Source organism: Clostridiaceae bacterium HFYG-1003, assembly GCA_024579835.1.
In the GTDB taxonomy this organism is placed as follows: Bacteria; Bacillota; Clostridia; order Clostridiales; family Clostridiaceae; genus JG1575.
In genome coordinates this window covers 461,371-1,384,116 of record CP102060.1, presented here as the reverse complement: position 1 = coordinate 1,384,116, position 922,746 = coordinate 461,371, and the positions used below count along the sequence as shown (strand labels likewise).

The following is a 922,746-nucleotide window of genomic DNA, read 5'->3' as shown; positions in this document are numbered from 1 at the left end:
TGCATGACAAAGCGCGGCAGCCTTGAACAACATGACAACGGCTAAATCACAAAGGGATATCACAAAGGCAAATCACAAAGGCAAATCACAAAGGGTATATCACATCGTAATTAAACCCACAAAAAGGAACTTCGGCTGAAGGTCCTTTTTGTGGGTTTTTCCAATGAAAGCTGATTTAGAAGATCAGATCCTGGTGTGACGCTTACTGGATTGCGGACGATCCAAAAAGCATTAGATCCATGAAGGGTTAGGTCCACGAAACAAGATCCATCAGATCCCAATAAACAGTACACCATAGAAAAGGATCCTTGAACCAGAAGAGTTTCCTGCAGGAATTGAAATCCGGGAGGAGAGCCGATCGATCGCATCAGAACGATCAGGAGAGATTAAAAGTTGGAGCGATTGATGACTCCCTGCCGTTTTCGTTCCTCTGCCAGTTTCTTTCGCTTTTCATCTCGGATCAGCTGTTCTTCTTCCAGCAGTTTGCGGGCAGTACGAAGTTGAGCCTGCTTTTTTCTGGAGCGTCTCATCAAGTTGAATGTTCGAATGGTAAGAACCAGTATGATTAGGAAGAATAAGACTACTCCTATTTGAAGAATCCAGCGAAGAATTTGATCGAGAAGGCTCTCCTGGGGAAGTGAATCCGTCGTCTCATCGGGGTTCACGGACCGGTTCGAGAGCAGATTGACAGATCCGATGACTTTGTTATAAACAACAACTTCGGCGCTGCCCATAAGTTGATTTTCTTTGATGTTTTCATCCTGGTACTCCGCTGGGATGAAGTTCAGGGAGAATTCCGGTGTAATTGTGCCATTCGGAATCAAATGGTAGACATCTGCTTCCGCTTTTAAATCCAGGATGTTTCCGTCTGACAACGGAAGATTGGAAATGATCGAATCTTTCTTGATCAGCTGGACTGCCTGAAAGTTCTGGAAACACCAGTCAAACAAGGTCTTCGAATTGACATAGCCTGCTTCGCTGGTTTGTGAATGCCCGAGAGCGACAATAAATTGACCTTGCTCGGTCTGTACAGTACCGACGTAGCTGTTGTCCAGCGGCTGGTCAAACGTGCCTTCCTTGGCAAAGCCTGCGACAAGCTGAGGAAGATGAAATTCGGAGTCGGGGTTGAACTGCTGATTCGTATTCTGAATGGTTCTCGGTTCGGGTACCATATTGCTGGGCACAAAGGAATAAGTGGTCTGCCGATTCAACTGTGTCAGCAGCGGATAGGCCAGCGAAGCACGCATAACTTTTCCCAGGTCTCGCGTCGTCGTATAGTCCGTTGTGACGGAAGCTGTCAAATAGGTAGTCACAGTTGTATCACTAAGGCTTAAATCAGTGATTTTCTGACGGATGGCTTCAATGAACTGACCGTCATTTTCAAAGATGGATGAAAGAGCCACTGCTGCATCCTGGGAATTCGCCAGGAGGATGGAGCTGAGCAGTTGTCTTACGGAAAGGCGCTCACCGGACTTCAAGCCGGCTGCACCGGAAGGTCCTGTAATTTTCGTGCTCATTTGTTGGGCCTCCTGTGAGACGAGCACAAAATCATCGGGATTCTTCTCGTCCAGGACAACCATGGCAATGAGCATCGGCAGCATCGCGTCCGTCGAGATCCGTTCCTCAGGCTGTTTGGCATAAAGTTCAGTTCCGGTCCGCGCATCCATGACAAATACAGAATTGGAAGTCACAGACGGTACAGCCGGGATTTGATCCAATCCATAGGCTGTTCTTGCAGAAAACGGCTGAAGCAAAAACAGAAATGCCAGAAGCATCAGAATGAATTTATGATAATAGTGATTCTTAATAGTAATGATAAGGCAGCACCTCCAAGATCCTCAGCGCTTTACTACCGCCGGTTGCGGCTGAGTGCGTCGCCTGCGAGGCATCTCTTAAAATTATAGCAAATCCCACCCCAAATAACTATTGAAACATCAGAAGGATTCATTCTTCCATTTCAAACTGGAATTCCTGAACGAACAGCTTGTGATCCTGTCTGGCGGGTTTGGGTAAGAAAGATGGTTTTTTAGTAGATTTGACCAGCCTGATCGGCGAAGCGATGTTTAGATCAAGAATGAATCCGGAAATATCATCAGAGAGATTTCGAATCCGTTGAGAAGGGCGGAATAAATGTTCAGGAAGAGCTGAACGGGAACGAAAGATCCGGTTTCCCATTCTCAGGGGTGGGCCTATTCTTGAGAACATTACGGAACCGATCAATAGGAAGGGGAGATTACTTAATAATTTTTCCGACAGGAGCGGAGGAAATAGATGATATGCATGCAATGAGAGGTTGGAATAGGATCCCGGGAATGAGTCGGTGGGAGGGCAGTGCCATGTCGGAGATGTCAGTAGTGACGTCCGCTGACTTCCACAGGAACGGGGCAGAAATGACAGATCGACCTCAGCGGGTCCACGGCAAGTTTAGAGACGCTGTAAGATGGGCAGTAATGTTATTCACCCTCCAGTGTTCGCGCAGAGCACAGAGGCGCAGGACTATTGTGGCATGGATGATGATACTGATGCTGGTATGTCTCTCAGGGTGCCGAATTGCCGGCGGGACTCAAGGAATTCGGGTTTCCACCAAAGTTGAGGATTTAGAATCGATCGCTGATTCATCCAAAATCAGCACTTCGACTTCAAAAACAGCCGAATCAGGGGAAACTCAAGGGGAAAGCTCTCGGAGTGCCCTGATTGTGTGTGAGGCAAAAGGTCAGGTTCAACAGCCGGGGGTTTATGATTTACCCGAAGGAAGCCGGGTTTCGGACCTGATTCGAATGGGTGGCGGAATTTCACATTCCGGGTCTCTGGATTGGGTCAATCAGGCCAGAAAGCTCAGTGACGGAGAGGTGGTATTCATCCCGCCGTCCGGTATCAAGAAAGAAGAGTATGAAGCGATGACCATTGGAGGAGCGAGCGCTTCCCCGGAAAGTACTTCCGCCGCTGGAGAAGAGAAGACGAGTCAGATCGACATTAATACAGCGACTGAAGATCAGTTGCAGACAGTTCCGGGAATTGGCCCGGTGACGGCGAAAAACATCGTGGATTACAGAACTCAGAACGGACCCTTCAAAACCCTGGAAGAATTAAAAAATGTAAATCGAATTGGGGATAAAACATACGATAAACTCAAGGATTATTTTATGGTTTCTCCATGAAGCCTGATCGGTAAATGCAGTTTATGCTGGAATGTATGAGATAAATGAAAGATCGATGGCACAAGGTGACAACTTATAAAGAAATGACGAATCAAAGGTCATAAAAATTTCATCATCGAATTTTTAATTAATTTAAAAAATATCGCCTTACTATCTAAACTGTTAATTAATAAGGGATATTAATGCCTCGTTTTATAAATCAGCTAATTCTTCCCATTCCAAATGGACGGAATCAGTGATAACATAATAACATCATGAGAAAGTGAGCTGATACAATGCGATTTGGTTTATATCTCAAAGGCGGCGGCGCAAAAGGCGCATTTCAGGCTGGAATCCTTTGTGCTTTCTGGCAAAGGGGTGTTCGGTATTCCGTCGTTGCAGGAACTTCCATCGGTGCCATCAATGGCTGGTATGTCATGCACAATGCCTATCCGGAGCTGGAACGGCTGTATAAGAATATGGCTCCCCAGTATCAGGATTTGACTTTTTCCGGAAAAGTGATCGATAACTCCTACCTGATGGAGGATCTCAGGAAAGTCCCTGGTACCCAAAATCATCAAATTGAGGCCTTTTACGTCAACTACAGTCAGGTGAAGGACGGCAAGCTAAAGGAAATAACGGAGGATATCAAGGGAGCTGACTCTTCCTATGCTCTCGAACGAATTCGCTGGAGTTCCTTATTGCCCTACAATTACCCGGAGATGTCTGTGGATGAGTTCCGACGCCATGCCGGCGAAACGGACCTGAGTCTCAAATTCAAAGAGGATTTGGGAAACCACATTTATGATGGTTTTCAACTCGATGGGGGAATGACAAATAATGCCCTCATTCGCAATGTGTTCCATCATTCCGGAGAACGCGTCATCATCATTGGGTATAACGGCAGCCGCGATGAGTATCTGGAATGCCTCAAGGCACTTCCGGTGTCCGAGCGGGAACGGATCATCTATATTTCAGCTGATGAACCGTTTGGTGTATCCGATACTTATAACTTTGATCCGAAATTCCTATCCCAGCGCTTTCAGGAAGGATACGAAAAAGGCATCAATTATCCCCTGGTCAAATTAATCAGCGCGTAGCAATTATTAATAGTAAGACAACGAGAATCCCCTGCCGCGGCAGGGGATTCTCGTTGTCTTACGGGGGAGAGTGCCTCCGAGTATTTATGTTTTACAAGGTTTTGGAACTCATGAACTAATATTGAAATCAAAACTGAAAATCAAACTGAAATTCACGAGACATTTCGCAAAAAACTAATCTGGGAATTAGGCAGGGACGCAATCCTGGAAATTGATCGGGACACCTGTCAGAAAATGAGCTTTGTAAAAAGCCAGGAAATTTCATCGATTTATTCGGAGAAGAAATCTGGAAAAAGCTCACGAAGCGTCTTCCCAATTTCACCATTGATCTCGGTAACACCAGGGCTCAGTGCGTAAGGGGTAGGATCCCGATTGATGATGACGACCGGGAGCTTTTTCTCCAGGAAGAGGGTCGGAAGGGAGGCTGCCGGGTAGACCCGCAGGGAAGTTCCAAGCACCAGGAGGAGATCACATTGATCAGCGGTCATCCAGGCATCACCAATTCGGGGGACACTTTCATCAAACAGAACCACATCGGGACGAATAAGCCCTCCGCATTCACAATGGGGCGACTGCCCCGGGGTCATCATTTGTATCGGATCATAAGGCGTTTCACATTTGTCACAGTAATACCGCTTCAGTGTTCCATGCAGTTCTATTACCCGTTCCGATCCGGCCTCTAAATGAAGTGAATCGATGTTCTGAGTAATGATTGCATGGACTTTGCCGGTGGCTTCCAGATGAGCCAGCAGACGATAGGACTCATCCGGAAGGATTCCGGTATAGTTTAGTCTGGTTCTGAGGTAATCGTAAAAAAGTTCCGTCTGATTGAGATAAAAATCATGGGACAGAATGGTTTCCGGGTTGTAGCCAAAGAAATTCTGGCTGTATAAGCCGTTTTTTGACCGGAAATCGGGAATTCCTGCTTCGGTGGACAGGCCAGCACCTGACATGACCAGGATGCGCTGGGCAGAGTCCAGCTTCATGCGAGCTGTTCGGATCATCTTATCTTCCATTTGATCACCGCCTTTCGAGGTAGTCATTTTATTATATTCCGACAGGAAGGAAACAAAAAGGTCATCAAGTGATGACCTTTTTGATGGATTATACGGAGAGAATGGCCTCCTCCAGAAGCTTGATGCCGATGTTCAAGCGCCGGAGAGATTCCTCACGGCCCAAAATATCCGCGATTTCGAACGCTCCGCCGGGCGTATACTGCATTCCGGAGAGAGCGGTTCGAACCGGCCAGAGCATCTGTCCGTTCTTAATGCCCATCTCCTGAGCCAGCCCCATCAGTGCGTCATGAATTCTCTGGTAGTCCCACTCTGGAAGTGATTCCAGAACGGGCAGAGCTTTCTGCAGGGAGGTCAGTGCAATTTCGGGAGTGGTTTTCATTTTTTTATGGACGTGCATGGCGGTATCGTAAACGGGGAGTTCTTTCAGGAACTCAATTTGTCCGGGAATTTCCGACAGAACTTCTGTCCGTTCGTGCAGCACGGTTGCGATTTTTCGAGTGTCCAGCTCAGTTCCCGCTGTAACTTGTTCGATCCAGGGGAGAACGACAGCATGGAATGTTTCTGCATCCATCGCCTTGAGATACTGCTGATTCATCCAGCGCAGCTTGGCGTTGTCGAAGATGGCGGGGGATTTGTTGATTTTATGATAGTCAAATACACGGATCAGATCCTCCAGCGAGAAAATCTCATCGTTTGTACCGGGATTCCATCCCAGCAGCGCAATATAGTTGAGAACCGCTTCCGGCAGATAGCCTTTGTCTAAAAGATCCTGGAAGGAGGCGTCGCCGCTGCGCTTTGACAGCTTGTTCTGAGCATCTTTCATAATGGGCGGGCAGTGGACATAGATCGGAATGTCCCAGCCAAAGGCCTCATAAAGGCGATTGTACTTGGGGGCGGAGGAAAGGTACTCGGATCCGCGCACGACATGACTGATCTCCATCAGGTGATCATCGACGACGTTGGCAAAGTTATAGGTCGGCAGACCGTCACTTTTCAGAAGAACCATGTCTTCCAGTTCCTGATTGTCGACCGTGATTTTGCCATAAATGGCATCCTCAAACACCGTTTCGCCCTCGGTCGGGTTGTTCTGGCGGATGACATACGGCATGCCGGAAGCCAGCTTTTCGGCGATTTCCTCCTTAGTCAGGTGGAGACAGTGCTTATCATACTTGAAGGGCCGCTTTAAGGCTTCGGAGTGGGCCCGAAGCGTATCCAGACGTTCCTTGTCGCAGAAGCAGTAATAGGCCTCTCCCTTTTCCACGAGCTCTTCGGCATATTTCTTATAGATTGGGCGACGTTCAGACTGGATGTACGGGCCATAGCCCTTGTCTTTATCCGGACCTTCATCATAATGCAGACCCGACTTTTCCAGCGAATTCAAGACGACATCGACAGAGCCTTCCACGAAGCGCTCCTGATCCGTGTCTTCGATTCTGAGAATAAAGTCGCCGCCTTCGTGCTTGGCGATCAGGTACTCATATAAGGCGGTTCTCAGGTTTCCGATATGCATGTATCCAGTGGGACTGGGGGCAAACCGTGTTCTGATTTTCATATTTCCAACTCCTAACATTAAAAAAATCCGACATTACTCGGAATAAATCTCTGACTTTATTATACATGAAAAGGCGGACTCAGTGAACCCAGCGCAGGAAGATCCCATCGGATGACAAAACTTTCGTTCCCTGGAGATCGGTGCGGAAAGAGGGGAGATTCTGTTCCTGGATCATTGCCAGTACTTCCGGAGAGGGATGACCGAAAGGGTTATTAACACCACAGCTGATGCCGATCAGCAGGGGATTCAATTTTTGTAAAAAAAACGGGGTACAGGATGTGGCTGAGCCATGGTGGCCCGCTCTCAGAAAATCAATTCGAATATCGGGGATTTGGGAAAATTCATCTTTTTCCAGATCAGCCAGAAACAGGCAGCGGATGTTCTGATACTGCATCAGCCAGACACTGGAATAGTTATTTGGGTTTTCGTAGGATTTGAGCAGCGGGTGGAGGCAGGTCATGGACCAGTCAGCCTGTTCCAGTTTCATGCCCCGATGGGGATGAATTACCGGGATTCTGCAGTCTTCCAAATGCTGCCTGATGTCGGCCAACAGGTCGTTGCCGGCAAGGTCGTGCGGCAGCATCACCTGTTTCACTTCGAAGTTGTCAAGCACCATCCTTGCTCCCCCCAGATGATCATCATGAGGATGCGTCAGAATCAGGAGATCCAATGAATGGATCCCCAGGTCCTGGAGATAGCGTTTGAGAGTGAGGGAACACTCCGGTGGGCCGCAGTCAATTAAAATACGCTGATCCTGAAACTCAATCAGAGTGGAATCGCCTTGCCCCACATCAATGACATGAATTTTGACCGGATCCCGGTTCATCAGAATCGGCAGGTTGGCGTATATGGCTTGATTGCCTGAAATTAGACAGGAGCAGCGCTGCGAGCCAAAGACCGACAGCAGCGTCAAGGTCAGCAGCACCGGAAGGACGAAAGCCAGGATCCAGCGCAGGCAGCGAGGTTTTGCTCTCAAGCGATGCCGTAATCGGGCAAGTTGAATTTTCCATTGCAGCCAGTGTTTCAACTGTTGTCACCTCCTCAACAGACTATGATATAATAGTTCCGTTTCAGCAGAATATGATACAATCGAAGCAGAATAAGTTGTAATGGAGAAAAACAATGGGAACTGTAACCACCCTCATACGATATGCTCCCTCATTTGTCGGGTTTGCACTGCGCAAACTGACCTTTAATCAGGAGAAGAAAAAACTGGATGTCAAGGAACTTAGGTTAAGAGCTTACCACATTATCCGCAATCATACGGATTCGATCCTTGGAGCGGCCAAAGCCAATGTTATTACGGAAGGCAAGGAAAACATCCCGAAGCAAGGTCCCGTCCTTTTTGTCGGTAACCATCAGAGTCTGTTTGACGTGGTGGCTCATTTGAACCAGATGGATCAACCCACCATTTTTGTGGCCAAGAAAGAACTGGAAAGCTGGCCAGTCTTCGGCAAGTGGATGACTGACATGGGCTGTCTGTTTCTGGATCGGGAAGATCCAAGGGCTGCTGTCCAGATCATCAACGAAGCGGCCAGAAGAATGCGGGAAGAGGGCGTCAACGGAGTCATTTATCCGGAAGGAACCAGATCCCGCTCCAGCCAGGTCCATGAATTCCAGAAGGGAAGCTTTAAGCTGGCGGAAAAAGCGAAGGCACCGGTTGTACCGGTGATGATCGACGGAGCCTATCGCGTTTTTGAAGGTGAAGGCAAGCTTCAGGAAAATCAGACAATCTATATGAAATTCCTCCCGCCGATCTATCTGGATCAGCTGACCAAGGAAGAGGAAAAGGTGATCCATAAAACGGTCAGACACATGATTGAAGAGGAGATTCGACTTCTCCATGAAGCCAAGGGGATTTCCTGAAGAAATCCCTGGTACTATTGAACAGCTTGAACGTCGCGAAAATGCCGGGTGACCCCGGCATCTTCTTTTTTGTTCTCCAAAATATATTTGGGACATAATAACTTTCTATCTGTCTATTTACGAACAGAAAAGGCCGGCTACTTTTGGACGATTGGTTCCGGCAATAAAACACTTCAGGTCACTTGATCCCTCAGGAATTTCATCCGGAAAGACAATGAAAGCTGAATCGAGACAAGGATCACTTCAGGTGCTGACTTCACGGTAAAGTAAAAAGCCCTTTCAGCCTCGGACCCTGATGAATCAGGGGGTGGCCAAAAGGGCGATTGTTTGAATCCTAAGTGCCAAAATCCATTTCAATGGACTTCAGCAGCCTGCTGCAGACTAGAGCCGAACGTTGCGGTCGACTGGCTGAGACAGGGAAATGAATGTATCTGTTCTCTGAACTCCGGGAATCAGGTTGATGCTGCTCAGCAGCAGTTCCTGCAGGTGAGAAATGTTTTTGCAGATAACTTTCGCGAAAAGCGTGTAAGCTCCCGTGGTGTAGTGAAGTTCAACAATCTCTTTGATTTTGCCCATTTCACTGACTGCATCCTGGAATGACGAAGTCTTGTCCAGATATACGCCGATGAAACAGCATACATCATATCCAAGCTTGGACATATCAAGAAGAATCTTGGTTCCCTTAATAATCCCCAGATCTTCCATTTTCTTCATGCGAACATGGATTGTACCTCCAGAGACATGACAAATTCTGGCGATTTCCAGGTAAGGTGTTCTTGCATCCTTGATCAAAATATCAAGAATCTGCAGATCCAGATCGTCCAATTGTACACTTGCTGCCATAAAGTTCCCTCAACTCCCTTATTGATTAAAAAATTACCCAGGTTTTCTTTATAAATAAATGAATCCGAAGTAGAAGCTCGAAATATTGCCAATTTTCTGCCTCGATACGTTTTAATTATAACCATTTGAATTTAATTGTAAAGGGGTTTTTTCACTTTTGTTATGAAACTATTAAAAAAAGTTCGATAAGTAGCCTTAATCCTTTTTGGAAACCCTTTTAATCTGTTTATATTATAAATATCAAATTCGTATAACTATACATCGATATGATTCTCATAAAAATATTGGCCTGTATCATGAATTTTTTAAGAAGGTGAGTTCTTCGCTTGGATAATCGCTCGTGATTCAAGGAAAAGACTTGAAACAGATCCGGCTTTTCATTAAAATAGATTTGTGTCTGTGAGGGAGGAATTCATATGAGACTTACTAACAATCTGATCCTGGACGTGATTCTCACGGTGCTTTATGCATTTTTAGTCATGATTGCGTTCAATCTCGCCAATATCTATTACCTGAGGAAAGTCAGTATGAACAAATGGTATATGCTGGCAGCATCCATCGTCCTGTTCGGAGCCGCGCTGGCACTGCTCGCGTATTATCCGAATTCACTCTGGCATCTGATTCCTTTGACGTTCTCGCTGTTTGCTTTTTTATGGTTCTTTGATCTGCGCCGCAAGCTGAAGATTAAAAAGACGACAAAGCAAATCGTCATGAAGCCAAAGGCCAAGCCAAACCGCGCAAAGCTGGCTTCAAAACCAGATGTGACAGAGAACAACAAGAAGAAGTAACCACGCGGGTGATTCAATCATTTCAAAATAACACGGACGGCTCAATGAGCCGTCCGTGTTATTTTTGATACTGGCCGCCGGATGCCGCCGGGCAGTATCGGCCTTATGCCGATCACCCAGGGGCAGGATCCGGGAGTCCGGGACTGTTATGAACAACCGGTAGTGGTGCCGCAGTCCAGACATACCTTGCAGGTTCCATTCATAACCATGCGGGTCGAAGAGCAGTTGGAGCAAACCGATCCATACAGCTTTTCACCGTTTTCCTCAGCATCCTTGATCAGTGCCTGGGTGGATACCGGAGAGTAGGAAGGTTCCCCAACGGAATCCTCATCTTTTTGAACGCCTCTTAACGGGAATGGCTTATAGGCGGGATGGAAATTGTCCAGTTCATTTTCTTCAGGCTTGACCTGGCATCTGGAGAAATCGCCCATTTCAATATCAATAATCTTGGAAATAAGATCTGAGATGGAAGTCACATGCTTGATGTAGGGATGCTTGGAAACAAAACCATAGGGTTCGTATTTCTGACCTCTGAGCATCTTGGCGATATCCTGAGCCGGGATATGATACTGAAGCATAACGGAGATTGTCTTGGACAGGGAATTGAGCAATCCGGTGATCAGAGTGCCTTCGCGATCCGTGGTCATGAATATCTCGGAAATAGTGCCTTCCGCATCACGATTTACCGTAACGTAGATTTTAACATCTTCTACCTGAGCCGGATGGGTGCGACCGGTACGGACTCCCAGGGGCTTGTTTCGCTTGGAGACCGTCTTCTCAAGGGCATCCTTTGCTTCTTTGGCATAACGCAGCAGTTCTGGGTAGATCAGGTTTTCCAGTTCAGCTTCCGTCATATTGTCTTCCAGGCGGGTGTTCAGCGGCTGAGCAAATTTGGAGCCGTCGCGATAGAGCGAAATACCCTTGACCCCTTTGCGCCAGGCATTGATTGCCACTTCCTTGAAGTCTTCCACAGTGGCATTTTTGGGCAGATTGACGGTTTTGCTGATCGCTCCGGAGACAAGGGGCGTCAGGGCCGCCACCATGAGGACATGTCCGTTGTGGTGGATAAACCGGGTGCCTGTTCCGCAGGTATTTGCCGTGTCAAAGATTGCCAGATGCTCTTCCTTCAGATAAGGCGCTCCTTCGATCTTTCCGTCCAGAATCATGCCGTCCTTTTCCTTGGAGATATAATCAAGAATTGCCTGGGTCTCTTCCGCCGGGTAGCCCAAATTGCCCAAAGCTTCTTCGATGACCGGATTGGCAATCGTCATATAGCCGCCGCCGGACAGCTTCTTGTATACCACATGGGAGAAGAACGGTTCGATGGAGGTAGCTGCGCAATCCATCGCGAAGGAAATCGTTCCGGTCGGGGCGATGACAGAGACCTGGGCATTGCGGTAGCCGTTTTCTGTTCCCAGATTCAGCGCGCTGACCCATTCTTCCTTCAGCGCCTTGGATAATGCCGGCTGCTTGATGCTTGCCAGCAGTTCATGATTTACCTTGAGCGGTTCGTAATTGAGGCCGCTTAAGGGCTCGTTGACCGCACCGGCGACAATGGCGTGATTTTTGATAACCCGGAGCATGTAATCGCGGTTCAGCTGGTAAGCCTCGAAGGGTCCTACCTCCTTAGCCATGAGCGCAGATACAGCATAGCTTCTGCCGGTCAGCAGACCCATGATTCCCGCAGCATAGGAACGGGCTTCATCGGAGTCATAAGGGATGCCGGAAGCCATCAGCAGAGATGCCAGATTGGCAATTCCGAGTCCGGTTGTCCGGAAGACATGTGTCTTGCGGGCGATATCTTCTGTCGGGAACTGACCCCATTGAATGGAAGCTTCCAGGAGCAGCTGAGCCAGGGAAACCATGTGGAGGAATCCTTCGACATCAAATGTGTTGCTGTTGCGGTCAAAGAACCGATACAGGTTAATGGAGGCCAGGTTGCAGCTGGTGTCGTCAAGGAAGGCATACTCGCCGCAGGGGTTGGTGGAATTGAGACGGTTATGCGGTGCCATGTACTGGCCGTCTTCGCCCGCCGGGCAGGTGTGCCAGGCATTGAAGGTATCGGTGTACTGGGGAGCCGGATCGGCGCACTTCCAGGCAGCTTCATTAAATTCATTCCAAAGCTTATCCACTGAAATTTCCCGGTTGACCCGATCATCGATCCGGCCCTTGAGGGTAATGGTTGCATCCGGATTTTTATCCAGATTTACGACCTTTTCCATGAATGCATCAGAAATTCGCAGAGAGTTGTTGGAGTTCTGACCGGAGACCGTTTCATAGGCTTCGCCTTCAAAAGAACCATCGTAGCCCATCTTGGCCAGTGCCCGGACTTTATCCTCTTCTTTCGCTTTCCACTGGATGAACGTTTCAATTTCGGGATGATCGATATCCAGACATACCATTTTAGCAGCCCGGCGAGTCGTGCCGCCGGATTTGATCGCGCCGGCGTTGCGGTCCAGCCCCTTCAAAAAGCTCATCAGTCCGGAGGATACACCGCCGCCGGAAAGTTTCTCACCGGAGGCCCGCAGGGCGGAGAAGTTGGTGCCGGTTCCGGAGCCGCCCTTGAACAGCTTGGTTTCAGATACATACTGTTCAGAGATTGAGTGCGGCCCCAGCAGTTTATCCTCGATGGACAGGATAAAGCAGGCAGAAGCCTGAGTGCGGGAGTAGGCATCTGCTGATGGCACTACCTTCTGCACAATGGGATCATAGTAATAGGTATTGTTTGGATTGCCCGTAATTCCATAGCTCTGCTTCAACCCGGTGTTGAACCACTGCGGGGAGTTGGGAGCGTACATTTGGTTGAGCAGGCCGTATACCAGTTCATCATAAAAAATAGATTTTTGCTCATCTGTGGTCAGGATGCCTTCTTCGACCAGGGCGTCGCGCCAGAAGGCGACCATCCGGTCAGCCACCATTTTCATGGAATTTTCATAGCCCAGGCTGTTATTGACGCCGGCTTTGCGGAAATATTTGGAAGCTATGATGTCGACGGAGTTTTGCGAGTAGAAATCCGGGAATTCCAGGTTTTTCATATCCGTCAGGATACGGCCGGTTTTATAGTCCTTCAGCAGGACATCCCGCTTCGCCCATTTAAACAGATCATAGACTGTTTTTTTCTTGTTTTTTTCCAGTTCCTTGGTAAAATGCCTCTTCAGAATATCGTTTAATCGTTTCATGAGTTTCCTCCGTTATTCGTTCAAGTGTTATTATAATACTATATATTGTGTTTGAGAAGATCTTGAACCACAATAACTAGACTCGCAATCTAATTGCGAAAGACAGGCATGTAGTTGCGAAAGTCATACTAATTCTTGTGTCATATGTAAAACGAATCCAAATTCGGCCCTTGGAGTACGGTTTATTATGTGAACAATAAGAAAGTGCTCGAACACTGGAGACCTTCTATCGAAGGACTCTTAAAGTATGATAATATCATGATAGGACAATCATTCAAAGGAGCTTTCACATGAATTCAAGAGATCAGATCACAGCGCCTTCCTCCTGTTTTGTGGCGGAAGGAGTTCGGCTTTCCGGGCAGGTCAGCCTGGAAGACCACAGCAGCATATGGTATAACGCAGTCCTTCGCGGAGACGGTCCTGTTTCGATCGGAATGTATACCAATATACAGGACCTCTCGATGGTTCACTGTGATCCCAACAAAGAGTTACATATTGGAAATTATGTAACCATAGGCCACCAGGCAATGATTCATAATTTACAAATTGGACACAATTCATTGATTGGTATGGGAGCCATTTTGCTGGATGACGTAATCGTCGGCGAGAACTGCATCGTTGGAGCAGGCAGTCTGGTAACCCAGGGAACCATCATTTCCGACGGCCAGGTGTGGTTCGGTTCACCCGCCAAATATCGCAGAGACATCACATCGGAGGAAGTAGAGGCCAATCGCATCTCAGCCCTCCATTATTCTGAATTAGCAAAGGAGCATCAGCATGAATTATAAACTGGGCGAAGTCAATGAAATGAGCGTCAAGCGGGAAGCCCCGTTCGGCGTGTATCTGGACGCCGGAACCGGCAATACCAGCGATGATGTTCTTCTGCCGGCTGGCAGCATGACACAGAAAGTTGAGCTGGGAGAAATCATCCCGGTCTTCATCTATCGGGATTCCGAAGATCGGATCATTGCCACCATGAAGGAGCCGCTCATCCGAGTGGGAGAAGTAAGAAAACTGAAAGTCGTGGGATCCAATCAAAGTGGTTCCTTTATCAACATCGGCCTGGAACGAGATGTATTTGTTCCAAAGAAAGAACAGAAATATCTCATCGAAACCGGCAAAGAATACTTATTTAAGTTATATGTTGATAAAACGGACCGGCTGTGTGCCACCACCGATGTCAGTGGAGCTCTGGAACTCCCTCCGGAAGGGACATTTGAGCGCAACGATACCGTGACTGCAAGGATTGTCGGCCGTCAGCAGAACGGCGCGCTTCAGGCCGCCATCAATGATACCTACAAAGCGATCCTGTTCAAGGATGAATTTTTCACGGATGTCCAGCCGGGCGATGTGATTGAGGCGAGAATCCTGAAGTTCCTGGATGACGGCAAGCCATCCCTGACTCTGCGCAGTGAACTGAAGAAGGAACGTCAGGATCTGAAGCAGGAAATTCTCAGTGCGCTGCGGGCCGAAGGCGGTTCAATCCCATACAATGACCGCAGCACGCCCGAAGAAATCAAGCAGCGGTTCAATACTTCAAAGAATTATTTCAAAATCGCGCTGGGCAACTTGATGAAGACGGGGAAAGTCTACCAGGACGAAACCGGCACGCACCTGAAGAAGGGAAACGAAGATGATAAGCGTTAAGAATACGGGATTGACACTCGATCAAAAAATGGACAGCATGGTACGTGTTATCAAAGCGCAGGCTGAAGGGGAATCGGATCCGCTGGCACTCGTGTGCAACGCGACCGCAATCATGGAAGCTTATCTGGAGGATATCAACTGGATCGGTTACTATCTGATCCGAAACCAGGAGCTGGTTCTTGGTCCGTTCCAGGGGAAACCGGCCTGCAGCCGGATCAAGATCGGAGAGGGGGTCTGCGGTACTGCTGTCGAACAGAAGAAGAGCATGCGTGTGGCCGATGTGGATGAATTTCCGGGTCATATTGCCTGTGACAGTGCCTCCCGATCTGAAATTGTCGTTCCCGTCTTCTATCAGGGCGAGGTGATCGCTGTCATAGACTGTGACAGTCCCTCCCTGAATCGTTTTTCCGAGAGGGAAGTTCAGGCTCTCGAGCAAATCGCGGAATTCCTGTCCGACCGGATTTACCGGATTCTCCAGTGATCACTGCAAATATCAATTGAAAGCCAAGTCTCGCAAGAGCCATGAATGAACATCATGGATTTTTCGAATCATATCCAGGCCTATTGTGAAGAACAGGTGCCGTCTCCCAAAGCGGGGGAAGGGCACCTGTTCTTCTGTTGGTGGGGAAAAGTAATAATAGGAATGAATCGACCAGCTTTTTAGTATGAGACCAAAAATAAAAAAAGAATGCTGACCTGAGCAAGGCAGCATTCTTGATGGATTTGATGTTAGAATTCGTTATCGGAGTGGTCTTTGTCAAAGATCCGCTCAATGGCTTTGATCAGTTCATTGACTGCCAGCGGGATGAGCGCAAACCCGATGACGATCAGCCAGTCCTTGGGTGGCAGAGCATGAACCCCGAAGGCGTTGGCCAGGAAGGGCACCTCAATCACGACAAGCTGAAGCAGCATTCCCAGGACGATGGAGCCAGCCAGATAGATATTGCTAAACAGACCGACCTGGAATATGCTCTTGATCGGGTTGCGCATGGACAGCGAGTAGAACAGCTGGGACGCAGCCAGGACGACAAAGGCCATGGTTCTGGCATAAACCAGCGCATCATTGTGTTCGAGGTCGGAGGTCATCTGGGAGAAAGGAACTCCGCGTTCCATCAGACCCCAGACAAAAGCACCAAGCGTCAGCAGACCGATGAGGGTACCGCCGATGATTGCACGAACGCCCGCTCCGTTGGAGAAGAAGCTGTCCTTGGGATTTCTCGGCTTTTTCAGCATGGCATCCGGATCGCCTGGATCTACGCCCAGAGAAATCGCCGGGAAGGTATCCGTCACCAGATTGACCCAGAGAATCTGAGTTGCCAGCAGGGGAATGGGCCAGCCCAGAAGGACGGCGAAGAAGATCGAGATGATCTCACCAAGGTTGCAGGACAGGAGGAAGATGACAGCTTTCTTAATGTTGGCATAAATATTTCTGCCTTCTTCGACTGCGCGAACAATCGTGGTGAAGTTGTCATCAGTCAGAATCATATCGGCAGCGCCTTTGCTGACGTCCGTTCCGGTGATGCCCATAGCGACACCGATGTCAGCGAATTTCAGGGACGGTGCGTCATTGACTCCGTCACCGGTCATGGAGACGATGTTGCCATGGCTCTTGAACGCCCGGACAATTTTGACCTTATGTTCCGGTGAGACACGGGCAAAGACACGCCAGTTGTTGATGTTTTCAATGAATTCCGCTTCATCCATTTCTTCAATTTCGGAACCGGTAAGCGCCTGTTCCTTTTTATCCGCGATGCCAAGTTCTTTCGCAATCGCGACAGCGGTGTTTTTATGATCTCCGGTGATCATGATGGTCTTAACGCCGGCCCGCTTGGCGATGGCGACGGAATCCTTGACTTCCAGTCTGGGCGGGTCGATCATGCCGACCATGCCAAGGAATATCAGGTCATGTTCCATTTCTTCAGGTCCAGCCACATGGTCGATGAACTTGTAGGCGGCACCCAGGACACGCAGGGCTTCATTACTCAGGTTCTCCGCTTCGGCCAGATAGGTATCCCGAATCTGGCTGGTCATGGGTACTACTCTGCCATCGACATAGGCTTTGGTGGAGATCTTGAGCAGATTATCCACAGCACCTTTTGTATGGACAACATACCGGTCGTATTCCCGGTTGCAGGTGCTCATGAGTTTTCGATCGGAATCAAACGGCTTTTCGGAAACTCGCGGGAATTCCTTGTTCAAGGCTTCCTTGGTTAATCCGATCCGGTTGCCGTAAACAATAAAGGCAATTTCCGTCGGGTCACCGGTAGTCTGTTCGGGGTTGGCAGTAGCATCGGAGCACAGAACGAAAGATTTAACGAGCATGCGTTCATCTTCATCGGATTCAACTTGATTGATGTCCGCGTCGATCTGGTGCATGTTCTCGTAGGTGTAAGACTTCACGACTGTCATTTTGTTCTGGGTCAGCGTTCCGGTTTTATCAGAACAGATGACATTAACAGAACCTAATGTTTCAACGGAAGGCAGTTTTTTGACAATGGCATTGTTTTTGCTCATTCGGGTAACGCCCAGCGCCAGAACAATCGCGACAATGGCAGGGAGTCCTTCGGGAATGGCTGCGACAGCCAGAGAGATGGCAGTCAGAAGCATGTCTTTGGCTCCGCGATTCTGCAGGATTCCCACAACGAGCATGACACCGGCAACGCCCAGACAGATAAATCCGAGGATTTTTCCGAAATGATCCAGACGCTTCTGCAGTGGGGTCATTTCTTCATTATCTTCTTCCAGAATCTTCGCGATTTTTCCGATTTCAGATTCAACGGCATTGGCAACAACGACACCGACACCGCGGCCGTAGGTGGCAAGAGTGGTCATGAACGCCATGTTCTTACGGTCGCCCAGGGGCAGATTATCCGTATCAGCGACAAAGCTGGCGTATTTTTCCGAAGGTACGGATTCACCGGTCAGGGCGGATTCCTCAATCTGCAGATTGGAGGATTCGATCAGTCGCAGATCCGCCGGAATAAACCGGCCGGCATCGATTTCGACGATATCGCCGGGTACAATTTCCTGTGAGTCGACTTCAACGACCTGCCCGTTGCGGCGAACATAAGCCCGCGGCGTGGTGAGCTTCTTGAGGGCTTCCATGGCCTGCTCGGCCTTGTTTTCCTGGAAAACGCCGATGACAGCATTCAGGAGTACGACGACGATAATAATGACGGCTTCGGCATAGTCGCCCATGAAGGCGGATAAAACCGTGGCGGCAAGCAGGATATAGATCATCGTATCCTGAAGCTGCGCGAGGAACATCGACAGGATCGATTTCCGCTTCTGCTCGGGCAGACGGTTGTAACCGTACTGTTCAAGCCGTTTGGCCACTTCTTCGCTGGAGAGACCTTGTTCAAGGTCGACATTCAGCTCCGACAGGACCTGTTCTGTGGATTTGTTAAACCACATGCTGTTCTTCACCTCTTTCAACTGATTTGTGACTCATCTGAAAACACAATAACTGTATTTTAACACGATGTAGTAATTAATACCATATTAAAGTGTAATTTTTATCATCAACATTCGGGGCGGCGAAGGGCTCTCAATCCTTCATCCAGGCCCTCCAGGTGACATCGGAGGGCATTTTCCAGTCTCCTCGGGGGGACAGCGCGACGGAACCGACCTTGGGACCATCGGGCAATGCGGAGCGCTTGAACTGATTGGTGAAAAACCGTCGGATGAACACGTTCAGCCAGTGATGGATGATGTCGCTGGAATAGCGGTCCCGGAATGCGTGGCCAGCCAGAAAGGCGATTTTTTCCGGGGTTGCCCCGTAGCGCATCATATGGTACAGGAAGAAATCATGCAGCTCATATGGTCCGATCAGATCTTCGGTTTTCTGAGCGATTTCACCATTCTGAGCTTTCGGCAGCAGTTCCGGTGATATCGGAGTATCCAGGATGTCTTCCAGAATCCGGCGAACCGATTCAGGGGATTCATGGACGGCCGCGTAGCGTACCAGATAGCGAACCAGAGTCTTGGGAACGGAGGCATTGACACCATACATGCTCATGTGGTCGCCATTGTAGGTTGCCCAGCCCAGGGCCAGTTCGGATAAATCACCGGTTCCCACCACAATCCCGCCTTCCTTGTTTGCCAGATCCATCAGAATCTGAGTCCGCTCGCGTGCCTGGGTATTTTCATAGGTGGCGTCGTGCTGGGCCGGATCATGTCCGATATCCCGGAAGTGCTGCAGAGAGGCCTCCACAATGTTGATCTCCCTCAGATCGGTTCCCATTTCCCGGCACAGGCTGATGGCATTCTGATACGTCCGGTCCGTGGTCCCGAAGCCCGGCATGGTAACGGTAAGGATGGCAGATGGGTCCGCTCCGTTGATTCGCAGGGCTTTCTGGATGACCAGAAGAGCGAGGGTCGAATCCAGACCGCCGGAAATGCCGATGACGCAGTGGTTGGTTCCGATGGCCCGAAGCCGCTTGGCCAGCCCATGGGCCTGAATGGCAAAGATCTCCCGGCACCGCCGGACCATATCGGAATCATCTCGCGGAATAAACGGCGTGGGATCCACCGGGCGGTCAAACCCGGTCAGGTCCGGTTGGACCAGATCAAAGGAAACCGTCTGATAAGTGGTTCGGGCCACGCTGTCCGCCATGCTGGTGGAGCGCCGACGTTCATTGTTCAGCCGGTCGGCATCAATCCAGCCATGAATCCATTCGCTGTCCAGCTGAAACCGCTCGTTTTCCGCCAGAATCACGCCGTTTTCAGCAATAAGCAGGTGTCCTGAGAACACCACATCCGTCGAGGATTCATGAACCCCGGTGGAAGCATAAAGGTAGGCTCCCAGTAGCCGGGCACTCTGATTCTGGATTAAGCTGCGGCGATAGTCTGACTTTGCAATGAGTTCATTGGACGCTGACAGGTTCAAAATCACCTGGGCACCGGCCAGCGCGAGATCCGTCGATGGGGGAGACGGTGCCCAAAGATCCTCGCACAGCTCGATGCCCAAGGTGACTCCCTGGCTCTGGAACAACAGGCGGCCAAACGGAATCTCATCCGCACCCCAGGAAATGGACTGGATTGGTTCAGCCAGTTCAGCCGGTGAAAACCAGCGCTTTTCGTAAAATTCATTGGAATTGGGCAGATAACTTTTGGGGACGATTCCCAGGATCCGGCCATTCTGCATGGCAACGGCACAGTTGTAGAGACGACTGCCAATCCGGATCGGAGCGCCGACAGCAAAAAACAGATTGCTCCCTGATGAGGCTTTCCGAATTTTGTTCAAGGCCAGATCCGATTCCTCCAGGAGCTGATCCTGTAAGAACAAATCTCCGCAGGTGTATCCCGTGACGCAGAGCTCAGGAAATACTGCGACCGATATTTTCTTCTCATTCAGTTGTTCCAGCAGGGTTATAATTTCCGCTGCATTGGCAGCCGGGTTGGCCACAGATACTTTAGAACAGACAGCAGCTGCTTTTAAAAAATTCATTGTTCACCTCGATTACGGCGGAACCTTCCGCCCGTGTATCCTACTCCATTTCATTATATAGCATCCTGCTCTGACTAGGTCACTCACCAGACGAAAAGAACCAGCCTTCGGACGAAAAGAACCAGCCTTCGGACGAAAAGAACCAGCCTTCGGACGAAAACAACCGTCTTTGGGCGAAAAAGTAGCAGGCGCTGGATGGAAGCAAGCAGGGTTCTGAACATAACGAAACCGTCGCCGAACGGTATGAAGCGGCCAGGGGGAGCGAAGCGCCTGTCGGAAAGCTGATGGGAAGGAGTGATTTACTGAATCACGGTTGGATTCAGCGCGGCATTTCACAGCTTGACCCGCAGATCACGGCGGATGACTGGCTGTTCCTGCAGCCTCATTCGCTCGCTCCTTGTGCTTTTCCGACGGCACAACCTGACGAACCTTGATGGTATCACGGGAAAGGCTTGGGCCATCCGGGGATTTGGTCTGAATCCGGATTCAAATGGAGTCGTTGGGGAAGTTGCTTTCTATGATCTGAATCTATTGGATAAAATCAGTCATTCAGGCAAAATGTGAAAAGAATAAGGTATGTACCGAACGATTAACGAAGATTAGTGGTTTAATGTTGATCTACAGACGATTATTTAATATGATTAATGTGTTAATAGTTCGCTATGTTAAGGAGGAAATCATGCAGGAGCATTTCGAGGTGTATGTCGAAAAAAAACCGGGTCTGGAGATCCAAAGCGACGCCCTGACCAGGGAGTTAAATGATTCCGGATTATGCCGCGGGCGGGTTCGAGTCATTAATCGATATTTAATGGCCAACCTTTCAAAAGATGAGTATCGTGATTCCATATATAAAGTTTTTGCCGACAAGAATGCCGATCAGATCTATTTCTCTTTGGAGGAAGCGGCACAAAACAATCCATATCTCATCACCGAGCTGCTGCCGGGTCAGTTCGACATGAGAGCCAATGCGGCAGAAGAATGTCTGCAGCTGATTTATGGAAATTTCAACGCGAAAGTGAAATTTCAAACTCTGATTGTTTTTGGCGAAGAGCTGACGGCCGAGCAGCGCGCAGCCATCCGAAAAACGCTGATTAATCCAGTGGAAATGCGGGAAGGCAGTCTGGCTGCTGCATTCCAGGATTCTCTGCCGGATCGCAATCTTCCCTCTGTCTATGCCGGCTTCAGCAAACTGGATGAGTCCGGACTGAAGGAATTTTATGACAGCCGCCAGCTGGCCATGAGTCTGGCTGATCTGGCCTGCATTCAGGAATACTTCCTGGCTGAAGGACGCGATCCCAACGAAACGGAACTTAAGGTGCTGGATACCTACTGGTCGGATCACTGCCGGCATACGACGTTCCAGACTGAACTGACCGGCGTCGAGTTCCTTCCGGGAACCGAGCAGGAAGAGGCAGCCTATCAAATGTACTGTGCTCTGCGTGAGAAACTGGGCAGGGCCAGCCGGCCGCAGACGCTGATGGAACTGGCCACCATCGGGACAAAGGCGCTGAAAGCATCCGGCCAGGTGACGGATCTGGATGAGTCAGAAGAAATCAACGCCTGCAGCATCATTCGCTCCCTCCGCACAGAGGAAGGTACAGAACCTACCATTATTCAGTTCAAGAACGAAACCCATAATCATCCGACTGAAATCGAACCCTTCGGCGGGGCGGCAACCTGCCTGGGTGGAGCAATCCGGGATCCTCTGGCCGGTCGGGCTTATGTCTATCAGGCCATGCGCGTCACCGGGGCAATGGATCCGACGCAGGATCCGGCTCAGACATTGGCCGGCAAGCTGCCGCAGAAGACCATTTCCCTTCAGGCGGCTCGCGGCTACTCCAGCTATGGCAATCAGATCGGTCTGGCAGCAGGGGTAGTTCATGAAATTTACCATCCCGGGTATGTAGCGAAACGCATGGAAGTGGGTGCTGTCATTGGATCCGCACCCGTTCACAGTGTGGTTCGCAAACAGCCCCAGGCCGGCGATGTCGTTCTTCTGGTCGGCGGTCGGACCGGACGCGACGGAGTTGGTGGTGCCACCGGTTCTTCCAAGAGCCATGACGTGACCTCCATGGAAACCTCCGGAGCTGAAGTCCAAAAGGGAAATGCTCCCACCGAGCGCAAGCTCCAGCGTCTGCTGCGCAACGATGCAGCGCGCCGTCTCATCAAGCGCTGCAATGACTTTGGTGCCGGCGGCGTCAGCGTTGCCGTGGGCGAACTGGCTGAAGGCCTGGCCATCGATCTGGATCAGGTGCCATTGAAGTATCAGGGACTGACCGCCACCGAAACAGCGGTCTCAGAATCTCAGGAACGAATGGCCATGGTCATCACACCGGCTGATCTTGCTGAATTCACCGGCTATCTGGACCAGGAAAACCTCGAATCTGCCGTCATTGCAACGGTGACGGACGACGCCCGGCTGGTGATGAACTGGCGTGGTCAGACCGTCGTCGATCTCAAGCGCAGTTTTCTTGACTCGGCCGGTGCCAGTCAGTATCAGGCGGTTGTCATTGAACCGGCAGGTCTGCTCCCCGGCGAAGCCTCGGGTGAATTGACCCGGGAACGAATTCTGACCGAACTGGATCAGCTGAATAACCAAAGTCAGAAAAGCCTCCACGAACTGTTCGACTCCACCAATGGATGTGCCACAGTCACTCTGCCTTATGGCGGACGTGATCAGGAGACCGAAGCGTCTCACATGGCAGCGCTTATTCCGGTCGGCGATGCCGTATCCAGGGATGCCAGCGTCATGACCTACGGCTTTGATCCTTTCGTTTCTCAGGCAGATCAGTTCAAAGGAGCCTATCTGGCCGTCGTTGAATCATTGGGCAAGATGGCGGCTTCCGGAGCCGGAATTGACAACGCCAGACTGTCTTTTCAGGAATATTTCCAAAAGCTGGGCAACTCGGCGGTCACTTGGGGCAAGCCCATGAAATCGCTGCTGGGGGCATTGAAGGCTCAGCTGGATTTCGGAACGCCGGCGATTGGCGGAAAAGATTCCATGAGCGGCACCTTTGGTGAGATCCATGTTCCGCCCACGCTGATTTCCTTTGCGGTAAACACGATGCCGGGAGAACGGGTTCTGTCCAACGCACTGAAGGGCAGCGGCATCCTGTACCAGGTGGTGACTACCAGGGCCGATGGATACCCCGAGGCGCCACAGTTGCTGGCAGCTTCCCGGCTGATTCAGGCAGCCAATGAACAGAATATGATTCTGGCCTGTGACACCACCGCCCGCGGCAGCGTGATGACGCTGCTCAACATGGCCTGGGGCAACCAGGCCGGGATGGACGTCACCTTGATTAAACCGTACTTTGAACGCCGGCCAGCCGACTTCCTGCTGGAAATCGACCCGGCTCTGGAAGCTCAATGGCTTGTCCTGGCGTCTTCTTATGACATTCAGCCCCAGCGCCTGGGCACTGCGAATCCTTCAGGCAGACTGTGCCTCAACGGAATCGAACTCACCGCGGCTGAAACCCGCGAAGCGGCTCACCGGAGGCTGAGTCCTGTTTTCCGCCGCAGCCGCAAAGATGGCGACGCGGTCGAAAACCTCGCCGGCCCGAAGGTCGCTCCTTCGGATCCAGCACCTGCAGCCATGGAGTGCCCCAGGGTTCTGATTACCGTGTTCCCCGGGTCCAACTGCGAGTACGACCTGGCCAGAGCATTCCGCAAGGCAGGAGCCGATCCGTCAGTGTTTGTCTTCCGCAACCGCGATCAGGCAGACATCCGGCAATCGGTCGGGGACCTGGCCCGCGAGATTCGCCGGAGCCAGATTCTCATGATTCCCGGCGGCTTCTCCGCAGGCGATGAACCGGACGGATCGGGCAAATTCATTGCCAACGTCCTGCGCAATCCGGAAATCGCCTCAGCCATTGAAGATCTGCTGGAGGTTCGCCAGGGACTGATTCTGGGTATCTGCAACGGATTCCAGGCTTTGGTCCGGCTGGGCCTGCTCCCGTACGGCCGCATCGTCGAGCCGCGAGAAGACATGCCGATGCTCGCTTCCAACGAGATCGGACGACATATGGACACCATTTCCAGAGTTCGCGTTGCCTCCAACGCTTCCCCCTGGCTTGCCTATGTCCGGCCGGGTGAAGTGTTCTCGGTGCCGATCTCTCACGGAGAAGGACGGTTCATGGCTCCCTCAGACGTACTGGAGCAATTAAAACAGAACGGTCAGATCATCACTCAGTACTGCGATCCATCAGGAAATGCGACCATGGCCCAGCCCCACAATCCCAACGGATCACTGCTGGCCATCGAAGGCATTATTTCCCCCAATGGCCGTGTCCTGGGTAAGATGGGGCACAATGAACGCTGGCAGGAAGGCCTGTTCCGGAACTATCCCGGAGAGTTTGACATGAAACTGTTCCAGGCCGGTGTGGATTATTTCAGACGAAAGTAAGAGTTATCCCGGAAGACGAAAACCGGGGGAATATAGCTGCTGTGATCCGAATCGGATTGACGAAAAAGAACATACAGGAGAGGTAATTGATGAAAGTTGGAATCATTTTTGGAAGCCGGTCCGATCAGGACATCATGAAAAAAGCCTATGACATCCTCACAGACCTGGGGATCGAAAGTGAAAGCTACGTGCTGTCAGCCCATCGCGTGCCTGAACAGCTCCATGCCACCATCCGGCGGCTGGAAGAAGAGGGGACGGAAGTATTTATCGCCGGAGCCGGTCTGGCGGCCCATCTGCCGGGAGTGATCGCATCGCTCACGGTCAAGCCGGTCATCGGAGTCCCGCTCAAGGGAGCCCTGGAAGGACTGGATGCTCTCCTGTCCATCGTCCAGATGCCGAAGCAGATTCCGGTAGCGACCGTTGGCATTAACAATGCCGCCAACGCCGGCATGCTGGCGGCTCAGATCCTGGGAGTCAAGTACCCCGAGGTCGCTCAGCGGCTGAATGACTATCGCAGTTCAATGAAAGAGAACTTTTTAAAAGAAAATAACGGAAAGGTGGAATATTAATCATGGCAAAGAAACTGGAGCAGCTCTACGAGGGAAAAGCCAAGAAGGTTTACGCAAGCGACAAGGAAGATCTCGTTGTCATTCATTATAAAGATGACGCGACGGCATTCAACGGCGAGAAGAAAGGTCAGATTGAAGACAAGGGAGTGTTGAACAATTCCATTACTTCAGCCATTTTCACCATGCTGAACGAAAGTGGGATTCCGACGCATTTTGTGGAACAGCTCAATGAACGGGAACAGCTTTGTAAAAAAGTCCGGATTATCCCGCTGGAAGTTATCGTCCGCAATCTGGCGGCGGGCTCCATGGCCAAGCGCCTCGGTCTGGTCGAGGGCAGAGAACTTCTGACCACGGTCTTTGAGCTCAGCTACAAGGATGACTCCCTGGGCGATCCGCTGATCAACGATTATCATGCCATTGCCATTGGAGCGGCTACCCGCGAGGAGCTGGATGCCATCTACGCCCTCACCGCGAAAATCAATGAAATTCTGAAAGCTTTCTTCCTGGAACAGAATGTGATTCTGGTCGATTTCAAGCTTGAATTCGGCAAGGACAGCCAGGGCAACATCATACTCGCCGACGAGATTTCTCCGGATACCTGCCGGTTCTGGGATGCCGTTACCCGCGAAAAGCTCGATAAAGACCGGTTCCGGCGCGACCTGGGCAACGTCAGGGAAGCGTATGTGGAAATGCTCGGACGCATTACAAAGAAGGTATCCAGATGATTTTTCTCAACAAAGAAGATGATGATAAACTGCACGAGGAGTGCGGCGTCTTTGGAATCAATTCCTTTTCCGGCCGGGATGTCGCGGAGAAAGTTTACTACGGACTGTATGCCCTCCAGCACCGCGGTCAGGAGTCGGCGGGAATCGCCAGCAATCTCAACGGCGAAATTCTTTTAAAGAAAAGCATGGGCCTGGTTCAGGATGTTTTCAACAACCATGACATCCAGGAACTGCGCGGAGATATCGCCATCGGTCATGTGCGCTACTCCACCAGCGGCGAATCCAGCGTCATCAACGCGCAGCCCCTGGTGGGAAAATCCCGCCTGGGCCAGATGTGCATCGCCCATAACGGAACTCTGGTAAATGCCGGAATTCTGCGTGAACTGCTCGAAGATTCCGGAACCATGTTCCAGACCACCATCGATTCCGAAGTGATTCTGAACCTGATTGTCCGCAGCGGCAACAAGGATCTGATCCGAAGCCTGAAGGAAACGCTGAATGTCATCAAAGGAGCGTTTGCCCTGACTATGACGATGGGCGAATATCTGATCGGAATCCGGGATCCCTACGGCATCCGCCCGCTGATTCTGGGAAAGACGGAAGACAATTACGTTCTGGCATCTGAATCCTGCGCCCTTGACGTCATTGGTGCCCGGATCGTTCGCGACATTGAGCCGGGCGAAATGGTCATTATTGAGAAGGATCAGGTCACATCCATCAAATACTCCGAAAAGACCCAGCACCGCGTGTGTTCCTTTGAATACATCTATTTCGCCCGGCCCGATTCGACTATGGACGGCGTCAGCGTTTACGATGCCCGACTGCGCATGGGTGCCACCCTGTATGATGAGCATCCCGTGGAAGCGGATCTGGTCATCGGCGTGCCCGACTCAGGCATAGCTGCCGCCCTCGGCTTTTCCAGACATTCCGGCATTCCGTTCGACACCGGATTTGTCAAAAATAAATACATCGGCCGTACCTTCATCGCCCCCTCTCAGGAATTGAGAGAGAAAGCAGTCAACATTAAGCTCAATGCCATGCGTAGTGTCGTGGAAGGCAAACGAGTGGTGCTGATCGATGATTCCATCGTGCGCGGAACCACCAGCCGCAAACTCATTGAAACCCTGCGCTTTGCCGGAGCCAGGGAGATCCATTTCCGGGTATCCTCGCCCATGGTGCAGCATCCCTGCTACTTTGGCATCGATACGCCCTACCGCGAACACCTGATTGCCGCCGTGAAGTCCAAGGAAGAGATTCGTCAGGAAATCGGAGCTGACTCCCTGGAATTTATCTCCGAACCGGGGCTGCTTAAAGCGCTGGATCATGATAATGGCTACTGCACCGGCTGTTTCTCCGGTATTTATCCCATGTCGATCCCGCAGGAAGAAGAGTAGCCGGCAGTCTGTCGTCAAGGCAGGCAGAGAATTAGGCAGGGAACAGGCAGACAGGCTGTCATTCAGGGATGAAAACAGGAAGTCATTAAGGTATGGAAAACACTCAGATCAACCGAATGTATGAATCATAAAGGGCCATCTGGGCAACCATTTGAAAAATGAGAGGGGAAGACTATGACAGATTATAAATCAGCAGGCGTGGATATTCACGAGGGATACCGGACGGTCGAGAAAATCAAGGCGTATGCCAAGCGGACACTTAACCCGGACGTGCTGTCCGTGTTAGGTTCTTTCGGAGCGTTTATGCGGATTCCGGCAGGATATAAAAAACCCGTGCTGGTATCAGGGACAGATGGGGTAGGAACCAAGCTCAAGATCGCCTTTGCCATGGATCGGTATGATACCATCGGCATCGACGCGGTGGCGATGTGCGTCAATGACATTTTATGCCACGGCGCCCGGCCGATGTTTTTCCTGGATTACCTGGCATGCGGCAAGCTGGATTCCAATGTAGCGGCGGATATTGTCAAAGGCGTGTCGGATGGCTGCCTCATGGGCAATCTCGCTCTGGTGGGCGGTGAAACCGCCGAAATGCCGGGCTTTTACGAGCCGGGAGAATATGATATTGCCGGGTTCTGTGTTGGCGTGGTGGAAGAAGATGAGATCATTGACGGCCGGGATATTCAGGCCGGGGACGTTCTGATCGGACTGCCCTCATCCGGATTCCACTCCAATGGCTATTCCCTGGTACGCAAGCTCTTTACGGATCTGTCCGAGCCATTCCAGGGCAAAACCATGGGCGAGGTTCTGCTGACGCCAACCCGGATTTATGTCAAGTCCGTCCAAGCTCTCCTGGAAAAGGTGAAAGTCCATGGCATGGCCCATATTACCGGCGGCGGTTTCATTGAGAATATCCCCCGGATGTTCCATGACGATCGCTTCCAGGCAGTGGTTGACACCAAAAGCTATGAGGTGCCAGAACTCTTTATGGAGGCGATCCGCCGCGGGGCGGATGAAAAATCCATTTACAACACGTTCAACATGGGCATCGGCTTTACACTGTGCGTCGCCCCGGAAGCCGTGGAGGAAGCACTGGCCATCCTGTCCGCCCAGGGCGAAGCACCGGTCGTTCTGGGCCGGGTGGAGCTTCGCGGTGAGGCGGAGGAAGCCATATGCCTGCAGTAAAGCCCCGCGCCCGGGTTATGGTCCTGACTTCGGGTTCCGGAACGAACATGGAAGCCGTAGTGAAATTCAGTCTGGAGCCTGACGCACCCTATGAAGTGGTCAAAGTCCTGTCGGACCGGCCCTGCGCGGCGCTGGAGAAAGCCAGTCGCTATGGGATTCCCACAGCCGAGCTGAACCGGCATGAACCGGAGTTCCATGATCGCTTAGCCCGGGAAACGGCGGATGCCGATGTCATCGTACTGGCCGGCTATCTCTCGATTATGCGAAGAGATCTGGTCCGTCAGTTTGAGGGCCGGCTGATCAATATCCATCCCTCCCTGCTGCCCAAGTTTGGCGGGAGGGGCATGTATGGCATCCATGTGCATGAAGCGGTCCTGGAAGCCAAAGAGACAGAATCCGGCTGCACCTGTCATCAGGTCAGTGAAGCCGTGGATCAGGGACCGATCCTGGTCCAGAAGAAAGTCGCGGTTTTGCCGACGGACAATCCCAGAGACCTGCAGGTTCGAATATTGCCATTGGAACATCAGTGCCTGGTGGAAGGACTGCTCCAGGTTGTCAGAAATCTTGGAACCTCCTCGGGCGGTTCAACGGAAGAAGAGAATCAGGGAATCGTGAATCAGAACACAGAAGGGGAAAAATAAGCTGATGAATGCATTGATATCTGTTTTTTATAAAGAAGGAGTTCTTGAACTGGCCCGGTTTCTGATGGATCAGGGCTATGACATTCTTTCGTCGGGCGGCACAGCCCGATATCTTAAGGAAGCGGGGATTCCGGTACGGGGCGTGGAAAGCGTCACCGGGTTTCCGGAAATTCTGGATGGCCGGGTGAAAACGCTCCATCCCAACATCCACGGGGGCATCCTGGCCCGCCGGGATGATGCTTCCCACATGGAGACCCTGGCCCGGGAGCAGATTGAGCCGATTGATGTCGTCTGCGTCAATCTCTATCCATTTGAGGAGAAACTGAAAGAGGGTCTGTCCTTCGAGGAAATGATCGAGTTCATCGATATCGGCGGTCCCTCCATGCTCCGTTCGGCTGCCAAAAATTTCAGCGGCGTCTATGTACTGTCGGATCCGGCACAATATCCGGAGTTCATGAAGCGTCTGCAGTCTGGCAAGGAACTGGAATCTTACCGGAGACAGCTGGCTCTGGAAGTCTTCCGCCGGACCAGCGCCTATGATCACAGCATCAGCCAATGGCTGGAAGCTCAGTCAAAAACCGATCAGGCAATGGATGCGGGCTCCGAAGAGCTGTTCCCGGAAACGCTCACGCTCAAATTGCATAAACTCCAGGATCTGCGCTACGGGGAGAACCCGCACCAGAAGGGAGCTTTCTACGGAATAGAGGACCAGTCGGGCTTCATGACAACCCTGACTCAGCTGAACGGAAAGAGCATGGGTTATATCAACTTCAAGGATCTGGAATCCGCCTGGCGCATTGTCTGTGATTTTGACGAACCGTGCTGCGCGGCGGTCAAGCACAACACTCCATGCGGCGTCGCGCTGGGCAGCGATGCCCTGGGCGCCTATACCCGGGCTCATGACTGTGATCCGGTCTCCATTTTCGGCGGCATTGTCGCGGTCAATCGCGAAGTGGACGGACCAACCGCAGAAAAAATGCTGGAAACCATGCTCCACATCGTCTGCGCGCCCGGTTTTACCGAGGAAGCACTGGAACGCCTGCGCACCCGCAAGAACCTGATCGTGATTCAGATGAATGACCAGCCCAGCCGGTCCCTGTCGGTCATTTCAACGGACGGCGGCCTCCTGCTGCAGGAGGAAGATCAGATGCTGGTGGACGATCTGAAGGTAGTAACGGAGAAAGCACCGTCGCCGGAAGAAATGGAAGAACTCTTATTCGCCATGAAGGTGGTGAAGTTTGTCAAATCCAACGCCATTGTTGTCACCCGCGACCGTGCGGCCATCGGTATTGGCGGAGGGTTCGTCAATCGGATTGACGCTGCCCGCTATGCGCTGGAGCATGCCGGGGAAGGGGTTACGCTGGCTTCTGATGCCTTCTTCCCATTCCCGGACGTTGTCGAGGCGGCTCATGCCCATGGCATCCGCGCCATCATTCAACCGGGCGGATCCGTGAAGGATGAAGCATCCATTCAGCGCTGCAACGAACTCGGACTGGCCATGGTCTTCACGGGCCTGCGCCACTTCAGACATTAGGAGAACTGCGATGAAAATCATGTTGATCGGTTCAGGCGGGCGGGAACATGCTCTGGCCTGGAAACTGGCTCAATCGGATCTGGTGGAGGAAGTAGTGGCAATCCCGGGAAATCCAGGAATTGCGCGGGAACCCAAATGTCGCTGCCTGGAGCTGTCGGAGCACGCGGCGATGGCGGAGTTTGCCACCGCCCATGGGATAGATCTGACGGTTGTCGGGCCTGAAGGTCCCCTGGTCGAAGGGATTGCGGATCTGTTCCGGTCCCGGGGACTGGCCATTTTCGGACCCGGTCAGGCAGAAGCTCAGCTGGAAGGATCCAAGGATTTTGCCAAGCGCTTCATGATGAAGCACGGGGCAGCGACGGCCCGCTATCAGAGTTTTACGGATCCGGTCCAGGCAAAAGATTATGTCAGGACTCAGTCCTTTCCCCTGGTGGTCAAAGCCTCCGGGCTGTGTGCCGGCAAAGGAGTCATCATTTGCCAGAACGAGGCGCAGGCCCTGGAAGCACTGGCTGAACTGATGGAGAATCATTGTTTCCAGGAGGCGGGATCTACCGTCGTGATTGAGGAGTTCCTCACCGGTCCGGAAGTATCAATCCTGTCTCTTTATGACGGCGAGAATATCCATATCCTGGGATCCGCCATGGACCACAAACGCGCCTTCGACGGCGATCTGGGTCCAAATACCGGCGGCATGGGCACCATTGCTCCGGCCCCGTTCTTCAGTCCGGCGGCCCAGGCTGATTTTCTGGAGAATATCCTGAAGCCGACGGAGCGGGGACTCAAGGCTTCCGGGATGAAGGATCCGGCCTGCATCTTCTTCGGACTGATGCTGACCCCCGATGGGGTGAAGCTCCTGGAATACAATATGCGCTTTGGTGATCCGGAAACGCAGTCGGTTCTGATGGTGCTGGAGTCCGATCTGGCACAGATCCTGGACAAGGCTGTCCATGGCCAGCTAACTCCGGCGGATATTCAGATCGCGGATGAAACGGCGCTGTGCGTGATTGGCGCGGCCCAGGGGTATCCTGGCGTCTATGCCAAAGGCATTCCTCTCAAGTTCAATCCCAGTCCGGACATTAAGGTCTTTCTCGCCGGAGCGACAGAACAGGATGGGGAATTAAGATCCAGCGGCGGCCGCATCTTTGGTGCCTGTGCCAGAGGCGGCCGGGAAGAAGCCAGATCCCGGATCATGGATTTCCTGGAGCAGTTCCGGGATCAGCCGATTTTCTGGCGCAGGGATATCGGAGGCCATAAATAGCCCCACATTCCGAAAACCGCCACTTTACATGCAGTCTCATATAGCCTGAAAATAGATTTAACATTCACCACTCGTCGCCAGGCCACGGTCTGGGGACATTTTTTTTGTAACCGTTAATCAGCTTTTAATAAACATCGGTTAGGATGAAGGAAATAGCAGACAGGTGCTGACCTGGACTGGAGGGAAAAACAAATGATGTGGCTATGGGCAGCGCTCATCGTAATCGTCGTAGTCCTGGATATGACCACGAGCAATATACTTTATTCCTGGATGGGGCTTGGTTTTCTGGCAGCCATTGCTGCGGAAAGCTTCGGAGTCTCCCTGCCGGGACAGATCGTAATTGCCTGTCTGGTCGGTTCGGTTTCTTTTGTCTTTGGATCGTACATCAGCCGGAAGTATGTCCGGCGCAATATCGACCAGACACCGATCCTGACCGATAAAATCGTGGGGACCGTACATACGGCAGACCGTGAAATCACAGAGGAAACGCAGTACAAGATTAATGGAATCTACTGGCTGCTGCGCAATGAAGGACTGACCATTCATCCAGGGGAACAATTCCGCATCGTCGGAATTAAAAACAATAGATTATATATCGTAAAGGAGAATTAAAGTTATGTGGGGATGGATCATTGGAGTAATTATCGCACTGCTTGTTCTTGTCATCATTCTCTCGTCGGTCAAGGTTGTCAACACCGGATATGTCTATGTCGTTGAACGGCTGGGGCAGTTCTATCGTGTCCTGCAGCCCGGACTGCACATCATTATCCCGTTCATGGATTTTGTCCGCAAGAAAATTTCCATGAAGCAGCAGATCCTGGACATCGAGCCGCAGAATGTAATTACCAAGGACAACGTCAAAATTTCCGTGGACAATGTTATCTTCTATCAGGTGCTCAATGCCAAGGACGCTGTCTACAACATTGAAAACTATGTCTACGGTATCATGTACTCGACAATCACCAATATGAGAAACATCATTGGTGACATGTCACTGGATGAAGTCCTGGCTGGCCGTGACAAGATCAACTCGAAGCTGCTTGATATTGTCGACGCCATTACCGATGCTTATGGCATCAAAATTTTATCCGTCGAAATCAAGAACATCGTGCCGCCGGAAGAAATCCAGAACGCCATGGAAAAACAGATGAAGGCAGAACGTGAGAAACGGGCCGCCATCCTGATTGCTGAAGGTGACCGGAATTCCTCGATTGCCAGAGCTGAAGGTGAAAAGCAGTCTAACATCCTGCGGGCCGAAGCTGAAAAAGAAGCCAACATCCGCCGGGCAGAAGGTCTGAAAGAATCCCAGCTTCTGGAAGCCCAGGGGCGCGCGCGTGCCATCGAGCTCCTGGCAGAGGCAGACGCAACAGCCATTATGCGGGTAAACCGCTCCATCATTGATTCAGGCACAGATGCCAGAGTCATTGCGCTCAAACAGGTGGAAGCGCTGAAGGAACTTTCCAAGAACCCGGCCAACAAGCTGATCCTGCCTGCAGAAGGCATGGCTTCCCTTGGATCCATCGCCGCGTTGACGGATATCATCAAGAACTCACCGCAGAATGCCCCGGTTCAGCCTCCGGCACAGCCGCTGGCATAAGTCGGTACCAGACAATAAAATAAGACATCTCCCCCAAGACCGCTCTGGCGGCCGGACCTGGAGAACACAAAGTAAGCCTTCCCCATGGGAAGGCTTATCTTTTGCCTGCAACTGCGCTATAATGGTTCTGTTAAGCGAATCAGTTTCCCGGAGATCAACGATCCGGCGGACTGCACTATTTTCGAAACAAGGATATATCATGAATAAAGTAGCAATCATCACCGGTTCCTCGCGGGGGATCGGGAAAAGCATCGCAAGGGAACTCGCCTTGCAGGGTATATTTGTCATCATCAATTATCGAACCGATGAGGATCGGGCCTTGCAGGTTCTGGAGGAAATCCGCCGAATGGGCGGAAATGGTTCAATCTGCCAGGCAGACGTTTCAAAGTACGAGGAGGCAGCCCGTCTGGTAAAGTACACCGTTGATCTGTGCGGACAGCTCGATATCCTCGTGAACAATGCCGGCGTCAGTCATCACGGACTGCTGATGGATACCACGGAAGGGCAGTATGACCGTCTCATGGACACGAACCTGAAAGGAACCTTCAATGTGACTCGCCACGCCCTGCCGCATCTTCTGGCACGCAGGGGGTCGATTTTGAACATTTCCAGTATATGGTCCCAGCACGGAGCAGCCAATGAAGTCGTATATTCCATGACCAAGGCCGGCATCAACGCCTTCACCAAGTCCCTGGCCAAGGAAATGGCCCCCATGGGAATCCGGGTGAACTGTATTGCGCCCGGAATCATTGATACCGAGATGAATCACAACCTGACTCAGGAAGAAAAGGACAATATGGTATGCTATCTGGCATCGAACCGGCTGGGAACTGTACTGGATGTGGCAAAAACCGCGCAGTTTCTCCTGTCGGAGGAAGCCGCCTACATCAATGGCCAGATTATTACCATTGACGGCGGGTTGCTGTAACGGGAAGCAAGAAGCAGGAATTTAGAGCCGGAAGGCAGATTCACACTGCCGGGTAAAAGAAAATTGCCGATTCGGGCACCAAATTAACAGAGAAAGAGTAAAATAGGGATAGATAGAAAATTTGGAGGGAATAACTATGCTGAAAGAAATTAAGATCAACACCAAAGCCCTGGAGACCATGCTGTTCATCTGGGCATCCATCAAGGACCGCGAGAAGATCCACGAGAGATTCCTGGATGAGCTGGCTCACTCCCCGGAAATGGGCTCCGCCTACGACAGTGAATTCAATGCAAGCAGCGTTCGCACGGTTCTCTCGGCGATTTCCAACCGCGAGCGGCTGAACGGACCGACCAAAAAAGAATCCCGGTTCTGGAATTACAATATGTGGATGCTGGAAGATCCGGCCATGACACAGCAGATGCTCACACCCATCAAGACATTGAACATTGATGAGGTTAAGGAGTCCGCCGGAGCGGCGTTCCCCTATGAGACGGTCGAAGTGGTGTTCTACCCCGGACAGTTTGAAACCTCCCAGCAGAAGGAAAATAAGCTCTTTATCAACTTCTTCTCCGTGAAAACGGATATTGTGGATCCCGATACCGTCCTGATCTCGGGCAAGCCGCTGAAGGATTTCGTCATGGATGAAATCCGGACGATGAAGTAGCACCTCAATCAATCCAGGTATTTCAGACGCACCGGCTGATCGAAAGACAAGCAGGGCAGACACTCCAGCTGGGCAGCTCAAGCAGAGCAGACACTCAAACAAAGTAGCTCAGACAGAGTGGATATTCAACACGATGAAGTGGATAAGATCAACCCGAACCAATCATCGCAACGGAAAAGGCAGCGAACCCTCTGAGGGGAATCGCTGCCTTAGTTTTTTTGAGGATTCGAATTGCTATAAATAGATATCCTTGGTTACGGGTTTGGCCGTACTGATTGCTTTCATTTCCATGAGAAGCTCCTGAATGCCTTTTTCAATGGCTTTCTTCTCGACCCGGGAAAGGGAGATTCGCAGACCCCGGACTTCACGGGTCACCGAGAATTCTACATCAGAACGGAAGCGGAAGCCCCTGGCATCCAGATTGTCCAGCAATTCCATGGTGCGGAAATCCTGCGGCAGCTCGATGTAGGCATACATGCCGCATTGCGGTACCTGGAAGGGGTAAGGGCAGTCCTTGAGGCATTCGCTGAGCAGCGTGCACTTTTCTTCGATCCGCTCTTTCAGGGTGCGGATGTGTTTGTGATAAGCGTCACTGGTCAGATAGCGATGAAGCACATCCTGACTGATCAGGGAAGCCCCGGTGTTCATGTAATTATTGGTGTGGGAGATGTCCTCGACCAGCGTGTCCGGCACGATAATGGCACACAGACGAAGGGACGGGCTGATGGTCTTGGAGAAGCTACGAATGTAGATCACGCGGTCAGGAGCCTGATGAAACAAGCTGTTTTCATCGGAAAGCTCCATGAGATAATCATCTTCCACGATATAGAAGTCATATTCACGGGCCAGGCTGAGCAGCCGGCTACGCTGTTCTTTGGACAGGGTGGTGCCTAGTGGATTGTGGTTCCGGGTCATCGTAAAAAAATACCGGAACTCGTGATTTTTTGCCTTCTCTTCCAGGGTGTCCAAATCCAGCCCTTGCAAGGTCCGTTCCACGGACAGGATATTTTGGCCAAAGACATCCATGGCCCCAACCAGAAGGTTGTAGGTCGGATTTTCCACGAGGATTTTCTGGCCGTTGCGGATGGTCATGGCAATAATCAGACTCAGAAAATTCTGAGTTCCTGACAGAATAAAGATGTTCTCGCTGGATACCGGCGGATTCTGCGTCAGACCCAGGTGCTCTCTCAGTTTGCCATAGCCTCGGGAGTAACTGTAGTTGATGATGGACATGTTGTTCTCCCGGAAAGACGACGCATAGGCTTTTTCCATGGAGTCGAAGGGCAGGTAGGATGAGAGGGGGATTCCGGAGTAAAAGTCAAAATCCCAGCCGCCGTCCTTGCGCCGGTGGTTGATGAAATACCCGGATTTCGGGGCGGAGTATATGACTCCCTGATCCTCCAGTTCAGAATAGGCTTTAATCACCGTGGAGTTGGAGCAGGAAAATCGGATCGCCATTCCCCGAATTGACGGCAGTTTGGATTGGTACGTTCCCTTCGAAATTTCATTTTTGACATAATCCATGATTTCTGTGTACTTGAAATTCATCATTTGACCCTCCGTTTGCTATGGTTAAAGTATAGCACAAAGGGAGTACAGTTTTTATTGATTGGTTACAGAACACAACAGATTGATTTGAAGCGGTACAGATCATTGACATTCTCCCCATTGCTCAACCGGCAATTTCTGTTAATTATTAGGAATTGCCGGGTAATTTCTGATTACCCGGCAATCCGCACAAATGATTATATCTGCTGTTCGGTTTTAACCTGTTCCAAAACCAGTCGCTGCAGTTTTAGCGCTGTACCGGTTTCGTCAAAGAGTTTGCTGCCCAGGCGACGGACCGGCATGATTCCCATCAGGGAATTGGTGACGAAGCATTCCTGCATTTCGTCAACGGACGCCCTGGTCAGAACGATCTCGGTGACCTCCGCATGCTGCAGCACAAACCGTCTCATGATGCCGGGCAGGAGTCCGCAGAAGACAGGAGGTGTGTAGATTCTGCCCTTTGAGACAAAGAAGATATTGGAAACCGAGCCTTCGCAGATTTCCTCCCGACTGTTCAAAAAAATCAGATCATCGAGTCCGCAGGAGGCCGCTGCCCGCTTCTCCAGAATATTGTCTCCGTAATTCAGGGTTTTATGACGGGTCAGAGGGGAGGTTTCATTGCGACGGACCTTACTGTATCCCAATTGGAAGCCCTTTCTTCGGGATTCCTCCGTGTAGGGATTCGGACGAATGGTAAGTACTGTATTGTGCTCGGAAACCATGAGTTTTACCGCATGATGAGGGAGCAGATCCGTACTGATGCCGTTTGATTCCAGGTGCTGCGTGAGGCAAAGAGTAAAGTCATCAGGGGAGATGCTCCGCGGAATCCCCAGTTCTTTCATAGAATGATTCAGCCGCTCCAGATGCCAGTTCAGCAACACGGGCCGGCCATCTTCCACAGCAATGGTTTCAAAGACGCCCAGACCGAACTGAAAGCCTTCATCCAAGAGGAGTTTCATTTGGTACCCCCAGTTCCTTCAAAAGCGCCCTGGCTTTCAGCATAGTTTCCTCATACTCAAATTCCAGTTCCGATTCGCAGGTAATGCCGCCGCCGACACCGATGTGATACCGGCCTTGCTGATGCACAGCCGTGCGGATCACAATGTTGAAGTCACAGTCACCGCTCAGGGAAATCCAGCCCATGGAACCGGTATACACATTCCGCCTGGAGTGCTCCAGTTCATCAATGATTTCCATGGCCCGGTATTTGGGCGCACCAGTGATGGATCCTCCGGGAAACGCGGACTCCAAAAGATCCACAACCGTCAGATGATCTCTCAGACGGCCGTTGATATTGGAAACAAGATGGAAGACTGTGGCGTGGGTTTCTACTGCAAACAGTTCATCAACGATGACGCTGCCGGGAACGCATACGCGGTTCAGATCATTCCGTTCCAGATCGACAATCATGAGCAGCTCGCTGCGGTCTTTCTCCGATTGCTCCAGCTCTTTTATCAATGCTTCGTCTTCCTTTGCGGTCTGGCCGCGCTTTCTCGTGCCCTTGATCGGACGGGTTGACACCTGACGCTGCTTCATCTGCAGAAACCGCTCCGGAGAAGCGCTGATGATCTGAAAATCTCCATACTGAAAATACCCACCAAAAGGAGAGGGATTGCTTCGACGAAGCCGGCGGAATAATTCATAGGGATCCATCGAGGATTCAACCAGCAGCTGCTGGGTCATATTGGCAATATAGATATCCCCCTCCACAATGTAGTCGATCATCCGGCCCAGGGCGGTCAAATAGTCCCTGTGGGTGAAATTGGCTGTGAGACTGCCCGGTCCAAGCCGGACGGCTGCTTCGGATTCGAAAGCGCTTCTGCGGGCTGCCTCGGCGGCCAGGAGTTCCAGTTCCCGCATCTGTTCCAACAGCCATTCCTGGGATTTCTGTTGGGCTGAGGGTTCCGCTGTGCTCATGGCGGGCCAAGAGAGTTCAGGCGCTTTCGCATGCGCCGCTGGGGAGTCAGTGACTGGGGTATCCGCTGCAGCTTGTGGAATCGTTGCAGTTTGAGGGTCAGTAACAATCAGATGCAGTTTATGCTCTTCATGATCGGCGATGATGAACTGATGGTAAAAAACCAGCAGAGCATCGGGAATCGCAAGCTCCTGATCCATGGAAGAGGCGATGCCCTGTTTTTTTCTGCCGTAATCATAGGAGAAATAGCCGATCGCTCCCGATGCCAGGGGAAGTCCGGCAGGGGTTGCTTCATAGTGGTCCTTCAGATAGCGGCACAGAAAATCTTCAAAGGATTCCTCCTGAAGAACTCCGTTCACACGGAATCCATCCGCCTGCTCCAGTTTCAAGTAAGGCTTTCGACCGATCAACGAATAGCGGCCAGCTTGCCGGTCTTGGACGAATCCAGAAAAACGGCATCTGTTTCTTCGTGAATCAGATCAAAAATTGAAGCAATCTCCACATCGTGGTCTAGTGTGTTAATGAGCTGCATGGTCTGGCTTCTCCTGGAGGCAGATTTGACAGAAATTGGCAAGAAGTTGAGTTCCGTACTCTGTCAGGACGGCTTCGGGATGAAACTGAACGCCGTAAATCGGCAGCGTTGCATGCTTGAGTGCCATGATCACGTCGTCTTCACTGCGGGCTGTGACCTGAAGCTGAGGAGGGAGATTTTTCTCTGTAACCACCAGAGAATGGTACCGGGTTACTTGAAAGCGGGGCGGCAGTCCCTGAAACAGACCGGTTCCGTCATGGGTAAGGAAAGACAGTTTGCCATGCATCGGCCGCTGGCCTTTTTCCACACATCCCCCGAAGGCCTGCCCAATCACCTGGTGACCCAGACAAACCCCCAGGATGGGAATTAATCCCTGAAATTCGGCTAACACCTTGTGACAGACTGCTGCATCCTGTGGCCGCTTCGGACCCGGCGAAAGAATGAGACCGTTTGGATTCAACGCTCGAATTTGCTCGGTCGTCACGTCGTCTGAGCGCACAACCAAGACTTCATGCCCCATATGTTCCAGATCGGCCGCCAGATTGTAAACAAAGGAATCGTAATTATCAATCAAATAAAACACAAAAAAACCTCCCCCAATTTAACGATTTACAGTCGTTATCCTTAAACTGGTTGAGGTCCGTAACCTGTATATGTTGATTATATGAAAGGCCTGACCGGGATGCAAGTCAAACCGTACGAATTACCGGATTCTCCGAATTATTGGATCCTATCCGTTTTTTTCAAGTGCGTGACGAATCGGACAGTTCATGCAATTGTTGGGTCAGTTTTTATTCCGCTCCTGCCCTGACAGCGACGATGCTGGCCTTCGATCTCTCTGCTCCGAGGCAGAACCCCTGAAGCCGGGTCACGCCTTCAGGGGTTCTGAAATTCAAAGGTTCATTCGTTCAAAGGTTCATTCGTTCAAAGGTTCATAAGTTCAAAGGTTCATAAGTTCAGGTTTCGAATTACCTGCCGAATTCGGGGATCAGTTTTGCTCAAACTGGTCTTTTCCTACTCCGCAGAGGGGACAGGTCCAGTCGGACGGGACTTCTTCCCACGGGGTGCCTGGGTCCACGCCGTTGTCGGGATCACCGGCCACCGGGTCATAGACATACCCGCACACGGTGCAGACATACGTTGGCATCTCTGTGTTCATCGGAGTTGCCGATTCTGAGGGAATGGGCGACGGCGCTTCCGGCACGACTTCGTAACCTGCCGGATCCATCGGATGGGCAGCTTTGGCGGATTCATCCTGCTCGGGCCGGAATTCTTCCGGCAGCTGCTCGGTTGACCTTGTCACCGGTACTGCGGCCGAGGCGCCCATGAACTGGCGGCCGTAGGCGAAGGCTGCCAGATTGGCCTGTATGGTTTTGGGCGGAACTTTCATCTCGATTGCCTTGATGAAGTTCTCTTCCTTGATGTCAACCACTGTGCTGAGGGCGCCGATGAGGATTGTATTCGCCACTTTGATGTTCCCGAGCTTCTTCGCCTCTGCTTCTGAATCTATGGGAATGAGGCGGACGTTGCGGGTGCGGATCTGATTCTCAATGTCGCCGGGATATACTTCTTTTTCCATCAGGACGGGATTGGGATAGATTTCCTTCTGGTTCATGAGAACCAGACCGCCCGGGATAACTTCATCGACAAACCGCAGCGTTTCCAGTTTCTCAAGGCCCAGCAGGACGCTGGCTGAATTTTTTGGTACATTTGGCGTCGGAACTTTTTTGCCGAATCGAACCGAGCCGTTGATTTTCCCGCCGCGCTGGGACAGTCCGATCACGTCATTGGTTGCAACTTCATAGCCTTCGAGGAAGGCTGCCTGCGCAATAAGATCCGTTGTCAGAACCAGACCTTGTCCGCCGACACCGGCGATCAGGATGTTTACGATCTCCATTATGCCTTTACCTCCTCTTTTTTCTGAGCCAGGGGTTTGATCGCGCCGACCGGGCAGACCTGGGAACAGACGGAGCATCCCACGCACATGTCAGCGTGGATGTGGGATTTCAGAGCTTCAATGCCTTCGTACTTCTGCATATTGATCGGCGGGCAGTTGGTATTGACGCAGCTGCGGCAGCCGATGCAGATTTTTTCATCCACATAGAAGGGCGGATTGACTATCTTAAAGTTGAGGGCACAGGGCCGGGTTGTGATAATGACTGAGATTCCGGGCCGCTTCATCGCGTCTTTGAGTTTCTTGTGGAATTCCTTGACCTGGAACTGATCCACCACCTCGACATCTTCGAGTCCCATGGCTTTGACAATGTTGTAGATCGAGACATAATGCTCCGGAGCTTCCTTGGAATCATCCGAGAACAATTCGTTGGTCGTCATGGTCTTCTGTCCGCCGGTCATCGCGGTGGTTCGATTGTCCATGCAGATAACGGTGATATTTTCCTTGATGTCGGAGAGCTGGACCATGCCGGAGAGCCCGGAATGGAAGAACGTGCCGTCGCCGATGGTTGCAACCAAGGGTTTATCGATGCCTGCCAGCCGGTTGGCCTTCGCCATGCCCAGAACCATGCCCAGGGAAGCGCCCATGGAAATGTTGGTTTTGTGAACCTGAAAGGGCGGGAGAATACCCAGCGAGTAGCAGCCAATATCACCGACCACCGTGGCTTTGAGTTTCTTTAAGCTGTCAAATACGGGACGGTGCGGGCAGCCGGCACAGAGCATCGGTGTCCGGTCAACGGTTTTCAGCGGCTCCATGACATCGGGTTCCGTGGCGGTGATGACGCCGGCTTCTGCCAGGGCGTGGCGGACCGCTTCAAAATCCAGCTCCCCGGTGAAGGAAAAGAATTTTTTCCCCTCACAGTCAATTCCGCCGGCTTTGAGTTCCTTTTCCATCACTGGCATCATTTCTTCGGCCACCAGGACCTTCCGGTAATGGCTGGCAGCTTCCCGGAGCTTCTCCACCGGCAATGGCCAGACCATGGCCAGTTTGTAGATGTCTGCCGCGGGAGCAATTTCCTTGATAACGCCGGATACGAGCCCCGAGGTAATGATCAGCGTATCATGTCCCTGGCGTTCCCAGGTATTCAGATGATACGTTTCATTGAACTTTGCCAGGTTCTCCATGCGGTCTTTCATGAAGTACTGCTGGGCATTGGAATAGGGCGGAAGCATGCAGAAGTTGGAGGGATCTTCCTCAAAACCTGCAATATGGGAATCCTTGCGCTCATTCAGCTCCACTACGCCGCGGGCATGGCACAGCCGGGACATAATGCGCAGCATCACAGGGGTCTCAAACTGCTCAGAGAGCCTGATAGCTTCCCTGGTATAATCCAGTGCCTCCTGCGGGGTTGCCGGATCAAGCACGGGAATATTGGCAAACTGAGCCAGCATGCGCGAGTCCTGCTCGTTCTGGGAACTGGTCAGGCCTGGATCGTCTCCAATGGCGAGAACAAAGGCTCCTTTGGTTCTGGTCTGGGTAAATGTCATAAAGGGATCCAGGGCGATGTTGAGTCCCACGTGTTTCATGACGCAGAGGCTGCGGGCGCCGGTAATGGATGAGCCGATGGCCATTTCCAGGGCTACTTTTTCGTTGGTTGCCCAGTTGGCATCCACTTCTTTCATCTTCATCAGCGTATCGGTGATCGATACCGTGGGTGAGCCGGGATAGGCTGCGGAAACCTTGCCGCCGGCCTCCCAGAAGCCCCGGGCGACCGCCTCGTTTCCGGTGATAACCACTTTTTCAGTCATTCGAAAGAACACCTCCATGTATTCGTAGCATTGTGCAGTCTACTCCAATTATAAACATTTTAAGTAAACAATTTCAATGAATCGAAAACTTTGATCCGTTCATCCATAACGTACTTGTCCCGTCAGGATGGAAAAAATCAGAACGTTTCGTTGCGGTTTTGTCGGCTTCCCTTATTTGATTGTGCAAAATCAAATAGAAAGACTCGGAAAGAATCAAAATCAAGAAACGATAGAATCCGGGAAAAGGAATCATGATGAAAAGGATATCGCAATGATCTTAAAAGAAAAGGAGAAAGCCGGGAAAGTCCAATGAAGTCCGGGAATTGCCGGAAGCACGCGGAAGGATTCGGATTGATTCGGAAGGGTTCGAAAGGATCCGAAAGGGTAAGAGGCTAAGGATTGGTATGAGTGGGTTTGGAAATGGAGCAGTATGAGAATCACCCCGAAAGAACCGGAATGATTCTCAAACTTTTGTTTGTGAACGGTTAGTGTAAAGTTACTGTAGGTCGAAAATGAAAGAGAATAAGCCCAAGTGCTAGAATGTTAGTAACAACAACAAACAAACTACACGAAAGGACTTATTCTCATGCCTATCTTAACAGATTTCAACTCAATGTTCACCTCTCTCAGACAAGGTTTTGATTCAAGAATGGCAAGCGGTACCCTCACCATGGATCAAGTGGTCCAGGAGACTCACGAGCTGACGGATCGGATTGCCCGTGAGCAGATCCAGGATTATGTTCAGGTACTCGATGAGCGCCTGAGGAACTCACAGTTACGGAAAAAGGATTACTCCATCGAACGGCGTAATCAAACAAAAACCATCGCTACTACAGCCGGACCTGTGGTCTTTGACCGGACGTACTTTCGGGATAAAAAGACTAATCACCATGTGTGTCTGGTGGATCGTCTTCTGGGCCTTGAGCCCCATCAGAGAATCAGCCGGGAACTAGCCTCGTGTCTTCTCTCCAGTGCTAAAGATATTTCTTACCAGGGGACGGTGGAGCGCTATGCAAGCAGCGGAATTACCAGCCGCACTACGGTAATGAATCTGGTCCATCGACTGGGGAACATTGAGTCTTCTGAGGGACCCCTGCCTCAGAAAAAAGTGGTATCTCGGATCTATATTGAGGCCGATGAGGATCATGTAGCTATGCAGGACGGTTCCAATCAGCAGATGCGGCTGATCTACGTCCATGAGGGGCAGCAGAGTGTCGGGAAGAGACGCAAGGCCTTAATGGGTGTACGTCGATTTGCAGGCTTCTACAAGGGCAACTCGGATGAACTGTGGTACGAAGTGTTCGATTACCTGAACTCGGCTTATGAGGTAGATAAGATCGAGGAAATCTCCTTATCAGGGGATGGGGCGACCTGGATCAAGATGGGTGCCCAGATTCTGCCTCGATGCAAGCTCTATCTGGATAAGTTCCACCTGGAAAAGGCCCTGCGCCAGGCGGCAACGCCGATTGATTCCTACAAAGGGACAAAGGATGAATATTACTGGTACCTCAAAGACGCCATCAGCATGGACTCCCTTGAGGACATCAACACATTCTTCGAATCAGCGGCGGGATTGCCGCTTAAAAAGACCCAGGAAAAGAAGTTAGGCGAGATGCAAACCTATCTTGTGTCCAACTGGGAATCGATCCAGAACGCGGCCAAGTCGGGCTATCAGGGCTGCAGTGCGGAAGGGCATGTCAGTCATGTGCTTTCCTCACGGTTATCTTCACGCCCGATGGGGTGGAGCACAGTAGGTGCTGAGAATATAGCGCGCATGCGAGTTTTCGTCCTCAATGGCGGGGATCTCATGGGCTACTTCGCTGCCAAAGAGAAAGAAAAGAAGAAGGAAGCCCGACTTTTGAGGCTGGAAAAACGGATCGTGAAGAAGAGCCGGGTCTACCCGGTAAAACAAGGTTCAATCAGCTATGCAACGCCTCATTTTGGGTGGTATAAATCGTAAAACCCGGGCTACTTGGAATCCGCACGGCAGGCTTATTCAGTTTTTGAACCGAAAGTAAGTTGACACTATCTTGTGAACGGGAAAGATAGTAATAATTCTTTGGCTGACTTATAATGGAGGCTAGATTGTGAAAAAGGATGGAACATATGCCTGATATTAAAGAACTTTACCTAACAAACGGTCTGCGTTTGATAACTATAAAAAAAGACAGCCAGATCATGGCGCTGAACCTGGGGTTCCGGGTTGGCTCCATGATGGATCCCCCCAAGCAGAAAGGAATGACCCACGTTCTGGAACATATGCTGTTCACCGGAACGACCCGGCGCAGCCATGATGCCATTAACGAAGAGTTTGAGTTTCTGGGCGGCGACGTCAACGCTTTTACGGATCTGACGCAATTGATCCTTTCGGTATCCGCCTTGTCCGGTGAAATGGAAGCGGCTCTGGACCTGGTGTCCGATCTGGTTCAAAACACCGACCTGACTCAGTCGGAGCTGGACCGGGAACGGTCCGTCATACTCAGTGAATATAAAGAAGGGCTGGAGGATCTGGAGACCATTTCCTATGATCTGCTTTATGCCAGGGCCTGGCCGGAGGAGCCGCTCCGGTACGATGTGATCGGTGATGAAGCATCCATCGCGGCGGTGACGCTGGCAGATCTGAAACGCCACCGGCTTCAGTACCTGACACCGGATCAGGCGACCCTGGTGCTGGCTTCCCATGAGCCCCATGAAGTAATGCAGGAAAGGGTCCGTCGCTATTTCGAGAGCTGGCCTGCCAGAGGCGTTCAGTCATTTTATTTCCATGATTCGCCAAACCATACCGGAGAATGGGAAACCCCCACAGACTCTTCGGAAATGGCGACGGTGACGCTGCTTTATCATTTTCCGGATCTGGATCCGGCTCAGGAAACTGCCCTGAAAGTGTTGAACCGCCGGCTGGGCGACTCCGACAACTCTCTGCTGTTCCGGGAAATCCGGTTAAAGCGGGGCCTGTCCTATGATATTTATTCGGGGCTGGATCTGACCCCCCACGTACGGACACTGGAAGTTTATTGTGCCACGGAACCGGAAAATGTTCAGACGGTCCTTCAGATCATTATGAACATCATCGCGGATCTCAAAGCGGGGCGAATTCCCCTGACGGAGAAAGATCTCCAGCTGTCCCAGAAAATGCATCGAACTCATATCGCAGCACTGCTGGACGATACCCCGGCACTGTGCAGCTATGTGGCGGCCAACGCGCTGGATGACAGGGCGCTGCTTCATTATGAGGAAGAGCTCCGGGAGATGGAAAACCTGTCGGTGGATGAACTGCGTCAGGTAGCCCAGCTGGTGTTTTCTACTCCGACGATCTCTCTGCTTATACCACAGCATGACGAAGAAGAGGCTGATTCTTTCGCTTAGAGTGGCAGTCACTCAGGTAGCCAGTCAGCTCACCGGACCCGCCCGCGGCTGTCAGCGGCACAGGGGATACAGCAAGCTGGCTGGCCCAGGGGTTGGGGCCGGCTGCAATCCACGACCAGGAGGTGGCATTGATGCATATTAAACGAATTGAACCGGCGACCGGAAAAAAAGGGTATGTCAAGGTCTCAGCAGCCTGGGAAGATCATGAAGCGAATCTGACGCCCCAGGACTGGAGCGATCTGATGGAGGACCCCGAATCTCCCGAATTCCTTTTATCTCAGGAAGTCGCATTCCGAAGAAGTCTGCGTCCGGAATCCCGCATCGAGTTGCCGGAGCTGCGCGAACTGATTGTGGAAGATGAACTGGTGAAAGCCCGGGAAGCGGGACTTCACCTGCTTGATATACGTATGCGAACTCGTAAAGAGGTCCGCGACAAGCTGAAGGAGAAAGATTTTTCCGACCGAGCCATTGAGGCGACCCTGGAGAGCCTTGCTTCGTATGGTTTTCTGGATGACGAAAAATTCGCGCAGGCTTATCTGAAAGAACGGATCCGTCAGCGCGGCTCCAGAGCTATCGAACAGGAACTGGCCCAGAAGGGCGTAGATCGCGAGATCGCCCAAGACCTGCTCGAGGACATGAGCGATGCGGAAGAATCCCACGCACTGGCGGCCTGCCGGAAAAAGGTTCTGAGTCTGAAAAACCGAGGATTGGAAGAGAACAAAATTCGGGAAAAAGTTTATCGGTTTCTCCTCTCACGGGGCTATGATTACAATTTGATCAAAAAGGTTTATAATATGACTTTAGAACAGGCTGAGGAAGAATGATTTAACCTCAATTTAACCATCCGGCTCCACTTGCCTGCTATGATGAGATAATAATATCCGCCATCCGGCCGCTGTGCCGCGGGAGCGCCCGCGCCGCCAACTAGCCGAATGAAACAAACGATAAAAAATTTATAACAAATCTCTGTTTTCTGCACCGGACCCGGGTCTGGCTGGCAGACCATCAAAGAGGGGATGTACATGTCATTAAAATACAGTATTGGCCTGGATGTCGGTTCCACCACAGTTAAAATCATTGTTCTCAATGATGAACACGACATGATTTATTCCACCTACCGCCGCCATTTCTCCGATGTGAGAAGTACAGTCCGGGGCATCGTGGAAGAGGTTTATGAATTATTGGGTGATGTTCCGGTGACCATCAATGCAGCCGGCTCCGGCGGATTTGGCGTCGCTGCACTGTTGAACATCCCGTTTTCTCAGGAAGTGATCGCCTGTACCCGGGCGGTGGAGACCTATATTCCGCAGACGGATGTTGCCATTGAGCTGGGCGGTGAAGATGCCAAGATCACATTCTTTGGCAAAGCCATGGATCAGCGCATGAACGGCACTTGTGCCGGGGGCACGGGAGCGTTCATCGATCAAATGGCCAGTCTCCTGAAGACGGATGCTCAGGGTCTCAATGACCTGGCAAAAAATCATACGACCATTTATCCCATCGCAGCCCGCTGCGGTGTATTTGCCAAGACCGACGTGCAGCCCCTGATCAATGAGGGCGCTCGGCCGGAGGACATTGCAGCCTCCGTGTTCCAGGCGGTAGTGAATCAGACCATTTCCGGTCTGGCCTGCGGCCGTCCGATTCGGGGCAACATCGCCTTCTTAGGCGGTCCGCTGTTCTTCTTGTCGGAACTGAGACAGCGTTTCATTGAGACGCTGAACCTTTCCGATGAGGCTGTCATCAGTCCGGAACACTCCAATCTGTTCGTCGCCATCGGTGCGGCGCTGATCTCGGAAGAATCCGATGCGGTGAACTTCTACACCGTGGTCGAGCGACTGCGCAGGAAGCGGGAAATCACACTGAATGAAGTCGAGCGCCTGCGGCCACTGTTTGAAACGGAGGCGGAGCTGACAGAGTTCCGGGCGCGCCACGATCGCGAACGGGTGAACCGGGTAGCCATCGATGAGGTGGAAGGACCGCTCTTCCTTGGGATTGATGCCGGTTCCACCACCTCCAAGGTTGCCCTGGTGGACCGGGATCGGAATCTGGTCTATTCCTTCTACGGTTCCAATGAAGGCAAACCGCTGGATAAAGTCGTCGAAGAGGTCAAGAAAGTATATGAAGCACTCCATGACAAGGTCTGGATTGCCAACTCCTGCGTAACCGGTTATGGCGAATCGCTGATCCGCGAGGCCCTTGGCGTCGACATCGGCGAGATTGAGACCATTGCCCATTACAAGGCTTCCGATCACTTCCTCCATGGCGTGGACTTTATCCTGGATATTGGCGGGCAGGACATGAAATGCCTGCGCATTAAAAACGGCGTCATTGATTCCATTTTGCTCAATGAAGCCTGTTCCTCCGGCTGCGGCTCGTTCATCGAGACCTTTGCCCGGGGACTCAATACCACGCCGCAGGGCTTCGCAGGGGAAGCTTTGACCAGCCGCGCCCCGGTGGATCTGGGAACGCGCTGCACGGTGTTCATGAACTCCCGGGTCAAACAGGCCCAGAAAGAGGGAGCCAGCGTGGGCGACATCTCCGCAGGACTGTCCTACTCGGTTATTAAGAATGCCCTGTATAAAGTTATTAAGATTCGCAACCCCAAAGAAATGGGGGAGAAGATCATCGTTCAGGGCGGTACATTCCATAATGATGCCGTACTGCGGGCCTTTGAACTGGTTTCGGGTGTGCAGGCCGTGCGCCCGGACATTGCCGGCCTCATGGGCGCCTATGGAGCTGCTTTGATTGCCCGGGAACGGTTTGAGGAAGGCCACCAATCGACCCTGCGGAGCCGGTCCGATATCGAACAGTTCAGCTATGAAACGGATCTTCGCCGCTGCGGCCTGTGTGCCAACAACTGTCAGCTTACGATCAATAAATTTACCGGCGGGAAGCAGTTCATTTCGGGCAACCGGTGTGAGCGTCCGTTGGGAAACCTGGAGAAATCCACCATTCCCAACGCCTTTGCCTATAAATTTGAACGAACCTTCAAATACTATAAGCCATTGAAGAAAGAGGAGGCCCGACGCGGCGTCATCGGCATTCCACGGGTGCTGAACCTGTACGAGAATTATCCCTTCTGGCATACGGTTCTGACGGATCTGGGCTTTTCGGTGCTGCTCTCGCCCCAGTCGTCCAAACAGCTCTATGAGATGGGCATTGAGACCATTCCTTCGGAATCGGTCTGCTATCCCGGGAAACTGGTGCATGGTCACATTGAGTGGCTGATTCGAAAAAAGCCGGATCTCATCTTCTATCCCTGCATTCCCTTTGAGGAAAAGGAATTCAAGGGAGCTGACAATTTCTACAACTGCCCCATTGTGACCTCCTATCCGGAAGTCATTAAGAACAACGTGGACAATCTCAAGGAAAGCTCCATTCCCTTCCTGAACCCGTTCCTGAACATTGGTGACCGCGACAAACTGGCTCGCCGGCTGTATCAGATCTTCAAGAACCGGTGCGATATCTCCCTGTCAGAATGGGAAGCGGCCTGCCGCAAAGGCTTTGCCGAACGCGATGCGTATAAGGCCGACATTCGCCGGTTTGGCGAAGAAACCCTGGAATATCTCCGCAAACACCAGATCAAAGGCATTGTTCTGGGCGGACGGCCTTACCATGTTGATCCGGAAGTGCACCACGGCATCCCGGAGGTGATTACCTCCTTTGGCATGGCGGTGCTGAGCGAAGATTCCATCTGCCATCTGGACCAGACCGAGGAGCGGCAGCTTCGGGTCGTGGATCAGTGGACCTACCATTCCCGGCTCTACCACGCCGCCTCTGTGGTCAGCGCCCGGGAGGACCTGGAACTGGTTCAGCTCAACTCCTTCGGCTGCGGGCTGGATGCAGTGACGACCGACCAGGTTCAGGAGATCCTCTCCGGCGTCGGCAAGATCTACACCTGCCTGAAAATCGATGAAGGCAACAATCTGGGCGCGGCCCGCATTCGGATCCGGTCGCTCAAGGCAGCCATGGAAGAGCGTCAGCGCAATCAGTACGTACCGGTACCCGAAGCGATTGACTGTACCCCCATCACGTTCACCAAAGAAATGAAAAGGCAGCATACCATTATTTCACCTCAGCTTTCACCCATACACCTCCAGTTTGTCGAGGCTGCTCTCCAGTATTCCGGATTCCGGGTCGTTCTGCTGCCTGAAGTCGACAAAGGTGCGGTCGAAGCGGGTCTGAAGTATGTCAATAATGACGCCTGTTATCCCAGCATCCTGGTCACGGGCCAGCTGATCAATGCGCTGCAGTCCGGTGAATATGACCTGGACAACACGACAGTGGTCATCACCCAGACCGGCGGCGGCTGCCGTGCCACCAACTATGTGGCCTTCATCCGCAAAGCGCTGCGCGATGCCGGGTTTGCCAATGTACCCTGCGTTCCACTCTCGGTTCAGGGATTTGAAAGCCATCCGGGCATGGCGTTTGATCTGCCCACGCTGTCCCGAGCCGCTCAGGGACTGATCTACGGCGATCTGCTGATGCGGGTGCTGTATAAGGTCCGGCCTTATGAGAAGGTCGCCGGTTCAGCCAACGCCCTCTATGACCACTGGGTCAACCGCTGCATCCGGAGCCTGAAAAAGGGCAGTTTCCTGGAATACGAACGCAACTGCAAGGCCATCGTAAAAGACTTCGATGAATTCCCGATCCATGAAAATCTGGTGAAGCCAAAGGTTGGACTGGTAGGGGAAATCCTTGTCAAGTTCCACCCGACGGCGAATAATTCAGTGGTAGACATTATCGAAAGCGAAGGGGCGGAAGCCGTAATGCCGGATCTGATGGATTTCTTCCTCTATTCCGCACTGGATTCCGACTACAAGCATAAGTACCTGGGAGGCTCCATGACTTCGGCCCTGGGCGGACATGCCGGCATTGCCGGTATTGAGTTCTTCCGCAAGGCGATGAAGAAGGCCCTGAAAACGTCCAATCGGTTTTACCCGCCGGCCTCAATCTATGATCTGGCGAAAAAGACCGAACCAATCCTGCAGCTGGGCAACATGACCGGAGAAGGCTGGTTCCTGACCGGTGAAATGCTGGAACTGCTGCATGAAGGCGTCCACAATATTATCTGCATGCAGCCCTTTGCCTGCCTCCCGAATCATGTTACAGGAAAGGGCATGATCAAGAAGCTGCGGGAAATTCACCCCGAAGCCAATATCGCGGCCATCGACTATGATCCAGGCGCGTCGGAGGTCAACCAGCTCAATCGGATTAAGCTGATGCTGTCGGTAGCGTTTAAGAACCTGGCGGGGAAGGAAATCATTGAACTCAATCCGAGCCTGACCCAAAAAGTCGGCAGCCGCCTGGTTGAAGTTTTAGCCAAAGAAGGCTATAATAGCCTCATTGAAGATAACTAATCCATCACCGATGATGACGGATCCTTTGCGATTCTGATTCATTGCGGCTCTGAATCATTGAGATTCTGATTCGTGAAACCCAGTGATGCAGGGATCTTTATTCCATGAAGCAGACGGCTCCATGAACTGAATAGCAAAAGCGCATATAGAAAAGAGGAGTATGTTCGGGGACCCTTTGCAGAGAATCGATCCAAGGCTGAAAGATCGACAGGGGAAAGGAACGGAAGGTAGCTTTTCGAGCTGTCCCGGAGAAAACTTAGTAACCGGGAACGGTCCGGATGACCGTTATCTGATGAGAGCCCATCTCAGGTGGGAATTAAGGTGGTACCGCGGGTCTTCGTCCTTATGTGACGAAGGCCCTTTTTTATTTTAATTTTTTTGGGGAGGAGCAACCGATGAAAGAAGAAAAAGTCGAACGGCGGATTATCCAATCAGAATACCAGGATTTGAAGATCAACTGCACCTTGCTGGAAAATCCAGACTCAAGAGGCCTGTGTGTCCTTTTCCCGGGGAAGGGTTATACAGTTGACAAACCGCTGCTGTATTATGCCACCCGTCTGGCGATGCAAAAAGGATACAATCTGCTGATTCTGTCCTACGGCGAATTCAGTCTGAATGAGCGCACCAGGCATGCTATGGGAAATCTGGTGTCAGGTGTCGTGGACGAGGTTCTGACCGGAGAAGATCGAAGCGGCGACCTGGTCTTTCTGGGGAAAAGCGTGGGAGCACTGTTTGCCTCGGACGCCGCGCAGCGCCAGAATCAGCCGGTCCGCTGCGTCTATCTGACGCCCATTGACCAGATGGTGGACACCATGGCCCTTCAGATCGGGATCATCAACTTCATGGCCTTCACCGGCAGCGAAGACCACCTGCTCGATCATGAGAAGGCCCTGGAAACCCTCGGCGAGGCGGCTTCCAGGCTCAAGGTTTATCCGGGAGCTGACCACAGCCTCAACGCCGGCACCATTTCGGAATCAGTTCGGATTCTTTCAGATGTACTGGAAGAGATTGGCCGGTTTATCGAATAAGCGGCCTGGCTGATGAGGCATCAGCGAACCATGAACCCAAGACACTGCAACTGGTTTTAAAGTACAAATTTTTGAAACAGGAGTCGCGAAGCCGTCAATTCAGCAGGATTCTGCTGAATCGGGGCGGTTCGAACAGATTGCCTGAAGGAAGGATGATAAAAGATGGAAGACAAACGCATGAAAACGGATCTGGCAACAACCTATGATCCCAGGCAATTTGAAGAACGACTGACCAAAACCTGGCTGGAGGCGGGCTATTTTACCCCGACCGTTGACCCGGAGAAGAAACCATATACCATTGTCATGCCGCCGCCTAATATTACCGGCAAGCTTCATATGGGCCATGCCCTGGACAATGCACTGCAGGATATACTGATCCGGTTCCGCCGGATGCAGGGATACTCCACGCTGTGGCTGCCAGGCCAGGATCATGCGTCCATCGCTACCGAAGTGAAAGTCGAGAATGAACTTCTGGCCAAAGGGATTGTGAAATCAGAAATCGGCCGGGAGAAGTTCCTGGAGTACACCTGGGACTGGGCGAAAGAATACCGCGAAAAGATTAAGGGTCAGCTGGACCGGCTGGGCTGCTCGGTGGATTATTCCAGAGAAGCCTTTACCATGGATGAAAATCTGTCCCGGGCCGTGCGGCACACCTTTGTCAAGCTGTACAACGAGGGACTGATCTACCGCGGCCAGCGGATAACCAACTGGTGCCCCAAGTGCCTGACCGCGATTTCCGATGCAGAAATGCAGTATGAGGAAAGAAACGGCCATTTCTGGCACATCAAGTACCCATTCACCGATGGCTCCGGCTATCTGGAAATTGCCACCACGCGTCCTGAGACGATGCTGGGGGATACGGCCGTGGCGGTTCATCCGGAAGATGAACGGTTCCGTCACCTGGTCGGAAAGACGATCCGGCTGCCGCTGACGGACCGGGAGATTCCGGTCATCGCGGATTCCTATGTGGACATGGACTTTGGTACGGGCTGCGTCAAGATCACGCCGGCCCACGATCCCAATGACTACCAGGTCGGGCTGCGCCATGGTCTTCAGGAGATCGTCATGATGGATGAGGAAGGCCGGATCAACGAAAAGGGCTACGCTTATCAGGGACTGGACCGCTATGCGGCCAGAGAAGCCATTTTGAACGATTTGCAGGCGCGGGGACTGCTGCTCAAAACCCGGGACATCGTGCACAATGTATCAACCCACGACCGTTGCGGCACGACCATTGAACCCATGATTTCCAACCAGTGGTACGTCAAAATGGAACCGCTGGCCCAGCCGGCCATCGACGCGGTTCGCACCAAGGAGATTCAGTTCATTCCCGAACGAATGGAGAAGACCTATTACAACTGGATGGAAAACATTCAGGACTGGTGCATCTCGCGTCAGCTGTGGTGGGGACATCAGATTCCCGTCTGGTACTGCGAGACCTGCGGTGAGGTCATTGCCGCGGAGGAAACTCCGGACTACTGTCCTTCCTGCCGGAGCGAGCGCCTGCGTCAGGATGAGGATGTCCTGGATACCTGGTTCTCATCCGCTCTGTGGCCGTTCTCAACCTTAGGCTGGCCGGAACAGACTCCGGATCTGGATTACTTCTATCCCACCAGCACCCTGGTGACTGGCTATGACATCATCTTCTTCTGGGTGGCCCGCATGATCTTCTCCGGACTGCACAACATGGGCAAAAAGCCCTTTGATACCGTTCTGTTCCATGGCATCGTCCGTGACGAGCAGGGCCGCAAGATGAGCAAGTCGTTGGGCAACGGCATTGATCCGCTGGATGTCATTGACCAGTACGGCGCGGATGCGCTGCGCTACATGCTCGTTACCGGCAATGCTCCGGGCAATGACATTCGCTACAACGACGACAAGGTGGAATCAGCCCGTAACTTTGCCAATAAGATCTGGAACGCATCACGGTTCGCCATGATGAACCTGGATGCCGACCTGATGAAGCGGTATGAGGACTGTGAGGAATATTCTCTGGCGGATCAGTGGATTCTGCATCGCAACAATGAAGTGATCCGCGAAGTCAGCGAAAACCTGGAACGCTTTGAAATCGGAATCGCACTCCAGAAAGTTTATGACTTCCTGTGGACTGAATTCTGTGACTGGTACATCGAACTGAGCAAGACTGCGTTCACCGGAGCCGATGAAAAGGCCAAAGGCGTCACCATGAACGTTCTGGTCAAGGTGCTGTCGGATGGATTAAAGCTGCTCCATCCGGTCATGCCCTTTATCACCGAGGAAATCTATACCCATCTGACCGGAGAGGAAACCATCACGCTGGCAGCCTGGCCCATTTATGAAGATCGCTTCTCCTTCGGGGAGGAAGCCCGTCATATGGACCATATCATTGCTGCCATCAAGTCAATCCGGACGATTCGGCAGGAAATGAACGTTCATCCCGGCCGCAAAGCCAAGACCTACATTCTACCGGCAGCAGACGCCAGAGAAGCCTTTGGGCAGAGCGGTGCCTACCTGGAACGGCTGGGTTTTGCCAGTGAAGTGATTTTAGTGGAGTCCAAGGAAGGACTGGCCGATACGGTCACTCTGGTCACCCCGGGCGGAGAAATCTTCCTGCCCCTGCTTGATCTGATCGACAAGGAAAAGGAACTGGAGCGTCTGGGCAAGGAAATTAAAAAATATCAGGGAGAAGTCAGCCGGATTGAAGGCAAGCTCTCCAATGAGAAATTTGTGGCCAAAGCGCCGGAGAAAGTAATTACCGAGGAACGGGTCAAATTGGAGCAGTATCGCGATCTGCTGGCGAAAACCCAGAAGAGTTACGACGAAACGCTGGTGCTGTAACATGGAGCTGATGACGGAACGTCTGCTGCTCCGCCCCGTATGCGAGGGCGACATCGAGGAAATCACCAGAATTTGCCAGGACCCGCAGATCTATCAGAACACCTTGCTGATCCCCCGGCCCTATACCAGAGATCATGCCCTGGCGTGGCTGGGAACGATTGAAACCAGCCGCCGCGAAGGGCGGGCCGGACATGATTTCGCGATCTGTCTGAAGGAATCGGGGAAGTTTATCGGAGTGATCGGCCTGTCGCCGTTCAACCGGCATGATGAAACAGAAGCCGGCTACTGGCTGGATCGAACTTACTGGGGGCAGGGCTATATGACGGAAAGCCTGAAGCGGGTGATCGAGTTTGCTCTGACCCAGGGTGTTCACCGCGTCATTGCCAGGCATTTCTCTTGGAACAAGGCTTCCGGCCGGGTGATGGAGAAGGCGGGGATGAAGCAGGAGGGCGTGCTCCGGCAGGCTGTGAAAAAGGACGGGGCATATCTGGATCTCGTCTGCTATGGCATCCTGAAGAATGAAGTCAGAGTCTCCCCGGGACGCGATCGTCAGGGTGATTACAGCGCCCGGTAGGACCTGCCGGCAATCAGAACCGGAAGGGGAACCCACGGACCCCTTCCGGCTCTTTCTATGCTAAAATAGACTATATCAAACGAACCGAATCAGAAAATCGGATCGTGCATTCGGAGTATGAGTACTATGGATATTAAAGAAGCAATGGCCTTCATCACCGGGACCCAGAAATTTGGCCAGAACCTGGGACTGTCCCGCATGGAATGTATGCTCAGCAAGTTGGGAAATCCGCATCTGGATCTGCGAGTGATCCATATCGCCGGAACCAACGGAAAGGGGTCGGTGGCTGCCATCACCTCGGAAGTGCTGATGAAGCACGGGTATACCGTTGGATTGTATATCTCGCCCTATATCGAAGAATTTAATGAACGAATCCAGATTAACCGGAAGAATATTGACGATGCCGATCTGGCCTTCTATACGGAAAAAGTCGCGGGAGCCGTGGCCGAGTGCGTTGCGGAAGGCTTGGAGCATCCGACGGAATTTGAGATCATCACCACGGTCATGTTTCTGTATTTTCAGGCAAAGCAGCCGGATTTCTGCGTGATCGAAGTCGGTTTGGGCGGCGATCTGGATTCCACCAACGTGGTTTCACCGCTGCTGTCGATAATAACTTCCATCAGCTTTGACCACATGAATGTGCTGGGAAACACCATTGGCGAAATCGCTCAGGCCAAGGCCGGCATCATCAAACGCGGGGTGCCGGTGGTGGCCTATCCGCAGCTGCCTGAAGCGGAGCGGGTGATTATGGAACGGGCCCGGCTCATGGAGAGCCCGATTGAATTTGTCGATCCAAATCACGTCTCATTCCTTGGCTTTGCCGAGGAAACAGGGGTTCAGCGAGTGCGTTATGAAGCCGGAACCTGGGACTTTGAAGCGAACCTGCGCCTCCTGGGCGTGCATCAGCAGGTCAATTCCCTGCTGGCGGTGTCGGCTCTGTATCGGCTTTCTCAGGTCGCGGGCCTGAATTTGTTGCCGGATCTGGTCGCCGAAGCAGTGGAGACGGTCCATTGGATGGGGCGCTTTGAGATCATGAACCATGATCCGCTGGTGATCATTGACGGAGCTCATAATGTCGATGGCATCCGGCAGCTCAAGAATTCGCTGAATTTTTACTATCCGGACCGCCCTTATATTCTGATCCTTGGAATTCTGGCCGATAAGGATACCCATCAGATGGCGGATCTGATTGCCCGCGACGCGAACGCTGTGATCTGCGTGACCCCCAATTCTACCCGGGCTTCTCTGGCACAGGATCTCTATCAATACATTCATACATTCAATGACCACGTAACCTGGGAAGAGGAATACGACACGGCGCTGTCCAGCGCGCTGCGGCAATGTCCGGATGACGGTTATGTCATCGCGTCCGGTTCCCTCTATATGGTGGGTGACATGCGGCGCACCATGCGGCAGAGATTCGGTCTGCCCTATGAGCACTAATCGGTTTTAACAAACGGGACGCACAATAAACGGGAGGAAATTATGATAGATATCAAATTGCTCAGAAATCAGCCGGATCTGGTCCGGGAGAATTTAAAAAAGAAATTCCAGGAGGCCAAGCTGCCGCTGGTGGATGAGGTACTGGAACTCGACATCAATTACCGGGCCGCACTGACGGAAGCAGAAACCCTGAAGAGTCAGCGCAATGCGCTGTCCAAAGAAATCGGCAAGCTGATGGGGCAGGGCAAACGCGACGAGGCGGAAGCGATTAAGGTGAAAGTACAGCAGGAAGCCGATCGTCTGGCGGAGCTGGATGTCGAAGCGAAACGCCTGGCGGAAGAAATCCGGGTTCGTATGATGGTGATTCCGAATATCATTGATGATTCAGTGCCCATCGGCCGCGATGATTCCGAGAATGTCGAAGTGGAACGATTTGGCGAAGCCCTCGTCCCGGACTTTGAAATTCCTTATCACATGGATATCGTCGAAGCCCTCGACGGAGCCAGCATGGATACGGCCCGCAGAACCTCAGGCAATGGCTTCTGGTTCCTGAAAGGCGACATGGCGCGGCTTCATTCCGCCATCATGAGCTATGCTCGGGATTTCATGATTGACAAGGGATTTACCTACTGCATTCCGCCTTACATGATTCGCGCCAACGTAGTAGAAGGCGTCATGAGCTTCACCGAACGCGACAACATGATGTACAAAGTCGATGGGGAAGATCTCTACCTGATCGGTACGTCCGAACATTCCATGATCGGCCAGTATATCGACAGCATCATCCGGCCGGAGGAACTGCCCCTGACCCTGACATCCTCTTCCCCCTGCTTCCGCAAGGAAGTCGGCGCCCACGGCATTGAGGAACGCGGATTATACCGGGTACATCAATTTGAAAAACAGGAAATGATCGTGATCTGCGAACCCGCCGAATCCATGGACTGGTTCCATAAAATGGCAGACATTACGGTGGAGTTCTTCAGGACGCTGGATATTCCGGTTCGCAAGCTCGAATGCTGTTCCGGCGACCTGGCTGATCTGAAGGTCAAATCCGTAGACGTGGAAGCCTGGTCTCCCCGTCAGCAGAAATTCTTCGAGGTCGGTTCCTGCTCGAATCTGGGGGACGCTCAATCGCGCCGGCTTTCCATTCGAGCCAAGGGATCGGACGGAACATACTTCCCCCATACCCTGAACAATACCGTGGTGGCCCCGCCCCGCATGCTCATAGCTTTCCTCGAAAACAACTACCAGGAAGACGGCACAGTCCTGATTCCCGCAGTTCTTCAGCCTTACATGGGCAATAAGACAAGAATCGTAAAGCCGTAAGCCAGTCGGGCACCCGCCCATAGGGAAAGAACAGGAGCTATTCTGCCATTTGACAGGATAGCTCTTGCTGATGACGGGAAAATAAGGAAAGTCCAACCTGAATCCAACTCTTTGGTCATGCCGAATTTCAGGGAGACGCCTTCAATTCTCACCGAGGGTTGCCGGGAACAGATCATGGGAACGACTCTGCAGAATCGAGGTGGTGCGGGATGAGTAAGAAATTGAGTGAAATGACATTGGAAGAACTCTGGCAGTTATTTCCGATTTACCTGACGAAACACCAATCCTGCTGGTCGGACTGGTATGAAGAGGAACTGAATCTCTTGAGGTCTGTCCTGCCATTGGGTTCTATTTCTCGGATCAGTCACATTGGCAGTACAGCAGTTGATTCAATCTGGGCAAAGCCGATTATTGATATTCTGGTTGAAGCCCGGGATCATCAGGAAGAGATCAGGCATTGCCTGGCAGCGGCAGGCTATGCCTGCATGTCAGAGAGTGAAACCCGAGTGTCATTCAATAAGGGATACTCGGAGAACGGATTTGCCCAGCGCGTATTTCACTTGCATCTGCGTCGGGAGGGAGACCATGATGAGCTGTATTTCCGCGACTATCTACTGACGTACCCGGAAATTGCCGCGGAGTATGAACAACTGAAACTGGCACTCTGGAAACAGTATGAGCATGATCGGGACGGCTACACCAATGCTAAGCACGAATTCATCGCAAGGCATACCCAGGATGCCAGACAGGCATTTCAAGGCAGGTATGAAAGAGCCGCCCTCCCGGATGGCTTCAAACTTCCCACATAAAGAACCGTGATATTTGCTTCGCCAAAGGCGGCGCAGGTGCGATCCACAGGAACTCTCATTTGTGTCTCAGGATTAAAAAAGAACAGGTTTGCATTCAAACCTGTTCTACAATATTTTCTCTATGCCAGCCAGTCTTTGATTATCAGGGACCGACTGGTATTTATTCTTCCCGGGAAGGGGAAGTTTCGGTATCGCGATTGGCGGTCAGAAGGTTAAGGAATTGATAGTAAATTACTTCCGGATTGCGTTTCCAGTTATCGCAGATATATTCGGCATCTGCCTGACTGGGCACTTCAATACCCAGATTGAAAATCATCCGCCGGCCTTCCTTGGCATGAATCTCAACCAGACAGCGGCCGTCCTCAACCGGGGAGTATGAAGCATGGATCGTGTTCTTCTCAATGAGCTCATTCTTCATTTCTTCCATATAGACATCGATCATGGAACGCTTATGGACATCCAGATTCGAGGAGAAGAGTTCCAGCATGGAACGGCCAGAATCTGTAATCTCAACGTACTCATCCAGACCATCCTTGTCCAGGAGAATGAAGCGTCCGTCTTTCAATCCGTAAATGGAATCCTGGAAGTTATAATAGCTCATCAGGAGATTATCCAGCATAATCATGGACAAGTCATGCTTGGTCATGGCATACCGGGCGTTAACCAGGGCGTACAAGATCAATATTTTATTTTCAGCAATGTTTCTATTGTCCTGCATAATGTCCTCCAAAAAACAATCATATATCCTATAATATCACATCAAACACGAATCCCAGGGCAGGGAACTCTGAAATGAGAGAATAATTTCAGCAAATTCCTTGGGCAGAGCATGCAGCCTGACCCGGAAGAAATGATCAAGTGCATTTCTGTGATAGTCAGGCAGAATGCGCCCGGACAAGAAGTGCATAACCGAAGGAATCGAACACTGATTTAAAAAAACCAGTACAGTCAAAACTGAAAGAATATTGAAATCGAATACACATTTTGTTATTATTAGGAAGTATAACTGGGTCCATGCGATAGTAAAAAAAGAGATAAACATTTTGGGGGAGACCATGGAACATAAGGAAAATTGCAATTTGATCAAACTGGAAGGGACCGTCTGCAGTGAACTGGCGTTTTCGCACGAGCTGTATGACGAAAAATTCAATGTGTTCACCCTATCGGTGCAGCGCCTCAGCGATAAAACAGATGACATTCAAGTCACAATCGCTGAAAAAAGCCTGAATGGGCAAATTCTGACTCTTGGCCAGAAAATAATGGTTCAGGGCCAGCTGCGAAGCTACAACAAAATGGAAGGCGGCAGGAACAAGCTCATTCTGACAGTGTTTGCGCGGTCACTTGGAGAAGTCGCTGAAGGAACACCGGATCCAAACCACATCGAGCTGGAGGGGTATGTCTGCAAGAAGCCTGTTTTTCGGACCACTCCCTTTGGCAGGGAGATCGCAGATCTGCTGGTTGCTGTTAATCGGGCATACAAAAAATCCGATTATATTCCGGCAATCGCCTGGGGCAGAAATGCCCGGTTTGCGGAACATCTCAATGTCGGGGACAAAATTCGACTGGAAGGAAGATTCCAAAGCCGCCAATACCAGAAATGTTTCGGCACAAACGAGCGTGAAATCTGCACGGCCTATGAAGTTTCGATCGGCCGTCTGGAACATTTGGAGAAAAGTGACGAAGACACTGCCATGGACTGCGAAGAAACGATGTCTTCAATGGCCTAGCAGCAGCGGCGACCAGGCATGGACACAAAAAATTAACCAGAAATGACCGAAGGATAACGAGTCTTGCGGCAGTCTTTTCGGGCTATAATGATTGTAAATCAGTCAATGCTCAGGAGGCTGGCGAAGCGGGTTATGCTGAAGAACAAAATTGAAATATATAATAATCAGGATGAAGTGACAAAACGCATCCATGAATTGAAGCAAACAGGATACCATGACACGGACATGTATGTCATTGCCAAGGGGGAGCATCGGATCGACAATATCAAAGGCCGCCTGGAAACACTGGCGGATGAGTCGAAATCCACTGATGTGAGCTTGTGGGATAAGTTCAGGAATCTGGTTGGCGCACAGGAAGAATTTGAAAATGCGTTTACCCGCCTCGGAGTAGAGGACGACGAGATTGAAATCTTTACGAATGCGATTGAGTCTGGCAAACTGCTTCTGATCATTGCCAATGATGAACTGTAAAACAGACGCCTGATCCGATCACCCCCTGATTAAGCAGTGATCGGAACGGGAAAGATATCAAAATCATTCAGACCGTTCAGAACCTGAAGAGGGGCTGGGCCAAAAAGCAATTGAGCAAGCACTCCGGAGCAATCCCAAGGAGTGCTTGCTCAAATATTTGCAGGCCAGTGGCTGATCCGTCATGATCAAAAAACTGGAAAAATCATTCGGTCGGAATGACATCCAAGCAGTCACATTTAAGTGAATCACAACGATCCCGAAGAATGATCCGGAGGAAGCAGTCCGATGAATTTTCTCGAAGACCGATCCAAAGGATTAATTCAGATGAATCCTCTCGAGGATTCAACCGAAGGAAGCAGTCGATGAATCTTCCCGATCCATTATCCTCCAACTTATAAGTTTGGGGTGACATATTTTTGAACTTCGACGTGGTTAACTAATTACGGCACAAATACAAGGTGACATTATCACACACCATCAACAAACATCTCCGTTAAGTCATTTCCCTGAGTGAATGAATGAGTTATAATAGGAATAGCGCTTATTTTCAATCACAATCAGCGCTGTCGAACATGGAAAGGAACTCATTATGTATCAGGATTTTTCAGCTATCTACGAAGAGAAGATCAAAGAGGATTTTGATTATCAGGCTATGGCTGATTTCATTCTGGGTCAGATGCGTCAATTTCACGTGAAGGGGAAGTACGCCCTGGATATGGGATGCGGGACTGGCAATGCTGGTTTGATGATCCTGCCCAGTCTGGAACGGATGATTCTGTGCGATCCATCTGAAGAGATGCTGACCCTGGCCAGAAATAAATACTCCGGTTCCGGGCAGGCCACTTTTTTAAAAGGGGAGGCTCCCACATTTCTGTATCCGGATCGGTTTGACCTTATTATTTCAGTTCTTGATATTCCGAATTACTTGGACTCACTGGAACTGGAGGCATTTCTGCACAACAGCTACCGGAACCTTGAACATACAGGGATTTTGATCTTTGATATCTCCAGCGTCCATAAGCTGACCAAAGCAGCAATGACCGGAGTGTTCGTCTATGATGACGAGGATTATTTTCATGTTTGGGAGAATCAGCTGGTAGGGAAAACCCTCGAGCTGACTATTAATGCGTTTATCCGGACCAGGGGAAAGAGTGCTGGACGATACAATCCACCGCTTTATCACCGGGTTACGGAAGAGCAGGTCATGCATCTGCATACAGAAGAAGAAATTGATGAAACAGCACAAACTGCCGGATTTATGATTGCCGGGAAATACGACGGTTATACAGAAAAACCCGCTTCTCCGGGTTCTGAGAGAATCGTCTATGTGCTTACAAAAGGAGTTACGATAAATGGATAAACTGATTCGAGCAACCGCCATGAATGGCATGGTACGGATAATTGCCGCGGATACGAGAGAGATAGTTGATGAAGCCAGGCGCCTTCATGAGCTCCCGGCGACCGGTACGGTCCTCCTGGGGCGCATGCTCACCGGCGGACTGATGATGGGCGCGGTCCTGAAGAATGAATCGGATCGCCTGACGGTTCAGATCAAGGGAGATGGACCATCCATGGGCTGCCTTGTCACATCAGGCATGAACCTTGAGGTTAAAGGCTATCTAGGCAATCCGGAGATGGAGCTTCCGCTGAATGAGCACGGCCGCTTTGATGTAGCCGGAGCCGTCGGCAGGGAAGGAAAATTTACGGTGATTATGGATATGGGATTAAAGGAGCCTTATGTCTCCAGTGTTCCAATCTATACCGGCGAGATTGCGGAAGATATCGCCTATTATTACACGGTATCAGAACAACTGCCTACGGCAGTGCTGCTTGGCGAAAGCCTGAATCCGGATCTGACGGTTCAGGCAGCGGGCGGACTGATGGTTCAGATGATGCCCGGACATGATCCCATGCTGGCAGATCTGATTACTTTCCGGCTGGAAGAAATTCCACCGCTGTCCAGTCTGCTGTGCGATGGAAATTCAATTCACGAAATCCTGAACATGCTCTTTGACGACATGGATTTGATCATTAATGCGGAAGCTCAGCCTCGTTATTTCTGCGATTGCTCCAGAGAGCGGGTGGAGCGGGCATTTATTTCCATCGGCTTAAGAGAACTGAAGCAGCTTCATGAAGAAGGACGAACGGAGGAACTGGTATGTCAGTTCTGTAATAAGCGTTACTTATTCTCGAAGGAGGATATTGGCAAAATTATCACTGAGATTTCAAAAAATTAGCTGATAATGTCACCATTTCGTAATCACTAAATATAAAACCAAATTTATAATTTTAATTGAGATATATATATAAAACATTTTTCGAGGGGGATTTGGTTTTGAACAGGACAGATGTAATAGCACTCATCGCTGAAGAAGAATCGATGACAAAAAAGAAAGCAGAGGAGATCGTTCGGCTGATCATCGACACGATGAAAGTCGCACTGATCGATGGAGAAAAGGTCCAAATCACAGGATTTGGCACGTTTGAGGTGAAGGACCGTGCACCACGCATTGGAAGGAACCCGAAAACGAATGAAGAAGTCAAAATTGACGCCTTCAGGAAACCTGTGTTCAGACCAAGTCAAACACTAAAAGAACGGATCAATAAGTAGAATGGCTTTGCCATTCTTCTTTCTTTTTTGTAACGTTGTAATAAACTACAAATTATAACGGTGACAAATTATAATTCGGTGATTGCAGTGATACTCAGATCCTGTCTTACTCCGGTAAGATTCACCTTTCGATTTGGATAGGACACAGACAGTATCGCGCAGTACCGCACAGGAATGCGCAGCACCGTTCAGCACTGCTCGCTTGGTCTTAGTGTAAAGTTACTGTAGGTCGAAAATGAAAGAGAATAAGCCCAAGTGCTAGAATGTTAGTAACAACAACAAACAAACTACACGAAAGGACTTATTCTCATGCCTATCTTAACAGATTTCAACTCAATGTTCACCTCTCTCAGACAAGGTTTTGATTCAAGAATGGCAAGCGGTACCCTCACCATGGATCAGGTGGTCCAGGAGACTCACGAGCTGACGGATCGGATTGCCCGTGAGCAGATCCAGGATTATGTTCAGGTACTCGATGAGCGCCTGAGGAACTCACAGTTACGCAAAAAGGATTACTCCATCGAACGGCGTAATCAAACAAAAACCATCGCTACTACAGCCGGACCTGTGGTCTTTGACCGGACGTACTTTCGGGATAAAAAGACTAATCACCATGTGTGTCTGGTGGATCGTCTTCTGGGCCTTGAGCCCCATCAGAGAATCAGCCGGGAACTAGCCTCGTGTCTTCTCTCCAGTGCTAAAGATATTTCTTACCAGGGGACGGTGGAGCGCTATGCAAGCAGCGGAATTACCAGCCGCACTACGGTAATGAATCTGGTCCATCGACTGGGGAACATTGAGTCTTCTGAGGGACCCCTGCCTCAGAAAAAAGTGGTATCTCGGATCTATATTGAGGCCGATGAGGATCATGTAGCTATGCAGGACGGTTCCAATCAGCAGATGCGGCTGATCTACGTCCATGAGGGGCAGCAGAGTGTCGGGAAGAGACGCAAGGCCTTAATGGGTGTACGTCGATTTGCAGGCTTCTACAAGGGCAACTCGGATGAACTGTGGTACGAAGTGTTCGATTACCTGAACTCGGCTTATGAAGTGGATAAGATCGAGGAAATCTCCTTATCAGGGGATGGGGCGTCCTGGATCAAGATGGGTGCCCAGATTCTGCCTCGATGCAAGCTCTATCTGGATAAGTTCCACCTGGAAAAGGCCCTGCGCCAGGCGGCAACGCCGATTGATTCCTACAAAGGGACAAAGGATGAATATTACTGGTACCTCAAAGACGCCATCAGCATGGACTCCCTTGAGGACATCAACACATTCTTCGAATCAGCGGCGGGATTGCCGCTTAAAAAGACCCAGGAAAAGAAGTTAGGCGAGATGAAAACCTATCTTTTGTCCAACTGGGAATCGATCCAGAACGCGGCCAAGTCGGGCTATCAGGGCTGCAGTGCGGAAGGGCATGTCAGTCATGTGCTTTCCTCACGGTTATCATCACGCCCGATGGGGTGGAGCACAGTAGGTGCTGAGAATATAGCGCGCATGCGAGTTTTCGTCCTCAATGGCGGGGATCTCATGGGCTACTTCGCTGCCAAAGAGAAAGAAAAGAAGAAGGAAGCCCGACTTTTGAGGCTGGAAAAACGGATCGTGAAGAATAGCCGGGTCTACCCGGTAAAACAAGGTTCAATCAGCTATGCAACGCCTCATTTTGGGTGGTATAAATCGTAAAACCCGGGCTACTTGGAATCCGCACGGCAGGCCTATTCAATTTTTGAACCGAAAGTAAGTTGACACTATCTCGCTTGGTAACAGATGTTCGAATAAGTTTCGGTTTGTGGTATAATAAAGAAAAGGAAGGAGGTTTTGCTTATTGTCACATTGTATCGTATGCGGCCAGCCAGGGGATAAGCACCATGTAATTCATAAATCAGAGGGCGGATTGGAAACACCGCTTAATTACATTTATCTATGTCCGGAACATCACCGGGGTGGGCTAGGCCCGCATCAAAATTCGGAGACAGACCTGGCATTCAAACTGGAAATGCAGAAGAACCTGGAGAGCATTTTCTCCAATCGGTATTATTCTGCCATGGAAATCCGTTCGATCAGTCAATTGAGCAATTCCAACATGAAAAAATTCATGAAGACCAACCGTCTGCACAAAGAAGGCTATGAGCGCAATGATATCATCTTCTTCCTGATGGGTGGAAACATTTACCGTCATGATTATGCCAATCCTATGTTCCTTGAACGCATTCGTCTGTAAGAGGTTAATACCCCCAGCTCTGATCTTTCATATAACTGGGAATTCACGTAATCAGCTGTTCAAAATATTTGAGTAAAAATTTCAGATATATTTTCTCGATGGGGGAGGAATGCGTTCCTCTCTTTTTTTCGCCAGATGATTCGGCCGACGGCTGATCATCCTCTGCCATCCTATCGTTTGGATGGTTGATTCTCGCGTCACCGCTAAAAATCAAGCGATTGTTGGACTCATATCCTGCAGCGGCGAAAGAATTTTGCGAAGTTCCAATATTTTCTTGACAACAGAGCTGCATTCCTTTATCATAGAAAAGTACGAAGCAGAAACTGCCGTTTCTCACCTGCCGGATATTGTTTTGTCAGGTCATGCTAAACTGGAAATCAAGCATGCGATCGTCGGTCAACCGATGAACGCATAACTGTTAGAGTTTACGAAGGACGGCGTGATGCCGTCCTTATTTATTATCCCCGGAGGTGAAAAATATAAGCAAGAATTACCCGACCAACAACGAGATCAGAGAGAAAGAAGTCAGAGTTGTGACCTACGACGGAGAACAGCTTGGAATTATGTCTTCGAAGGAAGCTCAGCGGATCGCTGATGAAAAAGAAATGGATTTAGTCATGATCGCTCCTACCGCCACTCCTCCTGTCTGTCGCATCATGGATTACGGCAAGTTTATCTATGAACAAACCAAGAAAGAAAAAGAGGCAAAAAAGAAGCAGCGCACGGTAGAGATCAAGGAAATCAGATTCTCACCAAACATTGAAGAACATGATATGACCACCAAGGCCAACAACGCACTCAAGTTCCTGAAAGACGGTGACAAGGTCAAGGTAACAATCCGATTCCGTGGGCGGGAAGCAGATCACAGCCATAAAGGCTACGATCTCATGAAAGAGTTTTTTGCCAAAGTCGAAGAATTCGGAACCATTGAAAAGCCAGCCACCATGGAAGGCAGAAATATGACAATGGTGATCACATCCAACGTAAAATAATCAATTCACAGGAGGAACCTTATCATGCCAAAAATGAAAACTCACAGAGGGGCTGCCAAGCGCTTTGGCAAAACCGGAACTGGAAAATTCAAAAGATCCAAGGCCTTCAAGAGCCATATTCTGACCAAGAAGTCAGCTAAGAGAAAGAGAAACTTAAGAAAGACAGGATATGTCTCCACTGCCCAGGAAAAAGTAATCAGAAGATTACTTCCTTACATTTAGAAGGAGGATCAAGATAAATGGCAAGAGTAAAAAGAGCGGTCAACGCAAAGAAGAATCATAGAAAAGTCCTGAAGCTTGCAAAGGGCTACTACGCCGGAAAATCCAAGCTGTTCCGTACAGCGAATGAAACCGTCATCCGGGCCCTGAGAAACGCCTATGTCGGCAGAAGACTGAAAAAGAGAGATTTCAGAAAGCTCTGGATCGCTCGTATCAACGCAGCGGCCAGATTGAACGGAATGACCTATTCCACGTTCATGAACGGACTGAAGAGAGCGGGAATCGAAATCAACCGCAAGATGCTGTCTGAGATTGCAATCCACGATCCTCAAGGATTTGCAAACCTCATTGCTCAGGCAAAGAGCGTAAGAGAAGCATAATACTTTTTTCAGAAGAGCCCATCCGGGCTTTTTCTGTTTTTTGGGAGGATTTTTTAAGTTAGACAGTTGTCGAACAAGAAGAAGTGATCGGAATATGATAAAATGTAAGCAGATTGTTTCAAAGGAGCATATTATGACCAATAATGACATTTTGCACGGTTTCCGTCGGGTGGGAGAGCAACCCTCCAAGGAAACAGGTTCGACCATTGTGTATTACGAACATGAAACCTCCGGTGCCCACCTGGTGCATCTTCAGAACGAAGATCCCCACATGGCTTTTGGCATTGGTTTCCGGACGCCGCCGGAGGATTCTACCGGTGTAGCCCATATTCTGGAGCACTCAGTGCTGTCCGGATCCCGAAAGTTCAAGACCAGGGAACCATTCATGGAACTGCTGAAAGGATCCATGAATACATTCCTGAATGCGATGACGTTTCCGGATATGACGATTTATCCCATTTCCTCCCAGAATCGCAAGGATCTGCGCAATCTGATCGATGTCTACATGGATGCTGTCCTGTTCCCCAGAATTCATGAAATGAAAGAGATCTTCCTGCAGGAAGGCTGGCATCATCATATTCTCTCACCGGATGAACCCATTACTTACAATGGCGTAGTCTACAATGAAATGAAGGGGGCGTATTCTTCCCCGGAGGCCAATGTAGCCATCCAGGTAGCACGCGCATTGAACCAGGGGACAACGTATGACCACGAATCCGGCGGGTACCCCTATGAAATCCCCGGGTTAAGCTATGAGGGCCTGAAGGAATTCCATACGAAATATTATCACCCATCCAACAGCATGATTTATCTGTATGGCGACATTGACCGGGAGGATCTGCTGCGGCTTCTGGATGAAGAATACCTCTGCCATTTCCAGCGGAAGAATCCGGACTCTGACCTGGTTTTAAAAGAACAGGAGCCTGGGATCAAACGCTTTGACTTTGAGTATCCCGCCGATGAGAATCAAACGGCGAAGGAGCACTCTTACCTGTCCTATGCTGTATCCCTGGGGCACGCTGATTCGGTGGATGACTATTTTATCAATACCATTCTCAACGAAGTGCTGATCCAGTCTGAGTCCTCACCGCTCAAACAAGCTCTGTTGGAGAAGGGCCTCGGCGAAGATTTCATGAGCCTGTCCGGGGATACCTATTACCTTGACTTTGGACTGGCAGCGAAGCACACGGCAGATGGCCGGCTCGATGAGTTTGTCGGTGTGATCGAATCAACCCTGAAGCACATGACGGAGCAGGGGATTGATGAGAAATTGCTGCTGGCCGCTTTGAACCGGACGGAATTCAAGCTGCGGGAAGCCCGCGGAACCCTGAAAGGCATCATCTACTTCATCAATGTCATGAGTGCATGGCGCTATGGCAATGATGCAGCCAGCTACCTCAACTTCGATGATGTGTTTGCCCGGATGCGTCTTGGCATGAAAGAAGGATTGTTTGAACGCATCATCCAGGTGCGGATTCTCAACAATCCGGTGAAGATCCTGGCGATCCATCGTCCCAAAGCGAACCTGTTCGGCGAACTGGACCGCAAGGTGGAAGAAGACCTGGCTGAGCTCAAGGCGGGCCTGTCCCAGGAAGCATTGGCAGATCTGATTGCAGAAAATGAGAAGCTGCTGAAATTCCAGACAACGGAGGATTCCAAGGAAGACAAGGCAACGATCCCTCATCTTGACCTGTCAGACATCGACCGACACATCCCCCATATCGAGGAGGAGAGTGTCCGTCTGGGCAATGCCGATCTGCTGTTCCATCCCTGGAACTCATCGGATATCAGTTATCTGACCGCTGCGTTCTCCATGGCACCCCTGGAACGGGAAGACATTGTCTGGGCCGGCTATCTGGCTGCTGTGCTGGGAATCATCGGAACTGACAAATATACGTACTCTGAACTCAATAATGAAATCAACATCTATACCTCAGGACTGCATTTCTCTCCCAGCGTATTTAAAAAACTGAGCGGTCCGGATGAATACGAAGCACGATTCAATGTCTACAGCTCCGCAATGGGTGACTACTACCCCAAGATGTTTGAATTCCTGGATGAAGTCCTTTTCCGGACGGGCTTTTCCGATAATAAGCGCCTGAAGGAAATTTTCCTGATGCTGCGGTCCAATTTGGAGTCCAGCTTCGACTTCCAGGGTCATACCATCGTCATGCAGCGCGTTGCCTCATTCTTCAATCAGGCATCCCGCTATCTGGAAGAACTCTCGGGCATTGATTTTTACGATCACCTGAATCTTCTGCTGAAGGACTTTGACGGCAACTCGGATCTGATCCAGACGAATCTTCGCCGCGTCGCCAAGCGCCTGTTCGGTTCTCAGGACCTGGTGCTGAGTCTGACGGGAGAACCGGAACGCAAGTCAGAACTGATGGATGCAGCTGCCGACTTTATCCGGAGACTGCCCCAGGGAAGTGCCCGGCCAGCGGTGCCGCTTGTCTTTGAACTGGGACATCGCAAGGAAGGACTGACCTCCGCCTCCGGAGTGCAGTATGCGGCGAAGGGGTACAATCTGAAAAAGCTTGGTTTTGAGTATACGGGAGAAATGGTTGTTCTGGCGTCGATTCTATCAATGGATTATCTCCACAACGCGATCCGTGCCCGCGGCGGGGCTTACGGAGCCGGAATTTCCATCGATCCGTTCGGCAATGCCGTTACGTATTCCTATCGGGATCCCAATCTGAGAAATACGGTCAATGTTTATGACGGAATGAGTGACTTCCTGCGCAATTTCGCACTGGATGAGGATGATGTCAAAAACTATATCATCGGTACCATGCCGCGGTTTAATCCACCTCTAACCGCCTCGGACATCAACACTCTGGTGCTGGCCCGGCGATTCTCTGGATCATCAGAAGCGGAAATCGAGAAGCGGATGAGCCAGGCCATTGATACGACAAAAGACAGCATCATGGCCAAAGCCCAGCTGATGGATGAGCTGATGAAACAGGATTATCTGTGCGTACTGGGCAGCCAGGACAAGATTAACCAGGAAAAAGATCTGTTCAGTGTGATTCGCCCCATCAAAATAAACCAGTAACAGAAAGACTGAAAGGACGAGTCCGATCGGGGCAGGGGAAGATCCTGATCCGAAGAATGACACGCAACGTATATTTAACAATCAATCTTCAAGAGAACAGTTGAACTTCTGATAAAGTCGGAGTATCCTTTGTTAAGAGACGAATCAGAACAATAACTTATAGAACCAGGTTGGCCCGTTGGACCGCTGCCTTGCGGCAGCGGTCTATTGAACGGCACAGATTAGACTTGAATTGAGGAATCACTATGACTTTACCAAAGAAAGTTTCATTGCCTAAAATGCTGAAGATAGAAATGAATCCAGTCCGGGTTCTGGCTATGGGCTTTGCCCTGGTCATACTGCTGGGAGGACTTCTGCTCATGCTGCCCATTTCCAGCCAGACTGGAACAGTGACCCCATTCATTGACTCCTTGTTTGTTTCCACCAGTGCGGTTTGTGTAACCGGCTTGGTTACAGTGGATACAGGAACCCACTGGACCTATTTTGGAAAAACCGTGATCATCAGCCTGATACAGATCGGCGGGCTGGGTTTTATGACCTTTGCCACATTAACTGCTGTCTTCATGGGCAAAAAACTGGGACTCAAGGAGCGCCTGCTGATGCAGGAAGCGTACAACGCCATGAACCTGCAGGGAATCATTAAGATGGTCCGGTATGTGGTTGGATTCACGTTTGGTGTCGAGCTGGCGGGAGCACTGATTCTGATGACGCAGTTCATTCCCATGGTCGGATGGGCAGAGGGGATCTATTACGGCATTTTCCATTCAATTTCAGCCTTCTGCAACGCCGGTTTCGATCTGATGGGGAACTTTGCCTCGCTGACTGGCGTCAATACCAACAAGATCATCCTGACAACGATCATGACCCTCATCGCGGTGTCCGGTCTTGGATTCTCAGTCTGGATGGAAATCTGGAACTTCAAGTCCATTACTCGGTTGTCACTCCACGCCAAGCTTGTCCTATCGACAACGCTGTTCCTGATTTTCGGCGGGGCATTGCTGTTCTTTGTCTTCGAATATTCCAATCCCGCCACCATAGGTTCCATGAGCTTCCTCGACAAGGTGACCAATTCCATGTTTGCGTCGATTACCCCGAGAACAGCAGGTTTCAATGCAATCTCCATCCCGGATATGTCCATGGCATCCCGCCTGCTGACCATCATCCTGATGTTTATCGGCGGATCACCCGGATCCACAGCCGGTGGTATCAAAACAACCGCCATCAGTATTCTGTTCCTGACCGTGCTTTGCGTCCTCAAGGGCCGCCATGACCCGGAAGCCTTTGGCCGCCGGATTGATAAGGACAGTGTGTTCAAAGCCTTTGCCGTGGTAGTCATTGGCTTGGGCATAGTATTCGGCGTGACGCTGGTCATGAGCTTCTTTGAGTCCGCTCAGGGAACGTCGATGGAAGCGCTGATCTTCGAAGCCACCTCCGCGTTTGCTACGGTCGGGCTGAGCGAGGGGATTACTCCAGATGTTCAATTTACCTCCAAAGCAGCTCTGATTGCCGGAATGTACTTTGGACGGGTCGGCCCCATCACAGTCCTCCTGGCACTATCCCGGCAGAAGACGCCGGCTCAGATCGCTTACCCGGAAGGGAAGATTCTGATCGGGTAAGAGTACTCAGGCAGAGCATCGTGTGTCCCGGTCAGACATGAAACGGGAGATATGAAACGGGAGATATTGAAGGAAAGTATAACAGATCAAAAAAACCCGATCGGGGATCGAGAAAAGCAACCCGCCATCATGCGGGATGAGAAAGGTGTTAAAGAATTATGGCAAAGCAATTTATCGTCGTCGGATTGGGCCGTTTTGGCATTTCCGTAGCAGAAACGCTCTCAGAACTGGGACATGATGTTCTGGCCATCGACAAGGATGAAAATGTCATTCAGGATATTGCCGATAAAGTGACCCATGCGGTCCAGCTGGATGCAACGGATGAATATGCCCTGCGCACGTTGGGAGTCCGTAATTTTGACGTTGCCGTCGTCACGATTGGTTCCAATATCCAGGCATCCATTATGATTACCTTGCTGCTTAAGGAAGCGGGTGTAAAATACGTCATATGCAAAGGCCAGTCAGAACTCCATAAGAAGGTTCTTTTGAAAATCGGGGCAGACCGGGTCGTGCTTCCGGAGAAGGATATGGGTTACCGGGTTGCCCACAATCTGGTTTCATCCAACCTGGTGGACCTGATTGAACTGTCCGATGATTACCAGATCATTGAGATGAATGCACCAGACAGCTGGATTGGCAGAACCATTAAGGATCTGGATGTTCGGGCAAACTATGGCATTACGATTTTGGCTCTGCGCAGCAAAACGGATGATATTAATATTTCTCCGACAGCGGATGTGGTCATCCCGCCGGAATCTGTCATTATTGCGGTCGGAACCAATGAAGACCTGCTTCATCTGGAGCACACGGTTCTTGCCGATGAAGACTAACATTACAAGTCTTCAGAATCCCAGACTGAGAGAGCTGCGAAAGCTCAAGGAGCGAAAATACCGGGAGCGGACGGGTACATTTCTGATTGAAGGACAGCGGTTTCTTAAGGAAGCGCTGCGCCAGCAGGTTGAAATTGACTGCGTTATCGTTCAGGATGAAATACTGCTGGAGGGACTGAATCTCAAGTCGGAATGTGAGATCCTGATCGTTCCGCCGGACCTGATGAAGGACCTGGCAGGCACGGTGACGCCCCAGGGGATCCTCGCTCAGACCCGAATTCCCGCTCCATCCTCAGACGCATTTGAGAAAACCAGCGGCCTGTGGCTGTATCTGGACGAGATTCGAGATCCGGGGAATCTTGGCACGATTATCCGAACTGCTCATGCGTTCGGCCTGGATGGTCTGATTCTGTCCAAGGGCTGTGCGGACCCTTATCAGGAAAAAGTATTGCGCAGCACCATGGGCAGCATCTTTCAGGTGCCCCTCATGCTGAATCAGGATACAGCATGGCTGAATCAGCGCCTGACCCAGGGAGCGACGCTCTATCTGGCTGACTTTCAGGATGCGGTTGAACTTCCGGCGGTAGATCCATCCGGCGCCAGCATTGTGGTTATTGGAAATGAGGCTCATGGCGTCAGCGACACCATTCGCGCGCTGCCTCACGTTACCGTCCGAATTCCCATGCCTGGCGGCGCTGAGAGCCTGAACGCGGCGGTGGCTGCTGCTCTGATGATGTACGATCTGAAAATCCGCTGAGCCAGTGGGTGGGATGAAGTGATTTCTAGTGGATACATTGCATTCAAACGGCCTTGGTATGGTGGAAATCATAGATCTGTGGACAACATCAGCCAAGCTCGGCTTGACATGCTATATTGGAGATCCGAATCGAATCAAATGGATCAAATGGATCAAATGGATCAAATGGATTATTGTCATCAAAACAGCCTGGATCGTCATTTTGACGATCCAGGCTGTTTTGATGCATCGTTGTCCGATTCATCATGTCCTTTGGCTTCCCGTCTGCCGGAATCCCTATGGTGTATCTGTCTCCCATCAAACCTTGATCCTTTGAGCAACCTACTTGACAAGGTCTCCGGTAAACGAATTGACTCCACCCAGGTCGAAAACCACCACATACTGTAGTTTCTTGAGCTGCTGGGCAGCAGCCGCCGAACGATTGCCGCTCCGGCAGTAGAGGAGAATGGTCTTGTTCTTGTCCGGGACCTGGGAATTAATGACTTTCTGGATGTCATTGAGTGGGATATTTAATGCTCCAGCCAGATGGCCTTCTGCATATTCCTGGGGTGTCCGCACATCGATGAGCACAGCCGCGTCGCCCAGATGCATCTGAAGATTAGGACCCAGGTTAATGGGGGCTAAAATGGTTGATGAGGTTTCTTTGATCAAGCGGCTGGAGATTGCAGTTGCCTGGGGCGGATAGGATTCCCGGATGGCATCCTGAATGGTGAACTCCACCAGTGCGCCGGGTTTGTAAGACAAAGACCCGGCAGTCAGTTGGATGCTCAGCATGTCATTGGTCAGGCGGTACAGTGCAGGAGCCTCTGTTACAAATACAGTGCCATTTGTCAGGATGACGCCCTGGATTGTAATGGTATTCTGTCCGCTGGCCGGCGCTGTCGTGCCGGCGGGCTGCGTGCTGCCGGTCGTTGACGGAGAGGGTTGAGCACAGGCAGTCAAGCCAAGGGACGTGAGCAGCAGGATCGACAGGAATCGGATTGCGGGATGGTTCAGGCTATTGATTTTCTTTAACATAATGGTTGTCTCCTTGTTGCATCGCAGGTAGAATTATGCTGACAAAATTGAGATCTTTTTACGGATTGACTGGCAGATTCTTGACTGGCAGATTCTTGACTGGCAGATTCTTGACTGGCAGGAGTCCTTCTGGATCCTTCATCGAGCCATTGACTTAATTTTATACCAGCATGAAAGATCTTCAAGCTTATTTTGGTAACAAAGACAGCGATGCCGATTGCGGCATCGCTGTTTGACTTTCGAAATATTCTTGACACCCGGAGGAATTACAGACAGGACATTGCTGTTGGAAAGACCTCGAGTAAGCGAAGGTCTGGTTCAGTACAGATAACGGAATTACTTATCCCGGATCTCGGCACCCGCAGCAGTCCGCAGCGTGCTGATGATCTGGTTCATCATGGCTTCAATGTCGGAAGCAGACAGCGTTTTCTCGTCCGATCCGATCCACAGGCGCAGGGTCAGAGACTTTTTCGCTTCAGGAATCTGGGTTCCGCGGTATTCTTCAATAAACTTCAGATCCCGAACCTGATCCTTGATCGCCTGCTCAATCTGATGCCAGGTGACCTGCTCATCGAGGAGCATGGAGAGGTCCTGTTCAACGAGCGGGTAGGTCGGAAGATGCCGGAACGTATTGTCACGGGAAGGATAAGGGATCATCATGTCAAAGTTCAGTTCAGCCAGAGCGGCATAAACCCGTTTGATTCCGGCGGCTTGGGCGGACTTCATGGAAAGAAGTCCCATGGAGCCCATGGTCTGGCCGTCACAGGTCAGATTCAGCCAGGCTTTGCGGTCGGCCCAGGCGGGCTGAGCTTCCCGGCTGAAGGACAACGGGAATGCCATGGCAACCCGGGGCAGATTCTCAAGGATGCCTTTCAGCTTGCGGAAGAGCCGTTCCGGATCATCTCCCACCAGGGCAATGCCCAGATGCTTTTCATGCACCGGGAGAACCTCTGAGGGGTCCGACGGACTGAATGTCTTGTCCTTGCGAAAGACCTGTGTCATTTCAAAAATCTGGAAGGACTCAACGTAGCGGCTGTTTTTTTCGATGGCTTCCAGAAGCCCGGGAATCAGGGAGTTGCGGATTCCGGCGGTTTCCGGCGAGGGTGGAGCTGACAGACGGAGCAAGTCCGACGGTTCTTCTCCGGCTGCCCGGACGTAGCTTTCATCAATCCAGGGGTAGGTAAAGACTTCCTGGAGACCGCAGCGGAAAGCCAGGTATTCCCGGGTCTGACGCTCCAGGTCCGGTTTCTTCTGGTTGACCGGCCCATCCAGAGAAATAGTGGGTGGAGTAAACTCAAAATTCTCATATCCGATCATCCGGGCCACTTCTTCCAGAACATCATCCCGCAGGCTGACATCGCCGGTTGCTCTCCAGTGTGGGACCAGAACCCGGAAGGATTCTCCGGCATCTTCAACGCTGAAGCCGAGAGGAGCCAGGGTGGCGCTCATCTGCGCTGTAGAAATTTCCTGACCCAGGCGGGTATTCAGGAAGGATTTTTGAACATCAATGACCGGAGCTTGGGTTGGATTGGGGTATTCATCATGGTATGCCACGATTCTGGCTTCAGGCAGAGTCTGGCTGAGAATGGACTGGAACACGCCCAGAGCTTCATCCACCCGCTGAGTGTTGATGGCTTTTTCAAAGCGCATGGAAGCTTCCGTCCGCAGTCCGTGAACCTGGGTGGTTTTGCGAATGCCGGTGGATTCGAAGGAGGCGACTTCGAGAATCATTTCGGTAGTCTGGGGCAGGATGGAATCGTTCAGTCCGCCCATGATTCCGGCCAGCCCCAGAGGATCTTTGGAATCGCAGATCAAAAGATCGTGTTCCTTCAGATCCAGGATCCGCCCGTCCAGCAGTTCTAAGGTTTCGCCGGGGCGAGCCGCGCGCACCTGAATTCCTTCCTTGACATGGGAATAGTCAAAGCCGTGGGTGGGCTGTCCGGTGGCCAGCATGACGTAGTTGGTCATGTCAACGATGTTGTTGATGGGACGCATTCCCACCTTCCAGAGCTTGAGCTGGAGCTCCCAGGGAGAGGGGGCGACTTCCAGATTCGTGATGTGGGTCGCGCTGTAGCGCATGCAGCGGCTGGGATCTTCGATCACAACAGGGAAGGAAGGAATTCCTTCGGACGGGGCAAACCGGGGGAGAGTCTTGAGGGGCATCTGGTAAATGGAAGCCAGCTCACGGGCCAGTCCATAATGCCCCCACAGATCAGGGCGGTTGGTCATGGATTTGTTATCAATTTCCAGGATGATGTCATCCAATCCCAGGATGTCAGCAATGGGCTGTCCCGGAACCGCGTCAAAGGCGGTAATGTCCATGATTTCGGTCTCAGCTTTTGGGGGGAGCAGTTCTTCCAGCCGGCCCACTTCTGAAGCACCGCAGATCATGCCGAAGGATTCCTCTCCGCGCAGCTTGCTTTTCTGAATGGCAACCGGTTCGCCTTCCCCGTGCCAGCGCACAAAGGAACCGGGCAGGGCTGCGACGATCATCTGGCCGGGGGCAAGGTTTGAACCGCCGCAGACAATTTGAACGGGTTCCCCGCGTCCGATGTCGGTCAGGACCAGACGCAGCCGGTCAGCCTGTGGGTGAGGTTTAACTTCCAGAATTTTTCCGGCCACGATGTGGTCCAGGCCGTCGGCCGGATTATAGGTGCCCTCCACTTCCACGGTCCGCATGGTGAGGTCGTAGGAGAGTTTCTCCATGGTCAGGTCAGCCGGCAGATCGACATATTCCCGGATCCAGTTTAATGATACTAACATATTGATTCCTCCTACTTGAATTGAGTCAGAAAGCGAAGATCAGCCGAATGGAACAGGCGGACGTCGTCCACGCCGTAACGCATCATGACGAGCCGGTCCAGACCGATATTAATATAGAATCCGGTCCACTCCGTGGGATCCAGTCCGGCACTGCGCAGTACATTGGGGTGGGGCACGCCGCCCGGCATGACTTCGATCCAGCCTACGTTCTTGCAGACCCGGCAGCCACTTCCGCCGCAAACCAGGCATTTCATGTCAATTTCAAAGCCGGGCTCTACGAAGGGGAAGAATCCAGCCCGCATGCGGACATCAACTTCCTGGCCGAAGACTTTCTCCAAAATGGTTTTTACCAGCAGTTTTCCAGAGGCGAAGGAGAAGTCGCGATCCACGATCAGGGCTTCGTACTGGAAGAAGGCCCGTTCATGCCGCGCATCCGTATTTTCGTTGCGATAAACCCGGCCGGGATAGACAAACCGGGCCGGCGCGCCGTGTTCCCGGAGATGGCGTACCGAACCTCCGGTCAGATGTGGCCGCAGACACAGGCGCTGTTCCGCTTCTTTATCCTCTGTCCCTTCCAGCCAGAAGGTATCCATGGATTCACGGGCAGGGTGGGAGGGCGGGAAGTTCATGTGGTCAAAGGCAAATTTCTCACTGGTAATTTCCACTTCCTCATATACATGGAATCCCAGGGAAAGGAACGCATCATTGAGGTCATAGCACATCTGAGTGATCGGGTGCAGTCCGCCCAGAACCGGCGCAATGCCCGGAAGCGTCAGGTCAAGTTCGTGCTCCATTACGGATCCCTGCGCGATGATTTCTTCTTCCCGGTTGGCAATCGCATCGCTCAATGCCGTTTTTACGACGTTTGCCGCCTGACCGACCGTTTTCTTTTCTTCCGGGGATAATTTCCCCAGTTCTTTCAGAATCCCCGTCAGGGAGCCTTTCTTGCCTAATACCGACTGACGCACCAGATTCAGCTCATCCACATTGGCGGCCTGAGTGATCTTTTGCAGTGCTTCCACTTTTAACTGTTCTAATTTTTCCAGCATCATTTTTCCTCCGTTTCAAAATTAAAAATCCCATGGAATAATCCATGGGACGAAGTTTCGCGGTACCACCCTGGTTGCAGAACTTTTCTGCCACTCATTCCCTTTTCACGGCGGGTTCCCGTCACAGACTACATATCACCTGTGCCACTGTTGGGATGAACTTCAATCAGCTCGATGCCTGGCAGGCTTTCAGCCCCTGACCTGCCTTCTCTGTCCGGCTCTTCTGCGGATCTACTCTTCCCATTCAAACGTGTTTACCTATCTATCATAAAGAAAAGGGTGAATTAAGTCAACGGAAAACAATAAGGTGGATGAATCGGTCGGATGAAGTGAAAAAGTTCAGTTCTTCCAACAGAGATATCAATGAATGGAACGGTGGAGGAAGATAGGGACAGCTGTTGAAAATCAGGAATACCATCTGATCAGGTGCGAATGAGTATATAATCGAATGAACTCTCGAATTGAGGCGAGACAACTCAGCAATACTTAATTTATCTGGTTTTATCCTCCGGATCACAAATCCAGCCAGGGTTTTCCTGTTCTGTGCAGATTACTTGGCGGACTTCTTACCGGTGAAATGAGGCTGTTGACTGATTATTCGGCGGTGAAATTATCGCGACCCGCCAAGTTAGCGAAATCGGTACAATCATTCTTCTCACAGCAGAATTGCGATTTAAAGGATCCATTCCTACTGACAATTAGTTCGATAATCTGGGAAATGTAAATTGTGGATTCCGGTATGGCAGAAGCCGGAGAGGAGCGATGACGATAGCAGAGCCGTGGATTCGGGAGATTGTAATAGTCTTTAAAATCCGTGTATAATTCATACAAAGACTATATCGCGCCTGGATTTATAATTTCGCAAAGATGATTTTTCATCATGCTGAGAAGCTTGTGAATCATATAATGAATTATCCGTCTGTGTTGCCGGAACAGCGATGTTTTTTCAATCGGTCAATCATGCCAAGGTTGTGATTGTGCTGCTTGTATCAACAAATTTGAGGAGGACAAGATAAATGCCTGAAAGTCTAATCCCATTTTCCAGACTATTAAACGACGGGGAAAAGGATGATTTTATTTCCATTAAATTCGCCGAATATAGCCCCATAATTACAGTTCAAGAGGAATACTGCGTGAATCCTGGCTGCAGTTGTACGGATGTGGTTCTCCGATTTTTTGAAATGTCTGACGAAGGAAAGCCCATTAATGAGTTGTTTTTATTAAGGTTGGACATGAGTACCTGGAAAGTTACTGGGAAGACAATTCTCAACAAAACGATAAAAGCTGAACAAATGATTCAGGAATTTGAAGCTGACATTGACCAACTGAAGTCCAAGTTGCTGTCACATTATGTGCGAGCTAAAGAATATGGAAAAAAGAATTATTTAGATTACATTTCTGGCAATACGATAAAGATGATCCTGGATGGAGATATGGTAACATACGCTGAGATTTTTGGCGGTTTAGACTATGATAATTTTAAATTTGCATGGAATGAAACGGAGAAGTGGACTTTTGATGACCAGTATTGTTCAAATCCAAAATGTCTATGCAATGAGGTCGTGCTGTCATTCTATAAAATTAATTTATCTAAGCAAACACAGGAGCCAGAGTTTGCTGTCAGAATGAATTTAAAAAATTTCAAATATAATGTTGAGTATAATAATAATGAACAAAATCAGATTTCTGAGATCATTTCATTCCTAAAGGGGAATAAGCCAGAGGTCATTAAGGCTTTACGGAGTAGATACAATGAGGTTAAGCGTGCTTCAAAAGAAATAATTAAGAAATCAGCCTCGAAAGAAAAAGAAGAAGCGCTGCCTAATGTAAAAATTGGGCGAAATGATCCCTGCCCATGCGGAAGCGGTAAGAAATATAAAAAATGCTGCGGAAAATGAAAATAAGGGAAAAACTGACTTATTCAGTTTCTTCGTGATGAAACCACATGCCTGGGGCACTTTCAATATAAATTTTTGCTGGGTTTGGCTAGGGAACTGCAGTCGTCAGAGAGTGTGAAACGGCATGTCACCGCCAGTACACCGAGAGAGGAGAGTTCCCAACTCGAGACTAGCATCCCTTGGGAAGACCGGGTCGAGCTAATACGCTGCCAGGATTTTCAGGCACATGCGACGGATCGACGTGCGAGACTTTTTTTCTTTGAAACATAACAAGCATCAAACGACTTGACTGGATATTAATCAAACGATTGATGCTTAATCTTTGTTTCATTCAACTAACAATCTTTGTCTTGGGAATGCGAATTCTTGCGGTTTTATAAAGAATGTGCTCCCAATAAGTCGTTATCGCTCAGAGCGAGGTGATAATGAATCGTAACAGCATTTATGTGGGTTTACGAGCCGAAAGCGAGGAAATGACAAACCGGGAAACATAAACCTCAAAAACCAGGGGCTGCTTATGGTTGATGTCTTAGGATTCAGGTGGCGAAGGAGCCTGTTCAGTCAATGGGTGATCATCATCCTCGGGATGGAGCACTTCATCGACAATAAGGGTTTCAAAGGTTCCTCCGGCCGGAGTGACCAGTTCGAGAAATTTCAGGGCTTCGATGTCTAGCCAGGCCTTGCTGATTCGGAAGGTCTTCTGTACTTCGATGGCATGGCTGAATTTTTCGGCTAACCCATGATCCCTGACGTGGGCTGTATTGTCCACATAGATTGCCTGATCAAAGGACTGCTCCGAGGCAATGGATCGAAGGTGACGTAAGAAGGCCAGCGCCGGTTCCTGTTCGGCAAAAGCTGCGCTGAAAATAACGGGCTTGGGATCAGTCAGATCCTCTCCGGCTTCCTTCAGGTCGAACAGTACCATTTCATTGATCAGTCGTACCTTCGTGCGATCGGATGGCATCAGTTCATGGAACGCGGTCCAATCCGTGTCATCGAGGGTCTGGAACTGTACGCTGCCCGACAAAGTTCGCTTCAGCCAACGTTGCAGTTGATGGACCTGCGCCTCTGTTTTGCAGTAGAGCAGGATAGTAAGTGTTTTTTGGGCCGGATCCTGCCGGCTGCCGGCCAGAAGAATGGCATGGTTATTAGAGAACAGAGCCAGGCGGTGATGCAGCGGTTCAGGATCAGCCGCTGACTCCAGATCTGACAAAGTCACCCGGCAGAGGCGTTGGTAGTGTTTGATCGGGAAGGTATCCTGGAGAAACGGATCCACCCGATGAATGGTGCCATTCTGCTCAAAGCGCATGAGTGATCCATGGCGCCGGACACTGTACTGACGCAAAAGCAGAACTACGGAGCTGAAAAAAATGCCAGCCAGCAGAACAATAATCACAAACAGAGGCAATGAACTCTGCCAGGTACGAATCAGAAGCTCAACGATCCCGTACAGGATACCCAGCAGAAGAATACATAAACTCAGGATCAGCAGGCTTTTCAGATAACCCTGATCGAGCAGGAAGATACTGCTGAAAAGCAAGCAAAATCCGATGCCAACGATCCAGACTGCCTGATAGGCATGGCCCGGGAACGGTGAATCGGTTCGAATTCCGCCGAAGATGATCAGACCGACAGAAAGAAGCATTGTCAGACTGGCGATGAAAATCCGCAGGATGCGAGCCGGGCCGGTCAGCTCAAGCAGATTACCCGGCTGGTTCACGGTGTAAGTCATGGATTTATATTTTTGATGGGTCTCATAATCAACGCCGCAAATTGGGCGGGTTTTCATGCCCTCCTGGTTCCTTCGGATTTCTTCCAACGCGATGGGCGTCTCCCCGGTTAACTGGTGGGTAATCCATCGATCTGCAGCCGGGGGAAGAAACAGCATCAGTGGAATAAATACGATATTGGTGATGGTCGTTGAACTGCTGTCACCCAGAAAGGTGGGAAGAAGGTGATTTAAGTCAAGCACTAGCGAAAACCCGATGCCAAGCAGCAGCAGAACCCAGTAGAGGAGCCAGCGGATCCCCTTGGCCAGACCGAATATTCGATAGATCAGCGCAACCATCACGGTGCCTGTTCCCAAAAACAGAAGAGCTCCACGGATCAGGGTGTCATCGGTAAAGAGCCAGCCGGATCCCGCCAGTGCGAGGGAACTAAGGATCAGGAGCAGTGCCCAGGGCGTTCTTTTCTGTTCAAGTTTTTGTAGCATATATCAATTACCTTTCAAGCGTGTTGCGGTCGAAATTCAGATACCTGCACCCAGCAGGCGGAAGACCTGGGGGAGAGATCCGTCACTTTGGAAATCCAAATAAGATCAGACGGTGTTATTTAGGCCGGGAGTGGAAGTTCAAAGAAACCGGAAGTCCATGTGGTACTCCTTTTAGAATAATTGAAGCCTTTGTGGTTTACAAGGCGAATCACCGAAGAAAGCTTAGGAATCACCAAATCAGCTCGCGGGGAGAGCTTTGGGATCACCAAATCAGCTCGTGGAGAAAGCTTAGGGATCATTAAGGTGAAGTGATGAAGGGGGTCTTTAAATTTCGCTAATTCCTGATCCTTGGGTGCGGACAGGCAAAAAGACCGGTCAGTTTCCTGAATTTCAGCTGTGGAATGCAGCTGATTAATTAAGGAAGTTCATTGAAATCAAAAGGTACTGTATAGTATGATAAGGATACATGAAAATCGGATCCCGTCGAGCGGGACGCAAAGCGACCCCGGCCAAATTGCGGGGATCGCGGATTCGAAGCGATCAGGAGGAGGAAGACGAGATGAACAAGGTGACGGTGAATATCCAGGGATTGGATTACAATCTGGTCGGAGAAGAATCAGAAGAACATCTTCAGCGTATCGGAACCATTGTCGATGAACTTCTGGGCACCATGCTGAAGTCCAACCGTAAACTGAATACATCCACTGCAGCCATCCTGACCTCCTGCAATCTGGTTGATGAAAAACTCAAGCTGATGGAACGGATCGAGGCATGGGATGAGGTTCAGGCGAAGGTCGAGGCTGAGAAGGAAGATCTGCGCCGACAGACGGACCTTTTGACCACCCAGCTGGCAGAAAAAGATCAGGCCCTGGCTGCGGCTTCTGACCATGAAGCGGAACGGCTGAAGGAAAAGGACGAGGAATTCCGCAAACTTCAGACAGAAATGACGCTGATGCAGGAATCCGTGAAGGAATACCGAGATGACAATGAACAGTTGTCCAAGTTGAACAAGGAACTGAAATTTGAACTTCAGTCCTACAAATACAAGGTGCTGGATCTGCAGAACAAGCTGTTTGAAAATCAGATCACACCGTCGAAAGACAAAAAAGACGGCACGCCCCGTCCGACCAAATAACGGTCAGGGGAGAGCTGGTTTTATCGACGGGGAATGAGCCAAAACTACAGGGGACGTAATGACGGCCCCTGTTTCGTTCTTTTTGTGCGTCAATTCGTGATATACTTATTCCATATGAAGAAATGAGGCAATAGCGATGAATCCTGAATTATTGAGTCCGGCGGGAGACCGCGATGCGCTGGACGCGGCGCTGAAAGCCGGAGCTGATGCCGTCTATCTGGGCGGCCCGCGCTTTTCAGCCCGTGCCTACGCCACAAATTTCACCGACGAGGACCTGGCTGAGTCGATCCGCCAGTGTCACCGGCTGGGTGTCAAATTATATATCACCATCAATACGCTGTTGAAAGACAGCGAACTTTTTGATGCCTATGAATATGCCGTTAAGGTATGGAATATGGGCGTCGACGCGATTATCATCCAGGATCCCGGACTGATCGCACTGCTGCGTCAGTTTCATCCAGCCATTGAACTGCATGCTTCGACTCAGATGACGGTCCACAATAAAAAAGGGGCGGATCTGATGGCCGGCAAGGGATTGACCCGTCTGGTTCTGGCCCGGGAGCTGACACTTGATGAAATCCGGGAAATTTCGGCAGATCATGAGACGGAAGTGTTCATTCATGGCGCTCTGTGCATCAGCTACTCCGGAAAATGTCTGATGTCCAGCATGCTGGGCGGTCGGTCCGGCAATCGCGGACGCTGTGCCCAGAATTGCCGGATGGAATACGAACTGACCGATGCGGAGGGGAAAACCCGAGCTCAGGGCTATTTAATGAGCCCTAAGGATCTCAGTACGTTGGATGTGATCGAGGACCTGGTTCGTACCGGGACGTCCTCTTTGAAAATCGAAGGTCGGATGAAGCGGCCGGAATATGTCTATGAAACAGTCACCCAGTATCGCCGGGCATTGACCGGTCAGACCTGGAACCATGACGGCATTACCCAGCTGTTCAACCGGGAAGGGTTTAACCATGCCTTTCTCCTGGGAAACGACGGCCGGGATATGATGGCGTTCCATTCCCCGCGCAATTCTGGGGTCGTTCTGGGGCGGGTCCGGCAGGGTCAGATCCGGCTTCAGACCGGGCTCAGTCTGGGTGATGGTCTGGCCAGCGGCGACTCGGGCTTTATCGTAACAAAAATGAAGCGGGGGGAAAAGGAAGTCCGGGATGCTGCCCCGGGCGATACCGTAGAGATCTATCCCAAACACTACCGTGACGGGGATCTTCTCATGAAGACCAATGACGCGGCGCTGATGAAGGACATCCAGGCCAAACTGCGCCAGAAGACCGCAGTCAGCTTTCCCATCCGTCTGCGGGCAGTGTTCCGCCCCGGCGAGAAGCTACTGCTGCGCGCAGACTATGGATCCCATTTCATCGAGGTGACCGGTGAGGTCGTGGAAGCTTCCGAAAATCAATCATTATCCAGGGAACGCCTGACTGAAAACCTCGCCAAAACCGGTGGAACGCCTTTTATTCTGGAAACGTTAGATCTTGAGTATGAGCCAGGCTTCCTTCGGATTTCCTCAGTCAATGAGCTGCGTCGTCAGCTGCTGGCTGACCTTGAGGAAATTTCGCTCCAGATCCGACGAAACCTGACATGCGTCAGCCGCGCAGACCTGGAGGACTTTTTTGCACAGCGGGCAAACGCCCGGTCAAACGGGTTCTTCAGCCTGCCGCCTCATTTGGTCGTAATTACCAGCAAGGAGCAGCTGCTGGCTTGCCGGGAAGTCCAGGGTCAGGGGACAGAACTAACACCAGTTCTGTATTTATGGCATCGGCAGGAAGGCAGTCTTGATTTTTCGGATGCCAGAGCGCTGGATGAAGCAGGCATCCCTTACTGGATCAAGCTTCCTGAGATCCTGAAATCAGAGTTTGAGGCAGTCATGGCGTCCCTGACCCGACTGGAACTTATAAGCGGCATCCTGACGGATAATTACGGTGTTATGGAGCATTTGAAAAACCTGCCGCTTACTCTGGTGGGTGACTATAAGCTCAACCTTCTCAACTCTTACGGCCGCCTCCTGTTCGAGGAACTTCAGGGTGTAACAGCCAGTGAAGAACTCAATTACAGCGAGCTGATCGGCTTGAAGGATAAATCGGACCATTATGTCGTTCTGTATGGACGAACTGAATTAATGCATTCAGAATATTGTCCCATCGGCGCGACGGTCGGCGGACGGACCAGAACAACAGCCTGTTCAGTGCCATGTCAGACGATAAATTTTTCCCTGACTGACCGAAAAGGGGAACGTTTCCCGATCCTGACGGATCGCTTCTGCCGCAGCTATATCCTCAACTGTAAGACCAAGAACAACCTGGATCAGCAGAAGATCCTGAAAAGTCAGGGTTTTTCTCATTTCCGCTGCGATCTGACTACTGAAAGCTACGAGGAGGCCAAGGCAGTGATGCTTGCCCTGACGAAAGGGGAGAGTTATTTTCTGTCGGCCCATACCCGAGGCCACTACAAGCGTGGCGTGGAGTAATATTTTATGAATCAAAAAAGTCTGGAAAAACTGGAATTAAACAAAATCAAAGAAGAAATCAAAAAAAGCGCGGTGTCATCCGCAGGTCAGGACCTGATCGAAGCACTGGCTCCATTTGACAACATTGAACTGGCACAGCGCGCTTTGAATGAAGTCGAGGAAGCGCTGCGGCTGATTTCCATCAAGGGCAGTGCGCCTTTTGAGGGCGTGTTCGATGTGCGCGATGCCATCAGCCGGGCGGGAAAAGGCGGCGTCCTTAATCCTGGCGGACTGCTCCGGATCAGCAATATTCTCCGCAGCAGCCGACTGTTTTTACGCTATATCAAAACGGAAGAATATGATGCGGCCAGCCTGAGGGATCTGACCAGCGGAATCACGCCGCTGCAGTCCCTGGAGGAGGAAATTGCCGATGCCATAATCGGCGAGGACGAAGTGGCGGACCGCGCTTCACAGAAACTGTATTCAATCCGCCGTTCGATCAAAGAAAAATCAGCATCGGTCAAGGATAAAATCCAAAGTCTGGTGCGCGCCAATTCAAAGTACCTGCAGGAAGCACTCTTTACCGTACGGGGTGACCGGTACGTCATTCCGGTCAAAGCCGAACATAAGGGCAGCGTGCCCGGACTGGTTCATGACCAGAGCGCTTCGGGTCAGACCCTCTATATCGAACCAATGAGCCTGGTCAATCTGAATAATGAAATCAAGGAACTCATGCTGCAGGAAAAGGCCGAAGTCGACCGGATTCTGCGCGAACTGTCCGGAAAAGTAACGAATCATCATGGCGCGGTTGCCCGCAATGCAGCCATCATTTTTGAGCTGGACAGCATTTTTGCCCGGGCCAAGTACGCGTCACGCATTGACGCGATGAAGCCGGAAATTCGGCAAGATGGTACATTTCATCTGATCAGTGCCCGACATCCCCTGATTGCGCCAAAAGAGGTCGTGCCTTCCACGATCTACCTGGGAGCTGATTTTACCAGTCTGGTCATCACCGGACCCAATACGGGCGGTAAAACAGTGACGCTCAAAACCGTCGGCCTGTTACACGCCATGGCCTTATCCGGGATCCTGATCCCGGTGAATGATCATTCCCACGTCTCCTTTTTTCGGGAAATCTATGCGGACATCGGCGATGAGCAGAGCATTGAGCAGAGCCTGTCGACGTTCTCCAGTCATATGACGAATATCGTCCGCATCATGAATAAGGCAGACGAAGACAGCCTGTGTCTGTTCGACGAACTGGGAGCCGGAACAGACCCGACCGAAGGAGCAGCCCTGGCTATGGCGATTCTGGAAGAGCTGCGGGAGCGCAGCTGCCGGGTTATCGCCACGACACACTATTCAGAACTCAAAGCCTATGCGCTGAGAACATCAGGGGTTGAAAATGCCTCGGTGGAATTTGACGTCAATTCATTGAAGCCGACCTACCGGCTCTTAATCGGAGTCCCGGGAAAATCCAATGCATTTCTCATCAGCAAACGGCTGGGCCTGTCCGATGAGGTCATCGACAAAGCGAAGGAACTGATTTCAGAGGATACCCTGAAATTTGAGGATCTGATTGAAAATCTGCAGCGATCCAACCTGAGTGCCCGGCGCGATGCGCAAAAGAGCGAAGCTCTGCGGCGGGAACTGGAGGAGAAGGAACAAAAGCTGGACGAAAAACTCAAGGGCATTCAGACCCAGCGGCAGCAGCAGCTGGACGAAGCACGCCGTGAAGCCAGAAATATCCTGCGTCAGGTGAAAGACGAAGCTGATGAAATATTAAAGAGCATTCGCAAACTGGAAACCCAGGGCATGTCCGGAAATATCCGGCAGGAACTGGAAAAGAACCGGCAGCGGCTCCGGGATACCCTGGAATTGATTGAATCCGATCAGACCGGGGAAGAGACGTCGGGAGAAGTCAGCTCCAACGTAAAAAAACAGCTGAAGCCAGGCGCGGAATTTATGCACCGGGGATTTGGTCAGGTCGTATCGATCCTGAGTCTGCCCGATGAGAAAGGCGATCTGATGGTTCAGGCCGGCATCATGAAAATGAAAGCCAATGTCCGGGACCTGGAGATCACGAAAGAAATGAAGAAAGAAGCCAAGGCGGCCCGCCGCCAGGTTAATCTGAACCTTAGACAGGTGGCATCCTCGATTGATTTGCGCGGCCTGGACGCAGAAGAGGCGGCCTACCGGACGGATCAGTACCTGGATGAAGCCGCGCTGGGCGGCTTGAATGAAGTGACCATCATTCACGGCGTGGGAACCGGAGCGGTCAAGAATCGAATCACAGGTCTTCTGCGCAAGCATCCTCATGTCAAGAAGAGCCGCCCCGGTGAATACGGGGAAGGCGGCATGGGCGTGACCATCGTCGAGGTGAAATGATGAAAATATTGGTCAGTGCCTGCCTTCTGGGAGAAGCGGTTCGCTACGACGGACGGTCTAGCCCGGTCGATTGGATTCAGACGCTGGCAGCCCAGCATGAACTCATTTCCTTCTGTCCTGAGGTGGAAGGCGGTCTGCCCGTTCCGCGGGAAGCCGCTGAACTGACCCGTGATGCCAGACTGGTGCTTGAAACAGGTGGCGGCGGCGTCTTAACAAAAACGGGTTCGGATGTGACCGAAGCTTTTGTAACCGGTGCCCGGGCAGCACTGGTCTGTTGTCGGAAATATGGGGTCACCGTCGCTCTGCTCAAAGAGAGAAGTCCTTCCTGCGGCAGTCATGCTGTCTATGATGGAAGTCATACCGGAAGGCTTATCCCAGGTGCCGGACTGACAGCAACACTGCTCGAAGAGAACGGCATCAAAGTCTTTTCAGAAAACGACCGAGATCAGCTGCAACAGTTCGCAAGTTCTTCGAAGGAGTAATACCTGGATCGAAGTAGGAACTCAATAGGGTTTCAGGAAAGGTTTCAGGAAGATTAAATAAGTGATCACAGTCAAGATTACAAAAGAGAATTTAGTGAGGATCACTGCATGCTGGGATAAAGCAAGAAAATTAAAAAGTGAATCGAAATCAATAAATCATAAGAATTCCATCAAAAAAATATATTGGAAAGATGCCAGACTCTTTGTCTGGTCAGGGAGGAACTATGAATCATCAGGAAATCAGAACCAAAGCCAGAGAACTGCTGAAACCTTTCTGCCGGGTCTGTCCCGAATGCAACGGGGTTGCCTGCCGCGGTGAAGTGCCTGGCATGGGTGGTAAAGGAACCGGACGGGCTTTTATGAATAATTATGACGCGATCAAGAAAATCAGCTTAAACATGAAAGTGGTCCATGGAGTGAAAGATCCCGATCTGAGCTGTCAGATCTTCGGAGAAACGATGTCTCTTCCTGTGATAGCGGCACCCATGACAGGAACTCAATATAATATGGGGGGCAAGATGACCGAGCCGGAATTTATCCGGGAGCTCATTGAAGGCTGTCATCTGGCGAATATTCTGCCATCGCTGGGGGATGGCGAAACCAAGAATCTCTTGATGGAAGGTATCCACACGTTAAATGAATTGAATCATAAGGGACTGGTGTTCATTAAACCCTGGCTCAACGAAGAGCTGAAAAGCCGCATGAGCATGCTCAATCCGGAACTGACTCCAGCCTTTGGCACGGATCTGGATGGATGCGGGCTGGTATTCATGAATAAAAATGGAATGGGAGTGTATCCTAAATCAGAGGCGGAGATCCGGGAAATCAAAAAAGCTTCCCGCATGCCGTTCATCATTAAGGGCATTATGACGGTGGAGGATGCCATTGCCTGCTACAAGGCCGGAGCGGATGCCATCGTCGTGTCCAACCACGGGGGACGGGTACTCGACTGCGCCCGGGGAACAGCCGAGGTGCTTCCGGAAATCGCCAGCAAGCTGAAAGGCAAGCTGACCATCCTTGTCGATGGCGGAATTCGGGACGGAGTGGATGTCTTTAAGATGCTCGCTCTGGGCGCGGATGCGGTCCTGATTGGCCGTCCCTTTGTTACCTACGCGTTTGGCGGCGGTCGGGACGGTGTTGCCCTGTATGTGGAAAAGCTGAAAGCGGAGTTAAAGAGCACCATGCTTCTGACGGGGGCAGCCAACCTTCAGGAGATCACATCCGAAAAGATACATTTACATAATAATTAATATTGGAAATTACAGGCAGAAATACATAACAAAGAGGGAAGGAGATCCTGTTTGATTACAAGATTTGAACAGATGAAAGAGGTCAAGCTGAGCCGCCCGGCGGTTTTAGCCGTAGCTGCCGCCGAGGACGAACCGGTGATCGAGGCGGTTGTAGCAGCGAAAAAGCTGGGATTGGTCAGACCAATCCTGTTTGGAGACGAACAGAAGATTCGGGAGCTGCTGGGTTCAGAGACAGAGATTGAAGTTGTGGCAGCCGCGACTCCGGAGGAGTCGGCTCACCTGGCCTGTCAGGCTGCTGATGAGGGTAGGGCGGACATGATTCTGAAAGGGCTTTTAGAAACCAAAACATTGCTGAAAGAAGTTCTGAATAAAGAATTTGATCTGCGTCGTTCACCCGTTCTGTCTCATGTAATGATCTATGATATTCCAACCTACCACAAACTACTGCTGACAACTGACGGCGGAATGGTCGCCTATCCGACACTGGAACAGAAGGTGGAAATTCTCCGGAATGCGGTTCAGGTTGCTCATAAGCTTGAGATTGAATGTCCTAAGGCAGCCTGTGTCTGCGCAGTGGAGAAGGTCAATGAGAAAATGCCCTGCACAGTGGATGCCAGAGCATTGGAAGATATGAATAAAGCCGGTGAATTGACCGGCTGTGTTGTTCAGGGTCCCTTGGCATTGGACAATGCAATATCCAAGGAAGCGGCCGCGCATAAGGGGATTACCGGTGAAGTTGCCGGCGATGCCGACATCATCTTGGTACCGACCATCGAGGCCGGCAATATCATGGGCAAAACCCTGAGCTACTTTGCCAATGCGGTAAATGCCGGAATCATCATGGGTGCCAAGGTTCCTGTTCTGCTCGTTTCCCGGGCCGACAGCGCCGAAGCAAAACTGTATTCCATCCTGCTGGGCGCTCTGGTCAGCCAGGATACCAAGTAGGCGTTCCCCAAGCCCACCGTCCAGACAAACCGACACGCAGCAACATCAAACACATTGTAAAAATGAACAGAAGATCTGCCGGATTTTAAGGAAATCCGGCAGATCTTCTGTTATTGATCATTGTTTTAGACCAGTGCAGGCTTATGGAATATGGAATCACCTGCTGGCCACCTTCGTCTGGTTAAACTACGACAAGGATATTTTCCACCTTGGGATCTTCCGTGCCTTGGACGTAGAGTCCGGTTTTCTTCAGATCTTCGACGTAGTTGACAATTTCTTCTGTGATGACTTCTCCGGGGCAAAGGATTGGGATTCCCGGCGGATAGGCCATCAGGAATTCTCCGGATACTTCACCCACGGATTCCTTGAGCGGAACCGAGGTCTTGTTGCCATTGAACGCTTCTCTGGGAATCAGGACCTGTTTGGGGATGGGCGGGATATCCAGGAAGTCTGCCTTGCGGGTATTTTCGTTTATGTATTCTTTGGAGATCTCGCGCAGCGCGTCGAGCAGTTTATCCATATTCTCCCGGGTATCGCCGAAGGAGCCGACGGCCAGAACGTTATACAGGTCAGACAGTTCCATCTGGATGTGATACTTGTTGGAGAGGATCATATCCAGGTCAAAGCCGGTGATGCCAAGATCACGGCAGGTGATGCAGATTTTGGTGGGATCGATGGCATAGACACCGGGCTGACCGAGAAGTTCTTCACCGTAACAGTAAAAGCCGGGAATCTTGTTGATTTCCTGTCGGACATAACCGGCCAGTTGGATTGCCTGATCCAGCAGTTCCTTGCCCTCCAGAGCAATTTGACGGCGGGAGGTATCCAACGATGCCATCAGGATATAGGAAGGGGAAGTGGTCTGCAGCAAGTTCATGATCTGCTGTACGCGGGCAATGTCAACATACTTGGTTCGGACATGAAGGAGTGATCCCTGAGTCATGGCGCCAATGATCTTATGAGTGGACTGGGAGCAAAGATCTGCTCCCGCTTCCATTGCACTCATGGGCAGCTTCTCATTGAACTTAAGGTGCGGTCCGTGGGCTTCATCCACAATCAGCGGAATGTCATAGCTGTGTACAATCTCAGCGATCCGTTTCAGGTCCGTGGATACGCCGTAATAGGTGGGATTGATGATCAGGACAGCTTTGGCATGAGGATTTTCCTTCAGGGTCTCTTCTACCGTTTCGGGCAGAACGCCATTGGCAATGCCGAGGTTTTTATCCAGTTCCGGCTGCATGTAGACGGGCACGGCACCGGAAAGAATGATGCCGGCAGTGACTGACTTATGTACATTGCGGGGGACGATGATGGTATCGCCGGCTCCCACGACGGACATAATCATGGCCTGGATGGCACCGGATGTTCCGTGGATCGAAAAGAATGTCGCATCCGAACCATAGGCGTCAGCAGCCAGGGCCTGAGCTTCTTTAATGGGACCGGTGGGATGATGCAGCGAATCCACCAGCTTGAATACCGTAACGTCTATTTTGAACGGGTTTTCCCCTATGAACTTTTTGAATTCAGCATCGATTCCCTGGCCCTTTTTATGCCCCGGGACGTGAAAGGGAATCGTATCCCTGGCAACATACTCCATCAGAGCATCAAATAGCGGTGTCTCATCTTGGTTGAGCTTATACACCTGGTCGCCACCTTCCTTTAATCTATAAATAGTTGGCCATACCACCGCTTCAGACCGCCCAGGCGGAGAAAGCGATGTTTGCCAGAGCCGCACAGGTTCTGCGGGTGAACGTATTTATTCTACTTGATAAATCCATTGAATTCAATGGATTTAATTTTAAGCGATTTTTCAGCGGCAGGTGTAAAAAGTTCTTTAAAAGGAAGCTGGTTTCGGAGCGGTTCGATAAAAAACAGGTATAATGAATGAAAGATAATTGAAAAGCAACCAATCGATGATTTGACAGGGGGAATATCCATGGAATATCGGAAAAAATATGAATCCTGGCTCAGCGATGAGGCCATCGGAGCGGAATATCGGGAAGAACTCAGTACTCTTACCGATGAAAAAGAGATCGAGGACCGGTTCTACCGGGAACTGGAATTTGGCACTGCCGGACTGCGTGGCGTACGCGGAGCCGGAACCAACCGGATCAATGAACATACTGTGGGCAAAGCAACGCTCGGACTCGCCCGGTATTTAACCAGACAGAATGGTCAGGCCAGGATTGTCATTGGGTATGATTCCCGGATCAAATCCACCGAGTTTGCCCGGATCTCGGCGCAGATTCTGGCTCATCAGGGGCATAAGGTTTATTTGTTTGATTCGCTGCGGCCTGTGCCGCTGCTGTCCTTTGCCATCCGATACCTGGGCTGTGATTCAGGAATTGTCATCACGGCTTCGCATAATCCGGCCGAATATAACGGATATAAGGTCTACAGCTCCTATGGCGGACAGGTCACGGATGAAGAAGCTGCCGCAATCCTGGCAGAGATTGAAGGAGTATCTTCCTACGGGGAGATTCAGGTCAAAGACTTCGACACGGCTCTGGCGGATCAAAGCATCGAAATCGTGGGTGAAAAAGTAGACCGGGCGTATTATGAATCCATCAAAACGCTGTGCATCAAGAAAGATTTAATTCAGGATCGGGCGGGCGAGCTGAAAGTTATTTATACCCCGCTGCATGGTTCGGGCAATGTCCCGGTGCGGACAATTCTGTCTGAGCTGGGCTACTCCCAGGTCCATGTCGTGCCGGAACAGGAGCTGCCCGACGGCCGCTTTCCCACGGCGCCGTATCCGAATCCGGAAAACCCGGCGGTCTTTGAGCTGGCCTTGAAGATGAATGAAACCATTAATGCGGATCTCATATTCGGTACGGATCCGGATGCGGACCGGCTTGGCGTAGTGGTTATCGAAAAGGATGGCAACACACGGGTCCTGTCCGGCAATCAGACCGGCATGCTGATCACCAGCTACATGCTGAAAGCATTGAGCGAAGAAGGCCGGCTGCCCGACCACGGAGTGGTGATCAAGACCATCGTCACCACGGAAAGCGTCCGGCGCATCGCTGCCAAGTATGGGGTTGAAGTGATGGATGTCCTGACCGGATTTAAGTATATCGGAGAAAAAATCGAAGAATTCCTTGAAACGAAATCCCATCAGTTCATTTTTGGATTTGAGGAGTCCTTTGGTTATTCGCTGGGAACCTATACCCGCGACAAGGATGCCGTTGTAACCGCTATGATGGTATGCGAAATGGCCTTGTATTACAAATCGAAGGGCATGACGCTCTACGATGCTCTCATGGATGTCTATGAGGAATTCGGTTATTTCCGAGAAGGACTGATGTCCTATACCAGAAAAGGCAAGGAAGGCTCGGAAGAAATTCGGGCATCTCTTGATTATTTCCGCACGCTTGATTTGAAAGAGCTGGGCGGCATCCAGGTCGTGAGCAAACAGGATTTTCTCACGTCAAAAGAAATGCTGGCAGACGGTACAGTCAGAGAACTGACGCTGCCGCCCTCCAATGTCATCAAGTTCATGCTGGCGGATGACTCCTGGTTTGTCATTCGGCCCTCCGGTACCGAGCCGAAAATGAAGGCCTATGTCGCCGTACGAGGCACATCGCTTGAAGATGCCCAGCAACGGCTGACTGATTTCACCGCTCGAGTAGAGGAACTGGTTCAGGCATCCTTTGGGTCCTGATTACTGATGTGCCGGCCCGCCGAATCGGACGGTCCGACAAAAGAGGCAGTGCGACAGACCAGACTGACAGTTAAAGCTGACTGATCTTTGAGTGAGCTGAACTCCGGTTCGGTTCCTGATTTGGTCTTTTTCCTCTCTTCGTTTTATGTGTTGCAGTGGGCGACTATGAGAAGCAGCTGACGCAATCTGCCCGGAGAACGAAGTGCTTGTCAGCGGTCATTGCCCCAGGGGCAGAGCGAGAGATAAAATGTGATATGATAAAACTGGACCGCTTGCGGCCCAGTTTTATCAATGATTGAGATTTTCCGATCCAACAGGGATCGAGGCTAATAAAGAGGTGGAGAATGGAACAGCAGAAAGAACGGCTGAATTCGCTTTTATTCCTGGAATTTAACCGGGACAAGGCCGCAGAAATTTTTTCAGTGAAACAGCTGATCAACGAAACGGATGAATTGTATGTTCCGGTCAATCCGGAGTTCTTAGTGCAGAAAATTACGAATAATGAGGTCCCCAAGGATTTGCCGGTCGCCGAGTTTATCATCGGCATGGCGTTTGCGCTGGCGATCGATCCGGATTTTAAGTACGCCGCGGATTATCGGGCAATGCTGAAAGGCTTTCAAGGAACCGAGCAGATTCTGAAAAAGAAAATCGCTCAGCTTTTCGAGCAGGAGAAACGCATGGACAGTTATCTTCTCCTGAAAGGATTGTATGAAGTCAGCGGAGATGAAGAAACGGAGAATATTCTGCTTTCCACCGGCGAGGAACTGGCACTGGCGGATCCGGCGTGGATGACTGAAGTTCTGCAATGCTGCGAAGAGGCCATTGTCAATGGAAATGCCAATGGTTATCTGATCAGAGGCTCGCTGGAAAATGCCCGGGGAAATGAAGTACAGGCTCTGACCGCCCTGAAAAGCTATCTGGAAAAAGGGGGAGAAGCCACAAGCGCGGTTTTGCTTCGAATTGAAGAGCTGGAGCGAAACACCCGGGCGGAAGATGCCTACCGGAATATCCAGGAGGATCCCCGGGGCAGTTTGGAAACACTGCTGGAGCTTTATCCCCGGGAACAGACCAATCCTCGGCTTATCTTTGCCATTGCCGTCTGCTATCGATTGCTGGGCAATCATGAAAAGGCCATTTTCTATCTGGAAGAAGCACAGAGCCTTGATCCCGGCTATTTTGACGTCCTGAATGAATTGGGCCTGAATTACGCACTGATGGAAGACTTTGGCACAGCCCGGGATTATTTTAAAGCGGTATTCGATGCCACCAGGGAATTGGAGCCGATGACCAACCTGATGATCAGTCTGTTCCATCTGGGGGAGACCGAGGAGGCGCTGGAACTGTTTCGACGGGCGGAAGAGATCGCCCCGGAAGATGAAATCCTTCAAAGGATTCGTCAGGCTTACGTGGAAGGCGTCTGATTCTGTCCCATCAAAGTGTATAATCAAATCGTGACATCGCCATAATTACTTTGGCAATTGATTGATTTTGTCCGATCAATCCCATATAATGAAATAGAACAAACGTTCTTATGAGAGGAGTTACTATGCCAGTAAACGCAGATAAGCTGAAAGCAATTGAAGCGGCCATGGGCCAAATAGAAAAACAATTCGGAAAGGGTTCCATCATGAAGCTGGGGGATGACGCGAAGATGAACGTCGAATCCATCCCCACCGGATGCCTTGACCTCGACATTGCGCTGGGAATCGGCGGCATTCCCAGAGGCCGGATCATTGAAGTCTACGGTCCGGAATCCTCCGGAAAAACCACGGTTGCTCTGCACATGGTGGCAGAAGCCCAGAAACTCGGAGGCATTGCTGCCTTCATTGATGCGGAACATGCATTGGATCCGCAATACGCTAGAGTAATCGGCGTTGATATCGACAACCTCATCGTGTCCCAGCCGGATACCGGTGAACAGGCCCTGGAGATCACAGAAGCCCTGGTTCGTTCTAACGCTGTGGATATTGTCGTAGTAGACTCCGTCGCTGCCCTGGTACCGCGGGCGGAAATTGAAGGAGAAATGGGTGATTCCCACGTCGGCCTGCAGGCCAGACTCATGTCCCAGGCCCTGCGCAAACTGACGGCATCCATCAGCAAGAGCCGGTGCTGCGTGGTGTTTATCAACCAGCTGCGAGAGAAGGTCGGCATTATGTTTGGAAATCCGGAAGTAACGCCGGGTGGTCGGGCACTTAAATTCTACGCATCCGTTCGTCTGGACGTGCGTCGTACTGATACGATTAAAACCGGAGATGAGTTTATGGGCAGCCGGACCCGGATCAAAGTGACCAAAAACAAGGTTGCCCCTCCATTCCGGCAGGCAGAGTTCGACATCATGTACTATGGCGGGATCTCCAGAGAAGGCAATATCATCGATGTCGGTGTCAAAGAAGATATTGTTGGTAAATCCGGCGCCTGGTTCTATTATGGAGAAACCAGACTGGGGCAGGGTCGTGAGAATGCGAAAAATTACCTCAGAGAGAGTCCTGAGCTGGCGCTGGTTTTGGAAAACAAGATCCGGGAAAAGCATAATCTGCCCTTGTTGAAGGGAAGTGATTTGCCTGGAGAAACTTCCGGCTCGGAGATGAGTCCTGAAGAAAAGCCGGCAAAAGCTGACAAAGCGAAGACTGTGAAATAAATTAACCGATTGAAAGCAACAGGACGGAAGAAAAACCAGTGATTATGCGGGTTCTGACGTCCTGTTGCTTTTCCTGTGTTTATTGACTTCAAACATTCATTCTAGTAAAATGGAATAGAACTAATTTAGCACTGCCAGTCTGATATTGCGGGTTTTCCCACATCGTAATCAAAATACAATGTTGGAGGATACACAATGGAAGGCATATTCGTGACACCAATTATGGCCATCGGAGGAGACGTCATCCTTACTGCCGTATTATTGGCTGTCGCCCTTGGAGCGGTCGTCTATTCGGGGATCGTTTCTAAAAATAAACTGAAAGAAACCGAAAGCAAGCTGAAAGAAACAGACTTGAAGATCGAGTCTGAACTCTCAGCCGCGAAAGAAAAAGCAGAAAGTCTCAAGAAAGAAGCCTTGCTTGAGGCTAAGGACGAAAATCACAGGCTTCGAATCGAATTAGACCGGGAAATCAAAGAACGCCGTTCTGAGATCGCACGGTTGGAAAAACGTACCATTCAGAAGGAAGAGACGCTCGACCGCAAAATCGATAACATCGAGAAGAAGGAAGAGACGTTAAATCGCAAGCTCAACGACATACAGGAAAAGGAAAAGCAGGCGGATGATCTGCACCAGTTAAGGAAGACTGAACTGGAGCGCGTATCCGGCTACACCTCAGATGAAGCAAAACGCGTGCTGCTGGATGAAATCAGCCAGAGCGCGAAGCATGAAGCCGCCATCCTCGTAAAGGAAATTGAGACCAGAGCCAGAGAAGAAGGCGATCGGCGTGCTCGAGAAATCATCACGCAGTCGATTCAGCGCTGTGCTTCCGATCATGTATCGGAAACTACTGTTCATGTGGTATCGCTTCCCAATGATGAAATGAAAGGCCGGATCATCGGCCGCGAAGGACGCAACATTCGTACCCTGGAAACCCTTACCGGTGTCGATCTGATTATTGATGACACTCCGGAAGCAGTCATTCTGTCCAGCTTTGATCCGATTCGGAGAGAAGTGGCCAAGAACGCTCTGGAAAAACTGATTGTGGACGGACGAATCCATCCCGCCCGCATCGAAGAAATGGTAGAAAAGTCCAAGAAGGATGTTGAAAATGGAATCAAGGAAGAAGGCGAACAGGCTGCTTTTGAAACAGGCATCCATAACCTTCATCCGGAACTGCAGAAATTGGTCGGACGCCTCAAGTTCCGCACCAGCTATGGCCAGAACGTGCTGAAACACTCCATCGAAGTGTCCAAGCTGTGCGGTCTCATGGCAACTGAGCTTGGATTGGATCCCACCGTTGCAAAACGGGCCGGACTGCTCCATGACATTGGAAAAGCCGTAGATCATGAAGTCGAAGGATCGCATGCCATGATTGGAGCGGAGTTAGCCAAGAAGTACCATGAACCACCTGCGGTGGTGAATGCCATCGGTGCACATCACGGGGATCTGGAAATGGAAAACCTGGAAGCCGTTTTAGTCCAGGCAGCAGACGCGATTTCTGCCGCTAGACCAGGCGCCAGACGTGAGACTCTGGAGACCTACATCAGAAGACTTGAAAAATTAGAAGAAATTGCAAATTCATACGAAGGCGTGGAGAAATCTTATGCAATCCAGGCTGGAAGAGAAATCAGAATCGTAGTCAAACCGGAAATCGTTGATGATCTGGGCGCAACACAGATGGCGAAAGATATCGTCAAGCGGGTAGAACAGGAACTGGATTACCCGGGCCAGATAAAGATCAACGTCATTCGTGAGACGAGAGCGATCGATTACGCTAAATAGTTTAAGGGAAGGACACGAAAGTGTCCTTTTTTTAGTATGCAGAACACACTGACAGTCAAGTGTGTTCATTAAGTATGAAACTGAATGGCCATTGATGATGTAATTTCATATATGGGGTCGATGAAAGACGATTTAAAATTTTCCCCACATGTTTTTACGATCAATCGGACCCCACATCCTGCTCTTATGAACGAAGGGAACTTGCCATGAAAAAAGCAGCAATTGTACTATTGGTTATTCTCATGATAATCACTCGTTTTTCGTCCTGCACCGATACCAGGACAGTGTTTGATGATATAAAACTGTTTTCGACAGACTCAGTAAAAAAACCGTAAAAGTCTAAATATCCCATCATTTAGATTCCAGTTCTTTGTGCAGACAGTGGGGAGAAACTTGAGCCAGTGATTCTTCTGTTCAGTTATAATGAAATTGAATATTATCGGTTCACGGAAATTAATAGTTTCCCGACCGTTGGAAAAGTTTTGCTCGGCAGGTGGAAAAAGAATATTACTCTAGTTTGTGTCATAATACTGCCAGGCACAGGGGATAAAGGATAATTTGACTCTGCCCGGGCAGTTCACCTGTCATTTAGATAATATTAGGTCTGTCACAAATAATCCGGGAATTTCCGACCGATGGTCTACCCGGAGGGAACGAATGCCGGCTGCTTCTGAATGGAAGCGATGAGGAGGAATGTGATGCGTATTTTGCATATTATTACACAAAAACCATTTGCTACCGGTTCCGGGGTATATCTGACTGGAATTATGACTGCACTGGGGCAAAGACATGACCAGTACCTGATTTGCGGACTGAATCAGGGGGATACGGTCCAACTGCCGCAGATGGATCATCCAGCCCTAGTGGATCCGGTCCTCTTTGAGTCACAGTCATTGCCGTTCCCAGTACCAGGAATGAGTGATGTCATGCCTTATCGCAGTACGCTCTATTCCAAGCTGAGTGAGGAAGATGCAGATTCTCTGGTGCGGGAATTTTTTCGGAAGATCGACAAAGCCTTGGCAGAGTTTGCTCCGGATGCGGTGATCCTGGAACATCTGTATTTGCTAACGGCCCGCACAGCGGCCTGGATCCGGCGGCAGCCCACAGGTGCCGATCTTCCTCTGATCGGGATCTGTCACGGGTCTGAGCTGCGTCAATTTGAAAACACGGCTTCCTGGCATCCGGAGATCCAGGCGGGGGTCCAATTGCTGGATCGGGTGATATCCACTCACGCGGAGCAAGCTGAGGTGATCACGGATTTACTGGGCGTTTTACCTGAGCGAATCCGAATTCTGGGATCGGGCTACAATGATTCAATCTTCAACCGGATCGGCCGCTTGCCTGATCTGCCTGAGTCCCCGCTTCGGATTGTTTATACCGGAAAACTGTCCCGGGCCAAGGGGGTTCCGGAGCTTTTGGCAGCCTGTGCCATCGTTCATTCGAACCATCCGCTGACACTCACCCTGATCGGTTCGGGGGCAGATCCGTTAGAGACTGCGCAGATTGAAGCGAGTGCCGCGTCTCAGACTTATCCGGTGACTCTGACAGGGCAGCTCCGGCAGGAGGAAATAGCCCGAATTTACCGGACCAGTCACCTCTTTGTGCTTCCCTCCTATTATGAGGGGATGCCACTGGTCGTTCCCGAAGCGCTGGCCTGCGGACTGGCGGTGGCCGTGACCCATTTGCCGGGCTACGCCCAATGGCTCGAGCCATTTTCAGATCGGGTGAGCCTGATCGACCGGCCAGCGATGAAGCGTCTGGATGAACCCACCGAGTCAGGCAGAGAACAGTTCGTTCAGTCCATTGCCCACTCGATTGTGGATTTGGCAGAAGGACTCTCGTCCGCTGGCGAATCTGACCTGGCAAGTTTGTCCTGGAGGGGGCTGGCTCAGCGAATGGAAGGGGTTCTGGAGGAATTGATAAATGGTCAATAAAATTGCGTGGATCTTAAAAATGTTATGTCGGTACAAGGGAATTATTGGAGTAAATTGATTGTTTCATGGGGATTCGGCCCAGCGGTCAGGAACTGTGTTATATTTAAATCAACAGATCGACAAATCGAAGGAGAGTTCAAAAAGACATGAAATATGCAGAACGGGTATCCCAGATTACCCCATCCGTCACATTGCAGATCACGGCGAAAGCCGGCCAGTTGAAACAGGAAGGCAAGGACGTTATCGGTTTTGGCGCGGGAGAACCGGATTTCAATACACCGGACCACATCATCCAGGCTGCCATTAAGGCCATGTATGAAGGCAAGACGAAATACACTCCGACTCCGGGCATCAATGAGCTTAAGCAAGCCATCGTCAAGAAATTCCGTGATGACAACGGGCTGGTCTATGAGCCCGCTCAGATCCTGGTATCAACCGGAGCTAAGCAGAGTCTGGCCAATGCCATGCTGGCGCTGGTGGATGATGGCGATGAAGTTCTTATGGCCGTGCCATACTGGGTCAGCTACCCGGAACTGGTCAAGCTGGCAGGCGGTGTTCCGGTCTACTTGAACGGATCTCCGGACAATCAGTATAAAATGACACCGGAGCTGATCGAACAGCACATCACGCCGCGGTCAAAGATTCTGATCATCAACAGTCCGAACAATCCGTCCGGTACCATCTACAGCCGGGAAGAACTTGCGGCCATCGCACAAGTATGCAAAGCACATAACCTGATCATCATCAGCGATGAAATCTATGAGAAGCTCATCTATGGCGGAATCAGGCATGAATCCATCGCTGCCGTGTCACAGGACGCTTTTGACCGCACCATCGTCGTCAACGGGGTCAGCAAGGCGTATGCCATGACTGGCTGGCGCATTGGCTATCTGGCCGGACCGACCGGCCTGGTCAAGCAGATGTCCTCCATTCAGAGCCACATGACCTCCAATCCCTGCTCCATTGCACAGTACGCTTCACTGGAAGCCATTGCCGGAGATCAGAGCTTTGTTGCTGAGATGAAGGAAGAGTTCGAAGCCCGGCGGGATCTCCTGGTCAGCCTCATCGAAGAAATTCCGGAAGTAACCTGCATTAAGCCGGAGGGCGCGTTCTATGTCATGATGGATGTCCATCAACTGTTCGGACGCACGTATAAGGGAACACTCATCAGCAATGCCATGGATTTCTCGGATCAGCTGCTGTCAGATCAACTGGTTGCCGTTGTCCCCGGCGAAGGCTTCGGGATCGAAGGGTTTATTCGCTTATCCTATGCAACGTCCAAAGAAAATATCAGGAAGGGAATGACCAGAGTCCGGGATTTCATTGCAGCAATGCACAAGGAGTAATTTATGGCGAGAAAAGTGGATCTCTATATGCCTGTACGGGGCGAGTTAATCCCACTGAATGAAGTCAACAATTACCTGGCGGACGAAACCGTCGACGGACTGGGTGTCGCCATCCTGCCGGAAGAGGATATTTTTTACTCTCCTGTTTCAGGAGAGGTCGTCCTGGTCGGGGAGAACTTCAACACCGTAGGGATCTCGATCACACCGGAACTTACCATCCTGATTCACTGTGCCATCAACGCCGACAAACTCGGGGGGCGCGGTTTCTCCTCCTATGTTCGGGTTGGCGATCATGTGACCCTGGGCGATAAGCTGATCTATATGGATCGCGACTACGTTTCCAACCATGCTGATATCACGACACCCATCATCATTTCCAATCGGACCGGAGTCAGTCATGTGAATATCGATTTTTCAGTGACGGATTCATTCCAGAAATTTATGGAAATACACTTGAAGTAAGCTTTTGATTAAACATTTCTTAAAGCAGAATAATGCATTGCAATGCTTTTTTCAATTAGTGTATACTGAGGTTATATTAACCAGTGAGAATGAGGTGAAAGTGTGATTACAAAAGAAGTAACAGTCAAAAACCCCACTGGATTACATGCTAGACCAGCGACATTGCTGGTGAAAAGGGCATCTACCTATAAATCAGATGTAAGCATTGAATTCAATGGCAAAAAAGCAAACGTGAAAAGCCTGATTGGCGTTTTATCACTTGGTGTGGTAAAAGGATCCATCATCAAGGTTGTAACCAGCGGTGAAGATGAGGAAAAAGCAGCTGAAGAGCTGGCCTCGCTCATCGAAAATCTGGAAGAATAGACCGCTTGCTGCGATCAGAATAACTAAATCAATCAATTTTTAAACCCTGTATAACTGGTACAGGGTTTTTTAGCGGGAGAGGATATCATGGAAAAACGAACTCAGTACAACAGTCCCCTGACGAAGAGATATTCCGGAGATGCGATGAGCTATCTGTTCAGCGAGGAATATAAATTTAAAACATGGCGCAGACTCTGGCTGGCACTGGCTGAAGCAGAATCCGAGCTGGGGCTGCCGATCACTGGGGAACAGCTGGAAAATTTGCGCGCCCATCTGGACGATATTAATTACGAAGCGGCCGAAGCACGTGAAAAGGAAGTGCGCCATGATGTCATGAGCCATGTTCACGCATTCGGGCTGCAGGCAGAGAAAGCACGGGGCATCATCCATCTGGGGGCAACCAGCTGCTACGTTGGAGACAACACGGATCTGATCGTCATGCGTGAAGCCATGCTGCTGATCCGGCGCAAGCTCGTGGCTGTCATTCGCAACCTGAAGCGCTTTGCTTTGGAAACGAAGGATCTGCCGACTCTGGGCTTTACCCATTACCAGCCGGCCCAACTGACAACCGTGGGAAAACGGGCTTCTCTCTGGCTTCAGGATCTGGTCATGGATTTTGAAGAGGTTGAGCATGCCCTGTCCATCATGAAATTCCGCGGCGTGAAAGGCACAACGGGAACTCAGGCCAGTTTCATGGCGCTGTTTGACGGAGACGAGGAAAAAGTCCGCCTGCTGGATCAGAAGGTTTCCGAAAAATTCGGTTTCAAGCCCTTTGCCGTGACCGGACAGACCTACCCCCGGAAACTGGATTCCATCCTGCTCAATACACTCTCAGTCGTCGCGCAGAGCGCCTATAAGTTCAGCAATGACCTGAGGCTGCTGCAGAATCTGAAAGAAATGGAAGAACCCTTTGAAAAGAATCAGATCGGATCATCCGCTATGGCCTACAAACGCAATCCAATGCGGTCAGAACGCATGGGGTCGCTTGCCCGCTATATCATCATTAATTCCCTGAATCCAGCGATCACGGCCTCCACCCAGTGGTTTGAGCGGACCCTGGATGATTCGGCCAATAAGCGGGTATCCGTTCCGGAAGCTTTCCTGGCGCTGGATGGCGTATTAAGCCTGTATCAGAACATCACAGAGGGTATGGTGGTCTACGAGAAGCAGATTCAGCGGCGCATCATGTCTGAGCTTCCCTTCATGGCCACAGAGAATATCCTGATGGCAGCCGTCAAGCAGGGCGGAGACCGGCAGGAACTTCATGAACGGATTCGGGAGCATTCTATGGCAGCCGCCCGCGTCGTCAAGGAAGAAGGCAAGGACAACGATCTGCTGACTCGCCTGCTGAACGATCCCGCTTTCGGGCTCGATCAGGCCGGTCTGGATCAGATCATGGATCCCAGCCAGTTCATCGGCCGCGCTCCGTCTCAGGTGGTCGAAATGATCCGGCAGGAAGTCCATCCGATTCTGGCACAATTTGAAGAAACCGACGAAGCGACCGACATCAGAGTATAGGAATCAATACGAAATTGAATCAGGATCCATTGACGGAGCATCCACTCTGAGAATCGGCTTCCATGGGCCGGAGCTCATGGTCGAAGCCGATCAGCGAGTCAGCCTCAAATCTGCGGTTTGAGGCTGACTCGTTTTCCTTGTGGAAAACAGTCAGATATCGAATCGGGTCGGATCAAGAGCTCAAAGCCGGCTTGAGTTCACATTTTATTAAAAACTAGGACTTACAATGAAATCAGGCGAAGGTACAGATATGGCCCAACGCCGCATGAAAAATAAGATATTCAGGGAGATGGATGAAATGATCGTCAGTACGACTCCTTCCATTGAAGGCAAGAAAATCGTCGAGTACAAGCAGATTGTATTTGGTGAAGTGATCGTCGGGGTAAATTTTGTTAAAGACTTTGCCGCGGGTCTGACTAATATTTTCGGAGGACGCTCCAGTTCCTATGAACAGGAACTGATTGATGCCCGCGTGAATGCGCTTCGCGAAATGGAAGAGCGGGCCAGGGATCTGGGAGCTAATGCGGTCGTCGGAGTAGACATTGATTATGAGGTTCTGGGAGCAAACAACGGCATGCTTATGGTTACGGCTTCGGGCACTGCAGTGCTCATCGAATAGTTCAATCCATGGCCTTAACCGGAATCACCGGTTACAAGGAGAAAAAGAAAAGAAGAACAGACCTGAATCGGTGATTCAGGTCTGTTCTTCTTTCAGATTCCTAATTTGATTGTATAATTCGCGTGATCGCCCTGGAAGGGGTCTGATTCAGGAGATCCATCAGACAGAAGGATTCAGTGATTTATTTTTCTGACGTCTGCGCCGGGCGCCTGTGCCAGGATCGATGGCCTGATCATACAGGAAGAGCAGTCCCCACCAGGCAACAACGGAAGCGAAGGCGGTGGTTCCGAGTTTTCCGCCCAAACCGACAAAGTTGATCTGGGTATAGAGGAAGATTACACCACCAAACAGAGAGGCCACATATAGATAAAACTCATTGGAGAGACGATCCAGGATCGTCATGCCGACAAAGGATCCGCAAAAGGCAGCGACTGCATAGCTGGCGCCCACGGGACCGTATAGTCTGGGCAATACCAGACCGGCAATCAGTCCAACGCCGGAGGAAGCCAGAATGGTTCCGGTCCGGTTTATCTTATTGACGTGATAGGTGAAAACAGCGCCCAGAATGAAGTAGAATACCAGATTGTAATCGCGATTGAGGTCGCCCAGCTGATTGTTGTAGATAAACCGGTCCGATAGGAGGGCGGTTGTGATGGTTCCAAAGAATCCGGCTGCACCTAGTTTTCCGCCAAATCCATCATAGATCTCACGCGAAGCGGCCAGCAGCAATCCGGACAGGAATCCAGCCAGGCCAACCCACCAGATGTTGGTGAAAATCATGGATGTGGCCATTCCGGCAAAGGAGCCGCAGAAAATGGCGCGCTGCAGTTTGGGTGCCAGCAGGGGACCGAGCAGTCCGACCATGGCCGAAGCCACGACGCCGCCGAGCTGAAGATGGTTGTTCAGGAAAAAGGTGAGCAGTGTACCTCCCAGTGTGGACAGAATGACAAAGAGGTCAAACAGCTGAAAGGAAGCTTTTTTCAGGCGCTCCTTGTCTTCTTCGAGGATCAGCTGGTATTCCCGGTGATGCCCGGAGATCAGTCCGATTAAAACCACCAGAAGGACCGCGGCGAAGAGGTAGGATCCTACCGCTAAGGCGTTGAATAAAGAGGACAGTACCAGAAAAATGCTGATTACAACAAAAATCAAAAAGCTGATAAGAGAAGGAATATACATCATTAGTTCTCCTTGCTGACATTGATAAATCTTTAGTAAAGGTGGGCATTTCATTGGCAGATTTGTCAATATTTCCCCACTCTAAATTGATTATAAGAAACATTGTCCGCCACTGCAACATTTTGTTTTTTCTCTAGGAAGGACGCAATCTGTCGCGATTGTCAGGGTGATAATGAGGGGCAGTTAATTTATGAATTCCGATTGTTAAATCATTATCTATTAACGCTCAGGTAAATATGACTGGATTTTTTTATTTCTTTCCTGAGAACGCACAGAAATCCACTGCAGCTGCAGTGGATTTCAAAAACTTCCGCGAAACATCAAGTTACACCAGCTGCCGGGTCCAGCGATTGCTCCGGTAGACCCAGAAGCCATAGACAATGACTGCGATGTTCGACAGATTCATAGCGATCCAGATGCCGCGCTGGCCAAGCCCTGTAAAATGATCCAGCAGCAGGATGGCAGGTATGCGAATGAGCCAGAGCCGGCCAATGGCCATGAACATGGAATGGTTGGTATGCCCAGAGCCCTGGAACAGTCCCTGGAAAATCGAGAACAGTCCCATCAGCGGGATGGTGGGAAGAATGTACAGCAAGTATTCCATGCTTTGGCCTACCATCAGCGCCTCAGCAGTGGGCGTGAAAAAGTAGACGAGCTGATAGCGGAACAGGAAGATGAGGATCGATCCGACGACACTGATGGCCATGGACAGACGAATGGCTTTGAAGAAGCCTTCGCGAATGCGTTCTTCATTGCCGGCGCCCATATTCTGACCGACGATGGATGTCAGTCCGGAGCCGATGCCCATGGCCGGCATCATGATCATGTCATTCATCCGGTTGATCAGGCTGAAAGCGGCCATCAGGGAGGTACCGTACTTGGCGATGAAGGTGTTCATCAGAATAAAGCCGAAGGCAGATCCGGAATGTCCGGCCGCACTGGGCAGACCGACCGTTACTATTTTTTTAAGCTTTTTGGGATCAAAGGAAACATGGCGAAAGGCAATCGGAAGGGTTACGGAAGTTCGGCGCATGACGTAAAAGCCAAGGATCATGAGGAAGACATGAGCCAGAGAAGTAGCCAGGGCGGCTCCTGCCACACCCAGGCCCAGTCCGGGCAGACCAAGTACCGGAATCCGGCTGAAAATGAAGAACGGATCCATTACGACATTGGCCAGGGCTGCTGCCGAGTTGACCAGAGTGGTGGATTTGGTATTGCCCTGCGCATTCATGATGGCCATAAAGCCCATGAAGATGATCTGAGGCGGTACACCCAGAAAAATATACCGAAGATATGCCAGTGACAGTTCACCAAAGCGGCCGGTTCCGCCCATGAAGGAAATAATCCAGGGGGAGGTCAGATAGCCGGTCAGCCCAAGAATCAGACCCATGCCCACGGTAAACAGAATTACATGCCAGGCATACTCTTTCGCTTCCTGAATGCGGTCCCTTCCAATCAGCTGTGACAGAATTGAAGTGCCGGCGATCTGAATACCCAGGCCGATGGATCGAAACAGAAACATGACCGGATTGACAAAGGAGACCGCAGCAAACTCTGTGGTGCCGAGCTGCCCGACAAATACCGCGTCAGCCATGTTATAGAATGTCATAATTAAATTATTGAGAATCAGCGGCAGGGAGATCATCCAGATTACCTGATACATTGGACCCTGCAGGATCATTTGGGATTTGGTCAGCCCGGAGGCTGAACCTGGTTTATCGATGGACATATATATTACCCTTTCCTGTTTGAGGTTGTCGTTCTGCTCAGCTTTCTTCAAAAGCCCGTAGAGCCGAAGAATTCTGGCAGACCTAAAGTAATTCAGTCATTTCACCGGAATGCCAATTAACACTATAGCATGGACGTTTCACCTCTGACGCCCGGACAGAATACAGATTTGGCGAGAGAGGATACAAAAATCGGTGGAATATCCGGATGGTTCGGATCTACCACGAGGACAGGCTGCCCATTGACAGGGGTTTCTCTGGATCTCGTTCATCCAGCGCTTCCTCCTCTGATCGGAAATTGTCAGGGTTTCCTTCTTAGATCGGAAATAGCCGGGGGTTCAACGATTATTCGGAAGGATACAACCGAATAGGGATTTCGTGTACAATAAAATCATTGGACTCATATCGTTTCCATCATCGATCGCAGAATCGTACCCGGCAGAAGCCCGGCGAGGCAGCATTCGGGAACAGATCGCAGTCCGGCAGATTCTATTAAATAATGATCAGCCAGCATTGGAGGAAGTAACCATGTATCGAGCAGGCATATTAACCATGAGCGACAAAGGATCCCGCGGGGAACGGGAAGATCTTTCCGTGAAGGTCATACGGGAAATTCTGGAGAAGAACAATTACGAAGTAGCGGCCTACCGACTGATCCCGGATGAGTATGACCAGATTCGGTCCGAGCTGATACAGATGGCGGATGAACAGGGTCTGGATCTGATCCTCACAACAGGCGGAACCGGTTTCTCGCTGAGGGATGTCACTCCGGAAGCGACCCGATCAGTGATGACCCGGGACGTTCCGGGAATCAGCGAAGCCATGCGCTATGACAGCATGAAAGTCACCCGACGGGCCATGCTCTCCCGGGCGGTGTCTGTTTTACGCAACAGTACCCTGATTATCAATCTGCCGGGTTCGCCCAAAGCCTGCCGGGAAAATTTAGAAAGCGTCATTGATCAGCTCCGCCACGGGCTGGATATTTTAACCGGGCGGGATGGAGAATGCGCAGTCCCTGAAACGCATGACCATCATGAGGACGACGAACACCATGACCATCATGACCATCATGAACACCTTGAGCACCATGAGCACCATGAACACCATGAGCACAACTAATACTGCCATTATTCTGGCCGGGGGCAGAAGTTTGCGAATGGGCTTCGACAAGCAGCTGCTGAAACTGAACGATCAGTTCCTGCTGGAAAAGAATCTGTCGATTTTACTGGAGCTGTTCCCTCAGGTCATTGTTGTCTCCAATGAACCGGCTGAACTGGAGGCCGTCCCGCTGATTGAGCGGACGACCATCGTATCGGATCGGTACCGGGATGCCGGTCCGCTGGCAGGCATACATGCCGGCCTGGAAGCGTCGGAATCAGCGTATGCCCTGGTACTGGCCTGTGACATGCCGGTCATTGATCCGGACTATATCCGGCGCATGAAAGCTATTATGGCACAGGCCAGCGGTGCCGACGGGCTGATCAACCGCAACCGGGTGACGGGTGAACCGGAGCCTTTCTGCGCCTTTTACGGACGCCACCTGCTGCCGGAACTGGAACAGTCCATCCAAAGCTCCCGGCGCTCACTGCGCCGTTTCATCGACAGTCATCAATTCCTTGATCTGGAGTATCCTTCCAGACCGGGGGAGAAGGACATCTTTTTTAACATCAACGACAAACGGGAGCTGCGGCAATATCATGAACAGAGCGAGCCGCTGGCATTGCAGCTGAGTCAGCTCTCCGAAGCCATCGCTCCGCCGATTCAGTCGGTCCCGATCATACGCTGCAAAGGGTCGGCCCGGGCCGAACTGGAGGATGAAGTCATCACGGAGGCGGAACTGACGGTCTCCCTGAATGGAGAGTACCTTCAGACCATGTATGCGACGCCTTGCTGCCTGGAGGAGCTGGTCACGGGTAATCTGTATGCCCAGGGTCTGATTCAGTCAGCTTCGCAAATTGCTCAGATCACCATCCGGCGGGCGGATAACCTTGGGATTCATCTTCATCTTGACGTTGATCTCCGGGACACAGTTCCGCGGGACAGGGCAAACCACCTGATCATTACCACATCCGGCTCTGCCCGGCCTGATCTGCCATTTGCCGGAAGTCTGACCCGCCCTGATGTCGAGTTGGTACTGAATCTGGAACACATTACCCGGATCTCCGCGGCGTTTCAGGATACTTCGGCCTTGTTTGCTCGAACCGGCGGCAGCCATGCCTGCGCCTTGATCCAGAACGATGCGATGGTAGCTTTTCAGGAGGACATCGGCCGACACAATGCATTGGACAAGCTGATCGGTCAGGCTCTGCGGGACGGTCGCGACCTGTCGTCCTGCCTGATTCTTCTGTCTGGCCGGATGGCTTCCGAAATGACCATGAAAGTCCTGAAAACCCCAGTGAGTGCACTGCTTTCCCGGGCGGCTCCCACCGATCGCTCCATTCGTCTGGCAAAGGAGCATAATCTGACCATGATGGGATTTATCCGCGGGGATCGGCTCAATGTCTATCACCTGAACGGAGGACACCGGCTGGAATCGGGATCGGGAACGATCTCACCAGGAAACCCTTCGACATAGATCGAAAATCATCTGATATCCCTTGTTATTTTATTAACCTGTCAAGATTATGCAGAATGAGGTATAATTAATGCAATTGGTTGGGCGCTCTGCCGCCCACTCAGCCATTATTAACCCATCGGAGGATATTATGAAACACATCAAGATCACGGCTCTGCTGCTCACCGGAATGCTTCTGGTTTCCTGCCAGGCTACTGCCCCGTCGACTACCGCTGGCTCATCCGCTGCCGGAACCACAACACCAGCCAAAGCGGAAGGGGAAATCATTCTGGCAACAACGACTTCCACCCGCGATTCCGGTCTTCTGGATTATTTGCTGCCCGAATTCAAAAAGGCCAAGGGCATCGAAGTCAAAGTCGTGGCTCTGGGTACCGGAGCGGCCATTGATGCTGCCAAGGCAGGCAATGCCGATGTCCTGATGGTTCATGATAAAACCAAGGAAGAACAGTTTGTCAAAGACGGCTACGGCATTAAGCGCTACGATCTGATGTACAATGACTTCCTACTGGTAGGAGCGGCTGAGGTCAAGGCGTCCGTTGGAACGGAAAAGAATATCGTCAATCTGCTGAAAGTCATTTCTGAGAAAAAACTTCCGTTTATCTCCCGCGGCGATGAATCCGGCACTCACAGCTTTGAAAAGAAAACCTGGAAGGCCGCCGGTGTGACTCTGCCGGAAGGAAGCTCCGACTGGTACTTCTCGATTGGCCAGGGCATGGCTGAAACTTTGAACATGGCAGCCGAAAAGAAGGGGCTGACCATTACCGACCGCTCCACCTTCCTGGCGACCAAGGACACCACCAAGCTGGAGGAGGTTTCTGAGCCATCCAAGGAGCTGGTTAATCAGTACGGCATCATTGAGCTTAATAAGGACAAAGTCACCGTGAAAAATCCGGAAGGCGCCAAAGTCTTCATCGAGTGGATCCTGTCGGACGAGGCCACGGCGCTGATCAAGGAATACGGCAAGACCCAGTATGGACAGCAGTTATTCTTCCCGGGAACCTTCAAATAAGATTTTCACCTTGCATGGCAATCCTCTCTGGAACGGGCGAAAGAGATACTCAGCCGCAACATCAACCCGGAACCGCTGACAGAAGAAAATGCTGAGCAGCAGCCAATACACGAAGCAAACGACCGCATGCTCCCTGAGTCACTCAGTGAGTGGATCTCAATATCATCCGGGACAGGATCATTCATGGCAGCTCTTCGAAGAGGGCCAAGGGAAGAGAAACCCAGGAACACCGCAAGGAGAGTAGGAAAACAATGACATCAATCTGGGACGGAATTCAAGAGGCATTTGAACTGATTCTCCACTGGAATCCTGAAATAGCCGGCATTGCCGGTCTCTCTTTGGCGGTTTCCGGAGCGGCGACCCTTCTGGCTGCCGCTTTGATGATCCCCCTTACATTGTTAATTTATTTACGGGGCGGGTGGCTGCGGGAATGGACCACCCGCCTGTCCTATATCCTGATGGGAGTGCCCTCGGTCATTGTCGGACTGCTGGTGGTGCTGGTCATATCCGGCAACGGACCGCTGGGAGCTCTGGGGCTGATGTATACGCCCCAGGCCATGGTGATTGCCCAGTTCTTTCTGATTCTGCCGGTGGTCTGCGCACTGACCATGACCATTATCCGGCGGGAGGGACGCTCGATCCTGCGGCTGGCGAAAACCAGCGGAGCGAACAATGGGCAGATCATCCGTCTGCTGATCCGGGAACTGACCCCGGAAATGACCGCTACGGTCATGACCGCTTTTTCCCGGGCCATTGCCGAAGTGGGAACCGTCATGATCGTCGGAGGCAACATCCGGCACAGTACCCGGGTGATGACCACTGCCATTTCCATGTATACGTCCATGGGCCATCAGAGCCTGTCCATCGCGCTGGGCATCATTCTGTTCGTCATGACGCTGGCCATCAATCTGGTGGTTCTGCTGATTCAGGGAGAAAGCCAATGGAAATAACGATCGATGATCTGCAAAAAAGCTACGGCCAGCGCCGGATTCTGGACGTTCCGCATCATGTTTTTGAAGGAGGAGCGATTCATCAGATCTGCGGCGCCAACGGCGCCGGAAAGAGCACGCTGTTTGAGATTCTCTGTCTCCTGGATGAGGAGTACTCCGGCCGGGTCACAGTGGGCCGCACCGATCTTCGCGCCATCCCGGCCGATGGCCGCACGGTGACATGCGTCTTTCAGCAGCCCGTCATGCTGCATCGCTCAGTCTGGGACAATCTGGCCTATCCGCTGCGCCTGAAGGGGACGACTGAAGCAGCCATCCGGCAGGACCTGGCATTTTATCTGGATTACCTGCCCCTGGATCCTCTGCTCCAGCAAAAAGCTACCAACTGCAGTCTGGGCGAAGCACAGAAAATATCCCTGATCCGGGGTCTGGCCATGAAAACACCGGTTCTCCTGCTGGACGAACCGTTCTCAGCCATGGATGCCGCCTCGCGCGAGCGATCCCTGGCCCTTATTCTGGAACATCAGAAACAATACGGCACAACGATTCTGATGATTTCGCACCGTGAACTGGAGCATCCGATGATGAAACTGCACTACCTGGAAGGAGGCAAGCTGCGAACATGAAATTCTTAAAAACCGTCAGTCTGGATCAGGCAGTGAATCTCCTGAATCAGCACTGCACGCTCCCCCGCGAGAACGAAATGGTCAAACTGGAAGATTCCCTGGGGCGGTGCCTGTTTGCCGATTTGCTGGCTTCAGAGGATATCCCGTACTATAACCGGTCAACGGTGGATGGCTATGCCGTCGTCTCGCTGACCACCCAGGGCGCTTCGGAGTCCATTCCGGTGGTGCTGAAATCACTGGGCAGCATCCCCATCGGCACAATGACCACGACCCAGGTCACCCCGGAGGCAACTCTGTATGTGCCCACTGGCGGCATGGTCCCCCAGGGGGCCGACGCCATGGTCATGATCGAGGATACCAGGGTGCTGGATGACCTGGTTCTGATTCAGAAAAGTGTTCCGCCTGGCAGCAATCTGGTTCTCCAAGGAGAAGATGTGGCCCAGGGTCAGCTGGTTCTGCCAAAGGGCCATTGCCTCAAGAGCCAGGACATCGCGGCCCTGGCCAGTTTGAACCAGCTGCAGGTGCCAGTCCTGAAGCGGCCGAATGTGTTCATTATTTCCACCGGTGATGAGTTTGCCTCCCCCCAGGAGGAACTGACCGATGGCAAGATCCGGGATATTAACTCCCACAGTCTGGCGGCCCTGTGCCGGGAAACCGGACTGAATCCCGTGGGAACAACCCTGGTGCGGGATGATCTGGAAGAAATCCGCAGCGCTATTCGCCAGGGCCTGGATCAGGCAGATCTGGTGCTTCTGTCCGGCGGCAGCTCCGCCGGAGAACGCGACTACACCAAACAGGCCATCCTCGATCTGGGGGGAGACATCCTGTTCCACGGCATCCGGATCAAGCCGGGCAAGCCCACCATCGGCGCTTCGATCCAGGGCAAAGCAGTCATCGGACTGCCGGGGCATCCGGTTTCTGCCATGATGCTGTTTAAAACCCTGGTAACCGACTTTTTCAGGGAACAGACCCGCAGCCAGGTTCCCCGAGTCATGGTGAAAGCCCGGACCCGGGTGAATTTTCCCTCACAGCCGGGACGCCTCACTTGTCAGTTCCTGACCTTATCCGAACAGGATGGGGAATTATTCTGTCAGCCGTATTATTCCAATTCCGCACTGGTCAGCCAGCTGACTCAGGCTCAGGGGTTCACCCTGATCCCAGAGGAAGCGGAAGGCCTGGACGCGGGCACTGTAGTGGATGTGATTTTATTATGATGAATGAAAAGCGATATATCGGAAATACCCGGGAGGAAGAGGCCAGATCGGCTTATCTGGGTGCTCTGGAGCTGCAGCCGGCGACGGAACAGGTGCCGGTTACCGAGAGTCTGGGCCGAGTGACAGCCAAAGCGGTGCAGGCCGTTCTGTCCTCGCCGGCCTTTAACTGTGCCGCCATGGACGGGGCCGCGGTGGTCTCCAAAGTGACCCGCAGCGCCCGCCCGCAGGCACCGGTGCGGTTGGTGGAAGGGGACAACTTTGTGTTCGTCAATACCGGCAATCCGGTGGAAGAACCCTTTGATGCCGTGATCATGAAGGAAGATCTGATCCAGGACGGTCAGGATCTTCTGATTTATCAGCCGGCCATTACCTGGCAGCACGTCCGGCCCATCGGCGAGGACATTGTCGCGACGGAAATGATCCTGCCCCGGGCGCATGTCATCCGGCCCTTTGATCTGGGATCCCTTATTGCGGGGGGCATTTCCGAGCTGGAGGTCATCCGGCGTCCCGTGGTTTCTATCCTGCCCACCGGTACGGAGCTGGTGGAAACTCCGGAAGAAGTCACCAAAGGACATATCCCCGATTCCAATTCCTGGATGCTGAAAGGGCTGGTGGAAGAAGCCGGCGGTGTGGTCCGGCGCTGGGATCCGATCCCGGATGAATATGACCGGATTAAATCAGCCATTGCCCAGGCGGCTGTCGGGTCGGACCTGGTTCTGGTCGGAGCCGGCTCATCCGCCGGAACAAAGGACTTTACAGCCCGGGCGGTGGCGGAACTGGGAGAAGTCATCGTCCATGGCATTGCTATAAAACCGGGTAAACCGTCGATTCTAGGAAAGGTTGGAACAACGCCGGTCATCGGAATTCCGGGGTATCCGGTATCAAGCTACATCAGCTTCCAGGAATTCGCTGCCCCGGTACTGGCCCGTCTGACGGCCCGGCCGGTGAAAGATACCTTCGTCGAAGCCATTCTGACAGCGGATGTGCATTCGTCCCTGAAAAACAAGGAATATATACGGGTCAGTCTCCACTACGAAGACGGCATTTACCGGGCCACACCCTCGCGAAGTGGCGCAGGTGTCTCCATGAGCCTGGTGCGCAGCGACGGCATCGGCATCATCGAACAGCAGGACGAAGGTCTGTCCCGCGGCGAAACCATCCGGGTCCGGCTCCTGCGGACGTTGGACGAGGTACATGAGCGGCTGACCATCACCGGTTCCCATGATATCTGCATTGACCTGCTGGGGGACCGCATGCCCATTAACTCCACGCATGTGGGATCCATGGGCGGCGTCCTGGCCATGCGCAATCAGGAAGCTCTGCTGGCTCCGGTTCATGTACTGGATGAGACAGATGGTTCCTACAATCTGCATTTACTCAAAAAATACTTCCCGGGTAATACCCATGTCCTGCTGCGCGGTCCCGGCCGAATTCAGGGTCTTATGGTGAAAAAAGGCAATCCGGACGGCATTCATTCGATCCATGACCTGACGCGTCCCGACGTTCTCTTCATGAACCGCCAGCGCGGTTCGGGAACCCGGATTTTCGTGGATCACCTGCTGCGGCAGGAGGCAATCAATCCGGAGCAGATCCAGGGGTACGAGCGGGAGGCGACGACGCATACCACGGTTGCGGCCGCCGTTGCCCAGGGCAATGCCACAGCCGGTGCCGGGGTTCTTTCGGCAGCGCTGGCGCTGAACCTGGACTTCATTCCGCTGGGGCAGGAACATTATGATTTCCTGGTTGCCCGGGACAATCTTGAGGATGAACGGATTCAAGCCTTCCTGGGCTATCTGCGCTCTGTCAGCTTCCGGCAGGAACTGGAGGAGCGGGGTGGTTACCTGACGGATGATCTGGGCATGATTTTGGAGGCAGACGATGTTGAAAGATCGATATGACCGAAAACTGAACTACCTTCGCCTGTCCGTCACGGACCGGTGCAATCTCCGCTGCACCTACTGCATGCCGGAAAAGGGCATTCCCATGATCCGGCCGGATGAGATCATGACGAAGCAGGAGATTCTGACACTGGCCCGGGCCTTTCTTGAGCTGGGCGTGACCAAGGTCCGACTCACCGGCGGGGAACCGACGCTGCGGGGAGACCTTTCGGAAATAATCCGGGAACTGAAGGTCATGGGTGCCGAGCAGGTGGTGCTGACTACCAACGGCATTCTGCTCCGGGACAAAGCGAAAGAATACAAAGAAGCAGGGCTTGACCGGGTCAACATCAGCCTGGACACGCTGGACGCGGCCAAGTATCGGGAAATCACCCGGGGCGGAGAACTCAGCGATGCCCTGGCCGGCATCGAAGCGGCTCTGGCAGAGGGGCTCACCCCGGTGAAGCTGAATGTGGTCCTGATGCGGGGCTTCAACGATGTAGAAGCGGATGATTTCATTGAGCTCACCCGAAATCCCGCCATCCATGTGCGGTTCATCGAACTGATGCCCATCGGCCAGGCCGAGGGCAAACAGGCCCAGTTCATGCCCGTGAGTGAAATCATCGAGCGCTATCCGGATTTCATCGAATTGCAGTCCTATGACCACTCGGTGGCCCGCCGCTTCCAAAAGCCGGGCTACCCCGGCATAGTCGGCTTCATCAATCCGGTCAGCTGCAATTTCTGCTCGGACTGCAACCGGATCCGGGTATCGGCTTCCGGCCGGCTCAGACTGTGTCTGCATGCCGGGGAAGTAGGCAATCTGAAGAGCTTCCTGCATGACCCCGACCAGCTGAAACAGGAAATCCTGCGTCTGGTTGATCAAAAGCCCCAGTCCCATCACCTTGATCTAAAAAGCGATGCCGGAACCAACATGAACGAAATCGGAGGATAATCATGGAATTCACTCATCTGAACGAAGACGGCCGCGGCCGAATGGTGAATCTGGCGGACAAGGCCGATACGCACCGGGAAGCGATCGCCAGCGGCCGCATCACTCTCCAGCCTGAAACCATTGCCCGGATCCGCGAAGGTTCCCTGGCCAAAGGCGATGTCCTGGGCATCGCCCAGATCGCCGGAATTATGGCAGCCAAGAAGACACCCGATCTGATTCCCCTGTGCCACAACATTCTCCTGCGCGGCGTGGATCTGTCCTTTGACATCACCTCAACCGGCGTTGCCGTCCAGGCCACTATCCATACCCAGGGCCCCACCGGAGCGGAAATGGAAGCTCTGACCGCCGTATCCGCGGCACTGCTCACGATCTATGACATGTGCAAGGCCATCGACAAGACCATGGAAATCCAGGACATCTGCCTGCTGCGCAAAACCGGAGGCAAATCCGGCACCTTTGAGCGGGGCGGGAAAACACCCGACCGTGCCGACACCGAAACATAATGATCGAGGGCACGGAATCGACGGGTTGCTGAACTCCCGGAACGAGGAGAAATAAGCCCAGACAAACGGTTCTGAGCTGCAGATCAATACATCGTGACACCAAAGAGAATTTGAAACCATAACATCCGATTTTAATAGTTTGAATGCTGCATGCGATTCTGAATCGCGTGATAATGTAAAATTCCTCCAAGAAGAAGCTGAAAAAACATGATAACTAAGCAGCAGCTTCTGAACGATAACTCAGCAGAATAGCAGCTTCAACCGACGGGACGCTTGAGAATTATCAAAGGAAATGAGAAACAATGGGAGAAAATAGAATGGATAAGCATGAAAAGAATTCTTTGACTGAGGGACAGGAACCAGACCGCTTCATTGCGCTGGGCAAGAAGCGTGATGTTTCGGAACTGATTGCTCCGGACGCAAAAGTAATCAGTGTCAATATCAGCGAAACCAAGGGAGTTGTCAAAATCCCGGTAGAGCAGGGTGAGTTCGTGGTGGATCTTGGGCTCAAGGGTGATGCCCATGCGGGAGCCTGGCACCGGATGGTCTCGCTGCTGGCCATCGAGTCTTATGGAGCAATGAGCCGGAAGGGGGCCGGCGAACTGGCCATCGGGTCTTTTGCGGAAAACCTGACGACTCAGGGCATCATTCTGCATGAGCTGCCGGTGGGCACGCGGTTGGCCATCGGTGAAACGATTCAGGAAGTAACCCAGATCGGCAAGGAATGCCACACTGGCTGTGCCATCCGTCAGCTGGTGGGGGACTGCGTCATGCCGCGGGAAGGCATATTCACCCGGCTGATCCGGGGCGGCACGATCTGCCCGGGAGATTCGATTCGTCTGGCATCTGATGAAGATAACTAGAATTGCTTCAGGATTTGCCGCATCGGATGAATCGGAACTTAAGGAATTATTCCTGTCGGCGGATGGACTGCGGGACGGTCAGGTGAGTCTGACGGATGAGGCCGTCGTTCGATTCTGTAAATCGACTGATCCGCCCGGATTGTGCACGAGCAAATTCCGGGCAGATCTGATTGTAGATGAGCTGGTCCTGCTGCCATCTGAAAGCCTGGCTGCCTGCGGCGAAGTTCAGTTTCGGGTGGAGGCCAGAAGAAAGCACTGTTATCCTGGCTGCTCGTTGCATCCGGCGAAGTGCCGGCTGAATGGCCGGGTGCTTTATTTAAAAGTGCTTAAGGAAGGCCTGATCCATATTGGAGATGAAATCGTTTTGATGGTTCAGGTGCTGAAATGACACATCCGGCCAATTAATTGTTACCAAATTACCAATTAATTGGTTTTGTGCAATCAGTTTTTCAAGGGTATAATAGATTGTATGGGGTTAACTCCAATTATTTATTAATTTCTTAACAAACAAGGAAAATTCATTAAGACATTGCAAGGGGGAACAAGATGTCAAAATACTTTGATCCGCAGGAACGGGCTCAGGAGCTCCGTGACTTTAAAGACTTTCTGGCACCGCTCAAGGGGAAGGCCGGTCAGCTGATGCAGGCTCTGCATCATGCCCAGGATACGTATGGATTTATTCCGCCGGAAATCCAGGAGCTGATTTCCACGGAACTGAAGATCCCGATGGCTGAAGTTTACGGGGTTATTACGTTCTATTCCCGCTTTACCGAAATCCCGAAAGGCAAGACCCAGATCTCGGTCTGCATGGGAACTGCCTGCTATGTCAAAGGCGCAGTAAAAGTGCTGGAAGAAATTCAGATGGTGACTGGTGTCAAGGCCGGGCATACCAGCGAGGACGGACGGGTGTCAGTATTCACAACACGCTGTCTGGGTGCCTGCAGCATGGCCCCGGTGATGACGGTGGGACATGAAGTGCACGGCCGTCTGCTGCCCAAAGATGTGATTGAACTGCTCAAGCATCTGAAATACGATGAGCAAGCCAAACTGGAAGCGGAAGCGTTTCTGGCCGGGGAGGGGAAATAGCCATGATGACAATTGAACAGTTGAATCAGATTCAGGCCAGAACGCTGGAAGCGATGTCTGCCCGCCTGGGCAAGCGGACTCCCGGCGGCTATAAGTATGAAGTTATGGTCTGCCGTGACACCGGCTGCTCTTCCAACAAAGGAGACAAGGTCATGGAGCGGCTCCAGGATCTGGTCAGAGAGCGCGGACTCGAACACGAGATCAGCATCAAACGGACCGGCTGCTTCGGATTCTGTGCTGCCGGACCTATTCTGGTGGTTTATCCGGAAGGGACATTCTATTCCCGAATCAAGCCGGAGGACGCTCAGCGGATTTTTGAGGAACACCTGATCGGCGACGCACCGGTGAAGGACCTGATCTACCCGGCCAATATCCTGGAAGACAAGTTCCTGCCGCTGCACGAAGCACCGTTTTACAAGTATCAGAAAAAGATCGTCCTGCGCAATACCGGACTCATCAATCCGGAGTCATTGGACGAATACATCGCCATGGACGGCTATCAGGCGCTGCACAAAGTGCTGACAGCCATGACGCCCGAGGAAGTTATTGAAGAAGTCAAGAAGTCCGGGCTGCGGGGACGCGGCGGAGCCGGTTTCCCCACGGGACTCAAATGGCAGTACACCCGGGAAGCGGTCGGGGATCAGAAATACGTCGTCTGCAACGCGGATGAGGGAGACCCAGGCGCATTCATGGACCGGTCCGTGCTGGAAGGGGATCCTCATTCCGTCATTGAGGCCATGATCATCAACGGCTATGCCGTTGGCGCGGATCAGGGATACATCTATGTCCGGGCTGAATATCCGGGCGCGGTGCACCGGCTCAATGAAGCCATTGCCAATGCCAAAGCCTACGGTCTTCTGGGGCAGAACATTTTCGGGACCGGATTTAATTTTGAACTGGAACTGCGTCTGGGCGCCGGCGCTTTTGTCTGCGGCGAAGGCACTGCTCTGGTTCAGTCCATTGAGGGACACCGCGGCATGCCCCGGGTCAAGCCGCCCCGGATGGCTCAGGCCGGACTGTGGCTGAAGCCCACGGTACTGAACAATGTCGAAACTTATGCCAATATTGCGCCGATTATCCTGAAGGGAGCGGACTGGTTCCGAACCATCGGCACCGAAAAGAGCCCCGGCACGAAAGTCTTCGCCCTGGGCGGCAACATCAACAACGTCGGACTGGTGGAAGTGCCTATGGGTACGACGCTGCGTCAGATTATCTATGAAATCGGCGGCGGCATTCCCAATGGCCGTCAGTTCAAGGCAGTTCAGACCGGCGGACCGTCCGGCGGCTGCATCACCGCGGCCCACCTGGATACGCCCATTGACTTTGACAACCTGACCTCCATCGGTTCCATGATGGGATCCGGCGGCATGATCGTTATGGATGACCACACCTGCATGGTGGACGTTTCGCGCTTCTACATGGACTTCATCGTGGAAGAATCCTGCGGCAAGTGCACCCCCTGCCGGGAAGGCACCAAGCGCATGCTGGAAATTCTGGAGAAGATCACAGAAGGCAAGGCAGTGGAGGAAGATCTCACAACCCTGCACGAACTGGCCGAAACGGTAGCTCATGCTTCCCTGTGCGGTCTGGGCGAATCTGCCCCGAACCCGGTCTTCTCGACCATGGCCAACTTTGCCGACGAATATCACGCGCACGTCGTTGATAAGAAATGTCCGGCCGGCGTCTGTACCGAACTGACAACGTATTTCATCACCGATCAGTGCATCGGCTGCACCAAATGCGCCAGAAACTGTCCGGTGTCGTGCATTTCCGGCACCGTCAAGCAGCTCCATGTCATCGATCAGGAGGCCTGCATCAAGTGCGGCACCTGTGCGGAAGTCTGCCCGGTCGGCGCAGTCATTCGCAGGTAAGGAGGGTATAATGGTTCAATTAACAATCAACGGCCGGGCTGTGGAAGCCAAGGAGGGCACCCTCCTCATAGAAGTCTGCCGCGACAACGGCATCGAGATTCCCGCGTTATGCTATGACAAAAATCTGGCCATCGACGGTTCCTGCCGGATGTGCCTGGTTGAAATTGAAGGCCGCCACGGTCTGGAAACCAGCTGTTCCACCGTGGTGCGCAGCGGCATGGTGGTTCACACTGAATCCGAGCGCGTGGTAAAAACGCGCCGGAGTATCCTGCGCCTGTATCTGGACAATCATCCCAATGACTGCCTCACCTGTGAGAAAGCCGGGGACTGCCTGCTCCAGGAGTACGCCTACCGTTATGACGTCAGATTCCGGGAGCATGAAGGCGACCGCCGGGGCACCGGTCTGGCCGGCTGGACGGATACCAGCAGCCCGTATATTTTGCGGGATGAATCCAAGTGCATTCTCTGCGGAAAATGCGTGCGCACCTGCGCCGCCATTCCCGACCGCAATGTCCTGGGCTATGCCGGACGGGGCTTTCATACGAAAATCTCCGCCGATGCCAATCAGTCCCTGGAGGAATCAACCTGTGTATCGTGCAATCGCTGCGTCGTCATCTGTCCGGTGGGCGCGCTGATCGACCGGCGCAGTTACGAGGCCCGCATCCGCAGCTGGGAGGGGCAGCATTCGATTATCAAGTGCAAATCCTGTGATTACGGCTGCAACTTTGACTTACTGGATAAGAACGGGAAAAAGGTCATTCGCCCGCGCAAGCCGACCAACGGCCGGCCGCTCTGCCTGAGGGGACGCCTGTTTACTGAAGCCAGACATAATACGGAGCTGCCCAAAGCCTACCGTAAGGTGGAGACCCCGGACGGACGACGCTTCCAGGAAGTTTCCTGGCCGCAGGCCCTGGAGCTGGACGGACTGCTGGAGCGTTTTTGCACCGAACCCGAACAGGGGGAATAGAACATGCAGATCATCATTGATGGAGTCCATTACGAGGCACAGCGCGGAGAAACGGTTCTCCAGGTGTGTCAGCGCAATGGCATCCATATTCCTACGCTCTGCCATGACAAACGGCTCAACCCCACGGGGTCCTGCCGCCTTTGTCTGGTGGAGATCAAGGGCAAGCTGGATACGTCCTGTACCGTGCAGGTACGCGACGGAATGGAAGTCAGCACTCGGAACGAGCACGTCGTCAAAGGCCGCCGTCAGGTGCTGGACCTGCTGTTTTCAAATCATCCCAATGACTGCCTGACCTGCAAGAAATCCGGCAGTTGCGACCTTCAGGATTACTGCTATGAGTATGACGTGAAGGAAGGGAGTTACCGCAGCGGGGCGCAAAAACACTTTGAAATGGACACCTCCAATAAATTCTATGACTATGACGCGGACAAATGTATTCTGTGCGGCAAATGCGTCCGGGTTTGCCAGGAACTGCAGTGCACCAACGCCATCGGCCTGAAGGACCGCGGATTTGTCACGAAGGTGGCTGCTGCCGGCGGCGGGCTTCTGGCAGACTCACCCTGCGTCTCCTGCGGCAATTGCGTCGCGGTCTGTCCCACCGGAGCCCTGATGGAGAAATCCGGAGGCTACCGGCGCTGGGATCTGAAACGAACTCGAACCACCTGCAGCTTCTGCGGCGTGGGCTGCCAGATCGACCTGTTAACCAAAGGCGACCAGGTGGTCGGCGTGGAACCGGCCTTCGATACGGTGCCCAATGACGGACTCCTGTGCGTCAAGGGACGGTTTGCTTACCATTTCATCAACCATCGCGACCGTCTGACCACGCCGCTGGTCCGGCGCGAGGGAAAACTGGAACCGGCCTCCTGGGATGAAGCGCTGAATCTGATTGCTCAGAAGATCCGACAGGTTCGGACCGTATCCGGTCCGGATGCCATCGCCGGCTTTTCATCGGCCCGGGCGACCAATGAGGACAACTACCTGTTCCAGAAACTCCTTCGCGCCGTGATCGGGACGAACAATGTCGATCACTGTGCCCGTCTCTGACATGCCTCTACCGTTGCAGGTCTTGCAACAACATTAGGCTCAGGCGCCATGACCAACTCCATCGCGGAGACCATGGACAACGATGCGCTGTTCCTCATTGGAACCAATACTTCGGAAAATCATCCGGTCATTGCGACGCTGATGAAGCGGGCGAAGAACAAGGGTGCAAAAATTGTCGTAGCGGATCCCCGCCGCATTGAAATGGCTGACTGGGCGGATGTGTTCCTCCAGCTCAAGCCGGGCACCAACATCGCGCTGATCAACGGAATGGCTCATGTCATCATCCGGGACGGTCTGCTCGATGAGGAGTTCATTCAGACGCAGACAGAAGATTTTGAAGAACTCAAGGAATTCCTTCAGAGTTATACGCCCGAATGGGTATCTGGGATCACCGGCGTTCCGGCTGCGGACATTGTCCGGGCAGCCCACATCTACGGGGAGGCTGAATCCGCCGGGATCTACTATGCCATGGGCATCACCCAGCATGCCACGGGTACCAACGGCGTCATGGCGCTGTCGAACCTGGCCATGCTGACGGGCAACCTGGGCAAGCCAAACGGCGGAATCAATCCGCTTCGCGGTCAGAACAACGTGCAGGGAGCCTGTGACATGGGCTGTCTGCCGGCTGATCTGCCCGGATATCAGAAAGTGTTCAAGCCGGAAGTTCAGTCCGCGTTTGAAGCCTACTGGGGACGACCGCTGTCCGGAAAAGTCGGTTTGACACTCCCTGAAGTCATTTCCTCCGTGCTCAAGGATGAAGTCCGACTGCTTTGGGTATTTGGTGAGAACCCGGTGGTCTCAGACCCTGATACGAACCATGTGCGCCATGCTATGGAACATGTGGATTTCCTGATCGTCAACGATCTGTTCCTGACAGAAACCGCGGAGTATGCCGATGTGGTACTGCCTGCGGCATCCTTTGCGGAAAAGAACGGAACCTTTACCAATACTGAACGGCGGGTCCAGCGCGTCCGTCAGGCCGTTTCACCGCGTGGTCAGTCCCGGCCCGACTGGTGGATCTTCATGGAAGTCATGAACCGCCTGGGTTATGACAAGACTTATGTGGACGAGTCCCGGATCTTTGAGGAGATCGCCCAGGTGACACCGTCCTACCGCGGCATAGACTATTCCCGCATTGACCAGGTCGGGCTGCAATGGCCCTGTCCCAGTGCGGAGCATCCTGGAACCAAATTCCTGCATCAGGGCAAAATCGCCCGCGGCCGGGGACTGTTTGTCCCGGTGGACTACAAGGAACCCATGGAGCCGGTGGATGTCGAATATCCCTATATCCTGACCACAGGTCGGATTCTCTACCAGTACCACACCATGAGCATGACGGGCAAAACCGAGGGGCTCAATGAACTGACGGGATCCTCCTATGTCGAGATTGCCCCGGAAACGGCTTCGCGCCATGGCCTGGCAACCGGCGACCGGATTAAGCTCTACTCCCGTCGGGGAGAGATTTCCACCACCGTTCGGGTTACGGACATCATCGAGGATGAAGTCATCTTCATGCCATTCCATTTTGCCGAGGGAGCTAATGTACTGACCAACACCGCGCTGGATCCCATTGCCAAGATTCCGGAACTGAAAGTGTGCGCGGTGCGCCTGGAAAAGGAGAAGAACTGATGGATCACAAAGTCATCAATATTCTGAAGTATGCATTGGACATGGAACTGGCCGGCCATAACTTTTTCAAGGAAAAGGCCAGTCAGTTCACCAATCCCACCACCCAGGCCATATTTCTGAACCTGGCTGAAGTGGAGCAGGAACACTATAACCTGATTAAAAAAGAACTGGACCAGTATACCGCCAACCCCGAAGGCTTCCAGGTCAACGAAGAGGTCCTGAAACGGGATGAGTCCACGATTTTCCAGCAGCGTCAGGGATCAGAAGCCCTGGACACCACGCTGGTGGAATCGGATGTACCGGATCTGACGATTCTGCGCATGGCCTATCTCATCGAGCGGGATTTCAAGGAGTTCTATGGGGAAGCCCAGGACATGGTTGAAGACGAGAATGTCAAGACTCTGCTGAAGCGCCTGGCCGACTGGGAGCAGGGGCATGAGACGCTGTTCCGGCGCGAATACGACCGGCTCAAGAAAGAATACCTCAATCTTCCCTGGGGTGGATAGGCAGTCAGCCTGTTCCCAAGGCCAGAAGAATGCGAGGTCCTTACGGGCAACTGAAGCTGTAGCAAGGTCTATGGCAAGATCGAACGTTAAGTGGTAAAACCCCATACTGAGAAGCTGCTGCCTGGTTGTACAACCAGGCAGCAGCTTCTCAGTATTATTTTCTGTGCACTTTTTCTTTTCTTGCACAAATGTATGCCTTCGCTTGCCTCATGGTTCTTTCTCTTGAATTGAGTCAATAGACGTGAAGTACAATTCCTATAATAGAAATCTTGACCAAATTGATCGATATACGAAGTTAAGTTTTTCAACGAATCCGTATTTGGTGGTTGGAGGTCATTCGCCCCTGGACCTTAACGAAGAGAGTGGATCAAAATTGGATCGAAATACAAGTTAGCTGATTAAGAAAAGGCTGAAGTGCATTGCGAAATCAAATATGAAAAATGAGCGTTAGAATCTTAACTAATTATTAATATTAAGAATCCCCTTTGAAATAACAAAGAAACAATTTGCGTGTTTGACAACTACTGCGTGTATCTTATGAAAAACTATTCACAAAATTATTTGATAGTGCTATAGTTTGATCAATTTAAGAGTTGTTTTTCAGGCATGGACTATACTCACATTTAATTGATCGTATTGAGTCTACCCCGATCACGATTACTGAAGATGTGAATGTATTGTTTTAAGATGAATTAAAAGCCTGAAAATTTGATTCTGTTTATCCCGGTTGCGTTCCTTCGGAAAGACTTCGTCTTCGAATAAAATCCGGATCTGCCGCTGTTCTCTTAGCTGTCTCCAATTCCTTGGCCAGGAATCTTGTTTTTTCAATTAGGAAGGGGGTAGAACACTACCTGTAACGATGGATTCCATAACAATTAATGACTTTGGTTTCATTCTAGAGCACTGGTCTTCACGGTGGTTAACTTCGACCAAAAATGTCATAGAATACGTGATGGTTAAAAGTCCGATTCGTTTCGAACGGAAATATGAGTAAAAAGGAACTTATTAGCGATGAAAATCAATTTTTTCAGAATTATATTGATCGGCATTTGCATAGGCTGTACATCATTAACAGCTGGATGTCAGAATCAACCGGAAATCGATCTTGAAACAGCTGGTTACGCGGATGAACTCATTCTCCCTGATGGCTATGAAAAGTTGACCAACGAAGAAGGTGCCGAAAGGCTATTTCGAACAACGCTGGAAATGAAAGATGGTCAGAAGTCCGGAGTAGTTCCGTTTAAAACCTTTCAAACCGGAGATAAATTATCACCCGGCATTATTTATATACCTGCCCAGGCTCATCAGCATGCCATCGAGCAACTTGCAGCTTCCAGAATGGGACCTTTGGAGCAGGGGCTTTACCTGATTCAACAGAACAACGAGTGGAAAGCTTTGAAAATCAACATCGAGTATTTCTATGAAAATCCGAACTCACCGAATGATGACTCCAAAGTCATCATAAATGTTGATGGAACGATTGCTTCGATGCCTTTTAACTATACTGCGATAGCCTGCTATATTCCAATTAAGAAATGATACCTCTCAATCACATTCTGTTCGATTTCCTGCTCGGTCCTTCCTGCTGGATTTTATTGTCAAGAAATTGTGGTGAATTATGAAAACGGGTCGAATTGCCCCAAGATGAAGTGGGAGACGCAATTAACTCCCTTCCCTAAACATGGCATAAGTCTCCTAAAGCAGAATTGCTCTTTTCGCATGCCTGCTTTAGGAGACTTTTTACTATAAAATCTCATTTGAAGTGTTACTGCTATTGTTCCTTGTCCAGAAGTTGATGGTATTTCTTGTCCGGGAATTGCTGGAAAGAATGGCAAGTTGAGAGAAATTTCAACTTGCCATTTTGTTTAGCTCAGTTCGCCATTGATGACCAGTTTGACCATGTGGTCGTCAATGATTCGCTTTCCACTTTGGTAACCAAAAATCAGGGTGCTGGTACACACTTGGTTGACTAGCCTGGCGGATCCACCGGAATATCGATAGATTGCCTCAGTAGCCTCATCTGAGAAGAGCTCATGGTCGATCCCGGCATATTCCAGGTGGCGTTTCATGTATCCCTTCACCTGTGAGTGGTCCATCAATTGCATTTTGCACTGGATGTCGATCCGTTGCCGGATCGCCGTATAGGACTGCATCTGGAGTTTCTCCCATAGCTCGACCTGGCCCACCAGAACCAGTGCCATGGGACTGACGGCATCCATCCGGAAGTTGAGGAGAAAACGTACCTCTTCAAGCATTTCTCGATCCAGCAGATGCGCCTCATCGACAACGACCACCGGACGCTTATTGTGGAGTCCTTTCATCAACTCGATCTCTTTATGCAGCTGGCGTTTGGCATCCCCTCGATAGAATCTTGATTCGGCCCCTAACTGATCCAGCATCCCTTTGTAGAAATTTCTCGGCGTCATTTTCGAGTCTGCCAGATAGATCAGGGTGTATCTGGTGTCATCCAGTTGATCGCGGAATCGGCGAATGGTGGTCGTCTTACCAGTGCCGCACTCTCCGGTGAGTACACAGAAGAGTTGCCGTTCGGCGACATAGGATAATCTGCTTAGGGACTCCTCCAGCGTATTGGAAGGGAATAGTTCCGTAGTCGGCAGATCCCGACAGAATGGAGTTTTCTTGAAGCCATAAAACGCTTCAAACATCACTGCCACCCCCTTTTCTTATGTCTTTGAAAGAGATGGCCGTAGACTGCTGTTTGTCTTTTCGCTTCTGATTCTGCTTTTGGGCACCATCGAGTAACCTGGAAGAGGTTGGCTTGACTGGAGTCAGGAACTCCGGCAGCTGAGGCTTGGGCTCCACACGCTCCCCAATGACCAGCTTTCTCACCACAAAGGGTTTGTCATCCTGATACTCAATGCTCAGTTCCTCGGTGTTACTGGGGTCATAGACCACTTCCACGCTGCGAGCCACATAGGGTAGCCCAACTTCATACTTCGCGCCGCCAAAGCTGATGCAGCCACTCTTATCGACTTTTCTGGTCTCAGCGTGCAAAAAGGCGTTGGCGACCTTCTCCGCTGGCAGATATTTCAAGGGCCTGGGATCCAGATTATACGCCTGATGCGGGGTCGTTCCATTGAGTGCGGTATGCGGTTTGTTCTGGTAGCATTCTTCCAACCAGATCCAGAACCGCTCATTCATAACCTCGAGGGATCGTTCCGAGTTATCGAATTTATACTCATCGAGAAACCGATCGATATTCTGATTGAATTTTTCTATTTTTCCGGTGCCTTCCGGAGAGTAGGGCTTTGCGAAGATCAGCCGGATGCCAAGCTTTGCGCAGGCTCTGGACATCCACTTATTTTTAAACTGGCGGCCGTTATCGAAGTATGCCTGCTCTGGAATTCCCCACTTGAGGATGGCTTTGCGGAAGCAATCCTCAACGATGCTCTGCTCCAGGTTCGAGTAGAACTGGGCATGGAGGATCATCCGGGTAGCGTCGTCCAAAAACGCCACCAGATAGACCTGCTGCGGCTTGTTTCCAGGACCGATCGGCAGGTAACAGCCATACTTGATATCCGAATGCCACAGTTTGTTGCGGGTGCGTTTTTGAAATCGGCGGGTAGCTACCCCGCCAGCGGCATAGATGGCCATATGCTTCCCGCTGTAGCCCTTCTCCTGCAATTTCTCCTGCAGGCTGCTTCGCTTGATCGAGCCAGCTTCGGTGAGGCCTTCCCATTCCATGATTCGAATGATCTCAGCCACACTTCTGGACGGGATCTCTTTGCGCAGCCGCACGGCTTCGTCCAACACCAGCGCCGGGATGGCTCTTGAATCCTGCGATACCCTCGCCTGCGGTATCAGTCCGGAAAATCCCTTCTGCTGATAACTATTCAGATATCGCCGTAAGGTCCGCTCGGAAATCCCAGCCTCGCGGCAGATCTGCTCCTTAAGCACCCGGATCTGCCCCTTGTCCAAGTCATGGGAAAGAAGGGGCGCCAGTAGAATCGCCCGTTGCGTCGCTATTTCCTGTGCTTTTTCCTTGTCCTTCATGTCATGCCTCCATTCAATTTCGAGTGATGACATGATTTTAGAGGACTCCTCGGTGGACACCTATGCCAACTGGGTATGTGGCCATCGGTGATTGTTGACTAAAATCCGGACAACCTTTTTCAGCCAGCCCGCAGGCTCGCCTACAAAGAAGAAAATCCTCTCGAGTATGGACTGAGGCAGATCGGAAAAGTCGACCCCATAGTCCTGAGTGACTGTAGCATATGTACTGAGCAGAGCACCGACTAAAGCGTGGGCTCTGGAGTTGAACCAGGCTCGGACCCGCCGAATGGTCGAATTCTCAACGGGCACCGCTTCATGTTGACCGGTGATGATCTGCTCCAGGATCGTTGTGGTCTGCCGCTTATAGGGAGTTAAGAGATCCGGAAGTTCGTGATGGATCTTCCCGCAACCGGGGTTGGTACAGCGCAGGCGACGAAGCACCAGGATCATGACATCCCCATTCTCGTTGATCACTAATCTCCTGCGGGAGCCAATGACCTTAAGCGACTGATGACAGATGGGACATATGCTTTTCTCCATACTCCGAACAAAAAACACGCTGATCGGGATTCCATTCTAAAACGTATTTTGATATACTGATCATGCTAATAACTTAGTAAGGATCCTCCCTGATGACTCGGCGCTAACCATAGAGTCAGGGAGGATCTCTTTTTGTCCTCCAAAATATATTTATGGACATTATATCCGTCTATTTACGGACAGGCAAGGCTGGCTACTATAGGACGATTGGTTCCGGCATAAACATTGAAGAATTACATGAGAGTGGATGAAGTATGCGGATGGTATTTTCCGTCTGTCATATTTGTATAAGTTATTTTGGGTCAATCCAAAAACCTGTGAGATTGACCGATGAGCTCCAGTTCTTTCCTATGGTTCATGATGAATCAATAATAATAATTTTAAATTTATTCGATCCTATTGTCTCTTGAGGGAAATTAATGATGGAAAATAAAATTAATTTATGGAGAATAAAGATACCAAGGCTAATTATTTATTTTTTTAGAGCATTTATAATGTTGTAGGTTTTATCGGAGTCTATTTTTTATGGAATTTGCTGATATTACGTATCCTTCTAATTATCTTTTCGTATGGGGATTGATTTCGATATCTATCCGTAAGTTCTTCATATATTGTGTATGATTTCAGTGATTATAGAACAGCTGCCTATGGCCGGGTTGTACAGGGGATTGCATTTACCAGTTATATGGTATAAAAAGAAGGTAGGGGATATACAAAAAATACTTGGCATCCCATTAGAATTGTCTTTCTTCGAAAATTACTTCATTGAGCATAATAGATCTCAATAGAACACAATAGAACTCAATAGAATAAGGTTTCAATACTCGGATTCTTCTGATCCTCTTCCAGCTTGAAAGAGCATGTGATCAATGATTTAGAATCTTTTTACGGATTCACAAGGGGGTTCCATTATGAAACAAGCGAATCGAGTTTTAGCCATTGTCTGTTTCCTGATGATTGGTACGGCCTGTACTGGTCCTGCTCCAAATCAAGCAGCAAGTTCAGGAGAACCGTCTGACCGCTCAGTTGCTGTCCAGCCTGCTGTCCCTTCAGCTCCCTTGCCAGTCTCAGCACCTATTCAAAATCGCGTTGCTGTCGTGCCAAAGCCCGAAATGGTTGCCGCCTATTACCCGGCCGAAGATGACATCCAGATGGATCTTGATTTCGATGGAGAACTTGAAACGATCCGATTAAGCGCAACTGACTTTAAGATTAATAACGTAAGCTGCCGATCGGTAGTTGAGGAAGACTTCTTTGAGGATGATGATCCGATATTGGATGAGTTCCTGATTACTGACATCAATTATCTGGATGATCAGCGGGAAATCGGCCTGATGGTCAGAGGTCCCAGCGATGATCCGGTCACTTACTTCTATACCTGGAAGGAAGGGGCCCTTGAAAAAATAGGTGAAATTCCGACGAACATTCCTGATGCGGATGATCAATTTGACGGAGAAGGCCACATTTTTGGAATCATGCGATTCAGTCTTCTCCAAACCTGGTTTGGCCAGGCAACCTGGAGCCTGACGCCGGACAACACCATTGAACCAGTACCGGATCAGGTGTACCCGGTAAAGATGTATACCTATATGGAGCAGATCTACCTGAAAGTCATGCTGCCCATCTACATGAATCGGGGCGATGCAGCACCTTTCATGAAACTGGCACCTCAAAAGGTCGAGTTCCTGGCCAGTGATAACAAAGAGTGGGTTCAGATCCGAGGCAGTGACGGCAAGAAAGACGGAGAGGGTCCCATCGGCTGGTTCCGGGTCGATGGGTTTGACAGCATCATTGATCTGGGACTAAGACCTGATCAGGTGTTTGATAACCTGTCCAATGCGGATTGATGAAGGACTGGGCTTAACAGTATTAAAATCAGAGTTATAAATTCGGAAAAATCACCCGCCTAGAAAGGCACCGCTCTCGCGGTGCTTTTCAGCGTTCAAGCATAGTTCTATGAAAATTTCAGCTTGATGGATCATGATATAATTTATCATAAGAGACTCATCAGCTCCATTTTAAAAAGAACGAAACAGGACACTAACCCACGAACAGCCTGCAGGGGTGAACAATATCATCCGATGTGGATCCGATGAAGTGACTTCAGGAATTATCAATCGGGGGATAGACCGTCTGATTACTACGAGAGTGAGAGAATATGGAAAAACAACTGATATACGGAATAACAAGGCTGGAACTGGCTGATTGGCTTAAGACACAGCAGCAGAAAGCAGGCTGGGTAGATTCGATCTGGCAGCATTTGTACCAGCATAAAGTGACATCCTTCCGGGAGATGGCGGATCTTCCGCCGCGCCTGACTGATTTTCTGGAAGAGCATTTTACCTTTCAACCGTTGGAAGAAGTAACGATCCAGGAAGCAGAAGATGGGACAACCAAATTCTTGTTCCGTCTGACGGATGCCTGCCTGATCGAAACGGTTATGATGCCGAAAGGGTATGGCAAAGCGGTTTGTGTCACCACTCAGATCGGCTGCAACATGGGCTGTCAGTTCTGTGCCAGCGGCTTACTAACTAAGCAGCGAGATCTCACGGCGGGGGAGATTGTTCTTCAAATCCTCCAGGTGGAACGGTGGCTGACCAGCCGCGGATCAAAAGCCGGTGTCTCGCATATTACGGTAATGGGGATCGGCGAACCCTTTGACAATTATGACGAAGTGATGCGAGCACTGGGCATTGTGACAGATCAGAGAGGGCTGTGCATCACGCCATCGCACATCACGGTATCGACTAGCGGTCTGGCACCGAAAATCCGGCAGTTTGCCCGGGAAGGTCTGCCGGTTCACCTGGCGGTTTCGCTCCATGCACCCAACGATGAAATTCGATCCCGATTGATGAAAATCAACCGGGCGTATCCGATCAAAGAATTGATGGATGCGCTGAAAGAATACATCCAGCTGACAAACCGCCGGGTCTTCTTCGAATATATTTTGATTCGGGGCATCAATGATAAGCCGGAACATGCCCTGGAGCTGGCGAAACTGATTCGTCCACTGGGTAAAAAAGGCTATGTCAATCTGATTCCCTACAATCCGGTTCAGGAAAAAGAGTTTGAGCGCAGTGATTCAGAAGACATATCCAGGTTCTTTGATCTTCTGATGCAAAGTGGTGTCAATTGTATCCGGCGCAAGGAAATGGGCGGAGACATTGAGGGTGCCTGCGGTCAGCTACGCAGCCAGCAGCTGAAACATGATCAGGTGCTTGGCAAATAGTGGCGGGGAACTCCGGGATTGTTCCAGGGATGGATGATCCATCCGAAAAATGAGGACACGGCGGAGTATGCTGCATCACCAGGATGACTTAGGCGGGAGGAATACAATATGAAAATGATATTCGATCCCCGCATCAGGCTGGTGCGGTATTTTTTAAAAGTGGCAGACGCGCCGCGACTGGCGTTTCAGCAGTTTCATTATCCTGAAGTAACCATAATGAAAAATGTCGGAGGCTCCGAAAAGTCAGATAAAGCTTATCTCTTCGATCTGTACCTACCAGTAAAAAAAGAGAAAGCCTGTCCACTGGTCATTGATCTGCATGGCGGCGGGCTGGTCTATGGCAGCATGGAACTCAATCAGTGGACTGCCGCGGAAATGGCATTGCGCGGATATGCCGTGGCGGTGCTGGATTACCCGTTGATCCCTCAGGCCACGGTGACAGAGCAGATTCAAGTCATTCTGTCATCCTTGGCGAGGCTTGAGCAATTGCCAGTCGACATCGATTGGGAGAGAGTCTACCTGAAAGGAGATTCCGCCGGTGGACTGCTGTGTCTGCTTCTGTTGGGGGTTTTGACTACAGGCAAAGGGGAATCAGCTCCGTTATTTAATATCAGGCATTCGTTCCGAATTCGGGCGGTCAGCCTGATTCACCCCATGGTAAGAACCAGACGAACAGACATCCTGAATTTCATTCCGCATTATCTCGGATGCAGCCGCCAATCTGAATCAAATCCATTGGGACAAAATCCATTTTCTCAACAGTCTCTACAGACTCAAGCCATTCGGGAGAAGAGCGGGCAGCTGACAGACTTTATGACCGACCCCCTGCAGTTAATCCCGCAATTACCGCCTGTATGGCTGGCAACCAGTGGAAATGATGTCATGTTTCACCGTGAAGGGATCGACTTTGCACAAAAAATCAAGCAGGCAAACATCAAACTCCGGTTACATGATTACCCTTTTCGAATCAGAAAACCTTTGAATCACATTTTCATGGTGACACAGCCTCAGCGCAAAGAGAGCCAGGATTTATATGACTCGATGGATCAGTTCTTTCGGACAAGTGAAGGCTAACAGCCCTGAAGCAAACTCATTTCTTCGCATCATTGACCTTTGGTTGGATGGACATTCCTATGAATCCGAAAGAAGAACAAGGACGACAATAGAGAAAAGTTGAAATACAGAGACATCGACAAGTGAGAAATTGACTAAAGTGAATGACCGATAGAAGAGAAGGGAAAAGAAGAGTAGAGAAGGGCAGGAAAGGAGGGGATCAGTGCATGGAGCTGACTCAAGTTAACGTTGGATATTCCTGGATGAATCTTGATGCAGGGAATCAATATAAATCGTTCCGGCAAAGCGAATTAAACCGGGAGAATTGGGCAGAACGGATCCGATGGAATCTTTCGGTGCTTGAATCGACAATACGTTACAACCGAGCTCTTCGGATTCCGCTTTATGGAATTTCTCCTGATCTCCTTCCTTTTTCCATCACGGAGAATTTGCCTTTTGATTGGGAAAAGAAACTTGAGAAAGAGTTTGAGTCGATCAAGCAGCTTCTCTGGGGGAAAATCCGTATCGTTATGGAAATGGGATCGCCCAGTGAACTGAGTTCACCGGATGAAAAAGTTTGGCGGGAGATGGCGCGTCTTTTGGAACATCAGGTCCGGATTATGGAGCTGATGGGAACCGATCCGGATAACAAGCTGATCCTTCGAATCTCTGCAGTGAATGATGATAAAGCCGTCGTAATGGAACGGTTTATTGAGCGAGCCGCCTCACTGGATGCAACCATTCGTGCACGCCTCGTCCTTGAAAATGACGAAAAAAACTTCAACATCGCTGATGTACTGAAAATCAGCCAGCGAACTGGTTTTCCAGTTGTTTTCAGTCATCTTGCTCATCAATATAATCCATCGCCGGAGGGCAGGTCGATGGCAGAATGGATCCAACTGGCCGGTCAGACCTGGGGCCCAGGCGATGGCCGGCAGATCATCCGGTACAGTCAACAGGCAGTGGGGAAGCTTCCAGGAACTCAGTCCGATACCATTGCCGCAGACTCATTCATGGAGTTGATCCAGACCCTTGCAGAATCATTGGATGTTCTTCTGGAAGCGCAGGATTCTAATCGATCAGCTGAGAAAATCCAGATGATTCTTCAGCGTGATGTCAAGCTGGCTGAACGATTATGGGCTCGTTCCAAGTATTCAGTTCTGGCTCGATCTCAGCCCATCTATCGGGAGATCCGCATGCTGCTGAAAGATAAATCACAGCCGGACTTTCTTCGGCTGGCCAGACTGCTGGAACAGGCACTCAACCTTCCTGAATCAACCGGAGATGCCGTCAATGCGGCAGAACATGTCTGGGGCTATTTCAAAAATCGGGCAACTGACGATGAACGCCAGGCCTTTCGAACACTCATCGAAGGTCTGGCATCTCGAGAAATACCGGAGCTCACAGTGAGAGAGTACCTGTACAATATGCTCCGAAAATACCCGCATCCTTATCTTCAGGCAAGCTACTATTTCAAGGAAGCAGACAAACAAGCAGACAAGCAGACATGCAATCATACAAGGATGGATCTTAGCAAAATCTATATCGGCCAAAATGAAATCTGATGCATTCCTTCCTGTCAGCCACTTGCACAGGGAAACATGCGAGAGTAGGCTAAAATAGGAAAAACAATGCAGCCAGCAACATAACTGACTGCATCTTGAAGGAGAACATATTCATGAAAATTGGATTCATCGGGCTGGGTATTATGGGCAAGCCCATGAGCACGAACCTGATTAAAGCAGGACATGACCTCATGGTTCATACCCCGAAAGAACATGTAATGGATGAAGTAGTCGCGCTTGGCGCGAAGAAAGGGACATTGGCAGAAACAGCGGCATTTGGGGATGTCTTGATTACCATGGTGCCGGATTCTCCTCAGGTCCGTCAGGTAGCCTTAGGTCAAGGCGGTATTCTCGAGAACGCTCGTCCAGGCACAACACTCATTGATATGAGTTCTATTGATCCCAACGAAACCAGAGCCATCGGTGCGGCTTTACTGGAAAAAGGTATTCACATGCTGGACTGTCCCGTTAGCGGAGGAGAACCGAAAGCCATTGAAGGAACGTTAGCCGTCATGGGTGGGGGAGATCCGGAAGTGTTTGAGCGGTATCGGGACCTATTGATGGCCATGGCCGGATCGGTCACATACGTCGGGCCGCTTGGATCAGGCAACGTGGCGAAACTGGCCAATAACATCATCGTGGCAGTCAACATTGCCGTCGCTTCGGAAGCCCTGATGTTTGCCCAAAAGTCCGGAGCTGATCCGGAACGGGTCTATCAGGCCATTCGCGGCGGTTTAGCCGGTTCCACTGTCCTGGATGCGAAAGCGCCCATGATGCTGTCAGGCAATTTTAAACCCGGATTCCGCATTGGTCTCCACATCAAAGATCTGAATAACGCGATTAAAGCCGGACATGCCGTTCAGTCTCCGCTGCCACTTACGGCTCAGGTCATGGAAATGATGCAGGTTCTGCGTGGTGCCGGTTATGACCATGAAGACCACAGCGCGCTGCTTCGCTACTATGAGAAACTGGTGGATACGACCCTGACCCCTCGAGAAGAATAAAACTGATTGCGGAAATTACCAAATTTAACAAATCGCCTGCAAGATTCCTGTGAGGTTGTCTTGCAGGCGATTCCAATTGAACCTGACATAGTTGATGCAGATCGGTCCAATGAACAGGAATTGAAAGAAAAAAACATAGAATTACGGTGCGCCGAAGAACTGTAATGTGGACTCTTTCTCATAAGTGAAATATTTAACATTCAAGGCGAAGAAAAGGGGATAGATCGATTTTATCGAGGTACTAACACAAGGGAAGTCTGAATTTTGTTACCCGCAAAATTTTGACATTAGCTTAGAATTTGATATTTAAATACCGTATATAACAACAACGCCTGTTGAGAATTCCTGAGTTCTTGGTTAGGATGTCGCATGATAATTCAGCTCAACAACCGCATAATGGCAAACAATCCGACTCAACCGAGATTCCGGTGACATGTCAACCTGAGAATTGATTTATGAAAATAATCCGGATGCCAGGCCATTTCCATCGGATACAGACCAATAATATGCGAAAAAACTTTTCGTATGATGAAAGATTCTGTGTCAGAAGGTAAAGTAGACGCGATGATTTCGCTCAGAATCGATGAGTAAATTTAATGATAGAAAAGACGGAAGATGTGGATGAAATTGCTTCATGATAATCTGCGTAGTTTGCGAGTTTTGATTCAAGATCCTAGGATCCTGGTTCAGGCGATCCAAGAATTGATGAATTTAGATTAGATGATTTATAGCAAGAGGATAAACTGGATATCATAGTGATTAGTGATGGCATGTGCCCAACATAACCCAGGGTTCAACGGCAGCCCGTGTTGCTAAATAAGGAGGATGGGGGATAAAAAAAATAATGTCGCGAAATATACATTTCGCGACAAATACAGGGAGATTAGTGGAATTCGGAAGGCTGAATCTCATATCTGGGTCCTGAAAGCAAAATTCAGTCGGTTTATTTCAGATTCTCACCCAACCAAACTTGTCATGAGTTCGCATGCAAGTCATCATCATTGACACATTCAGTGTATGGTTCTAATGGTTGTTCCTTATACCAGACTCCGGAGCCATCCGGTACGTATCCACGTTTCATATACATTCTCTGAGCAGTCCCATAACCGCTGTGTAGACCCACTGCAAGTGATACCGAGTCACTCATCTCTTTAGCCAGGCTCTCGGCAACATCCATCAGCTTGCTGCCAATTCCTTTGTTCTGATATTTGATCAACACATTAAAATCAACGATTTCAGGGATGTTTCTTTCGGCATATGGCCCAGCGATGGCATTCGCAAGCAAGGTCACGTAACCGGAAACCTCATCGCACTGTTCAGCAATAAGCACGGACCGTACTTTCAGTTCCTGTTGCTTATAATACTTTTCGAACAACTCATATGACTTATGCCAACCTTGTTCCGCGAAACCGCTGACAAGTTTCTCAATGTCACGTTCCGCCATGGAACGTACCGTTAAATCAGCATTTCTATAATAAATCAATTGTAACGCCCTCAATTCCAATTGTACGAATCATCCCGGTTTAATCCTGGCTGGTTGCCTTAAACCCGGTTATTTTTAGGAACTTGATCCCCAGGATCGATTCCAAGTCGATAGTGACTTCGTTATCTGATGGCATTTTGACTGCGATGGATACATACACATCAATGCCATCCAGTGTGATTTTATTGAACTTCTGGAGTTCTTTTGGCGCTTTGTTGCTGATAATGGGGATTTCTACAAAGACGCTTTCGCCGGAAGTCCGGTAATCCGGATGTTCAATGGTGGCAAAGGGTTTATTTTTCTTTTTTAAATATTGAACGGCTTTGTCTGTTATGTTCAATTTTTGATATAATTCTTCAATCATAATTAACTTCCTTTATTCCAATAATCGTGTCAGCTCATGCTGCAGCAGGATTCCCACGGTTTGTGCAAAGCGCTCAGGGGATTCAATATGGGCCAGCGAACGACCATAAATGGTTTTAGCAGCAGGGAGGTCAGCTTCTTTCCCGGTAAACACACACAGAATGCCAATTCCTTCTCCTCTCCCCTTGCGTACTTCAAGGGCGGTATCTGTCACGGCGATCTGATCGGAGTAATCGGTTGATACCGGGCTGTTTCCTTTGGCCCGTGCCATGTCATTGGGCTTGCCATCAGACAGAACGAGGAGAATTTTGTGATCGTAGCGAGTCTGGCTCATGAGCTGCCAGGCTGTTCGAATGGCCAGACCATCCCGATTGAAGCCAGTTGCGCGATAGCGAAAAATCTCCTGATTGTCTTTTGGTGAATTGTAATCGCGGAACAGTCGCAGGATGGTAAAGCCGCGCCGGTTGCAGAAGGAATAGACTTTTACCGGGATCTGACATTTAGTCAGACTCTCTGCAATAATGAAACCCTGAGCGGCAATGATGGACTGACGGCTCAGTTGAGAAGCCGAGGCATCAAGCAGCAGGTCAATGCTTAAATTTCCGAGAGACTCATGGGATTCTCTTGAGAATATTTTGGAATCATCAAATTTCTGGCTCCGCCAGATTCTTGAGGGAATGAGTCTGCCAAAGTCAGATCTTATGCTCTCTGAGGGATCATGGATCAGGAGTGTATTGCTGAGCCGATGGGTCAACTGAGCGATGCTTTGATGGATTCGTTCCCGATGCTGTTTGTGGTAAGATCGATTTTTCTCGAATTGAGCAGCAGCCTGGCGCTCATCCTCTGTCCCCTCTCCCCCTGAAACCGGTTCCCCATTGGTCAGATGAAGATGGCAAAGTTGATGGTTTTCCTGACAGACAACCTTTTCCAAGGCCAGTGTTTCATCCGGAGTCAGGGAGGATTTGCCAAAGCACGATTCCATTTCCTGCCGCTCCCTGAACTCCTGTTGTTCCTTGAACGAAAACCACTGCAGTGCAAGTTTTTTTCGAAGTCCGGATTCTTCTTCTTCCAGCAATCCTCCACCCTGTTCGACTGATCCGATGCTGATTCGTTTAATATAGGGCAAGCCTTTGGACTGCAGCCGTTTTTCACCAAAATGGAAGATTTTAAAGCGGTGAGTACCAAAAGCGAGTTTTCTGGAAGCAGGCTGAGTCAGATCGATCTGAAACACCCGATGAAACAGTTTGGTCAGTTCATTGACGATGGTCTCGGCAGTCGTTGCCCTCTCAATTTTCAGTCCGCAAAGCAAAGCTTGCCAGGGTTCCTTCAAGTCTGCCGGGTGACCCAATATTTGTCTGAGATAACTCGTCAGGATCAGGGCGTAAATATCACTGGGATCAGGTACTGATATTTCCCGCAGGATCTGACGGGCATAATCCTGACGGATCAGTTCAAGGACCGGGCGTTCTTCCTGACTGGATGAATACAGAGCATGCTCGATGGCGATCCATGAGAGATTGGTATAGAGCTCTCCTCCCGGTTCGTCATTCAGCCGTTCAAAGAAATTCTCCAAAGATGGAAAATCAGGCAGGCGGTGGGCCGCCCCGATGACGTAGTTCCAGTACAGGTCGGCATTGCCGTCTGCATCATAGGCTTCCTGCTGCGGACGAATTCCGTAGTCCTGGGCCGCGGTCCAGATGATGTTTCTGGCCCGCTGTCTCTGGGCGGCCCGGGGCTTCATGATTCTTTGAAGAGCCGCTCACGCTCCATGTTTGGGGGAATTCGCAGGCGAATTACATCCTGAATCAGCGTTCGTTCAAAGGGATCAAACGCCTTGTTGGACAGCCCCAGCTGGAGGGCTGTATTGGCTTCCAGCCCGCGTTCCATCAGATGGATCGATCCCAGAAGTCCCCGCAGATCCACAGCTTTGGTTGAGATTTCAGCGTTTTCGCTTTTTCTTTGAAGATCTTGAAACAAGCCACAGAATTGCTGGATATATTCCGGCCGCATGGTCGGAAATTCACGGCGCAGAAGCTTTTGCAGACTTTCCTGAGACATGCCTGGCATTTCGATCACCATGAAGCGCGAAGCCAGCGCTTCGTTCAGCTCTCGAGTTCCGGCGTAGCCGTAGTTCATCGTCGCAATGAAGCGGGTGGCACCATTCAGTGTAATTTTGTCATACCCGGGAATATCGATGATGCGGCGAAAATCGAGGGTGGCATGGAGAACAGCCAGTGCCTCATTTTTCGCCATGTTAATTTCATCCAGAATGCCGAATCCGCCATGCATGGCACACTCAGTCACGGGGCCGCGTCGGAAACGGACTTCCCCCTGAACAAACGTATCCGAACCAATCAGAGTTTGCGCGTCGATATTAATGTAGAGGGGAATGTCCCAGCTGGGTCGGCCAAAGGCGCAAGCCAGATTCTGCGACAGAACATTCTTGCCGGTAGCCTTTGGGCCCACCATCAGGAGGTGCTCCCCGCACAGCAGTGTGGTAAGGGCCTGTTCCCAGACATCGTTGCCATAGTACAGGTACTTTGGTTTTGGAATTCGATAGGTTAATTCGGCGTCCAGCTTGAAATGATCGCGGAACCGAAGTAAGTCCTGAATCAAAGCATCCTTGATTCCTTCATTTTTAAGAAATTCTATCATGCCATCTCGCCACCCTATGTTGGAATGAGGTCGGATCTGCTCTTCCCCGTTAATTTAGTTATATCATGAAACATCAAATGAGTAAAAAATCAGTGGCCTGTTTGCTTTGGAACATTGGGAAATAAGTGATCTGAATTCATCGGGTCACAGGGATAGAAAAAGCCATCGCTGCAGGCCTTACCCTGAAACGATGGCTTTTAACGAACAGATTGACCGGGCTGACTGTTCTTTTCACTGATCAATCCCATGGAACCAGTGATCGAAAAGCAAGAGAGCTTCGTAAGGAAAAGAACAAGTATTATTGGCTTTTTTTGTAGTTTATTCGCCGAACGCATTGCCCATTTCTGAAACAACAGAAACAAATCCGGAAGAGATTACGTCAATCATATCTTCAGCAACCTGCTCGATATACCACTTCCCGTCTTTTTTAACCACGGGGATTTGAATGGTTTTTGTTTTGAAGGTTTCTTCGAATTTTGCGGTCTGTTCGTTCATGACTGTTGTGAACATGGTCTTGGCTTCTTCCTCAGAAGGTTCGCCGCCGCTCAGGGCGCTGCCCATCATCTTCATGATCAGGTCGCCAAAGACGGCTTTCAGCAGCGGACCGGCATCGACATATTTCGTATCTACCGTAATCGTAGCCTTGTCCCCGTCGACTTTCGTCTCTTTGATGGTATAAGTCATCTTCTTCGCTTTGTCTTTCATGAAATCTACGAATAATTTCGAAAATGGATCATCTTCGGCCTGGAGCAGTTCCTTGTTCTTTTCGATCCCGTCCGTGTTGGTCGGCAGAATTTGCTTTTCCATTGCAACGGTATCCAGGGTTTTGGCTGCCTTAAAGTATTCGTCCACCGGAACGGCGGCCTCATTCACTCCACTGCAGGCGGACAGTGACAGCGACATGACCAGGAGCAGCATAGCAGATAACAGTTTCTTCATTTTCATTCCCCCTAAACGATTTCAGACTATTTTCATTATAGCACAGGAATGAAATGATGTTAGTAAAATAATGATCAGCATAGAATTTTCATTCTATGCTGATGCTAACAGAGATTGGGATTGTGGATTACACAACGATGCAGCCGTTCATTAGCCTCCTGTCATTGCCTGAAGCAGCAAGAGGCGGTCATTGTCTGCCAGCACGGTGTCAGGCACCGCCTCCCGCCCGTTGACCAGAATCGTAATAACCTGGCCCTCGATCTGCAGGTGCTCTGTCAGACCCAGGTGGTTCAGCGCATTCTGGACGGTGGAATATTCTGCCAGCTCCAGGGACTGTCGAAGAGACGGCGCAGAATTCAGGATGGCCCGGACTGAAATGATCATTTTGTATTACCATAGAGGAAATCATAAGCGAATTCGAAGCCGCCGAGCTCTTCCAGCCATTCCCTGGGAGGAATCAGGGTATCAGGATCCCAGCCGAGCTCCCGGAAGAAATCATCACCCATCTGGTCACTGGGGATCACCACACCGGCCAGAGGACCCTTGTCCAACGGGCCATTGAGCCGAGGCGATATGGTCAGATCCTTCTTTGTGATCCCCTCCCGCAGATTAAACAGATGGCGCATGAAGAAAATGCGTTTTCCGGTTCGCAGCTGTTCCTCCAGATCAAATCGGCGGCCGGTGGTATAGCTGATGAACTGATTGATTGTGTCCTTCTTGAACCCACGGCTCGAGAAAGCGCAGAAACCTGCAGAATTCAGGACTTCCACCGCCGTCATCATTTCGACATCCCGACTGGGTCTGTTCGGAGTATCAAGCGGTGACCAGGGATCTCCGCCCTTCATATGGCGGCCCGGAGTCGGATCAAACTGATAGATGCGGTTATACCCTTTGGATCGGCGGCTGTCATGCATGCCGGGTTCGACTCCGCCGGCCGTGGTTTCAAATTCTGCACCCCGGCCAAACGCCTGAATGGCGGCTCGCTGTCCGTTCATCAGTTTCTCTCCCGCGCCCTTGCCTTGGATCATCCGGTCGAGAAGTTCTATCATGGCGTCTCCATTGCCCCAGGTCAGGTTGATGCCATCCAGGTCTTCCGGTGTCAGTACGCCGTGTTCCATACACTCCATGGCCCAGGCCAGCGTAGAACCGGCCGAAATGGTATCCATACCGCCTTCATTGCACATTTCATTGAGTTTGATAATGGCGTCAATATCATTCAGGAGACAGTTCTCCCCAAATGCTGCCAGTGTTTCGTACTCCGGGCGATCCGTCGAGCCACTGAAGTATTTTCCGTCTTGCACCTGATATTGGGCGCCGCAGCGAATCGCGCAGTTGGCACAGCCATAGGGTCGAATATTGTAGTTCCCGTCAAAATAAGGTCCGCCCACCTTTTCGGCATTCTCTTCACCAAAATCATCAATTCCGGAGCCTCCCCAGTTCTTGACCGGTGCTTCCCCTGACAGAATATTCGGGGTGTTGCCGCCCGTTGTTCCGTACTGTTTAAATTTGCGCAGAACCTGGCCGTCTTTTGTTTCCGGCGGGTTTGCCAGGTGCTGAGCCATTTTCTTGTTCAAAGCTTTGAATTCTTCCGGCTGAGCCGGTTCATAATAGGCCGATCCGCGGACAACGACCGCCTTCAGCTGCTTGGAGCCCATGACACTGCCGGCTCCGGCACGCCCGGCGGCCCGGTGCCGGTCATTCATGATCGTTGCCATGAAGGACAGATGTTCTCCTGCCGGACCGATGGCAGCGGACTGCATGCGAGGCTCATTCAGCTCAACGCGCAGAGCGATTTCGGTTTCTTTAATGGATTTCCCCCACAGATGGCCGGCGTCCCGGATTTCGGCCTGTCCATCATGAATCCACAGATAGACCGGACGGGACGACAGGCCTCGGATGAAGACCGCATCGTAGCCGGCTTTTTTCAGTTCTGGTCCGAAGAACCCGCCGCAATTGGAATCATTCCAGCCCATAGTCACCGGGGACTTATGCACGGCCGTCCAGCGGCCGGACATGACAGCGCCTGTCCCTGTACAAGGACCGACCGTAAAGCCGATCACACTCTCCTCGCTGAACGGATGAGTGCCCTGGGGCATCATATCATACAAAATTCGAGCACCGATGCCATAGCCTCCCAGAAAGGTCTCAGCCATCTCCCGAGTCAGTTGTCTTTCTTCCATAGCGCCGGATCCCAGATCGACAAACAGCATTTTTCCGGCATAGCCGTATAATTTATCCATATTTCCTTCCCTCTCCCAGTTATTTATTGCTTCACAACTGCCATTGAACAACTAAAACCACTCGCTCAGATCGGATTCTTTTTTGTCCTTTGACTCCACTTCTCTTGGCTTTTCCCGATCCAGCACCATGATGAGACCAATCAGTGAGGCCAGCGTCAGAGCTGCCATTCCAAGGAGCACCAGATCCTGATGGATCGATGACAGACCAAGCAGTGCTCTGGCCGCCAAATCGCTCCATTGGGACAGGAAAGGATGGATCGTCATATCCCTTCGTTCCGGATCGGAGAGATAAAGCCGCAGGGCGGATGATGGCAACCAGTAGATGGTACCGAGCAGCAAGGGAACCCATTGGGTCTTCCACACGGCCAGTAAGCTCAGAATAAACCATGCCGCCGCAAAGATAACTGCCCATGCAAGGGATTCATCCTGGGGCAGAAGCGTGCCGGCCAGAGTCAGCAGGAGCATGGTGCCAACCAGTCCCCTGCTCCAGGCTGGATGGATTCGAGGCAGTTTTTTTCCATAGGTTTGATATTCCATAATAACTCCTTGTGTCACAACATATTTTGCATAGTTAAATTATAGCAAAGTTTGAATATTCGTGGAAATGAGGATGAAATGAAGCATGGACAAGAGCTGATGAAAACCTCGTAACTTGATGAAAAGTAAGGACTGATCGGATGAAGAATGATAGCTCATGGAAATCCTTCGGAATATGCAAGGAATCATGGGGATCGGATCTGGTTAAAATCGATTGTCACCCGTTTGCTGATATTTAGGTTGACAATCAGTCTGTCCGCCCCGTACAATAACAAAGGTGATCACAATGAAAAAAGAAAAAATACTGGAATTATTAAAACAATCGAATGATTATGTTTCCGGACAGAGTCTGGCTCACCAGCTGGGTGTAAGCCGCAATACCGTCTGGAAAGCCATCAAGGCCCTGGAGGAAGACGGTTATGAGATCGAATCTCAGACGAACCGGGGTTATCGCCTGAAGGAACTGACCAGTCAGCTCAGTGCGCTGGAACTGACTCAACTTGCCCCCTGGCTGAAGGATCGACTGATTCTTCATCCTACCATTGGTTCTACGAATACCTGGCTGAAAGAAAATCAGGACAATCTGCCTGACAGAACCATTGTTCTGACCAGCGATCAGACCGGCGGCCGCGGCCGCCAGGGCCGCAGCTTTTATTCCAGCGGCGGCAGCGGCATCTATCTGAGCGTACTCTATCGCGGAGCCAACCTGCCTGATCCGGGTTTTATCACTCTGGCAGCGGGTCTGGCAGTTGTCGAACTTCTTGAAAAATCTGGGTTTGACCCTTCCATTAAATGGGTCAACGATGTATTTCTGGGTCAGCATAAAGTCTGCGGCATCCTGACCGAAGGTGAACTGGAACTGGAGAGTGGTCAGATGAAATACCTGATCCTGGGGATCGGTCTTAACGTCAATCACTCTTCGTTTCCACCGGAACTGGAATCCATTGCCACTTCCCTGGCGCTCCAGTCCGGTCATCGGTTTAATCTGAACCATTTGACCGTTTCTCTGATATCGATCCTGGATCGGATGATGCCCCAAATCAGTCTTTCCCTGGATCCAGCGATTTTCCGTCAGAATACGGACAGCCTGGTGGAACAGTTCAATCGCCATCTGTATGCCAAAGGGGAGGAAGTCACCCTGTCCGGAGGCAGTCAGACCCTCATTACCGGACGCTTGATCGGAATTGATTCCCAAGGCCGCCTGATACTTGAAACCGTGTCCGGTCAAAAAGCATTTCCCTATGGCGAATATCGCCTGACCGGAACTGCTCCAGACCCGCAACAAAATTAATAATTGTGAGGATATCATGCAACAGACCTTTTCGAAAAAACTGACCACCCGAGAACTTGTTCTGATCCCATTATTCAGCGCTCTGATCTGTATCGGCGCCTTCATCAAAATACCCATCGGACTCGTGCCGGTGAGCCTGCAGACCATTTTTGTTCTGCTGGCCGGCATCCTCCTGGGCGCGAAACGCGGTGCTCTGGCCGTTCTGCTTTATGTCCTGCTGGGCCTGTCCGGCCTCCCTGTGTTTACTTCCGGAGGCGGACCTCAGTATATCCTGCACCCCACGTTCGGCTACCTGCTCGGAATGATTCTGGCCGCCTTTGCAGCCGGCTGGATCGCCCAGATGACACGACGTAAAAACGGGTTCATTCTGTTTGGAGCAGCCCTGCTTGGACTGCTGCTTATTTACAGTTTCGGTGTTGCCTGGCTCTACCTGATCAAAAATATATACATGGGCGGCAATGTTGCCTGGGTTCCATTGATGAAGGCTGGTGCACTGGTGTTTCTTCCAGCGGACACAGTCTGGTGCGCACTCGCCGCCCTGGTCGGCAAGCGTCTGGCAGTCCTGTCAAATCAGCTGGCAGCAAGATAATTCCATTCCCTGTTGAGATTTTTACTGCTCCAGCAATGGTTGTGCCTGATCGCTGAGTCGGTATGAACTCAATGCGGGGATATGGTGTCAAAGCGGGGATATGGTGTCAAAGCGGGCCTCTAAAAAAGTAAATCAAAAAACTAGACATTACCAGATATCGCAGCGGCGGGTGTACATCTTTGTACACCCGCCGCACTTCGCATTGGATTAAATGTTAGCTAATTGCAGAGTTTAGTTTGAGCAATTGATGCCATGGTCCAGTCCGAGCCGTTTGGCTGCTATCTGGGACTGCGGCTTGAAGGCAGTCTGTTGCTGAACAGGCAGCAGACAATCTTTCATCTGACGTATTTGCATGATAACCTTAAGACTTTCGGACCGGTGTGATGAGAATTTCGGTGATTCGTTTGCCCCGCAGACCCTTGATCTGAAACAGGTAACCTCCGTGAACGATCTGTTCTCCCACCGAAGGAATATGACCCAGCTGTTCCAGCAGAAATCCCGCGATGGTATCAAAATCAACATCCAGAATCGACAATCCCAGTAAGGGATTGATTTCATCGATCCGGGTGCTGCCGCCCACCAGATAGCCATCCCCTGCCTGCCGGATGAATTCCAGTCCACTGCCGGCAGTTGAATCATCCAGTTCTCCGAAAATTTCTTCGATCAGATCTTCCATCGTAACCATGCCGACGGTACCACCGTATTCATCAAGTACAATGGCCAGACTTGTAGGGCTGGCCTGGAATTCAGCGAACAAGTCCCGCACCTGCATAAACTCATAGGTAAATATGGGGTCGCTCATGTAGCGGGTTACACTGAAATCCTGTGCCAGATCATCCTGGAAGAGCAGCCGCTTGATGCTGACGATGCCGATGATGTGATCCAGGTTCCCGGAATAGATCGGAATTTTGGAAAACTGGCGAACCCGGAACGTTTCTTTCAGCTCATCCAGACTGGCGGTATCCTCCAGAGCAATCAAATCGGTTCGAGGTGTCATAACATTCCGGATCGGTAGATCGCCAAACTCCAACACATTGTGGATCATGGTCCTCTCTTTGCTCTCGAGAATCCCTTCCTCATGGCTAAAGTCGATCATGCTGCGCAGCTCTTCGGTTGTGATCACACTTTTTTGCGGATGGCCGCTTCCCATCAGGCGGATCAGAAAATTCGTGATGAACAGCAAGAAGATCAGGATGGGATGAGTCAGACGGATGAGGAGACTGACAACCGGAGCAATTCGAAGTGAGAATTTCTCCGCATGCTGGACAGCCCACGACTTGGGTGTAATCTCTCCGAAAATCAGAACCAGCAGCGTCATCAGGCCGGTGGCGATTCCTACCCCCGCACTGCCAAAGGTTTCCAAGGCAAGCGAAGTAGCCAGAGCGGAAGCTCCAATATTTACGATGTTGTTTCCCACTAAAATCGCGCCGAGCAGACGATTGGGATCCTCCAGCAGTTTCAGGACTTTGGCTGCGTTGGGAACCTGATCCTTTGCCAGATGTCGAAACCGGATCCGGTTTACGGAAGTCAGAGCGGTTTCACAGGCTGAGAAGAAAGCAGAAAAGGAAATGAGAACGACCAGCAGAATCAGTTGCCATGCAGTATTTGGATTCATCGATATCACCTCGCTTGATTCCATAAAGCGTTATGTAGTTCGGAATATATCCGATGAAGTGCTTGTTCAATTTCATTATAGGCCATTTCAGGAGAAGAAAAAGACCGGAAAGCCTTGCAGAAGTTATTCGCGGCAAGGGCTTTCGGTCTTATCTGGCTTAATTTTCTTTTCGTCAGTCTCTGTGAGCCTGATCTGGCTTCATCATGCTAGGTTGTCTCGGTGAAAATGCCGGTTTTGCGGAACCGCTGATAGCGGCCTTCCAGGAGCTCGTCCTTGGACAGGCTTTCCAGTTCCGCCAGCTTAATTTTCAATTCCCGGCGGATTTCCTGGGCAATCTCACGGAAGGGTCGGCCTTCCGCGATGACTTTATCGCACAGATTCAGTTCCGAGAGATGCTGCGGTGTGATTTTTAAACTCTCCGAAGCTTCCTCGATGCGGCTGGGATCCTTCCACAGGATACTGGCGCATCCTTCGGGGCTGATGACAGAATAAAACGAGTTTTCCATCATCCAGAGGGCATCGGATACCCCCAGAGCGAGTGCTCCGCCGGAGCCGCCCTCTCCTACCAGAATCGATATCACCGGAACTTTCAGCCCGCTCATCTGAAAAAGATTGTCCGCAATCGCCTGGCCCTGTCCCCGTTCTTCGGCTCCAATGCCGCAGTAGGCACCGGAGGTATCAATGAAGCAGATCACCGGCCGGTTGAATTTCTCCGCCAGTTTCATCTGACGCAACGCTTTTCGGTAACCTTCCGGGTGAGCGGAACCAAAGTTGCGTTGGATCCGGGTTTTGGTATTGCGGCCCTTTTCCAGGGCAACGATGGTGACGGGTTTTCCATCCAGCCGGGCCAGGCCGGTGACCATGGCCGGATCATCGCCGAACTTGCGATCTCCGTGCATTTCCATGAAATCTTCGAAGATGCCCGAAACAAAGTACATGGAGGTCGGACGATTGGTGTCCCTGGCTTTTTTTACGGTATCAATGGATGACATTTAAGCACCTCCATGCAGGCTCAGGATTCGTCTGAGATAAGCTTTGATGTTGCGGCGGCTGACAATCTGGTCCAGGAAGCCCTGCTTTAGGACCATCTCGGCCCGCTGGAACCCTTCCGGCAGCTTCTTGCGGATGGTGCCTTCAATGACGCGGGGACCCGCGAAGGCAACCAGAGCTTTCGGTTCGGCCACAATGACATCGCCTTCCATGGCAAAGGAAGCGGTAACTCCGCCGGACGTCGGATCCGTCAGAACCGCAATGTAGAAGAGTCCGGCATCGCTGTGCCGGCGCACGGCAGCGCTGGTTTTGGCCATTTGCATGAGGGAGGTCAGACCTTCCTGCATGCGGGCTCCGCCGGAGGCACAGAAGCCCACCACTGGCAATCCTTGCTGTGTTGCGGTCTCAAAGATCCGGGTGATTTTTTCCCCTACCACCGAGCCCATGGAGGCCATGATGAAATTCGGCTCCATGAAAAAAAGCGCGCAGCGAAGGCCGGAGATTTCACCAATTCCAGTGATTACCGCTTCTTCTTCCCCGGTCTTTTGCCGAGCCTGTTCCAGTTTTTCGGTATAGCTGGGAAACTCCAGAAAGTTGATCGAGCGCAGGTTTGTGTCATGCTCGACAAAGGTTGCGTCATCCACGACAATGTCCAGGCGCTGTCGGGCCGTGATCCGTAGATGATGACCGCACTCGGGGCATACCATGTACCTGGCCAGAAATTCATCTTCAGGCAGATGGAACAGACATTCCGGACAGGTAACCTCTTTTTTCTTGGCGGGGCTCAGTTCTTCCTTCGGTGCAGTTTTTTCCTGCTCCGAGGTAAACAGTGTGCCGGTTTTTTCCAGCGAGTTGATGGATTTTCGGAATAATTTTTTCAGGTTCATCGATTATGTCTCCAGATCCCGGGTTGTAAAGTCACCGGCCAGAAATTTATCATTGTCCAGCAATTCCAGATAGAAGTCCATGGTGGTGTCGATGCCCTCGATGAGGAGCTCCCCCAATGCGGAACGCATTTTGCGGATGGCTTCTTCCCGGGTCGGACTCCAGACAATGAGCTTGCCTACCATGGAATCATAGTAAGGCGAAATGGAACAGCCGGAATAGATGAAGGTATCAAAGCGGACATTGGGTCCGCCCGGACTGTGCAGAAATTCGATTCGGCCAAAACTGGGGGCAAAGCCACGCTCCGGCGCTTCCGCCAGGATGCGGCATTCAATGGCATGGCCGCGCGACTGGATGGTCATATCTTCAATGGAGAGTCCTGCCGCGACGCGGAACTGCCACTGCACCAGATCCAGATCCGTCACCATTTCCGTGACGGGATGCTCGACCTGCAGGCGGGTGTTCATTTCCATGAAATAGAAATTACGATCCTTGTCCATCAGATACTCGATGGTGCCGGCTCCCCGGTAGTTGATATTTTTGACAGCGGTCTCACTGAATCCGAACAGGCGGGCCCGCTCTTCGTCATTGATCTTCAGGCAGGGGCTCTCCTCGATCAGTTTCTGATTGCGCCGCTGTACGGAGCAGTCGCGCTCGCCCAGCACCTTGCAGTTTCCGAATGTATCGCACAGGACCTGAACTTCGACGTGCTTGACGTTCTCCAGGAACTTTTCAACGTAGAGCGTATCGTCCATAAAGCTTACTTTCGCTTCCTGCCGGGCCATGTCCCAGAGCGAATCCAGCTCTTCCTCGGCGCGGACCAGGCGAATGCCCTTGCCACCGCCGCCGGCTGCTGCCTTGATCAGGATGGGATATCCCACTTCCCGGGCAAATGCCTTGGCTTCAGCCGCGTTTTTGATGTCTTCCCGGCCAGGCACGACCGGTACGCCGGCTGCTTTCATGATGCGCCGGGCTTCTTCCTTGTCACCCATCTGGAGAATGGTTTTCCAGTAAGGTCCGACAAAGATCAGGCCTTCTTCTTCGCACAGTCTGGCAAATTCCGGATTTTCCGCCAGCAGTCCGTAACCCGGATGGATGGCGTTGCAGCCCGTGGCCTTGGCAATGGCCAGGATGGCACCGCGGTTGAGGTAACTTTCGGAGACTCTGCCCGGACCGATGCAGTAGGCTTCATCCGCCATCAGGACGTGCAGGGACTCCCAGTCAGGTTCGGAATAAACACAAACCGTTTCGATGCCCATTTCACGGCAGGCCCGGATGATCCGGACCGCCACTTCCCCTCGGTTGGCAATGAGGATTTTTGAAAACATGTCTAGTCCTCCACAACGGCAAAGGAAAGTTCGGCTTCAGAATGGACCGCGCCGTTCACCAGCACTTTGGCTTTGGCGAAATAGAACGGTTTGCGGGCCCGGGTGATTTCGGTCTGAATGGTCAGCACATCCCCGGGGCGAACCGGTTTTCGGAACTTGGCTTCCTTGATGCCGGTATAATACGGGGTTCCCTTGAGGTCCTGTCCCAGGAGCACCGCGCAGGCCTGAGCCATCATTTCACACTGAATGACGCCCGGCACCACCGGATTGCCCGGGAAATGGCCCTGCAGGAAGAATTCATCGCCGCGGACGGTATAGTGCGCGAGGCCTGTATTGTCCGCAGTCACTTCCGCCTCATCCAGGAGCAGCATCGGCTCCCGGTGGGGCATAATTTGCTTCAGCTCTTCCCGGTTCATTTCGTCACCAGGAACAGGGGCTCATTGTATTCCGCTACCTGCTCGTCCCGCTTGAGAATCTTCAGGATGGTCAGATCACTCGGGGCCTTGATCTCGTTCATGATCTTCATGGACTCGATGATGCACAGCGTTTCGCCGGCCTTGACCTTCTGCCCTTCGCGGACAAAGGATCGGGCCTCCGGTGAGGGCTTGCCGTAGTAGATGCCGGCCAGGGGGGCTTTAATGGACTCAGCTTCTTCCGCCGGAGCGGAAGCTTCCGCAACCGTCGGGGCTGGCGCAGCCACTGCCGCAGGTGCCGGCGCAGCGCCGGTCATGACGATGGGGAGTTCTTTTTCCAGACAGATCTTCAGGTCTTTTTCTTCCAGGCTGATCCGGGTCAGGCCATGTTCGGTCAGGAGCCGGGCCAGCAGTGTTAGTTTATCTTCCATCATTCCACTTCCTTAATGCGATTGCTGCGTTGTGTCCGCCAAAGCCCAGCGAAGCTGAGATGGCAAAGTCGATCTCCTTGGCTTTGGCCTGATTCGGCGTGTAGTCCAGATCGCAGTCCGGATCCGGAACCTGATAGCCAACGGTGGGAGGAATTTTATTCTCATTAAGAGCCAGAACCGAGGCAATCACCTCAGCTGCGCCGGCCGCTCCGAGCATATGCCCGGTCATGGACTTGGTCGAGCTGATGGACAGCTGAGCCGCCGCTTCGCCGAATGCCTTCTTCAGCGCCAATGTTTCGGTTTTATCATTGAGACTGGTGCTGGTGCCGTGGGCATTGTAATACGTTCTGGCAGCATCTACCCCGCCGCTCTCGTCCACGCTCTGGATGATGGCCCGGGCCGATCCTGCCGCGTCGGGATCCGGCGCCGTCATGTGATAGGCGTCGCAGGTGTTGCCATAGCCCGTCACTTCGGCCAGAATGGTTGCACCGCGGCGTCTGGCGTGCTCGAGTTCTTCCAGAACCACAACGCCGGCGCCTTCGCCGATGACAAAGCCGGAACGCTCCGCGTCAAAGGGAATGGAGGCGCGATCGGGATTCGTGGAGGTCGTCAACGCCATGCATGCAATAAATCCGGCTACGGCAATGTCCGTAATGGAAGCTTCGCTGCCCCCGGTCAGAATGATGTCGCTGTAGCCATGCTTGATGTTGCGGTAGGCTTCCCCGATTGCATTGGTCGAGGTCGCGCAGGCTGTGACGACCGGCAGGCTCGCCCCGCGCAGGTTATAGTGAATAGCGACCTGACCCGTGGCCATATTGGAAATCATGGCTGGAATCAGAAACGGGGAAACGCGGCGCGGTCCCTTGGTATCCAGATCGCGCAGACCGGCCTCGAAGGCCAGCATGCCGCCGATGCCGGAACCGATGTAGACCCCGGCCCGGTCATGATCAAATTCCGCCGTGTCCAGTCCGGCCTGGTGGAACGCCTGATCGGCGGCAGCCAGGGCGTACTGGGAGAACAGGTCAAACCGGCGCTGCTCCTTCTTGGCGATGAGATGCTCAATCTGGAAATCCTTGACTTCCGCACCCAAAGTGGCTTTATAGTCAGTGGTGTCAAACCGGGTAATGGGGCCGATGCCATGGCGGCCGGCCATCAGGCTGTCCCGGTATGCTTCGATGGTGTTGCCGATGGGCGAAATAATGCCCATGCCGGTGATTACGACTCGCTTCATAAGGATAATCCTCCGTCGATGACCAGGACCTGCCCGGTGATATAAGATGCGGCATCTGATGCCAGGAACAGACAGGCCTTGGCGACATCTGCCGGCGTTCCTTTGCGTTTCATGGGGATGGCCCCTACCATTTCTTCCTTGGCTTTTTCCGAGATATTCTGCGTCATGTCCGTTTCAATGAAACCTGGCGCAATGGCGTTGACATTGATGTTGCGGCTGGCCAGTTCCATGGCGACGGATTTCGTCAGTCCCAGAACGCCGGCCTTGGAGGCGGCATAATTGGCCTGACCCTTGTTCCCTTTCAGACCCACAATGGAAGACAGGTTGATGATCTTGCCGCTGCGCTTCTTCATGAGGATGGGATACAGGTGCTTCATGAAATTGAACGTGCCCTTCAGATTGACATCGATGACCTGATCAAAATCAGCTTCCTTCATGGAAAGCATCAGGCCATCCCGGGTAATTCCCGCGCAGTTGATGAGAACGTCGATGGTGCCAAAGACTTTGACAACCTCTGCCACGGTTTCCCCGGCAGCTGCAAAGTCGCTGACATCACAGGCGAACTCCCGGAACGAATCTGACAAGAGATCTCTAACTTCCTGGGGCAGTTCGCGGCCCGAATGGATGATCGCCACCCGCGCCCCTTCCCGGTGAAACGCCTTAGCGGTTTCTAACCCGATGCCGCGGCTGCCGCCGGTCACCAGGACAACTTGATCCTTAAACATGAAATTCCTCCATTTTTTGCTTGAATCGTGCCAGGCTCTCCCGATCGGAGATACCGGCCACCAGAATGTCTTCGCCGGGCAGAATCCGGCTGATGAGTCCCTGCAGGGTTTTTCCGTAGCCGGTTTCGATGAAGATCCGGACCCCCTGCCGGTAAAGTTCCTGTACCATGAGCGTAAAGCGGACCGGCTGGATCACCTGACAGGCAATCCGGCTGCGGATCTCGGATTCATCCGAGGGATAAACCATGGCATCCAGATTGGACAGGACAGGATAACGCAAGGGATGCAGCACCAGGGAGTCCAGTTCTCTGGCCAGCGCGTCATGGGCACTCTGCATGAACTCACTGTGGAAGGCTCCCCGCACATTCAGCGGGATGACCTTACCGCCCAGACTCTTGAGTTCTGCGATGGCAGTCTGCAGCTGGCTGCGTTCACCTGAAATGACGGTTTGTTTCGGGGAGTTGTAATTGACGCACCAGACCTGGCTGAAGTTGGCCAGAGCGGCTTCGATGGCGGCAGGATCCAGTCCGTTGACTGCTGCCATGCCTCCGTCCTGATCGTCACAGGCCGCATACATGGCCTGGGTTCTCACGGCAAGAAGATGGTGCGCATCCGCCGGTTCAAAGGCTTCGGCAAAACTGAGCGCCGCCACCTCGCCCAGGGAGAACCCGGCCAGAACATCCGGCTCGATTCCCTGATCTTTCGCCAGTCGGGCGCTGAGCAGACCGCTCAGATAAACCAGCTGAGCCGCCATCCGGTCGGTATCCGCCGCAGTTTCGCTCAGAACCGCTTCGCGAAGGCCTGGAAACTCTGTCTCCAGAAGATCCTGCTCGGTCTGATCCAGTTCGAGATACAGTTCACGAACCATGCCGGGCTTCTGGCTGCCCTGCCCGGGAAATAAAAAAGCTGTTTTCATATCGATTAACCTCGGAATGACCGGCACCCTCAGGTGCGGATCATGAATTGTGCATAATTGATTGTTGGGCAATTCATAGAGTGCTGCATGCTATCCGGAACAGAAAAATGCAAATTAAAATTCGCTATGGAGATTTTTTACTTGAGATTCTGAACAGAAGTGATGCTTAACTTAACGGAACATCAGGATGATATTTTAACCTGAAATGGATCGATACGCCAAACCATGGCCAGTCCGATGGACTGGCCGGGTTTTGGCGCATTGCCGGGCGTTAAGCTTTCGCTTCGATCGCTCCGACAACATCGCCTACAGTTTTCAGGCTTTCGTCCATTTCCAGCTGGATGTCCAGGGATTCTTCCAGTTTCATGATGAGTTCCACCATGTCGAGGGAATCCAGTCCCAGTTCCTCGAAGCTGGACTCCATGGTGATTTCGCTGGCGTCCATTTCCTTGTACTCCGCAATTTCCTGTGCTACTTTTTCAAATACCATTGTATCTGACCTCCAAATTTTGATTTATTTTCGTTTGATGATGGCTGTGTTAGAGATTTTTATAAGGTTTTTATATTAAGTCGTCGTGTCAGTGATTCTTCCGAACGCACCGACCATCCATTCATTCTTTCGTCCACTCCAGGATAGCGCCGGCTGATGTGAGTCCGCCGCCAAAGGCGACCAGACCGAGCATCATGCCTTTTTTAAACTTTCCGGACCGGTTGAGTTCATCCAGGAGCAGCGGAATGCTGCCCGCGGAGGTGTTGCCCCGGTCGGCGACCTGGTTGATGAACGTCTCCTCAGAGACCCCCAGCCGCTCCCGGGCACTTTCGATGATGCGCGAGTTTGCCTGATGCGGGATCACAAGGTCTAGATCCTGGGCGGTCATTCCCGCTCGGTTCAGACACAGGTTAAGTTCATCCAGGAATGCTCCGACTGCGAATTTATAGACCTCACGACCGTTCATTTCGATGGTATTGCGGGTTTCGGTTTCCTTATGCCAGGGGGTATCCGGAAAGACATTCGGGATATTGAGTACGTCGATGTTGCCTTTGCCGCTGGCATGGATGGCTTTGAGTCCGTTCCCCTTTTTCAGAAGCACGGCTCCGCCTCCGTCGCCGAACAGAATGCAAGTGCGGCGGTCGGTATAATCGAGATAGCGGCTCATGATTTCCATGCCTACGACCAGGATATATTCCGCTTTGTTTGCCTGGAACAGCGCGTCAGCCATGTCCAGACCATATAAAAAGCCAGTGCAGGCAGCATTGAGGTCCAAGGCGGCACAGTCGACACCAAGATCCATGGCCAGGATGGAGGCCTGAGACGGCGTCCGGTATTCCCCGCTGATGGTGGCAAAGAGAATATAGCCGAGCTGATCCGGCGTGATTCCGCCGTCTTCCAGGGCTTCCCGGGCGGATTTTAATGCCAGGTCGCGCATGGTCTCGTCAACCATGACGCGGCGCTCTGAGATGCCGGTTCGCTGGGTAATCCACTCATCCGAGGTATCAACCATTTTTTCAAGAATGGCGTTGGTCAGTCTGAAGTCGGGTTCGCCCCGGCCTGTTCCTATGATTTCAAAACTCATTGTTGCTTCCTTTCTTCTGTTCGGTCGATGGGTCCGGTGCTGCCGGTACGCAGCAGTTCTATGATTAAAGTTTTTTTGAATCTAAAAATTCATCCAGATGTCCGTTCAGCTTGAGCAGACTCTCCCGCAGAGTACGAACTTCTTCTTCCGACAGCCCTGAGGTCATGCTGCGCACCATTCGGATATGAAAGATGTGATGCAGGCGCACTACTTTAACCCCAGCTTCGGTCAGGCTCAGAGTGACTCCCCTGAGATCGCTGCGGCTTTTTTCTTTCAGGACGTAGCCTTTTTTCTGCAGCTTCTGGATCGCAACCGTCACCGTGGCAGTGGTTACGCTGAGTAGCATGGCCAGGTCGCGAATGTTGATCCCGCTGTTTTCTCCGATTTTTTCCAGAATGTGAATCTCATTGATGCTAAGATCCATTTCATTCCGCTCATTCATCAGGGTCTCAACCCGTTCGATCTTTTCATAGACGCTGATGATGACATGATTCAACTGACTGAAAAATCCTTCCATGGCTCTCCCTGTAATTAGTTTGATAACCTAATTATATGCCTATTACTTTGACTGTCAAGATATTTGAAGTGCGAAACAAAAAACCGAAAAAAAACCGGCTGCGCAAGCCGGGTTCAGAAAACACCGTCAATCTCATGACGGGCAACGGTGAGAGGGCCCTGTTCCGTCATGAGAACCAGCCGGGTTGGACGGATGAGCTGTACGATCCCCTGCCGGGTCATTTCCGGTTCATTCGGCCGGGAAATGATCAGGGTCAGGGGCAATCCCTCGGTTTTGGAACGGGCAATGAGCACGTCCCAGTCCTCCCGTTCGGCTTCCGTATGGTATCGGGCCGGTTTCTCGCAGGCTTCCTGGAGCTGGTCCAGCCGGATTCGTTCGTTATGATCGGACAAAAGCATCCCCTGCCATTTAAGCATGCAGCGATCCGGGTAAATTCGATCCTGCGGGCGGCAGGTCCGCGGTTTCTTCCACATCTTATTTCACCTCGCTTAACCCTTTATGGCCGCCGATGTTCTGGCTGCGTTCAAAAAAGGTGGATCCGCGGGTCAGGCTGTGTCCCTTGAATATGGCGGTCTTGCCGAAACGGTCCCGGATCTCGTCAATGACCAGATCCACCGCCCGGCCGTCATCGCCGGTGTAATCCCAGAGGGACAGCTGCCGGCCGAAGTCCTCTGTCAGATCATTCAGAGCGATATTGAACTGCCGGACCGGTTCACCCTGCCAGTGCTTTACAAACAGCGATCGGAAGATTTCCCGAAGGGTCGCTGTGTCGCTGGTTGGAACTTTAAGCCGCTTCGAGACGCCGATTCCGGGGTGGTTGACGCTGGAGGAATAGCCGCAGTAAAAGCCGATGCTGCAGCATAACGATCGGTGGCGGCGCAGCCGCATGGTGACATCATCAATCATTTCATCCAGGATCGTCAGGATCTCCTCTTTCTCATAATAATCCCGCATCAGAATCTGGCCTTTGGAAAAACCTTTGCTTTTCTGAATCACCGGTTCTGAAATGACGCTGTAGTCCACGCCGTTGGCGTGATAGTACTGCTGCAAGCCCATGATGCCGAACTTCGACTCCAGAATGTGCGGGTCAAAGTGTGCCAGAGAATAGATGGAATGGATCCCCAGCTTGTTCAGCCGCCGTTCCCAGCCCCGCGAGATGCCCCAGAAATCGGTGAGCTTCGGGATTTTCCAGACTGTTTCCGGGATTCGTTCGTAGGACCAGTACGCGATCTGGCTCTTTTTCTTTTTGGCCTCATTGTCCAGTGCCAGCTTTGCCAGAAGTGGATTGTCGCCAATCCCAATCGTCACATTCAGTCCGATTTCCTGCTTGATCTGGTCGCGCAGCCGAACCGCCACCTTGCCGGGATCACCGAACAGATGGGCTGTGCCGGTCACATCCAGAAAGGATTCGTCGATGGAATAGACCAGAATGTCTTCATCGGCAGCGTACTGGCGAAAGATGTCATTGATCTGGCGGTTTATTTCCAGATACAGACTCATGGACGGGTCCACGACCATCAGTTTGGGGTCATTGGGCACTTCGAATTTTCGATTGCCGGTTTTGATATTGAATTCGGATTTAACCTTGGGGGAAGACGCCAGCACAATGGCGCCCGGACGTCGGACATCCGACACCACCACAATGTATGCCTCCAGGGGGTCAATCCCGCGTCGCACCGCCTCCACCGAGGCGAAGAAGGATTTGACATCGATGCACATCAGATAGCGCAGGGGCATTTTACTGTAATCTATGGTACTCATAACACATCACCTTAGAACGTTTGTTCGATATCTATATGATACCACAGGAATATAAAATAAGTGCCGGATTCTTAAAATATTGAGAATCCGGCACTTATTTTTTTAGTTGTTCTGAGTGGATTATTCCTGTCCGACGTACTTTTTCAATCCATAGACAAAGTGGGCATCCTGTACATAGATGACACCGGTCGTACGATCCAGTCCCGTATTGTTGCGAATGGCATCCATGATGTCGCCGGCTTTTTCCTTCCGGGCGATGATCAGGACAATTTCGTCATTTCCGTTGGTACCCTTGGAGAAGAGGCTCATTTCCGGATCCACCGTGGACTGGTCTTCCAGAATCGTTCCGCCGGTTGCTCCGGCTGCCCGGGCCGCATCCATTACCCGATCGGCATTGCCGTTGCGGAAGATGGCGGTGATCACCTGAACATCCGATTCATTGCGGTCTTCGGTTTTAACATTGCTCAGCCGTTCCGCATAGACCTCATTGACATTCACCGCATAGGCAATGCCGTGAGCGGGTTTGCCGATTCCGAACTCTTCGGCGACTTTCTTCAGGAAAATCTCCGCCAGATCCGTTGCGGCGACCAGGGATACGAAATCCCGGACTCGGCCATGTTTTTCAAATTCCTTCATCAGAAGCTGATTGGCTGTACCCAGTCCCTTACTGACGGTTCCATTCATGATGCCCTTCTGCTTTGCCATTTTAAGGACTTCTTCACCTTGTCCCTGAGGAACGATGATGGTGATGTGATCCAATTCAACATTTTTCGGCATAGTACACCTCGCTTGTTTGTCGTTATTTTAAGCTGTTTCGCTAAGTTTTTTTCATTATAACATATCAACTTTGCCTATTCGTTACGATCCGGCAAATGTTTACGGCTTATTCTTGTTTATCGAGATCGCCTGAATCAGCCGACTGCTTCGGCTGCAGCCGACCAGCCGATCTTGCAGGGGACTAATCCGGTAAATGCAGAATCCCCTGATATTCCAGCAGGATTTCCAGGAAGTAGACCAATTGATACCTCCACCAGGGCCAATCATGGGCGACCTCATATCCCCAGATATCAACCCAGGCAGGAATATTCTTTTCCCGGAGCAGATCAGCTACTTTTCGGGTATCCCGCAGCGACTCGGCTTCAAAGTCCCCCTGACCACAGCACAGGATGAGATCCCCCTTGCGGTAGTACTCCAAATACCAGGAATCCGACAGGTCTTTGAGGTAATCAATGGGTGAATTGATGTAGACGTTGTAGCCGAAATGCTCTCCGACGAAGAAGCGGGCATCATACAGTCCACTCAGAGCAATAGCGCCATTAAATACATCCGGGTGACGCAGGTAGAAGTTCAGGGCGTGAAACGCTCCCATGGAGCTGCCATGGGCAAGCAGCGGCCCCTGCCAGGACGTCCATTGGCGGATCAGCGGCACCAGTTCTTCCACAATGTACAGATCATACTGATTGTGGCGCAGGGCTCGTTCTTCCGGTTCCAGGGACTGGTTATCCCAGCTTTCGGCATCCACCGAATCCGGTGTAAATACCTGGATCAGCCCCGCGTCAATCAGATGGGCCATGGCATCGATCATTCCAAAGTCTTCAAATTCATAAAACCGTCCCCCTGAAGTCGGGAATACGATCATTGGTTTTCCGCTGTGGCCGTAGCGCTTAAATTCCATATCCCGCCCCAGGTGGCGGCTGAATGTTTTATCATACGTGATTTGCATTTGATGTCCTCCCGATTCATTGATCTTGCCAGTTACAGTTCCAAATTCTTTTTTTCCAGAATAAAGCGAACCATTTTTTTCATTTCCTCAAAGTCGTCGACCCGGAAAATGAATGCGTAGTCCCCCATGGCTTTGGCCAGAATTCGCGGCATTTCCCCATGGTATAGAATACTGGAGCTGTAGTTATAGATGATCTCATCAATGGAATTGGCATACTGACTCGTATATTTGCGGCCGGTATAGGCGCAGTAATGCCGGGCTTTAACATGGGCATCGAACGCGTTGGAGGCGACTACTTTCGCATACTGCTCATACAGATCGATGTCGCCGGCAAAGTTCCACATGTCGATGGAATAGCCTCCGGGCGGACGGACATTGACTTCCAGGGCAACCAGGCTGCCCAGTTTCGTCCGAAAGAATTCCATGTGGAAGAACCGTTCCTTGAGTCCGAAGGCCTCCACAGCTTTGGTACCCGCTTCCAAAAGGTCCTCCGGCACGGCAGGAAGCGAGTAGTAGAAGATATCCAGATCAGAATTGACCACATCCATGATGCCGCTGCTGAAGCGGAAGGTTGAAGTAAATACCACCTGACCGTCCTGATCAGTCAGCCCGTCGAAGCTTTCAATATCGCCTTCGATAAATTCCTCCAGAATGTACCGGTTCCCGGATCTGGTACTGAAAAAATCTTCCAGATCATGATCGCTGACCAGCAGCTGTGTATCCTGCGCCCCCACGCCCATATCCGGTTTGATCACGCAGGGATAGCCAAAGACATCGATCCAGTAACGGGCTTCCGTTGGATTTCTGACAACGCCGCCCAAGGCAACGGGGATGTTGCAGGATCGGAACACTTCCTTCATTTTCGACTTGTACTTCAGCGGTTCCATTTCATGCGCTTTCAGTCCCGGGATGTTAAAGTCGGTACGCAGCTGGGCGTCCTGAATCAGCCAATGCTCATTGTGAGATTCGAGCCGGTCGATTTTCCCGTACTTGTGTGTGAAATAGCCCAAAGCACGCAGTACCTCATCATACTGATCCATATGTTCTACCCGATAGTATTCAGTCAGATGTTCCTTCAGATCCTGATTCAGTTCCTGATAGCTGTCCTGGCCGATTCCCAGAACATTGACACCCTGTTCTCTCAGTCGCACGGCAAAATTGGAGTACCCCCTGGGAAAATTGGGAGAGATAAATACGTAGTTCATTGGTTCCCCCTTCCAATCAGTGCATAATTATGCATTAATTGTAATTTTCTTCCAATTATATCACGAAATCATTGGCCTACAAGGAGTTATTACTGACAAAATTTCAATTTCCTGCCGAAGAACCGAAGGCTCCGCATTGCTTTCCTTTTCCGGCTTTCGATTCCTTTCGTTCAGTAACTCAAGACCGTCGACTTTGAACAAACCAAAGCCGATAAAGCTCCGAATCCTTCGAACAGGATTCGGGGCAAGCAGGATATGAACTAGGAACGTACTGTTCCTTCAGGGCAGTCTGTCGCTCGATTCCAGCTCAGCTTCCGGCGATTCCCCTGATCTCGGGATCATCCGGATATAGGGGGACAGGATGCGATCCCACGAAAAAAGTCATGGGATCCTATCATTCCGGCGCGATGACCTCCGTGTGAATGCCCAGGGTCTGAGCTGAGCAAATCAAATCACTGTAAGGTGTTCCCTGTTCCAGCAGATATTCCCGGTAAAATGAAGAGACGACCTGTACAATGGAACGATGGGCCTCTTCGATGGGCAGATTCCGTTTGTCCTGCTTGTCACTGACCAGCCAGAACCAGTCGCAGAAGGTCATATGGACGGTCCGATCCATATAAATATACTGTCGGCAGTCTCCGCCGGCGTAGTGGTAGAGTGCTCGAACGGCCGCCTCATCCGCCAGAGCCGATGCATGCTCCTTGAGAAGGATTTCCCGGAACTTTTCCGGTGATTTGTCCTTTGCCTGCTCGACCCGGCGGCGCAGACGATCCCCGTAGCTGACGTCACCTCTTCGGAAATTCAGGATCGGTTTGTTCAAGCTTGCCCCACTTCCCGGAGTCGGTTCCGCATCCAGATACGTCAGGGCAGCATCCAGTAAAACGCCCGCTTTTGCCAGGGGATGGACCATGCTTTTCAGTACCGTCATGCCGCCCAGGGAATGCCCGGCCAGTGCGATCCGGTTCAGATCCAGCAAGTTGTTCCATTCGTCGGTCTCATTCAGGGCCGCCAGCTGATCCAGGACAAACATCATATCCTTGCTTCGGGCCTCGATCTGCGAAGTCCGTTCGTCAAAGGATGATTCTGCCAGAAGTCCTGGTTTCATGGGGACTGTTTCACCGGTTGGCAGCAGGGTAACATCGGTGTCATACAAATGACCCGTGGTTGCAACGACATACCCTTCGCGTACCAGCGGCTCGATGAGAAATAAATAGAAGTCGCGGTCTGCTTCCAGACCGTGGGAAAAGACGATCACCGGTCGAGGCTGACTCAGATCCGGTGCCGCATCATTCAAAAAAGAAGTTTCCAGCTGCTTCAGATGCTGAATGCGATCTTTCTTGCCTTCTCCGTAAATTTTAACCAGCAGCTCGGTTTGGGGGGCATACAGATCTTCATAATGTGAGGTCCCCTCCGCCATAGTCGGGTAAAAAATGCTGACGGGGATCCGGCGGAATGATTCTCCCGAATAAAAGTCCTGGCGGGAGAAATCGGTGAATAATTTTACCTTGCGGCCAATGCCCATAATGTGCCTCCTGATAACAATAGTTGTAGTATGTGAATAGCCTTCAGCCCTCAGGCGAAGGAAGTTAAAGAGCAATATGAAGGATTTTAAATAGCAATATAATGCTAAAGTTGTCTCGCCATGAACCATGAATTACAGCCTGTCACTCTGGTCTTGCTGTCCTCCTTTTGAAATGGCTTGTCGCGAAATATCATTTTGAATGGGGTTGTGATATTATTTTGGTACGAGGTGTTAACATGGCAAAATACAGCATCCAACGCGAGAAAGAAATAAAATTGCCGGCCAGAGTCAATGAATTCACGGCCTACCTGCTGACGATCAAAGGGAAAAGTCCGGGAACGGTCACTGCCTACAGCTATGATCTGACTGTTTTTTTGCGTTTTCTGATGATTTACAAAGGGATCGTACCGGAAGAAGTCGAGTTTGAGGAAATTGACCTCTCGGTCATCGACGACCGATTCCTTCAAAGTATTACTCTGCCCAATTTGTATGCCTATATGTCATTTCTGGAGAAGCAGCGGGAAAACTCGGCCACAGCCCGGGCTCGAAAGGTTGCTTCCATTAAGACATTTTTCAAGTTTTTGCACGGCAAAGCCCGAATCATTGATCAGGATCCGGCGTCTGATTTGGAATCACCGCGCATCCGCAAACGCAATCCAATCTACCTGAGCCTGGATGAGTCGGTCCTGCTGCTTCAATCCATGGATCACGCGCACCGGGATTATTACCGGGATTACTGCATCCTGACGCTCTTTTTAAACTGCGGCCTCCGGATCTCGGAACTGACCTCCATACAGCGCTCCATGTTGCGCGAGGATACGCTGCGCATCGTCGGCAAGGGCAATAAGGAACGAACGGTCTATTTGAACAAAGCCTGCCTGGCAGCGCTGGATAATCACCTGAAGACCATCGAGCTGGATGGCGTACTGCCGGAGTACAAGAATTACCTGTTCCTCTCGAATCACAAGCGCCCCATCAGCAAACGGACGGTGGAGCGGCTGGTCAAGAAGCACATCACCAACGCCGGGATCAACGCGGACCAATACACCCCCCATAAACTCAGACACACTGCCGCCACTTTGATGTATAAGCATGGCAATGTGGATCTGCGTTCGCTTCAATTGATCCTGGGGCATGAAAATCTCTCCACCACTCAGATCTATACCCATGTCGACGATGAACGGCTTCGGGACTCGGCGGATGCCAATCCCCTGCGCGACATCGACCGCTGGTCTGATCTGACCAGGGGAAAGAAGTAGCCTTACTGCAGGATCTGATCACGGGTGTCCGGCTGACATCCTTATCAATCATCTATTGTCATGAATATGAGGCAATTAGCTGGATTAACAAAGGTCAAGCAAATGGAATAATAGTCAGGTAAGCAATTGGAATAACCGTCGGGTCAATCAAATGGAATATCGCTCAGGTCAATCGAATAGGATGTTTTCGAAAGAATGACTTCGAAAGAATGACTTCGAAAGAATGACTTCGAAAGAATGAAAAAAGATCGGAAGTGATAAAACTCCCGATCTTTTTCATGGGAAGCCTAGTCCAGATCGTTGACCTTGACGGCGGTTTCCAGCGCGATCTTCATCATGTCGGTGAAGGTCTTCTGGCGTTCTTCGGAAGTCGTGGCTTCTCCTGTCACAAGTGAATCGGAGATCGTCAGGATGGCCAGTGCCCGAACTCTGGCCATGGCAGCCGCGGTATACAAACCGGCAGCTTCCATCTCAACGCAGAGGGTTCCGGCATTGGCAAACAGACCCTGGGCATTGGTTTCATCATAGAAGATATCTGAGGACAGGACATTTCCGACTTTGGCGTCCAGACCCAGTTCTTTAGCTGATTCATATGCCTTGGACAGAAGAGTGAAATCTGCAGTCGGCGCGTAATCCAGTCCGCGGAACCGGTTTTTGTTAAAACCATTGGTGGTGGAAGCGGATGAGGCAAGAACCACATCACGAATCACCACTTCCGGGATCAGGGCTCCGGCAGATCCGACGCGCATCAGATTCTTAACGCCATAATCATGGATCAGTTCATGAACATAAATGGAGATGGACGGGATGCCCATTCCGGTACCCATGACAGAAACCGGCACTCCCTTGTAGGTTCCGGTAAAGCCGAGCATGCCCCGGACTTCATTAAACTGAACGGGATTCTCCAGGAATGTTTCTGCGATGAATTTCGCTCTGAGCGGATCCCCCGGTAATAAGATCGTCTTGGCGATGTCGCCTGGTTTAGCTCCAATATGAATGGACATAGTTACCTCCTGAGTTCATTTGTATTTTGATCAAAAGCCTTTGATATCATTATAGAGAATCAGCCTGGGAAAAGGAATGTCTTCAAAGAAAGTTAAGAATGATCCCGCCAGGGCGCGCCAATTGCAATTTCCGGCTGCCCTGCTCAAGGGGGAAACCCGTAACACATGGAAACGGCGACACAAATAGACGGCATCCTGGCCCCTTCTGCCCCTGAAGCAATCGGGCTGATTTGATTCAGGGCAACTGAATCCGCCTGGCAGGCGGTCAAAGAGTCCGGTCTTTTCCCGAATGTGCTGAAACTGCGGCAAAACTAGAACATATTTACGGAACAAGTGTTTGTTTTCGGGGTCTGTTATGCTACAATGATATTAAATTATTAAAGAGAGGTGTCGTATGTCCGGAAAAGGAGAAAAACAAAGAGAAGTATACCGGTTTCTGCTGACCTACACAGAAGCCAAAGGATACCCTCCATCGGTTCGCGAGATTTGCGATGCGGTGGACCTGAGATCAACTTCGTCCGTCCAGAACCACCTGCAGAATTTAGAGAAGCAAGGCCTGATCCGGCGTGACCCCACGAAGCCCCGGGCTTTGGAAATTCCTGAACTTAATGACCGTCCTGAAATGGTTCGAATTCCTGTGGTAGGCCGCGTAACGGCCGGCGTCCCGATACTGGCTCAGGAAAACATAGAAGACCACTTCCTTATGCCCCTGCACTTTGTAAAACATGATAAAAACCTGTTCATTCTGAAAGTTCTTGGAGAATCCATGATCAACGCCGGCATCAACAACGGCGACCTCGCCATCATCGAGCAGGTGGAAGCCTGCAGCAACGGTGAAATTGTTGTTGCATTGATCGATGAGGAAGCGACCATCAAGACCTTCTACAAGGAACGCAATTACATCAGGCTCCAGCCGGAAAATGACACCATGGAACCAATCATTGTACCGGACTGCCGGATTCTCGGCCGCCTGGTCGGCATCTACCGGAAATACCGCTAACAAATCCTTCCCGAGAGATTGAAGCGATGGGATTTCAGCCAATGAAACGTTCCCTCTTCAACGGAAAAACAGAGGTCAGGAATAACTGAATCGTCTTTATAACAAGAACAGCGAGCTTTCGTAAGCTCGCTGTTCTTGTTATAGGGATGGGTTGTTCTAAAATTGGGTGTTGTGAACCGATGTTTCGGTCAGAAGATCTTACTGACTGAGGTTCGTCTTATTCCGGTCTGGAATTCTTCCTGCCGGTTTTCGACTCGGGATCTTCAAATTGCTTCATGCCTTTTTTATACTCTGAGTAGGTCTCCCGGTGCAGGACGCTGGCACTCCCCTTGCCCCGCTCCCGCGTCGCGTAGAGCAGAATCGTACAGGTGATCAGTACCAGGAACTGAAAAACCAGGATCCAGGGCGAATAGCGTTCCTCGATTCCGCTGTAGAACACCGAAGGAGTGTAGAAAAGCAGTACCAGGAATGAGATGACATAGGAAAAAAACAGCCAGGAGGTGCTCTTTTTTACGAACAGCAGGATCGCCGTCAGGATCAGGCCGATGGCCAGAAGAATCGGGATATAGCGGGCGAAGCCCCCCAGGTAGTCATCGAATATCAGCAGGCTCTGGTGAGCTGCCAGACGGTTGAATGCGTCATACAGGAGATATCCTCCCATGACCAGGTTGACCAACGCCACTCCGTTCATACGTTTCCCTCTCTAAAATTCGTCGTCCACGGCTTCCGGAACATCAATATCTTTTATAATGATCTTGAGATCCTTGATCCGACGTCCGCGGATGCGCAGTACTTCCATCCGGATCGCCAGATCATCCACTACATCGCCCTTTTCCGGAACGCGGCCCAGTTTCTCGATGAAGTAGCCGCCGATCGTATCCGCGTTCTCATTGTCCAGGTCCAGGTTCAGATCATCATTGAGCTGAGCGATTGTAACCATGCCGTCGACAATATAGGTGTCCGTATCAATCCGGTTAATTTCAGTGTAGGTAATATCATGCTCATCGAAGATATTGCCTACAATTTCTTCCAACAAGTCTTCGATCGTAACGATCCCTGAGAAACCGCCGTACTCGTCGATCAGGACGCACAGATGATGATTCTTCGCCTGCATTTCCTTGAACAGATCATCAATGTGCTTGGTTTCCGGCGCAAACAGGATTTCGCGCATGACTTTGCGAATATCCTTGACGGAGCCCTTATTGATGTATTCGCGGTAAATATCCTTTAGCACGAGCATACCGATAATATTGTCCGACTCGTTCTCATAGACCGGGATCCGTGAATAGCGGCCATTGGTCAGCATCCGAATAATGGTTTCCGGTTTTTCAGCAATATCCACCAGAAAAACATCGGTTCTCGGTGTCATGACTTCCCGGGCCAGTTTATTGTCAAATTCAAAAATCCCATCAAGCATATCACGTTCCGTCTGGTTGATGACGCCCCGTTCCTTGCCTTCCTCGATTTTCGCCCGAATCTCACTGATGGAGATTTCTTCCTCAATGTTATCCGAGTGGATGCCCAAAAGCTTGCCGAAGAACGTCGTGGAGCCGGAAAGCAGCCGGACAAACGGAATGGTAACCTTCGATATGGTGCTGACCGGTCCGGCCACGGCCAGGGCTATGGCTTCCGGCTTCTGGAGGGCGATGCGCTTGGGCAGAAGCTCCCCGAATACCAGCGTGAAATAGGACATAATCAGTGTGATGAGGATAAACGCGACGACTTCAGAGTATGGCGCCAGAAACGGCAGCTGGTCAAACAGCGGTGCCAGGCGCGACTCAAAGGACTTGGTCGCCTGACCGGCGGTAAAGAAGCCGGCAAAGGTAATACCGACCTGGATCGTCGCCAGAAAATTGGAGGGCGATGCCATCAGGTGTTCCAGCTTGGACGCTCGCTTGTCCCCTTCGGAAACCAGGTTGTGGATCTTGAAGCGGCTGGCAGAAACGATGGCCATTTCCGACATGGAAAAGAAACCGTTGATGAGGATCAGTACAATGATGATCAATATTTGGGGTAATATACCCGGTTGGTCCATTTTCTACTCCTGTTTCAATGTATTGGAAACGGCAATCAAAATGCCGGTCCTGGCATGATCAAATGTAATCCCGCCTTGCAGGTACGCAATATAGGGTTCCCGGATTGGGGCATCACAGGATAACTCGATGGAAGAGCCCTGAATGAAGGATCCGGAAGCCATGATGACCTGGTCATCATAGCCGGGCATGTCCCAGGGTTCGCATTCAACGAAGGAATCAACCGGTGCGCCGTATTGAATCCCTTTGACGAATCGAATCAGTTTACCCGGTTCGCCAAAGCGAATGGCCTGGATGATGTCCGTGCGGCGTTCTGTTGCCCTGGGTTTGACTTCATAACCCAGATGTTCCATGAGACGGGCACAGAAAATCGCGCCTTTGACGGCTTCCATCGAAATATGCGGCGCCAGGAAGAATCCCTGGAACATCAGCCGCGTAACGCCGAAAGTGGAACCGCATTCTCCGCCGATGCCCGGAACTGTCAGGCGGTATGCTGCCTGTTCTACCAGATCGGCCCGGCCCGCAATGTATCCGCCGGTGGGCGCAATGGAACCGCCTGGATTTTTGATCAGAGATCCGGCGATCAGATCCGCGCCAAGTTCAGTGGGCTCAACGGTCTCGATGAACTCCCCATAGCAGTTGTCTACAAAGATTATGATATCATCTTTTTGTTCTTTCACAAAACGAATGATACCTGCCATGACTGTCAAATTCATGGACGGACGCCAGCTGTAGCCGGTGGAACGCTGAATATGTACCATTTTCACGTCATGTTCGGCCAGCATCTGGCGGATCGTTTCCTTATCCGGCAGTCCATCCTTGAAATCCACTTCCAGATAATTAACGCCATAGTCCATTAAGGAACCGACATTTTTCTTTGAACCGATGCCGATGACATTATGAAGCGTGTCATAGGGGCGGCCGGTAATGGTCATGAGCGTGTCCCCTGGGCGCAGATTGCCGAACAGCGCAGCCGTGATGGCATGGGTGCCATTGACAAAATGCGGCCGCACCAAGGCACTTTCAGCACCGAAAACTCTGGCATAGACCGCGTCCAGCTTATCGCGGCCCAGATCCCCGTAACCATAGCCTGAGGACATGCTGAACATGGAATCACTGATGCGCTCCTCATGGAAGGCTCGGGTGACTTTCAGCTGATTGTACTCCCGAATCTCATCATAATAGGACAGTTCAGGGGCGAGCTCTTCCAAAACCCGGTCATGCAGGTCAAGCAGTTCATCGGAAATGCGGTAACGTGTTTTCAACAATTGTCTGGTCTTTTCTATCATAAAAATACTCCGTATCGAAAGATTCTGTTACACAAACCTGTGTCTCACAAAGAAGTATTTTATCATGAAATGACACAGTTTTCAAAAAACAACGGTTCCCTGCTGATATAGACAAAACTCTTTCGGATCATTCCATTATCTTTGGTTGAACCTGGGCTGATCTCTGGCTGAAGATCGACTGATCACTTGAGTTGCTGGCATCGGCTGAAGTTTCTCAGCGGACTTCTCTTCGCGAAAGACAAAGTTCGAATATCTCAGTTGATGTTCTTCCCTTTTCGGCGCAGAACGATTTCTCCCGCCAGTCCCATTCCTGAGACAAGCAGGAAACTGATGAGCCAGATCAGCCAGGCATTATTGGTTCTGCCTCCTCCCGGGTCGATTCCATCTCTTTGGAAAAGCATGGCCAGGACATATCCCCCGATATGTCCCGCCAGGACGAATCCAGTCAGAATCCGGCGCTTAAAGCCGATGGCCAGACTAAGAAGAATCAGTGCGATCAGCGCCATCAGATCCGGCCAGGACTTCATTCCATGCAGTCCGAAGGTCAGATGGCGAGTCAATAAATAGAAGATCCCCAGCAATGAGTAAGAGATCAGCACCATCCAAAGGTGGTTTCGTGTTCCGGGGGTACATGGTTCCTTCCTTTGAATTGAATTTTTTGATGTATTTTTATTCATAGGGTGATTCGTTTGCTGATTCGTTTGCTGATTCATGCTTGCCAGCTCCTTTGTTTGGCCGTTGTCAGTTCGAAAAAGGTTTTTTCATTGTCTGAACAGATGGGAAAAGGAAAGGCAGGCCAGGATAATGCCTGTGCCTGCCGGAATGATCTGAGTTATTGAACTGATGTGTTAGGCTTCGGCTCCGGTCATCTCGGTTTCATCTTCCTTGTTGTTGAAGAGGATGGGTTTGGACGGCGTAATGGTGGTGATGGCATGTTTATAGACCAGCATTTGCTTTCCGTCAGAGTCGAGGATGACAGTAAAATTATCAAAACCCTTGACGATGCCTTTCAGCTGAAAGCCATTGACCAGGTGGATGATTACTCCAAGTCTGGATTTTCTTGCCCCATTCAGAAAAATATCCTGAAGATTGTTCGTTGTCTTATTCATAGTTCCTCCCGTCGGGTAGTCCCCGCTTTCTATTTCTTGGGTGTCTGATGCGTTGAAACATCACTTTCTATTTTAGCGACCATTTGTTCATCTGTCATCAATTCTTTTGACAGTTCCGCACAGTTTGGATCATTTCGAAACCAGGTCATCTGGCGTTTGGCATAATTTCTGGATCCCTGCCTGATCTGATCCACTGCTTCCTCCAGGGACACCTTCCCCTCCAGACAGTGAAGCAGTTCCTTGTAGCCGATCCCCTGCATGCTCTGATGCATCGGTCCTAGTCCCTGCGCCTGAAGCGACCGGACCTCTTCCAGAAGACCTTCCGCCATCATGACATCAACCCGGCGGTTGATCCGGTCGTAGAGGCGGGTTCGGTCCATGCTGATCCAGTAATAGTAGATCTCCAGATCCTGGCGCAGCACCTTTTCCTCCCCATATTCCGAGAACGCCCGCCCGGTCATTTCCTGAACCTCCAGTGCCCGGATGACCCGCTTGACGTTGTTGGCATGGATGCGTCCGGCAGAGACGGGATCCTGCTGCTGGAGAAGCTGATGCAGCGCTTCCCGCCCCTGGTCCCGGAGAACATCTTCATACTTGCGGCGAATTTCGTCTGACCGGTCAGCCGCCGTGAATCCCAGCGGATAGATGACGGAGTTGATGTAGAGACCCGTTCCCCCGGTGAGGATCGCAATATGACCGCGCTCATGAATCTGCTCGATGGTCTTCAATGCCAGTGTCTGATATTCAGCGGCGGAGAAGGCAGTGGCCGGGTCAAGAAAATCCAGGAGATGATGCGGAACCCCCCGCATGTCCTCCGGCTTGATTTTGGCTGAACCGATGTCCATGCCCCGGTAGATCTGCATGGAATCACAGGAAATGATTTCACCGTTGAGGCGCTGTGCCAGTTCCACCGCCAGGTCAGACTTGCCGACGCCCGTGGGGCCGGCCAGAACAATAACCCGCCGCTCCATCATTGGATCCTCCGAAACATCTTTTCGATCTCAGTCCGGGTGAAGCGGATCATGGTGGGACGGCCGTGCGGACAGGTGAACGGCTCCTTGAGGTAACGCAGGTCTTCTAAAAGGTGCTGCATTTCGGGCAGGGTCAGTTCGTCATTGGCTTTGACGGAAGCCTTGCAGGCCGCCGTCGCGATCCTCAGATAGCGAATTTCCTGACTGGTCCCCTTCCCCAGGTTTTTCAGATTGTCCAGTATGCTCTTGAAATAGGACTCGGCGTTGCTGCCGCTCAGGAACAGCGGAACTTCCCGTACATTCAACGTCCGCTCCCCGAAGGCTTCAATGGCAAAGCCCGCGGCCTGAAATACCGCCTCATTCTCCAGCCAGACGGCGTAGTCATCCACCGCCAGATCCAGGACCTGAGGCAGCAGGAGCGGCTGGATGGGAAGATCACCCTGGAGCAGATCCTCCATATAGCGTTCAAAGTTGATTTTCTCATGGGCCGCATGCTGATCAATCAGGTAGAGGGCATCGCCCAGTTCCGCCAGAATGTAGGTCTTGCTGAACTGCCCCATTATGCGGGGCATGGGGAACTTCGGAAGGACTTCCTCGGCTGCTTTCGGCAGTTGTATCTCGGGGGCAGAGCCCGTGGGTTGGGGACTCTGGCTGATGGGGTTATCCAGCCGGTGATGGGCCGTGTCGGATTTGAGGTCAACGGGCAGTCGGACTTCGGTGGGTTCGTCCTCCGGTCGGGGCCAGGTTTCCTGAACGTGAGCCGGTTCCTGGAAATAGCTTGATGAATCCGGCCGAGGGGAAGCTTCTTCCCGGATCAGACTGTCACGGGAGGTTTTGTCAAAGGGCATAAAATCGGCGGATTGAATGGGCTGGCCCGCGGTTTCGGGGGTTGTCTCCCGGACCGGATCAGAGGCCAGGCCCTGTTCAAAGCCCAGGTTGCCCTGATACATGGTGCGCAGCGTGCCGTGGATTGTTTCAAAAACGGTGTGGAACATAAGCCGTTCATCGCTGAACTTGACTTCCGCCTTCTGGGGATGAACATTGACATCCACCGTATGGGGCGCCAGTTCCAGGAAGAGGACAAAAAACGGGAATTTATTGATGGTGATAAAGCTCTTGAACGCCTGCTCGACGGCGGCGGTCAAAGAGCGGGAGGTAATGTAGCGGCCATTGATAAAGATCGTCTGCTGATTGCGCGAGCCGCGGGCGATCTCCTCATTGCCGATGTAGCCGTGGATTTTAATGCCGTCGGCTTCCCGTTCAAACCAGGTCACCTGCTCGGCGGTCTTGCGATTGTAGACACTGCGGATGACATCGAGCAACTTCCCGGTGCCGTAGGTCCGGAATACAAGCTTCTCGTTGTTGTAGAAGGTGAAGGCGATCTGGGGCTGAGACAGAGCCAGCCGGGTCAGGATATCCGTGACGTTGGCCGTTTCCTTCTGCGCGGTCCGCAGGAACTTCAGCCGGGCCGGGACATTGTAGAACAGATCCCGGACATCGATGATCGTGCCCTGATCCAGGGCCGAGTATTTCCGGAATTTTTCCTCGCCGCCTTCGTAGAACACCTCCATGCCGTCCTGTTCCTCTTTGGCATGGCTTTTCAGCAAAGTGCGCGAGACAGCGGCGACACTGGCCAGCGCTTCGCCGCGAAAGCCCAGGGTCATGATATCGAAGATATCATTAATTTCTTTGATTTTGCTGGTGGCATGGGGCAGGAAAGCCCGTTCCATGTCCGCATTGCGGATGCCGTGTCCGTCATCGAGAATGCGGATCAGGTCCAGACCGCCGTTGACTACTTCAACGGTAATATTTCGGGCGCCGGCATCGATGGAATTCTCCACCAGTTCCTTCACCACCGAGGCGGGCTTCTCCACGACTTCCCCGGCCGCGATCTTGGAGGCCGTTTCCTGACTGAGCAGGTTGATTCTGAATTCGGGCACGTTAATCTCCTTTCAGCTGATTTTGCAGTTCATACAGCTTCATCATGGCTTCCATGGGACTCATGGCGTTGAGGTTCAGTCCGCGCAGTGCGTCCAGCACTTCCTGGGCACAGCCGCCGCCTTCATCCAGCAGCACATCCATGAAGTTCAGCTGCTGAATCCGCTCGGTTCGCTCCTTGATCTTCTTCTTTTTCCCGGAGTCTTCCAGACCCAGCAGAATCTCGCGGGCCCGCTGGATGACTTCCTGGGGCAGGCCGGCCAGCCGGGCTACTTCGACGCCGTAGGATTCATCCGCGCCGCCGGGAATGATCTTGCGCAGGAAAATGATGGACTGACCCACTTCCTTCACGGCAACGGAGTAATTGCGCACGCCGGGCAGCTGTTTCTCCAGGGCGATCAGTTCGTGGTAATGGGTGGCAAAGAGGGTTCTGGCCTTGATGCCGTCTTCCTTCATCAGGTGTTCGGTCACTGACCAGGCAATGGCCATGCCGTCGTAAGTGCTCGTTCCCCGCCCCACTTCATCCAGCAGGATCAGGCTGTCATGGCTGGCGTTCTTAAGGATATTGGAGACTTCGGTCATTTCCACCATGAAGGTGGACTTGCCGCCGGACAGATCATCCGACGCGCCGATGCGGGTGAAGATCCGATCGGTGACGGACAGATCGGCGGACACCGCCGGAACGAAGGATCCGATCTGAGCCATTAAGGTGATTAAGGCCACCTGGCGCATGTAGGTGCTTTTTCCGGCCATGTTGGGACCGGTGATGATCAGGAAGTTGTTCTTCTTAAAGTCCAGCAGCGTGTCATTGGCAATGAATTCGCCGCGCGGGATCATGGCCTCCACGACCGGGTGGCGTCCGTCGGCAATCTTGATGACGCCCTGATTGTTGAACGACGGGCGGACATAGCTGCGATCCAGGGCAACCTTGGCAAAAGCGGCGTAGCAGTCCAGCTGGGCCAGAACTGCAGCGGTCCGTTTGAGCCGTTCCGTATTGGCTTCAACCTGGTCCCGCACCTGGACGAACAGGCTGTATTCCAAATCCTGGAGCTTTTCCTCGGCGCCCAGGATTTTTTCTTCCATTTCCTTGAGTTCCTCGGTGATATAGCGCTCCGCATTGGCCAGGGTCTGCTTGCGCACATAGCGCCCTTCCGGGATTTTTCCGAAATTGGCCTTCGTGATTTCAATGTAGTAGCCGAACACTTTGTTGAACCCGACTTTCAGGGAAGAGATGCCCGTGACGCTGCGTTCCTGGGCTTCCAGCTGAGCGATCCACTGGCGGCCATGGCGCTTGATGTCGCGCAGCTCGTCGACGCCCTTGTCATAGCCGGCTTTGATGATTTCGCCTTCCTTCGACGAGACGCCGGCGTCCTCTGAAATGGCCCGCCCGATCAGATCTGCGATATCGGCCAGTTCATCGAGTTCTTCGCGCAGTTCTTCCAGCACGCCGTACTGCACCTGTCCCAGCAGCTGCTTGACTGTGGGGATCCGTTCCAGCGACTGCTTCAGGCTGAGCAGCTCCCTGGGATTGATGTTCTTCTGGGCCACTTTGCCTGACATCCGCTCGATGTCATAGACGCCTTTGAGCGTCTCGCGGATTTCCTCGTTGAACCCGATGTCCCGGTAGAGCGCTTCCACGGCGTCCAGCCGGTTCTGGATCTCCTGCTGCACAATGAGCGGCTTTTCAATCCAGCGCCGCAGATTGCGTGCCCCCATGGCCGTCATGGTCTGGTCCAGGATCCAGATCAGGCTGCCGCGCTTGGACTTGTCCACGATGTTTTCCGTCAGTTCCAGATTACGCCGGGTGTTCAGATCCAGCGCCATGGTATCGGAGACGGCATAGGCTTCCAGGGTCGTCAGATGAGACAGCGACATTTTCTGAGTGCTTTTCAGATAGTTCACCAGCCCCAGGACGCACTGCTTGCCGTTATAAGGGACGCTGCCCTGGATGTGGGTAAACTCATGATGGAGGACGGCGTCCTCTTCCAGGGGCAGCAGATGCCCCTGCAGGGTGACTGCCGTGCGGACTTCCCGGCGGACCAGTTCGGCCACCTCGTCTTCTTCAAACAGCAGGATTTCCCGGGGATCGTACTTGGCGATTTCCGAACGGAGAATTTCCAGATCATAAGGAAAGCTGGCGGTCAGAAAATCACCGGTGGTGATATCGGTGACAGCCAGAGAGATTTCCGGATAGGAGCCATTGCCTGCGCCTTTTTTGATCGCCATCAGATAGCTGTTGGCATCCTCGGTCAGGAAGGTTTCATCATTGATGGTACCGGGCGTAATGATCTTGATCACATCGCGCCGGACAATGCCCTTGGCCAGGGCAGGATCTTCCATCTGCTCACAGATCGCGATGCGGTAGCCTTTGTCGACCATCCGGCCGATGTAGTTTTTGGCCGCATGGTAGGGAATGCCGCACATGGGGGCTCTCTCCTCCAACCCGCAGTCCCGCCCGGTCAGAACCAGTTCCAGTTCCTTGGACGCCACCTGGGCATCCTCAAAGAACATCTCATAGAAGTCACCCAGCCGGAAAAACAGGATACAGTCCGGGTATTCTTCCTTTAACTTGAAATATTGCTGCATCATGGGTGTCAGTGCCATGTGAATACCTCTTTTCTGCAATTTGCGCGGAATCCCGCAGGATCCCGCCGTGGGAGCATGGATTGCCCCAGGTTGCGCCGACACCCTTTTCAGGACTGTCCGGCGCGGCTTTCCCGGTTTGTGCGGGAAGCCATAGTATAACTGTAGCACAGGTTCCAGCCCTTGCCAAAGTAAGGGAAACCTGCAGCGAAAAAAAACTATGCGGCCGGTCCGCTGGGGCGAGAAGACCGGGAGACATAGTTTTTTAAGTCATGGGATGAACCGCTGTTTAACTGCTGTGTTCGACGGCTTCTCCATACAGATTGAAGGAATTTGCACGGGTGATGCGGACCGGAATGAACTGCCCCACCAGGGTTGCATCCCCTGGGAAGTTGACGAGCTTGCCGGTCCGGGTTCTTCCGGAAAATACAGTTTCGTTGGTCTTGCTGGGACCTTCCACCAGCACTTCATGGATCTGTCCCACCAGGGCCTCATTGCGCTCCATGGCTTTGCGGTTGACCACTTCCACCAGACGGTTAAACCGTTCATGCTTGACTTCATCGGAAATCTGGTCCGGCATGCGGTCAGCCGGGGTGTTGTTGCGATTGGAGTAGATGAAGGTGAAGGCCAGATCATAGCCAACTTCCTCACACAGGCTCAGTGTTTCCGAAAAGTCTTCCTCGGTTTCTCCGGGGAAGCCGACAATGATGTCGGTGGAGAGGGCGACTCCGGGAAGTTCCCGGCGTACCGTTCGTATCAAATCAAGATAGGTTTCCCGGTCATATTTGCGGTTCATGATGTTCAGAATGCGGCTGGAACCGCTCTGCACCGGCAGATGAATCTGCTCTGTGATGTGTTCTGATTCCTTCATGGCACGGATCACTTCAAGATCGATGTCCTTGGGATGGCTGGTCATGAAGCGAATCCGGCGTACGCCAGGGAGGTCATTGACCATGCGCAACAGCTGAGCGAAGCTCACCGGTTCCTCAAGGCCCTTGCCATAGGAATTGACGTTCTGACCCAACAGAGTGAATTCGACATAGCCCTGAGCAATCAGCTCGCGGATTTCCTGCAGAATGGCCTGGGGGGTTCTGGACTTTTCCCGGCCGCGGACATAGGGTACGATGCAGTAGGAGCAGAAATTGTCGCAGCCGTACATGATCGTCACATAGGCCGACAGTCCGGATTCGCGTTCTACCGGGACCCCTTCCACAATCCGCTGCTCATCGGACAGAATTTCCCGGACCTGAACTTTGTCCCGCTTGGCCTGGAACAGATATTCCGGGAACTTCCAGGCATTGTGGGTGCCAAATACAATATCAACATAGGGATAGCGCTTCAGGATGTGCTCCGCCACGCCCTGCTGCTGCATCATGCAGCCGCAGACTGCAATGATCATCTCCGGATTCTTCTCCTTGAGTTTTTTGAGCATGCCCAGATTACCGTAAACTTTCAGCTCAGCATTTTCCCGGACACAGCAGGTGTTGAAAATGATACAGTCTGCCTGATGCTTGAACGGAGTGGGTTCATATCCCATCCCCTTCAGCATGCCGGCCAGCTTTTCCGAGTCTTCCTCGTTCATCTGGCAGCCCCAGGTTTCAATGAAGTACTTCAGTCCCTGTCCCATGGGCTTTGCCTTGTCCGATTCCAGTGGTTTATACATAAGGATTCCATGCTCTGCCGAGCCGGAATCAGTGTGATTCAATGCGCTTTGTTCTTCAGATTTGCTTTGTTCCATTTCAGTTGTCACGGGAAATCACCTCTTCTATCTCGATATTATAACAGAAATCGACCACCTGTTCCAATTCTATGGGAAGTCGCCTGAGGGTGGTCTTTCGGGCGGCTATTTGAGCAGCGGCAGCCTTTTGAGCAGCAGACTTCAAAGCAATGATCCTCATAGCAACGAAGATAGTCCCTGTCCGATGAGTCTCTCGCTGATTTTACTCACCAACGCCCAAAAATCCTAGAGCTAATTGAAATGCGGCACGGAGAGAATTCGATCCATTCGGTTTCACCAGATCCCAGGTTTCTTCCGGGATTGGCTTCCATCATCCACTAGCCAGCCATGAATAAAGATCCTGCCCGTTGGACAGGATCTTTATATCAGTTCAGTTCCTCCGTACCGTCTCCTGCAGGCTTATCCGTCGATTCAGGTTAATCCCACATGACAGGTTAACTTCTCGAGACAGGTTAACTTCTCGAGACAGGTCAATTTCCCAGCAAGGATTTTCAAATGGGTGTCCGAGGAGCTTCGCATCACTGTTTTTTCTGGTAGATCCACTGACTTTTATTGTACATGGTCTTGAAGCCGTGTTCCTCATACAGGGAAATGGCCCGGGTATTGTCCTCATAGACTTCCAGCATGATCTGTCGTATGCCCTGCTCTTTGGCAGCGTTCAGCAAGGCGTCCAGCAGGATGTGTGCCAGTCCTCTGCCCTGATAGGGTGGCAGCACCCCGAAGTTGACCAGATAGAACGCAGAACTGTTGGTGATGATCTGGCCATAGGCACAGGGGGTGCCATCCCATCTGAGGAGCAGGGACAGCCGATCAATGTAGCTTTTGTTCTTCATTTCCGTCTGGACGTCGAGCCAGACCAGCGGCGTACGGCTTTTATCATGGAATACGCCGTTTTGAATGTTTACCCGGTCGGTCATGTCCTGAGAGGATTCGACCGGGGCGATTCGGATGTGCTCCAGGATCTCTTCCGACAGAGGATGACTCCGGTGAAACTCCAGAGGCAAATTCATGACCCGATGGTTTTTTTTTCGCAAAAATCCGATATGTTCCAGCACGCTTTCATTCAGCGGCCGGTCACAGGTATGATATTCAAATTTATCATGCATCAGCTTCAGACTGACTTTATCGAAGCATTCAGTCCGGATGAAATGGTAAAGCTCGTCCTGAGGCACCTCGACCCGGTCATCGAGAATCATCGTTTCGATGGGATGGACGACAGCTGCTTTCTTATAGTTCAGATAGAATACCGGCACCTGGCGATAAAACACCAGCTTGTCCACGGAACGGGCTGTCATCCGCGAGATAAAATTCTGATCAAATGTCTGGGGCTGCGCCGGTTGATTCAGCGTATTAAACAGTGCTGCCCGGGCAAAGAAATCAGGGTACTTCTGGAGATCCTCTGCTTGGGCGTTATGTAATTGAAAATCTGTCATAGCTGTCTCCTCTCCCCTTTTACTGGCCTGGTTCAGGCAGGACACTCAATACTCTTATTCTAAACCAAAATCAGGTTCTGATATATAATTTTGCTCAAAAAGATGACAATGGTGCCGCCTGGTGCTCCAAAGGATTCAGAATTTTGAATTTCATGATGCACAAGCCGGTTGACTGCCTGAATGAGCGGCTGGGGGCTACGCGAAAAAACGCACTCCGGAATCGGAGTGCGTCTGCAATGTTCGGTTTAACCGGGATTATTCGACAGCCTTCACGCTGAGGGATACTTTCTTGTCCTTTTCATTGGAATCCAGGACCATGACCTTGATGGTGTCCCCAATGGTCAGTACATCGCTGGGCTTTTCCACTCTGGCATGGGACAGCTGGGAGATATGAGCCAGTCCGTCGACGCCGGGTTCCAGTTCGATGAACGCGCCGAAGTCCGTGAAGCGGACCACTTTGCCAAGTACGATGGATTCATTCGGGTACTTCTCGGAAATGTTCTTCCAGGGATCTTCCTGAAGAGCCTTCATGGAGAGCGACAGCTTTTTGTTCTCCTTGTCAATGCCGATGATCTTGACCTGAACCATGTCACCGACCTTCAGAACGGAGGATGGCTTTGGAATCTTGCCGTGGGTGATTTCTGAAATGTGGAGCAGTCCATCCACGCCGTTAATGCTGATGAATGCGCCAAAGTCTGTGAGGCGCTCCACGCGGCCTTCATGAACCTGATCGACTTCCAGTTCTTCCCAGGTCTTGCCTTCCAGCGCCTGTTTCTCTTTGAGCATATGCTTCTTGCGGGATCCGACAATGCGGGTTGAGCCTCTTCTTTCTTCTGCCTCGATAACGTTGATGTCAATTTCCTGACCAACAAACTGCTTGAGGTCGCGGACTGAGTTAACATCGACATGGGAAGCCGGGATGAAGATGCGATGACCCTTGTAGAAGGCAACCAGACCGCCCTTGACTGCTTCCTTGACTCTGGCCGGGATGGTTTCATCCTTGCCCAGAACGGCCAGAAGCTCATCCTTGGATGCTTCGCGCTGTACTTCTTTTACAGACAGGATGTAGAAGGAATCATTCTCGATGGGACGGCGGATGATCTTAGCTTCTACTTCGTCTCCGATGGACATCAGATCGGTCAGTTTGGCTGAATCATCGAAGGAAACTTCGTCAAGGGCAAGTTTGCCGTCATTGCCGGCTCCGATGAGCGCGATGATGGCTTCTTTGTCATCCAGCTGAATGACTTTGCCTTTGATGATCTGTCCCATCCGAACCGGATGGTCATATTTCTGCATGAGTTCTTCCATGGTCATTTCTTCTTCGGGCTTTTCTGCAACGGCTTCTGCAACCGGCTCAGAAACTTCCACTGTCGCTTCTTCTGCAACCGGTTCAACAACTTCTTCTGCGACCAGTTCAGCAACTTCCTCTGTCACGGCTTCTGCTTCTTCAGCAACCGGAGCGGCAGTCTCTTCGACAGGCGCAGTCTGTGTCACTGCGGCTTCGTTGGTTGTTTCTTCCAGCACCGGAGTGTTCTCGTCAATTCTCATTTCGTCGTTCATAATAGTTCAATTGCCTCCTTGATGATCCAGTCCGGGGTTGACGCACCGGCTGTGACTCCAATTTTCTCGTAACCTTTGAGCTCTTCGATATATTGTTTTAATTCTTCAGCATTTTCCACAAAGAAAGTGTGATTGCAGTTTGTCTTGCAAATCTCATAGAGCTTCGTCGTATTGGAGGAATGCTTTCCTCCAATAACAACCATCGCATCCACTTCCCTGGAAAGTTTCGTGGTGGAGGTCTGACGCTGCTCCGTGGCGGCACAGATGGTGTTGATCGCAACCATTTCTTTGGTGCGGGTGGCCAGTGTTCCAATGAGTTTTTCCCAGTTGGACTGCCGTTCGGTGGTTTGAGCCACAACGCAACATTTCGCCGGGATGGTGAAGTCAACATCCCCTCCCTTGGAAATCAATGCGCTGTTGCCGCACCAGCCGTTGATGCCGATGACTTCCGGATGCGAAGCATCCCCGAGGATGATGATCCGATAGCCTTTGGCATGATACTCACTGACTTTGCGTTGAATGTTTGTAACGTATGGGCAGGTCAGATTCAGGACTTTATCCGTTATCGTACCCAGTTCTTCCAGTTTTGCCTTTGTCACACCGTGACTCCGGATCAATATGGTGTCATCCTTTGTTACACTGCCGAAGTTTTCTTCAGAAATTGCATGGATTCCGCTTTGTTCCAGCTTCTTCACCACATCGCTGTTATGGATCAGTTCTCCGAAGGTCAGAACCCGTCCTTTGGGATTTTTCATATCCAAAGCGTTGGTTACAGCCCTCTGAACGCCAAAACAGAACCCCGCGTGATCGGCCAGAATAATTTCTCTCATGGCTCTGCTCCTGTCCTCGACTTCGATTGGTTCATCGTGTCAGGATACACTCCAACACTCATACATTATACATGAAAACGGGCTGAATTTCCACCTTACCCATGATAAAACACGGGTTCGTCGGGCGTTGGCATCCCATCCCGCCGGCCCGCTTTCAGGCCCGGGTCAGTCAATCGGTGTCAGATCCGGACGCAGCGAGGCGGCTTCATGCAGATATACCGGAATGGTCCGGCGGTCTTTGGGCAGATCAAGCTGGATCTGAATGCGGATGCACATAGGCAGGGTCCCGACTACATTCATTTCATTGAAATGCAGAAGGGAGGCTCGCGTCAGACCTCGTTCCAGTCGAACATACTTCCCCGGATAGTCGCAGTCGATGTCCCGGGTGCAGGTGAAAATCACCGATACGATATCTTCCGGTTCAAAGGAGTTTGCCTGACGAATTCGATCCCAAAGTTCCAGTGTCCGCTCGCGTAGGTTTTCGGCTTCATTGGCAGTTACTGTGGTAGCTCCCCGCAGCGCGATCATAGGCTTACCCCCGCCAGATGGCCCGTCGAGATGGCAATCTGCAAATTGTAGCCTCCGGTAAAGGCATCGACATCGATGAGTTCACCGCAGACGGATCCGTTGGAATAGCGGATCAGTTTCATCGTGGAAGGATCGACTTCCGACACATCGACTCCTCCGCGGGAAATGATAGCTTCCGCCAGGGGCCGCGTGCCCTTTACGGTAAAGGTCAGATGCTTGATCGACTCAAGCAGCGCGCGGCGCTGCTGCTTTGTCACTGAATGAACCTTGGTATCGGGCGGAATCTTTGCCCGCTCCAGAATCAGGGGAATCAGCCGGCCGATCAGAAGATCGGACAGGCCATTCGCCAAATCTTTGTTCTGATATTTGGCAAAATCGCGCAGGATTCTGGCATCCAGCATTTCTTCCGTCAGTCCCGGTTTCAGGTCAATTTCACAATGCATAGAACCCTGCGTCCGCAGACAGCTGGCTGACAGTACCAGCGGACCGGATACTCCGTCATGGGTAAACAGCATCTCGCCCAACTCCTGATAAAGGACCCGTTTGCCTTCCAGCAGCGTAAATGTCACGTTCTTCAGGGAAACCCCGGCCAGCTGAACAACCTCGGGTTCTTTGACCGTCAGCGGGATCAGACTGGGCGTAAACGGCTGAGTTTTGATGCCCAGACCTTTTAGCATTCCCAGAATGCCGCCGTCGGATCCGGTCAGAGGGTAACTGCCGCCTCCCGCTGCCAGAATGTAATGATCCGCCGTCTTGAGTCCCCGGCTGGTCACCAGTCCGGTAATCTGTCCGCCGGTATGGCGAATGCCCTGGACCTGGGTTTCATATTCAATGGTTACGCCCAGCCGCTCCAGCTCCCGTCGAAAGACGCCGATTACATCGGAGCTTTTGTCCGACAGTGGAAATACCCGCTGACCCCGCTCTGTTTTCAGCTTCAGTCCTCTTTCTCTGAGCCAGTCCATCAGCTGAACATTGGAGTATGTATAAAGCGCGGAATACAGAAATTCCGGATTGCGTGGAATGGATGGGAAAAAATCACTGATATCAGAAGCATTGGTCACATTGCAGCGCCCTTTGCCCGTGATATACAGTTTCCTGCCGATTATTTTATTACGTTCCAGCACGGTCACTTCATGACCGCAGCCCGCCGCCGCGATGGCGGCCATCATTCCGGACGCTCCTGCGCCAACGATCAGTACTTTCAATGAGATTACCTTATCCTTCTTTGAGTTTGAGTCTGCTTAACAGACCTTTCTTTTTCAATATACAACACCTGCTCCTAATTTGCATCCACCGCCTGTCCCAGACGGCTGCTCCATCCGAACAATGTGGTTGAAATCCTTCGCTGCCGACTCAATGGTCGCAGTAGCGGCAGCTCGATGATTCTGCGATTCTGAGCATTGTCAGCAGATTCCGGGGCTTCTCATACAAAAATGGCGTGCAGGTTCATGGATCCATCCTGCAAAAAAAGAAAAACCAGACTTGCGAGAGCCACACCATATGATCTCACGTGTCTGGTTTTTTTGATGTTCTTTAATCTTTAATGGGAAAAATGATTCTTAGTAATCGCCCTGAGCCATCATTGCCTTGGCAACTTTGTCAAATCCAGCGAGGTTAGCGCCAGCCACGAGGTTGTAGCCGAAGCCGTATTTTTCAGCGGCGTCCATGGCGTTCTTGTGGATGTTGAACATGATCTGCTTCAGCTTGGCATCTACTTCTTCTTCGGTCCAGGAGAATCTCATGGAGTTCTGAGCCATTTCCAGAGCGGAAACGGAAACTCCACCGGCATTGGCTGCCTTGGAAGGTCCGACGATGAGGCCCTTTTCCTGGAAGTAGTTTACTGCTTCATTGGTGCAAGGCATGTTGGCGCCTTCACAGATGTACTTGATGCCGTTGGCAACAATCTGCTCAGCGTGTTCAATGCGGATGTCATTCTGCATTGCGCAGGGCATGATGATGTCAACTTTTCTGCCCCATGGTTTTTCTCCGGGGAAGAATTCCACGCCGAATTTGTCAGCGTAGTCCTTGACCTTGTTGCGGCCTGAGTTTCTCATCTCGACCATGTAGTTCCATTTTTCCGGGGTGTTGACGCCGTTCGGATCATAGATGTATCCGTCCGGTCCGGACAATGTAACGACTTTACCACCGAGGTGGCTGACCTTCATGCAGGCGCCCCATGAAACGTTGCCGAATCCGGAAACGGCCACAGTTTTGCCTTCCATAGTGTCATTCTCGTGCTTGAGGATCTCATTGCAGAAGTAAGCGATACCGAAACCGGTTGCTTCCGGACGAATCAGGGATCCGCCGTAAGGGATGCCTTTTCCGGTCAGAACGCCGTTCTCGAATACGCCCTTAATTCTCTTATAGGTTCCATACAGGTATCCGATTTCTCTTCCTGCAACACCCATGTCACCAGCCGGTACGTCAACGTCCGGTCCGATGTGGCGATACAGTTCCATCATGAAGCTTTCGCAGAAACGACGGATTTCAGCATCGGATTTGCCAGTCGGGTCGAAGTCAGCTCCACCTTTTCCGCCGCCGATCGGGAGACCGGTCAGGGAGTTTTTCAGGATCTGTTCGAATCCGAGGAATTTAATAATTCCAAGATAAACATTGGGCTGGAATCTCAGACCGCCCTTGTAGGGTCCGATGGCGCCGTTGAACTGAACACGGTAGCCTCTGTTGACATGCAGGTTGCCTGCATCATCTCTCCACGGAACCTTAAACATGATCTGCCGCTCGGGTTCTACAAACCGCGAGAGCAGGTTGTTTTCGATGTACTCAGGGTGCTGTTCCAGAATTGGTTTCAGTGAATGGAAGACTTCTTCCACCGCCTGGATGAATTCTGGTTCGTTGGCGTTTCTTTTTTTGACATCCTCAAGGACACTTTCAATATATTCTTTTGGTGCCATGATGTTGTTTGCCATGAATGATAACCTCCTAAACATGAATGTTACTGCTTACATAAACATTTTACTATCAAATGTCCGTTTTGTAAGGTCAAAATCAAACTTTACCACCTTTGCATAAAAACATTTACATAAACTACCTTTCTGTAATTTTCGTTCACAAAATTTTAAAAAAGGCCAAGAACTCAAATGTTAGTTTGATAAAATCGGCGAAAGTTATCGCTCTGATAAGTAAATTTCAGAAAATTTAACCCATTACAAATGGACTTTTAATAATAAGCATAAGTTGTCACTTATCGATATAAGCAAAAAACAACGGTGTCCAAAAACCGGGTGGTTTTTGGACACCGTGGAACGACATCAGTTGATGTCCGCTGAACATCAGGTCAGGAATACTTTGTTCTCTTCCCAGATTTCTTCCAGCTTGGAGAACGTTTCGCTGACTGCCTGGCGGCGCTTCAAACCGACTGAGATGATGATGGCGTTGATAATCGACATGGGTGCTACCAGCGAATCGACGAAGGAAGCCATGTTGCTCTGAGCGATGACCGTCAGATCAGAAATGGCTGCCAGTGGCGACAACAGCGAATCCGTCAGGCACAGCACCTTAGCGCCGCGGCCGCGGGCAAATTTCAGGATCTGGACTGTTTTGATCGAATAGCGCGGGAAACCGATGCCGATAATGACATCATTGGGTCCCAGATGGAGCATTTGCTCATAAATGTCGCTCATCCCATGCTGCAGCACAAGAACGTTGTTCAAAATCAGATTCAGGTAGAAACCGAGGAATTCCGACAGCGCGGAGGAGCTGCGCAGGCCGATGATATATACTTTGTTGGCATTGACGATATGGTCGACAAAGGCATCAAAGGTTCTCTGGTTTACCTTTTCCATGGTGGTTCGGATGTTTTCCATATCAGCCTTGAGCACACTTTTCAGCGCATTTTCCTCATCCACCAGATCATTGGTCAGTTCCAGGCGCTGAACCGCGGTCAGTTTGGTCTTAACCAGTTCCTGCAGTGATTTTTGCAGTTCCGGATAGCCCTCATAGCCCAGTTCAATCGCAAAGCGAACCACCGTGGATTCAGAGACGCCGACATTCTGCCCCAATTTGGCAGCTGTCATGAAGGCGGCCTTGTCATAATGCTTCAAAATAAAGTCGGCGATCATTTTCTGACCTTTGGACAGTCGCGTAAACTTGGACTGGATGATCCTCATCAGATCCAGGTTGGTAGTTTCCATGCAGATTATTCCTTCCTTTTTTCCACAGTCAATAAGCTGGGAGGCTGATTGCTTCGATTGATAAAGTTGTAGTGGATCACACCGTAGTCACGTTCCGGGAGGGCCTGCACAAAATCAAGCACCGCCCTGGCCTCTTCCCCGCCATCGTGGCCTGTATAAAGAGCGATGGAAATAAAGCCGCCGGGACGGAGAATATGCAGTGCGGCCTGAAGTGACGGGATGGTCCGGTCGGCCGTGGTGGTCGTCTGTTTGTCCCCACCGGGTAGATACCCTAAATTATACACGATCAGGTCTGGATTTGCATGAAAACTTTCAATTGCAGCATGGTCCATGCAATATTTCATGACATTCGATTTTGCCGGGTAGTTTTCCACCGCATGCGGCAGAATATCCATTGCAATGACTTCCTCGAACCAGTCGGCCAGAAAATCCGCATCGTGACCATTGCCCAGCGTGCAGTCCATGGCCAGCTTCCCGCCATCGGGAAACAGGCTGCGAATGATCCGGTGAGACAGGTCGCTGACTCCGGTCACCAGGGAAAAGCGGCTCATTCGGACTTCTCCTGGCCCCAAAGCGTCAACTGGGTCTCTTCCCCCTCGTCATCATCCGGAAGTATCTCCAGATCACCTTCCTCAGAGCCTGTTCCTACCCGCCGGAGCAGGGATTGATAGGTTTCATCCTCTGAGAAGGCCTTGAGGTTGGAAAAGCCGAACTGACGCAGGAATTCATCGGTTGTCGCATAGAGTTTTGGTTTGCCTGGCACGTTCTTTCGGCCAATGACCGTAATAAAGCTTCGTTCCAGCAGCTTGCTGAGGACATAGTCAGAACTGACGCCGCGGATTTCATCCACCTCCACCCGGGTTACCGGCTGCTTGTAGGCGATGATGGCCAGGCATTCCAGCGCGCCCTTGGACAGAGTCTGTCGTTCGTTGACCTGGGCGAGCTTGAGCACCGAACTGGAATAGTCCAGTTTCGTGGTCAGCTGGATCCGATCCTCCAGCCGAATAATCTGAAGACCGCGCTCTGCCCTCGCGTAATCCAGCGCCATCTCCTCCAGCAGCATCTCCACAGCATCCGGCACCACGTCCAGCAGTGTGGCCATTTCCCGAACCGTCATGGGATCCCCGGCTGCAAACAGCACCGCTTCCAGCCGGCCTTTCAGCTCTTCCTTTCGAATGAGCGTCCCCTTATTCCAGTGTTCCAGTCGGTCCATGGTTGCTTCCTCCTTGTGGTGCTTCCCAATCATCCGGCAGTTCCTGCTCGGCTCGTTCCTGTATAATCAGCTCGCCGCCCGCCTCGGACTGATAGACCACAACGTCCAGATTTCGAACCATCTCCAGCAAAGCCAGGAAAAAGACGATGATTTCCGATCGGCCGCTGGCTTGCTCCATGATCTGGGAGAAGCGGAACGATTTATATTTTTGCAATGTATCTTTCAGTTCTTCGATCTTATCTTCCACCTTGAATGCGTCCGTGCTGATGCGGCGTTCAATCACGGTGGAGGTATTCATTTTGTCCTTCTGGCGGTCCAGCAGTTCCATGTAGAGCAGGAAAAATTTGTCCGGTCCGAAATTCGGCGGAATGATGATTTCAATGGTTCGATCCTCCGGCAGCGTCATGGGCAGGCGTGTCACCAGCACATCCTCCTGATGGAACCGGCTCATCAGGTCATAGGCTTTCTCCCGGAAGAATTCATATTCCTGCAGCTTATGCAGGAGCAGTTCGCGGGAAGGAATTTCGGCCTCATCCGCTGATTTTTTGGGCAGAAGTTCCCGGCTTTTGATTTCAATCAGTGTCGCTGCCAGCACAAAAAATTCAGTAGCGACTTCCAGATCGAGCTCTTCCATCGCGCGAAGAACGGCCATGTACTGTTCCGTGATTTCATATATTTTGATGTCGGTAATTTCCATTTTGTTGACCTTGATCAGTTTCAGCAAAAGATCGAAGGGTCCTTCAAAATTATCTAAATGAAGATTAATCTGTTCCATGGCAATGTCTCCTACCTTGGAATTATATCACAGAGGCAAGGGCCTTCCCATGCTATACTGAGATCATGGATACCAAAGCTTATATTGAATTTTTATCAAAGACAACAGAATACGCCCTGGAGGCGGAAGTTTGGTGCGGCCCCAAGCCGGGCCTGGTTGACCGGTATAATTCCGGCAGTCACGAGGATATGGACCTGAACAGCTTCCTGATCTCGGCCCGGACGCTGCGGCCATGGTTTGCTCAGTTTATGACCCTGGCGGCGGCCAGTCCGACGGATCTGGTATTGCCCAGGCTGCGCGCTGCCGGCATGGCAGCCGAGAAAAGCATGCTCAAAGCCACCGGGGGGGCCAATACCCACAAAGGGCTGATCTTCAGTCTGGGGCTGGTTTGCGCCTGCATGGTCCGCCTGTCCCTGCGCTGCGAGCGTCCGCTGACTGCCACGGACATCCCTGATTTAAGAGACCTGATCCGGCTGAATGCCTCCGGGTTGACCGGAGAACTCACAGCCGGGGCACATCCCACTCATGGCCAGGCTGTCTACAATCAGTACGGTCTCAAAGGAATCCGGGCGGAGGCAGAAGCCGGCTTTCCGGCTGTGTTTGAAGTGGGACTGCCTCGACTGGCGGACTATCAGACTCAGTATTCTGATCCGGACCTGCCCTGCCTGATGACGCTGCTGGAACTCATTCTGGTTACCGGAGACACCAATCTGGTGCGCCGGGGCGGCTTGACCGGGCTACATTTCATGCGGGAGCAATCCCGAAACCTTCTCAAATCCAGTCCTTCCCTGACTCCGCCGGAACTGATCCAGTCGTTTCAGCGCTTTGACGAAGCGGCAACCCGGCAAAACCTGTCCCCCGGGGGCGCGGCAGACCACCTGGCTCTGACCCTGTTCCTGGAGCGGGCACTGTCCCCTGACAGCAACTCAAAGATTGGTGCCATCTAAGGATGATCATCTTATTACCAAACATGTCAAAGCCAGCCATCCGGCCAGAATCATACTGGACGGATGGCTGGCTTTGTTTGACTTGAATGACTTGAATGACTTGAATGACTTGGTTGTCTTAGTTGTCTTAGTTGTTTTAGTTGTCTTAGGTGTCTTTCGTGGCGGATCTGATGGATTGGGCAGTCACCCTCATTCAGACGTCCAGTGAACTATTCCATCACGACATCCAGAATATAATCGGTTCGTACCGGCGGCACCGCACCGATCTGAAATGCCTTGCGAGCCAGCAGTGCCGATTCCTCCGGATTCCGGTCATTGTACTTCAGGACACAGAGCACATCGCCTGGTTGTACCGGGTCTCCCACCAACTTTGTTAAATGGATGCCGGCAGCATAATCCAGGTGATCTTCCTTTGTCTGGCGGCCAGCTCCCAGATGCATCGCCGCGTAACCGATATCGGTTGCCGTGATTCCGGTGACATAGCCGGCGACATCGGAGCGGATTTCCCGTTCGTTCTGTGTCTGCGGCAGCAAAGAGTAATCATCCACTATGGCCGGATTTCCGCCTTGATTGGCAATGAACTCCCTGAATTTGAACAGCGCCTGACCGGAGGCAATCACTTCTTCAACCAGGGGTTTTGCCTGTTCCATGCTGGCGGCTTTTCCGCCCAGCCAGATCATGTAGCTGGCAATGGTCAGAGCCACATCGTACAATCCGCGGATTTTCTGTCCCTTGAGGATTTCAATGGCTTCGATGACTTCGTTGGCGTTGCCGATTTCATGTCCCAGCGGTTCATTCATGTCCGTAAGCACCGCAACGGTTTGACGACCCAGGTGATTGCCGATCTCCACCATGGTCTTGGCCAGAATTCGCGAGTCTGCCAGATCTTTCATGAAAGCGCCTTCGCCGGTTTTAACATCCAGGACAATGGCATCCGATCCGGACGCCAGCTTCTTGCTCATAATGGAAGCGGCAATCAGTGGGATAGAGTCGACAGTTTCCGTAACGTCGCGCAGAGCGTAGAACTTTTTATCCGCCGGCGTCAGATCACCGGTCTGACCGGCCAATGCAACGCCATGACGCTGAACGTTCTCAATGAACTGATCCAGTTCGATCTGCGTGGAAAAACCGGGAACGGATTCCAGTTTGTCGATGGTACCGCCTGTATGTCCCAGGCCCTTGCCGGACAGCTTGGCGACCGGAATGCCCAGAGCGGCTACCACCGGCAGAACGATCAGACTGATTTTGTCTCCGACGCCGCCGGTAGAATGCTTGTCCACCTTGATCCCGGGGATCGCCGACAGATCCATGGTGTCACCGGATTCCACAAACGCCATGGTCAGGTCGGACGTTTCTTCCTTTGTCATGCCTTTGAACCAGATGGCCATGAGCAGCGACGAGATCTGGTAATCCGGAATGGTTCCTTTGGTGTATCCGTCGACAAAGTAGCGGATTTCCTCGGGTGTTAGTTCCAATCCGTGTTTTTTCCTGCGAATGATATCCGTGATTTGCATGCAGTGCATCCTTTCCCTGAATCTATGAAGTCAGGACGTCCTAAATGAAGCTGATGCCATGAAGGCTGTTTTCGATGCCAAGGTAAGCCAGGATGGATTTGCCAATGTCGGTGAAAGAGGTCCGGACACCCAGATCCTTTGGTTCCATATTCTTACCGTAAACCAGCAGCGGAATATACTCCCGCGAATGGTCCGTGGATTCATTGGTCGGATCGCAGCCGTGGTCGGCGGTGATGATGAGAAGGTCCTCGTCTTTCAGCTCGCTGAGCAGCTGGGGGATCCAGACATCCACTGCTTCCAGGGCAGCTTTGTAGCCCTCCGGGTTGTTGCGGTGGCCAAAGAGCATGTCAAAATCCACCAGGTTGATGAAAATCAGGCCATCCGAATCCTCCCCGACTGCTTCCAGGGTTTTTTGCATGCCGTCTTCGTTGCCGCTGGTCCGGACGGTTTTGGTAATGCCTTTGCCATTGAAGATATCGTTGATCTTGCCGACACCGTAGACCTGCTGTCCGGCTTCCTTGATATAGTCCATCATCGTTTTGCAGACGGGATCCAGGGAGTAATCGTGACGATTGGAGGTCCGCTGGAAGGTTTCGGCGGATTCGCCGATAAACGGACGGGCAATGACACGACCGACGGTCCAGTCGCCCATGAGCATTTCTCTGGCGATCTCACACATTTTGTATAGTTCCGGCAAAGGGATCACTTCTTCGTGAGCGGCGATCTGGAAGACCGAATCCGCTGAAGTGTAGATAATCGGCTTCCCGGTTGCAACGTGTTCCTCGCCCAGTTCCTTGATGATCTCCGTCCCGGAAGCGACGACATTGCCCAAGGTGCCCCGGCCAATGCGCCGTTCGAATTCAGCCATGATATCCGGAGGAAATCCATCCGGATAGGTGTTCAAAGGCGTGTCCAGAATGCAGCCGGAAATTTCCCAGTGGCCCGTCACCGTATCCTTGCCCACTGAAGCTTCGGCAGCTTTGCCGTAGGCCGCGGTCGGGCTGTTCTGGGCAGGCACTCCCTTCAGTTCATGTATGTTGCCAAGTCCCATCTGACCAAGATTAGGCAATTTTAATCCTCCGGTCATCGCTGCGGTATTTGCCAGGGTATTGGATCCGGCGTCACCATACTGGTCGGCATCCGGCATTGCGCCGATACCGACAGAATCTAAAATCAATAAAATCGCTCGTTTCATTTGCTGTCTCCTCATTCGATTATTTTCTATGTTCCATGTCTCAATTGTTCATAAGTAAGCCTGCGCAGAATCCACGAAGATAGAATTTTAAACTTCGGATGCTGTTCAGACAAGACGCTGTTCAAACAGGACGCTGTTCAATCCAGATGAAGCAGTACCTCACAGAATCGGAGCTGACTGCGTCTTCCGGGTACACAATTCTCATTCTATTATTGCATGCAGAAGTGTCGGTTTCATCACGCATTTGTTAACAAAAAGAAAGATTAGCAATTGACACAACAGGCAGTGCACTGTCCTGTTTATACGATACAGCGCTGGAATCATCGTTTTGCACGGTCCATGACAACGATCCTGCCTAATCGTTGCGCCCAGATTCTCGATTATTCAGCTGTACTCTGCTGCGCGGTATCTTTCGTCTCCTGAGCTGTCAAAAAACTCTCCCTGATGACAGAAATCAATCCGCCGTCAGGGAGAGCTGCAGGTTTTGTGTTAGGTTCAGATTATGGAAGATACTGCTTATAGAAGTTACTGCCTGGCCGGAAACCGATTAAGCCCTGGGATGCGTGTGGTTGTAGATCTCCATGAGCTTATTTTTCTTCTTCAGTTCTTCATAGCGCAGCGTCGCGTTGATATCGGTATGTCCAAGCATTTCCTGAACAGCCTTCATATCAGCACCGTTGTCCAGAAGATGCACGGCAAAGGAATGCCGCAGCGTATTCAAGTTGACTTCTTTGGTAATGCCAACCTGATCCTTATAGGTTTTCAGCAGTTTCCAGATGCCCTGACGGGTAATGGTGTCCCCCTGATTGGAAGTAAACAGGAAGGTGGAGCTTTCATTGGCCATCCGATCGCGGATCGTCAGGTAATGATTCAGTGATTCCACGGCCTTGCTGCCGATGGGAATCAGACGTTCCTTGCCTTTGCTGCCCGTTCCGACGATGTACCGCTTTTCCAGGTTGACGTCTGAGAGTTTGAGGTGAATCAATTCCGATACTTTCAGCCCGGAAGCATACAGCAGTTCCAGAATGGCGCGATCTCGTTTCCCTTTGTTGGATTCCTGATCCGGGGCTTCCAGAATCTGGCGGATCTCATCGACTGTCAGAATTTCCGGGAGGTCACGATCCAGATGCGGCAATTCATAGTATAGAATGGGCGCTTCCAGAACATAGCCCTGCCGACGCAGGAATTTATAGAAATTACGCAGCGTAACCAGGTTTCGGATAATGGAAGACTTGGAGATTCCTGAATCCATGAGGTATTCCGTATAGGACACGATCTGGAGTTCTTCAAACTGCTGCAGGCTCAAGGACTCTTCTTTCATGAAGACTTCGAACTTCCTGAGATCCCGCCGATAAGCATCGATGGTATTTTGTGACTTGCCCTGACTTGCCAGGCTGGTCAAATAGACATTGATTTGTTCATCCATCATCGCATCAGCCCATCCAGGTAGAGCGCGCAAAGACTTTTGGCGTCTTTCAGCTCACCGCTCCGGATACAGGCCGTCACCTCCTCTGGTGTCATTTCAAAATATTCAAAAGACTCATCCGCATCGCCATCCAGGGGATCTTCCCGAAGGTCTTTCGCTCGGTAAATGTAGAGGACTTCATCGGAGTAACCGGGGCTGGTCAGAGCTTCACCCAAAAATTCCATGGATCCGGGGTAATAGCCGGTTTCTTCCTGAAATTCCCTGCGGGCGGTATCCAGCGGATCCTCTCCCGCCTCCAGTTTACCGGCGGGCAGTTCCAGTACTGCTTCTTCGAAGGGTTTACGGAACTGACGAAGCAGGATCATTCGATTCTGGTCGGTATAACCGAGAATCACAACGCCGGCGGCGTGTCGGATGATTTCACGACGGGAATGATTTCCAAGATCAGTTTTCACTTCATGCAATTCCAGGGTCACAATTTTCCCTGAATAGAGTATTTCTTTCTTTATTGTCGTTTCTTTGTTGATCATGGAGTCCCCCTTCATCATTTGAATACTGCAAACTAGAAATTAAATATTGGATATTATTTATTATGTAAATACATATTTCTATCAATTATCTCATAGAATTTGGGAAAAAGGAATGGATCGACTGTATACAATCAAGTTTCATTTTGATCATTATTATGTTAATACCATGATAATCAATTCGATCGCAATGTACAAGCCACTTTTGTTAAAACAAAAGAAAAAATCCCACCATCGGCGGGACAAATGCTAGTATTACACGCGGATCAGCCCTATTTCCTAAAGAGCCCTTATTTATTCGGTACCGGATTTTTGCCGGCTGCCGGCTTCTTTCTTTTTTCTGTCGTCTCTACCAGTTCTTTCGCGTTGGCGAGGATCGTGGAAGTTAATTCTGAACCGGCCAGCATTTTAGCAATCTCCAGAACCTTGTCCTCGGCAGTGGCAACGGACACCTGGGAATAGGTACGCCCTCCCCGTTCCGCTTTCTGTGCCACCAGATGATGATCGGACCAGGCGGCAATCTGAGGCAGATGAGTGACACACAGAACTTGCGTGTTCTCGGAAATCTGATGCATCTTCTCGCCCACTGCCTGGGCGATGCTTCCGGAGATTCCGGTGTCGATCTCATCAAAAATGACGGTTGGAGTTCCTTCCCGGTCAATGAAGGAGGCTTTCAGTGCCAGCATGATTCGGGAGAGCTCTCCGCCGGAGACAATTTTTTCCAATGGTTTCTTCGGCTCCCCGGTATTGGTGGAAATCAGGAAGCGGACTTCATCCGTTCCGTTCTCGGTAAATGCCTCCCCTTCCAGGATCTGGGGCATGAAATCAGCCTTGCCCAGACCGACGAACTTCAGCTCTCGGTTGATTCGGTCGGACAGTTCCACTGCGGCAGATTTGCGCAGTACAGACAAAATAGCTCCGGCTTCCAGCGCTTCTCCCTTGAGTCGATGGATCTCCTGCTTGAGTGCGGCGATCAGTTCCTCGGCATGGGTCAGTTCATAGAGTTCGTCTTCCATCCGGCTGAGTTCTTCCAGAACCGCCTGGGTCGTGGGTCCGTACTTCTTGCGCATGGCGTCGTAGATGTACAGTCGACCGTTGATCTCATCCAGCTCATTGCCGTCAAAATATACTTCATCTGCGATACTGGTCAAATCCCGACGGGCTTCCACCAGATTGTAAAACGCATCTTCGATCACCTGCGCCAGTTTGCCGGCTTCCTCAAAGACTTCTCCTACGGAGCGCAGTGAGCGGATGGAATGATCCAGCGCATCCAGCGGTTCATCGGACAGTGCCTGTCCGGCATCCTTGAGCGCTTCTCCGATTTTCTGAGCATGAGACAGCATTTTTTCCTTGCTGCGCAGTTCTTCTTCTTCTGTCTCTGATAAGCCGTGTTTTTTAATTTCTTCGACCTGATACGATAAAAAGTCCATCAGCTTGTCCCGTTCGTTATTGCGCGTCAGGACCGCCAGTTTTTGTTCTTTTTCTTTCAATGTGACATACAGATCACGATAAGCCCCGAATTCCTCCGAATGACGGATTCTGCCGTATTCATCCAGGTATTCGAGATGGTTTTCAGGGTCCAGCAAATTTTGATTGTTGTGCTGGCCGTGAATGTCCAGAAGAAACGGACTGATCTGTTTCACGGTGGCGACCAGCACCGGGTGGCCGTTGATGGCCGCGGCGGAGCGGCCCGTTTCGGAATTTTCCCGAAACAGAGTCAGGGTCTCCCGGACCGGGATCTGCTCCCGGCTGAGCATCTCTTCCAGACCGGGAGTCATGTCGAATTCGGCTTCCACTGAGGTTTTGCTTTTGCCTGAGCGGATGAATTCACGGTTGAATTTCGTGCCCATCACATAGCTGATGGCATCGATGAGGATGGACTTGCCCGCGCCGGTCTCTCCGGTCAATACGGTGAAGCCGTCCTGAAACGAGCATTCCAGATGATCCATTAAGGCAAAGTCTCGAACCGTCAGATGGCGAAGCATAGATTCTCCTTATTCGTGGTTGCGGACCATGGAATCGATCCGGCGGACGAAAGCCTCCGCTTTCTTGATGTTGCGGAACATAACAAAAATCGTGTTGTCACTGGCTAGGGTGCCGGCTACTTCTTCCAGTCCCAGCTGGTCAATGGCTTCCGCTACTGCCCCGGCGGATGCGGTTAAGGTTTTGATCACTACCATGTGTTCGATGTACTCCACATGGGTGATGGAGTTTTGCAGAATGGACATGATCTGATTGTCAATGACCTTGGGTTCATTGACGGACAGGATGTACTTGTATTTTCCGTTCTTTCCCAGAACTTTGGTCAGGTGGAGGTTCTTAATATCCCGGGAGATGGTCGCCTGTGTGATCTTGAACCCTTCTTTTCTCAGTTCTTCCGCCAGTTCTTCCTGTGTTTCAATGTTTTTGGTGGTGATGATGTCAAGGATCTTGTTCAGTCGTTTTGCTTTCATCCGTTTCCTCCTAATAGGTATCCTGCGCTTTATATACTACTTTTTTTCGTAATACATCAAAATAATCATAACCGTCCAGGCGAACAATGTGGGCTCTGTGCCCGGAATCCGTGATTTCAATGGTTCGGTTGGTGTCGATGTTGAAATTCTGCTGACCGTCCACCGACAGATTATAGCTGGAAACATCTCCCTTAACCTGGACGGTGATCTGGGACTCTCCGGCAATGACCATATTTCGTACCCCCAGGGTATGGGGGCTGATCGCCGTCATGGAGATGGCATTGACTGTGGGATATACAATTGGACCGCCGGCGGACAGGTTGTACGCCGTGGATCCGGTCGGTGTGGCAAAAATGACGCCGTCGCCCCGGAAGGACGTGGCATGATGCCCATCAATGAAGATCCGATAATTCATGATGCGTCCCAGTGAACCTTTGGTCACGACGACATCGTTCATGGCGACGAATTCTTCCACGACATCATCCGCCATGAACCGGGTTTTCAGCATATGGCGATGTTCGATGGTATATCGGCCGTCCCGGATCAGCTGAAAGGCTTTTTCCGCATCCAGATATTCTACGGCAGTCAGGAATCCCAGCGTGCCGATATTGATTCCCAGCATGGGGATTTCCAGGCCATGGATGAGCCGGGCAGCGGACAGGAACGTTCCATCCCCGCCCAGCACCACGAACAGATCCAGATCCAGCAGATCCACCGTAGGGTGCTCATAACTGTCAAAGGCAACAATCTCGCATTGCGGGAAATACTGTGAAAGTAAATCCTGTATTTTATTCTGTATCAGTTCATCCGGATCCTTGTCCCGGTTTATGCCGAGCCCGATGACCCGGATCTCGTTTAAGGCTTCCTGTTTACTCATGGGTTCCCCTTAGCCGGTCTTCCGGTTGATCCAGGGCGCGGAACGCTTCTGCCACAATGCTTCCAAGCGGAAACCGGTCTGTTTGGGACGGCCGTGCCGGATCGTTATGTTTTTCAATGTATAAAAGGTATTCGATGTTGCCTTCGGGCCCTTTCAGAGGGGAATGGGTCAGTCCCAGCAGCTCAAACCCGCAGGCTTCGCAGCAGTCCAGGACTTTTTGCAGAACCTCCTCGTGCTTTTGAGGATCTTTGACGACACCGGCTTTGTTATGAGCTCCCCGGCCGGCTTCAAACTGGGGCTTGATCAGGAGGATCGCCTGACCGGAGCCGCGCAGGGCCTGGTGGAGCGGTTCTGCCAGAAGGCAGGCCGAGATGAAAGACACATCCATGGTGGCAAAGTCAAAATCCCTGAGTTCTTCCGTCAGTTCAGGCGGTATGGACCGAAAGTTCAACCCGGAGTATTCCTTCACCCGGGGATCCTGCTGCAGGATCGGATCCAGCTGACCGTGTCCGACATCAATCGCAGCGACATAGGCGGCGCCTTGTTCCAGCATTACCTGAGTGAATCCACCGGTGGAGGCACCGACATCCAGACAGCGGCAGCCTTCCAGAATGGGATGGAACGCCTCCAGCGCCCCAAGCATCTTCTGAGCTCCCCGGGAAACATAGCGGCGGCCTTCGCCCAGATAACGGACCTGATCTGTGTCCTTCACCTGGTAGCCTGGCTTGATGCATAGCTTGTTGTTCACCATAACTTTTCCAGCCTTGATTTCCTCGCTGGCCGCCTCCCGGGCAGGCAGGAAGCCTGCCCGGATCAGGTACTGATCAAGCCTGGCCATGAGAAGTTTCCTCAAAGGCATTTTTTACCTGGGCTATGATGCGATCGACGCTCAGGCCGTATTTTTCATAGATGATCTCCACATCCCCCTGTTCGATGAACGCGTCATCGTAACCCAGGGGCAGGAAGAATCCCTTGAAGCTTCGTCCGGCCAAATCGGCCAGTACGGATTCGCCGAACCCGCCATGCAGGATGCCGTCTTCCAGGGTTACAATCAGCCGGGTGTTCCGGACCTGATCCAGGAAGTCTGAATCCAGCGGTTTGATGAACGGGGCATGGACAGCCTGAGCCCTTAAGCCCTGTTCGCGAAGACGGCTGGCGGTTTCCCAGGCTCGCGCCGTCATCTTGCCCACTCCGATCAGCACGATGTCAGGGGCCGTGTCGGACTCCGGATCCAGCCGTTCCCAGACTCCCGGAGTAAACTGCGTTAGCGGAGGAAGCTGGATTCCCTTCTCATCGCCGCCTCGGGGGTAACGAATGGCCAGAGGACCGGTAAACTGCGTCGACCAGCGCACCATCTGAGCCAGTTCGGCCATGGATTTGGGCGCCATAACCGTCATATTGGGAATCATGGACAGGTAAGCGAGATCAAAAATACCCTGATGGGTTTCTCCGTCGTCTCCGACAATGCCTCCCCGGTCCAGACAGAATGTAACATTGAGATTTTGGATGCAGACATCATGAATCAGCTGATCCAGACTGCGCTGCAGGAACGTGGAATAGATTGCGACATAGGGTCTCAATCCGGAAATTGCCATGCCGGCGGCTAACGTCACAGCATGTTCTTCGGTGATCCCGACATCGAAAAAGCGGTCGGGGTAGGCCGTTGAAAAGCCCTGAAGTCCCGTCCCTTGCGGCATGGCCGCGGTGATGGCGACCAGATCGGGATGATCCGCGGCCAGCTCGGTCAGCGTACTGCCGAATACTTTGGAGTAATTGGTGCTGGAACTGAAGCAGATTTCACCATTTTCACAGTCAAACGGCGCAATCCCGTGAAACTTGTCCGGATGCTGGACCGCAAAGTTATAGCCCCGCCCTTTCTGAGTAATGGCGTGGACGATGACCGGTCCGTTGACTTCCCGGGCTTTCTTGAGAATCTTGCTCATTTCCTTGATGTTGTGGCCATCCACCGGTCCCAGGTATTTGATCCCCATGTTTTCGAAGATCATGCCTTCCTGTTCCACGACCATGGCCTTGACGGAATCCTTGACCCATTTGGCGGTCTGCGAAAGGGAATCGCCCATGGGCAGTTTCTCTACATTTTTCTGGAAGCTTTGCTTGAACTTTTCATAATGCACATCGCTGCGCAGCTTGGACAGATAAAGGCTCATGGAGCCGACATTGCGTGAGATGCTCATTTCATTGTCATTGAGGACGATAATGAGCGGTGTCTGCCGGAACCCGACATCGTTCAGCGCTTCCCAGATCATGCCGCCGTTGAAAGCCCCGTCGCCGATGACACAGACCACGGAGTGGTCCTGCTTTTTGATATCCCTGGCGCGGGCCATCCCAAGCGCTGCCGAGATCGAGGTGGAGGCATGGCCGGTGTTGAAATGATCATAGGGCGATTCGGTCGTTTTGGGGAATCCGGACAATCCGCCATATTTGCGCAATGCCTTGAACCCGCCGGCCCGTCCGGTAAGAATTTTATGGACATAGCTTTGGTGGCCGACGTCAAAGACAAGCCGGTCCTGTAAAAAGTCGAAGACATTATGCAGCGCAATGGTCAGTTCCACCACACCCAGATTGGGAGCCAGGTGGCCGCCGGTTTTTGACACGGACTGGATCAGAAACTGACGGATTTCGGCTGCCAGCTGATTCAGTTCGTCCAGGCTCATATCAGGCAGGGTCTTGGGACCCCGGTACTTCTTCAATATTTCATACATAGCATTCCTCTAGTGGTCGCGCCGGGCAAAATAACGGATCACGGCTTCGAGCAGGCCGTCTCCGGGATGTTCGGTCAGACGGAAGAGGTCGCGGCGCAATTCTTCCAGTCTAATTTTCGCCTGTTCCAGACCCAGAAGCGACACATACGTTGATTTCTCATCTCTGGCATCTTTTCCCACCGATTTTCCCAGGGTCTCCTGATTCGATTCTACATCGAGAATGTCATCCTGAATCTGGAACATCAGGCCAAGCTTATGCCCTAAAGAGCGCATGGCTTCGACTTCGGTTTCGGAGCAGCCTGCCAGTAGACAGGGCGCTGTCACGGAGCTGGTTATAATGGCCCCGGTTTTGTTGCGGTGCATTTCTTCCAGGGCCGGCAGGTCAATGACCTGTCCTTCCGACTGGATGTCCAGCACCTGACCGGCAATCATGCCGTCCTTGCCCGCAGACTGGGCGAGCTCAACCATGGCCCGGGCTCCGTTTGGAGTTCCGCCATAGGCTGACATTAAAAGCAGAAGTGCTTCATTGAGCAGAGCGTCTCCGGCCAGAATGGCCAAAGCTTCGCCAAACACCTTATGGCTGGTGGGTTTCCCCCGGCGCAGATCATCGTTATCCATCGCCGGGAGATCATCGTGAATCAGGGAATAGGTATGGATCATTTCCATGGCCAGGGCCATGGGCATTACTTCGTCCTGAGACAGTCCGCAGCGCTCGGCAGCGCCCAGTACCAGGAGCGGCCGGAACCGCTTACCTCCCGCCAGCAGGGAGTAAGCCATGGCTTCCTGTAATGCGGCTGGGCAGGTGAACGCTTCCGTCTGGAAGCGCAGAGCTGCTTCAATTTGCCGCTGCAGCTCAGGAATCTGATTTTCTGGCGTCAACGGGCTATTCAAAGGCAACTTCCTCGCCCTGCTGGTTGATCAGAAGGATCTTTTCCTCTGCCTCCTTGAGCCGGCTCTCTAACTGGCGGCACAATTTCATGCCTTTTTCATAGTGGATCAGCTGGCTGTCGAGGCTGGTGGCGGGATCTTCCATTAATTTGAGAACTGCCGTGAGCTCTTCCATCAGCTGTTCATAGGAAGCGCTGGTATCAGTTGGTTTCCCGTTCAATTCCATTGAGTTTTTCTCCTTTCTGATAAGTGGCTTCGCCGTCGCGGACTCGGATCCGGAACATATGGGCCGCATCCAGGCTGCTGACGGTTTTCAGTACTTCATTCGATTCATTTTGAATGATCGCATAGCCCTTATCGAGCACGTTGTATGGATTATAGGCGGACAGCAGTGACGTGGCACGCTCCAGCCGGCGTTCTTCCCGATCGAGGCGCAGTCGGATTGCCTGAGCCATCCGTTCTTTGTGATCGGATACGTTTTTCATTTCGTTGACCAGAATGGTCCGAGGATCATTCTGGCGAATAAAGCGAAGGTTCATTACCAGATGGGATTTCTCCTGGCGCATCCTGGCTTCCATCAGCTGTCGCAGCCGACGCTTCTTATCCAGTATCTGGCCTAAATTGTCCATCCGGTTGGGGATGGTCAGTTCGGCTGCCTGACTGGGCGTGGCAGCCCGAAGATCCGCGGCAAAATCGGCGATTGTAAAGTCGATATCATGGCCAATTCCGGTGACTACCGGTATTCGGGAAGCCCGAATCGCATAAGCCATTGCTTCGGAGTTGAAGGACCACAGGTCCTCGATGGAGCCTCCGCCCCGGGCGATGATGATGGTATCAATATCCCGGCGCTGATTGATTCTGGTCAGAGCCGCAATGACCTCTTTTTCAGAAGTTTCGCCCTGAACCTGGACGGGATAAATCACCAGGCACTGCCCCGGATGACGGGTCCGCAGCACCTTGATGATATCCCGGATGGCTGCGCCAGTCGGTGAAGTTATCACCGCGATTTTCTGAGGATTGGGCGGAATGGGCCGCCGTCTGGTCTCATCAAAAAGGCCTTCCCGGGCCAGGCGCTCCTTAATCTGTAAGAACTTGGCGTATAAGTCCCCCGTCCCCTCGCTTTGCAGGTCATCCACGTAAATCTGATACGTTCCCCCCTGAACATAGGCTGCCACCCGACCCCGGATGGTGACTTTGTCACCGTCCCGGGGAAGCACCCGCAGCTTTTGCCGCTCCTGGCGGAACATCACACAGTTGATGCGGGATCCTTCGTCCTTCAGCGTAAAATATAAATGACCGGAGGTGTGGGCCTTGAAGTTGGAGATTTCGCCCTGGACATTGACATTGCGCAGGATGAAATCCGCATCAATGATTTTCTTGATGTAGTTGTTCAGAGAGGAAACGGACAGAACCTTACTGTTCAAGTTCTGAGGCCTCACAGACGTTCTTCATGAGAATCGTCGTGGTAATGGCCCCTACGCCGCCGGGAACGGAAGTGACATATTCAGCAACTTCCACGGCCTCATCGGTTTTGACATCGCCGGTGATTTTGCCATCCAGTTCGGAGGTTCCGACGTCAATGACGGTCTGTCCGGGGCTGAAGTATTCGCTGGTGAACATATTGGCACGGCCGACTGCGGCAACAACGATATCCGCAGCACGGATAATCGCTGCCAGATTCTTCGTTCTCGAGTGAGCCATGGTGACAGTGGCGTTGTCAGCGAGCAGCAGCATAGCCAGCGGCTTGCCGACGATATTGGACCGGCCGACGATCACGACGTTCTTGCCCGTGATATCGCCCAATGTCTCTTTAATGATGGTATGGGCACTCTTGGCCGTACAGGGAACAAAAGCCCGATCTCCCATGAACAGCAGACCGGCATTGACCGGATTGACTCCGTCAATATCTTTTTCTCTGGCGATGGCAGCCGAGATTTTCTTGCCGTCAATGTGCTTGGGGAGCGGAAACAGCACCATGATGCCGTGGACATTTCGGTCGCTGTTCAGATCATGGATGGTCGCCAGCAGCTCTTCTTCCGTCGTTTCAGCCGGAAGCTGCAGATTGACCTTACCCAGATTCAGAGACTGAGCAACCTTGGTCTGGCTTTGCAGATAGTATTTGGATCCTTCATCATCGCCCACCAGGACGGTCGCAAGAGTTGGAACGGATTTGCCTTCCTTTTCCCGCTGCAGGGCGAATGCTTTGATCTCTTCCTTATACTTGGCTGCCAGTTCTTTCACGTTGATGATATTTCCCATTTACTTATCCTCCGTTATTTCTCAGGATCACTCCTGTGTATTATGGCCGATTGCCACGTTCTCATTCAAAATGCCCACAGCCTTTTCAGGCAGGGCATTCATTCTCATCATCCAATTGTACAGACAGGAGTTGGGCACTTCCCTTTTATAAAGAGAACTCCCATGGACTCCTTCATTCCGCTGTTACCATCCGATGGATGGCTACATTCCGACAAAGAGTTTTCTGAGTACAGTTTTTGAGTACGGTTATGCTTCCAAAGACGTCTCAGAATCAGCTTCAGCAACTGCCTCAGAAACCATTTCCGAACCTTCCTCAGAAATCGTCTCAGAAAATGCCTCAGGATTCATTTCTACTGTCTCTTCAGGACTCATTTCAACGGGTTCCTCAGAACTCATTTCAACGGATTCCTCAGAACTCATTTCAAGGGTTCCTCAGAACTCATTTCAACAGCCTCTTCAGGACTCTCAGACCGTTCCTCAACAACAACCTGGGTTGCAGAAGAGACTTCTTCGACCAGCTGATTTTCTCCAGGGATCGGTTCTGCATCAGTCGTCTCCGGCTGCGACTCAACAGATGCTTCTTGTTCGTTCATCTTCTGCTGGATCTCAGGCTTGGCCTTCAGGATTCGATCTAAAATTCCATTTATGAAGGCTGTCGACTCTTCATCGGAGTAGGTTTTGGATAATTCCAAGGCCTCATTGAGCGATACGCGTTCTGGAATTCCGTCCATGAAGAAGAGCTCCAGTACAGCGATCTTCAGAATGGCCAGATTGACGCGGGATAACCGCTCAATGGTCCATTCCTTCAGGTAGGGACGAATCAGATCCTTGATCCAGCTATCTTTTTCCTTGGCCAGCCGGGTAATGGTTCGGATATAGTCCCGATCCAGGACTTCGGTGGTTTCACTGATATCGGAGAACTCTTCAATAAAGTCATCCGTAATTTCTTCATTGCGCGTATTGACCGTTTCGGAATACAAAAGTTCCATTGCAATGGCACGGGACTTGCGGCGGCTTGGTTTATTTTGCATCTTTCACTGCCGCTTCCGGTTTCTTCACGGAAATGTTATTAACCATGATATTGACCTCACTGACTCGAAGACCGGTGATGTTCTCAACGGTTTCCAGAACGTTTTCCTGGACTTTCTTTACTACATCGGGAATGTTGTAGCCATATTCAACGGACATGATCATGTCGATGGTTGATTTCTCGTCGCCGATGGTTACTTTGACCCCCTTGGTTACGTTGCGCTTACCGGTAAAGACCTGTGTAATGCCTCGAGTCGTTGTCGGATTTAACCCGGAGACTCCTTCAATTTCGGTGGCTGCGATCCCGGCGATGACCCCTACGACTTCCTCAGAAATCTTCACCGTACCGACACCGGCGACGTCATACTTGCCAGGTTCTCTGGCGGGATTGGTTTGAATATCTTTTTCCATTTTTTACCTCCGGTAAAATGCATAATAACAAAAACCCTGTCATATTATTATAGCAAAGACACATTGTTATTTACAATTGAATAACCAGCCTTCTCGGCAGGTTTTGCATAAAATTCACAGGAATTATGCATACACGCTGTAATCGATTAATCGCTGAATTTTATGCAGGATGAACGGAATCACCGCTATACTCAATTAAATCAATGTTCTGCTATCTAAAAAAATAAACCGGTACTGCGGCTGCAGTACCGGTAAGAATCGTATTAAACGCGTTCCATGTATTCTCCGGTCCGGGTATCGATTCGGATCATGTCGCCTTCGTTGATAAAGAAAGGAACCATGACCTGGGCACCGGTTTCCACGATGGCAGGTTTCAGCGCGTTGGTAGCTGTGTTGCCCTTAACACCTGGTTCGGACTGTGTAACTTCCAGTTCAACAAAGTTGGGAGCTTCTACTGAGAAAGCGCTGCCTTTGTAGAATTTGATGGAAGCAAACATGTTTTCCTTGAGATACTTGATGGCATCTTCAACTTTTTCAAAGTTGAGCGGAATCTGCTCAAAGGTATCCTGATCCATGAAGTAATATAATTCACCGTCATTATACAGGTACTGCATGTCTTTCCGCTCGATGACTGCTTCCTGCAATTTATCAGACGGGTTGAAGGTCGTGTCAGTGACGCCGCCCTGGATAACATTTCTCAGTTTCGTTCTGACAAACGCTGCACCCTTTCCAGGTTTGACATGTAAAAAATCGATAACGGTATAGACGTTACCATCCATTTCAAAGGTTGTTCCCTTTCTTAAATCTCCAGCAGATATCATATAAGCTCTACCCCTCCATTATTTACGGCTTTTATCCGTAGAATACACTGTGTCATGCACAAATTACCATTCTTAATTATAGCAGGTCATGCAATCTTTGAAAAGCGCAATCGAAAAAGTGTGCTGATGGTTGATGGTTGATGGTTGACGGTAACGCTGGGGAGTATATCCTTCTGTAAAAATCGGCGAGAACTCTTCCATCCGCGTGGTGATTCCGAAAAAATGTACTATCCTGAATTTTCTGCCTATGACCTGGGCCGGCTGCAGCTCGTACATTCACACGGATCCGGCACTGTAGTTCTTGGGGACGCGGCTCAATTCCGGAGTATGATCCATGGTCAATATCACTTCAGACTGTTCAGGATCTCCTGATAGCGTCTGGTACCCGCTTCACTGGGACAACCTTTTCGACAGAAATTAAAATCTTTCAATTTTGGATTGACACGCTCTACGATGATCTGTCCATCGCGGAGTTTTTTTGACAGGCACTGCAGAGCATCCAGGAATCTTGCATCCTGCCGGGCTTTCGGGTAATGCGACAGAACATATACGTAATTGAACAAATTATAGGTCAGGAAGGGATATTCAACCTGCAGAAACAACGAGCCGATTCCGTAATGGCAAGGGCCCAGAGGCAAACGAGTATCCCAGTGATCCAGCAGGAACCCGACGGCTTTGTCCAACCGCGGATCGCTGTCATATTTGGGATTCAGGCGAAAGGCGTCCAAGGCAGCCAGCGTCGGGCCGGGATTCGAAAATTCCGTTTCTGGACCCCGCCCATAACTGAACTTAAGGCAGCGCCAGCCTCCGTCCGTATGCCTGGTATCCAGCAAATAGGTCCAGGTCGAATACAGCCGATGGTCTTCTCCCTGTCCGAGATGGCACAACACATTCAATGCATTGATGGTCTGGCAAGGCAGCATTGCTCCTTTGGGAGCAACCTGAAATCGCCCGTCAGGCCGCAGGGTTTCAAAAACCAAGTCTGTTCCCGTGATAATCGCCGGATCCGAAGGATCCATTCCCAGCTCGGCCAGCAGCAACAGACTGCCCAGCAGTGAAAACGGCGAGCCCTTGCTGATCCGATGGTCCGATGTCGTCCATAGATCCCAGCCCTGATCTTTTCGATGACTCAAAATCCGCTCAGCATCCTGTCGATATTCTTCTTTCATCTGAATCACTCCCATTCTCGGGTATATCAAACCGTGATCCCATTCTTTGTTTTGATCGAGGTTTCTGATCACTATATCAGGTCCCAGAGTTCATAAACATCAGTTCTTAACGGTGCAAATCTGTTTCAGCTGATTTGTTCTATCAGTAATCTGCAAGGCTCTACGTCAAATTTAATGTATCTTTGAGGTAAATAGTAACACTTTATTATAGTGATTATAATATTTTATTTACCTCAAAAGTTAATTTATTATGGGGGGATAATCGCTTCATTGACCCGCTCCCTTCCGCTGTCTTTTAACCCGCTTCACCAATTCAGGAACCGTTAGTTCCCTTATTGCTAATCAGTCTGGATTCAATGTCAAGTGAAAGGACACCTGTCCCTGGGGATTTCTGCAGGCAGTCAGCCAGCGGATCAGAGTCGGTTTTTTCGAGTCGCACATCTGGAATCGATATACCGACTCACCGGAAGAATTGATCAGGCAATGAAGACTGGTCAGGCTGAGACTGTCAACACGGGGCCGGGTTTGAGGGTATTTTTTCATATACGCGAGAAAGGCATCATAGGTTGGGAATCTCGGATCGGTGTTGATCAGGTGTTCGAGCCGCCCGGTCTGTCCCCTGGCTTCCAGATATTGCCGGTCTGCATAGGCGATGCTGGTTCCTGTTCGGAGATCGGCTTCGATCAGACTGAGCACGCCCCAGGCGATGGACAACGACAGGAGCAGAATCAGGATCCCAGCCGTCAGAAATCCTCTGTGTTTTGATGTGATCAAGGCGATAAGTCCTCCGAAATTGATGATCGCCGTAATCGAAGATCACCGTGAGCAGGTTCGCTTCAGCCTCCAGGGAAATGGACTGGACCAGGCTGGACAGGTAATTGGCAGTGATGGTGGTTCCGTTGTAGATGTTGTAGACCAGGCGTCCATTGTGCAGGCAGAAGGTGTATTCTCTGAGGCCAGGCGCCGCCTGAACCGCAGTATCATCGAGAAAACTGAACGTGAATGACGTCCGTCCGATCTCAATCTTCTGAACGTCCTTATAAAGATCGTACTTCAGGCGTTCGCTGACAAAGAGAAAATCCAGAGTGACCTCCTGCTGGCGTTGAATCGAACGAAAGGAAAACCAGACTGTCTGAAACAGTTTCAGGGAGATCCCCAGGAGCAGGCTGCCAAACACCAGATATAGCATCAGTTCCCGAAGGATGAAGCCGCGTTTTCGAGCCATTGTTCCTCCTTCAGGCAGCCATCTTCCAGCCAGCATAAATGGACGGTCTTAATTCCGTCTCTAAGTTCCAGTTGGGCAGTCAGCCGATGGGAGCTCGATTGAAACGGGCGGAATGACTTGCCCTGATCCAGCCGGATCAGATTCTCCTCAAAGGCCAGCTGGGCATTGACTCTTTCCCGATTACGCCTGGCACTGGCCACTGCCAGCTGCAGTCCCCCGGCCAGACTCAGCGAGACGGAAAGGGCAATCACCAGCAGCAGCATACTGGAAGCCGACAGAAACCCGCGATGCCGATTAGTCACCATAGTATTCCTCCCGGAAGGTCGAGGTTCCCACCTGAAACACCAGGTTTGCCAGATGATGCCCGTTTTTCCAGATCCCGAGAGTAAAGCCATCCTGACCTCCCCAGGTTCTGTTCCTGAAGTTTATCGTTGACATAATATCAGTCCGTACCCCCTTTTGAACAAAAACCTGATACGCTGGTCCGCTTAGTTTCCGATAAATGGCAGCACCGCACTTAAAATCCACGCAGCCAGTGCCGTCCACCGTAATAGAATAGCTTCGTCCCGGATCAGTCAGCGCTCGGATTCTCTGATCCAGGATGGCAGATTTCAATCGATGGATAAAGGCTCGATCTGCCACCCGGTCTCCGTAATGAATGCCGGAAAGATGGAGAAGCGTGAAAGATAAAATGACCGTGAGGACTGCCATGGCGATTACCAGTTCAGCCGTCAGAAAGCCTCTGCGGGCAGTTCGATGCAGCTTTTCTGCTTCAAGTTCAGGATCCCTCACTCTTTTGACCGCAGGGCAGACCCTCGCAGATCGTCTTGGTTCAGGCCTCATTTCCACTGATTTTATTTTCACTGGTCTCATTGAATCCTCCCAAATGCGTCCATCAAAGGTCCCATGATGGAAATAACGGTCAGTCCCACAACAAAGCCAATGACGACCATGGACAGTGGTTCCAGCAGTTTGATACGGCTCTCCATGGTCGAATGGATGATTTTTCGGGAACTGGCCAGATACAATGTAAAACCGGCCACCAGATCCCCTCCTTCTTCATGGATTCGGGTGAGGCCGGTCAGTTCCCTGGAAAAACCGCCTCGTGCCAGACTATTTGCCAGAGAGTCCCCCGACAGCAGCGCGCTTCGAATGGGTTCCGTCCGGATCCCGGTCATATCTCCGGCGATCTCCAGCACCTCAAGAATTCCCCGTCCGCCCCGGAGCAGTTTCGTCATGCGATCCACCGCCATGACCTCGTAATAGAGTCCGTAGCGGCGCCCCAGAACCAGTCGGAGCGCTCCGTGCTGTTTTCGGAACAGAAACGCCGCGCCGATGAACAGAATCACGCCGGAGAAAGAAAACAGAAACCGATGGGTCGAGAGAATCACTCTCAGTTTTTCCAGCGTGAAAAGGAATCCTTCCTGAACACCGAGTGAGGACAGTAGCTGAGTCATCATCGGAACCATAAAGAACAATGAAAACATCAGGTAAGCCAGGATCAGAATCAGCATGATCAGAGGATACACCGCAAAGGAGATCAGCTTCTGGCGCAATTCCCGGTTGTTTCGGCGCATTTCGTGAAGTTCCAGAAATGCCTGCGCCATATGTCCGGTTTCTTCGGCCATGCGCATAATCTCAGTATCTCCGGGATCGATGCCGGGAAGAGACATCATGGAATCGGACAAAAGCTGACCTTGCACCAGTTTCTCTTTCAGTCGGGCGGCATCTGCCGCGAAAGGCCGTTCCATAAAATCGAGTGCCGTCAGCAACGGAAAACCGGTGGCGAGCAGTGTTCCGATTTCATAATAAAAACGTTCTGCCTGGTTCTTCTTCATCGCTCGATCACCTCCTGGCCCCGGTGATCATAAACCCTGGCTTCCAGACGTCGTTCTCCGGAGGGAGAGGCAATCAGTTTCTGATGAATGACCAGGGAGAGAACACAATCGACAAACTCCGGCATGGACGTCAGGGAAGCCAGCCTCATTCGAGTCAGGTCATAATCGCCTGAATGCAGGGTGGTGATGACCGGATGCCCGGACAGTGCTGCCCGCAGACAGTGTTCACAAGTGGACTGCCCCCGAATTTCACCAATGGCAATGTAATCGGGATCCTGCCTCAGGGAGGCGAAGATCGCTCGTTCGTAGTCCAGGCCGATGCTTTCGTTCAAGGAAACTTCCAGCGTGCCTGGGATGCTGATTTCCACCGGGTCCTCCACTGAAACTACTTTGTGTCCGGAATCAATCATCTCCGCAATCAGCGCTTTCAGCGTCGTGCTTTTGCCTGATCCGGTCTCTCCGGTGATTACCAGGAGTGAAAATCCACTGCTCAGACGGTGCCGGATCAGTGCCAGCTGTTCCTGATTCAGTCCCAGCTCTTCCAGGGTCAGGCGATGATCGCAGAACAATCTGATGGTTAGGGCTTCTCCATAAATTCCTTTGAGGGTTGAGATTCGCAGCTGCCGGCCATCCTCCTGTTCAATCATGCCATCCTGTGGCAGCCGCTTCTCGCTGATATTCAACCCGGCCCGCAGCTTAAGCCGCTGGAGCAGGATCTGGTACTCCTCCCTGCCCAGGGCTTCGCCGTCGACCAGTCCCTGGGGCAGCCGGTATCGGATGAGAATCCGATCTTTCTGCGGAATAAAGTGGATGTCTGAAACCGGTCGGGTTTCCATCTGGTTCAAAAAAAAGTCAATATCCATGCCATCGCCTCCGCAGACATTATGGATATTGACTCTAATTTTTATACCTACTCAAATAAAGGATGCTGACTGTCTTCCTGGAGATCCTGCCGAAAATTTTCATCGCACATGCAGGCCCGCAGGTCGTTCTCGTGTTCCGCCAGCAGCCTCAATGCCTGGCTCAGACTCAGATTGGACAGCCCCATCAGAATGGCAGCCCGGGGATTTCCACCCGACAGCGTCAGAAGTTCTTCCGCCCGCTGATCGTCCACTTCCAGAGCCAAAGCCACGACCTGATTACGCCGACGCAGCAGCTTCGAATTCGCCGGACGCAGGTCGATCATGAGATTTTCATAGACTTTTCCCAGCTTGATCATGACTCCGGTGGAGATCATGTTCAGAATCATTTTGTTCGCCGTGGCCGATTTGAGCCGGGTCGAACCGGCAATGGCCTCGGGACCGACGGCCGGTGAGATAATCAAATCCGCGATCTGGGCACATTCCGAACTGTGCATGCAGGTCAGCGCAATGGTGGATGCGCCCTGACGCTTGGCATACTCCAGCGAACCTGTGACATACGGCGTTGATCCGGAAGACGTGATACCAACCACCACATCCTGATCATTCACGTTGATATTCTTCAGTTCCTCCACGCCCATGGCCTTGTCATCCTGGGCTCCGCTGACGGACTTTGTCAGCGCTTCCGTTCCACCGGCAATAAACGCATAGATTTTTCCCTCTTCCAGGCCGAAGGCGCTGCTGACTTCAGAGGCATCCAGAACACCAATCCGGCCGGAGGTTCCTGCTCCCAGATAGATCAGCCGACCGCCCAGTTTCATCGCATCGGCGATGAGTTCGACCGCCCGGGCAATCTGTGGAATTTCCGCTTCCACCGCACCGGCGACCAGCTTGTCTTCCTCATTCAGCATGTGGAGCATGTCAACCGTCGAAACCTGATCGATGTGAATGGTTTTTGGATTGCGCTGTTCCGTTACAATATGTTCGTCCATCATGGAGCACACCTCCTTCGCTTACCTGAATTATACTGTTTTCTTATTGGATTTGAAACCTGAAAAGAAAACCGTGACAATATGTTAATATAGTAGAGAGGGCCTGCCGCATACCGCGTCATTGCCGCTCTCCGGGTGTTCAGCCGGACTCAGAAACACTATTTCCGAATCTTTGCTTCAAAAATTGTAATTCAGAATTCATGCTCAGAATTCATGCTACAGAAATAATACTTCAGAAGCTCTCCTTTCCTGGTGCCGCAGCATCAAAATCTGCCGAATGCAGCAGGACGCAGCTTTGATCCACCCACAGCATCTCCCTTGAAAAGAATCAAATCCAGTGACCTTCCCCGGACCGGTGGGTCATCCCGCAAATAATCTGGAAGGAGCGTCGGGCTTGTCCCCCCGACTACTGCCATGGCCTTTGATGGTCTTTACTTACAAGCGATTACGAAAGAACTGAAAGAAAATATATTGAATACCCGAGCCGATAAAGTACACCAGCCCGAAAAGGATGAGATCGTTCTGACCTTCCGGGGGCGAACCGGTACACATCGTCTCCTTCTCACCTCCAGTGCCGATCATGCCCGGGTGCATCTGACCGAGGAAGCCAAACCCAATCCGAAGGAAGCACCTTTATTCACCATGGTTTTGCGAAAATACGTACAGGGGGGGAAACTCGTCCGGATCGAACAGCCTCAGGGCGACCGGATCCTGAATCTGACCTTCGAAGCCACGGATGAGATGGGCTTTTACTCCAACTACATCCTGATCTGCGAAATGATGGGAAGACATTCCAACATCGTTCTTGTCAGGGAACGCGATCAGAAGATTATGGAATGCATCAAGCACGTGGGGGCTGATGTCAACAGCTACCGCCTGCTTCTGCCCGGCGCTTCCTATCAGCTGCCGCCGCCCCAGGATAAGCTGGATCCCACGGATTACCTTGATGCGGCTCTCTCCGAACGGCTCACGGAAGACCTGACGGAAAATGATTTTGCCCGTTTGTTCTCCGGCATCAGCAAAATGACCTCAAAAGTTCTGTATCAGGCCTGTGCCGACCGCATTCAAGCGGGTCAGACGCTGACGGAAGCCATTCGCTCGACGCTGGAATCGGCTCTGAAGGCCGATACATTCTTTGTTTTTCTTCAGAAGGATGTGCCAAGAGATATCAGTCTGCTCCTGCCGGAGGAATCGGCCCTGTCGCAATATGATGAAATTGAGGAATTCTCCTCTCCTTCCCTGGCTTTGGAATTTTTCCTGTCCGAAAAGGATAAATCCAATCGGGTGCGGGACCGCTCTCAGGATATCCTGCGAATCGTCTCCGCCAATTTGGAGCGAGTTCAGCGCAAAATTCAGATCCTGGAAGATGTTCTCACCGAATCTTCAACCAAAGAAGAATTCCGGATCAGGGGCGAACTGATTAAGGCCAATCTGTATCAGCTGAAGGACGGCCAGAATCAGGCCGTAGTGATTGATTATTACAGTGAAGATCAGCCAACGGTTGTGATTGAACTGGATCCCCATAAATCCATTACGGATAACATGCAGCGCTATTTTAATCAGTACAATAAATACAAGCGGAGTGAGGAAAACGCAAGAGAACAGCTGCTCCTGGCTCAGGATGAGCTGAATTACCTGAACTCCGTGGCGGACTCTGTCATGCGCTCCGAGGACCCTTCCGACATTGCGGAGATCCGGCAGGAACTTGTTGTAGCCGGTTATATCCGATTCAAGTCATCGAAGAAAAAGAAGGAATCCCCCAGCAAGCCCATGCGCTTCAAGTCGACGGAAGGCGTCACGATCTATGTCGGCAAGAACAACAATCAAAATGATTATCTGACGACCAAACTGGCAGATCCCAATGATACGTGGCTGCACACCAAGAACTATCCTGGATCCCACGTCATCATCAAAGGAACCGGATTCTCCGATGAAACCCTGCTGGAAGCGGCCAATCTGGCAGCCTGGTATTCCAAGGCACAGACCGGCAGCAAAGTGCCGGTGGACTATACCTTAGTTCGACATGTCAAGAAACCCAGCGGATCAAAACCGGGGATGGTAATTTACTCAACGAATAAAACGGTGTTCATAGATCCGGGAATGCCCCGCCTGGAGCGGTTCTAGCGAACGGTTCAGAAGTTACACGACAAGTTTTCGCATTCTGCAGAAGTTTCAGTGAATTCAATCCCTGTTCAGCCGATCGGCAGTACCATCCATTTTCAGCTATGGGACAGCCCAATACTATATTAAAACAACCAGGAAAGGCAGGTAATAACATGATCGAACGCAGTATGATCCGTGAGATGTGCGACGCTTTCGGACCCCCGGGATTTGAAGGACCCGTCACCGATGTAGTTCGAAGCTACCTCAAGGACTTCAACATCCGTACGGATCACATGCACAACCTCTACATCGCGCATCCGGGAAATCAGGGCAATCGCCCAGTCATTCAGCTGGATGCACATCTGGACGAAGTTGGTTTCATGGTTCAGTCGATCCGGGCAAACGGAACCATCGCCATCGTGCCGATGGGCGGATGGGTCACCAGCAGTGTCCCCTCCCAGCTGTTCCTGATCCAGACCCGGACCGGTGAACGGATTAGAGCAATTATCGCCAGCAAGCCGCCGCATTTCAAGACCGCTTTGGAAAAGCAGAATGATCAGGTCCAGCTGGAAGATCTGGTTCTCGATGTCGGTGCCTGCTCCCGCGAAGACGTGGTTAATCTGATGGGCATCGCCCCGGGAGATCCGGTTGCGCCGCAAGTCGTCTCATCCATCGACCCGTCCACCGGAGTGATCTTCGGCAAAGCCTTTGACAACCGTCTGGGCTGCGTTGCCATCATGGAAATCATGCGGCGCCTGAAGAGTGAACAGTTGCCGGTGGATGTTGTTGCCGCTCTGGCCGCTCAGGAAGAAATCGGCATGCGGGGTGCAACCGTCACCTCCCAGGTGGTAAAACCTGATTTTGCCCTGATCTTTGAAGGCTCCCCGGCGGATGATCTGTATTTTGACGAACATACCCGCCAGTGTGCCCTGAAACAGGGAGTTCAGATCCGGCACTTTGATGCAAGCTATGTCAGTCACCGCGGATTCATCGATTTTGCCCAATCCCTGGCGGACGGCTCCAATATCAGAACGCAGCACGCAGTTCGGCGCGGCGGTTCGACCAATGCCGGCAAAATATCCCTCACTGGGAAAGCGGTCCCCTGCCTGGTGCTTGGCATCCCCTCCCGCTTCATCCATACCCATCACAACTTTGCCGCCCTCGAAGACCTCGAAGCCTGTGTCAGCCTGGCGGTGGAGGTACTCAAAAAATTCGATCCGGAGGTAATATGCAATGGATAATAAAAAAATGAATCCCCTACTGGTGATTTTTCTGGTGATCCTGGGTTTGAACATTTTGGGCTTTCTCTTCAAGGTACTCGTTCAAACTGCCATCGTGGCAATCGTAATTTTGGGAGCCTATCTGCTGTACGAGAAGTTCTTCAAAAAGCCGGGCACTAACTCCGGCGCCGAATAAACCGTTCGTTCGAGATTCGTCCCAGTAAACGAAGAGGCATTAGAGATCCTGTCACACGTTGTACAATCAAATCAGAAATAGTGAGCAGCTGAGCATCCATCAAAGGACCGCTCAGCTGCTCTGTGTTGTTCTACATGTTCCGGACCTGTTCCCCTTGAACGCTGATATTGGATAAAGCTGCCGGTTGTTCTGTCGATCGAAACAGAATACAGCTGGGAACATCAGCAGCCTGGCAACCAAATCACATCATTCATCTCACAATGATTTTCACCGTAAAGCGGTCAATAACCGAACTTTCTCCTTCCCATTCCCGCCAGTTTTTCAGTTGCAGGGTGAATGTACCGGGCTGAGTCGGAATGAACTGCAACTCCCGGAGTCCGGCGACTCCAACGGCTTCTTCAGAACCTTCCGATCGTACGGCCTTGTAGTCATCGCCGATTGGCTGAATTCCCGGCAATGGTTCATAGCTCCAGCGATACCCAGTAGTGGGGTTTTCTTTCAGGCTGATTGTCATGACCTCCCCGCGATCAACTTCAATGGTCGCGGCTGAGTCCCTTTCAAATATGCGAATCATTGGCGTCCCTCCCGCTTTGGGGTTGAAACGGCAGCACGGCGTGCAGCCGTTAAGCCCGACTACCAGACATACATCTCATATATCATACCATCGCTTTCTTCGCGATAGTTTACAGGAGAGCCTTTCACCAAGGCATGACTGGCCAGAATGTTTAGCGCCACAATCGAACTGTCCGAAGTGTTGATCAGTTTTTTCCAGCCAACTCCTTCCACTCCGGCAAAGCAGTTGCGATTTTGATTAATGGACCACAGTCCGTTGATTTTTTTGTTATTCACCCAGACGCTGGCCCCGGCACTTTCTGCGCTGATGAGAGGCGCCGGAACTGCATCGGTTGATATTGCCATCGACGGCAGATTTTCAATACTCATGAATTCGCTCTTAGCCATTGGGGGCGAAAGAAGCGGACTGTCGGCATTCCTGTCGATTTTGTTTTCAGAGCAGCAGCAGCCGGGATCCACGGCAGGCGATTTAAATTCAGTCATGTTAACACCCCTTTCGTTAATATACGTAGATCTGTTTGATTAGGCTGTTTTCTTCATAGAAATTGACGGCGCGGCCGCTGGCTTTCGCTGCTGCCAGCTGGGTCAGCATGTTGACGAAGATGTTGTCATTTTCCGAAGAAACTTTCCGCCAGCCCAGACCGTCAAAGTAAGCAAAGGCGTTGCGATCCTGATTATTGGCCCAAAGACCGATCACCCGCTTATTGCTTTGCCAGCCGGTATTGGCAATACTGTTTACTCCGTAGTTTGACCAGGTGTCAATACCGCATTCACCATAAGCAATATTGAAGAATCCCTTATCTCCCCAAGCGTCACCCCAGCTGTTTTTACAGATCCAGTAACCGGGATTGTCATTGTAGCCAACAATGGTGACGCAGTGTCCGCCCGACTGACTGCCGCTGACGTGCTTGTAGACTCCGCTCTTGTAGCTGAAGAAATCACCGTACACAACAAAACAGGCAATGACCGGTCCGATGGTCGATACCCAGGTTTTGATGTCTGCCGGCTTCCCTTTCAGATCAGTATATCCGGTGATCTTAATGGCTCGGTCTGCCCAGTTGGAGCAAAGGCCGCTGCAGTCCTTATTGCTCATGGTATACGGATAGCAGGCTTCATCGGCGAGACCCTTGGTTTTAATATCCTCCAGCGCTTCATTTGGCATCCAGCCATTCTCACAGTTACGGCCCCGAGCCTTGCCGTGACAGAAGAATAAATGAGCTTCACTCAAGTCGATGGCCAGTCCCGGATCGTTACGCTGCTTGCGCAGGGTGCTTTCCACCGTGGCGACCGTACCAAACGCTACGCATGAACCGCAGCTCAGCTGATTCTTGATCGGTGTAACAAAGTTCTGTCCACCGACATTGCGCAGATCAAAGGCTGCCGGAGCGCCTGCCCAGGTCAGAGCTTCCTCTTTGATCTGAGCCTTCATCTGTGCGGCATACTCAATAATTTCTGAAATAGTCATATCCCCGGGTCCCGGTGAAAAACCAAGGTGCATTTTCTGCTCTTCAGGTGAAAGCAGGGACATGCTTGTCACTCCGGCTTCCCATGGGTTGTCGAGTTTATTGAGCGATTCCTGGATTTGACTCAAATTAATTTTTTCCGGTATCATAACTTTCTCTCCTCCCTTTCCGTATTTGTCCTGGTACTGATAAAGAAAGACTGATTATGCAATTCAACGCACCGCCTCCCTAGTTTCATCATTTCCCAAATTCAGCCACAGCTAGTCTGAAAGTTAAAAAGATCCAGCCACCAAGTTCTCACTGGCGCACAGGATCTTCAGCCTGAACAAATTATTCTCTCAAGCCGGTTACGTCATGTTGCGCTGCAGTTAAATGATCAGCATCTCATCCGTACAGTATCCTGCTCAACAATTAAAAGTATTTAATATACTTAATTCTTTAAATTAAAAATAGTACTGTATTTTTGTCTTGTCAATTATTGAGATGATACAATTAATCGGCAAATTACAAGGCATTTTTACTTATTATAATAATTAAAACCTCGTAAGTCTGCATACAGTCTCAATTTTAAAAGTTATGCTAATAGGAACAGTTTAATTATATAAATTTAAAATTTTATCATTTATTATTATTTGGAGTGGAATTAAATGTGAAGATTTATGAGATTACGCCGAAGAATATATATATAAATTAAACTCATAACAATGTCCAAAGGAAGAAAAACCCGCAATAAGCAAGCCCGTTCAATTACGTCACTCCAAGGATCTGTCGATTGATCAACCTATAATTTTGAAGCAAGGTTATATGGATATTTATCTTATTACATAGATTCATCTTGCTGGTTGAAGTCAATGGGTGAATGACTCAATCGATGATTGTCCCAATGGATAAAGAGCTCAATGGATTAAGAGCACAATGGATAAGCCCTTTAACAACTACTGTTCACAGAATTGCGCAAAATACCAGAAGCCGGTTCTGCAACCGGCTTCTGGATGGTTTTTAATTGTTTTATTCTGTTGGGGGCTAATCGTCGATTCGATTCTTGATCTTGTCAACGATCTTAGCGGCTTCATGTTTGGCGTCAGACACTCGGTCGCCTACCCAATTCTGAGCATCTTCCAGGGGTTCACCGACATTTTCGGCTCTGCGTTGGAGCTTCTCTGCCTGTTTTTCCACCTCATGTTTTGAATCCGTGTAAGAATCCTGCATCTTGTTTTCGAATTCATCTACTGGTTTTGCCGAATCATTGAACCCCAGATCGTTATCCATTCGATCATCAATTTTCTCAGCTGCTTTTCCAACTTCATGTTTGACATCAGAGACCCGATCGCCAACCCAGTTCTGGGCATCTTCCAGTGGTTCACCGGCGTTGTCCAGGCGGCGTTCAACTTTCTCCTTCATTTTGAGTGCTTCATGCTTTGCATCGGTTAAGTGATCTTTCATTGGTTCCTCCTTCAGATTGTCAAATTCACGGCCACTAAATCCGGTCGAAACGGTTGGATCCACTGGATTTACCGCGCCGGCTCCAGCCATCAGGTTTTCATAGGAACGTTCGTCCTCGATTCCCGGGGCATTCATATTCTCATTAAAATTTTTGTGTTCAACCAGATTATCTCTTACCTGAACCGGTTCGTCTTCCGTAACCGGAACCTGCGGTGAAGTTCCCGAATAACTGGCAGGATCTGCCATGATCGGATCGACTTCATCCATCGGGTTCAGATCATAGGAGGTCGGCTGATCTCTCCAGGATCCATGGCCCAGTCTGGTGGAAACGTCCCGGTAGCGATCGTCATCGCTGTCCACCGTAACGATGATATCTCCAGCCTGGAAACGCTCATCGAGGTATCTGGCATCTTCTTCGCTGACACCTGCGTCAATCAGAGCACCTCCGATGACACCAATGGTTCCGCCAACTGTTCCGCCGGCTACAGCGCCTGCCAGAGTAGCCGCGATGGGTCCGGCTGCAAGGATTGGGCCGATTCCCGGTATGGCGAGAAGTCCAAGGCTGGCCAGCAGGCCACCCAGTCCGCCAATGGCTGCGCCTGTTGCGGCACCGCCCTTTAATCCAGTCTCAGTAGCAGTTTCAACGCCTTCAATGCCTTCGATCCGATCTTGATTTCTTGAGATAACGGAGATTTCCTCCGAGGTATAACCCATGTTCAGAAGATCCTCAACTGCCCTCTGAGCATCCTGAGTGGTCTGATAGACTCCGAAAACTTTCTTGTTCATGTTTGTCTCCATATTTGTCCTCCTGATATGTTTTAATCATTTATTTTAGGGATCGTTGGTTTCTGACTCAAGAATAGCATGAGGTTCTTTCAAACTGTCATTAACAATCTTTGATTCGGGTAAGCACTTTCTGAACTGAGTGAACTGAAATTGAGTTATGTATCCATGTTGAAAACAATTGATCCTTATATTCATTAATCATACGTTTAATTAATATAATCTCATGTCAAATGGCTATATTGTAAAATAATTAGTGGAATATGAATAAGATACTCCTTAATAACAGGAGCCTTTATAAGCCTTTATAGATGTAAATCCGCCTGCTGACTGACTTGAGAGGCTACATTTGATATCGGGTTTCTCAGGTTATCTTAGCTTCATTTTTGACTTTTCAGCTCAAGGATCCAGGAAAGAGATCCTGTACGCTTCGTGAACGAAAAGGTTCTGGCTGGGAACCGAAATAAAAAAAACAATAAAAAAAGAACCGATCTTTCAATCAGTTCTCTTGAATCCTTATCTATGGAATGAGTATCGCTTCACTCCAGTGGCGTCTCAGGAGTTCTATTTCTCGGGCATATCCATCCAGATCATTGGGGGTTTCCAGATAAAACGGAAGATGCTTCAGCCGGGGATGATTGATGATTCGAATCATCGCAGGCAAGCCGATCGTCCCTTCGCCGATTTTTTCATGGCGATCCTTGCGGCTTCCCGGGAGATTTTTCGAATCATTCAAGTGGATCGCTTTCAATCGCTCCAGTCCGAGGATCTGATCAAATTCCTGCAGAACGCCCTCCAGGTCATTCACGATATCATAGCCGGCATCATGGACATGACAGGTATCAAGGCACACGCCCAGCACCTGGCGATGGGGCACACGAGCTATGATTTCAGCCAGTTCCTCAAATCGGCTGCCAATTTCAGTTCCTTTCCCTGCCATGGTTTCCAGGAGAATGGTCGTCTTCAGGTCGCGCTGAGTCAGCCGGTCCAGGGCTTCCACGATCAGGCGGGTTCCTTCTTCTTTTCCCTGACCGACATGGCAGCCGGGATGAAAATTGTACAGATTTCCCGGAATCGACTCCATTTCCAGAAGATCTTCTTCCAGTACCAATGCTGCAAAATCCCTCACTGAGTCCGTTCCGGAAGCCGGATTCAGGGTATAGGGAGCATGAGCCAGAATGACCCTGGGCGAATCCTTCAGAAAGAGGGCAAGATCCTTCGGATCCTGCTTCTTTTTCTGACTCCCCCGGGGATTCCGGGAGAAGTATTGATAGGTCGATGCGCCGATCTGGGCCATCGTCTGATTCATGGCAGCAAAACCGCCGCTGGAAGACAAGTGAGAGCCAATCAGCAGCTTCTGCCTGTCCGGCTTATATTCAGCTTCATCGGAAGCGGATGGATCAGAGAAAGTGTTTCTTGGGTTTTTATTCTGTTTCAGGATGGGTGGTCCTCCTTTATCATTTTTTTGAATTTAGGGCTAATTCTTAATTGGCTTATCTGAACTGCTGATCAAGTCCAATGAGCGGCTGCTCCCGTTGATTCCTTCGAATCAGCCGGGAGCAGCCGTCTCTGGATTCTTCCTAGAGCTTAACCACTTTGATGACCGAGCCTTCTTCGCGCCGGTTCTCTACGACAATTTGAATCGGAATGCGCTCTTTCAGTTCTTCCACGTGTGAAATAATTCCCACCAGACGCCCCAGTCCCTGCAGTTCAAGGATAGTTTCCATGGCCGAGTCCAGGGACTCATGGTCCAGGGTGCCAAATCCTTCATCAATGAAAATGGTATCCAGCCGAATCCCGGCATTTTTTTCCTGAATAAAGTCCGACAGGCCCAGGGCCAGAGCCAATGAAGCCTTGAAGCCTTCTCCGCCCGAAAGCGTTTTAACGTCCCGTTGGGAATTCGAGTAGGCGTCGAATACATTCAGATCCAGTCCCTCAATCCTGGATTTTCCGCCGGAGTCCTGACTCTGGCGCAGCAGCGTGAAGCGACCCGAAGTCATCTTCTTCAGTCGTTCGTTGGCATTGATCAGGACGCCGTCAAGATAGTAGCCCAGCACATAATTTTCAAACGTCGTACCCTTGCCGGTGGTTGTGTCCAGCCGGACGGCCACGTCGAGTTTCTCGCGGTAATGCTTGTAGTCGGAAAGTGCGCTTTCCAGTTTGATCAGCGCATTGTCAAGGGCGGATTCCCGCCGGATGGCAGCATTGTTCTCATGACCCAGGGCTGTTTCCCTGGCCTTCAGATCATTGATCTGATTCTGCAGATCCGTCAGATCCGATCGAACTTTCCCTTCCAGCTGACGCCGCATCAGTTCCAGATTGCTTTGGTCATTAGCCAACTTCCGGAAGAAACCTTCCGCGCCTTGCCGCAGAATATCCTCCTGATCCAATTTTGCTTCAAGCGCCAGGAATTCCTCCCGGCTCAGGTCCAGCTTCTCCAGCCCCTCGTTGAGCTGTGTCTCAAGCTGTCCTGCCTCTCCGTCCAGGCGAAGAATCTCTTCCTTCATGGACTCAGCGGAGGCTTTCAGCCGGGCCACCGCTTCCGCTGATGTGTGACGCGTTTGCTCCGCGTGCTGTATGGCCTGACTCAATGAAGCGTCTTCCCGCTTCAGTCCGGCTGCCCTGCTTTGGAGCAGGGCTTCATCCAGCCCCGCCGTCTGATGGTACAGATCATCCAGGCGGGCTTTTAGACTCGTTGCCTGTTCCTTTTGGGCGTCGAACCGGGTCTGGACATCTCCCAGTGCCTGGATCTCCTGATCCGCCCTCTCCCGGTCCCGCTGATTCTGACGAAGTCTGTCCTGGGTCTGTTCCAGTTTCGACTGACTCGTCCGGATCTGACTCACCAGGAGTTCGAGCTGGGCTTTCCCTTCCGCCACACTGGCTTCCCGTGAGGATGGATCCATGGTTTCTTCAAGCTCGGCCAACTCTGCGGATTTTTCCTGTGTTTGCTTTAACAGAAGAGCAAGGCGGCTCTCTGTCTGATCCAGATCGCGCTCCAGCTGGCGGACCAGCTGTTCCTGAGCTCTGATCTGACTTTGGGTAACAGCGGAATGAACCCGGAACGGAGTGGGATGATCCTTGCTGCCGCAGAGCGGGCAGGGCTGGTCGTCTTTCAGATGATGGACGAACTGCCCAAGACCCTGACGTTCGAATTCTTCGCGCAGCTGTTCCAGCCGGCGCCGATTCTCCTGCCCTTCCCTGGTGGAGGGAACAATTTTTTCTTGGCAGATTTGTGTTTCCGCAGAAAAATCTGCCAGGGACTGCTTCAGCTTCTGCCAGGTGATTCGATGTTCCAGTTGGCGCCGCAGGGTCTGATAGTCCTCTTTCCCCCGGGAGACCTCCGTCAGATAGCGGACTTCTTCTCCTGCCAGCTTCTCGCGTTCTTCCGTCAAAGTCTGTCGGGCGCCAGCCCACTGCTGCAGGGATTGCAGCTGCGCGGTCAAAGCCATCAGCTGGCTGGCTGCCTGGTTGTAAACAGTTTTGGCCTGCTGGCATTGAATCAGCCGAGTCAGCTGTTCCTGGATCCGTTCCAGTTCCAGAGTCAGTTCTTTCAGCCGACTCTGCCGCTGCGGGTTCTGAGCGTAGTCAGACTGTGCCGTGATCAGAGCAGCCTCTGCGGTTTCCAAATTGCGGGCAAGATCCTCCTCATCCTGGTGGCGCCGGGTTAAGGTCAGACGATTACTGACGAGACTTTTCTGCAGTACGGTCAGCGGTCGGATTCGGTTGATCTGCCGTGCCATTTCCAGGTCCGCCTGATAGCTTTGTTCCTGGTTCCTGGCAATCTCAATTTTCTGCTGAAGTTCACCTGCCTGAATCAGCTGCTTGTTGATGCGGGTTCCTTCCTCCAGCCGCAGGCTCAGTACATCCAGCTGACTGCGATAGAGATCCAAACTGCTTCGGAACGTTTCACAGGCTGCTTTGGCTTCCTTCCAGTCCTCCTGCAGGATCTGCCGGATTTCATCGGGGTCGGCGGCCTGGCTGGCTCGCGGCGAAATCCGCTTCTCGGTTTCAATGAGATGATGCGCCCGGTCAACCTCTCGGCGGATTGCCGCCAGTTTCTGGCGGATCTTTTCCCGAATCAGGGCATAGTGATCCGTATCAAACAATTTGCGCAGGATATCGGATTTATCCTTGGAGGATGCCGCCAGAAAGTTTCGAAACTCGCCCTGAGGCAGCATGACGATCTTGCAGAACTGGTCCGCAGTCAGTCCCAGAACATCAAACAGCTTCTGTCGGATGTCAGTAATCTTGGTCAGAGCTTCGTCCTCCCGATCATCGACGACCAGGATCTGTTTTGCTCCTCGCTGACCCTTTTGCCAGCGTCGGACACAATATTCATGAGTTCCGGCGCGGAAGCGGAACTCGACATTGAAATCATCGTCCGGACCGATCAGGTGTGAACGCAGATCGTTCGGCGAACGCTGGCTGGTAGTGGCAACGCCGTACAGGGCAAAGCTGATCGCGTCAAAGATGCTGGTTTTGCCGGAACCGGTGGGGCCGGACACCAGAAACAGCCCATCATCTATAAATTCGTCAAAATGAATCTCAGTTGGTTTTTTGAAGGTCAGAAAGCCTTCCATTTTCAAATAGATCGGGATCATGCTTCCACCTCCATTTCCCGGAAAATATCATCCATGAAGGTCTGTTCGTCCTCCGTCATGTCGCGCTGATTCTTGTCATGAAAGAAATCAGCAAACAGCTTGCGGGTATCCGCTTTTCGAATGGCTTCCTGATCTACTCTCAGCTCATAGTCTGATTCCAGCCGGGAATAGGCCAGACTGATGATATTGGGGTAAAGCTGTGACAGCCGGGCAAAGGCCTGATCCACCCGTTCGGCATCGGTCAGCGTTACGGCAAGAAAGTCATCCTTTTTTTCCAGAAATCCGGTCTGCATCAGTTCAGCAAAGGTTCCCTGGATTTTTTTCAAGTCCCGCAGCAGACGAACCGGTACCAGTTCAATCCGGCACTGACCATCTTGATCCATTTCCACCCAGGTGATGGATTTTTTGTGATCGGCTTCCGAGGCGGAGTATTTAAGAAGTGATCCGGCATAGCGGACACAATCCCGGCCGACTTTCTGCGGCTTGTGCAGATGTCCCAGCGCAACATACTGGAATGGATCAAGCACTGAATGGTCAATGACATCCTCTCCGCCGATGGAGATCCGGCGTTCCGATTCCGACTCTTCCGGACTTTGCCCGTTTACCCCGAAGTAATGATGGGCCGCCAGGATTTTTCGATGATCATCCGCTGGAACGCAGGTCAGCATCTGTCGTACCGTCTCGGTATGATCCCTGGTATCGGTGATTTCGAAAATGGCTCGGGCACCATGCATGTCCTTATACGGCATGAGATATAAGTCCACCGGACCATGTTCATCATGCAGCGTGATCCGCTTCAGCGGGTTTTTCAGACTGCCGCAGATATGATACCCTGACCGTTTCAGCAGACTGCCCATTTCCTCCAGCCGGCGGGAGGAATCATGATTGCCCGAAATGGCGTATACGGGAATGTTGTGATCCAGCACCAGCCGGGTAATAAAATCGTCATACACGGCAATCGCTTCTTCGCGAGGGACCGAACGATCGTAGATGTCTCCGGCAATCAGTACAAAATCAGGGTTTCGGTCCTGGGCCAACTTGAGCACCTGTTCCAGGACGAACGCCTGATCCTCCAGCATCGAACGCATTTCAAACGTACGGCCAATATGGAGATCTCCTAAATGGATAAATTTCAACGCCAACTTCCTCCTGTGAATTCAATACTTCCATTTTAACATGCAGAGCAGTCATTTCCGGTTGCATTCATGGGTTTGTAAACCTATACTGAAAGAAAAGGAACGAAGGAGGCTGACCATGGCACAGCGGATCAAAATGGTGAAATATCTTGATTCCAATCCGCCCAGCGGGCTCGATATCCGGCCCGTGGACAAAGATCGGATCCGAGAGATTGCAAAAATCATGCTGGATTCCTACATTGACACACCGGACTACGAAGGTGAATCCCTGAATGATACCATCAAGGAGATCTCGATGGTATTCCGTGGTTATTATGGTCAATTCCTCGAAGATGCTTCCTTTTTAATCTGCAACGAAGAAGATGAGATTGTGTCCTGTCTCTTTGTCTGTGACTTTAAAAATGAGGCGACAATCACCTATCTCTTCACCCGCAAGGATCATTTAGGGCGGGGATTCGCGACGGCTCTGATCCACAGTGCCGAACACGCCTTGCTCGACAAGGGCTATGACCGCATTTTCCTGTTTGTTTCCCGAAACAACAACCCAGCCGTTCAGTTGTACCTGAACCTGGGCTTCATGGAAATTCCGCTCAACACCTCCCCCATCGACCGCGAGTTCCTCAAGGAAGTTCGCGAGTGGGAACTGAACTTCAGTCCCATCGGAGATGAACGGACAATCGCCCAGATCATTGACCATGAATTCGAGATCGACTCCACCCGTCCCGTCGAATCCCGCTGACAGGAAATAAAAAAGCCTTGAAACAGGCCTCAAGAACAGGCAGGTACCGTAAGCAACGATACCTGCCTGTTTTATCATTTATGTGTGACGAGGAGACGGAATACCTGGATTCTGCTCAATCAGGGATTTGTCAGCGGATTGCCTTCCAGTGTAAATTCCGCGGCAACCTGCGCCGAATTGTTGTAGGTCTGGACAACCCGGTACTGGCCAGGCTCCAGGATGCCGAAGGCATTCTTGAGCTGGACGGCGAATTCCGCATTGGCTGACGGACCCAGCGTCCGGAGCTTGGTATCCCAAGCATAAGAGGGGTTTTCCGTCAGTTTCTCCCACTTTCCATCTTGCTTTATTTCCAGGCTGACCCGCCGATTGTAGGAAAGTTCCATCTTGCTGTTGTTGCGCAGGGTCACTTTCAGCAGCTGCTCGGCATAGGGATCAAAATTAGTGCTCAGGGTTACCGTATCCGGCTTGATGGCGGGAGCCGTCTCGTCGATCCGGTCAATCTCCAGGCCATCGCCCAGGTTAAGAATGGAATGATCATCATTGAAGGTATTGATGTTATAGAGGATCAGTACGTCAGTAATCAGATACTGATCGACCAGAGCATTGACGTCCCCGGTGTAGTAACGCAGATCCACCATGGTAATTTCGTTGAAATCCTTCGTGACGAAGGGAACAAAGGCATTGGCATAGGAATCCTTGATGATGAGCAGGCGCCGGTCATTGGTACTGGAGGTCGTGATGCGCACCACCGGGTAATTGCCGCCAAGGAACGTCAGGTATTTGTCCTGCCCGTCCACCAGATCCATCTGATAGAGCGAAGTCAGCTTTTTCTGCTCCTCGGTCAGATTGACAACGAGGTCTTCCGGGACTTTCGGCACATAGAGATTCAGATCATCCGGAGCATCCGGTGCTATGCCGGATTTTGCCGTCAGGGTTCCCAGAAAGTCCTGGGATACCTTGCGGATGTCATATTCCCCTTCCGTCCGCGGAGCCAGTCGAATGGACTTCAGATACTCTTCCTGAGCCAGGAAGGCTCCTTCCTGGGTCCAGTGATGGTCGCTCTTGAAGTAGAGATACCTGGCTTTTTGTTCCGAGAAGCGGGGAATCAGATCGATCTTGTTGATTTTGACGGAGAGCTGCTCATAAAACTCCTTGAGATAGTCGGTCTGGCTTGCGGTCGGCGCGAAGGGCGGCAGCTTGTCTTTCAGAATCTCGACTTTGGTCGGCACCAGCATGACGCTGACCTTCTGGGTGGGATGAGCTTTGACAAAAGCGTTGATCACCTGAGCCTTCTCCGAGGTCAATGCGGCCGGATTGGGGCTGAACTTATCGATCAGAACATCTCCGGCATGAATATATACTTCATTGTTTTCCTGCCGCTGCAGAAGTCGTTCCATTCCCGCCTTGATGCAAATCATTCGATCGCGCAGCGGAAACTGGTCTTCCAGGTAGCCGCCCAGCTGTTTCTGAAACGAGCCGTCCATAAATCCGGTCAGTGTGAAGGCAGGCCGCTGTTTCAGCGACCGGTTCTCCACGGCGGAAAAGGCCTGATCCGGCAGAGCCAGATGGAATCCCAAAATCAACAGTAATCCGGAGATGAAAAAGATCAGCAGCGTTCGACGGTATTGACGCAAATGGAGGTTCATTTTCTTTCTGGTCATTCTGTCCCCTCCTAGAATCCAATGTACATGGACGGCGAAAAGCTCTGGTTCAGCAAATAGGCAATGGACACAAGGAACAGGATCAACAGACTGATCAGGAAAAAGCCCAGGCGTGACCGGTTCATCTTAAGTTTCATCAGGCTCAGGCGCCGGAACAGAGCCGGCCGGGTCAGGACGATGCCCAGAATCAGAATGGGCAGGTAGGTGTAGAGATAATAGATCCCTGATGCATCCCATAGACCCGATCCCCGGCCAAGCAGTGCCAGGAGGTATCCGCCCGCATGGGTCAAGCTGGTGGTATCAAACAGCACCCAGCCAATCATGACAGCCGCGAGTGTATAGGCGTTGGCCAGGAATCCGGGAATCCGGGAGAGTATTTTTTTCAGGGCAAAGCGCTCGATCAGGATCAGAACACCAAAGTACAATCCCCAGACAATGAAGTTCCAGGACGCGCCATGCCACAGCCCGGTGGTAAACCAGACGGTAAAGACCGCCAGCAGCAGCTTACCCAGTCCTTCGCGGGAACCGCCCATCGGGATGTAGAGGTAATCCCGGAACCAGCGTCCCAGAGTCATGTGCCAGCGCCGCCAGAATTCAGAGACACTTTTTGAGATGTAGGGAAAATCAAAGTTTTCCTGAAGCTGAAAGCCGAACAGATTCGCCACTCCGATGGCCATATCCATATAGCCGGAGAAATCGAAGTAAATATAGAGGGTGAAAGCGGTCACTCCGACCCAGGCAAAGAGCAGGGACAGATTTCCAGGGTCCGTGGTCTTAGCTACATTCCAGAGAGCACCCAGGGTATTGGCCAGGAATACTTTCTTGAAGAGGCCCACGATAAAGCGCTCGGCTCCTTCCGCCATAAGATTGGGGCGAATCAGCCGCTCGCCCAGCTGAGGCTGGATCTCGTCATAGCGCATGATCGGACCTGAGGCAAGCTGCGGGAACATCAGGCAGAAAAGTCCAAGGCGAAGTGGATTACGCTCCGCCGTGAATCGTTTCTGGTAGACATCAATGTTGTAGGAGAGGACCTGAAACGTGTAGAAAGATATTCCAAGGGGCTGAGCCAGCCGTTCCGCATACAATCGGGTACCGAACAGCACATTGAAGTTCATGAAAAAGAACCCGAGGTACTTAAAGACAAACAGCAGCAACAGATTCAAGGTAACAATTCCGATCAGCATCGTCTTGCGAGCATCGGGTATCAGAATTCGATCCATGACCAGGGTCAGTCCGTAGTTCAAGAGGACTGATCCGGCGATGAGCGCCAGATATTGAGGATTGCCCCAGCTGAAAAACAGGATGCTCAAAAAAAGCATGGTGATGTCCCGTGCTTTAACTGGTGTTGCATAATAGATCAAAAGGGACAGGGGCAGGAACAGGAAAATAAACGAGATGCTGTTAAATATCACGGCAATATCTCTCCATTAACGAAAACTCAGATCCAGGGCTGCTTTGACTTCCTGGACGTTGCGGCTGGAAATAAAAATCAGAAATCTGCCCTGAACCTTCAGGACGGAATCTTCCAACAGCCGGGCTTCTTCCGGCCGGTAATTGCGATACATGTCTGACCGGGCAGTCCGCCGATTTTCAATCACCTGACGGAATCCGGCCAGGCTGGATTCTTCCTTCGCTTCCAAAACAAGGATCTCCGAGGCATCCATGGCGCTCTTGGGCGCGAAATAGACAAATTGCTCCAGATCCCGGTCTGAAATGCCATAATTTTTGCGCAGTGTCTGTTCATCTCCGGTCATCATGACCGTCAGATCGGCTTTCTGTTCCACCGCGGCGCGAATCTGGGCGAAGTCCGGTGAGCCAAAATGGATGATTCCGGCAAGAGACAGAGCGAAAAACATGCTCAGGACGAGTCCGGTGATTACGGATGCGTTGCGCACCCCTTCCCGGTGACGGTGTAAAAAAGATTGTATTTTCATCGTTTTTCAATAAACTCCCGTTTGATGAAGTTGAAGAAATCCGTATAAAACTGCGGTTTGACATGAATTCCATCCGGTTCATAGAGCTCTTCCGTAACGACGCTGGAAATATCCATGTAAATCGCATTGGATTCATCGGCCAGTGTCTGGATGCCTTTATTGAAGGCTTCCCGACGTGTCTTTGCCAGCGCCGGCTGCTTCTGAATTGCTTTGGCATTAGAAGGCAGAATGGAGAGCAGCACGATTTCAGTCTGGGGCAGCTTTCCCCGGATCTGCTCCAGCAAGGTGCGATAACTGGCCGTAAATGCATCGGCCGAGGAGAAGTTTTCCAAATCATTCATGCCATACCAGAGAAAAATCCGGGCCGGCGACAGATTGGACAACAGCGCCACATCCTCTGTGGCTGTCTTGGTATTGCGCCCTACTTTGGCAACCACATTGGAGGGCGGCAGCAAATCGTAGAGGGATATGGACTGAGTGATGGAATCGCCCATGAAAATTGCGTCTTCGAAATATTTCCGGTTGGGAATCTCGGCCACGGCGATCTTGCCTATGCCATACTGCTCTTTGATTGAGCGCAGTCTGGCTTCGATCTCGGTAACGGACTTGGCCTCCATCGCCCGTACGACCTGGCGATTAATTTCAATCTGACGCGCTGCTTCGTTCTTCTGATGCTGACGAACTGCAAAATAGCCCACGATGATCAAAAAAATCAGGGCAGCCAGCCCGATCCGTCCCCACCGGTATTTCGTTTTTCTTTTTTTTCGATTATTATATGGTTTATTCAATGGTTTTGCCATGTATGATCGTCCTTTTCTGCCCGGGGATATGAACTATCTTGTTTTTTCCAAAACAAAACGGAAACCCAGTCTGCGTTCCTTTTCCTATTATACATGAAGTTGAATGAAAACTGGGAAATGAGCTAAAAAAAGCCAACACAGTCTTATTGACTATCCGATCGAACATCCTCAAACAGCACCATCAGAATAACCAGTCAACGCCAACTGATCTCAATCCCTATGATCCCTTCACTTCATATAAATCTTCTGTTTACCCTGTTACCCTGTTACCCTGTTTCCTCTGATTCCTTGGTTTATAAGTATCTCTTGGCTCCCTTAATTCCATTGGTTCTCTGGTTGTCTGCTTTCCAGGTTCTCTGATTTTCCCTTATTCTCTTGGTTCTCAGGTTCTATTACTTTTCTTGAATCACCCAGAAGACAGACAGAAAAAAATCGCCGAATCCCTGGCTATTTTGGGCTGGGATTCGGCGTTTAGGGTATGAGGTGTGATTAATATGTGATGTTGTCAAATATCCTTGGATGTCTTATTGATATCCAAGGATGACAGCCCTTGATTTATTCCCGCTTCAGTTCCCGGTTCATCAGATTGATGACCGCGTCGCGAGGCGTAACATCTTCAAACAGGATCTGGTGAACGGCGTCGGTAATGGGCATTTCGACATTGTACTTTTTCGCCAGCTCAAAAAATGCCTGTGTGGCTTTAATGCCTTCCACTACCATGCCTACTTCTTTCGTCGCTTCATCCATGGATTTTCCTTGGCCGATCAGAATTCCGCAGCGCCGATTGCGGCTGTGCATGGAGGTGCAGGTTACAATGAGGTCTCCGATTCCGGTCAGGCCATAGAAGGTCTCGGTCTCGGCGCCCATCTTTTCTCCGATGCGGATGATCTCAGTCATGCCTCGGGTCATCAGGGCTGCCTTGGCATTGTCGCCATAACCGATTCCGTCGGAGATCCCCGCCGCCAGCGCGATGATGTTCTTAACCGCGCCGCCAATTTCCACGCCCATCAGGTCATGGTTGCGGTAGACGCGCAGGCTGTTGCTGGAAAAAGCTTCCTGTACTCGCACCATGGCGAGTTCGTTGCGGGAAGATGCCACCAGCGTAGTCGGGAGTCCCTGCGCCACTTCTTCGGCATGGGATGGACCGGACAGAATCACCGGGTCCTTGTCCAGCACTTCAAAGATCGTTTGGGACAGGGGCTTCAGGCTCTTTGGATCAACACCTTTGGCGATGCTGACGATAATTTCATCTCCGGATAAATATGGTTTGATCTTTCCGGAGACTTCACGAATGGAAGAGGATGGGACGGCCAGGACCACCATATCACGGTGATTCAGTGCCTCCCCTAAATCTACAGTGGCCCGTAAGCTTTCCGGCAGACGGATCCCCTGAAGATATTTCCCATTGGTGTGCTGTTCGTTGACTTCCCGGACGCGTTCCTCGTTCCGTTCCCACAACATAACTTCATGACCGTTCTGAGTCATGGCTTTCGCCAATGCGGTCCCAAAGGACCCTCCCCCTAAAAATGTGATCTTCAACTCTCTTTCCTCTCTCTGAATTCCATTTTTATTCCGGTGCCTTCGAAATCAAAGCTGGCTCGCAGCTGATTTTCCAAGTATCTCATATAGGAGAAATGGAGCAGAGCCGGATCATTTACAAAGAAAATAAATGTCGGTGGGCGAACTCCGGTTTGGGTGACATAATACACCTTGAGCCGGCGGTTGGAGACCACCGGGGGTTCCTTCATCAGAAGCGCCTTGGAAATGACATCATTGAGGATACCGGTGGAAATCCGGCGATTGTAGTTTTCAAATACTCTGGCCACTTCTTTTAAAACCTTGTGCGAGCGCAGTCCGGTTTTGGCGGAAATGAACAGGAACGGAACATAATTCAGGAAGTGGAAGCGCACTCTCAGTTCTTTGGTGAAGCGGTCCATGGTCTTGTCATCCTTCTCCACCAGATCCCACTTGTTTACAATGATCAGCAGCCCCTTCTTCATTTCATGGGCATAGCCGATGATCTTTTCATCCTGTTCGGTAGCTCCTTCACTGGCATCAATGAGCAGAGCGATGACATCAGCCCGTTCAATGGAGGTCATGGTGCGCAGGCCTGAATAACGCTCGATTTCCTCGCGCACTTTCGCCTTGCGCCGCAGACCGGCGGTATCAACCACAACAAATTTGCCTTCTTCGGTTTCCAGGTAGGAATCGATGGCATCCCGGGTGGTGCCAGGAATGTCCGTTACGATGCTGCGTTCCTCACCCAGAAGCCGGTTCACGAGGGACGATTTGCCGACGTTTGGTTTTCCGACAAAGGCGACCCGGATGGTCTCGTCTTCTTCCTCGGCTGCCTCGGCTGCCGGGAAATGAGCCACGACTTCATCCAGCATATCGCCCAGATTCAGTCCCTGGCTGCTGGAAATCGCAAAGGGTTCGCCCATGCCCAGATTATAGAATTCATAGGCATTGGCGGATTCATGCAGATTATCGATCTTGTTGACAGCCAGCACGACGGGTTTGCCGGAGCGGCGCAGCATGGAGGCGACTTCCCGGTCAGCATCGGCCAGACCGGTCTTGCCGTCCACCATGAAGATGATGACATCGGCGGTTTCCATCGCAATTTCAGCCTGACGGCGCATCTGCGAGAGGATCTCATCCTCTGAGGTCGGTTCGATTCCACCGGTATCGATGAGGCGGAAATCATGACTGAGCCAGTCGGCGTCAGCATAAATCCGATCCCGGGTTACGCCTGGCGTATCCTCGACAATGGCGATCCGATGACCGGCCAGACGGTTAAACAGTGTCGATTTTCCTACATTGGGGCGCCCGACAATGGCGACGATTGGTTTTCCCATATGATTTACCTGTACAGAGCGGTTTGCTCTGCCTTTCATTCTTAATAGTAAGGATCTCTTGATCGGATCCAGGAATATCCTGCCTGGCGTTATGGCGCCATTGCCTGATTCATTTGTTCGATAAGGTCTTCCCCCGTGTAATCCACGATGAGGACTTTGGTATCCAGTTCGCGCTCCAGGTCCTGTATCGTCACGCCGTCGAGCATCAGCTCTTCCCCTGAGCGGAACATATTCCGTGGCATAATGAGGTGGTCATGCACAGTTCCCTGCTTCAGAGTATTGAGCACATCCCGTCCGGTCAGCAATCCGGCCACGGTAATGGAGTGGCCGAAAAAGTCGTTCAGAACGCGGTGGGTATTGATCGCCAGCCGGGGATTGCGCTGAGAAATCTGATCGGCGGCCTGCCGAATCTCTTCATGAGCGGAAGTGCCGGTGACGAAGCTGAAACTTCCGCTGCCCGGTGCCAGATCTTCCAGCGTCGCGGCGATGGATTCACGGAACAGCCGAATCATTCCGATTCCGTCTTCCAGCTGACTGTAGCCATCGTAGAAATCTTCATCCGGAACATCAATTCCCGCCATGCAGTAAAACTCATCTGCGCAGCGGGCAAACTCAGAACCGGTGGTCAGACGGAATTCCTGCTGGAGTTCATCCAGCTGATGAATGACTTCTCTGGAGGATTCAGCAGTAAAAGGAATCAGATTTGGCAGTCCCTGTCGATATTTCGTCATACCCAGCGGAACGATGGCCACTCCTGTAACATACGGATGAAGTGCCGCCAGATCTCGGAGCGTTCTTTCCAGTTCCGCCCCATCATTGTAGCCAGGCACCAGAACGATCTGAGCGCCCATCTGAATGCGGGCTGCAGCCAGCTGCTGCATCCGAGGATACAGATTTCCGGCCACTCGATTGTTCAGCATCGTAACCCGCAGTTCCGGGTTCGTGGTATGGACCGAGATATTGATGGGACTGATGCGGTAGTTAATGATGCGCCGAATATCGCTTTCGGTCATATTGGTCAGGGTAACAAAATTACCCTGAAGAAATGACAGGCGGGAGTCATCATCCTTGAAATAGAGGGTTTCTCTCATGCCGGGCGGCAACTGATCGATAAAACAGAAAATACAGTTGTTTGAGCAGCTGCTGGCTTTGTCCATAATGCCGCTGGCAAAATTCAGCCCCAGTTCCTCATACATTTCCTTCTCAATCGATACCGTATATTCCCTGGTTTCCTCTCCCTGAGACCGCTGAATCGTCAGCGTGAAGCGTTCGGCTGCCGTCAGGAAGCGATAGTCCAATATGTCCTTGACCGGAACCTCATTGATTTTAACCAGACGGTCTCCAACAGTAATTCCGGCCCGGTCCGCCGGACTCTTTTTATCTACTTCGGTGATGACGTTGCGCCGGATCGGATCGACCAGCTTACCGTCAATTTGGATGAGTTTGTTATAACTCATGGAAACACCTCATTTCTCTCTACTTATTATACCAAAACAGTTCCCTGACGACAGTGAATTCACGCTCTGTATAGCTGAAATCATCAAAAGCTTCGATTAAATTTCGAGAAGCCGTCAGGTTTACCATAATTTATATTGCCATAATTTATATTATGTAATTAATTCTTGGAAAAATATTATTGAAGAGTCATCGTCGATTCTCTATAATGATCGTTTCAGTCTCTCCAAGCCTGGTTCTTGCGTTCCAGCCGGACTTTCCTTCGATATGTTCTGATCCATTTCAGAGAATCTGAACAATTTGAAATAATATCTGACCAGCCTCTGATTATAGCACTATCCGGATGCATTCGACAAGGAAAACCGTTAACTCTCAACGGCGACTCATCTCTTCCCAGTACTACGGCATGGCACATTATGTAAGAAACCTCTGCCGTTTGCTGTGGCAGAGGTTTTTGGCTTCCGATTCAGATAAACGTCCGGATGGCTCCTGGTACGATGGTCCGCATCCGATCAGACATTCAGTTCTACATACTCACCGGTTACAATATAGATGGTCCACTCGCAGATATTGGTGGCGTGATCTCCGATCCGTTCCAGGTATTTGGCCACAAAGTTCAGCTGCGAAGCCTTAAATCGGCTTTCTTCCACCTGAGCCGCATCGTAATAAAGATGCTTGACCAGATTCATCAGGCCACGGTCTACTTCGTCATCGAGTTTCGTGATTTCATAGGCCCGGTCATCGTCCTTGGCCGTATAGGCATCAATGGATTCTCTCAGCATGGTGCAGGCGATTTCAGCCATCCGCTCGATTTCCGGCATGGCGTCGGAAATGTCCTCATCTTTCAGCAGAATGGCGATGCGGGCAATATCAACGGCATAATCCGCCATGCGCTCGACATCGGTCACGATTTTAATCGTCGTGAACAGTGTCCGCAAGTCCGCGGCTACTGGCTGCTGAGTCGCGATCAGTTTAATGCTCTGGTCTTCCACCACCCGCTGGAGATCATCGATGATCCCATCCTGGCTTTTGACCTGCTCGGCCAGTGTCACATTCTTTTCCCGAAGCGCGATAATGGCTTCCTTGATCTGTTCTTCTGCCAACAGAGCCATTCGGACCAGGTGATTGTTAATGCTTAAAAGTCCTGACTGGATATTTTTAACTGACATATGCTGCCCCTTCCCTTAGCCGAATCGGCCCGTGATATATTCTTCTGTCCGTTTGTCCAATGGATTGGTAAAGATCTTGTCGGTGCGGCCGGATTCAACGATTTCACCATTCAGGAAAAATACAGTTTCGTCCGCGGTCCGGCCCGCCTGCTGCATGTTATGAGTAACGATGACCACCGTGTATTCTTTCTTGAGTTCTTCCATCAGCTCTTCGATCTTCTGAGTGGAGATCGGATCCAGGGCCGAGGTCGGTTCATCCATCAGAATAATGGATGGGTTTGTGGACAGAGTACGCGCAATGCATAGACGCTGCTGCTGGCCGCCGGATATGGACAGACCGTTATCGTGAAGCCGATCCTTGATTTCATCCCAGATGGCGGCTTTGCGCAGGGACCGTTCCACCAGCTCGTCCAGCTCCTGTTTCTTCTTCATGCCATGGATCCGCGGTCCGAAGGCGATGTTGTCATAGACGGACATGTCAAAGGGATTGGGTTTCTGGAACACCATGCCGATCTGCTTGCGCAGCACCATGATGTCCATGTCGCGGTTGATGTCGCGCCCTTTGAATTCCAATGCGCCTTCCACCCTGGTCTTGGGAATCAGATCATTCATGCGATTCAGACAGCGCAGGAAGGTGGATTTCCCGCAGCCGGACGGTCCGATCAGGGCGGTGATTTCATTTTCCCGGATATCCAGATTGAGATTCTTCAGCGCCTGAAACTGGTCGTACCAGAAATTCATCTCGCGCACGCGAATGATGGTTTCTCCCGGAATTTCCTCTGGGCTGCGTTCCCGCAGCGCCACCTGGGCTTTCACTTCCCGCTGGGCTTTGGGCAGAACACTTTGGTCAACGCTCTTTGCCTGATTAAACTTTTCCTGTAATTCCTGTTCCATTAGCCAAACCTTCCGGAAATATAGTCTTCCGTCTTCTTGTCCTTCGGATTGTAAAAGATGTTGTTCGTGGTGTCATGCTCAATCAGGCGGCCATTCAGGAAGAAACCGGTGGAATCGGAGATCCGGGCAGCCTGCTGCATGTTGTGGGTAACGATGACGATGGTATAGTTTTCTTTCAGCTCCTGGACCAGTTCTTCCACTTTCTGGGTCGACAGCGGATCCAGGGCCGAGGTGGGTTCATCCATCAGAATGACGTCCGGCCGGGCGGCAATGACGCGAGCGATGGACAGCCGCTGCTGCTGTCCCCCGGACAATTCAAAGGCACTCTTGTGCAGGGTGTCCTTGACTTCGTTCCACAGCGCGGCACCGCGCAGGGCCGATTCAACCAGTTCATCCTGCTCGGCTTTTTTCATCGGGCGATGACGCTTTGGCCCAAACAGGACATTTTCATAGATGCTTTTGGGAAACGGATTGGCCTTCTGGAAGATCATGCCGACTTTCCGGCGCAGATGGACCAGATTGACCTGGGAGCCGTTGATATCTTCGCCCATGTATTGGATCAGGCCTTCGGTCCGGGTGTCATCAATCAGGTCATTCATCCGGTTCAGACATCTCAGGAACGTGGACTTGCCGCAGCCGGAGGGCCCGATCAGGGCTGTCACATGGTTCTGCCGGATTTTCATATTGATGTCTTCCAGCGCTCGTTTGTTTCCGTAGTAGAAATTCAGATGTTCTACTTCAATGATATTGCTCATCGGTCTAGTCTCCTATTCATACCGTTTGCCGAATTTTTTCCGGATGATGACTGCCATGACGTTGAAGAACAACAGAATGGCCAAAAGGACGATAATTCCGGCCGATGCTTTTTCGTGGAATTCCTTCAAGGTGCGTCCTGTCCAGTCATAGATCTGGATGGGCAGCACCGTGTACTGGTCAAAGATCGAGGTCGGTACGGCCAGGATCATGCCGACCGCTCCGGCAACCAGCAGCGGCGCGGCCTCGCCAATGCCGCGGGAAATAGCCAGAATGCAGGCAGTTGCTATGCCCGGGGCGGCAAAGGGCAGCACCACGCCGGTGATCATCTGCCACTTGGTTACTCCCAGGGCCAGGGCATTCTGACGCATGGAATCCGGAACGGTTTTGAGTGCCTCCACAGACGAGGTAATAATCACCGGCAGGATCAGAAGCGACAGAGTCAGGGCACCGGTGATCAGGGTTCGGCCAAAGCCCAGGATGTTGGCGAAAATGGAGAGGCCGATCATACCGTAGACAATGGAAGGTACGCCCGCCAGATTGCCGATGTTGAGTTCCAGGAATCGGGTGAGCCGATTCTTCGGGGCATATTCATACAGATAAATGGCAGCCCCTACGCCCAGCGGAAAGGAGATAAGGGCCGTAAGGCCCATGATCCAGAGGGAACCGGCCAATGCCGCCTTCACTCCGGCAGCTCCGGGGCGCCGTGACGGAAAGCTCGTCAGAAAATCCCAGTTGATGTGGGGCAGACCGACGGACAGAATCTGATAAAGCAGCATCGCCAGGAAAATAATGGCAATGACGGTGCAGCCAAAGAAAATACCGTGCCAGATCGAATTGATCCGCTTCCGCCGGTTGATATTGGCCTGTTCCTCCATTTCCTCCCGGGACAGTGAAGGGGCTGCTGCTTGGTTTAGTTCATTCATCTTATCCCCTCCGTTTATTGGATACGAACTGCCGGGCAATCAGATTGAGCAGCAGCGTCATTAAGAACAACACAATGCCCACCGCGTAGATGGACTGGTACTGGATCGTGCCTACTCCAAGCTCTCCGGTACTGGTGGCTACCATGTACCCCGTCATCGTCTGGATGGACTTGAATGGGTTGAAGGTCATCATCGGTTTGGATCCGGCAGCAATGGCAACGATCATGGTCTCCCCCACCGCTCTGGACACCGCCAGAATAAAGGAGGAGATAATGCCGGAGCGGGCAGCCGGAATCACAATCTTCATGGCAACCTCCAGCTTGGTTGCGCCCAGCGCGTAGGCTCCGTTGCGCATGGCATTGGGAACCGCGTTCATGGCATCCTCTGACAGTGAAGCCACCAGGGGCAGAATCATCATGCCCACGGCGATGGCTGCCGACATGATGTTGAAGATTTCAGTGGATGGCACCAGCGTCTGCAGCAGCGGTGTTATATAGTTCAGGGCGAAAAAGCCGTAAACAATGGATGGAATCCCCGCCAACACCTCAAGGATCGGCTTAATGACCGCCCGGACATTGGGGTGAGCGTATTCCGACAGGAATACCGCGCTGCCCAGTCCCAGTGGAATGGCTACCAGCATGGAATAAAACGCCACGCTGAAGGTTCCGACGACCAGGGGCCAGATTCCGAACCGCCCCGGGCTGAACAGCGGCAGCCAGGTATTATCCAGCAGAAATTGATTGAGAGATACATGTGAGAAGAAAGTCGCCGCTTCCGAGACCAATGTATAGATGATCATCGCCGTGATCAGGATCGTGGCAATGGTAAACACCCGGATGATGTTCTCGATGATGGCTTCATTGAGCCGAAACCTGGATTTTCCGGTCAGAGTGGATCGTTGTTCCATGGAAATTCCTCCATATTCAGTAAGCATACTCATACAGTCTACTGGTCAGACGTAAAGAAAAGATTCTTCTCTTGTTAAGCTTAGGTTAAGTTTAATACACTTCCGGTTCATTTGGAATACCGCTGATCCTGCGGTTTCCCCTGCTTTTCTCAAAAATGTCTCCCTCTCAGCAGTTCCTTTGGACCGGATCTGATATTTTCTCCGAGCGGGTTTCAAATCCAGAAAAAAAGGACCCCGCAGGGTCCCGAGAGTATGTAGACTGATGGGAGTCAGGGAACATGAATACTACTTGGTAAGAGCAGCTTTGGAAGCATCAATGGTGGCCTGGGTAGCCGGTACCATCTGCACTTCTTCGGCCAGCTGGATCGCATTGTCAAGGTAGAAGGTCAGGAAATCCTTAACTTCCGGCTTTTCGGCGACCGCTTTCTTGCTGACATAAAGGAAGATTGGGCGAGCCAGCGGGTAGGTTCCGTCCAGGATCGTTTCCTTAGTCGCTTCCACCCCATTGATTTTCATTGCCTTGAGCTTATCCATGTTTTCTTCGTAGTAGGTGAATCCGAAGTAACCAAGACCGCCTTCGGATCCGGCAACACCGGTAACCAGTACATTGTCATCTTCTGATACCTGAACATCAGAGGCTCTCTGCTCATTTTTCGTTTCCAGGGCTTTCTCCGTGAAATACTCATAGGTGCCGGAAGAAGTACCAGGAGCGAACAAGGACAGCGCAACATCAGGGAATGCCGCATTGGCTTCCTTCCAGGTCTTTAAGACCGAATCCTTGCCAAAGATCGCTTTCAGGTCTTCGAAGGTCATTTCATTCACCGGGTTGTTCTTATTGGCAACTACTGCGATTCCGTCGATGCCGACCTGAAGTTCTACGATCTCAATGCCTTTGGCTTTGGCTGTTTCAATTTCCTGGTCCTTGATTTTTCTGGAAGAAGCGGCGATGTCGATTTCTCCATTGATCAGGCGTTCAATCCCCGCTGAAGATCCGGAGGGGGACGCCGTTACAGTCAGCTTTGGCTGAACTTTGACGTACTCTTCGATGACAGCTTCGGACAGCGGGAAGACCGTGGACGATCCATCCGTTTCAATTTTTCCGGTCAGCTGAGCCGAAGTTGTAGTTCCCTCGGTGGTTCCTGGAGTGGTTCCGCCGGCAGTGGTATTATTGGCAGCTGGAGTACATCCTGCTACTGTGGCTGCAACGACGCATGACGCGAGGATTGCTGCAATTCGATTCTTCTTCATTAATTCATTCCTCCTGATATTTCAGCTCATTTCGTTTCTACTGTGTTTTTCTCACAAATCCAATGATAAGCCATCCTTGTTTTGGAATTGTTTTGCTCCTGTTAGGAATGTGTTAAGTTCAAAGCTTTCTGTCCTGGATCCCTCTTATGGGACCCGTACAGGGCGAAAGACAGGTAATGGCTTTCAAGTGAGTGTACCATTGCCAATGAACCGTTGGATTGAACAGCAAGATAGCTCAACCGGTTCACTGCGTCATTGAAAAACAGACTGACAAGCTCGCCAGTCTGTTGGGTTTAACCATTGAATTTAATGGCCTGAATTTTAGTTCCTGGCGACCGGTTTGGTTTACGGTAGGACGGAAGCTGAACCAGAAAGGTCGTGCCTTCTCCGACGGTGGACTGGACCTGGATTGAGCCGCCGAATGAGATGGCTATATGCTTGACAATGGCCAGCCCCAGGCCGGTTCCGCCTTTGGCCCGGTCTCGAGCCTGATCCACGCGGTAGAACCGTTCAAACAGCCGCGGCAGGTGCTCTTCCGGAATGCCCGGACCGGTATCCTGCACAGACAGCACAATGATGTCCTGCTCTTCCTCCAGACGCACCTTCACTTTGGCATGCGCTTCAGAGTATTTGATGGCATTCTCCACCAGATTAATGAGCATCTGCCGATAGAGATCGTCATCTCCTAAAAATGCGGGCTCGCCTTTTACAGTCAGCGACAGGTCGATGTTCTTGTTCTTCGCCTGAACTTCCAGCAAGTGCAGACCGGAAACGGTGGCTTCCACAGCATCGATGATTTCGGTGCCCCGGCGTTCCTGATTCTCAATGGCGGACAGGGATAAGATATCTTCGATCAGCCGGCTCAGCCGCTCGGTTTCCTGATCGATGATATCCAGGAACTTATTGCGTGTCGCTGGATTTTCCACATCGCGCAAGGTTTCGGCAAATCCTTTGATGGAGGTCAGCGGTGTTTTGAGTTCATGGGAAACATTGGCCACAAACTGGCTGCGCATTTGCTCCAGTTTCTTCAGATCGCTGATATCCGACAGTACGGTCACTTTGCCGCGGTGAAAATTCCGATCCGTGATCAGTTCCGTTGTCTTGAAGCGGACGACCGTTCCGGTGCGCTTCAAAGTCAGTTCCTGATACTGGTCGGACAGGGTCAGCATCTGATCAAGATCTGTATTGCGGATCACGCTGTGGATGTCCTTGCCGATGGCTTCATTGTAGATCCCGAAGATTTTGCGGGCAAAGGCATTGAAGATGATGATCCGGTTGTTCTGATCCACGGCAATGACGCCTGAGTTCATGGAACCAAGAATCGCGTCCAGCTGGTTCTGATGATTCATGGAATCCAGGATTGTTCCTTCCAGACGGTCGGCGATGGTATTGAAATGATTTGCCAGTGGCTCCAGATCCGTCAGTTCATTGACCTGAACCCGGTAAGACAGTTCCCCCTCGGCGATGCGCTGAGTGGCCAGCGTCAGCTGATCAATGGGCTTTGCCAGATTCCGGGAAAGGTACAACGTCAGACCCGCTCCCAGCAACACCAGAATTATTCCTAACATCAGAGTTTCATTGCGCAAAGCAGCCAGACTCGACTGAATTCGATTTGCCTGTTCTGCCAGAATGATTCGTTCCCCTTGAGAAGTCGTGGCAAATGCTGCCAGATAGGAAGTCTCGCCACTGACCAGAATGGAGCTTCCCTGGGGCTGTTCCAACAGGCGCAATAAGGTCTCGCTGGTCAGAATCGGAATCGGTGCGCCTTCCGTGGAAGCCACCATCTGGCTGTCCCTGAGCACAAATTCATGAATTCCCTGTTCGGACAGAGTCCTGGTCAACTCCGGAAAATTAGAACCATCGTAGCTTGCGGCGGCCTGTCGGGCCGAGGTTAACAGCCGGTTTTGCTCTGCCTGATGGATTTGGTTTCGACCGAAAAAATAGAAAAAACCCGATGCACCTATGGCAAGACACGCGCTCAGTGCGATCAGCGCGATCTGAAACCTGGTTTTCACGGCGTTTCGTCGTTGTTGAAGCGATAGCCGATTCCCCGCACCGTCTCAATATGGCGGGGATTCTTGTCATCCTCTTCCAGCTTCTGGCGCAGATGGCGGATGTGGACATCGACCGTCCGGGTTTCCCCAACGTATTCATAGCCCCAGATTTTATCCAGCAGGACGTCGCGGGTCAGTACTTTTCCATTGTTCTTTATCAGGATATCAAGCAGTTCGAATTCCTTGAGGGTCAGTTCGACCTTGATTCCGTTCTTCTTGACTTCATGCTTAAGGAAATCCACTTCTACATCACTGAACCGCAGAATGTCAGCCTGCGGTTCCTGTGGGTTCGCCCGGCGCAGCATTGCTTTGACGCGGGCCGTCAGTTCCCGAACAGAAAAAGGCTTCGTGATATAGTCGTCAGCGCCCAGTTCCAGACCCAGAATTTTGTCAATTTCCTCGGACTTGGCGGTGAGCATGATAATGGGGACGGACTTAAGCTGGTCGTCTGAGCGCATCCGCTTGCAGACTTCCAGTCCGTCCAGTCCGGGCAGCATGAGATCCAGAAGAATTAAATCCGGTTTCTCCTGTTTTGCCAGCATGAGGCCGTCAATGCCGTTGCCGGCTGAACTCGTCGTATAACCGGATGCTTCCAGATTATAACGGATCAGTTCAATAATATGTTCTTCATCGTCAATGATGAGTATTTTTTCTGCCATGGTGGGATCCTCCTGTTATTCTAGCTTTAAGTTATCATACCGACTGGCATTTTACCAACGCTTCCTGCGCACTTAACCTTTTTTTAACAAGATTTCTCGGGCAGATGCCCCGTTCAAAACCCTTTGAAACGGAAAATCACCGGCTGATGCGTCAGCCGGTGATTTTCAGGGGGATTCTTATTCCATTGGATCCATTTCTTTCCCCATCAGGGATTTGATCTCCTCGAAGAAAGTACTGATGTCCTTGAACTGCCGATACACGGAAGCAAAGCGAACATATGCCACCTCGTCCACGGTTTTCAGCCGCTCCATCACCATGTTGCCGATTTCATCCGTGGTGACTTCCGAGATCATTTTATTGGAGATGCTGCGCTCAATGTCGTCGGCAAGATTCTCCATCTGCTGCATGGACACCGGACGCTTCTGAGTCGCCCGCACCAGGCCGCTGATGATCTTGTTCTTATCAAACGGTTCTCTGGATTCATCTTTCTTGATGACCAGGATCGGTAATGTTTCAACTTTCTCGTAGGTCGTGTACCGTCGGGTGCAGTCCAGGCATTCGCGCCGGCGGCGGATGGAAGATCCATCTTCAGTCGGTCTGGTATCAATGACTTTGCTCTCGAGGTAACCGCAATAAGGGCATTTCATATTCCTTACTCCCTCTTATCGATGGTCAGGATCCAAAGTGATGCTTGTTATCTGCGATTTCTGAGGAATGCAGGGATTTCGATCTGTTCTTCCTCTTCTTCTTCCGGACGATAGGTTGGTTCCGGCCGTCTGGATTCATCCCGGTAGGATGATTCACTGCGGTAGGACGGAGCTTCTGCCCGTTCTGCCGGCTTGGCGGCAAAGGGCTTGGCCTCTTCCTTCTTCTCGGAGACCTGCGCCTTCTGGGACTTAAAATCCTTTTCGAATCCGGTTGCGAGAACCGTGATTTTGACTTCGTCATTCAGTTCTGGATCGATGACCGCACCAAAGATGATGTTGGCATCCGGGTCAGCGGCTTCCTTGACGACTTCGGCCGCTTCATTGATTTCCAGCAGGGACAGGTCTTCTCCGCCCGTAACATTGAGCAGAATGCCTGTTGCTCCGTTGATGGAGGTTTCCAGCAGCGGGGAGGAAATGGCAGCCTTGACGGCATCCGTTGCCTTGTTGTCGCCCTTGCCGTAGCCGACGCCCATGTGGGCAACGCCGCGGTTGAGCATAATGGCGCGAACGTCATTGAAGTCCAGGTTGATCAGTCCGTTGTCTGTGATCAGGTCAGTGATTCCCTGAACGCCCTGGTGCAGGACTTCATCCGCCTTGCGGAAAGCTTCCTTGAAGGAAGTTTTCTTATCGACAATCAGAAGCAGGCGCTCATTGGGGATGGTAACCAGTGAGTCCACTTTGCTCTTGAGGTTTTCAATGCCGATTTCGGCATTCTTCATTCTGGCTTTTCCTTCGAAATGGAAGGGTTTGGTAACTACGCCCACGGTCAGGATGCCCATGGATTTTGCGATCTCCGCAACAATGGGTGCAGCACCGGTTCCGGTTCCGCCGCCCATACCGGCCGTTATAAAGACCATGTCGGCCCCTTTGAGTGCGGATTCAATTTCTTCCTTGGACTCTTCCGCCGCTTTCTGTCCGATTTCCGGATTGGCTCCTGCGCCAAGACCCTTGGTGAGCTTTTCACCGATCTGGATTTTATGTGACGCGTTGGACTGGGACAGCGCCTGCTTGTCCGTGTTGACTGAAATAAAGTCAACGTTGGCAAGTCCTTCCATGATCATGCGGTTAACCGCATTGTTTCCGCCGCCGCCGCATCCAACTACTTTTATATTTGCCGGGCCTGTTACTTCAAGATCAAAATCTAACATCCTTAATCCCCCTATTCTATTCCGAATAATTTTTTTAATTTTGTGCCGAAACTGTTTTCGCTGGCTTTTTTCCTGAAATCATCATGAGTTTTGGGACGGCGCGTCGGTTCGACCGCTTCGTCTTCCTCATCCAGCCGGATGATATCTTTCACGGACTTTGTCGCCTTCTGGCGGACCTTGTCAAATACGGAGAAGTAGGCGCCGGCGGATTCATCCGCTTCTTCCAGCTCCTCCTCTTTTTCCCACATCTGTGCAATAAGCACCGATTGCAGCTCATGGATCATATTATAAGCTACGCCAGTGGCATTCAGGGAAAAAATGTCGTCGCTCTTGATTATATCAGATGTAATGTAATTTGTGGATATTGGAATCCCATCTTCTACCAGTTCCTCGATCTGAGCAAACCCGCAAAGTCCGCCGCCGTAGACCAGAGCCATATCAATTTCATTCCACTGCGGATAATTCTGGAAAGCTTTGCGGCACAATCCGACGATTTCCGTGGCCCGGGCGGATACGACTTCCCGGATCAGGTCGAACTTGGGATGGTTCTTGCTGAGCTGGCCGGTGCCGAACTGCTTTTTCAATTCTTCGGCTTCATTCATGCTGATTTTCAGAACAATGGATAAGTCCTTGGTAATATTGCGCCCCCCCAGAGGGATGGTTTCCGAGTAAACAATCCGGTTGTTTCTCAGCACAACCAGGTCCGTTTTGCGGTGGCCGGAATCGATCAGGAGCGCTCCGTGGTACCGCTGGCTTCTGGTCATCATAAGATTGGCCATGCCGTGCACGGACAGCCCGGTGCCGATGACGCGGATTCCGTCATTGTCCAGGACTCTGGCCTGGCCTTCCAGCGTTGACTCATCACACAGAATCGTCTGGGATGTAACGTCAATGAGACCGCCCTTGGCTCCGACGGGATTGGCATACCCGACGCCGTCCACCTTGTAGTCACCGATCAGCACGTCACAGATCCGTTCCTCCGAGGTTTTGGCCACCCGCATGGAACTCTTTACTGCATTGAGCATGTCTTTTTCAGAGACCGTACCCTGTTTGAGTCCGGCAGATCCTCTGCTTGACTCCTGTCTGGTGTAAGCCGTATCAACGTTCAGAAAAACGTCGGTCACCGGCGCTCCGGTCTTGATTTCAAGCTGGCGCAGTACACTGCGAATGGATGACAGGAGGCGTACTGAATCGGTCACCTGTCCATCCTCTATCCCGTGCGATTCACCGTAAGCTGAAAATATAATGTCCCCGTTCCGTCCGGTGATGGCGGATGCTTTGATATAATACGATCCCAGATCGAGACCGGTTAAAAATTGATCCATTGCCATAAAACTCCCCCTTTGTCCTCCAATCAGTCGATTTAGTTGATGTATAAATAAATATGTTAACCAAAATGGCTGTAAACGTGCTAATAATCCCATTATACATGGTTCAGTCACGGAATGAAAATACTTTCATAAATTTAGACCATAAGTTTTTAAAAAAGCAGGCGGCAAATTCCTGAATCGGGAATCGGACACCTGCTTACACTCTTTCTTACCCTTTGGAGCACGCCTTAGGTTTGATCAGGTACTTATTAAGTAATACCATTAAGTCACATTCGTCTGGCTTTTTCTGCCCGAACCCGCTGATCAGACCTTATCGATCTGGTCGATGTGGATTGCCCGGACATGTTCCGTATGATCCCACTCTTTTCGGTTCTTGTGGAGAATTCCCAGGATGGCAATGGGCATCCAGGTGGGAATATACAACGGCAGGAGTGCATAGTACATCAGATTGCGCAGGCTCAGTTTCTTATCAAGCCACAGAATGAACGGGATCAGCAGCAGCTGCAGAATCTGTCCGGCGGCATAGAGCATTTCCTTCAGGGACAAGATTCGACCCAGATTCAGTAAAGCCATTTGCCGAATGGTATCCTGCAGATAGTAGAGATTGTACAGGATGCCGTAACCGGCACTGATCCCGAATATAATCAGAAGGATCGGCTGAATGGAGTAAAAGGCACAGTCAATCATGATCATGCTTCCGGTCCGGATCCCTTTGTTCATTAACGGGAAGAAATATTGGGTAAAGACGTCGGCAAATCCCTGCATCCAGCGCTTGCGCTGGCGCCAGCTGGCTGCCATGGTCAATGGTTTCTCATCATAGATAATGGCTTCATGCGCCCAGCCGACCTTGTAACCGTTGAGGCAAAGCTTGCAGGTAAACTCGAGATCTTCCGTCAGACAGGTCGCATCCCAGCCGTAATGCTCCAGAATATCCGTATCGACGGCAAAGCCTGTTCCACCCAGCTGAGCGGACAGCCCCAGATTGTCCCGGGAAAGCTTGAGCATCCGGTTGGAGATCCAGAATTCCATGGAAATACAGCCTGTCAGGTACGTATCATCCGGGTTTTTCGAATCCAGGTACCCTTGAACAACTTTGTAACCCTGGTTCATCTTCTTGTTCATTTCCTTCAGGAATGAGGGGTGAACCAGATTATCGGCATCCAGGATCACACAGGTCCGATAACCCTTATTCATTTTCAGCAGCTGGTCGAAAAACCACTGCAGGGCATATCCCTTCCCGACTTCTGTCTTATTGAACCGCTCAAAGACGGCCGCGCCGGCCTGAGAAGCGATTTCTTTGGTATTATCATTGCAGTTGTCTGCAATCACATAGACATCGAACAGCTCTTTGGGATAGTCCATCCTCAGGCAGGATTCGACGCTCTGCCGGATCACCTGAGACTCATTATGGGCGGCGATGACAACGGCAAATCTCCGATTACCGTCTTCCAGCTGTTTACGCTTTTTCTGATACAGTGAAAACAGTGTCAGAAATATATAATATGATGAAACGGCTACCGCCAGATAGTTGATAATATGCATCAGGCTTATAAAAGCTCTTCCCAGAAATTCCATTGGATCCCCTCTTTTAAAGAAATAAAAAGTCACCGATTCAAGAATCCGGTAAACCAAGGTTTATTATACCACAGTTCCCAGCTGGTGATGACTTTAACAATGAAATCACTGACAAATTCAGGATATTAGCGGTTCAATTTCGCTCCCTGGTTTCGATCGTTCGGGGTTTGAAATCCCCTCATGCCCTGGCGCTGACCCAGGAAAATCAAATTTTCCAGCTGATTGAAGTGTCCCTCAGATATTGTGTTGCGAACAGCCTGAGTTCCCAGCAGCAGTTCATAATCCAGTTCCATGCCGTTTTCGTTTTTTCGCAGAATCTGACTCTGAATGAAATTGATGGTCTCGCCCAGCTGGAACCGGACAAAATCCCGCTCGGATCCGGGAAACATCTGCAGGATTCTTGCCAGAGTCGTCCCCGCGCCCAGGGAGTGCAGCGTGGCAATGACTCCGATGCCTGCCTCCGCGGCTTCCAGGACCGCCCGCATGCTGGCCGTGTCCCGGATTTCACCAATCATCATGAAATCCGGACTTTGCCTCAGCGCACTGCGAATACCTTCCTGAAACGTCAGGAAATCTCGTCCTGATTCCCGCTGAGTGACCAGTCCCTTCCCCGGATCGAGCCGATATTCCACCGGGTCCTCCAGGGTAATCAGGTGCCAGGGGCGGACCCGCAGCAGCTCGGACAGCACGGCTGCCATGGTAGTACTCTTGCCCGAACCCGTTTTCCCTACCACCAGACTTAGCCCCCGACGCGATGCCAGATGGTCCGGCAGCCCTGGATTTACGCCCAGCTCGGTCAAGGTCGGAATCTGATCCTTAATGATCCGGATCGTGGCACAAAGCTTTCCCTCTGAGGTATATCGGTTGATCCGATATCGTCCTTTATACTCATAGGCCAGATCCGAGTCCAGACTGCCATTCCCCTCCCGCACCCGTTCCCCGGGACTGATCGATGCAAACAGCCACTGCATAAGCTCCCGGCCGACACAGCCCGTCCCAGGCAATATTTCATCCCGCAGCCGGTAATGCAGTACGTCATCCTCCCGCAGCAGGATATCTGATACTCCCCGCCCCCTGCACGCCGTCAGCAGTTCATGAAATCTGTTCTCCACAATGACTTCCTCCTTCAGAATCTACTCTCGAAATTATGGTTTGAAGTCAACTTCTCATACAGTCTGAACATCAGCTCCTTCGATCAGTGTCCAGTGAAGCCATCTTCTTCGATCAGTGTCCTGTGGATCCATCCCCTTCGATCGGTGTTGGGTTGAGTCCCATCCCGCTTGATGGGAGTTTCGCTGCCTGCTTCGTTGCTTTATTGGCGGAAATGAATCCCACCGGTGAAAGACATCATTTTCCAGGCAAGCAGGATGTGCCCGACTCCTGAATCGTCGCAATAGTCAGTCTGGCGTCTGCCCCTTCGAAAAGATCAGCGGATGATTGCCCTTTCAGTCCGACTTGCCTATAATCAGGGGTAGAACGATACGAACCGATGCCCGATCGGAGCGATTCCATGACAATCGTCCGGTGCAGACATCGCGTGAGGAAAGATGAGGAAATGACATGTCCGTTGAACGAGTAAAGGAATATTTTTTAAGAGAATACGGTCTGGATCAGATCGTTCAGGAAACGGAGGAATCCTCCGGTACGGTACCGGAAGCCGCCCGGGCGATTGGTACGGAAGAATGCCGCATTGCCAAGACCCTGTCGTTTTTTGTCGGGGAAAGCGTTGTGCTGGTCGTCGTAGCAGGCGATGCGAGAGTGGATAACCGAAAGTACAAGGATACGTTTGGAACCAAGGCGAAAATGCTGCCCTTCGAGCGGACCGAAGAACTGACGGGACACGCCGCCGGCGGAGTCTGCCCCTTCGCCGTGCCCGAAGGCGTACAGGTATACCTGGATGAATCCCTGCGGCGCTTCCCTTCGGTATATCCGGCTGCCGGCTCCGCCAACAGCCATGTCGAGATGACCATGTCCCAGCTCGATCAGTTCATTCCCCACAGTCGCTGGGTTGATGTGACCAAAATTCCGGAGACCGATTTGTCAGAATAACCGCATCCGGGATATCCCCTTCGGATTCAGCAGAGAAAGCCCGTAAACCATTCAGCACGAAGGTTTACGGGCTTTCTCTTAGGTCAGTGGAATTTGTGAGTGGCAGGTCTAATCTTCAATGAGGGCTTTGACTGAGCGCACCATGACATCGATGGCAACTTTATTGTGGCCGCCTTCCGGGATGATCAGGTCCGCATAGCGCTTGGACGGTTCGGTGAACTGCATGTGCATGGGGCGAACCACCGACAGGTACTGGTCTACGACAGAGGACACGGAACGGCCGCGTTCCTCGATGTCCCGCACCAGACGACGCAGAATCCGGATATCGGCATCGGTGTCGACATAGATCTTGATATCCAGCAGATCGCGCAGGCGCTTGTCATCCAGAACCAGGATGCCTTCCACAATGATGATGTCCCTGGGTTCAACGATTTTGACCTCTTTGGTCCGGTTATGGATGGTGAAGTCATAGGTGGGCATTTCGATGGGCTGGCCGGCCAGCAGACGCTGCAGATGATCGATGAGCAGATCCGTATCGAAGGCCATCGGGTGGTCATAGTTGGTTTTCACCCGATCCTCGAAGGACAGGTGGCTCTGATCTTTATAGTAGGAATCCTGTGAGATCATGCAGATTGATTTTTCACCGAAGCTGTTATAGATGGCGTTGGCTACCGTGCTTTTCCCTGATCCGGTGCCGCCGGTTATTCCGATTAAGACTGGTTTCTTCATTGTTACATCCCCTCATCAGGCTGATTTGGAACGGAATTTCGGCCAATTCAGGTTGGCCTCAGCCCATTCCGGCGGCTTCTGGAAGCCTTGCTTTCCTTTTCAGTTTACAGGAAAAGGGCGGTCCTGTGACCCCCCTTTTGCTTAAAACACGTATTTCACTTCGCCGGTGGTCTGAATGATCAGATCCCCTGCTTCCAGCTGATCCGGGCAGTCGCAGCTGAAATACATGGCCGCCTTGTTGGCTACTTCAATGGGGCTGCCCTCTACATCCCGGAAATTGGTGAGCGTCGTCCGGAAGACATCGCCTTTGGCGCGCAGCACCTCCACTTCCGTATTGGGGAAGATGCGGTTCTTCTCATGCATGAAATAGCGTCCGTCCGCTTCCCGGCGGACAACGGCAGCGACGATGTCATAATCCCGGACATAGGTCGAGGATTCATAGATCTGCGAGTTGCCGCGGCCAAAGTAGAAGCCGGTATGGTACTTGCGGTGGCTGACCTTTTCCAGCAGTTCCATCCATTTGGGGTCATAGCGGTAATTGGCCGGGTCGGCCAGATAGGCATCCATGGCGGCGCGATAGGCCTTGACGATGGCTGCGACATAATACTCAGACTTCATCCGGCCCTCGATCTTGAAGGATACAATGCCGGATTCCATCAGCTCGGGAATGTGCTGGATCATGCACAGGTCCTTGGAGTTCATGATGTAGGTGCCCCGTTCGTCTTCGAGAATTTCCATCGGCTGATCCAGCCGCTTTTCTTCGACCAGGTAGTACTTGTAGCGGCAGGGCTGGGCGCATTCGCCGCGATTGGCGTCACGGCCCACCATGTAGCTGGACAACAGGCAGCGGCCGGAGTAGGCCATGCACATGGAGCCATGCACAAAGGCTTCAATTTCCAGCGTATCCGGCGTTCTGGCAATGAGATCGCGGATTTCCTCCAGGGTCAGCTCCCGGGCCAGAACGATCCGTTTCACTCCGTTTTGGTGCCAGAACATGGCAGAACGGTAGTTGACGTTGTTAGCCTGGGTGGACAGATGGAGCTCCATCTCGGGAATGACTTCCCGGCAGGTCATGATGATGCCCGGGTCCGACACAATCAGGGCATCGATGCCCAGGTCCCGGACGCTGCGCAGGTAGTCCTCCAGCCCCTCGAGATCTTCGTTGTGCGGGAACACGTTCAGCGTCATGTAGACCTTGCGCCCCCGGCTGTGAGCGTACTCGATGCCTTCCTGCATCTCCGCATCGGAGAAATTGTCGGCAAAAGCCCGCAGATTCAGGCGGTTTCCGCCCAGGTAGACCGCGTCGGCGCCGTAGTCGATCGCAACTTTTAATTTGGACAGGCTTCCGGCTGGAGCCAGAAGTTCAGGTTTCGTATTTCGATTCATCGCTTATTCCTTACATTTGATAATGAGAAGTCCGTCTCCCACCGGCAGCACCATGGAATGGAACCGCTCGTCCTGAGAAACCTCCTCGATAAACTGCCGCATGTTCATGATAATGGTGGAGTGCTTGCGCTCCACGCCTTCGTGCGCAATCAGACCTCGAACCAGAATGTTGTCGCAGATGATCATCGCCCCGGGTGAGATCAGCTGCAAAATTTTTTCCAGGTACTCGCGATAATGGCTCTTGCCGGCATCGATGAAGACAAAGTCATAGGGACCGGTCAGATCGTCCAGCACCTGGAGGATGTCCCCCTCGTGCAGAGTGATGCGATCATCCAGACCGAAGGCCTTGATATTCTGCCGGGCCAGGGCAATCATGCCGGGGTCCCGCTCAATGGTATCGATCGTTATTTCAGGGGATGCTCCGGCCATGACAATGGCGGAGTACCCCATGGCTGCACCCAGTTCCAGAACGCGTCCGGCTTTCTGCGTACGCAAAAAATAGAGCAGACAATCGGCCGCTTCCTTGTGGATGATGGGAATGAAGCGGCGCGAGGCATACTCTTCGAGGGCGGTGAGCCTGGGGTCGCCTTTGAGCGCGGCGATTTCCCGGAGATATTGTTTTGTTTGTGGATCCGTGATGCTCATGGGTCCTCCTAGGGTACTGATGGAGTGGTGGTGGCCGGCGCTGCCGTCTGGGACGGCTTCGTAGCGGGCAGCACTTCAAAGGGCAGCCCAACCGGTCCCGGATAAGGATTCTGGGGCTCGGTCTCGACCGGCTGGGTACCGGGCGTGGTCACCGGGGTGGTCGACCCGCCGCCGTTAAATTCTTTCTTTTTTGCCAGGAACTCATCATAGGAAGCGGTGAAGAAATGTTTGCCTGTCTGAGGATTCAGAACATAGTAGATGTAGTCCGTGGTAGCCGGCGCCAGGACGGCCCGGATGGAGTCCGTGGATGGATTGCAGATCGGACCGGCCGGCAGGCCTTTGACATGATAGGTGCTGAACGGGCTCTCCAGGCGCATGTCCTGGTTGGTGACCGCCTTGGAATCCACGCCCAGGGCATACAGGATGGTCGCGTCCAGCTGCAGCTTCATGTCGATGGCCAGCCGGTTTTCAATGACCGACGCGACCAGGGCGCGTTCATCAGCATTGTTGGTCTCCCGTTCGATCATGGCTGCCTTGTTGATGATGGCATCGTAATCCGCGCTCGTGATGTTCGTCCGACCGCTCTGGTCCAGGATGGCCTTCAGATTCCGGTCGAACTCCGCGCTGAGCTTGGCAACGATGGCATCCGCCGTTGTCCCTCTGGCGAAGGTATAGGTGTCAGGTTTCAAATATCCTTCCATTCGGTAGCGCCGTTCGCCCTTGACCGGCACATAGTTCGGCGGGGTGAACGCTTCCACTGCGTTCAGAAATTCATCTTTCGTAACGAGGCCCGACTTGTCGAATCGGGCTGCCATATTGGCAATGGTAAACCCTTCGGGCAGCGTAACCCGGACATTGTCCAGATTTTCCTGCTTCAGGGCATCCAGAAGATCCTTCAGCGATCCGGTCAGAGCCACTTCATGCCGGCCCGGCTCGATGTCCAGATTCAGCCCGGACAGCCGGTAGTAGAGCTTGCTCAGCCAGGCATTTTTCAGCACACCGTCTGCCGCCAGCTGATCCACGACCTGATAGAGCGACTCCTGATCCCGCACCAGAATGGACAGTGGATCTGAAGCCCCCTGCAGGGGAGCACCGGCATTGGAATGATAGACGTAGAGGGAACCAAAAATAGTTCCCCCCAGAAGGAGTATGACGATCAACAAGGTTACGAGTACTTTTTTCACAAAGAATCACCTGATCCGCTCTAATGATTTCACGGCCAAGCCGCGATGGGTTTACTCTATTTCCGGGCAGCCCGCTTGCGCATGGTCGTATCAAGGATCCGTTTTCTCATGCGAATGGTTTTCGGGGTAATTTCAACCAGTTCATCGTTATTGACGAACTCCAGACAATTTTCCAGGCTCATGACTCGGGGAGTGGTGAGTTTCAGCGCCTCGTCCGAACCCGAAGACCGGGTGTTGGACAGGTGCTTTTTCTTGCAGACATTGACTTCAATGTCCTCGGCCCGGGAGCATTCGCCGCAGATCATGCCGGCATAGACTTCCATACCCGCGTTGATGAAGAGCGTACCGCGTTCCTGAGCGTTGAACAGTCCGTAGGTAATGGCTTCGCCGGTTTCAAACACGACCAGTGAACCGCGCGAGCGTTCCTGAATGTCACCCTTGTAAGGACCGTAGCCCTTGAACACATGGTTCATGATGCCGTTGCCCCGGGTGTCCGTCATGAATTCATTCCGGAAGCCGATGAGGCCGCGGGCCGGAATATCGAATTCCAGGCGGGTATAGCCATTGACCGAGGAAGTCATGTTGGTCATCTCAGCCTTGCGCGGTCCGAGCTTTTCCATGACCGGCCCGACGTATTCTTCCGGTACGTCGATGGTCAGATATTCCATGGGCTCCATTTTTCTGCCGTCTACTTCCTTGAAGATAACGGACGGCTTGGAAACCTGCAGTTCATAGCCTTCGCGGCGCATGGTTTCCAGAAGAATGGACAGATGCAGTTCTCCGCGGCCTGACACTTCAAAAGTATCCGGCGAGAGTTCCTTCACGCGCATGGATACATTGGTCTCGATCTCACGCATCAGGCGGTCGCGCAGATGGCGGGACGTAACAAAATCGCCTTCCCGTCCGGCAAAGGGCGAGTCGTTGACCATGAAGTTCATGGACAGCGTCGGCTCGTCGATGTGCATGAAGGGCAGTGCTTCCGGATTCTGAGCGTCGGCAATGGTATCTCCGATGCTGACGCTGCCAAGGCCGGCAATGGCAACAATGTCGCCAAGGCTGGCTTCCTGGGCTTCCACGCGCTTGAGTCCCTCATTGACAAACAGAGCGGACACGGTATTTTTGACGATCCGACCATCCCGGTTCATGATCGCCACATTCATGTTCTTGCGGATGCGACCCCGTTCAATCTTGCCGATGGCCAGCTTGCCCATGTACTCGGAGGAGTCCAGGGTGGAAACAAGAAGCTGAAGCGGGCCTTCCAGGTCGCCCTGGGGCGCTTTGACCTTGCTCAGGATCGTATCGAATACGGGCGTCATGTCACTTCCCGGCTCATTGGCTTCAAAGCTGGCATAGCCTTCCCGGGCCGAGGCATAAAGGACCGTGAAGTCGCACTGCTCGTCCGATGCGCCCAGTTCCAGGAACAGGTCAAAGACTTCGTTGATGACTTCGTTGGGGCGGGCATCCTTGCGGTCAATCTTATTGATCAGAACGATGGGATCGTGTCCCAGTTCCAGAGCCTTCTTCAAGACGAACTTCGTCTGCGGCATCGGTCCTTCATAGGAATCCACGACCAGGAGTACGGAGTCGACCATCTTCAGGACGCGCTCGACCTCTCCGCCGAAATCGGCATGGCCGGGGGTATCCACGATATTGATGGTATGATTCTGGTATTTTACGGATGTGTTCTTGCTCAGGATCGTAATGCCGCGTTCGCGTTCAAGGTCATTGGAATCCATGACCCGTTCGGCCACTTTTTCATTTTCACGGAAGGTGTGACTCTGCCGCAGCAGCGCATCCACCAGCGTGGTCTTGCCGTGGTCAACGTGGGCAATGATCGCTATATTTCTGATATCTTCTCTTGTGTACATAGTTCCTCCTGGTGTGTGGAAAGATCAACACAAAAATTGGATACTCCAGATACAGGGTATCCAATTTTGCATGTTGTATGGATTAACCGATGATGTCAACACCAATGGCTTCGTTGATGATTTTCATGATGTCATTGAACAGAATCGAAAACCGCTGTTCAATTTCCAGGTAGCTGGAAATTTCCGGATTCAGGGTGATGACCGAAACCAGGTTCTCCATCTGCTCTTTGGTCTTGGCAGATACTTCTCCAGTGGTCATTTTATCCTGATAAGCGGCAAACTGGACGGAGCGGAAATCTTCCACCATCCGTTTCTTGGCTTCATCCTGCTCAATTTTCTGAACGGCTTCGCGGTAGGCGATCACCGTCTCGTCCTGCTTCATGGCGCTGGCCAGTTCATGGGCCTTATCATGTACGTTGGTCATTTGGTATGATCCTCCCCGATCTTTGATATTTTTCATATCTTTGATATTTTTCATCTCTCTGAGATTAACATATCCTGGAGATTCTGCATCTCCTGTCAACTATTGCTGGAGCCGGTCCCAGGGAACGGGACCGGGCGATCCAAGGTTCTTGTTTTTCAGAAAACTCTGCCGGATGATCGATCCGGACTAAATTTCCATGATGATCGGCATGATCATCGGACTGCGCTTGGTGCGGCGGAACAGGAAGTTCCGCAGCTGTTCGCGGATCTGGTTCTTCACGAACTCCGTATTCTTCAGGCGGGTGCCTTCGGCTTCCGTCAGAAGGTTGCGGACGATAATCCGGGAATCCTCCATCAGCTGCTCGGCCTCCTTGATGAAGACAAAGCCGCGGGAGATCAGGTCCGGGCCCGCAATCACGGTGCCGGAAGTCATATCGACCGTCACAACCACCGTAACCATGCCGTCTTCGGACAGATGCTTGCGGTCACGCAGCACAATGCTGCCGACATCGCCGACGCCGAGGCCGTCCACCAGAATCTGGCCGGACTGAACCTTGCCGTTCTTGCGCAGGCTGGTCTGGGACAGTTCAAGGATGTCACCGGTTTCCGGAATCAGAATGTTTTTGGATTCCATCCCCATTTTCCTGGCCAGATCCGAATGGATCTTCAGCATGCGGTACTCCCCGTGAACCGGAATGAAGTACTTGGGCTTGACCAGCGCCTGGATGAGTTTGAGCTCCTCCTGGCAGGCATGTCCCGAAACATGAACGTCTTCCTTGGAATCGTAGATGACCTCGGCTCCCAGTTTGTACAGGAGGTTGATCGTCTTGAAGATCCCCTTCTCATTTCCCGGAATGGGATGAGACGACAGGATGACGGTGTCATTGGGCTGAATCTGAATCTTGCGGTGTTCGCCCAGTGCCATCCGGGACAAAGCGGCCATGGGTTCGCCCTGGCTGCCCGTGGTCATGATGACCAGCTGATCGTCACGGAAGCGCTTGATTTCGTCCACCGGCACGATGCTTCGATCATCGATGTCCAGATAGCCCAGTTCACGGGCCACGTTGACATTGTTCTCCATGGATCGGCCGTTGAAGACCATCTTGCGGTTCGTCTTGAGGGCCGCGCCGATGACCTGCTGAATCCGGTCGATGTTGGAGGAGAAGGTTGCTACGATGATGCGGCCCTTCGCTTCCATGAACAGTTTTTCAAAGCTGTTGCCGATGGTGCTTTCCGACTGCGTGTATCCGGGCCGCTCCGCGTTGGTGGAGTCTGCCATCAGGGCCAGAACGCCCTGAGTTCCCAGCTCGGCAAAGCGGGCCAGGTCGATGACATCACCGGCTACCGGGGTCAGATCAACCTTGAAGTCGCCGGTATGAATCAGAACGCCGGCGGCGGTATGAATCGCCAGAGCCGACGCGTCGGCGATGGAGTGGTTGGTTTTGATGAACTCCACGCTGATGTGGTTGAAGCGCACGATATCCCGCGGCTTAACCGTCTGCAGCTTCACCTTATTGAAGATGTTGTGCTCGCGCAGTTTAACCTCAATGAGTCCCAGGGTAAGCCGGGTGCTGTAGACCGGTACATTCACTTCCTTGAGGATATGGGGCAGCGCTCCAATATGATCCTCATGGCCGTGGGTGATGAAGAAGCCTTTGACCTTATGAAGATTGTTCTTCAGGAAGGTGACGTCCGGAATGACGCTATCGATGCCCAGCATCTCGTCTTCCGGGAACTTCAGGCCGCAGTCGATGACGACGATCTCATCCCGGTACTCAATGGCGGTCATGTTCTTGCCGATTTCATCCAGTCCTCCCAGGGGAATGATCCGGACAATGTCCTTGTCGCTGGGATTGGATACCGTGAAGTTTACCGCTTCCGGTCTTGGCTTGTTCCACATGCCCCCTCTGGGGTTGCGGCCCCGCGGGGCTTCGCTCCGGCGGCGATTTTCCGCCTTTGCCGGACCCGGGATGGCTGCCGATGGTTCCGTCTTTACGACAGGTTCGGTTTTCACCACTGTTTCATTTACCGGCTTTGGCTGCTGTTCGCGGCGCGGTCTTGGCTGCCGGCGGCCTTTGGGTGCTTCGACTGCGCCAGTCTGAGCTTCCGGCGCGGGTGCCTGGCCCTTGCGGCGGTTTTTAACCGGGGCTTCCGGCTGCGGCTTCTGGGTCTGCGCGTTGGGCGCTGCTCCAGCTTCCGGCTTGGGCCGGGGGGTCCGGCGTCTGGATGGCTTGGGCGCTTCGGCCGAAGTCTGAGCCGGTGCCTGAGCCGGTGCCTGATCGATATCCGCGATCAGCGGCTTCTGCCGTTTGGGGCGGATCGCCTTTACTACGCTCTGCAGGCGGCTTTCCTTCGGCTCTTTGACTTCCGGCGCGATGGAAGAATCCTGTTTCTGGATCTTCTCCCCATACTGGTTGCGCCCTCTGTCTTTGGACTGATTGTTTTTATTTTTCTTTGGTTCGTTATTTTGATTTTCGTTCATTCGTTTCCTCGCTTTCATTCAGATAGCAGTCACTGCATAAGCCATAGAATTTCAGCGAATGGTCCTTGATCCGGAATCGGTAATCCTTCTCGATGATCTGTTCGACAGAGTCGAGCAGATCGTCCCGGACTTCTTCCACTTTGCCGCAGGCTGAACACACCAGATGGTGATGCCCATGGAGCTCTTCCTCGTGGTTCAGTTCGTATCGGTAGATTCCGTCATTTAAATCTAAGGAAACGCTGATTAATTCTGTTTTCTGTAACTCTGAGGAACGCTCTCACGATATAATTTAAGTATTACGTTACCAGCGAGGTTTTTCTTATGAAGCAGCAGACTTTCAGTGATTTTGAATACGCACATCGCCGCAAGACTACAAAGAGAGAAGAGTTTCTTGATTCTATGGAAACTATCATTCCCTGGAAAGATTGGGTCGAGATGATTCGCCCCTACTATCCTCAGGGAAAACGCGGCAGAAAGCCCATCGAAATTGAAACAATGCTTCGGATGTACCTGATGCAAAATTGGTTTAACCTCTCCGATGTTGCAATGGAAGACGCCATCTATGACAGTTATGCCATGCGCAAATTCATGCGGCTGGACTTCATCTCGCAGCAAGTGCCTGACGCAACCACGCTTCTTCACTTTCGCCATTTAATGGAAAGCCATCTCTTGGGGGAGAAGATCTTTCATGATGTCACCAGACGCTTGGAATCTGCCGGACTAATGATGCATGGCGGCACCATCGTGGATGCCACCATTATTGCAGCCCCCAGTTCTACCAAGAACCAGACGGGAGAACGAGACCCTGAGATGCACCAGACAAAGAAAGGCAATCAGTGGTACTTTGGGATGAAGGTTCATACCGGAGTTTGCGCCGGCAGTGGGTATGTCCATACAGTCACAGGGACTGCGGCCAATGTCCATGACATAAACGAGACACACAAACTGATTCGTCCCGATGATGAAGTAGCTTACGGAGATTCCGGCTATAATGGAGTCGAGTCAAGAAAAGAATTCACCGAGGATCCGCACTTATCTACTATTGAATTTCGCAGCAATGTTCGCCCTTCCAAGATCAAGACCAATAAGAACTATCCCGGGATCCAGTGGGACCGGGCAATTGAACAACGCAAATCATCCGTTCGAAGCAAAGTGGAGCACCCATTTTTGATCGTCAAACGGTTCTTTGGTTATGCCAAAGTAGTTTATCGGGGGATCAGCAAAAATTTGAATAGATTCAACATCTTGTTTGCCAGCGCCAATTTGTTGAATTGTATTCGTGCAAAACGAACGAAAGAATTCTGCATGGGATAAGTGCGCCCAAAATTGGGGGTTAGCCCACAAAACGGGCTGAAATCGCACTAAAATCCAGCATTTTTGTGCTCCCATGAGCAAAAAAACAACATAATGACCGAACTGGGAAACGTTAACCTCAAATAATCAGTGTTTCCCTAATTTCTTGACGATGCCCAGTTCCTCGAAGAGCAGGATCGTGCGGTAGACCGTGGCTACGCCCGTCTCCGCCTTAACTTCCTTGACCTTGTTGTAGATCTCTTCGATGGTCAGATGCTTCCCTTCCTGCTGGATGATGACATCCAGGATGGTCAGGCGCTGCGGGGTCAGCTTGGCCCCGGCTTCGCGCAGCATAGTCTTGAGGTTATCCACATAACCGCTTTCGTTAATTTTCATTAAATCTCTTCCTCGTCAATTAAAGCCAGGCTGTAAGCCTCTTCCACTGCGTTCAGTTCCTCGTCGTCCTCGACGACCGTAAAGACCTCATTGCCGTCATCATCAAGGTCTACCCGCAGCGCGGTATAAACATCCTCTTCTTCCACGGGTCTGACAATAAAGTATTCCTGTCCTTCCACTTCCACGCGGTCAATGACTTCCACTTCAAAGGTTTCGCCGTCTTCTCCGGACAATACGATTAAATCGGTGGTGTTTTCCATTCATTTCACCTTCTTTCCTTGCTGTTCTCAGTCCGCTTAGCGCGACTGGTCCTGTTCTTTCCGCTTTTTGAATTCTATGGAGTCTAGAAAGCCCTGCAGGATAAAGCAGGCAGCGATCTTGTCGACATCATTCTTGCGCTGGTTGATTTTGGTTTTTTTCTGAGCCATGACCATATGAGCGCTGACCGTAGTCAGCCGTTCATCCCAGGTCAGGACCTCGCCGTCCCAGACTTTTTTCAGTTCTTCAATAAAATCCAGAACTTTCCTGGCCTGGAAGCCGACGGTGCCGTCCATGTTCTTCGGCAGTCCGGCTACCACGAGCCTGACATCGTACGCCTTGATCTGCTCCAGCACCTGCTGGACAGCGGCAATATTGCCCTGGGGGGACCCATCCCGTTTAATGACGCCAAGACCCGTGGCCAGAAAACCGGTGGGATCCGAAACGGCGACACCGATGCGGCGATCGCCCACATCAAGACTCAATACTCTCATCCAAAAACCTCTTTTTTCTAAAAAATCATGCAGTGACTGCTGACTAAATCAGTAGCAGCAAACAGCGTGCTTCCACCCGGGGGTGGCTTTGCCGGTCTATTTGTTCCTATTGATCTGGTTCCAGTCACGGGGGTGTTCGGCACTGCCGGCTGGCCAGTCCGGAAAGATCTGGCGCAAATTAACGATTAACTTAAATATAAGGGTGCCAGATTTTATGGCACCCTTAAAAAATCACTCAATATCCAGGTAAGTCCTTAAAACTTCTTCCAATATTTCGTCGCGTTCCAGTTTTCGGATCAGTGCCCTGGCTCCATTATAATTGGTAATGTAAGTAGGGTCTCCGGAGATCAAATAGCCCACCATCTGGTTTACAGGGTTGTATCCTTTCTCAGACAAGGACTGATACACTTCAGACAGGATCTCTTTTGTTAAAGTAACTTTATCCTTTTTGAAGTCCTCAAACTGCATGGTGTTCTGTAGATTATCTTTCTTTTCCATAGCGGTGCTTAAAAAAGTCCCACCTCCTTCGACTAACCTTACATCTCATTATAAAGCTTTTGCGAGCATTTGTATACAGTGAGATTGATTATCATTGAAAATCACGAATTCACCGGAAAGCCCCTTTCAACCGGCCGGTCAAAGGAGGGTCCAAGGGGCTCGGGCGGCGATTTCGAGTCATAAGTTCCAGCGGCCGATCCCCGGTTTGAATTAGACCAGGGCGTCAGCCTTAACCAGAGTATTCAGCAGCACATTGGCGCCGTTGGCGCAGTCTTCCAGCGGAGTGTATTCATCCGCCCGGTGGCTGTAGCCGTTGACGGAGGGCACAAAAATCATGCCGATGGGACAGAGTGGTCCAAAGTGCATGGCATCGTGGCAGGCGCCCGACGGCATCCGCAGGCTGGGCAGCGAGAACTCGCCGGCGGTCTCTTCGATGACATTCATCAGAGCGTCGTTGCACAGGACCGACGGGGTGCGCACACGGTCACTGAACTCGATGGTCACGCCCATTTTTTCCTCCAGAAGTCGTGCCGCCGCCTTGATCTCGGCTTCCGCCTGATCACGGTCTGCCATACTGACGTCCCGCAGATCGATGGTAAAGTCCACCTGAGCCGGAATGACGTTGGTCGTTCCCGGGTCTGCCTTAATGTACCCGGTGGTGGCGACGGTGTCCTGGAACTGGCGTGCGATGCGGTCGCATTGATCAATCAGGCGGGCGGCCGCAACCATCGGATCGTGGCGGATCCGCATGGGGGTTGATCCGGCGTGGCCGGCCTGTCCTTTAATGTTGACAGCAAACCAGAGCGGTCCGGCGATACCGGTGACAATACCGATGGGAATCTGCATGGTTTCCAGAACACGGGCCTGTTCGATATGAAGTTCGAGATAGGCGGCGTAGCTGCCTGGCTCTACTTTCGAGTTGAAAATGCCCTGGGGATCATAGCCGGCGTCGGTCATGGCCTGGCGCAGCGTGATGCCGTCCCGGTCGGTGCGGTCAAGGAATTCTGCCGGGAGGGCTCCGAGCATAGCTTCGGTTCCGAACATGGTGGAACCAAACCGGGTGCCCTCTTCATCCTTGGAAATAAAGATCACAATGGGGTGATTCAGTCGAATCCCCTGCTCATGGAGACACTGGACTGCCTCCAGCGCGCCGAGGACGCCCAGGTTGCCGTCGTAGCGGCCGCCGTTGCGCACGGAGTCGATGTGCGATCCCGTGACGATGGGCTTCAGCTCCGGATTGAGTCCTTCATAGCGGGCAAACAGATTCCCGAGCGGATCTTCCGTCACCGTCATGCCCAGAGCGGCAAATACTTCTTTGAGGTAATTCTGCGCATCTTTCTCTTCCTTGGTGTAGGAAAAGCGGTTCATCCCCTGCTCGCTTCCTCCGAACTGTGCCAGTTCCTCCAGGCGTCGTCCCAACCGTTCCTGATTGATTTTCAACATAATCGTTCCTCCTGTTGTCTTTCATCGTTGGATTCATCATATCCCCTGCTGTATCAAGATTTTGCCCTGACGCAGCCCTGGGGCTGGAAACGGCTTCTCTCCCGCCGCACCACTACCTCCAATTATGACACAAAGACCTTGCCCTGGACTGAAATTCCTATGGCCTGTCTCAAAAATAACGATTTATCAATCCAATCCGATCTGCCTTTTCACATGCACGAAAACCGCCTGATAATCAGGCGGTTTTCTATCAGTCTATCATGATTTTCGCTTACGTCTTGTTAAGCCCGTGACATTTTTCCGACCAGGCATTTACTTTCCGCCCGCTGCGGCAGTCACTGGATCCTGACCCCGGTCCCATTCCTGCATGGCCTGATTGATCAGTCCCGTCAGTTTGCGGGCTCCGGCGGCATTGACATGGTCGGCATCGTAGAAGTCGGAATCGGCAAAGCGCGGATCCTCCAGAAAATTGAGGTAGATCACCACCTGGCTGGACCGGTCCAGGGTTTCGGCTAGCTCCTTCATCTGTCGGACCGCGGCCGGATCGAGCCGCCCGACATATTCGTCGTGTCCCGGCGGCGTGTATAGAATCACCCGGGCGCCGATGGAACGCGCATCCTGCAAGAGCGCATCCAGAATGTGCCGGTTTTCGGTCTGATGCACCGGATTCATAGCGTTATGCCGTTTGGCCGCTCGGATTCCGGTTGCTTCCAGATCCTGCGGATCCTCGGGCGGGCGGGCAAGAAATCCCCTCTCGTCGCAGTTCACGCCCTGCCCGGTCCTGAGGTAGTCGGCCACCCGCTTGAAATTGGTAAAGCCGTCGTTGCCGGTCACTTCATACAGCGGCGTGATCCCCTGGGGTACCGCCAAATCATAGTACAGGTGATAGCTGCGCACCCGCCAGGCTTCGGTCCCGTCTTCAATCCGATGGGACAGCGTAAAGGACGAGATGGGCAGCAGAATGTATTTGAGCTGAGTCATGTCGTCCTTGAATTTATCCAGAATACCCAAGTCATAGAACAGCGACTGGGAGACATGGCTGGCGTTGAAGGAGGGCCGGTCAAAATAAGCCGGATCAATGCCGTAGTAGCTGTGGGAGGACCCCAGGCTCAGCACTTCCAGGGAGGAGGCATGCTCTTCCAGGTAATGGTTTTTATAAGCGTAGTCATTGGGAATGCTTCGCAGGCCCAGCTCCAGCGCGCCAAACAGGGCGGCCAGGAGCAGAATAAAGCAGCCGGATCGCAGTAAAAATCGCTTCATGAATTGTTCCTCCCCCTAAAACTGAAAATAGATGAACTGCTGCGACCGGCCGCTGAAAAAGTAAATCACCAGCACCAGCGAGTAGTACAGCGACCAGCGGGCCGGCCAGGGCCAGTGGAATCCCGCTCCCTCCAGGGGATGGGCCTTCGTCCGGCCCCGCCACTCGATCACGACGAGCAGCAGGATCAGTCCCAGGGTATAGATCGTGCGTTCCGGCAGCAGCGGCATGGTAAACAGGCTGGGCGAGAAAATCCGGCCGATATAGGCGAAGGCATCGGACAGGTGATCAGACCGGAACAGGATCCACCCCAACACCGTCAGCAGAAAGGTGCGCAGGATGGCCGGCAGATCGCGCAGCGTCGCGACAACCGCCTCGTTCCGCTTAACAGGAACCCGGCGGCCCATGAGGGATGGAACCATATAAAACGCATTGAGAGCTCCCCAGGCGATGAAGGTCCAGTTAGCGCCATGCCAGAAACCGCTGACCAGAAACAGGATCAAGGTGTTGACAGCCGTGCGGGCCAGGCCGCGCCGGCTGCCGCCCAGCGGAATGTAGACATAGTCCCGGAACCAGGTGGACAGGGAGATATGCCAGCGGCGCCAGAACTCCGGAATACTTCGCGAAAAATACGGATTGGCGAAGTTGCGCATCAGGCCAAAGCCGAACAGGCGGGAGGTTCCGATGGCGATGTCCGAGTAGCCGGAAAAATCCCCGTAAATCTGGAAGGCAAAGAGAATGGCGGCAATGGCCAGGGCACTGCCCGGCTGATTGGTGTAATTGCCGTAGACGCTGTTGACGTACTCGGCGCAGTTGTCAGCGATGACGATCTTCTTGAACAGTCCCCACAGGATCTGACGCAGACCGTCCACTGCCCTCTCCCGGTCAAAGGTACGGTCCTTCTGGAACTGAGGCAACAGGTTGCTGGCTCGTTCAATGGGGCCCGCCACCAGCTGCGGAAAAAACGAAACAAAAGCGGCAAATTCGACAAAGCTCTCCGTCGGCTCGAGCTCCCTTTTGTAGACATCAATGGAATAGCTCAGGGTCTGGAAGGTATAGAAACTGATGCCCACCGGCAGCACAATGTTGAGCACAGCCGGTGAGAACGCCAGCCCCAGGAAGGAAAAAGCCCGGGCAAAATTCTCGCTGAAAAAATTATAATACTTAAAAAAGCCCAGTGATCCCAGATTAAAGAGCAGGCTTACGCCCAGCAGAAGCTTTCGCCGAACGTTATCTTCAGTCCGTGACAGAGCGACCCCCACCCCGTAATCCAGCACCGTACTCAAAAAAATCAGGATCAGGAATTTCCAGTCCCACCAGCCATAAAAGACATAGCTGGCCACCAGAAGCAGCGCATTCTGCCAGGTTCGCCGGGGCAGTACAAACCAGTACAGCAGGAACACAATGGGCAAAAACACCGCAAAATCGATGGAGTTGAACAGCATCCTGCCACCCCCTTTCAAAAAATTACCATTCTGATTCTACCACTTTTCACCCCAACTGCAAGGCGGGAGAAAAAATGATACCTCACCAAAAATGATTCATCCTCAGATTTGACTTAAATCCTTTCCTATTCGGATTAAATCAGCCTCAGATTCGCTCTCAGATTCGCTCTCAGATTCGCTCTCAGATTCGCTCTCAGATTCACTCTCAGATTCGAAAGTTGGGTTCAATCTCAGATTCGCCTCATATTCGAAAGTTGGGTTCAATCTCAGATTCACTCCCAGATTCGAAAGTTGGGTTCAATCTCACTTTCGAATGTTTTGTGTGCTCACCACTAGTTTCAAAGACCTGTTCGAGCAGTCAGGTACTGGGCCGATCCAGCTTTCGGAGTGAAAAAGAACAAAGCAAGACCGCTGCGGTCTGAATCCGTTCAGTCCACAGCGGTCGAAGGTTTATGGGATTGTCAAACCAAGGGATATTACCCTTAGCTGACTAGAGCAGTTCGAAGATTTTGTTGACTGCTTCCTGCGCTTTCTCGGGGGACTTGCCGCCGGCCTGAGCCATATCGGGGCGTCCGCCGCCTTTGCCGTCGGCAACCTGAGCAATTTGTCCGATGAGTTTGCCGGCATGGGCGGTTTTTCCGGCCAGGTCCTTGGAGACCATGACGCAGAAGGAAACCTTGTCTTCCTGGCGGGAAGCCATGACGGAGACACCGGATACGATCTTGTCCAGGGCTTTTTCAGCCAGGTTGCGCAGGTCTTCTCCGCTCATGTTGTCCACGACACCGGTGACGACCTTGATGCCGTTGACTTCGCTGATGTTGTTGAGGATGTCCTGCAGGCTGCCGGAAGCCATGGTTTTCTTGATGTCGGCGATCTCCCGGTCCTTGTCCTTGAGTTCAGCGGTGAGCTGACGGGCCCGCCGCACCAGTTCATGGGGATTGGTCTTCATGATCTGGGCAGCTTCTTCCAGGACGTCCTCCTGGTTGCGGACAAAGTGCAGGGCATTGAGTCCGGTGACAGCTTCGATCCGGCGAATGCCGGAGGCTATGCCGGTTTCGGAAATAATCTTGAACAGACCGATTTCCCCGGTATTGGCGACATGGGTGCCGCCGCACAGTTCCTTGGAATCCTGACCGGCTGACACGACGCGGACGGCTTCGCCGTACTTGGCGTCAAACAGGGCCATGGCACCGGCTTCCCGGGCTTCATCCAGGGTCATGACGTCCGTCCGGACCCTGGAGGCCTTCAGAATCATTTCCATGACCAAATCTTCCACGTTACGGATCTCTTCTCTGGTCATCGGGGTGAAATGATTAAAGTCAAAGCGGAGCCGGTGGCTGTCCACCAGGGATCCGGACTGGTTGACGTGGTCGCCCAGAACCTGTTTCAGCGCTTTGTGCAGCAGATGGGTGGCGGTGTGGTTCTTGCGGATAGCATCCCGGTAAGGTTTGGCGATGGTACTGACCACCGGTCCGGTGACGGCGGTGCCGTCGGTGACTTCTACCAAGTTGACGGTTTCGCCGAACAGGTTTTTCTTGGTGTCCAGCACGTTGAGCGTGAAGTTCTCGCCCCGGATTTCTCCCAGGTCGCCGACCTGGCCGCCCATTTCAGCATAGAACGGAGACCGGTCAAGAATGACATAGCCGCTTTCACCCTGCTCCAGGGTTTCCACTTCGCCGTCTTCGCCAGCCAGCAGGAGCAGGCTGCCCTGGGAGGATTCTTCTTCATATCCGGTGAATTCGAAGGTGGTGCCAGTCTTCAGGGTATTGATGATGTTGGCATCCTGACCCATGAAGTTGCTCTGACCGCGGGCGGCCCGGGCGGTTTCCTTCTGATTTTTCATATTGGCGTGGAACTTGTCGTAGTCGAGCTTGAGGCCTCGTTCGGCCACGATCTCCTCGGTCAGTTCCAGGGGGAAGCCAAAGGTATCATACAGCTTGAAGGCATAGTCGCCGCTGAATACATCCCCTTCGGTCTGCTGAATGTAGTCGTTGAGCACAAGCGTTCCCTGATCGATGGTCTGGTTGAATTTCTCCTCTTCCAGGGACACGATCTTCTTGATGTATTCCAGTTTTTCGACGATGGCCGGATAAGGCTGACCGTAGTTTTCAGCCACGGCATCCAACATCTGAGCCAGGAAGGCTTCCTGCCGGCCCAGAACACGTCCGTGCCGGGCAGCCCGTCTCAGCAGGCGCCGCAGGATGTAGCCGCGCCCTTCATTGGAGGGCAGCACACCATCGGAAATCAGCATGGCGGCTGATTTAATATGGTCGGTGATGATGCGCAGGGACACATCGGACTTGGCATCGGTTCCGTAGGATACGCCGGTCAGTTCTTCTGCCCGGGTCATGATGGCCCGGATGGCGTCCGTTTCAAAAATGCTGCGCACGCCCTGCATGATGGTGGCCAGTCGTTCCAGGCCCATGCCGGTATCAATGTTGGGGTTGGCCAGCGGTGTGTAGTTGCCCTCTTCATCCCGGTCAAACTGCGTGAAGACCAGATTCCAGACTTCCACGGTCTTGTCGGCTTCCGAAGCCGCTTCAAATTCTTCCCGGGTGGTCAGAACGCCGGCATTGCCGTAATCATAGTGGATCTCGGAGCACGGTCCGCAGGGTCCAACGCCGATTTCCCAGAAGTTGTCCTTCTTGCCCAGGCGGAAGATGCGGTCTTCGCCGATGTCGGTCATGGTGGCCCAGATTTCAAAGGCTTCGTCATCGTCTTCGTAGATGGTGGCATAGAGCCGGTCCTTGGGCAGTCCCAGCACCTGAGTCATGTATTCCCAGGCCCATGGAATGATCTCTTTCTTGAAGTAGTCGCCGAAGGAGAAGTTGCCCAGCATTTCAAAGAAGGTGGCATGACGCGAGGTCTTGCCGACATTGTCGATGTCCAGGGTTCGGATGCATTTCTGGCAGGTGGTGACCCGCTTGCGAGGCGGGATCCTGGCTCCCGTAAAATAAGGCTTTAAGGGGGCCATACCGGAGTTGATCAGCAGCAGGGATTTGTCATCCTTGGGGACCAGCGAAAAGCTGTCCAGAGCCAGATGGCCCTTTTCCTCAAAAAACTTGAGGAAGCTTTCGCGCAGTTCATTCATCGTCGGTTTTTTCTGTTCCATTGATTATTCCTCCAAATCAAAAAGTCCTTTTGTCCCTGATCATAAGGGACGAAAGGACAAAACTTCCGCGGTACCACCCTGCTTACGGTACAATCATACCGTCACTCACAAAGCCAGGACTCCAAAGCTGCTTCCCCTTCAGACTCAACGGAACATTCACACCGGCGGTTCCTCTCTTTAGTCTACCTCTCAAGGCTACTTCTCTTCTTCAACGTCCATATGTAATTACAAGTATTATAGGGAGCGAAGGCTTTCTTTGTCAATGAGATTTCGATGAACAACCTCTAAATAATCCGGTATTTTTTCGCAGGCCCGTCCGGTGCTGAACCGATACCGTCGGGTTTCTCCTCCCCGGGCGGGACCGGATGACTCGCTCCATCCCGCCTGAAAAGCCCTGAGTGGACGAACGCTAAGCCATGACCCGAATCAGAATCATATAGGCCGCGGTTCCCAGCGCGATGGATAAGAGCGTATTGCGCTTCCAGGCATGAACTGCCGCCGTCAGGCCAATGCCGATGAATTCAGGCAGGCCATGAGTGCCCGCCAGAAGATCCACATGGCGCAGGGTCATCAGGATGAGGATCCCCATGATAGCCGGAGGCAGCACACCGCCCAGGAAACGAACCGATTCGGGAATGCGGCGTCCGCGGTGAAACAGCGCAAAGGGCGCAAAGCGGATGGCCAGGGTCACCAGACCGGCCACCAGAATGATCCAGAATGCCTTATTCATTAATCCACCCCCGTTTCCGGCCGATCAGGAGCAGCCCCACCGTTGCCACAAGGGCCGGCGGCAGAAACTGCTCCGGACCAAGCACCACCAGCAGCAGCGTGGCTGCCCCAATGCCCATCAGAGCGGGTAGGTGATTTTTCGCTTTGATCCACTGCTCTACAAAAACCACGGTAAACAGCGCCGTCATGGAAAATTCGATGCCGGCCAGATCCCAGGGAATGGCCTGCCCCAGCAGCGTGCCGGCTAACGAACCGGCCACCCAGTAGAACTGATCCAGGGCACTGACCAGCAGCATGACGCCGTGCCGGTCGGTCTCCGGATCCGTTTCCAGTCCGGTAAGCAAGGAATAGGTTTCATCGGTCAGGGTATGGATCACATAGGGCTTCCAGGCTCCCATGGCTGAAAATTCATCCAGAAAGGAAAAGCCGTAGAATAAGTGTCGGATATTGACCATAAACGCCAGCACCGCCGTTTCCCAGAGCGTAATCCCGCTGCCCAGCAGCGGAATCAGAAGAAACTGCAGCGCTCCTGTATAAAGATACGCACTCATGAATATTGCCCAGATCCAGGAGAATCCGGCCTGGTTCAGCACCAGCCCGAAGGCTACCCCTAAAAACAGGTATCCTGTCATCACCGGCAGGGTCCAGCGCAGGGCTGACTTACATTCTTTTTTACTAATAACCATACTTTCTGACCTTTCTCGTAAATCATTGTATATTTATACATTTAAAAGAACGAAAGCGAAACCCTCCTTAATGTTTATTATTTTAGAATTAATTCGTTGTCCTGTCCTATGATCGTTCCGATCCTGGAACAATTAGTAAAACTCCCCCACAAGAGCCTACAGCTGAGTCCTGTCCAGTCGCATCAAATGCCTGGCATTCCTTTGGTCCTAATACTGAAACTGAGAAAACGAGAATATTTTAAGAATGATCCTTTGGATTGCAGGCGATAGTAAAACTGAAAGCCGACCTTTCATCCTACGGGAAAAAAGGTTGGCTTTCAGTCAAAGCTATGGTTCGTCCAATGAACCAGACTCGCTGCATCTGGTCTTAATAGATCTCCCGAATGATTCCGCCGCCAAAGACCTTCAGCCCGTCATAGAAGACGGCACTCTGTCCCTTGGTGATGGCGCGCTGCTTGACGTCGAATACGGCTTTGAGGCGTCCGTCAGGCAATGGGTAGAGGGTACAGGCCGCCGGTTTGGCAGCATAGCGAATCTTGCCCATCAGGCGGACAGGCTCGGTCAGAACATCGGTCAGAATCAGGTTGACCTCATCCATAATGAGGGTATCATGCATCAGGTCTTCATCCGAGCCGATGATGACTTCATTTCGGTCCTTGTTGATGCCCATGACGAACACTGGTACGCCCAGGGCCAGTCCCAGGCCTTTGCGCTGACCGATGGTGTAATAAGCAATGCCTTTGTGAGTGCCCAGCACCTTGCCGTTCTTGTCCACGAAATTCCCGGGATTCTTCTTTTCGGGAACCATGGAATAGACGAAATTTCCGTGATTGCCGTCTTCCACAAAGCAGATATCCTGAGAATCCTTTTTGTCAGCGACAATCAGCCCGATCTCATGGGCAATGACGCGGATTTCCTCTTTGGTGTAGTCGCCGCAGGGCATCAGGGTCTTTTTCAGCTGCTCCTGGGTCAGGTTGTACAGCGCATAGGTCTGATCCTTATGGTCATCTGCCGCTTTTTCCAGAATATAGCGGTTGTTCTCTTCATAGATTCTCGCGTAGTGGCCGGTGGCGACATAGTCGGCACCCAGCCCTTCGGCTCTCCGAAGCAGCTCGTCGAACTTGATGTACCGGTTGCAGGCGACGCAGGGGTTCGGAGTTTTGCCTTCGAGGTAGTCCTCGACAAAGTAATCAATGACTTTCTCCTTGAAGATCTCCTTGAAGTTCATGACGTAGAACGGGATCCCGATGCGGTCGGCGACCATGCGTGCGTCGTTAACGGAAGAAAGGGAACAGCAGCCGCCTTCCCTCTCCGAAAATTCTTCATTTTCCTGCCATACCTGCATGGTGATGCCGATGACATCATAGCCCTGCTGTTTCAGAAGATAAGCCGCAACGGAGGAATCGACTCCCCCGGACATGCCGAGGACTACTCTGTTTCCCATTGTGCTCTCCTTCTTTCATATGGTTTGATTATGGTTTGTATTTGGTTTGATGGTTTGCATTCGGTTTGATGGTTTGAATTTGGCTTGATGGTTTGAATTTGGCTTGACTTTGTTGTTTCACTTTATCCGGGCTTTCGATTAAACCTCGTCATCCACTGTGGTCGGTTCTTCGGCCTCGTGGTGATCATGATCATGTTCGGTATAATCCCATGGTTCACGCCCCTGCGACTTGAGGTAATTGTTGATGGCGATATGGATCGCGTCCTCCGCCAGAACGGAGCAGTGCATTTTTACAGCCGGCAGGCCGTCCAGCGCATCAGCTACCGCTTTGTTGGTCAGTTCCCAGGCTTCTCTCAAGGGCTTGCCCTTGATCAGTTCTGTTGCCATGGAAGACGAGGCGATGGCCGAGCCGCAGCCATAGGTCATGAATTTCACATCAACGATAACATCATTCTCCACCTTCAGGTAGATTCTCATGATATCGCCGCATTTGGCATTTCCGACTTCACCGATGGAGGATGGGTCTTCCATCTCTCCGACATTTCTTGGATTTTTAAAATGGTCCATTACCTTTGGGCTGTAGATCATCATATATAGTTCCTCCCCGAATCGATTCAATTTCTGATATCTTAAAGTTTAGTTAAAATAAACATGGTGCGTTTGCCCGGACCCAGTGCATGGTCCGGCGCAGTTTCTGAGGCTGCCGGCAGCTGTCCCAATGGTGGTTACTGGCCCTGCTGCTTCAGTTGCTTCAGGTGGTTGTTCCAGAGCGGGGAGTAGCTGCGCAGGGTCTCTATGATGCCCGGCAGGACAGAAATGACTTTTTCTACTTCCTCATCGGTGTTGAAATCTCCCAGAGACAGGCGCAGGGAACCGTGTGCCAGTTCGTGGGGCAGTCCGATGGCCAGAAGGACATGGGACGGATCCAGAGAACCGGAGGTGCAGGCAGACCCCGAGGACGCGCAGATTCCTTCGAAATCGAGATTCAGCAGGATCCCTTCCCCTTCGATGAATTCAAAGATGATGTTCACGTTGTTGGACAGACGGCGGTCGCCGCTCGGTCCGTTCAGACGGGAATATGGAATCTGGAGGATGCCCTCGATCAGGCGGTCCCGCATGGCGCTCATGCGGCGGGTATGGTCTTCCAGCTGCTCCGTGGCCATTTCAATGGCTTTTCCCAGGGCAACGATTCCGGCGACATTCTCGGTGCCGGCCCGGCGGCCGCGCTCCTGAGCTCCGCCATGAACCAGATTGTCGATGCGCAGTCCCTTGCGGACATAGAGAACACCGATGCCCTTGGGGGCGTGGATTTTATGCCCGGACAGAGATAACAGATCAATGTTCATCGCCTTGACATCAATGGCAATCTGGCCGATGGCCTGCACCGCGTCGGTGTGGAAGGCAATCTTCTTTTCCCGGCAGAGGGCGCCGATTTCCGCGATGGGCTCAATGGTGCCGATTTCGTTGTTGGCTGCCATGATGGAAACCAGAATGGTGTTGTCCCGGATGGCTTCGCCAACCTGCGCAGCCGTGACAAAGCCGTCTTTATCCACTGGCAGATACGTTACTTCAAAGCCCTGCTTTTCCAGCCACTGGCAGGTATGCAGGACGGCATGATGCTCGATGGTGGTGGTGATGATATGGTTGCCCTTCTCCCGATTCTTGAACGCGATGCCCTTTATGGCAAAGTTGTCCGCTTCGGATCCGCCCCCCGTGAAATACACTTCATCCGGTGAACAGTTCAGAGCTTTGGCGACCCGCTGCCGAGCCACGTCCATGAGCGCTTTGGCCCGGCGTGACTGGGAATAGATCGATGAGGGATTGTAGTATATTTCGTTATAACAAGGCAAAAGCTCCGCGATGACCTCATCTTTGACTTTGGTCGTCGCCGCATTGTCCATATATATAATCGGCTGCTGTTCCATTGGTTAGTTATCCCCTTTCCCCGTTGTCATAAAATTGATGGAATCATTGTTTTTATGATAGTCATTCACAATATCCTGCAGCGTAATGGCGCCCATGACGCTGTCGATGGAATCCTTCAGCTTCTTCCAGACGGTCCGCGTGGCACAGCAGTCTATGTTGCTGCAGGCATCGCTGTCCAGACAGTCGGACACCTCAATGGGACCCTCCAGGATGTTCATGATGTCCAGCACCGTGATATCCCTGGCCGGTTTATTCAGTTCATAACCGCCCTGGGCTCCCCGGATGCTCTTGATGATTTCTGCCCGACGAAGCGGTGCGAACAGCTGTTCCAGATAATATTCCGAGATATTCTGGCGCTGACTGATACTTTTAATGGATACCGGTTCGGTTCCCTGATGAATCGCCAGATCCACCATGGCTTTGACCCCATATCTTCCTTTGGTAGACAGTTTCAATCCGACCCACCTCCTCAACAATACAATTATAGGTATTCCGACTATTCATGTCAACATTCGATTCTTCATCGAATCCAACATTTGCTGAGCTTTTTTTACTCCGGATTTCTTCACGCACAAAAAAGCAGCGACGACCCAGGCAGCGAGTCCCTGAGTCGTCGGAAATTGAATGGGTTAAGCCATTTTATTTTTTATTTTTTATTTTTTTAGCGTAGTCCATGACCATCTTGTTCAGAACAACCGATCCTTCATAGTCAATGTCATACATCACCAGATTCCCCCGATCCAATTCGGCCTGAGGGGCATTGGCAAAAGGCACGGACTTCAGAACCGTTAACCAGGCATTCTTCATGATCTCATCCTGTCCAAACAAATTAATGACCGATACCCCGGACTGGGTGGTTACTTCCAGAAAGCGATAGGCTGCTGTAGGATCCAGCAGCCTATCGCCCCTTCTCGTAAGTTTTGCTGGCGCCGGCCAGGCCGTTCAACTGTTCTGGAACCAGCTGATTCATCTCTTCCACAACGCGATTGGACTCCTCCAGTGAAAGTTCCACCAGCTGATTCTCCTTATTATTATAATTCAGGCTTTCGCACACGCGAATCTTCACGATTCCATCGATTTTAAGATCCCCGATTCGAATGGCACTGATCCTCTCTGCCGTAGCCGCAGACGATTGTCCCGCAGCCAGGGTTTGCGCGTTTGAGTTCACCTGTCCTCCTGAGCTGCTGGCATTTGGCATCTGGTTATTGGCGGAGCCAAACTTCGTGCAGCCCGTCATCGTTAAAAAACATAACACAACAATCAAGAATTTCATCAGAAGTTCCCCTTTCTGGAATTCAGCTCTGATCACAGTTTCTACCGGATCGTCCCTTCCCTCGACATCTGAAGCAGTGAACCGATCGAATGGGATTGCAATTGGTCTAACCGGAATCCCTGATCAAAATCCTATTGCACAATCCAATTGCGATCAATTTCTTATACCGCATCCTCCTTTTATGTAAATTGTATTACTATTATCATTTATTTCTACAGGTACTTAAAAATCGATCCGCTTCGCCCATTGTTATCGACAAGCAAAAATCGAGCCCCAGTGAATGGGGCTCGACGCAAATTCTTGCTTTAGTTTTTGAAGGTTGGGTTACATGATGGTTCCCATCTGGACTTTGGCATCGACTTCGTTGGCGATGATGGCTTCGATGGAAAGCTCCAGCGCTTTGGCAATTTCTGCCAGAGACATGAATGGGGTGCCCACCGGCTTGTCAACCGCCTGCTCGGTGGCAAACGGAACGTGGATGAAACCGGCGCGGATGTTGGGGTATTTCGTTTTGGTCAGATGCAGCACATTGTACATAATGCTGTTGCAGACATAGGTTCCGGCGGTATAGGAAATGCTGGCCGGAATCTTATTGTCCTTCAGATGAGCCACGATGGCTTTTACCGGAATGGTCGCAAAATAGGCGGTTTCGCCCTCTTCCACCAGCTTGGCATCCAGCGGCTGTTCGCCGTCATTGTCCGGAATTCTGGCTTCGGCTAAATTGATGGCGACTTTTTCCACGGTAATGTGGGAACGGCCGCCGGCCTGGCCGATGTTCAGCACAACATCCGGCTGATGGAGCAAAATCGCATCTTCGACAACCTTGGTGCTGCGAGTAAAGACGGTGGGGATTTCCAGCTTAATGACCTGTGCTCCCTTCACTTCCTCCGGTACCAGCTTGACCGCCTCAAATGCCGGGTTCACGCTTTCTCCGCCAAACGGATCAAATCCTGTAATCAGTATTTTCATCGTGTTCTCCTTTGTTCAACGTATTTCAGTTTCATTGTTTCATTGTTAGGGATCCTTTCTCCGAAAGTACTCTTCCGGGAAGGGATTGCAGGTTCAGTTACAGTTTCAGTCTCTGTTCACTCTACTTGAACAGAATCATGTAGCCGATCTGGAAGGTAACCATGATCAGAGCCGGGATGACCTGGTTCTTGATGACGCCCATCCGGTCCTTCATATCCAGCATGGCCACCGGAACAATGTTGAAGTTCGCAGCCATGGGGGTCATCAGAGTGCCGCAGTAGCCGCAGGTCAGAGCCAGCATTCCGATGAGTACCGGGTTGGCGCCGTAGGCGAGTACGAAGGGAGCTCCGATTCCAACGGTCATGACGGTGATGGCGGCAAAGGCATTGCCCATGATCATGGTGAAAAGCATCATGCCAAGAGCATAGACGATGATACCGACGTTCACATTGCCCTGGGGAATGACGTTTCCAACCAGCTTGGCAATGACATCGCCAACACCGGCTGCCGTGAAAATAGCACCCAGGGAAGCCAGCAGCATGGGCAGCATGGAGAGGGGTCCAACCGTTGACAGCAGACGCTCGGAATCGTTGAGGAAGGTCAGCGGCTTGTTGTTGGAGGAGTACACCATCAGAAGCAGAATGGCAGCAAAGATGCCGGCCCCGACTCCTACCAGTGCGCCGAGCTTGGTGAAGATGGCGAACAGAATGGCGAAGAAGCCGATAGCCAGCGCCGGCAGGAAGATTTTCATGCCGATGCGCTCAAAGGACGCGCCGGTCTGCTCCGCGGTGGGAACATTCTGCTGGCCTTTGCTGACTTTGCGCAGAATGGCGGGCAGGGTCATGATGATGATCAGAATTCCGTTCACCAGGTTCGGAATCCAGCGGCCAAAGGCCAGAACGACGCCCATGGTGATCCAGAAGACGCCCGTGCCCAGCGGCGAAGGATTGGTTTTGTCGGTCAGATTCTTGACTCCGGTATAGACGGCGATCAGACCCATGACGATAAAGAGGACTTCCAGCAGTTTTGCTCCGATCAGTACGTTCGGATCCGTAAAAAATGTCATCGCTTCGATCCCCCTTATACAGTCGTTCCGTAATACTTCTTACGGAGCTTACGGTCTTTCAGATAGTAGTACACGATAGCCACGGTGACCGCGGTGATAGCCACCGGGATTTCCACCTTGACCAGATCCAGCAGGCTTACTTCATAACCCAATGATTTGAGGGTCGACTGAACCAGCAGACCGCCTGAACCACCGACAAACAGAACCTGACAGAAGAACCAGGCGATGTTTTCCATGCCGGAAGCCATCCCCTTGATGTCTTCCAGGTGTTCCGGGTGAACTTTCGTTCCCTTGGACTCAATGGCACCGGTTGCCATGGGCATGATGATCGGACGAACAAATCCGGCGACGCCGCCAAAGCTGACATTGAAGGCTCCGAAGATTCCGCGCATGATGCCGTAAAGGCCAATGACAAATCCAGGGGAAGCCCCTTTGAATCGGCCGATGAGTTTGGCGGCAGCTTCCTTGAGCCCATTGCGCTCGAGGGTGCCGGTTACCAGCATAATCAGAATGAAGATGGCCATGGCGCGGTTTGCGACAAAGGACTTGCCCAGTGTCTCGAGCAGCCCGTTCACGCCAATTCCCCCGACCAGTGCCGTCACAACGGCGGCCGCCAGAACGATGAGGATAGAATCCAACTTCAACGCGAAACCGACGATCACGATCAGGATCCCAAGTAATTTGATCAGTTCCATAAAATAACTCCTTTATATAAATATAAATTTCACATTCATTATACCCCAATAAACCGTTGAAAATTGCCCATTTTCGATAAAAAACGGGCTGCCTCCAAGATTTCAGACATCCGCAACCCCCCTTACCTCCTAATCGGTTTCAGTTAACATTCTCATAAACGGTCTCATGATTGACAACTTAACATCAAGCCTCCGGTCGGGTACTGCCACTGCCCCTCCGGTTGGGTATGGCCACTGGCCAGCCGGTTGGGTACGGCCATTGCGAGCCCCAGATAGTCCGACCGCTGAGAGCCCGAGAGATCCTTTTGCCGAAATGAACCGTCCGTCCCCATCACCAAAAAGAACCGTCCGTCCCCATCACCGGTGGGAACGGACGGCAGAAGCAGTTTTTAAGAATGGATTGAACATGGTTGATCCGGGGGCGTCAAATTGCGCCAAGCCGATCTTCTCCCCGTTTACTCGACCGGGCGGGAGTCGGGGTCCGTCCGAAACCGGAGGGGCCGGTGCCGGATGTCCTTCAGCCGGAGGACGCCGTCCCGGAGGGAACATTCTGTTTCATAATGGCTGACGGCATGGCTGAGTTCCTCAATGACGGCCAGGTCATGGGTGAGATGCGCTCTGGCGCAAAGTCTCAGGTACTCTCCCTGGGCGGTTTCATCGGCTACTTCGCTGGTATAGGCCACGCTGGTGATCCAGGGGAAGCGGACGGAGGGATAGCGGTGAGCCGGATCATGGTCAAAGGCGATCCAGTAATTGATCATGTTCTTGTAGTAGTCGGCCGGGAACAGGCGCGGCATCCAGCGGTGGGCATAGGTTTCAAAGATCTCCTTCCAGGCTTCGTTGTGAGCGGTCAGTTCCGGCTCAGCCTGGATGGCCTGGGCGATGACGTCTTCCACCGAGCGGTTGAGCCGGACGTTCTCCTGCCAGGTCTCATCCCGCACAGTCCAGAAATAGCCGTAGAGCAGGGAGCGAGGAATCCAGAATCCCTTGTAGGCGGGTGAGGTATAGCCTGAGAAGGGCTGTTCCCATTCATGACTGGGAACGCCATGATTGTCGATCATCAGGTCCGGCAGCATCCGGTGCCACAGGCGGGTCAGGCCCATGGCTTCGGTATGGATGGTATCCGGATTGAAGTGATCGCGGTAGAATTCCTTGCCAATGGCATTGAAGCGGGCAACATGGAGCTTCCAGGTCGGATGTTCCTTCTGCAGCTCATAGTGGATGGCTGTGCCGTCGGGATTTTCCAGGGGGACCACCACCAGATTCAGGCGCTGAGCCAGACTCTGCCACCGGTCGTCCGTCAGGAGTTCCCGCAGCAGCATCAGGGCTGCGTTGGTGGAGGAAACCTCATTGGCATGATGCCGGGCATTGATATAGAGCGAAGGATAGCGGGTCAGCCGCCGGGTCCTTGAGGTATAGCCCGGTTCCTCCGTGGTCAGTTCAAAGGCATAGATCGGGCGTCCTTCATAGGAGGTGGCGATGGGGTAAACACTCAGGCCGCCAACCTGGCGAAGGGATTCCGTCAACGCTTCAAAGTCTTCGACTCCGATGACCCGATCTTCCATGAGGTCCAGCTCCGTGATCTTTACGGTTTTCTCCCGAACCGGTCGGGCGGGCAGGACGGTGCTCCACTCCCCCGCCGGCGCAGTCAGGCTCAGGGCATTCACGCCGTCCAGGATTCGGTTGACTGACAGGCTGCCCTGTGCCAGCAGCTCCAGATAGGCCTGGAGAAAATCCCCATCCGTATAATCCGTCTGAAGATGGGCCGTCAGCCGGCCATCGGTCTGGCTGAGTCCCTGCAGCCAGAGGCCGATGTCTCTTCGTTCCAGGGGCTCCGCAAGGATCTGTCCGCCCTGTCGGATGCAGGGAGCGGCATCCGCTGCCTGAAGCAGCCGAACCGTCAGCTGCGGCTTCCCCTGCCCCTGATGAATCAGCGGCAGGATCAGTCCCGGCGCATCGATGCCCGCATCGCCATGCTCCAGTCCCAGCTGTCTGAAGTAATCGCTGCCAACAAAGTAGAGGTCCTCATGCAGGGCGTTGAGCGAGGAGATCATATCCTGCCGCCAGGGCAGAGCAAAATCGGGCTCACTCAGGGTCACATCCAGCTCGAGCCGGGTAAAAAACGGCTGATCCTGGGCCCTTACCGTGCCATAACGAGTCAGTATCGTTTCCCGGACCCGCGGCAGGATCTCATTCTGGTAACTGTCCCAGACCTTCTCCAGATCGGTCGTGATTCGCTGATCCACGGTCCTGGTGCCATTGATCCAAACCCGCAGATGACCGGTGGGCGGATGAACCAGGCCCAGTCCCGGATACCCGGTCAGGTACGGGCGCTCACTCCAGCTGGCGGTATAGGCCGCTTCATACAGCATGTCACCGGCTTCATTCCGGCCGACAAACTGATAGGTCGCTCCGTCTGAGTCGGTCGAATCTTCCATCGCCTCAAACCGGACCGAACCCGGGGCCAGGCCCAGAGCATCGGTCACCAGATCATGGGCCGGATATAGTTCCTGCAGATGGCGGATGGGCAAATCCAGCCAGCGCTCCGGATTCCCGCCGCCTAGCTGGTAGCTTGGAACGGCCCCGTCGACATCGCCCCAGTCACTGATTCCGGGGGCCAGTAATGGCCGAAACCGAATCAGCACCTCATGGATCGGCAGGTTTCGGACTTGGGGCAGCACTGCTTCTTCCAGCCAGGAGTAGCCCTGCTTGTAGGCGCACAGCAGCTGGATCCGACACCCGGCTCCCAGCGAATGGATGTGATCTTGAATCAGCTGGCTGGTTGTGGCGCGGACGGCATAGTCCTCACTGAGACAGGCTTCCAGCACCACCTCATCTCCCGGTGTTACCCTGGGATACACGTCCCGTTCCAGAAGATCCAGCAGATCCTGAACTTCCCAGGTCAGGTCAACGGATTGTTCCCACAGCGAACGAGGCGCCTTATGATCGACAAACGTTACCCCGGGAAAATCCCGTTCTGTTTCCTGAACTCGGCTTCGCAGCTCAGAGGAAGCCGACACCTGAAGATCATCCAGACCCTGTTTCTGCAGTGCCCGCACTTTCGCCAGCTGACCATCCAGATCCCGCAGCGCCAGGCTGTCAGTCATCTGATGCAGCAGCTGGATCCATGGAGTCCCTGGCCTTGCCTCGGGGAAGCGGGTACACATTTGGGCCATCAGTTCCACCAGGTCTTCCCCGTCCCCTTCGATGAGGACCCGACAGCCGGTTCCCTCCTCCCAGGTCAGGCGGCAGACTTCCCCGGGGATGAATTCAATCACATTCCCCTCCCAGTCCGGCTCCGCCAGGATGGGACCCTCATAGGCAGTGGTATCCATGCCGAAGCGATAAGCCAGGTTGGCCGCAGCGGCGGCCTGATGCCAACTGAACTCCAGGGGCAGGCGGATTTTAAAGTTCAGCTGGTCCGCCAGCTGATCATGATTCTGATCGATCAGAAATTCCCCGATCGAGAAAAGTGTCTCAAGCCCCTTGCGCCTGCGCCAGTCCAGCTCCGGAATCGGTCGAGCCTGACGGGTGGCGGACTGAAAACCAGTCGGCACATCCGCTGTCCGGTGACTCCGCTCAGCTACCAGCTCCGCCAGCGACACAGCCTTCCCGTCCCCCTTAGTCGCAGTCACCGGAAACACTGCCTGTTCCGCCTCAAATCCCAACAGGAGACAACATTCCAGCAGCTCCCCGACCTGTGCCCGGGTCAAATTCGGTTCAATCCTGATTCGATCTGTTTCCTTCATGCCCTTTCCCTTTCCTTCCACTGACTTGCTCATTGACCATGCGCTTGTCCACTAAATCTGCAAATTGATCAATGATTGTGTAACTCACTGATCATTATACAGAACTTATGTCCTTGGCGCTCATGAAGTTGCATGAGATTCCCCTGCGGACTTCCTGACTGTTTGGACTTGTGGATGTTCTAGATGGCGACATAAGCCAAGGAATACCCAGGATTCCTGCTTCAGTTCATCCCGCATTTTGGATCAGCAGGCCATTCTCTATATCTGAAAGAGCTTGGCTGACGAACGAGGCAATAGAGTATGGGATAAGAATAAGGCAAAACACCGGCTGCCTGTCTTATGGACTGGCTGCCGGTGCTCCTGCTCTGTTTAGTTCTCTTTCGGATAAAACTCCTCGTACTCAATTCCAACTGCGGTCAGAAACGCAGCGTGGTTGACACTGTGCCAGAGCTCGGCGGTCAGGGGATAATCCCGGACCTCTGCGGGCTTATACTGGATTGTTCTCAGGCTGTGCTCAAAGCAGAGCAGGATGAGATCGTAGGGATTCGCTTCATCGGACTGGACCTGCTGGATAAACGCCTGGACTTCTGAATCCTCCGCTCCGATCATGGAGTAGATGAACAGACCATTTTTCTCAAAGCTGCCATAGCCTTCTTTTTGCATGCTCTCCACTTTTTTCTGATAGGCTGCGGCATAATCCACCGTAGGCCCCCAGAGCGCAAAACCAGGGAGTGTCATTCCCTGCCAGTCTGAATCATTCACATGATCCTGTCCCAGATAGGCGGTTTCATGGCGGTTCAGTTGATCCCGCGTCTTTCCCGTGATGCGGCTGACCATGGCCAGATTCTGCCTGACCGGCCGAAGGGTGGCATCCGTCACTTCGATGCCGATTCGCCCATCCTTGGTCTGAATGTCAGGCCGATCCGACAAGACGGTATCCGTCAGCTCCTCCGGAAAGATCTGAGCCAGGATGAGCCTGGCCCGTTCCTCATCGAACTTTTTTCTGACCCCATTATCCAACTCTGCTTTTTTCCGCTTTTCTTTTTCGATCTGTTTGATCAGTTCCTCTTGATCCATGCATAACCTCCGTGATCGTGTTCCTTTGAGATGTTTCTGTTTCTTTCAGGTGATTATGCCTTCCCTGCCTTTTTCTATACAGCAGGTTTTAACGATTGTTTTCCCTCATCGCTGCCCGATTCACTGCTGCTGCAAATCTCGACGTTCCTTTTGCCTGAAACTAATTTCCGGCTCGACTCGTCTATTCTTCATCCGTCTCGATGGAATCCTTCCAGTCTTTGGTAATAAGGTTTCCCTGGCGGTAGTTGCTGACAACATCACTCACCACCGCGTAATTCAGGTTGACACCTCTGGAGCTGTTGGTGAATTTCACGGCCCGATCCCGCTCAATGCCGAACTTGGCAGCCTCTGCCACCGCATCAATATTAGCGCCCAGAAACAGGAACTCCCACCCGTCCTTCTGCTTTTTCTCCAGAATGAGATTTCGGATCTTATCGTAGGAATACTCCCGGCTGGCATTCTCGTACCCATCCGTGGTAATGACGAACAGGATCCGGCTGGCTCGAGCCTTGGATGGTGCCAGTTTCTGGCTCAGACTGACCTTCTGGATGGAATAACCGATGGCGTCCAGCAAAGCGGTGGAACCTCGGACATAGTATTCTTTATCCGTTATCGGCAGCATTTCAGCCAGGGGGATCCGATCATGGAGCAGTTCCACCCTGTCATCGAACAAAACCGTCGTGATCCAGGCCGTGCCCGGTTCTTCCGTCTGTTTTTTCAGCATGCTGTTGTATCCGCCGATGGTATCACTTTCCAGTCCGCTCATGGATCCGCTCCGATCCAGAATGAAAACTACTTCTGTCTGTTCACTACCCATAGCCGCTGCCTCAGTCCTTTTCTTTTTCCCTTCATTTTGCTGTTTCATTGATTCTTTCCTCCTGGATCTTTCAAAAATTCGTCGTTCGTTGTATTCACTGTAGCAAAGAACCGGAGGGATCAGGTCGCCTGCCAGGCGACATTTGAGAACCAAGCACGGAGGGATCAATGAAAAGGCAGTGAATCCTGCGGATCCGCCTCGTATCGGCCAGATCCGCAGAATCCACTGCAAATAGTATATGATTCATTTTCAACAGGGCTGTTTTTCTGGCTTTCCTGTGCAGACTGTCTGGGTCCCAGCTCTCTTAATGCCTGGATTCCAGCTGATACACTTTCGGGATTCTATTTAAAACACTCCCTTGATTCTATCTGGAGCTCTCCCTTGATTCTATCTGGAGCTCTCCCTGAATTCCAGAACAAGGACCTGAGCCAATGCCGGTCCAAAAGGAAAGGTCCGTCATGAAGAGTCCGTCATGAAGAGTCCGTCATAAGGAATCCGTAAGGAACAGTCCATTCCGGAACGTCAGTCCTTGAGAAAATGGATCAGGATGGCTGGGGCATCCTGCCTTGCCATGGCTTGATAGAGTTCCTGTTCCGATTGGGGAAGATCCTCAAGATCAACGGCCGTGAGGCGTTGGCTGAGTTCGTCATCCATCAGGATCTGCTTGATCCGATCCATCTTTTCTTCCGGGGTCTGTTCCGGGAAGGTCGCTTCGCGCTCCAAAGCTGTCTTGGTAAACAGCAGATACCGGATATTGAGCCGGGTGGCCAGCTGGTCGTTCCAATAGGATTTCAGCACTTTTTCCAGCCGGTGCTGGACTGCCTTGCGCACTTCATACAGATGGCTTTCATGGCGGTGAACCAGTGATTGAGGATGGATCAGGTAATGGTAAAGCGGCTGATGAACCAATGCCAGCTTCGGTAGTGGAAGGAATAAGGTCATGGTAAACAGCAGATCTTCCATGATGTGCAGATCCTCCGGAAACCGCAGGCTGCGTCGGGTGATCTCCTCGGTTTGGATCATCAGCCGCCAGACGCTGCCCATAAAGACGGTGGGTGTTCCCATCAGATGATCCGGACCCAGGAGAGCCGGAATCACCTCATTCTGGATCTGGACCTGATTCAGCTCCGCTTCGGGCCAGGGGATCTCCATGGTTTTGACATGATCCGGATACTCCTTTTGGTAGCCGCACAGCGCGGCATTGCTCCCGGTTCGCTGAAGTGCGTTCCACATTACTTCCAGCATGTCGGGTTCGATCCAGTCATCCGAATCCACAAAGCACACGGTGTCCCCGCGCATGGCCTCAAGGCCTGCGTTGCGGGCAGCACCTGGCCCCCGGCCATCCAGCGTCAGCACCCGGATCCGCGGGTCAAATTCGGCATATTTGAAGCAGATCTCCAGGCTTCGGTCCGATGAGGCATCATCAATCAACAGGAGTTCCCAGTCAGTCCAGGTCTGTCGCAGAACGCTGTTGAGGCATCGGTTCAGAAACGATTCGCTGTTTCGGATGGGAACGATCACACTGCAGGTCATGGAGCACCTCCCGGTCTGAATTGGAGTTGACAAGAGTTCAAAATGGCCAGCTGGATCGGACTCCAATGAATGCCAGCCACATCGCATCAATTAAAAGCTTCTGCAATGTTAACCCTGGAATCAGGCGCCCAGCAGGGCCTGCCCAAAGTAGAACAGGGCCTGGTTGATTTCATGAATGTCATAGATACCGCTGCGAATAAAGTACTCCACGATCAGATCCGACCGGCTGGCTGGTGACAGGGCATATCCGGCGGTCCGAAGCAGTTCCCGGGTTTCCTCCAGCGACAGCTTCAGGGAAATGGCAAAGGCCAGCACGGTGGCTTTGCTGGGCTGATAGTTTGGATTGCTGCGAATCTTGGAGAACAGCTTGCGATCCAGGTTGGCTCGTTTGTATGCCAGTACGTCGCTGATTCCCCGGTCATCGATCAGGCGCAGCAGTCGTTCGGAAAAGCTTTCCCAGGGACGGTTCAGGTAGTCCTCCAGGGTTTCCGCCTTGCGGCGTGGAACCTCATAGTGTTCCCTTTGGCCGTTCGGTCCTTCCAGCGGCCGGCTCTGCTCCACCCGATCCAGGGTAAGAAATGAAACCGGGTCCTCCAGATTTCTCTCCTGCAGGGAGCGTCGGCGCAGCTTGCGGGCTGCATCCTCCGGATGTTCCACGATTTGGGCAGCTTCTGCCAGCTGGTCCTCAAACTGATCTTCCAGATAGGAGCTGATGTCCTCCACCAGATCCGGAGACAGTTGAAAGCTCTCCCGATCATAGATGATCAGATCTACGGCCAGGTCCGTCTCTTCCAGGAAGTTTGTGATTTCCGATATCGCCACTTTCAGGACTTCGGCTTTGGGATACCCGTAAATACCTGAGGAAATCAGGGGAAAGGCAACGGACTCCAGTCCGTTGTCCCGGGCCAGTTCCAGTGACCGTCGGTAAGCCGAGCGCAGGAGCAGTTCCTCCCCTTTCCAGCCCCCCTGCCAGACGGGCCCCACGGTATGGATGACATGACGTGCTTTGAGCCGGTATCCGCCGGTGATTTTCGCTTCGCCAGTCGGACAGCCTCCCAGGGTGCGGCATTCCTCGAGAAGTTCCGGGCCGGCTGCCCGATGAATCGCTCCATCCACTCCGCCGCCGCCCAGCAGGGAGTTGTTCGCCGCGTTGACGATGGCATCGACATCCTGTTTTGTTATGTCTCCAAATTTGATTTGTAACGGCATGATTTCCCTTCCCTTTCCTTATTGATCTGGATTGATCTGGATTTATCTGGATTGATCTGGATTGATCTGGACTTCTGCTTTCATAATACCAAACGAGCCGGACAGCTTCGCCTATAGTCTCTACCTGATTAGCGCTTGATTCGCCCCTGCGCTGCCAGCCACTGCCAGGTGTCATAAAGCGTCTGCCGCATGTCTCTGGTCTGGAAGCCGAGTTCCATGGCGGCTTTGTCATGGGAATAGTGATTGTCCGCCGTGAGTGTCTCTATTGAATAGCTGGTGAACAGTGGGGACTCATGGCGCAGCCGGTAATACAGTTCCGCCAGCGGGGCGGTTCGCCGGATAAACCAGGTGGGGAGATAGGACCGGATCTTCTGTTTGCCTGTGATTTCACTGAGCAGATTCAGGATCTCCCTGATTTCGAAATAACGATTGGACAGAATGTAGCATTCTCCGGGCCGGCCCCGGTCGGCACAGGCGATGATGCCTCGGGCAACATCGCGGACATCCACGAAATCATAGCCGCCGCTCATGCCGGCAATCAGGCGGTGGGCACAGTAATCCAGAACCATCTGGGTCATGTGGCCATGGCCATAATCATAGGGACCGATGATTCCCGAAGGATGCACGACCTTGACAGCCAGTCCGCGGGAGGCTGCTGCCAGCACATAGGCGGAGGCTTCTGCCTTGGTTTTGGCATACTGGCCCACCACCTGATCGGGCGAAAAGGATGTGATTTCCCGGATGATGGCTCCCCCCACAGAGTCCGGGATGGCATGAACCGAGCTGACATAAATAAGCTGCGAAACCCCGAATTCCACGCACAGATCCACGATGTTTCTGGTACCGCCCACATTGACTTCCTTCAGTTTGTCGGAGTGCTCTGATCGGATCGACACAATGCCGGCGCAGTGAATCACTACTGCCTGCTCCCGGGCCAGGGCTTCGAACAGCGGAATCAGGCTGGAGCAGATTGTGACATCTCCGGAAAAGATCCGCTCGGTACCCTCGACCACGCTCTGCTCGTCTTCCAGAAGAAACTGCCAGACCCGCCGCTTCTTCGCCAGAAGTTCTCTGACCACGACATTGCCCAAATGACCGGCCGCTCCGGTGACCACATATACGGGTTCCATGTCCGGCCTCCTTGTTCTTTGATGCTTCTATTCTACCGCTAATTTTTGAACAAACCGTGATTGAACCCGGGAGGGGCGAAACACAGAAATTGGAAACCCGGATGCTGGAAACACGGAGGATGGAAACTCGGAGGATGGAAACTCGATTCGTCTAAGCTGGGATGTCCGACGGTGCAGATATTTCCTGACCGAACGAATCGGGGACTGATTTCAATGAATTGAAATCAGTCCCCGGTGGCATTGGTTTTATGCTGCAAGCAGATTAATCAAGCTTTTTTCCAGTAATATAAGCGTCGATGTGCATGCTGTCCACGGCCTTATGCTGAAAGTTGAGCTTGAAACCATCAAACTTGATGTCAAGCTTTTCGCCCTGATCGGTTGCTGTCCAGTGATCCGGATCTTCCAGATAGGCGTACAGTTCCTGGTTGTCAAACTTTTCGGTAAACAAGCCAACCAGGAAGGTCATCCGATTCAATGCCTCATAGTCTCTTAAGTGATTGGAGAAGATTTTGGAGATTTTGATCTGGAACTCACTCATATCCGGAGAACAGGTCAGTTCCAGCGGTGTGGTGGCGCTGCTGTAGAAATATTGTTCGATGTAGAGATGAATTTTGCCCTCCTTGAGTTCAGCCTCAAAGGGAGTCAGTGTATTGCTCCCGCCTGTTTCGATATCGAAGGATCCGATGCGGAATCGCTCCAGGCTGGCCATCGCCTGTATGATCGTGTTGGTATTCTTATAGCCCTCGCATTGATCAAACCATGTCATTGCTGCCTTACCGAATTCTTCCGCTTCGTAATAATCGCCATTCAGGGCTTCGAGATAGTCGTCAAATTCTGCCAGCCCCCTGGTGTAGTAATGGTTCAAAATGATCTCATTGGCATCTTTATAGTCTTTGCATTGCAGAAGGGTCTCTATTCCCTCTTCTACTCTGCCCTGTTCCATTTGCTGTTTGCCGATTTCATACTGACACTGCTGCACTTTCTGGAGAGCGTCCAAATAGTCACCTGCCTCCGAAAATTGTTCCAGGGCTGACTCATATTCTTTCTGTTCGAGGGATTTCGATGCCAGGTCATAATGCCATGCCAGGATGATCGTGTCTGCGTCCTTGTATCCCGCGGCCTGATCAAAATATGGTCTTGCCTGATCGGCCTGGCCTTGCCCCAGCAGTTCAACCCCCAGAAGATAATTGCACTGAATCAGGTGATCCTTCGCATCCTGATAATCTCCCGCTGTTTCAAAATGGAGAATGGCCCCCTGGTAATCCTTAATTTCCGCCTTCTGCTTGCCTTGAAGGTAATGATATTCCGGAATTTTTCCGGCAGCATCCTGATAACCCGCTGCGGCTTTGAAATAAACGGCTGCCTCATCAGCCAGGCCGGAAGTCAGCAACTGCTCGCCATAAAGATAATTTGACTCCAGGAACTGATCGGCTGCGTCCGAATAATTTCCGGCATTTTGGAAATGCGGAATTGCCTTCTCATAGTCCTTAAGCTCTTTGTACTGCACGGCAAGCAAATAGTTGGATTCTTTCAATTTCTCCGCACTGTCCTGATAGGACATGGCTTTTCCAAAGAAATCGATGGCAGACGCGTAGTCCTTTTCTTCGAGCTTCCCTAAGGCTGCTTTATAGTAAACTTCCAGTTTCCGCTGAGGGGCATCACGGTAGGAACCAACCTTATCAAAGTATTCGGCCGCTTCGGACAGCTGGTTTGATGCCAGCAGCTGTTCCGCTTTCCCATAGAAAGCCTGAGATTTGCGGTCATCATCCAGCAGCAGACGGTCCATCAGCAGTATGGTGCCCTCATAGTCTTTTTCCTGGAGATAGCGGTCAATCAGCCGAGTCTGGAACGTTCCTGTGGTATTCGGCGTCCAATAGAAGCCCGCTTTATAATCTGATTTGCTGATGGCTGTGATGGTCAGCTCCAGGCCGTTTTGTGTTTTATTCATCTCGTACAGCAGCTGATCCTGGAAGAAGGCTGGATTGTTAGAAGGAATCAGGTCTTTGCTCTCCAGAATTCTGGCCAGGATCTTTCCAGCTTCCTTGTCAGTCATGCCAGTCAGGGTCCTGATCGCTGAACGGAACACTCCATTGCTGGTCTCCCGGTACTCCTCGCCGGTTGGATTGTAGTTCGAAACACCGGTGGTAACCGCGGAAACATTTCCCAGGGCTGAGTCAGAATAAATCCCGATGATAACATCCTCATTCACAAAGCTCGACATCAGTAAGTCCTGCGTTTTTGTCAGATGAATGGTTTCATCCGCGATCATCGTCCCATCCGGTATCATCACGCCCTCAATTTTGGATTCCATCGGATGGAGTCCGAATTGATTCATGATTTTCAGCACAGGAATACTCGAATATTCCTTCACTTGACTGAACGTCGAGGAGTATTCGAAATTTCCTTTCTTGTCCATTTTGGTAATGCAAACGTAAAAATCATTCCTGGCGTAACCGCCAAAGGCATTCTGCCCGGATACATCCAGGTGAATGATTGCTCGCCCGTATGGATCCTTCTCGAGGACTCTGGATTCATTGTAGACTGCTGTCGACGGGTTTAGCAGAGTCCCTTCCAGTACTTTTTTGGCCGAACCGATATAGTAGTCGTCCCCCACCTGATCCACTTTCTGTTCTGTGAGAAATTGTGCTCGGATTAACTCATTGTACTTGGAGGTATATTCATGGACTTTCATGGACAGATTGGGCACCCCCTGGTACCCGTCCGGATTGCTGCCTACATTTACCGAGTTAACTGTGGAGGAATCAAGGGAAGAGCTGCAGCCAGTCACCAGGAACAGACCGACCAGAAGGACCAGAAAAGTTTTTCTCATAGAACACCCCTGTCATATGTATTTACATTTAAATATATGTTATCATTTCATCGATTATTTTTGTAATCCTTTTAATAAAATCAATATGTTTATAAATTACATTACAAACACCCACTTTCTTTAATAATTCAAATGATTCATCCCGATTAATAGCATCTCCGTTTATCAAATTGAATTTTTCTGTCGTCTAATGATTTCTTAAAGCAAAAACTGATGGAAGTCCCCGGGAAACCTGGTTCAGATTTCCCGGGGACTTCCATTGAATTCTGCGATGACCGCAGTCTGTCTTTTGTTAATGTTGGTTGTTTTTATCTTTTGATATTCCAGAGCACTTTTTCTTTGAATTATCAGCAAACAGCAGCTGCATCACTTTCCAGTGATTACAACAAATGCCAATGAATCAACCCTTGCTTTGGACTATTTCAGCAGATCCAGAGCCGCTTTGACAAACAGGCCGACACCGGAGGGGAGCAGATCCTCATCAATCGCGAACTTCGCGTTGTGGTGGGGATAGCAGACACCGTCAATGGCCATCGGGTTTTCAAAGAAGATAAAGGTTCCGGGTACTTCCTGCAGGTATTCAGCAAAGTCTTCTCCGCCCATGACCGGTTTGGTCATGTAGAGTACGCGGTCTTCGCCGAAGAGTTCCTTGGCGGACTCATAGGCCTTGGCAGTAATTTCGCTGTCATTGATCAGCGGAGGAGCGCCGCGGAAGTATTTGAATTCCACGCTGCCGCGGAATGCTTTGGCAATGCTTTCTGCAATTTCACCGATGCGGGTTTCCAGCATAGCACGGGTTTCTGCGGTCACTGCGCGGGCGGTTCCTTCGATTTCAACTTCACCGGGGATGACGTTGTAGGTGGTTCCGGCATGGAATTTGCCGATGGTAACAACGCCTGGCTCAGCCGGCTCGATTTCACGGGAGATGATCTCCTGCAGAGCGGTTACGATGTAGCTGGCGATGACAATGGTGTCCTTGGACTGGTGCGGATAAGCGCCGTGTGAACCTTTGCCCTTGACTTTCAGGGTAAAGCGGTCCAGAGATGCCATCATGGGGCCCTGCCGGAAGGAGAACGTGCCTGGTTTGCTGTCATCGCTGAGATGACCGATATGCAGACCCAGGATGCAGTCAACGTCGGGGTTCTTGAGCACGCCGCCTTCAACCATCGGACGGGCTCCGGCTGAGACTTCTTCACCCGGCTGGAACAGGAACTTGATGGTTCCGCCGAACTGATCCTTCATGGAATTCAGGACTTTGATCGTTGCCAGCAGGATTGAGGTGTGACCGTCATGGCCGCAGGCATGCATGCTGCCGTTAGTGGAAGCAAAGGGCAGACCTGTGTCTTCCACAACCGGAAGAGCGTCCATGTCAGCGCGCAGGGCGATGACTTTGCCGTTGCCGGCTCCGGTTCCGGTGATGGTGGCCACGATTGAGGAATTCACGCCGACATTGGTCTTGTACTCAATGCCCAGTGAATCCAGGACTCCAGTAACATATGCCACCGTCTGGGGCAGTTCGTTTCCCTGTTCCGGAATCTGATGCAGATCCCGTCTCCAACGAATCAGTTCGTCTTTGACTTCATCCATTAATCTTGTGATGTCCATTGAAACCTCCTTATGGTCAAAAAAAATATCAGGATGTGCCTTCTCCCGGGGGTAACCCGGGAGAAGATCCTGTAATGGTTACGCTTTTTTCGCCTGCTGGCTGTTGAGGAAGAATCCAAAACCAACCGTACTGAAGACAACGATCGGAATCATGAAGTAGACCGGAATAACTTTGACCACGACGACCAGGAATAATCCAAGAGCCAGAGCAAAAACGGCCAGAATCGGTTTCTTGACAGCATACATGCCAAAGGCAGCGGCGAAGATGGCAGTGGATACATACTTGAAGCCTTCGATCACGATGGGAGGCATGACGCTCATGATGGCGGCTCCGCCCACAGCTGCGATGGTCACAACGATCAGGTTGGTGATGATGGATCCGGCGATACCCAGGGTGGAAACGAGCTCTGCCCGCTTGCTGCCTGGCTCAACGCCGACAGCTTCCTGAGCCACGGCAGAACATGGTACACGCATGTTTCCGATGTTTCCGGCGAGGAAGGACATGTAGGTTCCGGGCAGACCCAGTACCGGGAAGTAGGAAATGGGTTCAACGATGGCGTAGATGCCATAGATGGATGCGATCAGGACCCAGCCCTTTAAGATGTCAGCGACGGGAGGCATTGCTCCGAACACCAGAGCCATGACGCCGGCAGGAATGAAGCACAGTGGGATGGCGATCAGGTTCGTCAGACGACCCCACTTGATGATCTGTTTTGTAAAATGCTGCTCGTATAAAGCTTCTTTGTTTTCCATGTTCTTCCCCTCCTACATGTGGTTGTAAGCAACTGCCGCGATCATACCGATGACCATGGCGATGCCCAGATTGAATTCGACCAGTTTCGGGATTTTCTTAGCGATCCGCTCAAGGACGAGCATGGACACGAAAGCGGCAACTGCGGCCACAATGATTCCGCCGGCACCGGGTTTGAGTCCCTTGTTGATTTCATTGGAGACGAGGAATCCCATGGCTCCGAGCATCGCTCCGGTTCCGAGGATACCGATCTTCTTGGCATCGCCGCCGGATACTTTATGAGTGATCTTTTCCAGCTTGTCTGAGAACAGAGCGGTGGTCAAAAGCCAGGCGCTGCCGTTCAGGGCCATAACCCAGGTTGCATTGGCAAAGTTGAGGAGTTTGTAGCCTTCTCCACCCAGTGATACGCCCTGAGCCTGAGCTGCCATGTTGGCGGCTGCCAGTTCTGTCGGAGCGGCACCGATGATGGCCAGACGCTGCCAGGCCAGCGGTCCGCCGATGGCTGCCATGAGGCCGAGCATTACGACGAATACGCCGAGAGCCGGTCCGATGGCTGACGTTGCGCCAACCCGGAACGCCTTCATGGCTTCATCGTGGGAGAGGTCCGCGTACTTGGCGCTTTCCAGAGCCTTGCGCACGAAAATGATGGCCTGCAGGGCTACGATCAAAACGACCGGGCTTACAGCGAGCCAAAGGTACATGCTGTTCGCTTTGCTTAAATAATCCATAACAATACCCCCATATGATTAGGTTATCCGCAAACTTAATCGTTTACGTATTTACAAGTATTATTATAGAATGACCACAATCCGAATACAATCGTTTTCCCAAAAATTGATAAGTTATGAATTTAGTTGTATTTTTTTTCATCATAAGGTCACTCCTTCCCAAAAATGTCGCCTCCAATTAAATAATTCACAATAATTGAGAAGTTGTAAATAACACTTGATTTTTCAGTTTTCATCACAAGTTGATCCACATCAAGTTATTTTGTTATCCCAATGGTTTTTCTATCTTCATGTTAAAGTGCCCTATTCGTCTTTTTTCTGTATCCATGCTAAACATCATCTGTTTATCATCTGCATCCTAAGTTAAGGCACTGGCCAAAACCCTGTTTTTCCTGATCAAAAATACCCAGGCAATCCGTCCGAACGGATCCCTGGGTATTTTTGATTCAATTGATTTTTTTATGTTCTTTAGGGCAATCGGTCCACCCCTGCTGCCCAATCGATGGGTTCTATTTCTTCCTGCTGTCTTTTTCCTGACGCAGAACTTCCGCCTTGAGCGCCTCCCAGTATTTTCGGGTGGTGTCCTCCATCTTGTTGTCCCCGTACTCGTAGAAGGTCTGGCCGGTCAGTCCCGTCGGCATGTACTGCTGGGCGACCCAGTGACCGGGAAAGCTGTGAGGATACTTATAGTGCTGAGCCCGTCCCAGGGCCTGAGCGCCGCTGTAATGGCCATCCCGGATATCCGCAGGGATTTCTCCGATGTTCTGCTGCTCAATGGCCTTGGCGGCGGTCCAGTAAGCCATGGGAGCACTGTTGGATTTCGGTGCGGTGCAAAGCAGTACGGTGGCATTGGACAATGGCAGCAGCGCCTCGGGCATGCCCAGCTGGAGCGCGGTGTCCACCGCGGCCTTGACGATGGGGATTGCCATGGGATAGGCCAGGCCAATGTCTTCGTTGGCAATGCACAGCAGCCGGCGGGACACGGACAGCAGGTCCCCGCCCTTGAGCATCATGGCCAGGTAGACAATGGCTGCGTCCGGATCGGATCCGCGCACGGATTTATGGAAAGCAGACAGCAGATCATAATGGCTGTCCCCGTCGGAGTCATAGTTGAGCATCTTGCGCCCCAGCAGCGCCTCGGCATCCGCTTCGGTCACTTCCACCACCTCGGAGCCCGCGCCGTAGCGGCTGATAAAGAGCATCTCCAGGGCATTGAGGCCTTTTCTCATATCGCCATCGCTCTGCGCTGCGATGTTGCCCAGGACTTTTTTCGGCACCCGGAACTCCTTCAGGCTGTTTTCCCGGCGCAGCACCTCCATGCCGCGATCAAGTCCTTTCAGGATGTCCGCCGGATCCAGGGGCTTGAACTCAATGACCAGACAGCGGGACACCAGCGCCTTGAACACCGCAAAATGCGGATTTTCCGTCGTGGATCCGATCAGTATGACGCGGCCGTCCTCAATGTAGTCCAGCAGTACCTGCTGGTTCCGTTTGTTGAACATATGGATTTCATCGATGTACAGGATGATCCCCTGATACCCCATCATGGTATTGAGCTGATCCAGGACTTCCCGCACATCCTTGAGCGAATCCGTGGAGGCGTTGAGCATGAAGAACTGGCGGTCCGTCAGATCCGCCAGAAGCCTGGCAATCGTGGTCTTGCCGGTCCCCGGCGGTCCGTAGAACAGCATGTTGAGCAATTTTTTATTCCCGATCATGGAGGACAGGATCTTCCCCTCCCCCACAATATGTTTCTGCCCGATGACCTCATCGATGTTCGACGGACGCAGGCGTGACGCTAAAGGTTCCATGGTATTCCTCTTTTCTTGGCTTCAAACTGTTGTTCTAATTATACCACACCCATCCCGCTCCGTTGGCAGCACTCGGAATGTACTTCCTGCATCCCCGGAAATCCTCTTCCTGCATTACCCGGAATCAACTTCACTGCAACACCCGGAATCTACGTCACTCCATCCGTCTGAGTACACTTCACTGCATCCTCCGGAATGCACTTCACTTCATCCCCCGGAGTACACTTCACTTCATCAATGGAATGCACTTCGCTCATCGGCCGGATGGCAGGAGCAAGCCACCCTGGTGCGGCTGCAGGGTGGCTTGCTGTCGAATTCTCAGGGTGGCTTGCTTTTTTAAAATTCAGAGTGGCTTGCTGTCATCACCCCAGGGTAACTTGCTGCCATAATGTCTGATTGGCTTCATCGGATTTGCCTGAAGCCGGAGATCTGGCTGCACACCGCCTGTTCAGAGTTCTCGCTTTCAACCTCCGATTGTCATCCGTCCGCTCTGCCGGCAGTCTGTTCTTTGACCCGTGGACTCCGTCATAAGACCATTCCGGCAGCCGAATCCCGCTAACGGGACTGTTCCACCAGTTCAACGAACAGGCTGTGATAGATGGTGTTGCCGTCGCTGTACATGCGTTCCGGATGGGCGGCGATGCCCAGGAAGAAGGTTTTATCGGTGGCTTCGATGCCTTCGATGCCGCCGTCGGTGCTTCGGGCGCTGATTTTCAAGTCCTGGCCCAGGGTCTTGATGATGAAGCGGTGGTAGGAGTTGACGTTGTCGCGGCCGGCGCCTACCAGACTGGCAAGGCGGGTACCGGACACAATGTCGATGTCATGGTAGTAGAAAGCATTCTTGCTGGGATCGCGGTGGATCAGGGATCGTTCATAATCGGTGGTGACCAGATTGGTCAGGGATCCGCCGGAGAGCGCGTTCATGAGCTGGAATCCGCGGCATACGCCCAGGGTGGGAAGATCCCGGTTCATGGCTTCGCGCATCAGGTGGTAATCGGACACGTTGTTCTCGCTGCCCGGTACCTGTCCGTCGCCATAATACGCCCCGTAATAGTAGCGGGAATCCACCGCTGCGCCGCCGGGGAAAATGATGCCGGATACCGAATCCAGAGCTGCTCTGGCCTGGGCCCGGGTCGTCACTTTCGGCAGGAGGACGGCTTCGCCCCCGGCCCGGGTCACGGCATCCACATAGTACTTCAGGGGATAGGTTGACCAGGCAATGCCGATGCGGGGTTTGGCCGAAGCGCTGAGAGCCTGGGGCGAGACAAACGCTGTATTCATGTACCCGGTCTGCCGGCCGGCTGTCGTATCATAGACGATCTTTGCCCAGGAATCCACCAGGGAGACCACGCCTACTGCCGTGCCGGGATTAAGGCGGGCTGTTCGGCTGAAGCCGGTCCCGGGACCGCTGCGGACATCGCCCTGAGCGTTCAGAACATAAGGCTTGGCGCCTTCAAACACGGCGCGGCGGGCAACGGGCTGCTGCAGCATCACCGGCGTGATGTAGGACAGGGTCAGATAGCCGGTACGGCCGGCGGTTCGGACCTGAGCCCAGCCTTCCTTGACCAGACCGATATAGGACAGAGTGGTTCCCGCCGGCAGATTCCGAATCAGCGGGTAGGTCGAGGCCGGGCCGGTCCGCAGATTGACCGAGGTTCGGGTCACATAGGGCACGATGGAAACTTCCCGGGTTGGATCCCCCGGATCTTCGGGACTGCCCGCCTCGGCCAGATATCTGGCAAAGGCATAGCCGGTACGTCCGCCATAAGAAATCTTGAGCCAGTCTGCTCCGGCGTAGCCCAGGAGCTGAACCCGGGTGCCTGCCGACAGGTAGCTGATCAGCGGATAGCCCGATCCCGGTCCGGTCCGGAAATTGACGCTGGCAATGGTGATATAGTCCTGGGAAGGCACTTCCACCTCAATGGCCTTGAGGTATTTGGCAGAGAGATATCCGATCTTGCCCTGAGACCGGACTTTGTACCAGGTGGAGGTGGTTTTGGCAATCAGCTCCACTTCCACGCCCTGTTCCAGCTTCTGGATCACGGCATAGGCGGTCCCCGGACCGGTCCGGAAATTCACCGAAGCGGTGGTGACATAGGATCCATAAGTCCGGATATTCTCCGACGGGTTGATCCAGCCGCCGGGCTGACCTTCCTCCCGGGAAACATTGACCATTCCGTTGAAGGTCTTGTAGAGATAATAAGTGCCGGCTTCATAGGTTCCGGCCGGGTCAGCCGTCTGGGCTGCCTGATAGGAATCCAGATAGACGGGGATCCGGGAGTGAACGGTGTAGACGGTGGCGGCAAATGCCGGCGGCGCGGCTGCGAAAATCATCAGGAAAAACAGGGCAAGGGCCAGCGTTCGTTTCTTCATGGAAATCTCCTTTGATACATCAGTTCGTTCAGTCCGAAGCCAATGTCCAGGCGTACCGTGGGATCCGATCGGGATCCAGGCCGCCTGGACAGGGGTTCTTCCTTATTTTATGGGATTTCATGAGGCGCCGCAATGCTTCAGGAGCATTTTTCCTATGATACAGCACAGTTTTTCACATTTCCAACCGGATTATACCCGGGCCCGCGCATCCAGCTCCCGGGCAAACCGGGCAATGCGCCGGGTCTCCTGCCGGACCTGTTCCAGGATCTGTTCCTGATCCAGCGTTTTCATCTTCCGGTCCTGCATCAGGATGCGGCCGCTGACCATGGTCAGCGTAATGTTGTGAGGGTGAGCCGCATAGACGATAGCGGAATATGGATCATAGATCGGCTGGATGTTGGGCGCTTTGGTGTCCAGGAAGATCAGGTCAGCCTGTTTGCCCGCTTCGAGGGAGCCGATGAGGTGATCCAGCTTCAGGGCTCTGGCTCCGCCGATGGTGGCCAGTTCAAGAGCTTCGGCGGCCGGACAGAGGCGGTTGTCCAGCGCCTTCTGCTTGTGGGTCCGGGTATAGGTGCTCAAAAGACTTTGGATATCCTGGTGGTTTCCGCTCATGGGGCCGTCGGTGCCCAGTCCCAGGGCGAGCCCGGCCTGATGCATGGCCGGCGCCGGTGAAATGATGCGCCCGCTTTTGGCATTGGCGGCCACGTTATGGGCTCCGCCCACGCCATGGCGGACCAGGGCGCGGATATCGGCCTCGTCCACATAGACCAGGTGGGCGGCGATGAGCCGATCGGTCAGAAGGCCAACGGCTTCCATCTGCTGCACCGGGCTTTTGCCATAGCGCCGGGCAAACTCCTCCACCTCAAAGGTCATTTCGGCCAGGTGCATGACTACGGGAACGCCATAGGATTCGGACAGCTGATTGATGATCTGCAGGTGCTCCTCATCGCAGGTATAGGGCGCATGGGGAGCAAAGGCCGGCGTGATCAGGGAGTGCCCGCGCCAGGCTTCGATAAACTGACAGGCCCGGTCGATGCCGCCATAGGGCTGCGGGGCGTCCGGCGCCGGCTTGCCCAGAATGGTCTGCCCCAGGACGGCGCGGACTCCGGCCGCCTGGACGGCTTTGGCGACCTCTTCTTCAAAGTAGTACATGTCACAGAAGGTGGTGACGCCGCCCTGGATCAGCTCCAGCAGGCTGAGCCGCGCACCGGCTGCGACCATTTCCGGATCCAGCAGTTCGTCTTCCAGGGGGAACATGTAGCGGCGCAGCCGGTCGGGCATGTCCTCGCCCAGGCTGCGGAACAGGGACATGGAGATGTGGGTGTGGCAGTTGACAAACCCCGGCAGCACCAGGCTGCCCCCGGCATCGATCCAGTCGATGGTCTCGTCCCTCACCCATTCCGACGGTTCCCCTGCCCCCAGGGCGGCAATGCGGCCCTCCTCGATGAGGAGCCAGCCGTTCTCATAAACAGTCCGTTGGGGATCCATGGTGATGATCCAGCCGTTTTTGATTCCGGTCTTCATGCGTCTGCCTCCTCGCATGCCTGTGTTGCTTCCGCTGAAGCGGGATCGGCTTCCGCTGAAGCGGTCTCTGCGTCCGCTGCAATGCCCAGCCAGTCGGCCAGATACTGCGCCCGGGTCAGGCGGGGCGGGTTGTTCTCCCGAATGGTCCGGGCCAGAGCCCCCTGATTCATCACCAGATCAACAATGGTGCCGGTGACGGCTTTGGCGGGAATGAGGTAGGCCATTTCTTCATCGGCGATCTCAAAATTAGGTCCATGGACGTTGCCGGAAAAGCCGCCGAACCCGAACTGGATGACGGGCATCAGTGCGCCCAGGTCGCCGATGTCGCCGGAGGCAAAGGAGCGCTGGCCGTCGATGATGGCATCTTCCCCGATGAAGCGAGTCAGATTGCCGCGCAGCACGGCGGAGAGATCACGGCACTGAGCCAGGGGCAGGTATCCCGGGGTGTCTGTGATGAGGACCTGAGCGCCCATGGCATGGGCTCCGGCCTCAAAGGAGCGGTTGACCTTGCGGCTGGCATCGGCCATGGCTTCCAGGGTGCGGCCCCGGACGTAGTAATCCAGGCGAACCCGTTCGGGGACGGAATTGACGGTCTGGCCGCCTTCGGTGATGATGCCGTGCACCCGGATCATGTCGTCTTCCCGGAAGGTCTCGCGCTGGGCATTGACGGCCATCAGTCCGATGTTGGCCGCCTGAAGGGCATTTACCCCCAGATGCGGGGTGGCGCCGGCGTGGGCGGCCTGGCCGGTATAAGTGATCTGCTTGGACAGGAAGCCATTGAGGGAGGAATTGATGTCTCCGGCCCGGTCCGGCACCCCGCCCATGGTATGGCAGGAAATGGCCAGATCGATGTCGTCGAACACGCCGCAGCGGATCATATCCTGCTTGCCGGACATGTGGCGGATGAGGCCCTGTTCCATGAGGCTGCGGCGGAAGGCAAAGTCGGTGAACTCCTCCGCCGGAGTACCGATGAGGCTGACGCGGCAGCCCGTTCCCGCCAGGACGCCGGAGTCATGAATGGCTTTCATCACCCCCAGCATGATCGTCAGCTGATTGGAGTGAGCACAGGCATGAGCGGCCCCCTGATCCGTACTGGCGCAGCGATGCCCCGGAGTGGGAATGGCATCCAGTTCCGCGATTAACGCGATGTGCGGCCCCTCCCCCTGCCCCAGCGTACAGCGAAAGCCGGTCATGGACAGTCCGGTTTCCACGGACATGCCGTGACGCTCCAGGAACGATGCCGCCTGATCTCTCGTTCGGAATTCTTTGAACCCCAGTTCCGGGTGTTCAAACAGATCCCGCCCCAGCGCCAGAAGCTCCTCCCGGATCGAATCGATGATCTTTTCCATCTCCTCTTTCCGGTTCTTTTTATTTTCTCCGCTTTTGAGTTCTTCCCTGCTTTGGATGTCTTTCCTGTCTTTCATGTCATTCAAATTTTGTCTGTCTTTCATTTCATTCACGTCTTCCCTATCTTGTCTGTCTTTCAATGCTCTTCCTCCTCCCCTTCCGGTTATTCCTGATGTACTGCTCTGATTCCTCTATTGCGGCATTCGCTTCCTTGTGGATCAGATGTTCTGATGCCTCTTGGCTCGTTGGAACATATGGCTTGTTCTTGTTCTGTTATGCATCGCTCTTCCCAGTTTATGAGGCCGGGGGCTTATGTCACTGGGGTCATCACTCCTGGTCGTTCGTGGTTCTTATACGGGAACAGGCCGCTGTCCTTGCGGCAGCGGCCTGTTCCCTTTGTCCCGTTGGGAGGCGGGTCATGGGGTTCATGCCCGCTGCCCGTTCAAGCAGTCTGTTTCCAGGGCCTGCTGTCAGTATCTTTCATGTCGGTTCCGTTGATGTCGGTTGTTGCGGGATCTGTTCCTGTGATGGACCGTTTGTCGTTGTGGATTGACCGTTTAGTCCATGGAGGCTGCCATGACTTCATCCAGGTATGGGATGGAGACGGCGGCGCCTTTGCGGGTCACGGAGATGGCGGCAGCTTTCTGGGCGACGGCGATGGATTCGGGCATGCCTTTGTATTTGGCGGTCATGCCGATGAAGTAGCCAGTGAAGGCATCGCCGGCGCCGGTGGTATCCACGGCTTTGACCCGGAAGGCACGCTGGTGGCCGGAACCTTCCACAGGGGACGTGTAGTGCACGCCGTCCGCGCCCAGGGTCAGGATGATGTTGGAATTGGGATACTGGCTGCTCATGGCGGTGAGGATCGCATCGGGTGCGGTCTCGCCGGAGAGAAGCTGTCCTTCCACTTCATTGACGATGAGATAATCGCACAGGTTCAGGGGCAGGTTCTTAAGGGTCTCATCGATGGGTGACGGGTTGAGGAAGATTTTGATGCCTTTCTCGTGGGCCTGGGTGATCAGGTAGCCGAGGTTGTTGACTTCGTTCTGGAGGACCAGGAAGTCGCCGCGGTGGAGCTGATCGAGTACCGTATCGATGAAGGGGGTGTCGTTTTGCTTGTTGGCACCATCGTAGAGGATGATGCAGTTTTCGCCGGTGTCGTTGACCTGAATGACGGCGGTGCCGGTTCCGATGTCCAGGGTGCGGACAAGGCTTCGGTCCAGGCCGTTCTCATCGCAGACTTCCAGGAGCATGGCACCGTCTGGTCCGACGGATCCGGCCATGAGTACGGTGGCCCCGGATTTCTTGATGGCCATAGCCTGATTCAGGCCTTTGCCGCCGGGGTACAGGGCAAGGCCCTTTGACTGGATGGTTTCCTTGGGTTGCACGAATTCGTGAACCGAGAAAACCATATCGATATTCAAAGAACCGAAGCAGCAGATTTTCATTCTTTCACTCCTCGCGTATCGGGTTTTCGTTCAAATGCAGTTGATGGGCCATGGGTTCGGTGAACTTTTCCATAAACCAGGCGATCAGCGGTCCGCCGGTGAGTACCGAGATGACGGAGCCGAACCCGAACACGCCGCCCAGCAGGATGCCGGCGATGGTATAGATCAGGTCGGACAGCATCTTGATCACCTTGTACTTGAGCCGGAATTTTTCGCACAGCCGAACCAGCAGGGAATCCACGGTGCCAAAGCCAAACTTCACCGACAGGTTCAGGGCAATGGCATAGCACAGGACCACCTGCCCCAGGAGCATCATGCCGATGCGGGTGCCCAGGCGGGGGTCGGCACCGAAGATCTTAAGGATGACGGGATCGAACAGATTCATCAGGGGTCCGGTCACAACGGCGCCGATGACGGTGCCGATGTGGATGTACTTGCGGGCAAACAGGATGGCCAGGGCCAACATGACCAGGTTATTGTACAGCGAAGCGGTACCCATGGGGAGCGCCAGCGACAGGCGCAGGCCGTCAATCCAGACGGTGATGGGGTCTGAGCCCAGGCGGCTTTGCAGAAACAAGGTAATGCCCAGGGCAATCAGCACCGTGGAGAAGCTGATCAGGATCGATTTCTTCAGGATTACGTCGGATGGTTCTTTTCGGATCATCTTCCCTCCTCCTTTCGGATCGGCGGTTCACCGGATCGCGGGATTATGCTTCCACTTTCTTTTTCTTTTTGACATTCCGTTCCCGGATGATGGAGAAGATCACCAGTCCCACGATGGTGGAGACGTAGGGGATCATTTGAACAAACTCGGCGGGAATCTTCAAGGCCTGGAGGGAGTTGGCCGCCACGTCGGCGCTTCCGAAAATGACGGAGGCCAGGAGGCTGCCCAGGGGGGAGCCGTTGCCCAGGTTCATGGCTGACAGACCGATGAAGCCGCGGCCGGCCACCATGTCGCGGGCAAACCAGGAAACATAGCCCATGGACATGTAGATGCCGCCCAGGGCGCCGATGAAGCCGCTGATGACGAAGGAGCTGATCTGGATGCGTTCCACGTCGATGCCGACGGATTCGGAGGCATTGGGATTTTCTCCGACGGACCGGATGCGCAGTCCCTGGGGCGTCTTGAAAATGAAGAAATTGACGAGGAAGACGGTCAGGAACGCGAGGTAAGTCATGGCATTGTGGTTGGAGAAGACCGCTCCGAGGAACGGGATCGAGGACAGCAGCGGGATTTGCAGTTCGGGCACCACCAGGCTCTTCAGGTTCGAAGAAGTTCCCTTGTCGCCGGAGGCGAGGAACATGACCACGATGGTGAGTCCCGATGCCAGGAGGTTGGCCGCGATGCAGGTCAGGACCATGTCGGCCTTGAGCCGCAGCGACAGATACGCGATGAAGAACGCGAACAGGACACCGGCTAACAGGGCAATCAGAATGCCCAGCACGAGGCTGCCGGTGGCAGCGGATACGACAACGCCGGTAAGGGCGGAGATAAGCATGATACCTTCCACGGCCATGTTGGTCAGGCCGGCTTTGCGCGAGACCAGGGCGGCCATGGCGGCAAAGATGATGGGCGTGGAGACGCGGATGATGGAATACAGGATGCTGGCGATGGTAGTCAGATTCAGATCCATGCTATTTGCCCTCCTTCAGTTCCAGTTCTTTGCGGGATGCCTTGGTGATGGCGCGGTGCTTCATGCCGGAGAGGAACATCTCGGCGGCGATGAACATGATGACGATGGCCTGGATGACCTGGACGAATTCCACGGGAATGTCCGAGGTCCGGGAGATGACGTCGGCGCCGATGCGCAGGTACGCCAGGAAGAACGCGGCAAAGGGTACCAGGGCCGGGTTCTTTTTGGCCAGGATGGCGACCAGCATGCCGTCCCAGCCGTAGCCGGGCTGCTTTTCCCACTGAAAGCGGGTGTACATGCCGAGGATCTCGGTGGCGCCGCCCATGCCGGCCAGGATTCCGCCCAACAGACTCGCCAGGAGAATGACGCGGTTGACCTTGATGCCGGAGTATTTGGCGAAGTTCTGGTTTTCACCGGTCATGCGCAGTTCATAGCCCCATTTGCTCTTGTAGAGGAACAGGTAGACCAGAACGATCATAACGACGACCAGGAGGAGACCGGCATGGATCCGGGTCTTGGAGATCAGAACCGGTAGCTTGGCCGTCTTGGGGATGAGATACGAGGCGTTGAAGCCGGAAGCCATGTCTTTCATATGATACATCAGGACGTACATGCCGGCAAAATACAGGACATAGTTCATCATGATGGAGGAGACGACTTCACTGGCCTTCCACTTGACCTTGAGCACGGCCGGGATCAGGGCGATGACACCGCCGACCAGAGCGGACAGGATGATGACCACAGCGGCATGCAGGCCGGTGGGCATGGAAATGTTCAGGGACAGCCAGGCGGCAAAGGCGCCGGAGAAGTAGAAGACCCCTTCCCCGATCAGGTTGAACTGGGCGGCCTGGAACAGGATGCAGATGCCCAGCGCCGTAAAGGTGATGGGGATCATGAGTTCGATGACGTTGGCAAAGCGCCGGAAGGATGAGAGCGGACCGATCAGAAAGTTCTTCATCGCCTCAAAGGGGGCATCACTGATGGAAGCGATGACCAGAAGGGCCAGCACCAGGGCGATGCCGATGGCGATGAGGGTCCGCAGCAGATCATATCTGCGCTCAATTTGTTTGGTGTTCATAGACTGCCCTCCTCAATTCTTCCGGAGTCTGTTTGTTGATGCCCAGCATGTATTCACCCAGGGTGAATTCGGTAATCTGCGAGGCATCCTCAAAGTAGGCGACGATTTCGCCGTTGTGCATGACGATGATGCTGTCGCTGGTTTCCAGGGCCTCGTTGAGGTCCGCGGACACCAGGAGCACGCCGACGTTCTGTTCCCGGGCGATCTCAATGAGCTTGCGCCGGATGAACTCGGTGGCGCCGACGTCGATGCCGCGGGTCGGCTGGTTGGCGACGATGACTTTCATGTTGGCGGTGAATTCCCGGGCCACGATGACCTTCTGGATGTTGCCGCCGGAGAGCATGCGCACCGGCTGATCCTGGTTGTCGCACTTGATCTTGTAGTCCTTGATCAGGCCGGCGGAGAGCTCTTCGATTTTCTTGTGGTTGAGCAGTCCCCGGTTGAATTCTTTCTTGTAGTAGCGGTCCGAGATCAGGTTGTCCTTGACGCTGGCGTTGGCGGCCGCGCCGAAGGTCATGCGGTCTTCGGAGATGTGGGAGATGCCCGCTTCGCGGATCTGGCGGATGGACAGTCCCCGGATGTTTTTGCCGTCGATGATAACTTCTCCGCCGTAGCCGGTCATAAGGCCGGTCATGACCTGGGTCACTTCATTCTGGCCGTTGCCCTCGACGCCGACGATGCCGACGATCTCGCCCTGACGGATGGTAAAGCTGACGTCCTTGATGACGTCCTTGCCGTCAGAGCTCTTCAGGTAGAGGTGCTCAATGCTGGCCACGACTTTCTTGGGCTGAGCCTTGTCCTTCTCGATGTTTAAGATGACGTCGCGGCCCACCATCATGCGGGAAATGTCCTGCTCGGAGACTTCATCGATGTGCTTCATGCCGATCATGCGGCCGTTGCGCAGCACGGTGACACGGTCGCAGATCTCCTTGACTTCGTTGAGCTTATGGGAGATGAAGACGATGGTGTAGCCGTCGTCGCGCAGCTTCTTGAGCTCGACGAAGAGCTCTTCGGTCTCCTGGGGGGTCAGTACGGCGGTGGGCTCATCCAGAATGAGCACTTCAGCGCCCCGGATCAGGGCCTTTAAGATCTCCACCTTCTGTTTCTGGCCGACAGAGATGTCCTCGACCAGATCCATCGGATCCACGCCCAGGTTATATTTCGTGGAGACCTCGCGGGTCATGTCCACGGATTTTTTCATGTCAAATCGAATGCCTTTTTTGGGCTCCATGCCCAGTACGATGTTTTCGGCCACGGTCAGTGACGGAACCAGCATGAAGTGCTGGTGGACCATGCCGACGCCCAGGGCGATGGCATGCAGCGGGTCCTTGATCTTGACTTCCTGGCCTTTGATGAAGATCTGGCCCTCTTCCTGATTTTCAATTCCAAACAGGATCTTCATGAGGGTGGTTTTCCCTGCACCGTTCTCACCAACCAGCCCATGGATCTCGCCCTTTTCAACGGACAGCGTGATGTCCTTGTTGGCGACAAAGCCATTGGGATAGACTTTGGTAATGTTTTTCATGAGGATCATTTCCTGTGGCAAAATAGCACCTCCTGCTAAGTGTATGGCGAAGTTTTTTCAAAGATTCAGGGAGCCATCAGCGGCTCCCTGAGTTCCAAGCAGCCAGATTATGGCTTGATGCTGTTCTTCAGTTCGACAAATTGTTCGTTGGTCATGGTGAAGGCGCTCGGTACGGTGTACTCGCCGTTCTTAACCTTGTTTTCCAGTTCATCGACCCAGGTCTGAACCTCAGCCGGAACATTCTTCTTGTAGTTGTCATTTCTGGCCAGGCCGACAGCGCCTTCCTTGATTCCGAAGGATTCCAGCTTGCCCCAGTTCAGGGAGCCTTCCTGGTGCTTCTTGATCACGAGGTAGAGGGTGTCGCCGACGTTCTTCAGCGCGGAAGTCACGATGGCATTGGCCTTGGCGGAATCGCCTTCAAACATCAGGGTCTGGTCGGAGTCAACGCCGATGGCCCACAGTTTCTTTTCTGCAGCGGCTTCGATGACGCCCAGTCCGGCTCCGCCGGCTACGCCGTGGAGGACATCCGCACCCAGGAGAACCTGCGCGAAGGACATTTCCTTGCCCTTGGCGGAGTCGGTCCAGTTTCCTACGAAGGAAACGGCCACTTTGATGGCGGGGTTCGCCTGCTTGGCTCCGTCGATGTAGCCTACGAGGAAGTCGTTGATGATGGGGTTTTCCTGTCCGCCGACAAATCCGATGACGCCGGATTTGGACATTTTGCCGGCAATGGCGCCAGCCAGGAAGTCGGCTTCATTCTGCTTGAAGATGATGCCGTACAGGTTGTCGTTTTCTACAGCGTAAGACGGGCTGACGTCGAAGGAAACGAATTTGACATCGGGATATTCCGGAGCAACCAGCTGAACGGCTTCGATGAGTCCGCCGGAAGCAACCATGATGATGTCGGTACCGTCATCGGCGACGTCGCGAACGGTGGGTTCCTGCTTGGACGGGTCGCCGCCCAGCTCGATGACCTTCACTTCGGTGCCCAGCTCGGCTTCGGCTTTCTTCAGTCCGGCCCAGGCAGAGTCATTGAAGGACTTGTCGCCCAGGTTACCGCCGACAATCAGGGTTACCTTAAGCTTTTCGCCGGATGCCGTGGTGGTGGCAGGCGTTGTTTCAGCTGAAGTTCCGGCTGTGGTGGTTCCGGCAGCAGTGGTTCCGGGGGTGGTTCCGCCGGCTGTGGTGGTCGGTGTGGTCGGGGTGCATCCGGCAACAAGGCCGATTGCCAGGACGGAGGTGGTCAGGATGGACATGAGTTTCTTCTTCATTTTGTTCTCTCCCTGTTTTCTACAGATTTTTTTGATTGAATCTTTTGTCTTTGGCTTTGAAGAATTTTGTCTTTGGGTTGTCCTGAAGGGTCATCTTGGGTTCTTGGAGTTGTCTCAGGTTCATCTTGGGTTCTTGGAGTTGCCTGCGGTTCATCTTTGGTTGTTTGAGTTGTCCTGAGGTTCATCTTTGCTTGGTTTTGGTTCAACTTTGGTTTCGTCTTTGGTTCAACTTTGGTTTGGTCTTTGGTTCAACTTTGGTTTCGTCTTTGGTTCAACTTTGGTTTCGTCTTTGGTTCAACTTTGGTTTCGTCTTTGGCTGATCCGGAGCTCATCTTTCAATGGATCCGGAGTTCATCTTATGTTCGGGTGCTGGAGTTCCCTCCTGCTGCCGCTTACGGATGACAGATCAGGTATTTTCAGATCAGGTATTTTCAGATCAGGTATTTTCAGATCAGTTCTTGTAGAACTCGAGCATGGACGCCAGCATCTGCTTGAACAGATCCCGGTTGGTGACCATGGCAACCTCCACGTTGGGGGCTTTGCCGCACAAGCCTTTGAAATCACAGACGGTCTGGCCGTAGGTGTTTTTGCCGGTGTACTCGCAGGTCACGTAGGCCGGTTTGGTCTGGGCGAAGGATTCGTCCATGAGGTAGGCGACGGTGATGGCATCATGCAGGGTGATGGTGCCGCCCCAGTCCTTGCCGTCGCGCAGGCCGAACACGTAGTGGTTGATGCCGGCGATGAGACCGCGCACGGAGGTGTCGGGCTGTTCCATCTCATACATTTCCTCGGAGGTCAGAGCGGACTGGCGGGTTGCGTTGAGTCCGAACATGGTCACGGGGATGCCGGAATGGAAGACGATTTCGGCGGCGTGGGGATCAACCCAGATGTTGAATTCGCCGTACTGGGAGTGGTTGCCGACGGTGGCGGAGCCGCCCATGATGACGATGCGCTTGACGTAGTCTTTGAGATCGGAGTATTTCATGATGGCGATGGCGACGTTGGTCAGGGGTCCGACGGCGATGATTTCGAGTTCGCCGGGGAATTTCTTAGCTTCTTCGTACATGACGTCCCAGGCTTTCATGGGATCGTAGTCCCGTTTGGCCATGGGCAGCGTGTAGCCGGCCATGCCGTTGCCGCCATGGATCTCCCCTGCGGTCTGCAGTTCGATGATCAGCGGGCGGTCTGCCCCTTTGGCGACGCGGGTTTCAATGCCCAGCATGTCGGCCAGGTCCAGGGCGTTGCGGGTGGTGTGCTGGTATTCGACGTTGCCGGCTACCGGGGTGATGGCCCGGATGTCGAAGCCGGGGAAGCTGTGAGCCAGCATGATCGCGTAGGCGTCGTCCACACCGGGGTCGCAGTCAATGATGATTGGAATCTTAGGCATGGGGCTTCACCTCCTCGGTCAGCGCGGTCAAGGCTTCGACCATATAGTCAACGAAGGCGGACCGGTCCACATCGAGGACCACTTCCACGTTCTTATGGGCTTTGGTGACGTCATCCAGATCGGTGACGGTGCAGCCTCTGGTGTATCGTCCGTCCAGGTCGATGACGACGTTGTAGAGAGCGGAGGTAAACAGCTCGGGGCGCAGAATCTTGGCGACGGCCACGGCGTCGTGGACGGCGATTCCCTGATTGCCGCGCAGGGCAATGGCATGTCCGTAGAAGTCAAGGATCTCGCCGGTCAGGGCGGAGGCTTTGTTGCCGATGGCCTTGATCCGGGCGACGTCCGCTTCGGTCAGGCTGGACTTGTAGGTGACGTCCAGACCGCACATGGTGAGCGGTATGCCGGAGGAGAAGACGATGTGGGCGGCTTCGGGATCCTGCCAGATGTTGAACTCGGAGGTCGGGGTTTTGTTTCCGCCCAGGGCCGCTCCGCCCATGATGACGATCTCGTCGATGCGGTCGCGCACTTCCGGGGCCGCGGCCAGGAGGGTCGCGATATTGGTCAGCGGGCCGATGGCAATGATCTTGATGCGCTCGGTGGTTGCCTTGAGTTCATTTTCCATGAACTGGACGGCGTTGATGGCTTCCGGTTTGCCCTGGCACAGGTCTGGCAGACTGGTGCCGTCCATACCGGATTTGCCGTGGATGTCCTCGGGCAGTTCCTGGATCTGAACCAGCGGCCGGCCGGCTCCCCGGTAGACTTTGATGTCACGTCCGAAGTGTTCGAGCAATCGCAGTGCGTTATTGGTGTTATTCTCAATGGTGTTGTTTCCGGCAACGATGGTGATTCCCCTGATATCCAGCTCCTTGCTGGCCAGGGCCATCATCAGAGCGATGGCATCATCGTGTCCCGGATCCGTATCAATGATTACGGGTATCCTGTTCATCCCTATCTCCTTCAAGTTGTAATATCGAATCAGCCGAGGGCTGCTTTCTTCTTTGGCTTGGCGGTGCTTTCCCTGGGGATCAGTTCGAGTTTGATCACCATGGTGGAGTCACTGTGGTCCACGCCTTCGATGACATCGATGAGGCGGCGGACGGTGGCATAACCCAGTTCATAGCTGGGCTGGCGGATGGTCGTCAGGCCGGGGGTATTGATGCTGGCCAGGTAGATGTCGTCAAAGCCCATGACGCTGATGTCCTGCGGGACTTTGATCCGGCGCTCCTTCAGCGCCTTGATGGCGCCCAGGGCAATGAGATCATTGCCGCAGAAGATGGCGGTGACTTCGGGATCCATCTCCCAGGTGCGCATGGCTTCATAGCCGTATTCAAAGCTGAAGGGGCCGCCCAGGAGCAGGTTCTCATCGTATTCAATGCCGGCTTCGGTCAGCGCCCGGCGATAGCCTTCCAGACGTTCTTTGGAGACGCGGATGGTGAGGTCGCCCGACAGGAACAGGATGCGGCGGTGGCCCAGGCTGATCAGGTACTTCACCGCGTCGTAGGCACCGGATTCGTTGTCCGAGTGAATGTGGCCCCGCACGCCGGGGAAATAAACATCACGGTCCAGCGTGACAATGGGCACGGAGATTCGGAAGCCTTCTTCCAGCTTCCGGTTGCGCTTGACGGAGGCCGCCAAGGCGATGCCGTCCACCTGTTTCTGGGTCAGGGTGTCAATGTATTCCATCTCTTTTTTGAGATCGTCGTCCGAGTTGCAAAACAGCAGACTGTAGCCCCGTTCATGGGCACTGTCCTCTGCCCCCCGGGCCAGATCCGTAAAGAAGGGGTTTCGTACATCCGGAATGATGAGGCCAATGGTCCGCGTGACCTTGGTCTTCATGCTCCGGGCCAGTGAATTGGGCCGATAGTCCAGTTCCCGGGCAATCTTGCGAATTTTTTCGATGGTCTTTTCCCCGATGTCCTGATGCTTTCCGCTGATCACTTTGGAAACCGTTGCCGTCGATACGCCGGCGATCTGTGCGATGTCTTTCAATGTGACTGACATGCTGTCCGCTCCACCTCCTTCCTTAATCGATTAAGTAAACCGTTACCATCATATTAATTTACCGTCTTTCCCGTTGTCAATAAGAAAGCGGTAACATTTTCAAACTAATAAAATACCGTCATTTTCTGTTTCTCTTTTACCATTATTGCTGATATGCCGATGAAAAACCATCCTTTCGTCTACTGTCCACAAGCATAACTCCCTTTCACAAGATAAAGTTATGTATTGTTATAATTTATCACGCGTTCACATACCGCACACAGAGTATGCTTAAAAATATTTTGATAACTATATGCCGTACTGAAAGAAACGGTGCCGTATTCGAGCACCGCTGTATAGGCCGGATCAAAATGTCGGAAAGCTACCGGGTTGTCACAACCGCATTTGCCGGATAGAATTGTCATAGATAAAATCAAAAAAAGGCGAGAACCCCGGGTGCTAGTTTGACGACCACTCCCGGGATTCTCATTGGGTGCTTTTCAGCATGGTTAGTATAACTCAATTTTTAAGACAGTTCAAGACCATAGATGGTATCAGATACTGTGTGATATTGGGAATCGAAACGATCCCCTGTCCGATCTGCGCCGGCCGGCTCTATCACTACGATAGCAGAAAACGCTCTGTGCGAATCGATGAAGAATCGTTCTATTACTTCTTGCTTCGTCGGCTTCGATGCATCGATTGCGTCAAGATCCATCTGGAGTTGCCAGACTTCCTTCTCCCCAGACAACGGTGTTTTAGATCAGTTATTGAGCGAGCTGTTGGCGGGAAGCCCGTTGCGATCGTCAAGGATCCGCGGACTCCCGATCGATGGAAAAGGTGGTGGAGGATCTGGCAGACATATCTGAAAAATGCTCTTTCCGCATTGGTCCATCGCGAACAGATCGACAGCAGGCTCCTTGATCTACCGCTCTTCGATTTGGTCAGCACACTCGTCAACCACAGGCTTTGGCCGTTCCACCTGATATGGAATAGGCCAAGTAGCCAGATTCGATTACACTCTCCTTGACATTGAATTTTCAAGGAGAAGTGATCTGACTATGAAGAAAACCAGAGAAGAAACGGCCTATGAACGGGCGCAAATCCTAAACCCATTGATGGGTCCAGCGATGGACCCCGCTTTGCGCACCCTGAAAATCGAAGCCATCGCCCAGGATGAGGGGTTGTCCCCACGAACGATCCGCCGATGGCTTAAAGCCTATGAAGAGCAAGGCTTTAATGGATTAGTCCCAGCCACGAAACCCTCCAACAAGACGGGATCAGTGACCGAGTCGATCCTGGATGAAGCGGTGATGCTTCGCCGGGAAGCGCCTAATCGGAGCGTTCAGGATATCATCCGCATCCTGGAACTGGAGGGCAAGGTTGCCAAAGGTGCACTCAAGCGCTCGACCCTGCAGGACCACCTGTCTCGCCGAGGTTATGCCACCCATCAGCTCAAGGCGTTCAATACGGGCGCACAGGGCTCTGCAGGCGCTATGCGAAGGTTTCAGCGAAAGCATCGCAATGATTTATGGCAAACTGATCTGAAGTACCTATTGGTTCTGCCCAAGACGGCCACGCGCAAAGCCACGCAACTGTATGTGGTGGTGTTCATCGATGATGCGACAAGGTACGTCACAGGGATCGGAGTGTATGAGGATCAAACCGCGGATCGTGTGATGAGCTGTTATCGCCGGGCGGTTGAACGGTTTGGGGTTCCAGCTGGAATCTATACAGATAACGGATCACAATTTGTAGGCAGACAGATCAACCAGGCCAGCGTAAAGCTTGGCGTCAAGCTGGTTCGAGCAAAGGCCTACAGTCCATCCAGCAAAGGCAAGGTGGAGGCTTTTAATAAGCTTTTGGATAAATTTGTCCTCGAGATGAAACTGGAACACCCCCAGACCGTGGAAGAAGTCCAGCATATGTTAGATCTGTGGCTGGAGAGCTACTACCACGAGAAAATCCATTCCAGCATCGGGATGAGTCCCAAGCAAGCCTATCAGGGTGACCTGAAGCGGCAAAGGTTTGTGAGTCAGGAAGAGCTTAATCTGGCATTCACGCTGACCGAGACTCGACTGGTCGACAAGACCGGCTGCATCTCTTACCACTCGAGAAAATGGGAAGCTGGAGTTGATGTCATCGGCTTTAAGGTCCAAGTGGCCTATCGTGTGGGGAATCCGGATGAACTGGTGATGTACCATGACAGCATTGAGCCTCGTGTCATCCGTCCATTGGTAGTCAGTGAATTTGTCAAGGTACGGGTCAAGCCAGATCCTCTGGTGGAAGCACCTCGTTCCAGAATGCTGAAGGCGATGGAAAATAACCAGGTTGAGCTGCCCCGTGAAGGAGCGACAAGTTATCGTGATCTGATGAAAAAGAATGAGGGTGTGTGATGTTTGAGCAGTTCTACGAGTTCGAACAGACTCCCTTCTCGAGGGATATCCCCGTTGAACACTTGTACTGCGTTGCGGGCCAGGAAGAGGTGCTCTCCCGGCTGGTCTACGCTGCGAAGATGCGCTGGTTTGCGGTGTTGACCGGGGAGTGTGGCAGCGGAAAATCCACCATCATCCGCTCGTTGAAGGAAACCCTTGATGGACGGGGCTACCGGTGCATGTACATTGCGGATTCCTCGCTCTCGCCAAGGCGCTTCTACAATGGGATCCTAAGCCAGCTTGGGGTAGAAGGGAAATTCTACCGTGGGGACAGCAAACGAATCTTGCAGCGCGAACTGGAGGTCCTGGCAGCCCTGCAGCATGTCACACCAGTGATCATCGTAGATGAGGCCCATCTATTGGGGGGAGAAATGCTGCAGGAGCTAAGATTCATGCTGAATGCGAATGTAGACTCGCACAGTCCGATGAGCCTGATCCTGGCCGGTCAGCCCGAGCTGAAAACTACTTTAAAAAAAGCAAAGCTCTCTGGCCATCAGCCAAAGGGTGAATATCCAGTGTGAGACCAGATATATGGATGCGTCTCAGACCAAAGAATATATCCTCCACCAGCTGCGCTATGCAAAATCAAAGTCAGATATCTTCTCGGATGAGGCGATCAGCCAGATTCATAAATACACCCACGGAAGTCCCCGAGAAATCAACAAGCTGTGCACTCACGCCTTGATCTACGGAAGCCAGCAAAACAAGAAAATTCTGGATGAGCGCTGCATTGAGCTCATTGGCAAGGAGGAGATGTGATCTCATCGGGCTACTCATTATAGATAGGGACCCCGCCGAGCCGTCAAGAGAGATACCATGAAGAGGTATCTTGACGTCTCGAAGCGGGGTCCCTATATAATCGGTGGGCCTGATGGAGAGAACACCAGGACAGCCTAACCGGCAATTCTGGAACAATATGGTAAGTCAAATGGATCACAAAATGGGCCGGCAGAAGCAACCGCTTCTTAATTAATTTTAAATTCGACCATTCTTAGTAAAACTTTTATATGACACACAGAATCAAACCTGATGATACAAAAGTTTCGATAATGTTACTGTTGTTGCTTTGGATTTTCCGTATAATTTTGAATTATATCTTGTCCCCTTAATTTATACATTTTAAGAAGTATAGATATTTTCTCGGTGTTTTTCCAATTATCAGCTTGAATTAAAGCATTTACAAACATGCTTACTTGATTTTTTAACTTTTCAAGTTGCTCAATTGTTATAATTCTCATGGTATTAACCATAGTTGCTTTCTTTTCAATTACTGCTGATTTATGAACCATAATTGGAGTATTGAACATATCTTTTCCGTATACCTTTTTAAACCATCTTACGGAACCACCCAATTGATTGCAATATTCTTTACTAATGGTAGTAGAGACCGCTCCACTTTTGCATTCTATCAATAAGTAATTACTCTCACCCAAAGCCCAGAGGTTATCAGGCCCTGCACCGTTTGTTTCTTTATCCGGTCTTGTCGATGAAAATCCTAATAAATCGCCTAGACTTTGCAGAGAGCTTTCAAAACATTCTGTATTAGCATTAAACACCAAATTCATCAGAATGAAATCCGTTTTAATTATATAATCATTTTGATTTAAATCATTCTTTAATATATAACAATTCACACTTACAGCTTGGTTTTGATGATTTATAGATTTATTATACTGAATACCTGCAATTGGATTGAGGATTGAATTATTATATTGATGACCAGCCAGCAAGATCTCTTGTGCTTTACTTCGGTCAATGAAATTCATGTAAGAAGCTTTGACTTGAAATAGATAGCCTTTCGTACTATTTTCAATGTCAGAGTTTATTATTTCATCGATCACATTTAATGCTTTTAACCATTGTTTTGATGTTGCAAATTCAAAAGCTTTTCTCTGACCAGATATTACTTTGTCAAAATTTGGTTTAGAAGAGTATTTAATATCAGAAAGGCGATCCCTACTTTTCTTAATCCATTCCACATCTCGATTAAGTGAATAATCCGCCAATTCAAAAATAGTACTTACTGATGGATTCGAATATTCATTTTTTAACAAATCCCATAATTCTTTCGAAAGACAATATTGTTCAAGAGTTGCTTTGCTAAATAATTTATAGCCTTTGCTTCTTATCAAAGCATCAGTCAAATCATCTCCCATTAATACTACACAACATGAATCACTATTTGATCTAACCCCACGTCCCATTCCTTGTTCAATTTTTTGGATTCTTTCTCTTAAGAGATTTTTGCTAGAGTTATCAATACTATAAACGTATTTCTCGTAATCACTCCGAAACGGCGGAAGTGAATCTATGACGATAATTCTACAAGCATCGTCTGGTAAATCTATACCATCATATCTATTAACAAAAACTATTAACCCTGTATGTTCTTGAGTTTTAAGTTTTAAAGTTAATTCAGCTATATTATCAGATTTTGCAACACGGTCTCCCGAGATGTCCCAATACTTAGCTCTTTCTTTGGATGGAACAATTACAGCAACATTATATTTTTTTGAAAGTTCTATTATTTTTTCTTTGATATCATCATTACTTATTCGACTATTTAAATGCTTTGGAAATAAAATTAAACGATCACCAATATCATTTGCATTTTCAGGAGTAATTATTTGATCAAACTCATTTTCATTAAATCCAAATGTAGAAATAAAAACACTATCATCTGAAAGAGTTGCGCTCATGAAGATTCTTCTTTCCGCCTTTTCAAACTCTTTAATTTTCGATATATTAATCCCGCTTGGTACTATTTCTATGTAGTTAGCCGTAATTATACAGTTGCACGTCTCTAAACTATCCTCCACAAGAGGTAAATTGAAATATATCTGTTTATTCAATTCGTCTGATGTCTTATATTCCGATAGTACTTCATAGACTTTATCAAAATTTTGTTGCCAAAACCAAAATGGTACCAATGTATTTTTAATAGGGTCACGCATTTTTACAATATCATGATATGCCTTGTTATCATAGGCTTTTAGATTCTCTTCAAAAATACGAAGTATTCTATTGTATACTTCGTGCCCACAAGGTAATTTTAATGAAAATTGAGAATTTATAGTATCTATACAAGCGTGAACATCATCTATCAAAACGCTTCCAAGTGGATAATTACTATTGGGATTCATTCCGAACACACTCTTTCCATTAACCAAGGCATGTACGTTCATGATTAAAATAGCTTGGTTATCTTGATATAAATAATCGTCTCTATTCAAAGTAACTGAGATCCCTATTTTCCTAGCTTCTTCACACACTTGATTTACTAAAAAAGTATCAGGAACTACATATACCGCAGGACCTTTGCCTTCATTTAGACAACTTTGTAAAATTAGTAATCCAACTAATGTTTTACCACTACCTGTATTCATCTTAATTATGTTGTTCTTTTGATTTCTTCTCTCAAACCAATTTTTCCATACTTCTGTTTGAACATCTCTTGGATATTCATAAGCCTTATTTTTTTGTGGTAATGACATGAAAATTTCACGTGGCTCAATAATACTTTTTTTTGTAGTATTACTTAATTTGTTAAGTAAGTTCATTTCATATTTCCCTCCTATATTTTTTTGCCTAGTACTTTGTTATTGCTCCCCTGATTAAACCTTGCGCATATTAAGAGGCATATTTTGTAGTTTTTGAATGGAAGAACCCCCTGGTTTTATTAGGACGCAATTGCACAGTTTTTAAATGAGATCGAACATTATGTTCAAGCTCATCATCGCTCCTGGGACTTGGTTTTTTACTTATGCCACGTTTGAGATCACTGTTGAGCAATTCATCGGGATTGTATTCTGGGGCATACGGTGGCAGGTAGAATAGCTCAATTTCTTCCTTATGCTTTTCTACCCACGCCATGACTTTTTTAGCATGATGAACCCGCAGATTATCGAGCACCAGGAACACTTTCTTTTTGCTGTCATGCACCAACCGCCGCATAAAATCAATCAGTTTGTCGGCATTCATGTTGTCTTTATAGAGGACAAAGCGCAATTTTCCTCGATTGGAAATTGCTGAAAGCATGTTGATCTTGATATGTTTTGCTTCGGTTCGAACCACGGGCGTTTGACCGATTGGCGCATACCCACGCAAGCAAGTTGACTGATTTTGCAATCCGGTTTCATCTCCAAAGAAAATCTCTGCATTCTCAGCCTCTGCTCGTTCAGTAATGCCAGGAAACTCAGTTTCGACCCAATGCTGCACCTTCTCTGTGTCTTGCTTGTAGGCGCGTTTCATCGGCCGCTGGACTGAGAATCCCCACCGCGCCAAGTAGACCCCTAAAGTAGATACGGGCAGGCTGATTTTATACTTTTCATAAATGAGCTCTGCAATGGTTTTTCTGCTCCACATGCAGTCTTTGAACTTCAATTGATCCGGTGTCTTATCAACCAGGATTTGCTGTATTTCCTTTTCCTGGGCAGGAGTAAGGGTTCGTTTCGCACCCTCTCGGCGACCACGCTTTTGGGGCTTGATCCCTGCGATCCCGCCTTCCTTGTATTGTTTCTTAGTGTTCTGGACGTGCCGCAAGCTTACATCTAAGATTTCTGCTATTTCCTCATTCGTTTTACCTTTTTCTGATAGTCGGATGATGTTCTTGCGAATCTGATATTGTTCTTCCGGACTAAGCCGTACTGCTTGGGTTTTTAAATCATTATTCATACGATTATTATATCAAAAATCATCAAGAATCGCAAGGTTTAATTAGCAAGTCAATAAGATCACCTATCTCCCACAATCGCCTAATCATATACGAAAGGACATTTATTTCCAGGCAAATCTATTCAGACTCATACTATCCGCACCCCCTAGTAGCCAGCCTTGTCTGTCCGTAAATAGACGGATATAATGTCCCTAATAATATTGTGGAGGACAAAAAGAGATCCTCCCTGACTCTATGGTTAGCGCCGAGTCATCAGGGAGGATCCTTACTAAGTTATTAGCATGATCAGTATATCAAAATACGTTTTAGAATGGAATCCCGATCAGCGTGTTTTTTGTTCGGAGTATGGAGAAAAGCATATGTCCCATCTGTCATCAGTCGCTTAAGGTCATTGGCTCCCGCAGGAGATTAGTGATCAACGAGAATGGGGATGTCATGATCCTGGTGCTTCGTCGCCTGCGCTGTACCAACCCCGGTTGCGGGAAGATCCATCACGAACTTCCGGATCTCTTAACTCCCTATAAGCGGCAGACCACAACGATCCTGGAGCAGATCATCACCGGTCAACATGAAGCGGTGCCCGTTGAGAATTCGACCATTCGGCGGGTCCGAGCCTGGTTCAACTCCAGAGCCCACGCTTTAGTCGGTGCTCTGCTCAGTACATATGCTACAGTCACTCAGGACTATGGGGTCGACTTTTCCGATCTGCCTCAGTCCATACTCGAGAGGATTTTCTTCTTTGTAGGCGAGCCTGCGGGCTGGCTGAAAAAGGTTGTCCGGATTTTAGTCAACAATCACCGATGGCCACATACCCAGTTGGCATAGGTGTCCACCGAGGAGTCCTCTAAAATCATGTCATCACTCGAAATTGAATGGAGGCATGACATGAAGGACAAGGAAAAAGCACAGGAAATAGCGACGCAACGGGCGATTCTACTGGCGCCCCTTCTTTCCCATGACTTGGACAAGGGGCAGATCCGGGTGCTTAAGGAGCAGATCTGCCGCGAGGCTGGGATTTCCGAGCGGACCTTACGGCGATATCTGAATAGTTATCAGCAGAAGGGATTTTCCGGACTGATACCGCAGGCGAGGGTATCGCAGGATTCAAGAGCCATCCCGGCGCTGGTGTTGGACGAAGCCGTGCGGCTGCGCAAAGAGATCCCGTCCAGAAGTGTGGCTGAGATCATTCGAATCATGGAATGGGAAGGCCTCACCGAAGCTGGCTCGATCAAGCGAAGCAGCCTGCAGGAGAAATTGCAGGAGAAGGGCTACAGCGGGAAGCATATGGCCATCTATGCCGCTGGCGGGGTAGCTACCCGCCGATTTCAAAAACGCACCCGCAACAAACTGTGGCATTCGGATATCAAGTATGGCTGTTACCTGCCGATCGGTCCTGGAAACAAGCCGCAGCAGGTCTATCTGGTGGCGTTTTTGGACGACGCTACCCGGATGATCCTCCATGCCCAGTTCTACTCGAACCTGGAGCAGAGCATCGTTGAGGATTGCTTCCGCAAAGCCATCCTCAAGTGGGGAATTCCAGAGCAGGCATACTTCGATAACGGCCGCCAGTTTAAAAATAAGTGGATGTCCAGAGCCTGCGCAAAGCTTGGCATCCGGCTGATCTTCGCAAAGCCCTACTCTCCGGAAGGCACCGGAAAAATAGAAAAATTCAATCAGAATATCGATCGGTTTCTCGATGAGTATAAATTCGATAACTCGGAACGATCCCTCGAGGTTATGAATGAGCGGTTCTGGATCTGGTTGGAAGAATGCTACCAGAACAAACCGCATACCGCACTCAATGGAACGACCCCGCATCAGGCGTATAATCTGGATCCCAGGCCCTTGAAATATCTGCCAGCGGAGAAGGTCGCCAACGCCTTTTTGCACGCTGAGACCAGAAAAGTCGATAAGAGTGGCTGCATCAGCTTTGGCGGCGCGAAGTATGAAGTTGGGCTACCCTATGTGGCTCGCAGCGTGGAAGTGGTCTATGACCCCAGTAACACCGAGGAATTGAGCATTGAGTATCAGGATGACAAACCCTTTGTGGTGAGAAAGCTGGTCATTGGGGAGCGGGTGGCGCCCAAGCCTCAGCTGCCGGAGTTCCTGACTCCAGTCAAGCCAACCTCTTCCCGGTTACTCGATGGTGCCCAAAAGCAGAATCAGAAGCGAAAAGACAAACAGCAGTCTACGGCCATCTCTTTCAAAGACATAAGAAAAGGGGGTGGCAGTGATGTTTGAAGAGTTTTATGGCTTCAAGAAAACTCCATTCTGTCGGGATCTGCCGACGACGGAACTATTCCCCTCCAATACGCTGGAGGAGTCTCTGAGCAGATTATCCTATGTCGCCGAACGGCAACTCTTCTGTGTACTCACCGGAGAGTGCGGCACTGGTAAGACGACCACCATTCGCCGATTCCGCGATCAACTGGATGACAGCAGATATACCCTGATCTATCTGGCAGACTCGAAAATGACGCCGAGAAATTTCTACAAAGGGATGCTGGATCAGCTGGGGGCCGAATCAAGATTCTATCGAGGGGATGCCAAACGCCAGCTGCATAAAGAGATCGAGCTGATGAAAGGACTCCACAATAAGCGTCCGGTGGTCGTTGTCGATGAGGCGCATCTGCTGGATCGAGAAATGCTTGAAGAGGTACGTTTTCTCCTCAACTTCCGGATGGATGCCGTCAGTCCCATGGCACTGGTACTGGTGGGCCAGGTCGAGCTATGGGAGAAGCTCCAGATGCAGTCCTATACGGCGATCCGGCAACGGATCGACATCCAGTGCAAAATGCAATTGATGGACCACTCACAGGTGAAGGGATACATGAAACGCCACCTGGAATATGCCGGGATCGACCATGAGCTCTTCTCAGATGAGGCTACTGAGGCAATCTATCGATATTCCGGTGGATCCGCCAGGCTAGTCAACCAAGTGTGTACTAGCACCCTGATTTTTGGTTACCAAAGTGGAAAGCGAATCATTGACGACCACATGGTCAAACTGGTCATCAATGGGGAACTGAGCTAAACAAAATGGCAAGTTGCAATTTCTCTCAACTTGCCATTCTTTCCAGCAATTCCCGGACAAGAAATACCATCAACTTCTGGACAAGGAACAATAGCAGTAACAAAACAGCTTCTACTTTTAACCAATCCTGTGGTTCATCAGAATATAAAAGATTTTTATGGAGACTTTCATAATTCAATCGCACATCCCGATCCAATTTATGTTTCCATGACTCAAAATCATACGATCCACATGGATCATATCCATCGGGACACGTTCTCTTTAATAAATAAAACGAATCATTTTCTTTCGTAATCATTACAATTTCTTTTAGTGAGACCGGATCATTCAAGAAAGTTTGAATCTCCTTCATCGAGTACAACCTTACTACATCATATAAATGCCTGGCTTTCAAGCTTAAGGAATCCGATTAAGCATGACGTTTTACAGCCATCACTTTGTCTAAAAAGGTTCTTTCTATGTTCAACACATTAATTGTCACGCTTTTCAGACCAAACTCCATAACATCATTGGAGTGATTATTAGACTCCAAATAGTCTTGAATGTAGGAGTTGAAGATTTTTTTCTGGAAAGGGTGGGGTTTGGTTTCTGAACCAATTTCCAACTTAACTCTCTCTATAGCTTTATGTTCCAGCGTAAACCAGATATAACAACTTTTATTCCGTTTGTTTCGTTCTGTAAAATTCTTTTCAGAAAATGCAGATCCGATTAGACATTGTTCAATTTTTTTTAGATTCTTTTCAATTGCATTAATGTTAATCTCTCCCGAAGGAATATAAGTCAAGTCGATATCTTCAGAAAATCTTTCAATGGAACCTGGATAACATTTACTCAGAGATGTTCCACCTTTAAAAACCAAGGAATCCCTGTATTCGCAAGTAGCAATATTGCTTAGTATTTCAGTAATAAAATAATCTTTTCTAATTGCTGTAGAAGGTATTTTTCGCCATTTACTCGTCAGACCAATCAGATCTTCAAATTCTTTACTTTCGTGGAATAACATTCAGGTCCTCCAATATCTTCAGATTATACTTGGAATTTTTACTCAAATACTGATCAAGATTATGATTGACCTTCTCATTGTCTAAGATGGCTTTCAGCGCAGCCAATGTGCTTTTTTTGAATGAAATATCCTTCAGTATTTTTTCGAGGTATTTATCTTCGTATTTTACGATCGTGCTTTTTATGTACTCCTGCAGCTGATTCGTCTGAATATCCTGTATTTCCTTTAGATGTTCAAGAACATCCAGCAGCTGGATCAGTGATTTGACCGGTTCGCTAAATGTTAGATTGGACTTTCTGATTAAAATATGCTGAACTTTACTTTGCGTATAATCTGTCTTATTCGAATAAATCAATATGGACTTGGCTAATTGTGTAGTTAATCCAAGTTGATTGTAAAGTCGATATCCTAACAGAACACCTTTGGTCTGTTTCTTCCCAAGAAAATACTCGATGATCTGATTTTCATCAGAATTGAGAGAACCAAAACGTGTCTGTTTTGGTTTACAATAGAGACCTTTTGATACCTTATATACTACCCCGGCTTCAGCCATCCTGGATAAATTTTTATGAAACGCTGCCGGAGTAACTCCGCATTTGTGAACTTCATCGAAAACTCTTCTTGAGTTAAAGACTTCTAGATCTTTATATTTTCCAATATTACTTCCCAATATATTTTTTGTTGACATGATTCAAGTGAGAAACTCACTCTTCACCTCGCTTTCTATTAACATGAAATGATGCATGATTTGACGGATGCGATGCATTATGTTAACCCTTTCATTCCATCCCTTTCAGATCTACTCAGCTTTTCTGACCCGAATACAGCAAGTAGTAAATCGAATTGCATTGTATTACTTTCACCATACATAGAATCGAAGGACACGTCAAGCTTTTTTATATTTTACTTGACATATATACCGCTGGAATCAGCTTAAATTGCTGACTCACAGCTTTAACCTTCCATTAGTTCAAGGGTATAGCCACATCCCTCTGAATTCTTTGACTGATCCTTTTCGTTATTTTTTACCAATGTCTGACCTTGTGATGACTGAGTTCCGTGAGGTCTGATGGCCCTAATGAAAGATATTTAATACTTCAATTCGTAGTACCATGGCTCTCCTCTCAGGATTTCCTCTAATGCCTGCTCCACCCTTTCATCAGTATTTTCTCTTAAAGACGCATACAAAGACAACAAGTCCACCTGGGGCTTATATGTAAATATTCCGAAGTTATAGTCCCAAAGTTCCAGCTCCACCAGTTCCTCATCTTTCATAAGATCCTGATTCGTGATTGGTTCCAATTGGCCTATTTTCAGTGCTTTTCGATCGATTGCCAAAACTGGATGACTCGGTGGATTGATCATGGATAAATCTGCCAACGCTTCCAGTACGGCACTAAATGCAGTTGAAGGCTTGGCGCAGGTTTTCCCGAACATCGAATTCTTGCTCTTTTATTGCAGCATCACTTCATTCTATTTGATCCGTACCCCTACCCTTTGGGTGGGCAGGGATCATTGCCATAGGAGTCCTTTGCACGGATTCTGCCTGTCTGCCCATGAATCACGACCTCTGATTTTTGGTTGGCTGCAATTTTCCGAGCTGATTTGACAGCCTCAGCCTGAGTTCGAGTTCTTACTGTCGCTTTCGAGTTACCGCTTCCTTTCACCTGCCAGCCGCCTTTCGGATGCGGCGTAACATGCTGGTTTTTTCCCATTTTTTGTTTCATCTCCTTTCGACTATTCTGTCATCCTTCGTATTCAACAAGGGCCTTACTCCTGAAATTCAATATCCTGTTCCGCAATATTATAAATCTCAACTCGATTTTGAACCTCGATGAAATTCACCAGCCACATCCGAGCATAGCAGTTCTTTATGAATTCATTGATGCGATTGACTCCATCGATTGATTTAAGAGAGACCACCACCCCGAACTTGATCCCTTCGCCGAATTTATCTTCCAAACGCTCCTTTGTCTTCAGACTGATCCCCCAGAGACCGCTGTCATAGCGTTTTTTGTCACGATTGTTGGATGTTTGGACTTCCCGGATATGCTTCACATTGTCCCATTTACGATATAGTTTTCTCGCATCCTCTTCCCAGGTATAAGTACTCGTATCCATCCCCTGGTAATTGTTATTAATGGGCTTTAATATTGTTTTTGAATTTTTCTGGGTGATTCGACCCAATTGCAGATCCAATTCCGTATTCGTATAATCTACGCCCTGATTTCGTGAGCAGCAGGGAAAATAACACAAGGTTGCCTTTGCAATGAACGGGTGTTTTTCATTTTTCACGGGAACTGGAATATTGAAATTGTAGGTATCATATTTTTCTGAGGTACCATCCAAAATGAACTGAATCTCGTCATCCTGACTTTGAGTAACTTCCTCGATTCTGATCGGCACAATTCCGTGTCCGATCAGATTCGGATCATATTCCTGGCTGGACCAACCGGTTGCAGAATGGATCAGCAGCGCTTTCGCTACCTCTCGGTTAAATCCCAAAATATCGATAAGATAGGACATTTTTCGAGAAATCCATGGTGCTGCATAAGAAGTACCGCATACCTGTGCTTCGCCCACAGGAGTACAAACCCTGATTCCCTGCCTGCGATCCCCGCCATAATAGCTTATATCCGGTTTCGTGAAAAATGACAGGACTGGTCCGCTTCGGGAGTAACTGGCCGGTTGTTGATCAAAGGATACCGCATTAACTACCAGAGAATTTATGGAATCCGCCGGTGCGCCAATGGCCATTCCTTGACCTGCCGAGTTGGGAGGTTGATTGGTTCCGGCAATTACAAAGATGATATTGTGGTCAAATTGGAGCTTATCAAGGAATGCTGCTTCAGGCGAGATGAAATTCGGATTGATTTCGAGCATGGAACCTAGTGACAGATTCCATACTTTAATATCTGTATTTGAACGGACAATATCCCTGATATTTCTCAGAATTGAAAAGGAACTGAATTGTCCGCCGGTGGCAACTCCAAAATGGCGAACTCGAAATCTGCCGCAGCCATCATCCAACTCACGGTTAAAGGACGGACCATCCACAATGATCGAAGTTACGGCGGTTCCATGAGTAAAGTCATTGTTGGCGATTTGAATGGCTGGATCCACACAACTCTCAAAGGATACCCACTCAGAGAAATAAACCGATTCATCGAACATCGTGTCAATTACTCCGATGGTTGGTTCGTTATTCGGCGGTGGTATGCTTAATTTTCTATCCCTCAAGAATTCGAAGTCATCCTTCACCATCCTGGATATATCACTCACAGCCATAGATATCAGGTAAGGGGCTCTTTCCCGTAAAAGAGCCAGTTCATCCGGCCTGAGCTGGATCGTTGTTTCGTCCATCACCTTTTCAAAGGATAGATCAAGACCAATCTTCTCCAACACCGTTTTTACGTTATGATCCGTCTGAAAAATTGTGATGATTGAATTGTTCTGAACTGGATTGTCATTAACGAATACATCAAATTTTTCAATATAATGCACATCTGTAATGACGTACGTGAAATTTGTTTTCCTGATTCCTTCAGCCGGCAGTTTGATTTCTCCGGACTTAATTTTTTCCAGATCTTCATGGCTTATTGATCCCTGAAAAATCTGATTGACGATCTGAATACATTCATCCAGCCGTTTTATGGATTCTTCAATGACATCCAGTGACACATAATGAGTAATAATATGTTTTGGTGACTGATCCAAGGTAAACCGCGCGCCAACGATCGTTCTATTTGCAGTATTCTGACCTTTTGACAAAAGCCCTTTTATCCGGTTGCTTTTAGCTGCGACTTTATTGTAATAAACGCTGACCAATGCTCCGTCGATATATCGCTCCTGACTCCAAAATTTGATCTGATGCTGCAGTTCATTTCTTAATTTTTCCATCTCAGAAACTTGAACCGATTGACTTTTTGGAAGGCTGGGCAAACCAGGCCGGGATGAATTAGGCGCCTGTTCAAAACGTCCTTTAAGCTGCAAGAGATTATTCATTCCTTAGACTCCTTTATCTCCCGTGATACCTGGCTTTTTGATACTCCGGTCAGTAATTCGATCTCACGAACAGTGAAACCCTTACTCTGCATTTCTTTGTAATCAGCACTACGGTTCTTTCCTAATGTCGATGCATACAATCGCTTCAAATAATCGTATTCGTTATTTGGATCACTGAATGCCAAACTAGTTTTTATCAAATTTTTCAATTCTCCTGGATAAGGGATCGGATCCATGCAATTTAAAATCTTGCGGTATAACCTCATATTCCTGCCGGCTTTTTTGAACTTAACCAATAGATCATTGAGAATAATTTCTCCTATCTCCACCAAATCTTCCCTGGTATATCGACTGAAATCGATCACGGAATCAAATCGTCTGATTAACGCTTTGTCAAAGGAACGAAACAAGTTCGTTGTTGCAATTAACATGACCTGATCACTGAGCCCGTCCAGGCCTTTTAAAACAGCCGAAGTTGCCCGCCCCATCTCCCTTAAATCATTGGAATTGATACGATCAATGGCAATGGCATCCAGTTCATCAAGTAATATCAGAATGCGCTCGGGGTGCGGAAAACGATTGATCTCATCAAACAATGCCGCTATATTCTTGGAAGTCTGACCCAATTTGCTGTCAATTACGGTATCGAAATTGACAGCAAACAATTCCCGGTCCAAGATTCGAGCCAATTGCTTGGCTGTTTCCGTCTTGCCTGTACCTGGCGGTCCTTCGAACAGAAACTTATTAACGCCAACATTATGGCCTGCCGCATTGATTATACCTACTACATTGTCTTTAATGGAATCTGGCAAGGGAAGCGGATCGGTGGTTACATTCACTTTTTTGAAATATCCGGATGTCGTTTCATCCATTTGCGGAACGAATGTATTCACATCCGATAATAATGCAATAATATACTCGGAGAGCTGATAATCATTTACGGTATCAAAGTGTTTTGCTATTTCATAAGCTTCATTGCGAAATGCAGCATCATTTTTTTCTGCGTGGTATTTAATCAAATTTAAAACGTTCTTCTTTTTCATTTCTCTTCACCCCTCACCTAATGATACCACTTCGGGACAACTTTGCAATATTAGGGACAAAATGCTATTTTTAACACTTAGATCCATCAAAAATTCGACCACGTTGAGAAAACATGCGGTGTCAAAGGAACAGCCCGACTTCATCAAGCTGATGCTGAATGAAGTCGGGCTGTAAAGAAATGAATAATTTTTCGTATGAGTCAATCCATGACCAGAACCTGCCGGTCCGATTACTCGTTTGCGCCAGGGTTAAGGCATGAAGTGCAGATTTTTGGCGTAAACATAGCCAATCTTTCCGTCCACATAGACCTGCCACCAAGTGGAAGAGGTCTTTTTAATAATAATGAAAACGGAACTGCGGGGGAGCTTCGTGATGACGGAGTAACTGGTGGACGGACCGGTTCTGAGGTTGATGGGTTCCAACGTGATGTAGCGTTGAACCGGGGTAACAATACCCACCAGGTATTTCGCAGAAACATAACCAATCCATTGATCATACTTCACCTGCCACCAGGTATCATTGACTTTCTGCAGCTGTTGCAGCAACGTTCCCACTGGCATCTTATGGATGATGGTGTTGGCCGTGGACGGACCACTGCGCAGATTCACTGCCGTTTTGACCAGATAGATCGTTGTATCGGCGGGCTCAGGCGGAGGCGTTGGAGCCGGCTGATCGACGACTGGCTTCAGGTAACTGACGGAGACAAAGCCTTTGGTTGTGCCTGCCAGTATCTGATACCATGTGGTGCTGGGCTTACTGACCAGTTCGACCAGTGTGCCGATGGGCAGCTTCCTGATGATGCTGTAGGCAGTGGATGGGCCGGTACGCATATTTACCGCGGGGTTTACCTGATAAACCAGAGCAGAGTCAATTTTTTGCAGATAGTTGACTGATACATATCCTTTCTTTCCAAGATGTTCGATGAAATACCAGTTATTATCGCGATAGTTGACTTTCACAATGGTTCCCTTCGGTATGCTGCTCTGGGTAGAATACCAGGTGGACGGACCGCTTCGGAAATTCAAGGAAGTCGCGGTCACTTTGGCATAATAAGGAAATTCCGGCACTTCTACCGGCTCTCCTGCCGGAATCCATTTGGCGTAGAGGCTCTGGGTGTATTCATTGGCTTTGTCTTTGGCAAAGTCCCAGCGTCGTTCGTAGGTATTGGTGTGGTACCAGCCCGCGAAGGAATAGTTTTCTCTGGTAGGAGGTGCTGGTTCAGCCAGATACCCATTGGAGGTAAATTGATTCGGAACAACGGTCCCACCCATTGAATCAAACACAATGTCGTATCCACGTCTGATGTCATATTGTGTCAGGTCGGTTCCATTGGGGTTCAGCTTGACGTTTTCCAGCCTGGTTTCATTACCGGCCATATCCGAAATGGAGACGTAGTCCAAGATATACGTGCCAATGGCTGAGCCAAGCGCCGGGTGCCCTTCATACACTCCCGGGGATTTTTCTCTCAGACTGAAAGAAAATGTCTTATGAAGAGTATTCATTGCCCAATCCGGTGCAGCATAACTTCCGGTAACGTCGCCTTTTAGACCCTGATCATCAGAAACTCGCACTGTCATGATGATCCCGTTCGTATAGCTGACCTTATTGTGAGAAATTGTCAGAGACTCTATGACCGGCGGTGTCGTATCCGGCGGTGTGATATAGTTCACCGTAATGTCACAGTGATCCAGCTTCATGGTCTGCAGCTCTCGCGGACCTCTGGTCGCGTTATGCAGCACTACTCGGTTGCAGCCTTTATCCTTCAGTGAAATTTGACTGATAAACCACGTTCCGGCCGGAGCCTCCTTGGGCAGGATCAGCTGTCCGGTGTATGTTCCATTGCCCTGACTGGTCAGTGCCACGTCCTGGTGTCCTAAATCAGGCCCTTCATAGTCGACCATGATGCTGCCGTCAATGCCCAGTCCGACATCACTGGCTTGAACCGTCACATTCACGGTCTCGCCCTGGAGCACGCTGGTTTTATCTACGGACACGGCTGTGACCACCGGTGGCGCGATGTCCTGGTTGGGATTGCTTACGATAAAATCCGCTCCGCTTAAATCCTCCGAATCCGACAATTCCGGATCCAGCACCAGGTTGTAGATTTCACCGAAGGATCCATCCGCAAATGGGATCAGTATATTTGTCAGAATATAGGTTCCGCTTTTTGCGGTCTCATCGATGGTTACACTGCCATGGTAGAAACCATCTGACCCGACTGCGAGTGTGAAGCGATAACTCGACTCATACTCCAAACTGGAAAAACCTGCCTCCAGTTCACCTGACACGCCGGTGACCCGATCGTCCAGATCCAGCGTCACGCTTACTTTGTCCCCTACTTTTGCTTCTTTCGGACTGGAGGTCACCGATACCACTCGCTTGAGCGGGACAGGCTCCGCCTGAGCGACCGACGCTCCACTCAATCCTTGGAACAACCCCAGAAACAGCACCAGTGCCAGCAGCGTGCTGATGCTTTTCTTTCCACATTTTTGGTTCATAGTACAAACCCCTTCGTTTTTTTCGCTGATGGGCCAAACCACAATTTTCGCAATGATTCAGCCTGCAGAACGATACTGTAATTATCTCTGAATTAAGGACCATTATCAAAGCAGTTCCGAATAATTACTATAAATAATTCTCAACACGTTAGGATTAAATCAAGCTACGTTCAAATCTTTGATTTCTTTGTAGGATGTTCATGAAAATACATTGTTTTTTAAATGGTAAAAAACCTGCCAATCCTGTTTCCAACACCCCGATCATGTCTTATGCGCCTTGGCGACCTGGTCTGATGGTTGTTCGGGAATCCCGGATCTTTGTGATTGCCGCTTCACGGGCTACTTCAGTGACTACTTCAATGACTGCTTCAATGCCAATCTGACAGAAAATACAAATGACTGCGGTCCGCCCCATTCCTGGCTTTGCCAGGATATGAGGCGTACCGCTGAATACGCTGTTGGTCAGATTGCGACCGTAAGACAACGCGATCGTTAATCCTAATTGCTTGGTGTCACATTTTCGTTCCGTTCCGTCCTTATGGCATGAAGTTCAGATACTTGGCTGAAACATAGCCGATCTTACCGTCTACGCAGACCTGCCACCAGGTGGAGGAGGTCTTCTTCATGAGGATGAAGACGGAGCTGCGGGGCAGTTTGGTAATGACGGAGTAACTGGTGGAGGGGCCGGTTCTGAGGTTGACGGGATCCAGGTTGATGTAGCGCTGAACCGGGGTGACGATGTCAACCAGGTACTTGGCGGATACATAACCGGTATGATCCCCATCCTTCACCTGCCACCAGGTATCGTTGACCTTCTGCAGCTGTTCCAGCAGTGTGCCGACCGGCAGCTTGCGGATGACGGGATTGGCGGTGGACGGACCGCTGCGCAGGTTCACCGTTGTTTTGACCATATAGATCGTGGGATCGTTGGGGGCTGGCGGTGGAGTCGGTGCCGGTTGAGCGCTGACGGGCTTCAGATAGCTGGCGGAGGCATAGCCTTTGGTTGTTCCTGCCAGAATCTGATACCAGGTGGTGCTGGGTTTGCTGACCAGTTCGACCAGTGTGCCCACCGGCAGTTTTTTGATGATGCTGTAGGCTGTGGACGGGCCGGTGCGCAGATTGACTGCGGGACTGACCTGATAAACCAGAGAAGCGTCAGTCTTTTGCAGGTAGGTGGCCGATACAAAACCTTTCTTTCCGAGGTATTCGATGGAATACCAGTTGTTGTCGCGATAGTTGACTTTGACAATGGTTCCTTTGGGGATGCTCCCCTGCGTGGGATACCAGGTAGATGGCCCGCTGCGGAAATTCAGGGATGTGGCGGTAACTTTGGCATAATGCGGGAACTCCGGTACTTCCACCGGCTCTCCGGCCGGAACCCATTTGGCATAGAGCTTCTGGGTGTAGACATCGGCTTTGTCTTTGGCAAAGTCCCAGCGCCGTTCGTAGGTGTTGGTGTGGTACCAGCCAGCGAACGAATAGCCTTCCCGGGTGGGAGCGACTGGCTCTGTCAGATAGCCGGTGGAGGTAAACTGCTTCGCAACCCCGGTTCCCCCCATGGAATCAAACAGGATGGTATATCCCCGCTTGACGTTGTATTGGCTCAGGTCAGTTCCATTGGGGTTCAGCTTGATGTTTTCCAGCCGGGCTTCGTTGCCGGCCGCATCCGAAATGGAAACGTAGTCCAGGATATACGTGCCGATGTCTGATCCAATCCCCGGGTTCCCTTCATAGACACCCGGAGTTTTCTCAAACAGCATGAAGGAATAGGTTTTGTGGAGTGTATTCAACGCCCAGTCCGGTGCCGCACAGCTGCCGTACACGATGCGTTCCAGATCCTGATCATCGGAGACACGCATGGTCATGGTGAATCCGGTGCCCGAGGTGACCTCATGGTTGGAGATTGTCAGGGACTCAATGACCGGAGCGGTTGTATCTTCTGGCGTAATGGAACCTACGGTCAGATCACAGTGATCCAGATTCATGGTCTCAAGCGCTTCCGGATCCCTGGTGGCGTTTCCAAGGAACACCAGATTGCCGGCCCGATCCGCCAGGATGATCTGACTGATATACCAGGTTCCGGCTAGGGCATCCTCCGGCAGGGTCAGCTGACCGGAATAAGTTCCGTTGCCTTGACTGGTCAGCTCCAGATCCAGGTAGCTGTCCTCGGGTCCTTCATAGCTGACCAGGATGCTGTCCTCAATGCCCAGGCCGATGTCACTGGCCTGCGCCGTAACGGTCACGGTCTCCCCCTGCAGCAGGCTGGTCTTATCCACGGAGACAGCCGTGACGACGGGCGGTGTGATATCCTGATTGGGATTGTTCACGGTAAAATCAGCCCCGCTTAAATCTTCGGCTTCCGGCAGTTCCGGATCCAGCACCTGATTGTAGACTTCCCCGAAGGAGTCGTCTTCAAACGGAATCAGGATATTGGTCAGGATATAGGTCCCGGTTTTCGCTGTCTCATCGATCAGTGCGCTGCCTCGATAAAGACCATCGGTCCCAGGTGCCAGAGTGAAGAAATAGACGGATTCCTGTTCCAGATTCGCCACCGCCGCGAACAGTTCACCCGCTATGCCGGTGACCGTATCGGCCAGATCCAGCGTTATCGTTACTTCATCCCCGACCTCAGCCGTCTTCGGGCTGGAAGTCACGGAACCGACCAGCTTCGGCGCAACGGGTTCCGCCTGAGCGACCGACGGCACGCTCAATCCCTGAAACAGCCCCAGAAACAGCACCAGTGCCAACAGCCAGCCGATCCGTTTCTTCCCACATTTTTGGTTCATAGTACAAACCCCTTTGTCATATTCGCCCATGAGCCAAACCCTGATTCACTCAATGATTCAGCATTCATAACGTTATCATTATTATCTCCGAATTTATGAACTTTATCAAAGCTTTTCCGTATAATCAAACGGTTTTTCTTTAAAACTAGAGTGTTAAATTTTATATTTAATCATAAAGATGATTTTTCCGCCTGAATGTTACCCTAAAAAGTAGAAAACTTCAAAAAAGCACCTGCACCCGTCAGATCCTTGGGACAAGGATCTGACGGGTGCCTTAATAGTTCGACTATTCAATTCTTGGAGTATGTTCCTCTTTGAATATGTTCCTCTTCGAGTATATTTCTCTACGGTATGTTCGGCTTCGAGTGTTCCTCTTGGAGTGTTCCCCTTCGGCGTTCATCATTGACTATATCAATTTCGACTATTTCGTTTTTGGGAACAGGTACTCCAGGCTGCGATCTTCGGTGTAGGTCTTGAGGAACTCCAGGTCGTAGATCGTGGAGAGGACCTCGGGATTGATGCACTCGCCGGGCTTGCCGACTTTGACGACTTTGCCCTCATGGAGCAGAATGATCCAGTCGGAGAAGTCGCGGGCCAGGTTCAGGTCGTGCATAACGGCGACCACAGTTCGCTGCGGGGTCATTTCCTTGAGGCTTTTCAGGATGCCTACCTGATGGCTGACATCCAGGTGGTTGACGGGCTCATCCAGGAGAATCCAGGGGGTGGCCTGGGCGATGGCCCGGGCCACGGACACCCGCTGGAGTTCGCCGCCGGAGATCCGGCTGACGGGCTGATCCTTGAGGTGGGTGGTTTCCGTAATGCGCATGGCGTCTTCGCAGATGCGCCGGTCCTCCGGCGTGGGATTGCCCAGCTGCTTGATGAAGGGATATCGTCCCATTTCCACTACTTCCCGGGCGGTGAACTCATAGTCGTTCTGGAACACCTGGGGGACGTAGGACAGCTGTCTGGCTTTTTCCAGGGGCCGGTAGCCTTTCAGAGGCCTTCCCTCGAGCAGGATCTCTCCTTGCGTGGGCTGGAGCAGTCCGAGGAGCAGTTTCAGGAGGGTACTCTTGCCGGACCCGTTGGGTCCCAGGATGGAGATGAACCGTCCTTTGGGAAAGGTCACGCTGATGTCCTTGAGTACGGGTTTGACATCGTAGCCGAATCCAAGATGCTTAACTTCCATCAGCTTTTCTCCCCTCCCCGGCTTCTGGCCAGGAGCCAGATAAAATACGGTGCTCCGAACAGCGCGGTGACGGCTCCCACCGGGAGCTCCGCCCCGTCGATGAGGGATCGGGCAATGGTATCGGCCACCAGCAGGAAGATGGAGCCTGAGATCATGGCAAAGGGAATCAGGCGCTTGTGGGAGGGACCCACGATCATGCGCAAGATATGGGGCATCATGAGCCCGACGAAGCCGATGACGCCGGTAAAGGCGACGCAGACGGCCACAATCAGGGAGGAGTAGATCAGGATGCGGATCTTCACTCGTTCCGTCTCTACGCCCAGGGAACGGGCGACTTCCTCGCCGGAGGTAAGGATGTCCAGTTCCCGCCAGTTGGAATAGAGCAGGAAGGAACCGAGAATTACCACCGGTGCCAAAATGGCGATCTGGAGGTAGCTGACGCTGGCCAGGGATCCCATGGTCCAGTAGACGATCTTAGAGACGTTCTGTTCGTCGAAGACCAGGATCAGGGACACGATGGATGACAGAAAGTAGCTGACGGCTACTCCGGACAGGAGGAGCGAAGTCATGGAGGTACGGCTGCGGCGCATGGCGAGGCTGTAGACCAGGAAGGTCGAGGCCAGAGCGCCGGCAAAGGCTGCCAGGGTGACTGCGCCGAATCCGGCAACGGACTCATTAATGCCCAGACTGATGGCCAGGGCGGCGCCCAGGGTCGCTCCGGAGGAGATGCCCAGGATGTAGGGATCAGCCATGGAGTTGCGGAAGACGCCCTGATAGGCGCAGCCGACGCCGGCCAGGCCGGCACCGGCGAAGATCGCCGTCAGAATCCGGGGGATCCGGATATTGAACAGAATGATTTCCTTGGATCCGCCCTGTTCCTGGGCCAGTCCCAGAAGTGCCAGGAGCTTGTGCCAGAGAATGGCGATGGTTTCATCGACGCGAATGGCCGCATCGCCCATGGTGACGGATCCCATGCTTAACAGCAAAAGGAGGACCGCCAGCATCAGAAAGAGCGGCAGATAGCTTTTCTTTTTCTGTTTCATGGCATCCTCCTTGCAGCCCTGGTTCTTCCAGGTTGATATGTCTAGTATCATGATACATCCATCGGCTGGTTCAGTCGATGAATGACACAGTTTTGATTTTCTTCGGGTTCTCTACTTGAACAGCTCCGGGTGCAGGATCCGGGCGATGGCTTCAACGCCTTGGGCCAGACGGGGTCCTTCGCGGTTCACCAGGTTGTCATCCACTTCCATGACGCGGTTTTCCTTGACAGCCGTCAGGTTCTTGTAGGGTTCAGTAGTCTTGAACTCCTCGGTGAGCTTGGCCATGGAGCCGATGACAATGTACTGGGGATCCTTCTCGGCCAGTTTCTCGGTGGTGAAGTTCCAGCCCTGTACGTCTTTGGCAATATTGTCGCCGCCGGCCAGAGTAATCAGTTCATGCAGGAAGGTGTCGCCGCCGGCGGTGTAGTCGCCGTTCTTGCCGAAGCCTGCCACGTAGTAGATGGAGACCGGAGCCGCATCCTTGACTTTAGCTGCCACAGCGGCGATGTCTGTCTGAATGGTTTCGGTCAGGGTCTTGGCCTGAGCGTTGGCGTTGAGCAGGCGGCCGATTTCTTCCATGTTCTTGTAGGATCCGTCAATGGTGTTGCCGGTGAGGATCTGTACGACTTTGGCGCCGCTTTTTTCGATCTGGTCGACGACTTCCTGTTCCATGAAGGAAACCAGGATCAGGTCGGGATTCAGCTCAACGATCTTTTCCACGGAGGGCTTGGTCATGGAACCGACGGATACAACATCCTTGGTTTGTGCCGGGTAGTCGCAGTAGTCGGTGCGTCCGACCAGCTGAGCGCCTTTGCCCAGAGCATAGACGACTTCGGTATAGGTGGGTGACAGGGATACGATCCGCTGGGGTTCTTTGTCAATGATGACGTCCTTGCCGTCAGCGGTCTTAAAGGTATAGGGATAAACCGTTTCTGCAGCAGCCTGAGCGGCTGTCGTGGACGGAGTGGTGGCTGGCTGGGTCACGGCCTGGGTGGAACCGGATGTGGTATTGGCTCCAGTGGCTGGTGACTGAGTCTGGCAGCCGGCGACGCTGAGCATAAGGAACGTAAACAGTGCGATGATTCTTGAGAATTTCTTCATGGTTATTTTTCCTCCCGGATATCTACATAATCCTGTTTGTTGACTGAAACATCATGAAAGGATGCCATGGTGCCGAGGGTGAACATCGAGCACTCCATGAGGTTCATGGCCAGGGGGCAGCCGGAGCCTTCGCCCAGGCGCATTTCCAGGTCGAGCATGGGGCGCAGGCCGAAGGCCTGCTCCACCGCCCGGGCACCGGACTCTTTCGTCTTATGGGACGAAAAGGCGTACTCCAGGATGCCGGAGTGGAAGCCGCGGGCCAGGGCCAGGGCAGCCATGGAGATGACTCCATCGAGTACGAAGGGAATCGAGTTGGCGGCGCAGGCCAGGTAGGTTCCGGCCATGGCGCAGATGTCCGCGCCGGCCAGCTTGGCCGCTGCGTCCAGGATGTCCCCATAGGGTCCGTTGATGGCCAGGGCATCGCGTACGACATTCACCTTATGTCGTACGCCGTCCCGGGTCAGGCCGGAGCCAAAGCCCGTGGTTTCCTCAGGGGGAACTCCGGTTAAAAGACTGATCACCGCCGAGGAGGTCGTGGTGTTGCCCACGCCCATTTCCCCTGCTCCGATCAGGTTGTAGCCGGAGTCGATCAGTTCCTGAGTTCTCCGGATGCCGGCCAGCACGTACTGGGCGGCATCATCCCGGCTCATGGCCGGACCAAGCCGCATGTTGTCCGTGGAGCGCCGCACCTTATAAGTAGTGTGGCCCTCAACATCTTCCAGTACGGCCAGATCCTCCAGGAACACCTCCACGTGATAGAACGCGGCGATGCGGCCCAAGCCGGAACGGCCGCTGAGGATATTCAGGCATACCTTGTAGGTTATGTCCTGCGGATTGGTCGAGACGCCTTCCTGACAGACCCCATTGTCCCCGGCATATACCACAACCGCTTTTTGAAACGGCTGAGGGTTGCCCCGGGTGATGGCCCAGATCCTCTCCCGGATCTCCTCCATCTTTCCCAATGAACCCAGCGGCTTGCACAGGGAGTCATTGTATTCTCGGGCTTGAGCCAGATAATCCGCTTCAATCGGAGCAATCCGGCTTACGACCGCAGCGATTTCTTGTTCGAAGGCGCTGCCGTTGGGTTGGAAATTAAAAGAATTCATCGTATCACATTCCTTGTCGAATCAAAGCAAAAAGAGCAGTCGGTCGCCCTACTGCTCATGAAGTTAATCATTTCAACCAATAGTATTTTCCACCCGAAAATGTTAAGGATCCACGGAAGGCAGGTCTCCTGGCTCGTGTCTTCAGGCCTTGCCTCAACCCTTCCCCACCGGACTTCCCGATGAGTGGTTTTCTTGAGGTTCGTAGACACATACAGTAGCGGGGGCTGCTGTGGTTTTTCACCACATTCCCTTTTCACCCAAATTCTTGGGCACCTTCGATGATGGTTATTCAGTTACATTCCCATATTAGACTCCCACCCGAGTTCTGTCAATGCAATTTTCCCGGTTTATGATAAAAATCAGGCAAGCAGAAAGCACATCAAAAAAAAGACAGCTATCCGCTCATCCTATTACCATTTCAAAAGGACTAAGAACGGAAGTTGGATCCCTAACCCATTCAGAGGAAACCAGGATCCGCGCTGACTATTGTTCAGACCTAAGTGCTTCTTGATAGATATTCACAAGGCCGTAGTAATTCAACAGTCTTGGGTACCGATTCGCTGGATGATAGTAATCGATCACCAACCTCTTTTTCCCGCCGATTTCTTCCGTAAAGCAAAACCAGTTCTTCTGTTGCTTAATCAGCTTCCCATCATAGACCTCATTCAGAGAAGCGAAGGTATAGCCGCAGACGATAATATCAGGATCAACTATTTCAAGCTGTCGTCTTATTTCCTGTTTATCAGCCTTAGCATAGGCCGATATTTCCGCATAGCTAGATTTTGACTTACCGCTGCTTTTTTTGAGATTAATCACCGCTATTTGATTCGTCCAGATGTTATTTGCCTCCTTGGAAACCAGAGCAGGATCATACACGGCGATGTGCTCTTTGGTCGTGTTGTGTATCCCATAGGTCCATTCCGCTACTGATGGCCATATCGTCCCCCATAAGGTGTTATGCTTAAGTTTCCACTTCAAATCCCAGTCGAATGTTTCCCTATAAGCTTCTTTCAGGATAAAAGCGACTCGCTTGGGGGCTTTCTCCCATTCTTCTGGGTTTACAACACCGTCAGCGATGAATACTTTCTGATGATTAATTTCCAAATCGATGGCTTGCTTTTTGTCGATGTAGGATGTCCGATGAATGGGCTTACTCTTCCATAAAATAAATAACTCATCTTCCGTTTTGCATTCTGCCAACTGTTGTAAATAGTTTTTCTCCATTATCTGCACTCCTCTTTAATACATGGTTTTATTCATTCTAAGAAACATTCCACTGTCAATCGCCATCCATTGGCGCAATCCGCCCTAAACCATTCTGATAGCTTTTATCTTTATTAATACTAAAATCGAACAAAGACAATTTCGTGCCTTAACTGACGCACATCCTAGACATATCAGGCTTTTCTTGATTAATAACTATTTCTTACTAATTCTAGCATGATTAGGTGACACAATTGACTGGGAACAAAGCACAGAACCATTAGCTCAGCGTTTTCCATTGACGAGCCAATAGTCTTTTATTATTAAAAATATATCTTACTTGATGGGCTCCATTCTCATAAGATTATTAATAACGATGAACTAGTTATTATGAGGTAGGAATCACTATCCAACTATCTTTCGAAAATCTGATTTGAACGAGAATCAGCGCTTTCTTAATTCTCTGTCAATGAGCTCCACTAATTGGCTGGAGTTGTCTTTATATTTTATAAAGCCTTTCAGTTCGTTGTTCATAGCCTGGTTAGCTAATTCTGATCGAATCCTCTGCTCCATTGAACCAGGTTCTTGCATTAAGTAATGCCACCCACCGGTTTCTGGGTCGTAATCAATAACTTCCGAAGCGGATTGAAGCAGTAATATGTACCAGTGGATGAGATTTTCCGGTAAAGAAAATTCTTCTGAAAGTCTTTCGGTCGTTACTCCAGGTCGATTTCTAATTTCTCTTGCCAGCTGAAAAGCGCGAATAAGTCCTTGACGAAAGTTTTCATTATTTCGGGTTTTGGAATAGGCCGCCTGGAGGATATTTCTGAGGTCAGGCACTATTGTTCTCAGGTCCTGAGCGTAAATAACTTGGCCTGTTACGTTCCACTTTGACTTCATTTCCCCGAAAAAAATAAGCGTCTCGGAAAACCAGATCATTTCATCGTAATATCCCTGGATGAAATCAAGTTCTTCCGACGTAGCCCCATCCAAATTCAAGATCAGAGCAAACACCCTATGTTTCATCACTGAATCCATAGGGCTGTTTTCCTGAAAGATTTCGATCGATTCATCCCAAAGAGCTTCACTTACAAATTGAAATTCCGTTTCAGTCAGACCGCAAGTTACTATCTTATCTTTATCCATTATTCTCCTCAATCTTTAGGGGGTTGATTTTCCCAATCAGGCTGCATTTTTACTTCGGTCTTTACATCACTACCAGCAATTTTACGCATCTTTGTTACTATCCCATTTTGTAAGTGAATTATATATCCTTTAAACTCGATGAATCGTTTGTTTTTCTCTGGCAAGAAGACATTAAAATCAATGTCCATTAGACCCCACTGATGATTAACCTTAACAACAAAATATACATCACTCCTGGGTTCTTTTCCCTGACTTGGTAAATGCAGCCAATTGGCTTTGGAAATAGAGCCCGTTTCGCATAAACGGCCATAATAGTAACAAAAATCATCAAATTTGTTATATATTACATAATCACCCGAAGTATTGATCAAGCTCCACTTGTCGTTCAGCTTTACTGCCGAAAAACCTATATTACTATATTCAAATGCTTTATCAAAGATACATTCTGTAATACGATTCCCCTCTTCATCTATGAATCCAAATTTTCCATCTTTCTTGACTAGAGCGATATAACAACTTTTCGCCTGCTCCATTTCTACGCACCGGAAAGGATACACTTTCTCGTACTCCGGGCTAATTGCAAGTTCTCCTTTCTTGTTGATATATCCATATTTATCTCCGATTTTTACTTCCGCCCGATCTTCCTCAAACGTTTCAGCGTGGTCAAATTCCAGTGGGATTACTACCTCACCTTTTTGATTGATATACCCCCATTTATCACCATTTCGAACAGCCCAAGGATCACATTCCTCTACCCATTCTACACCAATGTATTCCCATTTATTGTGTCCTATTTTCACTTCGTCCCAGATTATGCTGATAACCTCAGTGCCTTCAGGATCAATAAATCCTATTTTCTCCGCTTTAATAACCCGAGCTAATTCTCCATAAAAACATCCCGCATAATCATATTGAGGTGCTATTACAATATTCCCTGTATCATAATCAAAATAACCCCACTTTCTAGGATGCGAGTAGACTTCCGCTTCATCTTCCAAGATTCCCATGAAAAATTGCACCATACCATAATCAATATGTTCGCAAATCAAATTTTTCGGCGGTACTAAACTCCCGTTATCTTGAACAGCAAAGATTTTATTCGAACAGACGACTCCTTCTTGATATCTGTCAAACTCACAATCATAAATTGTACATCCACAATGATCACCGGATAGTTCTTGATTTGAGGATTCGATTTTCTTTTGATCGATTTCTGAGGTTGATTTTCTTTTCATCTTTATTCATCTCCTTATTTTGTTGATATGTTTATTATTCCCCCAAAGGATGAGAAATACTCGCTTGGCTTAGAACAAGTTAATTTATCATGAGATTAATGGATGGATTAAAAATAATAATCAAATAAACTTATAAAGCTCAATAAAATCAGTATTTGTAATTATATTTGCCTAATTATACCAGCACATCGATAAGAGGTAAAGTTAAATTTAATCTTAAATATAACTAGCAAGCTCAGATACACTTATTCTTTCGTTCATATGCTGAAGAAACTTCCTGGAATTCATCAAGGAACCAATGGTCTCTCGAAAAATAAAAAAAGCGCTCGAACATGGACTCAAAAGATCAATCGCTTAAGTCCCGGAGGATCTATTCGGTTTCCGTTTCTGCTGATCATGACTCGTTTGGAAATGGAAAAAGTTGCTTAAAGCCCATTCGAACACCCTGAAAGGATGAATGAATGGGCTTTAAACAACTTTGATTGACCTGAGGAATTTCACTTCTTCACTTCAGAAACTAAAGGTGGATACCATCTGCCTTGGGTATTTCCTTTTTCAAATGATCTGATCTACTATTTGACCGATTGATTGTCAAGGGATCATCTCATCGAATGGTCGCTAGCGGGGTTGAACCTCATCCGGTATATAGCACTTGTAGCGCTGGTCGCCCAGGCGGTCGTCAAACTCTGCTTTGGCTTCGAGGAGAGCCTGGGGATCGTTCAGAAGATCCAGTGCGGTCATGGCCATGGCTTTAGCGGCGTAGAGCATGCCTTTATGGACCATGGTGGACTTGCCGCAGGCAACCCACTGCCAGGAATGGGGTGCGGTTCCCAGCGGATAACAGGCAGAGGTAAGCTGCACCGTGGGGGCGTTGAAGCTGGCATCTCCGACATCGGTGGAGCCTGGAATCGCCTCATCGGTCACTTTGTAGGGTGCCAGCTTTCGGGCTATGGGGCTGGCCATGATTTGTTCGAGTTCGGCTTTGTCGGAGTTGAAGTAGATGTTGCGGACAGAGCCTTTGGCATTGTTTTGGGAGGCTTCGTCCAGGCTGTTCCAGTAGGCTTTGGCGTAATCCAGCTCTTCCTGAGTATAGTCGATTTCTCCCAGTGCTTCCATGTTGGCATACATAACCCGGCCCAGGCGGTCATTGACGATGTATTCGGAGCAGGCGCTGTCCCAGACGATTTCAAGCTGGGTTTCGGTCATCAGGGCTGCGCCCTGAGCAATCTTGACTACCCGATCATAGATTTCTTTGACTTCCAGGGATCTGGGTGCCCGGATGAAGTAGAGCAGGCTGGCGGTTGGCTGGACCACATTGGGAGCTGGTCCGCCGGCATCGACGTAGGCATAGTGGACTCGGGCGGTGGGGAGGATGTGTTCTCTAAGGTAGTTGACTCCGATGTTCATCAGCTCGGCGGCATCCAGGGCACTGCGTCCTTGATGGGGGGCTGCTGCGGCATGAGCGCTGGTTCCCTTGAAGTTGAAGTATACCTGGAAATTGGCCAAGCTGCTGGTTCCCCAGATCCGGTTCTCGGTCATGGGGTGCCAGGTAATGATGGCATCGAGGCCGTCGAAGACGCCGGCCCGGGCCATGAAGGCCTTTCCGGATCCGCCTTCTTCGGCTGGGCAGCCGAAGAAGCGGATGGTCGCCTTTGCTTCATCCCCTGCCAGAGCTTCCTTGACGGCCAGGGCGGCGGCCAAAGCACCCGTACCGAGCACATGATGACCGCAGCCATGGCCGCTTTCTCCCGGGATCTGGGGCTGCTTCTGGACGAGGTCTGCGACCTGGCTGAGATTCGGCAATGCATCGTATTCACCCAGGAAGCCGATCACCGGCTTGCCGGTGCCCCAGGTGGCGATAAACGCGTCAGGCATCCCGGCGATCTCCCGCTGGATCTCAAATCCAGCCTCCGATAACGCATCAATCAGTGCCTGCGCCGAGATGGGCAGATGGAACCGGTTTTCCGGGTTGTCCCAGATCAGATCGCTGAGCTGGGTGAACCGGTCTAAATTGTTATCTAAGTACTGTACTGCAGTTTCTTTCATTGTCATGGCTGCCTCCTAGGGATGATTGCATGAGATGGGATCTCTTTGATTTATTGAGCTTTCTGACCTTCTGACCTTCTGACGTTTGGCCATTTGAACTTATGACCTTTTGACCTTTTGACGTTTGACCTTTGTTATATCAGGCCTGAGCTTTCCTCCTGTAGTTGAACCAGGCCAAGCCGACGGACAGGAGCATGACGCCGATGAGGACGTAGCTCTGTACTTTGCCGAACTGAGCCGGCCCGATGACCAGGTAGGCAAGGAGTGCCAGCGCCAGAGGGAAGAGAGAAAGCTTGGGCTTGCGCACAAGATTTGGGATGGCAATGGCTCCCAGGATGGCTGGGGTGATGTTGTCAAAGCCGGGCTTGAGCACCGGGGCCTGGAGGATGGGGAGTATGAAGCTGCCCAGGACGAACATGCCCAGAAACAGAATGACGGTGTTTACAACAGAGGAGACGCCTACAGCCAGGAGTGCGATGGCCTCCCCTTCCCGGCTGCCTTGTTCGACTTCGGCGATCTTCATGCCGGAGATGGCGCAGGGCAGTTTCATGTTGAGAATGTTGCCGGTGATGCTGCCTAAGTAGATGCCGCCGGCTCCCAGGACGGGATAGTAGGAAATATTCTCCACAACGGCCATGGGCAGGAACATGGCAATGAGGCTGGAGCTGGCAAACAGGATCTCGGAGACTTTGATGTCCAGTTTGAAGTAGATCTGAATTCCCAGGGGAACGGCAATCATGAAGGCCAGGGCGATGATGCTGGTGATCCGGCCTAGCCGGTTGATGGAACGATCATAATCCATGGATGACTGATTGAAGTCTTTCGATGTCATGAGTAACCTCCTTTAGGCCAGATTGCTGAACAGGATCGCTGCTCCCATGCCTACTATGAGGGCAATGGGCAGGGAGAAATCCTTGATCAGGCTGATTTTTGTTGTTTTGCTGAGCTGTTCAGCTGCCAGGACCGCCAGTCCGGAGACAAGGAAGGTCACCATGGCAGTCGGCTTGGCGGTGTTGGCAATGTAGGGAATGGACAGTACGGCCAGCATGCCGGCAAAGAGTGCCGCTGAAAAAATCGGCATGAAATTGCTTTGCCTGGATTTGGCTTTCTTGGTCATGGCATCGAGCTTGCCCATAAAGAAGATATTGAAGACAATGCCCCAGATGATCCCAAGGGTCATGACCCATAGGACGATTCCAAAGATGGTCGGAGTCAGGCCTGGATCGGAAATGTCTTTCAGTCCCATATTGACGACCGCTACATTGGCAGCCATGCTTTCATAGACTGCAGAGCCAACCACTGACAGTCTCAGCCAGGGGAAGTACTTGCCCAAGGGTATGGCCAGGGCAAACATCATGACCAGGATCGGGAGTGAAGGAACGATGGAAAAAATAGCGCTGTTGGTAATGACTTTTTTCACGACGGGTTTCTCGATTCCCAGTTCATCGGCTCGCTTAAGCGCTTTCCGGATAAACAGCAGGGATTGCAGCACGACCACAAGGATGGTGAGCGCAACCAGGACAAACATGATGTTTGAATTGGCCAGTTCTAAATACTTCATCTTTTGTTGCTCCTCTTTTGATTGAATAACGGATGCGCCTGGGCATCCCCAAAAGTACCTATATAATCATAACGGAAAAGCAAAAGAAAGAAAATCAGTTTTTTGTATTATTTTCACCAAATAGCACGAATATTTCTCATTATAGTTATCAACCTCATAACGAAACGATTGTTCCATTGCAAATCAAATCGATTTCATGGATAAGCATTTCTTTCACTATTGCCCCTATTTCAATCATCAGCTTAAAGAACAAGCCCGCCGGGGATCGTCCTTAATTCGGACGTTCCCCGGCGGGCTCACTGTTGCATGACGTTACAGTCACGCGGTTTACTTTGCTATGTTTGATTGGTTTGAATGGGTATGAATGGTTATCTGGCTTTTGGCTGGCTGCCAGGCCGCAGCCGGAGAATGGTGTCTACTTGGCTTTGTTGGCCAGAGCTTCTACGTTTTCTTTCAGGGCTTCATCTCTCAGGCGGGCATCGGGATCAAAGCCGTTTTCGAGGAGGAAGGACCGGATGCCGGAGGTCGCGTCAAGCAGCTTGGATACGCTCTTTTCCTGAGCCAGGGTGTCAATGAACATGGCCATGTAGGTGGAGAGGTCTGCCTGGGAGAACCATTCAGCAGCTTTGATTTCTTCCGGTACGAAGTTGAGGTTGGTGGAGAAGACTTTATCGATGATGCCCTGTTCGTATTTTTCATCGAACTTGCCGCGGCCTTCGGTAAAGAAGGCGAAGGTGGAGGCAACGAAGATTTTCTTCGCTCCGCGGACGCGCAGTTCAGCGGCTACGTCGAAGACGGATCCGCCGGAGGCGATCATGTCATCCACAATCAGGACGTTCATGCCCTTGATGTCGCGGCCGATGTACTCGTGCTGTACAATGGGGTTCTTGCCGTTGACAATGCGGGAATGATCGCGCCGCTTGTAGAAGAGACCGATATCGAGTCCCAGTACGTTGGCGTAGTAGATGGCACGGTCCATGGCACCGGTGTCGGGTGAGATGACCACGAGTTTTTCCTTGGGGTCAAACAGCCAGTTTTCGGTGGTAAGGAAGTGCTTTAAGATATCCAGGGTCGGATAGATGTTGAGGAAGGATACCAGGGGGATCGCGTTCTGGATCGTGGGATCATGTGCGTCGAAGGTGACGATTTCGTCAACTCCCAGCTTTTCCAGATCCTGAAGCGCCATGGCGCAGTCCAGGGATTCTCTGGCTTTTTTCTTGTGCTGGCGTGAAGCGTACAGCAGCGGCATAACAACAGTTACTTTGTTGGCCCGGCCGTTCATGGCGGACAGCACGCGCTTGATGTCCTGCAGGTGCTCATCGGGTCCCATGTTAACTTCTTTGCCGTACATCTTGTAGGTTACGCCATAATTTGAGACGTCTGCCAATATGTAGATGTTCTTTCCGCGAACGGTCTGCGACAGGCGGATCTTCCCTTCTCCATTCTGAAAACGGGTCTGTTCCACGGGAATCAGGTAGCTTGTGACTTCCTCTCCATTACGGTCGAAGTTTTCTCCTCTGGCCCTGCGGCTTTCAACGATGGTCTTGTCCACCAGCTTTGCAATATCGGTGCAGCTGTTGAGTGCGATGATCCCGAGATCTGAGTTGGGATTTCTAAATTGATCAGACATTCATTTACTCCTTTGCGTTTTACTCCTCATCTATTCTAAATCGAAACGATGAAAATTCCAACAATGATTTCGGCCAATTCTGCAATAAACCCAAGGTTATCTCCGACCAGGCCGTTTATTTTCTGCCGGCAGATTCCATTGAACAGCAAGGTAACCAGAATAACGGTCAGGATTCCGAGTCCGGCGCGAACCGGGAGGTGGAAGGCAAACCCGATGGCCAGGGGCACCAGGACGTTGGTCAGGAGTGCCAGCGGCATAATGTTGGCAATCAGGAGATTGGCGGAGGAGTTTTCCTTGGCTCGTATCCCCACATAGGCTAACAGGACCAGGGCAAACTTTCCGGTGGCGGCCAGCAGCGGCAGGAAATAGATCTGATTGGCATCAATCAGCTGATACAGAATGTAGCTCTTCATGGCGAGGTTCAGGAAGATCCCGGCGGTACCGTAGGATCCCATGGTGGGATCCTTCATGATTTCCAGGATGCGTTCCCGGCTCCGGCCGGAGAAGAGTCCGTCCAGGGTGTCGGCAAAGCCATCCAAATGAAAGGCTCCGGTCAGGATCAGATAGAGCGTCAGGGTGAGCAGTGCATTGAGCAGCGATGGAACCCGGAGGTAGCGCAGTCCCTGGGACCAGGCCAGGGGGATCAGGGCGACAAAGGCAGCGTGCAGGGATGACAGGCACATGGCCTGTCGGACATTCGTTGGGGAGTAATCCAGATTCCGTTTCACCGGAATGCGGGTAAAATACTGGGTTAACAGCAGGATCCAGTGCATTACTCCACCCTGCCCTTCAGTGCCAGCGGCAGTCCCGACACCATGAAGCAGACGGTGTCGGCTTCTCTGGCGATGTACTGATTGACAAAACCGGCAAAGTCCACGAAGATCCGGCCGAGCTTATACTCTGAGATTAGCCCCATGCCAACTTCATTGCTGACGAGGATCAGGGACTTGTTGTACTGTCGGGCAGCAGTCAGGAGTTTTTCAAACTCCGCCTGCACCCCGGCGTACAGCTGATCCACTTCCCCCGGGGTCAACTCCTCCGGGTTGTTGGATCCGTAGAACAGGAGGTTGGAGATCATGTTCGTGACGCAGTCCAGCAGGACATACGAGTGCGGGGTCTGGCTCAGCACCGCATCCAGGTCCCGGTAGCCCTCATGGGTCGTCCAGAGCGCGTTTCGGGACTCCATGTGATGTTTGATCCGTTCTTCCATCTCAGCGTCCGTACGGACGGCAGTGGCGATATAGAGCACCTCGTCGGATCCGGTCAATAATTTTTCAGCATAGGATGATTTCCCGGAGCGTGCTCCTCCGGTGATCAGGATAATTTGTGACATGTCAGCTCCTATCATGTAGTGGCAAGAAACCACTTATTCTAAAAAGGTATAATTTCAGTTCTTGCAGCATCTGTCAAAACAAGTCATACCGCGCAGGCAGAATCCGTCAGGGACAAATAAAAGTTGTTCCCTGTCTATCAATAAATATAACATGGATAAAATGGGAAGCGGCAGAAGAATTGAAAACAATTCTTCTGCCGCCCAACAATCTGTCGAAATTTCATCGCCCTTAGGAGCCAAATACTTTCATCAGCTCGATCGGATTATAGATGGCATCCATGACCAGTCGGTCTGTGATGTACCGTGCCCGGATCATGGCGCAGTTGTTGAAGTAGACGCTGTGGAACACATCCAGATTATCCATGTTGATGTAGGAATATATGCTGCGCATCACGCCGCCATGGGTTACGATCATGATCTTCTTCTGGGTGTCTTTTTCTTTGGCAATGAGTTCTTCAATGAAGTGCTTCACCCGGTTGTACATCTCCAGGTGGCTCTCCCCACGATTCGGTTTATAGTTATTGAAATCAGCGTTCCACTCATCAAACGCCTGAGGGTACTTGGCTGAGATGTCCTGGAAGGTCAGGCACTCAAAATCTCCCATGTTCTGCTCGTTGATGCGGCCGTCGATTTTGGCCGAAGCAGGATGAAACCCCATGAGTTCCAATGTTTCGTGGGTTCGGGTACGCTCTGAGATAAAGATCTCATCTGGCTGATAGTTCAATTTATTGATGAAAATCCCGGCGGCTTTGGCCTGTTCCCTGCCTTTTTCGGTGATGGGCGAGTCCGTAAACCCATAATAGAAATTCTTCGAGTTGGCGACGGTCTGGCCATGCCGGATAATAAACAGTTCCATAAAAATAACCTCCTGCGCTGTACCAATATTATATCAGCTGCAGGAGGTCCATATTTAAGCACTTTGTTAATTCAGGACAAGCAATTCGTTAATCTTCCGCGTGGTAATGCACCCGGAAGAACTCCGAGATCTTAATCAGGGTACCGGTCAATATACGAGCTTCCTCTTCATTCAGCTCACTCAGAATCTGGGAAATCATCTCTTCATGATAGGCCTCATGAAGATCATAAGCTTCCTTCCCCTTTTCCGTCAGGTGAACCCGAACCACCCGGCGGTCTTCTTCGCCTCGGTTTCGTTCCACATACCCCTTGGATAACAGCCGGTTGATGGAAGTCGTCAGCGTACCCACCGTGATGTTCAGCTTATCCGCCACATCGGTCATCTTCATGGACTCTCCAACCCCAATGGCATCGATGGTATGCATCTCACTCACGGTCAGATCCAGATCAGACTGTTCCCGAATCACCCGCTCTTCGATCCTCAGGATCTTATTAAACACATTCACGAATAAATGGTTAAGTACTTTCCGCTCTTCCATCAGTGCATTCTCCGTCCTTTGCTATGATACGTAATATCATAACATAAGAATAGTTATTTCAGTAATTAACATAATTTTAGTGTTAGCATATCCGGAGTGTTACAATCAAAATGAAATTGTGTCAGACTCTGTGACCAAATATATCTTTTTCGTAGCTCTTGTCATAGCCACATAATAATCTGTTGCACTTAATTGCTCATATTTTTTTTGAGATTCACTTAAATCAATAACAACACACTCAAACTCCAAACCCTTTGCCAAGACAGTTCTAGATGAAATTAACTTAAATTCCGTATACGCTTTCTGTAACCCAGGCACCGTCCGAATTTTCTGTGCTGAGTCGTAAATTTGCATATTATTTGTTTGAGCATATTTTAATGCCCGAAGCATTTCTCCAAATAATTCTTTCCGATAAATTTTAAATGCTGATGTTAGTTTAAACCAATTAAGTACATCTATCACTGATTGTATTGAGGGTTCTTCACACACTTTGGTAATCAGTTCACCAAACGTTATATGCTTTGTTATTCTATTAAAATTAGTGTCTCCACTTAAGAGATGTTTTCTGTAAGTTTCCAACTCGTTTACGTGGAAAGCGCATTTTTTAAGAAAATCAAATATAGTACAACTTACTTCAAATCTATTTCCCGAATCAAGTAAATTTGCTGTTGAAAACAATTCTTTCATTTCTTGAGATTCGTCATACTGAAACAGTCCGCCAGTTAGTTTGCATATTGTTTGCTGTTGTTTAGGCCATTTCGTAATATATAGAACTGAGTTATATTCTTTTAATTCCTTTCGTAAATAGGACAAAGTCCTATTAATGGGATGTATTCGAGATACGCTTTTACCATATGATTGAGTAGAAATCTTAACTTTGTCACCTTGCAAGGTCGGACTTAATGATTCACGCAGTCTAACCAAATACTGACCTAATTCAGGATTGCACTTTTCCCACCGCCAAGGATAGGTTTCAGGTTCGATAATATTAAACTCCATACTTTGCCATGATACAAGCGGTCCGACCCAATCAAATATAGCTTGAAGCGGATCACCAAGGACATATACCGGAAGGAAGTTATTCAGCCGTAACAAAATTGCATGCTGTTCCTGGATACAGTCTTGGTACTCATCTACAATCACTGAATGATATGAAGCCTTGAGGACACGTTGGATCCAACTATGATTTAAAATATTACATACACCCTTATATTGGAATGAGTAAAAATTGGGATCTGTAATATCGACAGTTGTGATGTCTGCATTCACAGGATATGCCGAGCATAGTTTCATGCAATAACTCGCTATAGTATAAATCGTGTACTTATCTTTTGATATACCACGTTTGAATAAGCGTTTTTTCAAAGCATGTATGCCCGCGTTTGTATGCGTTAACAACAATTGTTTTCCTGGAGATGCTTCTACCAAATCCACAATCATTTCTGTTTTGCCATGACCTGCCGGAGCAATGATCGCTGCATTATGCTTTGATAGTATTTGATTTAGATCCCTTTCATTCATTGGGCACTTACCCAATCTTGGATCCCTTCAATAATTTGGACTAATCGAGAATCCTTGCTAACATCATTGTAATGACTGAAAATTATATCACCGACTTGCTCTCCCAACCCAATTCTTTTAAACCATTCAGATTTTTTATGCTTGGCAACTTTACCCAATGTTTTCCTTTCTTCATGGCTAATGTGCTCTGTAATAACTACTGATTCAGCATCACCATCAAAAAATATAGATATTGGTGCTAAGCAATCCTTCAACTTACTCTTTACGTGGTCAAAACTCTTCGTATCAATAACTAGTTCAATTAATTCGTTAATGCATGAAATGCTGACATCAGAGAAAATTTGTTCCTCAATAGCATTTCCTGCCTCCCATTCAAATATCGGGATCCTGTTACCTTTAGCTTTAGAATACTGTTCTTTATTATCTGCGCAGTCGGAATCCTTCAAAATACATACATCATAACCACATTTTTTTAGGAGGTTTGCAAGATTAAAAAATTTGTCACCACCGCCTCCATAGGCTGCAGTTGCTCCATGATATGAAAACCGTGTTCCCATTGACAATGCATATTGCTTGTCAATAGCCCGAATAAAGCCTACCTCTGTTTTCCCTTCACATACAATTAACCGTTTACAAAAAGGCGGAAGGGTCAGTCCGAATTAAACTGCTTATAGAGTCATTTGTACCAGAGTCTTCGGTTTTTAATGAATGTAATTTAACTTCACCATTATGTGATTCAATGACCATCAATTCTCCAACATTGCATTCAGTTACAACGTTTTGAGAATGAGTTGTCATAATGATTTGACCATTACTTTGATGAACTTTTCTAAACTCATTAATTAATCCACAAATTCTATAAGGTTCAAGCCCTGTTTCTATTTCGTCAATGAGCAGCATTGAATTCCCATCGTACAAATTAATGTTCATGCCCATGGATAAAAGTCTTCGACTTCCCAATCCCCTTAATACAAAGGGAACTTCACCGTCAAATACACCTGCCATTGTAGAAGAACTACCATTTTGCATTAATATCTTGTTAGAGACATCTCCCGAAAAGGAAACCCCATACTGTTTTCCTATAGAAATCAATGTTTCAGATGTAGAGTCCAATTCTTTTAGATTAGCTTTGCTAATGGCTTCCCGCATTGCTTTTGTATACGCACTATGAAGAGTATCTTTGGAATCAGTATATTTTTTTAAAATGGAATTCCTTCCCCAAACAAAATCTTTCTCATAGTCATAGCCAACAATTCCACAACTTAAAGTCTGCCGCTCTTTGGGTGATATATATTTGGGTTCTAATCTGTTTGAAATCACCTCCCACTTTGGTTCCAACGAAGCGTCAATGGTTAATCTAATTGTTATAACAAAGGTTTTATCATCAACAGGCTCATCATTATCCTCGCCTTTATATACTGCTTCAGCATCCCGAAGATACAACCCAAATTTATCATCTGAAAGAAGGTTGTCAGGAATTTCTGCTATCGAAGCCTCTATTACAATAGGTTCGCTCGTGTTTGATTTATAAAAATCTGTATCAGTAGCAGTTAAATTCCATGTTGGCCACATAGCCCATTCAATTGCTTTTAAAACCGTTGATTTGCAACTATCTCCGGAACCAATGATACAAATAAGTCGCTGATCTAGGGGAAACCATAACTTCCCACTATTGATACCACGGAAATGAGAGATGCTTAATGATGTAATCCGCATTAAATAAAACCTCCACGCTATTTTCACTGCTTATTAGTAATGAAATCCATTATTGACTTCCCCATCATTTGCAGTTTATGTTTCAACTCCTCAAAGGACTTCATTACTTGGCTCAAGATTCTTTTTCTACAGAATCAAGACGAAATCTTCATCACGATTGTACTCTAATCACTATGGGTTTTGATAATTAGAATATTAACCATACATATCTGATTCACTAAGCTTATAAATCCCGTGAGATAGTCGTCATTTCAACTTCTAAGGACCAGCGCGTAACATGTTGAAACTCATATCACTTATGGGTTAATTGTTCTTTTCAAATCTCCAGGCATCTCGAACCATGTCTTCGATGCCGAGTTCCGCCTTCCAGCCAAGTTCTGTTTCCGCTTTGGCTGCATCAGCAAAGCAGGTTGCGATGTCGCCAGGGCGTCGACCGACAATCTCGTAAGGAACATCGACTCCGTTGACTTTCATGAAGGCATTGACCAGTTCCAGGACGGAGGTGCCGTTGCCGGTTCCGATGTTGTATACTCTGGTACCCTTCGTCAGGTTCTCGATAGCTTTCACATGGGCTTTTGCCAGATCCACGACATGGATGTAGTCCCTGACGCCGGTTCCGTCTACTGTATCGTAGTCATTTCCGAATACGCTGAGTTTCTTCAGCTGCCCCTTGGCAACCTTTGTTACAAAGGGCATCAGGTTATTGGGGATTCCATTGGGATCTTCTCCAATCAGACCGCTTTCATGAGCTCCCACCGGATTGAAGTATCTCAGCAGTACCACTGCAAATCCATCATTTGCTTTCACGGTATCTGTCAGGATCCGTTCGCTCATGGCTTTCGTTTCGCCATAGGGATTGGTTGTTTTCTTGAGTTCCATTTCTTCTTTCAATGGGGATGGCTGATCTCCGTACACGGTCGCGGAGGAACTGAAGACGAATTTCTGAACTCCGTACTTGACGCACAGCTTGCTTAAAACCATGGTTGAAACCAGGTTGTTGTAGTAATACTCGATGGGTTTGGAAACAGACTCTCCGACCGCTTTGAGTCCGGCGAAGTGGATGACGCCGTCGATCGGATGATTTTGAAAGATCGGTTCGAGCTTTGCTTCGTCCGTTACATCGATCTGATAAAAATCGGGTCTCACGCCAGTGATGGCAGCCAACTTGTCCAATACTTCAATTTTGGAATTAACCAGGTTATCGACAATGATGACTTCATGATGGTTCTTCAGCAGTTCGATGACGGTATGACTGCCAATAAAACCTAATCCGCCGGTCACTAAGATTTTCATATGTAGGGGGCACCTCGCTATCATTTATTTTATTGAAGGAGTTTGATATTGCCTATTGCGGGCTGAGGAAGAACCGGTTCAGCTCTTCGGTGATTCTTCGTTCAATCTCTACCGCCTCATCACTGGTCTTTGCCGATACACTGATGTAGGTCTTCAGCTTTGGCTCAGTACCGGAAGGACGGACTACCACCGAACAGTTGCCCTCCATGAGATATTTCAGGACATCGGACTTGGGTAAGCCATCCAGGCCTTTGCTGTAATCCAGAACGGTGTGGATTTTCTTCCCGCCGAATCCAGAGATCTGTTGAACTGCTCCTACTTCATTGTGGAACGTCCTCATAATGTCCTGCATTCTGGCAAAACCGGCAGAACCCTCAAAATCGTAGGAATGGAGTGTATTCAGGCAATAGCCATACTGGTCAAACAGCTCGTTCAGTTTATCCAGCAGGGAAATTCCCTGGGTAGCATAATAGCTGAACATTTCACAGATCATATACGCACCGTTTACTGCATCCTTGTCGCGGACATAGCTTCCGGAAAGGTAGCCGTAGCTTTCTTCAAAGCCGAAGATATAGCTGTCTTCTTTGCCATCCCGTTCCAGATAGCCAATCTGCTCGCCAATAAACTTAAAGCCCGTGAGCACATTGATGATGCGGACACCATAGGACTCGGCGATGCGATCTGCCAGATCCATGGTAACGATGGTTTTAACCATGACCGGATCCACCGGCATTTTGCCGTGCTTGGAGCGCTGGGCGCAAATATAGTCCAGCAGCAGGATGCCGACCTCATTCCCGGAAATGAGCTCATACTCACCGGATGGATTCTTGACAGCAATTCCGACCCGATCGCAGTCCGGATCCGTGGCCAGGAGCAGATCTGCATTGTACTGTTTGGCATACTCCATGCCCAGCGCCATGGCTTCCTTGATTTCCGGATTCGGAAATGGACAGGTCGGGAATGTTCCATCCGGCAGGCGCTGTTCTTCTACCAGAGTAATATTGTCATACCCCATTTCTTTCAGGGTTCTGGTTACGGGAAGATAGCCAGTGCCATTCAGTGGTGAATAGACGATGGCGACATTCTTATTGACCTTCTCGCCAAAGAGCACGGACTGATTCTTGACTTCTTGGATATATGCCGTCAGTACCTCATCCGAGATATACGTGATCCTGCCTGAAGCCACAGCTTCATCAAAATCTACTTTCTGGACGTCTTGGAAGAGATCCACTCCTTCAATTTCCGCCAGGATCTCAGCGGCTGCTTCTGTGGTGATCTGACAGCCATCCGCTCCGTAGACCTTGTATCCATTATAGATGGATGGATTATGAGAGGCCGTAATCATGACTCCCGCAGATGTCTTCAGATACCGGGTTGCAAAGGAAATGGTGGGTACTGGACTCAGGCGTGGCCAAAGATGAACCTGGACTCCGTTGGCTGCCAACACCGCTGCAGCAGTCTGGGCAAATTCATCGGATTTTATCCGGGAATCAAAACCAATGGCAACGGACGCGGATTCACCGTAACTGCGAACCAGATAGTTCGCTAACCCTTGCGTCGCTTTGGCCACGGTGTACACATTCATGCGGTTGATTCCCGCGCCAATCTTGCCGCGCAGTCCTCCGGTTCCAAAAGCCAGATTGCGATAGAACGCATCCTCAATTTGTGCCTCGTTCATTTTCTTTAGTTCATTGAGCAGGTCCGGTTCCTGAATGGTCTGAACCCATCGCTTATATTCTTCCATGTATGGCATGCTAATTTCCTCAAATATTCTAGAGTCTAATGGTTCTGCATTTACCTTGTACGAATTAATCGCAATAGTGATGTCTATACGGTTCCCTGTTCTGCTCCCTTTACTGTTCTCTTTGCTGTACCTTTGGCCCCTCGTTCAAGCTATACGCCCAGCATTCGAGCTGCTCTCAAAATGCCGTGAGCAGAACTGTTGCACCAGATTTCATTCTTCATGACCATGTCAACTGCCTGTTCCAGCGGAACCAGCAGTACATCCATTTCTTCCGTGGCATCCAGGGTCTGTTCACTGACTTTCCGGCAATTCGTTGCAAGATAGAGGTGCAGGTAATTGGTAAGCTTCGCTGAGCTTTCGATGGTGGCTCCAAGGTACTGCCACTCATCGGAAGCGTAGCCGGTTTCTTCCAGTAATTCTCGCCTGGCTGCGGAGAGTCCATCCGTTTCATTTTCTTCCACAATGCCGGCCGGAATTTCGATCAGATCCCGGTCGGAGCAATACCGATACTCTGTCTTCAGGATGAGGTTGCCTTCAGGGTCGATGGCAACGACAGCCGCGGCATCATGAATGGTGATGGCATAGAAGTCGTCTATGGCTGACCCGTTTGCCAGGCGAACAGAGTCTTTTTGGACTTTGACCCATGGGGTGTTGATCAGCAGTTCTGATTTTTCTGTTTTCCAGGCTTTCAAGGCATTATCCTCTGACATCCAGGAACTGAGCCTGTCCATGTATGTGTAAGACAACGGAATCCGCGGGTACAAAGATGCAATCTCCTTTGTAGAACGGGATGGACTGGCCGTCATAGTGGATCGTGCCGCAGCCGTTCACGCAGAGGAGCACCCGGTAGGATACTTCATCGGCGCTGTAATGGACGACCTGGCGTCGTTCCGTATTGACGATCATGCGGTGTACTTCAAAATACTTGCAGCGACAGAGGAGTTCTGATGCGCTGCCCTGCTTGTATTTTAAGACTCGCAGCGGCTGCTTCGGTTCGGCACTGCTTTTCAGGTTGGCAACCTGCATGGCTTTGTCGATGTGCAGCTCGCGCAGGTTGCCATGTCGGTCTTCCCGGTTGTAATCATACAGTCGATAGGTCAGATTGGAGTTTTCCTGAATTTCTGCCACCAGGGCTCCGGCACCGATCCCATGGATCGTGCCGGACTCCACAAAGAAAACATCATGTTTCTTTATGGGGACCTGCTGCAGATACCGGGTCAGGGTCCCCTCGGTGATTGCGGTCCGCACCATTTGTTCGGAGCAGTCTCTGGAGAGGCCGTAGGTCAGCCTGGCATCGCGGGTGGCATCTAATACGTACCACATTTCGGTTTTACCGAGCTGACCATTCTCGTGCTCTCTGGCATACTCATCGGTTGGATGAACCTGAATCGAGAGGTCTTTCTTTGCATCTATGAATTTGATGAGAATGGGCAGCTCGGTCTTCCCGGCATTGCGGGTCCCGAGGTATTCCGGATTCTCACGGATCACGTCTTTCAGTTCTCTGCCATCGTGCTGGCCGCCCACTACATAGCTGGGGCCGTCAGGATGGGTGGAGCATTCCCAGGTTTCGGCCAGAGGGTTCATGTCGATATTCTTTTCAAACTCTGTATTCAGTCGCTGACCGCCCCAGAGGGTTTCTCGCCCCGAGGGTCTCAATAACAAAGGTTTCTTCAAATTCCCCTCACTTTCTGCACTGGTTTGTCTTACTTAGCACTCCAGTTCAAACTTCTGCTTATCCTGTACGGAGATGCCTTCCCCTAACTGCACTTCGATGAGCTTCAGCTCGGTGTCGGCAAAAATGGTATGACGGCAGCCGGCGGCCATGGTGACCACATCGCCGGCACTGACGGTCTGCTCAAATCCATCAACTATGGTTCTACCGGTTCCGGCACTGACGACCCAGACTTCGTCACGGTTCTTGTGGCTGTGGTAGTTCATGGAGTTTCCGGCGTTCAGTGTGACTTTGATCGTTAACGCATTGTCCTCGACATCCATGACCCGGAAGCTTCCCCAGGACTTTTCGGCAAACATCAGCTGCTGCTCGAATTTGTCCACAAAGGGTTTGATATAGGAGCTCTGTTCTTTGTCCGATACCAAGATGCCTTCCGGAGAGACTGAAATCACCACATTCTGAAGGCCCATGGCCAGAACCGGTACATCCATCTCATTGACGATATGTACACCTGAGCAGGTCTCATTGATGACTCCATGGCCGATCACGGATTCCTCCATGGCTTCGGTCAGGGTATTCCAGGTTCCCAGGTCTTTCCACTGTCCCGCAAACCGCTGCACCTGGATTTTGTCTTCTTTTTCCACGACGGCATAATCGAAGGAGATTTTGTTCAGGGTATCATAGTGACCATACAGATCATGGTAGTCGGTAAAATCGATGAGTTCATGCGCCTTGTTCAGGACATATTTCAGCTTATAGGCAAAGACGCCGCCGTTCCACAGTGCTCCCTGGGCAATGTACTCTTCTGCGACATCAGCCGTCGGTTTTTCTTTAAAGGTTCTGACGGTGGCAGTATGATCTCCGCTTTCGGGGATGATGTAACCGTACTTTTCGGAGGGATAGGTCGGCTCAATGCCCATTAATACGAGATTGGCCTCACCTTTATCGGCCTGATCGGCCAGGCCTCTGAGGGCTTCAAAATAATCATCCTCAACATAGGGATCCACCGGGCAGACTACCACGGATTCTTCCGGATCCACTTGTAAGACATCGACCAGATAAGCCGTTGCCAGGGCGATGGCCGGGAAGGTATCCCGTCGGCAGGGTTCCACTGATATGCCAACTTCATCGCTGAGCTGATTGGCAATGGAGGACACCTGGGTTTTGGAAGTGGCAATGGTCACGGTTGCCGTGGGATCTACCTGTTTAATCTGGCGGTAGACCCGCTGGACCATGGACTCATAGGTGCCGTCTTCCCGCTTGAAAATTTTGATGAACTGCTTGCTTCTGATGTCATTGGACAGCGGCCACAGGCGTTTGCCGGAGCCGCCGGATAACAATACGATATTCATGTTGTGTTCTACCTCTCCGCGCGCATGGGGTTATTGAGGAAATCCGCATAGCTGTGTCGGATTCCTTCTTCCAGTTCCGTCCGATAGGTCCAGCCAAGATTGGTGGCTTTGGTGACATCCAGGAGTTTCCGGGGTGTCCCGTTGGGTTTAGTAGTGTCCCATTTAATCTCACCGGTATAGCCGACAACTTTGGCAACCAGTTCAGTCAGGTCCCGTATGCTCAGTTCCTTGCCGGTGCCGGCATTCACCGTCTCATCCCCGCTGTAGTTGTTCATGAGGAACACACAGAGATTCGCCAGGTCATCCACGTACAGGAACTCGCGCAGGGGCGAGCCATCGCCCCAGCAGGTTACTTCTGCCCTGCCTTCTTCTTTCGCCTCATGGAACCGGCGAATCAGAGCCGGCAGCACGTGGGAATGGGTGGGGTGATAATTGTCATTGGGTCCATACAGATTGGTGGGCATGAGCGAAATGAAGTCTGTGCCGTACTGCCGGTTCAGGAACTCGCAGTATTTCAGTCCGGAGATTTTGGCCAGGGCATACGCCTCATTGCTCTTCTCCAGCTCACTGGTCAGCAGACAGTCTTCCTTCATCGGCTGGGGAGCCAGCCGCGGATAGATACAGGAAGAACCGAGGAATTCCAGTTTCTTGCAGCCGTTCTTCCAGGCTGCATGGATGACGTTCATTTCCATCATCATATTGACCCACATGAAATCGGCCAGGGCATTCTGGTTTGCCATGATGCCGCCGACTTTGGCGGCTGCCAAGAAAACGTACTCCGGCTTTTCTTCTTCAAAGAACTGTTCCACATCTGCCTGTCTGGTCAGATCCAGTTCCTGGTGGGTCCGGGTAATTATATTGTGGTAGCCTTGCCGGTTCAGTTCGCGAACGATCGCGGAACCTACCATTCCGCGATGTCCGGCTACATAGATCTTTGCGTCTTTATCCATCATGATGTATTACCTTCAATCTCAAATTACTCCGTGCATATTACACGGGCAGTTACTGTGCCCTCTTCATTGCTTTTTCCTGCTTTGCCAGCTCACGATCGTGCTTGGCCATAATCTCTACGAGTTCCGCATAGGAGGTCTTCTGTGGATTCCAGCCAAGAACGGTCTTCGCCTTGGTGGGATCGCCCCAGAGATTGTCGACATCGGTGGGTCGGAACCACTGCGGGTTTACGCATACCAGCATCTTGCCGGTTTCGGCATCATACCCCTTCTCTTCCAGTCCGGCCCCTTCCCAGCGAACGGTGATGCCGTTGGCGGCAAATGCCTTCTCGGTAAAGTCCCGAACGGTATGCTGCTCACCGGTAGCCACAACGAAGTCTTCCGGTGTGTCGTGCTGGAGCATGAGCCACATGCACTCGACATAGTCTTTGGCATATCCCCAGTCGCGCAGGGAATCCATGTTGCCCAGTTCCAGATGCTCCTGCAGGCCCTCGGCGATGCGCCCAGCCGCCAGTGTAATTTTCCGGGTCACGAAGTTCTCTCCGCGACGCTCTGATTCATGATTAAAGAGGATCCCATTTACCGCGAACATGCCATAGGCTTCCCGGTACTCTTTCACAATCCAGAAGCCATACTGCTTGGCTACGGCATACGGACTGTAGGGATGGAACGGTGTGGTTTCTCTCTGCGGGATTTCTTCTACCTTGCCATACAGCTCTGAGGTGGAGGCCTGGTACACTTTGGTCTTCTTCGTCAGATCCAGGATCCGGCAGGCTTCGAGAATCCGGAGAACGCCCAGGGCGTCGACATCACCGGAGTATTCCGGAGCGTCAAAGGAAACCTGTACATGAGACTGAGCCGCCAGATTGTAAATCTCATCCGGCTGTACCACGCTGATGATCCGGATCAGGGAACTGCTGTCGCACAGATCCCCGTCATGCAGTTTGATCCTGCCCATTAAATGATCAATTCGGGCTGTGTTGGAGATGGACGCTCTTCGAATAATCCCATGAACCTCATATCCTTTTTCCAGCAGGAACTCTGCAAGATAGGAGCCGTCCTGGCCTGTAATACCTGTAATTAGTGCTTTCTTCATGATCTTCCTCAACTTTCTCTTGTATTATCGTTTTTTTAAAATTAATCCCATAGTTATTATTCTACCTGATCCAGTTTTTTATCAAAGGGTTTATCTTGCCTCGGATTAGCATTATATTGACTTTTTCAGTATAATTATAAAAAGCGTAAAAATAATCGGAGATAAAAATCCTATGGATACTTCCACCTTTCACGGCAACCTGATCACAACAAACCGAATCCTCTATACCCCTTCCGTCTTTGCCAAGGCGAACCTGATCCATCTTCAGGAAATTGGCGAATTACAGGCACAAATGCCTCATACCAGCAAAAGAGAAAACCTCTCCTCCTACCTGTTTTTCATCGTCATGAATGGCTCAGGAATTCTGGAGTATAATAACGAAGCTTATCCATTATCTAACGGCGACTGCGTATTTATCGATTGTCAAAAGCCCTATTCCCACCGTTCTTCCGAAAATCTTTGGACGTTAAAATGGGCCCATTTCTATGGGCCCAACATGAACGGTATTTATGAAAAGTATGCCGTACGGGGCGGTCGCCCCTGCTTTCACCCCAGCAGTATCGAACCCTACACACACATCCTGCAGCAGCTGCACGAGCTGGCAGCTTCCTCCGACTATATCAAAGACATGCGAATCTTCGAAAAGCTCACAGCACTTCTGACGCTGCTCATGGAGCAAAGCTGGAATCCAGAGATAGCAATCCATAAGGATTCCAAAAAGCTGAACCTGCAGAAAATTAAAGAATATCTGGATCAGCACTATCCCGAACGCATCACCCTGGATACCCTCGCCGAAGAATTCTATATCAACAAATTTTACCTCACCCGAATATTTAAGAATCAGTTCGGAATCTCCATCAACAATTACCTTCTCCAGGTACGGATCACCCATGCGAAGCAATTGCTCCGATTCACAGACCTGCCCATCGAAGCAATCGCACATGACTGTGGAATGTCTGATGCGAATTATTTCTCCAGGATATTCAAAAAGATTGAAGGACTTTCCCCTGGGGATTTTCGTAAGATTTGGTAGTGCTAGTCATTTAAAATTATATCCTTAACTTCCTGATATTTTCCCACTAAAGATCGAATTGATCGATTTATTCTGCATCCGGATCCCGATTGATGTAGTCCAGAATCTCTTCAAAGGAGCGCTTGCTCTTTGCGATCGCCTCCATTAATTCCCGGTCTCTCATTGCCTGTCTCTTTTGGAGCAGTTCCTTCAGTAGAGCCGCTTCCGCGTCATATTTGGCCTTGGCTTTGGCCAGGGCAGCCTCGGATTGCCTTATTTTCTCATCAATCAGGATCTTGGGTCCTCTTGGCATTATAGTTCTCCTCTCAACCGTTCATTGATTTGATTTGCCTTGGTCTTTATGTTTGCCACATCCAGTCTGACGGCCTTCAGGATTGCTTTCTGCGTGGCTGTCACCGCGTGGCTTAGGCGATAGTTGCCATCTCCCATCCTCGTCATCTCAATCTTTTCCAGTTCCCGCAGCGCGGCTGGAACCGTCATGTAATTGGCTTTACGGTCGTTGTTTACCATCTCCGCTTTCAGTAGAGTGTACAGACGGCTTCGAATGATTGTGGCAACGAACTCAATAAAGATTTTAGCCGATACTGATTCGTTGGAGTGGACCCGAAGACTCTTGTTGCCCAGATAGGACTTGCTTCCACGGAATAACTTTTCCGATACATCACGCACCTTATACAAGGTGATCGCTTCCTCGGCGGTCATCTTTTTTGAGGTCACAATGACGAAATATCCGCAAAGCTTCAGCTCGCGTTCAATCACGGCTTCCTTCTCTTTATGGGCGAGGAAGGTCCCATCCTGATCATAGAAGACCTCAAAATATTGATTGTAGCTCTCCGGCACACTCATCACTTTCCCCTGATAAGGAGCCATGAGAGCAGCCATGCGCTCGACCTTTGCTTTCAATGCAGAGCGTTCCCAGGTTTGCTTTTCATCGCTGTGAAACAGATGGAAATAGCGGTCGTTTCGATCGGACTCATAGAGCTTATGCCGGACGGTAATGCCCGATACATCATAGGCTTTCACCCTACGATTCCAACTCTCTTCGAAGCTCCCCCGATGAGTCATGATCAGTTCATTAACCAGCTTGGCTCTCCCCTTGAGCATCGTGACGAAGTCATAGCCATATTGATCCATGTACTCAATATTCTGGCGACTGAAGTAGCCACGGTCAAGAATAAATCCGATTTTGCGATAACCGTAGGCATAGGTGAGTATTCCAATCAAGTAGTGCACCCTTTCCGATGAATTAGTGCAAGGCTTCCGGTCAAGCAGTGCAGTGTTTCCGACGTCAGAGCACTCGCTCTATAATTGATTCGTGCACCTATCGTGCAACTATCAATTAGGAGGTCGATAATTATGGTGAATTATCGAGAAATCATCCGACTGAAATGTCTAGAGTACAGCAACATGAGTGTTGCCAGCAGCTGCGGAAGCTCCCGAAACACGGTGGCAGAGGTATGGATGCTAGCCCAGGAGAAGGATCTTAGTTGGCCGATCCCTGATGCTCTGACAAACAAAGATCTACAGCAGATCCTCTACCCAGATCGAAGGGCAATTGAAAGTCGGAGGTTGCCCGATTATGAATACATCTACAAGGAGCTGGCTAAGCCGGGCGTGACCCTGTCCCTGCTCTGGGCTGAGTACTGTGCCCATTGCAATGCAGAAAAGGCGATCCCTTATCAGCACTCTCATTTCAATGAAAAGTATCGTAAGCGCATTGTAGAAGACATCTTTTAACTTCCACCCACGCGCGAGAAGATGATTACCATAAGTGTGAGTATACAGCACAAAGCACCTGAACTTTTAATTGTTCAGGTGCTTTGAATTCTCTTGACGATATACTACTTTGACATGATCCGGGATCTTATCAGACCAAGGGAGGACTTCAGCCAGCTTTTCGGGGGTCTGTTTGTTCTGACTCAGTTCATCGATCAGGTATTTCAGATACTCATAGGGATGCAAGTCATTGGCCAGTGCAGTTTCGACAATGCTGTAGATGACTTCACTGGCTTCAGCGCCAGCCACGCTGTCACTGAACAGCCAGACTTTACGCCCCATCACAAACTTCTTGATCCCGCGTTCGGCTCGATTGTTCGTCATTTCCAGTCTGCCGTCTTCCAGGTAGGCCATCAGGTACTTCCACTGATTAAGGCTATAGGCGATTGCCCTGCCAAGGGCAGACCTAGGCGTTACTTCACCCTGAGTCTTAACAAGCCATGCCTTCAGCGCCTCAAGCTTCGGTTTACTCTGCTTCAGGCGTGCTTCATATCGTTCTTCAGGGGTCATATTCTTGAACTTTCGCTCCAGTTCGGAAAGCTCCTCAAAGAACATGAATCCTTCCAAGGTCTTGCTATGCAGGTTCTTCGCGGAAGGCCCCAGGCTTTTTATGGTATCCACAAACATCCGTCGTGCGTGGGCATGACAGCCGACATTGGTCACCCCAGGGATCCGGTGGTATGCCTGGTATCCATCACTGTGGAGATAACCACTGAACCCTTCAAGGAAGGTCAGGGGATATTCCGCTGCTCGGCCCGACTGATATTCATAGAGCCGAATCTGTTTGGATTCCAGATGTCCACTGGGATAATGCCACATATAGGACGTCTGCTGAGGGCGGCGGCCTTTCTCCTTCAACACCTGGACTTTGGTTTCGTCTTATGTAGAGTCTTATGTTATGTAGAGCCGTGCATTCAAATCTAGTAATTTCAGTTGTTTGTTATACTCTGGCTCTACATAATATTTAGATATTATTTTTGAGCCAATCGAGCAGCTCATCCTTTTCATTGTCAGAATAGGGCTGAATGGAATCATCCAACTGAGACGCCGCTTCAATAATGTACTTCCGCTTTAGTTCTGGGTTGCATTTAGCATATATTTCAGTAGTTGTAACTGATGAGTGGCCAAGAAAATCTCTTATATAAATTAGATTCACTCCGCTTTCCAACAAGTGCATAGCTTTCGAATGTCGAATAACATGCGGATGTATCGACTTAATTAATATAGTCGGATCAACCTGTCTAGCTGATGTTAGATGCTTCTTAAGTATATATGCTACTCCAGAGCGAGAAAGAGGCTTGTTGGAACGGTTTCTAAAGAGCGTTTGGTCTGGCTTGGTGATTTTGTGACGTTCTACATACTGCAGTATGATATCGGTGGCGTTAGAGCTTATTGGGATTACCCTGGTCTTCCTCCCTTTCCCTGTAAGTGTTACAGTGTTAGGCTTCCTGAAAGAGATGTCTCCAAGACACACGTCAATCAGTTCCTGCACACGGCATCCCGTCTCATACAGGAAAGATAGGATAGCCAAGTCCCTGATCCCTTCAGACGTACCAAAATTCGGCTGCTTCAAGATAGACGCGATGGTATCTGTTGGCAGATAATCAACTATAGCAGACGGTGCGCGTTTGATACGTAACTGCAAGATAGATTGACAACCTTTGCTGTTTTCCGGTGCTCTTCGGATTACATAGTTGCAGAAGGCTTTTAAGGCAGCAAGACGCTGGTTGCGGGTGCTAACGCTACAGTGTCTCTCGCTTTCCAACCAGTCGAGGAATTTGCTGACATTCTCAGCGTTGAAGGCAACTATGTCCAAGTTCCTGGGCTTGCATTCTCGGCAGTCTTCAAGATACTTAATATAAAGGACCAATGTATCTCGATATGACTTTAACGTGTTTTCAGAGAGCCCAGCCTCACTCACTAAGTATTGGCAGAAAAAATCCGTTATTATACCTCCCATTAGTTTTTTCATAGCTTGCCGACCTTCGGGAAAATGAGATCGGCATCTTCCTCCCCGTATTGCAGGACATCAAGAAAGTACTGCTTTGTCAGTCGTAAGTAGATTTCTGTCGATTCGATGCCCTTGTGTCCGACATAAGTACTTAGTGCCGGCAGAGAGCAATAGGGATCCATCCCCTTCGTCACCATCTGCTCCAATGCATGGACACAAAATGTGTGGCGAAGGTCATGGATTCTAGGGGCCGAGCCACTCATGAGCGGCCCAATCCCAGCCTTATTCAGTAGCTTTCTAAAGGTCTTCCGTATAGTAACGTCAGAATAACGCTCGCCACGAAGAGCAGGAAAAAAATAAGGGTTGGTCTCGCGTTGAACTCTACTATCATAGTAAAAAAGGTATTTATTTAGAGAATCAGACATGGGAACCAAGCGAGAAACGTTATTCTTTCCATTACGGATGGTAATCACACCATTGTGTAGATCCACGTCATTGCATAACAGGGTTAAGGCTTCCCCAACGCGCAACCCACAGCCGTACAACAAGCGGATTACAGCAGGATAGATAAAAGGTGTGTTTATAAACTTGTTTCTATTGGGACCGATTCTGTCAGCAAAATAAAGGATTGATTCAATCTCGTCCTTGGTGAATATATATGGGGTGAAATCTTTCGGAGTTTTTACCAATTCTCTGGGTAAAACATAGGCATCCGAGCCTTGGAGTTTCATGTAGAGCCCGAACTGCCTTATCAATGACTGCTTAGAATGGATAGTTCTTGGGCGCTCCATGCCAGATCCTAACACGTAAGAATGGACAACTTCTGGTGTCAGCACAAAATTCGGAGTAACTGTTGAATTAGTATGAATATATTCAAGCATTGAATTTAAAAAAGCCTGGTAATTATAAGAACACTTGAATCCCAAGGAACGCTTATATGTGACATACGCCACAGCAATGTCTCGTACACGTTCCGAGAAGAGAAAGTCACCATATTGTTTCATAAGGCACCTCCAAAGCAATCTGTTTCAACGTATCCAAGTCGATATTCAGATAAATCCGGGTCGTGTTGAGGTTGGAGTGGCCTAGAACATCCCTAATAACATACATTGGTGTGTTATTATTCATCAGATTGCTTGCTAGGGAATGACGAAGGGCGTGGGGACCATGTTTCCGTTCCGATAAATCAATATTTCCTTTTTTAAAATATTTGGATACGAAAATATGGATGCAAGTATTGCTAAATGGTGCAAATCCATTCTTGGTTCCGACGAAGACATTTGTGCAAGTGCATGAGGGGCGCGCATTCTTGAGGTAATCTATAAGTGCAAAGCGCACACTTTCAGGCAAGGGAAGCTGCAGGAAGGCTTTTGTTTTATATTGTATAAATTCGATAGTGCCACGTTCCCAATACAAATCTGTCAGTTTCAGGTGACAGATATCGCTAGATCGCAATCCCAATTCCGAGGCGAGGAGGATTATTGCCAAATCCCTCTTGCCCGACTTCGTTTTCCGGTTGACTGCCGAGATAACTTGTTTGACTTCTTCTACTGAATAGAAAGACAGTATCCTTTCGCGTTTATTCGAAAAGATAACAGGAAATAGCTCATTTCCAGAATATAAGGTGATACCTTTTTGATAAAGGTAGTTGAAGAAATGTCTAAATATGAAAAGACGGCCGCTGATGGTGAGATTGGACAGATAGCTAATCTGGTCGATGTGGTTTGAGACGTGCTTTTGAAGACAATCGGAAAACCTGTATACCCTATTGTCACCCAGATAGTTAATGAGCTGAGTTAAGGCTAATCGTTTCCCATTGACTGTTAGTTCGGAAAGGTTTGAGAATTCCTCTAAATGTAAGTATTCGTTTAAGATAGTTGCATAGCATTGGTACTGAAGTACTGTTTTGGGCATGATGCACCTCCTTTGTACAAGAGAATGCAATAAAAATTATGTAGAGTCAAACTCAATTAAACTGATACTTACCAGTCATAATAAGCTCAACTCTACATAACATAAGACTCTACATAAGACGAATTATGCGAAGCTTCGCATAACTCGTCCGCGTGAAGTATGTCGCTTTGGACCAACTCCTGGTGCAGCAGATCATAGACGCCCCGCAGGTAGAGTTCTGCTCCGGTTATGATCCATCGAGACAAGTTCGCTCTGGAAATTTGGATCCCCGTGTTGAGCAGCATGGTCTCCAGCTGATAGATCGTTGTTCGCTCCCAGTATTTCTTGGCCATGACATAGGCCATAAGGGATGCTGAAACATAGCTCCCGGGAATGACCGGCAGCCGCTTGGGCGCTTGAACGATGGGATTGAGAACTCCCTCCTGACTGCACGGGGGACAGACATAGGAATAGGTGATATATTTCTTTTTGATGATCTGGGCCGGAATAACTTCGATTTCTGTTCGCTCAGAGCTGGTCATCTGCTTCAGCTGACCATGGCAGGAGGGGCAGAACTTGTCTTTTTCTGGCAGCTCTTCGATGACTTCCACTACGGGCAGGTGGTCGAAACAGCGCTTGGATCCACCAACTTCTCCCTTGATCCGACGGGCATGGCCCTTCTTGGGTTCCTCAAGCTCCTGAGCTTCTTCCTCGATGATTGCTTCGGCTTCGTTGAAGATACCAAATGGTTCATCATTAAGTAAGCTCATCTGGCCTGCTTGTTCTTGCTTGAGCCGTTCGCTGGAAGCGCCAAACTTCTGACTGGATCCCAAGCGAAGGAGTGCTCGCATCTGTTCGATGGTCTCTTTGAGCTCTTCATTCTCCAGTTGCAGGATTTCCCACTGATTGATGATTTCTGCCTTGCTGAACCCTTCAAGTTTAGCCTTATTAAGTTGGTTTTTTTGAGTGTTCATGCGCTTTTCCATAAGTATATTATACTTGAATCGAGCCAACAAAAAAAGCCCTGAGAACGCTGAAAAACAGCATTTCTAGGGTCGATTCTATATGACTTTTCGTGCTAAAACCTCGGAAAATCCATCTCTTTGATTGATATTCAGGCCATTCATTAACCAATCGTATTGCTCTCTTGAGATGCTCATAACCGGCAGGGTGGACTGTGGCCATTTGAACTTGCCCGATTCCAAACGCTTATACGCTAACCAAAATCCGTTAAAATCCCACTCAATGATTTTGATTTTATTATGCTGCTTGTTACAGAACATAACCTTAACTTCCTGAAATTTTCCCACTAAAGATCGAATTGACCGAATTAATCTGCATCCGGATCCCGATTGATGTAGTCCAGAATCTCTTCAAAGGAGCGCTTGCTCTTTGCGATCGCCTCCATTAATTCCCGGTCTCTCATTGCCTGTCTCTTCTGGAGAAGTTCCTTCAGAACAGCGGCTTCCGCGTCGTATCTAGCCTTGGCCTTGGCCAGGGCGGCTTCGGATTGCTTTATTTTCTCATCGATCAGGATCTTGGGTCCTCTTGCCATTAGAGCTCTCCTTTTAATCGTTCATTGATTTGGTTTGCCTTGTTCTTTATGTTTACCGCATCCAGTCTGAAGGCTTTCAGGATTGCTTTCTGCGTGGCTGTCACCGCGTGACTTAAGCGATAGTTGCCATCTCCCATCCTCGTCATCTCGATCTTTTCCAGTTCCCGTAGTGCGGCTGGAACAGTCATGTAATTGGCTTTCCGGTCGTTGTTTACCATCTCCGCTTTCAGCAGGGTGTACATGCGGCTTCGAATGATCGTGGCAACAAACTCAATGAAGATTTTAGCCGTTGCGGATTCGTTGGAGTGCACTCGAAGACTCTTGTTGCCCAGATAGGACTTGCTTCCACGGAACAACTTTTCCGATACATCACGCCCCTTATACAAGGTGATCGCTTCTTCGGCGGTCATCTTTTTTGAGGTCACAATGACGAAATATCCGCATAGTTTCAATTCGCGCTCAATGACGTCTTCCTTCTCCTTCAGGGCAAGAAAGGTCCCATCCTTGTCATAGAAGACCTCAAAATATTGGTTGTAGCTATCCGGCACATTCATCACTTTCCCCTGATACGGAGCCATGAGGGCAGCCATTCGCTCCACCTTCATCTTCAACGCAGATCGTTCCCAGGTTTGCTTTTCATCACTGTGAAAGAGATGGAAATAGCGGTCGTTTTGATCCGACTCATAGAGCTTATGCCGAACGGTAATGCCTGATACATCATAGGCTTTTACCCGACGATTCCAGCTCTCTTCGAAGCTCCCCCGGTGGGTCATAATCAGTTCATTGACCAGCTTGGCTCTCCCCTTGAGCATCATGACAAAGTCATAGCCATATTGATCCATGTACTCAATATTCTGGCGACTGAAGTAACCCCGGTCAAGAATAAATCCGATTTTGCGATAACCATAGGCATAGGCTCGATCAAGCATATACTGCAGTTGGGAGACATCTACAATGCTGCCGGGATATTCCTCATAAAATAGCGGCACCAGGTTGCTGGTGTCATAGGCAATCGCATAATTGAAGATGGGACAGCCCAGATCCACTTTCGGGTGTCCGAACTCCACTAGCTCAAGATCTCCGGCCTGGCAATTCTTATTTGTGGAGTCATACGAAATATAGATTTTCTCTCGATGGTCTCTGGCTGCATTCCAGTCGTTCAAGAACCCCATACTTTGCTCATCAGTCATCTGGCTTAGGAAGTCGGAGATTTTGGAATCACTGTACATATGCATTTTTTCTGAGAACAGGGGATGGTTATAGGCATAGTCAGGATAATATTGCGAGGCGTTGTTTTCACAGATGATCGAGTAGATCGCCAGGTCCAAAAACAAGCCCAGATCAGGAGAGTTAAAGTACCGGGCCAGCAGCTCAGGCAGTTTGTAGGCTTCAACAATCTGCTGCAGGACAATGAAAGCCCCAACTTTAAGGGTATAGCTTCGACGAACTGTACCCTTTTCGACCGGAAGTTCAACTTCGGGAAAATACTTCAAAAAATTCTCGTTGGGCACCATTCGCTCTGGATTGACCGGATCCTGTTTGCCGATGGTGACTCGTTTGGGAATGGTATACTTGCGCTCCGGATAATAGATCCGCTCGTATTCGAAGTCGATATAGACCGCATTTTTCTTTTTCTGATGAGTTATTTTCCCTGGAATATCAGGTACATCAACGACACAATCAAGATACATTTCGGGTACTTCCTTTAGTGCTATTTAATACTAAATATTGTATAACAAAAGTCCCATGAATGCAACCCTTAAAGACTGTATTCATGGGCTTTGAGCGCATTTTATTGACGATGAAATCTTTTTAGTGGTATTAATTCAGGAAGTTAAGGTTGCCAGCGCCAATTTGTTGAATTGTATTCGTGCAAAACGAACGAAAGAATTCTGCATGGGATAAGTGCGCCCAAAATTGGGGGTTAGCCCACAAAACGGGCAGAAATCGCACTAAAATCCAGCATTTTTTTGCACCCATGAGCAAAAAAACAACATAATGACCGAACTGGGAAACGTTAACCTCAAATAATCAGTGTTTCCCTAGAAAAAAGTGTCTCATCGTATCTCGTAGTAATCCTTGTACCATTCTGCAAACCTTCTAAGCCCTTCACGAATACCGATACTGGGTTTAAATCCAAAGTCACGTTCCAATGGTTCACTATCCGCATAAGTCACAGATACGTCACCTGCTTGCATTCCCACAAGTTTTTTTAGTGATTCGAAGTCGAAGCCATTAGGCAACACTTCTGCTCGGATCAATTCTTCCTTTAGTATAGTTATATAATTCAGTAGGTTCTCTGGAGTTCCTCCGCCAATATTGTATACAGCATATGGAGGTATTTGAAGTCCATCTTCTCCCATCTTACTCTCCGGTGCTCCTTGCATAACTCGAATTACACCTTCAACAATATCATCGATATACGTAAAATCACGTTTACAATTACCGTAATTAAAAATCTGAATAGTTTCACCTTTCAGTAGTTTTTGTGTAGTTTCAAAATAGAACATATCTGGTCTTCCTGCAGGGCCATATACGGTAAAAAAACGGAGTCCTGTGGAAGGAATATTGAAGAGAGTTGAGTATGCATGAGCTAACAGTTCATTGCTTTTCTTTGTCGCAGCATAAAGGGATACAGGAGTATCTACTTTATCATCTGTGCTGAATGGAACCTTCTTGTTATGACCATAAACACTGGAGCTTGATGCATACACAAGATGTTCAATCGGATAATGACGGCAAGCTTCCAAGATATTATAGAAACCGATTAAGTTGCTCTCAATGTAAACATCCGGATGTTCGATAGAATAACGAACTCCTGCCTGAGCAGCAAGATTAACTACCACATCAATATTAAATTTTGAAAACAAATTATTAATTAGAGCTTTATTAGAAAGATTTCCTCTAACAAAGGTAAAATTTCCGGCCGTGAAACCATTTTCCACATCGTCTATCCTTTCTCCTGCTGCCGATAAAGAGATATCTCTAAGTCTATGAACTTTCAAGGCTACCGCATAATAGTCATTTAAACTATCCAATCCGATAATCCTGACAGAAGGAAATCGGGTCAGTAGCTCCCTTGACAGATATGCTCCGATAAATCCCGCAGCACCAGTGACTAGCACTGTTTTATTTGCTAAATCGATTTTCTGCATAGTGTGCTCCTTCTATTAATCTCTTCTAAAAATGTCTCTTGTATAAACCTTATTACTTACGTCATTCAAGCAACTATCATATCTATTTGCAATGATAGCCTGAGAAATAGTTTTGAAATCCTTTAGATCACCGATAACGCGGCTACCGAAGAATGTTGATCCTGCAGGTAAAGTCGGTTCATAAATAACTACCGTTGCACCTTTTGCCTTAATGCGCTTCATGACACCCTGTATGGAACTCTGACGAAAGTTATCACTGTTACTCTTCATAGTTAAGCGATATACGCCAATGACTACCTCCCTCTCTCTACTCATTTCCCAACGACTATTTGCCTCATAAGCACCGGCAATTTCAAGCACACGATCGGCTATGAAATCCTTTCTTGTTCTATTACTATCGACAATCGCAGTCATCATATTCTGAGGAACGTTACCGAAGTTCGCCAATAATTGTTTGGTATCTTTCGGAAGACAATATCCACCATAACCGAAAGATGGATTGTTGTAATGAGTACCGATGCGAGGATCCAAACACACGCCATTAATAATCTGACTTGTGTTTAGTCCTTTACTTTCTGCGTAGGTATCCAATTCATTGAAGTAAGATACACGGAGAGCAAGATATGTATTTGCAAATAGCTTGACAGCCTCAGCCTCAGTAAAACCCATATATAAGGTATCAATGTCTTCTTTAATCGCTCCTTGTTGAAGGAGAGTTGCAAAGGTGTGTGCACTGGTTTCATTTGACTTATCACAAGCCACGATGATACGGCTCGGATAGAGATTGTCGTAAAGAGCTTTAGATTCTCGTAGAAACTCTGGACTGAAAATAATGTTGCATGTATTGTACTTCTCGCGTACATGTGCAGTATATCCAACAGGGATAGTAGATTTGATCACCATGATTGCTTTCTGATTGTTCTTTAAAACCATCTCTATTACATTTTCAACAGCGGAGCAATCAAAGAAGTTATTTTTGCTGTCATAGTTAGTAGGTGTTGCAATAACCACATAGTCTGCATTTCTATAAGCAGTTGCGGCATCTAAAGTAGCGGTCAAATCAAGTTTTTTTTCTGCCAGATAATTCTCAATATACTCGTCCTGTATAGGGCTCTTTCTTTTGTTTATCATCTCGACTCTCTCAGGAATGATGTCCACAGCTGTTACATTGTTGTGTTGAGCTAATAGAATCGCTATCGAAAGACCAACGTAACCAGTACCCGCTACAGCTATATTATATCTTCTCTCAGGCGTAGTCCTTACTTTTTCTCCTACTACCTCTTCAATCAGATCAATGTATTCAAACTCAAGTACTTCTCCAATAACTTCGATCTGATCGATGGATGGGACGTACTCCCCGTTTTCAATTCGACCGATTAATGAACGACTAATACCCGTCTTTTCAGCAAGTTCCTCCTGTGTTATTTTTTTTTCTTCCCTTCTGTTTTTCACGATGTTATTCAATTTGTTTAAAGATATTTTTTTCATTAGGCTTTTCTCCATTATTTAACGTTTCGTTGTAATACTAACTATGCAATCACTCAAATTAATATTCTCCCATTATCATTTTACCCACTTGTAATCTTTTTAGTAACAACGATATTCTTAGGCTCAAAAGTAGTGATATAAAGAAACTAATTGATACATATACAAAGTCAGGCAAAAATTCCAGATCGAAAATTTGCATAGTCAAGTAGATAATCTGCTGGTGAAACAGAAATACACCCATGCTATTAATTGATAAAACCTTTATCAATCTATATTTTTCATTTTTCTCCATATTAAACATTCGTAATAATCCAATAATGCCAATATGCCCAAAAGACTAATAAATGGTAAAATAAAAACCGTTTTTTATATTTAATCCTCAATAAATATATCCGTTTGCTGCGCCCATATATCTGATCAAAAAACAATTGGATTTATATGTTTTATGAACCACTCGACTTTTCTTCTATATTCAAACCCAAAGAAAAAGTAAATAATAAACTGCAGAGCTGCTTCAAGCTTAAAAACTCCAAGCGGAATCCTTTATTTAATGACAACTGAACTCCAATAAAATAGTAATAATTAAATCCATCTAACAATTTCCGGAAAATTTCAACAAGAAGTCACTTCCCCAAAAGAAGAAGCAAAATACGATGAACAACAAAGGTAAGTACCACAATTGTCCAGGCTGAATTGCGAGTCCAAAATCTCTCAGAACCATGATTGTAGAGAGATCATATACGAAACACTTGGCGGGTATTACCCACAAAACAGATACTAATACATAATGGACTAAGAGTCTAAATATTCTCTTTTTAATATCTTCTTTAACGTACGATAATCTCCCTTCACATATCGAATAATATACAAAAGATACCCACTTGCGAACATAAATACCTGTATATGTAATGTGTTGAGAAAAAAAGCTATTAAGAAATACATTGTATTAGTTCTAGTACCTTCATACCCGCCCCAGAAATTTCCGGAAACGGTTAGACATGAATGATATAAAACAACAGCCATCATCATTATTGTTTTGTCATGCAAATTTGATCAAGTTCTCTATTCAAGGTTGATAAATTTTTCGTCAAGACAATATACCTTCTGTACCTTGTTCACTAATTTTCTTTGCTGGAATTCCACCAATTGAGATTCCTACTTGTTCAAAACTACGGTTTACGACTGCGTTAGCTCCAATAGCAATGTTATCCGAAATTTTTATTGCACCAAACAATTTAGCTCCTGGGGCAAAGTAAACATTGTTACCTATTTGTGGAGCAGCATTAAATGCTCTTGCATCTGCACCTATATTAACACCCACATGAATTCTGCAATTTTCACCCAAATGGGCGTGTGGACTAATTATAATTGGTCCTATATGGGCAATACACAAACCTTTATCCACCGTATTGATAGGGATAGAGAATCCGCAAACTGCGCCAAGTTTAGATCTACGCCATCGATACCAGCCTCCAACCAATTTTCTGATCAACCCATACTGGCAATTAGAATAATACTCGCATTTTCGCAAAAGTATCTCATATCTCCAAATGTAATCATTAATTGAAGGGAAGTTAGATTTCCTGCCTAACGCAATTTTATCTGCAGCCATATACTCTAATAAATCTGATTTTGTCTTAATCATATGTACACCTTAGATTACTACTCTTTAGTCGTTTTAAACAAGTTTTTATTAGTTTAAACATCATTTCCTTTTTGAAAATAATATTGATAATAAGTGACCCAATAAACCAAACACTAATCACTTTCAATGCAAGTACTGTCCAATTGAGCGCATTAATTATAGGCATTTCGAATCGAGATGAAAAGTAAAAGCAGGGTATTATAATCAGTCCATCCAAACATATTTGGATGGCAAAATTCTTAAATGGCCATTTAATCATATTTTTACTATTGAATACAGCCATCCAAATCGTTTGGTATATCATCGCAACCAATGTGCCAATAGTTACACCTATCAAGCCGTAATTTTCTACCATAATGATAGATATCCCAACATTTAATATTGTCGCAACAATAAAGCAAACTTGTGTTTCTTTATACATGCCTGTTGCCTTTATCATAATATTATACGGTAAACGATAACAATGGAAAGCATGTGCGAGTACAAGCAACCCACCAAACAAGGGTTGAACATAATTTACATCTGAAATATGTAATGTGAATACTTGAACAAATGGCACTATAAGTGATGCCGTGCAACCAAATCCAAATGTAACAATTGTATGTAGCATCCATTCTATCCATTTAAATGTTTCCATCAGCTCACTCAACTCTCTTTTTGCCCACAATTCACCTAATAAGGACTCAATACCAAACGTCATAGAAAGGAATATTTTTTTAACTCCACTCAAGACAAGAAAATAAATGGAATATATAGACACTTGGGATAATGTTGTCATTACCGTCAATACTATTATGTCAGTTTGATCGAGAACTACCGAACATATATGCTGCGCAATTCCGTTCCACTTTTGCTCAATTGGCTCCTCATTATAAACTGCTTTTCGATTAATTTTATAATGCTTATTTACATACCACCTTAGTGCAAGCGGTCGTGCAAGATAAATAAGTGATGTTGAAAGTTTTACTATATGTATGGGTATTTCGTACTTAATAAGAATTATACTGGCCAAAGTATTGATTATTAATGTAATTATCAGCGCATTATTCTGAACATAGCCCCGTTGATCAGCAAGCAATAACAGACGATCAACAACCCCAAAATAATACTGAGCAAATGAGCTTATGCTTATAGATAAAATTAATAAACCATTATAAAAATAAGAATAATTTTGTTTTGCAATTAATGGATATACTAAAATCAATACAATAACATATACAAATAACATTAGGCCAATTCTTTTAAAAAATTTTCCCGCGGAAGTTATTATTTTGCTAATTGTATCATTATCTTGTTCAGCGAGTGGTTTGTAAAGTGCTGACATTACCACCGCTCCAACGCCCAACTCAAGTACAGAAATAAACGCTAAAAACTCTGTTATAGAGTTTATTAATCCGTTAAGCTCAGATCCATATTGCTGTAATATTAGTCGTGGTAAAACAAAACCGCAAATAATCGCGCATACTTGAAATACAAGTGATGAAATTGTGTTCCATGCGAATTTTTTTGTTTTCATATATTATCCTGTTATGAGTCTATACAAAGAATATCTGCTATTCTCTTACATGCATGACCATCCCCATAAGGATTATCCCCATGGGCCATTTTTGCATATTCCTCTTCATTATCCAATAGCTTTGTAAACCATTCATAGATCATTTCTTCACTGGTTCCTACAAGTTTTAATGTTCCAGCATCTATTCCTTCCGGTCTTTCTGTAGTATCTCTCATAACCAAAACCGGTTTTCCAAAAGAAGGACATTCTTCCTGAATTCCACCAGAGTCCGTAAGGCACAGATAGCATCTCGCTTCAAAGTTATGACAATCAACCACTTCAATTGGTTCAATAATATGAATCTGTTGGCAATCACCAAGTTCTTCCTCTGCAGCTTTTCTTACCACCGGGTTCATATGAATGGGATAAATCGCCTTAACATCAGGGTGTTCATCTAGAACTCGTCTGATAGCACGGAACATATTATGCATCGGCTGACCAAGGTTTTCCCGTCTATGAGCAGTAATAAAAATCATTCTATTGTCGCCTACCCAATCCAATTCTGGATGTTGATAATTCTCAACAACAGTATGTTGCATTGCATCAATTACCGTGTTACCCGTTACATAGATGGAATTCGGATTTTTTCCTTCTTCTAAAAGATTCTTCCTTCCAAGCTCCGTTGGGGCGAAGTTGTACTTACTTATAATTCCAACAGCCTGACGGTTAAACTCTTCCGGATATGGGGAATAAATATTATATGTCCGAAGCCCTGCTTCTACATGTCCCACAGGTATCTTTAAGTAAAAACACGCAAGTGCAGTAGCAAAAGCTGAGGATGTATCACCATGAACAAGACAAACATCCGGTCTTACATCTTCAAGTACTTCCTTGATTCTCTCTAATATATTAACTGTAACATCAAATAAAGTCTGTTTGTCTTTCATAATAGAAAGATCATAATCAGGAATAACATGGAATGTATCAAGAACTTGATCAAGCATTTGACGATGTTGGCCAGTAACACATACGATAGTTTCTATTGAAGATCTTTTCTTTAACTCTTTTACGATCGGGCACATTTTAATTGCTTCGGGTCTTGTTCCAAAAACCAGCATAACTTTTTTCATGTTATTACCTCTTATTCACAAAAATTCTCAAGTCTATTTTTTACTACTTTCGCGGGATTTCCGACTGCAACAGAGTAAGGAGAAATATCTTTTGTAACTACTGCACCAGCTCCAACAACTGAATGCTTACCAACCCTAACACCTGGTAAAATTGTCACACGACTCCCAATCCAAACACCATCCTCTATGATTACTGGTTGTTCTTTGGAATTTCCTTGATACTTGATTGGGATATCCACTCTGTCAGTTTTATGATTAACAGTCCAAATTTGACACTCCGGTCCCATTATGACGTTATTTCCTATAATACATTTACCTTTTATCTCAGCTTTGTAGCCAATGTCTGAGTTATTTCCCAACTCACATCGCATTGAAAAGGTAGATTTATTATATATATTAACATTATATCCGCATTTTTCTAACATTAGTCTCCCGCATAGCTCGCGTAGTTTTTTTGCGAATATTCCAAACATTTGAAACTTGCAATGAGCCGCCGGCAAATGACGAGCGATACCATAAAAGAGAATATAGCCTACTAGTTTTTTTCCTTTTTTCATTTCATACATCCTATTACTCACCTACTCTTAGAAGTCATCATCGAAATATTTCCTTTTGAATAATTTCTTTCTCTTTCCTCTTTCAAAATTCTTTGCATCGAAAATACTAGACCAAGAATTATGTAAAAATACATATCGTATATATATACAACTGCATATCCACTGATTAAAACTGAGATTACAAGAAGTAGGAAACCCCTTGACGTAATAATCAGGTCTTCAGGTAAATAACTTAATGCTGATGCATTACAATAAAAACACTTTGCGCATCTTAAAAGCATAGTGATAAAAATGCCAAAACCAATAATGCCTGTACATCCAAGTAATTCAAAATACATTGAATGGCTATAAACACCAATTCTACCTTCTATAGCACCAAACCCCGCACCAACAATAGGTGAATCTAAAAAATAATCAAATGCCAGACCCATTAAAATTTTTCTACCAGTATCACCTCCTTCTTCACCACCACTCAAAAACCTCTGAAATAATGTTGTAGTGAGGAAAACGTCAGCTAATAGATATATTGCAACTGTGACTGTGAGTACCATAGAGATGAAAAAAAGACCCCTGACTAAAGGTTTTTTTTTGTATTTAATATGAATGTAGGAAATAATGCCAGCCATCAGCAGAAAGGCTAGTATGAGAAATCCTCTTCTTGAGGCAGAATCTATTTGAGCTTTTGCACACAACAAGGTAGAAGTAATGATTATTGATTTTTTCCATAATGTAGCTTTTCCAGATCCAAATAGTACAACATTTGATACCACTGCTACCGCGAAATAGCTTGATTCAACGTTAACATTTAAATCTCCAAGTGCAATCGCTCCAGTACTTGTTATTTTCCCGTCAATAAGACTCCACAATGCAACTAGTGTAATAGCAACAGAGAGAATCCATAGAATCTTACGTAATTTATCAATTTTCCCATCCACATAAACATAAATACCAAACATAGGTATCAAATATTCAATAATATTAAAAACATATTTAGTTGTAAGGGAAGGAAATTTCCCAAACAATAAACTGTTCATTGATGATATAATTATAAAAAAAATAATTAACCATAAGGGATTATAGTAGTTAAATGATTTATGAAGATTCATGCATGAAAGTATTAAAATTAGTACTCCCAGCACTGGAAAAGCTAGTCTAATTTCTGAATATGCGTTTTGATACCAAAAAGCATAGATAAAAAAAAATGATAATAAAATATACAAAGTGGCTGATCCAATCTTGTGTTGCTTATTTGTACTACTCATTGTCGCCTCCTACGTCCCCACATTATCCAAACTTTTTTTCATCTGCCCAGTGCTAAACAATTACTTTCATTCATTTGGATAGTTATCTGTTGAGTAAGGGTGATTCACTTGGTGATCCCTTTCAACTGTCATGGTCAAGATTTAATAAATATAATACCTAGCAAAGTGACATCAATAAATATTTTCGATGTAATTTCGGAACATTAAATGATTTATACTTAATTAGATAGCGTAAGGTAGATTCTTATCCATCATAAGATCAGATTGAATGATTAAATTTTTTTCTAAAAAAAACAAACATATAAAATAAATTTTATTTTTTACTTTATATTTCGTTTTCCATAATATTTCATCTAAGATAATCATATTTAAATGGGAAATATATATTTTTTTATAGCATTTGCCCTGCGTTCTATTGTAAGTTCTTTAGCTTTATTTAAAGCTGCTTCTGACATGCGTAATCTAAGTTCCTTATTATTTTTCAAAAGCATTATTGCTTGATAAAGTTCATTTTTATTCTGTTCATTAATCCTTATTGAACATGAGTCATTTAATATTTCATCATTAAATGATTTGTTGGATGATATGACCGGTAACCCACAGGCCAAAGCTTCAATTATCGCATTACAACATCCTTCAGCTCTTGTAGGTAGAACAAATATATCAGCTGCATTCAAAAATGTAACTATTTTATTATGTTCAACCAGTCCTGAGTACAATAGATTTTTACACTTAGGCGGCTCTTCTCCATGGCCAACAAAAATAGAATAAACGTCTTTTGCACTGTCCAAAACACTAGTTAACTGCCTGATTCCTTTTCTTTCAATGAACCCACCCACAAAACTTACTATAAATGCATCTTCAGGCATACCCAATGTTTTTCTTGCATCTTTTTTATCCATAGGATAAAACGCTTCTGATCGATACCCATTTACAATGGTAATCATTTTTTCAGTTGGAGCAAGTTGCGCCTCTATTGTTTCAATTCTATTCTTTCCTGATGCACATACAACACCTGTTATTCTATTTAAATTTTCAGCAGTAATCATATAGTCATGAATTGTTAAATCGCACTCGCTTGCTTGTACGTAAATTGGCGTGGTTTTATCTTTTAATGCCATAGCAGTCATTAAACCTACATGCCAAAAATAGCAATAAATGGCATCTACAGGTCCTGCCATCTCAACACCCTTACGAATTCCTGTCATCATTATTGAATCTGCTAATTTCTGCAATAACTGACTTTTGGTATTGGAAAAGGTCATTATTTTAGGTCTAATAACTTTTATAATTTTGCCTTCCAGCGATTTATCAACTATTTTAATTGGCTTGTTACGCCTTCTTCGAACAATATTCTTTGTTACACTCTGGGGAGCAACCACTGCACATTCGATATCCTCTTTCGATAATGAATGAGCCAGTTGCTGCACAAATGTGAATAATGGTTCTCCTTCATATGGGTAGAACTCTGACACTATGCAAACTCTTTTCATTTCATACCCTCTTCAATCTAGAAAAAACTTGAATGCAATCTTCAAATGTCTTCATATCTGCCAATACTTTGTGAAGAAATTTCCTTCTACCTTTACTATATAGCTCAAAATCGAATAGTTTTATTTTCTCCTCTAGAACAAGATTTATTGTATAAAAATCTTCTTCAGAAATGGTCATACCTATATAGAACTCGTCAGCCCATTCTGCAATTGCTTCATTATGTTTCAGAACTATAAAAGGAATCCCTGCGATAACAGAATCATAAAGTTTATTCGGTAAGGCGTTTTTATTTATCTCCATTCTTCGACGAATTATATTCACAATGTCAGCACTTGTTCTATATATTTCTACAATATCACTTTTGTTATACGCTCCTTTGAAAGTAATATTATTACATTTATTTTCAAAAACATAATTTTTTAGATATCGCTTTTCTTCATTCTCCTTACCTATATAACTCAAATGGAATTTTTCTCTATTTAAAGCTTCCAATAGCTTTATATTAATGTTTGGTTCGGCAAGCATTCCCGCACTAACAATGCGACATGGCGACTGAAACCTACCTGAAGGAAGATCATCAATATATTTCATAATTTGATGAACATCTGCATTATGACATAGAATGTTAGTTCTTCCCGTCCATGCATTAAATTTCGGTGATGATACAATAACATTTTCAGCTGCCGAGCAAATTTTCTTGAAATAATTGGGAAAAAGTCTAATAAAAGGTGAGTCATCTCGAATATCCAGCAAAAATCTATATTTTTTTAAAAAAACTATCCCTAAAAAGAAACTTGGAGCAGCAGTTAGTACAATCAATTTTTCTAATTTGTTTTTACGAATGTACTTTTTGCACATTTTTGCAAATATCAAATATCCCCATAATTTCCGAACTTTTTCTGTGTCCTCAACTGTAAAATTTAGCGCCTCATCAACCTCCTCCTGCAATCCACCTTTATTCCAAGATATTGTAACGTATGGTACATTTAGTCTATTAAGCGTATTAATATAATTCATGTAATATGGCGCATATTTAATGTTTGTAGGAACCATTATTAATATCGGTTTGGTTTCATTCAACTTTTTCTCCCTCCTTTAATAAGGTTATAGTAGTTAATTGGTTTTCGTAACTGTAATTAACTGCCATAATATAAGCATCCAGTGTGAGTGTAGCCGCGGCTTCCTTTAAGGTTCTTACTCGTAAATGAGAGTAGCGCCTCAACTCTTGGGGCAGTTCACGAATGAGCTGGATGTTGAGACTTTAGGGTCTTCTCCGTCTGTCCAAGGAGGTTGTGAGCCGCCAGAGCGTGATGGTTCACCCTGTATATCTTGGTCAGAGATGTATTATATGTGCTATCTTGGCATTGACACCGGCAAGAACAACATAAGGCAGGCTTCATCAGGGAGGATGGCAACCATGTGGGCAAGTCTCTGCGCTTCACAAACACCCAGGAGGGCTTCGAAAAGCCCATTCAGCTGAATCAGGATCGTCTCCCGCAGGATGAAATCTTCTGCATTGGGATGGAAGCCACCGGCCAATACTGGCTGGCTAACGTGATCAATCCGATCCAATCCGACAGTCTTCGAAACTTCCACATCCGTCAACAGAAGACTGACGCGGTGAACTGCTACCTGGTGGCCGAAGTCATACGCTTTGGGACGGTCTATTAATTATTTTTAGAAATTAAGCCCAAAAGAACCCTACGTTTACCTTCATTTCCCTTCTCTTACCTCGTACTCATATATCTTTGCATCAATAATGTAACGATACATATATGCTTGGATATAACAGTAAATCTTTCCAGGTTTCCCATCCAAAAAACCCATCTGTCCATAATAGCGGTACCAATAATAGAGCCTTGCTCTAAAAAACTTAGGAAGTCTGTAGTAAACGCCATCTCTCAGTTTCTTGGTTTTCTCTGCTAATTCGTATAAGTAAGCCTGTTCATTAAGTTTTCTTCGACGTTCATAATAATCAAAAACTTCTCTTGTCGCGTAAGAATTATGTTTATCTATGTATGCGTTCAAGCTTTTGCAGTCATAGTGTAAACAATAGTTTTTTAAAATGATGGTTGTTCCTTGTTTCAGAACAATATGTTCACCCATGGCTCGATCTTCAAAATCGCCCATTCCATGTTTAAACACGGTAATCTTTTGCAAGTTTGAACCACCGTGCTTTAAAAAACGCCCAAGGAAATACAATGTATGATTCATTAAAAACCCATTAATATCATCATTATCGTGATTCCTCATTTCACTGATGATTTCCTCTGCAAGTTCTTTTGGTACTCTTTCATCAGCATCAATTCTATAAACCCACTTGGTTTCAATGCTAACATTATCCAATGCCCAATTAAACTGATCCGCATAATGCTTCCACTCATGATAGAAAATATCAGCACCAGCTGCTTTTGCGAGCTCTACAGTATTATCAGTACTTCCACTGTCAACTACAACAATACGATCAACCCATGCCTTGATTGTATCTATGCATGCAACAATATTTAATTCTTCATTTTTTGTTAATATAATTGCTGTAATATCATTCATTTTTTATATTACCCCACTACATATTTCACGAGTTCAAACGCCCATCTATAACACCAGTAAAATTTACTCATCCCATATTTCTGATAAATTCCATAAGTAATATCAACCCTCTTCTTAACTTCTTTCAGACTCTTCTTGGTGCTCATGCCACCATCGCCAAAGGCGAAATTACTGACAATCTTATCGATAGTGACGATTTTTCGCCCAGCCTGATGCACGGCGGTAATATAATCAAAGTCGTCATACATGCTTTCCAGTGCATAAGGGAACTCTAACAACGTTTCCTTCCGGCTGAACATTCCCGGATGGCACCAGCCAGCTGTGGTCCACAGCTTCCCGATCTTGGCGTGTTTGATCCAAGTCTTTTTTCCACACATCCTAATGCTTCCCCAGGCTACATTATACTTCTCTTTCACGTATAACTTCACCATGTTCTCGACAGCATCAGACTCGTACCAGTCGTCAGTGTTGATCTGTCCAATCAGTTCACCATGTGCCATTCTGGCACCCTTGTTGAGTGCATCATACATTCCCTTATCAGGTTCAGATATAATTTTAAGGCTACGACCTTTCTTCGCATCGAATAGATGTTGAAACTCTGAAACCACCTTTACAGTGTTATCTTTACTCACCCCATCAACGATGATGTACTCAATATTCTCATATGTCTGGTTCAATACCGACTCTATTGTCTTGGCGATAGTCTTCTCGCTATTGAACGCCACACTGATGATCGTAACAAGCATCATCTTTTTGTCTCCCTCGTCTATTCTCATGACTTGCCAATCTATTTTTTCTTTTCTAGCCAATCCTTTGACATATTTCCAAACACTTCTGCTTGGTTTATAGCGGACAATAATTTACTAAAGCATTTATATTCGCACATTTAATCAAACAAACATATTACTCTGAAGCGAAATTCTTTTTGGATACGTACTTACCACGATATTTAATATCAGAATTTGAACTAATTCCTTCAGTACTATCCTTATTCGTGAGAATCTTTATTGTAGCTAGAATAATTGTTAAATCTTCAAGAATACTCGGATTTGATATATACATTAAGTCCATCAGTAATTTATCGTAAAAAGTTGTATTGTACTTACCATAGACTTGAGCATAACCAGTGAGTCCTGCTTTTGTTTGCAACCTTAGTCCAAATTCAGGTACTGTTTTTTCTATGTTTGCCTGTATCTCAGGTCGTTCTGGTCGAGGACCAACTATGCTCATATCCCCTTTCAGAATATTAATTAGTTGGGGAAGCTCATCCAAACGACAGGCCCTGATTATTCTTCCAACTTTTGTAATACGAGGATCATTTTCTCCGGATGAAAGGACTGCGCCACAGTATTTTTCCGCGTCTACGTTCATGCTTCTAAACTTTAAGATTTCAAAAATTTTACCGTTCTTTGTTAGGCGCTTCTGCTTATAAAATGCCGGACCACCATCTGCTTTAACCGCAATTGCAGTTAAAGCAAATACTGGAGAGAGAACAACTAATGCTATTCCTGACAAAAACACATCCGAAATTCGCTTAAAGACTAAGTATTCCGTAGACGGTGCGTATCTCTCATGTTTCAGAATAGGCATATGGAGCATATGGATTTGTTCCGAGCCGCGCAATATGACATCCGATATTCTTGGAATCATAAGTAATTTTATTCCCTTATAGGTACAATATTTTAATATAATATTCCTTTGAGAGGATCGTATCCCACATAAGAATACTGCTTCCATCCCATTAATTTTCATCAAATCATTAATGATATCTTCTACAGCATAAACTTTCCTAATGTCGAATCTTTTTTCAAGACCGTAAGTATGTATCAGGTTTTCCATGCCTGTTCGCTCGTCATAGATTACGATAGTTTTTAGAGGTTTGTGTGTTGCAAAATATGCTTTGTGCATAAAAACCGACCAAATCGCTGCAATAATGCATTGGACCACCCAAGTGATAGATCCAGGAATTATATTTGGCAAGTGAATGGAAAGCATCCAGATCAAGATGTACATTATACCGTCGGATATTGAAACAGCTATAATCTGGCCGAAGATAATGTCCCTAATTTGAAGAATTGAAACCCGAAAGCAATCCAATTTCTGGTAAAAATAATAACTGATGAAGAAAAAAGATAAAATGATTAAAGCGCTAACTTGCTTCGAATGAGATGCTATCGTTCGTGATTCATAATAAAAAAACCAACATATTATAAACGGAATTAATACTAATAGCATGTTAACTATTTTATAAGCTGTAAAAGGAATTTTTTTCATTACATCAGTCCACTCCTTATTTTTTTACAATATCTTCCCAGAAACTAACAAATTATGAACTCTAAGCAACCACTATCAGCCCAGTCGTTATTCATCATATTTTCAAATGCTTGCTTCTTGAGCATGCTTCGTGGAATCCAGAAAAGTATAGAAATCACCATCGAAATTCTTTATTATTGATATGATTTTTCAATTCATAGTGAATACCATTCGATAGATACACTTTTGGCTAATATCCGAATGTAATCAGATTTAAGTTCATTTCTCTCTTGATCAATCCGATTATTTGGCTCGATACTTAGTTTATACAGCAAAATAAATAAGCCGTACAAAACCCTAAGTTTAACGAGTTCATGAGCAGCTTTTTTCTATTGTGTTTAGTTGTGAGATTTAAATAAGGATAGATAATTGAATGAATGTCAATTGATGCCTTTGAATCCCTTACCTCTGTTTTTATATCTATGGATTCTACCGGCACTTTGATCAACTGAATAAATGATGTTGGATCGTGTTCTTCATAAGATGTTCCAAAAATGAATGCCCCGTTGAATTAGCGTAGAGACAAATATGAAGTCTAAAAAAATTCCATACAAATATTGATCGATCAAACTCAAACAATTAAGTCGCCTCCAATAGTTATATATTACGTAAATAAACGATAAAATTTCGTTAACCATTTAGTAACTTTATCATTATAACATATTAATGGTTTATGAATTACCTAGAGAACCATTTTGGAAAATAAAATATTAATCTTTTTCAGTTCCTGTTTTTCTTTTTACATCCAATCAAATTTAAATTTTGTTCAGTATTATCTAAATCACGATTGGAATTATCATTCCGTCAATATTGAGTGATAATTTTCTTCTATCTGAATTATACTAACATCTTGACAAGACATTTTTTGACCAATTACTCAATTTCAGCTTTTTTTTACTACTTGTTTTTTGATGTAGTGTTAAATTGATTAGTTCCTTTACACATCCCCAGATCCTTGAAGTCATTACTGCTGCACATTCTCATCAATGCACTTTTTTACTTACCGACTAAAGCCATTTTCTCTGCATTGGGCTGTATCTCATTACCTTGACCATAAAATCTGCCTCATCTCAGATGTCCTTTGGGAATAACAACTCGTCTACTTTGATTATCAGTAATCAACGAGCCACCATTCAGAATTGTAGTTAGAGGGTTATGAATAATCGCTACTTTTCAGGAAGCAATTGCATAAACCTCGAAAGATATGTAGAAATTGAAGACTTGGTTTTTGTCAAAAAAAGAAGCACGCTGCTTCCTCAGGTTGCGGAAGGAATTCATCACAACAAAACTAACACAGATCATCACCTCAGTGGCTTGCTGTGTTCTCTCCATAATTCTGTCTAGACCATACTTCCGTTTGCTTTCTCCGATTTTGGCTTCCACCATATTGCGATCGCCAGCCTCCTGGACCTCTGCTGCTCGCTGCTGCTGGCGCACCTGAGGATCCTTTGGGGGTCTGCCAAGTGCCGGACCGTTCATTCGGATATTCTTGCTTTTGCAGAATGCCAGGTTAGCTTTGTTTCGATATATCTTATCTGCCAGGATCCTTTCAGGATATGATCCTGTTCTTTCTTTGTAACGCTCAGCACTCTCTTGCAAGGTCAGGGCTTCATTGAAGTTTTCAAACGAAAAATACTCCATTCGCACATACCCATCCACCGTTGAGAGGGCAATTTTCGAACCAAACTCGGTGTTGACGGATGACTTGCCCCGCTTGATAGGCCTTACCCAGTGCTGGGACACACTGACAATTCGACGTTCGATCCGGTTAATTTTTAACTTACACATCTCAAACTGCTGATCATGAATCAAAGACAGTGTCTTGAGTGCATCCATCGTCTTTGGGCTGATGGGTTTGTTCATGGCTGGTGAGTCAAAGTATCCCAGGCAGCGTTTCAGCAATCTCAAGAGAATACCCTGTTTTTCTCGGAACTGGGCTGGAGTATTTTTTTTCGATTTGGAGATGCTCAAATAAGCCTGTCTGGCATGATTCAACAATGACTTCTGAGTTTTGGTAATGGGTTTTCCTCGTGTTATTTCTAGATGACGCATGGCTGAACAGACCGCCTCATACAGGAGGCGGATATCCGTCGGGAAGTGGATGTCTTGTGGAACACAGGTAGCATCCAGGATCAACGTACCGCTGTTTGTCTGTACCAAGTCATTGACCGAAGAAGTGCTTGACTCAGAGTCTTGGGGATCGCTTTCCCCCGAATGGCCGCCGCTCGAATCATCATCACTATCATCATTGGACGATGGTTTCTTTAAGGGATTCTGAGCAATAATGGCTTCATTGATTTGGCAAATTTCTGCAGCTGTAAAGCGTTGCCTGAAGTAAGACATCAAGCTGGTATCAAAGGGCAATTCACTTGAGAATTCTTCGAATCCAAGGAAAAACTGAAGATATGGATTTTCACGAACCAGCTCAATCAAATCCGCATCAGAGACATTCAAGGCTTGTTTGAGAAAAAGAGCGCCAAAGGCCAGTCTGGATGAGTATGCCCGGTTGCCACGAGGCCCATTGAACTTAGTGGCATAGATTTCTTCGATGAGATCCCAGGGCATTTGATGGGATAATTTCACCCATCGATTGGAGGGATCAATGCTGACCCCATGGAAACCACTTGGGTATTCAAACACCGAAATTTGACGATTTCTCTTCTTAAAACCCATAAAAATCTCCTGAATACGAGCAAAAATGGGCTCAATCACTTTTTTTGTGGGATTATGATTTTCCCTGTTTACACGGAGAGGTCGACGTGGTAGCCTGACTGGCCGACTAGCCCAGCATTTATGCAGCCTAGCGGCAAGGCTGGCGGAACCACGCCGACAGAGGCTCCATGTCAACTTGGGAAAATCCCACAGTTTTTGTGATTGACCCCAAAAATGCTGAAATTTAATGAAAACTTATAACTTTATTATACCAGAAACCAGTTAAAAGTGGCTTGAACACTATGTTCCGGACCCATTCAGCAGTCTCTAGTTAGTTCAAATATTATTCATGGATTGCATTCAATCTTGACATTTTGATGAAATCTTTATTGCGTATAATTAGTTAGGGAAACGCTGATTAATTCTGTTTTCTGTAACTCTGAGGAACGCTCTCACGATATAATTTAAGTATTACGTTACCAGCGAGGTTTTTCTTATGAAGCAGCAGACTTTCAGTGATTTTGAATACGCACATCGCCGCAAGACTACAAAGAGAGAAGAGTTTCTTGATTCTATGGAAACTATCATTCCCTGGAAAGATTGGGTCGAGATGATTCGCCCCTACTATCCTCAGGGAAAACGCGGCAGAAAGCCCATCGAAATTGAAACAATGCTTCGGATGTACCTGATGCAAAATTGGTTTAACCTCTCCGATGTTGCAATGGAAGACGCCATCTATGACAGTTATGCCATGCGCAAATTCATGCGGCTGGACTTCATCTCGCAGCAAGTGCCTGACGCAACCACGCTTCTTCACTTTCGCCATTTAATGGAAAGCCATCTCTTGGGGGAGAAGATCTTTCATGATGTCACCAGACGCTTGGAATCTGCCGGACTAATGATGCATGGCGGCACCATCGTGGATGCCACCATTATTGCAGCCCCCAGTTCTACCAAGAACCAGACGGGAGAACGAGACCCTGAGATGCACCAGACAAAGAAAGGCAATCAGTGGTACTTTGGGATGAAGGTTCATACCGGAGTTTGCGCCGGCAGTGGGTATGTCCATACAGTCACAGGGACTGCGGCCAATGTCCATGACATAAACGAGACACACAAACTGATTCGTCCCGATGATGAAGTAGCTTACGGAGATTCCGGCTATAATGGAGTCGAGTCAAGAAAAGAATTCACCGAGGATCCGCACTTATCTACTATTGAATTTCGCAGCAATGTTCGCCCTTCCAAGATCAAGACCAATAAGAACTATCCCGGGATCCAGTGGGACCGGGCAATTGAACAACGCAAATCATCCGTTCGAAGCAAAGTGGAGCACCCATTTTTGATCGTCAAACGGTTCTTTGGTTATGCCAAAGTAGTTTATCGGGGGATCAGCAAAAATTTGAATAGATTCAACATCTTGTTTGCCAGCGCCAATTTGTTGAATTGTATTCGTGCAAAACGAACGAAAGAATTCTGCATGGGATAAGTGCGCCCAAAATTGGGGGTTAGCCCACAAAACGGGCTGAAATCGCACTAAAATCCAGCATTTTTGTGCTCCCATGAGCAAAAAAACAACATAATGACCGAACTGGGAAACGTTAACCTCAAATAATCAGTGTTTCCTTAGAAAAGAATTGATTCGGGGAAAATAAAAAGCCATCAAATGCAGTGAAGCATTGATGACCCGAAGCAATTTTTCCTATTGGACACAATCGCGTGAACTGGATCCTGCTATGGGGATTCAATCAAACCCACCGCCTCGTGGATCAGGCAAAAGAGCTGTCTCCACTCTCTAAAACTTTGGAATTGGAACATCGTTGGAAAAAAAGGGGATGCTTCGCAGCCCCACCTGGGTGGAGCTTTTTTTGCATCGGGGCCCTTGGTCATTTGATCCTTTTAACATTGGCGAGACTTTGTCGCCGGATGTTTGAACTTCCCCAATGCCTGCAACAATTGACGTCGATCCCGTATAAGCAGTTGAGAAGTTCAACTCCCGTCAGATCCGTAATGCCGGATTTTGACGAATCCCTTTGGAAGAACATGCATGAGGAATCTTCGGATAAATTCCTCATGCCCAAGAGTGAGCGTTTTTTTCGTACCGGTTTTGTAGTCCTTCACCCCAAAAGTAACCGATTTGTCGCCGACCTCAAGGATCCTGGAGTTGCTGATGGCGATACGATGCGTATATCGGCCCAAATACTCAATCACCTGGTCCGCGGATTTGAACGGTTCTTTGAGGTAGGGAATCCATTCTTTGGCATAAAGCTTCGTCAGGAATTGGTTGAATTCGCGAGGAAATTGGAGCAGGCTCAGTTCACCAGGGAAAGCCAGAGTCTTTTTAAGTGAGAGTTTTTTAAGACCGTCCAGGAATTTGCCTCGAAAGAGCTTTGAAACAACCTTAATGGGAAAGAGAAATTTCTTGCCTGAAGTCACGAATCGACCGGCATCGGTGAGACCACCGCCCAGAACGATCGCGTGAATATGTGGATGAAACGACAGGTTGCTGCCCCAGGTATGAAGGACACTGATGAAGCCGATGTCCGCACCTAAAAACTTTTTGTCGCGGGCCAGATCCATCAGAGTTTCCGAGCTGGCGCTGTACAGGAGGTTGTAGAGTGCCCGTTTGTTGGCATAGATCAGTGGGTTCAACTCTTCGGGCACGGTGAAGACCGCGTGGAAATAAGGAGCATCAATGACATCTGCCTTTTGGGCATCGATCCATTTTTCCTTTTTCAGGGATTGGCAGCAGGGGCAATGGCGATTTCTGCAGGAATTGTAGTGGAAATGGGTTTTGCCGCAGTCCTGGCAAATGGTCTGGTTACCGCCCATAGCCGGTGTCTTGCAGCTCATGATCGCCTCTGCCACTTTGTTCGACTCATAGTTCATTCCGTATTGTTCCAGATAACCAAGGTAACCCTGATCAAAGACCTGCTGGATTTTGTGCATTACAAACCACCATCAAAGGGATTTGTGAAGTTGACAGGCCCGGTTCTTGCCAGATGGATGTATATGGTGGTGCTGTTTATGGATTTGTGTCCCAGCAGTTTCTGGATGGTAAGAAGATCTGTCCCACTCTCATAGAGATGAGTGGCAAATGCGTGGCGAAATGAGTGAGCGGTCACATGCTTGCTCCAGTTAAGGCTTTTCAGATGGAGAGAAATGAGACGTCCGAAAAAAGCGCTCTTCACTGATCCATCCCCTTTTTTGTTGGGGAAAAGCCATCCCCTGGGTCGCCCATATTGATAATAATACTTTGTTAGGATGAGTACCGCTTTTTTAGATAGCGTGGCATACCGCTCGGACCGGTTTTTCGAAGCCCGTATAAAGATTCGGCCATCCTGGCAATGGATATCTTCAAAGCGCAAATGACAAAGCTCAGACAACCGGAGTCCAGAGGAATACAGTAATGCAACGCAGGCTTTCAGTCGCAGGTCAGTGATAGAGTTGATAAACGCCATGGTCTCATCCACCGAAAGAACCTCTGGAAGGTAAGACTTGATCGTCATGGCGGGAACTTCGTACCGATCCCACGGTTGCTTCAGGAGATAGAGCCTGAAAAATCGTATTTGAGAGGTATGGGCATTGATGCTGTGGTTGGAAAGCTTCTTTGTCTTCTTCAAGTAGAGGATGTAGGTCCTGATATTTTCGTAGGATGCGTCCTTGGGCTGGATGCCCATGGAGTCAAGCCACTCGAGATAAGATTTGAGGAAGGATCGATAACTTTTTTTGGTATTTGATGAGAGATCTCTGAGTTCGAGATAATGTTCCATTTGAGAGAAATAAGATTCTAAAATAAATTGATCCATCGAGGTACTCCTTTCAAAAAGCGCAGTAATGCATTGGGCATCAGCGCCTTGGGTGGAGACCTGGATGGGCAGATTAAAAAAGTTGTGTTGTTGTGGTGGCTAAAATATGGTAACATAGGCGTGCAAATAGTAGTTGCTCTCCTTTGGTTATTTGTTGTTTGTAGTGAATCCACAATAAACCATAAATGGAGGTGTAGCTACTATTTGTTTTTTTTGCACGAACAAACCTCTGTCAAACCAAGAGGCATAAGTATAAATTTGTAACAAAGAACTATCGCGTAGCGATTTTGTTCAATGAAGTAACTAAAAAGTTTTACTGTCATTACGCGATGGCTCATCCCCACACTATTGGTTCGCACTTGACGGATCCAAGCTATATCAGGTTTATTGCCGACAATGGAAATACTTCAACCTGCCAGCTGCACAATCAATCAGGCTTTACTCTGAAGGGAAAGGAAATCGTGAAGACACATTGAACAACAAGATCAAAAACCGAACTTTCTGATCCCATATTATGTTTACTGATTTCACATCACTGAGTGCTTCAGCCTGGAGGCACTAATCTCATCGATCATATCGATACAAGGAGGTAACAAGATGAAACATACATCGAGACGACTGCTCATTGTTGTTCTGGTACTTCTGCTTCAATTTGGGTTGGGATCCCTTGCTGAGAATTTGAATATGAAGTTTCTTCGCCCTGTAGGTGGCCAGACAGCATATGCCGCGGAAAACAAAGTAACTACGGTGAATCTGAATCTTCGGACAGGTCCCGGTACCAGCTATTCCATCATTCTGACGATCCCGAAGGGATCTACGGTCAGTGTTCTCTCCACCTCCAATGGGTGGTCCAAAGTAACGTACAAGGATACCACCGGATATGTTTACTCCGCTTATCTGGCTTCACCCACCGGAACCCGTTATTACACCACGGCTGCGCTGAACCTTCGTACTGGTCCAAGTACCAATTACTCCATTATCCTGACCATGCCAAAGGGAGCAGCTGTCACAGTCTACAGCATCTCCAACGGCTGGGCGAAATTAAGCTACAGCGGAACAAATGGGTATGCCAGTACCACCTATCTAAGCAAAACAGCTCCCAGCACAGAACCCACCACCTTAAGAAAGATCTTCAAGGGCGTAACCAGCTACTCCGGGCGACGGATCGCCATTACTTTTGATGACGGAGCTACCGCCAGCCAGGTGGATCGAGTCCTGACGATTCTGGATAACTACAATGCCAAAAGCACCTTCTTCTTTACCGGCAACTGGATCCTGTCCCACCCCGTGACGGCTCGAAAAATCGTCAGCCGAGGCCATAAGATGGAATCCCATACTGTCAGTCACCCAGACCTCACCGATCTCAGTGATTCCTCGGTTCGTTACCAGCTGACCCGCTCCCGTGAGATTATCAAAGAAACGGTAGGCACGACCTCCTACCTGATCCGGCCACCGTATGGTGCTACCAGCTCGCGAGTAGAACGCATCGCTGGAGAAGTCGGCTTCAAGTACATGGTCATGTGGTCCATCGACACCGATGACTACATGAGCACCACCTCCACCTCAGAGATTATCTCCCGGGCTGTCGCAGGAGCTTCCAACAATGGCATTCTCCTTCTCCACCCCTCCCACACCAAAGTCATTGACGCCCTGCCAAGCATTCTCCGCCAGCTCAGAGACAGAGGATACATCTTCGTCACCGTCAACTCCATGCTGCCGTAACTTAACATTTCATACAGGACTAGTCCCCCAGGCAGCGCCTGAGGGACTAGTCCTGTTTTATTGAATTGTGAGCATTCGCTCGAGTATGCCTTGCCCCGATCTACCATTACTCCCCACATCATCCTGCGGCTCAAAGTCCTTCTCATTCTTCTTTGATTTGCAATCCTTCGCTCGATTGTCTTAACGGCTTAGCCTCTTTACGTCTTAGCCTTTTAAAGTCTATGGGTCTTTAGGCCTTAATCTCTTCAGTTCGTATACCTTAACGCCTTGATGCTAGGAAGGTGACACCACTGTCGACAGCAAATGCCTTTTTCAGTTATTTCTGTATTTCAGATTCGTATTAATTCAGGGATTTTATTCGTTGAATGTGTAAAATAAATGGACTCCCTCGAGTATAATAAAAATGTAAAGGAATACATTTTGAAGTGTCTGGAGTGGATATTGGAATGAAGAAACGAAGTTTGAAAGAACGTCTGAGTTATCAACTGGATCTGATCATGTCCCGCGGAACCACTTCCCTGATTCTGTTCTTATCCATCATTACACTCTTCCTGGTGGTACTGGCAGGAATCATTGTCATTATTGTGGAGAGAGCCTGGGCCAATGGCTCTGTGCTGTATGCCGTCTGGAAATCATTCACCCTGACTCTGGATCCGGGCAACCTGGCCAGTGTCGAGGGAAGTCTTGGTCTCATCATCATTGCTGCCATCAGTACCGTGGGCGGCATCTTTATCACCAGTACCCTGATCTCCATCCTGAATACCGGTTTATCCTCGCGCATTGAAAAGCTACAGCGCGGCAATGCCACGATCATCGAGCAGAACCACACGGTAATCCTGGGATTCAATCAGTCCGTCTTCCCCATGATCCGGGAACTTCAGATTGCCCAATCCAATCAGAAATCCGGCTGCATCGTCATCCTGGGCAATGCAGACAAGCTGGACATGGAGGATCAGATCCAGCGTCGGATCCCCGCCGCCAAAACGACGCGTATCATCTGCCGCAGCGGGGATCCGACCTCCCGGACCGACCTGGAACGATGCTCCATCGAGACCTGCAAGTCCATCATTGTGAATCTGGATGAGGATCATGAAGTCATTCGGACTCTGCTTGCTGTGTCGAGCTACCTGAACCAGGAGACCATACTCAAGGAATACCCCAATGTCCGTAAGATCCACATAGCCGCCTCCATCAAGGAATCGGTCAACCTGAGTGTGGCCCGCATTGCCGGTCAGGGCTATGCGGATATCCTCCACTTCAAGCTCATCATCTCTCAGATCATGGCTCATACCTGCTATCAGCCTGGACTGTCCTCCGTCTATATGGAACTGTTCAATTTCTCCGGGGATGAGATCTACATTGAATCCTTCCCCCAGCTGGAAGGACTGTCCTTTCTGAAAGCTCAGCTGGCCTTCTCGGATTCCACCGTCATCGGCATTTCAAGAAACGGCTCCACTCTGATCAACCCGGATCCCCGCACGAAGATCGAAAAACAGGACCAACTGATCCTCATCGCGGAAGATGATCACTTCGCTCAGCTCAGTGATGACCTTCCCCAGATTGCCCAGATCAGTGATCCCGAATCCGTGACCAGATACCGCATGGCTTCGGCCGGCAAGCTCCTGATTCTTGGTCACAGCGAGATCCTCCTGGATATCATGAAAGAACTGGATGAATTCCTCCCCGAGAATTCCCAGGTCACCATCGCCGGCAAACGCCGAAACGGTGTCAGTCCGGCGTTCCTGAAAGACCACCCTTTTCACCACCTGGTCATTGAATGCATCGAAATGGACATCACCGACCGTTCCAACCTGGAACAGCTCCTGTCCCAGGATATCGAACACATCCTGCTCCTGAGTGACTCCGACCTGACACCCGATCAGGCCGATGCCAAGACCCTGACCATACTTCTTCAGATCCGCGACCTCGAGAAAAGCTTCAATCACCGCTTCAGCATTACCAGCGAAATGCTCGATGTCCGCAATCAGGAACTGGCTCAAGTCACCGATGTCAACGACTTCGTCATCAGCAGCAACATCACCGGACTTATCATGGCTCAGGTCTCGGAGAACCGTGACCTGAATCCGATCTTCACGGAACTCCTCGACTCCGACGGATCCGAGATCTACCTCAAACCAGCCTCCAGCTATCTGGAACCCGGCAAGCCCATCAACCTCTATACCGTGACCCAGCTGGTCAGCCTGCGCCATGAAGTCTTCATCGGCTTTAAACGCAGCCTCACCGGATCCAACGGCCAGCACACGTATGATCTTCAGGTCAACCCACCCAAGAATCAGTCCATCACCTTCTCTCCCGAGGACTGGCTGGTTGTCCTGGCTCAGGACTAACACCCAGGCACATTAGATAAATTAAGAAGGACCCAAAAGGTAACACCACCTGATCAGTCCACTTCCCACGAAAAACAACGATTCCACCCGTTCGACCAGCTCCAAATCTTTAGTTCACGAACTCCCCCTATCAATCAAACTTATATTCCCCTTTTCAATATTTCCCTACCCATATTCCGATCGGCTATATGTTAAATCGCCTCTATAATGCGTTCAAAGAGACCTCAGGCCATATGGCCTGAGGTCTCTTTGCTGCCGGAGCATCATTTTTGGCGAGTTGTAGAATAAAGTGAAATAAAGTGGCCCATAGCTATGCGGTATAATGTAGGTGACTAAACAAACATTAAGGAGCAAAGCTATGAGCCACCTCTATTCTAACACCTCGGTCTCCAGAAAGAAATACTCTCATTTATCCTACAAGGATCGTCAACAACTCGAGGGGATGGTTCGATCAAACCATCTTCTTGCGAAGCATAAACAAATGACCCAAAAACACATGGCGACGGTCTTACAATGCAGTGAGGCTACTGTAAGCCGGGAGTTGAAAAAAGGGCGAGTTGAACTCATGAACTCCGATTTGACCCTCTATGTGTCCTACTCCGCGGATATCGCACAGGAGGCATATGATTATGCCGCCACCAACAAGGGACCTGCCCTCAAAATTGGCGATGACCATGAGTTTGTTGCTTATGTAGCTCATAAGATCCTTGAAGAGCGCTGGTCTCCGGATGCTATTATCATGGACTTGAAGAAAAAGGAAATCATGCCATCCAAGACCCTTGTTTCAACCCGTACTCTGTATAACTACATCAGCAAGGGGTATATCACGGATGTTTCCAATCAAAATCTGCCCCGGGAAGGGAACCAGACCAGGCGTACGTATCGTCGGGTTAAACGTGCCAATAAGGTGTTGGATGCCCCTGGCATCACAGAGCGCCCAGTGGAAAGCACTGAACGAAGTGAACCCGGGCATTGGGAGATGGATTGCATCGTATCAGGCAAAGGCAAAGGGCTCGCAGCCCTTCTGACGCTGAATGATCGGATGACAAGGGAGAGCCTGGTCTTTAAGATTGCACGGCAAACCCAGGACGAAGTTTTGAAGGTACTTAACCGGCTGGAGCGTAGGATGGGGCGAGTCAAATTCAGTGAGATGTTTAAATCGATCACCGTGGATAACGGCTCTGAGTTTCTCGACTGGAAGGCACTGATTCGATCGGTGACAGGCAGTAAGAAGCCACGGACAAGAGTTTACTTTTGTCATCCGTACAGTTCTTGGGAGAGAGGAACCAATGAGCAGAACAATGGACTGATCAGGTACCACATCCCAAAGGGGGCTGCCATTAAAGATTATAGCCATGCTCAGATACAGAAACTTCAGGAGTGGCTGAATAATTACCCAAGACGGGTATTGGGCGGATTGACAGCATACGAGGCAAAGGCCCTGTATCATTCTGGCAGGATGTAGCATCCCTCGACGGAGCCCACCGGTCAAGGTCAGGCCCAATCGGGTTAACAACCCTGACCGAAGGACCCCGTCGAGGGGAAGGACACCGTCCAGAATGAAACTACATTTATGTTTGCTTAGCTAAAAAAGTCTTTCACTTTAAGTTGCAATTCGGACGGAGCATCATTTTTGATGATTTATATTGACGCAAGCGTCAACTCACTGCGAGTATTCAATATACCCCGCATCGCTTAGAACAAATAGTTGAAGAGCCCGAAGACTTGACCAAAGGAATCTGATAGCAATGTGTTGCCTAATATGCTGAATAAGACCGCCGTCACCAGGTAGGAACCTAAAACGGCATGAATCATGTCTATCGCAGGTTCTTCTTTCATCTGACTCCTGATGCTGAAAAGAACTCCTGCATTCACTACACTGGAAGACAAAACGATCAGCATAACCATCAAACCGAACAGATAGTAATTCTTAATCAGAACCGCAAAGAATGAAACCACGAGCAGAGCCACCGGCAAAACATACAACGTGCCGTACGCTCCGAATACTTCCTTGTAGGAAACCCCGGCTTTCATCCAACGGCCAACCAGCATCAGGACACCGACCACAGCTGCAGCAATCGCAGCAAATGTCAGGAACGGAATGAGCACCATGTCAGTAAAGGATGGTTTGAAAAAACTCAGCATAAAAAAGAGCAGCAACGGAAACAGGAACGAAAAAATACCAACCGTCACCATGCCGAACATCTGTACATTCGGTTCCGCCATATCCTGGCTCACTTTAAATGGCTGCTTCATCGCCCGTAAGAAATATTGGAAGTAGTCCTTTGCATAAGCCATACTTTTTGCCACAAACTCATTGTTCTCCACTACTGACAGGTCTCGACTCAACATCTCCGCGCCCGAGGACTGCAAACGGTCTGACCCGTCTATGGCTTCATCGATTTTGTTATGGGCCTCACACCTTGAACAGACAACCTCGTTGTCTGCCATTTTGTTCCCGCAAGTCTTACAATACATACACCTTCTCCTTCTGAATGTTACTTTTTAAGTAATGGCAGGCAATTAACCCTACATGCGAAGCCTACCCCATTTTAGTAACTTCGCCATTCATCATCTGTTAAGTTTGTGGTTACAGGAAACTCTTATAACTCTATCATATCGTTTATAGATGATTGATTACAATTCTTTTTTTCAAAATTATCGTATGTAATATCAGAATATAAAGCTGTAACCTTGACGCAGCGCCAGCTGAGTGATAAACCAAGATTAGATCAGCGTTCGAAAGGCCCTGATTCGCTGGCGAATCAGGGCCTTTCAACGACTGAAATTTCATCCCAACCAGGGATCCAACGGGGTATATCATGTATATTGACTTAGGTGATATTGTCATTCGAGATTTTGAGAGAAAAGACGCTCCCTCCCTGCACCGCATCGTCCGGGAAAAAGGCATCCTACGCTTCATGAGAGACTGGTGCGAAGGCGGAGTCCAGCCGGAAGGCTATTATGGATTCATTGACTGGATGCAAAAGCACAAAGATAATATCAACGTCTGGCAGAACCGGCGGTTCGCAGTAGTTCAAAAGGATAACGATGAACTGATCGGTATGGTCGGCATGGGAGAAGAAGACCTGCTCCACGAAGTAGAAGTAGCTTACTTTATGAGCGAAGCCTGGCAACGAAAAGGCCTGACTGTCCGAGCGGTCAATGCCTTAGTAGACTGGTGCTTTACCGTTTCCGACATCCCCTACCTCATCCTGACAATCGACCCGGTCAACGTTTCATCCTGTCGCCTGGGCGAAGCCTGCGGCTTCGAGCTCTTCGAAAAAAGAACCCCCATCGGACATAAGCAATCCGTCATGGAAAGCGACAGCTACAATTACTACCGCAGATACCGGGAGCCGGCAGCCACTAACTAAATCATTTGACCCAGGCGCAACGGACTGACAGGCATAAAACCACTCCAGCAACCAAGTACAGGTGATCTGCGTGCCTGACCAGTAACCTGAGCACCTTACCTGTAAGTTACGTACCGAATCTTGAAATACTTGCCCATTAAAGATTCGCCTGCCAGCATCAACAATCCACTCAGGACAAAGGAGCGAAACAGCCAAAAGCTGCTCCGCTCCTTTGTTACGATCCCAAACAGATAACGCTGAGAATCCTGATAGGCCTAATAAGCCTATTATCCCTGATAATCCTGATAATCCTGATAATCCTGATGATCCTGAGGATCCTGATGATCCTGAGGATCCTGATGATCCTGATGATCCTGATGACCCTGAGGATCTTGAGGGTCCGCAGGATCATGTGCAGCCTAGGCCAGGTAATCCCGTACGGTCTGAACCAGCAGGGCGGCGCCATCCTTGAAGAAGCTCTCATCCAGGTCAAACCGGGAATTGTGATGTGGGTAGACTTCTCCGTCGATGGCTCCGGGATTGTTCAGGAAGAAGAAGGTTCCAGGGACTTTTTCCAGGAAGTAGGCCATATCTTCTCCGCCCATGACAGGTTCTTTCATCTCCAGGAGACGGTCTTCTCCGACTACTTTCGTTGCGGTTTCCTTGAAGAAGTTGGTAAAGGCTTCATCATTGATCAGCGGCGGGTACTTGAAGTCATATACCACTTCGGCATCTCCCTGCATGGCCCGGGCAATCCCCTGGGTAAGTTCTTCAATCCGGCGGGCCGTGCGGCGGCGGGTCTCGTGGTTCAGCGTACGGACCGTTCCTTCGATCTCCACTTTGTCCGGGATGATATTCTGATTGAATCCCCCTTGGATCCTGCACAGTGACAATACAATCGGATCCACCGGCTTGGTTTCGCGGCTTACCAATGTCTGGAGAGCGGAACCCACCTGCATGGCAATAGAGATGGGATCAACGGAGTTATGGGGATACGCCCCATGGGATCCCTTTCCCTTGATCGTCAGCAGGATCCGGTCCATGGAAGCCATCATCGGTCCCACCTTGTATCCGATCATGCCCTTGGGGATCTCCGGAAAAATATGACCGTTATGCAGGCCGATCACTGCGTCAAGCTTCGGGTTCTCCAGCGCGCCTTCCTCGATCATAGGCAGAGCGCCGCCTGGATATTCCTCGCCCGGCTGGAACAGCAGCTTCACTGTACCCTTGAACTTGTCCCGGTTCAGCTGCAGTGCCTTGGCGGCGCCCAGCAGCATGGCTGTATGCCCGTCATGACCACAGGCATGCATGTTGTCATTCTCTGAGGCAAACGCCAATCCCGTTTCCTCCGGAATCGGCAGACCGTCCATATCAGCCCGCAGACCAATCACCTTGCCCTCACCCGTGCCATGGATCAGCCCCACAATGGCATTTCCGTTGACCAGCGTTTTAAATTCGATTCCCAGTGAAGTCAGCACATTTTGCACATAAGCACTGGTTCTGGGCAGCTCCAGTCCCAATTCCGGCATCCGGTGCAGATCCCGTCTCCAGCGAATCATATCCGCTTCCACTTCAGCTGTAATCCATGATTGTTCCATAAGTACCTCCAGTATCATTCTATCTTTTGTTCGTTATGTCTTTTCTCGTTCTGTTCGATCAAGTATCTGTTGTCATATAGCTTCCTGTCAAAATCATACTCTGTCTGACACACTGACTTGATACGACTCTTTGACATGATCAACCTCATTGACATTGTCCATCTAATTGATTCTGTCCATCTAATTGATTCTGTCCATCTCATTGTTTCTGTCAGATTCATTGAATCTGTCAGATTCATTGACTCTGTCAGATTCATGGTCACTGTTTGAGTATTTGAACTGATTTGTTATATATGCAATTAGTTATTATTTATGAATATTTATATATAAGGTATTATACCTGAATCGCATTGCAATATCTATACCTTATCCCTATTTTCTTTATCTGTATTTTCATTATAACACGTATAATTATGCACTTCTTTTCAATATTCGACCTGAATAGTTCAATACTGTTAATCCATGCTAATTTTCATTTTTTTACAAAGACGCCTCAATCAAATCGTTTTACATGCGAGACTCTTATATTTCTCCAATCATGTCATAACCCTGACCAGTGCAAGGTGATTTTAAAATAAATTGAACACAATGCCCGCTTAAAACCGAAACGACCACCAGTCAGCTACGTGCGCTGAATGGTGGTCGTTTCAGTGCTAATAATTTTCCTGATCAGCATTCCTTATCGCATAGTAATGCGCTTCAAAGCGCTTCATTGCCGGGAACCTGCTATGCCTGCAGATAGTCCAGTACCGTCTGAACCAGCAGAGCTGAACCCGTTGCGAAGGTGCTTTCATTGAGATCAAACCTGGAATTATGATGCGGATAAATGTGACCGTCAATGACTCCGGGATTGGTTAAGAAGAAGAAGGTACCGGGAACCCGCTCCAGGAAGTAGGCCATATCCTCACCGCCCATGACGGCTTCTTTCATCCAGTAGACCTTCTCAGCCCCCACGATCTTTTCAGCCGAGCGGCTGAACTGTTTCGTGAACTCCTCATCATTGATCAGCGGCGGATACAGGTTCTCATAGATAATCTCGGCATCACCCTGCATTGCCTGAGCAATGCCCTTGCAGAGTTCCTTGATCCGTTGAGCTACCCGGATTCTGGTTTGTCCGCTTAAGGTCCGAACGGTACCTTCCATGACCACTTCATCCGGAATGATGTTGAAATTGGAACCCCCATTGACTTTACAGATGGAGAGAACCACCGAGTCCGTCGGCTTGGTTTCTCTGGAGACCAGCGTCTGAAGCGCTGAGCCAATCTGCTGGGAAATGGTCACCGGATCCACGGATTCCTGCGGGTAGGCTCCATGAGCCCCCTTGCCTTTCACCCGGATCTGAACTTTGTCCGTGGAAGCCATCAGCGGACCGGCCTTAATGCCGACCATGCCATGAGGAACCTCGGTCGAGATATGCCCGTTGTGCATGCCGATCACCGCATCCACCGGTGGATTCTGCAGTACCCCTGCCTCAATCATGGGCAGAGCTCCACCCGGATATTCTTCCCCCGGCTGGAACAGCAGCTTCACGCAGCCCTTCAGCAGATGCCGCTGCGACTGCAGGATCATCGCCGCGCCCAGGAGCATGGCCGTGTGGCCATCATGGCCGCAGGCATGCATCCTCCCATTTTCAGAAGCAAACGCCAAACCGGTTTCTTCGACAATCGGCAATGCGTCCATATCTGCCCGCAGCGCGATCACCGGCTTGTCCATAGTACCCCGAATCAAGGCCACAATGGCATTGCCGTCCATGACCGTGTAATATTCGATCCCAAGCTCATTCAATACCTTCTGAACATAGCCCGAAGTCTGCGGCAGCTCGATGCCAAGCTCCGGAATGCGATGCAAATCACGCCTCCAGCGAATGATATCCTCTTCGATTTGTTGTGCTAACATTCTAACATCCATGTAAAATCCTCAAGTGTTAATATTATTCATTGCTCCGATCAAGCAGCCAGGTGAATGACCCCTGTACCGATATTCCCCAGACTGAACGCCCAGGCTTTCCAGCCCAAACGTTCAGTCAAACCTCTGCTGGCATGATCTGCTGTAAAACCAAATGTCATAGCTTGCTGTCTTGCTCTGATGTCACATTCTGCTGTTATGCTCCGTTGTCATACCTTGCTGTCATGCCATGCGGTCTTGCTCTGATGTCATACTCTGCTGTCTTGCTGTCATGCCTTGCTGTCATACTCTGCTGTTGTGCTCTGCTGTCATACCCTGCTGTCCTGTCTGATGCATGCTCTGTTGTCATACTTTGCTGTTCTGGTTTACGGAATATCTTTCGGACAAGTTTTTCTTCTTACGTTCTTTATTATGTGACCAACTCAATGAGAGCATAAGAAGAGATCACTCACATCTTCTGGCTGTATCTTAACATAAGTTGTGTTTTTCAGCTGATTGGTTTATCCTGGGTGCTTAGCTTCTGGCGTACTCGATGACCAGCCGGGTGTTGTTCTCGATGGCATCCCAGTGGGTGCGTTCGTAGTGGTGGGTGCCGTCGACCCCCATGCCGATGCAGGCGAAGTTGACATCCGCGCCCTGGAGAACGGAGATGCTGGCATCGGAGCCGTAGCGGAAATGGACGTCGACTCGGTAGTCGATGTTGTTCTGCTGGGCTAATTCCACTAGACGCTTGCGGAAGCCGAAGTCATAGGGGGTGCGGCTGTCTTTGGCGCAGATGGTGACGGCATGCTCATGGGAGGTATGTCCTTCTCCCACCGTTCCGATATCCAGGGCCAGCATTTCATAGACAGCATCGGAGATGCCGGATACACCATGTCCCAGCTCCTCGTAATTGCTGATGAACAGATCCAGGGTATGGGACGGAGTGATCTGATTGTCCACCATGTACTTGACGGCGCCGAACAGGACGGCGACGCAGGCTTTGTCATCCAGGTATCTGGATTTGACATAGCCGCTCTCGGTGATGATGGTTCTGGGATCAAAGGTGACAAAATCCCCGACCCGGATGCCCAGATCCAGGGTTTCCTGTTTGCTTTCCGTCGGCTCGTCAATCCGGATCTCCATGCTCTTGGGCGTTCTCAGGGTTTCTCCGGCGGATTCGGAATGGATATGGATCGATGCTTTCTCCGGCAGGAACGAACCGTTGTAGGTGGTTCCGTCCATGGTTTTGATGATCAGGTTTTCCCCTTCGTAGGCATTCCAGGGGAAGTTGCCGATGTTCGCGATGCGGCAGCGGCCATTGGACTTGATCTCCGACACCATACCGCCCAGAGTATCGATGTGGGCCGCGATCAGGCGGTGGTTCTCATGATCAGTTCCCACCATCTGTCCGATCAGAGCGCCCTTCCTGGTGGTTCTGGTCGGGATGCCGAGGGACTCGAATTCCTGCTGGATTCGCTCCATGGCGGCACCGGTGTCACCGGCCGGGCTCGGAATGCTCAGCAGTTCCTGCATCAGATCCAACACGTACTTTTTGTCAATATTCATGCTTATGCCTCCGCCTTTGCTGTATGTAAATGACAGGCGACGTAGCTGCCGCTGTCCGTCTTGATTAATTCCGGGTTCTGGTTTTTGCAGACATCCATCCGGTAGCGGCAGCGGCCGTAGAAGCGGCAGCCGTCGGGCGGATTGATCGGACTGGGCACATCGCCCTCCAGGATGATCCGGTTCTTGACCGAATCCAGCTTCGCCACCGGAATCGCCGACAGCAGCGCCTGGGTGTAGGGATGCAGCGGGTTCTTGAAGATCGACTGATAGTCCGCCATCTCCACGATCTTGCCCAGATACATGACCGCAATCCGGTCACTGACGTGCTTGACCACGCTCAGGTTGTGCGAGATAAACAGATAAGTCAGACCGAACTGCTTCTGCAGGCTGTTCATCAGGTTCAGGATCTGCGCCTGAATGCACACATCCAGCGCCGAAACCGGCTCGTCCAGCACAATGAACTCCGGCTGCAGCGCCAGCGCCCGGGCAATGCCGATGCGCTGCCGCCGACCACCGTCCAGTTCGTGCGGGAACGCGTTGATTAACCGCTCCTCCAGACCGACGACCTCCATGACCTCACGCACCCGGGCCTGAGTCTCCGCGCTGGTTTTGTACACGCGGTTGACATAAAGCGGCTCGGCAATGATCTCCGCCGCGCTCAGCCGCGGATTCAGCGAGGAATACGGATCCTGGAACACAATCTGCATCTTCTTGGGCATGTTCCGTTCCACCTTTTCGAGCTGCAACGTGTTGTCTTGCCTTACTTTGTCACTGCCGATGGTATCGATGTTGTAGAGTGTGACTCCCTCAAGTTCACCGACTGCCGGCTCGATATCACGGGGCAGGGCCAGATCGATCATTACCCGAGGCACGCGGGCCATGCCCATCAGCCGGGCGCGCTCGATCGTGCAGTGCTGACTCAGTGTCGCGCTGACCACTGCGTCAAAATCCGGCAGGTGTTCGTACCGTTGCGCGTAATCCATGCCGGTGACGCCCGCAATTCCTTCGATGCTGCCGTGCCGGTACTGGCGCAGCGTCATGCTCACCTGAAAGCCGTGCTGATTCAGCGCAGCTGCCACCAGCCGCCCGACCTGACCATTGCCGATTACCAGAATCCGCTTCGGCTTCGCAGGATGGGCTTGCAGGATCTGCAGGGTGCGATGCGCAACCGACTGGTCCGCTTTGGAAAATCGGACTGTTGTTTTGATTTTCTTGGCTGCCGTCACCGCAGTGCGAAACATCACCTCCAGCAGACTGTCCGCGGCCCTAGCCTGACGCGCCATCACCAGGGACTCTTTGACCTGAGTAATGATCTGGTCTTCCCCCAGGATCTGAGACTGAAGGCCGCAGGCCAGGCGGCAAAGGTGAGCGAAGGCCTCCCGGCCCCGTCTCATCCGATGCAGTCCCACATATTGCTGTACGTCAATCCCGGCTGCTGCGCAGAGCAGTTCAAAGGGATCATGGCTGCAGTCCGTTCCCACCGACAGATACAGCTCGGTCCGGTTGCAGGTTGAAACCAATACGGCCCCGCGAATCCCGGCGGTTCCCATGTTCTCTTGATAAAGCCCCTTCTGGCGCTCTCTGGTAAATGAAAACTTCTCTCGAATCTCAATGCCTGCCATCGAATAATCGATGCCTGCCATCATGATGTTCAAATAGCACCCCCGTTCCGACACCCCCACCATTGGGCATGCCGCCACCTCATTGTCTTTGCCTGAATTCCGTCATCCATGCTGCAGTCTTTCTTTTCCCGGAATCAGCGCGCGCTTCGCGAAAAATCAGTCCAGGATCTGGATCTATCGTTCAGGGATCTGGAACAATCAGTCCAGGATCTGGGCCGATCAGTCCGGCCTCTGATCCCTACCTGGTGCAGGACCGATAAACAGTTCAAAGAAACATGCCCCCAAACCCAACGGTCCAGAGGCATGATAAAGTTCATTATTCAAAAAACCAAAAAACTAAAACAACACCCTCTATCGCTCGTAGAGTTGACAGTGTATCAAAACAGGCAGGTCTTCTGGCTCAAGCATCATCATTTCTGTTCCCTTCCCGGTTTCCCAGTGGTTCATTACAGAAACTCCTCTATTACAGCGGCGGGACCGCGTGGGATTTTCACCCACTTCCCTTATCATCGACCGGCTGAATCCCGGTCGAACCTGTTTCGGTATTATTCAATTCAGACAATTCTTTATATCATAATTACTTTTCAATCGAAAGGCGAGCAAACATAGAAGTTCATGGATCCTTTGCAATGTGCAAATGCTGCACTGCGAATAAACCATTAACCGGTTTTTCAGCAATATGATAATTTTTTGAGTTAGATCAATGGGATAACCCCAGTAGTCCTGATCTGTCATGCTATTTGATTCCCTTTATCTAAGATCTTTGTAAACTACTCTACTGGTTCCGACTTCTCGAAAACCATGTTTTTTATATTGATAAAACACCGATGTCGTACTTTTTTCTGTACTGGTATCACTATCAACAAGTCCATTGTTAGGATCTTCAAGTAAACCTGGTAAAGGATAAATGTAGGATAGTACTTCAGGACGGACATGCAGCAATGTATACACAAAATCCGGTAGTTTGCTGATAACAAACTTCTCCAATTCGAGATCTTTTTTGAATTCATCCTCAAGAAAAAATTCATGGATATAGTAGATCCGCTCACCAGAGAGACCATCAGAAACATTAATCGTTCCTTCCTCTTCCAGTTCATGCAGCATATATTCGAGATCCCCATCAAGATCATCGCATACTAAATGTGGATCCTCCCCTTGCAAGGTAATCTCCTCACATAGGATCAGGCAGCCATGGATCGTACCGATTTTTTTCATATCTTTCTTTTCGCCATGAAAGGCTTCTTCCATTTCAGTATCTGAAAGTGAATCTGGAATTCCAAAGATTTGAAACGCATTGTAAATTACACTTGTTTCATGAACATCCGGAGCATCAAGTTCATCCGTTCTAAATAGAAAATAATCAGGGGTCGTTTCATTGAAAACGCAAATGTTATCGAACTTCCGTTTTGCACTCTTCATTTTAAATCCTCCCATAATAACGTATTGAATTTAAGCATGGAAACCCGTCGATCCACATCTATAGAATCATGTTACCTCCTTGATTGGACAATTTATCTGAAGGAAGACATAAGGTAATCCAATGTGCGGAAATTGAGTTTCAGTCAGTTATTCGTTTGGTTTTTCAAGCAGAATCGCCGGTTCACCGGTGAGACTGCGCCGGCGAAAGCGCAGGAACAGGAAAATGGCCCGCATGGTGATATCGATCAGGATGGCCAGCCAGACGCCGGCAATATCCCAGCCCAGGCGGATGCCCAGGATGTAGACGCCCACGACTCGCAGACCCCACATGCCGATGATGGTGCTGTTGAGCGGGGATTTGGTGTCCCCCTGCCCATGCAGGGCACCGGCATAAATCAGATTGGCAGCCAGAGGCACCTGGGCAAAGGTATCAATCCGCAGAGCTGTGACGATCTTGCGAATGGCCTCGGCATCCCTGGTAAACCAGGTGGCAAACCAGGGGGAACCGATGAACATGATGATGCCCAGCGCAGCCATAACGCAAGCTCCCAGCCGGAAGGACAGAACGCCATATTCATAGGCCGCTTTCCGGTCGCCCTTGCCCGTCTGATTTCCCACCAGGACGGAAGCAGCGGCAGCCAGGCCAAAAGCCGGCATATAGTTGAACGCCTCCAGATTGCCGGCAATGGAGTGAGCGGCATAGGTCTTGACGCCCATCGAGATAATCATTCCGAAATACAGTACCTGCCCCAGCCGCATCACCAGGCGCTCCAGAGCTGCCGGCACCGACAGCCGGACCAGCTCCGTGTAATTGGATCGGGCAAATACATCAGATACTGAAAATCCCACCTTCGACTGCCGGATTTTTCGGTACATCAGGATCACTCCGACCAGACGAGCCAGAACCGTACCAATGGCCGTTCCCAGAATCCCCAGGGCCGGAATCGGCCCCAGCCCAAAAATCAAGATCAGATCCAGCCCGACATTCAGCACATTGACCAGACTGTTGACCATCAGCGGTGTTCTGGCATCGCCCGTTGCCCGCAGCATGGTGCCAAATACCGTCAAGAGCGAGATCAACACCGAAGCAGCTCCCACCACCTGAAAGAACGGCAGCGCCTGAGTCACTACATCGGCCTGAGCTCCCAGGAGCCCCAGCAGCTGTCGGGAAAAGACCAATGAAGCCCCTCCAAACAGAGCCCCGCTGACCAGCGCCAGACCGGTGGACTGAACCGCAATGCGACGGGCTTCCTCCGGCTTGCCCGCTCCCAGATAGCGGGAGATTAAAGAGGACGTACCAACCCCCAGAGCAATAAACACCGCCAGATAGATGGCAAAGATATTGCCCGAGATTCCCACCGCCGTTACTGCCAGCAGCCCCAGCCGGGAAATCATCAGCGTATCAATGAACCCCACCAGCGTCTGCAGGATGCTCTCCACCGTAGCGGGCACCGCCAGCTCCAGTATTTCCCTCACCTTGTTATTCCGCATTATCTAATTCTCTCTTTCCCCAAAATTAAGTATCGTTGTCGGTTCATTCAGACCCGTCCCATCAGCACAGATCTTCTACCTGGGAGTGCATCCCCTGATTAAAGAAACTTATCGACGGCCCGGCTCAGATCCTCCAGCACCTGATCATCACCTGACTGTACGGCATCCACGACGCAATGCTTGATATGGTCTGCCAGTACCAGCTTGCCGACATTGTTGATTGCCGAGCGGACCGCCGACAGCTGAATCAGCACTTCACTGCAGTCCCGTCCTTCTTCGATCATCCGCTTGATGGATTCCATGTGTCCGATGGCCCGGGACATCCGGTTTACGATCCGCTTGGTATCCTGGTGAGAATGAACCTGTTCGCTCATATAGTCCTCCTGCTTTCTGTTTTCTTTGACTGATGTTTAAACCGAAGTTTCAGCTGATGTTTCAACTGAAGTTTCATCTGGATTTTCAAATTAATTTTCAGTTTCAGTTACATTTGTATAGTCGGCTATATCTTCAACTTGTTTTCGACTATTCAAACTGTTGAAAATCCGAATCCCAGCAACAACCTGCCTGAATCACTGTTTCTGATGATCCTATCCCCCCAGGGGGGATAAGTTCAGTATAAGCGAAAGTGTGTGCCAGGGGCAATCCCCGGGAAAAATAAAGGATCGGCAGCTGGGTTGCCCTGATGTTCCGGCTGGGCATTTTCACTCTGCTTTGTCTACCCCGACCTTCAGATTGTGCTAAACTAAAGTGAAAGTTTATGAGTGAATCCGAGGACTATGCATCGAAAAGAACGTTCAGGGTCGGGATAACACCCCGGAGAGCGCATCATCATGTGCTGTGAGCTGTCCCCTTTTCTGGTTCTGTTTGCCTTCCTGCTTTTGCTGATTCACTCAATCGAGCCGGGCCGCATCGGCCGCACCGATATTTGCTTCTGACAACGCGCCCTGCGCTGAGGAGTTTGCCATGGATCTTTTGGAAATCAACTATTTTCGACTCTCCCCCATCAAACTGAATCAGGAACCGCTGAATCTGCCCTACAGCAAGGCGGAATGGATTCTCTATCTGCTCGGAATGGAGGAGACCATGACGCGCACTCAGCTGTGCGAAATTCTCTGGGGCGATATGGATGAAGAATCGGCGCGCCGGAATCTGCGCAATGCCATCTACGTCATCAAAAAAGCCACCGGCCAGCCCCTGGTGCAGTCCATGGGCAAGCACCTCCTCGGCCTGGAGCCTAACCTCCATGTCCTGACGGATCTTAACGCCCTGCGCCGGACCGGCGAAGGCCTGCCGGCCTTCCCGGACTTCTATCATGAGGACTTCCTCCAGTCGCGCCTGCCCAAGGAAGAATCCGGGCTGCGCGACTGGATCCTGCAGCATCAGGAAACCTGCCGCGACCACTATATCAACGGCCTGATGGAGCGCATCCGTTCCCTGACCGAAGACGACAGCAAAGGCATGGTCTGCCGCCGCATCCTCGAACTGGATCCCTTCCACGAAGGCGCTCTCCTGGAACTGTTCCGCCTCACCCTGAAGAAAGGCAAGACCAATCAGGCCATAGAACTCTACAACGCCTACAAGCTGCGCCTGGGCCTGGAGTACGGCATTGCCCCCTCTGATGAATTCCAGGACATCTTTCACAGCCTGACTGACCAGTGCTGCGATCCTGCGCAGATGGGCTTCCGGTTTGACTATGTCGACCGCAATCAGGAGCTGGCGACTCTGCGCCAGTCATTGACCGACTTCTGTCAGGGCCAAAAAGTTCCTTCACTGTATCTGTGCGGCGAACCGGGTTCGGGCAAAACCCGCCTGCTCTCCGAGCTGGCTCTGCCTGAACCCGGGAACGCCTCTCCCTGCGTGGCTCTGAAGCTCGAATGCTATCCCCATGAATCCGGGTACCCTCTGTTCCATCTGTCCGCTCTGCGCGACAGCCTCCTCGACGGACCGTACCGACAGAAAGTCCTCTCCGCCCTGACCCGCGCCGGCGGCTTCGCCTCGGAATTCTGGCATTATGCCACCCTTCAGGGACAGGATCCCCTGACCCTGGGTGCCAGGCTGGTCCAGGCCCTGCGGGCCATGGATCCCCCCCTGCGCCTGGTTCTCCTGGTGGACAACTTCGCCGATCTGGACGAGTCCACCCAGAAGGTGGTGGATTATCTGCTCAGTGCTCAGAGTGACCGCTTCTTCTGTGTCTTGACCGGCCGCAGCCCGGACATTCTCGACTCCCCCCTCCTGGTTCACCTCCAGGAACGGGGCAATCTCCAGAAAATTCTGCTACCCCGCTTTTCCCGGACTGAAAGCGAAGCGCTTATCACCCGCTACGCCACCCCCGAGGCGGATCCCGAAGCCCTGATCCGACTGAGCCAGGGCTCCCCCTTCTTCCTGCGCGAAGCCATTTATCGGACCAACCAGAAACTCAGCCTGTCGGAACTGTCAGACTGTGCCCGGAACCTGACCACCAGCCTCTACCGGGCCGCAGCCCCGGCCGAACGCCGGCTCCTGGAAGTCTGCGCCCTGTCTCGCCGCCCCCTGACCCTGGAGGACCTGTCTCAGGTTCTCCAGCTGGATCTGGCCCAGTGCACCCGCCTGGCCGAATCCCTGTATGGCAAACAGCAAATTGAGTGGAGCGCCGATCCCCAGGGCAGTCTGACCGTCCGAATCTGGCACCCCGCCTATGTCATGGACCTGCGCGGCCGCCTCAGTGAATCCCAGACCCGGGCTCTGCACGGGGCTCTGTTCAGCCACTGGTCCGCCCGCTTCCTGGCCGAACCGGACAACCGCGATCTCCTGGATGAAATGATCTATCACGCCACCGCCTGCCAGAACCGGAAACAGCTCCTGTTCTGCAAGACCACCCGTATGGAACTGGATTTCGATATCTACCATGAAGTCTTCCCCGTACTCCGGGCCGGCCGCGTTCACGACCTGGTCTGGCCCACCGCCACCGTCGATGACTTCAGTCAACGCTTTGATGAGGTCGTGGCCCTGTATAAGTCCATGCCCCAGCTGCGCCAGCCTGACATGATCCACCTGTACCTGCGCCTGCTCTACATTCATGGCCGCTTCTACAAGGATCGAGACATCTACGACTCCGGCCTTGGCTCCATCCGCAAAATGATCCAGATCGCTCAGCTCCATCAGTTCCACGCCATGGCTTTCAAAGGCTACATCCAGCTGATCCACCACTGCATCAACCAGGCCGACTACACCGGCATGAGCGAAATCATCAATCTGGTCCGAGACAGCCTGTGGGAAGAGCTGACCCCCTTCGACCAGATGATGCTCAATAAATTCCACGGCTTCTCCCTGCTACTGTCCGGCCACCAGTCTCAGGGCGAAGTCCTCCTGTCGGAAGTCCTGGATTTCTACACCCGGCAGGACATCCTGGAAGAGTATGCCCTGTGCCAGGCCTCCGTCCACTTCTTCCTCGGAGAAGGGGCCCGGGTCAACGGCGATCTGCCCACCGCCCTGGACCACTACGAAGACGCCATGAGTCTGTGCAACGAAGAAAGCGACCTCGCCACTATGGCTATCCTCCTCTCCCGCATCGGCACCCTGCAGTACCAGCTCGGAGAAACCGACGCAGCCCTGTTCTACCTGCGCCGCAGCGTCGCGTGCTATGACTCCGTCATCTTCTCCTGGGGCCGACAGGAAGCCCAGGACCTGCTCAGCCGCCTGACCAACTCCGCTCCCGCCCCCCGCTGAGACAGTCAAGGCATCCCGTCAGAAGCGATCAGCACTGCAGCCCTGCCGCTCCTTCGGCAGAGGATTCAGTCCGGACTGCCGCTCCTTCGGCGGAGAATCCAAACCCATCGGCAAACCCGTCAATTCATTCCGTCGAATGTTTGACGGGTTTTTGACGCTGGCTGGCTATAATGTGAATAAGAAAACGATTAGACCTGGAAAATGAAGAATGAACGTCCGGCGAAAGGCAGTCATGTCTCTGCCGGTTGGCTGGACTGCCTGACAGCGTCCCTGGACTCTACCAGCCATCAACCTTCTTCATCGGGTGGAATCCTTCGACATGATTATCCTGGATAAGAATATCCTTCGATATATAGTTCCTTTAAAAATAATCAACAAAAGACAAATGCTTTTCGAACGAACCAAACAAGGAGACTGACCATGAAAATCCAAGCCACCGTTAATGGAAAACCAATTACTGAACTCGCCGATCCCGGCATGCGCCTCATCGACTATCTGCGCGATGTCCTGGGCCTCACCGGCACCAAGGAAGGCTGCTCGGAAGGAGAGTGCGGCGCCTGCACCATTCTGGTGGATGGCGTGGCCGTCACCTCCTGCACTATGCTGGCCGGCCAGATTGACGGCCATGACATCACCACCATCGAGGGCCTGGCTCAGGGCGGTGAACTCGACCGCATCCAGGACGCCTTCATCCGTCACGGCGCGATCCAGTGCGGCTTCTGCACCCCCGGCATGATCCTGAGTGTCAAAAGTCTGCTGCTGCGCCAGCCCAATCCCTCCGGCGAAGAAGTCAAACGGGCCATCGAAGGCAACCTGTGCCGCTGCACCGGCTATACCAAAATCATCAACGCCGTCGATGATCTGACCCAGGGAGGCCGCTAGCATGCATACTTTTCATCGTCCAAAAACCCGGCAGGCGCTGTATGAGCTTCTGGCCGTTCCGGCTCCGAACCGGTTTCTTCTGGCCGGCGGCACGGACCTGATCATCCACCTGCGGGAGAAGAAAATCCACCACGCCGATCTGATTGACCTCACCGGTATCCCCGACTTTAGCACCATCCAGGAACGTCCCGATGCGATCTTCATCGGCTCCGGCGTCACCATGACCGAGCTTGAGCAGAGCCCGGTGGTTCAGACCTGGCTGTGGGGACTGTCCCAGGCCGGAGCCCGCATGGGCTCCACCCAGATCCGCAACCGTGCCACCGTCGGCGGCAACGTCGTCAACGCGGCCAACTGCGCCGACACCATTCCCTGCCTCTTCGCCCTGCAGGCTCAGGTCCTCATCGGAGCTGCCGCCGGGGTGCGTCAGGTCTCCCTGACCGACTTCTATCGCAACGGCAAATCCGCCCTGGCTCCGGAAGAAGCCGCCGAAGGCTTCCTCTTCCCCAAACGCCCGGTGCGGTCCGCCTTCGTCAAGCTCGGCTCCCGCAAGGCCGTCTCCATCTCCAAGATCAGCTGCTGCATTGCCCTGGAGCAGACCCCGGACTCCACGGTGACCGCCGCCCGCGTCTGGCTCGGCTCCCTGGGACCCCTGCCGGTGCGCGGCGAACTCATCGAAGACCTGCTGAGGGGCCGGATTCCGGCGCATCTCACCCGGGACGAAATCCTTTCCGCTGCCGCCGCCCAGGTCCAGACCCTGATCCCCACCCGCGGCTCACTGCCCTACAAGCAGGAAGCAATGAAAGGAGTCCTGGCCGACCTGATGGAGGAATTGAGCCATGAATAAAGAACAAAACCTGCAGTACGTCGGCCAGCGCCTGATCCGGGAAGACTCCTACGACCGGGCCACCGGCGACACCCGCTACGTCGGGGACATGAAACGAGCCGGCATGCTCTATGCCCGCCTCTTCCTGTCCGACCACGCCCACGCCGACTACACCCTGGATCTGACCGAAGCCCGGGCCGTGCCCGGCATCGTCGCCATCTACACCCATGCCGATGTCCCGAACAAGCCCTACAACGCCATGGAATGGTTCTCCGGCATCAAGGGACACCATGACGAGTACCTGCTCAATCCCCGGGCGCTCTATGACGGCGACCGCCTCGCCCTGGTCGTGGGTGAATCCAAGGCGGCCGTGGAAGAAGCCCTCAGCCTGATCCGAGTCACCTATTCCGATCGGCCTCTGGTCCTGGGCGTGGAGAATGCGATGAAGGATGAAGTCATCCTGAAAAACGACTCCAACCTCTGCTACGAGACCACCAAGGGCTACGGCAGCTTCGAAGAGCAGGCCCGGGATGCTCTGGTCATCCAGACCCGGGGCCGCACCCCCAAGATCCATCACGGAGCCATCGAGCCCCATGTCTGCCTCACCGAATTCGACGAGCAGGGCAGCCTCCTGGTCTGGACCCCCTGCCAGGTCGCCTTCCAGGTGCGGATGCACGTGGCCGAAGTCAATGACCTGCCCTATGCCCGGGTCCGGGTGATCAAAGCCCCCATGGGCGGATCCTTTGGCGGCAAGAGCCAGCCCCTGCTCGAACCCATCTGCGCCTTTGCCACTTTACAGACAAAGCGGCCGGTGCTGCTCTACATGGACCGGGCGGACGTGGTCAAGGGCACCTGGCAGGGCAATGCCATGGAGATCGATGTCAAACTGGCGGTATCCCCTGAGGGCTTCATCCTGGGCCGTCACTTTGAAGTGGACATCGACGGCGGGGCTTACAATACCAACTCCGCCGCCGTGGCCAATGCCTTTGCCAAGAAGATCTTCCGGCTCTACCGCATGCCCAGCCAGACCTTCCACGGCCGGGCCTACTACACCAACACCACTCCCTCCGGCGCCTGCCGCGCCTACGGTTCGCCCCAGGCCCACGCTGTGGCCGAAGTCAACATCGATCAGGCGGCCAACGCCCTGAACCTGGACCCGGTGGACTTCCGGTTGAAGAACCTGGTGCACCCCGGGGACCTGGATCCCTCCGGCGGCACCCCTCTGGGCAACGTCCAGATCATCCGCTGCGTCGAAGACGGCCGCCGCGCCTTTGACTGGGACCAGCGCCGCCGCACCGTGAAGCAGCGCAATGACGACCGCTTCCGCTGGGGCGTGGGCATGGCCTGTGCCTCCCACGTCAACGGCTACACCGGCGCCTTCCCCGATTTTACCAATGTCCAGTGCGACCTGGAAGCCGACGGCAACATCACCATTAAAATATCCATTCATGAGCAGGGCTGCGGCACCGTCACCACCATGAAACAGATTGCCGCCGAGACCCTGTCGGTCCCGCCCGAACAGATCCACCTGGGCGAAGCCGACACCGCCCGCTCCCCCTATGACGCCGCCGGCACCCAGGCCAGCCGCGTCACCTACTCCGTGGGCGCTTCCCTGAAATACGCCTGCGACCTGATGAAGCAGCGCATCGTCGAAGCCGCCGCCGCGGTCTGGGGCGGCACATCCGCCGACTACATCCTGTGCCAGGGCGAACTCACCGTCAGTCAGACCGGAGAAATGAAAACCCTGCGCGAACTGGCTGTGCTCTACGAGCGGGATCACCACAACACCGTCTCGATCCTGGCCCACCATGAGTCCAAAACCAACCCCGCCTCCACCGCCGCCTTCTTCTGCGAAGTCTGCGTCGATACCTATACCGGACTGTTTGAAATCACCGACGCTCTGGCCGTGCACGACATCGGCCGCTCCATCAACCCCACGCTGGTGGAAGGCCAGATCCAGGGCGGTGCCCACTTCAGCATCGGCGGTGTGGTCGCCGAGGGCGTCGTCCATGACGCCAAAGGCCGGGTTCAGAACCTGAACTTCTCCAAGTACCGCCTGATGAACGCCATGGACATGCCCGAAGTCAAAGTCCTCACCGTCGAAGCCGGCGGCGACGACGGCCCCTACGGCGCCAAGAGCGTCGGCGAGATCTCCGCCATCGCCCCGGCCCCCGCCATCATGAACGCGCTCAACTTCGCGCTCGATACCAAGATGGCCCACTTCCCCGCCCTGCCCGAAACCATCATCCAAGTCCTGAACACACAGCGCGATGAAGCATCGCAAGGAGGAACCCATGGATCCCATCCAGTTACAAGGAAATGAGCTGACCCTGGATCAGCTGTACGAAATCGTCTATGACCGCCGCCCGGTCACGGTGAGCGAGTCGGCCTGGGACAAGGTCCGCTCGTCACGCCAGGTCATCTTTGACATGGCCGCCGAAGGCAAGCCGGTCTACGGCCTCAACCGCGGCGTCGGCTGGAACAAGGACAAAGAGTTTGACGCCGACTTCTTCGAGACCTACAACCGCAACCTGCTCAACTCCCATTCCTTGGGCGTGGAGCCCTACAATACCACGGAAGAAGTCCGGGCCATCCTCCTGATCCGCCTGAACAAGGCCCTCACCGGCAGCACCGGCATCTCCCCCGAGATCCTGGATCTGTACCGCCTCTACCTCAACCACGGCATCCACCCGCAGATCCCCCGCCGCTCCTCCATCGGCGAAGCCGACATCACCACCCTGTCCCACATCGGCCTGGCCTTTATCGGTGAAACCGACGTGGAATACCAGGGAGAGATCATGAACTCCGCCGAGGCCATGAACCGGGCCGGCATCGCGCCGATCCGCCTGGGTCCGAAGGACGGCCTGTCCATCGTATCCTCCAATGCCCAGGGGGAAGGCACCACCGCCATCCTGCTCAAGGAAACCCTGGAAATCACCCGGCTGTGCAACCTCATTGCCTGCCTCTCCCTGGAAGGACTCAACGGCGTCGTCGAATCCTACGGCGAAAAAGTCAACGCCCTGCGCGGTCTGCCGGGCCAGATCCGCGCAGCCGAAGAATTCCGCGCCAACCTGAAAGGCTCCTACCTGGAAGAACCCCATGCCGACCGGGCCCTGCAGGATCCCCTAAGCTTCCGCTGCGCCCACGCCATCACCGGCAGCGTCTATGACGCCATGAGCTATGTCCGTCAGTTCCTGGACATCCAGCTCAACACCACCGACGACAATCCCTGCATTGTCATCGAAGATCAGCGCAGCTACGTCAGCGCCAACTTTGAAACCACCACCCTGGCACTGGGCGTCGAAATGATGGTGTCCGCCCTCTACCATATGTCCAAGACCTCCTGCTACCGCATGATCAAGCTGGCTGACCCCCAGTTTACCAAGCTCACCCGGTTCCTCACGCCCAAGGAAGTCACCACCATTGCCTTCGGCACCATCCAGAAGACCTATACTCTGCTGGATTCACAGAACCGCAGCCTGGCCAACCCCTCCTCCATGGACTTCTACTCCCTGGCCGGCGGCATTGAAGACCACGCCTCCAACCTCCCCCTGACCACCGACAAGGCCTTCCAGATCATCGACAACATCCGCTACATCCTCGGCATCGAAGCCATGCACGCCTGCCAGGCCATCGACCTGCGCGGCAAGCCCCGGCTGGGCGAAAAAACCAGTCAGGCCTACGACATCATCCGCAGCGTGCTCCCCTTCTACAGCGAGGACCGCAACCTCTCCAAAGACATCAAGACGATGTATGAGCTCATCCGCTCCGGCCGGCTCCATGACATTCTCTGATCCGTAAATTCTCCACCCCCGACGCAGCGGCCGTCTTTTTGACCCTTTCCGCCAAAAATTCCGCTGCACCGGACCGCTCCCGGACCGACCGGGAACGGCCAGTTCCAGCCCGAACCATGATCCAGTCATCATCCCAAATAAACAAACAGGAGTTGTAACAATGGAATCAAACAAACCGAACGCTAAGCAAACGTGGCATCTGAAAAAATCGGTCTTTATCCCATCTATTGTCTTCGCCGGCGGCGCTGCCCTGCTGGGCATCCTCAACAACAAAGCGCTGACCACCGCGGCGGACGCCTTCTTCCAGTGGTCTCTGCAGAGCTTCGGCTGGCTCTACCAGATCGCCAGCATGGTTGCCCTCATCGTTGTATTCGCCCTTCTTTTCTCCAAATTCGGCAAAGTCCGCATCGGCGGCAAAGACGCCAAACCCAAGTATTCCTTCATGACCTGGTTTGCCATGGCCCTCACCGGCGGCGTGGCATCGGGCATCGTCACCTGGGGCGTCAATGAACCCCTGATCTACTTCGGCAATATCTGGGGCGAGCTCGACGCCCTGGGAATTCAGCCCTACACAGCAGAAGCCGCCCGTTTCGCCATTGGCCGGTCCTTCTACAACTGGACCTTTATCCCGTATGCCATGTACACCCTGTGCGGTCTGGCCGTGGCCTACATGTACTTCAACCGCAAGAAGGAACTGGGCATTGCCGCCACCCTCGAGCCGCTCTTCGGTGACCGGGTCAAGGGCAAAAAAGTTTCCGCCATCATTGACACCATGTCCCTTCTGGCCATCGCTCTGGGACTGACTTCCGGACTCACCGCCTGCATTACCCTCTTAACCTCCGGACTAAACTACAAGTACAAGCTGCCCCTGAACCTGCCGCTGTTCGTTGGTCTGGGCGTACTGATCATCGTCCTGTTTACTTCCTCCGCCTACATCGGCCTGGACAAAGGTCTGGCCAAGGTCGGCAGCCTCAATGCCTGGTTCTACTACGGCATCCTGATTCTCCTGTTCGTCGCCGGACCGACCCTGTTCATCCTGCGCAACGGTACCGCCGGCATGGCCGAATGGCTGCAGAACTTCTGGGGCTGGGGACTGGATCCCATCGACATCGGCGGCGCACCGCTGGTTCAGTCCTGGACACTGTTTGACTGGGCTGTCTGGATCGCCTATGCTCCCGTCATGGGAATCTTCCTGGCGCAGATCTCCCGCGGCCGCACCATCCGCGAGTTCATTCTCGTCAACATGGTTCTGCCCTCCATCTTCGGCATCGTCTGGTTCACCGTCTGGGGCAACTCCGCCCTGCAGATGCAGATGGACGGCGTCATCAACCTGGTGGAAGTCATCAAGAACAACAGCGCTGTCACCGCGCTCTGGGCCTTCCTGGATCAGCTTCCCTTCGGCCTTGGCACCATCATTATCCCCATCAACTTCCTGATCATACTGATCTCCTTCGTCACCGCGGCGGACGCTACCTCCACCACCGTCGCATCCATGTGCGTGAAGGACCTCCCCATCGGCGCGGAAGCACCTCCGATGCTGAAAGTACTCTGGGGCGTAGTCATCGGATCCATCGCCATCGTCATGGCGATCTTCGGCGGCGGAGCTCAGGGCGTACAGGGCGTCAAATCCCTGGCTACGGCCGGCGGCTTCTTTGTCCTGTTCATCTTCCTGCTCCAGATCGTATCAGTCATCAAGATGTTCTTCATCGATAAAGTCGAGGGTCTCGAGTAACCGGCTGTTCTCATGGAACGCTTCCCCACCGGGAGCGTTCCAATCTTCTAGCCCGTTCCCACTGCCTGTCCCGAACCTGAATGAATGCACCGGGGGGATCCGCCTGCGATCCTCCGCCTGAAGGAGAAAACAATGAATCATACTTCAATGAATCAAACTGCGATGAATCAGACCGCTCAGAATCAGCCCGTGGTGACCCTGGATCAGCGCCTGACCCTGGACCAGTTCATGACCATCGTCCGAGGCGAAGCCCGGATCAGCTTCAGCCCGGCCTATGAAAAACGAGTCCGCCACTCCACCGCCATCGTCCAGGCGCTGGTCGAGGAAGGCCGAATTGTCTACGGCGTGACCACGGGCTTTGGCTCCAACAGCACCCAGGTCATCTCCACCGAAGATGCCGCCACTCTGCAGGAGAACATCCTGCTGTCCCATGCCACTTCCCTGGGCGCGCCCATGACCGAGCCCGTGGTCCGGGCGACCCTGCTCATGATGCTTTGCAACGGGGGTCAGGGGCACTCCGGGGTGCGCTTGGAAACCCTGGAGCGCATCGCCTGGTTCCTGAATGAAGGGCTGTATCCCTTCGCCCCGGCGGAAGGCTCCGTCGGCTACCTGAGTCCTGAAGCCCATATTTCCCTGGCTCTGACCGGCAAGGGCTCGTTCCTGGTGGGCGGCGCCGTGGTTCCGGCGGCTGAAGTCTTTGCCCGGGTCGGACTCAAGCCCTACCCCTTGAGTTATAAGGAAGGCCTGTTCCTGATCTCCGGTACCACCTCCGTCACCGGCTTTGCCGCCGTGGCTTTAGACCGCATGCTCCAGGCCGTGGTCAGTGCCGACCTGATTGCCGCCATGACCCTGGAGGTCTCCAAGGCCACCCTCAAGGCCTTCGATCCCCGCGTGATGGGTGTCCGGCGCCAGACCTGGCAGGGAGAAACCGCGGCTCAGCTGCTCAGGATCCTGGGCGATTCCGAAATCTGCCGCCATTTCCTGGACTACCGCCTGCAGGATGCCCTGTCTCTGCGCTGCGTGCCCCAGCTCCACGGCACCGCCAAGAAACGTCTCTATGGCATCCGGGAAACCCTGGAAGACGAGTTCGCCAGCTGCTGCGACAACCCCATTACCTGGGGCACACCGGAAGAACCCCTGGCCATCTCCTCCGGCAATCCCGACTCCTCCTACGTCGGCATGGAAATGGACACCGCCGCCATCGCCGCCGCCATGGTGGCCAAAATGTCGGAACGCCGCACCAACCGCCTCATTGACGGCTCCATCTCCGGCAACCCCTACTTCCTGGTCTCCCAGCCCGGCCTCAACAGCGGACTCATGATCACCCAGTACACCCAGGCCGGCCTGCTCAACGACATGAAACGCCTCTCCCTGCCCGCCGTGGTGGACAACATTCCCACCTGCGCCAATCAGGAAGACTACGTCGCCATGGGTTACAACGCCGCCAAGAAAGCTCTGGAATGCGCCGAAAAGCTCGAACAGGTCCTGGCCATCGAACTCCTCGCTGCCTACCAGTCCTATCCCTACCTGCCCCAGGATCTGGCCCGCTCCCAGACCACCGAAGCTCTCTGCCAGCTGATCGCCACCAAAGTCCCCCTCCTGCGGGAAGATGTGTTCCTTTACCCCCACATCCAGTCCCTCATCTCCTTAATCAACTCCGGAGCCCTGCGCCACACGGCGGAGAACATCCTCGGACCACTGGTCTGATCCGGCAAAAAAACCTCTGGCATGTTCCTTTCTCAAGGAATGCCGGAGGTTTTTTCGATTTCTGTCTTCAGCATTGATCTGATTCCCATTCAGCCTCTGACTCATTTGTTCTGATCCATCTGCAATCACTAAAATCTTAGCTTTCGGGCTGCTGAATTTCTTTCAATGCGACAAGTTGCTGAACAATGCTTTCGAGTAGTCTTTCATATCGGTCAGATTAAGCATTTGATATTTATCCTTCACACTGCAGAAGGAGCCATAAATCGAAGTTCACGTTGGAATAGGCATGCCAGATAACTGGATCAGTTTTCTTTTTCTTCCCTTTCGATGGCTCCTTGTCACAAAGAGCTATGCTTTTATGAAATTCCCCTTCATTAAAATCAAAATCAAAGACTGCTGCGGTGTCATACTCAACACGATTTTTTGTCACAAGGTATGGTTTCCCCTTAACAGTATTGAACGTAATGGATCTGTCAGGGAAATCTGACAGGAGATGTGAAAGGTGTTTAAAATAGAGCATCTCCTGTTGTCCTTCACAGATGCAAAAATAAGTTTTCCTGCATTTTGACATGCTACTCCTCCGTTTCATTCGCGGAATCAAACAGAGATGAGAAATCAATGTAGGGAAGAGCTCCGTAATTTCCCTTAAAATAGTTGATCAGATAATTCTGATCATTCCTTACTTCTTCGGATCCAAAGTCGGCCAAGGAGTAAATAACACTTCGGAAAGATTGCGGATCTTTCTCTACAAACCGGATCTGGTCTCTTCGAAAAATTTTATTGCTCAAATAAATGGGATTATGAGTAGTGAATACGAGCTGCGAGCCAGCCCTATTCATCTCTGGATCATTGAACATGGCAAGAATGCCCTTAATGATCTCGGGATGAATCGCTGAATCAAACTCATCCAGAATGAGCACACCACCTGCCTGAAATAAATGGTGAAATGGAATGGCAAAGTCTATTAATTTCAATGTTCCCCGTGATTCCATCAATTCTGCCGGTACCGTGGTTTCCTTTCCATTTATCTTATAAACAGAAACCAGCTTAACATTGGCTGACTCTTCGTTATTTGGTTTTTTTGAAAGATACGCGATTTTTTGCGGTCCAAAATCCGCCCGATGTACGAACCGTTCCAATGTTTTATTCCAAATGAAAATATCTTTGTCTGGTGATTCCTCAAATTCAAACGTCAGATTCGTTTTCATCATGGTAAAGTCATTTACGACAAAAAACTTTTTCTGAAAAAAATCGATCACCGCATCGGCCAATTCCCCGTTAATGGAACTTTTAAATCCCCTGGCTAAATAAAGTTCGGACTGATCGAGATTGGCATTGATTCGGGTCTCAAATTGATCGAGCAGCTGTTCTGTGAATTGGAGCTTGGAGAGGGATCGCTTTTCTTTTCCATGAACGACTTGATCCTTATCCCTGTGGAACAGATTAATTCTGTGTTCCTTGGAATCTATGTGGTTTAAAAATTCGGATACGATCCTCCGATTTCCCTTGTTTTCCGTATTAACTTCAAAAGCAAAACCATACTCTATTCTTGTATTCTCATGAATAAATTCAATCTCAAACGCTACAGGTCTGTTCTCCGTTTGATATATGAAGGGATAAAGCTCAAGGTTCTTAACCGGACCAATATTCTGCTCCAGGGACCCTGATAAAACAATTTCTCGCATGACCGCCATGGCTTTGATTATGTTTGATTTTCCACTGGCGTTTGCTCCGTATATGACGCAGGATGGGAGTATTCTGAGCTTATTGCTGCGGATCAGGTTCTCGTTCAAGGTTGTTTGGCTCGATGCAATCATCGATAAACTCGACTTATCAGAGAATGATCGAAAATTTGAGAAACGAAAATCTATAAGCATATCTTTTTACCTCCTGCTTTTTAGTCGTTCTTAATTATATTATACTTGAAATAACGGATAATTTTACTTTTTTGAGATTTTTTCTCATTATCATACCCAACCAAAAATATGATGCCGTCAGGACAGTAGCAGCGGAATATATGATTCAGGGCATTCCAGTGAGATACCAGAAAAAAATGGCTATCGGAGCATTAGGTCCGGATGAGATTTTTGTGTCAGAACTCGTCCCCCGGAGTTCTGCATAAATCCAGGATGTCTCATCTCGGATCATGGACCTGGGATTGATCTGGCAAGGATGAAAAAAAGGATCCCGGGATGATGAAGAGCATCCGGGGATCCAAGGTTTGAGTTGAGGATTTCGTTTTGGGGAATTTATTTGGAAATTACGAGGGAGTCGATGGGGATGAGCTTGGGTTCCGCGTTGGGATCCACTGTAATCTTGTTCTTGACGGCGTTGACCATTTCCTCGAGGGACTTGGCGCCGATCATGGCAGGATCCTGAGCGATGGTTGCGGCCAGCTGTCCGTCTTCTACCGACTTGACGGCTTCCGTGTCTCCGTCTGTTCCGACTACGAGGATGGAACCGAGCTTGTTGGCGTTGATAACGGCCTGGAGTGCTCCCAGAGCCATGGTGTCGTTGGCACAGTAGATAGCCTTGAGGTCAGCGTTCTGCTGAATGTAGCTGGCAGCTACGTCCAGAGCTTTCTGGCGGTCCCAGTCTCCGGGGAGTGATCCGACGATGGTCATGCCGGCTGCGGTGAAGGCTTCGGTAGCGCCCTGCTTTCTGGCTTCACCGGAAGTGTTTCCGGCTTTTCCTTCGATGATGGCAACTTTGGAGCCCTTTTCGATCTTGCCGTTGATGAACTCCGCGCCCTTCTTGCCGACGGCTACGTTGTCCGTGGTGGCGAAGCCGATGACTGCGCCGCCCTGAGCTTTCAGCTGAGCCATGTCGAGTTTTTCATCGATGTTCATGACATAGATGCCCTTCTGGTTGGCCGAAACGACCGCGGGAATCAGGTTGACCGGTGACAGCGGAGCCACACCGATAGCGGCGTATCCGCCGTTAACGAGGCTTTCCAGAATCTTGAGCTGTCCTTCAGTATCTTCCTCGGACTGAGCGGCCAGGATGTCAACCTTGACATTGAGTTCCTTGGCTTTGGCTTCTACGCCTTGCTTCATCTTGACCCAGAAGTCAGAGGACTGGTTCTTCAAAAGAACGGCGTAGGTGACTTCACCGGCAGCAGCCGTTGTGGTGGAAGGTGTAGTTCCGGGGGTGGTTCCGCCGGCAGTCGTTGCCGGAGCTGCAGGCGTGCAGGCAGCCAGGAGTGAAATCGAGAGCACAGATGCGGAAAGGATGGATAATGCTTTTTTCATAGTAAGCCTCCTAAATTTTTATTTATAACCCTTGGGTATAAATCAGAATCATGGACATGGACTGTTACATGGACTGTTACATGGACTGTTACATCGACTGTTCCATGGACTGTTCCATGGACTGCTGTTTCGGGGATCTTTGCGCCTGTGGCGCGGATCCGCTGGTTCCTGGATAGTCAGGCCCGAGCTAACGGGAGCGCTGCTTGATGAGATAGGCACCGCCCAGCACGCCGCTTTGCTGATTGTGGGCAGCAAACACGAATTTCACCGTACGGTACGGGAATGGCTTTCTCAGCCGCTTTCTGATTTCCTCCAGGAGAGTTTCCTTGGGGAAATCGGTCATGAAGAGCACCCCGCCGCCCAGGACAATGGTGTCCGGGTCCAGGATATTGGCCTCCGTCGCAATGGGCATGGCCAGGTTCTGAACGTATTCCAGCAGCAGCGGGTGCGTCTGATGCTGGGAGAAGATGCTTTCAATGCGGGCTCCGGGGATCATGGCCACCAGTTCGGTGAGCCGCTTGCCCGAGCACAGCAGCTCGGCGCAGCCGGAATTGCCGCAGCCGCAGGCAGCCGTTACGCCCGGGAACGGGATATGTCCCAGTTCGCCGGCGGCTCCGTGGGAGCCCTGGTAGCTCCGCCCCTGAATATAGATGGCGTTGCCCAGTCCGGTGCCGTAGTAGAAGCCGAGAATCGTCTGGTCCCGGTCCGGGTCCAGCTCCATCTTGTGGATGTCGTGGTAGAGCAGGAAGTTGACATCCCGGTCAATGTAGACCGGAAGGTTCAGCTCCTGGGACAGCAGGTTGCCCAGATCCAGCTCGTTGAGCACGGGCAGGTTGGGCGTAGAGTACACATAGGATTTATCCTTGCTGACAATGGACGGCAGTCCGATGGTGATGTGCTCCACCTGACCGTCCAGGCCGTGGGTCCGGATGTAGCCGCCGATCACTTTCATCAGCTGTTCCACCGGGCCTTTGGAGATGAACCCGATGGGGCGCTGTTCAAAATGATGCAGCTGATCCTGGTCGTCGATGGTGCCGATCCGGAAGTTCGTGCCGCCGATGTCGATGCCGATGATATTTGTCAAGGTGCTTCACCTCTCCCTTATATCTCGACGCCGGTCTTTTCTTTGAAAGTGGCCGCCATCTTGTCCCAGGCCCGGTCGACGTCATGATCCAGGTTGAACAGCCCGGAGCTGCCCACGATGAAGACTTCGACACCGGCTTCGTACATATCCTTGAAGGTCCGTTCGTTGCAGGAGCCGTCGATCTCGATCAGGTAGCCGTAGCCGTTCTCATCCTTGAGCCGCTTCGCCTCCCGGACTTTATGGAGCATTTCGGGGATGAAGGGCTGGCCTGCGAAGCCGGGGTCCACGGACATGATGGTGATTTTATCGACTTTATGAATGTACTCTTTGATGTAGTCCAGGGGAGTGGCTGGATTGAGTACCACGCCGAACTTGCAGCCCAGGGACTTGATCTGGTTGATGATGCGGAAAGCCTGAGAGTTGATGGTCTCCGCCTGGGGACAGATGTAGGTGGCGCCAGCCTTGGCCAGGGCTTCGACATAATCCGCCGGATCCGTGACCATCAGATGACAGTCGATTTCCAGATCCGTGGCCGGGCGGATGCCCTTGACGAAATCCGGGGACAGGGTGATGTTCTTGACGAAATGGCCGTCCATGATATCTACGTGGAGCAGATTGGCCCGACGATTGAGCACATCCAGGGTTTCCTTGACCCGGAGAATGTCCATGCACATGAGGGAAGGTGAAAATTTAACCATAAGCGATTCCTTTCCAGCCGCGAGCTGGCAGTATGTAGTGGCGCGGGCTATTTCTTGCGGGCCAGCAGCATGTCGATGGTAACGGAGATGATGATCAGGCCGCCCATGACGATCTGCTGATAGGAGCTGGGAACGGTGAGTACCGTCATGCCGTAGTTGATTAATCCAATGATGAGACCGCCGATGACGACGCCGAAGATCTTGCCCTTGCCGCCGAAGAAGCTGGTACCGCCGATGATGGCAGCCGCGATGGCGTAGGTTTCAAACCCGGTGCCGGCGGCCGGTTCGGCTGCGCCGACCCGACCCAGCAGGACGATTCCGGCGATGGCGGAAGCAGTTCCAGAAATGATGAAGACCAGCAGCGTGTGCAGCTTGATGTTGATGCCGGAGTACCAGGCGGCTTCCTTGTTGCCGCCCAGCGCGTAGATGTTGCGGCCGACCTTGGTCTTGGTGGTGAAATAGATCAGCACCGCAGCCACTGACAGCGCGATCAGAACGGGTACGGGAATGCCGAAGACCCGGTTGGATATGAACTTGGTGAAGGACACCGGGAAGCCGAAGACGGACCGGGCGTTGGAGATGATCAGCGTGATGCCGCGGAAGATCGCCTGGGAGCCCAGGGTGATAATGAAGGGATGGACACCGGTCTTGTTGATGACCGTTCCGTTGAGGAAGCCCAGGAAGGCGCCCAGGAAAATGCCCAGGGCCACGGCCAGCACCGGATTAACCCCGCCGACCATCAGTTTGGCGGTAACCATGCCGACCAGGGCGGCGACGGATCCGACGGACAGATCGATGCCGGCGATGAGGATGGCGAAGAATTCACCCAGGGCCAGCAGGATGTTGACCGAACTCTGGGTCAGGATCTGCGGCACGCTGGTGGCGGAAAAGATGGCAGTAGGCTTGATGATGGCCAGCAGCGCGATCAGGATGATCAGGATCGACAGCGTGCCATACTTGCCCCACAATTCATTGAAGGATACTTTGCGATTGGTTTCCATAGGTTACTCCTTTACTTTTGGTTCTCGCCAGTGGTGGCCAGTACGATTTTCTCTTCGGTGGCGTCCTGATTGCGGAAGGTGGCGACGATATGTCCTTCCCGATACGCATGGATCGTGTCACTGACCGACAACAGCTCAGGCAGTTCGGAGGAGACCACCAGGATGACCTTGCCTTCGTTGGCCAGGATCCGCATCAGTTCGTAGATCTCGCTCTTGCTTCCCACATCGATGCCCTTGGTAGGCTCATCGAAGATGACGACCTGGGAGTTGGCGGCCATCCATTTGCCCAGGATGACCTTCTGCTGATTGCCGCCGGACAGCTCTACAATGTTCTGGTCGATGTCCCGGCATTTGATGCGAAGCGCTTTCTTCTGAATCTCCGCCTCGGACCGCTCGTACTTGTTGTCCACATGACCCGTCATCCCGAACAGACTGGAATTTTTCAGAAAGGAGATGATGGAGATGTTCTGCTTGATGTCGAAGTTGTGCATGAAGCCTGTTTCGCGCCGGTTCTCCGTGACCATGGCAAAGCCATTCCGGATGGCGTGATATGGGGACTTGTTCTCCACCGCTTTCCCTGCCACTTTGATGGTGCCGGCCTTCAAGGGAGAAACCCCGAACAGGGCATTCATCAGTTCGGTGCGGCCGGCGCCGATCAGTCCGGCAAAGCCGACGATCTCGCCGCGGCGGACCGTAAAGGATACATCCTGGACCGAACCGTCTTTTGTGGTCAGATGATCCGCCTCAAAAATGACCGGTTCGGCGGAAAAGTCCTGAATGGCTTCATTGAGGTAGGTGCCGGAGATCTCCCGCCCCACCATCATGGTAACCATCTGGTCGATGCTGGTGTCCCTGACCTCCCGGGTGCCGACGTAGGTGCCGTCCTTGAGCACCGTGACCCGGTCGCCGATGGCCTTGATCTCATTCAGCTTGTGGGAGATGAAGACAATCCCCTTGCCCATCTGCTTCAGGTCGCGGATGATCCGGAACAGGTTCTCCGTCTCCACATTGGTCAGCGACGTCGTGGGTTCATCCATGACGATGATGTCGGCGTTGCTGACCAGCGCTTTGGCGATTTCCACCTGCTGCTTTTCCGAGGTGCTGATGTATTCCACCAGCGCCATGGGATCCCGCTTCATGCCGATCTGTTCCATGACCGCTTTGGCTTTCTGCTTCATGGTGTCGTAGTCCACGATGTCAATGCCGAAGCGCCGCTTCACCGGCAGCCGGCCGACAAACAGGTTCTCGGCGATAGACAGTTCCTTAATGACGCTGAGCTCCTGGTAGATGACGCTGATGCCGTTTTCGTAGGAATCGGCCGGCGTCAGCCGTTCAAACTCCTTGCCCTTGATGGTGATGGTGCCCTCGGTGGGCTGATACACGCCGCTGAGGATCTTCATCAGGGTAGATTTGCCGGCGCCGTTCTCGCCCAGAAGGACGTGAACCTCACCCGGCCGAATGTCAAATGATATGTTATTCAGCGCGGTGACTCCGGGAAATTTCTTGGTTACATGATTCATGCGGACTAGTTCTTCCATCATTACCTCCATACGTTCAGTTCGTGGGATGCTCCGGCGCTCTGCCGAAGTTTCTTCAAGGGGCGACCCGTCGGGTCGTGCTACCCTCGACCAGCTTCACCGGGATCACCACGGTCTGAAGAAAGTCGTGTTCATTTGAAATCAGGTCCAGCATCTGCCGGCAGGCTGCCTTGCCCATCTGTTCATAGTCCTGGGCAATGGTCGTAATCTGCGGCCTGGAGTATTTGGTCAGCGTATTGCCGTCAAAGCCGATGAGCTGAATCTGTTCCGGCACCTGAATGCCCGCGTCCTGCAGTCCGTGGAGAGCTCCCAGGGCCATGACGTCATTGGAACAGAAGATGCCGTCCACCTGCGGAAACATCTTCAGGACCTTCGGAATGGCGTCATAGGCGCTTTCATAGCTGACCGCCGTCTCCACAAAAATCTTCTCCGCCGGTTCCAGTCCGGCGTCGCTCAACGCCTTGATGAAGCCGTAGTAGCGCTGATCCACCGTGCTGATCCGCCGGGCATCCCGAATCATGATCGGATACCGGCAGCCCGCGGCCAGCAGGTGCTGGCCGGCCATATAGCCGCCCTGATGATTGTCTGAGTGCACCAGATTCGAGGCATTGCGCGGGCTACGGTCCATGTACAGAACCGGAATGTCATACTCGGTCTCGAGCTTGGAGACATCCGACTGACCGGAGATGTAGATGATGCCGTCCACCTTGCGCGAGATGAAATTCTGAACCAGCAGATCTTCCCGCTGCTCATCTTCATTGGTGTCGCAGACAAACACGGAATAGTTCTTTTGAAAGAAGGAATTGACCAGCTCCCGGACCACTCGGGAGAAGAAGTCATTGGTGAGATCCGGCACGATGACCCCCACCGTCTGAGACAGGTTGGTCCGCAGACTCTTGGCATTGCTGTTCGCCACAAAGCCGGTTTCCTGGATGATGCGCCGCACCTTTTCTTCTGTTTTGGCTGAATATCCCCCGCTGCCGTTAATGACACGGGAAATGGTCGCGATGGATACCCCGGAAAGCTTGGCCACTTCCGTCATGGAAAGCTTCTTTGCCATGGTCTTTCCCCCTTTCGAACGTAAACCTTTACGTTAATTTACTTAAATTTTACGTTAAAAGTAAACGAACGTCAACCCTCCCAAGGGAAATTTAATCCATAAAAATAATTATCCAAAAGTATCAATCCGACAGGAATGATTCTAATCTCAAACCCGAAAAAAAGAAGAACCCCACCATCAGGGCTCTTCTCAAGGATTATGAAACTGATATCAGTACCCGCCACATCTCCTTTTACCAGCCAACTCTTCCCCGGCTTTGGCATCACGGTTTCAGAACACTCGGTTCCAGAAAAGTTCCGGATTCTGATCCTTGACAGAGCTTCCTCCGATCTCCGGAGTGCCTGGCGCTCCCTGAGCATCGAAAACGGCCTCAGGGAAACCAGTGGTTTCTCTGAGGCCGTAATCCTCGGGCTTCAGCAGGCTCCGTTAATTGCAGATCTGCTGGATCGATGTCTGGGTGGCTGTGCTGATGGCGGAGAGACCGCCCAGGATGAAGACCTGATCCGGGTTTTCATCAATGAGGTAGGCTTTGGTGTCGGCATGCAGGTAGGCGGCCGGGGTCAGAACGACCGGCCCATGATTGACATGGCACAGCAGGGTGCCGGTCAGGGCATCGTAGGGCTTTTCCCCGTTGGCGATGACGATGGTATTGGTCGAATTGAAGAATTGATCGGCAATGACGGCAGCCGTAGCGTAGCGGTTGGCTCCGGCCAGCCGGACCACGGTTCGTCCGGGTGCCTGGAGAGCCGCTTCCACTTCTGCGGTCTGCACCAGCTGTCCGCCCGTCAGATAGACGGTATTGGCCTCTTTCAGGGAATCCTTGATCATATCAATGGACTTGCCATCATTGAAGAGAATGCCGCAGCCGTTCTTGGCGGCGCCAGGACCGGCGGTCAGGGCGTCAAACATGGTGTAGCCGTTGGCTACCACGGCCCGGTCCGTCCGGCCGGTGATGCTTCGAATCTTCTGGTCGACCAGGATGGAGGTTTTGAAGCGGGTGGTGCCGCCGATCCGCTCCACGGTCAGTCCCATGCCTTTCAGCGCTGTGACAATGCCGGCCGGAACCGCCTGTTCTCCGCCCAGGATGATGGCGTGCTTCGCCTTCAGCCGGGTGATTTCAGTCTTGGTCACACTGCGCAGGGCGGCGGGTTCGGTCAGCAGGATCGGAGCGCCCATGACGGCGGACAGTGGTCCGCCCAGCAGGGCGTCAATGCCGCTGACGCCGTTGACCAGGATGATGGTGTCAGCCGTGACGAAGGTCTTTTTGCTGATTTCCACCGCGGTGGAGTACCTGGTATCCCCCGCGATGCGCTGAACCACCGGCGGAGCCGGTTTGCGGCTGCTCTGAAGAATGGACGTGATGCTCTCATTGTAAAGATTGTCGTAGGCGTAGATATAGATACTGGTCGATTTGCCCAGCATCCGCCAGATGTCAATGCGGTAGCGGTTGTTCACCGTTTTCTCCACCATCATGTCGTAGGTGGAATCCGTCTTGCTGGTGGAAACCACAAACGCATTCACGCCAACCCCCAGATCCGAGGCTCCATCTGTGGCGTCGAAATAGAGATAGTTGCCTTCGATCCGGACATTGGAGACCACCGGCGCTTTATGGTCGATGAGCACCGGAATCTGCCGGGCCTGGGCAGTGCCCTGATCGTAGTTGATTTTGGTTTTGATCTCATAGAAGTACTTGCCGTCGGGAAGCGGTCCGGTGGGCAGATCATCTTCCCAGAAGCCCTCCTCCATGAGGTAGCTGGTGGGTGCTCCGGCATAGATCCGGCTCATCTTGGGAACGCCCTGATAGCTGCCGATGGTCTCCAGACGGGTTTTGGACGAATTGAGCAGCGAGAAGGTCACCTCATCGGCGCTGCGCAGGAAGGACAGGCTGGGCAGGATATTGGACCGACCGGTGAGGTAGGACACATCATTGCGCGGGTTCAGCTCCACGCGTCTGTTTTTCAGCCAGTAGGCTTCGTCATAGTAGGGCGAATAGCAGATCAGTCCGGAAGTGTCAAAGAAGGAGGTACCAACCGGATCCTGGCCGCGCCCCAGGGTGGCGCCGAAGGCATCCAGCACCAGCGGCTTGTTCCAGTCGCCGTAGAAGCCCATGAAGGGTACGCTGGTCGTGCGGCCGTCTGAATCCGTCAGGACAACGAAGCCCTCAATAAACTGCTCCTTGCTGACACCGCCCTGAGCGAAGTCGACGGTCAGGCTGACGGCACGGGACGAGCCCGCCTCCACCCGGAAGGCTTCATCGCCGCTGAGGCTGTGGGGCACTTTGCGGGAGCGCTCGGTGTAGAGACCGTTGTCCATGGCATCGGTCAGAAGGTGTACTTCGGCGGTATAGTCCAGTCCCTCGCCGCCGATGTTCTGCACCGTCAGATTCAGTTTCAGCAGCGGGCTGGTCACTTCCTTGAGTTCCAGCTTGGCTTCCCGGGTTATGGGCTGATAAGCCAGGGTCCGGGCCTCCAGGGCTTTGCCCAGATTCATCAGACCGGCTCCCTGCACTCGCGGACTGCGGGCCGTGCCCTGTTCAAACAGGACATCGGCTGAGTTCATCAGCAGCTGCTTGGAGACGATCATCTGGTCAGCTCGCGAGAGAGCCTGGAAGGCCGGGCTGTGCTCGAAGTAGTCCCGGATGACCACGGCTCCACCCGCCAGATGCGGCGTGGCCATGGAAGTGCCGGACATCACGCCGTAAGCCTGGCCGTTCTGGGTCGAAACGATGTTCAGACCCGGCGCCGTGATCTCCGGCTTCAATCTCAGGTCATTGGTGGCCCCCCAGGTGGAGAAGTCCGCCAGTTTGATCGTGGGATCGGAGTTGGGGATGCCGCGGAAGGCGACGGTGCCGCCGTTGAAGCGCAGATCCGACAGCTTGCCGGCGGTTTCAAAGTCCACTGCCATAAACGGGATCGTGGCGTTTTCGCCGCCGGCCATGATCATCAGCTCCCCGTCACTGTAGTGATCGCCGACAATCAGCGCAATGGCTCCGCCGGACTGCGCCCGCTCCAGCTGCTCGGCTAAGGGATAGGAGCCGGGCCAGATCATGACGATTTTGCCCGCATAATCAACTCCGGCGAAATCCTCCGGTGAGCCCAGTCCGGCATAGACGACGGGATAGCCTCCCTCACTCAGCGCCGTGACAGGATCCGGGCTGTTCGGTGCCGGCAGTACCACCGCCGAACGGAACCCGTCCGGGGTCGTCACATCGATCAGGATTTTCTCCCACTGCGGGATCACCTTGTCCGAAGCGGCGACCACCATGCTGTCCCTGGCCACGGCCGGATCACTGATCAAACCCTGATCCGGCATCCAGGACGCGGCGTTGGTCGGTGCCCCTTCTGCCAGATTCTTGTCGTTGCCGGCTGCCATGGCAACCAGAACGCCGCTGGCCTTGGCATTGGACACCGCGGTTTCCAGCGCGCTGGGTCCGAAGCTGGTAAAACCGGCCGGTGCTCCCAAAGACAGGTTCAGCACATCCGCTCCGAGCAGAACGCCGTCTTCCAGCGCCTCCAGATAGATGTCCTCGTAGGTGGTATCGACGGTGGGATCGGAGGAAAAGACCTTCAGCGCCAGCAGCTGGGCTTCCGGCGCCACTCCCTTGAGCTCGCCGTTGGCCGCGATGGTTCCCGCCACATGCTGGCCGTGGCTCTCCCCGCTTTCCAGAACGGAGTTGCTCCGGTCAAAATAGTTGTACGCGTAAGGGAACTTGGCGCTGACATACTGGCCGGGCATTCCCTGGGCCGCCACTTCCGAAGCATCCAGTTCGGCATGGGCGGGATTCGTCAGCACGAAGTCCGGATGCGTCGGATCAAAGCCGGAATCAATGACGCCGACCACGAGCCCTTCCCCTTTGTAGTTGAGATTCCAAGCCTGCGGTGCCCCCACCAGATCAGCGGATTGAGCCATCAAGGGCTGCGGCCGCGCATAAGTCCGGGCGATGGAAACCGACTTGACCCCCGGCAGCTGTTTCAACGCTTCCAGGTCCTTGCGCTTGACTTTGCCGCTGGTGCCGTTGAACACCTGGCGGAAGGTCTTCAGCTTCGAAAAGGCAATGCCGGCCCGGCGGGCCTCACTGAAAAACGCCGACTGTTCCCGGTCGATCTTTGCCAGGGTCCCCTGCCCCGTCTTCCATTTGGCCAGCTGATGGGGCTGAACCGACAGTTCGATAATGACCCGGACTTCTTCCTCCGGATCCTGCGCCTCTGGCCGGGTGACCTTCGCCGCCTTTTCCTTGTTTTTCTCCAGCAGGTTCTGCAGCTTGCCCGACACCTGCGGCACGTTCTTCGCTGAATTCGCTTTGGGCGCTCCACTGACCCGGATCCCCGTCCCCGACAGCACCAGACCAAGTGCCAGAACAGCCGATACAACTCTTTTCAACATAAATCCCCTCAAACTCATATTTTTTCTCTTCGCAATGACGACAGCAGCGACCACTCCCTCGCAAAGGGTGATCAAACCAGCAGCAAGAACCAACAAGACCGCTTGCGCAAACCCAGGACGCCATATTCTCAGTCCGTACTGCTCCATCCTCCGGTATTCCGCCGAACACCCCGGAAAACAGGACGGCACAGACTGAATGCACTGGCGCTGCAATGGATTTGCTGTTTATGAATATATAGTAAATGTATCATTTTTTATTCACATTTAGAATGGCAAGACCCCCAGATTCCGAAATATATTTTACAAAACCTTTATCATGGAAAAAGCGGCATGCCCAGGCACACCGCTTCGGATTCAATCCGTTCTTTTTCTTTCGGGTATTCATGGCAGCTGATCCACCAGGAGGAACAAACTGGACCCATCGACTTCCTCCATGTGATAAGAACAGCCGGTGGCTTCGGCCAGCTGACGCAGGTCATTCTCGGTATAGGCGATGCCGACAAAACCGTCCCGACAGACGATCCTGCCGTCTCCGGTCTGCACTGGGTCAATTTCACCCAGCAACCCTATGTCCGCCTGTTCCTGAAACCAGGCCAGCCGGTGGTCCCAGAACCTTGGGCTGTAGGTGCTGAAATAGGCCCGCCCACCTTTCTTTAAAACCTTCAGGCACTGCCGGATCAGCGCCAAGGGCTGGCCTTTGATCGCCGACAACCCATTCTGCAGGCAGATCACCGCGTCAAAGGGTTCCTCAAAATCCAGGTGAAAAGCATCCATGACCTGAAAACTGCAGTTGGGCTGGTCCTTGCAGTACGCCTGGGCCAGCCGGATCGAATCGGCCGAGAGATCCACCCCGACGGCAGTTGCCACGGACGGCGCCAGCTCCCGCAGGATCCGGCCATAGCCGGCACCAACCTCCAGGATCCTGAAATCCGGTTTCAGCTCCTTTTGGACAAAACGGATTTCTTCGTCGAGATACTGCCTGATTCTGGGCAAATCGGTCTGATACACCTGGAACAGACTGGTCGAATGCAGATGCTCCTCATAGTAATTGGACAATGGGATCCCTCCTGTGAAAAAGTGGGGCTTACGCAGAGTGATTCTCCGGCTAATGGCTCCCCCGGTTAAACGACTGCCGGACGAATCAGCGTTTTCCCGCCAAGCTGCGAAGGACGGGTCGTGATTCTCTGTTATGGTGCTGCGTCATGGTTCTAAGTCATGGTTTAAGTCATGGTTCTAAGTCATGGTTCTAAGTCATGGTTTTCCGTCCCGGCTCTTCGTCGGACTGCTTAATGGACTGGCAGGGCAGCCTGGATCAGGCGCAGGATGTTGTCAGCGGTGGCGGCCAGGTTTTCCCGGCTTTTATAACGGCTGACTTCCAGGGGTTCGGGGAGGCGGTTAATGGTAAAGATGGCGGTGACGCCGCCTGCATAAGCTGGCTCCAGGTCTCCGTCCGCGCCGCCGGCTAGGACCAGAACGGGTTTGTTCTGCGCTTTGGCCCGGCCGGCCACGCCCATGACGACTTTGCCGCGCAGACTCTGGCTGTCGATTCTGCCTTCTCCGGTCAGGATGTAGTCGCAGTCTGAAATTAGCCGATCAAACTCCACGGTATCCAGTACAATCTGTATGCCCTGGCGCAAGGGCGAACCGAAGAAGGCGGCCATGCCGGCGCCCATGGCTCCGGCGGCTCCGGCTCCGGGCAGCTCTGACAGATCCCTGCCCAGATCCCGCCGGATTACTTCCGCCAGATGGATCAGACCTTGATCCAGATCTCTGACCATGGCCGGATCCGCTCCTTTTTGCGGACCGAAGATATAGGCGGCACCCTGCGGGCCATGCATCGGATTGTCGATATCGCACATGGTAAGGATCTCCACTCCGGTCAGTTCGGGAGACCGGGCTGAATCATCGATCCGGGCGATGTCCTTCAGGGTGGCGCCGGTGGGGTGAAAGACCTCGCCGCTGCTGTCCAGAAAGCGGATGCCGGCGGCCGCGGCGGCTCCGCAGCCGCCATCGTTGGTGGCGCTGCCGCCCAGACCGACAATGATTCGCCGCACGCCGCGACGGGCGGCATCCAGCAGCAGTTCTCCCACGCCATAGGTAGTGGTCAGTCCGGGATTCCTGCGTCCCTCCACCAGGGGCAGACCGGCGCAGGCAGCCATCTCAATCACCGCCGTTTCTCCCCCGTCCAGCAGACCATAGGCTGCTGTCATGGGTTCTCCATAGGGACCGGTCACCGCCGCCTCAATCGTTTCGCCGCCCAGAGCGCAGAGAAAGGCGTCCACGGTGCCCTCCCCGCCGTCGGCCACCGGGATGGATCGGACCTGCGCCTCACTGAAGCGGCGATGGATTGATTCTTCGAGTATTTGACAGATCTCTATTGATGTCATGGTTCCTTTGAATGAATCCGGGATCAGGACAAATTTCATGTTGATTCTTCTCCTTCCGGTTCTGGCCAGCCAGACCGATCAGCTTGCTCACCGGCGGCTCTTGGAATCCGCCCGGAACTCATTGCTGTCACTGTCTCAATTATTGATGTCCGTCCGGTCCTTGTCAACTCAGGAGCAGACACCGAACCCGCGTCTTATCATAACTTCATTCCAGTCTTCCCCTAACTTCATTCCCATTCTTTTCACGACCCCATCACGAGTCTTTTCATGACTCCATCTCCAGTCTTTGGTACAATACGAGTAAGAACCATACGCTGGGCAAAGGTCCGATGAATTCGCCGCAACGTCTGGAATCAAGGGAGGATCGCCGATGAAAATACTGTTATTGAACCAGGAAGAAATGAAACGGGTCATCACCATGGCGGAAGCCATCCGCGCCGATCAGGATGCTCTGGCGATGTACTCCAGGGGTGAGAGCGACATTCCGCTGCGCGTCAATCTCAACATCGAGGAGTTCGAGGGCCAGAGCCTGTATATGCCGGGCTACGCCAGGGCAGGCCACGCGCTGGGCGTCAAGATCGTATCGGTCTACCCCCGCAATATTGAGAAAGGCATTACCAGCGTTCCCTCCACCATGGTGCTGCAGGATGATGCCACCGGCCAGGTCATCGCTCTGATGGACGGAACTTACCTGACCCAGCTTCGCACCGGCGCAGTGGCTGGTGCCGCCACGGATCTGCTGGCCCGGCTGGATGCCCGCAACTTTGTTCTGATCGGCACCGGCGGACAGGCAGCCACTCAGCTCGAAGCCGTCCTGGATGTCCGACCGATCCGGGATGTCCGGGTCTATGATGTCAGTCCGGAACGGGCCAAAGCCTTTGCCGATGCCATGGCCAGGCGCTATGATGTCGCCATCCGGGCCTCGGAGGATCTGTCCCAGGACATCCGGGAAGCCGACATCATTACCACGGTCACGACGGCCAAAGTCCCGGTCTTTGACGGCACGCTGCTCAAAAAAGGCGTCCATATCAACGGTGTGGGCTCCTATACGCCGGAAATGAGCGAGATTCCGCCGGAAGTGCTGCTCCGGGCCGGCAAGATCTTTGTGGATACCAAAGACGCCATTACCGAATCCGGTGATTTCCAGAAACTCATCCGATCCGGTCAGTTCGACCCTTCCCGAATTACGGGAGAGCTGGGGGAACTGGTCAGCGGCCGAAAGCCCGGTCGGGAATCCCTGGATGAAATTACCTTCTTCGAAACCACCGGCAATGCCATCCTGGACATCGTCGTGGCCCGCAAGATCTACGAGAACGCCCGGGAAATGGGCATTGGCACCCTGATCGATCTTTAGCAGCTCCATCACCTCTTTTCAGAATCAGACAAGAGCGGGAGCGCCCGGCATGCACCGGGCGCTCCCGCTCTTTTTGATGGACTCCGGCATCATTCCGAAACCACGGGCTCCGAGGGGGAAGGCCATGATTCCGGGATGCGCGAGAGTGTGAGTTGATGAAGTTAGTTGCCGAACAGGGTGATCCAGTAGGGGAACTGGTTGACCTGCACACGAGCGATGGCTGATTTGCTGAAGACGGTGCGCAGCATGTTGGCGTTATGTCCTTCCGACTGGCTGTAGGCATAAATCACAGCCTCCGGGGTCGGATGCCCGGCCGCCGCATTTTCTCCGGTCAGATTCAGATCCGGCCCAATGGTCAGACAGTTGCGTCCGTCCGGCCGGGTGTGGCTGAAGAGAATGGAAAGTTCCACTGCGCGGACTTTCGCCGCGTCGTAATATCTTTCATCCCAGGCCAGCGGCACGCGGCCGTTTTTGACCCGATGCTGGTTCTGCAGATCAAAGGCCTGTTTGGCGTATTCCTTGTTGACCCGGGCGCTGATGTACTGGTTGGAATAGGTTCCGTCGGTGTTTTTCACCCGGATGGTGAAGGTTTCAACCGCGATCAGATCCGCCAGGCGTTCCCGGACGGGGCTGCTGACAACCAGGTCACCGCCGGCGACAAACAGGTCGGTGCATTCGTAATAGGAAACATATTCAATGACTTTGTCGCTGAGGTCGTCCTGTTTTACCAAAAGGATCGGCGCATCATTCTTTGCGGCAAAGGGAGTAGCTGCCAGTGCATCCACAAAGCTCCAGCCGTTGGCAATGACTGCTTTTCTGGTGCGGAAGAACTGATCGGCAATCATGGTGGAGGTTTCGATCCGATCCGCTCCGTTGATGCGGACAGCGGCAATGCCGGCGTCGGTCAGAATCTTTTCCATTCCCTGATCGATGGCCAGATAGCCTCCGATGATGTAGACCGTTTTAATGCGGTTGCTGACGAGGTGATCAATCACCGACTTGGACAAGGTTTTGCCGTCCGTCAGCAGAACCGGATAGCCTTTCTTGGCTGCCATGCTGCCGGCCGACAGGGCATCGGCAAACTGGTCGCCGGCGGTCAGAACGGCCGCGCTGGTGATGACATTGCTGGCTCGCAGGCGAATGGCAACCTTCAGCGCCGTTTCATAGCGGTCGCTGCCGCTGATGCGCTCGACATTGTATCCCAGGGAATTGAGCTCGGATTCAACCGAGGAACTGATGGCCGACAAGCCGCCCAGGATAATTACCTTGGTTGCTCCCAGGCGAACCATTTCCTGGCGGGTATCCGCCGAAAGTTCCGTGGTGGAGGTTAAAAGAATCGGCGCGTTCAGCGCATAGGCCAGGGGCCCGGCTGACAGAGCGTCGGGAAAGTTCGTTCCCTGAACCAGAATGACGGTATCCGCCATGGTATAAGTCGCTTTGCTGATATAGGTCGCGGTGGCGTACCGGTTGGGTCCGTTGAACACTTTCAGGTTTCCCGGATTCACCGTGGAGGCCAGCGTCTGGATTGACTTTTGCGGCAGGCTGGTTTCAACCACCGGCGGGTTAAATACCGAGCTGGTGGTTTGCGCCATGGCAGAGTGACTGAAGAGCGACACCGGCATGACTTGAAGTGCAAGGGCCATAACCAGAGATGATGTGAGTCCACGAAGTACATGTTTCCTTTTTTCCATAATGTCCCCCAATTGTCTAGTTTTTAAAGAATCGTTTTCATAATAACATATTAATTCTAGAAAATAAATATTTATGTAGGTTATTTTTACTTTAACAGTTCAAAAAACTTCTTCGATACCACCCTTTTATATTCATTCTAAATTTAAATGCCGTTCAATACCCCTTAAAAATAGCCAAAAAATCAATTAACCCACATTCAAATGTGGATTTAGCCCATTGATTTTCGACTATAATAGTTAATCAATAAAATGCAATAATATAGTATAATTATGAATTAACGGTTTACCTCTTGCCCTGACCGGCTTTTCGTCCGGCTTCCCTCGTGCCGGATCCGCCACCAGAGCCGACTTGGATGCCAACCGGGGATCTGCAGCAAGTTGCCCCAGTCCCCTCTGCCGATGAAACCTGCAAACGGACCGTCGTACAAAAAATCTGTTTTTTTTCATGAATCCCAGACAGGAAATGCGCCGGAATCAGCGGTTGATTCCGGCGCATTTCCTTAGTCACTCGAAGATCAGAGCTCTCGGCCTTCTGCTGGTTTGCAGGTACAGGTCCCGAAGGTCCCCGGTGAAATTTCTGTTTTAGATACTTGATTCGAATCTGTTGAAGTCCAGTGCTGCAGATCCCTTTGTGTGGGCTGCTGCGATCAGCATCTTCGTCGGATTGCTCCCAGGTTGGGAGCAATCCTTCACCTTACTGAGCCATGGCTTCCATCAGCTGGGTCTGCACCGCGGAAGAAATCACCAGTTCGCCTCCGACCACTTTGATGTCATGGACCGGTGAATTGGCCAGATAGCCTTTCACGCTGGTGTCGATGGCGGTTTTGCTCACCAGCAGGATCGGTACATTGAGCTTGGCGGCATAGGGTACGGCTGCCAGCGCGTCGGCAAAGGTCCAGCCATTGGCGACAATGGCGCCGGTGGCTTCCGGATAGTAGGTCTTTGCAACCAGGGTTGCGGTCTCTGTCCGGGTCGCTCCGGCCAGACGGGTAACGGTAAGTCCTTTGGTAACCAGGGACTGCTGCAGTGTGCTGCTCAGCACCAGGGTGCCGCCCACCATGGTGACTTTGGTGATGCCCTTGCTCTTGAGATAAGCATCATTTCCCAGACCCAGGCTCTTGCCATCGGTCAGCAGGATCGGAATTCCGTTCTTGGCTGCGTAGCTGCCGATGGCCAGCGCATCCGGGAAGGAGCTGCCTGAAGCCAGGATGACCGAGGTCGGTTTCCCCTTGATCAGTTCCAGACGCTCTGCCGCTTTGATTGCGGTGTCGTAGCGGGTGGTTCCGGCAATCCGCTCTACCGTCATACCGCTCATTGCCTTGAGGCTGGTTTCAACGGCGGCATCGATGGCGGTTGTGCCGCCCATGATGATCACCTTCTTGACGCCCAGGCGGACCAGTTCCTGTTTGGTCACGGCGGTCAGCTCCGTCTTCGAGGTCAGAAGGATCGGTGCATTCAGTGCCGTGGCCAGCGGACCGGCAGCCAGAGCATCCGGGAAGTTGGCCCCTGATACCAGGATCGCCGTGCCGGCAGAAGAGAAGGCAGCTGCGCTGATAATATTCGCGGTCTCATAGCGGCTGGCTCCGGCCAGTACCTCAACCTTGTCAATGGGGTTGTCCACGGCATAAGTCATGAGGGTTTCCTTGCCATAGCTGTCGACAAACCGGAAGTTCAGGCTCTGGGCTTTGCCCACCTGGACATTATCTACCGTAAAGGTTCCGTTGTAGTTCAGCGGAACGGACTGGCCATTCAGGGTCAGCGTTCCGACTTTCACCGTTGCGCCCTCAATCAGCGGCAGGATCCCGTCTGGATTGACCTGATTCTCACTCATGATCTGAATCGGGATCGACGGTACCGGCTGAGCCGAGAGGTTTGATTTGAGGAAGCTGGTGGTGCCCCCGGCCACATACAGCGCGCCCTTGGTGCGGCTGGTCATGGCGCCCTGTCGCACGGAAACGGCATACAGGTTGGTCGCCTTCAGGGACTGGCTGGTTTCCACCGTCCCGTAGATGTACAGATTGCCCCGGATGTTGACATCGCCGGTTTTGAGCACAGCGTCCGGTGCGACATAGACATCCTGATCCACAACCTTGTAATTCCAGGTGGTATCCTTGTCGATGACGATGGCATTGATCGGGTTTTCCGGCAGGAGCGATTCCTGGACAGTGAAGGATCCCTTGGACAGATCCGTGTCGTAGAACCAGTTTCCGGTGTAATTGTCATTGTTGTCCACAGCGCCGATGCCGTTGACATACCATTTGCCGGTGTGGGTGACATCCGTGATGTCCAGATCCATGGAGTAATAGCCATAGGAGTCCGGCGTCGTATCCTTGAACGTGGCCATGCCGCCGTATTCGTTGTGCAGATCAAATTCCACGGAGCGAACCCCTGTCTGGGAGTCCGAAGCCTTGACCTTGACCCGGACGCTTTGGCCCGGATAGGCAGTGGTGCGGTTCACTGACAATGTTGAAATGTCAATGGTCGGAGGTGTCATGTCCGCCCCGGGATTATCCACCGTGAAGTTGCCCTTGCTCAGATCCTCGTCATAGCTGGAATACGCCCGGTAGTTGCCGTTGTCATCTACAACGCTGATGTCCTGGAGCGTCCACTTGCCATGGTGGGTATTGGCATCAATCACGAAGCTCGCCATATAGTAGCCGTTGATGTCCGCCTTAGTAGATGACAGAACTTTGGATCCCCGGTTCTCGTTAATCAGCGTATACTGAACCTCTTTCACCGAGGTCTTTTCATCCGCTGCCAGAGCCCCCATCCGGATGGTATCCCCAGGCTTGGCTGTGGTCTGATTAATCTTCAGAGTTCCCACCTGAACCACCGGCGCCGTCATATCCGCTTTGGGATTGACCACCGTGAAGTTCCCGCGGCTCAGATCCACTTCCCGGCCGTTATAGAACCGGCAGTTGCCGTTATTGTCGACGGCTTCCAGGAAGGACAGCGACCAGCCTCCGTCATGGGTGTTGGAATCAATCGGGATCTGCACCGAATAATAACCCGAAGCATCCGGCCGAATCGTCGTCAGGTAGCGATAGCCCCCGTTGACATTGTCGAAGGTGAACTTAACTTCCCGAACTCCGGTATTCTCATCCGTCACCTTGACTCGGATCGTGACCAGTCCACCCGGCGTCGTTGCCGTCTGAACCACCGACAGCGTCGACCGGTCAATGACCGGTGCCGTCATATCCGCCATCTGCGAAACGATGGTCCGATTGGTCTCAATCCCGATCGCCGGGTGATACAAGGCGGGACGAACATAGTCCGAGCCTTGCCGGAACGGATTCGCCAAAGCAACTCCCCCAGACAAACCAATTTGCAATGAAAACGCCAGAGCAGCCGACGCGAAACGAATCAGATTTTTGTTTCGATGCATAATTTCCTCCAATAAAATATAGTAAAATACGTAAAACCATTACAAAACTCATTTTAACAACAAATCGAATAAAAAAATAGCATTGATACCAATAAAAATTTCTTTCTCCCCTCAATTTTTCTTTCTAAAACAAAATAATAGAAGCATTCGAACTTGATAACCATTATAAAATTAAATCGCACCCCACTAGTTTTCACGACCATTCACTCGCCCTCCTCTTGGTTTCCCCTCCCTGAAACTTGTCCCTTTAGACATAAAATCCTTCGAATACCCGCCTGATCAGCCTGATCAGCCCGCTCCGGCCGATCACCTTCACCACCCTGATCAGGCAGCTGCCCCACAACAGCCTGTCCCCCCTGTCAGATCAATCTTCAAAAACCATTTGAGCAGAGCTCTGTCAAAGTGCTCTGTTCCTAGAGCTCTGTCCATGGAGCTCTGTTCATAGAGCCCTGAATGATCTTAACGATCCCAGCAAATCGAAAGAGGCAGCAAATCACCTGGGTGATTTGCTGCCGTTTCAATGATTCATGTCCTTAAGGTCTGGCTGACTTAATAACTGACCATTTGCCATATATTTTGGTTGTGCCGACCATGCGGTAGGCTCTGACTTTGTAATAGTAGGTGCGGTCCCTGGTCAGGCCGGTGTTGGTATAGGACAGCAATGAAGTGGTCCGCTTCAGGCTGTAGGTACCGGTGCTCGAAGTCGCCCGATATACTTCATAGCCGCTGGCTCCGCTGACTTTTGACCAGGAAGTCTTGATGCTGCTGGATGTGACTCGCAGCGCGCTGAAGTTCGAAGGAACGGATGGCAGCGGTTTCGTGCTTTTGACCGTTGAGTAGCTGCTGTAGACTCGGGTGGATCCCACCAGACGATAGGCCCGGACTTTATAATAATAGGTTTTGCCGGTCGTCAGACTGCTGTTTTTGAACGACAGTGCCGTTGTTGTTTCGCCAGCCAGTGTATAACCGGAGCTGCTGGAAGTGGATCGATACACCTGGTAGCCGGTGGCTCCGGCAATGGCGTTCCATTTCACCGTAATACTGTTGTACCCCGAGGACGAAGGCGTAATCACCGGAGTCGCCGGCAGCGGTTTGCCCGAAACCGGGGCTGAGAATCCGCCGTATAGTTTCCCATTCGCTCCGCTCTGGTATGCTCTGACCTTGTAGTAATAAAGAGATCCCGTAGACATCCCCGTGTTGAGGTATGAGGCGGCAGTCGTTGTTCCGACCAAAGAATACGTTCCGCCACTGGTGCGTGAACGCCAGACTTCGTAACCGCCAGCACCTGCCACACCGGACCAGCTCACTGTCACGCTGTTGTAGCCGGAGGATGCAGTTTTCAGAGAAGTGGGTGCAGTCAGAACGGGGATGGCGCTGGCAACCTCCGAATATTCCCCGTAAGTCTTCGCAGACTCCAGATTGCTGTAAGCCCTGACTTTGTAGAAATACTCAGTTCCTGTCGTCAGTACGGTATGAACATAGTTCGTATCTGTCCGAGTGCTCAACAGCTTGAACTCTCCATCCGGTGAAGAGGCTCCCCAGATCTGATACCCTGATGCTCCGATGATCGGCGACCATTCGATGCGGCTACTGCTGCCGGAAGCCGATTCAGCCTTTACGTTAACTACTCTTGGCACAATGGATTGGGCTGCTGAGTATGTTCCCGGCACCTCCACTCCATCAATCAGGCTGTATGCCTGGACTTTATAGTAGAATGCGCTGTCCTGGGCAACATTGGTCAGCTTGAGCGTTGGGTCGGATGTATGTTCACAGCGATCCAGATCGGTCAATGCATTGCCGTAGGAAACGATATACCCCGCCGCGCTGGGAACTTCATTCCAGGTCAGCTGATGGGTGGTGGGTTCCGGAGCAGTCGCCCTGAAGTTTTCCGGCGCATTGAGTACCGGCTTGACTGCCAGCACACTGGAATAATTGCTGTAGACTTTCGTGGTGCCCGCCTTGACATAGGCCCGGATGTTATAATAATAGGACTTGCCGGTCACCAGATTCTGATCCTCATAGGAATTTCCGGTCAGATCAATCGTTGTAAAAGGACCAGTCTGGGATTCACTCCGGGCCAGTTCATACCCGCTCATGCCAGAATCCAAATTCCAGCTGAGATGAATGCTGTTCGGAGAGCTCGAGGATCCCGTGAAGTTCTGGGGCGCTTTGGGCTTCACCGTGAAGGTCTTGGTTTTCTGCGCAAAGCCATCCCCGGCGTCAATGACTCCGGCATAGAGCTCATAGGTCCCATATTGAGAAGGTGTCCAGATCGCGGTGTTGCTTTTCCCGAATTCGCGGATCACCTGAGTATTCCCCTGAGAATCAAGACAGATGAAACCATACTGATAGGAACCTGATCTTGTATTTCCTCCGGTGGCCGTTGCTGACAGAGATACTGTTTCTCCCACTGAGCATTCCGTCTTTCCTCCCGTCGAGAAGGATGAAACGGTGAGATCCGCCAATCCCGGATCCGCCTTGAAGACAACATTGAAGTCCGGGTCGTAGAACGGATTGAAGACGATATAAGGACTGTCGCCCGCCGGAGCAAAGATATACGCCTTCCCTTCCAGGACTCCCCCATTGTAGACATTTCCGCCAAAATCATTGTCAAGTACTATGGCGTCTGTGTTGCTGTACTCCGCTTTGGTACTGGTGTACCCGGTAAAATCCCAATCAGAGACATACATCGGCTGTTCATCGCTGTAGTTTAACTGGAAAGCCACGTCGAAGATAAATAACTCCGCTCCGGAGGGAACGGTGTTGTACGGATTATTTACCTTGGCATAGTCTGCCGCCTCCTTCCCTCGGATGACATTGCCGATAGTAATCACATATTCAAAGTCACCGGAGTAATTGCTGCCCGTAAACCGAACTCCTTCTCCCGGGTACGCCGGGTTAGACATCGACCCGAAGTTGTCCGGACTGAAAGCGAATGTGTTGATCGGATTCAGTCGAAGAGACTGAGTTCTGTCCGGGAAATGCTTTGAAAGGACCGATGCCTGCGCGGGAATGGCCCCAAATAGCAGTGCCAGCATCAGGACAAGAAACAGACTGATTTTTCTCGATTTCATCGAAACAGCTTGTAATGAGTTTTTCATTTCATTCTCCTAAAAATTTTTTATATGATCCAGGTGTATTCTTCACCTTCATTTATCATTTGATTCTCCTGTAATCGACTGGATGAAACTTGATTTTTTGGTCGGATCCACTGTCTGCATCCGGTAGCACCAACCTTTCATCCGACAGCTCCAACCTTGCATTCTTCCACACGAATCTTGCATCTGCCGCTTCGAATCATTTGCACCGTAGCTGCCGCTTGATTATTGCTGTATGGATCGTGCTACGCGAATGTATCCTATTGATCTTTTCGAATGCATTTTGTCATCTGTTAAGCGCTGTGGTTTCTCGTCATATCACTCTATAGCAGGTTCTTTGCGAGCTAGTTTAGAGAAACGGTCTCATTCCTAACACACCCCGTTCGTTATTTCGTGCCCTGAACTACCTCCTTGATGCATTTTCAGGCTGGTCATAATTATCAGACAGCAATTAGTAATTATTGGCGGAATTTTTCCAATTGATCTATAATAATTATCCAACCATTTACTTCTTTCCTAGAGTAACATATCGACTGGACAGTCTGTACAACAGGTGTTACCCAATTAAAAAAATAATCCTGCCCTTCTTTTTCATGACGAATCGCCCATGACAGGCTCATCTTCAGGAGATCGGTAAAAGCCAGTCATAATGTTTGAAGAAAAAAACATGACCGTTTATCGCATCCCTGAGGAACGATAAACGGTCATGTCTGTCGATCGGATTTAGATCGAATCGCTATGGAGCATTGGCGAACCAGCCTCTGGCACATGGAGCAGTTCGGATTCCCTCTGCATGGGAACTTCAGCCGGTCCGGCAAAATCCCAGAGGAGTCCGGGAAGAATGAAGAACAGGACGATCACCGAGGAAACATCGACCACCGGATTCACGAAAAACACCAGATGAAAGGAACTCAGGGCCAGCAGGAAGGTCCAGCGGCCTTTTACCGGCAGATTCCTGGTCGTCAGGATCACCAGGAACAGCCAGGTCGAAAGGAACAGTATAAATCCGACCAGGCCGTATTCAGCCAGAAGATCGAAGTAATCCGAGTGATTGCCCAGGTCAAAGAGGGTCCGATCCGGCAGCGGCGAAATTCCCAGCAAGGGGTGCTCCTGAAAGATCACAACCGACTTAAGATATACCCGGAGCCGGTTCACCAGTTTGGTCAGTGCAGCCAGCTGGCGCAGATCCATCAAGTAGATCAGACGGTCAATGGGCGCTTTGAGAAGCAGCAGCAGAACCGCCGGACTCGAATAGACCAGAAATGCGGTCAGCCAGCCATTCGTTCGGATCCAGGCCGGCCAGCCGGCGCTCCGGTTCGGATCCGGAAGCTCCTGATCCTGATTCTTGCGATCATCCGGAGCCTCGGTTCGGATTCGCTGCCTGGAGCTGCCTTGCGTTTTGATCTTCACCAATCGCCAGATCACAACCAGCAGCAGTCCCCCCAGATACAGCACCAGCGTGAGCATGGCAATGTCATACTGGGACAGCAGGACGAAGGCAGATAAGGCCAGTGCCAGAACCATAGCTGCCATTCGCTGCCTTTTCTCCTGAATCAGGAGCAGGCCGCCGGCTAGTAAAACAGTCAGAGGAATCGCCTCATAGACCGTATGGAAATTGCCCAGCAGCGGACTGGCGCGGAAATACCCTTTTTCAATCCCTGCCAGATCCCGGGCAATATTGGGCGTGAAAAAGAACTGTGTCAGTGAAACCACCGCGATCAGACCGATGTACCCGACTGCCAGTTTGGCGATCAGAGTCATCTCCCGGGTACGGCGGAACAGAAAAAACCAGCACGGAATCAGCATCGTGAACGCAATGGAAATCTGGCGGTTGTAGAACGCGCCGACCCCCAAAGTGCTCATGACCAGATTGTAGAGGGGCCACAGCATCAGGATCCAGATCCTTCTGCTGAAAAACTGCCGGATCACGTCCCCACCGGTGGCCCATACCGCCAGGCCAAGCCAGAGCAGCATCAGACCGCCCCATACCTTCCAGCTGTAGTAGAGGCTTTGGGGATTGACTGACCAAAGTACCAGCACCAGGGTTAACTGGTAGAAAAGACTCAGGACCGGCTGACTCTCATTCAGAAATATTTCTTTCAGATCTTTCCATTGAATCATTGTCCGACCCTCTCAGAATTTCGCGTCACCCGGTACCAGACATAGAAGACGGCAGCCTGAAGCAGCATCAGCCCCAGTGAAGTAGCCGACTTGATGTAATCGACCCATTCCACCTGATTCAGGGATGTCTGGAATCTAGCCTGGGCGTCCAGTCCGCGTTGGCTGTAATCTGCCATCAGACGCTGTTTCTGGATAGAAGCCTCAGGTGATGGCAGCACTTCCAGCTGATCCTCCCGATAACTGATCCGGTGAATTTGAGAATCATACAGAGAACCCTGTTCGATCAGATTCACTCGTTCTGCTCCATACAGAGACAGCGTATCCGTTGTGACAGCTGCCAGGTAAGGTCCGGCCAGCCAGATCCTCTGCACGGCGTCATCCGCCAGGATCTGCTGAAAGAGACTCCGGGCCTCAGCCTGTTGCAGATCGTCCCAGGGGCCGCCGGCTCTGGGCGCCAGCGCCTGATTCAGATAGTAGTATTCGATGGCCCCGCCCCGTCGAATTTCGAGCACTGGCCGGTTGACCAGCTTGGGAGACGCCAGATTAAATCCAATCTCGTCCTTTGAAAAATCAATGGTACCGGGCAGTTTATGTACGGTCATTTCCTTCCCGTCGTAAGCGGCGGTAAACAGATTGCCGGAGGGTTCAAAAAACCAAAAATAGATCCAGCCGTCTTTCACGATCAAATTTCCGTAAAAGTCCCCCTGAACGAGCCTGGGATCGCCAAATTGCGTGACTTTCCGGCTCTGGGGCTCATAGTGGAACAGCTGAATCGACTGATAGCGCAGACCATTTTCCTGGGTGGCAATGACATAGCCATCTGCCACCGGAAGAATCTGCTTCAGGTCTTCTCCCACGGAATCCGAGTGGATCAGCCGGGCGGGAGAATCCGAAGGAAACCGGTAGGCATACCGGGACGTCATGGCAAAGCCCAGAACATCGCCCTGATCCAGGAAGGGAACCATCTGGCTCGTAATGTCGGTATAAAACTGAGCGGATAGAATCTCCCGGTTGATGTTGGCGAGATCCGGCCGGTGAATCGAGAGATTCAGTAACCACAGAAAAGCCGGCAGCAGCAGGAGCAGCCGAAAAGTTGCCTTCATGACTGATTTCAAGATTTTGTTCATCCTATGACCTCTGCTTTTCGGTAACCAGGCTTTTCACCAGCTGATCCAGCTTTTCGGCAACATTTTTTGTTCCGTAGCGCTCGACACTGCGGGCAGCGCTGAATTTGTACAGCGCCTGTTCCTGTGCCGGCAGGATCAGATACCGATCCAAAGCCTGGGCCAGAGCCTGAGGATTCAGGCTGGGAATCAGGAAGCCGTTTACTCCCTCGACCAGATATTCACGGATTCCCCCCAGTGCCGAAGCAATTACCGGGGTGCCGCAGGCCAGGCTTTCAATGCCAACCAGCCCCAGAGACTCATCGTAGCTGGTCGGGAAAACAAACACATCCAGACTTCGATAGAATTTCGCCAGCTCCTCGGAATTCAAAGCCCCCAGCACCTGGACCCGATTTCTGACCGCCGCATCCGGAATCCCCTGTATTTTTGACAGCAGCCGATCGTCATCTGCGCCGGTACCGGCAAACACCAGGTTCAGATCCCGGAACCGCTCCTCCCGGGCAATTGTTAAAAAGGCTTCCAGTAGCACCTGCCAGCCCTTCCCCTCAACAATCCGCCCGCAATAGCCGATTCTTCGGATATCAGGATTCTTCAGTTCCTCCGGCCGAAGCGCCGGGTGAAAGACTTCCAGGTCGATTCCTCCCGGGTGGCACACGCTCACTCGATCCGGATCGATGGAAAACCGGCGCAGAAGCTCGGCTTTGAAATATTCCGACGGCGTGATCACCATCTGGCTTTTTTTGATCAGATGACGGGTAAAATAACCCGTGGCGCGTTTAAAGGCGGTATTGTACTTGACATCATGACCATGGACGGAGGTAATAATCGGCGCCCGGGATCTGATGAAACGAAACGGAATCGCTGCCAGGAAAGGATACTGCACATTGACAATGTCGTAATCCCCTCGCCGCAGCCGACGGCTGATCTCCGTCAGAAAGCGGAACTGGGCCTTCAGCTTCTGTACCTTGGAAGAACCACTTTCATAGATCAGCAAATCCACCTCATAACCCAGCTGGCGGTAAAGCTGATAGATCCGGTGCACGTAAATCCCCTGGGTCGCAGCCCCTGGCTTGGGGTATATCGGTGATATCATTAGTATTTTCATTTTTTACCCCATTTTTCAGAAACAGTTCGACAGCAGCAGGCAAGAATAATGGTAAACAGGATCGGAAGAAAGAATTTGGGCGCAATCAGGTTGAGCAGAAATCGAATGGCCGCGGCCCTGGGAATATAAAATATATCCAGTAGGATCCTGATCTTGACCACATCAATCAGACTGTTCTTCCAGGTGATATTGGACAGCGAGCCCAGCAGAAGCCCCAAAAAGCCGCTGAAGGCAAAAACGCCGGGAAAGCCGAACTCACTGAAGATTTCGATGATGTAGGAGGAGCCCATGCCCATCCCCTTAAAGTACTGGCTGCCCAGCAGATAGTACCCCAGATCCGCCGCCATGCTGTCACCCCGTTCAATGTATTCCGGCGTGTAGGGATTTTCCGGCAGGTCATTCACATACTGATCCAGAAACGGACCCAGCGCGTAATTTTTCTGATCAAAGGGCGGCAGTTCAATTAATTCCTGTCCCTTGGCCAGGGTCTGATACGACACCCCCTGACCGTAGATGAAATCAATCACCACCGGGAACCCGGTATCCAGACGATCCACATTCCAGCGGTTGATGCCAATGCCATAAAATACGGGGATCAGGAGCAATCCCATCAGCACAAATCCACCGATCAGACGCTTTTTCACCTGCCTGGTCAGCTGGCTTTGCGACGCCAGCAGCTGCAGGACTAAAAAAACGCTGAACAGCAGGCTGCGGCTGAAGGTGGAGCGAACCCCGGCAAAAAGAAGAATGGCGGTAGAGCCCAAATAGGAAGCCAGTGTAATCAGGCTGTACTTCAGCTGCGGCCGGGTGGCAAGATACAAGGCCAAAAAAGCAGCGCCCACTTCGGCAAAGCCGATGACCACAAAGGGCAGTCCCGTTTTAAATTCAGCATAGAGTGCCGCATAGCCGTAGCTTCTGCGAAAGATTACTTTTTCCAGATTGACGGCTGTCATGGCAGCCAGGCTGATCAGGTATCCAGCCAGAGCAATCCGCCGAATCAATCCTTCCTGAGACTTCAGCAGTGCCGCCACTCGATTGCTCCTTGAGCCGCCCATCTTTTCAGACCTGTGCTCATACAGCCACTGGCCCAGAAACAGTCCCAGCAGCGCAACCAGCAGCATTCGATTAGCCCCCAGTCCCGTTTCGAAGGTATAGCGGTTGGGCACGTGGTTCACAAATCCGGTCATCAGATCGATGACGGGACGAGCCAGCAGAAATAGAAAAATGGCCAGGTTGAAGAACAGCAGACCCATTCTCTCTTTCAAGGAAAAGAGACAGTATGCTGAAATCCCCAAATTAATGAGGAACGGAAGGATCGTGGAAACCGAAAAATTATCACTCAGAAAAATCGTGAGCACAGATACCGCACTGATCAATGCAATCGCTGCCACTTCAATCGAAACTTTCCCTTTCGGGAACGAACGGATCTTCTCAGAGAATTTCCCCATGTCACGATCTATCCCAAAGCTGCTTGATGACAGCAACAATACGCTCCATTTGCTTCAGGGTCATTTTTGTGTCTGAAGGCAGACAGACCCCCGTTTGAAAGAGCCGTTCACTGACATCGCTTCCCCAGAAATCATACTTCTGGAAAATCGGCTGCAGATGCATCGGCTTCCATAATTTACGGGCGTCAATGTTGTGATCCGCCAAATGCTGAATCAGCTGGGAAGCAGACACCGGACCGTCAAGCAGAATGGATGTCAGCCAGTAATTGGGCGAATGCCCCTCAACTTCCGGCATGAAGCTGACCCCTTCCAGACCCTCCAGATGTTCCCGGTAATAATGGTAAATTTCCTGCTTTTTACTGACCCGGTCCGAAAGAACCTTGAGCTGGCCCCGGCCAATTCCGGCCAGGACATTGCTCAGCCGGTAATTATAGCCCAGTTCGCTGTGTTCATAATGTTTTGCCAGATCCCTGGACTGCGTTGCCCAGAACTTGATCTTATCGATGGCCTTCTGGTTATTGCTCAGCACCATGCCGCCGCCCGATGTGGTGATGATCTTGTTTCCGTTGAAGGACAGGATACCGAAATCACCGAAGCTGCCGGCGGGACGGTTCTGATAAACCGAACCCAGCGCTTCCGCGGCATCTTCAATCAGAGGCACATTGTACTTTTGGCAAATGGCTTCAATGCGCTCATAATCCGAGCCCAGACCGTAAAGATCCACCACGATGACCGCCCCGACATGATCATAAGATTTGAGCGCTTCCTCCAGCAGGTCCGGATCAATATTCCAGGTATCCGGTGAACTGTCAATAAAAACCGGCACTGCCTGCTCATACAGGATTGGGTTCGCAGACGCCGAAAATGTCAGCGACTGACAAAGGACACGGTCTCCCGGTCTGACCTTGGCGGCTTTCAACGCCAGATGGATTGCGCTGGTACCCGATACCAGCGCTGCCGCTGCTTTTCGGTCAATCAGCGCGGCCAGCTCTATTTCAAATTCATTGACATTTTTCCCAAGCGGAGCGATCCAGTTGGTTGCAAATGCCTCTTCAATATATTCTTTTTCAAAACCCTCGTCGCTCATGTGCGGCGACGCGAGCCATATGTGCTCATTTTCCACGTTTTCGTTATTACTCATTATGTATCTCCAAAACAAAGTCCCATCAGTCTGTCAAAGCAGCCCTTGGGCTAAAAACTGGCTGCTTTTCTCTTTTCGTATAAATATCACCTGTAATTTTACCACAGAGTGTCCGGGGAGAAGGTGAATTTTTGCTTACATGCCAAATAAGATCAGTCCAAAACCACTACCCGCTGTTCCGGTCAGTCCCGAATTCATTGAGTGACTCCATGATCCGGTTCATGTCATCCATTCCATAGCGCTGGTCAATGGGGATGCACAGACAATTTTCCTGGATCCGCCGTAAGTCGTCCGAAGCAGGGATGTTCACCTGTTCAGGCACCGGCCAGATCACCGGACAATAAATTCTTTTTTGAGCCAGGAAGGACTGCAGTCGCTTTCTGATACCATTCTTCAATTCAATCGGGAAATAGAGCGGAACACTTCCGCCGGTCAGTCCAAAGTAAGGCCGGCCCAAATCGCTCCAACCCGAATAAGCGGCCAATCGGCTGAAATTCTGTCTGCGCGATTCCATCCAGCTATCCTTTGCTGGCGCAGCCGTCATTTCATCCCATACCGCCTGTGAAAAAGCGGACATTTGGTAAGATTCATCCATAGCGGCAATCCGGTTGCCCCCGTTGGCAAACTGACTCAGAAAATCCGCTTTATTTCCTTCCAGCCGTGACAAAAATCGATCCTTGCCGCGGTAGGCATCCAGCGTCAGTTCAAGGAGAATGCCGTCCTCCCTTTGGGGAGGATCCTGCCAAAACAGACCCGAACATTTTTCTGCAAAGGCTCCATCCGGCAACGGCCCCCACTTTCTTAAGCTGGCAACCACAAAGTCAGCATAGGGATAGCTCAGGCCGGAGGCCCAGCTTTGGGTCATGTCATATATGATTTTTGTATCCTGCTTAACCAGCGGTTCATCGGCGATGATCGTATCAAACCCGAAAAACGGATGGAACAGCATGGCATCCGGCTGGTATTGCTCAATCAGCCGATTCCAGACCGAAACACGAACGGTCAGGTCCGGTTCCAGCGGATAGAAGTTCAGCTGCCAGCCTTCCCGTAAAAAAGGCTCGAGCACACTGGCACAGGTGTATTCCGGCACCAGGGCAGATTTACGAAGGACTGACCTGGCCCGAGTTACAGTCTCTGCCACCTCCTTCAGACAGAACCGAATCGCTGAACGACCGCTGCTGAAATAGATTCGGGAGTTTCCGAAATTCTGCGGGTTCACCGCATCGATCCGACCATCCGGTTGGACGGATCTGTTCCCTTTCAATTTGTCCTGAATTCTCTGAATCGCAGATTCCTTCAGATGAAAATGACTGCCAATTTCCTTCATGTGTTCCTCCCTTCTTCGAAAGTATCTCGTGGTCGCAATGTTTCTTGTTCTTCAGTCACCGTGTTTCCAGAAGCATCGGAAACACCCGGACGCGGGGAAACAGGGTGAGATGCTCCCCTTCATGGTCCATCGGTTGTGCCTTAGGAAACTTCTCCGGTGTTCAGTTCTTCTTTGCCCATGATGTCCTCGTTCGGCTTGAGTTCCGGACCGGTTTTAACCGTATGCTCCGGCTGAACCGGGCTGGTTTTCAATCCGGCTGGTTTTTTGCTGCCGCGAAGCAGCAGCACATAAAACTGAAGCCATAAAGTGACTTTTGATATGGCTACCCCGTAGGTGAATCCGGCAAGTCCGAACCATTTTGCGCCAACGAGCGAAAGGACCAGAAACACAACGATCTGAGTCAGATTGATGTATTTTAACAGCTTCAGGTCAAAGTAACGCAGGAATACCACCCGCAGCAGGCTGGCGGAGATCGAGAACGCCGCAATCATCGACAGGGGAACCAGAATGCCCATGACCTGACTTAAGAACTGGGGATAGAGAAACCGGATCATGAGATACGTTATGGGAAAACTGATCAGGAAAATGATCCCGACCAGAATCATGTTTACTCTGACCTGGGTTTTGATGACCAGGGACTCATCCGTATCCCGATCGGATGACAGCCAGGACAGCAGGACGGCGTTGATGGGATTCACGACCAGGAACAGCATCTTGGAAAGAACCGTTCCGGCGTAATAAACGGCCATGGTGATATCACCCAGCAGCGGCAGAATCAGGAGCTTGTCAAAATAGTTGGGAATATTGGATAAGATTGTGGCTCCCACCAGTTCAAGGTACTCCTTGCGGTTTTCCTCATAGTAAGCGCTCTTGCCCGCTGGAATCGCCCGCATGGGCTTCGTCTGCGCATACAGATAGACAAAAGAGAAAATTTCGGACAGCAGCAGCGGCAGCCAGTAGATCACCGGAGAGAACCGGAAGATCAGAATCGCGCTGATTACGCCGGCCAGATACATCAGATTGCCAACACCGATGACCTGGAACATTTTTTTCTGACGCAGGTACCCCTGAATGTAGAACCGAATGTTGGTCAGGATCGTTGTAATCGTCAGGGCTGCGACTTCTGACGGACTGAATCCCAGCACCCACAGAATCCCGACCATTATCAGGCCTAGTATTGCGTTGGTCCAATTCATCAGGTAGCGCAGATCCGAAATATTGTCCGGTCCGGGCCGGCGGCCTGTCAGCACCTGATAAAGTACCCCCAGTTCATTGCCCAGCGACAGCGTCAGGATATTGCTGATCATGATATAGACCAGAAGGCTGGCATTGACACTGGTTTCCAGGGTCCGGGCAAGGTATGGCATCATCAGGAGATGGAACGACACAATGTAGATGCCAAATGCCATCGTATTGAGAATGATATCGTAATAGAATTTTTTCTTTTTAAACATAGCTTACCTTAACGTCCTGTAGATATCCGAATTGACAATCAGACTCTTCAGGGTCTTCTCCTCTTCTGACATTCTGGCCCGATCCAGCAGTTCCGTGATCGTAATGAATTCAAATCCATTGGCCTGAAGCAAATCCAGTGTGTCTTTGTAATAGTCAAACTTGGCATAGGTGTCATTATTTTTCAGGTTCACCGGCTGCACGGAGAGATTCCTCCAATACAGGATGAGCAATGCCTCCTTCTCCTTGGCCAGTTGAATCTGGCTGGCGATATACGGCTGGCGGCGGCTCAGATTCAGATCATTGATGCTGGCGTTGAGTGAATCCAGCTTGTACAGATCATTCTGAGTCACGCTCTCATAGGTAAAGGAATCCCGTCGTCTTGATTTTAAAATCATCGCATCCGATTGTTGGCGCAGATACTGCAGCATGTCCGGGTGAATGTTTTCCACAGTGGTAGACAGAGCCAGAGCGCCGCTGCGGCCGCTGTCACTGAACTTATTCCGGCTCAGTTCCAGATACTGCTCAATGGGCGGGAAGCTGTCGAGTCGCAGCGGCCGATAGTTGAGCCCCAGATGCAAATCGGCTTCCGCCAGGCGGTCGAGTCCCTTAATTTCCTGAACCGGCATGACTTTTGGATCCACGAAGACGCTGGCGGAAAGACCGCGGCGAGCCAGTTCGGTGACCCCCAGGTGCAGGGCTTTGCCATTCATATCCTGCAGGGCAATGATGACAGTCGGCCGATCAAAGACAACCGGTTTGTACTTCTGGTTGGCAACAGCCTGATTGACCACCACTACCAGCAAACCCAGGTTGAGCACAAGTCCCAATCCGGTCAGCAGCCAGAATCCACGCCGCCCTTTCAGGAATGCCCCTCCGCGGTATTTTTCAGGTCCAACCGTTGCTGCTTCCCCTGATAATTCCGGAGGCTGATCGGTCTGCTCAGACAGCACCAGCACAAGCCCGAGCAGAGCCCAGAAAAAGCTGGAATGCCAGAAACTGTCTGAGATCAACAGCTTCGCGTTCATGGCGATCATGATCATGAGCAGGAGTCGACCACTTTGGGACTGACAGCGGATAAACTGCCGGCCAATCAGCCAGATCAGTCCTCCCAGGAAAACAAGTCCGAAAATCCCAAAACTGACCAGCAGTTCCAGGGCAATATTATGACTGTACCCCCAGCGGAAGAAGGAACCGACGAAGGGCCGGTCACCATATACCCCATACCCCAGGGGAAACTTTTGCTGAATCGCCCGGATGGCAAGATCCCAGATCTTGGTCCGGCCGTTGTCATCCGTAAAGGCGCTGCTCAGCAGCATGTCGAGATTTCTGATGCCCGTGGTAATGGTTCCACCGGTAAATCCTCGCAGCAGATTCCATCCCAGAATCAGCACAGCCATCAGGATTCCTGCCGCTGCGATCCGGACTTTCCAGGTACGATTAAGCCGGAAGAAAAAAACGAAAACCAGGAAGGTACCCACCGGCAGAATCACGCCGCGGGATCCAAACAGAAACGCGATCATCACGCCGGCGATGCCTGCCGCCCATTCGTTTCGCTTCCCGGGTTCCAGCGCACTGCCCAGAAACACCAGGGCGGCGAACATCATCTCATAGCCAAAGGACAGGTTGTACATCAATGTACTGGACTGCTGATCCTCCATAATGTAATAGTTGGCCCAGCTCCCGGTCACAACAAAGAGTCCCAGCTGAAAGAGCAGGTAAACGAAGGATATGCCGGCAGCGATCCGAAGATTCCTGAGCAGATTGTCCGGCCGGCGCACCATCAGTATGACAAAAGCACCGAACAAGCCTTTGCGCACATCGAAAGTCTTGGTAAAAATCCCATAGTTGAAATCCATCATCCATTCCATCGCCTGCTGATTAAACGTCATGGTACCCAATATCAGAACCATCACCAGCAGAACCAGCAGGATAAAGGTGCGGATTCCCTTCAGCGACCGAAGTCGCCAGGCCTCGAGCAGGGTCATGGCGTAAAGCAGCGCCAGGACACCCATTGACAGCAGGATCCCCTTAGTTTCAAGAACAGCGCTGAACAGTGAAGTGAACATCCTCTGACCAAAGAAGTAGATCATCGCCCAGTCTGCCCACTGCAGCTCTTTCAACAGCTGGAGCGCTTTGCCTGCTTGATTGCTAAAATTTAACTGTCCCAAATAATTATTTCTCATAAGATGCTAACAACCTGGCGGGGTCCATCCGCTCAACAATCATGTCCTGGCCTGTGGTATCAGTAATCACAAGGAGGTCATACACTTGCTGCAGCGTCACTGCAGCCGCCTCCAGGGTGGGTGCGGTAAAGAACACCCGGGCGATAATCTGCCCCAGAGTCCCCACCATTTTGTCCGTAATTGAATCTCCCACTGCAGATTTCAAAGTCAAGTCCAGCATCCCGGGCAATGTGCGGATTGCTTCTTCACCGGCAATGGATCCGATGGTTCCGACCCTGCCCAGAATAGTCGCGTTAAAGCCATACCCTTCTGCCGGCTGATCCAGAGCCAGAACCCGGCCTGACGGATTCATCGTTCCGCTCAGAGCGTGATGAATCATCATTTCCAGGGGATTGATCCCCATCATCTGCTCCATGAGCTTGTATTCCTGAGTTCCGGTCAGACGATACCCCAGGTCATAGACCTTCGGAACCCCCTCATGCAGGAAGCACTGGGCAAACAGCATGCCGTTCTTCAGTTCCAGATCGCGGAACAGTCGCATCAGTGCCGGAGCCGTGTGCTGGCGGAATAACTGGTCATCGCTGGCGGGCATGCTGTAAAGCAGTGGCAGCCCGATTTTCGTATCTTTGGTTCCCGACAGAAACCGGTTGGCAGTCCCCGTCAGATAGACCTCCCCATCCACAAACAGGAAAAAGGCGGTCATCTCCCGACGCTGCGTCAGATAAGGCTCGATGATTATTTTCGCCGGGTCCACCAGAAGCTGGAGTTCAGACTGGGCAGCGAGGAACTCCTCATAGTCGGCGATCACCCGAAGGCCATTGCCGCCCGATCCTTCCGCCGGTTTCAGCAGAATTGGAAAATGGGCGAATCGTTCATCGATTTGCCCCGGATCATAGGTTTCCAGCGTGGGAACCTGATATTGATTGAATAATTCCTTGTACTTCGCTTTATTGGTCAGGATCTCGAACTGTTCCCGCGTGCCGTAACAGAACAACCGGTTTCTGCTGCAGATCTCAGCATACGGAATCAGATAGGAATCGGTGAATCCTGTCAAAACCCCGTCGTAATGATGCTCCCGGATCATTCGGTCCAGCTTTTCCTCGTCCAGAATGCTGATATCGAAAGACTCCTCCGCCAGCAGTTTCACCGGGGAACGCTTCACGTCATACCAGTCCGTCACGCCAACCGCAAGATCCAACTTATGGGCTGCATCCAGTATTTCCTTCATGTTTCTGGTTCCGCCAAGCAGCAGTAATTTCTTCTTGTCCATTCATCAGACCTCATTTTCGAGTAATATACATTCGTGTCTTATGCATTCGTGTCATTTAGATCAAGTTACTTACTTCGAGTCTCTTTCTTTGAGTCTCTTACTTCGAGTCTCTTTCTTTGAGTTTCTTACTTCGAGTCTCTTTCTTTGAGTTTCTTACTTCGAGTCTCTTTCTTTGAGTCTCTTACTTCGAACCTATTATTCGAATCATTTTTTTCTAAGTAATTCAGGCCGGCGTACCGTCCGAATTTCATCCAGATCCCCGACCTTTCCCGTTCCCGAAACCACCACATCCTCCTTGCGCACCACTTTTAAAAAGGTCTGCACCAGAATTCGAAGATCATTTCGGAATGTGATGTCACGGACATACGCCAGATCATAGGCCAGTCGATCATCCCAGTTTAAGGTGTTGCGTCCGTTAATCTGGGCCAGCCCCGTGAGACCTGGACGGACCGAGTGACGCAAGGCTTCTTCCTCGCTGTAGTAGGGCAGGTACATCACAGACAGCGGTCTGGGACCGACGAAAGACATGTCGCCCTTTAAAATGCACCACAGCTCCGGCAGTTCATCCAGTGAAGACGCCCGCAGCAGCTTGCCAAAACGGGTCAGCCGCACTTTGTCCGGCAACAGCTGGCCATTGGCATCCCTGGCATCGGACATGCTGCGGAACTTGATGATTTCAAAGATCCGTTCGCCTTTACCCGGCCGGCGCTGACGGAACAGAGCCGGCGACCCAAGCTTGAAACGAACCAGAATCCAGACCACCAGAAGCACCGGGGACAGCAGGAACAGCAGCAAGGCTGAAAGAACGATATCAAACAGTCGTTTAAAGAATAAACTATACATTCAAGCCATTTCCTTTCGTACGGGACAACGAGTCGTTGTTCTGGCGCAGCTGAAACTTCACTTCATCCCGGATGATGTCTTTCAGGCTGAACTTGGCCTGCCAGCCGGTTCGCTCCATGAAATCCAGGCTGTCCAGGGAACTGTTCTCCCCATTTTCCGGAGCCGGAGCCTCGTGAATGGTGACCGTAATTCCCTCTTCGGCGCAGACTTCACCGATGGCTTTTGCGACATGGGTCAGCGGATAACTTTCCATCGAACCCACGTTGTAAGTCTGGTTCCAGAAGGCAGGATCTTCCATGCACTGTGCAATCAGAATCGCATCTGCCACATCCCGGACATGGGTATAGGAAAACAACTTACCATTCAGATTGATTGATATCTCCCCCTTGGTCAGGGCGTTTTGAACTAGCCGGGTGGTAATTCGCTGTGGGAAATTGTTTCCCACCAGGCTGGCTATGCGCAGGTGGACAAAGTCCCACCGGTTTTTCACCGCAAACTCCGAGATCCAGTGTTCCAGATAGTATTTGCCAATGTCATACAAGTTCGTTGGCCATACCAGATCTGAAACTTTGGCCGGTGCGGCGCGATGAACATCATAAAGACTCTGGCTGGATATGTGGATGATCCGGCGGACTCCCAAGGCCTGTGCCGCCTGCAGCAGCCGGACACTAAACTGAATGCTGTCTGTAATCGGCTCCGCTTCATGACTGCGGGCATAGGCCAGATGAAGCAGCGTGAAGCCGTTGAGATCGAGATTTGATTCAAGAAATGCCGTATTCGACAGAATCCTGACCGGTGCCGCGCAGCTTATTTCTTCGAGTTTCCTGACATCCGAGGTCAGCGCGATGACATCATCATCTTCCCCAAACAAGGCCAATAAATTTCTGCCCAGGAACCCGGAAGCTCCTGATATAATTACTTTTCTCATTTTTTTCCCCTGTACTTCGGAAAATAGCTCGATTCCGCCATGCCGCTTAATTCCACCATGTTCTGATATACATTCTCGTCGTGAATCTTTCTTCCGATAAAGAATCCCAGTGGTTCGCTTTTCGTGAACCGCAGCTTGAACTGCAGCAGTGGATCCTCCGGTGAGTTTGACACCCCGCCGCCGTGGTGAACCTTTGTGATTCCGTGTCGGTTGGCCCAGTCAATGGCACCATACCGCAACAGATACGCCGGACTCAGATGCAGAAATTCCCGGTAAGTCCCGGACAGATGAACCTGCATGATCTGGTCGTTAATAAAGTAAATCCCGGAAGCGATGACTTTCCCCTCATACCGGATGCTGACATTGATGATATGATCTCTCAGGTGATCGCAGATGTATTGAAAATATTCCGGAGAGAAATAATAAAAGTCTTCCGCCTCATTGCGATCCATCGTGTCATAGTAGATTTTCGAAAATTCGGTCAGGTCCGTCGGTCCTTCCAGGATCTCGATCTGTGCCCCTGATTTAAGGCCATGCCGTATGATCTTGCGGGCACTCTTGGAAAACTGATCCGTCAGCGGATCCCCCGTCCCATCCAGTTCAGTCACTACGCAGCGGCGAATCTGCTCCGGCTGGTAGTAGTCGCTGAAGGTTTTATGATTCTTCAGAATCGGGTGAAAGCGAATGAATTCAGAGACAATGTTATGCTCCTGGCAATAAGCTTCAAATTCTGAGGCATACTGATCCAGCAACCTGGTCTGATCTCCCCGCAGCTCCGTAATAATCGGCCCCCCGTATCCGTAGGGCGTCGTGATGTCAAAATAATTCTGCTCCGGATCCAATTCTGGCGGGAGATGTCGTTTTAGAAACTGATGTCGGATTACTCCGTCCGGCGTATCAAGTTCGAATACTTTGCAGGTTCCGCCCTCAATCAGCTGACACAGCTTCCCATATTGCTCTTCAAAGTATATATCCTGGAATGACATTAAAATTCCTCCGTCCTTCAACAAAAAAAAGGGACAACGTCGTGGTTAATCCCTTTGATCGATTTCAACAGGCAGCCTCACTCATTCAAAGTCTCAAGGGTGGTTTTCAATCGGCAATCATTCGTATTGATTGCAGGAACTGAGTGGTGGTCAAGATGAACCGACGGTTCATCGTTCGAAACATTAAGGCGTGCCCGGTTTGGTATTCTGTTCTGGGTTTAAAGCTTTCCCGGTGGCCGGATCCACATCCTTAAAGATAAAGGCATGAAGCTCTTCTACGGTTTTTGCCTTGTCATAAAGCAGATGCCAGCTCTTGGCGTTGACTTCAGTGGCCGTTCGTTCGGAAGGGAATCGGGTGCCATGAACCGTCATTTTGGGATCATTTGCTTTCATCGCCAGATCAAAGATCTGGAATTCATTCAGATTAGTTTCCACATGCTGACTCATGTCGGCAATAAACTTCGGCAGTTCGGTTGGATTGACCTGCTTCATTTTGCTGTAAACTGCCATGAGCACCTTACGCTGTCTGGCCGCACGGGCATAGTCCGAATCCAGATAGCGAATCCGGGAAAAAGCCAGCGCCTGGGTTCCATCCAGATTGATGGTCTGATCCTTGAGTTCCAGCAGCGGAACGGAGGTCCGATTGGACTTGTTGATCTGTTCGATGACGATATTGGTATAGCGTGCTTCAGCCTTGGTTACGGCCATCTCCACACCACCCAGGTCGTTTACAATGGTAATCAGATCTCCGAAATCAACCTGAACGTAATCCGTGACATTCATGTCAAAGTTCTGGTTGATCGTCTTCATCAGCAGGCGAATTCCGCCATAGGCATAGGAATGGTTTAATTTGTCCTTGCCGTGCCCGTCAATATTAACATAGGTGTCCCGCATCAGAGACGACATCTTAATGGTTTTATGAATATCATCCACTGACAGGATGATCATGGAATCGGATCGCTGCGGTCTTGTATTATTCACCGAAGAGTCAATCCCCACCAGCAGAATGTTGGCTACCTGATTATTATAGGAATTGATCTTTTCCACGACCTGCGAGTTAACCGCAACTTCTTCCGGGGTAATTTCTTCGCCCTGAATATTCAGCATAATCAGATTCTTGTACTGGAAGCCCATCAGGACTACGACCCCAATAATCAAAAAGAACACGATGGAAATCGCAGCCAGCAGACCCCGTCTGGTTTTCCTGTGAACAGTTATTCGGTCTTCAAATAAATCATCGTTCATACTTTCTCCGCTCATTCCCCATGCCTGGATGTGATTCTAATCATCGGCAGCTGCTGCCTGACCGTCTTCCTCCAGTCCATATGAACCGTATGGTTCACATCTCGTTCCCCGGGGTAATATTCAACTGCGGAAGATCCCCGCATAACGTTTATTTTAACAAGAATCTGCATAATTAACAAACCATCCGGTTCAGAAATAATCAGCTGATGGCTCAAAAACAGAGATAGACAGCTCCCTGAGCCATCTACCTCCATGAAATATCATTTTTTCAAGTCTTAAATCCACTTTCCCAGGTCAGTCCGCTTGATCAGTTTAAATTACGATATCAGACCATACCGCGTCGTCAGATCAAGCTCCTCAGATCAAGCTCCTCAGATCAAACTTCTCAGATCAAACTTCTCAGATCAAACTTCTCAGATCAAACTTCTCAGATCAAACTTCTCAGATCAAACCGCTTCGTCAGAGTAAGCCCTTCCTTCAGAGTATCCTGAGTATCCGGTGGATCCTGCCTTTCTGGTGGATCCTGACGGAACTCTAATCGCGCTTGTAGGCTTCGACAATTTCCCCATAATAGATGTTGTGGTAGTCTCCATCGCGATAAGATGTGCGCAGGACTTCGTCTGCCAGAATATCCGGATCGATCTTGTGCTTGTAGATAATGCGGCATTCATAGACGATGTCAGACTCCAGGACCGTGCTGGTATCGACACTTTTTGCCTTGGCCCGGGTAATAATGCCCTGCTCAAACTTGTCAATCTCGCGGCCTGAACGAGTGCCGGCAAATGCCAGTTTGTCCTTCGTGCTGGACTGGGTGGGAATGGATACCGTAAACTCCTTTGCGTTTTCAATGAGTTCAAAGGTATAGCGCGATTTGCGCACGAGAACCGTAAAAATGGGTCGACCCCATTCAAAGCCGATGTTGCCCCACGAGATGGTCATGACGTTTTCCCGTCCGTCTTTATCTTTCACAGTCAGGAATGCGCCCTGCCGGTGCAGGTATTTTAAACTGCGATCCAGGTATTTCATAAATTCGATAGCCATAAGTGACCTCCGCTGTCATCAGTAAGTTATTGGTACACAATACAAACTATTGTATCATATTCCTTCTTATCCTAACATTTCCGAATCACGGATAGGGCATCTTGTCCAAATATAAACAAAAGGTTTCAAAAAGCTTCATAATTGAAAAACGGGCTGCCAGGCAGCCCGTTTTTTTGTTGGTCCTTGATTGTCGATCATCGGGTCGTTTGAAGACCGATGACTGTGGTTCTTACAGGCTCTTCAGCAGTTCCTTCATGAACTCCCAGGTCCGCTCCACGGATTTGATGGAGAGGTGCTCGTTGGGCGTATGGACATCGGCCATATCCGGTCCGAAGCTGATCATTTCGGTATTCGGCAGCTTCTGCTTGAGCAGACCGCACTCGAGTCCGGCATGGATCGCCATGATTTCGCCGGCCTTGCCCGTGACTTTTTCATACACGGAGAGGCAGGTGTCCTTCAACTGCGAATTGGGCTCGTATTCCCACTCCGGATAATCGGAGAACGCTTCGGCTTTGGCACCCATGGCTTTCGCCAGGGTTTCCACCTTCTGTGTAACCTGCTTCTTGCGGGTGGGTGAGGAACTGCGGATGGCATGGGTGATGATCACCTGGTCATCCTTCATTTCCAGAACCCCGGAGTTCAGGGATGATTCCACCATGTTTTCCATGGTCTTCATCATGCTCTGCACGCCATCGGGCATGATCACCAGGTAGTCAACGATGGCCTGAGAGGTGGTCTCGTCCATCAGGCGGCTGACCTCGACTTCCCGGATTTCGCACTGAATCGGATCCTCCTGGAACTCACGGCCGAAAACATCCAGGCAGAAGGACTTGACCGCTGCCATGTCCAGATTCTGAGCCGTGAAGACGGCTCTGGCATCCCGCGGAATCGCGTTGTGCTTGGCTCCGCCGGAAATTTCCGACAGCGTCAGGCTGCCGATTTCCTTCAGTGCCCGGCCCAGCAGCTGAACGGCATTGCCCCGCTGCTTAATGATCTCCATGCCGGAGTGACCGCCCAGCAGACCGAAAATGCGCAGCTCATAGCCTGTTTCCTTCACTTCCCGGAAGGTCGGGCTGAACGTAACCTTGGTCACATTGCCGCCGGCGCAGCTGACAAAGAAAATGCCCTCTTCCTCGGAGTCAATGTTCAAAAGACGAGTGCCGGCCAGGTGCGCCGGATCCACTGCGGCCGCTCCGTCCATTCCGACTTCCTCATTGGTGGTGACCAGAAGCTCAATGGGCGGGTGTTCCAGATCATCCGAATCAAGCACCGCCATGCCCATGGCAACGGCAATGCCGTTGTCACCGCCCAGCGTCGTGTCCGTGGCATAGAGATGCTCGTCGATGACCCGCAGCTGAATCGGATCGGTTTCAAAATTATGAGCAGACTCCGCCGTCTTTTCACCCACCATATCCATGTGACCCTGGATGATGACCGGTGCCTTATCCTCGTACCCCTTGGTGCCGGGCTTCTTGATGATGACATTGAGCGCTTCATCCTGGATGGTTTCCAGTCCCCGCTCCTTGCCGAAGGCAACCAGCCAGTCGCTGATGGCTTTCTCATTGCCGGACGTCCGCGGAATCTTGGACATTTCCTCAAAGAAATGGAATACTTTTTCAGGTTTCAAATTTAAACTCATAAAGTTCCTCCTTGGTTTTCGTTTTCACATTCAATTATACTCTTTTCTTTTCACCAGCCCGTGAATAGACCGTGAAAGGATTGCAACATCCAGTCCACTTTTTTACAAAAGCTGTACAGGGATCCCGCCCCGTCTGACCATTCGCAAATCAGGGACGCGATTCCTTGCAGATGTGCCAATTTTCTATGATACAGCCCATTTTTTTCATTCCTCTTCCCTGCATCCCGTCAATTGACGGGCCAGATCCTGCCCGCAGGGAACCGGATCCGGCGTCTTGATAATCTTCAGGGTCCGGAGTGATCCGGTATCAGTGCATGGCAGACGACTGGTGAGCTTGGTTATAATCATCCTGCCTGCAGTATTATGCCTGCAGTATTATGCCTGCTCTTTCTCGCCCTGGCTTGCCAGGTCCTGCTTCAGCAGCTGTGCCAGGGCATGCCAGGCCAGCACGGCACATTTGACCCGGGCGGGGATGTTCTGGATGTTCTTCAGGATATAGGCATCCCCCAGTTCTTCCAGCTCCGCCTCGGGAATCGGCTCCCGCTTGATCATGCCGATGAAGCGCTGGGCGGCTTCCAGTCCCTCCTGGACGGTCCGCCCCTTCACCAGATCCGCCATCATGGAGGCGGACGCCTGGCTGATGGCGCAGCCGGCTCCGGTGTAAGCCAGATCCTCGATCCGGCCGGCCCGCAGGATCGCCTCCACCGTAATCTCATCGCCGCAACTGGGATTATGGCCATGCTCGGCATGGGTGGCACCTTCAATATGCCGCTTGTTCTCGCGATTCTGGTTATGCTCCAGAATCAGCTCCGTATACAGTTCATTCAGTTCCAAGACCCATCAGCCTCCTGATTCGTTTCAGTTCCCGCACCAGCCGGTCGCAGTCCTCTCTGGTGTTGTAGAACCAGAACGACACGCGGGTGGTGGCGGTGGTGTTGCAGTACCGCGCCAGCGGTTGGGCACAGTGGTGACCCGCCCGCACACAGATCCCCTTGCTGTCCAGGATGTGCGCCACATCATGAGCATGGACGCCATCCAGGGTAAAGGTCACGATGCCGGCCCGGTTCTTCGGGCTGCTGCCGCCGATAACGCGCACCTGCGGAATCTGAGCCAGCTGCGCCAGCAGGTATTGGGTCAGGTCGGCATCAATGGCTCCGATCCGGTCATAACCCACTTCCTTGAGATAATCAATGGCCGCCCCCAGGCTGATGACAGCCTCCGACAGCGGGGTGCCGGCTTCAAATTTATATGGCAGCGTATTGTAGGTCGTCCGCTGTTCCTCGACATACTCGATCATGTCGCCGCCCAGCAGGAAGGGCTCCATGCCCTCCAGGACCGACTCCCGGCCGTACAGCACGCCGGCTCCGGTCAGAGACATGATCTTATGGCCGGTAAACGTATAGAAGTCCACATCCAGCTCCCGGACATCCACGGCCAGGTGCGGCACCGCCTGCGAACCATCCACCAGGATGACCGCCCCGACGGCATGGGCCGCCCGGGCCAGGGCTGCCACGTCGTTGATGTGTCCGGTGACATTGGACACATGGGTCACCGCGACCATTTTCGTCCGCTGGGAAATCTTCGCCAGTTCAGCCTCGGGCAGCGACCCGTCCTCATCAATATACAGGTAGACCAGTCTGGCCCCCGTGCGCTGAGCGGCCCGCTGCCAGGGCACCAGATTGGCGTGATGCTCGGCAATGGAGATGACAATCTCATCCCCGGGCTGCAGCGTCGCCTCGGCATAGCTGCGAGCCACCAGGTTCAGCGCCTCCGTGGAGTTTTTGACAAAGATGATCTCCGAGGTAGACCGGGCACCGAGAAAGGCGCGGACCTTCTCCCGCACCCCCTCAAAGCGGGCAGTGGCTTCCTGGGAGAGCCGGTAGGCCCCCCGGTGCGGATTGGCATAGGTGGTCTCCAGATAGTCCGTGACGGCGGCAATGACCTGGCGCGGCTTCTGAGCCGTTGCGCCCGAATCCAGATAAGTCAGGGTCTGGCCGTAGTATGGGGTTTGGAAAATGGGAAAGTCATCCTTCCAGTTCAAGAATTCACCTTCTTCATCATCATCGCAATGCGGTCCAGGATCCGCTCCCGGAGCGCTTCATCCGGCATTTGGTCGATGATCGGACGGAACGCCGACTCCACGATGATGCGCTTGCTTTCCTCATGGGAGAAGCCGCGGCTCATCAGATAGAACAGCTTGTCCTCGTCGATCTGCCCGGCCGAGGCGGCATGGTTGCCGATGACATCATCCTCGCCGCACAGCAGCAGCGGGATGGCAAAGGACTTGACGTCCTTGTTGAGCAGCATCACCGTCTCCACCTCGCCGCCCTCCGACTGGGCCGAACCCCGCTTGAAGTCCAGCGTGCCCCGGAAATACTTGCGTGCCCGGTCCGTCAGCGCGCCCCGGATCTCCATGTCGCAGCGGGACTTTCGGCCCCAGTGCGACATCTGGTGCGACAGGTCGATGATGCGGCTTTCATGGCCGACATAGATGCTCTTCAGATGCCCCTGGGACTCATCGCCTGCCAGATCCGTCAGGTAATGGACAATGGTTTCCCGGGCGCCCAGCTCAATGCTGTAGTAGTTGACCGTGCCCCCCTCGGCCACTTTGGCATAGCGCTGCTCAATGTGGCGCGCCCCCGTGGGCAGATGATTGATCTTATAGAGATTCAGCACCCCGCCCGGGGCCACCCGGATCAGGTTCAGGACGCTGGCCAGGGTGGCCGCCTCATCGCCGACGTACTCCATCAGCACATTCAGCGACTCATTGGCCCGTACCTCGATGACGTTAAGCTCCAGCAGGGAATGCTCCGCGCCGGACAGGTCATAGTGGAACCGGACCATCTCCCCCGCCGCCGAGGACTGGATATAGTGGGTTACGCTCGCCTCGTTCACAATCCGGGCCAGCTCCGCTTCATTGGTCCCCGGATAGGAACCCAGCCAGTCCTCTATATGGATCTCTTCAAAGGGCCGGAGCAGCTCCTGACCGCTCACCACATGGGCACGGCTGTAGACCGCCCCATCCGGCTCCACCTCCGCCAGGCGCAGGTCATTGGCCCGGACCCAGCGGAAGGTGATCACCGGCAGTTCATTGTATTTCAGTTTTTTTGCTTCCATAAAGTCCTCCTAACCAATGGTTCCTTCCAGCTCCAGCGCAATGAGATTGTTCATCTCCACCGCGTACTCCAGAGGCAGCTCCTTGCTGATGGGCTCCACAAAGCCTCGGACAATCATGGCCTTGGCCTCCTCCTCCGAGATGCCGCGGCTCATCAGATAGAAGATGGCCTCATCCGAGATCCGGCCGATCTTGGCTTCGTGCCCCAGATCCACGTCATCGTTCTGAATGTCAATGACCGGAATCGTATCCGAGCGCGACTGGTTGTCCAGCATCAGCGACTCGCAGGTGACGGTGGACTTGCTGCCGTGGGCATTGGCGTTGATCTTGAGCAGTCCCCGGTACAAAGCGTGTCCGCCCGACTTGGAAATGGACTTGGATACCACATTGGAGGTGGTGTTGGGCGCGGCGTGGACCACCTTGGAGCCCGTATCCAGCACCTGGCCATGACTGGCGAAGGTGATGCCGGTGAACTCACATCGGGCGCCCTCGCCCTTGAGGATCGACATGGGATAGAGCATGGAAATCTTCGAGCCGAAGGATCCGGAGACCCACTCAATGGTCCCGTTCTTTTCCACCGAGGACCGCTTGGTGTTCAGATTGAACATGTTCTTGGACCAGTTTTCGATGGTGGAGTAGCGCAGCGTCGCGTCTTCCTTAACGAAGAGCTCGACGCAGCCGGCATGCAGATTGTTGACGTTGTACTTGGGCGCGCTGCAACCTTCGATGAAGTGCAGCTTCGCGCCTTTTTCCACGATGATCAGCGTGTGTTCAAACTGGCCTGCCCCCGGTGCGTTCAGCCGGAAATAGGACTGCAGCGGAATGTCAACCTGCACCCCTTCGGGCACATAGACAAAAGAGCCGCCGGACCAGACCGCCCCGTGCAGCGCCGCAAACTTATGGTCATTGGGGGGCACCAGGGTCATGAAATACTGCTTCACAATCGCTTCATGCTCCTTCAGGGCTGTTTCGATGTCCATGTAGAGCACGCCCTGACGCACCAGTTCCTCCTTCATCGAGTGATAGACCACTTCCGAGTCGTACTGCGCGCCCACTCCGGCCAGAGACTTGCGCTCCGCCTCCGGAATGCCCAGCCGTTCAAAGGTCGTCTTAATGTCCTCCGGGACATCATCCCAGCTGTGCTGCTGGCCGATCTCGGGCTTGACATAGTGCACGATATCCTCGATGTCCAGCTCCGACAGATCCGGTCCCCAGGTCGGTGCATCGATCTTGTAGAAGTGCTCCAGGGACTTGAGCCGGAACTGCAGCATCCACTCCGGTTCGTTCTTGCGGGCGGAGATATCCCGGATGATCTCCGGCGTCAGTCCCGCCTCCGATTTATATTTGTACTTGAATTCGTTCTTAATGTCATAGATGCCGCGGTCGAGGTCATCTACATAAGTTTTATTTCTTTTTTCCATTCCGTCTCCTCCTCTTCCGGCTTGTAGCGGCTGAAACCGTCCCGTTCGATCACTTCCACCAGTTCCGGTCCGCCGGTCTCGACGATGCGGCCGTCCACCAGGATGTGGACAAAATCGGGCTTCAGGTTGTTCAGAATCTTATTGTGATGGGTGATGACCAGAATGGCGTTGTCCTCCCGGAAGAACTTGCCGACGCCTTCTGACACGATCTTGACCGCGTCTACGTCCAGTCCGGAGTCCGTCTCATCCAGAATAGCCAGCTTCGGCTCCAGGATGGACATCTGCAAAATTTCATTCTTCTTCTTCTCACCGCCCGAGAAGCCGTCATTAAGATAGCGGCCGGCATAGGACGCATCCATGCCCAGTTCGTCCATCTTCTCCTTCAAGAGCTTGCGGAAAGCCAGGGCTTTCTGCGGCTCACCGCTGACGGTGCCCTTGGCGGTCCGCAGGAAGTTCTCCACGGTGATACCCTGGATTTCCAGCGGCGACTGGAAGCTCATGAAGATCCCGCGCCGAGCCCGTTCATCCACGGCTTCCTCGGTGATCTCCTCCCCGTCAAACCAGATCGATCCCTCCGTCACCTCATACCTGGGGTTCCCCATGATCGAGTTGGCCAGCGTCGACTTGCCGGCTCCGTTGGGCCCCATGACCACATGGATCTCTCCCCGGTTGATGGTAAGATTCAGACCTTTTAATATCGCTTTATCCTCGACTTGCGTTTTGAGGTTTTCAATTTTCAATAATTCTGACATAGTCTCTCCTTCTGATATTGATTATCATTTATCCATCTCTTATTGTAATTTCTTCTTCCCTCATAGTCAACCAAAGTACTCGGGATTCAGCAGAGTTCATAGTGTATTCATCATTGTCCCCCATCCCTTTCGCCAAATCAGCCCCCGACACTGTATTTTCCTGCTTCATCCGCGACCAGGAAGCCCCCCATCTTAGTGTAAAGTTACTGTAGGTCGAAAATGAAAGAGAATAAGCCCAAGTGCTAGAATGTTAGTAACAACCAAAAACAAACTACACGAAAGGACTTATTCTCATGCCTATCTTAACAGATTTCAACTCAATGTTCACCACTCTCAGACAAGGTTTTGATTCAAGAATGGCAAGCGGTACTCTCACCATGGATCAAGTGGTACAGGAGACTCACGAGCTGACGGATCGGATTGCCCGTGAGCAGATCCAGGATTATGTTCAGGTACTCGATGAGCGCCTGAGGAACTCACAGTTACGGAAAAAAGACTACACCATCGAACGGCGCTATCAAACAAAAACCATCGCTACTACAGCCGGACCTGTGGTCTTTGGCCGGACGTACTTTCGGGATAAAAAGACCAATCACCATGTGTGTCTGGTGGATCGTCTTCTGGGCCTTGAGCCCCATCAGAGAATCAGCCGGGAACTAGCCTCGTGTCTTCTCTCCAGTGCTAAAGATATTTCTTACCAGGGGACGGTGGAGCGCTATGCAAGCAGCGGAATTACCAGCCGCACTACGGTAATGAATCTGGTCCATCGACTGGGGAACATTGAGTCTTCTGAGGGACCCCTGCCTCAGAAAAAAGTGGCATCTCGGATCTATATTGAGGCCGATGAGGATCATGTAGCTATGCAGGACGGTTCCAATCAGCAGATGCGGCTGATCTACGTCCATGAGGGGCAGCAGAGTGTCGGGAAGAGACGCAAGGCCTTAATGGGTGTACGTCGATTTGCAGGCTTCTACAAGGGCAACTCGGATGAACTGTGGTACGAAGTGTTCGATTACCTGAACTCGGCTTATGAAGTGGATAAGATCGAGGAAATCTCCTTATCAGGGGATGGGGCGTCCTGGATCAAGATGGGTGCCCAGATTCTGCCTCGATGCAAGCTCTATCTGGATAAGTTCCACCTGGAAAAGGCCCTGCGCCAGGCGGCAACGCCGATTGATTCCTACAAAGGGACAAAGGATGAATATTACTGGTACCTCAAAGACGCCATCAGCATGGACTCCCTTGAGGACATCAACACATTCTTCGAATCAGCGGCGGGATTGCCGCTTAAAAAGACCCAGGAAAAGAAGTTAGGCGAGATGAAAACCTATCTTGTGTCCAACTGGGAATCGATCCAGAACGCGGCCAAGTCGGGCTATCAGGGCTGCAGTGCGGAAGGGCATGTCAGTCATGTGCTTTCCTCACGGTTATCTTCACGCCCGATGGGGTGGAGCACAGTAGGTGCTGAGAATATAGCGCGCATGCGAGTTTTCGTGCTCAATGGCGGGGATCTCATGGGCTACTTCGCTGCCAAAGAGAAAGAAAAGAAGAAGGAAGCCCGACTTGTGAGGCTGGAAAAACGGATCGTGAAGAAGAGCCGGGTCTACCCAGTAAAACAAGGTTCAATCAGCTATGCAACGCCTCATTTTGGGTGGTATAAATCGTAAAACCCGGGCTACTTGGAATCCGCACGGCAGGCCTATTCAATTTTTGAACCGAAAGTAAGTTGACACTATCGCCCCCCATGGAGAAGCTTCCCGTTCAGACTGTGATATCATGAAATCAAGACGCTGAGAAAACGAAACAGTCGAATCCCTTTCCCGATCCAAACCAATGCGAGGCAGTCGAGGTAGTTATGAAACAACAGCCCACAGAATCAAACAGAAATCATCCAGTCCCACATCCGGAACCGGTCCAGATGCTCAACGCAACTCAGCTGAAAACCCTGGCCCTGATCGCGATGCTGATTGACCATATTGCCTGGGCCTTTGTGCCCACCCAGTCCGTCCAGGGGCAGATCATGCACGCCATCGGGCGGCTCACCTTCCCCATCATGGCGTTCTTTCTCGTTGAGGGCTATTTCCACACCCGGCATTTCTGGTGCTATCTGGGACGAATGGCGGGATTTGCGCTGGCCTCCCACTTCGCCTTCCAGTATTTTCAGTTCGGCCGGATTCCTCTCCTTTCTCCCCAGCCTCAGGACACTTTCCTGACCTTCACCCAGACCGGCATTCTGTATCCCTTTACCCTGGGTCTGCTCGCCCTCTACCTGATGCTCAACTGGAAGGGGTCCGACCTGGTGAAATACAGTCTGATCCTGATCCTGATCCTGCTGGCCACCCCCGGTGACTATATGTTCTTCGGACCGGTGCTCATCCTCCTGTTCGGCCATTACTACCCGGATCGGACCGCCCAGCTCCGCAACGGATTTCTCATCATCGGCTTTCTCGTCATCATGACCCTGCAGGTGGACTGGCAGGAGAGCTTCTTCATGATCGCCACCTTCCTTCCCCTTCTTCTGCTCCGCTACTACAACGGCAGTCAGGGCGCAGCCCGCCACCCTCTGATCAAGTACGGCTTCTACCTGTTCTATCCGCTGCACCTCTTCATCCTGGGGTATCTGCGTTATGCCGTCTTCCAGCTCCCACCCCTGGCCCAGTTCTGATCCCATGGAGACGCCGGCATCCGCCTGAGCCATCCGCCTGAGCCATCCGAAGCTCCGCCCGCAACCGTCCATTGAATGACGGTTGCGGGCGGAGCTTTCCTCTTGCAAACCAGAAACCAAGTGGAACCTGCCGGCAGGGTCCTGTCTCCAGATCCGCAACTGCGCAGGCATTCAACACAAAAATCCATTGGCTTTCAAAGGAAAACAGCTTTCATTTCAGGGGTGTCCGGCTGAATTTTCAATGATGAAAAAACCTTCGAGAAGCGTTGCTGAATCGGTACTAAAATTGCGTTATTTTTGAATCAGTTACTAAAATATTGTTGTAGTCCAGTCTGTTTTTATCAGTTTTATCATTGTGATTTTGTTCGATTGTACTCATTCGATTAACCGTTTACACTGGTTTTGAACACCATTTTCTATTGACAGGAGGTATTATTTTGAAACGAAGAATCAGCCTTGCTCTGGCACTTATCTTCTCTCTTGGTCTGACTGGGTTCACGCCGGTCCGGGCCGGCGCGGAGCGTCTGGATTCAGCGATTCCACTGGAAGCCCTGAAAGCTGCGCTGGAGGATCGGACCTCATCCAGGGAATCCATTGAGCGGAATCAGCAGCCCCAGGAGGACCTGGACAAAATGGTCCGCGTCGTGGTTGAGCTGACGGGCGACTCCGTCATCGAAACGGCCACCAAGTCCAACAAAAAGGTCAAGGATCTTGGCGCGGCCAAAGTCAGATCCCTGGAAAAAACCATTAGGGGACAGCAGGCCAACGTGAAAAACCTGCTGAACGCTTCTGTCAAAACAACGGACAAGGTTCCCGGCGAAAAAGCCGCCGGCACCTCCCTGACCATCGCCATGAACGGCTTCTCCACCTACATGCGCCTGGGTGATCTGGAAAAAGCCAGCCAGGTACCCGGTGTCTCCCGCGTTCTTATTGCCAATGAATACGAACGTCCCGACATGGATACGTCCGTCCATCAGATTGCCGCCCCCACCGTCTGGACCGAATATGACCGGCGCGGCGAAGGCACTGTCGTTGCCATCATCGACTCCGGCATCGACCCGTCGCATCAGGACTTTGTGCTGAGCGCTGCCACTGATCCGGCTCTGACCGAATCCCTGGTCAATGCCAAAAGACTCGACGGCCGCTACTACACGGAGAAAGTACCCTATGCCTACAACTACTACGATCTGAATCAGCAGGTCATCGACCGCTCCACCGACGGACAGCACGGCATGCACGTGGCCGGCACGGTGGCGGCCAACGGGCTGATTAAGGGTGTAGCCCCGGAAGCCCAGCTTCTGGGCATGAAAGTCTTCTCCGATGACATCAAGTACGCCACAACCTTCTCCGACATCTACCTGAAGGCGATTGATGACTCCATCGCCCTGGGCGCCGATGCCATCAACATGTCCCTGGGCTCCCCGGCCGGATTCTATGTCTCCGAATCCATGGAAGACATCGCCATCAACCACGCCAGAGACAACGGCGTCACCGTGGCCATCTCCGCCGGCAACGAACGCAACACCATGAACGGTGCGGCCAATTTTGCCGATTACCTGGGCATCGGATATGCCAGAAACCAGGCCAAGAACCCGGATAACGGCGTCGTCGGAAGCCCCTCGGTGAACTCCGGTTCCCTGTCTGTTGCTTCCTTTGAAAACATTGGCTACAAAGCCAACACTATTACCTGGACCATCGACAGCGTGGAAAAGACGGCCGAAATGCTGCCAGCCACTGGTTCTCCCCTGCCCTGGGAAGTTTTCACCAGCCCCGTGGAACTGGTCTATGCCGGTCTCGGCTCTCCGGCAGACTTTGAGGGCAAGGACCTTACCGGCAAGGTGGCTCTAATCATGCGCGGAAACTTGAACTTCAAAGTGAAGCTGGAGAATGCCGTCGCAGCCGGCGCAGCCGGCGTCATCATTTACAACAACGCCGCGGGCGGCGACGCTATGGTCAGCATGGCCGACGGCGATAAAGCCACCGTGCCCTATGTCTTCATCGGTTACACAGCGGGCAACGCCATGGCTTCCGCTCTGCAGGGCGGTCAGACGGTCAGCGTCGTCTTCAACGAGGACGTCAAGTCCTTCGTCAATCCCAGCGGCGGACTCCTGTCCAGCTTCTCCTCCTGGGGCTCCACCCCCAACCTGAAGCTGAAGCCGGAAGTTTCAGCCCCTGGCGGCATGATCTACTCGACTCAGAACAGCAATGGCTACACCTCCATGTCCGGCACCTCCATGGCAGCCCCCCACGTATCAGGCGGAGCCGCTCTGGTTGCCCAGCGCATCGAGGAGGATGCCCTGTTTGACGGCGTGACCTCCCTGAAGGATCAGTCCGCGCTGGCTAAAACGCTGCTCATGAACACAGCGATTCCCCAGAAGGACCGGGCGGGTCTCTACTATGACACCAGACAGCAGGGTGCCGGCATGATGAACCTGGCTAACGCCATGGAAACCACCGTCACGGCAACCAACCGCCTGACCGGTGAGCCCAAAGTCGAACTGGGCGCATTCCGCACCCGTAATTTCAAGGTGGAAGTCACCCTGAGAAACTACAGCGACCAGGCCAAAGTCTTCCAGCCGGAAACCATCCTGCTGACCGACGATTACGGCTCCGACGGTGCAGGTCACTTCCTGTCCATGGAACGGACCCAGAATGTCCCACACAGCGTTTCCTCCCTGGCCCCCGTCACGGTTCCGGCCAACGGCTCCAAAACCGTCAAGCTGACCATCAACTTTGACGAAGGCGTGGGCAAGGATCCCACCAGCACCCTGACCTGGAACCAGTATCTGGGCGGCTATGTTCGCTTTGTATCCCAGGACGGCAAAAACACCGACCTGACGGTTCCGGTGCTCGGCTTCTACGGCGACTGGGAAGAACCCGGCGTCCTGGATGAGTGGGTATGGAACCTGGATGATTCTGATCCGACCAATGATCCTGAGTTCCAGCTGACCTCTCTGGTCAATGCCACTGAGACGGACCTCTACTTCCTCAACCACAACGCGCCGATCTGGATCAATCCGGAAAGCGACTCCCCGTTCCGCGAAGTCTACGGCACCGACACCGTCGGCCTGTTAGGCACGATGCTGCGCAACGCTGAAGAAATCAACTTCCGGGTCACCGACGCCAAGGGCACCCTCCTGCGCAATGTGGGACAGTCCCAGTACCTGCGCAAGATCTACCGGATGTCCCAGGGCGCAGCCCCCTACCGGTACTTCACCGACAGTGAATGGGACGGAACCGTTGCCGGACGTGATTTCAACGAAGGCGAAACCGTCTATTATGAAATCGCCATCCGCCGGACGCTGACCTCCCCCGTTGACCGCTACCGCTTCCCGGTACGGTTCGACAATCTGGGACCCGTCGTCCAGAGCCTGTCCTACGATCCGGTGAACGGAACCATTGAACTGGACGCTGCCGATGCCGGTTCCGGCGTCGCCGGAGTCCTGGTCTACTCCAGCGACTTCTCCCAGTCCCTGGATGTACCCTCCGACGGATCCGGCCACTTCTCCATCGACGTGTCCAGCCTGAAAAAGGAAAACCCATCCATGGTCTATGTCATTCCCTATGACTGGCTGATGAACCTGACCTATACCGGTCTGATGATCGGCGGCAGCGGCATCGCCGACCTGTCCATCGAAGCAGCTCCGGCCAGCCAGACAGTTCTGGAAGGCACAGCCATCGCACCCATCACCGCAAGCTATGAGGAAACGCTGGCAGATCTGACCACCTCGGAACTGCCCCTGGATCTGATCCTCACCGATGCCACCGTCAGCGGCACCATCGCTGATGCTGACTGGGCGGACGGAGTCTACGAAAAGAACCTGACCATCACGTTCACCGCCACCGACAAGCTCGTTCCGGAGAACAAGGTCTCAGCCCAAGCCGCCATCAAAGTCCGACGCGATGATGACAAAAACGGTGTCTGGGATAAACAAGAGCTGCCGGAGCCCCCGGTACGGCCCGATGATGCCTACGGCAAACCCGAGATCGTCCTGGATACCCCGGATCTGCTCATGGTCTATGGCAGTCCCGTTCCCTTCAGCGGCAAAGTTTACGGCTGGGATGACATCACCCGCGTCACCTATACGCTCAATGGCAAGGAATTGGACCTGAACCTCATCAAGCATGAGAAATCCAGCGTACTCCTTGACGGATCCGAAGTCTTCTTCGGAACCTGGTGGGAAATCAGTGATTCGGTTAAACTGACCGATGACTACTACGAGCTGCCCATTACCATGTACAACGAAGCCGGCGAATCCTTCAGCGTCGTACGCCGCTTCTGGGTGGATACCACCGCTCCGGCCATCGAAGTCAGCGCCACGGTCACATCCGCCAACAAAGCTCAGATTACCCTGACCGCCACCGATAACCTGTTCTACCTGGAACTCTATCAGGCAGACTCCCTCCTGGAAAGGAAGACCCTGGAAGATCTGGGCTTCGGTTCCAAGAATGTCACCATTGAGAAGACCCTCCAGGTCAGTCTGAACAAAGGCGAGAATGTCTTCACCTTCATCGCTCTGGATTCAGCCGGCAACCGCACCGTCAAGACGATTACCGTCATCGGCGGCAAGAAGTAATCTACGGTCAGACAACTGCATAAACTGAACCGTCAAAAAGGCTGCCAGTCTCTCCCGGGGCTGGCAGCCTCACTCTGTTCAAAAACACTCTTACATCCCTACTCTTACATCCCTACTCTCACTTCACCACACTCTGCTCCCCTCACTTAAATATAGTTCACTCTTTTATTCCGGCGGATCCACAAGGTCGATATGGTTGACTGACCCCATAACAAGAAATTCAAGTTATTGAACATCAAACCAATGACAATTAAATGATTGATAATCAATGAAATTCAAATTAATACGAACGACAGCATCCAAATGAAATTTAATGGAGGGTGGATACAAATAATATTATATTTTTCGAAACGTGTTCACATAATTTGATATAATAATTATGATCAAGAAAACATGTCATACCAAGAATAAAATTGGGGGATACGGATATGAACTTTTTACGGCAAATTGAAGAAATTGATCAACTGGTAGATGCAAAAAAGGAAGAGGAATACCGAAAAACATTGTTCGATTCTTCAGCCTCAAGTGCCGGTCTGGGATTTGCGGCGTCGTATATGATCAATGGCCAGCCGTTCAGCATCATCGGAAGCGACGGAAATTATCTGGTGAACGGGCAGCCCCTCACCATTACGGGTGGAGTATTGTAAGTGGAAAAATCAAATTCGAATCATTACCCGACGGACGTGGCTGCCTACAGCATCCTGGCTGTGCGCGCTCTGGTCGGAACCGAGGATTTTCTTCAGATTGCCTTTACCGATGATTCTTCAACCCATCCTGTTCCTGATTTCACAGAAGAGTCACTGCAATTACTCCATCAGGGAAAAATACTGTCCGAAAATCAAAGCATCGCTCTGTTTTCCTATCTTTATCTTTACGTCCGCTTAACCGGGAAGGAGCAGTATCAGGCGAATCTGACCAGTTTAAAGCAAACGCTGCATATTTCAGAAGGGGTTGAAAGGAATCTTGAGTTTCTTATCACCGACGAGCGCGTTGAATACATTTTAAACGACTATAAAAAGCGCAGGAAGTCCCTGGCTGAACTGTTTATCTCAACAGAAGACTATATTTCAGACATGATTACAGACGTTGTAACCGCCCCGATTCAACAGGAGAAAAGCATCCTGACCGGTCTGCAATCCAGTGAATATGAGCATCCGACCGATCGAATCGCACTTGAAAAGCTTCGCCTAAACAAGACACTCGAGCTGCTGATCAAGTGGTATTCGGAATACAACATGGAGCGTTTGCTAACCGTTCAGTATACCGGTTCAAATGTTCTGGTAACCGAGAAAAACCTTCCTTACCTCCATGCTGCGCTGACGAAGGTGTGCCAGATCCTCGATGTAGATCCCATCCCGCCGCTGTACTTGGAGCAGGGTTTTATCAGTGCCCAAACCATTGGCTCCAGCCATCCCATCGTATGCATTTCCTCCGCTTGCCTTAGCCTGCTCAGTTATGACGAGCTCCTATTTATCCTCGGCCACGAGGTCGGCCACATCAAAAGCCAGCACGTGCTCTACCACTCGCTGGGAAACCTGATGCCGTATGTCGGCGAGGTCATTGGCTCACTGACCTTCGGAGTCGGAGAGCTTGTATCCAGTGGACTGGTCCTTGCTCTGTACAACTGGTACCGCAAGTCAGAATTCACCGCTGACCGGGCCGGGCTGCTTGCCTGTCAGAACCCCGATGCCGCCATTTCTGTCATGACCAAGTTGGCTGGCTTCCCCCCGAAGTATTACGGAGCGATTAATACGGAAGACTTTCTAAATCAGGCCGTCGATTTTGAGAATCTCGACAACAGTAAATTCAACAAGGTGATGAAAATCTTAAGCGCGATGTATCAGAACCACCCGTGGACGGTCATCCGGGCACAGGAATTGAATCAATGGGTATTACAGGGCAATTATAATAAAACCCTTGCCCGACTGACTGCTCAGCTTATACCGGCTGGAGTTTCCAGCGCGCAAGGCAGCAAAAATACCTGCTATTGCACCCAGTGCGGCAATGAACTGGATCGCGACGCAAAGTTCTGCTCTCATTGCGGATCACCCAATAAAAAACAATGATGAAGGAGTAACTCATATGCCATACTGTACAAACTGCGGGACCTCACTCAACCAGACGGACAAATTCTGCGCTGCCTGCGGATCAGAAAACACCATCAGAATCACTCAATCGGAGGGCTATGCCACCCAAGGGTCAGGTTATGACAAGATTTCGCCCGAGTCCAATTCATTCCAGGCGAATTCATATCAAAGTCCCTTGCCAGCCTATTATATGGAGGAATTTGAAAAAATCCGGCAATCCAGTGAAACCTATAAGGGAAAATTCAACTTCGCCGCTTTTTTATGGGGACCCTTCTGGGCTTTTTACCGGGGCCTTATTCTGCCAGCCATTATTGCCCTTGTCATCAGTTTATTAACCGCCGGATTAGGAGCGGTAGTCTATTGGTTTATCTTCGGGGTGCGCGGGAATTGGATGGTGTATAATTTGCACACTAAGAACAAACAGCTGCCGTTTTAAGTAAATAACGACTGCACAGCTCAGCAATAATAACCGGCACATGTTCGAATTCTGAACGAAACACCCTCCCTGACGCAGCGGCGAAACTGGCGAGTCAGGGAGGGTCAATTTTTGCGCTGTAAATATCATTTTGGATAACTGATTTTTCTATTTTATAAGCAATCCGGTCCGGTGGTGATCCTGGGGCTTCGTCCAGCCCGCCATTCCGGTGAGTCCACTGCTTTGGGCTAGCCCGTCACCTGAGGCTGCGGACATGCGGCGGCTTTGCCCGGATGTGGATCCATCTGATAATCCAGCAGGGTCATTTCCTCCCGAACCATGGCCCGGGCTCCTTCGGTGATCTCCAGGGGATAGCCTAACAGATCCAGGATGCGGATGGCATTGGAGGTGCCGCTGGTGCCGACGCGCAGCTTATGGTCGAAGGTCAGGCCCTGGCTTTCCACGGTCTCGGTGAAGTAGCACTTGCGGAAATTCCCCGTCGCGTAGCGGATAATGTCCCGGTCGTGGGTTGCCAGGATCAGCAGGCAGTTGCGGGCCTGCAGGTAATCGATGATGCGGACGGAAGCACTGATTCGTTCGGTGGGATTGGTTCCCCGGAACATCTCATCGAGGATATACAGGCCGGGGAACTCGCTGTCTGCGGAGCCGATGATCCGAAGTACGGCCTCGGCCTCCGCCATGAAATAGCTTTTCCCGGTGATGACGTCATCGCCCGGATCGATGGAGGACATAATTCGGAACGGACTGGCTTCATAAGATGAAGCCAGCGCCATATGAAGTGTCTGAGCCAGGATGGCATTGAGCCCCAGTACCCGCATAAAGGTCGACTTTCCGCTCATGTTGCTGCCTGTCAGGATCATGCCCTGGCTGGTCAGCTCGATGGAATTGGGCACGCAGTCCTCAACCAGCGGGTGTACGCCGTCCACTAGTTTCAGGCGGGCACTCTGACCGGCCAGGACCGGCCGAGTCCAGCATTCACCATACTGATCCAGGTGATCACGGTAAGCCGCAACGGACACCAGGGCGTCGACATAACCCACCGCCCAGACAAAGCGCCTGAGGCGGTCATTGTCCTGCCTCAGCCGGCTCTGAGTCCGGTAATACAGGACGTGCTTAACCAAAAAGAGCTGAGCGATGTAATCCAGCAGATCCACCCGAGCCAGCCAGGAGAAGATCCGAAAGCTGTCAAAGAGCGGCTTCACCGCCGGCAGATGCTCCCGAATCCCCGGCGACAGTTCGGCCAGCTCCGGTTCCTGAGCCAGCCGCACCCCCGCCCGGAACACGTTCATCAAATTCATCATCGAAGCCATGTGGAAGGCGATGCCGCCCTTGAACTGCAGGCCTTTAATTCGGCGCACCTTGGACTGATCTTCTTTTCGTTCGAACACTCCACCCAGCACCGCGTTGATCATAATCACCGGCAGCACCAGAATCATTGCATTTTCCATGCTCCGAGTGATCAGGCTGAACACGATGGTGCCCAGCAGCAGCAGCCCGCCCGCCGACATCAGCCGAAGCATTCCCGGGGCCACGGAAGTTTCGGTCAGAAGAGGCAGCATGTAATCCGAAGCCACCTCGTAGCCGCAATCCGTGAGGATTCGCTGAGCCTTGCCCAGCAGCCTGTGATCTTGCCTGAGCCGCTCGATGAAAGCATCCCGTCTGGCCAGTTCCAATGGATCGGCCAGCGGATCCGTCATCAGGTTCCACAGCACATTGGCTCCGGGCGAGGTATAGGTCCGATCCACATCGGCATAGACGTCCTCCAGTCCCAGATCCCTCACCGTGATCCCATCCAGGGCCAGCTCGCCCTTCACCCCAAATTCTTCCATAAACAGCTCATTGCGTTCATAGTGCTGAAAATCATGGGGCCTGCCCGGCCATAACGCCTGTGCCCGTTTCAAAAATGTCTGAGTCATGCCACCCTCCGTCGGTTCAATTCTCCACTACCCTATCACGCCCGGATTAACCGGATATGAAAATATAGCCATCAGCGCCCCTGAAAATTTTATGTTCAATTGTCAATCCTGCGTATATCATGCCGTTCCTCGCAGAATGATAAGCTGAGTGAACTATCCCGATAATAAAAGAACAGCCTGCGGCTAAGCAGGCTGTTCGGAGGATTATTGACTTATTTGTACAGGGGGAACCGATCGCACAGTTCAACGACCTGGCGTCTGACATCGGAGAGATCCTCTTCCATATGGGTCAGAACGTAGTCGATGAGTTCAGCGGTCTTCTTGAATTCTTCTTCCTTGAAGCCTCTGGTGGTCATGGCAGCGGTACCGATCCGGACACCGGAGGTGACAAACGGAGACTGAGTTTCCTTTGGCACGGTGTTCTTGTTAACGGTGATGCCGACTTCATCCAGCTTGTTTTCAGCGGCTTTGCCGGTGAGTCCCTTGTTGGTCAGATCCAGCAGGATCAGATGGTTGTCGGTTCCGTCGGATACCAGCTTGTAGCCTCTGGCCATCAGCTCATCGCCCAGAACTTTACAGTTCTTGACAACCTGCTGCATGTAATCCTTGAATTCAGGCTTCATGGCTTCCAGGAAGCAGACTGCCTTGCCGGCGATGACATGTTCCAGCGGACCGCCCTGCATTCCGGGGAATACCGTCTTGTCCAGAGCCTTGGCGAACTGTTCCTTGCACAGAACCGCTCCGCCTCTGGGTCCTCTCAGGGTTTTATGAGTGGTGGTGGAAACGAAGTCCGCATAAGGGATCGGGCTTTCGTGAACTCCGGCTGCGACCAGACCGGCAATGTGGGCCATGTCGACAAACAGGTAAGCTCCGACTTCATCGGCAATTTCACGGAATTTCTTGAAATCAATTTTTCTGGGATAAGCGGAAGCGCCGGCAACGATCATCTTCGGCTTTTCTTTGAGTGCGATTTCGCGAACCTGATCATAGTCGATCATTTCATCCTTCTCAGATACCCCGTAGGAGATGAAGTTATAGAGCTTTCCGGAGAAATTGACCGGTGAACCGTGGGTCAGGTGACCACCGTGGGACAGGTTCATGCCGAGGATCTTGTCACCCGGCTCCAGAACGGACATGTAGACTGCCATATTGGCCTGGGATCCGGAATGAGGCTGAACATTGGCATGCTCCGCTCCAAACAGTTCCTTCATGCGCTCTCTGGCGAGGTCTTCAATCTTGTCTACCACTTCACAGCCGCCGTAATATCTTTTATTGGGATACCCTTCGGCATATTTGTTGGTCAGAGCTGTTCCCACCGCTTCCATCACTGCCCGGGATGTAAAGTTCTCCGAAGCGATGAGTTCGATGTTGTGCTCTTGCCGTCTTTCTTCCTCTTCCACCAGATTAAAAATCTCGGGATCTGAATTTTTCAGGTATTTGCTGTCCATTTCGATCAATTCCTCCTGTGTATTGAGTTCTATAGTGAATGCTAATAGATAATCTAATTATAATACACTTTCACACTGAATGACATAGACAGACTCTTAACAATGAAAATTTCAGGATTCAGAATGGAAAATTCAAAGTTACTCTGGTTTTGACAACGTTCTTCCATGTTATAATTTCTTCAGAAATTAAAGGAAATAAGAATTATGAATAATGAGCAAATTATAGAATACGCCGCCGATGCGGGCCAGATTATTCTGGAAGCCGGCAGTGAGACCTACCGGGTGGAAGACACCATCAATCGAATCCTGACCGCCTTTGGGATCGAACAGCCCCAGAGCTTTGTCACCCCCACAGGCATCGTGATCTCCGGCAAGCGCTCGGATGGTTCCTCCATCAGCGTAGTGCGCCGCATCACCGCCATAAATGTTGATCTGGAGAAAATCTCCATGGTCAATGACCTGTCCCGCCTGATCCAGGAACAGCAGATGACCCCCGCCTCCTTCAAGGACGGTTTGAATGCCATCATGCTGCGTCCCCAGTACCCTCTGTGGCTCACGCTGTTGATGGTAGGATCGGCCACGTTCTCTTTTACCATGATATTCCGCGGTACCGTGCCAGAGGCTGCCTGCGCCTTTGCAGCCGGCATTGTGGTCTTTATCCTGCGCCGGCTGGCCCGGGGCCTGAAACTCAACCCCTTCCTGCAAAACGCCGCCGGCGGTCTCACCGCTGTGCTCTTAGGCAGCCTGTTCGTAGCATTGGGACTGACACAGACTTTGTCTCTGATCGTCATCGGCACCATCATGCTTCTCGTACCCGGCATCACCATTACCAATGCCATTCGTGACACCTTCCAGGGAGATTACCTCTCCGGCGTGACCAGGGCTGTGGAAGCCTTTGTCACCGCCTCCGGCATTGCCTTTGGCACTGCCCTGGGCTTTCTGATCGTGGGGGTGATGTAGATGGCGCCGCGTGCTTTAGTCTCCGTCCTGTTCGCCTTTGGCGCTGCCCTGAGCTTTGCCGTCCTGCTCAACATTGAGCGCAGAAAAGCCCTCTATGCCGCATTGGGAGGTGCCCTTTCCTGGTTTGTCTATGAAGCGGGACTCCACACCCTGGACAATGTGTCCGTTGCTCTGTTCCTCGGCTCTATGGCCATGGGACTGTATTCAGAGATTCTGGCCCGGAAAATGAAAAGCCCGGCTACGATATTCTACATCCCCGGCTTTGTCCCCCTGGTACCCGGTTCCGATGCCTACTATGCGGTTCTGGCCGCCGTTCGCAATGAACTGACCGAGTCCACCACCCAACTGTTCAATACCCTGATTTATTCCGCGGCCATCGCCCTGGGCCTGATCTTTGCCTCTGCCCTGGTCGCCATCTATATCAATGCCCGAAAAATCACCCTGAAAAAACTGTTCAAGGAGATCAAGTAACATGAAACGCACCAAGCTCGTCTCCGTCTCCCGCGGAGAAAAATCCATCCAGGAACGCATCCAGGATGCCCTCAAGCAGTATTCCATCAAAGAAGAAAGCCTCATTGACATCCGCATCAGCGAAGAAGAAGAAGGCCGCACCACCGCCCTGATCATCTACGATCCGGACAAGCGGGCCATCTGACCGACCCGATGATACAGCCCCGGGTCGCTCGCAGTGAGTGACTTCTTCGCTGTGTCCCTCTGAGCGAACGGGATCATTAACTACAGACCCTCCGCCCAGAACAACTTTCAAAGTAAATAATCGCAAAAACCGACCCATGCTTCTCGGATCAGCAGCATGTGTGAACTTCCCATGATTTCTCCTACTCAACACTAATTGATGCCATAATGAACCTATTTAAAGCAACGAATAGAGCCTGTTCCCCGCGTTTTCGGCTACGGAAATGCGGGGTTTTGCTATACTTAATTGAGTAGGATATCATTCTTAAAAAGGAGCAAAAATGTACTACGATTTTCTCGTAAAGATTCCGGAAAATACAGGCAAAATTACGGTTAACCGGCGCGGTGAAACCACTTATTTTGAATACACCTATGCCCGTCATTACAACCTGAAGTCCCGGAAAATTATACCTATGTAGGGCACTCTACCGCCATGGCGACGTAGAGTGCTTTCTGCTTTTCGGTGATCTCTCCTATTTGCGGCTTTCTGGAGGGGTGATAGAAACGCTCAACGACATCCAAATCATCAAGCAGTTCCTGCATCGTCCGATTTTTAAACAGGCCGCCTTGATCCATGGCTCTTTTGATGTAAGACATGAAAATCAGCGCGATGAATTGCACAAAGAGCTTGCCCTCAAGGTTCTCCTCTGATGCCACGGATTCCCGGCGCATGCTGAGGCGTTCTTTCAGATCGCCGAACGCCTTCTCAATGAGGTCCTTGGCTTGATAGACGTGCAACGCCTCCATAGGATCCTTAATGCCATTGCTCATCAATACGAAGCAGCCACAGTCCTTCAGGGCCGCATCGATGGCTTCCTGGTTCGCATCGGTCTTGGTGCCACGCACTGGAGTCGTGACGGTGTGAAAGTAATTGTCATAGAGTTTTTGATGCTCGGGGACCCGCTTGCCTGATGCAAGTTCTTCTTCCAGCTGGTCCAATAACTTGTTCATCCGAATCTTGTCATCCGTGGCGTGCTGGTCATTAAAGTAATAGTGAACGTAGATCCGTCGGATCCCTTTGACCACTTCGCCACTGCGGGGCTTGGTCTCGGAGTAAGCCCAATCCATGGTGAATGACTGCATGTAGAGATTTGATCCGGAATGATAGTTTCCCCGACAGACGAAGCCGTCCCGCACGGTATTGAGTTTATCCTGGATGAATTTCAAGGATGTCTTGCCCGCGATGAGAAATTTATGATGCTGCTGATAGAGCGCATTAATATTTTTCTCGCTGCAAAAACTCCGGTCAAGAACCAGCTTCACCTTATCGATCTGCAGAAAATCCAGTTCATTGAGCAGTTGTCGGATGGTTTTGACATCCGGGATATTGCCGGGGAGCTTGCGATAGTAGACCGGCAGCCCTGAGGTCTCTCCCACCAGCAGGGCCAGATTGATCTGGGGCAGCGGATCATGTTCTTTGTCATTCCCATACTTGGCCTGTTTAATCATTTGGGAATAGGATGAGATCGAGGTGGTGTCATAAGCCAGGTATTCGGTCTCGGATCGACGGTGGGCCTGCTTACTGAAAAAAGCCATTTTGCCGGCCTCGTCAATGGACGCAAACAACTCGCTGATGCGCTGGGAGGGCAGGTCCGCCCCATAGGGGTGCTGATGAGACTTGGCCCAGCGGCTGAACCGATACACCGGGTTATGGCCTTCGAGCACCAGAAAGTAAGCAAGGGAGAGGATTTTCTCGTAGTCATCGGGGAAACAGCTTTTCAAGTCCTCGAAGACTCCGGTTTTCTCAGCGATTTGGTCAAGAAGGTGAGTTGCGCCATAAAACTTGCTTGCAGACTTCGGTGGGGATAGGACCTGGCTTGACCTCAGCCTTGAGCTCATTGAGTTCCTGCTGCAGGAGATATTTTTTATTGGGCACAAATTCACCATCGATTTGTCTGCCGATGTAGACTCGCCTGTGCGAGCTCTGCTTCTTCTTTTTGTCCCAATACGGCTGATCTTCATAGACATATTCGGTGCCATTGATGATTTGAGTACTTATTTTCGCCATGATCGCGCCATCCATAGTTATTTTTTATACCTATTTAAGAGTAATTACAAGCAAAATAAATCCTGAAAGCCGGTATTTTCAATGGTTTCCAAGATTTAAAGGTATTATGCTCCGGGACTTCAGGATATTACGCTGCGTTGAGATTGGTGTTGTATCAAATCCTCTAGACATAATGCACTTCCCAGTACAACCCCCGTCGTACATTCCATAAACATGTGACACTCAAGGCTGCTCAGGTTTCTGTTTGATGCGCATAGTAGCTGATTGAAACAAACGATTCCTAGATGTTTCCGGGTTATCTCCTTCTTGTCTTGAATTAACATAGGGTAATATGCCGCTTTTTTATATTATCCAGTAGATAGTTGGATCAAAGTGAAACTACTTATTGACTCGCTAAATAAACCTTGCGTTTCTTGATGATTTTTGATATAATAATCGTATGAATAATGATTTAAAAACCCAAGCAGTACGGCTTAGTCCGGAAGAACAATATCAGATTCGCAAGAACATCATCCGACTATCAGAAAAAGGTAAAACGAATGAGGAAATAGCAGAAATCTTAGATGTAAGCTTGCGGCACGTCCAGAACACTAAGAAACAATACAAGGAAGGCGGGATCGCAGGGATCAAGCCCCAAAAGCGTGGTCGCCGAGAGGGTGCGAAACGAACCCTTACTCCTGCCCAGGAAAAGGAAATACAGCAAATCCTGGTTGATAAGACACCGGATCAATTGAAGTTCAAAGACTGCATGTGGAGCAGAAAAACCATTGCAGAGCTCATTTATGAAAAGTATAAAATCAGCCTGCCCGTATCTACTTTAGGGGTCTACTTGGCGCGGTGGGGATTCTCAGTCCAGCGGCCGATGAAACGCGCCTACAAGCAAGACACAGAGAAGGTGCAGCACTGGGTCGAAACTGAGTTTCCTGGCATTACTGAACGAGCAGAGGCTGAGAATGCAGAGATTTTCTTTGGAGATGAAACCGGATTGCAAAACCAGTCAACTTGCTTGCGTGGGTATGCGCCAATCGGACAAACGCCGGTGGTTCGAACCGAAGCAAAGCATATCAAGATCAACATGCTTTCAGCAATTTCCAATCGAGGAAAATTGCGCTTTGTCCTCTATAAAGACAACATGAATGCCGACAAACTGATTGATTTTATGCGGCGGTTAGTGCATGACAGCAACAAGAAAGTATTCCTGGTGCTCGATAATCTGCGGGTTCATCACGCTAAAAAAGTCATGGCGTGGGTAGAAAAGCATAAGGAAGAAATTGAGCTGTTCTACCTGCCACCGTATGCCCCAGAGTACAATCCTGATGAATTGCTCAACAGCGATCTCAAACGTGGCATAAGTAAAAAACCAAGTCCCAGGAGCGATGATGAGCTTGAACATAATGTTCGATCTCATTTAAAAACTGTGCAATTGCGTCCTAATAAAATCAGGGGGTTCTTCCATTCAAAAACCACAAAATATGCCTCTTAATATGCGCAAGGTTTAATTAGGGGAGCAATAGAGACTGCTGAATGGGCCCGGAACACAGTGTTCAAGCCACTTTCAGCTGGTTTCTGGTATAATAAAGTTATAAGTTTTCATTAAATTTCAGCATTTTTGCTCGTATTCAAGAGATTTTTATGGGTTTTAAGAAGAGAAATCGTCAAATTTCGGTGTTTGAATACCCAAGTGGTTTCCATGGGGTCAGCATTGATCCCTCCAATCGATGGGTGAAATTATCCCATCAAATGCCCTGGGATCTCATCGAAGAAATCTATGCCACTAAGTTCAATGGGCCTCGTGGCAACCGGGCATACTCATCCAGACTGGCCTTTGGCGCTCTTTTTCTCAAACAAGCCTTGAATGTCTCTGATGCGGATTTGATTGAGCTGGTTCGTGAAAATCCATATCTTCAGTTTTTCCTCGGATTCGAAGAATTCTCAAGTGAATTGCCCTTTGATACCAGCTTGATGTCTTACTTCAGGCAACGCTTTACAGCCGCAGAAATTTGCCAAATCAATGAAGCCATTATTGCTCAGAATCCCTTAAAGAAACCATCGTCCAATGATGATAGTGATGATGATTCGAGCGGCGGCCATTCGGGGGAAAGCGATCTCCAAGGCTCTGAGTCAAGCACTTCTTCGGTCAATGACTTGTTACAGACAAGCAGCGGTACGTTGATCCTGGATGCTACCTGTGTTCCACAAGACATCCACTTCCCGACGGATATCCGCCTCCTGTATGAGGCGGTCTGTTCAGCCATGCGTCATCTAGAAATAACACGAGGAAAACCCATTACCAAAACTCAGAAGTCATTGTTGAATCGTGCCAGACAGGCTTATTTGAGCATCTCCAAATCGAAAAAAATACTCCAGCCCAGTTCCGAGAAAAACAGGGTATTCTCTTGAAATTGCTGAAACGCTGCCTGGGATACTTTGACTCACCAGCCATGAACAAACCCATCAGCCCAAAGACGATCGATGCACTCAAGACACTGTCTTTGATTCATGATCAGCAGTTTGAGATGTGGAAGTTAAAAATTAACCGGATCGAACGTCGAATTGTCAGTGTGTCCCAGCCCTGGGTAAGGCCTATCAAGCAGGGCAAGGCATCCGTCAACACCGAGTTTGGTTCGAAAATTGCCCTCTCAACGGTGGAGGGGTATGTTCGAATGGAGTACTTTTCGTTTGAAAACTTCAATGAAGCCCTGACCTTGCAAGAGAGTGCTGAGCGTTACAAAGAAAGAACAGGATCATATCCTGAAAGGATCCTGGCAGATAAGATATATCGAAACAAAGCCAACCTGGCATTCTGCAAAAGCAAGAATATTCGAATGAACGGTCCGGCACTTGGCAGACCCCCAAAGGATCCTCAGGTGCGCCAGCAGCAGCGAGCAGCAGAGGTCCAGGAGGCTGGCGATCGCAATATGGTGGAAGCCAAAATCGGAGAAAGCAAACGGAAGTATGGTCTAGACAGAATTATGGAGAGAACACAGCAAGCCACTGAGGTGATGATCTGTGTTAGTTTTGTTGTGATGAATTCCTTCCGCAACCTGAGGAAGCAGCTTGCTTCTTTTTTTGACAAAAACCAAGTCTTCAATTTCTACATATCTTTCGAGGTTTATGCAATTGCTTCCTGAAAAGTAGCAATTATTCATAACCCTCTACTTAACTGGAATAAAAATTATTATTCCCTGGAATGTAAAGGGCATCATAGCAATAGTGCCATCCACGTTTATGATGGCTTTGTCTTTAGGTGAAGAAGAGCTTTCATTATAGTGTATAATCGGTAATTTCAGCACTTTCCATTCGTCGTTTTGCTTTATCAGATAGATTCCCTGACCATCATAATTTATATTGGAGGCTAGAGGAACCTTGGCTTTATTGTAGTCTTCTATCGAAATATAGATGATCCCAGGTGAAATTTTGTCCCCTTTATTATAAACCTTAAATTGAACCAGGCCGGACTTTTGTCCATCTTTCATTTCTAGATCGGTTCTAAAGAGTTTTTTTGCGCCTTCTTCGAGGCTTAAATTATCAAAGCCATCCGGAAGGGCTAGTTCATCTGCATAGCTTAACGATTCTGGATCAAATTCAGGCTCTTTACTACAAGCACCGGCTATTGATAGAGTAAACAATAGTATTATCGTTAAAAAATTAATTCGTGCATTTCGAGTCATATTAATAGGTACCTTCAACCACTAGTACTCGTTTATTATCATAGTTGGAGTCTTCCACCTTAAGATTAAAGTTATATTGAGTTGGTGATGTGCGTCCTATTACCAAAGTTCCATATCGATAGGGGGAAGCCGGATTATAAACATAAAAACCCATTATAATTGTACTGTGCCCCCAGGCACTAGTATTACCAAATTGGACTATATCTCCCAATGAAAAAGGATATTCATACCTTTCATCAAAGATTTTATATTTTACTGAGGAAGCAACTGGACCTTTGGAATGGGTTGTAGTTAGAAATGAAAATAAATAGTTGACCGACGGCCAAGAATAGCTTCTGCTATTCAGCGAAGCATACCACCATCCTGTTGATGGATTTCCATTATTAAAAAGATTAGCCCCACCTGCTAATAATGCATGTGATACAAAGTTTGTGCAATCATAACTTCCTGAAATTTTACTAAAATCATAATATGGTACAATAGATGATCTACTTAGGGGGGAATACTTGTTATAATTAGCTTTCGCCCAAGTTAGACTTTTGGAGGAACTTATGGGATCCAACGAAGTGCTGCCTTCAATCCCATATACATCTTTTTCAACCACTTGAGCCGCTTCAATGGATTTGAGAAGTCTTTCTTTATACTCCTTTGCTCGAAAATTGATCGAATCCACGTCTAATGAATCGAGTCTTTGACTTTTTGATAAGTTTATCTTTTCCGAAGTACCCCTTAACTCTTTTTCTATAGGATCATTTGGAAATAGTACATCGACGATCATATTTTTACTGCCAATCACCACAACTTCATCGGAAACTACGGTAGGACTATCAATACCTTCATAAGTGAAATCACGTCTAACTCCATAAGTAAGATAATCAAGAGAATCGCGATTCTCCTTATTAATCAAAGTAGCGGTAATTTTATAATCAAATTTGATGATATGAGCTGCTTTTTTAACAGAGCTTTCAATGTCAATACGATTGTTTATATAATTTTCGATGTTAACGTTCTCATACTTGGGAGAAATATAATTGGCATCGACATTATCTCTGGTTAAGAAATAAGTTTTAAGAAAATTAACGGATGTATTTTCAAAGTCATTCTGAACTTCAGCAGAAACCTGGGTTGGATTTATAAAAGTTGAAATAAAAATTAGGACCATTAGAAATACACTTATGTGGTTTAGTTTTTTCATAGCAAACTCCTTTTATTTATATTCTTCAATAAATTTTTTTGGGTCAATCACAAAAACTGTGGGATTTTCCCAAGTTGACATGGAGCCTCTGTCGGCGTGGTTCCGCCAGCCTTGCCGCTAGGCTGCATAAATGCTGGGCTAGTACATTGTAACATTTAAAACTATACTATAATAGCATATTCTGATATCCTATAAGTAGGAGGTGAGAGTATGCCTAAAGTATCCTATGTTGTTGACCTAAGTGAGAAAGAGCGGGTGAAACTCCTAAATATTGTCAATAAAGGAAAAGCAACCGCGAAACGAATTCTTCACGCTAATATTCTCTTGGCTGCAGACATGAATAATCCAAACCAAGCCAGTTCTCCGGTGATTGCCGAGCGCTTTCATGTGCACCGGCAAACGGTCCAAACAGTTCGAAAAACCTATGCTACACAGGGGTTAGAAGCTGCGCTCGATCGAAAGAAACGGACAAAGCCACCTATTGATCCTAAACTTACTGGAGACGTCGAAGCCAGAATTATTGCCATCTGCTGCAGCAATCCACCTCCAGGGTTTGAACGTTGGACTTTACGTCTGGTTGCAGAGGAAGCAGTCAAGTTGGAGATTGTGCCATCCATTTCTCATACGTCGGTGGGCAGGATCCTAAAAAAAACGAATTTCAACCTCATCTGAAGAAGTGTTGGTGCATTCCACCGGATCAAAACGCAGCATTTGTCGCTTGCATGGAAGACGTTCTGGCGGTATATACTCGCCCTTTCAATCCATCTATTCCTGTCATTTGTATGGATGAAAAGCCATGTCAGCTGCTGGATGAGGCCAGAAAGCCTATTCCGGCATCACCTGGGTATGTCCGCAAGGAAGATAACGAGTATATTCGCAAAGGGACTTGCAGCCTGTTCCTTTTTACTGAACCTTTAGGTGGCTGGCGGCGATGTGATGCATCGGAACGTCGTACCAAGCAGGATTGGGCGGAACAGGTTCGGATTCTTTTGGAAGAAGATTATCCGGACTGTGAGAAGGTCATACTTGTGATGGATAATCTCAACACCCACAACATTTCAGCGTTGTATGAACGGTTTCCGCCAGCTCATGCGTTCCGCCTGAGTCAACGACTGGAGATCCATCATACTCCAAAACATGGAAGCTGGCTCAATATAGCCGAAATAGAACTTAGTGCTTTATCAACTCAATGTCTCAATCGAAGAATCTCGTCAATTGAGATGATGGATCGAGAGGTCAAGTCTTGGGCTACAAAGCGGAACTACAATCAAAAGTCAGTAGACTGGCAATTCGATGTTACAGATGCACGTTGTAAATTGAAACATTTATACCCAGTGATCATTACAAATTAAGATGTTACAGGATACTAGTCGGCCAGTCAGGCTACCACGTCGACCTCTCCGTGTAAACAGGGAAAATCATAATCCCACATAAAAAGTGATTGAGCCAAATTTTTTTTAAGGTATTTAACTTCCAGATGTACAATGATATCTCCATCTGGTCGTAAAGCATCTTAAATTAACCCCTTATTACCCCTTCATTTTATTTATTATCTGTACAATATCAATATTAATTTTTATTTTCTACCGTTTGTTAAATGCTGTTATTTGGGATGTACTAAAAGCAATCTAAAAAATAAATTGAAGGTGTAGAATCAGCCAAAACCGGCACCAGCTTAAGTTTCAAGTACAACTCCGGCGACCTGAGTACCAAGAAAAGTGTCAATGGGGTTTCGACCAAATACATCTACCTGAGCGGAAAATTAGCCTTTAAGACCACCGGAATCACTTATGCAATCATTAAATTGTATCAATCTCTGAAAGATTATTTCGGTCTCATTTACTTTACTATCTCAGAAATTCCCTCTTAGACGATTTCCTGGCGATAGTCCTGGTACTTTTGAAAATCCTTTGTGGTCTCCAGCTCTTTCAGCCGCTCCTGTTCATTCTTGATCATCGTTTCAACCCGTACCGGCACTTGAGCCATTTCTTCCTTGGTAAGGCCCTTGGTCTCCACGACCGGAAGAAAAGACATCCAGACTCGGGGCCGTTTCGGCCGCGATAAGTCGAACAGCTGATGCGATCCTTCGATCACTACCGGAACAATGATCGCCTCCGGCTTTGTCGCCAGCTTGAACGCGCCCGGCTTGAACGGCAGCATATCCCCGCCGGAACTGGTCGTGCCTTCCGGATAGATCACCATGGTGTAACCCTGACGGACATTTTCAATGCCTTCCAGAATGGCTTCCATGGCCCGCCTGGGTGTGGACCGGTCAATGAAGGTGCAGTTGGCCATCTTCATCCAGTCCCGCAAAAAAGGATAGCGCAGCAGCTCTTTCTTGGCAACAAACCCCAGCGGCTTATCAATCAGACCTAGCATCATGGCAAAGTCAAACTCGCTTTGATGGTTTCCAATGAATACGCAAGGCGTCGGCTCCGGTGGAATGTTCTCCTTCCCCAGGACATAGAAGTCAGCGCCGATGAGCTTCAGCTTGGGCTGAACCCAGCGGTGGGCTACTTTTGAAGCATAAAGAAACGAAGCCCGGGGATTGGTTTTCCGAAGATCCCTGGCGGTTTTCAGCTTCGGAGTCAAACCAATCAGAGAAAACGCCAGTTCAGCAAAGAACAGGATCGTACGCAGCAAAGGATCCACCTCCATGCGGCACCTGTGGCCGGTGCCCGTTTGACTAAATTATACCACGACACACAAAGCGCTAAGCTTGAAACCCAAGGTTTCAAGCTTAGCGCTGTTGGATTGAGTACCTATGATTGCGGGCGGCTTCAGCGTCGCTTAGTTCCGCGATTGACCAGCCATAGCACAATAATCGCACCTATAACACCAAGAACAATACTTCCCAGATTGAAGCCGTCTACCGTGCCCACTCCGAGAAAATCACCGATAAAGCCTCCGACAGCGGAACCTACAATACCGATGATGACACTCTGGAACGTTGACATGCTGCGGCTGGTCTTCGTGATCTTTCCTGCGATCCACCCAACCAAGGCTCCAAAGATGATCCAATAAATCCAGGTCATTTCTTCTTCCTCCCAATGAAAAATTTTCTGTCTATCAAAAGTCTATCAGCTTTCATTTTCATTGGCCCGAAATCCAAGACATTTAAATATTATTTTATAAAATATTCATCAAAGACATGAAACTTCTTTATCACGGACCATTATACCGGGACCACCCCTTTTCAAATGCTCCCGGCATGATGCATCATTTTCTCATTTGATCACCTGTCTGGATGGTGGCGGACGCCTTGGTACAAAAATGACCCAACACTCAGGTGATGACTGGATCATCTGCATGCTAAGTCATTCCCGTAACGGGTCATTCGCATAGGGTCATTCGGGTAACGAGTCATTCGCTTGCTGGATATTGGAATACTTGGTTCATTGGTTTGATGGGCTCTTTTTTGGCGGTGGATTATTTGCACCATGGATTATCTCATTCTTGGATCATCCGTCTCTTGGATCTTCCGTCTCATGAGTCACCAGGTGCAGCTGTATTACTTGCTGGGATCGATGTTGGACCAGCCCTTCATAAAGTAGTCAACCCCGGAGTAGATGGTCATGAAAGCGGCGGCATACATCACCACATCAGGCAGTAGCCACAGGATCTGAGCATTGGTTTCCAGCCAGTTTTTGACTGGTAAAAACCAGGCGTCGGTGTGGATGATGAGCTTGAGGAGCATCATGATCACCGCAACCATCTGCAGGGTCGTCTTGAGCTTGCCCAGGTTGGAGGCTGAGATGACGTTGCCCTCATTGGCGGCGATGGTGCGCAGGCCGGAGACGGCGAACTCGCGGGCGATGATGACAATGGCGATCCAGGCCGGAACCAGTTCCCGGGCTACCAGCATAATGATGGCAGATGTAACCAGGAGCTTGTCGGCAAAGGGATCCATGAAAATGCCGAAGTTGGTGATGAGATTGTGCTTGCGGGCAATGCGGCCGTCCAGGTGATCGGTAATAGACGCCACTGCGAAGACGATGAGGGACAGCATGGCCCAGTGCGGGATGAATTCAAAGGACATGAACAGGATGAACACGGGGATCAGCACGATCCGGAACAGTGTCAGCTTATTTGCCAGATTCATGATCAATCTCTCCTATCAAATCATATTCCAGGGCATCGGTAATGCGGACATTCACAAAGGTTCCGGCGATCAGTTCCTTGTCGGAGCGGATCAGCACTTCTCCGTCAATTTCAGGGGCCATTTCAAAGCAGCGCCCGGTAAAGCCGTCTTCGTTCCGGCCTTCAACCAGAACCTCATAGGTCCGGCCGATCTTCGCCTGATTCTTGGCCAGGGATACTTGCTGCTGAACCAGCATCAGCTCGCCCCGCCGCTTTTTCTTGACAGAATCCTTCAGCTGGCCCTTCATGTGCCAGGCCGGGGTGCCCTCTTCCTTGGAATAGGGGAACACACCGACTTTTTCCAGCTGCATCTGAGCCAGCCACGCTTTCATCTCCTCGAACTCCTCTTCGGATTCCCCGGGGAATCCGGTAATCAGGGAAGTCCGGATCACCGCATCGCTCATCAGCTCACGGATGCGCCGGATGATGCCTTCAATGGCCGCCCGGCTGGTCCGCCGGCCCATGCGCCGCAGGACGGTATCAGAAATCTGCTGAATCGGCATATCGAAATAGTTCAGGATCCGGGGGGATCCGGCGATGGTCTGGAGCAGCTCCTCATAGATGCCTTCCGGATACATGTACATCAGGCGAATCCAGTGAATTCCCTCCACCCGGTCCATGGCCTGAAGCAGTTCATGGAGTGTCTGGCGGCCTTCGGTATCCCGTCCGTACATCGTGATGTCCTGAGCGATGACGATAATCTCCCGGACCCCCGCCTTCGCCAGTGTCTCCACTTCCCGGAGGATGTCCTCCCGGCTGCGCGAGCGGTAAGAGCCGCGGATCTTGGGAATGATGCAGTAGGTGCAGTTGTTGTCGCAGCCTTCGCCGATCCGGACATACGCCGTCGAGCCGAAATTGGTGGTCAGCAGACGCCGGCCGTCATTGACGCCCACGTCCGACCAGGCTGTGTCAATAATGCGCTGCCGGTCCACAATGAATCGTTCCACGTATTCATCGAGTTTGCCGTAGCTGTTGACACCCAGGATGACGTCCAGTTCCGGCATTTCGCCCAGAAGCTCCTCGCCGTAGCGCTGCGTCAGACAGCCTGTGGCCATCAGCAGCTTGCAGCTGCCTTCGGTTTTGAACCGGGCCATTTCCAGAATGGTATTGATGGATTCTTCCTTGGCCGCGTCGATGAAGCCGCAGGTATTGACAATGATGATGTCGGCTTCCATGGGTTCCTCGGTCATCTGATATTTCTGCCCCAGCGAACCCAGCATAATTTCAGAGTCCACCCGGTTCTTGTCGCAGCCCAGGCTGACCAGTGCCAGCTTGTAGCCCTGGCCGGGCGTAAATTCTTTCTCGTTTTTCTGACTGATTGAAAAGTCTGTTCGGATCATAGGATGGCTGATGCCCCGCTTTCTTTGAATAATTTTCACTTAGGTTGTCTTATGTTACACACCGCTGCCTGGCAGCAGTTCATTTACAGCATGTCGTCCGAAGTCCAAAGCACCCGGCGGGGCTTGGCTCCGTCCGGGCCGGAGATAACGCCGCGCTGCTCCAGATCATCCATGATCCGGGCGGCCCGGTTGTAGCCGATCCGCATGCGCCGCTGCAGGAACGATGTCGATGCCTGATTGTATTCCATGACGATACGCACGGCTTCCTCGAACAGATCATCCGATTCCTCGTCCGCTCCGTTTGTGCCGGAACCGCCCTTTTCAATGTGCTCGATAATCGATTCATCATAGCGGACTTCCGACTCCACAACCTTGATATGGGCCACGATGGCCTCCACTTCTTCTTCACTGATAAAGGCTCCCTGCACCCGCTTGGGTTTATGGGCGCCCATGGGCGAGTAGAGCATGTCGCCCTTGCCCAGAAGCTTTTCCGCGCCGCCCTGATCCAGGATCGTCTTGGAGTCCACATAGGAGGATACCGCAAAGGAAATGCGCGACGGAATGTTGGCCTTGATCACGCCGGTGATGACATCCACCGACGGCCGCTGCGTCGCGATGACCAGGTGCATGCCCGCTGCCCGGGCCATCTGCGCAAGTCGGGCGATGTAGCTTTCCACTTCGCCGGCGGCAACCATCATCAGGTCCGCCAGCTCATCGACAATAATGACGATGTAGGGCAGCTTCTCCTCGATTTTGCCCTTGGCCTTCAGATCATTATACCCTTCAATGTTGCGGACGGAATGAGTATTGAACAGGTCATAGCGCCGGGTCATTTCATTGACCGCCCAGTTCAGGGCGCCGGCCGCTTTTTTGGGATCCGTCACCACCGGGATCAAAAGATGCGGGATGCCGTTGTACACGGACAGCTCCACCATCTTGGGATCCACCATAATCAGGCGGACCTCCTCCGGGGTGTATTTATACAGCAGCGAAACAATCAGCGCATTGATGCAGACCGATTTGCCCGAGCCGGTGGCTCCGGCGATGAGCACATGGGGGAATTTGGCAATGTCTCCGATGATGATGTCCCCGGAAATATCCTTGCCCAGCCCCATGGCCAGTTTCTGCGTACTGCGGGTGAACTTTTCAGAATCGATGACCTCCCGCAGGAACACCGGCACAGTTTCCTTGTTCGGAATCTCAATGCCTACTGCCGCCTTGCCCGGGATCGGTGCTTCGATGCGCACGCCCGTAGCAGCCAGCCCCAGCGCGATGTCGTCCGACAGATTGGTCACCTTGCTGACCTTGATGCCGGCCTTAAGCTGCATTTCATAGCGCGTGACCGACGGCCCCTTGCTGACATCAATCACCCGGGCGTCCACGCCGAACGTCGCCAGAGTATCCTGCAGCTTGCGGGCATTTTCCAGGATTTCATGATGATCTTCTTCGTCCATCATGCCCCGCATGTTCTCCTTCAGCAGCGCGACGCCCGGATACTTGTAGACCGGTCGGGCCGCGCTCTTAGGTTCTTCCATGGCAATCTGCCGGCCCTTGTCGGACTTTGGCTTGTCCGTCGCCGACAGCTTTTTTCTGCGGTAATCGGAGAATTCCTGTTCGGTCAGAGAATCCGGCTGCGGATCAGCCCCTTCTGCTGCTGGGTCAGCATCAGCGTTGGCTGATGTTCCCGGTTTGGCACTCGCCTCAAATCCATCGCCAGCCGAATCCGAAGAGGCTGTCGGGCCGTTGCCGAACACCCGCTCGAAGGCTTCCTCCGATTCACCACCAATCGGCGTTCCCTTGGGATCGGTTGAGTCCGGCCGCGGATTCTTCTCATCGCGGACCTTATTCCAGCTCTCCAGGTACGGCACCGTAATCGGGTTCTGGACAGCGGCTTCGCCGGCAGGGGGTGTCCCCGAAGCAACGGTGGTTTTTTTGCCGGGCGAAGCCGCTCTAGGCTGCACTTCGATGTTGAACCGGCTTCTGGACACTTTGGTGCCCTCCAGCCGATGGGCTGACCGGGGCTGTCCATTCAGGAACGCCGGCAGGGACAGCTTGCCCTGAGCTTCTTCCGCTGCCGGCCGTTCGACCGGCCCAGACTTCGGTTTTGCCTGAATCTGATTTTTAAAGCGCCGGGCGGAGGGAATGGATTCCTCCGGACGTACCGACCGGATCCCTTCCGCCGGTTTGACTTCCAGCGCTTTCAGTTCGTTGTTCTTCTCCCGGAAGCTTGAAATCTTCGTGGAAACCTGAGAGGAAACTTCATGTCCTTTCCGAAGCGAGTCGTACAGGGTGGTGTTGAAGATCAGGACGCCGCCCAGAATGATTCCCAGTACGGAAAAAATGTAAGCTCCTACTTCCCCGAACAGCTTGACCAGAGGATAGCCCAGCAAATAGCCGAATACTCCGCCGTGGGTCTTGCCGCGCAGCCCTGAGATTTCCTGCAGAGCGTCGCTCAGGCTGTGGGAATCCAGCAGATACATATGCCCCACTGACAGAGCAATCAGAAGCGACAGCACAGCCAGGATGATCCCCAGGGTGCGCCGGTTCATCAAAAATTCTCGTTTTCGTAAAATAAAGGCAAATCCGAGGGCCAGAAACAGCACCGGAAATAAATACCCTAAACTGCCAAATGTGGCAATGGCCAGATCCTTCAGGAACTCCCCCACCCGTCCGGTCTGATCCGTAAAGATCCCCGCGGTGAGCAACAGGCCAAAACCGATCAGGATCACGCCTGTAATTTCATTGCCATACCCTTCAAAAAACCGGCTGGTTGTCTGACTGGCCTTTGTGGCGCGCCTGGTCACGGACCGCTTCTTAGCCGGCCGCTTTACCGCCGGACGCTTTCGTTCCTTTTCCGCCATGGGCTGCCACCTCCTTCTTTCTTTTGATATCCATATATTACCAATATACATTTTAACACAACCAGTCGTTGAATAGTTGCACCCCGTTGCGCCATGTGCGCTCGCCCGCAATTTTTCTTTGACTAATCAATGGCTCAAGGGCTGAAAGCTCCCCTAAAAATGATTGTATGCGATTTCCCGGAGCGTTATAATTTAATTATAAGTATGCGACTATAGTTAATTTATACACAATCTGTCCCCGTGGCCTGAACACTTTTTTCAGACGAGCCAGGCAGATCCGTTCTCACTCTGAAAACTTGTCTGCATGTTTATTCACCTTTGTCCGGGTCGCTCATTGGCCATCCTGTATCGTTTCTTCTGCCGTACTGACTGCCTTGGACCCATTGCCGGCACTGACCGTTCATAACCCTCACTCCGGCCCATCTGGAACTCCCTTCGACCCAACAGCTGTACTTGATGACTTCAATCTGCAAACTAGTGAAAGGGGAGAAATATCAATGAGACCACCAAGAAGAATCTCTTCACTGCTTGTCAGTCTGCTGCTGATCAGCGGCCTGCTGGCCGGATGCACACCGACCACACCGACCACTACTGCCGGATCAACCCAGGCATCCACCACCACTCCCGCTACTCAGCTTCTGGCCACCACAGCGCCTGCCACGCAGCCGCCCGCTACTTCTGCACAAATCAAGACCTTTGACGTCGTAGTAGTTGGAGCCGGAGCAGCCGGACTGGCTGCCGCCATTGAAGCCAAAGCCGCCGGTGCCTCCGTAGCTCTGCTGGAGAAGCAAAGTATGGCAGGCGGCAGCACGATCCTGTCCGGCGGCATCGTCTACGGCACAGGCTCCAAGATTCATCAGAAAGCCGGCGTCAAAGACTCCGTCGATGATCTGGTGGACTATTGGAGTGAACGCGGCCAGGGTAAGAACGACAAGGAATTCCTGCAGTTTGTCGCCGAAAATTCCGGCGGCACCATCGACTGGCTGGTGGAACAGGGCGTCCAGCTGGGAGAGCCCTATCCCACCGGAACCAGCCCCATTGCCCGCGGCGTATCCACCCCCAACCGCGGAGCCGGCATCATCCAGCCACTGGAAGCCAAAGCAAAATCCAGCGGCGTGGAACTCTTCCTGGATACTCCGGCGACGGATCTGATTCAGACGGATGGAAAAATTACCGGAGTCAAGGCAAAAACCAAAACTGGCCAGGAATTGCAGTTTAACGCCAAGGCCGTGGTGCTCACCACCGGCGGATTCGATCACAATCCGGCCCTGATCAAGGAATATGCCAGCCGGGCCGAAGGGGACTTCAGCTTTGCCAGTGCCGGCAACACCGGCGATGGCCTGACCATGGCTAAGAAAGCAGGAGCCGACGTCATCGGCAACGGCAGCGTCATCGGATTCCGTCGAGTGATTGGCGAACCGGCCTACGTGACGGAAATCTGCCTGCTGATGTGGATGCCCTATCTGTATGTGAATAAAGACGGCAAACGCTTCGTCAACGAAACCATTGACTACCCGATTTTCTATGAAGCCCTGATCCAGCAGCCCGATCAGATCAGTTATCTGATCTTTGACGGCAATACCTATGTCGAAACGCTGGACAAGGCCGTTGAAAAAGGCTCCGCCTTCAAGGCTGACACCCTCGAAGATCTGGCGAAAGCTGCCGGCATCGATCCCGCCGGCCTGAAAACCACGGTGGATGCCTATAACAAGATGCTGGCCTCCGGCGAAGACAAAGAATTCGGCAAGGTCGTCAAGGACATGAAACCCATCGACAAACCCGCTTATTATGCCCTGAAAGTCGAACCGACAATTCTCGGCACCATGTCCGGCATTCGGACCAATCTGGACTGCCAGGTTCTGACAGCCGACGGCAAACCCATCCCGGGACTCTATGCCGCCGGTGAAGTCGCCAACGGCAGCTTCTATAACCTGGAATATCCCGCCAGCGGCACCTCCATCCAGATGTCCCTGACCTTCGGCCGCGTAGCCGGCATGATCGCCGCCAAGAATAAGTGATGTCCCTGATGGGATCCCTGGATGAGATCACACCAGGATCTGCACCGGACTGAAGAATACAGAGGCTCAAGTGCCCCCTTAATCTGAGCATTCTGATCGTCCCAGCCATCACAGATAAAGAAGATGACATCGAGCTATCAAGTTCGATGTCATCTTCTTTTCATATGAATAAACCGCTCTGCTTTGTTTCAGTTACTTTCGCACTCGACAGCTTCAGGACACTAGAATTCCGTCCTTTGAAACAACTCCGTGATGACTGCTTTGGCATTTGTATAAGGATTTTGATTCGGATCAGTCATTTTCTCATTCACTGGATTTGACATGGCATATCCTATCCGGTTCTTGAGAATTTTTCCTAATTTGTCTGCATCCGCTTTGTACCTGTCGTAATGGTCCACCAGAAAATGTTTTGATAATCGCTGATTCAAGCGCTTCCGGCTTAGTGGATGATTCGTTTCTTCAAAATGAAGCAGGATCCAATATTCAAAGCATTCATTGGAGAACATCACCTTGTATCCATACCCTTCCGCCAGACGAAATGCCTTGGTTATTTCAGAATCAGTCACATCGTCTTTATCAAAGACCACATACACCGAGGGAACTCCAATTCCTTTGTACCTTCCGTCTCGTTCTAATGTACTTTTTGCATGCTCCACCAGTTTTACAGCCTGTCCTTCCCCCACTTGAATATCGATACCCGCTCCTTCCACCGAAATGTGAGCAGAACGATATTTGCTTCTCAACATGGTAAAATAGTTTTTTTCAGTCTCCCCTTCACAGAAGATTACGATCTTCTTCTTTAACTTTCGGGGGTTCAGCTGTTTCCTACTCATCCACACCCCCGAAAAGCACCTTTGAGATTTCATCCGACTCGATCGTCGGCATCGCACCGAACTGTCCATTGATATATCTTTTGGCAAATTTAATATCGGATCTTGCCACAGACGGGAGATCCTCAAAGTCAAATAGTGAATACACACTGGAGGAACCCTTGAAATCTTTCTCCATCAGATAAATCTGGTCCACCCGAAGATCACAATCCATTAACTCCAGAGTATGACTGCTCATGATCATTTGGTTCTTATTTTCCGGTGAGTTGATGACTTTGACCAATGCTTTGGAAAGTTCCAGGTGAAGCGCAATGTCAAACTCATCCATCAGCATGACCCTGGGATGCTCTTGGCTGATCAGCATGAATCCTATCATAATCAACTTTCGGGTGCCGGAAGACTCGTTTTCGAAAGGGATTTCCGCTGTTCCTGCAACCTCACCACTTTGATGATAACGGTTGTAAAGAATGAACAATTCTTCCATCTCGATACTTTCCCTAAGAAGACTCGATTCGTTCGGAATGAGAAGCTGCATGGCTTTCCTGAAAGTTTCATCCGTGTTGATTTCTCTTGTCCTTACAACCAGATCAACAACATCAATTCCGCAATAATTGAGGAATTTCAACATTTTTTCTTTCATCATCGGGTCGCTGAGCAAGCCAAAACGCTGCTGTTTCGGCAGAACATTATAAAATAATAGCACATCATTGAACCAGCTCATGACATTTGATGAATGAAAATCATTCAGGTCCTGAGCCACGGACAAGAACAACCGATTGGCCCGAGTTCTTTTGGTCATGTCTTTCAGGCTCTCCGGAACATCAAACTGGTTTTGGTCAGAATTTCGTTCAAAATGAACTACTTCCGTTTGATTCTTCCAATACGTTAGTTTCTCAAACAGAATTTGATTCCGGTCATGCTCCAGTTCATAGCAATAGATTACTCCCTTCATTTCAAAGGTGATTCGATAGGATGTCGGATCTTCCGGACAACCAGCGCAAAGGGCATTCGGAACGTAGGGCAGCTCCTCGCTTAAATCCGATGTAGGCGACTTAATCAACCGGAACAATGAATAGATGGCCTGCATGAAATTCGTTTTCCCCGAACCATTCGGTCCAAACAGGATGACATTTTTCAACAGCTTACCCGTTCTGGAAGTCAATGTGTTGGAGGCCGCAAATTTTCTTAACCTTTCTCCTGTTTCCATCGATAGGGTATTCCAGTCTTTGAAGCACTTATAATTTTTAACTGAGAAATCAATCAGCATATTTCCCTCCCTAACCACGTGTTATCGTTTTTATTTCCATTAATAACTTCATAATACTAGACTTTAAGATTTTTAACAACGTGTTTCCGATTTATAATTGATGAACCTATTGTCGTTTGATTTCTGAATCCGGGTGTCGCTTCGCTTTTATGAGGGATGATCCCGATCCACTGCCATGAATGGATCTTCCTGGGATTTCTGCCTCTGACTCAATAAAAACTATGAAGTATAGCAAAACGTTCCGCCTGTGGGATGATTCCCCAGACGGAACGTTTTATTCCATATTCTGTTCATTGTCTTTCTGTGATTCCTCTTATCTCAGGATATCGATCAGATCCTTCTGAGCGGCCGAGTTGGCTGGCATAACCGAGAAGAAGAGGCCGATGGAACTGGAGATGATTACTGTGAGCAGGACCGAGAAGGTATCGACCACAGCAGTAAAGGGCAGGAACTGGGAGGCAATGCGCGAGATCAGAATTCCGACCAGCAGGCCCATGGCTCCCCCGATCAGGGTGATGGTCAGGCCTTCCAGGAGGAACTGGTTGCGGACGGAGGATTTGGTCGCACCCAGCGCGCGCCGGATACCAATTTCCTTGGTTCGTTCGGATACGGAAATATACATCATGTTCATGACGCCGACTCCCGCGATGAGCAGGGAGATTCCGGCGATGGCGGAGATGAAGTAAGTAATCATGGTGAGGATGTTGCCGATGCCTTCCATCATGAGCGCCATATCGAATACCATGTAGGTGCCTTCTGATTTCATGGAGCCGCGCACTTCCAGCGCTTCCATAACCTGATCCGCCACATCCTTGGGCACAAAGCCTTCCCGGATGGTCAGCATCAGATTGTTGCCGGAGTTCTTCGGGGCATAATACTGCTCATAAGTGGTTTTTGGCATGTAGATGTCAAACCGGTTGGCATTCATATTCACCGCAGTTCTGGGCTGTCCTTCATAGACCCCGACGATGCGGTGCAGGATCCCCTGAATCTCCACGCTGCGGCCCAGATAGGATTCCACATCCCCGAACAGATCCTGACCCGTCGCTTTGGAAATCAGCACCACCCGGGATGTGGCGTCCACATCAGCCTGGTTCAGGGTCCGGCCGGTCAGGATCGTCTCTTTTGGGGCATCTGTATTCAGCATCAGCGCGATGCTCTTGTCTTTGAGTTCATTCTTATTGGTCGTGGCATTGATCGAGGTGAAGCCTCGCTCCAGTTCTCCGATCTCGGCCTTCTCCACGCCTTCAATGGCACGGGCCATTTCCAGGTCCGCCATGTCGTAAAACGAGCGGGAGGAATTGGACAGATCCCGGGTTCTGGGCTGGAAGAGAATGTTGATGACCACATCGCTGGATTCGGACTGGGTCAGGTTCTGAACAACAGAATTCTGGAAGCCCTTGCCCAAGGCGATGATGGTGATGACCGAAGCGATGCCGATGATGATGCCCAGCATGGTCAGGATGGTCCGCCGCTTGTTCTTCACCAGTGCCTTCACGGAGGATAGCAGAATCTCAATGAATCTCATGTTGGTGTTCCTCCTCGGAGACAATGCGTCCGTCAAAAATGCGAATGATGCGATTGGCGTAATGAGCCATATTGTCATCATGAGTGACCAGGATAATCGTGACCTGTTCCTTCTGATTGACATCGCGGAACAGATTCATGATTTCAGTGGAGGTATGGAAATCCAGGGCGCCGGTGGGCTCATCCGCAATGATGAACTTGGGCTGGTTGATCAGCGCCCGGGCAATGGCCACGCGCTGCTGCTGGCCGCCGGAGAGCTGTTTGGGCAGCTTGTCCCATTTCTCGGCAATGCCGACTTTTTCCAGGTACTCCATGACGATGGGCCGAGCCTGACGCTTGGACAGTCCCTTGTAGAGCAGCGGCAGTTCAACGTTTTCCAGGACTGTATCCGTCTCAATCAGCGAAAAGTTCTGAAACACGAAGCCTACCATCTCGTTGCGAACCTGGGAGAGCCGGTTGTCGTTGCGGATATCCAGGACCTCTCCCTCATACAGATACTCCCCGGAATATTTGGAATCGATGAAGCCCAGCAGGTTGATCAGCGTTGATTTTCCCGATCCGGAGGGTCCCATGATGGCGACGAACTCTCCGGAGCCGATCTCCAGAGAGAAATCCTTCAGTACATGAAGGGTTTCCTCGCCCATGGTGTAGTATTTATTGATATTATTCAGCTTGATCATTTTGCTTCGACCTGTATCTGCAAGCCTTCCGTCAGGTCTGCGTTGGGATCCACTACGATCACGCTGTTTTTTGCAAGGCCTTCGCTCAGAACCCAGTAGTTGCCCCGCTGCTCCAGCTTGACGGGCTTTCGGGCGACTTTGCCCTCGGTTACCACCCAGAGGAATGACTGATCCTTGTCCTTCACAATGGCACTGGTGGGGACGACGATCTCATTGAGGGCAACTTCCACTTCCACGGAGTATCCGGGCTGGATTCTGCGCTCCGGAATCACGCCAAAGGCGTAGTTGACGCTGCTGTCCACCGCCCCGCTCAGCTTCAGGTTTTCCGGGATCGGGTTGAGTTCCACAATCTTGCCCGGGATCCGCTCATCCGTAGCAATTACGTGAACAAAGACGTCCTGGTTCAGCGCCAGCCGGAAGTAGTCATATTCGGTCACCATGGCATTGATTTTCGTCTGTTCCGACAAAATGTCCACTAAGGATCCCTGAGGATTGGTCTTGTTCTCTTCATGGACCAGAACCACTCCGTCAAAGGATGCGGCTTCGCTGTTGGTCTGGTTGGACTCGGCCCGATCCAGCATGATTTTTGCATCATCCAGTGCAGTCTCTGTCTGCTTGACCGATTTCTCCAGGGCGGTGATCTGGCCGGGCCACGAATCCTTCTTGGCGGTCAGCCGAGAAACATCCTGGGAGTATTCCTGAACTTTTTCGTTCTGCTCGTAGATCGTATCATTGAGATCTTCGATCCGATCCTTGTCCCGATCGGCCTGAGCTTCTTCCAGATCCTTCTGGGCGTTTCTCAGCCGGCTCTTGGCTTTGTCCAGATTGGCCTCCGCTTTGATCAGGCTGGATTTATCAGCAGCCTGATCATCTTTGGCCTCGGCCAGATCAGCTTTGGCTGTCTTCAGTGCGTCCTCGGCCTTGTCCACTGCCCGCTGGGCGTCTTCCAGGCTGTTCTGAGCCATTTCGTTATCATAGGAGAACAATGGATCACCGGCTTTCACCCGCTGTCCGGAGGTCACGAGGAGGTCCTTCACTTCCCCTTTGGATGGGTCGATGAACACGGAGGTGGATTCGGTTACTTCCGCTGTCCCTTTGAGCATCAGGGGTTCCCGCTCGCTCAAGGTATAAGTCCGGTAGGTAATCTTATCCCGGGCGATCGCCGCCTGCTGATTCCAGTAGAAGAATCCGGCTCCTGCCAGAACCACTGCCAGAAGGCCCAGCAGCCATTTGTGTTTCAGTTTGCCTTGTTTCATGTTCGTTGCTCCTTCAATGTCACCCGCTTCATCGGGGTTGTATTTTTTGCTCTGCATTCGAATGAGGATTGTTCCTGTGTCTAATTTACAGGATGTACCCTTAAAGGAAAATTAAAAAAAACGCCAAAACAGGCCGTTTCCCGTGGCTGCCACAGTTTTGCCTGACATTTATGTCACAAAACGGGCACCACAGGGGTGCCCGTCTGTATTGTCAGTTCTGATTCTTTTATCGTAGCCGGAACATTTTATTTCATATTGTGATCAGAATGTCCGCCCAAGTTCGAATTAGGAATGGGCAGGTGCTGCCGCATCCGTTGCTTCGCCCTGTTCTTTCTTGTCGGCATCAAGGATGGCATCCTTGCGCGAGAGGTTGATCCGGCCCTGGGAATCGATCTCAAGCACCTTGACCAGAATCTCGTCGCCTACGCTGACCACGTCTTCCACTTTTTCCACGCGTTTTTTATCCAGCTTGGAGATGTGGACCAGACCTTCCTTGTTCGGGAGGATCTCGACGAAAGCACCAAAGTTCATCAGGCGGGTAACCTTGCCCAGATAGACTTCGCCCGGCTCAACATCGCGGGTAATGCCGTCGATGATGCTGTAGGCCTTGCGTGCCATATCAATATCGGCACCGGCGATGAAGACGGAGCCGTCATCGTTGATATCGATCTTAACCCCGGTGTCGGCGATGATCTTATTGATGACCTTTCCGCCGGATCCGATGACATCGCGGATCTTGTCCGGATTGATCTTCATGGTGAGGATCTTCGGAGCGTACAGAGAAACATCCTTTCTGGATTCGGCGATGGCGCCCTTCATCACATCGAGGATCTTCATCCGGGCAGCCCGGGCATCCGTGATGGCCGTCTTGATGACATATTCGGACAGACCGGCAATCTTAGTGTCAACCTGGATGGAGGTAATTCCCTTTTCGGTTCCGGCTACCTTGAAGTCCATGTCGCCGAAGAAATCTTCAACGCCCTGGATGTCGGTAACTACTTCTTCCCGGGCCAGATCATCCGTGGTGAACAGACCCATGGCAATTCCCGCGCAGGGACGCTTTAGGGGAACACCGGCATCCATCAGAGCCAGAGTGGAAGCACAAACCGCTCCCTGGGAAGTGGAACCATTGCTGGAGAGAACTTCGGAAACCAGCCGGATGGTGTACGGGAATTCTTCCTCGGACGGAATCAGCGGCTCTAAGGCGCGCTCCGCCAGGGCTCCGTGACCAATCTCGCGGCGGCCCGGTCCACGCATGGGACGGGTTTCACCGACAGAATAGCTGGGGAAATTGTAGTGGTGGATGTAGCGCTTGAATTCCTCTTCGGAAATTCCGTCAAGCTTCTGGATTTCACCGATGGATCCTAACGTTGCCACAGTCATGACCTGAGTCTGACCTCTGGAGAACAGACCTGATCCATGGGTACGGGGCAGAATGGCAACATCGGACTTCAGCTCGCGGATCTCATCAAAGGCGCGGCCGTCAACCCGGCGATGCTCATTGATGGCCAGATCCCGGACGAGTTCTTTCTGCATCTGGTAGACTACTTCGGCAATATCGCTCTTCTTGGAGGCGAAGTCATCGCCGAATACTTCCTTGAAGTGCTCCGCGATTTTTTCCTTGGCCAGATCCATTTCAGCGTTGCGCTCGGTCTTGATGGCCTTGGAATAGACCTGACGGATCAGATCACCGGCAAACTCACGCACCTGGCGCTCGGTCTCGGCATCGATCTTGTGCATTTCAACCACTTTCTTTTCCTTGCCATACAGACGGCGGGCCTCTTCCTGCATTTCCAGGATGGGCTGACACTTGTCAAAGCCATAGGCAATCCCGCGGATCATGGTGTCTTCGTCAATTTCCTGGGCTCCGGCCTCGATCATCATGACGCGCTTGTTCGTTGCGACAACGGTCAGATCCAGCGTGGAAACCTCGCGTTCCTTGGACGTCGGGTTGCAGACAAAGTTGCCTTCAATCAGGCCGACTGAAACTGCGGCCACCGGCGTAGTGAACGGAATCGAGGAAATATAAAGGGCAGTGGAAGCGGCGTTGATCGCCAGAATTTCCGGCAGGTTGTCCGGTTCAACGGATACTACCGTGTTGACGACCTGAACGTCATTGCGCAGTCCCTTGGGGAACAAGGGGCGTAGCGGACGGTCCGTCGCACGGCCGGCCAGGATGGCATTTTCCGTGGGACGACCTTCCCGCTTGATAAATCCTCCGGGAATCTTGCCGACAGCATACAGACGTTCTTCATAGTCTACCGACAGCGGGAAGAAATCAATCCCGTCGCGCGGTGATTCACTCATGTTGACATTCGTCAGAATCACCGTTTCGCCATAGCTCATGAACAGCGCGCAATCCGATAAGAATCCGATATTGCCCAGTTCAATGCCCATGGAACGGCCGGCGACTTCAGTCTTTAAAATAGGTTTCATATATTCTCCTTTTCATTCCTGCCTCGCTAAAAGCCCGCTGCATACTTAATTATAGTTCAGGCGCCACCTCTGCCCGATCGGCGGGATGCCGTCTGAATTATAATTAGATACACAACCAGCTCCTCTCGGGCATAGTTTTGATTCTTACATTATATCAAATTCACCCCCGCTTTGTCCCGAATTTTTCACCCTGCAGGCCTGAATCAGAAGATAATTTCAATCCCCAACAGACCACACTCTCTTGTTAGATTCCCATACCGCAATTCATTCAGTATATTACAGTGAACCAATTTCCCCCACATTCTCCGCTTGAGAATCCTATGGTTCCTATCCCTATGGTTCCTATCCCTATGGTTCCTATCCCTATGGTCAAAGATTCTATCAAAGCCGGTGCACTCATCGAAATAATTAAAATAATTGGAGATAAAAAAAATATTGCAAAATCAGTAAATAATCGAAATTTACTCTGAAGCGTCTAAACATTATAGTATAATAATTACAAATTACAGCTTGGGGAGGTATCTATGAAAGAAGTCAGGAAAACGTTCGACTTCAACGCCCACATTGGCAATCTGGAGGGCCCCGTTCAGGTCGTGAACGGCCAGCCTCAGGTGAGTGTCTCATTTACTAATTTGAATTATGGTACCATCACCGGACTCAAACTCAGAGCCAGGGCTTTCAACTCATTCGATGAGCCGATTCAGTTCGGCGGCGGCCGGGAATCCTTCCAGATTCTGCTCCAGGACCTGAACGTTCCGCCGCAGACTCCCTACGTCGGCCGCCCCATCAATCTGCCCCATCCTGATATCCGAAAACTTGTTCTGGGCGAAGAAGCCGTCAGCCTCTCTGACGGCCAGATTCTCCCTTACCAGGGACCCTTTCTTCAGGAGGCCGCCGTTCCGGTTCTCGATCCCGTCAATCCAGCAGATTTGGAACTGTTGAATTACCTCCGGATCCAGCATCCGAAAGCTCATAACCTGCCTCTTGATCTGGGCGACGACTGGCTCTGCAGCTGCTCCCAGCTCAATCCCAAAGCTATGGATCAGTGCATGGCCTGCGGGTCCACCAGGGATCGACAGATGTTTCATTACTCGGAACCTCAGCTAACGCAGGGATTGGAAAAAATGCGGCAGGATCAGGTCCGCAAAGCCAATGAACAGGCAGAAGCAGAGCGACTCGCCTCAGCAAAAGCAAAAAAACGAAACCTTCTGATCGCTGCAACAGTGGTGGCATTTCTCATGGGAGCCTACTTCTTCAATCACTTCCAGGAAATGAAGGGCAGGCAAACTTTTACCACCGTGGAAGAAATGAAAACCTACCTCGAGGGTTTCTGGAGCTATAAGACGGAGTACGGATCTGTAGTCTCCATTGAGTTTACATCCGATGACAAAGCGAAATGGAGCCTCGGAGTTGGTGTGCCCATCGACTACAACGTCACCTATAAACCGAAACAAGGGGAAGTGAAAAGGGGGGCTACCGAACTTGTACTGAAAGACAATCGTCTGATCGAAGGCAAAAATGAATATACCCGAGGCAAGCTCGCCTCCTATGAGCTGACCTCCCCGACTTCCAAGGACAGTGCTTATGAAAGTGCCTATACCGCTTTGAGCATTTACGGCTTCGTGACCCACAACACTGTGTTCACGCAATACCAAGGCACGATTAAAAACAATGGCTCCAAGACGTATTCATTTGTGGAGGTCAAAGCGTCCTTCCAGTCACTCGCCGGGGATGTCCTGGATACCGACTGGACTTACGCTGTGGGCAGCGAGGGACTTGCTCCGGGAGAAACCAAGACCTTCACAATGTCGGTTCCCCTCAATAAACGTATCGACAAGGCTTCCGTTTCTATTCTGGATTATAATTAACCCTCAGAACATAACCAGACGCACTTTCAGCCTAAAAAATCAAACTGAAGGAGAAATATTATGAATTGTACCAAATGCGGCAGCACCATTCCTGAACAAAGCAATTTCTGTCCCACCTGCGGTCATAAAACCACCCCAGGTCAGGCTGAACCTCACGGCACGGTCATACAGGCATCGGATTCCCCCTTGGCCGGCGACGGACCTCTGGTGGTATCAAGCTCTGAGGCTCCCGGACCGATCCAGCCGGTTCAATCATGGTCCGCTGTCCCCTTTAAAAAATATCTTCCGGTGATTGGCGTCGTACTGGCACTGGTCGTTGGCTTTCTCCTCTGGCAGAACCAGGGAAAAGCCGAACTGAAAAAACTCCTGCTCAAAGACTGGAGCCGCATCGAGACAAGCGATACGACTACCTTCCAGCTGGAACTGGACTTCTCCGAGGACGAGATCGAATATAACTTCAATTCCTCTTACGCATTTCTAAATTCCAAGATCGCAACCTACGACTATGATGTAATCGGGAAAGATACCATAAAGGTTACCAGCAGTTCGGTCGAGCGACTCATCAAAATTGAATTCAATGACGACAAAGACATGATGACCATGACACCGGCACTGACCAGCACCGATGACAGTGAAAACTGGTTCTTCCACGATTAGCCCGTATTCTGATCAAATTGATCCGGAGGGATACCGCCCAGGCGCGATCCCTCCGGATCTTATTTTTTGGCTATGTTCTGAAACCCAAACCGAAAGACTGAATCCTGCCGGAAGAATGAATTCTGCCGGAAGACTGAATCCTGCCGGAGTGAATCAGTCACTCCGTTAAAAAAACTTGTCCGGGTTCTTCGCTTTATAAAAGCCGGTGGTGGCAACATCCCTCTCCATTTCAATCCCTCTCCCGATCGAATGATTGCTCAAAAAGCCGCAGCCAGACACTGGTCATCTATTTACTCCAAACTGCATCGATGCTTAAATAGAAACAGGACAGTACGTTCACAGGAGGGAAAAAATGCGCAGATTACGATCCATATTTTTACTATTTCTCATATTCTGTCTGATTTCCTCCTGCGTCGTATCCGACGCCAGTTCGAAAATCCCGGCAAGCTTTCATTCCTCAGACATCGTAAAGAATGTCCCCTATCGCTACAATCTGCGGCTGAATCCGGACAATACGGCCCGATTGCTTCGGGAAACCCGGGAAGCTAAAGGTCAGCGAATTGGCGTCGGAGACAAGGCAGTCATCGCGCTGCGCTTTGATGACTGGCAGAACACGTTCCGAGCCCAGGTCTTCCCTGAATTGAAAAAACGTGAACTTCCCGCTTCCATGGCTCTGATTTCCGAATTTCAGAATATTCACTGGGGAGCACAATGCACCTGGTCTGACATCATACACTGGAATCGAGGCGGTCTGGAAATCTGGTCCCATGGTACAGATCACCGTGACTACAAAGACTTTAACCGACTCGTCGAAAATATAGTGGGATCAAAAAAAGAAATTGAAAGCCATGACATCAAAGTCCAGGGATTTATTCTGCCCGGCGTCACCAAGTATTACAACCAGCGGCCGTACGGACTGCTGGTCCGGCCAGAGGACTACAGTGAAATTCCCGGGCGGCTGATTCAGCAGACCTATGCCCTCAGCGAAGCCTATGCCTGGGGTTCGATCCGCCAGCTGCCCAGCACTCGCTATCACGGAGCCAACCATCTGACCATCAGCGACGGTCGGGTTCAATATGATGAAATCATCCGCTCCATTGACGAAGTGATTCAGGACAAAACCGGACTGGAACTGATGATTCACTGCGGCAATCTCGGGCTTCCCGGGAATCTGAGCCTGGAAGACTTTTTGAAGGTGCTGGATTATCTTCAGGCGAAACGCTCCGACGGTACCCTGGAAATTTTAACCCCCTCCGGTCTGATGTTCGCCGATCACTCCGAGCACCGCCTGCGGCTTCTTGATTTGGATCTGACCCTGCCCTATTCGGCCAAATCGTCCTTTACCCCGGACCGGTTCCAAAATGACGGCAGTCAGCTGGCCGCTTCGCTCCGACTGTCCGGAGACGGCACCTCCCAGCTCAAGCTGGAGATGGATCGCCTGATCCGAAAAAAAGCGGATGGCGAGAGCTATGAAGCCCTGGTTCAGACCGCCGGCTCCACTGGAAAACTCACCTTGAGGATCCATGACGGCCGCGGCAACCTGCTCAGCAAAACAACCACCTCCGACCTGGAGGACAATGGCCAGAAGCGGCTGGTGTTCATCATCCCGCCCGGCTGTGACAAGATCACGCTGACCATCACCGCAGAGAGCGCACAGCCGATGGATCTGCTCTGGACCAAGGTACAGAAAATATAATTGAAAGAGAGACTTCCAATGATAGATTTCAGGCGGATTTCTCCCCTTACTTCATCATTTAGTTTTCGCCAAGAACAAAAAAGCCCTTTCCGGTATCGCAGACGATGCCCGGAAAGGGCTTTTCTGAAGCATATGAACGCGGTCAAAGACACCGCTCAGTCCTCTGTATGCGGTGACTGAATCTTTTGCCAGGCAGTCAACGAGCATTTTTAACTGTAGCAGCATAATAAAACGATCCGGATCTTAATGCCGGGCTTGAAGCCCCAGCTGACGGAGCACTCCGCTTCGGTTCAGGGAGAAAATCAAAGTGCCGGCCAGGAGGGACCCGGCGACCGTGGAAATAAGAAAGGGCAGGATGTAGACCGTTATAGCCAGGTTGGCGGATGATTTGCCCATCAGCAGAACTGCTGTGGGATATGCCAGAAGTCCGCCTAGAATTCCGGTTCCCAGGATCTCCCCCAGAAGCGTCAGCGGCAGACTTTTTGTTTTCTGATAAATCAGGCCACAGACCAGGGCTCCGCACATGCTCCCAGGAAATGCCAGAAGACTGCCCAGGCCCAGCAGATTGCGCAGAAAGCTGGAGGTGAAGGCCACGGCGAAAGCCCCCCAGGGACCCAGCAACAGCGCGCTGAGGATATTGACCATATGCTGGATGGGCGCACACTTGCTGCCAAGAACCGGGAAGGAAATGAGGCTGCCTGAAACGGCTAAGGCACTGAACAGACCAGCCAGCGCTAATTTTTGAACGGATGCGTGTTGTTTCACATTCTGACTCCTTTATGATGAACTTTTCAGAAGGCGGACCTGCGATACCGCCGCCCTTTTTTCGGGCACAGCAAACTCACTGCTGTTCGGTCGAGACTCCCTGGTCTCCTCTCACGCCGGAACACGGCTTCCCATCGCTGTCATTGCACCGCCCTGGGGCGCTCCCCCCCAGCGGCTCCGGACTCTGCCAGAGTTCCTGCCTTCTGAACTCATAAGCCGGCTGCCCGTCCCGGAGTTCATGCACACAATTGTTCCAGATCTGTCTTTTAATCAGCCAGTATGCATCTCCTGTCCTGCATATTAATCCCGGCAAGAGACGACTTGCCCTCTGACTTCCCGGATCATTTCACTATCTGCTCCACCAGGGCCTTCAGCCGCTGTGTGGCCAGGCGGATATCGGGCTGAGCAAAGAGGGCGCTGATGACCGCAACGCCATCAACGCCGCAGCCAGTCAGTTCCATGATGTTGTGTTCCTGAATCCCGCCGATGGCCACGACCGGAATCTCAACCGCCCGGGTGATTCCCGTCAGCGCATCGCGGGTGATCGAATCGGCATCCCGCTTGGACTGCGTCGGAAAGACGGCGCCCACACCCAGATAAGCTGCTCCGGCTGCCTGAGCTTTCAACGCCTGCTCCACAGTTTTGACCGATACTCCAATGATCTTATCCGGTCCCAGGATTCTTCGGGCCGTTTCTGCCTCCAGATCCGACTGACCCACATGGACCCCGTCGGCATCGAGTTCAGCCGCCAGCTCCACATTGTCGTTGATGACAAAGGGCACTTTCCAGGACCGGCACAGATCCCGGATTCGTCCGGCTTCCTCGCGATAGGATGATTCCGCCAGTTCCTTCTCCCGCAGCTGGACAAAGGTCGTTCCGCCCTTGAGCGCTGCTTCCACCTGATCATAGAGTGTCGCACCATTCAGCCAGCTGCGGTCAGTTACCGCGTACAGCAGCAAGTTCGTCTTATCGAAGTTCATAATTTGCTCCTTGTTCCAGGTCTTCCCCGGTCATTTGATCCACCGCATCGATGAGCCGGCTGCGGTAAGTGGCGTTGCCTTCACCGGCCAGCAGTCGCTTGTGCCCGATTTCCCCGGCCAGGCCCATGGTGCATACCGCCGCCGCGCAGGCTTCCAGCAGATGAGCCGGATTCGCCGCCGCAAAAGCAGTCATCAGTCCGGAGAGCATGCAGCCGCTTCCGGTAATCCGGCTCATCCGCGGATGTCCGTTGCGAATGACATAACAGCGCTCTCCGTCGCTGACCAGATCAATGGCTCCGGTGATGACGGCGATGCAGCCCCGCTGTTTCGCGAAATCCCCGGCAAAGTGGATCATCTCCGGCAAATTGTCTTCGGTGATGACATCCCCGGGATCCGCGTCCACTCCGCGGGTTGTCCCTGATCCCTTCGCCAGTGTCTTGATTTCCGAAATGTTCCCCCGAATGATGTCAAAACCAATGGCATCCATCAGATTGATCGCGGTCTGAGTCCGCAGGTCACTGGCCCCAGCCCCCACTGGATCCAGCAGCGTGACATGGGCCAGTTCTTTGGACCGCACACCGGCCGCCAGCATGCCCTCAATGGTCCGGGCATTCAGTGTTCCCAGGTTGATGTTCAGCCCGCTGCAGAGCGCCGTGATCTGCGCTGCCTCCTGCGGCTCATCCGCCATGATCGGACTCGCGCCGGCGGCCAACAGCATATTCGCCACATCATTGACCGTGACATAGTTGGTTATATTATGAATCAGCGGACGAACCGCCCTTACCCGTTCCAGATAGCTTCCGAACATACAATCCCCCAAGACTTCTTAAATTCTTCTCGACAATGCAAAAACGAACAATGCGGACAGGCACGCCCTCGGCCCATTCACATTGTTCGCAAATTGTTCCTACGTTGGCATTACCCACTTCAGGTATAAGGGTCGAAGATCCCATCTTCCTCTCAGCCTGTCTACAAGCTCCCCGTTGAACATTATTCATTTTCAGCTGGAACCCTCAGCACAGCTGCGTTCCAGAACCTATTATACAGGAAGTTCTGCACTCCTGGCAAAACGACAGCTACTCTGAAATGCCCCCGCTTTCCTTCGGATTCCTGATAATACAGAATGATTTTCCTGAGATTATTTCCATAGTCGAATCAACTCCCCTGGTGAATCGACAGTTTCATATTCCTGACTTCGATTTATTCCATGGCTGGATCATTCGAACAGCTTCATAATCCAAACAGCTTCATGATCCAATTACCTTCATGAGCCAAACAGCTACATGATCCAATTACCTTCATGATCCAAACAACTTCATGATCCAGTTACCTTCATGATCCAAACAACTTCATGATCCAGTTACCTTCATGATCCAGTTACCTTCATGAGTCAACTATCTTTTTGATTATAAAATGATACAGGAACATAAGCAAAGGAAGGCTCTCTCTCCATGCATGATACCCTTCATGTTTGATTCATCCTGGAATCGGATGGATCGGTAATGATACGTTTTGCTACACCAGGCTTCACTTCAGACATCAAAGGATCAAGTTGAAGTGGTTCTCCGTGATGAAGGAGATTCCTTCATCAACAGAAGCCGAATCCGGCCTTATCGGGTCTTTGTTCAACATTAAAAAAACTGCCGGTTAAGGCAGTTTCTTTTTTAAAATTACTTTCTGATGTTCAGTTTAGCGATGATGTCGCGGTATCTCTGGATATCTTCCTTCATCAGGTAGTTGAGCAGTCCTCTTCTCTGACCGATCATCATGAACATACCTCTTCTGGAGTGGTGGTCTTTCTTGTGTTCTCTGAGGTGTTCGGTGAGGTCGTTGATCCGTTTGGTCAGGATCGCGATCTGCACTTCCGGTGATCCGGTGTCTCCCTCATGGCGGGCATGAGTTTCAATGATTTCCTGTTTGATTGCCTTGTCTAACATAGTAATTCCTCCTGGGATGTTTAATCGCCCAAATCCGAGAGCCGGGACGGCTTTCCCTTGTCACAGAACTGGGTTCCGTTCTTTATATTAACTGATTTGCTCCATCATTGCAAGAAAAGAGCGCTTCATTTGGTAAGTTTTTTTTGTGATTTCCGATGTTTTTTCGGTTGTTTTGCCGGCTGATTTTCTGATGCCGGCAAAGCAGTCCAGCTTGAGCCTGTCGCCGGTTTATGCTCTGTGACAGGTCGTTTCCCGGATGCCGGCGCTGCCGGTGTCTGGGAAGCCTTTGGATGACTATTTTTCCTGTCTCAGGTTCGCCATATTCCGGGTGGCTGCGTAGTTGTTGTCGCGGCGCAGCTGCTCTTTCAGCTCTTCGATGGATTCGTACTTGACCATCTCGCGCATCCATTCCAGGAAATACAGCTTGACCGGTTCTCCGTAGATGTCGCGGTCGAAATCCAGGATATAGGTCTCAACGGTAACCGGGTTGTCTGCGGAAATCGTCGGGTTGTCGCCCACGGAGGTAATGCCGCGGTAGAGCTTGCCGTCTACTTCAATGTTGGTGTAGTAGACGCCTTCCCGGGGCAGAACGGACTTGGAATCAATGGTCATGTTGGCCGTGGGGAAACCCAGGGCTTTGCCCTTTTTCTTGCCGCCGACAATTACGCCGCGCATCATGAAGGGTTCAACCAGGAGGCGAGCTGCCTCACCGACCTTGCCTTCCAGAATCAGGTTGCGAATCCGAGTGGAGGAAATCAGTCCCTCTTCGTCGGTTTCCGGCTCGATGACAATGAGCTCAAAGTCATACTTCTGCGCCAGTTCCCGCAGGAATTTGACATCGCCCTTGTTCATGTGGCCGTACTTGTAGTTAAAGCCGACAATCAGCCCCTGGGCATTGTACTGATCCAGGAGAAGCTTGATGAAATCTTCCGCGCTGGTCTGCATGTACTCATAGGTAAAGTCAATGAGCGCGACCATATCGATGCCGGCTGTCCGGAAAATGTGCAGCTTCTGCTCATTGTCCATGATCAGACGGGGCATCCTCTCCGGTGCCGCCACCGACAGCGGATGATTGGCAAAGGTATACACCAGGCTCTTGCATCCGTTGAGCAGCGCTTCGTCCACGACCCGGTTGATCAGGGTCATGTGGCCTTTGTGCAGCCCGTCAAAGCTGCCCAGTGCAATATAGGTTTTTTCGGTCAGCTTTTTCGTGTTGTTGTTATCTAAAATAATCATTCTACCACCCTATGCCCGCCAGCTCAGAACCAGTTCTCGGTCCTTGTATTCTGCCAGTCCGATGAGTTCGCCTTCCGTTGATTTGATCCGATACGGCCCTTCTGTCAGGCCGGCGGTTGCGCCGGGATCCTTCAGGCGGACGCCGTTGGTGAGAAGTCGCAGGTATTCCTGCGCCAGCTGGTGTTCCGGATAATGCAATAATGGTTGTTCAACCTGTATTATTCTACCAATTATTCCTTCTCTGTCAAGGGCTTCCAGTTCATCGAGGCGGTGAGCCGCTTCGATGGGGAATCCCCCGGTCAGTGTCCGGCGCAGCGCCGTCATGGTCCCGGGGACGCCCAGTGCCCTGGCCAGATCCCGAACCAGGCTCCGGACATAGGTGCCCTTGGAGGTCACCGCCCGAAAACTGATGCTGGGAAAGGAATAGTCGGTAAGTTCCAGTTCATAGATTGTAACGGGCCGCTTCTCCAGCTCCAGGGTGACCCCTTGCCGGGCCAGATCATACAGCCGGACACCGTCTTTTTTCAATGCGGAATACATGGGCGGTTCCTGCAGAATGTCTCCGGTGAGATCCGCCAGGGCGGCTACCACCTGTTCCCGGCTGATCCGGTGACCGGACAGATCCGCTTCCTCCGTGACCTGCCCGGTGCGGTCGAGAGTATCGGTGCTCTGACCCAGGACCATGGTGGCCAGATATTCCTTTTTGGTGTCCATCAGGTAAGGCGACAGCTTGGTCGCGCTGCCCAGCAGCACCGGCAGAACGCCGGTGGCCATGGGATCCAGCGTTCCGGTGTGGCCGCACTTTTTCTCGCGCAGCAGCCGGCGTACTTTGGCCACCACATCAAAGGAAGTCAGCCCTTCGGCCTTGTCAATGACTAAGATCCCGTCCATCAGTACAGATACGCCTCCAGTTCCCGGAACAGCATTTCCCGCGCCTCCGCCATGGAGGGCGTCATCAGGGTGCAGCCAGCCGCACGGGCATGGCCGCCGCCCTGAAACACCTCGGCGAAGAGACCGGCATCGACTTTCCGCTTGGTCCGGATCGAAACCCGGATCTTGCCTTCATGCTCCTTCAGGATCATGGAGACCTCCGCTTCCTTGGGCGCCAGGCCGTAATTCACAATATCGCCGGTATCCTTGTCCGGCAGGTTCAGCTCCGTGAAGTCCTTGTCCCGCAGGCACATCAGGACCACCCGGCCGTCGAAATGCGATTCCATGGTCGCCAGGGCGCGCTCAATGAGCCGGATCCGGTTCATCGGCCGCTCATCAAACACCTTGCGGGCAATTTCCTGATGGGGGATTCCCACCGCCAGGAGCTTTGCCCCCACTTCCATGGTTCGCGGCGTCGTGCATTCAAACCGGAACGAGCCGGTGTCCGTAGTGATGGCCGTGTACAAGGCGATGGCGATGTCCCGGGTGATGGTTACGTTCATCTGACCGAGCAGATCAAAAATAATCTCTCCCGTGGCCGCCGCCTTCGGATCCACATGATTGTAGTCCCCGAACTGGTCGTTGGACTTGTGGTGATCGATGATCATCATCGGCGTCCGGCCCAGAGTCTTCTGATCGAAGCTTACCCGGTCGAAATTGCCGCAGTCCAGTACCATGACCAGGTCCGTACCGGGGCGGACCAGCGCGTCGGACGCGTTGGTCTCCTCGGTCAGGGGCAGAAAGTCCAGGGAATCGAGCACGACATCCTTGGTCAGGATGTAGGCCTCCCGCCCGATCTGGCGCAGGGCCAGAACCATGGCATGGACCGATCCCAGGGCGTCTCCGTCCGGGAAGGTGTGGCAGGCCACACCGATTTTATTGCTTTGCCGGATGATTTCCGGAAATCGATTCATCATGCTAGAGATCTTCTTCCGGATCCAGATCCTCGTCCGAGTCAGCCCCGGCGGAGTTATCCTCCTCCAGGTCCTCATCGTCCGCCTCAAAGTCCTCATTGTCCGCAGCATCCGTTGCCATCGGCGCCATCGCCGGAGCGGGCGCTGCCTTTTCCGGCAGAACCTCACGCAGGATGCTGTCGATGTGCATGCCGTAGTCAATGCTGGTATCTTCAATCAGCGTCAGCTCCGGCGTATTTCTTAAGTTCATGGTAGCGGACAGCTGACGGCGCATGAAGCCCTTGGCCCGGTTTAAGGCAGCCAGGGTTTCTTTCTCCTCTTCCTTCGTCTTGCCGAAAATCGAAAGGTAGATCTTGGCGTACTTCAGGTCCGAGGTCACATGGACGCCGGTCACCGACACCATGGCGCTGATCCGGGGATCCTTGATCTCGTTCCGGATGATGTCCGCCAGTTCCTTCTTCATTTCTTCATTGATTCGATCCATACGATGTTTTGCCATGTTAGAGTTCCTTCCGCTTGACTTCCTTCATTTCAAAGGCTTCGACAATGTCCCCTTCCTTGAGGTCATTGAACCGCTCTATGGAGAGTCCGCATTCGTAGCCCTGGGCTACTTCCTTGACGTCGTCCTTGAACCGTTTCAGGGAAGCCAGCTGACCTTCGAAAATGATGACGCCGTCCCGGATCAGACGGATCTGGGCATTGCGCACCATTTTGCCTGAAGTGACATAAGCGCCGGCAATGGTTCCGATGGCTGAGATCTTGTAGATCTGACGGCATTCGGCGGTACCAAGGATTACTTCCTTGATGTCCGGCTGGAGCATGCCGATCATCGCCGCCCGCACATCGTCGATGGCGTTGTAGATGACGCGGTAGCTCTTGATTTCGACCTTTTCTTTTTCGGCCAGTGCCTGGGCATTGTTGTCCGGACGGACATTGAAGCCCATAACGATGGCATTGGAAGCAGCCGCCAGGATGATGTCGGTTTCGTTGATGGCACCGGCTCCGCCGTGAATCACGCGAACCTTGACCTCATCGGTGGACAGCTTTTCCAGGGAGCCCCGGAGCGCTTCCACGGAACCCTGCACATCCGCCTTGACGATGATGGGCAGTTCCTTGACTACGCCTTCGGAAATCTGGGAATACAGTTCCTCCAGGCTCATGCGGCCGCTGCTCTGGCTGTGGGCCCGATCCTTCTGGACTCTGGCCTGAGCCATGCCCCGCGCCGTCTTTTCATCCTTGACTTCGCTGAACCGGTCACCGGCCTGCGGAACATCGGACAGACCGAGTACTTCCACCGGAATGGACGGACCGGCGGACTTGATCTTCTTGCCCTTGTCGTCAAACATGGCACGAACCCGGCCGTAGGTATTGCCGACGAGGATGGAATCCCCGACCGACAGCGTTCCGTTCTGAACCAGCAGCGTGGCCACCGGGCCTCTGCCCTTGTCCAGCTCCGCTTCCACCACTGTTCCCTTGGCGCGACGCTTGGGGTCGGCCTTGAGTTCCATGACTTCCGCCGTCAGAACGACCATTTCCAGCAACTTGTCGATGTTCATCCGCTTCTTGGCTGAGACTTCCACCATGATGGTGTCGCCGCCCCAGTCTTCGGAAATCATGCCGAATTCCGTCAGCTCCTGCTTGACCCGGTCCGCGTTGGACTGCGGCTTGTCCATCTTGTTGATGGCAACCACCATGGGGACACCGGCTGCCTTGCAGTGGGAAATGGATTCCCGGGTCTGCGGCATGATGCCGTCATCGCCGGCTACTACCAGGATGACGATATCGGTGATCTGTGAACCGCGGGCCCGCATCTGAGTAAAGGCTTCATGGCCCGGGGTGTCGAGGAAGGTAATCTTCTCACCCTGGACGTTGACCGTATAGGCGCCGATATGCTGCGTAATGCCGCCGGCTTCCTGATCCGTCACATGGGCAGAGCGGATGGCGTCCAGCAGTGAGGTCTTGCCGTGGTCAACATGACCCATGACCGTCACGATGGGCGGACGCTTGACCAGGTTGGCATCGTCAGACACTTCCTCATCGAGGAGTTCATTGCCCAGAACCGGCTTTTCTTCCCGGTCGATCATGACATTGTACTTCTCAGCGACCTTGGAGGCGGTTTCATAATCAACTTCCTGATTGATGGCCGCCATGACGCCGTTCATGATCATGGTCTTGATGACCTCGTTGTAGGGCTTGCCCAGCTTGTCCGCCAGTTCCTTCACCATGATGGTTTCACCCATGGTGATGATGCCGACGGCCTTGTCTTCCATCTGCTGGTCATTCTTGCGGCCGCGCTTCTTCTTCTTGGCCTGGTTGTTGACCTGCTCCGCAATTTCTTCTTCGTAGACTTCGACAATGCTCTTGGCCTTATCCGCCTCGACTTTTGCCTGTGCTTCGGCATTGGCATCGGCCTGGGCCTGTTCCTCTTTGCTCAGGGGCTTTTCGGGAACAGCCTGGGGAACAGCTGCTTCAGCTGACTCAGCCGCTGCCTCGCCTTTCTTGGCCTCGCCGCCCATCAGTTCCTTGATCAGGGCTGCGTCTTCATCTTCTACCACGCTCATGTGGTTTTTTACTACAATGTCAAATTCCTCAGCCAGGATGGCAATCAGTTCTTTGCTGGTAATATTCAGTTCCTTGGCTAATTCATATACTCTGAGTTTGGACATTCTTTCCTCCTTGACCTACATAGCGATCCACAGCTCCTTCAGTTTTTCGGACATCTTCAGATCGGTTACCCCGATCACGGAGATTTCTCCTTTTCCTATGGCGCTGCCCAGTTCGTCCATGGTCGAAGCTTCGATCAGTTCCACGCCGAAATGCGCGGTCATGTCCTGAAACTTCTTCCTGGTTCCGTCACTGGCATCCAGGGCCAGGATCACCAGACGCACACGGCCGTGTTTCACGGCCGCTTCGGTCAGGTTGCCCCCGGCGGTCAGATTCCCTGATTTTCTGGTTAATCCCAGGAAATTCAAAAATCTATTCATGCTCGATGATCTCTCGCATGGACTGGTATATTTCTTCGCTGATATTGGTTTCCAAATTTTTATTTAATCGTTTGGTCTTGAACGCCTTCTCCAGACAAGCGATGTTCTTGTCGATGTAAGCGCCGCGGCCCGGCTTCTTTCCCACCAGGTCCAGGGAGACCTCCCCGTCTTTGTTCTTGACAACCCGAATCAGTTCTTTCTTGGGCTTCATTTCCATGCAGCCCAGACACTGTCTCATTGGTATTTTTTTCGGTTTCATGGAACCTCCTGCTTGAGCACCCATGGCCGGATCTAACTCTCTTCCGAAGGAACTGGTGCCGCTGCGCGCGGTGCGTCCCCCGGATGATACGTCGTCTCGGCATGCTGCTCAAATCCGGCCATGGCCAGCGGATCGCGGCTGGACTTGATGTCAATCTTCCAGCCCGTGAGCTTGGCTGCCAGGCGCACGTTCTGCCCTTCCTTGCCGATGGCCAGGGAGAGCTGGGAGTCATCGACAATGACCCGCGCGGTATTGTCGTTGGAGTTCACCGTCACGGATTCCACCTTGGCCGGAGACAGGGCATTGGCGATATAGCGCGCCGGATCCTTGTCCCATTCCACGATGTCGATCTTCTCGTTGCCCAGCTCGGATACAACCGTCTGGACCCGGGCGCCGCGGTTGCCGACACAGGCTCCGGTGGCGTCCACGTTGGAATCATTAGAGAATACCGCGATCTTTGTCCGGGATCCCGGTTCGCGCGATGTGCTCTTGATCTCCACGATGCCGCTGTAGATCTCGGGTACTTCCCGCTCAAACAGACGCCGCACCAGTCCCGGATGGGTCCGGGAAACGGTGATCAGAGGGCCCTTGGTATTCTGGCGCACTTCCACGATGTACAGGTCAATGCGCTGGTTGAAGTCATAGGACTCCCCGGGAATCTGCTCGCTGGGTCCCAGCACGGCCTCGATCTTGCCCAGGTCCACATAAACGTTGCCCTTATCCTTACGCTGAATGACGCCGGAAATCAGGTCGAATTCCTTCTCCGAGAATTCATTGTAGATAATGGAGCGTTCCGCTTCCTTGATGCGCTGGGTTACGATCTGCTTGGCATTCTGAGCCGCTACCCGCATGAAGTTCTCCGGTGTCACGTCTTCCTCGATGACATCGCCCACTTCGCAGGACGGCTTGATTTTACGGGCATCCGCCACCAGGATCTGAGCGGTCTCATCGGTGATCTCATCGACCACCTGTCGCAGGTTCACAATCCGGATTTCACCGGATTCGCGATTGACGCTGCTCTTGATCTCCTGACTGGAGGTGTCGTTGTAGTTTTTGCGGTAAGCCGCCGTCAGGGCGTCTTCCAGAGCGGTGAAGAGAAGATCCTCATCTATCCCCTTCAGTCTGGATATGTCTTTCATCGCCTGGATGATTTCATCCTTGTTTTTCTTACTCTGCTTCAATTTGTTTTTTTCTATCCTCCTTATACCTCGGGTTCCAGATGGATCAGCCGGACCCCGTTCCAATCAATGCGTTCCTGCTTTCCCTCGACTTCCAGCACCAGCTGGTCCCCTTCCAGGGCAGTCAGGATTCCCAGAAAATTCTTCTTGCCTTTCTCACTGTCCGCCAGGCGGACTCGAACCCGTTCTCCTACCGCTTTCGCCGCATGCTCCAGTGTATAGAGCTGCCGGAACAGACCCGGGGAAGAGACCTCCAGAAAATAAGCGCTTTCAATGGGATCCTTCTCATCAATCAGAACGGAGACGCGCCGTGATACCTTTTCACAGTCATCCAGCGTAATCGGCTCCCCGGACGGATTCTCAATGAAGAAGCGCAGATAGTTCTCGCCCTCTTCCGTTGCGAATTCCAGATGATACAGCCAGTAGCCCAGCTCCCTGATGCTTTGTTCGGTCATTTCCTGAATCACGTTGAGCTTTTCTTCCATGACGACCTCCTTTGATCAATAAAAATTTCCTGTTTCAACAAATAGGAGCGGGTCCCTTGACCCACTCCTAAGTACCTTATTCTCAGTACGAATACTATACCACAAATCAGATGTAATATCAATGAATCCGACTGCTTCCCCCAAAGTTCACACCCGAGGGCGGATGGTCCCTCTCCGCCAGAATTGCCGCCGCCTGGGCCGGAGTCTGTCCGGTCCGGGTTTTAGCCGAAAAATGAAATCTGGTTGGTATCTCCCAGTTCGTTCAGACAGCCCAGGCGTTCCAGGGCTTCCATGACGGTGCGGGTGGAACGGGTCCGGTTCTTGAAGTCCTCCTTGGAGAAGAACTCCCCCTTCTGAGCTTCCTCATAGATGGCCAGACCGGCGTTTTCGCCGATGCCGTTGACCGCCGAGAACGGCGGGATCAGGCGGTTGTCCGCCACGATGAATTTCGAGCCGTGGCTCTTGTAAATGTCCACCGGCGCAAAATCATAGCCGCGCAGGAACATTTCGTAGACCAGCTCCAGGGTGGCCGCCAGATTCTGATCCTTGGGCGTCGCCTCGTTGCCCATGGCGGCGATCTCATCGAGCTTCGCCTTGACGGAGGCCTGGCCCTTGAGCACGACTTCCGCGTCAAAGTCCTTGGCCCGCACCGAGAAGAACGTGGCGTAGTAATGGAGCGGATAGTAGACCTTGTACCAGGCGATTCGCACCGCCATGGTGACATAGGCCACGGCATGCCCCTTGGGGAACATGTACTTGATCTTCTTGCAGGACTCAATGTACCACTCCGGCACCTTGTACTGCCGCATCTGAGCTTCCTCTTCGGGTTTGAGGCCCTTGCCCTTGCGCACGCGTTCGGTGATGAAGAAGGCATCCTTTGAGGGCAGGCCGCACTGGATCAGGTAGAGCATAATGTTGTCGCGCAGCGAAATGCAGCCTTCCAGGTCGGTATCGCCGTTTTTGATGTAGTACTGGGCGTTGTTCAGCCAGACATCGGTACCGTGGGACAGACCCGAGACCCGGACCAGGTCGGCAAAGGACTTGGGCTTGGTGTCCATCAGCATCTGCCGGACAAAGCGGGTGCCAAACTCCGGCACGCCGATGGTGCCCACCGGAGAACCCAGCGCTTCCGGATCCACGCCCAGCGTTTCCGTGGAGCGAAACAGGCCCAGCACTTTGGGATCCGTCAGCGGCAGGCTCTTGGGGTCAATCCCCGTGATGTCCTGCAGCATGCGCAGCACCGTCGGGTCGTCATGGCCCAGGATGTCGAGCTTGAGCAGCCGGCCCGAGATCGAGTGATAATCAAAGTGGGTGGTAATGATGTCGGTGCTGGTGTCATCGGCCGGACGCTGCACCGGACAGAAATTATGAATGTCGTTGTCGGCCGGGACGACCATGATGCCGCCGGGATGCTGGCCGGTGGAGCGCTTGATGCCCGTGCAGCCCGCGGCCAGGCGTTCCATTTCCGCCCGGGTCATGGACAGGTTCTTCTCTTCCAGGAATTTGCGGACATAACCCATGGCGGTCTTTTCCGCCACCGTCGTAATGGTGCCGGCCCGGAAGGTAAAGCCCTCGCCGAACAGCACTTCGCAGTATTTATGAATGGAGGCCTGGTTGTCGCCGGAGAAGTTCAGATCGATGTCCGGCTCCTTGTCTCCCTCAAAGCCGAGGAAGGTCTCAAAGGGAATGTCATGACCTTCCCGGATGTATTCGGTATGGCAGGCCGGACAGCGCTTGGCCGGCAGATCGACGCCGGAAGACACCGAACCGTCGGTAAAGAACTCCGAATGTTTGCAGTGCGGGCAGACATAGTGCGGTGGCAGACCGTTCACCTCGGTGATGTCCATCAGGGTCGCTACCAGAGACGAGCCGACCGAACCGCGCGAGCCGACCAGATAGCCGTCGCTGAGGCTCTTTTTGACCAGCTTGTGTGCGACCAGATAGAGCACGGCATAGCCGTTGCCGATGATGGATTTCAGCTCGCGGTCCACCCGCGCCTGAACGATGTCCGGCAGCGGATTGCCGTAAATGGCATACGCCTTATCCAGCGTCATGCTGCGCACATCTTCCTCGGCCCCTTCCATCTTGGGCGGGAAGGTTTCCTTGGGAATGGGCAGGATCGGCTCCACCATGGCCGCGATCCGCCGGGTATTGTCGATGACCACTTCCCGGGCCAGCGCGCCGCCCAGGTAATCAAACTCACGCAGCATCTCGTCCGTGGTCCGGAACGGCATGGGCGTCGAATTCTCCCCGGCACCGGCAAAGCCCTGGCAGTACGTCAGAACGTGGCGGAACACCGCATCCTCCGGCCGCATCATATGGACGTCGCCGGTGGCCACCACCGGCTTGCCCAGGGCTTTGCCCAGCTTGACGATCCGCCGGTTGATGTCCTTGAGCTGCTCGACATGGCAGCGGTCCTCGACCAGCAGATGGGCGTGATTGCTCACCGGCTGAATCTCCAGATAATCGTAGAAATCAGCCAGCGAGGTGATGATATCCGGCCGCCGGCCGTCCAGGATGGCCCGGTACAGCTCGGAGTTGGTACAGGCTGAGCCAAGGATCAGATTTTCACGGCTGGCAGCCAGCAGGCTCTTGGGCAGTCTGGGATTGCGCTGAAAGTGCTCCAGATGCGACTTTGAGACCAGTTCATACAGGGTCTTGAGGCCCTTCTGATTTTTGGCCAGAATGATGACATGATCCGGCATCTGCTTGGTAATATCCACCCGCGACAGATAGTCGGCGTTGAGACCGGCTGTATCCGTGATGCCGTTCTTTGTCAGGTTCTCGAAGGAACGAAGCAGAATGTTGGCGGTGGTTTCGGCATCATCGACGGCCCGGTGGTGGCTGCCCATGAAGATGTTGAGGTATTTGGCAATGGTATCGAGCCGATGGCGCTTCAGTTCCGGATAGAGATAGCGCGCCAGGGTGACGGTATCGAGCTGGGCATTGTCAAAGGGCAGTCCCAGATCCTTCGCGTTCTTGCGGATAAAGCCCATGTCAAAGTTCGCATTGTGAGCGACCAGGACGGAGCTGCCGCAGAACGCCAGAAATTCCGGCAGTACCTGATCAATGGTTTTCTGTCCCCGCACCATGGAATCCGTGATGCCGGTCAGCTCAATGATCTTGGCCGGCAGCGGTCGCTGCGGATCGACAAAGGCGGAGAAACGCTCGACCACGCGGCCCTCGCGGACCTTGGCCGCGCCGATTTCGATGATCCGGTCGTTGACATGGGAAAAACCGGTGGTTTCAATGTCAAAGACGACGTACTCCCCATCAAAGGGCACATTGACCTGTGAGGTGCAGATCCCCGTCAGGTCATCCACCACATAGGCTTCCATACCGTACAGCACTTTGATTTTGCTGCCGGCCGCTTCCATGGCTTCGGGGAAGGCCTGCACCACGCCATGGTCTGTTATGGCGATGGCCTCATGGCCCCACTGGATGGCCTGGCGCACCAGATCACCGGCGGACACCATGCCGTCCATGGTGCTCATGGTGGTATGGGCATGCAGTTCCACCCGGCGCACCGGGGCGTCATCGATAATAACGGGCGCTTCCAGGCGCAGGCAATGCGCCACCCGCACCGTCATTTCCTTCATGTACAGATCCACTTCGGTCTTGCCTTTGATCATGACATGCATCCCGGCCTTGATCGGCGGGACTTCATCCTTGTCCTTGGCGAACAGCTTGCAGATGATACTGGAGGTCGAGTCCGTCAGATAAATCGTCAGGAGAATCTTGCCGGTACGCAGCTCCTTCTCCTCCAGCTTGAATATCTGTCCGGCCACAGTCACGCTGTACATGCCCTCCGCCACGTCGGCGATGGGAATCGGTTCATCCCGAAACAGCTTGCCGTAAAGAACGGGATCATCCCCGGCCGGTTTCGGCGGCGGAGTGGGCTTGGCCGGCGCAGGTTTTGGCACAGAGGATGCCGGCGCAAACACCGCCGGCGCGGGTCCCGGCTGCGGGATCTCTTCCAGCGCAATCTGAGCCGGAATCGCCTGGGCATCGTAGACCAGCCGAATCTGGCAGGTCATATCGTAGATTTCCCGCAAAAATTCCTCAATCAGTTCCACGGTGCCCTTGCGCTGGAGATGATTGACCAGAACCGGGTTGGAGTGGGCAAAGCTGAGCTCATTCTCACTGCGCTCGAGGCGGGCATCCCGGAAAAAATTCATGGCAATGGGATCTTTGCGGAAAATTTCCGCCAGAAATCCCCGGATCGCTTCCTCGGTATCGAGCACATCTCCGTTGCGGCGCATGACGGCAATGTCCTTAATGACCTGACCGCCCAGAATCTCATCGGTGACATGGCCGATGCATTCCTCATCTTCGATGCACAGCGGTCCGTCGGCCACGCAGAAAATGCGGAGCCGACAGTGTTTTTTCAGATATTCCACTTTCAGCACCCTCAGGTGTTCTTCCCTGAGCCGACCCTGGAGCTTATGCTCCAGTACTTTTCGAAATTCCATAACCTGCTCCCGCTTACATGTTCTCGATTTCGGCCATCAGGGCCTCCACCAGCTCTTCTTCCTTCACCCGGCGGACAATCAGTCCCTTCTTGAAGATCATGCCGACCCCTTTGCCGCCGGCAATGCCGATGTCGGCATCCCGGGCCTCGCCCGGTCCGTTGACAACACAGCCCATGACGGCCACCTTAATTTCCTTGTCCAAGCCTTCCAGGCGCTTTTCCACTTCATTGGCAATGCCGATGAGGTCAATTTCGGTGCGGCCGCAGGTCGGACAGGACACAAACTCGATACCTTCCTTCAGATGACCCAGGGACTTCAGGATCTCCCGCCCCACCTTGATTTCTTCCACCGGATCTCCGGTCAGTGACACCCGCAGCGTGTCGCCGATGCCCTCGGCCAGCAGCGTGCCAATGCCGACGGCGCTTTTAATGGTGCCTCGCCACAGGGTGCCGGCCTCGGTCACGCCGATGTGCAGCGGCAGGTCGGTCTTCTGCGCCAGCAGCCGGTAGGCTTCAATCGTGCGCAGGACATTGGAAGACTTGATGGAAATGATGACATCATGGAAGTTAACTTCATCCAGAATGGCCGCGTGGCGCAGGGCGGATGCGACCAGAGCCTCCGGTACGGGACCGCCGTACGTCTCCAGCAGATCCTTCTCCAAAGAGCCCGAGTTGACGCCGATCCGGATGGGAATGCCCCGGTCCTGGCAGGCGCGCGCCACCAGCTCCACTTTGTCGCGGGAGCCGATGTTACCGGGATTGATGCGCAGCTTGGCAATGCCGTTTTCAATGGCGCGCAGAGCCAGGCGGTAATCGAAGTGGATGTCCGCCACCATGGGCATGTCCACGCCGGCTGTGATTTCTTTCAGCGCGTCAGCCGCCGCCAGATCCGGCACGGCCAGCCGGACGATGTCGCAGCCGGCGGTGCGCAGGGCGCGAATCTGGGCCAGCGACGCCTCCACGTTCCGGGTATCGGTGTTGCACATGGATTGAACAGCAATGGGGGCATTGCCCCCAATTGAAATATTGCCGATTTTCACTTGTCTGGTTTTATTTCGTGTAATCATAGATTTCCTCGTTTGACTTTCGTGATCCCCTCTTAATAGGCGATGGGGAAGAATATATCCTTGAATGTAATAAACAGCATGAACAGCATGAGAATGGTGAAACCCGCCATATTCCAGCCGGTCATGAATTTTTCCGGAATTTTGCGCCGGGTGATCAGTTCAACGAACAGAATCACCAGCCAGCCGCCATCCAGTGCCGGGAACGGCAGCAGGTTGAAGATGGCCAGGTTGATGGACAAAAAGCCCAGAAAGCGCAGGAAGCTCAGGAAATTGACCTTGGCCACCTCGGATGCCATTCCCAGGATCGCCACCGGTCCGCCCATCTGATCCACGCCGACCTGGCCGGTGAAGAGCAGCTTCAGGGAAAAGTAGGTCTGACGGATCATGGCCGAAGCCTCCACCAGTCCCTGGCGGAAGGACTGACCCAGATTCGGCTGCGTTTCGACCTGCGACTGGAAGCCAATGAGATACTGGCCGGTTTCCGTCTGTTTCGGGACAATATCATATTCAGACACCACATTGTCGCGGCTGACCTTGATTTTGGTCGGAGCCCCTTCCGCGACGGCCATATAGGTAATGACATCATTGAACGTCGTCACCTTGTTGCCGTTGACTTCGACAATGGCATCGCCGGGCTGAAGGCCGATGGCGGCAGCGGGTGAATCCGGGAGAACTTTTTCTACCACGTTAGTCTGGAAGCCCAGGCTCTGGGCCAGAATGGTAAAGAACAGGAAGCCGGTGATCAGGTTCATGAGCGGTCCGGCAAAAATAATGCTCATGCGCCGCAGCGGGTGCTTGGACTGGAAGGAATCGGAGGAGCCGTCTTCTTCTCCGGTGTCTTCCCCTTTCATCTGGCACATGCCGCCAATGGGCAGCGCTTTGATGGACCAGACGGTGCCGTTTTTTCCCTTGCGGGAAATCAGGGACGGCCCCATGCCGATGGCGAACTCCTCCACGGTGACCCCGTTCAGGCGGGCGACGATAAAATGGCCGAATTCATGGACCAGGACTAAAAAACCGAAGCCCAGGATCGCGAGGATAATACTCATATAATTTGTTTCTCCTAATGTTGTAGATTCGGACGGTTCGTCAGGCGAACCGGATCCGGATGGTCTTATTCACCCTATATTATGACACATCAGGTTAAAATGAAGTGAAAAACGGACCGAATTATCGATTTCGATACATTTGGGCCAGATCACGGCGCAACATCGCATCCAGCTCCACCACGCCGTCCAGAGTCAGTTCCCCGGACCGGCCGAAGCGCTCCATGGCGAACTCAATGAGTTCGGCGATTTCCAGGAATCCGATGTCTCCGGTCAGGAAGAGTTCCACCGCCACTTCATCGGCGGTATTGACAATCAGCGGATAGTATCCGTCCAGTTCCAGCGCGCGATAGGCCAGCTCCAGGCAGCGGAAGGTCTGGCGGTCCGGCTTTTCAAAGGTCAGTCGTCCCACGGCGAACAGATCCAGCGGCGGGGTTACTGCCTCCCGCCGTTCCGGATAATTCAGGGCATACTGGATCGGCAGCCGCATATCCGGGTTGCCCAGCTGGGCTATGACGGAGTGGTCTTTGAACTCCACCCCGGAATGCAGGATACTTTCGGGGTGAACATGGACGATGATCTGCTCCGGAGCCACATCGAACAGCCAGCGGGCTTCGATGACCTCCAGCCCCTTGTTCATCAGCGTGGCGGAATCCACGGTAATTTTACGGCCCATGCTCCAGTTGGGATGCTTCAGGGCGTCTTCCACAGTCACAGCCTCCAGGTCCTGGCGGCTTTTTCCACGGAACGGCCCGCCGGAGGCGGTCAGAATGATGCGGTTGATGTCGCTGGTCTGATAGCCCTGCAGACTCTGGAAAATGGCGGAGTGCTCCGAATCCACCGGATAGATCCGGACGCCATGGCGGCGCGCCAGATCCATAACGAGAGATCCTGCCCCCACCAGCGTCTCCTTATTGGCCAGGGCAATATCATGTCCTGTCTCAATGGCCGCCACCGTGGCCTTCAGCCCCGCCAGCCCTACCACCGACGTCAGAACGATGTCGCAGTCCTGCCGGGCCAGTTCCTCCATGCCCGGGGCGCCGACCAGCACCCTGACCCCTTCCCGGGAAAAGCCCCGGGCGGCCGTCTCATCCGTAATGCAAACCAAAGTCAGGTCAAATTCTTCAATCAGCTGGGCCAGGCTGGCCACATTCGAATGAACCGAAGCACCCACCAGTTGCAGGTGAGGACTCTGCCGGATAACATCCAGGGTCTGGCGGCCGATGGATCCCGTCGCTCCCAGCAGGATGATCCGCTTTCTGTTCAATGGAGCCTCCGTATTTTGCTGTTTCTTTTCTCTATGTTCCATATTTGATCCTTTATCAGGCAAACTCTTGCCTGTGCGTTCTGTGCTATTATCGCTTGATGATTTTCCTGCATATTGCGCGCATTCCGCGCGTTCTGGGCTTACTTCTCATACTGTGCTTTCTGTACTTACTTCACATTCTGTGCTTTCTTCACATTCTGTGCTTCTCATGCAGAGAATATAGAGATTTTCGGGAATATTAATCCCGGTGCTTCGCATACTCCATTATATCAAAAAAGGCGGCTGACCGACCTGAAGCTTCGGCATAAAAAAGAGCTCCTCCGGAAGGGAAGAGCTCTTGCTTTACGCCTTAGTCAGGTTTCGGGTTCTAATGGCCAAAGATGATGGTCAGATACAGGAAGACCGAAACAGCTGCCAGCAGGACGGAATCAAACCGGTCGAGTATGCCGCCGTGTCCCGGGATCAGCTTGGGATAATCCTTGACGCCGCAGTCCCGCTTGATGGAAGACGCGATCAGGTCGCCGATCTGGGAGAAGAAGGATCCGATGAAGCCCATCACCAGAAAATGGAGCGGATTCATCACAGGCTGGCCGGTCAGAAGAACGATCCAGCCATAGATCATGGTACCCAGTGCACCGCCTGCCAGTCCGCCCAGCGCACCCTCCACCGTCTTTTTCGGGGAGACTTCCGGAATCAGCTTCCGCTTGCCGAAGAAGCGGCCGGTGAAGTAGGCTGCCGTATCGCAAACCCAGGCGATGGTAAAGATGGCGAAGACATAGTGCCTGCCTCCGGGCATCTCGTAGATCAGCAGGATCAGCGAGAAAAAGGCAATGGTATAAATAAAGCCCATGACGGTGACGGCTGCATCCATGAAGTTGCAGTCCTTGCGGAACACCGAGATGATCAGGGCGGCCACCGTCAGAAACAGGATAATGACGGAAAGCACCTTCAGCTCGGTGCGGCCGAAAAAGAACAGGGCAAACTGGATCAGGGCAAAGCTGTAGCCGGCAACCTGAATCGGCCGGAGGCCTTTCTGCTTGACTACTTCATAGAATTCATACAGGGCGCGCAGTCCCATCAGGACAACAACAACCTTGAGCCAGATCCCTCCCACAATGAAGGCGATCAGGATCGGCAGGAGCAGCAGAGCGCCAAAATACCGGTTATCCTGCAATGGCTGGCGAACATCATCAAATTTATCCTTCACTGTTCACCCCTCCAAAGCGCCGATCGCGCTTCTGACAATCCGCGATGGCCTGACGCAGGTCAGCCGGTGTAAAATCAGGCCAGTTAATCTGTGAAAACCAGAATTCGGAATAAGCTGACTGGTAGAGCATGAAATTGGACAGCCGCAGCTCGCCGGAGGGGCGGATGATCAGATCCGGTTCCGGGATTGCCCCGGCATACAGATACCGGGAGAAAGTCGATTCGGTCAGGTCTTCCGGCTTCAGTATTCCGGCCTGGACATCAGCCATGGCTTTCTGGGCGGCTTTGACGATTTCACGCTGTCCGCCGTAATTCAAAGCCAGGTACATGTGGACTCCGGTGTTAGAGCGAGTCCGCTCATAGGCGGATTCGAGCTCCTGCCGGCATTTGGCCGGCAGGGCCTCGATGTCGCCGATGGAGTCAATGATGACGTTGTTTTCATGCAGTTCCTGGAACTCACTGCGCAGATAGCGCACCAACAGATCCATGAGAAAACCGACCTCGGCCTCAGGCCGCTTCCAGTTTTCGGTGGAAAAGGCATACAGGGTCAGATATTTCACGCCCAGGCGATTGCACTCTCTGACGATGCTGCGGATCGTTTCAACGCCGGCCTTATGACCCATGGAGCGAGGCAGATTCCGGGCTTTGGCCCAACGGCCGTTCCCATCCATAATGATCCCGATGTGCGCGGGAATTCGGGATAAATCCAGTTCCTGCCCGGCATTGGCTGCTTCTGACACCATGTTTTCCTCCTAGATGGTCATTACTTCTTTTTCTTTCGTTTCAAGGGCCTTATCGACTTTGACGATAAACTGGTCTGTCAGCTTCTGCATGTCTTCTTCGCCCTTTTTGATCTCATCTTCCGGAACGTCCTCTTTCTTGAGGTTCTTGATCTTGTCATTGGCGTCACGGCGGATGGAGCGGATCGCTACCTTGCTTTCCTCGCCGTACTTCTTGACCTGCTTGACCAGATTCTTTCTGGTTTCTTCCGTCAGTTCCGGCACGACCAGCCGGATCATGGTTCCGTCATTTACCGGATTGATGCCGAGCTCGGATTTCTGGATTGCCTTTTCGATGACTTTCAGCATCGGTTTCTCCCAGGGAGTAATGCACAGCATTCTCGGCTCCGGGACCGTGATGTTTCCGACCTGATTGATCGGCATCATGGAGCCATAGTAATCCACTTCGACCCGATCCAGCATGTGAGGATTGGCACGGCCCGCTTTCAGCGTGTCCAGCTCCGCCTCCAGGTTATGCAGGGTCTTGTTCATTTTCTCTTCCGCTTTTTTGTAAATGTCCTTGATCATGAGTAGAAAATACCTCCTATGAAATAATGGTTCCGATGTTTTCGCCGGCTATGGCGCGTTTGATATTGCCTGGTTCATCCAGTGAAAATACGATGATGGGAATATTGTTGTCCTTGCACAGAGCCATGGCCGGTGAATCCATTGCCTTCAAGCCCTGTTCCAGCACTTGCTGATAGGTCAGGGTGTTGTATTTGACTGCGTCGGCATACAGATTGGGATCCTTGTCATAGACTCCATCCACTTTCTTGGCAAACAGAATGGCTTCCGCTTCGATCTCCGCCGCGCGCAGAGCCGCCGCTGTATCGGTGGAGAAATACGGATTGCCTGAACCGGCCGCGAAGATCACGACCCGGCCCTTTTCCAGATGCCGCATCGCCCGCCGGCGGATATAGGGTTCGCAGATCTCCCGCATTTCAATGGCAGACTGAACCCGGGTCTCGACTCCGATGTCCTCCAGGGAATTCTGCAGCGCCAGGGCATTGATGCAGGTGGCCAGCATGCCCATGTAGTCCGCTGTGGTCCGATCCATGCCGCCGCCCTGACGTCCCCGCCAGATGTTGCCGGCTCCGATGACGGCGCCGACTTCCACGCCCATGTCCACCAGTTCCTTAATTTCCCGGGAAATCCGTAAAGCGACCTCAAAGTCGATGCCGTACCCATTCGTTCCGGCCAGAGCTTCTCCGGACAGTTTCAGCATGACGCGCTTATATTTGCGATTCGTATTTTTTTCCAATTGTTTGCTTCCTCCGCAATGTCATAGACTGTATTCATTTTACCACACTCTCCGTTTAGACTCGAAGCTTTTAACTGTTTTTCTCGCCGCTGAACCGGAGAGCGCCGCTGTCGCTGGTGCCGTTCCATAAAAATGGTGCAAAGACCGCTCCGGTCGTTGCACCATTTTGCTTATATCGATCAGCCCTTATGAGCTTTCTCATCATTGGTTTTCGGTTTCCTAGACTAAACCTTGTCCCTTAAGCCAGGCTAAGGGGTCGGCGCATCATTTGCCCTGGTTCATCTGGGCTGCAACTTCTGCAGCGAAGTCTTCTTCCTTCTTTTCAATGCCTTCGCCCTTTTCAAAGCGGACATAGCGAACGACTTCCATGGAACCGAGGTTCTTGGCTTCGCCTTCAACGAACTTGGAAACAGACAGATCGGGATTCTTAACAAAGGGCTGCTCCAGAAGAACGGCTTCCTTGTAGTATTTGGAAATACGGCCCATGACCATCTTTTCTACGATATTTTCCGGTTTGCCTTCGTTTCTGGCCTGAACCCGGTAGATTTCCTTTTCTTTTTCCAGGGATTCCTGGTCAACCAGGTCCTTGGACAGGAACGCCGGATTGGTGGCAGCTACGTGCATGGCAACGTCCTTGGCCACTCTCTGAACCTCTTCGTTGGCATTTTCGGATTTCAGCTGAACGAGAACACCGATTTTGCCGCCCATGTGGATGTAGCTGGCAATCGCGCCGTCCTGAGCGTCGAATTTCACGAATCTTCTCAGGTCCATGTTTTCGCCGATCTTGGCAATCAGAGCTGTGATGGCTTCGCCAACGGTGGATCCATTGTAAGCTTCCGCCTTGAATTCTTCCACAGTCTTCGCGTTGGTCGTGGAAGCGATCTTGGCGAAATCATTGGCTAATGTCTTAAATTCTTCATTCAGGGAAACGAAGTCTGTTTCGCAGTTGAACTCAATCATGCCGCCCTGTTTCATGTCTTCAGAAACATAGGTTGCAACGACTCCGTCAGCAGCGATCCGGCCGGCTTTCTTGGCAGCAGAAGCCAGTCCCTTTTCTCTCAATATTTCAATGGCTCGCTCCATGTTTCCTTCGGCCTGTGTCAGAGCCTTCTTGGAATCCATCATGCCGGCACCGGTCTTGTCTCTTAATTCTTTTACCATCTGAGCAGTAATCATTATTTTTCCTCCTGATATAGTTGGATTTGCCTTTAAGACTGTTCACCTTTCGGATCAGCGGATCCGAAACGAATGATCATTTCATATTTAAGCCCGAACAGGGCTTCCCCTGCCGGATTATGTTAAATCTTCCAGATTTAAGTCATCTCCAAACATGAACTGTTCTCCCTTGTTGACAACAACAAAAGGAATTCCAATGCCTCCGGCATCACGCACCCGGTCGAACATATCCAGACTTTCCCGATACTTCAGGAATGCTTTCAGGTTCCCCAGATTATTCGTGATGGACGCATAGGTGAAGCGGATTCCCGCTTCTTCCAGCTTATGCTTTAAGACTTCGCAGCCGGGTCAAAGATCCGATCCGAATATTGTAATCTGTTTGTGTGCAGTCATCTTCCACTCCTTGTCAATGATGGGAATGTGAAAGTTTCAAAAGAAAAGGGCAATGGGAAACCCATCGACCCTTTCTACGTTTCCTACGCTTCGGTCTCTTCGACAGCAACTTCTTCCGCTGCAACAGCCTTTTCGACTGCAGCTGCTTCCAGCTGCTCTCCCTGTCTGCCTTCGATGACAGCGTCACTGAGCTTGGCAGCAATCAGCTTAACAGCACGGATGGCGTCATCATTTCCAGGAATGACATAGTCGATTTCATCCGGATCACAGTTGGTGTCCACGATGGCTACGACCGGAATTCCCAGTGTGTGGGCTTCGGCAATGGCGATGCGTTCCTTTCTGGGGTCAACAACAAACATTGCGCCAACATTGTTGATGTCCAGGTTGCGGATTCCGCCGAGATTCTTTTCCAGTTTGTCCATTTCATTCAAGAGGGCTGCTACTTCCTTCTTGGGCAGAACATCCATGGTTCCGTCTTCTTCCATGACATGAAGTTCTTCCAGTCTCTTGATTCTGGATTTGATCGTCTGGAAGTTGGTGAGCATTCCACCCAACCAGCGGTTGTTGACAAAGTGCATGCCAACGCGTTCTGCTTCTTCCTGGATCGCTTCCTGAGCCTGCTTCTTGGTTCCGACAAAGAGAATGTCCTTGCCTTCAGCCGCGGTGTCACGAACGAAGTTATAAGCTTCCTCGACTTTCTTTACGGTCTTCTGGAGATCAATGATGTAGATTCCGTTCCGCTCGGTAAAGATGTAAGGAGCCATTTTGGGGTTCCATCTTCTGGTCTGATGTCCGAAGTGGACACCTGCTTCTAAGAGCTGTTTCATTGAAATAACTGACATGTTGTTTCCTCCTGGTTTTTTCCTCCATCCACCGAATCTATCAATCGAACATTTCTGCACCAGAATTCAAAATAGGCGGATGTGTGTATTTTGTACCATACGATTATATCACGGACCATCAAACTTGCCAACAGCATTTTTTTTGCGGAACATGTGATATTTCGCAGCGATATTTTGACTTTCCGGATTCTCCGGCGGCGATTTGCCCGACATGCTACATGGCGCGCTTAATTTCTCCCAGACGCCGGCGCAAAGCCCGGACATCGGCTTCCAGATCCGTCAGCTCTGCCCGGACTTCATGAATCCGGCTCTGTGTGATCAGATCTGAGAATATGTTGTCAAAAGCTATGTCAAACAGCATGTTCATGCCGTTGGGATTGACGGACAGCTCGATCGCTCCCGACACATCCCGCAGCTCTTTCTGGAGCGTGCGCAGATTATACTGCACTTCCATCAGACTCTGCTGGGCGCGGCTCAACCGTCCGTGCTTGACCAGACTCACGATGAAGCCTCCGCCCAGCAAATCAAAAATACCCCAGTTCTGAGCGCCTTTCAGATCATGCATCGCCGCCTCAATTCCGTCCAGTACCTGATCGCAGGCTGCGATTGCCTCAGTGATTTCCCCTTCGCGCATGTTCATCTCTCCTCTTAATCCGGATCAATCGACGAGAATATTTCTGCTTCATTCCCTCCAATGGATTGATTTCCCAGACTACATTTGGTTCATCATGGATGTTTCTTAAACAATACGGTTCTACCAATAAAGCAGACTTAAAATCATGTTAACAGTTTGTTAATTTAACGGCAATCTCATGGCTTAATCTTGGCAGCGATCTTTGTCTTCCGCCTGGCGGAATATACTTGCTTCCGCCTGGCGGGAATCTGGCTGCTTCCGATTGGCCGGAATCTGGCTGCTTTCTCCTGGCAGTCAGCTCTTTCATCGAGATCATCTGCGATGGTCCATTCGAAGCGAAAAGACTGTCCCGATGACAGTCTTTTCAAATCTGCGTTGGTCTGATGAAACGACGGCGTACAGAATGCCGGTCTCCTAGTAGACGATTCCTTCGACAATCAGACTTTCCTTGAACAGGAACTTGGAATGTTTGATTCGGATTCCATCGTCTCCGGCCTGTACGTCGACCCGAACATAGACATTGATGCCGCTGGTCGGGTATACGTCGTAGTCTTCAATATCTTCTCCGGGTTTTCCCATTAAAACTAATGGTTGCGGTTCCCCGGTGCCTCAGGCTGAGCAGCCTTTGACATAAACGGTCAGGTCCTCAAATCCGGCTTTCTGGATATAGCGGACCGCTTTTTCATCTAATGTGATCTTCATGATGATCCTCCTGGTTAATTATTTATATCCCGGCTCATGCCGGTGGAATGCTTATTCTTCGACCGTCGGCTGATTGTACTGCTCCAGATTCAGTTCGTTCATGGATTTGGCGGAAATGACGCCGGCCAGCAGGGAGTCGGATACGTTCAGCGCAGTCCGTGCCATATCGATGAGGGGCTCAATCGCGATGAGCAGCCCGGCCAGCCCAACCGGAAAGCCGAGGGCCGACAGAACCACCAGCGCGGCAAAGGTCGCCCCGCCGCCGACACCGGCAATGCCGAAGGAAGCAAACGTAGTGATGACGATGAGGCGGATCAGGAACACCGGATCCAGGGGGTTGATTCCCAGGGTCGGCGCGATCATGACCGCCAGCATAGCGGGATAAATCCCGGCGCAGCCGTTCTGGCCAATGGAAGTTCCCAGGCTGCCGGCCAAATTAGCGGTGCCTTCCGGTACGCCCATGCGCTCTTTCTGAGCACTGATGGTCATGGGCAGTGTTCCGGCGGAAGAACGGGAGGTAAAGGCAAAAATCAGGGCATCCATGGATTTCTTGACAAAAGTCATTGGATTCAGCCCAAACATTGCCAGAATCAGCAGGTGAATACCGAACATGATGGCAATGGCCAGATAGGATGCCAGGATGAACTGAAGCAGGCGCAGGATGTCCGATACGTTGGAGGTGGCAGCCACCCGTGTCATCAGAGCCAGAATTCCGTAGGGGGTAAAGCGCATAACCAGATTGACCAGACGCATGGTGACATCATGGAGCGATACGACCATCGTTTCAAAGAACTGCGCGGATTCAGGCTTGAATTTTCGAATCTGAATGGCAGCGATGGCCAGGATGGTCGCAAAGAAGACGACGGACAGCGTGGCGTTGGATCCCTGACCGGTCAGGGCCGCGAAGGGATTGGTGGGAATGATTTCCATGATCTGCTGCTGGATCGGGGTCTTGGCAAAATTAGCCAGAGTCTCTTCCAGACCCGTCCCCCGGGCCGCCTCAGCCTGACCCACCTGGAGACCCTGAGCCGACAGCCCGAACGCCGCGGTGGTCAACGCTCCGACCAGGGCCGAAATAGCGACGGTGATCAGCAGAACGCCTAGAACGCGAACGGTCATCTTGCCCAGGTTTTTCGAGCGCTGGGTAACAAAGGCATACAGGATGGAAATAAAGATCAGCGGCATGACAATCATGCGCAGCAGCCGGACATAGCCGGAACCGACTACCGAGATCCAGTCCATGGCGGATTTGAGTATCGCGCTGTTGTAACCCAGCACGATCTGGAGCAGCGCTCCGAAGACCAGACCCAGAATCAGGGCAGCCACCACCCGGAAGGTGAAGGATTTGTTCTGTTTCTTGAGCATGGTAAGACCGCCGATGAGGGCGGCAAAGACAACAAGGATCACCAGCGTGATTAAAAGTTCTGTCATAATAGATACCTCCGTACGTAATAATAATTCCAGCCACTTTTTGTTATTAAAAGTAACTACTATTTATTTTATCACATTCGGAGAAGAAAAAAAACGAGTGTTGCCACTCGTTTTTTTAACATTTCATGTCGCCGTTCACGGCTGATTCATATTAGAAGCGCCGCTTCATTTCTTCCAGCAGCTTGTCATTGAGCACCGTGATGTGCGTGCCCTTCATGCCCAGGGACCGGGATTTGATGACTCCGGCGGACTCAAATTTGCGCAGTGCGTTAACGATGACCGAGCGGGTAATGCCTGCCTGATCCGCGATCTTTGAGGCGACCAGCCGGCCTTCATTGCCGTCCAGCTCGTTGAAGATGTGCTTGACGGCTTCGGCTTCGGAATAGGACAGCGTATTGAGCGCCAGTTCCACCACCTGCCGTTCCCGGGTATCGACTTCAAGTTCCGCCTGTTTCTGCCGGTTGATCTCAATGCCCATGATGGTGGCAGAGTATTCCAGAAGAACGAGGTCCTCGTCGGTGGCCTGGCGGTCAAACAGGTTGATCACCAGGGTGCCCAGACGCTCGCGGTTGCCGATGACCGGAATGATGGTGGTCATCTTGTTGCGCAGATCCAGACCCTTTTCCATATTCAGAACCAGCTCATGGGTCGAATCCAGATTAGTCAGGGTTTCATTGACCGACAGCAGCTTTTCATTATAATCATCCGGTACCTGGAGCTCCCGCAGCAGGTTCTTGTAGGATTCAACCGGAGTAAAAGCCAAAGCATGGTCGTGCCCCAGAATCTTGCCCTTACGGGAAATCACATACACGTTGCAGTCCAGTTCCTCGGACAGGATCTTGCAGACCTCGTCAAACTGGATCTGTTCGTAGCCGCTGCGCTGCTGAATTTTATTCAATCTTCTCGTTTTCTGTAGTAATGACATCTTGTTTACACCTCGAATTACGAATTGGCTGTTTGAATTTTCATACATTTACCTTCCCAATATTAGCATAATTCGCGGCGCTTTTCCATTCCAATTCCACAAAGTTTAAATTTCACAGCGTGAAATATTGTGAATTTTTGTTAATATTTAGAATGTTTATTCAGCGTCGTCTTCGGTTTTCTCAATGACCCGCGTCGCTTTGCAGGCATCATTGGAGCAGGCCAGGTAAGTCCCCTTCGCCTTGGAATAGCGCTTATGCATCATGGAGCCGCATTTCTGACAGATTTCCGTGGTCGGTTCATACCAGGACACGTAATCACACTCCGGATATCGGGAACAGCCGAAGAATTTATTGCCCTTGCGGCTCTTCTTGGCAACCACGTCGCCTTCGGAACATTTCGGGCACTTGACGTCCAGCTTTTCGACGATGGGCTGAGTATGCTTGCATTCCGGGTAGTCCGGGCAGGCCAGGAACTTGCCATAACGTCCCCGCTTCACGACCAGGTTCTTGCCGCAGTTGGGACAAAGCTCTTCCGAGATTTCGTCCTCGATGGTCACTTTTTCCACATCCTGCTCCGCGAACTCAATGTCTTTCTTCAGCGGCTCATAGTAATCCCGTACGACCTTACGCCAGGGTTCGCTGCCTTCTTCGATGGAGTCCAGCCGTTCTTCCATGTTGGCCGTGAATTCCACGTTGACGATGTTCTTGAAGTACTCCTTCATGATCTGATTCACGATTTTGCCCAGATCCGTCGGCAGAAGATTCTTCTTTTCCCGCTCGATGTAATCCCGGGCCAGAAGCGTCGAGATGGTCGGAGCATAGGTTGACGGACGGCCGATTCCCAGTTCTTCCAGAGTCTTGACGAAGGAAGCTTCGGTGAACCGGGCGGGAGGCTGGGTGAAGTGCTGATCGGCCCGGACTCCGCCGTTTTTCAGTGTCTCCCCTTCATTCAGTTCCGGAATGGAGGTATTTTCTTCCTTGTCGTCCTTGTATTCATACAGCTTCATGAAGCCGTCGAACTTCATCTTGGAGCCGGTGGCCCGCAGGGTATACTTGCCGTTTTCGAAAATTGCCGTAATGGTGTCGAAAACTGCGGATTCCATCTGGCTGGCCAGGAAGCGCTGCCAGATCAGCTTATAGAGCTTGTACTGTTCCGGCTTCAGGGAATCCTTGATGGATTCGGGATCCAGGTGGACGTTGGATGGGCGGATGGCTTCATGGGCATCCTGGATGTTCTTCTTGCCTTTATAGATTCTAGGCTGCGCCGGGCAATACCGATCGCCGAACTCTTCCTTGATATATTTCAGGGCTTCTGCCTGGGCTTCGGGAGAAACCCGGACCGAGTCCGTTCTCATATAGGTAATCAAACCGATGGAGCCCATCTTCTTGATATCGACGCCTTCATAAAGCTGCTGCGCGACGCTCATGGTCCGTCTGGTCTGGAAATTCAGCTTTTTCGAAGCATCCTGCTGCAGCGTGGAAGTGGTAAAGGGCGGCAGCGGGTTCCGCTTCTTCTCGCTCTTGACGACTTTGCTTACATGGAACTTGCCCGCGTCCAGATCAGCCTTGATGGCCAGCGCGGTGGTCTCATCCTCGATCCTGGCCTTCTTGCCGCCGATCAGGGTCAGCCGGGCGGTCACCTTGGTTTTGTCCTTGAGCAGGTCCGCGTCAATGGTCCAGTATTCTTCCGGCTTAAAGTTTTTGATTTCCTCTTCCCGATCACAGATCAGTTTTAAAGCAGCGGACTGCACGCGGCCGGCCGACAGGCCCCACTTGACGTTGCGCCACAGGATCGGGCTGATTTCATAACCCACCAGCCGGTCCAGGATACGTCTGGCCTGCTGGGCATCGATGAGGTCCAGCTTGAGCGGGCGGGCTGCTTTCAATGAATTTTTCACCGCGTCTTTGGTGATTTCATTGAACTCAATCCGGATCTTGTCATTCCCGTCCAGCTTCAGAATATTCGCCAGATGCCAGGATATGGCCTCCCCTTCGCGGTCAGGGTCAGTTGCCAGAAAAACTTTGTCGGCTTTTTTTGCTTCCCGACGCAGCTTGTTGAGCAGTTCGCCCTTCCCCCGAATCGAAATATATTTCGGTTCAAAGTCCTTTTCCACATCGACGCCGAGCTGACTCTTGGGCAGATCCCGGACATGTCCCATGGAGGCTTCCACGGTGTAATGACTTCCCAGGTATTTGCCGATGGTCTTTGCTTTTGCCGGGGACTCCACAATGACCAGATATTTTGCCATGAACAGTTCTCCTCGCTTTAATAATTGCTTTGTTGCTATGAGTCCATGACTGCCGCTTCCTCCGGGACTGGGTTTTCTTCCTCCGCTTCATCAGAAAACGGAATAAAACGACCCATCCGCCGAGTCCGTCTGGTCAGACCATGTGACAATTACAAATCTTATATGGAAAGTTTCACCTTGTCAATGAATCTTCGTTCGAACTGCTCCATCGGAGAAAAGAATCCGGCAGGTCATCGCGGACACAGGTCTCCAAATCCGCCGGATCCGTCAGGAGGCGGGCTCCGCCTCCGGCCAGGAACAGACAGCCCTGACCCATCGGATCATCCAGTTCATAGGGAACCGTAGCAATGATATGATCATAATCCATGGCGCATTCCGCTGTGATTAAAGCGCCGGAACGGCGGGCGGCACTGGTGACAGCCACCGTCCGGGAAAGCTGGGCAATGATCCGGTTGCGCTCCGGAAAAAAATATTTTTGCGGACCGGTCTGGGGCGGATACTCCGACAGCAGCAGATGATCCCGACCGATCCGATGAAACAGTTCCCGATTTTCCGCCGGATAGGCCCGGGCAATGCCGCACCCCAGTACACAGACCGTGGGCAGGCCGCAGGCTATGGCGGTGGTGTGGGCCACTGTATCGACCCCTCTGGCCCCTCCGGACACAATTGTGACCGGCAGGGTCCGGAGCGATTCCACCAGGCGAGCCGTCACCCGCCGGCCATAGGCAGTCAGGCGCCTGGAACCGACAATAGCCACGCCATAAGCTTCCAGCAGCGTCGGATCCCCCTTCATATATAATATGAAAGGCGTTGGCGCGCCAATTCCAGCCAATTCAGAAAATACCCGATGATACCGCTCATCCGTGGGCAGAAGCACCTGAATGCCCTGATTTCGACATTGCTCCATCAGCTCCTTTACCTGCCCCAGGGATGTTCCACCCGGCTCCGCCGCATACTGCCGCTCAATCCTGACCACATCCCCCTGCAGCTGCCTCCGAAGCTGCGGCTTCAACTTCGCCAGACTCAGCCACACCTGAAGCAATCGCTCTTCCATTTAAACCCCTCCTGCCCGGTCACCTGTGTGACCTACCGTGATGGTGGCGAGAAAGCAGTCAAATTATACAAAAAGTCCCGGTTTCCCGGGACTTGCTGATGGATTCGATTTTTCTGATGGCTGCACTTTTTCTGATGGCTGCACTTTTTCTGATGGCTTCGACTTTTCTGATGGAATCATATTTAATAATGAATTATCCTAGCTGATCAGATCATGTGAAGCCGATGAGCTCAACTGATCCGGATGTGTACAACCGATCCAGCCAGCCCATTATTCCAGGGACAGAGTCAGCTGCTCCGGTTCCTCTTCCAGGATTCGGGTGAGGAAGGAACGGCGATGAATCGCACAGGGTCCCTGAGCGCGAAGGGATTCGATGTGTTCCCTGGAGGCATAGCCCACATTGCCGCAGAAGCCGTAGCCGGGATACTTCTTATCCAGACTGATCATCAGCTCATCCCGGTAGACTTTCGCCAGAATCGAGGCACAGGCGATGGCCGCGGATTTGGAATCCCCCTTGATGACCTTCTCATTCCGGAGGTTGATATGGCGAATCGGATAGCCGTCGGACAGGACGATCTGGGGCTGGACACATAGCTTGCGCACCGCCTGAACAAAGATGTTGTTGTTGCAAAAGGACAGCCCCAGCTCATCGATCTCCTGGCTGGAGTGTTCAAATAAGGCCCAGGCCACTGCCTGTTCCTTGATCAGCGGTACCAGCTCCTGTCGCTGTTTCGCACTGAGTTTTTTCGAATCGTTGATGCCAAGGATCAGCTCATCCGACAGGCAGTCGCCCGGCAGGATCACTGCTGCGCCGACAATCGGCCCGGCCAGGGGGCCCCGGCCCACTTCATCGACTCCTGCCACCAGCGTGCCGTAGTGGCGGTCAAAATCATACATGGCGCGAACTCTAGCCACTTCAGCCTGGTGGCGTTCTTCGAGGCGCTGGAAGTGCTCACACAGCTCCTGCACGGATTTGCGCCGGTCACTCCGACACAGGCTCAGAACTTCTTCCCGTCGGGCTAATAACCCCTTCAGCTCGCGCTTCAGATAGGACTTCACATCCTGAGGCTTCATGGCCGTGAAATCCGGCAGCTCGAGCATGGGACTATTCTGCTGACTCATGATCCACCGGTTCTTCCACCGCGCGGCCCGGCCATTCCAGGGAGATGCGGCCCAGCTTCCCGCCCCGGAACTCGTCCAGCAGCATGACGGCAGTTCTGGTCCAGTCCACTTCCCGGCCCTTCTGAAGGTAGCCTCGTTTGCGGGCAATGGCCTCCATGGTAGCCAGACCATCTTCAGCCACTTCCACCTGGTAGCGGTCCGCCAGGCGATTGGCGTAATGGCGGCTCAGCCGCTCGATCAGCCGCAGGGCCAGTGTTTCGATATCCATAATGGTATCCTTGATGGCGCCGGTGAAGGCCAGGTTCAACGCGACCTGGTCATCCTCAAATTTCGGCCACAGGATTCCAGGGGTATCCAGGAGTTCAATGCCCTGACCCGTCTTAATCCATTGCTTGTTCTTGGTGACGCCGGGGCGGTCTCCGACCTTGGCAATGGAGTTTTTCGCCATGCGGTTAATAAAGGAAGACTTTCCGACGTTGGGAATGCCTACTACCATTACCCGCATATAATATTGCTTCAATCCCTTATTGGCCATGCGTTCCAGTTTTTCCGCCAACAGGCCCTCCAGGGCAGGCTTGATCTTATTCAGCCCTTCTCCCGTCAGGCTGTTGACCTCGAGAATAACCGTGGTCGCATTGGACAGTTCCTGCTTCCAGAGCCGGGTTACCCGATCCTCTGCCAGATCTGCCTTGTTTAACAGGATGATCCGGGGCTTGGTCCCGACAATGCGGTCCACTTCGGGATTGGCGGATGATTTGACGATCCGGGCATCCCGGATCTCTATGACGGCATCGCACAGTTTCAGATTTTCTGTGATTTCCCGCCGGGTCCTAACCATATGCCCAGGAAACCAGTTGATCTTATCTGCCATGACAGCCACCTCCTTGTGGTTCGATTTTATGATGAGTACTTCTCTAATTATATCCGGATTGAACGGCCGCGGTGAACCCTCGCCGGAACAGCGAATCGTTCCTCCGTTTTGTCAGACCGTCCCGGAAAGAAAAAAAGTAAAAAGGGATCATGCAGCATGATCCCTCGATACACTAAATTCTTTCTTTGACCTTGGCAGCCTTACCCACACGGTCTCTGAGGTAGTAGAGCTTCGCTCTTCTGACCTTACCCTTGCGGATAACTTCCACTTTATCAACCGTCGGTGAATTGAAGGGGAAAGTTCTTTCCACTCCGGTTCCCATGGCGACTCTGCGAACTGTGAAGGTTTTTCTGGCTCCACCATTCTGAATCTTGATCACGGTTCCTTCGAAGATCTGAATTCTTTCTCTCTTTTCTTCCTTGATTCTAACGTGGACCTTAATGGTATCTCCCACATTGAAATCAGCCAGCGGCTCTTTCCGAAGTGTTTCGGTTTCGATCAGTCTGATCAGTTCATTCATTGTGCATTCCCTCCCTAATTTTTATTTGACGTTCATAGCCATCTTCTGCCAGCGGAGCGCCAGGTGTACTAGCACAAAATTTAGTATAGAGGATTCCCAGGGTCATTGCAAGAAATTTTTTTCCGCCTGTCAACCGGGTTTATCGCAAGATCCGCCCGATGATCAACCGCCGGATGGAGCACTCACGCTCAAGGCGTATCCAATGGTATTCAGCCGCATCCAGTAAGGCAACGGCCACTTCATCCGGCACAGCCTCTGCCTTGTCAGCAAGGAGTCCGGTCGAAGTCTCTTCTTATATTATACGCTGAAATTAACCTGCCGGCTCACCGGCTTTTTTATCCGCTTCCAACCACCGTTCTTGAGACGGTTCCTGCCAGTCTGCCCCCATTCAGCCGCTAGTGCGACTTCCTTCGGTGTTCGCTCCGGTTTTTTAGTAATCTTAATAAACCTGGCGGATCTGATAGCCGGCAGCATTCAGGTCCTGGACAATGCCGCGGATGTGTTCGTGACCGTTGGTTTCAACGGTGACCTGAAGCTGAACATGGCTGAACCGGTCAAAGTTCATGAACTGGTCGTGATCCAGCTTGATCACGTTGGCCATCTGCCGGGCCAGGATGCTGGAGATGTTCACCAGCTGTCCGGGAGTATCCGGCAGATCAACGGAGAAGCAGAAGATCCGGCCGCGCCGGGTGAGCCCCTTGTTGATCATGGCGGACACCGTTACCACATCGATGTTTCCGCCGGAGAGAACGCTGACCACCTTCAGGTTTTTCCCCTGAATCTTCTTCAGGGCAGCCAATCCCAGTGCTCCGGCGTTCTCGGCCACAATCTTGTGCTTTTCCAGAAGCATCAGAAAGGTATCCATGATGTCGTAGTCACTGACCGGGATGATCTCATCCACGACCTGGCGGCAAAATTCAAAGGTCTGGTCTCCGACTCGCTTGACTGCTACCCCGTCAGCCACCGTATGAACCGCGGGCAGGCTGACCACGCGGCCTTCCCGGAGGGCCGTATGCATTGACAGCGCTCCTTCCGGCTCGACTCCGATCACGCGGCACTTCGGCGCCGCGGTTTTGACATAAGCGCCAATTCCGCTGATCAGGCCGCCGCCGCCCACCGGCACCAGAATGACGTCGGCATCCGGCAGTTCACTCAGAATTTCCAGCCCGATGGTGCCCTGTCCGGCCATGACCTGCACATCATCGAAGGGATGGATCATGACCTGGCCGCCGCTTTTTTGCAGTTCCAGCGCATGGTGCCAGGCATCATCATAGGTATCTCCGTGCAGCACGACGTTGGCGCCGTACTGCCGGGTGGCATTGACTTTGATCAGTGGTGTCTGGGAGGGCATCACAATGGTTGCCTCAATCCCCAGCAGGCTGGCGCCGTAGGCGACTCCCTGGGCATGATTTCCGGCGGAGGCCGCGATGACCCCGGTCTTTCGCTCTGTCTCATTGAGCTGAGCTACTTTGTTGTAGGCGCCGCGCAGCTTGAACGCTCCCGTCTTCTGAAGATTCTCCGGCTTGATGTAGACATCGTGGCCTGATTCCTGACTGAAGAAATCGCTGTGGATCAGCTTAGTCCGGCTCAAGACCGGTTCCAGCCGCTGTCTGGCTGCCAGAACCGACTGATAGAGATGATTTACGTTCATGCCAGTTCCCCCTTCCCAGTCTCCTGTCCGGTGATCATGTCCGTGATGGCTTTTCCCGGAGGCACGATGGGATACACATTTTCATCCCGTGACATCAGGCAGTCCACCACCACGGGTTCTTCCAAAGCCCTGATTTCATTCAGCACGGCCTCCAGTTCGGCAAAGGTCGCGACCCGGTATCCCCGGATGCCGTAGGCCTGGGCCAGTTTCACGAAGTCAACGGAATCATCGCCGTCGGTTTCGCTGAAGCGGCCGTCGCAGAACAGTCGCTGCCACTGCCTGACCATTCCCAGCGCCTGATTGTTGAAAACAAAAGTCTTGAGCGGTACCCGGTATTTGCTGACGGTGCCCAGCTCGTTGCAGTTCATTTTGAAGCTGCCGTCGCCGGCAATGTGCAGCACCTGCCGGTCCGGATTGCCAATCTGAGCCCCGATGGCCGCCCCCAGACCGAAGCCCATGGTGCCCAGTCCGCCGGAGGTTATAAACCGCCGGGGCCGGTCAAAGCCAAAGTGCTGCGCCGTCCACATTTGGTGCTGGCCCACTTCGGTGGCGACAATGGTTTCATCGCCAAAGGCACGGTGGATTGCCTCCAGGAGCGGTTGAGCCGTGAGTTCCCCTTCCCCCGATGCCGACATTGGCCGCGGAGCGGGTTCTGCCATTGGCTGGCGACCGTTCCCCAGCTCCTCCCGAAGCACCTGGAGCACCGCCTTGAGATCTCCCTGAACCGGGAAATGGGTGTCCGTATTCTTCCCCAGTTCATTGACATCGATGTCGACCTGAATGATCCGGGCCTGCCGGCAGAACTGATCCGGAGCCCCGATGACCCGGTCGCTGAACCGGGCGCCCAGCGCCAGAACGAGATCTGCTTCCGACAAAGCCCGATTGGCCTCTTGCGAGCCATGCATGCCCACCAGGCCAAGGGCAAGCGGGTGACTCTGCGGAAACGTTCCGGTTCCCATCAGTGTGTTGGCCACCGGGATGCCATAGGCCATGGCAAATTCGGTCAGTTCTTCACTGGCATTGGCCAATACCACTCCGCCGCCGGCGAGGATCACCGGACGCCGGGCCTCGCGCAGGGCCGGCAGCGCCTGCTCCAGCTGGCTCCGGTCAAAGACCGGCGCTTCCGGAACGGTCAGATCAAGACCAAGATATTCGGTCTCCTGCAGCATCAGATCCTTGGGCAGATCAACCAGAACCGGCCCCGGCCGGCCGGAGGCCGCAATGGCAAACGCCCGCAGGATCGTCTTCTCAATGTCCTCCACCCGCCGGATCATCTCGCAATGCTTCGTGATGGTCAGCGTCATGGCCGTGATATCCACTTCCTGGAAGGAATCCCGGCCAATCAGCGGCCGCCCGACCTGTCCGGTGATGACCACCAGAGGAACCGAATCCAGAAACGCCGTGGCAATCCCCGTGATCGTATTGGTGGCTCCCGGGCCGGAAGTAACCAGACATACCCCCGGTTTGCCGGTGGTCCGGGCATATCCGTCGGCCGCGTGGACGGCTCCCTGCTCATGGCAGGTGCGATAGTGCCGGATGGGATGTCCGGTGTCATACAGCGCGTCATACAGCGGAATGACAGCTCCGCCGGGGAAGCCGAAAATCGAATCGACCCCCACTTTATTTAAACAATCCAATACGATTTGAGCTCCGCTTCGTTTCATAGATCTTCCCCCCATTTTTTAATTCAGCGAAATACAGCTCCCTGTGAAGCTGATGTGGTCAGTCTGGCATAGCGTGCCAGATATCCTTTTACGTTCAGTTCCCTGGCACGGAATTCCCCCCGGCGCCGCGCCAGTTCGGTCTCGTCCAGGTCATGGTCAATGGTGCCGGCATGAATGTCAAGCCGGATCCGGTCGCCGTCGCGCAGCAGACCGATGGGTCCGCCTTCCTGGGCCTCCGGTGAAATGTGTCCCACCGCGGCCCCCCGAGTTGCTCCGGAAAAGCGTCCGTCTGTGAGCAGCGCTACGGATTCGTCCAGCCCCATCCCCGACAGGGCGGAGGTCGGAGTCAGCATTTCCGGCATGCCAGGACCGCCCTTGGGTCCTTCAAACCGGATTACGACGACATCGCCCGGCTGGATGGCACCACCCAGAATGGCCTGAACAGCCGCTTCTTCCCCGTCAAATACCCGGGCCGGGCCTTCATGCACCATCATGGCAGGAGCCACCGCTGATCGCTTGACGACGGCACCATCCGGCGTGATCGAGCCCCGCAGCACCTGGATTCCGCCCGTCGGGCTGAAGGGATCACTGGCCGGGCGCACAACGGTGCCGTCTGCCTGAGGCCGGCGATGCCGCAGCAGCCCTTGCGCCTGAGTCAGTCCCTGCACCGTAGCTGCCTCCCCCCGGAAACAGCCTGCCTGCTGCAGTTCACACAGGACCGTCTGAATTCCTCCGACCCGGTACAGATCCTCAATGTGATGCGGTCCGGCGGGACTTAGCCGACACAGGTTCGGCGTCGCCTGGCTGATCCGGTTGACCAGTTCCAGGTCCAGATCCACGCCCGCCTCATGGGCAATGGCCTTCAGGTGGAGCACCGTGTTGGTGGAGCAGCCCAGTGCCATATCCAGATGGAGCGCGTTGACAAAGGCGTCTTCTGTCAGGATCCGGGAACTCTTGAAATCTTCCCGCACCAGCTCCACGATGCGCAGGCCGGTTTCCTTGGCCAGGCGGATTCGTTGGGAGTAGACGGCCGGAACGGTGCCGTTACCGGGCAGAGCGATGCCCAGGGCTTCAGTAATGCAGTTCATGGAGTTGGCGGTATACATCCCCGAGCATGAGCCGCAGGTCGGACAGGCCGACTCTTCGTAGTCCTGCAGCGTTTCCAGCGTCATCAGTCCGGCTTTCACCGCTCCGACCGCCTCAAACACTGCGCTCAGGTCAACGGTTTTGCCGTTGGTTTCCCCCGCCAGCATCGGTCCGCCGCTGACCAGGATCACCGGCAGATCCAGCCGGGCAGCCGCCATCAGCATGCCGGGCACGATCTTGTCGCAGTTGGGCACCAGCACCAGCCCGTCCAGACTGTGCGCTCGGGCCATGACTTCCACCGAATCGGCGATCAGTTCGCGGCTGGCCAGCGAGTAGCGCATCCCTTCATGGTTCATAGCCAAACCGTCACAGACGCCGATGGCCGGAAATTCCAGTGGCGTACCGCCGCCCAGACGGATTCCAGTCTTGACAGCGTCCGTCACGTTTTTCAGGTGCGCATGACCAGGCACCACTTCACTGAAGGCGCTGACCACTCCGATCAGCGGCTGCTTCATTTCCCGGTCGGTGAGACCCAGCGCCCGCAGCAGAGAGCGATGCGGCGCCCGCTCGACTCCCTGTGTCAGCTGATGGCTACGCATGATCTTTCACCTTGGGCAGCCAGGACATCATGGACCGCAGCTTCTTGCCCACTGCCACAATCGGGTGTTCCTTCTCCTGGCGGCGGCGGGCCGTGAACATCGGCCGATTGGCCTGATTCTCGAGAATCCAGGACCGGGCAAAGTCACCGCTCTGGATCTGGCTGAGGACCCGCTTCATTTCCTCCCGGGTTGCTTCATTGACGATCCGGCGGCCTACCATGTAGTCTCCGTATTCCGCCGTATCGCTGACGGAGAAGCGCATCCGCTCCATGCCGCCTTCGTAGAGCAGATCCACGATGAGCTTCATTTCATGGAGGCACTCAAAATAAGCGACTTCCTCCTGATAACCGGCCTGCGTCAGTGTGTCGAAACCCGCTTTGATCAGCTCGCTGACACCGCCGCACAGGACGGCCTGTTCACCGAACAGATCCGTTTCGGTTTCTTCACGGAAGGTCGTTTCAATGACACCGGCCCTGGCACAGCCGATCCCAGCCGCGTAAGCCATCGCCAGGTCCCGGGCATGGCCGGTTGCATCCTGGAATACCGCAAACAGTGCCGGAACGCCGTTTCCTTCCTGATACACCCTCCGCACCAGATGACCCGGGCTTTTCGGAGCGACCATGAACACGTCCACCTGAGCGGAGGGCACAATCTGATTGAAGTGGACGTTGAAGCCATGGGCAAAGGCCAGGGCCGTGCCGGGGCGCAGGTTGGGCCGAACCGCTGTCTCATAGACTTTGGCCTGTTTTTCGTCCGGCAGCAGCATCATCACCACGTCCGCCCGCCGGACGGCTTCCTCGCACACCAGCACTTCCAGGCCGGCTGCCTCGGCTGCCGCCCAGCTGCGCGATCCCTCGTACAATCCGACCACGACCTGAACGCCGCTTTCCTTCAGGTTCAGCGCATGGGCATGTCCCTGACTGCCATAGCCCAGTACCGCCACGGTTTTCCCAGTCAGTACGCCCACTTTGCATGAATCCTCGTAATACATCTTCGCCATTTTCATATCCCCCTGTTTATTACACTAAGTATTTTCCTGTTTTCCCGATCTGCCGCACACTTGCTGCTGACGGGATCTGATATTTTGTTTCATTTCCCGGAGGCAGCGCAGCTTGTTCAGCACCGATCCGATGCCAGCTGATTCTTTTCTGCCGCTCCTTCTCATCCAACTCCTGACCAGCCCTTGGCTCTGCTCAGGCTCTCTCCGCTATTCCAGCGAGTGGCCGAAAATCCATTGCCTGTTTTTGCCTGAATCAGGGCTTCAGTACTTCCTCCACGGTCCGGACATCCACCACTTTCCCCACCGTATTGAGTGCACCGCTGAAACGCGGTCCATCCGGATTGAAGGTGATTTGGAGCCACGCTCCCATTCCCAGTTCTGCCTCCTCCATGAGGATCTTGCGCATCTGATAGCCTTTCCGCTTCAGTAGTGCCGTCACCCGCATCATGACTTCCGGTTCGTTTGGGATCAGTGCTCGTAATGTTCGTTCCATTGTCTTCTCCTCCTTGACTGTTCAGATTATCAAACGCGCAAAAAGCCCCTCAACAGGAAACATCCTGTCGAGGGGCGTGTAAACATACCGCGGTACCACCCTGCATTTTCGCCTTTCGGCTCTCCAGATCGAACGACGCCTTGGCTGTCGTTGAATCCTGACTTGGTAACGTAAGTCAATCCGGCGCAGTTTACTGGGAAATCCGTTCAACCTTGCTGCTCTTGAGTGATTATTGAATATCCGGTTCAGTCTGCTTCTCACCATCCAGCAGCTCTCTGTTCTGTTCCTTGGACATGTTTGTCTCAGTCGGCGCATTTGCTTGAAATCTGTTAGTCATGATATTACGCCAGTCCCGATTCAATGTCAATCCCGTTCTTTAAAAAAACTGTTATTCATATCCACTCATCACTGCAATACCGCTAATTTATCCCAGTCCTTTTATCGATATCTTTACAGAATTTCAGATTTCATTATTAGTTTAATGTTCATCGAATGTTTATTTGATGATTATCTAAAGTTTAAAATTCTGATGCGTTTGTCCTTACTCGATGCTTTCCAGGTCCCGGATCGACCCCTCAAAATCCTTGTTTGGATACTCAAAGATCCGGCCTTCCCAGGTACGCAGGGTCAGCTTGTCTCGTCCCCGGGATACCGTATATTCCGGCAGCATCGGCGTCTTGCCGTACCCGTCGGGCGCATTCACGATGAACGTGGGACGGGCCATGCCGGAGGTGTAGCCCACCAGATACTCCATGATCTCGATACCCCGGTCCACACTGGTGCGGAAATGCTCCGTCCCGATGACTTCCTTGGCATGGAAAATATAGTAAGGCTTGACCCGGCAGCGCAGCAGATCCTGATTCAGCTTCTTCATGATATGCGGATCGTCATTGATGCCTTTCAGCAGAACCGCCTGATTGCCCAGCGGGATCCCCGCATCGGACAGCCTGCCCAGAGCTTCTTTCACATCCTGAGTCAGCTCCAGTGGATGATTGCACTGAATGTTGATGAACAGCGGATGGTGCCGGCGCAGCATGCTGGTAAGTTCCGGGGTGACCCGCTGCGGAATGGTGATGGGCATCCTGGTGCCGATTCGCTTGATTTCAACATGGTCAATGGCATCCAGCTCAGACAGGAGCCAGTCCAGCCGCTCATCGCTCAAGGTCAGAGGATCTCCGCCGGTAATCAGAACATCGCGGATTTCAGGGTTGTTCCGGATATATTCCAGAGCCTGCTCCAGCGCCTCCTGCGAGGAGGGCCGGTCAAATTCGCCGATATTGCGCCTTCTCTGACAGTGACGGCAATACATGCCGCACTGATTGGTGGCGTAGATGATCAGCCGATCCGCATAGCGCCGCGTGATGCACTCCGCCGGATTGGTATACTCTTCTCCCATGGGATCCGCCTTGCCATGGCTGTCGGTCAGCTCCAGTCCGATGGGGATGGATTGGAGGAACACCGGATTCTCATAGTGAGCCAGCGGATCCTCATCTCCGATCAGTGACAGGAAATGCGGCGAGATGGCCCAGCGGAATTTCTTCCCCACCCGGTCAATCTCTTCCTTCTGTTTTGGCGTCAGCGGGATAATTTTCTCCAGTGTTTGAGAATCACGCACCCGGGCACTGACCTGCCAGTGCCAGTCATTCCAGTTTGCTTCCTCCGCGCCCAGCGCATCCATAATCCGACGTTTTCGCTCCGCAATCAGCGGTTCTCTGGTAAGTCCCGATGGAATCGTATCTTTAATATCCAGATAATCCTGAATCTTCGACTTCAAAACATCCGCTCGTTCCAATGAAATATCTCTTGCATTTTTGTCCAAAATGAGGTGCCCCCTTGCAGATTATTTGCCGGAATCAGTCCCTGGCCATTGCCAGCAACTTCGTCTCGACCGGTTGACCAACCTTTACAATCTGATTTTACATTAAAGCAACCTATTAATCAATGATTAAGTTGTCACTTCTTAAAAGACGCACAGGTCAATGACAAAACGGTAACAAAACCAAAACTCCGCATCGCAAATTATCCCCGCTCTCTCCAAACCCCTCTGCAATTTCGGCAGCCCCAGCCTCAAAAACCAGCCTGCATTCAAATTGTAAGCAAATCCCCTTATGAATTATTTCCTGCAATTTTCTCCGGCTCAGCCTCTCGTTTCAACATTCAGCTGCCAGTCCCATCCCCAATTTTCTTCTGTATAAACTCAACATTTTCTTCCCTCATCAGATTTCTAATACATCCTCTGCTCTCTCTCCATCCGCTGCCTTCTTCCATACTCTGTCTTCTTCTAAAATCTGCCCTTTTCCACACTCTGCCCTCTTCCACACTCTGACCTCTTCCACACTCTGACCTCTTCCACACTGTACCTTTTCCATACACTCTGCTCTTTAAAGAAAAAACTCCGGAAAGTATAAAACTCCGGAAAGTATATGCTCCGGAAAGTATATGCTCCGGAAGAAAAACAGTGAACGATCCACGGAACTACTCATTTAAAGAGGAGCCATATATAGAAAAACAGATCCCCGGTTCTGCCTATGCCGGGAATCTGTCCATCGATGAAACCTATTCAGTTCAGCCGCTTTGGCCGGATCATCTTTTATTGGGACTCACTCGGAGAAGAATCACTCGGAGAAGAATCACTCGGAGAAGAATCACTTGATGGTTTCTTTCCCTGATTCAGGCCCGGACGGACGGACGAAGCGGCATCATGCTCTTGCGCGGCTGCCTGTTTTTCCCGCAGGATGGCTTTGAAAATTTTCTGATCATCCCTGGTCAGGGTCAGCCGGGCATAGAGATCGGGGCGCTGCTCCCGGGTGAGCTCCAGAGACATGTAGCGCCGCCATTGCCGGATTTTTTCATGATGACCGGACAGCAGCACCTCCGGTACTTTCATGCCCTGATATTCCGCGGGCTTGGTATATTGCGGATATTCCAGCGTGTCCTCGGTAAAGGACTCTTCCAGCGTGGACTCATGGGATCCCAGAACTCCGGGAATGAGCCGGACCACTGCGTCAATGAGGGGCAGGGCTGCCATTTCACCACCAGTCAGGATGAAATCCCCCAGCGAAATTTCTTCATCGATGACCGAGTAGATGCGCTCATCAATTCCTTCGTAGTGACCGCACAGGAGCGTAAAACCCTCCAGCTGGGCCAATTGCCTGGCTTTTTCCTGAGTAAACGGCTTGCCGCGGGGTCCCAGAAAGATCACCGGCCCTGGATTTTCTTCCTTCACTGCCTTGATGCCATCCATGATCGGCTGGCAGGCCAGCACCATGCCAAAGCCACCGCCGTAGGGAGAGTCATCCACTCGGCGATGCCGGTCGGTGCTGTAGTCCCGGATGTTGTGCGGGTGCAGGGAGTAAAGGCCGGCTGCTCCGGCCCGGCCCAGAATGCTGTGCTCCAGCACCTGAAACATTTCCGGGAACAGGGTCAGGACATCAATCCTCATAGTTCCATTCCCTGGCCGGACGAATCACCATCTCACCGGCTTCCGGATCCACGCTGGTGACAATGGTCTTCATGGCCGGAATGAGCAGCTGCTTCGGTTCCTTGATCCAGTAGACATCATTGGCACCGGTCTGAATGACGTCATAAATGCGGCCCAGATCATTGCCTTCGGTGTCCTTGACGGCCATGCCGCGCAGCTCATCGATAAAGTACTCGTCTTTTTTCTTCTTGACCGCGTCTTCCTGTCGAACCTGAACATACTCATCCTTGAGCTGTTCCAGAGGCTCGGGCGTATCGATGCCCTCCAGCTTCAAAATGGCCCGGTCAGCCTGGAGCTTGACGAATTCGACTTTATACTCCACTCCGTTAATGACGACATAGGTCAGTCGCCGGAACCGGCGGATATCATCCGTCAGCGGGATGACCTTGACTTCGCCTTTAAAGCCATGCGGCTTACCCACCTGGCCGATGGCAATATGTCCTTCCTGTACTTGTTTCAATGTGCTTTCTCCTTTCCCTCGAGGTTCGAAACCGGATCAAAAACATCAGTCATTGACCCGAATAAAGAAAAACCGGTACAACGTACCGGCTTGCTTTGCCTTGTTCTGATTAAACGATCTCCACGTTGACCCGTCTGGAGTCCTTGGTGGAGGCTGCCCGTACCAGCGTCCGGATTGCTTTGGCAATCTTACCCTGCTTGCCGATTACTTTGCCCATATCATCGGGAGCCACCTTCAGTTCGAAGATGGTGGTATCTCCTTCTGTACGCTCTGTAACCATCACGGCTTCCGGATGATTGACCAGGGATTTAGCCAGAAATTCTATGAGCTCTTTCATAATTACGCCTGAGTTTCTTCAGCAGCTTCTTCAGCGACCGCTTCTTCAGCCGGTGCTTCAGCAGCGCGTCTTGCAGCAGCCTTTGCCTTTCTCTCTTCGATCATGGCGTTCTTGGCTGCATCAGCCTTTGCCTTCTTTTCCCAGTTCTTTTCGGTCTTTTCAATGATGCCCTGTGCCTCAAGCAGTCTTACGACGCCTTCGGTCGGCTGTGCACCCTTGGCGATCCAGGCCTTGGCCTTTTCTCCGTCAATCTTGACAACTTTGGGCTCAGAGACCGGATTGTAGTAGCCGATTTCTTCGATGAACCGTCCATCTCTGGGGGCTCTGGAATCTGCCACGATCAGTCTATAAAAAGGTGCCTTCTTTGAACCCATTCTTCTTAATCTGATTTTTACTGCCATTGTTTTATACCTCCAATTTATATCGAATCCTGCCTAGAATGGCAGGTTTCCGCCGAATAATCCGCCGCCCTTGCCGGAAGGCAACTTCCCGCCCAGGCGTTTCATCAGTTTCTTTGATTCTTCCATTCCTTTAATCAGCCGGTTGACGTCCGCAATGGTGACGCCGGCTCCTTTTGCGATCCGCTTTTTGCGGGAGGAATCGATGAGTTTCGGATTCCGCCGCTCTTTGGGGGTCATGGAGAAAATGATCGCCTCATTCATCTTCATGCTTCGTTCCCCTTCTTCCATATCGACGCCCTTGAGCTGCGCCTTGTTCATCCCCGGGATCATATCCATGATCTTGGTCAGGGGTCCCAGCCGCTTCATCTGACGCATCAGCGACAGATAATCCTCAAAGTTGAAATCCTTGGTGAGCATCTTTTCGCCGAGTTTCTGAGCTTCTTCTTCGTCCAGCTCGGTCTGAGCCTTTTCGATCAGCGACATGACATCGCCCATGCCCAGAATCCGCGAAGCCATCCGGTCCGGATGGAACGTCTCCAGATCATTCATTTTTTCACCGACACCGGCCAGCTTGATCGGCTTTCCGGTAATCTCCCGGATCGACAATGCGGCTCCGCCTCGGGTGTCGCCGTCCAGCTTGGTCAGAACGACACCGGAAATGTCCAGCGTCTGATCGAATGTTTCCGCCACGTTGACCGCATCCTGACCCGTCATCGCATCCACCACCAGCAGCGTTTCCTGCGGATTCACCTCAGCCTTGATCAGCTTGAGCTCCTCCATCAGGGCTTCGTCAATGTGCAGACGCCCGGCGGTATCAATAATGACCAGATTCGAACCGGCTTCTTTGGCTGCCAGGATTCCCTGACGGGCAATTTCGACCGGAGAGACCTGATCGCCCATGGAGAACACAGGAACATCAATCTGCTTGCCGACGATTTCCAGCTGCTTGATGGCGGCCGGACGGTATACGTCACAGGCAATCAGCATCGGTTTGCGATTCTTGGTTTTGCGCATATGAAGCGCCAGCTTGCCGGCCATGGTCGTCTTACCGGCGCCCTGCAGGCCGCAGAGCATGTAGACGGTCATGCCTGAATCCCTCAGCTTAAGCGGGGATTCTTCATCTCCCATGAGGTGGGTCAGTTCGTCATGAACAATCTTGACCACCATCTGTCCCGGGGTCAGTGATCTCATGACATCCTCGCCAATTGCCTTGGCGCTGACGACACGGACAAAGTTTTTTACGACTTTGAAATTGACGTCCGCTTCCAATAAGGCCAGCTTGACCTCTCTCATGGCTTCCCGGATGTCCGCTTCGTTAATGGAGCCTTTGCCCCGAAGCTTCTTTAAACTTTCCTGGAGGCGATCTCCAAGACTTTCAAAAGCCATGCACCCTCCTGTTCCTGGATGTTAGAGACTCTCGATCAGACGGATTACCGCCTCATCGGACCAGCCCCCGGCTTCCAGTTCCTGAATGATTCGTTTCTTCTTTTCTTCGGTTTGTTCACTCAGCCGTTTCATGCCGAGTTTTTCCTCGTACTTCAGGAGCTGTCCATGCGTCCGCTTGATCAGATCATGGATCGCCTGCCTTGAAGTTTCGTTGAGCTCGGCAATCTCAGATAAGGAGAAATCTTCATCGAAATACAGATCCATGATCTTCTGCTGCTTATCCGTCAGCAGTGAACCGTAGTAATCCATCAAGAGCGAGATTTCCACTCGGTTTTCCATCTGCCTCACCTACCCACTGGATTATGATACCAGTCACAAAAAGACCTGTCAAGTATTTTTACTTAACAGGACTGCTCTCGGTGAAAAAACTGCGGCGATTATTCCGGATTGAACCAATATTCCCTCCTCACAATCGATTCCATCATCCCCTGCATCATCGCGATCTTTTCACGATAGTCTGTTTCGTTATATTCAACATATCCGACGGTCATCGAATTTCCCGGACGAAATGTCTTTTTCTGAAAGCCTGGCACCTTACCCTTGATGTAGTCAAATAAGCTCCATCGAACCTGTGTGGAGCGTTCCCTCTTGCCGCTCAGTTTGACGGCAATCACCTGGTCTTCAATCTGCAGGTATAGATCTTCGACATATTCCTTCAGTAAGTTGCATCCATTCAATTCGTCATTGCTTAAAAAGTACCACCATAAAGCCCGGAATCCGCCGGATGGATTTGCAACATAACTCCAATCATACGTCCGCCGGATATCAATTACTCCGTCTTGAATCAGGTGCGAAAAGAATCCTTTGTATGCATGATCGTTGCCATCCGTCCACTTTTCAATGGGATCCGTCGCATATCGCTTCACCTGGCAGTCGATGGCACGGAGATACTCATAGTAATCCTGAAAAATGTGGTTTTTCGTTTTCTCTTTATATTTTCCGAATAGTTCCAGCAGATCCTGCCGGGTAATGTTGACGACATCCTTCTCAGGAAACGCCTGTTCCATAATTTTGTAATAAACACATATTATTTTATAATTGTCACTTTCCGCTTCCAGCTCCTCTTTATATTTTTTGATCTGTCCCCCATGCTGACTGGTAAAAGTTTTATCTTCCACAATGATCCGGTACTTGTGACTCACATCAAGCAGGACATCAATATTCTTATACTGTCTTGAGATTTTAGTAATGACAAACGCTTCCTCGCTGCCGATCATTATTGCAAGCAGTTCCCTGGCACAGTCTGTCAGATGAGGATCTACGCTCAGATACTCCTCGTGAGCGAAACTCATCAGCCAGCAGATGAACGCATCCTGGGACAGTTCACTGGTTGCGTACGTGAACAGATTGTTCTTCATTAAGTTTTTCTTCAACCTCCCATTTCCTCAATTCCTTCCTCGTTCCGGTCTTCTCATCGGATAGGATAATTTCGCACTGCAGTTCAAATTCCTTTGAATAAGGAATACTCATTTCTGCCTTTCAGGAATGGTCCAACGCCTGATCAGCTCCGTTCATGCTGAAACCCTTTATCTTACCGTCCAATGGAAGCTCCCGCTGCCGCTTTGTCTGATGCTTCGCAGCATCCCTGGGAGGATCAACCCAGGCAATGGTTTATATTATGGCTTCATCAGGCTGTTATCAAGGGCCAGCTTTCTGTCCCTGACAAGAGGACCCGAATGGTTAAAAGATCCGGCTCAGTTCATTGAATGAGCCGGATCGTGTCCGGAATTACTGACTATGACTGGATCTGCTGCAGATTACTGGCTGGGACGATATTTACTCAGACGGACAAAAGAAGGGGCGACGGAAGCGCTAATCCCGGTACAAGGTATAGGTTTTATCCGCTTTGTAGGAATAGACCTTGAGCGTGTTCTCTTCGACCAGAGTCATGCGATAGACATTTTTCCAGCCGGCGCTGTCACTGCCAAATTTCATCACATCACCCAGAATCTTGAAATATTTGCCGGTATAAAAGGGCAGGTTGTAGGTAATTCTCGGATCGCCGTCTTTTTCAAAGTACAGTTTAAAATAATTGGATCCGGAACTCCACCGCCCCACAATCCGACTCCAGGTGAAAAAGTCATCCTCCAGAAACTTTGCCATGTCCTTAAAGTCAGCATGCTCTTCTACATGCTGCAGCAGGTAATACATGGACTCATCATAGAACGTGAAATAATCGGTCTGCTCTGGCGGCAGTTTATATTCCTCGGACTTCATTTCCGCGGCACAGTAGACAAAGTACGAAATCGCATCCCGGAAAGGAAGCAAATCCTTATAGCTGTAAGTTTTATCATAACCCACCACTTCGTATAACAAATCATAGCAGTCCTCTTTGTTCCCGGCCTGGAAGGCTTTGATCGCGTCACCGTATTTTCTGATCTTGCGAGCCAGATCAGCTTCGCCTCCCAGGGAATAGTATTGGGACGCCTTCTCGTAATCCTCTTTCTCATCGAAGTCCCTGGCAATCTTCAAATATAAGGTATTCGCTTTCTCCTTGGCCTCTGGATTGCCGGTACCGGCGTTCCAGTAGTACTCGGCGGCTTTCACGAGATCTCCAGTGGCTTCATATTGCTTTGCCAGCGTAAACGACAGATTCTGATACTTAGCAGCACTGTCCTTATAGGCGGAGCGGAACCGATACTCTGCCAGGGCACCCTCCAAATCGCCGCTCTGTTCCAATGACTGAGCCAGGGCATAGGTCAGTTCGTTGACTTTTGCCGGGCTGTCCTGGAATGTCCCGGCCAGCAGGTATTCGTCCCGGGCTTCCTTGATTTTTCCGGCAGTTTCCAGCTCCCCGCCCAGCCGGTAGGCCGTCTCCGTTTGCAGTGCTTGAACAGCCGGCGAGATCGTTTTTAGTTTATTCAGACTTTCCCTGGCAACGGCAAGTTTCCCCTCTTTCAACAGCCCCTGGACATACGGTACCAGTGCCTCTTCCAATTTTTGCTGGGATCTCGGGTATCCCGTAATGGAGCCCAGCACAGCAACCGCTTCCGGATACTTTTTCTCCCCCAGCAGGATCACTCCGGCCTCATAGCGAGCAATCCGGGATTTATTCGACGAATCCTTGTGGCCGCCCAGTTTGTCGTACAACGGATAGGCATTCAGATAATCGCCGGACGTAAACAATTCCTCGGCTCGCAGATATCTGGCTTCCACCGTTTTTGCCGGACTGTCTTTGTAATTGCCCAGCTGTTCAAACTGATCGGCGGCTGCCTGATATTTCCGCTCATTCAGCAGGGCCGCTGCCTGCAGGTAGTTGGTTTCCTGGACATTCACCGCACTGTCCTTATAGGTTTCAAGCTCCTTGAACAGTTTGGCTGCCTCTTCATAGGCCCCTTCCCCGCGCAACTGCAATGCGTGACGATAGCTGGCTTCCTGTGCCAAATTCCTGCTGTCAAGAAAATCATTCAGCACCCGGAACCGCACGGCTGCCTCTCCGTTGTTTCCGGCATCGAGTTGACGGACCGCTTCATTATACCGGTATACCGGAATCCAGCGCGTCAGTGCCAGGAATCCGACGACCGCAATGGTGATCGCCAAGGCACTCAGAATCCCGTATTTTTTCACCGCCTGAAGCCTTCGAGTCCGAAGAGCCAGCCGCTCCGCCTGTTCCCTGGCTTCACGTTCCCTGAGTTCCGCTTCTTCCTGAAGCCGCTTCTGCTGCTCGGCAGCTTCCCGCTGTTTCCGTTCCTCCGTCAGTCGGGTCTGCTCTGTCTGATGGGCCTGCTGCTTTTCCGTCAGCCGAGCCGGATCAGCTGTCTGAAACAGCCAGTCGCGCTGCAGGCCGCACCGTCCGCAGCTGTCCCATGAACCGGGATTGGGGAAGGCGCAGGCACAAACCCAGTAAGCAGCCTCCATCACCGGCAGGTACTTGTGGCTGGCAGCATTCTGAAAGTGAGGTTTATCCGTGATTTCCCGGTCAAACTGCTCCAGCGCTTCCTTGGGCCAAAGCTCAGCCAGCAGCGGCGTTCCGGGACTTACCTCGGACGAATCCTCCGATTCCCATCTCGAGCCATCCCCGAATACCGCCTTCTGGACTCGTACTTTGACCTGCCTGGTTGGTGCTGTTCCCAAAAGAATCGGCTTGCCATCTCCAAACAGCGAACCCGGTTCCGAGTTCAAATCCTGATACATCATCGCCTGATCCGCCTGATCTGCTATCGAGTTGCCTTGTGCGTCAAGCCGCGCGATCGCGATTTGAGCGGCCCGGATGGTTCGACGGGAGACATTGCGCAGCCGCAGCTGCAGAATCATCTGGCGGCTCAGCGTGTCATACAGCAACGCCCCCTTATCGATCTCCAGCGGAGCCCCCAGAATCCACTCGTCCTGCTTCAGTTCCCCTATTCTCTGGTAACGTTCATTCCCCATCGGTTTGTCCTCCTGCCCGGTCTCATCTTCTGTTGCACTCAAGTTGTTTTCCTGCCTGTACACTAAAGACCAGGCAGATCATCAAATACAATCTGGTCAGGCTTTGCCGCCGTATGAACCGAACCGGAACTCAGATTTTTCTCCATCATATTTTTAAGCTGAACGGAATTCAGGAAATTTCGTTCCAGCAGTTCAATGACTTCCGCGGCTCCCATCAGCAGCAGACAGGTAATAAATCCCGCCAGCCAGAAATAAAGCATGACCGGGAACGCCGAACCGCTCCCCCCCAGTGCATCCATCATATCAGCCACATCCAGTCCAATGAGCGCTCCCCCGATTAAAAACACGACGCCCGCTCCAAAAGCGGTATACTGGAAAATTTTCGCGATCTGGTTCTTGTACTCTCTCATTCCTTCTCCTCCAAATGAAAAATTGCCGTTTACGGCTGTCAGTCTGTCCCAGGGAACTTTTCTTCAGCTTCTCCCAGAATCCTCACTGACCCACCGAGTCATAGTTCCGGATGACTTAAAGAATATCCTGAGAATACTCAGAAACTTAGTTCTATTTTAATCGGTTTCGCCGTCATAGTAAACGTTTTTTAATTGTATCATCGCGATATATGCGCAATAATTCTACTAATTCGACATTGGCCGGTTCAATCATTCGAAAACTTTTAATTGCTGATCTTTTATATAACTTGAGTTAATTCTAATCACGGCCTGTTGCTAAACAATTGGATGAGGGTTGAGCAGGTTTCTGAAAACAATATCGCTGGCAGTAAGAGGATATGAAATTAGGGTGCGCGTCAAAGAACGACAAAAAGAGAGACAGGCACAATTATACCCATCTCTCTGGTTCAACCAGTTAAGAGCAACGAACCGAATTAATTGATCTATGAGCTTTCGGCGACTAATCCTATCGATACAGTTCCGGACGCCGGGAACGAAGCAGCGGCAGTCCCTGCCGAATGGCTTCACAGTCATCCAGATCAATGGCCGCGGACAGCATGCCCTCCGTTTCGTCCAGCTGGGCGCGGATATCGCCCCAGGGGCCGGTGATCAGGGAATGGCCGTAGGCATGGTAGGATGCGGTCAGATCGCGGGCCGGTGAACAGCCTGCCAGGAACAGCTGATTGTCCAGCGCCCTGGCCCGGAAGGACAGATCCCAGTGGGCCGGACCCGTCGTCAGGTTGAAGGCGGCCGGAACCAGGACCAGCCGGGCTCCCCGCTCCGCCATGATCCGGGTCTGTTCCGGAAAGCGAATGTCAAAGCAGATCATCAGGCCGATCTTGCCAAATTCCGAATCAAAAACGGTGATTTCATCCCCCGGGGTCAGGGTGTCCGATTCCCGGAAGCAGATCCCCCCCGGGACATTGACGTCAAACAGGTGAACCTTTCGGTGGCGGGCTACTTCCCGGCCGCTCCGGTCAAACACATAGGAGGTGTTGTACACTTTTCCCCCGTCCAGTTCCGGGACAGAGCCGGCACACAGCCAGATCCCATGCTGCCTGGCCAGGTCGGACAGCCTCTGCCAGACGGCTTCCCCCCGCGTTTGGGCATATCGGGGAAAATTCGGTGTTTCATAAGGACAGACAAACATCTCCGGCAACACCACCAGATCCGTACCCTGGGGCAGCTGGCCCAGACGTTCTGCCAGTTTTGTCAGATTCGCTTCCACATCAGATTCCACTTTCATTTGCAATAAAGCCAGGTTTACTCGATTCATCGGTTTCCCCTTTCCCTCTTCAGCGTGATCAATAATACTGTTGTTATCTGCTCGTCTCTTGATCCGTTGCTGTTCATCCACGGTTGCTGTTCATTCATTCGGTTCAGCATTTGATGCTGTTCCGAAGTTGCTGCTGTTCAGCCTTTGCTGCTGTTCAGTCTTTGCTGCTGATCAGTCTTGCTGCTGATCAGCACACGGTAGCGTTCAGCCACGGTTCAGTCTGTTCCGATTCCTACTTCGTTCCTGCCGGATTACTCGGGTTTGACTTCATGCTCGAACTGTTCCAGATCCAGATCGCTGTCTAACAGCAGAGTGGCAAACTGAGCGGCGTCAAATTCCTGGACGTCGTCAATGCCTTCACCGACGCCGATGTAGCGAACCGGCACGCCCAGGGTCTGGCTGATGGAGAGGACGACGCCGCCTTTGGCTGTACCATCAAGCTTGGTCAGGATGATGCCGTCAATATTGACGACGCTCTGGAATTCCTGAGCCTGATTGATGGCATTCTGGCCGGTGGTGGCGTCCAGTACCAGGAGCGACTGCTTGTGGGCCGATGGATATTCCCGGTCGATGATCCTGTTGATTTTCTCCAGCTCTTTCATCAGATTCTTCTTGTTGTGCAGCCGTCCGGCCGTGTCAATCAGTAGAACGTCAGCCTGGCGGGCCCGGGCGGCGATGAGCGAGTCATATACGGTGGCCGCCGGATCAGAGCCCTCCTGGTGACGGATGATGTCAACGCCGGCGCGGTTCGCCCAGATTTCCAGCTGGTCGATGGCGGCAGCCCGGAAGGTATCTCCGGCGGCAACGAGGACTTTTTTCCCCTCTTCCTTGAAGCGGTAGGCCAATTTGCCGATGGAGGTCGTCTTGCCGACGCCGTTCACTCCGATGATGAGCATTACCAGCGGGAAGTCAAGCGGAGCGGGTTCCTGCTGATTCAGCGTTTCCGCGATGACTTCCGCCAGAGCGGGCTTCACGTCCTTGACCCGGCTGATCTTCTGCGTCCGGATCTTCTCCCGGAGCCGTTCGATGATTTCATCGGCGGTGCGCGCTCCCACATCGGATGTGATCAGCGCCTCCTCCAGTTCATCATACATGTCGTCGTCGATGTAGACCGCGACCTGGAACACTTCATTGATCCGGTCGGTAAAGCTGTTGCGGGTCTTTTCCAGCCCCTTCTTCAGTTTTTCAAAAAATCCGGCCATTATACTGCCTCCTCCTGTGCTGGTTCCAGATCGACCGAGACGATCTTGGAAATTCCTTTTTCTTCCATGGTAACACCGTAGAGGATGTCAGCTGCTTCCATCGTCCCCTTGCGGTGCGTAATCAGTATGAATTGAGTCTCCCGGGCGAATTCCTTGATGAAATTGGCATAGCGGTAGACATTGGCATCGTCCAGCGCGGCCTCGATTTCATCGAGGAAGCAGAACGGTGAAGGCTTCATGCGCAAAATCGCGAAGGTCAGCGCAATGGCCGACAAGACCTTCTCCCCGCCGGAGAGCAGATTGATGTTTTGGAGTTTCTTGCCCGGGGGCTGCACGTTGATGTCGATGCTGCCCGTCAGGACATCGCCTTCGGACAGAATCAGCTCGGCTGTGCCGCCGTTGAAGAGCTGATGGAACGTATCCTTGAAATTACGGGATAAAATAACGAAGTTTTCCTTGAACAGCGCCCGCATTTTTCCCGTCATGTCCTGAATCAGCTTTTCCAGCTCGGCTTTGGACCGGAGCAGGTCATTGCGCTGGGAACTGAGGAACTCATAATGCTGCGAGATCTTCTCGTATTCTTCGATGGCGGCCAGGTTGACATTGCCCAGAGCGGTGATTTTGCCTTTGATTTCGCTGATGCGCTTTTTAGCTTTGGCCTTGGACTCCAGCGGTTTGGCCAGATCCCTGGCCTGGGCCAGCGTCAGGTCCAGGTCTTCATTGAGCCGGGTAAGCAGTTCTTCTTTGTCCGATTCATATTTTTCCAGGTTCAGGCTGGCTTTGAGCAGTTCCTTTTCCAGGCGGTAATACTCGTCCCGGACGGTGTCCGCCAGACGCGAGGCTTCCTTGATCTGCGACCGGATCTGAACCTCTTTTTGGTCCAGTTCATCCATGGTCTGATCCAGCGCCTGCATCCGCGTCTGATGGGCGTCCCGCTCCGTCCGGATCTGGGTGGTTTCCTCTTCCAGACTCAGGGTCAGTGCTTCCTGGGTTTCCCGGTCTGCGATCAGGCCGCTGAGGCGCTCCTCATACGAGCGAAGCTGTTCCTTCAGGCGGCCAATTCCCTGGCGCTGACTGGTCAGGTCCGTTTCCCAGCGGGTCACCCGGATCCGGTGATCGGCCAGTTCCTCCTTGCGGCGGTCATTAATCCGGAACAGTTCCCGGCGCCGTTCGCGCAGTTCGGTTTCTTCCAGCAGAGCGTGCTCCATGGCAGACTGATTCGCTTCGATTTCCTGACTGGTGGCGGTCAGCTTCTCCCGGGCCAGATCCAGTTCTGATTCCAGAGAACCGCCCGCCGCGGTCTGCTCGGTCATCAGCGTCTGAATCCGGCTGATTTCCCGGACAAATCCTTCGATTCGTTCGGCCAGACGCGTTTCTTCCAGCTCCAGCTGGCGCAGCTGGTCATCCGACCGGGCCAGCTCCTGCTTTTTGGCATCGAGCTGTCCGCTCAGGGCTTCCAGCTCGAGCTTCTTTTGGCCGAACTCCTGCCGGCCCTGGGCGATGGTCTGCCCCAGAGTCTCCAGCTCCGCCTTGCGCGACATGACTCCGAAGGACTGCCCTTTCTGGCTGCCGCCGGACATGGCGCCGCCGCCCAGAATCATATCCCCTTCCAGGGTCACGATCTTGATCTTGTAGCCCGTCTCGCGGGCGGCCAGCACGGCATCATCCATGTTCCGGGTGATCAGGGTCCGTGCCAGCACGCTGTCCGCGATTTCCCGATAGGCATCGTCGGTTTCGATCAGGTCCGAGGCAAAGCCCAGAACCTCGGCATTCTTGAACTTGGGCATGGCAATCCGCGAAGCGCGGATGACATTGCGCGGCAGGAAGGTCGCCCGGCCCAGCTTCTGCTTTTTGAGAATCTCAATCAGGGCTTTGGCCTGGTCATCGGTAGCCGTGATGATATTGCCGATGTAGCCGCCCAGGGCCGCTTCAATGGCTACGGCATATTCCGGCCTGGTCTGAATGACATCACCCAGTACCACGGCCTGATCCAGGTGCGGCGATTTGCTGCGCTTCAGATACCCGAACAGATCCCGCACGCTGCGGGCATAGCCCTCGTGGGTTTCCTCCAGATTCCTGAGCATGGCTTCGCGGCCTTCGGCGTCACGTACCTTGCGCCGGATGATCTCCAGCTCATTGGTCAGCTCTGCCGCCGCGCGCTGCAGGCGGGTTCCTTCCTCCCGCAGCGTGCCGTGTCCGGTCTGACGATCCGCCTTCTGATCCAGCACAGCGGTCAGTTCGGCTTTGAGCTGATCCCGGCCCCGGGTATTCAGGGCCAGAGACGCTTCGTAGTTGCCGCATAAGTCTTTTAGGCTGTCCTGCCGGGACTGCAGCACCTTTTCCCGGACCTGCTCCTGCGAAAGGCGCTCATCCAGCAGCCGGCGCTCTTTGCGCAGGTTCTCCTGCCGTTCCTTCAGCCGTGTGCTGTCCTGTTCACTGCGCCCGATCCGGGCCTCCAGCTCGCCCATGGCCGCTTCATGCGCCCTCTGGTCTGCAATGGCACTCTGATGGCCCAGACTCAGTTCCTGTTCCCGGGTCTGAGCCTGGGTCAGCTCATCCCGGGCTTCCTCGATCTGAGTCGTCAGAGCAGCAGCTCCGGCTCTTGCCTGGGCTGCGCGTTCCTGGCAGGACCGGGTCCGCTCCGCCAGCAGAGCGATCTGTGAGGTGCCCTCGTCGAAGCGCCCCTTGCGTTCATAGTATTCTTCGCGGGTCCTGGCCTTTTCCTCCGACAGATCATCCAGCGCCTGGGACAGATCCTCCTGGGATTGTTCCGCCGCGGCCTTGGCTTCCCCGGTCCGGGCAAAGGCTTCAGAAAGTTCCTGATGCCGGGTGATGGAGCCGGCGTTGCGCTCCTCCAGTTCCTCCAGCTCCTGCAGAATCACAGCGATCTGCAGGTCCTTCAGTTCGCCGGACAGCGCCAGGAAGACTTCAGCTTTTTCCTTGTCTTCCTTCAGAGGCCCGATCCGTTCCTCATAGGTGCTCAGGATATCTTCCACCCGCACCAGGTTGTCATCGGCCGACTTCAGTTTCTTTTCGCCTTCTTCCTTGCGGGCCTTGAACTTGGTAATGCCGGCAGCTTCTTCCACCAGGCCGCGCCGCTCTTCCGGCTTGCCCGAGAGAATCGCGTCAATCTTGCCCTGGCCGATCATGGAATAGCCTTCCCGGCCGATGCCGGTGTCCATGAACAGCTCATGGATGTCGCGCAGACGCACGACGTTGTTGTTGATGAGATATTCCGATTCCCCGGAGCGATACAGCCGCCGGGTCACCGTCACTTCGTTGTAGGGAACGGACAGCGTATGGCAGGAATTGTCCAGAGTCAGCGAAACGCTGGCCTGGCCCAGCGGCTTGCGAAACTGAGTGCCGGCAAAGATGACATCTTCCATCTTGCCGCCCCGCAGCTGCTTGACGCTCTGTTCGCCCAGAACCCAGCGCACGGCATCGGAAATATTTGATTTGCCGGATCCGTTGGGACCCACCACCGCGGTGATGCCCGAACGGAATTCCAGATCGGTTTTATCGGCAAAGGACTTGAAGCCCCGAATGGTCAAATTTTTTAAATACATAGGCTGATGTCGAGGGTTCCCTCTCTCCTTAGGATAACTTGTCCGCGCCGGATCTGGTCCGTGGCGGTTACCCGGCTGATCCTGGCCTGATTGCGGCGGTAATAGCGCCGGCCGGCGGCATAGAGCACTGACTGGTCTTTGGGATGGAGCAGCAGCTCCCAGGATCCGGGGGCATCGGACAGTGACCCGGCGATGCGCTCATGCAGGCGCCGGGACAAGACCAGCTCCCGGAATGCCGGATGGTGCGGCCCGGCGATCAGATCGGCGCCTTCGGTCAGTTCCTGATTGGCCTGGAGACCAACCCGCAGTACCTGAATGCCGGCTGCCTCATACAGGGTCAGCAGCTCGGCACACCGGGCGACGGCGTCTTCCAGCTCCAGAGGAAGATAGCGCCCGGCGGCATAAAGTTCGGCCAGGGGTGTGCCCCGCACCACCAGTGTCGGATAGATTCTTACCTGGTCCGGCTTCATGGCAATACTGGCTCTGGCGGTGGCCAGATCAGATGCCGAATCAGCCCCCGGCAGCCCCGGCATGATCTGATGGCCCAGGGTGATCCCCCGGGACCGGATGAGCCGTGAGGCCCGTTCCACATCTTCTGCGGTATGACCGCGGCCGCTCTGAACCAGCACCGGGTCATCCAGGCTCTGAACCCCCAGTTCGATGATGTCCATGCCAAAGGATGCGCAGCGCTCCAGGACTTCATCATCGATGAAGTCAGGCCGGGTCGAGCAGCGGATATGGGAAATGGCGCCGGCCTGGCGCAGGTCCCGGGCTGCCCCCAAAAGTTCCAGCTGCTGGTGGACAGGGATCCCGGTAAAGCTGCCGCCGAAAAACGACAGTTCCACCGTCTTCTCCCCCGGTGGGAGCGTGGCCAGATGGCGTGCGGCAATCGCCTGGACGTCCGCTGCGCCAAGACTCTGGGGATCTGCCGCCTGACAGCCGCTGATGCGGGACTGATTGCAGAAGACGCAGGTATGCGGACAGCCCAGATGGGGAATGAAGACCGGAATGATATAGTGCCTCAAAGGGTTTCCTCCCGGTGCAGGGCCAGCTTGCTCAGCGCGTCCCGGGCCGCTTCCTGCTCGGATTCCTTCTTGCTCATGCCTTCGCCCCGGCCCATGGTTATTTCATCCACGGCGACCCGGGAAAAGAACTTGCGCCGGTGCGCCGGACCCTCGAATTTGACCAGATCATAGTGGATATTGACCTCGCCGGACTCCTGGAGGAGTTCCTGGAGCCGGGTCTTGTAGTCCAGAACGATTTCATGATTCAGGGCGCGCCGGATGATGTCCTCGAAATGTTCCAGGATCAGCCGGTCCGCCGCTTCCGTGCCCTGGTCCAGATACAGCGCCGCGATGACCGCTTCCACCGCATCCGCCAGCAGCGACTGGCGCTTGCGGCCGCCGGTGGCTTCCTCGCCGTGGGACAGCAGAATATAGCGCCCCAGGTTCCACTTCTGGGCCACCTCATACAGGGAAGGCTCGCAGACGATGAGGGCGCGGATTTTGGTCAGCTCGCCTTCACTGCGGCTGCCGCCCCGCTCATACAGCGCCCGGGTGATGCACAGCTGCAGAATCGCATCGCCCAGAAATTCAAGTTTTTCGTTGCTTTCCATGCCCTGCTGCTGGTTGGCATAGGAAGAATGGGTCAGGGCCTGTGTCAGCAGCTTCTCATTGGAAAAGCGGATTCCCAGTTCGTTCAGTTTCATGATTTGACTCCTTTGTCAGCTTGAGTCCATTCCTCAGCCAAACGTAAGCCTGGCTCAGGAATATACTCGCATTGTCCAACTGTTATTATACCAAAAAAGCTGCACCCTTATCGGATGCAGCATCAATCCATACTTAATCTTATTCTTCGCCAACCAGTGTATTGATGTAGTTGACTACATCGCCTACCGACTGAGCTCTTTCAGCTTCCTCGTCGGATACCTGGATATCATATTCCTCTTCAATGGCCATAATCAGTTCGACGATGTCGAGGGAATCTGCCCCTAAATCTTCAAAGGTCGTCTCCATTTTGATCTCGCCCTCGCTGATTCCCAGCTTATCGGCGATGATGTGTTTTACTTTGTCAAATACCATATAAAAAACCTCCACGTCTTTTGTTTCTACGTATTCATTCAATGATTGGTTCTGTCACGCTGATATCACTTGTATCATAATATGGCATCATCAACTCTGCAACTGGTTTTTTTCGATTTCCGCCCGGAAATGGTCGATGAAGCCGGCTTCCTTTACCCGGGCCGCCTGGCGGATCGCGTTTTTGAAAGCCATGGCATCGGATGAGCCGTGCGCCTTGACGACGATGCCATTCAGACCCAGGAAGGCCGACCCTCCGGTCTCGCGGTAATCGTACTGCTTCATCATTTCCTTGAGCGAGGATTTGATCAGGAGTCCACCCAGTTTGCCTCTGGCTGACTTCATAAGCGAGGCCTTGATCAGTTCCAGCATGGTCTTAACCGTTCCCTCGAAGGTCTTCAGGATGGTATTGCCGACAAACCCGTCGCAGACCAGCACCTGGACATCGCCGGTGATGCAGTCCCGCGGCTCCACATTGCCCACAAAGTTCAGAGCCGGGTCACCGGCCAGGAGCTCATAGGCTGCTTTGGTCAGCTCGTTGCCTTTTTCCGCTTCGGCCCCAATGTTGACCAGCCCGATCCGGGGCTTGACATAGCCCAGGATGCTCTCAAAATAGACTTTTCCCATATGGGCGAACTGATGCAGGTTCACCGGCTTGCAGTCCGTATTGGCTCCCACATCGATGACCATGAACCGGCCATTCTTGCCCGGAATCAGCGGCGCCAGCGCCGGCCGGTCGATTCCTTTGATCCGGCCGATGATGAAGAGCCCTCCGGCCAGGAGCGCGCCGGTGGAACCGGCGGAGACCACGCCATCGCAGTCGCCGTCCCGAACCAGTTCAATGGCGCGGCGCAGGGACGAGTCTTTCTTGCGGCGAATGGCCAGAACCGGGCCTTCATCGGTGCCAACCACTTCCGTTGTATGCAGAACGCTGATCTTTGACCGATCCACGTCGTATTTTGCCAGTTCGGCTTCAATGCGGTCGGACGGGCCCGTGATCGTAATGTCCACGCCCAGCTCCTTGACCGCCTCGACACAGCCTTTGACTACTTCAGCTGGCGCATGGTCGCCCCCCATTCCATCTACAGCAAATCTCATGTTCGATTCCTCCTTGCCTTCCAATGTCACTATTCTATCACAGCCAGCGGCTTCTTAACTTTGGTTCATAAAAAAGAAAAAGAACACATGCAAACATGTGCTCTGATCTTTTCCATTCGGAATTAGTTGACATCAACCTTAGCGATGATCTCTTTGCCGTCGTAGTGTCCGCAGTTCTTGCAGACTCTGTGGGAGAGCATCATATCGTGGCAGTTCGGGCATTCGATGATGCTGGGTGCACTGGCTTTGAAAGTCTGAGCTCTTCTTCTGGCTGTTCTTCCTTTAGAGAATCTTCTTGCTGGATTTCCCATTACTTACACCTCCTTGAATAAATCCTTTAATGCGGCGAATCGTTCATTCACCTGTTCCTTATCACAGTCACAGGTTTCTCGATTGAGATTAGCCCCGCATTCCTGACACAGTCCCTTGCAGTCTTCGCTGCAGAGCGGCTGGATCGGCAGACTGGATATTATATCTTGTACGAGGAGGTCCGTCAGATCAACGGTGTCCCCTTCAGATAACGGCATTGTGTCCAGATCGTCATCCGAAACTTGCTGGGCCCAGGTTTCATCGATGGAGAGATCAATCTCCTGCTCGAATTCATCCAGGCAGCGGCTGCAGACCTGCCGGACCTTTGAATGGACATCTACATCCAGTTCAATTTGACCAGGCTGGATTGTAACAGTGCCTTTGACTTGGACCGGTTCAGCGAACGCAGTCCCTTCTTTTTCCAACGACTCAAGGGAAGGAGCATCAAATGAAAAATCCAGTTCTTTGATCACGGCCTTTTTCATTGAGTCGGCAATTGAAATGATCATCTCAATCCCCTTTCCATTTTACGCATAAAAAAGAGTTCCTTTGACGAACAACATTAATAATACCAATAAAGGATAAGAGTGTCAACAATCTGACCCGGCATTTCAGTTGAAATTGACGGAAAAATAACCAGAAATTACCACATGGAATCCGAACGACCCCTGCCCAATTAGCCTGAGTCCACGATCCCCGTCGCTGCATGAACCACGTCAGGGATACTCCGGCTGGATCAGAGGATCGCGCGCGGGAACCCGGCAGCCCCCGTCAGGTTCAGCTTTTTCACCCGCCGGCCCCCTTCCACCTTGCCCTCCGTCCGACCGGGCCACCGAATACTGCCAGACCCTTTACCCGAACAATCCAGCCGCGCCAATGCCCGGGCAAAGAATAGCTTGCAGAAAGAGCCTCGGCCTTGATAAAATGATATCAAGAGAAATCCAACCCATTCAGACAGCGAGAACTGCAGCAATCGCTCTCCCTCCAGGCTTCCTGGAGACCCTGCTGAATGGAGTCAACCCTCACTGCCATCCAGGCCCATGAAGGAGATCCCATGAAACCATCCCACCTGATCCCCGGATTCCTTGTGCTTTCCGGTGCCATCTTTTCCATCGCCGATTATCTGGACCGACTGGGTCACCCCGAATGGAGCGCGTCGCGCAGCGTCGCGCTGCTCTACCTTGGTCTGTCCGTTCTGGTTGCCCTGTTCTATTATATCGTGATCCGCCAGTGGGAGCATCACACGCATCACGATTCCCCGCTTTAGCGGCGACACCCAGGTGACTCCCGCCAGGCCCGGCTTAAGACCGGCCCACGGAGCATCCCATTCCTTCTAAATCAACAGACTCCACCGCCCAGTCAGACAGGACCAGGCAGCGGAGTCTGTTTTTCGTTGATTGCTATCCATGAACCGAACTAGAGCCTACCCAGCAGTGTCGTGAAACTGAACTGATCTTTGTCTTGGGCGAGGCTCCAGCACTCGCTTTGACATTGGGTTTGTATTGGCTGGCATTGGCTTTGGATTGGCTGGCACTGTCTGGCACTAGATAGCACTGGCTTTTTTTCACTGGAACTGTTCCTGACCATCCGCTTGCCGAACCTGTATGAATCCGCTGGATGCTTCGTTATTTTAATTCGGTCTTGTGCTGCAGGAACCAGCTCATGATCAAGAGCGCAGTCAGAGAGACCAGCAGGCTGAACCAGTGCTGGAGGGAAATACCCATCAGGTTGCCCTGGAACAGAGTGATCCGTTCAAACAGCTGCTCTTCCAGGAATCCCAGACCGATGCCTGCCGCTGCGGCAGCCAGGAACGTGATCGGGGTAGCGCCTTTGATGCGGTGGCGCAGGACAGACTGCAGGGTGATGAAAAAGGTAAAGAAGACAGTGCTTATGGTCATTCCCAGGGCAGATCCGATCAGATACCGGCCAAACTCAAGCACCGCGGTGAAGGAGTTGTGGTTCTGCTGGCGCAGGGTTTCCAGAATGGTATTGTCGATTTCAAACCGGATCTGTTCCGGAGCCCCCTGCTTAATCACAAGGAATGTGCCCAGGGCAATCAGGCCGGAAATTATGATTCCAGCCAGAATCAGCAGGAAATAGCTCACATACTTGGCTGTGAGGCGTTTCAGGCCGGACTCAGGAATGTAGGCCTCAAATACGGCGTGAGGGGCATTGAGATCCTTGTGGTAGGATACGATAGAGATCACAAAGGGCGCAAAGAACAGAACCAGCATCAGCATGCCCAGTCCCATGAAACTCACCATGGCGAGGATCTGGGACGGCAGGCTGTCGTCCCAGACCAGGCGCTGACTGCCAAAGTAGCCGCTGATCAGGAAGAAGACGCTCAGCACGGCAATTGCTACCAAAGCCCACTTGGTATTCTTCAGAAGTTTCTTCATTTCATAATTCATTAAACTCATCATTTCCGATAAACCTCCCGGTACAGCTCATCCAGGGAAACCTGACGGTCTGCCCGAATGGCTTCCACATCCCCCATAGCCCGAACCTGTCCATCCCGGATAAAATACACTTCGTCCAGCAGCCGCTCCAGTTCATGGATCAGATGACTGGTGACCAGGATCGTAGACTCCGGCGAGAAGCCGGCGGCAATCAGATCCAGGATCTCTTCCCGGGCCACCGGATCCACGCCTTCCAGCGGTTCATCCAGCACAATCAGCCGGGCGCGGCGCGACACAGCCAGAGCCAGGGCAAACTTGCTCTTCATCCCTTTGCTCAGACGATCAATCCGAAGCGTTGGCTTTAAATCCAGTTCCTGAATCAGCCGCAGGAATTTTTCTTCATCAAAATCCTGGAACATGGAGCGGTAGGTTTCTGACGCCTGAGCGATGGTCATACCCTCCGGCATGAAATCCGTCCGGGTCAGTGCCGATATTCTGGCCTTGCTTTGATGCGACAGCGGCTGGCCATCCAGTTCAATGGTTCCGCCGTCCGCCCGCAGTTCTCCGGTCAAAATGCGCAGCAGTGTCGTTTTGCCCGATCCATTGGGACCGAGCAGGCCGATGACTTTGCCCGGCGCCAGTGTCAGCGTTGCGTCCACCAGGGCCGGCGTCCTCTGGTAGCGTTTTGTCACATTCGAAATGTTAATCATTTTTTTCTCCCCCAATCCATTCTTGCTTAATATCCCGGATGACCTCATCCAGGCCCAGACCCAGCTTTTTCGCCTCGGTGATGAACCTGGCGCGAAGCTTGACGGCTTCTTCCTGCTTCAACCGATCCACCATGAAAGAATCCTCTCGGAGAAACGTTCCGACTCCCCGTTCGGTGTAAGTCAGACCCTCCTTTTCCAGCTCCATGTAAACCCGCTGGACTGTATTGGGATTGACCTTGAATTCTTCCGCGATTTCTCGAACTGACGGCAGTTTGGCGCCCGGAACGAGCTGACCGCAAATCAGACGTCGCTTCAATTCACCAGCGATCTGCTGGTAAATGGGAATTCCATCTAGAAATTGAAACATGGACATGATCCCTTCCTCTCGTCATAGTGTACTATCATAGTAATACACTATGACACTAATTGCAACCCCGCTTTCGAAATATCAGAAAATATTCCCCGCCTCTGAGGATCGTTAGAATCAGGGCCACTCAAAGATGGCTCCCCGCCCAATTTTTGACTTGAGGCAGCTTATGAGAAAAAGATTCCCTGAAGTCTGTACTGTGGAGAAGCTGTTCCAGAGAGAATCGACGGGAGAGAATTGAACGGGAGAAAACTGAACGGGAGAATTCGAGGGGAAGAAAGCAGCGGCAGATTCAGGCAGAGAATTCCGAAGTGATCGAAAAAGCACTCCCCGAGACGATCAGAAAGTGCTTTACGAGAAATTATTCCATTGGATCCATGAGCTGATTTTCCTGTTCCAGACGAATTCTGTAGGCCGCCAGGTATTCAATGCAGTCCTTGCAATCGGTCAACTCTGGTCGCTCCCGCAATGATTGCAGTTTTGCGGCATATTCTTTGGTGGTTGTCTGAGCCAGCGTCTCGAATCGCTGCAGCTCTTCCAGACTCATGCGATACGGCTGAATTCCGGGGTTGATTTCCCGGCGCAGTCGAGCCAGCATGGTAAAACCGCCATAATCAATGTCTCCCCAGTGCAGCCACTCAACCTGAGCCGAGTCCGGGTGATTCTTTGACATGGCCTGGCAAACTGCCTGGAAAAACAGCTTTCGCGCCGGACTGTAGACGCCGCCATGGTAAATGACCAGTTCCACCGGTCTCTTGGAGTCCCGGAGATAGCTGAAGTAATTGGCCCGATTCTCGATGCTGAGGATCCGACGGATCTGAGGCTGAAGTTCCAAAGAACCTGTTTTTAGATCTTCCGCGGACAAACTGGTACCTGCCTTGAGCCCACCAAAGTCCACCCGCTGCGAGCCGCTGATCCATGTCAGTCCGCCGCAGAACTCAAACTGCTCCGGGTAGCGGACAAGCCCCACCTGCCGCAGCAGATCCTCCTCCCGGGCGTCCTCGTCATGCTCCAGATATTGCCGCAGCACCCGAACCAGACGGGATCGGACATTCGTTTCAAACCGCTTGGAGTCCCCCAGAATTTTGACAGAGAAAACCCGCTGTGTCATTTCATCGGCCCCCAGGCCTGCCAGGCCTTTGATAACGGCAAACAGATCCTGCCGATCCTGAGCGTCCTCCGGCACAATTTGCGGCACGCGGCCTTTCTGTTCGATAACCGTCAGGGAATCCTGGCAGTATTCCCGAGCCCAGTCTGATGAGGTGGAAACCTGCTCCAGTTCAAGCAAATCCAGGGACACCTGGAGTAAGATATCTTTTTTGGGCGTGCGTCGGCACAAAGCATAGGCTTCATCCAGCCGTTCCGGCTCCAGCCAGACCTTTGCCAGAATATGGTTCTCCTCTCCCCTCATCCAGCTGAAATGGATCAACCCCTGTCTGGCCAGTGCAGTCACCGCCCGATTGATCTGAATCCGGACCTCGGTCTGCTCGATGTCATACTCCGGAAAGTCGGTGATTCCGCCGTCATAAAATTTCAGGAGAATCCTTCGACTGGATGTCGTTCCGCTTCGATAGGCACTGCTTTTCTCCAGCCGGTCGAGGAGACCGTTTACGATTCGCTGCTCAATCGAGCTCTTCATATACTACCTCCATATGACGGGGATCAAAGGACTGAACGGTGGTGACATGCCCTCTGCGATACACGCACAGGTTGCGGTCAACCAGTGTGGCAATGTCCGCCACTTTGTCCGGCGGGGCGGACAGGATCACCTGGAAATTGAACCGGCGCAGCAGCTGAATGCTCTGGATAATTCGTTCACCGTCCATTTTGGAGAACGCTTCGTCAAACATGATGAGCCGGATGGTGGAATTTGTTTTTTCCCGACCGGATCGATACAGCTGAGCAAAGGATGCCAGCACGGCAATATAGAACGGCGTCTGAGTCTCACCGCCGGACTTTTTCCCCAAGGTTCGCGACAGGCGCTGAATTGTTCCGTCCTTGCCCTCAACCTCCAGGTCAAAGGTCAGGTAAGTTCGATAATCCGTGAATTCGTGAACCTTCTTTTCGTAATCCTGGCCGGACAGGCCGCGCTCGCCGGTGTCCGTCACGATGGCAAACAGGTCGTTGATTTCATCCTTGTACTTGTCATTGAAACTTTGTGACAGCAGACTGTAGCCCCGGCTGAGCATATCGTCCATAATCATATCATAGTACCGCTTGTACTCCGGTCGGGCCACCATGCGGAACCGATAGGCATCTTCCCCGAAGGTCGCCCCTTTGATGGCGTAATTCAGTTCCTCGATCTGCTGTCTGGCACTGGTGATGTTATTTTGCAGGCGGCTTAAAAAATCCTCCTGGAATTGCTCAAAAGCCTTGGTTTTGGCATCCTGAATCCGCTCTTTGAACTCGGGCAGCTTGTTCTCGCTCAGTTCCAGCCACGCATCTTCAAAACTTGTGTTGTCCGGGGATTGAACATCAAAACCCATTTTATACTGATCGTTGTAGCGCCGACGCCGCTCCGTCAGATCATTCCAGGACCCCTCTTTCAGATTTCTGGCTTTGGACAACTCCCGGGGAAAAGCGTTGGCGACTTGGCGCGGGGTACCGCGCTGACTGAGTTCCCGCACATAACGGGGCGCTCCGGTTTGCTCCATCCATTCCGCATCGAAATCTGCCTGCAGCGTCCGGAACTTATGATCCACGGCATCCCTCAGGCCCGGGATGATCAGTTCGCCCGCAGTTGCCGCCGCCTGCTTCAGCCCGCCGATCTGACGCGATAACTCTCTGATCTCCTCGTCCCGAACCTTGATGTCCTGCTCCAGAGAGCGAATCTGAGACTGAATCCGTTCCAGGCTCGATACATCAATCGCGTTTCGTTGTGCCATCAGTTCGTTTCGCCGTTCCAGAGTCTTCGGGAGGTCCCTCATCGCCTGAGCCGATTCGGCAAAACGTTCTACCTCCAACGGTTCCATCCCCTGCAGATGGGCAGGCTCCTCCAACAAGCCCAGAATTCCGTGACAAAGGGCTCGCTCGGCTTTGAGTTCTGACAGTTCCTGGCGCAGGGTCTCCAGCCGATGCAGGATGGCAGCGCGGCCGATGGCCGGCTTGCGCCAGCGCTCGGGCGACAGTGCGCGGACGACGTAGCCGGAATAGAGCATGCATTGCGGTGTAATGGCGGTAGCGTGCTGGCGCAGCTCTTCGACCTGTTCGCTTTTATGAACCCTTCCCAGCACATGGTTCAGGAATGCCCTGGCCTGCTCGTCCTCCGTAATGATTTCTTCAGCCAGGGAGCCCGTTTCGGGCGGAGTCGACTGACGCATCAGTTTCGCCGAATCAATGATCCCGGCGCCGTATAATTTCTGCTGATCTCTGACCTGATCATACACTCGAGCGGCTTCCTGGAAATGATCCGGGGGAACCAGCAGGTAATATTTCTGACTGTGCAGAAACCCTTCCACGGCATTGCGCCACTTTTCATCTTTTAAATCAGCCACCTCCGCCAGGATCCGAACATTCGGCTCGGTTCGAGTGACGACCCGCAAGCGGGAGGCGATGGCTTCCTTCAAATCCAGCGTTTCTTTCGGGAAAGGAAAAATACCGCTCTGCAGCGACTTTAGTTCAGCATCCATTTGAGCCAACTGTTGATCCTGCTCATCCAAAAGATCCTTCAGACGATCCTGCAGACTGCGAATCTGCTGCTGAATTGAGGTGATGGCTTCTGCCAGTTCCGTCAGATGATGCCGCTCCATTTGCCGGAACTCTTCCGGCAGGAGCTGCCGGATCGGCCGAACCTGCTCCGTCAGCTGCTGAGCCAGTCCGGCGGTATCCGTCAGGCGCTGAGCGATCAGCGGCGGGAATGAACTAAAATCCATCTCCCTGAGAGCCAGGGCAATCCGATGGGACGCATTGCCCCATAACTCGGCCAGGCGGCGCAGATTGTTGACCGATTGCTCACCTCGAAGCCTGATGGTACGAATCTCCTCTTCGACCTGAGCAATCTGGCCATCCAGCCGCTCCAGCAGCTGGGTAACCCGATCTGATACTTGCCGTGCGACCAGCTCATCCCGATCCAGACGCAGCTGCTGTATTTCCTGGTTGAGTAGTTCTTCCCGGATCAGACATTCAGCCAGGGTCTGTCGGGTCTGAGCGAGGCGGGTTTCCTCCTGAGTCAGGGATTCCATGCTGCACTCCAGCTCTCCGCGCTGAATCAGATAAGAATACATCTGTTCGCTTTCCCGATATTTCTCAAAATCCTGATGGGCGGTGACAACCGCTTCCAAGTGCTGTGTCTTCTCCGTCAGAATCAGAGATTCTTCTTCCAGCTGCCGATAGCTCCGAATGTTTTCCTGCATATGGCTGATATCCACCGGCAGCTGATCATCGCAAACAAACTCGGTGATGAATTTCTGCAGATCGACGTCGGGATTGAAAGACACCGCCTTTTTCAGCAACGCGCCAAACCGGCCCTTCAAACCGCCCAGTCTTCCGTAGAGCTTTTCTCGAAAGGTCTTGCCGGTGTCGGTGGTATCAAAGTTCCCGTCATACTCCTGACGAAGGAATCCCCGCAGACGGGTGATATCCATGGGAACCTGATCCCTTAAAAATCCGCCTTCATCCAGGGGACCCTCGTAGGAAAAGAACATTTTCTGGATATCAGACTCTGCATAAACATCAAAAACGGCGCCCGCGGTAAAGTCCCGATCTTTCTCTTCATCATGAAATTCCAGGACGATGTAACTGGTAAACCGGCCATCGCGCAGATACCGAAAGCCGGACTGTTCGTCATCGCCCAGCTCTCCCATCAAATAACCTTTTAAATTCCGGTTGGTGCGGCCGCCCGCTGATTTATTAAAGAACGATCCGGAAAAATCACCCAGCAGCACCAGCTGGAGGGCATCAATCAGCGTGGATTTTCCGGAAGCATTCTGACCGGTCAAAAAATTGAGCTGATCAAATTCCACCAGCTGGTAATCAAAATAATGCCAGTGGATGAGCAGGAGTTTTTTCAGCTGTTTCATTCCTCTTCTCCTTGTGCCGGATCCATCGCGGCCTCTGTGCCGGTTTGAACTTCCTGTCTTAACTCTTCCAGTTCCCGAACGATGTTGTTGATTTCATGATTGGGTAGAATCACCAGAATGGACGGCAGAATCAGGATGCTGTTCCCCTCCGCCGACCAGGCGGTTGCTTCGAGTTTCTGAATGATATTAAAATGGGACAGCGTACGCTGCGCCTCCATTCTCTCCTTCTGGGTGGAACGTCCTTTGGACAGAAGGCCCAGACTCCTCATCTTCTCCACCACCGTCCCGGTATCCGTTCGGACATGATTCAGCTGGTCCCCCAGTTCCCGGCCTTCTTCGAACATCAGGCGGCAGGTATACAGAAAAAGCGTAGTGAACCGGTCAAGGCGCAGGCGATTCTGATCAAATTCGCTGGTCAGGGAGACAATGCCGTAGGTATCGTCTTTGTCCAGACGCCAGCCGGCCACCGCGAAATATTCCTGAAACAGTTCAAAGTGACGACTTACCAGCCGATAATCATTGCCCGGTTCCAGCCATTGCTTGTCCGGCCGGTATACATCCCGAACCAGATAGGTGTGAGAAAACAGGTAATTGACCAGTCGCCGAAACTCGGCTTTATCCGTGCTGTTTAAATTGTCATAGCGTTCATTCCACTTCATGGTCAGACTCCTTGTTCATGGCTTCGATCAGATCAAAACCGCTGATCTGGTCATTGCTTCGATTAACGGCGTTGGATTGAGACTGTCCGGTGCCGGATTTCGTCCTTTGACTGCGGATCCCGGATTTTTTTCTCTGGCTGGCATTGGAACGCCCATCCCTCCAGGGATCACTAACTTCCAGTTCGCTCTGCGGCAGTCTGATTTTTGGATCCTGAGTTTTCTGCTGAATCGTCAGATCCGGAATCCAGTAGCCGTTGCGCAGGATCCGCCCCTCTCCGGGAACGATGGTGTAGGGCATCCGGGGGTCCTGATGTCGGATCACCGCAAGAATCAGCAGAATGAATTCTTCATCAGACTCCAGCGGCAGATCCGCCGCGCGAATCATCGGACCGGCTTTTTCAAACAGATCTTCCACAAACCGGCGGATTCTTGCGACAGGGTACGCGGTTTTCATCTGGTCGAGCAGAAAAGCTTGAGCCATGCCAGAGAGCGGATCTTCCGTGTCAACCGGCAAAGCCGGACGAACAACTCGCCGCGCCCGGATCGTTTTATGATAGATCGAGCTGGCATCCAGCGATTCCTGCCGCGAAGCCTGAATCCCTCGCTCCAGCCGATCCAGAACCCGATCCTGCTCCGAGCCGTCTGCAGCAGCCACTGTCTTTAAAATTTGAGCCAGTTTTCCCCGAATGGACTGATCGGCAGTCATCAGATAGCGGATCTTTTCCACTGAACTTTTGGTATAGCTGCTGTTCTTTCGGTCGATCTCATTGATGAGCCGGTCCATGCCGGAGTAGGATCCGGCCACATAGTCCAGAGCCGTCAGAACTTCCTGGCGGGCCGCCTCTTCTGAGTCGAGCTGACGCAGAGACATCGCCCGGGCAACCATAGCCTCGACGAACTGCTCTTCCCGGCTGATGGAAGCAATCAGTTCCTGAATCGGACCCATATAGCGATACACTGAGTCCAACGTCTTGATCGGATGGTAGTATCGATCCGATAACCGGCGAAATTCCATGAAGTGCTCTGTCAGTAAGGTGTTGACATCCTGGACCTGAACAATGCCGCGCAGAAAACGCCGGATTCCATGATAGAGCTTGCGCATAGAATGCTGCAGCCGCTCCGTGTTGGCTCTGGCCGACTGCACTGCCTCATACAGGTGTTCCTGATCCGCTTCCATGGCCTGTTTTAACCCCGAGAAGGTGGCAAACACCATGGAGGAATACTCTTCCGATTCTTCCGATCCCAGTTCGCTTAACAGCTTGATGACTGGAACGGCATAAGGTTGGAGCGAAATAATTTCGATGAAGGAGTTCTCAATAAATTCTCGCTCTATCCAGCCCGTCCGGGTCAGCCGTTCCATAATCAGGCGAGCCTTCCCGCTGACCGATAAAGCGCCCTGCGGTTCATCATCGGACTCCAACTCAAATTGGCGGTCTTCCAGCAGAAAAATGAGGGACGACAAATAATCCTCCACTTTGATGTTCAACTTTTCCTTGAACTCCTCATGCAGGATCATCAGTGCGTCAACATAGATCTCCCGATTGGGCGAGACCAGAATCGAAAAAAAATTAGCAGGGACAATCTCAAAAAGCTTCATAAAATTTATCTCCGGATTCCATCGAGCCAAGTCATGGAAATCTGTAAATTAGTTCTTCTATCATCTTATCAAATCCAGCAGACAATCACCATTCAGAATCGGGCCAGGAGGATCTGCCATGAACGGCTTTAATCCGTTTTAAATCCGCCTTGATCCGCTTTAATTGGCTTGATCAGATTGATCTGATTGATCCGGTTTATTCAGCTGACCCGGGTGAGCCGGGTGAACTGCGAAATCGGTTATTTGCTGAACATGATGAATCGGCACTTCGATTCTGAAAACTGGAAAAGCGGATCGATCCGCAGTGGATCGACCCGCTTATTCCTGAATGACGGACAGGCTTAGTGTTTGGCTTCCTGCACCAGAACTTTGGTGTCGCGGGCAATCATGAGCTCTTCATTGGTCGGGATGACCATGAGCTTCACTCTGGAATTGTCCGAGGAGAAGATGACTTCCTTGCCGCGGACATTGTCCTTGGCCAGATCCACTTCAAAGCCGAGGAATTCGAGTCCCTTGAGGATCTCTTCCCGGGCCATCGGGGAATTTTCTCCCAGTCCGGCCGTAAAGACGATGGCGTCAATTCCGCCCATGGCTGCTGCATAGGAGCCGATGTACTTTCTGACCCGGTAGTGGAACATATCCAGAGCCAGCTGAGCGCGCTTGTTGCCTTCGGCAGCGGCTTTTTCCAGGTCACGGAAGTCGGAGGAAACACCGGAAACACCAAGGACTCCGGACTTTTTGTTCATCAGGTTGTCAACTGCTTTCGCGTCCCAGCCTTTTTCAGACATCAGGTAGGTAACGATGGCCGGATCCATATCTCCGGTACGGGTTCCCATAACCAGACCTGCCAGAGGGGTAAAGCCCATGGAGGTGTCAATGGCCTTGCCGTGCTTGACCGCGGTGACGGAGGATCCGTTGCCCAGGTGGCAGGTAACGATCTTCATGTCTTCAATGTTGCGGTTGAGCATTTCAGCAGCCCGGTTGGCCACATACTTGTGGGATGTGCCGTGGAAGCCGTAACGGCGGATCTTGTCCGATTCATACAGTTCGTAGGGAATGGCATACATGTAAGCTACTGGATCCATGGTCTGATGGAAGGAGGTGTCAAACACGGCGGTCATCGGTGTGTGCGGCATCAGTTCGCGGCAGGCGCGGATACCGATCAGAGCCGGCGGGTTGTGCAGCGGAGCCAGCTTGGAAACTTCCTTGAGCTCTTCCATCAGCTGATCATCGAGCAGTACGGAGCTGGAGTATTTTTCTCCGCCGTGTACGATCCGGTGTCCGACTGCGGTGATTTCATCGACGTTCTTGATCACGCCGACCACTGGATCGACCAGCGCATCCAGCACCAGCTGAATTGCGATCTTGTGATCGGGCATTTCTGTCTGGATCACATGTTTGTCTTTGCCTTCCGGCCGATGGGTCAGAAGCGATCCCTCGATGCCAATGCGCTCTACCAGGCCTTTGGCCAGAACGGCTTCGTTGGACATGTCATAAAGCTGATACTTTAATGAGGAGGATCCGGCGTTGATAACTAAAACTTTCATATTTACTACCCCTGTTCTCTATAATATTTTTTTGAAGTTAATCTTTTGTTTGAGTTGTTTCCCGATGGTCGAGATGTGTCCCGCTCACACGCTGCAATATCTGCGATATCAGCTATTCTTGCGACGGTGTAATATCTGGTTTGTTTGCGTGATTATCTGGTCTGAGCCTGTACCGCGGTTACTGCCACAACATTGACGATGTCTTCGGCGCTGCAGCCTCTGGAGAGGTCATTGATGGGACGGGCAAAGCCCTGACAGATCGGGCCGATGGCTTCGGCACCGGCAAACCGCTGTACCAGCTTGTAGCCGATATTGCCGGACTGAAGATCCGGGAATACCAGGACGTTGGCTGCACCGGCCACTTCCGAGCCGGGTGCTTTCTGAGCGGCTACCTTGGCAACCAGGGCGGCATCCGCCTGAAGTTCCCCGTCGATTTTCAGATCCGGGCGCTGCTCATTGGCTTTTTTCACAGCGTTCTGCACCTTGGTTACTACTTCATGTTCAGCTGAACCCTTCGTGGAGAATGACAGCATGGCTACTTTCGGATCAAAGCCCATCAGATGTCTGGCGGTATCCGCTGTCGAGATGGCGATGGAAGCCAGCTGGTCCTCATCGGGCATCGGGTTGACCGCGCAGTCGGCAAACAGCAGCGTGCCGTTGTCGCCAAATGCTGAATTGGTTTCCATGATGAAGAAGGAGGAAACCACGGATACTCCCGGGGCAGTCTTAACGATCTGCAGACCCGGCCGCAGAAGGTCGCCTGTAGTGTGAATGGCTCCGGAGACCATGCCGTCCGCGTCATTGCGCTTGACCATCATGGTTCCGTAGTACATCGGATCCTTCATGATTTCGGCAGCCTGTTCCGGCGTGACCCCTTTCTTCTTGCGCAGTTCGTAAAACTCATTGGCGTATTCTTCGAAATTCTCGGCCGTCAGAGGATCGATGATCCGACATCCGGAGATATCCAGAGAAAGGTCAGACGCTTTGGCCCGTACCTTCGCTTCATTGCCCAACAGGACAATATGTGCAATGCCGTCCCGAGTAATCTCAGCTGCCGCCGTCAGATTCCGTTCTTCCTCGCCTTCTGGCAGGACGATGGTTCTGACATCGGCTTTGGCCTGGTTTTTCATCTTTGTCATGAAATCCATGGTAGTATTCTCCTTTTTTTACGACTTGGCTGAACCAGTCGCCGCATACTATTTCTATCTTATATATTAACGTATTTGATTGCATATTATCAAGGTTTGCTGTAACTTAAAATAACAGAAGAAACGAAAGAATAGAACAGGTGAAGCCATGAAGACTGTTTTCATCATCAGCGAATACAATCCCTTTCACAAAGGACACAGCTACCAAATCCGCCGGATTCGGGAAGAAATGGCTCCGGATAACGTCGTCAGCATCATGAGCGGGCATTTTGTCCAGCGCGGCGCACCGGCTATCCTGGACAAGTTCAATCGGGCCCGGCTGGCTCTCACGGGAGGCTGTGACCTGGTCGTGGAACTGCCGGCGGTCTATGCCACATCCTCTGCGGAATTTTTCGCCCGGGGCGGCGTTGCCATTGCCCAGGGGCTGGATCCTGCCGGCATCCTGAGTTTTGGGTCGGAGTCCGGCAATCTGACACAAATTGAGACAGTTGCCCGTCTGCTCACAGAAAATAAAGAATCCATGGAAGTCCATCTGAAAGAGCTGCTGGCTCAGGGTTTGACTTATCCCAGGGCCAGAGCCCTGGCATTGAGTCAGCTCAGCGGATCACCCGGTCTGGAGAGCGCCATGGAATCCCCCAATGATATTCTGGCCGTAGAATACGTCCGGGCCGCACAGGAGATGGGCTCCAGCCTGAATTTCCATACAATCCGCCGTCAGGGTCTGGGCTATCACGCCACCAGCCTGGAAACAGGACAGTTCCCATCAGCCACCGCACTGCGCCAGGCTCTGCTGGCCGGTAACACCGGCCAGACACTGGCCGGACTACCCGCAGAGATCGCCGCCCTCTTTGCCGGACTCAGCGACGAGCTCCTTTTGGACGAAGACCGCTTGAAACTGATTCTGCGCTATCGACTCAGCCTGTTTCCCCAGGCCATTGAGTCGCTCCCGGAAGCCCGAAACGGGGTTGGGGAGCGCATCGCCAATCAGGCTCCGCTTCTGAACGACCAGTCCATTCAGGACTTTGCCCTGGCCATGAAAACCCGGCGCCTCACCTACACCCGAATTCGCCGGCTGCTGCTCCACCTTGCCCTTGGCTTTGACAGCCTGAATTACGACCAGCGGCGCAGGCAGCTGCCAAGCTACACCCGAATTCTGGCGCTGAACCGCCAGGGTGCCCGGTTTCTGGCACAGACCCGCAAGACCCGCACCATCCAGGCAATTCAAAGTGCCACGGAAGTATCAGAAGCCGACTTCCTCCCGGATCTCATGGCTGCCCGCCTCTACAGCCTGCTTTCCCCCACCCTGGCTCCGAATTCTGATTATACTCATCCCCTGCGGATCCAGGATTAAGGATTAAGGATTAAGGATCAGAAAAAAGCGAATCAACATAAAAAGAAGACATCCCGCCCTCTGCCGGTTCAAGTTGTTCCGGCGAAGTGGCAGGGTGTCTTTTTTGCGCTTGGTCCAGGCTCTATTTCGCGGACTGACGCGCCAGGTAGTCTTTGACTAAGGACAGCCCGAGGTACTGGTGGGTGATCCGGGAGGGACCAAAACCAGTGACAGAAAAGGCCAGCTTAACAAAAAAGCCCATGGAAAGGGCGGTAATTACGGTACCAAGCCCCACTGGGCCGCCCAGAATGAATCCCAGAAGCGTGACGATGATCTCGATGGCATTGCGGATGAGGGCCACATCTTTCCCCGTGACTTTCGTCAGGGCCAGCATCATGCCGTCGCGGGGACCTGCTCCCAGGCCCACCGAAATATAAATTGCCGTGGCAAAGCCGATGATGGCAAGACCCGCCAGCATCATGGGAATTCCGGTGAGATAGCTCTGACTTTTCGGGATCAGCGGCAGCACTACATCGAGAATGATGCCGATCATGACGGCATTGGCGATGGTGGCAAAGCCGATGCGTTCCTTCCACAAACTGTTGAATAAAAGGATGACAATGCCTACCAGCGTGGACACGGTGCCAAAGGACAAACCGGTGTGGTTTGAGATTCCCTGATGCAGGACATCCCAGGGGGAGAAGCCAATACTGGCGCGAACCGTGACAGAAATTCCCACCGCGTAGAGGGTCAGGCCCACTGCCAGTACCAGGAGCCGGAGCGGAAGAGCGCGTTTGCTAAAGTCCATTTGGATCATCCTTTATCGTTGGATTTGGTCATAATGCAGAGGAAACCCGCGGTTCGGCGGGTTTGAACTGATCAATGGGGATCATTCGGCTTTGTCGGCCGTATTATTTCATGGTGGACAGTTCCTGGATATTCTCCCGGACCGTCTGGGTCGTTGAATCAATGGACTGGCGATAACCGGTCACAAAATCCTCCATATCTTTCTTAAAGGCTACCATGGCGTCATTGGACCGCAGCTGGAGCTCCTTTTCCAAATCAGACAGGAGGCTGTATGCGTAATCCCGGGCAGCCAGGCGCATGTTCTTGGCTTCGGTCTGGGCCTTGGAGACGATCTCGCGCGCCTTATCCTCCGCTGCCCGGACAATGGTGTGCTCATTGACCTGGCTGCGCATGATTTCCTCCGCTTCCATTTTGATGCGGTTGTACTCGTTGTTGGCATCATCCAGAATCCGGTCCTTTTCGGCAATGACATACTGAGCCGTGTTGAAGTCCGCCGGCACGCTCTGGATGATCTCGTTGATAATGTCTGTCACAATCTCCTGGTTAACCATGACTTTGCTCGAGAACGGGACCTTGGATGAGCGATCGATTTCATCCTGGAGAATCTCCACCAGCCGGATCAGTTCGATCTTATGTTTTCCCATATCATTTCTTTCAAATTCCATGTCATTCCACCTTATCCTGGCCCGACGGGCTCATCATCCGCCGCGGGCTGATTATTTGATTCTTGCCGGCCCGCCGCTTCGACGAACCGTAATTGATTGCTCTCTTTCCTATTGTACGCTATTTATAATAATTTTGCTTGAGCCGCTCGATAATTGGTCCGGGAACAAATCCTTCCAAGTTGCCGCCAAAGTGCATGACCTGACGTACCAGAGAGGATGACAGATAGGAATAATTCGGACTGGTCATCATCATCAGGGTTTCAATCTGAGGTTCCATGGCCCGATTGGCATTCGCCATCTGCAGTTCGAAGTCAAAATCCGATACGACGCGAAGTCCCCTAATTATAACCCGAGCCCCCGCTTCTTTCAAGAAATTGACTGTGAGGCCAGAGAATCCTCTGACTTCAACGTTGGGCAGATGACTGGTCACCAGCTGGATCATCTCGATCCGTTCCTCAATCGGGAAGAACCCTTTCTTATCGGTATTGATGAGGACCGCCACAATGACTTTGTCAAAAATCGAGGAAGCCCGCTCGATGATGTCCAGATGTCCTAGACTGATCGGATCGAAGGATCCGGGATATACTGCTGTTTGAACCATTATTCTTCCTTTTCTTCGTATTGATAGAATACCAGCGTCGTATTGCCATAGGTTCTCTCCAGAACAATGGACAGGTGCGCGCAGCCGGGGTAAATATCCTCCCGCGTGTCAATCTTGGTCACGATCAGCCCGTCTTTGGTCAGAAGCCCGGATTTGTGGATCTGCTCCACCGCTACGGGGATCATTTCGTTCAGATACGGCGGATCAATGAAGATCAGGTCAAAGGGCTTGCCCTCTGCGCCAAGACGCTTCAGCGCTTCGCGATAGTCCATGTGAAAGGATTTACACTCTTCATTAAACCCCAAGTTTCTTATATTTTCAACCAATAAATCATAGGTTTCGCGGAAGGCATCCACCAGAATGACCTGGCCGGCACCGCGTGATGCCGCTTCCAGTCCCAGAGAGCCCGTCCCCGCGAACAGATCCAGAACCCTGGCCCCTTCGATTTTATACTGAATAATGTTGAACATGGCTTCCTTGACCCGGTCCAGTGTCGGTCGGGTCGCCCGGACTTCCCCGGTTTTGGTGTCACGCCCTTCATTCTGCGGTCCCAGGATCTTGCGACCCCTGGCTTTGCCTGCAATGATTCTCATCGTTATTCCTCCTGGCATTCTATATATGATCCGTCACTTCCTCTGACGGCTTTCGATCCCTCGGCCGATCCCTCGGCCGATCCCTCTGCTGATCCCTTCGCTGATTCGTCAGACTGTGATCCCTCTGCTGATCTGGCTGACTTTGATCCCTCTCCTGATCCGACGGGTTTCGAACCGTCGATTGGTTCGTCAACCTTCGATCTGTCGGTTAATCCGGGTTCCTGTCAATTGCCTTTCGGTCCGGCGACCGGCAGGGGATTAATTCAAGCAGATCAGGTGGATGTTCTCATCCAGTCGGGAGAGGATCTCCTCTTTGATCCGGCGGTGAGCCGGTTCCTCGGAGCGGAAGATACGGGCTGCCCACTTGCTGGCTTCTAGGAACAGATGATAGTCCTGAATGAAGCTGGCCAGGGTCAGTCCGGAGTCCCCGCTCTGGTTGGTGCCGAAAATCGCACCGGTGCCCCGCATCTTCAGGTCCGCCTCGGCGATTTTGAAGCCGTCGTTGGTGGATGTCATAATTTCCAGGCGCTGCCGGGTGTTGTCCGCGTTGGACGCGGCCAGCAGCAGACAGTAAGACTGATAGCTGCCCCGGCCAACCCGGCCGCGCAGCTGATGCAGCTGCGACAATCCGAAGCGCTCGGCATTCTGTACAATCATGACGGAGGCATTGGGCACATTGACCCCCACCTCAATGACGGTGGTGGATACCAGCACGTCAATGTTTCCCGTCTTGAAGGAGTCCATGACGGCTTCTTTTTCTTTGGGTTTCATCCGGCCGTGGATCATGGCCACGGTGTAATCCCGGAACGGACCGGCGGAGAGCTCCTGCGTCAGCTTGCCTACGGAAGTCAGATTCGGGTTGTCATTATCCTCAATCAGCGGACAGACCACGTAGACCTGCCGTCCCTTTTCGATCTCTTTCAAGGCCAGGGCATAGGCCTTTTCCTGGCCGGGACCGGTAAAGCTGCGGGTCAGCACCGGTTCGCGCCCCGGCGGCAGTTCGTCGATGACCGATAAATCCAGGTCCGAATACAGGTGCAGGGCCAACGTCCGCGGAATCGGCGTAGCGCTCATGACCAGGACGTCCACATGGCGGTTTTTGCCGATGAATTTCAGGCGCTGGTTGACGCCGAACCGGTGCTGTTCATCGGTGACCACCAGTCCCAGATTGGGAAAGGCCACATCCTCTTCCAGAATCGCGTGAGTTCCGATGACCACCATGGGGCGGCCGGACGCGATGGCTTCCTTGACCTTCTGCTTTTCCCTGGCTTTGAGCGATCCGACCAGGTAGCGCACCTCAATGCCGAAGGGTTCCAGCATGGTCAGGAAGTCCGCGTAGTGCTGGGCCGCCAGTATTTCAGTAGGTACCATCAGTGCGCCCTGATAGCCGTTTTCCACCACATTGAACAGCCCGGTCAGTGCCACAATGGTCTTGCCCGAGCCGACATCGCCCTGAAGCAGCCGGTTCATGGGCAGATCCTTCTTCTGATCCAGCAGGATCTCCCGGATCGAACGGGACTGGGCCTGGGTCAGTTCGTAGGGCAGGGCTTCCTTGAATTCCCGGAGCCGGGGACTCATGGAAAACACGATGCCTGAATGATCCTTGGCCCGGAGTTCCCGGGCGGCCTGGATTTTCATGGAATAGGCAAACAGTTCCTGGAACTTGAGCCGTTCCAGCGCTTTGTCAAACCGGTCTGATTCCGGATTATGGATCGTCCGGATTGCTTCGTCCAAAGCCGGATAGGCGTAGGCGGCAAGCACTTCCGTCGGGAGATTCTCCGCGATGCGGATATTCGCCAGAACCTGATTCACGAGCTTGCGCAGTAGGTTGTCCGTCAGATCTTCCTTGAGCGGATAGCGGGCAATGATTTTGCCGCCCTCCGGTCCGCCGGTTTCCTCCTCCTTCATCACTTTGGGATTCGTGATGGACAGACCCGAACCCACACGCTTGAATTTCCCGTAGAGGTTCACCGTCTGGCCGGCCGTGAAGCTTTTGGCTGCGTAAGGCATGTTGAAATACATGGCTTTGACCGGCCCGTAAGCTGAGTCAAAGGTCAGCGTCGTCATGGTCTTGCCGGTGCGGGTGCGCACGGGACGCGATGCGCTGAGGTACTGTGCCCGCACCAGGAACTTTTCTTCCGTGTCAAAGGCATGGGGATCCATCTCGCTGATCCGTTCATAGTCTCTGGGAAAATACAGAATCAGATCCATCAGAGATTCAATGCCTGCCCGGTGGAGAAGCTGCGCCGTCTTCTCTCCTACGCCCTTCAGGCTTTTGATGTCGTCATCCAGCTGCATGTTTGCCTCCTTCCATTGGCGCCGACCGAGCGGCGAATGGGTGATGCCCGCGCTCCCCTGGGATCGTCCGGGCTCTGGTTTCTCCTGGAAGCCAGGAACGGCCTCCGCTTGAATATCGGAAAAACCGGGAACAGTCGATTCCCGGTTTTTCTGTGTGTTCGCTTTCCGGTGAAGTCGCCGGTTTATTCGACAGACATGATGAGATAGTACAGCGGCTGCATGCCTGCGTAGCTGATGATCTCAAAGTCCGGATAGGTTTCTTCCAGTCGCGCAACGAATTCCGCCACTTCCTCTTCCCTGGTGTCCTTGCCGTAGTAGACCGAAATGATGGAGGAGTCTTCCGAAATCATCATTTCAATGAGCTTTTCGGCCATGGGATATATTTCGCGTTCCACCAGCTTGATCTTGTTTTCCAGCAGTCCCAGGTAGTCCCCGGCTGAAACCTTCTTGCCTTCGATTTCCGTGTCCCGGACCGCGTAGGTAATCTGCGCCGACTTCACGGAATTCAGGGCATCCTCCATCAACGTCAGATTACGCTCCAGGTTCACTTCCGGATTGAAGGCCGCCAGACAGCCGATCCCCATGGGGATGGTCTTGGTGGGAATGACATGAACGCTCTTTTCGGTCAGATCCAGGCACTGGTTGGCACTTAAAATAATGTTCTTGTTGTTGGGCAGAATGAAGATCTCCTCGGCGTTGAGCTTCTCAACGGCATTGAGGATGTCCTGAGTGGACGGATTCATGGTCTGTCCGCCTTCAATGACATAGTCGCAGCCCAGATCCTCGAAGATCTGCCGCAGGCCCTCCCCGGCAGCTACGGAAATGAACGCGTAAGGTTTTCTCTCCCCGGCTTCTGCAGCCTCAGCTTCTGCCGCGGCCTCCTCGATGAGATTTTCCTTCACGAACTCCGATTCTTCATGCTGATGCAGCGTGCGATTCTGCTCCCGCATGTTCTCGATCTTGATTTTCAGAAGTTCTCCGTGCTTCTGGGCTTCCTGCATGACTTCGCCCGGATTCTCCGTATGAATGTGGATTTTGGTCACATCATCCATGGTGACGAAGACGATGGAGTCGCCGCGCGCCTCCAGATAGCTCTGGAAGTTGGGATCCCGGACTGCTCCGGCTACGATGAATTCCGTACAGTAGCCGAAGGTAATGTCGGTGGGAGCGGCGATGGCGCCGCGGCCTTCGACGGCTCCCGACGGAGTGAGTTCGGAGCGCAGGACTTCCTTGCGGTCGCTGAGCAGAGCTTCGAGCATGCTGCGCAGAATGATGACCAGACCCATGCCGCCTGAATCCACGACCTTGGCTTCCTTCAGCTGCGGCAGCAGATCCGGCGTCTTGTCCAGGGTGTCAGAGGCGACCTGATTGACATAGTCAAGGAGTTCGACGATCGAGTCGGTATCATGCTCCACCGCCTTTTCACCGACCACGCGAATGACCGTCAGAATGGTTCCTTCGGTGGGACGCATGACCGCGCGGTAGGCGGAATTGGCGCCCTCCTTCAGAGCTTCTGCCAGCTGCGGAGCCGTAGCTTCGTCCTTGTGCTCAAAGCCCTTGGCAATGCCCCGGAAGATCTGAGACAGAATGACCCCGGAGTTTCCCCGGGCGCCCATCAGAGCCCCCTTGGCGAAATCGCGGGACATTTTGCCCAGAGACGTTTCGGTGGACGACTTGATGGAATCCACCGCCGAGCGCAGCGTCATGCTCATGTTCGTTCCGGTATCCCCATCCGGGACCGGAAAGACATTCAAAGAGTCCACATAGGCTTTGTTCTCTTCCAGCATGTTGCTGGCATGAACCAGCATATTTAGAAAATGTTGTCCGTCAATTACCGTGTTCTTCATACAGCCTCCTAGAACCTTACGCCTTCGATGTTCACGGTAATGCCGGTCACCTTCAGACCTGTGAAATTTTCTACGTTATATTTGACTTTCTGGATAATGTTATTGGCGATGACGGAAATCTTGGTTCCGTATTCCACCACCACAAACACTTCAATGGTCAGTTCGCCGCCCTTTTGAAGGACTTTGACGCCTTTATTCAAATGCTCGATCTTGATCAGTTCCCAGAGTTCATCACTCGTGTTCTTTGCAGCCATTCCTACAACGCCATAGCATTCCATGGTCGCCATGCCAATGATGTTGGCAATGACATCATCTGAGTAATTGACTTTGCCAATTTCAGTTGTGTATCCGATCATGTTGTTCCCTCCGGATTCATTTATTGCATCTTTTTGCTTCAGACGGTTTGGAGCATCGGGATCAACGGATCCCTGCCGGCTTCTTTTCATGGTATCTACCTTTTCCTGTGCGATTTTGCGATTAAATACGGTCCTTCATCAGGGGTGGACCCGCCTGAAATCGGGACCAGGAGCTCATGATAAAAACCTATGTATCTTAATAATATTATTATAAAATCGTCGAATTATCAATGAGTCCGCTCAAAGAGGCATCCGGCCGGATCCGCTTTGCGGATGACTGATTCGGGGAACCCGGATTAAAACAGATGCTTGTCGAAGGTTCCCGTCACATCGACCCGTTCCGAGTCAATCATGAATACCTGCGGATCCAGCTCTACCAGCTCTTTCTTCAGATTCCGGAACTCGTATTTGTCCACAATGGTCAGAATCACGTTCTTCCTGGAGCTGGAATAGATGCCGGTGGCTTCCCACTGGGTGACGCCCCGCCCCACCCGGGCATTGATAAACGGTGCAACCTTGGGTGACTCCGATACAATCAGCGCAAACACCTTGACGTTCTGGTAATGTACCCGGTCCAGAACCAGGGAATACACCACGGTAAAGACCACGGAATAGATCAGGATCTCAATGGGAAAGCTGACCGCCACATAGAGCATGACGATGCCTGACACCAGCAGCGATACTTTTCCTACGGAGAAGCCGCGGAATTTCAGGGACAGGTACACCCCGAGAATATCCAGACCGCCGCCTGATCCCCCATGACGCAGGGTAAAGCCGGCACCGAAGCCTGACACCAGTCCGCCAATAACACAGAGTGTCAGCCAGTCATTGATGAGCGGCTGCCCTGCAATGGGAATCACCGCCATGGCAATGGACTGAGCCGTCAGCGTCAGCAGTGTCTTATAAAAGAAACCCTTATGAATGACCCGATAGGTCAGAACCAGAAGCGGAATATTGATCAGAAACAGCAGCGGTCCGGTCATCGCCAGATTCAGATTGCCCAGAGAATTGATAATGGCCTGAACCATCTGCGCGATTCCCGTGATCGTTCCGATATACAGTCCCAGCGGAAACACAAACAGATTCAGACCGGTGGCATAAAGGATGCCCCCCAGCATGGAATAAACCGTCTCCATCAGCACACGTCCCGTAAATTTCTTCTTAATATCCTGCATTTGCTCCATCCCTTCGACATTGAGATCATACCAATCATGTCCTGTACATTGATCCGACTGAGGGTCAGTTTCCCCCGGGCAGAACCTAAACTATACCCCAGAACCCGGTAGTTTTCAAGTCAGCCCATGGGAAATGATCCAGTCTGTCTCAAAGCCATCAATGAAAAAAGGGCATTCCATGGCTCACTGTTCCCGGATGGCAGCTGAGCTGTCCATCCCGTGGTGATTGAGGCATCCTGTCCGGATTCGAGACTCTTCTGGGACTCCTTCGCGACTTACTGATCGAATTGCTGAAAATTTCCCCTTTATAATGTGGTTGATTCAAATTTTTAGGTTGGGTGAACCCGCTTCCTGTGATATAATAACTCCGGCAGGTCCCCTGCCCGGATGGAGTGCCTTGCGGAGCTGCTACATAAATATCAAAAGTTTCAGGTCTAAGGTTGAAAATAAAACACCATTTGTGATATACTAATTTATGCTGTAAAAAACACTCGTTAAGGAGGTGTTGTAATGTCAAGAAAATGCGAATATTGCGATAAGGGCGTTGTTTCAGGTGTCTCCTACAGCCACTCACACAGGCAAAACAAGAGAACCTGGGCTCCTAACCTGATGAAGGTCAGAGCAATTGTCAACGGTACTCCTAGAAGAGTTGTTGTTTGCACAAGATGCTTAAGATCCGGAAAAGTAGAAAGAGCAATATAATCTGAAAGGCCAGAATATAAATTCCGGCCTTTTCGTCTTTTTGGGGATTCGAAACCTTCCGGATTCCCTTCGGTCGAATTTCCATTGAACGAAATCCCGTTGAACGTATTCCAGAAGGAACGTATTCCAGACGGTGCTGTTCCCGCTGGACGTATTCCAGACGGGGCAATTCCCGTAAAATAAAAGCAGAACCATGAGCTGATGAGGCTCACGGTTCTGCTTTTTTGTTTTTATCGTACCGGTGCTCCGGCGAAGCCCTGAGTCTGCCCGGGCTAACAGCTCCCTGCCTGCACCTGCGAGTGAACGACTGCGACCTGGTCCCAGCTGGTCGTGCCTGGAATCAGTCGCGGCTGATGCAGACGAGAACCTGGCCGCGAGAAAATCGGATGCGGGCAGGACCCTCCAGAAACTCATTGGAGACGGTCAGGGTGGTGGCGAAATCCAGGGTATGGCGATCCAGGGGGTATTTCACGTTTTCCACGGTGAAATCGGGAATGGGTCTTCCCAGCGGGAAAAAAGAGATGTACCAGCCTGAGACAGCGTCGATGCTCTGTGGGGCATCGGCCAGGAAAATCCGGTTGTTGTCATCGCGGATCAAAAGCTTTGCTCCCAGAGACCGGGCTTTCTGGAGCAGGCCCAGGTTGCCGATAAAGTGATCCAGCCGATTGCCGGTGGCTCCAAGGAGCGTGATGTCCGTGGCCCCCCGCTCAATGGCTTCCTCCAGCGCTGCCTCCGTGTCGGTAAAATTCTTGCGCACCTGGTAGGTGATCACCGGGGTCTGGCTGCGGATCTGTTCCAGCAGTCCCGGTTCAATGGAGTCAAAATCTCCCAGGGCCAGGTCCATGGCGATGCCTTCCCGGAACAGGACGCCGGCTCCGGCGTCCGCTCCAATGATGAGATCCACCCCGCCGGCCAGCACTTCATCGAGGAGTTCCCGCGACGGAATCCGGCCGCCGGAAACAATCAGGGCTTTCATGCGAGCTGTTCCCGCAGCAGGTCCATGTTTTCCTGGATGGCGCGGTTGCGGAATACGGCAGAACCCGCGACAAAGCAGTCCGCGCCGGCCTGGGCCAGCATCCGGATGTTGGCGGCATCAACGCCGCCGTCGATCTGGATCACCAGATCCGGGTTTGAGTCCAGCGCCATTTCGCGGAGTTCCTTGATCTTGTTGACCGTGTATGGGATGAATTTCTGTCCGCCGAAGCCCGGATTCACACTCATGAGGAGCACGTAGTCCAGACAGGGCAGGATGTCCTTCAGAACACTGACCGGAGTGGCCGGATTCAGCGTAATACCTGCCTTGACGCCCAGTTCCTTGAGCATGGCTACGGCCCGGTCGATATGCGATACCGCCTCCCAGTGGAAGGAGATCATGTCCGCCCCGGCTTTGGCAAACTCAGCGAAATACTGCTCCGGATGAACGATCATGAGATGAACATCAAAGGGCAGCGTGCTGTACGGCCGGATGGCCTTGACCACCATGGGTCCGATGCTGATATTAGGAACAAAGCTGCCGTCCATGACGTCCACATGGACCCAGTCGGCTCCCGCCTGTGTAATTGCGGTGATGTCCTGTCCCAGAGCGGCAAAATCCGCTGAAAGTATCGATGGTGCGATCAATCCCATTTGTATTTGTCTTCCTCCTTGAGTTTTAAAAACATGCGTTGGTAATAGTCGTAGCGTTCGGGTGAGACGGCGGTGCCGATCTGTGCCTTTACGGCACAGCCTGGCTCCCGGTCATGCAGACAGCCGTTGAAGCGGCACTCGCCTTCAAAAGGCTGAAATTCCGGAAACAGGTCCTTCAGCTCCCGGTACGGGATCCCCTGGGGTTCGATGTTGGAAAAGCCGGGGGTATCCGCCAGGAGTCCTTCCCCCACTTCGACCAGTTCCGTATGGCGGGTGGTATGTTTGCCTCGGCCGATTTTTTCCGAGACCACGCCAGTCTCCATTTTTTCTTCCCCCAGCAGCTGATTCAGCAGAGTGGACTTGCCGGCTCCGGAGGGGCCGCACAAGACTGTCACTTCATCCTTCAGCCGGCCCGTCAGCAGCTCTCTGACCAGCGGATCGAGCGCTGAGATAAACAGCAACTCATAGCCAGTGCCCAGAAACCGCTGGATGATAGCCTGTCTGGTTTCCTCCGGCACCAGATCCTTTTTGTTCAGCAGAATCAGCGGCCGGATGGCTTTCTGTTCCATGACCAGAAGAAAATGATTGAGCAGATCCCAGTTGATGTCCGGTTCAGCCAGCGCAAAAACCAGGAAAGCCTGCGTAATGTTGGCGATGGCCGGGCGGATGAGATCATTGCGACGCGACTTCAGTTCGTTGATGATGCCCTCGGGGACGGCCCGTTCATAAGAAACGAGATCCCCGGGCAAAGGGGCTGTCTGGCGCCGGAATTTCCCCCGGGCCCGACAGGGTGTCACCGTGCCGTCTGTCAGATCCCTGACATAGTACAGCCCGCCGACGCCTTTCATGATGATTCCTTCCATGGCTACCTCCCATGCGATGCTTTTCTGGATCCTTCGAGTGATTGATCCTTCGAGCGATTGATCCTTCATGGAAAAAGCCCGTTGCTACGGGCTTTTTCCATTTAATCGATCTGAACGTTGCTCAGTACATTGACCAGAATGCGTTTTCCGGAAATATCGACTTCTTTGATGATGCCATCGATTTTCCCCTGATTGAGCAGCTTATTTTTCTTGGCGGTGGATACGACGGATCCATCCGGATTATGCAGATTCAGGATGCTGATGGTGTACCCTGCCTTCAATGCAATCTCTTCAGCCTCATAGTAATCCTTGTTCAGGATGTCCTTGGAGGTTACTTTCGTGTTGGAGGTCGGCGGAGTTGTCGTTGACGGCGGCTTGGTCGACGGCTTGGTACTTGGCTTCGTAGCCGGCTCGGTGGAGGGCTCGGTCGAAGGAGTCGTCGTCGACGGCTTGGTGGCCGGCTTGGTCGCCGGGACATACCGGCCGATCTCGACATTCACCACGGTATCCTTGGCAACCAGCGTGCCGCGGACCAGGCTCTGCCGGACTACCTTGCCCTCAAAGGCCTTGTCGTTCACCGTCACCGGGCTGGCTGTACCCAGCTTCAGGCTGGCAGCAATCAGCGCGTTGTTGGCTCCATCCAGGCTCAGACCCATGAGGTCCGGCACAATCAGATCCACTTTGACCGGATCCTTGCCCTTGGACACCGTCAGGTTGACGGTCGTGCCTTTTTCTACCTCACGGCCGGAAATCGGATCCGCGCTGACAATGACACCCGCCAGGATATAGTCATGGAAGCTTTCGGTGACCTTGCCGACAACCAGATCCGAAGCAGCAATGGCTCCCTGGGCATCTTCCAGTTTCATGTTGGAGAAATCAGGCACCTTCACCATTTCACGGGTTTTGCTGATCTTGGCTTTCACAGTTCCGCCGGACTGGATGGTCTGGCCGGCGGCGGGATCGGATTCCAGAACGATGCCGCCCGGGGTCTCGGATACCACATATTCTGGTTCCAGCTTGATCTGGAACTTGGAGAGCTCCAGGCGGGCCTTGGCTTCGTTCATGCCCACAATGTTGATCATGGAGATGGACTTGGGCGCGGCTTCCACCTGACGCTTCTCATTGAGGTCTTTGAAGTACTTGATGCCAAAGACACTGACGCCGGTCAGCAGCAGCACCAGGAACACCAGCAGTGCCAGGAGACCTTTGTTGCGCCGCTTTTCCTTTTCCTCTTCTTCCACCAGTTCGTCATACTCAAACTCATCCTCTTCCTCCATGGGAGGAATGGCTGAGAATTTCTTCTGCACGGTGACCGGGCTGGAGGTTCGAACCGGTGCCATGACCTGAGTGGAATCCATGCGCACCTTGGGCTTGGCTTCCTCGTCCTCAACGGCACTGGCATGGGCGTAGACCAGCGGACTGGATCCCTTGATGCGCTGAATGTCCGTCAGCATGTCATCCATGCTCTGATACCGGTCGATGGGGTCTTTCTCCACCGCCTTCATGATGACCGCATTGAGCTTGTCGGAGATGCCGGGATTAATCGTTTTAGGCGGAATCACCGGTTCCTGCATATGCTTGAGGGCAATGGTCACCGGGCTTTCTGAGTCAAAGGGCAGCCGGCCTGTAATCATCTCATACATTACAATTCCCAGGGAATAGATGTCCGAGCGCAGGTCCGTCGTCAGGCCCCTGGCCTGTTCCGGTGAAAAGTAGTGAACCGAGCCGATGATGCGGCCCGAATTGGTGATGGTGGATGATTCCGAGTGCTTGGCAATGCCAAAATCAAAGATCTTCACCCGATCATCGTCCGTAATCAGAATGTTGTGGGGCTTAATGTCCCGATGAATAATTCCGTTGATATGGGCATGCTGCAGTCCCTTGGCGATCTGCTCGGAATAATTGATGACCTGGTCCTGAAACAGGCGGCCCTTTTCCTTGATGATCTTTTTCAGGGTCTTGCCCTTGATGTATTCCATGACAATATACTGCAGGCCGTTTTCGGATCCCACATTGTAAATATTTACGATGTTGGGGTGATTGAGTCCGGCGACCGAATTGGCTTCCTGCCGGAACTGTTCCAGAAACTCCTTGTTCTGGGCAAACTCTTCTTTCAGAATCTTGACGGCGTCATACCGTTTCAGATTCATGTCCAATGCCTTATAGACATTGCTCATTCCGCCCATGGCGACTTTTTCTACGATTTGGTATCTTTTTCCCAGTACTCTTCCAATCATCTGCGGTCTCCTCCGAATATCAGCAGGGAAATATTGTCCTGGCTTCCCCTCTCTTTGGCCAGGTTCACCATCATTTCCACAAATTTCTTATTGTCCGGCTCATTCAGATGAGCCTGGAGCATTTCTTCTTTCGTTACATAATCTGTCAGGCCGTCCGTACAAAGCAGCATATAGTCAAAATGGCTTTTGTCCACTTCCAGTATATCCAGTTTCAGTTCATCTTTGGTTCCCAGTGACCGGGTGATGATGTTTTTCTGGGGGTGACGGACCATTTCTTCCTCCGTCAGCGTCCCGATGTCCACCATTTCCTGGACCAGGGAATGATCCCGCGTCAGCTTGGCAATTCGGTCATCCTTGATCAGGTAGGCCGAGGAATCGCCCGCATGAGCGAGAAAGACCTCGCTGCCCACATCCAGGGCACAGGTAATGGTGGTGCCCATCCCGCTGTACTCCGCTTTTTCAGAGGACATGCGGTACACTTCCCGGTTGGCTTTCTGAATCGCCGACTCCAGGATCTGCGGGGCGATGCTGCGGTTGTAGTATTCCCGGATATAGTTTCGGATCAGTTCCACCGCTTCCCGTGAGGCGATTTCGCCGGCCCGGTGGCCGCCGATTCCGTCGCAGACGATGTAGAACCCGTAGTCTTTCGTGATGTCATAATCCACGAAATCCTCATTGGTCTCCCGGTAATTGCCAATATCAGACATCTTCTCCGCCAACGTCATCACCTCCCTGATCCAGAAAACTTCGCTTGAGCTGACCGCAGGCGGCATCAATATCAGAACCCATCTCCCTGCGGATGGTGGTGGGAATGTTGAAGCTCTCGAGCCTGGCCCGGAATGCTTCGATTTTTTTGAGATCAGGCTTTTTATAGAGCCCGTCTTTAATTTCATTGAGCGGAATCAGATTGACGTGGCACTTGAGGCCGCGCAGCAGGACACGCAGAGCCTGAGCTGCCTCGGGGGTATCATTGACCCCGTCCACCAGGGCATACTCGAAGGAGATGCGCCGGTTGGTTTTGGTCTGGTAATAGCGCAGCGCCTCGAACAGCGAAGTCAGATCATGCTGCCAGGCCACCGGCATCAGCTTCTGGCGCTCGGCCTGAGTGGGCTGGTGCAGGGAGATTGCCAGCGTGACCTGATTGTCCAGATCGGCAAAGTCCCGGATCCGCGGGGCGATGCCGCAGGTGGACAGCGTGATGTGGCGCTGGCCGATGGCCAGCCCCCAGGGCGAGGACACCATGCCCAGGAACCGGGCCACCTCGTCAAAGTTGTCCAGCGGCTCGCCGGACCCCATGAGCACGAGATTGGAGATTCGCTCCCCCGCAACCTGCTGCAGAGCCAGAATCTGTCCAATCATTTCACCGGCGGTCAGGTTGCGGATCAGCCCTTCCTTGGTAGAAGCGCAGAAACTGCAGCCCATCCGGCATCCGACCTGGGTTGAAATGCAGACGGAATAGCCATGCTCATATTTCATCAGCACAGCTTCGATGATATGCGAATCCTTCAGCTTCAGAAGCCCCTTGCGGGTTCCGTCCACCGATTTCAGAAGCTTGATGATCTCGGGGACATCCACGGAAAACTCCCGCTTGAGCAGCGCTCTTGTTCCCTCCCCCAGATTCTTCATGTCGTCAAAGGAAAAGACGCCCTGATAAATCCAGTTCAGGATCTGATCGGCCCGAAACGGTTTTTCACCTGATTCTTTCAGTTTTTGTTTCAATTCCTCTGGTGTGAGGTCCAATATATTAATCAATGATTCTCCGCCCAAACTGTATAAATTTCTCAATTATTATAACATACATCCCTTGGGATTTAATGACAAAATGAAGTGTCTCCCCAGCTTTCCCGTTTCCGGGAAAATCAAAAAATCCGATGGGACAGGATCATTACCCGCCCGCTGGCCGGTTGAATCAACAGTCGGCACCCCTCCCATCCCGAAAGAAGTGCCGCAGCCGTATTTCAATGAATGCTAGTAAAAATGGTCTCCCCGAACTCGCCGGGCAGTGCCGCGCCGATCCGGGGAGATATTAACACTTCCAGGCCAGGCAGCCCATCGCCCTGCCAGGTGCCGGCAGGAGCGAGCTGCATGATTGCCGGGAAGCTAATTCTTCTTGAGGACTGCCACAAAAAAACCATCCAGACCCGCTCCGGGCAGAACGGTCAGCATGCCGTCATGAAGCAGCAGATTGTCCAGTCCCCGGGCACCGGCCTGTTCCGCCAGCCGTTCCAGGGGCTGAGCCTGCAGCGCAAACTCCGGATGATCCGCCAGAAACGCCCTGACGTTGTCCTGATTCTCCGCGGGGTTCAGGGTGCAGGTGGAATAGATCAGGCAGCCGCCGCGTTTCAGATAGCGGGAGCCGTTACGCAGAATCCGAGCCTGGATCTTTGCCAGTTCCTGCATGCCCTTCTGATCCATGTTATGCCGGATGTCGGGTTTTCGGCCCAGCAGTCCCAGCCCGGAACAGGGAACATCCAGCAGGATGCCGTCCGCCGATTCGGCCAGGTCCGGCTGAAACTCCGTCGCATCCCCGATTCGGGTTGTAACGGTCAGTCCCAGTCTTTTATAATTTTCTTCCATGCGGTCGAGCTTGCGCCGGGACAAATCAAAGGCCGTGATCCGGTAATCGCCGGGAGTCTCGGCCAGGTAGGCGCTCTTGCCCCCCGGGGCGGCGCACAGGTCCAGGATGGTGCCGTCCGGCACCAGCTGATGCAGCAGCATGGGCGGCAGCGCGGCCGCCTCATTTTGAACCGAGAACCAGCCAGCGCGGTATCCCGGCAGATCACGCAGTGCGCCCTGCCGCGTCAGGTAGAGGAACTGATCCGAGAACCAGCCCGGTCTGGCTTCCAGCCCGACTTCCTGCAGTCGGGCTGTATAATTCGGCGAAGCGATCTTTTTCTGATTGACCCGGATGCACAGTCCTTCGGCCTGAATTAAATCAGCCAGGATGGACGGTGCCCGATCGCCAAAGGTCTTTTGAAAATGGCGGACCAGCTCGGGCTTCAGGGAATACTCAAAAGCCAGGCGGTCGGTTTCACCGGCAAAAGCCACGGCTTTTTCCTCCCTCAGAATGCTGCGGAGCATACCGTTGACAAAGCCGGCGGCCTTCGGACTTTTCTTGCGAACGATGGTAACGGCCTCGGATACCGCAGCAAAGGGCGGCACCCGGTCCAGGAACTTCATCTGATAAACCGCCAGGCGCAGCTGACTGAGCACCTGATCTTCCATTTTGCTCAGCCGGACCTTGGAATAAGTTTCCAGAATCCGATCGATGCTGTAGAGTCTGGCCAGCGTCCCGTAGACCAGTTCGGTAATAAATGCCTTGTCCTGCTGCGTCAGCTTGGCGTTAAAAAGGGCCTGATCAAGCTCAGCGCCTGAATAAGCCCCTTCCTTGGTTATTTTCGTCAGCAGGTCACCGGCAAGTTTTCTTGCCTGATCCATCAGTCACGCCTCCGGGAAAGCAGGAGAATTCTCAGAAAGCTGAGGATTCCCGTGACGGCAGCCGCCACATAGGTCAGAGCGGCTGCGTTGAGTACCTGCTTGGCTCCCTCTACCTCAGTGGGTGTAAGGATACCGGTGTCCAGAATTCGCAAGGCCCGTTTGGAGGCATCGAATTCAACCGGCAGCGTCACCAGCTGGAACAGCACGGTGAACAGGAACAGGAAGGCACCGATCTGGACCAGTCCGGTTCCGCCCAGGAACAGACCTGCCAGCACCAGAACCATGGAGAGATTTCCGCCGATGGCTGCCAGTGGCACGATAGCACCGCGCAGGCGCATCGGTCCGTAGTTGGTGGCATCCTGGATGGCATGGCCCACTTCATGGGAGGCGATGCCCAGGGCCGCCACCGACTGGCTGCCGTAGACGCCTTCGGACAGGCGCAGTACTTTGCCCTTGGGATCGTAGTGGTCGGTCAGCTGTCCGCGAATCGGTTCAATCGTAATATTATTCAGTCCGCTGTTATCCAGGATGTATCGGGCGACCTGAGCGCCGGTCAGACCGCGCTGGTTGCCCACCCGGGAAAACTGCTGATAGGTCGAGGTTACCTTGGACTGGGCCCAGGCAGCCAGAAGAATTCCCGGAATCAGGATCAGCATGGTGGAATCCATATAAGGAATCATTGCCGCGATGGCAGAGATAATGGTCATTCTGACACACTCCTTTTCATTTCTTTTGCTTCCAGCCGGTTTCCGTTCAGGAAATCGGCCACGGCCATGGGCCGCTTGCCAGGAAGCTGAAGCTCCTGGACACTGATGGCGCCGTCGCCGGTCCGAATGAGGATGCCGGATTTCTCCTGCGCCAGGATGGTACCGGGCTTCTCAGAACCATGGGCCTCCCGGGCGCTGGCTTTTAAGATCTTGACCATGACATCCCCCGCATAGGCATACGCCAGCGGATGGGGATTCATCCCGCGGATCAGATTCAGAATCTCCCGCGTCGGCCGGCTAAAATCAATGGCGGCATCTTCCTTCTTTATTTTCCGGACGTAGCTGACCCCAGTATCAGGCTGCGGCACCGGGGTTACCGTTCCGTCAGCCAGTCCGTGGATGGTGCGGATCAGAAGAGATCCTCCGCCCTCCATCAGAACATCATGCAGTTCGCCATAGGTCATGTCCGGCCCAATCGCCACCGGATCAGTCAGCAGAATGGCTCCGGTATCCAGACCTTCTTCCATCCGCATCGTAGTATTGCCCGATTGGGTATCTCCCGACAGAATAGCCTGCTGGATCGGTGCCGCTCCCCGCCAGGCCGGCAGGAGACTGGCATGCAGGTTAATGCAGCCAAGCCGGGGCAGTTCGAGAATTGTCTTTGGAAGCAGCTGACCGTAGGCTACCACCACAATGACATCGGGTGACAGCGCCTTCAGCTGATCCAGCACCGCGGGATCCTTCCGGATACTTTCCGGAGTCAGAACCGGGATGCCCAGAGATTCGGCCAGCGTCCTGACGGGCGTCGGCAGGAATTTCTTGCCCCGGCCCCTGGGCCGGTCCGGCTGGGTGATAACCAGCGCAATCTCGTAGACTTTCGCCAGTTCCTCCAGACTCTTTGCCGCATAATCCGGCGTGCCCATGAAGACCAGGGACAGCCGCTTCGTGTTATTCGTCAATCCCTTCTTCATCCTCCTCTACGGCTTCCACGAACTCCGGCTTGTCAATAAAGAGAATGCCATGGAGATGGTCCACTTCATGACAGATAGCCCGGGCGAAGAAACCTTCGGCGTCCAGGGTTCTCTGAGCTCCGGTTTCATCCAGATATTCCACGGTGATCTTCTCCGGCCGGTCAACGAATCCAAACAGTCCGGGGACTGACAGACAGCCTTCCGTGCCGTTGCATTTGCCTTCTGACCGGGTGATGACCGGATTGATAAACACATGGGGCTGTTTCTCTTCCATCCCCACATCGACGACGGCAATCCGCTTTAAGATTCCTACCTGCGGCGCAGCCAGTCCCACCCCGTGGGCGTTATACATCGTATCCAACATATCGTCGATCAGCTGCTTCACCCGCGGCGTCACTTCTTTTACTTCTTTGCTGATTTTCCGAAGGACGGGATCCTGTTCTTCCCGAATTTGTCTTAATGCCATATTACTCTCCTGTTGTGTATGGTCCGCACTCCCCATGAATCAGGAATCCGGATCGATAAAATGATTAGTGCCTAGGTTTCGTTCTGTTCGTTCTGTTCTTTCTTTTCTGTACTTTCTGTCTGGTTGATCCATCTACTTTTGGTTTACATTATATTGTAACAGATCGACCTTAAAACCAGTTTAAATTCCCTGCTCTGCCCCAACCAGAAGCATCGACAGCTCTCTTCATTCCGACTGTTTTTTATTGAGCTTTTCATCGGTTCATCCGCTTTTCTGCTCAGCTGGTTTACTTTTCAGCTGGTTATTCTGTTCAGCTGGTTATTCTGTTCAACTGGTTATTCTGTTCAACTGTTGATCATCCAGCAAAGAGTGGAGAGTCTTTTCTGATTTGCTCCATTTCATCTGCTGGCTTTTTTCAGCTCTTCATTGCTGAGCTCTTACCCTGGCTGGAAATCCAACTGAGGGCTCTACACCAGATTCATCGGGTTGGCATCCAGGGAGACCCGGATGTCCTTGCCCCGAACCGCCTCATAGACCAGATCTTTGCAGGCCATGGCGAAATCCTGTGTCAGCTGACCCTTAATGATGATCTGCTGGCGGAAGTAGCCTTTGATTCTGGAAATCAGACAGGCGCTGGGTCCCATTACAGTAATGTTAGCATAGCGCGAACTTAATTCCCTTAAGAGCTGTGCAACAAACTGTATATTATTTATTAATTCGGCTTCCTGCGTCCCGGACAGGACGATGGCAAGCAGGTCTCCCCGGGGCGGATAGGCCATGGCCTGGCGCACCATCATTTCCTGCTCAAAGAAGCCGAGATAGTCTGCCCGGGCCGCCATGGTGACGGGATACGCTTCGGGCTGGTAGGTCTGAAGGACCACCAGTCCGCCCTCATCGCCCCGGCCGGCGCGGCCCGATACCTGGGTGATAAGCTGGAAAGTCTTTTCGTAGGCGCGGAAATCCGGCAGATTCATGGACAGATCCGCTGCCAGAATTCCCACCAGATCGACGCCGTGGAAATCCAGACCCTTGGCGACCATCTGTGTTCCGATCAGAATATCGGCAGCCCCATCCCGAAAGGTATTGTAGATCTCTTCGTAAGCTTCTTTATGACTGGTGGTATCCCGGTCCATCCGCAGCACCCGGGCATCGGGGAAGCGCTTTCTGACTTCCTGTTCGACTTTTTCCGTCCCGATGCCGAATTCCCGGATAAAGGACGAGCCGCAGGAGGGACAAAGTTCCTTCTGATACTGGCTGTACCCGCAATGGTGGCAGGTCAGGCGGCCGCCCTGGTGCTTGGTCAGGGAAACCGAACAATTGGGGCAGCGGTAAACAAACCCGCAGGCCCGGCAGGATACAAATCCGGACATGCCGCGGCGATTGAGAAACAGAATAATCTGCCGGCCTCTGGCCAGACTTTTTTCCATTTCCGCTGCCAGACGGCTCGACAGAATGCTCCGGTTGCCCAGCCGCAGTTCCTTGCGCATGTCGACGGTGACTACCGTCGGCATGGCCCCCTGACCCGCCCGCTGCGTCAGCTGAATCAGATGATACTGACCCTGGCGCGCCCGGTCAAAGGCTTCCATGGAGGGCGTCGCCGAAGCGAGCACCACTTTGCCTCCGGTCTGTTCCATCATAAAAGCCGCCACATCGCGGGTGACGTACTTGGGACTGGTTTCCGACTTGTAGCTGGTTTCGTGTTCCTCGTCCACCACTACCAGCCGGAGGTCGCGAAAGGGCAGAAACAGCGCAGACCGGGCACCGATGGCAATGCGCACCTTGCCCTCGCGGACCCGCATCCATTCATCATAGCGCTCCCCGTCGCTGAGCCGGGAGTGATAGACGGTGATGTCCCGGCCAAACCGGCTCTTGACGCGTTCAATCATCTGCGGCGTCAGGGCGATTTCCGGCACCAGAATCACAGAGTCATGCCCCTGCTTCAGCATATGGCTGACCAGGTGCAGAAAGACCTCCGTCTTGCCCGAACCGGTGATGCCGTGCATCAGGTAGGTTCCGGGATCCCCCTCCACAATGGCGCGAAAACCCGCGGCCTGCTCCTGATTCAGCACCCGGGCGCCATCCTCGGCATAGCGTACCGTGGAATAGCGGTCCTCGACCCGGTCTTCGACCTGGAGAAAGCCGTGTTTGATCATGGTCTGAAGGGAACTGGCGGAAAATCCGGCCCGGACTGCTTCCGCCTTGATCACGCCGCCTTCGGCCAGGCTTTCTCTGACAAAATCGCAGATCACTCCATAGGCTTTGGCTTTGGGGTGATCGGGCGGAATGGGCTGCCCCGGCACCAGAATTTTACGGTATTTATGGCCCACCCCGGTCAGTTCTCCCCGGGGGATCAGCAGACGCAGCGCGTCCAGATGGGTGCACAGGTATTCCCGGCGCAGAAAATCAACCAGTGCCAGTCCCCTGACATCAAACAGGCCGGAGGCCAGCACCCGCTGAATCGGTTTGACCTTGTCCGCCGGAACATCGGGATCCAGGTTGTCCCGGATTCCCATGACAAAGCCCTGAAGGTGGCGGTTGCCTCCCCCAAAGGGAACCTGAACCAGATCCCCCACTCCCACCGTCAGATCCTGCGGCACCGCATACAGAAACATTCGATCCAGCGTCTGGCTCGTCGAATTGATAATTAGATCGGCATAAGCCATGGCGTTCCCTCCTGTCATTTGAAAAAACCCGCCTTCAGGCGGGTCCTTCGTCCGTTTGGCTAGTTATCTACTTGGCGATGTCCTTGATCGTTTCGTACTGAATGAGGCCTTCGTTGACTTCGTCGATGGCCGTTGACAGCGGCTTATCCGAATCACCGTCATCCGTCAGGGGTTCCTGCTTGGCAACAATCTGACGGGCCCGGCGTGATGTCACGGTCACCAGACGGTAGCGGTTGTCCACTTTTTCCAGAAGGTCCTTGATGGACGGATTGATCATAGTCTTTTTATCCGATGATTTCTTTTCCATTGTGTTTTTCTCCCTGTAAGTCTTTGATATTGGGCAATACCCTGGCAACGCGGCACTTTTCCGCCTGCACGATCGCCCGTACATTGGTCAGCGCCTCTTCCACCGTGGTATTGATGACGGCATAGTTGTATTTGGAAATGTAGTTGATTTCCTCAAAGGCGGATTCAAACCGCCGGATCAGCGATTCCGGCGTTTCCGAACCGCGCTTGATGATCCGGTTCTTCAGCTCCTCCATGGAAGGCGGCAGAACGAAAATGAAGATCCCTTCCTCCGTGTTTTCCTGAACCTTGAGTGCCCCCTGGATATCGATCTCCAGGATGACATCGATGCCCTGGGCAAGCTTCTCCTCGACGCGGGAGCGCGGCGTTCCGTACAGATTGCCGTAGACCTCCGCGTGTTCCAGGAAATCGCCCTGAACCAGCTTGGTTTCAAATTCCGCGCGGTCCAGGAAAAAATAGGATACACCCTCAGTTTCTCCCACCCGCGGTGAGCGGGTGGTGGCGGACACGGACAGCCAGGTGTTTTTGGCTTCCTTCAGATACGCGTTGCAGATCGTTCCCTTTCCGGCCCCGGAGGGTCCGGAAATGACAAACAGCAGGCCTCTAGTCATTCGGATTCTCCTCCACTTCTTCCTCGCGGGCAGTGATCCGATGAGCTACTGTTTCCGGCTGAACCGCCGAGAGGATCACATGATCCGAATCCGTGATAATGACGGCGCGGGTTCTGCGGCCGTACGTCGCGTCAATGAGCATGCCGCGGTCCCGGGCTTCCTGAATAATGCGCTTGATGGGCGCCGATTCCGGTGACACAATGGCCACCAGGCGGTTGGCCGATACAATATTGCCAAATCCGATATTGATCAACTTGATGTTCATTCATCTACTCCTGTCTGTTCAATGCTGCTATTCGATGTTCTGGATCTGTTCCCGGATTTTCTCAATCTCATTCTTGATATCCAGAACGAGACTGGTGATTTCCAGGTCCACAGACTTGCTGGCCATGGTGTTGGCTTCCCGGTTCATTTCCTGAGCCAGAAAATCCAGTTTCCGGCCGATCGGTTCTTCCAGGTTGACCAGATCCTTCAACTGATCCATGTGGGAATACAGTCGGGTGATCTCCTCGTCAATGGACGCACGGTCGGCGTAGAGGGCGACTTCCTGCGCGATTCGGTCATCATCGGCATAGAGCTGATCCAGCTCCGCCAGACGTTCCCGCAGCTTCTCGCGGTAGCGCTGCGTCATGCCTTCGGCCAGCCGGGCAATGAGTCCCAGCTTTTCCAGAATCACGCCACGTTTTTCCAGCAGATCCCGCTTTAAGTTTTCTCCCTCGGCCCGGCGCATCGCTTCATGATTGGTCATGGCTTTGGCCAGAACGCCGGAGATCAGTTCCCAGACCCGGTCCAGGTCCTCGGTTTTTTCCTCCAGCGTAATGACATTGTCCAGCTTCAGCAGAAAGCTCGACGCGATGTCGTCCACAATGCCCAGTTCCTGGGTCAGCTGACGCAGAGCCTCGACATACTTGCGGGCTGCACCCTCATTGACCCGGACCTCCAGGTCGTTTTCATTGTGATTGCGGTAGGTCAGGAAGACATCCACTTTGCCCCGGGCAATGCCGGAACCCAGCTGCTTCTTGATGCGGTCCTCCAGAGCCATCAGTGCCTTGGGCATCCGGATATTGATGTCCAGATACCTGGAATTGACGGATTTAAATTCAAGATCCAGCGACCGGCCATCCAGTACATCGGAGGCTTTGCCAAATCCTGTCATGCTTTTGATCATAGGTTCCCATCCTCATTTCATATCTATCTATCCATTATAGGGAAAGGACCCCATAAATTCAAGAAAAAGCGAGAAAACAAAAGATAATCGATCAAAACCGGCCCTGACAGCGGATAGATCACCCCTGCTGCGGCAAGGCGCCTGCCAGGCCTGCAAGATCCGGCTGATTCTCCGGTTTAATACCAAAATCCTGTTGAACCCCAACGCCGCGGGAGTGCATGGCCCGGTCAGCTATCCTTGCCAGTTCAGATGCCTTTCCCGGCAAAGACCGGGATCCCTCCAACCATGGTCGGAAGGATCCCGCCTGTTTTACAGTTCGCTGTACAGATCCCGTTCAAACCATTCCTTGACCGTTGTCAGATCCTCGGTGGCAGACAGAGCGACCATCAGCTTGATTCGGGCCTTCTGGCCATTGAGGTTGTCCCCCAGAATGACGCCCAGCTCCCTCAAATTGCGGCCTCCTCCCGGATAGCCGTAGGAATCAAACACGCGGCCTTCAAAGCAGCGCGAGACAATGACCACGGCCACTCCCTGGGAAATGGCCCGCCGGACGCCGGCCACCATCTGAGGCGGGATGTTGCCGCGGCCCATGGCCTCAATCACAATGCCCCGGTCTCCCCTGTCCAGACAGAAATCCAGGAACGCCGAATCCATGCCCGTGCAGGTCTTGATCAGGGCGACCCGGCTCTCGAGATGGTCGATCTCATGGGATTCGTGACGCAGCGTCTGACGGTAGAAAATGACCTGATTGTTGTCCACAATGCCCACCGGACCGTAGGTCGGCGTGCGGAAAGCGTTGAGAGCCATGGAATTGGCTTTAGTTACTTCACTGGCCGTATTGAGTTCTCCGTTGAGACAGACCAGCACACCGCGGCCCTTGGACTTGTCGGAAGCCGCGGTACAGATCGAAGCCGCCAGATTGGACGGTCCGTCATAACCCAGCTCCGAGCCGGACCGCATGGAACCGGTAAAGACAATGGGCTTTCTGGTATTTACGGTCAGATCCACCAGATAGGCCGTTTCCTCCAGTGTATCTGTTCCATGAGTGACAACGACTCCGTCATAGTCTCCCAGGGTCAGTTCGCGAATCAGCTTGGCCAGATCCATCATGATCTCCGGTGTCATATGCGGACTCGGGAATGACGAGAACTGGAAGGAATCCACCTTCGCGTAATCCTCGATTCCCGTTACCAGCGTCATAATCTCTTCGCCGGTCAGCGACGGCACCGCCGCTTTCAGCTTCGGATCCACCTTCATGGAAATGGTCCCGCCATTAAAAATCACAGCAACTTTTTTCATCTTTGTCTTCCCCCGTCATGGGCCATGCCGCGGCTCTCAGCGCCCGTCGCATGAGCTCATTGTTAAAATACAAGTTATGCAATACAAGTTCGATATCGGAAATTCGTCTGTCTAAAAAAGGTTTCTAATACAATGATTGATTGATTGATTGATTGATTGATTTCGGGTCCGGCTCTCGCATTCCTTCGAATATTCTGTTTCCCCGGTTGGACGCGAAGTTCCAAGGCGGCCTCTGAACCCTGGCGGTTCACCGATTCTTCCTTTGAAATCCGGGCAGGGAATTATTTTTCCTGATTGGCTTTGGCTTCGGCCTTGCGAAAGTACTGATACATATAGCACAGCAGCCGGCCGTTATAGAGCTTGCGGTTCTTGTCGGATTTCTGGCCAAAGTATTTCTCAAAGTCCTTCAGGGCCGTGAAGACGTTGATGTCATAGGCCGGATACGCTTTCCGGATCTTGCCCAGAGCATAGGACAGAACCTGGGCCGTTTCCTCTTCATCGAGGCGTTCGCCGTAGGGCGGGTTGGTGATGATGGTGGCCGGAGTCTGCTCTTCCACGAAATTTCGGGCGTCCCGTTCCTTGAAGAAGATATCACGGAACACTTCGGCTTTTTTGGCGTTCGCCTTGGCGGTATTGAGCACCCAGGAGTTGATGTCATAGCCCGTGAGCGAGAGCTTCTTCTCCCGGTCGATGGCGGAGCGGGCTCCGGATCGAACCATTTCGAAGGGATTTTCCTCCAGGAACTGCGGCCAGGCTTCACAGGCAAAGGTCCGGTACAATCCGGGCGCCATGTTTCGGGCGATCATGGCAGCTTCGATCAGAATGGTGCCGGATCCGCAGAACGGATCGAACAGCGGCACTTCTCCCTTCCAGCCGGAGAGCAGGACCAGGGCCGCCGCCAGAGTTTCCTTCAGCGGAGCCGCTCCGGAGTCCTTGCGGTAGCCGCGCTTATGCAGGCCCACGCCGGTGGTGTCCACCGACATCGTCACCTGATCTTTCAAAATGGCCACTTCAATTTTGTATCTGGGGCCGTCTTCCTGAAAATCCCGGCCGGGATAGGTCCGGCGCATGGCTTCCACAATGGCCTTCTTAGTGATGGACTGACAGTCCGGCACCGAATGCAGCTGGCTTTTCACCGATTTTCCGTTGACATGCATGAAGGCATCCGGCGGCATCAGTTCGCCCCAGGGCAGCGCCAGCACGCCCTGATAGAGTTCCTCGAAGGTGGTCGCGGAAAACTCGCCGAAATTGATGAGTACCCGGTCGGCACAGCGCAAATGCGTATTGGCAATGGCAATGTCCATTTCGTCTCCACTGAACTTGACCCGGCCGTTTTCCGTCACCAGGTCATCGTAGCCCAGCACTTTCAGTTCTTTGGCAACCAGGGCTTCCAGGCCGAAGGTTGCCGTTGCGATCAGTTGATAATCCATGGACTATTCCTCTCCTGCGGCGAAGGCGTCTTCGCTGGCCCCAACAGTGGACAGACCGGTCGTCGGCCAGTCCAGGGTGAGGGTCAGCGGACAGTGGTCCGAGCCCATGTACTCATTGAGAATCTGAGCATCCAATACCAGCGGCAGAGTCGCTTCATCCACGACAAAGTAATCGATGCGCCAGCCGACGTTGCGGTCTCTGGCCCGGAAGCGCTGATCCCACCAGGTATAGATCACCTGGTCCGGATTCAGGCGGCGGTATACATCAACAAAGCCGGCATCCAAAAACCGGCTGAACCAGTCGCGTTCCTCCGGCAGGAACCCGGACGTCTTCTCATTGGACTTGGGGTTGGCCAGGTCGATTTCCTGATGAGCGACGTTGAAGTCGCCGCAGACCACGACATGTTGGCCTTGTTCCTTGAGGGTGCGGAACAGTTCCAGGTAATGGTCATAGAAGCGCATTTTGTAGGCCATGCGCTCTTCCCCCCGTCCGCCGTTGGGAAAATAGATGCCAAATACCGACAGCTTGCCAAAATCGACCCGGATGACCCGGCCTTCTTCGTCAAACTCGGAGCCGGTGCCTAAAAACACCTGATCCGGATCAATGCGCGAATAGACGGCTACTCCGGAGTAGCCCTTGCGCTGCGCCGGGTGGAGCATCAAGCGATAGCCCAGCTCCTCCAGATCCATCTCCGGTGTCCGCTGGTCTTCCTGCATCTTGATTTCCTGCAGGAACAGGACATCGGCATCCAGCTGAGCCGCCAGAGCGGCGAAATCCTTCTTCATGATGGCCCTCAGGCCGTTGATATTCCAGGATGCGATCTTCATTTAAGCTTCCTCCTGCTGATAAAGCAGCACAGCGTCCTGCTCGTCAAGTTCGCGGATCTCCACCGCCACCAGTTCATTCTTGGCTGTGGGAACATTCTTGCCAACATAGTCGGCCCGGATCGGAAGCTCGCGATGGCCGCGATCCACCAGAACCGCCAGCTGGATGCTCTGCGGACGCCCCAGCTTGACGACCGCGTCAATGGCGGCACGCACCGTCCGGCCGGTATAAAGTACGTCATCCACGAGAATAATCTTGCGGCCGGCCACGGAAAACCTGGTTCCGTGATCAACGACCTTGGGATATTCGCTCATCTCGGTGAGATCATCCCGGTACAGGGTGATATCCACTTCCTCCACCGGCAGGCGGACGCCCTCAATATCCTCAATCAGACGGGCAATGCGGTGCGCCAGCGGAACCCCGCGGCGCTTGATCCCCACCAGACTGATGTTTTCAATTCCCTTGTTTTTTTCTATAATTTCATGGGCGATCCGTTTCAGGGCCCGTTTCATAGCCATTTCGTCCATTAGATTCGATTTTAAAATCACACTCGTCGACCTGCCTTTTCTGCAGCCAGTTTTTCTAAAACCAGCCTGAATTCTTCGGGAACCGGCACCGAAAATTCCATCGGTTGCCCGTCCCGGGGATGTAGAAAGCCCAGGAGCCTGGCGTGAAGCATCTGGCCCTGGTATTTAACTCGCTGTTTTTTGAACCCGTAGACCGGATCCGCCGCCACCGGGTGATGAATTGACGCCATATGCACCCGGATCTGATGCGTCCGTCCGGTTTCCAGCCGCAGCCGGACCAGGGTCATGTCCTGATAGCGCTGCTGGACTGTATAATGGGTCACTGCCCGCCGGCCATTTGGAACAATCCCCATGCGCAGTCGATTTCTCGGGTCGCGCCCGATGGGCGCGTCAATGGTTCCCTGATCCGTCTTGACCAGCCCCTCGCACAGAGCGACATATTCCCGGGTCATGGAATGGTCAGCCAGCTGTTTGGACAGGGCCTGATGGGCTTCATCGTTTTTTGCGATCACCAGCAGACCCGAGGTGTCCTTATCGATCCGATGGACAATGCCCGGACGGATCACGCCATTGACCGAAGACAGGTCCGTCAGATGATACAGCAGTGCGTTCACCAGCGTGCCGTGCTCGTTTCCCGGCGCCGGGTGAACCACCAGGCCCACCGGCTTGTTGATAACGGCCAGATACTCATCCTGGTAGATAATCTCCAGGGGAATGTTCTGGGCCTCAACCTTCAGCTCCACGGCCGGCGGCAGTTCAAACTCCACTTCATCACCCGCTTTGAGCTTATGGGAGGATTTGACCCGGCGGGCATTGACCAGCAGCCGGTCATCCTCAATCAGGCGCTGTACCTGTGACCGGGAAATTCCTGGGAATTTGCCGGACAGATAGACGTCAACCCGCAGGCCGGCCTCCGCTTCCTCGATCAGGTAGTAGAATTCCTCGGTCATGAACGGTCGCCCTGCCTTCCTTCAATAAAGAGAACATAAAGAATCATTAGGCCGGACCCGACGACGACACACGAGTCCGCCACATTAAACGTCGGGAAATGCCAGGTGCTGTTGAGGTGAAAATGAATGAAATCCACCACAAAGCCATAGAAAAACCGGTCATAGGCATTGCCCAGCGCTCCGGCGACAATCAGGCTCAGCGAGATCTTCATCAGCGGATGGACTGACCGGTTCTTCACCAGATACAGCAGCAGCAGGGTACCCATGACCAGGGAAATAACCCCCAGTACCCGAATCTGCCCCTGAAAAATGCCAAAAGCCGCTCCGCGGTTCTCCACATAGCTGAAATCCAGATAACCCGGAATCAGATCTATCACCTGACCCGCGGTCAGGTTGGCCAGCGCCCAGCGCTTGGACAGATAATCACCGGCGATTCCCAGTATAATGATAATCCAAATCATAGAATTTACCTCTTTCTTGTACGGACCATTCGGGTCCGCCTGTTATTTCCGGTATACATACCAGAGTCCACTGGATGTCCTAAACGACCCTCTCGATCCCTGCGGAAGTGAAGGAAGCATCAGGAAACCATCCCCGGAATCTGCCCTGGTTTCTCTATTAATTTATCACAGTGAGCCCCTGTTTGCCACTGGCGGGCGCAAAAGGAGGACTCATGCTCTTGATCTTTTACGCTCGATGGGTCCATTCATTCTTCAACAGAACATTCAGAACGGATTGCAAGGTCGTTTCTTGACCTTTCTTGAACAGGAAGGATCGAATGAGTCAACCTGCGGCAGCTTCCGATCAGCTGATTACGAACCGAAACGTTCCTCAGGACCGATGATGCCGGAACATCCATCGCCTGTCCTGTTTCCTTCTACCGGGTCATTCTGGCGAACCCCCCTTATCCATCCATTTTTTCAATTTAAAATCATTCATTGACAGTAACCTATTTTATGATTATTATTAATGTTAACCAATTCTATCTTTAATTGATTAATTTCTCCATCATATAAATAACCATTATTACAATTGAAACCGCTTAATAATTCAAATTTACATTGGGAGAACTCAAAATGAGACACAGCATATCAGCCATCTTACTATCCGGCACACTTCTACTACAAGGCTGCAACATCCTGGGTACCGGAACTGGCACTGGTGCTGGAACATCCGGAACTGCTGCAGCGATCGGAACCTCACCCACAGCAAATACCTGTGCAAATGCAACTGCTGCGGAATCGGACAAGACAACAGCCCAACTCAACACAACGACCCCAGAGTCAGTAAACCCATCAAACGCATATGATTACCTTAAAATGACTAAATTATTTAATTTTGTCAAGTCGAATTTATCTTTGCCCAATTTGGAATTGACTGAAGAATATGGATCAGCCTACCGATTATACTTGGATCCTGAAGTCACTTTTGATGGTCGGGGCATCGTTGCCAGTCAGGATGAAACCAGACCCTATAAGATGTACTTAGAGTATGCTCAAAAAGACAGCTCCCAGAAGAAAATCCAGCTCAGCATCTATTTTTATTATAATGACCCTGAGCTAAATGCATTTACTTATGATAATTTTGACTCGTTTGGCAATGGGGACTTCATTGAAAAATCTTATTTCATGAAATATGACATGGCTTTTATTCGAGTAACCCAAAAATTCTATGACCCATCAATGAAAGAAAATTCCGATGAGTATTATCTCGAGCAGCAAAAGTCGGCTTCAGCCATTACAGAGGAAATCGTAAAGTTACTAAAGAAATACCGGAATTAACCGGAAAGGAGTGCGTCCTTTGTTGCCGCAGCTCCTTTTTTTCGTTTGATACCCCTAACCAGGCACCTCAGGCAGCACCATATAATCTTTGCCTGGTCTGACGGTACGGAAAGTTTCATCCTGGTTCCTGATCCATCGCTTGATTCGTCCGGCTTGGAGCTTGCCACCTAAATTAAGAAAAAACGGGATCCGGCCGGATCCCTGTTTTTTTTATTAATATTGCTCTACCGTGAGGCGCAGCCGTCCCTTGCGGGTCTCCCCCGTGATTTCTCCTACCCGGAACTTGCCTGAACCGCGAATGGTCAGAACATCCTGAGTGTGAACGTCCTGAGCGCGGTCCTTCACTTCCCGGTAATTCAGCAGGACCTTGCCGGACTTGATCAGCGCTTCCGCCTGGGAGCGGGATATTCCGGCGATCTCCGCGACCAGAGCATCCAGTCGCAGGGAGGCCACCTGAAGCGAGCGTTCCCGAACCGGACGCGGCAGAACTGATAACTCTTCCAGTCCCACTTCCCGGCAGCTGACCCCGTTGGAACCGACCTTTGTCAGGTTTTCCAGAATGTAGGGCATTATTTCCGGCAGCATCGGAATATAGCAGCAGTCAGAGACTACCATCAGGTCTGAGAACTTCTCCCGCCGCACGCCCAGGCTCATCAGCGCACCCATGTAGTCCTGATGCGCCAGCGGGCGGGCCGGATAAAGGTTTTTCACCTCCAGAACGGCAATCGAGCCGTCCGCCTGATCCAGCGGCGAGGCAAACAATCGCCGATCTGCCTCCAGGGGACCGTAAAAGCCGGCCTCGGGCGGAAGGCAGCCCTTTTGAGCTTCGATCCGGGACCAGACGGCCGGCGTATAGAATTCGTTGGAAACCAGAGGGCGGCCCGACCAGGCTGCCTCGATGCAGCCGTACAGGCGGGCCAGCAGAACCGGATCCTCCCCCGGAAAAAGGGCCATAAAACGAGATTTATCCATTATTTCATGCCAAACAGGTTCTTCATGACCGATTCCGTGCGGGCGCTGTTTTTCAAGGACACGCCGCAGGGGGTCACTACATAGACCGCTTCCATGACTTCCTGGATATCCCCGTCCAGGGCAAAAGCCGCTCCGGACACAAAATCCAGCAGGCGCTGAGCGCTCTTCAGGTCCATCCGGGCAGTATTGATCACAATAATTTCTCCGGCCCGAACTTCATTGACAATCGCCATGGCATCATCAAATGCTTCCGGACGGATAATATTCACGGCCTGTTCCTCGACAGCCGGACGGATCGCTGCCGGACCGGCAGTTTCCTTTTCCCGACGCTTGAAGAAGGAAGGTTTTATAACATTATTCTCCTGCGGGCTGACCTCGGCTGCGTCCACTTCATCCTGAAAGCTTTCATAATCATCTTCCAAGCTAAACGTCCGTTTGAAACTATCGAATACGCTCATCCTGATTCCTCCATTCCCATGATACTCATTTGATATGTTCTTTTTTTATCTTTTCGGTTATTTCTTATTCTGTTTCCGCTGCATCAGACGGATTCGTACAGTGCTGACTGCAGATCACCCGAAGCCATCTGCCAATGGCCTGGGTCAGGTCTCTCGCCAGAGGTATGCTCTGGCCAGTTCCCGTTCCGGAATGGCGGGGTGAATCAGACCTCTGCAGGGTCTCCGGCGGACAGAGAGGTATTGGCGGAATAATCGCGGGCTCCGAAGATGGCGCTGCCGATGCGCACCATGGTGCTGCCGCAGGCCATGGCGGTCTGATAGTCTCCGCTCATGCCCATGGACAGAATCTCCATCTCATAGCGGGGGCCTTCCTTGGCCTTTTCCTTCCGGAACAGCTCCTGCATGGCCTGGAACCAGGCCCGCTGTTCCGCTTCATCCTCGGTCTCGGGGATGACGGTCATCAGCCCTTTGACATGCAGTCCCGGCAGTTCCCGGACCGCTGCCGTCAGCTCGGGCAGATCTTCGGGCAGCGCGCCGCCCTTGTTCTCCTCCCGGCCGATGTTGACTTCGAGCAGGATGTTCTGGATATAGCCTTTTTTTCGGGCCTGGCGGTCGATTTCCTGTGCCAGACTGATCCGGTCCACGGAGTGGATCAGATGAATCCGCTCATCCAGGTATTTTACCTTGTTGCGCTGGAGATTGCCGATGAAATGCCATTCAATGTCGGCGGGCAGCTGATCGATTTTCTGCATCAGCTCCTGCACCTTGTTCTCGCCAAATGCCCGCTGACCGGCCTCGTACGCTTCCCGGACGGCTTCGACCGGCTTGGTTTTCGACACGGCGATCAGACGGACATCCGGTGCCAGCGTTGCCCGGATCTGATCCAGATTATGCTTGATTTCCATTACGATTCTCCTTTGGGACGGATGACGGGATCCGCATTGAACTTCAGGTCGATGATGGCCGGTTCTTCCTGGGTTTTTACCGCCTTCAGGATATTGATCGCCCGGTTGACCTTCTGTTCCAGGCTGGCGCCATCCCCCAGCTCCACAACCCAGCCCCCGGATTCGAGTTTCAGGTCGGCCGGATCCGTCAGGATGAGGCGCGAAAAGCGGATGTCCGAGGTGTTCTGATCCATCAGAGCCATAAACTCCACCATCACATTTTTCTTGATGCCCTCTCCATACATCGTATGACCGGGCGCCAGGGGTTTGGTGTCATCAACCAGTTCGACGATATTCGGCGGAATGATGATCTGACTGGACAGGACCCGGCCCTGGCGGTCCAGCACCACCACCTGCCCCTCCTGAATCAGGGCATATTCCTGGGGATATTCCTCCGCCTCAATGGTCAGGGTTCCCAACAGGGAGCTTTTGATCCGCACATTGCGCAGGTACGGATCCGCCAGCACGTCCTGGCGCAAAGCACTTCTGCCGACCAGCAGCGCATGGCGGCCGATCTCGGCATTGGCCCGGGCAGTGATTTTCGCCTGATCGGCATGGGCAAAGCCCTTGAGGCTGACCTGGCGGATCTTGAACAGCGGCGAGAAAAAAAAGATGACGATGAGCAGCAGTCCGATGCCGCTTCGGGTCAGGATCCGGAAGAGCCGACTCTGTCGCTGCCGCCGGGCCTGATCACGCCGGACCAGCAGTTCCGATACCCGTTCCGGGCTCTCCTGCCGGTTGTTTTTGAATCTGGTGTTTGTCATGACATCACCTTCTGCTTGGAAATATTCAATAGAATTCCCATGGCGGCCAGGTTAACGATCATGGAGGTACCGCCGGCCGAGATGAAAGGCAGCGGCACGCCGGTGACCGGGAACGCTCCCATGACAACGGCCATGTTGATGGCTGCCTGCAGTCCGATAATGGACACAATGCCGACGCTAAGCAGCTTGCCGTAAGAATCCTTCGCCTGCCGACCGATTTTCAGTCCGGTCAGAACCAGGAAGGCAAAAATACTCAGGACCGTCAGTCCGCCCAGCAGACCGAGCTCCTCACAGATAATGGCGAAGATAAAGTCATTTTCGGCATAGGGCAGCCAGAATGCCTTGAAGCGGGAGTTGCCGAGCCCCCGGCCCAGCAAGCCGCCCATGGACAAGGCGTAGAGCGACTGAACCAACTGAAGCGTATTGCCAGTGGGATCGGAGAACGGATGAAAAAAGCCCATCATCCGGTCAAGACGATAACCCGTGGTCCGAACCAGGACAACGCCGGCCAGTCCGCCGCCCACGAAAGGAAATATGTTCCACCACATCGGCACCTGGGAAACCAGGATGACCAGGAAGGCTGCCATCGCCAGAATGGCGCTGGTGGACAGATTGCTCTGCAGCTTGGCGATGATCAGGATGAAGACACCGACAAAGCTCCAGACCAGAAGATAGCGATAAAAAATGGTTCGCCGGGGGGTGGTTTTGGGAAATGTCATCAGACAGGCCGTAAGGACGGCAATGTAGTACTTGGCGATTTCGGAAGGCTGCAGGGTAGTAAACCCAAGATCCAGCCAGCGATAGGCTCCGTTGACCGGTGTTCCGACCAGTCGCGGCAGAAGATTCAGCAGAATGACCACAGGTGCGAGCCCCAGCAGCAGAGACCAGTTCAGACGATGATAGTCGAAGGAAGCCATGAACCACATGGCGCCAAACCCAAGAACCGTCAGAAGAATCTGCTTGCCGATAAAACCAAAGATGCTTTCCTGGCCGCGCCGGATAATGGTGTAGGAGGCCGTGGAGGTGACCATGACCAGTCCAAAGAGCACCAGCGTCAGGAGCAGAAACAGGAGTGTCCGGTCAATATGACTCAGAGAGAAGTCAAAGGACCGGTGCAGGTTCCGGAGCGTCGAACCAAAGGATGGTTTCCGGGCGGGACGGACGGGCGGCAGCTGTGGCCTGGGTGCTGGTTTTTCCTGATGCTGTTCCATTATGTCCCTCCTTTCCCGGATAATCCGATATACTTCAGCCGGATTCCCTTTGGGGCGGATCAGCTGATGAGATAAGCGATGGCAACGCAGACTGCGGTAATAAGCGAGAAGATGCCGACGATTTTGACTTCGGACCAGCCCTTCTTCTCGAAGTGGTGATGGATGGGCGACATGAGGAAAATGCGCTTGCCCCGGGTCTGGAAGGAAATGACCTGGATAATGACGGAGGCGGATTCTATAACATAGATCAGGCCGACCAGAATGAACAGCAGTTCGGTCTGAGTCATGACGGCCAGCGTCGCCAGAGCGCCGCCCAGAGCGAAGGAACCGACATCACCCATGAAGACCCGCGCCGGGTGCCAGTTGAAAAACAGGTAGGCGGCCAGCGCACCGGCCAGAGCGGAAGCAAACAGGATGACGGCAGGATCTCCCCGCCTGACGCCATACAGAATGTAGAATATGGCGACAATCAGCGATACCGAGCCGCACAGGCCGTCGATGCCGTCCGCCAGATTCACGGAATTGGTGACGGAAGTGAAAAATACGATCATAAACAGGAAGTACAGGACAGTCCCCAGGGTGAGTGTCTGATTCAGCAGCGGCACCTTCAAAACGAAGGGAGCCAGAGTCTGGTTCATCACATAGGCTATGCCAACGGCAAACAGCACATTCAGGCCGATTTTCTGGCGGGCGGTCAGTCCTTCCGACTGATGTTTGCGGATTTTGGCGCGGTCGTCAACGAAACCGATCAGACCAAACAGCAGCAGGCCGATTACGGGCCAGAGAACCCGCAGAAGATCTCCCGATGGGGGATAAATCAGGTTCATAATCAGATAGGAAACCAGAATGCCGACAATAAAGATCAGCCCGCCCATGGTGGGCGTCCCCTGTTTCTTGTAATGCTCCACCGGTCCGTCCTGACGGATCATCTGACCCTGGCGGTATTCCTTGAGTTTCCGGATTATGACCGGTCCGGCAGCCAGCCCGCTGATCAGGGCAATCACTATGGCTAATGCAATCTGCATGGTTATATCCTCTCCAATACACTTAAGAATCGTTCGAATTTCATGGACCGGGATGCCTTCAGATAGACCAGGTCCCCTTCATCCAGAAGATTGGGCAAAGCAATGACGGCATCCTCATAGGTCGGATAGCCATGGAAATCCTGGCTGCCAAAGCCCTCGCCGTATTCCTTGGCGAAGTCGCCCACGGCGATGAGGACATCAACCCGGGAGCGGGCATAGGCCCCTACTTCGACATGAGCCTTGGCGCTGTAGTCGCCCAGTTCCTTCATGTCACCCATCAGGGCAACCTTGCGTCCGCCGCGCAGAGCAAGGGTATCCAGTCCGGCTTTGGCGGATTCCGGGCTGGCATTGTACGCGTCGTTAATAACCGTCAGATGCTCAAACTGAGTCTCTTCCAGCCGCATGACCGTGCGGTCGATGGTCATACGGGTCAGATCCGCGGCGGAAATGCCCAGCTGATGGGCACAGGCGAAGCACAGGATGCCGTTGGCCACATTATGCATGCCGGGTACTTCCAGCTTGATGTGACCCAGGGTTTCCTCACCCCTCAGAGCGTCAAACTCAATGGTGCCGGGCTCCAGCGAGATGTTTTTGGCTCGATAGATGCCGGTGGCGATTCCGGCCGTCACGATCTGGTAGGTCTGGTGCTTGATGCCGGCCAGGTAGGGATCATCGGCATTGAGGAACAGAACCTGGTCCGGCCCGAAAAAGTCCGTAATTTCCAACTTGGCTTTCAGGATATTTTCCCGGGTCTTCAAAATTTCGATGTGGGAGGTGCCGATGTTGGTGATTAACGCCAGATCCGGCCGGACAATGTCTGCCAGGAAATGGATTTCTCCCAGGGAAGACATGCCCATTTCCAGCACGGCGAAATCATAGCTGGAATCCATTGAAAAAATCATCAGCGGCAGTCCCAGTTCATTGTTGTAGTTGCCGCGGGTCTTAAAGACCTTGTATTTGGCGGACAGCATGCCGCAGAGCATGTCCTTGGCCGTCGTTTTGCCCACCGAGCCGGTGATGGCGATGAAACGGGTATTGGTCAGCGAGCGGTTCTTGTAATATTTAGCCAGGGCGGCCAGGGCATCCCGGGTGGAAGGCACCCAAACCAGACCTTTCTGTCCGGTCGGGATCACGTCCACGTCTTTTTCAATCAGCGCAATCGTCGCCCCCTGCTCGAAGGCGGTTAAAAAGTAGTCATTGCCATCGACCTGTTCGCCTTTAATACCTATGAACAGGGCGTTTTCCGTCACTTTGCGAGAATCCATTACGACGGATTCGCAAGTTACATCGTCATTGCCGAACAGGATCTTGCCACCTGTGGCCTGGGCTATTTCTATCAGTGTAAGTTTTTCCACGATCATCCATCCTCATATTTTTAGTTAACTTGAATATTATATCACGGAATGATCAATTAGTTGCCAGGTCCGTTCAGGTAGCTGATGGACTCCTGGATGATCCGCTTGGCCAGCGGTGCTGCCACCTGGCTGCCGAACGTCCGGTCCGTACCGGGCTCATCCACTGCGACGAAGACGGATATTTTGGGATCCTCCGCCGGCGCGGCGCCGACAAAGGAGGAAACGTAGAACTCATATTTTCCGGTCGCTGGGTTAACTTTCTGTGCGGTTCCGGTCTTGCCCAGAACCCGCAGTCCGTCAATCCGGGCTGCCCGGCTGCCGCCGTTGGCGACCGAGTTTTCCAGCATGGCCAAGAGGGTCTCGGCGGCCGAATCCTCCAGAATATCTTCGGTGCGCTGTTCCTCATAGGTGCGTACCACTTCAGTGGTTCCGTCGCCCTTGATCGTGCGGATTTCCTTCATCAGATGCGGCGTGGTCCGCTTGCCTTTGTTCACCACGGTGTTGAGATCATTCAGCAGCTGGAGGGATGTGGTCATGGTAGCCTGCCCCATGGATTTATTGGCCAGAGCATAGTCACTGGTGCCGGCCTTGAAATCCATCTTGCCCGAGGCTTCTCCGGTCAGATCGACCCCCAGTCTGGTTCCCAGGCCGAACTTTTCAGCCCATTCGCCCAGCCGCTCCACACCCAGGCGGCGGCCCAGCTCAATGAAGCCGGGATTGCAGGAATTGGCCAGGATGTCGAAATAATTCTGATCGCCGTGCCCTTCCTTGTTGTGGCAGTTGATGCGGATGCCATTGACGATGGTGTAGCCGGGACAATGGAATACGTCATCTTCATCGACCACGCCTTCGGACAGTGCCGCGGCCATGGTCACAATCTTGAAGGTGGAACCCGGCTCATAGGCATCGGAAATGGCCCGGTTCTTCCAGGTTTCCTGTACCGTCTGACCTTCACTGACTGCATAGGGCTGGTTCAGGTCGAATCCGGGGCTGGTGACCATGGCCAGAATCTCCCCCGTCCGAGGAGCCATGACGATGATGTGAACTCCTTTGGCCTGATTGGCGGTCAGACCCTCCTGCGCCGCTTCCTCCGCGATCTGCTGAATCTTCTCGTCAATGGTGGTGACCAGGGTATGGCCATCCACCGGCAGGGTAACGATGGGTTCGGTCAGGAGAATGTCCTCACTGAGCTTGTCGACTTCCGAGATCTTCAGGCCGTCAATGCCGGCCAGATCATCTTCATAGACCGATTCCAGGCCGAACCGGCCTTTGTTGTCTTGCCCGACGATGCCCAGCGCCTGCGCAAGCATGTCCTGATTGGGGTAATACCGCTGAGTATCATCCAGGATCCTGAGCCAGGTCAGTTCATTGTCCCGGCGAAACTGTCTGAATTTCTCCAGATTGGTCAGATCTTCCTTGCTGCCCAGCAGCCCGTAGGACAAAAAGTTGCCCTTTGAGCCTGTGGCAGTCAGAATCTTGTAGAGTCCTTCCTGGGTCTTGCTCAGATATTCATCCAGACGGGCTGACCAGTCCTGGGCATACGCCCGGACAGCAGCCTGATCCGCTTCGGTCAGAGTATCCACATTTTTACGCCCCAGGGCGGCGCGTCTCATAGCCACCAGATCCGCCTCCACCGTAAAAGCCGAAACGCTGCTGGCCAGAAGACTGCCATTGCGGTCCACGATATCCCCCCGCCGGGCTGGCAGAACCGTCTCATTGCGCAGCTGGGCAAACGCCAGCGTCCGGATCGAACCGGCATCGTGCAGCATGACCAGGCTCAATTTGATTGCCAGAGCTCCAAACATCAGCGAGAAGATCAGAATCGGGATTCGGTTATTTTTTTTCAAGTCTATTTTCATATTCAGTCGCTCCTTGCGGGTCTTCCCGGCCGATGGACGGTCATTTAGAAAAAAAGAAAACTGAAATCATGCGGTTTCAGTTTTCTTTGCCTGTTTATTGAAAGAAGGCGAAAAGCTTTCCCCACCATGATACCTGATCTGCTGTCTGCGCAGTTCCGGTGAAGTTGTTGTAATCAAGATCCACACTCAGAGCCGTCTGGGCTGATCGTGACACATATTCGCCCGCCAGGGCTACCTGCTTGGTCTGATCCAGGTCCTGTGCCTTGAGGACGGTAACCCGCAGCGTTTCATTGGTCCGCTTCAGCTGAGTGATTTCCCCGTTGACGGATGCCAGATTGCGCTGCATGGCGTAAATGGCAATGGACTGCATCAGGATCACAAATACAACTGCCAGGGCAGCCAATGCCACCCAGTATTTGCGCAGGGCAGCTTCCAGTCGAAGGGCGCGTCGCCGCGACCGTTCCTGTTCGATCACAAGGTCCATGGTGGAAGCAGCATAGCTGCCTCCGGCCAGACTTGAATTCATTCGTTTGATTTCTGCCATTGATATTCCCCATTTTACTCAGAGTGAAGTGAAACTGCGGCCAGGCACCTCGGTTTTTCTATGTGTTGTCGCTGGCTGGCGGTGCCGCTGGAAGTTTTTCGCAGAGCCTCAGTTTGGCACTGCGCGAGCGCGGGTTTTCCCCCAATTCATCATGGCCCGGTTCAATGGCTTTGCGGGAAACCAGTGAAACGACGGGTACTTTGCCGCAGACACATGGGAGGTGTCTGGGACAGGTACAGGGATCGGCCTGTTCTCTGAAGACATTCTTCACGATCCGATCCTCCAGCGAATGGAATGTGATGATGGCGTATCGTCCGCCGGGTTTGAGCCGGGCAATGCCCGCCTCGATGGTTTTCTTTAATATGGTCAGTTCCCGGTTGACTTCAATGCGGATGGCCTGGAACGTTCGCTTGGAGGGGTGCGGGCCCACTCTGCGGTCCTTGGCCGGTATGGCGCGTTTGATGATTTCATTGAGGGCGAAGGTTGAGGTAATCGGACCTTCTTCCCGAGCCCGAACGATGTAGCGGGCAATGCGGGAGGCAAACCGCTCTTCGCCGTATTCTTTAATAATGCGGTAGAGATCGTTCTCGGTATAGGCGTTGACCACATCATAGGCGGTCATTTCGGCTTCCTGATCCATGCGCATGTCCAGCGGGGCATCGTTCATATAGGAGAACCCCCGGTCCGGATTATCCAGCTGATAGGAGGAAACGCCCAGATCCATCAGGATCCCGTCGACGCCGTCGGGTGCGTGCTCATCGATGATGGCTGCCAGATTCTCAAAGTTGTCATGGACGTAGGTGACATTGTCATGGTCACTGAGCCGTTCTCTGGCGTGCCTCAGGGCTTCCAGATCCTGGTCGATGGCGATGAGCCGGCCTTGCGGCAAATGTCGGAGAATTTCAGAGGAATGTCCCCCGCCCCCTAAAGTACAGTCCACATAAATGCCATCCGGTTTGATGTTCAACCCTCGGATCGCCTCGGACAATAATACGCTTTTGTGCTTGAATTCCATTGTCATAGCCCTAAATCAGCCATCCTTTCCGCCAGTTCATCCATATCCAGTTCTTCATTCTGGTACTGATCCCAGCTTTCCCTGGACCAGATTTCCAGCTTGTCCTGCATGCCGATGGTGACGACTTCATTGACCAGATTGCCAAACTCCACCAGATGAATCGGAATCAGGGCTCGGCCCTGTTTGTCCATTTCCACCTGGGTGGCACCGGCCAGGAAAAACCGCTTGTAGCGGCGGGCTTCATTGCGATTCCCCGGCAGTTGAGCCAAAGTCTCCTGGAACTGTTCCCAGGCCGCCATGGGGAAAGCATAGAGGCAGTGGTCCAGCCCCTTGGTCAGCATGAAGGGAGAACCCAGCTCATTGCGAAGCTTGGTCGGGATCATGATTCGATTTTTCGGGTCGATGGTATGCCAGTGCTCACCAATCAGCATGATCTTCACCACTTTTCTCCACTTTTTACCACTTTAGGTTCATTGTATAGAATATTCATCAATAATTCAACAAACGAAATCCCCTGCCTGGCCACTTCCGGCACGGGATTATAACAGAATATTTCTAAGAAAATAAACAAAAAAACTGCCGGCGGCAGTTTTTCAAAATCTTGTATTTCTTTTTATTCCCAATGTTTTTTCGTGTTATCACCAAAAAGGTGATTCCGTGCCAGCATTTCAAAACCAAAACACCCGTTCTAAGCGCTGCGCACCATGGTTTGTTCAAAAAAACCTGTAAAGAATATTTATTAATAAACTATTTACATTTAAAAAGATCCGGTTCCACCGCAGCTCCCCAACTCTCAGTAAATATCCTTGTGTCCCAATGCCTTTTTCTAACCATATCCAAACACCTGGTTGTCAGGCTGTATGAAATAAAGTCCCAGTGCATACCTTGTCCGCAAGTACTTCCCGGCCGGTCTTTGGAATCCTCTAGTTGTCCTGACTCCACTCCCCCACCAGGTTTTTGATAATGATGGAATTGAGCCGTTCCAGTTCCTCCCGCTCCGCAGCGGTCAGACCGGCAAAGCAGGCCGATTCCCACTCAGCCAGGATCCGGTGAAGAGCCGGCAGCTGTTCTTCCCCCGCTTCCGTCAGGAAGCACAGCTTGTTGCGCTGGTCCTTTTCATCCGGTGTCCGATGGATCAGTTTCTCATGCTCCATGGCTTGAAGCAGCTTGGTTACATTGGCCTTGTCGGTCTGCAGAAAGGGCTTCAGCTTCGCCTGGGAAATTCCGGGCCGCTGCTCCAGAACGAACAATACCACCAGTTGCCGCCAGTCCAGGCTGACCGGAGCCAGCATCTGATCCAGCTTTATTTTTCCATATCGATTAAACACACTGATATCACAAATAAACATAATAACTCCAATTTTGCTCAAATTTCTTTATCCATTATACACCGATTTCCATACTGCACTGCTCCATTAACACAGGGAAATCCTGCGATTCTCAAAAAACACTCTCCCCTGAAGCGTCGAAGTGTCTATTCCGGCCGCCGGCAGCAGTGAAATAATCAGCCTTTCCGTGGCGGCCAAACAGCAATCAAAAAATACCCGAAACCAAATTCCTCTCCGTCAAAAAACAGTCACCTGACATCCTCAAACCGGATCACCGCCAATGGCAAAGCGGCTGGTGATCCGCAGATCACCGGCCGCTCGAAGGTTCCTATCATAATAAGGCTTGGTTCATCACACCTTGCGCCACTTCACTTTCCGGACGGGTCGGGGTGGCTGGATCCGGAACGAGGCGCGCCTGCCCATCGTAAAGGACAGACCCCCGGATGTCTTTCAGATATAGATAATCTCGATGTTCTCGCCGATCAGTTCGGCTTCGGCGTGGTTATAGATGTAATCACTGATCCGGGCAGCTTCATTCTCAGCTACCACCTTGGAGGAGTTGATCACCGAGATGGATATCTCGATGTCCCGGATGGAATCGTTCAGTCCGGTTTCGGAACAGGAGGCATTGAATTTGTTCCGGACCCGATCAATGATAGACTTTGTCACCATCCGTTTGTCCTTGAGCGAATAAGCCGTATGCAGCTTCAGTCGGAATACTCCGCATGCGATTACCACTGTGATCACCTCGTTTCAGTTTTGGTCGGGCAACCGCTGTCTCCAGCAGTTCCGCTTTGGAATCACCTGAATGGGGGCTTTGCGAAAGAATGGATCCAACACCTCCTGGATGACCAGACAGCGGTTCCGGCAGCCGGAACATGAACTGATGCCGCTTTATTCCTGATAACCCTCCAGCTCCTGATATTGCCGGCTGGCCCAGATCTCATGCTTGTAAACCGGAGCACGGTCATTGAAAATGGACCGAAGCGAATGATGTCTGAGGTAACGGATTGACGCGATTACCATGACCACACCGAGTACCAGAAGGACACCGCCCAGAATCATTTCACTCGGCTCTCCTTCCACCAGAACTCCGGTGGACAGCAGGATCGCCTGACCAAAGGCAACTGCATTGTTCACCGCATGTCCGATGATGGCAACTTTCAGATCACCGGTGATTTGATAAATGAAGGCCAGCACCAGTCCGATGATTGCAGTCTGCAGAAAGGTCGTTCCATGAAGGATACCGAAAATAACGGAACTGATCGGGGCTGATACCCACAAGGGCAGGGTTTTATTTAATAGATTGTAAAGGACGCCGCGAAAGGCGATTTCCTCCACGATCGGTGCCATGACAACTACAGATAAAAACAACAGCAACAGGGAGACCGGATCCGGGGAACTCATGAAATTTTCCGGCAGATTGCCGGCCTCCATCATCCGTTCCAGAAAGCTGGGAAAAAACCGTTCCAGAAACAGAACATAGATCACATTCACCGGCAGAGCCAGCAGAAACGGTGCCAGATAAAAGCCAAACCGCTTGGGGCTGTGGGCGGGCGCTGGTGTCAGAATGCGCTGACGGTCTTCCCTGGTCAGGCTCAGTCCCCAGATAAAGATCATAATGCCAAGATAAAGTCCCAGCGAGGATAGGAAGATTTCCCAGGATCCGGTCATGAGGATTTCCCCTTCTGCCATCTGAGTCATGGTATAGGGAATTAACAGGGCTACGCTCAGGCCGATACTCAGCAGGAACATCAGAATGAATTTCCCGATCCCAATTTTCTTAAAATATTCTGTCATACGTCTCCTTCTAGGCGGCGGTCATCATGCCGTGCCGCCGACAGTCACCGGTGGCATCCCAGGCTCTTCCGATCAAATACCTGGAAATAGTTCACCTCTTTATTAACTCAATTATAGCTCAATTCTCTCCCTGATTTGTTAAAACCAGCTTAATTTCAGTTTGGCTGGTCACTGTCGGTTGAAGCACACCTGAGAATGAAAATAACCGCAGCATAAAATCCATTCCGCCCCAGGGCTTTCTTTCCGCCGCCGAGAAAAAGTAACAATTTGGTAACGAAAAATAGATTGCCACTTGCTACCCCATTTGATAAGCTATCTTTATAGATTGTAGAACGATTTCAATTCAACGTAAGATGAGGCAACCACTATGAAGCTGATCAATGCTCTATTGCCGCTGTTACTGACTTTAACAGCTTTTTTTTATAATAGCGCCAACGCATCCCAACCCGAGATCGTGATGACTACCGGCACTGCCCTGGCTGTGCTGTGGCTACTGTTCATCCTCCTGGTTCGAACCCGCCGCGTCCTTGATTTTTATTTGCTGAGCTGGTTCATCATGACCATGCTGGTGCTGCTTCGAATCAAGATCAAAATCGAAGGAGTGATTGAACTGCCCGCCGTCTTTGACTGGCTGTCCAATACGATCATTCTCCCGTTTTTGGGTCTGGTCAATTATTTCGGGGTACAGTACCAATGGGAAACCGCGACCCTGCTGGGAACGCTGTTTGTGACAGTCATCCTTGTTCGGATTCAGCTGGTGAATAAGCCAATCCTCACAGGCCGTCCAGTGAAGACCCGATATTGATGTAAATGAAATTTATTGAAAACTAGATAATGCAAATCAGACAGCAATAAACTAGACCGTTCAAACCGGTCAGTTAAAAACCGGTCAGTTAATAACTAGACAGCAAAAAGCAAGATAACCTGCCATGCCGGCAGGTTATCTTGCTTTTTCAGAATCCATTTGAAACATCTTCACCATGGGTTGTTGATACCTATGGATGTTCTATTTGGTCCCTACAGAATCCCCACGCTGTATTTTCAGATGTCCTTTGGATTTTCTTCCGAATTGTCTTCCGGATTGTCTTCCGGATTATTTTCAGGTTCCCGGCAGAAATGCCTGAACGACCCTAGACGTTGAACCGGAAGTTCACCACATCGCCGTCCTGCATGATGTATTCCTTGCCTTCCAGGCGGAACAGCCCCTTCTCTTTGGCATGGGCTTCCGAGCCGCAGGCAATGAGATCATTGAAGGAAACAATTTCGGCCCGAATGAAGCCTCGTTCGATATCGGAATGAATTTTTCCGGCTGCCTGGGGCGCTTTGGTGCCTTTCTTGATGGTCCAGGCTCTGGATTCCATGGGTCCGGCGGTCAGGAAGCTCATCAGCCCCAGCAGGTCATAGCTTTCCTTGACCAGCTGGTCCAGCCCGGTTTCCTTTAATCCGTACTCTGACAGCATTTCATGTTTCTCGGCATCGGACAGACCGGACATGTCTTCTTCCAACTTGGCGCAGACGACAATAACGCCAGCCCCTTCCTGATGGGCATAGTTTCTGATTTTTTCCACCATGTCATTATTCAGGTTGCCTGCGGCCAGATCATCTTCGGAAATGTTGGCGACATACAGAACTTTTTTCGAAGTGATCAGGAAAAACTGGCGGACAATCTCTTCCTCTTCCGGTGTGAATTCTAATGTCCGGACCGGTTTCTCCAGTTCCAGATGAGCCTTGATTCGTTCCATCAGGGCATACTCGACCTTTGCCGTCTTATCGCCTGAACGGACCTGGCGCAGGGACTTATCCATGCGTTTTTCCAGCACTTCCAGATCGGCCAGAATCAGTTCCAGATTGATGGTCTCGATATCCCGGATCGGATCCACGTTGCCGTCCACATGAACGACATTGGGATCTTCAAAAGCCCGGACGACATGGACAATGGCTTCGACTTCACGGATATGGGACAGGAACTTGTTGCCCAAACCTTCGCCTTTGGAAGCACCTTTTACCAGACCGGCAATATCATAGAACTCGATCGCCGTTTCAACTTTCTTTTTGGAATGATATACCTCGGCCAGGCGGTCCAGCCGCTCGTCCGGCACCGCGACGACACCGACATTGGGTTCAATGGTGCAAAAGGGATAATTGGCTGACTCTGCGCCAGCCTGCGTAATGGCATTAAAAAGGGTGCTTTTCCCGACATTGGGCAGCCCCACGATTCCTAATTTCATAAATTCAACTCCTCACGTTTACCACTGCTCATTATAACCCATGGACTCCCTTTTGTTCAAGGCAGACCATCCCATCGATAGTGTCAACTTACTTTCGGTTCAAAAACTGAATAAGCCTGCCGTGCGGATTCCAAGTAGCCCGGGTTTTACGATTTATACCACCCAAAATGAGGCGTTGCATAGCTGATTGAACCTTGTTTTACCGGGTAGACCCGGCTCTTCTTCACGATCCGTTTTTCCAGCCTCAAAAGTCGGGCTTCCTTCTTCTTTTCTTTCTCTTTGGCAGCGAAGTAGCCCATGAGATCCCCGCCATTGAGGACGAAAACTCGCATGCGCGCTATATTCTCAGCACCTACTGTGCTCCACCCCATCGGGCGTGAAGATAACCGTGAGGAAAGCACATGACTGACATGCCCTTCCGCACTGCAGCCCTGATAGCCCGACTTGGCCGCGTTCTGGATCGATTCCCAGTTGGACACAAGATAGGTTTGCATCTCGCCTAACTTCTTTTCCTGGGTCTTTTTAAGCGGCAATCCCGCCGCTGATTCGAAGAATGTGTTGATGTCCTCAAGGGAGTCCATGCTGATGGCGTCTTTGAGGTACCAGTAATATTCATCCTTTGTCCCTTTGTAGGAATCAATCGGCGTTGCCGCCTGGCGCAGGGCCTTTTCCAGGTGGAACTTATCCAGATAGAGCTTGCATCGAGGCAGAATCTGGGCACCCATCTTGATCCAGGTCGCCCCATCCCCTGATAAGGAGATTTCCTCGATCTTATCTACCTCATAAGCCGAGTTCAGGTAATCGAACACTTCGTACCACAGTTCATCCGAGTTGCCCTTGTAGAAGCCTGCAAATCGACGTACACCCATTAAGGCCTTGCGTCTCTTCCCGACACTCTGCTGCCCCTCATGGACGTAGATCAGCCGCATCTGCTGATTGGAACCGTCCTGCATAGCTACATGATCCTCATCGGCCTCAATATAGATCCGAGATACCACTTTTTTCTGAGGCAGGGGTCCCTCAGAAGACTCAATGTTCCCCAGTCGATGGACCAGATTCATTACCGTAGTGCGGCTGGTAATTCCGCTGCTTGCATAGCGCTCCACCGTCCCCTGGTAAGAAATATCTTTAGCACTGGAGAGAAGACACGAGGCTAGTTCCCGGCTGATTCTCTGATGGGGCTCAAGGCCCAGAAGACGATCCACCAGACACACATGGTGATTAGTCTTTTTATCCCGAAAGTACGTCCGGTCAAAGACCACAGGTCCGGCTGTAGTAGCGATGGTTTTTGTTTGATTACGCCGTTCGATGGAGTAATCCTTTTTCCGTAACTGTGAGTTCCTCAGGCGCTCATCGAGTACCTGAACATAATCCTGGATCTGCTCACGGGCAATCCGATCCGTCAGCTCGTGAGTCTCCTGGACCACTTGATCCATGGTGAGGGTACCGCTTGCCATTCTTGAATCAAAACCTTGTCTGAGAGAGGTGAACATTGAGTTGAAATCTGTTAAGATAGGCATGAGAATAAGTCCTTTCGTGTAGTTTGTTTGTTGTTGTTACTAACATTCTAGCACTTGGGCTTATTCTCTTTCATTTTCGACCTACAGTAACTTTACACTAACCATCCCATCGATAGGATAAACGCATCAATTAGCCTTCATTTTAACCGACAAATGACTTCCCCTTGTTATTTGTCGGTTTTTAGCACATAATTGTATTACATACTATGTAATACAAAAGGTGGTGAAGGCATGGCTGATTATCCCGATTGGGTGCTTAAACATAAGAAACCAGGTACCTACATCAACGTCGTCAAAGGTAAGTACTATCTGTATGCCGCCCATTCGGAGCGGATCAAAGGTACAGACAAAGTTCGGCGGGTCAGTGATGGTTATCTGGGTCGGATCACTGAGGAAGATGGCTTGATCCCGCCCAAGGACAAAGTGAATGAGCCACCGGTTGTTTTGGAGTTTGGCATGTCCACAACGGTTCTTACCATCTGCGAGAACATCCACAAAGGCCTGCGCCGTACTTTCACCAAAGCTGGTGACCTGGTCATGGCAGCATCCATCCTCTCGTTTTTGTATGGAACTTACGACTCTCTTCTGTTCAAACAATCCTATCTATCCAGGCGCTTCCCAGACCTTGATTTTGACGCGGTTCTGACAAAGCCCCAAGAGTTTGGGATCCAGCGGAGTCAATTGATGATCCGGGACACAATGGCTAGACACTTTGGTGAGGATCTTCCAACCGTGATGCTCCTTTTTCCTCTGGTCTACATGGTCAGCATCAATGACCGGGTTTACCGTTCCGCGGAACCCGAGGTCACCAGACAACTACGATTGAAATATAACTTGAAGTGGGAGGACCAGCTATGAGCAAGATTTGCAGACCCATCCTGGAATACCGGGAAGTCATCAAAGCCACCGGCATAACCATTGACGAGTACACCCCTCCCCAAAAGATCATGAAGCGTTTTATTCGCCTGTTCCGGGAGATCGAAGATGTCAGGATCCAGGCGATGACCGACTACCCGCTCGAGGAGATCCTGGTGATCGCCTTTCTGGCGGTGCTTGGCAATGCCTCGAGTTGGAATGAGATCGAGCGGTTTGGCAATGCCAAGCACAAGTGGCTGAAAAAATTCCTGAAGCTGAACAATGGGATTCCTTCTCATGACACGTTTCGCCGGGTCTTCTCACTGATTGCCTCGGAGCAGCTGGAAAAGGCTACTGTACTGTTTCTAATGGAGAATATGGCTGTCCTCAGGAAGTCTTTGGGCATCAAATCATCGGTACGTCAACTGTGCATTGATGGGAAAGAAGAACGCGGTACGGGACGCAAAGCCGGTACTGATCAGGAGATCCGTAATCTGCAGACTCTGCATATCTACGATGCCTCCAATGGCGTCTGCATAGTCTCTCATCAGATCGACAGCAAAACCAATGAGATCCCCGCTGCCCAGGAAGCACTCAAAATGCTCCAACTCAAAAATGCCATCGTCACCTTTGATGCTCTGCACACGCAGACCAAAACCATCGGAATCATCATGGAGCGAGGCGGAAACTATGTTGGTGCCCTGAAGGGTAATCAGGGAAAATTGGCACTGGCTGCCGCTGAATCCTTCACGGAGAAGAATAAAGTCAGAATTCGAAAAGCTGGAAAGAATTATTACGAGACCACTGAAAAATCTCACAGTCAGATTGAAACCAGGCAGTTCTATATGACCAAGGCCATTGATCTGGATAAGGAGTGGCAGGGGCTTCGTAATTTCATCTGTTACGAGAAAAGGATATTCAGCACAATAACCGGCAAAGAGAGCACTGAAATCCGATACTATATCACCAGTCTCAATGATGTTGAACTCGGCGGAGACGCGATCCGGGGGCATTGGAGTGTGGAAAACCAGCTGCACTGGCATCTGGACTATACCTTCCACGAAGACGACAACACGACAGTGGATCGACAGGCGTTCACCAATTTGAGCATCCTCAATAAGATGGCCTTGTCCCTGTTCAAACTGGTCCAGCCACTGATGAAAAAGAACAGCAGTATCCGGCTTATCCGGAAGGATTTCTCCTGGGGATTCGAAGATAATCTGGCTAAGCTGCTCAATTCCTTTGACGAGAATGTCTTGAAAAACGCTTTAGAAAATGCAAATTTGAATAAAAAATAGGGATCTTGGAGAAAGCGACAAAAACCTTGGGGAAAGTGCGCTCCAAAATCACCTTTCAAGCTGAAACTGTCCCCTGGCCTGTAATGGCCAGGGGACAGTTTCCTTTAAGGTTATGTTGTTTGAATTGATGCGTTTGTCCTATCCCATCGAGAATCTCCGGCCTCTGCCAGGCAATTCCGTCAGGGTCTGACCGGCGGTTCGACGAAGCCGTTGAGAAACAGCGCCAGCTCATCCAGAGCGCGGTGTGTGCCTTGATCCTCCCGGGCCGGTACCCGATCGGTATCACTGGCGGTCACCGTGGGCCAGATGGATTGTACGCCCATATTCTTCAGCAGAATGTGGCAGCTGTGTTCAGGATAAATCAGGTTGCAGTGGCCGGCATAAGCTAACAGAAGCGCGCCTTTTTTCGGGTTGGGAAACAGTGTCTCCTGCCGGAGAAAGCGGGCGCTCCAGTAGACCTGAACCTTGGACAGAACCCGCAGGAGCTCTCCGGTCACTTCACTGAAATAGATCGGCGAGGCCAGGATGATATTATCACAGGAGCGGATCCGGTCATCCAGCTCCTGAAAATCCGGAAACACGCAGTGCGGATGGGTCCAGCAGTAGCGGCAGTCCACACAACTTTTCACGCCGCAGGTATAGGCGTCAATGACATGGACTTCACCGCTGAGGCGCTCACTCAGATAATCAATCATAAACCGGGTGTCTCCCTGCTTACGGGGAGAACCGTTGAATATCAGGGTTTTCATTTCAGTATTTTCTCCAGCTGCTCCCTGGCGCTGAGCGTCAGGGTCCGGATCAGCTCCGGCGGAATCGGATTCTCATGCGGAAACTGAATCGCGCCTTTGCTGGTTTTATAGGCTGAGAGGGCCTGCGCGTGATCCAGAATGACCTGGGGTCCGGGATAGAATCCGATGTGCTGTCTGGATCCTCCGATATGGCACATATTCTTGCCGCGCCATTGAAAGGTGGGAATGCCATAGGCAATTTTTTCGGTTACCTCCGGCACCAGCTCATGAATCTGGGCTCGGATCGCTTCCAGGCGGTCCCGGACCGCTGGAGGCATCGCTGCCAGATATGCGTTGACGTCCTGACTGTATGTTTCCTTTGGCTGCATCGCGTCATCCTCCTTGTTCTTGATCACTTATGATTTATCAGATTCAGGTCCCAGCTCCTGGGTCAGCCGCTGCTGAATGTGGGCGATGAACTGATCGGGATCGGGCACATTGACCGGATCGGGAATACAGATCCGTTTCAGCCGGTGCGGATAATATTCGTAGAGCTCCCCGCCCAGCTTTTTCAGTTCAGTTTTGATATAGGCGTCATAGAGTGGACTGTTCAGAAGCCGGCACAGCCACTCCAGATCGATCTCCGTCCGATAGGAGTAGATATCCGCCGAGTGAAACACGTTCTGTGCGGGCACGAACAGACTCCCGGCTCCCTTGTAGGGAAACAGGACGCGGCGGGATTCAAACAAGGCGCGAGCTCTGCCCCACTGCAGCTGATAAAAGCGGATCATCCTTTTTTTCACTTCACGGCGCCCGGACAACCGGTCCCGGTGCTGCTCAATGTACCTCATGAAATTCGGACAGTCTCCAGCGGCCGCATCAGCATAGATCAGTCGGTTGATCCGACGGATGCCCCTCAGGTCCGTGGACTTGATCCAGTCCACCAGCAGTTCGTCCTCGATGCGCCAAGCGGCAGCTTCCTTCGGGGTCAGCACAAAGGCCTTGTCAAAACCGGTGATGATCCCCTGGTAGAATTCACCCGCCTGGCCCAGGGTCATGGCACATTCCTGCTCCAGAATGCGCCGCATGATCCGTTCCTGCCGCGTCAGCAGCTTCATGGAATCAGAACTCAGCGCGTCGGAAGAAATGACGAATTCTCCGACATCTTCCCGCCACACGGGGATGTCATAAGGGACTGCTGCCTGTCCTTTTGCCAGGACGATCAGAATCGGATCCACCCCGGCCCCGAAGGGACGGCTGCCGTACCAGTCATGCAGATACAGAATCCGGAAATGGTTCAGCACAAACCGGCGCAGGTCCTGGCCTGAATCCGCTTCCAGCCAGTAGCGCGAGACCAGAAGGGACAGAATGCCGCCTTCGGGCAGAAGCTCCCAGGCCTTGGCAAAAAAAGCAAAATGGAGATCAGCCTTGTCTCCCATAACGTGCGGAAAAAGCGATTTGACCCGTTCCTTCTCCGCCGGACTCATGCCCTTGTGACCTTCATAGGGCGGGTTGCCGATGATCACATCATACCGTCCGGCGGCCTCCAGAAAATCACCGGTACAGACCCTCACCCCGGGGTGTTCCATCTCGGCAATGGCCAGCGCGGTGACATCGCGGTCCATCAGCTGCACGCTGGCACCTGCCTGAACGAAAGGAGCGGCCAGATCACCGGTCCCTCCGGAACAGTCCAGGATTGAATCCGTCGCCTGCCAGGGAGTGCGTTCAAACAGGAGTCGAGCCAGTTCCGGCGGTGTATAGACCGAGCTGTTGACTTTTTCCCGGACGCGGCTGGCGTACAGTCCCGACAGGGAGGGCTCACGTTTCGATGCGCCACGGCCTCTGGGCCGCCATTTCTCCAGGATGACCTGTTTTTGCGCCTCATAGTCAGAGAAGGGAGCCTTATCAAAGAGCTCCCTTAATCTGACGATATCCAGTTGAAATTCGTCCGGACTATGCATCCAGCTTCTTGGAAACAGAACTGTAGATCTTGTTAACCCGCTCGGTGGATTCAGCCAGCAGGCCATTCATCCGCTCCACATATTCCACTTTCTTCGCTTCGTCCTTTACCATGGGCAGGTTGATCTTGACATTGAGCAGGGCAGCCTTGATGGCAGCATCCAGCATCAGCGCAGCGACTCCGGCATCGGACACGGCATTGGGGTTGCCATAGTTGTTGGCCAGTTCAATGGCGTCCCAGGCTTTGGCCGCAGACACGGCAATTTTTTCCGGCGTAGTGATAATATCAACCTTGGCCTGATCCAGCGCTGCTTTGCGGGCTGCCTTCTCTTCCTCGGTTTCCTTCGGCATCTTCAGAGCGCTCATGAAGCGGTTGAAGCTGGCGGTATCTTCTTCGACCAGGTCGATGAACTCTGTTTTCAGTTTCAGCATGTCTTCCCGTCTGGTCTTCATCTCCTCGATGATTTCCGGAGCCAGGCCTTCGCCGGCTTTGTTGTCAATGGTCAGATTGAACACCATGCTGGTGAGGGCTGCGCCCAGGGAAGCGGCCAGACCTGCGGTGGAACCGCCGCCCGGTGCCGGTGAAACCGAAGCCAGTTCATTCACAAACGTATCCAAATTCATTTCTCTTAACATTATTTTTCCTCCAGAATTTTAATTTCGCGTTATCTATCTGCATTATAACAGGAAGTCCCCTTGGATGGAATTGGATTCCCCCAGGTTGGAAAGGTTGTCAGTTCGCCCCCAAAAAACAATCGCCATCTCCTCCGGATCAGACCGTCCGAGGACAGGCCCGGATCTATGATTTCTCTGTGCTTGATCCGGACAGAGAGGCAGGAAAAGCAAAAAGCCTGACTGCTCAGGCTTTTTGTGTTTCCATTATTTTTGCTTACTGGGGCTTGCCCTGCGCGGAACCGGCTTTGGCCTGGGTCTGACGTCTGGCTTCTTCCGTGGCTTTAATCAGCTTGACCGGTTTCGCCCGTTTCAGGTCCTTGGCTTTGTCATCCGGTTTCTTTCTGGGTGCCGGTTTCTTGTCGGCCTGGGAGGAAACCAGGACACTGCGGGAGGTTTTAAGGCGCTCCGCCAGCAGATCAATGAAAAAGTTCTGGGATTTGTCGGACACGATGATCAGTTCCAGCTTGGGATCCTGAGAGCCCTCGACAATAATGGAATCTTTGGAGCGATGCATTTTTTCCAGGTGATCAAACGGAATCGCGTCGGTTCCGACCACAATGCCGTCCCGATACTGTCCGGTCAGGGTTCCCAGAAAATCAAATCCGCCCAGCATGCCTCCGGTGGATTCCAGCCGGAAAGCCCGCTTCTTCTGCGTGAGGAGCCGATCCGGAAATGCTCCGCCCAGCTGAGCCAGAATGGCGGCAGCCACCCCGGCGATAATCACGCCGGCAACCAGATAGGATGGTAGCCGGTAATTCGCCAGGCGGGCCATGACGATCAGGAAAGCTGCATACAGGATCAGGATTGCCACCGGATAGAGATAGTAGGCATAGGACCTGAGCCGGACAGCGGGCAGCTGCAGCACTTTCAGAATGCGGAAGAGACCCCGAAGCACCAGCGTCAGGATGAAATAATTCAGCACAAAGAACAGGATGCCGCCGATGACACGGTCCGTCAGATCAATTTTCTGAGCCGACATCAGATACTGCAAAATAACCGACAGCAGTGCCGTGAGCACCAGCGATGGGGTGTTTAGCGCCTTTTTCATTCCTGACCTTCCTCCGATCCCGATTCAGACTTGGCCAGGGCGATGCCCAGTTCTTTCAGCTGCTTGTCATCCACCACATTGGGAGCTTCGGTCAGCGGACAGAATGCGTTCTGATTCTTGGGGAAGGCAATGACATCCTTGATATTGTCTGTTCCGGCCAGGAACATGATCAGCCGGTCAAAACCGAAGGCCAGACCGCCATGGGGCGGTGGACCGTACTTGAATGCTTCCAGCAGATAGCCAAAGCGGGCCCAGGCTTCTTCCTGGGTAAAGCCCAGCAGCTGGAACATGCGTTCCTGCAGATCCTGACGATGGATTCGGATGGATCCACCGCCCAGTTCTTCGCCGTTCAAGACCATGTCGTAGGCTTTGGCCCGAACCTTTCCCGGATCGGAAGCCATCAGCTCGATGTCCTCATCCATGGGTGAGGTAAAGGGATGATGAGCTGCCACATAGCGGCTCTCTTCCTCCGAATATTCCAGGAGCGGGAATTCAGTGACCCAGACAAATTTAAATACATCCTGCGGGATCAGTCCGTGCTTTTTCGCCAGTTCCAGACGCAGAGCACCCAGGGACTGGAATACCACGCTGTCCTTATCTGCCACAATCAGAATCAGATCGCCGGTTTTGGCGCCGCAGGCCTCAGCGATGCGGGCCAGTCCGGCCTCATCGAAGAACTTGCCGATGGAAGCCTTGATGCCGTCGGCCTTCAGCGCCACGGTAGCCAGCCCCTTGGCTTTATAGGTCTTGACGAATTCACCCAGACGGTCGAGATCCTTGCGGCCGGTGTCGGCACCGTCCTCCAGGACCAGAGCGCGAACCGATCCGCCATTGTCAATGGCCTGACGGAATACGACGAAGTCGGTATCCCGAACCGCGTCGGTTATGTTTTTGATTTCCATGCCAAAGCGCAGGTCCGGCTTGTCCGAACCGAACCGGTCCATGGCTTCCCGATAGGGCAGGCGCTCAAACGGAACCGGAATTTCCACATTCAGGACATCCTGGAAGACCTTTTGAATCAGGCCTTCGTTCAGGGTCTGGATTTCCACCTCTCCCAGGAAGGAGGTTTCAATATCGATCTGGGTGAACTCCGGCTGACGGTTGGCCCGCAGATCTTCGTCCCGGAAGCATTTCACCACCTGGAAATAGCGGTCGAAGCCGGCCACCATCAGCAGCTGCTTGAACAGCTGAGGTGACTGGGGCAGTGCGTAGAACGTTCCCGGATAGTTTCTGGACGGCACCAGATAATCCCGGGCGCCTTCCGGAGTGGAACGGGCCAGGGTCGGGGTTTCCACTTCAATAAAGCCGTTCTGGTTGAAATACTCACGGACCGAGTGAGCGGCCCGGGAACGCAGGAACAGAATCCGCTGCATGTCGGGGCGACGCAGGTCCAGATAGCGGTACTTCATGCGAACGTCTTCCCGGGCATCCAGATTCTCCATCACCTGAATGGGCGGAGTTTCCGATTCAGACAGAATTTTCAGCTCCGTCGCGTTAATTTCGATTTCACCGGTGGGAAGATTGGGGTTGACGGATTCCCGGGCAGCCACCTGGCCGGTGATTGCCACACAGTATTCCCGGCGCAGTCCCTTGGCTTTTTCCAGAGCTGCCGGCGCCACTTCCTCGCGGAACACTACCTGACAGATGCCCGCGCGGTCGCGAACGTCGCTGAAAATAATGGATCCCTTGTCCCGGCTCGTCTGGATCCAGCCCATGACGGTCACGGTCTGACCGATGTGTTCCCTGTTCAGTTCGCCGCACATGTTCGTGCGTCTGACATTGCCTAATGCCTCTCCCATATCCGTTACCTCTTTTCTTAAAATCCTTGATGAGGACGCTTTCGTCCGCTGGTAAGCCCTATGCCGGAGAGAACTCTGTTTCGATGCTCTCCTGACTGCCCGAACCGGCGGCGGCATTGCGGCCTCCGGGCCCGGCCGAGCGCTGGGCTGACTTCTTAATCATTATAATAGCTGTCTGGCCTTTCTGACAAATCCAATCGTTCCCTGGCCCGGGACAGTACCCCGGCTTTCGCGGCCAGACTCTCATTCAGAGAACGCAGATAGAGCTCCAGATCCTTGTACCCGTTATGTCTTAACAGGAGCGGAGATCCTGACTCACCGGCCGCCCCCGTCACGACCCGGGTAATGCCCGATGCCCCGCAGGCTGCGATGGTGTCGGTTTCCTCGATCATGGCGATGTTGTAGCGGCTGGCATGATCCCCCCGGGTAAATCCGACGTTCTCAAGATTGCCCAGGGTGTTCTTGTTTCGGTAGAGATAGTACGGCTCATAGCCGGCCCGTGCCAGTTCGTCATAGACGATCCGGTACATGGCACTCACCCGGTCCCGAGTTTGGGAATCCACCTGAGTCAGGCTGGCGCCTTTTTTCAAAGCCAGACCGTGAATCGTGATGTTTTCCGGCCCCAGGGCACAGGCCCGCCGGATGGAGGCGGCCGCCTCTGCCACGGATTCACCGGGCAGCCCCAGGATCAGATCCATGTTGATGGACTCAAAATTCAGACTGCGCGCCTGGTCAAGACACGTTTCGATATCCCGGCCGGTGTGAGTCCGGCCCATGGACTGCAGCGTCCGGTCGCAGAACGTCTGTGGGTTGATGCTCAGCCGCGTGACGCCCAGTTCCTTCATCAGGCTCAGCTTTTCCGGGGTAATGGTATCCGGCCGACCGGCCTCCACCGTGAACTCCGTCATGGGCGAAGCCGAACGAAAGGTCTGGATGGCAGCCGTCAGGATCCTGCGCAGCGACTCGGCGGACCCAGACGTCGGCGTCCCGCCGCCGAAATAGAGGTAGCCCGGTTCCAGGCCCAGTGTTTTCAGAAGCTCTCCCGTTCTTTGGATATCCTGCAGAAGCGCTTCCTCATATCGCGCCATGGCCGCCTGATTGGCCGAGGGATAGGACAGGAACGAGCAGTAGAAACATTTGGTTGGGCAGAACGGCATATCCAGATAGATGCCGATCCGTCCATCCTGCCAGCCCTGCAGCAGTTTCTGTTCCGTTTTAGCCACCCGGATCGCCAGATCCAGCTTTTCCTCCGTCACCAGGTACCGCTCCAAAAGCTGGGCACGGATCGCTGGTTCCGACCGGCCCGCCGTCAGTGCCGTCAGGACCAGCTTGGTGGGACGAACGCCAATGAGCGTACCCCAGGGAATGCGTTGTCCGGTCCATTCTGACAGGAAGGAAAAGACGGCCCGCTTGCAGCTTTCCTTATCCGTTCCCGGATATTCCCGTTCCCGGCCCGACGAGCGGTCCTGGATCCGGATGACATTCATCGGGCGATCGGCCAGCACGGCCAAATCTGGTTTGGATAAAGAAGTTTCCACTTCCATCGAGCCGCTGACAAAGAGCCGGGCGGTATGATAGATGTGGAAAACATAAGATTCTTCATTGGTGCTGATGCGCAGATCCGATATCCGGACGGGACTGACTTGCCCGGTCATGGGATTACTTATTCCCCTTGACGAACATGTTGTACTTCTTTTCATGGGCAATATCGGTCTCATCTTCATGTCCGGAATAAACCCTGGTATGATCGGGCAGAGCATACAGCTTTTCCCGGACAGAATGCAGGAGCGCGTCGTAATCTCCGCCGGGCAGATCGGAACGCCCGATGGAATGGCGGAACAGCGTATCGCCGGCAAACAGATGATCTTCCAACAGGTAGCAGACGCCGCCCTCGGTATGCCCCGGGGTTTCAATCACCCGGATTTCATGGCCGGCAAAAGGAATGATCATGCCGTCGAAAACCGGAAGGGTTTCACTGGCCAAATCTCCGAAAATCCGGGTATCCTCATCAATGGCCTGGCGGTCGGCCGGATGCAGGTAGACCGGAACCGGACGGGCTTTGGTGATGCCGTCGACGCCGTTGACGTGGTCCAGGTGCCCGTGGGTAAGCAGGATGAACCGGAGGTTCAGCCCATGCAGGTCCAGATAATTCAGCACTTCCACGGGACGGTCGCCCGGATCCACCAGAAAAGCGTCGTGGCCTTCCGAGACGATATAGCAGTTGGACTGGAACATGCCCAGTGCCAGTTTTTGAATATTCATGTAAGACCTCCTAGAACAGCTTGGTTGAGTCAAGCAGGATCGTCACCGGTCCGTCATTAACGATGGTGACTTCCATTTCCGCGCCGAATTCGCCGGTATCCACCCGCAGACCGCGCTGGCGCAGCCGATCACGCAGTGTTTCATACAAGACCTTCGCCGCCTCGCCTTTCTGAGCGTGAATATAGGACGGCCGGCGCCCCTTACGGGCATCCCCGTACAGAGTGAACTGCGAAACGAGCAGAACCTCTCCCCTCGCGTCCTCCAGGGAAACATTCATCACGCCGTTTTCATCATCAAACAAGCGCAGTCCCGCGATTTTATCCTCGATGTATTGCAGATCCTTTTCGGTGTCCTCTGTGGAAATACCCAAAAGGACCGTGAACCCGGGTCCGATCTGTCCGATCACGTTCCCGTCGACGGAAACGTTGGACCGCTTGACCCGCTGAACGACTGCTCTCATATGATTCTCCTAGTTGTTGCCCATGCGCTGGACATCCAGCACCGAGGGCAGTTTTTTGATGCGTCGGCTCAGTTCGTTGAGCAGCGCGATATTGGAAACCAGCAGGGACAGATTGACCACCGCCTCACCGTTTTTCTTGTTTTCCGCGTTGACCGAGTTGATGGCTACCTTCATTTCGTTGAGAACCAGCATCACGTCTGTCAGCAGAGCGGGACGATCCACCGCCTCAATCTTGAGACGGGCAGAATAAAGTTCCTGAGACTGCGATTCCCACTCCACGCCCACAAAGCGCGAGGGCTCCTCTTTTTCCCGAAGGGTTTTCAGATTGCTGCAGTCCGCCCGATGAACTGAAATCCCCCGGAAATTGGTAATGTAACCGACAATGTCATCCCCTGGCAGGGGATTGCAGCATTTGGAAAAGCGGACCTCGACATTGTCCATGCCGGTGACGGTAACGCCGAAGAAATTCCGGGCCTTCTTTTTTTTGCGCTCTTCAGCCTTCTTTTTGGAATCTTCCACCAGAGCGGCGGCATTGGCCAGTTCCTGTTCCAACGTGGGCGGCTTTTCCTGTTTTTCCTTTTCTTCCAGGCCCTGGATCAGAAAATTGACAACAAACGCCGGCGTAACCTGACCCGTACCGACAACCACCATCAGGTCATCAATGCTGTTGCCGTGGTATTTCTCAATGATGCGGTGCAGCGGAACGCCCCGGGCAATGTCTCCGAAGTTGCGGTCACGCCGCTTGGCTTCTTTTTCCAGAAGCTCCTTGCCCTTGGCAATGTTCTCTTCCCGCTTTTCCTTTTTGAACCAGCCGCGGATTTTCGATTTGGCCTGGTTGGATTTGACAATGTTGAGCCAGTGAATGGACGGGCCCTTGTTGGAATTGGAGGTGACGATTTCGACGATTTCTCCCGTTTTCAGGCGGTAATCCAGGGAGACCATGTTGCCGTTGACTTTGGCACCCACCGCCTTGTGCCCAACATCGGTATGGATCCGATAGGCAAAATCGATGGGGCTGGAATCCGACGGCAGATTGATGACTTCACCTTTGGGCGTGAAGACAAAAACTTCATCCTCAAACAAGTCGACCTTGAAGCCTTCCATGAATTCATCGGCATCCGTCGTATCCTTCTGCCACTCCAGCATGTCGCGCAGCCAGACGTAGCGCTTGTCGACCGAGGCCTGGTCATTGCCTTCCTTATAGTTCCAGTGAGCCGCAATGCCGTATTCCGCGGTGCGGTGCATGTCAAAGGTGCGGATCTGGATTTCGAATGGCTTGCCCTGAGGGCCGATGACGGTAGTATGAAGGCTCTGATACATGTTGGGCTTGGGCATGGCGATGTAGTCTTTAAACCGTCCGGGAATCGGCTTGTAGATGGTATGGACGATACCCAGCGCGGCATAACAGTCCTTGATGGAATCCACGATCACGCGGATTGCGGTCAGATCGAAGATCTGATCGATGGTCTTGGACTGATTGTTCATCTTTTTATAGATGGAGTAGAAATGCTTGGGCCGCCCGTCGATCTCGCATTCAATGCCGGCATCGTGCAGCCGCTCGACGATTTCGCCCATGACGCGGTGGATATATTCCTCGCGCTCCTTGCGTTTTTCGGCGATCTGATCCACCAGGTCATAGTACTCGGTCGGATTGAGATAGCGGAACGCCAGGTCTTCCAGTTCCCACTTGATGCGGAACAGACCCAGCCGGTGAGCCAGCGGGGCGTAGATGTCAAAGACTTCCTTGGCCTTTTCCTTCTGCTTTTCCGGGCTTTTGAAGCGCAGGGTGCGCATATTGTGCAAACGGTCCGCCAGTTTGATCAGAACGACTCGAATGTCCTTGGCCATCGCCAGAACCATCTTGCGGACATTGTCTGCCTGTTCTTCCTCGCGGCTTTTGTATTCGATTTTACCGAGTTTGGTAACCCCTTCCACCAGTTCGGCTATTTCCGTGCCGAACTCGCGCTCGATGTCCTCATACGTATGGTCGGAATCTTCCACCACATCATGCAGCAGCGCGGCCGCAATCGTATTGGTATCCATTCCGATGTCCACCAGTATGGACGCTACTTCAATGGGATGGATCACATAGGGCTCTCCCGACAGGCGCATTTGTCCCTGGTGGGCCTCACTGGCTAAATTATAGGCTCTGATGATGACTTCTTTATCGATATTTCCCGCCCGATCAATCTTGGACAATAATCCCTGGATCACCTCTGGTCACCTCCCGGTTGATTTTGAGTTCGAAAAAAGCCCTTTTCCAAGGGCTCACCTCATGAAAACAATGAGAATATTATATATGATCTGTGATGAACTTGTCTATCTTTGGTCGATTCCGACTAAAATTCGTAGGTTACCATGCTCTCCACGTTGTATCCGGCGAGCTTGTCACGGCCTTTGAGGCCTGTCAGTTCAATCACAAAGTCCACGGAGACCACTTCGGCGCCGGCCAGCTCAAGCAGGTCCTTGCAGGCAGCTATGGTACCGCCGGTGGCCAGAAGGTCATCAATGATGGCTACCCGCATTCCGGGCCAGATGGCGTCCTTATGGACTTCCAGCGTATCCTTGCCGTATTCCAGGTCATAAGTCAGAGAGTAGGTATCAGACGGCAGCTTGCCTTTCTTGCGGATCGGCAGAAAGCCGACTTCCAGGGCATACGCTACCGGGACACCGAAAATGAATCCCCGGGCTTCCGGACCGGCCACGGCATCGATTTTCAAATCACGAAGGCGGGCCGCCATGGCGTCCACCATTTCTTTGAACACCGGACCGTTCTTGATCACCGTTGTAATATCCTTGAAGCTGATTCCGGGCTTCGGGAAGTCCTCAATGACTCTGATATGCTCTTTAAAATCCATAACGTTCTCCTTTTGTCCAATGCGTCAATTGATTTGACATCACTCCTATTTTATCACGGTTCGATTAAAATGATTCAAAACGGGCGTATAATTTGTCGTTCTGGCATCAGCTTGCCGGCTCCGTCATGATAATTCTTTGACAATGCCACCTCTTTTTACATTTTTCTGAAAATATGTTATACTATATTCAGATAAGTCGCTAAACGTGGTTTCGCCACGTTTTCCTTTTTACTGCCACAGGAGGAATTGATGTTTCATAAAAATGATTTGGTGCTCTATCGCACCGAGGGGGTCTACAGAGTGGAAGACATCTGTGTACCCGACATTTCTGGCACCAGTGACAGGCTTTATTACGTGATGCAGTCCCTATCCACCCAGACCACGGCGTATACCCCCGTGGACGCGGAGGTTAACATGCGGCGGATCTGTTCCCGGCCCGAAGCGCTCAAGGCGCTCAGCGAACTCCGTGAGATGGAAGCCGTGGATCTCTCGACCCTCAGCCACAAGCATTTAAAGGATTTCTACGCCAAAGCCATTAAAGACCAGAATTTCACCAATCTGCTGGCTCTCTACAAATCCATCAATCAGAAGAAAGATTCGCTTGAGGGAACCACCAAAAAGCTATGCCAGACCGACACCGCCTATTTACGCAAAATTCTTACCCTGCTGACGGAAGAAATCGCACTGTGCTTTGACATCAAGGATGATGAAGCCGTCCTGATGCTGGACCGGGCTCTTTCCCCTGACCTCAACTGATCCGGCCTGTTTCTCATCCGACAGATTATAGTATGGAATGGCATCAGCCAGAGGCTCAATGAATCTGCCCCTGACTCCCTTCCAAGCTGACCAGGAATCTTTTTTTCAAACAGGCAATCGCTGCAACTCACTAATAAGGCATATTTTCATATGAAATGCATCAGCCCCGGCCGTCTGGCCGGGGCTTTTTATTCGCACACGTCATGTTTTCGCTTTTCTCTCATCCGGACGATTAGCGAAACTATATTTCTGTATCATATGACGTCAGCAGTAAAAAATAAAAATCAAATCAGTGGATCAGCTCGTAGATCCTGATATTCATGCCCTCGGCAATCCATATCGGCTCACCGTTTAAAAAGAAGATCCGATATGACAGGCTGTCCTGGTTGTCTTCCGCATAGTATGTATACACGCTCATCTCCTGGGCATCGCTGAACTTTGGCACGGACTTGCCCTTGCCCCAGAAGAACGACGGGTCTCCCAGCTCTTTCTCCAAAGCGCTTTGCGAATAGTAACTTCTTGTCGCGGACTTGCTTTCGAAGGATACAGTTCCATCCTGTTTGACCAGTTTCAGAGCGGTGGGCGAAAGGATCTGAATCTGACCCAGATGTTCTCCGGTCATGGGACGGTAGGACACAACACCGGCACAAACCAGCGGCCCGGCCCGGAAGGTGCCAGTCTGAATTCCCTGGGTCAGTGAGGTCGCCGGGTCCGTCAGGAAACAGCCTGCCAGCATGAGGGTGGCCACCAGGGCAAGAACCGTCATCGACCGACGGGGTTTCTGATAGCGCAGGATCTTCACGATTCGTTCTCTGACCCCCACTTCGCCAAAGGCCAGCGGACCTGCCGCCAGACCGTGCCGCGGCAAGCTCAGGGTCAGCAGTCCTCTGGCATAGTCCTGGCGTTGGGGCACCGTCATAGCTCGAATCACTCGTTCGTCACAGGTCAGTTCCAGATCCCGGCAGAACAGGATATAAGCGGTCCAGACCAATGGGTTGAACCAATGAACAGACATAAGGAGAAAGCCAAGCAGTTTCCACCACTGATCCCCTCTGGCCAGATGTGACTGCTCATGGGCTTCCACCAAAGGCAGCGTCCCAGCTTCCAGCTGGGAGGGCAGATAAATCCGGGGGCAGAAATATCCCAGGATAAACGGACTCCCCACCTCATCGCAAAGCCACAGGTTATCCCGCAGCCGCACGGCCGCGCGGACTTTTCGCCGCAGATTCCAGTAACTGGTCAGGGCATACAGCAGCATCAGTGAAAGTCCGATCAGCCAGATCAGTCCGAAGAACGACCAGGAAGATGATGCCACCAGGGCAGTTCCGGACAGATCCTGAGCCACAGGATTTCCTGCCGACGGTTTTTGAGTCAGTCCACCGATAGCACCCTGAGCAAGGGGCTGAGCCAGACGCTGGACAGGAATCAGGCTCCAGCTGCTTTTTACGGACACCGGCAGCATCAGTCGAAGTGCTGTCAGTGACCAGAGGATAAGCCGAAATGACTTCGGCGTCTCCCGCAGCAGACAGCGCAGGAACAACACTCCGATGATAAGCCAGCTGGCCTTCAGGCTGAGCGATAACACCTCATAAAACTGACGATCCATCCCTATTCCTCCCCGCTTGACTCAATCAAACGTCTGATTTCAGCAATTTCCGCCTCAGACAGTGCCTGGGTTCGGGTAAAGGCAGCGATAAACTGCGGCAGTGACCCTTGAAAGGACTCCTTTACGATCCGCTCGGTCTGTATCGACTGAAACTCGGAGCGCGAGATCCGGGAGCTAACGGTCCCCTTCAGATTTTGAAAAAGTCCCCGCTCCGATAATTTTTTCAGCACGGTATAGGTTGTAGATTTTTTCCAGTTCAGCTGAGCCTCACATAATCGGACCAGATCCTGCGATGAAATGTGTTCATGGTCCCAGATCAGATCCGCAAACCGAGATTCAATCACGCCAAGTTTCAAATTCAGCGTTGGTTTATTTTTTGTCTGACATGATGATTGATCCATTAATTGATCCTTTGTCTGATCCATTGACTGCCTCCTCACCGCTTGATTACCAATCGACCCTCTTCAGTCTATTCACTTTTGACTACTTTCAGTCTACTCCGAATAGACTGAAAGATCAACCAGCTTCACCTTGCCCTTATATAGAAGACAGCCCGGACCGATCCTGGGGATCTGTCCGGGCTGTCTTCTAACCGTCCTTCACTGTATAAAGGAATACGGCGGGTATGCATTATTTTATTCTATGCGGTTTTAATACTCATCCTCGTCAAATTCGATTTTCTTCAACGACTCAGCGCTGGCTGAGCTGAACTTGAAGTCATCGGCCAAAGGAATCTCGCGCTTTATCACTTCTTCCGGCGCAACCTCATGGAGTGATTCACCGACTTTTAATTCTGTCGGATGGTTTGTCTTCTTTTTGGCATAGCGGTTGGAGTAGCGCACGTCCGGTTTGGCGGCCTTGACTTTAACTGCAGCGACAGGTTCTGCAGCGCCAGTCTCAGTCTGAACAACCTTAGCCGATTTGACGGATGCGGCCGGCTGAACGACCTTGGTTTCTCCCTTGCCCTTCAGTTTCTTCTCCAGCATGACATAGATCGGAGAAGCAATGAAGACGGTGGAGTAGACACCGGAGAGTGTTCCAAGAAGCAGCGGGAGTGTGAACTCACGGATCTGCGGAACAAAGAAGAAGACCATAAGCAGGACAACAATAACCGTCAGACTCGTGTTAATGGTTCTTACCATAGTCTGGCTGATGGATTCATCCGTCACCTCATCCAGGTGGCGGGAGCCTTTCAGCGCCAGATTTTCACGGATCCGGTCAAAGATAACGACCGTATCATTAATGGAATAACCGATGATGGTCAGAATTGCGGCGATAAAGGGCGAGTTAATTGGAATCCGGAACAGGAAGTACATGGCCAGCGTAAACAGCACGTCATGGATTAAGGCTACGATGGCCCCGACTCCCAGGGTGAAGTTAAACCGGACTGCAACATAGGCTAGAATGGCGAGAACTGACAGGACGGAGGCCAGAATGGCTTTGCCGCTCTGCTCAGAACCGATGGTGGCTCCGATTTCATTAATGGATTCCACAAACCCGGTTCCAGGCTTATATTTGGTCTCAAGTTCCTTGATGGCGTCGTTGAAGGTTTCGGTAGTCAGCTTTTGGCTTCTGGCTTCCAGCTTGTTTGAGTTGATGACCTGAGTAATCATGGAATTATCATATTTCTTCAGAATTTCATCAACTTCCACCTTATTGACGGCAGCGGGGAAATTCAGTGTAACCTGGGTTCCGCCGGCAAAGTCGATGCCGACATTCGGTCCCCGGACAATTCCGATGACCAGACCGAGGCCGATGACCACCGCCGAAGCGATGAAAAAGATTTTGCGGTTTTTATAGAACGGGAAGCGGAAGGTTGTTTCCTTTTCCTTAAAGCCGAAGGCTGCCTTGGTTTTGAGCAGTCCGGCAGAATAAGCCAGAACCATCAGGAAGCGGGTCACAATGATTGCAGTGAACATGGATAGCAGCACACCGATGACCAGGTTGAGGGCAAAGCCTCTGACAGAGCCCGCTCCAAAATAGAACAGGATGAAGCCGGAAATCAGGGTGGTGATGTTGGCATCCAGAATGGAGCTCATGGCATGGCGGAAACCAAGGGCGATGGAACGCTTGATGTCAAGTCCGGACTGAAGTTCTTCCTTGATGCGTTCGAAAATCAGGACGTTGGCGTCAACTGCCATTCCGATCGACAGCAGGAAACCGGCGATACCGGCCAGGGACATCGAGATTTTAAGCCCGGCTGTTACCAGGATCAACCCCAGACAGAAAATGACAAGTGCCAGAGAGGCCAGAATACCAGGTACGCGGTAGAACCAGACCATGATCAGGAAGATCGCGGCGATTCCCAGAATACCTGCCAGCTTGACGTTGGGCAGTACGGAGGATCCGAGTGTTGCGCCGACTTCCTGTACCGACAGGGTTTTCACCGGGTAAGGGAGTGCGCCATTGTTAATCATGGCAGCCAGCATTTTGGCTTCATCTTCCGTAAACTGGCCGGTGATGGACGCCTGTCCGTTCTTGATGGCTTCATTGACCACAGGATTGGACAGCATTTCATCATCCATATTGATGGAGATGGATTTTCCGACATTGGCGGTCGTGGCATCCGCGAATTTCTGAACGCCCGAGTCTTTCATCTTCAGGTTGACCACAATTCTTCCCAGATCGTCGTATCCGGGAGTAGCTTCCTGAATATCCTTGCCTTCGAGAACGACTTTGCCGTCGGCATCCTTAAAGGTCAGGACACCGGTCTTGCTCAGCTGTTCCACGATGTTGGCGGACTGGTATTTTCCGGGGATATCGACCCGGATCCGATTAGTGCCTTCGGTGGTGATCGTCGGATCAACCGCACCGGTGGCGTCAACACGCAGGTTGATGAGGGAGCGGACGCGGTCCAGGCCGGCAGCATCCAGGTTCGGTGCCTGAACTTCGAGTAGTACGGAAGTACCACCCTGAAGATCCAGACCCTTGACGATCTGCTCGCCGAAGGTCTTAACCCGGTAATCTCCGAATTTCAGTCCGAAAAGACCGGAAAAACTAAGTAACCCCGTGATGACGGCGATTACGATCAAAGCAATTAGTGCTGATGGTTTACCTTTCTTGTTCATTTAGTTATCCACCTGTTCCTCTTCCAATATTTTAGATTTCAATGCAATGGCCGACTCGATCCGTTTTTTCTGCAGTTCGCAGCCCAGTTCATAGGGCTGATTAATGTCTCCCGTGAAATTAATGTTATTGGCCTGGCAGCCGCCGGAGCAGTAAAAGCGTGCCCAGCAGTCCCGACAGACAGGTTTATTATAAATGTGTGCTTTGCGGAATTTATCCACCAGATCCTGACGCTTGATGCCATCCGTCAGATTGCCCATGAGATACTCCGGGTTTCCGACGAACTGGTGGCAGGGATAAATGTCACCGGAAGGTGTCACTGCGACATATTCAAACCCGGCGCCGCATCCGGAAATCCGTTTGTAAACACACGGCCCGCCGGAAAGGTCAATGTTGAAGTGGTAGAATTTGACCTTCTCCCCTTTGCGATGCGATTCTAATAAATCGTGATACAGCAGATCATACTGTTCCTTGATCTTTGGAACATCTTCCCAGCGCAGGGACAGCGGATGGTCATTGGGCAGAACCACGGGTTCGATGGAAATTTCATCGAAGCCTTCGTCCTTCAGGAACTTGTAATCATTGTAAAAGTCCAGATTTTCCCGGGTAAACGTCCCGCGGACATAGTATTGCTTGGATGGGTCCCGCTGCTCGACCATGGTCTTGATCTTTGGCATGATCTGCTGAAAAGAACCCTTGCCGTCAAACCGAATTCGGACCTTGTCATTGACTTCGGGCCGGCCGTCAATTGACAGAACCAGATTGCCCATGTTCTTGTCAAGATACGCCATGTTTTCTTCATTGAGCAGGGTGGCGTTGGTGGTCATGGTAAAGCGGATATTCTTTCCGGTTTCAAGCTCCCGCAGTCTGGCATAATCAACAATTTCCTTGATCTGCCGGAATGCCATAAGCGGCTCGCCGCCGAACAGGTCCACTTCGATGTTATGGCGCGGTCCGGAAGCTTCGATCACAAAATCGATGGCCTTTTTGCCAATTTCAGCGGACATCACCTCGCGCTTGCCGTGATATTCTCCTTCATCGGCAAAGCAGTATTTGCAGCGCAGATTGCAGTCATGAATGACATTCAGGCACAGTGCCTTCACATAATCCGGACCATCATCTGTCTGAGCGATCTCTTCATAGAGATCTTCTGTATATAGCATCCCTTCGTTTTTCAGTTCCAGGATCTCGCCATAGGCTTCTTCCAGTTCGACCGGATCTGCCGTGCTCAGGCGTTTTTTCAGGTCTTCCAGGCTTTCCAGAGCATTTTCATCCAGCATATCGTAGATGAACTCATCCACCAGGTGGACCGATCCTGAATTTACATCGAGCACATAGCGCTCGTTGTCGTTTACAAATTTATGTATCAGTGCCATTCAGGCCTCCTCAAAATGAAAGGGCAACTTGTTTAGTTGCCCTGTTTCCACCGAATTTTAGTTTTCGCAAGCTAAGTTAGCAACAGTGCAGGATGTTTTACAGGCGGACTGGCAGGAGTTTGCACATTCCTTGCATCCCGGTTTTGAAAGGCTCTTCTTGAGATTTTTAGCGTTGACAGTTTTGATACGTTTCATAGTATAACCCCCATTTTTTTATATTCGATTGTTTACATTTCCTTCATGATTATTTTATCTGATTCCAAATCGCAAATCAACTGGAAGGAACGGATTAGGAGCGCTCCACTTTCACGGTTGGCTCAGTTTTTTCGACTTTCGAGAAAATCGCGTCACGGACCATGCGCAGTCTGACGCGGTCAGGACCAGTTTCGACAACCATATAGTCATCTTCCAGCTTGATGATCTTGCCGATGACTCCGCCCTTGGTAATGATCTCATCATTGACCGAAAGCTGGGTCAGCATCTGACGATACGTTTCCTTGCGCTTCTTTTCCGGTTTCAGGATCAGAAAATACATGATGGCGAACATTCCGAGCAGCGGCAATAAAGACACCAGCATGCTCCCGAGGTCACCCCCGGCTGCTAAAAAAAACATCTATTCATCCTCCTTTTTGTATTTCACCGCACCGCGAAACCGGGATCCGGCAAAATTGGTTTTTATGCGTTTAATTATACTCGTTCCCGCCATGGATTGCCATTCTTATTTCAACACAAGTTTGATTCCGGAGTTGTCAGTTCATGGCCGGTCGGTCCATCGAAATCAGTGGGGCTCGGGCTGCTTCCACTGCGCCAGCTGAGCGGCCTTATACTCGGCAAAAGTGCCCTCTTCGATATGGCGGCGGATTTTCGCCATCATATCATTGTAAAACCAGAGGTTATGCAGCACGCACAGTCGCATGGCCAGCATTTCCTTGGCCTTGAACAGATGCCGGATATACGCTCTGGAGTAATTCTGGCAGGCCGGACAGCCACAGCCTGGATCAATGGGGCGCTGATCCCGCTCAAAGCGCTGATTGCCCAAGTTGATTCTGCCATGAGCGGTAAAGACGTGGCCATGGCGGCCGTTGCGTGCCGGAAGGACGCAGTCAAAGAAATCAACACCCCGTTCAACGGCTTCCAGAATATTCTCCGGCAGTCCGACGCCCATCAGGTAGATGGGCTTGTCTTCGGGTAAATGAGGTACCACCGCATCCAGAATCCGGTACATCTCTTCATGGGATTCCCCGACAGCCAGACCACCAATGGCATAGCCCGGCAGGTCCAGTTTCGAGATTTCCTTGGCATGGGCGATTCTCAGGTCATCAAAGACCCCGCCCTGATTAATGCCGAACAGCAGCTGGTCGGGATTGATGGTCCCTTCCGCCTGATTCAGCTCTTCCAGTTTTGCCATGCAGCGCTTCAGCCAGCGGGTGGTCCGCTCTACGGAAGCCTCGACGTATTCCCTGGGAGCGGGATTTTCGACGCACTCGTCAAATGCCATGGCGATGGTCGATGCCAGATTGCTCTGAATCTGCATAGATTCTTCCGGTCCCATGAATATGGTCCGGCCATCTACATGGCTCTTGAAGGTCACTCCCTCTTCCTTGATCTTGCGCATCTGGGCCAGGGAAAACACCTGGAACCCGCCTGAGTCAGTCAGAATCGGCCGGTCCCAGTTCATGAAGCGGTGCAGTCCGCCCAGGTCCCGGATCAGTTCATCTCCGGGCCGAACATGCAGATGGTAGGTGTTGGACAGCTCCACCTGACAGTTGATCGCTTTCAGGTCCTGCGCATCCACAGCGCCTTTGATGGCCGCCTGAGTTCCGACATTCATAAATACCGGAGTCTCGATGGTGCCGTGCACGGTTTCGAAGCGTCCGCGGCGGGCTTTTCCCTCTTTTTTGAGTAAAGTATATTTATGCTTGCCTGTCATGATTTGGTCCCTCTTTAAATCGGCTGCTCCGGATGAACATGGAATCTCCGAAACTGAAAAAACGGTAGCGTTCCTGGACAGCCTCGCGATAGGCCTCCATGGTATGGTCATAGCCAAGCAGCGCACTGACCAGCATAATCAACGTGGATTCCGGCAGATGGAAATTGGTAATGAGACTGTCCACAATCCGGAACTCAAATCCGGGATAGATGAAGATATCCGTCCAGCCCGAGCAGGCTTCGATTCGACCCCGGTCGCGCATGACGGTTTCAAGGGTCCGCGTTGTGGTTGTGCCGACACTGATAATACGCCGACCCGCGGTCCGCGCAGCTTCGATCCGCTGAGCGGTCAGCTCATCGATGGAATAGTATTCGCTGTGCATCAAATGCTCGGTGATCACTTCGACCTTGACCGGTCGGAACGTGCCGAGCCCCACATGAAGGGTCAGAAAGGCGGTCTCCGCGCCGCGGCCTCGGATAGCCTCCAGCAGTTCCGGAGTGAAATGAAGTCCGGCGGTGGGTGCCGCGGCAGACCCCTCGGCCCGGGAGTAAACGGTCTGGTACCGCTCGCGGTCCTCCAGCTTTTCGTGGATATAGGGCGGCAGCGGCATTTCACCCAGGTCATCCAGCACTTTTTCGAAGACACCCTCATAGTGGAAGCGGACAATGCGGTTGCCGTCCTCGCGAACTTCCAGAATTTCAGCCCGCAACCGGCCATCGCCAAAGCAGAAGAATCGTCCCGGTCTGGCTGATTTGCCAGGCTTTGCCAATGTTTCCCAGGTGTTCAGGTCAATCCGGCGCAACAGAAGCAATTCCACTTGACCTCCCGTCCCCTCGCGGACGCCCAGCAGCCGGGCCGGCAGCACCCTGGTGTCATTGAGTACCAGTAGATCCCCGGGTTCGATGTATTCGATCAGATCCCGGAACACCCGGTGAGTAATTCCCCCGGTGGCCTGATCAATGACCATCAGCCGGGACTGGTCGCGCTGAGCCAGCGGATGCTGCGCAATCAGCTCCGGTGGCAGTTCATAATTAAAATCACTAACTTTCATTGTTATCGTCTCTTTTCCGTTAAATTCCGTTATTCCTTTCCGTATGAAAACAAAAAGGAAGGGACTAACATCGAGTCCCTGTTGTATCATATCTTATTTTTCCGGTCTTTGCACGCCTAAATGATCGTAGGCCCGGTCCGAGGCCATCCGGCCGCGTGGCGTCCGCAGGATGAATCCTTCCTTGATCAGGTAGGGCTCATAGACATCCACGATGGTGTCAAGATCCTCGCCGATGAAATAGGACAAGGTTTCCACTCCCACCGGTCCTCCCCGGAAATTGTGGACCAGGGATTCCAGGATCCGGTTATCCACCCGGTCCAGCCCTTCGCCGTCCACATCGAGCATCCTGAGAGCGCCCTGAGCGGCTTCGAGATTTACCCGCTCATACTGCTTGACCATGAAGTAGTCGCGAACCCGGCGCAGCAGGCGGTTGGCAATTCGCGGCGTGCCCCGGCTGCGCTTGGCGATTTCAAAAGCGCCGTCCTCGTTGATCGGCGTATTCAGGATTCCGGCAGAGCGCAGGACAATTTCCTTGAGCTCCTGCGGCGTGTAATAGTCCATCTGACATACCACGCCAAACCGGTCGCGCAGTGCGTTGGTCAGCATGCCGGCACGGGTTGTGGCACCAATCAGGGTGAAATGTTCCAGGTCCAGCCGGATGGACTTGGCCTGGGATCCTTTCCCGATCACAATATCAAGAGAATAATCTTCCATGGCCGGGTACAGCACTTCTTCCACATTGGGATTCAGGCGATGGATTTCATCGATGAACAGCACATCCTGAGCCGACAAGGAGGTCAGAATGGCAGCCAGATCGCCGGCCCGTTCAATAGCCGGTCCGGAGGTGATCCGCAGATTCCCGCCCATTTCCAGAGCGATGATATTGGCCAGGGTGGTCTTGCCCAGCCCCGGGGGACCGTACAGGAGCACATGATCCAGAGCTTCGCGCCGCATCCGGGCCGCTTCGATGAAGATCTTCATCCGTTCTTTAACGGCAGACTGGCCGATGTATTCGGACAGCCGCCGGGGCCGAAGCGAATATTCCTGGACGTCCTCTTCCGGTATTTGACATTGGCTTAAAAAACGTTCACTCATGTTGCTCTCCCTGTTCCCCGCGGCCGGCTAGCTCATCAGAGCCTGCAGCGCCTGTTTGATAGTCTCTTCAACGGTAAGATCCGGCTTTACCGTTTTCAGTACGGTGTCGGCCTCCTTCTGTGTATACCCCAGGGACAGCAAAGCTTCCACTGCCTCCGCCTGACTGGCGGAGATCTGGATGTCCCGGTCGGGAGCGGTCAGGTTCAGTTTCTTGAACTTGTCCTTCAGCTCCAGAATGATTCGGCCGGCGGTCTTTTTCCCGATGCCCGTTGCCCGCAAAAGGAGTGTTTCCTCCTCAAAAGCCATGGCTTTCTTCAGGTTATCCGGCGTGGCGATGGACAGGAGTGACAAAGCGGATTTCGCGCCGACACCTGAGACTGTCAGAAGCTGATTAAACAGCTCCAGCTCAGCCCGGTCATGAAATCCATACAGACCGATGAAGTCCTCCCGCACGATCTGATGAAGGAACAGCTTGGCTGCTTCCCCCATGGCCGGCATTTTCGCCATGGTATTGCCTGAAGTATATATCTTATAGCCAAGGCCCTGGTGGTCGATCACCACATAATCCTTGAAAATGCCCATGAACCGTCCTTCAATATATTCGTACATAAGGGTCCTCCCGCATTTTTCTAACTTCTCCAATCATAGCATATTTCACCCTCAAATCAAATATACGTTCGCTTTCCGGGCGGCATGGCGCAGACAGCCCTCCGCGATACGCGGAGGGCTGTCTGCCGGTCTGAACTGGTTGCCCGGTCCCATTCATGCTGGACTGGTATGGATCAGCGGCTGTCTGAAGAACCATTATCTTCTGTTTCTTCAAACGGGACATCCAGCACGGTATGGTCCTTTTCCCAGAATTCATCATCCCGGACGCTGGCCGGACGTTCCAGCACTACATCCGGTGCTTCGACCTCTTCGCTGCCACGGAACGGACCGGACTGGTCCGGGTCCGTGTACTGGATGCGCCGTCCCGCGGGAGCCTCTTCCTCAAAGCGTCGTCTGCCAAGGAGTCCCCGAAAATTGGCAAACAGCGCGATGACAGCAGCCACTGCGATTAACGGCAGCAGAAACGGCACAAGCATCATCAGGAACAGAAGAATCAGGATTAATATAATCAGCTGCATGAAAAAGTCTCCTCTAAATGGATCAGTCGTAATCATTCGTTGGTTCAATTATAACCCGAATGTCATCATGAAACATTATGAGGAGACCAGATTAAACCCGGCTTAAAATGAAATACTTATTCTGCTTTGGCCAGTTCAACGGCAATGTCGGATGCGACCGCGGCGTTGTTGTAAACCAGCTGGATATTGGAATCGAGGGATTTGCCCTTGGTAATTTCCTTGATCCGGGAGAGCAGGAACGGGGTGGTTTCTTTTCCCTGAATGCCCTGGACTTTTGCCTCGTCCAGCGCGTTCTCAATGGCCTGGTTGATCAGTTCAGGATCCATGGAATATTCCGCGGGGATCGGATTGGTGACCAGAACGCCGCCGGAAAGATTCAGATCCCATTTGGTCTGAGCGATGGCCGCGATTTCGCGGGCGCTATCCACTCGGTAATCGACTTTGAATTCCGAAGTGCTGGTATAGAATGCCGGCAGGCTGGCTGTCTGATAGCCCAGGACAGGCACGCCGCGGGTCTCCAGGTATTCCAGTGTCAGTCCCAGGTCAAGGATCGCCTTGGCGCCGGCACAGACGACGATCACATCGGTCTTGCCCAGTTCTTCCAGATCAGCTGAGATGTCCATGGTGGTTTCTGCTCCGCGGTGAACTCCGCCGATGCCGCCGGTTGCAAAGACCTTGATTCCGGCCAGAGCCGCGACAATCATTGTCGCTCCGACGGTGGTTCCGCCATTGCGGCCCTGTGCCACGATATAGGGAATGTCCCGGCGGGAGGCTTTGATGACATCCGTTGCCTGGCCCAGATATTCGATTTCTTCGTCAGTCAGTCCGGCTTTCAGCTTTCCGTTGAGAATGGCGATGGTAGCGGGCACTGCGCCATGGTCTCGTACGATCTGTTCCACCGCCCGAGCTGTATCTACATTGGCAGGATACGGCATGCCATGAGAAATAATGGTGGACTCCAGGGCGACGACTGGACGGCCCTCTTTCAGTGCAGCTTCAACTTCCGGTGACAATTCAAGGTATTTTACAAATTTTTCCATTCGATCTGATACTCCTTCTTCATTTGTTTTATGGTTTCGCGGGACAAATCCCGGTTAATCGTGCTCTCGGAAAGGATTGCGCTGATGGCAGAGGCAGCTCCGTTGATCGTCCATTCCCGGATATCATCGGTCTCCAGCGAAGTCATCAGCATGGCGGACGTGAAGGCATCGCCGGCGCCGTTGGCGTTGCGCATCGGAACTTTTTTGCTGGTCACTTTCCCCATCACCTTACCTCTGGCGGCAAACGTTCCTTCGCTGCCCAGCGAAATGATGACATTTCGGACCCCCTGGTTGAAATACCAGCGGGCGCTGGCCTTCAGGCTTTCATCATCCGTGATGGGAATACCGGTCAGAATTTCCGATTCGATCCGGTTGGGTTTTATGGTGGAAAAACTGCCGATGATCGATTTGACCCGCATAGCCTTATTGCTGGAAACCGGATCAAGGAAGAGTTCCCGGTCAGACAGATTTTGTGCGATGTACGCCAGTGCTGCCTCCGACAGATTGGTATCGACAGCAATTCGATCCGCCGAGCGAAGGACGCCAAGCACGGACTCCGGGTAGCTTTCATCCATCTCATCATAGATTGACATCTGGCTGATGGCGGCGATCATTTCACCGGTTTCATCCTGAACAGATAAATAGATGCCGGTGGGATGAGATCGGTCGCGCCGGATATGACTGACATCCACTCCGGCTGAACTTGTGTCATTGAGGATCCACTCCCCATGCGAGTCTTCTCCCAGGACCGTAAGCAGACGGACCGGAATGTTCAGTCGAGCCAGGTTTTCGGCAATGTTGCGTCCGACGCCCCCCATGGACTGCAGCACAGAACCGGGATTGGAGTCTCCCGGCTTGAACCGTTCCCGCGGGAAGCCCAGGATATCGACATTGGCGCCGCCCAGGACTGCTACGAACTTTTCCTCACGGATCACGTACCCCTTCCCCGCGATAATGTCCTTTTTCATTAAATTGGTGATATGAACCGCTACCGAGCTTCTGGAAATCCCCAGTCGCCCTGCCAGATCATTTTGATTGATCATCGGTTCTTTCTTGAGAATTTCGATGATTTCCCGTTCGCGTTTCGTCATTGCGCTCCCTCTTTCTTCGTAACTCATGTTTTTTCCTTTGATTGTCCGGTGCCAGATTCAGCAACTGCTGCCCCGAATCACTGCTTTAATCATATTATATCCAGCGGAAAGAAAATAAGCAATACCTTATCACCATAATCTTTTGTTTGTTTTTGGCCGAAACTGAATCCTTACCCTTAACCATTCCCTATCGTTTCCAGAGCCTTTGTTTCCCAGGTCTTCATCCCTCTTATAAAAAAGTCACTGCCGCTTACGGATTCAATCCGCAGCGGCAGTGACAAGTACCCGATTATTATGAAATGGGATTGGTCATCCATCCATCCTAAGTGACTGATGATGAGGCAAAGCTGATTCGAAGGTTAATTTCTGTGCTGTCCTGGCAGGGAGTCAGCCGGATCGCTCGGGGGGGTGCCGTCGTTTGGACCGGATGAGGTGGCTGCAGCTCGATTCCTGTTATAATGCCGCGCGGGCATTTTCCAGGATTTTCGTATAATCATCCAGCCAGCCCTCGATGTCAGAAATGGTGGTTTCACCCATTGTTTCTGAAAATGCTCTGGTTATTTTGCGGGATTGATCCCGCAGCTTGAGGGCATGGGTTTTAACTTTTTCCAGACCGGCCGGCGGCTCTTCCAAAGCGGTGAAGACATCGCCCATGGCAGCATTGCGGTTGGTCATGGTTTTAAACGTCTCGCTGTCTCTGAATTTATTTACCATGGAATCATAGAAGCCGTCCAAAAAGATATTATTGAGCCAGCTCCAGTTGCTGATCCGGAGAAGCTCATCCAGATTGGTCTTCAGGGTGACTTCCTGGGATTGAGCCAGTACCAGGAGTTCCCGGTATTTACGCAGATAAGCATCCCGCTGTTCCTTGATTTCAGCTTCCTTCAGCTGTGCTGCCTGGCTGGCTGCGAGTGTTTCCCGGCTCCGGCGTCGCGAGGCGATGGTCTGTACCCCAAATGCCGAGAGTCCGATGATCAAAAGAAGCAAGGCCAATAAAATCAGATGTTCTTTTCGCGCCGGTCTGCCGGTCGAGGCTTCCTTCATAGCAGACAGCGGATGATCCCGATCCAGAATCGGACCATCGGATAAAGGGATTTCTTCCGGTTCATGGTCAAAGGCTGTTACCTCATAGTCCCCCAGAAAAATCCGCTGGCTAACTGGCTCAAGCGTTTCTTCCTGGGTTTGTCCACAGAAATTGCAATATTTCGATCCGTCCATCAGTTCGCTGCCGCACTGGCGACATTTCATCCCTTTCACCTCCCCTGTGTGACATTCAAATTAACATCGTTCTGATTTTGGTTTGATTGTAAAAAATACGGATAAAATTCAGATTAAAAAAAGATCCCGAATGCCTTGGCAATCAGGATCTTTTTTCATCTGATTCTCGAATGACTAGCCTTCAAATTCGTCCGGGAAGTCCGTATTGTGATAGATGTCATTGACATCATCATCCTCTTCCAGAATATCAATGAGTTTCTGAATCTTGACGGCTGTTTCCATGTCCACTTCCGTATAAAGATTCGGGACCATTTTGATTCCCGATTCGGCAAACGCATAGCCGGCCTGTTCCAGAGCTTCAGAAACCGCTTCATAATCTTCGGGCTCGGTCAGAATCTCAACAGTCTCCTCATCGCGGATGATGTTTTCAGCTCCTGCCTCGATGGCAGCCAGTTCGAGTTCGTCCAGATCAATTTCATCGGTCACTTCCAGGATGAACTGACCTTTTTTATTGAACTGGAAAGAGACGGAACCTGGAGTGCCCAGATTGCCGCCGACTTTGTCAAAAGCATGGCGCACATTGGCCGCGGTCCGATTCTTATTGTCTGTCAAAGCCTCAACAATGAATGCCGGTCCCCCCGGACCGTAGCCTTCATAGGTGATTTCTTCATAACTCGCTCCGCTCAGCTCACCGGCGGCTTTCTTGATTGCCCGCATGATATTGTCCATGGGCATATTGGCTGCCTTGGCTTTAGTAACGACGTCCTTCAATCTGGAATTGGCATCTATATTGGGGTTATCCTTGGCTGCGACCATCAATTCCTTGCCCAGCTTGGTAAATACTCTGGCCCGGGCTGCATCGGTCTTCCCTTTTTTCGCCTGGATATTATGCCACTTTGAATGTCCTGACATGTTGTATCCCTCCTGTCGTATAACAGAAAGATTATAGCAGACCTCCCTGGCTTTTTCAATTTTCACTTTAACCGGGTCATCAACTCAGGATCCCCGACGAATGAAACGCTGAATGAAACGCTGAATGAAAGAAAGGAAGGCTGCAGAGTACCACTCCGCAGCAACGGCGGGCGATATTGCTCCACTGAAAATCCGGGAAAGATGCTTTCATCCAATCAATTGGAGCTATAATAAAAAAGAAGAAATGAAATTAAATTGACGAGGTGATCACCATGAACACGCAGCTCATTCAGAAACCTGCCTTCGCGGTGGCTGGTCTTTCCATGACCGGCATAGCAGGAGCAGATTTCCCCGGCCTGTGGACCCGACTGATGGGAGAGATCCCCTTCCCGGATCTGCTTCAGCTTGGTTCCGGAGAAAGTTTCGGGGTATGCTACGATTATCAGCCGGATGATACGTTCCGCTACATGGCCGGTTTTGATGTGAAAGATCGAGCCCGGGCCAGCGAACTGGGACTTGAGATTCTCGACATTGCTCCCGCTCAGTACCTGGTGGTAGAGCTCATCGGACCCATGCCCGAATCGATTCACCGAGGCTGGCAATGGCTCATGACGGAGTACTTCCCTTCCAGCCCCTTCACTCATGCCGGCACCCCTGACTTTGAAGCTTACCTGGAAGGTGACATGTCAGCGACTGACTACAAAATGGAACTATGGGTTCCAGTTCGTGAAAAATAAAAACCCACAGCAGTTTCAAACCCCTGTCAATCCGTTATAAGGATTGATTGAGAAACAGAAAGCTCTCATGGCCGTTCGCCATGAGAGCTTTCTGTTTCCATTTCATTTGGTGTTTTTTTAGTCCTGGTCCACCGGTTCCAGCATTCCATCCTTGCTGAGGAAATAGCGACCTGCCGTAACTTCAGAAAAGATTGCCTGACCCTGGGTCTGGTTGGTCAGTTCCGCCATCACGCCGTCCACTTCTTCCTCAGTGGTCAGAAGATGCAGCGTTACGGACTGACTAAAATCGGTCTGCGTGACTTGAAGTTCTGACAGGAAGCTTTTCAGCCGGGCATGGAGATCGTAAGGCAGGGTGACCATGAAAGCGGCACCTTGAATGACCTGCCAGTGGGTAACTGATGCCGCAGCATCGGCTGCCGCCTTGCCGTAAGCCCGGGTCAGTCCCGGAGCGCCCAGCAGGATTCCGCCGAAAAAGCGGCTGACGACCAGACAGACGTCGGTGAGGCCATGCTGAGTCAGCACGTTAAGCACCGGAAGTCCGCCTGTGCCCTGAGGTTCTCCGTCATCCGAATATCGCACAATCTGATTTTTTTCGCCGATGACATACGCAAAGACATGATGCCGGGCCGTTCGTTCCTGTTTGCGGATCCCTTCAATGTACTGCCGCGCTTCCGCTTCACTGGAGCAGGGGCAGATCCGTCCGGTAAATACCGACTTTTTCTCTGTGTATTCCCCCAGTCCTTCTTCTCGAATTGTATAACTCATATGAAGTACACATTCTCTCGAACCAGGGTTTCGGCTCCCTGTGAGAGCAACTCACGGTGATTTCGCTTAAGCAGTTTCTTTTCATACAGCAGAGCCAGAATTGCCTCCATCTCGATCCGGTATGGAAACAGGAGCGGATCCTCCTGAATCTCATTGGCTGACAACGGCCGGTCCTTGTCCCGCAGGTACTGAAACAGAACTTCGGTCAGATCCCGCAGCTTCCGGTCCATTTCCCTAAGAATCCAGGAAACGGTGTCTTCGACCCGCTTCTTCAGGTCGCCCCCGGCCACCAGGTTCGTGAATGCCTGCCGAAAGTCCGGGAACAGCTCCGCGGCAATGTTGATATTGTCCTTGGAGACCATATAGCCGCCCTCATTGATCAGCACCATTGCGTACCAGTTCATGGTGTCCATCAGCGTAACATAGGCTGCCAGCTCGTTGCTGTTCTTCAGGGACTTGCGGATCGAATCCGTCCCCTTGATCACTTTTCCGAAGTAAGTCAGGGTCCAGATTTTTCTGGACTGATCGGTATAGGCCCGACCGGCGTTGAACCGTTCCTCAATGTCACGGTCGCGGCAGTTTACCAGCCGGCTGGAAGCAAACAGGCGGTGCAGGAAACTGCCTTTCAGGTCGAAGCCCTTGGAATTCATGAATTCCTTTTTGGAGAGGAATTTATAATGAACCGGTTTGCCAAGATCCGTGGAATGAACATTGGTCATGCCCGGCGGCCATTTCTTCATGATGACAAAAAAATCAATGTCGGATTTCTCCCAAAGATCGCCGCTGACCATGGAGCCAAAGACAAAGATCGCCAGAACTTCCTTGTTGGACTGAAGTGATTGCACGGCCAGGTTATAGGTCCGTTGATACTCTACGATCTGATCTTCCATTGATCTACTCTTCCTCCTGACCCTCAACGATGTACTCTTTCAGTCTTCCGGCCATGGCGTCCGACAGCTGAGCCCTGAGTCGGGTCCCCTCTTCCACATAGTCTTCTTCCAGGACGTTCCCCTCGGCATGAACCAGGCTCACCTGCTTCTGGTCAGAGAATGGAATGAGCAGATCGTATGTTTTATATTGCTGGGGGAGCAGCCGGCTGATGGTCCAAAGCAGTTCTTCCAGATTCTGGCCGGTCCTGGCGGAAATTGCCAGGGCGCTCTCAGCGTCGGACTGAGTCACCTGCAGACGTTCGCCGGCCATGCTCAGGCCCAGATCGACCTTATTTAATGCCAGAATCATGGGCTTATTGACTGCACCCAGATCTTCCAGCACTTCGTCGACGGCTGCGGCCTGGTCATCGGCATCCGGAGAGGACGCATCGACCACATGAACCAGAACATCGGCATAAATGACCTCTTCCAGGGTGGATTTAAATGCCTCCACCAGGTCATGGGGCAGCTTGCGGATAAAGCCGACCGTATCCGTGAGGGATATGATCCGGCGATCCGGCAGCTCAATGGCCCGGGTCGTGGTGTCCAATGTGGCAAACAGCATGTCGGCCTCAAACACTTTATCTTTTTTCCGGGCATCCCGGGCACTGCGCTCGGCCAGCGCGTTGCGCAGCGTGCTTTTGCCGGCATTGGTATAGCCGACCAAAGCAACCTGAGGCATGTCCTGACGGTGGCGGTTTTCCCGCTGGGTCGCCCGGATCTTCTGGATTCCCTTGAGTTCTTCTGCCAGATCGTGATACCGGCTGCGAATGCGCCGACGATCCGTTTCCAGCTTGGTCTCACCCGGTCCGCGGGTACCGATGCCGCCGCCGGTACGGGACATGACAAGTCCCAGGCCAAGCAGACGGTTCATCCGATACTTCAGCTGGGCCAGTTCAATCTGAAGCTTAGCCTCTCTGGTCTTGGCGCGCCGGGAAAAGATTTCCAGGATCAGCGTGGTGCGGTCAATGATTTTGACCCCGGTCAGATCTTCCATGTTTTTAATCTGAGAACCTGACAGTTCATCATCGGCGATGATGACATTGCTGCGGGTCAGCTGGCACAGATTGGACAGCTCTTCCAGCTTGCCGGATCCCATGTAGTACTGGGAATCTGCCTTGTCCCGAAGCTGAAGCACGCTCTCCGACACTTCGATATCCGCCGCGTCGGCCAGTTCCTTTAATTCTTCCAGGCTTTCCCAGGATTCGATGCCGATGAGCAGAGCTCGTTCCGTCTCATCTTCCCGGACTTCTGAATCCTTCAGCAGTTCCTGGTTATATCGGACCTTGTCTTCGATATTAACTTCCAGCGCATCCTCCCAGGTCAGTTCCCGGGTGATCTCCGCCACCAGCGCTCCCTCCGATACGGTAGGAAATCCGATGGATATCCGCGAATCCTCGGTATTACAGGCAACAGCCGCCATGCAGTCGAGCCTCAGTTTCAGAAGCGCCGACAAATCGAGGGCGGACAGCCTGGACAGTCCGTTGGGATGGGTATGCACAATCCGGAATCCAGACAGCTTGCGGGCCGTCGTATCCATGACCGGCAGCGACACGCTGGCCGAGTCCCCGATGGTCACTTCTGTCACGTTCCCGCGTCGATCAATAGTCACTGAGACCTCGCGATCAATCCGCTCCGTCACCGCTCTCACCAGATCCAGAATTTCCCGGCTCGCAATTTCATACTTCTGACTTTTCATATCATAAAGGGTTTCCAGCTGCTTTAACACAACATCCCTTACACCTTCTACATTGCCGTAGATCAAATGATTCACCTGCCTTGTCCCTGATTCACAGGACGTTTATTCCTTTTATCATATCAAATAATCGCCCTGCCCGCTTACATTTTCCGCAACATTCGATGGAACCCAGCCACCCCGCCGTACATAACCCGGGACTGCCCCCGTTTTGTCCGGACAGTCTGCTAGAGTGAAACAACAAAGTAAATTTTTACAAAACTCATCCAGGGAGGTTTTTTTCATGAAGCACTCATTATCCAAGAATCGAGTCCGTCCGGACAGGCCGAACCGGATCCCTCTGAAGACTGAGAGAGTGTGTCCGCAAGCACCCGATCCGAAGATTAGCCATCGACTCCTGTATCATTTGGAGCATTCGAAACAGCCTGATTCGAAAACCGCTGCCGTCGGCTTTGGGGATTCAGGATCGCTTCAGCCGGCAGTCAGTTCAGTCTCGCTAATTGCTGAAGAAACGGGCAATTTCCGATTGATTTGTGAACCCCCTGTGCCAGTTTCGCGGATTCCAACTTATGCCAGGCGGCTGGACATCGTAGCCCAGCAGTCCGGTGACATGCAGCTGCTGCTGGCTCTGCTGGGATTGTGCGGCCTGACCTTCCGGGAAACGATATCCTTAAGACGGCGCGATATCGACTGGAAGCGGCAGACGCTGCCTCTGCGCCAGCACGACTCTGGATTACCCGTAGTGGATGCCCAAGAGAGGAATCGGGAGATTCCACTGCCAGAAGCGGTCATGGAACTGATCCGGCAGCGTCCGGTAAATTTGAGCGGTCAGCTGTTTGAGAACCGACACACCCGAACGGAACTGAATACCCTGCTCAGGCCCTATCATCTTTGTTTGGCCGACCTGCGCGATGCCTGCATCCGGGACTTCATTGCCGCGGGAGCATCTCCGGAAGCGGCTGCGCACCGATTTGCAGAGCCGCTGACAAGAATTCAGGCACGTTACGGCTCCTTGTTTGACAAATCCTGAGAATCCCGGATTCAATTCCGGTCAGGCAGGATATAATGGTCCAATCAAAAAACTTCTTGCAATCAAAGCCCGAACTGAAGAAAATGATTATAATAGATACATCGGTTCATATAAGCGGAGGATAACCCATGGAAGATCGCAAGAAACATGTTTTAATCACGAAGGAAGAAATTGATGCACAGATTCGCCGGCTGAGCCAGGAGATCACCCAGCACTATCAGGGGAAGAATCTCTATGTTCTGGCCTTGCTGCGCGGAAGCTTCATTTTCGCATCCGATCTGGTACGGGCAGTGGACCTCCCCATGAAGATCGGATTTATGACGACAGCTTCCTATGGCAATGCCGAGCATTCATCCGGCAACGTCGAAGTCGTCAATGACATTCCCGACAGTGTGGAAGGCTACGACGTTCTGGTCGTTGATGATATCATCGATACGGGCTACACGATGAATTTCGTTTTGAACCATATCCGGAACAAGGGAGCCAGATCCGTCAAGTTCTGCACCCTTTTGGATAAGCCGTCTCGCCGCCAGGTTGGAAGCCTGACACCGGACTTCTGCGGCTTTACGATTGAAGATGTCTTTGTCGTAGGATATGGACTTAATTACGGAGATTACTACCGCAATGTTCCCTATATCTTCAATTTCGAATAGAATAACAGAAAATTTGGATTTCCCCTGCGGGATCAGCCAAAAAGACTTTGCCGGAACAATCCGGCAAAGTCTTTTTTGTCATCATTTCTTCATCTTATTTTCTCAGGATTCACTATAATAGGAATACGGATTTCAATTGGAATCCGCGCTTGTGATATAATGAATCCGTTATTCCTATCCCTTTTAACAAATGGAGGTCCTTCATGGCTCAAAAAGTGAAAAAAACAGCCAAAAAAACATATACCCGACACTCCGGACTGCAGGTCTTTGGGAAAGTTCTCAAAGGTCTGGTCATCTTCACCCTGGTGGTGATCCTGATTGCGTCCGTCTTCCTGGGAACGAAAGTTCTGGCCATTGCCAAGGACGCCCCGGAAGCTGACATCGAAAAGTTTCTGTCCTTGAATTCTCAGAGCGTACTGCTGGATGACAAGGGCGAAATCATGGACCGGATCATATCCAGTGAAGTCCGTCTGCCCGTGGAACTGTCCCAGATCAGTCCAAATCTTCAAAAGGCCTTCATCGCCATTGAGGACGAACGCTTTTACGAACACAACGGGGTTGATTTCAAGCGAACCATCTCGGTTACGCTGCGCTACGCTCTGAGCAAGCTGGTCGGCGGAGATTTCGATCAGGGCGGCTCCACGTTGACGCAGCAGCTGATCAAGAACACCTTCCTGACGACAAAAAAGGAAGAATCCCGGAAAATCCAGGAAATCTACATGGCGCTGCAGATTGAAAAGAACATTCCGAAAGAAAAAATCCTGGAAACGTATCTGAACTCCATCTTTCTGGGCGGACGTGCCCACGGTGTGGAAGCCGGTGCCAGACAGTACTTCTCCAAGTCGGCGAAGGATCTGACAGTCATTGAATCCGCCTACCTGGCTGGCGTGCCTCAGGCGCCCTCCGTTTATTATGCCTTCACCAAGGCAAACCAGCAGGATCCAACGCCCTACATCAACCGGACCCTGCTGGTTCTGAGCCAGATGCAGAAAAATAATTTCATTACCGAATCTGAATACGAGACGTATCGAGATGAAATCAAGGAAAACGGCATCCCCTTCAACTACACCGCTCTGACCAACGGCGGTAAATACAATTACGAGTACTTCACCCGCCCGGTCGTGACCCAGGTTCTGGATGATATGGTGGAACAGCTTGGCATCACCCGGGAACAGGCGCAGGAGAACCTCGCGCTGAACGGATATGTCATCTACACGACCATGGACCGCTCGTTCCAGGAACATACCGAAAAGGAAATCAACAATAAAGACAACTACCGCTTTAAGGAATACGTTGATGCCAACGGCATCATTCAGCCTCAGGTCTCCGCGGTTGTCACCGAGCCCTCCACGGGGTACGTCAAAGCCATTGTCGGCGGTCGCGGCAATCAGGTTGCTGCCGGCCCCAACCGGGCTGCCTCCTCCAGTTTCCTTCGGGCCATTGGTTCTTCGACCAAGCCGCTGACGGTTTTCGCGGCAGGCATTGACTCCAAGACCTTCAATTCCGCAACCGTCTTTGAGGATTCTCCGCTGTCCCTGGAAGACCGCAAAGCCTACTTTGCCGGCAGTGATGTCGACTATAACGACCCCTCAAAGCCAGGTAACTCCTATGACCGCTGGTGGGGTTACACCAACGCCCGTGATGCCCTGAGACGCTCCAGCAATATGGTAGCGATCAAAGCCCTTCAGGCTGTCGGTCAGCCCACCGCCCAGACCTATGCGGAAAAATTCGGTCTGGTTCTACCGCCGGCAGGCTATCGCGGACTGTCCATGTACGCACTGGGCCAGTATGCCAATATCAATGGAAAAGACGGAGCCAATCCTCTGATTATGGCCTCCGCTTATGGAACCTTCGCCAATAACGGCATTAAAAACGACTCCCTGCTTTATACCAAGGTCGTAGATGCTGCCGGGAATGTCATTCTGGAGAACAAGCCCAGAGGTGAGCAGATCATCAAGCCCGGAACGGCCTACATCATGTGGGATCTGCTGAAGAATGTTGTGGATGGAAACGAAAGCATTTCCAAGCTCAAGTTCGGCAAAATGCCCGTGGGCGGCAAGACCGGAACAACCCAGGACAACAAAGAGCTCTGGTTTGCCGGCACGACGCCATATTACTCCGCAGCCATCCTGATCGCTTCCGACGATCACAAGCCGATCATCGACAAGGCCACCGGCGAAGGCATGAGCTCTGCGATCGGCGGAATCAAGGCCTGGGGAGCCATCATGGCGTTCCCCCATGAAGGAAAAGAAGTGAAAGACCTTCCAGTACCCAATGATATCGTCAAGGTACCCGTCAGCTATGATTCCGGAACCCTGCCCACCGATCTGACCCGCCGGGATCCCCGCGGTGACCGGACCGTTTCGGAATGGTTCTTCCGGGATATGGTTCCGACGACCTTTGATGATATCCACGTCGAAGTAGAAATCAACAAACTTACCGGAAAACTGGCCACAGCCTGGACCTTCCCCATGTTTATTGAACGGAAAGTATACATCACCCGAAACTATGTCCCGGAAGTCAAGCTGGAGGACCAGAAATATGTTCTTCCCAAAGAATATGACAAGGGTCCGGACGAGGACGGCTACACTGTACCGGTGACGCAGCCGGCGACTCAGCCTGGAACAGCGCCTCCCGCGACAACAGACCCACAGACATCCGATCCGGCAACGAAACCGACAACCAAGCCACCGTCGACGAAACCGCCGGCAACCCAGCCCCCGGCAACCCAGCCGCCCGAAACTCAGCCGCCTGAAACTCAGCCGGAAGAACCGGCCGAACCGTAAAGGAGTCCGCTATGGCAAGTTCGATTATCTCCAGTCCGCTGGGAGCCATCCATCTGGAATCCAATGCACAGGGTCTGACCCTGCTTGAGTTTTCATCTGAACGACCAGCCGCTGAACCACCCAGCGATCCCTTCCTGTGTCAGGCAGCCAACGAGCTGGCCGAGTACTTCCGGGGAGAGAGAACCCGTTTCACGGTTCCCCTGGCTCAGATCGGCACCCCTTTTCAGACCAGAGTGTGGGACGAACTGAGCCGGATCCCCTACGGCTCCACCATCTCCTATGGCGAACTGGCCCGACGCGTCGGACAGCCGAAAGCCAGCCGGGCAGTCGGCGGAGCCAACGGCAAGAATCATATCGCCATCATCGTCCCGTGTCACCGGGTCATCGCCGGGGACGGCACCCTGGGAGGCTATGCCACCGGTCCGGTCCACAAATCCTATCTGCTGGAACTGGAAGGCGCGCCCTTCAGAAAACCGCAGAACCGGTCATAACCAGGCACCGGGACAATTCCAAAAATCAATTTAAACTATACTGAAAGGCTCGATTCGCTTGCTGCGGATCGAGCCTTGTGCTTTGCGGATTCTTTCTCAGTCTGTTTGGGTTTGCTCCAATCTGTTTGGGTCTGTTCCGATCTGTTGGGGTCTGACTGAGTATTTGTCAGTTTCTTCTGGTCTGCAAGAAACCGCCCGGCTGAAGCCGGGCGGTTTTCTGATTGGTTGAACTAATTGATGTTGGTCTGCTTGAATGGTCTCATTCTGCCTGAGAATATTATTTTTCCAGGAGAGAAAGAGCCTTGGCAACAACGGACTCCGAGTTGATGCCGAATTTCTCAAGCACAACATCTCCAGGAGCGGATGCTCCAAAATGATCCAGTCCGATGACTTCGCCTTTGCGTCCAAGGTAGGGTGACCACATGATGCCAAATCCGGCCTCCATGGCGATGCGGACCTTCACGGACTTGGGCAGAACAGATTCCTTGTATTTCTCATCCTGGTCATCAAACAGTCTCTTGCAGGGCATGGAGACGACACGGGCATCGATTCCCTGCTCAAGCAGTTTCTCCCGGGCGGCAACCATATGCTGAACTTCTGAGCCGGCTGCCATGAGAATGAGGTCTGGCTGAGCCTTGGTCTCATGGACCAGTACGTAGCCGCCTTTTTCCGCATTGATTCCGGTTCCCTCAAGGACCGGAAGATCCTGACGGGACAGCGCGATGCTGAACGGAGAAGTTGAGATTTCCATGGCTTTGATCCAGGCTGCAACCGTCTCCCGGTAATCACAGGGACGGAACGCATACAGATTCGGGATCATTTCCAGGGATGCCTGCTGTTCGATGGGCTGATGGGTCGGACCGTCTTCACCGACTGCCACCGAGTCATGGGTCAGGATGAAGAGTGAGCCGATGTCCATCAGGGCCGACAGCCGGACAGAAGGTCTCAGGTAATCGGAGAAAATCAGGAAAGTGGAACCAAATGCCTTGAATCCTCCATGCAGAGTAATGCCGTTAACAATCGCTGCCATGGCATGCTCGCGAACACCAAACCGGATATTGCGTCCGGCCGGAGTCTGTGGCTGGTAATCCCCCTTGTCTTTCATGTAGGTCAGGTTGGACCCTGCCAGGTCGGCGGATCCGCCCACCAGATTGGGAACCTGATCAGCTAGAAGATTCAGGATGTCATGGGAAGCCTTGCGGGTTGAAACCTTGGCTAATTCTGTGTGATACAGCGCAGTGGTATCCACATCCTTCAGCAGCTTGCCGCGCATCCACTGTTCGTACTCTTCATAGAGTTCCGGCTGTGTTTTGGCGTAGCGCTTCAGCATGCTTTCCCACTTCTTGTGGACTTTTTTCTTTTCTGCCACCAGTTCGCTGGTATGGGCAGCCACTTCCTCCGGAACGGTGAACGGTTCATAGTTCCAGCCCAGTTCCTGTTTCATGGCAGCAATTTCCGCGTCTCCCAGGGGAGCACCATGGACTTTGCTGGTTCCCTGCATGTTCGGGGCTCCGAAACCGATGATGGTCTTGACTTTGATCAGGGTCGGTTTGTTTTTCTGTGCTTTCGCCCGGCGAATCGCAGCATGGATTGCCGCCGTATCGGTTCCGTCCTTGACTTCGAGAACCTGCCAGCCATAAGCTTCGTATCGCTTCTTCACATCCTCCGTAAAGGAGATGTGGGTCGTTCCGTCGATGGTAATGTTGTTATCATCATAAAGTACGATGAGTTTGCCCAGTTTCAGATGGCCTGCCAGCGAAGAGGCTTCCGAGGTAATGCCTTCCATGAGACAGCCGTCTCCGGAGATGACATAGGTGTAGTGATCCACGACCGGGAAGCCGGGCCGGTTGAATTTTTCAGCCAGCATGGTTTCCGCAATGGCCATACCAACGGCAGAGCTCAGTCCCTGTCCGAGCGGGCCGGTGGTCATCTCAACGCCGACGGTGTGACCAAATTCCGGATGTCCCGGAGTCTTGGAATCCCACTGCCGGAAATTCTTGATGTCTTCCATGCTCATGGGATAGCCAAACAGGTGGAGCAGGGAGTAAAGAAGCATGGAGCCGTGTCCGGCGGACAGAACAAACCGATCCCGGTTGTCCCAGTACGGCAGTTCCGGATCAAATTTCATGAAGTCCTTATATAATGTATATGCCATCGGGGCCGCACCCATGGGCATCCCGGGATGGCCTGATTTTGCTTTCTGCACGGCCTCCGCTGATAATACACGAATGGTATTAATGGTCAGTTGATCGATGTGCTCATTATTGTTCATGCGAACCCTCCGAATATGTGTTTTTTTATTCCTATAGAATATTACCATAAATCAAGATAAATATGGAGACGCATTTTTTATTCTCCAAATTATTCAGACGGCTTCGAACACCCTCGGATCAAAATGGGCTATACGCAGAAAAACGATTGGGATTGGCTGATTATTTTGTTTTCAAGCCTTTAATTGACTCCTCACGGGTCATTTCCTTGTACCGTGTAATCGTATGCTCATTGACTAAAACCATGATTCCATTTTCGCGATAAAACCGCCTCCCTGTTTTTTCAAACTGCTCAATGGCCCGTTTCAGATATTTTTCTTCCGTTGTGATATTCATATCCTTTCCCTCTCTTTCATTCTGTTCGTACATACATTCTAACAAAGAGTGAGGACACATTTGGTAGCCTGCCAGGAGATTGAATAAAATATGATACAATTAGAATCGAATGAAATCAGGAGGAATTGAATCATGATTGCCGTATTGTCCCCCGCCAAAACCATGCGGGAAGAAACGTTTGAGATCGAGATGACCAGGCCAAGATTCGCCTCTGATGCCAGCAAGCTGGTGTCAGTTCTTAAGAAAAAGGATGTCTCTGATCTAATGAGTCTGATGAAGATTTCGGAAAAGCTCGCTATTCAGAATTATGATCGCTTCCATGCCTTTTCCCGTTCAGCATCCTATCCAGCCGGTTGGCTGTTCAACGGGGATGTGTTCAACGGTCTGGCCATTGACGAGTTCGATGCGTCCGATCTGGATTACGCGGAAGACCACCTCCGGATTCTGTCCGGTCTGTACGGCATCCTGCGCCTGCGAGACGGCATTAAGCCTTACCGCCTGGAAATGGGTACTCGCCTGGTGACGGACAAGGGCAATGACCTGTACGAGTTCTGGGGCAATAAAGTGTCAAAGGAACTGGTCAAAAGTCCTCAGGCGGATCTGCTGGTCAATCTGGCCTCCAAGGAATATTCCCGAGTTCTTCATCTGCCCGCTCTCCCGATTCCGGTACTGACGGTAGAGTTCATGGAAATTCGCAGTGGCAAACCGGTAGGTATCCCGCTTTTTTCCAAAAAGGCCCGCGGTCTGATGGCTCGCTATATGGCCAAAACCAAAGCAGCCGTGAAAGAGGATCTGAAAAGCTTTGATTATGAGGGTTACACCTACTCGGAGGAGCTGTCCGATGACTGGACTTATGTTTTCACCAGATAAGCCTGATTTTCAACCGGACTTTCTCCCCTGCACCGAGGCTGACCTGCCGATCATCCTGGCACCGGTTGCCGAATTGCTGGCCACTGTTGAGACAGAACGGATGGTTGATCTGACGGTGGTAAGGCTGGCCATGGAAGAAGAAATCCGCAGCGAACTGCCTGACTACACAAAAATATCAGTCGGGGGAGAAATTCTCGGGTGGTATCACCTGATCCACTCGGATCAGGGGGTGGAACTGGATGACTTTAATATCCTGAATGAATTCCAGTCCCGCGGTCTGGGCAGTCTGGCCCTGAATCGCATCATCCGGCAGACTGCACTGGTGGAATATCCCATATGGTGCACTGTCACCCGAGGCAATGAAGCTGCCATTCGATTCTACCAGCGCCACGGATTTAAACAGACCGCAGAAACCGATCAGGTCATCACGCTGTCATTGACCCAGGCCCCATAAAAAATAAATTCCTGACCATAGCAAAGCACCCGGACTGATAGTAATCAGACCGGGTGCTTTGCTATGGTCGGCATGAATCGTATGATTTGCCTCTGGATTTGTCCTCTGCATTTGTCTTCTGGATTTGTCTTCTCGATTCGTCCTTAGGTTCACCTTCTGAATTGTCTCAATCATTCCTGGTTGATTCCACAGCCGCAAGATCTGCCTGGTCTTCCTGGCCATTACGAATCCTGTGGAGAAGTAAGGATGAAATCCGACAGGATGTAATTGCTCAAATCCAGTCCGCGGGTTGTGAGGTACAGCCGATCGCCCTGTCGGACCATGAGTCCGTTGGCAATGAAACGATCGCACACCCCGGGGTAAACCGAGTCAAAGGACTCGCCGAAGCGCTCGAAGAATTGCTCCATCGAAATTCCCGCTGTTTTCCGCAGACCCATGAAGACGAATTCCTCCATCGTATCTTCGCGGCTGTTGCGATGGACCGACTCAGAAACATCCTCGCCCGATTCGATTCCGTGAATGTACTCCGAAACTGAGGGCGTGTTGATCCAGCGCAATCCTTCGCTGAAACCGGCAGCGGCCACCCCGCAGCCAATGAACTCCCCAAGATCCCAGTAATTCAGATTGTGGCGGCATTCCAGCCCGTTCCTGGCATAGTTTGAGATCTCATAGCGATGATAGCCGGCTTCTTCCAGACGCTGGCGAAACAGATCCTGAAACTGACGGTCCGTTTCGTCATCAGTCAGCTGAAGCTGCCCTTCCTCCACTTTCTTGTAGAAAGGAGTCCCTTCTTCCAGGATCATGCTGTATACTGACACATGTTCCGGTGCCAGGGCCAGACTTTTCTCGATGGTATCCAAAATCACGCTCTGGTCCTGTCCGGGAAGTGCTGTGATCAGATCAAAACTCAGATTGGTGAACCCTTCGTGGCGAAGCAGGCTGTAGCTTTTCAGAAATGTCGCATAATCATGTATGCGGCCGATGTTTTTTAGAATCAGATCATCGGTGGACTGAAGCCCCATGGATACCCGGTTAATCCCAGCCTCTTTCATCAGGCGCACCTTGGTCAGTGACAGAGACTCGGGATTGGCTTCCATCGTAACTTCCTGCTCCGGTGAAGTAATCTGAGACTTCACTATGGCCATCAGATGCGCAAAGCTGGCATCATCCAGGCTGGTCGGTGTTCCCCCGCCGATGAAGATGGTTTGAGCCTGCTTGCCCTGCATCTGCTGCCGGACTTCTTTTTCCAGCGCTTTCACATAATCGGGCATCAGCCCTTCCAAACCGGTATAAGTGGTGAAATCACAGTAGTAACAGCGCTTTTTGCAGAACGGGATATGAATATAAAGGCCTGGCATTACTCCACCTTAAGGACTGCCATAAAGGCTTCCTGCGGAACTTCTACGGATCCGACCTGACGCATCCGTTTCTTTCCTTCCTTTTGCTTCTCGAGCAGTTTCTTCTTCCGGGAGATGTCTCCGCCATAACACTTGGCCAAAACGTCTTTACGCATCGCCTTGACGGTCTCGCGGGCTATCACTTTGCTGCCGATGGCCGCCTGGATGGGCACTTCAAACATCTGCCGGGGAATAACTTCCTTCAGCTTCTCCGCGATGTTTCGTCCCTTGAGGTAAGCCCGGTCTTCCGGAACGATCATGGACAGAGCATCTACCGTTTCGCCGTTCAGAAGGATATCCAGCTTGACCAGCTTAGTCTCCTGATAGCCGTGCAGCTCGTAATCCAGGGATGCGTAGCCGCGGGTTCTGGATTTCAGGGTATCAAAGAAATCATAGATGATCTCATTGAGCGGAAGAATATAATTGAGCTGTGCCCGGGTCTGCTCGATATACTCCATCCCTAGGTATACGCCGCGGCGGGCCTGGCAAAGATCCATGATGGAACCGACATATTCGCTGGGCGTGATCACCGTTGCTTTAACCACGGGTTCTTCCATGTGGTCGATTTCGTTGGGCGACGGCAGGTTGGTCGGGTTGGTGATTTCCACTACAGATCCGTCCGTTCGAAAGACCTTGTAAATAACGGAGGGAGAGGTAGTGATGATATCCAGATCAAATTCCCGTTCGATCCGTTCCTGAATAATTTCCATGTGGAGCAGCCCGAGGAATCCGCAGCGGAATCCAAAGCCCAGGGCAACGGAGGTTTCCGGTTCAAAGTCAAGTGCTGCGTCATTCATCTGCAGTTTCTCCAGCGCTTCCCGCAGTTCGTCATAGCGGGCTCCATCCATCGGATAGATTCCGGAGAAAACCATGGGGACAGCCTTTTTGTATCCCGGCAGAGCGGTCTCAGCTGGATTATTGGCCAGCGTAATGGTATCGCCCACACGGGCATCCCTTACATTTTTAATGGAGCCGGTAATATATCCGACATCGCCCGACTTGAGCTCATCCAGGGGCAGATATCCCGGCGTAAAGACACCAAGTTCAGTCACGTCGTATTCTTTCTTCGTGGCCATGAATCGAATCTTGTCTCCCGGGCGGACGGTTCCTTCCTTAATTCGGACATGAGCGACTACGCCGCGGTACGGATCGTAGTAGGAATCAAAGATCAATGCCCGCAGGGGCGCGTTCTCATCACCGGATGGAGCTGGAACTTTTTCAACAATTGCTTCCAGCACCTGTTCAATGTTGAGACCGGTTTTGGCTGAGATTTGAGGAGCATCATGAGCAACAATTCCGATGATGTCTTCGATTTCCTGAATGGCTTCTTCCGGACGCGCCGAGGCCAGATCCATTTTATTGATCACCGGCACAATCTCCAGATTGTTTTCCAGGGCCAGGTACGTGTTCGCCAAAGTCTGCGCCTGAATGCCCTGCGTGGCGTCAACGACCAGGATCGCTCCCTCGCAGGCCTGCAAGGAGCGTGATACTTCATAATTGAAGTCTACATGCCCCGGTGTGTCGATCATATTCAGATAATACTCTTCACCGTCTGCCCGGCGGTAAATCAGACGGACAGCCTGTGCCTTGATCGTGATTCCCCGTTCCCGCTCCAGATCCATGTTATCCAGGATTTGCTCCGCCATTTCCCGTTCCGTCAGGGTCTGTGTCGCTTCGATCAGGCGATCGGCCAGAGTCGATTTGCCGTGGTCAATGTGAGCGACGATGGAAAAATTACGGATGTTGCTTTGTCTTCTGCTCATTTTTTTCTCCTATTCAAACGGTTCGACTCAGTCGAACAAAAAATTATCCCATTTTCTAACATTAGAATTATATCATATCCTTGATATTATTTCGGATTTGTACTATACTAATTTTTGCGATGCATGAGAAATCAGTTGAATTTCAGCAGACATGATGATATAATTTGTCTGTTGTCTAAAAAACGGAAATTAAACCCAGGAAATGGTTAAGGGGGTGAAAACGTGGCAAACATTAAATCATCAATCAAACGGATTGCAACTACCGAAAAGAAAACATTGCAGAACAAGTCCAAGAAATCTGCTTTGAAAACGACTTTGAAGAAGTTTGAAGCAGCTGTGAGCGAAAGTGCAGAAACTGCCGGAGTTCTCTATCAGGCTGCTGTTAAGTCCCTGGACAAAGCTGCTTCTAAGGGTATTATCCATAAGAATGCTGCAGCCAGAAAGAAATCCAGACTGGCAGCTAAGTTGAACAAAGAAAACCAGGCAGCAAAGTAGTACAGCTAGTCAAACTGCATGGATAAAAACCCCCGTTTCACGGAGGTTTTTTTATTTTTTGCTGATTCATGAATTTTCCAGTTTGGCTTACTCCCCCTGCTTCCTGTTCCCTGATATGAAAAAAGGATGAGCCGATTCGGACTCATCCTTTTTGTTATGATTCGAGCTCTCGGGAAGATTGTTCTTTGCGCCGCCCAGACTTCCAGGACGGAGCACTACATGCCGGCAGTACCTGCCAGAGCCAGAATCAGCATTTCGATCTCGCGCTCCGGATTGGTTGGTGTTCCCTTCATCCGCTCTTCCGAATCAACCAGGAGCTTGAACATGGCATTGAGTCGGGTCAGACTGATCGGTCGAATCATGGCGACCTTTTTTTCAACCAGCCAAGGCATCCGCTCATTCAATTCCTCCATGAGGGTTTTCACCGGAAGTCCTGCCGCGATCCGGATTTTATAGTTGTAGGCCTCTCTCAGGCGATAGCCGCAGACTTCCAGGATCTCATGCGGTTCGGTTCGCTTATAGATCAGTTCATTGTACAGAAGCACCGCATCCCTGGCTTTTCCCTGCATAACCATATCCAGCAGATCATACTTGTGGCGTGTCCCGGATTTGATCATCAGCCGGTCAATATCGCTTTTTTCAATGGAACGGCCGGTCGCATAGGCTAAAATTTTATCGAGCTCCTGACGAAGCTGCAGAATGTTGCCTTCAAAATTTTCCCGAATGTAGGTCAGCATGGGCCTGGAGATTTCCATTCCTTTCTCGCGAAAATATTCCTCCAGATATTCCGAAACATTTTCCTTTTTCAGGGCAGGCATCTTCATTACCAAGGCGTCAGTCTTGTGAGCTTTTTTTTCAAGCGCTTTGATCTTCGTATCTTTCTTATCCTGATCCGTTATGTAGTAGACCAGCAGAAGCGTATCCTCCGGCGGATTTTCCAGAAAGCCGGAAATCAGCTTGATCTTTTCCTGCCAGTCCCGCATGGCCTGGTTGCCCGTAAAAAAATCAGCCCGAAACACCTCGACGACTTTTCGTTCCCCCATGAAAGGCAACGTCATCAGCGCAGCTTCCAGTTCTGCCAGCTCCGCTTTCTGTCCGTCAATTCGAATATAGTTAAAAATATCATTCGGAGCGATCCCAGTTTTTTTCTGAATCGCTTCCACAACTTCCTTAATAAATCCTTCATCTTCGCCATAAAGAGCATAGGCGCGGCGCAGCTTGCCCTGATCAATCTCTTTTTTTAAATCACTGTAATACATAGGCCTCACTTCAATCGGATCCACTGGTGAAAGATCCACAGGTATTCTTCATCTATTATATCAGATGATGGATCAGTGACCGGAACCAATGCTGTCTCATCGGCCGAAACCTGCGGAAAGACATCACCCGGCTCCAGGAGGATCGTCCCTGCCGACAGAGGCTCTTTCACCAGTATCACGCGCTCGCGGACTCTTTCCTTGAACATCTTGTCCGTCACAAACTCATACTGCCTCAGATCCTTCTGCAGCACGATTCTGGCCTGACCCATGGCCTGATGAAAAATAACTTTTGTTGTTCCCGGCAAAAAAGCCAGTACAAACAACAACCCGTAAAACAGAAGAAGCGCTGCCACGCGTCGCCTGGCGCTGATGCAGTATCGGCCGCTCAGGCATGAAAACACCCCCAGCCATAAAAAGATATATGCCCCGCTCCAGGCAACCCTCAGACTGAGCCATTGGGACAGGATAAATTCCGAAAAGTTCATCAACCGGAGCAACGCGCTCATCCCGATTCCGACCAGTCGACCAGGGAAATCGAACGGCAGCAGAGTGACCGGAATCCCAAGGAACGATAGAATGCAGAAGAAGCTGTACACTGGAACCAGCACCAGATTGGCCGGAAGCATTGCCAAATTGATATCAAATGACAGTCGAGACAGAATGGGGATGCAGGGAATCATGGCAGCTGCACTGAGCAGCAGTCCGTTCTTCACACGGCCCTGTGGAAACCAGACAAACAGATGCTGCAACGGGCGATTCAGACAGATCAATCCCAAAGTCGCGGCATATGTCAGCTGAAAACTGGTATCAAACAGCAGGTACGGCCGCAGGCTAAGCAGGATGAGACAAGAGAAAAGGAGCTGGTTGAATCCATCGCTGTCCCGCCGAACCATCCGGGCAGCAGTCTTGGAACCTTTCATAAGACAAGCCCGCCAGGCCGGAACACTGCCAATCAGACAGGCATAGAGCAAAATCAGCCAGAAACTTATGCGCTTTAGTCGAATTCGATCAAGCAGCATCTCCAGAAGGTTCACATGGAATCCAGAAATCGACAGGATGTGGATGATGCCAAGAAACTGGAGCGTGCTGCTGCGCTCCGACAGAAGCGGATCCTTGAGCCCAAGAACCAGCGAAGAAGCCAACGCTCCCTCCTCCGCACCAAAGGATGCCTTCATCCGATCAGACACACTGATTTTCCACTGATCAAACAGTCTGAGGAAGGAAAAACTATCAGGATCTGGCTCGATCCTGGCCGCCTCACATTCAAATAAAACTCCGGTTAACTGATAGGGCGTTTTACGAAAATGACCTTCCAGCGAACATACTTCCCCATGCTGCAGGGGGTCTTCGGATTTCTTACGTCTTTGCCGGACGGATACAATGCGGCCATGGTATTGAAAATAGTCCGTCATTCCCAGTGATCTGGTATATGTGCCTTCTATTTTATTAACATAATTATTATTACTATATACCTCAAGGTCCATTTGTTGATACATCCAGCTGGTTGTCATGCCCATGAGCAGCCCAACAATCATCAGGCAGAAAGAACCCTTCTTAGCGTTCATAACAGCCCAGACCAGGCCGAGAATCAGAAATAGGCCAAGAATCCATTCAATATTCGTACCAGCATAGGCGGTTATGATGCCACAAATTTGAGCGATGACCAGGATCAGTAAATCCCGCAATGCTTTTCCCCAAACAGCAGTCGCAGGCGGGTCTTCGCTCTTTTTTCCTCCCGACTGACATCGACCTGATGCATGCCCAGCAGCTTTCCGATGTCTGCCTGGGTCATGTCCATGTAATACCGGTATAATAAAACCAGACGCTGACGAGGAGTCACATGCTTCAGACATTTTCGAAGCGTTTCTCGGTTTACCACTTCATTTTCCAGTCGATCCGGGCTAAAGTCCCCCGAGACCGAACGGTGGACAAATTCCGCGATTTCTTCCGCCACCATATCAGAATCCTGACTTCCGAATAAGTCCGTATAGGTGGAATCCGTATGCATGATGGCATCCGCCAGCCGAACTATTTCACCATGGATATAGCGGTAGGCAAAGGTGCTGAACAACGTATTAAACTTGAAATCAAAGCGGTTAAGAGCCTTCATGAGGCCCAGGCACCCAGCCTGAAACAGATCATCCTTATTATCCTCATTCCGCAGCAGATAGCCAAACTCCCCCATGATTTTATAGATCATTCCCCGATTGTTCTCTAATAATTCGACTTTCATAGCCTCATTTCCCTCACGGATCTTTCGAATCAACTCTTCGTTTGTGAATTTCATCATTATCGGACAGCGCCCCATCCATCAGGGAACGGTTTGAGTTCATGATGGATGACTAAGTCCTTCTCCTTTCGCGTCAATGTGTCCTGTTGGTCATTTTTTCCTGGTAAGTGGTGATTTCATTTCGAGTCACTGTACAAGCATTTTGTATGGAAATTGTCTTCAACTTTCCAACCCAATCTCTTCAAAGGGCTGGCGCATTCCTTGGAAAAACGCTTAGTCTCCCTGAACCTGCTAAATGATCCTGTATAAAGCGACCAGCCTCTTTGAACTTCGAACCAGCCTCCGATAAAAGCAGAAGCCCACTCCATGCCGTTGAAGCCTATAGTCATTATCCGGGATTCTCGAGAAACTATAAAATTTTATGCGAGCAATCGACGGGCAGTCGCATAAATATACTTTTGGCTATCTGTTAAGAAACCATCGAATAATCAGTGTATGTTATTTACGGATTATTCAATTGGGACACAGAGTGCATCAGTCCACACCTATTGTCGATTTGAAGTTTTTACCCACCTTTTCTTTCAACATTATTCCATGAATCTAATTATTGAACGGTTATAATGGTTATTTGTGAAATAGAGAACGTATTCATTTCAGTTACAAGATTATCGTTAATTTTTTGTTAATGCATTATGACGTATAAAAGCGGAAGTTATGCACCATGGTGCATAACTTCCGCTTTTATTTATTAGGCTACCCCATTATATGATCAAATTAGAAGCGTTTCAGAAATCCCTTGTTTTTCATTGCAGCTTCATACAGCAATATAGTAGTCGCAACACCAACATTCAGGGAGTCCATATCTCCCAGCATGGGGATCATCACATCCTCATGAGGCGCTTTGTAAAACCAGTCACTGATGCCATACTTTTCCGCGCCCATGACCAAGGCGATTTTTCCCACATAATCCAGATCATAGTACTTATTCGTACTGTCTGTGTCTGCCAGTATGATTCGATATCCCCAGCTCACGAGCTGGCGGATCAGTTCCGGTGTGTCCGGAGCCTCAATCACCGGCACCTTGAAGACGGACCCCATACTGCTCCTCAGGAGTTTGGGATGGTTCAGACGTACTTTTCGATTACTCAGAAAGACTCCCTGGGTGCCAGTCGCCTCCGCGGAGCGAAGAATCGTTCCGACGTTTCCGGGGATTTCCAGACCATCCAGAACAAGAACCAGAGAGTTTTCTTCCGGTTCAAAGTTTGCCAGGTCCATAAAGTTCAGGTAGAAAACACCCATGATGCCCTGGCCATTTTCAGTTTCCACCAATGTGCTGAACACTCGTTCAGAGATCAGGAATGTTTCTTCTGCCCGTTCGATGAACCAATGGATCAACTGCTGACTCTCAATAGTTTTCAGCTGTTCGGGACAAATCAGCAGGTACTTGATCGGAACTTCATATCTTTGTGCCAGATTCATGGCCCAGATACCGCCCAAAGCAGCCAGCCGCTCCGGATTGGGTTTTGTGTTCTTATTTAATGCCAGAACTTTATCCACGACCGGATGCTTTTTGCCGGCGTTTTTAATTTTTCCCGGATAACGCTCCCGGAACAAGGCTTCTTTTTGCTGTGGATCCAGGGATCCGATATCATAAAAATTCATGTTACGCTTCCTTCCGCTGTTCTTTCCATTCATTGACCTGACTACCCCATGCTGCTGCAGTCAGGCAAAGCCGAACTGTATTCCATGGGGAGGGATAATACCAGCCAAAAACTTCCAAAGCCGGTATCATCGACTGAGCCAATTACAGTTTATCATATCTGTTTCTATTTCATTCTATGAAAAAAACCGGATTCGCATCCGGTTTTTCTCTATTTTACGATTCGACCCTTGGCTGTCTGACGGCCAAGATTTGAAATTCGAGCTTTATACTGGGTATTGGTTTCTCCCGATTTTCTGGGAATAAAGACATCCAGTCGATAACGGTTATAGAAGTGAGAACCGCCCCGGTCTTTCACGGTCATTGTCCCCCAGCCTTCCAGGTATATTTTCGTGTAGAGCGGCCAGACATTGTTGGCAACCACTCCATAAACCAGTTTATCGCCTGTCGCTGTGATGGTCCAGCCTCCGTTTTCTTCGGGCAGGTCTGTGTAAAACGAGAGATAGAACGTCAGATTGTTCTCCGAGGAGGAACCTGAATTCTGATCGGCAATTTCTTTCGCCTGATCGGCGGCTTCCTTAGCCTGAGCTTCTTCAGCGGCTAGTTTTTCAGCAGCGTCTTCCTGCTTGTCTTTTTCACTTTCCAACGCGTCCGCTCTGGCCTCAGCCTCCAAACGTTCCTTTTCCTTGCGGGCAGCCTCTTCCTTGGCCTGTCTGGCTTCGTCCAATTTCTTCTGGCGCTCCAGTTCCCGGGCTTTACGCTCGGCTTCTTCTTTTTCTCTGGCCAGTCGCTCCGCTTCTTCGCGGGCTAATGCCAGCTTCTGTGACAGTTCCTTGCCTTGGGACTCAAGCTGTCTTCCCAGCTCCACGGCTTCTGCAGTAGAAACCTGCGCCTGGATGGTCTCAAGGATCGCCAGCGCGTCGTTAATCTCTTCTTCCGTGCTGTCCTTGGAACTCAGGATGCGCTGGATCTCTTCAAAGAGTGCAACTTCCTGACTCATCAGCAATTCGCGCAGCTTTGACTTCTCCGTCTTCAGCGCATTCAGTTCCTGTTCCTGATCCTGTTTGTTTTGTGACAGCTGGTTCTGATTGTTTTTAAGATCCTGGGTAGCTGTTTCCAATCTCGTCCGAGTCTCTTCCAGTTGATTTCTCTTTTCTTCCAGTGTCCGCTTAAGTGCTTCGATGGAATCAATCAGCTCTTTATCGTGCCTGGCAATGTTATCCACCGCCTTGAATCGAAGCAGCAAATCAGACAGATTCCTGGCACCGAGGATTGTTCCTAAAACAGAGGTATTTCCATTCTTGTAAACTTCCCGCAGCCGTTTGCCATATAGTGCTTCTTTATCCGACAAGTCACCCTGGGCATCTTCAATTTCAAGATGAGTTGCCTCGATCTGTCCGTTTAATCCGGTGATGTCCTGTTCGTTCTTTGAAATGTTCTCGCCCACCATCGTAATGGCATCTGATAACTCCGTTATTTTATCTTCTTTTTGATGAATCGAATCCGTCATCGTCATGATCTGTTTCTTTGTCTGATCAATCGCGGATTCCGGTTCTGCTGATAGGGCCTGATAACTCGGAAATGAGGTTAACAGGATTCCGGCACCTAATGCCAGCGACAGTATTTTCATTTGGATTTTTTTCATATTTTTACCTCTCCATGCTGAAACCTTCTGCACAAGTTGTATCTTACGATTGAGTTGTGAAGTGGGTATAAAGCAGGCGAGCTCGAATTGACGCATAAACCTTCAGTCAGTCGATATCTTCTCTTCACATATCATTCAAATTCTAAGGGGTAAAGCTTTCAGGGTAAGGATCACTCAGTCATGACAGCAAATCCATAATTTCAGACTTGTGTTTTCTTTGATTCATAAAGAAAAGAAAAAATTCGGGGAATTCCCCCGAATTTTTTCATCTTATTTTGTTGACTCTTATCCGTTGTACAATGAAACGTTGCCTTGGCAGTAGATACAGAGCTACATGAGTCAAGAAGATTTCATCTGAAACTATTCATCAGTCCGGATCTCTTTTTAGCTGTTCAAGTCAATATGACAGTAGCCGCCAGGATTTTTTTCGAGATAGTCCTGATGATAGGCTTCTGCCGGCCAAAAGTTTTCAAGGGGCATCACTTCCGTTACGATAGGTTTGGCATAGCTGCCCTGGATCGATTCAATGAAGCGGAGAATCAGCTTCTGATCATGCTCCGTCTCATAGTAAATCCCCGTGCGATATTGTGAACCAACATCATGTCCCTGACGGTTTATAATCGTGGGATCAATGATATGAAACAGCGTTTCAAGGACTTTGGTCAAATCTCCCTCATACATAATTTCAACTGCTTCGGCAGCTCCGGTTGTTCCGGTGCAAACCAGCTTGTAATCCGGCTGCTCTACTTTGGAGTTCACATAGCCAACCGTTGAGTCGACTACAAACGATTTTTTCTTAAAGTAAGCTTCAACACCCCAAAAACATCCTCCGGCGACAATAATTCGATTCATCTCATGACTCCTTCTTAGTCTCAGCATGTGGTTAATGGAAAAATCATGTTAGGTATTAACATATTATTTAGTATGTAATTAAGTGATATGGAGTAAACTAGTTTCTGTTGTCTTTTTCCCAGAAATCCAATAGGAATGATACCATGTCTTCATAGCTTTGAACGCCAGTCTCCTGACCATTGCTCTTCAGGTACTGGTCATTCACCGCTTCAGCCTGCTCCTGGATCGGACCCTCAAACCGATCCCAATATGCATCATAGTCGGCCAGATCCAGTAGCATTCCCTCCGAGTATCTCTCATATACTTCCCGGGCAGCGGCTGGATCCTGTGCGGTCAGCCGGTTCATGGTATTGATCAGCGCCAGCATGGTTGATGAATAGCGCAGGGCCATGTCATCACTGGAACGCGAGGCAAAATAAGCCATGAAATTCGCTTCCTCTTCCCGGGCAATGCCTTTCAGATGGGCCAGTTCATGGAGAATCGTCGAGGGAATTAGCAGCATCGGCTGATCCTTATTATAATTTGCTTCGCCGGTGTAGGGAAAAAAGATGCCTGAGATTCCCATCTGGCTGAACCAGCGACTGGTGGCGAGTGGTTTTACCCTTCCCTTTGGCTGAAGAAATGCCGGATAGTCCTCGGCCATCGTCTCATACGCAGCCAAACTGGCTTGGTGCAGATCCCCCGTATAATGGAACACTTCGGTATCCTTCAATCCCGTCAGAGCCCGTTCTGTTTTGGCCTGCTCAACCAGATCCAAGCCAAGCCGCTTCAGCTGGACAGCATCCCCTTGTACCGGAGATATGCCAACTGCGGCGGAAAGTCCCAAGGCCCGGTAATTGAATCCCCATATGAGCAGGAATCCGATCACAAGCAAGGCGATCAGATCTGTGATCCGGGTGAGAGCGCGAATGCGATCTGTCCCCTTCATGACTGAACGGATTCCTGACACGAAGAACATGATAAACAGGAGAACGATTCCCAGAACAAAGACTTCTGCCAGGGAAAAAGGCAGCCAGGATGTCAGGGCTGAGAGAACCAGCAGAATCGCTTTTGAGATACCATTCGTATAGTATGAATCAATTGCTCCATTGGCCCCAGTTCGTTGATAGACCGAAAAAAGAATCAGCGCAGCGAAAGGCAAAAAGATGCCCCTGGCCACGCTGCGAGCAATCGGCTTCATGGTTCCTGCAGAACCGAAAAGTCCGCCGCGATCGATTTGTCATAAAGAACCAGGGTATCGACGCCCTGGAAAAACTCCCTGAAATCCTCATAGGATTCGGCCTTTTCTTTGAATTCTCCAGACTTAATATACTCAGCCAGATGCACCGAATCGCACTTTTCCTTCAATTCTTCCAGTGAATCAAATGGGAGATCCATCACATCGTCTTTGTTAATAAAGGATAAGTAATAGCTGCGGTCGGTTTCCTGACCATCCTGGTCCATATCAATAAAAGCGGTATATTTTACAAGCATTCTCATTTTTTATCGCACCTCGTTCATTTTTATTCTGGTCAATCCTGCGCTGAAACTGTCTGAATGGCCTTCCAGTCTGCGCCCTTGCTGTACTCAAACGGACTGAAATCCCTGAGTAGAAGTTCAGGGGGATACCCATAGAGTCACTGACATATAGAGCAGGTAGAAGACTATAATGGAAAATAATCCAATCAGTACATAAAACAGACGTCTTTTAGGGGGCGGATCTTTCCGCGTTTCTGCTTGATTTTCCTTGTTCATTGTAATTCCTTTCGGTCTCTTGATCAGATCTTTCCTTTATTTTACTATAATCCAGGCTGAATGGTCCCATTCTCAGTTAAAAAAACGATGGAATCGGCTGGAGAACCGCCAATCTCCCTTTCCGGGAAGCCTGTTTCACGGGGCGCCAGTGCTGTTCTCACCGGAATTTCATTGAAAATTTTCTAAGAATCAAGAAAAAACGGATTGCAGAAGGGTTTCTTCTGCAATCCGTTTTCCTTGATCAGCTTACGCTGATTAAGTCCTGAGTAAGTCTGTAAGCCGAGTTCTGTATTTGATGATCATCTGTCTAGACCTGTGATTTCTCACAAGTTCAAGCGGCACACCCGGGGACGGAACGGGCCGCTCCTTCTGTCCCCCTATTCGGCCTTGCACCAGGTGGGGTTTACATAGCCATAAAGTCGCCAATATGCTGGTGAGCTCTTACCTCGCCTTTCCACCCTTACTGACAAAATTGTCAGCGGTATCTCTCTGTTGCACTTTCCTTAAGGTCACCCTCACTGGGAGTTACCCAGCACCCTGCCCTGCGGAGCTCGGACTTTCCTCTTCTATTTTTCAATAGCAGCGATCATCTGGCTTACTCAGTGCTCCTTATATTACCAAATATCCGAAGATAAATCAACCTTCGCCCCGTCTATTTAACCCTCTGCCATTTCTGGTTCGACCCCTGCTGATATGGTGCGGTAGGGATCCCGGGCGGTACGGGAAATAATAAATTCCACATTCCCCAGCTCCTGTTGGGCGTGCTGGGCAACGTCCTGCATGATCAGTTGAAAGACTTTCCACTCCGATGCAAAATGCCCTGGATCAATGATGGCAATCCCCGCTTCTGCCGCGTCGAGCACTTCATGATATTTTGTGTCCGCGGTAATTACGCAGTCTGCTGCCTGAGCGGCTGCCTCCTGAATCATATCAGCCCCGCTGCCATTGATGACGGCTACCCGTCGAATTCGGGCAGAAGGATCCCCGCAAGTCCGGACTGAAGACAAGTCCAAAGCTCGTGCCGCGCGCAGCGAAAGCTCGCCCAGGGTCAGCCCCTCCACATCAGAGATTCGCCCAATACCGGTTACTCCATCGGCACTGCTTAGTATCTTCCAGTCTGTAAAGCCCAACAGCTGCATCAGGCGATCATTCATTCCCTCCTTGGCCACATCCAGGTTGGTATGGGCGGAATACGCGCTGCGCCCGCTGCGAACCAGTTCCAGAATTTTCCGGCCGGCAAGGGTTTGTGGAGTAATGGAGTCCGGTCGCTGAAACAGAAGCGGATGGTGAGTCAGAACAAGCTGGGCACCAACCGTTTCAGCCTCCTGAAGCAGTTCCAGGGTAACGTCCATTCCGACCAGAACCCGCTCGATCATTTGGGACGGATCCCCTACTGCCAGACCAGGATTGTCCCAGGCTTCTTTCAAGTTCAGGGGTGCCATCGTCTCGATCAGGCCGATTAGATCCATTAGTTTGACAGCCATATCAGCACCTCCTCATAGCGATTTTTCTGATCATTCAATTCCTCAAATTTCTTTTGGGAAGAGGGATAGCTCAGATTCAATTTGGATTGGATCTGGGAAATCTCCTCCATCTTGGCGCGCAGGAACTCCGGCAGCAGCGGATGGTGTTCAGCTTTCAAAATAGGACTGATCAGGTGGTCAAAATCGGTCAGGTCACACAGACTGAGATCCGGCTGCGGAGACACCAGGAAATACTCGTAGAACCGCCCGTCACTTTCTCTCACCAAATCTTCACTTAGAATCCGGTAATCTCCGCTGTAAAGATATTTTCGGAGGACTTCCGGATTCTGAGCCGGCTGCAACACCAGAAAATCCAGCGCCTGAACCACCTCCGGGGAGTTCGCAAGGAGATCCTTGATCAGTTCTCCACCCATACCGGCCAGAACAGCTCCCTGGACTTCACCCGGTGACAGTACCGCCAGACCCGAACCCAGACGGAAATCCATCCGATCAATGCATCCTTGACCCTGAGCCGTTCTTTTCGCTTTATCCAGTGGCTTCTGATTGATGTCAGCAGCTATGGCCCGCTGCACCTTCCCCTGCAGCAGCAATTCACAGGGAACATAGCCATGGTCTGTTCCGATGTCAGCGATCACCGGACAGGCTGGTATTATTTCAACGATTTTTTGCAAACGCACAGATAATTTCATTCTATCTCTACTTTCAAGTGTATTTTAATTCATAAGTTAATCAGGGATTCATTCCAAGTCTCTGTTCTGCCGGTCAACCGTGAGCTCGACTCTGCCAGTTTGCTGTGTGCTCTGTTAGGCCAATCAACCGTGAGCTCAGCTCTTCCGGTTAGCTCTGAATCTGGTTATTTTAATTTTTGCTCTGTTTGCTGGATGAGCAGCCGTCACTTCGGTCGACCGCAGTTGAACAGACATTCAGCTGGTTTTCCGCAGACTCTCATTAGAAATTAAGCAGAATATTCAGGTGGGTGTTGATCTCCAGGAACAGCAATGTTACAACCATAGCCAACGGCACATACATAATCCGATAATAGAACTTGCCCTGAGAGGTGGAGAGCAGAGCGACGATGCCATACGACATCAGATTCAGCAGTAAAACCAGCAGCCCTTTCGTAATGACGGTTTCCAGGTAGGCATTTTGAGTAATGTACCGGTTCATTCCCTGAGGAATCCAGGCCGGCAGGAGGTTCATCAGATACATCAGTACCGGCAGCAGCAGCAGGATGACCGTGAGCAGAATGCCGTACAGCATCAGCTGATTCAGCGGAGATCGTCCCTGATTGTCATCTGATTTCATATAGGATCGTTCATTCCCCAACATTTGGGGAATGCCCAGTTCTTTTAACTGTTCAATGAATTCGTCGGCCAGCTCCGGAGAAATACCGTAATTGCCCCGTTTCGTCTTCAGAAAAATCGCCTTCTTGGAAGAAGTGATAAACAAATCCGCGGAGTCGCCGTTGCTGTCCAACCCCTTCCCCAGAGCGAATCGAGCCGTGTGCAGACTGGCTCCCACATTTTCAAGCAAAGTGATTCGCCGGGACCAGCAGGTGATTTCACTGATCGGAATCCGGGTCCGTTTCATGTCAAAAGCTCCGGAAATCGCAAATTCCTCGGCCGATAAATGGAACTTCAGGGAGCCCAGAAGGATGAGAAAATATCCTCCATACAGATTTAGCAGGAGGAATAAAAAGACTAACAGTCCTTTGATGCTGACTGAATGGGCAATCAGGAACAGAGCGATGACGACCAGGTCAATAAACATGAGCCCCGCCGTGATAAAGATTCGTATATTGTTTTTCTCCGGTACGTATTCCATGGTGATCCCTCCGCTGTTCCATTATACCATTTCAGGCCGGGGTCCCTGCCCCGTCAATTGTTTCAAATCAATGAATTGTGTCCGCTAAAAAAAGACTGCCCGGAGGCAGTCTTTTTCGGCTGGAACCTAGTCCAGGTAATCCTTCAGCTTCTTGGACCGCGATGGGTGCCTCAGTTTGCGCAGCGCTTTCGCTTCAATCTGCCGAATCCGCTCGCGAGTTACGTTGAACTCCTTGCCGACCTCTTCCAAGGTTCTGGCCCGACCGTCATCCAGGCCAAACCGAAGGCGCAGCACTTTTTCTTCCCGTGGTGTCAGAGTGTCAAGCACGCCCATGAGCTGTTCCTTGAGCATGGTGAAGGCTGCTGCTTCCGCGGGCGCCGGCGCGTCATGATCCTCAATGAAGTCCCCCAGATGGGAATCTTCTTCTTCGCCAATCGGTGTTTCCAGAGAAACGGGTTCCTGAGCGATTTTCATGATTTCCCGCACCTTATCGGCCGGCATGTCCATCATTTTGGCGATTTCTTCCGGCTGCGGAGCCCGGCCCAGTTCCTGAATCAGCTGTCGCTCAATCCGGATCAGCTTATTGATGGTCTCCACCATGTGCACCGGAATCCGGATGGTTCTGGCCTGATCCGCAATGGCACGGGTAATTGCCTGCCGGATCCACCAGGTGGCGTAGGTTGAGAATTTAAAGCCCTTGGTGAAGTCAAACTTCTCCACCGCTTTGATCAGACCCAGGTTGCCTTCCTGAATCAGGTCAAGGAACTGCATTCCCCGCCCAACGTAGCGCTTGGCGATGGAAACAACCAGTCTCAGGTTGGCTTCCGCCAGTTTCTGCTTGGCCACTTCATCTCCGGCTTCAATCCGCTTGGCCAGCTCCACTTCCTGCTCGGAGGTCAGCAGCGATACTTTTCCGATTTCCTTGAGGTACATCCGAACCGGATCATCGATGGAAATTCCTTCCGGAACAGACAGATCGACTTCTTCCTCTTCCGTTTCCTCATCCTTGCTCTCCTGGATGACTTCAACCCCCATGGCTTCAAGCCCTTCATAGATCCGCTCGATCTGGGCCGGGGTGACTTCTACATCTTCCAGTTCATCATTGATTTCGGCGTAGTTGAGCGAATGAGTCTTCTTCGCCTTGTCCAGCAGTCGATTGACAATGGAATTGAGAAAATCCCGATCCATGTCCTCTGCCTTGTCCAAATCAATTTTTTTGTTAATGCTGCCTACCATCTATTTACCTCCAAGTTCCTTCTGGATCTCCAAAAGCTCGCGGACTGCTTCCAACGACTCAGCCAGTCTGCCTTCTTTTTCCAGGACTTCAATTTCTTTTACCATGGCATTTTTTCTTGCCTTTAAATTGTAATAACGAACGGTCCGGATATAGTCCGTAATCAAACGATCCACTTCAATATCCGCTGGCAGATCCGATATGCCATAGATCTGCGCCCATTCCGACTGGTCCTCCACCTGAGTCAGCTGCGACATCAAAAATGCGTTGGCATTGTCTCCATCGTATGCTAACAGCAGTTCGAAAATCTTCTGGTGGGACCGTCCTGTGAGCTCCTCGACCTGGATATTTCGCCCTACCTCGTCATATCCCTGAGCCATCAGTTTGAGTAAGTAACGCTGAGCCTTGCGATGCCCCGATTCCACAAACCCGGCCGGACGGCTCGAGCTCATCCAGAGCTTACGGTCGTAGCCGGAATGAACCATGGACGAGATGGCTTCGCGGGAGACACCAGTCTCATCGGCCAGCTTGCCAACCCAGATATCCTTTTCGATCCCAGTCAACTTTTCCAGCACCGGTGCCAAATTCTTAAAATAAGTTACTTTGTCCTCTTCCCGGGAAAGATCCAGTCCTTCTTTGGCCAGATTGATCTGAAATTCGGTCAGGGATAGTGCTTTCTCCATCAGTTTCAGAAACGCTTCCCGGCCATGAGTTCGGATGTACTCATCCGGATCTTTGCCGTCCGGGATCAGAAGAATCCGGACTTCAAACCCTTCATGAACCAGGATCTCCAGTCCCCTCAGGGTGGCCTGCTGACCCGCCGTATCGGCATCGAAGGCGGTGATGACGCGCTTGACATATCGCTTCATCAGACGGGCCTGAATCGGAGTCAGCGCTGTTCCCAGGGCAGCCACGGCCTGATGAATTCCGGCCTGGTGGAGCGCAATGCAGTCCATGTAGCCTTCTACGATCAGCAGAGTACTTTCATCCCTGGCCATTTTCTTCAGGAAGAAGTTCATGCCGTACAGGTTGGTTCCTTTATGGAACAGCAGCGTCTCGGGTGAGTTGAGGTACTTGGGCTTGGAATCGTCCAGCACTCTGGCGCCAAATCCGGTGATGCGGCCCCTCGGATCGAATACGGGAAAGATCAGCCGGTTGCGAAACCGGTCATAGCATTTTCCCCGGTCCATGCCGGACATCAGACCGGAGGCCTTGATATCGGCATCCTGAAAGCCTTTCTGAATCAAGTGCCGGTAAAGGGCATCCCAGGAATCCGGAGCATACCCCAGCCCAAAGCGAGTCATGGTTTCCGGAGTAATTCCCCGCTTCAGAAAATAATCTCTGGCGGCTGGATTCTGACGCAGGTGATCAAAATAGAAGCGTGCGGCCGTTCGGTTGATGTTTTCCAGGGTTTCCCGAGCCTGCCTCTGGTCGGCCTGCTCTTCGTTCTCCTCCGGGATCTCGATGCCGGAACGCTGGGCTAAATGACGCACCGCTTCATCAAAAGTCAGATTCTGCGTCTTCATCAAGAACGTGAAGACATTACCCCCTTCGCCGCAGCCGAAGCATTTATAAATCTGCTTGGTTCTGGACACACTGAAGGACGGCGTTTTTTCCGAATGAAAGGGACAAAGACCGGTATAGTTGGCTCCGGTCCGCTTCAGTCGTACTTTTTCCTGAACGATTTCGACGATGTCACTTTGTTCTTTGATTTGTTCGATAATTGCTTCCGGTATGAATTTCATGGTTCTCCAGGCGCCATCGGACGGTGCCGATGGTCGTCGACATAGTATAACCCGCCAAATATATATTATAGCACAGACAATTTAAAGTGTGAAGCCAGGAATGAAAATCTGTTGGAAGACCGAGGTGGCAAAATCGTCCGTCATCCCGGCAATATAATCCGCCACCGCTCTTTCCCGACCTTCCTCAGCCATGATTTCCCGGTAGAGTGTCGGGAGTTCTTCTTCGTGGCTCATATAATGCTCAAACAGATTACTGATGATGAACTGCGCTTTATCCTTTTCCCTGGTCTGAGCCGGACCCAGATAGATATTCTCAAACATGAACCGGCGCAGTCCGATGAGAGCATCCCCCACCGCCGGACTGAGTCGAACCAGCAAATTCCCCTGAGCGATCTCAGCGGTGGTAGCAGTGACGCAGTCCCGCACCAGAGTGTCAATCCGCTTGGAGTGAGTCGGTCCCAGAACATCCAGAAATTCCTGCGGTACATCTTCGGGATCCATCATCCCGGCCCGTATGGAATCATCAATGTCATGATTGACGTAGGCAATTTTATCCGCGTATTTCGCAATCTGCGCTTCCAGACTCGATACAGCCACCTTGCCGCCCAGTCCTGAATGCTTCAGCACACCGTCCAGGACTTCCCGCGTCAGGTTCAAACCCTTCCCATCCCGTTCCAGGCGAGTCAGCACTCGGACACTCTGCTCAAAGTGGCGAAATCCGCCAGGCAGCAGCTGGTTGAGAATATCTTCCCCGTTATGTGCAAATGCCACGTGACCGATATCATGACCAAGGGTAATGGCTTCCACCAGATCCTCGTTCACCGCCAGCCCACGGGCAATGGTTCGGGCGATCTGACTGACTTCCAGGGTATGGGTCAGACGAGTCCGGTAATGGTCACCCGTAGAACGAATGTAGACCTGAGTCTTATGCTTGAGCCGGCGAAAGGATTTGGAGTGGATGATCCGATCCCGGTCGATCATGAAGCAGGTCCGAAAGTCATCCAGAGGTTCCGGACGCTCCCGCCCGAGAGAATCCCTGGAGTGAACCGCCTCGGGGATCAGAATCAGATTCTCATTGTGTTCAATCCGTTCTCTGATGTTCAATGTCATCCCTCCCATCAACAATGGTTTGTTCTATTATGACCGCAACCGTCCGATTTTATCGGTTTATTTTTTGAAAGCAGCCTGATCCAGGCCAAACCCGACGCCCGGGACATACTCCCCGGCCGGCAGTTCCACCCGGTCGCTGACCAGCCAGGCTGTATCATCCACAAACAGGGGCAGCATGGGCAGATCCCTGAGCAGAAGGGATTCCATTTCGGCCAGCTGATTCAGGCGCAGCGCAGGATCGGCAGTTCCTTTACCGGTCGAAGCTGTCAGCAGGTCGTCAAACCGTTGGTTCATCCAGCGATCCAGTTTGCCGGGGTAAGCACTGCCAAAGGCTGCCAGGGAGTTCCATGGATCCAGCGGATCCTGACCCATTCCGCCAAACCCCATATCATATTCGCCTTTCTGCAGCCGGTCATACAGCTGCTGCAAGGGCAGAGCAGTGATTCGAATGGTGAGTTTCCCTGAAAACAGCTGTTCCCAGCCTGATTTCAACAGTTCCCCCATCGCCAGCATCTGCTCATCTCCAGCCGGAATCAGTAGCTCCAGCTCTTCAGGTTTTGACCGGGCAATCACAGCTTCTGCCATCGTCCCTGCCTTATTGGGGTCGAAGACATTGGCCTGGTCCACATTTTTCTTGCCCTGGGCCGTCTTGCGGAAGGTTGTTCGCCTCCCGTTAAGTTCCACTTTAGAAATCGGTCCCAAAAACCCGGAACAGGAGCGATAACTGCCGAACAGTCCGACCGCGATTCCGGTTCGGTCTGTTCCCAAGTACAGGGTTTGACGGAAGTCCGGATCCCGGAGCAAAGCTGACTTCTCGGATGTCAGGTTTAAATAGATTCCCCAGACTGTACTGGATGGGGCAATCTGAAGGTTCGGGTCATTCTTCAACTGCTTATAATTCGCCCCGGACACCGGTAAAAGATCCAGAGTCCCGGCCCGGAATGCTTCCATTGCCTGCGTTCTGGATGCATAGATCCGCAAGACGAGGTAGTCCTGAGTAAAGTAAGCCGCATGAACCGGATCAAGTGCTGGGTCCTCCCGCCGCTTCAGGCGAAGCCCGGCTCCCGGGGTGTAATTCTCAATCACATAGGGTCCGGAGCAGATCAGCTCTTTCCAGCCATCGCCTTTGTCCAGGCTGGAGTGCACCAGAAAAGGCGTAGTCAGGCGAACCTGGATCTCATCAATTTTCATCGGCTGGTCCAGTGTAAGCCGCAGCGTCAAATCATCAACCGCCTGGAATCCGACCTGCGCGTAAGATGACAGGCTGCCGCTGAAAAATGATTTTCCATTCAAAATAGGCAGCTGTGTCAAAAATCGCGCTCCCGCATCCAATGCCTGTTTCGGATCCAGCAGGCTCTGCATGGCGGCTGCGTAGTCGTCAGCAGTAATGGAGCTGCCATCTGAAAAAGTCATGCCAGAGCGCAGCTTGATCAGAAAATGAGTTGCATCCTCTGCCGCAATCTCCGCGGATGCGTGGTAAGGAGCCGCGGTCGCTTCCCCTGAAACGGAATTCACCGTCATCACAAACAGTGAGCCATACAGGTACCGGGCCAACTCTTCTTCCGAGGACAGTCGGACCTGATGTGGGTGCAGAGACCCAATCGTTCCCAGGAGTCGTCGGCCAATTACTGAACCATCGGGAAAGTCCCCTTCTGACCAGGCTGTCGGCTGCGTCTTCGTGGCAGGCTGGCTGGATGCACCAGAGCTCTCCGCAGCGGTCCCTGACGCTCCAGTCGAACCCGGAGCCGAGACAGACCCGCCTGAGGTCTCAGGGAGCCTGGATGAGGATATAGGGGCTGCCGGCTGACATCCGGTAAAGAAGACCAGTAGTGTCAATAAGATCATTAATTTATGGAAGCGGGAAGTTAATTTCATGAGAGCCCTCTTATTCACAGAAATATCGATAGTTATTTTTATTATATGCTAATTCAGACAGAAACACAGCAAATCTTGATAAATCCCCCAGAGAGGGGGTCGACAACGGTTCCTCCTTCCGCCTGAAACAGCTCACCCCGACCGGTCAATTTGGAGCAGTGGATCACAGCTCAATACCTCCCAGATAATGGTTTGTCAGCCTAAAGACCAATGGTTCGCCGGTCTTGAAGAATTAGGTTCCTTTTTTCAATGAATAAAGATTCGCCGTTCCGGTTCTGCAGTACCGGGACGGCGAATCTTATGGATTAGAACTGATTGGTTTCAGTTATTTCTTTTCTCTGGGGAACTTGATCTGCGCCTGTGCAGCAGCCAGTCTGGCAAGCGGTACACGGAACGGTGAGCAGGAGACATAGTCAAGTCCGGTTTTGTGGAAGAATTCAACGGAAGATGGATCTCCGCCGTGTTCTCCGCAAACGCCAAGCTTGATGTCCGGTCTGGTCTTGCGGCCCAGCTCAACAGCGATCTCTACGAGACGGCCAACTCCGGTCTGGTCTACTTTCTGGAAAGGATCAAATTCGTAAATTTTCTTTTCATAGTAATCCTTCAGGAAGTTGCCTGCATCATCTCTGGAGAATCCGAAGGTCATCTGAGTCAGGTCATTTGTACCGAAGGAGAAGAATTCAGCTTCCCGGGCAATCTCATCAGCCGTGATGGCGGCTCTTGGGATTTCAATCATGGTACCAACGCTGTACTTCATGTCCTCTCCGGACTGTTTGATGATGGAATCAGCAGTGCGGACAACGATATCCTTGATGTACTTCATTTCCTTGACTTCGCCAACCAGCGGAATCATGAGTTCCGGAACGATGTTCAAGCCCTTTTCCTTACGCACTTCCAGAGCTGCTTCGATGATCGCTCTGGTCTGCATTTCAGCGATTTCCGGATAGGTAACGGCCAACCGGCATCCTCTGTGTCCCATCATCGGGTTAAATTCATGAAGGGAAGTGATGATATCCTTCAGTTCCTGTACTTCCATCTCCATGTCTTTTGCCAACGCCACGATGTCTGATTCATGGGTGGGCAGGAATTCATGCAGTGGTGGATCCAGGAAGCGGATGGTTGCCGGGCGGCCTTCCAATGCCTCATAGATGCCCTTGAAGTCTGCTTTCTGCATCGGCAGGATTTTGTCCAGGGCTTTCTTTCTGGCTTCCACAGTACGGGAAACGATCATTTCGCGCATTGCCGGAATCCGATCTTCGCCGAAGAACATGTGCTCGGTACGGGTCAGACCGATTCCTTCCGCTCCGAAGCGGACAGCCTGCTCGGTGTCGTGGGGTGTATCGGAATTGGTGCGAACCTTGAGAACACGAACTTCATCAGCCCAGCTCATAAAGGTTCCGAAATCACCGGAGATTTCCGGATCAACGGTTGCAATCTGCGCGCCATAGACATTTCCGGTGGATCCGTCCAGGGAGATGTAATCCTGATCGGTATAAAGCTTGTCGCCAGCCTTAACCGTACGGTTGGCTTCGTTGACAACAATGGAACCACAGCCGGCTACGCAGCAGGTTCCCATACCTCTGGCAACAACCGCTGCATGAGAAGTCATTCCGCCGCGAACGGTCAGAATTCCTTCAGCGGCAATCATGCCTTCGATATCCTCGGGTGAAGTCTCAAGACGAACCAAGATAACCTTTTCGCCTTTTTCTACACGTTCCTTGGCTTCAGCCGCAGTGAATGCGATCTTTCCGGTAGCGGCTCCGGGAGAAGCCGGCAGACCCTGTGCAATAACCTGAGCATTCTGCATCGCAGCTTCATCGAAAGCCGGGTGGAGAAGGGTGTCAAGCTGCTTGGGATCAACCTTAAGGAGTGCTTCTTCCTTCGTGTTGAGTCCTTCTTCAACCAGGTCAACCGCAATCTTGAGTGCTGCCTGCGCAGTTCTCTTGCCGTTTCTGGTCTGCAGGAAGTAGAGTTTGCCTTCTTCAATGGTAAATTCCATATCCTGCATATCGCGATAATGTTTTTCCAGCGTGTCAACGATGGAGACAAACTGCTGGTAAACTTCAGGCATCTGCTTATTAAGTTCTTCGATGGGGAACGGTGTCCGGATTCCGGCAACAACGTCCTCGCCCTGAGCATTCATCAGGTATTCAGCAAAAATCTTGTCTTCGCCCGTGGATGGGTTTCTGGAGAAGGCAACGCCAGTTCCTGATGTTTCGCCCTTGTTTCCAAAGACCATTGCCTGGACGTTGACTGCTGTACCCCAGGAATAAGGAATGTCATTGAGTCTTCTGTAGACATTCGCTCTGGGATTGTCCCAGGAACGGAAAACCGCAGTGACGGATTCAATCAGCTGCTCTTCCGGATCCTGCGGGAATTCCTGACCCTTGGCGCGGCTGTAGAATTCCTTGAACTTTCTGACCAGTTCCTTTAAGTCGTTGGCATCCAGCTCGGTATCGAGATGAACTCCCTTGGCTTCTTTCATGTGATCCATGATATGTTCGAAGTTTTTCTTTTCGATTTCCATAACGACGTCCGCGAACATCTGGATGAATCTTCTGTAAGAGTCATAAGCAAAGCGCTCATTTCCGGTTTCACGGGCCAGTACTTCAACTGTTTCGTCATTCAGACCCAGGTTCAGGATGGTATCCATCATGCCGGGCATGGAAGCTCTGGCTCCCGAACGTACAGAAACAAGGAGAGGATTGGTCTGTCCGCCGAACGTCTTTCCGGTGACTTCCTCAATGTTTGCCATGGCTTTGCGGATCTCTTCTTTTACTTCCTGTGCCAGCACTCGGCCGTCATTGTAGTACTTATTGCAAGCTTCCGTTGTTACCGTGAACCCCTGGGGGATCGGGATCCCCAATCCGGTCATTTCAGCCAGATTGGCGCCCTTGCCGCCGAGAAGGTTTTTCATTTTGGCGTTACCTTCTGTAAAAAGGTATACGTACTGTTTGTTTTCCATTCTCTTACCTCACTTATTTTTACTCTGAAACAGAGTGATTGATGAATGCCTAACATGGACTCATTAAAGCCCACAATCCACCACAAATTATACCATGAATTCCCACAGGATTAATCAAGTTTAACGATTATTCACGGATTGATGGGGTCGTTTATGATATTATTTTAGTTTCACCGCTGATACGTTTTCATTTTTTATTTTTTTTCGATTTTTGACAGCTCAGTTGGCAATTTTTTGATACCTTGCCCATTTTATGATGAACTGTCATTTTCTCTTCAGAATGGAATGTTCCAGCTCCACCGCATCGATCCAAATGAATTCCTGTCATCGCGTCCCGCGTAATCTCTGTGACTTTCTGTCCGAAGGACCTCCCACATGAAGTCTCATCGCGAACACTGAACTTTCTGCCTTCCCCGTCCAATTTCCACAGGTCTTCGCGGGTCTGTCCCCGGAAGTCCTGACATTCATCAGAATAATCTCTCTCAAAATAATCTCTCATCAAAAATCGTTATTTCAAGACCGGTTTTTCGATTCTGGATGTTCAGGACTGAATATCCTTGGACCGGAGGTTCAAGACGGATCACAAAAGGCAACCGTCCCCGAAAACAGCTCGTGGGTAGGTTGCCTTAGATATAGCTTGTGATGACAATGTTTTACAGCTTGATGGTAAAGTATCGGTCCCCGTGACTGGGTCCCTCTTTCTGGAATGCCTGATCTTTCATGTCCTGCAGGCGGTCATCCAGCCGTTCTCTGATCTCCTGAACATTGGCCGCTGCCTTACGAGAACGGCGAAAGACTGATTCATGGAGGCTGACTTCCCTCCCCTGACAGGTAAGCGCTGCATCCGTTCCGGACAGAAGGAGTGCTGCCCCGGCACCCAGCAGCAGTTTAGGGCGCTTCAGGCCGATCAGAGTGATGGCCAGGACAACGACTGCCGGCACTGTAACGAGATCTTGTCCTCCGCGGCGGAAAGTCACGGTCGGTCCGGTCAATCTGGCTCCGGTCTCCTCGACCTTCTCCCTGATCGGAATGCCGGAGCGTTCCTCCAGATCATCCAGGGCTTCCACGAGATTAAACTGATTCCGCTCCAGGGCGGCCTTGGCATCTTCATATGAGACACGGAGACGTTTCTTGATTTCATCGATGAGTTCCATCAAATCTTTGTTATCCATGCTAAGCTCTCCTGTAGATTATTTTATCGATACTCTCCTTAATAGGATGACTGAAGTATTTCCAGACTCTTTGGCTTGCGCTGAAAGTTTTCATCCAGCAGCTGTTTCGTCAGCTGACCGGCGATGGCCAGATCCGCCGCTTCACACACCTGCTGCATCATCTCCTCGAGAGGCTTGTTCAGAAGGTTTCGAATCAGCAGTCGGGCCGATTCGGGCATCCCCTGTGCCAGAGCCGGGTCCGGCAGGTTTCCGGTGCGCACCAGAGTCTTCATTTCGAAGGCTCGGGCCAGCTGTTCCACCGCAATGCCGGGCTGATCCAGAAGATACATTGCCTTCATCAGATCGAGAAAGAATCGTTCATTGACTTCATGATCGGGCATGGCGATATCGGTCAGTTCCAGAAAGTAGCTGCCATAGGCAATCCGGTCAAAATCAGTTTTCACGTGCGAAAACGAGTGGATGACAACCGCTTCGTTCAGCTGATAGAGACTCTTGCCCGGAAACAGTACAAAGTCACACAGCATCATGGGCTGTGCCGCCGCCTGAAACCGCCCATTGGTGCCGCGAGTCCCGCGGGCCAGGACGGAGATTTTACCGTACTCGAGGGTGAAGACATGGAGCAGGCGGTCTTTTTCCTTGTACTCCATGGTATTCAGGATTACGCCCCGGGTCTTGACCAGGTTCATGGCTACTTGCCTTTTTTATAGCCGTATTCAGCCAGGAAACCCGGATTGTCCCGCCAGTCCTTCCTGACTTTGACAAATGCCTTCAGGTTGACTTTCGTGCGGAAGAAATGTTCCAGATCTTGCCGGGCGTACATTCCGATTTTTTTCAGCGTCTGCCCGCCGCGACCGATAATAATGGGTTTATGGGATTCTTTTTCAGTCACAATATCCACTTCAATATCCAGGGTGCCATCCGGCCGTTCCTTCATGGAAGTGACATTGACGGCGATGCCGTGCGGTACTTCCTCATTGAGCAGGCGCAGAGCCTTTTCACGGACAGTCTCAGCCACAATGAACTTTTCCTGGACATCGGCCATAATATCTTTGGGATAGTAGGCCGGCCCTTCCGGAAGGTATTTTTTCATCAGGTCCATCAGCCGGGTGACATTTTTTCCGTGCAGCGCGCTGATTGGGATCATTTCGTTGAAATCAGCCAGTTTCTGATAAGCCAGGAGAGTCTGGGCCAGATTTTCCGGTTTCTTTTCATCCATTTTGTTGATGACCAGGAATTTGGGCGCGGAGCGGTGTTTCATCATTTCAATGATGAATTCGTCTCCCGGACCGGGTTCATCCGAATCGGTCAGAAAGAGAATCAAGTCCACTTCATTGGTGGAATCCGTCGCCCGGTTGACCATGTATTCTCCCAGCTTGTGCTTTGGTTTGTGCATTCCAGGAGTATCTACGAAGATGATCTGAGAATCGTTGTCGTTATAGATGGCCTGCATGGTGGTACGGGTTGTCTGAGGCTTACTGGACACAATGGCCAGCTTCTCGCCCATCAGGTTGTTGAGGAGAGTTGATTTGCCCACATTGGGCCGTCCGATGATCGTAACATAGCCAGATTTAAACATGGTCTTCCCTGCCTTCCAGATCCTGTTTGGTGAACGCCCCGGGAAGAATCTCCCCCAGGGTATGAAGATGATATTCCGAGCGGTTTTTGGCAACAATGACAACCATGTCTGGATCCCCGAATTCAGCCATTACCTGACGGCAGATCCCGCAGGGATAGGTGTAGTTTTCAGGATCGCCAGTGACTGCCAGGGCTTTAATTTTTTTAGCTCCCCCCTGCAGTGCGCAGAAAATGGCGGTGCGCTCCGCGCAGTTGGTGGCACCATAAGAGGCATTCTCAATGTTAAACCCTCCGACCAGCTCCCCGGATTCGGTCTGGACTGCCGACCCTACCGAAAACTGAGAATACGGCACATAAGCCTTCTCTTTTTTCGCAAGAGCCAGGTCAATCAATTCTTGTATCTTTATTTCCATGAAATCAATCCTTTCTGATGTTGAAAATGATGTGTCTGAATTAACAGCGGCAAACCGGTGACTGATGGCGTCAGGGCCGCTCCAGAAGCTGGCAGGCATCGCTCACGGCGTGCCGCCACTCTTCCTTCGACTTGACCATCTGAGGCTCTAGAAGCCGAACAGACGGAACAGGAGCAGGGTGCTGGCAAAGCCAAGCAGCGCACCCGCGAAAACCTCCCAGAAGGTATGAACGCGGGTATCAATCCGGCTTTGTGCCACGACAACTGCCATGATAAAGGACAATGTGACCACAATCGGATTCTCTGTCACGTAGCTCATCATCGTGGCCAGCGCGAAGGCAATGGCCGTATGGCCTGATGGCATGCCGCCGCGCAGCGGGGTGCCGTCACCGACATGAGCTTTGATATAGAGAACCAGGAAGGTCACGATCCCGAGGATTGCGAAGGCAAAATACGGGCTTGAAGTCTTAATCAGGACGATTCCGCCATAGGTCATCTGCGTGATCGGCGTCCAGAAAACCAGGACGCCGATGCTGACCGCGTTGATGGCAGTAACCAAAACAGCGGCTGCCGCCGTATTTTTGGCAATTTTAACAAGCGGGTGGTAATAGTTGGTCGTCGCGTCCACGGCCGATTCCAGCGCTGTGTTGATCAACTCGGCTGTGATGACCAGTGTGACGGCTATGAGCAGGATCAATATTTCCACTTTGGAAACCTTGAAGACCAGTGAAGCGATCAGAACTACAATAGCGGATAGCACATGGATGCGCATATTGCGCTGCGTCCGAATGGCGTAGATCAGTCCGTGAATCGCATAATTAAAACTGTCAGTCAAACCCCGCTTCACGATCGGCTCACTCCAATCAATGCCATATAATGCTGCTCCCTGGCAACCATTCGTTCCCGGTCGGCGGCGTTCATATGGTCGTACCCCAACAGATGGAGCAGCGAGTGTACAAACAGGAACACCATCTCCCGCTGGATCGAGTGGCCATAATCCACCGCCTGACTGATTGCCCGCTCTGTCGAGATAATGACATCGCCCAGCAACAGACGGTCATCCAGGAACAGATCGTCCGTCAGATCATGTTCGGTATACTGCTCCGAAAAAACCGCTCCTTCTTCAAAGGCCAGCACCGGAAAAGACAGGACGTCCGTTGCTGTGTCGAGGCTGCGATAATCACGGTTAAGTTCCTGGATCGCCTGATTGTCGACGAGATACAGACTTACTTCCGGTTCATAATCCACGCCTTCGCCTTCAGCGACGACATTGAGTGCTTCATTCAATTTATCGATCAGTTCACGTGCAGGCTCAAGCAGAGTCTGATCGTTTTCCAGATTCAGCATAAGCTTCCTCCCATCCAGTGTATTTCGCTTACTTCTATGATACACGAAACCGCATCCGTTCACATCAGAAATTCAGTCTTGGCCAGTGATGCAAAAGGACAAAAAAAGACTTACCCACGAACGGGATAAGCCTAGTTTTGTTCATTCAGATACTTTTTAACGAGTTCACTCACCAGTTTGCCATCGGCTTTCCCTGTTGTCAGGGGCCGTACCGCACCCATGAGCTTGCCCATATCCTTTATGTTATTTGCGCCCAAAAGCGTAGCCTGCTCTTTAATCAATGAAGCGATTTCGGATTCGGTCAACTGTTCCGGCATATAGCGCAACAGTGTTTCAATTTCGAAATTAGCCTGATCGACCAGATCCTGCCGGTTGCCCCGCTGGAATTCCGTGAGAGCCTCACGACGCTGCTTGATTTCTCTGGCTAAAATTTGAAGGGCTTCGGGATCTTCAACCTTACGGTTATCAGTTTTCTCTACCTGCAAAATTGCAGCCTTCGCCATATTCAAAATATTGCTCAGATTCTTGTCTTTCTCCTTCATGGCCTGAATCCAGTCCCGTTGGAGCATCTCTTTTATCGTCATTTTTCTCTACCTCGAAGTTACTTGAACTTTCTCTTTCTGGCAGCTTCTGACTTCTTCTTTCTCTTTACGCTCGGTTTCTCGTAGTGCTCTCTCTTCCGGACCTCACTGAGAACTCCGGCTCTGGCACACTTCTTCTTGAATCTTCTGAGAGCTGACTCTAAAGTTTCGTTCTCTCCAACCTTGATTTCTGACATTATTTATCCCTCCCTCCGCTAGCAAAAAATTTAAACATTTCAGCCCTGCGGGGCAAAATAACACATCAGTTATTATACCCCGAACAGAGCTAAACGTCAACACCTAACCGGGAGGCCAATTCATACTTCTTCCGCCTAATATGTGGAAATGAAGGTGGGGCACCGTCTGCTGGGCATTCCGACCAACATTGGAAACGACCCGATAGCCGTTTTCGTTGAGACCTTTGTCATTGGCCAGGATCGCTATGATCTTCAGAACATGTCCCAGAATCCGCTGATCCGCCTCAGTGATATCTGCGATGGATGGGATGTGATGTTTGGGGACAACGAGAAAATGAACGGGTGCCTGGGGATTGATGTCATTGAATGCGACACAGTATTCATCCTCATGGATGATTTCTGCTGGAACTCGGCCATGTGCAATTTCACAAAATAAACAATCCATTGTTTCACCTCCTGTCATAGTTCTATTATACTACCTAATTCTTTTGAAAGCATTAAAATAACAGCAGACGAGAATCTCGTCTGCTGTTCATGGAGTTAACCAAGACTCAGAATCAGTACAACCAGCAGGATGATGCCCAGGAACAAGGGAAGGAAAAACTTGTAAGCGCCCAGCACCATGGCCAGGAAGTCGCTTCGCTCCATTTCTTCTTCCATTGTTGTCCGGAAATTCTCCTCGTCGACCGGATGATCTTGATCTTTAACGGCATCAAATGCCTCATCAATTTTTTTCTTGAACATGCTTCTCCGATGAATCGATTATTGAACTTCGTCCGCGAGAGTGATGTCAATGGTCTTGGCCCGATCTTCCTGCTTCAGCAGCGGGAAGTGGCAGGCAACCATGTGATTGGGGCGAATTTCACGGAGTTCAGGCACTTCTGTCTTGCAGCGTTCCTGAGCGAACTGGCATCTGGTGTGGAACTTGCAGCCTGCCGGTGGGTTGATCGGTGAAGGAATATCCCCTTCCAGGATCTTGATCTCCACTTTTTCCTTCAGATCCGTTGTCGGGATAGCCGACAGCAGAGCTTCCGTATAGGGATGGAGGCGGTTTGCGAAAAGTTCCTTGGTGTCCGTCAGCTCGACCAGGTTGCCCAGGTACATAACGCCGACACGGTCGGAAATGTACTTAATGACAGACAGGTCATGAGAGATGAACAGGTACGTCAGCTTATGGCGTTCCTTGAGGTCCAGCAGCAGGTTGATAACCTGGGACTGAATGGAAACGTCAAGTGCGGAAACCGGTTCATCAGCGACGATGAACTTGGGATTCAGTGCGACTGCCCGGGCAATACCGATACGCTGACGCTGTCCGCCGGAGAACTGGTGGGGATAACGGTGTACGAAATAGGGCTGGAGGCCGCATTTTTCCATAACATCCAGGATATACTTCTGGCTTTCTTCATCATCTTTTTCGATAATGCCATTTGCCTTCAGTCCTTCTGAGATGATCTGACCAACCGTCATTCTGGGATTCAGTGATGAATAAGGATCCTGGAAAATGATCTGAAGATCTTTCCGGTACTTTCTCATCTGATCGCGGTTCAGCTTCGCCAGGTCGATTCCTTCCGGATGTTCCGGGTCACCGTAATAGAGGATTTCGCCTTTGGTCAGGGGATAAAGCTGAAGCAGCGTGCGACCAAGGGTTGATTTTCCGCAACCTGATTCTCCAACCAGGCCCAGTGTTTCTCCCTCGAAAATATCCAAATCAACCCCTTCATTGGCCCGGACAAACAGGGCTTCCTTCTGGAAGATGGATGATTTCTTTAATGGGAAGTATTTCGTGAAATCCTTCAGACGGAACAGCAGTTTTTTTCCATCAGTCGAGTTCCCCGCAGCAGCGGTTTCCGGCTGATTGTTCTTAACATCATTCATTGGTTTATTTTGCATTTTGCTCACCTGAACGGACCCCCTTTTCCGGATAGAAACATCTTACTTCATGCTGATCTTCCAGCAGAAGCAGTTCCGGTTCTTCGTTTTGGCATTTTTCTGTCGCATATTTGCAGCGTGGTGCAAACTTACAGCCCTTAGGCAGATTCAGGGGATGCGGAACCGCTCCCGGGATCGGCTCAAGTCTCGTATCTACCGGGGTGTCGAGCCGCGGGATGGAGAACAGAAGGCCTTCGGTATAGGGATGTCTGTATTTGGAGTTGGTTTCATCAAAGATGGTGCGAACCGGGGCTTTTTCAACAACCTGACCACAGTACATGACGACAACGTCATCAGCCATTTCGTTGATAACCGCCAGATCATGAGTAACAAAGATGATGGAAGTTCCCTTGCGGGCCTTCAGATCATTCATCAGCTTCAGTATCTGAGCCTGGATTGTTACGTCCAGCGCGGTAGTAGGTTCATCCGCGATCAGCAGCTTCGGTTCGCAGGCCAGTGCCATAGCGATCATGACACGCTGACGCATACCGCCGGACAGCTGATGAGGATACTGCTTGGTTACTTTGGCAGGATTCGGAATCCGAACCTGTTTGAGCATTTCGATGGTCTTTTTGGCTGCTTCGCTCTTGTTGAGTCCCTGATGAATCATCAAAGGCTCAGAAATCTGACGCTCAATGGTGAACACCGGGTTCAGCGAAGTCATGGGTTCCTGGAAAATAACTGAAATGTCGTTTCCACGAATTTTTTCCATTTCTTTCAGCGGAATGTGAACCATGTCTTTTCCGTCGAATGTGATGTCACCCGAATCAATATAGCCATTTCCATCCAGAAGACGGATGATGCTCATAACAGAAACGGATTTTCCGGAGCCTGATTCACCAACAACACCTAATGTCTTCCCTGCTTCAACCACATAGTCGACATCATTAACTGCTTTAACAACACCTTTTTTCGTTTTGAAATAGGTATGTAAATTTTTAATCTCTAATAACGGCATAACCTGTTCTCCTTTCTACCTTTCCTGCGATTTCGGATCGATGGCATCGTCCAGTCCGGTTCCGATGAGGTTAATACAAATGATGCAGATGGAAAGGATCAGCGCAGGGAATACCCATCTCCACCAGAAATTCTGAATAACCGTGGAGTTGTTGGCACCGAACAGCATGTTGCCCCAGGTTGGCTGTGGCGGCTGTACCCCGAAGCCCAGGAAGGACAACGTTGCTTCGTAGAGCAGGTAGCCGGCAAAGTCCAAAGTGGCGGAAACAATGATTACTGAGATAACGTTAGGAATAATGTGCTGGAATACGATTCCCAGTTCCTTAATACCCATGGCTCTGGCCGCGGTAACAAACTCCTGTTCACGCAGTGACAGAACCTGAGCACGAATCAGACGCATCAGGCCGGTCCAGCCGAGGAACCCGAGAAGAACCATGATCAGGTAAACTTTCTGAGTTGAGGTGAACTTATTCCCCCAGACAGAGTTTAACAGAATGATCGTTGGCAGGAAGGGGAACGAGGAAATGATTTCCGCGAACCGCTGGATGAACATGTCGACTTTGCCTCCGAAGTATCCGGAGATGCCGCCCAATGCCATACCAATAAGTGTGGAAATAATGACAGCTAACGTACCGATGGTCAGAGACAGTCTGCCGCCGTTGATGATACGGGTCAGAACGTCACGGCCGAATTCATCCGTTCCCAGGAGATACCCTTTCATACCGAAGGAATTAAGCTGACCATCAGCTGTTATGTAGTAATTCTGATAGAATCCGGAAGCGATCATCTTCGCGTTTGTAACACCTGAAGGAACAGCGATCTGCCGCTGGTCATCTTCACCCCAGGCAACGATTGAACCATTTTCCAGAACGGTGGCGTAATGGTACAGCCCGCCTGAAATTGCCACTGGCTTGGAAGTGAATTCAGGAAGTTCCTGACCCGTCCGATAGCTCAGATTTCCCCAGTCGATGACCTTTCCATCTTCACGGATGGCTGCGAAAGACTTAGAGGTGGCAGCAATATCAATAAACTTGCCTGCCGGCGGTTTGGAGAATGTGTTCGCTTGAGTTCCAAGGTAAACAATCGTTCCATCTTTGGTCAGGGCTGACACAACATCGGTGGTAATTGCCACTTTGTCGATCTGTCCCTGATACTGATGGAAGTCGTTGTAGTCAAAGTTCATCACATTGCCCCAGGCTGCGGTCGTACCGTCTTCCAGAACAACCAGTGAGAACTTGTAACCTGCATGAACCGATTTGATCTTAGCATTTCTCAGCTGAGGCGGAATCCGGGTCTGTCCGTTTCGGGAGTTGCCCCATGCCCAAAGCTTGCCATCGGCACCCAATGCCAAAACATGGTCATAGCCGGCAGCTACCTGAACCAGGTTATTCATGCCAGCGGGTTTCTTTGCTTCAAGGTCAGGCATGGCGAACAGCGCTTTCTGCCCCCAGGCATGGAAATTTCCATCCTTGTCGATGCCAACACCGAACGTGCTTCCGACAGCGACATCTCTGGCACCGGTTTTCATGATTTCCGGGAACTCCATGAAGTTCTGTGACGGAGGCAGATCCGCCTGCATCGGTTCATTGTATCCAAGATCGATGCGGTAGAAGTACGGTGCGATAAACATGAAGGCCGCAATCAGTACGAACACAATCAGCGCGCCCATGGACAGTCTGTTTGAGGCAAAGGTTTTGACTACGGTCCGCCATGGCGTCTGGATCTGTTCTTCCTGATAGATGTTCAGGTTCTTTTTCTTCTTGCCGAACAAGCCCTTTTTGGGCGCAGCGGCTTTCTGCTCATTATTTCCGTTTGTTTTTTTCAATTCTTCTGACATTTGTCTTCCCCCTACGCGTTGATCCGGACACGTGGGTCTACCAGACCGAATGTCAAGTCAATGATGAGATTGGATCCCAAGGCCAAAAGTACATAGAACATCTGGATACCGAGTCCAACTGACCAGTCCTGATTTCTTAAAGCCGTGATGAAGGTATTTCCCATTCCGTTCAGTCCAAACATGCTTTCTACAACGATGGATCCATAGAAAATGGACAGAACCCATCCGATCAGAAGTGTTACGACCGGCAGGAGCGCATTGCGCCAGGCGTGGGAGAAAATAACGGCCTTCTCAGAGAGACCTTTTGCGCGGGCGGTTTTAATGTAATCCATGGAAAGTGAGCTGACCATGGCAGAACGGATATACCGCGTGGTGCTGGCCATGGAAGACATAACCAGGATTGCAACAGGCAGAACTAAGTGCCAAAGAATATCCTTGGTCTCAGCCCATTGCGTGGCTGCCTGCAGATTCGGGGTTTTCCAACCACTGACAGGGAACCAGCCGAGTTTAACGGCGAAGAAGTATATCAATACCAAAGCAGTAACAAAGGACGGGATCGAAACACCTACCAATGTTGCTACTTGGATAATTCTGTCGAAAACAGTGTTTTTCTTGACGGCCATCGCGATTCCCAGCGGAATGGTGATGAGCAATCCGAAAAAGACAACGAACAGGTTCATCAGAACCGTATTCTTCAACGGCACCTTGATGACATCCATAACTGGTTTGTTGTAGAGTGTTGAAGTTCCAAGATCAAGTGTGATCAGTCTGGAAAACCATTTCCAGTATCTGAGTGGCAGCGGGTCGTCCAGACCCATCTGGGCTCTTGTGATCGCATACATCTTTTGGAAGGCTTCCGGAGACATGGTGGATTTCAAAGGATAGACCTTAGCCATCGCTGGGTCACCGGGAACGCTGTTATACATGAAAAAGATGATAACGGACAAGGCAACGAATACAAGTACGATATACATGAATCGCTTCAGTATATATTTCGCCATTTTTTTCTCCCCCTCGTTTTAATCAATTTCTCTTTTAACGTGCAAATGAGGCCTTAAAAAGCCTCATTTGCTTCGTTAAAAGAATTATTTAGGTCTTAGTCCTGAACTGTTGCGTAGAGGATGGAATCCACTAAGCCACCGGTTGCGGAGGACTCGTAATTCTGAATCTTCGCATTGAAGAAGTCATGGATCTGGTTGGAATACAGTGGGAGGTCCGGAAGCAGTTCGTTCCATCTTGCGATGTAGTTCTGCCATCCTTCAAGGAATTTTTCCTTTTCGGTCGGAGCCACTTTCCAGAATCCTTCAGCCAGTTCTTCGAGCTGCTTGTCAACGATGAAGTTGGTGTTGTAGCCCTGAGCCAGTTTCTTCTCATCGGTTGTGTACTCATCTCTTGGTACATAACCAACTGGGAAGTTGGAAGCGAAGTTGAACATGTTGAATTCCTTAGCGCCGTATTTTTCACCCTGTGAAGCATCTCTGTAAACATAGTTCAGGAGTTCTTCGAAGGTCATAACGGTCTGCTGGATTTCCATACCGGCAGCAGCCACATCAGTGGACTTCTGCAGCTGGGTTACAAGCAGTTCGGAAACAGCGTTGTTCTCAGAGGATCCCCATTTGATGATGAGCGGCATGAACTCGCCCTTCTTGTCCGGGTTCTCTTTGTATCTCAGGCCAGTTCCGGAGTATGGTTTTCCATCCTTGTCCAGGTTCCAGCCGGCTTTGTCAAGGAGTTCCTTGGCAGCATTCAGGTCGTATGCATACTGGTTCAGTCTCGGTGCCAGGGCAGCCTGAGATTCTTTGTAGAACCACTGGCCTTCGCCGTAAGGTCCGTTAACAACAGTTCCAAATCCGCCAGTGAATGCCTGGGTGAACTTGTTTCTGTCCAGCAGGTGAGCAATCGCCTGTCTGACTTCTACATCCTTGGTCGGATATACGTCAGCTACGAAAGCGAGCTTTCCGTATCCTGCTCTGGGATATGCGAAGTAGTTGAACTTGTTGGATCCGTCTTCAACCAGGGTGAATCCTGCGTTGATTTCAGTTCCGGACATCATGTGGGTCAGAAGGTCAACTCCGCCGGTCTTCAGTTCATCCATAGCGGTTGCGGATGTGATGTGTCTGAAGATTACAGTGTTGATGGAAGGTTTCTTGCCTTCCCAGTTTCCAACATACTTGTCATTGATCTCAAGGACCATGATCTTGGAAGTCGGATCCCATTCCTTAACTTTGTAAGGGCCTGAAGCCGGTCTGTCCGGGTTGTTCTTCGCGCTTTCAATCGCCTTACCAAAGTTTTCTTCGGTGAAGTTGTCGCTGAAGTATGCACCCTTGCCGTCATCCTTGATCTCAACCTTGCCTGCTGCTGAATTGTTCAGCCAGTAGTCCAGATGAGTCGGTCCAACGGAAGCCTGGGTCAGTTCATAGAAGGAAGGAACGTATTCCTTATCGATGGTTACGGAGAACGTTTTGTCATCGATGAGGCGAACGCCTGAGAATTCCTTTGTTTTGCCTTCGAGGAAGTCAGCGTATCCTACATAGTAGTTACCATAGGTAGGCTTCGCATTAAGTTTCTGAAGGACCGGTGAGGAGAAAAGAAGGATCGATGCAACATAGTTGGTTGCGGTGATCGGAGTACCATCAGAGAATACCATACCATCATTGATTTTGAACTCGTAGGTTTTGGTACCATCTGCATTTTCGGTCACTTTGTGCTCTGCTACAACAGATTTGTTGATGAGCAGTTCGCCGTCCATTTTGGCTTCAACAGTTGCAGCACCTTCAACAAATGTCTTGATGTCGTTGTCGGTTGCATTGTTCTGCCACCAGGGAGGAGCAAAGTCACCGGTCGGCTCGGTTGTTGTTCCGATGATGACGGTGTTCTTGCCAGGGGTCTTGATGATGTCCGGTCTCTCGACCAGTGAGGCTGCCGTCAGCGGAGTCGTGGAGTCTGCAGTGGTTGTACCTGCAGGGGTTGAGTCCGCGGTTGTGGTTGACGGAGTTGATCCACCTGTTGTCGGCTGGGTAGCTGGGGTTGATGGTGTACAACCGGCAAGCACTGAGGCAGCCATAACGACAGGCAAAAGAAGTGATACGATTCTTTTCTTCATTAACTAATCCTCCTTAAGATTATCAAAATGAGTTGGTCCCATTAAAGATTAAACCTATATTAACACATCGTTCGACCTTTATACAATATTTATAAATCACTTTTTAAAATTACGGCCAGTGTAACGTTTAAATAAGCCCCATTCTATACATTCTTGTTTATAATTATGCATCTTCGCAATCCGGAACAAGCCGTATTTTGCTTTCATTGATAATTTCGTCGTAAATTAGCGAAATATCCATGCATAAATGACGAATTGGAAATCTAAACGCCTCGATTAAATCTGTTTGATAACGCTCAACAGGCCGTATTGTTCGAAAAGCCAAAACAATTCAATGGTTATTTAATGAGTTGTCATTTCTTTAAATAAACTGTTCGTTTTCGAGAATATCAGGGCCTTTTCCTCTTATTTTTTGATCATTACGATTCATCCAGCAGGATCCCTGTGCAATGAGTCGAAACTGAAGATACGATGTACACCTTACGGATTTGTCCGGCCAGATCTGCTTCGGTTTCAACCCGAACCTCGACAAAATGCTCAGTGAGTCCCCTCCCCATTGAACTATCACTGTGTTCAAACAGGATGGCCTGAACAGTCCCAATCAGACTGGCATGAAACAGATTCTCCATTTCATCTGAAAGGCTGGTCAGCTCATGGCTGCGGCGATCCTTGTCCGCCGGAGAAACCTGATTCGGCATGCCGGCAGCCGCGGTACCTGCGCGAGGGCTGTATTTGAAGACATGAGTCTTGGTCAGCCGCAGCCTTTTCAGGAAATCCAATGTTTCTTTGTGCTCATCCTCTGTTTCTCCGGGAAATCCGGTGATCAGATCGGTCGTAATACTGACCTGGGGAATTTGAACCCGAAGCGCATTCACAACTTCTTCATATTCCCGGGTAGTATAGCGCCGATTCATCCGCTTCAGAACTGAATCAGATCCGGACTGAAGACTTAAATGGAAGTGTGGACAAAGCTTCCTTAAGCGAGCGATCCGTTCCAGACGATCCCCTTTGAAAAACATTGGTTCGATGGAGCCGATACGAATACGCTTCAGCCCTTCAAATTGTTCCAGATCTTCAAGCAGCTCAATCAATCCATAGCTTGAATCACCCAGCAGAACGCCCTGATCTGGTTTATCCAGTCCATAGGAAGCAATATGAATGCCGGACAGTATCACTTCCTGAAAACCAGCCTCGACCAGCTGATGAATTTCCTTCAGGACAAGATCCTTTCTTTTGCTGGAGATCCCACCCCTGGCATAAGGGATCATGCAATAGGTGCAAAATCGGTTGCAGCCATCCTGGATCTTAAGAAATGCCCTGGTCTTGTCTTCAAAATCGCTGACATTCAGCGGCTCAAACTCATGGGAAGCCATGACGTCCGAAACCTCCACAATCCGCTCGCCAGTGGCCAGGCTGCGGTTAGCCAGTTCTACGACCCGGGATTTGTTGCGTGAACCCAGTACGATGTCAACTCCGTCAATGGCGGCGATTTCTTCCGGTGCAATCTGGGAATAACATCCGACCACGGCGATGACCGCATCCGGGTTCATCCGACGGGCGCGGCGGATCATCTGGCGGGACTTCTTGTCACCGGTATTCGTCACAGTGCAGGTATTAATGACATATACATCAGCCTTTGATTCAAAGGGAACTGCCTCGTAGCCGTCTTTTCGGAACAGCTCCAGCATGGCTTCCGAATCATAAATATTGACGCGGCAGCCCAAGGTTTCAAACGCGACTTTCATGAAGTTCCTCCTTCGCCGGACGAACACCAGCCATATCTCCGGCAATATACTGCAGGATCGATACAACACTAAGGGCACAGGTTTCTGTCCGCAGGATCCTGGGGCCCAGTGTAATTATTCTGGCTCCGTTCTCTTGCAGCCATTGGATTTCAGAAGACTCAAACCCACCTTCCGGTCCGACCACAATGCCAATTCGCCGCGAAGCGCGAATCTCATCCTCGCATCCGGCAAGACCGGTACCTTCCTGATTTTCATAAGGGACGAGAATCAGGTCCAATCCCCGCATTTCCTGTTCCAGTTCCGTCAGCTCGATGGGCTCAGCTACCTTCATAATCCTGCTCCGCATCGACTGTTTTCCGGCCTCCAGCGTAATCCGGCGCAGCCGGTCAAGTTTTTTATATTCCGACCGCACTTCCGGTATGACCCGTTGAGTAATCAGCGGCACCAGCCGCACAGCGCCAAGCTCGGTCAGTTTCTGACATACCAGTTCCATTTTCTGACCTTTGGGAAGTCCCTGAAAGATTGTCAATTCCAAAGGACTCTCATTGGTCTGGGCGATTTTTTCATCCAAACTCACCACAACCTCGGTCTTATTGATGGATCGAATCTCCCCCTGGTAATCCTGTCCGTCCAAATTGTTAACCAGTACCCTGTCCCCTTCCTTGAGGCGCAGTACCTTCCAGGCATGCTTGACGTCATCCCCGGTAATTCTGGCTGTCATCTCCGTAATATCCTGTGTAAAAAATTTATGCAATCATTGGCCTCCCATCGATCTTTTCATCAATCATATCGTATTGTCCGGTGATCCATGACGGATTGTTGTCAAATCCAATTATAACATGCATATTATTGGATTATTCACATCCTGTTATCCTGCCTATGTTATAATACTCCGTAACTTAAACAGTACGTTTTTATTAAGGAGATGTTTTTTTAATGAAAGAAGGAACCGTTAAATGGTTTAACCAGGAAAAGGGCTATGGCTTCATCGAAGTACCTGGTGAGAAAGACGTTTTCGTGCACTATCGTGCCATTATCTCAGATGAAATGAGAAAATCCCTCGATGAGGGCGATCGCGTCGAGTTTGAATTGGAAGAAGGCCCAAAGGGTCTCCAGGCAGCCAATGTTAAAAAACTGAGATAGCCCAGCAAACGAAACCACCCGACTCATACCGGCAAGACGGTATAAGTCAGGTGGTTTTTTCATTGCATGGACTTGCGACATCCCCTCTTCCCGATCAATCAGTCAATGAACATTCAGCGTTCAGTGCCTGGACCGGCTGACGAATTGCCTGAATGAAATCCTAAGTCAGGGATTATTCGGCTGCTTTCAATCGAGCCACTACCGCCCGCCAGTCGTTCTCATTGCGCACTTCAAGAACTTCAAAGCCGGATGCACTCAGCTGATCGAGCACATCCTGTTCCCGCAGATGGATGATGCCTGAGCCGATGAACAGACCGCCCGGTTTCAGGACCCGGTCCAAGTCCTTTGCCAGGAAGATGATAACGTCGGCAATAATATTGGCGATAACTACATCGGCCTTGTCGCCGGTTTCATCCAGCAGGTTGCCTTCCTTAACCGTCACCTGGTTCATCTGATTGAGCCTGACATTGATATTTGCAGAATCCACGGCAACCGGATCCAGATCAATGGCCAGGACTTCCTTCGCCCCAAGCTTGGCTGCTGTGATTGCCAGGATTCCAGAACCGGTTCCCACATCAAATACCGTTTCTCCGCCCTTCACATAATCCTGAAGGATCTCAATGCACAGCTTGGTCGTCTCATGGGTGCCGGTACCAAATGCCATTCCGGGATCCATCTCCACCACCAGATCTTCCGGGGCGGCATTGTAATCTTCCCAGGTCGGCTTGATCACGATTCGGGAACCGATCCGGATCGGTTTGTAGTACTTTTTCCAGGAATTGGCCCAGTCTTCTTCGAAAACCTTTTTGCCCTCCACCCGAAATGGTTCGCTGCTGATTCCGAATTCTTTCAGTCCGACGATTCGTTCCCGCAAAAAGGACATGTGCTCTTCCATATTTTCGGTATCCGGGAAATACGCGGTCAGAACCGCTGCTTTTTCCCCTTCCGGGAACAGGTTTATATCGGCAAAATCCCAGGATAACGGTCCTGCTTCTCTTGTCAGAAGATCGGTGGGATCCTCCAGTGAGATTCCTTTGACATTCATTCCATACAAAATCCCTGTCACAGCCTCAATTGCCTCCAGAGGGACAACGATTCTGATTTCATTCCATTCACCATTCATGCTTTTTTTCCTTCCATTGATTCAAAATATCGTAGCGGGTGCGATCAATCCCAATCGGAGTGACCGATACAAATCCATCTTCCCAGGCCGCCAGGTCAGTTCCTTCAGAAAAAGGACGGTTAAGAGACAATGCCTGACGGGTGATCCGGATTCCTTTGGATTGGCTCCGGCTGCCGCCGGGGAAGTTGACATTGAGGACCGAATCGTCATGCCAGAGATTTTCCTCAAACAAAAATTCCAGAACCCGGGCCAGCTCCCGACGTGTCAGCGGATCATCACCCAGCGCTGAGGAGAAGGCCGCGGAAGGGATCCCATAAAGCAGTGCTTCGCTGGCCGCTCCGACTGTCCCGGAATAATTGATGTCTATGCCAAGATTCGTTCCATGGTTGATCCCGGAAAAGACGAAATCAAACGTCAGTCCCAGCCGGTCCATTGCCATAATCACACAATCCGCCGGCTTGCCAGTCACCTGATATGCCCGGATTCCTTCCAGCGCATGGTATTCCGTCACATGCAGCGGTTGGCGAACTGTAATGCCATGGCTCATGGCACTCTGCTCCTCCGCAGGTGCCACGACGGTAACATCGCCGAACCGGGCTGCGGTCTGTGCCAGCAATCGAATGCCGCCAGCGCTGATTCCGTCATCATTCGTGATCAGGATTTTCGGTTTTTCAGTCAGTTGTTTCATCTCCGCTCCTTCCAGGCAGTAGGAAATTGGATCTCTCCCGATGGGAGGGCACGGGTTTAATTCTCTGTGGTGTTCCCATTATAATCCAACTCCGGCTTTCGCAAAAGCCAGAGTTGCTCATACTCCAGCTCATACTCCAGCTCAAACTCCTGCTCAAACTCCTGCTCAAACTCGAACTCACGCACATGCTCCGCCTCCGAACATTAACGCCTGCTCATCCTCTTCAGGATTCTTGATCATGCATCAAGATTGAAGGTTCACTGTCCAGCCATCTGGAAACGAAGTAATTCTTCGGTCCGGCTCGAACGTGCCTCGGGCTCGAACGAGCCACGGCCCATGGAAATGGCCAAAGGGGCAGCGGCGCTGTTCCTTTGGCCATTTAAGCATTTGCCGTCAAAGCAATTTAGAAAATCCCGAATTTTCGTTTTTTGTCGGCGGATTTCTTCTCACCGGCTTTTTTATCGGAGGCTGAGAATCCGGATGCTGCCAGATAAGCCTGCAGAGCTTCCTTCTGGGCATCATTGAGTTTTTGCGGCGTATCCACAATCACATTGACAAACTGGTCTCCGCGCTGATCCGATTTGGAATTGACCAGGGGAACTCCTTTGCCCTTGAGCCGGAATACCGTGCCGGATTGCGTTCCCGCAGGAATCTTGTAGCTCACTTCGCCATCCACTGTCGGGACACGGGTTTCCATGCCCAGGGCAGCCTGTGCAATATCAATATGCTTATCGATGAAAATGTTGGTGCCTTTGCGGACAAACGTTGAGCTGGGCTTGACCCTCAGCACCAGATGCACGTCTCCGGCGGGACCGCCTTTAAAGCCGGCACTGCCCTGGCCGCGCAACGGAATCACATTGTTGCTGTCTACGCCCTTGGGGATGTTCACCGTGACTTTGCGCTGGGTTCTGACCCGTCCCTTGCCGCGGCAGGTCGGACATGGTTCCTCAATGACCTCGCCTTCGCCATGACACACATCACAGACAGTTTCCGTCATCATATTGCCAAACATCGTCTGGCGCTGGGTGCGGATCCGGCCGGATCCCTGGCATTTGGAGCAGGTCCGTTTCTTGGATGGATCCTTGGCACCTGAACCATGGCAAGTATCACAGGTATCGTCCACTGTGAGGTTGATTTCCTTCTTCGTTCCGAATACGGCCTCCTCAAAGGTCAGATCCAGGTAGTATTCGATGCTTTCACCGCGACGGGGCGCATTGGCACTTTGCTGCCGACCTGATGAACCGGTGAAGCCTCCGAAGAACTGGCTGAAAATATCGCCCATATCGAAACCTTCAAAATCATATCCGGCATATCCTCCGCCCTGTCCGAAGCCACCATTGAAATCCGTGGTTCCGTACTGGTCGAACTGAGCTTTTTTCTGCGGATCGGAAAGAACCTGATACGCTTCATTGATCTCTTTGAATTTTTCCTCTGCCGCTTTGTCACCCTGGTTTCGATCCGGATGATACTTTATTGCCAGTTTGCGGAAGGCGCGCTTTATTTCTTCTTCGGTGGCATCCTTGGTCAGGCCAAGGAGCTCATAATAATCTTTATTGGCCATATTTACTCCCGTTCGTCAAGATTTTGAGAACCAGGCAGCCTGGTTCTCAAAATGACTTGTTGGTTATGATTTTTTCTGCTGCATGGATCACTCCATGACATTCCACTGAAACAGTGTATCAGAAATTACTGCTTGTCTTCAACCTCGAAATCTGCATCAACGACATTGTCGGGACCGGACTGTGACTGATCAGCTGTTCCCGCTTCCGGGCCGGCACCTTCCTCCGCAGAGGCCTGAGCGCTTGCCTGGTAAACCTTGGAGGATACCTCGTAGAAGGCCGTGGTCAGCTCATCCTGGGCTTTTTTAACCGCCTCCAGATCTTCGGAATCGGTCAGTTTCTTCAGCGCTTCGAGTTTCTCCTCGATGCTCGCCTTATCAGCGGCATCTACCTTGTCCTCGATATCCTTCAAAGCTTTTTCAGTCTGATAAACAGCCTGTTCCGCGTTGTTTTTGATTTCAACCCGTTCTTTCTTCAGGCGGTCTTCTTCCGCGAAGCGTTCTGCTTCCTGAACAGCCTTGTCGATATCAGCTGAAGTCATGTTGGAAGAGGCGGTGATCGTGATATTGGCTTCCTTGCCGGTTGCCTTGTCCACTGCGGTTACCTTGACGATACCGTTGGCATCAATGTCAAAGGATACTTCAATCTGCGGGATGCCGCGCGGTGCCGGAGCGATTCCGGAGAGCGTGAAGCGACCCAGTGTCTTGTTGTCCATGGCCATTTTGCGTTCACCCTGAACTACATGGACGTCGACTGAAGTCTGACCATCTGCTGCCGTGGTGAAGATCTGGCTCTTTTTGGCCGGAATCGTGGTGTTCCGTTCGATGATCGGGGTTGCAATTCCGCCCATGGTTTCAATTCCCAGGGTCAGCGGAGTAACATCCAGCAGGACAATGTCTTTGACGTCTCCGGTCAGAACACCGGCCTGAATGGCGGCACCCAAAGCGACCACTTCGTCCGGGTTGACACCCTTGGTGGGTTCCTTGCCTGTAAATTCCTTTACGATATCCTGAACTGCCGGGATTCTGGTGGATCCACCGACCAGGATTACCTTATCAATGCCGGATACTTTCAGTCCTGCATCCTCAATGGCCTGCTTCATGGGCTGCATCGTGGCCTTGACCAGATCGTCGGTAAGTTCATTGAACTTGGCTCTGGACAGTGACATATTGATATGCTTGGGTCCGGTGGCATCCGAGGTAATGAAGGGAAGGTTGATCTGAGCCGTTGTAGCGGAAGACAGTTCAATCTTTGCAGCCTCAGCAGCATCCTTGAGGCGCTGCATGGACATTTTATCATTGGTCAGATCGATGCCGTTGGACTTCTTAAACTCTTCAGCGATCCATTTTACGATTCTCTGATCGAAGTCATCTCCGCCCAGCTTTGTGTTTCCATTGGTGGAAAGAACTTCGAAAACGCCATCTCCAAGATCCAGGATGGATACATCAAATGTTCCGCCGCCCAGATCGTAGACCAGAATCTTGTGAGCGTCATCGGTTTTGTCAATACCATAAGCCAGGGATGCGGCCGTCGGTTCATTGACGATACGCAGGACTTCAAGTCCGGCAATTTTTCCGGCATCTTTGGTTGCCTGGCGCTGGCTGTCGTTGAAGTAAGCCGGAACCGTGATAACCGCCTGGGTAACGGTTTCGCCCAGGTAGCTCTCCGCGTCACGCTTCATTTTCTGAAGGACCATTGCTGAAATTTCCGGTGCGGTATACTTCTTGCCATTGACGTCTACTTTAAAGTCGGTTCCCATCTGGCGCTTGATGGAAGCGATGGTGTGGTCCGGATTGGTGATTGCCTGCCGCTTGGCTGTTGCTCCTACGAGCAGGTCTCCGTTGGGCTGGAATGATACGACGGAGGGTGTCGTCCGGGCTCCTTCGGAGTTCGGGATGACTACCGGGTTTCCGCCTTCCATAACCGCTACAACTGAGTTTGTGGTACCAAGGTCTATTCCAATTACTTTTGCCATAATAAGCCTCCTAAATATATCTTGAATCTAATATTTTGCTTGTTGTTTAAAATCAGCCTCGGTGAAGCATCCGCTGATTAGTTTGCTACTTTGACGACGGTATGGCGAATGACTTTATCACCGATCTTATACCCTCTTAAAAACACTTCCGAAATTTCTTTTTCTCCCTTATTATCATCCACTTCATGCATTACGGCCTCATGGTAATGGGGATCAAAGGGCTGATCCGTGGGAATTTCCTCCACCCCGAACCGCTGCATGGCCTGAACGAACTGGTCCAGCGTCATCTGAACGCCATCCTTTAATCCGGGCAGGTCATCCGTTTCCGAAATAAGCGCACGCTCCAGATTATCGATGACCGGGAGAATATCCTTGAGCAGATTGGAAGTACACTGAGCGGAAAGCTCTTCCTTTTCCCGGGCAGAGCGCTTCCGGTAATTATCATACTCCGCAGACAGCCTGGTCAGGCGATCCTTGAATGCATCCAGCTCGTTTCCAAGCTTTTTATTCTCATCTTCCAGGTTCTTGATTTTTCGTCTGAAGAATATCATCTCATCCTCTTCTCCGGCGGAGGAAGCGGCTGCTTCGTCCTCACTGATTGTCGGGGCTTGCTCGTTCGATCCGTCGGATTCCGAATGAACCGGTTCCGTCAGTTCCGGATCTTTTCCATTGGCTTCAGGGCTTTGACTCGCCATGGTCTCTTCTGCTCCGGCAGCCTGAGTCATTGCCTCTTCTTGCTTCAAAAGATCCTCTTTGTCTTTCCACTTATCCATCGTCCGTCTCCTCTGTGATATTTCTCAGTTTGCGGTTTAGTTCATCAACAACACTCTTCAGGATTGAGCTCATTTTGGAATAATCCAGTCGCTTTGGTCCCAGGAGATTGATTGTTCCCACATCCTGTCCATTCAATTTATATTTAGCCGAGATAATCGACCAGTCTTTCGTTTCCGGTAAATTCGTTTCCTCGCCGATCACAATTCGGAATTCGTCCTCGCAATCTTCACAGGACTCGACATTGACCATCAGTTCATCGGGATTTTCCAAGACTTCCAGTACTTCTCTTGCCTTTTGGATATCATTGAATTCCGGATAGTCGAGGATATTGTTCTTGCCTTCTACGATGTAGCCATTGCTTTCATCGTAGAGCGCATCATGAACAGCGGCCATGATGGAGGCAAACAGTTCGGAATGTCCGGCCAGATCACGACGGATTGAATCCATAATTAAAATATCGATTTCCGAAGCTGCCAGTCCGGACAACTTGCCCGTCAAAAGATTCGACAGCATCAGAAGATCCTGCGGTTCCGGGACATCCTTGGTATCGAGAATCGTATTTTTCACCTGGTTGTTGCCAAGTACCAGCACCACCATGATGTGATGCTCACCCAGCGAGACCAGCTGAACCGTTCGGATCTGGGAAAATCGGGTAGAGGGCTTTCTGGTAATGATAGCCAGATTCGTCAGCTGCGACAGCATCTGCGAGGTTTGGCGGATGATCTTGTCTATTTGAAAGGAAGCGATGGACAGGATCTGCTTTTCAATCAGAGCAATTTCCTCTCTGGTAGCCTCTCCCCGTTCCATCAGCTGATCCACATATACCCGATACCCTTTCGAAGATGGGATCCGTCCGGCTGATGTATGAGGCTGCTCGAGGAAACCCATCTCTTCCAGATCGGACATCTCGTTGCGGATGGTGGCCGGACTGATGCCCAGGTCATATTTTTTCGCCAGGGTCCTTGATCCAACCGGTTCACCGGTTGAAACATAGTCTGAAATGATGGCTTTGAGTATTTCCAGCTTCCGATCATTCATTCCGTCTTCCAGCATTCCCCCACCTCCTTACTCTGTTAGCACTCATCTTGTTCGAGTGCTAATTAACCCATAACTAGGATATCATTTGAGGGAAACCATGTAAACCCTTTTTATTAGATTTAAATATTAAAAATACATGAAATCCAGGATTTCCTCACCCGATTTCTCGCTTCCGATTTCCTCAACCAATCGAACGCAAAAAATAACCCTGAGCTCGCGCTCAGAGTTATTTTCATGAATTGAATCAAATGGGGTGATCGACAGACCAGCCCGATGCCTGCATGGGTTCGGCTGAACGGGTTCGCTGCACGAATTCTCATCGGCGTGTTGAATAAATTCTTACAGACTCTCCAAAGAAAATGATCTGGCTGTTTCGGTTTCTTCATTATATATATTTCAATCATCCGAAAGCCCGCGGAAAATTATGCAAAGTATTCAAATTCTTACTCAATCAAGGAAATCCTGTCCTTTTTTTCTGCTTGCATAGCTCTGCACCGATGTATGCCGGATTACGATTCGGAATGGGACTGATCCTCGACGACTTCTCTGGCCATCTGCCTTTGCTGCTGGGCGGCTTTTCTCTCCCCGAGAAAACGATCCACCTCCACCTGAGAGATGTCCGGCCAGGCATCCAGAATATAATAAAGATTGACTACATCCATGCGATTGTATTCCAGCAGGCGGCTCTTCTTTTCAGTCGGCATGCGCAGGATATAATTCGGATCGGCCATGACCGCGGCAAATGTCTTGGCTATGGTGGACCCTGAAATCGACGGACCCGTCCGTTCCACACCGGCGAATTGTTCCAGTGCGTTCAGACCGATCATTGCTGAGAAATCTTTATGGAATCGAGTCTGCAGGTCCACAACTTGAAACACCTCCCGCAGATTGGTGTTCAGTCCAAACTTGTGAAACATGGCGTGAAGAACCATCAGATCATTCCGGGCAGCGAAGGCAACCAGATGATCGTACCCTTCCCTGCGCTTGCGCATCAGATACTCGTGGCTGCGGAGCACCATGGTCTTTAAATCCGTTTTATTTTCCAGGAAATACTGAGTGCAGATGAGTTCGTCGTTTTCCCGGACGGCAGCTCCAAAAATGCCCAGTGCAATGGGTTTATGATAAATATAATGTTCCAGGTCCAGATAAACGGACCGGGATGTCAGTTCTGTTTCCTCCGGCCCAGCCCCGGGATTGGCCTTCAACTCCCGGAGCTCCGGGCCATACACCTTATACCGTGTGATTTGTTCGATCATCGACCAGCTCCACCTGACTCAGATTCATTCGATAAATCACATCTTTGCGTTCCACAATACAGGTTGCTTTGGCCATCAGCTCCGGATCATTCCGGACCAGGTTAATCAACTCCCTGGTTGGATTGATCAGATTGGGATAGCCAGTCAGGCGGAACATCGAGATATCCGCTGCCGTATCGCCGTAAGACCAGGACTGACTCAGATCGATATCATGGGTAACCGCCAGTTCTTCCAATGCCTGCTGTTTGCTTTCGGCGGTCCACATGGGAATGATTTCTCCGGTGTACCGGTGATTCCGATCCATCAGATAGCGGGAACCGCGAAAATCATCAAAGCCATAGAATTTCGCCATGGCTCCTACCAGTTCATACGGACTGCCTGACACGGTGATGCACATGTGGCCCTGTTCCTTATGCCACTGAATCCGCTGTCTGGTATACACATAAGTCCTCATGGCCTTATCTTCAATGACCCGCTTTACAATATGCTGAACCAGAGACCGATGATGTCCCATGATCGCCTGGGTATACATGCTGGACATCTTCAGCAGATACATGTCATATGTGCCCAGCCGGCGATCCCAGTTCACAAACTCCGGACGGACTTCATCATACCATTGCTCATAGCTGATGATTTCACATTTTACAAGCATCTTAAAGAGGTCAGCGATGAACCCTTCCCGGTATAGCGTGCCGTCAATGTCAAAAAATGCTGCAGTTTTTTTCATTCAGACCCCTTCTTCCATCTTTTATTTATTAACTCCTGTTCTCCTGGGCGGGCGAACTGGTTTAATATTCCATAATTTCTTGTCCGTGGACTCTTTCTCATCTTGTTCATGGCGTCTTTCAACAAAGCAACTCAGACTTAAGAACACATCCAGGGATAGCAACGTAGGCTGGTCTGCAGGCACAACAAGTCAGCCCCAATCGCCAAACCCAAATTGACCACAGGTCATCTCCCGAGTAAAGAATGAGATCACCAGGCCATCCGATCATCGGGTATTATATATATCTTCATTGTATCGATTTTCAGTCAGCCTGTCTTGCCAAAGATGATCTACCTGGTACGGTTATAGTAATTTTGCTTCAGATCCATCATGAGTTCCAAGTCACTGACAAAGTCATAGAGCGTAGCCCGACATTCAAACTCTTCTTTTGAAGCAGGCAGATCCATCTGATGGAAATGCTCCTGATACTGTCTGATCTGCTCGGCGGTGGATCCGGAAAACTCCATCTGATTCACCTGAAGTGCCAGCAGCTCGGTTAATCGGCCGACAATGGCAGTTTCCTGACCCGACCGTTTAATTCGGAGCAAATATCGCTCCAGATGCTTCATGACTTCCAGCTGACTAAGGCGCATATCCAGGTAACTGATCCGGTCCTCCAGGTTCCGCCTCTCGAAATTTGAGGATTCCTGTTCCACCCGCTCGCGGGCTCTCTCAAGCAGATTGGTCAGTTCAGCCATCAGATGCGGCCGAGGCGCCACTTCATCTGACTTCAGGCGGGAAGCCAGGTGAAGCAAAACCTCCTTCAACTTCTCCTCAATGGCTGCTACGTCTGCCTGCAATTGAGTTTCGATACTGGGAATGTGCAGGTTCACCAGCAGTGCACATCCAGCGCCGATTACCATCTGCATAAACTCATTGCCCAGCCAGCCGGGCGCAACGGATCGAATGGCCAGCAAATGAGTCACCAAAACTGAACAAGGCACAATGGCTTCGTGGAATCCAAATCGAACCGCGATGGGTATAAACATTAAAAGGTAAAGACCGAATGCTACTGATGTGAACCCAAAGGTTAGAAACATCAGAGAACCGATGCTGAGAGCTACCAGTGTCGCGATGAGACGCTGCCTTGCCAGGTTAATGGATTTCCGTTTTGTATTCTGGACACTCAATATGGCAATAATTCCTGAGTTCCCTGCGTAACTCAATCCAATGAGCTGAGACAGAAATATCGCCGCGGTAGCCGCCACTGCTGTCTTCAGGGTTCGAAACCCAATCCTTGTTTTTATTAATTTAATGACTTCCATTTTTCCCTCTTTTCCCCTTTTCCCGTTAATCCCACTTTCCCCTGGATCCTCTGATCCCGCTGATCGGACTGTTTTAAAATGAATTGAATGTGCAGAAGCCGATGATTCCGGCGATTCTGTTCCGAGGGATCAAGCAAATTCATCGACTTGCAGAATACGTTTTCTCACAAATCAGTCCAATCTTCCTGAGACACCCGCTTATCCATTCGTGCTAGGCCAAGCTTGGCTGGAATCGCCACAACAGAGTCTTCCTGGTTAAATTTTACCGCATGACAAGGAATCTCGCTCACTTTTTTTCTGTGAAACCAGCGCTCCCGCTTATTTCTTGTCCAGGAACCCGGGGCTATTTGATCCGAGCAGCTGGTTCAAACAATCGAGGCAGCTGACGGTTACGTGTCCAGAGTGCGATTATCACTGTTGCTCCAAGGCTTCCGCTGATTATTCACTACCGTTGTAATGGCGAAAGATAAAATATTAACATTCGAAATGTTTTATTGACACGAAATCTTTGTAAAGATATAATGAACTTGAAGTTAATGATAATGATTTTCAATACTGATTAGTTCTTAAGGAGTGACCTTCCATGACAAACATAAATCGACTGAATATAGGCCAATCCGGCAAAATAGTGAAAGTAGAGGGCGATGCCCGTCTAACCAAGCGTCTGCAAGCTTTGGGATGCATTCCCGGCACGGTGCTGGAACTGGTGCGTATCGCTCCCCTGGGAGATCCGCTGGTGGTTTCCTTCCGCGGATTCAATCTGGCCATCCGTAAAAAGGATGCCTCTTCCATCTTTGTGGAGATCTAGGCTCTATGGTCATCGCATTGCTTGGGAATCCCAATGTGGGAAAAACGACTCTGTTCAATCTTCTGACGGGCAGCAACCAGTATGTTGGAAACTGGCCTGGCGTCACAGTAGAAAAAAAGGAAGGCTGGCACGGCGATATGAAAGTCGTCGACTTGCCAGGTATCTACGCGATGGATACTTACTCCAATGAAGAGAAAGTATCCAAAAACTTTTTAACCGAGGAAAAACCCGATCTGATCGTCAATATTCTGGACGCCTCGAACCTTTCGAGAAATCTTTATCTGACGAGTCAGGCTTCCGAATTCGGCATCCCCATGATCATTGCCCTGAACATGCTTGACATGGCAAAGAATAAAGGGATTCAGATTGACCCCGGCAAACTAAGTCAGAATATTGGCCTGCCGGTGATCCCCATCGTGGCTGCCAAGGGTCAGGGCATTGATGAACTGGTGAAACAGATCAAGTCAGGCGCAGGCCAGGTGACCTCCCTCCTGAAACCCCAGGCCAACGAAGCCAGAACTTACGAGAAGATCGATGCCATTGTCGCTGATTCACAGACTGGCGAAGGCAAAGTCCATGCGCTGACCGACGCCATAGACCGGATTGTGCTGCATCCCGCAGCAGCTTACCCCATTTTCCTGCTACTGCTGTTTCTGGTCTTTAAACTGACCTTCTCCTGGGTGGGTGATCCCCTGTCCGGTGCCTTTGAAGAATACATCATCGGCCCCTTTGGAAGCCTGATTGACCACTTACTGGTCAATTCGTCCGACTGGTTCCGCAGCCTGGTTATCGACGGAGTCATTGGCGGAGTCGGTTCCGTGCTCGTGTTCCTTCCCATCATCATGACACTGTTTTTCGGGATTTCAGTTCTGGAAGAATCCGGCTACATGGCTCGGGCAGCCCTGATCATGGACCGTCTGATGCGCCGGGTGGGTCTTTCCGGAAAAGCGTTCATTCCCATGATTATCGGATTTGGCTGCTCGGTACCTGCGATCATGAGTGCCCGAACCCTTGAATCGGAAAAAGATCGAAAACTGGCGGCGCTGCTGGCACCATTAATGTCCTGCAATGCCCGACTGCCCGTATATATGCTGTTCAGCAGTCTTTTTTTTGCCAGGTACCAGGAGCTTGTGGTAATGAGCCTGTATCTTCTGGGTGTTTTCATCGCATTTATTGTGGGCCTGATTTTCAAGAATACTTTGTTCCGCAAAGAAGAAGAACCCCTTCTGATCGAACTGCCTGACTACCAGATTCCCCGCCTAAAGTCTCTGGTCCGAAACACCTGGGACAAAGGCAAAGGATTCATCCGCAAAGCTTCGACCATTATTTTCTCCTTATCCGTTCTGGTATGGTTCCTGTCCAACTTCAACTTTACCGGTATGGTTGACATCCCGGACAGCCTTCTGGCCGGACTGGGTACGGTGACAGCCCCCCTGCTCGCCCCCCTTGGTTTTGGCACCTGGCAGGCTTCGGTGTCCCTGATTGCCGGTTTAATGGCGAAGGAAGTCGTCATCTCCACCATGGAGATTGTCTACCAGGGTGATCTGACACAAATTCTGCCAACCGTCTTCAACCCGCTGTCCGCCTATGCCTTTTTAGTCTTCGTCCTTCTGTACACGCCCTGTGTGGCGGTTATCGCGACGTTCAAGAAAGAATTTGGAACCCGCATGATGCTTCTGTCCGTCAGCTACCAGCTGGGACTGGCATGGATCGTTTCATTCCTGGTGTATCAGCTGGGACAGCTCATCTTTTAGGAGTCCAAACATGAAAACTTTTGAAATTATCATGGCCATCGCGCTGCTGATCCTGGCCGTCTGGCTCTTTCTTCGGGCAGTCAGCTCCAAAAGCAAGGGAGTCAGCAATTGCGGCACCTGCGCGGCCAAATGTCCCAACCGCGATACCGGCGAAGGCTGTGGCGAACTTGTGTTTTTGAACCGTCCGGCAAATGATAAGACTTCAGATTAACATCAATCAATAGTCCTTCTAATCTCTCTTCGAGTGAACATGTCAAAGATTCGAAAAGACCTTAAATAGCCACACTAGCCGGCTAGATTCCAATCCACGACAAATTGTCTGGCCTGCCCGCATATCAAAAAACCAGAAGAGTCCATCAGGGCTCTTCTGGTTTTTTGATGTTAGTGAATGTCAGGGCCTATGGTCACTGCCATTACTCTTCCACAACGGACAGCCCCATCAGTCGAAGCAAATTCTGGGCTTTGGTCAACAACTCGACTTTGTCCTGGATGGAAATTCCGGTGGCATCGCTTTCCAGAAACCGGAATTCTTGCCCAACTATGCTTTTTCCGGCTTCGATTGGTTCCAGAAACATGTCCCGCGGTCGAACAAAGAGAGCCGGTCCCGGCAGATAGAGCGGAAAGTAAGTCACGAAAACTTCCCTGGTTTCAGTATGTGTCGACTCCCCGATCACAAAATACCAGTTATTTTTATAGTGGCGGTACAAACCGCCGGGAATAATCCGTCGTTCCATTATTACATCCGTTCCACTACATCGATGCCCAGAAGTCCCAGTCCGTTGGCGATGACCTGGCAGGTGGCTTCCACCAGTTTCAGCCGGGCATTGCGCAGTGCGGGTTCGGAGTTGCCAATGTTGATGTTGTTATAGAATTTATTGAATGTCTTGGCAACATCAAGGATGTAGCGGGTGAACACGCTGGGTTCGTATTTTTCCAATGCTTCCCGTTTCGCGTCATTGTAATGCTCCAGAACTTTCGCCAGTTCGAATTCCTCTTTCTCCTTCAACGCAGTCAGATCGCCCTCTCCGGTTGAAACATTCTTGCGCAGAATGCTGCGGCCTCGGGCATAGGTGTACTGAACATAGGGCGCAGTTTCGCCGTCAAAGTTCAGCACCTCGTTGAGGTCGAACATAATTTCCTTTTCCCGGGAGTTTTTCAGGTAAATGAACTTCACCCCGCCGATTCCGATCTTACGGGCTACTTCTTCCTTGTTTTCCAGCTCCGGGTTCTTTTCCTCAATAATATCGCGGGCTCTCTGGATGGCTTCCTTCAAAAGGTCGGTCAGATAGAACACCTTGCCTTCCCGTGTGGAGAACTTCATCCCCTGGAACTTCACCAGACCGAATCCGACATGGATCAGGTCCTTGGCCCACTCATTGCCCATCAGCTCCACCACTTTGAATACCTGGCGGAAATGAAGCGACTGGGGCGATCCCACCACGTACAGACATTTGTCGAAATCATACGTCTGTTTGCGATAGATGGCAGCGGTGACGTCCCGGGTACAGTAAATGGTAGATCCGTCGCTCTTCAAAATGATGGCAGGAGGCATGTTCCATTCATCCAGCATGACAACCTGAGCTCCCTGAGATTCAGTGAGCAGACCCTTTGCCCGGATCTGGTCAATCACCTGGGGCATGTAGTCCGAATAGAACGCTTCGCCTTTGAGCGAGTCAAATTCGATATTCAGGATATCGTAAACCTTCTGGAAATCCTTCAGAGACAGATTCTTGAAGCGGTTCCACAGGCCGGTCTCGTACTCAGCGCCGGCTTCCAGATTCTTGAAGTGACGTCGGCCTTCTTCGTCCAGGGCAGGATTCTTTTCAGCCTCATCGTGGAACTTGACGTAGATCCGAAGCAGCTCCCCAATTGGATCGGCTTCCAGTGCGGCTTCATCTCCCCACATGCGATAAGCGTAAATCAGCTTGCCAAACTGTGTGCCGTAATCACCCAGATGGTTAATGCCGACAGTATCGTAGCCTTCTGACTGGTACATCCGGTACAGGGCATTGCCCAGACAGGTCGTGTACATCAGCGCTACATTGAAAGGTTTGGCGATATTGGGAGAAGAATATTCTACCAGGATCTTTTTTCCGGTGCCGGTATTTTCATTTCCGTACTCTACTCCCGATTCCAGGATCTTCTTCACGATATTGCCGACAAACTCGCCCTTATCAAGGAAAAAATTCAAGTAGGGTCCCAGGGCTTCGACTTTCTCGAGTCCGGCCGGGTCTACCTGATCGGCCAGTTCCTTCGCAATGACCGGCGGTGCTTTGCGCAGCTCCTTGGCCAGCGTATAGCAGGGAAAGGCGAAATCGCCCATATCCGAGCGTGGCGGGATCTCCATTAAGGCGTAGATTTTGTCTGCATCCAGTCCGGATGCCTCGGCAATCTTGTTTGCCACCATCAGTTTATAGTCCATTTCTTTATGCTCCTTTGACAGGATCGCCGGGGATCCCAAAAAATGAAACCCTTCACTTTGAAGGGATTAGTCTTGCCGGATCAAGCATTTTCCGGATCAACTTTACCTCTTATTATACTGTAATCTGCCGGAACCTTCAACGGATCGGGAATCGGCTTGCCATGTACTGCCCTATGCTGTCATGGGTTCCCATTGTTCCCATGGGTTCCCATTGTTCCCATGGGCTGACTCAAGCTGGCATAAGCCGCCATGGTCTTACCATGAACTTAGAATGAGGTAGTCTGACCTACCGGATATTTCCTGCCATTTTTCTCCATCTTGTCCAGGAACACTGTGCTGAGATCGATCTCCAGCACATCGGCCAGATTGAGCAGATACGCCAGCACATCTGAAATTTCCTCCCCCAGATGCTCCCGAGTTGCCGGATCCTGACAGATAGTGCCTGATTCTTCCGGCGTTTTCCACTGGAATATTTCCATCAGTTCCGCTGCTTCAATTGCAATCGACATCGCCAGATTCTTCGGAGTATGGTATTCCTGCCAGCTGCGTTCCTCGACAAACCGACTGGCCCAGCTCTTCAGCTGACTGATGGTGACTGTTTCATCCATTGCCTGGTCCTCTTTTTCCCTGATATTCAAATCATCTATTGCTTTGCCCATTGCGATGTGCCCTCCCTTGTTGATCATCTATTGTCATATTAATTTATATTTCTAGTAGAGAACGGACTTTTTGCTTATTCATTGACATAGAAGTTTTTCTATTTTTCGATGAACTGCCAACAGTAGTATGAGTTTATTTTCTTATAAACTCCATAGTATCAAACGGCCGCCTCTCCCGACCCTGAACAGATCCAAAAAATCCGGATCATGGAATCCCCTGATTAACCGTGGTATAATTATAATTTGAAACCATGATTCGTTCAATGAAAGGGGCGTTTCGCCATGAGGCTTGGAATTATCGATATCGGATCCAATACCATCCGTCTGGTCGTATGGGAATTGTACGGCAAGGGATTCTACCGAATTATCGAAGAAATAAAAGAGAATGTCAGAATCGGTCAGGATGGTCATATTCCGGTGATTTCCGAAGAAAAAATCATTGCCGCGCTTGCGGTCCTGAAGAAATTCAAGAAATTCGCCGCAAACCTGCAAGTCGGCCGAACCATCGTTGTGGCGACTGATCCGGTTCGTCGAGTGGACAATCGGGAAGATTTCCTGGAGCGAATCCGATTGGAAACGGGCTATGTGCCTATCGTACTCAACGAGTATGAAGAGTCCTATATGGATTTCCGGGGCGTTACCGGCTCCATGGAGGTCCAGAACAGCCTCATGGTGGATATCGGTGGCTCTTCCACCGAACTGGTCTGGATCCGCAACAATGAACTCATGGAATCAGCGTCCATTCCGTATGGAACGCTGACCTTGACCGAACGGTACCATCTGGAAGACATTGTTACCAGTGCCAATCATCAGGCCATGGATCAGCTCCTGGACAGCGAGTTCCGCCAGATCCCCTGGCTTTTCAGCCAGCCGTTCAAAACAATGATCCTGGTAGGAGGCTCCGCCCGTGCCATTGGACGCATGGACCGCAACAGAAAACATTATCCCCTGAGCCTGACTCATAACTATACGTTGCTGGATCTTGACATCAACATGCTCTACACCCAGCTCATGACCAAAAATGCCCAAGGCCGGGCGAGACTCCCTGGTTTGGAGATGGATCGGGCGGATGTCATCCTGGGAGCCATGGCGATCATTAAATCCCTGTGCGGACTGACGGGTCTGACAGAACTGCGCGTATCCGGAAACGGTCTGCGAGAAGGTATTCTGTACGAGCACATCCGGTCAAATTACGAATACTATCCGGAACGGCTGGACGCCTCCATCTACTCAATCCTGGCCCGTCACAACATGGATGTAGCTCACGCCGAGCACGTCTATAAGCTTTCGAACAAGCTGTTCCAGGCGCTGCAGGATGAAAAGCAGTTCCCGGCGGAATGGGGCGATGTTTTGAAATGCGCTGCAATGCTCCATGATACCGGAATGTCGATCCGATACTATGATCATGAGCGTCACAGCTTTTATCTGATCCTGAATTCGGAAATCAACGGGTTGAATCATCGGGAAATCCTGATGGCCGCACTGGCTGCCAGCTTCCACCGCAAGAACAATGATGACCTGCCGCTGGCACCTTACAGTCACCTGATCAACCGACTGGACATCAATATTGCCGAACGGCTGGGGCTGCTGATCGCCCTGGCGGAAACATTCGAAAAAAACCTCAATGGTCATATCTTTGACCTGGACGTGGAGGTTCGAAATGATCAGATCACTGTGTTCCCCATTTCCTATGAAGATCTCGAAACAGAACTGGCTGAAGCAAGCAAGCTCATCCCCAGATTCAGCCAGGTCTTCCGAAAGAATCTGGAAATTATACCACGGATCCTGACGCAGGAACCAGAACGTCAGGATACCTGATCATGAGAGGGAGTAGATCCCTCTTTTCTTTTTTTGATAAGAGCAAGTAAATGAATCATAACCAATTTGTAAAAAAATCAACATTGTGCCAACCGCCCGATCCATCGCCGTATAATATAAGAATAGAGGAGTGATACATTGGAATTTGAGAAACTGGACCTGAAACATCAGGCCATATTTGATCGATATCGACATCTGGGCAATCCTCTGTCTTCGGTCCAAAACTTTACAGCCCTATACATGTGGAAGGATGCACTCGGCATTGAAATCTGCGATACCGGAAGCATCGTCTACTTCAGACGAACTGTCCCCCCGATTTTCGGGTTTCTTCCTCCTCTGACCAGCACCGATCAGGAGATTGTCCGGGCCGTCCGGGAAATGAAGCAATTTTCCCAGGAACATGAGTTTCCCTGTCAGATCATCGATGCAGAGCAGTGGATCATTGATCAGCTCGCCCGGTATGATATTCCCCACGAAGTGATCGAAGACCGGGATAATTCAGAATATCTCTACAGCGGTGAAAAGCTTCGGACTCTGTCCGGTAAAAAGATGCACAGCAAGAAAAATCACTACAATCATTTTGTTAAAAACCAGAATTACGAGATTCGTCCCCTGAAAGGGAATACCGGAGCGGCTCTGGCGATGACAAAACGCTGGCTGGAAGGCAGAGAATCCCCGTACACGCTGGGCGAACTGGAAGGCATCCGACTGGCATTCGAACATCTGGAAGCCTTGCCTGTGAAAGGCATCACCGTATTCGTCGACGGTGTCTGCCAGGCATTTACCATCAGTGAAGACCTCACTGAAGATGCTGTCCTGGTCCATGTTGAAAAAGCCAGCGACGAGGTTAACGGACTGTTCACCTTTGTGAACTCGGAAAACCAGAAAATCAACCATCCCGATGCCGTAACGGTAAACCGGGAACAGGATCTGGGGATCGAAGGTCTGCGCAAAGCCAAGCTTTCCTGGAAGCCCATCGGAATGGTTGACAAGTTCATTGTTCGGCTGTGCAGCCAGACCCAAACCCCCAACTAAACACAAAGACAGTAAATAACATATGAGGTGAAACAAGCATGAAAATTACTTTCGGTGGAAAAGAAGTCACTTTGATCGGAACTGAACTGAAAGTCGGCGATTCGCTGCCGGAGTTCAATCTGACCGCAACAGACCTGTCGACCTTCTCCTCCCGGGACATGAAGCTCCCCGCCATCGTTCTGACGTTCCCTTCCGTTGATACCAGCGTCTGTTCTCTGGAACTGCTGACGTTCAATGATCGCCTGGAAGGCCTGAACTACAACGTTTATGGCATTTCCTGCGATCTGCCCTTCACCCTGGATCGCTGGATCAAAACCAACGCCGGGGACTATATCACTATGCTTTCGGACTACAAGCACCACGATTTTGGAGAAGCCTCCGGCACTTTGATCAATGAGTTCCGCATTCTGGCCCGTGCTGCCTTTGTTTTTGACAAAGATGGGATCTGTCAGTATACCGAGTATCTGGCTGAAGTCGGAACGGAACCGAATTATGACCGGATCATGGAAGAGGCAAAAAAGTATTTTTAGTCAGACGGAAATCCCCAAAATTGCTGCCCCGGACATCTTCCGATCAGGAAATGTCCGGGGCAGTGTTTATAGATTATTCTTCCTCTTTCTCCTGTCTGGCAACAGGCTCTGACTCCTCCGGCAGGCTGTCCCTGAGAGTTTCGTCAAACGCCAGCAGATCGCCCGGCTGACACTCCAGCACCCGGCAGATTGCATCAAGGGTTGAGAACCGGATTGCCTTGGCCTTCCCGGTCTTCAAGATGGAAAGATTGCTTTGCGTAATCCCAACTCTATCACTTAGTTCATTCAGCTGCATCTTTCGTCTGGCCAGCATGACATCCAGATTGACGATAATCCCCATTAAACCGTCAGCTCGTTTTCGGTGCGGAATTCCACTGCCCGGGCAAACAGGTCGCGCAGAAAGAACATGACACTGGAAGCAGTGAAAAAAAATACCAGAAAGATCAGCAGATAAGCCCCGACCAGCCCGACTTCACCGCCCAGTTGAGTCAGCGCATAAATCCAAATTCCAAGAATCGCGGCGGTGGAGACCGCCAGACTGCGCCCCATCCAGCTTAAGGTTCGAACTGTTTTCTGAGAAAAGATCTTCTGCTCCGACTGTGCGGCCGCTCTGATCCCAAGGAGCAGAGCGGAAAGCGCTCCGGTCAGCATGATCAGACAGCCGATCAGAATCGGCCAGCGCATGTATGCAATGGAAGGATTCAGCTCCGCAAAAGACCACGATAAGTTCCACAGGAACCAATAACTGTATAAACAAAGCAGAATGCAGACTGACATGGCACTTAAGAGAACACCCCGTTTGAAACTGGTCATAACAACCTCCTGAATATCTTACTATCTGCATTATATCCGTTTATTTATTGTTTTACAATATATTATTCACGATTAACAAGCATCCGAGCCCACTTTGGGTCCCGGATGCTTGTTAATCCCTATGGAATTTTAACCCGTTCAATGATTCCCGGATCGGATGCCCGGTTAGGTTTCCGGATTGGGTTTACGGTTCTCGCGGTAAGTGGTCCAGACTGCCCGTCCGGTCTTCTGCTGAGATTTTAGTTTCCATTCCAGCAGTTCGCCAAGACGCTCTTCCGTGATTGGCTGCTTCACGGCATCAATTCGATAGATCGGCATCCCGAAGCTTCTGAATTTCGACTCATATTCTGTCTGGATGTTGTCCGGATGATCCGCCGGGAGATTATCGGAGTGGTATACCATCTCGTAGCCGGCTTCCGGGAAATACTCCAGTGAAGTGACATAGAGCTCTTCGTCATCCGTTTTAAATTCCAGCCGGGACTGGTCTTTGGTAAACAGCCGGTAAAGCGCCAGGAATCGCGGATGAGTCAGTCGGCGCTTGTGGTGCCCGGCTTTCGGCCAAGGATTGGCAAAATTGATATAGATCTGATCAATCTCCCCTTCCCCGAATACCCGGTCCAGCTCTTCGGCTTTCACTGACAGGACTCGAATGTTCGTGAGTCCTTCTTCGTTTATTTTTCGAAGTGCATACACCAGCACTTCGTTTTTGAGGTCCATGGCAATATAATTCCGCTCCGGGTGCCGGTGGGCCAGCTCACGGATAAAATCGCCTTTTCCGCAGCCAATTTCAAGGTCAATGGGGGCATCGTTGCCAAATTCGAGCTGCCACTTATTCTGTTTATCGTAAGGTTCGAGGTAAAATTTTGGGTCCTGTAGCATTTCCGGCAGTGCCCAGGGTTTATGACGCATTCGCATGGTACGATCCTCCCTGATCCATCCGTCCGTAGGATCCTACGGACGGTTTTTTTCACTGTACTATAATACCACATCCCGAACCGGGATGAGAAATGAGGCAGGTCATAATCTCAGCACAGTTAGTATACTGTAAGCGGTTTATAGAACCCATCTTAATCTGAGATCCTCTGTATGAGAGAATGAGGACATCAATTAAGTGGGAGGTGCTTCATCATCAGCAATTACCGTGGTTTCAAGCCTGAATCTGAGATCTATCTGGTCGTGGATCCTGTCGATTTCCGGAAGTCCGTGGATGGATTAACCGCTATCATTCAACTTGAACTCAAGCTTGATCCGATGGCATCCGGCTGCTTCATTTTCTGCAACAAGCAGCACAATAAAATCAAGATCATCGAGTGGGATTTCAATGGGTTCTGGTTAGCATATAAGCGTTTGGAGTCGGGCAAGTTTAAATGGCCACAGTCCAATTTGCCGATTATCAACATCTCCACAGAGCAATACGATTGGTTAATGAATGGCCTGAATATCAATCAAAGAGATGGATTTTCCGAGGTTTTAGCACGTAAAGTCATATAGAATCGAGCCTAGAAATGCTGATTTTCAGCTATGTTAGTGTAAAGTTACTGTAGGTCGAAAATGAAAGAGAATAAGCCCAAGTGCTAGAATGTTAGTAACAACAACAAACAAACTACACGAAAGGACTTATTCTCATGCCTATCTTAACAGATTTCAACTCAATGTTCACCTCTCTCAGACAAGGTTTTGATTCAAGAATGGCAAGCGGTACCCTCACCATGGATCAGGTGGTCCAGGAGACTCACGAGCTGACGGATCGGATTGCCCGTGAGCAGATCCAGGATTATGTTCAGGTACTCGATGAGCGCCTGAGGAACTCACAGTTACGCAAAAAGGATTACTCCATCGAACGGCGTAATCAAACAAAAACCATCGCTACTACAGCCGGACCTGTGGTCTTTGACCGGACGTACTTTCGGGATAAAAAGACTAATCACCATGTGTGTCTGGTGGATCGTCTTCTGGGCCTTGAGCCCCATCAGAGAATCAGCCGGGAACTAGCCTCGTGTCTTCTCTCCAGTGCTAAAGATATTTCTTACCAGGGGACGGTGGAGCGCTATGCAAGCAGCGGAATTACCAGCCGCACTACGGTAATGAATCTGGTCCATCGACTGGGGAACATTGAGTCTTCTGAGGGACCCCTGCCTCAGAAAAAAGTGGTATCTCGGATCTATATTGAGGCCGATGAGGATCATGTAGCTATGCAGGACGGTTCCAATCAGCAGATGCGGCTGATCTACGTCCATGAGGGGCAGCAGAGTGTCGGGAAGAGACGCAAGGCCTTAATGGGTGTACGTCGATTTGCAGGCTTCTACAAGGGCAACTCGGATGAACTGTGGTACGAAGTGTTCGATTACCTGAACTCGGCTTATGAGGTAGATAAGATCGAGGAAATCTCCTTATCAGGGGATGGGGCGACCTGGATCAAGATGGGTGCCCAGATTCTGCCTCGATGCAAGCTCTATCTGGATAAGTTCCACCTGGAAAAGGCCCTGCGCCAGGCGGCAACGCCGATTGATTCCTACAAAGGGACAAAGGATGAATATTACTGGTACCTCAAAGACGCCATCAGCATGGACTCCCTTGAGGACATCAACACATTCTTCGAATCAGCAGCGGGATTGCCGCTTAAAAAGACCCAGGAAAAGAAGTTAGGCGAGATGAAAACCTATCTTTTGTCCAACTGGGAATCGATCCAGAACGCGGCCAAGTCGGGCTATCAGGGCTGCAGTGCGGAAGGGCATGTCAGTCATGTGCTTTCCTCACGGTTATCTTCACGCCCGATGGGGTGGAGCACAGTAGGTGCTGAGAATATAGCGCGCATGCGAGTTTTCGTCCTCAATGGCGGGGATCTCATGGGCTACTTCGCTGCCAAAGAGAAAGAAAAGAAGAAGGAAGCCCGACTTGTGAGGCTGGAAAAACGGATCGTGAAGAAGAGCCGGGTCTACCCAGTAAAACAAGGTTCAATCAGCTATGCAACGCCTCATTTTGGGTGGTATAAATCGTAAAACCCAGGCTACTTGGAATCCGCACGGCAGGCCTATTCAATTTTTGAACCGAAAGTAAGTTGACACTATCTTCAGCTATTTCAGGGCTTTTTTTGTTGTCTGATTTAAAGTATAATATACATATGGAAAAGCGCATGAACACTAAGAAAACCCAACTTAATAGAGCCAAGCTTTAAGGTTTCAGCAAGGCAGAACTCATCACTGAGTGGGAAATCCTGCAACTGGAGAATGAAGAGCTCAAAGAGACCATCGAACAGATGAGAGCTCTTCTTCGCCTGGGATCCAGCCAGAAGTTTGGCGCTTCCAGCGAACGGCTCAAACAAGAAGAAGCCGGTCAGATGAGCCTTCTGAACGATGAGCCATTCGGTGTCTTCAACGAAGCCGAAGCAATCATCGAGGAAGTAGCTCAGGAGCTTGAGGAACCCAAGAAGGGCCATGCCCGTCGGATCAAAGGTGAAGTTGGTGGCTCCAAGCGCTGTTTCGACCACCTGCCGGTGGTGGAAGTCATCGAAGAGCTGCCCGAAAAAGAGCAGTCCTGCCCATCCTGCCATGGGCAGATGAAGCAGATGACGAGCTCTGAGCGGATCGAAATCGAAGTGATACCGGCCCAGATCATCAAAAAGAAATTCATCACCTATTCCTATGTCTGCAATCAGTGCAGCCAGGAAGGTGTTCTCAATCCCATCGTTCAAGCGCCCAAGCGGCTGCCGGTCATCCCCGGGAGCTATGTTTCCGCATCCCTCATGGCCTATATCATGGCCAAGAAGTACTGGGAACAAACGACGATCTATCAGCTGGAGACCATGCTGCTCAACACGGGCATCAAAATATCCAGAGCAACCCTGTCCCGGTGGATCATAACTGGAGCAGAACTCTACCTGAGGGGGGTCTATGATCTGCTGCACCAAGAGTTGGTCCATAGCGACATTCTTCATGCGGACGAATTATGCGAAGCTTCGCATAATTCGTCTTATGTAGAGTCTTATGTTATGTAGAGCCGTGCATTCAAATCTAGTAATTTCAGTTGTTTGTTATACTCTGGCTCTACATAATATTTAGATATTATTTTTGAGCCAATCGAGCAGCTCATCCTTTTCATTGTCAGAATAGGGCTGAATGGAATCATCCAACTGAGACGCCGCTTCAATAATGTACTTCCGCTTTAGTTCTGGGTTGCATTTAGCATATATTTCAGTAGTTGTAACTGATGAGTGGCCAAGAAAATCTCTTATATAAATTAGATTCACTCCGCTTTCCAACAAGTGCATAGCTTTCGAATGTCGAATAACATGCGGATGTATCGACTTAATTAATATAGTCGGATCAACCTGTCTAGCTGATGTTAGATGCTTCTTAAGTATATATGCTACTCCAGAGCGAGAAAGAGGCTTGTTGGAACGGTTTCTAAAGAGCGTTTGGTCTGGCTTGGTGATTTTGTGACGTTCTACATACTGCAGTATGATATCGGTGGCGTTAGAGCTTATTGGGATTACCCTGGTCTTCCTCCCTTTCCCTGTAAGTGTTACAGTGTTAGGCTTCCTGAAAGAGATGTCTCCAAGACACACGTCAATCAGTTCCTGCACACGGCATCCCGTCTCATACAGGAAAGATAGGATAGCCAAGTCCCTGATCCCTTCAGACGTACCAAAATTCGGCTGCTTCAAGATAGACGCGATGGTATCTGTTGGCAGATAATCAACTATAGCAGACGGTGCGCGTTTGATACGTAACTGCAAGATAGATTGACAACCTTTGCTGTTTTCCGGTGCTCTTCGGATTACATAGTTGCAGAAGGCTTTTAAGGCAGCAAGACGCTGGTTGCGGGTGCTAACGCTACAGTGTCTCTCGCTTTCCAACCAGTCGAGGAATTTGCTGACATTCTCAGCGTTGAAGGCAACTATGTCCAAGTTCCTGGGCTTGCATTCTCGGCAGTCTTCAAGATACTTAATATAAAGGACCAATGTATCTCGATATGACTTTAACGTGTTTTCAGAGAGCCCAGCCTCACTCACTAAGTATTGGCAGAAAAAATCCGTTATTATACCTCCCATTAGTTTTTTCATAGCTTGCCGACCTTCGGGAAAATGAGATCGGCATCTTCCTCCCCGTATTGCAGGACATCAAGAAAGTACTGCTTTGTCAGTCGTAAGTAGATTTCTGTCGATTCGATGCCCTTGTGTCCGACATAAGTACTTAGTGCCGGCAGAGAGCAATAGGGATCCATCCCCTTCGTCACCATCTGCTCCAATGCATGGACACAAAATGTGTGGCGAAGGTCATGGATTCTAGGGGCCGAGCCACTCATGAGCGGCCCAATCCCAGCCTTATTCAGTAGCTTTCTAAAGGTCTTCCGTATAGTAACGTCAGAATAACGCTCGCCACGAAGAGCAGGAAAAAAATAAGGGTTGGTCTCGCGTTGAACTCTACTATCATAGTAAAAAAGGTATTTATTTAGAGAATCAGACATGGGAACCAAGCGAGAAACGTTATTCTTTCCATTACGGATGGTAATCACACCATTGTGTAGATCCACGTCATTGCATAACAGGGTTAAGGCTTCCCCAACGCGCAACCCACAGCCGTACAACAAGCGGATTACAGCAGGATAGATAAAAGGTGTGTTTATAAACTTGTTTCTATTGGGACCGATTCTGTCAGCAAAATAAAGGATTGATTCAATCTCGTCCTTGGTGAATATATATGGGGTGAAATCTTTCGGAGTTTTTACCAATTCTCTGGGTAAAACATAGGCATCCGAGCCTTGGAGTTTCATGTAGAGCCCGAACTGCCTTATCAATGACTGCTTAGAATGGATAGTTCTTGGGCGCTCCATGCCAGATCCTAACACGTAAGAATGGACAACTTCTGGTGTCAGCACAAAATTCGGAGTAACTGTTGAATTAGTATGAATATATTCAAGCATTGAATTTAAAAAAGCCTGGTAATTATAAGAACACTTGAATCCCAAGGAACGCTTATATGTGACATACGCCACAGCAATGTCTCGTACACGTTCCGAGAAGAGAAAGTCACCATATTGTTTCATAAGGCACCTCCAAAGCAATCTGTTTCAACGTATCCAAGTCGATATTCAGATAAATCCGGGTCGTGTTGAGGTTGGAGTGGCCTAGAACATCCCTAATAACATACATTGGTGTGTTATTATTCATCAGATTGCTTGCTAGGGAATGACGAAGGGCGTGGGGACCATGTTTCCGTTCCGATAAATCAATATTTCCTTTTTTAAAATATTTGGATACGAAAATATGGATGCAAGTATTGCTAAATGGTGCAAATCCATTCTTGGTTCCGACGAAGACATTTGTGCAAGTGCATGAGGGGCGCGCATTCTTGAGGTAATCTATAAGTGCAAAGCGCACACTTTCAGGCAAGGGAAGCTGCAGGAAGGCTTTTGTTTTATATTGTATAAATTCGATAGTGCCACGTTCCCAATACAAATCTGTCAGTTTCAGGTGACAGATATCGCTAGATCGCAATCCCAATTCCGAGGCGAGGAGGATTATTGCCAAATCCCTCTTGCCCGACTTCGTTTTCCGGTTGACTGCCGAGATAACTTGTTTGACTTCTTCTACTGAATAGAAAGACAGTATCCTTTCGCGTTTATTCGAAAAGATAACAGGAAATAGCTCATTTCCAGAATATAAGGTGATACCTTTTTGATAAAGGTAGTTGAAGAAATGTCTAAATATGAAAAGACGGCCGCTGATGGTGAGATTGGACAGATAGCTAATCTGGTCGATGTGGTTTGAGACGTGCTTTTGAAGACAATCGGAAAACCTGTATACCCTATTGTCACCCAGATAGTTAATGAGCTGAGTTAAGGCTAATCGTTTCCCATTGACTGTTAGTTCGGAAAGGTTTGAGAATTCCTCTAAATGTAAGTATTCGTTTAAGATAGTTGCATAGCATTGGTACTGAAGTACTGTTTTGGGCATGATGCACCTCCTTTGTACAAGAGAATGCAATAAAAATTATGTAGAGTCAAACTCAATTAAACTGATACTTACCAGTCATAATAAGCTCAACTCTACATAACATAAGACTCTACATAAGACGAGTCTAAAGTCCAAGTTTTGAAGGAGAAAGGCCGTCGCCCTCAGCAGACGTCCTACATGTGGCATTATCCCAGCGGTCATCTGGAGCCCAAGCAGATTCGGCTCTATGAATATCGGCCGGGCCGAGCTGCTGAGTACCCCCTGGCCTTCCTTGACGGATTCAGCGGATACCTCCACAGCGATGGATACCAGGTAAACCACAAGATCCCCGGGGTGACGAATGTCGGCTGCCATGCCCATGCACGGCGGATGTTTGTCGACACCATAAAAAGCCTGGGACCTTCTGCGAAGAACCTGCACAGCAAGACCCTGGAAGGATTCATGTTCTTCGAAGATCTTGCCGAACTGGAGCGAAAATTCAAGAATATGACGCCAGAAGAACGATATGAGGCACGCCTGAAGCAGAGTAAACCGAAGCTTGAGGCGCTGAAGGCATGGCTTGTTAAGACTCGGGGAGAAGTAACGCCTAAATCCGCTCTTGGCAAGGCAATCGCCTATAGCCTTAATCAGTGGGAGTACCTGATGGCCTATCTCAAAGACGGCCGACTGGAGATGACGAACAACCGCGCGGAGCGCGGCATCAAGAAGCTTGTGATGGGGCGAAAGGTATGGCTGTTCAGCGACAGTGTAGCTGGTGCAGAAGCCAGTGAGGTCATCTACAGCATTGTGGAAACTGCATTGGCCAATGACCTGCATCCCTATGAATACCTGAAATACCTGATCGATGAACTGAGCCAGCATAAGCAGACCCCGGAAAAGCTGGCTGAGGTCCTGCCCTGGTCTGATAAGATCCCAGAACATGTCAAAGTGGTATATCGAGTACGCCTATGGCGCCGGTCATGGCAAGCGCAACGTCTACCTCAATTTCGCGGTGAACATCACGGAGTACTGTGACTGCTTCGGCGGCCACATGGACTTCATCGCCTCGAACCTGGGGGTCTTCGCCTCCACGGATCCCGTTGCCATCGATCGGGCTTGTCTGGACATGCTCCAGACCAAGGAGGACAAACCCTATTTTGAGGTGGGCCGTGAATCCCTGGCCCATGCCGAGAAGCTGGGACTGGGCTCCCAGGACTATGATCTGATCCCGTTGGAGATCTGATCCAGGCGCCGGATCCCATCAGGACCTCGGTCGACATCCGCCAGTCTGAGGTGGAAAAAAATTTTTCTGGAGTGATATTCACGAGTGGATCGGGCCAGAACCGCGAAGGCGACTCCAGGCCATTTTTTTGGTTCGACCGCAAAGCTTTTCCGGCACGGTTATGAATCCAGAAAGGTTGACAGACTGCCCTCAGTGGGCTATAACTCTATCTATGATGGGATGAGGACGGCGTGGAGCGACAGCCTTCAAATCGGCCGGGACAAGGATCCGGTCCGATGAGCAACCCGGTTCCGAGGAAAAGGCGGTGGTTGCTCTTTTTTCGTTGGCAGGCGCCGTCATCATCGCAGCAAAATTTGACAAGAACCGTTCGGGAGGTGTGACAATGGAACAGAAATTCGTATTCATCACGGGAGGCGTCGTCTCCGGGCTGGGCAAGGGCATCACGGCAGCATCGCTGGGCAGGCTCCTCAAGGCACGGGGAGTCGCGGTGACCATGCAGAAGCTCGACCCCTACATCAACATCGATCCAGGGACCATGAGCCCCTATCAGCATGGAGAGGTCTTCGTCCTGGAGGACGGCACGGAGTCGGATCTGGATCTGGGCCATTATGAGCGCTTCATCGACGAAAACCTCAGTCGGGCCAGCAACGCCACCACGGGCAAGGTCTACTGGAATGTCCTGACCCGGGAACGGCAGGGAGGCTATCTGGGCCAGACCGTCCAGGTGGTCCCGCACATCACCGATGAGATCAAGCGTCAGATCTATTCAGCGGCCCAGGCCGGCCAGGCCCAGGTCACCATCGTGGAGATCGGGGGAACGGTGGGGGACATGGAAAGCCAGCCTTTTCTGGAAGCCATCCGTCAGGTGGCCATGGACAAGGGCAAAGCCAACTGCATCTTCATCCACGTGACGCTGGTGCCGCAGATCCCAGCCTCGCTGGAATACAAGTCCAAGCCCACCCAGCATTCGGTGAAGGAACTGCTGTCCGTGGGCATCCAGCCGGATATTCTGGTCTGTCGCAGTGAGGCGGGTCTCTCCCGCGAGATCAAGGACAAGATCGCCATGTTCTGCAATGTGGAAAAAGACTGCATCATCGACAACCGCAACGTCGAGACGCTGTATGAGGCGCCGCTGATGCTGGAGGGCGAAGGCCTGGCCAGGCAGGTCTGCCGCAAACTGAGCCTGGACTGCCAGGCGCCGGACCTGGCCGGCTGGCAGTCCATGACCGATGCCATCAAGGCGGCCGACCGGACCATCACCATCGGCCTGGTCGGCAAATACGTCAAGCTCCACGATGCCTATCTGTCCGTCATGGAAGCCCTCCATCACGCCGGCATCGGCGAAGGCGCCCGGATCTCGATCCGCTGGATCGACTCGGAAGTCCTTGAGCAGACCGGCGGCAAAGAGATCCTCAGCGCCTGTGACGGCATCCTGATCCCCGGCGGATTCGGCATCCGTGGCAGCGAGGGCAAGCTCATCGCCATCCGCTTTGCGAGGGAAAACAGAGTCCCCTTTTTCGGGATCTGTCTGGGCATGCAGATGGCGGTCACGGAGTTCGCCCGAAATGTCCTGGGCCTGGCCGGCGCCAATTCCACGGAATTCGATCCGCAGACGCCCCATCCGGTCATCGACCTGATGCCGGAGCAGGCCGGCATCACTGAAAAAGGCGGCACCATGCGGCTGGGCGCCTATCCCTGTCAGATCAGTCCAGGCAGCCGGATGGAAATGGCGTATCAGTCGAGCCGGATCAGCGAACGCCACCGTCACCGCTACGAGTTCAACAACGACTACCGCAGCCAGTTTGAAGCCCACGGGATGCAGCTGACCGGGTTGTCACCGGACGGTTCCCTGGTGGAGGCCGTCGAGATCCCGGCCCACCCCTGGTTCGTCGCAGTACAGTACCATCCCGAGTTCAAATCCCGGCCCAACCGGCCGCACCCGCTCTTCCGCGATTTCGTCCACGCCGCCGGCGCCCGGCAGTCGGGATCGGAGAGGGAAACCTGGTCGGAATAGCCATGGTCTCAGCAGATGGGGTCGTTCATGAGAAGAACGGTCCCTGCAATCCAAAAACACGAGCCAGCTGCCCAGTCGGGCACGCCAGCTCGTGTTTTTTATAGATCGTCTTTTTCATTGGGTTGTTTGTAAGCGTAAAATAGATACCATGTAGATTGCATCTCCACACTTTTGAGACAATTGGATCATTATGTGTGGAGGTGTTCTGCTTTGTCCAATTACAGCGGCTACAAGCCCGATGCAAAGATCTACCTGATCCCGGAACCTGTGGATTTCAGAAAGTCAGTCGATGGATTGACCGTGATCATCCAGGAAGTCCTAAAGATGGATCCCATGGAAAAAGCTTGTTTCGTGTTCTGCAACAAGCAGCACGATAAAATCAAAATCATCGAGTGGGATTTCAATGGATTCTGGTTATTCTACAAGCGATTGGAATCAGGAAAGTTCAAATGGCCCAAGTCCACAGTGCCGGTTATTACCATCTCCAAAGAGCAATACGAATGGTTAATGAATGGCCTGAATATCCATCAAAGAGATGGATTTTCCGAGGTTTTAGCACGTAAAGTCATATAGATCCGAGCCTAGAAATGCTGATTTTCAGCGGTTCCAAGGCTTTTTTTTTGTTGTCTCGGTTCCTGTATAATTAGATCATGGAAACAGGCATGAACACTAGAAAAAACGAACTTTATACAGCAGCAGAACTGGAAAATTTCAGCAAGATCGAAGTCATCGACAAGTATGTCCTTTTAGCTATCAAGTACGAAACGATGGCGGACAACCTGGAGCGGATGGAAGAATTTTTACGACTTGCAAACCATAGTGCCTATGGCGCTTCCAGTGAAAAGCGCTTGGATGCTGATCAGCTCAACTTCTTCGATCGGATTCCCAATGGTGTCTTCAACGAAGCGGAGGCCATTGCGGAAGAAACGGAGAAGCAGGAGCAGCAGGCTCAGCCAAGAGCCCGCCGGATGGTGGGTGAAGTTGGCGCCCACAAAAGCTGCTTTGATCATCTGCCGGTCGAAGAGGTCCTCCATGATCTGGATGATCCCAACTGTCCGCATTGCCACAGTCAGCTCAAAGAGCTCAAGACCGTTGAAAAACGTACTGAGATTGTGCTGATCCCGGCTCGGCTGGTCAAGCGCCGGCATATGGAGAAAGTCTATGTCTGTGATCACTGCCAGGAGACGGGCGAACACAGCCCCATGATCGAATCCCCCACACCGCTGCCGGTCCTTTCCGGGAGTTATGTTTCTGCGTCCCTGATGGCCTACATCATGGCTAAGAAGTACTGGGAAAAGACTCCGATCTACCGGCTGGAGACACAGTTCAAAAGCGCTGGATACGACATTTCAAGAGCGGTCATGGCAAACTGGATCATCAAGGGATCCCAGCTGTACATGGAAGGACTTTATGAAGCACTTTATGATGAGATCAAGAAAAGCGCAGTGATCCATGTCGATGAAACCCCTGTTCAGGTACTCCAGGAGGAGGGGCGAAGAGCTCAGCAGAAATCCTACATGTGGGTATACGTCAATGGCCTCTATGAGCCCCAGCAGGTCCGCCTGTATGAGTATCAGCCGACCAGGTCGGCCCAGCACCCGATCCGGTTCCTTGACGGATACAAAAGCTACCTGCAGTCAGACGGCTATGCCGGATATAAGAAGGTGCCGGATGTGACCCTCATCGGCTGCATGGCTCATGCCAAGCGTAAGTTCGTTGAGGTCACCAAGAGCCTTGGCAAAAATGAGTTGGTCAAAGGGACTCTGGCCGTAGAAGCTCTGACCTTCTTTGACAAGCTGTTCTATCTGGAGCATCAGTTTGCCGAAATGAGCCCTGAAATGAGATACAAAGCCCGCCTGGAGCACTCTAAACCATTGCTTGAGGCTTACAAGACATGGCTTCAGGCGACTCAGAAGAAAGTGACCGCCAAATCAGGCCTGGGCAGTGCAATCACCTATAATCTCAACCAGTGGGACTATCTGGAGAACTTCCTCAAAGATGGACGATTGGAAATTACAAATAATCGAGCGGAACGGGCCATCAAGGAGTTTGTGATCAGAAGAAAGAACTTCCTCTTTTCAACCAGCGTCAAAGGCGTCGTTGCCAGTCAGGTGCTCTACAGCATCGTGGAAACGGCCAAGGCCAATAGTCTTCATCCCTACGAGTATCTCAAGTATGTGATTGAAGAGCTCAGCCAAAACAGGCAGACACCTGAGAAAATCCAGGAAGTCCTGCCCTGGTCCGATAAAATACCAGCCCATATTCGAATCAAGAATGACTAACAACAACCCGTCTAGATCACGCCATGAAGGCGCAATCTAGACGGGTTGTATTATACGCTTACGGTATATCGCCAGGAGAACACAAAGCACCTGAACAAATGAAGTTCAGGTGCTTTGTGCTATATACTGGCATTTATCGTAACCATCTTCTCGCGCGAGGGCGTAAGTTAAAAGATGTATTCTATAATGCGCTTACAGTATACTTTTGGGGTGACATAATCCTAGATCGTTGACAAATGAGGCAGGTCATAACGACCTGCCTCGAACAATGAACTTTATCGGCTAATTAACCCAGGCATTCCTTCATATCAGCTTCCACGTTGGAAATCGGAGCGATATTGAAGTTGTCTACCAATACGTTGATGACATTGGGTGACAGGAAGGCCGGCAGTGAGGGTCCGAGCTTAATGTTTTTCACACCCAGTGACAGCAGAGTCAGCAGAATAACAACGGCTTTCTGCTCATACCAGGACAGGATCATGGACAACGGCAGATCATTGATGCCGCAGTTGAAAGCTTCGGCCAGGGCCCCGGCCACCTTGATCGCGGAGTAGGCGTCGTTGCACTGTCCGCAGTCCAGCAGGCGGGGCAGTCCGGCGACTGTTCCGAAGTCGAGCTTGTTAAAACGGTATTTTCCGCAGGCCAGCGTCAGGATCACGGTATCCTGAGGAGTGGAAGTTGCAAAATCGGTGTAGTAGTTTCTGCCGGACTTTGCTCCGTCACAGCCGCCGATCAGGAAGAAGTGGCGGATTGCTCCGGACTTGACCGCTTCGACGATTTCACCGGCGTGAGACAGTGTAGCGTTGTGACCAAAGCCAGTGAGGATTTCCCTGGGCTTTTCATCTTCCGGGAAACCAGCCAGCGACAGTGCCTTCTCGATTACTGGGGTGAAATCCTTATGTCCGGTTTCATCTGCCAGGATGTGGAGGCAGTTGGGCATCTGAACCACTCCGGAGGTAAACATCCGGTCTTCATAGGAAGCGCGGGGGATCTGGATGCAGTTGGTCGTCATGAGGATCGCACCAGGCAGATTGTCGAATTCTTTCTGCTGATCCTGCCAGGCTCCGCCGTAGTTTCCAACCAGATGGCTGTATTTCTTCAGTTCCGGATAGCCGTGAGCAGGCAGCATTTCACCATGGGTATAGATGTTGACTCCCTTGCCATCGGTCTGTTCCAGCAGCATCTTGAGGTCTCTCAGATCATGTCCGGATACCACGATGAACGGTCCCTTGACGCGGTTGATATTGACCTTGGTCGGGACCGGATTGCCGTAGCTTCCGGTATTGGCGGCGTCAAGCAGTTCCATGACCCGCAAGTTTTTCTGACCCAGGTCCATGTTGATGTTGACCCAATCCCCTACCGTCAGGCTCTGATCCAGCGTCTTGGCCAGGAATCCGAGGAATGCCTTGTCAGAGGCTTCGTCCCGGTATCCCAGGACAGCGGCATGATGGCCGTAAGCCGCATATCCCTTCAATCCGTAGATTGCCAGTTCGCGCAGAGAAATGATGTCTTCTCCCAGTACGTCACGTCCGGACAGTACATGGAACTTCTTGCCATCACGGATCTGGTCCTCGATGGACGCAGGCGCGTCGTATTCCGCTTCAGCGGGTCCGGTCACACCGGCTTCCTTCCGCAGGGCTTCCTTCACGGTCTGAGCTTTGATGATCAGCTTGTGCAGTGTTTCTTTATCAAAATTGACATTGGTCAATGTGGTAAACATAATATCATAGGCAAACCGGCCCAGCGTGGCGTCGATTTCTTTCCCCTGTTCAATCAGACGAGTCGCATAGTAACCAAGTCCCTTGGCCTGGTTGACGAGAAGATCCTGCAGTGAGGCGACTTCCGGATTCTTGCCGCAGACCCCCATCTTGGTGCAGCCTTTTCCTCCAACGGTTTGTTCACACTGATAACAGAACATATCGGTTGAAATGGTCGTGTTTAATTCGATCATGATTAAATCCTCCTGATTACGATTCATTTTCGGTTGCTTACATCTGTCATTATAGACAACTCCGGCGGCCTGCCAGTGTAACCCATGTTACACTCTGCCAAGTTTTATACCTAATTCATATATAGATTTTCTGCGCTCGTCTGCACTCGTCTGCACTCGTCTGCACTCCTCTGCATTGCTCCGAACACTGCTCTTCACTCACCTGAATTTATCCTCATTCACATCTACCGCAAAATACTATGCAATCTCAATGTTTTTTTAGGATTCTCCAATTCCCGGCATCCGATCGGATTATTTTCTCTCCAATGGGGTAAATCGTCTTCATTCAGAAAAAATATTCATACACTATTTTGTTGGTTTAGAGAAAAAAATAGAATGCTGAAATACCAAATGTATCCCAGAATGAATATTATTCAATAAATATTAATGAAACTCCCGAGCCGTACTTACGGGATGCAGTCGCTTACGGGAATTCCCTGCATAAATACTGTTATATTTTTGCATAAGTCCAGATTCCCGCCAGTGCATTTTTATGTAACCTGATCTTAGCTGAACCCTTACAGCTACTGGATTCAAGGTGGTTTTTTATTTCAGCATCCACTATAATGTAAAAAGTAAATGGAGGTAATTAAATGCATATAGATTTAATTAAAGCCCCGCTTTTCTATGGCTGTGATAGAGAAGGGGTTGAACATGGACCTCAGACTTTGATGGATCATGGATTGATAGATATCTTACAGTCAGCCGGCAATCAGGTTCGTGATCGCGGTTTCATTCCAGTACCGGTCATTGAGCCGGAGAATAAATACCTTGCTCATTCCCATATGAAATATCTCGATGGCATCATAGACACCAACACTCACCTGGCAAACCAGGTTGTCTCGTCCCTGACCGAAGGCAGACTTCCCCTCGTGGTGGGTGGAGATCACTCGCTCGGACTGGGTTCTTTGGCTGGAGTAACCAAAGCGCTCGGCAATGAGGTGGCGGTCATCTGGATCGATGCTCATGCAGACATCAACACCCCGGAAACCTCGCCCTCGGGCAACATCCACGGCATGCCCCTGGGTGCTTCAATGGGCGAAGGGCATGAGTCCCTGACCAATTTCTACTACAATGGTCAGAAGGTCAATCCGCGCAACTGCTTCATCATTGGCGCGCGTTCCGTTGACGACGGAGAAGTCGAAATCATCGACCGCCTCGGCATTAACGTCTGGTACATGGAAGAAATCCGCGAAAAAGGCATGGGGATCATCATTCTGGAATTGATGGAACTCCTTCGCCGGCGCAATATCAAGGACATCCATATCTCTTACGATATTGATTCTCTGGATTCCGCCCTGGTTCCCGGAACCGGTACCCCGGTTGTTAACGGCATGGAATATGATGAGTCCGAAAAACTCATCCGAGCCATCACTTCCACCGGAATGGTCCGCTCCGTCGACATCGTAGAGTACAACCCCAAGCGCGATCATGAAGACCAGATCACTCTGAAATCCGTCCTGCACATGGTCCAGGTGTTCAGCAAAGCCCTGGCAGAGGTCGGAACCGAGCAGAAAGCAATTTAATATTTTCTCGTTCCGGCACGTACGCACCGTGCCATCATGAAGAAGGACGAGCGATTTGCCCACCGGGAATATCGCTCGTCCTTCCTTTATGTCTGTCTGGCTTTGGCAATCTCATTCGACTGCACCGACCTGCCTCTCCAAGCTTGTGCTGCAGAGTTCTGAACTGTTCAGATTCATCCGTTGTTTTACTTCTACCGTCTGACATTGTCGACCTGAAGATACTGGTCTTCCGTCCATTACCGAACCAGCCAGAAATTTCATTAAAAAAATACACTATCTGCACTGATGATACCGAATGATCTCCTCAGTCAACACTTTCAATTACTCTTCAGAGATCGCTGGGTGAGACAGGTTCAGCTCCAGAGTATCTCCCCAGCCCTTCTGCTTGAGCTGACGGTACGCTTCCTTGTGTTTCCCCTTGCTCAGGCGAATGGAGGTGATGCCTTCAGCCCGACACAGCTCGACTTCCCGGAAGCCCTTGCTGATGAGCGGATGACGGATGATTCGTCCGAGTTCTTTCGTTCTGATCAAGGGAATCGTCGTGTCATCCTGACCCCGGCTGACGATCAGGTACGAGAACTTTTCATCCTCATAGGCCATCTGACCGGATTTCAATATCCTGAGCAGACGGGAGCGGGCAACCCTGGTATAGAAATGACACCAGTCTGCTTCCTCCTCCATCGGACAGGGGCCCGTAAAGGTGCAGGGAGCCAGAATGGAAAGGCCGGCTGCCAATAGCTGGCTGCGCACTTCAGTCAGCCGCCGGAAATGCTCCGGAGTACCCGGCACAATCAGGACGGCGATGTGTCGGGTCAGAGCGATCAGTTTTCTGGTAAACCGGCTCAGTTCTTCGCCATTCAGCTCGTTGATGGAGTAGCTGGCCAACACCAGATCAGACTCGGGCAAATCCGTTGTAAGAAAATCCGCCGCTTCCATAGATACGTTGAACTCCGGCGAGAGAAAGGGAGCCAGTTCCTTCAGCACAGTCTGACCGGCCTGGCGCATCGCCCCCTGTTCCTCCGCCAGGTGAGCGACCCGCAGCGAAGGAAACGCCAGGGAGACCGGCAGCACGGATACCGCAGGTCCGGCTCCCAGATCCAGAAAGGTTTCCGGACGAAACTCCGGAACTGCCTCCAGGAGGCGATCCATCACTTCATGGATCACCATGCCGGTAACAGGCAATCTCCAGGCCAGATAAGCCTGAGCCCCCGCTTCGTCCCGGATCTCCAGATCCCTGGTCCTGCCCTGCTTATCCCGATAACTGCTGCGGATTTCTTCACTCCGGCTGCGCAGAGCGGTCATGTCTGCCTCTTCCAGCAGGCTTTGACTGATTTCGTTGAACAGCTCATTCATTTGTGTCTTCGTCATAATAAATACCAGCCCCTAATTGCTAAAAAACCATGAATATATTGTATTTGTACTTGTTCTCAACCCAGTTGTAACCTATAATTTCATCAGGACAGGATTTTATCCTGCAGCCCTTGATGAAAAGAACACAGGAGGATAAAGTATGAAGAGTTATGTTTGTACATTATGTGGATATGTTTATGATCCGGCCGTAGGCGACGAAGACAACGGAGTTGCTCCGGGAACCCCATTCGAAGCCATTCCGGAAGAGTGGGTCTGCCCGCTTTGCGGAGCCGGCAAGGATCAGTTCGAAGAAGAATAAAAAATTCTCACAGCAGGCACGAACAGTGCCTGCTGTTTTTTATTGAACGTCGTGAGCTTCCAGGCAGTCCGGTTTCCGGCCGTTTACTCTGGCGGTCTGCCTGGGTCGGGTTCCCGATTCCCTCGCTGACCGCAACTCCAATGGCCATGGTTTCCTGATGCAGCACAATGTCCTGCTGCTTTCGACACCAGCGGAACCCGGCTTCTGAGCCCTCCGTGTCTGACCACTTTACAGGGCCGCCCGCTCCAGCACCAGGAAGTTGATCCGAGCACTGGATTCAGCCAGCAGCTGCGCAGCAGACAAAATTGTCGTGCCGCTGGTCATGATGTCATCAAACAGCAACAGGCGTTTTCCCCGGCATAGACCGTGCCAGTCTTTTATCACCGCAAACCCCTCGTCTGCGGCGATCCGGCGTTCTCTGAGATTCATGCCTTTATGCTCGGCCTGTCCCCGGTTGTCCAGACAGCGCAGAATGGGAATGCCGCTGAGAGATGACACCCGCCGCGCAATTTCAAAGGCGGGGTCGAATCCCCGCTGCCTGACTTTGCGGGGAATCGAGGGAATCGGAACCAGGTAATCCCAAACCGGTCCATCCTTCGAAATCAGGATCGACTTGCCCAGCTCCTGCCACCAGCAGTCGATCAAAGCATTGATTCCATCCAGAGCATCATAGGATAGCGATTGCTTGAATTTGTTGATCAGCTGTCGGGCCGGCCCCTGATAATGAACCATCGCCCAGCCGCTGAGTTCCTCGATCTCATAGGCACCCCAAAATTCCAGCTGGCTCATGCAGACGGAACAGATCCCCTGGCTTTCACAGCCGCAGACCGGACAGCTGATCCGCTCAAAGAATAAATTCTTTATGTGCTCAGTTACTTCATTCCAGCGGCCGGCCCTGGGCTTTACAGAAACAACTGGTCGCTTTCCCATATGATCCTGTTGTAATTCTGAGTCAGTTCCTTGGTCCGTTCCATATCGAAGGTGTGATGATGAGATACCAGGATTACTTCGCCGTTGAGGTCATCGCATAATCCGCTGCGCAGGCAGAGGAAAACGAACTGCCGATATTCGAAGCGGGGGGCATCGCTGTGGATCACAAGAAACTCAAAATTACCCGGCAGGTCCCGGTAATCCTCGATTTGGGTCGTGAACAGAATTTTTCCGGTTTCCGGCCTCGTCACCATTTCTCTGAGTCGGTGAGGGTCAACTCCATCGATAAAGTGAATGGACGAACTGTATACCGGATTGACGCGGCAAAGATACCGGGTCATGGAGGCAGCCGTTTCTTCATCGGGTACTACAATCACAACGGTCCTGCGGTCCTGCTGGAAGAATTGGATATACTCATAGACCGAGCTTGGGATTTCGGTTTTGATTTCCCCTTTCAGATCGATAAATCGCGGCTCCGTCACAAAGCTGCGGTCCCGTTTCAACGGCAGCTCGAGATTCATCACCTGACGGAACACCGGTTCCATCGAATAGGCCATGATGTGATCCGTTCGATAATACACATGATTGAGCAGCTCCTGCATCTCACTTTTGCGGTGAGTCGGGAATGTATTGACATCGTCATACACAATCAGATCATACCGGTCCCGGGACTGGAACGCCTGATCAAAGTTCAGCACCACCGTCAGGCAGTCGGGATTCTCCTCATGACAGAATTCAATGCCCCGTTCCCCCAGATACGCTTCGACGGACTCCGTTTCTGGCGCCGGTCCGGTGATATAGAGCACACGGGACTTCCCCAAAACATTATCCAGCAGGCCGGCCAGCGGTTCAAAGCCCCGGTAGGGGACCGTGACCACATTGATGGCCTTGACCGTCGAGCGATGATACCAGTTGATCAATTCACCGGTCAGCACTTCCAAATTAACGATCATTCCTGATATTCTCCTTTGCGCACGGCGACAGACTTTCGAATACGGAAGCCCAGGGAAGTATAGCGTTCCAAGGACCGGTCATTGGCAATCATAAAGCGCAGGGCTCGCTGGTCTCCGACCAGCACCACCATTTTCCGGGCCCGGGTAACCGCCGTATAGATGAGATTGCGGTTGAGCAGCATGGGCGGACCCATGAACAGCGGAATCAGCACCACCGGGAATTCCGATCCCTGGCTTTTATGAATGGTAATGGCATAGGCCAGTTCCAGATCATCCAGCTCCGATGGCGTATAATCCACATAGCGCTCGTCATCATACAGCACCGTAACGATCTGATCTTCTTCTTCAATTCTTACCACAAAGCCAACGTCCCCGTTAAATACCCCCGTCTCTTCCTGGTGCGTGCCCGGGGTCAGCTCCGGTGTCAGCCTGGATTTCAGCTGATAATTGTTCCGGTTTTGCATCACCTTGTCACCGGTTCGGAAGGAGGTAAATTTATAGTCCTCGCGGGACGGATTCAGCATTTCCTTCAGGAGCTCGTTGAGTCGGGTGACCCCCAGATCGCCTTTGCGCATCGGCGACAGGATCTGAAAATCCCGGACCTTATCCCAGGCTGCATTGTAGCGGGGCAGTCTGGCATTCACCAGATCGATCATGGTTTGCACCGTAGAGGCGCCGTCCTTCGTGCTCATAAAGAAGAAATCGCTTCCCTTGGAGTTGAGAACAGGCTGATCCCCCTGATTGATGCGATGAGCATTGATTGTGATCATGGATTCCTGCCCCTGACGGTAGATTACTTCCAGCGCGACCACCTTGACCGCTCCGCCGCCGATCAGATCCGACAACACGCGGCCGGGACCGACGCTGGGCAGCTGATCAGCATCTCCGACCATAATAAGCCGGGTTCCCGGTTTCAGGGCTGCCATCAGCTTGTTCATAAGGAGCACATCAATCATGGAGGCTTCATCGATGATGACGCAGTCACAATCCAGTTCCCCGTCGCCTTCGACTTCCTCCCCATCCTCGGTTACACCAAGATCCAGCAGCCGGTGAATGGTTTTCGCTTCCTCTCCGGTGGTTTCGGTCATCCGCTTGGCGGCCCGGCCCGTCGGAGCTGCCATCCGGACAGACAATCCGGCTTCCTTGAGCATGGCCAGAATGCACTTGATGATCGTAGTTTTTCCCGTGCCCGGACCCCCGGTGATAATCTCAACCCCATGGTCCAGGATCCCGCGGATGGCCTCCTTTTGCAGCTCATGCAGCGCCATGCCCTGGGCGGCCTCATAGTCCTCGATGAAACGACCGGCATCCAGCGCCAGCTTGCGATAGGGATAGTCCGCCATGGCAAACAGGCGTGAGGCGATGTTGATCTCAGCATGCCAGTAGGCCGGCACAAAGACACATTGGACCCCATCCACTTCTTCTACCATCATTCCATCCTGCAAAACCAGGCTGCGCAGATTATCCAGCACCAGTTCAGGTGCTACTTCCAGGGTCTGGGCGGTTTCCGTCAGCAGCTTCTCCACCGGCATGCAGGTATTGCCCAGCCCGGAAAAGGAATTGACAATAAACTTGAGCCCGCTCTGGATTCGGAACGGAGAATCTTTTTCAATGCCCAGATTCGAAGCAATCCGGTCCGCGGTACGAAAACCAATGGAGGAAACCTCCTCGCACAGAATATAAGGATTCTCCCGTACGACGGTGATCGAATTCTGCCCGAACCGGTTGTATATTTTCATGCACTGATTTGGCGTAACGCCGTAACTCTGGAGAAACACCATGATGTTACGAACTTCACGGCTTTTATCGTAGCTTTTGCGAATGAGTTCCAGTTTCTTCACACCGATGCCTTCTACTTCAATCAGCCGATCCATGTCATGATCCATGATTTCAAACACTTCGGAACCGAACCGCTGGACCAGACGACGGGCTGTCACCGGACCAATGCCGCTGATGATGCCCGAAGACAGATATTTTTCCATGCCTTCCCTTGATTCGGGAAGGATCTCTTCACTGACGTTCACTTTCAGCTGGCTGCCGAACGACGGATGTTCCACCATTTCTCCGGACAGCGAAAGCAGCTGGCCTTCAAAGATCCAGGGAATGGTTCCGGTAAAGGTCAGGATTCCCTCATCTGTCTTCAGCCGGCCTACCACATAGCCCGACTCATCATTATGAAAGATGATGTCCTTGACGGTTCCTCTAAATTCCATGGTCATGTACCCTGCCTTCCATACGTTCTGTATTTATTATACCCTATCTCTGATCCAACCTTGGGACTTTCCTCGGCACATTGGGACTTTCCTCGACTTAACGAGACTTCCCTGGGCACAGGGACTTTCCTCGGCTTGACGAGACTTTCCTCGAGTCAATACAACGTTCCTCGGCTTTCCGGGACTTTCGTCGACACATTTCAGTTTGATTATGGCCCTGCCGGGCTCTTTCATACATCGATCGCCAAGATTCACGATTTATTCAGTGCTTTGTCCCAAAATGAGCCACATCCCTTTGCTATAATAGGGACACTCTGAGCTGCGGTGTCGAATGAGAGACCAATGTACAGCCTCCCGGTGCCGTCAGCCTGAAAGGAGCCAATCCTATGATATTAAAAGATTATCTTCAGATCTACCCCGACCGGATTGAAAAAGGCACCCTGCGCCTGGAACAAGGAATCATCAAACGAATTAATCCCGACCAGATCCGACCCGATGAAACGGTCCGGGATGGCGAATCCACCCTGTATGTTTCCCCCGGCTTCATCGATCTCCACGTCCATGGGTCGGGCGGAGCCGATGTAATGGATGGAGATCTCCAATCGCTGCGGACCATCAGCCGGACATTATGCCAGTTCGGTACTACCTCATTTCTCGCCGCCACCATGACTCAGGCACCGGCGAATATCCGTCAGGCTGTGCGTACCATCAAGGAACACTCTCTGGCGCTGGACGGAGCCAGAATCCTGGGAATCCACCTGGAAGGACCCTTCATCAACCCGGAGGCTGCCGGAGCCCAGTCTGGGGAACATGCCCTGCCCCCTTCGGTTGAAGCCTTCCGGAACCTGACCGGAGAGGACGCGGATTTTATTCGCTTGGTGACACTGGCACCGGAACTGACCGGATCCATTCCACTGATCCGGTATCTCGCCAGCCAGGATATTACCGTATCCATCGGCCATACCAGGGCAACTTATGAAGAGGCTCTGGCGGGGATTGAAGCCGGAATCAGCCATGCGACCCATCTGTTCAATGCCATGCCGCCCTTCCACCACCGACAGCCAGGTGCTGTCGGAGCTGTCTTTGATAAGCCCGTCAGTCTCGAGATCATCCCGGATGGAATCCATGTGGCGAATCCGGTGCTGCGCACCGCGTTCAAGGTCAAAGGCGTGGAGCATTCCATTCTGGTTACCGATGCCATGATGGCCTGCGGCATGCCCGAGGGCGAGTATCGGCTTGGCGGTCAGACCGTTACGGTCAGAGACGGCGCCGCCCGTCTGAGCGACGGAACCCTGGCCGGATCAATTCTGACCATGGACCAGGCGGTACGTCACGTCCTGAGTCAGACCGACCTGACGCTGTATGAGGTGATCCGGATGGCAACCTGGAATCCGGCTCAGCGCTGCGGTGCATCCCGGAATAAGGGGCGGATCGCCGACGGGTATGATGCAGATCTGGTCATTTTCGATGAAGAGATCCGGATCCAGGAAGTCTACATCCGCGGCCGGAAAGTCTGCTGATTTATCCCGTCACCGGTCATTCAACCGCAGATCCATATCACCAGGAACTGCCATTTTGCGAGGAAGGGAGCGAGGTTGTTCATCGCTCCCTTCCCTATGCCTTGATGTATCACGCTGTGCCGTGTTTCACGTCTCATGCTTAACGGGTCTCACGCTGTGTCAGGCACTAAATTACACTCCATGTCACGAGCTTAATCACACGCTGTATCATGTGCTGTATCGTCCGTTCTGCCTTGCTTAATTACTCACGCTGTGCCTGCCGTTACTTATCCATTCTATCTCCGGCGGTGCGTTTATCTGGCTGCGATCCGTTTCATGCGGGGATGTGCTTGTGTGCCTCGCCGCAGAACGAGCAGCGCAATTTCCGGCTGGTTATTCACCCGCGGGATCGGCCAGATCTGACCCAGCCCGGAGGTTACATGGAGACAGGCGGCGCCGTGAGCAAAAAGCCCCTGATCCAGCTCCGGGAAGAAGGATCGTTCCGGAGCCAGCAGCCCCTTGCTTCCGATTCGAATCACTCCGCCATGGGTATGGCCGGACAGCATCAGATCAAAGCCATAGCGGGCAATGGAGCGAAAATAATTCGGCCGATGGACCAGCGCCACATTGAAACAGTCCGGGACCGGCGCCGGCAGATGGTCCGCGGGATCAAACCGGGCTTCGTTGAAGCCCAGCCCCTGGTAATGCTCCTGCCGGTCGGGCAGGCCGGAGAAGATCAGAGGCAGTCCCGGCACCTGCCAGCTCTGGCCGTCAAGCAGCCGGACATTGTATTGTGTCAGTGAGTCAAACAGGGTGGCACGATTGAGCGATTCAATGCCCGTAAGAGTCCGCCGGCCATTTTCATGGTTGCCGGAGACCATCAGCTTCACCAGCTTCTGATCCAGGCCGGAAACCAGGTTCCTCAGGGCTTCCCCGTCGTCAGAAGAGCCGTGGACCATGTCCCCGGTCATGCAGACCACATCCGGCTCCAGCGCCATGATCCGCCGCACCAGCGACTGGTTCTCCCGGCCGAAGCGAGCCCCGTGAAGATCGGATATGTGCACCATCCGATAGTGGTCGAGTTCCTTCGGCAGGTCCGGATAGAACAGCTGGGTTGCTTTCATCTTGATTGTTCTGGACTGGCCGGCCTGGATCATTACCAGGGACAGCAGACCGGCAGTCCCCCATAGTATTGTTTTAAATCGCCTGGTCATCCTTTCTCCTTTCTCTGAAAAAGACGAGCCGGCCCCAGGGGCCGGCATCGACTGATTCTCCCAGTCTGCTAAGCCATCAGCTTTTTGATCTGGTCAACTTTATTCAGTTCTTCCCATGGCAGATCCAGCTCCGGCCGGCCAAAATGACCGTAGGCAGCGATCTGGCGGTACAATGGGCGTCTCAGATCCAGATTCTGGATGATGGCACCGGGCCGCAGGTCGAACACCTGGCGGATGATCTCAATGATGCGTTCTTCCGAGAGCTTTCCGGTTCCGAAGGTATCCACCTCGATGGAGACCGGTTCAGCAACGCCGATGGCATAGGCCAGCTCAATTTCCAGCTTGTCAGCCACGCCGGCGGCAACCAGGTTCTTGGCAACCCAGCGGGCGGCATAGGCACCGGAACGATCAACCTTGGTTGGATCCTTGCCGGAGAAAGCGCCGCCGCCGTGACGGCCGTATCCGCCGTAGGTGTCGACGATGATCTTACGTCCCGTCAGTCCGGAATCAGCTCCCGGTCCGCCAAGAACGAAGCGTCCGGTCGGATTGATCAGGAATCGGGTGTTCTCGTCCATCAGATGAGCGTCAACCACCGGCTCAATGACATATTTCTTAATGTCCCGGGTGATCTGTTCCCAGCCGATTTCCGGTGCGTGCTGAGCGGAAATCACAATGGTGTCCACCCGGACCGGCTTTTCATTTTCGTACTCCACGGTGACCTGAGTCTTGCCATCAGGCCGCAGGTAAGGCAGGGTTCCGTCCTTGCGGACATCTGCCAGCTTCATGGCCAGCTTATGGGACAGATACACCGGCATCGGCATCAGGCTGTCCGTTTCGTTGGTTGCAAAACCAAACATCATGCCCTGATCTCCGGCTCCAAACTTTTCTTCCTGACTTTTCTGAGAAGCACCGCGCTTTTCCAGAGCATCATCGACACCCATGGCGATGTCCGGGCTCTGCTCGTTAATTGAGGTCAGAACGGCACAGGTATCAGCATCAAAACCATATTTGGCGCGGACGTAACCGATCTCCGACACCGTCTGGCGGACAATTTTAGGAATATCGACATAACAGCTGGTCGTGATTTCTCCCATGACCAGGACCATGCCGGTCGTGGCACAGGTTTCGCAGGCGACACGGGCATTGGGATCCTGAGCCAGGATGGCATCGAGCACCGCATCAGAGATCTGATCGCAGACTTTATCGGGATGTCCTTCCGTCACGGATTCCGAGGTAAACAGTTTCTTCATTTAATTCCTCCATCACATTTGATTTTTGCAGTTTGCTGAAATAACAACAGTCGGGTTCAGTGGCGCGGATCGGTGTTGTCAGGCCGATGAACGCATAAAAAAATTACCTCTTGCAACAAAACAAGAGGTAATTCAGTGGAATACTTCTCTCATCTTGCGCCATAGCGCAGGAATTGGCACCGTACATACTGCCGGTTGCCGGGTTTCACAGGGCCTTATTCCCTCCACCTCTCTGGATAAGAGTCAATATTTAATTATCGGATTGGTGGAGGAGAGTGGATTTGAACCACTGAAGTCTGTGACAACAGATTTACAGTCTGCCCCCTTTGGCCACTCGGGAACTCCTCCGGAGCTGGTGGTCAGAATCGAACTGACAACCTGCTGATTACAAATCAGCTGCTCTGCCTTTGAGCCACACCAGCATAGAACCGGCTTAGCCGGTTAGTGTCAGTTTCATGGTGGAGGAGAGTGGATTTGAACCACTGAAGTCTGTGACAACAGATTTACAGTCTGCCCCCTTTGGCCACTCGGGAACTCCTCCATAAGTAAACTGACAAAGACTATTATATACGGTAACCGGTCGATCTTACAAGCCTTTTTTTACGTTAATTTTCAAAACCCGGAAAAAATCTGCAAAAAACCCGATTTCAACCCAGCCAATCCCATTACTTCGCTTCAGGGAGCGATCTGGTGACCTCATTGTATCACATACCTGCGGGTAAGCCGGCTAAAAATAGTGATTTCCAGCATGAAAAACATATTTATTCATATTCAGATACTGACGTTCGTTTACTTAATCGATTATTTTGACGATCAGTTCGTTTTTCATATCATTGCAGGCAAATCATTGATAATCCATCAGTTGACTCATTCACTTTTTATCCATATGATAGACATATTTATACAATCTTTCTTCAGGAGGTATCGTTATGTTTTTCTCATCCATCGTCTCTTCCCTCTTCGCCGATCCTGTACTCAAGCCAATCATCGCACTCAGTTTTGTTCTGATTGTGTACACCATCGGTGATATCATTTCGGTGAAAACCAAAAGTATCGTTTCCATGATGTTTACCTGTTCCGTCCTGTTCCTCATCGGATTCTGGTCCGGAGTACCCGTGGATCTGTTTGCCAGTTCCCAGCTCTTTGCCATCGGCGCTCTTTTGATCACCATGCTCCTGACCCATATGGGCACCATGCTGAATTTTCAGCAGCTGGTGCAGCAGTGGCGCACCGTCCTCATTGCGCTGGCCGCCATCGTTGGAATTGTCGTGCTGCTTCTGACCGTGGGCAGCCTGGTGATGGATCGAAACGCCGCCCTGATCGCAGCGCCGCCCATTGCCGGCGGAGTAATTGCCGGAATTCAGATGGCTGAGGCTGCCGCTAAAATCGGCAATGATTCCTATGTGGTTCTGGCAACTTTATTAGTTGTGGTTCAGGGTTTCATCGGCTATCCGGTGGCTTCCTTCTGTCTGAGAAAAGAGGCTGCCGCCATTCTGAAAAGAAAGGGCGCTCTGAGCAGCCCCGAAGCTGTTGCTGCTCCCACTCCCGCAGCTGAAAAGCCCGCCTTCCTGGCCAAGTTCAAATCCGATAACATCCTGCTGGCAAAGACCGCAATCATTGCCCTCCTGGCCACTGTGATCTCTTACGCTGCCCAGAAAGCAGCCGGCTTCAATGTTCTGGATAAAAACATTCTGGCCCTGCTGTTTGGTGTACTGGCTGCTGAAACCGGATTCCTGGAGCGCGGCGTCCTCTCCAAGGCCAATTCCTTCGGGCTGGCCATGGCTGCCTTGATGGCCGTCATTTTCAACAATCTGTCCAAGGCCACCCCGGAAATTGTCATCAACTTGCTGCCCGTTATCGTAAAAGCCCTGGCGATCGGTGCCATCGGCATCGTGATCTTCTCCTTCCTGGCCGCCAAACTGCTGAAGGTTTCCCCGTATATCGCCATTGCCATCGGAGCCTCCGCCCTGTTCGGATTCCCCGGAACCTATATCATCTCCCATGAAGTATCCAATACTGCGAGTGAGGATCCGCAAGAGCAGAAGCTGGTTTTGGACCAGATCCTTCCCAGAATGCTGGTTGCCGGCTTCATCACCGTTTCCATCGCGTCAGTCGTTCTGGCCGGCCTGCTCAGTCCGATGGTCCGCTGATGGATCTTCGCCCATCCGGCGTTTCCATTCCGCTGCCAAAAACCATTTTTACTGCCTGAGCCATCCCGCTGCGCAGACCATTTCCCTGGGTGAGCCATCCCGCTGCGCAAATCCTTCCTGATCCCTCTCAATGAAAGGAGACAACATGAATATCAAAGAATTAGCCAAAAAATATGAACAATACATTGTCGATTCCCGACGCCACTTCCACATGAACCCCGAACTTTCCGAACAGGAATTTGAAACCACAGAGTACATCGCCAAAGAGCTGGATCGCCTGGGCATCCCCTACATCCGCCCCACGGCCACCGGCTTGATCGGAACCATTCAGGGCGCTGCTCCGGGTCCCTGTGTTGGTCTGCGCGCCGACATCGACGCCCTGAACGTCACGGAAAAGAATGAGGTGCCCTACCGTTCCCAGGTCGAAGGAAAAATGCATGCCTGCGGGCATGATGCGCATGCGGCCATGCTGCTGGGCGCTGCGTCAATCCTGTCCGAACTGAAGGGCCAGTTCAACGGCAGCGTCAAGCTGATTTTCCAGCCCGCCGAGGAAGTCGGCCGGGGAGCTTCCCAGCTCATGGCCGCCGGCGACTGGTATCAGGAAGTGGATAACTTCTTCGGGGCTCATATCTGGTCGGTCATGCCGTCCGGTCAGGTCTCTGTCGAAGCCGGCGGCCGCATGGCAGCTGCCGACTGGTGGGAGGTCACCGTCAAGGGCAAGTCAGGCCATGGCTCCATGCCGCAGCAGGGGGTGGATGCCGCCCTCATCGCCTCGGCCATCGTCATGAACCTGCAGCCTCTGGTCAGCCGGGAAACCAGTCCGTTGGAATCCCTGGTCATCACAGTCGGAACCATTGAAGCTGGCAAGCGCTTTAACATCATTGCCGGCGATGCCAAGCTCTCCGGAACCAACCGCTACTTCTCCAAAGCTATTGCTGGCTCCATCGAAGGCGATATGAAACGAATCATCGAAAATACCGCTTCCATGTACCGCGGCGAAGCCACCCTGGATTACAAGTTCGTCACCCCGCCGCTGATCAATGACCCGGCCTCCTCTGATCTTGCCCGGGCCGCCGCGCTCAAGATCTTCGAGCCGCAGCAGATTGTACTGGAACCGGCAACCACCGGCGGCGAAGACTTCGCCTACTACATTCAGAACAAGCCGGGCTGTTTCGCCTTCATCGGCTGCGCCAATCCGGACAAGGGGACCAACATCGCCCATCACCATGAATGCTTCAACATTGATGAAGACGTTCTGGCCAACGGCGCTGCCCTGTATGCCCAGTACGCAGTGGACTTCCTGAACCAGAACTAATTCTTACCTTCAACCAAGGGGAGGTCCCTGGCAGCAGTCAGGGATCTCCCCTTCTGATACTCCAGACAAATATTACTGAGAGTGGGAATTGAAATCTCCTGAGATTCCTCTTTCAATGAGCGGGAAGTCCGGCAGCAATCCGGCAGAAATTCCAGCCAGGCCAACAGCAGCCGGGTAAACAGAAACCGGGTCCGTTAGTGTAAAGTTACTGTAGGTCGAAAATGAAAGAGAATAAGCCCAAGTGCTAGAATGTTAGTAACAACAACAAACAAACTACACGAAAGGACTTATTCTCATGCCTATCTTAACAGATTTCAACTCAATGTTCACCTCTCTCAGACAAGGTTTTGATTCAAGAATGGCAAGCGGTACCCTCACCATGGATCAGGTGGTCCAGGAGACTCACGAGCTGACGGATCGGATTGCCCGTGAGCAGATCCAGGATTATGTTCAGGTACTCGATGAGCGCCTGAGGAACTCACAGTTACGGAAAAAGGATTACTCCATCGAACGGCGTAATCAAACAAAAACCATCGCTACTACAGCCGGACCTGTGGTCTTTGACCGGACGTACTTTCGGGATAAAAAGACTAATCACCATGTGTGTCTGGTGGATCGTCTTCTGGGCCTTGAGCCCCATCAGAGAATCAGCCGGGAACTAGCCTCGTGTCTTCTCTCCAGTGCTAAAGATATTTCTTACCAGGGGACGGTGGAGCGCTATGCAAGCAGCGGAATTACCAGCCGCACTACGGTAATGAATCTGGTCCATCGACTGGGGAACATTGAGTCTTCTGAGGGACCCCTGCCTCAGAAAAAAGTGGTATCTCGGATCTATATTGAGGCCGATGAGGATCATGTAGCTATGCAGGACGGTTCCAATCAGCAGATGCGGCTGATCTACGTCCATGAGGGGCAGCAGAGTGTCGGGAAGAGACGCAAGGCCTTAATGGGTGTACGTCGATTTGCAGGCTTCTACAAGGGCAACTCGGATGAACTGTGGTACGAAGTGTTCGATTACCTGAACTCGGCTTATGAGGTAGATAAGATCGAGGAAATCTCCTTATCAGGGGATGGGGCGACCTGGATCAAGATGGGTGCCCAGATTCTGCCTCGATGCAAGCTCTATCTGGATAAGTTCCACCTGGAAAAGGCCCTGCGCCAGGCGGCAACGCCGATTGATTCCTACAAAGGGACAAAGGATGAATATTACTGGTACCTCAAAGACGCCATCAGCATGGACTCCCTTGAGGACATCAACACATTCTTCGAATCAGCGGCGGGATTGCCGCTTAAAAAGACCCAGGAAAAGAAGTTAGGCGAGATGCAAACCTATCTTGTGTCCAACTGGGAATCGATCCAGAACGCGGCCAAGTCGGGCTATCAGGGCTGCAGTGCGGAAGGGCATGTCAGTCATGTGCTTTCCTCACGGTTATCTTCACGCCCGATGGGGTGGAGCACAGTAGGTGCTGAGAATATAGCGCGCATGCGAGTTTTCGTGCTCAATGGCGGGGATCTCATGGGCTACTTCGCTGCCAAAGAGAAAGAAAAGAAGAAGGAAGCCCGACTTGTGAGGCTAGAAAAACGGATCGTGAAGAAGAGCCGGGTCTACCCAGTAAAACAAGGCTCAATCAGCTATGCAACGCCTCATTTTGGGTGGTATAAATCATAAAACCCGGGCTACTTGGAATCCGCACGGCAGGCTTATTCAGTTTTTGAACCGAAAGTAAGTTGACGCTATCACCGGGTCCCAGCAGCACGCCAGCAGTAAGCTCCTGTGGTAGAATGAAGCCAGAGCAAACAATCGGCAAGCGAGGTAACAACATGCAGAATGAATTGAAGCGAGCCCTGGAGGCGGGGCATACCACTTATGGCACCTTCCTGGAAATCGGCCATATGAACAGCGTGGAGGCCATGGAAGGAACGGGTCTGGACTATGTCATTCTGGACGCGGAGCACAGTGCCATGGGCGCTGAAACCATCCTGGATTTAATCCGGGCATCGGAGATCGCCCGACTGACTCCCCTGGTCCGCATCGCGCAGATCAGCCACCGTGAAATTCAGCGCATCCTGGATTCCGGCGCACAGGGACTGGTTGTGCCGGGCATCAAAACTCTGGAAGAGCTCAGGCTGCTGGTAGACTTTGCCAAGTTCCCGCCCATCGGAGAACGCAGCTTCTGCCCCACCCGGGTCTCCCGCTGGGGGGCTCAGGAGTGGGCCAAAGGCACTCTCGACGAGTACATGAGCCACTGTAACCAGGAAGTTCTGGTACTGCCCCAGTGCGAAACCAGGGAGCTCCTGGAAGTCATCGAAGACGCCAGTGCCCTGGCCGGAATAGACGGGTTCTTTATCGGCCCCTACGATCTGTCCATCTCCATGGGCATTCCCGGTCAGTTTGACCATCCGGATTTTAAAGCCGCACTGCGCCGGATCTGCCAGGCTGTCCTGGCGAACGGAAAACTCCTGATGGTGTTCACCGGTGATCCCGCAAACGTCAAGGCCATGACCGATCTGGGCATTCGGGGAATTACCCTGGGAATGGATACTGCCGTCCTGCATCAGGGCTATTGTGGCCTGGTCCGAACCGCCAGGCAGAAATAACGAGCCTCCCGGCTGACCCAAAGCAATAAAATCAAACGAAAAATCCGCAAATAATAATTTAACGAAAAAATCCCGAAACAAAAAAGGACCAGACGGTCCTTTTTGCTTTTTGATTTTTATCATTCATGGTCCCTTGAGGCAGTCCCTGCTCAACGCCCGGCTGCCTTCCTCCCGGAAGCTATTCCGGCAGCAGCGCGGTTTTCAGCTGAGCGGTCAGTCGGATCTTTTCTTCCTTCAGGTGAGTGGGCGCACCGGGGCTGGTCAGCTCCCGTTCAACTGTTGCCAGCTGAGCACGGATTCCCGGTGCATCCAGAGCCTCTTTCCACTCGGCCTGATCCGTAATGAAAATGACTTCATTGTTCAGGACACGCAGAATACCGTCTCCGGTATAGAGGATCTTCTTCTGCCGGTCAGACAGCGTCAGAACGGTCGGGGACGGAATCGTCATCGCAATCAGCGGGGCATGGTGACTCAGGATGACGAACTGCCCGGTCGGGCTTTCCGCCTGAATGGAAAGAATCTCTTCGTCCCACAGGGTCTGTTCCATCGTGACAATTTTAAGATGCATCTCCGGTCATCTCCCTGGCTTTTTCCAGCACATCCTCGATGGTTCCGCAGAACAGGAAGGCGCCTTCCGGGATGTGGTCATGCTTGCCTTCCAGAATTTCCTGAATGCCGCGAATGGTTTCCCGGACCGGGACAAACCGGCCGGGCATACCGGTAAACTGTTCGGCTACCCGGAACGGCTGGGAGAAGAAGCGCTGAATCCGCCGGGCCCGGGCTACCAGAGCCCGATCCTCTTCTGACAGTTCCTCTACGCCGAGAATGGCGATAATATCCTGCAGTTCCTTGTACTTTTCCAGAACCTGAATGACCCGGCGGGCAACATCATAGTGCGTCTGCCCGACGATCTTCGGATCCAGAATACGGGAATTGGACGCCAGGGGATCCACCGCGGGGTAGATACCCAGCTCCACGATTTTCCGATCGAGAACCGTGGTCGAGTCCAGATGGCTGAAGGTCGTTGCCGGAGCGGGATCCGTCAGGTCATCGGCGGGCACATAGACAGCCTGAACCGAAGTAATGGAGCCGCGGCGGGTTGAGGTGATCCGTTCCTGGAGCGCACCCATTTCCGTAGCGAGGGTCGGCTGGTAGCCTACCGCGGACGGAATCCGGCCCAGCAGCGCGGATACTTCCGAACCAGCCTGCGAGAACCGGAAGATATTGTCGATGAACAGCAGCACATCCTGTCCCTGATCGCGGAAATGCTCCGCCATGGTCAGACCCGTCAGAGCCACGCGCATGCGCGCTCCCGGAGGTTCATTCATCTGACCAAAGACCAGGGCTGTGTTCTTGATAACCCCTGACTCCTGCATTTCCCGGTAAAGGTCATTGCCTTCACGGGAACGCTCGCCGACTCCGGTGAACACGGAGAGTCCGCCTGATTCCTTGGCGATATTGTTAATCAGTTCCTGAATCAGGACGGTTTTGCCGACCCCGGCACCACCGAACAGACCGACTTTACCGCCCTTCATATAGGGTGCCAGCAGGTCGATGACCTTGATTCCGGTCTCAAACATGGCCGGTTCAACCGACTGTTCCTCGAAGCTCGGAGGCTTGCGGTGGATCGGCAGGTACTTGTCGGCATAGACGGCGGGACCGCCATCAATGCTCTGGCCCAGTACATTGAAGAGCCGGCCCAGGGTCTGCTGGCCGACGGGCACCGTGATGGGCGCGCCGATATCCAACACTTCCATGCCGCGCTTCAGGCCTTCGGTGGGTTCCATGGAAATGGCCCGCACGATGTCGCCGCCTATGTGCTGCTCTACTTCGGCATAGAGCAGCCGATCGCCCAACTTGATCTCCAGGGCATTGAAGATCTGGGGCATGTTTTTCGAATTGAACTGGATATCCAGAACAGGTCCGATGATCTGTACGATCTTTCCTGCATTCTCTGCCATATTTCCTCCTATTTCAAAGCTTCCGCACCGCCGATGATCTCGGTGATCTCCTGAGTGATGACACTCTGGCGGAGGCGGTTCAGCTGCCGTGACAGATCCCGCAGGATGTCATCGGCATTTTTATTGGCACTGTCCATGGCCTTCATCCGGGTGGAGTGTTCCACCGTCTTGGCATGGAGCAGCATGTGATACATTTTCTCTTTCAGGTACATGCCAAGGATTTGATCCTGCATCATGGCCGGATCCGGGTCAAAGTCGAACCGGGCAGCAATCTCGTCGGACTCCCGCCGGGGGCGCGCAAAGGGCAGCAGCGTTTCCACCCGGATCTCATCGCGCAGGGCGGAGAGATAATGGTTGTAAATGATGCGAACCTCACTGACCTGACCAGTCCGATACAGTTCCAGCGGGTCTCTCAGCAGCAGTGCCGCTTCCCGCGGTCCCGGCAGATCACCCAGAGGAAACTCCTTCAGCGATCCCTCCTCGAGGTGTTCGTTGATCGGGGCGGTTCCCCGGTACCCCGTCGTCAGAATCAGAGGTTCCTTTGATTCCTGGGCAATGATCGCGATCGCCTCATGGGCCAGGCTGGAGTTATAGCTGCCGACCAGACCCTTGTCTGAGTTGAGCATCAGGTATAACCGTCGGGCCTGAGGATTCGGACTTTGAAGGAACAGCCCCGGGGTCTCCTCCGTGGGCGGAATGGAATTGAGGATCTCATTGACAATTTCACTGAAGGATTCATAATGGGCTGTATTTCCTGTCAGCAGGATTCGGGCCCGCTGATACTTGGAAGTAGCCACCAGCCCCATTGCCATGGTGATCTTGCGCGTCGACTTGACGGTCTTCAGCCTCCGCTTCAGCGCGATCAGAGTCGTTCCTGCCATGGTCTACACCTGCTCTCCGCTGTAGTATTCCCGGGTGAACTCCTCAATGGCTTCATCCAGTTCGCGCTGCAGAGCCGGGGATAGTTCCCCCGTGCTGATAATGGCTTTGCCGATGCTGGCATGGTAGGTGTCCATAAAATCAAGGAATTCGCGCTCGAAGGTGCGAACCTCGCGCACGGCCACCTGATTCAGCTTGTTGTTCATGACGGCATACAGGATCATGATCTGCTTTTCGTAGCGCATCGGTTCAAACTGCTGCTGTTTCAGGACTTCCACAATGCGCTGCCCCTTGTCCAGCAGACTGCGCGAGGATTCATCCAGGTCTGTGCCGAACTGGGCAAAGGATTCCAGTTCCCGGTACTGTGCCAGATCCAGTCTCAGTTTGCCCGCTACCCGCTTCATCGCCTTGGTCTGGGCATTGCCGCCGACGCGGGATACCGAAATACCCGGGTTGATGGCCGGACGGATGCCGTTGTAGAACAGATCCGATTCCAGAAAGATCTGGCCGTCGGTAATGGAAATGACATTGGTCGGGATATAGGCGGTAATGTCGCCGGCCAGGGTTTCAACGATGGGCAGAGCCGTCATGGAACCGCCTCCCAGATCATCGGACAGACGGGCTGCCCGTTCCAGCAGGCGGGAGTGGATGTAGAAGACATCTCCCGGGTAAGCTTCCCGTCCCGGCGGACGCCGGAGCAGAAGCGACATGGCCCGGTATGCCACCGCATGCTTGGACAGATCATCATACACGATCAGGACATCCCGTCCCTTGTTCATGAAGTACTCCCCGATGGTACAGCCGGTATAGGCCGACAGGTACTGCAGCGGAGCGCTTTCTGCCGCCGTGGCTGCCACGATCGTGGTATAGTCCATGGCCCCGGCCTTGGTCAGAATATTGTAGATATTCGCCACGTTGCTCTGCTTTTGGCCGATGGCCACATAGATGCACAGAACGTTCTTGTTCTTTTGATTCAGAATCGTATCCAGCGCGATCTGGGTCTTGCCGGTCTGCCGGTCGCCGATGATCAGCTCCCGCTGACCCCTGCCGATGGGTACCATGGAATCGATGGCCTTGATACCGGTTTCCAGCGGAACAGTGACCGATTTTCGCTCAATGATGCCCGGCGCCTGGATTTCCACCGGCCGGAACAGCTTGGGCTCAATGTGCCCCTTGCCGTCGATGGCTTCACCTAAGGAGTTGACAACCCGGCCGATCATTTCTTCTCCGACGGGAACCTCCACCACACGTCCGGTTTTACGAACAAAATCGCCTTCCTTGATGGAATCTGAAGGACCGAGCACAACGGCTCCGACATTGTCATATTCCAGGTTCAGCGCCATGGCTTTGATGCCGCCCGGCATTTCCAGCAATTCGCCTTCCATGCAGTCATCCAGCCCGTAAATACGGGCGACACCGTCGCCGATCTGGACGACGGTGCCGGAGTCTACCGTCTGGACTTTCTTGTCAAACCGCTCGATTTCTTTGCGGATGACGGAAGTTATTTCTTCTGGTTTAATTCTCATTCTGCATTTACCTCAATGGTGGTGATCATGGATTTTTTCAGGTCATCCAGCATGGACCGGACACTGCCGTCGATGAGCTGGTCTCCCACCTGAATCAGAATTCCGCCGATCAGGTCCGGATCGATGGTCTCTTCCAGTTCGATCTGTTTCTGATAACGGTCCATGAGTTTCTGGCGCAGCGCGGTTCGCTGGTAGTCCTTTAAGGGCTGAACCGTGCGAATTCTGGCAACCAGAATCCCGCGCTCGTCCAGGTCAATCTTTTTCAGTTCTTCCAGCTTTTCGCGCAAAAACAGAATCCGGTCTTTTTCAATCAGGATCAGAAGGAAGGTCAGCAGGTCTTCATCCATTTTGCCTTTAAACAGCTGAATAAAGAACTTCTTCTTTTCCTTCAGGGAAATTTCCGGATGCTTGATCAGCTGCTGAAACTCAGCGGACTCATCGATGACCTGGACGACGGCAGTCAGATCCTGGATGTACTTATTGACCTTATCCTTGGACTTTGCCACATCGTAGAGCGCCTGTGCATACCGTTTGTCTAGGAATTCATACATTATGCTTCATCCATCCTTCCCAGGATGTCATCGATGAGGCGGTCATGAGTCGCTTCCGTCGCATCTTCTCCGATGGCTTTGCGCGACAGCGTGCTGGCCAGTTCCACGACACTGCGTCTGGTTTCTTTTCTGGCCTGTTCGCGTTCCCGGTCTGCGTCAAGGGTTCCCCGCTGAACAATCAGGCGGGCTTCGGTGCGGGCATCCTCTAAGATATCGTCATACAGCACTTCGGCTTTTTTCTTGTAGTCATTAATGATCCGGACCCCTTCCTGCTTGGCGGTCCGATGATCCTGGGTCGCCTTGGCCAGCAGCGACTCCGCTTCCGTGCGATCGGCTGCTGCCTGCTCCATGTTTTCCTGGATCATGGCCGTGCGCTGATCCATTGCCGCTTTGATTTTCCCAAAGAAAAACTTGCGGACGATGAGATAGAAAATAAGGAAATTCAGTATGCTTACTACAATTTCCGACAGATGAATACTCATGGTTCATTCCTCCCGTTTTAATGGATCGTCTGATGAATCGTCTGATGAATCGTCTGATGAATCGATTAGCTTACTCCGACAAAAATCAGAAGGATGGCAACCAGCAGTCCATAGATGGCGGTTGCTTCCGCAAACGCGGATCCGATAACCAGAACTGTAATGATCTTACCGGATGCGTCCGGCTGGCGTGATACGGATTCAACCGCCTTAGCCGTTGCCAGACCTGTTGAAATTCCTGCGCCCATACCTGTTAAAACCGCAATGGCTGCTGCCAGCGCTCTCAATCCTAATTCCATAATTTGTTAACTCCTTGTTCCTTTGGTTTGATTTCAATGTGTGTTCGAATTGTCCTGAATGTCAGCTATTGTAAAGTGTCCGATCAGGCGGACACCCTGTTTTTCATTGGTTGCATCAGCAGGTGGGAACTTAGAATCCCCGGGCATCAATGCTCATGTTCTTCCGAGGATTCCTCTGCGATCAGCTTGATCTGGATCATGGTCAGGAACGTGAAGATCACGGCCTGAATGGCTCCGTCAAAGATGTCAAAGTACATGTGGAACGGGATCGGAATCACCAGACCGATAGCGGTCTGAATTTCCAGCAGCGCTCCATAGATCAGTGACATAATGACCGTGGCAGCCAGGATATTTCCGAACAGCCGCAACGCCAGACTGATTGGGAAGATGAGCCGTTCCAGTAAAGTAATCGGCAGCAGCAGCGGCATCGGCTTGATGTAGGATTTCAGGTACCCTTTCACTCCCGCCGATCGAATGGCGTGGCCATGAATAATGGTAAAAGAAATCAAACCCAGTCCCAGAGTGGTGGAAAAACTGGAAGTCGCCGGCTTGAAGCCGAACAGACCGACAAAGTTCTGTCCCATCAGGTAACTGATCAGGGCGCCGATGAACGGAACAAACTGAAAGTAGCCTTCTCCCATATTTTCTCGAACCAGTCCATAAACAGCGCCGTAAATTGTTTCTGACAGAATCTGGCGCCGCTCGGTCGGCAGCACACTCATTCGGTGACCCAGATAGATAAACAGCAGCGACAGCACGATCATTACGCCGGTGGATACCAGCATGGGCTTTGTGACAGCCAGTTCCAGACTGCCTATTTTGAGAACGTGTAGTGGTCCTTCGGTGATGAAGTCGACCATATGCATGTAAGCATCACTCCCCTTTTTAAAATTTTAAACTGCGCGGTCCGATGGGTATGGCCAACGACAGGTCCTGACCGGCACTGTCCCGAAAAATGTCAAAAAAAACAGAGACAGTCCTGTCGGAATGTCCCTGGTTTTATCTGAATCCTCTTGAGGGGCAAGGCGGCTTTTCATTATTCGGTCTATGACCTGATCTATTGAGTTTGAATAATAAGATCAATGATTCCAGTATGTTCCACATCCATCGTTTTTCAGCTCAAACATACAAAATTATATGCCTCTTACTGAGTCGAATCAAGGAGTAAATTCAATTTGATGCAACTGAAAACGTTGTAACGAACATTATTTAAACAATACTTAACAATTCCTCTCCCGTAATATGAAAAAACCGGTCAAAGTGACCGGTTTTCCAACAAATGTTGAAAATTGATCGGTTTCAGGCCGGATTCCGCCCTGTTCTGCAGTCCAGCGCAGTCCAAATCGAGTATTATGTCAACTTTTTCGTGTACAGCAGGATGCCGCCAAACAGCAGAGTGTAACCTACAAAGTAGAAAATTCCCAGCACCGGCTGAATACTGATCAAAAGCCAGGCCACTAGAACGGTAATCAGGATCTTCCCGAAATGGAGCAGTACGGTGAGAAATACTCCGCCGGAGCGGATGGCTGCTGCCGTCATCCGGACACTGAGCAGAAATCCCCCCGTGGCAACCAGGCTGCCAAGCAGCAGGGCCAACCCGGCCATCCCACCCCAGATCAGAGCGGACAGACCGGCCAGTGGCAAAGCGACAAACAGGCTGACCTGAATGACGCTCCTCAAAAGTGGCTTGAATTCATGATCCATGGTTCCCACTCCGTTCCCGGTCCGGCTGATCCGGATCCGTTTCTGAAAAAAATGCCGGCGGCAAATGGAAAAGGGATCTGATGCAGATCCCCTGTGTTCTCGTCGCGGACCGGATCATTTGGTGCCGAACAGGCGGTCGCCCGCATCGCCCAGACCAGGAATGATGTAGCCCTTCTCATTGAGTTTCTCATCAATGGATGCCAGATAGATGTCCACATCCGGGTGAGCTGCCTGAAGAGCTTGTATTCCTTCCGGGGCCGCGATCAGTCCGACAAAGCGGATGGAGGTGGCCCCCCGGCGCTTCAGCAGCGTGACTGCATCGGCGGCGGAGCCGCCGGTGGCGAGCATGGGATCCACGAGAATGATGTCCCGTTCGTTGATGTCCTGGGGCAGCTTGCAGAAGTATTCCACCGGCTGCAGGGTGGTTTCATCGCGATAAAGACCGATGTGACCGACTTTGGCCGCCGGAATCAGCTTGCGCATTCCTTCTACCATGCCCAGCCCTGCTCTCAGGATCGGAACAATGGCCAGCTTCTTGCCCGAAAGCATCTGGCACTTGGCAGGTCCCATCGGGGTTTCGATGACTACCTCCTCGGTATGGATGTTTCTGGTCACTTCATAAGCCATCAGCATGGCAATTTCTTCCACTACCTCACGGAATTCCTTGGATCCGGTATCTTTATCCCGGATAATTGCCAGCTTGTGCTGGATTAACGGATGTCTGATCTCTGTCACTGTACTCATTGGCTGTATCCTCCCTGCCTATCTGAATGTCGGAACAGGCCGGCCGATGCGGCGGACTCTGCCCTTGTTTTGGTACGTCGTTCTTTTTTATTATATATCAAATGAAATATCATTTCATTTTTCGTGCGGAACTTTTCTTCTCCGGTTATTTTTCGTTAATTTGCTTCCGGATCCCCGATGCCCTGTTCCCTGGAATTCCCAGGTTTCTCCATCCTGACGTCCGAAGTTTTCATTCGACTCAGCCCATCTCCTGATCGCGAAGTCGTTTCACCACCCGGATCATCAGATCAGTCAAGCGGTCAAAGGTGGCTTCGTAATCAGACAGTGGTCCCCCAAAGGGATCCGGGATGTCCCCGCTGTCACCGGCATAGTCCGCCAGGGCATAGACTCGGGGGCAATCCGTGAGATTGCGGACAAAATCTGCCTGATCCCGGGTCATGGTCAATACGAGTCCGGCATCCCGGCAATCGTCCCCGGAGAGCTTGCGGGCAGGCTGATTCAGCTCCAGATTCAGGCGCTGCCGGAGCACCGTCCGGGTGTTGGGGTGGGTGGAAGTACCCGGTGCAATGAATAGTCCCCGCGACTCGACCTCAAGCTCCGGCGCCAGGGCTTTCAGGATTCCCTCTGCCATCGGGCTGCGGCAGGTATTGCCGGTACAGACAAAAATCACCTTCATTCCTTCACCTCCACCACGTCATAAGCCGCCGCTTTCTTGAGGCGGTTCATCAGTGACAGGCCCAAACCGGTTTCCGCCACGGCTTCCACCCAGATTCCGGTATAGCCCTGATCGTCAGCCCAGCGCAATGTTTCAAAAATCTCTCGGGCAGCTTCTGTCACGGATCCAAAGCGAACAACGGATGGATCCGAGTCGGCTGCGTCTGGCCCAAAAACGGTTCCGGACGAACTCGTGGTCGGATTCTGGTCCAAGCCGTCCGCGTCGATCAGCACGGCCAGGGTCTGCTCGTCCTTTCGGGTCTGCAGGTAAAGCTGCACCGCCTGCCGGGTTCCGCGCAGCAGCGTAACCTTGGCTCTGGGCGCATAATGGCGATACTTCATGCCCGGGGCCCGCGGCGACTCATCCCCCTGGAGGGTGGCCGACGGAACATAGACCACCTCGCCCAGGACCGCCCGCAGTTCTTCCAGCGTAATGGCGCCGGGCCGGAGCAGTTCCGGGACAGTGCCAGACAGGTCAATGATGGTGGATTCAAGCCCGACCCGGGACTGATCCATTCCAAGGATCAGATCAACCCGGCCCATCAGGTCCTCCTGGCAGCGGCGGAAGGTGGTCGGTGAGGGCCGCCCCGAAATATTGGCCGACGGCGCCGCAATGCCGCAGCCGGCCGCCTTGATCAACGCCAGCGCAGCCGGCTGATCCGGCATCCGGACCCCTACTGTATCCAGTCCGCCCGTGGTTTGGGCCGGCACCCCTGGATCCTTCTTCATAATGATAGTCAATGGCCCCGGCCAGTAGCGATCCATCAGCCGGACAGCGGTCGGCGGAATTTCGGATACTATTCCCGAAAGATCGCGGTCCGCCACGTGGATGATGAGCGGATTGTCGGAGGGGCGGCCCTTGGCCCGATAAATGCCCTGAACCGCCAGGGGATCCATGGCATTGGCTCCCAGTCCGTAGACCGTCTCCGTCGGGAAGACCACCGTTCCGCCGGCTCGAATGACGGCTCCGGCTTCCTCATATACTTTATGACGCGACGCTTCATCCATTGCGGTCAGATCATAGCAGCGTGTCGGGATGTTCAGTTCTTCCACGGTTCCCTCCTGTCGATTCTTTCTGAAAAAAATGCAGTCTTCCGAGGAAGCTGCATTTTTTGAAACCTATCAGTTTCTACTATTCCCCATCAGTTTGAGCTTTTCGCTCTGATCGTAAGCCGTCAGGGCATCCAGCATTTCATCGATATCGCCATCCATGAAGGTTTCCAGCTTGTATAAGGTCAGTCCGATGCGGTGATCCGTCACGCGCCCTTGCGGATAGTTATAGGTCCGGATCCGCTCCGAGCGGTCTCCGGTTCCAACCTGGGACCGCCGCTCATCCGCGATGTTCTGGCTGCGTTCCTGCTCCGCGATCTCGTACAGTCTGGCCTGAAGCACTTTGAGCGCCTTCTCTTTGTTCTTCAGCTGGGATTTTTCATCCTGCATGGCCACCACCAGTCCGGACGGAATATGGGTAATCCGGACGGCTGAGTCGGTCGTATTGACGGACTGCCCACCGTTGCCTGAGGACCGGTAAACATCGATGCGCAGATCGTTGGGATCGATCTGGACGTCCACATCATCGACTTCCGGCAGAACAGCCACCGTCGCGGTGGAGGTGTGAATCCGACCGGAGGATTCCGTTTCCGGAACCCGCTGAACCCGGTGCACGCCGGACTCGTACTTGAGCCGGGAGTAGGCTCCCTCTCCCTTAATCATGAAAACGACTTCCTTAAAGCCGCCGATATCCGTTTCATTCAGGGACATCAGCTCCACCCGCCAGCCTCTGGATTCCGCGTACTTGACATAGAGTCGGTACAGCGAATGGGCAAACAGAGCCGCTTCATCACCGCCGGCACCGCCGCGGATTTCCACAAAGACGTTTTTCTTGTCATTGGGATCCGTCGGGATGAGCAGGATCCGAATCTCATCGTGAATTTTCTCGATTTCTGCTTCCAGGATCTTGTTGTCTTCCTGGAACATTTCCTTCATGTCCGGATCCAGTCCGTTTTCTGACAGCATGGCCTTGTTTTCTTCCAGCTGCTTCTCTCTGGACTTATATTCCCGATACTTGGTTACGATATCTTCCAGATCGGAATGCTCCCGCACCAGCTTCTGCCAGGCAGCCTGGTTCTGCATGATCACCGGGTCCGCGATCTGATGAGACAGTTCGTCATATTTATTTTCTATAAAGCTGAGTTTTTTCAGCATATTCATCACTCCATTTCGATTTCAACTTTGATTTGTCCGCCACTTCGATCTTGTTTGTCTTTCCTTGGTGTCCGGCGTCGCTACAAATCGCGGATCCAGGTGGCCCGAACCACCCGGTCCTGTCCGGCCAGGTCCCCGATTACCTGAGGATCCTGCCAGTTGAACCGCCGCAGCAGATCTGCCACCGCCGTTCCCTGATCGGCTCCGATCTCAAAGAACAGGACGCCGCCCTGGGTAATATACTGCCGGGCTTTGTCCGAGATCCGTTCATAGAACTGAAGTCCGCTCTCGCCGCCGTCCAGGGCCTGTTTGGGCTCAAACTCCCTGACATCACGGGGGAGAGTTCGAATCTCCCGGCTGCGGATATAGGGCGGGTTGGAAACGATCAGATGGAACTCCTCTGACCCGTCAATGGCGTCAAACAAATCGCCGACCAGGAACCGAGTCCGGTCTTCGACCTTGAGATTCTGTGCATTCATCCGGGCAACGGCCATGGCCCGCGGGCTGATATCAGCCAGCACCAGACGAGAGTTGGGATAAAGGGCAGCCAGGGACAATCCGATGGCCCCGGAACCGGAACAAAGATCCAGGATTCGGACGGGCTCCCCGGTCTGAGGCAGTGATTTCAAGGTCAGGAGAGCCTCCTCGACCAGAATCTCCGTATCCGGTCTGGGAATCAGTGTGGACTCATTGACGATGAAGTCCATCCCCATGAATTCCTTGTGCCCCGTAATATAGCTGATGGGCATATGGCCGCGCCGTTTGCTGATGACATCCCGGAACCGATCGTACTCTGAAAAGGTGACGGTTGCCTCGGGATGAGCCAGCAGATAGCTCCGGTCATGTCCGGTCACAAAGCTGAGCAGGACATCCCGGTCCAGCGCTGCGCCTTCCAGTCCTTTCAACCGTTCATCAGCATAGGCTTTCAGTTCCTTGATCGTGAAGGGCAGATTTTCCGAACGCTTCAGCGCAGTGATGGCCACTTCGATCATGGCATCATCGGGTTCCGCAGTCGTAATGCGCTGCATCAGGCGTCCCGGCAGACTGATGGCGCGGGACAGCGGGGTATCATTGGCTCCCAGCCACAGAATCAGTTCAAACGTCAGACCGGCAACCACCGGGATCAGCAGAACTTTGGAGACAACCCGAATAAACGGATCAAAGCTTGGGACGAAGGAGTAGACAACGATGGACATGATCAGAACCAGAAACATAAAATTCGTGCCGCAGCGGGCATGATAGCGGGAAGACTGGCGAACATTGGCCACGGTCAGTTCTCGGTCGTTTTCGTAGGCATCGATGACCTTGTGCTCCGCCCCGTGATACTTGAACACCCGGCGAATATCCGGGATCCGGGAGATGGCCAGGAGATAGAGAATGAACAGAACCAGCTTGATGACTGCTTCCAGAAGGTTCAGAGCCAGCCGGTTCCCCTCCGGCCGGATCAGGAATCGGGCCAGCAGAGTAGGCAGCACCGTAAAGAAAATCAGAGCCAGCCCCAGAGACAATCCAATGGTCAGGGCATTTTCGATCTGCTCTCCGCGTCCGCCGGAGATGCGATCCACAAACGCGGCAAAGCCGGTCCGCGGCGTGGAAGGTTCCTCGTAAAAACGGGCCGCATAATTCATCATGCGCAAGCCCGTCGCCAGGGAGTCAACCAGGCTGAATACTCCGCGCAGCACAGGCGTCTTGCGCCATGCAGAACTGTTGTATTGAATTGGTTCCGTCAGCGTTTCAATCACCCCGTCCGGAGTTCTGACGCTGGTTGCCACACAGTGGCTGCCACGCATCATTACGCCTTCCAGGACCGCCTGTCCTCCTACATTTTTCATGCTTTTCATTCCTTATCTTAAAAAATACTTTTCGTGCGACTTTTCTATTCACCAGACTGGGACAACCAACCGACTGCCTGGCTGACCTGATCGGGCTGGCTGACCTGATCGGGCTGGAAGACCTGGTCGGGTTGGCTGTCTTGCGGCCGCTTTGCGGCTTCATACTCATCTTTCAGGCGAAAGTAGCAATCCGGGCAAAGGGACTGGTATTCAATGTCCGCCTGATTGTCGATGGCCACCTGCTCGCCTTCGAAAACAAATCGGCCGTTGACCTTGCGGCCGTTGAACGTTGCTTTGCGGCCGCAGGTGCAGATGGTCTTCATCTCCTCAATGCTGTGAGCCAGCAGGAGGAGCCGCTGTGCGCCCTCAAAGCCATTGGTGGAAAAGTCCGTCCGCAGGCCATAGGCAATGACCGGAATCTTCAGGCGAATCGTCACCGCCAGCAGTTCATCCACCTGCGCCGTTTTCAGGAACTGCGCTTCATCTACCAGAACGCAGTCGATGGGCTGGGTCTTCAGCCGTTCTTCTATGATTTCAAACAACCGGTCGGTGCCCTGTACCATCAAATCCACATGGCGCGAGACGCCGATGCGTGAGATCAGGGTATCGCCCCCCTTGGTGTCAATCTGAGGCTTGATCAGAAAGACCTTCATCCCCCGCTCCTCATAATTGAAGGCGACCTGCATCAGGGCGGTGGATTTTCCTGAGTTCATCGCGCCATATCGAAAATATAATTTAGCCATGGTTTCCTCTTCAGCAGTGGATCCGAAAAATCGCATCCGTTCTCAAGATAATATTATACTGTAAAACATCGCGGATTACGAGAATTTTATTGACTTTGAATCGGAGGTTCTGATATCATTGAATAGTTAATTGATACAGTTCCTGACAAATTATGATTTGAGGTGAAAAAAATGAGAGAAGGCATACATCCAAAGTACAACCACGAATCCGTTGTTAAGTGTGCATGTGGAAACACTTTCGTCACCGGCTCGGTAAAGGACGAACTGAAAGTTGAAATATGTTCTCAGTGCCATCCTTTCTTCACAGGCAAGCAGAAGATCGTTGATGTCGGTGGAAGAGTTGATCGGTTCAAGAAGAAATTCGAAAAGAGAACTGTCAAGAACGCTGCGCCTGTTGACGCCCCGGTCGAAGAAAATACTGCTGAATAATGACCCGTTCATTATTCCAGGGAGATCCCACGGTACTCCGTGGGATCCTTAATTTTTTGGGCGGAGCCATCCGCCCGTCCGGGAGCCGGCAGGATTGCCGGCTCTCCAAAGCACCCGATTGGTCGAATGCCGTCGGTTTCTCTCATTTTCCCCGGATCACATGAATTCTGTTCAATACGTCAAGTCCGAACCATCCGGTTCCATCGATCGGTTGTGTACTGACTCTCATGGTTATCAGCTGCGTTCGGTCAGCTGCACTTTTTTGAGTGCATCCATGAACTCTTCATTCGTTTCTGAATTGTCCAGCAGTGATATCAGTTCTTGAGTGACTTTGCTGATTTCGGAAGTCCGGTAGAGCAGTGCGCGGATTTTGCGAACCGCTTCCAGCTCATCGCCGGTCAGAATCAGTTCTTCCTTTCGGGTGCCGGACCGGTATATATCGATGGCCGGGAAAATCCGCCGTTCCTGGAGCCGGCGGTCCAAATGAACTTCCATGTTGCCCGTGCCCTTAAATTCTTCAAAGATCATGTCATCCATCCGGCTGCCGGTATCCACCAGCGCAGTGGCCAGAATCGTCAGTGATCCGCCGTTGCGAATGTTGCGGGCAGCTCCGAAAAACTTCTTGGGCATCAGAAGTGCCGCCGGATCCAATCCGCCGGACAATGTCCGGCCCGATGGAGTAACCGTCAGGTTATAGGCCCGGGACAGTCTGGTCAGAGAGTCCAGCAGAATGACAACGTCCTTCTTATGCTCAACCAGACGCTTGGCCCGCTCCAGCACCATGCCTGCCACTTTGATATGATTCATCGGATCTTCATCAAAGGTCGAGTAGATGACTTCACCCTGGATGGATTCCCTCATATCAGTGACTTCCTCCGGCCGCTCATCAATCAGCAGCACGATGAGGACTGTCTCCGGGTTATTGATGTGGATGTGCTGGGCAATCTTTTTCAGGATCGTGGTCTTTCCGGCTTTGGGCGGAGCGACGATCATGCCGCGCTGCCCTTTGCCCACAGGACTGATGATATCCATGATCCGGGTCGACATGTCGTTTCGTTCCGGAACTTCCAGACGAAGCCGCTGATTGGGATAAATCGGGGTCAGCGTTTCAAAGTCCCGGCGCGTGATCGCGCTGCCCGGGGGATCTCCATTGACGCGATCCACATAGAACAGCGCCTTGAATTTCTCCCCTTCCCGGGTGGGGCGGGTTTTTCCGGCGACTTCATCCCCGGTTTTCAGTCGGAAGCGGCGAATCTGGGTGGGTGATACATAAATGTCATCCGGTGTAGTCAGGTAGTTGTCGCCGCGAAGGAAGCCGAAGCTGTTCTGATCCATGATTTCCAGGATACCTGTCACTTCAATGGTATCCGGCGGGAAGGAGCGTTCACCGGAGTCCGACCGATCCTCCGCGGAACGGGCAGTGCTTCGTTCATAACCCGCGGACCCGTCCCGCTCAGACCGCATCGGTTCAAACCGTCGGGAAAGCTTCTCTTTCAAGGCGATTCCGTTCCGATCCACATAAGATGTTTCCCGCGACGAACCGGCTTCTGCTGAGCTCCCCACTCCGGCAGCTGTCGCTTCCTGAACGGCCTGGCCGATTTGCGGCGGATAACCGCCCCCCGCCGCCGGTTCCGCTGAGGGACTCGCCCCCAGCTCCTGGTCTGCCTCATGCTGATAGGGAGCAAACTCATCCCCAGTCCTGTTATCGAGCTCGTCCGCGGCTGGTTTTACCTGATCCGAATCCTGCAGCAATTCCTCCAGAAGAGCAATCAGTTCCGGCTTGCGCAGCTTGGCAATGCCCTTTACCTGGTTTGCCTTGGCCAGATCCCGCAGTTCATTAAGGGTCAGACGTCTAAAATCAAATTCCATAGTTCACCTGCCTGTGATGGATGTCGAAGAGTGAATGTCAAATGTCGTGGGTGGAATGAGTTGAAACCAACGGAATACAAGGAACAGACAACCCAATGAATAACAAGGCGTCCCAGCGATTTTTTCCATGCAAAAAAACCTGGGCTGATCACAAAAACAAAAACTGGTGGAAGGCTTGGGTCATCTGATGAGTGAAAGAAGAATTCCAGTGAAATGGAAAAGAGGCTAAGAGATTTCGGTTTATCGCCAAAAGTCATTGGCATCAGAAGAAAATTACTGTTCTAATTATCCATCTCCAGGCGAAATTTGTCAATGATTTTTATACAGCCTGAGAAAGCAGACCAGCACGCAACCGTTCAGACAGCTATGCAGACAGTCTGGCAGGCATCTCTATGGAAAGATCATTCGTCAGATCATAGCCCGGTTAGTGGACCGTTATTGAATAGATCATTGATTGGATCATGAAACAGATCAAAAAAAGAGCAGTCGCTGCTTTGGTTCTTGTCCGACCGGCAAGGATCAAGGCAACGGCTGCTTTTCTGGCTCTACAATTTCTGGTTATGATGGAAACTTATCCTGGTTCCATTTCAACATGATTCAGGCTGCCTGATGGTTGTGCCTGCTCCATGGATCAGGTCAGGTCCAGAACTGTGACCTCGGGCATCAAACTGGCCCAGTCCCGGATCCGGCCGTGGCAGGTGAAGAGCACCGTCTGGAGCGGAACGGGTCGGGCGCAGGTATGCTCTTTCAGAAAGTTCAGCCCCTCTCTGGCTCTTGCATCATCATACTGGGTGAAGATGTCATCCAGGAACAGAGGCAGGGGCTGAGCAGGTGACGAAATGAGATCTGTGATGGCGAGCCGGAGGGCCAGGTATGCCTGATCCACGGTTCCTCCGCTGAGGTAACCCCACTCAAACAGCTGACGCTGATTCCCATCCTCCACCATAATATCAAAGCTGCGGCTGACTCGAACATTCTGATATTTATCCCGGGTCAGCCGTCGCAGAATGGCTCCGGTGCGATCGTTCAGGAGCGGTCCGAAGCTTTGCTGCAGCTCCTCAAAGGCTTCTGTCAGCTTTGTCTGGGCCAGGGTCAGTATCTCATATTGCTCCTGTTTGCCCTTGACGTTCATCCGGGCTTGATCCAGTCGTTCCTCCACCTGGCTGAGATTTTCACGGGATCGGTATTTCTCACGCAGTTCCGCTTCTCTTGCCGCCAGCGTACGGTCCAGGGCGTGGATCTGACCCGTCAGCATCTCCGCCTGATGTTCCAGATCCCGGAGATCGTCCGGATCCGGCAGGGCGGCATCGCGCTCATCCGCTGAAGATTCTGACCAAAGAAGTTTCAACTCTTCCAGCGTATGGTTCTTTTCCAGCTCCTGACGGTTCTGTTCACCGGCTTCCCGCTGAATGGAGAGCTGCTGGCACCGCTCCAGGTCTTCAGTCAGATCCTGCATCAGCCCAGTGGTTTCCTCCAGGGTCTTCACGGTGCGGTATGGCTGCAGATGTGTCAGCAGGTCGTTGATGTGTTCGGTCCGCTGTGCGGCCAGTTGTTCCAGTTCCTGCCTTAATTTTGAGATCTCGCGCCCCAGCTGCTGTGCTCTCTGGAGCGACATCTGACTGGTAAGCACCTTCTGAATCGCATCCGTCAGATCTCTGGCCTCCAGCAAATCCAACAGCTCGGCATGTCGTTTTTCCAGGCACTGACCTGTTTGCTGCATCTGATCCAGCTCTTCCAGCAGATTCAGTTCATCCAGCTTTGTCCCCTTGACGGTGAACTGCTCCAGTTCTCTCTGCAGCTCCTCATGCTCCCGGGTCAGTGCACTGAGCCGGCTGGTCAGTCCCAGGACACGGCGCCGGACTTCGTCCAGCTGCGTTTCTGTTGCACCATACCTGGCTTCCATTTCGGCCAGCCGCTGGATTGACCTGTTATAGCCCTGTGTGAGCTCCCCGACCTCCCGGGTGAGCGCTGTGTGCTGCACCAGGCTGCCGGCCTGCTCCTTTTCCAGCTGGTCGATCTGATTCAAGAGCATTGCCCGCAGCTGGTCTGCCTCATCGGGTCCAGCTTCCCCCCGGGAATCAGCCGCTCCCGGAAGCCCGCGATATCCCCAGGCAGCAAACAGCAATGCCAGGATCAGGACTCCATAGAATCCCGGGTGAACCTGACTGCCCAGAATGAGGGCAAGCAGAACCGCCAGACCTGAAAGCGTCAGTGCCGGAAGAGCCCGGCTTCTGTTGCTGTATGAACCGGAGGGTGTTTCCTTCGAGATCTGACCGGCATTGTGACTGAGATCCGCCTGCCACTGCCCCACCTGGAGCCGGCTGCGCGCCATGGCTTCCTCGAGCTGCCTGATTTCCTGCTCTTTCTGCCACTGAGTCTGGCGCTGCTGCTCCTTAGCCTGTTTTGCCTCCTCCAGTTCAACGCGCACAACCTTGTACTGCTCTTCCAGCTGTGTCAGTTCGACCTCAGCTTCCCGCACTTCGGCGGAAGTCTCTTCGCACTGACCAGACAGCAGCTCCGCTTTCTGAATGGCTGTGCGGTAAAGGCGCAGCTCCTGCAGCTGCCGGCGCGTCACCTGAAGCTGTTCCTCCAGTTCGGACTGCCGCACCTCGTTGGCTTTCAGCTCTTCCAGCGGTTCCTCCAGAGGACTGGTTCGGTCCGAATCCAGCGCCTCAAGCTCGGTTTCGCGGGCTGACAGATTTTCTTCCAGCGATTGGGTTTTGGCCTCGTTCTGATGAATTCGACGCAGCATCTCATCCGCAGCGGACAGATAGCTCCGATCCATCCGGCCGCCGGAATATGTCAGCCGAGCCTCCAGGGCATTCATCTGCCGGGTCAGCTCCAGATGCCGGGTTTCCCGGTCAATGGCAGCGGCCAGCTGATGGGTCCGAAGGATGCCTTCGTTTTTCTTCTGTTCCCTGTCCAGGACGGCTTTGCGCTCAATCAGTTCCCGGCGGCAGTTTTGCTCGCGCTCCAGCTCCTCCTGGGCAGCCAGCTTCTCCAGTTCTTCGGCCTGCGCGGCTCGGCGGCGCTCCTCCAGGTGTTCAACCTCCTGGCGAGCCAGAACCAGCAGTCCGTTCTTCTGATTTTTGCTGACCAGCCGTTCTCTGGCCTGATTCATGGAGTCCAGCGCTGACTGGTAAGAAACCTCCTCGCTGCCTGTGGTTACCAGATTGAGCAGACGCTGGGTCAGTTCCTCCTGTTTGGCTCCGTCGCGGATCAGGCTGGCTCCCTGACTGATAAACACACTTCGGGCAAAAGCATCCTCTCCCAGTCCGAGATATTCCACCCCGGGCTCTTTCCTGGCTTTTACCCGGATCCGTTCCCCGGTTGTTTCGTTGAACAGACTGACCTGATCGGTGACATTGCTCTGGCCAAACACCCGCTCCAGGCGGTACGTGGTTCCATCCGCCTCAAAAATCAGGTGCCCCTTCATTGGGCTGCCATCCCAGGGGCGGTATTTTTTGCGCAAATTGCCCGCGACATCCCGGCCTCGGCCGCTGGACCCGTAGAACATCATCTGAAGAAACGCCATCAGCGTGCTTTTGCCTTCTTCATTGGCCCCGTGGATCACCTGCAGGCCCTGACCCAGCGTCAGGGAATAATCCTGGAACCGGCCGAACCGGTCCAGATACATTTCTTTAATGATCACAGTCAATCACCTGCCCTTCCAAAGCTCGCAGTCCCGCTTCCAACGCCTGGCGCATCCGGTTATTCTGAGCTTCGTCGCCGCCCGCTACCGCTTCCAGCATTTTCCGGACAAAAATGCCCCGCAGTGAAGTTTCCTGAGCCAGATTGTCAAAGTCCACTTCCATCCGGGTCTCGTCCTGCAGCTGAACATAATGGAGGGTTTCAGCCAGCCGGTTCTCAATGACGGTCCAGGGCAGGACGGTTTCCAGCCCGACCCGACCGGTCAGTCGGATCCGGTAAAAATGATCAGCATAGGAGTCGCCGTGACGTTCCTTCAGCTGGGCTAAAATTGCCGCCTCAGCCTGTGCCTCCGTCCGGAAGCTTGAAACATCCACCGGTTCAATCAGATACTGCCGGCTGGACAGACTTTCGAACTGCAGATCTGCCGCACCGGCTTGAACGGTACCCAGATACACTCCTTTCCGGCCAGTTTCATCGAAACCCCGTCCATCCGGAATGCCCGGGTACGCCCAGGTGGTATGACCCACCCGCTGAATGCCGCTGCATTTGTGAATATGCCCCAGCGCCAGGTAATCCAGTCCCGTGGCCCGGATCTGCTCCGGCTGAATTCCGTGGTATCCGGAGGATTGGCCGGTGCCAACGACATCCGCGTGGAACACTCCCAGTCGAATCCGGCCGGCACAGTCCGGATCAGATTGCGGCAGCAGTACTTCCTCCTGGCGCGATCCGGTAAAGGCGGCTCCGTACACGGATACCGGAAGATCCGGCAAATCCACCCGTTCCAATCCTCCCCTGAAGATGTGGACATTGTCCGACCAGTCCGGATCCAGGAACGGAGAATCCAAGGCTGCATAATCATGATTTCCCGGCGCGATAAAAACCCGGGAGGAAATGTCTGCTAAATATTCCTTTACCGAAGCAACCACCGCCGGATCTATATTAGTTCCTTCAAACAGATCCCCGGCAATGAGAAGCAGATCCACCTGCTCCTTCTGGCACAGCCGGGTCATTCTCCGAAAACTCCCGAGCAGCTCCACCGCCCGCTGGGCGGCGTGTTCGGGAATGGACCAAAGGGATGACCCCAGATGCCAGTCCGCGCAATGCAGTATTTTAATCTTTTCCAATGGGATGCTTCCTCCGTCATTTGAAATTATTCATCACCTGAACTTACGATCCTGTCAAAACTGTCTATACCAAATAAGAATAACAGATCATAGGGACATTCTGTCCATTTTCTCTGCAACCGCAAGCCCGGTTTCACGAAAATCCCAAATATTGATCGACGAACCGCGCAGGAAATGACCTCACTCCTGGCACCGGATCCGGTGTACACTCCGGCTTGGCCTATAACCACTCTGATCGCGCAGGAAAATATTGATTCAGCCGACGTACAATCAAGTTACTGTCAATTCATCAACTTAGAATATCCCGTTCATTAACTTATAATATAATGAGAGAACGATCCGTGAGACGGTTGACGTCCTGCTGTCATGAGGTCCTGATGGCCTGCTGATAGGATGCTGACGTCCCTGCGTCTTTCCGTTTCAAATCCGATCCGCCCGAAGGAGGACCATTATGACCGAACACCGAGTTTATCGCATGAGCTTTGCCCGGGTTTATCCACTGCTCGTAGCGAAAGCAGAGAAGAAAGGCAGAACCCGAGCTGAAGTGGATGAAATCATCCGGTGGCTTACCGGATACTCTCAGGATATGCTGGACAGTCAAATCGCACAGGAAGTCGATTATGAGACATTTTTCCGGGAGGCCCCTCTCCTGAACCCCTCCCGCCAATTAATTCAGGGCGTAGTCTGCGGGGTCCGGGTCGAGAATATCGAAGACCCTGTGATGCGTGAAGTCCGGTATTTGGACAAGCTGATTGATGAACTGGCCAAAGGCAAGGCCATGAGCAAAATTCTTCGAAGTGAGAAGCTGACTCCTCCGGCAGTCGACCGGCCGGAGTAATTAACATGACAGGCACAGTTTGTCCCAGTCTGATGGTACCCGTTGCCTGGACAGAGTGTTACCCAGGCAACACTCTGTTTGCTCTATCTGCAGTATACTGGATTTCAGCGGGAAGAGGACCCCTTTTTCCCCCTGCCTTCAGGAATACGAGATCAGCTGTCCCCATACCCAGAGTTCCGGAGGAACGGTCCCGACCAGAACTGTAACTTCCGCTTTTCGCGGGAGACAGTCCTTTCAGATGAGTAAATTGAACCCGGAAAAGAATGAATCAAGTTTCCATGCAACAAATCAGACGAAACAAGTGAAGCTTTAATCAAGTCACAAGATTAGAAAGAAAAGAAAACAAAACAATGGAAAGGAGTATACCGATGATTGAAACAGTTCATTCCTACTCGCTTGATGACGAAAAAAAGGTTGAGAAAATCATTGACGCAGATGAAGTGATGATCAACCACATGATCTTCCCCAAAGGAGCCGGTCTCCCCGAACACTTCTCCAACTCCAATGTCTACATGACGATTCTGCGCGGCACGCTGACTCTCCAGCTGGGTGAACAGGAAGCACAGCATTATCCCCAAGGCAGTATTATCAACATTCCCTACAACACAAAGATGAATGTCAGCAATGCTCATGATGAAGTAATGGAGATGTTCGTTATCAAAGCGCCCAATCCCAGAGTCTTCCAGGCACCGAACAACTAACTGCCCCTGACTCGGTGATTCAGGGGAGCTGATGTACAAAGATAAGCCAGAGAACCGATCCGCACACTGGTATGGATCGGTTCTCTGACTTTTTGGTTATTGCCGGGCTTTGTAATCATCGCTCGGCTTTGTAATCATCGCCCGGCTGTGTGATGACCATTTGTCATCGGATCAGAATAGGACATCTGTGCAGCTAGGAGGCTGTCTGCCGGGATCGGATCATCTCGATGAAATAATCATGAACAAAGGTGTCGTCGGTCAGTTCGGGATGAAACGCCGTAACCAGCTGGCTGTCCTGCCGGGCTGCGACGATCTTTCCCTGGACCATGGAAAGAATCTCTGTCTCGGGACCCACCTTTTCTATGAACGGGGCGCGGATGAACCGCATGGGCACCGCTGTATTGCCGCTGAAGGTTCCCAGGGCCTCAAAGCTTCCCAGCTGGCGCCCGAAGGCATTGCGGCGAACATGGATATCCATGGTAGCAAAGTGGGTGAGCGCCTGCTCGGTGATGGAACGGGCGAGAAGTATCATGCCGGCACAGGTGCCGAATACCGGCAGCCCCTGGCTTATCTTCTGCCGCAGAGGTTCCATCAGACCGAGCTCTGTTAAAAGCTGTCCCATGACGGTGCTTTCCCCGCCCGGCAGGATCAGGCCATCCATGGGACCGTCCAGATCCTTCAGCTGACGGATTTCAAAGCTTTCAATCCCCCTCTGTTCCAGCATCCGGCGATGTTCTGCAAAGGCCCCCTGCAGGGCAAGCACGCCGACTCTCATTATTTTCCACGCTCCGCCATAAGAATCTCAATTTCCTGCTCATTGATGCCGACCATGGCTTCGCCCAGGTCAGCGGACAGTTCCGCCAGCATGGCGGCATCCTGATAATTCGTCACGGCCTTGACAATGGCCTTGGCCCGCCGGGCCGGATCGCCGGACTTAAAGATCCCTGAACCAACGAAGACGCCTTCCGCTCCCAGCTGCATCATCAGGGCAGCATCCGCGGGAGTTGCCACTCCGCCGGCGGCAAAGTTGACAACGGGCAGCCGGCCATGATCATGCACGTAACGGATCAGATCCAGCGGAACCATCAGCTGTTTGGCCATTTCGAACAGTTCATCCGGACGAGCCGCCTGAACCCGGCTGATTTCTGAATTGATTTTTCTTAAGTGCCGGACAGCCTGAACCACGTCGCCCGTTCCTGGCTCACCCTTGGTCCGGATCATGCTGGCCCCTTCGGCGATCCGCCGCAGAGCTTCGCCCAGATCCCGCGCGCCGCAGACAAACGGTGCCTTGAAGGCGGTTTTGTCAATGTGGTAAACATCATCGGCCGGAGAGAGTACTTCACTTTCATCGATGAAGTCAATCTCAACGGCTTCCAGAATCTGCGCTTCCACAAAGTGACCGATGCGGACTTTGGCCATGACTGGAATGGATACCGCGTCCTGAATCTCCCGGATCATTTTCGGATCACTCATGCGGGAAACACCCCCGGCAGCGCGAATGTCCGCCGGAATCCGTTCCAGGGCCATGACAGCGCAGGCTCCGGCTGCCTCGGCAATTCTTGCCTGTTCCGGAGTTGTAACATCCATGATGACGCCGCCCTTGAGCATCTGAGCCAGTTCCTTGTTTAAACCAATTCGTTCGTTATTCATAATCTTCCCCCTGTAGGATGCAGTATGGTGCATCGTTATGCAGTGTAATATGAAGCAGCGCAGAGCCGGGCGATGACGTACCGTAACATCGAATGTCAGTCAATGTCATATAACAATATACAGTACCATACAGTGCCGCCCCCTGCGGTTTACTTCTGTTTTCTTCTCCAGTATACTGAAGCTTGGTATTGGATCAATGACCATTTTAAACTAATCTGATAGGACCAGATTAATTACAGGAGGCATTTATGCTGACTTATCATATGGAATCCCGGGGATCACTTCCCCTCTACGAATTTCTTTATCAAAAAATCCGACAGGACATCCTGACCGGCACCCTGACCGCCCATGAAAAACTCCCATCCAAGCGCAAGCTGGCCCGCCATCTGCAGATCAGCGTCATCACGGTTGAAAATGCCTATGCTCAGCTCGTTCTGGAAGGGTATGTCTACAGTCAGGAGAAGCAGGGTTATTTTGTCAGTCCCCTGGCCCTTGAGACTACAGTCCCGATTCAGACAATGCCTGCCGGATCCCAAAGCCGGACCGATGGTTCGACGACGCTCCGGCACCCGCCAGTGACCGAAGCCCTCAGCTATACGGAATTCCCCTTCTCGGTCTGGGCCCGGCTCATGCGCCAGATCCTGACCGAAGAAAACAAAACCCTGCTTGCTCCGACTCCGTTTCATGGCGTCACAGAACTTCGGGAAGCCATCGCCTGGCACCTGTTCCATTTTCGGGGAATGACCGTTTCTCCCGGACAGATCATCATCGGCGCCGGAACCGAGTACCTCTATGGCCGAATCATTCAGCTCCTGGGCAAGGATCTGCGCTACGCCGTCGAAAATCCCGGATATCCAAAAATTGCCCGCATTTATCAGCATTACGGGGCAGTCTGTCAGTTCATTCCCATGGATGACAAGGGGTTCTCGGTTCAGGCTCTGACCTGGACCGGTGCTGAAGTCACCCATGTGTCCCCTTCGCATCATTATCCGACCGGCATCGTGATGCCAGCGGGGCGCAGATTTGATCTGCTGGCCTGGGCTGCCCAGCACAGCAGCCGGTACATCATCGAAGATGACTACGACTCCGAATTCCGTTACCAGGGCCGGCCCATTCCTTCGCTCTACAGCATGGATCAGTCGGACAAGGTCATTTATATCAACACCTTTTCCCGAACCATTTCACCTTCCATCCGAATCAGCTATATGGTTCTGCCGCCTCCCCTCGTGGAGCGCTATCAATCCGAGCTTTCCTTCTATTCCTGCCCTGTCCCCAGTTTCGAGCAGTACACGCTGGCCCGGTTTATACGCCAGGGTTATTTTGAAAAGCATCTCAACCGCATGAAAACAGCGTACCGCAAACAGCGGGACGGCCTGAAATCTGCTCTGCGCCAAGCCTTTGGCAGCATACCGCATCAATTCATCGGGGAAGACGCCGGCCTCCACTTTCTGGTCAAAGTCGATACCAAAAAATCGGAAACCGCGCTGATTCGGACTGCCCGGGCATCGGGACTGAACCTCAGCTTTCTGTCTGAATACGTCCATGGCCGCTCGGATGAGTACAACGCCACCCTCATTGTTGACTATTCCCGCCTGGATCCTGGGGATCTGGATGTCACCGCCCGCCAGATGGCTGACCTGTTTCGAACCTCAGATGAGTGATGAGCCGATCATCAACGCAGCCTCCGGTGTCCAAGCGACATCCGGAGGCTGCGTTTCCCAATTTTGATTTATCTTCTGTTCCCTCGAACCCAATGAATTGCCCAGTCTGCCGACTGCGGCAAAGTTTCGGCCTGTTCCTGATCGGAGTTCACCGCTGGATTACTGATCTCTCGAGGCCTGAGGCCGGACCACCATTTCAATGCGGGTGCTGCCCTGTGACTCGCCCTCAATGACCAGTCCGTATTTCAGGAACAGTTCCATCTTTCGTTCGTCGTCCACCACCCGGTATTCCTGGGTATGGGTCGTGACGTTGAATGTCCCGTAGGGCGTATGATAGAGGCACTGCCTGGGCTCAAGCAGCGAAAACTCCAGCGTGGACGTAAAGCTTCCTTGACGCCGGATCGTTACATCCGCCTGATCCATAATGATGGTGGTCTGGGTATCATCCATTCCGGTCAGTTCACTTTCGGCGTAGGATACAATCACTTTGTCCCCTTCCCGCACAATATTGCCCAGACTTGTCAGCTCGATGTATTCTGACTCTCCCGGAAGCAATGTCCTGATCTGAATCACTGCCTTATCCATAAATATCACCTGTCTTTCCTGATTCCATTATACCTTAAGAACCACCTAAACGGGGGGCTTGGCCGTTCTTTCTGAGTGCTCCGGACGATCCGGGACGGTGAGTGCTGGTCTGCGCGGAAAACCGGTTCTCAGCGGCCCTTCGCTTTTTTGGAGTATCAGGCTGCTCAATCATTCCCGGATTTCGGGCAGCCCGCTGTTGCCTGAGACGAAGCAGTCCTCCCACCGATCGGAGCAGCTCTCGCCCGGCAAATCTGAAAACCCTTGGGAAAAGGGCTTTGTTCTTAGTGTAAAGTTACTGTAGGTCGAAAATGAAAGAGAATAAGCCCAAGTGCTAGAATGTTAGTAACAACCAAAAACAAACTACACGAAAGGACTTATTCTCATGCCTATCTTAACAGATTTCAACTCAATGTTCACCACTCTCAGACAAGGTTTTGATTCAAGAATGGCAAGCGGTACTCTCACCATGGATCAAGTGGTACAGGAGACTCACGAGCTGACGGATCGGATTGCCCGTGAGCAGATCCAGGATTATGTTCAGGTACTCGATGAGCGCCTGAGGAACTCACAGTTACGGAAAAAAGACTACACCATCGAACGGCGCTATCAAACAAAAACCATCGCTACTACAGCCGGACCTGTGGTCTTTGGCCGGACGTACTTTCGGGATAAAAAGACCAATCACCATGTGTGTCTGGTGGATCGTCTTCTGGGCCTTGAGCCCCATCAGAGAATCAGCCGGGAACTAGCCTCGTGTCTTCTCTCCAGTGCTAAAGATATTTCTTACCAGGGGACGGTGGAGCGCTATGCAAGCAGCGGAATTACCAGCCGCACTACGGTAATGAATCTGGTCCATCGACTGGGGAACATTGAGTCTTCTGAGGGACCCCTGCCTCAGAAAAAAGTGGCATCTCGGATCTATATTGAGGCCGATGAGGATCATGTAGCTATGCAGGACGGTTCCAATCAGCAGATGCGGCTGATCTACGTCCATGAGGGGCAGCAGAGTGTCGGGAAGAGACGCAAGGCCTTAATGGGTGTACGTCGATTTGCAGGCTTCTACAAGGGCAACTCGGATGAACTGTGGTACGAAGTGTTCGATTACCTGAACTCGGCTTATGAAGTGGATAAGATCGAGGAAATCTCCTTATCAGGGGATGGGGCGTCCTGGATCAAGATGGGTGCCCAGATTCTGCCTCGATGCAAGCTCTATCTGGATAAGTTCCACCTGGAAAAGGCCCTGCGCCAGGCGGCAACGCCGATTGATTCCTACAAAGGGACAAAGGATGAATATTACTGGTACCTCAAAGACGCCATCAGCATGGACTCCCTTGAGGACATCAACACATTCTTCGAATCAGCAGCGGGATTGCCGCTTAAAAAGACCCAGGAAAAGAAGTTAGGCGAGATGCAAACCTATCTTGTGTCCAACTGGGAATCGATCCAGAACGCGGCCAAGTCGGGCTATCAGGGCTGCAGTGCGGAAGGGCATGTCAGTCATGTGCTTTCCTCACGGTTATCTTCACGCCCGATGGGGTGGAGCACAGTAGGTGCTGAGAATATAGCGCGCATGCGAGTTTTCGTGCTCAATGGCGGGGATCTCATGGGCTACTTCGCTGCCAAAGAGAAAGAAAAGAAGAAGGAAGCCCGACTTGTGAGGCTGGAAAAACGGATCGTGAAGAAGAGCCGGGTCTACCCAGTAAAACAAGGTTCAATCAGCTATGCAACGCCTCATTTTGGGTGGTATAAATCGTAAAACCCGGGCTACTTGGAATCCGCACGGCAGGCCTATTCAATTTTTGAACCGAAAGTAAGTTGACACTATCGGCTTTGTTCTGCCCCGTTCTATCCCGTCCCATGAAGTGATATAATAGACAAAGCGGAGGGTTATCCACATGAACACACTTATGCTCACGATTTCTGCCGGCCACGGGCACAATGCGGCGGCAGAGGCGATATCCGAATACATCCTGAAAAACGAACCGGACTCCCGGATCAAAATAGTTGATACACTCAAATACATCAGTCCGATCCTCGACAAAGTCGTGATCGGAACGTATCTCAATTCATTGAAAATTTATCCGAAAGGCTTCTCCATGCTCTACTCGGTGTTTAACCGCAAAGATGAGAGCGTAACCGCCTTCGCTGAAAAATTTGACGAACTTCTGGCCGATCGTCTGCTGCCCCTGATCGTAGAAACTCAGCCGGATGTCATCATTTCGACTCACCCGTTTACCACCCAGATGCTCAGCGCTCTCAAAACATCTGGACACCTCAATCTGCCGGCCCTGGCCATCATCACGGATTACGGCAGTCACGCCCTGTGGGTACATCCCGGCATCGACTTCTATGTGGTAGCCCACGAGTCCGTCGTCGAGGAACTCACCAAGACCGGACGAGACAGGCGCACCGTTTTTCCCTACGTCATTCCGTTCAGATCCACTTTCCTGAACCCGTATGACCGCAGTCAGACCCTGTCCGGCATCGGCCTGGATGAACAGCTGCCCACGGTAACCCTGATGGGCGGATCACTGGCTCTGGGCCATATCAAAACCATCCTGAAGGAACTGGATTCCATTCCCCGGCAGTTCAATATCGTTGTGGTAGCTGCCAATAACCAGAAGTTGTATGACGAAGCCCTGGAAATTTCACTGAAGTCCGACAAGAATATCGCGGTCTTAAAATTCTGCCATTTCATGGATGCCCTGCTTCAGGCCACTGATCTTCTGGTCACAAAGCCCGGCGGCCTGACCGTCACAGAAGCGCTCATCACCGGAACACCCATGGCGATCTTTAAAGCCATCGGCGGGCAGGAGGAACAGAACAAGCACTTTCTTCTGAAAAACCAGCTGGCCATTGATCTGGGTGACGGAGAAGACAGTGCCGGCCAGATTGAAGCGCTGCTCTTCCATCCCCATAAGCTGGAAGATATGACGGATCGGATCCGCGCTTTTGCCAAACCGGATTCTACGGAAAAAATTTATGGACTGCTTCGACTCATGGTCGATGACTTCCACCGTCAGAATAAAACAGCTGTTCCCAATGCCGACACCCTGGAAGATGAAGGCTTTAATGAGAAATTAAAGGGTCTTTTCGATGATGCGAAAACCAGGCTGGAGTCCAATAAAATGACATCCCGCCTGATGGATTTCCTGCGGCGCCGCTCCAAAGAAGTCTCGGATGAAGATTTCTATGAGTTGAGCGATGAAGAAATCTCTCAGCTCCTGGACGAAACCCAGGAAAAGCATTAACCTTCAGTTCAACCACTATGGGCAGGAAACTCCTTTCCGGCCGCAATAAGGCTCCCCGCCGATCCACCGCTAACCTTTCATTGCCGGTGGATCGGTGGGGAGCCTATTCTGCTCTGGCTTAACCGTTTGCGACAGCTTGTCGGCCCAGGGTCTGAACCAGGAATGTCTCCGGATACTTCCCGTGAAACCAGACATAGGCGTCGCGGGCGGCTGCTTCGCTGTCAAACAATCCAAACACGGTGGGTCCAGAACCTGACATCAGGCTGCCCAACGCTCCGCGCCGGATCAGCTCCGTTTTCAGATTGCGCAGGAGCGGGTGCCGAGTCAGCGTCACATTTTCCAGCACATTTCCCAAATGCCGGGCAACTCCTGCCAGATCGTCGGCGGCAATGGCTGCCTGCACCGCCTGAGTGGCCGGATGGCGCCGGACCCGGTCGAGTCTGAAGTCGGTGAACACCTGCCGGGTGGACACCCCAAAGGGAGGTTTCACCAGCAACACCCAGTGATTGCAAAAATCCGGCAGCGGTGTGATGATTTCACCGACTCCTTCGCACAAAGCGGTTCCGCCGGTCATGGTAAAGGGAACATCCGCGCCCAGACTGAGCCCCAGCTCCAGCAGCTTCTCCTGCGTCAGGGGATGGCCCGTCAGTCCATTGAGTGCCGTCAGAACAGCGCCCGCATCAGTAGACCCTCCGGCCAGCCCGGCAGCCACCGGAATCCGTTTTTCCAGATGAATGCGCACACCCGAATGAATTCCCGTCGCTTCCAGAAAACGAACCGCCGCCCGATAGGCGATGTTTTTTTCAGTTACCGGGACATAGGGCAGGTTGCAGGTCAGGGCGATGCCCTCGCCGGCGAGCTCCACCGAAACATCATCTGCCAGGTCAATGGTCTGCATGACCATTTGGAGCAGATGATACCCATCGGCACGCTTACCCGTGACATCCAGGGTCAGATTAATTTTCGCATAGGCTTTGATCTTCATAATATCCCCCGAAGAGTTGTTGATTCATCCATTCGTAATGCCTCCATTCCTCAGCCCCCAGGTGACTGCGGAATACAGCGGCTGATCGATTCAGATGGTCGCGGATGACGGCCTGGGTGCGCCGGATGGCACCAGTACCTTCGATGCGCCGGACAATCCGGTCGAAGGCAGCCTCATCAGGGATCCCTGGCCCCAAATCAGCCAGTTCAACCTTCAGAGCGGGATCTTCCTCCAGGGCAAAGATGACCGGCAGCGTAAAGTTACCTTCCCGCAGATCTGAATAAGCTGAATCCGACAGATCCGCCAGGTCATCCCGCAGTTGAAAGGCAATTCCAAAATCCAGGCCGGCCCGTTTCATCGGTTCGATGTCATGGGGTGATTCCTGCCTGACGGCAAATCCCGCCGAACTGGCCAGGGAGAACAGCAGCCCGGTCTTGGCTTCAATTCGGGCCAGATAGCCAGCGGGTGTCTGCTCCATGCTGAAGCGTGACTCCAGCTGCTCTGCCTCCGCCTCCAGAAGCGGTCCCATGAAGTCCATCGGCAGCCGGGGCAGGCGGTCTGCCTCCAGCCCGTACAGACACCGTGCTGCCAGAAAAATCAGGTAGTCGCCGGCATAAAGAGCCATGGCTGTTCCATGCTGACGGACCACGGTCGGTTGTCCCCGCCGTTCCCGGCCATGATCAATGATGTCGTCGTGAATCAATGAAGCCAGATGGAGGAATTCCAGCGCCGCCGCCAGGTGATTGACCTCCCACGGACTGGTGCTGAATCCGGCGGACAGAACCAGCAGCGCCGGGCGCAGCATTTTTCCCGACTGGGCCGTCAATGGAGTCAAAACGGCTGAGAACCGCCCGGTACGGGGGACCTCAGCCTGCATAATTTCCTGGATCTGATTCAGTCGTTCGTTCAGTTTCGGCTGGTCCTGCCAAAATCCCATCAGCGTTTCAACTCCCTCATAATGCCCAGTTTTCCCATATGCTCCAGCATGAAGTTAGAGGTCATGCCAATAAAGAAACCGGTCGGTACGGCGATGATCGTCAGAGCCGGCAGATACATCAGAATCCGCGGCTCGGCCACCATCAGCGCGGCGGCCAGCAGCTGCCCCAGATTGTGGCTGAATGCCCCGCCGACTGAGACTCCGATCCGGGAAAGCCGGTTCCCAAAGGTGTTTTTCAGCAGCAGCATCACGACAAAGGACAGCATCGCCCCGGAAAAGGAGTAAATGAACGCTCCGGGATTGTTGGAAATCAGCATCGAAAGAACCGAGCGCAGGACAACGACGCCGAAGGCCTCGCCCGGACGAAGGGTATAGAGCGCCACCATGGTAAAGATGTTTGCCAGCCCCAGCTTGGCCCCCGGTATGGCGGGGAATGGAACCGGAATGAACTCCTCCAGCTTGAAGACGACCATGGCCTGGGCGACCAGGAGCGCGATATACACCATCTTGTAGACATTTTTATTGTTTCTCATCAGTATGCGTTCAGATCTCCTTTTGCTTTGTCTCCCCCTTCAACCTCAACCACCAGCATATGGGGCAGGCAGATGATCTGCTCGCCATCCTTGGAGATAGGGGGGAATGCCGTTACACAGATCTGATCCGGACAATCGGCTGTGATCATTGTTACTGTGCCGCCGTCGATTCGAATCGTATTTTTTTCACCCTTGGGGGTGACAATTTCATGGACATAAGCCGCCTTGGTTTCATCCAGCTGGATCCGCTCCACTTCCTGTGAGTCGATCTTGATGACCACATAGATGGCATCGCTCTGTGCCGGGCTGCTCATAGCCTGATAGGCAAACACGGCATTGGGGATAAAGGAAGCAAGGATCAAAAGCCCGATCAGGACAATATCCAGAAGCTTTATTTTAAAGTATTTCAACTGATTTCATTCCTTTCTGGTTTCTAATACTACATTATACCAGTTCCCGGTAAAAATTGCTTAAAATTTGCACGTTCTGAAACACCGGAACATCCTCAGGACGATCTGGCCATTGGATCAACAAATTCAGAAATGATCGAATTTGGGAATCCATGAAGTTTGAAATCAAGGCCGGCCGGATCCATCACTCGGCTGGCGGGGTTCAGATTTCTGCCCTTGCGCTGAATTACAGGGAATCAATCTTCAGCTGCCGATGGATCCAGGGGATGAGCCAGGCATCCAGCCCCATGATCCTGCCGGCACCGCCCAGCAGAGCCAGTGAAGCCGGCAGAATCCAGAGCAGCTGCCAGCCGGCGACGCCGGAGAGGAAAAAGTTGACCGTCAGAGCGAAGGACAGAAGAGCAGAGAGAAAGACCGCAAGACCCAGAATCAGTCCCACGCCAACGGCAAATTCCGCCCATACCAGCAGACTTTGGAAGAAGGCTCCCAGAGCGGGCGTGGGCATAATGGTGCGCATCAGTGCTTCATACCAGACGGGAAGCTCTTCCAGCACCGGACCGTTTGTACCTGCCATGGTGGCACTGCTGACGGCATCGACATCCCGCAGCCAGGCAAAGGGCACCTGCAGGTTTCCGGGACGAAGCCACGAATCGCTGCCCACGGTGAGGTAATCACGAGCCGAGACAGCTTTGGCAAACTGAGCTGGTCCAATGACTTTTTTCCAGGCTTCCAGAAACCACAGACCGCCCAGGTACAGGCGGAGCGGCAGCAGCCAGAAGCGCTGTCCCCGGCTGGAGAGGAGGCGTCCGGTCAGAGTCCGGCCATGCGCTGGACGAACCAGGTGCCCGGTAAAATAATTGGCAGCCGAACCCAGGCCGCCGACGGAAAACACATAATACAGATCCACCAGGAACTTCAGTACGACCGCCGGCCACCCCGATAAGGGGATTCGGGTCGTTGTCACCCCATCAGAGGGTCCCAGTGAAATCATCAGTCCGCGCCGGCTGGGCTGATAGGAGTGAATGTCACCCTCCCCGGTCAGCAGATTTTTAGCTACCAGATCCGCGGACTGCAGTCCGTTTTCCACGCAGGCCCAGTCTGGATCGCCGCCATCCCCCACTGCACAGACTTCCGGATGGCTACGCAGGCGCAGCGCGTCATCCAAAATCGGTTCAGCTGCCTCCCCCTGGGGTGCATCCAGACGAAATGCGGCCCGATTTCCGCTGGTCCATACGACCAGGTCCGCCTGGAGCTCGGCTTCAGGACACCCTTCCAGCCGAACGCCGGATTCGCAAACTTCCGTGACCCGCGCAGCCGTCATCAGGCGGATTCCCCGCCGTTCCAGCTTGCGCCTCACTTTTTCCTGAACCGGGAGGGGCAGATCCGGCAGGATGTTGTCTCTGACTTCCACCAGCGTCACGGCAAGATTCGGCGCCATGGCCTTCAGATCTGCTGCCAGCTCGACTCCCGTCAAACCCGCTCCGCACAGTACGATCCGGCCGTCGGGATTTTGCCTCAGCCACTGCCGGATCGACAAGGCATCCTTCATAGTGTTCAGGGTAAGGCTGTGTTCCTGCGCACCCGGCACTCCATAGAAAAAGGGGACCGCTCCCGAGGCGATGATTAACTGGTCATAAGGATAACTGCCGCTTTCCCCGGTCAGGATCCTGGACTCCAGGTCGATGGAGCGGATCCGGTCACGGATTCGTTCCACCCGGGCATGCTCCAGGATATGATCCAGCGGGATCTCCAGGGTTTGGGGTTCCACCCGACCGGAGGCGACTTCATGCAGGTTGGTGATGAGGGTATGATGGTCATTCTGGTCAATCAGCGTCAGCCGATCGTACTGCTTTTCCGCCAGCAGGCGCCGGGCCAGCCGGATTCCGGCATAGCCTGCCCCCAGAATGACAATGCGTGATTCGTTCATGGCAAACTCCTTGCACTGGACTATTGATAATATTTCTCAATTAAGGTTCCGGAATAAGCAGTCAATCTGACTGCTTCTCCGTTTGGTCCTATCCTTATTTAATCACCTGTTGGATCCGCCGGTGCTTCCGGTTCTGCCGGTTGCTCTCCCTGAGGCGTTTTGATCCGCGGCGGTGTACCGTCCGGGCGGGTGTTGACCGGCTGATTGAGGTAAGCCGGAACCGGCACTCCCGGAAGGTAGGAGTCGATGACGGGCGTTGTCGTCAGTTCCGTCGGCTCCTCCAGCTTGAGCAGAGACGGTTCCACTTTCATGACCGGCTTGAGCTGGTAGTCAAAGCTTCGGACATAATCCGGAGCTTCCTTCTGGATCCGTTCCTCAAAATATTCTTCGTAGATGGCCCGGGCGACCGGGATCATGAAGGAACCGTGGATGGCGTCATACCCGATGACTGCGATGGCGATCTCCGGATCCTCCAGGGGCGCGAACGTAATGTAGGTTCCGTACTGGTGACGGCCGACATAGTTGGCCATATTGTTTTCGCGATACTGAGCCGTACCGGTTTTTCCGGCGGTCTCGATCGGGAAGTCTTTCATGTAGCGGTAGGCCGTTCCGCCCTCGACGGTATTGACCTTGTGCATGCCTTCATAGATCAGTTTCAGGTGTTCATCCTTGATTGAAACCTCTTCCAGGACTTCCGGCTCCACAACCTTGACCAGATTGCCTTCCGGATCAAGAATCCGGTCAACCAGAGAAGTCCGGTAGCGGGTTCCGCCATTGGCCAGAGTGGCTATGGCATTGGCGATCTGGAGCAGTGTCAGTTCCGCGTCGCCCTGACCGATGCTGGCATTCATGATATTGACCGGGGTGGTCAGTTCGCGGCCGCGGTCATACACCAGGACACTGGCAACCTGATCCGCCAAGTAGGTCGAGTCGGCCATGCCTTCCTGCTCTTCGGCGGGCAGGAGCGATATGATGTAGTTGAGGTTATAGTCAAGAATCTGCCGGATTTCGTCGAATTTCTCATCAACAGTCCGGGGATCGTTGAACTGAGCCTTGCTCCAGTATTCCCGCAGGCCCCGGTCCATCTCGAGTTTCAGTTCCCGCATTTTCTCGGAATCTGTATCCTTGAGCGACACGTCCAGCGGCTTAAACCGCTTGCCGTCCCGGGCAATTCCCTTTTTCAGGACATTGACCAGATCACCATAGGCGGCTCGCCCGATAATCTGCTTGCGGGACTCAAAGTTGAAGATGTTGCCGTATACATTCTCGTTAATCTCAATGCCGGTCGTTGAATGAACCCCTTCGGTGGGATCATGGCCCAGTCCCAGTTTCCAGACGGTTTCGGCGATGGCGTTGGGACCAGACTTCTGATGCATTCGCCAGCCCATTTCCAGGAAGAAGACGTTGGAAGACAGCTTCAGCGCCTCGGTCAGATCCAGCAGACCGTAGGGCATGCTGTTGTTGTTGGTTGGGCGATAGCCTTTCAACTCCGGCCGTTCGTATACGCCGGTGTCGTCGATGATCGTGTTCTTGTCGACCACGCCGTGCTGCAGGGCGGCGAGTGAGGTAAAGGGCTTAAAGATGGATCCCACCGGGGACAGGCCCTGGGTGGCGTAATTCAGGAATGGCTTGGGATAGTTGTCATAATAATCCTGGCGAACCCCTTCCTTATTTTTGGGGAAGATGTCATCCAGGGTCTTGCCCGGAATGGGCAAGTTCTGGATCAGGTTTGTGCCGAAAGCCTCCAGATCTGGATTAAAGTAGGTCGAATACAGTTCAGGAGTCAGCGCGCCCGGAGCGATGAACACATTGGGATCAAAATCCGGATTCGAGGCCATGGCCAGTACCTTGCCGGTTTTCACCTGAATGACCACCACCGCGCCGCGGGTGGCGTTGTTGGATTTGCCCTGGGTATGATCCACAAAGCTGGTGCGCAGATTCTTCAGCGTGGCATCCAGCGCCATCTGAGCTGTATACTGCAGATCCTTGTCCAGGGTCAGCTGGACGCTGGATCCGGGATAGCCCTCCAGCTTGAACAGCTCGCTGACCGTTCGTCCCTGTTTGTCGACCTTGACGGTGGTGACGGACTTGTTTCCGCGCAGTTCCTGCTCAAAGGCTTCTTCAATGCCGTAAACCCCGATCATGTCCTGATTCAGGTCATAGCCCATGGATTCGTATTTATCCTTATTGTATTCGCTGATGTTGGACAAATAACCCAGCACATGAGCCCCCAGCGTTCCATAGGGATAGATCCGGGTGGGGCTGAGCTGCACATCAATGCCGGCCAGCAGATTGGCTTTCTGCATGAAGACAAAGGCGTTCTGCTTGGTCATGGTCTTGACCAGCGGTACGGACTTGTTGGACTGATAGACTTTCATCCGCACCTGATCCCGAATCACCATGTAGCGGCGCAGTTCCGGTACAGACAGTTTTTTTAGTACGGTCTCGGTCACTTCCCGATCAGTCAGCTTAAGCAGGGCAGCTTCTTCGGTTTTGCTCAGTCCCAGGATTTTATAAAGGCCATGATAGCGCACCAGATATTGGAAGGTCTCCTCCGGTGTCACCGCCAGCAGCATTTTATTGAGCTCCTCGCTTTCTTCATTGCTCAGATCCTTGATCTGCGTTTTCCCGATCATCTTGCCGTAACCGGATTTGAGGATCCAGGAATCCATGTTGCGGTCTTTCTTAAAGCGAAGTTCACGGGTCTGGGAGGCACTGGGACTGCTGGTCTTAAAATCGAAGGCGAAGGCCGGTTCGGCCTTCAGTTCAAACGTGTCATAGAGTTCCTCACCGGTTCGATCCAGGAGGCGGAAGAATTCTCCCATCACGCTGTAGAATTGAGCAGCCGATTCTCGGGTTTCATTATAAATCAGGTCATAGGACGAGAGATTGGTCGCCAGCACTTCGCCGTTGCGGTCCAGGATTTCTCCGCGCGGCGCCGGTTCACTGATATCTTTCACCGAATAAGCATCTGCCTTATTCTGAAATTCTTCGCCGCTGACAATCTGAAGTCCGAACAGCGTTCGGCCGATGAGCCCCATAACCGCTAGCATGATCAGAAACAGAGCGGTATAGCGGTTAAACAGTCTGCGCTCGGTTGTATTGTTACTTTTTTTCATATCTTTCACCCAGGGTTTTTGTTTCTGTGTATAATAATTGCAATGACTTCATTCAGGATCCAGAGATCCCATACCCCATTGTACAATAAAACGATGGATTATGCTCCGCTTGATTCGGTGACCGGACAGGAAAAAAACACATACTGCCGGCCTCGACCGCGAAGGAGTTCCTGAATCTTTTTTTGCCATATTACCATCGGGAGGCTTTCATCCATGATTAGTAAACTACTGACCCGCTCCTATTTCTTCAGCTTTATTGCACTGGGCTGTGCCCTTCTGATCCTGTTTATCGCCGGAGGGGGTGAATCATCCCATCTGAGCGCGGCCGGCATCCGGTTTCTTCTGGTGTCGACTGGGATCATCCTGTTTTTTGATCTCCTCAAGATCCTTTTGAATAAGGAACGGACCAGCTACCGGGCCATGCTGATGGAAAAACCTTTGTTCAACCCCAGGTCCAAGCTGCGGGAACCCCAGCTGACGGCTCCCCTGTTCCCTCGGTTCATCGCACTGTATTTTGACGGAGATGACGAGGATCCTTACAAGTCTCGGGTTTACTCCATCCAGGCCGTCCGCTATGAAGGCGGTTATCTCACCGACAGCCTGTACCTGCCGCTAAAAAGCCCGGGAAAGAAAAGCAAGGCCATCGATCTGGAACTGGAAGACGCGCTGAAATATCTCAAGACCTATACCCGGGACTTCCCGCTGATCATCCACGATAAAAGCTACGCCAACGCCTGGCTGAGGGAACATTCCAATTCCATCCTGCTGACGGATGCCATCGATACTGAAACGCTGGCCCGCAACCTATACCCGAAACTGACCGACTTTGGCATTGAAGACCTCAATGATTTCTACCACTTCGAAGTCAACGCACAGGATCCGGTCTACGGCGCCAAAATTACCACAGCGGTCTATCTGGATTATCTGCGAGTGCATAATTACCGGACTGCGCTGTCGAAAAACCCATTTGCCAAAGCGGTGGAACTCACCCCCGTCTACCCGACGGATCAGGCTCCATTGCCCGAGGCATCGGAAGCCGATGATTTTTCCTTCTGGGTTGAAAATGAACCGGCCTATCAGGTGGAGCCAGCCCTGGAACTGGACCTTGACCAGGAAGAAACCCTGACTCAAAAGGCGGAGCATTATATCGGACCTTTCACCCCGTTGGATGAAGAAGGCAATGACATCCCGGAACGCGGTCACCTCATTGACCAGAAATCCCAGTCATGATGAAACGCTTCCAATATCTAATTTCCGGCCGGGTTCAGGGTGTGGGATTTCGCTGGCAGACATTGCAGGCGACAAAAGCCATCGGTGTCACCGGATTCGTAAAAAATCTTCCTTCCGGCCAGGTTCTGCTGGAAGCCCAGGGAGAACCGGAGCAGATCGCAGCTCTGAAACAGTTCATCCTCCAGGATATGTCCTATGCTCGGATCGACAGCCTGACTGAAGAACCACGGGAAGTCATACCGGATGAAACCATTTTTCAGATTCTACGCTAAAACGCACTGGAAGGATCTCAGAATCACCTCCGGTCATTGATAACCTCTGTCCCCTGATAACCGGACAAGGAGAATGCCTCACCGCTTGGTGAGGCATTCTCCTTGTCTGGAATTTACTCACATTAACAAAGATCACTTATAAGATCTACTTCAAAGATCCGTTATAAGATCCGCTTCAAAGATTCGCTGGTTCAATACTGAAAGGTTTGAATCGACTCAGCCAGCTGAACGTCCAGGGTTTCGCTGCCCGCCTGACGCTTGTAAGAGACCAGAAATTCGTGAACTTCATTGTCCTCCAGGTCGATCTTTTTTTCACTGAGCAGAATGATGCGATGACCCGTTGCAAAAATGACCAGTTCATTGCGGTTATTCTTGATAACCTTGCGATAGCCCTTGGCTTCCTCAATGGATTTGCCGTATTTTTCGAGCAGACCCCGCGACTGCCCCAGCAGCGACGGATCTTGCATCAGTTGCTTCTCCAGTTCATTGGGATCATAGCCATAGCGTTCAATCAGTTTCTTCTGAATCTCCATGAATTTGGTATGGGAGATGTCGTTCTCCTCCACATACTTTCTGATTTCACGGTTGACGTCCGCCAAGGTCATTTTGCCTTCAGCCACCTGAAAATAAAGAGAATAGATGTAATTTTCCAGTTCATCCACATCTTTGTCCCGCACCTTCTCCTTAAATTTGCTCAAATCAATGATATCGCTCACTGATCTCACCTCCGTTTAATGCAATTAATTCCTCAGGCTGTCTTTTCTTATGCATGCAATGGTTCAGTGTCAGCAATTTTCTGATGTTCGAAAAAAGCTGAAAGGAATAATCCAGGATATGCAGTTCCTTCGGTCCAACAGGGATCCTGCATCCATCCTGTTGATGGAACCGGGCAAGGCGACCAATCACTTGGCAGACCGGTGCATTGCATGGCAGACCGATGAATCACCTGTGTCTGTTTTTCCGCATTGGGTCGGATGGCTCTTCGTCGAACTAAGGGTACCTGCATTAATATCATATCATACTTCATTTTGACCGGTGGGCGGTTATGCTGATTCTGCCGTTCTTAAACTGCCCCCCGAAGGAGGATTAAGAATGCCCCTCCTGCCCTTTCACAGCAGCAGACATTCCGTCCGAAGGAGAAATTGACCGGACGAAAACGCCGGCAGCACTGATTGTGCCGCCGGCGTTCTCACCAACTCATTGAACTCTTATGGGGGGAGAGTCATGATTGCCTCTTCTTTCAAACAGGCTGTTCCTTCTTCGGCAGAAAGACTGCTTTCTTTCGGGGGGAAATTTATCGAAACGTCTTAGGAGGTTGACTAGATTCTGCGGATCATGCGATCAGCGATGTTGGAAAGTTCTCTTTCCAGGTTTGCCTTGTTCAGTTCCATTGTCATTGTGTTAATGTCCTGAATAGTGCCCTGTTCCATTTTCAAGTTTCTTCCAGTAATAAAGTTCATAATGTTTTTTACCATGATACGACCTCACTTAATTTAATATTTTGTTAATCTATTGCATCAGGTCATTCAAAGGATTTCTTTGATGGCTCTTGCTTTCTTCTACACTTATATAATATCTTCTCGATTCCATATTTGCAAGTGATCTTTCACGGATTAATATCTTTTGCAAGTTTTTAACTCATTGTTGTTTACGATATTGTTTTTCTATCATGGACAGATTTATCTATTTGAACTTTCATCGAAACCCTTCTCAGATTATGTTTTTGATATTAATACAGGATAGTTCAGATAAAGTTGTCACCTGTTTTTACATATTGTTAACATAGCCGGGGCGGTTATTGATATTAAGAGAAATTCCTTCTATAATTGCAGTGTTAGGTCAGGAGGTGATATGAAATGGCCAATACCAAAACCATCGCAGAAAACCGCAAGGCGTTTCATGATTACTTCATCCTGGAAGAATTTGAAGCGGGCATAGAACTCAAAGGCACGGAAGTCAAATCGATCCGCGCCGGCAAAGTCAATCTCAAAGACAGCTATGCCGACATCGTCAACGGCGAATGCATCCTGCGGGCAATGCATATCAGTCCCTATGAGCAGGGCAATATCTTTAATGTAAATCCCCTGCGCGACCGGAAGCTGCTGCTGCACAAGAATGAGATCGTCAAGCTGGATATCGCGTCAAGCCAGGACGGAGCGACCCTGGTGCCTCTGCGGCTGTATTTCAAGGAAGGCAAAGTCAAGGTTGCCCTTGCCATTGGCAAAGGAAAGAAAAACTACGACAAGCGGGATTCACTGCTGGAAAAAACCCATATGCGGGAAATCGAACGGGAATTTAGAAACCGCCAGAAATACTAACATCGCAGGGTGAGTCCTGCTGATGAAGCCAGACCGGAACCCGGTTATCATCCGATCGTCCATTACGGGTTGGTAATATTTTTACCGGCTCGTTTTCTTTTTTATCGCTGAACTCCCCATAGCCCGACTCAATCAAGGAGCTGTGATCCATTGAATCAAAAAGCATCCCGTCTGCTCGCCCAGGCGTCTCTGTTCCGCTGTCCCATCTGCCATCAAAGCATGACTGCGCAGGATTCCAGCCTGATCTGCGAATCCCGCCATACCTTTAATCTGTCCAAAAAAGGCCATGTCAATTTTGTGCCTGGACAAAAGCCACTGAAATATACCCGAGAACTGTTTGCCGCACGGGAACGCATCCTGCAGGCTGGCTTCTACCTGCCCCTGCTCGAAACCTTGCAGTCCCTCATCGAAATCCATCGCACCCAAATCGGAGGGAACCCGCTGGTGATTCTCGACGCCGGCTGCGGTCAGGGTTACTACACCAGGGAACTGGCATACGGGACCCAGGATACTCTGCTCGGTTTCGATCTCTCCCAGGACGCCATCGCCATGGCTGCCAGCGGAGTGCATCCAGCAAACTTCTTTATAGCGGATCTTACGAATATCCCGCTGCAGGATGCCTCGCAGGATCTGGTGATCGATCTGCTGACTCAGGCGAACTATGCCGAATTCCGGCGGGTGCTTCGTCCCGGAGGCCTCCTGATCAAAATCATTCCGGGACCGGACTACCTGAAGGAAATCCGGCAGCTGCTGGGCGGCTCACTGCTGCATGAAAGCCATTCCGATGATGATGTGCTGCGCCATTTTCAGGCGCACTGCACCCTGACCGACAGCCGGTCCGTCTATTATTCCAGAACTCTGGAGCAGGACCAGGCCCGGGATATGATTCGAATGACTCCCATGGCCCTTGGTGTCGATCCGGAGACCTTGTCCACCGACACCCTTCATGCTATTACCATCGACCTGCGGATCCTGATTGGATCCTTCCCCCAGACAGGAGCTGAGTTCTAATCTTATGAAACGAATCATCTACCTCATTCTGGGAATCCTCTGTGTCGTGACCGGAACCATCGGCATTGTCGTTCCGATTCTGCCTACGACCCCGCTGCTGCTGGCGAGCGCCTGGTTTTTCGCCCGCAGCAGCGACCGCTTCTATCGCTGGCTGATGGAACACCCCATACATGGCAAATACATCCGCGACTACATCGAAAAGCGGGCTGTTCGAAAAAGCCATCGGACCAAGGCTCTGATCCTGCTCTGGTTCGGATTGGGCTTGACCATGTTCCTGGTCAGAAAACCTGCTGTTTTTCTCATTTTAGGAATTCTGGGAACTTTGGTGACCATCCACCTGATGCACCTTCGGGTGCTGCCCGATGCCGAATTCGAAGAACCGGCAGATCCCGAACTAAGCGAAACGACCGCTGACTGACCCGGAGGACCCCAATGGCTGACAAATACAATTCCATGAAAGAACTGTTTACTTTTGAACCGATGGAGAATTATCGTCTAACCACCCGCAGCCGAGCCGAATCCGGAATTCTGGTCATGTCGCCCCATGGCGGCGGAATCGAGTTCTTCACCTCGGAAATCGCCCATGAAGTGGCCGGCGAGACTTTTTCCCTGTATGATTTCGCCGGACAGATGCAGGAACTCAATTTTTCCAACCTCCACGTCACTTCCAGGCATTATGACTGCAGCATTGCCCGGCGCCTCAGTGCACTGTCCCGCTGCACTCTGGCCATTCACGGCTGCATGGGCAAAGACAATGAACGCACCACTTATCTGGGCGGACAGGATCGGACAGGGCGCGCCATCGTCGAACGACATCTCCGGGCGGCCGGATTCGAAGTCGCCGACGCCCCCGCCCACCTGTCCGGTCTGGGTGATGACAATATCGTCAATCAGAATCAGCGGGGTCAGGGCATCCAGCTGGAGATATCCATGGCCCAGCGGCTTCAATTCACTTTTATGCCCGTCGTCGGCTTCCTGATCCGAAAAAAATATTCCAGACATTTTCACCGCTACTGTGAAGCGCTGCGCAGCGCCCTCCTTGAACTGGCTTCTCTGACAAAGGAAGCCTGATCTGACATTCCACTCGGTGAAACCGCTGTCCAAATGAAATATAAATCATAATAATAAAAACCAACAAAACGAAGAGATTCGGCCTCGCGCCAAATCTCTTCGTTTTGATTGCGTATCGAAACTTTTTGGTCCTGCCACGAATCAGCTTCGGTGCCAAAGCTGTGGCTTGGTTTCATTTTTATGTTCATCCAGAACTGGACCCTGGAACGATTCAGAATCCCGATCTGCTCGAACTTGGGGGGAAACCCCGCCGAATTCCGCTGGATCCCACCCCAAAGGAATCTGCTATCTTGCCAAGTGACTGTCTTGCTTAATCCATTGATGACCTGATGGGTTCGTTGTCTTCAGCGCTGTCATCAGCCACTCACTCTGCCCGGCAGACATCAGTTCCAGTGCGCAGTCATAATCCAGCTGGTACCCTGCTCGTCCGGGATCGGTTGATTGGTAGAGCAGCACGAGTTCGGACGCAATACCGTGTCGATCCAATATCGCCCTCTCCATGGGAAGGGTGATCTCTTGATTTCGGGCATACAGAAATTTCCCGTCCTGTTCATGATTAAGAAGAATTTCGATGAAATTAAGCCCGGTTTGTCCGCAGGGGTTGAACGTCAGCTGTACCAGATCCCGCTCTTCGGTCGGAATGAGGCTGATCAGTCAATGCACCCTATTCTCCTCCCATTCTTTCTGACTGGAAATCCCCGTCCAGGCCACTGAAGTTCCGGCACATCTCTTTCACCTGTGGATCAGTACCTTCGGCATGCGTTTCCTAACAATCGGTCTCCGACTTGCTCTCCAGCAAAATTCATCCCCCACTAAGAAGCCCTGCTTCGAAGTGGGGGATGATCCGAGGATCCTTGCAGATCCTGATTGAGATGTCTATTGCAATGATACTCCCCTAGAACTGCTCTTTGGACATTACTTCCATCTCTGCTTCCAGATCCATGATTTTAGGATTCACGAGCTTGAAGTACTCCTTGTCGATTTTGGCCTGCAGAATGGGCAGAGCCTTTCTGGCATTGGCCTTTACATTGACCAGGAGTGAATCATATACTTCATTGTTTTCCAGTTCCAGGAGGCCTTCACCCCAGTCATGCAGCGTTTCCACATGATTATAGAACAGGTACAGCTTGGTTTCATTGGCTGGATTCTGTTTCATGAAGTCCGCCACTTTCTGGGCTGAATTCAGGGTATTGCGGAACAGCGAGCCCATTTCATGGTCATGCTGATCCAGTGATGCGGTAATGGTCTCGAGCTTTTCCAGCATGGCATAGGCTTCCCGGGCTTCCTGAATGGTTCCCTGGGAGGAAGGTTCTGCAACCGGCTCTTCCGTATCCTGATTGGGATACTCCTGGATTATTTCTGCGTCCACATACGGTTTACCCGGTCCGGGAGACGACTTGCCATAAGAATCGGTTGTTCCCGTCAGTTTCATCTCGTCAATGGAGGCTTTCAGGCCAAGGATTTCTTCGTCCCACAATGCAATACGCTTTTTCATGCTTTTCAGACGGTCCTTGATGAAGGTTTCTGAAATCACGTTGTAGCCAATCGCGATGATGAGTCCGATCCAGGAAAAACGGATGATATTATAAAAAATAAACAGGCCGGAAATGGTTGAATTCACCTTGGAGAAGCTTTTCAGATTATCATAGCTGTTCTCCATGGAACGTTTTTCTTTTGTTATCTTGGCCAGCATGTTTTCAGTTTTCTTCAGTTTGAGATCTTCTTTGTTCAGGCCCAGATCCAGCTCCAGACCCAATGTCTGCAGCATGTCTTTGATCCAGTTGCTTTTCAACGTGCATTCCTCCCGGTGATGTCCCTGCGTCTGGCGAAGGTGTGCGAAGCATCTTAATTTCATGCAAATCTTTCTTTATCCTACACCCAAATAATTAAAACGGGTTAAAAGAATAAGACCCTTCCGATCAGATCCTTCCCTATCTATTTTAACGGGAATCTCTCGACTTCTCAATCTTTACTGCCCTTTCCCCAAGAATCTCTGGAAGATTGTCGTGATCAGGCGAAGACTCTCCCTGTGAACATCCAAAAATAATATTGATTTACTGATCTTCCCTCGCTGCTATCCGGTACTATCCTGCATTCTGCCGGACATGTGACGCTTCTTTGGTCCGGAATCGATCAATCCCCCCCTCTCTGCCTGCATACTCAATGACCCTGACCATTGTGACGATTTCATTGGGAGCAGCCACGTCGTTCATTCGCTCCTCTTTTCAGCATACCGGGCGGCCGACGTGCGGTCCGAAGAGTTTGACGAGGTGGCCTGGACAAGGTAATCTTGAACTAGATTATGTCTTCAAGGAGCAATTCATGCTGATTTCGATCGTCATTCCCATGTATTTTGAAGAAGCAGTTGCCAATGAATGTCATCGCCGTCTTCAGGCGGTGATGCAAAGCCTGGCAAATACCTTGGATTACGAACTGATTTTCGTCAACGACGGCAGTCGGGACCAGACACCTGAAATTTTAAACCGGATCGCTCAGGACGATCCTCACAGCCGGGTGATCCATTTCTCCCGGAACTTCGGTCATCAGAATGCCGTGACTGCCGGAATCCTGGAATCCCGGGGGGATGCAGTCATTCTGATTGACGCCGATCTGCAGGATCCGCCGGAGCTGATCCCAGCCATGATCGAGAAATGGCAGGAAGGCTATGAGGTGGTCTATGCCACCCGCGCTTCCCGAGCCGGAGAATCCAGATTCAAGCTCTGGTCGGCCACGCTGTTCTACCGGGTGCTCGACTCTCTGAGCGATACAAAAATCCCGCGAAACACCGGGGATTTCCGGTTAATGGACCGCCGGGTGGTGGAAGCATTCCGCCAGATGCCGGAGAAAAACAAATTTATCCGCGGCATGGTCAGCTGGATCGGATATCGCCAGACCGCCATCGAGTACCAGCGGCAGGAACGACTGGCCGGGGAAACGCACTATACGTTGAAAAAAATGGTGCGACTGGCCATGGATGGAATCATGAGCTTTTCCACCAAGCCGCTGAAAATCGTGACTTCCATCGGCTTTTTCACGGTTCTGATCTCTTTTCTCGTGCTGATCTATGCCCTGGTTCAGAAATTCAGGGGGCATACCGACGCCGGCTGGGCGTCCCTCATGACCGCCATTACATTCTTTTCAGGGATCCAGCTGATCTCCCTGGGCATTATCGGAGGCTACATCGGCCGCATCTACGAGGAGGCCCGCAACCGCCCCAACTACATCATTGCAGATAAACGAGGTTTTACTCATGACATATCGACTGCCCCGGATGAATCACCCAAACGATGAGGAAACCGCCGCGCTGCGGCGGCTTCTGATGTTATCCCTGATGGCTGCCCTGGCGATGTTCCTGCCTTATCTTCTGTTGGACGGAGGCCGCTTCACCCTGATGTCGGACTTCAACCATCAGCAGATTCCGTTTAACCGGCATTCAGCCTGGGCCATTTGGAACGGAGCCTCCACCTGGGACTGGTATACCGATCTGGGTGTCAATTTCATCGGTGCCTTCAGCTTTTATACTCTGGGCAGTCCCTTCTTCTGGATAGGCGCTCTGTTTCCGGAATCGGCCTTTCCCTATCTGATCGGCTGGCTGTTCATTCTGAAGTATGTTGCTGCCGCTCTGGTCAGCTTTCTCTGGCTGAAGCGTCATGTCCGAAACCTGGATTATGCGATTTTGGGCTCGCTGCTTTATGCCTTTTCCGGCTTTTCGCACATTAATCTGATGTACTATCATTTTCATGAAGTCATTGTGTTCTTTCCTCTTCTGCTGTGGGGAATGGACCAGTTGCTTCAGGATGAGCGACGGGGCCGCTTCGCCCTGACAGTTGCCCTGTGCGCGCTGCTGAACTATTTCTTCTTTTATGGTCAGGTTCTGTTTTTGATCCTCTACTTTTTCCTGTTCTATCAAAGTGAAAATCGCCGTGAGCGCCTTCTGGCATTCGGGCGCGTACTGGGCGAAGGGGTTCTGGGGACTCTGGCTGCCTCCATCCTGCTCATCCCTTCCGCACTGTTCATCATCAGCAGTCCCAAAGCCAGCCAGGTCATTACAGGCATTGACGGACTGCGCTATCCCCTGGAGCGTTACCTGACTCTGTGGAAAGCTCTGGTGTTTCCGGCCGAGAGCATGATCCGCTCGACCAGCATCAACCCGTGGGACTTTTCCTCCGCCTCGCTCTACCTGCCTGGTCTTGGATTGTCCATGGTCCTGGCCGCGGCTCGGACCCAGCGACTGGCTCGCCGGTTTCTGCTCGTTCTCTTCCCACTCATGCTCATTCCGGTGATGAATTCAGCCTTTGCGCTGTTCAACGGCTACTACTATGCCCGCTGGTTCTATATGCCTTTGCTGATTCTGGTTTCCTTCTCCATCCAAAGCCTCGAGACGGCTTCCGGAGCAGTGCGCCGCGGCAGCGTACGAATCATTATCATCGCTGCTCTGGCATTCATCGGCACACTCGTGATCTCTGACCGGGTGAACCCCGAGATGATCCAGCTCCCCTTTGAGTTCGTCCTGTCCGCCCTGATCGCTCTGGCCGGACTGGGACTTACGCTCTATATATTCAGACAGTCTGATCGGGAGCGAGCCCGGAAGCTGACCCTGCTGGCTCTGGTATGTTCCGTCCTGACCGGGCTGTACAGCATCCATCTGATCCGAAGTTTTCAACCGGAGGAAACGTACCAGTATGCCGAAGGCTACTTTGACCGGACTGCGGAACTGGATCTGACAGCTCCTGAGGGGGAAAACCAGCAGAATTACCGCTTCTACACCTACGAGGCGGGCTGGAACCTGTCGATGCTGAACCATATTCCTTCGGTCAATTCCTTTATCACCACCAATTCACCCAGTACGGATGACTTTTTTAAAACGGTCGGAATCCAGCACATCGCTGCTTCCCTGTTTCCAGCCCAAGCGCAGGATCTGTTGACCCTGCTCTCGGTCAGGTATCGGGTGGATCTGACCCAGCTGGAGGACTACATTCCCCGTTCCCAAAAGAGCAATGGCTTCTTTGATCTCTACGTCAGTGAAAACCCTGACTTTATTCCTCTGGGCTTTCCGCTGGACTCCTACATTACCCGGGCAGAGCTGATGAGCTATGAAGAAGCACAGCGTCCCCGGATTCTGCTCCAGGCACTGGTTATCGAACCGGGAGATCCCATTCCTGATAACCTGGTGGCCTACCGGGAGAATCCAGCCAGAACCACCTCAGCGATCGCCCGGGAAAAACGATCCGGTGCCGTATCCGATTTTCAACGGGACACGCATGGTTTTCAGGCAGTCCTGAATGCTGCCCAGGAAAAAACACTTCTGTTTACCGTTCCCTGGGATTCTGGCTGGCAGGCCACGGTGAACGGTCAGAAAGTACCCATCCGAAAGAATCTGGGCTTCCAGACCATCCAGGTTTCTCCCGGTGCTTCCACCATTTCCTTTACTTATGAAATCCCCGGCCTGAAAGCGGGAATACTGGGGTCCCTCGCCGGCCTGATCGTGATTGCATTGCTCATTATCCGGGATCGCCGGGATCGAATGAGCGTACAGCAGAGCCATTGAAGCGCACAAACTTATTGAGCAATCGAGTAGGAGGTAGCTGATTAATTCAGCTACCGACCTCTCACACCACCGTACGTACCGTTCGGTATACGGCGGTTCAATCGCTTTAGTGCTTACGCATTCGCTCGTACTGATTAAGGATTTCAAAGTATCCTGCCTGTACGAGCTTTTCGTTTGTTATGGAGCGTGCCAAGACCGGACTTCCGGCAATACGCCAATATCCCAGCCTGGAATTTCCCCATTGGTAGGCTTGCCATGCCGGGATTCCCAGTTTCCGCAAGTTATCCACCCTTGTTCTGGGTTTCTTCCACTGCTTCCAGATGTACATTCTCAGTCGTCTTCGAAGCCATTTATCCCACTCAATCAGCGTGTTCTTGATTGAAGCGATGTAGTAGTGGTTCAGCCAGCCTGTGATATAGGCTTTGACCTCTTTCATGACTTCTCGTACGTTCTTTCCCCGGTTGCGCCTGGTTTTCTCCTTCAACTTCTGCCTGGCTTTCTTCAGGGAGCTTTTATGGGCTCGTATGTAGTTTCCATTCTTATTCTTGCCCATGGCGTAGCCCAGAAACTTGAACTTCCTCGAATAGATACTGATGGCCCGGCTCTTTTCCTGATTCAGTTTTAGCTTCAGCTTCTCTTCCAGGTACTTTCTGCTGGATTCCAACAGACGCTCGGCGGCTCGCTGGCTCCTTGCCAGTACCACGATGTCATCGGCATACCGAACAATGGCCACCCCTCTGCGCTTCATCTCCCAGTCATATTGATTCAGGTAGATATTAGCCAGCAGGGGGGAGAGCGGCCCGCCTTGCGGTGAACCTTCCTCCGTTTCGGTGACCACCCCTTTTTCCATGACTCCGCTTTTCAAATAACTCTTTATGAGCTGTGTCACTCGTTTGTCCTGGATCTGCTGACGAACAAGATTCATCAGCAGTTCGTGGTTGAGTGTATCGAAGTATTTGGACAAGTCTACTTCTGCAACATGGATGTAGCCTTCGTCTGCATACTCCTTGACTCTCGCCATGGCCTTCTGACAATTCCGGTCCGGTCGGTAACCATAACTTTCATCCGCGAACACCGATTCGAAGATCGGGGTCAGTTTGAGGGCAATGGCTTGCTGGAGTATTCGGTCAATGACCGTGGGAATCCCCAGCATGCGTTCGCCGCTTCCATCTGGTTTGGGAATCACTGCGCGTCGAACCGGGTCGGGTTTATACTTCCCTTCCCGGATCTTCTGCCTGAGCTCTTCCACATTCTCCTGCAACCATGGCAGTACCGCCTCGACGGTCATTCCATCGATGCCAGGTGCTCCGCGGTTGTCCTTGACCCTTTTGTAGGCTTCGAACAGATTTCTCTTATCCAGAATTTCCTCCAACAGGTCCTTAGCACCGCCTTGTTCGCTCCTTTTCCGAGCCTCGACGCTCTGCGCTCCTGCATACTCTTTGTGTTCCGCACTATCCCTTTGCAGGCAGCCCTTTCGGTATTCTGCTTTCACACGTCGACCTCCTTCTGAGTCGTTACTTAAGACTTACGATTGTTCAGCCCTTCCCAGAAAAAAAAATCCTGGTACTATGGCCTCGGCTGACTTCTCACAGCAAGCTTTACTCCATCCTTCGGATTTCCTGATGGATGTCTGTGAGACCTCCCCGGGTAAGAACGATAACCTTCATTCCATGTAGCCGTCCCATTTACCACAATTTAAACATAATGTCCGGATCCGGGTAGCATTGGACTTCTTCTTGTCTTGCAGAGTCGTCCTCCGGTTGTGGCCTTATATGAGATTTCTGTTCGTCGGCCCAGAACTTTGCCCGCCAGAACTCCTCGCCCTGACATCCGGCTGCCTTCAGATTCCACCTCGCGATGGACACCCTTGCCTTCGGCTAACGCTTCCTGCTACCGAGCGCGTAGTGGACTTTCACCACCAAGTTATCGCCCATGCCGGGCGCACAAGGATGAGCCAGTCAACCCGCCGGATTACCGGCGGTTGACTGGCTCATTTGCAGGTTCTGATGAAGCATTCCTTTTCGAAAAGCAGCAGTGACAAAAGAAAGTGTTTTAAAGATATTACCCTGAAGCCGGGAGTTTGCGAGCCCGATTCCGCCTCTTGCATCCGGTTACAACTGATGTGAAATCATTCAATGAACTCAGGGACCAATCCGGTATAGCCGACCGCTGTCGGTTACCGCGTAGATCGCGCCGTCCGCACCTTGTGCCACATCGCGAAACCGCTGATTTTCATCGTCGAGAAGCCGTTCTTCTCCCACTACCCGATCCGACTTCAGAACAATTCGGGCAATGTGCTGACCGGCCAGACCGGCAATAAACAGATTGCCGCGCCATTCGGGGATTGCGTCGCTGGTATAAAAGGTCATCCCGCTGGGAGCCAGGACCGGATCCCAATAGTAGACCGGCTGTTCCATTCCAGCCTTTTGAGTGAGCCCCTCGCCGATTTTGAATCCAGAATATTCAATCCCATAACTGATCACCGGCCAGCCATAATTTTTCCCGGGCAGAATCCGGTTCAATTCATCCCCACCCCTTGGCCCCATTTCACTGATCCAGATATCCCCGGTTTCAGGATGAAGGGCCAGGCCCTGAACATTGCGATGACCATAGGAATAAATTTCCGGCATGGCATCGCTCCGTCCAACAAACGGATTATCTGCTAACGCCTGTCCGTCCCGGGTAATGCGCAGCACTTTGCCATATCCGTTGTCTAAGCTCTGAGCCTTCACGCGGGTCGAGGCTGACTGGCGTTCCCCTGTGGTAATCAGAAGATTTCCTGATTTGTCAAAGCTCAGGCGACTGCCATAGTGGGCCGCCCGACCATCTGCCGGCATGGCGCGATATAAAACGACTGCCTCTTCTACTGACCGCTCGTCATCGGCCAGACGGGCTCTGCCTACAGCCGTTACAGAGCCTTGCTCCAGTTGTTCCGAGAAAGTGAAATACAGATACCGGTTGGATGAAAAATCGGGATCCAGTGCCAGATCCAGCAATCCGCCCTGTCCGGATGACTCGATGGGCGGGAAACCGGTAATCGGCGGACTGACCGTTCCGGATGAATCCACAATCGCGATGCTTCCGGCTTTTTGCGTTACAATCAGTCGACCATCGGGCAGCGAATTGACGCTCCAGGGGGATTCCAGTCGTTCCGTTAAAATGCTCACCTGGAAGGGAAAGTCCGTTCGCATGCCGGGAACTCTGGTCTGACCGGGAAAGGCAGGCTGATAATTAGTATTCGGCGATCGGGCTTCCACTGGCGGCAATTGCCTTGGCACCTCGGCCGCATCAGTTGCAGGCTGACTGGTCGTAAACGACGGAGTTTGGCTGCAGGCGGTTGTCAGACCTGCCATCAGCAGCAGACCCGCCTGCAGAATTCTTGTCTTATTCATGGCATTCTCCTCCTGGCCAGTTGATTGAAATTGCGATTCTCAGACTGAAAAGCCGTCATGGATTACCCCTCAACCACTTATCGGCCCGGGATGCGATATATTCATGGAACAACGCTGTAAAATGCAGTCCATCTACATAGGCTGTCCCCCCCAGGAACAGCCAGTCCAGACGGATTGATTCCAGGTCCAGGATGCATCGTCCTGTTCCCGGCCTATCATCCTGAAAAACAGCCCGAAGTTCTTTCAGCGCTTGATTGGCCTGCTCATACAGAACGACGGGATCCCCAAAGCAGCGAGCCGCAGCCACAGGATCTATTTGCGGCGGCAGAACCCATGCCGGTCTGGCCCCAATGCCTTTGAGCTGCTCTCCGATAAAGTGCAGAGATGCTATGATTTGCTCTCCGCTGCGCCCTGAGATGGCATCATTGCTGCCACACAGGATCAGTACCTGGTCCGGTCGATGTACGAGGACATCGTTGGTCAGACAGGCAATCAGATCGGGGATGGTATACCCGTTATGCCAGACAACGTGGCAAATCCCCAGTTCCGGACGGGCAGCCAGCTGTAATGACCAGGCAGCTCCCCCCGGATTTCCGTAAGGCCCGACCAGGCTGTCGCCAAAAATGATTCGATTCATCTCACACCTCCCTGTGTTATTATTATAGAGATAAACCGAACAGATCTTGCCGACAAGCCTATTTGTTCGAATTTAATTTGATTTTCATTTACAGATGGTATAAAATAAGAGACTGGATAAGATCCAGATGATATGGGGATGTAATGGTTTCGACGGGGGCAGGAGTGTCTCTGTAAGCGAGTAGAAGGATCCTGTAGTCCTGGCTTTAAAAAACCACAGGAAACTGTAAACGCAGAAGATAATTTTGCATTAGCAGCGTAAGCTGCTACGTTCTGCCCTGATCCACCGGAGTCAGGAACAGGGCGTCAAAAATCCGGTAAAACGAGCCGGGGATAAGCTTTGCCCCCCGGAACGGGATTAATGAAGCTACCTGACTGAAAGCCTGCTGCCGGGCGTTCACGACGGGAATTTAAATCGGACAGCTGCACTCGGAGAAAGCAGTGAAGCTCGGCTTTCGGACACGGGTTCAACTCCCGTCATCTCCACCATAGACCATCGGATGCGCTATATAAGCGGTTTCTGGTGGTCTTTCCCTTTGCCCTGTGAGTAACCGGTGAGTAGTGACGTTTTGCATGGCCTGCATAAAAAAAGAGCCCATGATACAAACTTGTTTGCCATTCCTACCTCCTCTGCATAATTACCATGTAGGAGGTGATAGCATATCTGACGACGAACTGATCGAGATGATCCTGAATGACCCGGATCTCTTTGGCTGGATCTACTTGAGGTATTTGGAGCTGGAGAAAGAAAAAGAGAGCCTTTTATAGGCTCTCTACAATGTTATTTTTCCTTGAGTGCAAGGTATGGTACTGAGTAATCTGGTTCATACTTCTCCCTGCAAGTAGCACAATAAATCAGAATTGCAGATTCCTTATAGCCAGGAGTTTGATCGTCCTCATAAACCACTCTACCCTTTCCACATGGGCACTCATATTCAGTGGTATAAATCCTACCTTCGCCTACTCCAGGAGCAAATGTTTTACAACTAGCTTCTTCAATAAACTTCAATTCAGATAATCTCATTACACACCTCGTAATTATATTTACGATCATCATACCACCAAAAATAGACAAAGAGCCCGTTTCACTCCAGGCCAACCATGCAATAATCATTTGCTCATATCAAATAGCTCTCTGCATTCCAGGCACCAGTAGATCTCATCCCGGATCTTCCCCATGAGGGAAGTCTGTCAGTCCGGGCAGATCGCGGTACCTGAAAAGTCTGAGTACTGAACAGGACCAGCCAGTTGCTTGTACCTTGTGACCGTGTTCAAGTTGACGTGTACCATTCGGCCGTCTGCCTGATAGATTGGGTTTCCTGTCCTGAAATACTCATCGATTGCTGCCTTCAAGAAGTCTTTTTCACTCATTCGTCTCACCTCGTTAGTTCGTACATACATTCTAACATTAAGGTTGGACAAAAAGAAAAAGCCAGGAAAATCCTGAGCTTTTATTTCTATTTTAAACTACGGCTTAAAAGGAATAAGAATACTTGAACCTACGTGATTTTTATACCCTCCCTTTTTTATAGGTATGACATTTATCCCATTTATTTTTGAGTAACCGAAATCACCAGTTGCTATGGTGTTAATCCCATATTCAAATGCCGTAAGAACAATTCCAGTATCACTAACTTCAACACAACCATTAAACTGCTTTTGTAGTGTCATGACCCGTGTACAATAATCCGTTGGATTCTCTAAAACATCTACCATGGATAGTATATCAGACATAGCCGCGTCCCTATTTGCAGCAACCGTTTGAAAGTAATTGGGGCAGCGGATTTCTAATTCTTTCTGAAGCTTCTTGAATCCTTGGTTACCTTTATAGTTTCCAATCGAAATATTGTATTGAATTGCTAAATCTTGAGTATAAACCCTCTGTATAATATCCATCAATTCATGTTGAATAGTTTGAGTAATGTACATGTTAATGTTGCTCGAAGTCAAATTACTGATTAGATCTACAGCATTTTGTTGATGATAAGACTGCCCGTCAAGAATATCGATAAACACGTTAGTATCCACTACAACATCCGATATTCCAGGATGAGAAGTTATGTTTTCTGGAAAAATAATATTTGCAGCCATCACTTCACCCGCGAAATATTGTTATATGGTTCTAGGTTGATAAATGCTTTCGGGCTAGGCGCATTTTTCTTTAAATTGTCAATTGCTTTTCGAGCGATAAAAACCCGCTCTGATGTAGTTTTATTATTAATTGATTCAATGGGCCGTTTAATAATTTTAGGCATGTAATCAACCCGCTTTCACAAAATAAAGTTTTTTCTCCTCCTTAAAAGAATCAGCTTCTACTTTTAAAACATATTCACCTTCATCTTCAATGAAAACATTTTTAAGGGGAAGATTCAGATTAATGCCAGCTATCTCTTTCGGAACAGAAGGATTAACTTGGATACTTGTATTAATCTCGGCAGCTGCTTCGAAAAGTAATCGATCGGTCCTAGGATTCATAAATGATATTTTCAAATTGGCTGGTTCCAATGGGAGGCCTTTCAACATAATAAGTGCTGAAAAAGAAAAAGTGCTTGGCAAAACTTCTAATATAAATGATGCCGTCGGACTAACAACCGCAGGTTTAACAATACCCTTTGCCGAAGTAGGTAAATCGATAACGTCTTCGCAAAATATAATATTCTCGAGATTCATTCAAATCACCTCTATAATCTTAAGATTTGTTTTATAATTGTACCACACTTTACTTTATATGTATAAAGCCCTATGTTTTTCTCTCGGAATGGTGGAGCGAATAGTGGATGGGGCTTGTTTATAATAAAAGAGCCCCCGGATTGCTCCGAGGGCTTTGCTTATGTCATAATCTTATGATGTCCTAGTTGGTCTAACCGAGTTCGTCCTTTTCAACAACATTCTTCGCCGTTGAGAACAGCCCAACTGACGACAGCCCGATAATCAGACCGTTGGTGACCGTCTGAGCCACCGTTTCCGTCTGACGACTGATGAACGCCATTCCCACGCCCAGCACCAGTGCCAGGAGCGGGATGTATCTATAGTGCCGTTCTTCCATCACCGACCGCTTGATGACCTCGTTGAGTCCGATGACCAGTGCGATCTGTACGCCTAAAACCGTTACGTCCATTATTTCAGCTCCCCTTTCTTCCACTTTTTCACGAGGTCGAACAGCCACCATGCCATCTGTGACCGTGTAGCCGGTTCGTTCCATTTCTCGTTTCTCATGATCCCGTTATCAACCGCCCATTTTTCAGCGGTGTCGAGTTCTCTTTTTTCCACAGGCTTTACCTCCAATTTCAGGTGTTTTGCAATGATTTCGGCTTGCAGTTCGGCGATTTGCACACGTTTGCCGACCAAAATGTCAGCGTCCGTTGGGTTCGAGTGAAAGCCGCTTTCTGCCATGATTGCCATTTTTGCGCCATTGGCTTTGGCGTGTTTGATGACCTTGTAGTCCTTGCCGTCCTTTACGCCACGGTTACGGTGTCCGAAAAGCTTCGCTGTTTCTGTCGCCAGCTCCACCGCCATCTGTGACGTGACTGCATTGCCTGTTGCAATCCACATTTCCGTGCCTCTGACTGTCTTATCAAGCGATGCATTGGAGTGAAAAGAGTAAACCAGGTCAACATCTTTATGCATGGCACAAGCTTCTGCAATGGTCGGATAGTCATCAACCTTCGGGCGGCTATTGTACACCGTGACGATGTACTTGCTTTCCAAGTACTCCTGCATCAGTTTCGAGGTCAACCAGTTGTTGATGCCCTCGTGTTCTTCTCTGCCAGCCCCGTCAAAACCACGGTCGGAATCAGGATCGCCGCCGTGGCCGGGAAGAAAAAATACTGTTTTCATTTATACTCCAATCAGGCGGTTCGGGTTGTTCGTCAGGTGATACCAAAGCCGCCGTTCTTCGTATTGTAGACCGAGCTTGTCGGCCAGTTGTTTTGTGGTCATTTAGCCCTCCATGATCTCGATTTTCTGTTCTGTCGTCTTTCTTCAACGGTGACGGCGACCATGAGGATTGATAAGATTTCCATAGGTGCTCCTTTGCACAATAGCGGACGATTATTCTGCGTGGTTATGTCGCAATTGCATCCAATAGCGTAACTAAATAGTCGGATAGAATTTATAATATCCTCTATAACCCATTTTATCATTTACGTTCAATATTATTTTATTAGATGGAGTTTGCTCTATTAAGTCAAAATAGCATTTTTCATATCCACCATGGGCAGAATAGTCATAGATTGAGTTCTTAAATGTTCCTAAATCGAAAGTGTTGTCTATCCCAAATTCTAAGGTATCAGTTGTACCGATTGATTTAATTGCAACACAATTTTTATCACCACTATTAACATCTCCAACACCTACGTTGTTAGCAAATCTGTTTACTCTACTACCGCAAAAATATACAGCAGTTTTGCTAAAATTTTTAACAAAAGCTTGTAACCCATAGTAAAACATGAACCCAATTGTTTCTAATCCTGTAATTTCATTTTCTACACTCCATTCGAAACCATCAAAATGAAGGTGTATCTTTTCGGTCAATACTACTCTGCCTGTACCATCTATCTTTGTTGTGTTATAGGCTTGCACCTTGTTCACCCATATAATGTCTATAAAGTTACAATACCCGTTAAACCCATCAGACACCTCTTTACCATCTGCATATAATTTATAACGGTCAGTGAAAGCTGTTGCGGTGTTGTTATAGCTATGATTCCCACCTGTGAAACGCGGTAGGTAATTCCCATTGACATCTTTGTTGTCACCGTCTGCATTAGTTGTAACCATGACCTGAAATGGACCAAAGAAATCAGAACTATTTTCTGCAAATTGAACACCTGCCTCAATATCAGTTGAAGGGGCAGTGTTTGGATTTCCAATCTTGTACCACCTGTAAAAGTCAAATATGTTGTTTGGTCCCTTTTTTTTGATTACTACTCTTAGGTCAGTGTTAGTCCCATATTTAGATATTACATTGATAATATCTGTATTTAATGATAGAAATATAGGTTTAAATGCTGTTGAAGGCTGTTCAATGTGTTCGCTTTTGATCTTGTATGTCGTTGGGTAATACGGAGTATAAGCAGGGAATGTACTACCTTCCACTACCATGAATTGAGCATTGAAAGCAGTAAGCCTTTCTGCAATAGGCGTTGAAAATTTTGCTCCGTATACAGTGGTTCTAATATATGCGCCATTAACTGGCATATCGAATGTAACGCTATTTCCTACTACTGTATAATTCGTTGGGGATACCCCTCGAACATAATTACCAGTGATGTCAAATATCGCTCCGAGAAGGGTTGAATCTTGATCCGAAGCTACTGGATTAGTCATGGTGTATACCTTTCCACCCTCAAGGTATATTGGTGCAGAAACCCAATAATCCTCATTATATTCCGTAATTGAGCCATTACTGTAAATAAGCGAACTTTTGGTTATTGCTAAATCAGTTTGGTTGGCAGGATTAAATTTATTGATTGCTTTGTCAATATTAAAAAATGAAGTCTTTTCAGGGATTACTACCCCATCATTAACTCCTTTTAAGTCAACATACTCTAACTTATGTTGAGTATAGTCCTGTGTTAATCCATCCAGCCTTGCCCCAAGTGTCGCTTCAGAACCTCTGGCGGCTTCTATTTCCGCCTTATCTGCCTTCTTCGCCAATTCCGTATCGGTGTACGTCTTATCCGCCTTTGCTGCCAGTGCAGCAGCTCTGCCCTGCTCCGCTGTCACCCGTGCGGATTCAGCGCTAACCCTTCCTTGCTCTGCGGTTGTGCGTCCCTGCTCAGCCGTCACCCTGGATGATTCAGAGTTTACCCGGCCGGTTTCGGCGGTCGCTCTGCCCTGTTCTGCGGTAACCCTACCCTGTTCGGCCGTCAGCCTTGTATCTTCTCCGTCTTGCCTTGTGGCTTCGTTAGCCTCAAAGTTTGACTGCCGTGCCGCTTCGTTGGTCGTGAAGGTCTGTGCCCGTGCGGATTCAGCGGCGGCTGCGGTCTGCTGACGGGTGATTTCGTTGGCGGCGAACTCGTCCAAGTACGCCCTTGCCTCTGCGGTGAGCATCGTCCAGTCTTTAATCATGACTTCGGTGGCGACTCTCTGGCCCAGATCGGAAATGACGGTAAAGTTTCTATCCGGTCCGCCCCATCCTTGTGATCCGCCGGTCAGTACGAGGCTCGCCCTGGCATCGCCGGCGTGGGCTACTTGATTTTCAAGCATGACATAAGTGATCTTTTTGTTCGGAGCGTCGATCACGGCGCTGTCCTGGAAAAAAGATCCGTCTTTCATAAAGATCATGATCGAGGCGGTCAGGCCGGCCAGTTCTGCCTCTGTACAGTCTGAGATCTCAAAAACAAGCTGAGCCGTCAGCTTGTCATTGGTGTAGCATACCTGGGCGGGGAAGTCCCGCATCAGCTTCTCTGAGCTTTTCACCGGATGATTTTTAAAAATAATTTGCCTGTTGTCCATGTTGCCTCCTTATAGCATTGGGAAGAGCGCTTTAATCACTATCCCGACCAAAATTCCAATTGCGATCGTGATGATCTGCCACTTTACCTTTCGGTACTCCATCAGCGGGCTTGTCAGGTGGTCATCTGTCCTGATCTCCAGCGCCTTGTCCAGCTTGCTGTCGATCTTATCTACCGTCTTTTCCATCCGCTTGACGGCTTCATTCGTGTTCTCAATATCTTTCCTCATTAGTGCAAGCTGCTTGTCCTTTTCGCTGTCGCTCTTGATCAGCTGGTCGATCTGCCGCCCGTGCTCCGTGAGCCGCTTATCATGTGTGGCTGTGCAGGATTCAAGTTCTGCCAGCCTCTTTTCCATTTCCATGCTATGCCCATCCTGTGTTATAGTTTCCACCGGCCAATGGCCTGGTAGTAGAGTTTTTTTGTTTGTCCTGCCGTCATCGGGACGGTCGTATAAAGTCGCCACGTGAAACTGGCTAGTGTGAAGTCCCGCAGAGCGCAGTTTAAGGACTCTCCGATGTTAGTCGATAAGTTAATCACCGGAGAAGTCACAAACGCTACAGGGAACGTCACAGCGGCCATGGCGGTTGATGTGTGGCCCCATACTCCGCCGATCTGTGTCATGTCCGGTATGTTGTAGTCAACAGCGCCCCAGCAGATCATGGTGCCGTCGCCCAGCTTGATGTAAGATCCGCTTGCATTGGATCCTGAGTCTGTCACCATGTATGACTGGATCCCGCCGATGTAGATCGGCAGCGCGATTTCCAATGCGTCCGGGATCTCCGAAACCTTACCGATGGCCATTGCCCGGCCACCGGCGTGGAAGTTAAGCAGCTCAAACGCTGACGGAACCAACTCTGTCTTCACGGCGGATGCAAAGGCGTCCACCACCGTCAGCTCCACCTCATAGGACAGATCGGGATTAAGCACCCCGGCAGCCGTGTGAGTTGTCGCTCTGGCATAGTAATCACTGGAGTCGATGAGCACCGTCCAGCTGCCGCCAGCTGGCCTGTAGCGGATCAGATACCGCTTCGTGTTCTGATTGGCTACCGGAGACACCGCAAAATCAACTGCTGCCGAAAGATCCGTTCCCTGATCGGTCGGAGCTCGACCGGCCGAGAAACTAGCGATCTTTGGCGGCTGGTAAGGCTCCACCGTGACGTTTTGCGTGACGCTGTCAGAGTATCCGCGGCTGTCTGTCACTGTCAGCTTGATCGGGATCGTGCCGGACTTAATAATGACCGGCGAGGTGATAGACTGTCCGTAGTAGCTGGATCCGTCGATCTCCACCAGGTACTGCGTGATGGTCGCCCCATGCTTGCCTGTACCAGCTGATGAAATAACCAGCTTACTTTTGCCCTGGATGTATGCCGTGAAGCCTGTGAGGCCTGTTGTGCCCTCTGTGATGGACAAGATGGAAGGATCCGGCCGGAATGTTTCGTTATCGGGCACGGTGGCCGTGATAGTGATCTCTTTGGTCCCGACCAGTGTTGTGCCGGAGTACGTCTCACAGATGATCTTGAGCACGCCGGACCTGGATGTGGTAATGGCAGCTGCCAGACCTACCGGCAGTGTCCAGGTGTAAGTGTCTCCTACTCCATCAGCAATAGTTCCGGAGAGTGTTCCGATCGAATACTTGAGCTTGTGCGAGAACGTTGTGCTGGCCCGGTTGGTGTTGATCTGGACTGGATAGCCCAAAGACTGCCCAGTGTAGTTAGTTGTCGGCTGACTGGCCCGGGGGATCGGATCCAGTTCAAATGAGCCGGAGGAAAGAAGGCTGAAAAAGCTTCCCTCGGGATCGGATCCCGCTGTCCACTTACCGGAGATGGTGACAGTCTTTAGACCCTCATCGTTATGGTTGACCGTTCTGGTCTGTCGATGCAGCTCTTTTTTAGCGGTTCCCGCCGCCCAGGGGTCTGTGTATTTAACTGAAGTTGTGATCCCGTCAATGGTCGTGTATCCCCATTTGTTGGATCCGCTGTAGTAGCCGTAGGAGTTAGATCCGCCGTAGGTTATGGCAGTGATGGTGGTCCGGTTGTTCGCGACATTCTGGACGGCAGTCCATTCAACCCAGACCCAGAAGGCCTCTGACGGGGAGTACTTTTTTATTGTCTGACCTGAAAGCGCCATATTATACTACCCTCCCAAATGATAGCGATCCGTTAGATCGTGGCCGGAAACTGAAATTTCCGACTCGCAGAGAGTTGATAAAGTGTCCGTCATAGATATAAAGCTTGTTATCGCTGATATATGCGACTTCCGCCCCGTTATCCAGGAAACTAATCCGGTTTCGGCTGATGAGCAGGCTGATCCGGGTGTTGACGTTAGGATCTGAGCTGGTGGCTTTCAGGATGATGTCGCCGGAGTCGAAGGTTATGTGCTTTGAAATTTCGTTGAATTTTGCGACTTGCTTTCCGTCCACCGTCTCGATGCTTTTTTGCATTTCAGTGAATTGAAAATCAAACTTTTCAGCGTCCTGTATCAGCCTGGTGGCCAGTGCTTGCTGGTAGCTGGAAAAGGCATCTTGACTTGTGTAAGTCCTCGACACTTCCGTTTTGATCTCTTCGGCTGTCTGGATGATGGCCGATGCCAGTGACACGATGGAATCCCGGACAACCGTGACCGCCTCATTAGTGACATAGTCCGCTTCAATCTGCCGGAGCACCTTATCTGCGGAAACTTTCTGGTCTGTCAGGCTCTTTTGATCAAAACCAAAAGTCAATAGATTATTCTGTGGGCTGGTCAGATCCAGGGACAGCTTTGTAATCAGTGCGATGGTATCAATGCCGTGTCCGGGGCTTTTCACCGGAACGTACTGAAAAAACCGGATCTTGTCGATATCAGGGTTGAGCATGGACAGATCCACCGCCTTGATCTCCACGGAGGTGCCAAGAGCTGTCCTTACAGCAAGCTCCTGCGCCGCCTTGGTCACAAGATTTGACGGATCATTCACGTCATCCCATGTCTTGGATCCAAAGATCCAGCCATAGTTGTCAACGGCCGTCTGACTGTAGAGATAATCCACTCCGCCATTAACGATGGAGATGGTCTGTCGTTCTCCGGTTTCTTTGCCTTCTCCGTCCAGTATTTTTGCACCGTACGGGATCAGCGCCGTGATGATGCCGCCGGCTGCGCTTTGCTGGGTGACGTCCAGCAGGTTGGAACCGATCTCCACCGTCTGATCGTTCAGGTATGGAGAGTCTGCCAGATAGTCCAGGTAGTGGACGCCACCTTCATGCCGGATGATGAGATATCCACCGAGAAGGTTTAAAAGTTTTGCGTCCAGCTCCGGCCATGCGTTGACCGGGTTGATGCTCGACCGGGTGATGTAGTTGTTGGGATCTGTCACCGTGACGGATCCAAGTGAAAAACGCTTTTCCGGATCCACCTGTGCATTGTGGGCGTCAAGGATCATCTGCAGGTAACCGATGATCGATCCGTTATAGGTGTATGGCCGGATCACCGAGTCGTTGAAAAAAGCAAGGTCACCTTCACAGATGACCTGTTTGTTATTTAGAAAATCTCTGTTATCAGTGAGCGGTCGGCCTCTGAAAATCATGGATTCGTCCTGGTATACTTCGACGATAGATTTCATTTTTTTGATGTGCGTGTAAAGCGGGTGAGCAGCCGGAGCGATAAACTCCAGCGTGCCTGCCCGGTTTATCTCACAGTTAACTTTTGGGTTGATGATCCGCAGCTCCGGGACCCGAGGATCCCATAGGAGAGCGCCGTCAAGCTTGATGGTGTACATTAGATCGCGCCCTCCTGATACTCAATGGTGTAAGCTGTTCCCTGTGCTGCGGTGATGGTGAGAATGTTGGATCCTTCGGCGAGTACGATGTTCGTAAGTTTCCATGTGCCCGCCTGCACCGAGTAGTTGTTACCAGCGTGTGAGATGGTGGCAGCAGCACTGACAGTGATCTTCGGGATCACTCGCATCCTGGCGTTTTTAACGTCCAGATTGACAGATCCAGCGGCCGGTATTGTGCCGGTTACCTTGGTCTGGTTCAGCTTGTACTTGTACGGCTCCGCAATCATTGTCAGCTGGATAGCTACAGAGGCGCCTTCTTTTTCGTATGCCGAAATCGTCATCCGGCCGATGTAGTAATGTCCCGGATCGTCGAGCGTAATAACTTTGCGCCTTCTGCCGTGTACAAAAGCGGATAGGAGTTCCAGTTGAGGCGCTCGATCTTCGATTGGCCCGAGGAAAACGAAGTTAAACTCGCATTCCCGATCCTCATAAGAAATATCACCGTAAATGGCCTCCGTCAGATCAATTGATCCATCACCGATCGGAAGGTCGATCAGCTTAATCTTCGGGGTTGGCGGCGGAATGCTATACGATGTCATGATCATTTGGAAATCATCAAAAGTACTTTTATTGTCGATCAGAATCATCGGTACCATTTACAGCCCCCTTCCACGCAAAATTGCATCGCGGCCTAGTTCTTTGTTGATTGGATCTTTGACCGCTCCAACCAGTACTCCGGTATCAAGGATCAAGTTCTGTTCCTTGCGTTCGATGGACTGCATCACCTTTAGGATCTTCATCAACACGTCACGGTCACTGTTCCTGGAGTTGTTCCAGTCGATCAGCTCCTGCAACTTACTCAGTGGCATGATCGCCTCAGGTCCGGCCTCGCCTACACCCTGCAACCCTCTGGCGGTATTGAAAATTGTCGGTTTGTCGAAAATACCACCGGCAGCATTCCACTTGAGGGACAGATGTGGAATAGGCCCTTTTAGAAGGTCACCGATCTTCCAGCCCTCTGGCGTGATGCCAAATGACGGCATGGAAAGCTTAGGCCATTTAAACTCAAAACCGAAGAAACCTTTGATCTTCTGAATGGCCAGATCGACTGCGTCCCTGGCGGCATTGATGGCATTTGTGATTCCATCTTTTAGCCCCGTAAACCATAATGAAACATTATCGATCGTAGTCTTGATGCCCTCAAATACTCCGGTTACTGTATCAATGGCGATTCCAACGGCATCAAAAGCCGTCTCAACTACAATCTTTATCCCGTCAAAAACGGTTGAGAATGCAGGCGCCAGGTTGTCTTCGATGAACGTCCATACAGCATCGAAGACTGGTTTAAGAATCGTTTCCCATACGGTCCGGATGGTCTCGAAAACCGTTTTAACCGCTTTTTCAATCTTTGGGAACAATTCTTTTACTTTTGGTACCAGCGTGTCTCGGATGAACGCCACGATCTGATCAAATGCAGGTTTTAGCACCGTGTTCCAGATTTCTTTGATTTTATTGAACACGCCAACGATTGTTTCTCGGATGGCCGGCCAATTTTCCTGTACCCATGCGAATATAGATTGAAACGCCGGCATCAGATACAAATTAAATACGTCGATCGCCACTCCGACAACCGTCTTAATAGCGTTAAAGACAGTTTCCAAAGTTAATTTAATTGTCGGCCAGTTAACCTGGACCCAGTCGAATACAGCAGCAAAAGCTGGCATCAGATACTGATTGAAGATATCCACAGCCACTGTCACTACATCCTTGATAACGCCGAAAACGGTGCTCATGGTCGCCTGAATCATCGGCATGTTGAGCAGGACCCAGTCTAAGAATGTTTGGATTATTGGCATTAATGACGTTCCGACATTTGTCGCAACCATGCCAAGACTTGAAGTGACATCATCCATCGTGTCTCCAAACACGACCCCGGATGTCACCGCTTCATCAGACATGACTAGACCTAGTTCATGGGACCGGTCTTTCAGATCCTGGATCCCTTGAGCTCCAGTGGCCAGCATCGGCGCCATTTCAACTCCAGACTTCCCAAAAAGTTCTGTCGCCAGTCTGGCTTTTTCTGTTCCTTCTGGCATCTGTGCCAGTTTCATGATGACTTCATTCATCATCGTTTCTTGATCTTTTAGCTTTCCGGATGAGTCGGTGACAGATACGCCAAGTTGCGCAAAAGATTCGGCGCTCTTTTTGTTGCCACTGGCAGCTCCATCCATTTGAGCAACAAGGGTTTTCATTCCTGTTTGCATCTTGTCGATGCTCATGCCATTCTGACCCATGACGTAATCCCATTCCTGGAATCCCTTTTTCGAAATGCCCATTTTAGACGACATCTTGTCCACGCGGTCAGCAACTCCAGCAGCGTTATTTGCAACTCCTACTAGAGCGGCCCCACCACCTGCAATTGCAGCACCCATGCCAAGCATCGCAGTGCCAGCAACTTTTGCAGCACCGCCAAGCTTAGATCCAAGTCCTTCAGCCTTTTTTTCGGTTTTTGAAATCGAGTCTTCCGCTGAGGAGGAGTCAACAAAAATACTTCCAAACAGTTTAAATAATTCCAATGATCTTCACCTCCTCACCCAATAATGGATTTCACTTTCTTTAAAATATCTTCAACGGAGCGATTGTCATTTTTCGAGGTGGCTTTTGATTGAACCTGAGCTTTAAATGCCTCAAAAGTCATTTGGCTCTGGTAGCTCATTTCACCGCCTGATATCCATCGCTGAAATAGCGCCTCATCCTGCTCTTTCTGGCTAATTCTTTCAATTAAGAGGAGCCCGTCTTCCCAATCAAGGTCAAATACAGGCTCCACTGTGCCGTATCGCTTCAGCAGGAGATCAATGGTGTCTAGGTAGACGCCAATTTCAGCATATTGAAAAAAGGGCCGACACTCTTCAGCCCCGCGAATTCCTTGAAATACTTCATGGAATCGTCAAGTTCCAGATCAAGAAACTTATCTTTCGTCATTCCATCGCCAATGAGATCAGCCATAAGCTCAGCAATCTCTTGTTCAGCGTGATGGTAGTTCTCGGCCATGGAAAGCAGCAGGGACATGCCGACCTCTTCCTCTGTGGTGCCGGATAGCTTAACGCCCATTTTCTTCAGGATCTGGGATCCCTTCCCGAGGTCTCTGGTTTTAAGTTCGCGCATTATGTGGTCTCCTTCGGGTAGTAGATGTCAAACGGTACTTTGTCAGGATCGTCGAAGCTAAAGTTTCCCATGAACTCCGTCTCAACAACACCCTCAGACTTATCCTCGAACGCCAATTCAAGTCCTTTTTCGTTCAATGCGTTAAACACCTGAATAATTACAGGTTTTAAGGATCCTGACAGCGTCCCGACCCAGGTGATATTTCCGATGTAGTCAGTATCTAAAATGTGAGAGCGGCCGGTGATGATGTCATATCCGGAAAGGTCGGCCCCGCCACCTGAAGAGCCGTCAGTTCCAGCGGTCTTATCCGCGATTCCAAGCGCAAAAACCAAGGTGTCTGCCGTAACTTCTACGATGTTTGCACCGATCTTGACCTCCCACGTGTCCAGGACTCCAAGCCCTTTGACGGATCCGCGGACTCCGTCGATCTCGATTTTGCGAATGGCCGGAACAGCAGAAAATGATCCGCCGCCTTTTGTTGCTCCCAGAAGCTTCTTTGCGATAACAGCACTCTCAAAAGTATCGGTTTTCATGTCGAAGTTTTTGAAAAATGCGCCCGCGTCAAGCAGCAGTCGAAGCGGTGTTTTTGATGTAAGTCCATTGATGGTCTTATTTGCGATCATTAATTTATCCTCCTAAAATGGATTTCGAATATAACAGTTTTTCTTCTTAGTGTTTTATCATCAGATTCAACAGTCATGACGTTTGAAAGATACAGCGTGGCTTCCGCGTCTTCCGTAATGAAGTGATAGCAGTCCAGATCCTTCATGACCCTGTCGCTGATTTCATCCACTACTGCTGATGAATCGCCTCTATCCCATACATCGACATCGAGAAAACCAGAGTGCAATCCCTCACGGTACGGAGCGGATGGAAACGAGAACACAATGTATGGATGTAGCGCGTTGTCATCAGCCTTCTCGCTGAAAACGACAGGCGTGATTTCTCGAAGCTTTGCGGTGATTTTCTTTTTTATTGATCTAATCATCGCCAGTGTCCTCCGGGATTCTCGGAGCTTCCTTGTTTAGTTCGGTCAGATACTTGGACTGTATCTCCTGGATCATCGAGATGTTATCCATAACCGTGCTGCGCAGGATCCCTTTTCTGGGATAATCATAGTCTCCAAGCTCCTGATGTGTTCCATACCATGAGTATTTCTTGAAGCCGATTATAAGGTCGTGTTCTTTTTTTCTGGCCCAGTACTCTGCAGCCTTCATCGGGTAACTCTTTTTCAGTTCTCCTGTTCTCGGGATGGTCAAAGATCCTTTTACATAGTCATTTTCGTATAACTCCAGCAGTTTGTTCCCGATCAGTTTGCGTAGGTACTTGCCAACATCTCGATTGGCTGCGTCAATTAGCTCGCCCATCGTAAACTTCACGTGGTCTACATTGGATTGGAACGTGACGTCTCCATTTTTTTTAACCTTCATGCCCGCGCTCGGACGTGGTACTTTAGGTTTGGCCAATGTTTACACCTCCGTACACCACAAGCTCCACCTCGATACCTTTTCTCATGGTACTCAGTACTTTATAGAGCTTCCCGTCGTAGATAACTTCCTGTTCGCCGTCATAGTCGTAGTAATCGGACAGCGTGAAGCGATGCTCCGGCTTAAAGCCTTGCGCCTGCCCTTGGATTGCCTCTGATAGGTACACCCGATCAAGCCGTGCATACACCTCTCTGGATGTCTTGGCCTTGACCATGTCGCCATACTCGTCTACTGTCTCAGTGACTTTCAAGAGGGTTAAAATTTCACTATACATCAGCCTGTCTCCTTGTTGAGTCAAGGCTCATGCTGTCCCGCAGGTCCTCGTAAGCTCTTAAATAGCGGTCTGCCTGGTTTTCAAAATTAAACGACCACCTGCAATATAGCTTCACTGCCTGCAATATCAATGGATCGTAGTCAGACCAGCGAACTCCAACTCGCTCAAGGTCTGATCTGGCAGCATCAATTGTGTCCGCCACCTCGGAATCAAGCGCCGAATGCCTGATCCTCAAATTTTCTTTAACGTTATCAAGCATATCAGCTACTCCTTACCCTTTCTTTGCCGGCGCCTTCTTCGGCACTGTTTTCTTTGGTGCTGGACTCTTATCGGTCGTTTCAGCTTTTTCACCGAAAACGAAAAACTCTTTCGGTTCTTTCTCACACGGCTCTGCAAGACCTTCAGAAATCATGAAATCGATCCGGTCTTTATCCTCAACCTTTATGTACTCACCTTCACAGATCATCTGCTCTGGACTATATCGGTCATAAATGGCACGATTTACTTTCAAAAACATGTTTTCACCTCGATTTGAAAAAATGGGAGGACTTTCGCCCTCCCGCATTGTTAAGCCCCAGTTCCAATGGTGATAAGGACGCCGGCCTTGTCATTTGTCATGGATCCACCAGAAATGACAATACCGGAGATCGTATAGACGTGGGTCTTGATGTCCTTGTCCCGCTCGATGAGCAGGTCCTGCACAACGTTTTCGATGTACTGGCCCGGATCAAGGATCAGCACTTCATTGTCAGCCAGGGAGTCTTCCTGCTTGACCGCTTTGCCCAGGACTACGCCGGACAGATTGTCTGCATAGTTTGGAATAAAAGCCTGTAGTCCATCAGCGCCCTTCATCGGGTAAACCTTTCCCCAGAGAGTAGGGCCATTGACGTAGACATTGGCTTTGGCAACACCCTTGAGCTTGCTCAGGCCATTCAGGAAGTCCGCGATGACCAGAGTCCCAGCGGTGGCAACATTGATCTTATTGGCAGCAGCAAGGTCAGATTTAATCTGGGCTACGATATTGGCGGACCACTTGGAACCGATCCGATCACCGATCTCTTTGACCAGGTAAGCTTCGAAGGCTGGGATAGCCATCTTGCCCAGTCTGTAGGAGTAGTCAACATGCTTGGAGATGTCCTTGCCGGACAGAGTAACGTTGACGAAGGTGTTCTGTTCGTCCGCATTGGCTACGCCTTCAGCCACGTTCGCAGCATCTCCAGCGACGATTGCAGTGTGTTTGACGATGGTCATGACGGTACCAGTGCGCAGGATCTGAACGTCGGCCATCAGGGGGTGGGATTCTTCCATGGTGGAGTAGATCTTGTTCTGCAGCTCTTCAGGGATGACTGCGGCGGTGTTGGCCGTGGTGTGGATGAACGCACGGGTGACGGCATCCATGGCAGTACGCTCTTCAGTGGTCAGGTCCTGCTCAAGCAGATCCTTGATGAAGGCGTTTTTGTAGGTTGCAGACCGCATGACATCCAAGGCTGACTTGCTTTCTTCAGTCGGATCAAACTTCCTGATGGTTACGCCGATACCATGGTTGGCAATGTCGTCGAGCAACTTAGCGCGATCGACATCATCTTTCTCAAGTTTTTCCTTGTCAGCCTTGAGCTTGTCGAATTCGGCTCTCAGTTCGGAAACGTTGGCTTCCGGCTTGGCCAGTTCGGCCTGGATCTCTTTCATTCTTGCGATGATTGCTTCTAAATTCATTATTTTACTCCTTCAAGTTCAATTTCAAGTGACAGTAGTAATGCCTCGCGCTTTTGGCTCTCCTCCATGATCTTTTGGATCTCTCCGTCCACTAAAGACCTCGCGCTAATCTCGGTGCCATCATTGGCAGGGATGGAAACGGCAGACACGTCATAGATTTTCTTGACGCTTTTGTGTGTTATAGTTCTGGTCTCTTTGTTGTACTCATATTCACCAAGTCGGAATCCCCAGCTCATCTTTGTTGTCAACCCGTTTTGAATTTCCTCGTAAAGATCCCTGGCAGATTGTGATTTGGAAAGGTCTGCCATGATTTTCATGCCGTGGTCATCGATCTCAATGGCCAGAGTGCCGTTGGACTGCCGCGCATATACTTTGCCCTCATGGTTGTACTGAAAAATAACATCGCCCATATCTGTTCCGATGAATGTTTCTTTTGAGAACTTTTCGTAGATCGGTCCATCCTCGTCTTCGTAAAGTACATACGGCTGGAATGTCGTTGCATATCCTTCCACATAATTTTCAGATCCGAACCGGTTTTCTTTCTTTGGCATGTCTACGCTGCCAATTGTCCGGAATTGCCGGTTCTCCGTCAGCTTTTCTTTTAATCCCTTGTTCACTGGTTTGTCTCCTCCATAGGTAACGTTGACTTTCCAGAGCATGGAGCTCCGTAAACAATCTTAAGTTTCATCTGGTTCCTCCTCATCATCATCCGGTTGAATAGCGTCCTCATCCGGCGGATCATCACTTGTCATCTCAACAATTGGGATAATGTCTTCCTTTTCGTCTTCCTTCGTTAGCTCGTTGTACTCCACGTACTCTTTCCGGATGAAGCGCTTCTGGCCCTTGCCATCAGGTAACGGTGCCATGTTGAAAATATCCAGGCCCTCGTCGGTCATCAGCATGCCTCTGTCGAAGAGCTGCGTAACCGTGGCCAGCTTCTCCTCGTTGGACAAGTACTGAAGACGGTTTGCCGTCAGGATGATGTTATTCCCATGGGCCCGTTCTCTTTCAGTGAAATGCATGTAGGTGAGAGCGATTGATGTCTTAATCGCGAACGGTTCGATCTTGCCCTCGTAGTAAGCATTCCACTGATCGGACGTAAAGTTGTTTTGGAGTATGTTTTCGTTGCATCCAAAATAGTTGAATGCATTGGATTTTATTTGGGCCATCTGTTCCGCGTCGACCATCCACGGCTTCGACTCAATCGGAGTGACACTCTCCAGCTTATTGTCATACATGATGACTCCACCGCCGGACTCTGTGGTCAGATTCTCTGAGATGAATCGTTTCCTGGTTTCCTCAATGTCGTGTCCTTTTAATGTTTGAGCCAACTTTGCGATGAAGCGTATATGCGCCGACTGCTTGATCCCCTCGACGATCCCTTCATGCTGCGCATGGATCATTGATAGCGTGGAATCCATTGCGCTATTGTCGTCACCAAAGAAATCATCTTTGTACTGGTCCTGGACGATCACGCCGACTCGGTCAAACTCAATCGATGCCCGCCCAGCCCCGAAATGATAAACAAGAAATAGCTTGCCATTGTACTCCTTAAGTTCTGCTGACTGCGGCATGATTGGAAATACACCAGTCACTTTCCCCAGTGAGTCTTCGAGCGGTACCAGGAACGCGGTATTATGCATCTCATAGATCGTGGCCAGTCGCTCCAACATCTGCGGCGTCGTTTGGTATGGATTTGGCTTGTTTTGCAGATTTCTTGCAAGTACTTCGTTTCCGGATCCATTGACTTCCGGTTTTAACTTTCCGCAGTGTCTGGCAAATGTCCGGATGATAGATCTTGTCAGGTCCATCTCATATAACCCGCCCTGATATGTCGTGAACGCCGGGGTATAGCCAGTCAGTGTCTGAAAGTAGGCAGCCGTCTGGGCTTCCTGGGCTTGGGTTGTGTTTTGTTTTGGAAAAAACTTATCGAAAAGTCCCATTAGCTCCCTCCTTAAATTAGGTTCTTGTAGTCTTCCTCGTGGCGCTGTAGCGTGATGTACGCGTTCAGCAGTGATATTGCTCCATCGATTCTTAAAAGCTTGCTACGGCCCTTCACGGGGTCTACGTTGGCATTGTTGTCAACCTTGACATTTACGTTGGCCAAACACCAGCGCAAAATCGGGTTGTCGTTGAAATTAATTAAGTTCTTTCTCAGGTCTGCCTTCAGCGACTTAAGCGGATTTGATCTGGTCTTGTATCCCTGGATAACTTCTTCAACCGACTTCTCGCCAAAATGGCCTTTCCACTGTTTCATCAGGTACTCAGCGCCCCAGGTATCAAAGCCGGACCAGGACATGATGATGTCATTTTTTTCTACGTAAGCCCTGACCCATTCCCATACGTATTCCTGGGACACCTTGTTGCCTGGTACAAGCTGCAGCAGCCCACGTTCCGCCCATTTGAGATACGGAACCTTATCGATGACCGCTTTATCCTCAATATTGTCTTCCGGCAGAAAGTACATCTGATCCACATACATAGTCGGATCATCCGGCATCATGAAAAGGAATGTCACGCATGTTAAGTCAGTTGTGGAGGACATATCAACACCGCCAAGGACATAGTCCGGTTTAAGTTTTGCGATATCAAACTTGGCCGGATTTTCAATGTCTGTTGATGATAGGTAGGCGGTTGTCGCTGTTTCGGGAATGTTGCAGTTCTTTGTCAGGAACATTTTTAGATTCAGATCCGGATTATTTTTCGTCTTTTCCCATTCCTTGAACAACGCATCTTCATTGCGGATCGTTCCAAGACCTGGATTCGCCTTAACTAGTCTGTCCCACTGCCTCCACTCATTGCGATTGTCTAGTTCGTAAATAAAAAAGACCGATTCGTCGTCCCTGAATCCGTCTTCTTTATCAAAATCTCGAATAATGCTGCTGGCTTCTTCGTAGAGGATATCGTAGATGTCTTCTCGAATTGTTCCCGCGGTGGACATGATGAGCGCCAATGGCTGTTCCCGATTACCCATGCCTCGATACATGATGTCGTAAAGCTCCATTCCATTCTTCCATTGGTGTACTTCATCGAACGAACAGAAATGGACGTCCAGGCCGTCGAGCGTATCGCTGTCGGAGGCCAGAGCCTTGAATGTCCCGTCATTAATCAGGCATTCGATCTCGCCAACAAGCGCTTTCAGGATCTTTTTCAGGTGCTTATCCTTTGGGATCATACGTTTAGCGACGCCCCAGATAATCTTTGCCTGATCTTTCTTCGTAGCCACGGCATAACATTCCGGCCCGCCTTCTCCGTCAACCGTTAACATGTACAGGGCGATGCAAGCGGCCAAAAGTGATTTGCCGTTCTTCTTCCCGATGATCAGGATTGCCCGCCTGGTGCGTCTTAAGCCGCTGTTTTTGTACACGATGCCAAAGATGGATGCCACAAAAGCTTTTTCCCAAAGATCCAGAACCACCAGCTGTCCCGCTGTCTTTCCCTTGATGTTTCGGCAGTAATTTTCGATGAAACCAAGCGCGTGATTGCTTTTGACTGGATCAAAATAAACGTCAGAGTCTTTGCGTTCAATATCATCAACCAGTTTTTTCAGCTGCCTTTTGATCTTCATCCCGACACTGTTCGGGTGTTTCAAGATCCACTGGTAATATTCCTTCACCGGATTGTAATCCACCGGGTAGGTTATCATTTTGCCCTCGCGTAGGTCCGAAGATCCATCTCATCAGACGGATCCTTTTTTTCGATCGGTTTTTCCGCCGGCAGCAGGTCGGATAGTTGCTTGATGATCGACTGATAGTTTTTGTTCATGGTGTTGTAGAGTCTTGCAACAGGCCGCTCACGCTCATAAGGTTCAAGCTTCTCAGACTGGGAGAACTCCTCAACAAAACCTTTATCATCAAGGTCCTTTTCCATATCCTCAAGCGTCACACGCATGAAAGCGGCACGATTGATCAAACCGTCGATGATACTTTTGTTTTCTTTGGAGATCTCTTTATAGATCCGGACAAGTCGGTTCTTTTCCGACCTGATCCGTTCTTCTTTTGTTTTCTCAGCCTTAATCGGCACTGCTTTCACCTCCTTAATCAGCTTTTTCAGGATGTGTATATTTACCCTTTTGGGGTAGGGGGGTCACGCGTAAAACCTACGCGTCACAGGTCGGTATGTGCGTCGTGGCTTCGCGCTTAACGCTCGTCCTTTCGTATGGGGGCGTTAGGTGTCGGTGATAAATCTCACGTTACCTTCCTCATCAAACTTTACTCTGGTTGGTGTTCCGAATGTTTTTGTATTATGACAATCAATACAGAGGTATTGCAGGTTATCGTGACATAGAGCGATCCATGGATCCGAATAATTTAATTGATTGAGCTCAATGATATGGTCAACGATATAGCCAAGCTTATCCTTGCACATCTCACATAGCCCGCCATCTATAGCTACACGATGTCCGATGTATGAAGCCCTGCACGCCTTCCATGCCTTAGTCCTGTAGAACCTTGAGTCAATGGATCTAGCCATCCTGCTCCACCGCCCCATGACTATTGCGCCTGTACCGCCTGGCACTCATGCATTGCTCACTGCCCTCATAGGGATTACATTCCTTAGCCTTGTGTCTGCCATCCATAGGACAGGTTACATATCTGCCAGCCTTAATGGTGACGATATAAATGCTGAACTCACAGCCACAGACAGGGCATGTGTAATGCTTATAGTCTTTATCACTCATCGTCGTCTTCTCCTCTGGTAGTTATAATAACGCCCCTTAGACTTACCAAGGTGTTCGTATTCTTCAGCACTAAGCAGCCGTTCACAACAGTCCCTGAAGTCCTGGCTGCGTGGTAGCTTACCCTGCTTAATCAGGCTTATCAGCTTAAGACATCCCTTCTCTGATCCGAGATGAGCATGCCGGTCTTTTCCAACTCTATAAACGACCCATGTCTGAGACTCTCCGTCCCAGATATGTCGGAATGTCACAATCATCAATCCTTTTTCATGAAATGCAAAAGCACCCGATTGCTCAGGTGCTTTAAGAAAAGGAGGGGGGAACCATTCATTCGTGCGGGGCTTGATAAGGAGGTGTATGTCTGCGTTACTGCCCAATAACATAATATCATTGTTCGAGTTGTGTTTGTTTGTGTTCTTTCAGGATCTCATCAAATCCCTGAAGAGCCATACCGTGAAGCCGACAAGTCCAGTAATAGTCATAGCTCATTTCAACCGATATCAGTGTGAACGGCTTGCCGGCTATGTAGTGCTTGAAAAGGATCTTCCTCAGTGTCTGGTCCTGCATCTGGTTGATGAAGGTCAATGCCTCCGCCTTTAACCTGCACGCCTCGTCAATGGCCGCGTTGAGCTTGTTCTCCCACATAATCAATCCATCCATGTGACCGGCCAGCTTGTCCGGATCCGGTGACCCCATGGGCATACCGGACATCTGTGGTGTTATCCTCTCCATGCCGGTCCGCACCTTTAGAATCTCGTCCTGATAGTCCTTGATCTGTTCGTCAATGTCTATCAGCTGTCTTAAATATTCCTTTGCCGTCATTTACTCCCCCTTATAACCCCACAGTTCCAGCATTGCATTTGATGTTTTTTCATCCAGTTGTAGAACCGCCTGTTTGATCGGTTTTAGCCCAATATCTTTTCGGATCAGGTTTATCAGCTTTTCAATCTCATCGCCAGCCAGCTTCTGGTATACTCCCCGTTCTTTTGACGTTCCCGTCGATGTGCTTAACTTAGAAATAGCAAGATCAACCACCGGCATCTGATCAGATACTTCTTGCGAGCAGAAAAGCTGTGCCGCCGCTGTATGGCTCGTCATCTCGTAATAGGCCTGCTGGTCAAACTCACCACAGTCGGATGCTTTGCCATATAGCTTCCAGTATGCGGCAATTGCCGCCGTGTAAGTTCTGATTTTTCCTTCGTAAAGAATGCATTTCCAGTTCTCATTGTTGTAAAACATCTACTCATCCCCCTCATTCCAGGCTAATCGACTTAGGTCTATCTTGTCCTGGCAGCTCTCACAGACTTCACACTGTTCCACCACTAAACCGCCATATCTATGACAGTGCTTCATTTTGCGATATCGCTGAAGTTCTGTGTGGTAGTGCAAGTGCGCTTCTTCCCGATCTCGGCTCTCCGTAGTCATATCAGGATTGGCCAACCGGATTTTGCAGGTTTCTATGACTTCTTCAAGGCTTCTCACTTTGCACCTCCTGGACACTGGCCGGCTTCATGAAAATCAGCCAATGGGTATTTTTGTTTCGTCCTCGCTTCTCTCCAAGTAATGGTTCCGCCTGGAAGATCTCCAATATATCGCGGAGTGGTATTTGAATCTCTGACCATTTGAAAATCATCAGGCCGTCGTCATCTAGCACTCTCATGCACTCGTTAAATCCATCTCTTAGGGTATCTTCCCAATCTTCTTCGAGTCGTCCATATTTGAGCCTCGACCACGATTTATCCCCTGCGTGAATCAAGTGTGGTGGATCGAATACAACTACCTTAAATGAGCCGTCTTCGAATGGGAGATTCGTGAAATCACTGACTGTATTCGGCTTAACAGTTAAGAATCGTCCTGGATAATACTCAAGGTTATCCACTTCTCGAATATCGCAAAACTCAACGTCCGGGTTTTCCTTGTCGAAATAAAACATTTTTCCACCACAGCAGGCATCAAGCACTCTTTTGCTCATTCCTTCACCTCCATCAGTTCTGGATTGTCGTGGATGTTTTCGATGACTTCAATTTCAGAATCTTCAAAAATTCCTAAGTCCCACTCCTGAACAACGAAGGCCGCACGTTCAAACTTGACCTCTCCGATTTCATGGATTCCTCCGTAATATTCATTAAACACTTCCAATGTGCCGTCCTCAACATTACCCCTTGAATGAGTTTCAATGAAGTCGTGGTCAACGGCTACTACATCCCCATCGAATATCCTATTCCCGTTCTTATCATCGTGCCCGGTGTACTGTCCTACTGTTTCCGGGATGACCGGGTATGCCATTCCATCTCTGGCAGAAATCATGTAATCAAGGACGAGGCCGGTAATCCCACATTTGCGATAAAAGTCACCGTAAACCCACTCACCCGTATCAATCCGCTTTCCTCTGAACAAAATTTCCATTATTCCACCTCCGGTAGATTCCACCAGTGAGTGATGTACTTTCTAAATTGTGTATGCCAACCGAGCTGTTCGCTCCAGTACATTTCCTGAAAACTCACAACACCTTTTATCTCAACTCTCGTCAGATATGACTTTTCTTCCTCCGGCTTTTCCTTTGGCCATTTATGCCTAATCAGGTTGTCAACTGTATAATCACGACCATCAGAAATGTCGATTCCAAAGTTCAAAACCTTCATTCCGTTACCTCCGAAAGTTTTTGATTGTCTTGCTCATAGATCCTCATGAAATCATCCAAAGTCATAACTACTACCCAAGGGGAGTTATTCTTCCTGTGCACAACAACCGGTATAGATCCTGCCTTTGCATCAGCTTTTGCTTGTGCCAATGCATCGTATAACCTGAAGGCTTCCGTTCGTTTGCATTCGATGTGAATCCCGGGAAGACCGATAACATCAGCGTCACCATTAGCTCCACAGAATTGCTGACCTCTCCTAGAGTCATAACCAAACTCCCTTAGTTTTAATGCCAGCTCTCTCTCGCCTCGTGCTCCTTTTGTTCTGCTGTTGGTCATTTCAACCTCCGGTTCTTATTCTTGTCTGATCCGATCAGGACCCGATAACCGTGTGTCATCTCACGGATCCGGCTTCCAACCGCCTCGTTGATGGCGATCAGTTCTTCAATGTTTTTTTCGGATGAGATCATCATCGGTTTTCCGCTCGTATAGCTGGCATCGATGATTTCAAAAACTACCGGAATATCTTGCTCCATAGGTTTTCCCTGAAATAGATCATCAATTGCCAGCACGTCACAGTTTTTCAGTTCTGACATGATTCTTCCATACCCTTCCGAATCAAACCGATTCTGACGAAGGAGATTGATTAGCTCGACGTACTTTAGAATGCTGACCTTGACCCCACTCTCCATGAGTTCCCTTGCGGTTGCCCTTAAGATATGTGTTTTTCCTGTTCCAGACTGTCCAAGCATCGCCATGCTTTTATTCGGATACTCCTTTATGAACTGTTTGGCAGTCGAGTACATTTTCTTTGCCATTTCGGTCGTTACTTCAAAACTGTCAAATGTCATTTTTCCACCGGAGAAGCCGCTTTCTTCCATTCGCTTTTCTGACTGTGTCATGGCCACGCAGGGACAGCGCGTCACAACCAGCGGCAATTCACCGAAGTTTCCTTTTCCATTGGTTGGCACCCAGCCGGTGCCCTTGCATCTGCTGCAGTTCGGGTCCATTTATATCTCCTCCTCTTTAAGCCTATTTCTAAGCTCCAGCTCATTTGGTTTCCAGATAGTGTCACCAGTCATTTCATTCGGCTGCCAGTCATCTCCTAAAAAGTCCAGGATGCCGCCATTGAAAAAAGTGGATCCATATTTTATAAACTTCTTATCAGTTTTCAGAATGGCGATCTCTTCTTTGTATCGCTCGACTGCCAGAAGTACTTTGTCATACCCATACTCTTGGATGAGTAAAGGGATCTTCTTCATTGCTTGGGCAGTTCCTTTTTTATTTGGATATGCTTTCCAAATGGCTGCTGTTTCCTCCGAAAAATGGGCATTATTTACTTTCTTTTCCTTCTTATCCTTATTTCCCTTATTATCTTTATTGTTTGTGTCACTCTGCTGTCCTTCTGCTGTCCCTTTGTTGTCACTCTGCTGTCCTTCTGCTGTCCTTCTGCTGTCACTTTCATCTTCCCCGTACTGATAGAACGCCCAATTAGCAACGGTTATAACGCTAAATTTGTTGTTACTTTTAATGCTTATGTTGCCTAACTTTTCGAGTGCTTTCAGACGCTTCCAAAGTGACGTCCCCTTCATCTTCAATTCTTCAGAAGCAGCGTTTCGGCCAGTGACAAATTCACCTGGTTTAAGCTCTACAATCTGATTCCCAATAACCACTTGACGATCTTTGTAGGATGCCCGTACAAGGCACCATATCCAGATTTTCAGGAGGCTTTCATTTTCCCAAACTGCACTTTTAGTAATTTTTCTGTGCAAATATATATAGTCGGATAAGTTGCTTATGATAGATGGCCTCCTTTCAGGGGAAGGATTGCAAAGCCTTCCCCCAGGTATTTCAGGTGACATATGATAAGCAGCCGAAGCCACATCATCAATTAAGCCAATATGATAAAGCCACCAAATCCCTGCAGCTTATCTTCTAAGAAAGAGGCGATATCCAAGATACACTGGTTTTTCCATGCTCCGCCGTCTGCTTCAAATAAAGCGCACGATGGTCCTTCTTTAATGCGAAATACAAACTCAGATTCTGGCTGAGATAACTCTGTGAAAGTGCGGAACGGTTTGAGTTTGACCGTCTTAGGAACTGACATATTCGCAATGGTGGTAATCCCGGTCCTGATTGCAACGGATTGAGAAACCCCGTCATCAACAGATGTCTTAATAGCTGATTCCTCGATGCATCCACTGATCTTAAGCAGTGTGTCACGGTCTTCAGTCGGAACAAACCTTGCCTGAAGCGCAATATTGAAAGATTCTGTATCATAATAAGATCCGTAGTTGATGGTTGATGGAACCATCGCCTTGGCTTTTAGCCAGTGATCGCGTCTTTGGAACTTGTCCAGCGTTCCATAAACAGACACGGTGTCATAGTCTTCGACATGAATGATCTTTTGTGAGTCTGTATCAATGTTAGTCTTGATATATTCAATTACTGATGTAAGTGTAGATGTTTTGATCGCTTCTGGACGATCCGGAAGCACTCGGCTAAACTCCTTAGAAACATAAACGTTATTTGAAGCATCCGTGAAAGTCTTTTTCTCTTCAAAACCAAGGTTAACCAGGTATTCTATCGCTTGTTTTAATTCCATTTTTAGCTCTCCTTATTTGTATAGTGCTCTGACATTAGAGGCAGTATCTTCTTTGATCTCTCCAGTTTCAATATCAACCACTTCGCCACCGTTGACCCGCATAACCTGCTGACCAGGAACTTGATTCTTATATTCAGCAGCCAAGAATCCACCCCGACCATCCATGCCCATCAAAAGCTTAGTCATGGCATCCTTGGACGGGACAAGTTTTGAGCTGGTTGAAATAGTGACTATGGAGATATCTCGTGCTTCGTCTGTCACAAACTTGATCTTCATGGTTAGTTCTCTCGGCTTTTTATAGTCGCTGTTAGGATCCTGAAGATTGGACAACACCTTTTCCAGCTCCAAATTGAATTTCTCTTGAAGCGCCCCATCGGCGAACGTGTTTAAGTCAATTGAATTACTCATTAAATTCTCCTTTTTAAAGTGTGATAGATAATCCCTTATCTGCTACCCATACATGGCAGCCGCTGATCTCTTGCATCTGCCGCTTGAAGCTCTCCATATCGGAGTTACTATCTGAGAGATGGATCAGTACAATGTTCTTGATCCACTCGATGCCAGAGGCTTTGACGGCTTCCAGGGTCTTCCCGATGCTCATGTGTGACTTAACTACCCTCTGAGCAAGCCAGGCGTTCGTTTTACCGCTCTCTACATCTCTGACTAGAATATCCTTGTCATAGTTCGCCTCAATCATCCAGTGATTAACACCTCTGATCTCGTAAGGTAGGATGTAAGTGTCTGTCGCAAAGAGAAGGCTTCCCATCTCAGGATGGCTGATCAGATAGCTTACGATGGGTACATCATGTTTTGCTGGTAATGGTATGACCTTGAATCTGCCTACCCAGAAAGCCTTGTCGGTCTCCACATCAAATGCGAATGGGCTGTTTATATTTTTAGCTTCAAAGGTTTCCCTTGGGGCAAATACCTTAACTCCGAATGACTGTAGATCCCGGATGCTTCTTGAATGGTCATTATGGCTATGAGTTACTAAACAGCCTCTCACCTTGCGGAAGCTCCAGTCGAGTTCTTTCTTAATCTCCTTAACCGGCACTCCACATTCCAAAATTAGGACTTCTTCATCATTTTCCAGGAAGTAGCAGTTCCCTTGGCTGCTACTTCCCAATACTTTGAGTTTCATCATTAGAACGGGAGATCCGATTCATCGAACTCTGGGAGCTGTTCAGCTGGATTTGGCCTTACATCCGCTCCGCTTGCAGCAGTCTTTGTGGCTTTCTTTGGTGGATCTGCCTTTTCTTCCTGAATGGCTCTTACATCGATAACTTTCTTTTCTTCCCGGTCTTCTGCTTCAATCACCTGGTAGGTAGCAGTTACCAAATCTGTCGGCTCTTCGTCGATCATCATAAGCGAGCTGTCATCACTGGTGCTGTAGTATGTTTTGCAGGCCCTGTTAATGACTGACTTCTTGGCCATTTCTTCAGGGAAGTTCCTGTGAGCTGGTGAATCTCCCTTTTGCTGTCCCTGATTCCAGGCAGCTCTTACCTGGTCCATTGTCATGACCTCTGTATGGAGGATCCCTTCCGCACCGATTACGATGGCAAATGCTCCTTGCAGTTTCTTCACGTTGATATTCTGGAACTTAGGCACATACTTGGTGACTTTCATGGATCCGGACTCAATGTCGTATTCATACTCGAATTCATCGCCATCATAGATAGCGTAGGCCTTTACGTCCTTGACCTCAGGGAGTCGCTTTGTAATTGCAATGGTCCCAAGGTAGCTCCTGGATAGTGTGAGCTGATCTCCATAAGCGATAAAGTAGCACTGATTCTTGGCCGGATTTAAGCCCTGGATAGCCATGTTGAAAAGAGCTTGTGTAATCGAATTTGGATCGCATACCTCAAGGACTGGTTTCTTTTCTCTGGTCTGTACACTCTGCAGGATGAGCCATGCCGATTTCAGAGCGTTTTCTGCGCTGTAGTTCGGAGGAATAATGATTGATTTGTTCTCTTCCGCCGTCCTCAACTGACTTAGTACCTTCGATGTAACTGCGATATCCGCTTTTTCTCCAGCCATTACTTTTCTACCTCCTTGAGTTCAATAATAAGTTCTGTTTCGTTGAATTTATCGGTAGCATCTGTCAGTGCCTTAAATGCGTCACTGGCATTTTTTGACGCTCTCTTCATTTCTTCAACTGCCACAGACAATGCTTTGAATGACTCGTTTAACGCATTCGCCGCCTTCTGCACTTCGTCCAATGCTTCCATCTTCGCTGTCGAACGAATAACTAAGTTCATGTTTTTTAAACCTTGCATTATTCCGCCTCCACTCTTAAGTCTTTATCCAGGCTGACATACAAATTTATCAGCTGGCCCTTTGTATCAATAATCTTATTCACTTCCCCGCGTGCATCAATCCAGATGGGAGCTGTCACATTGTAGTACTCATTCAAGGTATTGATGATGTCCAGACCGGCGTTGATCTTCCCGGCGTGGTTTGCGTCTCTGAACGGGACTAGGCTGCCATTTGTGTTGACCATGGCTTCACAGGTTTCGGAGATACCTCCGTTAATCTGGCTCTCGAACAGCTTGAACCGAACCGCTGTAAAGTGGTCATTGATCCTTGATTCCAAGAGCTTGACCTTAGCCTTAATAAACTGCTCAATCACATATTCCAGGTGTTCAGCTCCGTTATACTCTTCAGACTTATTGTTTAACTCCTCCTCCAGCTCCTGGATCCTCTTATCGGCTCGATCGTTGATTCCTGATTTAGCCAATTCTCTGTCGATAACCTCAATCTTCGCATTCAGATTTTTCAGATCATCTTTGAGACTCTGATCTGCTCCGTCATCCGTCAGTGTGCTCATTTCTTCATTGGCTTTTTTGATCTCCTCTTCGACCTTCGTGATGTCTTCAGACTGTGGAATTTCGATATTTTTCGCTTTTTCATATTCCTTCTTGGCTTCTGCTGTAGTCTGTTCGGCTTCATCAATAGCCTTCAAGAGACTGTCAATCTTTGATCTTAGAAGTTCATCCTTTGCCAAAGCCTCTTTTTCCCGATTTCTCAAGTCATCACCTTGGGATTTAATCTCTGTAAGTACTTGAGACTTCTTGCGGTTAAATTCAGCTTCCAAGCTGTCTCTGGTGTGTGCGATATGATCAGCATCATATGGACGGCCGCACGTTGGACACGCTGTGTAATCATCGGAAGGATTAAACACTGTTGTGTACTGATTTTTGTATTGAGTCAGCTTCTCTGAAAGATCGGCCTGGATCCTCTCCAGCTGCCGCTTATTTCGAGAGTAGTCGGATTCACAAGCTGTCAGATCCGACTTTAAGTTTCCAAGGCCCAAGCTTTCTTCGAGCCATTTCTTCTTAACCCCCGCTATAGCGGTTTCCTGCCTCTCTGTAGCGTTTCGCTTCGCCTTGAGCAATTCCCCCTCTAAGGTGTATATCCGCTGCTTGATGCTTAATCTCTGGTCGTCCAGGCTGGTTCTGTACTTAAGCCCCTGATTGATGTCAAAAATCCTGTCCTGGAGCTTCTTCTTTTCCTTTAGCAACTCCTTCTCCGGGATCGGATCAATCTTTGAGAGCTGCACTTCTTTGATTCGTTCCGGGATGATCTTCATATCATCGTTAAGTCGGCTTTTGATCTGCTTTGTGATCTTTAACAGGTCATCAATCGAGTGCTTTTCAAGCTGAGACGTGAGCATTTCAAGCTCTTCAGGATTGGAGTTGATGACATCCTGGTCAGATACTTCTCCAAGCACCTTCAACAGGATTTCCCGCCTCTCCTTCCATCCCTGGGCCATAGAAAACTGCATCGGATTAGTCAGCAACATAAATGCTTTCTCATCAACCAATTCCTGGATCCTAGATTTGTACTCCGTCATTGTGACTGGCACTCCGTTTACTTCGTACTTCGTTTCATGACCGGAGAACTCCTCTAAGCTACTTCCCCTCTTCTTTACCCATTTTTCCTTCAGTGTCTTGCTCAAGCTGAGCTCGATTCCGTTTATCTCCAACTTCGCCTCGACACGATGCTCCAAGTGGTGGATCGGATTTCCGTTCTCATCATTGGTTTTCAGGGAAAAACTGGATTCATTTGCTGAGTTTTTATCGAAGAGAAGCCATGAGAATGCGTCAAAGAGAGTGGTTTTTCCGGCTCCGTTATCTCCATAAACATTTGTAACTTTTCCAAAGTTGGCGTGAAGGGATCGCACTCCCTTGAAGTTGGTCAGATCCATGCTGACAAGTGTAATATTTTTGAACATATGCTATAATCTCCTTAAGATTAAGTCGGGGCCTTTCAAAGGCTCTTTTTTTATTCGCTGATACTCACAGTGCATATAGAGTCCACTGCAATCCATCGCATAACCTCACCAGACTTTACCTTGATCCAGTGCTGCGTGCTTCCAGGCCAATCTAGCAGTGTAATCACTGATTCAGCAGCTTCGCCTTCCAGTCTGGTTTCCTTGCCATCCAACGTGTTGATTGTTACGGTCATGCTATCCCTCCCGGAGCTCAAAGCATTTCGGCTGATCTACGCAGTGCGCGCCGGTGCATTCACTACACATCAGGATCTTCGTTCCGCAACCTTTGCACTTGAGTCTGCCGCGCTTTTTCAGTAGCTTTTCTTTTGTGATCTCATATTTTGCTTCCTTCCCGCAGTGCGGGCACTCCTCTAAGATCTCCATCTCCGCATCTGACCACACCAGCAGCCATGACGGTTCAACGTTGAGTGCGTTGGCTAACATGATGATGGTGTAAAGATTCATTTTCACTGCACGTTTCTCGTAGTGGTCAACCAGCGCCACGGCCAATCCTGCACGTTCAGCCAGTTCCTTTTTGCTCAATCCCCACTGTTTACGGTAGGATTTGATGTTTTTACCTGTCTGTTTTTCGTCAAACTGTATATTCATCTGTTTGCCTCCTTGATAATCCGAACCTCTCCATTTCTCCTCCAGCTTCAGCAGATTGTCTACCAAGGTATTCACCAGATAAGTTCTGACATCTTCACTCTTTAGTTCCGTTTCAAGCGCTCTCATGAGCACGTCCTTAATTTCGTTTTTCATTTTTTTATGCCTCCTTGTGTGAATTTGTATTGGTTACGCCTCTTCTTATCATTCTTCATCTTCCGGCTTCCACACCAGCAGCCAGGACGGTTCAACGTTGAGGGCGTTGGCGATGTTTGTGATTCCCGAGAGGCTAGGATCGGCGTTTCCGCACTCAAGAATAGATATGGCTTGCTGTGAGCAGCCAATCGCATTAGCAAGATCAGCACGCGTCATTCCCTGCTGCTCCCGGTAGTGTTTGATCTTCTTTCCGGTTTCATTTGCATCAAACTGTAGCTTCATTTCTTTCCTCCTTCATTCCCATTTAAATTTTTCATGCCATTCCTCACCCGGTTTGAGTGCTTCAAATGCGTTCTTACATATCTCTGCATCTTCCCTTTCGCGATGCCCAGGACGTATATCGATCCCGGCTTGACAGCAGCAGTAGCTGTCAAAGTCTTTCAAATGCTTGCATTTACTGCACTGGAAGGCCTTCATTCCTCCTCATCCCCATCCCCATCTACCTGGGCCTGAATGATTACTTGTGCTAGATCTGCGATGAAGCGATCCGATGTCAACAGTTCCGGGTTGAAATAGAAATCAATGTCATCAACGTATCCTGATATAGTTCCGTCCGATCCGATCCCCAAGTGCCAATCGAGCCCGGACATATCCAGCATCCCGTGTATCAGTTTAAAAAGTTCCATCAGATCATCCCCATTGAAAAGCCGATCCCGTAGAAAACGATGTACGGCAGTGCGATGAGCAGCAGTCCCAGCAGCAGTCCTAAAATTCCATCATCTTTTCTTTGTTCATTGTTTTTTTCAGGCATTTTACATACCTCCTTAAGTTGGTTATTTCTGTAGTGCCTCCCTGCTATAATCGGGTTAAAGGCTGGATCAAAGAAGTAGTTACAGAGGAATAAAGGATGACTTCTCAGGAATAGTCCGATTTCCGTTCGTTATCTCCTCAAGAATTGATTTCTTTATAAAAGCCGTTATTCTTTTTTCAAGTTCCTCAGCTTGCACCGGGAGAATCCCTACCACTGACCTGGCATCATTGAGGGAAATAATACCCAGATCTACTAGCTTCTTTATCTCCTCAGCTTGCACCTGGGGGGCTCCTTTCAGCTCTGCGACCTGCTTCTCAAGGTTCTGAACTCGGATCTTGAGCAACTGCAGCTCCGTCGGATCCTCTTTTACTTTTTTTCTAAACATTTGCTTTATCTCCTTTCAGTCTTTAATGATCTTCTCGTTCAATCACTGGCAAAATGTTGTTGTTCTTCAGAAGCCCATACAGGAAGATCCTGCCCTTCTGGGTCCATTTCGTGATCATCCTTACATCCGCACGTCCGTCAGTGTGTGTGATTTGTACGGTTTCGGAATGTGTATAACCTTTGTCCTGGTGCTTCGAGTACATTAACCACTGCTCGGATTGCTTGTACTGTACTCCCAGGTTCTTCAACGTCCGGTTCATTTCCTGACCGCTCATGCCATAGTCCTTAGCGATCTGGCTGATAGTGACCAGCCCTTTGTTTTTCAGTATGTCGTCATAGTAATCGGCCTTTGGCTTTAGCTCTGAAATTTGCTGGTCTTTGATCTTGGTTTCAAGTTGCAACTGGTTGATTGTCTGGTCAGCGATCCGGAGCGCCCTGGCCATGATTTTCTCTGGTGAATTAAGCTCCATCTCCATTCGATTAAATGCGTCGATAAAGTTGAGTTTGAAGGTCAATGCCTTCGATCCGGTGAACCCCATGGCTAGCAGACTGAAGCCATCCCGGTTCATGTAGTACATCCGGTATTGTTGTTTGTTCTGTGCGTGAATATATGTTGATTCTTGGAATAGGGTTGCTGAATTTTCAGCAGACCCCCTGATTTCATCAATCGCCTGCAATACGTTTCGGTGATCCTTCCCAAACTGTTCAGCTACGATCAGCGACGATGTCACCGCCTGGTCGTTTTTGATAATCGTTAATTCGTTCATCTTTCCTCCTACCACCGTAGTGTGATTCTGATAGTGTTGTCTTTCTTGAGCATGAATGTTACTGATTCGTGATCCTCGGAGATCCGCCGCCAGCTCCATGGCCAAAGGCCGTAAAACTTGAGCAGCATATGGTCCCGTTCCTGCTTGGTTAGTTGTTCAAACATCCGACCAGCTCCCCGGTCTGCTGATCCTCGTAGATATCCACGCCTGCATTAAAGTCTGATCCGACATACCGGATATGCTTTTTCAGTAGCTCCGCTTGGTCGATGATCTCGATATCGAGCGCCCGATCGTAGCAGTCAACACACATTTTCATTAGTTACCGTCCTCCTTATCGCCTCTTTGGTAGTACTCTTCGCGGAACTCCTCCACGATGTGCCTGAGTGTTGTCCATCCCTTTCCGGTCTTTCTAGCCTTTAACCTCTTGGCTGCGATCTCACGCCGTACAAGGTCTTTCGATATGCCACAGTAGTCTGCGATCTCCTGTAGCCGCATCAGATCACTGTTCATTTTCCAACCTCCTTTTTACGGTTTTCCGTATTTTTTGACGAAAAAAATTTCGTTTATTGCAGTGTCTGGGAGACCAAAAAGTTTCATAGCTCGGTCAATTTCCACCGTATCAAACGGTACTCGATTGCCAAGACGGTCATACAATGATGTTGCGGAGATACCTATCTTCTCGGCAAATACCGCTTGGGATCCGCAATGTTCCCGGATCAAGCCCTTCAGCTTACTGAAGTCAAAAACCACGCTCATATCCTCACCTCCTTTTTACGGTTTTCCGTATTTCTATGGTAGCTTGATTCATTCTAGTTTGTCAACGGTTTTCTTAATATTTTATTCGGTTTTCTTTATTTTGTATTCTCAATGTGCTATATTTGCGTTGAGAGGTGAGAATAAAATGGAAATCAAAGATAGGCTTAAAATAGCGCTTGAAGAAAAAAACATGAAGCCGACAGAACTGGCCCAAGCCACGAACATAACAGCTTCATCAATAAGTGATTGGTTAAATGGAAAGTATATGCCAAAGGCTGACAAGATCTTTGTCATGGCAGAGGTTCTAGGTGTAAGTCCAGCCTGGTTAATGGGAAAAGATGTCCCACAAGCTTGGAGCTCAAATCCATACAGTCTAATACAAGAGTATATAAAAGATCTGGTTGATCGAGGACGGATCACTGACATTGATTCCATACCGTCATCCATTTTGATTAAACTAAACGAACTAAATACAAAGTGTATGATCGAGTTCATTCAATCTGAAATTCGGAAGTGAGTCGATCCAGCTCATTATATAAATCCAGCAACAAATCATAAATTTCATCCACCTGTTCGCCCTCCCATATTCGTACACATGTTCTAATTCAATTGTAGGTGGTCTAAAATTTTATTTCAAGGAGTTTATTTTGCGGCTAAGTATTGTCCTAACAACGTTGTAATGTTTAACTACCACAACTATGTAAGAGGTGAAGAGATGAGTAAATTGAACAAAAAGACCGTCGTTATTCTAGGAATTATCGTTGTTATTGCCGGGATTTCACAACGCGACCTGGCTACAATTCTTTTCGGAGTAGTTATTGCTGTTGGTGGCTATTTTTACTTCAAGCGACGCATAGACCGCCAAAACACAATGGTCTTAGAGAATAAAGCGGAGGATCATGGATCTTGGAAAGACGCGCTATACACAACTTATGTCACTGGGCTGAAATACGATGATCATGATAAGGTTCTAAAAAAGTATATGGGCCTCCCTTACGGCGGCATGACAAAGGGAGAGATCGAAGAAAAAGCAAAGTCTGGCGAACGGGTCTATGAATATTCGAACATCACTATCCCTGTTTCACTTGTACCAGAGCCTAAGAATGAATACGATCCAAATGCTATTGCGGTTAAGCTTGAAGGTAAAAAGACCATTGGCTATATCAAAAGGACAGACACCTTCAATGTCAGAAAATACATCGACAAGAATGTTGTTGCTCAGGTTTTTGGTGGTAGCTTCTATTTTCAGGGGCAGGACGGCAAGGTCAGGAAAATTGAGGAGGAGGCACCTGGAGTCGCTCTAAGATTTTACGAGAGGACATAACTATGAAAATCCGTAAACCAGGCGAAGGGTCCATCTATTACGACGCCAGGAAAGATCGCTGGATCGTAGCCGTCACCGTAGACGGCAAGCAAATCCGTCGGACTGCAAAGGATGAATCTGACACCGTAAACATCCTTCAGGCTTTGCGCCGGAAATACGGGCTGGTCAAATACTCTGGAAATATTTCCCTGGAGGACTGGTATGAGGAGTGGCTTTTTGAAACGAAATACCACACGGTCCGACCACGAACCGTCGCCAGCCACCTTGGGATCCTTAATAACCACATCAGACCGTACGATATCGCAAAGATGCCGATTGCTGAGATCACCAAGATGGACGTGCAAAAGTATTTCAATCAGCTCGCCAAAGACGGACGGTCCAGACAGCGCCTAGAGACCATCAGAGCGCGTCTGACAACGTGCCTGCATGAAGCTGAGGACTATATCGAGAAGAACCCTATGAAGGGCCTGAAGCTTCCTATCGCCCCAGACAACAGCAGGGATTATTCCGGGGATCCTGATTCACTCGCTATGGTCCAGGGCAATGTCTTCACATCACCGCAGCAACAGATCCTTTTGTCTGCCCTGGGCAACAAGTGGGTGACAGACCCGTTAATTCACTTTCTAATGGGTACTGGACTACGGATTGGGGAAGCTCTGGCGCTCACCCGTCTGGACTACGATGGCAGCTCAATCATGGTCAATAAGCAGCTGCAGCGTAATCCAGTTTTCATCGATCACGAGCTTGATCACTATGTTCTGGAGATCGTCGAGACAAAGACAGAAGGATCCGTCCGGCGAATCCCTCTGCCAACAAAGATGAAGGCCTTGATCGACCAGCGAATCCGCGAGATCAAAGCCATGAAAGAACCATATAAGGATCAAGGGCTGCTATTCCCGGATGAGATCGGATCACCCATGGACGACAAGCGCCCCTTGCGCCGCCTGAAAGCCCTCGAGAAAGCAAACGGCTTACCGAATGTAAATATCCATGGGTTGCGCCACACGTACGCCACGCGCTTGCTGGAACTGGGAGAGCCCATCCACTCTATCAGCAAGTTACTCGGCCATAGCTCCATTGAGCTGACTCAGGAGATCTACGCGCACGTCCTGGAATCAATGAAAGAGAAGACTGTGAATCGCCTTGATGCGATCCTGTGATGCATAATTCGGGAGTAATTGGTGAGTAACAGATGACCGATATTCCATCTTTTCACAATGTGGTCTCTCCCTCGAATCCGCTCTAAATCAACATCTATCGTGTTCACTCTTATATCATCATAGAGTCTTTTCAACTCCCGTCATCTCCACCATAAATAAAACCACCAATTGATAAAAAGCATTTTATCGATTGGTGGTTTTATTTTGCCTTGAAATGGCTTGAACAAAAGATTCCCGAGTTTTTAGAGACCTCTAATTTCAATTTTGAGAGTCTTTCTGGTGAAGTGCATGATCAATATGGTCATTTGAATCTATCTATCAAATATGTTTAATTTTAGTTATAATCTTAAATACTTGGAGGTGTAATCGTTTTTTTTAGTGAAATCAACTCACTGATTATCATTGTTACGACCGACATCTGGTTTAAGCTCAATTATATTGATGGAACTTAATACAAGTGAGGATATCATCCTAGATGAAAAATGATAATTATTTTAAAAAAAATTTAATGAAAATGATAACAATACTTTTGATTGGATCCTTTTTATTGCTATTAATAATCATCTTGCTACTGCTCAATGGTACATCAGATAATATTTGGGGTCTGATTACACTTTTAAGTGCTGCTCCAGGAAGTTACTTTTTTGGTTGGAGTATTACCAAGATTCCCGGCATGTTAAAAGCAAACGCAATTCTTGAGGAGAATTTTACGCCCAATTTTGATAAAGAAGATTTAGTATTACATAGTGAATTGAGAATACCTTCTATTGGAACATTCATATATGAACATATCTTATTTGTAATTAATAAATCGTGGTATTATTCTGTGCCCCTTTCGGATGTTGAATGGTTGTTTGTAATTTCGATGAGTTCAAACGTAACAACTGAAGATGTTCTAGTAGTGAATACTGTCAATAAAAAAAGATATTATTTTTCACTCCCAGAAATTAGTAGTTCAGGGAAATATAAGTGGGTTAGCACATCAGAAAACATTAAATACATAGAGTATCTACACGAATATATTTTAGCTAATTATCCAGATATTGATTTGGGGTATTCTTGGGAAAAGGATGTTGTATTTCTGAAGGATAAGACCTTTTTGCGAAAAATATTTGAAAAACTCGCTGGACATGGTAAGCATAAAAAATGGGCGGAGCTTAATCGAAAATATAATTCAATGGCCCCAGAACATGATAAGATGTTGCCACCATTATATTGACAAATAAGAAAAGAATTAATGGGTTGAATTAAATTTTTTGATTCTCAAAAGGATGCAAGTCCAATTCCATACTTGTTATTCCTATAATTATAATACTTACGAGCTCCTTTCCATTTATTAGCCGCCGAAAATGTATTTATTTGGTCAATTTACAAAAGCCCCGGGATTCCTCCGGGGCCAATTTTTTGTACTATTTACCTCTAACAGCTTCACGAAATGCTTTAAAATACCTTTCCGCTTCTGCTGGTTTCAATACGTTGGTTAGCCGAAGTAGGTATACCCCCTCCAGGTACAAGTATTCCGACTTGATCTTTTCTTTACTCTTTGCTCTGAGTAACATTTGATACCTGTTCCACGCATCTTGTTGAGTTTCAAAGACTTCAACAAAGTTTGATGGGATCCCATTTATATCTCTGACACTAGCATCGGTGAAACCTGCTTTACTCACATAACAATTTGGTTTGCCAAGCATCTCATCATGATCCGTTTCCTCTGTGTATTCTTTAGATGATTTAATTGATAAACCTTTGTGCTTAAGAGCCTCCACGATCACGCCAGCATCAATCAACCTAACTGGTTTGTACTCGACATACGATTAATTAAGCAGCCTGTTACCAGCGTTAAAACCACTATAATAACGGGTTAATCACAAAACTTGTGGGATTGATCAAATAGATCAATCCCTCACGCCAACATAACATTTGATAATAGAACGAGCCCCGGGCTATGACTTCAAAGAAATAAGTTTTAACTATACTGACCCCTTAGTTCACACTGCCCCAAAGCACCGCTCGCGGTGCTACCAATAAAAACCAAAATGATGAATTAGCATATAATTCGATTAGCCATTTCTGAAAGCATCATCCATACTGAAGAGATAATTTGTTAATAATAATTTAATATCCTTATGCTTTGTTCAAATTCTTCTTGCTCTTACTAATAAATTCTTAGCTCTTATGGCGTAGTCTTCTCGTCTATAATTTAAATCTATATTCAAAATCAGTTAATCGTGCTATAGTCTGATCAATTTAGTATAACTATTGTTTCAATCTCTGAATATGGGCTGTGATTTGATCAAGGCGGCTTTGTCACTGACCTCCAAGGGTGAGGACAGTCCAGATTTTTATTGAGAAAAACAAAGGCCGCAATCATGTGGTACTGTATGTAATCTCGTCTTGAGATCCCTGGAGAGGTTTTTCGAAAAACACTCGATTAGCTGTTAACCTTGGTGGACAACCTCAAAGTTCAAGTTACGCATTCATATCCTGTGACTACAGCCTAAAAATATAATGAAATCAGGAGGAAAAGAAATGGATTCTAAGTTATTCTCCCGCTTACTAAAAATTCTAATTGCTGTATTTTCAGTGCTATTTGTGAGATACGTTATCCTTATGGAACTTATTTTTTCTCGTAATTATATAGCTGATTATCAACTAGCCTTTGCTCTCCCCGTTTGTATTGTGATCGGATTTTTAGCATTAGCCATCAGCCTCCTCTTATTGATTGCTAAGAACACATAAATTATAGTGGCGAGTTCGTCTAATAGCCTTGAGTGTCGACACGTTTGTGAAGAAATTTCGCCACCGGACGACCTGAAATCAGGTTTGGTGAATAGAGCATACAGGATCTGAATTTCAACAACTTCTTCTGTCAAGCTGACGGCGCCGTTCCATACCTCACAAACAGACTGCACCAGAGGTGGCGGCACTATATCTTCCCTGATTTGATCCCGCATCGAGTCTTCCTTCTGTTATAGCTACTGCACAAATCCAGGGATATGATTCAGGATCCAAGATACAGTATGGCAAATACTTTAACTAAACTTATAATACGAGGAGAGTTATGTATGTCGATTTGTAAAAAGTTCAAAGTTACGATAACTGGAATCCTGATGGCGATGTTATTTAGTTCTTGCAGCTCTTTCTATGAGAATCAAATGGCATTCAATAACCAATCACACCCTGTATTCGATATAGAAAACTTTGATTCCTGCAGTTTTTCAGATAAGTCGGATTTATTCAAATACGATCTTACAGCTTCCATAGATAAGAAAGAGAATAAGAATTTAATAACCTATAAATTAACCATTACTCCGAACACTGACCAGATTATCAATGATGTCACAGTAACCGCCTCACTGGATGAAAGCTGGTCCAACTGGCTGCTGGATAAAAACAGAAATACATTGTTCTTTGGAACTGATAAGAAAAATCCGATCTGGATGGATCGTAACTCCGATTCGTATAGAGGGTTGATTTCGGAGATAGGAAAATATCTGGAAGAAGAAGTTTCATCTGAGCAAATGAAAAATCTATTGGTTCTCCCGATTAAAATCAGGATTAAGTATCAGGATACGATTATAACCGAAACGCTTAAGCCAAATAAAATACTACTCTACGGAAATGAGGAGCAATCCGTTTGATCCCCGATTGATGGCGCAATTGATTCGATACCTTTTAACTATGCAACTGCAAAAATGGAGCAATTATGTAGTAAGGTTCAATCAAACATCCCTACGGTTTGTCCCTCTGTTGTTGCTGACTAACATCAAACTTAGTCAGCTTTTTTAGCGCATTCATCCATACCCTGCCCGGAAATGAACTATCCACCATTCCGGCAGGAAAAACAACAACCAGGTTTATGGTAAAATCAGACCTAAAGGGAGAATCCATTCATACTAAATCCATGAAACCCTCATGATAAGATAGCATGCCCAGCCAATGATCAGCTGCCGAACCTTAATCACAGATGATAGGCACGGGGAATTTGTCCGTAATAACAATAGGAGCGGAGAACGGATATGACATTTTTCAATAACCCCTATGTTCAGATCAGCTTGAGTTCAGTGACAGTATATTTATTTCTCCTTGTCGCCATCCGACTGTTCGGAAAAAAAGAACTTTCTCAGTTATCCGTTATTGATCTGGTCTTTATTCTATTGATCAGCAATTCCGTTCAGAATGCCATGGTTGGTTCAAATTCATCCCTGTCTGGCGGGTTAGTGGCTGCTGGCGCATTGTTTATCACGAACTATGTTTTCAAGCAGTTTCTATATCGTTTCCCAAAATTCAGCAGATTCATCCAGGGTGAGCCACTCATGCTGATCTATCAGGGGAAACTCAATCTTCAGAATTGTGTCAAGGCAAAGCTGACAATGGATGAAATCATGGAAGTACTTCGAGAGCACGGCATCGGAAAAATCGAGGACGTAGACCTTGCCGTACTTGAGGTGGATGGGAACATCAGTGTCCTCTCGAATGGATACCAGACAAAATCAGTTAAGAAAAAGAAAACGAAAGGCCAGGATCAGCTCAAAGGATATTAACCGGTGATTCAGTGATCACTGTTCATTCAGGTGATTTGCTCTATCTGCAGAACAGCTCAACTCGATGAAGGGGAGCTGACAGACAGAAACCCCCTTCGATCAACGGATCGAAGGGGGTTTCTGTCTCTTATGACTCAGCCTCAAAGTCAGCGAGGAATCGTTCCATTTTTGAGCAACTGCCTGACCATGGCTGTAAGACGGGACTTAGCAGCCGCCGCAGCTCTTAATAAACTCCGGATCGTGCTTCAGCTTGCCTGAAGCGTAATCCAGCGCCGCCTGTCTGGGATCGCCGGATACACCCAGAACAACATCGACTCCGGCATTCTTCATCACGTCGACGGCTCCCTGTGCTACCGTTCCGCCAAGTGCAGCCGCCACATGAAGACCCGCCACAAAACTTGGTGGAGTAACGCCTGGCGCGTGGCCGGGATTTTTATGAAGTTCCTCACCGACGATCTTTCCATCCTCCACATCCAGAACCATGTAGTTCTCGCATAATCCAAAATGATCAGAAATGACCTGATCATTGACTGATACTGCAATTCTCATATGTTTTCTCCTTCTCTGACTTCGTCAGTTATTGTTATTTTGACCACCTTCATCCGTCTCAATACAGAGGATGCACTTAAATGGTGTACTCTGTGATTATAAGATATTTTCCGATTTACGTCATCTCCCGTTTGATCTGGTACCCGATCGTTTTAATGTGCTTCTAAGTCACTCCTGTTAGAATGAATCATGATAAACCCCCAGGATTCCAGGGTCCAACTTATTTATTGAGCGCTCTTATGGCCTGACTCTGCCCAGTCTACAGGAGGAATTTTTTTGACGTTAAAGGAAACTTATCAACAAATCCAGCATCGCCTCAGTGGGTTGGACCTGGATTCTGTCTGGTCCAAATTCTCTCTTCATCGATTTGCGCTATATAACGATACAGAAGTTATTCTCGACGGCATCAGCCTGCCAAAAACAGAAGAATTTGTTGGAAATACCGCCATCCGGTTTCAGGGAGATTTTGTTGCAATCTGGTATCTGCCGCAACCGATGGATCCGGACATTCTGACCAGTAAAATTGTGCATGAAATGTTCCATGCCTATCAGGTGGAACAGGGTGAAAGCCGATTTCCCCATGAAATCGAAGCCTTGCTTGGCTATGACTATGACAGTCACTGCATGAGCATCAAATATCGCGAGAATATCCTGCTGGCCCAGTTGTGTGAAACCTTCGATCCACAGCTTTATGCCGAATTCCTGGCACTGAGAGCCGTTCGTGAGCGGGACTTCCCATTTCAGTACCGTTATGACAGTTCCATCGAAGTCGTCGAGGGCAGTGCTCAATATGTCGAGCTTCAAGTTCTGAGACAGCTCAGCCCGATCAAATACGACAAAGAAATCCACCGCCTGATCGCACGGCTGCGTCAGGTGGAACTGCTTCGACCCGTTCGAATCCTCAGTTATGATGTCGGAGCAATAATCATCTGCCTTTGCCATGACAACAACCTGCCGTGCAATCAGACGGTCGGTCCTTGCGACTCGTTCCTTCTGGAAACAGCAGAAGCTGCAATCAGCATCGAGCCCGATGAATCCGTCATTCACTTTCTGGAAGAACATAATCAATGCTTTCGCAGCCGGCTGAATCGTGTGCGACAGAACAGCCCGAAAGTGATGGAAGGTCTCTTTGAGCTGATCGGAGTCAATGTCTATTCCGCGATCTTCCAGGACAATCATATCAGCACCGAATATTTCCTTCAGTATCGCACGGAACAGGGCGAAGCCCAAACTCTGATGGGAAATTACCTGCTGGAAATGAAAGAAAATAAAATCATTCGAATCGTTCAAGAAGATGCCTGAGCTGACCTGACAGTCTCCCCTATCCCAGCCCAACGGGTCAAAGATAGCATGCGGTCGGAAGACAAGCCGATGAATCACCGGTAGATTGCCATTGACTATTCTGTAAACTGGTATAATTGAGATAAGATAAGCATTTTCCACAGACCGGAGGAAGGTGTGCCTTATGGAAGAACCCAGACTGCTTGACGGATTGACGGAAGCTGAAGTCAGTCAGCGGATCAAGGAAGGACGAGTTAATTCCTATGTTCGAAAGACAAGCCGGACATACTCCGACATCATCTGTTCCAACGTCCTGACCAGGTTCAATGCGGTACTTGGCGGTCTGTTTCTTATTGTTATTTTCCTGGGAGCAATCAATGACGCCTTGTTTGGACTATTGATGATCATTAACAGTCTGATCGGTATTATCCAGGAGATCCGCGCCAAAAGGACCCTGGATAACCTGGCTCTGATCAGTTCACCCAAAGCAAAAGTTATCCGGGAAGGCAGACAGCTTGAAATTCCTTACGATCAGGTGGTCCAGGACGACCTGCTGGTACTGTATCCCGGTGATCAGGTGGTAGTCGATGGGATCATTGTTGCGGAAGAAGGGCTTGAAATTGATGAATCCGTCCTGACCGGAGAATCCATTCCCATTGCGAAAGACGCGGGAGATGAACTTCTGTCCGGTAGTCATGCCGTTGCGGGAACAGGAAGGTATCGATCAGTCAGGGTAGGGTCCCAGGCCTATGCCCAGGAACTGGCCGACAAGGCCAGAAAGTTCCGCCTGTCAAAGTCCGAGCTCCGCGAAGGGATTGATCAGCTGCTGCGCTGGATCTTCCGGGCGATCATTCCGGTTGCCCTGCTGTTGTTTTACAGCCAGGTGCGAGCCGGGCTGTCGACTCATGACATCTACATCGGGACTATTGCTGGAATCGTAGGCATCATTCCCCAGGGACTGGTTCTGGTCACCAGCATGGCCCTGGCTGTCAGCGTGATCAATCTGGGAAGACAACGGGTGCTGGTTCAGGAATTGCCGGCTGTTGAAATTCTGGCAAGGGTTGATGTTCTTTGCGTAGACAAAACCGGAACTCTGACAGACGGAACGATTCAGACCTGCAAAGTCATTGAACTGGAATCAGGATATGATATCCCGACGGTTCTTGGTGCCTTTTGCGGTGCCGTTGGTGCTAAAAATTCAACCATCGCCGCGATCGAAGCAAATTATCCAGACCCCCACTGGACCGTTGCCGGGACCGTTCCCTTTTCATCCGACCGCAAATGGAGTTCTGCAAGTTTTAAAGACCACGGCCACTGGATTCTGGGGGCACCGGAAATCCTGATGACTGACAGCCATCCATCGGATCAAACTGCTGCGCTTTATGAAGAATTTGCGCAAAAAGGCTATCGCGTGCTGATGCTGGCTCGGAGCCATAAACCTCCTACTCAAAGGAGATTGCCCGCTCCGATTCAACCGGTTGGCCTGGTGCTTCTGGAAGAAAAAGTCAGAGATGATGTCGCGGCTTCAATGAATTTTTTCAAGAAACAGGGCGTCGCAATAAAAGTCATTTCCGGAGATAATCCCCTCACCGCGCTGAGCGTGGCCCGGCGAGCCGGTATTGCCAACGGAGGCAGCGCCTATGACGTGAGATCCCTGCCCGATGATGACGACGCCGTAGCTCAAATCATGGAGACCTACGAGGTATTTGGCCGGGTAACGCCGGAACAGAAGCAGCGAATGGTGAAGGCGCTTCAGACCCGCGGACATGTCGTTGCCATGACCGGAGACGGCGTCAATGATGTGCTGGCCCTGAAAGACGCAGACCTCGGCTTGGCGGTTGGATCCGGAGTGGCAGCAACCAAATCCGTGGCCAGGATCATTCTGCTGGACGGCAAATTCGCAACGCTGCCAAAAATCGTCGCGGAAGGCAGACGTCTGATCGCCAATATCGAGCGGGTGGCAAACCTGTATCTGGTCAAAACCATGTGTGTCATGATCCTGAACCTGGTCACCTTAATTGCCGGACTGCCCTATCCGTTCCTGCCAAGACATCTCTCCCTGGTCAGCGAGGTCACGATCGGCATTCCCTCCTTCTTTCTCGCACTGGCACCTAACACCAGACGATATCAGCCAGGCTTCATAGGCAGAATCCTAAGGTTTGTCCTGCCCATCGGATCCATCGCCGGCATTTTTACCCTAGCCAGCTTCTATTTGGCCCTTCAAGGTGGCACCCCGCTGGAAGAAGCCCGAACGGCAGCCACCCTGACACTGCTCCTGATCAGCATGTGGGTGCTTCTCCTCCTGGCTCATCCGCTGACCCGGAAGAAGACGGCCCTCATTATCGGCATGAATTTCCTGCTGCTCTGTGTCTTTCTCATTCCCTTCTCCAGAAGCTTCTTTGCCTTGAATATGCCCCCTTTGATCATTGCCGCTCGTTCCCTGATTATGACCGCAGGATCAATCCTGGCTATTGAAGTTTACTGGAGACTTCGATTGAAAGACATCATCAATCCGTGACCCGGACAATCGAACAATCCGTGACCCGGACAATCGAACAACCCTTGTTCTTTCAAAATAAAATGCCAAACCGAACTTCCTGAAACAGCGTTCCAGGAAGTTCGGTTTTTTCCATGTTTCTAGGTTGACCAGCATGATCTGCTGTAGTCTTTCAGTCCCAGACAATCACGAATCGATCAGGCCAACGATCAATGATACGGGCGCAATCAGTCCGATCAAAGGAGAACCTCGCAGCCAGTCAAAGATACGGAAGACAATGTTCACGACAGTCTTCCGAAAGCCAGCAAATAAAACTGCAGAAAATGGGAGCAGTTCATTTTAATATTCAGCGCAACTGATAACCAGATCAATTTAAATTATTAGTTGACAAATATTTCTCCTATATGTAATGTTATAAGAACAATACCAAAGAGATGAATTCGTAAATCATCATTCCATCTGATATATACATCAGATCTTTCCTGCTCCTTCAGATAAAAAACCAACTGTCGTGAAAGGACTAAATTATGGCTCATCATTTCCCAAAGATTCAATACTCACTCATTGCCGTCACATTGGTGATCGTCCTTCTTTCTTTTCTCACGAATAACATCCGCGCAGGAAGCTATTCATGGCTTGCGGTTGCCATTCTGTTGCTTATGAACGGCTTAATGAGCTTTTACAGGAAACATCGGGCAGAAGTATTTATCTATTTACTCATCGCAACTGCTTTCACTTTTCTATTCATAAGGTTCTAGCAACGACGAAGGAATCATGCGATGAGACTGTAATGTTGTGAGACAGTATTTTGATAAGGCAAACATGATGGATCTGAACCATTGAGACGGCTCTGTAAGGGCAATCTCAGTGGTTTCTTGATTTTGGGACGAATTCAGCTCCCACGATGTTGCAGTTAGATCCCACCAGGTTCAGCTCAGACTTTCAGAGATCACAATTATTTCCGCATAAGAGGGAATCCGACCTGTCAGGTGAGCCATGATTTGCTATGATTAAGGTAATATCATGATGATTCATTGAAAGGAAGACCTATGAAGAAAGATGACTCATATTATTCCGGGCTGGTGCTCCTGGCAGCTGTTCTGTGGGGCACCACGGGAACGACCCAGGCTTTTGCCCCTGCCGGGGCCTCTTCGCTGTCCATCGGTGCCGTCCGCCTGATGGTGGGCGCCGCCGCTTTAATCCTGGCGGCCTCTTTCAAAGGTTCCATGAAGGACAGGAGGCTGTGGCTCAACCGCTTCACCCTGCTGGCCGCAGTCTCTGTGGCTGCCTACCAGCTGCTCTTCTTTGCCGGTGTCAGGAATACCGGAGTCGCCACCGGCACCATTGTGACCATCGGAAGCGCTCCGATCTTTGCCGGTCTGGCTTCTCTGCTGTTTAAACGAACAAATCCAGGCCTGTTATGGCTGGCGGCTACCCTGATGTCTGTGATCGGGTGTGTGCTTCTGGTAACTGGAGGGCAGGCAATGGAAGTCAACGCATCTGGGGTTCTGCTGAATCTGGGTGCCGGATTTGCCTATGCCATGTATTCCGCCATGTCGAAAGAGCTCCTGAAAAACTATTCAGCCGTGACGGTCACCGGAACTGTATTTGCCATAGGTTCCCTCCTGCTCCTCCCGGTGCTGATAACCTCCGACCCATCCTGGCTGGTTTCGCTGCGCGGACTTGCCACCGCGCTTCACCTTGGCTTGCTGGCTACCGCGCTGCCCTATCTGCTCTACACAATGGCTCTGGCAAGAATTCCATTTCCCAAGGCAGTCACCCTGACACTGGCAGAACCGGTAACTGCCGCACTCCTAGGTCTGCTGGTTCTGCAGGAACATCTCCCCCCGATCAGTCTCCTGGGCATGGGATTTGTTTTTTCCGGACTGGTAATTCTAAGTGCAGGTCAGCTTCTGTCCAATCGTTTCCGCCAGCCCAAACCGGGATCCAGTGAATCACAATAAGCTAATACCGACAGAAGCTGATCCCGCAAAGAACGATCAGCTGCTCACAGCGCCGTCTACCCGGAATGGGGAAAGGGATTGACCATGCCGTCAAAAAATGAAGCTGTTTCAATGTATAGCGAAGCTTTGAAGACCGGATTGATCCAGGATGGCTACCGGATCATCCTGGCCTGCATGTCCCAGTTGCAGCGCTATTTGGCAGCGCAGCATCCTGAAATGCACTGTTCTTACATATACCCCGGTACGATGGACATGACATACTTTGCCCTGATCCCCGATGACCTGGCATCTCAAAATCTGAAAATTGCTCTGGTTTATCTTCACCGGGAGCAGTGCTTCGAAGTCTGGCTGGCAGGAAAAAACCGGAAAGCCCAGCAAGACCTTTATCCTCTCCTGAAAGATCAGGATCTTGGGGCAAGTCATCTCTCAGTTCCCGGACCCGGTGTTGATTCGATTCTGACTCGTACCCTTCTGGTTTGTCCTGATTTTGATCATGCCGAGACGCTCAACCACCTGCTGGAAGAAGGCATCCATCGATTCCTGGAGGACGTTCGCCAGCTGCTCCCCTGCAGTTCGGTTTAACCGCCGGCGTTCCCTCCCCTTCGAACGTTGAATTATCCCAACGGCAATGGCGGCCGTGGCTGCCAACCAGAGAATTAGTAAGAGTGTTTCAAATCGGTTTACCGCCTGCTCAGGACTGATTGAAAATAATGGCAACAGAAAATCGGCAGAAGGCCTTCGGTGACTTCTGCCGATTTTCCGTTGTGTGCAGAGCGATCTGAATTCCTGGTTCCGACTCGCTCCATTCGTTTTCATATGATGGCCATAGATTGAAAGCAGGAACCAAGGACCGTCAAATGTTATTGAGGAATGACGCCTGTCAGATCATTCATATACTGATCGAAGGTATAGCTCAGGTTCAAGCCGTATCCGTTCAAAAATTCCAGTACGTTGTTCCAGTACCTGGGATTGGCATGCTTCACGTCATTGATCAGAATCGCTGACGTTTCCCCCTTAAAATTCGTACCGGGTCCCATGGCTTTTCGAACTTCTTTGATCAAATCCAGTTTGAATGGTTTCTGTACCTTACCCCTGGCTAAGTTTGCTGTTCTACTAATAATCAGATTGGATGAAACCCCGGATTTTGACAAGATGATTTTTGCTACTTCCGGAGCTGGCAGTGGTGCTATGACCATTGCCGGAGACGCCATCGCGATCTCAAACACCGAAGATTCAACGGTCAGGTTTTCAGCACTTGAAAATTCAGCCTCTGCCTGAATCCGATAGAATCCCAGTTCCCTGACAGTCCAGGGATTGGATTGAAAGTCGCTGAAGGAAAGCCCCTGGAATACACCGTAATCCTTCGATGCTACGGGATCCCCCTCGTACGCAATGATATTCTGTACTTCCGTCCAGGTTCCCAGTTCATCCATGGCCTGTCCTGTCACCCGAAGCGATGTCAGTGTGGGTCCACCAACCAACTCGTTCATTTCCGTAATAAATTGAATAAATCCGCTGAAAGTGATCAGCTTGCCGTCCAGTTGAAACTGATCCAGTTCCTCCTGGCTGAAGCTGATATTGCCCGGAGCATCCATCATGATCTCTGCTACGCCAGGAGCATCGACCCCCGGAACACCGGTTTCTGCCAGCGTCTGATGTTCCGTCACCATCAGCATCATCACCAGAACCAGCAGAAGAGAAAGCAGTTTCTTTTTCATTCGTTCACCACCTCATTTATTTTTACGTTTTATCCCGGTTCGAACGGAAAATCACAATTCAAACCGATAATTAATTTTAGCAAAATAATTAATTTCAATCAATTGAAACCAATTAAAATATTCAATTTAATCTCCCGATTATAATCTCTTCGGCATTTTATTTATTATGGATATAATCATTTTATTTTTCCGTTCATCGAAATATTCAGTTGTATCATAGCGATCTTCCTTAAAATAGCTTTGTTTCTATAACAGTATATTCTTCCATTTTATACTGTATTACTGATTTTTCTTTGATGGATACTGCCTGACTCCCCCCTACCTGGTCAAAGATTCGTTCCCTTCAATATCACCGGGAATGCCCGGCAGCGTCAACCATCAGACCTGCTGCCGGCAGAACTGAATCAGGGCCGCCACATGACGTGGCGGCCCTGATAACTGTTTAAATCGATTGATGGGTTCAGGCTGAATTAGCCTCGTTTCCGCTTGCTACCGGACTTTCCGTTCCCTTTTTTGTTGTCTTTCCGCTTCTTCTCGAAAAAGCCGGGGCCTTTGCGTTTGCTCTCTTTTCTCGGTTCAGTCTGCCGGCTCTTGCTTTTTTGGAAGGTGCCCAGAATCAGAGGATCCCGATCGAGATGATCTTTCCGCTTGGTGAACTCACCGTCCTCACTGATCCGGCCCAGAAATTCGAAATTGATTTCCCGGTTGTCCACATCAACGGCGGCAACCTGTACCCGGACACGATCACCCAGGCTCATGGTGCCATAGGTATCGGAGGTCAGAATCATCCGGCGGTCATCGTACATGACATCCATGGGCAGGGTATTGATATGAACCAGTCCTTCAATGGTGTTGGGCAGCTCCACAAAGAATCCGAAGCTGGTGACGGAGGAGATGACCCCCTCGAACACCTGACCCAGGCGGGCGTGCATGTACTGAGCTTTCTTCATGTCATCCACTTCGCGTTCCGCTTCTTCTGCCACTCGCTCCATCTCGCTGGAAATAAGGGAAGTTTTGGCTACCACCGCGTGATAGCGTTCCAGCTCGGGTCCGGCCAGCTGGCCGTTGAGCTGCTTTTTGATGATGCGGTGAATTTGCAGATCGGGGTAACGGCGGATCGGCGAGGTAAAGTGACTGTAATATTTGGCAGCCAGACCAAAGTGGCCCAGATTATTCGGTGAATACTTTGCCTGCATCATGCTACGCAGAAGAAGTTTTGATAACACGTGTTCTGCATCCGTGCCCTTGACGTTTGCCAGAACCTTTTGCAGATCCATCGGTTCAATGTCCCCGCCGAATCGAATCGGGACTCCCATGGTCGTTGCCATATCCGAGAACACCTGCAGTTTTTCCGGATCCGGATCTTCATGAATCCGATAGACAAACGGCAGGTTCTGCCAGTGGTAGGTCTCTGCAACGCACTCATTGGCCGCCAGCATGAACTCCTCGATGATCCGGTTGGAAACGCCGCGCACAAAGGGACGCACATCCACCGGTTCGCCATTTTCGTCCAGTACGATGTAACTTTCCGTAAAGTCAAAGTCGATGGCTCCCCGCAGCATCCGCTTTCGGTTCAGAATCTCATAGAGCGCTTCCATCTCCCGGAACATCGGGACCAGATGCTCATACTTCTGTGTGAGAGCCTCGTCATGGTCCGTCAGGATCGCATTGACATCATTATAGGTCATGCGGGCGGTGGTCCGAATGACGGACTCAAACACATCCGACTGCTTCACGGTGCCATGGCTGTCAATCTCCATTTCACAGGACAACGTCAGCTTGTCTGTATTGGGATTCAGGGAACACAGGTCATTGGACAGCTTCTGGGGCAGCATGGGGATGACCAGGTCAATCAGGTAGACCGACGTCGCCCGCTTTAAGGCCTCTTCATCCAATACACTTTTTTCTTTGACATAATGAGTGACATCCGCGATATGAACCCCCAGCTTGTAATTGCCGTTCTCAAGCTTTACCACACTGATGGCATCATCCAGATCTTTGGCATCGGCTCCGTCGATGGTGACGATGGTTTCACCGCGCAGATCGCGTCTTCGCTCCAGTTCCTGGGGCGGGATGACATTGGGAATGCGGTCCACATAGTCCAGAACCGGCTGGGGGAAGGTCTGAGGAAGATTATATTTCGCCAGCACGGTCATCATATCGACGCCGGGATCTCCCTTACGGCCCAGCACTGAGATGACTTTCCCTGAGGCATTCTTATCGCCGCTGGGATATTTGGTCAGCTCGCAGACGACGACATCATTATTTTTGGCATTCAGGCTTTCACCTTTCGGGATGAAGATGTCCTCCCGGATTTTTTTATCCTCCGGCACCACGAAGCCATAATTGGCACTCTCCTGATACACCCCGATCACAGTGGTTGTATTGCGGGCGATGATTCTGACAACTTCGCCTTCATCGCGGGCACCGGACTCATAGGCCTTCAGATCCACCTTAACCAGCACGGTATCACCATTCATGGCATTTTTGGTTTTGTCCGGAGGCAGGAAGATGTCCGGACGGGCTTTTTCCCCCTCGACCTTATCCTGGATCAGGAAGCCAAAGCCCTTGGCATGGAGCTGGATCCGGCCACTGAAGAAGCCCAGGTTTTCCGGAAGGGTCAGCCGCCCTTTCTTGGTTTTTACAACCTGGCCGGTAATTTCCATGTTATTAATGATTCGGATCAGCTCCGTCAATTCTTTCCCCTCAAGGTTTAATTCTGACGCCAGCTCATCCATGGTGGGGGACTTTTTCCCCTGTCGTTCCTTTAGAATGTCCAGTATTTTCATTTCATCCATATCATGCACCTCGTCTTTCTTCTTATATCATTATACGCAAGGCAGTCACTGCCTGCGCATTCGCCATGAAAACTTCAATTGTTGGTTACATTTATGTTGTTTTTTCAAGCTAAAATCCCCCCGAAACGCATCTTCCAGTTCCCGTTGGCGGCGACCGGAGCAGGCGACTCAGAAAAAGCACCGCAGGCTGACCCTGAGTGCTTTTTCTGAGTGACTATTGACTTGGCGATTGCCACACGCCGTAAGACCGGCTCAAAGGAACTTGATCCCGAACAGCAAATCGGCCGGACGCCTTACGCAGAAATCGTATTTACACGAGGTAATGCTCGACATCCGCATCGTAATCAATGTCGGTCCGGCCGAAGCCGAACAGCTTCAGGAACGCCTGACGGAACCGTTCCGGATTGCCGATGTCCTCCGGAAGAATCTCTCCCGGAACAATCGAGTTCCACTTTTTATCCACCTGTTGCTGAATGGCCTCGCTCAGCTCGAACTCATTGTTGAGAACCAGGTGACCTGGCCGCGTATTGAGAAAACAGGTCTCCATCATGCGGTTGATGTGTGCCTGAGTGGAGTTGTCATACTTTTCCTGGTGGAATATCTCCATCAGAATTGTCATATACAGCGAAATTGACGGGATGACCGAACTGGACTGGGTGACCACCGCCGGCTGAGATATGACCTGGGCATTGACCCGACCGCTTTGGCTCAGGGCCTGGGCGGTCTGTGCCAGGTGATCCTTGGCTTTACCGATGGCTCCGTCATTGTAGATGGATTTAGTCTGGCTGGAACCGATGTAGGTATACGCAAAGCTTTTGCATCCTGGCTTCAGAACACCGGCTTCATGGAGCGCTTCAATCCATAATGCCCAGTCTTCTCCCCCCATGACCTTACGGGTGGATTCGACTTCCTCCGGGCTGGCCGGTTGAAGCTGAACTTCCCGTACAACTCCGCTTTCCAGATCCAGGTCCAGTGTGGTGACGGCCTCTCCAACCGGTCGGATGGAAGACTTGTAGAGATTGTCACCCACCTTGCGCCGGGCAGCTGCAATGCTGTAGATGACCAAATCCAGCCCCTGTGGAAATTCTCGGCGCAGAATGTCGATGGCCTGAGCCTTCGTCTGCGGATCAAAGGCATCCGCATTCAGATCAACATGATGGGTCGGCAGCGATTTCAGTTCTTTTGCCAACGCATAGCTGTTGTACCAGCCGGACGTCGCCTCGCGCCGATCCGAAGGAGGCTTGGAGCTGAACACGCCCATGGTATTGGCGCCCATGGAGTAAGCGGCACAAATCCGGGAACTTAATCCGAAACCATTGGAACTCCCAATGACCAGGACATTCATCGGACCATCCGTCAGATGACTCTGTCTGGCCTGATCGATTTCTTCTTTCACGTTCATGGCGCACCCGCCTGGATGGCTGTTAATGCAGATGAATTTCTTGCACTTTGGTTTAATGATCATATAATTACCCTCATTCTGGATTTGCCTCCGGGCGAATCGAACCGCCTTTGGGAGTGATTATTTACTTTGACATGCAAATTATTTGATTGTCTAACTAACTACTTCATCATATCATAGAATGCCCCAGATCAAAAGTTGACCCTTTCAATTTCTGCCGGATCTTTCGTCCCCCTCAGTTCCCAAAAAATGAAAAAATCCGGCACCCCGGATTCAATCATTCTTACACAAAATAATGCATGAAGATCGTGTTAATTGCTAACAGCACCGCAATAATGACGGTCGCTCTGGCATACATGACTTCACTGGTTCTTCCTTTATTTCTGGAGAAGAACGTATCCTGAGCGCCGCCGCCGATGAAGCCTCTCAATCCATCCTGCTTGGACGGCTGGAGCAACACGAAAGCAATGAGCGCAATCGCAAGGATAAATTCCATTACGACTAAAAAAGTTGCCATGAATCTGACCTCCTGATTTGGAACTTCGAACAACTTATTTTATCATACCACAAATCACTTGACAACGAAACGCCACTTTGTAGAAATTTGTGCAAGGCGGTCCATCGGCATTCCATCTCTCCCAGCGGCCTGCCAGGCAGATAGCGGAGGGTACCACCGATCGGGTGAGCCTGTGGGTCTCCCCCAGGTCCACTGCATACCAGTGCCTTCAGTCCACACTGCCTGATCTCTTTTATGCCTCATCTCTTTCATTCCTTAGCCGTTTCATCCTTCAGCGTCTTCATGCCTGAATTGCTTGATACCTGAACCGAGTCCTGTCTGCGCTGCAATAAGCCCGCCTTTATCCATGATCATTTTCCTCATTCTGCCCGGAGGATGAGCTGTCCTCCCTGTTCGAAGGTTGTCCAGACAATCTGGTCTGACTTAAGGCATTTCGCCAAAGCCTATGCTCGCAAGTCCAGCTTAAAGAACTTCTTTTTTCCGACTTTCAGGATATCTCCGGATTCACACGACCCCAGACTGGTAACTTTTTCTCCGTTCACCTGAATCCCCGACTGGTCCAGCATTCGGCGCAGCTCACTGGTGCTGATTGCAGTCGACCGCTTGATCGCCTGCAGTATTTCAGATTCTTCCAGAGACTGAATGCTCAGCAGCGGCACGTCCTGCGGCAGAATGCCCAGAGAAAACGTCTCCCGGAAGAAGCGTTCGGCTTCAGCCGTTTCATTCTCTGACCAGTATAGTCGGGTAATCGTCCGGGCGAGCCTCAGTTTCTCATCTCTGGGGTTCGCACCGGCGTCCAGTCGAGTCTGCACGGCTGCAATCGCCTCAGGCGTTTCATCCGTCACCAATTCAAAATACCTGATGATGAGATGATCCGGGATGGACATGACCTTTTGAAACATGACTCGTGCCGGTTCACTGATTCCGATGTAATTGCCCAGACTTTTGCTCATTTTCAAAACTCCGTCAGTTCCCGCCAGGAGCGGAAGCGTGATCACGGCCTGGGGCGACTGACCGAAGGATTTCTGCAGGGTCCGGCCCATCAACAGATTGAATGTCTGATCGGTCCCCCCTACCTCGATGTCAGCTTCCAAGGCTATGCTGTCCCTTGCCTGGAGCAGCGGGTACATAAATTCATGGATGCCGATGGGCGTTCCGGACTCAAACCGATTCTTAAAATCATCCCGTTCCAGCATTCTGGCTACGGTGACACAGGCGGCCATCGCCAGTGAATCACTCAGACTCAGTTTGCCCAGCCACTCACTATTGTACTTGATCTGGGTTTTTTCACGATCCAGCACCCGAAAGACCTGTTCAAAGTAGGTGGCGGCATTTCGGCGAACCTCTTCATCGGTCAGCTGAACCCGTGTCTTGCTCTTTCCCGAGGGATCCCCGATCTTGCCGGTGAAGTCACCGATGATGATGACAACCTGATGCCCCAGATCCTGCAGCAGCTTCATTTTACGCAGTACAACCGTGTGCCCCAGATGAATATCCGGAGCAGTCGGATCCAGCCCAAGCTTGACGACCAGCGTTCGGCCCTGCAGCAGCTTCTCTCTGAGATCATCCTCTCCCACAACCTGGTCAGTACCTTTGCGGATCAGGCCTAAAATCCGTTCCGTCTCAGCTACCCTGTCCTCAGATGTTAAACTCAATCCATTCAATCCATTCAATCCATTCAAATCACCAATTCCACTCTCTTGAATCAATCCGCTCACTTGACTCACCCCTGTCTTTCCAATTATTTCATTCATCCGACTCACCTCTGCCCTATCTTCCATTTCGCTACCTTTTTCAGTCTTATCTGTTTCACTCACTTTATTATTCATTTGGTTATTCACTTCATTATTCACTTCAAACCTCAATTCAAACATCACGTCAGACCTCACTTCATCACTCACGTCAGACCTCACTTCATCACTCACCTCAGACCTCACTTCATCACTCACCTCAGACCTCACTGCTTTGTTCACTTTCCTCTTGATCACCTTATTTTCTAATGTTCAGTTTTTGATCAGCCGAACACCCCAAGGATCCTGGGCACAATGAGCTGCAAAAAATAAAAACGCCCTTTTGCTCCATGCAAAAGGACGGATATTCCGTGGTACCACCTTTTATTCACTCCTGCCTCACGGCAGGAAGCCTTTTCGGGTACGTTCATACCCTAGCATTGTAACGTATGCAGGTCACGTCACAGCCTTGAGGATCCAAAATAGGAACCTGTTCAGTGTGAGGCTCAGAGATGTATTCGGCAGATTCTGCAGTGCACCTCTCATCATCCGGTTGCTTTCTGTCCTGCTGATTATCTGCGTACTCGTTCTCATCAAAGCCGCTCATATATATTCCCATCTTATAGCACAATCAGCCGTTTCGTCAAGAAATGCCAAGTCAAATTTTAACTTAACTTTAAGGGCTCGATGCCATAATGTAACCAGTTTGAAAAGACTGGGGAGTGTACGATGTTATAATTAACCTGAACTTTCCCATCGAAAAACTGCAATATTCCATGAAAAATAAGCGTTAGAATTTGAGAAAACAAGGGAGACCAAAGATGAAGCAAGGAATTATTCGAATGATCAGCGGACTTATTCTGGCTGTCAGTGTTGCTGCAGCACCCATCGCCGCCAAAGCGGAGCTTAATGTGGCAGAGACCCCCTGGTCCAAGCCGACTTTTGTCTACGGAGCGGGCCTGAACTCTCAGGAAATCCTGACAACGGCCAATCATCTGGGCATTTCCGGAGAAGACTTGCTGCAGATGAATATCGATTCGAAGGATATTCAGCGGTATATCGGCAAAACCGCCTCGGACAAAGGCATGATATCGTCTGCCCTGGTCACCCGGCTCAAGGATGGCGAAGGCGTGAAGGTTGAAATCAAAACTCCGGACAACATCACTGAAATCACAGAGATCATGTATGCCAATGCCGCCATCACAGCCGGCATCAAGGACATTCGCATTGATGTAGCAGCGGTCCGTCCCGTTACCGGCAGTTCCGCCCTGACCGGGGTCTACAAAGCCATGGAAGCCAATGGCGTGCTGCTGGATGAAGACCGGATGGTAGTTGCCCAGGATGAACTGGATACAGTCAATGACATCACCCAGGAAAACACCGACAATGACAAATTCAGCATCAAGAATTTTGATCAGGTCATCATCAACATCAAGAACGAACTTAATATTTTCTACAATAATCTGCCCGATGACAAAAAAATCACCCGGGAAGATGTTCAGAAGATCGTCAATGACGCCCTGGCCAAAAACAATCTGAATGGTGTCCTGTCTCAGGATCAGATCGACCGCCTGGTCGCCTTCTTTGAAAAGTACTCAAAAACGGATGCCATCAATTCTGCGGAAGTTATCACGCAGCTGAAAGACCTCTCCGGCAATATTGTTGAACGGGCCAAGGAACTCTACGGCGAAGCCCAGGCTTCCGGCCTGCTGGACCGCATTGTTCAGTTCTTCAGTGATCTGTTCGCCGCCATTGCGTCATTCTTTCAGAATCTGACAGCCTGATCTCACCATCTGCTTGAGTAACACCGGATGAATTGAACGGTTCTCTTCTCTATAAATCCCTGACTTGTCCCGCTGGCCCCTGATTTATCCGATCCGATTCAACGATCAGTTTCGGTGATCAGGCATTGGGATCAGGCATTGGGATCAGGCATTGGGATCAGGCATTGGGATCAAGCATTGGGATCAAGCATAGGGATCAGTCGATCCGAATTTCGAACTGCTACTGGATAAAACAGATCGGGCTGCCCAAGAGGGCAGCCCGATCTGTTTTTGTCGCCTGAATCACGGGCGATTCGTTTTAATTACAGAGGTTTTACCGGGGGATTTGCCGGGGGATTAAACATCCGAGCACCCGCCTCTCCATCAAGGAGGGTCAGGCCTGGTCCGGTTTGAGCCCGTTCCAGCTTGGCTACCCAGGTGGTGAAGTTGTCTTCTTCTTCAGCCTGTTCCTCGATGTACCAGGAGAGGAATTTCTGAGCATGGTAATCCTTGTCCAGAACGGCCTGATCATACAGGTCCTTAATGCAGGCGGTGATGAATTTCTCATGTTCCAGACCTTTCTTGAATACATCCAGAACGGATTCATATTCGTTGGTCTGAGCCTTGAGCTCTCTCATTTCCCACTTATGTCCGACAAAGGCGATGTATTCCATGAAGAACCGGCAGTGTGCCATTTCCTCTTCCGCCTGAATGTGGAAGAAGTTGGCGAAGCCGTCCCAGTTCTGTTCTCTTAAATAGGATTCCATGCCAAAATAAACATTTCTTGAGTCATACTCATGCTTGATCTGCTGGTTAAACATATCCAGCAGTTTTTCACTTAATGCCATTTGTTTTCCCTCCAACCTTTACGTGCTGTAATAGTAAATTGACTTACTCTCATTATAAGGCAGGAAAGCCGGCTAATTTCGAACTAACCATGTCCAAATAATGACTAAAATTTGAACAGCTTCGAACCGCCGGCTCTGTCACTGACTTAGCGCTTGATGTTGAAGAAGGAATCCAGGCCCTTGTACTCGGCGATTTCTTCCAGTTCTTCCTCAATGCGAAGCAGCTGATTGTATTTGGCAACCCGCTCGGACCGTGCCGGAGCTCCGGTCTTGATCTGACCGGCATTGACTGCTACGGACAGATCGGCGATGGTGGTATCCTCGGTTTCACCGGACCGGTGGGAAATGACCGCGGTGTAGCCTGCCCGGTTGGCCATCTGAATGGCTTCCAGAGTTTCCGTCAGGGAACCGATCTGATTAAGCTTGATCAGGATGGAGTTGGCTACGCCCAGGTCAATGCCCTTCTTCAGCCGTTCCACGTTGGTAACGAACAAGTCGTCGCCTACCAGCTGAACTTTCTTTCCGATCCGTTCGGTCAGCTTCTTCCAGCCATCCCAGTCCTCTTCTGCCATCCCGTCTTCCAGTGAAATCACCGGATACCGGGTGACGATGTCTTCCCAATAATCCACCATTTCATCGGATGTCAGCTTACGGCCTTCTCCGGCCAGATGGTAATGACCGTCTTCATAGATTTCGGAAACGGCGGGATCCATGGCCAGCATAACATCGGTGCCCGGCTCGAAACCGGCTTTCTCGATGGCTTCCAGAATGACCTTGATTGCTTCCTCATTGTTGGCCAGGTCAGGAGCAAAGCCACCTTCATCGCCGACACCTGTCGCCAGCTTGCGTTCCTTCAGGACTTTCTTCAGAGCAACGTAGATCTGGGCTCCCATCTGCATGGCTTCGGCGAAGGATTCTGCTCCAACCGGCATCACCATGAATTCCTGGAAATCGATGTTGTTGTCGGCATGAGCTCCGCCATTCATGATGTTCATCATCGGAACCGGCAGTACTTTGGCGTTGACTCCGCCAATGTATTCATACAGGGACAGGCCAAGGAATCCGGCAGCAGCCTTGGCGCAGGCCAGAGAAACACCCAGGATCGCGTTGGCGCCAAGCTTGCTCTTGTTCTGGGTACCGTCCAGTTCGATCATGACCTTGTCAATGAGCGGCTGATCCAGAACATTCATTCCGATCAGTTCCGGAGCGATCACTTCATTGACGTTGTCCACTGCCTTGAGCACACCCTTGCCATTGAAATAATCGGCATCGCCGTCGCGCAGCTCCACTGCTTCAAACTGTCCGGTGGATGCACCGGATGGAACGGCGGCCCGGCCGACGGTTCCGTCCTCCAGAGTAACTTCCACCTCAACGGTTGGGAAAGCCCTGGAATCGAGCACCTGTCTTGCGAAAATGTCAATGATTTCTACATACTGTTTCATTGTTATACCTCTTGCTTTCGTTGTTGTATTGAGTAACCGGCCAAGGGCCGTGAGCTCGTCGTTGGGATCGAATCAGATCTTTCGTTTAAATAAGGATTTGCTGGTCATTTCCGAAGGGACCACCATGTCCATTTCTTCCAGCATGGTCGGGGCAAGATCGGACAGAATGCCGTCATTGCGCAGTTCCCTGGCCGGTTCATTGGTAATATAGATCAGCGGCACCGGATTGATGGTATGGGAGGTGAACACCTCGCCGGTCTCATAATCGATGAGCTGCTCGGCATTGCCGTGGTCGGCCGTGACGAAGACCGATCCGCCCTGCTCCAGAACGTTGTCGATGACCCGCTTCATCGCGCCGTCAAGGTATTCCACCGCCGTTCTGGCTGCTTCGAATACGCCCGTATGCCCCACCATATCGCAGTTGGCATAATTGAGCACAATCATGTCATAGGCCGTCTCGGCCATGGCTCGAATGACTGCGTCAGTCACCTCGGGGGCACTCATCTCCGGTTTCAGATCATAAGTCGCCACTTTCGGTGAAGGAATCAGAATCCGATCCTCCCCGTCCATGGGCTGTTCGACGCCGCCGTTGAAGAAGAATGTGACATGAGCGTATTTTTCGGTCTCGGCGATGCGCAGCTGCTTTTTGCCGGCCGCTGACACCAGTTCGCCCAGCATATGGGTCAGTTCCTGCGGCAGGTAGGCAACCTCGACGTTTTCCAGCGTGCGGTCATACTGGGTCAGCGTGACATAGGTCAGATCCAGGTTGTCCCGGGTAAACCCGGAGAATTCCCGGTCATTGAGCGCTCTGGTCATTTCCCGTCCCCGGTCCGGCCGGAAGTTGAAGAAGATGACCGAATCGCCCTTCGTGATCAGTCCCACAGGCTCACCGCCTGCCGTTACCGTCACCGGGTCGATGAATTCATCGGTGATGTCCTTTTCGTAGGAAGCTTCCAGATAGGCAATGGCATCCTGCGTCTGATTGACTGTGCCGCGCACCATGGCGGTGTAGGCCCGTTCAACCCGTTCCCAGCGATTGTCCCGGTCCATGGCATAGTAACGCCCGCTGACGGACGCGATCTGACCGGTCTGTTCCAGATCCATCAGATCCTGCAGTTCTTTCAGATAGCTGGCCCCGGCGGTCGGAGACGTATCCCGGCCGTCCATGAAGGCATGGAGGTAGAGCTTCTTGATCCCCTTCTCCTTGCCCAGCCGGATCAGCGCTTTGATGTGATCAATATGGGAGTGTACCCCTCCGTCGGATACCAGGCCCAGCAGATGAACCGCGCCATCCCTGGCCAGCGCCTGGTCAAAGGCGTGGTTCAGGGCCTGATTGCGGAAAAACTCCTGGGTCTTGATCATCTCGGAGATCCTGGTCAGTTCCTGATAGACCACCCGGCCGGCGCCGATGTTCATGTGGCCGACTTCGGAATTTCCCATCTGGCCCTCCGGCAGGCCGACCGCCAGCCCGGAAGCATTCAGCGTGGTATGGGGATAATGGTTCCAGTAATAGTCAAAATTTGGTTTCGAAGCTGCGCTCACGGCATTGCCCAGCGTTTTGTCATTGAGCCCGAAGCCATCGAGAATTAGCAGCATAACCGGTTTTTTCATGTGGTTCCTTTCCTTTACGGGCCTTGCCCGTTTATCCTTGGTTATTTGTTGTAGCGAACGATGGCGGCAAAATCGGCAGCTTTCAGGGAAGCTCCGCCTACCAGCGCGCCGTCGATGTCCGACATCGCCATCTGTTCCCGGATCGTATCGGGCTTGACGGAACCGCCGTACTGAATGCGCACGGCCTGTGCCACCTCTTCGCCATAGAGCTGTTCCACGGTATTGCGGATCAGATGGATCGTGTCATTGGCATCCTGGGCGGTGGCGGTCTTTCCGGTGCCGATGGCCCAAATTGGTTCATAGGCAATGATCATTTCCTGAACCTGCTCCGGTGACAGATTGGCCAGGCCACCCTTGACCTGACGTTCCAGATGTTCCTCGGTCTCGCCCTGTTCGCGCTGTTCCAGCGTCTCGCCGCAGCACATAATGGGGATCAGCTTATGGTTGAACGCCGCCTTGAGTTTGCGGTTGACCGTGTCATCCGTCTCACCGAAGTACTGACGGCGCTCCGAATGACCGATGATGACGAAATCTACCCCCAGATCTTCCAGCATTCCGGGAGAGATTTCACCGGTGAAGGCGCCCTTCTCCTCAAAGTGCATGTTCTGGGCTCCAATCTTCACTTTGGTTCCCGCCGTCGCTGAAACCAGCTCCGGCAGATGGATAAACGGCGCACACAGCACCACTTCGCAGTCAGCGTCTGCTACCAGGGGAATCAGCTCCTTGGCCGTTTTCACAGCTTCCGGCAGCGTGTAATGCATTTTCCAGTTTCCGGCAATGACAGGTCGTCTCATCTTATAGTTCCTCCCGATCGTTTAATGCGGCAATACCAGGCAGTTCCTGGCCTTCCAGAAATTCCAGGGAAGCTCCGCCGCCCGTGGAGATGTGGGTCATGCGATCGCCAAAGCCCAGCTGGTTGGCTGCCGCGGCAGAATCGCCGCCGCCGATGACCGTGGTGGCATCCGACTCTGCCATGGCTTTCGCCACCGCAATGGTGCCCTGGGCAAAGTTCTTGAATTCAAACACCCCCATGGGTCCGTTCCAGATGACCGTTTTGGCGGTGCGGACTGCATCGGCAAAAAGCTCCCGGGTGTTCGGTCCGATGTCCAGCCCCATCATGCCTTCGGGAATATTCTGATCCGGAGTGACGACCGGTTCGGTATCTTCGGCAAATTTCGCCCCGACAACATGGTCCACCGGCAGAAGCAGGCTGACGCCCTTGGTTTTGGCTTTTTCCACCATTTCCAGGGCATAATCCATCCGGTCGGCCTCCAGCAGCGAGCTGCCGATGGTGTAGCCCTGAGCTTTCAGGAAGGTGTAGGCCATCCCGCCGCCAATGATCAGAGTGTCCACCTTCTCCAGAAGGCTGTTGATTACGTTGATTTTGTCTGAAACCTTGGCTCCGCCCAGAATCGCCACGAAGGGACGTTCCGGATTGTTTACCGCCTCGCCCAGGAACTTCAGCTCCTTTTCAATGAGGTAGCCGGCAACCGCAGTATCAAGGAATTTTGTCACGCCTTCCGTGGAAGCATGGGCGCGATGGGCCGTGCCGAAGGCGTCGTTCACATAGATATCCGCCAGAGAAGCCAGTTCCCTCGCAAAGTCTTCCCCGTTCTTGCTCTCTTCGGGCCGGAACCGGGTATTTTCCAGAAGAATCAAGTCGCCGTCAGCCATGGCGGCAGCGGCTGCCCGGGCATTGGGACCGACCACGACATCATCCTGGGCAAACTTCACGTCGCGTCCCAAAAGCTCTGACAGAGCCTTGGCAACGGGAGCCAGTGACAGGGACGGATCCGGACCCTTGGCCTTGCCCAGGTGCGACGTCAGAATGACGCGGGCACCATGCTCGGACAGGTAGCGCAGCGTCGGCAGCGCGCCTTCCAGGCGGGACTGGTCCGTGATCTGTCCGTCCTTCATCGGAACGTTGAAATCACAGCGGACCAGAACCCGCTTGCCTTTGACATCAATGTCTTCCACAGTTTTCTTGTTGTAATTCATACATTTTCCTCCTGCATGGACTCAAGTTATGGCGGGAACCGATCAATCCCTGAAAAGAGTCCGGCATATAACATCAGCTATAGACCGGACCCACCCTTTTCGGTTTTAGCTATTTGGTCTGAGCGTCGACTTTTGCAACATGGGCGGTCAGATCAACCAGCTTGTTGGAGTAACCCCATTCGTTGTCATACCAGGAAATCACCTTGACGAAATGGTCATTGAGAGAAATTCCGGCTTTGGCATCGAAAATGGAGGTCCGCTTGTCATGGATGAAATCGGTGGATACCACTTCATCTTCAGTATACCCCAGGATGCCCTTGAGTTCACCCTCTGATGCCTCTTTCATGGCCAGCTTGATGTCTTCGTATGAAGCCGGCTTTTCCAGTCGGCAGGTCAGGTCGACCACGGAAACATCAATGGTCGGAACGCGGAAGGACATTCCTGTCAGCTTGCCGTTGAGTTCCGGAATGACCTTGCCCACGGCCTTGGCCGCACCGGTGGATGACGGGATGATGTTGGTGGAAGCGGCCCGCCCGCCTCTCCAGTCCTTTTTGGAAGGACCGTCCACCGTCTTCTGAGTAGCCGTCGTGGAGTGGACCGTCGTCATCAGACCTTCGAGCATGCCAAACTTGTCATTAAGGACTTTGGCGATGGGGGCCAGGCAGTTCGTCGTGCAGGACGCGTTGGAGATGATGTCCATGTCACTGGTGTAGGTGTTCTGATTGACGCCCATGACGAACATCGGCGCATCCGCGGATGGCGCGGAAATAACGACTTTCTTGGCTCCGCCGGCCAGATGCTTTCTGGCATCTTCGGACTTGGTGAACAGCCCGGTGCATTCCAGGATGTATTCTGCCCCGGCTGATGCCCAGTCGATGGCGGCAGGGTCTTTTTCGAAGAAGACTTTCACCTTTTCCCCGTTCACGATGAGATAGCTGTTCTCCTCATCGACCTCGACTTCGCCCTTGAACCCGCCATGCACGGAATCATGGGTCAGCATGTACTTCATGTAAGGAATATCCATAAAGGGGTCATTGACTGCAACTACCTGAACTTCAGGATTTTCCAGCGCTGCCCAAAAGGCCAGCTTGCCGATTCGACCGAATCCATTGACGCCTACTTTAACTTGTTCCATAAATTATCCCTCCCAGAATGGTTTAGAGTGTTTCTTTTGTTGTTTGATTTATTGCCATGTCTTTCGACAGTTCAATTATTTCTCGGGCCGCGCCCTCATCCGTGACCAGGGTCGCTCCCAGGGCATTGAAGTCCACCGAGAGGATAGCCCGGGCTTTGGCTGAGCCGCCGGCCAGTACGATGACTTCTCGGGACTGGCGGACATCCGCCAGGGAAAGCCCCACCGCCAAATTCTGCTTGACGATCTGGCCGGACTGGTTGTAATAAGATCCGAAAAACTCGCCCTGAGCTCCTGCTTGTCGCAGTTCTCTGGTTTCTTCCTCGGTCAGGTTGCGCCGACGAGCCATGGTCATGGCATCGCCGATGCCCGCAACGACGACGTCAGCCTGGCGGATCAGCCGGATCGTATCCAGTACTTCCTTTTCCTTCAGCATCGTTTCCAGGGCAGCTTCGCTGATCATATCCGGGAGATTCAGGAGCCGGTAGTTTCCGCCGATTTTGTCAGCCAGCTGTCCGACCAGCGTATTGGCCTGAATGTCGTAATGACGTCCAACGCCGCCCCGGGCTGGCACCACTGTGACATCCGGATAGTTCCGGCTGGCGGGAAACTGTTCCACCATTTTCTTGATGGTATTGCCGCCGGTCAGGGCTACAACGGAATATTGCTTCATCATCCGGGCCAGCAGCTCAGAGCTTTTCCGCCCCATTTCATCCAACGTCTCCGGCTGTTCATCCGAATCCCCGGAGATGACATAGACCTTTTTAAAATGAAGGGACTTGCGCAGGACCTCGGCTATTTCCTCGAGTCCCAGAAAGTCATGCATGATTGCGGTCAGTTCTTCGAGCAGATCGGTTCCAGACAGCGTCATGATCATGCCGCGAGGCACAAAATCGATGAATTGCCGGCTTTTCAGATAATCGGTCTCGGACCGAACCACCCGTTCAGTCAGTCCGGAGCGTTGAGCCAGTGTGCGCCGCCCGATGGGCTGCTCCGACTGGATGGTGCGCAGAAGCGTAAATCGCCGTTCGAGAAGCTCGATGCCTTCAGGAATTATTTTTCGCTGCAATTGAAGTATCCTGTTCACGCCGCCTCCTTTGGGACATATTATGTCCCGATTGTTAATTTACGTCCCACCTTAATTATAACCGCATTACTTTAATTGTAAATCCTTAATATTAAGATTTTCTTCCCCTGATGTTAACTTACTATGAAGGAAATATCCATTTTCTTGCGTTTCTGTTAATTGCAGTAAACGATATCCTGAGCCAATTCCAAGCCAAAAAATCATCTTGCCTGGGCGATCCCCCTCGCCTGGATTGAAACCAAACCAACCGGTCATCAGCACGGAACAAAAAAAGAGCCCTCAGGCTCTGGCTGTTCATTCTGTCGGTTGATCCTGGATTCACTGAATCTCTGGCTGCATTGAATATCTGGATTCACTGAAATCATCGGATTTTCTGCATTCACTGTATTATGGGTAAGATGAATAAATCGGGATCCCCTGACTTTTGGCCCAAATAATGAGACGCAGGTCATGCTTGAGTCGGGTGGAAATAAAATTGCGCTGCTTTTCTTCATAGCGGAACACAAACTTAATGTCGCGTCCCGGCTGAAACCACTCCACATGATCAAACTGCTCCGGGGTGAACCGCTCGTAGCGGTTGAACCGGTTGCGGTAGACCACGACATGATGCTTAAAGGTAATGCGGCGCCCTTTCAGCAGAGTAAAATAGCAGGCCACCATCCCGACCAGGACAGTGATCAGCGGCTCGGCCAATAGAACTTTGGTCCTCTGATAATGCAGAACCAGAATAACGAAGGCAACAATGGAGATCAGGGCCAGAAACAGGGCCAGGATCTGAATTTCCTTGGTATCGATCCGGATCGGCATCTCGATGTTTTTCCAGTTGGTCTGCCCCGGCTGGCCGGAAGTTTCCTTCGGACACGGATCCGTCGCTGTCGTCATTCCCAGAATCATCACCGGACCGCCATTGCCGAAGTACTCCCTGACCGTCATAGAACCGCTTTCCAGCTCCTCGACTGCGCCCTGGCGCACCCGTGCCAGAACCTGACAACTCATGTCGCGCACTGCCATCAGATTCCAGTCCTGGCGATGATCCGGCAGCTCCAGGACTGACAGGTATTGATATACATACTGATCCACCACTTCTTCCATAGTGGTTTCATCGGAAAACTCACGCGTTTTGGCAAATGAGGTCAGCACCCTCGTTTCCCCTTCATAGGCCCTTCGCTCGAAACAAATCTTCATGCCATCCCTCCCTGCGGACTGTGTCCATCGGTTCTGTCGCGGGGGATTCGCCCGCAGACCTTATTCTAATTATAGCCTCAAAGCCAGGCAAAAGACCAATCTTCCGCTTCGGATTTGAAATAAGGTGACACGATCTCAGAGCCTTTTGCTCGCCCAACTGACCGCGTCAACGGAAAAGCCGCCGACTCCGGCTGGAGTCGGCGGCCCTGTGATGATCCAGTTCCTGAAACTATTTCTCGCCCTCTACGTAGGCAGAAGGAGCAACATTGTTCTTTTCAAGGAACGTTGTGACGAAGAACGCGATGGTACCCATGGCGCAGCCGAAAACAATCGGCAGTACCGGATGGGTGGAATTGTATACCTGCCAGTACACAACGGCGATGGATCCGACAATGATGGATACCAGACCGGAGTGTTTCGAGGCCTTGGGCACCGTCAGACCAAACGCATAGGCGGCGAAGGGTCCGGCGCTGCGCAGGGCGAAGGCAAAGAGATTCATGGTCACGATGTTGACCTTGAACATGGCAATACCCATACTGATGACGAGGATTGCAACGTTGCTGGCGCGGGTCAGGAAAATGATGCGCTTATCTTCCACATTGGGGTTAAAGTACTTCATGTAGATATCCCGGATAATAATGGTGGAAGCGCAGAGGAGGTTGGAGTCGGCACTGGACATGGTGGCTGCAACAATCGCTGCCGCAACGATTCCAGTGATCCAGGACGGTGCAAAGTGAGTGGTCGCGTACATCAGGGCGGAGGTTCCTTTTCCACCGTCCAGCTGCGGATCCATGGCCAGGGAGACCAGACCGATGATCGTCGGGATGAAAGCCATCATGGTCATAAGGACTGCGGACAGGACGGATGCTTTCTGAGCGGCGCGTTCATCCTTGGCGGAAGAGAAACGGGAAACCATTTCCGGTCCGGACAGGAAAGTACAGAAGTAGTTGAATACCAGCCCAAGAATGGTTACCCAGCCGATCTTGAAGAAATCAAGCTGAACCGGAGGCAGTTTGGAGGAGATGACTTCCCAGCCGCCGGCACCGTTGATGATGAACGGCAGGGCAATGGCCAGACCTAAGAGAATGATGAAGAATTGAACTAAGTCCGTAATTTGATCCGCGATCATACCGCCCATGGTGGTATAAGCGATGGTGACCACACCGGCAATCAGGATGCTGACATTCAGAGGAATGCCCGTCAGCGCGTTGACGACGGTTCCGGATGCCAGGATCTGGGAAGAAGTCAGGAAGAATAAGGCCAGAACATTCAGGACGGCCGTGAGGCTGCCTGCCAGATCGCCAAAGCGGCGATTGACGACTTCAGGGATGGTCACAGCCATGGTTTTGCGGATTTTTGGTGCAAACCAGGCCAGGGGGATCATGGCGACGGAAGCGGCGATGACATACCAGGCTGCGGATAAGCCCCAGACGCCGAATGCTCTGGTTGCGACGCCCAAGGTGGAGCCGCCGCCCACGTTGTTGGCGGACAGCGAGGCTGCCACCATGAGGACTCCCATGCGCCGACCGGCCAGCATGTAGTCGGTACTGCTCTTGATGGCATACTTGTTGGTGTAGAAACCAACGGCCAGCATGCCCACCATGTAAAGAATGACGATAAGGATTGGTGCGTTCAAATGAATTCAACTCCTTTAACAATATGTTAATGTTTACATTGTACCCGATGTGCAAACGTTCGCACAGTGGACTCCGAATATTTGCCATACTGTTGAAAAAGCATTGGGGATTAAATAAAAATTTATACTTTTTCAATTTTCCGATAATTCAATTGTTAGATTAAGCATAACATTGTAATCATTCTAAATAATGAAGAGATTCGCGGTGTAAAATACTGCCGGTTTTTCAGATTTTCTTCTGGTACCAAAGGAAAAGCTGCATCAGTGATGCAGCTTTTCGAAATGAATTATTCCACACCCTGGATCAGCGCTGCCCCTTCTCATAGGGTTGCCCCAGAGAAGCCGGAGCATGCGACCGTTTGCCAAACAGTGTGATCGCAATCATGGTCAGAAGATACGGCAGGATGTAGTAAGCCTCTGTTGGGATGGGCAGTCCGAAGGCCTGGGACCGAATCTGCAGGGCTTCCGCCGCTCCGAACAGGAGTGAAGCGCCCAAAGCCCCCAAGGGTGTCCAGTTGCCGAAGATCATGGCCGCCATGGCAATGAAGCCGCGGCCGTTGATCATGCCATCCCGGTACACATTGCCCGAGACGATGGACAGAGAGGCTCCGCCGATGGCTGCCAGCACACCCGACAGGAGCACTGCCTGGTAGCGGGTCCGGAAGACGCTGATTCCCAGGGTATCAGCCGCTCTGGGGTATTCACCCACGGCGCGCAGCCGCAGACCCCAGCGGGACTTGTTGATCACCCAGGTCAATACGCCAACCAGAATCAGAGCAACGAAGACCATATAGTTCAGTTCCAGCAGGAAGGGTCCGATCCCGGGAATTCCGCCCAGAAAACTGCGAACCGCCGGAGAATAGCCGATTCGGGCTACCCCTTCCGACTGACTCTGCATTCCAAAGAGGATCCAGAGCAGCAGAGACGGGATGGCCGAGGCCAGCGTGTTGATGGCCGTACCGGAGATAACCTGGTCAGATTTGAGGTTGATGGACAGGAAGGCGTGAATGCCCGACGTGACAATTCCGGCGATAATTCCCGATGCCAGGCCAATGTAGGCATTGCCGGTATACTGGGATCCTACCACGGCGAAGAATGCGCCCATGATCATGATACCTTCCAAACCGATGTTGGTGACGCCTGATTTTTCATTGAGTACGCCGCCCAGGGAAGTCAGGATCAGCGGGGTGGCAATGCGCAGAGTGGCAGCCAAAAACGCTACCAGGAAAGGCAATGAGTTATTTTCCATTTTTCGCTGCCTCCTTTTTCTTTCTCTTATCCAGCAGGATTTTCCAGATGTGGTCTGCCGCTACGAACAGGATGACCAGAGCCTGGACAATATAGCCGATATCCTTGGAGATTCCGTTCAGCTGCATGTAGGGTCCGGCATTGATCAGGGCTCCGAACAGCATGGCTGAAAGCAAAACGCCCAGCGGATGGGACTTGGCCAGCAGCGCTACGGCGATGCCGTTGAGCCCGAATCCGGCGAACATGGACAGCTCCTTGGCTGAATGCTCCGGCCCCATGATCTGGACCGCGCCGGCCAAGCCGGCCAGGGCGCCCGAGAGCACCATTGCCAGGATGATGTTGCGCTTGCGGTTAATGCCGCCGTATTCTGCTGCGTACATATTCAGGCCGGTGGCCCGGAGTTCAAAGCCGTTCTTGGTGTAGCTCATAAAGTACCAGACGCCAAAGGCGCAGGCAATGGCAAGGAACAGGCCCAAATTGACCCGATACCGGTCGCCCAGGAATCGATAGAGGAAAGCGGAGGACTGAATGGTTTCCGTGGCTACGGTGTTGGGAACCTTCAGTGGATTCTTGACGATGTAGTTGTACACATGCATGGCGATGTAGTTCATCATGATGGTGTTGACGACTTCATTGGTCCCGCGGGTCGCCTTGAAGAAGCCGGGAATGAATGCCCAGAGGGCACCGGCCAGAATGGCTCCGGCGATGACCAGCGGGATATGGACGATCATCGGCAGCCCCGGGATGAGCCCCAGAGCGGCTGCGGTGATGGCTGCCACCGTGAACTGACCCTCAACACCGATGTTGAACAGTCCGGAACGGAAGGCCAGCGTATGAGCCAGTCCGGTGAAGATCAGCGGAGTGGTATTGACCAGGAAGTCAGAGACGGCCTTCGTATTCTTAAAGTTCGCTTCCAGCAGCGAAGAGAAGAACAACTTGGCGGAATCGCCCAGTGAAATGTCCGGAATGGTGTAGTACACCACAAACAGGGAGATGACCAGAGCCAGGGCCAGCGAAGCCACCGGAGTAATCAGCGGCAGGAATTGCTCCAGCGAGCGAGCCTTATTTTTCTGTTCCATGGCTGACCTCCTTCGGTTCCGGTTGAATGGCTTGCGCCATGACTTCTGAGACGGATGACTGGGCGGGCCCTGCGGCGGCTGAGGCAGCTTCCAGCGTACCTCCGGCCATCAGGATACCCAGCTTGTTTTCCGTCGCGTCGGCCCGGTCGATGGTGGTGCTGATATGACCGCCATAGATCACACTGATGCGATCGGACAGATCCATGACTTCATCCAGTTCCAGAGAAACCAGGATGACCGCCTTGTCAGCGTCCCGCTCCCGGATCAGGCGCTTATGGATGTACTCAATGGCTCCGACGTCCAACCCCCGGGTGGGCTGGGACGCAATCAGCACCGTCGGATCCTTTGAGATTTCGCGGGCTGCGATGAGCTTTTGCTGATTTCCGCCGGAAAGGCTTCGGGCGGGAACCGATTCATTAGGGGTCCGGATGTCGAAATCCTTGATCAGGCCCCGAGTGTATTCCTTAATGGCTGAATAATCCAGCGAGATGCCCTTGTTGAACTTTTTCTCGCGATGCTGTCCGAGAATGGCATTCTCATACAGTGGAAGCTGCAGCACCAGGCCTCGTTTGTGCCGGTCCTGCGGAATGTTCGACATGCCTGCCCGGATGACCTGGTCCGCGTTGAATCCGAGGATTTCCTGACCGTTCAGCCGAACGCTGCCGGAGTCGGCTTTGATCAGGCCGGTGAGAATCTCCACCAGTTCCTGCTGGCCGTTGCCGTCAACGCCGGCAATGCCGAGAATCTCGCCGCGACGCACGGAGAAGGACAGATCCTTGATCTTAGCCACCCCGCGCTCATCCTTGTAGTTCAGGTTCGATACCACCAGTACCTCGTCCCCGGCTTCATGAGGGTCCTTGTCCACGGACAGCTTGACCTGACGGCCCACCATCAGTTCAGCCAGCTCCGGAATGGTCGTATCTTTCGTGAGTACCTGCCCCACGACCTTGCCCAGCCGGAGAATGGTTACCCGGTCGCTCATCTTCATGATTTCCTTGAGTTTATGGGTAATGAGTATAACCGACTTGCCTTCCCGCGTCAGGTTGCGCAGGATGATCTCCAGTTCGTCGATTTCCTGCGGCGTCAGAACCGCCGTGGGTTCATCCAGAATCAGGATGTCGGTCTTCCGGTAAAGCGCCTTCAGGATCTCAACCTTCTGCTGCTGGCCGACCGTGATGTCCTTGATCAGGGCATCGGGATCCAGATTGAAGCCATACTGGTCTGCCAGCTGCTTCACATCTTCCCGGGCTTTGTCCAGATCAACCTGAAGACCGTTCATCGGTTCATTGCCCAAAATGATGTTCTCAGTCACCGTGAAGATATCGACCAGCATGAAATGCTGATGGATCATGCCGATGCCCAGCTCGATCGCCTTGGACGGATTGGTGATCTTCTGCTCCTTGCCATTGACAAAAATCTTGCCTTCTTCCTGCTGATAGAGTCCGTACAGGACATTCATCAGCGTCGTCTTTCCAGCGCCATTTTCTCCCAGAAGAACATGGATCTCTCCTTTGTTCAAATCAAAATCCACTTTGTCATTGGCTACGACACCCGGAAAAACTTTGGTGATTCCCTTCATTTCAATTACTTTTTCCATTATCGCACCCCTTGGAATATTATTCCGTTTCAATTGGTTCTTAACTTAATTATAACGTAAATGAACGTCGGATGGTTAATCCATCCGACGTTCCATCAAATCTAATTCGATTGGATCAAGTCTTGTTAGGGCTTGAAGGTCTTAAGTTCTTCCAATGTTGCCGGAACCACCAGGGATCCGCCGACGATCTTTTGCTTAAATTCATCAACCTTAGTCAGGACTTCTGGCTTGGCTTTCAGATCGGGATGGATTGTATCAGACAATCCAACTGCGTCTTCCTTGAGTCCCAGGTTTTCCACGCCGTTCTTGAACGTACCGTCAATGTAGGATTTTACTGCGTTGTACACAGCAACGTCTACCCGCTTCATCATGGAAACGAGGATGACATCTGCTTTGTCCGGGAGCAGGAGAGCCTGGTCAGAGTCAACGCCCATGGCGTATTTCTTGACTTCCTGAGCTGCGTCGAACAGTCCGATGCCGACTCCGCCGGCTGCGTGGTATATGACGTCAGCGCCGCGGCCATACATTTCCTTGGCAATTTCTTTGCCCTTGCCTGCATCCGAGAAGTTTCCGGCGTAGCTGACAAATTCACCGTGCTTTGCGTTGCCCTGGGGAACGAGAAGCTTTCCGGCTTCGGGATTCACGCTCATGACACCGGCTGCAAATCCGGACTCAAACCGTCCGATGACTTCGCCTTCCATACCGCCGATAAAGCCAATTTTGTTGGTCTTGGTCATCATTCCGGCGATGACGCCCAGGAGGAAGGAACCTTCATGTTCCTTGAAAAGAACGTTCTTGACGTTGGGCAGATCGACCACTCCATCAACCAGAAGGAATTTCTTTTCCGGATTGGCGGTCGCAACCAGCTTAACGGCATCCATCATTTTGAATCCGACGGTAACGGCCATTTCATCCTTGGATACGATGGTTTCCAGGTTCTGCTGAATCTGGCTCGGATCCTTGGTTTCGATCAGATCATAGTTTAATCCGAATTCACTCTTGATCTTATCCAGACCGGCAATACCGGCGTCATTGAAGGACTTGTCGCCCTTTCCGCCTTCATCCGTAGACATTCCCACTGATTTTCCGGTAACGTCCGGCTTGCTGACCGGTGTTGTTGTCGAAGTCTGTGTTCCTGCCGGAGTAGTGGTTGGTGTGGTCGGTTTGCATCCGGCCACGATGGTGGCCATCATCATCATGGATGCGACGACCGCGGTGATTCTCTTGTTCATTGAATTCTACCCTCCTGTATATAAATAGGTTTAACATTCACCTTGATTATAGCACAGAGCGAAACAAATTAACGTAACAAAACTTAAACTCCCTCTCAAATTATTATGATTCAAATAATAAAAATCTGCTGTTCATTCCCCCTGTTTTCAAAGGGTTTTGCTCTTGTCGAACAGGAAGAATTCCGGCAGCGGATCGCTTCCCAGCAGCGGCAGAGCGTAGTCCACAAACTCCTGTGTCAGGTCCGTACCGTCCGGGGAGATCCACTCCCGGGGAATCGGTTTCTCCCGGTTGGCGATCCTGGCCACATCCATCGGCACATAGTCTACCCGGTAAGGATCGGAACTGACTCGCTGCATCGTCACCATGACACGGTTCATTCCGGCCACGGCACACTCCACGGCCTTCTCGCCGCAGGCATAAGCTTCTTCTACATCCACATCCGAGGACAGGTGGGCGGCCGACCGCTGCAACAGGCTGAATTCAATGGTTCGCGTCTTGAATCCGAACTCCTTGCGGACAATGTCTTCCAGGTAGCGTCCGGAACCGGACAAGGCGGCGTGGCCGAAGGAATCAAATTCCGATTTGGGCTGAACATTGACATATTCACCGGATGCAAACTTAATGCCTTCCGAGACGGCCACGACAATAACCTTCTGCTGCTGCGACAGCTCCTTGATACGTTCTACGAACTGCTCCCGGTCAAAGGGAACTTCCGGCAGATAGACCAGATGCGGCGCATTGAACTTTTCATTCCGGGCCAGTACCGACGCGGCGGTCAGCCAGCCGGCGTTACGGCCCATGATCTCGACGATGGTGACGGAATTCCGGTCATACACCGAGGCGTCACAGAAGATCTCGCGCAGGCTGTGGGCGACGAATCGGGCCGCAGAGCCATATCCCGGTGTGTGATCAGTTTCCACCAGGTCATTGTCTATGGTCTTGGGAATGCCGATGCATTTGATCTCCATCCCCGATTCCTCGAAGTAATTGGAGAGCTTGTTCACCGTATCCATGGAGTCATTGCCGCCAATGTACATGAAATAGCCGATTTCCAGCTCCCGCAGACGGCGGGCAATGGATTCATAGTTATCATCCGGTTCCTTGGCCAGCTTGAAGCGACAGGAGCCCAGCGCCATGGACGGAGTCCGCTTAAGACACTCAAAAGCCTCCTCCTGGGCAAAGGCGCTCTCCACATCAATAATCTGATTCTTCAGCACACCTTCCAGACCGTGCAGCGCGCCAAAAATCTTGCCGATAGCCGGACTGGCCATCGCTGACCGGATGGCTCCGGCCAGGGAAGCGTTGATGACCGAAGTCGGACCTCCGGATTGAGCAATCAATAAATTATTTCCCATTTTTTTCTTCCTTCTCATCTTTTGATATAATTTGTTACTAATATTGCGATGAATCTTGTGTATATACATTAATCATACAATAGCTGAGTAACTCTGTCACGAATTCTTTCAATCGGGAAACCCATACCATCCTGCTCGCGCGCTGTTTCCGAAGAATATCAATTACTTTTCCTCTGACTGAGACAGCAGCCGCAACAGTCTGAATCATCTCAATAATCTCCATGATCTGCCTGATCTGCTTCAGCTGCTTGATCTGCTTGATCTGCTTGATCTGCTTCAGCTGCTTGATCTGCTTCAGCTGCTTCACCTGCTCGACCTTTTTCACCTGCCTGACCTGCTTCACCTGCTCGAGTTCAGTGTATCAGCGGTTCGAGAGGCTTCCACAAGGGACTTCATCGATTCAAGAAAGGATACAGGCTACTTCATCTGAGGAAAGCCCAGCTGCTTCATCGCTTCATAGGCAACAACTGCCACGGTATTAGAGAGATTGAGCGACCGGGTACTGGTCTGGATCATGGGAAGTCGGATCAGACGGTCTGCCAGGCTGTTTCGGATTTCATCCGGCAGTCCGCTGGATTCCCGCCCGAACAGAATGAAATCCCCATCCTGATAGGCAACGTCATGGTAATATTGGCTGCCCTTGGTGCTGATGGCATAGATGACTGCCTCAGGATACCTGGCGCAAAAATCCTGCCAGCTCTCATGGATTTCCAGATCCACATCCTTCCAGTAATCCAGACCGGTCCGCCGGATCTGCTTGTCGGAAATTTCGAATCCCAGGGGCTTGATCAGATGAAGCCGGGATCCGGTCAGGACGCAGGTTCTGCCAATGTTGCCGGTATTCTGCGGAATCTCCGGCTGGTACAATACGATATTTATCATAGTCCTCCTAGAGCGATGTCCCGGATGGCGCGAGCCACCCCGTGCTGAGTATTGTCCAAAGTCACAAATTTGGCCGCAGCCTGGATTGAGGCTGAGGCGTTGCCCATGGCAACCGAATAGCCGGCCGCTTCGAGCATCGTGCGGTCATTCTCCGAGTCCCCGATCACCATGATTTCCTCAGGGCTGATCCCCATGGATTCTCCCAGAAGCCGGATCCCCCGGCCCTTGTCGGCCTCGTGATGCGTTATTTCAAGATTGGTGGGAGCAGAGGATACCACCGCGATGGAGCCGATCTCCTGAAGAGCAGCCCGCAGGGGCTCCGTATCCTCCAATGACGGGAAGAAAATCCCCTTCAGCACCTGATCACCGTAGCGGTCCATCAGATCCTGGTAGGAGAACTCTCCCCCCATTTCCACAATGCGATATCTTGGATCCAGGCTGGCCAGAATGCGGTTGTCGTAATAGCGCTGCAAGCCGCTGCCGGCATACAGATTGAATTCATCATAGAAATTGGGCTGATATCCGGCCGATGTAATCTTCGCGATCACCTCACCCAGCTCCCGCCTGCCCAGGCGGAGTTCATGCAGCTTGGCCTGGGTGAAGGGATGCTTAATGAGGGCTCCGTTCATCGTCACCAGCGGCACATCAAGCTTAAGCTCTCTGGCGTAAATCAGGGCAGAGGCAAACATTCGTCCCGTAGCGAGCGTAACAGCGATGCCATGCTCCTGCGCCAGGCGGATTGCCTCCCGGTTCTCCCTTGATATGTTCAGTTCCGGATCCAGGAGGGTTCCGTCGATGTCCAGGCAGATCAGTTTTACCATAGTTGTTCTTGATTCCTCTCGTGTTTTTAGGTCTTTGTCTCTGCAGGTCTCGATGTGTCCTGCAAATCATTAGGTGTCCTGCAGATCGATATTCGCCCTGCAGATCGTTGTTTGAATGAAGGCATTGCCTTAATCAGCTAGTTCTTTTGTCATCTGCAACGCTGATGTCCTCGAGCCTGTTGTACTGATGCCGGCTGCCCTGGTATTCCTGACCAGTCTGACGGTTCAGGGAGGTTTGAGTTTCCTGCTGATTCAGCTCCCTGGACCCGGAGGACGGCTTCAGTGATATCACAGGATCCAGCGCCGCAGCAGATGGCGCGGTCTGGAACTGGTGATTCGGTGATAGCGCAGGGTCTCCTCCAGAAGCCGGGCCCGAACGGCGGCCGCAACGCTGTGGGGTGTCGACCCGTAGCGTGCCTTATAATGAGCTTCCCCGTACCGGATGAACTGACGCTGCAGTTCATGATCGGGAATGCGCCGGCTGATTTCGGACAGGGTCTGGGATTCGGTGATTTCGAGACCGGATTCCTTCAGCAGCCGGATGATGAAGTCCAGGAAAGCCTGATCCCCGGGATCTTCCAGCAGTCGCTTCACACGCTGTTTTTTCCACAGGATCAGTCCGCCCAGGCTGATCAGTCCGATCCAGGAAACAGACAGCCAGGGAGGCAGGTTCCGTTCACTGGTGGTTTCTCCTGGCGTGGGGGCGGCTCCGTTGCCCGGGGTGGTATCGGGCAGCGTGTCCTCGGCCAGGGTTCGGATCGGAGTCGTTGCAGGCGTCCCGCCGGGTTCCGTCGGAGTTGGATTCGAACCGGTGCCACCGCCGGTCTGCCCGTGTTCCCGGGCAGTCCCCGTGGCATCCCAGATCGTCCAGAGATCGCGTTCCGGATCGGTCAGAACCTCAGCCCAGGCATGCGCATCCGAATTCCGCACCAGGCGATTGCCCTGGGTGTCCACTTCCGACGACACCCGGAATCCCTCGACATAACGGGCCGGAATCCCGGCAATCCGCAGCATTACGGTCAGAGCCGTGGCATAGTAAACACAGTACCCTTCCCGGACCTCAAACAGGAAGTGGTCCACAAAATCCCCCTCCGGGAACGAGCCCGGGGAAAGCGTGTATTCATAATTATCCCTGAGATAGGTGGTCAGCGCCAGCATCTTTTCCGCCGGATCCTCCCGATCCCCCACAATGTCTTCCACCAGGTCAACGGTGCGCTGGGTTATGGTATCCGGCAGCTGCAGGTAATCCCGCCGGTCCTCCGGCACTGCCGGATCGACGGCGGCCATTGCATAGTCCTCCACCGCTTCCTGGTCATAGTAGACCACGGTATAGGGGTCAGCCTGTTCTTCGCTGACCATGAAGGTCTGGTCCTGAATGCTGTAATAGATGCGGTTGTCGCGGCTTCGGTCAGACAGTGTCACCGATCCGGGATAAACCGGAACAAACAGCGAGGAGGTCAGCAGTTCCTCCGGAAGGACAGTCAGTCGTTTCTGCGCCGCGCTGCGGTAGGCCTGGGTCACCAGGCTGGAGGCGGCGTTGTCCGTTCGGTAAAGAAAATCACTCTTTTCCCAGATGCGGCCGGTATAGACCCGCTTGGTATTGCCGCGCAGGTACTCAGGGATGTCCTCGGCCAGGCGCAGGGCAATGGTCTGATCCAGCGTGACATTTCCGCCCAGACGGGTGGAGGAGTCCTGATAACCGGTTCGGCTTAAAGAAAAGGCATCCAGAAAATAATTGCCCGGCAGAAAATCATCCTGCATAAGGTAATCATTGGCTTTCATCCAGATTTTTTCATAATAGGTCCCCTTGCGCTCGGGGACCGCACTCATCGTAATCAGTCCCAGACAGAGCGCGATGGCAATTCCCTGCAGCATCCGCGCCCGCCCGTCAATCCGGTGAACCCGGAACGTCGCGTACTCGGCGTCACGGGCCAGAATTCGTTCATGGACCAGCACAAACGCCCACAGAAAGACAAAGGACGTCAGGACGGCGGCAGGATCGGTCAGGCTGTCCACCGCCCATAAAAAGAACAGGAATGCCAGATCCGTCAGGAGCAGATTCCAGGGATAGGCATAGATCGTGAGGAAGGACAGCGCCAGCACCAGGATCACAATATTTTCCAGGAGATAGGCAAAATCCTGATAAACCAGGGGGCGCGAAGCGCTGAGCTTGTCGTTGATGCCCTGAACCGAGCGGATGATTTCCCCGGTGTCATAATGATAGGTCTGCCATAGGAAGAGTGCCCCGATCAGAAGGAACAATCCATAAACCGGCTTCAGGTCGCGAAGCAGACCGGCCAGGCCGATGCCGATCAGAAGCACAGGGATCGCCACGCCCAGAAGCGGCGGCAGATAGCCAAAGGGATCCGTGCGGCGCACCTCATAGGCATCCAGGAGCAGTTTGGTCAGCATCAGGCTGTGGATCAGAAGGACCAGCACTTTCACCCGGTTTTTCTTAAGCCATTTCATAGCCGGGTCCCTCCAGTTCCTTCAGAATCAGGCGGCTGCCCGACAGCTCCGCCCCGCTTTTTCCAAGCTGAGGTGCAAACACCACCACTTCGTTGCGTTCATGGATCAGCTGTTCACAGGCTTCCAGATCCGATGACAGCGGCCGGGTGAAAAACAGCAGGGTCCCCCGCTCATGGAGAAACTCCTTCTTCTCCGCGATGAACTCCGCCAGCGGTTCCCGGGCATCGGCCTTCTGTGTCAGCAGATCCTCTTCCAGCTGGCTGAACACTTCCATGGTCGAAATATCAAAGAAGGGATGTCTTGAATCTGTGCGGATAAAGCCATGGGGGATCCCTTCTTCCAGCAGCCCTCGCGACAGGCTGAGCGCATCCGTCACCAGGGTGTTTTCATAGATCCCCTCGGGATCCATCTGCAGGATCTTTTCGTTCATATCCAGAATGATCAGGATGTCCTTCTCCTGAGTGGTCTCGCCGCGGCGCACCAGAAGTTCATTGTATCGGGCCGACACCTTCCAGTTGATTTTGCGGAAGGAATCCCCCGGCTGATAGCGGCGCAGTTCCCGGACCACATAGGGATTTTCCCGGGAATACGTCCGGAACAAAGACCCTTCGCCCACGGTATCCAGCGCCAGTTCCCGGGTCCGGTCCGAGCGGACGGCCGGATAGATTCTGACCGGACGGGTTTCGATCCGGCGGCGGCGGGTCAGAATATTCAAGACATCCGAAACGCCGACTTCAACGGTGCCCACATCCAGGATGCCACGCACCTGCGGACGAAAGTCATAGGGCAGACTGGCCCGGTCTCTGGCCGGAATCGAGATCACCCGGTGATCCCCCAGATGCTCCGCGTCGGACCGGATATAGGGTATGTTCATGAACCCGCGATTTTCCAGATTAATGGCCAGGCGGATTTTCTCTCCCGCTTCGAGCCTGCCCTGGGGTTCGACCAGCTCCACCCGGAGCGCTCGGGAGAACAAAAGGATCTGCAGCAGGGAAGCCGCCAGGAGAAGAACGGACAGCATCGCCAGCGTATTGGCGACATAGCCGCCCACACTGAGAGAAAACAGCACTGCCAGACTGGCCGCAAAGACATAACGAAGATCGATTTTCATAGCGATTCCTCTGACCGCGCCGCGCTAGCGGGGAGCCTTGACATAATTGACAATGGCGGCGATGACGTCGATTTCCGTCAGGGTCCGGCCGCGGGCCTGGGAGGAAAGCTTGACCCGGTGAGGGAAGCAGAGCATGACATTGTATTTGACATCCTCCGGGATCACATAGTCCCGCCCCTTAATCAGCGCCTGAGCCTGAGACAGGCGCATCAGGGCAAGCGAAGCTCTGGGACTCACTCCGATGGTCAGGTAATTGGACGTCCGGGTTTCTTCCGCCAGCCGCACAATGTAGTCATTGATGGCGTCAGCCACTTCCACCTGGCGCACCTGATCCATCAGGTGCAGAATATCCTGCCGGGTCACAGCCGGCTCCAGCTCATCCAGCGGATTCCTCACCCGGAAATTCTTCAGGATGTTCATCTCCTGTTCCTTATCGGGATAGCCAATGGACGTCTTCATCATAAACCGGTCCAGCTGGGCTTCCGGCAGATTGAAGGTCCCTTCATACTCAATGGGATTCTGGGTTGCCAGCACCACAAACGGCTTCTCCAGCTGGTAGGACACAGCCCCTTCTGAAACCTGGGTTTCCTCCATGACCTCCAGCAGAGCGGACTGGGTTTTCGGTGAGGTCCGGTTGATCTCATCGGCCAGGACCAGATTGGCAAACACCGGACCGGGTCGAAACTCAAAGTTCATCTCCTTCTGGTTGTAGATGGAGATGCCCGTAATATCCGACGGCAGCAGATCCGGCGTAAACTGAATCCTGGAGAAACTCAGGTCCATGGTACGCGCCAGGGCTTTGACAATGGTCGTCTTGCCCAGGCCCGGGAGATCCTCAATCAGAATATGACCTCCGGAGAGGATTCCTTTGAGGATATCGATGATTTCGTTGTCCTTGCCGACGATGACCTTGCGGACGTTGGCTAAAATTCGCTGTACGATGATATTTTCCAATGCGTTCATCCTCTAATGCACAATTCATGCGGCAGAAGGTATAGTGACGTCAGCTTCCAGGGAGCACTCCCCGGGGAGATCTGGTCACCAGGCAGCAGATCATGATAGACAATAGACGGAACAGAGCGGGAGCATCAAAGAAAATAGGAGTTCGAGCTCCCCTAATCGAACAACAGGACCGCGGGCGGCAGACCGTTCCGAATGGATGGTACGGGATCCGGTCTCCGGGCTCCCTCACTTATGCAGGGTTTTGCCCGGTTCCTTCCAAAGAAGGTTTTCCCCTTCATTATAGCAGTTGCGCTGTTGTCCGCCAAAGAAACCCGGTCTTGAGAAAAGACCTCCGAACCCTGTGAAATGAGGGATCGAAAGTCTTTTGCTCCTGTATTTACAAAAAGTTTGAATCTGGATCCGGTTCGGCCCGGTGATCAACTGCTACCGGCCGACGCGCTTGACTCCGACCAGTTCCCGGTAGCTGACTTTATCCCACAGGATGGTTTTAATCAGCTTGCCGTCCTTGTAGGTCTTGCGCCAGACGGTGACAGACGCTTTGGGATGGGGATAAACCAGAATTTCCTCTTCGCCTTTGTCCAGATCATCCGTGTACTTGATCTTCCAATGCTTCTCCCCTTCCACGATATTGGTCTGGGTGAACTTGTAACTGATGCCGCCCATGGCGTCTTCGTCGCTGATAATACTGAAGGTAACTCGGCCGTCCACCGCGGTTCCCTTGATGGTAATGGGATAATCCAGGGTGTTGCGGAACTTGAAATCAAGCGACGGCGCATAGATTGTGGCGTCCATGCCATAGGGCAGATAGAGTACGGAGAAGGAATGGGTGTGGCGCTCCACCAGCTCAAGACCAGCCCGCACCACCGCATTGTAGAGAGTGGATGAAACCTGGCAGACACCGCCGCCCGAGCCCTCTACGAGACTGTCCCCGGAATAAACCTGAGAGATCCGGTAACCGTTGGCAACGATCGGAGCTTTGATGGTTCGCAGCACAGAAAAGACTTCTCCGGGCTGAACCACAGTGCCGTTGATGCGTTTGGTAGCAAGCCGGACATTATGGGCGCGGGGAATCAGGCTTTCACTGTAGCGGGAGGTACCCTTCGCGATAATCGCCTGGCCCTCCTTGACTCCGGCAACAAGCTTCGGCGTGGTCTTGACCGATGCCTTGAAGCTGGCAGAGGACTTGGTCGTATAACGAATCATGCCGTCCAGCTTGTCAATGAGGGTCTGCTTGAGCAGGCTCAGCCCGGTAACCTGAGTGGTCGCCTTGCGGTAGACCTGATCGGCAACTTTATTGACATAGTTTGAAAGGACGCCGTCATTCATGGTCAATTCAAGTTCAAAGCGAAGCTCCGGAGCCGTCCGGATCATCTGTGCCCGTTCCTCCACGCTCAGATCGCGGTAGGCGGCCTGGGCGGAAGCCAGGGCCGCGGTGAACGAAACACTCAGCCCGAGCTGGCTCTGGGTTGGCGCAAATTTCCTGGTTCCCACCGTAAACGGAATCGTCCGGGCCAGAACCCGGGTGGTGATTTCATCGGCTTTGGCCTCTGCTTCGGCATAGGTCAGCCCGCCCACCTTAATGCCGGAAATAATGATCCCGGGATAGATTTTTTCACCCCATTGCTCCACCAGAAGTTCTGACTCCGACTTGGTAGCGACGGGTGTCGTCGACGGAATGGTTCCGGGAATCGATCCGGGGATGCTGGCAGGGTATGAGGTCTGACCCGGAGTCTGCTGACCCGGAATCGTCCCGGCAGCTGAAGTCTGCCCCGAAGCGGATCCCTGAGTCTGACCGGGCAAAGAGGACCCTTGCGGACCGGTTATGAGGGAACTCATTCCCTGACAGCCGCTCAAAAGAGCGCCGCAAAGAATGGTAAGTGTCAAAATACGAGCAGGTTTCACTGGTGATCTCCTCCAATAACATAGAATAAATGCAAATCACAACCAATGGATCGCTTGGGCAGCCCACTCGAAGTCCATCGAAGAATTATTATATTATCAATATACTCCTGTACGTTCAAGAATTTGTTACTAAAGAACTACAAAGTGACAGTTTATATAATTTATTATACAGATATTTTCCGGTTTTCAAATTACCGTTGGGACAACAGGCAAACCAGCTTCCCGGAAGACACCCTGTGCCCTCCGGGAAGCCGAATACCAGACGGAGTGCCCTCAGGAAATGCCTTTTCACTCATCCGCCGTTTGCTATAATGGACAGAGAAATCAATTTCAAACTCGAGGTGACATATGAACAACCAAATGATTGAACAACTGCGCGAGCTGATTGAAATACCCAGCCCGACCGGTTATGACCGCGAAATACTGCCCTACATCGAAGGAAAAATCAAAGAATCAGGTTTGGAAATCTTGCGGCTCAATAAAGGCGCCATCCTGGCCAAGCTGCCGGGACAGTCTGAAGAAGCCATTCTGTTCTCAGCTCATGTCGATACCCTGGGAGCCATGGTTAAGGAAATCAAGAGCAACGGCCGGCTGAAAGTCTCCATGCTGGGCGGCTGCCCCTGGATCAGTCTGGATGCTGAGAACTGTCTGGTTCGCACCGCCGAGGACCGCCGCATCAGCGGAACCTTCCAGGGAACCAAGCCCTCGGTGCATATTGACGGCGGCGATGTATCCAAAACCGAACGCACCCAGGACACCACGGAACTGATCCTGGACGAGAAGGTAGAAAGCAAGGAAGATGCTGAAAAACTGGGGATTGAGGTGGGTGACTTTGTGTTCGTGGATCCCCGCTTTGCGGCTCTCCCCAATGGTTTTATCAAGACCAGATATCTGGATGACAAAGCTTCCGTGGCCATCCTCCTGGAAGCGATTCAGGCCCTGAAGGCTGAAACCCTCAAAAATACCCTGTATTTCTTCATCTCCACCTACGAAGAAGTCGGTCACGGCGCAGCCGCCGGCGTTCCCTCCCAGGTCCGTGAATTCATCGCGGTTGACATGGGAGCACCCGGCAACGGTCAGAACTCCTCCGAGTTTGCCGTCAATATCTGCGCCAAGGATTCCAGCGGTCCCTACGATCTGGACATCAAGGAACGAATGGTGAAGCTGTGCAAGGATCAAGCCATTCCCTACAAAGTGGACATTTACACTTACTACGGATCCGATGCCTCCGCCTCGCTGAGAGCGGGCCACGATCTCCGCACCGGTCTCATCGGCGCCGGTGTTTTTGCCTCCCATGGCTATGAACGCACTCACATCGATTCCATGCAGGCAACCCTGGATCTCGTTCTGGCTTACGCCCGGGCCGGTCTTGCCCCGGAAAGCCGCTAAAAAAGCGAAGATCTGCAAATTTCGGATACCGTACACCACCAAGAAAATACAGCTCTGCCGCTCAGCGGCAGAGCTGTATTTTCTATGGCTTGTTTAAGAGCGTCGCGTCTTGAGGGCTGCTCTTTCCGGTTTGTACTGATGGAAATCAGAAACCGGGCTTCGGCTTAGATCTCCCGCGTGTCCAGGGAGCGCTCGAAATCACGCCGGGCCAGGGAAACCTGTATGATCTTCTCCACCAGTTCCTGGTAACCCAGTCCGATGCTCTTCGCGCTGCGCGGAATCAGCGATGTGGCCGTCATGCCGGGAAGGGTGTTGATTTCCAGAACATAGGGCGTGCGGTCATGCAGAATGAAATCCACCCGGCCATATACAGAACACTTGAGGGCGTGGTAAGTGGCCAGTGCCATCTGATTCACCTGCTGCTGCAGCTCATCGTCCAGCCGGATGATGACTTCCGTGGCTCCGCCGTGGGCTTCATCCTGATACTTGGCGGTGTAATCGAAAAATCCGGTGGGCGAGCTGATCTGAATGGTTGGCAGTACCTCATCATCGAGGATCGGCACGGTGATCTCCACGCCCGAAATAAATTCTTCCACCATCACTTCGTGATCGATCAGCAGCGCTTTCCTGATGCAGTCCGCCATGACGGATTCCTCGTCGCAGATGAACGTCATGACCGAAGAACCCCCGCTGTTCGGTTTTACGACCACTTTTTTCTTGTGTTTCAGGAAGGGAGCTGCCAGTGCGGCAATCTCCTGCTCATTGTGAATGACAATCCAGTCTGCCGTATTAACGCCGCGGCCGCGCAGGATGACCTTGGACAGATCCTTGTCCATGGCAATGGCTGAGCTTTTGACATCTGATCCGGAATAAGGGAGGCCCATGGCATCGAGAATGCTCTGGATCTGCCCGTCTTCGCCGTACTTGCCGTGCAGGGCCAGCAGGGCAAAATCAATGCCCTGGCATTTTTCCATGACATCGTCCTTGGAATCCAGGATGATGCGGCTCGCCTCATGTCTGGTCCGGTCGATACTGTTGAACATGTTTTCCCCGGTTTTCAGGGACACTTCCCGTTCGGTGGAGATGCCACCCATCAATACCCCGATCTTCATAGTAGCTCCTTTGCTTCTTCCGCCAGATCCTGGGTTGCCTGCGTTTTTTTCAGGCGGCGCGGTTTGCTCTGGCGGGTGATGTCTTTATAATATTTGCAGTAGTCCTGTATGGTGCATTCATGACATTGCGGGTTGCGGGCAAAGCAGGTGCGCCGGCCATGAAAAATCAGCAGGTGGTGGGCCATGATCCAGACGTTTTTATCCAGGGCTTTCATGAGCGCCTGCTCTGTTTTTTCCACATCTTTTTCATCCGTGATGCCAATCCGGTTGGCCAGCCGGAAGACGTGGGTATCCACCGCAATGCCCGGTACGCCATAGGCATTGGACAATACGACGTTGGCGGTTTTACGGCCGACTCCCGGCAGCGTGATCAGCTCCTCCATGGTCCGGGGCACCTGTCCGTCAAACCGGTCAATCAAATCGCGGACCAGCCGGTAGAGGTTTTTGGCTTTGCTCTTATACAGGCCGATGGTGCGAATCCGTTCTTCAATTTCTTCCTGGGACAGGTTCAGCCAGTCCTCCGGCCCCGGCAGCACTTCATACAGCGGCGGCATGACTTTGTTGACCTGAACATCTGTGGTCTGAGCTGACAGTACGGTGGACACCAGCAGCTGAAACGGCGTCTCGTGGATCAGCTCGCAGGCCGCGTCGGGATAGCGTTCCTGCAGCAACCGGATAATTTCCTTCTCCTTCTTGCGCATTACTCGACCTGTGTCGAATCCGCATCGACCACTCCGTCATAAACGCCGCGATACTCCGGTCTCAGGTTGGCGGCGATGTGGTTCATAATATCCCGGAGCGCCCTATCATCGTACTCGTGCTTATCTTCCGCCGGTCTCTTCTTCGTCAGATGGAACGGCTCGCCTACCACGATTTCCACCGTGCCGGGATGAATCCGCTCCTGGTCCATCCGACCGGATGGATGAATCGGTACGACCTGCTCTGTCCCCATCAGGGCGATGGGGACGATGGGTACTTTTGCCATGCGGGCAATCAGGGTAATTCCCTTTTTCGCCTCGATCATTGAACCGGTTCTCGAACGGGTTCCTTCCGGGAAAATCATCACCGATTCGCCGTTCTTCAGCGTGTTGATAATGGTCTTGAGCGATTCCAGATCTGCCGAATTGGGCTTGATGTTGATGGTCTTGATCAGGGACTTGAACAGATTCGTAAACCGGTCATTGGACAGTTTGATGCCTGCCACAAAATGCGGATCAAACTGTTTTTTCAAAAAACGCATGAGGACCATTCCGTCCAGATTGGACAAATGGTTGGCGACAAACAGACAGGGCGATTGCAGGTTATCCAGATGATGTTGCCCGCGCACGGTCAGTTTCACCTTGCGCTTCAGTTCGCGATCGATATAGGCATTGGCAATTTTCAGCTGCAGTCCCTGCGGCAGCAGGGCTAATAGATCCAGTAATTTCATTGGTTTACCTCTTTGTCAGCCCGAACGACGGGCGTTAAATCTCTTTTAGTTTATCATAAACTGCCCGGACCAGCGGGGAAGCCGGGTCAAGTTCCTGCGGCAGTCGTCCCAGGCGATGGAGCGCGGCCAGGGCGTTTTTTTCCAGTACTGCCTTTCCTCTCCAGCCCGCGCTGGTGGGAGCATACAGGCTGCGAAACTCCGCTTTGGACAGATGAACCAGCTGTTCCAGATCGGGCCGGACCATATGGTCATATGGTTTGAACGGAGCAAGACCCAGTCCGGCTTTCTCCTGATTCCAGGGACAGACTCGCTGACAGGTATCGCAGCCGAACAGCCGTCCGTCCAGGAGGAGCAGTTCCTCCGGGGAATGAGTCTTCTGCTGGGTTACAGAAGACAGGCAGCGCCTGGTTTCCACGTAGCGGGGACCCAGAATGCCGACCGGACAGGCCTTCAGACAGCGGGTGCAGTCACCGCAGGCGCTGTAGTCCCCCGGCGCGACGAACGTCTGGCTGGGCGGCAGCGACAGATTCGTACGGATTTCTCCCAGAAACACATAGGTGCCGTAGCGGCGCGTGATCAAAAGGCCGCTGCGGCCCAGCCAGCCCAGTCCTGCCAGGGCGGCAATGAGGCGCTCGGGCAGTTCATTGGAATCCACATAGGCTTGCGCCGAATATCCCCGTTCCCGGAGAAATGAGCAGATGGATTCCAGATACCCGGCCGCGACCTGATGATAATCCCTGCCCCTCACATAGACGGAAAAATGGGCATCCCGGGGCCAGGTCAGCTCATGGGCATAGGGAAATGCGACCGACAGAAACGATCCGCTGAGCTGGCAGCGGCTCTCCTGGTCTCCGCTTTCAAATGGCGAGACGGTCTCGCGGGGCCGCTCGTCATAGTACGGCTGAAAGTGCCGGATCCGCTCCCCGCTGGCAAAGCCGTACAGATCCAGGCCCAGGCTTTCGATATGCGCCTTCAAGTCCCGGACCGTATCAGAATCGCCGGCATATTGATCATTCATCAGTTTTTCCGCTTCCACAGCGGTGCCAGGAACTCATCAATGACATCGTGGATATTGATGACCCCCACCAGCTTGTTGTCATCGTCCACCACCGGGATCTGAAGCAGTTCGTACTTGATCGCCAGATCCACCGCGGTTTCCGCATGATCCCTGGCGTTGACATCCTCCACCCGGGTGTTCATGATATCCCGCAGCAGCGCGTCGTCCGCATTCTGAATCAGGTCGCTCATGGAGATGAAGCCCATGAGTTCGCCCATCTGGTCGGTGACAAATATGTAGTACATTTCGTCTGAATCGTATTCGTCGGACAGCACGCGGATAATCTCCCGAGCCTCCCGAACGGTCAGCGAATCAAGAAATGACAGGAATTCCTTGGCCATAATGGAGCCGGCTTCCTCATCGGAATAAGATAAAATTTCCTGAACTTCCGTGGCATCGTCATAGACCAGGTTGGACAGGATCTTTGCCTTGGCCTCGTCGTCCATTTCCTCAAGAATTTCGGCGATTTCATCATTGGGAATCATTTCGAGTATTTCCTGCGCTTTGGTTTCCGACATGGCTGACAGGATCTCGGCCTGAACACCGGGGGCTTCGATTTCTTCCAGGGTATCGGCCGCCAGTTCCTCATCCAGCGTCTCAAACACCAGATTGCGGTAATGGGATTCGACCTCTTCCAGAACATCGGCCAGATCCGCCGGATGCAGCGTGGACAGCTCCTGGTAAGGTACGCTGAGTTTCAGCGTATCCTTCAGGTTCTTCGATTCCTTCAGGCTTTCCACGTCATCCCACAGAATCAGGGATTCACTGGTCGACTGGCCCGACACCTTGTTCCAGCCCTTCATCAGGGTCGAGAGGCCGTTGCGCCGGGCCCACCCGTTTCTGGACTTGTCGATGGCCAAAAGCCGCAGTCCGTCGTCCAGCTGGACCATGCGGACATCATGCACCTTGAAACTGCGCTTGCCGTTGACGTCAACCACTTCCTTGTCCAGGATGTCTTTTGAAATCAGAAACGAGAAGCTCTGCGGGATGATGTCCCGGGCTCCCCGGACCTCGATGGACACCCGACCATGGGAATCCTCGTAAAATTCGATGTCCTTGAACTCGTAATTGTAGATATCCCCGGACTTGTCGACTTTGTAGCCGATGGCCTTGGGATAGCCCTGTCCGCGGTTGATGTAGATGTCTTTCAGGATGCCCACCGTATCATCCGTTTCATCCTTGATGGGACGATTCAGGATGGATGAGAAGTAGATCAGGTTCAGTCGTTCCATAACATTCCTCCTTCGATACTATTAACCGGGAGGATTGCTGTGCGAGCCTCCCGTGCTGATTATGTTCCGTTGATTACTGCCAGGCCCACTATCCACGAGCTCCCACTTCCTTTCATCTGATCTGATCGTTATTTTGTACTGCTTGTTGGCTCTTTCCAGGGGACCTGCCGTCCGCCGGTTCAGGCATTCCTATGATTTTGGTACGCATATTCTCTGCTTGTTCGGACCAACAGGTCCTGCCCTTGCCATGAAAGCAAGTCACCGGACTGTTCGGTCCAGCCACCGGCTTCATAATGCCTGCAGAACCATTCGAATTAATTATAGATGATATCGCCGCAAGAAAAAACCAGTTGTCCGAAAGGACAACGGTTTCTAGCGGAAATCTTTTTGTTTTTCTTCTCCCACCGGACCAAACGATGCAGGCACCCTCCCCAGTCCGATTCCGCGGATCATCGCCGCAGCGCCGGCGACCGTCAGGCCCAGACCTGCCAGAAGCAGGGCTGGGACGCCTGCCTGATCCAACAGAAAGCCTCCGGCGGGATTGCCAATCACGCCGCCCAGGGTATTGGCGGTTGTCATCATAGCCTGACCTTTGACCTGATCCCTGCGATGCATCCGTTCCCGGCTGTAATAGACGATGGCCGGCATGAAGGGCGCGAAGGACAGTCCGTGCAGCACCTGAACGCCGTAAATCTGTCCGATGCTGCCTGCCAGCACATAGGCCAAAGCCTTCATGATCCAGAAAAGCGCGGCCAGCTTCATCACGCCCTCGGAAGAAACCTTGCTGGCAAAGCGGGTAAAGAAAATCATGGCGGGCAGCTCCAGGACGGCCGCCAGCCCCAGGGTCAGTCCCAGATTCTGTTCATTGCCGCCGACGTGGCGGATCATCTGAATCAGATAGGTGCTGGTGATGTTATGGAAACTGAAAATCAGGACCACGCCGGCCAGAACCAGGAAAAAACCGGGGTAGCGCTGAAAGAAACCGCTGTCGATGTCTGCCGCCGAATCCGGTGTGTCCTCTGCACTCAGTTCCAGGTGAGGGGTTTTAACCAGGGCCGTCACCAGAATCAGAACAGCTGTGAGGAATGAAGTGATCAATGGCAGTCGGGCCGCGCCCCAGGCCTGCAGAAACCAGCCGATGAAAGCGGAGGTTCCGGCAAATCCCAGAGATCCCATAGCCCGGGCAACGCCGTAATTGCAGGTCGAGCCGCCTTCATTGAAATACATGCCGACGCCGTTGACGAGGGGCATCAGGAGCGTAGTCAGCGCAATCAGCAGGACATAAAGAAAAGAAGTTCCCCGGGTATTGGGAACTCCGATCCAAAAGCTGATTGCCATCATCAGGAAACCCAGTCCACCGATGAGCTGGCTCAGCGTGAGGCGTTCCGTGCGGTCGGCAAAGTCCGCTGTCAGGGGCTGCAGCAGCGCCCCGAGAATATTGCCCAGGGCCAGTAACAGGCCAATGACGGTGGCCGAGAATCCGCGTTCCAGAAGAAATACGGAAGCATAGCCGATCACCAGACAGAAGATCATCCAGTACAGTGCCTGGATCAGGGAGTAAATTCCCGTACGATCCACCTTGCCCATCATAAGTGAGCACTCACGCCCAGCACGGTCAGACGATTGCTGGCGCATTCAATGCGAACCGGCAGTTCCGGGCCTTTCTCGCCATCTACATCCGTCGGAATCGGCTCCAATGATTCAATGGTTACATCCTTGGTCTGGAAGAACAGGACGCCGGGATCCGCCAGCGCGCTTTCATCCCCCCGCAGAATTTTGATCAAGGTCGGGCCCAGTTCCGTAATCTGAGTGGTCTTGAGCACGATAACATCCAGCAGTCCATCGTTGCCGCGGGACTCCA

Annotated in this window: 814 protein-coding genes, 3 tRNA genes, 2 other RNA genes, 14 pseudogenes, 4 riboswitches and 1 other annotated feature (1 of these 838 only partly in view); of the genes and pseudogenes, 204 read left to right on the top strand and 629 right to left on the bottom strand. The window is 51.4% G+C overall.

Going from position 1 to position 922,746, the window contains the following annotated elements; all coding sequences use genetic code 11:
* Positions 1-386: 386 nt before the first annotated feature.
* The gene (locus tag NQU17_06265; GenBank protein ID UUM13158.1) at positions 387-1,775 is read right to left on the bottom strand and encodes a hypothetical protein; all 1,389 of its coding nucleotides are present in this window, start codon (positions 1,773-1,775) and stop codon (positions 387-389) included.
* A 735-nt stretch (positions 1,776-2,510) separates the two neighbouring features.
* On the opposite strand from NQU17_06265, the gene NQU17_06260 reads away from it, so the two are divergent.
* Together NQU17_06260 and NQU17_06255 are read left to right on the top strand one after the other, a co-directional pair.
* The gene (locus tag NQU17_06260; protein ID UUM13473.1) at positions 2,511-3,158 is read left to right on the top strand and encodes a helix-hairpin-helix domain-containing protein; all 648 of its coding nucleotides are present in this window, start codon (positions 2,511-2,513) and stop codon (positions 3,156-3,158) included.
* Positions 3,159-3,433: 275 nt separating this feature from the next.
* Complete coding sequence (locus tag NQU17_06255) at positions 3,434-4,237, top strand: patatin-like phospholipase family protein (GenBank protein UUM13157.1); 804 nt, start codon at positions 3,434-3,436, stop codon at positions 4,235-4,237.
* Between the two features lie 269 nt (positions 4,238-4,506).
* Here the strand turns inward: NQU17_06255 and NQU17_06250 are convergent, their stop codons facing one another.
* The 3 genes from NQU17_06250 to NQU17_06240 all read right to left on the bottom strand — a co-directional run bounded on the left by NQU17_06250 (position 4,507) and on the right by NQU17_06240 (position 7,781).
* A complete protein-coding gene (locus tag NQU17_06250) occupies positions 4,507-5,253 on the bottom strand; it encodes an NAD-dependent protein deacylase (protein UUM13156.1) in 747 nt (248 codons plus the stop codon).
* 88 nt (positions 5,254-5,341) lie between these two features.
* Positions 5,342-6,823 carry a glutamate--tRNA ligase gene (gltX, locus tag NQU17_06245; protein UUM13155.1) on the bottom strand — a complete coding sequence of 494 codons (1,482 nt, stop codon included), beginning with the start codon at positions 6,821-6,823 and terminating at the stop codon, positions 5,342-5,344.
* A gap of 61 nt (positions 6,824-6,884) precedes the next feature.
* On the bottom strand, positions 6,885-7,781 hold the full coding sequence (locus tag NQU17_06240; GenBank protein ID UUM13154.1) for an MBL fold metallo-hydrolase: 897 nt from the start codon (positions 7,779-7,781) through the stop codon (positions 6,885-6,887).
* A 146-nt stretch (positions 7,782-7,927) separates the two neighbouring features.
* Here NQU17_06240 and NQU17_06235 point away from each other — a divergent pair, with 146 nt between their 5' ends.
* Positions 7,928-8,671, top strand: a complete 744-nt coding sequence (locus NQU17_06235; GenBank protein ID UUM13153.1) for a 1-acyl-sn-glycerol-3-phosphate acyltransferase — start codon at positions 7,928-7,930, stop codon at positions 8,669-8,671.
* Positions 8,672-9,052: 381 nt separating this feature from the next.
* Here NQU17_06235 and NQU17_06230 read toward each other — a convergent pair whose 3' ends face one another.
* Positions 9,053-9,514, bottom strand: a complete 462-nt coding sequence (locus NQU17_06230; protein ID UUM13152.1) for an Lrp/AsnC ligand binding domain-containing protein — start codon at positions 9,512-9,514, stop codon at positions 9,053-9,055.
* Positions 9,515-9,930: 416 nt separating this feature from the next.
* Between NQU17_06230 and NQU17_06225 the strand changes: the two genes are divergently transcribed.
* Positions 9,931-10,302 (top strand): hypothetical protein, encoded by a 372-nt coding sequence (locus NQU17_06225; GenBank protein ID UUM13151.1) that lies wholly within the window; start codon positions 9,931-9,933, stop codon positions 10,300-10,302.
* A gap of 146 nt (positions 10,303-10,448) precedes the next feature.
* Here the strand turns inward: NQU17_06225 and NQU17_06220 are convergent, their stop codons facing one another.
* Complete coding sequence (locus tag NQU17_06220; protein UUM13150.1) at positions 10,449-13,481, bottom strand: vitamin B12-dependent ribonucleotide reductase; 3,033 nt, start codon at positions 13,479-13,481, stop codon at positions 10,449-10,451.
* 290 nt (positions 13,482-13,771) lie between these two features.
* On the opposite strand from NQU17_06220, the gene NQU17_06215 reads away from it, so the two are divergent.
* Genes NQU17_06215 through NQU17_06205 form a run of 3 tightly spaced genes read left to right on the top strand, consistent with a single transcriptional unit; the run spans position 13,772 to position 15,609 of the window.
* Positions 13,772-14,269, top strand: coding sequence for a gamma carbonic anhydrase family protein (locus NQU17_06215; GenBank protein UUM13149.1), 498 nt, complete (start codon positions 13,772-13,774; stop codon positions 14,267-14,269).
* Positions 14,259-15,128, top strand: coding sequence for a S1-like domain-containing RNA-binding protein (locus tag NQU17_06210; GenBank protein ID UUM13148.1), 870 nt, complete (start codon positions 14,259-14,261; stop codon positions 15,126-15,128). Before NQU17_06215 ends, NQU17_06210 begins: the two co-directional genes overlap by 11 nt.
* A gap of 37 nt (positions 15,129-15,165) precedes the next feature.
* The gene (locus NQU17_06205; protein ID UUM13147.1) at positions 15,166-15,609 is read left to right on the top strand and encodes a GAF domain-containing protein; all 444 of its coding nucleotides are present in this window, start codon (positions 15,166-15,168) and stop codon (positions 15,607-15,609) included.
* 248 nt (positions 15,610-15,857) lie between these two features.
* On the opposite strand, the gene NQU17_06200 is transcribed toward NQU17_06205, so the two are convergent.
* Complete coding sequence (locus tag NQU17_06200; GenBank protein UUM13146.1) at positions 15,858-18,542, bottom strand: cation-translocating P-type ATPase; 2,685 nt, start codon at positions 18,540-18,542, stop codon at positions 15,858-15,860.
* 133 nt (positions 18,543-18,675) lie between these two features.
* The gene (locus tag NQU17_06195) at positions 18,676-20,577 is read right to left on the bottom strand and encodes an NAD(+) synthase (protein ID UUM13145.1); all 1,902 of its coding nucleotides are present in this window, start codon (positions 20,575-20,577) and stop codon (positions 18,676-18,678) included.
* Positions 20,578-21,256: 679 nt separating this feature from the next.
* Here NQU17_06195 and NQU17_06190 point away from each other — a divergent pair.
* The 12 genes from NQU17_06190 to NQU17_06135 all read left to right on the top strand — a co-directional run bounded on the left by NQU17_06190 (position 21,257) and on the right by NQU17_06135 (position 35,477).
* Positions 21,257-24,982 carry a phosphoribosylformylglycinamidine synthase gene (locus tag NQU17_06190; protein ID UUM13144.1) on the top strand — a complete coding sequence of 1,242 codons (3,726 nt, stop codon included), beginning with the start codon at positions 21,257-21,259 and terminating at the stop codon, positions 24,980-24,982.
* A gap of 89 nt (positions 24,983-25,071) precedes the next feature.
* Entirely contained in the window at positions 25,072-25,551 is a 480-nt protein-coding gene (gene purE / locus NQU17_06185) for a 5-(carboxyamino)imidazole ribonucleotide mutase (protein ID UUM13143.1), read from the top strand.
* 2 nt (positions 25,552-25,553) lie between these two features.
* Positions 25,554-26,276, top strand: a complete 723-nt coding sequence (locus NQU17_06180; protein ID UUM13142.1) for a phosphoribosylaminoimidazolesuccinocarboxamide synthase — start codon at positions 25,554-25,556, stop codon at positions 26,274-26,276.
* Positions 26,273-27,670 carry an amidophosphoribosyltransferase gene (gene purF / locus NQU17_06175; protein ID UUM13141.1) on the top strand — a complete coding sequence of 466 codons (1,398 nt, stop codon included), beginning with the start codon at positions 26,273-26,275 and terminating at the stop codon, positions 27,668-27,670. The genes NQU17_06180 and purF overlap by 4 nt, the downstream gene beginning before the upstream one ends.
* Before the next feature lie 174 nt (positions 27,671-27,844).
* A complete protein-coding gene (gene purM, locus NQU17_06170) occupies positions 27,845-28,855 on the top strand; it encodes a phosphoribosylformylglycinamidine cyclo-ligase (protein UUM13140.1) in 1,011 nt (336 codons plus the stop codon).
* Positions 28,843-29,496, top strand: a complete 654-nt coding sequence (locus NQU17_06165) for a phosphoribosylglycinamide formyltransferase (GenBank protein UUM13139.1) — start codon at positions 28,843-28,845, stop codon at positions 29,494-29,496. The genes purM and NQU17_06165 overlap by 13 nt, the downstream gene beginning before the upstream one ends.
* A gap of 4 nt (positions 29,497-29,500) precedes the next feature.
* Complete coding sequence (gene purH, locus NQU17_06160; GenBank protein UUM13138.1) at positions 29,501-31,030, top strand: bifunctional phosphoribosylaminoimidazolecarboxamide formyltransferase/IMP cyclohydrolase; 1,530 nt, start codon at positions 29,501-29,503, stop codon at positions 31,028-31,030.
* Positions 31,031-31,040: 10 nt separating this feature from the next.
* The gene (purD, locus tag NQU17_06155; protein ID UUM13137.1) at positions 31,041-32,288 is read left to right on the top strand and encodes a phosphoribosylamine--glycine ligase; all 1,248 of its coding nucleotides are present in this window, start codon (positions 31,041-31,043) and stop codon (positions 32,286-32,288) included.
* Positions 32,289-32,480: 192 nt separating this feature from the next.
* Positions 32,481-32,900, top strand: coding sequence for a hypothetical protein (locus NQU17_06150; protein ID UUM13136.1), 420 nt, complete (start codon positions 32,481-32,483; stop codon positions 32,898-32,900).
* 4 nt (positions 32,901-32,904) lie between these two features.
* Complete coding sequence (locus NQU17_06145; protein ID UUM13135.1) at positions 32,905-33,885, top strand: SPFH/Band 7/PHB domain protein; 981 nt, start codon at positions 32,905-32,907, stop codon at positions 33,883-33,885.
* Between the two features lie 199 nt (positions 33,886-34,084).
* Positions 34,085-34,813: an SDR family oxidoreductase gene (locus tag NQU17_06140; protein UUM13134.1), complete on the top strand. Its 729-nt coding sequence runs from the start codon at positions 34,085-34,087 to the stop codon at positions 34,811-34,813.
* Between the two features lie 136 nt (positions 34,814-34,949).
* Positions 34,950-35,477 carry a hypothetical protein gene (locus tag NQU17_06135; protein UUM13133.1) on the top strand — a complete coding sequence of 176 codons (528 nt, stop codon included), beginning with the start codon at positions 34,950-34,952 and terminating at the stop codon, positions 35,475-35,477.
* A 234-nt stretch (positions 35,478-35,711) separates the two neighbouring features.
* Here the strand turns inward: NQU17_06135 and NQU17_06130 are convergent, their stop codons facing one another.
* The 7 genes from NQU17_06130 to NQU17_06100 all read right to left on the bottom strand — a co-directional run bounded on the left by NQU17_06130 (position 35,712) and on the right by NQU17_06100 (position 43,174).
* Complete coding sequence (locus NQU17_06130) at positions 35,712-37,028, bottom strand: PLP-dependent aminotransferase family protein (GenBank protein ID UUM13132.1); 1,317 nt, start codon at positions 37,026-37,028, stop codon at positions 35,712-35,714.
* 194 nt (positions 37,029-37,222) lie between these two features.
* Entirely contained in the window at positions 37,223-37,984 is a 762-nt protein-coding gene (locus NQU17_06125) for an aminotransferase class IV (GenBank protein UUM13131.1), read from the bottom strand.
* Positions 37,965-39,329, bottom strand: a complete 1,365-nt coding sequence (gene pabB / locus NQU17_06120; protein ID UUM13130.1) for an aminodeoxychorismate synthase component I — start codon at positions 39,327-39,329, stop codon at positions 37,965-37,967. The genes NQU17_06125 and pabB overlap by 20 nt, the downstream gene beginning before the upstream one ends.
* A gap of 17 nt (positions 39,330-39,346) precedes the next feature.
* Positions 39,347-39,472, bottom strand: a complete 126-nt coding sequence (locus tag NQU17_06115; GenBank protein ID UUM13129.1) for a hypothetical protein — start codon at positions 39,470-39,472, stop codon at positions 39,347-39,349.
* A complete protein-coding gene (locus NQU17_06110; GenBank protein UUM13128.1) occupies positions 39,459-40,055 on the bottom strand; it encodes an aminodeoxychorismate/anthranilate synthase component II in 597 nt (198 codons plus the stop codon). The genes NQU17_06115 and NQU17_06110 overlap by 14 nt, the downstream gene beginning before the upstream one ends.
* A gap of 405 nt (positions 40,056-40,460) precedes the next feature.
* Complete coding sequence (locus tag NQU17_06105; GenBank protein ID UUM13127.1) at positions 40,461-41,369, bottom strand: 2-oxoacid:acceptor oxidoreductase family protein; 909 nt, start codon at positions 41,367-41,369, stop codon at positions 40,461-40,463.
* Positions 41,369-43,174, bottom strand: a complete 1,806-nt coding sequence (locus NQU17_06100; GenBank protein UUM13126.1) for a thiamine pyrophosphate-dependent enzyme — start codon at positions 43,172-43,174, stop codon at positions 41,369-41,371. The genes NQU17_06105 and NQU17_06100 overlap by 1 nt, the downstream gene beginning before the upstream one ends.
* Positions 43,175-43,760: 586 nt before the next feature.
* On the opposite strand from NQU17_06100, the gene NQU17_06095 reads away from it, so the two are divergent.
* The 10 genes from NQU17_06095 (at position 43,761) to NQU17_06050 (ending at position 59,897) form a co-directional block, all read left to right on the top strand.
* Positions 43,761-45,134, top strand: coding sequence for an ISLre2 family transposase (locus NQU17_06095; protein ID UUM13125.1), 1,374 nt, complete (start codon positions 43,761-43,763; stop codon positions 45,132-45,134).
* A gap of 146 nt (positions 45,135-45,280) precedes the next feature.
* On the top strand, positions 45,281-46,540 hold the full coding sequence (locus tag NQU17_06090; protein UUM13124.1) for an insulinase family protein: 1,260 nt from the start codon (positions 45,281-45,283) through the stop codon (positions 46,538-46,540).
* Between the two features lie 131 nt (positions 46,541-46,671).
* Positions 46,672-47,364 carry a recombination regulator RecX gene (locus tag NQU17_06085; protein ID UUM13123.1) on the top strand — a complete coding sequence of 231 codons (693 nt, stop codon included), beginning with the start codon at positions 46,672-46,674 and terminating at the stop codon, positions 47,362-47,364.
* Between the two features lie 198 nt (positions 47,365-47,562).
* A complete protein-coding gene (locus NQU17_06080) occupies positions 47,563-51,900 on the top strand; it encodes a 2-hydroxyacyl-CoA dehydratase (protein UUM13122.1) in 4,338 nt (1,445 codons plus the stop codon).
* A 135-nt stretch (positions 51,901-52,035) separates the two neighbouring features.
* Positions 52,036-52,248, top strand: a binding site (T-box leader).
* Between the two features lie 47 nt (positions 52,249-52,295).
* Positions 52,296-52,928 carry a hypothetical protein gene (locus NQU17_06075; protein UUM13121.1) on the top strand — a complete coding sequence of 211 codons (633 nt, stop codon included), beginning with the start codon at positions 52,296-52,298 and terminating at the stop codon, positions 52,926-52,928.
* 162 nt (positions 52,929-53,090) lie between these two features.
* Positions 53,091-55,745 (top strand): valine--tRNA ligase, encoded by a 2,655-nt coding sequence (locus NQU17_06070; GenBank protein ID UUM13120.1) that lies wholly within the window; start codon positions 53,091-53,093, stop codon positions 55,743-55,745.
* Position 55,746: 1 nt separating this feature from the next.
* Entirely contained in the window at positions 55,747-56,319 is a 573-nt protein-coding gene (locus NQU17_06065; GenBank protein UUM13119.1) for a GNAT family N-acetyltransferase, read from the top strand.
* A gap of 126 nt (positions 56,320-56,445) precedes the next feature.
* Positions 56,446-57,762, top strand: a complete 1,317-nt coding sequence (locus NQU17_06060; GenBank protein UUM13118.1) for a bifunctional folylpolyglutamate synthase/dihydrofolate synthase — start codon at positions 56,446-56,448, stop codon at positions 57,760-57,762.
* A gap of 42 nt (positions 57,763-57,804) precedes the next feature.
* Positions 57,805-59,088, top strand: a complete 1,284-nt coding sequence (gene serS, locus NQU17_06055) for a serine--tRNA ligase (protein UUM13117.1) — start codon at positions 57,805-57,807, stop codon at positions 59,086-59,088.
* 209 nt (positions 59,089-59,297) lie between these two features.
* Entirely contained in the window at positions 59,298-59,897 is a 600-nt protein-coding gene (locus NQU17_06050; protein ID UUM13116.1) for a GrpB family protein, read from the top strand.
* 160 nt (positions 59,898-60,057) lie between these two features.
* Here NQU17_06050 and NQU17_06045 read toward each other — a convergent pair whose 3' ends face one another.
* On the bottom strand, positions 60,058-60,615 hold the full coding sequence (locus tag NQU17_06045; GenBank protein UUM13115.1) for a DUF4364 family protein: 558 nt from the start codon (positions 60,613-60,615) through the stop codon (positions 60,058-60,060).
* A gap of 337 nt (positions 60,616-60,952) precedes the next feature.
* Between NQU17_06045 and NQU17_06040 the strand changes: the two genes are divergently transcribed.
* The 15 genes from NQU17_06040 to NQU17_05970 all read left to right on the top strand — a co-directional run bounded on the left by NQU17_06040 (position 60,953) and on the right by NQU17_05970 (position 74,776).
* Positions 60,953-61,624: a single-stranded DNA-binding protein gene (locus NQU17_06040; GenBank protein ID UUM13114.1), complete on the top strand. Its 672-nt coding sequence runs from the start codon at positions 60,953-60,955 to the stop codon at positions 61,622-61,624.
* Between the two features lie 132 nt (positions 61,625-61,756).
* A complete protein-coding gene (locus tag NQU17_06035) occupies positions 61,757-62,095 on the top strand; it encodes a general stress protein (GenBank protein UUM13113.1) in 339 nt (112 codons plus the stop codon).
* Between the two features lie 589 nt (positions 62,096-62,684).
* On the top strand, positions 62,685-63,455 hold the full coding sequence (locus NQU17_06030; protein UUM13112.1) for a class I SAM-dependent methyltransferase: 771 nt from the start codon (positions 62,685-62,687) through the stop codon (positions 63,453-63,455).
* Complete coding sequence (hslO, locus tag NQU17_06025; GenBank protein ID UUM13111.1) at positions 63,448-64,332, top strand: Hsp33 family molecular chaperone HslO; 885 nt, start codon at positions 63,448-63,450, stop codon at positions 64,330-64,332. Before NQU17_06030 ends, hslO begins: the two co-directional genes overlap by 8 nt.
* A 98-nt stretch (positions 64,333-64,430) precedes the next feature.
* Positions 64,431-64,706 (top strand): HU family DNA-binding protein, encoded by a 276-nt coding sequence (locus NQU17_06020; protein UUM13110.1) that lies wholly within the window; start codon positions 64,431-64,433, stop codon positions 64,704-64,706.
* Positions 64,707-65,015: 309 nt separating this feature from the next.
* A complete protein-coding gene (locus tag NQU17_06015) occupies positions 65,016-66,389 on the top strand; it encodes an ISLre2 family transposase (GenBank protein ID UUM13109.1) in 1,374 nt (457 codons plus the stop codon).
* 313 nt (positions 66,390-66,702) lie between these two features.
* Complete coding sequence (locus NQU17_06010; protein UUM13108.1) at positions 66,703-66,927, top strand: hypothetical protein; 225 nt, start codon at positions 66,703-66,705, stop codon at positions 66,925-66,927.
* 181 nt (positions 66,928-67,108) lie between these two features.
* Positions 67,109-67,342 (top strand): hypothetical protein, encoded by a 234-nt coding sequence (locus NQU17_06005; GenBank protein UUM13107.1) that lies wholly within the window; start codon positions 67,109-67,111, stop codon positions 67,340-67,342.
* 55 nt (positions 67,343-67,397) lie between these two features.
* Entirely contained in the window at positions 67,398-67,919 is a 522-nt protein-coding gene (gene infC, locus NQU17_06000) for a translation initiation factor IF-3 (protein UUM13106.1), read from the top strand.
* Positions 67,920-67,943: 24 nt separating this feature from the next.
* Entirely contained in the window at positions 67,944-68,141 is a 198-nt protein-coding gene (rpmI, locus tag NQU17_05995; protein ID UUM13105.1) for a 50S ribosomal protein L35, read from the top strand.
* Positions 68,142-68,158: 17 nt separating this feature from the next.
* Positions 68,159-68,518, top strand: a complete 360-nt coding sequence (gene rplT / locus NQU17_05990) for a 50S ribosomal protein L20 (protein ID UUM13104.1) — start codon at positions 68,159-68,161, stop codon at positions 68,516-68,518.
* Between the two features lie 133 nt (positions 68,519-68,651).
* Complete coding sequence (locus NQU17_05985) at positions 68,652-71,573, top strand: insulinase family protein (protein ID UUM13103.1); 2,922 nt, start codon at positions 68,652-68,654, stop codon at positions 71,571-71,573.
* Positions 71,574-71,851: 278 nt separating this feature from the next.
* Positions 71,852-73,189 carry a Trk family potassium uptake protein gene (locus NQU17_05980; GenBank protein ID UUM13102.1) on the top strand — a complete coding sequence of 446 codons (1,338 nt, stop codon included), beginning with the start codon at positions 71,852-71,854 and terminating at the stop codon, positions 73,187-73,189.
* 155 nt (positions 73,190-73,344) lie between these two features.
* On the top strand, positions 73,345-74,019 hold the full coding sequence (locus NQU17_05975) for a TrkA family potassium uptake protein (GenBank protein ID UUM13472.1): 675 nt from the start codon (positions 73,345-73,347) through the stop codon (positions 74,017-74,019).
* Positions 74,009-74,776 carry an RNA methyltransferase gene (locus NQU17_05970; protein UUM13101.1) on the top strand — a complete coding sequence of 256 codons (768 nt, stop codon included), beginning with the start codon at positions 74,009-74,011 and terminating at the stop codon, positions 74,774-74,776. The genes NQU17_05975 and NQU17_05970 overlap by 11 nt, the downstream gene beginning before the upstream one ends.
* An 88-nt stretch (positions 74,777-74,864) precedes the next feature.
* Here the strand turns inward: NQU17_05970 and NQU17_05965 are convergent, their stop codons facing one another.
* The 4 genes from NQU17_05965 to NQU17_05950 all read right to left on the bottom strand — a co-directional run bounded on the left by NQU17_05965 (position 74,865) and on the right by NQU17_05950 (position 79,605).
* Positions 74,865-75,074, bottom strand: a complete 210-nt coding sequence (locus NQU17_05965; GenBank protein ID UUM13100.1) for a hypothetical protein — start codon at positions 75,072-75,074, stop codon at positions 74,865-74,867.
* Positions 75,075-75,097: 23 nt separating this feature from the next.
* Positions 75,098-75,793, bottom strand: coding sequence for a rhodanese-like domain-containing protein (locus tag NQU17_05960; GenBank protein ID UUM13099.1), 696 nt, complete (start codon positions 75,791-75,793; stop codon positions 75,098-75,100).
* Positions 75,794-76,129: 336 nt separating this feature from the next.
* Positions 76,130-78,556: a phenylalanine--tRNA ligase subunit beta gene (gene pheT / locus NQU17_05955; GenBank protein ID UUM13098.1), complete on the bottom strand. Its 2,427-nt coding sequence runs from the start codon at positions 78,554-78,556 to the stop codon at positions 76,130-76,132.
* Between the two features lie 11 nt (positions 78,557-78,567).
* A complete protein-coding gene (locus tag NQU17_05950) occupies positions 78,568-79,605 on the bottom strand; it encodes a phenylalanine--tRNA ligase subunit alpha (protein ID UUM13097.1) in 1,038 nt (345 codons plus the stop codon).
* 1,829 nt (positions 79,606-81,434) lie between these two features.
* Here NQU17_05950 and NQU17_05945 point away from each other — a divergent pair.
* Positions 81,435-81,503 (top strand): annotated as a pseudogene (locus tag NQU17_05945) (SEC-C metal-binding domain-containing protein).
* A gap of 529 nt (positions 81,504-82,032) precedes the next feature.
* Here the strand turns inward: NQU17_05945 and NQU17_05940 are convergent.
* Entirely contained in the window at positions 82,033-83,715 is a 1,683-nt protein-coding gene (locus NQU17_05940) for a ribonuclease E inhibitor RraB (protein ID UUM13096.1), read from the bottom strand.
* Between the two features lie 466 nt (positions 83,716-84,181).
* Here NQU17_05940 and zapA point away from each other — a divergent pair, with 466 nt between their 5' ends.
* The 6 genes from zapA to NQU17_05910 all read left to right on the top strand — a co-directional run bounded on the left by zapA (position 84,182) and on the right by NQU17_05910 (position 92,376).
* Entirely contained in the window at positions 84,182-84,850 is a 669-nt protein-coding gene (gene zapA, locus NQU17_05935) for a cell division protein ZapA (protein ID UUM13095.1), read from the top strand.
* Between the two features lie 136 nt (positions 84,851-84,986).
* Positions 84,987-87,332 carry a U32 family peptidase gene (locus NQU17_05930; protein ID UUM13094.1) on the top strand — a complete coding sequence of 782 codons (2,346 nt, stop codon included), beginning with the start codon at positions 84,987-84,989 and terminating at the stop codon, positions 87,330-87,332.
* A 6-nt stretch (positions 87,333-87,338) separates the two neighbouring features.
* The gene (locus tag NQU17_05925; GenBank protein UUM13093.1) at positions 87,339-89,699 is read left to right on the top strand and encodes an endonuclease MutS2; all 2,361 of its coding nucleotides are present in this window, start codon (positions 87,339-87,341) and stop codon (positions 89,697-89,699) included.
* Complete coding sequence (locus NQU17_05920; protein UUM13471.1) at positions 89,699-90,181, top strand: DUF523 domain-containing protein; 483 nt, start codon at positions 89,699-89,701, stop codon at positions 90,179-90,181. The genes NQU17_05925 and NQU17_05920 overlap by 1 nt, the downstream gene beginning before the upstream one ends.
* Before the next feature lie 224 nt (positions 90,182-90,405).
* Positions 90,406-91,431 carry an alpha-hydroxy-acid oxidizing protein gene (locus NQU17_05915; GenBank protein ID UUM13092.1) on the top strand — a complete coding sequence of 342 codons (1,026 nt, stop codon included), beginning with the start codon at positions 90,406-90,408 and terminating at the stop codon, positions 91,429-91,431.
* A gap of 72 nt (positions 91,432-91,503) precedes the next feature.
* Positions 91,504-92,376 carry a bifunctional enoyl-CoA hydratase/phosphate acetyltransferase gene (locus tag NQU17_05910; GenBank protein UUM13470.1) on the top strand — a complete coding sequence of 291 codons (873 nt, stop codon included), beginning with the start codon at positions 91,504-91,506 and terminating at the stop codon, positions 92,374-92,376.
* Positions 92,377-92,557: 181 nt separating this feature from the next.
* On the opposite strand, the gene NQU17_05905 is transcribed toward NQU17_05910, so the two are convergent.
* Positions 92,558-94,018 carry an aminotransferase class I/II-fold pyridoxal phosphate-dependent enzyme gene (locus NQU17_05905; protein UUM13091.1) on the bottom strand — a complete coding sequence of 487 codons (1,461 nt, stop codon included), beginning with the start codon at positions 94,016-94,018 and terminating at the stop codon, positions 92,558-92,560.
* 294 nt (positions 94,019-94,312) lie between these two features.
* Here NQU17_05905 and NQU17_05900 point away from each other — a divergent pair, with 294 nt between their 5' ends.
* The 10 genes from NQU17_05900 to NQU17_05855 all read left to right on the top strand — a co-directional run bounded on the left by NQU17_05900 (position 94,313) and on the right by NQU17_05855 (position 106,702).
* Positions 94,313-96,040, top strand: coding sequence for a phospho-sugar mutase (locus NQU17_05900; GenBank protein ID UUM13090.1), 1,728 nt, complete (start codon positions 94,313-94,315; stop codon positions 96,038-96,040).
* Between the two features lie 344 nt (positions 96,041-96,384).
* Positions 96,385-97,461, top strand: coding sequence for a tetratricopeptide repeat protein (locus NQU17_05895; GenBank protein UUM13089.1), 1,077 nt, complete (start codon positions 96,385-96,387; stop codon positions 97,459-97,461).
* A 125-nt stretch (positions 97,462-97,586) separates the two neighbouring features.
* Positions 97,587-98,678 (top strand): recombinase RecA, encoded by a 1,092-nt coding sequence (recA, locus tag NQU17_05890; GenBank protein UUM13088.1) that lies wholly within the window; start codon positions 97,587-97,589, stop codon positions 98,676-98,678.
* Positions 98,679-98,900: 222 nt separating this feature from the next.
* The gene (gene rny, locus NQU17_05885; protein ID UUM13469.1) at positions 98,901-100,460 is read left to right on the top strand and encodes a ribonuclease Y; all 1,560 of its coding nucleotides are present in this window, start codon (positions 98,901-98,903) and stop codon (positions 100,458-100,460) included.
* Between the two features lie 698 nt (positions 100,461-101,158).
* Complete coding sequence (locus tag NQU17_05880; protein UUM13087.1) at positions 101,159-102,394, top strand: glycosyltransferase family 4 protein; 1,236 nt, start codon at positions 101,159-101,161, stop codon at positions 102,392-102,394.
* A gap of 146 nt (positions 102,395-102,540) precedes the next feature.
* The gene (locus tag NQU17_05875) at positions 102,541-103,740 is read left to right on the top strand and encodes a pyridoxal phosphate-dependent aminotransferase (GenBank protein ID UUM13086.1); all 1,200 of its coding nucleotides are present in this window, start codon (positions 102,541-102,543) and stop codon (positions 103,738-103,740) included.
* Between the two features lie 3 nt (positions 103,741-103,743).
* Complete coding sequence (locus NQU17_05870; protein UUM13085.1) at positions 103,744-104,202, top strand: PTS glucose transporter subunit IIA; 459 nt, start codon at positions 103,744-103,746, stop codon at positions 104,200-104,202.
* Positions 104,203-104,304: 102 nt separating this feature from the next.
* Positions 104,305-104,565 carry an HPr family phosphocarrier protein gene (locus NQU17_05865; protein ID UUM13084.1) on the top strand — a complete coding sequence of 87 codons (261 nt, stop codon included), beginning with the start codon at positions 104,305-104,307 and terminating at the stop codon, positions 104,563-104,565.
* A gap of 87 nt (positions 104,566-104,652) precedes the next feature.
* Complete coding sequence (purB, locus tag NQU17_05860) at positions 104,653-106,083, top strand: adenylosuccinate lyase (protein ID UUM13083.1); 1,431 nt, start codon at positions 104,653-104,655, stop codon at positions 106,081-106,083.
* Positions 106,084-106,381: 298 nt separating this feature from the next.
* Entirely contained in the window at positions 106,382-106,702 is a 321-nt protein-coding gene (locus NQU17_05855; protein UUM13468.1) for a putative heavy metal-binding protein, read from the top strand.
* A gap of 159 nt (positions 106,703-106,861) precedes the next feature.
* Here NQU17_05855 and NQU17_05850 read toward each other — a convergent pair whose 3' ends face one another.
* On the bottom strand, positions 106,862-107,851 hold the full coding sequence (locus NQU17_05850) for a hypothetical protein (protein UUM13082.1): 990 nt from the start codon (positions 107,849-107,851) through the stop codon (positions 106,862-106,864).
* A 352-nt stretch (positions 107,852-108,203) separates the two neighbouring features.
* The gene (locus tag NQU17_05845; protein ID UUM13081.1) at positions 108,204-109,541 is read right to left on the bottom strand and encodes an MATE family efflux transporter; all 1,338 of its coding nucleotides are present in this window, start codon (positions 109,539-109,541) and stop codon (positions 108,204-108,206) included.
* Between the two features lie 592 nt (positions 109,542-110,133).
* Between NQU17_05845 and NQU17_05840 the strand changes: the two are divergent.
* The 17 genes and pseudogenes from NQU17_05840 to NQU17_05760 all read left to right on the top strand — a co-directional run bounded on the left by NQU17_05840 (position 110,134) and on the right by NQU17_05760 (position 128,813).
* A pseudogene (locus NQU17_05840) lies at positions 110,134-110,616 on the top strand (MogA/MoaB family molybdenum cofactor biosynthesis protein).
* Between the two features lie 13 nt (positions 110,617-110,629).
* The gene (gene fdhD / locus NQU17_05835; GenBank protein ID UUM13080.1) at positions 110,630-112,180 is read left to right on the top strand and encodes a formate dehydrogenase accessory sulfurtransferase FdhD; all 1,551 of its coding nucleotides are present in this window, start codon (positions 110,630-110,632) and stop codon (positions 112,178-112,180) included.
* A 130-nt stretch (positions 112,181-112,310) separates the two neighbouring features.
* Complete coding sequence (locus tag NQU17_05830) at positions 112,311-113,189, top strand: extracellular solute-binding protein (GenBank protein ID UUM13079.1); 879 nt, start codon at positions 112,311-112,313, stop codon at positions 113,187-113,189.
* Between the two features lie 251 nt (positions 113,190-113,440).
* Complete coding sequence (locus tag NQU17_05825) at positions 113,441-114,139, top strand: ABC transporter permease (protein ID UUM13078.1); 699 nt, start codon at positions 113,441-113,443, stop codon at positions 114,137-114,139.
* Positions 114,130-114,762, top strand: a complete 633-nt coding sequence (locus NQU17_05820; GenBank protein ID UUM13077.1) for an ATP-binding cassette domain-containing protein — start codon at positions 114,130-114,132, stop codon at positions 114,760-114,762. Before NQU17_05825 ends, NQU17_05820 begins: the two co-directional genes overlap by 10 nt.
* Positions 114,759-115,976, top strand: coding sequence for a molybdopterin molybdotransferase MoeA (locus NQU17_05815; GenBank protein UUM13076.1), 1,218 nt, complete (start codon positions 114,759-114,761; stop codon positions 115,974-115,976). The genes NQU17_05820 and NQU17_05815 overlap by 4 nt, the downstream gene beginning before the upstream one ends.
* Positions 115,976-117,874, top strand: a complete 1,899-nt coding sequence (locus NQU17_05810; protein UUM13075.1) for a molybdopterin biosynthesis protein — start codon at positions 115,976-115,978, stop codon at positions 117,872-117,874. Before NQU17_05815 ends, NQU17_05810 begins: the two co-directional genes overlap by 1 nt.
* A complete protein-coding gene (gene moaA / locus NQU17_05805) occupies positions 117,855-118,805 on the top strand; it encodes a GTP 3',8-cyclase MoaA (protein UUM13074.1) in 951 nt (316 codons plus the stop codon). Before NQU17_05810 ends, moaA begins: the two co-directional genes overlap by 20 nt.
* On the top strand, positions 118,802-119,308 hold the full coding sequence (gene moaC, locus NQU17_05800) for a cyclic pyranopterin monophosphate synthase MoaC (GenBank protein ID UUM13467.1): 507 nt from the start codon (positions 118,802-118,804) through the stop codon (positions 119,306-119,308). Before moaA ends, moaC begins: the two co-directional genes overlap by 4 nt.
* A gap of 317 nt (positions 119,309-119,625) precedes the next feature.
* Positions 119,626-120,171: an MOSC domain-containing protein gene (locus NQU17_05795; protein UUM13073.1), complete on the top strand. Its 546-nt coding sequence runs from the start codon at positions 119,626-119,628 to the stop codon at positions 120,169-120,171.
* Positions 120,158-120,559: a hypothetical protein gene (locus NQU17_05790; GenBank protein UUM13072.1), complete on the top strand. Its 402-nt coding sequence runs from the start codon at positions 120,158-120,160 to the stop codon at positions 120,557-120,559. Before NQU17_05795 ends, NQU17_05790 begins: the two co-directional genes overlap by 14 nt.
* A gap of 158 nt (positions 120,560-120,717) precedes the next feature.
* The gene (locus NQU17_05785) at positions 120,718-121,257 is read left to right on the top strand and encodes an NAD(P)H-dependent oxidoreductase subunit E (protein ID UUM13071.1); all 540 of its coding nucleotides are present in this window, start codon (positions 120,718-120,720) and stop codon (positions 121,255-121,257) included.
* A gap of 5 nt (positions 121,258-121,262) precedes the next feature.
* Positions 121,263-123,128, top strand: a complete 1,866-nt coding sequence (locus NQU17_05780; GenBank protein UUM13466.1) for an NADH-quinone oxidoreductase subunit NuoF — start codon at positions 121,263-121,265, stop codon at positions 123,126-123,128.
* Positions 123,129-123,138: 10 nt separating this feature from the next.
* Positions 123,139-124,095, top strand: coding sequence for a 2Fe-2S iron-sulfur cluster-binding protein (locus tag NQU17_05775; GenBank protein ID UUM13070.1), 957 nt, complete (start codon positions 123,139-123,141; stop codon positions 124,093-124,095).
* A gap of 3 nt (positions 124,096-124,098) precedes the next feature.
* The gene (gene fdhF / locus NQU17_05770; protein UUM13069.1) at positions 124,099-126,768 is read left to right on the top strand and encodes a formate dehydrogenase subunit alpha; all 2,670 of its coding nucleotides are present in this window, start codon (positions 124,099-124,101) and stop codon (positions 126,766-126,768) included.
* On the top strand, positions 126,768-127,274 hold the full coding sequence (locus tag NQU17_05765) for a ferritin family protein (protein UUM13068.1): 507 nt from the start codon (positions 126,768-126,770) through the stop codon (positions 127,272-127,274). The genes fdhF and NQU17_05765 overlap by 1 nt, the downstream gene beginning before the upstream one ends.
* A 1,011-nt stretch (positions 127,275-128,285) precedes the next feature.
* Positions 128,286-128,813 carry a hypothetical protein gene (locus tag NQU17_05760; protein UUM13067.1) on the top strand — a complete coding sequence of 176 codons (528 nt, stop codon included), beginning with the start codon at positions 128,286-128,288 and terminating at the stop codon, positions 128,811-128,813.
* 326 nt (positions 128,814-129,139) lie between these two features.
* On the opposite strand, the gene NQU17_05755 is transcribed toward NQU17_05760, so the two are convergent.
* The 3 genes from NQU17_05755 to NQU17_05745 are packed head-to-tail and all read right to left on the bottom strand — an operon-like array spanning position 129,140 to position 131,828.
* A complete protein-coding gene (locus NQU17_05755; GenBank protein UUM13066.1) occupies positions 129,140-129,940 on the bottom strand; it encodes an AAA family ATPase in 801 nt (266 codons plus the stop codon).
* Positions 129,933-131,321, bottom strand: coding sequence for a DDE-type integrase/transposase/recombinase (locus NQU17_05750; GenBank protein UUM13065.1), 1,389 nt, complete (start codon positions 131,319-131,321; stop codon positions 129,933-129,935). The genes NQU17_05755 and NQU17_05750 overlap by 8 nt, the downstream gene beginning before the upstream one ends.
* A 27-nt stretch (positions 131,322-131,348) precedes the next feature.
* Positions 131,349-131,828: a DUF6431 domain-containing protein gene (locus NQU17_05745; protein UUM13064.1), complete on the bottom strand. Its 480-nt coding sequence runs from the start codon at positions 131,826-131,828 to the stop codon at positions 131,349-131,351.
* Between the two features lie 1,097 nt (positions 131,829-132,925).
* Here NQU17_05745 and NQU17_05740 point away from each other — a divergent pair.
* The 5 genes from NQU17_05740 to garR all read left to right on the top strand — a co-directional run bounded on the left by NQU17_05740 (position 132,926) and on the right by garR (position 138,679).
* Positions 132,926-133,675, top strand: coding sequence for a hypothetical protein (locus NQU17_05740; protein ID UUM13063.1), 750 nt, complete (start codon positions 132,926-132,928; stop codon positions 133,673-133,675).
* Positions 133,676-133,986: 311 nt separating this feature from the next.
* Complete coding sequence (rlmN, locus tag NQU17_05735) at positions 133,987-135,057, top strand: 23S rRNA (adenine(2503)-C(2))-methyltransferase RlmN (protein UUM13062.1); 1,071 nt, start codon at positions 133,987-133,989, stop codon at positions 135,055-135,057.
* A 108-nt stretch (positions 135,058-135,165) separates the two neighbouring features.
* Positions 135,166-136,131 carry an alpha/beta hydrolase gene (locus NQU17_05730; GenBank protein ID UUM13061.1) on the top strand — a complete coding sequence of 322 codons (966 nt, stop codon included), beginning with the start codon at positions 135,166-135,168 and terminating at the stop codon, positions 136,129-136,131.
* 242 nt (positions 136,132-136,373) lie between these two features.
* Complete coding sequence (locus NQU17_05725; GenBank protein ID UUM13465.1) at positions 136,374-137,675, top strand: DUF1722 domain-containing protein; 1,302 nt, start codon at positions 136,374-136,376, stop codon at positions 137,673-137,675.
* A gap of 107 nt (positions 137,676-137,782) precedes the next feature.
* Complete coding sequence (gene garR / locus NQU17_05720; GenBank protein UUM13464.1) at positions 137,783-138,679, top strand: 2-hydroxy-3-oxopropionate reductase; 897 nt, start codon at positions 137,783-137,785, stop codon at positions 138,677-138,679.
* A gap of 973 nt (positions 138,680-139,652) precedes the next feature.
* Here garR and NQU17_05715 read toward each other — a convergent pair.
* The 8 genes from NQU17_05715 to NQU17_05680 all read right to left on the bottom strand — a co-directional run bounded on the left by NQU17_05715 (position 139,653) and on the right by NQU17_05680 (position 146,896).
* A complete protein-coding gene (locus NQU17_05715; protein ID UUM13060.1) occupies positions 139,653-140,123 on the bottom strand; it encodes a GNAT family N-acetyltransferase in 471 nt (156 codons plus the stop codon).
* 79 nt (positions 140,124-140,202) lie between these two features.
* On the bottom strand, positions 140,203-140,526 hold the full coding sequence (locus NQU17_05710; protein ID UUM13059.1) for a hypothetical protein: 324 nt from the start codon (positions 140,524-140,526) through the stop codon (positions 140,203-140,205).
* Between the two features lie 12 nt (positions 140,527-140,538).
* Positions 140,539-142,266, bottom strand: a complete 1,728-nt coding sequence (locus NQU17_05705; protein UUM13058.1) for a hypothetical protein — start codon at positions 142,264-142,266, stop codon at positions 140,539-140,541.
* Positions 142,263-143,180 carry a MoxR family ATPase gene (locus NQU17_05700; GenBank protein ID UUM13057.1) on the bottom strand — a complete coding sequence of 306 codons (918 nt, stop codon included), beginning with the start codon at positions 143,178-143,180 and terminating at the stop codon, positions 142,263-142,265. Before NQU17_05700 ends, NQU17_05705 begins: the two co-directional genes overlap by 4 nt.
* A gap of 318 nt (positions 143,181-143,498) precedes the next feature.
* A complete protein-coding gene (locus NQU17_05695) occupies positions 143,499-144,119 on the bottom strand; it encodes a hypothetical protein (GenBank protein UUM13056.1) in 621 nt (206 codons plus the stop codon).
* 150 nt (positions 144,120-144,269) lie between these two features.
* The gene (locus NQU17_05690) at positions 144,270-144,503 is read right to left on the bottom strand and encodes a MoaD/ThiS family protein (GenBank protein UUM13055.1); all 234 of its coding nucleotides are present in this window, start codon (positions 144,501-144,503) and stop codon (positions 144,270-144,272) included.
* A complete protein-coding gene (locus tag NQU17_05685) occupies positions 144,500-146,359 on the bottom strand; it encodes an aldehyde ferredoxin oxidoreductase family protein (GenBank protein UUM13054.1) in 1,860 nt (619 codons plus the stop codon). The genes NQU17_05690 and NQU17_05685 overlap by 4 nt, the downstream gene beginning before the upstream one ends.
* Before the next feature lie 51 nt (positions 146,360-146,410).
* A complete protein-coding gene (locus tag NQU17_05680) occupies positions 146,411-146,896 on the bottom strand; it encodes a hypothetical protein (GenBank protein ID UUM13053.1) in 486 nt (161 codons plus the stop codon).
* A gap of 286 nt (positions 146,897-147,182) precedes the next feature.
* Here NQU17_05680 and NQU17_05675 point away from each other — a divergent pair, with 286 nt between their 5' ends.
* Positions 147,183-148,187: a biotin--[acetyl-CoA-carboxylase] ligase gene (locus NQU17_05675; protein UUM13052.1), complete on the top strand. Its 1,005-nt coding sequence runs from the start codon at positions 147,183-147,185 to the stop codon at positions 148,185-148,187.
* A gap of 16 nt (positions 148,188-148,203) precedes the next feature.
* Positions 148,204-148,776 (top strand): biotin transporter BioY, encoded by a 573-nt coding sequence (locus NQU17_05670; GenBank protein UUM13051.1) that lies wholly within the window; start codon positions 148,204-148,206, stop codon positions 148,774-148,776.
* Positions 148,777-149,137: 361 nt separating this feature from the next.
* On the opposite strand, the gene NQU17_05665 is transcribed toward NQU17_05670, so the two are convergent.
* From NQU17_05665 to NQU17_05580, 18 genes are all read right to left on the bottom strand, one after another.
* Positions 149,138-150,391: a hemolysin family protein gene (locus NQU17_05665; GenBank protein UUM13050.1), complete on the bottom strand. Its 1,254-nt coding sequence runs from the start codon at positions 150,389-150,391 to the stop codon at positions 149,138-149,140.
* Between the two features lie 206 nt (positions 150,392-150,597).
* Entirely contained in the window at positions 150,598-151,383 is a 786-nt protein-coding gene (locus tag NQU17_05660) for an acetyl-CoA carboxylase carboxyltransferase subunit alpha (GenBank protein UUM13049.1), read from the bottom strand.
* On the bottom strand, positions 151,384-152,268 hold the full coding sequence (accD, locus tag NQU17_05655; GenBank protein UUM13048.1) for an acetyl-CoA carboxylase, carboxyltransferase subunit beta: 885 nt from the start codon (positions 152,266-152,268) through the stop codon (positions 151,384-151,386).
* Between the two features lie 3 nt (positions 152,269-152,271).
* Positions 152,272-153,594, bottom strand: coding sequence for an acetyl-CoA carboxylase biotin carboxylase subunit (locus tag NQU17_05650; GenBank protein ID UUM13047.1), 1,323 nt, complete (start codon positions 153,592-153,594; stop codon positions 152,272-152,274).
* A 2-nt stretch (positions 153,595-153,596) separates the two neighbouring features.
* Positions 153,597-154,010, bottom strand: coding sequence for a 3-hydroxyacyl-ACP dehydratase FabZ (gene fabZ / locus NQU17_05645; GenBank protein UUM13046.1), 414 nt, complete (start codon positions 154,008-154,010; stop codon positions 153,597-153,599).
* The gene (locus tag NQU17_05640; protein UUM13045.1) at positions 154,007-154,438 is read right to left on the bottom strand and encodes an acetyl-CoA carboxylase, biotin carboxyl carrier protein; all 432 of its coding nucleotides are present in this window, start codon (positions 154,436-154,438) and stop codon (positions 154,007-154,009) included. The genes fabZ and NQU17_05640 overlap by 4 nt, the downstream gene beginning before the upstream one ends.
* Positions 154,428-155,669 carry a beta-ketoacyl-ACP synthase II gene (gene fabF, locus NQU17_05635; protein ID UUM13044.1) on the bottom strand — a complete coding sequence of 414 codons (1,242 nt, stop codon included), beginning with the start codon at positions 155,667-155,669 and terminating at the stop codon, positions 154,428-154,430. Before fabF ends, NQU17_05640 begins: the two co-directional genes overlap by 11 nt.
* Complete coding sequence (gene fabG / locus NQU17_05630; GenBank protein UUM13043.1) at positions 155,666-156,394, bottom strand: 3-oxoacyl-[acyl-carrier-protein] reductase; 729 nt, start codon at positions 156,392-156,394, stop codon at positions 155,666-155,668. The genes fabF and fabG overlap by 4 nt, the downstream gene beginning before the upstream one ends.
* Entirely contained in the window at positions 156,387-157,310 is a 924-nt protein-coding gene (locus NQU17_05625) for an ACP S-malonyltransferase (GenBank protein ID UUM13042.1), read from the bottom strand. The genes fabG and NQU17_05625 overlap by 8 nt, the downstream gene beginning before the upstream one ends.
* A gap of 271 nt (positions 157,311-157,581) precedes the next feature.
* A complete protein-coding gene (locus tag NQU17_05620) occupies positions 157,582-157,800 on the bottom strand; it encodes an acyl carrier protein (protein ID UUM13041.1) in 219 nt (72 codons plus the stop codon).
* A gap of 121 nt (positions 157,801-157,921) precedes the next feature.
* Entirely contained in the window at positions 157,922-158,884 is a 963-nt protein-coding gene (locus tag NQU17_05615) for a ketoacyl-ACP synthase III (GenBank protein UUM13040.1), read from the bottom strand.
* Positions 158,885-158,948: 64 nt separating this feature from the next.
* On the bottom strand, positions 158,949-159,401 hold the full coding sequence (locus NQU17_05610; protein ID UUM13039.1) for a MarR family transcriptional regulator: 453 nt from the start codon (positions 159,399-159,401) through the stop codon (positions 158,949-158,951).
* A 113-nt stretch (positions 159,402-159,514) separates the two neighbouring features.
* Positions 159,515-159,874 (bottom strand): hypothetical protein, encoded by a 360-nt coding sequence (locus tag NQU17_05605; GenBank protein ID UUM13038.1) that lies wholly within the window; start codon positions 159,872-159,874, stop codon positions 159,515-159,517.
* A gap of 1 nt (position 159,875) precedes the next feature.
* Entirely contained in the window at positions 159,876-161,162 is a 1,287-nt protein-coding gene (locus NQU17_05600) for a Y-family DNA polymerase (protein ID UUM13037.1), read from the bottom strand.
* A 120-nt stretch (positions 161,163-161,282) separates the two neighbouring features.
* On the bottom strand, positions 161,283-161,939 hold the full coding sequence (locus tag NQU17_05595) for a hypothetical protein (GenBank protein UUM13036.1): 657 nt from the start codon (positions 161,937-161,939) through the stop codon (positions 161,283-161,285).
* A 181-nt stretch (positions 161,940-162,120) separates the two neighbouring features.
* On the bottom strand, positions 162,121-162,885 hold the full coding sequence (locus NQU17_05590; protein UUM13035.1) for an alpha/beta hydrolase-fold protein: 765 nt from the start codon (positions 162,883-162,885) through the stop codon (positions 162,121-162,123).
* Between the two features lie 32 nt (positions 162,886-162,917).
* Positions 162,918-164,090 (bottom strand): ATP-grasp domain-containing protein, encoded by a 1,173-nt coding sequence (locus NQU17_05585; protein ID UUM13034.1) that lies wholly within the window; start codon positions 164,088-164,090, stop codon positions 162,918-162,920.
* Positions 164,091-164,484: 394 nt separating this feature from the next.
* Positions 164,485-165,612, bottom strand: coding sequence for a hypothetical protein (locus NQU17_05580; GenBank protein ID UUM13033.1), 1,128 nt, complete (start codon positions 165,610-165,612; stop codon positions 164,485-164,487).
* A 236-nt stretch (positions 165,613-165,848) separates the two neighbouring features.
* Here NQU17_05580 and NQU17_05575 point away from each other — a divergent pair, with 236 nt between their 5' ends.
* On the top strand, positions 165,849-166,871 hold the full coding sequence (locus tag NQU17_05575; protein ID UUM13032.1) for a tyrosine recombinase XerC: 1,023 nt from the start codon (positions 165,849-165,851) through the stop codon (positions 166,869-166,871).
* 287 nt (positions 166,872-167,158) lie between these two features.
* Here the strand turns inward: NQU17_05575 and deoD are convergent, their stop codons facing one another.
* Positions 167,159-167,875 (bottom strand): purine-nucleoside phosphorylase, encoded by a 717-nt coding sequence (gene deoD / locus NQU17_05570; GenBank protein UUM13031.1) that lies wholly within the window; start codon positions 167,873-167,875, stop codon positions 167,159-167,161.
* A 394-nt stretch (positions 167,876-168,269) separates the two neighbouring features.
* Here deoD and lexA point away from each other — a divergent pair, with 394 nt between their 5' ends.
* Positions 168,270-168,875, top strand: a complete 606-nt coding sequence (lexA, locus tag NQU17_05565) for a transcriptional repressor LexA (protein UUM13030.1) — start codon at positions 168,270-168,272, stop codon at positions 168,873-168,875.
* A 217-nt stretch (positions 168,876-169,092) separates the two neighbouring features.
* Here the strand turns inward: lexA and NQU17_05560 are convergent, their stop codons facing one another.
* The 19 genes from NQU17_05560 to NQU17_05470 form a co-directional block, all read right to left on the bottom strand.
* Positions 169,093-169,566, bottom strand: coding sequence for a hypothetical protein (locus NQU17_05560; GenBank protein ID UUM13029.1), 474 nt, complete (start codon positions 169,564-169,566; stop codon positions 169,093-169,095).
* A 12-nt stretch (positions 169,567-169,578) separates the two neighbouring features.
* Complete coding sequence (locus NQU17_05555) at positions 169,579-170,880, bottom strand: hemolysin family protein (GenBank protein ID UUM13028.1); 1,302 nt, start codon at positions 170,878-170,880, stop codon at positions 169,579-169,581.
* 33 nt (positions 170,881-170,913) lie between these two features.
* Positions 170,914-172,197 carry a methionine gamma-lyase family protein gene (locus NQU17_05550; GenBank protein ID UUM13027.1) on the bottom strand — a complete coding sequence of 428 codons (1,284 nt, stop codon included), beginning with the start codon at positions 172,195-172,197 and terminating at the stop codon, positions 170,914-170,916.
* A gap of 254 nt (positions 172,198-172,451) precedes the next feature.
* On the bottom strand, positions 172,452-172,799 hold the full coding sequence (locus NQU17_05545) for a hypothetical protein (GenBank protein UUM13026.1): 348 nt from the start codon (positions 172,797-172,799) through the stop codon (positions 172,452-172,454).
* A 246-nt stretch (positions 172,800-173,045) separates the two neighbouring features.
* A complete protein-coding gene (gene hfq / locus NQU17_05540; GenBank protein ID UUM13025.1) occupies positions 173,046-173,306 on the bottom strand; it encodes an RNA chaperone Hfq in 261 nt (86 codons plus the stop codon).
* Positions 173,307-173,335: 29 nt separating this feature from the next.
* Complete coding sequence (gene miaA, locus NQU17_05535; GenBank protein ID UUM13024.1) at positions 173,336-174,280, bottom strand: tRNA (adenosine(37)-N6)-dimethylallyltransferase MiaA; 945 nt, start codon at positions 174,278-174,280, stop codon at positions 173,336-173,338.
* Complete coding sequence (gene mutL / locus NQU17_05530) at positions 174,277-176,217, bottom strand: DNA mismatch repair endonuclease MutL (protein UUM13023.1); 1,941 nt, start codon at positions 176,215-176,217, stop codon at positions 174,277-174,279. Before mutL ends, miaA begins: the two co-directional genes overlap by 4 nt.
* Position 176,218: 1 nt before the next feature.
* Positions 176,219-178,819, bottom strand: coding sequence for a DNA mismatch repair protein MutS (mutS, locus tag NQU17_05525; protein ID UUM13022.1), 2,601 nt, complete (start codon positions 178,817-178,819; stop codon positions 176,219-176,221).
* A 268-nt stretch (positions 178,820-179,087) separates the two neighbouring features.
* Complete coding sequence (gene miaB / locus NQU17_05520; protein ID UUM13021.1) at positions 179,088-180,461, bottom strand: tRNA (N6-isopentenyl adenosine(37)-C2)-methylthiotransferase MiaB; 1,374 nt, start codon at positions 180,459-180,461, stop codon at positions 179,088-179,090.
* A 593-nt stretch (positions 180,462-181,054) separates the two neighbouring features.
* Positions 181,055-181,969 (bottom strand): GNAT family N-acetyltransferase, encoded by a 915-nt coding sequence (locus NQU17_05515; protein UUM13020.1) that lies wholly within the window; start codon positions 181,967-181,969, stop codon positions 181,055-181,057.
* Positions 181,970-182,224: 255 nt separating this feature from the next.
* Complete coding sequence (locus NQU17_05510) at positions 182,225-183,529, bottom strand: S1 RNA-binding domain-containing protein (protein ID UUM13019.1); 1,305 nt, start codon at positions 183,527-183,529, stop codon at positions 182,225-182,227.
* Positions 183,526-184,359: a 4-hydroxy-3-methylbut-2-enyl diphosphate reductase gene (gene ispH / locus NQU17_05505; protein UUM13018.1), complete on the bottom strand. Its 834-nt coding sequence runs from the start codon at positions 184,357-184,359 to the stop codon at positions 183,526-183,528. The genes NQU17_05510 and ispH overlap by 4 nt, the downstream gene beginning before the upstream one ends.
* A gap of 165 nt (positions 184,360-184,524) precedes the next feature.
* Positions 184,525-184,887 (bottom strand): chorismate mutase, encoded by a 363-nt coding sequence (gene aroH, locus NQU17_05500; protein ID UUM13017.1) that lies wholly within the window; start codon positions 184,885-184,887, stop codon positions 184,525-184,527.
* On the bottom strand, positions 184,884-186,092 hold the full coding sequence (locus NQU17_05495; protein UUM13016.1) for an NAD(P)/FAD-dependent oxidoreductase: 1,209 nt from the start codon (positions 186,090-186,092) through the stop codon (positions 184,884-184,886). Before NQU17_05495 ends, aroH begins: the two co-directional genes overlap by 4 nt.
* Before the next feature lie 354 nt (positions 186,093-186,446).
* Positions 186,447-187,814 carry an NADP-specific glutamate dehydrogenase gene (gdhA, locus tag NQU17_05490; GenBank protein ID UUM13015.1) on the bottom strand — a complete coding sequence of 456 codons (1,368 nt, stop codon included), beginning with the start codon at positions 187,812-187,814 and terminating at the stop codon, positions 186,447-186,449.
* A gap of 363 nt (positions 187,815-188,177) precedes the next feature.
* Positions 188,178-189,038, bottom strand: coding sequence for a MurR/RpiR family transcriptional regulator (locus tag NQU17_05485; protein ID UUM13014.1), 861 nt, complete (start codon positions 189,036-189,038; stop codon positions 188,178-188,180).
* A gap of 5 nt (positions 189,039-189,043) precedes the next feature.
* The gene (locus tag NQU17_05480; protein UUM13013.1) at positions 189,044-189,589 is read right to left on the bottom strand and encodes a class I SAM-dependent methyltransferase; all 546 of its coding nucleotides are present in this window, start codon (positions 189,587-189,589) and stop codon (positions 189,044-189,046) included.
* Positions 189,586-190,251, bottom strand: coding sequence for an SMC-Scp complex subunit ScpB (gene scpB / locus NQU17_05475; protein ID UUM13012.1), 666 nt, complete (start codon positions 190,249-190,251; stop codon positions 189,586-189,588). The genes NQU17_05480 and scpB overlap by 4 nt, the downstream gene beginning before the upstream one ends.
* Positions 190,226-191,026 (bottom strand): segregation/condensation protein A, encoded by an 801-nt coding sequence (locus NQU17_05470; GenBank protein UUM13011.1) that lies wholly within the window; start codon positions 191,024-191,026, stop codon positions 190,226-190,228. The genes scpB and NQU17_05470 overlap by 26 nt, the downstream gene beginning before the upstream one ends.
* Positions 191,027-191,091: 65 nt before the next feature.
* Between NQU17_05470 and NQU17_05465 the strand changes: the two genes are divergently transcribed.
* Positions 191,092-191,973, top strand: coding sequence for a triphosphoribosyl-dephospho-CoA synthase (locus NQU17_05465; GenBank protein ID UUM13010.1), 882 nt, complete (start codon positions 191,092-191,094; stop codon positions 191,971-191,973).
* A 209-nt stretch (positions 191,974-192,182) separates the two neighbouring features.
* Here the strand turns inward: NQU17_05465 and NQU17_05460 are convergent, their stop codons facing one another.
* The 25 genes from NQU17_05460 to murQ form a co-directional block, all read right to left on the bottom strand.
* A complete protein-coding gene (locus tag NQU17_05460; protein UUM13009.1) occupies positions 192,183-193,487 on the bottom strand; it encodes a pyrimidine-nucleoside phosphorylase in 1,305 nt (434 codons plus the stop codon).
* 40 nt (positions 193,488-193,527) lie between these two features.
* Complete coding sequence (locus tag NQU17_05455; protein ID UUM13008.1) at positions 193,528-194,682, bottom strand: phosphopentomutase; 1,155 nt, start codon at positions 194,680-194,682, stop codon at positions 193,528-193,530.
* A gap of 547 nt (positions 194,683-195,229) precedes the next feature.
* Entirely contained in the window at positions 195,230-196,111 is an 882-nt protein-coding gene (locus NQU17_05450) for a tyrosine recombinase (protein UUM13007.1), read from the bottom strand.
* A complete protein-coding gene (locus NQU17_05445; protein UUM13006.1) occupies positions 196,108-196,638 on the bottom strand; it encodes an NUDIX hydrolase in 531 nt (176 codons plus the stop codon). Before NQU17_05445 ends, NQU17_05450 begins: the two co-directional genes overlap by 4 nt.
* A 287-nt stretch (positions 196,639-196,925) precedes the next feature.
* A complete protein-coding gene (gene recN, locus NQU17_05440; protein ID UUM13005.1) occupies positions 196,926-198,620 on the bottom strand; it encodes a DNA repair protein RecN in 1,695 nt (564 codons plus the stop codon).
* 9 nt (positions 198,621-198,629) lie between these two features.
* On the bottom strand, positions 198,630-199,088 hold the full coding sequence (locus NQU17_05435) for an arginine repressor (protein UUM13004.1): 459 nt from the start codon (positions 199,086-199,088) through the stop codon (positions 198,630-198,632).
* A 10-nt stretch (positions 199,089-199,098) separates the two neighbouring features.
* The gene (locus tag NQU17_05430) at positions 199,099-199,965 is read right to left on the bottom strand and encodes an NAD(+)/NADH kinase (GenBank protein UUM13003.1); all 867 of its coding nucleotides are present in this window, start codon (positions 199,963-199,965) and stop codon (positions 199,099-199,101) included.
* Positions 199,958-200,803 carry a TlyA family RNA methyltransferase gene (locus NQU17_05425; protein UUM13002.1) on the bottom strand — a complete coding sequence of 282 codons (846 nt, stop codon included), beginning with the start codon at positions 200,801-200,803 and terminating at the stop codon, positions 199,958-199,960. The genes NQU17_05430 and NQU17_05425 overlap by 8 nt, the downstream gene beginning before the upstream one ends.
* On the bottom strand, positions 200,790-202,688 hold the full coding sequence (gene dxs / locus NQU17_05420; protein UUM13001.1) for a 1-deoxy-D-xylulose-5-phosphate synthase: 1,899 nt from the start codon (positions 202,686-202,688) through the stop codon (positions 200,790-200,792). The genes NQU17_05425 and dxs overlap by 14 nt, the downstream gene beginning before the upstream one ends.
* Positions 202,689-202,697: 9 nt before the next feature.
* Positions 202,698-203,567: a polyprenyl synthetase family protein gene (locus NQU17_05415; protein ID UUM13000.1), complete on the bottom strand. Its 870-nt coding sequence runs from the start codon at positions 203,565-203,567 to the stop codon at positions 202,698-202,700.
* A 4-nt stretch (positions 203,568-203,571) separates the two neighbouring features.
* Entirely contained in the window at positions 203,572-203,802 is a 231-nt protein-coding gene (gene xseB / locus NQU17_05410) for an exodeoxyribonuclease VII small subunit (protein UUM12999.1), read from the bottom strand.
* The gene (xseA, locus tag NQU17_05405; protein ID UUM12998.1) at positions 203,777-205,000 is read right to left on the bottom strand and encodes an exodeoxyribonuclease VII large subunit; all 1,224 of its coding nucleotides are present in this window, start codon (positions 204,998-205,000) and stop codon (positions 203,777-203,779) included. Before xseA ends, xseB begins: the two co-directional genes overlap by 26 nt.
* Entirely contained in the window at positions 204,990-205,835 is an 846-nt protein-coding gene (locus tag NQU17_05400) for a bifunctional 5,10-methylenetetrahydrofolate dehydrogenase/5,10-methenyltetrahydrofolate cyclohydrolase (protein UUM12997.1), read from the bottom strand. Before NQU17_05400 ends, xseA begins: the two co-directional genes overlap by 11 nt.
* A gap of 246 nt (positions 205,836-206,081) precedes the next feature.
* Positions 206,082-206,255, bottom strand: coding sequence for a hypothetical protein (locus NQU17_05395; protein UUM12996.1), 174 nt, complete (start codon positions 206,253-206,255; stop codon positions 206,082-206,084).
* On the bottom strand, positions 206,252-206,866 hold the full coding sequence (gene nusB / locus NQU17_05390; GenBank protein UUM12995.1) for a transcription antitermination factor NusB: 615 nt from the start codon (positions 206,864-206,866) through the stop codon (positions 206,252-206,254). The genes NQU17_05395 and nusB overlap by 4 nt, the downstream gene beginning before the upstream one ends.
* A complete protein-coding gene (locus NQU17_05385) occupies positions 206,856-207,275 on the bottom strand; it encodes an Asp23/Gls24 family envelope stress response protein (GenBank protein ID UUM12994.1) in 420 nt (139 codons plus the stop codon). The genes nusB and NQU17_05385 overlap by 11 nt, the downstream gene beginning before the upstream one ends.
* 263 nt (positions 207,276-207,538) lie before the next feature.
* Complete coding sequence (gene efp / locus NQU17_05380) at positions 207,539-208,096, bottom strand: elongation factor P (protein ID UUM12993.1); 558 nt, start codon at positions 208,094-208,096, stop codon at positions 207,539-207,541.
* Between the two features lie 72 nt (positions 208,097-208,168).
* A complete protein-coding gene (locus NQU17_05375) occupies positions 208,169-208,372 on the bottom strand; it encodes a hypothetical protein (protein UUM12992.1) in 204 nt (67 codons plus the stop codon).
* Between the two features lie 68 nt (positions 208,373-208,440).
* Positions 208,441-209,265, bottom strand: a complete 825-nt coding sequence (locus NQU17_05370; protein UUM12991.1) for a prenyltransferase — start codon at positions 209,263-209,265, stop codon at positions 208,441-208,443.
* 559 nt (positions 209,266-209,824) lie between these two features.
* Positions 209,825-210,490, bottom strand: a complete 666-nt coding sequence (locus NQU17_05365; GenBank protein UUM12990.1) for a hypothetical protein — start codon at positions 210,488-210,490, stop codon at positions 209,825-209,827.
* Positions 210,454-210,795, bottom strand: coding sequence for a hypothetical protein (locus NQU17_05360; protein ID UUM12989.1), 342 nt, complete (start codon positions 210,793-210,795; stop codon positions 210,454-210,456). Before NQU17_05360 ends, NQU17_05365 begins: the two co-directional genes overlap by 37 nt.
* A complete protein-coding gene (locus NQU17_05355; protein UUM12988.1) occupies positions 210,785-211,282 on the bottom strand; it encodes a hypothetical protein in 498 nt (165 codons plus the stop codon). The genes NQU17_05360 and NQU17_05355 overlap by 11 nt, the downstream gene beginning before the upstream one ends.
* Positions 211,283-211,359: 77 nt before the next feature.
* Positions 211,360-212,328 carry a type II secretion system F family protein gene (locus NQU17_05350; GenBank protein ID UUM12987.1) on the bottom strand — a complete coding sequence of 323 codons (969 nt, stop codon included), beginning with the start codon at positions 212,326-212,328 and terminating at the stop codon, positions 211,360-211,362.
* Complete coding sequence (locus tag NQU17_05345) at positions 212,325-213,191, bottom strand: ATPase, T2SS/T4P/T4SS family (protein UUM12986.1); 867 nt, start codon at positions 213,189-213,191, stop codon at positions 212,325-212,327. Before NQU17_05345 ends, NQU17_05350 begins: the two co-directional genes overlap by 4 nt.
* A 47-nt stretch (positions 213,192-213,238) precedes the next feature.
* Positions 213,239-214,183 carry an N-acetylmuramic acid 6-phosphate etherase gene (gene murQ / locus NQU17_05340; protein ID UUM12985.1) on the bottom strand — a complete coding sequence of 315 codons (945 nt, stop codon included), beginning with the start codon at positions 214,181-214,183 and terminating at the stop codon, positions 213,239-213,241.
* Between the two features lie 411 nt (positions 214,184-214,594).
* Here murQ and NQU17_05335 point away from each other — a divergent pair, with 411 nt between their 5' ends.
* The 3 genes from NQU17_05335 (at position 214,595) to NQU17_05325 (ending at position 217,699) form a co-directional block, all read left to right on the top strand.
* Positions 214,595-216,304, top strand: coding sequence for an NFACT family protein (locus NQU17_05335; GenBank protein ID UUM12984.1), 1,710 nt, complete (start codon positions 214,595-214,597; stop codon positions 216,302-216,304).
* A 152-nt stretch (positions 216,305-216,456) separates the two neighbouring features.
* On the top strand, positions 216,457-217,524 hold the full coding sequence (locus NQU17_05330; GenBank protein UUM12983.1) for a M20/M25/M40 family metallo-hydrolase: 1,068 nt from the start codon (positions 216,457-216,459) through the stop codon (positions 217,522-217,524).
* Positions 217,517-217,699 carry a hypothetical protein gene (locus NQU17_05325; GenBank protein ID UUM12982.1) on the top strand — a complete coding sequence of 61 codons (183 nt, stop codon included), beginning with the start codon at positions 217,517-217,519 and terminating at the stop codon, positions 217,697-217,699. Before NQU17_05330 ends, NQU17_05325 begins: the two co-directional genes overlap by 8 nt.
* A 250-nt stretch (positions 217,700-217,949) precedes the next feature.
* Here the strand turns inward: NQU17_05325 and NQU17_05320 are convergent, their stop codons facing one another.
* The 7 genes from NQU17_05320 to NQU17_05290 all read right to left on the bottom strand — a co-directional run bounded on the left by NQU17_05320 (position 217,950) and on the right by NQU17_05290 (position 227,698).
* The gene (locus NQU17_05320) at positions 217,950-218,273 is read right to left on the bottom strand and encodes a protease inhibitor I42 family protein (GenBank protein UUM12981.1); all 324 of its coding nucleotides are present in this window, start codon (positions 218,271-218,273) and stop codon (positions 217,950-217,952) included.
* Positions 218,274-218,332: 59 nt separating this feature from the next.
* Positions 218,333-218,755 (bottom strand): hypothetical protein, encoded by a 423-nt coding sequence (locus tag NQU17_05315; GenBank protein ID UUM12980.1) that lies wholly within the window; start codon positions 218,753-218,755, stop codon positions 218,333-218,335.
* A 16-nt stretch (positions 218,756-218,771) separates the two neighbouring features.
* The gene (locus NQU17_05310; GenBank protein UUM12979.1) at positions 218,772-219,884 is read right to left on the bottom strand and encodes a C1 family peptidase; all 1,113 of its coding nucleotides are present in this window, start codon (positions 219,882-219,884) and stop codon (positions 218,772-218,774) included.
* Positions 219,885-220,758: 874 nt separating this feature from the next.
* On the bottom strand, positions 220,759-221,976 hold the full coding sequence (locus NQU17_05305; GenBank protein ID UUM12978.1) for a general stress protein: 1,218 nt from the start codon (positions 221,974-221,976) through the stop codon (positions 220,759-220,761).
* A 505-nt stretch (positions 221,977-222,481) separates the two neighbouring features.
* On the bottom strand, positions 222,482-223,315 hold the full coding sequence (locus NQU17_05300) for a deoxyribonuclease IV (protein ID UUM13463.1): 834 nt from the start codon (positions 223,313-223,315) through the stop codon (positions 222,482-222,484).
* 226 nt (positions 223,316-223,541) lie between these two features.
* Positions 223,542-226,562, bottom strand: a complete 3,021-nt coding sequence (locus NQU17_05295) for an SMC family ATPase (GenBank protein ID UUM12977.1) — start codon at positions 226,560-226,562, stop codon at positions 223,542-223,544.
* Positions 226,559-227,698: an exonuclease SbcCD subunit D gene (locus tag NQU17_05290; protein ID UUM12976.1), complete on the bottom strand. Its 1,140-nt coding sequence runs from the start codon at positions 227,696-227,698 to the stop codon at positions 226,559-226,561. The genes NQU17_05295 and NQU17_05290 overlap by 4 nt, the downstream gene beginning before the upstream one ends.
* 118 nt (positions 227,699-227,816) lie before the next feature.
* Between NQU17_05290 and NQU17_05285 the strand changes: the two genes are divergently transcribed.
* A complete protein-coding gene (locus NQU17_05285; GenBank protein UUM12975.1) occupies positions 227,817-228,437 on the top strand; it encodes a GNAT family N-acetyltransferase in 621 nt (206 codons plus the stop codon).
* A 119-nt stretch (positions 228,438-228,556) separates the two neighbouring features.
* On the opposite strand, the gene NQU17_05280 is transcribed toward NQU17_05285, so the two are convergent.
* From NQU17_05280 to NQU17_05185, 20 genes are all read right to left on the bottom strand, one after another.
* Entirely contained in the window at positions 228,557-230,098 is a 1,542-nt protein-coding gene (locus NQU17_05280; protein ID UUM12974.1) for a DHHW family protein, read from the bottom strand.
* Positions 230,099-230,109: 11 nt separating this feature from the next.
* The gene (locus tag NQU17_05275) at positions 230,110-231,510 is read right to left on the bottom strand and encodes an MBOAT family protein (GenBank protein ID UUM12973.1); all 1,401 of its coding nucleotides are present in this window, start codon (positions 231,508-231,510) and stop codon (positions 230,110-230,112) included.
* A gap of 15 nt (positions 231,511-231,525) precedes the next feature.
* Positions 231,526-232,032 (bottom strand): DUF4358 domain-containing protein, encoded by a 507-nt coding sequence (locus NQU17_05270; GenBank protein UUM12972.1) that lies wholly within the window; start codon positions 232,030-232,032, stop codon positions 231,526-231,528.
* Positions 232,029-232,832, bottom strand: a complete 804-nt coding sequence (locus NQU17_05265) for a GDSL-type esterase/lipase family protein (protein ID UUM12971.1) — start codon at positions 232,830-232,832, stop codon at positions 232,029-232,031. Before NQU17_05265 ends, NQU17_05270 begins: the two co-directional genes overlap by 4 nt.
* Before the next feature lie 555 nt (positions 232,833-233,387).
* Positions 233,388-234,371 carry an NAD(P)H-dependent glycerol-3-phosphate dehydrogenase gene (locus tag NQU17_05260; protein UUM12970.1) on the bottom strand — a complete coding sequence of 328 codons (984 nt, stop codon included), beginning with the start codon at positions 234,369-234,371 and terminating at the stop codon, positions 233,388-233,390.
* Entirely contained in the window at positions 234,368-235,687 is a 1,320-nt protein-coding gene (gene der, locus NQU17_05255) for a ribosome biogenesis GTPase Der (GenBank protein ID UUM12969.1), read from the bottom strand. The genes NQU17_05260 and der overlap by 4 nt, the downstream gene beginning before the upstream one ends.
* Positions 235,688-235,776: 89 nt before the next feature.
* Entirely contained in the window at positions 235,777-237,144 is a 1,368-nt protein-coding gene (locus tag NQU17_05250; protein UUM12968.1) for a DUF512 domain-containing protein, read from the bottom strand.
* Between the two features lie 510 nt (positions 237,145-237,654).
* Entirely contained in the window at positions 237,655-238,311 is a 657-nt protein-coding gene (gene phoU / locus NQU17_05245) for a phosphate signaling complex protein PhoU (GenBank protein ID UUM12967.1), read from the bottom strand.
* 15 nt (positions 238,312-238,326) lie between these two features.
* Positions 238,327-239,205 (bottom strand): phosphate ABC transporter ATP-binding protein PstB, encoded by an 879-nt coding sequence (gene pstB / locus NQU17_05240; GenBank protein ID UUM12966.1) that lies wholly within the window; start codon positions 239,203-239,205, stop codon positions 238,327-238,329.
* The gene (pstB, locus tag NQU17_05235) at positions 239,205-239,960 is read right to left on the bottom strand and encodes a phosphate ABC transporter ATP-binding protein PstB (GenBank protein UUM12965.1); all 756 of its coding nucleotides are present in this window, start codon (positions 239,958-239,960) and stop codon (positions 239,205-239,207) included. Before pstB (NQU17_05235) ends, pstB (NQU17_05240) begins: the two co-directional genes overlap by 1 nt.
* Before the next feature lie 12 nt (positions 239,961-239,972).
* Entirely contained in the window at positions 239,973-240,884 is a 912-nt protein-coding gene (pstA, locus tag NQU17_05230) for a phosphate ABC transporter permease PstA (GenBank protein ID UUM12964.1), read from the bottom strand.
* A gap of 1 nt (position 240,885) precedes the next feature.
* A complete protein-coding gene (pstC, locus tag NQU17_05225) occupies positions 240,886-241,791 on the bottom strand; it encodes a phosphate ABC transporter permease subunit PstC (GenBank protein UUM12963.1) in 906 nt (301 codons plus the stop codon).
* Positions 241,792-242,076: 285 nt separating this feature from the next.
* Positions 242,077-243,039: a PstS family phosphate ABC transporter substrate-binding protein gene (locus NQU17_05220; GenBank protein ID UUM12962.1), complete on the bottom strand. Its 963-nt coding sequence runs from the start codon at positions 243,037-243,039 to the stop codon at positions 242,077-242,079.
* 293 nt (positions 243,040-243,332) lie between these two features.
* Positions 243,333-245,054 (bottom strand): ATP-binding protein, encoded by a 1,722-nt coding sequence (locus tag NQU17_05215; protein ID UUM12961.1) that lies wholly within the window; start codon positions 245,052-245,054, stop codon positions 243,333-243,335.
* Positions 245,051-245,752 (bottom strand): response regulator transcription factor, encoded by a 702-nt coding sequence (locus tag NQU17_05210; GenBank protein UUM12960.1) that lies wholly within the window; start codon positions 245,750-245,752, stop codon positions 245,051-245,053. The genes NQU17_05215 and NQU17_05210 overlap by 4 nt, the downstream gene beginning before the upstream one ends.
* Before the next feature lie 177 nt (positions 245,753-245,929).
* The gene (gene nrdR, locus NQU17_05205) at positions 245,930-246,400 is read right to left on the bottom strand and encodes a transcriptional regulator NrdR (GenBank protein UUM12959.1); all 471 of its coding nucleotides are present in this window, start codon (positions 246,398-246,400) and stop codon (positions 245,930-245,932) included.
* A gap of 47 nt (positions 246,401-246,447) precedes the next feature.
* Entirely contained in the window at positions 246,448-247,608 is a 1,161-nt protein-coding gene (gene ftsZ, locus NQU17_05200) for a cell division protein FtsZ (protein UUM12958.1), read from the bottom strand.
* 11 nt (positions 247,609-247,619) lie between these two features.
* Positions 247,620-248,939: a pilus assembly protein PilM gene (gene pilM, locus NQU17_05195; protein ID UUM12957.1), complete on the bottom strand. Its 1,320-nt coding sequence runs from the start codon at positions 248,937-248,939 to the stop codon at positions 247,620-247,622.
* Positions 248,940-249,242: 303 nt separating this feature from the next.
* Positions 249,243-250,514 (bottom strand): glycosyltransferase family 2 protein, encoded by a 1,272-nt coding sequence (locus NQU17_05190; GenBank protein UUM12956.1) that lies wholly within the window; start codon positions 250,512-250,514, stop codon positions 249,243-249,245.
* A 125-nt stretch (positions 250,515-250,639) separates the two neighbouring features.
* Positions 250,640-251,626 carry an ATPase, T2SS/T4P/T4SS family gene (locus NQU17_05185; GenBank protein ID UUM12955.1) on the bottom strand — a complete coding sequence of 329 codons (987 nt, stop codon included), beginning with the start codon at positions 251,624-251,626 and terminating at the stop codon, positions 250,640-250,642.
* Between the two features lie 448 nt (positions 251,627-252,074).
* On the opposite strand from NQU17_05185, the gene NQU17_05180 reads away from it, so the two are divergent.
* The gene (locus tag NQU17_05180) at positions 252,075-252,563 is read left to right on the top strand and encodes a YbaK/EbsC family protein (protein UUM12954.1); all 489 of its coding nucleotides are present in this window, start codon (positions 252,075-252,077) and stop codon (positions 252,561-252,563) included.
* A gap of 108 nt (positions 252,564-252,671) precedes the next feature.
* On the opposite strand, the gene udk is transcribed toward NQU17_05180, so the two are convergent.
* From udk to NQU17_05140, 8 genes and pseudogenes are all read right to left on the bottom strand, one after another.
* A complete protein-coding gene (gene udk, locus NQU17_05175; protein UUM12953.1) occupies positions 252,672-253,292 on the bottom strand; it encodes a uridine kinase in 621 nt (206 codons plus the stop codon).
* A gap of 141 nt (positions 253,293-253,433) precedes the next feature.
* Positions 253,434-254,678: a U32 family peptidase gene (locus NQU17_05170; protein ID UUM12952.1), complete on the bottom strand. Its 1,245-nt coding sequence runs from the start codon at positions 254,676-254,678 to the stop codon at positions 253,434-253,436.
* A 3-nt stretch (positions 254,679-254,681) separates the two neighbouring features.
* Entirely contained in the window at positions 254,682-255,323 is a 642-nt protein-coding gene (locus NQU17_05165) for an O-methyltransferase (protein UUM12951.1), read from the bottom strand.
* Positions 255,324-255,331: 8 nt separating this feature from the next.
* Complete coding sequence (mltG, locus tag NQU17_05160; GenBank protein UUM12950.1) at positions 255,332-256,507, bottom strand: endolytic transglycosylase MltG; 1,176 nt, start codon at positions 256,505-256,507, stop codon at positions 255,332-255,334.
* Between the two features lie 56 nt (positions 256,508-256,563).
* Entirely contained in the window at positions 256,564-258,375 is a 1,812-nt protein-coding gene (gene typA, locus NQU17_05155; GenBank protein ID UUM12949.1) for a translational GTPase TypA, read from the bottom strand.
* An 82-nt stretch (positions 258,376-258,457) separates the two neighbouring features.
* Positions 258,458-258,799: a YlbF family regulator gene (locus tag NQU17_05150; protein UUM12948.1), complete on the bottom strand. Its 342-nt coding sequence runs from the start codon at positions 258,797-258,799 to the stop codon at positions 258,458-258,460.
* Between the two features lie 186 nt (positions 258,800-258,985).
* On the bottom strand, positions 258,986-260,698 hold the full coding sequence (locus tag NQU17_05145) for a ribonuclease J (GenBank protein UUM13462.1): 1,713 nt from the start codon (positions 260,696-260,698) through the stop codon (positions 258,986-258,988).
* A gap of 562 nt (positions 260,699-261,260) precedes the next feature.
* A pseudogene (locus NQU17_05140) lies at positions 261,261-261,512 on the bottom strand (transcriptional repressor).
* Between the two features lie 89 nt (positions 261,513-261,601).
* Here NQU17_05140 and NQU17_05135 point away from each other — a divergent pair.
* Positions 261,602-262,594, top strand: coding sequence for an IS5 family transposase (locus NQU17_05135; protein ID UUM12947.1), 993 nt, complete (start codon positions 261,602-261,604; stop codon positions 262,592-262,594).
* A gap of 126 nt (positions 262,595-262,720) precedes the next feature.
* Here NQU17_05135 and NQU17_05130 read toward each other — a convergent pair whose 3' ends face one another.
* The 42 genes from NQU17_05130 to NQU17_04925 all read right to left on the bottom strand — a co-directional run bounded on the left by NQU17_05130 (position 262,721) and on the right by NQU17_04925 (position 313,093).
* Positions 262,721-262,969, bottom strand: a complete 249-nt coding sequence (locus NQU17_05130) for a transcriptional repressor (GenBank protein ID UUM12946.1) — start codon at positions 262,967-262,969, stop codon at positions 262,721-262,723.
* Complete coding sequence (locus NQU17_05125; GenBank protein UUM12945.1) at positions 262,969-263,229, bottom strand: DUF1292 domain-containing protein; 261 nt, start codon at positions 263,227-263,229, stop codon at positions 262,969-262,971. The genes NQU17_05130 and NQU17_05125 overlap by 1 nt, the downstream gene beginning before the upstream one ends.
* Before the next feature lie 36 nt (positions 263,230-263,265).
* Positions 263,266-263,721: a Holliday junction resolvase RuvX gene (ruvX, locus tag NQU17_05120; protein UUM12944.1), complete on the bottom strand. Its 456-nt coding sequence runs from the start codon at positions 263,719-263,721 to the stop codon at positions 263,266-263,268.
* Positions 263,722-263,952: 231 nt separating this feature from the next.
* A complete protein-coding gene (locus NQU17_05115; GenBank protein UUM12943.1) occupies positions 263,953-264,219 on the bottom strand; it encodes an IreB family regulatory phosphoprotein in 267 nt (88 codons plus the stop codon).
* Positions 264,220-264,429: 210 nt separating this feature from the next.
* Positions 264,430-265,662: a Zn-dependent hydrolase gene (locus tag NQU17_05110; protein UUM12942.1), complete on the bottom strand. Its 1,233-nt coding sequence runs from the start codon at positions 265,660-265,662 to the stop codon at positions 264,430-264,432.
* Positions 265,663-265,974: 312 nt separating this feature from the next.
* Entirely contained in the window at positions 265,975-266,922 is a 948-nt protein-coding gene (locus NQU17_05105; protein ID UUM12941.1) for a hypothetical protein, read from the bottom strand.
* Between the two features lie 15 nt (positions 266,923-266,937).
* Positions 266,938-268,365 (bottom strand): MBOAT family protein, encoded by a 1,428-nt coding sequence (locus NQU17_05100; GenBank protein ID UUM12940.1) that lies wholly within the window; start codon positions 268,363-268,365, stop codon positions 266,938-266,940.
* A gap of 490 nt (positions 268,366-268,855) precedes the next feature.
* Positions 268,856-271,477, bottom strand: coding sequence for an alanine--tRNA ligase (gene alaS, locus NQU17_05095; protein UUM12939.1), 2,622 nt, complete (start codon positions 271,475-271,477; stop codon positions 268,856-268,858).
* 409 nt (positions 271,478-271,886) lie between these two features.
* Positions 271,887-272,207, bottom strand: coding sequence for an AzlD domain-containing protein (locus NQU17_05090; GenBank protein UUM12938.1), 321 nt, complete (start codon positions 272,205-272,207; stop codon positions 271,887-271,889).
* Positions 272,200-272,892 (bottom strand): AzlC family ABC transporter permease, encoded by a 693-nt coding sequence (locus tag NQU17_05085; GenBank protein UUM12937.1) that lies wholly within the window; start codon positions 272,890-272,892, stop codon positions 272,200-272,202. Before NQU17_05085 ends, NQU17_05090 begins: the two co-directional genes overlap by 8 nt.
* A 367-nt stretch (positions 272,893-273,259) precedes the next feature.
* Positions 273,260-274,336, bottom strand: coding sequence for a tRNA 2-thiouridine(34) synthase MnmA (mnmA, locus tag NQU17_05080; protein ID UUM12936.1), 1,077 nt, complete (start codon positions 274,334-274,336; stop codon positions 273,260-273,262).
* 138 nt (positions 274,337-274,474) lie between these two features.
* A complete protein-coding gene (gene nifU / locus NQU17_05075) occupies positions 274,475-274,924 on the bottom strand; it encodes a Fe-S cluster assembly scaffold protein NifU (GenBank protein UUM13461.1) in 450 nt (149 codons plus the stop codon).
* 137 nt (positions 274,925-275,061) lie between these two features.
* On the bottom strand, positions 275,062-276,261 hold the full coding sequence (nifS, locus tag NQU17_05070) for a cysteine desulfurase NifS (protein UUM12935.1): 1,200 nt from the start codon (positions 276,259-276,261) through the stop codon (positions 275,062-275,064).
* A 3-nt stretch (positions 276,262-276,264) separates the two neighbouring features.
* Positions 276,265-276,717, bottom strand: a complete 453-nt coding sequence (locus NQU17_05065; protein ID UUM12934.1) for an Rrf2 family transcriptional regulator — start codon at positions 276,715-276,717, stop codon at positions 276,265-276,267.
* A 184-nt stretch (positions 276,718-276,901) separates the two neighbouring features.
* The gene (locus NQU17_05060; GenBank protein ID UUM12933.1) at positions 276,902-277,069 is read right to left on the bottom strand and encodes a hypothetical protein; all 168 of its coding nucleotides are present in this window, start codon (positions 277,067-277,069) and stop codon (positions 276,902-276,904) included.
* A 91-nt stretch (positions 277,070-277,160) separates the two neighbouring features.
* Complete coding sequence (locus tag NQU17_05055) at positions 277,161-277,430, bottom strand: hypothetical protein (GenBank protein ID UUM12932.1); 270 nt, start codon at positions 277,428-277,430, stop codon at positions 277,161-277,163.
* A 429-nt stretch (positions 277,431-277,859) separates the two neighbouring features.
* Positions 277,860-278,504, bottom strand: coding sequence for a pyroglutamyl-peptidase I (gene pcp / locus NQU17_05050; protein UUM12931.1), 645 nt, complete (start codon positions 278,502-278,504; stop codon positions 277,860-277,862).
* 121 nt (positions 278,505-278,625) lie between these two features.
* Positions 278,626-279,570, bottom strand: a complete 945-nt coding sequence (locus NQU17_05045) for a DUF979 domain-containing protein (protein UUM12930.1) — start codon at positions 279,568-279,570, stop codon at positions 278,626-278,628.
* Positions 279,571-279,584: 14 nt separating this feature from the next.
* Positions 279,585-280,265, bottom strand: coding sequence for a DUF969 domain-containing protein (locus NQU17_05040; protein UUM12929.1), 681 nt, complete (start codon positions 280,263-280,265; stop codon positions 279,585-279,587).
* A 455-nt stretch (positions 280,266-280,720) separates the two neighbouring features.
* Positions 280,721-284,014, bottom strand: a complete 3,294-nt coding sequence (locus NQU17_05035) for a M14 family metallopeptidase (protein ID UUM12928.1) — start codon at positions 284,012-284,014, stop codon at positions 280,721-280,723.
* A 369-nt stretch (positions 284,015-284,383) separates the two neighbouring features.
* A complete protein-coding gene (locus NQU17_05030; protein ID UUM12927.1) occupies positions 284,384-285,091 on the bottom strand; it encodes a hypothetical protein in 708 nt (235 codons plus the stop codon).
* A 181-nt stretch (positions 285,092-285,272) separates the two neighbouring features.
* Positions 285,273-285,908, bottom strand: a complete 636-nt coding sequence (locus NQU17_05025) for a VWA domain-containing protein (protein UUM13460.1) — start codon at positions 285,906-285,908, stop codon at positions 285,273-285,275.
* A 522-nt stretch (positions 285,909-286,430) separates the two neighbouring features.
* Entirely contained in the window at positions 286,431-287,441 is a 1,011-nt protein-coding gene (locus NQU17_05020) for a glycosyltransferase (GenBank protein UUM12926.1), read from the bottom strand.
* Positions 287,442-287,561: 120 nt separating this feature from the next.
* A complete protein-coding gene (locus NQU17_05015; protein UUM12925.1) occupies positions 287,562-288,650 on the bottom strand; it encodes an O-acetyl-ADP-ribose deacetylase in 1,089 nt (362 codons plus the stop codon).
* A gap of 128 nt (positions 288,651-288,778) precedes the next feature.
* Positions 288,779-289,780, bottom strand: a complete 1,002-nt coding sequence (locus NQU17_05010) for an NAD-dependent epimerase/dehydratase family protein (GenBank protein ID UUM12924.1) — start codon at positions 289,778-289,780, stop codon at positions 288,779-288,781.
* 262 nt (positions 289,781-290,042) lie between these two features.
* Positions 290,043-292,610 (bottom strand): tetratricopeptide repeat protein, encoded by a 2,568-nt coding sequence (locus NQU17_05005; GenBank protein ID UUM12923.1) that lies wholly within the window; start codon positions 292,608-292,610, stop codon positions 290,043-290,045.
* A gap of 417 nt (positions 292,611-293,027) precedes the next feature.
* Complete coding sequence (locus NQU17_05000; GenBank protein ID UUM12922.1) at positions 293,028-294,215, bottom strand: M20 family metallopeptidase; 1,188 nt, start codon at positions 294,213-294,215, stop codon at positions 293,028-293,030.
* Between the two features lie 78 nt (positions 294,216-294,293).
* Entirely contained in the window at positions 294,294-294,968 is a 675-nt protein-coding gene (locus NQU17_04995; protein UUM12921.1) for a hypothetical protein, read from the bottom strand.
* A gap of 12 nt (positions 294,969-294,980) precedes the next feature.
* A complete protein-coding gene (locus NQU17_04990) occupies positions 294,981-295,694 on the bottom strand; it encodes a DUF5058 family protein (protein UUM12920.1) in 714 nt (237 codons plus the stop codon).
* A 509-nt stretch (positions 295,695-296,203) separates the two neighbouring features.
* Complete coding sequence (locus NQU17_04985) at positions 296,204-297,505, bottom strand: replication-associated recombination protein A (GenBank protein ID UUM12919.1); 1,302 nt, start codon at positions 297,503-297,505, stop codon at positions 296,204-296,206.
* 555 nt (positions 297,506-298,060) lie between these two features.
* The gene (locus tag NQU17_04980) at positions 298,061-299,878 is read right to left on the bottom strand and encodes a gamma-glutamyl-gamma-aminobutyrate hydrolase family protein (GenBank protein ID UUM12918.1); all 1,818 of its coding nucleotides are present in this window, start codon (positions 299,876-299,878) and stop codon (positions 298,061-298,063) included.
* A gap of 189 nt (positions 299,879-300,067) precedes the next feature.
* Positions 300,068-301,402, bottom strand: coding sequence for an amidohydrolase (locus NQU17_04975; GenBank protein UUM12917.1), 1,335 nt, complete (start codon positions 301,400-301,402; stop codon positions 300,068-300,070).
* Positions 301,399-302,889, bottom strand: a complete 1,491-nt coding sequence (locus NQU17_04970; GenBank protein ID UUM12916.1) for an amidohydrolase — start codon at positions 302,887-302,889, stop codon at positions 301,399-301,401. Before NQU17_04970 ends, NQU17_04975 begins: the two co-directional genes overlap by 4 nt.
* Before the next feature lie 417 nt (positions 302,890-303,306).
* A complete protein-coding gene (locus tag NQU17_04965; protein UUM12915.1) occupies positions 303,307-304,197 on the bottom strand; it encodes a ribokinase in 891 nt (296 codons plus the stop codon).
* A 4-nt stretch (positions 304,198-304,201) separates the two neighbouring features.
* Positions 304,202-304,861 (bottom strand): hypothetical protein, encoded by a 660-nt coding sequence (locus NQU17_04960; GenBank protein UUM12914.1) that lies wholly within the window; start codon positions 304,859-304,861, stop codon positions 304,202-304,204.
* Between the two features lie 43 nt (positions 304,862-304,904).
* A complete protein-coding gene (locus tag NQU17_04955) occupies positions 304,905-305,831 on the bottom strand; it encodes an ABC transporter permease (protein ID UUM12913.1) in 927 nt (308 codons plus the stop codon).
* Between the two features lies 1 nt (position 305,832).
* Positions 305,833-306,909 (bottom strand): ABC transporter permease, encoded by a 1,077-nt coding sequence (locus NQU17_04950; protein ID UUM12912.1) that lies wholly within the window; start codon positions 306,907-306,909, stop codon positions 305,833-305,835.
* Positions 306,890-308,455 carry an ABC transporter ATP-binding protein gene (locus NQU17_04945; GenBank protein UUM12911.1) on the bottom strand — a complete coding sequence of 522 codons (1,566 nt, stop codon included), beginning with the start codon at positions 308,453-308,455 and terminating at the stop codon, positions 306,890-306,892. Before NQU17_04945 ends, NQU17_04950 begins: the two co-directional genes overlap by 20 nt.
* An 86-nt stretch (positions 308,456-308,541) precedes the next feature.
* Positions 308,542-309,705, bottom strand: a complete 1,164-nt coding sequence (locus tag NQU17_04940) for a BMP family ABC transporter substrate-binding protein (GenBank protein UUM12910.1) — start codon at positions 309,703-309,705, stop codon at positions 308,542-308,544.
* Between the two features lie 451 nt (positions 309,706-310,156).
* On the bottom strand, positions 310,157-311,092 hold the full coding sequence (locus NQU17_04935) for a nucleoside hydrolase (protein ID UUM12909.1): 936 nt from the start codon (positions 311,090-311,092) through the stop codon (positions 310,157-310,159).
* The gene (locus tag NQU17_04930; GenBank protein UUM12908.1) at positions 311,085-312,038 is read right to left on the bottom strand and encodes a nucleoside hydrolase; all 954 of its coding nucleotides are present in this window, start codon (positions 312,036-312,038) and stop codon (positions 311,085-311,087) included. Before NQU17_04930 ends, NQU17_04935 begins: the two co-directional genes overlap by 8 nt.
* Positions 312,039-312,067: 29 nt before the next feature.
* On the bottom strand, positions 312,068-313,093 hold the full coding sequence (locus NQU17_04925) for a LacI family transcriptional regulator (protein UUM12907.1): 1,026 nt from the start codon (positions 313,091-313,093) through the stop codon (positions 312,068-312,070).
* Positions 313,094-314,133: 1,040 nt separating this feature from the next.
* Between NQU17_04925 and NQU17_04920 the strand changes: the two genes are divergently transcribed.
* The 3 genes from NQU17_04920 to NQU17_04910 are packed head-to-tail and all read left to right on the top strand — an operon-like array spanning position 314,134 to position 316,266.
* The gene (locus NQU17_04920) at positions 314,134-315,468 is read left to right on the top strand and encodes a DDE-type integrase/transposase/recombinase (protein UUM12906.1); all 1,335 of its coding nucleotides are present in this window, start codon (positions 314,134-314,136) and stop codon (positions 315,466-315,468) included.
* Positions 315,468-316,028 carry an ATP-binding protein gene (locus NQU17_04915; GenBank protein UUM12905.1) on the top strand — a complete coding sequence of 187 codons (561 nt, stop codon included), beginning with the start codon at positions 315,468-315,470 and terminating at the stop codon, positions 316,026-316,028. Before NQU17_04920 ends, NQU17_04915 begins: the two co-directional genes overlap by 1 nt.
* 10 nt (positions 316,029-316,038) lie before the next feature.
* Positions 316,039-316,266, top strand: coding sequence for a general secretion pathway protein (locus tag NQU17_04910; protein UUM12904.1), 228 nt, complete (start codon positions 316,039-316,041; stop codon positions 316,264-316,266).
* A gap of 293 nt (positions 316,267-316,559) precedes the next feature.
* Here the strand turns inward: NQU17_04910 and NQU17_04905 are convergent, their stop codons facing one another.
* The gene (locus NQU17_04905; GenBank protein UUM12903.1) at positions 316,560-319,067 is read right to left on the bottom strand and encodes a DEAD/DEAH box helicase family protein; all 2,508 of its coding nucleotides are present in this window, start codon (positions 319,065-319,067) and stop codon (positions 316,560-316,562) included.
* 70 nt (positions 319,068-319,137) lie between these two features.
* The gene (locus NQU17_04900; protein ID UUM12902.1) at positions 319,138-320,181 is read right to left on the bottom strand and encodes an IS630 family transposase; all 1,044 of its coding nucleotides are present in this window, start codon (positions 320,179-320,181) and stop codon (positions 319,138-319,140) included.
* 346 nt (positions 320,182-320,527) lie between these two features.
* Here NQU17_04900 and NQU17_04895 point away from each other — a divergent pair, with 346 nt between their 5' ends.
* From NQU17_04895 to NQU17_04885, 3 genes are read left to right on the top strand one after another with little or no spacing between them, the layout of a single operon-like run.
* Positions 320,528-321,007 (top strand): DUF6431 domain-containing protein, encoded by a 480-nt coding sequence (locus NQU17_04895; protein ID UUM12901.1) that lies wholly within the window; start codon positions 320,528-320,530, stop codon positions 321,005-321,007.
* 27 nt (positions 321,008-321,034) lie between these two features.
* Positions 321,035-322,423 carry a DDE-type integrase/transposase/recombinase gene (locus tag NQU17_04890; GenBank protein ID UUM12900.1) on the top strand — a complete coding sequence of 463 codons (1,389 nt, stop codon included), beginning with the start codon at positions 321,035-321,037 and terminating at the stop codon, positions 322,421-322,423.
* A complete protein-coding gene (locus tag NQU17_04885; protein UUM12899.1) occupies positions 322,416-323,216 on the top strand; it encodes an AAA family ATPase in 801 nt (266 codons plus the stop codon). The genes NQU17_04890 and NQU17_04885 overlap by 8 nt, the downstream gene beginning before the upstream one ends.
* Positions 323,217-323,241: 25 nt before the next feature.
* Here NQU17_04885 and NQU17_04880 read toward each other — a convergent pair whose 3' ends face one another.
* The 35 genes from NQU17_04880 to gmd all read right to left on the bottom strand — a co-directional run bounded on the left by NQU17_04880 (position 323,242) and on the right by gmd (position 361,880).
* Positions 323,242-323,568 carry a hypothetical protein gene (locus NQU17_04880; protein ID UUM12898.1) on the bottom strand — a complete coding sequence of 109 codons (327 nt, stop codon included), beginning with the start codon at positions 323,566-323,568 and terminating at the stop codon, positions 323,242-323,244.
* A gap of 57 nt (positions 323,569-323,625) precedes the next feature.
* Positions 323,626-324,219, bottom strand: a complete 594-nt coding sequence (locus NQU17_04875; GenBank protein ID UUM12897.1) for a nucleotidyl transferase AbiEii/AbiGii toxin family protein — start codon at positions 324,217-324,219, stop codon at positions 323,626-323,628.
* Positions 324,200-324,907, bottom strand: a complete 708-nt coding sequence (locus NQU17_04870) for a DUF6088 family protein (protein ID UUM12896.1) — start codon at positions 324,905-324,907, stop codon at positions 324,200-324,202. Before NQU17_04870 ends, NQU17_04875 begins: the two co-directional genes overlap by 20 nt.
* 401 nt (positions 324,908-325,308) lie before the next feature.
* Complete coding sequence (locus NQU17_04865; GenBank protein UUM12895.1) at positions 325,309-325,656, bottom strand: hypothetical protein; 348 nt, start codon at positions 325,654-325,656, stop codon at positions 325,309-325,311.
* A gap of 53 nt (positions 325,657-325,709) precedes the next feature.
* Entirely contained in the window at positions 325,710-325,934 is a 225-nt protein-coding gene (locus NQU17_04860) for a DUF2188 domain-containing protein (protein UUM13459.1), read from the bottom strand.
* Between the two features lie 55 nt (positions 325,935-325,989).
* Positions 325,990-328,224 carry a S8 family peptidase gene (locus tag NQU17_04855; protein ID UUM12894.1) on the bottom strand — a complete coding sequence of 745 codons (2,235 nt, stop codon included), beginning with the start codon at positions 328,222-328,224 and terminating at the stop codon, positions 325,990-325,992.
* Positions 328,221-329,267 (bottom strand): ATP-binding protein, encoded by a 1,047-nt coding sequence (locus tag NQU17_04850; GenBank protein ID UUM12893.1) that lies wholly within the window; start codon positions 329,265-329,267, stop codon positions 328,221-328,223. Before NQU17_04850 ends, NQU17_04855 begins: the two co-directional genes overlap by 4 nt.
* A 249-nt stretch (positions 329,268-329,516) precedes the next feature.
* Complete coding sequence (locus tag NQU17_04845; protein UUM12892.1) at positions 329,517-331,766, bottom strand: SH3 domain-containing protein; 2,250 nt, start codon at positions 331,764-331,766, stop codon at positions 329,517-329,519.
* Between the two features lie 268 nt (positions 331,767-332,034).
* Positions 332,035-332,250 carry a hypothetical protein gene (locus NQU17_04840; protein UUM12891.1) on the bottom strand — a complete coding sequence of 72 codons (216 nt, stop codon included), beginning with the start codon at positions 332,248-332,250 and terminating at the stop codon, positions 332,035-332,037.
* Between the two features lie 52 nt (positions 332,251-332,302).
* On the bottom strand, positions 332,303-334,552 hold the full coding sequence (locus NQU17_04835; protein UUM12890.1) for an SH3 domain-containing protein: 2,250 nt from the start codon (positions 334,550-334,552) through the stop codon (positions 332,303-332,305).
* Positions 334,553-334,973: 421 nt separating this feature from the next.
* Entirely contained in the window at positions 334,974-335,738 is a 765-nt protein-coding gene (locus NQU17_04830; protein UUM12889.1) for an ABC transporter ATP-binding protein, read from the bottom strand.
* A complete protein-coding gene (locus NQU17_04825) occupies positions 335,738-336,781 on the bottom strand; it encodes an iron ABC transporter permease (GenBank protein ID UUM12888.1) in 1,044 nt (347 codons plus the stop codon). The genes NQU17_04830 and NQU17_04825 overlap by 1 nt, the downstream gene beginning before the upstream one ends.
* 111 nt (positions 336,782-336,892) lie before the next feature.
* Positions 336,893-337,882 (bottom strand): ABC transporter substrate-binding protein, encoded by a 990-nt coding sequence (locus NQU17_04820; GenBank protein ID UUM12887.1) that lies wholly within the window; start codon positions 337,880-337,882, stop codon positions 336,893-336,895.
* A gap of 2 nt (positions 337,883-337,884) precedes the next feature.
* Positions 337,885-338,988: a nicotinate-nucleotide--dimethylbenzimidazole phosphoribosyltransferase gene (gene cobT / locus NQU17_04815; protein ID UUM12886.1), complete on the bottom strand. Its 1,104-nt coding sequence runs from the start codon at positions 338,986-338,988 to the stop codon at positions 337,885-337,887.
* Between the two features lie 100 nt (positions 338,989-339,088).
* A riboswitch (cobalamin riboswitch) is annotated at positions 339,089-339,280 on the bottom strand.
* A 191-nt stretch (positions 339,281-339,471) separates the two neighbouring features.
* On the bottom strand, positions 339,472-340,212 hold the full coding sequence (locus NQU17_04810; protein ID UUM12885.1) for a hypothetical protein: 741 nt from the start codon (positions 340,210-340,212) through the stop codon (positions 339,472-339,474).
* A 423-nt stretch (positions 340,213-340,635) separates the two neighbouring features.
* Positions 340,636-341,337, bottom strand: a complete 702-nt coding sequence (locus NQU17_04805) for a hypothetical protein (protein UUM12884.1) — start codon at positions 341,335-341,337, stop codon at positions 340,636-340,638.
* An 8-nt stretch (positions 341,338-341,345) separates the two neighbouring features.
* Positions 341,346-342,572 carry a WG repeat-containing protein gene (locus tag NQU17_04800; protein ID UUM12883.1) on the bottom strand — a complete coding sequence of 409 codons (1,227 nt, stop codon included), beginning with the start codon at positions 342,570-342,572 and terminating at the stop codon, positions 341,346-341,348.
* Between the two features lie 618 nt (positions 342,573-343,190).
* Positions 343,191-344,624, bottom strand: coding sequence for an amidohydrolase (locus NQU17_04795; GenBank protein UUM12882.1), 1,434 nt, complete (start codon positions 344,622-344,624; stop codon positions 343,191-343,193).
* A 133-nt stretch (positions 344,625-344,757) separates the two neighbouring features.
* Positions 344,758-345,450, bottom strand: coding sequence for a hypothetical protein (locus tag NQU17_04790; protein UUM12881.1), 693 nt, complete (start codon positions 345,448-345,450; stop codon positions 344,758-344,760).
* Positions 345,451-345,462: 12 nt separating this feature from the next.
* Entirely contained in the window at positions 345,463-346,179 is a 717-nt protein-coding gene (locus NQU17_04785) for a DUF5058 family protein (protein ID UUM12880.1), read from the bottom strand.
* 415 nt (positions 346,180-346,594) lie between these two features.
* Positions 346,595-347,809: a ribose-phosphate pyrophosphokinase gene (locus tag NQU17_04780; protein ID UUM12879.1), complete on the bottom strand. Its 1,215-nt coding sequence runs from the start codon at positions 347,807-347,809 to the stop codon at positions 346,595-346,597.
* Between the two features lie 35 nt (positions 347,810-347,844).
* Positions 347,845-348,582 (bottom strand): adenosylcobinamide-GDP ribazoletransferase, encoded by a 738-nt coding sequence (locus NQU17_04775; protein ID UUM12878.1) that lies wholly within the window; start codon positions 348,580-348,582, stop codon positions 347,845-347,847.
* Positions 348,582-349,142, bottom strand: coding sequence for a bifunctional adenosylcobinamide kinase/adenosylcobinamide-phosphate guanylyltransferase (gene cobU, locus NQU17_04770; protein UUM12877.1), 561 nt, complete (start codon positions 349,140-349,142; stop codon positions 348,582-348,584). Before cobU ends, NQU17_04775 begins: the two co-directional genes overlap by 1 nt.
* Positions 349,143-349,371: 229 nt before the next feature.
* The gene (locus tag NQU17_04765; protein ID UUM12876.1) at positions 349,372-349,998 is read right to left on the bottom strand and encodes a histidine phosphatase family protein; all 627 of its coding nucleotides are present in this window, start codon (positions 349,996-349,998) and stop codon (positions 349,372-349,374) included.
* 88 nt (positions 349,999-350,086) lie between these two features.
* Positions 350,087-350,536, bottom strand: a complete 450-nt coding sequence (locus NQU17_04760) for a MarR family transcriptional regulator (protein ID UUM12875.1) — start codon at positions 350,534-350,536, stop codon at positions 350,087-350,089.
* A 105-nt stretch (positions 350,537-350,641) separates the two neighbouring features.
* The gene (locus NQU17_04755) at positions 350,642-352,057 is read right to left on the bottom strand and encodes a UvrD-helicase domain-containing protein (protein UUM12874.1); all 1,416 of its coding nucleotides are present in this window, start codon (positions 352,055-352,057) and stop codon (positions 350,642-350,644) included.
* Positions 352,054-352,614 (bottom strand): hypothetical protein, encoded by a 561-nt coding sequence (locus NQU17_04750; protein UUM12873.1) that lies wholly within the window; start codon positions 352,612-352,614, stop codon positions 352,054-352,056. Before NQU17_04750 ends, NQU17_04755 begins: the two co-directional genes overlap by 4 nt.
* A 73-nt stretch (positions 352,615-352,687) precedes the next feature.
* Positions 352,688-353,773, bottom strand: coding sequence for an ATP-binding protein (locus NQU17_04745; protein ID UUM12872.1), 1,086 nt, complete (start codon positions 353,771-353,773; stop codon positions 352,688-352,690).
* 303 nt (positions 353,774-354,076) lie between these two features.
* The gene (gene galE / locus NQU17_04740; GenBank protein UUM12871.1) at positions 354,077-355,066 is read right to left on the bottom strand and encodes a UDP-glucose 4-epimerase GalE; all 990 of its coding nucleotides are present in this window, start codon (positions 355,064-355,066) and stop codon (positions 354,077-354,079) included.
* A 52-nt stretch (positions 355,067-355,118) separates the two neighbouring features.
* Positions 355,119-356,819: a phospho-sugar mutase gene (locus NQU17_04735; protein UUM12870.1), complete on the bottom strand. Its 1,701-nt coding sequence runs from the start codon at positions 356,817-356,819 to the stop codon at positions 355,119-355,121.
* Between the two features lie 140 nt (positions 356,820-356,959).
* Positions 356,960-357,541, bottom strand: coding sequence for an NUDIX hydrolase (locus tag NQU17_04730; GenBank protein ID UUM12869.1), 582 nt, complete (start codon positions 357,539-357,541; stop codon positions 356,960-356,962).
* A complete protein-coding gene (locus tag NQU17_04725; protein ID UUM12868.1) occupies positions 357,507-358,472 on the bottom strand; it encodes a class I mannose-6-phosphate isomerase in 966 nt (321 codons plus the stop codon). The genes NQU17_04730 and NQU17_04725 overlap by 35 nt, the downstream gene beginning before the upstream one ends.
* A 45-nt stretch (positions 358,473-358,517) precedes the next feature.
* A complete protein-coding gene (locus NQU17_04720; protein UUM12867.1) occupies positions 358,518-359,834 on the bottom strand; it encodes a sugar phosphate nucleotidyltransferase in 1,317 nt (438 codons plus the stop codon).
* An 8-nt stretch (positions 359,835-359,842) separates the two neighbouring features.
* Positions 359,843-360,787 (bottom strand): GDP-L-fucose synthase, encoded by a 945-nt coding sequence (locus tag NQU17_04715; GenBank protein UUM12866.1) that lies wholly within the window; start codon positions 360,785-360,787, stop codon positions 359,843-359,845.
* Positions 360,788-360,836: 49 nt separating this feature from the next.
* Positions 360,837-361,880, bottom strand: coding sequence for a GDP-mannose 4,6-dehydratase (gene gmd / locus NQU17_04710; protein UUM12865.1), 1,044 nt, complete (start codon positions 361,878-361,880; stop codon positions 360,837-360,839).
* 172 nt (positions 361,881-362,052) lie between these two features.
* On the opposite strand from gmd, the gene NQU17_04705 reads away from it, so the two are divergent.
* Positions 362,053-362,913, top strand: coding sequence for an AraC family transcriptional regulator (locus tag NQU17_04705; GenBank protein ID UUM12864.1), 861 nt, complete (start codon positions 362,053-362,055; stop codon positions 362,911-362,913).
* 67 nt (positions 362,914-362,980) lie between these two features.
* On the opposite strand, the gene NQU17_04700 is transcribed toward NQU17_04705, so the two are convergent.
* Together NQU17_04700 and NQU17_04695 are read right to left on the bottom strand one after the other, a co-directional pair.
* Positions 362,981-363,205 carry a hypothetical protein gene (locus NQU17_04700; protein UUM12863.1) on the bottom strand — a complete coding sequence of 75 codons (225 nt, stop codon included), beginning with the start codon at positions 363,203-363,205 and terminating at the stop codon, positions 362,981-362,983.
* Positions 363,205-364,137, bottom strand: a complete 933-nt coding sequence (locus tag NQU17_04695; protein ID UUM12862.1) for a transposase — start codon at positions 364,135-364,137, stop codon at positions 363,205-363,207. Before NQU17_04695 ends, NQU17_04700 begins: the two co-directional genes overlap by 1 nt.
* Positions 364,138-364,269: 132 nt before the next feature.
* Here NQU17_04695 and NQU17_04690 point away from each other — a divergent pair, with 132 nt between their 5' ends.
* Positions 364,270-364,650, top strand: a complete 381-nt coding sequence (locus tag NQU17_04690; GenBank protein ID UUM12861.1) for a hypothetical protein — start codon at positions 364,270-364,272, stop codon at positions 364,648-364,650.
* Positions 364,651-364,716: 66 nt separating this feature from the next.
* On the opposite strand, the pseudogene NQU17_04685 reads toward NQU17_04690, so the two are convergent.
* The 17 genes and pseudogenes from NQU17_04685 to NQU17_04605 all read right to left on the bottom strand — a co-directional run bounded on the left by NQU17_04685 (position 364,717) and on the right by NQU17_04605 (position 383,394).
* Positions 364,717-365,553: pseudogene (locus NQU17_04685) on the bottom strand (IS66 family transposase).
* 100 nt (positions 365,554-365,653) lie between these two features.
* Complete coding sequence (locus NQU17_04680) at positions 365,654-366,661, bottom strand: site-specific integrase (protein ID UUM12860.1); 1,008 nt, start codon at positions 366,659-366,661, stop codon at positions 365,654-365,656.
* Positions 366,658-367,644: a tyrosine-type recombinase/integrase gene (locus tag NQU17_04675; GenBank protein ID UUM12859.1), complete on the bottom strand. Its 987-nt coding sequence runs from the start codon at positions 367,642-367,644 to the stop codon at positions 366,658-366,660. The genes NQU17_04680 and NQU17_04675 overlap by 4 nt, the downstream gene beginning before the upstream one ends.
* Positions 367,628-368,554 carry a tyrosine-type recombinase/integrase gene (locus NQU17_04670; GenBank protein UUM12858.1) on the bottom strand — a complete coding sequence of 309 codons (927 nt, stop codon included), beginning with the start codon at positions 368,552-368,554 and terminating at the stop codon, positions 367,628-367,630. The genes NQU17_04675 and NQU17_04670 overlap by 17 nt, the downstream gene beginning before the upstream one ends.
* A gap of 92 nt (positions 368,555-368,646) precedes the next feature.
* Positions 368,647-369,507, bottom strand: a complete 861-nt coding sequence (locus NQU17_04665) for a transposase (GenBank protein ID UUM12857.1) — start codon at positions 369,505-369,507, stop codon at positions 368,647-368,649.
* A gap of 87 nt (positions 369,508-369,594) precedes the next feature.
* A complete protein-coding gene (tnpB, locus tag NQU17_04660) occupies positions 369,595-369,843 on the bottom strand; it encodes an IS66 family insertion sequence element accessory protein TnpB (protein ID UUM12856.1) in 249 nt (82 codons plus the stop codon).
* Positions 369,844-369,863: 20 nt separating this feature from the next.
* Positions 369,864-370,088, bottom strand: coding sequence for a hypothetical protein (locus NQU17_04655; GenBank protein UUM12855.1), 225 nt, complete (start codon positions 370,086-370,088; stop codon positions 369,864-369,866).
* Entirely contained in the window at positions 370,088-371,779 is a 1,692-nt protein-coding gene (locus NQU17_04650) for a transposase (GenBank protein ID UUM12854.1), read from the bottom strand. The genes NQU17_04655 and NQU17_04650 overlap by 1 nt, the downstream gene beginning before the upstream one ends.
* A 366-nt stretch (positions 371,780-372,145) precedes the next feature.
* Positions 372,146-373,243: an NAD-dependent epimerase/dehydratase family protein gene (locus tag NQU17_04645; GenBank protein ID UUM12853.1), complete on the bottom strand. Its 1,098-nt coding sequence runs from the start codon at positions 373,241-373,243 to the stop codon at positions 372,146-372,148.
* A gap of 15 nt (positions 373,244-373,258) precedes the next feature.
* Positions 373,259-374,731: a nucleotide sugar dehydrogenase gene (locus tag NQU17_04640; GenBank protein ID UUM12852.1), complete on the bottom strand. Its 1,473-nt coding sequence runs from the start codon at positions 374,729-374,731 to the stop codon at positions 373,259-373,261.
* Between the two features lie 1,087 nt (positions 374,732-375,818).
* Positions 375,819-376,376 carry a serine acetyltransferase gene (locus NQU17_04635; GenBank protein ID UUM12851.1) on the bottom strand — a complete coding sequence of 186 codons (558 nt, stop codon included), beginning with the start codon at positions 376,374-376,376 and terminating at the stop codon, positions 375,819-375,821.
* A complete protein-coding gene (locus NQU17_04630) occupies positions 376,369-377,892 on the bottom strand; it encodes a sugar isomerase (GenBank protein ID UUM12850.1) in 1,524 nt (507 codons plus the stop codon). The genes NQU17_04635 and NQU17_04630 overlap by 8 nt, the downstream gene beginning before the upstream one ends.
* A gap of 11 nt (positions 377,893-377,903) precedes the next feature.
* A complete protein-coding gene (gene wecB, locus NQU17_04625) occupies positions 377,904-379,001 on the bottom strand; it encodes a UDP-N-acetylglucosamine 2-epimerase (non-hydrolyzing) (protein UUM12849.1) in 1,098 nt (365 codons plus the stop codon).
* 11 nt (positions 379,002-379,012) lie between these two features.
* Positions 379,013-379,288 (bottom strand): acyltransferase, encoded by a 276-nt coding sequence (locus tag NQU17_04620; protein UUM13458.1) that lies wholly within the window; start codon positions 379,286-379,288, stop codon positions 379,013-379,015.
* Between the two features lie 287 nt (positions 379,289-379,575).
* Complete coding sequence (locus NQU17_04615; GenBank protein ID UUM12848.1) at positions 379,576-380,820, bottom strand: O-antigen ligase family protein; 1,245 nt, start codon at positions 380,818-380,820, stop codon at positions 379,576-379,578.
* Between the two features lie 368 nt (positions 380,821-381,188).
* Complete coding sequence (locus tag NQU17_04610; GenBank protein ID UUM12847.1) at positions 381,189-382,313, bottom strand: glycosyltransferase family 4 protein; 1,125 nt, start codon at positions 382,311-382,313, stop codon at positions 381,189-381,191.
* 1 nt (position 382,314) lies between these two features.
* On the bottom strand, positions 382,315-383,394 hold the full coding sequence (locus NQU17_04605) for a hypothetical protein (GenBank protein UUM12846.1): 1,080 nt from the start codon (positions 383,392-383,394) through the stop codon (positions 382,315-382,317).
* Between the two features lie 309 nt (positions 383,395-383,703).
* Between NQU17_04605 and NQU17_04600 the strand changes: the two are divergent.
* Positions 383,704-383,985 (top strand): annotated as a pseudogene (locus NQU17_04600) (IS110 family transposase).
* 42 nt (positions 383,986-384,027) lie between these two features.
* On the opposite strand, the gene NQU17_04595 reads toward NQU17_04600, so the two are convergent.
* From NQU17_04595 to NQU17_04580, 4 genes are all read right to left on the bottom strand, one after another.
* Positions 384,028-384,864: a glycosyltransferase family 2 protein gene (locus NQU17_04595; protein ID UUM12845.1), complete on the bottom strand. Its 837-nt coding sequence runs from the start codon at positions 384,862-384,864 to the stop codon at positions 384,028-384,030.
* 8 nt (positions 384,865-384,872) lie between these two features.
* Complete coding sequence (locus tag NQU17_04590; GenBank protein UUM12844.1) at positions 384,873-385,673, bottom strand: glycosyltransferase; 801 nt, start codon at positions 385,671-385,673, stop codon at positions 384,873-384,875.
* A gap of 94 nt (positions 385,674-385,767) precedes the next feature.
* Complete coding sequence (locus NQU17_04585) at positions 385,768-387,138, bottom strand: sugar transferase (protein ID UUM12843.1); 1,371 nt, start codon at positions 387,136-387,138, stop codon at positions 385,768-385,770.
* 1,212 nt (positions 387,139-388,350) lie between these two features.
* Entirely contained in the window at positions 388,351-389,850 is a 1,500-nt protein-coding gene (locus tag NQU17_04580; protein UUM12842.1) for an IS5 family transposase, read from the bottom strand.
* A 475-nt stretch (positions 389,851-390,325) separates the two neighbouring features.
* On the opposite strand from NQU17_04580, the gene NQU17_04575 reads away from it, so the two are divergent.
* On the top strand, positions 390,326-391,318 hold the full coding sequence (locus NQU17_04575; protein ID UUM12841.1) for an IS5 family transposase: 993 nt from the start codon (positions 390,326-390,328) through the stop codon (positions 391,316-391,318).
* A 500-nt stretch (positions 391,319-391,818) separates the two neighbouring features.
* Here NQU17_04575 and NQU17_04570 read toward each other — a convergent pair whose 3' ends face one another.
* Positions 391,819-392,778, bottom strand: a complete 960-nt coding sequence (locus NQU17_04570; protein UUM12840.1) for an IS91 family transposase — start codon at positions 392,776-392,778, stop codon at positions 391,819-391,821.
* Positions 392,778-393,638, bottom strand: a complete 861-nt coding sequence (locus tag NQU17_04565) for a tyrosine-type recombinase/integrase (GenBank protein ID UUM12839.1) — start codon at positions 393,636-393,638, stop codon at positions 392,778-392,780. Before NQU17_04565 ends, NQU17_04570 begins: the two co-directional genes overlap by 1 nt.
* 597 nt (positions 393,639-394,235) lie before the next feature.
* Here NQU17_04565 and NQU17_04560 point away from each other — a divergent pair.
* From NQU17_04560 to NQU17_04550, 3 genes are all read left to right on the top strand, one after another.
* Positions 394,236-395,360: a polysaccharide deacetylase family protein gene (locus NQU17_04560; GenBank protein ID UUM12838.1), complete on the top strand. Its 1,125-nt coding sequence runs from the start codon at positions 394,236-394,238 to the stop codon at positions 395,358-395,360.
* Positions 395,361-395,806: 446 nt separating this feature from the next.
* Positions 395,807-397,708, top strand: coding sequence for a hypothetical protein (locus tag NQU17_04555; protein UUM12837.1), 1,902 nt, complete (start codon positions 395,807-395,809; stop codon positions 397,706-397,708).
* Between the two features lie 358 nt (positions 397,709-398,066).
* On the top strand, positions 398,067-399,173 hold the full coding sequence (locus NQU17_04550; GenBank protein UUM12836.1) for an IS30 family transposase: 1,107 nt from the start codon (positions 398,067-398,069) through the stop codon (positions 399,171-399,173).
* A gap of 230 nt (positions 399,174-399,403) precedes the next feature.
* On the opposite strand, the gene NQU17_04545 is transcribed toward NQU17_04550, so the two are convergent.
* The gene (locus NQU17_04545) at positions 399,404-400,159 is read right to left on the bottom strand and encodes a hypothetical protein (protein ID UUM12835.1); all 756 of its coding nucleotides are present in this window, start codon (positions 400,157-400,159) and stop codon (positions 399,404-399,406) included.
* Between the two features lie 371 nt (positions 400,160-400,530).
* Here NQU17_04545 and NQU17_04540 point away from each other — a divergent pair, with 371 nt between their 5' ends.
* The gene (locus NQU17_04540) at positions 400,531-401,085 is read left to right on the top strand and encodes a GNAT family N-acetyltransferase (protein UUM12834.1); all 555 of its coding nucleotides are present in this window, start codon (positions 400,531-400,533) and stop codon (positions 401,083-401,085) included.
* 398 nt (positions 401,086-401,483) lie between these two features.
* Here NQU17_04540 and NQU17_04535 read toward each other — a convergent pair whose 3' ends face one another.
* From NQU17_04535 to NQU17_04500, 8 genes and pseudogenes are all read right to left on the bottom strand, one after another.
* The gene (locus NQU17_04535) at positions 401,484-402,662 is read right to left on the bottom strand and encodes a M20 family metallopeptidase (protein ID UUM12833.1); all 1,179 of its coding nucleotides are present in this window, start codon (positions 402,660-402,662) and stop codon (positions 401,484-401,486) included.
* A 726-nt stretch (positions 402,663-403,388) separates the two neighbouring features.
* The gene (locus tag NQU17_04530; protein UUM12832.1) at positions 403,389-404,558 is read right to left on the bottom strand and encodes a M20 family metallopeptidase; all 1,170 of its coding nucleotides are present in this window, start codon (positions 404,556-404,558) and stop codon (positions 403,389-403,391) included.
* A 522-nt stretch (positions 404,559-405,080) separates the two neighbouring features.
* Positions 405,081-406,115: a M42 family metallopeptidase gene (locus NQU17_04525; GenBank protein ID UUM12831.1), complete on the bottom strand. Its 1,035-nt coding sequence runs from the start codon at positions 406,113-406,115 to the stop codon at positions 405,081-405,083.
* Between the two features lie 2 nt (positions 406,116-406,117).
* Positions 406,118-406,894, bottom strand: coding sequence for an ATP-binding cassette domain-containing protein (locus tag NQU17_04520; GenBank protein ID UUM13457.1), 777 nt, complete (start codon positions 406,892-406,894; stop codon positions 406,118-406,120).
* Positions 406,895-406,903: 9 nt separating this feature from the next.
* Positions 406,904-407,758 (bottom strand): annotated as a pseudogene (locus NQU17_04515) (glutamyl-tRNA reductase).
* A gap of 346 nt (positions 407,759-408,104) precedes the next feature.
* Positions 408,105-408,290: riboswitch (cobalamin riboswitch) on the bottom strand.
* Between the two features lie 197 nt (positions 408,291-408,487).
* A complete protein-coding gene (locus NQU17_04510) occupies positions 408,488-409,156 on the bottom strand; it encodes a hypothetical protein (protein UUM12830.1) in 669 nt (222 codons plus the stop codon).
* Positions 409,157-409,303: 147 nt separating this feature from the next.
* The gene (locus NQU17_04505; GenBank protein UUM12829.1) at positions 409,304-410,647 is read right to left on the bottom strand and encodes an MATE family efflux transporter; all 1,344 of its coding nucleotides are present in this window, start codon (positions 410,645-410,647) and stop codon (positions 409,304-409,306) included.
* A gap of 98 nt (positions 410,648-410,745) precedes the next feature.
* Complete coding sequence (locus NQU17_04500; protein ID UUM12828.1) at positions 410,746-411,021, bottom strand: metal-sensing transcriptional repressor; 276 nt, start codon at positions 411,019-411,021, stop codon at positions 410,746-410,748.
* 589 nt (positions 411,022-411,610) lie between these two features.
* Between NQU17_04500 and NQU17_04495 the strand changes: the two genes are divergently transcribed.
* From NQU17_04495 to NQU17_04465, 7 genes are all read left to right on the top strand, one after another.
* Positions 411,611-414,352, top strand: coding sequence for an AAA family ATPase (locus NQU17_04495; GenBank protein ID UUM12827.1), 2,742 nt, complete (start codon positions 411,611-411,613; stop codon positions 414,350-414,352).
* A 420-nt stretch (positions 414,353-414,772) separates the two neighbouring features.
* Complete coding sequence (locus NQU17_04490) at positions 414,773-415,234, top strand: (2Fe-2S)-binding protein (GenBank protein ID UUM12826.1); 462 nt, start codon at positions 414,773-414,775, stop codon at positions 415,232-415,234.
* Position 415,235: 1 nt separating this feature from the next.
* Entirely contained in the window at positions 415,236-416,078 is an 843-nt protein-coding gene (locus NQU17_04485; GenBank protein ID UUM12825.1) for an FAD binding domain-containing protein, read from the top strand.
* Positions 416,071-418,380, top strand: coding sequence for a molybdopterin-dependent oxidoreductase (locus tag NQU17_04480; GenBank protein ID UUM12824.1), 2,310 nt, complete (start codon positions 416,071-416,073; stop codon positions 418,378-418,380). The genes NQU17_04485 and NQU17_04480 overlap by 8 nt, the downstream gene beginning before the upstream one ends.
* Positions 418,352-419,851, top strand: a complete 1,500-nt coding sequence (locus NQU17_04475; GenBank protein ID UUM12823.1) for an aromatic amino acid lyase — start codon at positions 418,352-418,354, stop codon at positions 419,849-419,851. Before NQU17_04480 ends, NQU17_04475 begins: the two co-directional genes overlap by 29 nt.
* Positions 419,852-420,011: 160 nt before the next feature.
* Positions 420,012-421,583 carry a BCCT family transporter gene (locus NQU17_04470; GenBank protein ID UUM12822.1) on the top strand — a complete coding sequence of 524 codons (1,572 nt, stop codon included), beginning with the start codon at positions 420,012-420,014 and terminating at the stop codon, positions 421,581-421,583.
* Positions 421,584-421,715: 132 nt separating this feature from the next.
* Positions 421,716-423,290 carry an aromatic amino acid ammonia-lyase gene (locus NQU17_04465; GenBank protein ID UUM12821.1) on the top strand — a complete coding sequence of 525 codons (1,575 nt, stop codon included), beginning with the start codon at positions 421,716-421,718 and terminating at the stop codon, positions 423,288-423,290.
* A gap of 232 nt (positions 423,291-423,522) precedes the next feature.
* Here the strand turns inward: NQU17_04465 and NQU17_04460 are convergent, their stop codons facing one another.
* The 11 genes from NQU17_04460 to NQU17_04410 all read right to left on the bottom strand — a co-directional run bounded on the left by NQU17_04460 (position 423,523) and on the right by NQU17_04410 (position 438,731).
* Positions 423,523-423,861, bottom strand: a complete 339-nt coding sequence (locus NQU17_04460) for a hypothetical protein (GenBank protein UUM12820.1) — start codon at positions 423,859-423,861, stop codon at positions 423,523-423,525.
* Between the two features lies 1 nt (position 423,862).
* A complete protein-coding gene (locus NQU17_04455) occupies positions 423,863-425,167 on the bottom strand; it encodes an ATP-binding protein (GenBank protein UUM12819.1) in 1,305 nt (434 codons plus the stop codon).
* A 372-nt stretch (positions 425,168-425,539) separates the two neighbouring features.
* A complete protein-coding gene (gene alsB / locus NQU17_04450; protein ID UUM12818.1) occupies positions 425,540-426,541 on the bottom strand; it encodes a D-allose transporter substrate-binding protein in 1,002 nt (333 codons plus the stop codon).
* A 187-nt stretch (positions 426,542-426,728) separates the two neighbouring features.
* On the bottom strand, positions 426,729-427,625 hold the full coding sequence (gene alsK / locus NQU17_04445; protein UUM12817.1) for an allose kinase: 897 nt from the start codon (positions 427,623-427,625) through the stop codon (positions 426,729-426,731).
* 17 nt (positions 427,626-427,642) lie between these two features.
* Positions 427,643-428,323 carry a D-allulose 6-phosphate 3-epimerase gene (gene alsE, locus NQU17_04440; GenBank protein ID UUM12816.1) on the bottom strand — a complete coding sequence of 227 codons (681 nt, stop codon included), beginning with the start codon at positions 428,321-428,323 and terminating at the stop codon, positions 427,643-427,645.
* Positions 428,324-428,370: 47 nt separating this feature from the next.
* Positions 428,371-429,324 (bottom strand): D-allose ABC transporter permease, encoded by a 954-nt coding sequence (gene alsC, locus NQU17_04435; GenBank protein ID UUM12815.1) that lies wholly within the window; start codon positions 429,322-429,324, stop codon positions 428,371-428,373.
* 11 nt (positions 429,325-429,335) lie between these two features.
* Positions 429,336-430,862: an ATP-binding cassette domain-containing protein gene (locus NQU17_04430; protein UUM12814.1), complete on the bottom strand. Its 1,527-nt coding sequence runs from the start codon at positions 430,860-430,862 to the stop codon at positions 429,336-429,338.
* 55 nt (positions 430,863-430,917) lie between these two features.
* A complete protein-coding gene (locus NQU17_04425; protein UUM12813.1) occupies positions 430,918-431,922 on the bottom strand; it encodes a LacI family transcriptional regulator in 1,005 nt (334 codons plus the stop codon).
* Positions 431,923-432,348: 426 nt separating this feature from the next.
* Positions 432,349-436,305 carry a S8 family serine peptidase gene (locus NQU17_04420; protein ID UUM12812.1) on the bottom strand — a complete coding sequence of 1,319 codons (3,957 nt, stop codon included), beginning with the start codon at positions 436,303-436,305 and terminating at the stop codon, positions 432,349-432,351.
* Between the two features lie 381 nt (positions 436,306-436,686).
* The gene (locus NQU17_04415; protein ID UUM12811.1) at positions 436,687-437,361 is read right to left on the bottom strand and encodes a class I SAM-dependent methyltransferase; all 675 of its coding nucleotides are present in this window, start codon (positions 437,359-437,361) and stop codon (positions 436,687-436,689) included.
* Between the two features lie 230 nt (positions 437,362-437,591).
* A complete protein-coding gene (locus NQU17_04410; GenBank protein ID UUM12810.1) occupies positions 437,592-438,731 on the bottom strand; it encodes a glycerate kinase in 1,140 nt (379 codons plus the stop codon).
* A 331-nt stretch (positions 438,732-439,062) separates the two neighbouring features.
* On the opposite strand from NQU17_04410, the gene NQU17_04405 reads away from it, so the two are divergent.
* Positions 439,063-440,046 (top strand): ornithine cyclodeaminase family protein, encoded by a 984-nt coding sequence (locus NQU17_04405; GenBank protein UUM12809.1) that lies wholly within the window; start codon positions 439,063-439,065, stop codon positions 440,044-440,046.
* Between the two features lie 161 nt (positions 440,047-440,207).
* Here the strand turns inward: NQU17_04405 and NQU17_04400 are convergent, their stop codons facing one another.
* From NQU17_04400 to sufC, 23 genes are all read right to left on the bottom strand, one after another.
* On the bottom strand, positions 440,208-441,737 hold the full coding sequence (locus NQU17_04400; GenBank protein UUM12808.1) for a cell wall-binding repeat-containing protein: 1,530 nt from the start codon (positions 441,735-441,737) through the stop codon (positions 440,208-440,210).
* Positions 441,738-442,431: 694 nt separating this feature from the next.
* Positions 442,432-445,122 carry a cell wall-binding repeat-containing protein gene (locus tag NQU17_04395; protein UUM12807.1) on the bottom strand — a complete coding sequence of 897 codons (2,691 nt, stop codon included), beginning with the start codon at positions 445,120-445,122 and terminating at the stop codon, positions 442,432-442,434.
* 533 nt (positions 445,123-445,655) lie between these two features.
* Positions 445,656-448,196: a fibronectin type III domain-containing protein gene (locus NQU17_04390; GenBank protein ID UUM12806.1), complete on the bottom strand. Its 2,541-nt coding sequence runs from the start codon at positions 448,194-448,196 to the stop codon at positions 445,656-445,658.
* Positions 448,197-448,943: 747 nt separating this feature from the next.
* Positions 448,944-450,341, bottom strand: a complete 1,398-nt coding sequence (locus tag NQU17_04385) for a hypothetical protein (protein UUM12805.1) — start codon at positions 450,339-450,341, stop codon at positions 448,944-448,946.
* Entirely contained in the window at positions 450,338-451,468 is a 1,131-nt protein-coding gene (locus NQU17_04380; GenBank protein UUM12804.1) for a hypothetical protein, read from the bottom strand. The genes NQU17_04385 and NQU17_04380 overlap by 4 nt, the downstream gene beginning before the upstream one ends.
* 1 nt (position 451,469) lies before the next feature.
* The gene (locus NQU17_04375) at positions 451,470-452,570 is read right to left on the bottom strand and encodes a glycosyltransferase family 4 protein (protein UUM12803.1); all 1,101 of its coding nucleotides are present in this window, start codon (positions 452,568-452,570) and stop codon (positions 451,470-451,472) included.
* Positions 452,567-454,018: an O-antigen polysaccharide polymerase Wzy family protein gene (locus NQU17_04370; protein ID UUM12802.1), complete on the bottom strand. Its 1,452-nt coding sequence runs from the start codon at positions 454,016-454,018 to the stop codon at positions 452,567-452,569. The genes NQU17_04375 and NQU17_04370 overlap by 4 nt, the downstream gene beginning before the upstream one ends.
* Position 454,019: 1 nt before the next feature.
* Positions 454,020-455,159 carry an aminotransferase class I/II-fold pyridoxal phosphate-dependent enzyme gene (locus NQU17_04365; protein ID UUM12801.1) on the bottom strand — a complete coding sequence of 380 codons (1,140 nt, stop codon included), beginning with the start codon at positions 455,157-455,159 and terminating at the stop codon, positions 454,020-454,022.
* Between the two features lie 166 nt (positions 455,160-455,325).
* A complete protein-coding gene (locus NQU17_04360; protein UUM12800.1) occupies positions 455,326-456,486 on the bottom strand; it encodes a hypothetical protein in 1,161 nt (386 codons plus the stop codon).
* Positions 456,487-456,626: 140 nt separating this feature from the next.
* On the bottom strand, positions 456,627-457,940 hold the full coding sequence (locus NQU17_04355) for a hypothetical protein (GenBank protein ID UUM12799.1): 1,314 nt from the start codon (positions 457,938-457,940) through the stop codon (positions 456,627-456,629).
* A 3-nt stretch (positions 457,941-457,943) separates the two neighbouring features.
* On the bottom strand, positions 457,944-460,124 hold the full coding sequence (locus NQU17_04350) for an O-antigen ligase family protein (protein UUM12798.1): 2,181 nt from the start codon (positions 460,122-460,124) through the stop codon (positions 457,944-457,946).
* Complete coding sequence (locus NQU17_04345) at positions 460,114-461,394, bottom strand: hypothetical protein (protein UUM12797.1); 1,281 nt, start codon at positions 461,392-461,394, stop codon at positions 460,114-460,116. The genes NQU17_04350 and NQU17_04345 overlap by 11 nt, the downstream gene beginning before the upstream one ends.
* 204 nt (positions 461,395-461,598) lie before the next feature.
* Complete coding sequence (locus tag NQU17_04340) at positions 461,599-462,237, bottom strand: sugar transferase (GenBank protein ID UUM12796.1); 639 nt, start codon at positions 462,235-462,237, stop codon at positions 461,599-461,601.
* Positions 462,230-463,165: an NAD(P)-dependent oxidoreductase gene (locus NQU17_04335; protein UUM12795.1), complete on the bottom strand. Its 936-nt coding sequence runs from the start codon at positions 463,163-463,165 to the stop codon at positions 462,230-462,232. The genes NQU17_04340 and NQU17_04335 overlap by 8 nt, the downstream gene beginning before the upstream one ends.
* Entirely contained in the window at positions 463,162-464,151 is a 990-nt protein-coding gene (locus NQU17_04330; protein ID UUM12794.1) for a peptidoglycan bridge formation glycyltransferase FemA/FemB family protein, read from the bottom strand. Before NQU17_04330 ends, NQU17_04335 begins: the two co-directional genes overlap by 4 nt.
* A 183-nt stretch (positions 464,152-464,334) precedes the next feature.
* Entirely contained in the window at positions 464,335-465,396 is a 1,062-nt protein-coding gene (locus NQU17_04325) for an LCP family protein (GenBank protein ID UUM12793.1), read from the bottom strand.
* A gap of 534 nt (positions 465,397-465,930) precedes the next feature.
* A complete protein-coding gene (locus tag NQU17_04320; GenBank protein ID UUM12792.1) occupies positions 465,931-466,437 on the bottom strand; it encodes a flavin reductase family protein in 507 nt (168 codons plus the stop codon).
* Between the two features lie 229 nt (positions 466,438-466,666).
* The gene (locus NQU17_04315; protein ID UUM12791.1) at positions 466,667-468,076 is read right to left on the bottom strand and encodes an aminoacyl-histidine dipeptidase; all 1,410 of its coding nucleotides are present in this window, start codon (positions 468,074-468,076) and stop codon (positions 466,667-466,669) included.
* Positions 468,077-468,451: 375 nt separating this feature from the next.
* Positions 468,452-468,910, bottom strand: a complete 459-nt coding sequence (locus NQU17_04310) for an SUF system NifU family Fe-S cluster assembly protein (GenBank protein UUM12790.1) — start codon at positions 468,908-468,910, stop codon at positions 468,452-468,454.
* Positions 468,897-470,117 carry a SufS family cysteine desulfurase gene (locus NQU17_04305; protein UUM12789.1) on the bottom strand — a complete coding sequence of 407 codons (1,221 nt, stop codon included), beginning with the start codon at positions 470,115-470,117 and terminating at the stop codon, positions 468,897-468,899. Before NQU17_04305 ends, NQU17_04310 begins: the two co-directional genes overlap by 14 nt.
* Complete coding sequence (locus NQU17_04300) at positions 470,114-471,193, bottom strand: SufD family Fe-S cluster assembly protein (protein UUM12788.1); 1,080 nt, start codon at positions 471,191-471,193, stop codon at positions 470,114-470,116. The genes NQU17_04305 and NQU17_04300 overlap by 4 nt, the downstream gene beginning before the upstream one ends.
* A 9-nt stretch (positions 471,194-471,202) precedes the next feature.
* On the bottom strand, positions 471,203-472,612 hold the full coding sequence (gene sufB / locus NQU17_04295) for a Fe-S cluster assembly protein SufB (protein UUM12787.1): 1,410 nt from the start codon (positions 472,610-472,612) through the stop codon (positions 471,203-471,205).
* Positions 472,585-473,364, bottom strand: a complete 780-nt coding sequence (gene sufC / locus NQU17_04290; GenBank protein ID UUM12786.1) for a Fe-S cluster assembly ATPase SufC — start codon at positions 473,362-473,364, stop codon at positions 472,585-472,587. The genes sufB and sufC overlap by 28 nt, the downstream gene beginning before the upstream one ends.
* A gap of 293 nt (positions 473,365-473,657) precedes the next feature.
* Between sufC and NQU17_04285 the strand changes: the two genes are divergently transcribed.
* From NQU17_04285 to NQU17_04255, 7 genes and pseudogenes are all read left to right on the top strand, one after another.
* Positions 473,658-475,031, top strand: coding sequence for an ISLre2 family transposase (locus NQU17_04285; protein ID UUM12785.1), 1,374 nt, complete (start codon positions 473,658-473,660; stop codon positions 475,029-475,031).
* A gap of 188 nt (positions 475,032-475,219) precedes the next feature.
* Positions 475,220-476,029 carry a conjugal transfer protein TraX gene (locus NQU17_04280; protein UUM12784.1) on the top strand — a complete coding sequence of 270 codons (810 nt, stop codon included), beginning with the start codon at positions 475,220-475,222 and terminating at the stop codon, positions 476,027-476,029.
* 956 nt (positions 476,030-476,985) lie between these two features.
* Positions 476,986-478,434 (top strand): annotated as a pseudogene (locus tag NQU17_04275) (S8 family serine peptidase).
* Positions 478,435-478,473: 39 nt separating this feature from the next.
* The gene (locus NQU17_04270; protein UUM13456.1) at positions 478,474-480,606 is read left to right on the top strand and encodes an Fn3-like domain-containing protein; all 2,133 of its coding nucleotides are present in this window, start codon (positions 478,474-478,476) and stop codon (positions 480,604-480,606) included.
* Between the two features lie 428 nt (positions 480,607-481,034).
* Positions 481,035-481,253: a hypothetical protein gene (locus NQU17_04265; GenBank protein UUM12783.1), complete on the top strand. Its 219-nt coding sequence runs from the start codon at positions 481,035-481,037 to the stop codon at positions 481,251-481,253.
* Complete coding sequence (locus NQU17_04260; GenBank protein UUM12782.1) at positions 481,254-482,672, top strand: M48 family metallopeptidase; 1,419 nt, start codon at positions 481,254-481,256, stop codon at positions 482,670-482,672.
* A complete protein-coding gene (locus tag NQU17_04255; protein UUM13541.1) occupies positions 482,611-483,129 on the top strand; it encodes a zinc-ribbon domain-containing protein in 519 nt (172 codons plus the stop codon). The genes NQU17_04260 and NQU17_04255 overlap by 62 nt, the downstream gene beginning before the upstream one ends.
* 227 nt (positions 483,130-483,356) lie before the next feature.
* On the opposite strand, the gene NQU17_04250 is transcribed toward NQU17_04255, so the two are convergent.
* Positions 483,357-485,045 carry a hypothetical protein gene (locus tag NQU17_04250; protein UUM12781.1) on the bottom strand — a complete coding sequence of 563 codons (1,689 nt, stop codon included), beginning with the start codon at positions 485,043-485,045 and terminating at the stop codon, positions 483,357-483,359.
* 212 nt (positions 485,046-485,257) lie between these two features.
* Positions 485,258-486,493 carry a serine hydroxymethyltransferase gene (locus NQU17_04245; protein UUM12780.1) on the bottom strand — a complete coding sequence of 412 codons (1,236 nt, stop codon included), beginning with the start codon at positions 486,491-486,493 and terminating at the stop codon, positions 485,258-485,260.
* Positions 486,494-486,697: 204 nt separating this feature from the next.
* Between NQU17_04245 and NQU17_04240 the strand changes: the two genes are divergently transcribed.
* The 4 genes from NQU17_04240 to NQU17_04225 all read left to right on the top strand — a co-directional run bounded on the left by NQU17_04240 (position 486,698) and on the right by NQU17_04225 (position 488,565).
* Positions 486,698-487,453 carry a threonine/serine exporter family protein gene (locus tag NQU17_04240; protein UUM12779.1) on the top strand — a complete coding sequence of 252 codons (756 nt, stop codon included), beginning with the start codon at positions 486,698-486,700 and terminating at the stop codon, positions 487,451-487,453.
* Positions 487,454-487,924, top strand: a complete 471-nt coding sequence (locus NQU17_04235; protein ID UUM12778.1) for a threonine/serine exporter family protein — start codon at positions 487,454-487,456, stop codon at positions 487,922-487,924. It begins immediately after the preceding gene.
* 1 nt (position 487,925) lies between these two features.
* Positions 487,926-488,108 (top strand): hypothetical protein, encoded by a 183-nt coding sequence (locus tag NQU17_04230; protein UUM12777.1) that lies wholly within the window; start codon positions 487,926-487,928, stop codon positions 488,106-488,108.
* A gap of 319 nt (positions 488,109-488,427) precedes the next feature.
* Positions 488,428-488,565: a hypothetical protein gene (locus NQU17_04225; protein ID UUM12776.1), complete on the top strand. Its 138-nt coding sequence runs from the start codon at positions 488,428-488,430 to the stop codon at positions 488,563-488,565.
* Here the strand turns inward: NQU17_04225 and NQU17_04220 are convergent.
* Together NQU17_04220 and NQU17_04215 are read right to left on the bottom strand one after the other, a co-directional pair.
* Positions 488,558-489,868 (bottom strand): IS1634 family transposase, encoded by a 1,311-nt coding sequence (locus tag NQU17_04220; protein ID UUM12775.1) that lies wholly within the window; start codon positions 489,866-489,868, stop codon positions 488,558-488,560. The genes NQU17_04225 and NQU17_04220 overlap by 8 nt on opposite strands.
* A 34-nt stretch (positions 489,869-489,902) precedes the next feature.
* Complete coding sequence (locus NQU17_04215; protein ID UUM12774.1) at positions 489,903-490,154, bottom strand: hypothetical protein; 252 nt, start codon at positions 490,152-490,154, stop codon at positions 489,903-489,905.
* A 439-nt stretch (positions 490,155-490,593) separates the two neighbouring features.
* On the opposite strand from NQU17_04215, the gene NQU17_04210 reads away from it, so the two are divergent.
* The 3 genes from NQU17_04210 (at position 490,594) to NQU17_04200 (ending at position 493,285) form a co-directional block, all read left to right on the top strand.
* Positions 490,594-491,637: an IS630 family transposase gene (locus tag NQU17_04210; GenBank protein ID UUM12773.1), complete on the top strand. Its 1,044-nt coding sequence runs from the start codon at positions 490,594-490,596 to the stop codon at positions 491,635-491,637.
* A 149-nt stretch (positions 491,638-491,786) separates the two neighbouring features.
* Entirely contained in the window at positions 491,787-492,554 is a 768-nt protein-coding gene (locus tag NQU17_04205; GenBank protein ID UUM12772.1) for a transposase, read from the top strand.
* Positions 492,555-492,595: 41 nt separating this feature from the next.
* The gene (locus NQU17_04200) at positions 492,596-493,285 is read left to right on the top strand and encodes a transposase (GenBank protein UUM12771.1); all 690 of its coding nucleotides are present in this window, start codon (positions 492,596-492,598) and stop codon (positions 493,283-493,285) included.
* A gap of 24 nt (positions 493,286-493,309) precedes the next feature.
* Here the strand turns inward: NQU17_04200 and NQU17_04195 are convergent, their stop codons facing one another.
* Complete coding sequence (locus NQU17_04195; GenBank protein UUM12770.1) at positions 493,310-493,825, bottom strand: hypothetical protein; 516 nt, start codon at positions 493,823-493,825, stop codon at positions 493,310-493,312.
* Between the two features lies 1 nt (position 493,826).
* Positions 493,827-495,020 (bottom strand): amidase domain-containing protein, encoded by a 1,194-nt coding sequence (locus tag NQU17_04190; protein UUM12769.1) that lies wholly within the window; start codon positions 495,018-495,020, stop codon positions 493,827-493,829.
* Positions 495,021-495,230: 210 nt separating this feature from the next.
* Here NQU17_04190 and NQU17_04185 point away from each other — a divergent pair, with 210 nt between their 5' ends.
* Both NQU17_04185 and NQU17_04180 read left to right on the top strand, forming a co-directional pair.
* Positions 495,231-495,692, top strand: a complete 462-nt coding sequence (locus NQU17_04185; GenBank protein ID UUM12768.1) for a helix-turn-helix domain-containing protein — start codon at positions 495,231-495,233, stop codon at positions 495,690-495,692.
* Positions 495,581-496,372, top strand: coding sequence for an IS630 family transposase (locus NQU17_04180; GenBank protein ID UUM12767.1), 792 nt, complete (start codon positions 495,581-495,583; stop codon positions 496,370-496,372). The genes NQU17_04185 and NQU17_04180 overlap by 112 nt, the downstream gene beginning before the upstream one ends.
* Positions 496,373-496,886: 514 nt before the next feature.
* Here NQU17_04180 and NQU17_04175 read toward each other — a convergent pair.
* The 5 genes from NQU17_04175 to NQU17_04155 form a co-directional block, all read right to left on the bottom strand.
* Complete coding sequence (locus NQU17_04175; protein ID UUM12766.1) at positions 496,887-497,663, bottom strand: 1-acyl-sn-glycerol-3-phosphate acyltransferase; 777 nt, start codon at positions 497,661-497,663, stop codon at positions 496,887-496,889.
* A 137-nt stretch (positions 497,664-497,800) separates the two neighbouring features.
* The gene (locus NQU17_04170) at positions 497,801-498,055 is read right to left on the bottom strand and encodes a GlsB/YeaQ/YmgE family stress response membrane protein (GenBank protein UUM12765.1); all 255 of its coding nucleotides are present in this window, start codon (positions 498,053-498,055) and stop codon (positions 497,801-497,803) included.
* Between the two features lie 476 nt (positions 498,056-498,531).
* Positions 498,532-499,122 (bottom strand): CDP-diacylglycerol--glycerol-3-phosphate 3-phosphatidyltransferase, encoded by a 591-nt coding sequence (pgsA, locus tag NQU17_04165; protein UUM12764.1) that lies wholly within the window; start codon positions 499,120-499,122, stop codon positions 498,532-498,534.
* A complete protein-coding gene (rimO, locus tag NQU17_04160) occupies positions 499,106-500,500 on the bottom strand; it encodes a 30S ribosomal protein S12 methylthiotransferase RimO (GenBank protein UUM12763.1) in 1,395 nt (464 codons plus the stop codon). Before rimO ends, pgsA begins: the two co-directional genes overlap by 17 nt.
* Before the next feature lie 83 nt (positions 500,501-500,583).
* Positions 500,584-503,361, bottom strand: coding sequence for a DNA translocase FtsK (locus tag NQU17_04155; protein UUM12762.1), 2,778 nt, complete (start codon positions 503,359-503,361; stop codon positions 500,584-500,586).
* A 497-nt stretch (positions 503,362-503,858) separates the two neighbouring features.
* On the opposite strand from NQU17_04155, the gene NQU17_04150 reads away from it, so the two are divergent.
* Positions 503,859-505,379 (top strand): flavocytochrome c, encoded by a 1,521-nt coding sequence (locus NQU17_04150; GenBank protein ID UUM12761.1) that lies wholly within the window; start codon positions 503,859-503,861, stop codon positions 505,377-505,379.
* 221 nt (positions 505,380-505,600) lie between these two features.
* On the opposite strand, the gene NQU17_04145 is transcribed toward NQU17_04150, so the two are convergent.
* From NQU17_04145 to NQU17_04120, 6 genes are all read right to left on the bottom strand, one after another.
* Positions 505,601-506,212, bottom strand: coding sequence for an RloB family protein (locus tag NQU17_04145; protein ID UUM12760.1), 612 nt, complete (start codon positions 506,210-506,212; stop codon positions 505,601-505,603).
* On the bottom strand, positions 506,205-507,476 hold the full coding sequence (locus NQU17_04140) for an ATP-binding protein (protein UUM12759.1): 1,272 nt from the start codon (positions 507,474-507,476) through the stop codon (positions 506,205-506,207). Before NQU17_04140 ends, NQU17_04145 begins: the two co-directional genes overlap by 8 nt.
* A gap of 313 nt (positions 507,477-507,789) precedes the next feature.
* Positions 507,790-509,004 carry an ABC transporter permease gene (locus tag NQU17_04135; GenBank protein UUM12758.1) on the bottom strand — a complete coding sequence of 405 codons (1,215 nt, stop codon included), beginning with the start codon at positions 509,002-509,004 and terminating at the stop codon, positions 507,790-507,792.
* On the bottom strand, positions 508,991-509,683 hold the full coding sequence (locus NQU17_04130; GenBank protein UUM12757.1) for an ABC transporter ATP-binding protein: 693 nt from the start codon (positions 509,681-509,683) through the stop codon (positions 508,991-508,993). The genes NQU17_04135 and NQU17_04130 overlap by 14 nt, the downstream gene beginning before the upstream one ends.
* Complete coding sequence (locus NQU17_04125; GenBank protein UUM12756.1) at positions 509,680-510,939, bottom strand: biotin/lipoyl-binding protein; 1,260 nt, start codon at positions 510,937-510,939, stop codon at positions 509,680-509,682. Before NQU17_04125 ends, NQU17_04130 begins: the two co-directional genes overlap by 4 nt.
* A gap of 285 nt (positions 510,940-511,224) precedes the next feature.
* Positions 511,225-513,375, bottom strand: coding sequence for a polyribonucleotide nucleotidyltransferase (locus NQU17_04120; protein UUM12755.1), 2,151 nt, complete (start codon positions 513,373-513,375; stop codon positions 511,225-511,227).
* Between the two features lie 335 nt (positions 513,376-513,710).
* Here NQU17_04120 and NQU17_04115 point away from each other — a divergent pair, with 335 nt between their 5' ends.
* The 4 genes from NQU17_04115 (at position 513,711) to NQU17_04100 (ending at position 517,596) form a co-directional block, all read left to right on the top strand.
* Complete coding sequence (locus tag NQU17_04115; protein ID UUM12754.1) at positions 513,711-513,845, top strand: hypothetical protein; 135 nt, start codon at positions 513,711-513,713, stop codon at positions 513,843-513,845.
* A gap of 54 nt (positions 513,846-513,899) precedes the next feature.
* Positions 513,900-515,243, top strand: a complete 1,344-nt coding sequence (locus NQU17_04110) for an FxLYD domain-containing protein (protein ID UUM12753.1) — start codon at positions 513,900-513,902, stop codon at positions 515,241-515,243.
* 60 nt (positions 515,244-515,303) lie between these two features.
* Positions 515,304-515,900, top strand: coding sequence for a hypothetical protein (locus NQU17_04105; GenBank protein UUM12752.1), 597 nt, complete (start codon positions 515,304-515,306; stop codon positions 515,898-515,900).
* A gap of 352 nt (positions 515,901-516,252) precedes the next feature.
* A complete protein-coding gene (locus NQU17_04100; GenBank protein UUM12751.1) occupies positions 516,253-517,596 on the top strand; it encodes a polysaccharide deacetylase family protein in 1,344 nt (447 codons plus the stop codon).
* A gap of 243 nt (positions 517,597-517,839) precedes the next feature.
* Here the strand turns inward: NQU17_04100 and thiW are convergent, their stop codons facing one another.
* The 58 genes and pseudogenes from thiW to NQU17_03810 all read right to left on the bottom strand — a co-directional run bounded on the left by thiW (position 517,840) and on the right by NQU17_03810 (position 579,754).
* Positions 517,840-518,361: an energy coupling factor transporter S component ThiW gene (thiW, locus tag NQU17_04095; protein ID UUM12750.1), complete on the bottom strand. Its 522-nt coding sequence runs from the start codon at positions 518,359-518,361 to the stop codon at positions 517,840-517,842.
* 341 nt (positions 518,362-518,702) lie between these two features.
* Positions 518,703-519,341: a thiamine phosphate synthase gene (gene thiE, locus NQU17_04090; GenBank protein UUM12749.1), complete on the bottom strand. Its 639-nt coding sequence runs from the start codon at positions 519,339-519,341 to the stop codon at positions 518,703-518,705.
* Positions 519,328-520,149 (bottom strand): hydroxyethylthiazole kinase, encoded by an 822-nt coding sequence (thiM, locus tag NQU17_04085; GenBank protein UUM12748.1) that lies wholly within the window; start codon positions 520,147-520,149, stop codon positions 519,328-519,330. The genes thiE and thiM overlap by 14 nt, the downstream gene beginning before the upstream one ends.
* A gap of 77 nt (positions 520,150-520,226) precedes the next feature.
* A riboswitch (TPP riboswitch) is annotated at positions 520,227-520,334 on the bottom strand.
* A gap of 677 nt (positions 520,335-521,011) precedes the next feature.
* Positions 521,012-521,278 (bottom strand): 30S ribosomal protein S15, encoded by a 267-nt coding sequence (rpsO, locus tag NQU17_04080; protein UUM12747.1) that lies wholly within the window; start codon positions 521,276-521,278, stop codon positions 521,012-521,014.
* 294 nt (positions 521,279-521,572) lie between these two features.
* Complete coding sequence (locus tag NQU17_04075) at positions 521,573-522,514, bottom strand: bifunctional riboflavin kinase/FAD synthetase (GenBank protein UUM12746.1); 942 nt, start codon at positions 522,512-522,514, stop codon at positions 521,573-521,575.
* Positions 522,515-522,523: 9 nt separating this feature from the next.
* Positions 522,524-523,405, bottom strand: coding sequence for a tRNA pseudouridine(55) synthase TruB (gene truB, locus NQU17_04070; GenBank protein ID UUM12745.1), 882 nt, complete (start codon positions 523,403-523,405; stop codon positions 522,524-522,526).
* Positions 523,405-524,361, bottom strand: a complete 957-nt coding sequence (locus tag NQU17_04065) for a bifunctional oligoribonuclease/PAP phosphatase NrnA (GenBank protein ID UUM12744.1) — start codon at positions 524,359-524,361, stop codon at positions 523,405-523,407. Before NQU17_04065 ends, truB begins: the two co-directional genes overlap by 1 nt.
* 166 nt (positions 524,362-524,527) lie before the next feature.
* Positions 524,528-524,857, bottom strand: a pseudogene (gene rbfA / locus NQU17_04060) (30S ribosome-binding factor RbfA).
* Between the two features lies 1 nt (position 524,858).
* Positions 524,859-527,024: a translation initiation factor IF-2 gene (gene infB / locus NQU17_04055; protein ID UUM12743.1), complete on the bottom strand. Its 2,166-nt coding sequence runs from the start codon at positions 527,022-527,024 to the stop codon at positions 524,859-524,861.
* A gap of 15 nt (positions 527,025-527,039) precedes the next feature.
* Positions 527,040-527,342: a ribosomal L7Ae/L30e/S12e/Gadd45 family protein gene (locus NQU17_04050; GenBank protein ID UUM12742.1), complete on the bottom strand. Its 303-nt coding sequence runs from the start codon at positions 527,340-527,342 to the stop codon at positions 527,040-527,042.
* Positions 527,335-527,601, bottom strand: a complete 267-nt coding sequence (locus tag NQU17_04045; GenBank protein ID UUM12741.1) for a YlxR family protein — start codon at positions 527,599-527,601, stop codon at positions 527,335-527,337. The genes NQU17_04050 and NQU17_04045 overlap by 8 nt, the downstream gene beginning before the upstream one ends.
* Positions 527,602-527,633: 32 nt before the next feature.
* Positions 527,634-528,782, bottom strand: a complete 1,149-nt coding sequence (gene nusA / locus NQU17_04040; protein ID UUM12740.1) for a transcription termination factor NusA — start codon at positions 528,780-528,782, stop codon at positions 527,634-527,636.
* 20 nt (positions 528,783-528,802) lie between these two features.
* Positions 528,803-529,264 carry a ribosome maturation factor RimP gene (locus NQU17_04035; protein UUM12739.1) on the bottom strand — a complete coding sequence of 154 codons (462 nt, stop codon included), beginning with the start codon at positions 529,262-529,264 and terminating at the stop codon, positions 528,803-528,805.
* Positions 529,265-529,485: 221 nt separating this feature from the next.
* On the bottom strand, positions 529,486-533,736 hold the full coding sequence (locus NQU17_04030; protein ID UUM12738.1) for a PolC-type DNA polymerase III: 4,251 nt from the start codon (positions 533,734-533,736) through the stop codon (positions 529,486-529,488).
* 13 nt (positions 533,737-533,749) lie between these two features.
* Positions 533,750-534,856, bottom strand: coding sequence for a flavodoxin-dependent (E)-4-hydroxy-3-methylbut-2-enyl-diphosphate synthase (gene ispG / locus NQU17_04025; protein ID UUM13455.1), 1,107 nt, complete (start codon positions 534,854-534,856; stop codon positions 533,750-533,752).
* Positions 534,835-535,851 carry an RIP metalloprotease RseP gene (rseP, locus tag NQU17_04020; GenBank protein ID UUM12737.1) on the bottom strand — a complete coding sequence of 339 codons (1,017 nt, stop codon included), beginning with the start codon at positions 535,849-535,851 and terminating at the stop codon, positions 534,835-534,837. The genes ispG and rseP overlap by 22 nt, the downstream gene beginning before the upstream one ends.
* A gap of 121 nt (positions 535,852-535,972) precedes the next feature.
* Positions 535,973-537,115, bottom strand: coding sequence for a 1-deoxy-D-xylulose-5-phosphate reductoisomerase (gene dxr, locus NQU17_04015; GenBank protein ID UUM12736.1), 1,143 nt, complete (start codon positions 537,113-537,115; stop codon positions 535,973-535,975).
* Between the two features lie 367 nt (positions 537,116-537,482).
* Positions 537,483-538,322 (bottom strand): phosphatidate cytidylyltransferase, encoded by an 840-nt coding sequence (locus tag NQU17_04010; GenBank protein ID UUM12735.1) that lies wholly within the window; start codon positions 538,320-538,322, stop codon positions 537,483-537,485.
* Positions 538,312-539,064: an isoprenyl transferase gene (locus tag NQU17_04005; GenBank protein ID UUM12734.1), complete on the bottom strand. Its 753-nt coding sequence runs from the start codon at positions 539,062-539,064 to the stop codon at positions 538,312-538,314. The genes NQU17_04010 and NQU17_04005 overlap by 11 nt, the downstream gene beginning before the upstream one ends.
* A gap of 9 nt (positions 539,065-539,073) precedes the next feature.
* A complete protein-coding gene (gene frr / locus NQU17_04000) occupies positions 539,074-539,628 on the bottom strand; it encodes a ribosome recycling factor (protein UUM12733.1) in 555 nt (184 codons plus the stop codon).
* A 16-nt stretch (positions 539,629-539,644) separates the two neighbouring features.
* Positions 539,645-540,325 (bottom strand): UMP kinase, encoded by a 681-nt coding sequence (gene pyrH, locus NQU17_03995; protein UUM13454.1) that lies wholly within the window; start codon positions 540,323-540,325, stop codon positions 539,645-539,647.
* Positions 540,326-540,625: 300 nt separating this feature from the next.
* Positions 540,626-541,537, bottom strand: a complete 912-nt coding sequence (gene tsf, locus NQU17_03990; GenBank protein UUM12732.1) for a translation elongation factor Ts — start codon at positions 541,535-541,537, stop codon at positions 540,626-540,628.
* Positions 541,538-542,013: 476 nt separating this feature from the next.
* On the bottom strand, positions 542,014-542,772 hold the full coding sequence (rpsB, locus tag NQU17_03985; protein UUM12731.1) for a 30S ribosomal protein S2: 759 nt from the start codon (positions 542,770-542,772) through the stop codon (positions 542,014-542,016).
* 214 nt (positions 542,773-542,986) lie between these two features.
* Complete coding sequence (locus NQU17_03980) at positions 542,987-543,406, bottom strand: hypothetical protein (GenBank protein ID UUM12730.1); 420 nt, start codon at positions 543,404-543,406, stop codon at positions 542,987-542,989.
* 414 nt (positions 543,407-543,820) lie between these two features.
* Positions 543,821-543,985, bottom strand: a complete 165-nt coding sequence (locus NQU17_03975; GenBank protein ID UUM12729.1) for a hypothetical protein — start codon at positions 543,983-543,985, stop codon at positions 543,821-543,823.
* A 174-nt stretch (positions 543,986-544,159) separates the two neighbouring features.
* Complete coding sequence (locus NQU17_03970; GenBank protein ID UUM12728.1) at positions 544,160-545,539, bottom strand: cation:dicarboxylase symporter family transporter; 1,380 nt, start codon at positions 545,537-545,539, stop codon at positions 544,160-544,162.
* A gap of 151 nt (positions 545,540-545,690) precedes the next feature.
* Positions 545,691-546,464: a GTP-sensing pleiotropic transcriptional regulator CodY gene (codY, locus tag NQU17_03965; GenBank protein UUM12727.1), complete on the bottom strand. Its 774-nt coding sequence runs from the start codon at positions 546,462-546,464 to the stop codon at positions 545,691-545,693.
* A 156-nt stretch (positions 546,465-546,620) separates the two neighbouring features.
* The gene (gene topA / locus NQU17_03960) at positions 546,621-548,714 is read right to left on the bottom strand and encodes a type I DNA topoisomerase (GenBank protein ID UUM12726.1); all 2,094 of its coding nucleotides are present in this window, start codon (positions 548,712-548,714) and stop codon (positions 546,621-546,623) included.
* 172 nt (positions 548,715-548,886) lie between these two features.
* Positions 548,887-549,768 (bottom strand): DNA-processing protein DprA, encoded by an 882-nt coding sequence (dprA, locus tag NQU17_03955; protein ID UUM12725.1) that lies wholly within the window; start codon positions 549,766-549,768, stop codon positions 548,887-548,889.
* A 270-nt stretch (positions 549,769-550,038) separates the two neighbouring features.
* Positions 550,039-550,890, bottom strand: a complete 852-nt coding sequence (locus tag NQU17_03950) for a ribonuclease HII (GenBank protein ID UUM12724.1) — start codon at positions 550,888-550,890, stop codon at positions 550,039-550,041.
* Positions 550,874-551,761 carry a ribosome biogenesis GTPase YlqF gene (gene ylqF / locus NQU17_03945; protein ID UUM12723.1) on the bottom strand — a complete coding sequence of 296 codons (888 nt, stop codon included), beginning with the start codon at positions 551,759-551,761 and terminating at the stop codon, positions 550,874-550,876. Before ylqF ends, NQU17_03950 begins: the two co-directional genes overlap by 17 nt.
* A 172-nt stretch (positions 551,762-551,933) precedes the next feature.
* The gene (gene rplS, locus NQU17_03940; protein ID UUM12722.1) at positions 551,934-552,281 is read right to left on the bottom strand and encodes a 50S ribosomal protein L19; all 348 of its coding nucleotides are present in this window, start codon (positions 552,279-552,281) and stop codon (positions 551,934-551,936) included.
* Between the two features lie 439 nt (positions 552,282-552,720).
* Positions 552,721-553,932 carry a threonine ammonia-lyase gene (ilvA, locus tag NQU17_03935; GenBank protein ID UUM12721.1) on the bottom strand — a complete coding sequence of 404 codons (1,212 nt, stop codon included), beginning with the start codon at positions 553,930-553,932 and terminating at the stop codon, positions 552,721-552,723.
* Entirely contained in the window at positions 553,929-555,596 is a 1,668-nt protein-coding gene (gene ilvB / locus NQU17_03930) for a biosynthetic-type acetolactate synthase large subunit (GenBank protein ID UUM12720.1), read from the bottom strand. Before ilvB ends, ilvA begins: the two co-directional genes overlap by 4 nt.
* A gap of 23 nt (positions 555,597-555,619) precedes the next feature.
* On the bottom strand, positions 555,620-557,281 hold the full coding sequence (gene ilvD / locus NQU17_03925; protein ID UUM12719.1) for a dihydroxy-acid dehydratase: 1,662 nt from the start codon (positions 557,279-557,281) through the stop codon (positions 555,620-555,622).
* Positions 557,274-558,281, bottom strand: coding sequence for a ketol-acid reductoisomerase (gene ilvC, locus NQU17_03920; GenBank protein ID UUM12718.1), 1,008 nt, complete (start codon positions 558,279-558,281; stop codon positions 557,274-557,276). The genes ilvD and ilvC overlap by 8 nt, the downstream gene beginning before the upstream one ends.
* A 19-nt stretch (positions 558,282-558,300) precedes the next feature.
* Complete coding sequence (locus tag NQU17_03915) at positions 558,301-558,450, bottom strand: hypothetical protein (protein ID UUM12717.1); 150 nt, start codon at positions 558,448-558,450, stop codon at positions 558,301-558,303.
* Positions 558,451-558,534: 84 nt separating this feature from the next.
* Entirely contained in the window at positions 558,535-558,774 is a 240-nt protein-coding gene (locus NQU17_03910) for a hypothetical protein (GenBank protein UUM12716.1), read from the bottom strand.
* A gap of 541 nt (positions 558,775-559,315) precedes the next feature.
* Positions 559,316-560,593: a KamA family radical SAM protein gene (locus NQU17_03905; GenBank protein ID UUM12715.1), complete on the bottom strand. Its 1,278-nt coding sequence runs from the start codon at positions 560,591-560,593 to the stop codon at positions 559,316-559,318.
* A 397-nt stretch (positions 560,594-560,990) separates the two neighbouring features.
* On the bottom strand, positions 560,991-561,143 hold the full coding sequence (locus NQU17_03900) for a hypothetical protein (protein ID UUM12714.1): 153 nt from the start codon (positions 561,141-561,143) through the stop codon (positions 560,991-560,993).
* Positions 561,144-561,514: 371 nt separating this feature from the next.
* Positions 561,515-562,216: pseudogene (gene trmD / locus NQU17_03895) on the bottom strand (tRNA (guanosine(37)-N1)-methyltransferase TrmD).
* Positions 562,206-562,715 carry a ribosome maturation factor RimM gene (rimM, locus tag NQU17_03890; protein ID UUM12713.1) on the bottom strand — a complete coding sequence of 170 codons (510 nt, stop codon included), beginning with the start codon at positions 562,713-562,715 and terminating at the stop codon, positions 562,206-562,208. The pseudogene trmD and the gene rimM overlap by 11 nt, the downstream one beginning before the upstream one ends.
* 109 nt (positions 562,716-562,824) lie before the next feature.
* Positions 562,825-563,052 carry a KH domain-containing protein gene (locus tag NQU17_03885; protein ID UUM12712.1) on the bottom strand — a complete coding sequence of 76 codons (228 nt, stop codon included), beginning with the start codon at positions 563,050-563,052 and terminating at the stop codon, positions 562,825-562,827.
* A gap of 146 nt (positions 563,053-563,198) precedes the next feature.
* Positions 563,199-563,453: pseudogene (gene rpsP, locus NQU17_03880) on the bottom strand (30S ribosomal protein S16).
* Between the two features lie 33 nt (positions 563,454-563,486).
* Positions 563,487-564,839 carry a signal recognition particle protein gene (ffh, locus tag NQU17_03875; GenBank protein ID UUM12711.1) on the bottom strand — a complete coding sequence of 451 codons (1,353 nt, stop codon included), beginning with the start codon at positions 564,837-564,839 and terminating at the stop codon, positions 563,487-563,489.
* 21 nt (positions 564,840-564,860) lie between these two features.
* Positions 564,861-565,178, bottom strand: a complete 318-nt coding sequence (locus NQU17_03870) for a putative DNA-binding protein (GenBank protein UUM12710.1) — start codon at positions 565,176-565,178, stop codon at positions 564,861-564,863.
* A gap of 98 nt (positions 565,179-565,276) precedes the next feature.
* The gene (locus tag NQU17_03865; GenBank protein UUM12709.1) at positions 565,277-566,272 is read right to left on the bottom strand and encodes a PD-(D/E)XK nuclease family protein; all 996 of its coding nucleotides are present in this window, start codon (positions 566,270-566,272) and stop codon (positions 565,277-565,279) included.
* Positions 566,273-566,711: 439 nt separating this feature from the next.
* Entirely contained in the window at positions 566,712-569,309 is a 2,598-nt protein-coding gene (locus NQU17_03860; protein ID UUM12708.1) for a hypothetical protein, read from the bottom strand.
* Between the two features lie 20 nt (positions 569,310-569,329).
* Positions 569,330-569,677 (bottom strand): hypothetical protein, encoded by a 348-nt coding sequence (locus NQU17_03855; protein UUM12707.1) that lies wholly within the window; start codon positions 569,675-569,677, stop codon positions 569,330-569,332.
* 505 nt (positions 569,678-570,182) lie between these two features.
* Positions 570,183-570,992: a carbon-nitrogen hydrolase family protein gene (locus tag NQU17_03850; GenBank protein UUM12706.1), complete on the bottom strand. Its 810-nt coding sequence runs from the start codon at positions 570,990-570,992 to the stop codon at positions 570,183-570,185.
* Positions 570,993-571,243: 251 nt separating this feature from the next.
* On the bottom strand, positions 571,244-572,194 hold the full coding sequence (gene ftsY, locus NQU17_03845) for a signal recognition particle-docking protein FtsY (protein ID UUM12705.1): 951 nt from the start codon (positions 572,192-572,194) through the stop codon (positions 571,244-571,246).
* Positions 572,194-575,760, bottom strand: a complete 3,567-nt coding sequence (smc, locus tag NQU17_03840) for a chromosome segregation protein SMC (protein ID UUM12704.1) — start codon at positions 575,758-575,760, stop codon at positions 572,194-572,196. Before smc ends, ftsY begins: the two co-directional genes overlap by 1 nt.
* The gene (locus NQU17_03835) at positions 575,751-576,785 is read right to left on the bottom strand and encodes a radical SAM protein (protein ID UUM12703.1); all 1,035 of its coding nucleotides are present in this window, start codon (positions 576,783-576,785) and stop codon (positions 575,751-575,753) included. The genes smc and NQU17_03835 overlap by 10 nt, the downstream gene beginning before the upstream one ends.
* Positions 576,782-577,468 carry a ribonuclease III gene (rnc, locus tag NQU17_03830; protein ID UUM12702.1) on the bottom strand — a complete coding sequence of 229 codons (687 nt, stop codon included), beginning with the start codon at positions 577,466-577,468 and terminating at the stop codon, positions 576,782-576,784. Before rnc ends, NQU17_03835 begins: the two co-directional genes overlap by 4 nt.
* Positions 577,469-577,607: 139 nt before the next feature.
* On the bottom strand, positions 577,608-577,841 hold the full coding sequence (gene acpP, locus NQU17_03825) for an acyl carrier protein (protein UUM12701.1): 234 nt from the start codon (positions 577,839-577,841) through the stop codon (positions 577,608-577,610).
* 90 nt (positions 577,842-577,931) lie between these two features.
* Positions 577,932-578,936: a phosphate acyltransferase PlsX gene (gene plsX / locus NQU17_03820; GenBank protein UUM12700.1), complete on the bottom strand. Its 1,005-nt coding sequence runs from the start codon at positions 578,934-578,936 to the stop codon at positions 577,932-577,934.
* Positions 578,937-579,058: 122 nt separating this feature from the next.
* Complete coding sequence (rpmF, locus tag NQU17_03815; GenBank protein UUM12699.1) at positions 579,059-579,247, bottom strand: 50S ribosomal protein L32; 189 nt, start codon at positions 579,245-579,247, stop codon at positions 579,059-579,061.
* A gap of 3 nt (positions 579,248-579,250) precedes the next feature.
* Positions 579,251-579,754, bottom strand: coding sequence for a DUF177 domain-containing protein (locus NQU17_03810; GenBank protein UUM12698.1), 504 nt, complete (start codon positions 579,752-579,754; stop codon positions 579,251-579,253).
* 500 nt (positions 579,755-580,254) lie between these two features.
* Here NQU17_03810 and NQU17_03805 point away from each other — a divergent pair, with 500 nt between their 5' ends.
* A complete protein-coding gene (locus NQU17_03805) occupies positions 580,255-580,512 on the top strand; it encodes a hypothetical protein (GenBank protein UUM12697.1) in 258 nt (85 codons plus the stop codon).
* Between the two features lie 358 nt (positions 580,513-580,870).
* Here the strand turns inward: NQU17_03805 and NQU17_03800 are convergent, their stop codons facing one another.
* From NQU17_03800 to pta, 9 genes are all read right to left on the bottom strand, one after another.
* Positions 580,871-581,668: a hypothetical protein gene (locus NQU17_03800; GenBank protein UUM12696.1), complete on the bottom strand. Its 798-nt coding sequence runs from the start codon at positions 581,666-581,668 to the stop codon at positions 580,871-580,873.
* Positions 581,665-582,354: an ABC transporter ATP-binding protein gene (locus NQU17_03795; GenBank protein UUM12695.1), complete on the bottom strand. Its 690-nt coding sequence runs from the start codon at positions 582,352-582,354 to the stop codon at positions 581,665-581,667. The genes NQU17_03800 and NQU17_03795 overlap by 4 nt, the downstream gene beginning before the upstream one ends.
* Positions 582,347-582,721, bottom strand: coding sequence for a GntR family transcriptional regulator (locus NQU17_03790; GenBank protein UUM12694.1), 375 nt, complete (start codon positions 582,719-582,721; stop codon positions 582,347-582,349). Before NQU17_03790 ends, NQU17_03795 begins: the two co-directional genes overlap by 8 nt.
* 361 nt (positions 582,722-583,082) lie before the next feature.
* Positions 583,083-584,360, bottom strand: a complete 1,278-nt coding sequence (locus NQU17_03785) for a DUF2220 domain-containing protein (GenBank protein UUM12693.1) — start codon at positions 584,358-584,360, stop codon at positions 583,083-583,085.
* The gene (locus NQU17_03780; protein UUM12692.1) at positions 584,344-587,739 is read right to left on the bottom strand and encodes a hypothetical protein; all 3,396 of its coding nucleotides are present in this window, start codon (positions 587,737-587,739) and stop codon (positions 584,344-584,346) included. The genes NQU17_03785 and NQU17_03780 overlap by 17 nt, the downstream gene beginning before the upstream one ends.
* A complete protein-coding gene (locus NQU17_03775) occupies positions 587,736-588,398 on the bottom strand; it encodes a DUF4194 domain-containing protein (protein UUM12691.1) in 663 nt (220 codons plus the stop codon). Before NQU17_03775 ends, NQU17_03780 begins: the two co-directional genes overlap by 4 nt.
* Complete coding sequence (locus tag NQU17_03770) at positions 588,385-589,995, bottom strand: DUF5716 family protein (protein UUM12690.1); 1,611 nt, start codon at positions 589,993-589,995, stop codon at positions 588,385-588,387. The genes NQU17_03775 and NQU17_03770 overlap by 14 nt, the downstream gene beginning before the upstream one ends.
* Positions 589,996-590,336: 341 nt before the next feature.
* Positions 590,337-591,542, bottom strand: coding sequence for an acetate kinase (locus NQU17_03765; GenBank protein UUM12689.1), 1,206 nt, complete (start codon positions 591,540-591,542; stop codon positions 590,337-590,339).
* A gap of 152 nt (positions 591,543-591,694) precedes the next feature.
* Positions 591,695-592,690: a phosphate acetyltransferase gene (gene pta / locus NQU17_03760; GenBank protein ID UUM12688.1), complete on the bottom strand. Its 996-nt coding sequence runs from the start codon at positions 592,688-592,690 to the stop codon at positions 591,695-591,697.
* A 148-nt stretch (positions 592,691-592,838) separates the two neighbouring features.
* On the opposite strand from pta, the gene NQU17_03755 reads away from it, so the two are divergent.
* Positions 592,839-594,041 (top strand): nucleotidyltransferase family protein, encoded by a 1,203-nt coding sequence (locus tag NQU17_03755; protein UUM12687.1) that lies wholly within the window; start codon positions 592,839-592,841, stop codon positions 594,039-594,041.
* Between the two features lie 121 nt (positions 594,042-594,162).
* On the opposite strand, the gene NQU17_03750 is transcribed toward NQU17_03755, so the two are convergent.
* From NQU17_03750 to NQU17_03715, 8 genes are all read right to left on the bottom strand, one after another.
* The gene (locus tag NQU17_03750; protein ID UUM12686.1) at positions 594,163-594,828 is read right to left on the bottom strand and encodes a hypothetical protein; all 666 of its coding nucleotides are present in this window, start codon (positions 594,826-594,828) and stop codon (positions 594,163-594,165) included.
* 103 nt (positions 594,829-594,931) lie between these two features.
* A complete protein-coding gene (locus tag NQU17_03745) occupies positions 594,932-595,492 on the bottom strand; it encodes an ATPase (GenBank protein ID UUM12685.1) in 561 nt (186 codons plus the stop codon).
* A gap of 118 nt (positions 595,493-595,610) precedes the next feature.
* The gene (gene coaD / locus NQU17_03740) at positions 595,611-596,093 is read right to left on the bottom strand and encodes a pantetheine-phosphate adenylyltransferase (protein UUM12684.1); all 483 of its coding nucleotides are present in this window, start codon (positions 596,091-596,093) and stop codon (positions 595,611-595,613) included.
* Positions 596,093-596,686, bottom strand: a complete 594-nt coding sequence (gene rsmD, locus NQU17_03735) for a 16S rRNA (guanine(966)-N(2))-methyltransferase RsmD (protein ID UUM12683.1) — start codon at positions 596,684-596,686, stop codon at positions 596,093-596,095. The genes coaD and rsmD overlap by 1 nt, the downstream gene beginning before the upstream one ends.
* Before the next feature lie 258 nt (positions 596,687-596,944).
* The gene (gene recG / locus NQU17_03730; GenBank protein ID UUM13453.1) at positions 596,945-599,029 is read right to left on the bottom strand and encodes an ATP-dependent DNA helicase RecG; all 2,085 of its coding nucleotides are present in this window, start codon (positions 599,027-599,029) and stop codon (positions 596,945-596,947) included.
* 137 nt (positions 599,030-599,166) lie between these two features.
* The gene (locus NQU17_03725) at positions 599,167-600,831 is read right to left on the bottom strand and encodes a DAK2 domain-containing protein (protein ID UUM12682.1); all 1,665 of its coding nucleotides are present in this window, start codon (positions 600,829-600,831) and stop codon (positions 599,167-599,169) included.
* Positions 600,832-600,839: 8 nt separating this feature from the next.
* Complete coding sequence (locus NQU17_03720; protein UUM12681.1) at positions 600,840-601,187, bottom strand: Asp23/Gls24 family envelope stress response protein; 348 nt, start codon at positions 601,185-601,187, stop codon at positions 600,840-600,842.
* 296 nt (positions 601,188-601,483) lie between these two features.
* Positions 601,484-602,362, bottom strand: coding sequence for a YitT family protein (locus tag NQU17_03715; protein ID UUM12680.1), 879 nt, complete (start codon positions 602,360-602,362; stop codon positions 601,484-601,486).
* Between the two features lie 510 nt (positions 602,363-602,872).
* Between NQU17_03715 and rpmB the strand changes: the two genes are divergently transcribed.
* The gene (gene rpmB / locus NQU17_03710) at positions 602,873-603,064 is read left to right on the top strand and encodes a 50S ribosomal protein L28 (GenBank protein ID UUM12679.1); all 192 of its coding nucleotides are present in this window, start codon (positions 602,873-602,875) and stop codon (positions 603,062-603,064) included.
* Between the two features lie 340 nt (positions 603,065-603,404).
* Here rpmB and NQU17_03705 read toward each other — a convergent pair whose 3' ends face one another.
* The 21 genes from NQU17_03705 to lspA form a co-directional block, all read right to left on the bottom strand.
* A complete protein-coding gene (locus NQU17_03705) occupies positions 603,405-604,040 on the bottom strand; it encodes a thiamine diphosphokinase (GenBank protein UUM12678.1) in 636 nt (211 codons plus the stop codon).
* Positions 604,037-604,690, bottom strand: coding sequence for a ribulose-phosphate 3-epimerase (gene rpe, locus NQU17_03700; protein ID UUM12677.1), 654 nt, complete (start codon positions 604,688-604,690; stop codon positions 604,037-604,039). The genes NQU17_03705 and rpe overlap by 4 nt, the downstream gene beginning before the upstream one ends.
* Entirely contained in the window at positions 604,681-605,553 is an 873-nt protein-coding gene (gene rsgA / locus NQU17_03695) for a ribosome small subunit-dependent GTPase A (protein UUM12676.1), read from the bottom strand. The genes rpe and rsgA overlap by 10 nt, the downstream gene beginning before the upstream one ends.
* Positions 605,554-605,654: 101 nt before the next feature.
* Complete coding sequence (pknB, locus tag NQU17_03690; GenBank protein UUM12675.1) at positions 605,655-607,790, bottom strand: Stk1 family PASTA domain-containing Ser/Thr kinase; 2,136 nt, start codon at positions 607,788-607,790, stop codon at positions 605,655-605,657.
* Positions 607,787-608,509, bottom strand: a complete 723-nt coding sequence (locus tag NQU17_03685; protein UUM12674.1) for a Stp1/IreP family PP2C-type Ser/Thr phosphatase — start codon at positions 608,507-608,509, stop codon at positions 607,787-607,789. The genes pknB and NQU17_03685 overlap by 4 nt, the downstream gene beginning before the upstream one ends.
* Complete coding sequence (gene rlmN, locus NQU17_03680) at positions 608,490-609,542, bottom strand: 23S rRNA (adenine(2503)-C(2))-methyltransferase RlmN (protein UUM12673.1); 1,053 nt, start codon at positions 609,540-609,542, stop codon at positions 608,490-608,492. The genes NQU17_03685 and rlmN (NQU17_03680) overlap by 20 nt, the downstream gene beginning before the upstream one ends.
* A 348-nt stretch (positions 609,543-609,890) precedes the next feature.
* On the bottom strand, positions 609,891-611,228 hold the full coding sequence (gene rsmB / locus NQU17_03675; protein ID UUM12672.1) for a 16S rRNA (cytosine(967)-C(5))-methyltransferase RsmB: 1,338 nt from the start codon (positions 611,226-611,228) through the stop codon (positions 609,891-609,893).
* Positions 611,228-611,935: a zinc metallopeptidase gene (locus NQU17_03670; GenBank protein UUM12671.1), complete on the bottom strand. Its 708-nt coding sequence runs from the start codon at positions 611,933-611,935 to the stop codon at positions 611,228-611,230. The genes rsmB and NQU17_03670 overlap by 1 nt, the downstream gene beginning before the upstream one ends.
* Entirely contained in the window at positions 611,932-612,906 is a 975-nt protein-coding gene (gene fmt / locus NQU17_03665) for a methionyl-tRNA formyltransferase (protein UUM12670.1), read from the bottom strand. The genes NQU17_03670 and fmt overlap by 4 nt, the downstream gene beginning before the upstream one ends.
* Positions 612,884-613,372 (bottom strand): peptide deformylase, encoded by a 489-nt coding sequence (gene def / locus NQU17_03660; GenBank protein ID UUM12669.1) that lies wholly within the window; start codon positions 613,370-613,372, stop codon positions 612,884-612,886. The genes fmt and def overlap by 23 nt, the downstream gene beginning before the upstream one ends.
* A 467-nt stretch (positions 613,373-613,839) precedes the next feature.
* Positions 613,840-616,035 carry a primosomal protein N' gene (gene priA / locus NQU17_03655; protein UUM12668.1) on the bottom strand — a complete coding sequence of 732 codons (2,196 nt, stop codon included), beginning with the start codon at positions 616,033-616,035 and terminating at the stop codon, positions 613,840-613,842.
* Between the two features lie 67 nt (positions 616,036-616,102).
* Positions 616,103-616,342: a DNA-directed RNA polymerase subunit omega gene (gene rpoZ, locus NQU17_03650; protein ID UUM12667.1), complete on the bottom strand. Its 240-nt coding sequence runs from the start codon at positions 616,340-616,342 to the stop codon at positions 616,103-616,105.
* The gene (gene gmk, locus NQU17_03645; GenBank protein ID UUM12666.1) at positions 616,320-616,952 is read right to left on the bottom strand and encodes a guanylate kinase; all 633 of its coding nucleotides are present in this window, start codon (positions 616,950-616,952) and stop codon (positions 616,320-616,322) included. The genes rpoZ and gmk overlap by 23 nt, the downstream gene beginning before the upstream one ends.
* Positions 616,945-617,217 (bottom strand): DUF370 domain-containing protein, encoded by a 273-nt coding sequence (locus NQU17_03640; protein UUM12665.1) that lies wholly within the window; start codon positions 617,215-617,217, stop codon positions 616,945-616,947. Before NQU17_03640 ends, gmk begins: the two co-directional genes overlap by 8 nt.
* A gap of 27 nt (positions 617,218-617,244) precedes the next feature.
* The gene (locus tag NQU17_03635; GenBank protein ID UUM12664.1) at positions 617,245-618,120 is read right to left on the bottom strand and encodes a YicC family protein; all 876 of its coding nucleotides are present in this window, start codon (positions 618,118-618,120) and stop codon (positions 617,245-617,247) included.
* 309 nt (positions 618,121-618,429) lie between these two features.
* Positions 618,430-619,419 carry an asparaginase gene (locus NQU17_03630; protein ID UUM12663.1) on the bottom strand — a complete coding sequence of 330 codons (990 nt, stop codon included), beginning with the start codon at positions 619,417-619,419 and terminating at the stop codon, positions 618,430-618,432.
* Between the two features lie 281 nt (positions 619,420-619,700).
* Positions 619,701-620,849, bottom strand: coding sequence for a class I SAM-dependent RNA methyltransferase (locus tag NQU17_03625; protein ID UUM12662.1), 1,149 nt, complete (start codon positions 620,847-620,849; stop codon positions 619,701-619,703).
* A 3-nt stretch (positions 620,850-620,852) separates the two neighbouring features.
* Positions 620,853-621,677, bottom strand: coding sequence for an exodeoxyribonuclease III (locus NQU17_03620; protein UUM12661.1), 825 nt, complete (start codon positions 621,675-621,677; stop codon positions 620,853-620,855).
* Positions 621,678-622,223: a bifunctional pyr operon transcriptional regulator/uracil phosphoribosyltransferase PyrR gene (gene pyrR, locus NQU17_03615; protein ID UUM12660.1), complete on the bottom strand. Its 546-nt coding sequence runs from the start codon at positions 622,221-622,223 to the stop codon at positions 621,678-621,680. It abuts the gene before it with no gap.
* Positions 622,220-623,152 (bottom strand): RluA family pseudouridine synthase, encoded by a 933-nt coding sequence (locus tag NQU17_03610; protein ID UUM12659.1) that lies wholly within the window; start codon positions 623,150-623,152, stop codon positions 622,220-622,222. The genes pyrR and NQU17_03610 overlap by 4 nt, the downstream gene beginning before the upstream one ends.
* On the bottom strand, positions 623,149-623,613 hold the full coding sequence (lspA, locus tag NQU17_03605; protein UUM12658.1) for a signal peptidase II: 465 nt from the start codon (positions 623,611-623,613) through the stop codon (positions 623,149-623,151). The genes NQU17_03610 and lspA overlap by 4 nt, the downstream gene beginning before the upstream one ends.
* Positions 623,614-624,228: 615 nt before the next feature.
* Here lspA and NQU17_03600 point away from each other — a divergent pair.
* Complete coding sequence (locus NQU17_03600; GenBank protein UUM12657.1) at positions 624,229-624,933, top strand: hypothetical protein; 705 nt, start codon at positions 624,229-624,231, stop codon at positions 624,931-624,933.
* Positions 624,934-625,146: 213 nt separating this feature from the next.
* Here NQU17_03600 and NQU17_03595 read toward each other — a convergent pair whose 3' ends face one another.
* The 15 genes from NQU17_03595 to NQU17_03525 all read right to left on the bottom strand — a co-directional run bounded on the left by NQU17_03595 (position 625,147) and on the right by NQU17_03525 (position 638,500).
* The gene (locus NQU17_03595) at positions 625,147-625,905 is read right to left on the bottom strand and encodes a YlmH/Sll1252 family protein (protein ID UUM12656.1); all 759 of its coding nucleotides are present in this window, start codon (positions 625,903-625,905) and stop codon (positions 625,147-625,149) included.
* Entirely contained in the window at positions 625,905-626,363 is a 459-nt protein-coding gene (locus NQU17_03590) for a cell division protein SepF (GenBank protein UUM12655.1), read from the bottom strand. Before NQU17_03590 ends, NQU17_03595 begins: the two co-directional genes overlap by 1 nt.
* Before the next feature lie 203 nt (positions 626,364-626,566).
* On the bottom strand, positions 626,567-627,268 hold the full coding sequence (locus NQU17_03585) for a YggS family pyridoxal phosphate-dependent enzyme (protein ID UUM12654.1): 702 nt from the start codon (positions 627,266-627,268) through the stop codon (positions 626,567-626,569).
* Positions 627,268-628,071 (bottom strand): FtsQ-type POTRA domain-containing protein, encoded by an 804-nt coding sequence (locus NQU17_03580; GenBank protein UUM12653.1) that lies wholly within the window; start codon positions 628,069-628,071, stop codon positions 627,268-627,270. Before NQU17_03580 ends, NQU17_03585 begins: the two co-directional genes overlap by 1 nt.
* The gene (locus tag NQU17_03575) at positions 628,068-629,282 is read right to left on the bottom strand and encodes an FtsW/RodA/SpoVE family cell cycle protein (protein UUM12652.1); all 1,215 of its coding nucleotides are present in this window, start codon (positions 629,280-629,282) and stop codon (positions 628,068-628,070) included. Before NQU17_03575 ends, NQU17_03580 begins: the two co-directional genes overlap by 4 nt.
* A gap of 59 nt (positions 629,283-629,341) precedes the next feature.
* On the bottom strand, positions 629,342-630,307 hold the full coding sequence (mraY, locus tag NQU17_03570) for a phospho-N-acetylmuramoyl-pentapeptide-transferase (GenBank protein UUM12651.1): 966 nt from the start codon (positions 630,305-630,307) through the stop codon (positions 629,342-629,344).
* A 2-nt stretch (positions 630,308-630,309) separates the two neighbouring features.
* Complete coding sequence (locus NQU17_03565) at positions 630,310-631,662, bottom strand: UDP-N-acetylmuramoyl-tripeptide--D-alanyl-D-alanine ligase (GenBank protein ID UUM12650.1); 1,353 nt, start codon at positions 631,660-631,662, stop codon at positions 630,310-630,312.
* 56 nt (positions 631,663-631,718) lie between these two features.
* The gene (locus NQU17_03560) at positions 631,719-633,521 is read right to left on the bottom strand and encodes a penicillin-binding transpeptidase domain-containing protein (GenBank protein UUM12649.1); all 1,803 of its coding nucleotides are present in this window, start codon (positions 633,519-633,521) and stop codon (positions 631,719-631,721) included.
* A 94-nt stretch (positions 633,522-633,615) separates the two neighbouring features.
* Positions 633,616-634,065, bottom strand: coding sequence for a hypothetical protein (locus NQU17_03555; protein ID UUM12648.1), 450 nt, complete (start codon positions 634,063-634,065; stop codon positions 633,616-633,618).
* 58 nt (positions 634,066-634,123) lie between these two features.
* A complete protein-coding gene (rsmH, locus tag NQU17_03550; GenBank protein ID UUM13452.1) occupies positions 634,124-635,080 on the bottom strand; it encodes a 16S rRNA (cytosine(1402)-N(4))-methyltransferase RsmH in 957 nt (318 codons plus the stop codon).
* Positions 635,081-635,082: 2 nt separating this feature from the next.
* Positions 635,083-635,511: a division/cell wall cluster transcriptional repressor MraZ gene (gene mraZ, locus NQU17_03545; protein UUM13451.1), complete on the bottom strand. Its 429-nt coding sequence runs from the start codon at positions 635,509-635,511 to the stop codon at positions 635,083-635,085.
* Positions 635,512-636,003: 492 nt separating this feature from the next.
* Positions 636,004-636,429: a MarR family transcriptional regulator gene (locus NQU17_03540; GenBank protein UUM12647.1), complete on the bottom strand. Its 426-nt coding sequence runs from the start codon at positions 636,427-636,429 to the stop codon at positions 636,004-636,006.
* A gap of 429 nt (positions 636,430-636,858) precedes the next feature.
* Positions 636,859-637,146: a DUF503 domain-containing protein gene (locus NQU17_03535; protein UUM12646.1), complete on the bottom strand. Its 288-nt coding sequence runs from the start codon at positions 637,144-637,146 to the stop codon at positions 636,859-636,861.
* Between the two features lie 156 nt (positions 637,147-637,302).
* Positions 637,303-638,208, bottom strand: coding sequence for a CPBP family intramembrane metalloprotease (locus NQU17_03530; protein ID UUM12645.1), 906 nt, complete (start codon positions 638,206-638,208; stop codon positions 637,303-637,305).
* 118 nt (positions 638,209-638,326) lie between these two features.
* A complete protein-coding gene (locus tag NQU17_03525; GenBank protein UUM12644.1) occupies positions 638,327-638,500 on the bottom strand; it encodes a hypothetical protein in 174 nt (57 codons plus the stop codon).
* Between the two features lie 75 nt (positions 638,501-638,575).
* Here NQU17_03525 and NQU17_03520 point away from each other — a divergent pair, with 75 nt between their 5' ends.
* On the top strand, positions 638,576-639,013 hold the full coding sequence (locus tag NQU17_03520) for a hypothetical protein (protein UUM12643.1): 438 nt from the start codon (positions 638,576-638,578) through the stop codon (positions 639,011-639,013).
* A 325-nt stretch (positions 639,014-639,338) separates the two neighbouring features.
* On the opposite strand, the gene ychF is transcribed toward NQU17_03520, so the two are convergent.
* Complete coding sequence (gene ychF, locus NQU17_03515; GenBank protein UUM12642.1) at positions 639,339-640,436, bottom strand: redox-regulated ATPase YchF; 1,098 nt, start codon at positions 640,434-640,436, stop codon at positions 639,339-639,341.
* A 146-nt stretch (positions 640,437-640,582) separates the two neighbouring features.
* Positions 640,583-641,956 carry an ISLre2 family transposase gene (locus tag NQU17_03510; protein UUM12641.1) on the bottom strand — a complete coding sequence of 458 codons (1,374 nt, stop codon included), beginning with the start codon at positions 641,954-641,956 and terminating at the stop codon, positions 640,583-640,585.
* Between the two features lie 231 nt (positions 641,957-642,187).
* Between NQU17_03510 and NQU17_03505 the strand changes: the two genes are divergently transcribed.
* Together NQU17_03505 and NQU17_03500 are read left to right on the top strand one after the other, a co-directional pair.
* A complete protein-coding gene (locus NQU17_03505; protein ID UUM12640.1) occupies positions 642,188-642,814 on the top strand; it encodes a hypothetical protein in 627 nt (208 codons plus the stop codon).
* On the top strand, positions 642,811-644,109 hold the full coding sequence (locus NQU17_03500; protein ID UUM12639.1) for an ISAs1 family transposase: 1,299 nt from the start codon (positions 642,811-642,813) through the stop codon (positions 644,107-644,109). Before NQU17_03505 ends, NQU17_03500 begins: the two co-directional genes overlap by 4 nt.
* Before the next feature lie 179 nt (positions 644,110-644,288).
* Here the strand turns inward: NQU17_03500 and NQU17_03495 are convergent, their stop codons facing one another.
* The 11 genes from NQU17_03495 to NQU17_03445 all read right to left on the bottom strand — a co-directional run bounded on the left by NQU17_03495 (position 644,289) and on the right by NQU17_03445 (position 655,898).
* A complete protein-coding gene (locus NQU17_03495; GenBank protein UUM12638.1) occupies positions 644,289-644,858 on the bottom strand; it encodes a flavodoxin family protein in 570 nt (189 codons plus the stop codon).
* Positions 644,855-645,226 (bottom strand): DUF1801 domain-containing protein, encoded by a 372-nt coding sequence (locus tag NQU17_03490; protein ID UUM12637.1) that lies wholly within the window; start codon positions 645,224-645,226, stop codon positions 644,855-644,857. Before NQU17_03490 ends, NQU17_03495 begins: the two co-directional genes overlap by 4 nt.
* Positions 645,227-645,253: 27 nt before the next feature.
* Positions 645,254-646,798 carry an Eco57I restriction-modification methylase domain-containing protein gene (locus tag NQU17_03485; protein ID UUM12636.1) on the bottom strand — a complete coding sequence of 515 codons (1,545 nt, stop codon included), beginning with the start codon at positions 646,796-646,798 and terminating at the stop codon, positions 645,254-645,256.
* Positions 646,791-647,432, bottom strand: coding sequence for a cyclodeaminase/cyclohydrolase family protein (locus NQU17_03480; GenBank protein UUM12635.1), 642 nt, complete (start codon positions 647,430-647,432; stop codon positions 646,791-646,793). Before NQU17_03480 ends, NQU17_03485 begins: the two co-directional genes overlap by 8 nt.
* Positions 647,433-647,685: 253 nt before the next feature.
* On the bottom strand, positions 647,686-648,519 hold the full coding sequence (locus tag NQU17_03475) for a hypothetical protein (protein ID UUM12634.1): 834 nt from the start codon (positions 648,517-648,519) through the stop codon (positions 647,686-647,688).
* On the bottom strand, positions 648,516-650,318 hold the full coding sequence (gene aspS, locus NQU17_03470) for an aspartate--tRNA ligase (protein ID UUM12633.1): 1,803 nt from the start codon (positions 650,316-650,318) through the stop codon (positions 648,516-648,518). Before aspS ends, NQU17_03475 begins: the two co-directional genes overlap by 4 nt.
* 155 nt (positions 650,319-650,473) lie before the next feature.
* Positions 650,474-651,973, bottom strand: coding sequence for a coproporphyrinogen dehydrogenase HemZ (hemZ, locus tag NQU17_03465; protein UUM12632.1), 1,500 nt, complete (start codon positions 651,971-651,973; stop codon positions 650,474-650,476).
* A gap of 4 nt (positions 651,974-651,977) precedes the next feature.
* Positions 651,978-652,580 carry an MBL fold metallo-hydrolase gene (locus tag NQU17_03460; GenBank protein UUM12631.1) on the bottom strand — a complete coding sequence of 201 codons (603 nt, stop codon included), beginning with the start codon at positions 652,578-652,580 and terminating at the stop codon, positions 651,978-651,980.
* 10 nt (positions 652,581-652,590) lie between these two features.
* A complete protein-coding gene (gene dtd / locus NQU17_03455) occupies positions 652,591-653,040 on the bottom strand; it encodes a D-aminoacyl-tRNA deacylase (protein ID UUM12630.1) in 450 nt (149 codons plus the stop codon).
* A 9-nt stretch (positions 653,041-653,049) separates the two neighbouring features.
* Positions 653,050-655,254, bottom strand: a complete 2,205-nt coding sequence (locus NQU17_03450; GenBank protein ID UUM12629.1) for a bifunctional (p)ppGpp synthetase/guanosine-3',5'-bis(diphosphate) 3'-pyrophosphohydrolase — start codon at positions 655,252-655,254, stop codon at positions 653,050-653,052.
* 125 nt (positions 655,255-655,379) lie between these two features.
* On the bottom strand, positions 655,380-655,898 hold the full coding sequence (locus NQU17_03445) for an adenine phosphoribosyltransferase (protein ID UUM12628.1): 519 nt from the start codon (positions 655,896-655,898) through the stop codon (positions 655,380-655,382).
* A gap of 249 nt (positions 655,899-656,147) precedes the next feature.
* On the opposite strand from NQU17_03445, the gene NQU17_03440 reads away from it, so the two are divergent.
* Positions 656,148-656,654 (top strand): hypothetical protein, encoded by a 507-nt coding sequence (locus tag NQU17_03440; GenBank protein ID UUM12627.1) that lies wholly within the window; start codon positions 656,148-656,150, stop codon positions 656,652-656,654.
* A 289-nt stretch (positions 656,655-656,943) separates the two neighbouring features.
* On the opposite strand, the gene NQU17_03435 is transcribed toward NQU17_03440, so the two are convergent.
* The 15 genes from NQU17_03435 to NQU17_03365 all read right to left on the bottom strand — a co-directional run bounded on the left by NQU17_03435 (position 656,944) and on the right by NQU17_03365 (position 672,166).
* The gene (locus tag NQU17_03435) at positions 656,944-658,260 is read right to left on the bottom strand and encodes a M56 family metallopeptidase (GenBank protein UUM12626.1); all 1,317 of its coding nucleotides are present in this window, start codon (positions 658,258-658,260) and stop codon (positions 656,944-656,946) included.
* Positions 658,261-658,262: 2 nt separating this feature from the next.
* Complete coding sequence (locus tag NQU17_03430) at positions 658,263-658,661, bottom strand: BlaI/MecI/CopY family transcriptional regulator (protein UUM13450.1); 399 nt, start codon at positions 658,659-658,661, stop codon at positions 658,263-658,265.
* 249 nt (positions 658,662-658,910) lie between these two features.
* Positions 658,911-661,328: a protein translocase subunit SecD gene (secD, locus tag NQU17_03425; protein UUM12625.1), complete on the bottom strand. Its 2,418-nt coding sequence runs from the start codon at positions 661,326-661,328 to the stop codon at positions 658,911-658,913.
* Positions 661,329-662,702: a thioether cross-link-forming SCIFF peptide maturase gene (gene scfB / locus NQU17_03420; protein UUM12624.1), complete on the bottom strand. Its 1,374-nt coding sequence runs from the start codon at positions 662,700-662,702 to the stop codon at positions 661,329-661,331.
* 57 nt (positions 662,703-662,759) lie between these two features.
* On the bottom strand, positions 662,760-662,897 hold the full coding sequence (scfA, locus tag NQU17_03415; GenBank protein ID UUM12623.1) for a six-cysteine ranthipeptide SCIFF: 138 nt from the start codon (positions 662,895-662,897) through the stop codon (positions 662,760-662,762).
* A 94-nt stretch (positions 662,898-662,991) separates the two neighbouring features.
* Positions 662,992-663,315, bottom strand: coding sequence for a preprotein translocase subunit YajC (gene yajC, locus NQU17_03410; GenBank protein ID UUM12622.1), 324 nt, complete (start codon positions 663,313-663,315; stop codon positions 662,992-662,994).
* Between the two features lie 165 nt (positions 663,316-663,480).
* Positions 663,481-664,632: a tRNA guanosine(34) transglycosylase Tgt gene (tgt, locus tag NQU17_03405; GenBank protein UUM12621.1), complete on the bottom strand. Its 1,152-nt coding sequence runs from the start codon at positions 664,630-664,632 to the stop codon at positions 663,481-663,483.
* A complete protein-coding gene (gene queA / locus NQU17_03400) occupies positions 664,616-665,683 on the bottom strand; it encodes a tRNA preQ1(34) S-adenosylmethionine ribosyltransferase-isomerase QueA (GenBank protein UUM12620.1) in 1,068 nt (355 codons plus the stop codon). The genes tgt and queA overlap by 17 nt, the downstream gene beginning before the upstream one ends.
* A gap of 93 nt (positions 665,684-665,776) precedes the next feature.
* On the bottom strand, positions 665,777-666,778 hold the full coding sequence (ruvB, locus tag NQU17_03395; protein UUM12619.1) for a Holliday junction branch migration DNA helicase RuvB: 1,002 nt from the start codon (positions 666,776-666,778) through the stop codon (positions 665,777-665,779).
* 27 nt (positions 666,779-666,805) lie between these two features.
* Positions 666,806-667,387 (bottom strand): Holliday junction branch migration protein RuvA, encoded by a 582-nt coding sequence (ruvA, locus tag NQU17_03390; protein ID UUM12618.1) that lies wholly within the window; start codon positions 667,385-667,387, stop codon positions 666,806-666,808.
* Positions 667,388-667,560: 173 nt separating this feature from the next.
* Positions 667,561-667,905 (bottom strand): hypothetical protein, encoded by a 345-nt coding sequence (locus NQU17_03385; GenBank protein ID UUM12617.1) that lies wholly within the window; start codon positions 667,903-667,905, stop codon positions 667,561-667,563.
* Positions 667,906-668,021: 116 nt separating this feature from the next.
* A complete protein-coding gene (locus tag NQU17_03380; protein UUM12616.1) occupies positions 668,022-668,945 on the bottom strand; it encodes a pseudouridine-5'-phosphate glycosidase in 924 nt (307 codons plus the stop codon).
* Positions 668,930-670,036 carry a PfkB family carbohydrate kinase gene (locus NQU17_03375; protein UUM12615.1) on the bottom strand — a complete coding sequence of 369 codons (1,107 nt, stop codon included), beginning with the start codon at positions 670,034-670,036 and terminating at the stop codon, positions 668,930-668,932. Before NQU17_03375 ends, NQU17_03380 begins: the two co-directional genes overlap by 16 nt.
* A 453-nt stretch (positions 670,037-670,489) precedes the next feature.
* Positions 670,490-671,284, bottom strand: coding sequence for a TFIIB-type zinc finger domain-containing protein (locus NQU17_03370; protein ID UUM12614.1), 795 nt, complete (start codon positions 671,282-671,284; stop codon positions 670,490-670,492).
* Positions 671,285-671,428: 144 nt separating this feature from the next.
* The gene (locus NQU17_03365; GenBank protein UUM12613.1) at positions 671,429-672,166 is read right to left on the bottom strand and encodes a YebC/PmpR family DNA-binding transcriptional regulator; all 738 of its coding nucleotides are present in this window, start codon (positions 672,164-672,166) and stop codon (positions 671,429-671,431) included.
* A gap of 272 nt (positions 672,167-672,438) precedes the next feature.
* On the opposite strand from NQU17_03365, the gene NQU17_03360 reads away from it, so the two are divergent.
* The gene (locus NQU17_03360; protein ID UUM12612.1) at positions 672,439-672,903 is read left to right on the top strand and encodes a GyrI-like domain-containing protein; all 465 of its coding nucleotides are present in this window, start codon (positions 672,439-672,441) and stop codon (positions 672,901-672,903) included.
* A gap of 117 nt (positions 672,904-673,020) precedes the next feature.
* On the opposite strand, the gene NQU17_03355 is transcribed toward NQU17_03360, so the two are convergent.
* Genes NQU17_03355 through hflX form a run of 3 tightly spaced genes read right to left on the bottom strand, consistent with a single transcriptional unit; the run spans position 673,021 to position 676,362 of the window.
* Complete coding sequence (locus tag NQU17_03355) at positions 673,021-673,668, bottom strand: YigZ family protein (GenBank protein ID UUM12611.1); 648 nt, start codon at positions 673,666-673,668, stop codon at positions 673,021-673,023.
* Positions 673,665-674,558, bottom strand: a complete 894-nt coding sequence (locus NQU17_03350; GenBank protein ID UUM12610.1) for a nucleotidyltransferase domain-containing protein — start codon at positions 674,556-674,558, stop codon at positions 673,665-673,667. Before NQU17_03350 ends, NQU17_03355 begins: the two co-directional genes overlap by 4 nt.
* 4 nt (positions 674,559-674,562) lie before the next feature.
* The gene (gene hflX, locus NQU17_03345; protein ID UUM12609.1) at positions 674,563-676,362 is read right to left on the bottom strand and encodes a GTPase HflX; all 1,800 of its coding nucleotides are present in this window, start codon (positions 676,360-676,362) and stop codon (positions 674,563-674,565) included.
* Between the two features lie 475 nt (positions 676,363-676,837).
* Between hflX and NQU17_03340 the strand changes: the two genes are divergently transcribed.
* The 4 genes from NQU17_03340 (at position 676,838) to NQU17_03325 (ending at position 681,253) form a co-directional block, all read left to right on the top strand.
* Complete coding sequence (locus tag NQU17_03340) at positions 676,838-677,323, top strand: hypothetical protein (GenBank protein UUM12608.1); 486 nt, start codon at positions 676,838-676,840, stop codon at positions 677,321-677,323.
* 128 nt (positions 677,324-677,451) lie between these two features.
* Positions 677,452-677,976, top strand: coding sequence for a hypoxanthine phosphoribosyltransferase (gene hpt / locus NQU17_03335; protein UUM12607.1), 525 nt, complete (start codon positions 677,452-677,454; stop codon positions 677,974-677,976).
* 203 nt (positions 677,977-678,179) lie between these two features.
* Positions 678,180-680,762 (top strand): transglycosylase domain-containing protein, encoded by a 2,583-nt coding sequence (locus tag NQU17_03330; protein ID UUM12606.1) that lies wholly within the window; start codon positions 678,180-678,182, stop codon positions 680,760-680,762.
* An 11-nt stretch (positions 680,763-680,773) separates the two neighbouring features.
* A complete protein-coding gene (locus NQU17_03325) occupies positions 680,774-681,253 on the top strand; it encodes a methylated-DNA--[protein]-cysteine S-methyltransferase (protein ID UUM12605.1) in 480 nt (159 codons plus the stop codon).
* A 277-nt stretch (positions 681,254-681,530) separates the two neighbouring features.
* Here NQU17_03325 and tkt read toward each other — a convergent pair whose 3' ends face one another.
* Both tkt and NQU17_03315 read right to left on the bottom strand, forming a co-directional pair.
* Positions 681,531-683,525: a transketolase gene (gene tkt / locus NQU17_03320; GenBank protein UUM12604.1), complete on the bottom strand. Its 1,995-nt coding sequence runs from the start codon at positions 683,523-683,525 to the stop codon at positions 681,531-681,533.
* Between the two features lie 160 nt (positions 683,526-683,685).
* Entirely contained in the window at positions 683,686-683,892 is a 207-nt protein-coding gene (locus NQU17_03315) for a hypothetical protein (GenBank protein UUM12603.1), read from the bottom strand.
* Between the two features lie 99 nt (positions 683,893-683,991).
* On the opposite strand from NQU17_03315, the gene NQU17_03310 reads away from it, so the two are divergent.
* Complete coding sequence (locus tag NQU17_03310; GenBank protein UUM12602.1) at positions 683,992-684,729, top strand: YaaA family protein; 738 nt, start codon at positions 683,992-683,994, stop codon at positions 684,727-684,729.
* On the top strand, positions 684,713-685,183 hold the full coding sequence (locus tag NQU17_03305; protein ID UUM12601.1) for a GNAT family N-acetyltransferase: 471 nt from the start codon (positions 684,713-684,715) through the stop codon (positions 685,181-685,183). The genes NQU17_03310 and NQU17_03305 overlap by 17 nt, the downstream gene beginning before the upstream one ends.
* Before the next feature lie 221 nt (positions 685,184-685,404).
* Here the strand turns inward: NQU17_03305 and hemW are convergent, their stop codons facing one another.
* The gene (gene hemW, locus NQU17_03300; protein ID UUM12600.1) at positions 685,405-686,541 is read right to left on the bottom strand and encodes a radical SAM family heme chaperone HemW; all 1,137 of its coding nucleotides are present in this window, start codon (positions 686,539-686,541) and stop codon (positions 685,405-685,407) included.
* Positions 686,541-688,343 (bottom strand): translation elongation factor 4, encoded by a 1,803-nt coding sequence (lepA, locus tag NQU17_03295; GenBank protein ID UUM12599.1) that lies wholly within the window; start codon positions 688,341-688,343, stop codon positions 686,541-686,543. Before lepA ends, hemW begins: the two co-directional genes overlap by 1 nt.
* 222 nt (positions 688,344-688,565) lie before the next feature.
* Here lepA and rpsT point away from each other — a divergent pair, with 222 nt between their 5' ends.
* Positions 688,566-688,838 (top strand): 30S ribosomal protein S20, encoded by a 273-nt coding sequence (rpsT, locus tag NQU17_03290; GenBank protein ID UUM12598.1) that lies wholly within the window; start codon positions 688,566-688,568, stop codon positions 688,836-688,838.
* Between the two features lie 215 nt (positions 688,839-689,053).
* Here rpsT and holA read toward each other — a convergent pair whose 3' ends face one another.
* The 35 genes from holA to NQU17_03115 all read right to left on the bottom strand — a co-directional run bounded on the left by holA (position 689,054) and on the right by NQU17_03115 (position 726,064).
* On the bottom strand, positions 689,054-690,097 hold the full coding sequence (holA, locus tag NQU17_03285; GenBank protein UUM12597.1) for a DNA polymerase III subunit delta: 1,044 nt from the start codon (positions 690,095-690,097) through the stop codon (positions 689,054-689,056).
* Positions 690,098-690,102: 5 nt separating this feature from the next.
* A complete protein-coding gene (locus NQU17_03280; GenBank protein UUM12596.1) occupies positions 690,103-691,782 on the bottom strand; it encodes a ComEC/Rec2 family competence protein in 1,680 nt (559 codons plus the stop codon).
* Complete coding sequence (locus NQU17_03275) at positions 691,767-692,330, bottom strand: sigma-70 family RNA polymerase sigma factor (GenBank protein UUM12595.1); 564 nt, start codon at positions 692,328-692,330, stop codon at positions 691,767-691,769. The genes NQU17_03280 and NQU17_03275 overlap by 16 nt, the downstream gene beginning before the upstream one ends.
* A gap of 771 nt (positions 692,331-693,101) precedes the next feature.
* Entirely contained in the window at positions 693,102-693,989 is an 888-nt protein-coding gene (locus NQU17_03270; protein UUM12594.1) for a hypothetical protein, read from the bottom strand.
* A 209-nt stretch (positions 693,990-694,198) separates the two neighbouring features.
* Positions 694,199-695,632: a hypothetical protein gene (locus NQU17_03265; GenBank protein UUM12593.1), complete on the bottom strand. Its 1,434-nt coding sequence runs from the start codon at positions 695,630-695,632 to the stop codon at positions 694,199-694,201.
* A 384-nt stretch (positions 695,633-696,016) separates the two neighbouring features.
* Positions 696,017-696,484, bottom strand: coding sequence for a peptide-methionine (S)-S-oxide reductase MsrA (msrA, locus tag NQU17_03260; GenBank protein UUM12592.1), 468 nt, complete (start codon positions 696,482-696,484; stop codon positions 696,017-696,019).
* A gap of 97 nt (positions 696,485-696,581) precedes the next feature.
* On the bottom strand, positions 696,582-697,664 hold the full coding sequence (locus NQU17_03255; GenBank protein UUM12591.1) for a DUF3810 domain-containing protein: 1,083 nt from the start codon (positions 697,662-697,664) through the stop codon (positions 696,582-696,584).
* Complete coding sequence (locus NQU17_03250; protein UUM12590.1) at positions 697,661-697,963, bottom strand: hypothetical protein; 303 nt, start codon at positions 697,961-697,963, stop codon at positions 697,661-697,663. Before NQU17_03250 ends, NQU17_03255 begins: the two co-directional genes overlap by 4 nt.
* Positions 697,964-698,477: 514 nt before the next feature.
* Positions 698,478-698,820: RNase P RNA component class A (gene rnpB, locus NQU17_03245), an RNA gene on the bottom strand.
* A 54-nt stretch (positions 698,821-698,874) separates the two neighbouring features.
* On the bottom strand, positions 698,875-699,702 hold the full coding sequence (locus NQU17_03240; GenBank protein UUM12589.1) for a Nif3-like dinuclear metal center hexameric protein: 828 nt from the start codon (positions 699,700-699,702) through the stop codon (positions 698,875-698,877).
* Positions 699,687-700,391 carry a class I SAM-dependent methyltransferase gene (locus tag NQU17_03235; protein UUM12588.1) on the bottom strand — a complete coding sequence of 235 codons (705 nt, stop codon included), beginning with the start codon at positions 700,389-700,391 and terminating at the stop codon, positions 699,687-699,689. The genes NQU17_03240 and NQU17_03235 overlap by 16 nt, the downstream gene beginning before the upstream one ends.
* 259 nt (positions 700,392-700,650) lie before the next feature.
* Entirely contained in the window at positions 700,651-701,526 is an 876-nt protein-coding gene (locus NQU17_03230) for a PH domain-containing protein (GenBank protein ID UUM12587.1), read from the bottom strand.
* A gap of 126 nt (positions 701,527-701,652) precedes the next feature.
* A complete protein-coding gene (gene rpoD / locus NQU17_03225; GenBank protein ID UUM13449.1) occupies positions 701,653-702,714 on the bottom strand; it encodes an RNA polymerase sigma factor RpoD in 1,062 nt (353 codons plus the stop codon).
* 48 nt (positions 702,715-702,762) lie between these two features.
* The gene (dnaG, locus tag NQU17_03220; protein ID UUM12586.1) at positions 702,763-704,505 is read right to left on the bottom strand and encodes a DNA primase; all 1,743 of its coding nucleotides are present in this window, start codon (positions 704,503-704,505) and stop codon (positions 702,763-702,765) included.
* Between the two features lie 81 nt (positions 704,506-704,586).
* Entirely contained in the window at positions 704,587-705,609 is a 1,023-nt protein-coding gene (locus tag NQU17_03215) for a deoxyguanosinetriphosphate triphosphohydrolase (GenBank protein ID UUM12585.1), read from the bottom strand.
* 63 nt (positions 705,610-705,672) lie between these two features.
* Positions 705,673-707,490: an ABC transporter substrate-binding protein gene (locus NQU17_03210; GenBank protein ID UUM12584.1), complete on the bottom strand. Its 1,818-nt coding sequence runs from the start codon at positions 707,488-707,490 to the stop codon at positions 705,673-705,675.
* A gap of 325 nt (positions 707,491-707,815) precedes the next feature.
* Positions 707,816-710,455: a pyruvate, phosphate dikinase gene (gene ppdK, locus NQU17_03205; protein UUM12583.1), complete on the bottom strand. Its 2,640-nt coding sequence runs from the start codon at positions 710,453-710,455 to the stop codon at positions 707,816-707,818.
* A 187-nt stretch (positions 710,456-710,642) separates the two neighbouring features.
* Entirely contained in the window at positions 710,643-710,954 is a 312-nt protein-coding gene (locus NQU17_03200; GenBank protein UUM12582.1) for a hypothetical protein, read from the bottom strand.
* 154 nt (positions 710,955-711,108) lie between these two features.
* On the bottom strand, positions 711,109-711,627 hold the full coding sequence (locus tag NQU17_03195) for a hypothetical protein (protein ID UUM12581.1): 519 nt from the start codon (positions 711,625-711,627) through the stop codon (positions 711,109-711,111).
* Between the two features lie 38 nt (positions 711,628-711,665).
* The gene (gene recO / locus NQU17_03190; protein UUM12580.1) at positions 711,666-712,313 is read right to left on the bottom strand and encodes a DNA repair protein RecO; all 648 of its coding nucleotides are present in this window, start codon (positions 712,311-712,313) and stop codon (positions 711,666-711,668) included.
* Between the two features lie 2 nt (positions 712,314-712,315).
* Complete coding sequence (gene era, locus NQU17_03185; GenBank protein ID UUM12579.1) at positions 712,316-713,203, bottom strand: GTPase Era; 888 nt, start codon at positions 713,201-713,203, stop codon at positions 712,316-712,318.
* On the bottom strand, positions 713,196-713,714 hold the full coding sequence (locus NQU17_03180; protein UUM12578.1) for a cytidine deaminase: 519 nt from the start codon (positions 713,712-713,714) through the stop codon (positions 713,196-713,198). Before NQU17_03180 ends, era begins: the two co-directional genes overlap by 8 nt.
* Before the next feature lie 48 nt (positions 713,715-713,762).
* Positions 713,763-714,464 (bottom strand): diacylglycerol kinase, encoded by a 702-nt coding sequence (locus NQU17_03175; protein ID UUM13448.1) that lies wholly within the window; start codon positions 714,462-714,464, stop codon positions 713,763-713,765.
* The gene (ybeY, locus tag NQU17_03170; GenBank protein UUM12577.1) at positions 714,458-714,961 is read right to left on the bottom strand and encodes an rRNA maturation RNase YbeY; all 504 of its coding nucleotides are present in this window, start codon (positions 714,959-714,961) and stop codon (positions 714,458-714,460) included. The genes NQU17_03175 and ybeY overlap by 7 nt, the downstream gene beginning before the upstream one ends.
* Positions 714,962-715,092: 131 nt before the next feature.
* Positions 715,093-715,545 carry a GatB/YqeY domain-containing protein gene (locus NQU17_03165; GenBank protein ID UUM12576.1) on the bottom strand — a complete coding sequence of 151 codons (453 nt, stop codon included), beginning with the start codon at positions 715,543-715,545 and terminating at the stop codon, positions 715,093-715,095.
* A gap of 17 nt (positions 715,546-715,562) precedes the next feature.
* Entirely contained in the window at positions 715,563-715,739 is a 177-nt protein-coding gene (rpsU, locus tag NQU17_03160) for a 30S ribosomal protein S21 (GenBank protein UUM12575.1), read from the bottom strand.
* A 103-nt stretch (positions 715,740-715,842) separates the two neighbouring features.
* Positions 715,843-716,184 carry a histidine triad nucleotide-binding protein gene (locus tag NQU17_03155; GenBank protein UUM12574.1) on the bottom strand — a complete coding sequence of 114 codons (342 nt, stop codon included), beginning with the start codon at positions 716,182-716,184 and terminating at the stop codon, positions 715,843-715,845.
* Positions 716,185-716,279: 95 nt separating this feature from the next.
* Positions 716,280-716,483, bottom strand: a complete 204-nt coding sequence (locus NQU17_03150; GenBank protein ID UUM12573.1) for a hypothetical protein — start codon at positions 716,481-716,483, stop codon at positions 716,280-716,282.
* Positions 716,484-716,501: 18 nt separating this feature from the next.
* Positions 716,502-717,614 (bottom strand): ATP-binding cassette domain-containing protein, encoded by a 1,113-nt coding sequence (locus NQU17_03145; protein UUM13447.1) that lies wholly within the window; start codon positions 717,612-717,614, stop codon positions 716,502-716,504.
* Between the two features lie 4 nt (positions 717,615-717,618).
* The gene (locus NQU17_03140) at positions 717,619-718,626 is read right to left on the bottom strand and encodes an ABC transporter ATP-binding protein (GenBank protein UUM12572.1); all 1,008 of its coding nucleotides are present in this window, start codon (positions 718,624-718,626) and stop codon (positions 717,619-717,621) included.
* Positions 718,627-718,641: 15 nt separating this feature from the next.
* Entirely contained in the window at positions 718,642-720,462 is a 1,821-nt protein-coding gene (locus NQU17_03135) for an ABC transporter permease subunit (GenBank protein UUM12571.1), read from the bottom strand.
* Positions 720,463-720,473: 11 nt separating this feature from the next.
* Positions 720,474-721,463: an ABC transporter permease gene (locus NQU17_03130; GenBank protein ID UUM12570.1), complete on the bottom strand. Its 990-nt coding sequence runs from the start codon at positions 721,461-721,463 to the stop codon at positions 720,474-720,476.
* Positions 721,464-721,558: 95 nt separating this feature from the next.
* Positions 721,559-723,565, bottom strand: coding sequence for an ABC transporter substrate-binding protein (locus NQU17_03125; protein ID UUM12569.1), 2,007 nt, complete (start codon positions 723,563-723,565; stop codon positions 721,559-721,561).
* A 419-nt stretch (positions 723,566-723,984) separates the two neighbouring features.
* Entirely contained in the window at positions 723,985-725,310 is a 1,326-nt protein-coding gene (mtaB, locus tag NQU17_03120; GenBank protein UUM12568.1) for a tRNA (N(6)-L-threonylcarbamoyladenosine(37)-C(2))-methylthiotransferase MtaB, read from the bottom strand.
* A complete protein-coding gene (locus tag NQU17_03115) occupies positions 725,294-726,064 on the bottom strand; it encodes a 16S rRNA (uracil(1498)-N(3))-methyltransferase (protein ID UUM12567.1) in 771 nt (256 codons plus the stop codon). Before NQU17_03115 ends, mtaB begins: the two co-directional genes overlap by 17 nt.
* Before the next feature lie 182 nt (positions 726,065-726,246).
* Here NQU17_03115 and NQU17_03110 point away from each other — a divergent pair, with 182 nt between their 5' ends.
* A complete protein-coding gene (locus tag NQU17_03110) occupies positions 726,247-726,453 on the top strand; it encodes a cold-shock protein (protein ID UUM12566.1) in 207 nt (68 codons plus the stop codon).
* Positions 726,454-726,625: 172 nt separating this feature from the next.
* Here NQU17_03110 and prmA read toward each other — a convergent pair whose 3' ends face one another.
* The 10 genes from prmA to NQU17_03060 all read right to left on the bottom strand — a co-directional run bounded on the left by prmA (position 726,626) and on the right by NQU17_03060 (position 736,897).
* Positions 726,626-727,576, bottom strand: a complete 951-nt coding sequence (gene prmA, locus NQU17_03105) for a 50S ribosomal protein L11 methyltransferase (GenBank protein UUM12565.1) — start codon at positions 727,574-727,576, stop codon at positions 726,626-726,628.
* Positions 727,566-728,264, bottom strand: a complete 699-nt coding sequence (surE, locus tag NQU17_03100) for a 5'/3'-nucleotidase SurE (protein UUM12564.1) — start codon at positions 728,262-728,264, stop codon at positions 727,566-727,568. The genes prmA and surE overlap by 11 nt, the downstream gene beginning before the upstream one ends.
* A 56-nt stretch (positions 728,265-728,320) precedes the next feature.
* Positions 728,321-728,449, bottom strand: coding sequence for a hypothetical protein (locus NQU17_03095; GenBank protein ID UUM12563.1), 129 nt, complete (start codon positions 728,447-728,449; stop codon positions 728,321-728,323).
* Between the two features lie 218 nt (positions 728,450-728,667).
* Positions 728,668-729,825 carry a molecular chaperone DnaJ gene (gene dnaJ / locus NQU17_03090; protein ID UUM12562.1) on the bottom strand — a complete coding sequence of 386 codons (1,158 nt, stop codon included), beginning with the start codon at positions 729,823-729,825 and terminating at the stop codon, positions 728,668-728,670.
* Positions 729,826-729,950: 125 nt separating this feature from the next.
* The gene (gene dnaK / locus NQU17_03085; protein ID UUM12561.1) at positions 729,951-731,798 is read right to left on the bottom strand and encodes a molecular chaperone DnaK; all 1,848 of its coding nucleotides are present in this window, start codon (positions 731,796-731,798) and stop codon (positions 729,951-729,953) included.
* Between the two features lie 77 nt (positions 731,799-731,875).
* Positions 731,876-732,571, bottom strand: a complete 696-nt coding sequence (grpE, locus tag NQU17_03080; GenBank protein UUM12560.1) for a nucleotide exchange factor GrpE — start codon at positions 732,569-732,571, stop codon at positions 731,876-731,878.
* Positions 732,564-733,625: a heat-inducible transcriptional repressor HrcA gene (hrcA, locus tag NQU17_03075; protein ID UUM12559.1), complete on the bottom strand. Its 1,062-nt coding sequence runs from the start codon at positions 733,623-733,625 to the stop codon at positions 732,564-732,566. Before hrcA ends, grpE begins: the two co-directional genes overlap by 8 nt.
* A 494-nt stretch (positions 733,626-734,119) precedes the next feature.
* Positions 734,120-734,866, bottom strand: a complete 747-nt coding sequence (locus NQU17_03070) for a ribonuclease H-like domain-containing protein (GenBank protein UUM12558.1) — start codon at positions 734,864-734,866, stop codon at positions 734,120-734,122.
* The gene (locus NQU17_03065; protein ID UUM12557.1) at positions 734,841-735,593 is read right to left on the bottom strand and encodes an HAD-IB family hydrolase; all 753 of its coding nucleotides are present in this window, start codon (positions 735,591-735,593) and stop codon (positions 734,841-734,843) included. Before NQU17_03065 ends, NQU17_03070 begins: the two co-directional genes overlap by 26 nt.
* Positions 735,594-735,922: 329 nt before the next feature.
* Positions 735,923-736,897 (bottom strand): aromatic acid exporter family protein, encoded by a 975-nt coding sequence (locus NQU17_03060; GenBank protein ID UUM12556.1) that lies wholly within the window; start codon positions 736,895-736,897, stop codon positions 735,923-735,925.
* A gap of 583 nt (positions 736,898-737,480) precedes the next feature.
* On the opposite strand from NQU17_03060, the gene NQU17_03055 reads away from it, so the two are divergent.
* Genes NQU17_03055 through NQU17_03045 form a run of 3 tightly spaced genes read left to right on the top strand, consistent with a single transcriptional unit; the run spans position 737,481 to position 739,670 of the window.
* The gene (locus NQU17_03055; protein UUM12555.1) at positions 737,481-737,705 is read left to right on the top strand and encodes a ferrous iron transport protein A; all 225 of its coding nucleotides are present in this window, start codon (positions 737,481-737,483) and stop codon (positions 737,703-737,705) included.
* A 5-nt stretch (positions 737,706-737,710) separates the two neighbouring features.
* A complete protein-coding gene (gene feoB, locus NQU17_03050; GenBank protein UUM12554.1) occupies positions 737,711-739,459 on the top strand; it encodes a ferrous iron transport protein B in 1,749 nt (582 codons plus the stop codon).
* Between the two features lie 10 nt (positions 739,460-739,469).
* On the top strand, positions 739,470-739,670 hold the full coding sequence (locus tag NQU17_03045) for a FeoB-associated Cys-rich membrane protein (GenBank protein UUM12553.1): 201 nt from the start codon (positions 739,470-739,472) through the stop codon (positions 739,668-739,670).
* Between the two features lie 202 nt (positions 739,671-739,872).
* Here the strand turns inward: NQU17_03045 and NQU17_03040 are convergent, their stop codons facing one another.
* From NQU17_03040 to NQU17_03030, 3 genes are all read right to left on the bottom strand, one after another.
* Positions 739,873-740,193 carry a DUF1653 domain-containing protein gene (locus tag NQU17_03040; GenBank protein UUM12552.1) on the bottom strand — a complete coding sequence of 107 codons (321 nt, stop codon included), beginning with the start codon at positions 740,191-740,193 and terminating at the stop codon, positions 739,873-739,875.
* A gap of 2 nt (positions 740,194-740,195) precedes the next feature.
* Positions 740,196-741,881, bottom strand: a complete 1,686-nt coding sequence (gene argS / locus NQU17_03035) for an arginine--tRNA ligase (GenBank protein UUM12551.1) — start codon at positions 741,879-741,881, stop codon at positions 740,196-740,198.
* Between the two features lie 266 nt (positions 741,882-742,147).
* A complete protein-coding gene (locus NQU17_03030; protein UUM12550.1) occupies positions 742,148-742,540 on the bottom strand; it encodes a nucleotide pyrophosphohydrolase in 393 nt (130 codons plus the stop codon).
* 282 nt (positions 742,541-742,822) lie between these two features.
* Here NQU17_03030 and NQU17_03025 point away from each other — a divergent pair, with 282 nt between their 5' ends.
* The 3 genes from NQU17_03025 (at position 742,823) to tpx (ending at position 745,923) form a co-directional block, all read left to right on the top strand.
* On the top strand, positions 742,823-744,358 hold the full coding sequence (locus NQU17_03025; protein UUM12549.1) for a Ppx/GppA family phosphatase: 1,536 nt from the start codon (positions 742,823-742,825) through the stop codon (positions 744,356-744,358).
* A 138-nt stretch (positions 744,359-744,496) separates the two neighbouring features.
* Positions 744,497-745,393 (top strand): phosphatidylglycerol lysyltransferase domain-containing protein, encoded by an 897-nt coding sequence (locus NQU17_03020; protein UUM12548.1) that lies wholly within the window; start codon positions 744,497-744,499, stop codon positions 745,391-745,393.
* A gap of 38 nt (positions 745,394-745,431) precedes the next feature.
* Entirely contained in the window at positions 745,432-745,923 is a 492-nt protein-coding gene (gene tpx / locus NQU17_03015; protein UUM12547.1) for a thiol peroxidase, read from the top strand.
* Positions 745,924-746,068: 145 nt separating this feature from the next.
* Here tpx and NQU17_03010 read toward each other — a convergent pair.
* The 3 genes and pseudogenes from NQU17_03010 to trmB all read right to left on the bottom strand — a co-directional run bounded on the left by NQU17_03010 (position 746,069) and on the right by trmB (position 747,645).
* Positions 746,069-746,263, bottom strand: a pseudogene (locus tag NQU17_03010) (helix-turn-helix transcriptional regulator).
* On the bottom strand, positions 746,263-746,736 hold the full coding sequence (locus NQU17_03005) for a DUF2975 domain-containing protein (GenBank protein UUM12546.1): 474 nt from the start codon (positions 746,734-746,736) through the stop codon (positions 746,263-746,265). The pseudogene NQU17_03010 and the gene NQU17_03005 overlap by 1 nt, the downstream one beginning before the upstream one ends.
* A 165-nt stretch (positions 746,737-746,901) precedes the next feature.
* Positions 746,902-747,645 (bottom strand): tRNA (guanosine(46)-N7)-methyltransferase TrmB, encoded by a 744-nt coding sequence (trmB, locus tag NQU17_03000; protein UUM12545.1) that lies wholly within the window; start codon positions 747,643-747,645, stop codon positions 746,902-746,904.
* A gap of 261 nt (positions 747,646-747,906) precedes the next feature.
* Here trmB and tnpB (NQU17_02995) point away from each other — a divergent pair, with 261 nt between their 5' ends.
* The 3 genes from tnpB (NQU17_02995) to NQU17_02985 all read left to right on the top strand — a co-directional run bounded on the left by tnpB (NQU17_02995) (position 747,907) and on the right by NQU17_02985 (position 750,730).
* The gene (tnpB, locus tag NQU17_02995) at positions 747,907-748,227 is read left to right on the top strand and encodes an IS66 family insertion sequence element accessory protein TnpB (GenBank protein ID UUM13446.1); all 321 of its coding nucleotides are present in this window, start codon (positions 747,907-747,909) and stop codon (positions 748,225-748,227) included.
* Between the two features lie 134 nt (positions 748,228-748,361).
* Positions 748,362-749,735 (top strand): ISLre2 family transposase, encoded by a 1,374-nt coding sequence (locus tag NQU17_02990; protein ID UUM12544.1) that lies wholly within the window; start codon positions 748,362-748,364, stop codon positions 749,733-749,735.
* A gap of 257 nt (positions 749,736-749,992) precedes the next feature.
* Positions 749,993-750,730: a transposase gene (locus NQU17_02985; protein UUM12543.1), complete on the top strand. Its 738-nt coding sequence runs from the start codon at positions 749,993-749,995 to the stop codon at positions 750,728-750,730.
* Between the two features lie 60 nt (positions 750,731-750,790).
* Here NQU17_02985 and NQU17_02980 read toward each other — a convergent pair whose 3' ends face one another.
* The 3 genes from NQU17_02980 to NQU17_02970 are packed head-to-tail and all read right to left on the bottom strand — an operon-like array spanning position 750,791 to position 753,691.
* Positions 750,791-751,798: a site-specific integrase gene (locus NQU17_02980; GenBank protein UUM12542.1), complete on the bottom strand. Its 1,008-nt coding sequence runs from the start codon at positions 751,796-751,798 to the stop codon at positions 750,791-750,793.
* A complete protein-coding gene (locus NQU17_02975) occupies positions 751,795-752,781 on the bottom strand; it encodes a tyrosine-type recombinase/integrase (GenBank protein ID UUM12541.1) in 987 nt (328 codons plus the stop codon). Before NQU17_02975 ends, NQU17_02980 begins: the two co-directional genes overlap by 4 nt.
* Positions 752,765-753,691 carry a tyrosine-type recombinase/integrase gene (locus NQU17_02970; GenBank protein ID UUM12540.1) on the bottom strand — a complete coding sequence of 309 codons (927 nt, stop codon included), beginning with the start codon at positions 753,689-753,691 and terminating at the stop codon, positions 752,765-752,767. Before NQU17_02970 ends, NQU17_02975 begins: the two co-directional genes overlap by 17 nt.
* Positions 753,692-753,823: 132 nt before the next feature.
* On the opposite strand from NQU17_02970, the pseudogene NQU17_02965 reads away from it, so the two are divergent.
* The 5 genes and pseudogenes from NQU17_02965 (at position 753,824) to NQU17_02945 (ending at position 759,209) form a co-directional block, all read left to right on the top strand.
* A pseudogene (locus NQU17_02965) lies at positions 753,824-754,705 on the top strand (IS66 family transposase).
* Positions 754,611-754,913, top strand: a complete 303-nt coding sequence (locus NQU17_02960; GenBank protein ID UUM12539.1) for a DUF362 domain-containing protein — start codon at positions 754,611-754,613, stop codon at positions 754,911-754,913. Before NQU17_02965 ends, NQU17_02960 begins: the two are co-directional and overlap by 95 nt.
* A gap of 382 nt (positions 754,914-755,295) precedes the next feature.
* Positions 755,296-756,927: a CTP synthase gene (locus NQU17_02955; GenBank protein ID UUM12538.1), complete on the top strand. Its 1,632-nt coding sequence runs from the start codon at positions 755,296-755,298 to the stop codon at positions 756,925-756,927.
* A gap of 210 nt (positions 756,928-757,137) precedes the next feature.
* Positions 757,138-757,500: an IS66 family insertion sequence element accessory protein TnpB gene (gene tnpB, locus NQU17_02950; protein ID UUM12537.1), complete on the top strand. Its 363-nt coding sequence runs from the start codon at positions 757,138-757,140 to the stop codon at positions 757,498-757,500.
* 89 nt (positions 757,501-757,589) lie between these two features.
* The gene (locus NQU17_02945; GenBank protein ID UUM12536.1) at positions 757,590-759,209 is read left to right on the top strand and encodes an IS66 family transposase; all 1,620 of its coding nucleotides are present in this window, start codon (positions 757,590-757,592) and stop codon (positions 759,207-759,209) included.
* 286 nt (positions 759,210-759,495) lie between these two features.
* On the opposite strand, the gene hcp is transcribed toward NQU17_02945, so the two are convergent.
* The gene (hcp, locus tag NQU17_02940; protein UUM12535.1) at positions 759,496-761,160 is read right to left on the bottom strand and encodes a hydroxylamine reductase; all 1,665 of its coding nucleotides are present in this window, start codon (positions 761,158-761,160) and stop codon (positions 759,496-759,498) included.
* A 632-nt stretch (positions 761,161-761,792) separates the two neighbouring features.
* On the opposite strand from hcp, the gene rocF reads away from it, so the two are divergent.
* A complete protein-coding gene (gene rocF, locus NQU17_02935) occupies positions 761,793-762,725 on the top strand; it encodes an arginase (GenBank protein UUM12534.1) in 933 nt (310 codons plus the stop codon).
* Between the two features lie 321 nt (positions 762,726-763,046).
* Here rocF and NQU17_02930 read toward each other — a convergent pair whose 3' ends face one another.
* Complete coding sequence (locus NQU17_02930; protein ID UUM12533.1) at positions 763,047-764,093, bottom strand: small ribosomal subunit Rsm22 family protein; 1,047 nt, start codon at positions 764,091-764,093, stop codon at positions 763,047-763,049.
* A 142-nt stretch (positions 764,094-764,235) separates the two neighbouring features.
* On the opposite strand from NQU17_02930, the gene NQU17_02925 reads away from it, so the two are divergent.
* Positions 764,236-764,394, top strand: coding sequence for a rubredoxin (locus NQU17_02925; GenBank protein ID UUM12532.1), 159 nt, complete (start codon positions 764,236-764,238; stop codon positions 764,392-764,394).
* 228 nt (positions 764,395-764,622) lie between these two features.
* Here NQU17_02925 and NQU17_02920 read toward each other — a convergent pair whose 3' ends face one another.
* Genes NQU17_02920 through NQU17_02910 form a run of 3 tightly spaced genes read right to left on the bottom strand, consistent with a single transcriptional unit; the run spans position 764,623 to position 768,496 of the window.
* The gene (locus NQU17_02920) at positions 764,623-765,324 is read right to left on the bottom strand and encodes a hypothetical protein (GenBank protein UUM12531.1); all 702 of its coding nucleotides are present in this window, start codon (positions 765,322-765,324) and stop codon (positions 764,623-764,625) included.
* The gene (locus NQU17_02915; GenBank protein ID UUM12530.1) at positions 765,297-766,277 is read right to left on the bottom strand and encodes a hypothetical protein; all 981 of its coding nucleotides are present in this window, start codon (positions 766,275-766,277) and stop codon (positions 765,297-765,299) included. The genes NQU17_02920 and NQU17_02915 overlap by 28 nt, the downstream gene beginning before the upstream one ends.
* Entirely contained in the window at positions 766,274-768,496 is a 2,223-nt protein-coding gene (locus NQU17_02910) for an ATP-dependent RecD-like DNA helicase (GenBank protein ID UUM12529.1), read from the bottom strand. Before NQU17_02910 ends, NQU17_02915 begins: the two co-directional genes overlap by 4 nt.
* A 380-nt stretch (positions 768,497-768,876) precedes the next feature.
* On the opposite strand from NQU17_02910, the gene nagA reads away from it, so the two are divergent.
* Positions 768,877-770,010: an N-acetylglucosamine-6-phosphate deacetylase gene (nagA, locus tag NQU17_02905; GenBank protein UUM12528.1), complete on the top strand. Its 1,134-nt coding sequence runs from the start codon at positions 768,877-768,879 to the stop codon at positions 770,008-770,010.
* Between the two features lie 293 nt (positions 770,011-770,303).
* Here nagA and NQU17_02900 read toward each other — a convergent pair whose 3' ends face one another.
* From NQU17_02900 to NQU17_02880, 5 genes are all read right to left on the bottom strand, one after another.
* The gene (locus NQU17_02900; GenBank protein UUM12527.1) at positions 770,304-771,203 is read right to left on the bottom strand and encodes a metallophosphoesterase; all 900 of its coding nucleotides are present in this window, start codon (positions 771,201-771,203) and stop codon (positions 770,304-770,306) included.
* A 68-nt stretch (positions 771,204-771,271) separates the two neighbouring features.
* The gene (metK, locus tag NQU17_02895; GenBank protein ID UUM12526.1) at positions 771,272-772,453 is read right to left on the bottom strand and encodes a methionine adenosyltransferase; all 1,182 of its coding nucleotides are present in this window, start codon (positions 772,451-772,453) and stop codon (positions 771,272-771,274) included.
* A gap of 146 nt (positions 772,454-772,599) precedes the next feature.
* Positions 772,600-772,696: riboswitch (SAM riboswitch) on the bottom strand.
* Between the two features lie 20 nt (positions 772,697-772,716).
* Positions 772,717-772,801 (bottom strand) — tRNA-Tyr (locus tag NQU17_02890).
* 2 nt (positions 772,802-772,803) lie between these two features.
* Positions 772,804-772,875, bottom strand: a tRNA-Thr gene (locus NQU17_02885).
* 34 nt (positions 772,876-772,909) lie between these two features.
* Positions 772,910-772,994: transfer RNA gene (locus tag NQU17_02880), tRNA-Tyr, on the bottom strand.
* Positions 772,995-773,382: 388 nt separating this feature from the next.
* Here NQU17_02880 and NQU17_02875 point away from each other — a divergent pair.
* The 4 genes from NQU17_02875 to NQU17_02860 all read left to right on the top strand — a co-directional run bounded on the left by NQU17_02875 (position 773,383) and on the right by NQU17_02860 (position 778,516).
* The gene (locus tag NQU17_02875) at positions 773,383-774,603 is read left to right on the top strand and encodes a hypothetical protein (GenBank protein UUM12525.1); all 1,221 of its coding nucleotides are present in this window, start codon (positions 773,383-773,385) and stop codon (positions 774,601-774,603) included.
* A gap of 145 nt (positions 774,604-774,748) precedes the next feature.
* Entirely contained in the window at positions 774,749-775,918 is a 1,170-nt protein-coding gene (locus NQU17_02870; GenBank protein UUM12524.1) for an amidohydrolase, read from the top strand.
* A 295-nt stretch (positions 775,919-776,213) separates the two neighbouring features.
* Positions 776,214-777,587, top strand: coding sequence for an ISLre2 family transposase (locus NQU17_02865; protein ID UUM12523.1), 1,374 nt, complete (start codon positions 776,214-776,216; stop codon positions 777,585-777,587).
* 152 nt (positions 777,588-777,739) lie between these two features.
* Positions 777,740-778,516 carry an aldolase/citrate lyase family protein gene (locus NQU17_02860; GenBank protein UUM12522.1) on the top strand — a complete coding sequence of 259 codons (777 nt, stop codon included), beginning with the start codon at positions 777,740-777,742 and terminating at the stop codon, positions 778,514-778,516.
* A 178-nt stretch (positions 778,517-778,694) separates the two neighbouring features.
* Here the strand turns inward: NQU17_02860 and NQU17_02855 are convergent, their stop codons facing one another.
* The 15 genes and pseudogenes from NQU17_02855 to NQU17_02785 form a co-directional block, all read right to left on the bottom strand.
* Positions 778,695-779,084 (bottom strand): F0F1 ATP synthase subunit epsilon, encoded by a 390-nt coding sequence (locus NQU17_02855; protein ID UUM12521.1) that lies wholly within the window; start codon positions 779,082-779,084, stop codon positions 778,695-778,697.
* A complete protein-coding gene (atpD, locus tag NQU17_02850; protein UUM12520.1) occupies positions 779,074-780,477 on the bottom strand; it encodes a F0F1 ATP synthase subunit beta in 1,404 nt (467 codons plus the stop codon). Before atpD ends, NQU17_02855 begins: the two co-directional genes overlap by 11 nt.
* Positions 780,478-780,485: 8 nt before the next feature.
* On the bottom strand, positions 780,486-781,358 hold the full coding sequence (gene atpG / locus NQU17_02845) for an ATP synthase F1 subunit gamma (GenBank protein UUM12519.1): 873 nt from the start codon (positions 781,356-781,358) through the stop codon (positions 780,486-780,488).
* A 3-nt stretch (positions 781,359-781,361) separates the two neighbouring features.
* Positions 781,362-782,882 (bottom strand): F0F1 ATP synthase subunit alpha, encoded by a 1,521-nt coding sequence (gene atpA / locus NQU17_02840; protein UUM12518.1) that lies wholly within the window; start codon positions 782,880-782,882, stop codon positions 781,362-781,364.
* Positions 782,879-783,433: a F0F1 ATP synthase subunit delta gene (locus tag NQU17_02835; protein ID UUM12517.1), complete on the bottom strand. Its 555-nt coding sequence runs from the start codon at positions 783,431-783,433 to the stop codon at positions 782,879-782,881. Before NQU17_02835 ends, atpA begins: the two co-directional genes overlap by 4 nt.
* Positions 783,433-783,915: a F0F1 ATP synthase subunit B gene (locus NQU17_02830; protein UUM12516.1), complete on the bottom strand. Its 483-nt coding sequence runs from the start codon at positions 783,913-783,915 to the stop codon at positions 783,433-783,435. The genes NQU17_02835 and NQU17_02830 overlap by 1 nt, the downstream gene beginning before the upstream one ends.
* Before the next feature lie 65 nt (positions 783,916-783,980).
* The gene (gene atpE / locus NQU17_02825; GenBank protein UUM12515.1) at positions 783,981-784,211 is read right to left on the bottom strand and encodes an ATP synthase F0 subunit C; all 231 of its coding nucleotides are present in this window, start codon (positions 784,209-784,211) and stop codon (positions 783,981-783,983) included.
* Between the two features lie 146 nt (positions 784,212-784,357).
* A complete protein-coding gene (locus NQU17_02820) occupies positions 784,358-785,077 on the bottom strand; it encodes a F0F1 ATP synthase subunit A (GenBank protein ID UUM12514.1) in 720 nt (239 codons plus the stop codon).
* A gap of 484 nt (positions 785,078-785,561) precedes the next feature.
* Positions 785,562-785,915: a hypothetical protein gene (locus NQU17_02815; GenBank protein UUM12513.1), complete on the bottom strand. Its 354-nt coding sequence runs from the start codon at positions 785,913-785,915 to the stop codon at positions 785,562-785,564.
* Positions 785,916-786,029: 114 nt separating this feature from the next.
* Positions 786,030-786,659: a uracil phosphoribosyltransferase gene (upp, locus tag NQU17_02810; protein UUM12512.1), complete on the bottom strand. Its 630-nt coding sequence runs from the start codon at positions 786,657-786,659 to the stop codon at positions 786,030-786,032.
* Positions 786,660-786,897: 238 nt separating this feature from the next.
* Complete coding sequence (locus NQU17_02805) at positions 786,898-787,335, bottom strand: hypothetical protein (protein UUM12511.1); 438 nt, start codon at positions 787,333-787,335, stop codon at positions 786,898-786,900.
* Complete coding sequence (locus NQU17_02800; protein UUM12510.1) at positions 787,332-788,426, bottom strand: L-threonylcarbamoyladenylate synthase; 1,095 nt, start codon at positions 788,424-788,426, stop codon at positions 787,332-787,334. Before NQU17_02800 ends, NQU17_02805 begins: the two co-directional genes overlap by 4 nt.
* Positions 788,427-788,495: 69 nt before the next feature.
* Positions 788,496-789,578, bottom strand: a complete 1,083-nt coding sequence (gene prfA / locus NQU17_02795) for a peptide chain release factor 1 (GenBank protein UUM12509.1) — start codon at positions 789,576-789,578, stop codon at positions 788,496-788,498.
* Positions 789,579-789,658: 80 nt separating this feature from the next.
* Positions 789,659-791,410 (bottom strand): peptide chain release factor N(5)-glutamine methyltransferase, encoded by a 1,752-nt coding sequence (gene prmC / locus NQU17_02790; GenBank protein ID UUM12508.1) that lies wholly within the window; start codon positions 791,408-791,410, stop codon positions 789,659-789,661.
* Between the two features lie 167 nt (positions 791,411-791,577).
* Positions 791,578-792,153: pseudogene (locus NQU17_02785) on the bottom strand (thymidine kinase).
* Positions 792,154-792,324: 171 nt separating this feature from the next.
* On the opposite strand from NQU17_02785, the pseudogene rpmE reads away from it, so the two are divergent.
* Positions 792,325-792,516, top strand: a pseudogene (gene rpmE / locus NQU17_02780) (50S ribosomal protein L31).
* Positions 792,517-792,593: 77 nt separating this feature from the next.
* On the opposite strand, the gene NQU17_02775 reads toward rpmE, so the two are convergent.
* Both NQU17_02775 and rho read right to left on the bottom strand, forming a co-directional pair.
* Positions 792,594-792,728 carry a hypothetical protein gene (locus tag NQU17_02775; GenBank protein ID UUM12507.1) on the bottom strand — a complete coding sequence of 45 codons (135 nt, stop codon included), beginning with the start codon at positions 792,726-792,728 and terminating at the stop codon, positions 792,594-792,596.
* Positions 792,729-792,816: 88 nt separating this feature from the next.
* Complete coding sequence (gene rho, locus NQU17_02770) at positions 792,817-794,451, bottom strand: transcription termination factor Rho (GenBank protein ID UUM12506.1); 1,635 nt, start codon at positions 794,449-794,451, stop codon at positions 792,817-792,819.
* Positions 794,452-794,912: 461 nt separating this feature from the next.
* On the opposite strand from rho, the gene NQU17_02765 reads away from it, so the two are divergent.
* The gene (locus NQU17_02765) at positions 794,913-795,047 is read left to right on the top strand and encodes a hypothetical protein (GenBank protein ID UUM12505.1); all 135 of its coding nucleotides are present in this window, start codon (positions 794,913-794,915) and stop codon (positions 795,045-795,047) included.
* A gap of 35 nt (positions 795,048-795,082) precedes the next feature.
* Here NQU17_02765 and NQU17_02760 read toward each other — a convergent pair whose 3' ends face one another.
* Together NQU17_02760 and NQU17_02755 are read right to left on the bottom strand one after the other, a co-directional pair.
* On the bottom strand, positions 795,083-798,103 hold the full coding sequence (locus NQU17_02760; protein UUM12504.1) for an AAA family ATPase: 3,021 nt from the start codon (positions 798,101-798,103) through the stop codon (positions 795,083-795,085).
* Positions 798,093-799,226, bottom strand: a complete 1,134-nt coding sequence (locus tag NQU17_02755) for a DNA repair exonuclease (protein UUM12503.1) — start codon at positions 799,224-799,226, stop codon at positions 798,093-798,095. The genes NQU17_02760 and NQU17_02755 overlap by 11 nt, the downstream gene beginning before the upstream one ends.
* Before the next feature lie 451 nt (positions 799,227-799,677).
* Here NQU17_02755 and NQU17_02750 point away from each other — a divergent pair, with 451 nt between their 5' ends.
* Both NQU17_02750 and NQU17_02745 read left to right on the top strand, forming a co-directional pair.
* The gene (locus NQU17_02750) at positions 799,678-800,064 is read left to right on the top strand and encodes a DUF2200 domain-containing protein (GenBank protein UUM12502.1); all 387 of its coding nucleotides are present in this window, start codon (positions 799,678-799,680) and stop codon (positions 800,062-800,064) included.
* A gap of 368 nt (positions 800,065-800,432) precedes the next feature.
* On the top strand, positions 800,433-800,765 hold the full coding sequence (locus tag NQU17_02745; GenBank protein ID UUM12501.1) for a cupin domain-containing protein: 333 nt from the start codon (positions 800,433-800,435) through the stop codon (positions 800,763-800,765).
* Between the two features lie 193 nt (positions 800,766-800,958).
* On the opposite strand, the gene pdxT is transcribed toward NQU17_02745, so the two are convergent.
* Both pdxT and pdxS read right to left on the bottom strand, forming a co-directional pair.
* Complete coding sequence (gene pdxT, locus NQU17_02740; GenBank protein ID UUM12500.1) at positions 800,959-801,540, bottom strand: pyridoxal 5'-phosphate synthase glutaminase subunit PdxT; 582 nt, start codon at positions 801,538-801,540, stop codon at positions 800,959-800,961.
* Positions 801,540-802,415 carry a pyridoxal 5'-phosphate synthase lyase subunit PdxS gene (gene pdxS, locus NQU17_02735; GenBank protein UUM12499.1) on the bottom strand — a complete coding sequence of 292 codons (876 nt, stop codon included), beginning with the start codon at positions 802,413-802,415 and terminating at the stop codon, positions 801,540-801,542. Before pdxS ends, pdxT begins: the two co-directional genes overlap by 1 nt.
* A gap of 248 nt (positions 802,416-802,663) precedes the next feature.
* Here pdxS and NQU17_02730 point away from each other — a divergent pair, with 248 nt between their 5' ends.
* A complete protein-coding gene (locus NQU17_02730; protein ID UUM12498.1) occupies positions 802,664-804,076 on the top strand; it encodes a PLP-dependent aminotransferase family protein in 1,413 nt (470 codons plus the stop codon).
* A 159-nt stretch (positions 804,077-804,235) separates the two neighbouring features.
* Here NQU17_02730 and NQU17_02725 read toward each other — a convergent pair whose 3' ends face one another.
* Complete coding sequence (locus NQU17_02725; GenBank protein UUM12497.1) at positions 804,236-804,661, bottom strand: DUF1934 domain-containing protein; 426 nt, start codon at positions 804,659-804,661, stop codon at positions 804,236-804,238.
* A gap of 382 nt (positions 804,662-805,043) precedes the next feature.
* On the opposite strand from NQU17_02725, the gene NQU17_02720 reads away from it, so the two are divergent.
* Positions 805,044-806,417, top strand: coding sequence for an ISLre2 family transposase (locus NQU17_02720; GenBank protein ID UUM12496.1), 1,374 nt, complete (start codon positions 805,044-805,046; stop codon positions 806,415-806,417).
* A 139-nt stretch (positions 806,418-806,556) separates the two neighbouring features.
* Entirely contained in the window at positions 806,557-807,912 is a 1,356-nt protein-coding gene (locus tag NQU17_02715; protein ID UUM12495.1) for a UDP-N-acetylglucosamine--LPS N-acetylglucosamine transferase, read from the top strand.
* A gap of 118 nt (positions 807,913-808,030) precedes the next feature.
* Here the strand turns inward: NQU17_02715 and ispE are convergent, their stop codons facing one another.
* From ispE to NQU17_02685, 6 genes are all read right to left on the bottom strand, one after another.
* On the bottom strand, positions 808,031-808,897 hold the full coding sequence (gene ispE, locus NQU17_02710) for a 4-(cytidine 5'-diphospho)-2-C-methyl-D-erythritol kinase (protein UUM12494.1): 867 nt from the start codon (positions 808,895-808,897) through the stop codon (positions 808,031-808,033).
* Positions 808,869-809,834 (bottom strand): polyprenyl synthetase family protein, encoded by a 966-nt coding sequence (locus NQU17_02705; GenBank protein UUM12493.1) that lies wholly within the window; start codon positions 809,832-809,834, stop codon positions 808,869-808,871. Before NQU17_02705 ends, ispE begins: the two co-directional genes overlap by 29 nt.
* Entirely contained in the window at positions 809,834-810,367 is a 534-nt protein-coding gene (locus tag NQU17_02700; protein UUM12492.1) for a Gx transporter family protein, read from the bottom strand. Before NQU17_02700 ends, NQU17_02705 begins: the two co-directional genes overlap by 1 nt.
* Positions 810,367-810,777: a NusG domain II-containing protein gene (locus NQU17_02695; GenBank protein UUM12491.1), complete on the bottom strand. Its 411-nt coding sequence runs from the start codon at positions 810,775-810,777 to the stop codon at positions 810,367-810,369. The genes NQU17_02700 and NQU17_02695 overlap by 1 nt, the downstream gene beginning before the upstream one ends.
* A 226-nt stretch (positions 810,778-811,003) precedes the next feature.
* A complete protein-coding gene (locus NQU17_02690; GenBank protein ID UUM12490.1) occupies positions 811,004-812,704 on the bottom strand; it encodes an FAD-dependent oxidoreductase in 1,701 nt (566 codons plus the stop codon).
* Between the two features lie 98 nt (positions 812,705-812,802).
* Positions 812,803-815,823, bottom strand: coding sequence for a penicillin-binding transpeptidase domain-containing protein (locus NQU17_02685; GenBank protein UUM12489.1), 3,021 nt, complete (start codon positions 815,821-815,823; stop codon positions 812,803-812,805).
* Positions 815,824-816,036: 213 nt separating this feature from the next.
* Between NQU17_02685 and NQU17_02680 the strand changes: the two genes are divergently transcribed.
* A complete protein-coding gene (locus tag NQU17_02680; protein ID UUM12488.1) occupies positions 816,037-817,053 on the top strand; it encodes a hypothetical protein in 1,017 nt (338 codons plus the stop codon).
* Positions 817,050-817,325, top strand: coding sequence for an acylphosphatase (locus NQU17_02675; GenBank protein ID UUM12487.1), 276 nt, complete (start codon positions 817,050-817,052; stop codon positions 817,323-817,325). The genes NQU17_02680 and NQU17_02675 overlap by 4 nt, the downstream gene beginning before the upstream one ends.
* A 191-nt stretch (positions 817,326-817,516) precedes the next feature.
* On the opposite strand, the gene NQU17_02670 is transcribed toward NQU17_02675, so the two are convergent.
* Positions 817,517-818,041 carry a DUF3867 family protein gene (locus tag NQU17_02670; protein ID UUM12486.1) on the bottom strand — a complete coding sequence of 175 codons (525 nt, stop codon included), beginning with the start codon at positions 818,039-818,041 and terminating at the stop codon, positions 817,517-817,519.
* Positions 818,042-818,644: 603 nt separating this feature from the next.
* Positions 818,645-818,800 (bottom strand): hypothetical protein, encoded by a 156-nt coding sequence (locus NQU17_02665; protein UUM12485.1) that lies wholly within the window; start codon positions 818,798-818,800, stop codon positions 818,645-818,647.
* Positions 818,801-819,181: 381 nt separating this feature from the next.
* Between NQU17_02665 and smpB the strand changes: the two genes are divergently transcribed.
* From smpB to NQU17_02645, 4 genes are all read left to right on the top strand, one after another.
* Complete coding sequence (gene smpB, locus NQU17_02660; protein ID UUM12484.1) at positions 819,182-819,643, top strand: SsrA-binding protein SmpB; 462 nt, start codon at positions 819,182-819,184, stop codon at positions 819,641-819,643.
* Between the two features lie 150 nt (positions 819,644-819,793).
* Complete coding sequence (locus NQU17_02655) at positions 819,794-820,654, top strand: methyltransferase domain-containing protein (GenBank protein UUM12483.1); 861 nt, start codon at positions 819,794-819,796, stop codon at positions 820,652-820,654.
* 4 nt (positions 820,655-820,658) lie between these two features.
* Entirely contained in the window at positions 820,659-821,072 is a 414-nt protein-coding gene (locus tag NQU17_02650; GenBank protein ID UUM12482.1) for a YbaN family protein, read from the top strand.
* Between the two features lie 14 nt (positions 821,073-821,086).
* Entirely contained in the window at positions 821,087-821,725 is a 639-nt protein-coding gene (locus NQU17_02645; protein ID UUM12481.1) for a poly-gamma-glutamate hydrolase family protein, read from the top strand.
* 895 nt (positions 821,726-822,620) lie between these two features.
* On the opposite strand, the gene NQU17_02640 is transcribed toward NQU17_02645, so the two are convergent.
* Entirely contained in the window at positions 822,621-823,517 is an 897-nt protein-coding gene (locus NQU17_02640) for a 5-bromo-4-chloroindolyl phosphate hydrolysis family protein (GenBank protein ID UUM12480.1), read from the bottom strand.
* Positions 823,518-823,809: 292 nt separating this feature from the next.
* On the bottom strand, positions 823,810-823,938 hold the full coding sequence (locus tag NQU17_02635) for a hypothetical protein (GenBank protein UUM12479.1): 129 nt from the start codon (positions 823,936-823,938) through the stop codon (positions 823,810-823,812).
* A gap of 109 nt (positions 823,939-824,047) precedes the next feature.
* Between NQU17_02635 and NQU17_02630 the strand changes: the two genes are divergently transcribed.
* Positions 824,048-825,016, top strand: a complete 969-nt coding sequence (locus NQU17_02630) for a glycosyltransferase family 2 protein (protein ID UUM12478.1) — start codon at positions 824,048-824,050, stop codon at positions 825,014-825,016.
* Positions 824,976-827,273, top strand: a complete 2,298-nt coding sequence (locus NQU17_02625; GenBank protein ID UUM12477.1) for a YfhO family protein — start codon at positions 824,976-824,978, stop codon at positions 827,271-827,273. Before NQU17_02630 ends, NQU17_02625 begins: the two co-directional genes overlap by 41 nt.
* Positions 827,274-827,379: 106 nt before the next feature.
* Here the strand turns inward: NQU17_02625 and ltrA are convergent, their stop codons facing one another.
* The 3 genes from ltrA to NQU17_02610 form a co-directional block, all read right to left on the bottom strand.
* Positions 827,380-828,765 (bottom strand): group II intron reverse transcriptase/maturase, encoded by a 1,386-nt coding sequence (gene ltrA / locus NQU17_02620; protein ID UUM12476.1) that lies wholly within the window; start codon positions 828,763-828,765, stop codon positions 827,380-827,382.
* A gap of 649 nt (positions 828,766-829,414) precedes the next feature.
* Complete coding sequence (locus NQU17_02615; GenBank protein ID UUM12475.1) at positions 829,415-830,665, bottom strand: PQQ-dependent sugar dehydrogenase; 1,251 nt, start codon at positions 830,663-830,665, stop codon at positions 829,415-829,417.
* Positions 830,666-830,720: 55 nt separating this feature from the next.
* Complete coding sequence (locus NQU17_02610) at positions 830,721-831,302, bottom strand: SGNH/GDSL hydrolase family protein (GenBank protein UUM12474.1); 582 nt, start codon at positions 831,300-831,302, stop codon at positions 830,721-830,723.
* A 134-nt stretch (positions 831,303-831,436) separates the two neighbouring features.
* Between NQU17_02610 and ssrA the strand changes: the two genes are divergently transcribed.
* Positions 831,437-831,790: a transfer-messenger RNA gene (gene ssrA, locus NQU17_02605) on the top strand.
* Positions 831,791-832,082: 292 nt separating this feature from the next.
* Here the strand turns inward: ssrA and NQU17_02600 are convergent.
* The 51 genes from NQU17_02600 to NQU17_02350 all read right to left on the bottom strand — a co-directional run bounded on the left by NQU17_02600 (position 832,083) and on the right by NQU17_02350 (position 865,820).
* Complete coding sequence (locus NQU17_02600; protein UUM12473.1) at positions 832,083-832,415, bottom strand: hypothetical protein; 333 nt, start codon at positions 832,413-832,415, stop codon at positions 832,083-832,085.
* 77 nt (positions 832,416-832,492) lie between these two features.
* On the bottom strand, positions 832,493-832,672 hold the full coding sequence (locus NQU17_02595; GenBank protein UUM12472.1) for a hypothetical protein: 180 nt from the start codon (positions 832,670-832,672) through the stop codon (positions 832,493-832,495).
* A gap of 96 nt (positions 832,673-832,768) precedes the next feature.
* Positions 832,769-833,392, bottom strand: coding sequence for a PIN domain-containing protein (locus NQU17_02590; protein ID UUM12471.1), 624 nt, complete (start codon positions 833,390-833,392; stop codon positions 832,769-832,771).
* Positions 833,392-833,556 (bottom strand): hypothetical protein, encoded by a 165-nt coding sequence (locus NQU17_02585; GenBank protein UUM12470.1) that lies wholly within the window; start codon positions 833,554-833,556, stop codon positions 833,392-833,394. The genes NQU17_02590 and NQU17_02585 overlap by 1 nt, the downstream gene beginning before the upstream one ends.
* A 4-nt stretch (positions 833,557-833,560) precedes the next feature.
* Positions 833,561-833,971: a hypothetical protein gene (locus NQU17_02580; protein ID UUM12469.1), complete on the bottom strand. Its 411-nt coding sequence runs from the start codon at positions 833,969-833,971 to the stop codon at positions 833,561-833,563.
* A 190-nt stretch (positions 833,972-834,161) separates the two neighbouring features.
* Positions 834,162-834,419: a hypothetical protein gene (locus tag NQU17_02575; protein UUM12468.1), complete on the bottom strand. Its 258-nt coding sequence runs from the start codon at positions 834,417-834,419 to the stop codon at positions 834,162-834,164.
* On the bottom strand, positions 834,419-835,138 hold the full coding sequence (locus tag NQU17_02570; GenBank protein UUM12467.1) for an N-acetylmuramoyl-L-alanine amidase: 720 nt from the start codon (positions 835,136-835,138) through the stop codon (positions 834,419-834,421). Before NQU17_02570 ends, NQU17_02575 begins: the two co-directional genes overlap by 1 nt.
* Before the next feature lie 255 nt (positions 835,139-835,393).
* Positions 835,394-837,760 (bottom strand): phage baseplate upper protein, encoded by a 2,367-nt coding sequence (locus tag NQU17_02565; protein ID UUM12466.1) that lies wholly within the window; start codon positions 837,758-837,760, stop codon positions 835,394-835,396.
* A 9-nt stretch (positions 837,761-837,769) separates the two neighbouring features.
* Positions 837,770-838,120 (bottom strand): hypothetical protein, encoded by a 351-nt coding sequence (locus NQU17_02560; protein UUM12465.1) that lies wholly within the window; start codon positions 838,118-838,120, stop codon positions 837,770-837,772.
* 17 nt (positions 838,121-838,137) lie between these two features.
* A complete protein-coding gene (locus NQU17_02555) occupies positions 838,138-839,886 on the bottom strand; it encodes a DUF859 domain-containing protein (protein UUM12464.1) in 1,749 nt (582 codons plus the stop codon).
* A 1-nt stretch (position 839,887) separates the two neighbouring features.
* On the bottom strand, positions 839,888-841,507 hold the full coding sequence (locus NQU17_02550) for a phage tail protein (protein UUM12463.1): 1,620 nt from the start codon (positions 841,505-841,507) through the stop codon (positions 839,888-839,890).
* Positions 841,507-842,163: a hypothetical protein gene (locus NQU17_02545; GenBank protein UUM12462.1), complete on the bottom strand. Its 657-nt coding sequence runs from the start codon at positions 842,161-842,163 to the stop codon at positions 841,507-841,509. Before NQU17_02545 ends, NQU17_02550 begins: the two co-directional genes overlap by 1 nt.
* Positions 842,164-844,083, bottom strand: a complete 1,920-nt coding sequence (locus NQU17_02540; protein ID UUM12461.1) for a hypothetical protein — start codon at positions 844,081-844,083, stop codon at positions 842,164-842,166.
* A 14-nt stretch (positions 844,084-844,097) separates the two neighbouring features.
* On the bottom strand, positions 844,098-844,334 hold the full coding sequence (locus NQU17_02535) for a hypothetical protein (protein UUM12460.1): 237 nt from the start codon (positions 844,332-844,334) through the stop codon (positions 844,098-844,100).
* 35 nt (positions 844,335-844,369) lie between these two features.
* The gene (locus tag NQU17_02530) at positions 844,370-844,672 is read right to left on the bottom strand and encodes a hypothetical protein (GenBank protein ID UUM12459.1); all 303 of its coding nucleotides are present in this window, start codon (positions 844,670-844,672) and stop codon (positions 844,370-844,372) included.
* A complete protein-coding gene (locus NQU17_02525; GenBank protein UUM12458.1) occupies positions 844,672-845,295 on the bottom strand; it encodes a hypothetical protein in 624 nt (207 codons plus the stop codon). The genes NQU17_02530 and NQU17_02525 overlap by 1 nt, the downstream gene beginning before the upstream one ends.
* Positions 845,295-845,660, bottom strand: a complete 366-nt coding sequence (locus NQU17_02520; GenBank protein ID UUM12457.1) for a hypothetical protein — start codon at positions 845,658-845,660, stop codon at positions 845,295-845,297. The genes NQU17_02525 and NQU17_02520 overlap by 1 nt, the downstream gene beginning before the upstream one ends.
* The gene (locus tag NQU17_02515; GenBank protein UUM12456.1) at positions 845,653-846,138 is read right to left on the bottom strand and encodes a hypothetical protein; all 486 of its coding nucleotides are present in this window, start codon (positions 846,136-846,138) and stop codon (positions 845,653-845,655) included. The genes NQU17_02520 and NQU17_02515 overlap by 8 nt, the downstream gene beginning before the upstream one ends.
* Complete coding sequence (locus NQU17_02510; protein ID UUM12455.1) at positions 846,125-846,433, bottom strand: phage head closure protein; 309 nt, start codon at positions 846,431-846,433, stop codon at positions 846,125-846,127. Before NQU17_02510 ends, NQU17_02515 begins: the two co-directional genes overlap by 14 nt.
* Positions 846,426-846,692, bottom strand: a complete 267-nt coding sequence (locus NQU17_02505; protein UUM12454.1) for a DNA-packaging protein — start codon at positions 846,690-846,692, stop codon at positions 846,426-846,428. The genes NQU17_02510 and NQU17_02505 overlap by 8 nt, the downstream gene beginning before the upstream one ends.
* A 12-nt stretch (positions 846,693-846,704) precedes the next feature.
* The gene (locus tag NQU17_02500) at positions 846,705-846,950 is read right to left on the bottom strand and encodes a hypothetical protein (protein UUM12453.1); all 246 of its coding nucleotides are present in this window, start codon (positions 846,948-846,950) and stop codon (positions 846,705-846,707) included.
* 50 nt (positions 846,951-847,000) lie between these two features.
* The gene (locus tag NQU17_02495; protein ID UUM12452.1) at positions 847,001-848,146 is read right to left on the bottom strand and encodes a phage major capsid protein; all 1,146 of its coding nucleotides are present in this window, start codon (positions 848,144-848,146) and stop codon (positions 847,001-847,003) included.
* Positions 848,146-848,763 carry an HK97 family phage prohead protease gene (locus NQU17_02490; GenBank protein UUM12451.1) on the bottom strand — a complete coding sequence of 206 codons (618 nt, stop codon included), beginning with the start codon at positions 848,761-848,763 and terminating at the stop codon, positions 848,146-848,148. The genes NQU17_02495 and NQU17_02490 overlap by 1 nt, the downstream gene beginning before the upstream one ends.
* 60 nt (positions 848,764-848,823) lie before the next feature.
* Entirely contained in the window at positions 848,824-850,089 is a 1,266-nt protein-coding gene (locus NQU17_02485) for a phage portal protein (GenBank protein ID UUM12450.1), read from the bottom strand.
* Between the two features lie 11 nt (positions 850,090-850,100).
* Positions 850,101-851,792: a terminase large subunit gene (locus tag NQU17_02480; protein UUM12449.1), complete on the bottom strand. Its 1,692-nt coding sequence runs from the start codon at positions 851,790-851,792 to the stop codon at positions 850,101-850,103.
* Positions 851,789-852,178, bottom strand: a complete 390-nt coding sequence (locus tag NQU17_02475; protein ID UUM12448.1) for a hypothetical protein — start codon at positions 852,176-852,178, stop codon at positions 851,789-851,791. The genes NQU17_02480 and NQU17_02475 overlap by 4 nt, the downstream gene beginning before the upstream one ends.
* 1,033 nt (positions 852,179-853,211) lie before the next feature.
* Positions 853,212-853,646, bottom strand: a complete 435-nt coding sequence (locus NQU17_02470) for a hypothetical protein (protein ID UUM12447.1) — start codon at positions 853,644-853,646, stop codon at positions 853,212-853,214.
* Complete coding sequence (locus NQU17_02465) at positions 853,647-854,063, bottom strand: hypothetical protein (protein UUM12446.1); 417 nt, start codon at positions 854,061-854,063, stop codon at positions 853,647-853,649.
* A gap of 229 nt (positions 854,064-854,292) precedes the next feature.
* The gene (locus tag NQU17_02460; protein ID UUM12445.1) at positions 854,293-854,796 is read right to left on the bottom strand and encodes a class I SAM-dependent methyltransferase; all 504 of its coding nucleotides are present in this window, start codon (positions 854,794-854,796) and stop codon (positions 854,293-854,295) included.
* Positions 854,793-855,230: a YopX family protein gene (locus NQU17_02455; GenBank protein UUM12444.1), complete on the bottom strand. Its 438-nt coding sequence runs from the start codon at positions 855,228-855,230 to the stop codon at positions 854,793-854,795. Before NQU17_02455 ends, NQU17_02460 begins: the two co-directional genes overlap by 4 nt.
* Positions 855,230-855,466, bottom strand: a complete 237-nt coding sequence (locus tag NQU17_02450) for a hypothetical protein (GenBank protein UUM12443.1) — start codon at positions 855,464-855,466, stop codon at positions 855,230-855,232. Before NQU17_02450 ends, NQU17_02455 begins: the two co-directional genes overlap by 1 nt.
* Positions 855,463-855,801, bottom strand: a complete 339-nt coding sequence (locus NQU17_02445) for a hypothetical protein (GenBank protein UUM12442.1) — start codon at positions 855,799-855,801, stop codon at positions 855,463-855,465. Before NQU17_02445 ends, NQU17_02450 begins: the two co-directional genes overlap by 4 nt.
* Positions 855,798-856,472 carry an ATP-binding protein gene (locus tag NQU17_02440; GenBank protein UUM12441.1) on the bottom strand — a complete coding sequence of 225 codons (675 nt, stop codon included), beginning with the start codon at positions 856,470-856,472 and terminating at the stop codon, positions 855,798-855,800. Before NQU17_02440 ends, NQU17_02445 begins: the two co-directional genes overlap by 4 nt.
* Complete coding sequence (locus NQU17_02435; GenBank protein ID UUM12440.1) at positions 856,473-857,324, bottom strand: transcriptional regulator; 852 nt, start codon at positions 857,322-857,324, stop codon at positions 856,473-856,475. It abuts the gene before it with no gap.
* 29 nt (positions 857,325-857,353) lie between these two features.
* Positions 857,354-858,067 (bottom strand): hypothetical protein, encoded by a 714-nt coding sequence (locus NQU17_02430; GenBank protein UUM12439.1) that lies wholly within the window; start codon positions 858,065-858,067, stop codon positions 857,354-857,356.
* Between the two features lie 12 nt (positions 858,068-858,079).
* Positions 858,080-858,475 (bottom strand): replication terminator protein, encoded by a 396-nt coding sequence (locus NQU17_02425; GenBank protein ID UUM12438.1) that lies wholly within the window; start codon positions 858,473-858,475, stop codon positions 858,080-858,082.
* A 13-nt stretch (positions 858,476-858,488) separates the two neighbouring features.
* A complete protein-coding gene (locus NQU17_02420) occupies positions 858,489-859,211 on the bottom strand; it encodes an MBL fold metallo-hydrolase (protein UUM12437.1) in 723 nt (240 codons plus the stop codon).
* The gene (locus NQU17_02415; protein UUM12436.1) at positions 859,211-860,104 is read right to left on the bottom strand and encodes a recombinase RecT; all 894 of its coding nucleotides are present in this window, start codon (positions 860,102-860,104) and stop codon (positions 859,211-859,213) included. The genes NQU17_02420 and NQU17_02415 overlap by 1 nt, the downstream gene beginning before the upstream one ends.
* Entirely contained in the window at positions 860,104-860,343 is a 240-nt protein-coding gene (locus tag NQU17_02410; protein ID UUM12435.1) for a hypothetical protein, read from the bottom strand. The genes NQU17_02415 and NQU17_02410 overlap by 1 nt, the downstream gene beginning before the upstream one ends.
* Positions 860,343-862,301: an AAA family ATPase gene (locus NQU17_02405; GenBank protein ID UUM12434.1), complete on the bottom strand. Its 1,959-nt coding sequence runs from the start codon at positions 862,299-862,301 to the stop codon at positions 860,343-860,345. Before NQU17_02405 ends, NQU17_02410 begins: the two co-directional genes overlap by 1 nt.
* A gap of 50 nt (positions 862,302-862,351) precedes the next feature.
* Entirely contained in the window at positions 862,352-862,534 is a 183-nt protein-coding gene (locus tag NQU17_02400; GenBank protein ID UUM12433.1) for a hypothetical protein, read from the bottom strand.
* Position 862,535: 1 nt separating this feature from the next.
* Complete coding sequence (locus tag NQU17_02395; GenBank protein ID UUM12432.1) at positions 862,536-863,102, bottom strand: helix-turn-helix domain-containing protein; 567 nt, start codon at positions 863,100-863,102, stop codon at positions 862,536-862,538.
* A gap of 48 nt (positions 863,103-863,150) precedes the next feature.
* A complete protein-coding gene (locus NQU17_02390) occupies positions 863,151-863,384 on the bottom strand; it encodes a helix-turn-helix domain-containing protein (protein ID UUM12431.1) in 234 nt (77 codons plus the stop codon).
* Positions 863,385-863,575: 191 nt separating this feature from the next.
* Positions 863,576-863,788 (bottom strand): hypothetical protein, encoded by a 213-nt coding sequence (locus NQU17_02385; GenBank protein UUM12430.1) that lies wholly within the window; start codon positions 863,786-863,788, stop codon positions 863,576-863,578.
* The gene (locus NQU17_02380) at positions 863,788-863,913 is read right to left on the bottom strand and encodes a hypothetical protein (protein ID UUM12429.1); all 126 of its coding nucleotides are present in this window, start codon (positions 863,911-863,913) and stop codon (positions 863,788-863,790) included. The genes NQU17_02385 and NQU17_02380 overlap by 1 nt, the downstream gene beginning before the upstream one ends.
* A 79-nt stretch (positions 863,914-863,992) precedes the next feature.
* Positions 863,993-864,298 carry a hypothetical protein gene (locus NQU17_02375; protein UUM12428.1) on the bottom strand — a complete coding sequence of 102 codons (306 nt, stop codon included), beginning with the start codon at positions 864,296-864,298 and terminating at the stop codon, positions 863,993-863,995.
* A 22-nt stretch (positions 864,299-864,320) separates the two neighbouring features.
* Entirely contained in the window at positions 864,321-865,064 is a 744-nt protein-coding gene (locus tag NQU17_02370; GenBank protein UUM12427.1) for a phage regulatory protein/antirepressor Ant, read from the bottom strand.
* An 8-nt stretch (positions 865,065-865,072) separates the two neighbouring features.
* Positions 865,073-865,228, bottom strand: a complete 156-nt coding sequence (locus NQU17_02365; protein UUM12426.1) for a hypothetical protein — start codon at positions 865,226-865,228, stop codon at positions 865,073-865,075.
* On the bottom strand, positions 865,213-865,380 hold the full coding sequence (locus NQU17_02360) for a hypothetical protein (GenBank protein ID UUM12425.1): 168 nt from the start codon (positions 865,378-865,380) through the stop codon (positions 865,213-865,215). Before NQU17_02360 ends, NQU17_02365 begins: the two co-directional genes overlap by 16 nt.
* Positions 865,380-865,574 (bottom strand): helix-turn-helix domain-containing protein, encoded by a 195-nt coding sequence (locus NQU17_02355; GenBank protein UUM12424.1) that lies wholly within the window; start codon positions 865,572-865,574, stop codon positions 865,380-865,382. Before NQU17_02355 ends, NQU17_02360 begins: the two co-directional genes overlap by 1 nt.
* A 15-nt stretch (positions 865,575-865,589) precedes the next feature.
* Entirely contained in the window at positions 865,590-865,820 is a 231-nt protein-coding gene (locus NQU17_02350; protein ID UUM12423.1) for a DUF739 family protein, read from the bottom strand.
* A gap of 145 nt (positions 865,821-865,965) precedes the next feature.
* On the opposite strand from NQU17_02350, the gene NQU17_02345 reads away from it, so the two are divergent.
* The 4 genes from NQU17_02345 to NQU17_02330 all read left to right on the top strand — a co-directional run bounded on the left by NQU17_02345 (position 865,966) and on the right by NQU17_02330 (position 869,523).
* Positions 865,966-866,337 carry a helix-turn-helix transcriptional regulator gene (locus NQU17_02345; protein UUM12422.1) on the top strand — a complete coding sequence of 124 codons (372 nt, stop codon included), beginning with the start codon at positions 865,966-865,968 and terminating at the stop codon, positions 866,335-866,337.
* Between the two features lie 198 nt (positions 866,338-866,535).
* On the top strand, positions 866,536-867,144 hold the full coding sequence (locus NQU17_02340; GenBank protein UUM12421.1) for an HIRAN domain-containing protein: 609 nt from the start codon (positions 866,536-866,538) through the stop codon (positions 867,142-867,144).
* A 2-nt stretch (positions 867,145-867,146) separates the two neighbouring features.
* A complete protein-coding gene (locus NQU17_02335) occupies positions 867,147-868,304 on the top strand; it encodes a site-specific integrase (protein UUM12420.1) in 1,158 nt (385 codons plus the stop codon).
* A gap of 475 nt (positions 868,305-868,779) precedes the next feature.
* The gene (locus tag NQU17_02330) at positions 868,780-869,523 is read left to right on the top strand and encodes a hypothetical protein (GenBank protein UUM12419.1); all 744 of its coding nucleotides are present in this window, start codon (positions 868,780-868,782) and stop codon (positions 869,521-869,523) included.
* A gap of 190 nt (positions 869,524-869,713) precedes the next feature.
* Here NQU17_02330 and NQU17_02325 read toward each other — a convergent pair whose 3' ends face one another.
* Positions 869,714-870,091 (bottom strand): hypothetical protein, encoded by a 378-nt coding sequence (locus NQU17_02325; protein UUM12418.1) that lies wholly within the window; start codon positions 870,089-870,091, stop codon positions 869,714-869,716.
* A 742-nt stretch (positions 870,092-870,833) separates the two neighbouring features.
* Here NQU17_02325 and NQU17_02320 point away from each other — a divergent pair.
* The 3 genes from NQU17_02320 to NQU17_02310 all read left to right on the top strand — a co-directional run bounded on the left by NQU17_02320 (position 870,834) and on the right by NQU17_02310 (position 872,848).
* Positions 870,834-871,043 (top strand): hypothetical protein, encoded by a 210-nt coding sequence (locus NQU17_02320; GenBank protein UUM12417.1) that lies wholly within the window; start codon positions 870,834-870,836, stop codon positions 871,041-871,043.
* 326 nt (positions 871,044-871,369) lie between these two features.
* A complete protein-coding gene (locus NQU17_02315; protein UUM12416.1) occupies positions 871,370-871,945 on the top strand; it encodes a hypothetical protein in 576 nt (191 codons plus the stop codon).
* A 378-nt stretch (positions 871,946-872,323) separates the two neighbouring features.
* Positions 872,324-872,848 (top strand): DUF421 domain-containing protein, encoded by a 525-nt coding sequence (locus NQU17_02310; GenBank protein UUM12415.1) that lies wholly within the window; start codon positions 872,324-872,326, stop codon positions 872,846-872,848.
* Between the two features lie 204 nt (positions 872,849-873,052).
* Here the strand turns inward: NQU17_02310 and NQU17_02305 are convergent, their stop codons facing one another.
* Positions 873,053-873,397 (bottom strand): dinitrogenase iron-molybdenum cofactor, encoded by a 345-nt coding sequence (locus tag NQU17_02305; protein ID UUM12414.1) that lies wholly within the window; start codon positions 873,395-873,397, stop codon positions 873,053-873,055.
* Positions 873,398-873,673: 276 nt separating this feature from the next.
* On the opposite strand from NQU17_02305, the gene NQU17_02300 reads away from it, so the two are divergent.
* From NQU17_02300 to NQU17_02285, 4 genes are all read left to right on the top strand, one after another.
* Positions 873,674-874,699 (top strand): hypothetical protein, encoded by a 1,026-nt coding sequence (locus NQU17_02300; GenBank protein UUM12413.1) that lies wholly within the window; start codon positions 873,674-873,676, stop codon positions 874,697-874,699.
* Between the two features lie 163 nt (positions 874,700-874,862).
* On the top strand, positions 874,863-877,196 hold the full coding sequence (locus tag NQU17_02295; protein ID UUM12412.1) for an HAD-IC family P-type ATPase: 2,334 nt from the start codon (positions 874,863-874,865) through the stop codon (positions 877,194-877,196).
* A gap of 1,028 nt (positions 877,197-878,224) precedes the next feature.
* Positions 878,225-879,139 (top strand): DMT family transporter, encoded by a 915-nt coding sequence (locus NQU17_02290; protein ID UUM12411.1) that lies wholly within the window; start codon positions 878,225-878,227, stop codon positions 879,137-879,139.
* Between the two features lie 111 nt (positions 879,140-879,250).
* Positions 879,251-879,721: a hypothetical protein gene (locus NQU17_02285; GenBank protein UUM12410.1), complete on the top strand. Its 471-nt coding sequence runs from the start codon at positions 879,251-879,253 to the stop codon at positions 879,719-879,721.
* Between the two features lie 278 nt (positions 879,722-879,999).
* Here the strand turns inward: NQU17_02285 and NQU17_02280 are convergent, their stop codons facing one another.
* The 5 genes from NQU17_02280 to tyrS all read right to left on the bottom strand — a co-directional run bounded on the left by NQU17_02280 (position 880,000) and on the right by tyrS (position 887,229).
* On the bottom strand, positions 880,000-880,857 hold the full coding sequence (locus NQU17_02280; protein ID UUM12409.1) for a hypothetical protein: 858 nt from the start codon (positions 880,855-880,857) through the stop codon (positions 880,000-880,002).
* A 470-nt stretch (positions 880,858-881,327) separates the two neighbouring features.
* A complete protein-coding gene (gene rnr / locus NQU17_02275; GenBank protein ID UUM12408.1) occupies positions 881,328-883,655 on the bottom strand; it encodes a ribonuclease R in 2,328 nt (775 codons plus the stop codon).
* A gap of 310 nt (positions 883,656-883,965) precedes the next feature.
* Positions 883,966-885,120 carry an enoyl-[acyl-carrier-protein] reductase FabV gene (gene fabV / locus NQU17_02270; GenBank protein ID UUM12407.1) on the bottom strand — a complete coding sequence of 385 codons (1,155 nt, stop codon included), beginning with the start codon at positions 885,118-885,120 and terminating at the stop codon, positions 883,966-883,968.
* 220 nt (positions 885,121-885,340) lie between these two features.
* Positions 885,341-885,574: a preprotein translocase subunit SecG gene (gene secG / locus NQU17_02265; GenBank protein UUM12406.1), complete on the bottom strand. Its 234-nt coding sequence runs from the start codon at positions 885,572-885,574 to the stop codon at positions 885,341-885,343.
* Between the two features lie 443 nt (positions 885,575-886,017).
* Positions 886,018-887,229 carry a tyrosine--tRNA ligase gene (tyrS, locus tag NQU17_02260; GenBank protein ID UUM12405.1) on the bottom strand — a complete coding sequence of 404 codons (1,212 nt, stop codon included), beginning with the start codon at positions 887,227-887,229 and terminating at the stop codon, positions 886,018-886,020.
* A gap of 896 nt (positions 887,230-888,125) precedes the next feature.
* Here tyrS and NQU17_02255 point away from each other — a divergent pair.
* Positions 888,126-889,088 carry a DUF1002 domain-containing protein gene (locus NQU17_02255; GenBank protein ID UUM12404.1) on the top strand — a complete coding sequence of 321 codons (963 nt, stop codon included), beginning with the start codon at positions 888,126-888,128 and terminating at the stop codon, positions 889,086-889,088.
* 302 nt (positions 889,089-889,390) lie between these two features.
* On the opposite strand, the gene NQU17_02250 is transcribed toward NQU17_02255, so the two are convergent.
* The 22 genes from NQU17_02250 to NQU17_02145 all read right to left on the bottom strand — a co-directional run bounded on the left by NQU17_02250 (position 889,391) and on the right by NQU17_02145 (position 914,666).
* The gene (locus tag NQU17_02250) at positions 889,391-889,915 is read right to left on the bottom strand and encodes a ferritin (GenBank protein ID UUM12403.1); all 525 of its coding nucleotides are present in this window, start codon (positions 889,913-889,915) and stop codon (positions 889,391-889,393) included.
* Positions 889,916-890,061: 146 nt separating this feature from the next.
* Positions 890,062-891,357, bottom strand: a complete 1,296-nt coding sequence (gene eno, locus NQU17_02245; protein UUM12402.1) for a phosphopyruvate hydratase — start codon at positions 891,355-891,357, stop codon at positions 890,062-890,064.
* 72 nt (positions 891,358-891,429) lie between these two features.
* Entirely contained in the window at positions 891,430-892,968 is a 1,539-nt protein-coding gene (gene gpmI / locus NQU17_02240) for a 2,3-bisphosphoglycerate-independent phosphoglycerate mutase (GenBank protein ID UUM12401.1), read from the bottom strand.
* A gap of 41 nt (positions 892,969-893,009) precedes the next feature.
* On the bottom strand, positions 893,010-893,762 hold the full coding sequence (gene tpiA / locus NQU17_02235) for a triose-phosphate isomerase (protein ID UUM12400.1): 753 nt from the start codon (positions 893,760-893,762) through the stop codon (positions 893,010-893,012).
* Position 893,763: 1 nt separating this feature from the next.
* Positions 893,764-894,966 (bottom strand): phosphoglycerate kinase, encoded by a 1,203-nt coding sequence (locus NQU17_02230; protein ID UUM12399.1) that lies wholly within the window; start codon positions 894,964-894,966, stop codon positions 893,764-893,766.
* 109 nt (positions 894,967-895,075) lie between these two features.
* Positions 895,076-896,101, bottom strand: a complete 1,026-nt coding sequence (gene gap, locus NQU17_02225) for a type I glyceraldehyde-3-phosphate dehydrogenase (GenBank protein UUM12398.1) — start codon at positions 896,099-896,101, stop codon at positions 895,076-895,078.
* A gap of 22 nt (positions 896,102-896,123) precedes the next feature.
* Positions 896,124-897,167: a sugar-binding transcriptional regulator gene (locus tag NQU17_02220; GenBank protein ID UUM12397.1), complete on the bottom strand. Its 1,044-nt coding sequence runs from the start codon at positions 897,165-897,167 to the stop codon at positions 896,124-896,126.
* 84 nt (positions 897,168-897,251) lie between these two features.
* Positions 897,252-897,440: a hypothetical protein gene (locus NQU17_02215; protein UUM12396.1), complete on the bottom strand. Its 189-nt coding sequence runs from the start codon at positions 897,438-897,440 to the stop codon at positions 897,252-897,254.
* Between the two features lie 132 nt (positions 897,441-897,572).
* Positions 897,573-898,370 (bottom strand): hypothetical protein, encoded by a 798-nt coding sequence (locus NQU17_02210; GenBank protein UUM12395.1) that lies wholly within the window; start codon positions 898,368-898,370, stop codon positions 897,573-897,575.
* Between the two features lie 229 nt (positions 898,371-898,599).
* Positions 898,600-900,006: a sodium:solute symporter family protein gene (locus NQU17_02205; GenBank protein ID UUM12394.1), complete on the bottom strand. Its 1,407-nt coding sequence runs from the start codon at positions 900,004-900,006 to the stop codon at positions 898,600-898,602.
* Positions 900,007-900,310: 304 nt separating this feature from the next.
* Entirely contained in the window at positions 900,311-901,255 is a 945-nt protein-coding gene (locus NQU17_02200) for an ABC transporter permease (protein UUM12393.1), read from the bottom strand.
* Complete coding sequence (locus NQU17_02195; GenBank protein UUM12392.1) at positions 901,245-902,333, bottom strand: ABC transporter permease; 1,089 nt, start codon at positions 902,331-902,333, stop codon at positions 901,245-901,247. The genes NQU17_02200 and NQU17_02195 overlap by 11 nt, the downstream gene beginning before the upstream one ends.
* Positions 902,317-903,930 (bottom strand): ABC transporter ATP-binding protein, encoded by a 1,614-nt coding sequence (locus NQU17_02190; GenBank protein UUM12391.1) that lies wholly within the window; start codon positions 903,928-903,930, stop codon positions 902,317-902,319. The genes NQU17_02195 and NQU17_02190 overlap by 17 nt, the downstream gene beginning before the upstream one ends.
* A gap of 125 nt (positions 903,931-904,055) precedes the next feature.
* The gene (locus tag NQU17_02185; GenBank protein UUM12390.1) at positions 904,056-905,162 is read right to left on the bottom strand and encodes a BMP family ABC transporter substrate-binding protein; all 1,107 of its coding nucleotides are present in this window, start codon (positions 905,160-905,162) and stop codon (positions 904,056-904,058) included.
* Positions 905,163-905,309: 147 nt separating this feature from the next.
* Positions 905,310-906,518, bottom strand: coding sequence for a 6-phosphofructokinase (locus NQU17_02180; GenBank protein UUM12389.1), 1,209 nt, complete (start codon positions 906,516-906,518; stop codon positions 905,310-905,312).
* Between the two features lie 37 nt (positions 906,519-906,555).
* A complete protein-coding gene (locus tag NQU17_02175) occupies positions 906,556-906,843 on the bottom strand; it encodes a hypothetical protein (protein ID UUM12388.1) in 288 nt (95 codons plus the stop codon).
* A 92-nt stretch (positions 906,844-906,935) separates the two neighbouring features.
* On the bottom strand, positions 906,936-907,400 hold the full coding sequence (gene trmL / locus NQU17_02170) for a tRNA (uridine(34)/cytosine(34)/5-carboxymethylaminomethyluridine(34)-2'-O)-methyltransferase TrmL (protein ID UUM12387.1): 465 nt from the start codon (positions 907,398-907,400) through the stop codon (positions 906,936-906,938).
* Entirely contained in the window at positions 907,397-908,221 is an 825-nt protein-coding gene (locus tag NQU17_02165; GenBank protein UUM12386.1) for a Cof-type HAD-IIB family hydrolase, read from the bottom strand. Before NQU17_02165 ends, trmL begins: the two co-directional genes overlap by 4 nt.
* Before the next feature lie 288 nt (positions 908,222-908,509).
* On the bottom strand, positions 908,510-910,690 hold the full coding sequence (locus tag NQU17_02160; protein ID UUM12385.1) for a DUF3488 and transglutaminase-like domain-containing protein: 2,181 nt from the start codon (positions 910,688-910,690) through the stop codon (positions 908,510-908,512).
* Complete coding sequence (locus NQU17_02155) at positions 910,677-911,801, bottom strand: DUF58 domain-containing protein (protein ID UUM12384.1); 1,125 nt, start codon at positions 911,799-911,801, stop codon at positions 910,677-910,679. The genes NQU17_02160 and NQU17_02155 overlap by 14 nt, the downstream gene beginning before the upstream one ends.
* A gap of 24 nt (positions 911,802-911,825) precedes the next feature.
* Positions 911,826-912,764: a MoxR family ATPase gene (locus NQU17_02150; protein UUM12383.1), complete on the bottom strand. Its 939-nt coding sequence runs from the start codon at positions 912,762-912,764 to the stop codon at positions 911,826-911,828.
* A 423-nt stretch (positions 912,765-913,187) separates the two neighbouring features.
* Positions 913,188-914,666, bottom strand: coding sequence for a VanW family protein (locus NQU17_02145; GenBank protein ID UUM12382.1), 1,479 nt, complete (start codon positions 914,664-914,666; stop codon positions 913,188-913,190).
* A 348-nt stretch (positions 914,667-915,014) separates the two neighbouring features.
* Here NQU17_02145 and NQU17_02140 point away from each other — a divergent pair, with 348 nt between their 5' ends.
* A complete protein-coding gene (locus tag NQU17_02140; protein UUM12381.1) occupies positions 915,015-916,055 on the top strand; it encodes a M42 family metallopeptidase in 1,041 nt (346 codons plus the stop codon).
* 164 nt (positions 916,056-916,219) lie between these two features.
* On the opposite strand, the gene NQU17_02135 is transcribed toward NQU17_02140, so the two are convergent.
* From NQU17_02135 to NQU17_02105, 7 genes are all read right to left on the bottom strand, one after another.
* Positions 916,220-917,167, bottom strand: coding sequence for a D-alanine--D-alanine ligase (locus tag NQU17_02135; protein UUM12380.1), 948 nt, complete (start codon positions 917,165-917,167; stop codon positions 916,220-916,222).
* A complete protein-coding gene (gene nth, locus NQU17_02130; protein ID UUM12379.1) occupies positions 917,164-917,868 on the bottom strand; it encodes an endonuclease III in 705 nt (234 codons plus the stop codon). Before nth ends, NQU17_02135 begins: the two co-directional genes overlap by 4 nt.
* Complete coding sequence (locus NQU17_02125) at positions 917,868-918,596, bottom strand: 1-acyl-sn-glycerol-3-phosphate acyltransferase (GenBank protein ID UUM12378.1); 729 nt, start codon at positions 918,594-918,596, stop codon at positions 917,868-917,870. Before NQU17_02125 ends, nth begins: the two co-directional genes overlap by 1 nt.
* A 34-nt stretch (positions 918,597-918,630) precedes the next feature.
* Complete coding sequence (locus NQU17_02120) at positions 918,631-919,614, bottom strand: DUF1730 domain-containing protein (protein UUM12377.1); 984 nt, start codon at positions 919,612-919,614, stop codon at positions 918,631-918,633.
* The gene (locus NQU17_02115; protein UUM12376.1) at positions 919,614-920,885 is read right to left on the bottom strand and encodes a CBS domain-containing protein; all 1,272 of its coding nucleotides are present in this window, start codon (positions 920,883-920,885) and stop codon (positions 919,614-919,616) included. Before NQU17_02115 ends, NQU17_02120 begins: the two co-directional genes overlap by 1 nt.
* Before the next feature lie 372 nt (positions 920,886-921,257).
* The gene (locus tag NQU17_02110; protein UUM12375.1) at positions 921,258-922,475 is read right to left on the bottom strand and encodes an MFS transporter; all 1,218 of its coding nucleotides are present in this window, start codon (positions 922,473-922,475) and stop codon (positions 921,258-921,260) included.
* Positions 922,472-922,746, bottom strand: the final stretch of a protein-coding gene (locus NQU17_02105; GenBank protein ID UUM12374.1) for a YegS/Rv2252/BmrU family lipid kinase. 619 nt of this gene lie beyond the right edge of the window; the window shows 275 of its 894 coding nt (coding positions 620-894); its start codon lies off the right edge, out of view; its stop codon occupies positions 922,472-922,474. Before NQU17_02105 ends, NQU17_02110 begins: the two co-directional genes overlap by 4 nt.

Excerpts from the sequence above, each read along its gene's own strand:
- metK (UUM12526.1), bottom strand. The coding sequence starts at position 772,453 with ATGAAGAAACTGTTTACCTCGGAATCCGTGACGGAAGGACATCCCGAT.
- NQU17_03600 (UUM12657.1), top strand. The coding sequence starts at position 624,229 with ATGAGACACAGCATATCAGCCATCTTACTATCCGGCACACTTCTACTA.
- NQU17_04915 (UUM12905.1), top strand. The coding sequence starts at position 315,468 with ATGTTTGAGCAGTTCTACGAGTTCGAACAGACTCCCTTCTCGAGGGAT.
- rimO (UUM12763.1), bottom strand. The coding sequence starts at position 500,500 with ATGATCCGAACAGACTTTTCAATCAGTCAGAAAAACGAGAAAGAATTT.
- NQU17_06265 (UUM13158.1), bottom strand. The coding sequence starts at position 1,775 with ATGCTTCTGGCATTTCTGTTTTTGCTTCAGCCGTTTTCTGCAAGAACA.
- NQU17_04100 (UUM12751.1), top strand. The coding sequence starts at position 516,253 with ATGCGCAGATTACGATCCATATTTTTACTATTTCTCATATTCTGTCTG.
- NQU17_04900 (UUM12902.1), bottom strand. The coding sequence starts at position 320,181 with ATGAATAATGATTTAAAAACCCAAGCAGTACGGCTTAGTCCGGAAGAA.
- NQU17_05940 (UUM13096.1), bottom strand. The coding sequence starts at position 83,715 with ATGCTACAAAAACTTGAACAGAAAAGAACGCCCTGGGCACTGCTCCTG.
- rsmH (UUM13452.1), bottom strand. The coding sequence starts at position 635,080 with ATGGAATTCAAGCACAAAAGCGTATTATTGTCCGAGGCGATCCGAGGG.
- NQU17_02580 (UUM12469.1), bottom strand. The coding sequence starts at position 833,971 with ATGAATCTCGAGAATATTATATTTTGCGAAGACGTTATCGATTTACCT.
- NQU17_02530 (UUM12459.1), bottom strand. The coding sequence starts at position 844,672 with ATGCGCGAACTTAAAACCAGAGACCTCGGGAAGGGATCCCAGATCCTG.
- pstB (UUM12966.1), bottom strand. The coding sequence starts at position 239,205 with ATGGAACAGGAATTACAGGAAAAGTTTAATCAGGCAAAGAGCGTTGAC.
- NQU17_04475 (UUM12823.1), top strand. The coding sequence starts at position 418,352 with ATGGATCCCATCCAGTTACAAGGAAATGAGCTGACCCTGGATCAGCTG.
- ilvC (UUM12718.1), bottom strand. The coding sequence starts at position 558,281 with ATGGCGAAGATGTATTACGAGGATTCATGCAAAGTGGGCGTACTGACT.
- zapA (UUM13095.1), top strand. The coding sequence starts at position 84,182 with ATGAAAATCGGATCCCGTCGAGCGGGACGCAAAGCGACCCCGGCCAAA.
- NQU17_02125 (UUM12378.1), bottom strand. The coding sequence starts at position 918,596 with ATGAAATTACTGGATCTATTAGCCCTGCTGCCGCAGGGACTGCAGCTG.
- NQU17_02460 (UUM12445.1), bottom strand. The coding sequence starts at position 854,796 with ATGAGCAAAAGAGTGCTTGATGCCTGCTGTGGTGGAAAAATGTTTTAT.
- NQU17_04785 (UUM12880.1), bottom strand. The coding sequence starts at position 346,179 with ATGAAGTATTTAGAACTGGCCAATTCAAACATCATGTTTGTCCTGGTT.
- rpoD (UUM13449.1), bottom strand. The coding sequence starts at position 702,714 with ATGGATCGGGATTTTCTCAATTCCATTGTCAATCGACTGCTGGACAAG.
- NQU17_02215 (UUM12396.1), bottom strand. The coding sequence starts at position 897,440 with ATGACCGGTTGGTTTGGTTTCAATCCAGGCGAGGGGGATCGCCCAGGC.
- NQU17_06035 (UUM13113.1), top strand. The coding sequence starts at position 61,757 with ATGCTGAAGAACAAAATTGAAATATATAATAATCAGGATGAAGTGACA.
- NQU17_04610 (UUM12847.1), bottom strand. The coding sequence starts at position 382,313 with ATGAAAAGAGTTTGCATAGTGTCAGAGTTCTACCCATATGAAGGAGAA.
- NQU17_02550 (UUM12463.1), bottom strand. The coding sequence starts at position 841,507 with ATGTACACCATCAAGCTTGACGGCGCTCTCCTATGGGATCCTCGGGTC.
- NQU17_05965 (UUM13100.1), bottom strand. The coding sequence starts at position 75,074 with ATGGGAGACAGATACACCATAGGGATTCCGGCAGACGGGAAGCCAAAG.
- NQU17_06065 (UUM13119.1), top strand. The coding sequence starts at position 55,747 with ATGGAGCTGATGACGGAACGTCTGCTGCTCCGCCCCGTATGCGAGGGC.
- rnc (UUM12702.1), bottom strand. The coding sequence starts at position 577,468 with ATGAAACTGAACGAACTGGGAATCCGCTTTTCCAATGAGAAGCTGCTG.
- NQU17_05450 (UUM13007.1), bottom strand. The coding sequence starts at position 196,111 with ATGATGGATGAACAAATCAATGTCTATTTGACCAGCCTGGCAAGTCAG.
- gdhA (UUM13015.1), bottom strand. The coding sequence starts at position 187,814 with ATGGCAAACAACATCATGGCACCAAAAGAATATATTGAAAGTGTCCTT.
- rpmF (UUM12699.1), bottom strand. The coding sequence starts at position 579,247 with ATGGGAAATCCAGCAAGAAGATTCTCTAAAGGAAGAACAGCCAGAAGA.
- thiM (UUM12748.1), bottom strand. The coding sequence starts at position 520,149 with ATGTTCGGAAGCTATCTGGAACGGGTAAGGGCGGTTCGTCCGCTGATT.
- NQU17_05625 (UUM13042.1), bottom strand. The coding sequence starts at position 157,310 with ATGAAAACAGCTTTTTTATTTCCCGGGCAGGGCAGCCAGAAGCCCGGC.
- NQU17_03555 (UUM12648.1), bottom strand. The coding sequence starts at position 634,065 with ATGGCAGAAATCAAACGAATGAATTCAAGTCTGGCCGGAGGCAGCTAT.
- mtaB (UUM12568.1), bottom strand. The coding sequence starts at position 725,310 with ATGAAAGTCGCGTTTGAAACCTTGGGCTGCCGCGTCAATATTTATGAT.
- queA (UUM12620.1), bottom strand. The coding sequence starts at position 665,683 with ATGAAAGTTAGTGATTTTAATTATGAACTGCCACCGGAGCTGATTGCG.
- NQU17_03385 (UUM12617.1), bottom strand. The coding sequence starts at position 667,905 with ATGCAGCTGATTATATTAATCCTGATTCTTCTGTTCCTGATGATGCTT.
- tsf (UUM12732.1), bottom strand. The coding sequence starts at position 541,537 with ATGATTACTGCTCAGATGGTAAAAGAATTAAGAGACAAGACCGGTGCC.
- NQU17_05660 (UUM13049.1), bottom strand. The coding sequence starts at position 151,383 with ATGTCATCCATTGATACCGTAAAAAAAGCCAGGGACACCAATCGTCCG.
- NQU17_04125 (UUM12756.1), bottom strand. The coding sequence starts at position 510,939 with ATGAAACAAGGCAAACTGAAACACAAATGGCTGCTGGGCCTTCTGGCA.
- NQU17_04345 (UUM12797.1), bottom strand. The coding sequence starts at position 461,394 with ATGGACAAGAAGAAATTACTGCTGCTTGGCGGAACCAGAAACATGAAG.
- NQU17_04720 (UUM12867.1), bottom strand. The coding sequence starts at position 359,834 with ATGAATATCGTATTGTTATCCGGCGGCTCCGGCAAACGCCTGTGGCCG.
- NQU17_03585 (UUM12654.1), bottom strand. The coding sequence starts at position 627,268 with ATGGAAATCAAGCATAATCTGGATCAGATCCGGGCAACGCTGGCACCG.
- NQU17_04380 (UUM12804.1), bottom strand. The coding sequence starts at position 451,468 with ATGAACAAAATCTTGAAATCAGTCATGAAGGCAACTTTTCGGCTGCTC.
- purE (UUM13143.1), top strand. The coding sequence starts at position 25,072 with ATGAAAGTTGGAATCATTTTTGGAAGCCGGTCCGATCAGGACATCATG.
- NQU17_04270 (UUM13456.1), top strand. The coding sequence starts at position 478,474 with ATGGAAACCACCGTCACGGCAACCAACCGCCTGACCGGTGAGCCCAAA.
- NQU17_06060 (UUM13118.1), top strand. The coding sequence starts at position 56,446 with ATGGATATTAAAGAAGCAATGGCCTTCATCACCGGGACCCAGAAATTT.
- NQU17_05250 (UUM12968.1), bottom strand. The coding sequence starts at position 237,144 with ATGAGTTATAACAAACTCATCCAAATTGACGGTAAGCTGGTCGATCCG.
- NQU17_02855 (UUM12521.1), bottom strand. The coding sequence starts at position 779,084 with ATGCATCTTAAAATTGTCACGATGGAACAGACCCTGTGGGACGAAGAG.
- purB (UUM13083.1), top strand. The coding sequence starts at position 104,653 with ATGGAAAAACGAACTCAGTACAACAGTCCCCTGACGAAGAGATATTCC.
- NQU17_02870 (UUM12524.1), top strand. The coding sequence starts at position 774,749 with ATGAATATCAAAGAATTAGCCAAAAAATATGAACAATACATTGTCGAT.
- mutS (UUM13022.1), bottom strand. The coding sequence starts at position 178,819 with ATGGCACTGACACCCATGATGCAGCAATATTTCAAGTTAAAGGAAGAA.
- NQU17_02380 (UUM12429.1), bottom strand. The coding sequence starts at position 863,913 with ATGCCTGAAAAAAACAATGAACAAAGAAAAGATGATGGAATTTTAGGA.
- NQU17_05015 (UUM12925.1), bottom strand. The coding sequence starts at position 288,650 with ATGCCGTTACAAATCAAATTTGGAGACATAACAAAACAGGATGTCGAT.
- tpiA (UUM12400.1), bottom strand. The coding sequence starts at position 893,762 with ATGAGACGACCTGTCATTGCCGGAAACTGGAAAATGCATTACACGCTG.
- mraY (UUM12651.1), bottom strand. The coding sequence starts at position 630,307 with ATGCAGATTGCATTAGCCATAGTGATTGCCCTGATCAGCGGGCTGGCT.
- thiE (UUM12749.1), bottom strand. The coding sequence starts at position 519,341 with ATGAACTTCGATAAGACGAACTTGCTGCTGTACGCGGTAACTGACCGC.
- NQU17_02370 (UUM12427.1), bottom strand. The coding sequence starts at position 865,064 with ATGAACGAATTAACGATTATCAAAAACGACCAGGCGGTGACATCGTCG.
- ispE (UUM12494.1), bottom strand. The coding sequence starts at position 808,897 with ATGAAGATCAAAGCCTATGCGAAAATTAATCTGACCCTGGATGTCACG.
- fabV (UUM12407.1), bottom strand. The coding sequence starts at position 885,120 with ATGATCATTAAACCAAAGTGCAAGAAATTCATCTGCATTAACAGCCAT.
- NQU17_04045 (UUM12741.1), bottom strand. The coding sequence starts at position 527,601 with ATGAAACCGAAAAAAATACCAATGAGACAGTGTCTGGGCTGCATGGAA.
- NQU17_03590 (UUM12655.1), bottom strand. The coding sequence starts at position 626,363 with ATGAGCGTATTCGATAGTTTCAAACGGACGTTTAGCTTGGAAGATGAT.
- NQU17_02290 (UUM12411.1), top strand. The coding sequence starts at position 878,225 with ATGAAGAAAGATGACTCATATTATTCCGGGCTGGTGCTCCTGGCAGCT.
- NQU17_03270 (UUM12594.1), bottom strand. The coding sequence starts at position 693,989 with ATGAATTTTTATGATATCGGATCCCTGGATCCACAGCAAAAAGAAGCC.
- NQU17_02440 (UUM12441.1), bottom strand. The coding sequence starts at position 856,472 with ATGGACCCGAACTGCAGCAGATGCAAGGGCACCGGCTGGGTGCCAACC.
- NQU17_04185 (UUM12768.1), top strand. The coding sequence starts at position 495,231 with ATGCCTAAAGTATCCTATGTTGTTGACCTAAGTGAGAAAGAGCGGGTG.
- NQU17_03315 (UUM12603.1), bottom strand. The coding sequence starts at position 683,892 with ATGTACGAACAGAATGAAAGAGAGGGAAAGGATATGAATATCACAACG.
- NQU17_04035 (UUM12739.1), bottom strand. The coding sequence starts at position 529,264 with ATGGAAGAAAAGCTCAACGTGATTCAGGAAATGACCGAACAAAGCATC.
- NQU17_02980 (UUM12542.1), bottom strand. The coding sequence starts at position 751,798 with ATGAAAAAACTAATGGGAGGTATAATAACGGATTTTTTCTGCCAATAC.
- NQU17_04135 (UUM12758.1), bottom strand. The coding sequence starts at position 509,004 with ATGAGATTCATTGAGATTCTGCTATCCTCCGTGAAGGCACTGGTGAAG.
- ybeY (UUM12577.1), bottom strand. The coding sequence starts at position 714,961 with ATGCTGAATCTGGAAAACGATCAGACTCTGCTTGAGCCTGCACGTGAA.
- NQU17_04895 (UUM12901.1), top strand. The coding sequence starts at position 320,528 with ATGGAGAAAAGCATATGTCCCATCTGTCATCAGTCGCTTAAGGTCATT.
- dnaK (UUM12561.1), bottom strand. The coding sequence starts at position 731,798 with ATGGCAAAAGTAATTGGAATAGACCTTGGTACCACAAACTCAGTTGTA.
- rpsO (UUM12747.1), bottom strand. The coding sequence starts at position 521,278 with ATGTTAGACAAGGCAATCAAACAGGAAATCATTGAAACTCATGCCCGC.
- NQU17_04865 (UUM12895.1), bottom strand. The coding sequence starts at position 325,656 with ATGTTCGGGAAAACCTGCGCCAAGCCTTCAACTGCATTTAGTGCCGTA.
- NQU17_05010 (UUM12924.1), bottom strand. The coding sequence starts at position 289,780 with ATGGAACCCGTATATGTGGTCACCGGAGCGGCCGGTCATTTGGGCAAT.
- NQU17_02765 (UUM12505.1), top strand. The coding sequence starts at position 794,913 with ATGAAACAGATCAAAAAAAGAGCAGTCGCTGCTTTGGTTCTTGTCCGA.
- NQU17_05180 (UUM12954.1), top strand. The coding sequence starts at position 252,075 with ATGTCCGTTGAACGAGTAAAGGAATATTTTTTAAGAGAATACGGTCTG.
- NQU17_06050 (UUM13116.1), top strand. The coding sequence starts at position 59,298 with ATGAGTAAGAAATTGAGTGAAATGACATTGGAAGAACTCTGGCAGTTA.
- NQU17_05855 (UUM13468.1), top strand. The coding sequence starts at position 106,382 with ATGATCGTCAGTACGACTCCTTCCATTGAAGGCAAGAAAATCGTCGAG.
- NQU17_03230 (UUM12587.1), bottom strand. The coding sequence starts at position 701,526 with ATGGAATACGTACCGGAGAAAAACAATATACGAATCTTTATCACGGCG.
- NQU17_06115 (UUM13129.1), bottom strand. The coding sequence starts at position 39,472 with ATGCAGCTCATTAACACACTAGACCACGATGTGGAGATTGCTTCAATT.
- pgsA (UUM12764.1), bottom strand. The coding sequence starts at position 499,122 with ATGAATCTGGCAAATAAGCTGACACTGTTCCGGATCGTGCTGATCCCC.
- wecB (UUM12849.1), bottom strand. The coding sequence starts at position 379,001 with ATGAAAAAAGTTATGCTGGTTTTTGGAACAAGACCCGAAGCAATTAAA.
- NQU17_04885 (UUM12899.1), top strand. The coding sequence starts at position 322,416 with ATGTTTGAAGAGTTTTATGGCTTCAAGAAAACTCCATTCTGTCGGGAT.
- alsC (UUM12815.1), bottom strand. The coding sequence starts at position 429,324 with ATGGAAACCAATCGCAAAGTATCCTTCAATGAATTGTGGGGCAAGTAT.
- NQU17_05575 (UUM13032.1), top strand. The coding sequence starts at position 165,849 with ATGGCAAAATACAGCATCCAACGCGAGAAAGAAATAAAATTGCCGGCC.
- NQU17_03755 (UUM12687.1), top strand. The coding sequence starts at position 592,839 with ATGAAGACTGTTTTCATCATCAGCGAATACAATCCCTTTCACAAAGGA.
- NQU17_05320 (UUM12981.1), bottom strand. The coding sequence starts at position 218,273 with ATGATTCGCATATTTGAAAGGGACTCAGCCGCGACCATTGAAGTTGAT.
- NQU17_04635 (UUM12851.1), bottom strand. The coding sequence starts at position 376,376 with ATGATTAAGACAAAATCAGATTTATTAGAGTATATGGCTGCAGATAAA.
- NQU17_02690 (UUM12490.1), bottom strand. The coding sequence starts at position 812,704 with ATGAACGAATCACGCATTGTCATTCTGGGGGCAGGCTATGCCGGAATC.
- NQU17_03375 (UUM12615.1), bottom strand. The coding sequence starts at position 670,036 with ATGACGAAACGCGAACGGGAAATCATCGAAATTCTCAAGAAAGAACCG.
- NQU17_05455 (UUM13008.1), bottom strand. The coding sequence starts at position 194,682 with ATGAAACGAGCGATTTTATTGATTTTAGATTCTGTCGGTATCGGCGCA.
- NQU17_02355 (UUM12424.1), bottom strand. The coding sequence starts at position 865,574 with ATGAACAGTGATCTGATGCGGCTACAGGAGATCGCAGACTACTGTGGC.
- NQU17_02435 (UUM12440.1), bottom strand. The coding sequence starts at position 857,324 with ATGTCACCTGAAATACCTGGGGGAAGGCTTTGCAATCCTTCCCCTGAA.
- NQU17_04300 (UUM12788.1), bottom strand. The coding sequence starts at position 471,193 with ATGGAAGCAAAAAAACTGAAATACAATGAACTGCCGGTGATCACCTTC.
- NQU17_05675 (UUM13052.1), top strand. The coding sequence starts at position 147,183 with ATGAAAAAAGAAAAAATACTGGAATTATTAAAACAATCGAATGATTAT.
- NQU17_02250 (UUM12403.1), bottom strand. The coding sequence starts at position 889,915 with ATGGCATTAAGTGAAAAACTGCTGGATATGTTTAACCAGCAGATCAAG.
- nrdR (UUM12959.1), bottom strand. The coding sequence starts at position 246,400 with ATGAAATGCCCTTATTGCGGTTACCTCGAGAGCAAAGTCATTGATACC.
- typA (UUM12949.1), bottom strand. The coding sequence starts at position 258,375 with ATGTACACAAGAGAAGATATCAGAAATATAGCGATCATTGCCCACGTT.
- NQU17_02385 (UUM12430.1), bottom strand. The coding sequence starts at position 863,788 with ATGGAACTTTTTAAACTGATACACGGGATGCTGGATATGTCCGGGCTC.
- NQU17_03250 (UUM12590.1), bottom strand. The coding sequence starts at position 697,963 with ATGAGAATGCTTGTAAAATATACCGCTTTTATTGATATGGACCAGGAT.
- NQU17_03705 (UUM12678.1), bottom strand. The coding sequence starts at position 604,040 with ATGAAAGCCCTGATTGTTTCCGGCGGCCGGATTCCGTCGCGGGAACTC.
- NQU17_02930 (UUM12533.1), bottom strand. The coding sequence starts at position 764,093 with ATGACGAAGACACAAATGAATGAGCTGTTCAACGAAATCAGTCAAAGC.
- NQU17_06150 (UUM13136.1), top strand. The coding sequence starts at position 32,481 with ATGATGTGGCTATGGGCAGCGCTCATCGTAATCGTCGTAGTCCTGGAT.
- NQU17_02390 (UUM12431.1), bottom strand. The coding sequence starts at position 863,384 with ATGAAGCTACAGTTTGATGCAAATGAAACCGGAAAGAAGATCAAACAC.
- NQU17_03235 (UUM12588.1), bottom strand. The coding sequence starts at position 700,391 with ATGAAATTATCTGTGCGTTTGCAAAAAATCGTTGAAATAATACCAGCC.
- NQU17_05435 (UUM13004.1), bottom strand. The coding sequence starts at position 199,088 with ATGAAAGCAAAACGACTGAACAAGATCCTTGACATCATCACCACCAAA.
- prmC (UUM12508.1), bottom strand. The coding sequence starts at position 791,410 with ATGAAAAATGTAGGAGGACAGGCGGTCCTGGAAGGCGTAATGATGCGT.
- gltX (UUM13155.1), bottom strand. The coding sequence starts at position 6,823 with ATGTTAGGAGTTGGAAATATGAAAATCAGAACACGGTTTGCCCCCAGT.
- prfA (UUM12509.1), bottom strand. The coding sequence starts at position 789,578 with ATGCTGAAAAAACTCAGCTTTATAGAAAATAAATATGACGAACTGTCT.
- mraZ (UUM13451.1), bottom strand. The coding sequence starts at position 635,511 with ATGCTGATTGGTGAGCACTGGCATACCATCGACCCGAAAAATCGAATC.
- NQU17_05510 (UUM13019.1), bottom strand. The coding sequence starts at position 183,529 with ATGAACGACGAAATGAGAATTGACGAGAACACTCCGGTGCTGGAAGAA.
- lepA (UUM12599.1), bottom strand. The coding sequence starts at position 688,343 with ATGAGCAGAAGACAAAGCAACATCCGTAATTTTTCCATCGTCGCTCAC.
- NQU17_04120 (UUM12755.1), bottom strand. The coding sequence starts at position 513,375 with ATGAAACCTATTTTAAAGACTGAAGTCGCCGGCCGTTCCATGGGCATT.
- NQU17_05395 (UUM12996.1), bottom strand. The coding sequence starts at position 206,255 with ATGAGTTCTGAGGAATCCGTTGAAATGAGTTCTGAGGAACCCGTTGAA.
- yajC (UUM12622.1), bottom strand. The coding sequence starts at position 663,315 with ATGTTTTTTTTAGCAGCCGGGGGTGACCTCGGGAGCATGCTGGTGTCT.
- NQU17_04150 (UUM12761.1), top strand. The coding sequence starts at position 503,859 with ATGAGACCACCAAGAAGAATCTCTTCACTGCTTGTCAGTCTGCTGCTG.
- NQU17_02110 (UUM12375.1), bottom strand. The coding sequence starts at position 922,475 with ATGATGGGCAAGGTGGATCGTACGGGAATTTACTCCCTGATCCAGGCA.
- NQU17_02135 (UUM12380.1), bottom strand. The coding sequence starts at position 917,167 with ATGAAGATCGGGGTATTGATGGGTGGCATCTCCACCGAACGGGAAGTG.
- dtd (UUM12630.1), bottom strand. The coding sequence starts at position 653,040 with ATGAGAGCAGTCGTTCAGCGGGTCAAGCGGTCCAACGTTTCCGTCGAC.
- priA (UUM12668.1), bottom strand. The coding sequence starts at position 616,035 with ATGGCTTATGCCGATCTAATTATCAATTCGACGAGCCAGACGCTGGAT.
- sufC (UUM12786.1), bottom strand. The coding sequence starts at position 473,364 with ATGTCAGAATTATTGAAAATTGAAAACCTCAAAACGCAAGTCGAGGAT.
- NQU17_04225 (UUM12776.1), top strand. The coding sequence starts at position 488,428 with ATGTACTACGATTTTCTCGTAAAGATTCCGGAAAATACAGGCAAAATT.
- rpoZ (UUM12667.1), bottom strand. The coding sequence starts at position 616,342 with ATGGAAAAGAAATCATCGGATAAAAAGACTATGATCAATCCGTCCATC.
- hpt (UUM12607.1), top strand. The coding sequence starts at position 677,452 with ATGGAAGATCGCAAGAAACATGTTTTAATCACGAAGGAAGAAATTGAT.
- NQU17_05090 (UUM12938.1), bottom strand. The coding sequence starts at position 272,207 with ATGAATAAGGCATTCTGGATCATTCTGGTGGCCGGTCTGGTGACCCTG.
- NQU17_06105 (UUM13127.1), bottom strand. The coding sequence starts at position 41,369 with ATGGAGATCGTAAACATCCTGATCGCCGGTGTCGGCGGACAAGGTCTG.
- NQU17_05265 (UUM12971.1), bottom strand. The coding sequence starts at position 232,832 with ATGGCAAAACCATTGAATAAACCATATAATAATCGAAAAAAAAGAAAA.
- NQU17_06005 (UUM13107.1), top strand. The coding sequence starts at position 67,109 with ATGGTTGATTCTCGCGTCACCGCTAAAAATCAAGCGATTGTTGGACTC.
- dnaJ (UUM12562.1), bottom strand. The coding sequence starts at position 729,825 with ATGGCCAATAAAGATTATTATGAGCTCCTTGGCCTGACCAAGGATGCC.
- NQU17_04680 (UUM12860.1), bottom strand. The coding sequence starts at position 366,661 with ATGAAAAAACTAATGGGAGGTATAATAACGGATTTTTTCTGCCAATAC.
- NQU17_05910 (UUM13470.1), top strand. The coding sequence starts at position 91,504 with ATGAAAGAGGTCAAGCTGAGCCGCCCGGCGGTTTTAGCCGTAGCTGCC.
- rplS (UUM12722.1), bottom strand. The coding sequence starts at position 552,281 with ATGAATGAACTGATCAGACTGATCGAAACCGAAACACTTCGGAAAGAG.
- NQU17_05365 (UUM12990.1), bottom strand. The coding sequence starts at position 210,490 with ATGGCTCGAAAACGCGGCTTCATCCTTCGGGAACTGATGCTATATCTG.
- NQU17_06095 (UUM13125.1), top strand. The coding sequence starts at position 43,761 with ATGCCTATCTTAACAGATTTCAACTCAATGTTCACCTCTCTCAGACAA.
- purF (UUM13141.1), top strand. The coding sequence starts at position 26,273 with ATGATTTTTCTCAACAAAGAAGATGATGATAAACTGCACGAGGAGTGC.
- NQU17_04575 (UUM12841.1), top strand. The coding sequence starts at position 390,326 with ATGAAGCAGCAGACTTTCAGTGATTTTGAATACGCACATCGCCGCAAG.
- rpsB (UUM12731.1), bottom strand. The coding sequence starts at position 542,772 with ATGTCAGTTATTTCAATGAAACAGCTCTTAGAAGCAGGTGTCCACTTC.
- NQU17_04210 (UUM12773.1), top strand. The coding sequence starts at position 490,594 with ATGAATAATGATTTAAAAACCCAAGCAGTACGGCTTAGTCCGGAAGAA.
- NQU17_05925 (UUM13093.1), top strand. The coding sequence starts at position 87,339 with ATGAATCAAAAAAGTCTGGAAAAACTGGAATTAAACAAAATCAAAGAA.
- NQU17_05650 (UUM13047.1), bottom strand. The coding sequence starts at position 153,594 with ATGTTTTCAAAAATCCTCATTGCCAACCGAGGGGAAGTGGCGGTCCGG.
- NQU17_06015 (UUM13109.1), top strand. The coding sequence starts at position 65,016 with ATGCCTATCTTAACAGATTTCAACTCAATGTTCACCTCTCTCAGACAA.
- NQU17_05040 (UUM12929.1), bottom strand. The coding sequence starts at position 280,265 with ATGGAACTGATCAAATTACTTGGGATCCTGATCGTGATCGTCGGTTTC.
- NQU17_03485 (UUM12636.1), bottom strand. The coding sequence starts at position 646,798 with ATGCATAGTCCGGACGAATTTCAACTGGATATCGTCAGATTAAGGGAG.
- NQU17_03275 (UUM12595.1), bottom strand. The coding sequence starts at position 692,330 with ATGAAAGTCGAATTATTAGAGAACAATCGGGGAATGATCTATAAAATC.
- NQU17_02445 (UUM12442.1), bottom strand. The coding sequence starts at position 855,801 with ATGACCAACAGCAGAACAAAAGGAGCACGAGGCGAGAGAGAGCTGGCA.
- tgt (UUM12621.1), bottom strand. The coding sequence starts at position 664,632 with ATGACAGGCAAGCATAAATATACTTTACTCAAAAAAGAGGGAAAAGCC.
- NQU17_03595 (UUM12656.1), bottom strand. The coding sequence starts at position 625,905 with ATGGATAAATCTCGTTTTATGGCCCTTTTTCCGGGGGAGGATCCGGTT.
- surE (UUM12564.1), bottom strand. The coding sequence starts at position 728,264 with ATGAAACAACTGACTGAAAAACCGAAAATCCTGATCACGAATGATGAC.
- NQU17_04820 (UUM12887.1), bottom strand. The coding sequence starts at position 337,882 with ATGAAGAAATTCTCAAGAATCATCGCACTGTTTACGTTCCTTATGCTC.
- NQU17_04570 (UUM12840.1), bottom strand. The coding sequence starts at position 392,778 with ATGCACAAAATCCAGCAGGTCTTTGATCAGGGTTACCTTGGTTATCTG.
- NQU17_05315 (UUM12980.1), bottom strand. The coding sequence starts at position 218,755 with ATGACTGAATTTAAATCGCCTGCCGTGGATCCCGGCTGCTGCTGCTCT.
- hemW (UUM12600.1), bottom strand. The coding sequence starts at position 686,541 with ATGCCAGGCCTTTATATTCATATCCCGTTCTGCAAAAAGCGCTGTTAC.
- NQU17_02330 (UUM12419.1), top strand. The coding sequence starts at position 868,780 with ATGAAAAATGATAATTATTTTAAAAAAAATTTAATGAAAATGATAACA.
- NQU17_04955 (UUM12913.1), bottom strand. The coding sequence starts at position 305,831 with ATGGATCTGAATCTGACTACCATCGCCAGCATCCTGTATTCCATCATC.
- NQU17_03810 (UUM12698.1), bottom strand. The coding sequence starts at position 579,754 with ATGATCATTTCAATTGCCGACTCAATGAAAAAGGCCGTGATCAAAGAA.
- NQU17_04560 (UUM12838.1), top strand. The coding sequence starts at position 394,236 with ATGAAACATACATCGAGACGACTGCTCATTGTTGTTCTGGTACTTCTG.
- ispH (UUM13018.1), bottom strand. The coding sequence starts at position 184,359 with ATGAGAGAAATTATTCTGGCCGATCACGCGGGGTTCTGTTTTGGCGTT.
- NQU17_05610 (UUM13039.1), bottom strand. The coding sequence starts at position 159,401 with ATGGAAGGATTTTTCAGTCAGTTGAATCATGTCATCATCAGCGTCTAT.
- NQU17_02305 (UUM12414.1), bottom strand. The coding sequence starts at position 873,397 with ATGAGAATTGCAGTATCAGTCAATGATCAGGTCATTTCTGATCATTTT.
- NQU17_04565 (UUM12839.1), bottom strand. The coding sequence starts at position 393,638 with ATGGATCAATTTATTTTAGAATCTTATTTCTCTCAAATGGAACATTAT.
- NQU17_04265 (UUM12783.1), top strand. The coding sequence starts at position 481,035 with ATGAACTTTTTACGGCAAATTGAAGAAATTGATCAACTGGTAGATGCA.
- eno (UUM12402.1), bottom strand. The coding sequence starts at position 891,357 with ATGAAACAGTATGTAGAAATCATTGACATTTTCGCAAGACAGGTGCTC.
- NQU17_05785 (UUM13071.1), top strand. The coding sequence starts at position 120,718 with ATGTCAAAATACTTTGATCCGCAGGAACGGGCTCAGGAGCTCCGTGAC.
- NQU17_06125 (UUM13131.1), bottom strand. The coding sequence starts at position 37,984 with ATGAAACTCCTCTTGGATGAAGGCTTTCAGTTCGGTCTGGGCGTCTTT.
- purM (UUM13140.1), top strand. The coding sequence starts at position 27,845 with ATGACAGATTATAAATCAGCAGGCGTGGATATTCACGAGGGATACCGG.
- NQU17_04640 (UUM12852.1), bottom strand. The coding sequence starts at position 374,731 with ATGAAAAAAATATCTTTAAACAAATTGAATAACATCGTGAAAAACAGA.
- NQU17_06145 (UUM13135.1), top strand. The coding sequence starts at position 32,905 with ATGTGGGGATGGATCATTGGAGTAATTATCGCACTGCTTGTTCTTGTC.
- NQU17_03475 (UUM12634.1), bottom strand. The coding sequence starts at position 648,519 with ATGAAAAAGGCGCTAAACACCCCATCGCTGGTGCTCACGGCACTGCTG.
- NQU17_05285 (UUM12975.1), top strand. The coding sequence starts at position 227,817 with ATGGCACAGCGGATCAAAATGGTGAAATATCTTGATTCCAATCCGCCC.
- NQU17_06010 (UUM13108.1), top strand. The coding sequence starts at position 66,703 with ATGCAGAAGAACCTGGAGAGCATTTTCTCCAATCGGTATTATTCTGCC.
- NQU17_06040 (UUM13114.1), top strand. The coding sequence starts at position 60,953 with ATGGAACATAAGGAAAATTGCAATTTGATCAAACTGGAAGGGACCGTC.
- NQU17_03580 (UUM12653.1), bottom strand. The coding sequence starts at position 628,071 with ATGACAAACACCAGATTCAAAAACAACCGGCAGGAGAGCCCGGAACGG.
- NQU17_02185 (UUM12390.1), bottom strand. The coding sequence starts at position 905,162 with ATGAACAAGAGAATCACCGCGGTCGTCGCATCCATGATGATGATGGCC.
- NQU17_02140 (UUM12381.1), top strand. The coding sequence starts at position 915,015 with ATGAACAACCAAATGATTGAACAACTGCGCGAGCTGATTGAAATACCC.
- NQU17_04655 (UUM12855.1), bottom strand. The coding sequence starts at position 370,088 with ATGGCAAGAGGACCCAAGATCCTGATCGATGAGAAAATAAAGCAATCC.
- NQU17_04715 (UUM12866.1), bottom strand. The coding sequence starts at position 360,787 with ATGATGGATAAAGACGCAAAGATCTATGTAGCCGGACATCGCGGAATG.
- NQU17_06230 (UUM13152.1), bottom strand. The coding sequence starts at position 9,514 with ATGGCAGCAAGTGTACAATTGGACGATCTGGATCTGCAGATTCTTGAT.
- nth (UUM12379.1), bottom strand. The coding sequence starts at position 917,868 with ATGCGCAAGAAGGAGAAGGAAATTATCCGGTTGCTGCAGGAACGCTAT.
- NQU17_04615 (UUM12848.1), bottom strand. The coding sequence starts at position 380,820 with ATGAGTAGTACAAATAAGCAACACAAGATTGGATCAGCCACTTTGTAT.
- NQU17_04525 (UUM12831.1), bottom strand. The coding sequence starts at position 406,115 with ATGAATATTGACAAAAAGTACGTGTTGGATCTGATGCAGGAACTGCTG.
- NQU17_05875 (UUM13086.1), top strand. The coding sequence starts at position 102,541 with ATGAAATATGCAGAACGGGTATCCCAGATTACCCCATCCGTCACATTG.
- NQU17_03870 (UUM12710.1), bottom strand. The coding sequence starts at position 565,178 with ATGGAAAACCGAGTGGAAATCTCGCTCTTGATGGATTACTACGGTTCA.
- NQU17_02805 (UUM12511.1), bottom strand. The coding sequence starts at position 787,335 with ATGAAGGTGATTTTTGTCTGTACCGGCAATACCTGCCGCAGCCCGATG.
- NQU17_05985 (UUM13103.1), top strand. The coding sequence starts at position 68,652 with ATGACCAATAATGACATTTTGCACGGTTTCCGTCGGGTGGGAGAGCAA.
- miaA (UUM13024.1), bottom strand. The coding sequence starts at position 174,280 with ATGATGGAGCGGCGGGTTATTGTTCTGGCCGGCCCCACGGGCGTCGGC.
- recA (UUM13088.1), top strand. The coding sequence starts at position 97,587 with ATGCCAGTAAACGCAGATAAGCTGAAAGCAATTGAAGCGGCCATGGGC.
- NQU17_05790 (UUM13072.1), top strand. The coding sequence starts at position 120,158 with ATGAAGATAACTAGAATTGCTTCAGGATTTGCCGCATCGGATGAATCG.
- NQU17_03135 (UUM12571.1), bottom strand. The coding sequence starts at position 720,462 with ATGTCAGAAGAATTGAAAAAAACAAACGGAAATAATGAGCAGAAAGCC.
- NQU17_03240 (UUM12589.1), bottom strand. The coding sequence starts at position 699,702 with ATGGCTGTCAAACTAATGGATCTAATCGGCCTGATCGAGACGATGGCA.
- smc (UUM12704.1), bottom strand. The coding sequence starts at position 575,760 with ATGTATTTAAAAAATTTGACCATTCGGGGCTTCAAGTCCTTTGCCGAT.
- NQU17_05325 (UUM12982.1), top strand. The coding sequence starts at position 217,517 with ATGGATAATAAAAAAATGAATCCCCTACTGGTGATTTTTCTGGTGATC.
- NQU17_04550 (UUM12836.1), top strand. The coding sequence starts at position 398,067 with ATGAGCCACCTCTATTCTAACACCTCGGTCTCCAGAAAGAAATACTCT.
- NQU17_02455 (UUM12444.1), bottom strand. The coding sequence starts at position 855,230 with ATGGAAATTTTGTTCAGAGGAAAGCGGATTGATACGGGTGAGTGGGTT.
- NQU17_06205 (UUM13147.1), top strand. The coding sequence starts at position 15,166 with ATGGTACGTGTTATCAAAGCGCAGGCTGAAGGGGAATCGGATCCGCTG.
- murQ (UUM12985.1), bottom strand. The coding sequence starts at position 214,183 with ATGATGGACGAACATATTGTAACGGAACAGCGCAATCCAAAAACCATT.
- NQU17_04335 (UUM12795.1), bottom strand. The coding sequence starts at position 463,165 with ATGAGAAAAGTAATTATATCAGGAGCTTCCGGGTTCCTGGGCAGAAAT.
- NQU17_04845 (UUM12892.1), bottom strand. The coding sequence starts at position 331,766 with ATGAACCAAAAATGTGGAAAGAAAAGCATCAGCACGCTGCTGGCACTG.
- NQU17_02920 (UUM12531.1), bottom strand. The coding sequence starts at position 765,324 with ATGGGAAAGCGACCAGTTGTTTCTGTAAAGCCCAGGGCCGGCCGCTGG.
- NQU17_05295 (UUM12977.1), bottom strand. The coding sequence starts at position 226,562 with ATGATCCCGATCTATTTGAAAATGGAAGGCTTTCTGACCTTCAAAAAA.
- NQU17_04155 (UUM12762.1), bottom strand. The coding sequence starts at position 503,361 with ATGGCGGAAAAGGAACGAAAGCGTCCGGCGGTAAAGCGGCCGGCTAAG.
- NQU17_03885 (UUM12712.1), bottom strand. The coding sequence starts at position 563,052 with ATGAAAGAGCTCATAGAATTTCTGGCTAAATCCCTGGTCAATCATCCG.
- NQU17_03975 (UUM12729.1), bottom strand. The coding sequence starts at position 543,985 with ATGGGAAAACCCGGAGAAGATATTGAAGACTACGACGTATACCCGACC.
- NQU17_02450 (UUM12443.1), bottom strand. The coding sequence starts at position 855,466 with ATGAAGGTTTTGAACTTTGGAATCGACATTTCTGATGGTCGTGATTAT.
- rsgA (UUM12676.1), bottom strand. The coding sequence starts at position 605,553 with ATGGAAGGAATCATCATGAAAGGCGTCGGCGGGCTGTACTATGTCAGG.
- NQU17_04190 (UUM12769.1), bottom strand. The coding sequence starts at position 495,020 with ATGAAAAAACTAAACCACATAAGTGTATTTCTAATGGTCCTAATTTTT.
- NQU17_04250 (UUM12781.1), bottom strand. The coding sequence starts at position 485,045 with ATGACTCAGACATTTTTGAAACGGGCACAGGCGTTATGGCCGGGCAGG.
- NQU17_04700 (UUM12863.1), bottom strand. The coding sequence starts at position 363,205 with ATGCCAAGAGGACCCAAGATCCTGATTGATGAGAAAATAAGGCAATCC.
- NQU17_03195 (UUM12581.1), bottom strand. The coding sequence starts at position 711,627 with ATGGATAACAAAGATTTGATGGAACTCATCGATGAAATCAAGAAACGT.
- NQU17_06250 (UUM13156.1), bottom strand. The coding sequence starts at position 5,253 with ATGGAAGATAAGATGATCCGAACAGCTCGCATGAAGCTGGACTCTGCC.
- tpx (UUM12547.1), top strand. The coding sequence starts at position 745,432 with ATGAAAATTACTTTCGGTGGAAAAGAAGTCACTTTGATCGGAACTGAA.
- NQU17_03850 (UUM12706.1), bottom strand. The coding sequence starts at position 570,992 with ATGAATCGAGTAAACCTGGCTTTATTGCAAATGAAAGTGGAATCTGAT.
- NQU17_05110 (UUM12942.1), bottom strand. The coding sequence starts at position 265,662 with ATGTTGAAAATCAATCAGGAACGGTTGGGACGACGCCTGGAGGAACTG.
- trmB (UUM12545.1), bottom strand. The coding sequence starts at position 747,645 with ATGCGTCATAAACCCTGGGCACTGCCGGAAATGCTACAGGACCCAAAA.
- NQU17_02480 (UUM12449.1), bottom strand. The coding sequence starts at position 851,792 with ATGATAACCTACCCGGTGGATTACAATCCGGTGAAGGAATATTACCAG.
- NQU17_05005 (UUM12923.1), bottom strand. The coding sequence starts at position 292,610 with ATGAGAAAAACTTTTCTGGTCCTTCTGGTCGGTCTGTTCCTGGTGACT.
- NQU17_04755 (UUM12874.1), bottom strand. The coding sequence starts at position 352,057 with ATGAATGAAAGGGATCTAAATCAAATACTATCAAAGCATAATGCAGCG.
- NQU17_03030 (UUM12550.1), bottom strand. The coding sequence starts at position 742,540 with ATGGGCAAAGCAATAGATGATTTGAATATCAGGGAAAAAGAGGACCAG.
- NQU17_04730 (UUM12869.1), bottom strand. The coding sequence starts at position 357,541 with ATGGACAGGCTCAGTTCCTGGATGTCAGAGGATAATGCCTTGAAAGCC.
- rsmB (UUM12672.1), bottom strand. The coding sequence starts at position 611,228 with ATGGATCAGGCAAGAAAACTTGCCGGTGACCTGCTGACGAAAATAACC.
- msrA (UUM12592.1), bottom strand. The coding sequence starts at position 696,484 with ATGAATCGAATTATTGTCGCCGGAGGATGTTTTTGGGGTGTTGAAGCT.
- NQU17_03040 (UUM12552.1), bottom strand. The coding sequence starts at position 740,193 with ATGGAACGACGGATTATTCCCGGCGGTTTGTACCGCCACTATAAAAAT.
- NQU17_04375 (UUM12803.1), bottom strand. The coding sequence starts at position 452,570 with ATGAAAATACTAATGATATCACCGATATACCCCAAGCCAGGGGCTGCG.
- NQU17_04365 (UUM12801.1), bottom strand. The coding sequence starts at position 455,159 with ATGAGTAATAACGAAAACGTGGAAAATGAGCACATATGGCTCGCGTCG.
- NQU17_02585 (UUM12470.1), bottom strand. The coding sequence starts at position 833,556 with ATGCCTAAAATTATTAAACGGCCCATTGAATCAATTAATAATAAAACT.
- NQU17_03770 (UUM12690.1), bottom strand. The coding sequence starts at position 589,995 with ATGAAGCTTTTTGAGATTGTCCCTGCTAATTTTTTTTCGATTCTGGTC.
- truB (UUM12745.1), bottom strand. The coding sequence starts at position 523,405 with ATGGACGGGATCTTAGTCATTGACAAGGCCGAAGGGCTGACTTCCTTT.
- hrcA (UUM12559.1), bottom strand. The coding sequence starts at position 733,625 with ATGCTGGAAGACGGAATGAATGATCGGAAGCTGGAAATACTCAAAGCC.
- NQU17_05825 (UUM13078.1), top strand. The coding sequence starts at position 113,441 with ATGACATCAATCTGGGACGGAATTCAAGAGGCATTTGAACTGATTCTC.
- NQU17_05710 (UUM13059.1), bottom strand. The coding sequence starts at position 140,526 with ATGATTGAAGAATTATATCAAAAATTGAACATAACAGACAAAGCCGTT.
- NQU17_04735 (UUM12870.1), bottom strand. The coding sequence starts at position 356,819 with ATGCCATACATGGAAGAATATAAGCGATGGGTTCAGACCATTCAGGAA.
- NQU17_02190 (UUM12391.1), bottom strand. The coding sequence starts at position 903,930 with ATGGAAAAAGTAATTGAAATGAAGGGAATCACCAAAGTTTTTCCGGGT.
- NQU17_02860 (UUM12522.1), top strand. The coding sequence starts at position 777,740 with ATGCAGAATGAATTGAAGCGAGCCCTGGAGGCGGGGCATACCACTTAT.
- NQU17_06195 (UUM13145.1), bottom strand. The coding sequence starts at position 20,577 with ATGAATTTTTTAAAAGCAGCTGCTGTCTGTTCTAAAGTATCTGTGGCC.
- NQU17_03745 (UUM12685.1), bottom strand. The coding sequence starts at position 595,492 with ATGGAATTTGAAAGAAATGATATGGGAAAACATAAGATCGAACTGATC.
- NQU17_04705 (UUM12864.1), top strand. The coding sequence starts at position 362,053 with ATGGATACTTCCACCTTTCACGGCAACCTGATCACAACAAACCGAATC.
- NQU17_04105 (UUM12752.1), top strand. The coding sequence starts at position 515,304 with ATGAATTGTACCAAATGCGGCAGCACCATTCCTGAACAAAGCAATTTC.
- NQU17_02255 (UUM12404.1), top strand. The coding sequence starts at position 888,126 with ATGAAGCAAGGAATTATTCGAATGATCAGCGGACTTATTCTGGCTGTC.
- NQU17_03480 (UUM12635.1), bottom strand. The coding sequence starts at position 647,432 with ATGTTAAGAGAAATGAATTTGGATACGTTTGTGAATGAACTGGCTTCG.
- NQU17_05915 (UUM13092.1), top strand. The coding sequence starts at position 90,406 with ATGAATCATCAGGAAATCAGAACCAAAGCCAGAGAACTGCTGAAACCT.
- NQU17_02865 (UUM12523.1), top strand. The coding sequence starts at position 776,214 with ATGCCTATCTTAACAGATTTCAACTCAATGTTCACCTCTCTCAGACAA.
- NQU17_02180 (UUM12389.1), bottom strand. The coding sequence starts at position 906,518 with ATGGGAAATAATTTATTGATTGCTCAATCCGGAGGTCCGACTTCGGTC.
- NQU17_05220 (UUM12962.1), bottom strand. The coding sequence starts at position 243,039 with ATGAAGAAGAATCGAATTGCAGCAATCCTCGCGTCATGCGTCGTTGCA.
- argS (UUM12551.1), bottom strand. The coding sequence starts at position 741,881 with ATGGACTATAAACTGATGGTGGCAAACAAGATTGCCGAGGCATCCGGA.
- NQU17_03445 (UUM12628.1), bottom strand. The coding sequence starts at position 655,898 with ATGGATTTTAAAGAGCATATCAGAGTCATTGAGGACTTCCCGAAGCCC.
- ilvB (UUM12720.1), bottom strand. The coding sequence starts at position 555,596 with ATGAAACGAAGCGGAGCTCAAATCGTATTGGATTGTTTAAATAAAGTG.
- NQU17_02570 (UUM12467.1), bottom strand. The coding sequence starts at position 835,138 with ATGAAAACAGTATTTTTTCTTCCCGGCCACGGCGGCGATCCTGATTCC.
- scpB (UUM13012.1), bottom strand. The coding sequence starts at position 190,251 with ATGGACCGACTGGAACACTGGAATAAGGGGACGCTCATTCGAAAGGAA.
- NQU17_04960 (UUM12914.1), bottom strand. The coding sequence starts at position 304,861 with ATGATCCGAAAAGAACCATCCGACGTAATCCTGAAGAAATCGATCCTG.
- NQU17_04880 (UUM12898.1), bottom strand. The coding sequence starts at position 323,568 with ATGAAGGAGATTCAAACTTTCTTGAATGATCCGGTCTCACTAAAAGAA.
- NQU17_02715 (UUM12495.1), top strand. The coding sequence starts at position 806,557 with ATGAACACACTTATGCTCACGATTTCTGCCGGCCACGGGCACAATGCG.
- NQU17_05950 (UUM13097.1), bottom strand. The coding sequence starts at position 79,605 with ATGCTGGAAAAATTAGAACAGTTAAAAGTGGAAGCACTGCAAAAGATC.
- NQU17_04480 (UUM12824.1), top strand. The coding sequence starts at position 416,071 with ATGAATAAAGAACAAAACCTGCAGTACGTCGGCCAGCGCCTGATCCGG.
- NQU17_04765 (UUM12876.1), bottom strand. The coding sequence starts at position 349,998 with ATGGAACTGTTTATTATCCGGCATGGCCAGACCGTCGCCAACTCGAAG.
- NQU17_04315 (UUM12791.1), bottom strand. The coding sequence starts at position 468,076 with ATGAGTTTAAATTTGAAACCTGAAAAAGTATTCCATTTCTTTGAGGAA.
- NQU17_03630 (UUM12663.1), bottom strand. The coding sequence starts at position 619,419 with ATGAAAAAAGTTGCTGTGATTTTTAATGGCGGGACCATTTCCATGAAG.
- NQU17_02520 (UUM12457.1), bottom strand. The coding sequence starts at position 845,660 with ATGATTAGATCAATAAAAAAGAAAATCACCGCAAAGCTTCGAGAAATC.
- NQU17_02700 (UUM12492.1), bottom strand. The coding sequence starts at position 810,367 with ATGAGAAACAATAAAAATGTCTACAAGATGGTGTATATCGCGCTCCTG.
- NQU17_04370 (UUM12802.1), bottom strand. The coding sequence starts at position 454,018 with ATGGGGAAATTCTCTGAGAAGATCCGTTCGTTCCCGAAAGGGAAAGTT.
- NQU17_06130 (UUM13132.1), bottom strand. The coding sequence starts at position 37,028 with ATGATGAATTTCAAGTACACAGAAATCATGGATTATGTCAAAAATGAA.
- moaA (UUM13074.1), top strand. The coding sequence starts at position 117,855 with ATGTTGAAAGATCGATATGACCGAAAACTGAACTACCTTCGCCTGTCC.
- NQU17_04460 (UUM12820.1), bottom strand. The coding sequence starts at position 423,861 with ATGTCAAAATGCAGGAAAACTTATTTTTGCATCTGTGAAGGACAACAG.
- pcp (UUM12931.1), bottom strand. The coding sequence starts at position 278,504 with ATGAAAATACTGATTACAGGATTTGATCCGTTTGGCGGAGAAAGCGTG.
- NQU17_03460 (UUM12631.1), bottom strand. The coding sequence starts at position 652,580 with ATGAATATTCAAAAACTGGCACTGGGCATGTTCCAGTCCAACTGCTAT.
- NQU17_03765 (UUM12689.1), bottom strand. The coding sequence starts at position 591,542 with ATGAAAGTTTTAGTTATCAACGCCGGATCCTCCTCATTAAAGTATCAG.
- NQU17_03520 (UUM12643.1), top strand. The coding sequence starts at position 638,576 with ATGAAGCTGATCAATGCTCTATTGCCGCTGTTACTGACTTTAACAGCT.
- NQU17_05620 (UUM13041.1), bottom strand. The coding sequence starts at position 157,800 with ATGGTATTTGAAAAAGTAGCACAGGAAATTGCGGAGTACAAGGAAATG.
- NQU17_04465 (UUM12821.1), top strand. The coding sequence starts at position 421,716 with ATGAATCATACTTCAATGAATCAAACTGCGATGAATCAGACCGCTCAG.
- NQU17_05870 (UUM13085.1), top strand. The coding sequence starts at position 103,744 with ATGGCGAGAAAAGTGGATCTCTATATGCCTGTACGGGGCGAGTTAATC.
- pyrH (UUM13454.1), bottom strand. The coding sequence starts at position 540,325 with ATGCTGAAACTGTCCGGAGAAGCTCTGGCCGGAACGAATGGGTACGGC.
- NQU17_04280 (UUM12784.1), top strand. The coding sequence starts at position 475,220 with ATGAAACAACAGCCCACAGAATCAAACAGAAATCATCCAGTCCCACAT.
- NQU17_02375 (UUM12428.1), bottom strand. The coding sequence starts at position 864,298 with ATGTTTAGAAAAAAAGTAAAAGAGGATCCGACGGAGCTGCAGTTGCTC.
- rny (UUM13469.1), top strand. The coding sequence starts at position 98,901 with ATGGCCATCGGAGGAGACGTCATCCTTACTGCCGTATTATTGGCTGTC.
- NQU17_05400 (UUM12997.1), bottom strand. The coding sequence starts at position 205,835 with ATGGGAAATATCATCAACGTGAAAGAACTGGCAGCCAAGTATAAGGAA.
- NQU17_04630 (UUM12850.1), bottom strand. The coding sequence starts at position 377,892 with ATGAAAACAAAAAAATTCGCATGGAACACAATTTCATCACTTGTATTT.
- ruvX (UUM12944.1), bottom strand. The coding sequence starts at position 263,721 with ATGAGAGTATTGAGTCTTGATGTGGGCGATCGCCGCATCGGTGTCGCC.
- NQU17_03055 (UUM12555.1), top strand. The coding sequence starts at position 737,481 with ATGACAAACATAAATCGACTGAATATAGGCCAATCCGGCAAAATAGTG.
- NQU17_03715 (UUM12680.1), bottom strand. The coding sequence starts at position 602,362 with ATGCAGGATATTAAGAAGAAATTTACGGGACGTGTGCTGATGGAGACG.
- NQU17_02990 (UUM12544.1), top strand. The coding sequence starts at position 748,362 with ATGCCTATCTTAACAGATTTCAACTCAATGTTCACCTCTCTCAGACAA.
- NQU17_05680 (UUM13053.1), bottom strand. The coding sequence starts at position 146,896 with ATGGAATATCAAACCTATGGAAAAAAACTGCCTCGAATCCATCCAGCC.
- rsmD (UUM12683.1), bottom strand. The coding sequence starts at position 596,686 with ATGAGAATCATTGCAGGCAAAGCCAGGGGTCGCAAGATCCTGGGACCG.
- NQU17_05615 (UUM13040.1), bottom strand. The coding sequence starts at position 158,884 with ATGAGTTTTGAAATCATAGGAACAGGCCGGGGCGAACCCGACTTCAGA.
- hslO (UUM13111.1), top strand. The coding sequence starts at position 63,448 with ATGGATAAACTGATTCGAGCAACCGCCATGAATGGCATGGTACGGATA.
- NQU17_02600 (UUM12473.1), bottom strand. The coding sequence starts at position 832,415 with ATGATTATTGCATGGTTGGCCTGGAGTGAAACGGGCTCTTTGTCTATT.
- NQU17_05690 (UUM13055.1), bottom strand. The coding sequence starts at position 144,503 with ATGATCATTTCAGTCCGGGCCATCCTGAATTCTGCGCCGTCTCTTCGA.
- NQU17_06255 (UUM13157.1), top strand. The coding sequence starts at position 3,434 with ATGCGATTTGGTTTATATCTCAAAGGCGGCGGCGCAAAAGGCGCATTT.
- scfA (UUM12623.1), bottom strand. The coding sequence starts at position 662,897 with ATGAAACGTATCAAAACTGTCAACGCTAAAAATCTCAAGAAGAGCCTT.
- rseP (UUM12737.1), bottom strand. The coding sequence starts at position 535,851 with ATGAGTATTATCCTCGCGATCCTGGGCTTCGGTTTTTTAGTCCTGGTC.
- NQU17_02725 (UUM12497.1), bottom strand. The coding sequence starts at position 804,661 with ATGGATAAGGCAGTGATTCAGATCAGGACATTGCTTCCGGGAGAGTCA.
- NQU17_05930 (UUM13094.1), top strand. The coding sequence starts at position 84,987 with ATGAATCCTGAATTATTGAGTCCGGCGGGAGACCGCGATGCGCTGGAC.
- NQU17_04990 (UUM12920.1), bottom strand. The coding sequence starts at position 295,694 with ATGGATTATTTAAGCAAAGCGAACAGCATGTACCTTTGGCTCGCTGTA.
- NQU17_04455 (UUM12819.1), bottom strand. The coding sequence starts at position 425,167 with ATGCTTATAGATTTTCGTTTCTCAAATTTTCGATCATTCTCTGATAAG.
- NQU17_03370 (UUM12614.1), bottom strand. The coding sequence starts at position 671,284 with ATGAAATGTCGCCAGTGCGGCAGCGAACTGATGGACGGATCGAAATAT.
- NQU17_04510 (UUM12830.1), bottom strand. The coding sequence starts at position 409,156 with ATGAAGAGTGCAAAACGGAAGTTCGATAACATTTGCGTTTTCAATGAA.
- NQU17_04215 (UUM12774.1), bottom strand. The coding sequence starts at position 490,154 with ATGGCGAAAATAAGTACTCAAATCATCAATGGCACCGAATATGTCTAT.
- NQU17_05280 (UUM12974.1), bottom strand. The coding sequence starts at position 230,098 with ATGACCAGAAAGAAAATGAACCTCCATTTGCGTCAATACCGTCGAACG.
- NQU17_02320 (UUM12417.1), top strand. The coding sequence starts at position 870,834 with ATGGATTCTAAGTTATTCTCCCGCTTACTAAAAATTCTAATTGCTGTA.
- secD (UUM12625.1), bottom strand. The coding sequence starts at position 661,328 with ATGAACAAGAAAGGTAAACCATCAGCACTAATTGCTTTGATCGTAATC.
- NQU17_03255 (UUM12591.1), bottom strand. The coding sequence starts at position 697,664 with ATGAAGCCGATTGCTCGCAGCGTGGCCAGGGGCATCTTTTTGCCTTTC.
- NQU17_04650 (UUM12854.1), bottom strand. The coding sequence starts at position 371,779 with ATGTATCTTGATTGTGTCGTTGATGTACCTGATATTCCAGGGAAAATA.
- NQU17_02285 (UUM12410.1), top strand. The coding sequence starts at position 879,251 with ATGTATAGCGAAGCTTTGAAGACCGGATTGATCCAGGATGGCTACCGG.
- NQU17_04115 (UUM12754.1), top strand. The coding sequence starts at position 513,711 with ATGGTTCCTATCCCTATGGTTCCTATCCCTATGGTCAAAGATTCTATC.
- NQU17_04170 (UUM12765.1), bottom strand. The coding sequence starts at position 498,055 with ATGACCTGGATTTATTGGATCATCTTTGGAGCCTTGGTTGGGTGGATC.
- ftsZ (UUM12958.1), bottom strand. The coding sequence starts at position 247,608 with ATGTTAGATTTTGATCTTGAAGTAACAGGCCCGGCAAATATAAAAGTA.
- NQU17_02505 (UUM12454.1), bottom strand. The coding sequence starts at position 846,692 with ATGCTTGATAACGTTAAAGAAAATTTGAGGATCAGGCATTCGGCGCTT.
- NQU17_04390 (UUM12806.1), bottom strand. The coding sequence starts at position 448,196 with ATGAAATCGAGAAAAATCAGTCTGTTTCTTGTCCTGATGCTGGCACTG.
- NQU17_04860 (UUM13459.1), bottom strand. The coding sequence starts at position 325,934 with ATGGGAAAAAACCAGCATGTTACGCCGCATCCGAAAGGCGGCTGGCAG.
- NQU17_03610 (UUM12659.1), bottom strand. The coding sequence starts at position 623,152 with ATGACCGAGGAATTCTACTACCTGATCGAGGAAGCGGAGGCCGGCCTG.
- NQU17_04950 (UUM12912.1), bottom strand. The coding sequence starts at position 306,909 with ATGAACACCAAACAAATTGAGCGCAGATATGATCTGCTGCGGACCCTC.
- NQU17_03165 (UUM12576.1), bottom strand. The coding sequence starts at position 715,545 with ATGACGATAAAAGAGATGCTCCAACGGGACTGGATTCAGGCCATGAAG.
- NQU17_04255 (UUM13541.1), top strand. The coding sequence starts at position 482,611 with ATGAACTGGATCGCGACGCAAAGTTCTGCTCTCATTGCGGATCACCCA.
- NQU17_03070 (UUM12558.1), bottom strand. The coding sequence starts at position 734,866 with ATGATCGAACAAATCACACGGTATAAGGTGTATGGCCCGGAGCTCCGG.
- holA (UUM12597.1), bottom strand. The coding sequence starts at position 690,097 with ATGTATTACAGTGATTTAAAAAAAGAGATTGATCAGGGCAAGCTGCGC.
- NQU17_03325 (UUM12605.1), top strand. The coding sequence starts at position 680,774 with ATGGCAAGTTCGATTATCTCCAGTCCGCTGGGAGCCATCCATCTGGAA.
- NQU17_02465 (UUM12446.1), bottom strand. The coding sequence starts at position 854,063 with ATGTTTTACAACAATGAGAACTGGAAATGCATTCTTTACGAAGGAAAA.
- NQU17_04780 (UUM12879.1), bottom strand. The coding sequence starts at position 347,809 with ATGTCTGATCAATTTAGAAATCCCAACTCAGATCTCGGGATCATCGCA.
- codY (UUM12727.1), bottom strand. The coding sequence starts at position 546,464 with ATGTCATTACTACAGAAAACGAGAAGATTGAATAAAATTCAGCAGCGC.
- NQU17_02430 (UUM12439.1), bottom strand. The coding sequence starts at position 858,067 with ATGGAATTAAAACAAGCGATAGAATACCTGGTTAACCTTGGTTTTGAA.
- upp (UUM12512.1), bottom strand. The coding sequence starts at position 786,659 with ATGAGTACAGTGACAGAGATCAGACATCCGTTAATCCAGCACAAGCTG.
- NQU17_04235 (UUM12778.1), top strand. The coding sequence starts at position 487,454 with ATGGCGCCGCGTGCTTTAGTCTCCGTCCTGTTCGCCTTTGGCGCTGCC.
- NQU17_04395 (UUM12807.1), bottom strand. The coding sequence starts at position 445,122 with ATGCATCGAAACAAAAATCTGATTCGTTTCGCGTCGGCTGCTCTGGCG.
- NQU17_02200 (UUM12393.1), bottom strand. The coding sequence starts at position 901,255 with ATGGAAAATAACTCATTGCCTTTCCTGGTAGCGTTTTTGGCTGCCACT.
- rocF (UUM12534.1), top strand. The coding sequence starts at position 761,793 with ATGCATATAGATTTAATTAAAGCCCCGCTTTTCTATGGCTGTGATAGA.
- NQU17_05020 (UUM12926.1), bottom strand. The coding sequence starts at position 287,441 with ATGACCTGCAGTGTGATCGTTCCCATCCGAAACAGCGAATCGTTTCTG.
- NQU17_04750 (UUM12873.1), bottom strand. The coding sequence starts at position 352,614 with ATGGGAACACGGTTTTCATATCATGGAGCAACTGCAGCCTATGGAGGC.
- ppdK (UUM12583.1), bottom strand. The coding sequence starts at position 710,455 with ATGGAAAACAAACAGTACGTATACCTTTTTACAGAAGGTAACGCCAAA.
- der (UUM12969.1), bottom strand. The coding sequence starts at position 235,687 with ATGGGAAAACCAATCGTCGCCATTGTCGGGCGCCCCAATGTAGGAAAA.
- cobU (UUM12877.1), bottom strand. The coding sequence starts at position 349,142 with ATGTCACAAATTATCCTGATCACCGGAGGAGCACGCTCCGGGAAATCA.
- NQU17_02615 (UUM12475.1), bottom strand. The coding sequence starts at position 830,665 with ATGAATAAGACAAGAATTCTGCAGGCGGGTCTGCTGCTGATGGCAGGT.
- dprA (UUM12725.1), bottom strand. The coding sequence starts at position 549,768 with ATGGAAGAGCGATTGCTTCAGGTGTGGCTGAGTCTGGCGAAGTTGAAG.
- NQU17_02915 (UUM12530.1), bottom strand. The coding sequence starts at position 766,277 with ATGATCGTTAATTTGGAAGTGCTGACCGGTGAATTGATCAACTGGTAT.
- NQU17_05025 (UUM13460.1), bottom strand. The coding sequence starts at position 285,908 with ATGGGTAGTGAACAGACAGAAGTAGTTTTCATTCTGGATCGGAGCGGA.
- NQU17_04810 (UUM12885.1), bottom strand. The coding sequence starts at position 340,212 with ATGGAGAAAAACTATTTACAACAGTTGGCAGAATGCAAAACGGAAGAT.
- NQU17_03130 (UUM12570.1), bottom strand. The coding sequence starts at position 721,463 with ATGGCGAAATATATACTGAAGCGATTCATGTATATCGTACTTGTATTC.
- dxs (UUM13001.1), bottom strand. The coding sequence starts at position 202,688 with ATGTATGAAATATTGAAGAAGTACCGGGGTCCCAAGACCCTGCCTGAT.
- rho (UUM12506.1), bottom strand. The coding sequence starts at position 794,451 with ATGGAATTTGATTTTAGACGTCTGACCCTTAATGAACTGCGGGATCTG.
- NQU17_03780 (UUM12692.1), bottom strand. The coding sequence starts at position 587,739 with ATGAAACAGCTGAAAAAACTCCTGCTCATCCACTGGCATTATTTTGAT.
- NQU17_04405 (UUM12809.1), top strand. The coding sequence starts at position 439,063 with ATGAAAATACTGTTATTGAACCAGGAAGAAATGAAACGGGTCATCACC.
- alsB (UUM12818.1), bottom strand. The coding sequence starts at position 426,541 with ATGAAAAAAGCATTATCCATCCTTTCCGCATCTGTGCTCTCGATTTCA.
- NQU17_06045 (UUM13115.1), bottom strand. The coding sequence starts at position 60,615 with ATGCAGGACAATAGAAACATTGCTGAAAATAAAATATTGATCTTGTAC.
- NQU17_05385 (UUM12994.1), bottom strand. The coding sequence starts at position 207,275 with ATGGAAAAAGATATTCAAACCAATCCCGCCAGAGAACCTGGCAAGTAT.
- NQU17_05470 (UUM13011.1), bottom strand. The coding sequence starts at position 191,026 with ATGGAACAGATTAATCTTCATTTAGATAATTTTGAAGGACCCTTCGAT.
- NQU17_03440 (UUM12627.1), top strand. The coding sequence starts at position 656,148 with ATGTTTCATAAAAATGATTTGGTGCTCTATCGCACCGAGGGGGTCTAC.
- NQU17_04140 (UUM12759.1), bottom strand. The coding sequence starts at position 507,476 with ATGCTGATTGATTTCTCAGTTAAAAATTATAAGTGCTTCAAAGACTGG.
- NQU17_05595 (UUM13036.1), bottom strand. The coding sequence starts at position 161,939 with ATGCCGAAAAATGTTGAATTGGATCACATCACCATCATCGTTCCTCAG.
- NQU17_03640 (UUM12665.1), bottom strand. The coding sequence starts at position 617,217 with ATGAACATCAAGTTGATCAATATCGGATTTGGCAATATTGTATCGGCC.
- pdxS (UUM12499.1), bottom strand. The coding sequence starts at position 802,415 with ATGAATAACGAACGAATTGGTTTAAACAAGGAACTGGCTCAGATGCTC.
- purD (UUM13137.1), top strand. The coding sequence starts at position 31,041 with ATGAAAATCATGTTGATCGGTTCAGGCGGGCGGGAACATGCTCTGGCC.
- NQU17_02925 (UUM12532.1), top strand. The coding sequence starts at position 764,236 with ATGAAGAGTTATGTTTGTACATTATGTGGATATGTTTATGATCCGGCC.
- NQU17_04205 (UUM12772.1), top strand. The coding sequence starts at position 491,787 with ATGGGTTTTAAGAAGAGAAATCGTCAAATTTCGGTGTTTGAATACCCA.
- NQU17_05845 (UUM13081.1), bottom strand. The coding sequence starts at position 109,541 with ATGTATCAGGTAATCTGGATGATCTCCCTGCCGCTGATTCTCAATAAT.
- NQU17_04620 (UUM13458.1), bottom strand. The coding sequence starts at position 379,288 with ATGGGACCGGAGTGTCAAATTTGGACTGTTAATCATAAAACTGACAGA.
- NQU17_02335 (UUM12420.1), top strand. The coding sequence starts at position 867,147 with ATGAAAATCCGTAAACCAGGCGAAGGGTCCATCTATTACGACGCCAGG.
- feoB (UUM12554.1), top strand. The coding sequence starts at position 737,711 with ATGGTCATCGCATTGCTTGGGAATCCCAATGTGGGAAAAACGACTCTG.
- NQU17_02630 (UUM12478.1), top strand. The coding sequence starts at position 824,048 with ATGCTGATTTCGATCGTCATTCCCATGTATTTTGAAGAAGCAGTTGCC.
- NQU17_02745 (UUM12501.1), top strand. The coding sequence starts at position 800,433 with ATGATTGAAACAGTTCATTCCTACTCGCTTGATGACGAAAAAAAGGTT.
- purH (UUM13138.1), top strand. The coding sequence starts at position 29,501 with ATGAATGCATTGATATCTGTTTTTTATAAAGAAGGAGTTCTTGAACTG.
- NQU17_05485 (UUM13014.1), bottom strand. The coding sequence starts at position 189,038 with ATGGAAACTACCAACCTGGATCTGATGAGGATCATCCAGTCCAAGTTT.
- NQU17_03500 (UUM12639.1), top strand. The coding sequence starts at position 642,811 with ATGAGCAAGATTTGCAGACCCATCCTGGAATACCGGGAAGTCATCAAA.
- NQU17_05360 (UUM12989.1), bottom strand. The coding sequence starts at position 210,795 with ATGGTGACTAATCGGCATCGCGGGTTTCTGTCGGCTTCCAGTATGCTG.
- NQU17_03575 (UUM12652.1), bottom strand. The coding sequence starts at position 629,282 with ATGGAACAGCATCAGGAAAAACCAGCACCCAGGCCACAGCTGCCGCCC.
- NQU17_02730 (UUM12498.1), top strand. The coding sequence starts at position 802,664 with ATGCTGACTTATCATATGGAATCCCGGGGATCACTTCCCCTCTACGAA.
- NQU17_02960 (UUM12539.1), top strand. The coding sequence starts at position 754,611 with ATGTCAAAGTGGTATATCGAGTACGCCTATGGCGCCGGTCATGGCAAG.
- NQU17_05515 (UUM13020.1), bottom strand. The coding sequence starts at position 181,969 with ATGACAGATTTTCAATTACATAACGCCCAAGCAGAGGATCTCCAGAAG.
- aroH (UUM13017.1), bottom strand. The coding sequence starts at position 184,887 with ATGATCGCGCTGCGGGGAGCTACCACAGTAACTGCCAATGAAGCCGAA.
- NQU17_03265 (UUM12593.1), bottom strand. The coding sequence starts at position 695,632 with ATGAAAAAAATCCAAATGAAAATACTGTCGCTGGCATTAGGTGCCGGA.
- NQU17_04980 (UUM12918.1), bottom strand. The coding sequence starts at position 299,878 with ATGAAGAAACGAACGCTGGCCCTTGCCCTGTTTTTCCTGATGATTTTC.
- NQU17_02280 (UUM12409.1), bottom strand. The coding sequence starts at position 880,857 with ATGAAAAAGAAACTGCTTTCTCTTCTGCTGGTTCTGGTGATGATGCTG.
- NQU17_02160 (UUM12385.1), bottom strand. The coding sequence starts at position 910,690 with ATGAAATGGCTTAAGAAAAACCGGGTGAAAGTGCTGGTCCTTCTGATC.
- NQU17_05465 (UUM13010.1), top strand. The coding sequence starts at position 191,092 with ATGGATACCAAAGCTTATATTGAATTTTTATCAAAGACAACAGAATAC.
- pta (UUM12688.1), bottom strand. The coding sequence starts at position 592,690 with ATGGATTTCATGACAAAGATGAAAAACCAGGCCAAAGCCGATGTCAGA.
- galE (UUM12871.1), bottom strand. The coding sequence starts at position 355,066 with ATGAAAATCTTAGTGACCGGCGGATTAGGTTTTATTGGCAGTCATACC.
- fmt (UUM12670.1), bottom strand. The coding sequence starts at position 612,906 with ATGAAGAAGGGATTGACGAATAACACGAAGCGGCTGTCCCTGGTCTTC.
- xseB (UUM12999.1), bottom strand. The coding sequence starts at position 203,802 with ATGGAATTGAACGGGAAACCAACTGATACCAGCGCTTCCTATGAACAG.
- NQU17_06140 (UUM13134.1), top strand. The coding sequence starts at position 34,085 with ATGAATAAAGTAGCAATCATCACCGGTTCCTCGCGGGGGATCGGGAAA.
- ychF (UUM12642.1), bottom strand. The coding sequence starts at position 640,436 with ATGAAATTAGGAATCGTGGGGCTGCCCAATGTCGGGAAAAGCACCCTT.
- NQU17_02750 (UUM12502.1), top strand. The coding sequence starts at position 799,678 with ATGACCGAACACCGAGTTTATCGCATGAGCTTTGCCCGGGTTTATCCA.
- NQU17_03025 (UUM12549.1), top strand. The coding sequence starts at position 742,823 with ATGAGGCTTGGAATTATCGATATCGGATCCAATACCATCCGTCTGGTC.
- NQU17_02120 (UUM12377.1), bottom strand. The coding sequence starts at position 919,614 with ATGAATGATCAATATGCCGGCGATTCTGATACGGTCCGGGACTTGAAG.
- pstC (UUM12963.1), bottom strand. The coding sequence starts at position 241,791 with ATGGAACAACGATCCACTCTGACCGGAAAATCCAGGTTTCGGCTCAAT.
- NQU17_04240 (UUM12779.1), top strand. The coding sequence starts at position 486,698 with ATGAATAATGAGCAAATTATAGAATACGCCGCCGATGCGGGCCAGATT.
- frr (UUM12733.1), bottom strand. The coding sequence starts at position 539,628 with ATGATCAAGGACATTTACAAAAAAGCGGAAGAGAAAATGAACAAGACC.
- NQU17_04410 (UUM12810.1), bottom strand. The coding sequence starts at position 438,731 with ATGAAATTTGTCCTGATCCCGGATTCATTCAAAGGAACCATGACATCA.
- NQU17_02635 (UUM12479.1), bottom strand. The coding sequence starts at position 823,938 with ATGAACGACGTGGCTGCTCCCAATGAAATCGTCACAATGGTCAGGGTC.
- NQU17_05130 (UUM12946.1), bottom strand. The coding sequence starts at position 262,969 with ATGAAAATTAACGAAAGCGGTTATGTGGATAACCTCAAGACTATGCTG.
- NQU17_05795 (UUM13073.1), top strand. The coding sequence starts at position 119,626 with ATGGATAAGCATGAAAAGAATTCTTTGACTGAGGGACAGGAACCAGAC.
- NQU17_04965 (UUM12915.1), bottom strand. The coding sequence starts at position 304,197 with ATGAAAATCTGCTGCTTCGGTTCTTTGAATATCGATATGGTTTTCTCG.
- NQU17_04805 (UUM12884.1), bottom strand. The coding sequence starts at position 341,337 with ATGGATAAAGATAAGATAGTAACTTGCGGTCTGACTGAAACGGAATTT.
- NQU17_02310 (UUM12415.1), top strand. The coding sequence starts at position 872,324 with ATGACATTTTTCAATAACCCCTATGTTCAGATCAGCTTGAGTTCAGTG.
- NQU17_05920 (UUM13471.1), top strand. The coding sequence starts at position 89,699 with ATGAAAATATTGGTCAGTGCCTGCCTTCTGGGAGAAGCGGTTCGCTAC.
- NQU17_05970 (UUM13101.1), top strand. The coding sequence starts at position 74,009 with ATGAAGACTAACATTACAAGTCTTCAGAATCCCAGACTGAGAGAGCTG.
- NQU17_02360 (UUM12425.1), bottom strand. The coding sequence starts at position 865,380 with ATGAAAATGTGTGTTGACTGCTACGATCGGGCGCTCGATATCGAGATC.
- atpA (UUM12518.1), bottom strand. The coding sequence starts at position 782,882 with ATGAGAATTAAACCAGAAGAAATAACTTCCGTCATCCGCAAAGAAATC.
- nagA (UUM12528.1), top strand. The coding sequence starts at position 768,877 with ATGATATTAAAAGATTATCTTCAGATCTACCCCGACCGGATTGAAAAA.
- NQU17_03540 (UUM12647.1), bottom strand. The coding sequence starts at position 636,429 with ATGTTTATTTGTGATATCAGTGTGTTTAATCGATATGGAAAAATAAAG.
- NQU17_03305 (UUM12601.1), top strand. The coding sequence starts at position 684,713 with ATGTTTTCACCAGATAAGCCTGATTTTCAACCGGACTTTCTCCCCTGC.
- NQU17_06090 (UUM13124.1), top strand. The coding sequence starts at position 45,281 with ATGCCTGATATTAAAGAACTTTACCTAACAAACGGTCTGCGTTTGATA.
- NQU17_03210 (UUM12584.1), bottom strand. The coding sequence starts at position 707,490 with ATGAAATTAACTTCCCGCTTCCATAAATTAATGATCTTATTGACACTA.
- NQU17_05115 (UUM12943.1), bottom strand. The coding sequence starts at position 264,219 with ATGGAAAAGAAAGATAATCTACAGAACACCATGCAGTTTGAGGACTTC.
- NQU17_05760 (UUM13067.1), top strand. The coding sequence starts at position 128,286 with ATGAAAATCAATTTTTTCAGAATTATATTGATCGGCATTTGCATAGGC.
- NQU17_04545 (UUM12835.1), bottom strand. The coding sequence starts at position 400,159 with ATGGCAGACAACGAGGTTGTCTGTTCAAGGTGTGAGGCCCATAACAAA.
- NQU17_05165 (UUM12951.1), bottom strand. The coding sequence starts at position 255,323 with ATGAGCATCACGGATCCACAAACAAAACAATATCTCCGGGAAATCGCC.
- NQU17_02645 (UUM12481.1), top strand. The coding sequence starts at position 821,087 with ATGGCTGACAAATACAATTCCATGAAAGAACTGTTTACTTTTGAACCG.
- NQU17_03180 (UUM12578.1), bottom strand. The coding sequence starts at position 713,714 with ATGCCTGCCAGCTTCTGGAGCGGCCCTGACGCCATCAGTCACCGGTTT.
- smpB (UUM12484.1), top strand. The coding sequence starts at position 819,182 with ATGGCCAATACCAAAACCATCGCAGAAAACCGCAAGGCGTTTCATGAT.
- NQU17_04975 (UUM12917.1), bottom strand. The coding sequence starts at position 301,402 with ATGAAGACCGGAATCAAAAACGGCTGGATCATCACCATGGATCCCCAA.
- NQU17_02720 (UUM12496.1), top strand. The coding sequence starts at position 805,044 with ATGCCTATCTTAACAGATTTCAACTCAATGTTCACCACTCTCAGACAA.
- NQU17_04490 (UUM12826.1), top strand. The coding sequence starts at position 414,773 with ATGAAAATCCAAGCCACCGTTAATGGAAAACCAATTACTGAACTCGCC.
- NQU17_03145 (UUM13447.1), bottom strand. The coding sequence starts at position 717,614 with ATGAATGATGTTAAGAACAATCAGCCGGAAACCGCTGCTGCGGGGAAC.
- NQU17_03625 (UUM12662.1), bottom strand. The coding sequence starts at position 620,849 with ATGGATTATCAACTGATCGCAACGGCAACCTTCGGCCTGGAAGCCCTG.
- NQU17_04795 (UUM12882.1), bottom strand. The coding sequence starts at position 344,624 with ATGACAATGAAAGAAACTGCAGTACAGTACTTAGATAACAATTTAGAC.
- ylqF (UUM12723.1), bottom strand. The coding sequence starts at position 551,761 with ATGGCAGATAAGATCAACTGGTTTCCTGGGCATATGGTTAGGACCCGG.
- NQU17_02115 (UUM12376.1), bottom strand. The coding sequence starts at position 920,885 with ATGGAACGACTGAACCTGATCTACTTCTCATCCATCCTGAATCGTCCC.
- NQU17_06085 (UUM13123.1), top strand. The coding sequence starts at position 46,672 with ATGCATATTAAACGAATTGAACCGGCGACCGGAAAAAAAGGGTATGTC.
- NQU17_02590 (UUM12471.1), bottom strand. The coding sequence starts at position 833,392 with ATGGCTGCAAATATTATTTTTCCAGAAAACATAACTTCTCATCCTGGA.
- NQU17_04485 (UUM12825.1), top strand. The coding sequence starts at position 415,236 with ATGCATACTTTTCATCGTCCAAAAACCCGGCAGGCGCTGTATGAGCTT.
- NQU17_05590 (UUM13035.1), bottom strand. The coding sequence starts at position 162,885 with ATGCAAATCACGTATGATAAAACATTCAGCCGCCACCTGGGGCGGGAT.
- NQU17_05820 (UUM13077.1), top strand. The coding sequence starts at position 114,130 with ATGGAAATAACGATCGATGATCTGCAAAAAAGCTACGGCCAGCGCCGG.
- NQU17_02470 (UUM12447.1), bottom strand. The coding sequence starts at position 853,646 with ATGACGGCAAAGGAATATTTAAGACAGCTGATAGACATTGACGAACAG.
- NQU17_05345 (UUM12986.1), bottom strand. The coding sequence starts at position 213,191 with ATGGATATTGACTTTTTTTTGAACCAGATGGAAACCCGACCGGTTTCA.
- rlmN (UUM13062.1), top strand. The coding sequence starts at position 133,987 with ATGGAAAAACAACTGATATACGGAATAACAAGGCTGGAACTGGCTGAT.
- NQU17_04930 (UUM12908.1), bottom strand. The coding sequence starts at position 312,038 with ATGAACAGGATACCCGTAATCATTGATACGGATCCGGGACACGATGAT.
- NQU17_05765 (UUM13068.1), top strand. The coding sequence starts at position 126,768 with ATGGATCACAAAGTCATCAATATTCTGAAGTATGCATTGGACATGGAA.
- topA (UUM12726.1), bottom strand. The coding sequence starts at position 548,714 with ATGGCAAAATATCTGGTCATTGTGGAGTCCCCGGCAAAAGCAAAGACC.
- NQU17_05305 (UUM12978.1), bottom strand. The coding sequence starts at position 221,976 with ATGGAGACAAACATGAACAAGAAAGTTTTCGGAGTCTATCAGACCACT.
- NQU17_05425 (UUM13002.1), bottom strand. The coding sequence starts at position 200,803 with ATGGCCAGGCTTGATCAGTACCTGATCCGGGCAGGCTTCCTGCCTGCC.
- NQU17_04595 (UUM12845.1), bottom strand. The coding sequence starts at position 384,864 with ATGAATGATATTACAGCAATTATATTAACAAAAAATGAAGAATTAAAT.
- NQU17_06200 (UUM13146.1), bottom strand. The coding sequence starts at position 18,542 with ATGTGGTTTAACAAATCCACAGAACAGGTCCTGTCGGAGCTGAATGTC.
- NQU17_02830 (UUM12516.1), bottom strand. The coding sequence starts at position 783,915 with ATGAGTATTCATCTGTCGGAAATTGTAGTAAGCATACTGAATTTCCTT.
- NQU17_04425 (UUM12813.1), bottom strand. The coding sequence starts at position 431,922 with ATGGCAAAGAAGCTTTCCATGACGGAAGTGGCCAAGCTTTCCGGGGTA.
- NQU17_06220 (UUM13150.1), bottom strand. The coding sequence starts at position 13,481 with ATGAAACGATTAAACGATATTCTGAAGAGGCATTTTACCAAGGAACTG.
- NQU17_03330 (UUM12606.1), top strand. The coding sequence starts at position 678,180 with ATGGCTCAAAAAGTGAAAAAAACAGCCAAAAAAACATATACCCGACAC.
- NQU17_04245 (UUM12780.1), bottom strand. The coding sequence starts at position 486,493 with ATGGACAGCAAATACCTGAAAAATTCAGATCCCGAGATTTTTAATCTG.
- ilvD (UUM12719.1), bottom strand. The coding sequence starts at position 557,281 with ATGCGTAGCCATCAGCTGACACAGGGAGTCGAGCGGGCGCCGCATCGC.
- NQU17_06190 (UUM13144.1), top strand. The coding sequence starts at position 21,257 with ATGCAGGAGCATTTCGAGGTGTATGTCGAAAAAAAACCGGGTCTGGAG.
- NQU17_04665 (UUM12857.1), bottom strand. The coding sequence starts at position 369,507 with ATGAACACTCAAAAAAACCAACTTAATAAGGCTAAACTTGAAGGGTTC.
- NQU17_02675 (UUM12487.1), top strand. The coding sequence starts at position 817,050 with ATGATGAAACGCTTCCAATATCTAATTTCCGGCCGGGTTCAGGGTGTG.
- NQU17_04690 (UUM12861.1), top strand. The coding sequence starts at position 364,270 with ATGGTGAATTATCGAGAAATCATCCGACTGAAATGTCTAGAGTACAGC.
- NQU17_04760 (UUM12875.1), bottom strand. The coding sequence starts at position 350,536 with ATGGAAGAGCGGAAAGTACTTAACCATTTATTCGTGAATGTGTTTAAT.
- NQU17_02165 (UUM12386.1), bottom strand. The coding sequence starts at position 908,221 with ATGGTAAAACTGATCTGCCTGGACATCGACGGAACCCTCCTGGATCCG.
- NQU17_05030 (UUM12927.1), bottom strand. The coding sequence starts at position 285,091 with ATGGATCAAGAGGAACTGATCAAACAGATCGAAAAAGAAAAGCGGAAA.
- NQU17_02210 (UUM12395.1), bottom strand. The coding sequence starts at position 898,370 with ATGAAGATTTGTTTCGAGCGAAGGGCCTATGAAGGGGAAACGAGGGTG.
- NQU17_05145 (UUM13462.1), bottom strand. The coding sequence starts at position 260,698 with ATGTGGAACAAGCCAAGACCGGAAGCGGTAAACTTCACGGTATCCAAT.
- dnaG (UUM12586.1), bottom strand. The coding sequence starts at position 704,505 with ATGAAATTCATACCGGAAGCAATTATCGAACAAATCAAAGAACAAAGT.
- NQU17_02625 (UUM12477.1), top strand. The coding sequence starts at position 824,976 with ATGACATATCGACTGCCCCGGATGAATCACCCAAACGATGAGGAAACC.
- accD (UUM13048.1), bottom strand. The coding sequence starts at position 152,268 with ATGAACCTGAAAAAATTATTCCGAAAATCCATCAACTCGCTGGAAAAA.
- NQU17_04325 (UUM12793.1), bottom strand. The coding sequence starts at position 465,396 with ATGAACGATGATTTATTTGAAGACCGAATAACTGTTCACAGGAAAACC.
- NQU17_03200 (UUM12582.1), bottom strand. The coding sequence starts at position 710,954 with ATGAGAGATTATTTTGAGAGAGATTATTCTGATGAATGTCAGGACTTC.
- lspA (UUM12658.1), bottom strand. The coding sequence starts at position 623,613 with ATGATTTGGATTATCATTATACTGGGAATCGCCGGTGATTATCTGTCC.
- NQU17_05190 (UUM12956.1), bottom strand. The coding sequence starts at position 250,514 with ATGGAATTTCTGGGAAGAGCTTTTATAAGCCTGATGCATATTATCAAC.
- NQU17_04420 (UUM12812.1), bottom strand. The coding sequence starts at position 436,305 with ATGTTGAAAAGAGTTGTATCGGCTGTTCTGGCACTTGGTCTGGTGCTG.
- NQU17_02910 (UUM12529.1), bottom strand. The coding sequence starts at position 768,496 with ATGACCATGGAATTTAGAGGAACCGTCAAGGACATCATCTTTCATAAT.
- miaB (UUM13021.1), bottom strand. The coding sequence starts at position 180,461 with ATGTATAAACCACTGGAATCGGACAAGGCAAAGCCCATGGGACAGGGA.
- NQU17_04835 (UUM12890.1), bottom strand. The coding sequence starts at position 334,552 with ATGAACCAAAAATGTGGGAAGAAACGGATCGGCTGGCTGTTGGCACTG.
- NQU17_06165 (UUM13139.1), top strand. The coding sequence starts at position 28,843 with ATGCCTGCAGTAAAGCCCCGCGCCCGGGTTATGGTCCTGACTTCGGGT.
- NQU17_02365 (UUM12426.1), bottom strand. The coding sequence starts at position 865,228 with ATGTTTGAACAACTAACCAAGCAGGAACGGGACCATATGCTGCTCAAG.
- NQU17_02155 (UUM12384.1), bottom strand. The coding sequence starts at position 911,801 with ATGAAAATCGATCTTCGTTATGTCTTTGCGGCCAGTCTGGCAGTGCTG.
- NQU17_05830 (UUM13079.1), top strand. The coding sequence starts at position 112,311 with ATGAAACACATCAAGATCACGGCTCTGCTGCTCACCGGAATGCTTCTG.
- NQU17_04535 (UUM12833.1), bottom strand. The coding sequence starts at position 402,662 with ATGGAACAATCATGGATTACAGCTGAAGTGGAAGCGGATATGATTCGC.
- NQU17_05550 (UUM13027.1), bottom strand. The coding sequence starts at position 172,197 with ATGATAGAAAAGACCAGACAATTGTTGAAAACACGTTACCGCATTTCC.
- NQU17_04005 (UUM12734.1), bottom strand. The coding sequence starts at position 539,064 with ATGGTGTCAGAAGCAGCCAATGCCGGGCAGGAACTGGATTTATCCCGA.
- ftsY (UUM12705.1), bottom strand. The coding sequence starts at position 572,194 with ATGGCCGGATTTTTTGAAAAACTGAAGAAGGGGCTGGAAAAGACCCGC.
- NQU17_03110 (UUM12566.1), top strand. The coding sequence starts at position 726,247 with ATGAAAGAAGGAACCGTTAAATGGTTTAACCAGGAAAAGGGCTATGGC.
- gap (UUM12398.1), bottom strand. The coding sequence starts at position 896,101 with ATGGAACAAGTTAAAGTAGGCGTCAATGGATTCGGTCGAATCGGCAAG.
- rpmB (UUM12679.1), top strand. The coding sequence starts at position 602,873 with ATGTCAAGAAAATGCGAATATTGCGATAAGGGCGTTGTTTCAGGTGTC.
- NQU17_03530 (UUM12645.1), bottom strand. The coding sequence starts at position 638,208 with ATGACAGAATATTTTAAGAAAATTGGGATCGGGAAATTCATTCTGATG.
- NQU17_05600 (UUM13037.1), bottom strand. The coding sequence starts at position 161,162 with ATGAGTACCATAGATTACAGTAAAATGCCCCTGCGCTATCTGATGTGC.
- NQU17_03150 (UUM12573.1), bottom strand. The coding sequence starts at position 716,483 with ATGTTCAAGAAAAAAATTGATGAGGCATTTGATGCCGTTAAAGATCAA.
- NQU17_05480 (UUM13013.1), bottom strand. The coding sequence starts at position 189,589 with ATGAGCCGCTTTTCCCTGGTGACCGGAGTCAGCGACCTGTCTCACCGG.
- hcp (UUM12535.1), bottom strand. The coding sequence starts at position 761,160 with ATGATCGAATTAAACACGACCATTTCAACCGATATGTTCTGTTATCAG.
- NQU17_05960 (UUM13099.1), bottom strand. The coding sequence starts at position 75,793 with ATGTTAAAGAAAATCAATAGCCTGAACCATCCCGCAATCCGATTCCTG.
- NQU17_05545 (UUM13026.1), bottom strand. The coding sequence starts at position 172,799 with ATGGTGCTGATCTCTTACTCATTGCTGGGGATCTTCTATTTATTGACT.
- NQU17_03950 (UUM12724.1), bottom strand. The coding sequence starts at position 550,890 with ATGAGTCAGCAGAATAGTCCCATGCTCGAGCTGCCGGATTTCACGGCC.
- NQU17_05460 (UUM13009.1), bottom strand. The coding sequence starts at position 193,487 with ATGCAAATCACGGATATCATTCGCAGGAAAAAACACGGATTGGAACTA.
- NQU17_02575 (UUM12468.1), bottom strand. The coding sequence starts at position 834,419 with ATGGACGTAACGGTTTTAGGCGTACAGATCGCACTGGTCATCGGACTC.
- NQU17_03800 (UUM12696.1), bottom strand. The coding sequence starts at position 581,668 with ATGATGAGTTTAATGAATTATGAAATGAAGAAACTTCTGAAGAATACC.
- infB (UUM12743.1), bottom strand. The coding sequence starts at position 527,024 with ATGTCCAAACTCAGAGTATATGAATTAGCCAAGGAACTGAATATTACC.
- atpD (UUM12520.1), bottom strand. The coding sequence starts at position 780,477 with ATGGCAGAGAATGCAGGAAAGATCGTACAGATCATCGGACCTGTTCTG.
- NQU17_03490 (UUM12637.1), bottom strand. The coding sequence starts at position 645,226 with ATGCAGCCAAAGGAAACATACAGTCAGGACGTCAACGCATATCTGGCA.
- NQU17_04890 (UUM12900.1), top strand. The coding sequence starts at position 321,035 with ATGTCATCACTCGAAATTGAATGGAGGCATGACATGAAGGACAAGGAA.
- NQU17_04905 (UUM12903.1), bottom strand. The coding sequence starts at position 319,067 with ATGAACTTACTTAACAAATTAAGTAATACTACAAAAAAAAGTATTATT.
- NQU17_05330 (UUM12983.1), top strand. The coding sequence starts at position 216,457 with ATGATCGAACGCAGTATGATCCGTGAGATGTGCGACGCTTTCGGACCC.
- aspS (UUM12633.1), bottom strand. The coding sequence starts at position 650,318 with ATGGGAGAGGCATTAGGCAATGTCAGACGCACGAACATGTGCGGCGAA.
- NQU17_04030 (UUM12738.1), bottom strand. The coding sequence starts at position 533,736 with ATGGAATTTCGAAAAGTACTGGAGCATAAGCTCCAGGGTCGGCTCAGG.
- coaD (UUM12684.1), bottom strand. The coding sequence starts at position 596,093 with ATGGTTCAAACAGCAGTATATCCCGGATCCTTCGATCCGATCAGTCTA.
- NQU17_05640 (UUM13045.1), bottom strand. The coding sequence starts at position 154,438 with ATGGAAGATAAACTAACACTGCTGGCCCGGCTCCTGACCGAACATGGC.
- NQU17_06030 (UUM13112.1), top strand. The coding sequence starts at position 62,685 with ATGTATCAGGATTTTTCAGCTATCTACGAAGAGAAGATCAAAGAGGAT.
- NQU17_05725 (UUM13465.1), top strand. The coding sequence starts at position 136,374 with ATGAATCTTGATGCAGGGAATCAATATAAATCGTTCCGGCAAAGCGAA.
- NQU17_03365 (UUM12613.1), bottom strand. The coding sequence starts at position 672,166 with ATGTCAGGACATTCAAAGTGGCATAATATCCAGGCGAAAAAAGGGAAG.
- NQU17_02685 (UUM12489.1), bottom strand. The coding sequence starts at position 815,823 with ATGAAAAAAAGTAACAATACAACCGAGCGCAGACTGTTTAACCGCTAT.
- NQU17_02350 (UUM12423.1), bottom strand. The coding sequence starts at position 865,820 with ATGAGCGTGGTTTTTGACTTCAGTAAGCTGAAGGGCTTGATCCGGGAA.
- NQU17_02400 (UUM12433.1), bottom strand. The coding sequence starts at position 862,534 with ATGACCGTAACAATCAACACGTTGGATGGCAAGGAAACCAGACTGGAA.
- NQU17_05445 (UUM13006.1), bottom strand. The coding sequence starts at position 196,638 with ATGATCAACAAAGAAACGACAATAAAGAAAGAAATACTCTATTCAGGG.
- NQU17_04340 (UUM12796.1), bottom strand. The coding sequence starts at position 462,237 with ATGTATAGTTTATTCTTTAAACGACTGTTTGATATCGTTCTTTCAGCC.
- NQU17_05815 (UUM13076.1), top strand. The coding sequence starts at position 114,759 with ATGAAATTCTTAAAAACCGTCAGTCTGGATCAGGCAGTGAATCTCCTG.
- NQU17_02665 (UUM12485.1), bottom strand. The coding sequence starts at position 818,800 with ATGGTAAAAAACATTATGAACTTTATTACTGGAAGAAACTTGAAAATG.
- NQU17_04505 (UUM12829.1), bottom strand. The coding sequence starts at position 410,647 with ATGCGGAATAACAAGGTGAGGGAAATACTGGAGCTGGCGGTGCCCGCT.
- deoD (UUM13031.1), bottom strand. The coding sequence starts at position 167,875 with ATGTCCATTCATATTGGAGCTAAACCAGGCGACATCGCCAAGACGATC.
- NQU17_02510 (UUM12455.1), bottom strand. The coding sequence starts at position 846,433 with ATGTATAGTGAAATTTTAACCCTCTTGAAAGTCACTGAGACAGTAGAC.
- NQU17_05730 (UUM13061.1), top strand. The coding sequence starts at position 135,166 with ATGAAAATGATATTCGATCCCCGCATCAGGCTGGTGCGGTATTTTTTA.
- NQU17_04385 (UUM12805.1), bottom strand. The coding sequence starts at position 450,341 with ATGATTCAATGGAAAGATCTGAAAGAAATATTTCTGAATGAGAGTCAG.
- gmk (UUM12666.1), bottom strand. The coding sequence starts at position 616,952 with ATGACTAGAGGCCTGCTGTTTGTCATTTCCGGACCCTCCGGGGCCGGA.
- fabF (UUM13044.1), bottom strand. The coding sequence starts at position 155,669 with ATGAAGCGAGTCGTAATCACCGGCATGGGCATTATTTCGCCCATCGGC.
- NQU17_04670 (UUM12858.1), bottom strand. The coding sequence starts at position 368,554 with ATGCCCAAAACAGTACTTCAGTACCAATGCTATGCAACTATCTTAAAC.
- rpsU (UUM12575.1), bottom strand. The coding sequence starts at position 715,739 with ATGTCAGAAATCAAGGTTGGAGAGAACGAAACTTTAGAGTCAGCTCTC.
- NQU17_03785 (UUM12693.1), bottom strand. The coding sequence starts at position 584,360 with ATGAAGAGCTCGATTGAGCAGCGAATCGTAAACGGTCTCCTCGACCGG.
- NQU17_06235 (UUM13153.1), top strand. The coding sequence starts at position 7,928 with ATGGGAACTGTAACCACCCTCATACGATATGCTCCCTCATTTGTCGGG.
- NQU17_05210 (UUM12960.1), bottom strand. The coding sequence starts at position 245,752 with ATGGCAGAAAAAATACTCATCATTGACGATGAAGAACATATTATTGAA.
- NQU17_03495 (UUM12638.1), bottom strand. The coding sequence starts at position 644,858 with ATGAAAACCCTGATATTCAACGGTTCTCCCCGTAAGCAGGGAGACACC.
- pstA (UUM12964.1), bottom strand. The coding sequence starts at position 240,884 with ATGAATGAACTAAACCAAGCAGCAGCCCCTTCACTGTCCCGGGAGGAA.
- pheT (UUM13098.1), bottom strand. The coding sequence starts at position 78,556 with ATGTTAGTATCATTAAACTGGATCCGGGAATATGTCGATCTGCCGGCT.
- NQU17_03045 (UUM12553.1), top strand. The coding sequence starts at position 739,470 with ATGAAAACTTTTGAAATTATCATGGCCATCGCGCTGCTGATCCTGGCC.
- NQU17_04285 (UUM12785.1), top strand. The coding sequence starts at position 473,658 with ATGCCTATCTTAACAGATTTCAACTCAATGTTCACCACTCTCAGACAA.
- NQU17_05125 (UUM12945.1), bottom strand. The coding sequence starts at position 263,229 with ATGGAAAACACCACCGATTTAATCGTATTGTCCGGAGAAGACGGCGAA.
- NQU17_05755 (UUM13066.1), bottom strand. The coding sequence starts at position 129,940 with ATGTTTGAAGCGTTTTATGGCTTCAAGAAAACTCCATTCTGTCGGGAT.
- ilvA (UUM12721.1), bottom strand. The coding sequence starts at position 553,932 with ATGAACGTAAATCATCTCTATCAGTCGGTTCTGGCAGCCAGACAGCGG.
- NQU17_03795 (UUM12695.1), bottom strand. The coding sequence starts at position 582,354 with ATGATTAACATTTCGAATGTGACAAAACGCTACCAGAGGACGCCGGCC.
- NQU17_05430 (UUM13003.1), bottom strand. The coding sequence starts at position 199,965 with ATGAGTAAACAGGAAGCCTTAAACGAGATCCGGGTCATCGGGCTCGGC.
- tkt (UUM12604.1), bottom strand. The coding sequence starts at position 683,525 with ATGAACAATAATGAGCACATCGATCAACTGACCATTAATACCATTCGT.
- NQU17_03910 (UUM12716.1), bottom strand. The coding sequence starts at position 558,774 with ATGGAACGAACATTACGAGCACTGATCCCAAACGAACCGGAAGTCATG.
- NQU17_05560 (UUM13029.1), bottom strand. The coding sequence starts at position 169,566 with ATGAACGGAGTGGCGTTGGTCAACCTGGTCATGGGAGGATATCTCCTG.
- NQU17_05270 (UUM12972.1), bottom strand. The coding sequence starts at position 232,032 with ATGAAAATACAATCTTTTTTACACCGTCACCGGGAAGGGGTGCGCAAC.
- pknB (UUM12675.1), bottom strand. The coding sequence starts at position 607,790 with ATGATTGGAAGAGTACTGGGAAAAAGATACCAAATCGTAGAAAAAGTC.
- NQU17_04500 (UUM12828.1), bottom strand. The coding sequence starts at position 411,021 with ATGAGCGAACAGGTTCATTCTCACCAGGATACCAAGCGGATCGTAAAC.
- NQU17_02775 (UUM12507.1), bottom strand. The coding sequence starts at position 792,728 with ATGAGAGAAACCGACGGCATTCGACCAATCGGGTGCTTTGGAGAGCCG.
- NQU17_03310 (UUM12602.1), top strand. The coding sequence starts at position 683,992 with ATGATTGCCGTATTGTCCCCCGCCAAAACCATGCGGGAAGAAACGTTT.
- NQU17_05665 (UUM13050.1), bottom strand. The coding sequence starts at position 150,391 with ATGAATCCAAATACTGCATGGCAACTGATTCTGCTGGTCGTTCTCATT.
- mnmA (UUM12936.1), bottom strand. The coding sequence starts at position 274,336 with ATGGGAAACAGAGTAGTCCTCGGCATGTCCGGGGGAGTCGATTCCTCC.
- NQU17_04470 (UUM12822.1), top strand. The coding sequence starts at position 420,012 with ATGGAATCAAACAAACCGAACGCTAAGCAAACGTGGCATCTGAAAAAA.
- rnr (UUM12408.1), bottom strand. The coding sequence starts at position 883,655 with ATGGATGAAATGAAAATACTGGACATTCTAAAGGAACGACAGGGGAAA.
- NQU17_05135 (UUM12947.1), top strand. The coding sequence starts at position 261,602 with ATGAAGCAGCAGACTTTCAGTGATTTTGAATACGCACATCGCCGCAAG.
- NQU17_03900 (UUM12714.1), bottom strand. The coding sequence starts at position 561,143 with ATGGAAAAGGTACAGTGTGGAAGAGGTCAGAGTGTGGAAGAGGTCAGA.
- NQU17_06210 (UUM13148.1), top strand. The coding sequence starts at position 14,259 with ATGAATTATAAACTGGGCGAAGTCAATGAAATGAGCGTCAAGCGGGAA.
- NQU17_03380 (UUM12616.1), bottom strand. The coding sequence starts at position 668,945 with ATGGAAAAATTTGTAAAATACCTTGAATTGTCACCGGAAGTTGAAGCT.
- NQU17_02415 (UUM12436.1), bottom strand. The coding sequence starts at position 860,104 with ATGGCTGGAGAAAAAGCGGATATCGCAGTTACATCGAAGGTACTAAGT.
- prmA (UUM12565.1), bottom strand. The coding sequence starts at position 727,576 with ATGAATGGTGAATGGAATGAAATCAGAATCGTTGTCCCTCTGGAGGCA.
- NQU17_03775 (UUM12691.1), bottom strand. The coding sequence starts at position 588,398 with ATGAAGTGGAATGAACGCTATGACAATTTAAACAGCACGGATAAAGCC.
- NQU17_04430 (UUM12814.1), bottom strand. The coding sequence starts at position 430,862 with ATGGAAGAACTAGTCCGCATGAATCATGTAACCAAGAAATTTCCCGGA.
- NQU17_04870 (UUM12896.1), bottom strand. The coding sequence starts at position 324,907 with ATGTCAACAAAAAATATATTGGGAAGTAATATTGGAAAATATAAAGAT.
- NQU17_05780 (UUM13466.1), top strand. The coding sequence starts at position 121,263 with ATGACAATTGAACAGTTGAATCAGATTCAGGCCAGAACGCTGGAAGCG.
- alaS (UUM12939.1), bottom strand. The coding sequence starts at position 271,477 with ATGGAACAGAAAAAACCGACGATGAATGAACTGCGCGAAAGCTTCCTC.
- NQU17_02680 (UUM12488.1), top strand. The coding sequence starts at position 816,037 with ATGATTAGTAAACTACTGACCCGCTCCTATTTCTTCAGCTTTATTGCA.
- phoU (UUM12967.1), bottom strand. The coding sequence starts at position 238,311 with ATGTCAGTTAAAAATATCCAGTCAGGACTTTTAAGCATTAACAATCAC.
- pdxT (UUM12500.1), bottom strand. The coding sequence starts at position 801,540 with ATGAGAGTCGGCGTGCTTGCCCTGCAGGGGGCCTTTGCAGAACATCGC.
- NQU17_04350 (UUM12798.1), bottom strand. The coding sequence starts at position 460,124 with ATGAGAAATAATTATTTGGGACAGTTAAATTTTAGCAATCAAGCAGGC.
- fabG (UUM13043.1), bottom strand. The coding sequence starts at position 156,394 with ATGTTTAAGGATCAAGTTGTCCTGGTGACCGGCGGCAGCCGCGGCATC.
- NQU17_03350 (UUM12610.1), bottom strand. The coding sequence starts at position 674,558 with ATGGAAGATCAGATCGTAGAGTATCAACGGACCTATAACCTGGCCGTG.
- NQU17_05045 (UUM12930.1), bottom strand. The coding sequence starts at position 279,570 with ATGACATTTTTTACGGATCCGAACGTACTGATCGGAGCAAAACTGCTG.
- NQU17_05060 (UUM12933.1), bottom strand. The coding sequence starts at position 277,069 with ATGAAGAATGCCTGGTTAACGGTTCTGAAGTCCGTGCCTTTTGCCAAT.
- NQU17_02545 (UUM12462.1), bottom strand. The coding sequence starts at position 842,163 with ATGGTACCGATGATTCTGATCGACAATAAAAGTACTTTTGATGATTTC.
- rpe (UUM12677.1), bottom strand. The coding sequence starts at position 604,690 with ATGGGATTGATCGCACCATCGATACTTTCAGCGGATTTTGCCGCTCTG.
- NQU17_03360 (UUM12612.1), top strand. The coding sequence starts at position 672,439 with ATGAACACGCAGCTCATTCAGAAACCTGCCTTCGCGGTGGCTGGTCTT.
- NQU17_05705 (UUM13058.1), bottom strand. The coding sequence starts at position 142,266 with ATGAAGCCCCGGGCCGCCCAGAGACAGCGGGCCAGAAACATCATCTGG.
- atpE (UUM12515.1), bottom strand. The coding sequence starts at position 784,211 with ATGGAATTAGGATTGAGAGCGCTGGCAGCAGCCATTGCGGTTTTAACA.
- NQU17_05670 (UUM13051.1), top strand. The coding sequence starts at position 148,204 with ATGCAACAGACCTTTTCGAAAAAACTGACCACCCGAGAACTTGTTCTG.
- NQU17_03620 (UUM12661.1), bottom strand. The coding sequence starts at position 621,677 with ATGAAGATCGCATCCTGGAATATCAACGGCCTGAGGGCCATCATGAAG.
- NQU17_05335 (UUM12984.1), top strand. The coding sequence starts at position 214,595 with ATGGCCTTTGATGGTCTTTACTTACAAGCGATTACGAAAGAACTGAAA.
- NQU17_02340 (UUM12421.1), top strand. The coding sequence starts at position 866,536 with ATGAGTAAATTGAACAAAAAGACCGTCGTTATTCTAGGAATTATCGTT.
- NQU17_04400 (UUM12808.1), bottom strand. The coding sequence starts at position 441,737 with ATGGAAAAAAGGAAACATGTACTTCGTGGACTCACATCATCTCTGGTT.
- recO (UUM12580.1), bottom strand. The coding sequence starts at position 712,313 with ATGAACCTGGTCAAGACCCGGGGCGTAATCCTGAATACCATGGAGTAC.
- pilM (UUM12957.1), bottom strand. The coding sequence starts at position 248,939 with ATGGCAATGGATCAATTTTTAACCGGTCTCGATCTGGGATCGTATTAT.
- NQU17_03855 (UUM12707.1), bottom strand. The coding sequence starts at position 569,677 with ATGAGAGAGTACAAGAACCAGATCGCGAAAATTTTCCAGTATACCGCT.
- NQU17_02650 (UUM12482.1), top strand. The coding sequence starts at position 820,659 with ATGAAACGAATCATCTACCTCATTCTGGGAATCCTCTGTGTCGTGACC.
- cobT (UUM12886.1), bottom strand. The coding sequence starts at position 338,988 with ATGAATTCTTTTAATTTCCAACCCAACGGCAGCGCCTTCGAACAAGAA.
- NQU17_05585 (UUM13034.1), bottom strand. The coding sequence starts at position 164,090 with ATGAACTACGTATTTATCTCTCCCAATTTTCCCAGGGGGTACTCCAAT.
- udk (UUM12953.1), bottom strand. The coding sequence starts at position 253,292 with ATGAAGAAACCAGTCTTAATCGGAATAACCGGCGGCACCGGATCAGGG.
- NQU17_04065 (UUM12744.1), bottom strand. The coding sequence starts at position 524,361 with ATGATGAATCGATTTCCGGAAATCATCCGGCAAAGCAATAAAATCGGT.
- NQU17_04645 (UUM12853.1), bottom strand. The coding sequence starts at position 373,243 with ATGCAGAAAATCGATTTAGCAAATAAAACAGTGCTAGTCACTGGTGCT.
- NQU17_03560 (UUM12649.1), bottom strand. The coding sequence starts at position 633,521 with ATGAAAATAGACTTGAAAAAAAATAACCGAATCCCGATTCTGATCTTC.
- nusB (UUM12995.1), bottom strand. The coding sequence starts at position 206,866 with ATGCAAAATAAACCAAGCCGCCGCAAGTCCCGTGCCATTGCAATGGAA.
- NQU17_02985 (UUM12543.1), top strand. The coding sequence starts at position 749,993 with ATGAGAGCTCTTCTTCGCCTGGGATCCAGCCAGAAGTTTGGCGCTTCC.
- NQU17_04130 (UUM12757.1), bottom strand. The coding sequence starts at position 509,683 with ATGATCAAGCTGAATAATATCAATAAATACTACACCATGGGCGAGGAA.
- NQU17_04530 (UUM12832.1), bottom strand. The coding sequence starts at position 404,558 with ATGTTAGCACAACAAATCGAAGAGGATATCATTCGCTGGAGGCGTGAT.
- sufB (UUM12787.1), bottom strand. The coding sequence starts at position 472,612 with ATGGAAAAAAGAAATAAAACTTATGTAGATGACCTCGACCGCGGCATC.
- recN (UUM13005.1), bottom strand. The coding sequence starts at position 198,620 with ATGCTTCGCCATCTGACGGTTCGAGACTTTGCCTTAATGGATCATCTG.
- NQU17_06100 (UUM13126.1), bottom strand. The coding sequence starts at position 43,174 with ATGACTGAAAAAGTGGTTATCACCGGAAACGAGGCGGTCGCCCGGGGC.
- NQU17_02560 (UUM12465.1), bottom strand. The coding sequence starts at position 838,120 with ATGGAAATGGAAAAGAGGCTGGCAGAACTTGAATCCTGCACAGCCACA.
- NQU17_05370 (UUM12991.1), bottom strand. The coding sequence starts at position 209,265 with ATGAAAGAAGAATATCGACAGGATGCTGAGCGGATTTTGAGTCATCGA.
- NQU17_02150 (UUM12383.1), bottom strand. The coding sequence starts at position 912,764 with ATGAACGCATTGGAAAATATCATCGTACAGCGAATTTTAGCCAACGTC.
- NQU17_05350 (UUM12987.1), bottom strand. The coding sequence starts at position 212,328 with ATGAAGAAGAACCAGGCAGAACGTTTTTATTATGAAATCGGAACACTG.
- NQU17_02945 (UUM12536.1), top strand. The coding sequence starts at position 757,590 with ATGAACACTAGAAAAAACGAACTTTATACAGCAGCAGAACTGGAAAAT.
- NQU17_02425 (UUM12438.1), bottom strand. The coding sequence starts at position 858,475 with ATGAGTAATTCAATTGACTTAAACACGTTCGCCGATGGGGCGCTTCAA.
- NQU17_04230 (UUM12777.1), top strand. The coding sequence starts at position 487,926 with ATGAAACGCACCAAGCTCGTCTCCGTCTCCCGCGGAGAAAAATCCATC.
- NQU17_05605 (UUM13038.1), bottom strand. The coding sequence starts at position 159,874 with ATGTGGAAGAAACCGCGGACCTGCCGCCCGCAGGATCGAATTTACCCG.
- NQU17_03005 (UUM12546.1), bottom strand. The coding sequence starts at position 746,736 with ATGACCAGTTTCAAACGGGGTGTTCTCTTAAGTGCCATGTCAGTCTGC.
- NQU17_05750 (UUM13065.1), bottom strand. The coding sequence starts at position 131,321 with ATGTCATCACTCGAAATTGAATGGAGGCATGACATGAAGGACAAGGAA.
- NQU17_04495 (UUM12827.1), top strand. The coding sequence starts at position 411,611 with ATGGATCTTTTGGAAATCAACTATTTTCGACTCTCCCCCATCAAACTG.
- NQU17_06080 (UUM13122.1), top strand. The coding sequence starts at position 47,563 with ATGTCATTAAAATACAGTATTGGCCTGGATGTCGGTTCCACCACAGTT.
- NQU17_03750 (UUM12686.1), bottom strand. The coding sequence starts at position 594,828 with ATGGACTTTAGCAAACGCGCTCTTCCGCTCCGGCTCCTGGTACTGGCA.
- NQU17_04145 (UUM12760.1), bottom strand. The coding sequence starts at position 506,212 with ATGAGTAGGAAACAGCTGAACCCCCGAAAGTTAAAGAAGAAGATCGTA.
- plsX (UUM12700.1), bottom strand. The coding sequence starts at position 578,936 with ATGAGATTTGCTGTAGATGGAATGGGGGGCGACCATGCGCCAGCTGAA.
- NQU17_04745 (UUM12872.1), bottom strand. The coding sequence starts at position 353,773 with ATGCGGATTACATCATTAAGCATCTCTCATTTCCGTGGTATCAATAGT.
- NQU17_02420 (UUM12437.1), bottom strand. The coding sequence starts at position 859,211 with ATGATGAAACTCAAAGTATTGGGAAGTAGCAGCCAAGGGAACTGCTAC.
- NQU17_02195 (UUM12392.1), bottom strand. The coding sequence starts at position 902,333 with ATGGAACAGAAAAATAAGGCTCGCTCGCTGGAGCAATTCCTGCCGCTG.
- NQU17_06135 (UUM13133.1), top strand. The coding sequence starts at position 34,950 with ATGCTGAAAGAAATTAAGATCAACACCAAAGCCCTGGAGACCATGCTG.
- NQU17_04935 (UUM12909.1), bottom strand. The coding sequence starts at position 311,092 with ATGCCTAAGATTCCAATCATCATTGACTGCGACCCCGGTGTGGACGAC.
- NQU17_03720 (UUM12681.1), bottom strand. The coding sequence starts at position 601,187 with ATGATCGGATACACAACTGAAATTGGCAAAGTCAATTACTCAGATGAT.
- NQU17_03670 (UUM12671.1), bottom strand. The coding sequence starts at position 611,935 with ATGACCATTATCTCTGCCATCGCGGCAATGATTCCTTATATGGATTCC.
- pstB (UUM12965.1), bottom strand. The coding sequence starts at position 239,960 with ATGAGCAATATCATTGAAGTAGAACATCTGAATTTCTACTACGGAAAC.
- NQU17_04555 (UUM12837.1), top strand. The coding sequence starts at position 395,807 with ATGAAGAAACGAAGTTTGAAAGAACGTCTGAGTTATCAACTGGATCTG.
- era (UUM12579.1), bottom strand. The coding sequence starts at position 713,203 with ATGTTTAAATCTGGCTATGTTACGATCATCGGACGGCCCAATGTGGGC.
- lexA (UUM13030.1), top strand. The coding sequence starts at position 168,270 with ATGTCCGGAAAAGGAGAAAAACAAAGAGAAGTATACCGGTTTCTGCTG.
- acpP (UUM12701.1), bottom strand. The coding sequence starts at position 577,841 with ATGGTATTTGACAAAGTAAAACACATCATCGCCGATAAGCTGGGAATC.
- NQU17_03060 (UUM12556.1), bottom strand. The coding sequence starts at position 736,897 with ATGGAAGTCATTAAATTAATAAAAACAAGGATTGGGTTTCGAACCCTG.
- NQU17_02705 (UUM12493.1), bottom strand. The coding sequence starts at position 809,834 with ATGGGATTTTGGCAGGACCAGCCGAAACTGAACGAACGACTGAATCAG.
- rplT (UUM13104.1), top strand. The coding sequence starts at position 68,159 with ATGGCAAGAGTAAAAAGAGCGGTCAACGCAAAGAAGAATCATAGAAAA.
- NQU17_04200 (UUM12771.1), top strand. The coding sequence starts at position 492,596 with ATGAACAAACCCATCAGCCCAAAGACGATCGATGCACTCAAGACACTG.
- nifU (UUM13461.1), bottom strand. The coding sequence starts at position 274,924 with ATGATCTACAGCCCAAAGGTAATGGACCATTTTAAAAATCCAAGAAAT.
- NQU17_04320 (UUM12792.1), bottom strand. The coding sequence starts at position 466,437 with ATGGCTATCGAATTTATGAAATACCTGGATCGCAGTTTAAAATACCTG.
- NQU17_04330 (UUM12794.1), bottom strand. The coding sequence starts at position 464,151 with ATGTCATTCCAGGATATATACTTTGAAGAGCAATATGGGAAGCTGTGT.
- NQU17_02525 (UUM12458.1), bottom strand. The coding sequence starts at position 845,295 with ATGATCGCAAATAAGACCATCAATGGACTTACATCAAAAACACCGCTT.
- NQU17_05375 (UUM12992.1), bottom strand. The coding sequence starts at position 208,372 with ATGTACGAGCTGCAGCCGGCCCAGGTCATAGGCAGAAAATTCAGGATA.
- NQU17_02485 (UUM12450.1), bottom strand. The coding sequence starts at position 850,089 with ATGGGACTTTTCGATAAGTTTTTTCCAAAACAAAACACAACCCAAGCC.
- ruvB (UUM12619.1), bottom strand. The coding sequence starts at position 666,778 with ATGAGTGAACGTTTTTTAAGCCAATGTCAAATACCGGAAGAGGACGTC.
- NQU17_05880 (UUM13087.1), top strand. The coding sequence starts at position 101,159 with ATGCGTATTTTGCATATTATTACACAAAAACCATTTGCTACCGGTTCC.
- NQU17_05685 (UUM13054.1), bottom strand. The coding sequence starts at position 146,359 with ATGGATAAATTATACGGCTATGCCGGAAAAATGCTGTTTGTCGATCTG.
- NQU17_05775 (UUM13070.1), top strand. The coding sequence starts at position 123,139 with ATGGTTCAATTAACAATCAACGGCCGGGCTGTGGAAGCCAAGGAGGGC.
- NQU17_02595 (UUM12472.1), bottom strand. The coding sequence starts at position 832,672 with ATGAGTGAAAAAGACTTCTTGAAGGCAGCAATCGATGAGTATTTCAGG.
- NQU17_02970 (UUM12540.1), bottom strand. The coding sequence starts at position 753,691 with ATGCCCAAAACAGTACTTCAGTACCAATGCTATGCAACTATCTTAAAC.
- NQU17_05745 (UUM13064.1), bottom strand. The coding sequence starts at position 131,828 with ATGGAGAAAAGCATATGTCCCATCTGTCATCAGTCGCTTAAGGTCATT.
- NQU17_04580 (UUM12842.1), bottom strand. The coding sequence starts at position 389,850 with ATGGGTTTTAAGAAGAGAAATCGTCAAATTTCGGTGTTTGAATACCCA.
- NQU17_03790 (UUM12694.1), bottom strand. The coding sequence starts at position 582,721 with ATGTTTCAATTTCTAGATGGAATTCCCATTTACCAGCAGATCGCTGGT.
- NQU17_04925 (UUM12907.1), bottom strand. The coding sequence starts at position 313,093 with ATGTCAGTCACATTGAAAGACATCGCACAGATCGCCGGCGTATCGACG.
- NQU17_02295 (UUM12412.1), top strand. The coding sequence starts at position 874,863 with ATGGAAGAACCCAGACTGCTTGACGGATTGACGGAAGCTGAAGTCAGT.
- NQU17_04800 (UUM12883.1), bottom strand. The coding sequence starts at position 342,572 with ATGAAAAGAAAATCAACCTCAGAAATCGATCAAAAGAAAATCGAATCC.
- NQU17_04540 (UUM12834.1), top strand. The coding sequence starts at position 400,531 with ATGTATATTGACTTAGGTGATATTGTCATTCGAGATTTTGAGAGAAAA.
- NQU17_05310 (UUM12979.1), bottom strand. The coding sequence starts at position 219,884 with ATGATACCGGAAAAAATTAATTTGAGTCAAATCCAGGAATCGCTCAAT.
- NQU17_02875 (UUM12525.1), top strand. The coding sequence starts at position 773,383 with ATGTTTTTCTCATCCATCGTCTCTTCCCTCTTCGCCGATCCTGTACTC.
- NQU17_04825 (UUM12888.1), bottom strand. The coding sequence starts at position 336,781 with ATGAAACAGAAAAAGAAAAGCTATCTGCCGCTCTTTCTGATGCTGGCG.
- efp (UUM12993.1), bottom strand. The coding sequence starts at position 208,096 with ATGATATCTGCTGGAGATTTAAGAAAGGGAACAACCTTTGAAATGGAT.
- gmd (UUM12865.1), bottom strand. The coding sequence starts at position 361,880 with ATGAAGAAAGCACTAATTACAGGTATTACAGGCCAGGACGGCTCCTAT.
- fabZ (UUM13046.1), bottom strand. The coding sequence starts at position 154,010 with ATGAACCGGGAAGAGCTGAAGCAAATTATGCCCCACCGGGAGCCGATG.
- NQU17_03140 (UUM12572.1), bottom strand. The coding sequence starts at position 718,626 with ATGCCGTTATTAGAGATTAAAAATTTACATACCTATTTCAAAACGAAA.
- NQU17_04790 (UUM12881.1), bottom strand. The coding sequence starts at position 345,450 with ATGACATCGAAAGACTTCAATCAGTCATCCATGGATTATGATCGTTCC.
- NQU17_02565 (UUM12466.1), bottom strand. The coding sequence starts at position 837,760 with ATGGACAACAGGCAAATTATTTTTAAAAATCATCCGGTGAAAAGCTCA.
- NQU17_04075 (UUM12746.1), bottom strand. The coding sequence starts at position 522,514 with ATGATTATTTTAGATAACAACAACACGAAAAAGCTGACCGAAAAAACC.
- NQU17_02835 (UUM12517.1), bottom strand. The coding sequence starts at position 783,433 with ATGTATGAATTCCTAGACAAACGGTATGCACAGGCGCTCTACGATGTG.
- NQU17_02345 (UUM12422.1), top strand. The coding sequence starts at position 865,966 with ATGGAAATCAAAGATAGGCTTAAAATAGCGCTTGAAGAAAAAAACATG.
- NQU17_02555 (UUM12464.1), bottom strand. The coding sequence starts at position 839,886 with ATGGCGCTTTCAGGTCAGACAATAAAAAAGTACTCCCCGTCAGAGGCC.
- NQU17_04920 (UUM12906.1), top strand. The coding sequence starts at position 314,134 with ATGAAGAAAACCAGAGAAGAAACGGCCTATGAACGGGCGCAAATCCTA.
- NQU17_04110 (UUM12753.1), top strand. The coding sequence starts at position 513,900 with ATGAAAGAAGTCAGGAAAACGTTCGACTTCAACGCCCACATTGGCAAT.
- NQU17_02955 (UUM12538.1), top strand. The coding sequence starts at position 755,296 with ATGGAACAGAAATTCGTATTCATCACGGGAGGCGTCGTCTCCGGGCTG.
- NQU17_06070 (UUM13120.1), top strand. The coding sequence starts at position 53,091 with ATGGAAGACAAACGCATGAAAACGGATCTGGCAACAACCTATGATCCC.
- NQU17_04775 (UUM12878.1), bottom strand. The coding sequence starts at position 348,582 with ATGCACTGGATCCTGCTGTTAACCCAGTATTTTACCCGCATTCCGGTG.
- NQU17_03970 (UUM12728.1), bottom strand. The coding sequence starts at position 545,539 with ATGACAGAACTTTTAATCACGCTGGTGATCCTTGTTGTCTTTGCCGCC.
- scfB (UUM12624.1), bottom strand. The coding sequence starts at position 662,702 with ATGGCACTGATACATAAATTTGTAAACGACAACGAGCGCTATGTGCTC.
- NQU17_02230 (UUM12399.1), bottom strand. The coding sequence starts at position 894,966 with ATGAATTACAACAAGAAAACTGTGGAAGACATTGATGTCAAAGGCAAG.
- NQU17_02410 (UUM12435.1), bottom strand. The coding sequence starts at position 860,343 with ATGCAAGGTTTAAAAAACATGAACTTAGTTATTCGTTCGACAGCGAAG.
- NQU17_03725 (UUM12682.1), bottom strand. The coding sequence starts at position 600,831 with ATGAAGAACACGGTAATTGACGGACAACATTTTCTAAATATGCTGGTT.
- NQU17_04875 (UUM12897.1), bottom strand. The coding sequence starts at position 324,219 with ATGTTATTCCACGAAAGTAAAGAATTTGAAGATCTGATTGGTCTGACG.
- NQU17_03155 (UUM12574.1), bottom strand. The coding sequence starts at position 716,184 with ATGGATTGTTTATTTTGTGAAATTGCACATGGCCGAGTTCCAGCAGAA.
- fdhD (UUM13080.1), top strand. The coding sequence starts at position 110,630 with ATGACCATCATGAGGACGACGAACACCATGACCATCATGACCATCATG.
- nifS (UUM12935.1), bottom strand. The coding sequence starts at position 276,261 with ATGGAACAGCAGCCGATTATATATATGGACAATGCGGCGACGACCAAA.
- NQU17_04940 (UUM12910.1), bottom strand. The coding sequence starts at position 309,705 with ATGAAGAAGAAACTCATGTCCATCCTGACCACCTCCGTCCTGGCAATC.
- NQU17_02405 (UUM12434.1), bottom strand. The coding sequence starts at position 862,301 with ATGTTCAAAAATATTACACTTGTCAGCATGGATCTGACCAACTTCAAG.
- alsE (UUM12816.1), bottom strand. The coding sequence starts at position 428,323 with ATGGTTAAATTTTCACCTTCCCTCATGTGCATGGACATTCTCCGGGTC.
- trmL (UUM12387.1), bottom strand. The coding sequence starts at position 907,400 with ATGATAAATATCGTATTGTACCAGCCGGAGATTCCGCAGAATACCGGC.
- NQU17_04355 (UUM12799.1), bottom strand. The coding sequence starts at position 457,940 with ATGTTTAAAAAGAAAAAATTCTATTACGATATCATTCTCAATACGATG.
- NQU17_03505 (UUM12640.1), top strand. The coding sequence starts at position 642,188 with ATGGCTGATTATCCCGATTGGGTGCTTAAACATAAGAAACCAGGTACC.
- NQU17_06260 (UUM13473.1), top strand. The coding sequence starts at position 2,511 with ATGATGATACTGATGCTGGTATGTCTCTCAGGGTGCCGAATTGCCGGC.
- NQU17_05900 (UUM13090.1), top strand. The coding sequence starts at position 94,313 with ATGGAATATCGGAAAAAATATGAATCCTGGCTCAGCGATGAGGCCATC.
- NQU17_04850 (UUM12893.1), bottom strand. The coding sequence starts at position 329,267 with ATGAAAAAGAAGAACGTTTTAAATTTGATTAAATACCACGCAGAAAAA.
- NQU17_03435 (UUM12626.1), bottom strand. The coding sequence starts at position 658,260 with ATGGATCGTCAGTTTTATGAGGTGTTATCGCTCAGCCTGAAGGCCAGC.
- NQU17_05715 (UUM13060.1), bottom strand. The coding sequence starts at position 140,123 with ATGGCGGAACGTGACATTGAGAAACTTGTCAGCGGTTTCGCGGAACAA.
- NQU17_02495 (UUM12452.1), bottom strand. The coding sequence starts at position 848,146 with ATGAATTTAGAAGCAATCATCGCAAGAATGAAAGAGATCCAGGCCGAA.
- grpE (UUM12560.1), bottom strand. The coding sequence starts at position 732,571 with ATGGATAAGTGGAAAGACAAAGAGGATCTTTTGAAGCAAGAAGAGGCA.
- NQU17_02815 (UUM12513.1), bottom strand. The coding sequence starts at position 785,915 with ATGGATCATGAATTCAAGCCACTTTTGAGGAGCGTCATTCAGGTCAGC.
- NQU17_04995 (UUM12921.1), bottom strand. The coding sequence starts at position 294,968 with ATGGAAAACAAAGAAGCTTTATACGAGCAGCATTTTACAAAACAGATC.
- NQU17_05895 (UUM13089.1), top strand. The coding sequence starts at position 96,385 with ATGGAACAGCAGAAAGAACGGCTGAATTCGCTTTTATTCCTGGAATTT.
- NQU17_05695 (UUM13056.1), bottom strand. The coding sequence starts at position 144,119 with ATGAAGAAACTGTTATCTGCTATGCTGCTCCTGGTCATGTCGCTGTCA.
- serS (UUM13117.1), top strand. The coding sequence starts at position 57,805 with ATGATAGATATCAAATTGCTCAGAAATCAGCCGGATCTGGTCCGGGAG.
- NQU17_05980 (UUM13102.1), top strand. The coding sequence starts at position 71,852 with ATGCTGAAGATAGAAATGAATCCAGTCCGGGTTCTGGCTATGGGCTTT.
- NQU17_05150 (UUM12948.1), bottom strand. The coding sequence starts at position 258,799 with ATGACCAACGTACATGATAAGGCCCATGAACTGGCCAGCGCCATGAAG.
- ffh (UUM12711.1), bottom strand. The coding sequence starts at position 564,839 with ATGGCTTTTGAAAGTCTTGGAGATCGCCTCCAGGAAAGTTTAAAGAAG.
- NQU17_03510 (UUM12641.1), bottom strand. The coding sequence starts at position 641,956 with ATGCCTATCTTAACAGATTTCAACTCAATGTTCACCTCTCTCAGACAA.
- NQU17_05580 (UUM13033.1), bottom strand. The coding sequence starts at position 165,612 with ATGGGCATTGGCCGCAAGGTAAAATTATTCACCGATTTCTCCCGCCAG.
- NQU17_02395 (UUM12432.1), bottom strand. The coding sequence starts at position 863,102 with ATGAAAAACGAAATTAAGGACGTGCTCATGAGAGCGCTTGAAACGGAA.
- NQU17_04985 (UUM12919.1), bottom strand. The coding sequence starts at position 297,505 with ATGGAACCTTTAGCGTCACGCCTGCGTCCGTCGAACATCGATGAGGTC.
- NQU17_04360 (UUM12800.1), bottom strand. The coding sequence starts at position 456,486 with ATGAAGGAAATTGGCAGTCATTTTCATCTGAAGGAATCTGCGATTCAG.
- NQU17_06075 (UUM13121.1), top strand. The coding sequence starts at position 52,296 with ATGAAAGAAGAAAAAGTCGAACGGCGGATTATCCAATCAGAATACCAG.
- NQU17_03980 (UUM12730.1), bottom strand. The coding sequence starts at position 543,406 with ATGCGCGAAGGGGAAATCACTGAGGCAATCGCAGCCTGCGATCAGGTA.
- secG (UUM12406.1), bottom strand. The coding sequence starts at position 885,574 with ATGGCAACTTTTTTAGTCGTAATGGAATTTATCCTTGCGATTGCGCTC.
- NQU17_04195 (UUM12770.1), bottom strand. The coding sequence starts at position 493,825 with ATGACTCGAAATGCACGAATTAATTTTTTAACGATAATACTATTGTTT.
- NQU17_05100 (UUM12940.1), bottom strand. The coding sequence starts at position 268,365 with ATGCTGTTCAACTCCATCGATTTTGCGGTGTTTTTGCCCATTGTGTTC.
- NQU17_03065 (UUM12557.1), bottom strand. The coding sequence starts at position 735,593 with ATGAAAAAAACTGCAGCATTTTTTGACATTGACGGCACGCTATACCGG.
- NQU17_05085 (UUM12937.1), bottom strand. The coding sequence starts at position 272,892 with ATGGTTATTAGTAAAAAAGAATGTAAGTCAGCCCTGCGCTGGACCCTG.
- NQU17_04050 (UUM12742.1), bottom strand. The coding sequence starts at position 527,342 with ATGAATAGATTTTTGAATTTCCTGGGATTAACCAGAAAATCAGGGAAT.
- gpmI (UUM12401.1), bottom strand. The coding sequence starts at position 892,968 with ATGAAAAAACCGGTTATGCTGCTAATTCTCGATGGCTTCGGGCTCAAT.
- NQU17_02975 (UUM12541.1), bottom strand. The coding sequence starts at position 752,781 with ATGAAACAATATGGTGACTTTCTCTTCTCGGAACGTGTACGAGACATT.
- NQU17_06215 (UUM13149.1), top strand. The coding sequence starts at position 13,772 with ATGAATTCAAGAGATCAGATCACAGCGCCTTCCTCCTGTTTTGTGGCG.
- NQU17_06180 (UUM13142.1), top strand. The coding sequence starts at position 25,554 with ATGGCAAAGAAACTGGAGCAGCTCTACGAGGGAAAAGCCAAGAAGGTT.
- NQU17_05035 (UUM12928.1), bottom strand. The coding sequence starts at position 284,014 with ATGAAGGAAACAGATCGAATCAGGATTGAACCGAATTTGACCCGGGCA.
- NQU17_06225 (UUM13151.1), top strand. The coding sequence starts at position 9,931 with ATGAGACTTACTAACAATCTGATCCTGGACGTGATTCTCACGGTGCTT.
- ruvA (UUM12618.1), bottom strand. The coding sequence starts at position 667,387 with ATGTACGAATATATTGAAGGACGGTTCATGGGCATTTTCAAGGATTAT.
- NQU17_03430 (UUM13450.1), bottom strand. The coding sequence starts at position 658,661 with ATGGATCAATCATCATGTCAGACAAAAAATAAACCAACGCTGAATTTG.
- hemZ (UUM12632.1), bottom strand. The coding sequence starts at position 651,973 with ATGACCGGGCAAGTCAGTCCCGTCCGGATATCGGATCTGCGCATCAGC.
- NQU17_02610 (UUM12474.1), bottom strand. The coding sequence starts at position 831,302 with ATGAATCGAATCATTTTTGGCGACAGCCTGGTCGGGCCTTACGGAAAT.
- NQU17_05700 (UUM13057.1), bottom strand. The coding sequence starts at position 143,180 with ATGATAGAATTTCTTAAAAATGAAGGAATCAAGGATGCTTTGATTCAG.
- rpmI (UUM13105.1), top strand. The coding sequence starts at position 67,944 with ATGCCAAAAATGAAAACTCACAGAGGGGCTGCCAAGCGCTTTGGCAAA.
- NQU17_03635 (UUM12664.1), bottom strand. The coding sequence starts at position 618,120 with ATGATCAAAAGCATGACAGGATTTGGCAAAGCCTCCGATGTACTGGAT.
- NQU17_02500 (UUM12453.1), bottom strand. The coding sequence starts at position 846,950 with ATGTTTTTGAAAGTAAATCGTGCCATTTATGACCGATATAGTCCAGAG.
- NQU17_05000 (UUM12922.1), bottom strand. The coding sequence starts at position 294,215 with ATGGACATCACAAGATTAATGGATGAAGTCAAAGACGAACTGATTCGT.
- NQU17_03355 (UUM12611.1), bottom strand. The coding sequence starts at position 673,668 with ATGAGTTATACAATTCGAGAAGAAGGACTGGGGGAATACACAGAGAAA.
- NQU17_03125 (UUM12569.1), bottom strand. The coding sequence starts at position 723,565 with ATGAAGAAAAGAATCGTATCACTTCTTTTGCCTGTCGTTATGGCTGCC.
- atpG (UUM12519.1), bottom strand. The coding sequence starts at position 781,358 with ATGGCAGGAACGACTCTGATCGCGCTGAAGCGGAGGCTGAAGACCGTC.
- NQU17_05105 (UUM12941.1), bottom strand. The coding sequence starts at position 266,922 with ATGAAGCGATTTTTACTGCGATCCGGCTGCTTTATTCTGCTCCTGGCC.
- NQU17_02820 (UUM12514.1), bottom strand. The coding sequence starts at position 785,077 with ATGCATATGGTCGACTTCATCACCGAAGGACCACTACACGTTCTCAAA.
- NQU17_03805 (UUM12697.1), top strand. The coding sequence starts at position 580,255 with ATGGAGTCAACCCTCACTGCCATCCAGGCCCATGAAGGAGATCCCATG.
- NQU17_02315 (UUM12416.1), top strand. The coding sequence starts at position 871,370 with ATGTCGATTTGTAAAAAGTTCAAAGTTACGATAACTGGAATCCTGATG.
- NQU17_04830 (UUM12889.1), bottom strand. The coding sequence starts at position 335,738 with ATGGAAGTTAAGCATCTTGGATTCGGCTACGATGTCAAACCCGTACTC.
- NQU17_04855 (UUM12894.1), bottom strand. The coding sequence starts at position 328,224 with ATGAATAATCTCTTGCAGCTTAAAGGACGTTTTGAACAGGCGCCTAAT.
- NQU17_02900 (UUM12527.1), bottom strand. The coding sequence starts at position 771,203 with ATGACCAGGCGATTTAAAACAATACTATGGGGGACTGCCGGTCTGCTG.
- NQU17_05810 (UUM13075.1), top strand. The coding sequence starts at position 115,976 with ATGAATGAAAAGCGATATATCGGAAATACCCGGGAGGAAGAGGCCAGA.
- NQU17_04585 (UUM12843.1), bottom strand. The coding sequence starts at position 387,138 with ATGAAAAAAATTCCTTTTACAGCTTATAAAATAGTTAACATGCTATTA.
- NQU17_04675 (UUM12859.1), bottom strand. The coding sequence starts at position 367,644 with ATGAAACAATATGGTGACTTTCTCTTCTCGGAACGTGTACGAGACATT.
- hfq (UUM13025.1), bottom strand. The coding sequence starts at position 173,306 with ATGAATAAGACAACGAACAATCTTCAGGATATTTTTCTGAATGGGGCA.
- def (UUM12669.1), bottom strand. The coding sequence starts at position 613,372 with ATGGCATTAAGACAAATTCGGGAAGAACAGGATCCCGTCCTTCGGAAA.
- NQU17_05170 (UUM12952.1), bottom strand. The coding sequence starts at position 254,678 with ATGAATCGAAATACGAAACCTGAACTTCTGGCTCCAGCCGGAAGCCTG.
- NQU17_04910 (UUM12904.1), top strand. The coding sequence starts at position 316,039 with ATGGATGCGTCTCAGACCAAAGAATATATCCTCCACCAGCTGCGCTAT.